The 918676-nt window shown below is 61.0% G+C and carries 803 protein-coding genes, 5 tRNA genes, 1 other RNA gene, 16 pseudogenes and 2 riboswitches (2 of these 827 running past the window's edge); of the genes and pseudogenes, 467 read left to right on the forward strand and 358 right to left on the reverse strand.

Annotated features, from left to right (window positions below):
* From AC515T_RS07315 to AC515T_RS07325, 3 genes and pseudogenes are all read left to right on the forward strand, one after another.
* Positions 1-4: pseudogene (locus AC515T_RS07315) on the forward strand (MCP four helix bundle domain-containing protein) (its annotated part extends 773 nt beyond the left edge of the window); the annotation flags it as partial.
* 264 nt (positions 5-268) lie between these two features.
* Positions 269-862: pseudogene (locus AC515T_RS07320) on the forward strand (methyl-accepting chemotaxis protein); the annotation flags it as partial.
* A gap of 13 nt (positions 863-875) precedes the next feature.
* On the forward strand, positions 876-1622 hold the full coding sequence (locus tag AC515T_RS07325; RefSeq protein ID WP_496531972.1) for a phytanoyl-CoA dioxygenase family protein: 747 nt from the start codon (positions 876-878) through the stop codon (positions 1620-1622).
* Between the two features lie 11 nt (positions 1623-1633).
* Here the strand turns inward: AC515T_RS07325 and AC515T_RS07330 are convergent, their stop codons facing one another.
* The 3 genes from AC515T_RS07330 to AC515T_RS07340 form a co-directional block, all read right to left on the reverse strand.
* Complete coding sequence (locus AC515T_RS07330) at positions 1634-2002, reverse strand: cupin domain-containing protein (protein ID WP_109755873.1); 369 nt, start codon at positions 2000-2002, stop codon at positions 1634-1636.
* A 100-nt stretch (positions 2003-2102) separates the two neighbouring features.
* Positions 2103-2909, reverse strand: coding sequence for an AraC family transcriptional regulator (locus tag AC515T_RS07335; protein ID WP_496531973.1), 807 nt, complete (start codon positions 2907-2909; stop codon positions 2103-2105).
* Between the two features lie 200 nt (positions 2910-3109).
* Positions 3110-3301 carry a YegP family protein gene (locus AC515T_RS07340; protein WP_014337049.1) on the reverse strand — a complete coding sequence of 64 codons (192 nt, stop codon included), beginning with the start codon at positions 3299-3301 and terminating at the stop codon, positions 3110-3112.
* Positions 3302-3603: 302 nt separating this feature from the next.
* On the opposite strand from AC515T_RS07340, the gene AC515T_RS07345 reads away from it, so the two are divergent.
* The 6 genes from AC515T_RS07345 (at position 3604) to AC515T_RS07370 (ending at position 9365) form a co-directional block, all read left to right on the forward strand.
* Positions 3604-4572 carry a glycosyltransferase family 2 protein gene (locus AC515T_RS07345; protein WP_496531974.1) on the forward strand — a complete coding sequence of 323 codons (969 nt, stop codon included), beginning with the start codon at positions 3604-3606 and terminating at the stop codon, positions 4570-4572.
* Between the two features lie 2 nt (positions 4573-4574).
* Positions 4575-5285, forward strand: coding sequence for a class I SAM-dependent methyltransferase (locus AC515T_RS07350; RefSeq protein ID WP_496531975.1), 711 nt, complete (start codon positions 4575-4577; stop codon positions 5283-5285).
* Positions 5286-5329: 44 nt separating this feature from the next.
* Entirely contained in the window at positions 5330-5665 is a 336-nt protein-coding gene (locus tag AC515T_RS07355; RefSeq protein WP_060743069.1) for a GtrA family protein, read from the forward strand.
* Complete coding sequence (locus AC515T_RS07360; RefSeq protein ID WP_496531976.1) at positions 5662-7746, forward strand: DUF6311 domain-containing protein; 2085 nt, start codon at positions 5662-5664, stop codon at positions 7744-7746. The genes AC515T_RS07355 and AC515T_RS07360 overlap by 4 nt, the downstream gene beginning before the upstream one ends.
* A gap of 227 nt (positions 7747-7973) precedes the next feature.
* Positions 7974-8897 carry a LysR family transcriptional regulator gene (locus tag AC515T_RS07365; protein ID WP_496531977.1) on the forward strand — a complete coding sequence of 308 codons (924 nt, stop codon included), beginning with the start codon at positions 7974-7976 and terminating at the stop codon, positions 8895-8897.
* A gap of 102 nt (positions 8898-8999) precedes the next feature.
* Positions 9000-9365 (forward strand): 5-carboxymethyl-2-hydroxymuconate Delta-isomerase, encoded by a 366-nt coding sequence (locus AC515T_RS07370; protein ID WP_496531978.1) that lies wholly within the window; start codon positions 9000-9002, stop codon positions 9363-9365.
* A gap of 3 nt (positions 9366-9368) precedes the next feature.
* Here AC515T_RS07370 and AC515T_RS07375 read toward each other — a convergent pair whose 3' ends face one another.
* Positions 9369-10301, reverse strand: a complete 933-nt coding sequence (locus tag AC515T_RS07375) for a LysR family transcriptional regulator (protein WP_496531979.1) — start codon at positions 10299-10301, stop codon at positions 9369-9371.
* A gap of 536 nt (positions 10302-10837) precedes the next feature.
* Here AC515T_RS07375 and AC515T_RS07380 point away from each other — a divergent pair.
* The 6 genes from AC515T_RS07380 (at position 10838) to AC515T_RS07405 (ending at position 17515) form a co-directional block, all read left to right on the forward strand.
* Positions 10838-12205 (forward strand): glutamine synthetase family protein, encoded by a 1368-nt coding sequence (locus AC515T_RS07380; protein ID WP_496533087.1) that lies wholly within the window; start codon positions 10838-10840, stop codon positions 12203-12205.
* 348 nt (positions 12206-12553) lie between these two features.
* Positions 12554-14203 carry a phosphoethanolamine transferase gene (locus tag AC515T_RS07385; RefSeq protein WP_496531980.1) on the forward strand — a complete coding sequence of 550 codons (1650 nt, stop codon included), beginning with the start codon at positions 12554-12556 and terminating at the stop codon, positions 14201-14203.
* Between the two features lie 68 nt (positions 14204-14271).
* Positions 14272-14913 (forward strand): class I SAM-dependent methyltransferase, encoded by a 642-nt coding sequence (locus tag AC515T_RS07390; RefSeq protein WP_496531981.1) that lies wholly within the window; start codon positions 14272-14274, stop codon positions 14911-14913.
* A gap of 121 nt (positions 14914-15034) precedes the next feature.
* A complete protein-coding gene (gene rnd / locus AC515T_RS07395) occupies positions 15035-16168 on the forward strand; it encodes a ribonuclease D (protein ID WP_496531982.1) in 1134 nt (377 codons plus the stop codon).
* Positions 16165-16458, forward strand: a complete 294-nt coding sequence (locus AC515T_RS07400; protein ID WP_122566102.1) for a YcgL domain-containing protein — start codon at positions 16165-16167, stop codon at positions 16456-16458. The genes rnd and AC515T_RS07400 overlap by 4 nt, the downstream gene beginning before the upstream one ends.
* 124 nt (positions 16459-16582) lie before the next feature.
* On the forward strand, positions 16583-17515 hold the full coding sequence (locus AC515T_RS07405) for a D-2-hydroxyacid dehydrogenase (RefSeq protein WP_496531983.1): 933 nt from the start codon (positions 16583-16585) through the stop codon (positions 17513-17515).
* A 414-nt stretch (positions 17516-17929) separates the two neighbouring features.
* Here AC515T_RS07405 and AC515T_RS07410 read toward each other — a convergent pair whose 3' ends face one another.
* A complete protein-coding gene (locus tag AC515T_RS07410) occupies positions 17930-18523 on the reverse strand; it encodes a nitroreductase family protein (protein ID WP_496531984.1) in 594 nt (197 codons plus the stop codon).
* 160 nt (positions 18524-18683) lie between these two features.
* Between AC515T_RS07410 and AC515T_RS07415 the strand changes: the two genes are divergently transcribed.
* Positions 18684-19133, forward strand: coding sequence for a YcgN family cysteine cluster protein (locus tag AC515T_RS07415; protein WP_122566105.1), 450 nt, complete (start codon positions 18684-18686; stop codon positions 19131-19133).
* A 32-nt stretch (positions 19134-19165) separates the two neighbouring features.
* Complete coding sequence (locus tag AC515T_RS07420; protein ID WP_496531985.1) at positions 19166-20395, forward strand: hypothetical protein; 1230 nt, start codon at positions 19166-19168, stop codon at positions 20393-20395.
* Positions 20396-20520: 125 nt separating this feature from the next.
* Here AC515T_RS07420 and AC515T_RS07425 read toward each other — a convergent pair whose 3' ends face one another.
* From AC515T_RS07425 to AC515T_RS07440, 4 genes are all read right to left on the reverse strand, one after another.
* Positions 20521-20898 carry a YgaP family membrane protein gene (locus tag AC515T_RS07425; RefSeq protein ID WP_496531986.1) on the reverse strand — a complete coding sequence of 126 codons (378 nt, stop codon included), beginning with the start codon at positions 20896-20898 and terminating at the stop codon, positions 20521-20523.
* Between the two features lie 77 nt (positions 20899-20975).
* Positions 20976-21446, reverse strand: a complete 471-nt coding sequence (locus AC515T_RS07430; protein WP_003198862.1) for an RNA methyltransferase — start codon at positions 21444-21446, stop codon at positions 20976-20978.
* A 201-nt stretch (positions 21447-21647) separates the two neighbouring features.
* The gene (locus AC515T_RS07435) at positions 21648-22022 is read right to left on the reverse strand and encodes a YajD family HNH nuclease (protein ID WP_003184246.1); all 375 of its coding nucleotides are present in this window, start codon (positions 22020-22022) and stop codon (positions 21648-21650) included.
* 48 nt (positions 22023-22070) lie between these two features.
* Positions 22071-22757, reverse strand: coding sequence for a spermidine synthase (locus tag AC515T_RS07440; RefSeq protein ID WP_072409852.1), 687 nt, complete (start codon positions 22755-22757; stop codon positions 22071-22073).
* Between the two features lie 72 nt (positions 22758-22829).
* Between AC515T_RS07440 and AC515T_RS07445 the strand changes: the two genes are divergently transcribed.
* Positions 22830-23117 carry a hypothetical protein gene (locus AC515T_RS07445; RefSeq protein WP_072341345.1) on the forward strand — a complete coding sequence of 96 codons (288 nt, stop codon included), beginning with the start codon at positions 22830-22832 and terminating at the stop codon, positions 23115-23117.
* 153 nt (positions 23118-23270) lie between these two features.
* Here AC515T_RS07445 and AC515T_RS07450 read toward each other — a convergent pair whose 3' ends face one another.
* Both AC515T_RS07450 and AC515T_RS07455 read right to left on the reverse strand, forming a co-directional pair.
* Positions 23271-23744 (reverse strand): cyclic nucleotide-binding domain-containing protein, encoded by a 474-nt coding sequence (locus AC515T_RS07450; protein WP_014337065.1) that lies wholly within the window; start codon positions 23742-23744, stop codon positions 23271-23273.
* A gap of 219 nt (positions 23745-23963) precedes the next feature.
* Positions 23964-26018, reverse strand: a complete 2055-nt coding sequence (locus AC515T_RS07455; RefSeq protein WP_496531987.1) for a S9 family peptidase — start codon at positions 26016-26018, stop codon at positions 23964-23966.
* Positions 26019-26153: 135 nt separating this feature from the next.
* Here AC515T_RS07455 and AC515T_RS07460 point away from each other — a divergent pair, with 135 nt between their 5' ends.
* From AC515T_RS07460 to AC515T_RS07490, 7 genes are all read left to right on the forward strand, one after another.
* A complete protein-coding gene (locus AC515T_RS07460; protein ID WP_496531988.1) occupies positions 26154-26651 on the forward strand; it encodes an MFS transporter in 498 nt (165 codons plus the stop codon).
* A gap of 32 nt (positions 26652-26683) precedes the next feature.
* Positions 26684-27460, forward strand: a complete 777-nt coding sequence (locus tag AC515T_RS07465; RefSeq protein WP_103310166.1) for a class II glutamine amidotransferase — start codon at positions 26684-26686, stop codon at positions 27458-27460.
* An 11-nt stretch (positions 27461-27471) separates the two neighbouring features.
* Positions 27472-28014: a DUF2937 family protein gene (locus AC515T_RS07470; protein ID WP_305470159.1), complete on the forward strand. Its 543-nt coding sequence runs from the start codon at positions 27472-27474 to the stop codon at positions 28012-28014.
* A 381-nt stretch (positions 28015-28395) separates the two neighbouring features.
* On the forward strand, positions 28396-29682 hold the full coding sequence (locus AC515T_RS07475; RefSeq protein WP_496531989.1) for an MFS transporter: 1287 nt from the start codon (positions 28396-28398) through the stop codon (positions 29680-29682).
* A gap of 64 nt (positions 29683-29746) precedes the next feature.
* A complete protein-coding gene (locus AC515T_RS07480) occupies positions 29747-30499 on the forward strand; it encodes a 5-oxoprolinase subunit PxpA (RefSeq protein WP_496531990.1) in 753 nt (250 codons plus the stop codon).
* Positions 30496-31200 (forward strand): 5-oxoprolinase subunit PxpB, encoded by a 705-nt coding sequence (gene pxpB / locus AC515T_RS07485; RefSeq protein ID WP_496531991.1) that lies wholly within the window; start codon positions 30496-30498, stop codon positions 31198-31200. Before AC515T_RS07480 ends, pxpB begins: the two co-directional genes overlap by 4 nt.
* On the forward strand, positions 31197-32117 hold the full coding sequence (locus AC515T_RS07490; protein WP_496531992.1) for a 5-oxoprolinase subunit C family protein: 921 nt from the start codon (positions 31197-31199) through the stop codon (positions 32115-32117). Before pxpB ends, AC515T_RS07490 begins: the two co-directional genes overlap by 4 nt.
* 105 nt (positions 32118-32222) lie before the next feature.
* Here the strand turns inward: AC515T_RS07490 and AC515T_RS07495 are convergent, their stop codons facing one another.
* Positions 32223-33401, reverse strand: coding sequence for a vWA domain-containing protein (locus tag AC515T_RS07495; protein WP_496531993.1), 1179 nt, complete (start codon positions 33399-33401; stop codon positions 32223-32225).
* Between the two features lie 34 nt (positions 33402-33435).
* Positions 33436-34281, reverse strand: coding sequence for an AAA family ATPase (locus tag AC515T_RS07500; RefSeq protein ID WP_003184225.1), 846 nt, complete (start codon positions 34279-34281; stop codon positions 33436-33438).
* A 199-nt stretch (positions 34282-34480) separates the two neighbouring features.
* Between AC515T_RS07500 and AC515T_RS07505 the strand changes: the two genes are divergently transcribed.
* The gene (locus tag AC515T_RS07505; protein ID WP_496533088.1) at positions 34481-34711 is read left to right on the forward strand and encodes a DUF4160 domain-containing protein; all 231 of its coding nucleotides are present in this window, start codon (positions 34481-34483) and stop codon (positions 34709-34711) included.
* Entirely contained in the window at positions 34699-35199 is a 501-nt protein-coding gene (locus AC515T_RS07510) for a DUF2442 domain-containing protein (RefSeq protein ID WP_496531994.1), read from the forward strand. The genes AC515T_RS07505 and AC515T_RS07510 overlap by 13 nt, the downstream gene beginning before the upstream one ends.
* Here AC515T_RS07510 and AC515T_RS07515 read toward each other — a convergent pair.
* Positions 35196-36272, reverse strand: a complete 1077-nt coding sequence (locus AC515T_RS07515) for a DUF748 domain-containing protein (protein ID WP_496531995.1) — start codon at positions 36270-36272, stop codon at positions 35196-35198. The two genes, AC515T_RS07510 and AC515T_RS07515, sit on opposite strands and share 4 nt — an antisense overlap.
* Positions 36273-36419: 147 nt before the next feature.
* Here AC515T_RS07515 and cysK point away from each other — a divergent pair, with 147 nt between their 5' ends.
* The 3 genes from cysK (at position 36420) to AC515T_RS07530 (ending at position 39919) form a co-directional block, all read left to right on the forward strand.
* Entirely contained in the window at positions 36420-37394 is a 975-nt protein-coding gene (cysK, locus tag AC515T_RS07520; RefSeq protein ID WP_053120124.1) for a cysteine synthase A, read from the forward strand.
* A 384-nt stretch (positions 37395-37778) separates the two neighbouring features.
* The gene (locus tag AC515T_RS07525; protein WP_496531996.1) at positions 37779-38717 is read left to right on the forward strand and encodes an aspartyl/asparaginyl beta-hydroxylase domain-containing protein; all 939 of its coding nucleotides are present in this window, start codon (positions 37779-37781) and stop codon (positions 38715-38717) included.
* Between the two features lie 338 nt (positions 38718-39055).
* On the forward strand, positions 39056-39919 hold the full coding sequence (locus AC515T_RS07530) for a DMT family transporter (protein WP_496531997.1): 864 nt from the start codon (positions 39056-39058) through the stop codon (positions 39917-39919).
* A gap of 121 nt (positions 39920-40040) precedes the next feature.
* Here the strand turns inward: AC515T_RS07530 and AC515T_RS07535 are convergent, their stop codons facing one another.
* On the reverse strand, positions 40041-40949 hold the full coding sequence (locus AC515T_RS07535) for a DMT family transporter (protein WP_496531998.1): 909 nt from the start codon (positions 40947-40949) through the stop codon (positions 40041-40043).
* Positions 40950-41079: 130 nt separating this feature from the next.
* Between AC515T_RS07535 and aceK the strand changes: the two genes are divergently transcribed.
* The 9 genes from aceK to AC515T_RS07580 all read left to right on the forward strand — a co-directional run bounded on the left by aceK (position 41080) and on the right by AC515T_RS07580 (position 53917).
* Positions 41080-42801 carry a bifunctional isocitrate dehydrogenase kinase/phosphatase gene (aceK, locus tag AC515T_RS07540; RefSeq protein ID WP_496531999.1) on the forward strand — a complete coding sequence of 574 codons (1722 nt, stop codon included), beginning with the start codon at positions 41080-41082 and terminating at the stop codon, positions 42799-42801.
* 96 nt (positions 42802-42897) lie between these two features.
* Positions 42898-44085 carry an AAA family ATPase gene (locus AC515T_RS07545; RefSeq protein WP_496532000.1) on the forward strand — a complete coding sequence of 396 codons (1188 nt, stop codon included), beginning with the start codon at positions 42898-42900 and terminating at the stop codon, positions 44083-44085.
* The gene (locus AC515T_RS07550) at positions 44082-44660 is read left to right on the forward strand and encodes a DUF4276 family protein (RefSeq protein ID WP_496532001.1); all 579 of its coding nucleotides are present in this window, start codon (positions 44082-44084) and stop codon (positions 44658-44660) included. The genes AC515T_RS07545 and AC515T_RS07550 overlap by 4 nt, the downstream gene beginning before the upstream one ends.
* 79 nt (positions 44661-44739) lie before the next feature.
* Positions 44740-48651 (forward strand): ATP-dependent RNA helicase HrpA, encoded by a 3912-nt coding sequence (gene hrpA, locus AC515T_RS07555; RefSeq protein WP_496532002.1) that lies wholly within the window; start codon positions 44740-44742, stop codon positions 48649-48651.
* Between the two features lie 278 nt (positions 48652-48929).
* Positions 48930-50051, forward strand: a complete 1122-nt coding sequence (locus AC515T_RS07560) for a beta-ketoacyl-ACP synthase III (RefSeq protein ID WP_496532003.1) — start codon at positions 48930-48932, stop codon at positions 50049-50051.
* 169 nt (positions 50052-50220) lie between these two features.
* The gene (locus AC515T_RS07565) at positions 50221-50832 is read left to right on the forward strand and encodes an RNA polymerase sigma factor (protein WP_496532004.1); all 612 of its coding nucleotides are present in this window, start codon (positions 50221-50223) and stop codon (positions 50830-50832) included.
* Entirely contained in the window at positions 50826-51062 is a 237-nt protein-coding gene (locus AC515T_RS07570; protein ID WP_496532005.1) for an anti-sigma factor family protein, read from the forward strand. The genes AC515T_RS07565 and AC515T_RS07570 overlap by 7 nt, the downstream gene beginning before the upstream one ends.
* Positions 51063-51341: 279 nt before the next feature.
* Positions 51342-52652, forward strand: a complete 1311-nt coding sequence (locus AC515T_RS07575) for an OprO/OprP family phosphate-selective porin (RefSeq protein ID WP_496532006.1) — start codon at positions 51342-51344, stop codon at positions 52650-52652.
* Between the two features lie 140 nt (positions 52653-52792).
* On the forward strand, positions 52793-53917 hold the full coding sequence (locus AC515T_RS07580) for a GNAT family N-acetyltransferase (protein ID WP_496532007.1): 1125 nt from the start codon (positions 52793-52795) through the stop codon (positions 53915-53917).
* 16 nt (positions 53918-53933) lie between these two features.
* Here the strand turns inward: AC515T_RS07580 and aqpZ are convergent, their stop codons facing one another.
* From aqpZ to AC515T_RS07605, 5 genes are all read right to left on the reverse strand, one after another.
* Positions 53934-54623: an aquaporin Z gene (gene aqpZ, locus AC515T_RS07585; RefSeq protein ID WP_305470179.1), complete on the reverse strand. Its 690-nt coding sequence runs from the start codon at positions 54621-54623 to the stop codon at positions 53934-53936.
* A 402-nt stretch (positions 54624-55025) separates the two neighbouring features.
* Positions 55026-56858 carry an ABC transporter ATP-binding protein gene (locus AC515T_RS07590; protein ID WP_496532008.1) on the reverse strand — a complete coding sequence of 611 codons (1833 nt, stop codon included), beginning with the start codon at positions 56856-56858 and terminating at the stop codon, positions 55026-55028.
* An 84-nt stretch (positions 56859-56942) separates the two neighbouring features.
* Positions 56943-57506 (reverse strand): peptidylprolyl isomerase, encoded by a 564-nt coding sequence (locus tag AC515T_RS07595; protein ID WP_496532009.1) that lies wholly within the window; start codon positions 57504-57506, stop codon positions 56943-56945.
* Positions 57507-57510: 4 nt separating this feature from the next.
* Positions 57511-58314, reverse strand: coding sequence for an alpha/beta fold hydrolase (locus AC515T_RS07600; protein ID WP_496532010.1), 804 nt, complete (start codon positions 58312-58314; stop codon positions 57511-57513).
* 14 nt (positions 58315-58328) lie between these two features.
* Entirely contained in the window at positions 58329-59252 is a 924-nt protein-coding gene (locus AC515T_RS07605; RefSeq protein WP_053120154.1) for a PA3225 family LysR-type transcriptional regulator, read from the reverse strand.
* Between the two features lie 50 nt (positions 59253-59302).
* Here AC515T_RS07605 and AC515T_RS07610 point away from each other — a divergent pair, with 50 nt between their 5' ends.
* Positions 59303-59617, forward strand: coding sequence for a 3-phosphoglycerate kinase (locus AC515T_RS07610; RefSeq protein WP_496532011.1), 315 nt, complete (start codon positions 59303-59305; stop codon positions 59615-59617).
* A 150-nt stretch (positions 59618-59767) separates the two neighbouring features.
* Positions 59768-60367 carry an FMN-dependent NADH-azoreductase gene (locus AC515T_RS07615; protein ID WP_305491874.1) on the forward strand — a complete coding sequence of 200 codons (600 nt, stop codon included), beginning with the start codon at positions 59768-59770 and terminating at the stop codon, positions 60365-60367.
* Between the two features lie 173 nt (positions 60368-60540).
* On the opposite strand, the gene AC515T_RS07620 is transcribed toward AC515T_RS07615, so the two are convergent.
* Positions 60541-61242, reverse strand: coding sequence for a cyclase family protein (locus AC515T_RS07620; RefSeq protein WP_496532012.1), 702 nt, complete (start codon positions 61240-61242; stop codon positions 60541-60543).
* Between the two features lie 164 nt (positions 61243-61406).
* On the opposite strand from AC515T_RS07620, the gene AC515T_RS07625 reads away from it, so the two are divergent.
* Positions 61407-62273, forward strand: coding sequence for a carboxylate/amino acid/amine transporter (locus AC515T_RS07625; protein WP_496532013.1), 867 nt, complete (start codon positions 61407-61409; stop codon positions 62271-62273).
* A gap of 142 nt (positions 62274-62415) precedes the next feature.
* On the opposite strand, the gene AC515T_RS07630 is transcribed toward AC515T_RS07625, so the two are convergent.
* On the reverse strand, positions 62416-63714 hold the full coding sequence (locus AC515T_RS07630) for a mechanosensitive ion channel family protein (protein WP_496532014.1): 1299 nt from the start codon (positions 63712-63714) through the stop codon (positions 62416-62418).
* A gap of 193 nt (positions 63715-63907) precedes the next feature.
* On the opposite strand from AC515T_RS07630, the gene AC515T_RS07635 reads away from it, so the two are divergent.
* Positions 63908-65254, forward strand: a complete 1347-nt coding sequence (locus tag AC515T_RS07635; RefSeq protein WP_060738709.1) for a DEAD/DEAH box helicase — start codon at positions 63908-63910, stop codon at positions 65252-65254.
* Between the two features lie 235 nt (positions 65255-65489).
* Here AC515T_RS07635 and AC515T_RS07640 read toward each other — a convergent pair whose 3' ends face one another.
* A complete protein-coding gene (locus tag AC515T_RS07640; RefSeq protein ID WP_496532015.1) occupies positions 65490-65765 on the reverse strand; it encodes a hypothetical protein in 276 nt (91 codons plus the stop codon).
* Positions 65766-66333: 568 nt separating this feature from the next.
* Between AC515T_RS07640 and AC515T_RS07645 the strand changes: the two genes are divergently transcribed.
* Positions 66334-68835 carry a sialidase family protein gene (locus AC515T_RS07645; protein ID WP_496532016.1) on the forward strand — a complete coding sequence of 834 codons (2502 nt, stop codon included), beginning with the start codon at positions 66334-66336 and terminating at the stop codon, positions 68833-68835.
* Between the two features lie 165 nt (positions 68836-69000).
* Here the strand turns inward: AC515T_RS07645 and AC515T_RS07650 are convergent, their stop codons facing one another.
* The 3 genes and pseudogenes from AC515T_RS07650 to AC515T_RS07660 form a co-directional block, all read right to left on the reverse strand.
* The gene (locus AC515T_RS07650; protein WP_496532017.1) at positions 69001-69300 is read right to left on the reverse strand and encodes an addiction module antidote protein; all 300 of its coding nucleotides are present in this window, start codon (positions 69298-69300) and stop codon (positions 69001-69003) included.
* A pseudogene (locus AC515T_RS07655) lies at positions 69293-69550 on the reverse strand (type II toxin-antitoxin system RelE/ParE family toxin); the annotation flags it as partial. The pseudogene AC515T_RS07655 and the gene AC515T_RS07650, both read right to left, overlap by 8 nt.
* The gene (locus AC515T_RS07660; RefSeq protein ID WP_496532018.1) at positions 69551-69823 is read right to left on the reverse strand and encodes a hypothetical protein; all 273 of its coding nucleotides are present in this window, start codon (positions 69821-69823) and stop codon (positions 69551-69553) included.
* A 590-nt stretch (positions 69824-70413) separates the two neighbouring features.
* On the opposite strand from AC515T_RS07660, the gene AC515T_RS07665 reads away from it, so the two are divergent.
* Together AC515T_RS07665 and AC515T_RS07670 are read left to right on the forward strand one after the other, a co-directional pair.
* Positions 70414-70692 (forward strand): BrnT family toxin, encoded by a 279-nt coding sequence (locus AC515T_RS07665; RefSeq protein WP_496532019.1) that lies wholly within the window; start codon positions 70414-70416, stop codon positions 70690-70692.
* Positions 70670-70927, forward strand: coding sequence for a BrnA antitoxin family protein (locus AC515T_RS07670; RefSeq protein ID WP_053186480.1), 258 nt, complete (start codon positions 70670-70672; stop codon positions 70925-70927). Before AC515T_RS07665 ends, AC515T_RS07670 begins: the two co-directional genes overlap by 23 nt.
* An 83-nt stretch (positions 70928-71010) precedes the next feature.
* Here the strand turns inward: AC515T_RS07670 and AC515T_RS07675 are convergent, their stop codons facing one another.
* The 3 genes from AC515T_RS07675 to aepX form a co-directional block, all read right to left on the reverse strand.
* Positions 71011-71736: a sulfite exporter TauE/SafE family protein gene (locus AC515T_RS07675; RefSeq protein WP_496532020.1), complete on the reverse strand. Its 726-nt coding sequence runs from the start codon at positions 71734-71736 to the stop codon at positions 71011-71013.
* A gap of 83 nt (positions 71737-71819) precedes the next feature.
* Complete coding sequence (locus tag AC515T_RS07680) at positions 71820-72962, reverse strand: hydroxymethylglutaryl-CoA lyase-like TIM-barrel protein (protein ID WP_496532021.1); 1143 nt, start codon at positions 72960-72962, stop codon at positions 71820-71822.
* Between the two features lie 55 nt (positions 72963-73017).
* Complete coding sequence (aepX, locus tag AC515T_RS07685) at positions 73018-73950, reverse strand: phosphoenolpyruvate mutase (protein ID WP_496532022.1); 933 nt, start codon at positions 73948-73950, stop codon at positions 73018-73020.
* A gap of 184 nt (positions 73951-74134) precedes the next feature.
* Here aepX and AC515T_RS07690 point away from each other — a divergent pair, with 184 nt between their 5' ends.
* A complete protein-coding gene (locus AC515T_RS07690) occupies positions 74135-75004 on the forward strand; it encodes a LysR substrate-binding domain-containing protein (RefSeq protein WP_496532023.1) in 870 nt (289 codons plus the stop codon).
* A gap of 94 nt (positions 75005-75098) precedes the next feature.
* On the opposite strand, the gene AC515T_RS07695 is transcribed toward AC515T_RS07690, so the two are convergent.
* Positions 75099-75830, reverse strand: coding sequence for a DUF899 domain-containing protein (locus AC515T_RS07695; protein ID WP_496532024.1), 732 nt, complete (start codon positions 75828-75830; stop codon positions 75099-75101).
* 185 nt (positions 75831-76015) lie between these two features.
* On the opposite strand from AC515T_RS07695, the gene AC515T_RS07700 reads away from it, so the two are divergent.
* Positions 76016-76408 (forward strand): transcriptional regulator, encoded by a 393-nt coding sequence (locus tag AC515T_RS07700; protein WP_459160488.1) that lies wholly within the window; start codon positions 76016-76018, stop codon positions 76406-76408.
* 125 nt (positions 76409-76533) lie between these two features.
* On the opposite strand, the gene AC515T_RS07705 is transcribed toward AC515T_RS07700, so the two are convergent.
* The 3 genes from AC515T_RS07705 to AC515T_RS07715 form a co-directional block, all read right to left on the reverse strand.
* Complete coding sequence (locus AC515T_RS07705) at positions 76534-77400, reverse strand: DUF6279 family lipoprotein (protein ID WP_496532025.1); 867 nt, start codon at positions 77398-77400, stop codon at positions 76534-76536.
* An 81-nt stretch (positions 77401-77481) separates the two neighbouring features.
* The gene (locus AC515T_RS07710; RefSeq protein WP_496532026.1) at positions 77482-78192 is read right to left on the reverse strand and encodes a TorF family putative porin; all 711 of its coding nucleotides are present in this window, start codon (positions 78190-78192) and stop codon (positions 77482-77484) included.
* A gap of 194 nt (positions 78193-78386) precedes the next feature.
* The gene (locus AC515T_RS07715) at positions 78387-78575 is read right to left on the reverse strand and encodes a PFL_1563 family small protein (RefSeq protein WP_018607615.1); all 189 of its coding nucleotides are present in this window, start codon (positions 78573-78575) and stop codon (positions 78387-78389) included.
* Positions 78576-78915: 340 nt separating this feature from the next.
* Here AC515T_RS07715 and AC515T_RS07720 point away from each other — a divergent pair, with 340 nt between their 5' ends.
* Both AC515T_RS07720 and AC515T_RS07725 read left to right on the forward strand, forming a co-directional pair.
* Positions 78916-79752: a CvfB family protein gene (locus AC515T_RS07720; protein ID WP_109755810.1), complete on the forward strand. Its 837-nt coding sequence runs from the start codon at positions 78916-78918 to the stop codon at positions 79750-79752.
* A gap of 418 nt (positions 79753-80170) precedes the next feature.
* Entirely contained in the window at positions 80171-81625 is a 1455-nt protein-coding gene (locus AC515T_RS07725) for an NCS1 family nucleobase:cation symporter-1 (protein ID WP_496532027.1), read from the forward strand.
* Here the strand turns inward: AC515T_RS07725 and AC515T_RS07730 are convergent, their stop codons facing one another.
* On the reverse strand, positions 81626-82798 hold the full coding sequence (locus tag AC515T_RS07730; RefSeq protein WP_496532028.1) for an MFS transporter: 1173 nt from the start codon (positions 82796-82798) through the stop codon (positions 81626-81628).
* Between the two features lie 103 nt (positions 82799-82901).
* Between AC515T_RS07730 and ptrR the strand changes: the two genes are divergently transcribed.
* Positions 82902-83795 carry a putrescine utilization regulator PtrR gene (gene ptrR, locus AC515T_RS07735; protein WP_496532029.1) on the forward strand — a complete coding sequence of 298 codons (894 nt, stop codon included), beginning with the start codon at positions 82902-82904 and terminating at the stop codon, positions 83793-83795.
* Between the two features lie 139 nt (positions 83796-83934).
* A complete protein-coding gene (locus AC515T_RS07740) occupies positions 83935-84063 on the forward strand; it encodes a PA1414 family protein (protein WP_003198971.1) in 129 nt (42 codons plus the stop codon).
* 122 nt (positions 84064-84185) lie between these two features.
* Here AC515T_RS07740 and AC515T_RS07745 read toward each other — a convergent pair whose 3' ends face one another.
* The 4 genes from AC515T_RS07745 to speB form a co-directional block, all read right to left on the reverse strand.
* Complete coding sequence (locus AC515T_RS07745) at positions 84186-85574, reverse strand: sodium:solute symporter family protein (protein WP_496532030.1); 1389 nt, start codon at positions 85572-85574, stop codon at positions 84186-84188.
* A 198-nt stretch (positions 85575-85772) separates the two neighbouring features.
* On the reverse strand, positions 85773-87287 hold the full coding sequence (locus AC515T_RS07750) for a purine-cytosine permease family protein (RefSeq protein ID WP_496533089.1): 1515 nt from the start codon (positions 87285-87287) through the stop codon (positions 85773-85775).
* Between the two features lie 49 nt (positions 87288-87336).
* On the reverse strand, positions 87337-87744 hold the full coding sequence (locus tag AC515T_RS07755) for a YybH family protein (RefSeq protein ID WP_496532031.1): 408 nt from the start codon (positions 87742-87744) through the stop codon (positions 87337-87339).
* Between the two features lie 9 nt (positions 87745-87753).
* Positions 87754-88704, reverse strand: a complete 951-nt coding sequence (speB, locus tag AC515T_RS07760) for an agmatinase (RefSeq protein WP_003184135.1) — start codon at positions 88702-88704, stop codon at positions 87754-87756.
* A gap of 340 nt (positions 88705-89044) precedes the next feature.
* Between speB and AC515T_RS07765 the strand changes: the two genes are divergently transcribed.
* A complete protein-coding gene (locus tag AC515T_RS07765; RefSeq protein ID WP_003184133.1) occupies positions 89045-89938 on the forward strand; it encodes a LysR family transcriptional regulator in 894 nt (297 codons plus the stop codon).
* Positions 89939-89940: 2 nt separating this feature from the next.
* Positions 89941-90537: a tRNA-uridine aminocarboxypropyltransferase gene (locus tag AC515T_RS07770; RefSeq protein ID WP_496532032.1), complete on the forward strand. Its 597-nt coding sequence runs from the start codon at positions 89941-89943 to the stop codon at positions 90535-90537.
* Between the two features lie 158 nt (positions 90538-90695).
* Here the strand turns inward: AC515T_RS07770 and AC515T_RS07775 are convergent, their stop codons facing one another.
* From AC515T_RS07775 to AC515T_RS07785, 3 genes are all read right to left on the reverse strand, one after another.
* The gene (locus AC515T_RS07775; RefSeq protein ID WP_496532033.1) at positions 90696-92060 is read right to left on the reverse strand and encodes an HlyD family type I secretion periplasmic adaptor subunit; all 1365 of its coding nucleotides are present in this window, start codon (positions 92058-92060) and stop codon (positions 90696-90698) included.
* 219 nt (positions 92061-92279) lie between these two features.
* Positions 92280-94439 (reverse strand): type I secretion system permease/ATPase, encoded by a 2160-nt coding sequence (locus tag AC515T_RS07780; protein ID WP_496532034.1) that lies wholly within the window; start codon positions 94437-94439, stop codon positions 92280-92282.
* Between the two features lie 31 nt (positions 94440-94470).
* Positions 94471-95829, reverse strand: a complete 1359-nt coding sequence (locus AC515T_RS07785) for a TolC family outer membrane protein (protein ID WP_496532035.1) — start codon at positions 95827-95829, stop codon at positions 94471-94473.
* Positions 95830-96284: 455 nt separating this feature from the next.
* Here AC515T_RS07785 and AC515T_RS07790 point away from each other — a divergent pair, with 455 nt between their 5' ends.
* Positions 96285-105578, forward strand: coding sequence for a retention module-containing protein (locus AC515T_RS07790; protein WP_496532036.1), 9294 nt, complete (start codon positions 96285-96287; stop codon positions 105576-105578).
* A 268-nt stretch (positions 105579-105846) separates the two neighbouring features.
* Here AC515T_RS07790 and AC515T_RS07795 read toward each other — a convergent pair.
* The 6 genes and pseudogenes from AC515T_RS07795 to AC515T_RS07820 form a co-directional block, all read right to left on the reverse strand.
* Positions 105847-105927: pseudogene (locus tag AC515T_RS07795) on the reverse strand (DUF6124 family protein); the annotation flags it as partial.
* A 329-nt stretch (positions 105928-106256) separates the two neighbouring features.
* Complete coding sequence (locus AC515T_RS07800; protein ID WP_496532037.1) at positions 106257-108998, reverse strand: immunoglobulin-like domain-containing protein; 2742 nt, start codon at positions 108996-108998, stop codon at positions 106257-106259.
* Positions 108999-109214: 216 nt separating this feature from the next.
* The gene (locus AC515T_RS07805) at positions 109215-111083 is read right to left on the reverse strand and encodes an immunoglobulin-like domain-containing protein (RefSeq protein WP_496532038.1); all 1869 of its coding nucleotides are present in this window, start codon (positions 111081-111083) and stop codon (positions 109215-109217) included.
* A gap of 319 nt (positions 111084-111402) precedes the next feature.
* Positions 111403-111610 (reverse strand): annotated as a pseudogene (locus tag AC515T_RS07810) (DUF6124 family protein); the annotation flags it as partial.
* Positions 111611-111678: 68 nt separating this feature from the next.
* Positions 111679-112074 carry a YbaN family protein gene (locus AC515T_RS07815; protein WP_496532039.1) on the reverse strand — a complete coding sequence of 132 codons (396 nt, stop codon included), beginning with the start codon at positions 112072-112074 and terminating at the stop codon, positions 111679-111681.
* Between the two features lie 8 nt (positions 112075-112082).
* Positions 112083-112670, reverse strand: a complete 588-nt coding sequence (locus AC515T_RS07820) for a UPF0149 family protein (protein ID WP_053182939.1) — start codon at positions 112668-112670, stop codon at positions 112083-112085.
* Positions 112671-113088: 418 nt separating this feature from the next.
* Between AC515T_RS07820 and recQ the strand changes: the two genes are divergently transcribed.
* The 3 genes from recQ (at position 113089) to AC515T_RS07835 (ending at position 117854) form a co-directional block, all read left to right on the forward strand.
* Positions 113089-115215 carry a DNA helicase RecQ gene (gene recQ, locus AC515T_RS07825; RefSeq protein ID WP_496532040.1) on the forward strand — a complete coding sequence of 709 codons (2127 nt, stop codon included), beginning with the start codon at positions 113089-113091 and terminating at the stop codon, positions 115213-115215.
* Between the two features lie 117 nt (positions 115216-115332).
* Complete coding sequence (locus AC515T_RS07830; protein ID WP_003199001.1) at positions 115333-115767, forward strand: MarR family transcriptional regulator; 435 nt, start codon at positions 115333-115335, stop codon at positions 115765-115767.
* A gap of 119 nt (positions 115768-115886) precedes the next feature.
* Positions 115887-117854 (forward strand): FimV/HubP family polar landmark protein, encoded by a 1968-nt coding sequence (locus AC515T_RS07835; RefSeq protein WP_496532041.1) that lies wholly within the window; start codon positions 115887-115889, stop codon positions 117852-117854.
* Positions 117855-118087: 233 nt separating this feature from the next.
* On the opposite strand, the gene AC515T_RS07840 is transcribed toward AC515T_RS07835, so the two are convergent.
* Positions 118088-120277, reverse strand: a complete 2190-nt coding sequence (locus AC515T_RS07840) for a patatin-like phospholipase family protein (protein ID WP_496532042.1) — start codon at positions 120275-120277, stop codon at positions 118088-118090.
* Positions 120278-120348: 71 nt separating this feature from the next.
* Between AC515T_RS07840 and AC515T_RS07845 the strand changes: the two genes are divergently transcribed.
* Entirely contained in the window at positions 120349-120636 is a 288-nt protein-coding gene (locus AC515T_RS07845) for an Rdx family protein (RefSeq protein WP_060738678.1), read from the forward strand.
* On the opposite strand, the gene AC515T_RS07850 is transcribed toward AC515T_RS07845, so the two are convergent.
* Both AC515T_RS07850 and AC515T_RS07855 read right to left on the reverse strand, forming a co-directional pair.
* Entirely contained in the window at positions 120630-121520 is an 891-nt protein-coding gene (locus AC515T_RS07850) for a DMT family transporter (protein WP_496532043.1), read from the reverse strand. The two genes, AC515T_RS07845 and AC515T_RS07850, sit on opposite strands and share 7 nt — an antisense overlap.
* 353 nt (positions 121521-121873) lie before the next feature.
* Positions 121874-122623 (reverse strand): helix-turn-helix transcriptional regulator, encoded by a 750-nt coding sequence (locus AC515T_RS07855; RefSeq protein ID WP_496532044.1) that lies wholly within the window; start codon positions 122621-122623, stop codon positions 121874-121876.
* A 134-nt stretch (positions 122624-122757) separates the two neighbouring features.
* On the opposite strand from AC515T_RS07855, the gene AC515T_RS07860 reads away from it, so the two are divergent.
* Positions 122758-123576, forward strand: coding sequence for a UDP-2,3-diacylglucosamine diphosphatase (locus tag AC515T_RS07860; RefSeq protein WP_496532045.1), 819 nt, complete (start codon positions 122758-122760; stop codon positions 123574-123576).
* A gap of 145 nt (positions 123577-123721) precedes the next feature.
* Here the strand turns inward: AC515T_RS07860 and AC515T_RS07865 are convergent, their stop codons facing one another.
* Both AC515T_RS07865 and AC515T_RS07870 read right to left on the reverse strand, forming a co-directional pair.
* Positions 123722-124312, reverse strand: a complete 591-nt coding sequence (locus tag AC515T_RS07865) for an HD domain-containing protein (protein ID WP_496532046.1) — start codon at positions 124310-124312, stop codon at positions 123722-123724.
* A 12-nt stretch (positions 124313-124324) separates the two neighbouring features.
* Complete coding sequence (locus AC515T_RS07870; protein WP_496532047.1) at positions 124325-124636, reverse strand: Mpo1-like protein; 312 nt, start codon at positions 124634-124636, stop codon at positions 124325-124327.
* Between the two features lie 160 nt (positions 124637-124796).
* Between AC515T_RS07870 and AC515T_RS07875 the strand changes: the two genes are divergently transcribed.
* Positions 124797-125858, forward strand: coding sequence for an AraC family transcriptional regulator (locus AC515T_RS07875; protein ID WP_496532048.1), 1062 nt, complete (start codon positions 124797-124799; stop codon positions 125856-125858).
* On the opposite strand, the gene AC515T_RS07880 is transcribed toward AC515T_RS07875, so the two are convergent.
* Positions 125815-127269: a TrkH family potassium uptake protein gene (locus AC515T_RS07880; RefSeq protein ID WP_496532049.1), complete on the reverse strand. Its 1455-nt coding sequence runs from the start codon at positions 127267-127269 to the stop codon at positions 125815-125817. The genes AC515T_RS07875 and AC515T_RS07880 overlap by 44 nt on opposite strands.
* Before the next feature lie 161 nt (positions 127270-127430).
* Between AC515T_RS07880 and AC515T_RS07885 the strand changes: the two genes are divergently transcribed.
* The gene (locus tag AC515T_RS07885) at positions 127431-127994 is read left to right on the forward strand and encodes an NAD(P)H nitroreductase (RefSeq protein ID WP_496532050.1); all 564 of its coding nucleotides are present in this window, start codon (positions 127431-127433) and stop codon (positions 127992-127994) included.
* Positions 127995-128188: 194 nt separating this feature from the next.
* Here AC515T_RS07885 and AC515T_RS07890 read toward each other — a convergent pair whose 3' ends face one another.
* The 3 genes from AC515T_RS07890 to phhA all read right to left on the reverse strand — a co-directional run bounded on the left by AC515T_RS07890 (position 128189) and on the right by phhA (position 130623).
* On the reverse strand, positions 128189-129382 hold the full coding sequence (locus AC515T_RS07890) for an amino acid aminotransferase (RefSeq protein WP_496532051.1): 1194 nt from the start codon (positions 129380-129382) through the stop codon (positions 128189-128191).
* Positions 129382-129738 (reverse strand): 4a-hydroxytetrahydrobiopterin dehydratase, encoded by a 357-nt coding sequence (locus tag AC515T_RS07895; RefSeq protein ID WP_003184087.1) that lies wholly within the window; start codon positions 129736-129738, stop codon positions 129382-129384. Before AC515T_RS07895 ends, AC515T_RS07890 begins: the two co-directional genes overlap by 1 nt.
* Before the next feature lie 99 nt (positions 129739-129837).
* Positions 129838-130623, reverse strand: a complete 786-nt coding sequence (phhA, locus tag AC515T_RS07900; protein ID WP_496532052.1) for a phenylalanine 4-monooxygenase — start codon at positions 130621-130623, stop codon at positions 129838-129840.
* Positions 130624-130933: 310 nt separating this feature from the next.
* On the opposite strand from phhA, the gene AC515T_RS07905 reads away from it, so the two are divergent.
* The 67 genes from AC515T_RS07905 to AC515T_RS08235 all read left to right on the forward strand — a co-directional run bounded on the left by AC515T_RS07905 (position 130934) and on the right by AC515T_RS08235 (position 208008).
* Positions 130934-132496: a sigma-54-dependent transcriptional regulator gene (locus tag AC515T_RS07905; protein ID WP_496532053.1), complete on the forward strand. Its 1563-nt coding sequence runs from the start codon at positions 130934-130936 to the stop codon at positions 132494-132496.
* Between the two features lie 323 nt (positions 132497-132819).
* The gene (locus AC515T_RS07910) at positions 132820-133557 is read left to right on the forward strand and encodes a flagellar basal body rod protein FlgF (RefSeq protein WP_060738660.1); all 738 of its coding nucleotides are present in this window, start codon (positions 132820-132822) and stop codon (positions 133555-133557) included.
* A gap of 49 nt (positions 133558-133606) precedes the next feature.
* Positions 133607-134392, forward strand: coding sequence for a flagellar basal-body rod protein FlgG (gene flgG, locus AC515T_RS07915; protein ID WP_039593104.1), 786 nt, complete (start codon positions 133607-133609; stop codon positions 134390-134392).
* 72 nt (positions 134393-134464) lie between these two features.
* Positions 134465-135160, forward strand: a complete 696-nt coding sequence (gene flgH, locus AC515T_RS07920; protein WP_496532054.1) for a flagellar basal body L-ring protein FlgH — start codon at positions 134465-134467, stop codon at positions 135158-135160.
* Between the two features lie 45 nt (positions 135161-135205).
* Entirely contained in the window at positions 135206-136276 is a 1071-nt protein-coding gene (locus AC515T_RS07925) for a flagellar basal body P-ring protein FlgI (protein WP_210645138.1), read from the forward strand.
* 14 nt (positions 136277-136290) lie between these two features.
* A complete protein-coding gene (flgJ, locus tag AC515T_RS07930; protein WP_496533090.1) occupies positions 136291-137592 on the forward strand; it encodes a flagellar assembly peptidoglycan hydrolase FlgJ in 1302 nt (433 codons plus the stop codon).
* A gap of 10 nt (positions 137593-137602) precedes the next feature.
* Positions 137603-139669 carry a flagellar hook-associated protein FlgK gene (gene flgK, locus AC515T_RS07935; RefSeq protein WP_496532055.1) on the forward strand — a complete coding sequence of 689 codons (2067 nt, stop codon included), beginning with the start codon at positions 137603-137605 and terminating at the stop codon, positions 139667-139669.
* Positions 139670-139682: 13 nt separating this feature from the next.
* Positions 139683-141248 (forward strand): flagellar hook-associated protein 3, encoded by a 1566-nt coding sequence (locus AC515T_RS07940; protein ID WP_496532056.1) that lies wholly within the window; start codon positions 139683-139685, stop codon positions 141246-141248.
* A 94-nt stretch (positions 141249-141342) separates the two neighbouring features.
* Complete coding sequence (locus AC515T_RS07945) at positions 141343-144909, forward strand: glycosyltransferase (protein ID WP_496532057.1); 3567 nt, start codon at positions 141343-141345, stop codon at positions 144907-144909.
* A 166-nt stretch (positions 144910-145075) separates the two neighbouring features.
* Entirely contained in the window at positions 145076-149314 is a 4239-nt protein-coding gene (locus AC515T_RS07950; RefSeq protein ID WP_496532058.1) for a beta strand repeat-containing protein, read from the forward strand.
* 274 nt (positions 149315-149588) lie between these two features.
* Entirely contained in the window at positions 149589-151328 is a 1740-nt protein-coding gene (locus AC515T_RS07955) for a type I secretion system permease/ATPase (RefSeq protein ID WP_496532059.1), read from the forward strand.
* On the forward strand, positions 151328-152638 hold the full coding sequence (locus tag AC515T_RS07960; RefSeq protein ID WP_496532060.1) for an HlyD family type I secretion periplasmic adaptor subunit: 1311 nt from the start codon (positions 151328-151330) through the stop codon (positions 152636-152638). The genes AC515T_RS07955 and AC515T_RS07960 overlap by 1 nt, the downstream gene beginning before the upstream one ends.
* Positions 152639-152851: 213 nt before the next feature.
* Positions 152852-153625 carry a glucose-1-phosphate cytidylyltransferase gene (gene rfbF / locus AC515T_RS07965; RefSeq protein ID WP_018611833.1) on the forward strand — a complete coding sequence of 258 codons (774 nt, stop codon included), beginning with the start codon at positions 152852-152854 and terminating at the stop codon, positions 153623-153625.
* Positions 153607-154689 carry a CDP-glucose 4,6-dehydratase gene (gene rfbG / locus AC515T_RS07970; protein ID WP_496532061.1) on the forward strand — a complete coding sequence of 361 codons (1083 nt, stop codon included), beginning with the start codon at positions 153607-153609 and terminating at the stop codon, positions 154687-154689. Before rfbF ends, rfbG begins: the two co-directional genes overlap by 19 nt.
* Positions 154686-155246 carry a dTDP-4-dehydrorhamnose 3,5-epimerase family protein gene (locus AC515T_RS07975; protein WP_496532062.1) on the forward strand — a complete coding sequence of 187 codons (561 nt, stop codon included), beginning with the start codon at positions 154686-154688 and terminating at the stop codon, positions 155244-155246. Before rfbG ends, AC515T_RS07975 begins: the two co-directional genes overlap by 4 nt.
* Entirely contained in the window at positions 155243-156469 is a 1227-nt protein-coding gene (locus AC515T_RS07980) for a methyltransferase domain-containing protein (protein ID WP_496532063.1), read from the forward strand. The genes AC515T_RS07975 and AC515T_RS07980 overlap by 4 nt, the downstream gene beginning before the upstream one ends.
* Positions 156466-157323 (forward strand): NAD-dependent epimerase/dehydratase family protein, encoded by an 858-nt coding sequence (locus tag AC515T_RS07985; RefSeq protein ID WP_496532064.1) that lies wholly within the window; start codon positions 156466-156468, stop codon positions 157321-157323. Before AC515T_RS07980 ends, AC515T_RS07985 begins: the two co-directional genes overlap by 4 nt.
* Positions 157313-158383: a class I SAM-dependent methyltransferase gene (locus tag AC515T_RS07990; RefSeq protein WP_496532065.1), complete on the forward strand. Its 1071-nt coding sequence runs from the start codon at positions 157313-157315 to the stop codon at positions 158381-158383. Before AC515T_RS07985 ends, AC515T_RS07990 begins: the two co-directional genes overlap by 11 nt.
* A gap of 17 nt (positions 158384-158400) precedes the next feature.
* Positions 158401-159138, forward strand: coding sequence for a cephalosporin hydroxylase family protein (locus tag AC515T_RS07995; RefSeq protein WP_496532066.1), 738 nt, complete (start codon positions 158401-158403; stop codon positions 159136-159138).
* Between the two features lie 50 nt (positions 159139-159188).
* Positions 159189-162122, forward strand: coding sequence for a TIGR00180 family glycosyltransferase (locus tag AC515T_RS08000; protein WP_496532067.1), 2934 nt, complete (start codon positions 159189-159191; stop codon positions 162120-162122).
* A gap of 102 nt (positions 162123-162224) precedes the next feature.
* Positions 162225-163394, forward strand: coding sequence for a UDP-4-amino-4,6-dideoxy-N-acetyl-beta-L-altrosamine transaminase (pseC, locus tag AC515T_RS08005; RefSeq protein WP_496532068.1), 1170 nt, complete (start codon positions 162225-162227; stop codon positions 163392-163394).
* An 87-nt stretch (positions 163395-163481) separates the two neighbouring features.
* On the forward strand, positions 163482-164183 hold the full coding sequence (pseF, locus tag AC515T_RS08010; protein ID WP_496532069.1) for a pseudaminic acid cytidylyltransferase: 702 nt from the start codon (positions 163482-163484) through the stop codon (positions 164181-164183).
* Entirely contained in the window at positions 164180-165685 is a 1506-nt protein-coding gene (gene pseG / locus AC515T_RS08015) for a UDP-2,4-diacetamido-2,4,6-trideoxy-beta-L-altropyranose hydrolase (protein WP_496532070.1), read from the forward strand. The genes pseF and pseG overlap by 4 nt, the downstream gene beginning before the upstream one ends.
* On the forward strand, positions 165678-166730 hold the full coding sequence (gene pseI, locus AC515T_RS08020) for a pseudaminic acid synthase (protein WP_496532071.1): 1053 nt from the start codon (positions 165678-165680) through the stop codon (positions 166728-166730). The genes pseG and pseI overlap by 8 nt, the downstream gene beginning before the upstream one ends.
* 197 nt (positions 166731-166927) lie before the next feature.
* Positions 166928-167854, forward strand: a complete 927-nt coding sequence (locus tag AC515T_RS08025; protein WP_496532072.1) for a ketoacyl-ACP synthase III — start codon at positions 166928-166930, stop codon at positions 167852-167854.
* 83 nt (positions 167855-167937) lie between these two features.
* Positions 167938-169230, forward strand: coding sequence for a motility associated factor glycosyltransferase family protein (locus tag AC515T_RS08030; RefSeq protein ID WP_496532073.1), 1293 nt, complete (start codon positions 167938-167940; stop codon positions 169228-169230).
* Positions 169227-169496: a hypothetical protein gene (locus AC515T_RS08035; protein WP_496532074.1), complete on the forward strand. Its 270-nt coding sequence runs from the start codon at positions 169227-169229 to the stop codon at positions 169494-169496. The genes AC515T_RS08030 and AC515T_RS08035 overlap by 4 nt, the downstream gene beginning before the upstream one ends.
* A gap of 253 nt (positions 169497-169749) precedes the next feature.
* Positions 169750-170601: a flagellin domain-containing protein gene (locus AC515T_RS08040; RefSeq protein ID WP_496532075.1), complete on the forward strand. Its 852-nt coding sequence runs from the start codon at positions 169750-169752 to the stop codon at positions 170599-170601.
* 72 nt (positions 170602-170673) lie between these two features.
* A complete protein-coding gene (locus AC515T_RS08045; RefSeq protein WP_496532076.1) occupies positions 170674-171039 on the forward strand; it encodes a flagellar protein FlaG in 366 nt (121 codons plus the stop codon).
* A gap of 82 nt (positions 171040-171121) precedes the next feature.
* A complete protein-coding gene (gene fliD, locus AC515T_RS08050) occupies positions 171122-172555 on the forward strand; it encodes a flagellar filament capping protein FliD (protein ID WP_496532077.1) in 1434 nt (477 codons plus the stop codon).
* Positions 172556-172688: 133 nt separating this feature from the next.
* Positions 172689-173084: a flagellar export chaperone FliS gene (fliS, locus tag AC515T_RS08055; RefSeq protein WP_496532078.1), complete on the forward strand. Its 396-nt coding sequence runs from the start codon at positions 172689-172691 to the stop codon at positions 173082-173084.
* A 10-nt stretch (positions 173085-173094) separates the two neighbouring features.
* Positions 173095-173391: a flagellar protein FliT gene (gene fliT / locus AC515T_RS08060; RefSeq protein ID WP_496532079.1), complete on the forward strand. Its 297-nt coding sequence runs from the start codon at positions 173095-173097 to the stop codon at positions 173389-173391.
* A 169-nt stretch (positions 173392-173560) separates the two neighbouring features.
* Positions 173561-175036, forward strand: a complete 1476-nt coding sequence (locus tag AC515T_RS08065; RefSeq protein ID WP_003199076.1) for a sigma-54 dependent transcriptional regulator — start codon at positions 173561-173563, stop codon at positions 175034-175036.
* Between the two features lie 110 nt (positions 175037-175146).
* Positions 175147-176355, forward strand: a complete 1209-nt coding sequence (locus tag AC515T_RS08070) for a sensor histidine kinase (RefSeq protein WP_496532080.1) — start codon at positions 175147-175149, stop codon at positions 176353-176355.
* A gap of 5 nt (positions 176356-176360) precedes the next feature.
* Positions 176361-177755, forward strand: coding sequence for a sigma-54-dependent response regulator transcription factor FleR (fleR, locus tag AC515T_RS08075; RefSeq protein ID WP_496532081.1), 1395 nt, complete (start codon positions 176361-176363; stop codon positions 177753-177755).
* A 215-nt stretch (positions 177756-177970) separates the two neighbouring features.
* Complete coding sequence (gene fliE, locus AC515T_RS08080) at positions 177971-178297, forward strand: flagellar hook-basal body complex protein FliE (protein WP_003199082.1); 327 nt, start codon at positions 177971-177973, stop codon at positions 178295-178297.
* Positions 178298-178312: 15 nt separating this feature from the next.
* A complete protein-coding gene (fliF, locus tag AC515T_RS08085) occupies positions 178313-180097 on the forward strand; it encodes a flagellar basal-body MS-ring/collar protein FliF (protein ID WP_496532082.1) in 1785 nt (594 codons plus the stop codon).
* Positions 180090-181109 carry a flagellar motor switch protein FliG gene (fliG, locus tag AC515T_RS08090; RefSeq protein ID WP_003199086.1) on the forward strand — a complete coding sequence of 340 codons (1020 nt, stop codon included), beginning with the start codon at positions 180090-180092 and terminating at the stop codon, positions 181107-181109. Before fliF ends, fliG begins: the two co-directional genes overlap by 8 nt.
* A gap of 7 nt (positions 181110-181116) precedes the next feature.
* A complete protein-coding gene (gene fliH, locus AC515T_RS08095; RefSeq protein WP_496532083.1) occupies positions 181117-181977 on the forward strand; it encodes a flagellar assembly protein FliH in 861 nt (286 codons plus the stop codon).
* Complete coding sequence (gene fliI, locus AC515T_RS08100; protein WP_003199089.1) at positions 181967-183325, forward strand: flagellar protein export ATPase FliI; 1359 nt, start codon at positions 181967-181969, stop codon at positions 183323-183325. The genes fliH and fliI overlap by 11 nt, the downstream gene beginning before the upstream one ends.
* Before the next feature lie 6 nt (positions 183326-183331).
* Positions 183332-183781: a flagellar export protein FliJ gene (gene fliJ, locus AC515T_RS08105; RefSeq protein ID WP_496532084.1), complete on the forward strand. Its 450-nt coding sequence runs from the start codon at positions 183332-183334 to the stop codon at positions 183779-183781.
* Between the two features lie 92 nt (positions 183782-183873).
* A complete protein-coding gene (locus AC515T_RS08110; protein ID WP_496532085.1) occupies positions 183874-184179 on the forward strand; it encodes an STAS domain-containing protein in 306 nt (101 codons plus the stop codon).
* Between the two features lie 5 nt (positions 184180-184184).
* Positions 184185-185891, forward strand: a complete 1707-nt coding sequence (locus AC515T_RS08115; protein ID WP_496532086.1) for an ATP-binding SpoIIE family protein phosphatase — start codon at positions 184185-184187, stop codon at positions 185889-185891.
* A 31-nt stretch (positions 185892-185922) separates the two neighbouring features.
* A complete protein-coding gene (locus AC515T_RS08120; protein WP_003199096.1) occupies positions 185923-186267 on the forward strand; it encodes an Hpt domain-containing protein in 345 nt (114 codons plus the stop codon).
* An 87-nt stretch (positions 186268-186354) separates the two neighbouring features.
* A complete protein-coding gene (locus tag AC515T_RS08125; protein ID WP_496532087.1) occupies positions 186355-187740 on the forward strand; it encodes a flagellar hook-length control protein FliK in 1386 nt (461 codons plus the stop codon).
* Positions 187741-187963: 223 nt separating this feature from the next.
* Positions 187964-188467 (forward strand): flagellar basal body-associated protein FliL, encoded by a 504-nt coding sequence (gene fliL, locus AC515T_RS08130; RefSeq protein WP_060738644.1) that lies wholly within the window; start codon positions 187964-187966, stop codon positions 188465-188467.
* A gap of 9 nt (positions 188468-188476) precedes the next feature.
* On the forward strand, positions 188477-189445 hold the full coding sequence (gene fliM, locus AC515T_RS08135; RefSeq protein WP_122569006.1) for a flagellar motor switch protein FliM: 969 nt from the start codon (positions 188477-188479) through the stop codon (positions 189443-189445).
* Positions 189446-189516: 71 nt separating this feature from the next.
* Positions 189517-189975: a flagellar motor switch protein FliN gene (fliN, locus tag AC515T_RS08140; protein WP_053120289.1), complete on the forward strand. Its 459-nt coding sequence runs from the start codon at positions 189517-189519 to the stop codon at positions 189973-189975.
* A gap of 27 nt (positions 189976-190002) precedes the next feature.
* On the forward strand, positions 190003-190413 hold the full coding sequence (fliO, locus tag AC515T_RS08145; protein ID WP_496533091.1) for a flagellar biosynthetic protein FliO: 411 nt from the start codon (positions 190003-190005) through the stop codon (positions 190411-190413).
* A complete protein-coding gene (gene fliP / locus AC515T_RS08150; RefSeq protein WP_496532088.1) occupies positions 190413-191162 on the forward strand; it encodes a flagellar type III secretion system pore protein FliP in 750 nt (249 codons plus the stop codon). The genes fliO and fliP overlap by 1 nt, the downstream gene beginning before the upstream one ends.
* Positions 191163-191185: 23 nt before the next feature.
* The gene (gene fliQ / locus AC515T_RS08155; protein ID WP_024618176.1) at positions 191186-191455 is read left to right on the forward strand and encodes a flagellar biosynthesis protein FliQ; all 270 of its coding nucleotides are present in this window, start codon (positions 191186-191188) and stop codon (positions 191453-191455) included.
* A gap of 4 nt (positions 191456-191459) precedes the next feature.
* Positions 191460-192242, forward strand: a complete 783-nt coding sequence (fliR, locus tag AC515T_RS08160) for a flagellar biosynthetic protein FliR (RefSeq protein ID WP_496532089.1) — start codon at positions 191460-191462, stop codon at positions 192240-192242.
* 3 nt (positions 192243-192245) lie between these two features.
* Positions 192246-193382: a flagellar biosynthesis protein FlhB gene (gene flhB / locus AC515T_RS08165; protein ID WP_496532090.1), complete on the forward strand. Its 1137-nt coding sequence runs from the start codon at positions 192246-192248 to the stop codon at positions 193380-193382.
* 232 nt (positions 193383-193614) lie between these two features.
* Positions 193615-195744: a flagellar biosynthesis protein FlhA gene (gene flhA, locus AC515T_RS08170; RefSeq protein WP_496532091.1), complete on the forward strand. Its 2130-nt coding sequence runs from the start codon at positions 193615-193617 to the stop codon at positions 195742-195744.
* A gap of 11 nt (positions 195745-195755) precedes the next feature.
* Positions 195756-197105, forward strand: coding sequence for a flagellar biosynthesis GTPase FlhF (flhF, locus tag AC515T_RS08175; protein ID WP_496532092.1), 1350 nt, complete (start codon positions 195756-195758; stop codon positions 197103-197105).
* Positions 197106-197220: 115 nt separating this feature from the next.
* Positions 197221-198051 carry a flagellar synthesis regulator FleN gene (fleN, locus tag AC515T_RS08180; RefSeq protein ID WP_003184001.1) on the forward strand — a complete coding sequence of 277 codons (831 nt, stop codon included), beginning with the start codon at positions 197221-197223 and terminating at the stop codon, positions 198049-198051.
* Entirely contained in the window at positions 198048-198791 is a 744-nt protein-coding gene (gene fliA, locus AC515T_RS08185) for an RNA polymerase sigma factor FliA (protein WP_003199123.1), read from the forward strand. The genes fleN and fliA overlap by 4 nt, the downstream gene beginning before the upstream one ends.
* Positions 198792-198957: 166 nt before the next feature.
* Positions 198958-199329, forward strand: a complete 372-nt coding sequence (locus tag AC515T_RS08190) for a chemotaxis response regulator CheY (RefSeq protein WP_003199125.1) — start codon at positions 198958-198960, stop codon at positions 199327-199329.
* An 18-nt stretch (positions 199330-199347) separates the two neighbouring features.
* A complete protein-coding gene (locus tag AC515T_RS08195; protein ID WP_305470256.1) occupies positions 199348-200133 on the forward strand; it encodes a protein phosphatase CheZ in 786 nt (261 codons plus the stop codon).
* Between the two features lie 30 nt (positions 200134-200163).
* Positions 200164-202413 carry a chemotaxis protein CheA gene (locus AC515T_RS08200; protein WP_496532093.1) on the forward strand — a complete coding sequence of 750 codons (2250 nt, stop codon included), beginning with the start codon at positions 200164-200166 and terminating at the stop codon, positions 202411-202413.
* Between the two features lie 48 nt (positions 202414-202461).
* A complete protein-coding gene (locus AC515T_RS08205; RefSeq protein ID WP_496532094.1) occupies positions 202462-203601 on the forward strand; it encodes a protein-glutamate methylesterase/protein-glutamine glutaminase in 1140 nt (379 codons plus the stop codon).
* Positions 203601-204341 (forward strand): flagellar motor protein, encoded by a 741-nt coding sequence (locus AC515T_RS08210; protein ID WP_122568997.1) that lies wholly within the window; start codon positions 203601-203603, stop codon positions 204339-204341. The genes AC515T_RS08205 and AC515T_RS08210 overlap by 1 nt, the downstream gene beginning before the upstream one ends.
* 15 nt (positions 204342-204356) lie before the next feature.
* Positions 204357-205241, forward strand: coding sequence for a flagellar motor protein MotD (motD, locus tag AC515T_RS08215; protein ID WP_122568996.1), 885 nt, complete (start codon positions 204357-204359; stop codon positions 205239-205241).
* Positions 205242-205290: 49 nt separating this feature from the next.
* Positions 205291-206082, forward strand: coding sequence for a ParA family protein (locus AC515T_RS08220; protein WP_496532095.1), 792 nt, complete (start codon positions 205291-205293; stop codon positions 206080-206082).
* 96 nt (positions 206083-206178) lie between these two features.
* Positions 206179-207054 carry a CheW domain-containing protein gene (locus tag AC515T_RS08225; RefSeq protein WP_496532096.1) on the forward strand — a complete coding sequence of 292 codons (876 nt, stop codon included), beginning with the start codon at positions 206179-206181 and terminating at the stop codon, positions 207052-207054.
* Between the two features lie 72 nt (positions 207055-207126).
* Complete coding sequence (locus tag AC515T_RS08230; RefSeq protein WP_003199144.1) at positions 207127-207612, forward strand: chemotaxis protein CheW; 486 nt, start codon at positions 207127-207129, stop codon at positions 207610-207612.
* Positions 207613-208008 (forward strand): DUF2802 domain-containing protein, encoded by a 396-nt coding sequence (locus AC515T_RS08235; RefSeq protein WP_003183966.1) that lies wholly within the window; start codon positions 207613-207615, stop codon positions 208006-208008.
* 1034 nt (positions 208009-209042) lie between these two features.
* On the opposite strand, the gene AC515T_RS08240 is transcribed toward AC515T_RS08235, so the two are convergent.
* Positions 209043-209372 carry an EscU/YscU/HrcU family type III secretion system export apparatus switch protein gene (locus AC515T_RS08240; RefSeq protein ID WP_122568993.1) on the reverse strand — a complete coding sequence of 110 codons (330 nt, stop codon included), beginning with the start codon at positions 209370-209372 and terminating at the stop codon, positions 209043-209045.
* Positions 209369-210940, reverse strand: coding sequence for a flagellar hook-length control protein FliK (gene fliK / locus AC515T_RS08245; RefSeq protein WP_496532097.1), 1572 nt, complete (start codon positions 210938-210940; stop codon positions 209369-209371). Before fliK ends, AC515T_RS08240 begins: the two co-directional genes overlap by 4 nt.
* A gap of 198 nt (positions 210941-211138) precedes the next feature.
* On the opposite strand from fliK, the gene ccmA reads away from it, so the two are divergent.
* From ccmA to AC515T_RS08300, 11 genes are all read left to right on the forward strand, one after another.
* Positions 211139-211774 carry a cytochrome c biogenesis heme-transporting ATPase CcmA gene (gene ccmA, locus AC515T_RS08250; protein WP_496532098.1) on the forward strand — a complete coding sequence of 212 codons (636 nt, stop codon included), beginning with the start codon at positions 211139-211141 and terminating at the stop codon, positions 211772-211774.
* Positions 211771-212439 carry a heme exporter protein CcmB gene (ccmB, locus tag AC515T_RS08255; protein WP_003183957.1) on the forward strand — a complete coding sequence of 223 codons (669 nt, stop codon included), beginning with the start codon at positions 211771-211773 and terminating at the stop codon, positions 212437-212439. Before ccmA ends, ccmB begins: the two co-directional genes overlap by 4 nt.
* A gap of 94 nt (positions 212440-212533) precedes the next feature.
* Positions 212534-213289, forward strand: a complete 756-nt coding sequence (locus AC515T_RS08260; RefSeq protein ID WP_496532099.1) for a heme ABC transporter permease — start codon at positions 212534-212536, stop codon at positions 213287-213289.
* The gene (ccmD, locus tag AC515T_RS08265; protein WP_003199159.1) at positions 213286-213462 is read left to right on the forward strand and encodes a heme exporter protein CcmD; all 177 of its coding nucleotides are present in this window, start codon (positions 213286-213288) and stop codon (positions 213460-213462) included. Before AC515T_RS08260 ends, ccmD begins: the two co-directional genes overlap by 4 nt.
* Complete coding sequence (gene ccmE, locus AC515T_RS08270; RefSeq protein ID WP_039593064.1) at positions 213459-213914, forward strand: cytochrome c maturation protein CcmE; 456 nt, start codon at positions 213459-213461, stop codon at positions 213912-213914. The genes ccmD and ccmE overlap by 4 nt, the downstream gene beginning before the upstream one ends.
* 3 nt (positions 213915-213917) lie before the next feature.
* Positions 213918-215906, forward strand: a complete 1989-nt coding sequence (locus AC515T_RS08275) for a heme lyase CcmF/NrfE family subunit (protein ID WP_496532100.1) — start codon at positions 213918-213920, stop codon at positions 215904-215906.
* The gene (locus tag AC515T_RS08280) at positions 215903-216439 is read left to right on the forward strand and encodes a DsbE family thiol:disulfide interchange protein (RefSeq protein ID WP_496532101.1); all 537 of its coding nucleotides are present in this window, start codon (positions 215903-215905) and stop codon (positions 216437-216439) included. Before AC515T_RS08275 ends, AC515T_RS08280 begins: the two co-directional genes overlap by 4 nt.
* A complete protein-coding gene (locus AC515T_RS08285; protein ID WP_496532102.1) occupies positions 216436-216909 on the forward strand; it encodes a cytochrome c-type biogenesis protein in 474 nt (157 codons plus the stop codon). Before AC515T_RS08280 ends, AC515T_RS08285 begins: the two co-directional genes overlap by 4 nt.
* Positions 216902-218104 (forward strand): c-type cytochrome biogenesis protein CcmI, encoded by a 1203-nt coding sequence (ccmI, locus tag AC515T_RS08290; protein WP_496532103.1) that lies wholly within the window; start codon positions 216902-216904, stop codon positions 218102-218104. Before AC515T_RS08285 ends, ccmI begins: the two co-directional genes overlap by 8 nt.
* Before the next feature lie 14 nt (positions 218105-218118).
* Positions 218119-218526, forward strand: a complete 408-nt coding sequence (locus tag AC515T_RS08295; RefSeq protein WP_354336149.1) for a hypothetical protein — start codon at positions 218119-218121, stop codon at positions 218524-218526.
* A gap of 400 nt (positions 218527-218926) precedes the next feature.
* Complete coding sequence (locus AC515T_RS08300; protein WP_496532104.1) at positions 218927-221020, forward strand: LTA synthase family protein; 2094 nt, start codon at positions 218927-218929, stop codon at positions 221018-221020.
* A 63-nt stretch (positions 221021-221083) separates the two neighbouring features.
* On the opposite strand, the gene AC515T_RS08305 is transcribed toward AC515T_RS08300, so the two are convergent.
* Positions 221084-221236 carry a DUF3309 family protein gene (locus AC515T_RS08305; RefSeq protein ID WP_003183939.1) on the reverse strand — a complete coding sequence of 51 codons (153 nt, stop codon included), beginning with the start codon at positions 221234-221236 and terminating at the stop codon, positions 221084-221086.
* A gap of 229 nt (positions 221237-221465) precedes the next feature.
* Between AC515T_RS08305 and AC515T_RS08310 the strand changes: the two genes are divergently transcribed.
* From AC515T_RS08310 to csrA (AC515T_RS08320), 3 genes are all read left to right on the forward strand, one after another.
* Positions 221466-222281 carry an SDR family oxidoreductase gene (locus AC515T_RS08310; protein ID WP_496532105.1) on the forward strand — a complete coding sequence of 272 codons (816 nt, stop codon included), beginning with the start codon at positions 221466-221468 and terminating at the stop codon, positions 222279-222281.
* Between the two features lie 57 nt (positions 222282-222338).
* Positions 222339-222671, forward strand: a complete 333-nt coding sequence (locus tag AC515T_RS08315; RefSeq protein ID WP_092441333.1) for a YnfA family protein — start codon at positions 222339-222341, stop codon at positions 222669-222671.
* Positions 222672-222822: 151 nt separating this feature from the next.
* On the forward strand, positions 222823-223023 hold the full coding sequence (csrA, locus tag AC515T_RS08320) for a carbon storage regulator CsrA (protein ID WP_060738615.1): 201 nt from the start codon (positions 222823-222825) through the stop codon (positions 223021-223023).
* On the opposite strand, the gene AC515T_RS08325 is transcribed toward csrA (AC515T_RS08320), so the two are convergent.
* From AC515T_RS08325 to mnmC, 5 genes are all read right to left on the reverse strand, one after another.
* Complete coding sequence (locus tag AC515T_RS08325; RefSeq protein WP_003199186.1) at positions 223012-223239, reverse strand: YheU family protein; 228 nt, start codon at positions 223237-223239, stop codon at positions 223012-223014. The genes csrA (AC515T_RS08320) and AC515T_RS08325 overlap by 12 nt on opposite strands.
* Before the next feature lie 193 nt (positions 223240-223432).
* Positions 223433-224623 carry an osmoprotectant NAGGN system M42 family peptidase gene (locus AC515T_RS08330; protein WP_496532106.1) on the reverse strand — a complete coding sequence of 397 codons (1191 nt, stop codon included), beginning with the start codon at positions 224621-224623 and terminating at the stop codon, positions 223433-223435.
* 201 nt (positions 224624-224824) lie between these two features.
* The gene (ngg, locus tag AC515T_RS08335) at positions 224825-226570 is read right to left on the reverse strand and encodes an N-acetylglutaminylglutamine synthetase (RefSeq protein WP_496532107.1); all 1746 of its coding nucleotides are present in this window, start codon (positions 226568-226570) and stop codon (positions 224825-224827) included.
* 3 nt (positions 226571-226573) lie between these two features.
* Positions 226574-228346: an N-acetylglutaminylglutamine amidotransferase gene (locus AC515T_RS08340; RefSeq protein ID WP_496532108.1), complete on the reverse strand. Its 1773-nt coding sequence runs from the start codon at positions 228344-228346 to the stop codon at positions 226574-226576.
* Positions 228347-228631: 285 nt separating this feature from the next.
* The gene (mnmC, locus tag AC515T_RS08345) at positions 228632-230614 is read right to left on the reverse strand and encodes a bifunctional tRNA (5-methylaminomethyl-2-thiouridine)(34)-methyltransferase MnmC2/FAD-dependent 5-carboxymethylaminomethyl-2-thiouridine(34) oxidoreductase MnmC1 (protein WP_496533092.1); all 1983 of its coding nucleotides are present in this window, start codon (positions 230612-230614) and stop codon (positions 228632-228634) included.
* A 245-nt stretch (positions 230615-230859) separates the two neighbouring features.
* Between mnmC and pap the strand changes: the two genes are divergently transcribed.
* Both pap and AC515T_RS08355 read left to right on the forward strand, forming a co-directional pair.
* A complete protein-coding gene (pap, locus tag AC515T_RS08350; RefSeq protein WP_496532109.1) occupies positions 230860-232374 on the forward strand; it encodes a polyphosphate:AMP phosphotransferase in 1515 nt (504 codons plus the stop codon).
* 103 nt (positions 232375-232477) lie between these two features.
* Positions 232478-233662 (forward strand): thiolase family protein, encoded by a 1185-nt coding sequence (locus AC515T_RS08355; protein WP_496532110.1) that lies wholly within the window; start codon positions 232478-232480, stop codon positions 233660-233662.
* A gap of 157 nt (positions 233663-233819) precedes the next feature.
* Here AC515T_RS08355 and AC515T_RS08360 read toward each other — a convergent pair whose 3' ends face one another.
* On the reverse strand, positions 233820-234017 hold the full coding sequence (locus AC515T_RS08360) for a DUF6316 family protein (protein WP_496532111.1): 198 nt from the start codon (positions 234015-234017) through the stop codon (positions 233820-233822).
* 188 nt (positions 234018-234205) lie between these two features.
* On the opposite strand from AC515T_RS08360, the gene AC515T_RS08365 reads away from it, so the two are divergent.
* Positions 234206-235168: a DMT family transporter gene (locus AC515T_RS08365; RefSeq protein WP_496532112.1), complete on the forward strand. Its 963-nt coding sequence runs from the start codon at positions 234206-234208 to the stop codon at positions 235166-235168.
* Between the two features lie 144 nt (positions 235169-235312).
* Here AC515T_RS08365 and AC515T_RS08370 read toward each other — a convergent pair whose 3' ends face one another.
* On the reverse strand, positions 235313-236707 hold the full coding sequence (locus tag AC515T_RS08370; RefSeq protein WP_496532113.1) for a class II fumarate hydratase: 1395 nt from the start codon (positions 236705-236707) through the stop codon (positions 235313-235315).
* Positions 236708-236909: 202 nt separating this feature from the next.
* Here AC515T_RS08370 and AC515T_RS08375 point away from each other — a divergent pair, with 202 nt between their 5' ends.
* From AC515T_RS08375 to AC515T_RS08405, 7 genes are all read left to right on the forward strand, one after another.
* On the forward strand, positions 236910-237428 hold the full coding sequence (locus tag AC515T_RS08375; RefSeq protein ID WP_060738605.1) for a DUF2059 domain-containing protein: 519 nt from the start codon (positions 236910-236912) through the stop codon (positions 237426-237428).
* A 12-nt stretch (positions 237429-237440) separates the two neighbouring features.
* Entirely contained in the window at positions 237441-237740 is a 300-nt protein-coding gene (locus tag AC515T_RS08380; protein ID WP_305470273.1) for a BolA family protein, read from the forward strand.
* Between the two features lie 260 nt (positions 237741-238000).
* A complete protein-coding gene (gene trhO, locus AC515T_RS08385; protein ID WP_496532114.1) occupies positions 238001-238942 on the forward strand; it encodes an oxygen-dependent tRNA uridine(34) hydroxylase TrhO in 942 nt (313 codons plus the stop codon).
* Between the two features lie 3 nt (positions 238943-238945).
* Entirely contained in the window at positions 238946-239581 is a 636-nt protein-coding gene (locus AC515T_RS08390; RefSeq protein WP_496532115.1) for a DsbA family protein, read from the forward strand.
* Positions 239574-241400 carry an ABC transporter ATP-binding protein gene (locus AC515T_RS08395; RefSeq protein WP_496532116.1) on the forward strand — a complete coding sequence of 609 codons (1827 nt, stop codon included), beginning with the start codon at positions 239574-239576 and terminating at the stop codon, positions 241398-241400. Before AC515T_RS08390 ends, AC515T_RS08395 begins: the two co-directional genes overlap by 8 nt.
* Before the next feature lie 189 nt (positions 241401-241589).
* Entirely contained in the window at positions 241590-244049 is a 2460-nt protein-coding gene (locus AC515T_RS08400; RefSeq protein ID WP_496532117.1) for an EAL domain-containing protein, read from the forward strand.
* 78 nt (positions 244050-244127) lie between these two features.
* Positions 244128-244898: an iron-containing redox enzyme family protein gene (locus AC515T_RS08405; protein ID WP_496532118.1), complete on the forward strand. Its 771-nt coding sequence runs from the start codon at positions 244128-244130 to the stop codon at positions 244896-244898.
* A 256-nt stretch (positions 244899-245154) separates the two neighbouring features.
* Here AC515T_RS08405 and AC515T_RS08410 read toward each other — a convergent pair whose 3' ends face one another.
* The 5 genes from AC515T_RS08410 to AC515T_RS08430 form a co-directional block, all read right to left on the reverse strand.
* Positions 245155-246081 (reverse strand): GGDEF domain-containing protein, encoded by a 927-nt coding sequence (locus tag AC515T_RS08410; RefSeq protein WP_496532119.1) that lies wholly within the window; start codon positions 246079-246081, stop codon positions 245155-245157.
* Between the two features lie 353 nt (positions 246082-246434).
* The gene (locus AC515T_RS08415; RefSeq protein ID WP_496532120.1) at positions 246435-247175 is read right to left on the reverse strand and encodes a YciK family oxidoreductase; all 741 of its coding nucleotides are present in this window, start codon (positions 247173-247175) and stop codon (positions 246435-246437) included.
* 202 nt (positions 247176-247377) lie between these two features.
* On the reverse strand, positions 247378-248049 hold the full coding sequence (gene mupP / locus AC515T_RS08420; protein WP_496532121.1) for an N-acetylmuramic acid 6-phosphate phosphatase MupP: 672 nt from the start codon (positions 248047-248049) through the stop codon (positions 247378-247380).
* 4 nt (positions 248050-248053) lie between these two features.
* Entirely contained in the window at positions 248054-248752 is a 699-nt protein-coding gene (gene ubiG, locus AC515T_RS08425; protein WP_060738595.1) for a bifunctional 2-polyprenyl-6-hydroxyphenol methylase/3-demethylubiquinol 3-O-methyltransferase UbiG, read from the reverse strand.
* A gap of 61 nt (positions 248753-248813) precedes the next feature.
* A complete protein-coding gene (locus AC515T_RS08430) occupies positions 248814-250145 on the reverse strand; it encodes a TRZ/ATZ family hydrolase (RefSeq protein ID WP_496532122.1) in 1332 nt (443 codons plus the stop codon).
* 106 nt (positions 250146-250251) lie between these two features.
* Here AC515T_RS08430 and mtnA point away from each other — a divergent pair, with 106 nt between their 5' ends.
* The 13 genes from mtnA (at position 250252) to AC515T_RS08495 (ending at position 266197) form a co-directional block, all read left to right on the forward strand.
* Positions 250252-251328 (forward strand): S-methyl-5-thioribose-1-phosphate isomerase, encoded by a 1077-nt coding sequence (gene mtnA / locus AC515T_RS08435; protein ID WP_496532123.1) that lies wholly within the window; start codon positions 250252-250254, stop codon positions 251326-251328.
* Positions 251329-251757: 429 nt separating this feature from the next.
* A complete protein-coding gene (gene gyrA / locus AC515T_RS08440) occupies positions 251758-254421 on the forward strand; it encodes a DNA gyrase subunit A (RefSeq protein WP_496532124.1) in 2664 nt (887 codons plus the stop codon).
* 233 nt (positions 254422-254654) lie between these two features.
* Positions 254655-255740: a 3-phosphoserine/phosphohydroxythreonine transaminase gene (serC, locus tag AC515T_RS08445; protein ID WP_496532125.1), complete on the forward strand. Its 1086-nt coding sequence runs from the start codon at positions 254655-254657 to the stop codon at positions 255738-255740.
* Positions 255740-256834: a prephenate dehydratase gene (pheA, locus tag AC515T_RS08450; RefSeq protein ID WP_003199233.1), complete on the forward strand. Its 1095-nt coding sequence runs from the start codon at positions 255740-255742 to the stop codon at positions 256832-256834. Before serC ends, pheA begins: the two co-directional genes overlap by 1 nt.
* 13 nt (positions 256835-256847) lie before the next feature.
* A complete protein-coding gene (gene hisC, locus AC515T_RS08455) occupies positions 256848-257960 on the forward strand; it encodes a histidinol-phosphate transaminase (RefSeq protein ID WP_496532126.1) in 1113 nt (370 codons plus the stop codon).
* 28 nt (positions 257961-257988) lie between these two features.
* Positions 257989-260196 (forward strand): bifunctional prephenate dehydrogenase/3-phosphoshikimate 1-carboxyvinyltransferase, encoded by a 2208-nt coding sequence (locus AC515T_RS08460; protein WP_496533093.1) that lies wholly within the window; start codon positions 257989-257991, stop codon positions 260194-260196.
* Positions 260193-260882: a (d)CMP kinase gene (gene cmk / locus AC515T_RS08465; RefSeq protein ID WP_003183882.1), complete on the forward strand. Its 690-nt coding sequence runs from the start codon at positions 260193-260195 to the stop codon at positions 260880-260882. The genes AC515T_RS08460 and cmk overlap by 4 nt, the downstream gene beginning before the upstream one ends.
* A gap of 119 nt (positions 260883-261001) precedes the next feature.
* Complete coding sequence (rpsA, locus tag AC515T_RS08470) at positions 261002-262693, forward strand: 30S ribosomal protein S1 (protein ID WP_053120388.1); 1692 nt, start codon at positions 261002-261004, stop codon at positions 262691-262693.
* Positions 262694-262839: 146 nt separating this feature from the next.
* Entirely contained in the window at positions 262840-263814 is a 975-nt protein-coding gene (locus tag AC515T_RS08475; protein WP_496532127.1) for an NAD-dependent epimerase/dehydratase family protein, read from the forward strand.
* Between the two features lie 166 nt (positions 263815-263980).
* Positions 263981-264271 (forward strand): hypothetical protein, encoded by a 291-nt coding sequence (locus AC515T_RS08480; RefSeq protein ID WP_496532128.1) that lies wholly within the window; start codon positions 263981-263983, stop codon positions 264269-264271.
* Between the two features lie 147 nt (positions 264272-264418).
* The gene (gene ihfB / locus AC515T_RS08485) at positions 264419-264721 is read left to right on the forward strand and encodes an integration host factor subunit beta (protein ID WP_102700288.1); all 303 of its coding nucleotides are present in this window, start codon (positions 264419-264421) and stop codon (positions 264719-264721) included.
* Between the two features lie 46 nt (positions 264722-264767).
* Positions 264768-264974, forward strand: a complete 207-nt coding sequence (locus tag AC515T_RS08490) for a lipopolysaccharide assembly protein LapA domain-containing protein (protein WP_496533094.1) — start codon at positions 264768-264770, stop codon at positions 264972-264974.
* Positions 264975-265153: 179 nt separating this feature from the next.
* Positions 265154-266197 (forward strand): LPS O-antigen chain length determinant protein WzzB, encoded by a 1044-nt coding sequence (locus AC515T_RS08495; RefSeq protein WP_496532129.1) that lies wholly within the window; start codon positions 265154-265156, stop codon positions 266195-266197.
* Between the two features lie 152 nt (positions 266198-266349).
* Here the strand turns inward: AC515T_RS08495 and AC515T_RS08500 are convergent, their stop codons facing one another.
* Complete coding sequence (locus tag AC515T_RS08500; RefSeq protein ID WP_496532130.1) at positions 266350-266484, reverse strand: hypothetical protein; 135 nt, start codon at positions 266482-266484, stop codon at positions 266350-266352.
* A gap of 210 nt (positions 266485-266694) precedes the next feature.
* Here AC515T_RS08500 and tviB point away from each other — a divergent pair, with 210 nt between their 5' ends.
* The 13 genes from tviB (at position 266695) to AC515T_RS08565 (ending at position 282784) form a co-directional block, all read left to right on the forward strand.
* Positions 266695-267972, forward strand: a complete 1278-nt coding sequence (gene tviB / locus AC515T_RS08505) for a Vi polysaccharide biosynthesis UDP-N-acetylglucosamine C-6 dehydrogenase TviB (RefSeq protein WP_496532131.1) — start codon at positions 266695-266697, stop codon at positions 267970-267972.
* Between the two features lie 65 nt (positions 267973-268037).
* A complete protein-coding gene (locus AC515T_RS08510) occupies positions 268038-269087 on the forward strand; it encodes an NAD-dependent epimerase/dehydratase family protein (protein ID WP_496532132.1) in 1050 nt (349 codons plus the stop codon).
* A gap of 5 nt (positions 269088-269092) precedes the next feature.
* Complete coding sequence (locus AC515T_RS08515) at positions 269093-270316, forward strand: oligosaccharide flippase family protein (protein WP_496532133.1); 1224 nt, start codon at positions 269093-269095, stop codon at positions 270314-270316.
* Positions 270317-270463: 147 nt separating this feature from the next.
* A complete protein-coding gene (locus tag AC515T_RS08520) occupies positions 270464-271642 on the forward strand; it encodes a hypothetical protein (RefSeq protein WP_496532134.1) in 1179 nt (392 codons plus the stop codon).
* 34 nt (positions 271643-271676) lie between these two features.
* A complete protein-coding gene (gene asnB / locus AC515T_RS08525; RefSeq protein ID WP_496532135.1) occupies positions 271677-273602 on the forward strand; it encodes an asparagine synthase (glutamine-hydrolyzing) in 1926 nt (641 codons plus the stop codon).
* Between the two features lie 22 nt (positions 273603-273624).
* Positions 273625-274761: a glycosyltransferase family 4 protein gene (locus AC515T_RS08530; RefSeq protein ID WP_496532136.1), complete on the forward strand. Its 1137-nt coding sequence runs from the start codon at positions 273625-273627 to the stop codon at positions 274759-274761.
* 3 nt (positions 274762-274764) lie between these two features.
* Positions 274765-276009 carry a glycosyltransferase family 4 protein gene (locus AC515T_RS08535; RefSeq protein WP_496532137.1) on the forward strand — a complete coding sequence of 415 codons (1245 nt, stop codon included), beginning with the start codon at positions 274765-274767 and terminating at the stop codon, positions 276007-276009.
* On the forward strand, positions 276006-276863 hold the full coding sequence (locus tag AC515T_RS08540) for a dTDP-4-dehydrorhamnose reductase family protein (RefSeq protein ID WP_496532138.1): 858 nt from the start codon (positions 276006-276008) through the stop codon (positions 276861-276863). The genes AC515T_RS08535 and AC515T_RS08540 overlap by 4 nt, the downstream gene beginning before the upstream one ends.
* A gap of 33 nt (positions 276864-276896) precedes the next feature.
* Positions 276897-277907: a polysaccharide biosynthesis protein gene (locus AC515T_RS08545; protein ID WP_496532139.1), complete on the forward strand. Its 1011-nt coding sequence runs from the start codon at positions 276897-276899 to the stop codon at positions 277905-277907.
* On the forward strand, positions 277900-279027 hold the full coding sequence (gene wecB / locus AC515T_RS08550; protein WP_496532140.1) for a non-hydrolyzing UDP-N-acetylglucosamine 2-epimerase: 1128 nt from the start codon (positions 277900-277902) through the stop codon (positions 279025-279027). The genes AC515T_RS08545 and wecB overlap by 8 nt, the downstream gene beginning before the upstream one ends.
* A gap of 185 nt (positions 279028-279212) precedes the next feature.
* A complete protein-coding gene (locus AC515T_RS08555; protein ID WP_496532141.1) occupies positions 279213-280238 on the forward strand; it encodes an MraY family glycosyltransferase in 1026 nt (341 codons plus the stop codon).
* Between the two features lie 103 nt (positions 280239-280341).
* Positions 280342-282336, forward strand: coding sequence for a polysaccharide biosynthesis protein (locus AC515T_RS08560; RefSeq protein WP_496532142.1), 1995 nt, complete (start codon positions 280342-280344; stop codon positions 282334-282336).
* 112 nt (positions 282337-282448) lie between these two features.
* On the forward strand, positions 282449-282784 hold the full coding sequence (locus AC515T_RS08565) for a ComEA family DNA-binding protein (RefSeq protein ID WP_496532143.1): 336 nt from the start codon (positions 282449-282451) through the stop codon (positions 282782-282784).
* An 84-nt stretch (positions 282785-282868) separates the two neighbouring features.
* On the opposite strand, the gene AC515T_RS08570 is transcribed toward AC515T_RS08565, so the two are convergent.
* Positions 282869-284635 (reverse strand): calcium-binding protein, encoded by a 1767-nt coding sequence (locus AC515T_RS08570; RefSeq protein ID WP_496532144.1) that lies wholly within the window; start codon positions 284633-284635, stop codon positions 282869-282871.
* A gap of 269 nt (positions 284636-284904) precedes the next feature.
* Between AC515T_RS08570 and AC515T_RS08575 the strand changes: the two genes are divergently transcribed.
* From AC515T_RS08575 to AC515T_RS08590, 4 genes and pseudogenes are all read left to right on the forward strand, one after another.
* Positions 284905-285156 carry a hypothetical protein gene (locus AC515T_RS08575; protein WP_496532145.1) on the forward strand — a complete coding sequence of 84 codons (252 nt, stop codon included), beginning with the start codon at positions 284905-284907 and terminating at the stop codon, positions 285154-285156.
* A 77-nt stretch (positions 285157-285233) separates the two neighbouring features.
* Positions 285234-285593, forward strand: a complete 360-nt coding sequence (gene tnpB, locus AC515T_RS08580; protein WP_496532146.1) for an IS66 family insertion sequence element accessory protein TnpB — start codon at positions 285234-285236, stop codon at positions 285591-285593.
* Between the two features lie 18 nt (positions 285594-285611).
* Positions 285612-287157 (forward strand): annotated as a pseudogene (gene tnpC / locus AC515T_RS08585) (IS66 family transposase).
* 33 nt (positions 287158-287190) lie between these two features.
* A pseudogene (locus AC515T_RS08590) lies at positions 287191-287486 on the forward strand (channel protein TolC); the annotation flags it as partial.
* A 151-nt stretch (positions 287487-287637) separates the two neighbouring features.
* On the opposite strand, the gene AC515T_RS08595 reads toward AC515T_RS08590, so the two are convergent.
* On the reverse strand, positions 287638-288918 hold the full coding sequence (locus tag AC515T_RS08595; RefSeq protein WP_496532147.1) for a Wzz/FepE/Etk N-terminal domain-containing protein: 1281 nt from the start codon (positions 288916-288918) through the stop codon (positions 287638-287640).
* A gap of 451 nt (positions 288919-289369) precedes the next feature.
* Between AC515T_RS08595 and AC515T_RS08600 the strand changes: the two are divergent.
* Positions 289370-289852, forward strand: a pseudogene (locus tag AC515T_RS08600) (FCD domain-containing protein); the annotation flags it as partial.
* 15 nt (positions 289853-289867) lie between these two features.
* Complete coding sequence (locus AC515T_RS08605) at positions 289868-290719, forward strand: urea carboxylase-associated family protein (RefSeq protein ID WP_028236958.1); 852 nt, start codon at positions 289868-289870, stop codon at positions 290717-290719.
* 168 nt (positions 290720-290887) lie between these two features.
* Here AC515T_RS08605 and AC515T_RS08610 read toward each other — a convergent pair whose 3' ends face one another.
* A complete protein-coding gene (locus tag AC515T_RS08610; protein ID WP_003183831.1) occupies positions 290888-291055 on the reverse strand; it encodes a DUF2897 family protein in 168 nt (55 codons plus the stop codon).
* 120 nt (positions 291056-291175) lie between these two features.
* Positions 291176-292540, reverse strand: coding sequence for an ethanolamine permease (gene eat / locus AC515T_RS08615; RefSeq protein ID WP_496532148.1), 1365 nt, complete (start codon positions 292538-292540; stop codon positions 291176-291178).
* Positions 292541-292944: 404 nt separating this feature from the next.
* Between eat and kdpF the strand changes: the two genes are divergently transcribed.
* From kdpF to AC515T_RS08645, 6 genes are all read left to right on the forward strand, one after another.
* Positions 292945-293034: a K(+)-transporting ATPase subunit F gene (kdpF, locus tag AC515T_RS08620; RefSeq protein WP_003218754.1), complete on the forward strand. Its 90-nt coding sequence runs from the start codon at positions 292945-292947 to the stop codon at positions 293032-293034.
* An 8-nt stretch (positions 293035-293042) separates the two neighbouring features.
* Positions 293043-294737, forward strand: coding sequence for a potassium-transporting ATPase subunit KdpA (gene kdpA / locus AC515T_RS08625; protein ID WP_496532149.1), 1695 nt, complete (start codon positions 293043-293045; stop codon positions 294735-294737).
* Positions 294738-294747: 10 nt separating this feature from the next.
* Complete coding sequence (gene kdpB, locus AC515T_RS08630) at positions 294748-296802, forward strand: potassium-transporting ATPase subunit KdpB (protein ID WP_496532150.1); 2055 nt, start codon at positions 294748-294750, stop codon at positions 296800-296802.
* A 243-nt stretch (positions 296803-297045) separates the two neighbouring features.
* Positions 297046-297591 carry a potassium-transporting ATPase subunit KdpC gene (gene kdpC, locus AC515T_RS08635; RefSeq protein WP_496532151.1) on the forward strand — a complete coding sequence of 182 codons (546 nt, stop codon included), beginning with the start codon at positions 297046-297048 and terminating at the stop codon, positions 297589-297591.
* A 163-nt stretch (positions 297592-297754) separates the two neighbouring features.
* On the forward strand, positions 297755-300406 hold the full coding sequence (locus tag AC515T_RS08640; protein WP_496532152.1) for a DUF4118 domain-containing protein: 2652 nt from the start codon (positions 297755-297757) through the stop codon (positions 300404-300406).
* A 78-nt stretch (positions 300407-300484) separates the two neighbouring features.
* Complete coding sequence (locus tag AC515T_RS08645; RefSeq protein WP_496532153.1) at positions 300485-301183, forward strand: response regulator; 699 nt, start codon at positions 300485-300487, stop codon at positions 301181-301183.
* Positions 301184-301333: 150 nt separating this feature from the next.
* On the opposite strand, the gene AC515T_RS08650 is transcribed toward AC515T_RS08645, so the two are convergent.
* Positions 301334-302371 carry a patatin-like phospholipase family protein gene (locus AC515T_RS08650; protein ID WP_060738563.1) on the reverse strand — a complete coding sequence of 346 codons (1038 nt, stop codon included), beginning with the start codon at positions 302369-302371 and terminating at the stop codon, positions 301334-301336.
* A gap of 206 nt (positions 302372-302577) precedes the next feature.
* Between AC515T_RS08650 and AC515T_RS08655 the strand changes: the two genes are divergently transcribed.
* From AC515T_RS08655 to AC515T_RS08665, 3 genes are all read left to right on the forward strand, one after another.
* Positions 302578-302868, forward strand: coding sequence for a hypothetical protein (locus tag AC515T_RS08655; protein WP_122568921.1), 291 nt, complete (start codon positions 302578-302580; stop codon positions 302866-302868).
* A 105-nt stretch (positions 302869-302973) separates the two neighbouring features.
* The gene (locus tag AC515T_RS08660; protein ID WP_496532154.1) at positions 302974-303735 is read left to right on the forward strand and encodes a CHAD domain-containing protein; all 762 of its coding nucleotides are present in this window, start codon (positions 302974-302976) and stop codon (positions 303733-303735) included.
* A gap of 231 nt (positions 303736-303966) precedes the next feature.
* Positions 303967-304764, forward strand: a complete 798-nt coding sequence (locus tag AC515T_RS08665) for an acyl-CoA thioesterase (protein WP_496532155.1) — start codon at positions 303967-303969, stop codon at positions 304762-304764.
* 11 nt (positions 304765-304775) lie between these two features.
* Here AC515T_RS08665 and AC515T_RS08670 read toward each other — a convergent pair whose 3' ends face one another.
* The 3 genes from AC515T_RS08670 to AC515T_RS08680 form a co-directional block, all read right to left on the reverse strand.
* Positions 304776-305150, reverse strand: a complete 375-nt coding sequence (locus AC515T_RS08670; RefSeq protein WP_122568918.1) for a terminase — start codon at positions 305148-305150, stop codon at positions 304776-304778.
* Between the two features lie 318 nt (positions 305151-305468).
* Positions 305469-306950, reverse strand: coding sequence for a methyl-accepting chemotaxis protein (locus AC515T_RS08675; protein WP_496532156.1), 1482 nt, complete (start codon positions 306948-306950; stop codon positions 305469-305471).
* 150 nt (positions 306951-307100) lie between these two features.
* On the reverse strand, positions 307101-307910 hold the full coding sequence (locus AC515T_RS08680) for a TatD family hydrolase (protein WP_496532157.1): 810 nt from the start codon (positions 307908-307910) through the stop codon (positions 307101-307103).
* A gap of 236 nt (positions 307911-308146) precedes the next feature.
* Here AC515T_RS08680 and AC515T_RS08685 point away from each other — a divergent pair, with 236 nt between their 5' ends.
* From AC515T_RS08685 to AC515T_RS08695, 3 genes are all read left to right on the forward strand, one after another.
* Positions 308147-309568, forward strand: coding sequence for an MltF family protein (locus AC515T_RS08685; protein WP_496532158.1), 1422 nt, complete (start codon positions 308147-308149; stop codon positions 309566-309568).
* 100 nt (positions 309569-309668) lie between these two features.
* Positions 309669-310103, forward strand: coding sequence for a DoxX family protein (locus tag AC515T_RS08690; RefSeq protein WP_496532159.1), 435 nt, complete (start codon positions 309669-309671; stop codon positions 310101-310103).
* 1275 nt (positions 310104-311378) lie between these two features.
* Entirely contained in the window at positions 311379-311687 is a 309-nt protein-coding gene (locus AC515T_RS08695) for a class I SAM-dependent methyltransferase (RefSeq protein ID WP_496532160.1), read from the forward strand.
* Between the two features lie 7 nt (positions 311688-311694).
* Here AC515T_RS08695 and greB read toward each other — a convergent pair whose 3' ends face one another.
* The 3 genes from greB to AC515T_RS08710 are packed head-to-tail and all read right to left on the reverse strand — an operon-like array spanning position 311695 to position 315414.
* A complete protein-coding gene (gene greB / locus AC515T_RS08700; protein ID WP_003199337.1) occupies positions 311695-312192 on the reverse strand; it encodes a transcription elongation factor GreB in 498 nt (165 codons plus the stop codon).
* A gap of 34 nt (positions 312193-312226) precedes the next feature.
* Entirely contained in the window at positions 312227-314731 is a 2505-nt protein-coding gene (locus tag AC515T_RS08705) for an ABC transporter permease (protein ID WP_496532161.1), read from the reverse strand.
* A complete protein-coding gene (locus AC515T_RS08710; RefSeq protein WP_060738553.1) occupies positions 314731-315414 on the reverse strand; it encodes an ABC transporter ATP-binding protein in 684 nt (227 codons plus the stop codon). The genes AC515T_RS08705 and AC515T_RS08710 overlap by 1 nt, the downstream gene beginning before the upstream one ends.
* Positions 315415-315424: 10 nt before the next feature.
* Between AC515T_RS08710 and AC515T_RS08715 the strand changes: the two genes are divergently transcribed.
* The 3 genes from AC515T_RS08715 to AC515T_RS08725 all read left to right on the forward strand — a co-directional run bounded on the left by AC515T_RS08715 (position 315425) and on the right by AC515T_RS08725 (position 317660).
* Positions 315425-316030 (forward strand): arylesterase, encoded by a 606-nt coding sequence (locus AC515T_RS08715; protein ID WP_496532162.1) that lies wholly within the window; start codon positions 315425-315427, stop codon positions 316028-316030.
* Positions 316031-316086: 56 nt separating this feature from the next.
* Positions 316087-316380, forward strand: a complete 294-nt coding sequence (locus tag AC515T_RS08720) for a hypothetical protein (protein WP_003199347.1) — start codon at positions 316087-316089, stop codon at positions 316378-316380.
* A 308-nt stretch (positions 316381-316688) separates the two neighbouring features.
* Positions 316689-317660 carry a L,D-transpeptidase family protein gene (locus tag AC515T_RS08725; RefSeq protein WP_060738551.1) on the forward strand — a complete coding sequence of 324 codons (972 nt, stop codon included), beginning with the start codon at positions 316689-316691 and terminating at the stop codon, positions 317658-317660.
* A 124-nt stretch (positions 317661-317784) separates the two neighbouring features.
* Here the strand turns inward: AC515T_RS08725 and oprI are convergent, their stop codons facing one another.
* The gene (oprI, locus tag AC515T_RS08730; RefSeq protein ID WP_003183784.1) at positions 317785-318036 is read right to left on the reverse strand and encodes an outer membrane lipoprotei OprI; all 252 of its coding nucleotides are present in this window, start codon (positions 318034-318036) and stop codon (positions 317785-317787) included.
* Between the two features lie 635 nt (positions 318037-318671).
* On the opposite strand from oprI, the gene AC515T_RS08735 reads away from it, so the two are divergent.
* A complete protein-coding gene (locus AC515T_RS08735) occupies positions 318672-318953 on the forward strand; it encodes a GNAT family N-acetyltransferase (protein ID WP_053120470.1) in 282 nt (93 codons plus the stop codon).
* A gap of 86 nt (positions 318954-319039) precedes the next feature.
* On the opposite strand, the gene AC515T_RS08740 is transcribed toward AC515T_RS08735, so the two are convergent.
* On the reverse strand, positions 319040-320116 hold the full coding sequence (locus tag AC515T_RS08740; protein WP_496532163.1) for a 3-deoxy-7-phosphoheptulonate synthase: 1077 nt from the start codon (positions 320114-320116) through the stop codon (positions 319040-319042).
* 268 nt (positions 320117-320384) lie between these two features.
* On the opposite strand from AC515T_RS08740, the gene AC515T_RS08745 reads away from it, so the two are divergent.
* The 4 genes from AC515T_RS08745 (at position 320385) to cysB (ending at position 323949) form a co-directional block, all read left to right on the forward strand.
* Positions 320385-321338: a putative 2-dehydropantoate 2-reductase gene (locus AC515T_RS08745; protein WP_496532164.1), complete on the forward strand. Its 954-nt coding sequence runs from the start codon at positions 320385-320387 to the stop codon at positions 321336-321338.
* A gap of 23 nt (positions 321339-321361) precedes the next feature.
* Positions 321362-322267, forward strand: coding sequence for a 5'-nucleotidase (locus AC515T_RS08750; protein ID WP_092176952.1), 906 nt, complete (start codon positions 321362-321364; stop codon positions 322265-322267).
* 96 nt (positions 322268-322363) lie between these two features.
* On the forward strand, positions 322364-322864 hold the full coding sequence (locus AC515T_RS08755; RefSeq protein WP_496532165.1) for a universal stress protein: 501 nt from the start codon (positions 322364-322366) through the stop codon (positions 322862-322864).
* A gap of 110 nt (positions 322865-322974) precedes the next feature.
* Entirely contained in the window at positions 322975-323949 is a 975-nt protein-coding gene (gene cysB, locus AC515T_RS08760; protein WP_092176949.1) for an HTH-type transcriptional regulator CysB, read from the forward strand.
* A gap of 14 nt (positions 323950-323963) precedes the next feature.
* Here the strand turns inward: cysB and AC515T_RS08765 are convergent, their stop codons facing one another.
* Together AC515T_RS08765 and AC515T_RS08770 are read right to left on the reverse strand one after the other, a co-directional pair.
* Positions 323964-324446 (reverse strand): GreA/GreB family elongation factor, encoded by a 483-nt coding sequence (locus tag AC515T_RS08765; protein WP_003199378.1) that lies wholly within the window; start codon positions 324444-324446, stop codon positions 323964-323966.
* A gap of 1 nt (position 324447) precedes the next feature.
* On the reverse strand, positions 324448-324840 hold the full coding sequence (locus AC515T_RS08770; RefSeq protein WP_496532166.1) for a hypothetical protein: 393 nt from the start codon (positions 324838-324840) through the stop codon (positions 324448-324450).
* Positions 324841-324961: 121 nt separating this feature from the next.
* Between AC515T_RS08770 and earP the strand changes: the two genes are divergently transcribed.
* Both earP and AC515T_RS08780 read left to right on the forward strand, forming a co-directional pair.
* Complete coding sequence (gene earP / locus AC515T_RS08775; RefSeq protein ID WP_496532167.1) at positions 324962-326095, forward strand: elongation factor P maturation arginine rhamnosyltransferase EarP; 1134 nt, start codon at positions 324962-324964, stop codon at positions 326093-326095.
* Between the two features lie 48 nt (positions 326096-326143).
* Positions 326144-326713: an elongation factor P gene (locus tag AC515T_RS08780; protein WP_003199385.1), complete on the forward strand. Its 570-nt coding sequence runs from the start codon at positions 326144-326146 to the stop codon at positions 326711-326713.
* A gap of 225 nt (positions 326714-326938) precedes the next feature.
* On the opposite strand, the gene AC515T_RS08785 is transcribed toward AC515T_RS08780, so the two are convergent.
* From AC515T_RS08785 to AC515T_RS08795, 3 genes are all read right to left on the reverse strand, one after another.
* On the reverse strand, positions 326939-327952 hold the full coding sequence (locus AC515T_RS08785; protein ID WP_496532168.1) for an alpha/beta hydrolase: 1014 nt from the start codon (positions 327950-327952) through the stop codon (positions 326939-326941).
* Between the two features lie 36 nt (positions 327953-327988).
* Positions 327989-328408, reverse strand: a complete 420-nt coding sequence (locus AC515T_RS08790; RefSeq protein ID WP_003199389.1) for an organic hydroperoxide resistance protein — start codon at positions 328406-328408, stop codon at positions 327989-327991.
* Between the two features lie 516 nt (positions 328409-328924).
* Positions 328925-329386, reverse strand: coding sequence for a MarR family winged helix-turn-helix transcriptional regulator (locus AC515T_RS08795; RefSeq protein WP_496532169.1), 462 nt, complete (start codon positions 329384-329386; stop codon positions 328925-328927).
* Between the two features lie 145 nt (positions 329387-329531).
* Here AC515T_RS08795 and AC515T_RS08800 point away from each other — a divergent pair, with 145 nt between their 5' ends.
* The gene (locus AC515T_RS08800) at positions 329532-330281 is read left to right on the forward strand and encodes a sulfite exporter TauE/SafE family protein (RefSeq protein WP_496532170.1); all 750 of its coding nucleotides are present in this window, start codon (positions 329532-329534) and stop codon (positions 330279-330281) included.
* On the opposite strand, the gene AC515T_RS08805 is transcribed toward AC515T_RS08800, so the two are convergent.
* Positions 330271-331125, reverse strand: coding sequence for a LysR substrate-binding domain-containing protein (locus AC515T_RS08805; protein ID WP_027912697.1), 855 nt, complete (start codon positions 331123-331125; stop codon positions 330271-330273). The genes AC515T_RS08800 and AC515T_RS08805 overlap by 11 nt on opposite strands.
* Positions 331126-331222: 97 nt before the next feature.
* Here AC515T_RS08805 and AC515T_RS08810 point away from each other — a divergent pair, with 97 nt between their 5' ends.
* Both AC515T_RS08810 and AC515T_RS08815 read left to right on the forward strand, forming a co-directional pair.
* Positions 331223-331441 (forward strand): DUF1127 domain-containing protein, encoded by a 219-nt coding sequence (locus AC515T_RS08810; protein ID WP_053120494.1) that lies wholly within the window; start codon positions 331223-331225, stop codon positions 331439-331441.
* Between the two features lie 64 nt (positions 331442-331505).
* Complete coding sequence (locus AC515T_RS08815) at positions 331506-332735, forward strand: winged helix-turn-helix domain-containing protein (RefSeq protein WP_496532171.1); 1230 nt, start codon at positions 331506-331508, stop codon at positions 332733-332735.
* Between the two features lie 127 nt (positions 332736-332862).
* Here the strand turns inward: AC515T_RS08815 and AC515T_RS08820 are convergent, their stop codons facing one another.
* The gene (locus tag AC515T_RS08820; protein WP_109751450.1) at positions 332863-334209 is read right to left on the reverse strand and encodes a class II 3-deoxy-7-phosphoheptulonate synthase; all 1347 of its coding nucleotides are present in this window, start codon (positions 334207-334209) and stop codon (positions 332863-332865) included.
* Between the two features lie 142 nt (positions 334210-334351).
* Between AC515T_RS08820 and AC515T_RS08825 the strand changes: the two genes are divergently transcribed.
* From AC515T_RS08825 to ltrA, 3 genes are all read left to right on the forward strand, one after another.
* Complete coding sequence (locus AC515T_RS08825) at positions 334352-335107, forward strand: spermidine synthase (RefSeq protein ID WP_496532172.1); 756 nt, start codon at positions 334352-334354, stop codon at positions 335105-335107.
* Between the two features lie 492 nt (positions 335108-335599).
* Positions 335600-337273 carry a DEAD/DEAH box helicase gene (locus AC515T_RS08830; RefSeq protein ID WP_496532173.1) on the forward strand — a complete coding sequence of 558 codons (1674 nt, stop codon included), beginning with the start codon at positions 335600-335602 and terminating at the stop codon, positions 337271-337273.
* A gap of 447 nt (positions 337274-337720) precedes the next feature.
* Complete coding sequence (gene ltrA, locus AC515T_RS08835; RefSeq protein ID WP_496529475.1) at positions 337721-339088, forward strand: group II intron reverse transcriptase/maturase; 1368 nt, start codon at positions 337721-337723, stop codon at positions 339086-339088.
* 223 nt (positions 339089-339311) lie between these two features.
* Here the strand turns inward: ltrA and AC515T_RS08840 are convergent, their stop codons facing one another.
* Positions 339312-340085: a DODA-type extradiol aromatic ring-opening family dioxygenase gene (locus AC515T_RS08840; RefSeq protein WP_496532174.1), complete on the reverse strand. Its 774-nt coding sequence runs from the start codon at positions 340083-340085 to the stop codon at positions 339312-339314.
* 102 nt (positions 340086-340187) lie between these two features.
* Between AC515T_RS08840 and AC515T_RS08845 the strand changes: the two genes are divergently transcribed.
* Positions 340188-340841 carry a thiopurine S-methyltransferase gene (locus AC515T_RS08845; RefSeq protein ID WP_496532175.1) on the forward strand — a complete coding sequence of 218 codons (654 nt, stop codon included), beginning with the start codon at positions 340188-340190 and terminating at the stop codon, positions 340839-340841.
* 999 nt (positions 340842-341840) lie between these two features.
* On the opposite strand, the gene htpX is transcribed toward AC515T_RS08845, so the two are convergent.
* Entirely contained in the window at positions 341841-342728 is an 888-nt protein-coding gene (gene htpX / locus AC515T_RS08850) for a protease HtpX (RefSeq protein WP_003183732.1), read from the reverse strand.
* Positions 342729-343030: 302 nt separating this feature from the next.
* Complete coding sequence (locus tag AC515T_RS08855) at positions 343031-344242, reverse strand: pyridoxal phosphate-dependent aminotransferase (protein WP_018603142.1); 1212 nt, start codon at positions 344240-344242, stop codon at positions 343031-343033.
* A 220-nt stretch (positions 344243-344462) separates the two neighbouring features.
* Between AC515T_RS08855 and msrB the strand changes: the two genes are divergently transcribed.
* The 3 genes from msrB (at position 344463) to AC515T_RS08870 (ending at position 346057) form a co-directional block, all read left to right on the forward strand.
* Positions 344463-344855, forward strand: a complete 393-nt coding sequence (gene msrB / locus AC515T_RS08860; RefSeq protein ID WP_496532176.1) for a peptide-methionine (R)-S-oxide reductase MsrB — start codon at positions 344463-344465, stop codon at positions 344853-344855.
* A 258-nt stretch (positions 344856-345113) separates the two neighbouring features.
* The gene (locus AC515T_RS08865) at positions 345114-345599 is read left to right on the forward strand and encodes a glutathione peroxidase (protein WP_003199416.1); all 486 of its coding nucleotides are present in this window, start codon (positions 345114-345116) and stop codon (positions 345597-345599) included.
* Positions 345596-346057, forward strand: coding sequence for a MarR family winged helix-turn-helix transcriptional regulator (locus tag AC515T_RS08870; RefSeq protein WP_072408019.1), 462 nt, complete (start codon positions 345596-345598; stop codon positions 346055-346057). Before AC515T_RS08865 ends, AC515T_RS08870 begins: the two co-directional genes overlap by 4 nt.
* Here the strand turns inward: AC515T_RS08870 and AC515T_RS08875 are convergent.
* Entirely contained in the window at positions 346041-348362 is a 2322-nt protein-coding gene (locus AC515T_RS08875; RefSeq protein ID WP_496532177.1) for a hybrid sensor histidine kinase/response regulator, read from the reverse strand. The two genes, AC515T_RS08870 and AC515T_RS08875, sit on opposite strands and share 17 nt — an antisense overlap.
* 163 nt (positions 348363-348525) lie before the next feature.
* On the opposite strand from AC515T_RS08875, the gene AC515T_RS08880 reads away from it, so the two are divergent.
* Positions 348526-349416: an ATP-binding protein gene (locus AC515T_RS08880; protein ID WP_339476555.1), complete on the forward strand. Its 891-nt coding sequence runs from the start codon at positions 348526-348528 to the stop codon at positions 349414-349416.
* Complete coding sequence (locus AC515T_RS08885) at positions 349413-349895, forward strand: GAF domain-containing protein (RefSeq protein ID WP_496532178.1); 483 nt, start codon at positions 349413-349415, stop codon at positions 349893-349895. Before AC515T_RS08880 ends, AC515T_RS08885 begins: the two co-directional genes overlap by 4 nt.
* On the opposite strand, the gene AC515T_RS08890 is transcribed toward AC515T_RS08885, so the two are convergent.
* The 7 genes from AC515T_RS08890 to AC515T_RS08920 form a co-directional block, all read right to left on the reverse strand.
* Entirely contained in the window at positions 349896-352844 is a 2949-nt protein-coding gene (locus AC515T_RS08890; RefSeq protein ID WP_496532179.1) for an HD domain-containing phosphohydrolase, read from the reverse strand.
* A 114-nt stretch (positions 352845-352958) separates the two neighbouring features.
* The gene (locus AC515T_RS08895; protein ID WP_496532180.1) at positions 352959-356579 is read right to left on the reverse strand and encodes a transporter substrate-binding domain-containing protein; all 3621 of its coding nucleotides are present in this window, start codon (positions 356577-356579) and stop codon (positions 352959-352961) included.
* Between the two features lie 9 nt (positions 356580-356588).
* On the reverse strand, positions 356589-357215 hold the full coding sequence (locus tag AC515T_RS08900) for a response regulator transcription factor (protein WP_014337291.1): 627 nt from the start codon (positions 357213-357215) through the stop codon (positions 356589-356591).
* Between the two features lie 426 nt (positions 357216-357641).
* The gene (locus tag AC515T_RS08905) at positions 357642-358970 is read right to left on the reverse strand and encodes a deoxyguanosinetriphosphate triphosphohydrolase (RefSeq protein WP_053183171.1); all 1329 of its coding nucleotides are present in this window, start codon (positions 358968-358970) and stop codon (positions 357642-357644) included.
* 139 nt (positions 358971-359109) lie between these two features.
* Positions 359110-359445, reverse strand: coding sequence for a hypothetical protein (locus tag AC515T_RS08910; RefSeq protein WP_496532181.1), 336 nt, complete (start codon positions 359443-359445; stop codon positions 359110-359112).
* On the reverse strand, positions 359442-359831 hold the full coding sequence (locus AC515T_RS08915) for a phage holin family protein (RefSeq protein ID WP_060738527.1): 390 nt from the start codon (positions 359829-359831) through the stop codon (positions 359442-359444). Before AC515T_RS08915 ends, AC515T_RS08910 begins: the two co-directional genes overlap by 4 nt.
* Positions 359832-359833: 2 nt before the next feature.
* Complete coding sequence (locus AC515T_RS08920; RefSeq protein WP_060738526.1) at positions 359834-360148, reverse strand: ElaB/YgaM/YqjD family protein; 315 nt, start codon at positions 360146-360148, stop codon at positions 359834-359836.
* Between the two features lie 339 nt (positions 360149-360487).
* Here AC515T_RS08920 and AC515T_RS08925 point away from each other — a divergent pair, with 339 nt between their 5' ends.
* Positions 360488-361696, forward strand: a complete 1209-nt coding sequence (locus tag AC515T_RS08925; RefSeq protein WP_496532182.1) for an ammonium transporter — start codon at positions 360488-360490, stop codon at positions 361694-361696.
* Positions 361697-361704: 8 nt separating this feature from the next.
* Here the strand turns inward: AC515T_RS08925 and AC515T_RS08930 are convergent, their stop codons facing one another.
* The gene (locus AC515T_RS08930; RefSeq protein ID WP_496532183.1) at positions 361705-363417 is read right to left on the reverse strand and encodes a cation:proton antiporter; all 1713 of its coding nucleotides are present in this window, start codon (positions 363415-363417) and stop codon (positions 361705-361707) included.
* Positions 363418-363606: 189 nt separating this feature from the next.
* Here AC515T_RS08930 and AC515T_RS08935 point away from each other — a divergent pair, with 189 nt between their 5' ends.
* The 3 genes from AC515T_RS08935 to AC515T_RS08945 all read left to right on the forward strand — a co-directional run bounded on the left by AC515T_RS08935 (position 363607) and on the right by AC515T_RS08945 (position 365218).
* Complete coding sequence (locus AC515T_RS08935; protein WP_496532184.1) at positions 363607-363843, forward strand: glutaredoxin family protein; 237 nt, start codon at positions 363607-363609, stop codon at positions 363841-363843.
* A 92-nt stretch (positions 363844-363935) separates the two neighbouring features.
* The gene (locus AC515T_RS08940; protein ID WP_003199451.1) at positions 363936-364256 is read left to right on the forward strand and encodes a hypothetical protein; all 321 of its coding nucleotides are present in this window, start codon (positions 363936-363938) and stop codon (positions 364254-364256) included.
* A 71-nt stretch (positions 364257-364327) separates the two neighbouring features.
* On the forward strand, positions 364328-365218 hold the full coding sequence (locus AC515T_RS08945) for a pseudouridine synthase (protein ID WP_496532185.1): 891 nt from the start codon (positions 364328-364330) through the stop codon (positions 365216-365218).
* A gap of 953 nt (positions 365219-366171) precedes the next feature.
* Here AC515T_RS08945 and AC515T_RS08950 read toward each other — a convergent pair.
* The gene (locus AC515T_RS08950) at positions 366172-366393 is read right to left on the reverse strand and encodes a YgdI/YgdR family lipoprotein (protein ID WP_003199454.1); all 222 of its coding nucleotides are present in this window, start codon (positions 366391-366393) and stop codon (positions 366172-366174) included.
* Positions 366394-366468: 75 nt separating this feature from the next.
* Positions 366469-367071: a molybdenum cofactor guanylyltransferase MobA gene (gene mobA, locus AC515T_RS08955; RefSeq protein WP_496532186.1), complete on the reverse strand. Its 603-nt coding sequence runs from the start codon at positions 367069-367071 to the stop codon at positions 366469-366471.
* Positions 367072-367149: 78 nt separating this feature from the next.
* Between mobA and moaB the strand changes: the two genes are divergently transcribed.
* Together moaB and AC515T_RS08965 are read left to right on the forward strand one after the other, a co-directional pair.
* Positions 367150-367689, forward strand: coding sequence for a molybdenum cofactor biosynthesis protein B (moaB, locus tag AC515T_RS08960; RefSeq protein WP_092441221.1), 540 nt, complete (start codon positions 367150-367152; stop codon positions 367687-367689).
* 22 nt (positions 367690-367711) lie between these two features.
* On the forward strand, positions 367712-368899 hold the full coding sequence (locus AC515T_RS08965; RefSeq protein WP_496533095.1) for a molybdopterin molybdotransferase MoeA: 1188 nt from the start codon (positions 367712-367714) through the stop codon (positions 368897-368899).
* A gap of 60 nt (positions 368900-368959) precedes the next feature.
* On the opposite strand, the gene AC515T_RS08970 is transcribed toward AC515T_RS08965, so the two are convergent.
* Positions 368960-369268: a hypothetical protein gene (locus AC515T_RS08970; RefSeq protein ID WP_256326538.1), complete on the reverse strand. Its 309-nt coding sequence runs from the start codon at positions 369266-369268 to the stop codon at positions 368960-368962.
* A 316-nt stretch (positions 369269-369584) separates the two neighbouring features.
* On the opposite strand from AC515T_RS08970, the gene yegS reads away from it, so the two are divergent.
* Positions 369585-370502: a lipid kinase YegS gene (yegS, locus tag AC515T_RS08975; RefSeq protein WP_496532187.1), complete on the forward strand. Its 918-nt coding sequence runs from the start codon at positions 369585-369587 to the stop codon at positions 370500-370502.
* Here yegS and AC515T_RS08980 read toward each other — a convergent pair.
* From AC515T_RS08980 to AC515T_RS08990, 3 genes are all read right to left on the reverse strand, one after another.
* Positions 370486-371145: a response regulator gene (locus AC515T_RS08980; protein WP_496532188.1), complete on the reverse strand. Its 660-nt coding sequence runs from the start codon at positions 371143-371145 to the stop codon at positions 370486-370488. The two genes, yegS and AC515T_RS08980, sit on opposite strands and share 17 nt — an antisense overlap.
* Positions 371142-372035: a sensor histidine kinase gene (locus AC515T_RS08985; protein WP_496533096.1), complete on the reverse strand. Its 894-nt coding sequence runs from the start codon at positions 372033-372035 to the stop codon at positions 371142-371144. Before AC515T_RS08985 ends, AC515T_RS08980 begins: the two co-directional genes overlap by 4 nt.
* A gap of 220 nt (positions 372036-372255) precedes the next feature.
* Complete coding sequence (locus tag AC515T_RS08990) at positions 372256-372726, reverse strand: hypothetical protein (RefSeq protein ID WP_496532189.1); 471 nt, start codon at positions 372724-372726, stop codon at positions 372256-372258.
* A 479-nt stretch (positions 372727-373205) separates the two neighbouring features.
* Between AC515T_RS08990 and AC515T_RS08995 the strand changes: the two genes are divergently transcribed.
* Together AC515T_RS08995 and AC515T_RS09000 are read left to right on the forward strand one after the other, a co-directional pair.
* Entirely contained in the window at positions 373206-374129 is a 924-nt protein-coding gene (locus AC515T_RS08995; protein ID WP_283556435.1) for a chemotaxis protein CheV, read from the forward strand.
* Between the two features lie 70 nt (positions 374130-374199).
* Positions 374200-375009 carry an MOSC domain-containing protein gene (locus tag AC515T_RS09000; RefSeq protein ID WP_496532190.1) on the forward strand — a complete coding sequence of 270 codons (810 nt, stop codon included), beginning with the start codon at positions 374200-374202 and terminating at the stop codon, positions 375007-375009.
* A 179-nt stretch (positions 375010-375188) separates the two neighbouring features.
* Here the strand turns inward: AC515T_RS09000 and ppnP are convergent, their stop codons facing one another.
* From ppnP to AC515T_RS09030, 6 genes are all read right to left on the reverse strand, one after another.
* Positions 375189-375473, reverse strand: coding sequence for a pyrimidine/purine nucleoside phosphorylase (gene ppnP / locus AC515T_RS09005; RefSeq protein ID WP_003183665.1), 285 nt, complete (start codon positions 375471-375473; stop codon positions 375189-375191).
* Between the two features lie 93 nt (positions 375474-375566).
* The gene (locus AC515T_RS09010; RefSeq protein WP_496532191.1) at positions 375567-376109 is read right to left on the reverse strand and encodes a 3'-5' exonuclease; all 543 of its coding nucleotides are present in this window, start codon (positions 376107-376109) and stop codon (positions 375567-375569) included.
* 62 nt (positions 376110-376171) lie between these two features.
* Positions 376172-378142: an acetyl/propionyl/methylcrotonyl-CoA carboxylase subunit alpha gene (locus tag AC515T_RS09015; RefSeq protein WP_496532192.1), complete on the reverse strand. Its 1971-nt coding sequence runs from the start codon at positions 378140-378142 to the stop codon at positions 376172-376174.
* 154 nt (positions 378143-378296) lie between these two features.
* Positions 378297-379454 carry a citronellyl-CoA dehydrogenase gene (gene atuD, locus AC515T_RS09020; protein WP_496532193.1) on the reverse strand — a complete coding sequence of 386 codons (1158 nt, stop codon included), beginning with the start codon at positions 379452-379454 and terminating at the stop codon, positions 378297-378299.
* A gap of 33 nt (positions 379455-379487) precedes the next feature.
* Entirely contained in the window at positions 379488-381104 is a 1617-nt protein-coding gene (atuC, locus tag AC515T_RS09025) for a geranyl-CoA carboxylase subunit beta (RefSeq protein ID WP_496532194.1), read from the reverse strand.
* A gap of 169 nt (positions 381105-381273) precedes the next feature.
* Positions 381274-383064, reverse strand: coding sequence for an acyclic terpene utilization AtuA family protein (locus AC515T_RS09030; RefSeq protein ID WP_496532195.1), 1791 nt, complete (start codon positions 383062-383064; stop codon positions 381274-381276).
* Positions 383065-383244: 180 nt separating this feature from the next.
* Here AC515T_RS09030 and AC515T_RS09035 point away from each other — a divergent pair, with 180 nt between their 5' ends.
* From AC515T_RS09035 to AC515T_RS09045, 3 genes are all read left to right on the forward strand, one after another.
* A complete protein-coding gene (locus AC515T_RS09035) occupies positions 383245-383868 on the forward strand; it encodes a TetR/AcrR family transcriptional regulator (RefSeq protein WP_496532196.1) in 624 nt (207 codons plus the stop codon).
* A 118-nt stretch (positions 383869-383986) separates the two neighbouring features.
* Entirely contained in the window at positions 383987-384763 is a 777-nt protein-coding gene (locus AC515T_RS09040) for a substrate-binding periplasmic protein (RefSeq protein WP_496533097.1), read from the forward strand.
* Positions 384764-384833: 70 nt separating this feature from the next.
* Complete coding sequence (locus AC515T_RS09045; protein WP_496532197.1) at positions 384834-385847, forward strand: GNAT family N-acetyltransferase; 1014 nt, start codon at positions 384834-384836, stop codon at positions 385845-385847.
* Positions 385848-385956: 109 nt separating this feature from the next.
* Here AC515T_RS09045 and AC515T_RS09050 read toward each other — a convergent pair whose 3' ends face one another.
* A complete protein-coding gene (locus tag AC515T_RS09050) occupies positions 385957-386505 on the reverse strand; it encodes an RNA polymerase factor sigma-70 (RefSeq protein ID WP_024619408.1) in 549 nt (182 codons plus the stop codon).
* A gap of 281 nt (positions 386506-386786) precedes the next feature.
* On the opposite strand from AC515T_RS09050, the gene AC515T_RS09055 reads away from it, so the two are divergent.
* Both AC515T_RS09055 and AC515T_RS09060 read left to right on the forward strand, forming a co-directional pair.
* Entirely contained in the window at positions 386787-399773 is a 12987-nt protein-coding gene (locus tag AC515T_RS09055; protein WP_496532198.1) for a non-ribosomal peptide synthetase, read from the forward strand.
* A gap of 198 nt (positions 399774-399971) precedes the next feature.
* Positions 399972-400778: an alpha/beta fold hydrolase gene (locus tag AC515T_RS09060; protein ID WP_496532199.1), complete on the forward strand. Its 807-nt coding sequence runs from the start codon at positions 399972-399974 to the stop codon at positions 400776-400778.
* 164 nt (positions 400779-400942) lie between these two features.
* Here AC515T_RS09060 and dsbG read toward each other — a convergent pair whose 3' ends face one another.
* From dsbG to dsbD, 3 genes are read right to left on the reverse strand one after another with little or no spacing between them, the layout of a single operon-like run.
* A complete protein-coding gene (gene dsbG / locus AC515T_RS09065) occupies positions 400943-401710 on the reverse strand; it encodes a thiol:disulfide interchange protein DsbG (protein ID WP_496532200.1) in 768 nt (255 codons plus the stop codon).
* A complete protein-coding gene (locus AC515T_RS09070) occupies positions 401686-402555 on the reverse strand; it encodes a TlpA family protein disulfide reductase (protein WP_496532201.1) in 870 nt (289 codons plus the stop codon). The genes dsbG and AC515T_RS09070 overlap by 25 nt, the downstream gene beginning before the upstream one ends.
* Entirely contained in the window at positions 402555-404282 is a 1728-nt protein-coding gene (gene dsbD, locus AC515T_RS09075) for a protein-disulfide reductase DsbD (RefSeq protein WP_496532202.1), read from the reverse strand. The genes AC515T_RS09070 and dsbD overlap by 1 nt, the downstream gene beginning before the upstream one ends.
* A 174-nt stretch (positions 404283-404456) precedes the next feature.
* On the opposite strand from dsbD, the gene AC515T_RS09080 reads away from it, so the two are divergent.
* The 5 genes and pseudogenes from AC515T_RS09080 to AC515T_RS09100 all read left to right on the forward strand — a co-directional run bounded on the left by AC515T_RS09080 (position 404457) and on the right by AC515T_RS09100 (position 408587).
* Positions 404457-405137, forward strand: coding sequence for a response regulator (locus AC515T_RS09080; RefSeq protein WP_496532203.1), 681 nt, complete (start codon positions 404457-404459; stop codon positions 405135-405137).
* Complete coding sequence (locus tag AC515T_RS09085) at positions 405134-406468, forward strand: ATP-binding protein (protein ID WP_496532204.1); 1335 nt, start codon at positions 405134-405136, stop codon at positions 406466-406468. Before AC515T_RS09080 ends, AC515T_RS09085 begins: the two co-directional genes overlap by 4 nt.
* 73 nt (positions 406469-406541) lie before the next feature.
* Positions 406542-406766: pseudogene (locus AC515T_RS09090) on the forward strand (GNAT family N-acetyltransferase); the annotation flags it as partial.
* A 96-nt stretch (positions 406767-406862) separates the two neighbouring features.
* Positions 406863-408275 carry an aspartate aminotransferase family protein gene (locus tag AC515T_RS09095; RefSeq protein ID WP_496532205.1) on the forward strand — a complete coding sequence of 471 codons (1413 nt, stop codon included), beginning with the start codon at positions 406863-406865 and terminating at the stop codon, positions 408273-408275.
* A gap of 84 nt (positions 408276-408359) precedes the next feature.
* Positions 408360-408587, forward strand: a complete 228-nt coding sequence (locus AC515T_RS09100; RefSeq protein WP_496532206.1) for an MbtH family protein — start codon at positions 408360-408362, stop codon at positions 408585-408587.
* Between the two features lie 191 nt (positions 408588-408778).
* Here AC515T_RS09100 and AC515T_RS09105 read toward each other — a convergent pair whose 3' ends face one another.
* Positions 408779-409675 carry a LysR family transcriptional regulator gene (locus AC515T_RS09105; protein ID WP_496532207.1) on the reverse strand — a complete coding sequence of 299 codons (897 nt, stop codon included), beginning with the start codon at positions 409673-409675 and terminating at the stop codon, positions 408779-408781.
* A 103-nt stretch (positions 409676-409778) separates the two neighbouring features.
* Here AC515T_RS09105 and AC515T_RS09110 point away from each other — a divergent pair, with 103 nt between their 5' ends.
* Positions 409779-410624 carry a type 1 glutamine amidotransferase domain-containing protein gene (locus AC515T_RS09110; protein ID WP_496532208.1) on the forward strand — a complete coding sequence of 282 codons (846 nt, stop codon included), beginning with the start codon at positions 409779-409781 and terminating at the stop codon, positions 410622-410624.
* 131 nt (positions 410625-410755) lie between these two features.
* Here AC515T_RS09110 and ppsR read toward each other — a convergent pair whose 3' ends face one another.
* Positions 410756-411574, reverse strand: coding sequence for a posphoenolpyruvate synthetase regulatory kinase/phosphorylase PpsR (gene ppsR, locus AC515T_RS09115; RefSeq protein WP_496532209.1), 819 nt, complete (start codon positions 411572-411574; stop codon positions 410756-410758).
* A gap of 184 nt (positions 411575-411758) precedes the next feature.
* Here ppsR and ppsA point away from each other — a divergent pair, with 184 nt between their 5' ends.
* The 8 genes from ppsA (at position 411759) to AC515T_RS09155 (ending at position 419974) form a co-directional block, all read left to right on the forward strand.
* Positions 411759-414134, forward strand: coding sequence for a phosphoenolpyruvate synthase (gene ppsA / locus AC515T_RS09120; protein ID WP_496532210.1), 2376 nt, complete (start codon positions 411759-411761; stop codon positions 414132-414134).
* A gap of 251 nt (positions 414135-414385) precedes the next feature.
* The gene (locus AC515T_RS09125; RefSeq protein WP_496532211.1) at positions 414386-415375 is read left to right on the forward strand and encodes an alpha/beta fold hydrolase; all 990 of its coding nucleotides are present in this window, start codon (positions 414386-414388) and stop codon (positions 415373-415375) included.
* A 126-nt stretch (positions 415376-415501) separates the two neighbouring features.
* A complete protein-coding gene (rraA, locus tag AC515T_RS09130; protein WP_496532212.1) occupies positions 415502-415993 on the forward strand; it encodes a ribonuclease E activity regulator RraA in 492 nt (163 codons plus the stop codon).
* A 25-nt stretch (positions 415994-416018) separates the two neighbouring features.
* On the forward strand, positions 416019-417014 hold the full coding sequence (gene cmaX, locus AC515T_RS09135; protein WP_063322265.1) for a divalent cation transporter CmaX: 996 nt from the start codon (positions 416019-416021) through the stop codon (positions 417012-417014).
* Between the two features lie 63 nt (positions 417015-417077).
* Entirely contained in the window at positions 417078-417323 is a 246-nt protein-coding gene (locus AC515T_RS09140; RefSeq protein ID WP_014337331.1) for a hypothetical protein, read from the forward strand.
* Positions 417324-417325: 2 nt separating this feature from the next.
* Positions 417326-418150, forward strand: coding sequence for a mechanosensitive ion channel family protein (locus tag AC515T_RS09145; RefSeq protein ID WP_003199523.1), 825 nt, complete (start codon positions 417326-417328; stop codon positions 418148-418150).
* 91 nt (positions 418151-418241) lie between these two features.
* Positions 418242-418832 carry an RNA polymerase sigma factor SigX gene (gene sigX / locus AC515T_RS09150; RefSeq protein WP_003183614.1) on the forward strand — a complete coding sequence of 197 codons (591 nt, stop codon included), beginning with the start codon at positions 418242-418244 and terminating at the stop codon, positions 418830-418832.
* A 107-nt stretch (positions 418833-418939) separates the two neighbouring features.
* Positions 418940-419974: an OmpA family protein gene (locus AC515T_RS09155; RefSeq protein ID WP_496532213.1), complete on the forward strand. Its 1035-nt coding sequence runs from the start codon at positions 418940-418942 to the stop codon at positions 419972-419974.
* 200 nt (positions 419975-420174) lie between these two features.
* Here AC515T_RS09155 and cobA read toward each other — a convergent pair whose 3' ends face one another.
* The 8 genes from cobA to AC515T_RS09195 form a co-directional block, all read right to left on the reverse strand.
* The gene (cobA, locus tag AC515T_RS09160; protein ID WP_496532214.1) at positions 420175-420930 is read right to left on the reverse strand and encodes a uroporphyrinogen-III C-methyltransferase; all 756 of its coding nucleotides are present in this window, start codon (positions 420928-420930) and stop codon (positions 420175-420177) included.
* 10 nt (positions 420931-420940) lie between these two features.
* Positions 420941-423658, reverse strand: a complete 2718-nt coding sequence (locus AC515T_RS09165) for a nitrate reductase (RefSeq protein ID WP_496532215.1) — start codon at positions 423656-423658, stop codon at positions 420941-420943.
* Entirely contained in the window at positions 423658-423975 is a 318-nt protein-coding gene (gene nirD, locus AC515T_RS09170) for a nitrite reductase small subunit NirD (RefSeq protein WP_018605256.1), read from the reverse strand. Before nirD ends, AC515T_RS09165 begins: the two co-directional genes overlap by 1 nt.
* Positions 423972-426425, reverse strand: coding sequence for a nitrite reductase large subunit NirB (gene nirB / locus AC515T_RS09175; RefSeq protein WP_496532216.1), 2454 nt, complete (start codon positions 426423-426425; stop codon positions 423972-423974). Before nirB ends, nirD begins: the two co-directional genes overlap by 4 nt.
* A 425-nt stretch (positions 426426-426850) precedes the next feature.
* A complete protein-coding gene (locus tag AC515T_RS09180; protein ID WP_496532217.1) occupies positions 426851-428521 on the reverse strand; it encodes a bifunctional protein-serine/threonine kinase/phosphatase in 1671 nt (556 codons plus the stop codon).
* Between the two features lie 9 nt (positions 428522-428530).
* On the reverse strand, positions 428531-429742 hold the full coding sequence (locus AC515T_RS09185) for a nitrate/nitrite transporter (RefSeq protein WP_025212688.1): 1212 nt from the start codon (positions 429740-429742) through the stop codon (positions 428531-428533).
* A gap of 450 nt (positions 429743-430192) precedes the next feature.
* The gene (locus AC515T_RS09190; protein WP_003199539.1) at positions 430193-430768 is read right to left on the reverse strand and encodes an ANTAR domain-containing response regulator; all 576 of its coding nucleotides are present in this window, start codon (positions 430766-430768) and stop codon (positions 430193-430195) included.
* A 14-nt stretch (positions 430769-430782) separates the two neighbouring features.
* A complete protein-coding gene (locus tag AC515T_RS09195; RefSeq protein ID WP_496532218.1) occupies positions 430783-431994 on the reverse strand; it encodes a CmpA/NrtA family ABC transporter substrate-binding protein in 1212 nt (403 codons plus the stop codon).
* Between the two features lie 232 nt (positions 431995-432226).
* Between AC515T_RS09195 and AC515T_RS09200 the strand changes: the two genes are divergently transcribed.
* A complete protein-coding gene (locus tag AC515T_RS09200; RefSeq protein WP_496532219.1) occupies positions 432227-433246 on the forward strand; it encodes a quinone-dependent dihydroorotate dehydrogenase in 1020 nt (339 codons plus the stop codon).
* A 343-nt stretch (positions 433247-433589) separates the two neighbouring features.
* On the opposite strand, the gene rmf is transcribed toward AC515T_RS09200, so the two are convergent.
* Positions 433590-433805, reverse strand: a complete 216-nt coding sequence (gene rmf, locus AC515T_RS09205; RefSeq protein WP_003223300.1) for a ribosome modulation factor — start codon at positions 433803-433805, stop codon at positions 433590-433592.
* A 531-nt stretch (positions 433806-434336) separates the two neighbouring features.
* Here rmf and rlmKL point away from each other — a divergent pair.
* Positions 434337-436601 (forward strand): bifunctional 23S rRNA (guanine(2069)-N(7))-methyltransferase RlmK/23S rRNA (guanine(2445)-N(2))-methyltransferase RlmL, encoded by a 2265-nt coding sequence (rlmKL, locus tag AC515T_RS09210; protein WP_496532220.1) that lies wholly within the window; start codon positions 434337-434339, stop codon positions 436599-436601.
* Between the two features lie 141 nt (positions 436602-436742).
* The gene (locus AC515T_RS09215) at positions 436743-439127 is read left to right on the forward strand and encodes a sensor domain-containing diguanylate cyclase (protein ID WP_496532221.1); all 2385 of its coding nucleotides are present in this window, start codon (positions 436743-436745) and stop codon (positions 439125-439127) included.
* 194 nt (positions 439128-439321) lie between these two features.
* On the opposite strand, the gene dacB is transcribed toward AC515T_RS09215, so the two are convergent.
* Positions 439322-440788 (reverse strand): D-alanyl-D-alanine carboxypeptidase/D-alanyl-D-alanine endopeptidase, encoded by a 1467-nt coding sequence (gene dacB, locus AC515T_RS09220; RefSeq protein ID WP_072407908.1) that lies wholly within the window; start codon positions 440786-440788, stop codon positions 439322-439324.
* Positions 440789-441020: 232 nt separating this feature from the next.
* On the opposite strand from dacB, the gene AC515T_RS09225 reads away from it, so the two are divergent.
* The gene (locus AC515T_RS09225; RefSeq protein ID WP_072407906.1) at positions 441021-441365 is read left to right on the forward strand and encodes a YggL family protein; all 345 of its coding nucleotides are present in this window, start codon (positions 441021-441023) and stop codon (positions 441363-441365) included.
* Between the two features lie 169 nt (positions 441366-441534).
* On the opposite strand, the gene AC515T_RS09230 is transcribed toward AC515T_RS09225, so the two are convergent.
* Positions 441535-442725, reverse strand: coding sequence for a benzoate/H(+) symporter BenE family transporter (locus tag AC515T_RS09230; RefSeq protein WP_496532222.1), 1191 nt, complete (start codon positions 442723-442725; stop codon positions 441535-441537).
* Positions 442726-443094: 369 nt separating this feature from the next.
* On the opposite strand from AC515T_RS09230, the gene AC515T_RS09235 reads away from it, so the two are divergent.
* A complete protein-coding gene (locus AC515T_RS09235) occupies positions 443095-443859 on the forward strand; it encodes a GntR family transcriptional regulator (RefSeq protein ID WP_003183531.1) in 765 nt (254 codons plus the stop codon).
* Positions 443860-443957: 98 nt separating this feature from the next.
* Here the strand turns inward: AC515T_RS09235 and guaD are convergent, their stop codons facing one another.
* The 4 genes from guaD to xdhA all read right to left on the reverse strand — a co-directional run bounded on the left by guaD (position 443958) and on the right by xdhA (position 450092).
* Positions 443958-445262: a guanine deaminase gene (gene guaD, locus AC515T_RS09240; RefSeq protein ID WP_496532223.1), complete on the reverse strand. Its 1305-nt coding sequence runs from the start codon at positions 445260-445262 to the stop codon at positions 443958-443960.
* Positions 445263-445280: 18 nt separating this feature from the next.
* Positions 445281-446123, reverse strand: coding sequence for a xanthine dehydrogenase accessory protein XdhC (gene xdhC / locus AC515T_RS09245; protein ID WP_496532224.1), 843 nt, complete (start codon positions 446121-446123; stop codon positions 445281-445283).
* Between the two features lie 122 nt (positions 446124-446245).
* Positions 446246-448645, reverse strand: a complete 2400-nt coding sequence (gene xdhB / locus AC515T_RS09250) for a xanthine dehydrogenase molybdopterin binding subunit (protein WP_496532225.1) — start codon at positions 448643-448645, stop codon at positions 446246-446248.
* The gene (xdhA, locus tag AC515T_RS09255) at positions 448638-450092 is read right to left on the reverse strand and encodes a xanthine dehydrogenase small subunit (protein ID WP_496532226.1); all 1455 of its coding nucleotides are present in this window, start codon (positions 450090-450092) and stop codon (positions 448638-448640) included. The genes xdhB and xdhA overlap by 8 nt, the downstream gene beginning before the upstream one ends.
* Positions 450093-450462: 370 nt before the next feature.
* Here xdhA and AC515T_RS09260 point away from each other — a divergent pair, with 370 nt between their 5' ends.
* The 6 genes from AC515T_RS09260 to ffs all read left to right on the forward strand — a co-directional run bounded on the left by AC515T_RS09260 (position 450463) and on the right by ffs (position 460090).
* Positions 450463-451122 carry a GntR family transcriptional regulator gene (locus tag AC515T_RS09260; RefSeq protein ID WP_072407892.1) on the forward strand — a complete coding sequence of 220 codons (660 nt, stop codon included), beginning with the start codon at positions 450463-450465 and terminating at the stop codon, positions 451120-451122.
* Position 451123: 1 nt separating this feature from the next.
* A complete protein-coding gene (gene smc, locus AC515T_RS09265; protein ID WP_496532227.1) occupies positions 451124-454612 on the forward strand; it encodes a chromosome segregation protein SMC in 3489 nt (1162 codons plus the stop codon).
* Between the two features lie 258 nt (positions 454613-454870).
* Positions 454871-455716 (forward strand): cell division protein ZipA, encoded by an 846-nt coding sequence (zipA, locus tag AC515T_RS09270; RefSeq protein ID WP_496532228.1) that lies wholly within the window; start codon positions 454871-454873, stop codon positions 455714-455716.
* A gap of 172 nt (positions 455717-455888) precedes the next feature.
* Positions 455889-458246: an NAD-dependent DNA ligase LigA gene (ligA, locus tag AC515T_RS09275; RefSeq protein WP_496532229.1), complete on the forward strand. Its 2358-nt coding sequence runs from the start codon at positions 455889-455891 to the stop codon at positions 458244-458246.
* A 217-nt stretch (positions 458247-458463) separates the two neighbouring features.
* Positions 458464-459624 (forward strand): zinc-binding metallopeptidase family protein, encoded by a 1161-nt coding sequence (locus tag AC515T_RS09280; protein WP_496532230.1) that lies wholly within the window; start codon positions 458464-458466, stop codon positions 459622-459624.
* A 369-nt stretch (positions 459625-459993) separates the two neighbouring features.
* An RNA gene (ffs, locus tag AC515T_RS09285) (signal recognition particle sRNA small type) lies at positions 459994-460090 on the forward strand.
* Positions 460091-460250: 160 nt separating this feature from the next.
* Here the strand turns inward: ffs and AC515T_RS09290 are convergent.
* Complete coding sequence (locus tag AC515T_RS09290; protein WP_496532231.1) at positions 460251-461099, reverse strand: hypothetical protein; 849 nt, start codon at positions 461097-461099, stop codon at positions 460251-460253.
* A gap of 199 nt (positions 461100-461298) precedes the next feature.
* Between AC515T_RS09290 and AC515T_RS09295 the strand changes: the two are divergent.
* Positions 461299-461769: pseudogene (locus AC515T_RS09295) on the forward strand (IS66 family transposase).
* Between the two features lie 154 nt (positions 461770-461923).
* Here AC515T_RS09295 and AC515T_RS09300 read toward each other — a convergent pair.
* Entirely contained in the window at positions 461924-462430 is a 507-nt protein-coding gene (locus AC515T_RS09300) for a DUF4823 domain-containing protein (protein ID WP_496532232.1), read from the reverse strand.
* A gap of 283 nt (positions 462431-462713) precedes the next feature.
* Between AC515T_RS09300 and AC515T_RS09305 the strand changes: the two genes are divergently transcribed.
* Complete coding sequence (locus AC515T_RS09305; protein ID WP_496532233.1) at positions 462714-463367, forward strand: Pr6Pr family membrane protein; 654 nt, start codon at positions 462714-462716, stop codon at positions 463365-463367.
* Positions 463368-463447: 80 nt separating this feature from the next.
* On the opposite strand, the gene AC515T_RS09310 is transcribed toward AC515T_RS09305, so the two are convergent.
* Complete coding sequence (locus AC515T_RS09310) at positions 463448-463762, reverse strand: helix-turn-helix domain-containing protein (protein WP_053120652.1); 315 nt, start codon at positions 463760-463762, stop codon at positions 463448-463450.
* A 337-nt stretch (positions 463763-464099) separates the two neighbouring features.
* On the opposite strand from AC515T_RS09310, the gene AC515T_RS09315 reads away from it, so the two are divergent.
* Entirely contained in the window at positions 464100-465848 is a 1749-nt protein-coding gene (locus AC515T_RS09315) for a putative bifunctional diguanylate cyclase/phosphodiesterase (protein WP_496532234.1), read from the forward strand.
* Here the strand turns inward: AC515T_RS09315 and AC515T_RS09320 are convergent.
* A complete protein-coding gene (locus AC515T_RS09320) occupies positions 465794-466564 on the reverse strand; it encodes a substrate-binding periplasmic protein (RefSeq protein WP_496532235.1) in 771 nt (256 codons plus the stop codon). The genes AC515T_RS09315 and AC515T_RS09320 overlap by 55 nt on opposite strands.
* A 143-nt stretch (positions 466565-466707) precedes the next feature.
* Here AC515T_RS09320 and dnaX point away from each other — a divergent pair, with 143 nt between their 5' ends.
* The 4 genes from dnaX to recR all read left to right on the forward strand — a co-directional run bounded on the left by dnaX (position 466708) and on the right by recR (position 471175).
* Entirely contained in the window at positions 466708-468783 is a 2076-nt protein-coding gene (gene dnaX / locus AC515T_RS09325; RefSeq protein ID WP_496532236.1) for a DNA polymerase III subunit gamma/tau, read from the forward strand.
* 64 nt (positions 468784-468847) lie between these two features.
* Positions 468848-469186, forward strand: a complete 339-nt coding sequence (locus AC515T_RS09330) for a YbaB/EbfC family nucleoid-associated protein (RefSeq protein WP_003183512.1) — start codon at positions 468848-468850, stop codon at positions 469184-469186.
* Positions 469187-469471: 285 nt separating this feature from the next.
* Entirely contained in the window at positions 469472-470506 is a 1035-nt protein-coding gene (gene curA, locus AC515T_RS09335) for an NADPH-dependent curcumin/dihydrocurcumin reductase (protein WP_496532237.1), read from the forward strand.
* A gap of 66 nt (positions 470507-470572) precedes the next feature.
* The gene (gene recR, locus AC515T_RS09340; protein ID WP_496532238.1) at positions 470573-471175 is read left to right on the forward strand and encodes a recombination mediator RecR; all 603 of its coding nucleotides are present in this window, start codon (positions 470573-470575) and stop codon (positions 471173-471175) included.
* A gap of 128 nt (positions 471176-471303) precedes the next feature.
* Here the strand turns inward: recR and AC515T_RS09345 are convergent, their stop codons facing one another.
* The 18 genes from AC515T_RS09345 to ccoN (AC515T_RS09430) all read right to left on the reverse strand — a co-directional run bounded on the left by AC515T_RS09345 (position 471304) and on the right by ccoN (AC515T_RS09430) (position 488057).
* The gene (locus AC515T_RS09345) at positions 471304-471852 is read right to left on the reverse strand and encodes an adenine phosphoribosyltransferase (protein WP_496532239.1); all 549 of its coding nucleotides are present in this window, start codon (positions 471850-471852) and stop codon (positions 471304-471306) included.
* Between the two features lie 76 nt (positions 471853-471928).
* Complete coding sequence (fnr, locus tag AC515T_RS09350; protein WP_496532240.1) at positions 471929-472663, reverse strand: fumarate/nitrate reduction transcriptional regulator Fnr; 735 nt, start codon at positions 472661-472663, stop codon at positions 471929-471931.
* Positions 472664-472758: 95 nt separating this feature from the next.
* Complete coding sequence (gene hemN / locus AC515T_RS09355) at positions 472759-474141, reverse strand: oxygen-independent coproporphyrinogen III oxidase (RefSeq protein WP_496532241.1); 1383 nt, start codon at positions 474139-474141, stop codon at positions 472759-472761.
* A 252-nt stretch (positions 474142-474393) separates the two neighbouring features.
* Complete coding sequence (locus AC515T_RS09360) at positions 474394-475077, reverse strand: sulfite exporter TauE/SafE family protein (protein ID WP_305470359.1); 684 nt, start codon at positions 475075-475077, stop codon at positions 474394-474396.
* Positions 475070-475288, reverse strand: coding sequence for a cbb3-type cytochrome oxidase assembly protein CcoS (gene ccoS, locus AC515T_RS09365; RefSeq protein WP_496532242.1), 219 nt, complete (start codon positions 475286-475288; stop codon positions 475070-475072). The genes AC515T_RS09360 and ccoS overlap by 8 nt, the downstream gene beginning before the upstream one ends.
* Before the next feature lie 24 nt (positions 475289-475312).
* Entirely contained in the window at positions 475313-477763 is a 2451-nt protein-coding gene (locus AC515T_RS09370) for a heavy metal translocating P-type ATPase (RefSeq protein ID WP_496532243.1), read from the reverse strand.
* Between the two features lie 197 nt (positions 477764-477960).
* Positions 477961-478500 carry a FixH family protein gene (locus AC515T_RS09375; protein ID WP_496532244.1) on the reverse strand — a complete coding sequence of 180 codons (540 nt, stop codon included), beginning with the start codon at positions 478498-478500 and terminating at the stop codon, positions 477961-477963.
* An 11-nt stretch (positions 478501-478511) separates the two neighbouring features.
* Positions 478512-479927 (reverse strand): cytochrome c oxidase accessory protein CcoG, encoded by a 1416-nt coding sequence (ccoG, locus tag AC515T_RS09380; protein WP_496532245.1) that lies wholly within the window; start codon positions 479925-479927, stop codon positions 478512-478514.
* A 407-nt stretch (positions 479928-480334) separates the two neighbouring features.
* Positions 480335-480745: a type II toxin-antitoxin system VapC family toxin gene (locus AC515T_RS09385; RefSeq protein ID WP_496532246.1), complete on the reverse strand. Its 411-nt coding sequence runs from the start codon at positions 480743-480745 to the stop codon at positions 480335-480337.
* Entirely contained in the window at positions 480746-481000 is a 255-nt protein-coding gene (locus AC515T_RS09390) for a type II toxin-antitoxin system Phd/YefM family antitoxin (protein WP_496532247.1), read from the reverse strand.
* A gap of 153 nt (positions 481001-481153) precedes the next feature.
* On the reverse strand, positions 481154-482137 hold the full coding sequence (ccoP, locus tag AC515T_RS09395) for a cytochrome-c oxidase, cbb3-type subunit III (protein WP_305470362.1): 984 nt from the start codon (positions 482135-482137) through the stop codon (positions 481154-481156).
* Positions 482134-482319, reverse strand: a complete 186-nt coding sequence (locus AC515T_RS09400) for a CcoQ/FixQ family Cbb3-type cytochrome c oxidase assembly chaperone (protein WP_003183474.1) — start codon at positions 482317-482319, stop codon at positions 482134-482136. The genes ccoP (AC515T_RS09395) and AC515T_RS09400 overlap by 4 nt, the downstream gene beginning before the upstream one ends.
* A gap of 5 nt (positions 482320-482324) precedes the next feature.
* Positions 482325-482933: a cytochrome-c oxidase, cbb3-type subunit II gene (gene ccoO, locus AC515T_RS09405; RefSeq protein ID WP_053120680.1), complete on the reverse strand. Its 609-nt coding sequence runs from the start codon at positions 482931-482933 to the stop codon at positions 482325-482327.
* Complete coding sequence (gene ccoN / locus AC515T_RS09410) at positions 482933-484375, reverse strand: cytochrome-c oxidase, cbb3-type subunit I (RefSeq protein WP_030140905.1); 1443 nt, start codon at positions 484373-484375, stop codon at positions 482933-482935. Before ccoN (AC515T_RS09410) ends, ccoO (AC515T_RS09405) begins: the two co-directional genes overlap by 1 nt.
* Positions 484376-484857: 482 nt before the next feature.
* The gene (gene ccoP / locus AC515T_RS09415; protein ID WP_496532248.1) at positions 484858-485811 is read right to left on the reverse strand and encodes a cytochrome-c oxidase, cbb3-type subunit III; all 954 of its coding nucleotides are present in this window, start codon (positions 485809-485811) and stop codon (positions 484858-484860) included.
* Complete coding sequence (locus AC515T_RS09420; protein ID WP_496532249.1) at positions 485808-486008, reverse strand: cbb3-type cytochrome oxidase subunit 3; 201 nt, start codon at positions 486006-486008, stop codon at positions 485808-485810. The genes ccoP (AC515T_RS09415) and AC515T_RS09420 overlap by 4 nt, the downstream gene beginning before the upstream one ends.
* 5 nt (positions 486009-486013) lie before the next feature.
* Positions 486014-486622: a cytochrome-c oxidase, cbb3-type subunit II gene (ccoO, locus tag AC515T_RS09425; RefSeq protein WP_496532250.1), complete on the reverse strand. Its 609-nt coding sequence runs from the start codon at positions 486620-486622 to the stop codon at positions 486014-486016.
* A gap of 10 nt (positions 486623-486632) precedes the next feature.
* On the reverse strand, positions 486633-488057 hold the full coding sequence (gene ccoN, locus AC515T_RS09430) for a cytochrome-c oxidase, cbb3-type subunit I (RefSeq protein ID WP_060738426.1): 1425 nt from the start codon (positions 488055-488057) through the stop codon (positions 486633-486635).
* 96 nt (positions 488058-488153) lie between these two features.
* On the opposite strand from ccoN (AC515T_RS09430), the gene AC515T_RS09435 reads away from it, so the two are divergent.
* Entirely contained in the window at positions 488154-488840 is a 687-nt protein-coding gene (locus tag AC515T_RS09435; RefSeq protein ID WP_496532251.1) for an alpha/beta family hydrolase, read from the forward strand.
* Between the two features lie 95 nt (positions 488841-488935).
* Here the strand turns inward: AC515T_RS09435 and AC515T_RS09440 are convergent, their stop codons facing one another.
* From AC515T_RS09440 to acnA, 4 genes are all read right to left on the reverse strand, one after another.
* Complete coding sequence (locus AC515T_RS09440) at positions 488936-489403, reverse strand: hypothetical protein (protein WP_496532252.1); 468 nt, start codon at positions 489401-489403, stop codon at positions 488936-488938.
* A 275-nt stretch (positions 489404-489678) separates the two neighbouring features.
* Positions 489679-491244 carry a methyl-accepting chemotaxis protein gene (locus tag AC515T_RS09445; RefSeq protein WP_496532253.1) on the reverse strand — a complete coding sequence of 522 codons (1566 nt, stop codon included), beginning with the start codon at positions 491242-491244 and terminating at the stop codon, positions 489679-489681.
* A gap of 78 nt (positions 491245-491322) precedes the next feature.
* Positions 491323-492111 (reverse strand): CPBP family intramembrane glutamic endopeptidase, encoded by a 789-nt coding sequence (locus AC515T_RS09450; protein ID WP_496532254.1) that lies wholly within the window; start codon positions 492109-492111, stop codon positions 491323-491325.
* 333 nt (positions 492112-492444) lie between these two features.
* The gene (acnA, locus tag AC515T_RS09455) at positions 492445-495186 is read right to left on the reverse strand and encodes an aconitate hydratase AcnA (protein WP_496532255.1); all 2742 of its coding nucleotides are present in this window, start codon (positions 495184-495186) and stop codon (positions 492445-492447) included.
* A gap of 172 nt (positions 495187-495358) precedes the next feature.
* Between acnA and rlmM the strand changes: the two genes are divergently transcribed.
* Together rlmM and tusA are read left to right on the forward strand one after the other, a co-directional pair.
* The gene (gene rlmM, locus AC515T_RS09460) at positions 495359-496432 is read left to right on the forward strand and encodes a 23S rRNA (cytidine(2498)-2'-O)-methyltransferase RlmM (protein WP_496532256.1); all 1074 of its coding nucleotides are present in this window, start codon (positions 495359-495361) and stop codon (positions 496430-496432) included.
* 198 nt (positions 496433-496630) lie between these two features.
* Positions 496631-496882, forward strand: coding sequence for a sulfurtransferase TusA (gene tusA / locus AC515T_RS09465; RefSeq protein ID WP_003183455.1), 252 nt, complete (start codon positions 496631-496633; stop codon positions 496880-496882).
* Here tusA and AC515T_RS09470 read toward each other — a convergent pair.
* The gene (locus tag AC515T_RS09470; protein WP_496532257.1) at positions 496879-498282 is read right to left on the reverse strand and encodes an MATE family efflux transporter; all 1404 of its coding nucleotides are present in this window, start codon (positions 498280-498282) and stop codon (positions 496879-496881) included. The two genes, tusA and AC515T_RS09470, sit on opposite strands and share 4 nt — an antisense overlap.
* Positions 498283-498585: 303 nt before the next feature.
* On the opposite strand from AC515T_RS09470, the gene pdxB reads away from it, so the two are divergent.
* Entirely contained in the window at positions 498586-499728 is a 1143-nt protein-coding gene (pdxB, locus tag AC515T_RS09475) for a 4-phosphoerythronate dehydrogenase PdxB (protein WP_496532258.1), read from the forward strand.
* 220 nt (positions 499729-499948) lie between these two features.
* Here pdxB and AC515T_RS09480 read toward each other — a convergent pair whose 3' ends face one another.
* Positions 499949-500128 (reverse strand): PA1571 family protein, encoded by a 180-nt coding sequence (locus tag AC515T_RS09480; protein WP_003199629.1) that lies wholly within the window; start codon positions 500126-500128, stop codon positions 499949-499951.
* Positions 500129-500377: 249 nt separating this feature from the next.
* Here AC515T_RS09480 and AC515T_RS09485 point away from each other — a divergent pair, with 249 nt between their 5' ends.
* Together AC515T_RS09485 and AC515T_RS09490 are read left to right on the forward strand one after the other, a co-directional pair.
* Positions 500378-502156 carry an ABC transporter transmembrane domain-containing protein gene (locus AC515T_RS09485; RefSeq protein ID WP_496532259.1) on the forward strand — a complete coding sequence of 593 codons (1779 nt, stop codon included), beginning with the start codon at positions 500378-500380 and terminating at the stop codon, positions 502154-502156.
* Positions 502157-502214: 58 nt separating this feature from the next.
* Positions 502215-503219, forward strand: a complete 1005-nt coding sequence (locus AC515T_RS09490) for a Fic family protein (RefSeq protein WP_496532260.1) — start codon at positions 502215-502217, stop codon at positions 503217-503219.
* Between the two features lie 56 nt (positions 503220-503275).
* On the opposite strand, the gene AC515T_RS09495 is transcribed toward AC515T_RS09490, so the two are convergent.
* Positions 503276-505204: a transglycosylase SLT domain-containing protein gene (locus AC515T_RS09495; RefSeq protein ID WP_496532261.1), complete on the reverse strand. Its 1929-nt coding sequence runs from the start codon at positions 505202-505204 to the stop codon at positions 503276-503278.
* 213 nt (positions 505205-505417) lie between these two features.
* Here AC515T_RS09495 and AC515T_RS09500 point away from each other — a divergent pair, with 213 nt between their 5' ends.
* On the forward strand, positions 505418-507334 hold the full coding sequence (locus AC515T_RS09500; RefSeq protein WP_496532262.1) for an ATP-binding cassette domain-containing protein: 1917 nt from the start codon (positions 505418-505420) through the stop codon (positions 507332-507334).
* Between the two features lie 179 nt (positions 507335-507513).
* Here the strand turns inward: AC515T_RS09500 and AC515T_RS09505 are convergent, their stop codons facing one another.
* Positions 507514-507954: a universal stress protein gene (locus AC515T_RS09505; RefSeq protein WP_122567938.1), complete on the reverse strand. Its 441-nt coding sequence runs from the start codon at positions 507952-507954 to the stop codon at positions 507514-507516.
* A gap of 103 nt (positions 507955-508057) precedes the next feature.
* Here AC515T_RS09505 and AC515T_RS09510 point away from each other — a divergent pair, with 103 nt between their 5' ends.
* From AC515T_RS09510 to AC515T_RS09540, 7 genes are all read left to right on the forward strand, one after another.
* On the forward strand, positions 508058-508495 hold the full coding sequence (locus AC515T_RS09510) for a hypothetical protein (RefSeq protein WP_122567939.1): 438 nt from the start codon (positions 508058-508060) through the stop codon (positions 508493-508495).
* 598 nt (positions 508496-509093) lie between these two features.
* Complete coding sequence (fadB, locus tag AC515T_RS09515) at positions 509094-511241, forward strand: fatty acid oxidation complex subunit alpha FadB (protein ID WP_496532263.1); 2148 nt, start codon at positions 509094-509096, stop codon at positions 511239-511241.
* A 30-nt stretch (positions 511242-511271) separates the two neighbouring features.
* Positions 511272-512447 carry an acetyl-CoA C-acyltransferase FadA gene (fadA, locus tag AC515T_RS09520; protein WP_024618393.1) on the forward strand — a complete coding sequence of 392 codons (1176 nt, stop codon included), beginning with the start codon at positions 511272-511274 and terminating at the stop codon, positions 512445-512447.
* 107 nt (positions 512448-512554) lie between these two features.
* On the forward strand, positions 512555-512791 hold the full coding sequence (locus AC515T_RS09525; protein WP_025212748.1) for a DUF1653 domain-containing protein: 237 nt from the start codon (positions 512555-512557) through the stop codon (positions 512789-512791).
* 115 nt (positions 512792-512906) lie between these two features.
* Positions 512907-515519, forward strand: a complete 2613-nt coding sequence (gene topA / locus AC515T_RS09530) for a type I DNA topoisomerase (RefSeq protein WP_496532264.1) — start codon at positions 512907-512909, stop codon at positions 515517-515519.
* A 231-nt stretch (positions 515520-515750) separates the two neighbouring features.
* Positions 515751-516275 (forward strand): DUF6586 family protein, encoded by a 525-nt coding sequence (locus AC515T_RS09535; RefSeq protein ID WP_496532265.1) that lies wholly within the window; start codon positions 515751-515753, stop codon positions 516273-516275.
* Between the two features lie 106 nt (positions 516276-516381).
* Positions 516382-516615, forward strand: a complete 234-nt coding sequence (locus AC515T_RS09540; protein WP_003183419.1) for a hypothetical protein — start codon at positions 516382-516384, stop codon at positions 516613-516615.
* A 71-nt stretch (positions 516616-516686) separates the two neighbouring features.
* Here the strand turns inward: AC515T_RS09540 and sulA are convergent, their stop codons facing one another.
* Positions 516687-517160 (reverse strand): SOS-induced cell division inhibitor SulA, encoded by a 474-nt coding sequence (gene sulA / locus AC515T_RS09545; protein WP_210643675.1) that lies wholly within the window; start codon positions 517158-517160, stop codon positions 516687-516689.
* Positions 517161-517170: 10 nt separating this feature from the next.
* On the reverse strand, positions 517171-517779 hold the full coding sequence (lexA, locus tag AC515T_RS09550) for a transcriptional repressor LexA (protein WP_003199651.1): 609 nt from the start codon (positions 517777-517779) through the stop codon (positions 517171-517173).
* A 241-nt stretch (positions 517780-518020) separates the two neighbouring features.
* Here lexA and AC515T_RS09555 point away from each other — a divergent pair, with 241 nt between their 5' ends.
* Entirely contained in the window at positions 518021-518728 is a 708-nt protein-coding gene (locus AC515T_RS09555) for a TetR/AcrR family transcriptional regulator (protein WP_013692622.1), read from the forward strand.
* Positions 518729-518911: 183 nt separating this feature from the next.
* The gene (gene nagZ, locus AC515T_RS09560) at positions 518912-519910 is read left to right on the forward strand and encodes a beta-N-acetylhexosaminidase (RefSeq protein ID WP_496533098.1); all 999 of its coding nucleotides are present in this window, start codon (positions 518912-518914) and stop codon (positions 519908-519910) included.
* Positions 519911-520155: 245 nt separating this feature from the next.
* Here nagZ and AC515T_RS09565 read toward each other — a convergent pair whose 3' ends face one another.
* Genes AC515T_RS09565 through mfd form a run of 3 tightly spaced genes read right to left on the reverse strand, consistent with a single transcriptional unit; the run spans position 520156 to position 526887 of the window.
* A complete protein-coding gene (locus tag AC515T_RS09565; RefSeq protein ID WP_496532266.1) occupies positions 520156-522849 on the reverse strand; it encodes an SNF2-related protein in 2694 nt (897 codons plus the stop codon).
* An 11-nt stretch (positions 522850-522860) separates the two neighbouring features.
* Positions 522861-523427: a CsiV family protein gene (locus AC515T_RS09570; RefSeq protein ID WP_496532267.1), complete on the reverse strand. Its 567-nt coding sequence runs from the start codon at positions 523425-523427 to the stop codon at positions 522861-522863.
* 10 nt (positions 523428-523437) lie between these two features.
* A complete protein-coding gene (mfd, locus tag AC515T_RS09575; RefSeq protein ID WP_496532268.1) occupies positions 523438-526887 on the reverse strand; it encodes a transcription-repair coupling factor in 3450 nt (1149 codons plus the stop codon).
* A 168-nt stretch (positions 526888-527055) separates the two neighbouring features.
* Here mfd and AC515T_RS09580 point away from each other — a divergent pair, with 168 nt between their 5' ends.
* Positions 527056-528519, forward strand: coding sequence for a glyceraldehyde-3-phosphate dehydrogenase (locus tag AC515T_RS09580; protein WP_092197341.1), 1464 nt, complete (start codon positions 527056-527058; stop codon positions 528517-528519).
* A gap of 154 nt (positions 528520-528673) precedes the next feature.
* On the opposite strand, the gene AC515T_RS09585 is transcribed toward AC515T_RS09580, so the two are convergent.
* Positions 528674-529972 (reverse strand): MFS transporter, encoded by a 1299-nt coding sequence (locus AC515T_RS09585; RefSeq protein WP_496532269.1) that lies wholly within the window; start codon positions 529970-529972, stop codon positions 528674-528676.
* A gap of 268 nt (positions 529973-530240) precedes the next feature.
* Here AC515T_RS09585 and AC515T_RS09590 point away from each other — a divergent pair, with 268 nt between their 5' ends.
* Together AC515T_RS09590 and sthA are read left to right on the forward strand one after the other, a co-directional pair.
* Positions 530241-531227: an FAD:protein FMN transferase gene (locus AC515T_RS09590; RefSeq protein WP_496533099.1), complete on the forward strand. Its 987-nt coding sequence runs from the start codon at positions 530241-530243 to the stop codon at positions 531225-531227.
* A gap of 340 nt (positions 531228-531567) precedes the next feature.
* On the forward strand, positions 531568-532962 hold the full coding sequence (sthA, locus tag AC515T_RS09595) for a Si-specific NAD(P)(+) transhydrogenase (protein WP_245142796.1): 1395 nt from the start codon (positions 531568-531570) through the stop codon (positions 532960-532962).
* A gap of 42 nt (positions 532963-533004) precedes the next feature.
* Here sthA and AC515T_RS09600 read toward each other — a convergent pair whose 3' ends face one another.
* Both AC515T_RS09600 and AC515T_RS09605 read right to left on the reverse strand, forming a co-directional pair.
* Entirely contained in the window at positions 533005-533727 is a 723-nt protein-coding gene (locus AC515T_RS09600; RefSeq protein WP_116831868.1) for a glycerophosphodiester phosphodiesterase, read from the reverse strand.
* Positions 533724-534320 carry a PilZ domain-containing protein gene (locus AC515T_RS09605; RefSeq protein ID WP_496532270.1) on the reverse strand — a complete coding sequence of 199 codons (597 nt, stop codon included), beginning with the start codon at positions 534318-534320 and terminating at the stop codon, positions 533724-533726. Before AC515T_RS09605 ends, AC515T_RS09600 begins: the two co-directional genes overlap by 4 nt.
* 94 nt (positions 534321-534414) lie before the next feature.
* Between AC515T_RS09605 and AC515T_RS09610 the strand changes: the two genes are divergently transcribed.
* The 3 genes from AC515T_RS09610 (at position 534415) to AC515T_RS09620 (ending at position 537664) form a co-directional block, all read left to right on the forward strand.
* On the forward strand, positions 534415-535665 hold the full coding sequence (locus AC515T_RS09610) for a lipoprotein-releasing ABC transporter permease subunit (RefSeq protein WP_122567952.1): 1251 nt from the start codon (positions 534415-534417) through the stop codon (positions 535663-535665).
* A gap of 7 nt (positions 535666-535672) precedes the next feature.
* The gene (gene lolD / locus AC515T_RS09615; protein WP_162843734.1) at positions 535673-536356 is read left to right on the forward strand and encodes a lipoprotein-releasing ABC transporter ATP-binding protein LolD; all 684 of its coding nucleotides are present in this window, start codon (positions 535673-535675) and stop codon (positions 536354-536356) included.
* Positions 536357-536419: 63 nt separating this feature from the next.
* Positions 536420-537664, forward strand: a complete 1245-nt coding sequence (locus tag AC515T_RS09620; RefSeq protein WP_496532271.1) for a lipoprotein-releasing ABC transporter permease subunit — start codon at positions 536420-536422, stop codon at positions 537662-537664.
* 202 nt (positions 537665-537866) lie between these two features.
* Here AC515T_RS09620 and AC515T_RS09625 read toward each other — a convergent pair whose 3' ends face one another.
* Entirely contained in the window at positions 537867-539219 is a 1353-nt protein-coding gene (locus AC515T_RS09625; protein WP_496532272.1) for a heavy metal sensor histidine kinase, read from the reverse strand.
* The gene (locus AC515T_RS09630) at positions 539216-539896 is read right to left on the reverse strand and encodes a heavy metal response regulator transcription factor (protein WP_092326901.1); all 681 of its coding nucleotides are present in this window, start codon (positions 539894-539896) and stop codon (positions 539216-539218) included. Before AC515T_RS09630 ends, AC515T_RS09625 begins: the two co-directional genes overlap by 4 nt.
* 152 nt (positions 539897-540048) lie before the next feature.
* On the opposite strand from AC515T_RS09630, the gene copI reads away from it, so the two are divergent.
* Positions 540049-540585, forward strand: a complete 537-nt coding sequence (gene copI / locus AC515T_RS09635; RefSeq protein ID WP_496532273.1) for a copper-resistant cuproprotein CopI — start codon at positions 540049-540051, stop codon at positions 540583-540585.
* Positions 540586-540646: 61 nt separating this feature from the next.
* Positions 540647-541477, forward strand: coding sequence for an NADPH-dependent 7-cyano-7-deazaguanine reductase QueF (gene queF, locus AC515T_RS09640; RefSeq protein WP_496532274.1), 831 nt, complete (start codon positions 540647-540649; stop codon positions 541475-541477).
* A 186-nt stretch (positions 541478-541663) separates the two neighbouring features.
* Here the strand turns inward: queF and AC515T_RS09645 are convergent, their stop codons facing one another.
* The gene (locus AC515T_RS09645; protein WP_496532275.1) at positions 541664-541927 is read right to left on the reverse strand and encodes a DUF4404 family protein; all 264 of its coding nucleotides are present in this window, start codon (positions 541925-541927) and stop codon (positions 541664-541666) included.
* Between the two features lie 109 nt (positions 541928-542036).
* Positions 542037-542657, reverse strand: a complete 621-nt coding sequence (pcrP, locus tag AC515T_RS09650) for an HAD superfamily inactivated hydrolase PcrP (RefSeq protein ID WP_496532276.1) — start codon at positions 542655-542657, stop codon at positions 542037-542039.
* Between the two features lie 201 nt (positions 542658-542858).
* Between pcrP and AC515T_RS09655 the strand changes: the two genes are divergently transcribed.
* From AC515T_RS09655 to rssC, 3 genes are all read left to right on the forward strand, one after another.
* Complete coding sequence (locus AC515T_RS09655) at positions 542859-543548, forward strand: MlaA family lipoprotein (RefSeq protein ID WP_122567960.1); 690 nt, start codon at positions 542859-542861, stop codon at positions 543546-543548.
* A gap of 345 nt (positions 543549-543893) precedes the next feature.
* Entirely contained in the window at positions 543894-545075 is a 1182-nt protein-coding gene (gene rssB / locus AC515T_RS09660) for a two-component system response regulator RssB (RefSeq protein WP_053120765.1), read from the forward strand.
* Positions 545075-545557: an anti-sigma factor antagonist RssC gene (gene rssC / locus AC515T_RS09665; RefSeq protein ID WP_025212773.1), complete on the forward strand. Its 483-nt coding sequence runs from the start codon at positions 545075-545077 to the stop codon at positions 545555-545557. Before rssB ends, rssC begins: the two co-directional genes overlap by 1 nt.
* A gap of 218 nt (positions 545558-545775) precedes the next feature.
* Here the strand turns inward: rssC and tal are convergent, their stop codons facing one another.
* Both tal and dusA read right to left on the reverse strand, forming a co-directional pair.
* Positions 545776-546702, reverse strand: a complete 927-nt coding sequence (tal, locus tag AC515T_RS09670) for a transaldolase (protein ID WP_487753380.1) — start codon at positions 546700-546702, stop codon at positions 545776-545778.
* 177 nt (positions 546703-546879) lie between these two features.
* Positions 546880-547866, reverse strand: coding sequence for a tRNA dihydrouridine(20/20a) synthase DusA (gene dusA, locus AC515T_RS09675; RefSeq protein WP_305470379.1), 987 nt, complete (start codon positions 547864-547866; stop codon positions 546880-546882).
* 177 nt (positions 547867-548043) lie between these two features.
* Here dusA and AC515T_RS09680 point away from each other — a divergent pair, with 177 nt between their 5' ends.
* Together AC515T_RS09680 and AC515T_RS09685 are read left to right on the forward strand one after the other, a co-directional pair.
* Positions 548044-548319, forward strand: coding sequence for a BrnT family toxin (locus AC515T_RS09680; RefSeq protein ID WP_496532277.1), 276 nt, complete (start codon positions 548044-548046; stop codon positions 548317-548319).
* Complete coding sequence (locus AC515T_RS09685; protein WP_496532278.1) at positions 548297-548605, forward strand: BrnA antitoxin family protein; 309 nt, start codon at positions 548297-548299, stop codon at positions 548603-548605. Before AC515T_RS09680 ends, AC515T_RS09685 begins: the two co-directional genes overlap by 23 nt.
* A 121-nt stretch (positions 548606-548726) precedes the next feature.
* Here AC515T_RS09685 and AC515T_RS09690 read toward each other — a convergent pair whose 3' ends face one another.
* Positions 548727-549008 (reverse strand): CopG family ribbon-helix-helix protein, encoded by a 282-nt coding sequence (locus tag AC515T_RS09690; RefSeq protein ID WP_496532279.1) that lies wholly within the window; start codon positions 549006-549008, stop codon positions 548727-548729.
* A 269-nt stretch (positions 549009-549277) separates the two neighbouring features.
* Between AC515T_RS09690 and AC515T_RS09695 the strand changes: the two genes are divergently transcribed.
* Positions 549278-550048: a DNA adenine methylase gene (locus AC515T_RS09695; protein WP_496532280.1), complete on the forward strand. Its 771-nt coding sequence runs from the start codon at positions 549278-549280 to the stop codon at positions 550046-550048.
* A 178-nt stretch (positions 550049-550226) separates the two neighbouring features.
* Here AC515T_RS09695 and AC515T_RS09700 read toward each other — a convergent pair whose 3' ends face one another.
* The 7 genes from AC515T_RS09700 to AC515T_RS09730 all read right to left on the reverse strand — a co-directional run bounded on the left by AC515T_RS09700 (position 550227) and on the right by AC515T_RS09730 (position 555749).
* Positions 550227-551150 carry a DUF4062 domain-containing protein gene (locus tag AC515T_RS09700; RefSeq protein WP_496532281.1) on the reverse strand — a complete coding sequence of 308 codons (924 nt, stop codon included), beginning with the start codon at positions 551148-551150 and terminating at the stop codon, positions 550227-550229.
* A 74-nt stretch (positions 551151-551224) separates the two neighbouring features.
* A complete protein-coding gene (locus AC515T_RS09705) occupies positions 551225-551821 on the reverse strand; it encodes a hypothetical protein (RefSeq protein ID WP_496532282.1) in 597 nt (198 codons plus the stop codon).
* Positions 551822-552299: 478 nt separating this feature from the next.
* Positions 552300-553355 carry a YaaC family protein gene (locus tag AC515T_RS09710; RefSeq protein WP_496532283.1) on the reverse strand — a complete coding sequence of 352 codons (1056 nt, stop codon included), beginning with the start codon at positions 553353-553355 and terminating at the stop codon, positions 552300-552302.
* A 227-nt stretch (positions 553356-553582) separates the two neighbouring features.
* Positions 553583-553795: a hypothetical protein gene (locus AC515T_RS09715; RefSeq protein ID WP_496532284.1), complete on the reverse strand. Its 213-nt coding sequence runs from the start codon at positions 553793-553795 to the stop codon at positions 553583-553585.
* A 374-nt stretch (positions 553796-554169) separates the two neighbouring features.
* Positions 554170-554892 carry a metallophosphoesterase gene (locus AC515T_RS09720; RefSeq protein ID WP_496532285.1) on the reverse strand — a complete coding sequence of 241 codons (723 nt, stop codon included), beginning with the start codon at positions 554890-554892 and terminating at the stop codon, positions 554170-554172.
* An 87-nt stretch (positions 554893-554979) separates the two neighbouring features.
* Positions 554980-555579, reverse strand: coding sequence for a putative adenosine monophosphate-protein transferase Fic (locus AC515T_RS09725; protein WP_496532286.1), 600 nt, complete (start codon positions 555577-555579; stop codon positions 554980-554982).
* Complete coding sequence (locus AC515T_RS09730) at positions 555579-555749, reverse strand: YhfG family protein (RefSeq protein ID WP_496532287.1); 171 nt, start codon at positions 555747-555749, stop codon at positions 555579-555581. The genes AC515T_RS09725 and AC515T_RS09730 overlap by 1 nt, the downstream gene beginning before the upstream one ends.
* Positions 555750-555914: 165 nt before the next feature.
* Here AC515T_RS09730 and AC515T_RS09735 point away from each other — a divergent pair, with 165 nt between their 5' ends.
* Both AC515T_RS09735 and AC515T_RS09740 read left to right on the forward strand, forming a co-directional pair.
* Positions 555915-557132, forward strand: a complete 1218-nt coding sequence (locus AC515T_RS09735) for a putative DNA modification/repair radical SAM protein (protein ID WP_496532288.1) — start codon at positions 555915-555917, stop codon at positions 557130-557132.
* Positions 557126-557977 (forward strand): TIGR03915 family putative DNA repair protein, encoded by an 852-nt coding sequence (locus tag AC515T_RS09740; protein WP_496532289.1) that lies wholly within the window; start codon positions 557126-557128, stop codon positions 557975-557977. Before AC515T_RS09735 ends, AC515T_RS09740 begins: the two co-directional genes overlap by 7 nt.
* A gap of 124 nt (positions 557978-558101) precedes the next feature.
* Here the strand turns inward: AC515T_RS09740 and AC515T_RS09745 are convergent, their stop codons facing one another.
* Complete coding sequence (locus tag AC515T_RS09745; protein WP_496532290.1) at positions 558102-559019, reverse strand: AraC family transcriptional regulator; 918 nt, start codon at positions 559017-559019, stop codon at positions 558102-558104.
* A 289-nt stretch (positions 559020-559308) separates the two neighbouring features.
* On the opposite strand from AC515T_RS09745, the gene AC515T_RS09750 reads away from it, so the two are divergent.
* The gene (locus AC515T_RS09750; RefSeq protein WP_496532291.1) at positions 559309-560526 is read left to right on the forward strand and encodes an MFS transporter; all 1218 of its coding nucleotides are present in this window, start codon (positions 559309-559311) and stop codon (positions 560524-560526) included.
* A gap of 12 nt (positions 560527-560538) precedes the next feature.
* On the opposite strand, the gene AC515T_RS09755 is transcribed toward AC515T_RS09750, so the two are convergent.
* Positions 560539-560946, reverse strand: a complete 408-nt coding sequence (locus tag AC515T_RS09755) for a DoxX family protein (RefSeq protein WP_496532292.1) — start codon at positions 560944-560946, stop codon at positions 560539-560541.
* 88 nt (positions 560947-561034) lie between these two features.
* Here AC515T_RS09755 and AC515T_RS09760 point away from each other — a divergent pair, with 88 nt between their 5' ends.
* Together AC515T_RS09760 and AC515T_RS09765 are read left to right on the forward strand one after the other, a co-directional pair.
* Positions 561035-561430: a winged helix-turn-helix transcriptional regulator gene (locus tag AC515T_RS09760; protein ID WP_496533100.1), complete on the forward strand. Its 396-nt coding sequence runs from the start codon at positions 561035-561037 to the stop codon at positions 561428-561430.
* Between the two features lie 124 nt (positions 561431-561554).
* Positions 561555-561791 carry a hypothetical protein gene (locus tag AC515T_RS09765; protein WP_496532293.1) on the forward strand — a complete coding sequence of 79 codons (237 nt, stop codon included), beginning with the start codon at positions 561555-561557 and terminating at the stop codon, positions 561789-561791.
* Positions 561792-561837: 46 nt separating this feature from the next.
* On the opposite strand, the gene AC515T_RS09770 is transcribed toward AC515T_RS09765, so the two are convergent.
* Complete coding sequence (locus AC515T_RS09770) at positions 561838-562326, reverse strand: hypothetical protein (protein WP_496532294.1); 489 nt, start codon at positions 562324-562326, stop codon at positions 561838-561840.
* 136 nt (positions 562327-562462) lie between these two features.
* Between AC515T_RS09770 and arsN2 the strand changes: the two genes are divergently transcribed.
* A complete protein-coding gene (gene arsN2, locus AC515T_RS09775; protein ID WP_496532295.1) occupies positions 562463-562894 on the forward strand; it encodes an arsenic resistance N-acetyltransferase ArsN2 in 432 nt (143 codons plus the stop codon).
* Here the strand turns inward: arsN2 and chrA are convergent.
* Positions 562891-564249 (reverse strand): chromate efflux transporter, encoded by a 1359-nt coding sequence (chrA, locus tag AC515T_RS09780; protein ID WP_496532296.1) that lies wholly within the window; start codon positions 564247-564249, stop codon positions 562891-562893. The two genes, arsN2 and chrA, sit on opposite strands and share 4 nt — an antisense overlap.
* Before the next feature lie 178 nt (positions 564250-564427).
* Here chrA and AC515T_RS09785 point away from each other — a divergent pair, with 178 nt between their 5' ends.
* From AC515T_RS09785 to AC515T_RS09810, 6 genes are all read left to right on the forward strand, one after another.
* Positions 564428-565087 carry a ribonuclease T2 family protein gene (locus tag AC515T_RS09785; protein WP_496532297.1) on the forward strand — a complete coding sequence of 220 codons (660 nt, stop codon included), beginning with the start codon at positions 564428-564430 and terminating at the stop codon, positions 565085-565087.
* Between the two features lie 391 nt (positions 565088-565478).
* Positions 565479-567050 (forward strand): sensor domain-containing diguanylate cyclase, encoded by a 1572-nt coding sequence (locus AC515T_RS09790; protein ID WP_496532298.1) that lies wholly within the window; start codon positions 565479-565481, stop codon positions 567048-567050.
* A 203-nt stretch (positions 567051-567253) separates the two neighbouring features.
* Positions 567254-569830, forward strand: a complete 2577-nt coding sequence (locus AC515T_RS09795) for a bifunctional diguanylate cyclase/phosphodiesterase (protein ID WP_496532299.1) — start codon at positions 567254-567256, stop codon at positions 569828-569830.
* A gap of 70 nt (positions 569831-569900) precedes the next feature.
* A complete protein-coding gene (gene xth / locus AC515T_RS09800) occupies positions 569901-570695 on the forward strand; it encodes an exodeoxyribonuclease III (protein WP_496532300.1) in 795 nt (264 codons plus the stop codon).
* 116 nt (positions 570696-570811) lie between these two features.
* Positions 570812-571636: an arylamine N-acetyltransferase family protein gene (locus AC515T_RS09805; RefSeq protein ID WP_496532301.1), complete on the forward strand. Its 825-nt coding sequence runs from the start codon at positions 570812-570814 to the stop codon at positions 571634-571636.
* Positions 571637-571759: 123 nt separating this feature from the next.
* Positions 571760-573277 (forward strand): nucleobase:cation symporter-2 family protein, encoded by a 1518-nt coding sequence (locus AC515T_RS09810; protein WP_496532302.1) that lies wholly within the window; start codon positions 571760-571762, stop codon positions 573275-573277.
* An 80-nt stretch (positions 573278-573357) separates the two neighbouring features.
* Here AC515T_RS09810 and AC515T_RS09815 read toward each other — a convergent pair whose 3' ends face one another.
* Positions 573358-573708: a hypothetical protein gene (locus tag AC515T_RS09815; protein ID WP_063322141.1), complete on the reverse strand. Its 351-nt coding sequence runs from the start codon at positions 573706-573708 to the stop codon at positions 573358-573360.
* 259 nt (positions 573709-573967) lie between these two features.
* Between AC515T_RS09815 and AC515T_RS09820 the strand changes: the two genes are divergently transcribed.
* Entirely contained in the window at positions 573968-574789 is an 822-nt protein-coding gene (locus tag AC515T_RS09820) for a shikimate 5-dehydrogenase (protein WP_496532303.1), read from the forward strand.
* Between the two features lie 6 nt (positions 574790-574795).
* On the opposite strand, the gene AC515T_RS09825 is transcribed toward AC515T_RS09820, so the two are convergent.
* Positions 574796-575443: a YceH family protein gene (locus AC515T_RS09825; RefSeq protein ID WP_496532304.1), complete on the reverse strand. Its 648-nt coding sequence runs from the start codon at positions 575441-575443 to the stop codon at positions 574796-574798.
* Positions 575444-575573: 130 nt separating this feature from the next.
* Between AC515T_RS09825 and AC515T_RS09830 the strand changes: the two genes are divergently transcribed.
* Positions 575574-576083, forward strand: coding sequence for a DUF1993 domain-containing protein (locus AC515T_RS09830; RefSeq protein WP_496532305.1), 510 nt, complete (start codon positions 575574-575576; stop codon positions 576081-576083).
* Between the two features lie 229 nt (positions 576084-576312).
* Here the strand turns inward: AC515T_RS09830 and sstT are convergent, their stop codons facing one another.
* Positions 576313-577545 carry a serine/threonine transporter SstT gene (gene sstT / locus AC515T_RS09835; protein ID WP_496532306.1) on the reverse strand — a complete coding sequence of 411 codons (1233 nt, stop codon included), beginning with the start codon at positions 577543-577545 and terminating at the stop codon, positions 576313-576315.
* A 437-nt stretch (positions 577546-577982) separates the two neighbouring features.
* On the opposite strand from sstT, the gene AC515T_RS09840 reads away from it, so the two are divergent.
* Positions 577983-579143, forward strand: coding sequence for an MFS transporter (locus tag AC515T_RS09840; RefSeq protein WP_496532307.1), 1161 nt, complete (start codon positions 577983-577985; stop codon positions 579141-579143).
* Here AC515T_RS09840 and nhaR read toward each other — a convergent pair.
* Positions 579140-580036: a transcriptional activator NhaR gene (gene nhaR, locus AC515T_RS09845; RefSeq protein WP_063322135.1), complete on the reverse strand. Its 897-nt coding sequence runs from the start codon at positions 580034-580036 to the stop codon at positions 579140-579142. The two genes, AC515T_RS09840 and nhaR, sit on opposite strands and share 4 nt — an antisense overlap.
* A gap of 138 nt (positions 580037-580174) precedes the next feature.
* On the opposite strand from nhaR, the gene AC515T_RS09850 reads away from it, so the two are divergent.
* Both AC515T_RS09850 and AC515T_RS09855 read left to right on the forward strand, forming a co-directional pair.
* Entirely contained in the window at positions 580175-580426 is a 252-nt protein-coding gene (locus AC515T_RS09850; protein ID WP_496533101.1) for a hypothetical protein, read from the forward strand.
* 26 nt (positions 580427-580452) lie between these two features.
* Complete coding sequence (locus AC515T_RS09855; RefSeq protein WP_454250263.1) at positions 580453-581202, forward strand: TerC family protein; 750 nt, start codon at positions 580453-580455, stop codon at positions 581200-581202.
* An 83-nt stretch (positions 581203-581285) separates the two neighbouring features.
* On the opposite strand, the gene AC515T_RS09860 is transcribed toward AC515T_RS09855, so the two are convergent.
* Entirely contained in the window at positions 581286-581450 is a 165-nt protein-coding gene (locus tag AC515T_RS09860; RefSeq protein WP_496532308.1) for a hypothetical protein, read from the reverse strand.
* 219 nt (positions 581451-581669) lie between these two features.
* On the opposite strand from AC515T_RS09860, the gene AC515T_RS09865 reads away from it, so the two are divergent.
* Together AC515T_RS09865 and AC515T_RS09870 are read left to right on the forward strand one after the other, a co-directional pair.
* Positions 581670-582347, forward strand: a complete 678-nt coding sequence (locus AC515T_RS09865; RefSeq protein ID WP_496532309.1) for a peptidase C39 family protein — start codon at positions 581670-581672, stop codon at positions 582345-582347.
* A gap of 101 nt (positions 582348-582448) precedes the next feature.
* Entirely contained in the window at positions 582449-582646 is a 198-nt protein-coding gene (locus AC515T_RS09870; RefSeq protein WP_122568032.1) for a DUF6021 family protein, read from the forward strand.
* A 1086-nt stretch (positions 582647-583732) separates the two neighbouring features.
* Here AC515T_RS09870 and pbpG read toward each other — a convergent pair.
* Together pbpG and folD are read right to left on the reverse strand one after the other, a co-directional pair.
* A complete protein-coding gene (gene pbpG / locus AC515T_RS09875) occupies positions 583733-584671 on the reverse strand; it encodes a D-alanyl-D-alanine endopeptidase (RefSeq protein WP_496532310.1) in 939 nt (312 codons plus the stop codon).
* 343 nt (positions 584672-585014) lie between these two features.
* The gene (gene folD, locus AC515T_RS09880) at positions 585015-585869 is read right to left on the reverse strand and encodes a bifunctional methylenetetrahydrofolate dehydrogenase/methenyltetrahydrofolate cyclohydrolase FolD (RefSeq protein ID WP_053120836.1); all 855 of its coding nucleotides are present in this window, start codon (positions 585867-585869) and stop codon (positions 585015-585017) included.
* 281 nt (positions 585870-586150) lie between these two features.
* Between folD and AC515T_RS09885 the strand changes: the two genes are divergently transcribed.
* From AC515T_RS09885 to AC515T_RS09925, 9 genes are all read left to right on the forward strand, one after another.
* Positions 586151-586227, forward strand: a tRNA-Arg gene (locus AC515T_RS09885).
* 41 nt (positions 586228-586268) lie between these two features.
* A tRNA-His gene (locus AC515T_RS09890) sits at positions 586269-586344 on the forward strand.
* Between the two features lie 58 nt (positions 586345-586402).
* Positions 586403-586487 (forward strand) — tRNA-Leu (locus tag AC515T_RS09895).
* A gap of 423 nt (positions 586488-586910) precedes the next feature.
* A complete protein-coding gene (tig, locus tag AC515T_RS09900; RefSeq protein WP_496532311.1) occupies positions 586911-588221 on the forward strand; it encodes a trigger factor in 1311 nt (436 codons plus the stop codon).
* A 93-nt stretch (positions 588222-588314) separates the two neighbouring features.
* Positions 588315-588956 (forward strand): ATP-dependent Clp endopeptidase proteolytic subunit ClpP, encoded by a 642-nt coding sequence (clpP, locus tag AC515T_RS09905; RefSeq protein WP_003183177.1) that lies wholly within the window; start codon positions 588315-588317, stop codon positions 588954-588956.
* 107 nt (positions 588957-589063) lie between these two features.
* Positions 589064-590347 carry an ATP-dependent Clp protease ATP-binding subunit ClpX gene (gene clpX, locus AC515T_RS09910; RefSeq protein WP_024778305.1) on the forward strand — a complete coding sequence of 428 codons (1284 nt, stop codon included), beginning with the start codon at positions 589064-589066 and terminating at the stop codon, positions 590345-590347.
* 161 nt (positions 590348-590508) lie between these two features.
* The gene (lon, locus tag AC515T_RS09915) at positions 590509-592905 is read left to right on the forward strand and encodes an endopeptidase La (RefSeq protein WP_014339302.1); all 2397 of its coding nucleotides are present in this window, start codon (positions 590509-590511) and stop codon (positions 592903-592905) included.
* A gap of 149 nt (positions 592906-593054) precedes the next feature.
* Positions 593055-593327, forward strand: coding sequence for an HU family DNA-binding protein (locus tag AC515T_RS09920; protein WP_016782315.1), 273 nt, complete (start codon positions 593055-593057; stop codon positions 593325-593327).
* Between the two features lie 223 nt (positions 593328-593550).
* Entirely contained in the window at positions 593551-595422 is a 1872-nt protein-coding gene (locus AC515T_RS09925) for a SurA N-terminal domain-containing protein (protein ID WP_496532312.1), read from the forward strand.
* A 15-nt stretch (positions 595423-595437) separates the two neighbouring features.
* Here AC515T_RS09925 and AC515T_RS09930 read toward each other — a convergent pair whose 3' ends face one another.
* Positions 595438-595563, reverse strand: coding sequence for a hypothetical protein (locus AC515T_RS09930; protein WP_496532313.1), 126 nt, complete (start codon positions 595561-595563; stop codon positions 595438-595440).
* 643 nt (positions 595564-596206) lie between these two features.
* Positions 596207-597508: an IS4 family transposase gene (locus AC515T_RS09935; protein WP_496531333.1), complete on the reverse strand. Its 1302-nt coding sequence runs from the start codon at positions 597506-597508 to the stop codon at positions 596207-596209.
* A gap of 430 nt (positions 597509-597938) precedes the next feature.
* On the opposite strand from AC515T_RS09935, the gene AC515T_RS09940 reads away from it, so the two are divergent.
* Positions 597939-598826, forward strand: a complete 888-nt coding sequence (locus tag AC515T_RS09940; protein WP_496532314.1) for a DUF2242 domain-containing protein — start codon at positions 597939-597941, stop codon at positions 598824-598826.
* A gap of 268 nt (positions 598827-599094) precedes the next feature.
* On the opposite strand, the gene AC515T_RS09945 is transcribed toward AC515T_RS09940, so the two are convergent.
* From AC515T_RS09945 to AC515T_RS09955, 3 genes are all read right to left on the reverse strand, one after another.
* The gene (locus tag AC515T_RS09945; RefSeq protein WP_496532315.1) at positions 599095-600132 is read right to left on the reverse strand and encodes an AraC family transcriptional regulator; all 1038 of its coding nucleotides are present in this window, start codon (positions 600130-600132) and stop codon (positions 599095-599097) included.
* 2 nt (positions 600133-600134) lie between these two features.
* On the reverse strand, positions 600135-601265 hold the full coding sequence (locus AC515T_RS09950) for a carbon-nitrogen hydrolase family protein (RefSeq protein ID WP_496532316.1): 1131 nt from the start codon (positions 601263-601265) through the stop codon (positions 600135-600137).
* A gap of 172 nt (positions 601266-601437) precedes the next feature.
* The gene (locus AC515T_RS09955) at positions 601438-602655 is read right to left on the reverse strand and encodes a DUF3422 domain-containing protein (RefSeq protein ID WP_496532317.1); all 1218 of its coding nucleotides are present in this window, start codon (positions 602653-602655) and stop codon (positions 601438-601440) included.
* Between the two features lie 240 nt (positions 602656-602895).
* Here AC515T_RS09955 and AC515T_RS09960 point away from each other — a divergent pair, with 240 nt between their 5' ends.
* Both AC515T_RS09960 and AC515T_RS09965 read left to right on the forward strand, forming a co-directional pair.
* On the forward strand, positions 602896-604935 hold the full coding sequence (locus AC515T_RS09960) for an oxidoreductase (RefSeq protein ID WP_496532318.1): 2040 nt from the start codon (positions 602896-602898) through the stop codon (positions 604933-604935).
* Between the two features lie 185 nt (positions 604936-605120).
* Entirely contained in the window at positions 605121-606029 is a 909-nt protein-coding gene (locus AC515T_RS09965) for a 1-aminocyclopropane-1-carboxylate deaminase/D-cysteine desulfhydrase (protein ID WP_496532319.1), read from the forward strand.
* 7 nt (positions 606030-606036) lie between these two features.
* On the opposite strand, the gene AC515T_RS09970 is transcribed toward AC515T_RS09965, so the two are convergent.
* Positions 606037-606585: a cytochrome b gene (locus tag AC515T_RS09970; RefSeq protein WP_496532320.1), complete on the reverse strand. Its 549-nt coding sequence runs from the start codon at positions 606583-606585 to the stop codon at positions 606037-606039.
* A gap of 126 nt (positions 606586-606711) precedes the next feature.
* Positions 606712-608118 carry a type VI secretion system Vgr family protein gene (locus tag AC515T_RS09975; RefSeq protein ID WP_496532321.1) on the reverse strand — a complete coding sequence of 469 codons (1407 nt, stop codon included), beginning with the start codon at positions 608116-608118 and terminating at the stop codon, positions 606712-606714.
* 219 nt (positions 608119-608337) lie between these two features.
* On the opposite strand from AC515T_RS09975, the gene AC515T_RS09980 reads away from it, so the two are divergent.
* Positions 608338-609042 carry a YebC/PmpR family DNA-binding transcriptional regulator gene (locus AC515T_RS09980; RefSeq protein WP_003183149.1) on the forward strand — a complete coding sequence of 235 codons (705 nt, stop codon included), beginning with the start codon at positions 608338-608340 and terminating at the stop codon, positions 609040-609042.
* 98 nt (positions 609043-609140) lie between these two features.
* Here the strand turns inward: AC515T_RS09980 and AC515T_RS09985 are convergent.
* The 8 genes and pseudogenes from AC515T_RS09985 to AC515T_RS10020 all read right to left on the reverse strand — a co-directional run bounded on the left by AC515T_RS09985 (position 609141) and on the right by AC515T_RS10020 (position 617431).
* A pseudogene (locus tag AC515T_RS09985) lies at positions 609141-610492 on the reverse strand (leucine-rich repeat-containing protein kinase family protein).
* A gap of 234 nt (positions 610493-610726) precedes the next feature.
* Complete coding sequence (locus tag AC515T_RS09990; protein WP_496532322.1) at positions 610727-611788, reverse strand: ABC transporter substrate-binding protein; 1062 nt, start codon at positions 611786-611788, stop codon at positions 610727-610729.
* An 18-nt stretch (positions 611789-611806) separates the two neighbouring features.
* On the reverse strand, positions 611807-612922 hold the full coding sequence (locus AC515T_RS09995; protein WP_496532323.1) for an NAD(P)/FAD-dependent oxidoreductase: 1116 nt from the start codon (positions 612920-612922) through the stop codon (positions 611807-611809).
* A complete protein-coding gene (locus AC515T_RS10000) occupies positions 612919-614274 on the reverse strand; it encodes an FAD/NAD(P)-dependent oxidoreductase (RefSeq protein WP_496532324.1) in 1356 nt (451 codons plus the stop codon). Before AC515T_RS10000 ends, AC515T_RS09995 begins: the two co-directional genes overlap by 4 nt.
* A 166-nt stretch (positions 614275-614440) precedes the next feature.
* The gene (locus AC515T_RS10005) at positions 614441-614731 is read right to left on the reverse strand and encodes a (2Fe-2S)-binding protein (protein ID WP_496532325.1); all 291 of its coding nucleotides are present in this window, start codon (positions 614729-614731) and stop codon (positions 614441-614443) included.
* 7 nt (positions 614732-614738) lie between these two features.
* Positions 614739-615533: an ABC transporter permease gene (locus AC515T_RS10010; RefSeq protein ID WP_072405341.1), complete on the reverse strand. Its 795-nt coding sequence runs from the start codon at positions 615531-615533 to the stop codon at positions 614739-614741.
* 6 nt (positions 615534-615539) lie between these two features.
* Entirely contained in the window at positions 615540-616409 is an 870-nt protein-coding gene (locus tag AC515T_RS10015) for an ABC transporter permease (RefSeq protein WP_496532326.1), read from the reverse strand.
* Positions 616406-617431 carry an ABC transporter ATP-binding protein gene (locus AC515T_RS10020; RefSeq protein WP_496532327.1) on the reverse strand — a complete coding sequence of 342 codons (1026 nt, stop codon included), beginning with the start codon at positions 617429-617431 and terminating at the stop codon, positions 616406-616408. The genes AC515T_RS10015 and AC515T_RS10020 overlap by 4 nt, the downstream gene beginning before the upstream one ends.
* A gap of 247 nt (positions 617432-617678) precedes the next feature.
* Here AC515T_RS10020 and AC515T_RS10025 point away from each other — a divergent pair, with 247 nt between their 5' ends.
* On the forward strand, positions 617679-618515 hold the full coding sequence (locus AC515T_RS10025; RefSeq protein WP_496532328.1) for an IclR family transcriptional regulator: 837 nt from the start codon (positions 617679-617681) through the stop codon (positions 618513-618515).
* Positions 618516-618599: 84 nt separating this feature from the next.
* Here the strand turns inward: AC515T_RS10025 and AC515T_RS10030 are convergent, their stop codons facing one another.
* Both AC515T_RS10030 and AC515T_RS10035 read right to left on the reverse strand, forming a co-directional pair.
* Positions 618600-619352 (reverse strand): anti-sigma factor family protein, encoded by a 753-nt coding sequence (locus tag AC515T_RS10030; RefSeq protein ID WP_496532329.1) that lies wholly within the window; start codon positions 619350-619352, stop codon positions 618600-618602.
* The gene (locus AC515T_RS10035; RefSeq protein ID WP_496532330.1) at positions 619349-619855 is read right to left on the reverse strand and encodes a sigma-70 family RNA polymerase sigma factor; all 507 of its coding nucleotides are present in this window, start codon (positions 619853-619855) and stop codon (positions 619349-619351) included. The genes AC515T_RS10030 and AC515T_RS10035 overlap by 4 nt, the downstream gene beginning before the upstream one ends.
* 168 nt (positions 619856-620023) lie before the next feature.
* On the opposite strand from AC515T_RS10035, the gene AC515T_RS10040 reads away from it, so the two are divergent.
* Positions 620024-621106, forward strand: a complete 1083-nt coding sequence (locus AC515T_RS10040; RefSeq protein ID WP_496532331.1) for a catalase family peroxidase — start codon at positions 620024-620026, stop codon at positions 621104-621106.
* Positions 621103-621639, forward strand: a complete 537-nt coding sequence (locus tag AC515T_RS10045; protein ID WP_122568056.1) for a cytochrome b — start codon at positions 621103-621105, stop codon at positions 621637-621639. Before AC515T_RS10040 ends, AC515T_RS10045 begins: the two co-directional genes overlap by 4 nt.
* Positions 621640-621821: 182 nt before the next feature.
* On the opposite strand, the gene AC515T_RS10050 is transcribed toward AC515T_RS10045, so the two are convergent.
* On the reverse strand, positions 621822-622973 hold the full coding sequence (locus AC515T_RS10050; RefSeq protein WP_496532332.1) for a M14 family metallopeptidase: 1152 nt from the start codon (positions 622971-622973) through the stop codon (positions 621822-621824).
* Positions 622974-623468: 495 nt separating this feature from the next.
* Positions 623469-623810, reverse strand: coding sequence for a DUF6124 family protein (locus tag AC515T_RS10055; protein ID WP_496532333.1), 342 nt, complete (start codon positions 623808-623810; stop codon positions 623469-623471).
* 130 nt (positions 623811-623940) lie between these two features.
* On the opposite strand from AC515T_RS10055, the gene AC515T_RS10060 reads away from it, so the two are divergent.
* Positions 623941-624588: a LexA family protein gene (locus AC515T_RS10060; protein ID WP_496532334.1), complete on the forward strand. Its 648-nt coding sequence runs from the start codon at positions 623941-623943 to the stop codon at positions 624586-624588.
* A gap of 29 nt (positions 624589-624617) precedes the next feature.
* Here the strand turns inward: AC515T_RS10060 and AC515T_RS10065 are convergent, their stop codons facing one another.
* Genes AC515T_RS10065 through AC515T_RS10080 form a run of 4 tightly spaced genes read right to left on the reverse strand, consistent with a single transcriptional unit; the run spans position 624618 to position 630178 of the window.
* On the reverse strand, positions 624618-626567 hold the full coding sequence (locus AC515T_RS10065; RefSeq protein WP_496532335.1) for an acetyl/propionyl/methylcrotonyl-CoA carboxylase subunit alpha: 1950 nt from the start codon (positions 626565-626567) through the stop codon (positions 624618-624620).
* Positions 626564-627382, reverse strand: coding sequence for a gamma-carboxygeranoyl-CoA hydratase (locus AC515T_RS10070; RefSeq protein WP_496532336.1), 819 nt, complete (start codon positions 627380-627382; stop codon positions 626564-626566). Before AC515T_RS10070 ends, AC515T_RS10065 begins: the two co-directional genes overlap by 4 nt.
* Positions 627383-627395: 13 nt before the next feature.
* Complete coding sequence (locus tag AC515T_RS10075) at positions 627396-629003, reverse strand: carboxyl transferase domain-containing protein (protein WP_496532337.1); 1608 nt, start codon at positions 629001-629003, stop codon at positions 627396-627398.
* An 11-nt stretch (positions 629004-629014) separates the two neighbouring features.
* Positions 629015-630178, reverse strand: coding sequence for an isovaleryl-CoA dehydrogenase (locus AC515T_RS10080; RefSeq protein WP_496532338.1), 1164 nt, complete (start codon positions 630176-630178; stop codon positions 629015-629017).
* A gap of 185 nt (positions 630179-630363) precedes the next feature.
* Between AC515T_RS10080 and AC515T_RS10085 the strand changes: the two genes are divergently transcribed.
* The gene (locus AC515T_RS10085) at positions 630364-632061 is read left to right on the forward strand and encodes an AMP-binding protein (protein WP_496532339.1); all 1698 of its coding nucleotides are present in this window, start codon (positions 630364-630366) and stop codon (positions 632059-632061) included.
* Positions 632062-632714: 653 nt separating this feature from the next.
* Here the strand turns inward: AC515T_RS10085 and AC515T_RS10090 are convergent.
* The 3 genes from AC515T_RS10090 to AC515T_RS10100 all read right to left on the reverse strand — a co-directional run bounded on the left by AC515T_RS10090 (position 632715) and on the right by AC515T_RS10100 (position 635204).
* Entirely contained in the window at positions 632715-633614 is a 900-nt protein-coding gene (locus tag AC515T_RS10090; protein WP_496532340.1) for a hydroxymethylglutaryl-CoA lyase, read from the reverse strand.
* A 48-nt stretch (positions 633615-633662) separates the two neighbouring features.
* The gene (locus tag AC515T_RS10095) at positions 633663-634064 is read right to left on the reverse strand and encodes a MerR family transcriptional regulator (protein WP_057447765.1); all 402 of its coding nucleotides are present in this window, start codon (positions 634062-634064) and stop codon (positions 633663-633665) included.
* Positions 634065-634271: 207 nt separating this feature from the next.
* Complete coding sequence (locus tag AC515T_RS10100; RefSeq protein WP_496532341.1) at positions 634272-635204, reverse strand: LysR family transcriptional regulator; 933 nt, start codon at positions 635202-635204, stop codon at positions 634272-634274.
* Positions 635205-635382: 178 nt separating this feature from the next.
* Between AC515T_RS10100 and AC515T_RS10105 the strand changes: the two genes are divergently transcribed.
* Positions 635383-636612, forward strand: a complete 1230-nt coding sequence (locus tag AC515T_RS10105; RefSeq protein WP_053120907.1) for an acyl-CoA dehydrogenase — start codon at positions 635383-635385, stop codon at positions 636610-636612.
* 233 nt (positions 636613-636845) lie between these two features.
* Here the strand turns inward: AC515T_RS10105 and AC515T_RS10110 are convergent, their stop codons facing one another.
* From AC515T_RS10110 to AC515T_RS10145, 8 genes are all read right to left on the reverse strand, one after another.
* Positions 636846-637715 carry an isocitrate lyase/PEP mutase family protein gene (locus AC515T_RS10110; protein ID WP_496532342.1) on the reverse strand — a complete coding sequence of 290 codons (870 nt, stop codon included), beginning with the start codon at positions 637713-637715 and terminating at the stop codon, positions 636846-636848.
* A 142-nt stretch (positions 637716-637857) separates the two neighbouring features.
* A complete protein-coding gene (gene astA, locus AC515T_RS10115; RefSeq protein WP_496532343.1) occupies positions 637858-638892 on the reverse strand; it encodes an arginine N-succinyltransferase in 1035 nt (344 codons plus the stop codon).
* 61 nt (positions 638893-638953) lie between these two features.
* Positions 638954-639970 (reverse strand): arginine N-succinyltransferase, encoded by a 1017-nt coding sequence (locus AC515T_RS10120; protein WP_496532344.1) that lies wholly within the window; start codon positions 639968-639970, stop codon positions 638954-638956.
* A gap of 111 nt (positions 639971-640081) precedes the next feature.
* Positions 640082-641431 (reverse strand): APC family permease, encoded by a 1350-nt coding sequence (locus tag AC515T_RS10125; protein ID WP_496532345.1) that lies wholly within the window; start codon positions 641429-641431, stop codon positions 640082-640084.
* 65 nt (positions 641432-641496) lie between these two features.
* Complete coding sequence (locus AC515T_RS10130; RefSeq protein ID WP_496532346.1) at positions 641497-642249, reverse strand: N-formylglutamate amidohydrolase; 753 nt, start codon at positions 642247-642249, stop codon at positions 641497-641499.
* Positions 642233-643585, reverse strand: coding sequence for a type I glutamate--ammonia ligase (locus AC515T_RS10135; protein ID WP_496532347.1), 1353 nt, complete (start codon positions 643583-643585; stop codon positions 642233-642235). The genes AC515T_RS10130 and AC515T_RS10135 overlap by 17 nt, the downstream gene beginning before the upstream one ends.
* Positions 643582-644226 carry a cysteine hydrolase family protein gene (locus AC515T_RS10140; protein ID WP_496532348.1) on the reverse strand — a complete coding sequence of 215 codons (645 nt, stop codon included), beginning with the start codon at positions 644224-644226 and terminating at the stop codon, positions 643582-643584. The genes AC515T_RS10135 and AC515T_RS10140 overlap by 4 nt, the downstream gene beginning before the upstream one ends.
* Positions 644227-644228: 2 nt before the next feature.
* The gene (locus tag AC515T_RS10145) at positions 644229-645083 is read right to left on the reverse strand and encodes a MurR/RpiR family transcriptional regulator (protein ID WP_496532349.1); all 855 of its coding nucleotides are present in this window, start codon (positions 645081-645083) and stop codon (positions 644229-644231) included.
* 301 nt (positions 645084-645384) lie between these two features.
* Between AC515T_RS10145 and AC515T_RS10150 the strand changes: the two genes are divergently transcribed.
* Together AC515T_RS10150 and cobF are read left to right on the forward strand one after the other, a co-directional pair.
* Positions 645385-645963, forward strand: a complete 579-nt coding sequence (locus tag AC515T_RS10150; RefSeq protein ID WP_496532350.1) for a histidine phosphatase family protein — start codon at positions 645385-645387, stop codon at positions 645961-645963.
* Positions 645960-646718 carry a precorrin-6A synthase (deacetylating) gene (gene cobF, locus AC515T_RS10155; RefSeq protein ID WP_496532351.1) on the forward strand — a complete coding sequence of 253 codons (759 nt, stop codon included), beginning with the start codon at positions 645960-645962 and terminating at the stop codon, positions 646716-646718. The genes AC515T_RS10150 and cobF overlap by 4 nt, the downstream gene beginning before the upstream one ends.
* A 169-nt stretch (positions 646719-646887) precedes the next feature.
* On the opposite strand, the gene ftrA is transcribed toward cobF, so the two are convergent.
* On the reverse strand, positions 646888-647847 hold the full coding sequence (gene ftrA / locus AC515T_RS10160; RefSeq protein WP_496532352.1) for a transcriptional regulator FtrA: 960 nt from the start codon (positions 647845-647847) through the stop codon (positions 646888-646890).
* 103 nt (positions 647848-647950) lie between these two features.
* On the opposite strand from ftrA, the gene AC515T_RS10165 reads away from it, so the two are divergent.
* The 4 genes from AC515T_RS10165 to AC515T_RS10180 all read left to right on the forward strand — a co-directional run bounded on the left by AC515T_RS10165 (position 647951) and on the right by AC515T_RS10180 (position 651547).
* A complete protein-coding gene (locus AC515T_RS10165) occupies positions 647951-648385 on the forward strand; it encodes a rhodanese-like domain-containing protein (RefSeq protein WP_496532353.1) in 435 nt (144 codons plus the stop codon).
* Between the two features lie 384 nt (positions 648386-648769).
* Positions 648770-649549 carry an ABC transporter substrate-binding protein gene (locus tag AC515T_RS10170; protein WP_496532354.1) on the forward strand — a complete coding sequence of 260 codons (780 nt, stop codon included), beginning with the start codon at positions 648770-648772 and terminating at the stop codon, positions 649547-649549.
* A 103-nt stretch (positions 649550-649652) separates the two neighbouring features.
* A complete protein-coding gene (locus tag AC515T_RS10175) occupies positions 649653-650765 on the forward strand; it encodes a M14 family metallopeptidase (RefSeq protein ID WP_496532355.1) in 1113 nt (370 codons plus the stop codon).
* A gap of 65 nt (positions 650766-650830) precedes the next feature.
* On the forward strand, positions 650831-651547 hold the full coding sequence (locus AC515T_RS10180) for an alpha/beta hydrolase (protein WP_496532356.1): 717 nt from the start codon (positions 650831-650833) through the stop codon (positions 651545-651547).
* A gap of 167 nt (positions 651548-651714) precedes the next feature.
* Here the strand turns inward: AC515T_RS10180 and AC515T_RS10185 are convergent, their stop codons facing one another.
* A complete protein-coding gene (locus AC515T_RS10185; RefSeq protein WP_496532357.1) occupies positions 651715-652302 on the reverse strand; it encodes a DcrB/PsbP domain-containing protein in 588 nt (195 codons plus the stop codon).
* Positions 652303-652338: 36 nt separating this feature from the next.
* Positions 652339-653286: a LysR family transcriptional regulator gene (locus AC515T_RS10190; RefSeq protein WP_496532358.1), complete on the reverse strand. Its 948-nt coding sequence runs from the start codon at positions 653284-653286 to the stop codon at positions 652339-652341.
* Between the two features lie 142 nt (positions 653287-653428).
* Here AC515T_RS10190 and AC515T_RS10195 point away from each other — a divergent pair, with 142 nt between their 5' ends.
* Positions 653429-654031 carry an NADPH-dependent F420 reductase gene (locus tag AC515T_RS10195; protein WP_496533102.1) on the forward strand — a complete coding sequence of 201 codons (603 nt, stop codon included), beginning with the start codon at positions 653429-653431 and terminating at the stop codon, positions 654029-654031.
* 14 nt (positions 654032-654045) lie between these two features.
* On the opposite strand, the gene AC515T_RS10200 is transcribed toward AC515T_RS10195, so the two are convergent.
* Entirely contained in the window at positions 654046-654978 is a 933-nt protein-coding gene (locus AC515T_RS10200; protein ID WP_496532359.1) for a LysR family transcriptional regulator, read from the reverse strand.
* A 111-nt stretch (positions 654979-655089) separates the two neighbouring features.
* Between AC515T_RS10200 and AC515T_RS10205 the strand changes: the two genes are divergently transcribed.
* Both AC515T_RS10205 and AC515T_RS10210 read left to right on the forward strand, forming a co-directional pair.
* Positions 655090-655587, forward strand: coding sequence for a DMT family transporter (locus AC515T_RS10205; RefSeq protein ID WP_305471171.1), 498 nt, complete (start codon positions 655090-655092; stop codon positions 655585-655587).
* Between the two features lie 2 nt (positions 655588-655589).
* Positions 655590-656042: a DMT family transporter gene (locus AC515T_RS10210; protein ID WP_496532360.1), complete on the forward strand. Its 453-nt coding sequence runs from the start codon at positions 655590-655592 to the stop codon at positions 656040-656042.
* 5 nt (positions 656043-656047) lie between these two features.
* Here the strand turns inward: AC515T_RS10210 and AC515T_RS10215 are convergent, their stop codons facing one another.
* The 3 genes from AC515T_RS10215 to AC515T_RS10225 all read right to left on the reverse strand — a co-directional run bounded on the left by AC515T_RS10215 (position 656048) and on the right by AC515T_RS10225 (position 658463).
* Entirely contained in the window at positions 656048-656329 is a 282-nt protein-coding gene (locus AC515T_RS10215) for a hypothetical protein (RefSeq protein WP_305470439.1), read from the reverse strand.
* 111 nt (positions 656330-656440) lie between these two features.
* The gene (locus AC515T_RS10220) at positions 656441-657466 is read right to left on the reverse strand and encodes a purine-nucleoside phosphorylase (protein ID WP_496532361.1); all 1026 of its coding nucleotides are present in this window, start codon (positions 657464-657466) and stop codon (positions 656441-656443) included.
* Between the two features lie 46 nt (positions 657467-657512).
* On the reverse strand, positions 657513-658463 hold the full coding sequence (locus AC515T_RS10225) for a nucleoside-specific channel-forming protein Tsx (protein WP_496532362.1): 951 nt from the start codon (positions 658461-658463) through the stop codon (positions 657513-657515).
* Between the two features lie 298 nt (positions 658464-658761).
* Here AC515T_RS10225 and selD point away from each other — a divergent pair, with 298 nt between their 5' ends.
* Complete coding sequence (gene selD / locus AC515T_RS10230) at positions 658762-659796, forward strand: selenide, water dikinase SelD (RefSeq protein ID WP_496532363.1); 1035 nt, start codon at positions 658762-658764, stop codon at positions 659794-659796.
* Entirely contained in the window at positions 659796-660899 is a 1104-nt protein-coding gene (gene mnmH, locus AC515T_RS10235; protein ID WP_496532364.1) for a tRNA 2-selenouridine(34) synthase MnmH, read from the forward strand. The genes selD and mnmH overlap by 1 nt, the downstream gene beginning before the upstream one ends.
* A 224-nt stretch (positions 660900-661123) precedes the next feature.
* Here mnmH and AC515T_RS10240 read toward each other — a convergent pair whose 3' ends face one another.
* Positions 661124-661798 (reverse strand): histidine phosphatase family protein, encoded by a 675-nt coding sequence (locus AC515T_RS10240; protein WP_496532365.1) that lies wholly within the window; start codon positions 661796-661798, stop codon positions 661124-661126.
* Positions 661799-662104: 306 nt separating this feature from the next.
* On the opposite strand from AC515T_RS10240, the gene AC515T_RS10245 reads away from it, so the two are divergent.
* The 4 genes from AC515T_RS10245 (at position 662105) to AC515T_RS10260 (ending at position 666389) form a co-directional block, all read left to right on the forward strand.
* Positions 662105-662803 carry a glutathione S-transferase family protein gene (locus AC515T_RS10245; protein ID WP_496532366.1) on the forward strand — a complete coding sequence of 233 codons (699 nt, stop codon included), beginning with the start codon at positions 662105-662107 and terminating at the stop codon, positions 662801-662803.
* Positions 662800-663657 carry a PhzF family phenazine biosynthesis protein gene (locus AC515T_RS10250; protein WP_496532367.1) on the forward strand — a complete coding sequence of 286 codons (858 nt, stop codon included), beginning with the start codon at positions 662800-662802 and terminating at the stop codon, positions 663655-663657. The genes AC515T_RS10245 and AC515T_RS10250 overlap by 4 nt, the downstream gene beginning before the upstream one ends.
* A gap of 116 nt (positions 663658-663773) precedes the next feature.
* Positions 663774-664748: a porphobilinogen synthase gene (hemB, locus tag AC515T_RS10255; RefSeq protein WP_496532368.1), complete on the forward strand. Its 975-nt coding sequence runs from the start codon at positions 663774-663776 to the stop codon at positions 664746-664748.
* A gap of 546 nt (positions 664749-665294) precedes the next feature.
* Complete coding sequence (locus AC515T_RS10260; RefSeq protein ID WP_496532369.1) at positions 665295-666389, forward strand: DUF1615 domain-containing protein; 1095 nt, start codon at positions 665295-665297, stop codon at positions 666387-666389.
* Between the two features lie 143 nt (positions 666390-666532).
* On the opposite strand, the gene AC515T_RS10265 is transcribed toward AC515T_RS10260, so the two are convergent.
* Positions 666533-667045 carry a phage infection protein gene (locus AC515T_RS10265; protein WP_496532370.1) on the reverse strand — a complete coding sequence of 171 codons (513 nt, stop codon included), beginning with the start codon at positions 667043-667045 and terminating at the stop codon, positions 666533-666535.
* Between the two features lie 232 nt (positions 667046-667277).
* Here AC515T_RS10265 and AC515T_RS10270 point away from each other — a divergent pair, with 232 nt between their 5' ends.
* Positions 667278-667907 (forward strand): glutathione S-transferase family protein, encoded by a 630-nt coding sequence (locus AC515T_RS10270; RefSeq protein WP_496532371.1) that lies wholly within the window; start codon positions 667278-667280, stop codon positions 667905-667907.
* 95 nt (positions 667908-668002) lie between these two features.
* On the opposite strand, the gene AC515T_RS10275 is transcribed toward AC515T_RS10270, so the two are convergent.
* From AC515T_RS10275 to AC515T_RS10295, 5 genes are all read right to left on the reverse strand, one after another.
* Entirely contained in the window at positions 668003-668539 is a 537-nt protein-coding gene (locus AC515T_RS10275; protein WP_496532372.1) for a PqiC family protein, read from the reverse strand.
* Between the two features lie 17 nt (positions 668540-668556).
* Positions 668557-670215, reverse strand: a complete 1659-nt coding sequence (locus tag AC515T_RS10280; protein ID WP_496532373.1) for a PqiB family protein — start codon at positions 670213-670215, stop codon at positions 668557-668559.
* On the reverse strand, positions 670196-670855 hold the full coding sequence (locus AC515T_RS10285; RefSeq protein ID WP_496532374.1) for a paraquat-inducible protein A: 660 nt from the start codon (positions 670853-670855) through the stop codon (positions 670196-670198). Before AC515T_RS10285 ends, AC515T_RS10280 begins: the two co-directional genes overlap by 20 nt.
* On the reverse strand, positions 670852-671448 hold the full coding sequence (locus tag AC515T_RS10290) for a paraquat-inducible protein A (RefSeq protein ID WP_496532375.1): 597 nt from the start codon (positions 671446-671448) through the stop codon (positions 670852-670854). The genes AC515T_RS10285 and AC515T_RS10290 overlap by 4 nt, the downstream gene beginning before the upstream one ends.
* A 69-nt stretch (positions 671449-671517) precedes the next feature.
* Positions 671518-671958, reverse strand: coding sequence for a CBS domain-containing protein (locus AC515T_RS10295; RefSeq protein ID WP_413794933.1), 441 nt, complete (start codon positions 671956-671958; stop codon positions 671518-671520).
* Positions 671959-672300: 342 nt separating this feature from the next.
* On the opposite strand from AC515T_RS10295, the gene AC515T_RS10300 reads away from it, so the two are divergent.
* Positions 672301-674664, forward strand: a complete 2364-nt coding sequence (locus tag AC515T_RS10300; RefSeq protein WP_496532376.1) for a DNA polymerase II — start codon at positions 672301-672303, stop codon at positions 674662-674664.
* A 143-nt stretch (positions 674665-674807) separates the two neighbouring features.
* On the opposite strand, the gene AC515T_RS10305 is transcribed toward AC515T_RS10300, so the two are convergent.
* Entirely contained in the window at positions 674808-675629 is an 822-nt protein-coding gene (locus AC515T_RS10305) for an aldo/keto reductase (protein WP_496532377.1), read from the reverse strand.
* Positions 675630-675812: 183 nt separating this feature from the next.
* Complete coding sequence (locus AC515T_RS10310; RefSeq protein WP_496532378.1) at positions 675813-676964, reverse strand: aldose epimerase family protein; 1152 nt, start codon at positions 676962-676964, stop codon at positions 675813-675815.
* Positions 676965-677305: 341 nt separating this feature from the next.
* Here AC515T_RS10310 and AC515T_RS10315 point away from each other — a divergent pair, with 341 nt between their 5' ends.
* From AC515T_RS10315 to AC515T_RS10325, 3 genes are all read left to right on the forward strand, one after another.
* A complete protein-coding gene (locus AC515T_RS10315) occupies positions 677306-678010 on the forward strand; it encodes a hypothetical protein (RefSeq protein ID WP_496532379.1) in 705 nt (234 codons plus the stop codon).
* Positions 678011-678118: 108 nt separating this feature from the next.
* The gene (locus AC515T_RS10320; protein ID WP_496532380.1) at positions 678119-678904 is read left to right on the forward strand and encodes a sulfite exporter TauE/SafE family protein; all 786 of its coding nucleotides are present in this window, start codon (positions 678119-678121) and stop codon (positions 678902-678904) included.
* A 298-nt stretch (positions 678905-679202) separates the two neighbouring features.
* On the forward strand, positions 679203-679751 hold the full coding sequence (locus AC515T_RS10325) for a DUF4174 domain-containing protein (protein ID WP_496532381.1): 549 nt from the start codon (positions 679203-679205) through the stop codon (positions 679749-679751).
* Positions 679752-679894: 143 nt separating this feature from the next.
* Here the strand turns inward: AC515T_RS10325 and ampC are convergent, their stop codons facing one another.
* Positions 679895-681043, reverse strand: a complete 1149-nt coding sequence (gene ampC / locus AC515T_RS10330; protein WP_496532382.1) for a class C beta-lactamase — start codon at positions 681041-681043, stop codon at positions 679895-679897.
* Positions 681044-681268: 225 nt separating this feature from the next.
* Between ampC and AC515T_RS10335 the strand changes: the two genes are divergently transcribed.
* Together AC515T_RS10335 and AC515T_RS10340 are read left to right on the forward strand one after the other, a co-directional pair.
* Positions 681269-682147 carry a Dyp-type peroxidase gene (locus AC515T_RS10335; protein ID WP_496532383.1) on the forward strand — a complete coding sequence of 293 codons (879 nt, stop codon included), beginning with the start codon at positions 681269-681271 and terminating at the stop codon, positions 682145-682147.
* 78 nt (positions 682148-682225) lie between these two features.
* Positions 682226-682972 carry an SDR family oxidoreductase gene (locus AC515T_RS10340; protein WP_496532384.1) on the forward strand — a complete coding sequence of 249 codons (747 nt, stop codon included), beginning with the start codon at positions 682226-682228 and terminating at the stop codon, positions 682970-682972.
* Between the two features lie 150 nt (positions 682973-683122).
* On the opposite strand, the gene mapR is transcribed toward AC515T_RS10340, so the two are convergent.
* The 3 genes from mapR to AC515T_RS10355 form a co-directional block, all read right to left on the reverse strand.
* Complete coding sequence (gene mapR / locus AC515T_RS10345; RefSeq protein ID WP_496532385.1) at positions 683123-684532, reverse strand: GntR family transcriptional regulator MpaR; 1410 nt, start codon at positions 684530-684532, stop codon at positions 683123-683125.
* A 151-nt stretch (positions 684533-684683) separates the two neighbouring features.
* Positions 684684-686096: a cytochrome c oxidase accessory protein CcoG gene (gene ccoG, locus AC515T_RS10350; protein ID WP_496532386.1), complete on the reverse strand. Its 1413-nt coding sequence runs from the start codon at positions 686094-686096 to the stop codon at positions 684684-684686.
* Positions 686097-686384: 288 nt separating this feature from the next.
* Positions 686385-686618: a DUF3203 family protein gene (locus AC515T_RS10355; RefSeq protein ID WP_496532387.1), complete on the reverse strand. Its 234-nt coding sequence runs from the start codon at positions 686616-686618 to the stop codon at positions 686385-686387.
* 137 nt (positions 686619-686755) lie between these two features.
* Here AC515T_RS10355 and AC515T_RS10360 point away from each other — a divergent pair, with 137 nt between their 5' ends.
* Positions 686756-687262, forward strand: a complete 507-nt coding sequence (locus AC515T_RS10360; protein WP_496532388.1) for an MgtC/SapB family protein — start codon at positions 686756-686758, stop codon at positions 687260-687262.
* Positions 687263-687300: 38 nt separating this feature from the next.
* Here AC515T_RS10360 and AC515T_RS10365 read toward each other — a convergent pair whose 3' ends face one another.
* A complete protein-coding gene (locus tag AC515T_RS10365) occupies positions 687301-687465 on the reverse strand; it encodes a hypothetical protein (RefSeq protein WP_496532389.1) in 165 nt (54 codons plus the stop codon).
* Positions 687466-687677: 212 nt separating this feature from the next.
* Here AC515T_RS10365 and AC515T_RS10370 point away from each other — a divergent pair, with 212 nt between their 5' ends.
* From AC515T_RS10370 to glgB, 3 genes are all read left to right on the forward strand, one after another.
* Positions 687678-689675, forward strand: a complete 1998-nt coding sequence (locus AC515T_RS10370) for an alpha-1,4-glucan--maltose-1-phosphate maltosyltransferase (RefSeq protein WP_496532390.1) — start codon at positions 687678-687680, stop codon at positions 689673-689675.
* Positions 689676-689870: 195 nt separating this feature from the next.
* Positions 689871-693215: a maltose alpha-D-glucosyltransferase gene (treS, locus tag AC515T_RS10375; protein ID WP_496532391.1), complete on the forward strand. Its 3345-nt coding sequence runs from the start codon at positions 689871-689873 to the stop codon at positions 693213-693215.
* Between the two features lie 11 nt (positions 693216-693226).
* The gene (gene glgB, locus AC515T_RS10380) at positions 693227-695461 is read left to right on the forward strand and encodes a 1,4-alpha-glucan branching protein GlgB (RefSeq protein ID WP_496532392.1); all 2235 of its coding nucleotides are present in this window, start codon (positions 693227-693229) and stop codon (positions 695459-695461) included.
* 296 nt (positions 695462-695757) lie between these two features.
* On the opposite strand, the gene gudD is transcribed toward glgB, so the two are convergent.
* A complete protein-coding gene (gene gudD, locus AC515T_RS10385; RefSeq protein ID WP_496532393.1) occupies positions 695758-697101 on the reverse strand; it encodes a glucarate dehydratase in 1344 nt (447 codons plus the stop codon).
* Positions 697102-697129: 28 nt separating this feature from the next.
* Complete coding sequence (locus AC515T_RS10390; protein ID WP_496532394.1) at positions 697130-698476, reverse strand: MFS transporter; 1347 nt, start codon at positions 698474-698476, stop codon at positions 697130-697132.
* 336 nt (positions 698477-698812) lie between these two features.
* Between AC515T_RS10390 and AC515T_RS10395 the strand changes: the two genes are divergently transcribed.
* Positions 698813-699526, forward strand: a complete 714-nt coding sequence (locus AC515T_RS10395) for a FadR/GntR family transcriptional regulator (RefSeq protein WP_496532395.1) — start codon at positions 698813-698815, stop codon at positions 699524-699526.
* Between the two features lie 729 nt (positions 699527-700255).
* Here AC515T_RS10395 and AC515T_RS10400 read toward each other — a convergent pair.
* Complete coding sequence (locus tag AC515T_RS10400) at positions 700256-701194, reverse strand: alpha/beta hydrolase (protein WP_496532396.1); 939 nt, start codon at positions 701192-701194, stop codon at positions 700256-700258.
* A gap of 160 nt (positions 701195-701354) precedes the next feature.
* On the opposite strand from AC515T_RS10400, the gene AC515T_RS10405 reads away from it, so the two are divergent.
* A complete protein-coding gene (locus AC515T_RS10405) occupies positions 701355-701897 on the forward strand; it encodes a hypothetical protein (RefSeq protein ID WP_496532397.1) in 543 nt (180 codons plus the stop codon).
* A gap of 57 nt (positions 701898-701954) precedes the next feature.
* Here AC515T_RS10405 and AC515T_RS10410 read toward each other — a convergent pair whose 3' ends face one another.
* The 17 genes from AC515T_RS10410 to AC515T_RS10490 form a co-directional block, all read right to left on the reverse strand.
* On the reverse strand, positions 701955-702746 hold the full coding sequence (locus tag AC515T_RS10410; RefSeq protein WP_496532398.1) for a ChbG/HpnK family deacetylase: 792 nt from the start codon (positions 702744-702746) through the stop codon (positions 701955-701957).
* Positions 702718-703896: a GNAT family N-acetyltransferase gene (locus tag AC515T_RS10415; RefSeq protein ID WP_496532399.1), complete on the reverse strand. Its 1179-nt coding sequence runs from the start codon at positions 703894-703896 to the stop codon at positions 702718-702720. The genes AC515T_RS10410 and AC515T_RS10415 overlap by 29 nt, the downstream gene beginning before the upstream one ends.
* Before the next feature lie 5 nt (positions 703897-703901).
* Complete coding sequence (locus AC515T_RS10420) at positions 703902-704591, reverse strand: N-acetyltransferase (protein WP_496532400.1); 690 nt, start codon at positions 704589-704591, stop codon at positions 703902-703904.
* Positions 704592-704673: 82 nt separating this feature from the next.
* Positions 704674-705363: a GNAT family N-acetyltransferase gene (locus tag AC515T_RS10425; protein WP_496532401.1), complete on the reverse strand. Its 690-nt coding sequence runs from the start codon at positions 705361-705363 to the stop codon at positions 704674-704676.
* Positions 705360-707339: a hypothetical protein gene (locus tag AC515T_RS10430; RefSeq protein ID WP_496532402.1), complete on the reverse strand. Its 1980-nt coding sequence runs from the start codon at positions 707337-707339 to the stop codon at positions 705360-705362. The genes AC515T_RS10425 and AC515T_RS10430 overlap by 4 nt, the downstream gene beginning before the upstream one ends.
* A 338-nt stretch (positions 707340-707677) precedes the next feature.
* Positions 707678-708982 (reverse strand): lipopolysaccharide biosynthesis protein, encoded by a 1305-nt coding sequence (locus AC515T_RS10435; protein WP_496532403.1) that lies wholly within the window; start codon positions 708980-708982, stop codon positions 707678-707680.
* Positions 708979-709983 (reverse strand): polysaccharide deacetylase family protein, encoded by a 1005-nt coding sequence (locus tag AC515T_RS10440; RefSeq protein WP_496532404.1) that lies wholly within the window; start codon positions 709981-709983, stop codon positions 708979-708981. The genes AC515T_RS10435 and AC515T_RS10440 overlap by 4 nt, the downstream gene beginning before the upstream one ends.
* Before the next feature lie 12 nt (positions 709984-709995).
* Positions 709996-711132 carry a glycosyltransferase family 2 protein gene (locus tag AC515T_RS10445; protein WP_496532405.1) on the reverse strand — a complete coding sequence of 379 codons (1137 nt, stop codon included), beginning with the start codon at positions 711130-711132 and terminating at the stop codon, positions 709996-709998.
* Positions 711125-712084 carry a glycosyltransferase gene (locus AC515T_RS10450; protein ID WP_496532406.1) on the reverse strand — a complete coding sequence of 320 codons (960 nt, stop codon included), beginning with the start codon at positions 712082-712084 and terminating at the stop codon, positions 711125-711127. Before AC515T_RS10450 ends, AC515T_RS10445 begins: the two co-directional genes overlap by 8 nt.
* Positions 712081-713451, reverse strand: a complete 1371-nt coding sequence (locus AC515T_RS10455; RefSeq protein ID WP_496532407.1) for an O-antigen ligase family protein — start codon at positions 713449-713451, stop codon at positions 712081-712083. Before AC515T_RS10455 ends, AC515T_RS10450 begins: the two co-directional genes overlap by 4 nt.
* Positions 713448-714551: a glycosyltransferase family 4 protein gene (locus tag AC515T_RS10460; RefSeq protein ID WP_496532408.1), complete on the reverse strand. Its 1104-nt coding sequence runs from the start codon at positions 714549-714551 to the stop codon at positions 713448-713450. Before AC515T_RS10460 ends, AC515T_RS10455 begins: the two co-directional genes overlap by 4 nt.
* On the reverse strand, positions 714548-716140 hold the full coding sequence (locus AC515T_RS10465) for a GumC family protein (protein WP_496532409.1): 1593 nt from the start codon (positions 716138-716140) through the stop codon (positions 714548-714550). The genes AC515T_RS10460 and AC515T_RS10465 overlap by 4 nt, the downstream gene beginning before the upstream one ends.
* A 2-nt stretch (positions 716141-716142) precedes the next feature.
* The gene (locus AC515T_RS10470; RefSeq protein WP_496532410.1) at positions 716143-717198 is read right to left on the reverse strand and encodes a polysaccharide biosynthesis/export family protein; all 1056 of its coding nucleotides are present in this window, start codon (positions 717196-717198) and stop codon (positions 716143-716145) included.
* Positions 717199-717218: 20 nt separating this feature from the next.
* Entirely contained in the window at positions 717219-717863 is a 645-nt protein-coding gene (locus tag AC515T_RS10475; RefSeq protein WP_063320360.1) for a CpsD/CapB family tyrosine-protein kinase, read from the reverse strand.
* Entirely contained in the window at positions 717864-718610 is a 747-nt protein-coding gene (locus AC515T_RS10480; protein ID WP_496532411.1) for a sugar transferase, read from the reverse strand.
* Positions 718607-719662, reverse strand: coding sequence for an NAD-dependent epimerase (locus tag AC515T_RS10485; RefSeq protein WP_496532412.1), 1056 nt, complete (start codon positions 719660-719662; stop codon positions 718607-718609). The genes AC515T_RS10480 and AC515T_RS10485 overlap by 4 nt, the downstream gene beginning before the upstream one ends.
* Positions 719659-721023 (reverse strand): UDP-glucose dehydrogenase family protein, encoded by a 1365-nt coding sequence (locus tag AC515T_RS10490; RefSeq protein WP_496532413.1) that lies wholly within the window; start codon positions 721021-721023, stop codon positions 719659-719661. Before AC515T_RS10490 ends, AC515T_RS10485 begins: the two co-directional genes overlap by 4 nt.
* A 376-nt stretch (positions 721024-721399) precedes the next feature.
* On the opposite strand from AC515T_RS10490, the gene AC515T_RS10495 reads away from it, so the two are divergent.
* Complete coding sequence (locus AC515T_RS10495; protein ID WP_496532414.1) at positions 721400-723100, forward strand: sulfatase-like hydrolase/transferase; 1701 nt, start codon at positions 721400-721402, stop codon at positions 723098-723100.
* Positions 723101-723232: 132 nt separating this feature from the next.
* Here the strand turns inward: AC515T_RS10495 and AC515T_RS10500 are convergent, their stop codons facing one another.
* Together AC515T_RS10500 and AC515T_RS10505 are read right to left on the reverse strand one after the other, a co-directional pair.
* Complete coding sequence (locus tag AC515T_RS10500) at positions 723233-724534, reverse strand: IS4 family transposase (protein WP_496531333.1); 1302 nt, start codon at positions 724532-724534, stop codon at positions 723233-723235.
* Positions 724535-725536: 1002 nt separating this feature from the next.
* Positions 725537-727456, reverse strand: a complete 1920-nt coding sequence (locus AC515T_RS10505) for an acyltransferase family protein (RefSeq protein WP_496532415.1) — start codon at positions 727454-727456, stop codon at positions 725537-725539.
* 247 nt (positions 727457-727703) lie between these two features.
* On the opposite strand from AC515T_RS10505, the gene AC515T_RS10510 reads away from it, so the two are divergent.
* The 5 genes from AC515T_RS10510 to AC515T_RS10530 all read left to right on the forward strand — a co-directional run bounded on the left by AC515T_RS10510 (position 727704) and on the right by AC515T_RS10530 (position 732402).
* Positions 727704-728372, forward strand: a complete 669-nt coding sequence (locus AC515T_RS10510; RefSeq protein WP_496532416.1) for an ABC transporter ATP-binding protein — start codon at positions 727704-727706, stop codon at positions 728370-728372.
* Entirely contained in the window at positions 728369-730840 is a 2472-nt protein-coding gene (locus AC515T_RS10515) for an ABC transporter permease (protein WP_496532417.1), read from the forward strand. Before AC515T_RS10510 ends, AC515T_RS10515 begins: the two co-directional genes overlap by 4 nt.
* Positions 730830-731900, forward strand: coding sequence for a lipocalin-like domain-containing protein (locus AC515T_RS10520; protein ID WP_496532418.1), 1071 nt, complete (start codon positions 730830-730832; stop codon positions 731898-731900). The genes AC515T_RS10515 and AC515T_RS10520 overlap by 11 nt, the downstream gene beginning before the upstream one ends.
* A gap of 65 nt (positions 731901-731965) precedes the next feature.
* Entirely contained in the window at positions 731966-732202 is a 237-nt protein-coding gene (locus AC515T_RS10525; protein ID WP_496532419.1) for a hypothetical protein, read from the forward strand.
* Between the two features lie 26 nt (positions 732203-732228).
* A complete protein-coding gene (locus tag AC515T_RS10530) occupies positions 732229-732402 on the forward strand; it encodes a hypothetical protein (RefSeq protein WP_163006834.1) in 174 nt (57 codons plus the stop codon).
* Between the two features lie 511 nt (positions 732403-732913).
* Here AC515T_RS10530 and AC515T_RS10535 read toward each other — a convergent pair.
* The 6 genes from AC515T_RS10535 to AC515T_RS10560 form a co-directional block, all read right to left on the reverse strand.
* Positions 732914-733432, reverse strand: coding sequence for an Hcp family type VI secretion system effector (locus AC515T_RS10535; RefSeq protein ID WP_496532420.1), 519 nt, complete (start codon positions 733430-733432; stop codon positions 732914-732916).
* Positions 733433-733731: 299 nt separating this feature from the next.
* Positions 733732-735120 carry a 2-oxoadipate dioxygenase/decarboxylase HglS gene (hglS, locus tag AC515T_RS10540; protein WP_496532421.1) on the reverse strand — a complete coding sequence of 463 codons (1389 nt, stop codon included), beginning with the start codon at positions 735118-735120 and terminating at the stop codon, positions 733732-733734.
* Between the two features lie 88 nt (positions 735121-735208).
* A complete protein-coding gene (gene glcF / locus AC515T_RS10545) occupies positions 735209-736429 on the reverse strand; it encodes a glycolate oxidase subunit GlcF (protein ID WP_496532422.1) in 1221 nt (406 codons plus the stop codon).
* Between the two features lies 1 nt (position 736430).
* Positions 736431-737489: a glycolate oxidase subunit GlcE gene (gene glcE, locus AC515T_RS10550; RefSeq protein ID WP_496532423.1), complete on the reverse strand. Its 1059-nt coding sequence runs from the start codon at positions 737487-737489 to the stop codon at positions 736431-736433.
* Complete coding sequence (gene glcD, locus AC515T_RS10555) at positions 737489-738988, reverse strand: glycolate oxidase subunit GlcD (protein WP_496532424.1); 1500 nt, start codon at positions 738986-738988, stop codon at positions 737489-737491. The genes glcE and glcD overlap by 1 nt, the downstream gene beginning before the upstream one ends.
* Positions 738989-739139: 151 nt before the next feature.
* On the reverse strand, positions 739140-740069 hold the full coding sequence (locus AC515T_RS10560; protein WP_496532425.1) for an alpha/beta fold hydrolase: 930 nt from the start codon (positions 740067-740069) through the stop codon (positions 739140-739142).
* Positions 740070-740366: 297 nt separating this feature from the next.
* Here AC515T_RS10560 and AC515T_RS10565 point away from each other — a divergent pair, with 297 nt between their 5' ends.
* Together AC515T_RS10565 and AC515T_RS10570 are read left to right on the forward strand one after the other, a co-directional pair.
* Positions 740367-741455, forward strand: a complete 1089-nt coding sequence (locus AC515T_RS10565; RefSeq protein ID WP_496532426.1) for a diguanylate cyclase — start codon at positions 740367-740369, stop codon at positions 741453-741455.
* Positions 741456-741540: 85 nt separating this feature from the next.
* On the forward strand, positions 741541-742779 hold the full coding sequence (locus AC515T_RS10570) for a M20/M25/M40 family metallo-hydrolase (RefSeq protein ID WP_496532427.1): 1239 nt from the start codon (positions 741541-741543) through the stop codon (positions 742777-742779).
* Positions 742780-742937: 158 nt separating this feature from the next.
* Here AC515T_RS10570 and AC515T_RS10575 read toward each other — a convergent pair whose 3' ends face one another.
* The 3 genes from AC515T_RS10575 to xthA all read right to left on the reverse strand — a co-directional run bounded on the left by AC515T_RS10575 (position 742938) and on the right by xthA (position 746128).
* On the reverse strand, positions 742938-743279 hold the full coding sequence (locus tag AC515T_RS10575; RefSeq protein WP_496532428.1) for a DUF6124 family protein: 342 nt from the start codon (positions 743277-743279) through the stop codon (positions 742938-742940).
* A 496-nt stretch (positions 743280-743775) separates the two neighbouring features.
* The gene (locus AC515T_RS10580; RefSeq protein WP_496532429.1) at positions 743776-745110 is read right to left on the reverse strand and encodes a substrate-binding domain-containing protein; all 1335 of its coding nucleotides are present in this window, start codon (positions 745108-745110) and stop codon (positions 743776-743778) included.
* Positions 745111-745315: 205 nt separating this feature from the next.
* Positions 745316-746128 carry an exodeoxyribonuclease III gene (gene xthA, locus AC515T_RS10585; protein WP_496532430.1) on the reverse strand — a complete coding sequence of 271 codons (813 nt, stop codon included), beginning with the start codon at positions 746126-746128 and terminating at the stop codon, positions 745316-745318.
* A gap of 177 nt (positions 746129-746305) precedes the next feature.
* On the opposite strand from xthA, the gene AC515T_RS10590 reads away from it, so the two are divergent.
* The 7 genes from AC515T_RS10590 to AC515T_RS10620 all read left to right on the forward strand — a co-directional run bounded on the left by AC515T_RS10590 (position 746306) and on the right by AC515T_RS10620 (position 757498).
* The gene (locus tag AC515T_RS10590; RefSeq protein WP_496532431.1) at positions 746306-746956 is read left to right on the forward strand and encodes a GNAT family N-acetyltransferase; all 651 of its coding nucleotides are present in this window, start codon (positions 746306-746308) and stop codon (positions 746954-746956) included.
* A gap of 65 nt (positions 746957-747021) precedes the next feature.
* Complete coding sequence (locus tag AC515T_RS10595) at positions 747022-748746, forward strand: autotransporter assembly complex protein TamA (protein WP_496532432.1); 1725 nt, start codon at positions 747022-747024, stop codon at positions 748744-748746.
* On the forward strand, positions 748743-752423 hold the full coding sequence (locus AC515T_RS10600; RefSeq protein WP_496532433.1) for a translocation/assembly module TamB domain-containing protein: 3681 nt from the start codon (positions 748743-748745) through the stop codon (positions 752421-752423). Before AC515T_RS10595 ends, AC515T_RS10600 begins: the two co-directional genes overlap by 4 nt.
* A 226-nt stretch (positions 752424-752649) precedes the next feature.
* A complete protein-coding gene (locus AC515T_RS10605) occupies positions 752650-753123 on the forward strand; it encodes a MarR family winged helix-turn-helix transcriptional regulator (protein ID WP_496532434.1) in 474 nt (157 codons plus the stop codon).
* On the forward strand, positions 753120-754589 hold the full coding sequence (locus AC515T_RS10610; RefSeq protein WP_496532435.1) for an efflux transporter outer membrane subunit: 1470 nt from the start codon (positions 753120-753122) through the stop codon (positions 754587-754589). Before AC515T_RS10605 ends, AC515T_RS10610 begins: the two co-directional genes overlap by 4 nt.
* 15 nt (positions 754590-754604) lie before the next feature.
* On the forward strand, positions 754605-755804 hold the full coding sequence (locus AC515T_RS10615; protein WP_496532436.1) for an HlyD family secretion protein: 1200 nt from the start codon (positions 754605-754607) through the stop codon (positions 755802-755804).
* 164 nt (positions 755805-755968) lie between these two features.
* Positions 755969-757498: a DHA2 family efflux MFS transporter permease subunit gene (locus tag AC515T_RS10620; RefSeq protein ID WP_496532437.1), complete on the forward strand. Its 1530-nt coding sequence runs from the start codon at positions 755969-755971 to the stop codon at positions 757496-757498.
* Positions 757499-757670: 172 nt separating this feature from the next.
* Here AC515T_RS10620 and AC515T_RS10625 read toward each other — a convergent pair whose 3' ends face one another.
* Both AC515T_RS10625 and AC515T_RS10630 read right to left on the reverse strand, forming a co-directional pair.
* Positions 757671-758420: a UDP-2,3-diacylglucosamine diphosphatase gene (locus AC515T_RS10625; RefSeq protein ID WP_496532438.1), complete on the reverse strand. Its 750-nt coding sequence runs from the start codon at positions 758418-758420 to the stop codon at positions 757671-757673.
* A complete protein-coding gene (locus tag AC515T_RS10630; protein WP_496533103.1) occupies positions 758417-758920 on the reverse strand; it encodes a peptidylprolyl isomerase in 504 nt (167 codons plus the stop codon). Before AC515T_RS10630 ends, AC515T_RS10625 begins: the two co-directional genes overlap by 4 nt.
* A gap of 249 nt (positions 758921-759169) precedes the next feature.
* Between AC515T_RS10630 and AC515T_RS10635 the strand changes: the two genes are divergently transcribed.
* The 3 genes from AC515T_RS10635 to AC515T_RS10645 all read left to right on the forward strand — a co-directional run bounded on the left by AC515T_RS10635 (position 759170) and on the right by AC515T_RS10645 (position 763061).
* The gene (locus tag AC515T_RS10635; protein ID WP_496532439.1) at positions 759170-760867 is read left to right on the forward strand and encodes a glutamine--tRNA ligase/YqeY domain fusion protein; all 1698 of its coding nucleotides are present in this window, start codon (positions 759170-759172) and stop codon (positions 760865-760867) included.
* 21 nt (positions 760868-760888) lie between these two features.
* Positions 760889-762271: a cysteine--tRNA ligase gene (gene cysS, locus AC515T_RS10640; protein ID WP_496532440.1), complete on the forward strand. Its 1383-nt coding sequence runs from the start codon at positions 760889-760891 to the stop codon at positions 762269-762271.
* A gap of 334 nt (positions 762272-762605) precedes the next feature.
* Positions 762606-763061 carry a DUF2214 family protein gene (locus AC515T_RS10645; RefSeq protein ID WP_496532441.1) on the forward strand — a complete coding sequence of 152 codons (456 nt, stop codon included), beginning with the start codon at positions 762606-762608 and terminating at the stop codon, positions 763059-763061.
* A gap of 193 nt (positions 763062-763254) precedes the next feature.
* Here AC515T_RS10645 and csrA (AC515T_RS10650) read toward each other — a convergent pair whose 3' ends face one another.
* Positions 763255-763449, reverse strand: coding sequence for a carbon storage regulator CsrA (csrA, locus tag AC515T_RS10650; protein ID WP_003179932.1), 195 nt, complete (start codon positions 763447-763449; stop codon positions 763255-763257).
* Between the two features lie 247 nt (positions 763450-763696).
* On the opposite strand from csrA (AC515T_RS10650), the gene AC515T_RS10655 reads away from it, so the two are divergent.
* The gene (locus tag AC515T_RS10655) at positions 763697-764062 is read left to right on the forward strand and encodes an SPOR domain-containing protein (protein ID WP_496532442.1); all 366 of its coding nucleotides are present in this window, start codon (positions 763697-763699) and stop codon (positions 764060-764062) included.
* Between the two features lie 156 nt (positions 764063-764218).
* Here AC515T_RS10655 and AC515T_RS10660 read toward each other — a convergent pair whose 3' ends face one another.
* Both AC515T_RS10660 and AC515T_RS10665 read right to left on the reverse strand, forming a co-directional pair.
* Positions 764219-764908, reverse strand: coding sequence for an endonuclease (locus tag AC515T_RS10660; RefSeq protein WP_496532443.1), 690 nt, complete (start codon positions 764906-764908; stop codon positions 764219-764221).
* A 5-nt stretch (positions 764909-764913) separates the two neighbouring features.
* The gene (locus AC515T_RS10665; RefSeq protein WP_053121397.1) at positions 764914-765213 is read right to left on the reverse strand and encodes a DUF1654 domain-containing protein; all 300 of its coding nucleotides are present in this window, start codon (positions 765211-765213) and stop codon (positions 764914-764916) included.
* A 205-nt stretch (positions 765214-765418) separates the two neighbouring features.
* On the opposite strand from AC515T_RS10665, the gene AC515T_RS10670 reads away from it, so the two are divergent.
* From AC515T_RS10670 to AC515T_RS10705, 8 genes are all read left to right on the forward strand, one after another.
* Positions 765419-765865: a hypothetical protein gene (locus tag AC515T_RS10670; protein WP_496532444.1), complete on the forward strand. Its 447-nt coding sequence runs from the start codon at positions 765419-765421 to the stop codon at positions 765863-765865.
* Positions 765866-765998: 133 nt separating this feature from the next.
* Positions 765999-766958, forward strand: coding sequence for a sugar ABC transporter substrate-binding protein (locus AC515T_RS10675; RefSeq protein ID WP_496532445.1), 960 nt, complete (start codon positions 765999-766001; stop codon positions 766956-766958).
* Between the two features lie 55 nt (positions 766959-767013).
* Positions 767014-768567, forward strand: coding sequence for a sugar ABC transporter ATP-binding protein (locus AC515T_RS10680; RefSeq protein WP_496532446.1), 1554 nt, complete (start codon positions 767014-767016; stop codon positions 768565-768567).
* Complete coding sequence (locus AC515T_RS10685) at positions 768564-769541, forward strand: ABC transporter permease (RefSeq protein WP_496532447.1); 978 nt, start codon at positions 768564-768566, stop codon at positions 769539-769541. The genes AC515T_RS10680 and AC515T_RS10685 overlap by 4 nt, the downstream gene beginning before the upstream one ends.
* A gap of 3 nt (positions 769542-769544) precedes the next feature.
* Positions 769545-770564 (forward strand): LacI family DNA-binding transcriptional regulator, encoded by a 1020-nt coding sequence (locus AC515T_RS10690; RefSeq protein ID WP_496532448.1) that lies wholly within the window; start codon positions 769545-769547, stop codon positions 770562-770564.
* 23 nt (positions 770565-770587) lie between these two features.
* Positions 770588-771502, forward strand: coding sequence for a ribokinase (gene rbsK, locus AC515T_RS10695; protein ID WP_496532449.1), 915 nt, complete (start codon positions 770588-770590; stop codon positions 771500-771502).
* Positions 771499-771903, forward strand: coding sequence for a D-ribose pyranase (rbsD, locus tag AC515T_RS10700; RefSeq protein ID WP_496532450.1), 405 nt, complete (start codon positions 771499-771501; stop codon positions 771901-771903). Before rbsK ends, rbsD begins: the two co-directional genes overlap by 4 nt.
* Before the next feature lie 30 nt (positions 771904-771933).
* On the forward strand, positions 771934-772962 hold the full coding sequence (locus AC515T_RS10705) for a nucleoside hydrolase (RefSeq protein WP_003203636.1): 1029 nt from the start codon (positions 771934-771936) through the stop codon (positions 772960-772962).
* A gap of 45 nt (positions 772963-773007) precedes the next feature.
* Here AC515T_RS10705 and AC515T_RS10710 read toward each other — a convergent pair whose 3' ends face one another.
* Entirely contained in the window at positions 773008-773205 is a 198-nt protein-coding gene (locus AC515T_RS10710) for a hypothetical protein (protein WP_122568169.1), read from the reverse strand.
* A 131-nt stretch (positions 773206-773336) separates the two neighbouring features.
* Here AC515T_RS10710 and AC515T_RS10715 point away from each other — a divergent pair, with 131 nt between their 5' ends.
* Positions 773337-773642, forward strand: a complete 306-nt coding sequence (locus tag AC515T_RS10715; protein ID WP_496532451.1) for a hypothetical protein — start codon at positions 773337-773339, stop codon at positions 773640-773642.
* Between the two features lie 156 nt (positions 773643-773798).
* Positions 773799-774113 (forward strand): I78 family peptidase inhibitor, encoded by a 315-nt coding sequence (locus AC515T_RS10720; protein WP_496532452.1) that lies wholly within the window; start codon positions 773799-773801, stop codon positions 774111-774113.
* Positions 774114-774180: 67 nt separating this feature from the next.
* Here the strand turns inward: AC515T_RS10720 and AC515T_RS10725 are convergent, their stop codons facing one another.
* Both AC515T_RS10725 and AC515T_RS10730 read right to left on the reverse strand, forming a co-directional pair.
* Positions 774181-774393 carry a cold-shock protein gene (locus AC515T_RS10725; protein ID WP_007905882.1) on the reverse strand — a complete coding sequence of 71 codons (213 nt, stop codon included), beginning with the start codon at positions 774391-774393 and terminating at the stop codon, positions 774181-774183.
* Positions 774394-774682: 289 nt separating this feature from the next.
* On the reverse strand, positions 774683-774985 hold the full coding sequence (locus AC515T_RS10730; RefSeq protein WP_496532453.1) for a hypothetical protein: 303 nt from the start codon (positions 774983-774985) through the stop codon (positions 774683-774685).
* Between the two features lie 370 nt (positions 774986-775355).
* Here AC515T_RS10730 and thrS point away from each other — a divergent pair, with 370 nt between their 5' ends.
* From thrS to AC515T_RS10775, 9 genes are all read left to right on the forward strand, one after another.
* Complete coding sequence (gene thrS / locus AC515T_RS10735) at positions 775356-777278, forward strand: threonine--tRNA ligase (protein WP_014337550.1); 1923 nt, start codon at positions 775356-775358, stop codon at positions 777276-777278.
* Positions 777278-777829 (forward strand): translation initiation factor IF-3, encoded by a 552-nt coding sequence (infC, locus tag AC515T_RS10740; RefSeq protein ID WP_169432615.1) that lies wholly within the window; start codon positions 777278-777280, stop codon positions 777827-777829. The genes thrS and infC overlap by 1 nt, the downstream gene beginning before the upstream one ends.
* A 60-nt stretch (positions 777830-777889) precedes the next feature.
* Positions 777890-778084 carry a 50S ribosomal protein L35 gene (gene rpmI, locus AC515T_RS10745; RefSeq protein ID WP_002553160.1) on the forward strand — a complete coding sequence of 65 codons (195 nt, stop codon included), beginning with the start codon at positions 777890-777892 and terminating at the stop codon, positions 778082-778084.
* Positions 778085-778114: 30 nt separating this feature from the next.
* The gene (gene rplT / locus AC515T_RS10750) at positions 778115-778471 is read left to right on the forward strand and encodes a 50S ribosomal protein L20 (RefSeq protein WP_002553161.1); all 357 of its coding nucleotides are present in this window, start codon (positions 778115-778117) and stop codon (positions 778469-778471) included.
* 109 nt (positions 778472-778580) lie between these two features.
* The gene (gene pheS / locus AC515T_RS10755; RefSeq protein ID WP_003203624.1) at positions 778581-779597 is read left to right on the forward strand and encodes a phenylalanine--tRNA ligase subunit alpha; all 1017 of its coding nucleotides are present in this window, start codon (positions 778581-778583) and stop codon (positions 779595-779597) included.
* Positions 779598-779632: 35 nt separating this feature from the next.
* Positions 779633-782011 (forward strand): phenylalanine--tRNA ligase subunit beta, encoded by a 2379-nt coding sequence (gene pheT, locus AC515T_RS10760; RefSeq protein WP_496532454.1) that lies wholly within the window; start codon positions 779633-779635, stop codon positions 782009-782011.
* 3 nt (positions 782012-782014) lie between these two features.
* Complete coding sequence (ihfA, locus tag AC515T_RS10765) at positions 782015-782317, forward strand: integration host factor subunit alpha (protein WP_002553164.1); 303 nt, start codon at positions 782015-782017, stop codon at positions 782315-782317.
* The gene (locus AC515T_RS10770; RefSeq protein ID WP_003179985.1) at positions 782298-782654 is read left to right on the forward strand and encodes a MerR family transcriptional regulator; all 357 of its coding nucleotides are present in this window, start codon (positions 782298-782300) and stop codon (positions 782652-782654) included. Before ihfA ends, AC515T_RS10770 begins: the two co-directional genes overlap by 20 nt.
* An 89-nt stretch (positions 782655-782743) precedes the next feature.
* Positions 782744-782820 (forward strand) — tRNA-Pro (locus AC515T_RS10775).
* Between the two features lie 69 nt (positions 782821-782889).
* Here AC515T_RS10775 and AC515T_RS10780 read toward each other — a convergent pair.
* Positions 782890-783674 (reverse strand): annotated as a pseudogene (locus tag AC515T_RS10780) (tyrosine-type recombinase/integrase); the annotation flags it as partial.
* Between the two features lie 34 nt (positions 783675-783708).
* Here AC515T_RS10780 and AC515T_RS10785 point away from each other — a divergent pair.
* Both AC515T_RS10785 and AC515T_RS10790 read left to right on the forward strand, forming a co-directional pair.
* Positions 783709-784362 carry a hypothetical protein gene (locus AC515T_RS10785; protein WP_496532455.1) on the forward strand — a complete coding sequence of 218 codons (654 nt, stop codon included), beginning with the start codon at positions 783709-783711 and terminating at the stop codon, positions 784360-784362.
* Positions 784363-784487: 125 nt separating this feature from the next.
* Positions 784488-784916 (forward strand): tail fiber assembly protein, encoded by a 429-nt coding sequence (locus AC515T_RS10790; RefSeq protein WP_496533104.1) that lies wholly within the window; start codon positions 784488-784490, stop codon positions 784914-784916.
* A 270-nt stretch (positions 784917-785186) separates the two neighbouring features.
* Here the strand turns inward: AC515T_RS10790 and AC515T_RS10795 are convergent, their stop codons facing one another.
* Both AC515T_RS10795 and AC515T_RS10800 read right to left on the reverse strand, forming a co-directional pair.
* The gene (locus tag AC515T_RS10795) at positions 785187-785654 is read right to left on the reverse strand and encodes an SGNH hydrolase domain-containing protein (RefSeq protein ID WP_496533105.1); all 468 of its coding nucleotides are present in this window, start codon (positions 785652-785654) and stop codon (positions 785187-785189) included.
* A gap of 416 nt (positions 785655-786070) precedes the next feature.
* On the reverse strand, positions 786071-787012 hold the full coding sequence (locus tag AC515T_RS10800) for an acyltransferase family protein (protein WP_496532456.1): 942 nt from the start codon (positions 787010-787012) through the stop codon (positions 786071-786073).
* Between the two features lie 108 nt (positions 787013-787120).
* Between AC515T_RS10800 and AC515T_RS10805 the strand changes: the two are divergent.
* The 4 genes and pseudogenes from AC515T_RS10805 to AC515T_RS10820 form a co-directional block, all read left to right on the forward strand.
* A pseudogene (locus AC515T_RS10805) lies at positions 787121-787387 on the forward strand (cell wall hydrolase); the annotation flags it as partial.
* Positions 787388-787442: 55 nt separating this feature from the next.
* Positions 787443-787739 (forward strand): DUF2514 family protein, encoded by a 297-nt coding sequence (locus AC515T_RS10810; protein WP_496533106.1) that lies wholly within the window; start codon positions 787443-787445, stop codon positions 787737-787739.
* A gap of 76 nt (positions 787740-787815) precedes the next feature.
* Positions 787816-788055, forward strand: a complete 240-nt coding sequence (locus AC515T_RS10815; protein ID WP_496532457.1) for a YceK/YidQ family lipoprotein — start codon at positions 787816-787818, stop codon at positions 788053-788055.
* A gap of 101 nt (positions 788056-788156) precedes the next feature.
* Positions 788157-789197, forward strand: coding sequence for a zinc-dependent alcohol dehydrogenase family protein (locus AC515T_RS10820; RefSeq protein ID WP_496532458.1), 1041 nt, complete (start codon positions 788157-788159; stop codon positions 789195-789197).
* Here the strand turns inward: AC515T_RS10820 and AC515T_RS10825 are convergent.
* The gene (locus tag AC515T_RS10825) at positions 789194-791215 is read right to left on the reverse strand and encodes a DKNYY domain-containing protein (RefSeq protein ID WP_496532459.1); all 2022 of its coding nucleotides are present in this window, start codon (positions 791213-791215) and stop codon (positions 789194-789196) included. The genes AC515T_RS10820 and AC515T_RS10825 overlap by 4 nt on opposite strands.
* A 125-nt stretch (positions 791216-791340) precedes the next feature.
* Here AC515T_RS10825 and AC515T_RS10830 point away from each other — a divergent pair.
* Positions 791341-791451, forward strand: a pseudogene (locus tag AC515T_RS10830) (ribbon-helix-helix domain-containing protein); the annotation flags it as partial.
* A gap of 131 nt (positions 791452-791582) precedes the next feature.
* Here the strand turns inward: AC515T_RS10830 and AC515T_RS10835 are convergent.
* The 3 genes from AC515T_RS10835 to AC515T_RS10845 all read right to left on the reverse strand — a co-directional run bounded on the left by AC515T_RS10835 (position 791583) and on the right by AC515T_RS10845 (position 792768).
* Entirely contained in the window at positions 791583-791669 is an 87-nt protein-coding gene (locus tag AC515T_RS10835; protein WP_442087941.1) for a small membrane protein YohP, read from the reverse strand.
* Between the two features lie 81 nt (positions 791670-791750).
* Positions 791751-792014 (reverse strand): hypothetical protein, encoded by a 264-nt coding sequence (locus AC515T_RS10840; RefSeq protein ID WP_003203536.1) that lies wholly within the window; start codon positions 792012-792014, stop codon positions 791751-791753.
* Positions 792015-792147: 133 nt separating this feature from the next.
* Positions 792148-792768 carry a TetR/AcrR family transcriptional regulator gene (locus AC515T_RS10845; protein WP_496532460.1) on the reverse strand — a complete coding sequence of 207 codons (621 nt, stop codon included), beginning with the start codon at positions 792766-792768 and terminating at the stop codon, positions 792148-792150.
* A 162-nt stretch (positions 792769-792930) separates the two neighbouring features.
* Between AC515T_RS10845 and AC515T_RS10850 the strand changes: the two genes are divergently transcribed.
* On the forward strand, positions 792931-793371 hold the full coding sequence (locus tag AC515T_RS10850; protein ID WP_496532461.1) for a hotdog fold domain-containing protein: 441 nt from the start codon (positions 792931-792933) through the stop codon (positions 793369-793371).
* A 64-nt stretch (positions 793372-793435) separates the two neighbouring features.
* On the opposite strand, the gene AC515T_RS10855 is transcribed toward AC515T_RS10850, so the two are convergent.
* The 3 genes from AC515T_RS10855 to AC515T_RS10865 all read right to left on the reverse strand — a co-directional run bounded on the left by AC515T_RS10855 (position 793436) and on the right by AC515T_RS10865 (position 796916).
* On the reverse strand, positions 793436-794572 hold the full coding sequence (locus tag AC515T_RS10855; protein ID WP_496532462.1) for an FAD-binding oxidoreductase: 1137 nt from the start codon (positions 794570-794572) through the stop codon (positions 793436-793438).
* Between the two features lie 9 nt (positions 794573-794581).
* A complete protein-coding gene (locus tag AC515T_RS10860; protein ID WP_496532463.1) occupies positions 794582-795838 on the reverse strand; it encodes an aromatic ring-hydroxylating oxygenase subunit alpha in 1257 nt (418 codons plus the stop codon).
* Between the two features lie 139 nt (positions 795839-795977).
* Complete coding sequence (locus tag AC515T_RS10865; RefSeq protein ID WP_496532464.1) at positions 795978-796916, reverse strand: LysR substrate-binding domain-containing protein; 939 nt, start codon at positions 796914-796916, stop codon at positions 795978-795980.
* 651 nt (positions 796917-797567) lie between these two features.
* Between AC515T_RS10865 and AC515T_RS10870 the strand changes: the two genes are divergently transcribed.
* Both AC515T_RS10870 and AC515T_RS10875 read left to right on the forward strand, forming a co-directional pair.
* Positions 797568-798272 (forward strand): TetR/AcrR family transcriptional regulator, encoded by a 705-nt coding sequence (locus tag AC515T_RS10870; protein WP_496532465.1) that lies wholly within the window; start codon positions 797568-797570, stop codon positions 798270-798272.
* Entirely contained in the window at positions 798262-799047 is a 786-nt protein-coding gene (locus AC515T_RS10875; protein WP_496532466.1) for a pyrroline-5-carboxylate reductase family protein, read from the forward strand. The genes AC515T_RS10870 and AC515T_RS10875 overlap by 11 nt, the downstream gene beginning before the upstream one ends.
* A gap of 98 nt (positions 799048-799145) precedes the next feature.
* Here AC515T_RS10875 and AC515T_RS10880 read toward each other — a convergent pair whose 3' ends face one another.
* Positions 799146-799667 carry a DUF4142 domain-containing protein gene (locus AC515T_RS10880; protein WP_496532467.1) on the reverse strand — a complete coding sequence of 174 codons (522 nt, stop codon included), beginning with the start codon at positions 799665-799667 and terminating at the stop codon, positions 799146-799148.
* A gap of 217 nt (positions 799668-799884) precedes the next feature.
* On the opposite strand from AC515T_RS10880, the gene AC515T_RS10885 reads away from it, so the two are divergent.
* On the forward strand, positions 799885-800127 hold the full coding sequence (locus tag AC515T_RS10885) for an HP1242/YdcH family protein (protein WP_496532468.1): 243 nt from the start codon (positions 799885-799887) through the stop codon (positions 800125-800127).
* Between the two features lie 153 nt (positions 800128-800280).
* On the opposite strand, the gene AC515T_RS10890 is transcribed toward AC515T_RS10885, so the two are convergent.
* From AC515T_RS10890 to AC515T_RS10905, 4 genes are all read right to left on the reverse strand, one after another.
* On the reverse strand, positions 800281-801144 hold the full coding sequence (locus AC515T_RS10890) for a LysR family transcriptional regulator (protein ID WP_496532469.1): 864 nt from the start codon (positions 801142-801144) through the stop codon (positions 800281-800283).
* Between the two features lie 247 nt (positions 801145-801391).
* Positions 801392-803110 (reverse strand): hydrogenase maturation protein, encoded by a 1719-nt coding sequence (locus AC515T_RS10895; RefSeq protein ID WP_496532470.1) that lies wholly within the window; start codon positions 803108-803110, stop codon positions 801392-801394.
* A gap of 215 nt (positions 803111-803325) precedes the next feature.
* The gene (locus AC515T_RS10900) at positions 803326-803643 is read right to left on the reverse strand and encodes an SCP2 sterol-binding domain-containing protein (RefSeq protein WP_496532471.1); all 318 of its coding nucleotides are present in this window, start codon (positions 803641-803643) and stop codon (positions 803326-803328) included.
* A gap of 51 nt (positions 803644-803694) precedes the next feature.
* Positions 803695-804405 carry a histidine phosphatase family protein gene (locus tag AC515T_RS10905; protein ID WP_496532472.1) on the reverse strand — a complete coding sequence of 237 codons (711 nt, stop codon included), beginning with the start codon at positions 804403-804405 and terminating at the stop codon, positions 803695-803697.
* Positions 804406-804631: 226 nt separating this feature from the next.
* Between AC515T_RS10905 and sohB the strand changes: the two genes are divergently transcribed.
* The gene (gene sohB, locus AC515T_RS10910) at positions 804632-805663 is read left to right on the forward strand and encodes a protease SohB (protein WP_496532473.1); all 1032 of its coding nucleotides are present in this window, start codon (positions 804632-804634) and stop codon (positions 805661-805663) included.
* A gap of 239 nt (positions 805664-805902) precedes the next feature.
* On the opposite strand, the gene AC515T_RS10915 is transcribed toward sohB, so the two are convergent.
* From AC515T_RS10915 to metH, 4 genes are all read right to left on the reverse strand, one after another.
* A complete protein-coding gene (locus AC515T_RS10915; RefSeq protein WP_018604779.1) occupies positions 805903-806397 on the reverse strand; it encodes a DUF934 domain-containing protein in 495 nt (164 codons plus the stop codon).
* The gene (locus tag AC515T_RS10920; RefSeq protein ID WP_496532474.1) at positions 806381-808039 is read right to left on the reverse strand and encodes a nitrite/sulfite reductase; all 1659 of its coding nucleotides are present in this window, start codon (positions 808037-808039) and stop codon (positions 806381-806383) included. The genes AC515T_RS10915 and AC515T_RS10920 overlap by 17 nt, the downstream gene beginning before the upstream one ends.
* A gap of 545 nt (positions 808040-808584) precedes the next feature.
* Complete coding sequence (locus AC515T_RS10925) at positions 808585-808803, reverse strand: DUF2970 domain-containing protein (RefSeq protein WP_003182858.1); 219 nt, start codon at positions 808801-808803, stop codon at positions 808585-808587.
* A 129-nt stretch (positions 808804-808932) separates the two neighbouring features.
* Positions 808933-812643: a methionine synthase gene (metH, locus tag AC515T_RS10930; RefSeq protein ID WP_496532475.1), complete on the reverse strand. Its 3711-nt coding sequence runs from the start codon at positions 812641-812643 to the stop codon at positions 808933-808935.
* A 154-nt stretch (positions 812644-812797) separates the two neighbouring features.
* Between metH and AC515T_RS10935 the strand changes: the two genes are divergently transcribed.
* Both AC515T_RS10935 and nfuA read left to right on the forward strand, forming a co-directional pair.
* Positions 812798-815089 (forward strand): fatty acid cis/trans isomerase, encoded by a 2292-nt coding sequence (locus AC515T_RS10935; RefSeq protein WP_496532476.1) that lies wholly within the window; start codon positions 812798-812800, stop codon positions 815087-815089.
* Positions 815090-815204: 115 nt separating this feature from the next.
* Positions 815205-815789: a Fe-S biogenesis protein NfuA gene (nfuA, locus tag AC515T_RS10940; RefSeq protein ID WP_003182850.1), complete on the forward strand. Its 585-nt coding sequence runs from the start codon at positions 815205-815207 to the stop codon at positions 815787-815789.
* A gap of 317 nt (positions 815790-816106) precedes the next feature.
* Here the strand turns inward: nfuA and cobM are convergent, their stop codons facing one another.
* From cobM to AC515T_RS10960, 4 genes are all read right to left on the reverse strand, one after another.
* Complete coding sequence (cobM, locus tag AC515T_RS10945; protein WP_496532477.1) at positions 816107-816853, reverse strand: precorrin-4 C(11)-methyltransferase; 747 nt, start codon at positions 816851-816853, stop codon at positions 816107-816109.
* A gap of 77 nt (positions 816854-816930) precedes the next feature.
* Complete coding sequence (locus AC515T_RS10950; RefSeq protein ID WP_496532478.1) at positions 816931-817335, reverse strand: cobalamin biosynthesis protein; 405 nt, start codon at positions 817333-817335, stop codon at positions 816931-816933.
* Positions 817332-818027, reverse strand: a complete 696-nt coding sequence (locus AC515T_RS10955) for a CbtA family protein (RefSeq protein ID WP_496532479.1) — start codon at positions 818025-818027, stop codon at positions 817332-817334. Before AC515T_RS10955 ends, AC515T_RS10950 begins: the two co-directional genes overlap by 4 nt.
* Before the next feature lie 11 nt (positions 818028-818038).
* Positions 818039-818227 carry a CbtB domain-containing protein gene (locus tag AC515T_RS10960; RefSeq protein WP_014338677.1) on the reverse strand — a complete coding sequence of 63 codons (189 nt, stop codon included), beginning with the start codon at positions 818225-818227 and terminating at the stop codon, positions 818039-818041.
* Positions 818228-818327: 100 nt separating this feature from the next.
* Positions 818328-818545: riboswitch (cobalamin riboswitch) on the reverse strand.
* A 213-nt stretch (positions 818546-818758) separates the two neighbouring features.
* Positions 818759-818973: riboswitch (cobalamin riboswitch) on the forward strand.
* Between the two features lie 97 nt (positions 818974-819070).
* Here AC515T_RS10960 and cobW point away from each other — a divergent pair.
* The 7 genes from cobW (at position 819071) to AC515T_RS10995 (ending at position 828361) form a co-directional block, all read left to right on the forward strand.
* Positions 819071-820135, forward strand: a complete 1065-nt coding sequence (gene cobW, locus AC515T_RS10965) for a cobalamin biosynthesis protein CobW (protein WP_496532480.1) — start codon at positions 819071-819073, stop codon at positions 820133-820135.
* Between the two features lie 3 nt (positions 820136-820138).
* Positions 820139-823912: a cobaltochelatase subunit CobN gene (gene cobN, locus AC515T_RS10970; RefSeq protein WP_496532481.1), complete on the forward strand. Its 3774-nt coding sequence runs from the start codon at positions 820139-820141 to the stop codon at positions 823910-823912.
* Positions 823913-824086: 174 nt separating this feature from the next.
* Positions 824087-825091 carry a magnesium chelatase ATPase subunit I gene (locus AC515T_RS10975; RefSeq protein ID WP_496532482.1) on the forward strand — a complete coding sequence of 335 codons (1005 nt, stop codon included), beginning with the start codon at positions 824087-824089 and terminating at the stop codon, positions 825089-825091.
* Complete coding sequence (locus AC515T_RS10980) at positions 825016-825750, forward strand: vWA domain-containing protein (RefSeq protein WP_496532483.1); 735 nt, start codon at positions 825016-825018, stop codon at positions 825748-825750. The genes AC515T_RS10975 and AC515T_RS10980 overlap by 76 nt, the downstream gene beginning before the upstream one ends.
* A 199-nt stretch (positions 825751-825949) precedes the next feature.
* The gene (locus AC515T_RS10985; protein ID WP_496532484.1) at positions 825950-827596 is read left to right on the forward strand and encodes a phospholipase D-like domain-containing protein; all 1647 of its coding nucleotides are present in this window, start codon (positions 825950-825952) and stop codon (positions 827594-827596) included.
* A 65-nt stretch (positions 827597-827661) separates the two neighbouring features.
* Positions 827662-827910 carry a type II toxin-antitoxin system Phd/YefM family antitoxin gene (locus AC515T_RS10990; protein ID WP_496532485.1) on the forward strand — a complete coding sequence of 83 codons (249 nt, stop codon included), beginning with the start codon at positions 827662-827664 and terminating at the stop codon, positions 827908-827910.
* Positions 827911-828037: 127 nt separating this feature from the next.
* On the forward strand, positions 828038-828361 hold the full coding sequence (locus AC515T_RS10995) for a YdcA family protein (RefSeq protein ID WP_496533107.1): 324 nt from the start codon (positions 828038-828040) through the stop codon (positions 828359-828361).
* A gap of 85 nt (positions 828362-828446) precedes the next feature.
* Here the strand turns inward: AC515T_RS10995 and AC515T_RS11000 are convergent, their stop codons facing one another.
* Positions 828447-828893, reverse strand: coding sequence for a thioredoxin family protein (locus AC515T_RS11000; RefSeq protein WP_496532486.1), 447 nt, complete (start codon positions 828891-828893; stop codon positions 828447-828449).
* Positions 828894-829237: 344 nt separating this feature from the next.
* Between AC515T_RS11000 and AC515T_RS11005 the strand changes: the two genes are divergently transcribed.
* From AC515T_RS11005 to AC515T_RS11040, 8 genes are all read left to right on the forward strand, one after another.
* Positions 829238-830086: a transporter substrate-binding protein gene (locus tag AC515T_RS11005; protein ID WP_496532487.1), complete on the forward strand. Its 849-nt coding sequence runs from the start codon at positions 829238-829240 to the stop codon at positions 830084-830086.
* Between the two features lie 54 nt (positions 830087-830140).
* On the forward strand, positions 830141-830803 hold the full coding sequence (locus AC515T_RS11010; RefSeq protein ID WP_496532488.1) for an amino acid ABC transporter permease: 663 nt from the start codon (positions 830141-830143) through the stop codon (positions 830801-830803).
* A 9-nt stretch (positions 830804-830812) separates the two neighbouring features.
* On the forward strand, positions 830813-831475 hold the full coding sequence (locus AC515T_RS11015; protein ID WP_028236639.1) for an amino acid ABC transporter permease: 663 nt from the start codon (positions 830813-830815) through the stop codon (positions 831473-831475).
* Complete coding sequence (locus AC515T_RS11020) at positions 831472-832293, forward strand: amino acid ABC transporter ATP-binding protein (RefSeq protein WP_496532489.1); 822 nt, start codon at positions 831472-831474, stop codon at positions 832291-832293. The genes AC515T_RS11015 and AC515T_RS11020 overlap by 4 nt, the downstream gene beginning before the upstream one ends.
* 26 nt (positions 832294-832319) lie before the next feature.
* On the forward strand, positions 832320-832709 hold the full coding sequence (locus AC515T_RS11025; RefSeq protein ID WP_496532490.1) for a RidA family protein: 390 nt from the start codon (positions 832320-832322) through the stop codon (positions 832707-832709).
* Between the two features lie 215 nt (positions 832710-832924).
* Positions 832925-833689: an IclR family transcriptional regulator gene (locus tag AC515T_RS11030; protein WP_058543922.1), complete on the forward strand. Its 765-nt coding sequence runs from the start codon at positions 832925-832927 to the stop codon at positions 833687-833689.
* A gap of 40 nt (positions 833690-833729) precedes the next feature.
* Positions 833730-834947, forward strand: coding sequence for an amino acid deaminase (locus tag AC515T_RS11035; RefSeq protein ID WP_496532491.1), 1218 nt, complete (start codon positions 833730-833732; stop codon positions 834945-834947).
* Between the two features lie 153 nt (positions 834948-835100).
* Entirely contained in the window at positions 835101-836018 is a 918-nt protein-coding gene (locus AC515T_RS11040; RefSeq protein ID WP_496532492.1) for a sugar kinase, read from the forward strand.
* A gap of 147 nt (positions 836019-836165) precedes the next feature.
* Here AC515T_RS11040 and AC515T_RS11045 read toward each other — a convergent pair whose 3' ends face one another.
* Positions 836166-836441, reverse strand: a complete 276-nt coding sequence (locus tag AC515T_RS11045; protein ID WP_019690952.1) for a peptidylprolyl isomerase — start codon at positions 836439-836441, stop codon at positions 836166-836168.
* A gap of 48 nt (positions 836442-836489) precedes the next feature.
* Positions 836490-839027 (reverse strand): hybrid sensor histidine kinase/response regulator, encoded by a 2538-nt coding sequence (locus AC515T_RS11050; RefSeq protein ID WP_496532493.1) that lies wholly within the window; start codon positions 839025-839027, stop codon positions 836490-836492.
* A gap of 132 nt (positions 839028-839159) precedes the next feature.
* On the opposite strand from AC515T_RS11050, the gene AC515T_RS11055 reads away from it, so the two are divergent.
* Positions 839160-840278, forward strand: coding sequence for a PilT/PilU family type 4a pilus ATPase (locus AC515T_RS11055; protein ID WP_496532494.1), 1119 nt, complete (start codon positions 839160-839162; stop codon positions 840276-840278).
* Positions 840279-840398: 120 nt separating this feature from the next.
* Here AC515T_RS11055 and AC515T_RS11060 read toward each other — a convergent pair whose 3' ends face one another.
* The 8 genes from AC515T_RS11060 to AC515T_RS11095 all read right to left on the reverse strand — a co-directional run bounded on the left by AC515T_RS11060 (position 840399) and on the right by AC515T_RS11095 (position 852064).
* Positions 840399-842354: an acetoacetate--CoA ligase gene (locus tag AC515T_RS11060; protein ID WP_496532495.1), complete on the reverse strand. Its 1956-nt coding sequence runs from the start codon at positions 842352-842354 to the stop codon at positions 840399-840401.
* Between the two features lie 114 nt (positions 842355-842468).
* The gene (locus tag AC515T_RS11065; protein ID WP_496532496.1) at positions 842469-843245 is read right to left on the reverse strand and encodes a 3-hydroxybutyrate dehydrogenase; all 777 of its coding nucleotides are present in this window, start codon (positions 843243-843245) and stop codon (positions 842469-842471) included.
* Positions 843246-843253: 8 nt separating this feature from the next.
* Positions 843254-844645: a GntP family permease gene (locus AC515T_RS11070; protein ID WP_305470513.1), complete on the reverse strand. Its 1392-nt coding sequence runs from the start codon at positions 844643-844645 to the stop codon at positions 843254-843256.
* Between the two features lie 303 nt (positions 844646-844948).
* Positions 844949-846364, reverse strand: coding sequence for a sigma-54 interaction domain-containing protein (locus AC515T_RS11075; protein ID WP_496532497.1), 1416 nt, complete (start codon positions 846362-846364; stop codon positions 844949-844951).
* A gap of 144 nt (positions 846365-846508) precedes the next feature.
* Positions 846509-848089, reverse strand: coding sequence for an ABC transporter ATP-binding protein (locus tag AC515T_RS11080; protein WP_496533108.1), 1581 nt, complete (start codon positions 848087-848089; stop codon positions 846509-846511).
* A 26-nt stretch (positions 848090-848115) separates the two neighbouring features.
* A complete protein-coding gene (locus tag AC515T_RS11085) occupies positions 848116-849138 on the reverse strand; it encodes an ABC transporter permease (protein WP_496532498.1) in 1023 nt (340 codons plus the stop codon).
* Positions 849138-850196 (reverse strand): microcin C ABC transporter permease YejB, encoded by a 1059-nt coding sequence (locus AC515T_RS11090; RefSeq protein ID WP_496532499.1) that lies wholly within the window; start codon positions 850194-850196, stop codon positions 849138-849140. Before AC515T_RS11090 ends, AC515T_RS11085 begins: the two co-directional genes overlap by 1 nt.
* Positions 850196-852064 carry an extracellular solute-binding protein gene (locus tag AC515T_RS11095; protein ID WP_496532500.1) on the reverse strand — a complete coding sequence of 623 codons (1869 nt, stop codon included), beginning with the start codon at positions 852062-852064 and terminating at the stop codon, positions 850196-850198. Before AC515T_RS11095 ends, AC515T_RS11090 begins: the two co-directional genes overlap by 1 nt.
* Positions 852065-852146: 82 nt before the next feature.
* Here AC515T_RS11095 and AC515T_RS11100 point away from each other — a divergent pair, with 82 nt between their 5' ends.
* Positions 852147-852359: a Cys-every-fifth RiPP peptide CefA gene (locus AC515T_RS11100; RefSeq protein WP_496533109.1), complete on the forward strand. Its 213-nt coding sequence runs from the start codon at positions 852147-852149 to the stop codon at positions 852357-852359.
* Here AC515T_RS11100 and AC515T_RS11105 read toward each other — a convergent pair.
* A complete protein-coding gene (locus AC515T_RS11105; protein WP_122568222.1) occupies positions 852323-852604 on the reverse strand; it encodes a peptidylprolyl isomerase in 282 nt (93 codons plus the stop codon). The two genes, AC515T_RS11100 and AC515T_RS11105, sit on opposite strands and share 37 nt — an antisense overlap.
* Positions 852605-852700: 96 nt before the next feature.
* Entirely contained in the window at positions 852701-853570 is an 870-nt protein-coding gene (locus AC515T_RS11110; RefSeq protein WP_496532501.1) for an esterase/lipase family protein, read from the reverse strand.
* Between the two features lie 324 nt (positions 853571-853894).
* Here AC515T_RS11110 and AC515T_RS11115 point away from each other — a divergent pair, with 324 nt between their 5' ends.
* Complete coding sequence (locus AC515T_RS11115; protein WP_496532502.1) at positions 853895-854956, forward strand: hypothetical protein; 1062 nt, start codon at positions 853895-853897, stop codon at positions 854954-854956.
* A gap of 153 nt (positions 854957-855109) precedes the next feature.
* Here the strand turns inward: AC515T_RS11115 and AC515T_RS11120 are convergent, their stop codons facing one another.
* Positions 855110-856180, reverse strand: coding sequence for a 3-deoxy-7-phosphoheptulonate synthase (locus AC515T_RS11120; RefSeq protein WP_496532503.1), 1071 nt, complete (start codon positions 856178-856180; stop codon positions 855110-855112).
* A gap of 614 nt (positions 856181-856794) precedes the next feature.
* On the opposite strand from AC515T_RS11120, the gene AC515T_RS11125 reads away from it, so the two are divergent.
* The 6 genes from AC515T_RS11125 to AC515T_RS11150 all read left to right on the forward strand — a co-directional run bounded on the left by AC515T_RS11125 (position 856795) and on the right by AC515T_RS11150 (position 861324).
* Positions 856795-857556: a carbon-nitrogen hydrolase family protein gene (locus AC515T_RS11125; protein WP_496532504.1), complete on the forward strand. Its 762-nt coding sequence runs from the start codon at positions 856795-856797 to the stop codon at positions 857554-857556.
* 7 nt (positions 857557-857563) lie between these two features.
* Positions 857564-857998, forward strand: coding sequence for a GNAT family N-acetyltransferase (locus AC515T_RS11130; protein WP_496532505.1), 435 nt, complete (start codon positions 857564-857566; stop codon positions 857996-857998).
* 126 nt (positions 857999-858124) lie between these two features.
* Positions 858125-858766 (forward strand): response regulator transcription factor GacA, encoded by a 642-nt coding sequence (gene gacA / locus AC515T_RS11135; RefSeq protein ID WP_003200277.1) that lies wholly within the window; start codon positions 858125-858127, stop codon positions 858764-858766.
* 2 nt (positions 858767-858768) lie between these two features.
* Complete coding sequence (gene uvrC / locus AC515T_RS11140) at positions 858769-860592, forward strand: excinuclease ABC subunit UvrC (protein ID WP_122568227.1); 1824 nt, start codon at positions 858769-858771, stop codon at positions 860590-860592.
* A 32-nt stretch (positions 860593-860624) separates the two neighbouring features.
* Entirely contained in the window at positions 860625-861185 is a 561-nt protein-coding gene (gene pgsA, locus AC515T_RS11145) for a CDP-diacylglycerol--glycerol-3-phosphate 3-phosphatidyltransferase (RefSeq protein ID WP_018608070.1), read from the forward strand.
* 63 nt (positions 861186-861248) lie between these two features.
* Positions 861249-861324: transfer RNA gene (locus AC515T_RS11150), tRNA-Gly, on the forward strand.
* A 91-nt stretch (positions 861325-861415) separates the two neighbouring features.
* Here the strand turns inward: AC515T_RS11150 and AC515T_RS11155 are convergent.
* From AC515T_RS11155 to AC515T_RS11195, 9 genes are all read right to left on the reverse strand, one after another.
* Positions 861416-861772 (reverse strand): type II toxin-antitoxin system RelE/ParE family toxin, encoded by a 357-nt coding sequence (locus AC515T_RS11155; RefSeq protein WP_496532506.1) that lies wholly within the window; start codon positions 861770-861772, stop codon positions 861416-861418.
* A gap of 2 nt (positions 861773-861774) precedes the next feature.
* Complete coding sequence (locus tag AC515T_RS11160) at positions 861775-862065, reverse strand: type II toxin-antitoxin system ParD family antitoxin (RefSeq protein ID WP_496532507.1); 291 nt, start codon at positions 862063-862065, stop codon at positions 861775-861777.
* 822 nt (positions 862066-862887) lie between these two features.
* Positions 862888-863283 (reverse strand): helicase, encoded by a 396-nt coding sequence (locus AC515T_RS11165; protein ID WP_496532508.1) that lies wholly within the window; start codon positions 863281-863283, stop codon positions 862888-862890.
* Complete coding sequence (locus AC515T_RS11170; protein WP_496532509.1) at positions 863270-864151, reverse strand: alpha/beta fold hydrolase; 882 nt, start codon at positions 864149-864151, stop codon at positions 863270-863272. The genes AC515T_RS11165 and AC515T_RS11170 overlap by 14 nt, the downstream gene beginning before the upstream one ends.
* A gap of 49 nt (positions 864152-864200) precedes the next feature.
* Positions 864201-865466 carry an NADH:flavin oxidoreductase/NADH oxidase family protein gene (locus tag AC515T_RS11175; protein WP_496532510.1) on the reverse strand — a complete coding sequence of 422 codons (1266 nt, stop codon included), beginning with the start codon at positions 865464-865466 and terminating at the stop codon, positions 864201-864203.
* Between the two features lie 305 nt (positions 865467-865771).
* A complete protein-coding gene (locus tag AC515T_RS11180) occupies positions 865772-866431 on the reverse strand; it encodes a winged helix-turn-helix transcriptional regulator (protein WP_496532511.1) in 660 nt (219 codons plus the stop codon).
* 476 nt (positions 866432-866907) lie between these two features.
* Positions 866908-868182, reverse strand: a complete 1275-nt coding sequence (locus tag AC515T_RS11185) for an outer membrane protein transport protein (RefSeq protein WP_496532512.1) — start codon at positions 868180-868182, stop codon at positions 866908-866910.
* A gap of 529 nt (positions 868183-868711) precedes the next feature.
* Positions 868712-869389, reverse strand: coding sequence for a Crp/Fnr family transcriptional regulator (locus AC515T_RS11190; protein ID WP_305489990.1), 678 nt, complete (start codon positions 869387-869389; stop codon positions 868712-868714).
* Positions 869390-869520: 131 nt separating this feature from the next.
* A complete protein-coding gene (locus AC515T_RS11195) occupies positions 869521-870369 on the reverse strand; it encodes an SDR family oxidoreductase (protein ID WP_496532513.1) in 849 nt (282 codons plus the stop codon).
* 197 nt (positions 870370-870566) lie between these two features.
* Between AC515T_RS11195 and AC515T_RS11200 the strand changes: the two genes are divergently transcribed.
* The 4 genes from AC515T_RS11200 to AC515T_RS11215 are packed head-to-tail and all read left to right on the forward strand — an operon-like array spanning position 870567 to position 875731.
* Positions 870567-871541: an enoyl-CoA hydratase/isomerase family protein gene (locus AC515T_RS11200; protein WP_496532514.1), complete on the forward strand. Its 975-nt coding sequence runs from the start codon at positions 870567-870569 to the stop codon at positions 871539-871541.
* Between the two features lie 5 nt (positions 871542-871546).
* Positions 871547-872464, forward strand: a complete 918-nt coding sequence (locus AC515T_RS11205) for an alpha/beta hydrolase (protein ID WP_496532515.1) — start codon at positions 871547-871549, stop codon at positions 872462-872464.
* 39 nt (positions 872465-872503) lie between these two features.
* Entirely contained in the window at positions 872504-873964 is a 1461-nt protein-coding gene (locus AC515T_RS11210) for a class I adenylate-forming enzyme family protein (protein ID WP_496532516.1), read from the forward strand.
* 60 nt (positions 873965-874024) lie between these two features.
* Positions 874025-875731, forward strand: coding sequence for a GMC oxidoreductase (locus AC515T_RS11215; protein WP_496532517.1), 1707 nt, complete (start codon positions 874025-874027; stop codon positions 875729-875731).
* A 171-nt stretch (positions 875732-875902) separates the two neighbouring features.
* Here the strand turns inward: AC515T_RS11215 and AC515T_RS11220 are convergent, their stop codons facing one another.
* Positions 875903-876565, reverse strand: a complete 663-nt coding sequence (locus tag AC515T_RS11220) for a TetR/AcrR family transcriptional regulator (protein ID WP_496532518.1) — start codon at positions 876563-876565, stop codon at positions 875903-875905.
* Positions 876566-876763: 198 nt separating this feature from the next.
* Here AC515T_RS11220 and AC515T_RS11225 point away from each other — a divergent pair, with 198 nt between their 5' ends.
* The gene (locus AC515T_RS11225; RefSeq protein ID WP_496532519.1) at positions 876764-877222 is read left to right on the forward strand and encodes a DUF2147 domain-containing protein; all 459 of its coding nucleotides are present in this window, start codon (positions 876764-876766) and stop codon (positions 877220-877222) included.
* Between the two features lie 49 nt (positions 877223-877271).
* Positions 877272-878195, forward strand: a complete 924-nt coding sequence (locus AC515T_RS11230) for an alpha/beta hydrolase (protein ID WP_496532520.1) — start codon at positions 877272-877274, stop codon at positions 878193-878195.
* Here the strand turns inward: AC515T_RS11230 and AC515T_RS11235 are convergent.
* Positions 878174-879166, reverse strand: a complete 993-nt coding sequence (locus tag AC515T_RS11235) for a GlxA family transcriptional regulator (RefSeq protein ID WP_496532521.1) — start codon at positions 879164-879166, stop codon at positions 878174-878176. The genes AC515T_RS11230 and AC515T_RS11235 overlap by 22 nt on opposite strands.
* A gap of 127 nt (positions 879167-879293) precedes the next feature.
* Between AC515T_RS11235 and AC515T_RS11240 the strand changes: the two genes are divergently transcribed.
* The 3 genes and pseudogenes from AC515T_RS11240 to AC515T_RS11250 all read left to right on the forward strand — a co-directional run.
* Positions 879294-880541, forward strand: a complete 1248-nt coding sequence (locus tag AC515T_RS11240) for an acyl-CoA dehydrogenase family protein (protein ID WP_496532522.1) — start codon at positions 879294-879296, stop codon at positions 880539-880541.
* A 31-nt stretch (positions 880542-880572) separates the two neighbouring features.
* Entirely contained in the window at positions 880573-881286 is a 714-nt protein-coding gene (locus AC515T_RS11245; RefSeq protein WP_496532523.1) for an NAD(P)H-dependent oxidoreductase, read from the forward strand.
* A gap of 46 nt (positions 881287-881332) precedes the next feature.
* Positions 881333-881778: pseudogene (locus AC515T_RS11250) on the forward strand (thioesterase family protein); the annotation flags it as partial.
* Positions 881779-882529: 751 nt separating this feature from the next.
* On the opposite strand, the gene AC515T_RS11255 reads toward AC515T_RS11250, so the two are convergent.
* The gene (locus AC515T_RS11255; RefSeq protein WP_496532524.1) at positions 882530-883714 is read right to left on the reverse strand and encodes an aldo/keto reductase; all 1185 of its coding nucleotides are present in this window, start codon (positions 883712-883714) and stop codon (positions 882530-882532) included.
* A 188-nt stretch (positions 883715-883902) separates the two neighbouring features.
* Here AC515T_RS11255 and AC515T_RS11260 point away from each other — a divergent pair, with 188 nt between their 5' ends.
* Positions 883903-884883, forward strand: coding sequence for an AraC family transcriptional regulator (locus AC515T_RS11260; RefSeq protein WP_496532525.1), 981 nt, complete (start codon positions 883903-883905; stop codon positions 884881-884883).
* 63 nt (positions 884884-884946) lie between these two features.
* Here AC515T_RS11260 and AC515T_RS11265 read toward each other — a convergent pair.
* Positions 884947-885090: pseudogene (locus tag AC515T_RS11265) on the reverse strand (Lrp/AsnC family transcriptional regulator); the annotation flags it as partial.
* Here AC515T_RS11265 and AC515T_RS11270 point away from each other — a divergent pair.
* The 3 genes from AC515T_RS11270 (at position 885083) to acuI (ending at position 887307) form a co-directional block, all read left to right on the forward strand.
* The gene (locus AC515T_RS11270; RefSeq protein WP_496533110.1) at positions 885083-885418 is read left to right on the forward strand and encodes a TetR/AcrR family transcriptional regulator; all 336 of its coding nucleotides are present in this window, start codon (positions 885083-885085) and stop codon (positions 885416-885418) included. The pseudogene AC515T_RS11265 and the gene AC515T_RS11270 sit on opposite strands and share 8 nt — an antisense overlap.
* Positions 885391-886221, forward strand: coding sequence for an oxidoreductase (locus tag AC515T_RS11275; protein WP_496532526.1), 831 nt, complete (start codon positions 885391-885393; stop codon positions 886219-886221). The genes AC515T_RS11270 and AC515T_RS11275 overlap by 28 nt, the downstream gene beginning before the upstream one ends.
* Positions 886222-886320: 99 nt before the next feature.
* Positions 886321-887307 carry an acrylyl-CoA reductase (NADPH) gene (gene acuI / locus AC515T_RS11280; RefSeq protein WP_496532527.1) on the forward strand — a complete coding sequence of 329 codons (987 nt, stop codon included), beginning with the start codon at positions 886321-886323 and terminating at the stop codon, positions 887305-887307.
* Positions 887308-887707: 400 nt separating this feature from the next.
* On the opposite strand, the gene AC515T_RS11285 is transcribed toward acuI, so the two are convergent.
* Positions 887708-888868 (reverse strand): pectate lyase, encoded by a 1161-nt coding sequence (locus tag AC515T_RS11285; protein ID WP_496532528.1) that lies wholly within the window; start codon positions 888866-888868, stop codon positions 887708-887710.
* Between the two features lie 308 nt (positions 888869-889176).
* Here AC515T_RS11285 and AC515T_RS11290 point away from each other — a divergent pair, with 308 nt between their 5' ends.
* Positions 889177-889566, forward strand: a complete 390-nt coding sequence (locus tag AC515T_RS11290; protein ID WP_496532529.1) for a type III secretion system chaperone — start codon at positions 889177-889179, stop codon at positions 889564-889566.
* Positions 889567-889610: 44 nt separating this feature from the next.
* On the opposite strand, the gene AC515T_RS11295 is transcribed toward AC515T_RS11290, so the two are convergent.
* Positions 889611-894728, reverse strand: a complete 5118-nt coding sequence (locus AC515T_RS11295; RefSeq protein WP_496533111.1) for an AvrE-family type 3 secretion system effector — start codon at positions 894726-894728, stop codon at positions 889611-889613.
* A 219-nt stretch (positions 894729-894947) separates the two neighbouring features.
* Here AC515T_RS11295 and AC515T_RS11300 point away from each other — a divergent pair, with 219 nt between their 5' ends.
* The 14 genes from AC515T_RS11300 (at position 894948) to AC515T_RS11365 (ending at position 906375) form a co-directional block, all read left to right on the forward strand.
* Entirely contained in the window at positions 894948-896279 is a 1332-nt protein-coding gene (locus AC515T_RS11300) for a lytic transglycosylase domain-containing protein (RefSeq protein WP_496532530.1), read from the forward strand.
* Positions 896280-897414: 1135 nt separating this feature from the next.
* Complete coding sequence (locus tag AC515T_RS11305; RefSeq protein WP_496533112.1) at positions 897415-898257, forward strand: sigma 54-interacting transcriptional regulator; 843 nt, start codon at positions 897415-897417, stop codon at positions 898255-898257.
* 50 nt (positions 898258-898307) lie between these two features.
* Positions 898308-899216, forward strand: coding sequence for a sigma 54-interacting transcriptional regulator (locus AC515T_RS11310; protein WP_496532531.1), 909 nt, complete (start codon positions 898308-898310; stop codon positions 899214-899216).
* A 93-nt stretch (positions 899217-899309) separates the two neighbouring features.
* Entirely contained in the window at positions 899310-899573 is a 264-nt protein-coding gene (locus AC515T_RS11315; protein ID WP_496532532.1) for a type III secretion system major pilin HrpA, read from the forward strand.
* 59 nt (positions 899574-899632) lie between these two features.
* A complete protein-coding gene (locus AC515T_RS11320) occupies positions 899633-900664 on the forward strand; it encodes a harpin HrpZ family protein (protein ID WP_496532533.1) in 1032 nt (343 codons plus the stop codon).
* A 12-nt stretch (positions 900665-900676) separates the two neighbouring features.
* Positions 900677-901051 carry a type III secretion system inner rod subunit SctI gene (sctI, locus tag AC515T_RS11325; RefSeq protein ID WP_496532534.1) on the forward strand — a complete coding sequence of 125 codons (375 nt, stop codon included), beginning with the start codon at positions 900677-900679 and terminating at the stop codon, positions 901049-901051.
* 9 nt (positions 901052-901060) lie between these two features.
* A complete protein-coding gene (sctJ, locus tag AC515T_RS11330; protein ID WP_496532535.1) occupies positions 901061-901867 on the forward strand; it encodes a type III secretion system inner membrane ring lipoprotein SctJ in 807 nt (268 codons plus the stop codon).
* On the forward strand, positions 901864-902394 hold the full coding sequence (locus AC515T_RS11335; protein ID WP_496532536.1) for a type III secretion protein: 531 nt from the start codon (positions 901864-901866) through the stop codon (positions 902392-902394). The genes sctJ and AC515T_RS11335 overlap by 4 nt, the downstream gene beginning before the upstream one ends.
* Before the next feature lie 32 nt (positions 902395-902426).
* Positions 902427-903008 (forward strand): type III secretion system stator protein SctL, encoded by a 582-nt coding sequence (gene sctL, locus AC515T_RS11340; protein ID WP_496532537.1) that lies wholly within the window; start codon positions 902427-902429, stop codon positions 903006-903008.
* 79 nt (positions 903009-903087) lie between these two features.
* Positions 903088-903312, forward strand: coding sequence for a type III secretion protein (locus AC515T_RS11345; RefSeq protein WP_434702646.1), 225 nt, complete (start codon positions 903088-903090; stop codon positions 903310-903312).
* Positions 903299-903727: a type III secretion protein gene (locus AC515T_RS11350; protein WP_496532538.1), complete on the forward strand. Its 429-nt coding sequence runs from the start codon at positions 903299-903301 to the stop codon at positions 903725-903727. Before AC515T_RS11345 ends, AC515T_RS11350 begins: the two co-directional genes overlap by 14 nt.
* A 1-nt stretch (position 903728) precedes the next feature.
* Complete coding sequence (sctC, locus tag AC515T_RS11355; RefSeq protein ID WP_496532539.1) at positions 903729-905825, forward strand: type III secretion system outer membrane ring subunit SctC; 2097 nt, start codon at positions 903729-903731, stop codon at positions 905823-905825.
* On the forward strand, positions 905822-906025 hold the full coding sequence (gene hrpT, locus AC515T_RS11360; RefSeq protein WP_496532540.1) for an HrpT family type III secretion system protein: 204 nt from the start codon (positions 905822-905824) through the stop codon (positions 906023-906025). Before sctC ends, hrpT begins: the two co-directional genes overlap by 4 nt.
* 2 nt (positions 906026-906027) lie before the next feature.
* Positions 906028-906375, forward strand: a complete 348-nt coding sequence (locus tag AC515T_RS11365; RefSeq protein ID WP_496532541.1) for a type III secretion protein HrpV — start codon at positions 906028-906030, stop codon at positions 906373-906375.
* Between the two features lie 168 nt (positions 906376-906543).
* Here AC515T_RS11365 and sctU read toward each other — a convergent pair whose 3' ends face one another.
* From sctU to sctW, 12 genes are read right to left on the reverse strand one after another with little or no spacing between them, the layout of a single operon-like run.
* Positions 906544-907623 carry a type III secretion system export apparatus subunit SctU gene (gene sctU, locus AC515T_RS11370; protein WP_496532542.1) on the reverse strand — a complete coding sequence of 360 codons (1080 nt, stop codon included), beginning with the start codon at positions 907621-907623 and terminating at the stop codon, positions 906544-906546.
* The gene (gene sctT, locus AC515T_RS11375) at positions 907620-908414 is read right to left on the reverse strand and encodes a type III secretion system export apparatus subunit SctT (protein ID WP_496532543.1); all 795 of its coding nucleotides are present in this window, start codon (positions 908412-908414) and stop codon (positions 907620-907622) included. The genes sctU and sctT overlap by 4 nt, the downstream gene beginning before the upstream one ends.
* The gene (gene sctS / locus AC515T_RS11380; RefSeq protein ID WP_496532544.1) at positions 908415-908681 is read right to left on the reverse strand and encodes a type III secretion system export apparatus subunit SctS; all 267 of its coding nucleotides are present in this window, start codon (positions 908679-908681) and stop codon (positions 908415-908417) included.
* 7 nt (positions 908682-908688) lie between these two features.
* Positions 908689-909342, reverse strand: a complete 654-nt coding sequence (sctR, locus tag AC515T_RS11385; protein WP_496532545.1) for a type III secretion system export apparatus subunit SctR — start codon at positions 909340-909342, stop codon at positions 908689-908691.
* Positions 909339-909728, reverse strand: coding sequence for a FliM/FliN family flagellar motor switch protein (locus tag AC515T_RS11390; protein WP_496532546.1), 390 nt, complete (start codon positions 909726-909728; stop codon positions 909339-909341). Before AC515T_RS11390 ends, sctR begins: the two co-directional genes overlap by 4 nt.
* On the reverse strand, positions 909718-910434 hold the full coding sequence (locus AC515T_RS11395) for a type III secretion system protein (RefSeq protein ID WP_496532547.1): 717 nt from the start codon (positions 910432-910434) through the stop codon (positions 909718-909720). The genes AC515T_RS11390 and AC515T_RS11395 overlap by 11 nt, the downstream gene beginning before the upstream one ends.
* On the reverse strand, positions 910431-910985 hold the full coding sequence (locus AC515T_RS11400) for a type III secretion system HrpP C-terminal domain-containing protein (protein WP_496532548.1): 555 nt from the start codon (positions 910983-910985) through the stop codon (positions 910431-910433). The genes AC515T_RS11395 and AC515T_RS11400 overlap by 4 nt, the downstream gene beginning before the upstream one ends.
* Before the next feature lie 6 nt (positions 910986-910991).
* A complete protein-coding gene (locus tag AC515T_RS11405; protein ID WP_496532549.1) occupies positions 910992-911438 on the reverse strand; it encodes a type III secretion protein in 447 nt (148 codons plus the stop codon).
* 2 nt (positions 911439-911440) lie between these two features.
* On the reverse strand, positions 911441-912790 hold the full coding sequence (locus tag AC515T_RS11410; RefSeq protein ID WP_496532550.1) for a FliI/YscN family ATPase: 1350 nt from the start codon (positions 912788-912790) through the stop codon (positions 911441-911443).
* Positions 912787-913752, reverse strand: coding sequence for a type III secretion system inner membrane ring subunit SctD (gene sctD / locus AC515T_RS11415; RefSeq protein WP_496532551.1), 966 nt, complete (start codon positions 913750-913752; stop codon positions 912787-912789). The genes AC515T_RS11410 and sctD overlap by 4 nt, the downstream gene beginning before the upstream one ends.
* A 32-nt stretch (positions 913753-913784) precedes the next feature.
* Complete coding sequence (gene sctV / locus AC515T_RS11420; protein ID WP_496532552.1) at positions 913785-915884, reverse strand: type III secretion system export apparatus subunit SctV; 2100 nt, start codon at positions 915882-915884, stop codon at positions 913785-913787.
* Entirely contained in the window at positions 915884-916990 is a 1107-nt protein-coding gene (gene sctW / locus AC515T_RS11425; protein ID WP_496532553.1) for a type III secretion system gatekeeper subunit SctW, read from the reverse strand. The genes sctV and sctW overlap by 1 nt, the downstream gene beginning before the upstream one ends.
* A gap of 242 nt (positions 916991-917232) precedes the next feature.
* Between sctW and AC515T_RS11430 the strand changes: the two genes are divergently transcribed.
* Together AC515T_RS11430 and AC515T_RS11435 are read left to right on the forward strand one after the other, a co-directional pair.
* A complete protein-coding gene (locus AC515T_RS11430; RefSeq protein WP_496532554.1) occupies positions 917233-917787 on the forward strand; it encodes an RNA polymerase sigma factor in 555 nt (184 codons plus the stop codon).
* A gap of 84 nt (positions 917788-917871) precedes the next feature.
* On the forward strand, positions 917872-918676 hold the 5' portion of the coding sequence (locus tag AC515T_RS11435) for a type III effector HrpK domain-containing protein (RefSeq protein ID WP_496532555.1). 1487 nt of this gene lie beyond the right edge of the window; the window shows 805 of its 2292 coding nt (coding positions 1-805); the start codon lies at positions 917872-917874; its stop codon lies beyond the right edge, outside the window.

A 918676-nucleotide genomic window follows, 5' to 3' on the forward strand; every position in this document is an offset into this window, starting at 1 on the left:
TCTCGACAAGCTGCAGCCTTTGATCGCCGAGGTTGGACGGGTGACCGGGGAAGTCGACTCCGCGGCGCGCGCCATGGCCGACATGGCCACGACGAATGACCGGTTGATCAGCAGCGAGCATGCGGCGCTCGATCAGGTCAGTACCGCCGCCACTCAGATGAGCGCGGCGGTGCATGAAGTTGCACATAACGCGGCGAACGCCTCGGGTGCCGCGCAACAGGCGAGCAGCCAGTCCCGTGACGGCGCCGAGGTGGTCAGCAGTACCATCGAATCGATCCGCCAGTTGGCCCAGGAAGTGGAGAGCGCTTCGGGCACGATCGAGGCATTGGCCCAGGAAACTTCCAGTATCGGTGCCGTGCTCGAGGTGATTCGTGGTATCGCCGAACAAACCAACCTGCTTGCGCTGAACGCTGCCATCGAAGCTGCGAGGGCCGGTGAGCAGGGCCGTGGTTTTGCCGTGGTGGCCGATGAAGTCAGAGCGCTCGCGGCCCGCACCCAGGATTCGACCAAGGACATTCAGGTTCGCATCGAGCGGTTGCAGAGCGGGGTCGCCAAGGCTGTGCAAGCCATGCATGTGGGCAGCAGCAAGGCTCGGGACAGCGTCGAACGTGCCGCGGGTGTCGATCAGGTGCTCAGCGGTACTGGCGGTTCGATCCAGCGGATCAACGACATGGCCGCACAGATCGCCAGCGCTTGCGAGGAGCAGAGCAGCGTCACCGAAGAGATTGCCCGTAACATCTCCGACATCCGCGACTTGTCCAACGAAGCGGCTGCCAATTCCGCCCAGAGCATGCACGCCAGCCGACAGCTTTCCACGCTGTCGCAAAACCTGGCAGGGCTGGTCGGCCGCTTCCGCACCTGAAACCGGTGGTTTCGTGTCTACTGACGACCACCTGCGAGCCCTGCATCAGCAGGGCTTTGTCCTGCTGCCCGGTGTGTTGGATGCCGGGCAGATCGCCGACCTGCGCCATGCCATCGACCAGTTGAAGCCCCAGCATTGGGACTACAGCGGCGTCATCGATCATTACAAATGTGTGTTCAATCGCGACCCGTTCTGGCTGCCGTTCCTGGATGTGGCCGGCGTGATCGAGCTGGCCGAGACGGCCCTGGGCGATGACTGCCATGTCATCGGCCAGACAGCCTGGCGCTGCCATCCCGGTTTCACAGGGGCGCCGTTGCACCTGGATTACCTGGCGATGGCGTTGCCGCCCAACCTGTTGGCTGACCCGACCTTTGACCTGCCGATGCAGGTGTTCACCGCGCAGTTTTACCTGGATGACATCGACGCCGACTTGAGCCCGACCCAGGTGATTCCTGGCAGCCACAAGGCCGGTCGAGCACCGCTAGCGGGCGAAACGCAATGGCAAGGGCGCCCCGCGCAGCCAGTACTGTGCAGGGCGGGCGATGTGCTGATTCTGCGTAGCGAACTATGGCATGCCGGCAGTGACAACCGCACCGTCGACCGCACGCGGTACCTGCTCCAGGTGCACTACGGTCGGCGGATGGTCGCGCAGAAGTTCTCACCCTATCTGCACTGGCAGTTCAATCCTGAGGTCCTGGCCGCCGCGACACCTCGCCAGCGGCGGTTATTGGGCGAGCACCAGGAAGCTGAATACGATTGAGCCTGGCTCAGTCAGATCCACACATCGTTGACCGCCGTTCGTTCATTGGTTTCGTCGCCGGTATTGATGACGCCGCGAGGCTCGATCAACAGCAGTTTCACTTCCTGGGCGGCGCAGGGCTTATGCTCCACACCTTTCTTGACCACATACATCTCGCCCGGGCCAATCGTCACCGCACCGTCGCGAAAGTCGATGCGCAGCTCGCCCTCCAGCACGATGAAGGTTTCATCCGTATCGGCGTGGGCGTGCCAGACGAAGTCGCCTTCGAGCCGGGCGATCTTGAATTGGTAGTCGTTCATTTCGGCCACGACTTTTGGCATCCACTGTTCCTGGAACAGGGTGTATTTCTGGGCGAAGTTGATGGGGGCGTAACGGGTCATCGAGGATGCTCCTTGGTGGGTGGTGCGTCCTACTTTATTGTTCGAGCCAACGTCGCGTATTGGATGATCGTGCAGCTTTTCGCGGCGCGCAGTTGCTGTCTTAGCGCAGCATGTTCAGCCAGCGTGCCGGTGAAATACCGAAGGCCTGGGTATGCAATCGGGTCATGTGGCTCTGATCGAAAAAACCACAGGCCAGGGCCACTTCGCTCAAGGGCGTGCCGTGGAAGGCCAGGCGCCGGGCTTCGCTCAAGCGCCGCTGGGTGATGTAGCGATAGGGGCTGGTGTCGTACAGCGCCCGGAAATCCCGGGACAGGCTCCATCGATCCCGGCCGCTGGCCTGCACCAGGTCGTCCAGGGTGATCACCTGGTCGAGGGCGTCGTGGATGAACAGGCGGGCACGCTCTGCCGCCGGGTAGTCGATCAGCCGCCGTCCCCGCCTGTTGCCTGCCGCGATATCCAGTGCCTGGGCCACATCGTAGATGGCATCTTCTTCTTCCGGCGGGTCGAGGGGATGATCCAGGCTGCTCAACAGTCGACGGGTCGCGATGTTGAGGCGAGGGTCGTTGGACAATCCACCTTCGATAAAGGGCAATGGCTTGCCTCCCAGCACGTGCTGGATCACCGACGGTTCGATGTAGAACATCCGGTAGCGAAAGCCCTCGCGGGTCCCGGCTTCGCCATCGTGCACCTCGTCCGGGTGCAGGACGATGGTGCCGCCGGGCTGGCTGTGGCGTTTGCTGTGGCGATAGTTGAAGCTCTGCACGCCTGAAAGCGTGATCCCAATGGCGTAGGTGTCATGGCGATGAGTGGTGTAGCCGTGCCCACTGAAATAAGCCTCGATGCGTTCCATTTTCCTCGATTCAGGCGCTCGCACCAGCCAGTCGCGGTTGTGGATGGATCGAGTCATTGCACCGGCCTCCTGCTTTTGTCCGTATACCCTACCTGCCGGGTGACCTTCGTCACAGCAAAAAAACTCAGGCTGCAACCCTGTTTACTTGAGGCGAATAAACCTGTGGCGAGGGAGCTTGCTCCCGCTCGGTTGCGCAGCGACCGCAAAATCATAGGACCGCTTCGCAGCCCAGCGGGAGCAAGCTCCCTCGCCACGGTTCAGATCTCTTTTACCGGCGTTTCACCCTGGACATTCTTGATCAGCCCAATGACGTGTAGGCAATCACTCTTGTTCACATAGGATTCGCCACTGGCGATCGTTTCATGGTTGCCGGCCCTCAAGCGCCAGCGCCATTGGCCTTTTCCGGTGCTCGGGGTGCCTCGGGTCTGTCGATAGATTTCAAAATACATCGGTTCGCTCCCTGCGATTCATTCAGTCAAGACATGCGTAGAACATGTGGCTGCAAGCCTAGCCAAGTGGTTGGTTTTGGCTATGGGAAATTCGTTTCCATTGGTTATCAAATATTGCTGGGCATGAGCCCGGATCGGGGATTCGACCATTTTCTCTGGATAAGTCATGTTGCGAATATATGGTCGGCTGAAGTTCGGGCTTGATCCTTGCGTTGCCTTGCCAGGTCCTGCTTAATACGGTTCGACGCCTAGGGCCGGAAGCCCGACGGGACTGAAAACACTATAAGAAAAAGAGCCATCAAGTGACTGAATATCCAGGAGCGGATCTGCAAGGTCGTCTAACGCTTTCGCTTGTCATTCCGGTCTATAACGAAGCCCAGTCCATCGATTTGTTCATGGCCAGGATCGACCAGGTCTTTGCCCATGAATCGCGGGTGAGCCTGGAGCTGGTGTTCGTCAACGACGGCAGCGTGGACGATACGTTGGTGCTGCTGCTGGACAGGCAGAAGGCCGACCCGCGCATCCGCATCGTCGACCTGAGTCGCAACTTCGGCAAGGAGGCGGCGTTGAGCGCCGGCCTGCAATCCGCCCGTGGCCAGGCGGTGGTGCCGATCGATGTCGATTTGCAAGACCCTCCCGAAGTGATCCTGGAAATGATTGCCCATTGGCGCAACGGCGCCGAAGTGGTGCTGGGGCATCGGATCAATCGTGACTCCGACTCCTGGGCCAAACAGGTTTCCGCCAACGGGTTCTACCGGCTGCACAACAAAATCGCCGACCACAAGCTGCCGGAGAATGTCGGCGATTTTCGCTTGATGGATCGCTGTGTGGTCGATGCCCTGCTCACCCTGCCCGAATCGCGCCGCTTCATGAAAGGGTTGTTTGCCTGGGTGGGGTTCCGGACCACCTACGTGGACTACGTCAGGCCTGAGCGGTCCGCCGGTGAAAGCAAGTTCAATGGCTGGCGCCTGTGGAATTTTGCCCTTGAAGGCATCACCAGCTTCAGTACCGAACCGCTGCGCATCTGGACGTACCTGGGGCTTTGCGTCTCGCTGGTATCCTTTGCGTTCGCCATATTCATCGTGTTGCGGACCCTGATTTCCGGGGTCGACCTGCCGGGCTATGCCTCGCTGATGGTCGCGGTCACCTTCCTGGGCGGGTTGCAACTGATCGGCATCGGCGTGCTGGGGGAATACCTGGGCCGCACCTATATCGAATCCAAGCGTCGACCGGTTTTCCTGGTGCGGCGCATCTATGACGCCAAGGACTGACCATGGATCTCAAGGAAACCGACATCCTCGGTCCCGATATCGAGCAGCATTGGTACTACCGATCGAAAGCGCGGGCCATGCGCCACATGCTCAAGGGCACCTCGGCCAGTACGTTGCTGGACGTGGGCGCCGGGTCGGGCTTTTTTTCCCATCACCTGCTGACCCACACCGCAACGGCCCAGGCCTGGTGCGTGGACATCAGCTATCCGGCCGACTCCGACGCCAGCACCGCCGGTAAACCGGTCCGCTACCGACGTGCCATCGACACGTTGGACGCCGACCTGGTGTTGCTGATGGATGTGTTGGAGCACGTGGATGATGACGTGGGCCTGCTCAAGGCCTATGTCGATAAGGTGCCGTCCGGTAGCCGCTTCCTGATCACCGTGCCGGCGTTCCAGTTTCTCTGGAGCGGGCATGACGATTTTCTCGAGCACAAGCGCCGCTATACCCTCAAACAGCTGGAACGCGTTGTGGCGCAGGCCGGTTTGCAGGTCCAGCAAGGTGCGTATTACTTCGGCCTGGTCTTTCCCATTGCCGCCGGCCTGCGCCTGTTGCAGCGCAAATCCGGCGGGGCACCGGCCAAGTCGCAGCTTGCGCGGCATCATCCGCTGGTCAATGGCGTGTTGAGGACGCTGTGCAGCCTGGAGCGTCCGTTCATGGGGGGCAATCGTATCGCCGGCCTGACGGTGTTCTGCCTGGCGCAGAAGCCGTGACCTGGACGCACTCGCCGCTGCTGGGACGTGCCTTGCGCTTTGCCATGACCGGCCTGCTCGTCACCGCAGTCCATGTGGTGGCGGCCGTGCTGTTTGTGCACCTGATCCTGGCCAACCCGCCACTGGCCAATGGTTTCGCCTTTGTCGTGGCGACCGTGGTGTCGTACCTGATCAACACCCTCTGGAGTTTTTCCAGCCGCTTGCATGGCCGCACCCTTGGCCGTTTCGTGGTGGTCTCGATCGGCGGGTTCGGGTTGGCGATGCTGGTGGCTTGGGTAGCCCAACGTGTCGGCCTGGATTACCTGGCGGGCATCGCCGCCGTGGCGCTGATCATCCCGGTGTTCACCTTCATCCTGCATAATTTCTGGACGTATCGATGACCGTTCGCGGCAAGCATGACTTGACTCCCTTGTTGCCCATACTGCTGGGTATGCTGGCGTTCCTGCTGGTGATCGGCCCACGGGTGCTGGACCCGACGAACATCGCCTGGCTGGGGGAGGGCGATGCGGCGACCCACTACATGGGCTGGGCCTTTTTTCGCAGTTCGCCCTGGACCTTTCCGTTGGGCATGAACCCTTCCTATGGTTTGGAGTTGGGCAACGGCATCATTTTTTCCGACTCCAATCCACTGCTGGCATTTCTGTTCAAGCCCTTCAACGCCTGGCTTCCCGAGACGTTCCAGTATTTTGGCCTGTGGTTGCTGGCCTGTTTCATCCTGCAAGCCTGGTTCGCCTGGAAACTCGTCGGCCTGCTGACGCCGTCGCTGTGGATCAGGCTGTTGGGCGCCGGGTTGCTGGTGTTTTCGCCGCCGATGTTCCTGCGCATGGGTGGGCATCTGTCGCTGTCCGGGCATTTCCTGATCCTGGCGGCCCTGTACCTGGCGCTGCGGCCTGGCCTGGAAAAACGTCGGTTGGCGTGGGGTGTGCTGTTGGCCGCCACAGCGCTGGTGCATGCGTACCTGTTGGCCATGGTGGCGTTGATCTGGCTGGCCGACCTTGCCAGCCAGGCCAGCAAGGGCCGTTTGTCCCGGCGCGATGCCTGGATCGAGCTGGGTGGCTTGTTTTTACTGGTGGCGTTCTGTTGCTGGCAGGCGGGTTATTTCAGCGTGGGTGGTGGGACCGTGGCGGGCGGTTTTGGGTTGTATCGCCTGAACGTGATGTCGTTGGTCAACCCCAGCGGCTGGTCATATACCTTGCGCGACATGCCCCAGGGCCCCGGGGACTACGAAGGTTTCAACTACTTGGGATTGGGCGTCCTCATGCTGGCGATCTGCGCCAGCGTGGCATTGCTGCAAGGCAATACCGGTTTGGCGAATGCCGTGCGCCGCAGGCGACTGTTGCTGTTGGCTTTGATCGGGTTGACGCTGTTTTCGCTGACTAACCATGTCGGCATCGGCATGCTGAATGTGCATTACTGGCTGCCCAAACCCCTTGAGCTTCTGGCAAACGTCTTTCGCGCGGCCGGCCGAATGTTCTGGCCTGTGTTCTACGCCATCGTACTTGCCGTCATCTTTGCGGTGATCCGCGGCAACAAGCCACGGGCAGCGGCGTGTCTGCTGGCCATCGCCCTGGTGGTGCAAGTCCTGGATACCCGCGCGGGATGGGCCGGCCTGCGTCAGAGCCGGATGGTGCCGGGGGCCTCGAGTTGGCCCACGGCCATGGATGATCCGTTCTGGGCCAGCGCGGCCCGTCACTATTCGAAAGTCCGGACGCTGTTGCCGCAGAACCAGCCGGACAACTGGCTGCTGACCAGCCAATACGCCCTGACGCATGGCCTGGAAACCGATGGGGTGTACCTGGGGCGCATGAGCGACCGGGCGATCGAGCGAGCCCAGCGGCACACCGAGCAGATGCTCGCCAGCGGCCAGTATGCAGCAGATTCGCTGTACATCCTCGACCCTCGCGCCGCGCTCCAGGCGACGAAAACCGTCAACCGCCAAACCGACCTGTTGACCCGTGTCGATGGCCTCGTGGTGTTGGCGCCGGGCTGGAAAACTTGCGCCCAATGCCCGCCGTTTGCCGACGAGACGCTGGACGTGCAGGTCAAGCTCGGTGAGCGCCAGGTGTTCAGCCGAATCAACGCCATGTTGGCCGACGGCTGGGGGCGCGTCGAAGAGTGGGGCACCTGGTCGGAAGGGCCCGAGGCCGAAGTGGTTTTGCGCATACCGCCAGAGGCGCGTGCCATTTCGATCGAAGCGGCGGCGTTCGTGCAACCCTCGCACACGCGCCAGCGGGTGGAGGTCTCGATCAACGGTATCGAGGCGCTGTCGACGCAGTTCACGCGCCTGCAGGACAACACCTTTGAACTGCTCCTGACACCGGCCATTCGTGAAGCGATTGGCGCGGATGGGCGGTTGCGTGTGCAGTTCCATTTACCCGATGCCATCAGTCCCAAGGCGCTGGGGTTGGGGAGCGACGAGCGAGTCATGGGGCTGGGACTGAAATCGCTGACCGTGCGGTAGGTCTTTTCATTGTGGCGAGGGAGCTTGCTCCCGCTCGGTTGCGCAGCAACCGCAAAATCTTGGGGCCGCTTCGCAGCCCAGCGGGAGCAAGCTCCCTCGCCACAAAAGCGGGGTGTCTCTTCCAATTTCTTTGACGGTATTACACAGGCGCTTCACCTTTTTGCGCATAGACGCACGACCCCCAGCATTTCTACACTGCACCCAGTCAAGGAATCGGGGGGCAGTGGATGAACCGCAACGAATTGCGCAAGGCCGACATCAACCTGATGGTGGTGTTCGAAACGTTGATGCTTGAGCGCAACGTGACGCGAGTGGCGGAAAAACTGTTCCTGGGCCAGCCGACCATCAGCTCGGCCCTCAATCGCCTGCGCAAGATGTTCAATGACCCGCTGTTCATCCGCGTCGGGCACCGCATGGAGCCGACGGCCCGGGCCGAGGAAATCATCCAGCATCTCTCACCGGCGCTCGATTCGCTGTCGGTGGCTTTGAGCCTGACCCACGATTTTGATCCCGCCAACAGCACCATGACGTTTCGCATCGGCCTGTCGGACGACGTCGAATTCGGCCTGTTGCCGCCGCTGTTGAGCAGCCTGCGGCAAGAGGCGCCGCAAATCGTGTTCGTGGTTCAGCATGTCGATTACTGGCGCATCCCCGATCTGCTGGCCTCGGGCGACATCACCGTGGGTATCAGCCAGACTCGCGGCCTGCCGGCCAACGCCAAGCGCAAACTGTTGCGACACATCCAGCCCCGCGTGTTGCGCGCCGATGCGTCGGACACGCCGCTGACCCTGGACGAGTACTGCTCGCGGCCTCATGTGCTGGTGTCCCATACCGCGAACGTCGCCGGGTTCGCTGACGAATGGCTGGCGGAGATCGGACGCACGCGCCAGGTCGTGCTGTCGGTGCCGCAATACAGCGCATTGCCGGCGTTGCTGGCCGGCACTGACCTGATTGCCAGCCTGCCAGACTATACCGCCGCCGCCATGGCCGCCTCGGGACAACTGTTCAACGAGCCTTTTCCTTTCAAGACCCCGACCCTGGATTTGTCCATGGTCTGGTTGAGCCACGTCGACAGTGACCCGGCCGAGCGCTGGTTGCGGTCGCGGTTGGAGGCTTTCATGGGGGAGCGTGGAGTCTCGGCGCAAGCCTGACACCGGCCGTGGCGAAACAAAATCTGCCTCAATCAAGAAAGTCGAGGTAAGGTTGTGACGGCTGACATCACCTCGTCATATTTTCGAATCGGAGTCGAACACATGCCTCACCTGCACATGGAGTACACCGCCAACCTGCCCGAGCTGAATGCCGAGTTCGCACTGCTGCGACTGAACAATGCACTGGCGCTCTCCGGTCACTTTTCCGCCGAGCACGACATCAAGAGCCGGGCCGTGAAGCTCGAGACTTTTCGAGTGGGTACAGGGACAGGCGAGCGGGGTTTCGTGCATGTGAAGCTGGCCTTGCTCAGCGGACGCTCGCCGCAAATCAAGAAACAACTGGCCGATAGCCTGCTGGCGGTGATCCAGGAGCTGGGGCCATGGCCGGCCGAAGTCAGCGTGCAACTGTGCGTGGAGATCCTCGACATCGACCGAGAGCCGTATGCCAAGACCTTGATCGGTCAATGACGATCAGGCGTCGCATGGGGCGCAGGCCTTGATGATCTGTTCGCGCAGCCAGGCGTTGGCGCTGTCCTGATCGAGAGCCTGGCACCACTGCATGTTCAAGGTAAACCCTGGCAGCCCCCTGGGCGCTTCGTGGTGATTGAAGATCGCCTCGTTGGCCAGCAGTTTCTGGATGCGGCGGGGCAGGGTCAGGATGAAGTCGGTGCCGGTGATCATCTTCAGTGCGGCACTGTAGCTGTTGGCGCGCGCGGCGATTTGCCGCTGATGCGCCTGCTGCGACAGCCAGCCATCCACCATGTTGGTCGCTGACGCCCAGGGCGTCGGAAACACGTGTCGGCGCTGTACGAACGATTGAAGGCTCAGTTGCGGCTCAAGCGGCGTCGCCCGTTTATCCACGACGCAGACCAGGTCGTCCTGCAACAGCTGCCGGGATTTGAAGTCGGCATGGTTGCTGTGGAAGTTCGGGCCGAAGCAGATCGCCAGGTCCAGGCTGCCGTCGCGCAACTCTTCGGCGGGAATGTCGGCTTCGAGCTTGTGCACGTTCACCACCACCGGCAGGTTGGCGTAATCGAAGCCTTGCAGCAGTTGCGGCAGGATCAGGTGTTCGAAATATTCCGGTGCGCAGATATTGAAGGTAATGGCTTGCCGGGTCGGATCGAAGGTTGGCGTACCGGCATGGCACAGGTTGATGCTTTGCAAAATGCCGCGCACATGATCGTACATGCCCTCGGCCTTATAGGTGGGGCGCATGCCGGTTCGGGTGTTGATAAAAAGTTCGTCCTCGAAACAGGTTCGAAGTTTCTTGAGGCAATAACTGACGGTTGACTGGCTGACGCACAAGGCCTCGGACACGCCAGTGACACTGCTTTGCTCGTACACGGCGCTAAACACCATGAGGTCCTGCATGTCGAGCTTTCTGAGGGCGTTACTGTTCAGCATCCGTTCTGTCTCTCGCTGTGCTCCTTGCGCGGATCTTGCGCAAACCAGGCTGACGATCCTAACGGAACGATGGTGCCAAGAGAATGCCAGGCAGGCGCTTTCATGGTCGGGAACGGGACAGATAATGTAGGGAATACGACGTGTTGATCAACGACCGATGCGTTTGCTTATGTTTAGTTCGCGGCGATCCAAGCTCCATCAAATCCAGGTTTAACCGCCCAAGGTGCCGTGGGACGCTTGCCCGATGTGTTTCCTGTGATGCGCTCATGGACGGTTGGCCCCTGGCATTCCACTCCCCTTCATCCACCGTCGTCGATCCGGTCGGCAGGTTCACGCCTGCCATCGCTCCAGCCCTCAGCGCGCTGCCCTCCGAACTGGCCTTTTGGGCGCTCTGGCATTGCCGTCACGCGCGTCCTCCAGATACTCGTATTTCCTGTTGATCACTCATCGTGCTCGCGTAATGGCGAGCACAGACTGACGGCGCCTTGTCGCCCGTCCGATATGGAAATACGAGCCTTCTCATGAGCCATGCCAAGATTTCTTTCGCACCCGTGCAACACGCCCAGGCGTTCCTTGCGCAGAACCCGGATATCGAGCTGTTCGAGCTGTTCATTCTCGATAACAACGGCGTGCCCCGGGGCAAATTGTTGCATCGGGACGAGTTGCTGGCGGTCTACGAAAGTGGCCGGCCACTGCCCAGTACGATTCTCGGGTTGACCCTCAATGGCGACGATGTGGAAAACTCCGGGCTGGTGTGGGACGTCGGTGACATTGATTGCCGTGCCTATCCCATCAGCGGCAGCCTGCAGCGCATGCCGTGGCGGTTGATGCCCACCGCCGCCGTGCAGGTCAGCATGCATCCCCGGGAGGGCCTGCCGGCGACCATCGCCGATCCGCGTTATCTGCTCAGCCAGGTGATCGAGGCCTTACAGGCCGACGGTTATTACCCGGTGATGGCGGCGGAGCTGGAGTTTTATCTGCTGGACGCGCAACTTGATAGCCAAGGCCGGCCGCAGCCGGCGCGGGACGCTGACGGGGGGCGACCGCGGGCCACCCAGGTCTATGGTTTGCGCGAGCTGGAGCAGATCGAGCCGTTCCTGGCCGACCTGTACGCCGCGTGCAAGCTGCAAGACATTCCGGCCCGGACCGCGATTTCCGAATACGCACCGGGGCAAGTGGAGATCACCCTCGAACATCGCAGCGATGCCTTGCAAGCCATGGATGAAGCGGTGCGCTACAAACGACTGGTCAAGGGGGTGGCTCACCAGCACGGCATGCAGGCGTGTTTCATGGCCAAGCCGTTCGAGCATTTGGCAGGCTCCGGCATGCACCTGCACGTCAGCCTGGCGGACCGCGATGGCCACAACCTGTTTGCCAGCGAAGCCGCCGACGGCACGCCGCTGCTGCGCCATGCCGTGGGCGGGATGCTCGACACTTTGCTCGATTCGTTGTTGATGTTTTGTCCGAACGCCAATTCCTACCGACGTTTCCAAAGCAACAGCTACGCACCGCTGGCCGCCACTTGGGGCGTGGACAACCGCACCGTGAGCCTGAGGGTGCCGGGCGGCCCGGCGTTCTCGCGGCACATCGAGCATCGTATCTGCGGCGCCGATGCCAATCCTTACCTGGCAGCGGCGGCGATATTGGCCGGCATTCATCGCGGTATACGTGAACAGTGTGATCCCGGTAAACCTGTCGAAGGCAACGGCTACGCCCAGGCGACCGAATTGCTGCCCACCGACTGGCTCACCACGCTGCGTGCCCTCGAGGCTTCGACTTGGGCGCGGGAAGCGTTTGGTGATGAATTCCTCGGTGTCTATCTGGCGGTCAAGCGCGCCGAGTACCGTCAGTTCATGGGGGAAGTCGGGGAGCAGGATTGGCGCTGGTATCTGAATCAGGCTTGAGGGCAGCTTCAAGTTCAAGCTGATTGGCTCGGCTGTTCACTTTGGGGCAGGCGAAAAAACCGTGGCGAGGGCGCTTGCTCCCGCTGGGCTGCGTAGCCGCCCCCTTTTTGTGAGTGCTCCGCACTCGAGCGGGAGCAAGCGCCCTCGCCACGGATCCATCATTTTTTCTTGAGTGAACAGCTTGCAAGCTGATTCGAGCTTGCCGCTTAAATAATTATTTAATAGCAACTTTTTCACGAAAAATTGATGGTGGGCTACCTAAAGTTTGTGTTGCCGTAGGAAACGATTTTCACATGTTGCCGCGGCACTTCTTTTTCAAAGAGCAACTTCAGGAAACCGTCAACCATCATGCTGACTATTAAAGCCGTGCGCCCCGAGTGGGTGACGCTGGCCGCCAGTGCCTTTTTGTTAGTGGGCTTCAACTTCGTGCTCTGGCAACACTTGCTGGCGATCACCACGGCTGACGCCCGGGGCCTGCTGATGTGCGTGGCGTTTGGCGTGATGATCTTCTGCGCGTTCAACCTGGTGTTGACGCTCGTGGCCTTCCGTCCGCTGCTCAAGCCCGTGCTGATGCTGCTGTTCCTGATCAGCGCTGGCGTGGCGTATTTCATGGCCCAATACGGCGTACTGATCGATACCGGCATGTTCCGCAACTTCGCTGAAACCAATGCCACGGAAGTCCGTGATCTGTTGTCGCTGAAGTTGTTTGTCTATATCGGCTTATTGGGTGTCTTGCCGTGCTGGTTGTTGTTAAAGACTCCGATCAACTACCGGAGTTGGCCCAAAGCATTATTAAGTAAGTTGCTGGTCGGCGTGGCCTCGGCCGCGGTGATCGGCCTGGTCGCCCTGGCCAACTACCAAGGCCTGTCTTCATTGTTTCGTAACCACCACGAATTGCGCTTGATGGTCGTGCCGAGCAACTACATCGGTGCTTCACTCGGGTACTTGCGTGAGCAGGTCGCGTCGGCCAAGCAACCGTTCGTCACCTTGGGCGAGGACGCGAAGCGCAACCCGGTCTGGCAAACCCACGGCCGCAAATCCCTGACCGTCCTGGTGGTGGGCGAGAGTGCCCGGGCCGAGAACTTCGGCATCCTCGGTTACAACCGCAATACCACCCCAAAGCTGGACAAAGAGGTCGGCCTGATCGCCTTCACTGACGTGCATTCCTGCGGCACCGAAACCGCTGTGTCGGTGCCCTGCATGTTTTCCAACATGGGGCGCAAGAACTACGATGCCAGCAAGGCCAAGAATCAGGAAGGCCTGCTGGATGTGCTCAAGCGCGCCGGGCTGGAAGTGATCTGGCGGGACAACCAGTCCGGCTGCAAGGGCACCTGCGACCGGGTCACGCTGCAGGATGTCAGCAACCTCAAGGACCCGGTCCTGTGCGCCAACAGTGAATGTCGCGACGAGATCCTGCTCCAGGGGCTGCAGCATTTCATCGACACACTCGACAAGGACACGGTGCTGGTGCTGCACCAGATGGGCAGCCACGGGCCGGAGTACTTCAAGCGCTATCCCAAGGAGTACGAGCATTTCACCCCGGTGTGCGAAAGCAACGCGCTGAACAATTGCAGTCGCGAGAGCATCGTCAATGGCTACGACAACACGCTGGTGTACACCGATCACGTGCTGTCGACCTTGATCGATCTGCTGCGGGCCAACCAGGACAAGGTCGACACGGCCATGCTGTACCTGTCGGACCATGGCGAGTCCCTGGGCGAATACAACCTGTTTCTCCATGGCACGCCCTACATGCTCGCCCCGGAACAACAGAAACACGTGGCGATGCTGGCCTGGTTTTCCGACAGTTATCAGAAATCTTTTTCGGTCGACACCCATTGCTTGCAACTGAGTCGGGAAAAACCCTTGAGCCAGGACAACCTGTTCCACTCGATGCTCGGGCTGCTGGAAGTCAACAGCCAGGTCTACAACCGGGATCTGGATCTGTTCGCCAACTGTCGCGGTGCGGTGATTGACGGTGTCCTGGCGCGGGAGTGAGCGCCTGGACCTTTTTTTCACGCAAGGTTGGTTAACCTGTCATCCAATCTATTCCAAGAGCCGTTTGTATGTCCGGGTTACCCCCATCCACCGTCGAGCTTGAGTTCGCCCGGCAGCATGACCAGGAACATGCGCAGGTCTGCCATCGGCCGGCACCGCGCCGCTTGCGCCTGGCGTTCTGGCGCGACGAGCACATGGTGCGCAATGCCCTGAAGGTGGCGGGCGAGCCGGGGCTGGTGCTGGATGTGGCCTGTGGGGCGGGGCGGTACTGGCCGGTACTGGCCGAGCATGCCAACCGGGTGATCCTGGCGGCGGACCCGTCGCCGGACATGCTCGAACATGCGCTCACCCACCATGGCGGCGCGTTGCTCCAGCGGGTCAAGACCTTCCCGAGTTCGGCGTTCACCATCGGGCTGTCGGCCAACGCGGTGGATTGTATTTTCTGTTTGCAACTGTTTCGCCACGTCAGTGCCAGCGAGCATCGCCTGGCGCTGCTGCGCGAGTTTCATCGGGTCAGTCGCGACACGGTGATCGTTTCGGTGCAAATCGAAGGGCGCCTCAAGATCGGCCAGGCGCCGCAACGGAGCCTGGCCGACAAGGCCGATGTCGAAGCCGAGTTCCGCCAGGCCGGTTTCAGCGTGCTGTGGTACCAGGATTTCCTGCCCGGTTTTGCGCTGACGCGTGTTTATGTGTTGCGTAAGACCGGTTAAGGAGTGATGTAGGACTATTCTTGCTTTTTCGCAGGCGATTTCTCTTAAGGGGCTGCTCTATGGATGCTCGCAATCGCCAGCGGCGATATATACTGCGCGCCATTCTTCAAGGGAGAGCCGTGTGGCCATCGATATTCACTGGATTCGCGACAACGATAGCCTCGGTCAGTTTTGCGCCGAGTGGCAACAGTTGCCATTCGTCGCCCTCGACACCGAATTCATGCGGGTCGACACTTTTTATCCCATTGCCGGTTTACTGCAAATCGGCGACGGCAAGCGTGCCTACCTGATCGACCCCTTGACCATCGACAACTGGCAACCCTTGGCCGCCTTGCTGGAAAACCCGGCGGTGCTCAAGGTGTTGCACGCCTGCAGCGAAGACCTTGAAGTGCTGCTGCGCCTCACTGGCAGCCTGCCTGCGCCGCTGTTCGATACTCAACTGGCCGCCGCCTACCTGAACCTGGGTTTCTCCATGGGCTATTCGCGGCTGGTGCAGGAAGTGCTGGGCATCGAGCTGCCCAAGGGCGAGACCCGTTCCGATTGGTTGCAACGGCCTCTGTCCGAGACGCAGATCAGCTACGCGGCAGAAGATGCCGTGCACCTGGCGGAAGTTTTCGTAGAACTGCGCCCGAAGCTTTCCGACGAAAAATACCGCTGGGTCCTGGAGGATGGCGCCGAACTGGTGGCCAACCTGCGTCGCGAAGTCGACCCGTACGAGGTTTACCGCGAGGCCAAGCTGGCCTGGAAACTCTCCCGCGCCCAATTGGCTGTGCTGCGCGAGTTGTGCGCCTGGCGCGAACGCGAGGCGCGGGCCCGTGACCTGCCGCGCAACCGCATCATCCGCGAGCACTCGCTGTGGCCCCTGGCCCGCACCCAGCCGGATAACCTCGGCGCGCTGGCGAAGATCGAAGACATGCACCCGCGTACCGTGCGCCAGGACGGCCAGTTTCTGCTGGACCTGATCCAGCGTGCCGCCAACATCCCGCCCGAGCAATGGCCGCCGGCCGTGGCCGAGCCATTGCCCATCGAGGCCTCGGCCTTGGTCAAGCGTCTGCGGGCGTTGGGGCAGGCCGAAGCCGAGCGCCTGGAGATTGCCCCGGAGCTGATGCTGCGCAAGAAAACCCTCGAAGCGCTGATCAAGAGCGGCTTCCCCGAGGGGCCTTACCAATTGCCCGATTCGTTGCGTGGCTGGCGCCGCGAATTGATGGGCCAGGCGCTGCTCGACAGCCTGGCCACTGCCGGAGAACAGCCTTGAAACGTATCTGCTCCATCTATCGCAGCTCGAAGAAAAACGAGATGTACCTGTATGTGCTCAAGAGCGATGCCTTGAAGCGTGTGCCCGAGCCCTTGATGACCGCCTTTGGCAAGGCGATCCATGCCTTCGACCTGGTGCTGAGCCCCGAGCGGGAGCTGTCCCGGGAAGACATCAACAAGGTGCTGGAAAACCTCGACACCCAGGGCTATCACTTGCAGATGCCGCCGGCCGAAGACGAGTACATCGAGCATCTGCCCGAAGAATTGCTGCGCCGCAACGACCCGGTCTGACGGTAATGGGGGCACCTGTCCTGGGTGCCTTTTGTAACACTGGAATGATTTATTGACGACGATCGCAGGGATGGAGCGACACTCTGCCGGCGGTCGTCTGCACTGTTTTTGAAAGGTTTGATTCATGCGCGTTCTGATTGCCGAACACGATCACGCGGTGTACGCCCAGCTTTTGCGTCAGGCTGCACCCGATATTGAAGTCCTGACCAGCGGCGATTCCGCCGAACTGTCGCGACTGGCCGCCGATTGCCCGGTCTGGCTCGGCCAGCCTGATCTGCTAGCCACCCTGTTGCGTCAAGGCCACCAGCCCCGTTGGCTGCAATCGACCTGGGCGGGCATCACGCCGCTGCTGGCCGATGGCTTGAGCCGCGATTACCGCCTGACCCGTGCGGTGGGCATTTTTGGCCAGGTGATGGCTGAGTACGTGCTCACCTACATGCTCGGCCATGAGCGCGAGGTGCTGGCCCGGTTGGTCAGCCAGGTCGAGCGCAAGTGGGATAACCGCCAGGGGCAGGGCTTGGCCGGGCGCAAGGTGTTGATCGTCGGGACGGGGGATATCGGCCAGCGTGTGGCGCAGTTCCTGGTGCCGTTCGGTGTGCAGCTGTATGGCATCGCCAGCGAGGCGAGGGCGATGGCACCGTTTATCGAAGTCGGGGCGTTGAAGGACTTGCCTCGTCTGGTGGGCGAAATGGATTACGTGATCAATTTGCTGCCCAATACGCCGGATACCCATGACATCTACGACGCGGCGCTGTTCAAGCAATTCAAGCCGACCGGGTTGTTCATCAACGTCGGTCGCGGCGTGGCGGTGGTGGATGCGGACCTGGTACAAGCCCTGAAAGACGGCCACCTGGCCGGTGCGGTGATCGACGTTTGCCGCCAGGAGCCATTGCCACAGCGCCACCCGTTCTGGACCGCCTGGGGCCTGCTGCTGACCGGCCACAGCTCGGCACCGACCTCGCCCCCGATGATGGTGCAATTGTTCCTGGACAACCTGCGGGCCTACAAGGCGGGCGAAACGCTGCGCGGGGAAGTGGATTTCAGCCGGGGTTACTGACCCCCGGATTCAGCGTGATCCAGTGTGGGAGCGAGCTTGCTCGCGATAGCGGAGTGTCAGTCGGCATCAATGTTGGCTGACCCACCGCCATCGCGAGCAGGCTCGCTCCCACAGTGGATATTCAGTGGTCACAAAAAATGCGTGCGCCACAGAACCAATTGTGGGAGGGAGCTTGCTCGCGATAGCGGTGGGTCAGTCGACATCAAAGTGGCTGATCTGAACGCCATCGCGAGCAAGCTCGCTCCCACAGTGAATATTCAGTGGTCACAAAAAATCCGTTCGCCACAGAACCAATTGTGGGAGCGAGCCTGCTCGCGATAGCGGTGGGTCAGTCGACATCAAAGTGGCTGATCTGACGCCATCGCGAGCAAGCCCGCTCCCACAGGGGAGTCTTCAGTGGTCACAAAGTTGGGGTTACAGGCTGAAATCGCCTTCCGCCACCAGTTCGCTCAACGGTCGGCGCGGGCTTGGGACTTCGCGGGCCTGGAGGTATTCGGCCAGGGTCGATTTGTCCCCCAGCTTGCCAATCGCCACGGCGGCGTGCAGGGCGTAGCCTTCCGGGATCTTCAGTTCCTTGCGGGTCAGTTCCTGGTCGAAACCGGCCATGCCATGGGTGTGCCAGCCGCTGAGGCTGGCTTGCAGCGCCAGGTGGCCCCAGGCCGCGCCGGTGTCGAAGGTGTGGGTCTGCGCCGGGGTTTCTTCGGTGGCGCCGGGCACCGCGAAGGTGGTTTTCGAGACGATGATCACCAGCGCCGAGGCGTGTTGGGCCCAGCCGCGGTTGAACTCGTTGAGCAAACCCAGGAAACGCTCCCAATTCGGCGTGTCGCGCCGTGCGTACAGGAAGCGCCATGGCTGTGAGTTGTAGGCCGAAGGGGCCCAGCGCGCGGCTTCGAAGAAGCTCAGCAAGGTTTCTTCGGCAATGCTTTCGCCGGTAAAGGCGCGGGGCGACCAGCGTTCGATGAACTGAGGGTGAATCGCGTAATCGGCAATGCGGGAATTGGCGCTCATGGGCTTACCTGGCTCGAGTTCGGAAAGACAATGCAGCAACCTACGTCCCGCCGCGCGGCCTGACAAGCCCCTGCCTACCGACAGTCGCCAATGCTTGGCCTGACGAGGTCCCGGCACTAGACTGTCGGCCTTTTCACCACCTGATGTTGATGCTCGAGCCATGGCCGCCAAAGTCGAACCGTTCTGGATACGCAAAACCCTCGATCAGCTCGATCCGCAGGAGTGGGAATCGCTGTGCGACGGCTGTGGCCTGTGCTGCCTGCAAAAGCTCGAAGACGAAGACGACAACAGCGTCTACTACACACGCATCGCCTGCAAACTGCTGGACCTGAAAACCTGCCAGTGCACCGACTACCCCAACCGCCGTGATTTCGTGCCCGATTGCATCCAGCTCACGCCGGGCAAGGCCGATGAGTTCAAATGGCTGCCGCCGACCTGCGGTTATCGGCTGGTCAGCGAAGGCAAGGACTTGCCGTTGTGGCACCACCTGGTCTGCGGCGATCGCGATGCCGTGCACCACGAACGCATTTCCCAGTCCGGGCGCATGCTGGCCGAAGGCAGCGTGCCGGAAGACGATTGGGAAGATCATCTGATTTTCCGCGCTGGCTGAACCACCGGGCGGCGCACCACCAGGGAGAACCCATGGCTGCAGGATTGAAACGGATGCTGGCGGCCGGGCTGCTGGCGGTGTGCGCGCCGCTGTGGGCGGCGCAGAAAGTCGACCTGGATTATCACGTGCACCTGTTGCCACAGAGCGATCAGGCCGAGGTGCGCCTGACCCTGGCCCGGGGTTCGGCGGTGCGCAGCCTGGATTTCGACCTCGGCGACGGTAGCCGCTACAGCGATTTCAAGGCCGACGGCCAATGGCAGCTCACCCCCGGCAAGGAGGCGCGTGGCGTCTGGCGTCCGGCCGCTGACAAGGCCAGCCTGAGCTACCGCGTGCGCATCAGCCATGCCCGCAAGAACGCCACCTTCGAAACCCGCATGACCCCGACCTGGGCGTTGCTGCGCGGCGACGACCTGGTGCCGTCGGCCAAGCTCGATCAGCAGGACGGCGTCGAACTGGTGGCCCGTCTTGAGGTGGAATTGCCCGACGGTTGGAAAAGTATCGAGACCCCCTGGCCGCGCATCGGCAAGCAACGCTTTCGCATCGACAATCCCTCACGCCTGTTCGACCGCCCCACCGGCTGGATGCTCGCCGGCAAACTGGGCAGCCGCCGCACACGCCTGGGCGAAACCGAGGTGACGGTGGCCTCGCCCCAGGGCCAGGGCATGCGCCGGATGGATGTGCTGACGCTGCTGACGTTCGTCTGGCCGCAGGTGCAAGCGCTGGTGCCGCGCCATCCGGCCAAGCTGCTGATTGTCGGCGCTGGCGATCCGCTGTGGCGTGGCGCCCAGGCCGGCCATGACTCGATTTACCTGCACAGCCGACCGCCGCTGGTCAGCGAGCGGGGCAGTAGCCCGTTGTTGCGGGAGTTGGTGCAGGCGCTGGCCCGGGTCAATGATCAGGACCGTAGCGACTGGATCAGTGAGGGGCTGACCGAGTACTACGCCATCGAACTGCTCCGCCGCGCCGGCGGCCTGAGTGATGAGCGCTACCAGACCTTGAACGACCGGCTCGCCCGCGAGAGCAAGGGCGTCACCAGCTTGCGCGGCGAGCAGGTCGGCCCGGCGGCGGTGGCCAAGGCGGTGTTGCTGTTACAGGAACTGGACCGCGAGATTCGTCTGAAAACCCGCAACAAGCGTTCGCTGGATGATGTGTTGCAAGGGGCGATGCGCTTGGAAACAGTTGATACCCAGGAGTTTGTGCAGCTCAGTGAGAGCGTTCTGGGTGGGGCCTCTACTGTGCTGGATAGCCGGTTACTTCAGTGACCCCGCCATCGCGAGCAAGCTCGCTCCCACATTGATCGATGTCGTACACAAATAGTGTGTGCACCAAAGACCCAGTGTGGGAGCGAGCTTGCTCGCGATGAGGCCATCAGCCCCACCGCAAAAAATCAGAGCCCAACTTTGGGTGAATCCAACGAATCATTCCCCGTCACCGTAGCCGTGCCCGTCGCCGCCTCGGCATTGGCCTTCAGGCGACTCAGCTCATCACCGGCCTGCTCGATGCGGGCGCGGGCGCTGTCCAGATTCTGGCGATTCTTTTCCAGCAGGCTCTTGGCCGAGCAATGCCCGGTGATGCCCCGCGCCAGTGCCAGGCCGCCGATTGCCAGTTGCGCCAGGCCGATCACCCCGCCACGACGCAAACCCTTGCCCATCATCAGCACACCGCCGGCCAGTGAACCAACGCGTTCCCAGCCATGCACGTTTTGTGGAGGATGGGATTGGAAAGGGGTGCTCTCAATCGGCTCGAACGGATTGTTATCGCTCATGGTCTGTCTCCAGTGTGGGGATTGGTATAAAGCTGACTGCCTGAGCGATTGCCTTGTTCAATCGAATGTTGCACCAATCAGCGGAATTGCGGCCCAGAACGGGTGTTGTTGCCTTTGGCCATACGGTCGTACAGCACGACGTTGACGGTGGCGGCCAGGTTCATGCAGCCGGTGGTGGGGATGTACACCACGTCCTCGCACCAGTCGCGGATGTCCTTGTCCAGCGAGCCGTCCTCCGGGCCGAAGATGTACAGCGCCCGGTCCGGGTGGGTGTATTCGGGCAGTGGGCGAGCGCCTTCCACCAGCTCCACGGCCACTGGCACACAGCCCAGGGGCAGGATTTTCTTCAGGTCATCGATACCGATCAGCGGGATGTCGTAATGGACTTTCTTGGTGTCGGTGACAAAGTCGGCGGCGCGCTCGTAGCGCTTGCCGGTGTAGAACACCGACGCCACGCCGTAACAGCCGGCGGCACGCATGACCGAGCCGACATTTTCCGGTGACTTGGGGTTGAACAGACCGATGCAGCTATAGCGTTTGTTGGCCACGGGCGGGGTGCCTTTGGGGAAAAGGCGCGATTATACGGGGAATGGGGGAGGGGGGGCAGGTTCGAGATGTGTGGTGTTCGTTTGATCGCCATCGCGAGCAAGCTCGCTCCCACAGGGGGCGTGAACGCTGGAGATCCACTGTGGGAGCGAGCTTGTTCGCGATGGCGGCCTGACAGACTGTAATTTCTTTGGTGGTACCCGTTACTCGTCTTTCTTCATCAACCCAGCCAAAGCGGCAAAGGGGTTGTGGGTCGCCTTGGCGATTTTCGGGGTGCTCAGGGAGCCGTCGCCGAAGTATTGCTGGTCGGTGTAGCGCGAGTGCTCGTTATCGTGGCAGTACAGGCACAGCAGTTCCCAGTTGGAACCGTCCTGGGGGTTGTTGTCGTGGTTGTGGTCGCGGTGGTGAACGGTCAGTTCGCTCAGGCGCTTGCCGGAAAACTCACGGGCGCAGCGGCCACAGACATGGGGGTACATTTTCAGGGCTTTGTCGCGGTAACCCATCTCCCGGTCGCGCTGGGCATCGGCGAGGATGCGGTCCAGCTTGGCGGTGTTGGACGGTGGCGTTGACGAACTCATGGGTTCACCTTTGTAAAAAAGACTGATGACGGTTGGGCACAGTTTAGCTCAGCCCTTGAGCTTCTCGGCAATCCAGATGGTGTGGCGGGTGCCTTTGTTGCCATGAGCGAACACTTGCACCTCTTCGGCCTTGAAGCCGGCCTTCTTCAGCTTGTCGGAAAACTGCCGGTCAGCGCTGGCCGACCACACCGCCAGCACGCCCTTGGGCCGCAGGGCCTTGGCGCAGGCGGCCAGGCCGCCGGCCGAATACAGCCAACTGTTGGCTTTCTGGGTGAGGCCTTCCGGGCCGTTGTCGACATCGAGCATGATCGCATCGAACCCTTGGGGTTCGGCCTGCAGCACCTTGGCCACGTCTTCCAGGCGGATCACCGTGCGCGGGTCCGCGAGCGGCCGCCCGGCTTTTTCACCCAAGGGGCCACGGTTCCACTCCACCACGCCGGGCACCAGCTCGGCCACCACCACTTCGGCGGTCTTGCCCAGGTGCTTGAGGGCCGAGGCGAGGGTGAAGCCCATGCCGAGGCCGCCGATCAACACGCGTGAGCCAGGACGACCGGCGACCTTGCGGCAAGGAATCTCCGCTAGGGCGTCTTCGGAACCGTGCATGCGGGTGTTCATCAATTGCCCGCCGTCACCGCCCTGGATCTTGATGACAAAGTCTTCGCCGTACTCGAACAGGCACAGGGCACCGCCGTTATCAGGGATGGGTGTGGTGTCGAGCAGAACGAAACGTTTCATGGAAATCTCGTAGGAGGGCAAACCGCGCGGTAACGACTAGCCTTAAAGCAGACAATAGCCACGGAGCCATTGATGAAGTGCATCATTCTAACGGCCATTGCCCTGGCGGCGCTCTCAATAAGTTGCGCCCAGGCTCAACAACCGACGATTCCGGTCAACCCGCCCAGCATCCCCGGATCGCCGGGCACCGCCACCCCCATGCCGTATCCGCCGGTCACGCCCAACGGTGTGCCCAAGGCGGGCCCCGGAAGCGGCGGGCCGCCGTTGCTGCCGCCCATCGAAATGCCCAAGCCGCCCAAGGACCAGCCGATACCGGGCATGGAGCCGAAGCCGGTGAAGGCTAAGTCGCCGGGGGGGTAGGACTGAGATCCTTTGGACAATGAAACCCTGTGGGAGCGGGCTTGCTCGCGAAGGCGGCGGATCAGTCAGCATTGATGTTGACTGGCACACCGCCTTCGCGAGCAAGCCCGCTCCCACAGGGGGTATGGTTGCCACAGGGGATTATGGCGGCTGTCAGACCTGCTGCGACAACAGCTGCCCATCGGCCATGCGCAGACGCTTGGACAGGGAGACGGCGAGGGCGCGGATGATCTTGGCGGCGATCTTGGGGGCGTCGTTGAGCATTTTTTCCAGGGAGTCCTTGCCCAGGTTCAGTAGTTGGCAATCGCTGGCGGCGATGCAACTGGCCGAGCGCCGCTCGCCGTCGAGCACGGCCATTTCGCCGAAGGCCCGACCGCTGCGCAGGGTGGCGATGGTCACGGGTTGGCCGTCGGGGCCGGTTTTCTGCACGGCCACCTGGCCGGTGTGGATGATGCACATGAAGCTGCCGGCATCGCCCTCGCGGAAAATCGCTTCGCCCTCGGCGATGGCGCTGATGCTGAAGTAGCCCGACGCCGCAGCGAAGTCGACGGGCAGCAACTGGTCGAACAGACCGCAGTCCATCAGCCAGTCACGGATTTCTTTGTTCAGTAAGGTCGGTTCTGACATGTTGGCACGGTCTTTTTCTTGTGTCTGTTGCGGGTTCGGGTTGGCTTGAGTGTAAGGAGATCCCTTGTGGGAGCGAGCTTGCTCGCGATGGAGCCGGATCAGTCAACATTGATACCGACTGACCCTACGCTATCGCGAGCAAGCTCGCTCCCACATTGGATTTTAGTTGTCTCAGAGCCTTGTGCATGGAGCTAAGACCCAGCGATCCGATGGAGTTCCTCAGACCAGCCCCAAAACCTTCAAGACAAATGCATATTCGAGCGCTACGTCACGCAATCCCTGGTAGCGCCCGCTCATTCCGCCATGGCCGGCGCCCAGTTCGGTCTTGAGCAGCAGGGGGTTGTCGTCGGTCTTGGTGGCGCGCAATTTCGCCACCCACTTGGCCGCTTCCCAGTACTGCACGCGGCTGTCGTTGTACCCGGCGATCACCAACAGCGCCGGGTACGCCTGGGCACGGACGTTTTCGTACGGGGCGTAGGCCCGGATCCGATCATAAACGTCCGGCTCCTCTGGATTGCCCCATTCGTCGTATTCGGTGACGGTCAGCGGCAGGTCCGGGTCGAGCATGGTGTTGAGCACATCGACGAACGGCACTTCGGCAATCGCCACCTTGAACAGCTCCGGGCGTTGATTGAGCACCGCGCCGATCAGCAGGCCACCGGCGCTACCACCGCTGATCGCCAGTTGCTCGGCGGTGGTGAAGCCGTTGGCGATCAAATGTTCGGCGCAGGCGATGAAGTCGCTGAAGGTGTTGTGCTTGTGTTCCTGTTTGCCGGCGCGATACCAGGCCTCTCCCAGCTCGCCACCTCCGCGCACGTGGGCAATGGCAAACGCCACACCACGGTCGAGCAGGCTCAGCCGCGCATGGGAAAACCACGGGTCGAGGCTTTCGCCATAGGCGCCGTAGCCATACAGGTACAGCGGCACCGGCTGGCCGAGGGCTTCACGCTTGACCACCAGGCTGATGGGCACCTGGGTGCCGTCCGGTGCCGTCGCCCAGAGCCGCTGGCTGACGTAGGCATCGGCGTCGAACGGCCCCAGCACCGGGGTTTGCTTGAGCACGACCTGTGCGCCGCTGGCCAGGTCCAACTGGCGGATCTGCGCCGGGCGGTTCAGGGCTTCGTAGCGCAGGCGAATGCGATCGCTGGCGAATTCCAGGCTGTTCTGTACATGCAGGCTGTAGGCCGCGTCCGGCAACTGCACCCGATACGCCGGCAAGCCCTGGGGATGCACCTCGATGATCGGCAGGCCGCCTTCACGCAGGCTCAAGGTCATGGCCCCGGCGTTCAGGCTCAGGCCGTCGATCATCACCGTGTCGCTGTGGGGGATCAGGTTCTGCCAGTCGGCCTCGGTCGGCGCCACGCCGGTGTCGGCGGACTGGTACAGGGCGAAGTTGATGCCGTCGCGGTTGCTGCGGATCAACCAGGTCCATTGGCCATCGAGCAGGCCGTGGTCGACGTCGTATTCGTGGTTTTCCAGGCGTGGCGCCAGGCAGGTGAAGGGCTGTTGCGGTTGCGCGGCGTCCAGTACCCAGACTTCGCTGGTGGTCTTGCTGCCCAGGGACAGGATCAACTGCTTTTCCGAGCTCGAACGATAGCAATGCAGGAAGAAGCGCCCGTCCGGCTCATGGAACACCTCCTCGGCGGCCGTGCCGTCCAGGCGATAGCGCCAGAGTTTGTGAGGACGGTGGGTATCGTCCAGTTCACCAAAAAACAGTGTCAGGCTGTCGTTGGCCCAGGTCATGCTGCCGTCGCAATTGTCGAAGGACAGTTCACTGACCTTGTCGTTGGACAATTCCTTCACGAACAGGGTGTAGACCTCGTCGCCCGTGGTGTCCAGGCTGTAGGCCAGGCGCTGGTGGTCGGGGCTGATGCTGAAGGCGCCCAGGGCAAAGAAACCGCCACCGGCCAGCGCGTTCGGGTCCAGCAGCAGTTGTTCGCGGCTCTCGTCCACGGTCAGGCTGTCGTCGGCCGGGCGCGGGCAGCGGTAATGGCGCGGGTATTCGTCACCGGCCGTGGTGCGGGTGTAATACAGGTACGGGCCCCAGGGCGAGGGCAGCGACAGGTCGGTCTCGAGGATCCGGCCCTTGATTTCCTGGAACAGGGTTTCGCGCAGTTCGGCCTGATCGGCGAGTTGCGCCTCCTGATAGCTGTTTTCCGCCTTGAGGTAGTCGAGCACGGCGTCGGTGTCGCGCTCCTGCAGCCAGGCGTACGGGTCAACGCCGGCGTCCTTGCGGGCAATCGGGGCGTTGGAAACGTGGGCAGATAGGGACATGAAAGGCTCTCGAACGTTGTACGAAAAGGGACACGCGGCCTGGACAGAAGCCACCACACAGGCCATTCGCCAGACACCGGGGCAGCCTGACGCGCGAAAAGCCGTTACTATAAGCGTCTCTTTGCCTGCCTTGCCATGGACACCATGACCGAGAATGACTATCTGATCGCCTGGGGCCTCTACGCCTTCGCCGCCCTGGGCTGCCTATTGGTGTGGATGCGCATGACCCGCTGGATGTGGCGCTGGTTGCGCGAGCCGCTGCGCTTGTTGATGGCGGTGTTGCTGTTCAGCCCCACCGTCGTCGACCCGGTGAAGGACAAAGTTGCCCCGGCCTTGGCCATTGTCGCCCTGGACATCTTGTTCAAGGTCGGCAATAACGTCTGGCGGGCGGCGTCCGACCTGCTCATGTACGGCATGATTGCCTTCGGCCTCTACCTGGTGATCGTGCTGATCCGCTTCCCCATCGAGCGGGCCGCCAACGCGCGCAAGGAACGGGCTGCCGCCGCCAAAGCCGCCGTCGCGGTCGATGAACCGGAGGATGAACCACCGTTCGGCGTGGCCGGTGATGACCGCTACGGTCGCCCGCCCGTGCCGAGCAACCCCCAGCGTTCGCGTATCGAACCGCGCCTGTAAGCAGGCCTGCCCCTTGAAGCGAGAGTTCGAGCATGTGTGAGTTATTGGGCATGAGCGCCAATGTGCCGACCGACATCGTGTTCAGTTTCACCGGGCTGATGCAGCGCGGCGGCAAGACCGGGCCGCACCGGGACGGTTGGGGCATCGCCTTCTATGAAGGCCGTGGCCTGCGCCTGTTCCAGGACCCGGCCGCCAGCAGTGAATCGGAAGTGGCGAACCTGGTGCAGCGCTATCCGATCAAGAGCGAAGTGGTGATCGGGCATATTCGCCAGGCCAACGTCGGCAAGGTCTGCCTGTCCAACACCCATCCGTTCGTGCGTGAGTTGTGGGGGCGCAACTGGTGTTTTGCCCACAACGGCCAGCTTGCCGATTTTCAGCCGGGCGTGAGCTTCTACCGTCCGGTGGGCGACACCGACAGCGAAGCGGCCTTCTGCGATTTGCTCAACCGCGTGCGCCAGGCCTTCCCAGAGCCGGTGGAGGTGGAACAGCTGCTCCCGTCATTGATCGAGGCCTGCAGCGAGTACCGCAGCAAAGGCGTGTTCAACTGCCTGCTCAGCGATGGCGACTGGCTGTTCTGCTATTGCTCGACCAAACTGGCCCAGATCACCCGTCGCGCGCCGTTCGGCCCGGCGCGCCTGAAGGACGTGGATGTGATTGTCGATTTCCAGGCGGAAACCACGCCCAACGACGTGGTTACGGTGATCGCCACCGAACCCTTGACCGAAAACGAAACCTGGACCCGCTACGAACCGGGCCAATGGAGCCTGTGGCGACGCGGCGAATGCGTCAGCCACGGCCGGACCGAATAAGGACGTCATGTATGTTGCTCAGTTATCTACGGCTGGTGTTGTTCGCGGTGGGCCTGTTGGTTGGGGTCCAGGTGCCGGGCTTCATCAATGATTACGCCAAGCGGGTCGAGGCTCACCTGATCGAGGCGCAGACCGGCCTGCAAGGTTTCCAGGGCACTGCCAACCAGTTCTTCAAGGGCGACATGCAGGCCCTGGTGGCCCATTACCGCGCCAGCGAGGACCCGATCTTTCGCAGCGATGCCGATAGCCTGAACACCTTGCTCGTGCGCCAGCAGGCCCTGGACAAGCAATTCCAGGCGATGCAGGGCCCGTGGTACATCCGCCTGCTGCAAGTGGCGCTGGCCGCCGATCCAGACATCCGCAAGGAAACCTGGAACGGCTACAGCTACCAGATCCTGCTGACTCCCGAGGCCATGGTCTGGGGCATCAGTGGCGCAATGTTGCTGTCGTTCGGCCTGGAATGCCTGTTCCGCCTGATCGACTGGGTGGTGCTGGGCGGCAAGCGCCTGCGCCAGAGCCGGCCGATTGAAGAGCGCAACCTTCGGGGGCTCTGACTCGATTGTTCAGTGAGCTTCCTGTGGCGAGGGAGCTTGCTCCCGCTGGAGCTGTAGGAGCTGTAGGAGCTGTCGAGTGCAACGAGGCTGCGATCTTTCCCCAGACACTTGAATCTCAAGCGAAAGATCAAGATCAAAAGATCGCAGGCTTCGCCAGCTCCTACAGGGACCAGCGGGAGCAAGCTCCCTCGCCACAAGAGCGTTCCGCCAGCCCCGCGATCTGATTCGCCCATCTGTGCTTTCACCCAATCAACTTTTTCTTATGACCCCGCCAAGGTTTTATTCGTTGGACGGGATCGGCCGTGCGCTCAAGAATCGGGGCAACGGTCTCCACGTCAGCGTCGTCGAGACTCAAAAACAATAAAACCGTGGAGAACCACCATGAGTGCACCCGACACACTCGGCGTCCCCCAACCCCAGGCCCGTTCTGGTCCGTTCGATTGGTATCGCAACATCAACCAGCAGGAACGTCGCACCTTCTGGAGCTGCAAGATCGGCTACGCCCTGGACGGCATGGACACCCAGATGCTCAGTTTCGTCGTGCCGACCCTGATCGCCATGTGGGGCATCACCACCGGCCAGGCAGGCCTGATCCACACCAGCACCTTGATCGCTTCGGCCATTGGCGGCTGGGTGGCGGGCATTCTCTCGGACCGCATCGGTCGGGTGCGCACCCTGCAACTGACGGTACTGTGGTTCGCCTTCTTCACCTTCCTGTGCGGCTTTGCCCAGAACTACGAACAACTGTTGATCGCCCGTACATTGATGGGCTTCGGCTTCGGCGGCGAGTGGACCGCCGGTGCGGTGTTGATGGGCGAGGTGATCCGTGCCAAGGACCGCGGCAAGGCGGTGGGCATGGTGCAGTCGGGCTGGGCGCTGGGCTGGGGCATGACAGCGATCCTGTATGCGCTGCTGTTCTCGGTGTTGCCGCCGGAAGACGCCTGGCGCGCCCTGTTCATCCTCGGCATCGTGCCGGCGGTGTTCGTGATTTTCGTCCGCCGGCTGGTCAAGGACCCGGACGTCTATAACCAGACCAAGGCCCGGTTGACGCCGGAAAACCCAGCGAAGTTCTACGAGATTTTCGCTCCCGGCATCCTCTTCACCACCCTTCGCGCCTCGCTGCTGACCACCGGTGCCCTGGGCGGTTACTACGCCATCACGTCCTGGCTGCCGACGTTCCTGAAAAATGAACGTGGCTTGAGTGTCTTGAGCACCGGTGGCTACCTGGCGATGGTGATCGTCGGTTCCTACGTGGGCTACGTCATCAGTGCCTACCTGTCGGACATCCTGGGACGCAAGAAGAACTTCGTCCTGTACGCCGTCGGTTCGTTCACCATCGTCTTGCTGTACACCCAGGTGCCGGTGAGCAATAACGTGATGCTCTGGCTGGGCTTCCCTCTGGGGTTCTTCGCTTCCGGGATGTTCAGCGGCATGGGCTCGTTCCTCACCGAATTGTTCCCGACTCGCATCCGGGGCTCGGGCCAGGGTTTCTGCTACAACATCGGCCGGGCGGTGGCGGCATTGTTCCCGCTGTTGATCGGTATTTTGAGCCAGAAGGTGCCGCTGAGCGTGGGTATCGGAGCGTTCGCGGCGGTGTCCTATGGCGTGGTGATCCTGGCGGCCCTGAGCCTGCCGGAAACCCAAGGCAAGCAGTTGGAAGCCGAGTAACTGATAACCTGTGGGGCACATGCCTCACCGTTAAACAAAGAAAGAACCTACAGGAGCGTTCACCGTGAACCGCCTGCTATTGAACTGCGACATCGGCGAGAGCTTCGGCAACTGGACCATGGGTCTGGACGCCGAGGTGATGCCCTTCATCGATTGCGCCAACATCGCCTGCGGCTTCCACGCCGGCGACCCGAGCATCATGCGCAAGACCGTCAGCCTGGCCCTGAGCCATGGCGTGCGGATCGGCGCGCACCCGGCCTATCAGGACCTGGCGGGCTTCGGCCGCCGCTCCATGGCCTATGGCGCCCAGGAGTTGCAGGACTTGCTGCACTACCAGATCGGCGCCCTCGACGGGATCTGCCGGGCCCAGGGCGGGCGGGTCAGCTATGTCAAACCCCATGGGGCGATGTACAACGACATGATGGCCAACCCGGCGCAATTGCGCGCGGTGATCCAGGCTGTCGCGGCCTATGATCGGCAACTGCCGCTGATGCTCATGGCGACCCGGGACAACAGCGCCGCCCAGACCCTGGGCGACGAGTACGGCCTGACCCTGTGGTTCGAAGCCTTTGCCGATCGCGCCTATGACAGTGCCGGTCGCCTGGTTTCGCGGCAAGCGCCGGGCGCGGTGCACCACGATCCCGAGGTCATTATCGGGCAGGCCCTGACCATCGCCCGTGGCGATGCGTTGACCGCCAGTGACGGCAGCGCCTTGCACCTGAAGGCCAATACCTTGTGCGTGCACGGTGACAACGCCAGCTCCGTGGCGGCCGTGCAACGCATCCGCGAAGCCCTGGACCGGCAGAGTGCGCCATGAAACCACGCTTGGAAGTGGTGGCGGTGGACTGCCTGATGGTGCGCCTGTTCGATGAGATCGCCGAGGCCAACATGCCCTGGATGCTCGCCGCCAGCGAGCGCCTGCGAGCGGTGTTTGCCGAGCATCTGATCGATCTGGTGCCGTCCTACACCACCTTGATGGTGCACTACGATTTGCTCGCCTTGACCCCGGCCCAGGCGCGCGAATTGATCGACGAGGCGCTGCACAACCTCTCCCCGGATGCCCAGTCCGCCGGCCAATGCCACGTACTGCCGGTGTGGTACGACCTTAGCGTCGGGCCGGAGTTGGAGCTGTTGGCGAGCCGCAGCGGCTTGACGGTCGCCCAGGTGATCCGTCGCCACAGCGAACGCGAGTACCAGGTGTTTGCCCTGGGTTTCGCACCCGGCTTCGCCTTTATGGGGTTGGTGGACGAAGAGTTGGCTGCACCGCGTCTCGACACACCGCGCAAGCGCGTGGCCGCGGGCAGCGTCGGCATTGCCGAACGCCAGACCGCGGCGTATCCGGTGGTGTCGCCCGGCGGCTGGAACCTGATCGGTCGCACCCCGGCCAAACTGTTTGATCGCGAGCGCGACGGCTACAGCCTGATGCAGCCGGGGGACACGGTACGTTTTACCCCCGTGGACCATGCCGAATTCATCGCCCTGGGTGGCGACGACACACCGTTGGAGGCCCAGGCATGAGCCGGTTGTTGATCGAGGCCAGCACCCCGCTGTGCCTGTTGCAGGACGCCGGCCGTTTCGGCGTGAGGCACCTGGGCGTGACCCAGGGCGGCGCGGCGGATTGGCTGTCGATGGCCTGGGCCAATTGGATGCTCGGCAATGGCCTGGACGCGGCGGTGGTGGAGATTACCCTTGGCGGCTTTACCGTGGTGGCCGAAGAGGATTGCGTGCTGGCGCTGGCCGGGGCGGACCTGGGCGCGCGGTTGGACGGCCAGGGCGTGGCGTCGTGGCGCTTCTTCAGCCTGCGCAAGGGCCAGGTGCTGGCGCTCACCCAGCCCGTGCTCGGTGCCCGGGCCTACCTGGCGGCCCCCGGCGGTTTCAATGCGCCGACAGTGCTGGGCAGCCGGGCGACGGTGGTGCGTGAGGAACTCGGTGGCCTGGATGGACGGGGACGGGCGCTGAGTCGCGGCGAGCACTTGAGCTATTCAGGCACGGCGACGCCTCGTCCCATGCCGCACACGCGGATTCCGGATTTCCAACAAGCGCAGCCGCTGGACCTGATCCTGGGGGCGCAGAATGGCGCGTTTAGCGGGCAGAGTCTGTTCGACGCGTTTAACACCCCGTGGACGCTGGACAGTCGCGCCGACCGGATGGGCATGCGGTTGCTGGGCACGGCGCTGGAATATCAGGGGCCGGCGATGATTTCCGAGGGTATTCCCCTTGGTGCCGTGCAGGTGCCGCCGGACGGCCAGCCGATCGTGCTGCTCAACGACCGGCAAACCATCGGTGGTTATCCACGCCTGGGCGCCTTGACCCCATTGGCCCTGGCCCGGCTGGCGCAGTGCCTGCCGGGGGCGCAGGTGCGGTTAAGGCCGGTGGTGCAGGAGGTTGCGCATCGGCAGCAGGTGGAGTGTTTGCGCAATTTTCTCGACCGCTAAAAGCATCGCGAGCAAGCTCGCTCCCACAGGGGGTCTTGTATACGACGAAGATCCAGTGTGGGAGCGAGCTTGCTCGCGATGAGGCCCTGAAGGGCACAGAAGATCTTACTTGGAAAGAAACCGCATCCCTTCCTCCAGCCCCCGCAAAGTCAGCGGATACATCCGGTCTTCCACCAACTCGCGCACGATGTTGGTCGAGGCGGTGTAACCCCAGGTGTCCTTGGGGTACGGATTGATCCAGACAAGCTTCTTGTACTTCTCCATGAAGCGCTGCATCCACACATAACCGGCTTCTTCGTTCCAGTGTTCGACACTGCCGCCGGCCTGGGTGATTTCATAGGGCGCCATGGCGGCATCACCGATGAAGATCACTTTGTAGTCGGCACCGTACTTGTGCAGCAAATCCTGGGTCGAGGTGCGCTCCGAGGTGCGGCGCAGATTGTTCTTCCACACCGATTCGTAGACGAAGTTGTGGAAGTAGAAGTACTCCAGGTGCTTGAACTCGGTCTTGCAGGCCGAGAACAGTTCTTCGCAGATCTTCACGTGGGCATCCATCGAGCCACCGATATCGAACAGCAGCAACAGCTTGACGGTGTTGCGTCGCTCCGGGCGCATCTGGATGTTCAAGAGGCCGGCGTCTCGGGCGGTGTGGTCGATGGTGCCGTCGATGTCCAGCTCTTCGGCCGCACCCTGGCGGGCGAACTTGCGCAGCCGGCGCAGGGCGATCTTGATGTTGCGGGTGCCCAATTCCACTTGGTCGTCGAGGTTCTTGTATTCGCGTTGGTCCCAGACCTTCACGGCCTTGCCCTGGCGCTTGCCGGCGTCGCCGACCCGGATGCCCTCGGGGTTGAAGCCGCCGGAGCCGAACGGGCTGGTGCCGCCGGTGCCGATCCACTTGTTGCCACCGGCATGGCGTTCCTTCTGTTCCTCCAGGCGCTTCTTGAATTCTTCGATCAACTTGTCCAGACCACCGAGGGACTGGATCTGCGCCCGTTCCTCGTCGGTCAGCGAGCGCTCGAACTCCTTGCGCAGCCAATCTTCGGGAATCAGCGCCTGGAGGTGATCGTCGAGTTTCTCCAGGCCGTTGAAGTACGCGGCGAACGCCCGGTCGAACTTGTCGAAATGCCGTTCGTCCTTCACCAGGATCGCCCTGGACAGGTAATAGAACTCGTCCATGTCGGCGAAGATCACCCGCTGTTTCAGGGCGTTGATCAGGTCCAGAAGTTCACGCACCGACACGGGCACCTTGGCGGCGCGCATCTCATTGAACAGGTTAAGCAGCATGGCAATCGCCCTCGCTCTTGTTGGACGAAGAGGATCAGCGAGTGCCGCGTCGGCTCATGAACGCCAGGCGCTCGAGCAATTGCACGTCCTGCTCGTTCTTGACCAGGGCCCCGGCCAGCGGCGGGATAGCCTTGGTCGGATCACGTTCGCGCAGCACCGCTTCGCCGATGTTGTCGGCCATCAGCAGCTTGAGCCAGTCCACCAGTTCGGAAGTGGAAGGCTTCTTCTTCAGGCCCGGCACCTTGCGCACGTCGAAGAACACGTCCAGGGCTTCGCTGACCAGGTCTTTCTTGATGTCCGGGTAATGCACATCGACGATTTTCTGCAGGGTGACGCGGTCGGGGAAGGCGATGTAGTGGAAGAAGCAGCGGCGCAGGAAGGCGTCGGGCAGTTCCTTTTCGTTGTTGGAGGTAATGATGATGATCGGGCGCTGCTTGGCCTTGATGGTTTCGTCGGTCTCGTAGACGTAGAACTCCATCTTGTCGAGTTCCTGCAGCAGGTCGTTGGGGAATTCGATGTCGGCCTTGTCGATTTCGTCGATCAGCAGGATCACCCGCTCCTCGGACTCGAACGCTTCCCAGAGCTTGCCTTTCTTCAGGTAGTTGCGCACGTCGTGGACTTTGTCCACGCCCAGTTGCGAGTCCCGCAGGCGGCTGACCGCGTCGTACTCGTACAGGCCCTGGTGGGCCTTGGTGGTGGACTTGATGTGCCAGGTGATCAGGCGCGCACCAAAGGACTCGGCCAGTTGTTCGGCCAGCATGGTCTTGCCGGTGCCTGGTTCGCCCTTGACCAGCAACGGCCGCTCCAGGGTGATGGCGGCGTTCACGGCCAGTTTCAGGTCATCGGTGGCCACGTAGGCGCTGGTGCCTTCGAACTTCATCTGCAATTTCCTCGAACGTGTCGCCGGCCCGGCGAGGCGGGGCGCGCGAAATAAATATCGTGCCCGACTATAACGCGAGGCCCCGCCGACTGTGAACGCAGACGCTGTATTCAGTCTCTGAATGGGGCGTCACATGTTGACTCAGTCTCGGCGCCTTGCCAGTATTGCGTATCGCCAATTTGGCGATACGCTCGGTGGCATGTCTACTAAATATCGATTCAGAGATACCTATCGCATTCAGTTGCGGGAAAGGGATCATCCTCCGCCCCATGTCCACCTCACGGGTGGCGGAGTGGATGTGGTCCTGAGCCTGGAAACCGTCGAAGTCATGATGAGGCGGGCGCCGCCATTGATCATCAAGGAAGCGCTGGACTGGGTCAGGGCTCATCAGGCGCAACTGCTGGAGGACTGGCAACGATGCTACCCATGAAACGGCCGCGGCTATTGGCCGTGCAGCCTGTATTGCCGTTCGGCCTGGACCTGACGTTCATCGACGGTCAGCTACTGAGGCTGGACTTGAGCGCCGATGTACAACGTTATCCCGGCTTGCAGCCTCTGTTGAAAGACGAAGCGTTTGCGGGCGCAATTTTGGGCGACGATGGCTGGAGCGTGGAATGGCCAGAACTGGATATCCAGATCGGTGCCGATACGTTGTATCTGGATGCACTGGCGCAGAACGCCGTGGACGAAAATACCCGCATCTTCATCGGTTGGCGTGCCCGCACCGGCCTGCCGCTGAGCCAGGCGGCTGAAGCGCTGGGGGTCAGTGCTCGCAGCATCAGCCGCTACAGCAGTGGCCGTGAGGCTGTGCCGCGTTCGTTGGCCCTGGCGTGCCTGGGCTGGGACTCGTTGCAACGTAAAGGCGCAAGTGTGGCGGCGGAACCGACCGGCCGTTACACCGTCACGCGCAAACCCTAGTCGGCCGCCGGCGGCGGTTGTTCATAACGGGCATTGAAGGCCTGGACGAAACCGTTGCGCAAGATCTGCAGGAAGGCTTCGAAGGCGCTGATGTCCTGCTGGTGAACATTGCCGCTGAGTTCCACCCGGGTGGCGAACTGGTTCTTGCGCTGGTTCTTGAGGGCTGTTTCGCCTGTGCCGACCAGCGCTTCCCAGACCGAGCGGAAGATGTTCTTGTTCTGGTTTTCCACGTCCTGCTGCCAGTCGAATACGTCGACATCGCGCAGCAGCGGCTTGATGTAGCCGCTGAGCCGGGCATTGTCGGCTTCGGCCTCGACCACCAGGTCGCCGTGGCCGGCATTGAAATCGAACTTGCCATAGGCCGCGGCGAAATCGTTCAGGCGCCTGAGCTCGATGTTCCTGGCCCGCAGGCGGAAGTCGAAATCTTCGAAATTGCTCAAGGGGTCGAAGGTGGCCTGCATTTCCAGGGGCGCATGTTCGGCCACCAGGGCCTTGCCTTCGAAGCGGGCGTCGCGCTTGCCTTCGGTGTCGACCACGTTGGTCAGGTTGTAGAAGCTGGCGTTGACGTCGGTGGCCCGCAGGTTGACCGGTGGCTTGGAGTTGAAATTACGAAAGGTGACCTTGCCATCCCTGATGCGCACTTCGTTGAAGGTGATGGGCAGCAGTTTTTCCAGTTGCTCGCGCCAGTTGGTGCCTTGACCGGTCTGGGAGTTCTGCCGGTTGGCTCCGCCGTCGACGAAGTTCACTTCGGGGCGGGCGAATTCCACCTCGGCCACCACCGCATGGTCGTACCACAGCGAGTGCCAGCTCACCGACAGGTCCACCAGCGGTGCGTTGACGAACGGCACCGGGACCTTGCCGTCGACCTTGACGATTTCCAGGCCGTTGATCCGGTAGGCACCGCGCCACAGGGCCAGGTCCACGTCGGTGACCTGACCGCGATAATCGCCCATGTTGGCCAGTTTATCGTTCAGGTAGTCGCGTACCAGGTAAGGCAGGGTGAAGTGCAGGGCCACGAGCACCGCGACGAGGGTGGCGAACACCCACAGTGGCCAGCGGTATCGACGCTTCATGTCAGTCAGTCTCCAGCGTTTGTTGGGGGAGCGCCTCCTAATGCCATTGACTGTCGCAACAACGGGAACGTTCGGTGCAACTGGACGCCTTTGGGCAACAGGCATACCTTTAAAGGCTTAAATTCTCGCCGCATCAAGGACCCAGCCATGAGCCGCATATTCGCTGACAACGCCCATTCCATCGGCAATACGCCATTGGTACAGATCAACCGCATTGCGCCGCGCGGTGTGACCATCCTGGCCAAGATCGAGGGGCGCAACCCCGGGTATTCGGTCAAGTGCCGGATCGGCGCGAACATGATCTGGGACGCTGAAAGCTCGGGCAAACTCAAGCCGGGCATGACCATCGTCGAACCGACTTCGGGCAACACCGGGATCGGCCTGGCGTTCGTGGCCGCCGCCCGTGGCTACAAACTGATGCTGACCATGCCTGCCTCCATGAGCATCGAGCGCCGCAAGGTGCTCAAGGCCCTGGGGGCGGAGCTGGTGCTCACCGAACCGGCGAAGGGCATGAAGGGGGCCATCGAGAAGGCCGCCGAGATCCTGGCCAGCGATCCGTCCAAATACTTCATGCCGCAGCAGTTCGATAACCCGGCGAACCCGGCGATCCACGAAAAGACCACCGGCCCGGAAATCTGGAACGACACCGATGGCGCAGTGGACGTGCTGGTGGCGGGCGTGGGCACCGGCGGAACCATTACCGGCGTTTCGCGGTATATCAAGAACACCTGCGGCAAACCGATTCTGTCGGTGGCGGTCGAGCCTGAGGTTTCGCCGGTGATTACCCAGGCGATGGCGGGCCATGAGATCAAGCCCAGCCCCCACAAGATCCAGGGGATTGGCGCCGGGTTCGTGCCGAAGAACCTCGATCTGTCGATCGTCGACCTGGTCGAGCGGGTCACTGACGACGAGTCCAAGGCCATGGCCCTGCGCTTGATGCAGGAGGAAGGCATCCTCTGCGGCATTTCCTGTGGCGCGGCGATGGCCGTGGCCGTGCGCCTGGCGGAAAAACCGGAAATGCAGGGCAAGACCATTGTGGTGATCCTGCCGGATTCGGGCGAGCGGTACTTGTCGAGCATGCTGTTCAGTGATCTGTTTACCGAGCAGGAGACTCAGCAGTAATCGTGAATTCACAGGTGTAACGAGAACGCTTTTGTGGCGAGGGAGCTTGCTCCCGCTCGACTGCGAAGCAGGCGCCCGGCATTTAACGCGGGTCATCAAATCGCAGGGGCGCGCTCCGCACGCCAGCGGGAGCAAGCTCCCTCGCCACAAGAGCTTGACGAGGCGCCTGTCACAAGAGACTGTCAGATAGCATTTGAACAGGTTGTTTCACCGGCGTCAGCCAAGGTTCAGCTGGCGCCTGTTAGAAAGTGTTTATTGCGTTTCACTCAACAGAGAATGTTGCGTCAGACGGTTTTTACCCGGGCCATGAGTGTTTAACATGGCCCTTGGCTACGTCGGGCAGTAGGCGTTGCGTCAGTTGTTTTTGGACAAGGAGTTGTAAAAATGACCGTTTCGTTTGTCGCCAAGGCCTCGGTGTTGCTGTTGTTTTTGGGCAGTACCCTTTATGTGCATTTGCGTGGCAAGGCGCGTTTGCCAGTGTTGCGCCAGTTCGTCAACCACTCGGCGCTGTTCGCCCCCTATAACGCCTTGATGTACCTGTTCTCCGGCGTGCCCTCGAAGCCTTACCTGGATCGCAGCAAGTTTCCCGAGCTGGATGTGCTCAAGGACAACTGGCAAGTCATTCGCGACGAGGCCATGCACCTGTTCGACGAGGGGTACATTCGTGCCGCCGAGAAGAACAACGACGCCGGTTTCGGTTCGTTCTTCAAGAAGGGGTGGAAGCGTTTCTACCTCAAGTGGTACGACAAACCGCTGCCGTCCGCCGAGTTGCTTTGTCCCAGGACGGTCGAGCTGGTCAACCGGATCCCCAACGTCCGGGGCGCGATGTTTGCCCTGTTGCCCGGTGGCAGCCATCTGAATCCACATCGAGACCCCTTCGCCGGTTCGTTGCGTTATCACCTGGGGCTGTCCACGCCCAATTCCGATGACTGCCGGATCTTCGTCGACGGTCAGATCTACGCCTGGCGCGACGGCGAAGACGTCATGTTCGATGAGACCTATGTGCACTGGGTCAAGAACGAAACCCCACAGACCCGCGTCATCCTGTTCTGCGATGTCGAGCGGCCCTTGAAAAGCCGGCTGATGACGCGCCTCAACCGCCGCATCAGCGCGTTCCTCGGCCGCGCCACCGCGCCGCAGAACCTGGAGGATGAACACGTCGGCGGCATCAACCGGGCCTATGCCTGGAGCAAGTCGTTCAGTGACGGCATCAGCGGCCGGGTCAAGCAGTTCAAACGCAAACATCCCAAGGCCTACCGGGTCATGCGACCGGTGCTGGCGGTGGCGGTGCTGACGGCGCTTGGCTATTGGTTGTTCGTTTAAACATTGCGTAGTCCATCGGGCGCTGGTTATAGTCAGCGCTCTTCGGGTTTTCGAACCCACCCTTCAAGAGATCGGCTCATGCCTGCATCCCCTGTCATCGCGGTCGTGGTTCCAGCGTTCAACGCTGGCGTCGTGCCGTGTGGGAATCAGCAGCCTGCGCAGATCGGTCAATACCCCCCACCTGTCAGTAGCTCATCGGTGTACGCCGTCGTATCACCGCCGGGTGTTGGCATTCAGGGCTGATCGGCAACGGTTGCCATCCCCTGTGCCCGCCGGAAAAAACTACTGGACTTCAGCTTCGGCTGAGTTGGCTTTTTGCCTGACTACAGGTGGTATCCATGTTTTCCCTTTCCAAAAACGCCTTATTGGCGGCGGCTTCCACGAGCCTGTTCGTTTTGCTGTGGAGCAGCGGAGCGATCTTTTCCAAACTGGGCCTGGCCCACGCTTCACCCTTCGCTTTTCTGCTGATCCGTTTTGCCATCGCGCTGTTCGCGCTGGTGCTGTTGATTCCGTTGCTCAAGTTCAAGCTGCCCAGGACCGGCAAGCCGATGCTGTACGCGGTGACCACCGGGCTGGTGCTGCTGGGCGCCTATCAGATTTTTTATCTGCTGGCGCTGCAAATGAGTGTCACACCCGGGGTCATGGCCACCCTGATGGGGGTGCAACCGATCCTGACCGTGGTGCTCATGGAACGTCAGCGTTCCTGGTCGCGGCTGTTTGGCCTGGTGCTGGGTTTGGTCGGGTTGGTCATGGTGGTGTACCAGGGCATCGGCCTGGCCGGCATGTCCCTGGCGGGGATGGTGTGCGGGTTGCTGGCCCTGGTGAGCATGACGGCCGGTTCCATCATGCAGAAGCGCATCACCGATAACCCCCTGGGCACGCTGCCGGTGCAGTACCTGGCCGGATTGGTGCTGTGCGCGGTGTTTGTGCCGTTCCAGCCGTTTCACTTCGAATACAGCACGGGGTTCTTCGTGCCGGTGTTGTGGATGGGGCTGGTGGTATCGGTGCTGGCGACGTTGCTGCTGTACCGGCTGATCGCCCGTGGCAACCTGGTGAATGTCACCAGCCTGTTCTACCTGGTGCCGGCGGTGACGGCGATCATGGACTACCTGGTGTTCGGCAACCGGCTGGCGTTGTTGAGCTTGCTGGGGATGGTGCTGATCATCGTGGGGCTGGTGTTTGTGTTTCGTAAAAGTCGCTAGCCCTTAGCTATTGGCTGGCTGTACCACCGCTATCGCGAGCAAGCTCGCTCCCACAGGATTATGCACAGCCCTTTGTGGGAGCGAGCTTGCTCGCGATGGCATTTTTAACCGCACCGATGAACTACCGGGCAGACGCTTCAGCCGGCTTCGCGACTGAAGGCTTCAACACCAACCACAACGCCGCTGCAATCAACACCCCGCCATACAAATGCGCCATCCCCAACGGCTCATCCAGCAGCAACGCCCCCCACAACACGCCGAACGGCGGGATCAGGAACGTCACGGTCATGGATTTGACCGGACCGATGGAACTGAGCAAGCGGAAGTACAAGATGTACGCCAGCGCGGTGCACACCAGGCCCAGCCCCAGCAGTGACAACCAGACGCTCCAACCACCCCAGCTGGCCGGCGGCTGGCTGATGACGCTGTAGCCAAACAGCGGCAGCAAGAACACCGTGGCGCCAAACATGCTGCCCAGGGCCGAGAGACGGCTGTCCAGGCCACCTTGGTGATCGAGCCAGCGGCGGGTGAGGAAACCGGCAAAGCCGTAGCAGGTCGTGGCCAGCAGGCAGGCGAGGGCGCCCATCAACAATTGCAGGTCGAACGCCACCGGGCCGGCGCGGGTCAGGATGCCAACGCCGAGCAGCCCCAGGAAGACGCCGCTGACCTTGGCCAGGGTCAGTTGCTCGCTGAAGAACAAGCCGCCGATCAACACGCCCATCAATGGCGTGGTGGCGTTGAAGATCGCCGAGTAACCGGCCGGCAGCACCTGGGCCGCCAGCGAATAGAACGTGGCCGGAATGCCCGAGTTGATCAGGCCCAGCCCCATCACGACTTTGAGCTTGCCTCGAAAATTCCAGTCGACGCGCATCAGGGCCAGGATCACCAGCAGCCCGACGAAGGCGATGGACACACGAAAGAACGCGGTGGGGATGGTGCCAATGACGGGGGCGATGATGCGCATGAACAGGAAGCTGGCCCCCCAGATGGCGGCCAGTGACAGTAAACGCAGGATATCGACGAGGTTCACGAGCCACTCCTTCCTTGATGGGCTGGCAAGTGTCGCCGCCTTGCATAGCGATGGCAATGGTTGCGTTGCCGCGTGATTGGCCTCTAAGCTCAGTCGCCAATAACAAGCATGACCCGCCGAGGTTTACCCTATGCCGCAGCCATGGCCCGCCACCGAAATCGCCCGTTCGATCCTCGACGGCTTCGACGATTATCGTGAGCATTTCCGGCAGATCACCGACGGTGCCCGCGCCCGGTTCGAGCAGGCCCGGTGGCTGGAGGCCCAGGCGGCGTCGGCGGCGCGGATCAATTTGTATGAAGAAAAAGTCTTCGAAACCGTCGCCAAGCTGCACAAGGCCTTCGATGACGAAACACTGATGGACGTGGGCTGCTGGCCACTGGTCAAAAGTGCCTACATCAGCCTGATCGACCTGCGCTTCGACGATGAACTGTCGGAAACCTGGTACAACTCGATCTTCTGCGGGCTGTTCAGCCACGACCTGATCAGCGATGGCACCATGTTCATCCACACCACCCGGCCCAGCCTGCGCCGGGCTCGCGCCGCCCAGACCCGCACCTACAAGCCCCAGGGACAGTTGGACCGGATGCTGGCGAGCGTATTCGCCGACTACCGTTTCAGCGAGGATTACGCCGATTTGCCGGGCGACCTGCAGCGCCTCGAAGCGCAGTTGCGCGAGAACCTGCCGGACTGGGTCTGCAAGGACCCGGAACTGACGGTGGAGCTGTTTTCCTCGGTGCTCTACCGCAATAAGGGTGCCTACCTGGTGGGCCGGATCTACACCCGCGATGACCAATGGCCGCTGGTGATTCCGCTGCTGCACCGCGAAGGTCGGGGTATCCAGATCGATGCGCTGATCACCGACGAGGCGCAGGTGTCGATCATCTTCTCCTTCACCCGCTCGTACTTCATGGTGGACGTGCCGGTGCCGGCGGAATTCATCGGCTTTCTCAAGCGCATCCTGCCGGGCAAGCACATCGCCGAGTTGTACACCTCCATCGGTTTCTACAAGCACGGCAAGTCCGAGTTCTACCGGGCGCTGATCAACCATCTGGCGAATACCGATGACCAGTTCATCATGGCCCCGGGGGTGCGCGGGATGGTCATGAGCGTGTTCACCCTGCCGGGCTTCAACACGGTGTTCAAGATCATCAAGGACCGTTTCTCACCGTCGAAAAACGTCGACCGGGCCACGGTGATCGAGAAGTACCGGCTGGTGAAAAGCGTCGACCGGGTCGGGCGCATGGCCGATACCCAGGAGTTCGCCGATTTCCGCTTTCCCTTGAGCAAGTTCGAGCCGGCCTGCCTGGAGGAACTGTTGGAAGTGGCGCCGTCCACGGTGTCGGTGGAAGGCGAGACAGTGTTGATTCGCCACTGCTGGACCGAACGGCGGATGACGCCATTGAACCTCTATCTGGAAAACGCCAACCCGGACCAGGTGCGCGAGGCGCTGGAAGACTATGGCCTGGCGATCAAGCAACTGGCGGCGGCCAATATCTTCCCCGGCGACATGCTGCTCAAGAACTTCGGGGTGACCCGCCACGGTCGCGTGGTGTTCTACGACTACGATGAAATCTGCTTCCTCACCGAAGCCAACTTCCGCCACATCCCCGAGCCCCGTACCCCGGAAGACGAAATGGCCTCCGAGCCCTGGTATTCCATCGGGCCGCTGGACGTCTTCCCCGAAGAGTTCCCGCCGTTCCTGTTCGCCGACGCGGGGCAGCGCAAGCTGTTCGACCAGTTGCACGGTGAGTTGTACAACGCCGATTACTGGAAAGGCCTGCAGGAGGCGATCCGGGCGGGGAAGGTGATCGATGTGTTCCCGTATCGGCGCAAGGACCTGGACAGCGAATGAAGAAATAAGGTCTCTCAGTGAAAAATAGCAATTATTTGAATGGTCTGTGACAATGCCCCAGCTAATCAGGCGGCAATGCAAAAGTTTGAGGTACCTATGAAGATTGAGTCAATTAGGTTAAAGAATTTTAAAGTTTTTCGTGATGTGCATTTGAAAGATATCCCACCTTTTTTAATTGTGGTAGGGGCAAATGGTGCTGGGAAGACCTCTCTTTTTGATGTCTTCGGTTTTCTGCATGATTGTTTGAAGGGGAATGTTAGACAGGCATTAGATAGTCGCGGTCGATTTCGAGAAGTTATTAGTAGGGATAGCGATGGTGACACAATTTTAATAGAGATTCAGTACCGTATGCCTATTGCTGGCGTGAATCGTTTGGTTACGTATTCTCTGGAAATAGGCGAAAAAAATAATATTCCTTATGTGAAAAGAGAAATACTTCGTTATAAGCGAGGGCGTTATGGTAGTCCTTATCGTTTTCTGGACTTTGAAAATGGTCAAGGATTTGCTATTACTAACGAGGAAGAATTTCAACGTTCTGATGAGGATCTTGATCGTGAATATCAATCGGTCGCTTCTGATACCTTGGCTATTAAAGGATTGGGGCAGTTTGAGCGATTTAAGGCGGCAAATGCTTTTCGTCAGTTGATTGAGCAATGGCATGTTTCGGATTTTCATATTAACTCTGCTCGGGGACGGAAAGAGCCGTCGGGAGATTCGGAGCATCTATCTGAGTCTGGGGATAATTTGCCGTTGGTTGCTCGGTATATGTTTGAGCAGCATCCCGAGCAGTTTAAGAAAATTCTGAATACGATGTCGAAAAGAGTCCCTGGGGTAAAGACTATTGAGCCGCTATTGACCGCCGATGGATATTTAACTCTACGATTTCAGGATGGGGCTTTTAAAACTCCATTTTTAGATCGTTATGTTTCGGACGGAACCATCAAGATGTTCGCTTACATGGTGCTCCTGCACGACCCTGCGCCCCATCCTTTGTTGTGTGTTGAGGAACCGGAGAACCAGCTTTATCCAACGTTAATGCAGGAACTGGCAGAAGAGTTTCGTGCTTACGCCTTACGTGGTGGGCAGGTCCTAGTTTCAACACATTCACCAGATTTCTTGAATGCTGCTGAGCTTGACGAGGTCTGCTGGCTGGTTAAGAAGGAAGGCGGAACCGAAGTTCGGCGAGCTAAGGATGATCCTCAAATTGTTGCCTATATGGCTGAAGGAGATCAGTTAGGCTACTTGTGGAAGCAGGGATTTTTTGAGGGAGCTGATCCTCAATGAGAAAAGAGCTGGTTTTTTTGCTGGAAGAGCGTTCTGCTAAGGTGATGCTAGAAAGCCTGCTACCCAGGATGCTAGATGAACAAATTGGATTTAAGCTGATCGCATTCGAGGGCAAGCAAGATCTAGAAAAACGTATGACGATGCGTATGAGAGGGTATTTGAATGCTGAAGCCCGATTTATTGTAATGCGAGATCAGGACAGTGATCCGAACTGCGTGACTTTGAAATCCAGGCTGATTGCGAAGTGTCGAGAGTCAGGCAGGGGAGATGTTAGCTTGGTTCGATTGGCTTGCCGTGAATTGGAAACTTTCTATCTTGCTGATCTAAAAGCAGTAGAGAAAGCTCTTGATATAAAAGGGTTGGGTGTGAAACAGCAAGTCGCTAAATTTCGAAATCCTGATAATCTGGTGTCTCCTAGCCATGAATTGAAAATTTTAAGTAAGCAGCGATATGAGAAAATCAGTGGCTCTCGAGAAATAGGGCGTCATTTGACAGTTGATAATGTTCGTTCTGATAGTTTTCGAAATTTGATTCAAGGGATAAAGCGATTGGAGCAGGAGCTTCTCGCATTGTAAGTGGTAATGTTGTCTCATATATTCACTTCATGTTGTAAATATTTGCCGGTTCCATCCTCCTTAAGACCTTGCGTACCTGATGACTGACCAAGCCCCCGCTATCGACAAGCTGCTGAAAAACCTCGACCACGCCATGCTCGCCGACCGTCACCGGTTGCGGCGGCAGTTGCTCGAGCTGCGCAAGAAGCCCGACGAGGCCAAGCTGGCCCAGTGGGTGACGCGCATGCAGGCGTCGTGCGACCAGGTGCTGGCGCGCAAGGCGAGCCTGCCGGTGATCCGCTACGACGATAACCTGCCGATCGCCGCCAAGCGCGACGAAATCAAGGAGGCGCTGCTCAAGCACCAGGTGCTGATCATCGCTGGCGAGACCGGCTCGGGCAAAACCACGCAATTGCCGAAGATCTGCCTGGAAATCGGTCGCGGCCAGCATGGCTTGATCGGCCACACCCAACCGCGCCGGATCGCCGCCCGCAGCGTCGCAAGTCGGGTGGCCGAGGAGCTGGCCACGCCGCTGGGGGCGCTGGTGGGTTATCAGGTGCGCTTTGAAGACCAGAGCGACGCCAACACCCTGATCAAGCTGATGACCGACGGCATCCTGCTGGCCGAGACCCAGAATGACCGCTACCTCGAGCGCTACGACACGATCATTGTCGACGAAGCCCACGAACGCAGCCTGAACATCGACTTCCTGCTCGGCTACCTCAAGACCCTGCTGCCGCGTCGCCCGGACCTGAAAGTCATCATCACCTCGGCGACCATCGACCTGGAGCGTTTCTCCAAGCACTTCGATGACGCGCCGATCGTCGAAGTCTCCGGTCGCACCTTCCCGGTGGAGACCTGGTATCGCCCGTTGACCCTGGAGCAGGACGAGGAGGGCAACCGGGTCGAGGACGACTTGACCGTCGACCAGGCGATCCTCGCCACCCTCGATGAAATCGCCGCCTACGAGCGCAGCGAGCGCCGCAGCCCCGGGGATGTGCTGGTGTTCCTGCCGGGGGAGCGGGAGATTCGCGACGCGGCGGAAATGCTGCGCAAGGCCCAGCTCAAGCACACCGAGATCTTGCCGTTATATGCGCGATTGTCCCCGGCCGAGCAACAACGGATCTTCCAATCCCACCCGGGCCGTCGGGTGGTGCTGGCGACCAACGTCGCTGAAACCTCGCTCACCGTGCCGGGAATCCGCTACGTGATCGACAGCGGTACCGCACGCATCAGTCGCTACAGCTATCGGGCCAAGGTCCAGCGCCTGCCCATCGAGGCCATTTCCCAGGCCAGCGCCAACCAGCGCAAGGGCCGCTGCGGACGGGTGGAGCCGGGGATTTGCGTGCGGCTGTACAGCGAGGAGGATTTTCTTGGGCGGCCGGAGTTCACTGACCCGGAGATCCTGCGCACCAACCTGGCGGCGGTGATCCTGCAGATGCTGCACCTGCGCCTTGGCGAGATCACCGATTTCCCGTTCATCGAGCCGCCGGATGGCAAGGCCATCAGCGACGGTTTCAACCTGCTGCAAGAACTCTCGGCGGTGGACCGCAACAGCCAGTTGACGCCGTTGGGTCGGCAGTTGGCGCGCCTGCCGGTGGACCCGCGCATGGGTCGTATGCTGCTGGAAGCGGCGAAGCTGGGCAGTTTGCAGGAAGTGTTGATCGTCGCCAGCGCCATGTCGATCCAGGACCCGCGCGAGCGTCCGCCGGAACGCCAGCAAGCGGCCGACCAGGCCCACGCTCAATGGAAGGATGCGGACTCGGACTTCGCCGGGCTGGTCAATTTGTGGCGCGGTTTCGAAGAGCAGCGCCAGGCCCTGACCGCCAGCCCGTTGCGCAACTGGTGCCGCAAGAATTTCCTCAACTACCTGCGCCTGCGCGAGTGGCGCGATTCCCATCGCCAGTTGAGCTTGATCTGCCGCGACATGCAGTTGAGCCTCAACAAAGACCCGGCCGACTACCCGAAGCTGCACAAAGCGGTGCTCTCGGGTCTGCTCAGTCAGATCGGCCAGAAAACCGAAGACGGCGATTACCTCGGCGCCCGTCAGCGGCGGTTCTGGGTCCACCCCTCGTCGGGCCTGGGCAAGAAGCGCCCGCAGTGGCTGATGACCGCCGAGCTGGTGGAAACCACCAAGCTCTACGCGCGCATGGTGGCCAAGATTGAACCGGACTGGATCGAACCGCTGGCCGGGCACCTGATCAAGAAAAACCACTTCGAACCCCATTGGGAGAAGAAGCGCGGGCAAGTGGTGGCCTATGAGCAGATCACCCTGTTCGGGCTCATCGTCGTCGGTCGGCGGCCGGTGCACTACGGGCCGGTGGACCCGGTGGTGTCGCGGGAGCTGTTCATCCGCGAGGCGCTGGTGCGCGGCGAGATCCAGTCCAAGGCCAAGTGCCTGGGCGCCAATACCCGCTTGCTGGAGCAACTCGACGAACTGGAAGCCAAGGCCCGCCGCCGCGACATCCTGGCGGACGAGGAAACCCTGTTTGCGTTCTACGACGCGCGTTTGCCGGCGGAGATCCATCAGACCGCGACGTTCGACAGCTGGTACCGGATCAACAGCCAGAAAGACCCGCAATTGCTGATCATGCGCGAGGAAGACGTGCTGGCCCGCGAAGCCAGCGAGGTCACCGCCACGCAGTACCCCGACACCTTGCGCGTCGGTGACCTGACCTTGCCGCTGAGCTATCACTTCGAGCCCAACCACCCTCGCGACGGGGTGACGTTGCGGGTACCGGCGCCGCTGCTGCCAATGCTGCCGCCGGAACGCCTGGAATGGCTGGTGCCGGGGATGATCGAGGCCAAGTGCATCGCCCTGGTGCGCAACCTGCCCAAGGCCTTGCGCAAGAACTTCGTGCCGGTACCGGATTTCGTCAAGGCGGCGCTGCAACGCATCACCTTCGCTGAGGGCTCGTTGCCGCAATCCCTGGGCCGCGAACTGCTGCGCATGACCGGTGCGCGGGTCAGCGACGAAGCCTGGGCCGAGGCGGCCCAACAGGTGGAAAGCCATCTGCGCATGAACCTGGAAATCGTCGACGGCCAGGGCAAGTTCCTCGGCGAGGGCCGCGACCTGGCCGAGTTGACGGCACGCTTTGCCGAAGCCAGCCAGGCGGCATTGGCCGTGCCGCAAACGGCGAAAAGCCAGGCACCGGTAGAGGCGAAAGTCTTCGCGCCGGTGGCCGAAAAAACCCAGCAGAAGATCGCCGGGCTGTCGATGACGGTCTATCCGGCGCTGGTGGAAGAGGGCGGCGTGGTCAAGGAAGGACGTTTCCCGACCCCGGCCGAAGCCGAATTCCAGCATCGCCGCGCCTTGCAGCGCTTGCTCATGCAGCAATTGGCCGAATCGGCGAAGTTCCTGCGCGGCAAGCTGCCGGGGCTGACGGAACTGGGCCTGCTGTACCGCGACTTGGGCCGCATCGACGGCCTGGTGGAAGACATCCTGCTCGCCAGCCTCGACAGCTGCGTACTCGAAGGTGAAGCGAGCCTGCCCCGTGACGGTGCTGCCTTGGCCGCCCTGGCCGAGCGCAAGCGCGGCGGCTGGACCGAACACGCCGAACGCCTGGCGAGGCTGACCCTGGACATCCTCAAGCTCTGGCACGGCCTGCAAAAACGCTTCAAGGGCAAGATCGACCTGGCCCAGGCCGTGGCGCTGAACGACATCAAGCAGCAACTCAGCCACCTGGTGTACCCGGGCTTCGTGCGGGAAACCCCGCATCAGTGGCTCAAGGAACTGCCGCGCTACCTCAAGGCCATCGAGCAGCGCTTCGAGAAGCTGGGCAGCCAGGTGCAGAAAGACCGGGTCTGGAGCGGCGAACTGTCGAACCTCTGGGCCCAATACCAGGCCCGCGCCAGCAAGCACGCCCAGGAAGGCAAGCGCGACCCGCAACTGGAGCTGTACCGCTGGTGGCTGGAGGAATACCGGGTGTCGCTGTTCGCCCAGCAACTGGGCACCAAGGTGCCGATTTCCGATAAGCGCCTGGGCAAGCAGTGGGGGTTGGTGGAGGGTTGATCAGACAGATTGGGTAACACCACATATCCCCTGTGGGAGCGAGCAAGCTCGCTCCCACAGGGTAGGGTGTTGCAGTGAATGGAGAATGGGCCAAACCCCAGCGTTTATGGCAAACTTCGCGCCTATAAATGCCGGTCCCGTGGTTTTGAGCTTCAATGCCACGGGCGGATCCGGAATAAAGCGATGCCAGGGCTGCTTCCCCGGATGGGAAAAGTCCCTTTGTGTATTGGTACGTCGGTGCCAATACTTTCTGCCTGAACAGATCAGAGACACGACCCATGCATAACGTCGTCATCAGCGGCACCGGCCTGTACACCCCGGCCAACAGCATCTCCAACGAAGAGCTGGTGCAATCTTTCAATACCTATGTCGCGCAATTCAACGCCGACAACGCCGATGCCATCGAGCGCGGTGAAGTCGAGGCATTGACCGAATCCAACGCCGCGTTCATCGAAAAGGCCTCGGGCATCAAGAGCCGCTTTGTCATGGACAAGGACGGCATTCTCGATCCGCAACGCATGACCCCACGCCTGCCCGAGCGCTCCAACGACGAGTGGTCGGTGCTCTGCGAAATGGCCGTCGGCGCCGCGAAACAGGCCCTGGAGCGCGCCGGCCGCACCGTCGCCGACATCGACGGGGTGATCGTCGCCTGCTCCAACCTGCAGCGTGCGTACCCGGCCATCGCCATCGAAGTCCAGGAAGCCCTGGGCATCGAAGGTTTCGGTTTCGACATGAACGTGGCCTGTTCCTCGGCGACCTTCGGCATCCAGGCCGCGGCCAACAGCGTGCAACTGGGTCAGGCCCGGGCGATCCTGATGGTCAACCCGGAAGTGTGCACCGGCCACCTGAACTTCCGCGACCGCGACAGCCACTTCATCTTCGGCGACGCGGCCACTGCCGTGATCATCGAGCGGGCGGACCTGGCGACTTCGCCGTACCAGTTCGACGTGGTCAGCACCAAGCTGCTCACCAAGTTCTCCAACAACATCCGCAACAACTTCGGTTTCCTCAACCGCGCCGCGGAAGAGGGCATCGGCAGCCGCGACAAGCTGTTCGTCCAGGAAGGCCGCAAGGTGTTCCGCGACGTCTGCCCGATGGTGGCCGAACTGATCGGTGCCCACCTGGAAGAAAACCAGCTGAACGTTGGCGACGTGAAGCGCTTCTGGCTGCACCAGGCCAACCTGAGCATGAATCACCTGATCGTGCGCAAACTGCTGGGACGCGAAGCCACCGAAGCGGAAGCCCCGGTGATCCTCGACCGTTACGCCAATACCAGTTCCGCCGGTTCGGTGATTGCCTTTCACAAATACCAGGATGATCTGCCCAGCGGCTCGGTCGCCGTGCTCAGCTCGTTCGGCGCCGGTTATTCGATTGGCAGCGTGATTTTGCGCAAGCATTGATCCGGCCAGGCCCGGCTTTTTGTGGCACGGGCGCTTTTGTGGCGAGGGAGCTTGCTCCCGCTCGGTTGCGCAGCAACCGCAAGCTCTTGGAGCTGCTTCGCGGCCCAGCGGGAGCAAGCTCCCTCGCCACAAAGGCATCATCAAGTCTCCCTGGCATTTGGGGCATTGAATGACGGTCACCGACGACACCCTCCTGCTCCAACGCCTCCTGGCCGGTGAGCAGCAGGCCTACAAGGAGCTGGTCAGCGCCTACCAGAGCCCGATGCGGGCCGTGGCCTATGCCATCGTCGGCAGTCGCCATGCCGACGAAGTGGTGCAGGACGCCTGGCTGTCGGTGGTGCGCAATCTCAGTGGCTTCCAAGGTCGTTCCAGTCTCAAGACCTGGCTGTTGACCATCACGGCCAACGCCGCCAAGGGACGCTACAAGCAGAACCGGCGAGAGGTGTTGCTCGATGACCTTCCGGCCCCCCATGGCACGCTCGGCGATGACCGTTTCGCCGCTGATGGCCATTGGCTGCTGGCGCCGTTCGCCTGGCACCAGGACACGCCCGAAGCATTGCTCACCGAGCGTGAGTTGCGTGATTGCCTGGAGCACACATTGCTCAGCCTGTCGGAACTGCAAGGCAGCGTGCTGACCCTGCGGGAACAACAGGGCATGGAGCTGGACGAAATCTGTAACCTGCTGGGCATTTCGCTCTCCAATGTACGCGTACTGTTGCATCGCGCCCGACTGAAGGTCTTCGCGACTGTTGAACATTTCGAGGAAACCGGCGAATGCTGACCTGCAAGGAACAAGTAGCGCGCTCCAGCGACTACCTCGACGGGCAATTGAGCTTTCGTGAACGCCTGATGGTGCGTCATCACCTGATGTTCTGCCCCAATTGCCGACGCTTCATCCGCCAGATGCGCCTGATGCAGGCGACCCTCAGAAAACTGCCGCAACCACCGATTCCCGACCTGGATCACTTGGCCGAGAAACTCGCCGCCGAGCGTCGCAAAGACATCCACTAAAACTCAAGACACCACCCGACCCCGGTGGGAGCGAGCTTGCTCGCGATAGCGGTGTATCAGTCTAATCACTTCAGACTGAACCATCGCGATCGCGAGCAAGCTCGCTCCCACAGGGCTTTCCGGTTATTCCTATTCGAAGTAAAAAGTTCCGCTGTCATAAAATCTTTATGTGATAGCAACTCGCCTGACACAACCGGCCGCCAAGATCCCCTCCCAACACCAGCGGGCCCAGTTCCGCGTGTTTTCTAACGCATAGACTACCAACAGGGGAATTCTTCGATGATCCGTAAGCACTTCGCAGGTGTTGCCGCCAGCGCACTGGCAATGGCAGTAACCGCCCAGGCTTTCGCCGGCACCGTCACCACCGATGGCGCCGATATCGTGGTCAAAACCAAGGGCGGCCTTGAGGTCGCTACCACTGACAAAGAGTTCAGCTTCAAGCTCGGTGGTCGTGTGCAGGCTGACTACAGCCAGTTCGACGGTATCTACACCGACAACGGCAAATCGGCCGATGCCGCTTACATCCGCCGCGCCTTCCTGGAATTGTCCGGCGTGCTGTACACGGATTGGGCCTACACCATCAACTACGACATGTCCCACAACAGTGGCGACTCCGATAACGGCTACTTCGACGAAGCGTCCCTGGCCTACAACGGCTTCAAGCCGGTGTCGATCAAGGTCGGTCGCTTCGACCCCGACTTCGGTCTGGAAAAAGCCACCAGTTCCAAGTGGGTGACCGCGCCTGAGCGTAACGCTGCCTACGACCTGATCGACTGGGCCAACGGCCACCAGAACGGCCTGGGTATCCAGGCTTCCAGCACCTTCGCCGATTCGTTCTACGCCTCGGCCGGCGTGTTCAGCAAGGACACCGACGACACCGACGGCGACAGCGTCAAGCAAGTCAACGGTCGCTTCGTGTTCGCTCCGATGCACGAAGCTGGCAACGTGCTGCACTTCGGTCTGAACGTGGCCTCCCGTGACGTGTCGGACACCGCGTTCGACGCACGTTATCGCTCCCGTTTGGGCATGCGCGGCGTTGAAACCCTGGGCGGCAACGATGCCGGTCCTAACGGCAACCGTCCGGTCCTGGGCGGCGCCAACAACTCGCCGGCCGGTTCGTACGACACCGACACCGCCTTCGGCCTGGAAGCCGCTTTCGCCATGGGGCCAGCGTCGATCCAGGGTGAATACATCTCCCGCAAGACCAAGGCTGACAGCGACGCCTTCGAAGACCTCAAAGGTCACGGCTTCTACGTCCAGGGTGCCTACACCATCACCGGTGAGTCCCGTGGTTACAAGGTCGGCAAGTTTGATGCGATCAAGCCTCAGAACAAATCCATCGGCGCCTGGGAAGTGTTCTACCGCTTCGACAGCATGACCGTCGAAGACGACAACATCACCACTGCCTCGGCGACCCGTGAAGTGGGCGATGCCGAAGCCAAGGTGCACAACCTGGGCGTGAACTGGTACGCCAACGAAGCGGTGAAAATCACCGGTGCCTACGTCAAGGCCAAGACCGACAAAGTCACCAACGTCAATGGCGATGACGATGGCGACGGTTTCGTAGTCCGTGCCCAGTACGTGTTCTGAATCGCGCTGACTTGATACACCGCTGCACTTTCATCCGTTAACGCTCCTTTCGACCCCGCCCCTGGCGGGGTTTTTTTATGTGCGTTCGGTCAGGATCGGCGATACTCGCTCCATCCGTCGTCTGGCTCTCGAGGAATCGCATGCCGCTTCATGTCTTGGACAGCCTGTCCGCCATCGCGCCGCACGAGTGGGACGCGTTGGTGCCCGCCAACCAGCCTTTCCTGCGCCACGCCTTCCTCTGCACCCTGGAAGACAGCGCCAGCCTGGGCCCGCAATCGGGTTGGCAAGCCGAGCATTTGTTGCACATCGAAGACGGGCGTCTGCTGGCGGCCTTGCCCAGTTACCGCAAGTGGCATTCCTACGGTGAATACGTGTTCGACCACGGCTGGGCCGACGCTTGCGCCCGCGCTGGCATCGACTATTACCCCAAGCTGTTGACGGCGGTGCCGTTCAGTCCGGTCAGTGGCCCGCGGCTGTTGGCGGCGCGGGTGGAGGACGGCCTGGAGTTGCTGGGCAGCGTGCCCGGATACCTGGAAATCGAAGGGCTCTCCAGCGCCCACGTCAATTTCACCGATACCTTCACCGACGCGGCGCTTGCCGGGCAAGAAGGCTGGCTGCAGCGGATCGGCTGCCAGTATCACTGGCAAAATCGCGGTTATCGCGACTTCCAGGATTTTCTCGATGCCCTCAGTTCCCGCAAGCGCAAGCAGATGCGCAAGGAACGCGAACAAGTGGCGGGGCAGGGCATCGCGTTCGAATGGCTCGAAGGTCATCAGTTGGACGAGGCGCAGTGGGATTTTGTCTACGCCTGTTACGCCAACACCTACGCGATACGACGGCAGGCGCCCTACCTGACCCGGACATTCTTCAGCCTGCTGGCCGAGCGCATGCCCGAGGCCATTCGCGTGGTGCTGGCCAAGCAAGGTTCACGGCCGGTGGCGATGGCGTTCAGCCTGGTGGGCGGTGACAGTTTCTATGGACGGTACTGGGGCTGCCTGGCGGAATTTGACCGGCTGCACTTCGAGACCTGTTTCTATCAAGGCATGGACTACGCGATTGCCCACGGCTTGCAGCGCTTTGACGCCGGTGCCCAGGGTGAGCACAAATTGATTCGCGGCTTCGAGCCGGTGATTACCCGCTCATGGCATTACCTGCGCCATCCAGGATTGAAGGCGGCAGTGGCGGATTTCCTCATGAGGGAGCAGGAGGGGGTGCTGGCGTATGCCGAAGAAGCGAAGACAGCACTGCCTTATCGGCAGTGCTGATCCTCGCGGGTGTGATTCAGCGGTTTTCCTGGCCCAGCCAGCGGTACGAGACACCACCGATGACGGCACCCAGCAGCGGTGCCACCCAGAACAGCCACAGCTGCTCGATGGCCCAGCCACCGACAATCAGCGCCGGACCGGTACTGCGGGCCGGGTTGACGGACGTGTTGGTGACCGGAATCGAGATCAGGTGAATGAGCGTCAGGGCCAGGCCGATGGCAATCGGTGCCAGCCCGGCCGGCGCACGTTTATCGGTGGCGCCGAGGATGATCAGGATGAACATCGCCGTCATGACCAGCTCGGTGACAAAACCGGCCGGCATTGAATACCCACCAGGTGAATGCTCGCCGTAACCGTTCGCTGCCAGGCCGGACGCGGCCAGGTCGAAGCCTTCCTTGCCACTGGCGATGAAGTAGATCAACGCAGCGGCCAGCACCCCCCCTATGACTTGGGCAATGATGTAGGCAGGCAGCTCCCTGGCCGGAAACCGTCCGCCCACGTACAAGCCCAACGAAACGGCAGGGTTCAAATGGCAACCCGAGATATGACCGATGGCGAACGCCATGGTCAACACCGTCAGGCCAAACGCCAGGGCAACCCCCAGCACGCCAATCCCGGAGGCTGCCAATACCGCGCTGCCACAGCCGCCCAACACCAGCCAGAACGTACCCAACAACTCAGTCGTTGAACGTTTGAGTAAAGACATAAGCATCCTTGATAAAACAGTCGTGATATTTGGTTATGCATCCTGCAGCAGTACGACAGGTTCATCTCCAGAACCTGGGCTGAGTACAGCAGGGTTTATCGACAAATCCAGCGGCACAAAAAAACCGCCAGCGTCATGGACGGTGGCGGTTTTGACCGTGGTCGGCGGGGAGTATGTCTTTGCTGTGTGGACTAAATGGATCCTGGACAGATTTTTTCAGTATTGCTGATTCAAACCGGATCCCCGTGGCGAGGGAGCTTGCTCCCGCTGGGCTGCGCAGCGGCCCCAATAAGGCTGGGTGTCCAACCTATTGATTGTATTGGGGCGCAGATTTGGGGGGCGCTTTGCGCCCCAGCGGGAGCAAGCTTCCTCGCCACGGGGTTTGGCTGTGTCAGATAGAGATCAGTCGATCCCCACGAACCCACCCGTCTGATGCTGCCACAGCCGTGCATACAACCCACCGTGGGCCAGCAACTCGGTATGGCTGCCGGTTTCGGCGATGCGGCCATTCTCCAGCACCACCAACCGGTCCATCCGGGCTATGGTGGAGAGGCGGTGGGCGATGGCGATCACGGTCTTGCCTTGCATCAGGGTCTCGAGGCTTTCCTGGATCGCCGCCTCGACTTCCGAGTCCAGCGCTGAGGTCGCTTCGTCCATGATCAGGATCGGCGCGTCCTTGAGCAGCACCCGCGCGATAGCGATGCGCTGGCGCTGGCCACCGGACAGTTTCACCCCGCGCTCACCCACATGGGCATCGAAGCCGGTGCGGCCTTCGGCATCCGACAGCAAGGGGATGAACTCATCGGCGCGGGCCTTGTGCACGGCCTCCCAGAGTTGCGCATCGGTGGCGTCGGGTTTGCCATAGAGCAGGTTGTCGCGAATCGAGCGATGCAGCAGCGAAGTGTCCTGGGTGATCATGCCGATGCACTCACGCAGGCTTTCCTGGCCGACTTCGGCAATGTCCTGGCCGTCGATGAGGATGCGCCCGCCCTGCACGTCATAGAGGCGCAGCAGCAGGTTGACCAAGGTGGACTTACCCGCGCCGGACGGGCCGATCAGGCCGATTTTCTCACCGGGCTTGATGGTCAGATTCAGGTCGCCGATCACCCCGCTTTTCTTGCCATAGTGGAAATCCACATGCTCGAAGCGCACTTCGCCCCGGGCCACCGCCAGGGGCTTGGCCTGGTCGCGGTCGGTGACGCTGACGGGTTGGGCGATGGTCTCCAGACCGTCCTGGACCATGCCGATGTTTTCGAAAATGCCGTTGACCACCCACATGATCCAACCGGACATGTTGACGATGCGGATCACCAGCCCGGTCGCCAGGGCAATGGCGCCCACGCTGATCAGCGACTGGGTCCACAGCCACAAGGCCAGCGCGGTGGTGCCGACGATCAGCAGCCCGTTCATGCCGGTGATGACCACGTCCATGCTGGTCACCACGCGGCCGGCCAATTGGGCTTTCTCGGTCTGCTCCTGGATGGCTTCGCGGGCGTATTGCTGTTCGAAATGAGTATGGGCGAACAGCTTCAGGGTGGTGATGTTGGTGTAGCCGTCGACGATCCGCCCCATGAGTTTGGAGCGGGCATCGGAGGACACCACCGAGCGCTCCTTGACCCGTGGCACGAAATAGCAGAGTGCGCCGATGTAGGCGGCAATCCACATCAACAGCGGGATCATCAGGCGCCAGTCGGCTTCGGCGAACAGCACCAGGGAACTGACGGCGTAGATCAGCACGTGCCACAACGCGTCCACGGCCTGGACCGCCGAGTCGCGCAGGGAGTTACCAGTCTGCATGATGCGCTGGGCGATGCGCCCGGCGAAGTCGTTCTGGAAAAAATTGAGGCTCTGCTTGAGCACGTAGCTGTGGTTCTGCCAGCGGATCAGGCTGGTCATGCCGGGGCTCAGGGTCTGGTGCACCAGCAGGTCATGCAGGGCCACGAAGATGGGTCGGAAAACCAGCGCCACCACGGCCATCCAGGCCAGCTCCAGGCCATGGACCTTGAAGAAGTCGACATTGGGCGTGCCTTGGGTCAGGTCGATGATGCGGCTCAGGTAGCTGAACAGCGCCACTTCGATCAGCGCGCCAATCAGGCCGACCACCAGCAGCACGACGAAGCTGGGCCAGACCTGTTTCAGGTAATAGGTGTAGAAGGGCAGGACGCGGTTCGGCGGGGCCGAGCTCGGGGCGTCGCGGAAGATGTCGATCAGTGTTTCGAAGCGGCGAAAAACCATTTGTAAATGCCCTGGCGGGGGCTCTCCTTTTTGCTAATGGGCGGTGCGGGGTGACCGCGCCGCCCAGGCTTGCCATGTGCCTCTTCAGTCGATGCGCTTGGCCGACTTGATGAACACAGGGTCGATCGGCACGTTTTGCATGCCTTGCTTGGTGGTGGTCTGGGAGTTGACGATGATGTCCACCACGTCCATGCCCTTGACCACCTTGGCGAACACCGCGTAGCCGGCGTCACGGCCCGGGTCGAGGAAGGCGTTGTCGGCCACGTTGATGAAGAACTGGCTGGTGGCCGAGTCCGGGTTGGAGGTGCGCGCCATCGACAAGGTGCCGCGAACGTTGTGCAGGCCATTGCTGGCTTCGTTCTTGATCGGTGCCTTGGTGTCTTTTTGCTGCATCTGCTGGGTGAAGCCGCCGCCCTGGGCCATGAAGCCCGGGATCACGCGGTGAAAAATCGTGTTGTCGTAGAAACCACTGTCCACATACTCAAGGAAGTTCTTGGTACTGATGGGGGCCTTGACCGGGTCCAGTTCGATTTCGATCTGGCCGTTGGTGGTGTCCAGCAATACATGCGGTGCCTTGGCGGGTGTAGCGGCCATCAGGTTGGCGGCAAACAGTACGGTGCCGGCGGCAAGGGCGATTTTTTTCAGCATGGGGTCAGAGATCCTGAGTGGTGGAATCGGTTGCGGTCAAAAAGTCGAGCAGGGTTTGGTTGAAGCGTTCGGGTTGATCCAGCGGGGTAGCGTGCCGTGAATCGGCGATGACCACCAGCCGTGCATGGGGCAGTTGCTTTACATAGGCTTCTTTCAGCGCCACCGGGGTGTAGTCGTGGTCGGCGCAAATGACGAGGGTTGGACAGGCGACCTGGGAAAGTCGTTCCTGAACGCCCCAGCCTACGATCGCATCGAAGCTGGCGAGATAAGCACGTTTGTCGTTCTTTGCCCAGCGTCGGGCCATTTCCAGGCGTAACTCGGTTTGTTCAGGTTTGGGGAACAGCTTGGCGCCCAGGGCCTTGCCGATGGTCTCCAGGCTGAGCAGGCGCATCAGGCTCCAGCGCTTGAACCATTGCCAGCAATCGTCAGGCGTGCGGACCTTGACCTCTGGCGCGCTGTTGACGATGCACAGGTTCCTGACCCGTTCGGGCTCATCCACCGCCAGTTGGAAACAGATCATGCCGCCCATGGACCAGCCCACCAAGTGCACCGGGCCCAGGTCCAGGTGATCGATCAGGGCGCTCAGGTCGGCGCTGAAACCCGCGATGCTATAGCGCTCGCGGGGTTTGTCGGAACGACCGTGGCCGCGCACATCCATCACGATCAGGCGGTAGCGGGCGGACAGCGCTGCAATCTGTTTTTCCCAGTCGCGGGTGCTGGAGCCCAGCCCATGGACCAGCACCAAGGGCGTGCCGTGGCCGTATTCCTCGTAGTGCAGGTTGCAACCTTCGTGCTCGAAATAGGCCATTGGAGAAATCCTTGTCAGGCTTGTTCAGGGGCGGCGAACGGCGCATCCAGCGGCGCGGTGTCGAAGGTGCGCAGCAGTTCGATCAGGATTTGCGTGGCCGGGCCCAGGGGTTTTTCCTTGTTTGAAAAAAGATAGAAGGTCGAGTTGCGGCTGCCTCCCTGTTCCAAGGGTAGACGCTTGAGCACGCCTTCCTTGAGTTCCCGTTCGATCATGTGCCGGGGCAGCCAGGCGAAGCCCAGGCCGCTGCCGACAAAACTCGCCGCGGTGGCCAGGCTGCCCACGGTCCAGCGCTGTTCGGCGCCGAGCCAGCCGACGTCCCGTGGCTGTTGGCGGCCGGAGTCGCGGATGACCACTTGCAACTGGCTTTCCAGGTCCTGGAAGTTCAGCTCGCGATTGAGGCGGTGCAGGGCATGCTCGGGATGGGCCACCGCGATGAACTCCACGTCGCTCAATTCCGCGCCCAGGTAACCGGGAATGCTGAAGCCGCTGATGGCCAGGTCGGCCACGCCTTCGAGCAGCACTTCTTCGACACCCGACAACACTTCCTCGCGCAGCCGCACCCGGCAGCCACGGCTTTGCGGCATGAACGCGGTCAAGGCGCGGACAAGGCGGGCGTTGGGGTAGGCCGCGTCGACCACCAGGCGCACTTCCGCTTCCCAGCCTTGCTCCATGTGGTGGGCCAGGTCTTCCAGTTGGCTGGCCTGTTTCACCAGTTGCCGCGAGCGGCGCAGCAGCACGCCACCGGCTTCGGTCAACACGGCCTTGCGCCCATCGATGCGCAGCAACGGCACGCCGAGCTGATCCTGCATGCGGGCCACGGTGTAGCTCACTGACGACTGGGAGCGATGCAGCACGTCGGCGGCCTGGGCGAAACCGCCGTGGTCGACCACTGCCTGCAAGGTGCGCCATTGATCCAGGGTCACGCGGGGCGCTTTCATATCGGGCTCCTCTTGTCCTAAGCTGGCGGTCCCTTGGTGGAGACTGCCGAATGAAGAAAATCTGTTGTGTGGTGCTGGCCTTGCTGCCACTGACTGCGCTTGCCTACCCGATCGATGTGGAAAAACACCTCAACGGCCTGAGCATCGACTACACCGCCTATGACACCGATGCCGACATCGGCTCCATCCAGGTCAACAATTACGGCAGCACCGACGCGGCCTGCACGGTGGTTTTCAACAATGGCCCCGAGGCACCGCGCACCCGCAGGATCGAAGTCGCCGCCGGCAAGTTCAAGAACGCCACGGCCAAGTTCAACCGCAACATCATCAAGCTGCGCATCAAGCTGACCTGTCAGCCGAAATAGCCTGGCAGCGGGGCAGACGACAGTGCCTGCTCCGCTTATAAACGAAAATATCGATGCTTTACAGCAGTTATTTGCGCTTTTTAATCGATATGCTCACGTTTAACCTTCACTCCATCGACTGACAACATTCTCAGATGGAGCCTACAAGCCATGTCCCGCGTTCTGATCATCGAAAGCAGTGCCCGCCAGCAAGACTCGGTGTCCCGTCAACTGACCCAGACCTTCATCAACCAGTGGAAAGCTGCACACCCGGCCGACGAAATCAGCGTTCGCGACCTGGCCATCAACCCGGTGCCGCACCTGGATGCCAATCTGCTGGGTGGCTGGATGAAGCCTGCCGAGCAGCGCAACGACATTGAAAACGCCTCGCTGGAGCGCTCCAACCAACTGACCGATGAGCTGCTGGCCGCCGACGTACTGGTGATGGCTGCGCCGATGTACAACTTCGCTATTCCCAGCACGTTGAAGGCGTGGCTCGACCATGTGCTGCGTGCCGGTGTGACATTCAAATACACCCCCACCGGCCCCCAAGGCCTGCTGGCCGACAAGCGCGCCTTCGTGCTCACCGCCCGGGGCGGCATTCACGCCGGTGGCAGCACTGACCACCAGGAACCCTACCTGCGCCAGGTCATGGGCTTCATCGGCATCCACGACGTGACCTTCATCCATGCCGAAGGCATGAACCTGGGTGGCGATTTCCAGGAGAAGGGCCTGAATCAGGCCAACGCCAAATTGTCCCAGGTCGCCTGATCCGTTAATCCTCGGGTAATCGCCAGGTGGTCTAGTGACCTGGCGCTTCCCTTCAAACCGTTTTGCGCATCGAACCTCCCTTTGCACTTATTGCTCCTGAGTGCATCAGCCCGATTGAACGCTTTAGCGAGATCGGGCTTTTTTTTGCCTCGATGTTCTGCGCTTGACTGGGATCAGGGTACAAACGCCATTACGGAAACAGGAGAACCCGAACCTTCCTTCAGTCGAAGCACGCCAATCACCAGCGTCGTGCCTTTCGCGGGCAGTTGATCGAGGTTGGTCAGGCACTCCAGGACGATGCCCTCATTCGCCAGGATCTGGCTGTTGGTGGCGTAAACCGTGTCCTGGCCCGGATCGACGCCATGGGTATCGATACCAACGCCAGCTATCCGGCGATGCTCAAGCAGAAAAGTGGTGGTTGCGGCACCGATGCCGGGAAAGTGCGGGCCTTTGTCATCCGCATTGATAAAACGCCTGGGGTCGTCCCACAGGGCCTGCCACCCCGTGTAAAAAAGCACGACGCTGCCCTGATCGATGCGCCCGTGAGCCTGTTCCCATTTTTCGATGTCTTGAATGCAGATCACATAATCTGGATTGTCCCGCGCCTGGATGCGTAAATCGACCACGACGGCCGGCCGGACCAGGGACGCCGGCTCATAGGCATCAATCCCGATGGCATTGGGGTGAAAGGTGTTCGGCGCGTTCATATGGGTTGCACTGTGCTCGCCCATGCCGAAACGCCGCAGGTAATACCCGTCCTTTTCCGGTGATGCCACCTCATCGAATGTCACTGGAGGATCGCCAGGCCAAAGTGGAATGTCCGGGCTGATGATGTGGCTGAGGTCGATGACTTTTCGAAACTCAATACGTTGCATGGATTTGGCTTCCTTATCCTCGGCGAAACTTTGAGCGATGCTGATCGGACAGTACTGCCCTCAGCCTTCCTGTGCATACCCGTGACCCGAAACTAGCGGCCCATCACGCTCGCGCCCATCCCTCAAAACCGCTATCTTCGCCGCCATTCGAAACGAGGGGCGGTATGGGCTATCTACTTTTTGTGACATTGATCCAGGCGTTTTCCTTCAGCCTGATCGGCGAGTACCTGGCCGGGCATGTGGACAGTTACTTCGCGGTGCTGGTGCGGGTGCTGCTGGCCGGGCTGGTGTTCATTCCGCTGACGCGTTGGCGCCAGGTGGAGCCGTCGTTCATGCGCGGCATGCTGTTGATCGGCGCCTTGCAGTTCGGCGTGACCTACGTCTGCCTGTACCTGAGCTTCCGCGTTTTGACGGTGCCCGAGGTGCTGCTGTTCACCATCCTGACGCCCCTGCACGTGACCTTGATCGAAGACGCGCTGAACCGGCGTTTCAACCCCTGGGCGCTGATCGCGGCGCTGGTGGCCGTGGCCGGTGCCGCGGTGATTCGCTACGACCGAATCAACCCGGATTTCTTCATGGGCTTCTTGCTGCTGCAACTGGCCAACTTCACCTATGCGGCCGGGCAGGTGCTTTACAAACACCTGGTGGCCCGTCACCCGAGCGACCTGCCGCACTACCGGCGTTTCGGCTATTTCTATCTCGGTGCGTTGATGGTGGCGTTGCCGGCTTTCCTGCTGTTCGGCAAGGCAAATTTCTGGCCCGAAGCGCCGCTGCAGTGGGGCGTGCTGGTGTTCCTCGGCCTGGTCTCCACCGCGCTGGGGTTGTACTGGTGGAACAAAGGCGCGTGCCTGGTCAACGGCGGGACGCTGGCGGTGATGAACAACCTGCACGTGCCGGTGGGGCTGCTGGTGAACCTGCTGATCTGGAACCAGCACGAGGAATTGGGGCGATTGCTGCTGGGTGGGTCGGTGATATTGGCGGCGGTGTGGATCAGCCGGTTGGGGGTACGTCAGCCTCAGCCTTCACTCTAAACACTGTGGGAGCGAGCTTGCTCGCGATAGCGGGGTATCAGTCAGCATCTCTGTTTCTGACACGCCGCTATCGCGAGCAAGCTCGCTCCCACAGGGAAATAGGGGGTTGGCTTTAGACCACCAGCTCCTGAGGGTTTGAGGGTCAGACCACCTGCTTCTGCGGCTCCGGCAGGTGGCTCGCCCCCAGCACCGCCGGCAACAATCCCGAGCGCAGGTCCGTGCCGCTCGGCTGCTGGTACAGGTTCAATCCAAACTCCGGCATCACCGCCAGCAGGTAATCGAAAATATCTCCCTGGATGCGCTCGTAGTCCGCCCACACGGTGGTGCCGGTGAAGCAGTAGATTTCCAGCGGGATGCCTTGGGCGGTGGTTTGCAGCTGGCGGACCATGCAGGTCATGTTCGGCTGGATTTCCGGGTGGCTCTTCAAATAGGCCAGGGCATAGGCGCGGAAGGTGCCCAGGTTGGTCATGCGGCGACGGTTGGCCGACATCGCCGCGACGTTGCCCTGGGCTTCGTTCCAGGCCTTGAGCTCGGCTTGCTTGCGACCGATGTAGTCGGTCAGCAGGCGGACCTGGGTCAGGCGCTGTTCTTCGTCGTCATGCAGGAAACGCACGCCGCTGGCGTCGATGAACAGGCTGCGCTTGATCCGTCGTCCGCCGGACTGTTGCATGCCGCGCCAGTTCTTGAACGACTCGGACATCAGGCGCCAGGTCGGGATCGAGACAATGGTCTTGTCGAAGTTCTGCACCTTGACCGTGTGCAGTGTGATGTCCACCACATCACCGTCGGCGCCGACCTGGGGCATCTCGATCCAATCGCCGACCCGCAGCATGTCGTTGCTGGTCAGTTGCACGCTGGCGACGAATGACAACAGCGTGTCCTTGTAGACCAACAAAATCACCGCCGACATCGCACCCAGGCCTGACAGCAGCAACAGCGGCGAACGGTCGATCAGCGTGGCGACGATGATGATCGCGCCAAACACATACAGCACCATCTTCGTCAGTTGCACGTAGCCTTTGATCGAGCGGGTACGCGCGTGTTCGGTGCGGGCGTACACGTCCAGCAGGGCGCTGAGCAGGGCACTGAGGCTCAGCACCATGAACAGGATGGTGAACGCCAGGGCGACATTGCCCAGGAAAATCATGCTGGTCTTGCTCAGTTCCGGCACCAGGTGCAGGCCGAACTGGATGATCAGCGACGGCGTCATCTGCGCCAGGCGATGGAACACCTTGTTTTGGCGCAGGTCGTTGACCCAATGCAGGGCCGGTTGGCGCCCGAGCAATTTGGCGGCGTGGAGGATCAGGTAGCGCGCTATGCGCCCGAGTACCAGGGCGATGACCAGCAGCAACATCAGGGCGAGGCTGGAATGCAGGAGCGGGTGCTGGTCAAGGGCACCCCAGAGGTCTTGGAGGTTGACCCAGAGTTGTTTGATGTCCATGGACGAAACGGTTCTTCTATAAAGACGCGATGGGACGATTAGAGCATTTAAGCCCGGTCAAGTGACCGTTGATGCAATAACGGCTGATAAAAATGCACTGATTTACCGCCGTTTGTATAAAGAAACTCGGCCTTCGCGCTCGAAACCGTTACCCTATGCAGCTGTTTTTTTGCATTTCTTCGAGGTAGCACCCGTGTTTTCCCAATTCGCCCTGCACGAACGCCTGCTCAAAGCCGTGGCCGAGCTTAAATTTGTCGAGCCAACGCCGGTGCAGGCAGCGGCTATTCCGCTCGCGCTCCAGGGGCGTGACCTGCGGGTGACGGCGCAAACCGGCAGCGGCAAGACCGCCGCGTTCGTGCTGCCGATCCTCAATCGCCTGATCGGCCCGGCCAAGGTCCGCGTCAGCATCAAGACCCTGATCCTGCTGCCGACCCGTGAACTGGCTCAGCAGACTTTGAAGGAAGTGGAGCGCTTCTCGCAGTTCACCTTCATCAAGTCCGGCCTGATCACCGGCGGCGAAGACTTCAAGGTCCAGGCCGCGATGCTGCGCAAGGTGCCGGATATCCTGATCGGCACGCCGGGGCGGATGATCGAGCAGTTGAACGCCGGTAACCTCGACCTCAAGGAAGTCGAAGTGCTGGTGCTGGACGAAGCCGACCGCATGCTGGACATGGGTTTTGCCGAAGACGTGCAGCGCCTGGTGGACGAATGCGTCAACCGCCAGCAGACCATGCTGTTCTCCGCCACCACCGGCGGTTCGGGCCTGCGCGAGATGATCGCCAAGGTGCTGAACAACCCCGAGCACTTGCAGCTCAACGCGGTCAGCCAGCTGAACTCCACCACCCGCCAGCAGATCATCACCGCCGACCACAACCAGCACAAAGAGCAGATCGTCAACTGGTTGCTGGCCAACGAGACCTACGAAAAAGCCATCGTGTTCACCAACACCCGGGCCATGGCCGACCGCATCTACGGCCGCCTGGTGGCCCAGGAATACAAGGCGTTCGTGCTGCACGGTGAGAAAGACCAGAAGGACCGCAAGCTGGCCATCGACCGCCTCAAGCAGGGCGGCGTGAAAATCCTCGTCGCCACCGACGTCGCCGCCCGCGGCCTGGACGTGGATGGCCTGGACATGGTCATCAACTTCGACATGCCCCGCAGCGGCGACGAATACGTGCACCGTATCGGTCGCACGGGTCGTGCCGGCAACGATGGCCTGGCGATCTCGCTGATCTGCCACGGCGACTGGAACCTGATGTCGAGCATCGAGCGCTACCTCAAGCAGAGCTTCGAGCGCCGCACCATCAAGGAAGTCAAAGGCACCTACGGCGGACCGAAAAAGGTCAAGGCGTCGGGCAAGGCCGTTGGCGTGAAGAAGAAAAAGGTCGACGCCAAGGGCGACAAGAAGAAAACCGGCGCCAAGGCCCCGACCAAGCGCAAGACCGCCAACCGCCCGAAGACCGACGCGCCGTCGCTGGTCAGCAAGGACGGCATGGCCCCGCTCAAGCGCCGCAAGCCAGAGGCGCCGGCGGCTGAGTGAAGCCGCTTCAGCGTTTGATAAAAAGAACCGGACCTTGAGTCCGGTTTTTTTATGAATAACTGAATCTGACGCAAAACCCGTGGCGAGGGAGCTTGCTCCCGCTGGGCTGCGCAGCAGCCCCAGTAAATATCGGTTTTCACATCATCTAAAGTTGAAACTCAGACTTTGAGGGGCGCTTCGCCCGATACGTCGGATCGCCCCAGCGGGAGCAAGCTCCCTCGCCACAAAAGCATCATCACCCCGCCTTCTTCTCCGCGTTCTTCAGCTCTTTCAGACGCTTATCAATCAACTCGCACTTATCCGGCACATCCTTGCTGGCGGTCTCCAGGTCCATCTTCTGCAACTCATCGTTAATTTCCTTGGCCTTGGTCGGGTTCTGTTCGGTGAGCTTGGTCACTTCCTGGGCCAGTTGTTCACGCTTGACGGTGGCTTCCTCGGGCGTGCAAGTGGCCCAGGCGGGCAGGGCGCAGGTGAGGGCGGCTGCGAGGGTGAGTTTCAGGAGAGTTTTCATGGTGGGGCCTCGTATTCCTTGTTGGAGCAGGTAATGGGTTGAGGCCGGTGTGGGGTGGAAAGTTCATTAGCCGAGGGCGTCGGTGGGGTGACGACTGGTAAGGCGTCCGTTCTTTGGTGCGTTGGTTCAGCAAGGGGGGAAATCTTTTTCATGGTTTCCCTAGACGATATTAAACGTTCGTCTACCATGGAGGATGTCGCTATCTGCGCTAGCGCAAGACTGGATCGTTTGCTAATGCGTGGTTTCGCGTGAGTCGAATGGTTTTCTGTGCTCAACATGGATGTCAATTCTTTATTAGCCAGGATGCTAACACTATGTCGGTACAACTCCTCGCCCACCTCTTTGTAGAAGACAATGACAGCGGAACTCAGATAGCGCTTGCCTGTTACAACGCTGTCGGGGACTTCTGCGCATTCGCCAGCTCAATGAATGACAACGGAAGGGATAAAGACTGTTGAGTCTGAATACCTCGCTGTTGATGCCAATCGCAAATCAGTAATGGAACAACTACTCCTTTTTGGGATGCGCCCTAGGTTGGTAGTAGTCACTCATTCAAGGAATGAAGTCTATGAACATTAAAGCAATGCTCAGTCGATTAATACTGTGTCTGTGCGGTTCGTTTTCAATTTTCCCGGCTTATGCGGAGAGTCTGATCGTCGCGACGCCACAACAAGGTGTGGGGATCGAAGTCGATGTCTTTGACAGCCCCGATGCCTCAGCCGGTACACCATCCTCAACGAGTCTGGTGCGCTTTGGTCTACCAGCGTTCTACATACCCGCAGTACAGTCCTTCAAAGGTAATGTCTATATGTTCTGGTCTAATAATTATGACCAGAAGCATATTTTTTATTCCACCTCGGCAGAGGGGAAAAACTGGTCCCCTCCAAAACCCATTCCAGTGGATAGTGTCCTGGGCGATGTCTCGGTGAGCGTGTTCAAGCAGAAACTGGTACTGACTTTCACCGACCCCCAGAATCGCTTGCAGACCATCAGTTCCGAAGATGGCATCGGCTGGTCTAATGTTTACACTATCCCGACCCTGCACACTGCGGTTAATAACAAGCCTGTTGTGTATAACGGGCAGCTATTTGTCTTGTATAGCGAAAATTCAGGTAAGGCTATTTACTCTGTTGCCTCGAGTGATGGCCGTCTTTGGAGTCGAGAAAAGCTGGCGTTCCAAGAGAACACCGATTCGATCCTGACGATGGTGCCCCTTGTCTATAAAGGCAATTTATGGGTTTATTATGCTTTTGAAAATGGTGCCAAGTTTGCACGCACTTACAACCGGGCTGGTCAATGGGGAACAAGGCAAACGCTGACAGGGATAACAGGCAAGGGCGTCCCGGGGTTCCTGAATAGTACGACGATGATCGATGATCGCGCGTTCATCAGCAGCAGCGCCAATACGTTTTATTCGGATGACGGGCTGAACTGGCATCCATATTTTTCCCAGAGCTTTGATCGCAATAGTGCCTACCCCTCGGGATTGGGTGCTTCCTATGCCATTACCACAAATGATCTAACCGGGGAAAACCCGCAACTGCCCACGGATCTGGCGACAGGCCTCAGCCACACCGACTATGCAACTTTCGCCTGGCGGAGCTTTTTCGCACTGAACAATACCGCCAAGGCGCCGTTGCCGGTCAACCGTGGCGTCGGCAACCCTGCCGGCAGCTTTGCCGATTCGGGCAAGGTGCCACAATCCCCCAGCCCGTTGTTATGGCAAACCTTCGCTCACCGTACCGAGTTGTTTCCGGCGGGACCGCAAAAAAACACCGCAGGTGGTCCGACGCGTCCGTTTGGTTCTGACCCGCAATATAGCTATACCCAATTCCCCAACGGTATTCGTTTGGCGCCAGGCGCCACCTTTAATCATTACAACAATCTGGATGAGGCGACTCAGATAGGACAAAACGCTATTTTCTTCCCGACCAATCCGCCAAATGTGGCGAAGAAAGGGAGCGATTATGCCCCTTCAAACGACAGCCAGATCCTGTTCGAGGCCAAGGCGAACCCCGTCGTCTACGAATATGCGAAAGGCCTGAGCAGCTTCCCGGATAATGTAGTGCTGCCCGACGGCGCGGTCGAGGTCAAGGCGACATGGCGCAAGCTGGCAGACATCCCGGTACAGAATCGTGGGCGCTACCATACGGCGACGGTGGTGACCTATAAGGGCCTCGACAGTGACCCGGTGGCGCAAAATGAAGACTACGCACTGGTCGCTTTGCATATCATCCATAAGACGCCCAACTACCCGACCTTCATCTTTGCCACGTTCGAGCACGAAGATGCCCTGACGCTGGCCGACGGTAAATCACCGACCGGGCTCTACTACATCGCCAACTACAACAAGATTGATTACCCCGGTTTCGATGTAAATAACCCCCCGACCGCCACCCTCTCTGACGGCAATAAAATCTACAGGGTTTCCCTGCCAAAGGCGGGCACAGTCGCAAACGCGTCCCTTAATCCGCCGGTCTACTCTGGCAGCAATGGGATCCCCGAAGGGCAGGCTGGCCCGATCCGGGTCGTGCAACCGCCCACCATGCATTCTGAAGTCAAAGCGGTGAACAACCAGGTCAAGCAGCTGATGGACGGCAGCAGCGAATTCAACAATTCGGTCTGGAAGCACTATCAGCTCAAAGGGGTGCAGGCCATCCCCTCGAGCACTCAAACTGACCCGGATTATTACCTGGCCAATATCATGGTCGAAAGCAGCCAGCCGGGAATCCAGCTGTTTCGCGGGAGCAATGTATTCCCCATCCCGAATAACAACACCCTGACCAATGCGCGCAACCAACCGAACATCAAAGTACCGGATTACGACCACAGCACTCAAAGCTTGACCATGGGCGGCTGCATGGGGTGTCACGGCATCGCCCAAAGCTCGCTGAAACAAGGTTTCAGCTTCCTGTTCGATGCGATCAATCCCACGCTCAGCAATGGTGTCACCGGCTTTGCGGGCCCAGAGACCGTAGGTTTGCCTGATCCGCGCACCATGAAGTTGCGGGCCCAGAAGTATTCTTTCGGTCCTCAGAATACGGCAGCCGTTGAGGAGGCGGGCAAGTAGTCGCCAAACCTGCGAGGTGGGATAACCCTGCTTTCTGAGGCAGGCGTCATAGCCCTTTCAATAAAAAACCGGATCTTGAGTCCGGTTTTTTATTGAAGTCCCAACCTGAATTTGGGAAATGTGGTCTGTCCCTGTGGGACCATTTCCGTCACTTTTTCATTAGGACTACGACGCAGTGTGCGTGTGTGGCCGAGCCGTCATATCGACGCCAAGTGCCTTCATGACTGCCAGGAGTGTTTTCAGAGTGGGGTTACCATGCTCGCTGAAGGAACGGTATAGCTGTTCGCGCGACAGGCCCGTTTCCCTGGCCAACTCGGTCATTCCCTTGGCTCGTGCGACTACCCCCATCGCTTTGGCGATATAACTTGCATCGCCGGTTTCGAGGGCATCGCTCATGAACTCCGCAATGGCCTCGGGGGTGTTGAGGTATTCTGCGGGGTCAAATTCTGTAAAAGTCTCAGTCATTTTGTGCTCTCCACGCCTGCATTATCTGGTGGGCGGTTTCAATGTCGCGGCTCTGGCTGCCCTTGTCGCCGCCACAGAGCAGAATCACCAGCACGTCGCCTCGCTGATAGAAATACACCCTGTAGCCAGGCCCGCAGTGAATTCGTAGCTCACTGATACCATGGCCGACTGGAGCGACATCGCCAGGTAAACCCTCTATCAGTCGATTGATCCGTGAGGTGATACGAGCTCTGCCGGTGTCATCCTTTAGTTACTCAGCAGCCTGTACCCGCAACCGTCTCCCAATCACATCCATCACATCACACCCATCGCGCAACGCTATCGTCAGCATCTTGCAAAAGTCAGAAAGCACCACCGTATCGGAGCTGATATCCGAGCGGAACGCGATGTTTTCCAGCAGTTGGGTCACGGTGCGGATGCGGTAGTCGGCGGTTTCGAAGAGGACGTCGAGCGGAGCTTCGGTGTCGATGAGCAGGGTGGCCGGGGTGCAGTCGATTCCGGTGATGGGCATGTATTTGGTCATAATCAGAGTCTCGAAAGTTGATGAGTCTCTCTGTAGATCGGGTCGCCAAACCCGGCTGCCTTTTCGGGCGACGAGGGACTATAGGGCGATCTTCTCTTGAGCGACAAGACACCGCTTTCCGAGCTTCATGTAGGACGTTTGGCCTGGCATTTTTCGGCTTAAAGCAAGCGACTGCTGCGCAGTCGAGCGGGAGCAAGCTCCCTCGCCACGGGAGCGATGATCGGCTTGAGGATTGTGCTTAGTCGTATCAGCAACTGTGGGGCTTTCCTCCTTCGTATTCACCGTGATGCTAAGTCAGTCCCCCCGTTTCCTACTACGACCTGTTTGCCATCAGATCTGTCCATTTCGCAGGAGGTTTCCACCTCTGTGCAGGACCTTTCGTACTTTTTTACAGGATGCGTCTGATTTCAGATGGACGGTTACGACAGTAATCTTCGGGAAAGAGGCGTCATGCGTCGAATACGGTTGCGCCTTCTGAGCTGCTTCTAATGTCGCTAGTGATCCGATGGTCATTTCATCGAGCTACCGGGGCTGTGTATTTCTGCAGAGGAGAGTAGTGTGTATGTACGTAAGTAGGTACAGAATGTCCCATGCTATTTGAATGGGACGAAGCCAAGAACCGGGCCAACATTCTTAAGCACGGCATCGACTTCAACGACGTGCCGGGCATTTTCCAGCATCCGAGGCTGGTCTTCCACGATGACCGAATGGCCTACGGCGAAGAGCGTTGGATCACTATCGGATTGATCAAAACGTTGATTGGCGTGGTCGTGTATACCGAACGGCGGGACGATGTGATCCGCATCATCTCCGCCCGAAAAGCCACTAAGCAGGAGGCCATACGTTATGTCGAAAACATCGAAAACTGACTGGGAGCGCTTGGCCAAGTTGGATGATGCGGACATCGATACCAGCGATATCCCTGAATTGGATGAGGACTTCTTCCGTCGCGCCGAGCTGCGTGTGCCGGTAAAGCAGGCGGTGACTATTCGCCTTGACGCCGATGTGGTTGAGTGGTTCAAGGGGCAGGGCGCGGGCTATCAGACACGCATCAATCAGCTTCTTCGCCAATACATGCAGGCCCAGCAGGGCCATCGTCGGTGAGCAAATTAATGCTATGAAGCGGGCGACTGAGAAGTCGCCCGTTGTCGTTGGCCTCTTCGTATTTATCCCATTCGATAAGCCAATCAGTAAATGCCCCGCACCAGCAGCATAACCGCACCGATGAACACCACGCCCTCCATTAAAAGCGAATGCCCGCCCGGCGTCACATTGCGCAACAAATGACGGGCGACAAACGCCCCGGGCACCGTTGCCAAACCGATTAAAAGCCCACCCAATACCAGTTTGTCGTCGAGTTGCTGGAATCCCCCGAACACTGCCACTTTGACCAGCCCCATCGTCAAGGAGATGACCGCATCGGTCGCAATGAGCGGAGCCCCATACAGTCCCGACGACAAGAGGATGGTACTGAGGACCGGCCCCGTCCCGGTCATTGCCCCGTTGACCAGGCCAAACCCCGCGCCGCAAACGCCCTCCCCGAGGGCTCCAAGACGGTGGTTGGATGACGATCGCAGCCGTCGGAACACGATGCTGCAAAACATGACCGCGCTGAGCAGGAGGCAAATCCACCGCGAGGACAACAGGGTGTAGCTGTAAGCGCCCAAGGCGCAACAGGGCAAGCCGCCACACAATAGCCTCTTGACGTGTGCCCACTCTACAGCCCGCCAAAACGCCCAAGCCCGGCTCCCGTTGGTCAGGACCATGCCGACCGCCATGAGGGGGATCACATTCTCAACGCCAACAATGGGCACCAGTACGATGGGCAGGATCAATCCCGTCCCGAAGCCTGAAACACCTCCGATCAGGGATGCAAAGAATGCAACGGCGGCGACCAACACTGCCTCGTACACGCCAACGTTTCCCAATGGCAAAACCCCCTTGTTCGTCTACGGCCGCTTCTGGCGTCACAAAGCTAAGCCAGCCCGCTACAGCGTCAGTTTGGCAATGAACGCCCTTGTTCAGGAAGGTCGCGGTACAGGGTCACCAATTCTTCCGCCAGTACTTCGCCGCTTTTGGTGATGGACAGGGTACGCACGTGATCCAGGAGCTCATTGAGTCTGTTCTCGTCGTACTCCACGCCTTGTTGCCCCAGCACGTGAGCGAGTGCGGCTCTTCCAGAGTGCTTTCCGATCACAATCCGCCGTTGGCCGCCAACCTCTTCCGGCGCAATCGGCTCGAAGGACTTTGTATCCTTGAGCGTGCCGTTGGAATGGATGCCTGATTCATGGGCAAAGACATTTGCTCCTACCACCGGTCGCCACGGCTCAATGGCCGTTTTCGTCAGCGTGGAAACCAGGCGTGACAGCCTTGGAAGTTGAGTCGTGTCCACGCCGGTGTCGTGCCCGTATAAGTGCTTTAACGCGAGCACAGTCTGGGCCAGGTCCGGCATGCCCGCGCGTTCGCCAATGCCGTTGACACAGACATGGAAGTACCGGGCACCCGCCTGCAAACCTGCGAGCGTATTAGCAACTGCGAGACCGAAGTCATTATGGCAATGGCATTGCAAGTCTATCGCTGCTGCCTGTTTGGCGGCCCGGACTCGCTCAGCATAAGACTCGGGGTTCAGGATTCCGATCGTGTCAGATAGCCTGAGACGATCAGCACCGGCTTCGTGGACTCGACCGGCGTATTCCTGCAGGAAAGGGAGTTCGGTCCGCCCGACATCTTCGGCACTGATGGACACAAAGACCCCGCGATCCTTGGCTGTCTTGATGAGTTCGACCGCCCGCTGGCATACCCATTCACGGCTCTTTCCGACGCTGGACTGGAGATGAATATCCGACGTCGGCAGACCAATGTGGATCGCGTCGTATCCGAGCGCCATGGATTGCTCGATATCGTCGTACAGGCCTCTGTTCCAGGCGATCAGCCTGGCTTGATCAGCATATTCGCGTGCTTGAGCGACGAACGACAGTTCATCGCCGCCCATCTTGGGAATTCCAACTTCAATCCAGCGCACTCCTGCTTCGATCAAGGCGCGCAATAATTCCAACTTTTGAGGCCGAGCCCAAGCTACGCCCGGCGCTTGTTCCCCGTCTCTAAGGGTCGTGTCTTCCAAGATAATGTCATTTCGCATGACGGACCTCCCAGTCATTACCGATGTCGTTCGCAATAAGGTTTTTTATCCATGGTCAAGCAGATGAACTTTGCTTCGTTTCGCCGAGTCCCGACGAAATGATGCTCAGCAGCTCCTTTACATCCAGGCAACTGTCTTCCACCTCAAGGGATCGTCCGTGGCGCAGGATGCCTTCGGCCACCGACCGCATCGCCTGATACGATGATCGAAGCATGTGGTTGGCATAGATCACGACATTGAATCCGGCGGCCTGAAGGTCTTCGAAGGATGTTTGTGAATAGCTTGTTGGCACACAGACCAGAGGCACGTCTTCATGCTCTGCTTTGAACTTCTGCGCGAACGCCATGACTTCACCCGGATCAGTCATCCGGCTATGGATCATTACGCCGTCAGCCCCTGCCTCGACATAGGCATGGGCACGTCTCAGGGCGTCGTCCATTCCCGCCTCGAGTATCAGGCTCTCGATCCTGGCGATCACCATGAAGTCTGGGGTGATCTGTGCGGCTTTGCCGATGCGGATTTTCCGGCAAAAGGCCTCGATGTCCTCTTGCTGTTGGAATACCTCTGTGCCCAGCAGCGAGTTTCTCTTGAGTCCACATTTGTCCTCGATCACGACCGCCGAAATCCCCAGGCGCTCCATGGAACGAACATGGAAGGCGAAGTGTTCGGCGAGCCCGCCCGTATCGCCATCGGCAACCAACGGAAGGGTGGTAGCCTCAAATATTTCGTTGATGTTGAGTAATCGATCATGGATAGTTAAAACTTCGGTGTCTGGCTTTCCACGTTCTGTCGAATCCGTCAGCGAGCTGGACCAGAAGCCGTCATAGGAAATCTCTCGGCCGAAGGAATCGGTGACAACAATGGACTCAGCAAGCAACGCGGCAATCGGACTGTGGGCTTCGAGGAGACGCAGGCAGCGCTTCTCTTGCAAAGCAGATCGAATACGGGCTCTTCGCTTTTCAGTGGTCGTCGTTCGTGACTTTTCCATCCCTAGCTCCTGATAAGCATTCGATGACTCGGTTGCAGGGCGTGCGGTTGGCAGCGCCGTTTCGCCTCTGGAGGATGGCGTTCCGCTTGACCCCCTATGGCGATGAGCAAGTCTTGTCGATGTCATGCCGGTGTCACAATCGACTTCTTTTCGTGCTGCATTGAGAAAAACTCAACGGCCAACCATGTCTCCTCGTCCCCCTCTAACGGCGCTTTATGCCTTTGCCACGGTGGCCCAGTGCGGCAGCCTTCGTAAGGCCGCGCACGAGTTATGCGTTACCCCCGGTGCAGTCAGTCGACAGATCCAGGCCCTTGAGTCGTACCTGGGGTTCAGGCTTTTTGAACGTGGCGCACACCGGATGGAACTCACCCCCAAAGGCGTGGAATTGCAGGCTCGGGTGGGTGACAAGCTGGCATCCGTCGCCGCGGAAGTCAGCCTTCTGCGTCGTGGTGGTCGCAAGGCGGTGGTACGGGTGGATGCGGGTGTGACGTTCGCGATGCACTGGCTTCTGCCACGCCTTGCTTCGTTCAGCGAGGCGCAGGCGGGCCTTGAAGTGCAACTCGGGACTTCCGGTGGCCCGATCACACTGTCGACCAGAGTCGATCTGCATATTCGCCGTGATCCGGCAGATCTGGGCGACTTGGCCTATCAACCTTTTCTGGAGGAGTGGTCCGTCCTTGTCGGCAGTCCTAGATTGTTTCCGGGAGCACCGTTCAGCCTCCCGGAAATCGTCAAAGAAATTCCCCGAATAGGCGCACGCTCCAGGCCTACGCTTTGGTCGCAATGGGGCGCACATCATCAGATTCAGTCATCTCTACTTGAGCCGACATTGGAGTTCGATAACACGGTTCTCGCGATTCAGGCCGCGCTTGAAGGTCTCGGCGTGGTCGTGGTGCCGGAAATCTTTGTATCGACTATGTTGCAGCGTAGGCTGTTGTCTCTCGTAGATCCGCAGCGTGTGCTGACCGGCCATTACTCTTATGCCGTGCGAGCGCATCAAGAAAGCACAGCGGTGCTGACTTTTCTGGAATGGCTGCGTGGGCAGGCTTCATAGCCGTTTCGAATAACAAACAGGCGACTGCTGCGCAGTCGAGCGGGAGCAAGATCCCTCGCCACGGGGATCGCGCTCGACTGGGCGGGTTGGCGCGTCAGCTGTGGCAGCAGCCGTGTTGTTTGGCCTCTTCGTATTTATCGTGATGCCGCACCCAGTCCATGATTTCGTCCTCGTTGCGGCCCTTGGGCGTCAAGTCGAGGTAGTTGTAGGTGCCGACCAGGATGTCCAGGCCGCGGGCATAGGTGGAGTAGGTGTGGAAGATGTCGCCGACGTCGTTGCGATAGAAGACGCTCAGGCCGGGGAGTTCGTCTTCGGTGGTGTCGGTTTTTTCGTAGTTGTAGGTGGCTTTTCCGCTGGCGGTGTCTTCGGTTTTGAAGCTGACGCCGAAGTCGTAGTTGAAGTCGCAGCCGTTGGACGAGACCCAATCGAATTTCCAGCCCATGCGGCGTTTGAAGGGTTGGAATTCGGCGAACGGGGCGCGGGAGACGGCCACTACGGCCACGTCGTGATGGGCCAGGTGTTGGTTGGCGCCGTCGATGTGGTCGGACAGGAACGAGCAGCCCTGGCAGCCTTCTGTCCAGCCGGGGCCGAACATGAAGTGGTAGATGATCAGTTGGCTGCGGTCGCCGAACAGGTCGGCCAGGCTCAGTTCGCCGTGGGGGCCTTGGAAGCGGTAGGGTTTGTCGATTTTTACCCAGGGCAGGGCGCGGCGTTCGGCACTGAGTTTGTCCCGTTCGCGGGTGAAGGCTTTTTCGTGGGCCAGGTGTTGGCGGCGGGCGGCGAGCCATTCTTCCCGCGAGACGACTGGATGATTCTCTACGTTCATGGTGATTTCTCCTATGGGCTGAGCTGCGAAATCGGCTTTCAACAGGTGGTCGTTTGGCCTTGGCGCAATTCGACAGGCCGTTGGTCGGCTCAAGGCAGAGACCGCCCGGAAACCCGGCTGAACGGTGACGCGGCGCCTCGGTCACAACCTAGGTAGGCATCTCACTCTTTGGAGGATGGACCAGGATGACGACTTATAACTGGGACTTGATCGAACGGTTGTTGCACGAAGTGCAGAACGGCGCTGGCCACAGCTTTACCCCTCGGCCTTATGCGGAGCAGTACGCGGCAGAGAAAGCAGCCGCAGGCGAGCCGATCGAGAACCTCGATCATCTGAAGGCGGTCGCCGGGGAGTACGAAAAGTTGCTGCTGGAGCGTGGCTATATCGAGCCGCGGCCGGAGGAAGAGGGCGGTAACGGCGAGAATTTTGTGCTGACGCCCCGTGGTTCAAGATTGTTGAGCCTGATCGACAGCAGCATTCCGGGCAATGATCATCCGCGTCAGGTGTTGGATGAGCAGGAAGATGCGCTGGATGAGTTTACGTTTGATGATTTGGCTTCGAAGGCGCAGATTGCCTGACAGGTCTGCACTGAGCCCTGTGGGAGCGAGCTTGCTCGCGATAGCGGCCTGATATTCAACAGGTGTGTTGCCTGTTCAACCGTTATCGCGAGCAAGCTCGCTCCCACAGGGGATGTGTGTTGGTTTTATGACCGTGCTGCCTTCAGGCACTTCAAATCTGTGAAATCCTTCTTCACCCCGTCGATTTTCTTCAGCAGCCGTTCGCGCTGGGCCGGGGTGCTTTCGGCCATCAGGTCCACCAGCAGGCTGCGGGCCTGGGCTTCGGTTTTGCTGAAAGCCTCGCGGTAGGCGGGGGTCCAGAGGCTTTCGCGGTTGACCAGCAACTGCTCGATGCGTTTTGGGAAGTCGGGGCTGTGGCGTTGGGCCACGGCTTCGCTGAACTGGTTTTGCCAGTGGGCGCGGTTGGCGATCCATTGCTGGTTCTGGTCGCCGAGGGCGGTGGACCAGGCCGTCACCCGTTGGCGCTGGGCGTCGTTGAGCGGGCCGAGCCAGTCGTCCAGACGCTTGATCATGCGTTCGCTGCGTTCCTGGATCTGCTCCTGCAACGTCGGCTTGAGGTATTGCTGCTGGCGTTTGCGCTGGTCCTTGACGAAGGCGGCGTCCATGTCGGCGACCTGGTCGTCGCTCAGGCCTTGCAGCAGTTCGATGGCCGAGGGGGTGATTGCCCGGGCGGTTTCGGCAATGGCGGCCTTGGCCTCTTGAGTGCGCTGTTGCAGGGCTTGGTCGGTCACCTGATTGGTCTGCACCATGGTTTCCAAACGGTCCAGCCAATCGAGGTAGCCGGGCAACTGGGTGGTGCAGTGCCAGGTCAGGTGGTCCTTGAGGCGTTCGTTGAACCAGTCTTTTTGCTCGCCTTTGATGTCCAGGTAATCGTTGAGAGTCCAGGGAATGATCATATCGAGGTTGCGGTAGGCCAGGCCTATACGGCTGCAGGCGGTGAGCGTCAGCAACAGGGCGATGAACATGGCGGTGCGTGTTAACCAGCGCGACATGAGCGAGTCCTTGCGAAGGCGTAGGTGCTTTGTTTGAGCATCGCAGACGCGCGGCAGTTCAGCCGATTAAATGCGTAACGCTTAGTAAAAAGGATGGGCCATCTTGAGGGTCAGCAGGCTGTCGCATTCGCTGTTGTGGCCTGAGTATGCCGAGCAACTGCTGCCACTGAGGCTTGAGTCGCTGTAGATCAGGTCCAGGTCGAGCCCCTTCCACGGACGGGAAATTTTCAATGACCAGTCGCTGAAACTGCCTACATAGCCGTTCTCGACCGAGACCGGTGTATTGAGTTGGTGGGTGGTGTACTTGGCACTGATGCCGATGCCGAACGGCACGTTGCCACCCAGGTCGGCAAACAGCGTGCTGTTCTGTTTGTCCGGATCGTTGCTCAAGGCCGCGCCGAAGCGGCTGCCGAGCACGGTCAGGCCGCCGTAGAACTCCTGGCTGTCGAGGGTATCGACGGTGGGGTAGCTGTAATGGATCAGGCCGACTTCGTAGCCCAGGGTCTGGTCGAAGGGCTGTTTAAAGCCCATGTAGGAATCCACCTCCAGATCGGCGGATAGGCCTGCGCTGGGTGACCACTGGCCGACGTACCAGCCGCTGTCGTGGCTCAGGTCCAGGCCACCATGGAACGAACCGGTGCTCGACGGCGTGACCAGGCCTTCGGCCATGCTCCGGCTGGGGGTGGTGCCGAGTTTGAGGTCGAAGTCGCCGAGTTCGCGTTGGAACACCTGCCCCTGAGCGAGGGAACATGTCAGTAGGCTGACCATCAGCAGAACAATAGAGCTGCGCATGCTTCCTCCATGAATAGCGAGAAGCAGGATCGGTTATTAAGCTGAAACGCTTGAGCTAGAGAGGTGAAAGCATACCGACGAATGCTCGACAGCGAGGGCCGTTCGTCGATTCATGGGAAATGGGTAGAGCGGGGAGGGGTTCCAGTCCAAGCGCTTCGAAGCTCAAAGCGCTTTGGGACCAGGTGACGCGCAGGTTACTTCTTGCCCAGGCTGATCTGCTTGGACGGGCCGAATGTCTGGCCGCTGACGCCTTTGGCAATTTGCTGGATCTCGCCGCCGGACTTGAGAAACGCAGCGATCTGGTCGTTGATCGACTCGCTGGTTTCAACGGCTGGAGCTGGCTTTGCTTTGCTGTTGGATGCTTTTACGCGCATGACGGCCATTAACCTGTAGATAATTAATTGGGCCAGGCATCGTACAGGAAATACTTGACAATTGCTTGGTAAATATCCTTCCGAATTACCGCCACCGTGACGAGAATAATCAGCCGATAATCTGGCAATTATTGTCCTAAGCCTCTGTTTTAAATAACAACCGTGTGAAAATTATTGCTCCGATAACGGACCGTACGCACTGTCACCGGCCTGACGAATGGCGGTGCCTCGGACGAAAACCCAGGAAAATCAACGGTTGTGCCAGGTCTTGCCGGCAAACCTTGCCAGCAGCCACGAATCGCGCCGCAAAACCGGGTAGAATGCCGCCCACGCAATGAGGGTATTGGAAATGGCTTTAGTCGGGCGCTACAACAGTTTGCAAGTGGTTAAACACACTAACTTCGGTTTATATCTGGATGGCGGTGCGGACGGCGAAATCCTGCTGCCCAACCGATATATTCCCAAGGATATCCCCAGCGAAGATGAAGATTGGCTCAATGTTTTCATTTATCTGGACAGCGACGACAAATTGATCGCCACCACCGAGAAACCCAAGGTCCAGGTGGGTGAATTCGCCAGCTTGAAAGTGGTTGAGGTCAACAGCATTGGCGTATTCCTGGACTGGGGCCTGCCCAAGGACCTGTTGCTGCCGTATTCCGAAGAAAAGCGCCAGATGACCGCCGGCGAATACTGCGTGGTGCACGTCTACCTCGACAAGCACACCCGCCGCATCACCGCCACCGCGCGCCTGGATCGTTATCTGGACAAGACCCCGGCCAACTACACGCCGGGCCAGGAAGTGGATTTGCTGGTCGCCGAAGCCACCGACATGGGGTTCAAGGCGATCATCAATAACAAGCACTGGGGCCTGATCCACAAGAATGAAATCTTCAAGTTCATGCGCGCCGGCAAACAGGAAAAAGGCTTCATCAAGGAAATCCGCCCGGACGGCAAGATCAGCCTGAGCCTGCAGCCGGTGGGCCAGGAAGCCGCCACCAGCCTGAACGCCAAGATCCTCGCCAAGTTGCGTGAGAACAATGGCACCCTGGCGGTCAGCGACAAGAGCGACCCGGCGCTGATCAGCAGCCTGTTTGGCGTGAGCAAGGGCAACTTCAAAAAGGCCATTGGTGCGCTGTACAAGAATGGGCAGATTGTCATTCATGCTGATCGCATTGAATTGAGCTGATTGACCACAGAAATCCTGTGGTCCTGTAAGTCTGTAGGTCTGGCCTGTGGCGAGGGAGCTTGCTCCCGCTGGGGCGCGAAGCGGCCCCCCGAGCATGCCTCCTCGGTGTGTCAGCTTGATTGAATACACTGGGTTTGGGGTTGCTTCGCAGCCCAGCGGGAGCAAGCTCCCTCGTCACAGGTTGATCCTGTCTGTATACAAATTCCTGCACCTTTAGCATGCACCCGCGCCCTGTTCGTGGGCGCATGCCTGCGCTTGCTCGGCTTTAAACCCTGCCACACACCCCGGTTTGTCTCACATCCAGCGCCTATGGCACGCATTCTGCGTAGCAACGCGTATACAAACCATGCCGGCTCCCGTGCGCAGTATGGTGAGCAGGTCGATACGGGGGCACGGCGGTACTCAAAGGAGCCCCGCAATGTCCGAGCAATTGCCCAACGGCTACAGCCCCCGCCTCTATAACGAGGACCTGGGCCCGCTGCCGCAGAAATGGAATTGGTACAACATCTTCGCGTTCTGGATGAGTGATGTGCACAGCGTGGGCGGCTATGTGTTTGCCGCCAGCCTGTTCGCCTTGGGCCTGGCGAGTTGGCAGGTGTTGATTGCCTTGCTCGGCGGGATCTGCATCGTGCAGTTGATCGCCAACCTGGTCGCCAAGCCGAGCCAACAGGCGGCGGTGCCTTATCCGGTCATTTGCAGGCTGGCGTTCGGCGTGTTCGGGGCGAATATTCCTGCGGTCATCCGGGGCTTGATCGCCGTGGCCTGGTACGGCATTCAGACGTACCTGGCGTCCAGCGCCCTGATCATCGTGGTGCTGCGGTTTTTTCCTGCAATGGAAGTCTATGCGACGCCGCATTTTGCCGGTTTGTCCTACCTGGGCTGGTTCGGTTTCCTCAGCCTGTGGTTCGTCCAGGCGCTGGTGTTCTGGACCGGCATGGAATCGATCCGTCGCTTCATCGATTGGGCCGGACCGGTGGTGTACGCCGTGATGTTTCTGTTGGCCGGCTGGATCGTCTGGAAGGCGGGTTGGAGCAATATCAGCTTCACCCTGGCGGAAAAGTCCTTGTCCGGCTGGCAGGCGTTCGGCCAGGTGATCGTGGCGACGGCCCTGGTGGTGTCGTACTTTTCCGGTCCGACCCTGAATTTCGGCGATTTCAGCCGTTACTGCCGGAGCATGTCTGACGTGCGCCGAGGCAATTTCTGGGGGCTGCCGGTGAATTTCCTGGCGTTCTCCCTGGTCACCGTGGTGATTGTTTCCGGGACCTTGCCGGTGTTCGGCGAAATGCTCCATGACCCGATTGCCACCGTGGCGCGCATCGACAAGGACGTGGCGGTCTTGCTGGGCGCCTTTGCCTTCGTGACCGCCACCATCGGCATCAACATTGTCGCCAACTTCGTCTCCCCAGCCTTCGACTTTGCCAACGTTGCCCCCAGCAAAATCAGCTGGCGTGCCGGCGGCATGATCGCGGCGTTGGCTTCGATTTTCATCACGCCGTGGAACCTGTTCAACAACCCCGAAGTGATCCACTACACCCTGGACGTGCTGGCGGCATTCATCGGCCCGCTGTTCGGGATCCTGCTGGTGGACTACTACCTGATCAAGAAGCAGCAGATCGACGTTGATGCGTTGTTCAATGACGGGCCCAGCGGGCGTTATTATTACAGCGGCGGCATCAACTGGACCGCAGTCAAGGCGTTGATCCCGGCGACACTGATGGGCGTGGCGATCACCTTCACGCCGCTGCTGCAACCGATGGCCAACTTTGCCTGGTTCACCGGTTGCTTCCTCGGCGGGGTGTTGTATTTCGCCTTGGCGCGACGCGAACCGGCCGCGCAGTTGAACAAGTCGTTCAGCCCAGCCGGCCAGGCCTGATCAACGCAGCGCGGTTTGGGCGCAGGGGCTCGCCGCATCCTGACTGGCGGGCCGCAGCAATAGGCCACCGGCCAGCACCAGACCGCTGCCAGCAATGATCAGCGCCGGTTGCAGGCCGCCGCTGAAATGGCTGCTCAGCGCCGCCAGCAGGGGCCCGCTGAGCTGGCCCACGGCAAAGCAGGCGGTCAACAGGCCCGCGTTGCGCTGGGTAGCGTGGGGCGCCAGTTCCCGGGAGCGCAGCATCACCAGTTGCATGCAGGCCAGGAAAGGCCCGCCGCACAGGATCACCCCCAACGCCAGCCCCGGCCCACTGCCCAGCAGGCAGGCGAACACCCCGGCGGCTTGCAGCCAGAGCGTACCGACCAGCCAGCGACCGGTGGTGCTTGGGTCTGGTCGACGCAGGCTCACCAGCAGCACGCCAGTGGCGGCGGCCAGGCCAAAGCAGGGCCAGAACAGGTCGGCCAGCCATTGTCCGTGGAACTGCGCCGAGGCCATTTGCGACAGGAATGTGGCCGGGATGATGTAGCCCACGCCGTACAAGGCGTACACCACGCCGAGACGAGCGATGCCACGGTTCGGTGACGCACTGACCGGTACTGCTACGGGCGCGGCTGCGGCCGGTCGAGGCAGGATCGGCAAGATCATCAGCAACATCGCCAACGCCACGCCGGCATACACCAGCCACAGGGTCGCGGAACTCTGGCCCAGCAGGTTCGAACCCAGGGCGAGCAGGCCGGTCAGGAAAATCCCCAGCCCCGGTCCGGCAAACACCAGGGCACCGAGTCGCGGCCGTCCCGCCGCAGCTGCCAAGGGTTGGCTCAGGGCGGTGATCATCACCATCACCCAGGCGCTCGCCACGCCGGTGCCGAAGCGCAACGCCAGGTGCGGCCAGAAGCCCCAGGCCCAGAACGACGCCAGGGTCAGCAGCACGCACAGCCACAGGCCGCCGAGCAACCGCCGCCGTACCTGCTCCGGGCGCCGGGCGAACATGGCGTCCAGCGCGCCGAGGAAGTACCCCAGATAGTTAGCGGCGGCAATCAGACCGGCGGCGGTCAAGTCGACCTGACCTTCGCCGATCAAATGAGGTAACTGCGGTGTGAGGGCGAAGCGGCCAATGCCCATGGCCATCATCAGCGCGATGAAACTGCCGAGCAGGCGAATAAGAGGTGACATGGTCGTTCTCCGGTGTCGGGGCGAATGACCGTCAGGCTAGGACTGATTGACTTTCATTAAAAATGAATAATAGTGAGTAACTTGTTCTTTTTTGGAGAAGGTTATGGAGTTCAGCCAACTGCGGATTTTCCAGGCCGTGGCCGAGGAAGGTTCCATCACCCGGGCGGCCGAGCGCCTGCATCGGGTGCCGTCGAACCTGTCGACCCGGCTCAAGCAGCTTGAAGAGCAACTGGGCGTGGACCTTTTCCTGCGGGAGCGTCAGCGTTTGCAGTTGTCGCCGGCAGGAAAAGTCCTGCTGGACTATGCGGCCAAGCTGTTCGCCTTGCACGACGAAGCCCACGCCGCCGTGCAGGGCGGGCAGCCAGCCGGGGATTTCCTGCTGGGTACGATGTACAGCACGGCGGCGACGCATTTGCCTGACCTGCTGGCGGCGTATCACCGGGCGTATCCGGCGGTGAACCTGCAAGTGCAATCGGGGCCGAGTGGCGAGTTGTTTGAAGGGCTGCTCACCAATCGGCTCGATGCGGCGCTGGTGGATGGCCCGCTGGAGCTGGCGGGGCTCGATGGCGTGCCGTTGTGTGACGAGCGGTTGGTGCTGATTACCGAGGCCGATCACCCGCCGGTGCACAGTGCGCTGGATGTGCAGGGCCGCGCGGTGTTCACGTTCCGGCGTGGTTGCTCGTACCGGATGCGCTTGGAGGCGTGGTTTGCCCATGATCATGCGACCATGGGCCGGGCGATGGAAATCGAGTCTTACCAGGGGATGCTGGCGTGCGTGATCGCCGGGTCCGGGGTGGCGTTGATGTCCGAGTCGATGCTGGCCAGCCTGCCGGGCCGCGAGCGGGTAACGGTGCATCCGCTGGCCGAGCCGTTCGCCAGCGCCACCACCTGGCTGATGTGGCGCAAAGGCATGGTTGGGGCCAACCTGAACGCCTGGATTGAGTTGCAACAACAGGCCTGGCCGCGCGCGCCCATGACGACGGCGCAATCGGCTTGAACTCCCGGAGGTGGATTTGGATCAATTCAGTAACAGATCATTGCAAACTGAGACGAGCATTACGTAGAACATCGGACTATTATCAGTGCGAAGGGGCCACAGAAATCTGCCGCTCGCACCACCCTGAGGGGGCACCACGATGAAAGAGAAAATCCAGAACTGGCTTCACGACTTGGGTGTCGCGCTGGGGCTGATCGAGCCGCCGATGCAGCCGGTACCGATCCGCACCGATGACGAGCAACGCCGCCGCCAACCGCGCCGCCGGTAAACACACCGCAGAATTTGGAGAGATCGCAGCTTCGGACCATTTCAATTGAGATGGGCCGGAACTGCGATCTTTTTTATTGCTGAAGATTTTATCTGTGGGATCTCATTGCTCAGGGGTGTCGGTCAAACCGCCTTGGTTACCACACCCGGCCGCGGCGCCAATACACTTACCAGCACAAAACTCACCAGCGCCACGCTCAGGCTGTAGTAGATCGGCGTGTTGGCGTCCAGGCCGTCCTTGAGCATGAAGAACAGTGCGGTCAAGAAGCCCAGCGACATGCTGGTGATCGCGCCGGCGGTGGTGGCGCGTTTCCAGTAGATGGCACCGATCAGCGGGATCAACATGCCGCCCACCAACAGGTTGTAGGCCAGGGTCAGGGCACTGATGACGTCACTGACCACCAGGGCGATCACCAGGACCACCGCGCCCATCAGCAGGGTCGCGATGCGGTTCTCGTGAACGTCGCCGCTGCCACTCTCACGGCCCTGGCGCAGACGGGGCAGCAAGTCCTGGACGACCGTGGTGGACGCGGCGAGCAGGCCCGCCGCGGCGGTGGACATCAAGGCGGCCAGGGCCGCGGCGATCACCAGTCCGCGAATACCGTTGGGCAGACTGGCCTGCACCACGCTGGCGAAGGCGTTGTTGACGTTCGCAAGGTCCGGCAGCAAAACCTTGGCCGCCATGCCGATCAACGCCCCGGCCAGGCCATACAGCACGCAGTACAGGCCGGCGGCGGTGCCGGCGACTTTGGCCACGCCTTCGCTGCGGGCGGTGAACACCCGCTGCCAGATGTCCTGGCCGATGAAGATGCCGAAGAAGTAGATCAGGAAGTAGGTGAGGATGGTGTCCCAGCCAATCGCCGTGAAATCGAAGTAGCTGGCCGGCAGCTTGGCCACCATCGCGTCCCAGCCGCCGGCATCGACGATGGACATCGGCATCAGCAAGAACACCAGGCCAACGGTCATGATCAAAAATTGCACGATGTCGGTGAGGGTCAGCGACCACATGCCGCCGATGGTGGAATACAGCACCACCACGCCACCGCCCACCAGGATCGACACCCAGAACGGCAGGCCGAACAGCACCTGCATCACGGTGCCGATGGCGATGGTCGAGGTGGCGCCGATCATCAGCGCATAAACCAGCATGATCAGCGCACTGGCCTGGCGCGCGGCCGGGTTGTAGCGGCGTTCCAGCACTTGGGTCACGGTGTAGATCTTGAGCTTGAGCAGCGGCTTGGCGAGGAACAGGCTCAGGCCGACGATGCCCAGGCCGATGGCGCCGCACAGCCAGAATCCGGAAATGCCATAGACGTAGCCCAGGCGCACGGTGCCGATGGTGGACGCACCGCCCAGGACGGTGGCGGCCATGGTGCCCAGGTAAAAGCCCGGGCCGAGGTTGCGCCCGGCGACCAGGTAGTCATCACGGGTTTTGGCGCGGCGCATGCCGTACCAGCCGAGGGCGATCATGCCGGCAGCGTAGATAAGAACGACGATTAAGTCCAAAGCCATGATGGCGTGTCTCCGATTGTCTTTTTTATGTGGGACGAGGCGGTGCTGTCCCTGGCACTGCAGCCTCAGTGCGAACGAGCTGTTGTGGCGAGGGAGCTTGCTCCCGCTGGGCTGCGCAGCAGCCCCAAGCTTTTAGCGGTTGCTGCGCAACCGAGCGGGAGCAAGCTCCCTCGCCACGGGTCTTTCGTTGATCTCGGGTCAGGCGGTCTGTCTGAGGGAGGGCTTATCGATTGGCTCCGAAGCACCCTGGCTTCGCGGATCCCCCGGCCCATACACCGCCGCCGGCTCTGGAAACAGCCCCAGCAACACCAGGTACACCACCGAGGCCAGGCCCAGGGTCACCGGCAGGCTGATGTCGATCCCGCCGGCCAGTTCCCCCAGCGGCCCGACGAACTGTCCCGGCAGGTTGACGAAGCACAAGCCCACCAACGCGCTGGGGATCCACGCCCCCAGGCCGCGCCAGTTCCAGCCGTGGCTGAACCAGTAGCGCCCGCCGGTTTCGCCGCGGGTGAACACTTGCAGGTCATCCGGGCAGTAGAAGCCGCGGCGCACCAGCAGGCCGATGATCATGATCACCATCCACGGCGTGGTGCAGGTGATGATCAGCACCGCGAAGGTCGATACGCTCTGCACCAGGTTCGCCGCGAAGCGCCCGATGAAGATGAAGGCAATCGACAGCACGCCGATCAGCAGCGTCGCCTTGACCCGCGACAGCACCCGTGGGAACACGCTGGACATGTCCAGCCCGGTGCCATACAGCGAGGTGGTGCCGGTGGACATGCCCCCAATCACCGCGATCAGGCACACCGGCAGGAAGAACCACCCCGGCGACACCGCCAGCAGCCCGCCCACGTAGTTGTTGGCCGCGATGTAGTCCGGCGCCTTGATCGCCACGATGGTGGCGGTGGCAAGGCCGAACAGGAACGGGATCAAGGTCGCCAGTTGCGCCGCGATCACCGCCAGCATGATGCGACGCTTGGGCGTGTCGCGGGGGATGTAGCGCGACCAGTCGCCCAGGAACGCACCGAAGGAAATCGGGTTGCTCATGGCCACCAGCGCCGCGCCGATGAAGGCGGCGTAGAAGCCCGGCTGGCCGAGGCTGACCGTGCCGGCGAACTGGCTGTCGAAGGTCGGTGCGAAGGCGAAAATGCCCAGCAGGAACAGCAGGCTGGCCGCCCACACGGCAATGCGGTTGACCCACAGCATGAACCGGAAGCCGTAGATGCACACCGTCAACACCAGCAGGGCGAACAGGCCGTAGGCCAGGCCCAGGCTCAGGTCGGTTTCCGGTACGCCGACCAGCCGCTTGGCGCCGCCGATCAACGCATCGCCCGAGCTCCACACCGACAGCGAGAAAAACGCGATGGCGGTCAGCAACGAGAGGAACGAACCGACGATGCGCCCGTGCACGCCGAAGTGAGCACCGGAAGACACCGCGTTGTTGGTGCCGTTGAGCGGGCCGAACAGGCCCATCGGCGCGAGAATGATCGAACCCACCAATACCCCCAGCACAATCGCCCAGACCCCGGCCTGGAACGAAAGGCCGAACAGCACTGGAAAACTGCCGAGCACGGCGGTGGCAAAAGTGTTGGCGCCGCCGAAGATCAGGCGAAACAGGTCGCTTGTGCCGGCGGTGCGTTCGTGGTCCGGGATCTGTTCGACCCCGTTGGTTTCAATGTGCGTAAGGCTTTTATCGTTATTGTTATTCATGATCTGCTCCGATCATCGAGGCGCATTCATCGGATGTGAATGTCGCCTGTTGCTAAGGGGATGGCAGCCCTTCCGGCATTGCGGACAAGTGTTCGTGACAGGCCAGCCATAGGCCTTGTTGTTCTTGGCGAAACACAATGGTTTCGCGCTCCTGGCTAAGGTGAAGCTCCCCTTGCATGCGCAGCTCGGTGGCCACGTCATGGATGAAAATCGCCACGTCCCCTTGCAGGCTGACGAAGGCGTTGCTCGAGGTGCAAGCGAGCACCTCGAAGCCCTCCTCGGACCGCCAGCGATCCCACAACGCCTGGTAGGCATCGCGTGACAGCAGGGGCTGTTCGAGGGTATGGAACACGAAGCTCGCATCGGCCGTGAACGCACCGAAGTAGGCGTCGCGGTCATTGCGGGCGAAGGCCGATACCAATTCAGCGGCGGCCTTGAGGATTTGATCCCGATCGTTCATGGCCGCACCTCAGCGATGAACCACGCCGGGCAGTACGCAGAGCATCTCGTACAGCAGGTTCGCGCCCAGCAGCGAGGTGTTGCCGGTGGTGTCGTACGGCGGCGAGACTTCTACCAGATCGCAACCGACCAGGTCGAGGCCCTGGCAGCCACGGACGATTTCGATCGCCTGGATGGTGGTCAGGCCGCCGATTTCCGGGGTGCCGGTGCCGGGCGCCCAGGCCGGGTCGATGCCGTCGATGTCGAAGCTCAGGTACACCGGGCCACCACCCACTTTCTCGCGCACCTCGGCCATCAGCGGTGCCAGGGACTTGTGCCAGCACTCCTCGGCCTGGACCACGCGAAAGCCCTGGTTGCGGCTCCAGTTGAAATCATCGGCGGTGTAGCCCTGGGCCCGCAGGCCGATCTGCACCACGCGGTCGCAATCGAGCAGACCTTCTTCCACGGCGCGGCGGAAGGTGGTGCCGTGGGCGATTTTCTCGCCGAACATGTGGTCGTTCACATCGGCATGGGCGTCGATGTGCACCAGGCCGACCTTGCCGTGTTTCTTGTGGATCGCCCGCAGGATCGGCAGGGTGATGGTGTGGTCGCCGCCCAGGGTCAGGGGGATGACGTTGTGTTCGAGGATCTTGTGGTACGACTCTTCGATGATCCGGACCGCGTCCAGCAGGTTGAAGGTGTTGATCGCCACGTCACCGATGTCGGCCACCGACAGCGAGTCGAATGGCGCGGCGCCGGTGGCCATGTTGTAGGGACGGATCATCACGGATTCGGCGCGGATCTCCCGCGGCCCGAAACGGGTGCCAGCGCGCAGGGAGGTGCCGATGTCCAGCGGCACGCCGACGAAGGCTGCGTCCAGGCCGGCAGCGGTTTGCAAATGGGGGAGTCGCATCATGGTGGCGATGCCGCCGAAGCGCGGCATTTCATTGCCGCCCAGTGGTTGGTGAAGAATCTTGTCCACGGGTAGGGCCTCATCGTTGTTTTATTTATCAGGGGACGATTCTGCGAAAAGCTGTTGTGGTGAAGAATCGCTGGGGGCAAATACTTAGTTCAGATTTTTCTAAACTAATGTGGGAGGGGGCGATAGACTTCGCAGCAGTGCAGTCCTGGAGGACAGGATGCCCCTGCGGCGAGGAAGCTTGCTCCCGCTGGGCAGCGAAGCGGCCCCAAAACCATTCACCTCGGTGAATCAGACAGACCGCGTCGCCAGGTTTTACGACGGCTGCGCCGCCGAGCGGGAGCAAGCTCCCTCGCCACAACAGCGCGACAAGTTCTATCCATGTGTGATCGGGAGACACCCAATGGCCAACGCTCTACCCGACCTGAAACTGCTGCGCATTTTCGTCAGCGTGGTCCGGCACCAGGGGTTCGCCAATGCCCAGCACGAGCTCAACCTGTCCACGTCGGCCATCAGCACCTACATGAGCCAGTTGGAATCGGCCCTGGGCCTGGTGTTGTGTCATCGCGGCCGGGGCGGATTCAGCCTGACCAGCAAGGGCGAGCTGTTCCATCAGGAAACCTTGCGCCTGTTGGGCGAGCTCGAAGGCTTCGAGCAGTACGCCGCCGCGCTCAAGGGGGAATTGCGCGGTACGTTGAACCTGGGGGTGATCGACTCGACGGTCAGCGACAAGGCCTTGCCATTCGCCGAAGCCATCGGAGCCTACAGCCAGGAGCATCCGGCGGTGCATTTGCATCTGTCGGTCATGAGCCCTTACGAGCTGCAACTCGGCGTGCAGGACAACCGCCTGGACCTGGCCATCGGTGCGTTTTCCACGCGCATGAGCGGGCTGGTCTACATGCCCCTGTACCGTGAGCAGCACTGGTTGTATTGCAGCAACCGCCACCCGCTGTTCAACGAACGGCGCATTCCCGAACAAGTCATCACCCAGCAGCGCATGGTCGGGCGTGGTTACTGGAGCCAGGCCGAACTGGCCCGCCACGGCTTCAAGCACAGCGCGGCGACGGTGGAGAGCATGGAGGCGCAGTTGATCCTGGTGCTGTCCGGTGCCTACGTCGGTTACCTGCCTGAGCACTACGCCCAGGCTTGGGTCGACAAGGGCGACTTGCGCGTGCTGCTGCCGGCGACCTTCGGTTATCAAGCGCCGTTTTCAATGATCGTGCGCCGTGGCCGCAGTCGCGAGCCGCTGATCCAGACGTTCCGTGATTTGCTCAAAGCTCAACTGAATCAGGCCTGACCATGTCCAGAATCCAATGCCCGCGTTGCCTCAGGCCGCAAAGCCATTGCCTGTGCCCGCTGATCCCCAGCCTCGACAGCCGCACCCGGGTCTTGCTGTTGCAGCATCCCAGCGAAGTGAACCATGCCTTGAACACCGCCCGGCTGGCGGCGTTGGGGCTGTGCAATGCCGAGTTGATCGTGGGCGAAGTGTTCGAGGATTTGCCCAGCTTGCTCAACCCTCCGGGTTATCGGGCGCGGTTGCTGTTTCCCGGCGACGATGCGCAGCCGCTGCAGGCTTATGTGCCGTCCGATGAGCCGCTGCTGTTGGTCGTGCCCGACGGCACCTGGCGCAAGGCGCGCAAGCTGCTGCACCTCAACCCGCTGCTGGCAGCGTTGCCAAGGGTGACCTTGGCCGACGGCGGCGTGTCCCGTTACCGCTTGCGCAAGGCGCCGGGGCCAGGGGCGTTGTCGACGGTGGAGGCGATTGTCCAGGCGTTGCAGACGCTGGAAGCGCCGAGCCGCTTCGAGCCGCTGCTCAGGCCGTTCGAAGCGTTGATCGAGGGGCAGATTGCGGCGATGGGGGCGCAGACCTATCAGAAGAACCATGGAGGGGTATAGAGGCCCCTGTGGCGAGGGAGCTTGCTCCCGCTCGGCGGCGTAGCCGTCGTAAAACCTGCTGGCGCGGTTTGTCTGACCCAACGAGGTGAATGGTCTTGGGGCTGCTGCGCAGCCCAGCGGGAGCAAGCTCCCTCGCCACGGGTCGAGGTAAATTCGGATCAGCGCTCGCGCATCGCCTCGCTCCGCGCCTTCAACACCGGCTTGAGCAGGTAGTCCAGGACACTTTTCTCCCCAGTGATGATGTCCACCGTCGCCACCATCCCCGGAATGATCAGCAACGGCTTGGCATCCCCGCCCAAATGGTTTTTATCGGTGCGCACCTGGATCAGGTAGAAGCTGTTGCCCTTGTCATCGGTGATGGTGTCGGCGCCGATCAGTTCGAGCTTGGCACTGAGCCCGCCATAGATCGTGTAGTCGTAGGCGCTGAACTTGACCATGGCTTTCTGGCCCGGGTGCAGGAACGCCACGTCCTGGGGGCGGACCTTGGCTTCGATCAGCAGGTTGTCTTCCAGGGGCACGATTTCCACCATGTCGTTGCCCGGCTGCACCACGCCGCCGATGGTATTGACCTTCAGTTGCTTGATCACCCCATGCACCGGCGAGACCACGGTTGTGCGGGTCACGCGGTCGTCGATGGCGATGCTTGAGGCGGTGATTTTCGACAGTTCGGTGCGTTTCTCGTTGAGGTCCTTGGCCGCCTCGGAGCGGAAGCTCTGTTCCGATTCGTCGATCTTGCTCTTGATCTCGTTGATCGCCGATTCGGCCCGGGGAATCGCCAGGGTGGTGGCATTGAGCGAGCCACGGATTTCCACCGCGCTGCGCTTGAGCCGCAGGATCTCCACCGGTGACACCGCTCCGGTGCGCACCAGCGGCGCGGACATGTTCATTTCTTCCTGCAGCAAGGCCAGGGCGGAGCTGAACTGGCCTTGCTTGGAACGAAACTCGGCCAGTTCCTGGGTCTTCTGCCGTAGCTGTTCGGTCAGGGTCCGTTGCTCGCTGGCCAGGCGCCGCTGGCGTTGTTCGTACAACGAGCGCTCGTCCTCGGCCACTTGCGGAGCCTTGGCGATCACTTCGTCTGAAAGTTTGAATGGCCGGCCCTCGGCCTCGGCCGACAGGCGTTCGACCTGGGCCGTCAGCGCATAGCGGTCAGCCTCGCTTTCGCCCTTGTTCGACAGGAACCGCGTGTCATCCAGGCGCAGCAGGGTGTCGCCCTTGTTCACCATCTGGCCTTCGCGCACGAATATCTCGGTGACGATGCCGCCCTCCAGGTTTTGGATCACCTGGATCTTGCTCGACGGAATCGCCTTGCCTTCACCGGTGGTGACTTCCTGCAAAACCGCCAACTTCGCCCAGACCAGCCCCGTGATGATCAACCCGGCGGCCAGCCACACGGTGACCCGTGAGCGACGGGGCGAGTCCTGCAGCGTGGCGCCGGCGGTTTCCGGCATGAACTCGCTTTCGGCGCTTTTGCTGAAACTGCCGAAGTAGCTTCGGGCGGCTGAATCCGGGGTTTGAGCAGACATGGGGCGGTACCCGTCAGTGAGAGAAAATAAAGCCGAACACGCTTGTTGTGATAAGGCAGAACACTGCTTTTGTGGCGAGGGAGCTTGCTCCCGCTGGGCTGCGAAGCAGCCCCAAACCATTCACCTTGGTACATCAGGTAGATCGCGCGGGCAGGTTTTGCAACGGCTGCGCCGCCGAGCGGGAGCAAGCTTCCTCGCCACAGGGGTATGTGTCGGCTTCTATACCGCCGCGGCGCCTACCCGTCCCTTGCGCAGCGCATCGATCACCGCGTCCTTCGGCCCATCCGCCACGATCCGGCCGTTATCCAGCACCACCAACCGGTCCACCAGGCTCAGCATCGAGGTGCGGTGGGTGACCAGCAGCACGGTCTTGCCCTGCACGTGGGGGTGAAGCTTCTGTCGCAAGACGTCTTCGCTGCTGTTGTCCATGGCGCTGGTGGGTTCGTCCAGCAGCAGGATCGGCGGGTCGAGCAACAAGGCCCGGGCCAGCAGCACGGCTTGGCGTTGGCCGCCGGACAGCAGTTGCCCGCGCTCGCCCACCGGCCGGTCGAAACCTTGGGGGTGCTGGCGCGCCAGTTCGGTGACACCCGTCAGTTCCGCCACTTCCAGCATGCGCGCGTCACTGATGTAGCGGGCGCCCAGGGTGAGGTTGTCCCGCAGGCTGCCGGCCAGCAGCGGCAGGTCATGGGCGACGTAGCCGATCTGTTGACGCAGGTCGGCGACGTCCAGTTGCCGCAGGTCCAGGCCGTCCAACAGCAACTGGCCTTCCTCCGGCGCATAGAAACCCATCACCAGCCGTGCCAGGGTGCTCTTGCCCGAGCCACTGCGGCCGATGATCCCGACCCGTTCGCCCGGTTTGAGGCTGAAACTGATATTGGCCAGCGCCGGGGCGCTCTGGCCGTTGTAGTGGAAGGTCACGCCGCTGACATCCAGCGCACCCTGCAATTGGGTGCGGTCCAGGGGCCGTTGCCTGGCGTCACGTTCCTGGGGCAACGCCATCAAGGCGTCGGTGCTGCGCATGGTGAGCTGGGCTTGCTGGTAGCGGGTGATCAGCCCGGCGATCTGCCCGAGCGGGGCGAGCACCCGGCTGCCGAGCATGTAGGTCGCCACCAGCGCGCCGACGCTGAGGTTGCCGGCGATGATGCTGTAGACCCCGGCAACGATGGTCGCCATGCCCGCCAGTTGCTGCAGGAACAAGGTGCCGTTGGTCGCCAGTGCCGAGAGATTGCGCGCATGGCTGTCCAGGCGGGTGAGGGCGCCGTGGGTGCTTTCCCATTGGTGCTGGCGCTCGCTTTCGGCGCTGCAGGCCTTGAGGGTTTCCAGGCCGCCAAGGGTTTCGATCAGCAGTGCCTGGCGCTGGGCGCCGAGGGCCAGGCTTTTTTCCACGGTGTCGCGCAGGCGCGCCTGGATGATCATGGCGAAGGCAATGGTGATCGGAAACGCGATCACGGGAATCACCACCAGCCAGCCGCCCAGCAGGCCGATCACCACCAGCATCAGCACGGCGAAGGGCAGGTCGATCAGGCTGGTGAGGGTCACCGCGGTGAGGAATTCGCGCAGGCCCTGGAAGTCGTGGATGCTCTGGGCGAAGCCACCGATGGTCACCGGCTTGGCCTTCATCGCCATGCCGGTGATGCGTTCGAACAGGGTCGCGGACAGAATCACGTCGGTTTTCTTGCCGGCGGTGTCCAGCAAATGGGCGCGTACTACCCGCAACACCAGTTCGAAACCGGTGCCGATCAACAGCCCCACGGCCAGCACCCACAAGGTGGACGTGGCCTGGTTCGGCACCACGCGGTCGTAAGTCTGCATGACGAACAGCGGCACCATCAGCCCCAGCAGATTGATCAGGAAACTCGCCAGGATCGCGTCGCTGTACAGCCAGCGCGACAATTTCAAGGTGTCGCGAAACCACGCCTCGACCCGCGGCACCAGCGGGGCGCGCAGGTCTTCGAGTTCATGGCGCGGCCGGGCGAATAGCGCCTGGCCGCTGTAATCGGTGGTCAGTTCCTCGCGGCTGACCCACTGCTCGCCGCCGTCGGCTTCGCTGGGCAGGATCAGCGCCTTGCCATCCTCGCCCCAGCGCCGCAAGACCGCGCAGCGCCCACCCGCCAGGATCAGCATCACCGGCAGGTTCAGGGGGGAGATGTCCGCCAGCTCACGACGCAACAACCGCGCCTGCAAGCTCGCCCGGGCCGCTGCGCGGGGCAGCAGGTCCAGGCTCAAGCGTTGGTGCGCCATAGGAAGCCCGGCGCTGAGGCTGGCGCGGCTGACCGTCGCGCCATGGAGTTTGCAGAGGATCAACAGGCCGTCCAGCAAGGGGTCATCGAAGTTCAGGCGCGGATCGGCGCCGGGGGTTGCGGGTTCCATGCTGGTCACGTCGGTCGCTCCCATTGGTGTGGAAGGGGGGCTACTTCAGTTCCGGCAGCCGTGCCTGGTTCTTGACTTCGGTCTGCGCGACCGCATCGGCCGGCAGCACGATCCGTTGTTTTTGCAACAGCAGGCCCATGTTCGCCAGCACCCGGTACATCGAGTACTCCTCGGTGTAACGCACTTCGGTGTAGCGACGGTTGGCGTTGTACAGCTCGTTTTCACTGTCGAGCAGGTCGAGCAGGGTGCGCTGGCCGAGACCGAATTGATCCTGGTAGGCGGCGCGCACACGGGCGGTGGTGTCGGCGTATTCCCGGGCGGTGGGGGTCTGTTTGCGGGCGTTGAGCATCGCGTTCCAGGCCAGGCGGGTGTCTTCGTTGAGCTGGCGCAGAGCGTTGTTGCGGATGTCCATGGCCTGGTTGATCTGGTGGGCGTTGGACGCCAGCCGCGCCTTGTCGCTGCCACCGCGGAACAGGTTGTAGTTCATCACCACGCCGACCCGCCAGTTATTGTCATGGCCTTCTTCGCCGCCGAGGTTGTTATTGGCGCCCACCGCGGCCTCGGCATCGAAGCGCGGGTAGAACGGCGACTTCGCCACTTCATATTGGCTCTCGGCGGACTGAATGTCGGCCTGGGCCGATTTCAGGTAGGGGTTGTTATCCACCATGCTTTGCTGGGCTTCGCGCAGGTCGGCGGGGATTTCGCCTTTGGTCGAGGGCGGCGCTTCCAGCTCATCGGGCATGCGCCCGACCACGCTGTAGAAATTCGCCTCGGCGTCGGCCAGGTCCACCTGGGCGGTGTCGTAGTTGTTTTCCGCCAGGGCCCGACGGGCATTGGACTGGTCGGAGTCGGCCGTACTGCCCACTCCACGCTCGGTGCGCAGGCCGATCTGGTCATTGACCCGCAGGTGCGCCTGCAGGTTGTTCTTGGCCAGGGTCACCAACTCGCGACGCTTGAGCACTTCCAGGTAGACCTCGATGGTGCGCAACGCCAGATCCTGGGCGGTGCCCTGGGCGTAATAGGCCCGGGAATTGACCACGCCCTGGGTGCGCTGCACTTCATTGGCGGTGTTGAACCCGTCGAAGATCATCTGCCGCAGGCGCAGCTCCGATTGGGTGTAGGTCAGTATATTGGTGTGGTGATTGCCCAGTGCCCGGGTGTTGGTGTTGTCGCTGTAGCCACGGCCGTAACCGGCATTGAGATCCACCGATGGGAAAAAGCCCCCTCTGGCGACCTTGACGTCTTCATTGGCCGACAGACGGCTGTCCACCCGTTGTGCCAGTTCCGGGTGAGTCGCGATGGTGCTCTGGATCGCTTCGGTCAATGACAGGGCCTGCGCCTGAGAAGAGCAGGCCATGGCCAGCAAAACCGCGCTGCAGAGGGGGGTTAGAACGCGCATGGGGTGCATCTCCTGAGGTCTGTAGTGCTTCGCTTGTCGCCAAAATATTGACGTGTTTAAGATCAAAACCGTTTCAACCTTGTAACAACACAGCTAAGAACATCCTGAGCAAAACCTAAGAAGAATTTCTCATAAGGCTTATGCCAAAAAAAACTTATGTGCTTGAAAAAAACCGGCACATTGTTCAAAGCGAAAGCCTTTGAATCTGCGGGTTCTGACGGCTTTTAGGCGTCAATAAAAGTTCCATGCAGATTTTTAAGCGACGTGAAGAAGTGCCGTAAGGGCGATGCGAAGGGTGGTTTTTGGTGACGGTTTTTTGTCGTTTTGGCGAAATGCCAGCACCTTCTGCTTTCGCGAAAGCTGGCAGATTTTCCAGCTTTTTTGGTCGCTAAACCTGAGGACGGATTCTTCACCCAGACAGGTGCCGATTACGGTCGGCAACGGAGGAAATGCACATGGCAGCGCTCATCGGTATCGTCAGCAAAGTGGTCGGGCAAGTTTTCGCAGAAGCCGCCGGTGGCCTGCGGCGGCCTTTGGTCGAAGGCGATCGGCTCTATGCCGGCGAACACCTGGTCACCGGTGCCGAAGGGGCCGTGGCTGTTCATCTGCAGAATGGCCAGACATTGACCCTGGGCCGCGAAAGCAACCTGACCTTGACCCCGCAACTGCTGGCCAACCATGCGCCTCATGTCGACACACCCGACACGACGGCACCCAGTGACGCGCAACTGACCGATGTGCAAAAGCTGCAGCAGGCCATCGCCGCCGGTGCCGACCCGACCCAGACCGGTGAAGCCACGGCCGCCGGCCCCGAGGGTGGCAATCCGGGTGGCGTGGGCGGCGGGCACAGTTTTGTGCTGCTGGAAGAAGTCGGCGGAGAGGTCGATCCGCTGATCGGTTTCCCAACGGCAGGCTTCAACGGGATTCCCGAATTTCCACAACTGCGCCTGGCCGGTGACCCGGATAACACCGGCGACGATGCAACCGTGCCGCCGGTAACCCCGGAGACGCCGGACAACCCCGTGACCCTCGACGGGGTCAATGTCGAGGGCGGCGAACTGAGCACCAACGAGGCCAATCTGGCCGATGGTACGGCCAGCAATCCGGGGGCGCTGGTGCAAAATGGCACCTTCACGGTGTCCGCGCCTGACGGGCTGAGCAGCCTGAGCATCGGCGGCATCAACGTGATCAGCGGCGGTGTGCCCGCAGGCTTTCCTCAAACCGTCACTTCGGCGCTGGGCAACACGTTGACCATCACCGGCTATGACCCGGCCACAGGGGTGGTCAGCTACACCTACACCCTGACGGACAATGAAACCCATCCTGCCGGCGGTGGTGCCAACACGATTACCGAGCAGTTCCCAGTGGTGGCCGTCGACACCGACGGCGATACGGCCACCGGCACCCTGGACGTCAACATCACCGATGACGTGCCCCAGGCGATCGACGACAGCCACGCCAACACCGCGTCGGAAACCCTGGTCACGCTCACCGGCAACGTATTGCCCAACGACCACCAGGGCGCCGACCGGATCCCCACCGGCCCCGACAGCGGGCCGATCATTGGCGGGACGTTCACCGGCACTTACGGCACCCTGGTGCTCAACCCCAACGGCACGTACACCTACACCCTGAACACCAGCGACCCGCAATTTGTCGCGTTGCATGGTGGGGGCAGCGGAACCGAAACCTTCACCTACACGCTCACCGATGCCGACGGCGACACCAGCACCGCGAATCTGGTGCTGCAGGTGCATAACAACGACGACCCAGTGATCATCACTGGCCTCGACACCGAAGGCGGTGAGCTGTCGTTGCAGGAGAAAAACCTCAGCGATGGCAGCGCTCCGGATGCATCGGCCCTGACCCAAAGTGGCACCTTCACCGTGACTGCGCTGGACGGTGTGCAGACCTTGAGCGTGGGCGGCATCAATGTGGTGACGGGCGGCGTGGCAGCCGGTTTCCCACAATCGATCACCACTGCGCTGGGCAACACCCTGACCATCACCGGCTACAACGCCGCTACCGGCGTGGTGAGTTACAGCTACACCTTGCTGGACAACGAAGCCCATCCAAACGCCAACGGCGCCAACAGCCTCAGCGAGCAGTTTGCGGTCGTCATCACCGACGATAACGGCACCACGGCCAATGGCAACCTGGACGTGAACATCGTCGATGACCTGCCCCAGGCGATCGATGACAGCAACGCCGGTACCGCTTCGGAAACCCAGCTGACCCTGACCGGCAGCGTGCTGACCAACGACACCCAAGGCGCGGATCAGGTAGCGTCCGGCCCGATCACCCCCGGCACCTTCACTGGCACCTACGGCACCCTGGTGCTCAACGCCGACGGTTCCTACACCTACACCCTCAACACCGCCGATGCCGATTTCAAAGGTTTGCACGGCGGCGGCAACGGCAGCGAAACCTTCACCTACACGCTCACCGACGCCGACGGCGACACTAGCACCGCGAACCTGGTGCTGCAGGTGCACAACAACGACGACCCAGTGATCATTACCGGCCTCGACACCGAGGGCGGTGAGCTGTCTTTGCAGGAGAAAAACCTCAGCGACGGCAGCAGCCCGGACGCATCGGCCCTGACTCAAAGTGGCACGTTCACCGTGACCGCGCTGGACGGTGTGCAGACGCTGAGCGTGGGCGGCATCAATGTGGTGACGGGCGGCGTGGCAGCCGGTTTCCCACAATCGATCACCACTGCGCTGGGCAACACCCTGACCATCACCGGCTACAACGCCGCTACCGGCGTGGTCAGCTACAGCTACACCTTGCTGGACAACGAAACCCATCCAAACGCCAACGGCGCCAACAGCCTCAGCGAGCAGTTTGCGGTCGTCGTCACCGATGACAACGGCACCACGGCCAACGGCAACCTGGACGTGAACATCGTCGACGACCTGCCCCAGGCGATCGATGACAGCAATGCCAACACGGCTTCGGAAACCCAGTTGGCCCTGACCGGCAGCGTGCTGACCAACGACACCCAAGGCGCGGACCAGGTAGCGACCGGCCCGATCACCCCCGGCACCTTCACTGGCACCTACGGCACCCTGGTGCTCAACGCCGACGGTTCCTACACCTACACCCTTAACACCGCCGATGCCGATTTCAAAGGTTTGCACGGCGGCGGCAATGGCAGCGAAACCTTCACCTACACCCTGACCGACGCCGACGGCGACACCAGCACCGCGAACCTGGTGCTGCAAGTGCACAACAACGACGACCCAGTGATCATTACCGGCCTCGACACCGAAGGCGGTGAGCTGTCGTTGCAGGAGAAAAACCTCAGCGACGGCAGCAGCCCGGACGCATCGGCCCTGACCCAAAGCGGCACGTTCACCGTGACCGCGCTGGACGGTGTGCAGACCCTGAGCGTGGGCGGCATCAATGTGGTGACGGGCGGCGTGGCAGCCGGTTTCCCACAATCGATCACCACTGCGCTGGGCAACACCCTGACCATCACCGGCTTCAACGCCGCTACCGGCGTGGTCAGCTACAGCTACACCTTGCTGGACAACGAAGCCCATCCAAACGCCAACGGCGCCAACAGCCTCAGCGAGCAGTTTGCGGTCGTCGTCACCGATGACAACGGCACCACCGCCAACGGCAACCTGGACGTGAACATCGTCGATGACCTGCCCAAGGCGATCGATGACAGCAACGCCGGTACCGCTTCGGAAACACAGTTGACCCTGACCGGCAGCGTGCTGACCAACGACACCCAAGGCGCGGATCAGGTAGCGTCCGGCCCGATCACCCCCGGCACCTTCACCGGCACCTACGGCACCCTGGTGCTCAACGCCGATGGTTCCTACACCTACACCCTCAACACCGCTGACGCCGACTTCAAAGGTTTGCACGGCGGTGGCAACGGCAGCGAAACCTTCACCTACACCCTGACCGATGCCGACGGCGACACCAGCACCGCGAACCTGGTGCTGCAAGTGCACAACAACGACGACCCAGTGATCATTACCGGCCTCGACACCGAAGGCGGTGAGCTGTCGTTGCAGGAGAAAAACCTCAGCGATGGCAGCAGCCCGGACGCATCGGCCCTGACCCAAAGCGGCACGTTCACCGTGACCGCGCTGGACGGTGTGCAGACCTTGAGCGTGGGCGGCATCAATGTGGTGACGGGCGGCGTGGCAGCCGGTTTCCCACAATCGATTACCACTGCGCTGGGCAACACCCTGACCATCACCGGCTTCAACGCCGCTACCGGCGTGGTCAGCTACAGCTACACCTTGCTGGACAACGAAGCTCATCCAAATGCCAACGGCGCCAACAGCCTCAGCGAACAGTTCGCCGTAGTTGTCACCGACGATAACGGCACCACCGCCAACGGCAATCTGGACGTGAACATCGTCGATGACCTGCCGACTGCCCATGCTGATTCCGCCTCGGTGGATGAGGGCGGGACGGTCAGTGGTAATGTCCTGAACAACGACGAAGGCGGTGCCGACGGGCCGGCCGCGAGTGGTGCCGTAATCGGCGTGCGTGCTGGCAATGACACCTCGACCCCGGCGATTGGCGGCTTGAACACCCAGATCAACGGCACCTACGGCTACCTGACCCTGGACGCCAACGGCAACGCTGTCTACCACAGCAACCCGAACACCGTCAGCGCCCCGGGCGCGACCGATGTCTTCACCTACACCGTGCGCGACGCCGATGGCGATGAAAGCACCACCACCATCACTATCGATGTCCACGATATCTGCCTCGTCGCCACACCCGACCAGGAAATCAGCGTCTACGAAAAAGCCCTCGACCTGAACCAGGACGGCCAGGACCTGGCCCCCGGCACCGTCACCGGCAGCGCCCCGAGCGCCACCAGCGAGACCGCCAGTGGCAGCCTTGTCGGCTCGGTCAGTGGTGCCGTGGGCGCAGTGACCTTCACGCTGGTGGGCAACGCCACCGGTGCCTATGGTCAACTGTCGCTTCAGCCCGACGGTTCGTATACCTACACCCTGACGGCGCCAGCCACGACCACGCCCCACGCCAACGATGGCCCGAACGTGCTGAGCGAAAGCTTCACCTACCAAGCCACGGACTCGTTGGGCAACACGGTCACCGGCACCATCGTCATCGACATCGTCGACGACGTGCCCAAGGCCCATGCCGATGTTGCCTCGGTGCTGGAGGGCGGCACGGTCACCGGCAATGTGCTGGACAACGATGTCCTTGGCGCGGACGGTGGCATGGTGATTGGCGTGCGCGCCGGCAATGACACCTCGAACCCTGCCGTCGGTGGCCTGAACACCCAGATCAACGGCACCTACGGCTACCTGACCCTGGACGCCAACGGCAACGCCGTCTACCACAGCAACCCGAACACCGTCAGCGCCCCGGGCGCGACGGATGTCTTCACCTACACCGTGCGCGACGCCGACGGCGATGAAAGCACGACGACTATCACCATCGATGTTCATGACGTCTGCCTCGTCGCCACGCCGGACCAGGAAATCAGCGTCTACGAAAAAGCCCTCGACCTGAACCAGGACGGCCAGGACCTGGCCCCCGGCACCGTCACCGGCAGCGCCCCGAGCGCCACCAGCGAGACCGCCAGTGGCAGCCTCGTCGGCTCGGTCAGCGGTGCCGTTGGCGCAGTCACGTTCGTGCTGGTGGGCAACGCTACCGGTGCCTATGGTCAACTGTCGCTGCAGCCCGACGGTTCCTACACCTACACCCTGACGGCGCCAGCCACGACCACGCCCCACGCCAACGATGGCCCGAACGTGCTGAGCGAAAGCTTCACCTACCAAGCCACGGATTCCTTGGGCAACACGGTCACCAGCACCATCGTCATCGACATCGTCGACGATGTGCCCAGCGCCCATGCCGATTTTGCCTCGGTGCTGGAGGGCGGCACGGTCAACGGCAATGTGCTGGACAACGATGTCCTTGGCGCGGACGGTGGCATGGTGATTGGCGTGCGCGCCGGCAATGACACCTCGAACCCTGCCGTCGGTGGCCTGAACACCCAGATCAACGGCACCTACGGCTACCTGACCCTGGACGCCAACGGCAACGCCGTCTACCACAGCAACCCGAACACCGTCAGCGCCCCGGGCGCGACCGATGTCTTCACCTACACCGTGCGCGACGCCGACGGCGATGAAAGCACGACGACTATCACCATCGATGTTCATGACGTCTGCCTCGTCGCCACACCCGACCAGGAAATCAGCGTCTACGAAAAAGCCCTCGACCTGAACCAGGACGGCCAGGACCTGGCCCCTGGCACCGTCACCGGCAGCGCCCCGAGCGCCACCAGCGAGACCGCCAGTGGCAGCCTCGTCGGCTCGGTCAGCGGTGCCGTGGGCGCAGTGACCTTCGCGCTGGTGGGCAACGCCACCGGTGCCTACGGTCAACTGTCGCTTCAGCCCGACGGTTCGTATACCTACACCCTGACGGCGCCAGCCACGACCACGCCCCACGCCAACGATGGCCCGAACGTGTTAAGCGAAAGCTTCACCTACCAAGCCACGGACTCGTTGGGCAACACGGTCACCAGCACCATCGTCATCGACATCGTCGACGACGTGCCCAAGGCTCACTGCGATTTCGCCTCGGTGGTGGAGGGCGGGACGGTCAATGGCAACGTGCTGGACAACGATGTGCTTGGCGCGGACGGTGGCACGGTGATCGGCGTGCGCGCCGGCAATGACACCTCGACCTCCGCCATCGGTGGCCTCAACACCCAGATCAACGGCACCTACGGCTACCTGACCCTGGACGCCAACGGCAACGCGGTCTACCACAGCAACCCCGACGCTGTCGGCGCATCAGGCGCGACCGATGTCTTCACCTACACCGTGCGCGACGCCGATGGTGATGAGAGCACCACGACCGTCACCATTGACGTGCACAATAGCTGCCTCGTAGCAGAAACCGACCACGACATTACCGTTTATGAAAAAGCCCTCGACCTGAACCAGGACGGCCAGGACCTGGCCCCCGGCACCGTCACCGGCAGCGACCCGAGCGCCACCAGTGAAACCGCCAGCGGCAGTCTCGTCGGGTCGGTCAGCGGTGCCACGGGTGCCGTCACCTTCACCCTGGTGGGTAATGCCACCGGTGCTTACGGCCAGTTGCTGCTCCATCCTGATGGGTCGTATACCTACACCTTGACCTCGCCGGCCACCACCACACCCCATGCCAACGATGGCCCGAACGTGCTGAGCGAAAACTTCACCTACCAGGCCACGGACTCCCTGGGCAAGAGCACCACCGGCAGCCTCGTGGTCAGCATCGTCGATGACGTGCCAAAGGCTGTTGCGTCCGAACGCTCGGTCACGGCGGTGGAGATCGACTCGAACCTGCTGATCGTGCTCGACGTGTCCGGCAGCATGGCCGATGCCTCTGGTGTGCCGGGGCTTTCGCGGCTGGACCTGGCGAAACAGGCGATCAGCGCGTTGCTCGACAAATACGATGACCTGGGGGATGTGAAAGTCCAGCTCGTGACGTTCAGCAGCAGCGCCACCGACCAGACGTCGGTGTGGGTGGACGTGGCGACGGCCAAGACTCTCCTCAGCAGCCTTTCGGCGGACGGCGGGACCAACTACGATGCGGCGGTGGCGGCGGCCAAGACGGCGTTCGTCACCTCCGGGCAACTGACCGGGGCGCAGAACATCGGCTACTTCTTCTCCGACGGCAAGCCCACCTCGGGCCAGGAAACCGGTGCGGCAGACGAAGCCGCCTGGAAAGCCTTCCTCGACGCCAACGGCATCAAGAACTACGCCATTGGCCTGGGCAGCGGCGTCAGCAACGCCCACCTCGACCCACTGGCCTACGACGGCAGCGCCCACACCAACACCAACGCGGTGGTGGTCACCGACCTGAACCAGCTCAACTCGGTGCTTTCCGGTACCGTGCAAGGCGCGCCGGTTACCGGCAACCTGCTGGGCGAGGGGGGCTCGTTCGGCGCCGATGGCGGCTTTGTCAAAAGCCTGGTGGTCGATGGCACCACGTACAGCTACGACCCGGCGGCCAACGGTGGCCACGGTGCACTGACCGCCAGCGGCGGGCTCAACCATGGCTCCTTCAATACCGCCACCAACACACTGAGCATCGCCACCGACCACGACGGCACCCTGGTGGTCAACCTGGACACCGGCGCGTTCAGCTACATCTCCCAGACGGCCACCAGCACCTTGATCACCGAGCACATCGGCTACACCGTCAGCGACCATGACGGGGACCTGGCAAGCTCCAACCTGGTGATCAACGTCGTGCCCAACAGCCCACCGATCGCTGCCGACGACAACATCATCACCAACGTGCTGTCGGGCAACATCGTGATCCCGGGTGAGTTGCTGCTGGGTAACGACAGCGACGCCAACGGCGATCCGCTCACCGCGTCACCCACCAGTTTCAGTACCGGTTGGGTCGCCAAAGGCGCGGACTTCACCGGCAGCACCGGCACGGCCAGCTTCACCGGCAACAACGTGCAGTCGATCAACCTCAGCCGCAGTGCCTTCGTCGCCAATACCGCGAGCATGACGGCGATGCTGGTGGTCAGCGGTGCACTGGGGATGGTCTCCAACAACAACGCCAACGATGAAGACTGCCTCAACATCAGCCTCAAACAGGGCGAAACCCTCACCCTGGACCACAACCTGTCGGCCGGTCGCATTGCGATGGAGTATTCACTCAATGGCGGGCCCTTCATCGCGATCAACGATGGAGCTTCTTTCACCGCGGCAGCGGATGGCAATTACCAGATCCACGTCACCAACATTGCCAATCCCGGCGGCGGTAATGCCAACGCCGCGGAAAACTATCAACTGACCCTGACCGTCGACTATGCCGGGGCGCAGGACAAAACCCCGGATTACCACGGCAGCTACACCGCCAGCGACAACCACGGCGGCAGTGACAGCGCATCGGTAGGCATCAGTTACCAGGCGGGCCATACCCTGACGGGCACCAGTGGCGACGATGTGCTGTTGGCCGGCAACGGAGACAGCACCCTCAACGCCGGTGACGGCAACGACATCCTCAGTGCCGGTTCGGGCAACAACACCTTGCATGGCGGGGCAGGCGATGACGTGCTCTACAGCGGTGCGGGCAATGACCTGCTCGATGGCGGCACCGGTAATGACACCGCCAGCTATGCCCATGCCACGTCGGCGGTCACGGTGAACCTGGGCCTGTTGGCGGCGCAAAACACCCTGGGCGCCGGTACCGACACCCTGGCCGGCATCGAAAACCTCATCGGCTCGAACTTCAACGACACCCTCATGGGCGATGGTGCCAGCAACCGCATCAACGGCGGACTCGGCAACGACGTGCTCAATGGCGGTGGCGGCGACGACGTGCTGATCGGCGGCCTGGGCAACAACACCCTCACTGGCGGCAGCGGTGCCGACACCTTCCAATGGCAAGCGGGCAATAGTGGCCACGACGTGATCACCGACTTCGCGCCCGGCGTCGATAAACTCGACCTGTCCCAGCTGTTGCAAGGAGAGAACGGCAGCGCGGCGTCACTGGATGACTACCTGCATTTCAGCGTGAGCGGCAGCGGCGGGTCGGTCGTCACCAGCATCGACGTCAGCGCCATTGCCGGCGCCACGCCGAACCAGACCATCGACCTGGCCGGCGTCAACCTCGCCAGCCACTACGGCGTCACACCGGGCGCGGGGGGAATCATCGGCGGAGCGGACACGGCGACCATCATCAACGGCATGTTGAATGATCATTCGTTGAAGGTGGACACGGTGTGAGGTGAACTGAAACGACAAAACCCGCCATGTCCATTCAGGGCATGGCGGGTTTTGTACATTTTGGACCGCACAAGATCTTGCTGGCGCTACACAGATTTGCCGAGAGTAAACAGGCCCTTGTGGCGAGGGAGCTTGCTCCCGCTCGGCGGCACAGCCGTCGTAAAGCCGACTGGCGCGGTCTGCCTGGAAACCGCGTCAAGCCATTTGGGGCGGCTGCGCCACCCAGCGGGAGCAAGCTCCCTCGCCACAGGTTTTTTTGGTGTGTCGGCTAGCGCGGGTCGACGTTATCCAACGCCCGGTTCGCCAGCAGTCCGCTCAGTTCGATCAATTGCTGAATGCCTAGGGCCACGATAAAACCCGCCATGTCCATTCAGGACATGGCGGGTGTTGTCCATTTTGGACCGCACAAGATCTTGCTGGCGCTACACAGATTTGCCGAGAGTAAACAGGCCCTTGTGGCGAGGGAGCTTGCTCCCGCTCGGCGGCGCAGCCGTCGTGAAACCGACAGGCGCGGTCTGTCTGGGAAACCGCGTCAAGCCATTTGGGGCGGCTACGCCACCCAGCGGGAGCAAGCTCCCTCGCCACAGGGTTTTGTGGTGTGGCGGTTAGCGCGGATCGACGTTATCCAGCGCCGGGTCCGTCATCGTTGGAAGTCGGTCCCAGGACCCACGTGGCGTATTACCCACTGACCCGCTTACAGATCAAGGCCCGTCCCGCGAAAAGCGTGGCGTTGTCGGTAAAACTCACGATGTCCGAGGCGAACGAGGTAAAACCCCAACTACCGTTCGGAGGCAGAGGCGGAGGCGCCCATATCAATGCATCCGGATATAGCCACTCGCTTCCTATCTCAAAACGCGTATTCAGAGAGGTGCCCCAACCAAATTCGGGCCTGAAGCCCCCGGCCTGAACATACGGCGTAGCCCAGGTATTGGCTTGCCATGCATCCATGTAGGCGTTCCCGTTATTTAAAATAACGTCGTGAACCATGCTGGCTGTGACATTGTAGCTTGAGGCCTTCCCCGTGGAGTCGCGGACCGTGATCGTGGCGGTTCCGGCCCCTTTGATCAGAACGCCGCCCTCGTCGACATCGACTGTGGCGACGCTTGGCTTGCTGGACCTGTAGGTATACGGAGGCGTTCCACCGGTAGGCTTGCGTTCCAAGTCGTAGTAGCGGTTTTTCGGGGCGAAGTTGCTGGTGGTGTAGATGACTTTGGTAAATACATGTGGGGTTGTGTCGATGATTTCGGAGGTCCCGACGGTAAAAGTCCAGGGTTGCGACACCGGTTCGGCACCGTAGATCCCCTTGGCGGTGAAGCTGTGGTAGCCGGTGGCTAAGCCGATGACGGGATGGGTCCAGATACCGCCCTCGACGTAGGCGTTACCTTTGAAATCGAGATTGTCAAAAATCTCCACTCTCTTATCGCTAACACCCGTGCCTTTGAGCGTGACGGCGGTCTCCTCGGTGCTTGTGCCATCGGGAATATCAACGCCTTTGGCATCTTTGACCGAGGTGATTTCTGGCGCAGCCAGTTGGTTCAGATGGATAACATAGGTGCGCAACGGGAAGATCTGCGCATTAGGCTCGCTGGTGGTCTGGTTGAAATCCACCTTGAACTCCATCGTCAACTCACTGCCGTCCTTCAGTTCCTTCAGGTAGGCGTAAGGTGCCGGCACCTCATATTTTCCTTGGCTGATCCACGCTGGATTGACCCTTGGCCCGCGGGGCGGTGGTGCCCAGATGTTCCAGTTGTATCCGGTGGTCCCGTCGGCTTTCGTCCCTTTCAAGCGCAGCCAGACGTCCTGGTCCGGTGCGATAAGCGGCCAGGTGCCGAGCCAGCAGGTGGCGTCGACGCTGAGGGTGCTCAGGTCCAGCTCGGGCCCTTCGCCCTGGTTGGCCGCTTCCAGAATCTTCGGCTTGGCTAGCAGGAGGTCGGCCTGGGCGAGCGTCTGCACCGCCAGGTTAAAAACGGCTGAAGGGATCGGCGTCTCGGTGCCCCGAATGACCTCATAAGACACCTTCACCGACTTGCCCAGGTTGAAGGCCACCACGCTGTTGGGAATCTCGATGTCCAGCCCCGCGCTGACCAGAGACTCGCCCGAGATGTAAGACCCCCCGGCAGGTGTGCCTGGCGCACCGGTCCAGGTGACCTTCAGTTTATCGTCGGGACGCAGGGCGGCGTTGGGGGGCACCACGATGGTCAGTCTATCTTTTGCAGCAACCGGGTCGAGGCTGTTGCCGTTCGCTTCTTTGACGCTGGGCGGATCCAGATCCAGCCCGGTCCCTTCCCCGATGACGGTGGCCCGGGCGATTTTCGAGGTGCCCACCAGTGCCGTGCTCCTGAGCAACCGGTAGGACGCCTGCACCGTACTGCCCGCAATGGCTTTGTCGTTGGGGATCGTCAGGACGCAGGCCTGTTTCTGCCCGAGCCCATCGGTTTCAACCGTTCCCGTCGCGGGGACTACGACATCCGGCTGACCAGCGACCTTCACCACATAAGTCGCCTCCACCGTGTCGTCAGGCATGAAGCGCGAGTCGCCAGTCAAGACGATCAACAACAATGGGTTGGCCCCGAGTTTGTCGAGGTCGATGATGCTGGGGTCGTCGCCGGCGTCACTGGCAATTTCCCGTGGGATCGGCTGTGGCAAGCGGCTACCGGCCTGGTCCACGTCCACGGTGTGCACCGCCGACCAGGGAGCGTCGGGGTCCGGGGAGTTGTTGAGCTGGTCGTTGACGGTGAAGGAAAACCTGAATTCAGGATCGTCCCTCAGGTCGGCGCTGGTGACCTCGAAACACACTGTGGTCGGTGTCGCCGAACCATGGGCCGGCGGCGCGGGAGCTTCGGTGACAGTGACGGTGTGATACACGTCATGACCGTTGCAGTTGAGGCGGATACGGTCATAGGCCCGGCAATATGGGTAAGCCACGCAGACCGTCGCTCGGGTGAAACCGGGGCCCACGCCGTTCTTGATTTCGTCCGGCAGCAGTAACACTAACTCGGAATGCGCATTGTCGCCGGGCGTCGTGTCCTCGATGCCGGGGCGGATACTGTTATAGAGAATCTCCAGCGGGGGCTCCGACGTCCCCAGATTCTCACTGCCGCGTGTCACCGTGTAAGTCAGCCGATTGACGATGCCCGGTAACAATTTGCCGTGTGGGATGTACAGCGTGACCGTGTCATTGATGTCTTGAGTCTGTCGGCTATCCACCGCCAGTTCGCCGTTCAAGTTGATCGAGACCGTGTCGCCTCTGACCTGCCCCACATAAGCATCAACCTCCACCGTGCAGCCCATGGGCTCCAGGTCATAAATGTGCTTGGGTACGCCGTAATGGGCGCCTGTCACGGGGGTCGTGGCGCGAGGCAGCCTGGGTGGGTACAGCACCAGTACGGTTTGATCGGCGGTGGTCGACGAGTCGGTCATGATGCGCCCCCTCTTCATTGGAAAGTGATGGACTCCAGGTCGCTATCACAGCTCGGACGCGGGGGGCTTGGCTACTGTCAGAACTTACAGGTGAGGGCTGGTTTAAGACGAGTGGTTCGGGTTTGGGATTGCCCGATGGACATTTGGAGTTGCCCGAGCACAGATTTCCTGTGGCGAGGGAGTAAGCCCCTCGCCACAGAAGAGGGTAGCCTTTCACTACTCTTGATTTTCTGGTACGACCGCCAGCTCAGCACTTGCTTCGACAAGTTGGCTGTAGCGCTCGGCGGTGGCTGCGTCTAGCTGAGGCGCATTACGGAGGCGGAAACCCCATCCTGCCGCATTGCCGAGTCCTGAAACAGGTGTTGTGGCTACACCGAGTATATTTTCTGCGGTAAGAAAGTGTACCGTTAGTGTTCCCACATTAATTGGGTACGGGTCGTGCCCACTTACCCGGCAGGCGGCATATAGGACCTGATTAGCAGGGTTCCAGGCAGGGTAAAGGTATTCATTTTTATTTGGAAACCTGCGCAGGATCGCCTCGCGCAACCCTGTAATTTCCGAAGGGCGTGGCAGTACGGGTTTCACTTGATTTAGCGACCATGTATATAAATTTACCCCCGTGGCGTATCCACTACGAGTTTCAATCTCATATTTGTTCGAGACCTGAACCTCGTAGGAGGCCCATTTTGTATGAGCGTCGATCACGGTGATCAAGGTGCGTCCGTTGCGCAGGCCGGTCACAAGTCCATCAGTACTTACAGTCGCTATAGTGTTGTCCGCCGAACTGTACCCAAATGGCGCAGTGCCTCCGTTTGGGGTTCGGCGGCGTTGGTTTTCAGGGCCGTGATTATTGGTCTGAGTCCATGGTTCGGTAATATGCTCCGCGAGGAATACTTCCACACCGTTAAGCTCCATCAGACTTTGGTCAATGGGCAGGTGCTCATCCGAGGTGCCCGTAACAGTTGCCGTGGCCGTTTGCGATTCCCCTACGGTTGTGCCGCTTCTGGACAATATGTATGACATCAGCACCGTACTGCCCGCAATGACCTTGTCGTTGGGAATCGTCAGGACGCAGGCCTTTTTCTGCCCGAGCTCATCGGTTTCAACCATCCCCGTCGCGGGGACTACCACATCCGGCTGACCAGCGACCTTCGCCACATAGGTTGCCACGATCGTGTCTCCCGGTAAAAAGCGGGAATCACCGGTCAAGATGATCAATGACAGAGGGTTGGTATCCAGTTTTGCAAGGTCGATGATGCTTGGGTCATCGCCCGTCTCGCTGAGGATTTCCCTTGGAATCGGCTCCGGCAATCGTTGGCCGGCCTGGTCCACGTCCACGATGTGCACCGCCGACCAGGGGGCGTCGGGGTCCGGGGAGTTGTTGAGCTGGTCGTTGACGGTGAAGGAAAACCTGAACTCAGGATCGTCCCTCAGGTCGGCGCTGGTGATATCGAAGCACACCGTGGTCGGTGTCGCCGAACCATGGGCCGGCGGCGCGGGAGCTTCGGTGACAGTGACGGTGTGATACACGTCATGACCGTTGCAGTTGAGGCGGATACGGTCATAGGCCCGGCAATATGGGTAAGCCACGCAGACCGTCGCTCGGGTGAAACCGGGGCCCACGCCGTTCTTGATTTCGTCCGGCAGCAGTAACACTAACTCGGAATGCGCATTGTCGCCGGGCGTCGTGTCCTCGATGCCGGGGCGGATACTGTTATAGAGAATCTCCAGCGGGGGCTCCGACGTCCCCAGATTCTCACTGCCGCGTGTCACCGTGTAAGTCAGCCGATTGACGATGCCCGGTAACAATTTGCCGTGTGGGATGTACAGCGTGACCGTGTCATTGATGTCTTGAGTCTGTCGGCTGTCCAGTGCCAACTCGCCGTTCAAGTTGATCGAGACCGTGTCGCCTCTGGCCTGCTCCCCATAAGCACCAACCTCCACCGTGCAGCCCATGGGCTCCAGGTCATAAATGTGCTTGGGTACGCCGTAAACGGCGCCTGTCACGGGGGTCGTGGCGCGAGGCAGCCTGGGTGGGTACAGCACCAGTACGGTTTGATCGGCGGTGGTCGACGAGTCGGTCATGATGCGCCCCCTCTTCATTGGAAAGTGATGGACTTCAGGTCACTATCACAGCTCGGACGCGGGGGGCTTGGCTACTGTCAGAACTTACAGGTGAGGGCTGATTTAAGACGAGCGGTTCGGGTTTGGGTTTGCCCGATGGACATTGGCGTTGCCCGAGCACAGATTTCCTGTGGCGAGGGAGCTTGCTCCCGCTCGGCGGCGCAGCCGTCGTGAAACCGGCCGGCGCGGTCTGCCTGGAGAACCGCGTCAAGCCATTTGGGGCGGCTGCGCCACCCAGCGGGAGCAAGCTCCCTCGCCACGGGGTTTTGTGGTGTGTCGGCTAGCGCGGATCGACATTATCCAGCGCCCGGTTCGCCAGCAATCCACTCAGTTCGATCAACTGCTGAAGCCCAGGGCCACATGGCGCTGTGAACCTTCCAGATCGAATAATTGGCCGAGGCCAGGGTTTCGCTGAGGTTGGCGAGTAGGGATTCGGTGTCGACGCCATTTACGATGGTGAAGCGTTGGCCGTTAGGGGGACCGGCATCGGACTCGTCCGGAGTAGGAAAAGATGCACAAAGGTGGCGAGGGTAGCTCGGGCCGGCTTGCCCCCGCTTCAAGGCTTGCGCAGTGTCTTCTGCCTGAGGATATAAACCGTCACCAGCACCGCACTGGTGAGCATGAATCCCCGAGCCCACGGCAGCGGCACCAGGTAGCAGGACAGCAGGATGCTCGCCCACATCAGCCCGATGGCATAGACCTTGCCCTTGAGCGGGATGCCGTTGCCGCTGAGGTAGTCGCTGATCCACGGGCCGAGGCGGGGATGTCCGACCAGCCAGTGGTAAAAGCGCGGAGAACTGCGGGCGAAGCAGGCCGCGGCCAGCAGCAGGAAGGGGGTAGTGGGCAGTACGGGAATGAAAATGCCGATGACCCCCAGTACTACGCTCAGCCAGCCGATGGCCAGTAGAGCGTAACGCAGGATCAGCGGGCGATTGCCGACTGGCGAGGGCACTCGGTCACTCAGTGGTGACGCGGCTTGAGGATCGCCGGTTTCTCGTCCGGGGCGTTGCACAGCAGGTACAGGGCGGTGAGGGCTTCGGGGATCTGGACGATCATGTCGTCCATCAGGTTCGCGTCGGCGGCGATGTCGGAGAACTCCGGTTGCTCGTCGAACAGGCCGGAACCGACCATGATCGGCAGCAGCATTTCGCTGACTTCCTCTTCGGCGGTTTCGAACCAGGCGGCTTCGCGCAGAAACACGCCTTCCATGAAACCGATGCACCAGCCACGCAGTTCCGAATCGTCCGGGTCATCACCCAGGTCCAGCTCGCAGGGCAGTTCGAATTCCTCGTCGGAAGCCAGTTGGCGGGCGATGTGGGCCTTGAGGCCGATCAGGGTGGCTTCGACTTCCTCGCGCTGGGCTTCGCTGGCGTAATGCGGCTCTTCGGCGAACAGGGCGTCGATCCACTCACGGTCCGGCACCTGTTCGGAGCAGATGGACAGGGCGGTCAGGTAGCCGTGAGCGGCCACGTAGTCCAGCGCTTCATCGTGCAGCTCATCGGCGTCGAGGAAGACTTGCAGGCGGGTCAGTTGCTCAGCGAAGGACATTACGGGCTACCTTGGGGAATAAACAATGCGGGAATTCTAGGCCTTCTTGAGCGCCCAGGCCAGCCGCGTGGCGTATTTGCCTCTCGACGGTCCGAGGGTGGACACAAATGGGGGGCACCGCAGCTCAGATGTGGGAGCGAGCTTGCTCGCGATGAGGGTATGGCATTCAACACTTGCTCAAGCTGATCCACCGCTATCGCGAGCAAGCTCGCTCCCACAGGGACTGGGGCAACCGGAAGATCGCCAGCACCTCTTGTCAGCAGCCCCCTTTGCGGCGAAGGCCTCGGGTATACTGCCGCGTTTTGTGATGCCCTGCGGCGTCCCGTCGATTCGAAACGCGCACTTACGATTTGCCGGTGCAGCGTTTGCGATTCTGAACCAGCCTTGCAGGGATGTTTCGGTGATTTTTGGAGTTTCTATGCTCGAACAGGCTCAACGCGTCCTCAAGGACATCTTCGGCTACGACAGTTTTCGTGGCCGCCAGGGTGCCATTATTGAGCGCGTGGCCAGCGGTGGCGATGCCTTGGTACTCATGCCCACCGGCGGCGGCAAATCCTTGTGCTTCCAGGTGCCGGCGCTGCTGCGCAACGGCCTGGCGGTGGTGGTTTCGCCGCTGATCGCGCTGATGGACGACCAGGTCGCGACCCTCGAGGAACTGGGTGTCGCCGCCGCTTCGCTGAACTCCACCCTCAGCGCCGAGCAACAGCGGGACCTGGCGACGCGGATCAAGCGCGGTGAAGTGAAGATGTTGTACCTGGCCCCGGAACGCCTGGTGCAGCCGCGCATGCTGGCGTTCCTGCAGAGCCTGGAAATCGCCCTGTTCGCCATCGACGAAGCCCACTGCGTATCGCAATGGGGTCACGATTTCCGGCGTGAGTATCTGCAACTGGGGCAATTGGCGGAACTGTTCCCCGACGTGCCGCGCATCGCCCTGACCGCCACCGCCGACAAGCGTACCCGCGAGGAAATCGTCGAGCGCCTGCACTTGCAGGATGCCGAGCGGTTCCTGTCCAGCTTCGACCGTCCCAATATTTTCTACCGCATCGTGCCCAAGGAGCAGCCGCGCAAGCAGTTGCTGGCGTTCCTCGCCGAGCGCCGCAGCGATGCCGGCATTGTCTATTGCCTGTCGCGCAAAAAGGTCGATGAAGTGGCGGCGTTCCTGTGTGAGCAAGGGTTCCCGGCGCTGCCGTATCACGCCGGCCTGCCCAACGACCTGCGGGCCTATCACCAGAAGCGCTTCCTCAACGAGGAAGGCCTGATCATGGTGGCCACCATTGCGTTCGGCATGGGCATCGACAAGCCCAACGTGCGCTTTGTCGCGCACCTGGACCTGCCCAAGTCTCTCGAAGCGTACTACCAGGAAACCGGGCGTGCCGGCCGTGACGGCTTGCCGGCCGATGCCTGGATGGCCTACGGCCTGCAAGACGTGGTGATGCTCAAGCAAATGTTGCAGAGCTCCGAAGGCGATGAGCGCCACAAGCGCCTGGAGCAGCACAAGCTCGACGCCATGCTCTCGCTGTGCGAAGAAACCCGCTGCCGTCGCCAGACCTTGCTGGCCTATTTCGACGAAGACATGCCCCAGCCGTGCGGGCATTGCGACAATTGCGTCGATGGCGTGGAAACCTGGGACGCCACCGAGCCGGCCCGCCAGGCCTTGTCGGCGATTTTCCGTACCGGCCAGCGCTACGGCGTCGGGCACCTGGTGGATGTCTTGCTGGGCAAGGACAACGAAAAGGTCCGCAGCTTTGGCCACCAGCACCTCTCGGTGTTCGGCGTGGGCAAGGCGCGCACCGAGAGCGAGTGGCGCTCATTGTTCCGGCAACTGGTGGCCCGCGGCCTGGCGGACATCGACCTGGAAGGCTACGGCGGCCTGCGCCTGAGTGCGACTTGCCGGCCGTTGCTCAAAGGCGAGGTCACCCTCGAACTGCGCCGCGACCTCAAGCCGGCAACGGCGGTCAAGAGCAGCAAGAGCCAGGCCAGCCAACTGGTGCGTGGCGAAGAGCGCGATCAATGGGAAGCCTTGCGCGCCTTGCGTCGCAAGCTGGCCGAGGAGCACGGCGTGCCGCCGTACGTCATCTTCCCCGATTCGACGCTGCTGGAAATGCTCCGCAGCCAACCCACCTCCCTGGCGGAAATGGCCCGGGTCAGTGGCGTGGGGGCGCGCAAGCTGGAGCGTTATGGCGAAGCCTTCCTCCAGGTCCTGGGGGGCGAGACCGAAGCGCCGAAAGCGGTGGCCGATGTGCGCCACGAGCTCATTACGCTGGCGCGGGCCGGCATGACACCGTTGCAGATCGCCGGGCAATTGCAGTGTTCGGAGAAAAACGTCTACACGATGCTGGCCGAGGCCATCGGCAAACAGCAGTTGTCCCTGGAACAGGCACTGGATTTGCCCGAGGAGCTGATGGGCGAGGTACAGGACGCGTTTCTGGATGGCGAAGGCGAGTTACCGCCGGTGTCCGAAGTCGCCGCGCTGTTTGTCGGACGGGTGCCCGAAGGTGTGCTGTACTGCGTCAGGGCTGCGTTGCAGTCGGAATTTGAAGTCTGATCAGTGAGTTGCGCTCCTTTAACGATTCAGTACAAGGCGAGCCTTGCTTGAATCCAAAGCTCATGCTTAGCTGACTAATAATTAGTTTTTCTCTATTTCAGATCTGATGAGTTTTTTATGCCGTTAACCGATCAACACCGTTTTGGCATGCAGTTGGCGCAGATGTCTCGGGGCTGGCGTGCCGAACTGGACCGTCGCCTGGCCGGGCTGGGCCTGTCCCAGGCGCGCTGGTTGGTGCTGCTGCACCTGGCCCGTTTCGAACAGGCGCCGACCCAGCGTGAACTGGCCCAGAGTGTCGCCGTCGAAGGCCCGACCCTGGCCCGGTTGCTTGACAGCCTGGAAACCCAGGGGCTGGTGCAGCGCCAAGCCGTGGCAGAAGACCGCCGGGCCAAGAAAATCGTGCTCTGCGCACCGGCCCTACCGTTGATCGAACAGATCGAAACCATCGCCACGCAATTGCGCCGGGAGCTGTTCGAAGGTGTCGACGAGGCGGACATGCGCGTGTGCATGCGGGTTCACGGCACGATCCTGGCCAACCTGGAAAAATCCTGAGGCAGATCCCTGGCGTCAGACTTTTGAGATTCGTCGGTTAGCGAACTATAACCAGTAGTAAGCGCTCCTATTGGGAGCGTTTACGCCGAGGTTGGTTCTGGTAATCGAAAGGGATACCCATGCTTGAAAGTTTGCAGTCCACGTTGCGCAGTTGGGTCAACGTGTCGATCGTCGTGGGTGCCCTGGGCTTTCCGGCCTTGGCGTCAGCGCTGGGGCTTGGCGAGATCACGCTCCATTCCGCCTTGAACCAGCCGTTGCGTGCCGATATCGCCCTGGTCGATGTGGCCGGGCTCGGCGAAGGTGAACTTTCAGCGAGCCTGGCGAGCCCGGACGATTTCAATCGTGCGGGTGTGGAGCGGGTGTTCTTTCTCAACAACCTGCGCTTTACGCCGGTATTGCGCGGCGAGCGCAGCTTCATTCGGGTGACGTCCAGCAAGCCGGTGGAGGAACCCTTTCTCAATTTCCTGGTGCAGCTCAATCAGCCCAACGGGCGCCTGCTGCGCGAATACACCGTGTTGATCGACCCACCGGGCACACCGGGTATCGTGCCGGCCCGTGACGAACCGTCCACGGCTCCGCAGCCTGCGACACCGAACCAGGCCACCCCGGCCATCAAGCCGCCCCCGGCGGTACAGGGCAAGCGCTATACGGTCGTGCAGGGAGACAACCCCTGGGTGATTGCCCAGCGCCTGCATGACGCCGGTAGCACCGCGTCGGTCAATGAGTTGATGCAAGGGATCCAGGCCTTGAACCCCGGCAGCGACCGGCTCTCCATTGGCCAGCGCCTGTTATTGCCCGACTCGGCCGTGCTGCCGACAGCGGCTGCATCCACCGCTGGCCAGGTCTCCGCCGCGTCCGATGAGCAGTTGACCGCCAGCGTGCTGCAGAACCAGCAGCAACAGAAGACCATCGAGGAACTGCAGGCGCGGCTCCAGGCCCAGGACGAGGAAATCGCCGGCCAGCGCCAGCAGATCAGCGAATTGCAGACTCGGCTGGCCGAGACGCCAGCCCCCGTTGCGCCAGCGCAACCACAACCGGCGCAGCCTGTGTCGGAGCCGGCTCCGGACGTATCCCCCGTTACCGAACCGACCGCTGAGCCAGAGGGCATCAATTGGACATGGGTGGCGGGGTTGGTGGCCCTGGTGGGGTTGCTCGCATTGTTACTGTTCATTCGGCGTCGCCAGCAGCAGGCCGAGTTGGAGCCGATGACCGAGCGCCCCGAACCGATGCTGGAGGAGGGCGACGAAACCTTTGCATCAATCCCCGACACGGAGCCATCCGAGGCCGCGGCCTCGTTCAACAACGGCGATGCGCCCTTGGGTGATGTGTTGGAGGGCGTCGGGATCTACCTGACCTACGGCCGTTTCACCGAGGCTGCGGGGCTGTTGCGCGCGGCATTGCTGGCCGAACCGGAACGCACCGACCTGGGCCTCAAGTTGCTGGAGGTATTGGGCAAGCAGGGCGATGTCATCGGCTTCCAGGCCCAGGAACATCATCTGCTGGCACAAGGCGTCGATGCCGGGACGCTGGAGGATATCCGCGGGCGCTATCCCAAGGTTGCCTTGATCACCGCACCGACGGTGGAACAGGCGCAGCCCCAGGTACCACCTCCTGCGCCTGAACCTGAACAGGCACCCAGTGATGAGTTCGAGCTGGACCTGGACGCGCTGTCCATGGAAACCAGCTGGGACCTGGCGGATGACCAGGGCACCCCGGCCGAAGAAAATCTTGCAACACCACTGGCTGACAACACTGTCGAGGGCTTGTCGCTTTCAGGTTTCGACGAGCCGGAGCTTCAATGGGAAGCCCCCCTGGAAACCGAGTCGCTGGACGATGCCTTCCTCGATGGCTTTGCCGATGAAGAACAGGCACTGGAATTTGAGCCGTTGACCCTTGAACCTGTTTCTCAGGACACCGTGTCCCTCGAACCCCAGGCCCCGGAACATTCGGTCAAGCTGGAACAGGCACAGAACTGCATCGACGATGGCGACCTGAAGACCGCCGTCACCCTGCTTGAAGAGCTGCTCGAAGAGGGTGACGAACCCCTCAAGCAGACCGCCCGGGTGCTGCTGGCGGGGATTCGCTGAACTTCGGATTGATGACCCCCCGCGAGCCCATGTGGGAGCGAGCCTGCTCGCGATTGCGGTGGATCAGCTTGCTCGATATTGAATGTGCCGGCGCTATCGCGAGCAAGCTCGCTCCCACAGGGATTTGCGTAAGCATCGAGCTCGCGACCGCCAGGGAACCCTTGTGGGAGCGAGCCTGCTCGCAATAGCAGTGGGTCAGGCTATCAATCCAGCCCAGGCAAACACCCAGCTCCTCAAAACGTCTGCCCCAGGTTCAGGTACACCGCCTGTTCATCGTCGTCGTTAAAGCCATAGCTGAAGTTCAAGGGCCCCAGCGGTGTATCGAAGCCGAGGAAAATGCTGGCGGCGTTGATGTAGCCGCTGTCGAATTCGTTGTCGTTGTTCCAGGCCCGGCCGCGTTCCAACGAGCCGCCGATGTACAGCGGGAAGTCCAATGGCAGGTAGGCCCGTGGTGTGAGGCGGCGGTAATACACGGCGCGCATCAGGCTTATGTTCTGTCCGGACACCCCATCTTCGCGAAAGCCCGACAGTTGCCGCGCGCCACCGAGCACAAAGCTGGAGGTCACGACCTCAGCGGTGTCCAGGGTGCGGCCGTAGCGTCCGCCGAGGATGAAGGTGTCCGGGCCGCTGCTCAGGGCCTTGTCCAGTTTGAATTCCCACTGGCGGTAACGCTGGTCGGAGCCCAGCCCCGGTTCGTATTGGCGCCAGCTCAGGCCGATGTCTTCGCCTTCATGGGGAAAATAGACACTGTCGAGGGAGTCGAACGAATACTTGAGCTCGTAGAAACCCTCGTTGAAATCCTCGCTGGGCTGGTCATGGTCGCCGATGCGCACATCCGCCTTGCCCCAGGCCTGGCCGACACCGAAGCGGATTTCGCCGCTGTTGCCGATCTGGCGGCCCACATTGAGCCCGAAGCCATAGCGTTCGACGCGATACTGGGCCACCGGATCGTTGTCCAGGATCGACTCCACGTTGCGTGATTCGAATTGCCCATAGGGGGCGATGAAGTAGCGCGAGCCGACGTCCAATGGCTGATAGAACTCGCTGTACAACTCCTGCTTGTCGCCGATCTGCGCCCGGGTCAGCCACTCGGCGCCCAGGCGATTGATGCCGTTGACCCGATAGCTGGCCCCCAGGTTGAAAGCGCTGTCGCCGCGCATGTCGTCCGACAGGCTCAGCCCTAACCGCAGGTAATCGGTGCCGGTACGTCGGCCCCGGGCGCTGATCACCAAGGTGTGGTCCGAGCCCTTGTGAACCACGCGGTATTGCACCTGTTCGAAGTAGTCCAGGCCGTACAGCGTGCCCATGTCGGTCTGCAGGCGCCCCAGGTCCAGTGGCTCGCCGATTTGTTGGCGAATGTAGTAGCGAATCACGTCATCACCGACTTTCGAGTCGTTCTCCACACGAATGGCGGTGATGACCGGTGTGCGTTCGCTGGGCGTGCGCGCGGCCATGAGTTCGGCGTCGGGCGCCTCGGACGGGCGCAGCGGGGCCAGGCGCGCCTGGAGTATCCGGGTGGCGCGATAGCCGGCGTCGATCATGTCCCGGGCTCGGCCGAAGTCGGTGGAGCCGAAGCTCGCCAGGGCCGGCTGGATCAATATGTCGCTTTTTTTCAGGGTGGCCAGTTGTTCCTCGGAGTTGCGCCGGGTCATCAGGGTGGTCGACTGGTTCAGCACGTCGACCACCGTGACCAGTTGCTTGCGGGTGCGCAGCGGCGTGCCGATGTCGACCACGATGGCCACGTCAACGCCCATGTCCCGGGCCACATCCAGCGGGATGTTGTCGGCCATGCCGCCGTCCACCAGCAGCCGGCCGTCCAGTTCCACCGGGGCGAACACCGCCGGGATCGACATGCTGGCGCGAATGACCTTGGGCAGATGGCCTTTGCGGAACACGACTTTTTCGCCCGTGGCGATGTCGGTGGCGACGGCGCGAAACGGGATCGGCAGTTTGTCGAAGTCCCGCGTGTCGCTGGCATGGGCCAGCAAGCTTTCGAGCAGCAGGGCCAGGTTCTGGCCCTGGATGACCCCCAAGGGCAGGCCGAGGCTGCCGTCGTCACGAAAGCTCAGTTTCTGTTTCACCAGGAAGTCGCGGTCATCTTGCTTGCGCCGGAACGGCACGTCCTTGCGTGGCGGCGCATCGGACAAGGCCTGTTGCCAATCGATGCCCAGGGCGAGTTTTTCCAGTTCGTCGATCTTGTAGCCCGAGGCATACAACCCGCCGATCACCGCGCCCATGCTGGTACCGGCAATGGCATCGATCTTGATGCCTTGCTCCTCCAGGGCCTTGAGCACGCCGATGTGGGCCAGTCCCCGCGCCGCGCCGCCGGACAGCACCAGGCCGATTTTCGGGCGTGGCGCTTCGACGGCCTGGACGAAAAAGGGCAACAGCAGCAGAAGCAGGAGGGGGAGAAGGCGGCGCATGGTCAATCTCGGGGCGGGCGATCAAAGGCAGGTATTATAACGACGCCTTCGAACCCAGGAGTTCACCCGCAATGACCGAACACAAACCGGAAGTCGTCATCACGTATTGCACCCAGTGCCAATGGTTGCTGCGCGCCGCCTGGCTGGCCCAGGAACTGCTCAGCACCTTCGGTGACGACCTGGGCAAGGTGTCCCTGGTGCCGGGCACCGGCGGTGTGTTCCACATCAGTTGCGACGGTGCGCAGATCTGGGAGCGCAAGGCCGATGGCGGTTTTCCCGAGGCCAAGGTCCTCAAGCAGCGGGTCCGCGACCGGATCGACCCGGAGCGGGACCTGGGCCACAACGATCGGGTTCAGTGAGACGCGGCTTGGGCGCCAACCCCCGGTTTCTTCGAGCCGCCCAGCTGGCTCGAGATCACGATGGCCGTGATGATCACCACGCCGCCCAGCAGCATGCGCAGCGTTGGGCGCTCGTCGAACAGCCACCAGGCCATGGCGATGCCGTAGACCGGTTCCATGGCGAAGACCACCGCCGCCGTGCGGGCCTTGATCACGGCCAGGCTGGCGACGAACAGGCTGTGGGCCAGGCCGGTGCAAAACACGCCGAGCAAGCCGATCCACAACCAGTCGATGGGGCGAACGTCGCTCAATTGTGGCGCGGCCATCGGCAACAGGCACAACCCGACCACGACGTTCTGGCACAGCGCGGCCTGCACCGGCGGCACATGCGCGGAACCGGCACGGTTGGTCAATGACAGCAGGGAAAACAGCAGCCCCGAAGCCACGGCCCACAGCAGGCCGGTGGTGGCCCCGCTGGCCAGGTCGAAGTTTGGCGTGACCAACACCAGGCCGACGCTTACCAACACCACCAGCCAGATTTCATTGGCGCGAATCCGCTCGCGGAAGATCAGCCCCTCGAGCAATACCGTAAAGGCCGGGAAACTGGCGAATCCCAACGTGGCGATCGCCACGCCGGCCACCTTCACGGCGATGAAAAAACTGACCCAGTGCCCGGCCAGCAACAGGCCTCCGAGCAGCAATCGCCGGCCATCCTGTGCCCGCAGTTTCTGCCAGCGGCTGCTGCTGGCGAACCGGGCGAACATCGCCAGGGCCAGCACGGCGAAGACGGCGCGACCGAACACGATGATCGCTGGCGAAGCCGCGGCGAGTTTGCCGAAGACACCGGTCAGGCCAAACATGAGTGCACCAATGTGCAGGGCGCCGAGGGCGGTACGGGGCGTCATTTCAATCCTTTCAACAGACAGTGGGGCAACTGGCGAGTGTCTTCTGTGGGAGCGAGCTTGCTTGCGAAAACGGTGGTTCAGGCAATGCAAATATTGACTGACAGATAGCAATCGCGAGCAAGCTCGCTCCCACACTGGATTTTCAGCAGACACAAAATTCATGTATACCCAGTTCCCTGTGGGAGCGAGCTTGCTCGCGATGAGGGCCAGCAAGCCCAATATCCATGTGACTGAACCACCGCCTTCGCGAGCAAGCTCGCTCCCACAGGACTGTTCCCCCTCGCCGATTGCAGTATTTAAGCGCGGGTAGGGCGGCAGTGTCTGTCGCGATCCTAGCGATTTTTAGCGCGAATCTAGCGTTGGCGCCGTAGCTTGCCCGGCGAGGCGCCGAATTCCCGCAGCACCGCCGCGGCGAAAGCACTCTGGGAGCTGTAGCCGACCCGGTGGGCGATCTCGCCGATGGGCAGGTCCGACTCACGCAACAACGCCACGGCCTGGTGCAAGCGGCGGCTGCGGATGTACTCCATCGGGGTTTGTCCGCACTCGGCGATGAAGCGCGCATGCAAGCGTGCGCTGGAAAGGCCCGCGACCCGCGCCAGGTCCGCCACTTGCAACGGGTAGGCGGCGTTCTGGTCGATGTGGGCGTTGAGCGCGGCGTAGGGCAGGCGCCGGCCGCCGAGGGTGTGCTGGCGAACGCCATTAAGACTCGCCAGCAGCAGCACCGCGCCTTGCTGGGCAATCAACGGGTCGTCCACCGGGCTGCCCGCCAGCCAACTGACCAACTGACTTTGCCCCGCGTCCAAGGGCAGGCGAGCGCTGTCGTCGAGCAAGCGGCGACTGGCGTCGGCGTGATCGCCCAGGCATTGCCCGACCCAATCGTCACTGGGCACATCCAACACCAGGCAGCGACTGCCCTGGGGACTGCCACAGGCATGATGGGCTCCGGCGGGCACTACCACGAAACTCTGTTGCACCACCTGGCTGCCACGCCCTTCGACCTCGAAGTCCAGCGCGCCGGACAGCCCGAACACCAGTTGCGCGTGGTCGTGGCTGTGGACGATCAAGTCGTGGCTGTAGTGGCGTAGCGTGAGGATCGGTCGCATCGCGGTCTCCCGTGTCAGGCCGCCAGCATACACCGAGGGCCCACCACCCGCGCTGTCACGTAATGGACTTGTATTTGTCATGGGTCATTAACCGCTGGCGTGCACAGTGGCGAAAACGATCAGAGGGTTGCCCAATGACCAGCGCCGAGCTCGCCAAACCCAGCCGCAAGCAGCGTGTTCGCACCCTGTGGATTTCCGATGTGCACCTGGGCACCCGGGATTGCCAGGCCGAGCACTTGTCGCAGTTTCTCAAGGGCTACCACGCCGACAAGATCTACCTGGTGGGCGACATCATCGATGGTTGGAAACTGCGCGGTGGCATGTATTGGCCCCAGGCCCACACCAACGTCATTCGCCGCTTGCTGACCATGAGCAAGCGCGGCACCGAAGTGATCTACGTCACCGGCAACCATGACGAATTCCTGCGGCGCTATTCGAAACTGATCCTGGGCAATATCCAGTTGGTGGACGAAGCGGTGCACGTCACCGCCGATGGTCGGCACCTGTTGGTGATCCATGGCGACCAGTTCGATGTCATCACCCGTTACCATCGTTGGCTGGCGTTCCTCGGGGATTCGGCCTATGAGTTCACCCTCACGCTGAACCGCTGGCTCAACCATTGGCGGGCCCGCTATGGCTATGGCTACTGGTCGTTGTCGGCGTACCTCAAGCACAAGGTCAAGACCGCTGTCAGCTTCATCAGCGATTTTGAAGAAGCCATCGCCCACGAGTGTGTGAAGCGCGAACTGCATGGCGTGGTCTGCGGGCATATCCACCACGCCGAGATGCGCAGGGTGGGCGAGGTGGAATACCTCAATTGTGGCGATTGGGTCGAATCCTGCACGGCACTGATCGAGCATTGGGATGGGTCGATCGAGTTGTATCGGTTGGCGGAGGCCCAGGCGCGGGAAGCGTTGGTCAAGGCTGAGTTGAAAGTGACCGAACCTGCCTAGGCCGGCCTGACACCGTCTCAAGCAAACATATAACCCCTGTGGCGAGGGAGCTTGCTCCCGCTGGGGCGCGCAGCGGCCCTGTTTTTGGGGGCTGCTGCGCAGCCCAGCGGGAGCAAGCTCTCTCGCCACGGGTTTGTTGGATCTGTCAGGCTGGTGTGTCGTCAGCCATCGCCGCCTTGTAGATCGATTGCTTCGGCGCGGCAAATACCCTTTCCAGCATCGGCTCGAAGAAACTCAACGGCAGCGTGTCGTACTCGGGGTCGAACGCCGCCGCGTCATATTTCGCACAAAAGTCGACCGTCGCCTGGTACTGCGGATGTTCGAAAAACTGCTCGCGCAGGTGCCGGTCCATGCCCAGGTGATGGAAGAAGTAATAACCCTGGAAAATCCCGTGCTTTTCCACCATCCACAGGTTTTCGGCGCTGACGAAGGGCTTGAGGATCGCCGCGGCGATGTCCGGGTGGTTATACGAACCGAGGGTGTCGCCGATGTCGTGGAGCAGGGCGCAGACCACGTATTCCTCGTCCCGCCCGTCCCGGTAGGCGCGGGTGGCGGTTTGCAGGGAATGGGTCAGGCGATCCACCGGGAACCCGCCGAAATCACCGTCCAGCAGTTTCAAGTGGGTCAGGATCCGGCCCGGCAATTGCCGTGCGTAGGCGCTGAAGTCGGCCGCGATGATCGCCCAGTCTTGTTGAGTCCCTTCCTGCATGTGGGTAAAGCGCGCATGGTTGCTCATGGGGAGTCCTTATCAGAACGCGACCTTGCCCCGCAGCATGTCGCGGTACATGACGAAATCGCCAAGCAGGCTGTAGAGCGGATGCTGGAAGGTGGCGGGACGGTTCTTTTCGAAGAAGAAGTGCCCGACCCAGGCAAAGCCGTAGCCGGCCACGGGCAGGGCGAGCCACAGCCACCCGTTACCCACGACGAGGGCGAGGGCGAACACCAGAATGACCAGGGAGGTGCCGATGAAATGCAATCGGCGGCAGGTGCTGTTGCTGTGTTCGCTGAGGTAATACGGGTAGAACTCGGCGAAGGTATTGAATTGTCTGGCGTTTTCCACGACTGCGCTCTCTGTGGTTATTATTCTGGCGATCAATGCTTCTAGGCTTCTTACTCAAGTCTAGAGCGGCCACTTACAACGGCCAGTGACAATCAGCGCCACTTTAGTATCCTTCGCAAATCCAGCCGTACCCTGCGGCTCGTCATGCAAGTAAAACGTCATGAACGAACGAACCACTTCTTCAAGCTGGGCGATGGGGATTGTCAAGGCGTTGGAAATGGACGGCCTGGATTGTCGGGTGCTGTTCAAACAACTGGGGCTGGATTTCGATTCGCTGGAGGATCCGGACGCGCGTTTCCCCCAGGATTCGATGACGCGGCTCTGGCAGCGGGCGGTGGAAGTGTCGGGTAACCCGGCCATTGGCTTGAACATGGGCAAGGTGGTGCGCCCGGCCTCGTTCCATGTGGTCGGCTACGCCTTGATGTCCAGTCGCACCCTGGTGGAGGGTTTCCAGCGGCTGGTGCGGTACCAGCGGATCATCGCCGAAAGCGCCGATTTGAGTTTTCGCCAGTTGGAAGAGGGCTACGGGTTGATCCTGACGGTGCATGGCGACCATCTGCCGCCGACCCGTCAAAGTGCCGAAGCGTCCCTGGCCTGTGCGCTGGCTCTGTGCAGTTGGTTGACCGGGCGCACCCTGCACCCGGTGAAGGTGCTGTTCCAGGGGGCCGAGCCATTGGACCTGGCGCCTTATCAGCGAGCCTTCCCCGCGCCGCTGGTGTTCGGTGCGCCTTATGACGCGCTGATCTTTGAACGGGCCGACATGGAGGCGCCTCTGCCGACGGCCAACGAAGCCATGGCACAGCTTCACGACCGGTTTGCCGGGGAGTACCTCGCGCGTTTTTCGGAAAGCCGCGTGACCCACAAGGCGCGACAAGTATTGTGTCGGCTGCTGCCCCAGGGTGAACCCAAGCGGGATGTGGTGGCGCAGACGCTGCACCTGTCGCAGCGCACCTTGCAACGGCGCTTGCAGGAAGAAGGCACCAGTTTCCAGAGCCTGCTCGAAGACACCCGTCGCGAACTGGCCGAGCAGTACCTGGCGCAGCCGGGCATGACGCTGTTGGAGATCGCCTATCTGCTGGGGTTCGCCGACCCGAGCAATTTTTTCCGGGCGTTTCGCCGCTGGTTCGACACCACGCCCGGCGAATACCGGGCGCGGTTGGTCAGCCAGCCGGAACCGGTCAGTGGCGCCAGAACGCCGGGATACACAGCACGAACACCGTGATGATCTCCAGCCGGCCCAGCAGCATGCCCCCCGACAGAATCCACTTGGCCGCGTCTGGCAGCGGTGCGAAGTTGCCGGCCGGCCCGATGGTTTCCCCCAGCCCCGGGCCGACGCCGGACACCGTACTGGCCGCACCGGTCAGGGCCGTCATCCATTCCACCCCCAACAGCGACAGCAGCAGGGCGATCACGCAAATGGTGATGGCGAAGAAGAACGAGAACGTGAGGATCGAGCGGACGATTTCTTCGTCGAGGCGATGACCGTTGTACTTCTGCTTGATCACCGCGCGGGGATGGATCAGTTGATGAAGGTTGGCCCGCAGCAGGATATAGGCGACCTGGAAGCGGAAAATCTTGATCCCGCCGGCCGTCGAGCCCGAACAACCGCCGACGAACCCCAGGTAGAAGAACAGCATCAGGGAAAAGTTGCCCCACAGGCTGTAGTCGCCCAGGGCGAAGCCGGTGGTGGTGACGATGGACGTCACGTTCAGCGCCACGTGCCGCAGTGCGTCCAGCCAATGCAGGTCGGTGGTGGCCCAATACCAGGTGCCGAGCACCAGCCAGGTCACCAGCAGCACGCCGATAAGCCCCTGGACCTGCTGGTCCTTGATCAGCGCCCGGCGATTGCCTCGCAGCGTCGAGACATACAGGGCAAACGGCAGGCTGCCGAGGATCATGATGACGATGGTGACCCAGTGCACCGCCGGTTGGGTCCATTTGGCCAGGGACAGGTCCGAGGTGGAGAAACCGCCGGTGGAGATCGCCGACATCGAATGGTTGATGGCATCGAACAGGCTCATCCCGGCCCACCAGAGCGCCAGGGTGCCGAGGATGGTGATGCCCACGTAGGACGCCACGATCAGCCGCGCCACCATGTGGGAACGGGGCATGACTTTTTCCGAGCGGTCCGACGACTCGGTCTGGAACAGCCGCATGCCACCGATGCGCAGCAGCGGCAGGATCGCCACCGCCATGCCGATGAAGCCGATACCGCCGAGCCAGTGCAGCAACGAGCGCCACATCAGGATGCCCGGAGACATGGTGTCCAGGCCGCTCAGGACGGTGGCGCCGGTGGCGGTGATGCCCGACATGCTTTCGAAGAACGAATCCGTATAGCTGATGTGCTGGGTCAGCAGGAAGGGCAACGCAGCAAAGATACACACCACCAGCCAACTGCTCACGGTCAGCAGGTACATGTCCCTTGGCCGCAGGTGGATGTGCTCCGGGCGCCCGGGGAGCACCAGCGCCAGGCCAGCGAGGAAAGTGATCATGCTCGACCAGAGGAACGACGGCAGGTCGCGAGTTCGCTCGAAGACCATCAGCGTGATCATGGGCACAACCATGAAGATCGCCAGGGTGATCAGGAAGATGCCGATGATGAAACCAATGATCCGCAGGGTCGGCAACGCCATGAAGTCCGCTCGGGCTGAAAGGGAAGGGCGCCATTCTACCCGCGACAAGCGGCATGTAAACCGGCAGCCGGCGGGGCCTGGGCGCCTGGTCGCGGAATTTGAGCTAACGGACTCGCCGCGCACCCACTAGAATAGCCAAACATTTTTTCAGGAGGTGGCCGATGCAGGCTCTCGACGCTTTGCTCAACCGTGTTTCCGTCCCACGCCTGGTGGAGCCGGCTCCCACGCCGGAGCAGCGCGAACTCATGTTCGCCGCGGCCATGCGGGCTCCGGATCACGGCCAGTTGCGGCCATGGCGTTTTCTGACGGTCGAAGGGCAGGCGCGGCACCGCATGGGCGAGCTGCTGGCCGAAGCGGCGAAGTTCAATGACCCGCTGGTACCCGAAGCCGTCGTGGAAAAAGCCCTCAACGGCCCCTTGCGCGCGCCCTTGGTCGTGGTGGTGATTGCCCGTCTGCAGGACCATTTCAAAATCCCGAAATCCGAGCAACTGCTGGCGGCCGGCTGCGCGGCCCATGGCATCTTGTTGGCGGCATACGCCCAAGGGGTCGGTGGGGTGTGGCGTACCGGTGAGCTGGCGTATTCGCCGCATGTGGCCAGGGGGCTGGGCCTTGAAGACGGGGAAGAGGTGATCGGTTTCCTCTACCTGGGCACGCCGCAGAAAGAAGCGCGCACGGCACCGCAGGAAGATGCCGGGCAGTTTGTCCGGGAGTGGACGGGCCAGTAACTGCTCAAGGTCGGCGGATGACGTGAGGCTGGATTGATCCACCGTGGCGAGGGAGCTTGCTCCCGCTGGGCGGCGAAGCCGCCCCAAGAAGCAACGCAATCTTCCAGGCACGCCGCGCCAAGCCTTTTTTCGACTGCTGCGCAGCCGAGCGGGAGCAAGCTCCCTCGCCACAAAATCTACAGCCGACGGTGGTGTTATTTACACGCGTCCGCAATCGCCTCGGCCAGTAGGTCCAGGCGTGTGGCGTCGATGCCGGCCACGTTGGCCCGGCCGGTGCCGACCATGTAGACGCTGTGGCGCTCGCGCAGGTGCTTGACCTGTTCCGGCGTCAGGCCGGTGTAGGAAAACATCCCACGTTGCACGCCGATATGGGCGAAGCGCTCGCGCAAGCCATGGGGTTCGAGGGCTTCCAGCAAACCGCTGCGCAATTGCGCGATGCGCAGGCGCATGGCCTGGACCTCATCGGCCCACAGGCTTTTGAGTTCCGGGTTGCCGAGGATGGTCGCCACCACGGCCGCGCCATGGTCCGGCGGCGTCGACCAGAGGTTGCGGGCGATGTTTGCCAACTGGCTGCGGATATCCAGCAATTTCTCGCCATCCCGGGCGCAGACGATCAACGCACCCGTACGGTCGCGGTACAGGCCGAAATTCTTCGAACAGGAACTGGTGACCAGCACTTCCGGCAGGGCCTGGGCAAACAGCCGGACCGCCCAGGCGTCCTGCTCCAACCCATCGCCGAAGCCTTGGTAGGCGAAGTCGATCAGCGGCAGCAGGTCGCGGCTGCGCACCACCTCCAGCACCTGCTGCCATTGCTCATGGGACAGGTCGAACCCAGTGGGGTTGTGGCAGCAGGCGTGCAGCAATACCACATCGCCTTTGGGCGCCTGGTTCAGGGTCGCCAGCATCGCCTCGAAATCCAGGCGGTTATCGGCACCCACGTACGGGTAATGACTGACCTTGACCCCGGCCGCGGCGAAAATGGTTTCGTGGATCGGCCAGGTCGGGTTGCTCAGCCATACGCCACGGCCCGGCAGGCATTGGGCGATGAAGTCGGCGCTCAGGCGCAGGGCGCCGGTGCCGCCCGGTGTCTGGGTGGCGCCGGCGCGTTTTTCGCGGATCAGCGGCGAGTCGGCGCCCAGCACCAGCTCATTGATCAATTGGCCGAACGCGGCGTCGCCATGGCCGCCGATGTAGGTCTTGGTGGTCTGGCGATCCACCAGCCGCTGCTCGGCCTGCTTCACCGATTGAAGAATCGGTGTCAGGCCCTGGGCGTCCTTGTAGACACCCACGCCCAGGTCGAACTTGCGCGGGTTGCTGTCCGCCCCGTAGGCCTCCATCAGGCCGAGGATCGGGTCGCCGGGGACCCGGCCGATGGCATCGAAATGCATTACTTGCGGCCCTCGGCGGTCTTGGCCACGTCATCGGTGCGGGCGGCCATGATGAAGTCATTGCGGTGCAGGCCCTTGATGGAGTGGCTCCACCAGGTCACGGTGACTTTGCCCCATTCGGTGAGCAGGCCTGGGTGATGGCCTTCGGCCTCGGAGATCTCGCCGACGGCGTTGGTGAACGCCAGGGCGTGCTTGAAGTTCTTGAACAGGAAGACTTTTTCCAGCTGCATCACGCCGTCGCGCACTTCGATGTTCCAGTCCGGGATCTGCTTGATCAATACCGGCAGTTCTTCGTCGCTGACTTGTGGCGCGTCGGCGCGGCAGGCTTCGCAATGGGCTTGGTTCAGAGTGTTCATGGTGTGTTCCCGGATCGAATATTTGAAAAACGTCGATGCACCCACGCTAAAGCAAAGCCGCGTTGTGCAACAGACTCAATTGAGATTAAAAGACGCGGTTCACGCCGCTTTTGGTGGGAATTTCGGGGCATGCAAGCCCAGCTCCCGACCGTGCTTGACCATGCCCATGATGTCTTCGTGGGCCAGGTCGAACAGACGCTTGAGTTCGGGCAGCACGAAATACACCGGTTGCAGGATGTCGATGCGATATGGCGTGCGCATGGCTTCCAACGGATCGAAGGCCTGATGCTCCGGCTCGTCCGACAGGCAGTACACGGTTTCCTTGGGCGACGACAGGATGCCACCGCCGTAGATGCGCCGGCCTTGCGGGGTCTGCACCAGGCCGAACTCGATGGTCATCCAATACAGGCGCGCCAGGTAAACCCGTTCTTCCTTGGACGCCTGTAAACCGAGTTTGCCGTAGGTGTGGGTAAATTCAGCAAACCAAGGGTTGGTCAGCAGCGGGCAGTGGCCGAAGATCTCGTGGAAAATGTCCGGCTCTTGCAGGTAATCCAGCTCTTCCCTCGTACGAATAAAGGTCGCCACCGGAAACTGCTTGCTGGCGAGCAATTCGAAGAAGGTCTGGAAGGGGATCAGCGCCGGCACCCGGGCGACTTGCCAGCCCGTGGTCTCGCCCAGCACCTTGTTGATTTCGTCCAGTTGCGGGATGCGATCATGGGGCAGGCCCAGCTTGTCGATGCCATCCAGGTATTCCTGGCACGCACGGCCTTCGATGACTTTCAGCTGTCGGGTGATCAGCGTGTTCCACACCGCGTGTTCTTCGGCGGTGTAGTGGATAAAACCTTGCGCATCGGGCTCGCGGGCCACGTACTGCGTCTGCTTCATGCTGCTCTCCTGCTGATTTCCCTCAGGGGGAAGGCTGTTTGTTTTTATGTCCAGCGATGCATTAGAGATAACGCGAAGCAGGGATGTGTGCAGCGGGCAGACGAGAGTTCGTATGGCGATAACGAGGTGATTTCGTAAAGTTTTCGTTACGTATTGAGCCGTGCTTCGATGCTGTCGGGATTTTTGACTGGGAAATGGCCTACAGCTGTCACATAATCTTGACGTTTATTTGCGCTGCCACGCAGAAAACCTTGTGGTCAGGGAGCTTGATGGCGCGCCTTTCTATCTTAATACGCACCCGGGCCTTTTCATGCGCATCAAAGTCCATTGCCAGAACCGCATCGGCATCCTGCGAGACATCCTCAACCTGTTGGTGGAGTACGGCATCAACGTCGCCCGAGGGGAGGTCGGTGGTGAGCATGGCAATGCGATCTACTTGCACTGCCCGAACCTGATCAACATCCAGTTCCAGGCGTTGCGTCCGAAATTCGAAGGCATCGCCGGGGTATTTGGCGTCAAGCGCGTAGGCCTGATGCCCAGCGAGCGTCGGCACATGGAACTCAACGCCTTGCTCGGCGCCCTGGAGTTCCCAGTGCTGTCCATCGACATGGGTGGCTCCATCGTCGCGGCCAACCGGGCGGCGGCGCAGTTGCTCGGGGTGCGGGTCGACGAGGTGCCGGGGATTCCCCTGTCCCGCTACGCCGAGGATTTCGACTTGCCGGAACTGGTGCGCGCCAACCAGTCGCGCATCAACGGCTTGCGGGTCAAGGTCAAGGGCGATGTGTTCCTGGCGGACATCGCGCCACTGCAATCGGAACACGATGACAGCGAAGCCATGGCCGGTGCGGTGTTGACGCTGCACCGGGCCGACCGGGTCGGCGAACGTATCTATAACGTGCGCAAGCAGGAGTTGCGCGGCTTCGACAGCATTTTCCAGAGTTCGAAGGTGATGGCGGCGGTGGTGCGCGAGGCCCGGCGCATGGCGCCGCTGGACGCGCCGCTATTGATAGAAGGCGAAACCGGCACCGGCAAGGAACTGCTGGCCCGTGCCTGTCACCTGGCGAGCCCGCGCGGGCAATCGCCGTTGATGGCCCTCAACTGTGCCGGGCTGCCCGAGTCGATGGCTGAGACCGAACTGTTCGGCTACGGGCCGGGTGCCTTCGAAGGCGCCCGCGCCGAGGGCAAGCTCGGCCTGCTGGAGCTGACCGCAGGGGGAACGCTGTTCCTCGACGGGGTAGGGGAGATGAGCCCGCGCCTGCAGGTCAAGTTGCTGCGCTTCCTGCAGGACGGTTGCTTCCGGCGTGTCGGCAGCGATGAAGAGGTGTACCTGGACGTCAGGGTGATCTGCGCCACCCAGGTCGATTTGTCCGAACTCTGCGCCCGGGGCGAATTCCGTCAGGATTTGTACCATCGCTTGAACGTGCTTTCCTTGCACATCCCACCCCTGCGCGAATGCCTCGACGGCCTGGCGCCGCTGGTGGAGCATTTTCTCGACCAGGCCAGCCGTCAGATCGGCTGTGCCCTGCCCAAGCTGGCCCCGGCGGCGATGGACCGACTCAGCCATTACCACTGGCCGGGCAACGTCCGGCAGTTGGAAAACGTGCTGTTCCAGGCGGTTTCCCTGTGCGACGGCGGGACGGTAAAAGCCGAGCATATCCGCCTGCCGGATTATGGCGTGCGTCAGCCCCTTGGTGATTTCTCCCTCGAGGGAGGGTTGGACGAGATCGTCGGACGCTTCGAGAAAGCCGTGCTGGAGCGCCTGTACGCCGATCATCCCAGCAGTCGGCAACTGGGCAAGCGGCTGGGGGTTTCCCATACCACCATCGCCAACAAGTTGCGCGAATACGAAGTCGGCACAAAATCCGGCATGTGAGTTGTGTGTTTTCGTGGCGAGGGAGCTTGCTCCCGCTGGGCTGCGTAGCAGCCCCACACTTTTTGACGATTGTTGCGCAATCGAGCGGGAGCAAGCTCCCTCGCCACAGGGTCCTCTGTTGATCAGGTTAGGCGGACACTTGCCGCAACCGGCACAACACCGCCGGTTTTTCGTCTTCGATACATCCCCATAATCTCTTCCAGCCCCCTCAAGTCCTTTGTTTCCAAGACCCAGGGGCGCCAGAAAAAAGTTGGTCTGCAAATTGCTTAAGGCTGTGCAACACAGCAGTGGGCGGCAAACGTCCGGCATGCAGAGGATCGACAGTGGACAAGTACCTTTATGTGGCAATGACCGGCGCCAGCCAGAACGCGCTGGCGCAGCGGGCCCATGCCAACAACCTGGCGAACATCTCCACCAATGGCTTTCAGAAAGACCTGGAGCAGGCACGCTCGATGCCGGTGTTCGGCGACAGCTTTCCGGCGCGGGCCTTTGCCCTGTCCGAACGGCCTGCCACGGACTTCACCCCGGGTGCGCTGGTGGAAACCGGTCGCGACCTCGACGTGGCGGTCAGCGGGCCGGGCTGGATGGCCGTGCAGAACCCCGACGGCGGCGAAAGCTACGTGCGTACCGGCAGCCTCAATGTCGATGCCCTGGGCGTACTGCGGGCCGGCAACGGCATGCCGGTGATGGGCAACGGCGGTCCGATCGCCGTGCCGCCGGAGCAGAAAATCGAAATCGGCCAGGACGGCACCATCAGCATTCGCGCCATGGGTGAAGGCCCGCGAGTGATGGCTGAAGTCGACCGCATCAAGCTGGTCAACCCGGACCTCAAGAACATGACCAAGGGCCTGGACGGCTCGATCCGTACCAAGGACGGCCAGCCGGCGCCCATCGATGCCAACGTGCAGTTGGTGTCGGGGTTCCAGGAGGCGAGCAACGTCAACGCCGTGGATGAAATGACTTCGGTGCTGGCCCTGGCCAAGCAGTTCGAGCTCCACGTCAAGATGATGAACACCGCCAAAGAAGGCGATGAAGCCATGGCTCGGGTCTTGCAGATCTAATCATTAATTACAGCGTTGCGCCGAAAAACAGGCGTACGAGGAGAATCGAATGCTTCCGGCTCTTTGGGTTGCCAAAACAGGTCTGTCCGCCCAGGACACCAACCTTTCTACTATTTCCAACAACCTGGCGAACGTCTCGACCACGGGTTTCAAACGTGATCGCGCCGAGTTCCAGGACCTGCTGTATCAGGTAAAACGCCAGCCTGGCGCCCAGTCGACCCAGGACAGCGAACTGCCGTCGGGCCTGCAAGTGGGTACCGGTGTACGCATCGTCGGCACCCAGAAAAACTTCAACGCCGGCAGCCTGCAGACCACCGAGCAGCCGCTGGACATGGCCATCGACGGGCGCGGTTTCTTCCAGATCCTGCAGCCGGACGGCACCACGTCCTACACCCGTGACGGTACGTTCCACCTCGATTCCAATGGCCAGATCGTCAACGCCAGCGGTTTCGCCCTGGAGCCGGCCATCGTCATCCCCAACGATGCCCAGACCTTCACCGTGGGCCGCGACGGCACCGTGTCCATCACCGTGGCGGGCAACCCTGCCTCCCAAGTGATCGGCAACTTGCAGACCGCTGACTTCATCAACCCGGCCGGCCTGCAAGCGGTGGGCAACAACCTGTTCATGGAGACCGCCGCCAGCGGCGCGCCGCAAGTCGGCACTCCAGGCCTGAACGGTTTCGGCACCACGCTGCAGAACACCCTGGAAACCTCCAACGTGAGCACCGTTGAGGAGATGGTCAACATGATCACCACCCAGCGCGCCTACGAGATGAACTCCAAGGTGATCTCCACCGCCGACCAGATGCTCTCGTTCGTTACGCAGAACCTGTAATCACGTCGCAACGTCCGTCATCACGTAGACAGGGCGGCCCCTGGGTCGCCTGCAACACCAAGAGGTAGGGTCATGAAACGCTTCGTATCTGTTCTGGCACTGAGTGGCATCACCGCACTCGCGGGCTGTGTCGCCCCGACACCCAGGCCCAATGACCCGTATTACGCTCCGGTGTTGCCGCGCACACCGTTGCCGGCTGCCGCCAACAATGGCTCGATCTACCAGGCCGGTTTCGAGCAGAACCTGTACAGCGACCGCAAGGCTTTCCGGGTCGGTGACATCATCACCATCACCCTGAACGAGCGGACCCAGGCCAGCAAGAACGCCAACTCGCAGATTGACAAGACCAGCGAGACCAGCGTCGGCCTGACGTCGTTGTTCGGCTCCAGCCTGACCACCAACAACCCGATCGGTGGCGGTGACCTGAGCCTCAACGCCGGTTACAGCGCCGACCGGGCTACCAAGGGCGATAGTCAGTCCGGCCAGAGCAACAGCCTGACCGGTTCGATCACCGTGACCGTCGCCGACGTGTTGCCCAACGGCATCATTGCCGTGCGGGGCGAGAAGTGGCTGACCCTCAATACCGGCGACGAACTGGTGCGCATCGCCGGTATGGTCCGTGCCGATGACATCTCCACCGACAACACTGTTCCGTCAACCCGTGTGGCCGATGCTCGCATCACTTACTCGGGTACCGGCGCCTTCGCCGATGCGAGTCAGCCGGGCTGGTTCGACCGTTTCTTCCTCAGCCCGAAGTTCCCTTTCTAGGTGGCCCAGTTGAATCTTAAGCAGCTGTTGATCGGTGCCCTGGTGATGTCCGCAGCCTTTACCGCTCAGGCCGAGCGTTTGAAGGACATCGCCAGCATTTCCGGCGTGCGTTCCAACCAGTTGATCGGCTACGGCCTGGTCGTGGGCCTGAACGGCACCGGTGACCAGACCACCCAGACCCCGTTCACCCTGCAGACCTTCAACAACATGCTGTCGCAGTTCGGCATCAAGGTGCCGGCCGGCTCTGGCAACGTGCAGTTGAAAAACGTTGCGGCGGTGTCGGTCAGTGCCGATCTGCCGGCGTTCGCCAAGCCCGGCCAGCAAGTGGATATCACCGTTTCGTCCATCGGTAACTCCAAGAGCCTGCGTGGCGGCACCTTGTTGCTGACGCCACTCAAGGGGATCGACGGCAACGTCTACGCCATCGCCCAGGGCAACCTGGTGGTGGGCGGTTTCGATGCCGAGGGCCGCGACGGTTCGAAGATTACCGTCAACGTTCCGTCGGCCGGTCGCATTCCTGGCGGTGCGTCGGTGGAACGTGCGGTGCCGAGCGGTTTCAACCAGGGCAACAGCTTGACGCTGAACCTCAACCGTTCCGACTTCACCACCGCCAAGCGCATCGTCGACAAGATCAACGACATGCTGGGCCCGGGCGTGGCCCAGGCGCTCGATGGCGGCTCGATTCGCGTCACCGCGCCAATGGATCCGAGCCAGCGGGTCGACTACCTGTCGATCCTGGAGAACCTCGAGGTCGATCCGGGCCAGGCGGTGGCGAAAGTCATCATCAATTCGCGCACCGGCACCATTGTGATTGGCCAGAACGTCAAGGTTTCCCCGGCCGCCGTGACCCACGGCAGCCTGACCGTGACCATCACCGAAGACCCGATCGTCAGCCAGCCGGGGCCATTGTCCAACGGTCAGACCGCCGTGGTCCCGCGTTCGCGGGTCAATGCCGAACAGGAAGCCAAGCCGATGTTCAAGTTCGGCCCGGGCACGACCCTGGATGAAATCGTCCGCGCGGTGAACCAGGTCGGCGCGGCGCCGGGCGACTTGATGGCCATTCTTGAAGCCTTGAAGCAGGCCGGCGCGTTGCAAGCCGACCTGATCGTGATTTAAGGAACGCGGCCATGGTGGATATGCGCAAAGGCGCCTTGATCAGCGGGGATTCGGGTTCCTACTCGGACTTGAATCGCCTGAACCAGCTCAAGGTCGGCGACAAGAACAGCGACGGTAACCTGCGTAAAGTGGCGCAGGAATTCGAGTCGCTGTTTCTCGGTGAAATGCTCAAGTCCATGCGTTCGGCCACCGAGGCCTTGGGCAAGGACAACCCGATGAACACACCGGAAGCCAAGCAATACCAGGAAATGTACGACCAGCAGTTGGCCGTTTCCATGTCTCGCGAAGGCGGTGGTATCGGCCTGGCCGATGTGCTGTTGCGCCAGATGTCCAAGAACAAACCGCTGGCTTCCGGCGAGGCCGCCACGTTGTCGGCCGCCAAACAGCAGGAGGCGCTGGACAAGGTCGCCAAGGCACCGGTGCCCACGCCAGTGGCCGCCGGGACGCTGCCCGACGGTCCTTTGTCGCGCAGCAACGGCCAGCGTCCGCTCTGGGCTTCGCGGGCCGTGAGCGCGCCGCAAGGGTCCGAGGGCGTCCACCGCAACGACATGGAACTGCTCAACCAGCGTCGCCTGGCCCTGCCGCCGAAACTGGCCGACCGCCTGCTCGCCGGGCTGGTGCCTTCGGCCTCGACCAATGTCGATGTCCCTGCGCAGAACCTGCTGCCGGATCGCGCCATCGCCGCCGTCAAGCCGACCACCGGCGAACTGGCCAACGGCGACTGGCTGGCCGCGCTCAAGGCTTCCGAGCCGAAAGGGGACATGCAGGTCTATGGTCGCGCCGTGGCCCAGCCGCCGCTGGCACCGGCGCGCAAGGCCTTCCGCGATGCCGATGAATTCGTCAACGCCATGCTGCCAATGGCCAAGGAAGCCGCCGACCGCATCGGTGTCGATCCACGCTACCTGGTGGCCCAGGCCGCCCTGGAAACCGGTTGGGGCAAGTCGGTGATGCGCCAGCCCGATGGCAGCAGCAGCCACAACCTGTTCGGCATCAAGGCCAGCAAGAACTGGACGGGCGATTCGGCGCGGGCGATCACCAGCGAATTCCGCAATGGCGCGATGGTCAAGGAGACCGCCGAGTTCCGTTCCTACGCCTCGTACCGCGACAGTTTCCATGACCTGGTCAACCTGCTGCAAAGCAACAGTCGCTATCAAGATGTGCTGAAGTCGGCCGATAACCCGGAACAGTTTGTACGCGAGTTGCAGAAGGCCGGTTACGCCACCGACCCGAACTACGCCAATAAGATTTCGAACATAGCCCGGCAGATGACGAGTTACCAGAACTACGCGTCGGCTGGTGCCACCACGACTTTATAAGGTCTGAACCATGAGTTTGCTCAATATCGGGATGTCGGGTCTGTCCGCAAGCCAGACCGCACTGGTGACCACGGGTAACAACATCGCCAACGTCGATACCGCAGGGTATTCGCGTCAGCAGACCGTGCAGACCACCAAGGCGTCGAACCAGTACGGCAACGTGTTCATCGGTTCCGGCACGACCCTGGCCGATGTGCGCCGGGTGTACAACGCCTATCTCGAAGCGCAACTGAAAACCACCACCTCGCTCAACAGTGACGCGGCGGCCTACCAAGGGCAGATCACTCCGCTCGACTCTCTGTTGTCCGACAGCGGCACCGGCCTCAACGGCGCGTTGACCAAGTTCTTTGCCTCGGTGCAGAACGTCAATGCCAAGCCGGGCGACGATGCGTCCCGCCAGTTGCTGCTCAGCGATGCCCAGGCCTTGAGCAACCGTTTCAATTCGGTTGCCAGCCAGTTGACGGAGCAGAGCCAGAACATCAACGGCAACCTGTCGAACATGGTCGACCAGATCAACAGCCTGGCCACCACCGTTGCTCAGTTGAACAAGAAAATCGCCGAAGTCTCCAATTCCGGTGGCGCGCCGAACGACCTGCTCGACGCCCGCAGCGAAACCATTCGCCAGTTGTCCACTTTCACCGGCACTCAGGTCGTGGAAAACGGCAGCAGCCTGGACATCTACCTCGGTTCCGGCCAGCCGCTGGTCATGGGTAATATCACCAATAAACTCGAAGCGGTGCCGGACAAGAACGATCCGGGACGCATGGGTATCCAGCTCAACAGCGGTTCCAGCGTCATGGACCTTACCCAGGTGCTCACCGGCGGCGAGATCGGCGGCCTGATGCGCTACCGCAGCACCGTGCTCGACCCGGCCATGAACGAGCTGGGCCGCGTGGCGCTGGTTGTCGCCGACCAGATGAACAGCATCCAGGCTTCGGGTATCGACAAGAACGGTGCGTTCGGTTCCAACCTGTTCAGCAGCATCAACAGCGCCGCGCAGATGAGCCAGCGCAGCGTCGCTTCGCTGGGCAACAGCGCAGGCTCCGGCAACTTCAACGTGTCCATCGAAGACACCGGCAAGCTGACCACCAACGACTACAAGATTACCTTTACCAGCGCCACCAACTACACCGTACAGCGCCTGCCTGATAACACGTCGATGGGCGCGTTCAGCACCACGACCACGCCAGCGCCGGTCGTCGATGGCTTCTCGCTGACTTTCGCCAACGGCACCGCGGCCGCGGGCGATTCGTTCAAGATCACCCCGACCCGCAACGCGGCGGGCAGCATCAAGACCGAGATGACCGACTCCAAGCGGCTGGCGATTGCCGCCCCGCTGGGCGCCGCCATCACGCCGGGCGGCAGCGGCACGCTGACCATTCCGGCCAGCGGCCAGCCGACCATGACGACGAAGCTGGACATCTACGACGAAGCCACCACCAGCATCATCCAGAACGGCATCAAGAATTCCATGCCGGTCAAAGTGGTGTTCGGGGCGACTGCGGCCGGTGGCACCAGCCAGGCTTACCAACTGCTCGATGCCAAGGGCGGCTTGATCAGTAGCGGCACGATCAAGCCCGGCCAGAGCAACACTCTTAGCTTGAGCGTTCCGCTCAAGGACGCCACCGGCGCCCCGATCATGGATTCGTCCGTACCGCCGGTGCAGCGCACCGTCACGTTCGACATGTCCATCGCCGGCGCGCCTTCACAAGGTGCCGGCATTGACATAAGCCTTAGCCAGCCCGGCAGCCTGGATAACCGTAACGGTGCCGTGCTCGCTGGCTTGCAGACCGGCAAGACCGTGGACACCAACTCTGCCAGCAAAGGCATTTCCCTGAACGATGCCTACGGCAAGCTGGTGGAAGGGGTCGGCGCCAAGGCCGCCCAAGGCAAGCTGGACAGCGCTGCCACCGGCGCGATCCTGGACAACGCCAAGAATGCCCGCGACTCGTTGTCCGGCGTCGATCTGGATGAAGAAACCGGCAACCTGGTCAAGTTCCAGCAGTACTACACCGCGTCTTCGCAGATCATCAAGGCGGCGCAGGAAATCTTCAGCACATTGATCAACAGTCTTTAAGGAGCCGTAGTCCATGCGCATTTCTACCTCTCAGTTTTACGAAAGCACGGCTGCGAACTACCAGAAAAACTTCGCCAACGTGGTCAAGACCAGCGAAGAGGCCAGCAGCCTGGTGCGGGTGAACACCGCCGCTGATGATCCGGTGGGGGCTTCGCGTCTGCTGCAATTGGGCTCCCAGGCCTCGATGCTGGCCCAGTATGAAACCAACGCCAACACCATCAAGGCCACTCTGGGCACCACCGAAGCGGTGATGAACAGTATCGGCAACGTGTTGCAGCGGGCCAGTGAATTGGCTGTCGGTGCCGGCAACGCCGGTTACACCGACGCCGACCGCCAGGCCAACGCTTCGGAGCTGGCGCAGATCGAAGAACAATTGCTGAGCCTGATGAACAGCAAGGACGAAAACGGCAAGTACATCTTCTCCGGTTCCAAGGGTGACACCATCCCGTTTACCCGCAACACCGATGGCAGCTACAGCTACAACGGTGACCAGGTGACGCTCGACCTGCCGGTCGGCGACACCATGTCGATGGCCACCAACAGCACCGGCTGGGAAGTGTTCCAGCAGGCCGTCAACACCAGCCGCAGTCAGGTCACCCGCACCGCGCCGCCGGTGGATGATGGGCGCGTGGTCTTGTCCAACGGCCAGGTGTCATCCAGTGTCAGCTATAACAGCAAGTTCCGTAGCGGCGAGCCGTACACCGTTGAGTTCACCAGCGGTACGCAACTGAGAATCACCGACTCGCTCGGCAATGACGTAACCGCCGAAGCCAGCCAGGGCGGGGCATTTGACCCTAACAGCAAGAGCGGGCAGGCCGTGCAGTTCCGTGGCTTGGAATTGACGTTGAATATCAACCTGCAAACGGGTGATGTCCCCGGTACGGTGTTGCCAGGCCATACCTTCACCTTGGCTGCCAAGCCGGACACCTTTGTGCCGATGCGCAGTCCCGGTAACCCTACCGCAGTGCAGATCACCGGCAGTGAAATCACCGATCCGGTGGCTTACCACGCCAGTTTCCCTACGGGGGCGGCCGTGTTGAAGTTCACCAGCGCCACCGATTTCGATCTCTATGCGGCGCCACTGACGACTGGCAGCCAACCCGTGTCAAGTGGCACGCTGGCCGGCAACGTGGCGACTGCATCGGGCGTAAGCTTTACCTTGAACGGCACGCCGGGCGCGGATGATCAGTTCAGCATCGCGGTCAACACCCACGAAACCCAGAACATCCTGGATACCGTGAATCAGTTGAGGACTGCCCTGAACACGCCTACCAACGGTGATCTGATCGCGCTGCAGAAGTTGCAGGCTTCGCTGGCTTCCGGTATCGGCAACCTGGCAAGCGGCACCGATCAATTGTCCAGTGCCTTGAGTTCAGTGGGTGGTCGTGGTCAGGCCCTGGAAACCCAGAGCGACACCAATCAGAGCTTGATCCTGGCCAATAACCAGACCCAATCGTCGATCCGTGATTCCGATCCGGCTGAGGTGATGACTCGCCTGACGTTGCAACAGACCATGCTGCAAGCCTCGCAACTGGCGTTCAGCAAGATCAGCCAGTTGGGTCTGTTCAACAAGATCTGAGCCGGTATCGACCGAGCCGCCAACCGTCTTTTTTTAAGCGGTTTCGGGGCTCCGACCTGAAAAGGCCGGGGCCCGCCGCTCGAGAGTTTTAACTGTGAAGTCACTCCCCCTCGTCAGCATCGTCATCCCCGCGTACAACCCGCGGTTCTTCGACCAGGCACTGTTCAGCGCCTTGGCCCAGACTTACGAACACATCGAAATCATTGTCTGCGACGATTCATCCGGTGATGAAATTCGCCACATCGTCGAGTCTTTCACCGAGCCGGCCCATCCGATCCGCTATCTGAAAAATCCACAGCGATTGGGGCTTCAGGGCAATCTGTTGCGCTGTGTCGAAGAGGCGCAGGGCGAATTCATCAAGGTGTTGTGCGATGACGACCGTCTATTCGCACCGAGTATTGCGATGCAGGCCCAGGCGCTGATGGATTATGCTGATGTCAGCGTTGTGTTTGCGCTTCGGCTGTTGTGTGACGCAGGTAACTTCATCCTGCCACCCCGTATGGACAACTGCCGCTTTTCGCCAAATGACGCTTTGCTCAAGGGCGACGACATGCTGGCCATTTTCGAGAGCACGCCAATCAACTTCGTTGGCAATTTCAGTTCGGTCCTGATGCGTCGCGCCGATGTGCTGGAATTGCTGCCGGCGCTGATTCAGGACGGTACCGGTTTTGTCGCGTTGCTCGACTTTGCTTTGTTCGTCTGCCTGATGCGTCGCGGCAACCTGATTGCCTTGAATACCGTGTTGAGTATCGAACGGCTGTACCCGGAGCGTTTGAGCAAGACTCCGGAAATGCTCAAGGCCGCGAAGGCAGAGTGGGAATGGCTGGCGCAGATGCTTGTTGCGCGCAGCGGCGAAGCGGCTCCGGCCTCGGGTTGGGTGCGCTGCATCGATCTGAGTAAAATCACTGACCAGCCTCATGCCTGGCAGGAACTCTGCGTAACCCGCGTGTTGGGCAACCGCAATACCGTCGTCAACGGCCGGGTAGGCGCCCGGAGCGAGAGCTATGCCGAGTTCTACCGTGAATGGTTGTCGAATCGTCGTTTCAGTGAGGTCGAACAGCGTGTCATTCCTGCGCGTATCGACAGTTGGCCGTTGCGTCCGAACATCGTGCCCATTGTCATCGACGGTGCCGGTGACAATGTGGCATTGGCGTCCACGCTGCGCAGCATAGACGGCCAGCTCTATCCGGCCCAGGCTGTCGTGGTGCTTTCCGACGCCCGTTGCGAGGCCAATGACCGGGTTTTGCAGTTGCCTTATCAGCCCGATTGGGCGCGGCAACTCAATGCCATTGTCCCGCAGTTGGAGGGCGCGCATTGGTTCTATCTTCTGCGCGCTGGCGATACCCTCCGTGATTCAGCGTTGTTGATCCTGGCCGAACGCGTGACCGGGAAGCCGGGAATTCTCTGCGCTTACAGCGATGAGGGCGCACTGGTAAACGGCGAGTCCATCGAGCCGGTATTCAAGCCTGATTTCAACCTCGACCTGATGCGCGCCTATCCCTACGTCGGCCGGGCCCTGGCCTTCGAACGTGAGCGTTTCACGACCGTGGGCGGTTTCGACCCGGCCCATGGCGAACTGGCACCTCACGATTTGCTCTGGCGGTTGGTAGAAGAGGCTGGCCCGCAGACCATCGAGCACATTGCTGAGATTCAGGTGGAGTCGACGCTGAGCTTCGCCCAATGGCTGTCGTGGCCAGGAGTTATTGAGGGCAACGCCCCTATGGTCAGCGCTCACCTGGCGCGCATCGGCGCACCTCATGAGATTCGCCAGGATGTGCTGCCGCTGATCAATCGCATCGACTACCGATATGGCATTCGTCCGTTGGTGTCGATCATCCTGCGTACGGGGGATTCGCTGACAGCCTTGCAGCGCTGCTGCGAAAGCCTGATCGAGCGCACGGCCTATACGCATTATGAAATTCTGATAGTGGATAGCGGCGTCCGGGATCCTGCCATGCTCGGCTGGCTGGCGGACATGGCGCAGTTGGGCGCAAGCATGCTGCGCGTGCTGCGCTACGCCGGTGACGACAATGAGGCTGCGGTGCGTAACTTTGCCGCGAGCCAGGCCCGGGGCGACTACTTGTTGCTGCTTAGCCCACAGATGGTCATTTGCGAAAGTGATTGGTTGGACGAGCTTATCAACCATGCCTTGCGCCCGGAAGTCGCGGTGGTCGGCGCAAGGATACTCAGCCCCCAGGGTACGATTGTCGGCGCAGGGCAGATCCTCGGGTTGGCCGGACCGGTGGGATCACCGTTTTATGGCGAGTCCGCGACCTCTCGTGGCTACATGCAACGCCTGCACACGACCCAGAACTGGAGTTCGGTCAGCAGCGACTGCCTAATGGTGCGCAAGCAGGTGTTTGAGGCGCTCGGTTGCCTTGATGAGACGACTTTCACCCAGGGCCTCAGTGACGTCGATTTGTGCCTGCGCATAGGTAAGGATGGCTATCTGGTGGTCTGGACGCCTTACGCCAGCGTCATGCAAGCGACCGGGCAATCGTCAGCCCAGCCGGAAGAAGCGTTGCAGGAACGCGAGCGTGAAGTTTTCTATCGCAAATGGCTGCCGCAGATTGCTCGTGACCCGGCTTACAGTCCTTCCTTGAGCCTGGGGGCTTCCAGCTTCGGTCTGGAACCCTCGCTACGCAATAACTGGAACCCGTTTTGCACCCGTACATTGCCACTGGTACTTGGTTTGCCAGTCAATGCCACAGCAGTTGGTCATTATCGCGTCACGGCCCCTCTGGCTGAGCTTGAAGCTGCCGGTCGAGTGATTGCTCGGGTGGCCTACGAGTCGCCTTCGACCGTTGAAATCGAGCGACTGTCTCCAGATGCCATCGTGTTGCAGGGGCGCTACAGCGAAGGTGCTGCTGGCGACATTCTACGAATGAAGAAGTATTCCGGCGCTTTTAGGATTTTTGAACTCGACGACTACATCGTAAGCGCGCCCAAGAAAAATACCCACACGCGCAACAAACCGGTCAACACCGAGCAGATGTTGCGCGAGGGTATCGCGTTGTGTGATCGCGTGGTGGTGACAACTCAACCGCTGGCGGATGCCTTATCCTGCATGCACAACGAGATCCGCGTGGTGCCTAACATGTTGCGACCCGAGCCATGGGCCCGGTTGAGCAGCCGGCGCGGAACATCCTCCAAGCCACGGGTCGGCTGGGGCGGGGGGACCAGCCACAGCGGCGATCTGGAAATCATTGCCGACGTCGTCCGCGAACTTGCCAATGAGGTGGAGTGGGTGTTCTTCGGGATGTGCCCGGAAGTATTGCGCCCCTACATTCATGAGTTCCACGCCTCCGTCGGGTTGCAGACTTACCCGTTCAAACTGGCCAGCCTGAACCTCGACCTGGCACTGGCGCCGCTGGAGTTCCATATCTTCAACGACTGCAAGAGCAATCTGCGCTTGCTGGAGTACGGCGCCTGCGGCTACCCGGTGATCTGCACCGACACCAAGGCCTACGACGGCTTCCTGCCGTGTACCAAGGTACGCAGCAACAGCACCGAGGAATGGATCGCGGCAATCCGCATGCACTTGGCCGACCCTGACGCCAGCTACCGCATGGGCGATGAACTGCGCGAAGCGGTGTTGCGCGACTACATGCTCAGCGGCAAGAACCTGCAACATTGGTTGTGGGGTTGGTTGCCGGACTAGCTCTGACAAAACTTGGATCAATGGCGACTTTAGTCGCCTTTTTTTCGCCTCAATCTCCATGCCCACAAGCCGATAAAGGCAGATGAGTTTTTTTTGATCGCGAGCGGCTTTATCCAATGCTGCTTGAAAAAATACCCGGTTTCTCAACAGAGCAAGGAAGAAGCAAATGGCAGTGATAAATGGAACGAGCGGCGTGGATACACTGGCCGGGAGCAGTGATGACGACGAGGTCTATGGATTGGCCTCCAATGATGTGCTCCTGGGGAGCGCTGGGGCGGACAGGCTGGATGGGGGGACGGGGATCGATACGGTGGATTATTCCGCTTCGACGGCTGGCATCGACATTGATATTCGCAACGGTGTCGGCCGGGCTGGTGTCGGTGGTGATGCCGAGGGCGATACGCTGGTCGCTATCGAAAAAGTTATCGGTACGGCATTTGATGACACTTTCACGAGCGCGATTGGTGGCCCTACTTTTGAAGGCGGCGCCGGTAACGATGTTTATAACGTCGCCACAAGTGGCGTGAAAATAATTGAGCAGGACAATGGTGGCATCGACGAGCTGCGTACCAGCTGGAAGTTGATGACCATGGACCCCTTCATTGAAAACATGACCTACACCGGCAGCACAGACTTTACCGGTTACGGCAACGCCAGCGACAACATCATCACCGGCGGCGTGGGCAACGATGTGCTGTTCGGTGGTGACGGCGCCGACCAGTTCTTTGGCGGCGCGGGGCTGGACGTGGCCGGTTATACCGACAGCAAGGTGGCGGTGAACATCAACCTCAAGACGGGTGTTCACTCGGGCATTGCGACTGGCGACACCTTTACCGACATCGAAGTGATTCGTGGCACAGGTGCTGCCGATACCTTCGTGGCGGACGGTCGGGCGATTGGCTTCGACGGCGGCGCGGGCATCGACACGGTGGATTACTCGACGTCGGCCGAGGCCATCAATGTCGATATTCGGGCCTATAAAGGCTTGCCTGGGATTGGCGGTGATGCCGAGGGCGACACGCTGGAAGGGATCGAAAAGGTTATCGGTACGGCGTTCAATGACACGTTCACCAGTGCCTGGGGCGCCGTGACGATGGAAGGCGGGGCAGGGGACGATCTCTATACCGTCAATACCAGCGGCAACAAGACGGTCGAGTTGGTTGACGGCGGCTACGACGAAGTTCGCACTAATCAGGCCACCTTCACCCTGAACCCGTTCATCGAAAAACTGACCTACACCGGCACGGCGACGTTCACCGCGTACGGCAACGCCAGCGACAACGTTATCGTCGGCGGCGTGGGCAACGATGTACTGTTCGGTGGTGACGGCGCCGATCAGCTCTTCGGCGGCGCGGGGCTGGACGTGGCCGGTTATACCGACAGCAAGGTGGCGGTGAATATCAACCTCAAGACGGGTGTTCACTCGGGCATCGCCACTGGCGACACCTTTACCGACATCGAAGTGATCCGTGGCTCGAATTTGAACGACACCTTTGTGGCGGACGGCCGGGCGATCGGTTTTGACGGCGGCGCGGGCATCGACACGGTGGATTACTCGACGTCGGCCGAGGCGATCAACGTCGATATTCGTGTCTATAAAGGCCTGCCTGGAGTTGGCGGTGATGCCGAGGGCGACACGCTGGAAGGGATCGAAAAGGTCATCGGTACCGCATTCAATGACACGTTCACCAGCGCCTGGGGCGCCGTGACGATGGAAGGCGGGGCAGGGGACGATCTCTATACCGTCAATACCAGCGGCAACAAGACGATCGAGTTGGCTGACGGCGGCTACGACGAAGTACGCACTAATCAGGCCACCTTCACCCTGAACCCGTTCATCGAAAAACTGACCTACACCGGCACAGCGGCTTTCACTGCTTACGGCAGTGTCACCGACAACATCATCATCGGCGGCGCAGGTAACGACGTGCTGTTCGGCGGTGACGGCGCCGATCAGCTCTTCGGCGGAGCGGGGCTGGACGTGGCCGGTTATACCGACAGCAAGGTGGCGGTGAACATCAATCTCAAGACGGGTGTTCACTCGGGCATCGCCACTGGCGACACCTTTACCGACATCGAAGTGATCCGTGGCTCGAATTTGAACGACACCTTTGTGGCGGACGGCCGGGCGATCGGTTTTGACGGCGGCGCGGGCATCGACACGGTGGATTACTCGACGTCGGCCGAGGCGATCAACGTCGATATTCGTGTCTATAAAGGCCTGCCTGGAGTTGGCGGTGATGCCGAGGGCGACACGCTGGAAGGGATCGAAAAGGTCATCGGTACCGCATTCAATGACACGTTCACCAGCGCCTGGGGCGCCGTGACGATGGAAGGCGGGGCAGGGGACGATCTCTATACCGTCAATACCAGCGGCAACAAGACGATCGAGTTGGCTGACGGCGGCTACGACGAAGTACGCACCAACCAGGCCAGCTACAAGATGGATCCGTTCATCGAGAAGTTGACCTACACCGGCACGGCCGCTTTCACCGCCTATGGCAACGCTAGCGAAAATATCATTATCGGGGGCGCAGGCAACGACGTGCTGTTCGGCGGTGACGGAGCCGACCAGTTCTTCGGTGGCTCGGGGCTGGACGTGGCCGGTTATACCGACAGTAGCGAGGCCATGTACATCAACCTCAAGACCGGGGTTTATTCGGGTATTGCAGTTGGTGATACCTTTACCGACATTGAAGTTATCCGGGGTTCGAGCTTCAACGACACCTTTGTAGCGGACGGTCTGGCGATTGGCTTCGATGGTGGTCTGGGAATAGACACGGTGGATTATTCGACCTCGGCCGAGGCGATCAATGTCGATATTCGCGTCTATAAAGGCTTGCCTGGGATTGGCGGTGATGCCGAGGGCGACACGCTGGAAGGTATCGAAAAGGTTATCGGTACGGCGTTCAATGACACATTCACCAGTGCCTGGGGGGCTGTAACGCTGGAGGGAGGGCTCGGTGATGACGTCTACATTGTCAACACCAGCGGGAACAAGACGGTCGAGCTGGCCGATGGCGGCTTCGACGAAGTATTTACTAATCAGGCCATCTTCACCATGGACCCGTTCATTGAGAAGATGACTCACACTGGCACGGCGGCATTCACAGGCTACGGCAACACCGGCGATAACATCATCATCGGTGGCGCAGGCAACGACGTACTGTTCGGCGCCGCTGGCGCAGATCAACTCATTGGTGGAGCAGGCGTGGATGTCGCCAGCTATGGCGATAGCCGGGTAGCGGTTACTCTTAATATGACCACAGGCGTCCATTCCGGTATTGCAGCAGGCGATACCTATCAAGAGATTGAAACGCTGCGTGGGTCGGGTTTTAACGACACCTTCATCGGCGGTTCGCAAGCGATGGGCGTGGATGGCGCGTTGGGAACTGATCTGGCCAGCTATGAACAGTCCTCCAGTGCGGTGACCATCGACCTGACAACCAATGTGAATGCCGGTGATGCGGCGGGCGATACGTTTACCGCGATCGAGATCTATCAGGGCTCCAGCTTCGATGACACCCTGTTGGGCTCTGCTAAAGCCGACATTTTTATTGGTGGTGCGGGCGCCGACGTCATCGATGGTCGCGATGGTGTGGATCAGGCCTGGTACATCAACAGTGCTGCCGCAGTGGATATCAACCTTCAGACGGGTATTCACCAGGGCGGCGACGCCCAGGGCGATGTGCTGACTAACATCGAGCGGGTCATGGGCAGCCAGTTCAATGACTCCATGACAGGAGACAGCCTGGCTAACTGGCTGGAGGGTGGGCTGGGCAGCGACACCATCTACGGGGGCGATGGCGCCGATTACATCTATGGCGGCTTGTACACGGCTACAGGCCCGATGCTCCCCGGTAGCTCTACCAACGTTGCCCAGGCCGACCAGCTCTATGGCGGCCTCGGCAATGATGCGATCACCACGGCCAGCCTGGACACCGGAACAGTGGCTTATGGCGAGGCTGGCAACGACGGTATCGCGGTGTTCAGCGGCACTGCTGACGGTGGGGCCGGCAACGATATTCTGTTGGGCAAAGGGGATGGTTTCCGCTTATTGGGCGGGGCAGGCGATGACACTTTGACTGTCGCCGAAGGTGGTCAAGGGTTCGTCAATGGAGGCCAGGATGACGATACCTACGTCATTGATACCTACGGCCAGGTCACGATCAAGGATGACGGCGCAGGAGGATTTGATCGGGTGATGCTGAATGGAATGGCGTCGATGGACACGATAACGACCGTACGAAGTGGCAATGATGCCTATATCTTCAACACCTCCAGCTACCATTCAGGCCAACCTCTTTCGGACATGGGCGTGAAGCTGCAGGACTGGTACGCGGGCTTCAACACCATCGAGCAGTTCCATACGTCCAATGGAGATGTCTTTACGATCCCCGCATAACATCTGCGCGCGCTCCCTCTTACCCGGGGAGCTTGATCAAGAGCAGGGCTACAGGAGCGCCTCTGGGTCTTATTGACCCAGAGGCGCTTTTTTTGCCCGCAGCATGGGCGCAATCTTACGCAGGCGAGTCCTGCCGTAGGCGGACTGTCTGGTGCGGAACTTGCAGTCCAGCGCAAAGCGCTCGAAGAGCGTCAAGTTTCCTTACGAGCTCTGTCATCAAGTCAGTATTGACTGGTGACATGGATGTCATGAAAAACCAAGGGATGGAAAACAGTTGAAAACCCCTAACGCTGTCAGTGCGCCTGTTGTCGCGCCTCCATTGAAATCGGCACTGCGCCGGGGGCTGATAGGCGCCGCGCTGTTTTCCGGGGTGATCAATATCCTGGCGCTGATTGGCCCGGTGTTCATGCTGGAAGTGTATGACCGGGTCATTCCCAGCCAGAGCGTCCCGACCCTGGTCGCCCTGGGGCTGCTGGCGCTCGGGGTTTATGCGCTTTCGGGCCTGCTGGATATCATTCGCTCCCGAGTCATGGTGCGAATTGCCTCCTCGCTGGATCTGACACTGTCTTCGAGAGTCTTCAGCGTGATTGCCGGTGCTTCGCTGAAAACGCCGATTACCGGAGACGCTTTGAAACCGGCCCAGGAGCTGGACCAGATCCGCAGTTTTATTGGCGGTCCGGGACTTGTGGCATTTTTCGATTTGCCGTGGATGCCGGTTTACCTCGCGGTCTGCTTCTATATTCATCCGCTGTTTGGGCTTTTGACCGTCGGCCTGATGATCATCCTCATCGGTCTGACCCTGATCACTGACCGGCAAACCCGCAAATTGATGCAGGCGTCGGCCGATGCTTTGAACACGCGCAATCACCTGGGCCAGCAAGCTCACCAGAACGCCGAAGCGCTGATGGCCATGGGCATGTTGGCCAATACGTCGACTATCTGGCAGAAGAATCACAGCACCTTCATCACCCTGCAACGACGTTCGATCGACATCGGCGGCTTTTACGGTGGCATTTCCAAAACCCTGCGCCAGGTCGTTCAGTCGGCCGCTCTGGCCCTGGGCGCATGGCTGGTGATCCAAGGCGACTTGAGTGGCGGCACGATGATCGCGGCCTCGATTATTGTGGCGCGGACCCTGGCACCGGCGGAGCAGGTCATTGCCTCGTGGCGCAGCCTGTTGGGTGCCCAGATCGCCTGGAAGAAGCTGCTGGAAGTGTTCTCGCTGTTCCCGGATGCCCAGAGCAAGACCGAGCTGCCCGCGGCCCATCGCAACTTGCAGGTCGAAAGTGTTTTCGCCGCGCCGCCCGGCGCGCAGCGCCTGACCTTGCAAAATATCAACTTCATGGTCGCCGCAGGCACTGCCGTTGGTGTAGTGGGGCCGAGCGCATCGGGCAAGTCGTCATTGGCGCGTGTGCTGGTCAACGCCTGGGCACCGGCTCGTGGGCATGTCCGGCTCGATGGCGCGCCGCTGGATCTGCTGACCGAACAGGCTCGAGGCAAGTTGATCGGTTATCTGCCGCAAAGCGTTGGACTGTTTACCGGAACCGTCGCCCAGAACATCGCCCGACTAGACCCTTCGGCACCGGACAGTGCGATTGTCAGCGCAGCGCAATTGGCTGGGGTTCATGAGCTGATCCTGCAGTTGCCCCAAGGCTATGAAACCCAAGTAGGCGAGGGCGGGGTCAACCTATCGGCCGGCCAACGCCAACGGGTGGCGCTGGCCAGGGCATTGTTCGGTGATCCGTTCCTGGTGGTGCTGGATGAGCCAAATTCAAATCTCGATGCCGAAGGCGAACAGGCGTTGGCCAAGGCCATCCTGGCGCTCAAGGCCCGTGGTGCCATCGTGGTGGTGATTGCCCATCGCACCAATATCTTGTCGGTGATTGACCATGTGCTGATTCTCGAAAACGGCATGCAAGCGGCTTTCGGCCCCAAGGATGCCGTCCTTAAAAGGCCGCCTACGCCAGCTCCCCGGCCCGCCAACAATGTCGTGGAATTGGGAGTGCCCAACTGATGCAGACCGATCAAGAAGCCAATCTGACCGATTCTTTATCCCGTCATCTGCGTTGGGGGGCGGTGTCATTGATGCTGCTGCTCGGCGGAAGCCTGACTTGGGCGATGCTGACCAACCTGTCTGGTGCAGTCATTGCTTCGGGGGTGGTGGCCGTGGAGGGCAGCGTCAAGACGATCCAGCATCCTACCGGAGGTGTGGTAGCCGAATTGCTAATCAAGGAAGGGCAGACAGTCGCGGCAGGGGACGTGTTGTTGCGCCTCGATGCCACATTGCCCGCCGCCAGCCAGGCCATCGTCAGCAAATCGTTGAACCAGGCCTGGGCCCGTCTGGCTCGCCTGGAGGCCGAGCGGGACAATGCCAGCGAAGTGACGGTGCCAAAAGAGCTGCTGAGTCGTATGAGCGTGGAAGAGGCCAAGACAGTCATGGCCAGCGAGCAGCAATTGTTCATCGACCGCCGCGCTTCCCGGGAAGGCCAGAAGAAGCAACTGCGCGAGCGTGTCCAGCAACTCAACGAAACCATTGCCGGTCACGACCTCCAGCAGAAAACCAAGTTGGAAGAGATCGAGCTGATCGACTCGGAATATCAGGCCGTCAAAAAGCTGTTCGACAAAGGCATGATGACCCTCGACCGGGTTAACGCCCTGGCTCGAGGTATTGCCCGCTTGCGCGGAGAGCGGGGACAGTTGATGGCGTCCATTGCCGAGGCGCGGGGCAAGATCGCCGAAACCGAGCTGCAACGACTTCAGGTTGACCAGACTTTCCGCAGCGAAGTGTCCCAGGAACTGCGGGATTTGTTGGCCCGTCAGGGCGAATTGATCGAGCGGGAAATTACGGCCAGCGATCAGCTCAAACGCATCGACATCACCTCGCCGATTGCCGGGCGCGTGCAGCAATTGGCCGTGCACACAATCGGTGGCGTCATCTCACCGGCCGAGGGGCTCATGCAGATCGTACCCGCCGACGATGAACTGCTGGTGGAGGCGAAAATCAGTGCCCAGGACATTGACCAACTAACGGTCGGGCAATCCGCGACCTTGCGCTTGAGTGCGTTCAACCGTAGTACCACGCCGGAACTGACCGGCACCGTGGTGCGGCTGTCAGCGGATCTGATTCAGGATGAGCGCACTGGGGTGGGCTTCTATAGAGCGGGCATCAAGATTCCTCAAAGTGAATTGGCAAAACTGCAAGGGCTAGCCCTGGTGCCGGGAATGCCGGTTGAGTCAATGATTCAGACCGGCTCCAGAAACGTCATGTCTTACCTGCTTAAACCGATCAGCGACCATGCCCAACGAGCATTCAGAGAGGGCTAGTTCTTCATTCTGAATGGCTGGTGAGGTTATAAACGCCAGAGCCTTAGATATCAGCATTCGCTGGCGCGTTTCCTGCAAGTCCCCCTCATATCGCCATAAAACGAGCGCTCGCGGCCCGTCGCAGCGCCCGGATTGGCATTGAAGGTGTAATCCCTGCGCCCGCACAGCGAAACAACGCTTGGCCGAGCCCGGTGATGAACAAGAGGGGAGACGATGAAGGCAGTTATCTTGGCAGGTGGTCTCGGCACGCGGATCAGCGAGGAGTCGCACCTCAAGCCCAAGCCGATGATCGAGATCGGCGGCAAGCCAATTCTTTGGCACATCATGAAGCAGTATTCCGCCCATGGAATCCATGACTTCGTGATCTGCCTGGGCTACAAGGGCTATGCCATCAAGGATTTTTTCGCCAACTACTTCCTGCACACCTCTGACGTCACCTTCGACATGTGCAACAACCGCATGGACGTTCACCAGAACTACAGCGAGCCGTGGCGCGTGACGCTGATCGACACCGGCGAAGACACCATGACTGGCGGCCGGCTGCGCAGGGCGGCGCGTTATCTGGAAAATGAAGAGGCGTTCTGCTTCACCTATGGTGATGGCGTGTCAGACCTCAATATTGGCGCGCTCGTGGATTTTCATTTGTCCCACGGCAAGCTTGCCACCGTGACAGCGGTCCAGCCCCCAGGGCGTTACGGTGCGTTGGAGCGCGACGGCGATAGCGTTCTGGGTTTCACCGAAAAACCTCGAGGTGACGGTGGCTGGATCAATGGGGGCTTCTTTGTGCTCTCGCCAAAAGTCTTGCCGTTTATCACAGATGACCAAACGTCCTGGGAGGCCGAGCCGCTGGCGGCGTTGGCGACCGAGCAGCAGCTCCAGGCGTTCCAGCACGATGGTTTCTGGCATCCAATGGACACCCTGCGGGATAAAAACCACCTCGAAGCCCTGTGGCAAAGCGGTGAGGCCCCATGGAAGCAATGGTCTTGAATCCGGAATTCTGGCGTGGCAAGCGCGTACTGGTCACCGGCCATACCGGCTTCAAGGGCAGTTGGCTGACGTTGTGGCTTCAAAGCCTGGGGGCCAAGGTCAGTGGTTTTTCCCTTGACCCGGCCACCCAGCCAAACCTGTTCGAGCTGGCCCGCGTGAGCGAGGGCATCGATGACCGGCGCGGTGACTTGCGCGACCTCGGCGCCTTGTTGGAGCTGCTGGCCGACGTGCAGCCGGAAATCGTTCTGCACCTCGCGGCGCAGCCGTTGGTGCGTGAAGGTTATCGTGACCCGTTGGGCACGTATTCCAGCAACGTCATGGGCACTCTCAACCTGCTGGAAGCGGTTCGCCAGGTGGGGGGGGTCAAGGCGTGTGTACTGGTCACCACTGACAAGGTCTACGCCAACCAGGAATGGTTATGGCCCTACCGCGAAAACGAGGCCTTGGGCGGTCACGACCCCTATAGCAGCAGCAAGGCCTGCTGCGAATTGCTGGCGCAGTCTTATGTCGCCTCATTCTTTTCGGCTGAGCGCTACGCCGAGCATGGCCTGGCCCTGGCCACGGCACGGGCCGGCAACGTGCTGGGCGGCGGTGATTTCGCTCCCGAGCGCCTGATTCCCGATGTGCTTAAAGCCTGGTCGGCAGACGAGCCGGTGACGCTGCGTTATCCACAAGCCGTTCGTCCATGGCAGCACGCCCTGGAACCGTTGGCCGGTTACCTGCAATTGGCTGAGTGCTTGTATCAGCAGGGGCCAGAGTTCGCCGGTGCCTGGAACTTCGGCCCGGGCGAAGCCGACATGTGCAGCGTCGGCGAAGTCGTCCAGTTGCTGGCCGAGCGCTGGCCGCAAGCGCCGGGTCTGCGCATCGAGTCGAGCGACTTGCACGAGGCCGGCCTGTTGCGTCTGGACAGCAGCCGTGCCCGGCAGTTGCTTGGCTGGCAGCCGCGCTGGTCGCTACAACAATGCCTTGCCCAGACCCTGGATTGGCACTTGGCCTGGCAGAACGGCGACGACATGCGCCAAGTCACGTTGGGTCAGTTGAACCTATATCGAGGCGCGTTGTGAGCGAGTTTTCCTTGAAGGCGTTGCCGCTGGCCGGTCTGTTCAGCGTCCAGCACAAACGCTTCGAAGACCAGCGCGGGCATTTCGCCCGGCTGTTCTGCGAAGGCAGCCTGAGCGCATTCGGCCAGCCGTTCCATATCCGCCAGATCAATCATTCCTGCACCCATGAGCGCGGTAGCGTGCGTGGCTTGCATTATCAGAACGCGGCGCAACCGGAAGCCAAGCTGATTACTTGTCTACGTGGCGAAGTCTGGGATGTGGCCGTGGATTTGCGTCCCGATTCCGATACGTTCCTGCATTGGCATGCCGAGCACCTGAAGGCCGGCGATGGTCGCAGCCTGTTGATCCCGGCCGGGTTCGCCCATGGGTTCCAGACCCTGACCGACGATGCCGAACTACTTTACTTGCATAGCACCGACTACGCCCCGGAGCATGAGGGCGGCCTGTCGGTGAGTGATCCGCGGCTGGCGATTGCCTGGCCGCTGCCTGTCAATAATCTGTCGAGTCGGGACAGCAACCACCCCTTGCTTGACGAGCGTTTCGCTGGAGTGCGTCTATGAACTGCCGAGGTTGCGGGACTGCCCTGGCTTTGCCACTGATTGACCTCGGTACGTCGCCGCCGTCCAACGCCTATGTGCGGGCCGATCAGTTGGAACAGGCCGAGCAGTGGGTGCCGCTCAAAGTCGCGGTGTGCCAGCAATGCTGGTTGGTGCAGACAGAGGATTACACCCGCGCGGACACACTGTTCGACGCCGAGTACGCCTATTTCAGCTCTTTTTCCAGCACCTGGCTGGCCCACGCCGAGCGCTATGTTGCCGAGATGGCCGAACGCTTCGACCTCAGTGCCGACAGTCGCGTGGTGGAAATTGCCGCCAACGATGGCTACCTGTTGCAGTACGTGGCCAAGCGCGGTATTCCCTGCCTGGGCGTCGAGCCGACGCACAGCACCGCCGAGGCCGCCCGTGCCAAAGGCCTGGAGATCCGCGAGTTGTTCTTTGGACGCGAAACGGCCACGAAGCTGAACAGCGAGGGCTGGGCAGCGGATTTGATGGCGGCCAACAACGTATTGGCCCACGTGCCGGATATCAATGATTTCCTCGCCGGTTTTGCCACCCTGCTCAAGCCGACCGGTGTCGCCACGTTCGAGTTTCCGCAACTGCTCACATTGATGGCCGGGCAGCAATTCGACACGCTGTATCACGAGCATTTTTCCTACTTGTCGCTGACGTCCGTGCATACCCTGTGCGAGCGCAATGGACTTGAAGTATTCGATGTCAGCCAACTGTCGACCCATGGCGGTTCATTGCGGGTCTTCGTCCAGCGTGTTGACGGCATTCGACGCCCGGTCCAGTCCTCGGTGCAACGACAATTGCAGGCCGAACTGCATGCAGGCGTAAATACCGCCGCGTACTACACCACCCTGGCGCCGGCCGCCGAAGCGATCAAGCATGGCCTGTTGCGCTTTTTGTTGCAGGCCAAGGCCGATGGCAAGCATGTGGTTGGCTATGGCGCGGCGGCCAAGGGCAACACCTTGCTCAACTACGCCGGGGTCAAGTCTGACCTGCTAGCGTGGGTGGCGGATGCCAATCCGCACAAGCAGGGTAAATACTTGCCGGGCAGTCGGATCCCCATCGTATCGCCCGAGCGTATCGCAGCGGAGAAACCCGATTACGTTCTCGTCCTGCCCTGGAACTTGCTGAGCGAAGTCAGCCAGCAGTTGGTTGAGGTTCGCCAATGGGGCGGGCAATTCGTCATCGCGGTGCCTGAGTTGACGCTGCTATGAAGGTTTTAGTAACCGGCGCCACCGGGTTTGTCGGCCGTCATCTGGTCGCGGCCTTGCTCGCTCGCGGTTGTCAGGTGCGGGCCGTTGCGCGCCGGGTGGATCCGGCCAGGGCATTGCCGTGGTTCGACCGGGTTGAATTCGTCGCGGCCGATGTTCACGCCGAAGAACTGGACGTCGCTGCATTGGTCGAGGGTATCGATGCCTTGGCGCATCTGGCGTGGCCGGGACTGCCGAATTATCAGGCGCTGTTTCATTTCGAACAGAACCTGATGGCCGATTATCAGTTCATCAAACAGGCCGTCGTGGCGGGGATTGCTCAGGTGCTGGTCACTGGCACCTGTTTCGAATATGGCCTGCAGAGCGGGCCGCTCGACGAGCAGACTACGCCGCAACCGACCAACCCATACGGCTTAGCAAAAAATACCTTGCGGCTGTTTCTCGAACAGCTGCGACACGAGCACCCGTTTACTTTGCAGTGGGCGCGGCTGTTCTACCTGCACGGCACCGGTCAGAACCCCAGCAGCCTGCTCGCGGCGCTGGACCGGGCCATCGATGCCCAAGCCTCTGTCTTCGATATGTCCGGGGGCGAGCAACTGCGCGATTACCTGGCAATAGAAACAGCGACTGCTCATCTGGCGGGGTTGCTGTTGCGACGTGAATTCAATGGTGTCGTCAATTGCTCAAGTGGCGAACCGGTATCGGTGCGCGCGCTGGTGGAAGCACGACTGCGCGAGCGTGGCGCGGCCATTCGCCTGAACCTGGGCCATTATCCTTATCCGACTCATGAACCCATGGCGTTCTGGGGAGTGGCCGAACGTTTGCACACTTTGTTGGGAGCCGAACATGACGCGTGAGCTGTACCGGGCCACCGGACTTCCGGTTCTGCAGAACCGTACCTTCGCCGATGAACAGTCGGCCAAAGCCTCGGCGTGTGCCGATATGGTCCTGGTCCAGGACGAAGTGAGCGGTTTGGTCTTCAATCAGGCATTCGATGCCGACAAGCTCAGCTATGACAGTGATTATCAAAACGAACAAGCCCACTCGGGGCAGTTTCAGCAGCATCTGGCTGATGTCGAGGGCATCATCGCCCGGCATTTCAGCGGCAATGAACTGATTGAGGTAGGTTGTGGCAAAGGCTACTTCCTGGAGCTGCTCAAGGAGCGGGGCTACGCCATCACCGGTATCGACCCGGCTTATGAAGGCGACAGCGCTGATGTGATCAAGGCACCGTTCACCCGTGACCTGGGACTGTCGGCCGACGCGGTGGTGCTGCGTCATGTGCTTGAACACATCCAGGACCCCGTGGCTTTCCTTACTGAAATCGCAGCGGCCAATCAGGGCGGACAAATCTATATCGAGGTGCCGTGTCTGGACTGGATCCTGGAGCATCGCGCCTGGTTCGACCTGTTCTACGAGCACGTCAATTATTTTCGCCTTGATGACCTGCGCCGGATGTTCGGCACGGTGCACGAAGCCGGGCATCTGTTCGGCGGCCAGTACCTGTACATCGTCGCCGATCTGGCGACGTTGCGCATGAGCCCGGAACAACCGGTGCCTAAGCTGGAATTGCCCGACGGGTTCACCGCCAGCCTCGGGCGAGCCGTGCGGATCATCCGGACTGCGCCGCAGCAGCGTTTCGCGATCTGGGGCGCCTCTTCCAAAGGCGTGATCTATTCCCTGTTCCTGCAACGGGCCGGAGTAGCGGTGGACTGCGTGGTGGATATCAATCCGGCAAAGCAGGGGCGGTACCTGCCACTGAGTGGCCTGCGCGTCTGCTCGCCCATAGAGGCGACGGAGACTCTGCCCGAGGGCGCGCACGTGTTCGTGATGAACTCCAATTACCTTGAAGAAATCAAGCGGATGACCGGTGGACGCTACGTTTACCACGCCGTTGACAGCGCTTCGTTCCAATAACCACGAGATTCGAAAAAATGACCGACAACACTATCCATAAAGCTTTCGAAGCCCAATGCCAGACCGAAATCGCCGGTCAAGGCCAAGACCAGAAACTTGTCGGCTTGGCCAAGGAATTTTTCAACGAATCGGCCCGCCACAAGTACAGCTACCATTTTTCATGGATGGGCCGACCGATCATCCAACTGCCCCAGGACATGATGGCCATGCAGGAACTGATCTGGCAGATCAAGCCTGACCTGATCATCGAGTGCGGTATCGCCCACGGTGGTTCAATCATCTATTACGCCTCGTTGTTGGAGCTGCAAGGCCATGGTGAGGTGCTGGGCATCGACCTGGATATCCGCCCTCACAACCGTGAAGCCATCGAGAGCCACCCGATGAGCAAACGCATTTCGATGATCGAGGGTTCGAGTATCGATCCGGCCATTGCCGAGCAGGTCCATGCAGCGGCCAAAGGCAAGAAGGTTATCCTGGTGCTCGATTCCAACCACACCCATGATCATGTGCTCGAAGAGCTGCGTCTGTATGCGCCGTTGGTTTCGGTGGGCAGCTATTGCGTGGTGATGGACACCGTGGTCGAAGACATGCCGGCGGACTTTTTCCCGGATCGCCCATGGGGGCCGGGCGACAATCCGAAAACCGCGGTGTGGAAATACCTCGAAGAAAACGACAGCTTCGAAATCGACCAGCAACTGCAGAACAAGTTGCTGATCACCGTTGCACCGGATGGTTATCTGCGTCGGGTTCGTTAATCCATCCGTTTCAAGTCATTGGCGTCTGGCAGGTTGTGGGGACAGGAAATATGCAGGTTCGAAACAATATTCAAAATAACGTGGCACCGCTGAACGAGCGGTTCACCGTGGTGGTGATTTCCCACAACCGCAGCGCATTTCTGCGGCGTACCTTGCATTACTACAGCAGTTACCCCTGTTCGGTGCTGGTGCTTGATTCGTCAGTTGAGCGCGATGAGCAAATCGCTCGGGATTTTCCGTCGGTTGATTATCGTCATTTGCCTCAGTTCACCTACAAAGGGCTTCAGGAAAAACTGACCTATGGCGTCAACGAGGTCAGGACGCCTTACATGGTGTTCGCCGCCGATGATGATTTCCTGCTGCACGATGCCCTGACCGAGTCGGTAGAGTTTCTCGAAGCCAACCCCGACTATGGCCTGTGCCATGGTTACGGGATCATGTATATGTCCTGCGCGACTGAAGTGAATTACTTCCGTCGCGATCGCAAGGTGCATGAGGATTACAACAGCGAGCTGGCCGAAGACCGAGTTATCCGCTTCATGGACCAGTTCCTGCCGCCATTTTATGCCGTGACCCGCACTGATCTGCTGCAACAGTGGTATGGCCTGTTGCCGCCGGGCACCAGTTTTGAATGGCAGGAGATCGGCCACACCTTTTATCTGCTGGCCTGCGCCAAGGCGCGGATCCTGCTGATTCCATTCGCCGTTCGCGAAATCAACTACGGTGGCTCAGAGCACAACACCAACGTGTTGACCGTGCTCAGCTACAAGGACGCCAAAAGCGTCGCCGAGCGAGAGCAGTTCGCCGAGTTCCTGGCGTCCCTTCCGACACCGCTGTGCGAGCAGGCTCCGGGACGGATCAAGCAGATTGCCCTGGACAGCTTTGCGGCCATGGCTGACTGCTTGCTGCAGGGGCGCTCGCTCAAAGGCACCCAGATCATTCGTTCCGCCTGGTTGGAGGCGGGTGGCGAGCCTGTCCGTTCGTTTGGCCCGCAACAATTTGTCGAGATGCCTTTCTACAACCAGCGGGTATTCGATCTGCTGACCGAGTTCGAATTCCTGCTGCACGCCATGCCGGCCGGACGCCTGCAGCTTCAGCAATTGGAAGGCATTCTGCTGCGCCAGCATGAACTGATGCGCGTGCAGCCCAACGACAACGAACGCACATTGCGCAGTCGTTTGTGGGAAGCGCAAGGTCTGTACGCGTTCAACCGCACCGTGGTCAAGCGCCTGGCCGAATCGTTGAAGAACAGCGAAGAACCTGATGAAGCATTGAAGTTGCAGGCCTGGGCCGAGCGGCTGGATTCGGTGCCGGGGCAGCAGGATCGCCGGTTGCTGGAAAACATGCACTCCGGCCGCCTGTTGAACTGGCTCGAAGCGCGTAATCCAGATGCACAGCAGCTCCAGTCCATCGCGGCTCACCTGGCTGAGCATCAAGGCGGACCGCGATTCGGTATCCTCTTGCTGGACCTGGACGCTGACATGTTCAAGCTGCAGGCCACCTTTGACAGTCTGGTCGGCGGCCATTGCAAAGCCTTTAACGTGGTGGTCTTCACCACCGGCGACTTACCGGCGACCACCTCGGTACGTGACACCGTGCACTTCGTCAAAGTCAGCCCCGCCAACTATGTCGAGCGCATCAACCAGATCATCGGGCAGTCCAGCGCCGACTGGCTGATGCTGGCCGAGGCCGGTGACCAGTTCACCGCCAGCGGCCTGCTGCGCGCCAGCCTTGAGCTGATCGGTGCCGAAGGTGTGCGCGCCGTGGCCATGGATGAAATCCAGCGCAAGGCTGACGGCAGCCTCACCGACGTGTTCCGCCCAGGCGTCAACCTCGATTTGCTGCAATCGGTGCCCTCGTTGATGGCGCGTCACTGGCTGATTCGTCGTGATGTGCTGGCCCAGGCTCGCGGCTTTACGGCTGAATACACCCGGGCCCTGGAGCTGGACCTGTTGTTGCGCCTGATTGAAGACGCAGGTTTGGCCGGCCTGGCGCATCTAGCCGAGCCGTTGTTGATCTGCAATGCGCCGACAGAGGAGGAAAATCCTCAGGAACGTCAGGTACTGACACGTCATTTGGCTGCCCGAGGGTATCGTGCCCAAATCACCTCGGCGCAGCCGCTGACGTACCAGATCGATTACCAGCACGCCGAACGGCCCATGGTATCGATCATTCTCGAAAGCCGGGACAACCTTGAGCAAGTACAGCAGGCGCTGGTCAGCGTGCTGCAGCGCACGCGTTACCATCGCCATGAAATTCTGATCGCGGACAATCATAGCCAGTCCGAAGAGTTGGCCCAGTGGCTCGACAGTCTGGACGGGAAGGGCGATCGGATCCGTATCCTGCGCAGCGACCGGCGCCTCAGCGCTTCGGCCCTGAATAACTGGGCGAGTGCCCAGGCCAAAGGGGATTACCTGGTGCTGCTGTCGGCTCAGGTGCAAGTGATCAACGCCAACTGGCTCGACAGTCTGCTCAATCAGGCCCAGCGGCCTGAAGTGGGGATCGTCGGCAGCAAGCAGATGGACATGCGCGGCATCACTACTCAAGCTGGCCTGGTGCTCAGTCCCGACGGCACGGTGGGCTCGGTATTTGTCGGCGAACGTAAGGACGCCAAGGGTTACGTCAACGGCCATCAGGTAGAGCAGAACTACTCGGCGGTGTCCGGCGTTTGCCTGATGATCCGCAAGGATCTGTTCAACGCCGTGGGGGGGCTGGACGAGACACATTTTGAAGACGCCTTCGCCGATGTCGACCTGTGCCTGAAAGCCGCGGACGCGGGTTATCTCACGGTCTGGACGCCTCAGGCCCAAATGCTGCATCCCGGAACGTTGGCCCAAGCCCCTCAGGCCGCCGACGCTTTGCGGGAAAAATGGCAGGCGCGCTTCGAACACGACGCCGCTCGTAATCCCAACCTGGTCCTGACGGGCGCTGGCTTCGCACTGGGCGATGCCACGGCGGTGGACTGGGCGCGGGTGCTTTCATAGGTCTGGTTGTTCAAAAAGGACTCATCGTATGGTTAACGACAAATGGAATTTCAAAAAAGCGTGCTTGCCCTGGTTGCCTGCATCATGCGTTGAGTCTCAGTTATGACGCCGTATCGAATTCCTTATGGCAGGCAAAGCATTAATCAGGCAGACATTGACGCAGTCATGGAGGTGCTTACGTCGCCTTGGCTGACCCAGGGGCCTACCATTGAACGTTTTGAGAATGCGTTGGCTGAGCATTGCCAGGCGAACTATGCAATTGCCGTATGCAACGCCACAGCGGCTTTGCACATAGCCTGTCTCGCCGCGGGGCTGGGACCAGGAGATCGCCTTTGGACGAGCCCGAACACTTTTGTCGCGTCGGCAAACTGCGGGCGCTACTGCGGGGCTGAAATCGACTTCGTTGACATTGATCCTGGCACGCTGAATCTGGATGCGAAGTTGCTGGCGGACAAGCTTGCAGTAGCTGAGGTAGCTGGAAAGCTACCCAAAGTTGTTGTGGCGGTCGCTTTTGCGGGACAGAGTTGTGACATGCGGGCCATTTCGCAGTTGTCCGTGCGTTATGGCTTTACCTTGATCGAGGATGCTGCCCACGGAGTAGGCGCGTCCTATCTAGGACGCCCGGTAGGTTGCGGCCAATACGCGGCAATGACCATCTTCAGTTTTCATCCTGTCAAAATTATCACCAGCGCCGAGGGTGGCATGGTGCTGACCAATCGTGCGGAGTTTGCCGAACGCCTTCGGCGGTTGCGAAGCCACGGGATTACAGGTGATCCTCGGCAGATGAGCATACCCGACACAGGTCTTTGGTATTACCAACAGTTGGAGCTGGGCTTCAATTACCGTATGACCGACCTTCATGCCGCGTTGGGTTTGTCTCAATTGGCGCGCCTGGATGCTTTTGTTGCCAGGCGTCGTCAATTGGCTGCACGCTATAACGACTTGTTAGTGGATCTGGCGGTCACTTTACCTGTCGCGCAGCCCGGGGCTGAGTCCGCATGGCATCTTTATGTTGTTCGATTGAAGTTGGCTCATATCAAATTGAGCCAAACACAAGTCTTCGATGCCTTGAGGGCTGCGGGACTGGGTGTGAACCTGCATTACATTCCCGTGCACCTGCAACCGTACTACCAAGCGTTAGGGTTCAAGGATGGCGACTTTCCTGAAGCCGAGCGCTATTTCGGTGAAGCGCTCAGTCTGCCGCTTTACCCCGATCTGACGGATGAAGAGCAGCTGGAGGTGGTGGAGATTTTGCGACAGACATTGAAATGAATACAGGCCCGGAGCGATTGAAATGATGTATTCCGGAGGCCGAGGGTGGTGCCTTTATGAAGGAAAAACGTCGTTGAGAACGAGCTCTTGAATACAATCGCCATCATTCCCGCCCGTGGCGGTAGCAAGCGGATTGCGCGCAAGAACGTGAAGCTGTTCGACGGTGTGCCAATGATTGTCCGGTCGATCCGCACAGCCCTGGAGTCGGGGTTATTCGATGACGTCATTATCAGCACCGACGACGAAGAAATCGCCGGGTTGGCAAGGGAACACGGCGCCCAGGTTCCCTTCATGCGGCCGGCGGCATTGGCCGATGACTTCACCGGAACGGCGGCGGTCATTGCCCATGCCTTGAGTGAGCTGCACGCGCGGTCGTTCGATCTTGCCTGTTGCATCTATGCCACCGCGCCATTGTTGCAGGCGCGGTTTCTGCGTCAGGGGCTTGAAGCACTGCGCGAGCATCCCGACAAATCGTTCGCATTTTCGGTGACCGGTTTCGGCTTTCCCGTTCAACGTGCCCTGACCCTGGATGAACAAGGGGCACTGACGCCACTCTATCCGCAGTTTCGCGATACTCGCTCCCAGGATCTGGCCGAGGCTTTTCAGGACGCCGGCCAATTCTATTGGGGACGGCGGGAGGCCTGGTTGCGTGGTGACACGTTGTTTTCGCCCAAGAGCATGCCGGTGATTCTGCCCCGCTACCTGGTGCAGGACATCGATACGCCTGAAGACTGGAGGCGGGCCGAATACCTCTACGCGGCATTGAAGGCTGGCGGTGAGCTGCAATGAGGGTACTGTTTCGCGCGGACGCTTCGCCCACCATAGGCAGCGGGCACATTGCCCGCTGCCTGCCCTTGGCACGAGTGCTGCGCGAGCAGGGTGCCCACGTTGCATTTGCCTGTCGGCTGCTGCCGGGGCATCGCTTGCAGGCTTTGGGGGCCGAGGGCTTCGAGACGTTTGCCTTGCCGGATCGTTATCCCGGGGAAGATCCGCAACAGGCCATCGAATCATTGTTGCCCTGGCAGGCAGATATCGCCGCTTTGACCCTTGCGTTGAATGGCCTGCCCGATTTCGACTGGATCATCGTCGATCATTATGGCCTGGAGCAGCACTGGCAAACCGCCGCCCGATGCTTTGCACCACGGATCATGGCGGTGGATGACCTGGCGACTCGCACCTATAACGTCGATCTGCTGCTCAACCAGAACCTGTCCGGCAACCAGGCTGCGTACGCAGGGTTGTTGCCCGAGCATTGCCAGGCACTGCTGGGGCCGCGGTATGCGCTATTGCGCGATGAGTTCCGGTGTGGGGCGATTGATATAAAGCCCAAGGCCAGACGGGTATTGGTCAACTTCGGCGGGTTTGATGCGGCGATGCAAACCCATCACGCAATGCAGGCGCTGGCGGATTTCCCTGAACTCGAGGTGGATTTTGTCGCCGGTGCCGACAACCCGGCCTGGGCCAGGATGCAGGCGTTAGCCGAAAATCACCCCAATTGGAGGTTGCACCGCTTTGTCAGCCATTTCCATCAACTCATGCTCAAGGCCGATCTGTTCATTGGTGCTGGCGGTGGCACTAGCTGGGAGCGCGCCGCCATGGGGCTGCCCACGATCTGCATCGCGGTGTCGAACAATCAACGGGCCAACAGCGAGGTGATGGCTGCGTCCGGCGCGCACGTTTATCTCGGTCCGCGCGAGGCGGTCAGTGTCGAACAGTTGCGCCAGGCCATTGGCTTTGTTGTGAGCAATCAGGGCTTGCGCATCAGTTTGGCCGAACGATCCCGGCACTGCGTCGATGGCCTGGGCGCCCGACGGGTCGCGGCGGTGCTGGCGGGGGCCGTGCTGCAAGTTCGGCGGGCCACGCAAGCCGACGCCCAACTGCTTTTTGACGGTCGAAATGCCGAGGCTGTCCGTCGTGTATCGCTGGATACGTCGGTCATTGACTGGAACGACCACTGCCGGTGGTTGCAGGCAAGCCTGGTCAACGAGGGACGTCTGTTGCTGATCGGCGAAGCCGCGGATGGGCCGGTGGGCGTATTGCGTTATGACTTGCAAGGCAGCGAGGCGCTTGTGTCCATTTATCTGTTCGAGCATCGTCTGGGGCTGGGTTGGGGCAGGGCGCTGCTGGCCCGCGGTGAGACGTTCGCCGCTGGGCACTGGCCCGCATTGCGCACTCTCAGCGCTCAGGTTCTGCCCGGTAACCAAGCATCGCTGAACCTGTTTAAGCAGGCCGGTTTCACCCAGAATACTTGCGTGTTCACGCGCGTTTTGAAGGATCACTCCCATGAGTAGTTTCAAGATCGGCCATCGCAGCATCGGGGCCGAGGCGCCGCCGTTCATCATTGCCGAGATGAGCGGCAATCATAATCAGTCCCTGGAAGTGGCGTTGCAGATCGTCGAAGCCGCTGCCCGGGCCGGTGCACACGCCCTGAAGCTACAGACCTATACGGCCGATACCATGACGCTTGATCTGAGCGAAGGTGAGTTTTTCATCCAGGATCCCAACAGTCTGTGGGCCGGGACGTCGCTTTATGACTTGTATGAAAAGGCTCATACGCCCTGGGAATGGCACGCGCCGATTTTTGCCCGGGCTAAGGCCCTGGGCATGCTGGCGTTTTCCACGCCGTTTGACGAGACGGCCGTGGACTTCCTTGAAAGCCTGGACGTACCTGCCTACAAGATCGCCAGTTTTGAAAACACCGACCTGCCACTGATTCGTCGAGTTGCCGCTACCGGCAAGCCGCTGATCATCTCCACCGGCATGGCTAGCATCGCTGAGCTCGATGAAACCGTGCGTGCCGCTCGCGAGGCCGGTTGCAGGGACTTGATACTGCTCAAGTGCACCAGCACGTACCCGGCTACGCCAGCCAACAGCAACGTGCGCACTATTCCTCATTTGCGGGAGTTGTTCGGGTGCGAGGTGGGTTTGTCGGACCATTCCATGGGCGTCGGCGTATCCGTGGCTGCGGTGGCGCTGGGGGCGACTGTCGTTGAAAAACATTTCACACTTGACCGTGCCGCTGGCGGGGTGGACGCCAGTTTTTCCCTGGAACCTGCGGAACTCGCGGCGTTGGTGATCGAAACCGAGCGTGCCTGGCAGGCCATGGGGCAGGTGCACTACGGCGTGACCGAGGCCGAGCGCAAGTCGCTGGTGTACCGTCGTTCGCTGTATGTGACCGAGGATATGAGCTCTGGCGATGTGTTTTCACCGCAGAACGTCCGCGCGATCCGCCCCGGCCTCGGGCTCGCGCCCAAGCATGCCGATACGCTGATGGGACGGCGTGCCCGCCAGGCCATCAAGCGCGGCACTGCGTTGGCCTGGTCGCTGGTTGAATAGCTTTGGGATACAGCATAATCGGCAAATTAGCGTGACCTGCGAGTCATAACGCGCATCTTCACTGTATTGTATTGACCGGGAAGATGGCGCCTGGCCCTTATCAGGCCCAGTGATAGCCCTTTACACTTCCCGTTTGTCGGCGCCCCTCGATTCCTTGCGAGCGGTGGTATTGGGCTGTTTTTGATTGGGAAGCCGTAATGATTGGCATAAAAAGCATTGCGAGCTACGTTCCTGTAGCCGGCGTGGACAATTACGCACAAGGTGCGAAGTTTGAAAAGGATGAAGAATTCATCCTCGGCAAGATCGGTTCCGCCTTCTTGCCACGCAAGGATGACGGTCAGGAAACTTCAGACCTGTGTGTCGAAGCGGCCAATGCGCTGTTTGCCAGCAATCCCGATCTGAAGCGCGAATCCATTGATGTGTTGATCGTCGTCACCCAGAACGGCGATGAAGAAGGCTTGCCCCACACCGCGGCCATCGTCCAGGACAAGCTCGGCTTGCCGACCACCGTGGCGGCGTTCGACATCTCCCTGGGCTGCTCGGGGTATGTCTATGGCATCTACGCCATCAAGGGCTTCATGGAGGCCGCTGGTCTGAAGAATGGCCTGTTGGTGACGGCCGATCCGTATTCGAAAATCGTCGATCCGGAAGACCGCAACACCACGATGCTGTTCGGCGATGCCGCCACCGCCACCTGGATGGGTGAAGATGCGCCGTGGCAATTGGGCAAGGCCAAGTTTGGCACTGACGGTTCCGGTGCGCCGCACCTGAAGGTCAGCGATGGTGTGTTCTTCATGAACGGCCGCCAGGTGTTCAACTTCGCCTTGCTCAAGGTGCCGGCTCATTTGCATGAGCTGCTGGCCGAGTCCGACCTGCAGGCCAGCGATATCGATGCGTTTTGTATCCACCAGGGCAGCGCGGCGATTGTCGATGCCGTGGCACGACGCTTTGAAGGCGAGCCGGAGAAGTTCATCAAGGACATGGTCGAAACCGGGAATACCGTGTCTTCGAGTATTCCCTTGCTGCTGGAAAAACACGTGCTCGACTCTGACTGGAAGCGCGTGGCCTTGAGCGGTTTCGGCGTAGGCCTGTCCTGGGGGTCGGCGATCATTTATCGTCCTTGAGCCACTAAAACCCAGGCACAAAAATAGCGTCCAAGGTGTAACCTTGAACGCTATTTTTTTGCCTGATGAAAAAGCGAGACGCCATGAGCGAGTTCTTTGAGCGCAATCTCCAGGTGATCGGGCAGCGCTGGCCGGCTCTGGCTGGGCGCTTGCTGCTGGAGCAGACCGGCGGATTGCAGGCCGATCTGGTGGAAGGCCTGGGCTCGACCCTGAGCATCAACGGCATTCAACTGACCAGCCGCCATGACCGTCTTGCCGAAGCCGATCTGCAAGCGGCGAGCCTGTCACTGGACGCCGCCATCGTGCATGTCTATGGCACCGGGTTGGGCGATCTGCAAAACCGGTTGCTAGAGCGCACAGGACTTGAACGCCTGTACGTGCATATTCTCAATGGTTCGGTATTCGCATTGGTGCTGCAGCTGCTGGAGCAATCGCCATGGCTGGCCGATCCTCGGGTCGAATTGCTTTATGCTGGCGATCAGGCGGAAATCCAGCTGCCGTTTTTCGCCCTGCCCGCCGAGCTGGTGTTGGCCGATGATTTCAACGCGAAAATTCGTGATCGGTTGATCAGTGAAACCCACCTGGCATTCAACAACCGTGAGTTTGATCCGCAGTCCTCGGAGATCGTTGAGCGCCTGCAAGCTACTTACAACCTTGTGCAGGCGGATCGCGACGTTGCCGAGCTGTTTGGTTCTTCCAAGCACCGGGAAGCGTTTGTCATTGCCACCGGGCCAAGTCTGGAGCAGCACTTCGAGAGGTTGCGCCGCTTGAATGAGCAATCCGAGCGGCCATTGCTGATCTGTGTCGATACGGCTTACCGACCGTTAATCAACCACGGTATCCGGCCGGATGTCGTGGTCAGCATCGATCAGCGTATTTCGGCGCGCCATCTCCCGCCCGCAGGCACGAATGATATTTCACTGGTTTATCTGCCGATGGCTGATCCAACCGTCATCGAAGCCTGGCAGGGGCCGCGTTACGTCGGTTACTCCCCTAGCCCGATCTATCAACGGATTCGTCAGCAGTTGCGCCGTGGGGAACTCTACGTGGGCGGCAGCGTGATCCATCCAGCCGTAGACCTGGCGGTAAAAATGGGCGCTCTGCAAATCACGCTGTTCGGTGCCGATTTCGCTTTTCCCCATGACAAGACCCACGCGGGTTGGGGCGATGGCGATTTGGGGCCGCAACTGGGGGCGGCCAAACATTGGGTGCTCGACGGTCATGGTCAACGGGTCAAGACCCAGCTCAACTTCCGTAGCTATCTGTGTGAGCTGGAGCGTTTTATCGCCGGTCACCCCCAGGTTCGTTTCTATAACAGCAGCCGGGATGGGGCGATGATCGTCGGCACTGATTTTCATCCGGAGTTTGCGCAATGATCGGGTTTGCAGCTGTGATTGAAGAGGCTCGTGGGTGCGCGCGTTTGTTTCGTCTGGGGCGGGATGTCGAGGCGGGGATGGCAATGGTTGCACTGGTGGAAACGGCGCAACCTATGGTTGAACTCATGCCTGGCGAGGCTCAGTCATTGTGGGCCGATTTGCTTGCCCTGATGCTCAACGATCAACAGGCGCAAAACTGGATCTCGCTGGCTGACTATCTTGAGTACGAATGCGTTGATCTGCTGACCGCTGGTCAGGCGTTTTAACTCTTTTCCCCATCCGTCGCTGCGGCCGCCAACCTGGTTGCCAATCTTGGCGGTTCCCTGGCGTCATTTTTTCGTACTTTGGGTGCGGCCAAGTCCTTGATTTATGAGGGGTGGCACCCTGATGGCAAATTTTTTGAAAATTCTGCTAAAGCAAGTTCCGATTACGACGATAACTATTACGAAGGTTCTCTAGGCCACACCCGGCGGTTGCCAGGGCCGGAAGCCGCAGTACCCAACCAACGAGGAATTCGTCATGGCTTTAACAGTAAACACCAACGTCACATCGTTGAACGTTCAGAAGAACCTGAACCGGGCTTCCGATGCTCTCTCCACTTCGATGACCCGTCTGTCTTCCGGCCTGAAAATCAACAGCGCTAAAGACGACGCCGCCGGCCTGCAGATCGCTACCCGTATGACTTCGCAAATCCGCGGTCAGACTGTTGCGATCAAAAACGCCAACGATGGTATCTCTATCGCTCAGACCGCTGAAGGCGCTCTGCAGGAATCCACCAACATCCTGCAGCGTATGCGTGAACTGGCTGTCCAGGCTCGAAACGACTCCAACGGTACTGCTGACCGTGACGCTCTGAACAAAGAATTTGCTCAGATGTCGGACGAGCTGACCCGTATCGCCGAGTCGACCAACCTGAACGGCAAGAACCTGATCGACGGTTCCGCTGGCACCATGACCTTCCAGGTCGGTTCCAACACCGGTGCTACCAACCAGATCACTCTGACCCTGGATAGCGGCTTCGACGCTGCAACTTTGAGTGTCGACTCGGCAACCGTCAGCATCGTTGGTTCCGATAGCACTGACTCGGAAGCCAAAACCTCGGCGGCAATCGATGCAATCGATGCGGCTCTGGCAACCATCAACTCCAGCCGTGCTGACCTCGGTGCTGCACAAAACCGTCTGACCAGCACCATCTCCAACCTGCAGAACGTCAATGAAAACGCCAGTGCTGCACTGGGTCGTGTACAAGACACCGACTTCGCTGCTGAAACTGCCCAGCTGACCAAGCAGCAGACTCTGCAACAGGCTTCCACTTCGGTTCTGGCCCAGGCCAACCAACTGCCATCCGCTGTACTGAAGCTGCTTCAGTAATAGCTGGATGAGTTTTAGCGGGGGAGTGCGCTTGCGTACTCTCTCGCTTTTTCCGTTCAAGAGGTGATGGACATGGATATGAGCGTGAAGCTGAACTTGTCTTATCCGGCGGCGAAACCGGCGCCCAGTGTGGCCGATAAACCCGTGGAGAAGCCTCGGGCCGAGGTCGCTGTGGTAGCTCCGGTCAAAGAAGCCCCGAAAGATGTTGCTGCCGAGCAGGACAAACTCAAGAAAGCCGTTCAGGAAATCGAGAAGTTCGTTCAGTCGGTCAAGCGCAACCTGGAGTTCTCTATCGATGAGCCTTCAGGCAAAGTAGTCGTTAAAGTGATCGCCAGTGGTTCTGGCGAGGTGATTCGCCAGATCCCGAACGAAGAAGTTCTGAAGCTGGCCAACAGTTTGAATGATGCAAACAGCTTGTTGTTCAGCGCTGAAGCCTGACAACCGGCACGAATTCTGTTGTTATGTTCTTTTGGGCGTTGTAAGGGTCAAAAGACCGGCGACACACTGAAGGGAGTCCCACATGGCAAGTCCAATTCTACCTGGCTTGGGTCTAGGCTCTGGCTTGGATACCACCGCTATCGTCAAGGCATTGGTGGATTCTGACAAAGCGGCCAAGCAAGGCCAGATTGACCGTGCCACCAAGATAAATACGGCCGATATCTCCGGGATCGGCACCTTGAAGTCGCTGCTGGCGACATACGAGTCCGCGCTGAAAAGCCTTGGCAGTACGACCTCCCCTCAATTCACCGGGGTTTCGGCGACTTCGGCCAATACCAGTGCGTTGACGGTGACGGCCGGCAACTCGGCGGTGGGTGGCACGTACTCCGTAGATGTCACGCAGTTGGCGACCTCTTCAAAAGTTGCTACGGCCGCTTTTGCAGGTGGTGCGTCCAGCCTGGTAGGCGCGGGTACGCTGACCATCAGTCAGGGAGGTAATAATTACACCCTTGACGTGCCGGCTGACGGGACGCTGCAGTCGGTCCGCGACGCGATCAACAGCAAGTATTCTTCCAATGGGTTAACCGCTAACATCGTCACTGACAGCTATGGTTCAAGGTTGGTGGTGGGTTCGACAAAAACCGGTGCGGGCAATGATATATCCCTCAGCGGTATTGCCAGTCTGGCTGCGGACGGTTCTACCTTGATGGGGACGCCCAGCGCAACCTCCTCCGGTTCACTCAGCATCGCAAAGGACGCCATATTCAAGGTCGATGGACTGGCGATGACCAGTCCGACCAACAAACTGGATAACGTTGTCTCCGGTCTGAGTATGACGCTGCTGGTTGCCAATACGGGTCCGACGACCGTCACCGTTGCCACCAACTCTGATGGTTTGAAAGCTTCGATTCAGAAATTTGTCGACGCCTATAATGCCATTGCGAAGGCTGTAACTTCGCTGACCAAACCGTCTACAGACGCCGAGGGTAATTCGGTTCCAGCGGCGTTGACCGGCGATTCTTTGCCACGCTCGCTTCTGGCCGCCATACGTGCACCTTTGTCGGAAACCGGTGCTGGCGATAAATTGACCGTGCTATCTCAACTGGGGATCACAACCAATCAGACGACGGGTGCCTTGGATTTCGACAGTGCAAAATTCAACACTGCCTTGAACGACAAGCAGTTGGGTGGGGAAGTGCAGACCCTGTTTACCGGGAGTAACGGTCTGATCGAGCGCATGCAGAATGCACTCAAGCCTTACACCGAGACCGGCAAGAAGGATGCTAACGGAAAACCGGTAGATAACATCTTGACTGCTCGTTCCAAGAATCTAGACAAGCTCCAGAGGAAGCTGAGCGATGATCAGGCGGCTTTGGATCGCCGAATCGACACCCTGACCAAGTCGTTGACCAAAAAGTATAACGATATGGACACTCTGGTCGGCAGGCTGAAAGCCACTGCAAACAACATCACTTCCATGTTCGAAGCGATGACGGCGCAACAGAGGAACAGCTGATTTCGTCCGATGCAAAAAAAAGCCCGGCAGCGTTTTGACAGCGCTCCGGGCTTTCGGTTTTTCGGTCTAAAGTTTTTTGACGCGGCGTCGATACGCTGTTTATACGAACCAAAGATTTCTAATGAGGTAAAACATGAATCCGATGTTAGCCCTTCGCCAATACCAGAAGATTGGCGCTCATGCGCAAACCTCCGAAGCGAGCCCCCATCGGCTGGTGCAGATGCTGATGGAAGGCGGGCTGGATCGCATTGCCCAGGCCAAGGGGGCTATGGAGCGTAAGGATATTCCCAATAAAGGGGTGCTGATCAGCAAAGCCATCGGCATCATTGGCGGTCTGCGCGAAGGCTTGGACCTGGAAAACCAGGCCGAGTCGGTGACGGAGCTGGATAATCTTTATACCTACATGATGAAGCGCCTGGCCGAAGCCAACGCCAAGACCGACCCGAAGATCCTCGATGAAGTCGCCGATCTGCTTCGCACGGTCAAGGAAGGCTGGGATGCCATTGCCGCGCCTGGTCCGCAATTCTAGGAGCACGCTCATGAGTCCTGTCCTGCAGCGAATCGAACAAACCCGTGATGCCTTGGTCGATGCCCTGGCCGAGCGAAACTGGGAGGCCATTGGTCAGTTGGACCTGGCTTGCCGTTCCTGCATGGAAGATGTCCTGGGCGAGTCCCAAGTGGACGAGGCGGCGTTGCGGATCAATCTTGAGGAATTGCTGGGGGTGTATCGGCAATTGCTGGAGGCGGCGACAGGAGAGCGTCAGGCGATCGTCGACGAGATGCAACAGATCCATCAAGCACAGAACGCTGCAAAGGTTTACCATCTGTTCGGTTAATGCTCAGTTAATCCGAGCCCGTTGCGCCATAAATTTGACTGTGCACGGTTTTTTGACTTAACTAGTAGCTGTTTACAGATTTAAGGCGTCTACAGGCATGACAAGTCTGCAAGCGTCTAGCTTGCCCCCTAATTTCGGGCATTGGGTTGACTAGGGAAGTTGCTATTGCATGTGGCGTGAAACCAAAATTCTCCTGATCGATGACGATAGCGTCCGCCGCCGCGACCTGGCGGTGATCCTGAATTTTCTTGGCGAAGAAAATTTACCCTGCGGAAGCCATGATTGGCAGCAGGCTGTCGGCTCATTGTCGTCCAGTCGGGAAGTCATCTGTGTCCTTATCGGGACCGTTAATGCTCCCGCAACGCTTTTGGGCTTGCTAAAGACACTCTCAACCTGGGATGAGTTCCTTCCGGTTTTGTTAATGGGCGAAAATTCTTCCCTTGACTTGCCTGAAGACCAGCGCCGCCGGGTACTTTCCACGCTCGAAATGCCACCCAGCTACAGCAAGCTGCTTGATTCGCTACACCGCGCGCAGGTTTATCGCGAGATGTACGACCAGGCCCGCGAGCGCGGCAGGCATCGCGAACCCAACCTGTTCCGCAGCCTTGTCGGCACCAGCCGGGCTATCCAGCACGTGCGCCAGATGATGCAGCAAGTCGCCGATACCGACGCCAGCGTGCTGATCCTGGGCGAGTCGGGCACCGGCAAGGAAGTGGTCGCGCGCAACCTGCATTACCATTCCAAGCGCCGCGAAGCGCCGTTCGTGCCGGTCAACTGTGGCGCGATTCCGGCCGAGTTGCTGGAAAGCGAACTGTTTGGCCATGAGAAGGGCGCCTTCACCGGCGCGATCACCAGCCGCGCCGGGCGTTTCGAGCTGGCCAACGGCGGTACGCTGTTTCTCGACGAGATTGGCGACATGCCGCTGCCGATGCAGGTCAAGCTGTTGCGGGTCCTGCAGGAGCGAACCTTTGAGCGGGTGGGGAGCAACAAGACCCAGAGCGTCGATGTGCGCATCATTGCCGCCACGCACAAGAACCTGGAGAGCATGATCGAGGTCGGCAGTTTCCGCGAAGACCTCTATTACCGCCTCAACGTTTTCCCGATCGAAATGGCGCCACTGCGTGAGCGTGTCGAAGACATCCCGTTGTTGATGAACGAGCTGATCTCGCGCATGGAGCACGAAAAGCGCGGTTCGATCCGCTTCAATTCGGCAGCGATCATGTCCCTGTGCCGTCATGGCTGGCCGGGCAACGTCCGGGAGTTGGCCAACCTGGTGGAGCGCATGGCGATCATGCACCCGTACGGGGTGATCGGCGTGAACGAGCTGCCGAAGAAATTCCGCTACGTCGACGACGAAGACGAGCAAATGGTCGACAGCCTGCGCAGCGACCTGGAGGAGCGGGTGGCGATCAACGGCCACACGCCGGACTTCACCGCCAATGCCTTGTTGCCGCCTGAAGGCCTGGATCTCAAGGATTACCTGGGAGGCCTTGAACAAGGGCTGATCCAGCAGGCGCTGGACGATGCCAACGGTATCGTGGCCCGCGCGGCAGAACGCCTGCGCATCCGACGTACCACCCTGGTGGAGAAGATGCGCAAGTACGGCATGAGCCGTCGCGAAGGAGATGAACAGGCGGATGATTGACGCCTGTTTTTCAACCGCCTGATTTTCAGGCGGTTTTTTTTCGGCACGGGTATTGCTATAGCCCTCGCAACGTTCCGTTTAACTGACGGTCAGCCAAGCGAGAGAGCACGATGACCCAAGCCGCCCAGATGTCTCCTGTCCTCGAACCGGGACACATGCCGTCCGCCGAACAGGCAAGCCGGCTTGGACTTGAGCAGGCATTTTCGCTGTTCAACCAGATGTCCAGCCAACTGACTGATTCCTACAGCCTGCTCGAAGCCAGGGTCACTGAACTCAAGGGTGAGTTGGCCGTGGTCAGCGCCCAGCGCATGCAGGAGCTGGCGGAAAAGGAGCGCCTGGCTAATCGTCTGCAAAATCTCCTCGACCTGTTGCCCGGTGGCGTGATCGTCATCGACGCCCATGGCCGTGTGCGTGAAGCCAACCCGGCGGCCTGCGAGTTGCTTGGCCTGCCCTTGGAAGGCGAGCTGTGGCGGCACGTCATCGCCCGCTGCTTTGCGCCCCGGGAAGACGACGGCCATGAAGTGTCCCTCAAGGACGGTCGGCGCCTGTCCATCTCGACACGCTCGCTGGATGCCGAGCCTGGGCAGTTAGTACTGCTCAATGACTTGACTGAAACCCGTCACCTGCAAGACCAGTTGGCTCGCCACGAGCGCCTGTCTTCCCTGGGGCGGATGGTGGCCTCGCTGGCCCACCAGATTCGCACGCCGCTTTCCGCCGCGCTGCTCTATGCCAGTCATCTGACCGAGCAGCAATTGCCGGTGGAAACCCAGCAACGCTTCGCCGGGCGCTTGAAAGAGCGACTGCACGAACTGGAGCACCAGGTGCGCGACATGCTGGTGTTCGCGCGCGGCGAGCTGCCGTTGACCGATCGCGTCAGTCCCAAGGTCTTGCTGCAATCGTTGCAGGCCGCGGCGTTGACCCATGTGCAGGAGTTGCCGATCCGCTGGCAGTGCGACAGCCACGTCGGTGAAGTGTTGTGCAACCGCGACACACTGGTGGGCGCGGTGTTGAACCTCATTGAAAACGCGATCCAGGCCAGCGGCGGCAGCGTCCGGCTGAAAGTGCACTTGTACACACGTGACAACACCTTGCGCCTGTCTGTCAGCGATAACGGCAGCGGTATCGAGCCGGCCGTGTTGGCGCGCCTGGGCGAGCCGTTCTTTACCACCAAGACCACCGGCACCGGCCTGGGCCTGACCGTGGTCAAGGCCGTGGCTCGTGCCCATCAGGGCGAATTGCAACTGCGCTCGCGGCTGGGCCGTGGTACCTGCGCAACGGTGTGCTTGCCGTTGTTTTCCAGCGTGCCAGGGGTGGAGTGAAAACAATGGCGATCAAGGTGTTGCTGGTTGAGGATGACCGGGCCCTGCGCGAGGCGCTGGCCGATACGCTGGTGCTGGCCGGGCACGACTACGCCGCCGTCGGTTCGGCGGAAGAAGCGCTGCTGGCGGTGGGCCGGGAGGCATTCAGCCTGGTGGTCAGTGACGTCAACATGCCGGGCATGGACGGCCATCAATTGCTCGGCCTGTTGCGTGCTCGTCAGCCGCAACTGCCGGTCTTGCTGATGACCGCTCACGGTGCCGTCGAGCGAGCGGTGGACGCCATGCGCCAGGGCGCCGCGGATTACCTGGTCAAGCCGTTCGAACCCAAAGCCCTGCTGGATTTGGTCGCGCGCCACGCCTTGGGCAGTCTTGCGGTCGAGGGCGAAGGCCCGGTGGCCATCGAGCCGGCCAGTGCGCAACTGCTGGAATTGGCCGCACGGGTCGCTCGCAGTGATTCAACCGTGTTGATTTCCGGCGAGTCCGGTACGGGCAAGGAAGTGCTGGCCCGTTACATTCATCAACAATCCCGGCGTGCCGGGGAACCGTTCATTGCCATCAATTGCGCGGCGATTCCCGACAACATGCTCGAGGCGACACTGTTCGGTCACGAAAAGGGCTCGTTTACTGGCGCCATTGCGGCCCAGGCCGGCAAGTTCGAGCAGGCCGACGGTGGCACGATCCTGCTCGATGAAATTTCCGAAATGCCTTTGGGCCTGCAAGCCAAGCTGTTGCGGGTGTTACAGGAGCGGGAAGTGGAGCGGGTCGGTGCGCGCAAGCCCATCAGCCTGGACATTCGCGTGGTGGCGACCACCAACCGCGACCTGGCCGGCGAAGTGGCGGCGGGGCGTTTCCGTGAAGACCTCTATTACCGTCTGTCGGTGTTCCCACTGGCCTGGCGTCCGCTGCGTGAGCGCACCGCCGATATCCTGCCGCTGGCCGAACGCCTGCTGAACAAACACGTCAATAAAATGAAGCATGCGGCGGCCCGGCTGTCTGCCGAGGCCCGGGCTTGTCTGATTGCCTACCCGTGGCCGGGCAATGTCCGAGAGCTGGATAACGCCATTCAGCGGGCCTTGATCCTGCAGCAGGGTGGCTTGATCCAGCCGGAGGATTTCTGCCTGGCCCGTCCGGTGGCTTGCGCGCCATTGCCCGCTTTGGCGCCGGCACCGACCGCAACCCCTGTGTCGCCGGTGGACGTCGAGGGAGAGTCGGGCGGCGCCTTGGGCGATGATCTGCGGCGTCGCGAGTTCCAGATGATCATCGACACCCTGCGTGCCGAACGCGGTCGTCGCAAGGAGGCGGCCGAACGCCTGGGGATCAGCCCGCGCACCCTGCGCTACAAGTTGGCGCAGATGCGCGACGCCGGAATGGATGTCGAGGCCTATCTGTTCGCCAGTTGAGTGATGTGCACCGAATACCCCTTGTGGGAGCGGGCTTGCTCGCGAAAGCGATTTACCAGTCACCGTTGCATTGACTGAACCACCGCTTTCGCGAGCAAGCCCGCTCCCACACGCATTTGTTTTTTGCGGCCATGGAGCTGGCACCCTTGTTGCTAATACCTGGATACCCGCTGAGTAAGTGTCAAAAAAATGCGGGCCGCCAGAGAGAGTAGACCATGAGCCAAGGTATTGAATTTAATCGGTTGATGTTGGACATGCGGGCCATGCAGATGGACGCCATGGCCCAGCCTAAATCGGTCGCGGTCCCCCAGGTGGGTGGCAGCAGCTTTTCCGACATGCTCGGTCAGGCCGTCAATAAAGTGAACGATACCCAGCAGGCGTCGAACCAGTTGGCCAGTGCTTTCGAGATTGGCAAAAGTGGCGTCGACCTGACGGACGTAATGATCTCCTCGCAGAAAGCCAGTGTCTCTTTTCAGGCGCTGACCCAGGTTCGCAACAAACTGGTTCAAGCCTACCAAGACATCATGCAGATGCCGGTTTAAGGAAATTATTGAGTCATGGCAGAAGCAGCCGTTGATAACGTTCCAGCCAAGGCCACTCCGGTAGACGGCAAACCGCCGTTGTTCGGCCTGTCCTTCCTGGAAAATCTCTCCGAGATGACCATGCTGCGTCAGGTCGGCCTGTTGGTCGGCCTGGCTGCCAGCGTGGCGATTGGTTTCGCCGTGGTGCTGTGGTCCCAGCAGCCAGACTACCGTCCGTTGTACGGCAGCCTGGAGGGCATGGATGCCAAGCAAGTCATGGAAACCCTGGCCTCTGCCGACATTCCTTACACCGTCGAGCCTAACTCTGGCGCCTTGCTGGTCAAGTCCGATGACGTCGCGCGGGCGCGCCTCAAGCTCGCCGCCGCCGGCGTGACGCCCACCGATGGCAACATCGGTTTCGAGATCCTCGACAAGGACCAGGGCCTGGGTACCAGCCAGTTCATGGAAGCGACCCGTTATCGTCGCGGCCTGGAAGGTGAGCTGGCGCGGACCATTTCCAGCCTGAACAACGTCAAGGGCGCTCGCGTGCACCTGGCAATTCCGAAAAGCTCGGTGTTCGTGCGCGATGAGCGCAAACCCAGTGCTTCGGTGCTGGTCGAGCTGTATTCGGGCCGCTCCTTGGAGCCAGGCCAGGTCGTGGCCATCGTCAATCTGGTGGCGACCAGCGTGCCTGAGCTGAGCAAGTCGCAGATCACGGTGGTCGACCAGAAAGGCAACCTGCTGTCCGACCAGGCGGAAAACTCCGCACTGACCATGGCCGGCAAGCAGTTCGATTACAGCCGCCGCATGGAAGGCATGCTGACCCAGCGGGTGCACAACATCCTGCAACCGATCCTGGGTAACGATCGCTATAAAGCCGAAGTCTCGGCCGATGTCGACTTCAGCGCTGTCGAGTCCACTTCCGAGCAGTTCAACCCGGACCAACCGGCGCTGCGCAGCGAGCAGTCGGTGACCGAGCAGCGTACCGCCAGCAATGGCCCGCAAGGCGTACCGGGTGCCCTGAGCAACCAGCCGCCGTCGCCGGCCAGCGCGCCGCAAACCACTGGTGGCGCCACGGCGGCCGCCGGCATGGTGCAGCCAGGCCAGCCGCTGATCGATGCCAATGGCCAGCAGATCATGGACCCGGCCACCGGCCAACCGATGCTGGCGCCGTACCCGGCCGACAAGCGTCAGCAGTCGACCAAGAACTTCGAGCTCGACCGTTCCATCAGCCACACCAAGCAACAGCAGGGCCGTTTGAATCGCCTGTCGGTCGCGGTGGTGGTGGACGATCAGGTCAAGGTCAACCCGGCCAACGGCGAAACCAGCCGTGCGCCATGGAGCGCCGACGAATTGGCGCGCTTCACTCGCCTGGTGCAGGACGCCGTCGGTTTCGATGCCAGCCGCGGTGACAGCGTCAGCGTGATCAACGTGCCGTTCTCCCTGGAGCGCGGTGAAGTGGTCGCCGATATTCCGTTTTATTCGCAACCCTGGTTCTGGGATGTGGTCAAGCAAGTACTGGGTGTGCTGTTTATCCTGGTGCTGGTGTTTGGCGTGCTGCGTCCGGTGCTCAACAACATCACCGGTGGTGGCAAGAACAAGCAGTTGGCAGGTTTGGGTGATGTCGAGCTGGGCGGCATGGGCGGCCTGGATGGCGAATTGGCCAACGATCGCGTCAGCCTCGGCGGGCCGCAGAGCATTCTGCTGCCAAGCCCGAGCGAAGGCTATGACGCTCAGTTGAACGCCATCAAGAGTCTGGTGGCAGAAGACCCGGGTCGTGTGGCCCAGGTCGTGAAAGAGTGGATTAACGCAGATGAGTGATAATCGAGCCGCTGTTGCCAAATTGTCCCGGGTCGATAAAGCCGCGATCCTGCTGCTGTCCCTGGGCTCGACCGACGCCGCCCAAGTGCTGCGTCACATGGGGCCCAAGGAGGTCCAGCGCGTGGGCGTGGCCATGGCGCAGATGGGCAACGTGCACCGTGAGCAGGTCGAGCAGGTGATGAGCGAGTTCGTCGACATCGTCGGCGATCAGACCAGCCTGGGCGTCGGTTCCGACGACTACGTGCGCAAGATGCTCACCCAGGCCCTGGGCGAGGACAAGGCCAACGGTCTCATCGACCGGATCCTGCTGGGCGGCAATACCAGCGGCCTGGACAGCCTCAAGTGGATGGAGCCACGGGCCGTTGCCGACGTGATCCGTTACGAGCACCCGCAGATCCAGGCGATCGTGGTGGCTTATCTCGACCCGGACCAGGCCGGCGAAGTGCTGGGCAACTTCGACCACAAGGTACGCCTGGACATCATCCTGCGTGTTTCTTCGCTCAACACCGTGCAGCCGGCGGCCTTGAAAGAATTGAACCAGATTCTCGAGAAGCAGTTCTCGGGCAACTCCAATGCCTCGCGCACCACCCTGGGCGGCATCAAGCGCGCGGCGGACATCATGAACTTCCTCGACAGTTCGATCGAAGGTCAGTTGATGGACTCGATCCGCGAATTCGACGAAGACCTGTCCGGTCAGATCGAAGACCTCATGTTCGTGTTCAACAACCTGTCCGATGTCGACGATCGTGGCATCCAGGCCCTGTTGCGCGAAGTGTCGTCCGACGTGCTGGTACTGGCCCTCAAGGGCTCGGACGAAGGCGTCAAGGAAAAGATCTTCAAGAACATGTCCAAACGGGCGGCCGAACTGTTGCGCGACGACCTCGAGGCCAAGGGCCCGGTGCGCGTCAGCGACGTGGAAACCGCACAGAAGGAAATCCTCACCATCGCCCGCCGCATGGCCGAAGCCGGGGAGATCGTTCTCGGTGGCAAGGGCGGCGAAGAGATGATCTAAGGTCGTTATGTCTGCCAAGAGTGATGAAGCACCCAGCGACCTGATCCGCGCCCGGGACGTCGGCGGTTTCGACGTCTGGTCGCTGCCCAGCTTCGATCCCCACGTGCCCGAGCCTGAGCCGGAGCCGATGGAAGAGCTGCCGGAACCGGAGGAAGTGCCGCTGGAAGAAGTCCAGCCACTGACCCTCGAGGAAGTCGAGAGCATTCGCCAGGAAGCCTATAACGAAGGCTTCGCCGTGGGTGAAAAGGAAGGCTTCCATAGCACCACACTCAAGGTTCGCCAGGAAGCCGATGTGGCGCTGACGGCCAAGCTCCGGGCGTTGGAGTCGCTGATGCTCAACCTGTTCGACCCCATTGCCGAGCAGGACACCCAGATCGAGAAAGCCCTGGTGGGGCTGGTGCAACACATCGCCAAACAAGTGATCCAGCGCGAACTGGCCATCGATTCGAGCCAGATCGAACACGTCATGCGTGAAGCGCTCAAGTTGTTGCCGTTGGGCGTGGGTAACGTGCGGCTGTACATCAATCCCCAGGACTTCGAATTGGTCAAGGCCCTGCGCGAGCGCCATGAAGAAACCTGGCGCATCGTCGAAGACGCGGCGCTGCTGCCGGGCGGTTGCCGTGTGGAAACCGAACACAGCCGCATCGACGCCACCGTTGAAACCCGTATCAGCCAGATCATGGCCAAGCTGTTCGACCAACTGCACGAGCAGGCCCTGCACCCGGCCGCCGCCGACCTGACTCTGGAGTTGCCGGACGATCCCCGGGTCGGTGCTGAGGCCGCGCCGGTCGATGTGGAGGTGGAGGTGCCTGAATTGGACGCTTCTGTACTGGATGCTTCTGCGTTGGACAGCCGCGATGCGCCTTGAGCGAACCAGCTTCGGCAAGCGCCTGGGCAGCTACGCCGAGGCCAGTGAGCTGGCCGGCCAACCGATCCTGGAAGGCCGCCTGCTGCGCATGGTCGGCCTGACCCTCGAAGCCGAGGGCCTGCGTGCCGCCATGGGCAGCCGCTGCATGGTGATCAACGACGACAGCTACCACCCGGTGCAGGTCGAAGCCGAAGTCATGGGCTTCTCCGGCAGCAAGGTCTTCTTGATGCCGGTGGGCAGCGTCGCCGGTATCGCGCCCGGCGCGCGCGTGGTGCCCCTGGCCGACAACGGTCGCCTGCCCATGGGCATGAGCATGCTCGGGCGTGTGCTGGACGGGGCCGGACGGGCTCTGGACGGCAAGGGCGGCATGAAGGCCGAAGACTGGGTGCCGATGGACGGTCCGACGATCAACCCCCTCAAGCGTGACCCCATCAGTGTGCCGCTGGACGTGGGCATCCGTTGCATCAACGGTTTATTGACGGTCGGCCGCGGCCAACGCCTGGGCCTGTTTGCCGGTACCGGGGTAGGTAAGAGTGTGCTGTTGGGCATGATGACCCGCTTCACCGAGGCCGATATCATCGTGGTGGGGCTGATCGGTGAACGAGGCCGTGAGGTCAAGGAGTTCATCGAGCACATCCTCGGCGAGGAAGGGCTCAAGCGCTCGGTGGTGGTGGCTTCGCCTGCGGACGATGCGCCGCTGATGCGGCTGCGGGCCGCCATGTATTGCACGCGCATCGCCGAATACTTCCGCGACAAGGGCAAGAATGTCCTGCTGTTGATGGACTCGCTGACCCGTTTCGCCCAGGCCCAGCGGGAAATCGCCCTGGCCATCGGCGAACCACCGGCCACCAAGGGTTATCCGCCTTCGGTCTTCGCCAAGCTGCCGAAGCTGGTGGAGCGCGCCGGCAATGCGGAAAAAGGTGGTGGCTCGATCACCGCTTTCTATACCGTGCTGTCCGAAGGTGACGACCAGCAAGACCCCATCGCCGACTCGGCTCGGGGGGTACTCGACGGCCACATCGTGCTGTCCAGGCGCCTGGCTGAAGAAGGGCATTACCCGGCCATCGACATCGAGGCTTCCATCAGCCGAGTCATGCCGTCGGTGATCAGTGCCGAACACATGAAGCGGGCCCAGCAGTTCAAGCAATATTGGTCGCGCTACCAGCAAAGCCGTGACCTGATCAGCGTCGGTGCCTATGTGCCCGGCGGTGACCGCGAGACCGACACCGCCATCAGTCTTTACCCGGCCATGGCCGTCTACCTGCGCCAAAGCTTGAACGACAACATCGGCATGGGCGCCAGCGAGGCGCACTTGCAGACTATTTTCGCCCCGGTCTCCGGCACGTAACCGGCCATGGCCACGAGTCGTGCGGCGCGCCTGGCACCTGTGGTGGACATGGCGGAAAAGGCCGAGAAGACCGCTGTCCAGCGACTGGCGTATTTCCAGGGGCAAGTGGTCGTCGCCGAGAGCAAGCTGGCGGACCTTGAAAACTTCCGGCTTGAATACCAGGAGCAGTGGATTGCCCGTGGCAGCCACGGAGTCTCCGGGCAATGGTTACTGGGTTACCAGGGGTTCCTGGCACAGCTGGGCACCGCCATCGACCAGCAGCGCCAGAGCCTGGTCTGGCACCAGAACAACTTGGAAAAGGCTCGCCAGAGCTGGCAAGAGGCGTTTGCCCGGGTCGAAGGGTTGCGCAAACTGGTCCAGCGTTATCTCGACGAGGCGCGGCAGCTGGAAGACAAGCGCGAACAGAAACTGCTCGATGAATTGTCCCAGCGCCTGCCGCGGCAGAATCCCTATTGAGGATTTTGTCGGATGATCGAGGCAAAACCTTGCTCAGACCTCTACCTGATGCTACACCTTGTACACGTATGTCCATGACAGGGAAGCTGAACATGTCAGTCGTTACAGAAGTATCCCAAGATGGGAAGAAGTTGACGATTTCGATCGAAGGTCGATTCGATTTCGGGCGACACCAGGAGTTTCGCGAGTCTTACGAGAGGCTCGATAACAAGCCCGAGTTTATTGTGGTGGATTTGAAGAAGGCCACCTATCTCGACAGTTCCGCCTTGGGCATGCTCTTGCTGTTACGTGATCATGCCGGTGGCGACGAGTCGGACATCCGCGTCGTCAACAGCAGCAGCGACGTCAAGAAAATCCTTGCGATCTCCAATTTCGACAAGCTGTTCGACATCAGTTGATCGCCATGCCATCGTCGTCGGAGCCGCTGACGGTCCTGATTGCCGAAGACAGTGCCGCTGATAGACTGCTGTTGTCGACTATTGTCCGCCGCCAAGGTCACCACGTACTCACTGCGGCCAATGGCGCAGAAGCGGTCGACATCTATCTGGAACAGCGTCCGCACCTGGTGCTGATGGACGCGATGATGCCCGTGATGGACGGCTTCGAAGCTGCGCAGCGAATCAAGCAACTGGCTGGGGACCAATTGGTCCCGATCATTTTCCTCACCTCGCTGACTGAGAGCGAAGCCCTGGCCCGGTGCCTGGAGGCTGGCGGCGACGACTTTCTGGCCAAGCCTTATAACCAGGTGATCCTCGCGGCCAAGATCAAGGCCATGGACCGCTTGCGCCGGTTGCAGGCCACGGTGGTGGAGCAGCGCGATCAGATCGCCCGGCACCATGACTACCTGCTCAACGAACAACGGGTCGCCAAGGCTGTGTTCGACAAGATCGCGCACTCCGGTTGCCTGAGTGCGCCGAACATCCGATACCTGCAATCACCCTATGCCTTGTTCAATGGCGACTTGCTGCTGGCTGCCTTCAACCCGGCCGGCGACATGCATATCTTGCTGGGGGATTTCACCGGGCACGGTTTGCCGGCGGCGGTCGGTGCGATGCCACTGGCGGAAGTGTTCTACGGGATGACGGCCAAAGGGTACGGCCTGGCGCAGATCCTGCGGGAGATGAATGCCAAGCTCAAGCGCATCCTGCCGGTGGATATGTTCTGTTGCGCGACGCTGTTGTGCCTGAGCTTCCAGCGTTGCACGGTGGAAATCTGGAATGGCGGCATGCCCGATGGTTACCTGCATGACAGCCTCAGCGGCGAGCGTACGCCATTGCCGGCGCGGCACCTGCCGTTGGGCGTGCTCACGCCGCACTTGTTCGATGACCGTACCGAAGTGCATCCGATGTCTTTGGGGGATCGGGTATTCCTGTTGTCCGATGGCGTAATAGAGACCAGTGACCGCGATGATCAGCCGTTTGGCGTGGAGCGGTTGCAGCAGGTATTTTCGGCCAACCGTGAACCTGACCGTCTTTTTGAGGACATCCAGCAGGCCTTGCGGGATTTTCGCGGTGAGGCCCGTGACGACTTCAGCATGGTCGAGGTGCGCCTGGTCGCACCGACGCAACTCAATCCGCCACCACCGGTCTATTCCGATAGCGGCCAGTCCAGCCCACTGGACTGGTCGGTGAGCTTCGAGTTCCGGGCGCAGACGCTCAAGCGTTTCAACCCGATGCCGTACCTGTTGCAGTTGCTGCTTGAGGTCCATGGACTCAGGGCACAGAGTGGCGCCCTTTACAGTGTCATGTCGGAGCTCTATTCCAATGCCCTGGATCACGGGGTGCTCGGGCTCGACTCGAGCCTCAAGCGTGACGCGGCGGGTTTTGCCCGCTACTACAGCGAGCGCAATACGCGCCTGGATGAACTGAGCGACGGTTACGTGCGGGTGCACTTGCACGTTTCGCCAAGCGGCGAGGGTGGTCGCCTGGCCATCGAGGTCGAAGACAGTGGCGAGGGCTTCGATGTCGCCCGGGTGCTGGCACGGCCCGTGGACAGTGATCGGTTGTCGGGGCGTGGCTTGAGTCTGGTGCGCCAGTTGAGCCACCAGGCCTGTTGGTCAGACGATGGTCGTAATGCGCGCGTGGAGTTTTTCTGGGAGGCTCTGGCATAATTGGCGTCATTCTTGATCAGGGAGCGAACAAGTGAACGAGATTCATCTGGACCGCGACGTGCTCAGCACGTTGAAGGAAGTCATGGAGGAGGGGTATCTGGAGTTGCTGGATACGTTTCTCAACGACTCCGAGGCGCGCCTGCGGGTGCTACATGAAGCGCGGGACGCTGAAAAACTGAGCGCCACCGCCCACAGCTTCAAGGGCAGCAGCAGTAACATGGGCGCCATCCGCCTGGCCGAGTTGTGCGGCGAACTGGAACAGCGTGCCAAGCAGCCGTCCTTGGGCGGTATCGAGAAGCTGGTCAACGAAATCGACAGTGAATTCGCCCATGTCCGCAAGCTTTGCCGGGAAGAGCGCGAAGGGTTCCACTGCTGAGGTTCGACGGTCGGCCAATATTGGCCCGTGCCTTGCATTGCCTAGTCTCGACTGTACCTACGATTCCAGTGCAGCGGAGACTTTTTTATGCCCGTTACCCCCAATTCACTGCTTCAGGCCTCTGTCCAGGCCAAGCCCCAGGTCGCCGTCAATTCACCGGCAGCGGCCCGGGATCTCGGGGATAGAGCCTCCAGCTTCGCTCAAGTCTACGCCAAGCAGGCGCCTGCCAAAACGGCGGCGGCCTCGGAGCCCGTGGTGAAATCGGCGCGCGACCAGGCCGCCGATAACACCGTCAAAAAAGACACCGGCAACGAAATCCCTGCCGCCCCGGAACCGACGGTTGCCGATAGCGGCAAACCCTTGCCCGCGGACAAAGCGACCAGCACCGACGACAAGGCCGCCAGCGATACCAGCGCCGACTCGGCTGAAACGCCCGTGGCGGATGCGGCACCAGCACCGGCACCGGTCGATCCGAGCCTGGCCCCGGGCTTGCTGCCGGACATGACGGTGCCGGTCGCGCAAGCCCCGGCGGAGCCTGCCCCCGCAGTGGTCACGATTGAGGCTCAGGTCGCCACGGCCGTCGCGGCGCCCGTTGTCCCATTGGCCGCGCCGGCCCAACCTGCAGTCCCGGTCGTCGATCCGACCTTCGACCCGGAAGCCGACCCTCTCGACGCATTACCCGCCTTGCGCTTGGCGATGGAGCAGGGCGGTCATGTTTCCGCCGCCAGTCAAGCGCAGCCCAAGAGCGCTGCCCCGGCATCGCTCGACGGTGAGCCGACGTCAGCGCAGACCTTTGCCGCCGGCATGGCGAGCATGCTCAGCGTGCAAGCCGATCAGAACAGTACCGAGTCCGGCAGCCAGGGTGGCGACAAGGCCTTCGGTGGCTTGATCAGCGAGGGTCTCAAGGACTTGGGCGCCGCCTCCAGCGACACCCGTGTGGATGATTTCGCCAACCGCCTGGCCGCACTGACCCAGGCTGCTACACCTAAAACCGCCAACGCGGTGCCGGTCAACCAACCTATCGCGATGAATCAGAGCGGTTGGACCGAAGAGGTGGTCAACCGGGTGATGTACCTGTCCAGCGTCAATCTCAAGGCGGCCGATATCCAATTGCAACCCGCTGAACTCGGGCGCCTGGATATCCGGGTGAACATGGTCCCGGATCAGCAGACCCAGGTCACGTTCATGAGCGCCCACTCCGGTGTTCGCGAGGCCCTCGAAGGCCAGATGCAGCGCCTGCGGGACAGTTTTACCCAGCAGGGCATGGGCCAGGTCGACGTCAGCGTGTCGGATCAATCCCGGGGTTCGCAGAACCAGGAACAGCAAGCCCAGCAGCAGGCCCGCGCTGGACGTGCGACATCCTCCGGCGGGCTGGTGGATTCCGCGGACGAAGCTGTTCCGGCCAGCATCGCTGAAGTGGCCACCAGCACGACCAGCGTCATTGGCACCAGCGCGGTCGACTACTACGCCTGATCAGGCGCTGTAAATCCTGTGGGAGCGGGCTTGCTCGCGAATACGATTTAACATTCAACACTTGTGTTGGCTGTCAGACCGTATTCGCGAGCAAGCCCGCTCCCACATTGATTGGCGTTAGTCCGATCAATCGCTGTCTGTTCCCTCCGACACTTCTGGCATAACACTTGCTCCAGCCTTGCCGTGCAACAGTGAAAACCCCGATTAGTGACGGATTATTGGCATGGCGAAGAGTGAAGCAGCAGCTGTAAAAGACCCTGCAACCAAAGGCAAACTCAAGCTGATCATCATGATCGTGGTGGGTTTGCTCCTGGCGATCGGCGTGTCCGTGGGGGCGACCTGGTATTTCATGCACAGCGCTCAAAGCAAGCCGGCCGTGGCGGTCGAAGCCGCGCCAGTGGGCAAGCAGCCGGCGATTTTCGAACCGATGGCGCCCGCCTTCGTGGCCAACTACACCGTGAACGGTCGTCAACGCTACATGCAGGTCAGCATTACGTTGCAAGGGCGCAACCAGGCTGACCTGGAAGCGCTGCGGGTGCACATGCCGCTGATCCGCAATAACCTGGTGATGCTGTTTTCCGGACAGAGTTTCGACACCCTGGCCACGCCCGTCGGCCAGGAAATGCTGCGCCAGAAAGCCACGGCCAGCGTGCAGGAAGTGGCTCAGAAAGAGCTCGGTAAAGTGGTGATCGAACAGTTGCTCTTCACTAACTTCGTATTGCAGTAGGAACACGACATGGCCGTGCAGGACCTGCTGTCCCAGGATGAAATCGACGCGCTGTTGCATGGTGTCGACGACGGTCTGGTACAGACCGAAAACGTTGCTGAACCGGGCAGCGTCAAAAGCTACGACCTGACCAGCCAGGATCGCATCGTTCGCGGACGCATGCCGACCCTGGAAATGATCAACGAGCGTTTCGCCCGGTACACCCGCATCAGCATGTTCAACATGCTGCGCCGCTCGGCCGACGTGGCCGTCGGTGGTGTGCAGGTGATGAAGTTCGGCGAGTACGTGCATTCGTTGTACGTGCCCACCAGCCTCAACTTGGTGAAGATCAAGCCGTTGCGCGGCACCGCGTTGTTCATCCTCGATGCCAAGCTGGTGTTCAAGCTGGTGGACAACTTTTTCGGTGGCGACGGTCGTCACGCCAAGATCGAGGGTCGTGAATTCACCCCGACCGAGCTGCGGGTGGTGCGCATGGTGCTGGAACAGGCCTTCATCGATTTGAAGGAAGCCTGGCAGGCGATCATGGAAGTGAACTTCGAGTACATCAACTCGGAAGTGAACCCGGCCATGGCCAACATCGTCGGGCCGAGCGAGGCCATCGTGGTCTCGACCTTCCACATCGAACTCGATGGCGGTGGCGGCGACCTGCACGTGACCATGCCGTATTCGATGATCGAGCCGGTACGCGAAATGCTCGACGCCGGTTTCCAGTCGGACCTCGACGACCAGGACGAGCGCTGGATCAACGCCTTGCGCCAGGACGTGCTCGACGTCGATGTGCCGATCGGGGCGACGGTCGCTCGGCGCCAACTGCGTCTGCGGGACATCCTGCACATGCAGCCGGGGGACATCATTCCGGTGGAGATGCCCGACGACATGATCATGCGCGCCAATGGCGTGCCGGCCTTCAAGGTCAAGATGGGCTCTCACAAAGGCAACCTGGCGTTGCAGGTGATCGAGCCGATCGAACGCCGCTGAGCGGTGTCAACTTCTTAAGTTTGTAACGGATTTTAGGTTTTTTACTGATTTTTGCCCGCCGAGGACAAATGATGGCTAACGATATGAATACTCAGGATGACCAGGCGCTGGCCGACGAATGGGCTGCGGCCCTGGAAGAAACCGGCGATGCCGGGCAGGCCGACATCGATGCCTTGCTGGCCGCCGATAGCGGTAATCACGGCTCCAACCGCCTGCCGATGGAAGAATTTGGCAGCGTGCCCAAGAGCAATGAACAGGTCACGCTGGATGGGCCGAACCTGGATGTGATCCTCGATATCCCGGTGTCGATCTCCATGGAAGTGGGCAGCACTGATATCAACATCCGCAACCTGCTGCAGCTCAACCAGGGCTCGGTGATCGAGCTGGACCGCCTGGCCGGCGAGCCGCTCGACGTGCTGGTCAACGGCACCTTGATCGCCCATGGCGAAGTGGTGGTGGTCAACGAGAAGTTCGGCATTCGCCTGACGGACGTGATCAGTCCGAGCGAACGCATCAAGAAGCTGCGCTGAGTGAAAGGTTTCTTCGTCGCAGCCTCGATGCTGCCATTGAGCGTGCTGGCGGCCGAACCGGTTGCCACGGCGGCCGTTGCGCCGGCGGCGGGCAGTGGGATCGCCGGGCAACTGGCGCAACTGGTGCTCGGTTTGCTGCTGGTGCTGGGCTTGATCTTCTTTCTCGCCTGGTTGTTGCGCCGCGTGCAACAGGCAGGGCCGACCGGCAAGGGCCAAGTCATCGACATCGTCGCTTCTCGCGCGCTCGGGCCGCGCGACCGGCTGGTGCTGGTGCAGGTCGGCAACGAGCAGATCCTGTTGGGTCTGAGCCCAGGCACTATCACCGCCTTGCACGTCCTCAAGGAGCCGGTGCACGTGCCCTCCACCGAGCCGGCCAGCCCCGAATTTGCCCAGCGCCTCATGGAACTGCTGGGGAAAGACCAGAAGGATAAAAAGTAATGCCGTTGCGCATTCTGTTGGCATTGGCCCTGATGCTGGCCGCACCGTTGGCGCTCGCCGCCGACCCGCTGTCGATCCCGGCGATCACCCTGGGGACCAACGCTGAAGGGGCCCAGGAATACTCGGTCAGCCTGCAGATCCTGCTGATCATGACTGCGCTGAGTTTCATCCCGGCGTTCGTCATGCTGATGACCAGTTTCACCCGGATCATCATTGTCTTTTCGATCCTGCGCCAGGCCCTGGGCCTGCAACAGACCCCCTCGAACCAGATCCTCACCGGCATGGCGCTGTTCCTGACCATGTTCATCATGGCGCCCGTGTTCGATCGGGTGAACCAGGATGCGCTGCAACCCTACCTGGCAGAAAAAATCACTGCCCAGGATGCCGTGGCCAAGGCTGAAGTGCCGATCAAGGATTTCATGCTGGCCCAGACCCGCAGCAGTGACCTGGAGCTGTTCATGCGCCTGTCCAAGCGCACCGACATCCCCAGTGCCGACCAGGCGCCGCTGACCATCCTGGTGCCGGCGTTCGTGACGTCCGAGCTGAAAACCGCGTTCCAGATCGGTTTCATGATTTTCATCCCGTTCCTGATCATTGACCTGGTGGTCGCCAGCGTGCTGATGGCCATGGGTATGATGATGCTCTCGCCGCTGATCATTTCCCTGCCGTTCAAGATCATGCTGTTTGTGCTGGTGGATGGCTGGGCGTTGATCATCGGTACGCTGGCGGGCAGTTTCGGCGGTGTTTAGGTCTTTTGTGCGGGTAGGACGATATGACGCCTGAAGTAGCGGTAGATCTGTTCCGTGAAGCGCTCTGGCTGACGACCGTGATGGTTGCCATCCTGGTGATCCCCAGTCTGCTGGTGGGGTTGCTGGTGGCGATGTTCCAGGCTGCGACCCAGATCAACGAACAGACCTTGAGCTTCCTGCCGCGCCTTCTGGTCATGCTGGTGACGTTGATCGTCGCCGGTCCCTGGCTGGTGCAAACCTTCATGGAATACATCCTGCAGTTGTACGGCAGTATTCCGCAGTTGATCGGCTGACCCCATGTCGATGCTCGAGCTGACGGACACCCAGATCAGTTCCTGGGTGGCATCGTTCATCCTGCCGCTGTTTCGCGTCACTGCGGTGCTGATGAGCATGCCGGTCTTCGGCACGACACTGGTACCAACCCGGGTGCGCTTGTACCTGGCCCTGGCGATCACGGTCGTCATCGCCCCCGGACTGCCGCCAATGCCGCCGGTCAATGCCCTGGACCTCAGCGCGCTGATGCTGGTGGCCGAGCAGATTCTCATCGGTGCCCTGATGGGGTTCTCGCTGCAGCTGTTCTTCCAGGCATTCGTGGTGGCCGGGCAAATCATTTCGATCCAGATGGGCATGGCCTTCGCGTCCATGGTCGACCCCACCAATGGCGTGACGACCGCAGTGATCGGTCAGTTCCTGACGATGCTGGTGACCCTGTTGTTCCTCGCCATGAATGGGCATTTGGTGGTGTTCGAGGTCTTGACCGAGAGCTTTACCACCATGCCGGTGGGCAATGCGTTCCTGATCAATCATTTCTGGGAAATCGCCGGCAAGCTCGGCTGGGTCCTGGGTGCGGCGATGGTGCTGGTATTACCGGCGATCACCGCGTTGCTGGTGGTCAACATCGCGTTTGGCGTGATGACCCGTGCGGCGCCGCAACTGAATATTTTCTCCATTGGCTTCCCGCTGACCCTCGTGCTGGGCATGGTGATTTTCTGGGTCAGCCTGGGGGATATCCTCAACCAGTATCAGCCGCTGGCCACCCAGGCCTTGCAGCTTTTACGCGACATGGCACAGGCACGCTGAACCATGGCCGAGAGCGAGAGTGGTCAGGACAAGACAGAAGACCCCACGGAAAAGCGCCTGCGTGAATCTCGGGAAAAGGGCGAAATCGCCCGCTCCAAGGAACTCAACACGCTGGCGGTGATGCTGGCCGGGGCGGGCGGGTTGCTGATTTATGGCGGCGGGTTGGCCCTGGACCTGCTGGAGATCATGCGCCTGAATTTCTCCCTGCCCCGTGAGGTGCTGCTTTCTCCTGGGGCCATGTCCCAGTATCTGCTGCACTCGGGCAAGATCGCGATCCTGGCGGTGCAGCCGGTTCTGATCTGCTTGCTGTTGGCCGCCGTGATCGGCCCGATTTCCCTGGGCGGCTGGTTGTTCGCCGCTGGTAGCCTGGCCCCCAAGTTCAGCCGGATGAACCCGGCCGCCGGTCTCAAGCGCATGTTTTCCACCACGGCGCTGATGGAGTTGCTCAAGGCGTTTGGGAAATTCCTGCTGATCCTGTTTGTCGCGCTGACGGTGCTGCAGGCCGATATCGACGACCTGCTGCGCATTGCTCACGAACCGCTGGAGCAAGCGATTATCCACAGCGTGCAGCTGGTGGGCTGGAGTACGTTGTGGATGGCCTGCGGCCTGATCCTGATCGCTGCCATCGATGTGCCGATCCAGCTCTATCAGAGCAAGCAGAAGTTGATGATGACCAAGCAGGAGATACGCGACGAGCATAAGGACCAGGAAGGCAAGCCCGAGGTCAAGCAGCGCATTCGTCAATTGCAGCGCGAGGTCTCCCAGCGACGGATGATGGCGGCGATTCCCGACGCCGATGTGGTCATCACCAACCCGACTCACTACGCCGTCGCCCTCAAGTACGACCCCGAAAAAGGCAACGCGCCCGTGTTGCTGGCCAAGGGCAGTGATTTCCTGGCGCTGAAGATCCGTGAGATCGCCGTGGCCAACGAGGTGATGCTGCTTGAGTCCCCGGCGCTGGCACGATCGATTTACTACTCCACCGAGCTCGATCAGGAAATCCCCGGGGGCCTGTACCTGGCCGTGGCCCAGGTATTGGCCTACGTCTACCAGATCCGTCAGCACCGCGCCGGCAAGGGTAAGCGCCCCGAACCGCTCAAGGACCTGCCGATCCCGCCGGATTTGCGGCGTGACTCCTGAGCCTGGCTGACACACGCCCCGGTGGGAGCGAGCTTGCTCGCGATTGCGTGGGTTCAGTCACCTGCAGGTTCGACTGACAAATCGCTATCGCGAGCAGGCTCGCTCCCACAGGTCAATGTCCCTTCAACCCCTCTATTTCAGCCCTCGACAAAAGTTGGAAGGCTTCTTGCAATACCCCGCCTGCGCCCCCTCCGGGCGTCAAAAGTTTGCTTCACAGGCACGGGGAATATTGGTGGATCGCTCTCAGTTACTCAGCACCGCGCGCAGCAATGTAGCCGACCTCAGCCGGGGCAATCTGGGTGTGCCGATCTTGCTGCTGGTCATGCTCGCCATGATGATGCTGCCGGTACCGCCGTTCCTGCTGGACGTGTTCTTCACGTTCAACATCGCCCTGTCGATCGTCGTGTTGCTGGTGTGCGTCTACGCCCTGCGGCCGCTGGATTTTGCCGTATTTCCGACCATCCTGCTGGTGGCGACGTTGATGCGCCTGGCGCTGAACGTGGCATCGACCCGGGTGGTCATGCTCCACGGCCAGGACGGGCACGCCGCCGCCGGTAAGGTGATCCAGGCCTTCGGTGAGGTGGTGATCGGCGGTAACTACGTGGTCGGTATCGTGGTTTTCGCCATCTTGATGATCATCAACTTCGTCGTGGTGACCAAGGGCGCCGGGCGGATTTCCGAGGTGAGCGCGCGTTTCACCCTCGATGCGATGCCCGGCAAGCAGATGGCGATCGACGCCGACCTCAACGCCGGCCTCATCGACCAGAGCCAGGCCAAGCTGCGTCGCCTGGAAGTGGCCCAGGAAGCCGAGTTCTACGGTTCCATGGACGGTGCCAGCAAATTCGTGCGCGGTGACGCCATCGCCGGCCTGTTGATTCTGTTCATCAACCTGATCGGCGGCATGGCCGTCGGCATCTTCCAACATGGCATGACCTTCGGCGACGCCGGCAAGGTCTACGCCTTGTTGACCATTGGTGACGGTTTGGTGGCGCAATTGCCATCACTGTTGTTATCCACAGCCGCCGCGATCATGGTGACCCGTGCTTCGGGCTCCGAAGACATGGGTAAGCAGATCGGTCGGCAGATGTTCGCCTCGCCCAAGGCCCTGGCCGTTGCCGCCGGCCTGATGGCGGTGATGGGGCTGGTGCCGGGGATGCCGCACTTTTCCTTCCTGAGCATGGCGGCCATGGCCGCCGGTGGTGCCTACTGGTTCTGGAAGAAGCAGAACGTGCAGAAAGTCCAGGCCCTGCAAGAGGTCAAGCGCCAGCAGGAACTGCTGCCGTCGCCGGCCCGCGCCATGGAAACCAAGGAGCTGGGCTGGGATGACGTGACCCCGATCGACATGATCGGCCTGGAAGTCGGCTATCGCCTGATCCCCTTGGTCGATCGCAATCAGGGGGGACAGTTGCTGGCGCGGATCAAGGGGGTACGCAAGAAGCTCTCCCAGGACCTGGGCTTCCTGATGCCCACGGTGCATATCCGCGACAACCTCGACCTGGCGCCGAGCGCCTATCGCCTGACCTTGATGGGCGTGATCCTGGCCGAAGCCGAGATCTACCCCGACCGCGAGCTGGCGATCAACCCGGGCCAGGTCTACGGCAGCCTCAACGGCATCACCGCCAAGGATCCGGCTTTCGGCCTGGAAGCGGTGTGGATCGAAATCAGCCAGCGGGCCCAGGCCCAGTCCCTCGGTTATACCGTGGTGGACGCCAGTACCGTGGTGGCGACCCACTTGAACCAGATCCTGTACAAGCACTCCAGCGAGCTGATTGGCCACGAAGAAGTCCAGCAACTCCTGCAAGTACTGGCCAAAGGCTCGCCGAAGCTGGCTGAAGAGCTGGTGCCGGGCGTGGTTTCGTTGTCGCAGTTGCTCAAGGTGCTGCAGGCGCTGCTGGCCGAACAAGTGCCCGTGCGCGACATACGCAGTATCGCCGAGGCCATCGCCAACAACGCTTCCAAGAGTCAAGATACCGCCGCCTTGGTGGCTGCGGTTCGGGTCGGCGTGTCCCGTGCAATCGTCCAAAGCATTGTAGGCACTGAGTCTGAGCTGCCTGTGATCACCTTGGAGCCAAGGTTGGAACAGATATTGCTCAATAGTCTGCAGAAGGCAGGACAAGGCTCGGAAGAGGGTGTTCTGCTGGAGCCAAGCATGGCCGAGAAGCTGCAGCGTTCGTTGATCGAAGCAGCCCAGCGGCAAGAGATGCAAGGCCAACCGGTGATCCTGCTGGTGGCCGGTCCGATTCGCGCGATGCTCTCGCGATTCGGGCGCCTCGCGGTCCCGGGGCTGCATGTGCTGGCGTACCAGGAAATACCGGACAACAAGCAAGTGACCATCGTTGCGACAGTAGGGCCCAACGGCTGAGGTAGTGGTTTATGCAAGTGAAGCGTTTTTTCGCCGCCGACATGCGTCAGGCCATGAAACTGGTTCGTGACGAGCTGGGCGCTGAAGCAGCCATCATTGGCAACCGTCGTATCGCCGGCGGTGTCGAGCTGACGGCGGCCCTGGATTACAAACTGTCTGCGCTGGCCCCACGGGTTCCGAACATGGAACTCGAAGATGAGCTGCGCAAGACCCAATCGCGCATCGCCAGCGCCCAGGCCGAACTGAGCCTGCGCAGCAGCGAAGGCGAGGGTGCCGCAGGCACCAATCGTCAATTGTTCGCCGGTCAGCCGCTGACCGCCGGCCTGCCGTTGACCGCTGCCGAGCCGCTGATCGAGCAGGCCAAGGCCGAACCACGTCGTCCGGAGCCGGCACCCGCCGCGCCTGCCCGCGGAGTCGACCCGCGCACCCTGGACTCGATGCGCTTCGAACTCAACAGCCTGCGCGAGCTGATGGAAGTCCAACTCGGCTCCCTGGCCTGGAACCAGTTGCAAGGCAGCCGTCCGGCCCAGGCCAACCTGTGGCGTCGCCTGCAACGCATCGGCTTGTCCGGCCCGTTGTCCCGGGACCTGCTGGCGCTGATCAATGGTATCGAAGAGCCGCGCCAGGCCTGGCGCATGTTGCTGGCGCACCTGGCGCGGATGATCGCCACGCCGGAAGTCGAGCCACTGGAAGAGGGCGGGGTGATTGCCATGGTCGGCCCTGCCGGCATGGGCAAGACCACCACCCTGGCCAAGCTCGCCGCCCGTTATGTGCTCAAGTACGGCGCCCAGAGCATCGCCCTGGTGAGCATGGACAGTTTCCGCATCGGTGCCCAGGAACAACTCAAGACCCTGGGCCGGATCCTCAATGTGTCGGTGACCCATGTGGATCCGGGCCAATCCCTGGCCCAGGCGCTGGAACCGCTGCTGCGCAAACGCGTCGTGCTGATCGATACCGCGGGCCTGCAAGCCAGCGATCCGGCCCTGCGCATGCAGCTCGAAAGCCTGGCCGGACGCGGCATCAAGTCAAAAAATTATCTCGTGTTGGCAACCACCAGCCAGAAACAGGTTCTAACCGCCGCGTACCACAGCTACAAACGCTGCGGGCTGGCCGGCTGCATCCTGACTAAGCTGGACGAAACGGCCAGCCTGGGCGAGGTGTTGAGCCTGGCGATCGGTCATGAACTGCCGGTGGCCTACCTGACCGATGGGCCGCGGATCCCGGATGATTTGCATCTGCCGCGCCGTCATCAACTGGTCAGTCGTGCCGTGAGTGTGCAAATGCAGGAAGAACCCAGCGAAGAAGCCATGGCTGACATGTTCGCTGACATCTACCACAGCCCGACCAAACAGGTCGGCTGAGGTAATCATGAATATTTTTTGTACCTACATCGATGGTCTGCCATGCATTGTTCCTTATGCGAACGCGCAGCCAGTAATGTGGCCTCCGTCTAAGAAGACAAGGTAAAGAACGAACATGGGCAGCATGCATCCCGTACAGGTGATCGCGGTGACCGGCGGCAAAGGTGGCGTCGGGAAGACTAACGTGTCAGTGAACTTGTCCCTGGCTCTGGCAGAGCTTGGCCGACGGGTCATGCTGCTGGACGCCGACCTGGGCCTGGCGAACGTCGACGTGCTGCTGGGGCTTACCCCCAAACGCACCCTGGCGGACGTGATCGAAGGCCGTTGCGAACTGCGCGACGTGCTCTTGCAGGGGCCGGGCGGGATTCGCATCGTGCCCGCTGCCTCCGGCACCCAGAGCATGGTTCACCTGACCCCGGCGCAGCATGCGGGCCTGATCCAGGCCTTCAGCGACATCGGCGACAACCTCGATGTGCTGGTGATTGACACTGCCGCCGGCATCGGCGACTCGGTTGTCAGTTTCGTCCGCGCCGCCCAGGAAGTGCTGCTGGTGGTCTGCGACGAACCGACGTCCATCACCGACGCCTACGCCCTGATCAAACTGCTGAACCGCGACTATGGCATGAACCGCTTCCGCGTCCTGGCCAACATGGCCCAGAGCCCGCAGGAAGGACGCAACCTGTTCGCCAAGTTGACCAAGGTCACCGATCGCTTCCTGGACGTCGCCCTGCAATACGTCGGCGCCGTGCCGTACGACGAAAGCGTACGCAAGGCCGTCCAGAAGCAACGTGCCGTTTATGAAGCTTTTCCACGTTCCAAGTGCGCGCTGGCGTTCAAGGCGATCGCCCAGAAGGTCGATACCTGGCCCCTGCCGGCCAACCCCCGCGGGCATCTGGAATTTTTCGTCGAGCGTCTTGTGCAACAAACAGCAGGGCCCGTGCTATGACAGCCAGCGGTTACAACCATCTCTACAAAAAATCGGCACGGGACGCCCAATACGAACTGATCGAGCGTTACGCGCCATTGGTCAAGCGTATCGCCTACCACTTGCTGGCGCGGTTGCCGGCCAGTGTCCAGGTCGAGGACTTGATCCAGGCCGGCATGATCGGCCTGCTTGAAGTGTCGAACAAATACGACGCCAGCAAAGGCGCCAGTTTCGAGACCTATGCCGGTATTCGCATTCGCGGGGCGATGCTCGATGAAGTCCGCAAGGGCGATTGGGCGCCGCGTTCGGTGCACCGCAATACCCGTATGGTCAGTGACGCGATTCGCGCAATTGAAGCGAAAACCGGGCGTGACGCTAAAGATCACGAAGTTGCGGCCGAACTCCAGTTGAGTCTCGACGATTATTACGGGATTTTGAACGATACCTTGGGCAGCCGCCTGTTCAGTTTCGACGACCTGTTGCAGGACGGCGAACACGAAGGGCTGCACGAGGATAACGCGAGTGCTCACATGGAGCCGTCGCGTGACCTGGAAGATGAGCGTTTCCAGAGCGCGCTGGCGGAGGCGATTGCCAATTTGCCGGAGCGTGAGCGGCTGGTCTTGGCGCTGTACTACGACGAAGAGCTGAACCTCAAGGAAATCGGTGAGGTCCTGGGGGTCAGTGAATCGCGGGTCAGCCAGTTACACAGCCAGTGCGCGGCCCGTTTGCGGGGGCGTTTGGGGGAGTGGCGAGCGCGTTGACAGGCAGTGTGGGGACACTGCGACGAGGCTGGCCTGGCAGGTACTGCGCCAGTCTCCATCCGTTGTGCTCCAGACCGTTGTCGAGTGTTGTGCCGGATTGATTGAAATGGCGCGTCCAGGTGCTGGGCGCGTTTAAGACTGCTTGGAGGTCGAATTGGACAAGAACATGAAAATCCTCATCGTTGATGACTTCTCAACGATGCGGCGGATCATTAAAAACCTGTTGCGTGACCTTGGGTTCACCAACACGGCCGAAGCAGATGACGGGACCACTGCGCTCCCGATGTTGCACAGTGGCAACTTCGATTTTCTGGTTACCGACTGGAACATGCCGGGCATGACCGGTATCGACCTGCTGCGCCAGGTGCGTGCCGACGAAAAACTCAAGCACCTTCCGGTGCTGATGGTCACTGCCGAAGCCAAGCGCGAGCAGATCATCGAAGCGGCCCAGGCCGGTGTAAACGGCTATGTGGTCAAACCCTTCACGGCCCAGGCGTTGAAAGAGAAGATCGAAAAAATCTTCGAACGCATCGGTTAACGGCGCCACGGGGGAGCTATGGACAACGAATCTTCAATGGGCGATTTCGAATCGACCCTGAAAAAACATGCCCGCGAACTGGTCGACAGCCTTGAAAAAGGTCGTTTTGGCGATGCGGTTCAAATGATCCATGAGCTCAACCAGACCCGTGACCGCGGTCTGTATCAGGAAGTGGGCAAGCTCACGCGTGAACTGCACAGCGCGATTGTCAATTTCCAGATCGACCCGCACATGCCGCAGGCCGAGGAAGTCTCCCAGATCACCGACGCCACCGAGCGCCTGGGGTATGTGGTCAAGCTGACCGAAGCCGCGGCCAACCGCACCATGGACCTGGTGGAGAGCGCGACGCCGCTGGTCAACGGCCTGAGCGAAGAGGCTCAGGCCTTGAGCACCGACTGGGGCCGGTTCATGCGTCGCGAAGTCGGTGCTGAAGAGTTTCGGGAGCTGGCCCGTCGGGTCGACGGTTTCCTGGCGCGCAGCAGCACCGAGAACCGCGCCGTGGCAAGCAACCTCAACGACATTCTGCTGGCCCAGGACTATCAAGACCTGACCGGCCAGGTGATCAAGCGTGTGACCCAGTTGGTCACCGAAGTGGAAAGCAACCTGCTCAAACTGGTGTTGATGGCCAGCCAGGTCGACCGCTTTGCAGGCATCGAACACGACCGTGAAGCGATGCTTGCTGAAAAAGATCCACAAAAACATCTCTCTCAGGGTGAAGGTCCGCAAATTCATGCCGATAAAAGAGAAGACGTTATGTCCGGTCAGGACGATGTGGACGATTTGCTGTCCAGCCTTGGATTCTGAGTTTTAGCCCTGTTTTAGGAGCAGCCATTAATGAGCTTCGGCGCCGATGAAGAGATCCTTCAGGATTTCCTGGTTGAGGCCGGCGAGATTCTAGAGCAACTGTCCGAACAGCTGGTCGAGCTGGAAAGCCGACCAGATGATGCGGATCTGCTCAATGCAATTTTTCGCGGTTTCCACACTGTAAAAGGAGGCGCCGGCTTCCTCCAGCTCAACGAGCTGGTGGAGTGCTGTCACATTGCCGAGAACGTGTTCGACATCCTGCGCAAGGGTGAGCGTCGCGTTGATTCGGAACTGATGGACGTGGTGCTCGAAGCGCTGGATGCGGTCAACAGCATGTTCAGCGAGGTGCGCGAGCGTTCGCCGATCACCGCTGCCACTCCTGAGTTGCTCGCCGCGCTGGCACGCCTGGCCGAGCCGCAATCGGCTGACGAAGCGGCGCCGGTTGCCGAAGCGGTGGTTGAAGAGCCGGTCGTCGAAGAATCGGGCGACATCACCGATAACGAATTCGAACAGCTGCTGGACTCCCTGAATACCGTCAAGGCCCAGGCCGAAGCGCCAGCCGCTCAGGTTGCACCTGCTGCGCAAGCCGCCGGGGCTGCCAGCGATGAAATCACCGATGCCGAGTTCGAGTCGCTGCTCGACCAGCTTCACGGCAAGGGCCAGTTCGCGCCGGATGCGGTCGTCCCGCCGACGGCCCCGGCCGCCCCGAAAGCGGCGGGCGACAGCTCCGACATCACCGACGACGAATTCGAAGCGTTGCTCGACCAGTTGCATGGCAAGGGCACCTTTGCCGTTGACGCACTGGATTCGGCCATCGCTTCGGCACCGACCCCGGCCAAGCCTGCCGCCGCTGCCGCTGGCAGCGACCTGATCAGCGACCACGAATTCGAATCCCTGCTCGATGAGCTGCACGGCAAGGGCAAGTTCAGCGAAGTCGGTACAGCTGCCGCTGCGCCTGCTGCCACCACCGTTGCGCCAGCGGCCAAGGCTGCGCCAAAACCCGCTGCCAAGGCACCGGAACCCAAGGCCGAGCCCGCCAAGCCTGCCGCTGCTGCCCCGGCAGCCGCCCGAGCTCCGGCGGCTGCGCCAGCGGAAAAACCGGCCAGCGAAGCCGAGACCACCGTTCGGGTCGACACCGCACGCCTGGACGAGATCATGAACATGGTCGGCGAACTGGTGCTGGTGCGTAACCGTCTGGTGCGCCTGGGGCTCAACAGCCAGGACGAAGCCATGTCCAAGGCCGTGTCGAACCTCGACGTGGTCACGGCCGATTTGCAGACCGCGGTCATGAAGACCCGGATGCAGCCGATCAAGAAAGTCTTCGGGCGCTTCCCGCGCCTGGTTCGCGACCTGGCTCGCCAGCTCAAGAAAGAAATCAACCTGGAACTGGTGGGCGAAGAGACCGACCTCGACAAGAACCTTGTCGAGGCCCTGGCCGACCCGCTGGTCCACTTGGTGCGCAACGCGGTCGACCACGGCATCGAGTCGCCGGAAGAGCGCGAAGCCTCGGGCAAGGTCCGCAGCGGCAAGGTGATCCTGGCCGCCGAGCAGGAGGGCGACCACATCCTGTTGTCGATCTCCGACGACGGCAAAGGCATGGACCCGAACGTGCTGCGTTCCATCGCGGTGAAACGTGGTGTGATGGACAAGGATGCCGCCGACCGCCTGAGCGACACCGAGTGCTACAACCTGATCTTCGCCCCGGGTTTCTCCACCAAGACCGAGATTTCCGACGTGTCCGGCCGTGGCGTGGGCATGGACGTGGTGAAAACCAAGATTTCCCAGCTCAACGGTTCGATCAACATCTACTCGACCAAGGGCCAGGGTTCGAAGATCGTCATCAAGGTCCCGCTGACCCTGGCGATCATGCCGACCCTGATGGTGATGCTGGGCAACCAGGCCTTCGCCTTCCCGCTGGTCAACGTCAACGAGATTTTCCACCTCGACCTGTCGCGCACCAACGTGGTGGACGGCCAGGAAGTGGTGATCGTACGGGACAAGGCATTGCCGCTGTTCTACCTCAAGCGCTGGCTGGTCAGCTCCGCGGCTCATGTGGAGCAGGGCGAAGGCCATGTGGTGATCCTTTCGGTGGGCACCCAGCGGATCGGCTTCGTCGTCGACCAGTTGGTGGGCCAGGAAGAAGTGGTCATCAAGCCGTTGGGCAAGATGCTCCAAGGCACCCCGGGCATGTCCGGCGCCACCATCACCGGCGACGGCCGCATCGCGTTGATTCTCGATGTGCCAAGCATGCTCAAGCGTTACGCCGCCCGGCGTATTTGATTCTGGAGGGGGGCGGCCCAGCGCCGCGCCTCGTCTAACGGAGTGTTTATGGTAGTTAAAGTCCTGGTGGTGGACGATTCGGGGTTTTTCCGTCGCCGCGTCTCGGAAATTCTTTCGGCGGACACGAGTATTCAGGTCGTCGGTACCGCGACTAATGGCAAAGAGGCGATCGATCAGGCCCTGGCACTCAAGCCGGACGTGATTACCATGGACTATGAGATGCCGATGATGGACGGCATCACGGCCGTGCGGCATATCATGCAGCGCTGCCCGACCCCGGTCTTGATGTTCTCGTCCCTGACCCACGAAGGCGCCCGGGTGACCCTCGATGCGCTGGACGCCGGGGCGGTGGATTTCCTGCCGAAGAATTTCGAAGACATTTCGCGCAACCCCGACAAGGTCCGGCAGTTGCTGTGCGAAAAGGTCCACAGCATTTCCCGCAGCAATCGCCGTGTCGGTGCCTACAGCACACCGGCGCCAGCCCCGGTTGCGGCCCCAAGCCCGGCGCCAGCGCCGACGTCGACGGCATCGAGCAGCTTCAATGCGGCCCCGGTACGCAGCGCCCCGGCGCCTGCGCCGACGCGTTCGGCACCTGCCAGTCCATCGTCGCCGGCCCCCAAGCGCAAAGCCTACAAGCTGGTGGCGATCGGTACGTCCACGGGCGGCCCGGTGGCGCTGCAACGGGTTCTGACCCAGTTGCCGGCCAACTTCCCGGCTCCCATCGTGCTGATCCAGCACATGCCCGCGGCGTTCACCAAGGCGTTTGCCGAGCGTCTGGACAAGCTGTGCAACATCAACGTCAAGGAAGCCGAGGATGGCGACATCCTGCGTCCGGGCCTGGCGTTGCTGGCGCCGGGTGGCAAGCAGATGATGATCGACGGCCGCGGCGCGGTGAAAATCCTGCCGGGCGACGAGCGCCTGAACTACAAGCCTTGTGTGGACATTACCTTCGGTTCCGCAGCCAAGTCCTACGGTGACAAAGTTCTGGCGGTGGTGCTCACCGGCATGGGCGCCGACGGCCGCGAAGGCGCACGGCTGCTCAAGCAGGGCGGCAGTGCGATCTGGGCCCAGGATGAAGCCAGTTGTGTGATCTATGGCATGCCGATGGCCATCGTCAAAGCCGATCTTGCCGACGCGGTGTACGGATTGGACGACATCGGTAGACACCTGGTCGAGGCCTGCCTGTAATGGATGTGCTCAGCCTGATCGGCATCATTATGGCGTTCGTCGCCATCATTGGCGGCAATTATCTGGAAGGCGGTCATCTGGGCGCGCTGGCCAACGGCCCGGCGGCGTTGATCGTGATCGGTGGCACCGTCGGCGCGGCGCTGCTGCAGTCGCCCATGAGCGCTTTCAAGCGGGCCATGCAGGTGCTGATCTGGATTCTGTTCCCGCCCCGTGTCGACCTGGCCGGTGGTATCGACCGGGTGGTGAACTGGAGCCTGACCGCTCGCAAGGAAGGCCTGCTGGGCCTGGAAGGGGTGGCCGATGCCGAACCCGACAGCTACTCACGCAAAGGCCTGCAATTGCTGGTGGACGGCGCCGAGCCGGAAGCCATCCGCAGCATCCTGGAAGTGGATTTCTATACCCAGGAAAGCCGCGACATCGAAGCGGCCAAAGTCTTCGAAAGCATGGGCGGCTACGCGCCGACCATCGGCATCATCGGTGCGGTGATGGGTCTGATCCATGTGATGGGCAACCTGGCCGATCCATCGCAGCTGGGCAGCGGTATCGCCGTGGCGTTCGTCGCCACGATCTATGGCGTGGCGAGTGCCAACCTGGTGCTGCTGCCCATCGCGGCCAAGCTCAAATCCATCGCGTTGCGCCAGTCGCGCTATCGCGAAATGCTGCTGGAAGGGATCCTGTCGATCGCCGAAGGCGAAAACCCGCGCTCCATTGAGCTGAAGCTCCAGGGCTTCATGGACTGATGGGGGGTATGGAGCATGGCACGTCGCAGGCATCGTGAAGAACACGTCAACCATGAACGCTGGCTGGTTTCCTATGCCGACTTCATCACGCTGCTGTTCGCTTTTTTCGTGGTCATGTATTCGATTTCGTCGGTCAACGAAGGCAAGTACAAAGTCATTTCCGAGGCGTTGATCGGGGTCTTCACCGATTCCGACCGGGCCCTCAAGCCGATCCCTATCGGCGAGGAGCGGCCCAAGACCACTACGCCGGCCAAACCCTTGGTCAAGGACAGCGAGCAGGTCGACGCCGGTATCGCCGGCAGTAGCGATCCGTTGAAAAGCATCGCCGACGACATCAGCGCGGCGTTCGGTGACCTGATCAGCTCCAACCAGATGACCGTGCGTGGCAACGAGTTGTGGGTCGAGATCGAACTCAATTCCAGCTTGTTGTTCGGCAGCGGCGACGCCATGCCCAGCGACATGGCGTTCAACATCATCGATAAGGTTGCAGCGATCCTCAAGCCCTTCGACAACCCGATCCATGTCGAAGGCTTCACGGACGACCAGCCGATCCGTACCGCGCAGTACCCGACCAACTGGGAACTGTCTTCGGCCCGTTCGGCGAGCATCGTGCGCATGCTGGCGATGCAGGGTGTGAACCCCGGTCGCCTGGCCTCGGTGGGCTACGGTGAGTTCCAGCCGGTGGCCAACAACGCCACGGCCGAGGGGCGTGCGCGCAACCGGCGGGTGGTGCTGGTGGTGTCGCGTAACCTCGATGTACGTCGTAGCCTGACCGGTACCGGTACGGCCCATGCAACCCCGGATGCGGCATTGAAGCGGGCTGGCACACAAACTGCACCGGCTCCGGTCAAGTCGCCGGGAAGACAGAGTGCCGTCAATTCTCCGTCACCCGCTTTATAACCGAGCTATTTCTCGGTCGAGCCTGTTTCGGCCGGGAGGAACGATCCGAATGAGAGTCTGGGCAGTCGCCAATCAAAAAGGTGGTGTGGGCAAGACCACATCTTCCATCGCTTTAGCCGGGTTGCTGGCCGAGGCGGGCAAGCGCGTGGTCATCGTCGATCTGGACCCCCATGGCTCGATGACCAGCTATTTCGGCTACGATCCCGATAGCCTGGAGCACAGCAACTTCGACCTGTTCCTGCACAAGGGCGTCGTGCCCGAGGGGTTGCCGGGGCAATTGTTGTTGTCCACCAGCGACGAGCGGATTTCCCTGTTGCCGTCGAGCACCGCCCTGGCCACCCTGGAACGACAGTCGCCCGGGCAGAGTGGCCTGGGCCTGGTGATCGCCAAGAGTCTGGCGCAGCTGTGGCAGGATTTCGATTATGCGATCATCGACAGCCCGCCGTTGCTGGGGTTGCTGATGGTCAATGCCTTGGCCGCCAGCCAGCAATTGGTGATTCCCGTGCAGACCGAGCATTTAGCCGTCAAGGGCCTGGAGCGCATGGTCAATACCCTGGCGATGGTCAATCGCTCGCGCAAACAGACACTGGCCTTCAACATCGTGCCGACGCTGTTTGACCGTCGCACCCAGGCGTCCCTGGGGACCCTGCGTGTGTTGCGGGACATGTACCCGGAGGACATCTGGCAAGGCTATATCCCCGTCGACACCCGCCTGCGGGATGCCAGCCGCGCCGGTGTGACTCCTTCGCAATTCGATGGCAAGAGCCGTGGCGTGCTGGCCTACCGAGCACTACTCAAGCATCTGCTGGCCCAACAGCTTGTTCCGCAGCAGGTGGCTTAAGGTGACGAGGCTTTCCATTGGCAGTGTGTTCGCTTGCGAACGCTCAAGTCCTGCCGCATTCATGCCGATAACCTCTTCAAGTGGCGCACTGTTCCCATGAGCCGCCCAATAAAGACAACCTCGCGTCCGCAAATGGCACTGCAGTCCTACCTGGATGGGCTGTTGCAGGAAGCGACCGAAGAATTGCCACCGCCGCCAAGCGTGATCGAGGCGTTGCCCGAACACGTAGAAGCCGAGGGTGTGCTGGATGAGTTTCAAGCGGCCGTGCTCGAAGAGCAGGCCCGTGACGCACAGAAATCAGTGGTGGCCGCGGCGGTTGAAGCTCCGTTCATCAAGCCTCAACTGGCGGTAATGGAAGCGCCTGCGCCGATCCTGGCACCGGTCTCGACCGTTGCCCCGTTGCTGCAGGGCCTGGTGACGCCGGTGGTGGAAGTCCACTTGCCGCCGAGCAACCCACCGCCACCGGTGCCGGGCGACGACCGTCCGGCCTGGGCTGCCGAGCCGTTCGAGTGCTTGTTGTTCGATGTGGCCGGGTTGACCCTGGCGGTGCCGCTGGTCTGCCTGGGTTCGATTTATTCCCTGGCCGGGCAGGAACTGACGCCGCTGTTCGGCCAGCCGGAATGGTTCCTCGGGATCCTGCCGAGCCAGGCGGGCAACCTGAAGGTACTGGATACGGCGCGCTGGGTGATGCCGGACCGTTATCGCGATGATTTTCGCCAGGGCCTGCAATACGTGATTTCGGTGCAAGGTTATGAGTGGGGGTTGGCGGTGCACCAGGTCAGCCGTTCGCTGCGCCTGGACCCGAACGAGATCAAGTGGCGCAGCCATCGAGGGCAACGGCCATGGCTGGCCGGTACGGTGATCGAGCACATGTGCGCCTTGCTGGACGTTTCCGAGCTGGCGGAGTTGATCGCCAGCGGCGGGGCAAAACACCTGGGCGGCAGCAAGAAGCCGGTCCAGAAACCGAAATAAGACAACCGGTGGCGCACAGCGTCGCCGGACAGAGTACATGCCGCCACAGGCGGTTTTTCGAGGGGTCAGGGTATGAATGATAAGGCGTCGTCTCAAAAGGGTTCTGAAGATCCGATTCTGCAATGGGTGACCTTCAAGCTCGATAACGAAACCTACGGCATCAACGTGATGCGCGTTCAGGAAGTGCTGCGCTATACCGAGATCGCTCCGGTACCGGGTGCACCCAGCTACGTGCTGGGCATCATCAACCTGCGTGGCAACGTGGTCACCGTGATCGATACCCGTCAGCGCTTCGGCCTGATGAACGCCGAGATCAGCGACAACACCCGGATCGTCATCATCGAAGCCGACAAGCAAGTGGTTGGCATCATGGTCGACAGCGTCGCCGAAGTGGTTTACCTGCGCCAGTCGGAAATCGAGACGGCGCCGAACGTGGGGAACGAAGAGTCCGCCAAGTTCATTCAAGGCGTGTGCAACAAGAATAACGAGTTGCTGATTCTGGTTGAACTGGACAAGATGATGAGCGAAGAAGAGTGGTCGGAACTGGAGAGTATCTGATTGATTCTTGAGGTAGCAGTCATTGTCCTGTTCCTTTTCTGGGCAGGCACGCTGGCGATGTTTTTGGCGTACATACGTGGCCAGCGGCAGATCGCCGCTCAGCAGGCCCAGGGCGATGCGCTGCGCGACCAGCGCATCAAGGACCTGGCCAAGCGCGTCGACGATTACCAGAACGGCACTGTGCGCATGGGCGAAGCACTCCATGAGCTGCGTGCCGTGGTCGCGCCGTTGCCGGACAAACTTGCCCAGTTGGAACAGCGCGACCCCTCCAGCCTGTCCTTCGCCCAGGCCGCCCGCCTGGTGGGCATGGGCGCCAGCGTCGACGAACTGACCCAAGCCTGCGGCCTGACCCAGGCCGAGGCGGAGTTGATGAGCAAGCTGCATAAGGGCGGCTGATCGCGTTCACCACCGATCCAAATTGTGGGAGCGAGCTTGCTCGCGATAGCGGAGTGTCAGTCGATACCAATGTTGGCTGACAGGTCCCTATCGCGAGCAAGCTCGCTCCCACAGGTTTTTCAGGTGTTCACACTGATCGTTCCAGCCACATATAACCCCTGTGGCGAGGGAGCTTGCTCCCGCTGGCCTGCGCAGCAGGCCCCGGCATTCCTCCAGGCAGACCGTATTGCTCGGTTTTGCGGCTGCTGCGCAGCCGAGCGGGAGCAAGCTCCCTCGCCACGATTGCCCGCGCTTTGCCGCAGAGATCCCATGTGGGAGCGAGCTTGCTCGCGATAGCGGAGTGTCAGTCGATACCAATGTTGGCTGACAGGTCCCCATCGCGAGCAAGCTCGCTCCCACAGGTTTTTCAGGTGTTCACACTGATCGTTCCAGCCACATATAACCCCTGTGGCGAGGGAGCTTGCTCGCGCTGGCCTGCGCAGCAGGCCCCGGCATTCCTCCAGGCAGACCGTATCGCCCGGTTTTGCGGCTGCTGCGCAGCCGAGCGGGAGCAAGCTCCCTCGCCACGATTGCCCGCGCTTTGCCGTAGAGGTCCCATGTGGGAGCGAGCTTGCTCGCGATAGCGGTGTATCAGTCGATATAAATGTCGGCTGACAGGGCCCCATCGCGAGCAAGCTCGCTCCCACAGGTTTTTCAGGTGTTCACACTGATCGTTCCAGCCACATATAACTCCTGTGGCGAGGGAGCTTGCTCGCGCTGGCCTGCGCAGCAGGCCCCGGCATTCCTCCAGGCAGACCGTATCGCTCGGTTTTGCGGCTGCTGCGCAGCCGAGCGGGAGCAAGCTCCCTCGCCACGATTGCCCGCGCTTTGCCGCAGAGATCCCCTGTGGGAGCGAGCTTGCTCGCGATAGCGGTGTATCAGTCGATATAAATGTCGGCTGACAGGGCCCCATCGCGAGCAAGCTCGCTCCCACAGGTTTTTCTGGCGTTCACACACTGATCGTTCCAGCCAACACACCGCTCTTGTGGCTGTGATCAGTAATCATCGCCGCGGTCGGTCACATCCTTTTCGACACTCGGCGCATTCGGGTCGTGGCCCTGGGGGAACTTGCCCTTGAGGTTCCAGGCGAACGCGATGATCTCGGCAATCGTGCGGTACAGCTCTTCCGGGATGCTGTCCCCCAATTCCATCCGTGCCAGCAGTTTCACCAGCTCGGCATTTTCATAGATCGGTACTTCACTGTCCCGGGCGATCCGCAGGATTTCCTCGGCCAGGGCGTCGTCGCCCTTGGCGGTGAGGGTCGGGGCATGGTGGCCGTCGTACTTGAGGGCGATGGCCTGGCGGGGTTCGGTGTGGGTTGTCATGCGGTTTCGTCCACCCAGCGTTGTTCCAGGCGAGTCTTGGGGCCTTGGGGCGGGGTGCCGAGGTGGCAGTCCAGGTCGCCGACGTTCAGGCCGCAGGTCACCAGGCGCTCGCGCAGTGCTGTCAGGTTGCTTTCGATCAGGCTCGCGGTGTACGGCCGTTCCGCCCACAATTGGCTGGACAGGCTGCCGCTGAGCAACTGGGCTTGAATCTGCAGCGGGCCGAGCGGTTCCATGTCAAACGCCAGCTCGACCCGCCAGAGCTGCTGTTTCGGCTCGCGTTCCTCTCGGCGTCCGTCGGGTTGTTCCCGGGGCGGGGTTTCCTCGCGCTGGAACTTGATCTGCAGCGGCACGATGTCCTGCAGGTTGCGCATCGGGATCTCCAACTGCCAGGTGCTCATCAGCCGACCGTCGTCGGTCAGGCCGGTCTGTTCCAGGCTCGACAACTGATGGCTTTGCAGGCGCGACACGGCAGCGGCAGCCAGGCGCAGAAGGTGCTCCAGATCGCCTTCTTCGTCCTGTTCTTTCAGCTGACGCGAGGGCAGCGGAAAGCTGGTGGGTTGCGGCTTGGCGCTGACCTGGCCGAGCATCCCCAGGGCGCTGCGCACGAAACTCGGCAGGACCTGGGCCAGCGTATTGGCGGCAATGATGGCGCTGAGGTTGGTGGCGGCGGGCAGGGCCGGTGTCAGTTGGGCAATCAGTTTCAGCAGGTCGCCTTTCATGTCCGGCGCCAGGCTCGGTGGCTGTCCGGCGAGCAGTTTGCTTTCCAGGAACACACCGCTGGCGACCATGGCCTGGGCCAGGCCCTTGGGCGTGCTCAGTTGCTGGACATCCGGCAGGCCAGCCAGCAAGCGAGTCACCGCGGCACGCAGCTCGGCGCCGGTGTCATCGGTGACCGGCAGGTTTTGCAGGGCGGTGACCAGGCTGTCCAGCGAGCCCTGACGGCTCACTTGCGTGACCAGTTGCTGGCTCACCGCCAGTTGCTCTTGGCGGTTGCTCAGGGGCACGAATTTCAGCGTCTGGGCGTCTTGCACCTTGGCGCTCAAGAGCGTGCCGATGCGCAGCGGTTGGGGGCTGTCGATGTCCAGGGTACTGCCGGCCTGGGCGGTGTTGAGCAGGCTCACCAACGACCGATAGACCGCCGGCTGTCCGGGCAATGACGGCAACGCCTGGCTGGTCAACACCTTGCCTTGCAGCAACGTGCCGACCGGCATCTGCGCCGTGTCGATGCGCGTCAAGGTGGCAACGCTGGAGGCAACGGCCTGTTGCACGGCAATCGTCAGGTTGCTGGGAGACGGTTGGGTCACGGCCAGGCTGGTGCCTTGGGGCAATGGCTGGGTGCTGGTGGCTTGCACGGTGGTCTGGCGGCCGCTCTCCAGGGTGACCTTGAGCAACAGCTGGAAAGTCTGGTCGGCCTGCTTGAGCGACAGCACTTCGGCCTGGGCGGTCTGGCCGGGGCCGATCAGCCCTGCGGCCGGTGCCAGCAATTTGAGCAGCTCGCCCGTCACCGCTGGCATACGCGTCGTTGCCGTGGCCTGGGGCAGCGGCAGGATGTTGATGTCGCCTGTCATCTGCGGCTTTACCTTGGGGAAATAAGCTCTCTTGAGAGTAGGTTAGGGCATGTATAATGCCGCCGGTCTTTCAGGGAGTGGCGAAAACCTTGCAATTGTTTGACGCAGCTCTGTGGAACAGGCCGTCAAAGCATCTATGCTGCACCTCTTTAACGGCCGCTGCACCGCCGACTTGAACCGTATAAGGCCCGCGATCCCTTGACCAGTCCTCTCTTGCAAACCGTTGGCCTCGCCTGTGAGCGAGACTTGCGGCTGCTTTTCGAACATCTCGAATTGAGACTCTCGCCTGGCGATATGGTGCAGATCAGTGGCCCCAACGGCAGCGGCAAGACCAGCCTGCTGCGCCTGCTCGCCGGGTTGATGCAGCCCACCGCAGGCCAAGTGCTGCTCAAGGGTCAGCCCTTGCACAGCCAGCGCGGCGAACTGGCCCGTAACCTGCTCTGGATCGGCCATGCCGCCGGGATCAAGGACTTGCTCACCCCCGAAGAAAATCTCAGTTGGCTCTGCGCGTTGCATCGGCCCGCCGAGCGCGAGGCGATCTGGCAGGCGTTGGCGGCGGTCGGGCTGCGCGGCTTTGAGGATGTGCCGAGCCACACCTTGTCCGCCGGGCAGCAGCGCCGAGTGGCCCTGGCCCGGTTGTACCTGGACAGCCCGCCGCTGTGGATCCTCGACGAGCCGTTCACCGCCCTGGACAAGCAGGGCGTCGCGCAGCTCGAGGAACACCTAGCCCGGCATTGCGAAAACGGTGGCATGGTGCTGTTGACCACCCACCACACGCTGGCGCGGATGCCGTCCGGTTATCGCAACATCGATCTGGGGAACTGGGCCGTATGAGTGTGTTTGGCCTGTTGCTTGCCCGCGAGGCGCGTCTGCTCTTTCGTCGTCCGGCCGAATTGGCCAATCCGCTGGTGTTCTTCGCGATCGTCATCGCGCTGTTCCCGTTGGCGGTCGGTCCGGAGACTCAATTGTTGCAAACCTTGTCTCCGGGGCTGGTCTGGGTGGCCGCGCTTTTATCGGTCCTGCTCTCGCTGGACGGGCTCTTCCGCAGTGATTTCGAAGACGGTTCACTGGAACAGTGGGTCCTTTCGTCGCACCCTCTGGCCCTTCTGGTTTTGGCCAAGGTACTGGCACACTGGGTTTTTTCCGGGCTGGCACTGGTGCTGCTCTCGCCGCTGCTGGCGATGATGCTGGGCTTGCCCGCCGCGTGCATGCCGGTGCTGCTGGTGTCGCTGCTGCTGGGCACGCCGGTGTTGAGCCTGCTCGGTGCGGTGGGCGCGGCGTTGACGGTGGGCTTGAAGCGCGGTGGCCTGTTGCTGGCGCTGCTGATCCTGCCCTTGTATATCCCGGTGCTGATCCTGGGCAGTGGTGCCTTGCAAGCGGCGTTGCAAGGCATGCCCGCGACCGGTTATCTGCTGTGGCTTGGGAGCCTGACCGCCCTGGCGATAACCCTGACACCCTTTGCAATAGCCGCTGGCCTGAAGATCAGCGTCGGCGAATAATAATGAGGCCTGGTCAAGAATTGACCACTTCTGCGGAAGTTAAGGCAGACCTGGCGGCTCGTGTTAACGAGCCGCAACCGTGATGGAAACTGCAATGAACTGGACCTGGTTTCATAAGCTCGGCTCACCCAAGTGGTTCTACGGCATCAGCGGCAAGATGCTGCCCTGGTTGAGCGTCGCCGCCCTGTTGCTGATCGGCACCGGCCTGGTCTGGGGCCTGGCTTTCGCGCCGCCGGATTACCAGCAGGGCAACAGCTTCCGCATCATCTATATCCATGTGCCCACGGCGATGCTGGCCCAGTCGGTCTACGTGATGTTGGCGATCTGCGGCGTGGTCGGGCTGGTGTGGAAGATGAAGCTGGCCGACGTGGCCCTGCAATGCGCCGCGCCCATCGGCGCCTGGATGACCGCCGTGGCGCTGGTCACCGGCGCCATCTGGGGCAAGCCGACCTGGGGTTCGTGGTGGGTCTGGGATGCGCGACTGACGTCGATGCTGATCCTGCTGTTCCTGTACTTCGGTCTTATTGCGCTGGGCAACGCCATCAGCAATCGTGACAGTGCCGCCAAAGCCTGCGCGGTGCTGGCGATTGTCGGCGTGATCAACATCCCGATCATCAAGTACTCGGTGGAGTGGTGGAACACCCTGCACCAGGGCGCGACGTTCACACTGACCGAAAAACCGGCGATGCCCGTCGAAATGTGGCTGCCGCTGTTGCTGACAGTGCTGGGCTTCTACTGCTTCTTCGGCGCGGTGCTGTTGCTGCGCATGCGCCTGGAAGTGCTCAAGCGCGAAGCCCGGGCCAGTTGGGTGAAGGCCGAAGTACAGAACAGCCTGGAGGCCGCTCGATGAGTTTCGCTTCATTCGGCGATTTCCTCGCCATGGGCCATCATGGCCTGTATGTCTGGTCAGCCTATGGCATTTGCCTGGTGGTGCTGGCCCTCAACGTGGCGGTGCCGATCCTGGCCCGCAAGCGGTATCTGCAACAAGAGGCGCGTCGTCTGCGCCGGGAGAACGGTCAGTGAATCCGCTGCGCAAAAAACGTCTTGTCATCATTCTGGCGATCCTGGTGGGTGTCGGTGCCGCAGTCGGCCTGGCCCTGAGCGCCTTGCAGCAAAACATCAACCTGTTCTACACCCCGACCCAGATCGCCAATGGCGAAGCGCCGAAAGACACGCGCATCCGTGCCGGCGGCATGGTGGAGCAGGGCTCGCTGGTGCGTTCCGGGGATTCGCTGGACGTGAAATTCAATGTCACCGACTTCAACAAGACCGTGACAATCACCTATCGCGGCATCCTCCCGGACCTGTTCCGCGAAGGGCAGGGCATCGTCGCCCTGGGCAAGCTCAACGCCGATGGCGTGGTGGTGGCCGACGAAGTGTTGGCCAAGCACGACGAAAAATACATGCCGCCGGAAGTGACCAAGGCCCTGAAAGACAGCGGCCAGTCGGCGCCCGCTCCCGTGAAGGAGGGCTGATCGATGACGGCTGGCATCTTTATTCCCGAGTTGGGCCACCTGGCGATGATCCTGGCCCTGTGTTTCTCCCTGGTACAGGCCGTGGTGCCCTTGCTCGGAGCCTGGCGCGGCGACCGCTTGTGGATGAGCCTGGCCCAGCCGGCGGCGTGGGGGCAGTTTGCTTTTATGCTGTTCGCCTTCGGTTGCCTGACCTATGCGTTCATGGCCGACGACTTTTCCGTGGAGTACGTCGCCAGCAACTCCAACAGCGCCTTGCCCTGGTACTACAAGTTCAGCGCCGTGTGGGGCGCCCACGAAGGCTCGCTGTTGCTTTGGGCGTTGATCCTCGCCGGCTGGACTTTCGCGGTGTCGGTGTTTTCCCGACAACTGCCCCAGGTGATGCTGGCCCGGGTGCTGGCGGTGATGGGCATGATCAGCACCGGTTTCCTGCTGTTCCTGATCGTCACGTCCAACCCGTTCAAGCGCATCCTGCCGCAGATGCCGCTGGATGGCCGCGACCTCAACCCGTTGTTGCAGGACATCGGCCTGATCGTTCACCCGCCGATGCTCTACATGGGCTACGTCGGTTTTTCCGTGGCCTTCTCCTTCGCCATCGCCGCGTTGCTCGGGGGTCGCCTCGATGCCGCATGGGCGCGCTGGTCGCGTCCGTGGACCATCGTCGCCTGGGCCTTCCTCGGTATCGGCATCACTCTCGGTTCGTGGTGGGCCTACTACGAACTCGGTTGGGGCGGCTGGTGGTTCTGGGATCCGGTGGAAAACGCCTCGTTCATGCCCTGGTTGGTGGGCACGGCACTGATCCACTCCCTGGCCGTCACGGAAAAGCGCGGAGTGTTCAAGAGCTGGACCGTGCTGCTGGCCATCGCGGCGTTCTCCCTGAGCCTGCTGGGGACGTTCCTGGTGCGTTCCGGCGTGCTGACCTCGGTGCATGCCTTCGCCTCGGACCCTGAGCGTGGCGTGTTCATCCTGATGTTCCTGCTGTTCGTCGTCGGCGGTTCGCTGACGCTGTTCGCCCTGCGTGCGCCGGTGGTCAAGAGCCAGGTCGGCTTCAACCTCTGGTCACGGGAAACCCTGTTGCTGGGCAACAACCTGGTGCTGGTGGTGGCCGCGTCGATGATCCTGCTGGGGACGTTGTACCCGCTGGTGCTCGATGCGCTGTCCGGCGCCAAGCTGTCGGTTGGCCCGCCGTATTTCAACGCGTTGTTCATCCCGCTGATGGCGATCCTGATGGTGGTGATGGCGATCGGTATGCTGGTGCGCTGGAAAGACACCCCGGTCAAGTGGCTGCTGGGCATGTTGACCCCGGTGCTGCTGGGCACGGCCGCTCTGGCCGTGGTGGCCGGCGTAGCCTATGGCGACTTCAACTGGGCGGTGCTGGCGACGTTCGTGCTGGCGGCCTGGGTGTTGCTCGCCGGTGTCCGGGATATCTTTGACAAGACCCGCCACAAAGGCCTGATCAAAGGCCTGCCGACCCTGACCCGCAGTTACTGGGGCATGCAGATCGCCCACCTGGGCATCGCCGTCTGCGCCCTGGGCGTGGTGCTGTCCAGCCAGAACAGCGCCGAACGCGACCTGCGCCTGGCGCCGGGCGAGTCCATGGACTTGGGGGGCTACCAGTTCGTGTTCGAGGGCGCCAAACATTTCGAGGGGCCGAACTTCACGTCCGACAAAGGCACCGTGCGGGTCATTCGCAACGGTCAGGAAATCACCGTGCTGCATCCGGAAAAACGCCTCTACACCGTGCAGAACTCGGTCATGACCGAAGCCGGGATCGATGCCGGTTTTACCCGCGATCTCTACGTGGCGCTGGGCGAGTCCCTGGGCGACGGTGCGTGGGCGGTGCGGGTCCACGTCAAGCCGTTCGTGCGCTGGATCTGGTTCGGTGGCTTGCTCACCGGCCTGGGTGGGGTACTGGCGGCGCTGGATCGGCGTTATCGGGTCAAGGTGAAAAGCCGGGTGCGTGAGGCCCTGGGCGTGACGGGAGCCACTGCATGAAACGTTGGTTGATGGTGTTGCCGCTGGCGCTGTTTCTGTTGATGGCGGTGTTTTTGTACCGGGGGCTGTATTTGAATCCGAGTGAATTGCCCTCGGCGATGATCGGCAAGCCGTTCCCGGAGTTTTCCCTGCCCTCGGTGCAAGGTGACAAGACCCTGACCCGCGCCGACCTGCTGGGCAAGCCGGCGCTGGTCAACGTGTGGGGCACCTGGTGCATCTCCTGCCGGGTCGAACACCCGGTGCTGAACAAGCTGGCCCAGAACGGCGTGGTGATCTACGGCGTCAATTACAAGGACGTCAACGCCGACGCCTTGAAGTGGCTGGCCGAGTTCCACAATCCGTATCAATTGGACATTCGTGACGAAGACGGCTCCCTGGGCCTGAACCTGGGCGTCTACGGCGCGCCGGAAACCTTCTTCATCGATGCCAAGGGCGTGATCCGCGACAAGTTCATCGGTGTGATCGACGAACAGGTCTGGCGCGAGAAACTGGCCGCCAAGTACCAGGCCCTGGTGGACGAGGCCAAGCCATGAAGCGCTGGTTAGCCGCCGCCATCCTCGGTTTGAGCCTGGTCGGTGTGGCCCAGGCCGCCATCGACACCTACGAATTCGCCAACGAGGGCGAGCGCGAGCGGTTTCGCGAACTGACCAAGGAACTGCGCTGCCCCAAGTGCCAGAACCAGGACATCGCCGACTCCAACGCGCCGATTGCCGCCGACTTGCGCAAGGAAATCTTTCGCATGCTCGGCGAAGGCAAGGACAACCAGCAGATCATCGACTTCATGGTCGATCGCTATGGTGAGTTCGTGCGCTACAACCCCGCTCTGTCCTCCAAGACCGCGCTGCTCTGGTTCGGCCCTGCCGGGCTGTTGCTCGGTGGTTTCGTGCTCATCGCGGTGATCGTGCGTCGGCGCCGGGTTCAGCGCACGGCCGCCCCGGACACGCTTTCTGTCGAAGAGCGCCAGCGCCTCGACCAACTGTTGGATAAAACCAAGCATGATTGATTTCTGGCTCGCCGCAGGTCTGCTTCTTCTGATTGCCCTGAGTTTTCTGTTGATCCCTGTTCTACGTGGCCGTCGCGCTCAACGCGAGGAGGACCGGACCGCGCTCAACGTGGCGCTGTATCAGGAGCGCGTGGCCGAGTTGCAGGCCGAGCGGGAGGAGGGCGTGCTCAACGCCGCGCAACTGGACACCGGTCGTGCCGAAGCCGCCCGTGAACTGCTCGCCGACACCGAGGGCGCCGATGCGCCGCGCGAGTCCCGGCTGGGCAAGCCGTTGCCACTGCTCGCCGCTGTGCTGGTGCCGGTGTTGGGCCTGGCGCTGTACCTGCATTTCGGTGCCAGTGACAAGGTCGAACTGACCCGTGAATTCGCTCAGGCGCCGCAGTCGATGGAAGAGATGACCCTGCGCCTGGAACGCGCGGTGGCGGCGCAGCCGGATAATGCCGAGGGCTTGTATTTCCTTGGGCGTACCTACATGGCTCAGGATCGACCGACGGACGCGGCGAAGATCTTCGAGCGTACCGTGGCCGTCGCCGGTCGCCAGCCGGAACTGTTGGGCCAGTGGGCCCAGGCGCAGTATTTCGCCGATGGCAAGAAATGGTCGGATAAAGTCCAGGCCTTGACCGACGAAGCGCTCAAGCTCGATCCGAAGGAAGTGACCAGCCTCGGCCTGTTGGGCATCGCTGCGTTTGAAGGCGAGCGTTATCAGGATGCGATCGACTACTGGGGGCGCCTGCTGGCGCAACTGCCCGAAGGCGACAAATCCCGCGAGGCGCTGCAGGGCGGCATTACCCGTGCCACCGAGAAGCTGCAAGCCAGCGGCGGCAAAGTCGCCCAGGCCCCGGCGGCCAAGACCGGGGCCTTGCTCAAGGTCCGCGTCGACCTCGCGCCGGCTCTCAAGGCCAAGGTGCAGCCGGGCGACAGCGTGTTCATCTTCGCCCGTGCCGTTTCCGGCCCACCGGCGCCCTTGGCCGCCAAACGCCTGACGGTGGCCGATCTGCCGGCCACGGTAGAACTGGGCGACGCGGACGCCATGATGCCGCAGTTGAAACTGTCGAACTTCCCCGAAGTCCAACTGATGGCGCGCATCTCCCGGGCCGGCCAGCCGACCGCGGGTGAGTGGATCGGCCGCAGCCAGCCGCTGGCGAGCAGCACCACGGCGCAACAACAATTGACCATCGACAGCCCGGACAAATAACAGGAATTCGTACCATGACCGCCATCGCTCGTATCACCCTGCTCACGCTCGTCATGGGCCTGAGCGCTTGTGCGGTCCAGCGTCCGCCGGAGCCTTCGGCGCCGCTGCCACCCATTCCACCGTCGACCCCAACGACCAAACCGGCCCCGTCCACGCCTCCAGGCAAGCCGGCCATCCCGAACAAACCGGCCAAGCCGCTGCCGCGCACTTCCGCCAGCTTCGCCCCGCCACCGGGCGGTAACAGCCATTGGGACGCCAAGCTGGGGGTCTATGTGCTGGACAACCAGACGAACACGTTCTATCGCCAGCGGACCTATTACCGCTGGAACAACGGTTGGAGCCGTTCCGTCAGCCCGAATGGACCATGGGAAGACACCACCATCGAAGGCGTGCCGGCAGGCTTGGGGCGGCAATTCCACTAAGCACCGTGCAACCTTTGTGGCGAGGGAGCTTGCTCCCGCTGGGCTGCGAAGCAGCCCCAACCCAGTCACCGCGGTCCATCAAGCATATTTCGCTATCCGGGTTTACGACTGCTTCGCAGCCGAGCGGGAGCAAGCTCCCTCGCCACAATAGTGTTCGGCTCAACTTCATCAACCGGCCGGGCTTTTTTGTGTTTCCGGATATTCTTTGAACGAAATTTTCACCAAATCTTGCGGACAATCCCCCGCGCTCATATCGCCGCCGGTTATTTAATGGCAATGCCATAGCCGTTCGTGCAACATTTGCGCACTCGCGCAAGCCCCGGGGCCAGGCTTTGGCCAACAGAGGGCGCGCCGTTGTTTCTTTTTTGTCACTCCAACTCCAATAGGGTCCTTAAACGACATGGCAATCCCGGACGCCCTGAGTCAGCAGCGCACTACGCATCGCCTGCTGCAACCGACCGTCAAATCGCACCTGGCCTACACGTTGCTTTGTGCCCTGGTGATGATGGTCATGTTAAGCCTGGTGCGCGTGGCGCTGCTGGTCTACAACCGCGAGATGATTCTCGACACCCCGGCCTCGACGTTCGTTGAAGCATTCGCCAACGGCCTGCGCTTCGACTTGCGCCTGGTGGTCTACCTCTGCATCCCGTTGCTGCTGGCGTTGTTCAGCGCAAGGGCCATGGCCGCCCGCGGTTTTTTCCGTTTCTGGCTGACCGTCACCTCCAGCATCGCGCTGTTCCTCGGCTTGATGGAGATGGACTTCTATCGTGAATTCCACCAGCGCCTCAACGGCCTGGTCTTCCAGTATGTGAAGGAAGACCCGAAAACCGTGATGAGCATGCTCTGGTACGGTTTCCCGGTGGTGCGCTACCTGCTGGCCTGGGTCGGCGGCACCCTCATCCTCGCCCTGGCGTTCAAGGGCGCCGACCGCGCCACTCGTCCCCGTGGGCCGTTCAGTGGCGGCACTATCGGTACCCGGCAGATCGCTCCGTGGTATGGGCGTGTTGCGGTGTTCATGGTTTGCCTGCTGGTGGCCGTGGCCGCTGCGCGGGGCACCCTGCGCCAAGGTCCGCCGTTGCGTTGGGGTGATGTCTACACCACCGATTCGAACTTCGCCAACCAGTTGGGCCTCAATGGCACGTTGTCGCTGGTGGCGGCGGCCAAGAGCCGGATGTCCGAAGACCGTGACAACATCTGGAAAGCCACCCTCGAGCAACCGCTGGCACAGCAGACCGTGCGCGACATGCTGGTGATGCCTGACGACAAGCTCGTGGACGCCGGCACAGCCGCCGTGCGCCGCGACTACACGCCGCCGGCGGACAAGACCCTGCCGATCAAGAACGTGGTCGTGATCCTCATGGAGAGCATGGCCGGTCACTCGGTGGGCGCCCTGGGCGCGCCGGGCAACATCACGCCTTACCTCGACAAACTGTCCAAGGAAGGCCTGCTGTTCGACCGTTTCTTCTCCAATGGTACCCACACCCATCAGGGCATGTTCGCCACCATGGCGTGCTTCCCGAACCTGCCGGGTTTCGAATACCTGATGCAGACGCCGGAGGGCAGCCACAAGCTGTCGGGCTTGCCGCAACTGCTCAGCGCCCGTGACTACGACGATGTGTATGTCTACAACGGCGATTTCGCCTGGGACAACCAGTCGGGGTTCTTCAGCAGCCAGGGCATGACCAACTTCATCGGGCGTAACGACTTCGTGAACCCGGTGTTTTCCGACCCGACCTGGGGCGTGTCCGACCAGGACATGTTCGACCGTGGCCTGATCGAGCTCAAGGCGCGGGAGAACGGCAAGCCGTTCTATGCCTTGTTGCAAACCCTGTCCAACCACACGCCCTATGCGTTGCCGACACCATTGCCGGTGGAGCCGGTCACCGACCGTGGCAGCCTGAACGAACACTTGACGGCCATGCGCTACGCCGACTGGGCGCTGGGCCAGTTCTTCGAGAAAGCCCGCAAGGAGCCTTACTTCAAGGAAACCCTGTTCGTAGTGGTGGGTGACCATGGCTTTGGTAATGAGCGCCAGATCACCGAAATGGACCTGGGCCGTTTCAACGTGCCGATGCTGTTGATCGGCCCGGGCATCCAGGAAAAATTCGGCCAGCGCAGCCACACCGTGGGTACCCAGGTCGACATCGTGCCGACCATCATGGGCCGCCTTGGTGGGCAGGTACGGAACCAGTGCTGGGGCCGGGACCTGTTGAACCTGCCGGAAGGCGACACCGGTTTTGGCGTGATCAAGCCGTCGGGCAGTGAACAGACGACGGCGATCATTCGCGACGACAAGATCCTGGTCCTGCCGAAGGAAAAGGAAATGCCGCCGAAGATGTACCGCTATGAACTGGGCACCAACCCCCATGCGCAAATCATCCCGGATGCACCGGACACTGCCGAGATGAAACTCAAGCTCGAATCGTTCCTGCAAACCGCGACCAAGAGCCTGCTGGATAACACCGCCGGCGTCGTTGACGGCAAGCCGGACTGATAAACGGCGCGCATAAAAAAGAGGCCTGCGAAGGCCTCTTTTTTTTTGCGCTTACTTAGTGGTTTATATCTTGCCCAGTAATAGCAGGACCAACAGCACCACCAACACTACACCAATGATACCGGACGGACCGTAACCCCAACTTCTGGAGTGCGGGAAGACCGGAAGACCACCGATCAGCAGGAGGATCAGGATGATGATAAGTATTGTGCCCATTGTAGATTTCCTTATTGGTCAGTTTTGGAGTGATGCAACTTCCAACTACCAGCACGCATGTGTTAAATCCGGGCGGCTTAATAAGTCCGACCGTAACGTCTGGTAAAAGATTCAAAGTTTTTATAGCGTCTGCGGTTTGCCCTCGCCATTCAGCAATCTGATGGAGCGTGGGTCCGGCAAGCGCCTTCGCTACACTCGGCCTATCTCTCCCGGAACAAGGCTGTCTGCTATGCAAAATCGCATGATGATCACTGGTGCCGGCTCCGGCCTGGGTCGCGAAATCGCGCTGCGCTGGGCCCGCGAAGGCTGGCACTTGGCTTTATCGGATGTCAGCGAGCCGGGCCTGGTGGAAACCCTCAAGTTGGTTCGCGCTGCCGGTGGCGACGGCTTTATCCAGCGTTGCGATGTGCGCGACTACAGCCAATTGACGGCGTTTGCCCAGGCTTGCGAAGAGAAACTCGGCGGCATCGATATCATCGTCAACAATGCCGGCGTCGCCTCGGGCGGGTTTTTCAGTGAGCTCTCCCTGGAGGATTGGGACTGGCAGATCGCGATCAACCTGATGGGCGTGGTCAAGGGCTGCAAGGCGTTCCTGCCGCTGCTGGAAAAAAGCCGCGGCAAGATCATCAATATCGCCTCCATGGCCGCCCTGATGCAGGGGCCAGCCATGAGCAACTACAACGTGGCCAAGGCGGGTGTCGTGGCGTTGTCGGAAAGCCTGCTGGTGGAACTGGCGCAGCAGGAGGTCGGCGTACACGTGGTGTGCCCGTCGTTCTTCCAGACCAATCTGCTGGACTCTTTCCGCGGCCCGACCCCGGCCATGAAAGCTCAGGTTGGCAAGCTGCTGGAAAGCTCGCCGATCAGCGCCGCCGACATTGCCGACTACATCTACCAGCAGGTCGCCCAAGGGCAGTTCATGATCCTGCCCCATGAGCAGGGGCGCATGGCGTGGGCCCTCAAGCAGAAGAACCCACAATTGCTGTACGACGAAATGACCGTCATGGCCGATAAGATGCGCGCCAAGGCCCGGCAGAACCTGAATTGACCTGGCTGCCCGATGTCCTCAGGATGGCGCCATTCGGCCTTCCTGATGGACATCTGCATGCTCAATTACCTGTGGTTTTTTCTCGCCGCGCTGTTTGAAATCGCCGGGTGCTACGCCTTCTGGATGTGGTTGCGCCAGGGCAAGAGCGCCTGGTGGATCGCCCCGGCGCTGCTCAGCCTGACGTTGTTCGCCCTGTTGCTGACCCGCATCGAAGCAACGTACGCCGGGCGCGCCTACGCCGCCTATGGCGGTATCTATATCATTGCCTCGATCGGCTGGCTGGCCGTGGTGGAGCGGGTCCGGCCACTGGGCTCCGACTGGATTGGCGTGGCGCTCTGCGTGTTGGGGGCGAGCGTGATTCTCTTCGGCCCGCGGTTCTCGGCATCCTGAAATAACCTACGCTCCGGCAGGGTTTTGCAGGAAGTTTCCTTCAGTCGCAAGAACTTTGCTTGTAGGGCCTTACTGAATTCTCGTCGGTGTCTTGAGAACGGAAAGCAGGCCGGGCATGGTCAGGGTCCAGACATTCTTAAGGACAAGAACCATGCTCGTATTAAGCCGCGCTGTGGGTGAATTGATTTCCATCGGTGACGATATTTCCGTCCGTGTGCTGTCGGTCAGCGGTACCACCGTGCGTTTTGGCGTGGAAGCGCCACGGCACGTCGATGTCCATCGCTCCGAGATCTACGAAAAGATCCAGAGGAAAAAGGCCCACGCCGCCCGCAAGGCGTGTTCAGTCGAATAGGTGCTTGGGCACGTCGTGCTTGAGCATCAGTTGGCACTGTTCGCTTTCGGGGTCGAAGACAATCAGCGCCTGGCCTTTGGTCAGCGCTTGCCGGACCCGTAGAACCCGTGTTTCCAGGGGCGTGTCGTCACCGTTGTCGGTGCCGTCTCGGGTCACGAAATCCTCGATCAGGCGAGTGAGTGTGTCGACTTCGAGTTGGTCGTGGGGGATGAGCATGGGGTACCTCGGCTAGACAATGGGGCGATGCTACGGCCAATGGGCTTTTGCGGCTAGCCTCGGGTTTTGCGGTTGTTTGTTCCGGCCTCATCGCGAGCAAGCTCGCTCCCACAGGGTTCTGAGTCACACTGAAGACTCCATGTGGGAGCGAGCTTGCTCGCGATGGCGATATTCCAGGCAGTGAAAGGCTGGATCAGCTATCCGACCGTTGCCCCACCAGGCTATCCACCGACGGCACCCGGGTATCGCTTTCCATCTGTGCATCGTGCTCGATCTGGTGACTGAAACGGTCCAGGGAGCCTTGGGCCGGTTGTGCGTCGCTGGCGAACACCGGTGGGCTGAGGATGTAGGCGCCGAGCAGGCGGCTGAGGGCGGCCAGGCTGTCGATGTGGGTGCGTTCGTAGCCATGGGTGGCGTCGCAGCCGAAGGCGAGCAGGGCGGTACGGATATCGTGGCCGGCGGTGATGGCCGAATGAGCGTCGCTGAAGTAGTAGCGGAACAGGTCGCGGCGTGCCGATATGTCGTTCTCCTTGGCCAGTTTCAGCAAGTGCCGCGACAGGTGATAGTCGTAGGGGCCTCCGGAGTCCTGCATCGCCACGCTGACCGAGTGTTCGCTCGAGTGCTGGCCGGGGGCGACGGGGGCGATGTCGATGCCGACGAATTCGCTGACGTCCCAGGGCAGCGCGGCCGCGGCGCCGCTGCCGGTTTCCTCGGTGATGGTGAACAGCGGGTGACAATCGATCAGCAGTTCTTCGCCGCTTTCGACAATCGCCTTGAGCGCCGCCAGCAGCGCCGCGACCCCGGCTTTGTCGTCCAGGTGCCGGGCGCTGATATGGCCGCTTTCGGTGAATTCCGGCAGGGGATCGAAGGCGACGTAATCACCGATGCCCACCCCCAGGGTTTCGCAATCGGCGCGGGTGGCGCAATAGGCGTCCAGGCGCAATTCGATGTGGTCCCAACTGATGGGCATTTCATCCACGGCGGTGTTGAACGCGTGCCCGGACGCCATCAACGGCAGCACGCTGCCACGAATCACGCCGGTATCGGTGAACAGGCTGACCCGGCTGCCTTCGGCAAACCGGCTGGACCAGCAACCCACCGGGGCCAGGGTCAGGCGCCCGTTATCCTTGATGGCCCGCACCGAGGCGCCGATGGTGTCCAAGTGTGCCGACACGGCCCGGTCGGGGCTGCTCTTGCGGCCCTTGAGCGTGGCGCGGATGGTGCCGCGACGGGTCATTTCGAACGCGATACCCAGCTCCTCGAGCCGCTCGGCGACGTAGCGCACGATGGTGTCGGTAAAGCCGGTCGGGCTGGGAATGGCGAGCATTTCCAGCAGGACTTTCTGCAGGTATTCGAGATCCGGTTCTGGAATTTTGCTGATCATGGAAACTCCTGATGGGTTGAGCACATCGATGGTTTCGATGAGTGTGTCCGACTGTTGAGTGACGGTGCCTGAACAGGCCTCATCGCGAGCAAGCTCGCTCCCACAGAGGTCCTGCGGTGAACACAGAATTTGTAGACACCAGCAATCCCATGTGGGAGCGAGCTTGCTCGCGATGGGGTCAGATCAGGCACTGCATCTCTACTAGGCCACCGCCTGGCTATGGGGAAACAACAAGTCCACAAAACGCTCGGCGGTGGGTTGGGGTTCGTGGTTGGCCAGGCCGGCGCGTTCGTTGGCTTCGATGAACACGTACTCGGGCTGATCGGCCGCCGGCACCAGCAGGTCGAGGCCGACCATGGGGATGTCCAACGCCCGCGCGGCGCGCACCGCCGCATCGACGAGGGTCGGATGCAGGATGGCGGTGACATCCTCCAGGACGCCGCCGGTATGCAGGTTCGCCGTACGCCGGACGAACAGGTGTTGCCCGGCCGGCAGCACGCTGTCGTAGTCGAACCCCGCGGCGTTGAGCGTGCGCAGGGTCTCGGCATCCATCGGGATCTTGCTTTCGCCGCCGGTGGCGGCCTGCCGTCGGCGGCTCTGGGCTTCGATCAATGCGCCAATCGTGTGCCGGCCGTCGCCGATCACCTCGGCCGGACGCCGGATCGCCGCCGCCACCACTTCAAAGCCGATCACCAGGATGCGCAGGTCCAGCCCTTCGTGGAAGCTTTCCAGCAACACCTGGCTATCGAACTGCCGAGCCGTTTCGATGGCGCTCTGCACGTCCTCGATGGTGCGCAGATCCACCGCCACGCCTTGGCCCTGTTCCCCGTCCAGCGGCTTGACCACCACCCGTTCGTGCTCATCGAGGAATGCCAGGTTGTCATCGGCATTGCCCGCCAACTGTTGGGCCGGCAGGTTCAGGCCGGCGTTTTTCAGCACCTTGTGGGTCAGGCTTTTGTTCTGGCACAAGGTCATGCTGATGGCGCTGGTCAGGTCGCTCAGGGATTCGCGGCAGCGCACCCGGCGACTGCCGTGGACCAGGGTGAACAAGCCGGCCTCGGCATCGTCCACCTGTACTTCGATGCCTCGACGGTGAGCTTCTTCGACAATGATCCGCGCATAAGGATTGAACTGCGCTTCGGGGCCTGGCCCGAGGAACAACGGCTGGTTGATGCCGTTCTTGCGTTTGATGGCGAAGGTCGAGAGGTTGCGAAAACCGAGTTTGGCGTAGAGGTTTTTCGCCTGGCGATTGTCATGCAGCACCGACAGGTCGAGGTAACTCAAGCCACGGCTCATGAAATGCTCGATGAGGTGACGCACCAGCACTTCGCCTACACCGGGCCGTGGGCACTGCGGATCGACGGCCAGGCACCAGAGGCTGCTGCCGTTTTCCGGGTCGTTGAAGGCCTTCTGATGATTCAGGCCCATGACGCTGCCGATCACCGCACCGGTGTCGTCGTCCTCGGCCAGCCAGTAGACCGGTCCGCCCTCGTGACGCGGGGTCAGGCGCAGCGGGTCGATGGGCAGCATGCCCCGGGCCTGGTAGAGCTGGTTGATGGCCTGCCAGTCGGTCTCGCTCTGGGCCCGGCGAATGCGGAAACCGCGAAACACCCGAGTGGACTGGCGATAGTCGCTGAACCACAGGCGCAGGGTGTCGGACGGATCGAGGAACAGTTGCGCCGGTTCCAACCCCAGCACTTGCTGGGGCGCGGCCACGTACAAGGCGATGTCGCGTTCACCGGGTTGTTCGTTGAGCAGTTCCCGGGCCAGGCTCGCCGGGTCCGGGAAGGTGTGGCCGATCAGCAGTCGGCCCCAGCCGCAATGCACCGCGATCGGGTCGGCGCCCAACTCGCTGCCATCTTCGGCCAGGCGTGCCTGCAGGCGTTCGTAAGAAGGCGTCTGGCCGCGCAAGAGGCGTTGGTTGTGAACGGTTGCATGAGGTTTCATCGATCAGATTCCTTGCTCGCTGAGCCACAGGTTCAGCGCCGCCAGTTGCCACAGCCGCGAACCGCGTAACGGCGTGAGCTGGCCGTTGGGGTCGGTGAGCAGGCGGTCGAGCATGGCCGGGTTGAACAGGCCGCGATCCTGGCTCGGATCCAGCAGCAGCTCGCGGACCCAGGCGAGGGTGTCGCCTTCCAGGTGCTTGAGGCCCGGCACCGGGAAGTAGCCTTTCTTGCGGTCGATCACCTCGCTAGGGATCACCCGTCGGGCGGCTTCCTTGAGCACCTGCTTGCCACCATCGGGCAGCTTGAACTTCGCCGGAACCCGGGCCGAAAGCTCCACCAAGCGGTAGTCCAGGAACGGCGTGCGTGCTTCCAGGCCCCAGGCCATGGTCATGTTGTCGACGCGCTTGACCGGGTCGTCCACCAGCATCACGGTGCTGTCCAGGCGCAGGGCCTTGTCTACCGCCGCATCGGCCCCGGGTTGGGCGAAATGTTCCTTGACGAAGTCACCGGCCGCGTCATTGGCCGTCAGCCAGTTGGGCTGCACGGTGGCGGCATATTCTTCATAGCTGCGGTCGAAGAACGCAGCGCGATAGGCCGCGTAAGGATCGCTGGCGCCATCGACCTGCGGATACCAGTGGTAACCGGCGAACAGCTCGTCGGCGCCCTGGCCGCTTTGCACCACTTTGCAATGCTTGGCCACTTCCCGCGACAGCAGGTAGAAGGCGATGCAGTCGTGGCTGACCATCGGCTCGCTCATGGCTCGGAACGCCGCGGGCAGTTGCTCGATGATCTCTTTTTCGTCGATGCGTAGTTGGTGATGGCGGGTGCCGTAGTGCTTGGCGATCAGGTCCGAATACTGGAATTCGTCACCGCGCTCGCCGCCGGCGTCCTGGAAACCGATGGAGAAGGTGGACAGGTCTTCCACGCCCACTTCCCGCAACAGACCCACCAACATGCTTGAATCGACGCCGCCGGACAGCAGCACGCCGACATCCACGGCGGCGCGCTGGCGAATGGCGACGGCTTCACGGGTGCTGTCGAGCACGCGGTCGATCCAGTCTTCCAGGTTCAGGTGCTGTTCGTCGGCCCGAGGTCCGTAGGGCAGGGTCCACCAGGTTTTCTGCTCGGTGGTGCCGTCGGCTTCGATTCGCATCCATGTGGCGGGCGGCAGTTTTTCAACACCGGCCAGTAAGGTGCGAGGCGCCGGGACCACCGCGTGGAAATTCAGGTAATGGTTGAGGGCCACCGGGTCAAGCATGGGGTTGATGTCGCCGCCCTTGAGCAGCGCCGGCAATGCCGAGGCGAAGCGTAGCCGCTGGCCTGTGCGCGAGAGGTACAGCGGCTTGACACCGAGGCGGTCGCGGGCGATGAACAGCCGCTTGGCGTCGCGCTCCCAGATGGCGAAGGCGAACATACCGTTGAGCTTGGGCAGCAGTGCTTCGCCCCAGGCGTGGTAGCCCTTGAGCAGCACTTCGGTGTCGCCACCGGAATAGAAGGTGTAGCCCAGGCTTTCAAGCTCGCTGCGCAGTTCCGGGTAGTTGTAGATCGCGCCGTTGAAGGCCAGGGACAGGCCCAGTGGGTTGTCGATCATCGGCTGGGCCGAGCCGTCCGACAGGTCCATGATTTTCAGGCGCCGATGACCCAGGGCAATCGGCCCCTGGCTATGAAAACCCCATGCATCGGGGCCGCGAGGGGCCAGGTGATGGGTGATTCGCTCTACGGCCGCAAGGTCCGCAGGTTGTTGATCGAAACGTAACTCTCCAGCTAATCCGCACATAAGTCCTTACCGGTTTTTCCGTTGGGGAGGGGTCAAGCAACGCAGGCCGAAATGGCGTGCACTCTGAAACTGACCGGGGGGATTGCTGTGAGTTTTAGATCGATGCGTTATAAGCCGGCGGGTGGGAGCGCTTGGTCTGCCGCATGGATTGAAGGCTGAGAGAATCCTGTGGGAGCGAGCTTGCTCGCGATAGCGGTGGATCAGTTGGCATCTGAGTTGACTGATACACCGCTATCGCGAGCAAGCTCGCTCCTACAGGGTTTGTGCTGGGGGCAAAAATCGGCGTCAGGCCTTGCCCCGAATCAAGGCCCGCAACGCAAACCGGTTCGGGTGGCAGGCCTCGGCCACGCTGCGGGGCAGTGGCAGGGGTTCGTTGTCCAGCCAGGCGGCGATCAGTTCGCCCGACAGGGGCGCGGTGATCAGGCCTCGGGAACCATGGCCGCTGTTGATGTACAGGCCATCGAGCCACGGACAGGGGGCGTCGGGTACTTGGCGGGCGTCCTTGCCCAGGGCCGCATAGGCTTCGATAAAGGCCTGGCGGTCGGCCAACGGCCCGACAATAGGCAGGTAATCGGGGCTAGTGCAACGGAACGCCGCGCGGCCTTCGAGGTGCTCCGGGTCCAAGGTAGCGACGTTCAGGCGCTGCACCAGGTCTTGGGAGATTTCTTCGAGCATCTGCAGGTTGCCGGCGTGCTCGGCGGCGGTGGGGGTCAGGTCGTCGCTGTTGAAATCGAAACTGGCGCCCAGGGTGTGTTCGCCCAGCCGCGGCGGCGCCACATAACCTTCGGCGCAGACCACCGTCGCCAGGCTCTGGCTGCGGCGGGTTTGCGGCAGCCGGGTGATCTGCCCGCGAATGCGCTTGAGCGGCAAGTCGGCAGCCGGTTCGAAGCGTTTGATCTCGGCGGCACTGGCGAGGATCACTACCGGCGCGCTGGCCAGGCAGCGTTCGCCATCCCACGCCTGCCATTGGTCGTCGACGCGGCGCAAGTGCAGCACGTCATGATGGGGTTGCACATCAATCGCCGGTCCCGAGGCTTGCCAGCGACACAACGCTGGCGGATGCACCCAACCGCCCTCGGGATAAAACAGACCACCACAGGCCAGGCCGATACCGGATCGGGCCTGGGCTTCGGACTGATCCAAGGTGTGCAGTAAATCCGTCGGGAACGCCTCGGCCAGTTGCGCCTGGCGCTCGGTTTCCTTGCTGTTGAAGGCCAGCTGCAGGACGCCACAGGCATCCCAATCAACGCCGCGTTGCAACTGCTCCAGCACGCGGCGGGTGTAACCGAAGCCGCTGAGGATCATCTGTGACAGCGCAGTGCCGTGGGCCGACAACTTGAGATACAACACGCCTTGGGGGTTGCCGGAGGCTTCCTCGGCCAACCCGGCATGGCGCTCCAGCAGCGTCACCTGCCAGCCACGGGCGGCGAGGCTCGCGGCGCTGGCACATCCGGCCAGGCCACCGCCGATCACCAGGGCCCGACGCTCGCCGGTGGGCGGCAAGGGGCGGGCGTACCAGGGTTTTGCCGGGGACGGCGCCGTTGTCTGCTCCGGCCAGCCAAGAAACACGCCGCGCAGGATTTCCCACTTATGGCCGATGCCCGGCGTGCGCTTCATCTTGAAGCCCGCCGCGTTCAGCAAGCGCCGGACCCACCCGGTGCTGGTGAAGGTGCTGAGGGTGGCGCCGGGGGCGGCCAGCCGGGCCAGTTCGGCGAACAGCTCGGCGGTCCACATCTCGGGGTTTCGGGCCGGTGCGAAACCGTCCAGGAACCAGGCGTCGATCTGCCCGTCCAGCTGCGGCAACTGCTCCAGGGCATCGCCGATCAACAAGGTCAGCGTCACCCGCCCATTGGCCAGGACCAGGCGCTGGAAACCCTGATGGATCGCCACGTATTGTCCAAGCAATTGCTCCGCCTGAAGGCTGAGCTGCGGCCACAAGGCCAGCGCCCGGCGCAGGTCCTCGGGGCTCAAGGGATACTTCTCGACGCTGACAAAATGCAGCCGGGCGCCTGCCGGTGCGCACTGCTCGAATAATTGCCAGGCGCAGAGAAAATTCAGTCCGGTGCCAAACCCGGTTTCGCCGATCACCAGCCGCCCGTCATCGGTCAGCGCAGCGAAACGCTCGGCCAGGTTGTTCTGTTCAAGAAACACATAACGGGTTTCGTCCAGGCCCGACTGGTCGGAAAAATACACATCGTCGAACACCCGCGAGCGCGGGCGCCCCTGGTGGTCCCAGTCGAGTTGGGCGTGTTGCTGGATGGGCGTCATGGCAGGCTCGGTCAAAACTACGGCGGCCATTCTAGCCGATCGATTGCCAATTGCTCCCGTGCATACGCATCTGTAGGAGCTGTCGAGTGCAACGAGGCTGCGATCTTGTCCCAAACAATTGAGTCGAAAGCGAACGATTAAGATCAAAAGATCGCAGCCTCGCTTCGCTCGGCAGCTCCTACACACAATCACACGGGGCGTGTCCAATCCGCTAGTCTTGCCCCAATCCCTGGAAGGAGCTGTCCATGTTCGAATCCGCTGAAATCGGTCACGTCATCGATAAAGACACCTTTGAGGCCGAGGTACCGGCCCTGCGTGAAGCGCTGCTGGAAGCGCAGTTCGAGTTGCAGCAGCAGGGCCGGTTTCCGGTCATCGTGTTGATCAACGGCATCGAAGGCGCGGGCAAGGGCGAGACGGTGAAGCTGCTCAACGAGTGGATGGACCCGCGGCTGATCGAAGTGCGCACCTTCGACCAACAGACCGACGAAGAACTGGCGCGGCCTCCCGCGTGGCGCTATTGGCGGATGCTGCCGGCCAAGGGGCGCATGGGTATTTTTTTCGGCAACTGGTACAGCCAGATGCTGCAAGGCCGGGTCCATGGCGAATTCAAGGACCCGCGGCTCGACCAGGCGATCGCCGGTGCCGAGCGCCTGGAAAAAATGCTCTGCGACGAAGGCGCGCTGATCTTCAAGTTCTGGTTCCACCTGTCCAAGAAACAGATGAAGGCCCGGCTCAAGGGACTCAAGGATGACCCGTTGCACAGCTGGCGCATCAGCCCGCTGGATTGGCAGCAGTCCCAGACCTATGACAAGTTCGTCAAATACGGCGAGCGTGTGCTGCGCCGCACCAGTCGCGATTACGCGCCGTGGCATGTGATCGAAGGCGTGGACAGCTGTTATCGCAGCCTCACCGTCGGGCGGATTCTGCTCGACGGCTTGCGCCAGGCCCTGGACCGGTCGAAGATCCGGCCGCAGAAGGTCAGCGTGGCGCCGCTGCGCGAGCTGGATGGCCAGATCACGTTGCTCGACAGCCTGGACATGACCCGGCGCCTGGACAAGGCCGACTACGAAGAACAACTGATCACCGAGCAGGCGCGCTTCGCCGGCCTGCTGCGGGACAAACGCATGCGCCAGCATGCCCTGGTAGCGGTGTTCGAAGGCAATGACGCGGCGGGCAAGGGCGGGGCGATCCGGCGTGTCACGGCGGCCCTGGACCCGCGCCAATACAGCATCGTGCCGATTGCCGCGCCCACGGAAGAAGAGCGCGCCCACCCCTACATGTGGCGGTTCTGGCGGCATATTCCCGCCCGTGGCAAGTTCACCATGTTCGACCGCTCCTGGTACGGCCGGGTACTGGTGGAGCGGGTCGAAGGGTTTTGCAGCCAGGCCGACTGGCTGCGGGCCTACGGTGAAATCAACGATTTCGAGGAACAGCTCGCCGATGCCGGCGTGGTGGTGGTCAAGTTCTGGCTGGCCATCGACAAGGAAACCCAGCTGGAGCGTTTCCAGGAGCGCGAGGACATCCCGTTCAAGCGTTTCAAGATCACCGAGGATGACTGGCGCAACCGCGACAAGTGGGACGCGTACCGCGCCGCAGTGTGCGACATGGTCGACCGCACCAGCACCGAGATTTCCCCCTGGACCTTGGTGGAGGCCAACGACAAGCGCTGGGCGCGGGTCAAGGTGTTGCGCACCCTCAACCAGGCGCTGGAGGCGGCTTTCGAGCGAAGTGCCAGGCAGGCTCGCAAGAAGAAGCGCTAAGCCGATGGGCGCGCATACGCGAGGTGAATGATTGTCGCGGTCGGTTATCCGGTGGATCTATGCTCGTTCCACTCTCAACCGACTCCAACAATGAGGTACAGCCATGCGTGAAGTGGTGATCGTCGACAGCGTACGGACCGGCCTGGCCAAGTCCTTTCGTGGCAAGTTCAACATGACCCGTCCGGATGACATGGCGGCCCATTGCGTCAATGCCTTGCTGGCGCGCAACGACATCAACCCGGCCAGTGTCGAGGACTGCATCGTCGGGGCCGGTTCCAACGAAGGTGCCCAGGGCTACAACATCGGGCGCAACGTGGCGGTGCTCTCGCAATTGGGCATCGGCACGGCCGGCATGACCCTCAACCGCTTCTGTTCCTCGGGCCTGCAAGCCATTGCCATCGCGGCCAATCAGATCGCTTCCGGTTGCAGCGACATCATCGTGGCGGGGGGTGTGGAATCCATCAGCCTGACGATGAAAAGCGTCAACACCGACAACCTGATCAACCCGCTGCTCAAGGAGCAGGTGCCCGGGATCTATTTCCCCATGGGCCAGACCGCCGAGATCGTCGCCCGCCGTTATCAGGTCAGCCGCGAGGAGCAGGACCGCTACGCCTTGCAGAGCCAGCAACGCACCGCCAAGGCCCAGGCGGCCGGGTTGTTCGATGACGAGATCATCCCGATGACGGTCAAATACCGGGTCGAGGACAAGCAGACCGGCGCGGTGCAGGTGCTCGACGGTGTGGTCGATCGCGATGATTGCAACCGCCCGGACACCACCTATGAAAGCCTTGCGAGCCTGAAGCCGGTGTTCGCCGAAGACGGTTCGGTGACGGCGGGCAACTCGTCGCAGTTGTCCGACGGGGCCTCGATGACTTTGGTGATGAGCCTGGAAAAGGCCTTGGCGCTGGGGCTCAAGCCCAAGGCGATTTTCCGTGGCTTCACCGTGGCCGGTTGCGAGCCGGACGAAATGGGCATCGGCCCGGTGTTTTCGGTGCCCAAGCTGCTCAAGGCCAAGGGCCTGCAGATCGCCGACATCGACCTGTGGGAACTCAACGAGGCGTTTGCTTCCCAGTGCCTGTACAGCCGCGACCGGCTGGAAATCGATCCGCAGAAATACAACGTCAACGGCGGCTCGATCTCCATCGGCCATCCGTTCGGCATGACTGGCTCGCGGCAGGTGGGGCATCTGGTGCGTGAGCTGCAGCGGCGCAATCTGCGCTACGGCATCGTGACCATGTGCGTGGGCGGCGGGATGGGGGCTACGGGGTTGTTCGAGGCGGTGAAATAACCCACGACCTTTTGTGGCGAGGGAGCTTGCTCCCGCTCGACTGCGCAGCAGTCGCCAACCTGTCGATGCGGTTTATTGATAGGGCAGGGGGCCGCTTCGCGACCCAGCGGGAGCAAGCTCCCTCGCCACAAAAGTATTGCGCCAGCCGTGGGAGTGTTTAGCTGGCAACCTGAGTCAGTTGCAGCATTCGCTGTACGTACGCTTCCACCTCCCGCAACGCATCCTCGCGACTGGAGAAGGGCCCTTCCTGGGTGCCTTCCCGGGTGTTGAAGTAAAATTCGCCGTTTATCCGGCAGATCCGGTCACTGCGGAAAATGGTCGTAGGGGCGGGATCCAAGGCGCGTTTTCCAAGCATGTCGGGTCTCCATGGCGCAGCGAGGTCGGTTCAAATGAGCATATGTGTTGTCCCTGGTTCTCGCCTGTCCAGCCGATCGACGGCTACGACCCATACAATCCCATGGGCGGCCTATGCCCAACTGTCCCTGTGTCGTGGCGCAATAGACGCCTAGAATGGCCGTTCATGTCTGGAGCTTCGAGGGTTACATGCACATATCGTCCGGTCGCTGGGTCTACGGCTTGTTCCTGGCCCTGTTGACTGCCCTGCTCTGGGGAATCCTGCCGATCAAGCTCAAGCAAGTGCTGCAGGTGATGGACCCGGTCACCGTGACCTGGTTTCGCTTGCTGGTGTCCGGCGGTTTGCTGTTCATTTATTTGGCGGCGACCCGGCGCCTGCCCAGTCGCAAGGTCCTCGGCCCTCGCGGCGGCTGGCTGGTGGCGATGGCGGTGCTCGGGCTGGTGGGCAACTATGTGTTGTACCTGATGGGCCTGAATCGCTTGAGCCCCGGCACCGCGCAACTGGTGGTGCAGATGGGGCCGATCATGTTGCTGGTCGCCAGCCTGTTCGTGTTCAAGGAGCGATTCAGCGTGGGGCAGGGCATCGGCCTGCTGGTGCTGCTGATCGGTTTCACGCTGTTTTTCAACCAGCGCCTGGGGGAGTTGCTGACATCCCTGAGCGACTACACCGCCGGGGTGCTGATGGTGTTGCTGGCGTCGACGGTCTGGACGTTCTATGCCTTGGGCCAGAAGCAATTGTTGACGGTGTGGAACTCGTTGCAGGTGATGATGGTGATCTACCTGTTCTGCGCGCTGCTGCTCACGCCCTGGGTGCATCCGTTGGAGGCGCTGCAATTGAGCCCGCTGCAAGGCTGGTTGTTGCTCGCTTGTTGCCTCAACACCCTGATTGCCTATGGCGCGTTTGCCGAAGCACTGGCCCATTGGGAAGCGTCGCGGGTCAGCGCGACCCTGGCGATCACGCCGCTGGTGACCTTCGCCGCGGTGGCGATGGCGGCCTGGTGGTGGCCTGATTATGTCCATGCCGAGCAGATCAACCTGCTGGGCTATGGCGGGGCGGTGCTGGTGGTGCTGGGTTCGGCGCTGGTTGCCCTGGGGCCCTCGTTGATCGCCGGGCTCAGGGCCCGGCGCGAGCGTTTGGCGGTAGAGCGTTAACAACGCAGCGCGCTGCCTGACACAAAACTATTGTGGGAGCGAGCTTGCTCGCGATGGCGGCCTGACGGTCGATGAAGATGTTGAGTCGCCCGGCCCTATCGCGAGCAAGCTCGCTCCCACATTTGATCTCCATGGGATGCAGGCTCAGCCCTGGCTACCCGCCTCCAGCATGTTCTCCGGCCTCACCCAGGTATCGAACTCTTCATCGGTCAGGTACCCCAGTTGCAACGCCGCTTCACGCAAGGTCAGCCCTTCACCGTAGGCTTTCTTGGCGATTTCCGCCGATTTGTCGTAGCCGATGTGCGGGTTCAGCGCGGTCACCAGCATCAACCCACGCTCCAGGTGCGCAGCCATCTGCTCGGCATCCGGCTCGAGTCCGGCGATGCAGTGTTGCTGGAAGTTGCTGCAGCCATCGGCCAACAGGCGAATCGATTGCAGCAGGTTGTGGATGATCACCGGTTTGAACACGTTCAACTGCAAATGCCCCTGGCTGGCGGCAAAACCGATGGTCACGTCGTTGCCCATGACCTGGCAAGCCAGCATCGACAAGGCTTCGCACTGGGTCGGGTTGACCTTGCCGGGCATGATGGAGCTGCCCGGCTCGTTGGCCGGCAATTTCACCTCGGCGAACCCGGCCCGTGGCCCGGAGCCCAGCAGGCGCAGGTCGTTGGCGATTTTCATCAGGGTCACGGCGAGGGTTTTCAGCGCGCCCGACAGGGCGGTCAGAGGCTCATGGCCCGCCAACGCGGCGAACTTGTTCGGTGCGGTGACGAACGGCAGGCCCGACAGCGCCGCCAGTTCAGCGGCAATCGCCTCGCCAAACCCATGGGGTGAATTGAGCCCGGTGCCCACGGCCGTGCCGCCCTGGGCCAGTTCGCAGACCGCCGGTAGCGCGGCGCGGATCGCCCGTTCGGCGTAATCGAGCTGGGCAATGAACGCCGACAGTTCCTGGCCAAAGGTGATTGGCGTGGCATCCATCATGTGGGTGCGACCGGTCTTGACCAGCTTCATGTGGCGCGCCGCCAGTTCCGCCAGGCCGCCGGACAACTCACCGATGGCCGGCAGCAATTGCTGATGGACGGCCTGGGTGGCGGCGATGTGCATGGCGGTGGGGAAGCAGTCGTTGGAACTCTGCGAGCGGTTGACGTGGTCGTTGGGGTGCACCGGGCTCTTGCCGCCGCGGGGGTTGCCGGCCAGTTCGTTGGCGCGCCCGGCGATGACCTCGTTGACGTTCATGTTGCTCTGGGTCCCGCTGCCGGTCTGCCAGACCACCAGCGGGAACTGGTCGTCGTGCTGACCGTCCAGCACTTCGTCGGCGGCCTGTTCAATCAGGCGGGCGATGTCGGCGGGGAGGTCGCCATTGCGATCATTGACCCGCGCGGCGGCCTTCTTGATCAGCGCCAGGGCATGCAACACCGACAGCGGCATGCGCTCGTTGCCAATGGCGAAGTTGATCATGGAGCGCTGCGTCTGGGCGCCCCAGTAGGCGTCCTCCGGGACTTCAACCTGGCCAAGGCTGTCGGTTTCGATACGGCTCATCGGGTCAAACTCCTTAAAGGCTGAATGCGCAGTTTAGGCCCAGATGGGCGGCACCGGTTCCCTCAATCATCCCTCAATCCAAGAGCGGTGGGTTCGGCCCGTCAATCGGACCCGATAACCAACGGGGTTGAGGCCCGGCGTTTTTTAGGCGCAGAATGGTCGCCCTTGGGGTTTTACCTCGCCTGTAATGAAAGGAAACTCGATGACCCGTCTTCGTGCCATCTGTACCGCAGTTGCTCTGGTGTGTGCCAGCGGCCCTGTTTTCGCCGATACCGCCAGCCACAACGCCAGCGCCGAAGCGTTCCTGACCCTGGCGCACGCTGACAAACTGGGCACTCCGGTGTACATGCAAGTGCAGCAGATGTTTGCCCAGCGCTTTGAACAGACCAAGGCCCCTGAGTCGAAAAAAGCCACCCTGGAAACCTACCAGGCCAAGGCCAATGCCGCGCTGGACCAGGCCATCGGCTGGAACAAGCTCAAGCCGGATATGGTCAAGCTCTACACCAGCAACTTCAACGAGTCGGAGCTCAAGGACCTGGTCGCTTTCTACCAATCGCCATTGGGCAAGAAAGTCCTGGAAAAAATGCCGCAGTTGACCCAGCAATCGGCCCAGCTGACCCAGGCCAAGCTTGAAAGCGCGGTGCCGGTGGTCAACAAGCTGCTGGCGGACATGACGGCCGAGCTCGAGCCAAAAGCCGCTCCAGCCAAGAAAAAGCCGTAAGCGGAGCCCGGTATGAGCATGCAACAACGCATCGAATCGACACTCGGGCTCTTGCAGCCCGAGCACTTGCAAGTGCTGGATGAAAGCCATATGCACAGCCGTGGCCTGCAGACCCACTTCAAGGCCGTGGTGGTCAGCCAGCAGTTCGAAGGGCTCAATCGCGTCAAGCGTCACCAGAAGGTCTACGGCACGCTGGGCGAGCTGATGGGCGAGTTCCATGCGTTGGCGCTGCACACCTATACGCCCGCAGAGTGGGCGCAGATCGACGCGGCCCCGGCTTCGCCGACCTGTGCCGGTGGCAGCAAGCACTGAGCGGGCAACCTGCTTTTGGGTGAACAAGTTTTTGTGGCGAGGGAGCTTGCTCCCGCTGGGCTGCGCAGCGGCCCCCTGAGCGACGGCTTCGCCGTCGAGCGGGAGCAAGCTCCCTCGCCACGATAAGCGCTTCGCTCCAGGGCACTTCGCTCCTAAAGCCACATTGTTTTTGTTAGAATCCGCAACGCGCCGCTCACCCGGCGCGTTTTTTTTCGCATCCGGTTCACCCTTTACGAGGGTAGCCACCTGGAGAAACACCCATGGCACAACCCATTGTCGTGGCGGCACTGTATAAGTTCGTCACCCTGGAAGATTACGTCGAGCTGCGTGAGCCCTTGCTCAAGGCCATGCTCGACAACGGCATCAAAGGCACGTTGTTGATCGCCGAAGAAGGCATCAACGGCACGGTCTCCGGCACCCGCGAAGGCATCGACGGCCTGCTGGCCTGGCTCAAGAACGATCCGCGCATGATCGACATCGACCATAAAGAGTCGTACTGCGATGAGCAGCCGTTCTACCGCACCAAGGTCAAGCTCAAGAAAGAAATCGTCACCCTCGGCGTTGAAGGCGTGGACCCGAACAAGCAAGTCGGCACCTACGTCGAACCGCAGGACTGGAACGCGCTGATCAGCGACCCGGAAGTGCTGTTGATCGACACCCGCAACGATTACGAAGTGTCCATCGGCACCTTCGAAGGCGCCATCGACCCCAAGACCACCAGCTTTCGCGAGTTCCCCGAGTACATCAAGGCCCACTTCGACCCGGCCAAACACAAGAAAGTCGCGATGTTCTGCACCGGCGGCATTCGGTGTGAAAAAGCCTCCAGCTACATGCTCGGCCAGGGTTTCGACGAGGTCTATCACCTCAAGGGCGGGATCCTGAAATACCTCGAAGAGGTCCCTCAGGAAGAAACCAAGTGGCGCGGCGACTGCTTCGTGTTCGATAACCGTGTGACCGTTCGCCACGACCTTAGCGAAGGGGACTACGATCAGTGTCACGCTTGTCGTACCCCGGTGAGCGTGGAAGACCGCGCTTCGGAGCACTATGTGCCTGGCATCAGTTGCCCGCATTGCTGGGATAAGCTGAGCGAGAAAACCCGACGCAGCGCCATCGACCGGCAGAAGCAGATCGAGTTGGCCAAGGCGCGCAACATGCCGCACCCGATCGGCTACAACTACAAGCAAACCACTTCCGAGGCTTGAACCATGACGTCACGCCTGCTCTATGTGATGGACCCGATGTGTTCCTGGTGCTGGGGCTTTGCCCCGGTGGCCGAGGCATTGGTCGAGCAGGCGCAGGCCGCGGGGGTGGAGTTGCACCTGGTGGTGGGCGGTTTGCGCACCGGCAGCGGTTCGGCGCTGGAGCCGACCACCCGGCGCTACATTCTTGAGCACTGGCAGGCCGTGACCCAGGCCACCGGCCAGCCCTTCAAGCTGGAAGGCGCGTTGCCGGAGGGTTTCGTCTACGACACCGAGCCTGCCTGCCGGGCATTGGTGACGGCCCGCAGCCTGGCCCCGGACCTGGCCTGGACGCTGTTGAAGCTGATCCAGCAAGCCTTTTATGTGCAAGGCCGTGATGTCACCCACGCCAGCGTCCTGGTAGAGCTGGCCGAACAGGCCGGGCTGCCACGCATCGAATTCGCCGCGGCCTTCGACCGCGCCGACCAGCATGCGGCCACCGCGGCGGATTTCACCTGGGTACAGGATCTGGGCATTGCCGGGTTCCCCACGCTGTTGGCCGAGCGTGACGGCCAGTTGGCCTTGCTGACCAACGGTTACCAGCCCCTGAGCCAGTTGTCGCCCTTGCTTGGCCGCTGGCTGGAGCGTGCGACCTGTGCCTGAGCGGCCGTCAGACCCGTCGTCCTCGCAACGCATCGACCGGTTGAGCTGGGCGGAAATCCGTCGCCTGGCCCTCAAGCATAAAAAAGCCCTGTGGATCGCCAACGGCGTGGCCGTGCTGGCGACGCTGTGCAGCGTGCCGATTCCGTTGCTGTTGCCGCTGCTGGTGGACGAAGTCCTGCTGGGACACGGCGATGCGGCCCTGAAAGTCATGAACCATGCCTTGCCCGCGGCGTGGCAGAGCGCAGCCGGCTATATCGGGCTGATGTTGCTGGCGACCCTGACCCTGCGTTGTGGCGCCTTGCTGTTCAACGTGGTGCAGGCGCGCTTGTTCGCCAGGTTGGCCAAGGACATTGTCTATCGCATTCGCATCCGCTTGATCGAACGGCTCAAGCGAATCTCCCTGGGCGAGTACGAAAGCCTGGGCAGCGGCACCGTGGCGGCCCACCTGGTCACCGACCTGGATACCCTCGACAAATTCATCGGCGAGACCCTCAGCCGTTTCCTGGTGGCGATGCTGACCCTGGTGGGCACCGCCGGGATCCTGGTGTGGATGCACTGGGAACTGGCGCTGCTGATCCTGTTGTTCAACCCGCTGGTGATCTACGCCACGGTGCAACTGGGCAAGCGCGTCAAGCACCTCAAGAAACTGGAGAACGACAGTACCTCGCGTTTCACCCAGGCCTTGACCGAAACCCTGGATGCCATCCAGGAAGTGCGTGCCGGCAACCGCCAGGGTTATTTTCTTGGCCGCTTGGGGATGCGTGCCAAGGAGGTCCGCGATTACGCCGTGAATTCGCAGTGGAAAACCGACGCCTCGAACCGCGCCAGTGGTTTGCTGTTCCAGTTCGGCATCGATATTTTTCGCGCGGCGGCCATGCTCACCGTGGTGTTTTCCGACCTGTCCATCGGCCAGATGCTGGCGGTGTTCAGCTACCTCTGGTTCATGATCGGTCCGGTCGAGCAATTGTTGAACCTGCAGTACGCCTATTACGCGGCCGGCGGCGCCTTGAACCGGATCAATGAACTGCTGGCCCGGGCCGACGAGCCCCAGTACACGGGGGGTGTCGATCCGTTCAAGGGCCGTGACACCGTGGGTATCGAGATCCAGGGGTTGAGTTTCGGTTACAGCGAGGAGCTGGTGCTCGACCAATTGAACCTGTCCATCTCGCCGGGGGAGAAAGTCGCCATCGTCGGGGCCAGCGGCGGCGGCAAGAGCACCCTGGTGCAGTTGTTGCTGGGGCTGTACACGCCACAGTCGGGCAGCATTCGTTTCGGCGGCGCCACGCAGCAGGAGATCGGCCTGGACACCATTCGGGAGAATGTTGCAGTGGTGTTGCAACATCCGGCGCTGTTCAACGACACGGTGCGGGCCAACCTTGCCATGGGCCGCGCGTGCAGCGACGACGACTGCTGGCGGGCATTGGAAATCGCCCAGCTCGACGCCACGGTACGGGCGCTGCCCCAGGGCCTGGAAAGTGTAGTAGGGCGCTCCGGAGTGCGGTTGTCGGGCGGCCAGCGCCAACGACTGGCCATCGCCCGCATGGTACTGGCCGACCCACGGGTGGTGATTCTCGACGAAGCCACCTCGGCACTGGACGCCGCCACCGAGTACAACCTTCACCAGGCCCTGGCGCTTTTTTTGAGCGCGCGCACCACGTTGATCATCGCCCACCGGCTCTCGGCGGTGAAGCAGGCCGATCGGGTATTGGTGTTCGACGGTGGGCAAGTCGCCGAAGACGGCGACCATTTGCAGTTGATTGCCGAGGGGGGGCTCTACGCTCGACTCTACGGTCATTTGCAACAGATACAGCAGCCTTGAGTTTCCCGCCGTTTTCTGTGCTTAGTATCGGAAAAAAGCAGGCAAACCCGCTAATTCTTCCAAATTCCACGCAAAGTCTGTCGATCTGTTCATCCATTCGTTCGAAGGGTTGAAAACTAGCCTAGGCTGTTGAGTCAGGAGCGGAATTCTGGCGGGTGTTCGTCCGGCAATACCTGTGCAAGGGACCTCATGAAGCAAAAGCAGACTCTCGGAACACCACGGCTGCTGGGCATCGTCTGGCCCTTTATTGCCGTTGTGCTATTTCAGGCATTGCTTGGCGGCGTCAGCCTTTACGTGCTGTCCGCGGTTCGCGGTTATGTGGCGGGGGAGAGCCTCTGGTCCAAGGGCCAGAAAGACGCCATTTATTACCTCAACCTCTACGCCGACAGCCGCGACGAGGCGATTTTCCGCAAATACCAGCAAGCCATTGCCGTACCCGAGGGCGGCCATGAACTGCGGGTAGCGCTGGACCGCGAACCGCCGGACCTGGAAGCGGCACGGGCCGGCATCCTCAAGGGCGGCAATCACCCGGACGATGTGTCCAGCCTGATCTGGCTTTATCTGAATTTCCGTCATTTCAGTTACCTGGAAGAAGCTATCGATCTCTGGACGGTGGGCGACGGCTACCTGACCGAATTGGATAATGTCGCCCGGCGGATGCACGGCAGTATTGCCGCGGGCCAGGCGTCGGAGGTGGATATTCGCGGCTGGAAGGCCCAGATCTTTGCGATCAACGATTCCGTCACCCCGGCTGCCAAGGCATTCAGCGACGCATTGGGCGAGGGCTCGCGTTTTATCCTGCGGCTCTTGCTGGTGACCAATTTCGCCACCGCCCTGGGATTGATCGTCCTGGCGTTGTTGCGTACCCATAAACTGCTGGCCCAGCGGCAGGTGTTCGCCAATGCGCTGCAGATGGAGAAAGAACGGGCGCAGATCACCCTGCAATCCATCGGCGATGGGGTGATCACCACCGACGTGGAGGGCGCCATCGCCTACATGAACCCCGCCGCCGAAGCGATGACCCATTGGAAGGCCGAACACGCCACGGGCTTGCCCCTGGCCGCGCTGTTCAATTTGCTCGATGACAATGCCCAGAGCGAAGGACTGACCCTGATCGAGCACATCCTCAGCGGTCGGCTCAGCGGCGCCAGCGAACATTCGAAACTGATCCAGCGCCTGGATGGCAGCACCGTGTCGGTCACCCTGGTGGGCGCGCCGATCCGCCATGCAGGCAAGGTCAGTGGCGCCGTGCTGGTGCTGCATGACATGACCCAGGAGCGGCAATACATCGCCAACCTGTCGTGGCAGGCCACCCATGACGCCCTGACCGGCCTGGCCAACCGCCGGGAGTTCGAGTATCGCCTCGAGCAGGCCTTGCACAACCTCACTCGCCAGGTCGGGCGTCATGCCTTGATGTTTCTCGACCTGGACCAGTTCAAGCTGGTCAACGATACCTGCGGCCATGCGGCGGGTGACGAATTGTTGCGCCATATCTGCGCCTTGCTGCAATCAGGGCTGCGGGAAAACGACACCCTGGCCCGGCTGGGTGGCGATGAGTTCGGGATCTTGCTGGAGAACTGTTCGCCGGAGGTGGCGGAAAAGATCGCCGAAGGGCTGCGCCAGACCGTGCAGAACCTGCACTTTGTCTGGAAGGGCCGGCCGTTCGTGACCACCGTGAGCATCGGCCTGGTGCATATCGCCCAGACCCCGACGACCCTGGAGGCGTCCCTGCGGGCCGCCGACATGGCCTGTTATATGGCCAAGGAAAAGGGGCGCAACCGGGTCCAGGTCTATCATGCCGACGACTCGGAGTTGTCCCTGCGCTTTGGCGAGATGGCTTGGGTCCAACGCTTGCACATGGCCCTGGAAGAAAACCGCTTTTGCCTGTACGCCCAGGAAATTGCCGCGCTGGGCCCGGGCGATCATGGTGGCGGGCACATTGAAATCCTGTTGCGCCTGCATGACGAAGCCGGGCGGATGATCCTGCCGGACAGCTTCATTCCGGCGGCGGAACGCTACGGCTTGATGACGTCCCTGGACCGTTGGGTGGTGGAAAATGTCTTCAAGATCATCCGCCAGTGCCTGAACGAATCGCGCCAGGGGCCCATGGCGATGTGTGCGATTAATCTGTCAGGTACAACTATCGGAGATCAGGCGTTCCTCGACTTCCTGCGTAAACAGTTCGCGGCTTACTCGATTCCGCCGGAAATGATTTGTTTTGAAATTACAGAGACCAGCGCTATTTCGAATCTGGGCAGTGCGATCCGTTTTATCAATGAACTCAAGAGCTTGGGCTGTTATTTCTCGCTGGATGACTTTTGCGCCGGAATGTCTTCATTCGCTTACCTGAAACATTTACCTGTAGACTTCTTGAAGATCGACGGGAGTTTCGTAAAGGATATGCTGGACGACCCGATTAACCGTGCAATGGTCGAAGTGATCAATCACATCGGTCACGTCATGGGTAAGCGCACGATTGCCGAGTTTGTAGAAACCGCCCAGATCGAGCAGGCATTGCTGGAGATTGGGGTGGACTACGCTCAGGGGTATGTGATCGAACGCCCGCAATTGTTTACCTGTGACACGTTGCAATGTCGGCCGGCCAGGCCCCGGCCGCTGTTATTCAAGGCCCCCGGCACGTTCCGCTGAACCTCTTGTTGATCCGAGAAAATCACAATCAAAAGGAGCCCGACAGTGATCGACACATTCAACCGAACAGGCCCGCTCATGGACGCCACAAGTTATCCGAAATGGGCACAGCAGCTCATTACCGATTGCAGCGAGAGCAAGCGCCGGGTTGTCGAACACGAACTGTATCAGCGCATGCGCGACAACAAGCTCAGCGCCAAGACCATGCGCCACTACCTCATTGGTGGTTGGCCGGTCGTCGAACAGTTCGCTTTATACATGGCACAGAACCTCACCAAGACCCGCTTTGCCCGCCACCCCGGCGAGGACATGGCGCGTCGCTGGCTGATGCGCAACATTCGTGTCGAACTCAACCATGCCGACTATTGGGTCAACTGGAGCGCCGCCCATGGCGTGACCCTGGAAGACCTGCAGGCCCAGCAGGTACCGCCTGAGCTTCATGCCTTGAGCCACTGGTGCTGGCACACCAGTTCCTCGGACGCGTTGATCGTGGCCATCGCCGCGACCAACTATGCCATCGAGGGTGCCACGGGAGAGTGGTCGGCGCTGGTGTGTTCCAACGGTGTCTACGCGGCCGCCTTCGCCGAGGAAGACCGCAAGCGGGCCATGAAGTGGCTGAAGATGCATGCCCAGTACGACGATGCCCATCCTTGGGAAGCCCTGGAGATCATCTGTACGCTGGCGGGGATGAACCCGAGCAAGGCCCTGCAAACGGAGCTGCGCCAGGCCGTGTGCAAGAGCTATGACTACATGTATCTGTTCCTGGAGCGTTGCATGCAACTGGAACAGGCGGAGGCGGTGAGTAAATCGTCATCCCCCCGTGAGCGTCTGGCACTGGCCGGGAGCTGATTACTACCGCTACAGATAGCCACAGCCTGTGGGAGCGAGCCTGCTCGCGAAGCGGTCTGACAGTCGACGGGGAGGTTGACTGCCAGGCCGCTATCGCGAGCAGGCTCGCTCCCACAGTTGTTTGGGTGACTGCCAAAGCCAGGTCCACCGCCAATCCCATGTGGGAGCGAGCTTGCTCGCGATAGCGGTGGGTCAGCTTGCGCAGATGTCGGATGTGCTGCAGTCATCGCGAGCAGGCTCGCTCCCACAATTGTTTTCAGCCGGCCATCGCCAGTCGATTGCGACCTTCGCGCTTGGCTACGTACAGCGCGCTGTCGGCCCTGCGCAGCAGGCTTTCCGAGGATTCCCCTGGTAGCAGGGTGGCGCACCCCAGGCTGACCGTCAGATCGATCCGGGTGCCTGCGGCGAAGTAGTCCTGGGCCTGGGCGGCATAGCGCAGCCGTTCACCGACCATGGCCGCCGCATCCCGGCTGGTATTGGCCAGCAGGATCAGAAATTCTTCACCACCGAACCTGAACACCATGTCCACGTTGCGCAGTTGGCCCTTGATCGATTCGGCCACGGCCTTGAGCACTTCGTCGCCAACGCCGTGACCGTGGCTATCGTTGATGCGCTTGAAATGATCGATATCGAGCATCAGGACCGACAAGGGTTGCGAATGACGCTTGGCCATGTCGATTTCCCGCATCAGGGTCTGGTCCATGGCGATGCGGTTGCCGGTCCCGGTCAGCGGATCGCGCAGGGCGCTTTGGGTGGCGGCGCGGTAGAGCAGCGCGTTGCGCAGTGGATACAGCAGCGTCGACATGATGGATTCGAGGTCGCTCTGTTCCGCCTTGGTGAAACGTTGGTTGCGACGGAAAACCAGTTCTCCCAGGTGGTCGCCTTCATGGCTGAGGCTATAGCTGAGGGTGTGATGTCCGCGTTGCCCTAATTCCAGGCGCAGGTCACTGGCTTTGTGCTGATAGGCCAACGCATCCAGGGGCACCAGTCGCTGAATTTCGCGGAAAAACAGACCCAGGATGCGCTGTGGTTCCAGGCTGGTCTGCAGGAGCTGGCTCAGTTGCTGGCGCAATTGCGACAGACTGACGGAGCGTGCCGCGAGCGGCGATGGCTGGGCCAGGCCCAGGCGCTGCAATTTGGCGCTGTCGAAGTCGATCGCGTTGATCTGGGTGGGCGTTTTCATTTGGCGTTAGCCCCTAAGCTAAATCTGTCCCGACAGGTTGGGTGTGGCGGCTTTGGGCTGCGCGTCGTACTGGTCCTTCAGTCCCGTAGGACCACTGATTTGAGTTTAGTCCGCTTTACATGGCAGGCATAAGTCTCGTCTCAACGTCCATCACCTGCCAAAGATGGCATGTTTGAAGAGGTTAGAGCGAAAGTCGTGCCATTCGGTTCACTTGCGTAAAAACCGGATAGGAATCAATGAGTTGACAGTGGGGCGCGGTAGGTTCGGCGACGAGGGCTTGGCGGTTCGCCTGGTTTGGCGTCGAATGGGGTCGACATCGCGACGGTAAATCGTCGCGATGTCGGCCGGGGGCGTTATTGTGCGTTGAACGCCTGACCGTTGACGCCGGCGCTGTCCGGGCCCATGAGGTACAGGTAGACCGGCATGATCGCTTCGGGCGTCGGATTGTTGAGCGGGTTTTCTCCAGGATACGCCTGGGCGCGCATGCTGGTGCGGGTGGCGCCGGGGTTGATGCTGTTGGCGCGCACGGCCGCGACGGTGTCGACTTCGTCGGCCAGGGTCTGCATCAGCCCCTCAGTGGCGAACTTGGACACGCCATAGGCGCCCCAGTAGGCCCGGCCCTTGCGGCCGACACTGCTGGAGGTGAACACCACGGACGCATCCTTGGACAGCTTGAGCAGGGGCAGCAAGGTGCTGGTGAGCATGAACATCGCGTTGACGTTGACGTGCATCACCCGCATGAAGTTCTCACCGGACAATTGTTCCAGCGGCGTACGCGGGCCGATGACCGAGGCGTTGTGCAGCAGCCCGTCCAGATGACCGAACTCGGTTTCGATCATCGCCGCCAGTTCATCGTATTGATGCGGCAGTGCGGTTTCCAGGTTGAACGGGATCACCGCCGGCTGCGGATGGCCGGCCGCTTCGATTTCATCGTAGACCTGGGTCAGGTTGGCTTCGGTCTTGCCCAGCAGCAGTACGGTGGCACCGTGGGCGGCGTAGGTTTTCGCCGCAGCGGCACCGATCCCGCGACCGGCGCCGGTGACCAGGATCACCCGGCCATTGAGCAGGTCGGGACGGGCGGAATAATCAAACATAAAAGAACCTCAACAAAATAAAGCGACACGGTACTGTGGGTGCAGAGCAATCATGGACAGTGAGTTTGGTGAGCTTTATGTGGCGAGGGAGCTTGCTCTCGCTGGACCGCGAAGCAGTCCCCAGGCGACGGCTTCGCCGCCGGACGGGAGCAAGCTCCCTCGCCACAAAGCGACATCACGCAAGCGACTCAATAGAATCCGCTCAGCAACCGCACAGCGCGTTATCCAGCACCTCGCGTAGCGCCGCCGGGTGGTCGATCACCACATCCGCGCCCCAGTGCCGGGGGTTGTCGTCCGGGTGGATGTAGCCGTAGGTCACCGCGCAGGTCTTGGTGCCGGCGCTGCGGCCGGACTCGATGTCCCGCAGGTCATCGCCCACGAACAACACGCTGGCCGGGTCCAGGTCGAGCAGCTTGCACGCCAGGGTCAGCGGTTCCGGGTCCGGCTTGCTGTTTTTCACGTGGTCAGGGCAGATCAGCACTTTCGAACGCTCGGCCAGGCCCAGTTGCTGCATGATCGGTTCGGCGAAACGCACGGGCTTGTTGGTGACTACGCCCCAGATCAGGTTGGCCGCTTCGATATCGGCCAGTACTTCGGCCATGCCGTCGAACAGGTGGCTGTGGACCGCACAACCCTTGAGGTAGCGGTCGAGGAATTCCTGGCGCAGCTCCTCGAACCCCGGTGATTCCGGGTCCATGGAAAAGGTCACCGCGACCATCGCCCGGGCACCGCCGGAAATCTCGTCGCGAATGTGCTGGGTGTTCATCGGTGGCAAGCCACGGTCGGCGCGCATGGCCTGGCAGATGGCGATGAAATCCGGCGCGGTGTCGAGCAGCGTGCCGTCCATGTCGAAGAGAACCGCTTTGAGACGCATCGACTTACTCCTCGCGCAGGGTCTGGATCATGTAGTTGACGTCAACGTCGGCGGCCAGCTTGTAGTGCTTGGTCAGTGGGTTGTAGGTCAGGCCGATGATGTCCTTGACGGTCAGCCCGGCCGCACGGCTCCAGGCGCCCAGTTCGGAAGGCCGGATGAATTTCTTGAAGTCGTGAGTGCCCCGTGGCAACAGCTTCATGATGTATTCGGCACCGATGATGGCGAACAGGTAGGCCTTCGGGTTGCGGTTGATGGTGGAGAAAAACACCTGGCCGCCCGGCTTGACCATGCTAAAGCAAGCGCGGATGACCGATGACGGGTCCGGCACGTGCTCGAGCATTTCCAGGCAGGTGACCACGTCGAATTGGCCGGGCATTTCTTCGGCCAGGGCTTCGGCAGTGATCTGCCGGTATTCCACGCTGACGCCCGACTCCAATTGATGCAGTTGCGCCACCGCCAGCGGCGCTTCGCCCATGTCGATGCCCATCACCGTCGCCCCGCGCTGGGCCATGGCTTCACTGAGAATGCCGCCGCCGCAACCGACGTCGAGGACCTTCTTGCCGGCCAGGTTGACCCGTTCGTCAATCCAGTTGACTCGCAGCGGGTTGATGTCGTGCAGCGGTTTGAATTCGCTTTCACGGTCCCACCAGCGATGGGCCAGGGCTTCGAACTTGGCGATTTCGGCGTGGTCGACGTTGCTCATGTGCAGATCCTCGAAAAGCTTGAAAAATCAGATGCCCCGAGCCGTGGCTCAAGGGGCGTGGTCATTCGTTGTGGCCGCTGATGCGGCGACCCCAGGCCTGGGCCTTGGCGATCAGTGTCGGTTCGTCCATGCGGGTCAGCCGGCCATCCTCCAGTAATGGCTTGCCGCCTACCCACAGGTGTTTGACGCAATCACGGCCGGAGGCATAGATCAGTTGCGACACCGGGTCGTAGATCGGCTGCTGGGCCAGGCCTGACAGATCGAAGGCCACCAGGTCGGCGGCCTTGCCGACTTCCAGGGAGCCGACGGTCGCTTCGATGCCCAATGCCCGGGCGCCGTTGAGCGTGGCCATGCGCAGGGCCCGATGGGCATCCAGGGCCGTGGCCGAACCGGCGACGGCCTTGGCCAGCAGGGCGGCGGTGCGGGTTTCGCCGAGCAGGTCCAGGTCGTTGTTGCTCGCCGCACCGTCGGTGCCGAGGGCGACATTGACGCCGGCCTGCCACAGGCGTTCCACCGGGCAGAAACCGCTGGCCAGCTTCAGGTTCGACTCCGGGCAGTGGATCACGCTGCAATTGCTTTCTACCAGCAGGGCCTGGTCCTCGTCGCTGATCTGAGTCATGTGCACGGCCTGGAAGCGTGGCCCCAGCAAGCCAAGGCGTCCCAGGCGAGCCATTGGCCGCTCAGCGGTGTTATCCACAGCCTGCTGCACTTCGAAGGCGGTTTCGTGAACATGCATATGGATGGCCGCGTCCAGTTCCTCGGCGATCACGCGGATTTTCTCCAGGTTCTCGTCACCCACCGTGTAGGGCGCGTGTGGACCGAATGCGACTTTGATCCGTGGATGGTGCTTGAGGTCGCCAAACAATTCGATGCCCTGACGAATGGCGTCGTCGGCGCTGGCGGCCCCGGGGATCGGGAAATCGAGGATCGGAATGGCGATTTGCGCGCGCATACCGCTGTCGTGGACACGCTCGCTGGCGACCTTGGGGTAGAAATACATGTCAGAGAAGCAGGTGATGCCGCCCTTGATCTGCTCGGCGATTGCCAGGTCGGTGCCATCGCGGACGAAATCTTCATCGACCCATTTGGCTTCAGCCGGCCAGATGTGCTGTTCCAGCCAGGTCATCAAGGGCAGGTCGTCGGCCAGGCCGCGAAACAGGGTCATGGCCGCGTGGCCGTGGGCGTTGATCAGGCCGGGGCTGAGCAGCATGCCGGGCAGCTCACGGACTTCGGTGGCGTCACACTTCAGGGCTTCTGCCCGGGGACCGATGAACACGATGCAACCGTCACGAATGCCCAGGCCATGGTCCTTGAGCACTACACCGGCGGGTTCGACAGGCACCAACCAGGTCGGCAGCAATAATAAGTCGAGCGCAACGGCAGGCTTGGGCATCGTGGAACGGTTCCATGGGGTATAAAGGAGGGCGAAGTATACCCGAGCGTCTTCGCGGAGGGATCGCTATAATCGGCGGCTTTTGTTCATGAGTACGGGGTGAAGGATGCGCGATCGACTATTGGCTGCGGAGAAGGTGAAGGCCATCGATTGGCGTGATGGCGTCCTGTACCTGTTGGACCAGCGCGTCTTGCCGTTCGAAGAAAGCTGGATCGCCTGCACCCGCGTCGCCAATGTGGCCGAGGCCATTGGCTCGATGGCCGTGCGCGGCGCGCCGGTCATCGGCATCAGTGCGGCGTATGGCGTGGTGCTGGCGGCGCGGGCCAGGATGGCCGAGGGCGGCGAATGGCAAGCGGCCCTGGAAGCCGACTTTGCCTTGCTGAGTGAGGCCCGGCCGACGGCGGCGAATCTTTTCTGGGCGCTGGATCGGATGCGCGACCGGCTGGGGCGCTTGAAAGAACAGGCCGAGCCGTTGGCGGTGCTTGAGGCCGAAGCCATCGCGATCCACGAAAGTGATCGCGAAGCCAACCTGACCATGGCCCAGTTGGGCGTCGACCTGATCCGCAAGCACCAGGGCAACGCCCAGGCCATCCTCACCCATTGCAACACCGGCGCCCTGGCCACCGGCGGTTTCGGTACGGCCTTGGGGGTCATCCGGGGGGCGTATATCGAAGGCATGGTGGAGCGCGTCTATGCCGACGAAACCCGGCCGTGGCTGCAAGGCTCGCGCCTGACCGCGTGGGAACTGGCCCGTGAGGGCATCCCGGTGACCCTCAACGCCGATTCCGCCGCCGCCCATATCATGAAGACCAAGGGGGTGACCTGGGTGGTCGTCGGTGCCGATTGCATCGCCGCCAATGGTGACGTGGTGAACAAGATCGGCACTTATCAGCTGGCGGTCTGTGCCATGCACCATGGCGTGCGTTTCATGGTGGTGGCGCCCAGCTCGACCATCGACATGAGCCTGGCCAGTGGTGACGACATCCCGGCGGAGGAGCGCGACGGGCGCGAACTGCTGGAAATCGGCGGCAGGCGGCTCGGCGCGGAGGTGGACGCCTTCAATCCGGTCTTCGATGTCACCCCGGCGGATTTGATCGATGTCATTGTTACCGAGAAGGGCATCATCGAGCGTCCAGACACCGCCAAGCTGGCGCAGTTGATGTGCCGTAAGCGGTTGCACTGAAGATTTTCAGGGTTTGATCGGCCGTCATCGCGAGCAAGCTCGCTCCCACAGTGGGTTTTTTGGCGTTCATAAAACTCTGTGGGAGCGAGCTTGCTCGCGATGAGGCCGTTAAAGGCAACAAATCCCTTGCATTTGCCCCCTGAATCTCCATCCGCAACGCTTCTAAGCCCCTCTGGTCCCATATCAGCCTGTCACCGGTCAACTAACTACGCACCATGCGCATCTGGGGGATAGGTGCGTGGCGGCTCTTGTGATAACATCCGGCGGTTTCCAGGGCTGCCTCGCGAGGTGGCCTTTACTGCGCAGATCCATGGCATAACTCGTTGATTTGTCGTAAGTCGCTGCACGGCATTTGTTCTGCAGCGGCGAGCTTCGTTCGTCCCATCTGGATGTGACGAGGTTTCACCAGAAAAAGGAATCAGGCTTCTCATGGGCGAACTGGCCAAAGAAATCCTCCCGGTCAATATCGAAGACGAGCTGAAACAGTCCTACCTCGACTACGCAATGAGCGTAATCGTCGGGCGGGCGCTGCCGGATGCGCGCGATGGCTTGAAGCCCGTGCACCGGCGCGTGCTGTTCGCGATGAGCGAGCTGGGCAACGACTTCAACAAGCCGTACAAGAAATCCGCCCGTGTCGTCGGCGACGTGATCGGTAAGTATCACCCCCACGGCGACACTGCCGTGTACGACACCATCGTTCGTATGGCGCAACCCTTCTCCCTGCGCTACCTGCTGGTCGACGGCCAGGGCAACTTCGGTTCGGTGGACGGCGACAACGCCGCGGCCATGCGATACACCGAAGTGCGCATGACCAAGCTGGCCCACGAGCTGCTGGCCGACCTGCACAAGGAAACCGTGGACTGGGTGCCGAACTACGACGGCACCGAAATGATCCCGGCGGTCATGCCGACCCGTATCCCGAACCTGCTCGTCAACGGCTCCAGCGGTATCGCCGTAGGCATGGCGACCAATATCCCGCCGCACAACCTCGGTGAAGTCATCGACGGTTGCCTGGCCCTCATCGACAATCCCGAGCTGACCGTCGATGAGCTGATGCAATACATCCCCGGTCCGGACTTCCCGACTGCCGCGATCATCAACGGTCGCGCCGGCATCATCGAAGCCTACCGCACCGGCCGTGGCCGCATTTACATGCGCGCCCGCTCGACCGTCGAAGACATCGACAAGGTCGGTGGCCGCCAGCAGATCGTCATCACCGAACTGCCGTACCAACTGAACAAGGCCCGCTTGATCGAGAAGATCGCCGAGCTGGTGAAAGAGAAGAAGCTCGAAGGCATCACCGAGCTGCGTGACGAGTCCGACAAGGACGGCATGCGCGTCGTGATCGAGCTGCGTCGTGGCGAAGTGCCTGAGGTGATCCTCAACAACCTCTACGCCCAGACCCAGCTGCAAAGCGTGTTCGGCATCAACATCGTTGCGTTGATCGACGGCCGTCCGCGGATCCTGAACCTCAAGGACCTGCTGGAAGCCTTCGTGCGTCACCGTCGTGAAGTGGTCACCCGCCGCACGGTGTTCGAGCTGCGCAAGGCTCGCGAGCGTGGCCACATCCTCGAAGGCCAGGCCGTTGCCCTGTCGAACATCGACCCGGTCATCGCCCTGATCAAAGCCTCGCCAACGCCGTCGGAAGCCAAGGAAGCGCTGATCAGCACGCCTTGGGAGTCCACGGCGGTGGTGGCCATGGTCGAGCGCGCTGGCGCCGACTCGTGCCGCCCGGAGAACCTCGACCCGCAATACGGCCTGCGCGACGGCAAGTACTTCCTGTCCCCGGAACAGGCGCAAGCCATCCTGGAACTGCGCCTGCACCGCCTGACTGGTCTGGAGCACGAGAAGCTGCTGGCCGAGTACCAGGAAATCCTCAACCAGATCGGCGAGCTGATCCGCATCCTCAACAGTGCCACGCGCCTGATGGAAGTGATCCGCGAAGAACTGGAAGTGATCCGCGCCGAATACGGCGACGTGCGCCGCACCGAGATCCTCGATGCGCGCCTGGACCTGACCCTGGGTGACATGATCCCGGAAGAAGAGCGCGTGGTGACCATTTCCCACGGCGGCTACGCCAAGACCCAGCCGTTGGCCGCCTACCAGGCCCAGCGTCGCGGCGGCAAGGGCAAGTCGGCGACCGGCGTCAAGGACGAGGACTACATCGCTCACCTGCTGGTCGCCAACAGCCACACCACGCTGCTGCTGTTCTCCAGCAAGGGCAAGGTGTACTGGCTCAAGACCTACGAAATCCCCGAAGCGTCCCGTGCCGCCCGTGGTCGTCCGCTGGTCAACCTGCTGCCGTTGGACAGTGATGAATACATCACCACCATGCTCCCGGTCGAGGAGTACACCGAAGGTCACTTCATCTTCATGGCCACTGCCAAGGGCACCGTGAAGAAGACCCCGCTGGAGTCCTTCAGCCGCCAGCGCAGCGTCGGCCTGATCGCCCTGGAGCTGGACGAAGGCGACGTACTGATTTCCGCCGCCATCACCGACGGCGAGCGTGAGGTCATGCTGTTCTCCGACGGTGGCAAGGTCACTCGCTTCAAGGAGTCCGATGTTCGCGCCATGGGCCGTACCGCTCGTGGTGTGCGCGGCATGCGCCTGCCGGAAGGCCAGAAGCTGATTTCCATGCTGATCCCTGAAGAAGGCAGCCAGATCCTCACTGCTTCGGCCCGTGGTTATGGCAAGCGCACGGCCATCAGCGAGTTCCCTGAGTACAAGCGTGGCGGCCAGGGCGTGATCGCCATGGTCAGCAACGAGCGTAACGGCCGCCTGGTCGGTGCTGTCCAGGTGCTCGATGGCGAGGAGATCATGTTGATTTCCGACCAGGGCACCCTGGTGCGTACGCGAGTCGCCGAAGTGTCGAGCCTGGGTCGTAACACCCAGGGCGTGACGCTGATCAAGTTGGCCAGCGACGAAACGCTGGTCGGGCTTGAGCGGGTGCAGGAGCCATCTGAAGTCGAAGGCGAGGAGCTGGAAGGCGAGGAGGGCGTGGCGTTCGACGGCACTCTTGCTACCGACGTTGACGACATGACCGGCGACCAACCGCTCGACGCTGCCGCAGACGAAGAAGAACCGCAGGACTAAGCGGACACGCAGGGGGCGGATGAAGATTCGCCCCCTTGTTGTTTGTTCCGTTTGAAAATTTGCGACACTGCACATTCCGCTCTTTGTGGGAGCGAGCTTGCTCGCGATTTCGGTGGATCAGCAGCATTGATATTGACTGACACACTGCAATCGCGAGCAAGCTCGCTCCCACATTGGGCCCTATGTGCAGAACACAAGATTTACGTGACCACCAGATCAGAGCGAGATTGGATGTGAGCAAGAGAGCCTATAACTTCTGTGCCGGCCCGGCGGCGCTGCCTGAAGCGGTCCTGAAGCGTGCCCAGGGTGAACTTCTCGACTGGCACGGCAAGGGCCTGTCGGTCATGGAAATGAGCCATCGCAGCGATGAGTTCGTGTCCATTGCCACCAAGGCCGAGCAGGACCTGCGTGATCTGCTGAACATCCCCTCCAACTACAAGGTGCTGTTCCTGCAAGGTGGCGCCAGCCAGCAGTTCGCCCAGATCCCGTTGAACCTGCTGCCGGAAAACGGCAGCGCCGACTATATCGACACCGGCATCTGGTCGCAGAAAGCCATCGAAGAAGCTTCGCGCTACGGTCATGTCAACGTGGCCGCCACCGCCAAGCCCTACGACTATTTCGCGATTCCCGGCCAGAACGAGTGGAACCTGTCCAAGGACGCGGCCTACGTTCACTACGCGCCGAACGAAACCATCGGTGGCCTGGAATTCAACTGGATCCCGGAAACGGGCGACGTGCCCTTGGTGGCCGACATGTCCTCGGACATCCTCTCGCGCCCTGTGGATATCTCCCGTTTCGGCATGATCTACGCCGGCGCCCAGAAGAACATCGGCCCAAGCGGCATCCTGGTCAGCATCATTCGTGAAGACCTGCTGGGTCGCGCCCGTTCCCTGTGCCCGACCATGCTCAACTACAAGGTCGCGGCCGACAACGGCTCGATGTACAACACCCCGCCGACCCTGGCCTGGTACCTGTCCGGCCTGGTGTTCGAATGGCTGAAGGAGCAGGGCGGTGTCGAAGCCATCGGCAAGCTCAACGAAGTGAAGCAGCGCACGCTGTATGACTTCATCGACGCCAGTGGCCTCTACAGCAACCCGATCAACAAGACCGATCGGTCGTGGATGAACGTGCCGTTCCGCCTGGCCGACGACCGTCTCGACAAGCCGTTCCTGGCCGGTGCCGACGAGCGCGGCCTGCTGAACCTCAAGGGCCACCGTTCGGTCGGCGGCATGCGCGCTTCCATCTACAACGCCGTCGATATCAACGCGGTCAATGCGTTGATTTCCTACATGGCAGAGTTCGAGAAGGAACATGGTTGATGTCTGAGCAAGAACTCAAGGCGCTGCGCCTGCGCATCGATGCCCTGGACGAAAAGGTCCTGGAACTGATCAGCGAGCGTGCGCGCTGCGCCCAGGAAGTGGCGCGGGTGAAAATGGCCTCCCTGGCCGAAGGCGAAGTGCCGGTGTTCTATCGCCCGGAGCGTGAGGCGCAGGTACTCAAGCGCGTCATGGAGCGCAATAAGGGGCCTCTGGGCAATGAGGAAATGGCGCGGTTGTTCCGCGAGATCATGTCTTCGTGCCTGGCCCTTGAGCAGCCTTTGAAAGTCGCTTACCTGGGCCCCGAAGGCACCTTCACCCAGGCTGCCGCGATGAAGCATTTCGGCCACGCCGTGATCAGCAAGCCGATGGCGGCCATCGACGAAGTCTTCCGCGAAGTGGCAGCGGGCGCGGTGAACTTCGGCGTAGTGCCGGTGGAAAACTCCACCGAAGGCGCGGTCAACCACACGCTGGACAGTTTCCTTGAGCACGACATGGTGATCTGCGGCGAAGTCGAGCTGCGCATCCACCATCACCTGCTGGTGGGGGAGAACACCAAGACCGACAGCATCAGCCGGATCTACTCCCACGCCCAGTCCCTGGCCCAGTGCCGCAAGTGGCTGGATGCCCATTACCCGAATGTCGAGCGCGTGGCGGTCTCAAGCAACGCCGAGGCGGCCAAGCGGGTCAAGGGCGAGTGGAACTCGGCGGCGATTGCCGGCGACATGGCGGCCGGCCTCTACGGCCTGACCCGCCTGGCGGAAAAAATCGAGGATCGTCCGGACAACTCCACGCGATTCCTGATGATTGGCAGCCAGGAAGTCCCGCCGACCGGCGACGACAAGACCTCGATCATCGTGTCCATGAGCAACAAGCCTGGCGCGCTCCATGAGCTGCTGGTGCCGTTCCATGACAACGGTATCGACCTGACGCGGATCGAGACCCGTCCGTCGCGCAGCGGTAAATGGACCTACGTGTTCTTCATCGATTTCGTCGGCCACCACCGCGATCCGCTGGTAAAAGGTGTGCTGGAGAAAATCAGTCAGGAAGCAGTGGCACTCAAGGTGCTGGGTTCCTACCCCAAGGCAGTTCTTTAAGGGCGGATAGCAAATGAGTGGCAACTTCCTCGCGCTGGCTCAGCCAGGCGTGCAACAACTCTCGCCTTACGTTCCGGGCAAGCCCGTGGACGAACTGGCCCGCGAGCTGGACCTGGATCCGGCCAGCATCGTCAAGTTGGCGAGCAATGAAAACCCGTTGGGCGCGAGCCCCAAGGCACTGGCGGCGATCCGCGACGAACTGGCTGAGCTGACCCGTTACCCCGATGGCAATGGCTTCGCACTGAAAAGCCTGCTGGCCGAGCGCTGTGGCGTCGAGCTGAGCCAAGTGACGCTGGGCAATGGTTCCAACGACATCCTTGAGCTGGTCGCTCGTGCATACCTGGCGCCAGGTCTCAACGCGGTGTTCAGCGAGCACGCGTTCGCGGTCTACCCGATCGCGACCCAGGCCGTCGGCGCGCAGGCCCATGTGGTTCCCGCCAAGGGCTGGGGGCACGACCTGCCGGCCATGCTGGCTGCCATCGACGCCAACACTCGCGTGGTCTTCATTGCCAACCCGAACAACCCGACCGGCACCTGGTTCGATGCCCAGGCCCTGGACGACTTCCTGCAGGACGTGCCCGCACACGTGCTGGTGGTGTTGGACGAGGCCTACATCGAATACGCCGAAGGCAGCGATTTGCCCGATGGCCTGGATTTCCTCGCGGCCTACCCGAACCTGCTGGTTTCGCGCACGTTCTCCAAAGCCTATGGCCTGGCCTCGCTGCGGGTCGGCTACGGCCTGTCCACCGCCGTGGTGGCCGATGTGCTGAACCGCGTGCGTCAGCCGTTCAACGTCAACAGCTTCGCCCTGGCCGCGGCCTGCGCGGCCCTGCAGGATGAAGCCTACCTGGCTGAAAGCCGTCGCCTCAACGCGGCCGGTATGCAGCAGTTGGAAGCGGGTTTGCGTGAGCTGGGCTTGGGCTGGATTCCATCCAAAGGCAACTTCATCTGTATCGACCTGGGGCGTGTCGCTGCGCCGGTGTATCAGGGGCTGTTGCGCGAAGGTGTGATCGTGCGTCCGGTGGCCAATTACGGCATGCCGAACCACCTGCGCATCACCATCGGCCTGCCGGCGGAAAACAGCCGTTTCCTCGAGGCGTTGAGCAAGGTTCTGGTTCGTGGTTGATGTCACTTCGCTGCAACCTGTTGCCCCTATGATCGGTCGCCTGGTGGTGGTCGGCCTGGGGTTGATCGGCGGTTCGTTTGCCAAGGGCTTGCGGGAAAGCGGCTTGTGCCGCGAGGTGGTCGGTGTCGACCTGGATCCGCAGTCGCGCAAGCTGGCGGTGGAGCTGGGTGTCGTTGATCGCTGCGAAGATGACCTGGCAATCGCTTGCCAAGGCGCGGACGTGATCCAGCTGGCGGTGCCGATCCTGGCCATGGAAAAACTGCTGGCGCGCCTGGCGACTATGAATCTGGGGAAAGCGATCCTGACCGACGTCGGCAGTGCCAAGGGCAACGTTGTGCGCGCCGCCACCGAGGCTTTCGGCGGGATGCCGGCGCGCTTTGTGCCCGGCCATCCGATTGCCGGTTCCGAGCAGAGCGGGGTGGAAGCCTCCAACGCCGAGCTGTTTCGTCGTCACAAAGTGATCCTCACGCCGCTGGACCAGACGGATCCAGCCGCGCTGGCGGTGGTGGACCGTTTGTGGCGCGAACTGGGCGCCGATGTCGAGCACATGCAGGTCGAGCGTCACGATGAAGTGTTGGCGGCTACCAGCCATTTGCCGCACCTGTTGGCGTTCGGCCTGGTGGATTCATTGGCCAAACGCAATGAAAATCTTGAGATCTTCCGTTACGCTGCCGGCGGTTTCCGCGATTTCACGAGAATCGCCGGAAGCGACCCGGTCATGTGGCACGACATCTTCCTCGCCAACCGCGAAGCTGTCTTGCGCACACTCGATACATTTCGCAGCGATCTCGACGCCTTGCGCGACGCGGTCGATGCAGGGGACGGGCACCAATTGCTGGGCGTTTTCACACGCGCCAGGGTGGCCCGCGAGCATTTCAGTAAAATCCTGGCCCGTCGGGCCTATGTGGACGCTATGAACTCCAACGATCTGATTTTCCTGGCACAACCTGGTGGCTCCCTGAGTGGGCGTATTCGTGTACCGGGCGATAAATCGATTTCCCACCGTTCGATCATGCTCGGCTCCCTGGCCGAAGGCGTGACCGAGGTGGAAGGCTTCCTCGAGGGCGAAGACGCCCTGGCGACGCTGCAAGCGTTTCGCGACATGGGGGTGGTCATCGAAGGTCCGCACCACGGTCGCGTGACCATCCATGGTGTCGGCCTGCACGGCCTCAAGCCTGCCCCGGGGCCGATCTACCTGGGCAATTCCGGGACTTCTATGCGTCTGTTGTCCGGCTTGTTGGCTGCGCAGGACTTCGACAGCACCCTGACCGGTGACGCCTCGCTGTCCAAGCGCCCGATGAATCGCGTCGCCAACCCATTGCGGGAAATGGGCGCGGTCATCGAGACGGCCGCCGACGGTCGTCCGCCAATGACCATCCGCGGTGGCAACAAGCTCAAGGGGCTGACCTACACCATGCCGATGGCCAGCGCCCAGGTGAAATCCTGCCTGCTGCTGGCCGGTCTCTATGCCGAAGGCAAGACCACCGTCACCGAACCGGCCCCGACTCGCGACCACACCGAGCGCATGTTGCGCGGCTTCGGCTACCCGGTCACGGTGAATGGCGCCACGGCGTCCGTCGAGTCTGGCAGCAAGCTGACCGCGACCCACATCGAAGTGCCGGGCGATATCTCGTCGTCGGCGTTCTTCCTGGTGGCCGCTTCGATCGCCGAAGGCTCCGACCTGGTGCTCGAGCATGTCGGCATCAACCCGACCCGCACCGGCGTGATCGACATCCTGCGCCTGATGGGCGCCGACATCACCCTGGAAAACCAGCGTGAAGTCGGCGGCGAACCCGTAGCGGACTTGCGCGTACGAGCGGCTAGACTCAAGGGTATCGAGATTCCGGAGGCGCTGGTTCCGCTGGCCATCGACGAGTTCCCGGTGCTGTTCGTGGCGGCCGCCTGCGCAGAAGGGCGTACCGTGCTGACTGGCGCCGAAGAGCTGCGAGTCAAGGAATCGGATCGCATCCAGGTGATGGCTGACGGCTTGCTTGCCCTGGGCGTCAAGTGCCAGCCGACCCCGGACGGCATTATCATCGACGGCGGCCAGATCGGCGGCGGCGAAGTCCATGGTCACGGTGACCACCGCATCGCCATGGCCTTCAGTGTTGCGTCTTTGCGCGCCAGCGCGCCGATTCGCATCCATGATTGCGCCAACGTCGCGACGTCGTTCCCGAACTTCCTGGCGCTGTGCGCGCAGGTCGGTATCCGAGTAGCACAAGAGGCGCAGTCGTGAACATCAAGGCACCGGTCATCACCATCGATGGCCCAAGCGGTTCGGGCAAGGGCACCGTCGCCGGGATCCTGGCCAGGCAGTTGGGCTGGAACCTGCTCGATTCGGGTGCCTTGTACCGTCTGCTGGCGTTCGCCGCCGCCAACCATGGCGTTGATTTGACCAACGAGGAGTTGCTCAAGGCGTTGGCGGCTCATCTGGACGTGCAATTCATTGCGGCGACCGACGGTCAGCTCCAGCGAATTATCCTGGAAGGTGACGAAGTCAGTGATGTCATCCGTACCGAAAGCGTGGGCGCCGGGGCCTCCCAGGTCGCCGCGCTGCCAGCGGTGCGCGAAGCCTTGCTGCAACGCCAGCGCGCATTCCAGGAGCCGCCGGGACTGGTGGCTGACGGTCGCGACATGGGCACGGTGGTATTCCCCGATGCGCCGCTGAAGATTTTCCTCACCGCCAGCGCCGAGGAGAGGGCGCGTCGCCGATATTTGCAGTTGAAGGGCAAAGGCGAGGATGTTAGTCTGTCGAGTCTGCTAGATGAGATCCGTGCACGTGATGAGCGTGATACCCAGCGCGCAGTAGCCCCGCTAAAGCCGGCGGCCGATGCGATACAGCTGGATTCCACGGAGTTGTCCATTGATCAGGTGTTGCAACGCATCATGAGCGAGATCGCGCTTCGCGATATCGCCGGGTGACAGGAAGCTCCGCAGGGGACCAGTCATAGTCCTGCGGTGCTTCTTTTATATGAAACTAACCCACATCGTCTGGGGTGTGGAGATGGGCGTTTACTTCGCCCTAATCAACAGGAATTAAAATGAGCGAAAGCTTTGCGGAACTCTTTGAAGAAAGCTTGAAAACCCTGAACCTTCAGGCAGGCTCCATCATCACCGGCGTTATCGTTGATATCGATTACCAGGCTCGCTGGGTAACCGTTCACGCTGGTCTGAAGTCTGAAGCGCTGATCCCGCTTGAGCAGTTCTACAACGACGCTGGCGAACTGAACATCAACGTCGGTGACGAAGTTCACGTTGCGCTGGACTCGGTTGAAGACGGCTTTGGTGAAACCAAGCTGTCCCGTGAAAAAGCCAAGCGTGCTGAATGCTGGATCGTTCTGGAAGCGGCCTTCGCAGCTGAGGAAGTGGTCAAGGGCGTTATCAACGGTAAGGTTAAAGGCGGCTTCACTGTCGACGTTAACGGCATCCGTGCGTTCCTGCCAGGTTCCCTGGTTGACGTCCGTCCAGTGCGCGACACCACGCACCTGGAAGGCAAAGAGCTGGAATTCAAGGTCATCAAGCTGGACCAGAAGCGCAACAACGTTGTCGTTTCCCGTCGCAGTGTCCTGGAAGCCGAGAACTCCGCCGAGCGTGAAGCTCTGCTGGAATCGCTGCAGGAAGGCCAACAGGTCAAGGGTATCGTCAAGAACCTCACCGATTACGGCGCATTCGTCGATCTGGGTGGCGTCGATGGCCTGCTGCACATCACCGACATGGCCTGGAAGCGTATCAAGCATCCTTCGGAAATCGTCAACGTTGGCGACGAGATCGATGTCAAGGTTCTGAAGTACGATCGCGAGCGCAATCGTGTTTCCCTGGGCCTCAAGCAATTGGGTGAAGATCCATGGGTTGCTATCAAAGCCCGTTACCCAGAAGGCACCCGCGTCACCGCTCGTGTTACCAACCTCACCGACTACGGCTGCTTCGCTGAGCTGGAAGAAGGCGTTGAAGGCCTGGTACACGTTTCCGAAATGGACTGGACCAACAAGAACATCCACCCTTCGAAAGTCGTACAAGTCGGCGACGAAGTGGAAGTCATGGTTCTGGACATCGACGAAGAGCGTCGTCGTATCTCCCTCGGCATCAAGCAGTGCAAGTCCAACCCATGGGAAGACTTCTCTGGCCAGTTCAACAAGGGCGATAAAATCTCCGGCACCATCAAGTCGATCACCGATTTCGGTATCTTCATTGGTCTGGACGGCGGCATCGACGGTCTGGTTCACCTCTCCGACATCTCCTGGAACGAAGTGGGCGAAGAAGCCGTGCGTCGTTTCAAGAAGGGCGACGAGCTGGACACCGTTATCCTGTCGGTTGACCCAGAGCGCGAGCGTATCTCCCTGGGTATCAAGCAACTGGAAAGCGATCCGTTCTCCGAGTACGTTCAAGAGAACGACAAAGGCGCAATCGTTAAGGGCATCGTGAAAGAAGTTGACGCCAAAGGCGCCATCATCACCCTGGCCGACGATATCGAAGCGACTCTGAAAGCCTCCGAAATCAGCCGTGACCGCGTTGAAGACGCGCGCAACGTTCTGAAAGAAGGCGAAGAAGTAGAAGCCAAGATCATCAGCGTTGACCGCAAGAGCCGCGTAATCCAGCTCTCCATCAAGTCGAAAGACGATGCTGAAGAGAAAGAAGCAATCCAGAGCCTGCGCGATAAGCCAGCCGCTGACATTGCTGCTGGTCCTACCACTCTGGGCGACCTGCTGCGTGCACAAATGGAAAAACAGAACTGAGTTCTGTCAGACCATGAAAAAGGGCGACTTCGGTCGCCCTTTTTTGTGGGCGCGATTTTCAGAATTTTCCGATACCCTTAAACGTTGCCGATTTGCGATCATTCGGCAAGATGCGAAACCAACCCATCAAACTTGGAGCAGCATTCTTGACTCCCTCACCAAAGATACTGATCACCGGAGCTACCGGCTTTGTCGGGCAGGAGCTTCTGCAGCAACTCATAACAAAAAAGAATGTGGATCTCACTGTGCTGGTTCGCAGTCAGATTCGGGAAGTTCCGAACGATGTAGCTCAGGTCGTAATCAACAGCAACGCAGGTTGGGTCGATGCGCCTTTTCCCGAGGGCGTCACCACGCTGATCCACCTTGCCGGTCGTGCGCACGTATTGAAAGAAACCTCGAGTTCACCTCTCGATCTCTATCGCGCAGACAATGTTGCATTCACATTAGATCTGGCTCGAAAGGCACTCGCCACCGGTGTGAAGCGCTTCATTTTTATTAGCTCCATTGGGGTGAATGGATCAAGCACAACGAACACGCCATTCAATGAGTTCTCAATTCCTGCCCCCAAAGCGGACTATGCGATATCCAAGTGGGAGGCCGAACAGGGTCTGCGTGAGCTTCTGAAGGGTTCTGATATGGAGCTCGTAATCATTCGTCCACCGCTTGTGTATGCAGGTCACGCACCTGGAAACTTTCGGCGTTTATTGAAACTGGTTGCCATCGGCCTGCCGTTGCCACTTGCATCGGTCGATAATCGCCGCAGCATGGTGTCACTGCGAAATCTGGTGGATTTCATTTCCCTGTGTATTGAGCATCCAGCGGCCGCTAACGAAACATTTCTGATTTCTGATGGGGTGGATCTTTCCACGCCCCAGATTATCGAGCGCTTGGCAGAAGGAATGGGTAAGCGGGCTTCGCTCGTGCCGATGCCGCTAGGTCTTATGCGTTGGGGTGCTCGCGTTGCGAGGTTGGGGGGGGCCTTTGAACAGCTCTGTGGGTCTCTGGTAGTGGACTCCAGTAAAGCCTGCAATCTTCTCGGATGGCGTGCGCCGCTTGGTGCAGATCAGGCAGTGATCGAGGCGGGCCGGGATTTCAAAACGATGCACACGAGAGAGGGGTGAGTAGTACTCGTGTCGCCTTCTGTGAGGGATGTGGTGGTTTTGCTTCAGCCGTGAACTAGTACCCATGTCAGGTGGTCCTGTTCATCAGCATGAATCGTTTATTTACAGCTAGTCTTTTGCTTGAGGCGGACGACAGTCGGGCGGCGTGCCCGGCCTAAGGAGGCGAATGAACAAGCTCATCGTAGTAATGGCAGGTATGGTACTGGTACTGGCTGGCTGCGGCACTAATGCCAACACTCACTCGGTGCGTGGGGTCAGTGGTATCGAGATTGATTGTTCGGGGCTAGGGTCAGGATGGGAGAAGTGCCGTAAGCGAGCGAACAAAGAGTGCAAGGCGCAGGGCTACAAAGTTCTAGCCAGGTCAGATGATGCCAAAGATGAGGTCGAGGGCCCCTTTGGCTTCAACCCTGCAGGCTATCTGACGCGTACCATGCTGGTTGTCTGTAGGCCAGCTTGAGAGTGCGCGATCAGTGTTCCGCTGCTTTGGAAGTGGGCAACCCTTTGCTGGTGGAAAATGTCAAAAAATCGGGCTGTTCAAATTTAGCGGGGCGTGCTAAAACCTTTGAAGCGCTTGATCTAGCTGCTTGAAAAAGAAGGGAAAAATATGACGAAGTCGGAGTTGATCGAACGAATAGTCACCCACCAAGGGCTGCTCTCATCCAAGGATGTGGAGCTGGCCATCAAGACCATGCTTGAACAAATGTCCCAATGTCTGGCTACCGGTGATCGCATCGAGATCCGAGGGTTTGGCAGCTTCTCCTTGCACTACAGAGCGCCGCGTGTCGGTCGTAATCCGAAAACCGGTCAGTCAGTCAGTCTCGATGGCAAGTTTGTTCCCCATTTCAAGCCGGGGAAAGAGTTGCGTGATCGGGTGAACGAAGAAGAGGAAGGTTACGTTGAGGAGTAGCGGGCGTGCCGGGAGTCGCATAGTGCGGTTTGCGATCACGGGGCTGGTGTTGTTGGTCGCGGTCGCGTGTTTACTTTTTGTATTGGAAAATCAGCAGCTTGTTGTCGTTTCCTTTTTCGGTTTTTCATCCCCCGAGCTGCGGGTATCAATTGTTGGAGTTGTCGCATTCCTGGCTGGAATGATCACGGGAGGTTTGATGGTAGCCGTTTATGCCTTGAGATCCAGAAGGAGGGTGCGGCAAGTTTCTCATTAAGATTGAAGCTGGGTGCTCGAGCGCTCGGGGTTTTGCTATGTTGTATGCTGCGAATGCTCTTAAGGGAGGGGGAGGGCGCGGCACGGTTGCAGCTGAGTCCTGGAGTTTTATTTCGATGGTTCTCAATGTCTGTGTTCGTGGAATGTAAAGTAACTTTATAAGTAAAAGGCTACCAAGATATGCAGAGCGGCTCTAGAGAAGATAATAATTCAAGTGATTTTGAGTTTCAAAGATTTATTCGCGCTATTTTACGTCAGAAATTTATCATTTTAGCTTTTGCAGTCCTTGGGGGGGTCGCTGCAGCGAGTTACGCTTTTGTCGCTACTCCAATTTATGAGGCGAAGGCTTTCGTAATTCCGCCAACTCAGAACGATATTGCTAACTTTAACTACGGGCGAACGAGAGATACGGAGTTGGCGCCTTATAGTGTAAAGGATGTCTACGACATATACATTCGTCGTTTGCAGGCAGAGTCGCTGCGTCGGAATTTTTTTAACAAGGTCTATCTACCAAGTTTGTCCGAGGATCAGCGTAAAAGGTCCCAGGACGTCTTGTATTCGGATTTCTCTAAGGTGCTCCGTGTCGTTCCTCCGCTCAAGGAGGCCTCGGACAGATATTTGGTTGTCGTACAGACCAGCAACCCTGAGCAGGCCGGTAATTGGGCGGCAGCATACATTGCTCAGGCTGGCGATTTAGCTAAAAATGAAATGGTCAGGAATCTTTCGATAGAGTCTGAGGTTCGTGCTCGTAATTTGGAGCAGCAGATACGCGCCGCAAGGGATGCTAGTCGCTTGGCTAAAGAAGACTCGATTGCCAGGTTGACTGAAGCCTTACGCATTGCCGAGTCGATTGGATTAGAGAAACCGCCCGTCATTACGCTGAGTCAGTCTGTTATTGCGGGTGGTGAGTCCGGTCAGCTTACGTACATGCGTGGCTCGAAAGCGCTGAAGGCGGAAATCGAAAATCTCCAGGCCCGCACCTCGGATGACCCATTCACGGATAGTTTGCGTGAGCTTCAGGGTAAATACAAATTTTTCAAAGAGTTGGAAATTGACGCGGCGGCCGTGTCAGTCTATCGGCTGGACGGAGATGTCGAGCTGCCAGATACACCAGTCAAGCCTAACAAGGCATTGATCCTTGTCTTGGGTATTATTTCTGGCTTTATTCTGGGTTTGGCTGTCGTGTTGTTGCGTGGTTTCTTCGCAGCGAAATCGGAAGATTAAACTTTAACCCCTCTGTCAGTAATATTTCGGTGCCCTATCGTCTAGCGATGGGGTATTAATTTAGCCCTGGAAGAAAGCTGGGTCCTGTTTTCTCGCGGGCAGTGCCGGGTGGATCGACTTTCGATTTGCCTGTCTGTCCGGGTTCGATGAAATCATGCCTGATATGTTTCCTGGCTCGTAATCACCCAGCTCAGCGTTTTTTCGACGGGAAGGGTCGAGTTTTGCTCTGATGTGTGATAGGTGGCGATGGTCACGAATTGATCGTTGGCAGTTTCCAGTCGTTCCATTGGCGGCTATTATCCTGGGTGGCACGTTGCTCCTCGCAGTTACGCCAAGGCGTGGGGGAGATTCTTTCCCGGACTGCTGTAAATGATTGTGGTTCCCTGCGGGGCTTTCGGTATAATTTCCAGCTTACGCAGCTATGTCGTACGTTTTGGATGCGCGAGATGTGAAGTGCTAACGATCGACTTAATATTGATAAATGGCAAGGGAAAACAATGCTTAAACTCGAAGATGTGAAGTTGGCCATAGTGGGGCTCGGTTATGTGGGCTTGCCGCTGGCGGTTGAGTTTGGCAAAAAAATGCAAGTGGTAGGTTTTGATATCAGTCAGCGACGAATTGAAGCGCTGAAAGCCGGTCACGACGCTACTCTCGAGGTGTCTGATAATGAATTGCAGTCCGCGTCAGGATTGAGCTTTAGCTCCGCGCTGGGTGAGTTGTCTGCTTGCAACGTATTTATTGTTACCGTGCCTACGCCGATCGATGAGCACAAGAGGCCGGACTTGACGCCCTTAGTTAGAGCGAGTGAGTCCATTGGTCGTGTTCTGAAAAAAGACGATATCGTTATTTATGAATCAACGGTCTATCCTGGCGCTACCGAGGAAGATTGTGTGCCGGTGTTGGAAAAAGTATCCGGTCTCGAATTTAATATTGATTTTTTTGCAGGTTATAGTCCGGAGCGCATAAATCCGGGAGATAAAGAGCATCGCGTAACTACCATTAAAAAAGTTACAGCAGGTTCAACTCCAGAAGTTGCCGATCTTGTCGATGCGCTGTATAACACAATCATTATCGCTGGCACTCACAAGGCCAAGAGCATCAAAGTTGCCGAGGCTGCAAAAGTTATTGAAAATACGCAGCGCGATTTGAATATTGCGCTTATCAATGAGTTGGCATTGATTTTCAATAAAATGGGTATTGATACCGAGGCGGTTCTGGAGGCCGCCGGGACGAAGTGGAACTTCTTGCCATTTCGTCCGGGCCTGGTAGGCGGGCATTGCATTGGTGTAGATCCTTATTACCTGACTCATAAGGCTCAGTCTATTGGTTACCACCCGGAAATCATTCTGGCCGGTCGCCGTTTAAACGACAGTATGGGCGCCTACGTCGTCTCTCAACTAGTCAAGGCAATGCTAAAGCGTAAAATTCATGTTGATGGTGCACGAGTGCTGATTATGGGGTTGACGTTTAAAGAAAACTGCCCTGATCTGCGCAACACCAAAATTATCGACATCGTAAATGAGCTCGCTGAATTCAATATTGTTGTTGATGTGTACGACCCGTGGGTAGATGCGGCTGAAGCAATGCATGAGTACTCGATTACTCCTATCAGTCAACCAGAGGCCAACTCCTACGACGGTATTATTCTGGCTGTGGCACATAATGAGTTTTCCGCGATGGGCGCTGAGAGCATCCGGAGCCTGGGTAAAGCCGAACACGTTCTCTATGACCTCAAGTATCTACTAAATGTCTCTCAGTCAGATCTGCGTCTGTGATCCTCTGGGTCTATGGAGACCCTGATTGGTTATCACAGACATAAAAATGCCAAGTCGAGAATTACATGATCCGTTTCGAGAAAATCAAAGCTGAAATTCAACAGTCTCCCAAGGTTTGGTTGATCACAGGTGTCGCCGGATTTATCGGCTCCAATTTATTGGAGACGCTGCTGCAGTTGAATCAACGGGTTGTTGGGCTCGATAACTTTGCGACCGGGCATCAACGTAATCTCGACGAAGTGCAGTCGGTAGTGAGTCCGGAGCAATGGGCGCGATTCTTGCTGATGACTGGGGATATCAGAAATATTGAAGACTGCAGAAGGGCGATGACTTTTGATGCGGCCACTGATATTTCGGTGGACTACGTTCTGCATCAGGCGGCACTTGGGTCCGTCCCTCGTTCCATCAATGATCCCATTACCACGAACAGCACCAATATTGATGGCTTTCTGAATATGCTGGTCGCGGCGAAAGACGCACAGGTGAAAAGTTTTACTTACGCGGCCTCCAGCTCTACCTATGGCGATCACCCGGGACTGCCTAAAGTTGAGGGGGTTATCGGAAAGCCTCTTTCTCCTTATGCCGTCACGAAATATGTAAATGAACTGTACGCTGAGGTATTTTCCAGCACCTACGGTTTCAAAACCATTGGTCTTCGTTACTTCAACGTGTTCGGCAAGCGTCAGGATCCAAATGGCGCCTATGCAGCAGTTATTCCCAAGTGGACCGCGGCCATGATCAACAATGAGGAGGTTTTCGTTAACGGTGATGGGGAAACGAGTCGCGATTTCTGCTTTGTAGAGAATGCGGTGCAGGCCAATATTCTGGCCGCCTGTGCGAGTCTGGAAGCAAAAAATAATATTTACAATATCGCCGTTGGAGACCGCACGACATTGAATCAGGTCTTTGCTTGTATCAAGGGTGCTTTGTCTAGTGTCGACGTAACGACCACGTCTGAAATGGTATATCGGGATTTCCGTGCCGGTGATGTAAGGCATTCGCAAGCCAATATTGACAAGGCAAAGGATCTGCTGGGCTATCAACCTCTCTTCAATGTGGATGAAGGTATGTTGAAAGCCGCTGGCTGGTACGTTTCGTTCTTCGCAAGAAGTTAACTCTTGTGATTAAAGAGATTTGTGCTATTACAGTTTTAGCAAATAAACTTTGCATGTTTGTTTTGCTGTTCAGCCTGGCAAAAATTTTAGGGGTTGAGTTGTACGGCGTATTCTCTTACCACTACGCGATCGTCACAGGCATCGCGACTGTGGTGGGTGAGTGCTTGAGTGTGGCACTAAGTCGCCATGCGGTAATGAATGCCGAAAGTGTAAACTACAGGACTTCCGTGAGTCTCATGGCATGGGGCGGCATCGTTGTGGGTGCCCTCTGTGTTGTTGTTTTTTTAGTGTTCCCGGCGCCCGCGTCCGCTTATGAAGTGAATGTTGGGTACTTGATGGCCGGCGCGTTTTTCCTCGGGTTTGCCTGTGTTTGCAATTTGACCATAACCGGGTTGATGTTCTCGCTAAACACCTCTGGAAGATGGGTGGCTGCGCTGGCCGCCCATGGACTGCTTGGATTGCTCTTGGTACTGGCTATCGCGAAGGTTGAAGGGCGTATAGAGGGCGTCATTTTGACACTTGCACTCTGCACGTTGATCGCTCCTGCGTTCGGTTTTTTTATGATAAAGGCGAGCAAGTTCAGCTATGAAAAAGGGAGAGGGCGTGAGTACTTTTCCCTTGCAAAGATGGTGGCTCTACTCTCCCGTTCTGGTGTTCCTGCCATCGCTGGAAGCATGCTTCTGGGGGCACCTGTTCATATAATTTGTCTGATGATATTTGCAAATTTAAGTAGGAGTGTGTCTGAAGTAGGCTATTTCAATCTGTTTTTTCTTTTCTATATTCTGGTCACGGTTCTTCCTAGTTCACTTGCTTCATATGCCATCGTCAGGCTGGCGAGCCATGGAAAAAATTCCAGCAAGTTGTACTTGATGCTTGGTGTTGCAGTTTCGATTTGTTTGCCTTTGTTCATGATTCTGACGCAGTGTTACTGGTTATGTATTCTGGGTAGCAGTTTGTGCAGTAAAACCAACCTTCTGGCTTATGCGGTGTTGGCGGGAGGTCTTGGCCTTGTGACTACTATCATTACTCAGATCCTGCACAGCAAAAATCTGACTAAGGTTGTTTTTCTGGCTAGTTGCGTTTACGCGATTGTCTATCTCTCGTCGACGGTTTTTGCGGGTATGAAGGGCGATATGTTGGCGATTGATCTTTTCAGGTCATTCCTACTGGCTCTAGCTGCGCAATTTGTAGTGCTTGCGTCCTTGGGTGGACGTAAGTTGCTGCAATGAAAATTATTAGATATGAGTCATGCTCACGCTATACGCATGACTGTAATTGATGTTGGGGCCAGTGTTGGAGCTGGTTTTCGATTTTGTTTGCTTTAATTTTTTTGAGTTAGGTTTATGGTTATATTACTGGTTTCGATATGTTTGCTGATGTTGGTCGTTAAAATCATATTGTGCCTGATATCCAAAAAATATCTGGTTGCGTTGTACGCCGTCTGCTATTCGGTGCCCTTCCTTGGGTTGGTAAGCAGCCTATGGAGCGAGACCGTTACGCTTTGGCCGATCGGGGACTATAGCTTTTACCTTGATGACCTGTTTGTATTCAGGCTTTCGCTTGTCTGGTTTCTAGGTGTCGCGGGCGGGCTGACTGCCTACCTGTTGGGGCTTTTGGTGCCTGCCGAAAATTCCTCCTCGCGCCGCAACGCTTTTTTCTATCCAATGGACTTCAAGTTGGCAGGACTAGCGTTTTTTTCAGTCTCGGTCTTCTTTGTATTGTTTAGACTGATAAATGTGGAGGCGATGCTCGAGATGTTTGCGGGTGTTGAGGCTGTGGTGGTTTTTTCTATCATTGCGTTCACTGCATTGGCGTTTGCCTATCCATCAAGGCACATGCTTGCCTTGTCGACGCTGCTGGTGTTAGCTTATTCCGCTGCCAACGCGATGACCGGAGATCGGGACTTTGTTGTGTTGGTAGTGGCCTATGTGCTGGGTTTGATGTTTCGCTACAGCGATCTCATCAAATTTAAAACATTATTATGTGTTGCTGCTTTTATGCTGGTGGTTCTGAGCAGCGGCGTTATTGTTTCCATGGTGCGCATGGATGTTGATTTAACTTCGGATAATATTGAACAATTCTTTTTGTTCAACTCCTGGAATGCAATCATCCTGCCGCTCGTCCAGCAGTTGACAGGCTTCTGGGATGGGGAGCACTTGCGGTATGGTCAGACCTACCTCGACATGTTTCTTTCGCTGGCACCTTCTCCTATCTATACGGCTTTCGGTGTCGTTAAGCCCATTACGGTGGATAACCCGGCCTACTGGTACTTCATTACCGGGATGGGCGGGATCCATGCCGCTGGTGTGGCGTTCGAAAACTTCGGTTTGTTTGGTGTATTCTTTAATGGGTTCATCAGCGTCTGTTTTTTGCGTTTTGTCGATTCGCGCTGGCGCGATGGCGATTTCTTGCGGCTTTTTCTGTATATGCTTTGTGCTGCATCGGTTATGCACTGGGTTTGGTATGGTGAAATAAGCTTACTGAATGCGCTGGTTTTTTATGTGTTGTCATTTGGATTATTTTTCGCGATGAAACTCGTTCGGGTTTTGAAGTGAATTTAAATATTTTCACCGGGGTGAGAGAGTAGGTATGTGCGGAATTGCGGGAGTTGCCGGGTGGAGGTTGGATCAGCAGAGCGCCTTTGCCGTTGGCAAAATGGTGGATGCGCTGATACATCGCGGACCCGATGACGGAGCAGTTTGGTCAGATGCCGATAACGGGGTTTCGCTGGGCCATCGGCGGCTTTCTATTCTGGAGTTGTCGGTACATGGAAGTCAGCCAATGGTGTCCGATAACGAGCGTTTCGTTATTGTGTTCAATGGTGAAATCTATAATTTCAATGAGTTGCGGCAAAAACTGATTGACTCCGGTTCGACGCGTATCTGGCGTGGTCACTCTGATACGGAGGTACTGCTGGCCGCGATCGAGGCGTGGGGTGTACAAACAGCGCTCGAAAATCTGGTCGGCATGTTTGCATTCGCTGTCTGGGACAAAGTCAGCAAAACAATTACGTTAGCCCGGGATCGTATGGGGGAAAAACCCCTGTATTACGGTATTGTCGGTAACCGGTTTGTTTTCTCCTCTGAGTTGAAAGCAATCAAGGCGGCCTTTACTGATGATCTGCGCATTGATCGTCATGCACTGGCGAAGTTCGTCAGATTTGGCTATGTTCCAGCCCCTGAGTCTATTTACGAAGGTATCAGGAAACTGGCGCCAGCCCACTATCTGACGGTGGACTCTTTTTCTTCCCAGCAGACACCAGTTTCATACTGGTCACTGGCGCAATCCAGTGCATTAAGGGACGCGTTGTCGCAGGCTACTGATAAAGAAGTGGTAGACGTTGTAGGTGAAAGGCTGTCGGCTGCGGTGAAGTCGCAGATGATTGCGGATGTTCCACTCGGTGCGTTCCTGTCCGGTGGTGTGGATTCAAGCCTGATTGTTTCGTTGATGCAGTCGCAAAGCAGTTCAAGTATCAACACTTATACCATCGGCTTCAATGAGCCTGAGTTTGATGAAGCCCCTTATGCGAAGGCGATCGCCAAACACTTGGGGACGAACCACACTGAATTTTATCTAGGTGCGGACGACGCCGTATCGATCATTCCGCATTTGCCGGAAATATATGACGAGCCTTTCGCTGACTCCTCGCAGATTCCTACAATCCTGGTTTCCAGGATGACCAAGCAACATGTATCTGTTGCGCTGTCCGGGGACGGCGGTGATGAACTTTTTGCCGGTTATCCCCGCTACCAGATCACTGCCGGCTTATGGGTGCGTATAGAAAAGCTTCCATTGCCCGCACGCCGGGTCATGGCTTGCGCACTTCGGTCGCTTTCCTCAAAAGGGTGGGACAACGTCTGCTCTATTTTACCGGGTACGGTACGAGCGAAGGTGAATGGTCGCCGTATCTACAGAATGTCCGAGTTGCTGGCGTCCGAGAGTCTGGCACAGATGTACACCGGTTTGATGTCGCAGTGGCAGCCTGATGATTACGTCGTGCTGGGAGCTGGCGGTCAAGGTCAGGGCGTTACTAGCTGGGAATCAGCGCACGACTATATTGAGGAAATGCGTCGGTGGGACGTTTCTCAATATTTGCCTGACGATTTATTGGTTAAAGTAGACCGCGGCGCCATGAGCTCGAGCCTCGAAACCCGCGCGCCATTGCTTGATCATCGAGTTGCGGAACTGGCATTTTCCTTATCTTCAGACCAATTAATCAAACAAGGTGTTGGGAAGTGGCCGCTTCGTGAGTTGCTGAAACGTTATGTCCCCAATTCATTCTTCGATAGGCCGAAGGCGGGCTTCTCCATTCCCCTGGCGCAATGGTTGCGTGGGCCGCTTAGAGAGTGGGCGGAAGAATTGTTGGCGGAAGAGCGTATCAAGAGAGAGGGTTATTTTGATTGTCAAAAAATTCGTTCGGCATGGGACCAGCATCAAAACGGAACCTATGATCGCAGTCTTCATTTGTGGAATATTCTAATGTTCCAGTCCTGGCTTGATAAAAATAGTCGTTAATTATATTGAGCAATGGTGTTCTATGAAGATAGTTTTTAACGCGCTCTCTGCCCGACTTGGCGGAGGTCAGACATATCTGATCAATCTTCTTCAATTTGTTCCCATCAACGAAGATCTTGAGATTGTTGTCTTCGCCCCAGCCTCGCTGAAGCTGCCGGATCATCCCGGGATCCGTCGGGTTGAACCCGCCTGGCCCACAGAGAACCCGATTCTCAGGGCGCTCTGGGAAAAGTGGGCGCTGCCCGGTATCTTGAAGGCGGAAAAGGCCGACGTACTGTTTTGCCCCGGTGGGGTAGTCAGCACTCGTGCGCCTGCAGGCTGCAGGGTTGCGACGATGTTTCGGAACATGATTCCGTTTGATCTGCGCGTACGCAAAAGTATCCCGTTGGGGTTACAGCGCCTCAGGAACTGGTTGTTGTACCGCATTATGCTCAAGAGTATGTCGGAAGCTGATTTGACAATTTTTATCTCTAATTACGCGCGGAGTGTAATCGAGTCGCTGACCAAGGTGAAAAACGCCGTCACCATCCCTCATGGTATCAGTTCGGTGTTTCGAACTCACAGCGGTAGCCCTGTTCGCCCCGATTTTCTTCCGACGGGTGATTACATTTTATACGTGTCGAGATTTGATGTTTACAAACATCATTATGAGGTTGTCAGTGCCTACGCAAACCTCCCTCAGGAGCTTCGTGAAAGGTTTCCGCTGATTTTCGTGGGTGAAACACATCTGCCAGAGGCCGAGCGCGTAAAAGCTCTGATTTCTACACTTGGACTGGAAAGTCAGGTGCTGTTATTGGGGGCTATTCCCTATCAGAGCCTTCCACCACTATATCATCACGCCTATCTGAATCTCTTTGCTTCGTCCTGTGAGAACTGCCCGAATATTCTTCTTGAAGCTCTGGCTTCCGGCAGGCCAATGATCTGTTCCAATGTAATGCCAATGCCGGAATTTGGAGCAGAAGCTGCACTTTATTTTTCGCCGTTTGATTCGGAAAATATAAAAGATGTTCTCTTCGAGGCATTGGCGAACCCCGATGTTTTAAAGAAATTGTCCGCCGAGGCAGTAACGCAAAGCGACAAGTTTGACTGGGAAAACACCTCGAGAAAAACGTGGTTCGAGTTGCTGGCTTTGGCCGAGCGCGCAAAGGGAAGTGTTTGATAGATGAAAATTCTTTTGGTGTCGCAATATTTTTGGCCGGAGTTTTTCATTATTAATGATCTGGTCAGGAGTTTAACTGCTCAGGGGCACGTCGTAAAAGTTCTCACCGGGAAACCAAACTATCCGGAGGGAGTTGTATTCGAGGGTTACAGTGCTTCTGGATACCAGGAAGAAATCTACGACTCTTCGGTCAGGGTTTGTCGCGCACCGCTCAGGCCTCGTGGTTCATCGGGCGCAAAAAACCTGTTGTTGAATTATTTATCTTTCGTTATGAATGGGCTGAGATACTTTCCGCGTGCAGTCAAAGACGAAAATTTCGATGCGATCTTTGTATTTGCAATGTCTCCCATTACGGCGGCCATCCCCGCCATTTATCTGAAGTGGAAGCTCAAGAGCCATCTGGCTGTGTGGGTTCAAGATCTGTGGCCAGAGAGCCTGAGTGCAACGGGATTCGTCAAGAACAAAACAGCGCTGCGTGCCGCGGGCTGGATGGTGAGAGGCATTTACGCGTTCGTCGATACTCTTCTGGTTCAGTCGCGAGCATTTCGTGACCCGGTTTCCCGCTATGCTAACCCGGGTAAAATTGTGTATTACCCAAACTCCTATCAGGACGTGCCTCCAAGTACTGAGCAAACGCGGATTTCCGCGCCCTTGCTTGCAGAGCTCGAGAATCACTTCTGTCTCGTTTTCGCCGGAAACCTCGGGACAGCCCAGTCGGTTGAAACCCTCGTCGAAGTAGCGGACAAGCTTCGCGGTTTATCCGGCCTTAAAATTGTTCTGGTCGGCAGCGGCAGCATGTTGAGCTGGATCGAAAGTCAGAAGCAATCACGAGCACTGGACAACCTCATCCTTGCCGGACGTTTCCCGGCGAGCGAAATGCCACATTTTTTCAGCCGGGCCGCGGGTTTGTTAGTGACGTTGAAGCAGAATGAGGCGTTCTCCTATACCATCCCCAGTAAAGTCCAGGCTTACCTGGCAGCAGGGAGGCCTATCATTGCTGCACTGGATGGCGAGGGGGCCCGCATCGTTCAGGAGGCTGGGGCTGGTTTGACGAGTCCGGCCCAGGACGCCGAAGGTATGGCGAACAGCATTGAACAACTTTTCCACATGACTCTGGAACAGCGGGAATCGTTGGGGCAGTCAGGGCGAGCGTACTACCTCGAGCATTTCGAAATGGAGCGGCAAAGCCAGCGCCTGGTCGAGCTTCTCCACAGCAGGATTAACGAATTGAAAGGCAGGTCAAAATGAAGGTTCTTGTGTTAGGGGTCACCGGAATGCTGGGTAGCACGGTGTTCAGGCAATTCCACGGAAACCCGCACCTTGAGGTGTGGGGCACATTGCGCAACCCGAATGGCGCCAGATACTTTTCTGAAGACACCCACGGTTCGTTAATCAGTAACGTTGACGTGCTTGACCATGATTCCCTGGTTTCAGTACTGGCACGGGTCAAGCCGGATGTCGTCATCAACTGCGTTGGATTGATCAAGCAGCTGGCTGATGCCAAGGATCCTCTGTCGGCTCTGCCTATCAATGCGATGCTGCCGCACCGCATTGCCAAGCTGTGTGCGCTGTTGGGGGCACGCCTGATTCACATCAGCACCGATTGCGTGTTCTCTGGTCGCAAGGGTTCGTACACCGAAGAGGATATCTCCGACGCGGAAGATCTCTACGGTAAGTCGAAGTATATTGGCGAGCTTCATACCGAATCGAATGCGATCACCCTGCGGACGTCCATCATTGGTCACGAATTGGGAAGTCAGTATTCGCTGGTGGACTGGTTTCTTTCCCAGAATGGCGCCGTTAAAGGCTATGAAAAGGCCATTTTTTCGGGGTTGCCTACTGCGGAACTGGCATGTGTCATTCGCGACTACGTAATCCCGAATCCGGAGCTTCATGGCCTTTACCATGTATCGGTGGCTCCGATTGACAAGTTGTCTCTTCTGAAATTGGTAGCGGAAGTTTACGAAAAGGAAATCGATATCATCGCGGACAGTCAAGTTTCTATAGATCGCTCACTGGACTCCTCGAAGTTTCAGGCTGCAACCGGTTACGTTCCACCTTCATGGTTGGAATTGGTTAAATCGATGCGCGCGTTGCGGTGATCATTAAATTTAATCAGGTTTGAGAAGGTAGTTATGTTTGATAATAAGGTTTTGATGATCACGGGCGGTACGGGCTCGTTTGGCCATACTGTGTTGAAGCGTTTTCTGGCTACCGACGTAAAAGAGATTCGCGTATTCAGCCGTGACGAGAAGAAGCAGGAAGACATGCGCATTGCTTTGTCTAATGACAAAGTGAAGTTCTATATCGGTGACGTACGCGATCGCGATAGCCTTGATCAGGCCATGGTGGGTGTGGATTACATTTTCCACGCTGCGGCCTTGAAGCAGGTACCTTCCTGCGAGTTTTACCCGATGGAAGCCGTGCGTACCAACGTCATGGGTACCGAAAACGTTTTGAATGCGGCCATTGCTTCGGGTGTGCAACGTGTCGTTGTACTGAGTACTGACAAGGCTGTCTATCCGATTAATGCCATGGGTATTTCCAAGGCCATGGCTGAGAAGCTGATGGTTGCCAAGTCGCGGATGATCCCGGCTAAAGGCCCGGTGATCTGCGCAACCCGCTACGGTAATGTCATGGCTTCGCGCGGTTCGGTTATCCCGTTGTTCATCAAGCAGCTGCAAAGTGGCGAGCCGCTGACCGTCACCGATCCGAACATGACACGCTTCCTGATGTCACTCGACGATTCTGTCGATCTGGTTCTGCACGCGTTCGAACACGCCGAGCAAGGTGATATTTTCGTTCAGAAAGCACCTGCCTCGACAGTGGCGGACCTGGCGCAAGCGCTCAAGGAACTCTTTGCTCGCGACAATGACGTCATGGTCATTGGCACCCGTCATGGCGAAAAACTTTACGAGTCGCTGATCTCTCGCGAAGAAATGGCCAAAGCCGAAGACATGGGGCGTTATTATCGCATTCCATCGGACAATCGTGACCTGAACTACAAGAAGTTCTTTGTTGAAGGCGAGCAGGAAATTTCCGATCTGGATGATTACACCTCGCACAATACTGAGCGTCTGGACGTTGAAGGCGTGAAGAAAGTTCTTCTGAACCTAGACTACATTCAGGAGCAACTTGATGCTTAAGGTCATGACGCTGGTCGGTACGCGACCAGAACTTATCAAGATGAGCCGCGTCATTGCCGAGCTTGATAAGCAGGTTAATCATGTGTTGGTTCACTCAGGTCAAAACTATGACTTCGAATTGAATCAGGTTTTTTTCGATGACCTTGAAATTCGCAAGCCTGATTACTTCCTGGGTGCTGCAGGCGAAACCGCAGCCAAGACCATCGCCGAAGTGATTTCCAAGGCGGATGAAGTATTTGAGGTCGAGAAGCCTGATGCGCTTCTGCTCTACGGCGATACCAACACCTGCCTGGCTGTCATTGCCGCCAAGCGCCGCAAGATTCCGGTGTTCCATATGGAAGCCGGCAACCGCTGCTTTGATCAGCGCGTGCCTGAAGAACTCAATCGCAAGGTGCTCGATCACCTGAGCGATATCAACATGGTCCTGACAGAGCATGCCCGGCGATACCTGATCGCTGAAGGGATTCGTCCGGAAACGATCATCAAGACCGGATCGCACATGGAGGAGGTACTCGACTATTACATGCCGAAAATCCTCACTTCCGATGTGCTGGCGAGAGAAGGCCTGGAGCAGGACAAGTTCTTCATCATCAGTGCTCACCGTGAAGAAAACGTCGATACGCCGGAAAACCTTCGCGACTTGCTTAAAACCCTGCGAGCCTTGGCCGACAAGTACCAGTATCCCATTATCGTTTCCACGCATCCTCGTACCCGCAAGCGCCTGGAAGCGATTGGTGAATCCCTCGATCACCCATTGATTCGTTTCTCGAAGCCATTCGGTCTGCTCGACTACATCAAGTTGCAGATGTCGGCGTTTTGCGTGTTGTCCGATAGCGGCACCATCACAGAGGAAGCTTCGCTGCTGAATCTGCCTGCCATTACTATTCGCAATGCGCACGAGCGTCCGGAAGGGATGGATGAAGGCACCCTCATCATGAGTGGTCTGAAAGTGGAAGGCGTACTGGATGCCGTACGTGTCGTGACCAGCCAGCATGATCGCAGCCAACGCGTTATCCCGGTCGTGAGGGATTACCAGGCAGGTCCTGTATCGAAGCAGGTAATTCGGGTTGTGTTGAGTTATACCGACTACATCAATCGCACTGTCTGGTCAAAATCCTGAGCGTCGTCGACACTGCAAGTCGATATAAGCAAGACTCAAGAATTGCTGGGTTGGATTCTTCCGATCAGCGTCGATGAGGCGCTAGCGTCGACAACCAATCACTACCAGGAAAGCCAGCGCCAAGCTGGCTTATGACAGTGCCGGTTCGTGCAGAATCGGTTTTGGCTGTTTCAGGAAGTTGACCTTTGAACACAATATGGCAGTTGGCGTTGGTGGTGGGTGTTTCATTCTTGGGCACAGGTGCATTGCGCAAATACGCATTGGCACGCAGCTTGATAGATATTCCTAATGCGCGTAGTTCACATTCGGTTCCGACCCCTCGGGGTGGTGGTGTGGCTATTGTCATGAGCTTTCTGATTGCTTTGCCTGTCCTGGCCTGGACAGATGCCGTGACCTGGCCGATGGCGCTGGCTCTGTTGGGGGCCGGCGGCTGGATCGCAATCGTTGGTTTCCTCGATGACCATGGGCATATTGCCGCGCGTTGGCGCCTTCTTGCGCATTTTGGTGGTGCCATCTGGGCATTGTTCTGGATTGGGGGGATGGCGCCGATCAATCTGTTCGGCCACGAGTTCAGTCTCGGCTGGTTCGGTTATGTCATCGCAGCGTTCTATCTGGTCTGGATGCTCAATCTCTACAACTTCATGGATGGGATTGATGGTCTGGCCAGCGTCGAGGCGATTTGCGCCTGTGTCGGTGCTTGCCTAGTTTACTGGATCGCGGGCCACAGCAGCCTCGCCATTGCTCCGCTTGTACTGGCAATGGCCGTCTTGGGTTTCCTTGTCTGGAATTTTCCGCCGGCGAAGATCTTCATGGGCGATGCCGGCAGTGGTTTTCTGGGCATCATATTGGCGGTGATGTCGCTCTATGCGGCATGGACGAACCCACTGTTCCTCTGGGCCTGGCTCATTTTGTTGGGCGTCTTTATTGTTGATGCCACCTTTACCCTCATTCGTCGGCTGTTGCGCGGGGACAAGGTTTATGAGGCCCATCGCAGCCATGGATACCAGTATGCTTCACGAAAATATGGCAGTCATCGGGCGGTTACGCTGACAATCGCTGCAATCAATTTGTTGTGGTTAGTACCAATGGCTATATTGGTCGTCATGCAGTATCTCGATGGCATGGCTGGATTGGTCCTGGCCTACGTGCCTCTGGTGTTGCTGGCTTTCAAGTTTCACGCAGGCGAGTTGGAAATCGCTGGCAAGGTGTGATGGAGGCATTGGTTTTTGAGTATTGCTTTATCGGCAAGCGAGTTACCGAAAGCTGTAATTGCTGTATCAATGCTAGGAGCTTCGATAGGTGTTTAGAGGGGTTATGGATAAGATTCGGCCAAGGTTGTTAAGTCTGCCAAGACGACATAAGCGTATTCTGCAGGTGCTGACCGATATTTCGTTGGTCTGGTGTGCCCTATGGATGGCGTTTGTCGTGCGCCTTGGGGTGGACGAGTTAGTCAACCCGTTCACTCAGCACGTCTGGCTTTTTGTCAGTGCACCTGTCATCGCCATTCCTCTTTTCGTCCGCTTTGGCATGTACCGTGCCGTCATGCGTTACTTTGGAAATGACGCGCTCATTGCCATTATCAAGGCAGTGACACTATCGTCCTTGATACTTGGCGTTGTGGTGTACTGGTACAGCAATCATCAAAACGTCGTTCCTCGTTCGATCATTTTCAACTATTGGTGGTTGAGCCTGATCATGATCGGCGGACTGCGCCTGGCCATGCGTCAGTATTTCATGGGCGACTGGTTCAGTGCAGCTCAACACGTCCCGTTCACCAGCCGGGATGACGGACTGCCGAAAGTGGCCATCTATGGCGCGGGGGCGGCGGGTAATCAACTCGTCACCGCATTGCGTATGGGGCGTGTCATGCGGCCTGTTGCTTTTATCGATGACGATAGAGGAATCGCCGACAGGGTGATCTCCGGGTTGCAAGTGTACACGCCCAAGCACATCCAACAGATGATCGACAACACTGGTGCTCAGGAAATTCTCCTCGCCATTCCTTCGTCCAACCGTGGACGCCGTCGCGAAATACTCGGGTTTCTCGAAGGCTTTCCGTTACACGTTCGGAGCGTTCCGGGCTTCATGGATCTGGCCAGCGGCCGGGTCAAGGTCGATGATATCCAGGAAGTAGACATTGCAGACCTGCTTGGGCGTGACGCAGTCCCGGCCCAGGCTGATTTGCTCGAACATTGCATCACAGGGCAGTCCGTGTTGGTCACGGGCGCCGGGGGCTCCATTGGCTCCGAGCTTTGCCGGCAAATTCTGACGCTACGTCCAACAACGCTTCTACTGTTCGAACACAGTGAGTTCAATCTTTATTCCATCTTGTCCGAACTGGAGCAGCGGATCGCTCGAGAGTCGCTGTCCATCCGTCTTCTGCCAATTCTCGGGTCGGTTCGTAACCCGGACAAGTTATTGGATGTCATGAAAACCTGGCGAGTAGACACGGTGTATCACGCCGCGGCCTACAAACATGTCCCCATGGTCGAACACAACATTGCTGAAGGCGTGCTCAACAATGTGATGGGCACCCTCAATACGGCCCAGGCCGCGCTTCAGGCAGGGGTGGCCAACTTTGTCCTGATTTCCACCGACAAGGCGGTGCGACCAACCAATATCATGGGCAGCACCAAGCGTCTTGCCGAGTTGACCTTGCAAGCGCTGAGCCGTGAGTTGGCCCCGGTGTTGTTCGGTGATACGAGCAATGTTTCCCGTGTGAACAAAACGCGCTTCACGATGGTACGGTTTGGTAACGTCCTGGGCTCATCGGGTTCGGTCATTCCGTTGTTTCACAAACAGATCAAGTCGGGCGGCCCGCTGACGGTCACGCATCCGAAGATCACTCGATACTTCATGACCATCCCTGAAGCGGCACAGCTAGTGATCCAGGCGGGCTCCATGGGACAGGGCGGTGATGTCTTTGTTCTGGACATGGGCGAGCCGGTGAGGATCGTCGAGCTGGCCGAGAAGATGATCCATTTGTCCGGCCTGAGCGTGCGCTCGGAAAAAAACCAGCATGGCGACATCGCTATCGAGTTCACAGGGCTGCGGCCGGGCGAGAAGCTTTACGAAGAGCTGCTGATTGGTGACAACGTGGCGGCCACACAGCACCCGATGATCATGACGGCCAACGAAGATTACCTGTCCTGGGATTTGCTGAAGGGCAAGTTGAGCGAGTTGCTCGCTGCAGTGGACCAGGACGACTATACGCGCGTCCGCCAGCTATTGCGTGACACTGTCAGCGGCTATACCCCGGATGGTGAGATCGTTGACTGGATCTACCAGCAGCGCCGCCTGGAACCCTGATTGTTTCATATCCTGTAACGTACACATTTTTGACAGTTCAATGGCATCGCCTATGTTTGGAGGGCGGCTTCGGAAAAGTCGCTTTCTCAAACGATGGCATGGAGCTTCACTAATGCGTACAAGCAGTTTCTACTCTCTGGTTTTTGCCCTGCTCACCAGCGTCTCTCTTACGGCAATCGCCGCACCTGTTAACCCGCCGGATGTGATGAAAGCACCTCTGGTGCAGAATGTGGCCACCAAGGCGCAACTCGGCAAGGTCGATCTCAATAGTGCTGATGTACCGACGCTGCAACGTGAGCTGGCTGGGGTGGGCGAGGCCAAGGCGAAAGCGATTGTTGCTTATCGTGAAAGTAATGGTGCGTTTGCGTCAGTTGACGAATTGCTGGAGGTGAAGGGGATCGGCAAAGCGCTTCTGGATAGAAATCGCGACAGGATTGAAGTGAACTGAGGTGTTATAGAAACGAAATAGGCCGATCATTGATCGGCCTATTTCTTTAGCGCAACTAATGCCCGATGGGCTGATAACCCGAACTCAGGCGAACAACATGTCGATATTGCTCAGCAAGGTCGTCTGGCCAATTAGCGTTATATCGCCATCGTGAGCACCATCGCCGGCGGTGTCGAAAGCCACAACCAGTCCATTGTCCTGCAGCGTTTGAGTCACAGCCTTGGTAGAAGCCGTCCAGCCGTAGATATACAGGGTGTCTTCACCTTGTTTGAAGTCCTGGATGGTGTCTGAGCCCGAGCCCGCAGTGAATGTGAAGAAATCGTGACCGTTTCCGCCAATCAACACGTCATTACCGGTACCGCCGACGATGAAGTCGCTTCCGTTGCCTCCAATCAATACGTCGTTGCCATCGTGACCGTTCAGCGAGCAATTTGCATCCGAACGAGACTGGATGACGTCATTGCCGCTGTTTAAGCCGCTGACACTGCCAGCCAGTATGGCGCCTGAGGTTCCGGTGTAGAGGATCTTGTCAGCCGAGCTGCCGCCGAAGATTTGTTCGGCGTACCCGTAACCGGCATTGGTAGCGGCAGCAATGGTTTTGAAGTCTTTGAGCGGGTCAGCGTTGAAAATAAAAGTAGCGTCGCTGGCGGTGAGCAGAGTCGTACGGGCTTCGATCAACATCCCTCCATCAAAACGTACATCGCCATCGATGTCGTAACGAAGATAGACGCCGTCCTCGGTTATTGTCTGATCGACCCTCAAGTTGAAATCACTTTGCGAGATTTGTGTGCGGCCTGTACCGCCGGCACCGCTGACGCCGAGGAAAACAAGTTGATCTGCTCCTACACCGTAACTATTGACTATGTCGTTCAAGCCGTCACCCTTGGAAAACGCATACTGGTCTGCACCGACTCCGCCAGACATGTAGTCATCACCTGTACCGCCGACCAAGAGATCGGCCCGCTGTCCGCCAATCAGGATGTCATTGCCTGCATTGCCATAGAGTTGACCAGCGGAAAAACGTAGAGTGAGCGTGTCATTACCCTCTCCTCCGATCAGCGTGGCGAACACCGGGCTGATTGAACTGCCGTCATATGAAATAAAGTCCGCGCCCGCAGTCCCTGTTATCGTGGCTCGTGAGTTTTCGGTGGTTGCGTTGCTATCTGTAAAGTGCGTGACGGTTGGATTGCCCGGAGCGGTTACTACCGTATAGTCAAAAACTCCACTAAGGGCGTTGGCAATGCTGTCCAGCAAGGTGTCGCTCAGACTGTTGCTACTGGTATAGAGCTTTTGCTCTGTAGTGATGACTTGTGCCGCATAGAGATTGGCCAAGCGCAAGCCTTCTGCGCCCGTTTCTGTCCATCCGGATACACTGGCATTATGAGGAATGAAATTTTCAATATCGTCTGCGTTCATCATGTCGTTGACACCGACACGCTCGCCCGTTCGAACGTCGGTGTAATAGACGTTATAGTCCGCGTCCTGAATTTCCCATTTGTTGGTAGTTGTATTAAAAATTTCAAGGTACGTATGCCCCTGAAAGAATCCCTGGGAGTCTGAGTACGTCCAGATGGTGCGTTTTTGCAGGTCAAGCTCCGCGCAGAGGCCGTTGAATACGTCAACTATATTGCCGCACAGAAGTTCTGCGCGTTCGGCAGTCGGGTCGCCTGTGACGGTCTTGTAAATTTGCTCGGCGGCATAGAAAGGGTCGTTGCCGTGGGCAGCCCACCAGGCTCCATCCGAGTGAGTTGTATTGGTGGCCAATAATTCGCGGGCGACGTCTTGCAGCAACGCACCGGTTGCAGCCGCTTCTTCCCGGACGATATCGGCGATTAAAGAAAAATAATTCATCAAAAGTGACTCCATATTGATTGGGTGGCCGCTCCCGATACCCGAATCGTTGTGCAAACGGCGTTACGGGTCAAAGTTCAAATAGGTTACAGTTCTTTGGGCGGTATGTTAAGGAGGCGCTGAACAATTAACCTGTTCGAGCTATCCTCCATTTTCAGGCCGTTATTTCAACCCATCGGCTTTATTCTGCGTCTGGGGGCGATTTCTGCCCTCACGTAGCTGATTTGCCGAGCCAGCCTCTACTTTCAGACGGATTTATCCCCCGTCCGTTGCAAATACCGCTTGGTCAGCATCAGATTGGCCAACCCATACAGACTGAACAGACTGAACAGGAAGTCGAAGCGCGTAACCAGTTCAGCCTGGGCCGTGTTGCGTTGTCGGAAATTATCGGACGACCGGACAAAGAGGAACTGAGTGGTGTGCGTAATGATGTCGAATTGAAGGTGTCCGTTGAAAGCCTAGAGGGTTGGGTCAATTTGGCGATCGTCGACAACCCGGCGATCAAGGCCAGTGAAAAGTAAGCGATCACCTACACATTCAAAGCCTCGAGTTGAAATCTGATGCTGTGCTCCCGATCCTTTTCTGGAGCCAGTCCGTCATGATGCGACCCGACGCCAAAGTCGAAAAAGTCTACCTCTACCCCAAGCCCGTGGATTTTCGAAAATCCATTGATGGCCTCGCCGCTCTGGTCGAGCTGGACATCAAAGTGGTGGTGTTCGACCCTATGCTTTTCGTTTTCCTCAACAAGCCACGCACCCGAGTGAAGATATTGTATTGGGAGCGCAACGGCTTCTGCCCCTGGCTCAAGCGCCTCGAATCCGAGCGTTTTAAAACTTCGCCCGATGCCAGCGACGAGGCGATCGTTCTGACGGTCCAGGAACTCAACTGGTTACTCGATGGTTCTGACCTTTGGCGCAACCGCCCTCATCAGGTTTTGACCCCACGCTACGTAGCCTGACCCGGTATAATCCGGGCCATGATTTCCCTGCCCGACGACCTTCCCGATGATCCTGTTTTGCTCAAGCAACTGCTGCTTGAGGCACTCAGTCGCCAGGAAGAAGTGGCCCAGACTTATCAAACCCACATCGTCGACCTGAAAGAGCAGATCAAGTTGCTGCGCGACCGCTTGTTCGGGCGCAAGTCCGAACAGACTGTCGAGCCCAACACGCCGCAACTGGCGCTGTTCAACGAGCCCGAAAGCGAGCCGATGCCGCTCGTTGATGACCCTGACAAGAAGCCTTTGCGCCGATGCCACGCCGTGGAAAACGCAAGCCGTTGTCGGTCGATCTACCGCGTATCGAAGTCATCCACGAACTGCCTGAACACGAACTGACCTGTGCATGCGGTTGCCGCAAACACGCCATCGGCGAAGAGACCAGCGAGCAACTGGACATCGTGCCGATGCAGATCCGTGTCATCAGGCTCATCCGCAAGGTCTACGGTTGCCGGGGCTGTAAAACTGCACCGGTCACGGCTGACAAGCCTGCCCAGTTGATCGAAAAGAGCATGGCCAGCCCCAGCGTGCTGGCGATGCTGCTGACTACCAAGTACGTCGATGGCTTGCCGTTGCACCGGTTTGAAAAACCGTGCTCAGCCGACATGGCGTCGAGATTGCGCGCCAGACGCTGGCGCGCTGGGTGATCCAGTGCAGCGAACACTTCCAGCCACTGCTGAATTTGATGCGCGACCGCTTGCTGGAAAGCCCGGTGATCCACTGCGATGAAACCCGCGTCCAGGTGTTGAAGGAGCCGGATCGTGACCCGACCAGTCAATCCTGGATGTGGGTGCAGGCCAGCGGCCCACCGGACAAGAAAGTCGTGCTGTTCGACTACACCTCCAGCCGAGCGCAGGTTGTACCGTTGCGCTTGCTGGACAGTTATCGCGGCTATGTGATGACCGATGATTACGCCGGCTATAACGCCTTGGCGTTGCAGCCGGGCGTGGAGCGACTGGCATGCATGGCCCATGCGCGACGCAAGTTCGTGGATGCACAAAAAGTGCAGCCTAAGGGTAAAACCGGGAGGGCTGATATCGCGCTGACGATGATCAACAAACTGTACGGCATCGAACGCGAATCCAAAGACGCCAGCGATGAACAACGGTTTATCGCTCGTCAGGAAAAAAGCTTGCCGATCCTGGGCCAACTGAAAAGCTGGCTGGACAAGACCCAACCGCAAGTCACGGCGCAAAGTGCACTGGGCAAGGCCGTACATTATCTGGCGAACAACTGGAGCCGGCTGGCGCGTTACGTCGAAGCCGGTTTTTTACCCATAGACAACAACGCCGCTGAAAGAGCGATTAAGCCGTTTGTAATAGGGCGCAAGGCGTGGCTGTTCAGCGATACGCCCAAGGGCGCCACGGCCAGCGCCCAGATCTACGATCTGGTCGAGACCGCCAAGCTCAACGGCCAGGAGCCCTATACGTGGCTGCGCCACGTACTGGAGCGGTTGCCGTATACCTCGACGGTCGGAGACTACGAAGCCTCGCTGCCGTGGAACTGTTCACCGGAGATGCCACGGTAAACCGTTGACTCACCTTGGGATAGGTGGGGTTTATGGAGCGCATACGAAAAGATTCACGCCAGCCGCAATGCATTGGCCTCGGCCGAGCAATCGCGCATTGCGGCTGAAAAAGCATTTGCCTAAGGCGTGGTTGATGCCGTGGATGTCTTGACCGCTGTGCAGAACGAATTCAAAGCACGTCGCAATCTGCTTAATACGACTTTATAACCAACTTTATTATCCTGAATCGCTGGGCCGGAAAGTTGTCGGAAGAAAGAGGCGAAAACGTCAATCTCTGGTTGAATGGAAGTGATCAGGCGATCATTTCACCAGAGGCGCTGCGGGAGTAAATTGTCGGCGCGTCACGCGCTCTTTGGGGGGCGGGACTGACAAATTGTATTGTCAGAAAAGCGATGTTGGATTTTTTTGGGGATACAGGATGGTACTAAAGCCATTGGTCAAGTCGGGCTGCGCTTGAAAAGCAAGCGCAGCCCTCGACAATTAACGACGTGATGAATGCAGAGACAGTACGGCGCGACGAATGATGGCGACACCCAGGCCGAGTATGAATCCAAAGATCAGACCAAATCCAACGATCAGGGCTTTCTTCGGTTTTATAGGTGCTTGAGGTTCCGTCGCATCTTTATCAACATTGACCAGTTTTAACTGATCGAAATTTACATTCAGTTGCTTCAGGTGAGTCAACTCACCGCTGATGTCCGCGAAGTCCTTGAGAAACAGTTCAGGATGATTCCGTTCCTTGAGAAGTGCTGCTTCGCGGTTGGTGGCCAGCAGGCTGAGCTCTTTTTGAATCTCATCAATACGCGGCTCGGTGAAGTCATCGGAATGACGAGCTACCAAGGTGGCACGCTCTGCTTCCAGTGCCGCCTGTCCCAGGAAATACAGAGGTATTTTCTGGTTGTTGACTTCCGTGCGGATCATGTTGCCCTGATGTGCTTGCTCTCCATCTCCCAGCGCTGAAGGTGTGGTGGGTTTTACAATTCCGAGTTTCTTGGCGATGACGATGGCTTCATCAAGTTCTTTGATGCGGTTTTGTCTGCGGCTAAGCAGTTGTTGACGCAGTGCTTTGAGTTCGTCTTGAAGTACTTGCTTTTTTAGCTGATCTTTTTCCAGCAACTGAGCAATTTTGGAGTCTTTCTCTGCCTCATAGGCGGACTTTTTTGACTCCAGCTTCTTTTCAGTCTGGTCGATGCGGTTGGCAATCAATGTTTTTAAGTTTGAAGCAATTTTTTCCTTTTCGCCTTTAATAACGAAGTCGGTAAAATCTCTCAGGATACCTACGCCATCTAAACCCTGAGGGTATCTAAGACTTAGGCCAACGGCTTCGGAAAGGCTGGAGCTTTTTTTAGGGTCGGTTTTCTTAAGCGAAAATGCTCTTTCGTTGAATCTTTCAAATGTCTTCTCAATAGATTGCCCTGGTGCCTGTAATGGCGCCAGGTACTGCGGATTGGCTTGGAAGAACTTGAGGCGGACATCATAAGATTGCATTGAAGAACCAATGTTGTCCAGTGCTTCATTTGGAAGAAGTTTGTAGATTCCGGACTCATTCAACTCATCCAGGTCTGCCAGTGGGACAGGCCGGACAGTAGTTTCAACTTCATATTCAGGTGTTACCAATAGAGCATAGGCAATAGCGGCGGTAACAGTCAGTGCCGTAAACAATAGAACAATCGCCCTTTGATACCAAAGGCTACCGATAAGCTCTTTTACTTCAACAACTTCCTGTCGGGGAGTATCAATAGTGCTTGCTGGAATGTTCATTGCGCGCTCTTAAAGTTTTGGCAGACTCTCCAAACTATGTCTGGAAATTGCCGACATCTCAGGTTGGAAAATTTTATATTTTGTTAAATTTTTTTTGGATTTTCCAGCATTTGTTAACAAACAGCAAGGGCGGGGAACTGTCAGGGACGCGAGGCAGTCGCGGCCCTGACATCGCCTTGAAGGCCCTATGGTCTGGCCCTCGTCTCCCTGTGACCGTTGAAAGCGCTTTGTTGATTCACCCCACCGTTTTATCGGTCGGCTCGCAATACCGGATGCGTTCGTGGCGGCGCGTCATGTAATGGCGCCTAACCTTTCCAGAAGCAAGGCCGCTGCCCGTTATCGGTAAGCGCCATCAATCGGCTAGAGGTGTATTTGGTATGAGTCGTCGAGTAGTTTGTAACGGGCATGCCTGGTGTCACCGCTGGGGAGTGGTGTCGAAACGGTCTGGGCCATCACCCGCGTTGTGCGTAACAAAGGGGTGTTGGTCCGCAGGTTGGGTGTCGATGACATGCGGGATCTGTTCAAGGTCCGTCGTACCTTGGAGCTACAGGCCATCGTGGTCAGCAAGTCCTTGAGCGAGTACCAGTCTGACCGGATGCTCGAAGCCCTTGAAGCGGCCGAACTGACTCGTGAGCGTGAGGACTGGCGCGCCGTCGGGACTCACGGCTTGGTCTTCCATCAGCACATCGTCGGGTTGATGCGCAGTCCTTTGCTTGATGAGTTTTTCACCAACGTGGTTGCCCAGATGCGCCTGGTGTTTTGTTCCGCTCCCGATGAGGTCCGTTTCCAGGCGCCTTGGCTCGCCCGAGATCGGCAGCTCCATGACTGGTTGGCTGAAGGCGACAGGCTCGCGGCCCTGGAGGGTATGAACCTTTATCTCGACGATTCCGAACAATTGCTTCTGCACTTGTTGGCTGCTGCCACACCTCAATGATCAAAGGACTTCGCTATGTACAAAGACTACCCAGCCGCCTACCAGGTCAGCAAAGGTTCAGCCCTGCAGGTGGACAAGCCCTTTTACGACCGCATCCGCACCCAGCAGGACAAGCGCACCCTGATCGAACAGTTCGAGGTGCCTATCCGCACCGGTCGCGCTTGGCACGTACCCGCTGGTCATGTGTTCCGCGTTACGACCCCGGTAGGCCCGCAGGTGGGGGACTTCAACGTCTGGAACGCCCATGATCCGCGGGAGCGCCTGTGGGCGGCGCGCACGCGCCAACTTCAGGGCGCCCACGTCAGCACCCATGATCGGTTATGGTCGAACCTGCCATTCCTGCGGCCCTTGGTGACCATCACCGATGACAGTCTGGCCGGCTACGGCATTGACGAGCATGGTGGACGACTTCACGATCTGCTGGGTACGCGCTGTGATCCGTATGTGAACAAGATGCTGACTGGCGAAGATTTCCATCATCACTGCCACTCGAACCTGACCCGTGCGGTGTTGCCCCACGGCCTGACGGAGTTCGATGTGCATGACGTGCTGAATATTTTCCAGTGCACGGGGCTCAATCATGACGACATGTATTTCATGAAGGCCTGTCCGGCGCAGAAGGGCGATTACCTGGAGTTCTTTGCCGAGATCGATCTGTTGTGTGCACTGTCCACCTGCCCGGGTGGTGACCTGTCGCTGGCGATGTGGGGACCGGATGCCCAGGATCCCCTTAGCGTCTGTCGTCCGTTGGGTGTGGAGATCTATCGGTTGGAGGATTCATTGCTGGAGGGGTGGAGCCAGCCTGAACGGGCGGCTTACAAGGGGTTGCATGGCTTGCACATTGCCAAGGCGGATTGGGAAAAGTGAAGCCGAAGGCGCGGGCTTTTTGTGGCGAGGGAGCTTGCTCCCGCTGGGCTGCGCAGCAGCCCCAAACCCGATTAGCCTGACACTCAGCAGGTTTAGGGCCGCTTCGCGCCCCTGCGGGAGCAAGCTCCCTCGCCACAAAAGCACTATGTAGCCGGGACAGGTAATAGCTCAACGATCCTTGGCCTCCTTCGCATCCATCTCCGCATTGCGCTCGGCAACACGCTTGCGCTGTTCGTCCGTCAATTCGACCTTGTTGGCGGTGTCGCGCAGCATCATCAGACCACCAACGATCGAGCCGATTGCAACAATCAGAATCAACCAGGCATACCAGGGCATAGGGCTCTCCTTGAGGGGGCGATGGACGGACGAACATTTCGCCGATCCATCGCCCTTACCACTTATGAGCGAAGGTTGTTCGCAGTGGTTCAATACTACGCCCGTTCGGCCGGCTTCACCTCAAAGCCCGGTCAGCATCACATCGGCGGGCGCGTCTGCACGCAGTTGGGCGGTGAGGATGAAGTAGACGAAGCCCACCGCCATGAAGGCGAGGAAGATCAGCCCGATCAGCGCGTTGAACCAGGCCATCGCCACCAGGCACACCACGGCCAGCACCAAGGCGATCCCCGGCACGATCGGATAGCCCGGTGCGCGGAAAGTACGTTCCAGGTTGGGTTCGGTTTTGCGCAGTTTGAACAGGCTGAGCATGCTCATGATGTACATGACGATGGCGCCGAATACGGCCATAGTGATCATCGCCGCGGTCAGAGTCATGCCGCCGAGGTTGATCAGGCCGTCGCTGTAGATTGCGGCAATGCCGATCAGTCCACCGGCGATGATCGCCCGGTGCGGGGTCTGGAAACGTGACAGTTTGGCCAGGGACGCGGGCAAGTAGCCGGCGCGGGCCAAGGCGAAGAACTGCCGCGAGTAGCCAAGGATGATCCCGTGGAAACTCGCCACCAGGCCGAACAGGCCGATCCATACCAGCATGTGCAGCCAGCCGGAGCTTTCGCCGACCACGGTTTTCATGGCTTGGGGCAGGGGATCGTTGATGTTCGACAGGGTGCGCCAATCGCCGACGCCGCCGGCCAGGAACATGACGCCCATCGCCAGGAACACCAGGGTCAGGATGCCGCTGATATAGGCCTTGGGAATCGTACGTTTCGGGTCCTTGGCTTCTTCGGCGGCCATGGCCGCGCCTTCGATGGCCAGGAAGAACCAGATGGCGAAGGGAATCGCGGCGAACATGCCGGCAATGGCCGGTGCGCCGAATACATCGGAACCGGCCCAGCCGTTCAGGGCGAAGCTGCTGAAACTGAACGCCGGGGCCACGACGCCCATGAACACCAGCAGTTCGGCCACCGCCAAGACGCAGACAATCAACTCGAATGTCGCGGCCAGCTTGACCCCTAGGATGTTCAGGCCCATGAACACGATATAGGCGCCGACCGCCGCGTGTTTCGGGTCCAGCGCCGGGAACTGCACGTTCAGGTAGGCGCCGATGGCCAGGGCAATGGCCGGCGGCGCGAAGACGAATTCGATCAGCGTCGCCAGCCCGGCTATCAACCCGCCTTTCTCGCCGAAGGCACGACGGCTGTAGGCAAACGGCCCGCCGGCATGGGGAATGGCGGTGGTCAGCTCGGTGAAACTGAAAATGAAGCAGGTGTACATGGCTGCCACCATGAAGGACGTCACCAGGAAACCCAGCGTCCCGGCCACGCCCCAGCCGTAGCTCCAGCCGAAATATTCGCCGGAAATCACCAGGCCGACGGCAATGCCCCATAAATGCAGGGTGCCCAGGGTGGGTTTGAGTTGTGTGTTCATCGGTGGCTCCCCTCGATCCATAGCAAAAGCGCTGGGGAGGGCAGTGCAGTGGGCGTGCCAGTATGGCGGGGGCGGTCGTAATGGGTGAAATGGTGTCGTATCGAGGATGTTCGCTGCCGGATGGCTTGGTTTTGTGCCCCAGTTCAGAGCGTCACTGGCCGGGCTGGCCTCATCGCGAGCAAGCTCGCTCCCACAGGGGATCGTCAGTAGACGCACATTCTCTAGTCACAACAGAGCCATTGCGGGAGCGAGCTTGCTCGCGATGAGGCCCGCCCAGCCACCCCCTCAGCCGATTTTTTACAGATTCTTTATCCCCCAACCCCTCTCTCGGTCTCGTTCCTTTACAGCCTCCCTGCCGACAATCACCCCACACACGGCACGACGCCGTATCACGGAGAAATCCCATGAGTGTTCTGGACGGGGTGTCGCTGCTGCTGGCAGTGGCGCTGTTCATTTATCTGCTGGTTGCGCTGTTGCGCGCCGATCGGAACTAGGAGCGGTTATGCACGGTTATGACTACGGGCTGATCCTCGCCTTTTTCGCCCTGGTGCTGATTCCGGCACCGTTCCTGGGGCGTTTTTATTACCGGGTGATGGAGGGCCAGCGCACCTGGCTTTCGCCGATCCTCGGCCCGGTGGAACGCGGCTGCTATCGCCTGGCCGGTGTCGATCCCGCCACTGAGCAGAGCTGGCAGAAATACACCCTGGCCTTGCTCGCCTTCAACCTGGCGGGTTTTGGGTTGCTGTTTGCGATTCTGCTGCTGCAGGGATATCTGCCCCTCAATACCGAGCAGTTGCCCGGCATGGAGTGGACCCAGGCCTTCAACACGGCCGTGAGTTTCATGACCAACACCAACTGGCAGTCCTACAGCGGTGAAGCGTCCCTGAGCTACTTGAGCCAGATGGTTGGCCTGACCGTGCAGAACTTTGTCAGCGCCGCCACCGGCCTGGCTGTGCTGGTGGCGTTGTGTCGCGGCATCGGGCGCAAGTCCGCCACGACGCTGGGTAACTTCTGGGCCGACATGACCCGCGCCACCCTCTACGGGCTGTTGCCGCTGTGCCTGCTGCTGGCGTTGTTCCTGGTCTGGCAGGGCGTGCCGCAGACGTTCGCGCACTATGTGCACGGGGTCACGCTGCAGGGGGCTGACCAGGTTATTCCGCTGGGGCCTGCTGCCAGTCAGATTGCGATCAAGCAACTGGGCACCAACGGCGGCGGTTTCTTCGGCGTCAACTCGGCGCACCCGTTCGAAAACCCGACGGCCTGGAGCAATCTGTTTGAGCTTGCCTCGATCATCCTGATTCCCGCCGCGCTGGTGTTCACCTTCGGTCATTACGTCAAGGACCTGCGCCAGAGCCGCGCGATCATCGCCTGCATGCTGGCCCTGTTCCTGATCGGCGGCGCCACGTCGCTGTGGGCCGAATACCAGCCCAACCCGGCCCTGAACGACCCTGCTGTCGAACAGACCGCGCCGCTGGAAGGCAAGGAAACCCGCTTCGGCACCACCGCCACGGTGCTGTGGTCGGTGACCACCACGGCGGCATCCAACGGCTCGGTCAACGCCATGCACGACAGCCTCAATCCGCTCAGTGGCATGGTGTCGCTGGTGAACATGATGGTCGGCGAGGTGATCTTCGGCGGCGTCGGGGCCGGGCTCTACGGGATGCTGTTGAACGTGTTGATCGCCGTATTCCTGGCCGGCTTGATGATCGGTCGCACCCCGGAATACCTGGGCAAGAAGCTGGGCGCCCGAGAGGTGCAACTGTTGGTGGCAACCCTGCTGGTGATGCCCGTCAGCGTGCTGGTGCTGGGTGCCGTCGCCGCCAGCCTGCCCGGGCCCGCCGCGGCGGTGAGCAACCCGGGGGCCCACGGTTTCAGCCAGTTGTTGTACGCCTACACCTCGGCGGGCGCGAACAACGGTTCGGCATTTGCCGGGTTTGGCGCCAACACACCTTTCCACAACCTGATGCTGGGCCTGGGCATGTTGATTGGTCGGTTCGGCTACATCCTGCCCGTGCTGGCGTTGGCTGGCAGCCTGGCCTTGAAGAAGACCGCGCCGATTGGCCAGAACAGCTTTCCCACCCACGGCCCGCTGTTCGTGACCTTGTTGACCGTGACCATCCTGCTGGTGGGCGGCTTGACCTTCCTGCCAACCCTGGCGCTGGGGCCGATTGCCGAACACCTGAGCATGGGCTTCTGAGGACCTGATGATGAATATGCCGATGAGCAAAACCGTCGCCGCCAAGGCGCCGGAACAACCGAAGACCCACCTGTCGGCCCTCTGGCGGCCAGCGTTGGTGCAAGCCTTCGTCAAGCTCGATCCTCGCCAACTGCACCGTGCACCGGTGATGCTGGTGGTGGAGTTGACCGCGATCCTCACCACCGTGTTGTGCTTCATTCCCGACAGCGCCGTGCCGACCTTCGTCGCCGCGCAAATCGCGTTGTGGCTGTGGTTCACCGTGCTGTTCGCCAACTTCGCCGAAGCCTTGGCCGAAGGGCGCGGCAAGGCCCGGGCGGACAGTCTCAAGGCCGGCAGCGAAGGCCTCAACGCACGTCGCCAGACTGCCAGCGGGTTTGAAATCATCCCCGCCACCCGTCTGCGCAAAGGCGATGTGGTGCGCGTCGAGGCCGGCGACATGATTCCCGGCGACGGTGAGGTGATCGAAGGCATCGCCGCGGTCAACGAGGCGGCCATTACCGGCGAGTCGGCCCCGGTCATCCGTGAGTCCGGCGGTGATCGCTCGGCCGTCACCGGCAATACGCGGTTGGTCTCCGACTGGTTGCTGATACGCATCACCAGCAATCCCGGCGAGTCCACCCTGGACCGAATGATCGCTTTGGTGGAAGGTGCCAAGCGCCAGAAAACGCCGAACGAGGTGGCGCTGGATATCCTGCTGATTGGCCTGACGCTGATCTTCCTGTTGGTGGTGGTCACGCTGCAACCGTTTGCCCATTTCGCCAACGCCAACCTGCCGCTGGTGTTTCTGGTGGCGCTGCTGGTCACTTTGATCCCCACCACCATTGGCGGGCTGCTGTCGGCCATCGGCATCGCCGGGATGGACCGGTTGGTGCGTCTGAACGTGATCGCCAAATCCGGCCGCGCGGTCGAGGCGGCGGGGGACGTGCATGTGTTGATGCTGGACAAGACCGGCACCATCACCTTTGGCAATCGTCGCTGCACGGCGGTCTATGCCGCCCCCGGCGTGAGTGCCAAGGAGTTGGCCGAAGGCGCATTGTTTGCCTCGTTGGCCGATGACACGGCCGAGGGCAAGTCCATCGTCGAGTACCTGCGAGGTTTGCATTCACTGCCCGAGCCCGGCGTCGATGCGCTGACGGCCGTGCCATTCAGTGCCGAAACCCGTTTGTCCGGGGTCGATTATCAAGGTCGTATCTACCGCAAGGGCGCCGTGGACTCGTTGCTGGATTTCATCGGCCTTGCACGCAATGAGTTGCCGCCGGCCCTGGCGCGGGAGGTCGACAAGATCGCCCAGAGCGGCGGCACGCCGTTGCTGGTGTGCGTGGACGGCAAGCTGCTCGGCGCTATCCATCTCAAGGACGTGGTCAAGCCCGGCATTCGTGAGCGTTTTGCCGAGCTGCGCAAGCTGGGGATCCGCACGGTGATGGTCACCGGCGACAACCCGCTGACTGCCGCTGCGATTGCCGCCGAGGCGGGGGTCGATGACGTGTTGGCGGAGGCCACGCCGGAGAAGAAACTGGCGCGTATCCGTCACGAGCAAAATGACGGTCGGCTGGTGGCCATGTGCGGCGACGGCGCCAACGACGCCCCGGCCCTGGCCCAGGCTGATGTGGGTATGGCGATGAACGACGGCACCCAGGCGGCGCGGGAGGCGGCCAACATGGTCGACCTTGACAGCGACCCGACCAAATTGCTCGATGTGGTGCAGATCGGCAAGGAGTTGCTGGTGACCCGTGGCGCGCTGACCACTTTTTCCATCGCCAACGACATCGCCAAGTATTTCGCCATCCTGCCGGCACTGTTCGCGTCGATTTATCCACAACTCGGCGTGTTGAACGTGATGCACCTGAGCAGCCCGCAGAGCGCGATTTTGTCGGCCATTGTCTTCAATGCCCTGATCATCGTCGTGCTCATTCCCCTGGCCCTGCGTGGCGTACGCGTGCATGCGGCAAGCGCGGCGGCATTGTTGCGGCGCAATCTGTTGATCTATGGCCTGGGCGGGATCGCGGTGCCGTTCGTGGGGATCAAGGCGATCGACATGTTGCTGACGGCGTTGGGTCTGGTTTGAACCGATGCTCGATAAACCGTTTTTTTGTGACAAGTGAAGGTGTAGTGGCGGGAGAGGCTGTTGTGGCGAGGGAGCTTGCTCCCGCTGGGCTGCGAAGCAGCCCCAAAGCCTGTAATCCCAGTACATCAGGCAAGGCAATGTCCAGTCTTTTATGGGGCTGCTACGCAGCCCAGCGGGAGCAAGCTCCCTCGCCACAAGTATGTACGCCTGGAAATCAGCTGTTTCTTATTCGAGGGTTTTGATATGTCCACTCTGATTCGCCCGGCCTTGAGCCTGCTATTACTGATGACCCTGATCACCGGTGTCGCCTACCCACTGGTGGTCACCGGCGTGGCGCAAGTCGCCTTTCCCGCCCAGGCCAACGGCAGCCTGATCGTCGATGCCGCCGGCAAGGTCCGTGGCTCGACGTTGATCGCCCAGGATTTCACCGGCGATGCCTGGTTTCATCCACGGCCATCGGCCGGTGCCTTCGCCACGGTCGCCAGCGGTGCCAGCAATTTCTCCCCGAGCAATCCGGCCCTGGCTACACGAGTGATCGATGATGCCCGTAAACTCCAGGTGCCCGGTCAGGGCCCGGTGCCGCTGGCATCGCTGACCACCTCCGCCAGCGGGCTGGATCCGCACTTGCCTCCGGCGGCAATTGCCTATCAACTGGCGCGTGTCGCCGCCGTGCGCAACCTGCCGGCCTCGAGCTTGCAGCAATTGCTCGACGACAACATCGAGCAACCCCTGGTGGGCCCACCGGTGGTGAATGTGTTGGCGCTGAACCTGGCCCTGGAAAAACTGTAAGAACCTGTGGTTGCAGAACCAGTGGGAGCAAAGCTAGCTCGCGATGAACGATAACGCGGTCCATCCGTTGAACTGTGTCGCCTTGATCGCGAGCAAGCTTTGCTCCCACAGGCCCGGCTCCCCACAGGGTGTTTGATCAATATTTGAAAGAGATTTTCACACCATGAGCGACTCCGGCCGCGCCGATGCACTGTTAGCCAATCTGCCCCGAAGCGGCCGTGGCCGGCTCAAGGTCTTTCTTGGCGCGGCCCCCGGTGTCGGCAAGACCTACGCGATGCTGCAAGCGGCTCACTCCCAACTGCGCCAAGGCGTGACGGTCATCGCCGGGGTGGTGGAGACCCATGGTCGAAGCGAAACCGAAGCGCTGCTCGGCGGTCTGGCGCAGCAGCCGTTGGTGCGCTCGGAATATCGCGGCGTGATGCTTGAGGAGATGGATCTCGACGGCTTGCTCGCCACCCGGCCGACCCTGGTCCTGGTGGACGAACTGGCCCACAGCAACGCCCCCGGCAGCCGTCATGCCAAACGCTGGCAGGACATCCAGGAACTGCTCGCGGCGGGTATCGACGTCTACACCACGGTCAACGTCCAGCATCTGGAAAGCCTTAACGACCAAGTGCGGGGCATCACCGGCGTGCAGGTGCGCGAGACGTTGCCGGACTGGGTCCTGCAGGAAGCCGATGAACTGCTGCTGATCGACCTGCCCCCCCGTGAGCTGCTGGAGCGTCTGCGCGATGGCAAGGTCTACGTGCCGGAACAGGCTCGGGCGGCGATCGATGCGTTTTTCTCCCAGACCAATTTGACCGCGTTGCGTGAGCTGGCGATGCAGACCGCCGCCGCCCAGGTCGACAATGACCTGACCCAGGGCTATCGACAACTGGGCCAGGCTGCGCCGGCGGTGCGCGGACGCTTGTTGGTGGGGGTGGACGGTGACGTGCAGGCTGAACGCCTGGTGCGCCATGCCAGCCGCGTCGCCCAACGTCGGCATCTGCCGTGGAGCCTGGTGCACGTGGACAACGGCAGCGCCCGTGACGAGGCCTCGCGCCAACGCTTGCAGAATGCCCAGCAACTGGCTGAACGCCTTGGCGGTGAAGTGGTGCTGCTGCGAGCCGGCGAAGTGGCCAGGACGCTGATCCAGCACGCCAGCGAACGTCGCGCCACGCTGGTGCTGGTGGGCCAGTCCCGGCCACGCCTGCGCCGACGGCTGTTTGGCGGCGGCCTCGCTTCGCGTTTGCTGCGCGATGCCCGAGGCCTGGAGATCAACGTGTTGGACAGCGATGAGCAACCGCGTCCCGCCCGCGTGCACTCAGGCGCCGTCCAGACCGGGTTCGATTATGTGCTGGCGTTGCTGGCGACCGTGGCCGCCAGCGCATTGGCCTGGGGCGTCTCGGGATTGCTGGCGTTGCCCAATATTTCCCTGGTGTTCCTGATGGCGGTGTTGCTGGTGGCCGTGCGCAGCAGCCTCGGCCCGGCGCTGGCCTGCGCGGCGCTGTCGTTCCTGGCCTATGACTTCTTGTTCATCCCGCCGAATTTTTCCTTCACTATCCAGCGCGAAGAAGATGTGCTGACGCTGGTGTTTTTCCTGCTCATGGCGGCCCTGACCGGTAACTTGGCCGCTCGTCAGCGGCGCCAGTTGCAGGCCCTGCGCGACACCCAACAGGAAACGAGCGAACTGCTCGACCTGTCCCGCAAACTCACCGCCGCCACCGACCGCCAGGCGGTGATCAGCGCCGCCGCGCAGCACCTCAACGGTTGGCACGACTTGCAGTTGTGCCTGCTCAACCGCGACAACCAGGGCGGTTGGAAAGTCGAGAGCGGTGAGCCGTTGACCTTCACCGAGGCCGAGCGCGCGGCGGCCGACTGGTCCTGGCAGCACGATCAGCCGGCCGGCGCCGGCACCGGGACACTGCCCTCCGGGCGTTGGTGGTGGTGGCCGTTGTCGGCGGAGGGCGGGCCATTGGCCTTGCTGGGCGTATGCCCGAAAGAAGGCCAGCCCCTGAGTGGCCAGCGCCGCCGTTTGCTGGCAGCCCTCAGTCAGCCATTGGCCCAGGCGCTGGCTCGGGCGCAACTGGCCCAGGACCTGGAAGCGGCGCGTCTGCACGGCGAAACCGAGCAACTGCGCAGCGCTTTGCTGGCTTCCGTGTCCCACGATCTGCGCACACCACTGACCGCCATGCGCGGCAGCATCGACAGCCTGCTGGCGCTGGGGGAGGCGATCCCGCTGGCCGATCGTCGCGAACTGCTCGAAGGCACCCGCGATGAAGCCGAGCGGCTGGATCGCTACATCCAGAATCTGCTGGACATGACCCGTCTCGGCCACGGTGCCCTGAAACTGGCGCGGGACTGGGTGGCGCCGGCTGATATCGTTGGCAGCGCGCTGAACCGCCTGCGAGCGGTGTTGGCGCCCCTGGCACTCAGTGTCGAGGTGCCCGCTGAGTTGCCGCTGCTGTATGTCCATGCGGCGCTGATCGAACAGGCCTTGGTGAACGTGTTGGAGAACGCGGCGCGCTTTTCGCCGGCCCAGGGGCGCCTGGTGCTGAGCGCCGGGGCGACCGACAACGAGGTGTTTTTTGCCGTGGCCGATGAAGGGCCCGGAATTCCTGAAGAGGAGCGGGAGAAAATCTTCGATATGTTCTACACCGCCGCACGTGGTGATCGAGGTGGGCAGGGCACAGGGTTGGGATTGGCGATCTGCCAGGGCATGGTCGGTGCCCACGGCGGGCGAATCAGTGTGGCCGAAGGTCTCGACGGACGCGGCACCTGCATCACGTTGCACCTGCCGTTGCAGGCTCAACCGGGCATGGACGATGAAGCTTGAGCCTGGCTGAGATACTCTTCTGTTACCCGCAGCTTGCCACCCGCTTGCCTTTCCACTTGATTGCAACGAACGAGCCCCATGAGCCAGACCGCGACCCTTTTGGTCATCGATGACGAACCGCAGATCCGCAAATTCCTGCGCATTAGCCTGAGCTCCCAAGGCTACAAGGTGCTGGAAGCCGGCACCGGCACCGAAGGGCTTGCCCAGGCGGCGCTGAACAAGCCCGATCTGCTGGTGCTCGACCTGGGCCTGCCGGACATGGACGGCCAGCAGGTGTTGCGCGAGTTTCGCCAATGGTCGACGGTGCCGGTGCTGGTGCTCTCGGTGCGGGCCAGCGAAGCGCAGAAAGTCGAGGCGCTGGACAACGGCGCCAACGATTACGTGACCAAGCCGTTCGGCATCCAGGAATTCCTCGCCCGCATCCGCGCCTTGTTGCGCCAGGCCCCGGCCGGCGAGCCACAGGAAGCCGCGCTGAAGTTCGGTCCGTTGACGGTGGACCTGGCCTATCGACGGGTGCTGCTGGACGGCAGCGAAGTGGCCCTGACCCGCAAGGAATACGCCGTCCTGGCGCAACTGGCGCGGCATCCGGGGCGGGTCATCACCCAGCAACAATTGCTCAAGGACATCTGGGGCCCGACCCACACCGAAGACAGTCACTACCTGCGGATCGTGGTCGGTCACCTGCGCCAGAAACTGGCCGACGACCCGACCCGGCCTCGGTTCATCGTGACCGAGGCCGGGGTGGGGTATCGGTTGTTGGGGGAGGGTGGGCTCTAGTTCTGTGTTGTCCGGGCTGGCGCCATCGCGAGCAAGCTCGCTCCCACAGAGCATCGAGTTGGCGACAAATTTTTGTGTATTGCGCAGGACCCATATGGGAGCGAGCTTGCTCGCGATGAGGCCTACTCAATCAATCGAGATTTCCCAGATTCAGTTCTGTTCACGCTCATACCGATCCAGGGTATCGCTGGCAATCTCCCGCCCCAGGGCGATCAACTCCGGCGCCTTGTAGAACTCGAAAAACCGGCATACCCGTTTGGGCACGTTGATCAGCACATCCGGCGGGTAACCGGCGATCTTGTACTGGGCCAGCGAGGTCTGCATCACTTCGAAGCTCTGGTTGATCAAGTCCAGCAATGACGCCGGGCCGACGTTATCGATGATGAACGAACCGGTGGCGGATTTCGGTGCGCCTTCGTTCTCTGGCGCGGCAGCCGGTTGTTGGCCCTCGGGTTCGGCCGAGTCGATCCACGGGTTGATGTCGGCGGCTTCGGCCTTCAAGGCTTCCTGCTCCAGCAGCAACAACTGCTCGGCCTGCTTGCGGCGAAACGGCAGGCGCGAACCCAGGGAACTGACCAGGGTGTCGAAGCGGCGCCTGAACGCGGCGGGGCGCGGGATTACCGGTAATCGATATTGCTTCTGGTTGGTGGCGTTGAGGTTGACCGCGATGATCAGGTCGCAGTGGCTCGACACCACCGGCACGATCGGCAACGGATTGAGCAGGCCGCCGTCCACCAACATGCGGTTGCCTTGCATCACGGGTGTGAACAGGCTGGGAATCGCCGCCGAGGCGCGCATTGCCTGGTGCAGGCAGCCTTCCTGGAACCAGATTTCCTGCTGGTTGGTCAGGTCGGTCGCGACGGCGGTGTAGGGGATGCGCAACTCTTCAATGTTGAGTTCGCCGACGATCTTGCGGATCTGCCCGAAGACCTTCTCGCCGCGGATCGCCCCCAGGCGAAAACTGACGTCCACCAGGCGCAGGACATCCAGATAATCCAGGCTTTCAATCCAGTTGCGGTACTCCTCAAGCTTGCCCGCCGCATAGATCCCACCCACGACAGCACCCATGGAACAGCCGGCGATGCAGGCAATGTCGTAGCCACGCCGTTCGATTTCTTCGATCACCCCGATATGGGCATAGCCCCGGGCGCCACCCGAGCCCAATACCAATGCGACACGTTTTGTCATGACCCGGCCTCTTGTCGAACAGACTTCAACAATGCACTCATCGACGGCTCGGCTCAATCGTTGTGGCGCAGACGTCGTTTTTTGACACGCTGCGGCGGCATTTGCGTATGCTCGCCACACTTGAATTTACGCGGTCAAGCAAGGCACTTTTCGCCGTTGCCACCGTCTTAACAGCACGACTGTTGACCTGACCTGAGGTGTTATTGATGAAAGCCCGGATCCGCCTGCCCTTGGTGGCATCTTTGATGGTTTTGGCCCTGGCCGGTTGCGCAGGCAAAACCGCTTACCGTGACAGTTGTGGCAGCCAACTCGACAGCGCCTGGCGTGAACTGGACCTGGCCAAGGCCGAAGGTTTTGCCGGCACCGTCAGCTACTCCAAGGCCCTGTCCCTGCTGACGGGCGCCAAGACCCAGCAGCAATTCGAAGCGTTCGAAGGCTGCTCCAAGAAAGCCGAGAAGGCGCGTTTCTACATCCGCGAATCCCGCGCGGGACGATAAAGGCAGCGACAAGCAATCAGCTGCAAGCTACAAAGGAAGGGCGCAGAATCGTTTTTCACGGGTAGCTTGCAGCTTGACACTCAACGCTGTGTACGGAGTACGTCCATGATCGATCGGCTGGTGGCCCGCATATTGGGCCTGGAAGTCCGCCTGTTGGCCTGTCAGGCCCGTTTGAATGCCCACACCGACAGCGAAGCGCTGCATGACCTGCGGACCACGGTACGCCGCTTGCGTAGCCTGCTTCGTCCGCTACGTGGGTTGCCCGGCGTCGAACAACTGGAAACGGCGGCTTCGGCGGTGGGCACCCTGACCACGCCCCTGCGCGACCGGGAAGTATTGGCGGCTTACCTTGAGCAACATGGCCAGGCCGAGGCGGCGCGGCGACGCCAGCTGCAAATGGCCGATGCCTATCCCGCCGTGGCCGCGAGTGTCGAACTGGCCCAGTTGCTGATGATGCTCGATGCCTTCCCGCGCTTCATTCGCGCCGCCCAGCGTGAGGGGCTGCTGAAGAGTTTGCGCAAACGCATCGAAAAGCGCCTGGACAAACAGTGGAAAAAACTCGACGAAGCCCTGCGTGATCCGGCCCATGACCGCCACCGCTTGCGCCTGTTGATCAAGCGCGTGCGCTACGCCATTGAAGCTTACCCAGAACTCGACCGCCTGCCCGAAGCCGCCATGCCCCGACTCAAGTCCGCGCAAGCCGCGCTGGGAGACTGGCACGATTGCTGGCAATGGCTGGCCAGGGCCAAGGAAGAAACCGATCTGCAAGCTTGCGTACCCACCTGGCACACCACGATGGAAAAGGCCGAGGCCAAGTCCGACAAGGTGCTCGACAAGCTGATTGCCAGTTGCTTCGAAAAATCCTGAACCTTGCACAAGCACTCTGTGGGAGCGGGCTTGCTCGCGAAAGCGGTCTATCAGTTGACATCAATGTTGTCTGGCATACCGCATTCGCGAGCAAGCCCGCTCCCACAATCGTTGGCTTGAATTCAAAAGTGGCGGCCTATCTGTCCGTCTCTTTGGCCGGAATGAGCCCTGTGCCACCTGCCCGGGCTGGTTAAGATGCCTTCATCTTTTTCCCCTGTTTTCGAGGTCGTCATGCGCTTTTCCGAGTTGATCGATGCCGTGCGCCGGCAGCCAGGTGCGGTGACCATCGCGCCAGAATGGGGCCAGGGCCGGGCCAGTTTTGGCGGGTTGGTGGCGGCGCTGCAATATGAGGCGATGCGTGCCCAGGTGCCGGCGGATCGTCCGGTGCGTTCCCTGGCAATCACCTTTGTCGGCCCGGTCGAGCCCGACGTGCCGGTCAGTTTCGAAGTCGATGTGTTGCGCGAAGGCAAGGCGGTGAGCCAAGTGTTGGGGCGGGCGGTGCAGAACGGCCAGGTAGTGACCGTGGTGCAAGGCAGCTTTGGTGCCTCGCGCTCGTCCGTGGTGGCGGTGCAGGCCGACCCCGCGCCGGAGTTCAAGAGCGTGGAGCAATGCCAGGAACTGCCTTACGTAAAGGGTATGACCCCGGAATTCATGCGGCACCTGGCGATGCGCTGGAGCGTCGGCGGCTTGCCGTTCAGCGGCAATAAATCCAGGAGCATGGGCGGCTGGGTGCGCTTGCGCGGCGATGTGCAGGAGGAGCCACTGAAGGAAAGCCATATCCTCGCCTTGGTAGACGCCTGGCCCCCGGCCTTGTTGCCGCACCTCTCGCAAATGGCCCCGGGCAGCACGCTCACCTGGACCATTGAGTTCGTCCAGCCGCTGCTGGACCTCACGACGCTGGACTGGTGCAAGTACCTGGCCGAGATCGAACATGCCCAGGACGGTTACGGCCATGTCGCCGCGAAGTTCTGGAGCGCCGATGGCCGCTTGATCGCCCTGAGCCGGCAGACGGTCACCATTTTCGGGTAAGGCTGCATTGGTTAAGGTTTACGGTTGTGACGGTGGCGATCGCGCCAGGCGCGCCACCAGCCACCGCTGAGAAAGAACCGCGGAAAAGTCAGGAACTGCTCCACCAACAGGCGTGACACGGCATCCTTGCGATCGCTGAACGGCTCGGAGGCCTGGGCCTCCAGGCTGTGTCCGTGACGCTGCAAGCCGAGTGCCGCGAGCAGGCCTATGATGCCGATGGCGACATCGCCCAGGCTCAAGCTGAACACCCCCGACACAATCAGCAGGAACGCGATGATGAACAGCGGCACGGCAATCAGGTGCAACACCAGGTTGGTGGGGTGGCGATGATTGTCGGGGTAGGCGCGCCATTGCCAGGCTGGAAGATTGGGGTGACGTTTGCCCATGATGCTATTCCTTGAACGAAACCGAATAATCCAAGGATAGGTCCGGGCGGGCGGGGCGGCGAATGGCGGTTGGCTATCGAGGCGATAGGTGGCCATACAGTTTTGCTGTTGTGGCGAGAAACGACTTCATAGCCAGGAACTGTTGGTGTGAAGGAACTGCTGTTGTGGCGAGGGAGCTTGCTCCCGCTGGGCCGCGAAGCGGACCCAAACTGCAAGCCGTGGTGTCTCAGGTTCATGGGGTTCAGCTTCTGGGGGGCGCTGCGCGCTCCAGCGGGAGCAAGCTCCCTCGCCACAGAAGCGCCGCGGCAGGTCGGTGTTCTACAGTTTCAACTGCCCAATCGCCTTGCTCAACTCCCCCGCCAACGTCGCCAGTTCATGGCTGGTGGTGGCTGAGTCGACGGTCTGACGCACGGTGTTTTCGGTCACGTCGCGAATGCTCACCACCGCCCGGTTCATTTCCTCGGCGACGTGGCTTTGCTGTTCGGCCGCGACCGCGATCTGGGTGTTGCTCTCGCGCATTTGTGCCACCGCTGCGGTGATCTGTGCCAGCGCCTCGCCGGCCTCGCGGGCCTGTTGCACGCAATCGTCGGCCTTGAGCGAACTCTCCTGCATGAAGTCCACCGCGTCCCGGGTCCCGGCTTGCAAGGCCGAAACCATGGTGGTGATTTCATCCGTGGAGGCCTGTACCCGCTTGGCCAGGTTGCGCACTTCGTCGGCCACCACGGCAAACCCCCGGCCCATTTCCCCGGCCCGCGCCGCTTCGATCGCCGCGTTCAGGGCCAGCAGATTGGTTTGTTCGGCGATGCTGTGGATCACATTGACCACGCCGTTGATCTTCTGGCTGTCTTCGGCCAGGCGCTGGATCATTTCGGCGGTCTGCTGCACCCCCGACGACAACCCGGTGATCGACTGCTGCACCCGCCCGACCACTTCGTGACCGTTGCCGGCCAGGGTGTCGGCGGTTTTCGACAGGTCGCGGGTGGCGCCGGCGTGCTGGGCGATGTGATAGACCGTGGCGGACATTTCGTTGATCGCCGTGGCGGCCTGATCGGTTTCGCTTTGCTGGCCGAGCATGCCGTGGCGCACCTCGTTCATGCTCGACGCCAGGCGCGCCGCACCACTGTCCAACTGCCGTGCCGTGCTGGCAACGGTGTCGACCACCCGTTGATAACCAGCCTGCATGGCGTTGAACGCCGCCGCCATCTGGCCCACCTCGTCCTTGCAGGCCAGGGGCACGCGGGCGGAAAGGTCACCGGTTTTTTCCACATGCAGCATCACGTCTTTGAGCGTGTTGAGTTGGCTGAGCAAAAAGCGGATCAACAGTTGCGACGCGCCCAACATCGCCAGCATCAACACGAACACGGCTACGGCATATTGGCTGAAGCGTTCACCGAACACTTGGCTCAGGCTTGCACCTTGGGCCAACACCGCCAGTGACTGGCCGTCATCTCGACGGATCACTTGGGCACCCAGCAGCGGATCGTTGCCAAGCAGGGGCCCGGCATCGAGTTCGACCCAGCCATTGGCCTGGGCCAGCGAAGGCAACGGTCGGTCGTTGAACACTGGGGCCTGATCGCGATGGAACGCCAAGAGGTGGGCGCCCTTGGGCAAAGGTTGCCCGGCAGGCCAGGCATCGAGCACCTGTGCCTGGGCCTGGGCGTTCGCCTGTGCCGCGTAGTTGCGCGCCCGCTGTTCGAGGTGCACCGCGTAGAGCACCAGCAGCAACGTGGTGACAAAGGCGACCGCATTGACCGCCCAGAATTTGTATTTCAACGAGATATTGCTAAGCCAGGCACCCATGGAAGGTCTTCTCTGATAGCGGAAACAGCATTGGCAAGGTGCCATTATTTTGCCGCTATTCAGGTGCCGGGATTTTGATGTGGGTCAACAGACAATATAGGTGCCGGGGATTTTTATAGGGACCAATAGATAACCAGACCCCTTGTGGGTTCATTCGGAAAGGGTGGGCAACCCGAAAAACGTCCGGGCGCAGGCGCTGCTGTGGGCTGCCAGATCCTCCTGGGTTTCGCCCCGGTGCAAGGCCACTTCGCGCAGGACCTCCGTCAGGTAGGCCGGCTCGTTGCGCCCGTTCTTGGGTTTGGGCCGCAGCGTGCGAGGCAGCAGGTACGGCGCGTCGCTTTCGAGCATCAGCCGACCGCGGGGTATTTCGCGCACCAGCGGGTGCAGGTGCGTGCCCCGGCGTTCGTCGCAGATCCAGCCGGTGATACCAATATGCAGGTCGAGATCGAGGTAGCTGAACAGCGCTTTTTTTTCTCCGGTGAAGCAGTGCACCACGGCCGCCGGCAATTGATCGCGAAACTCCCGGAGGATGTCCAGCAAGCGCTGATCGGCGTCGCGTTCATGCAGGAAGACCGGTAATTGCAACTGGACCGCCAGGGCGAGGTGTTCCTCCAGGACCTTTTCCTGCTGGGGGCGGGGCGAGAAGTCGCGGTTGAAATCCAGCCCGCATTCTCCCACCGCGCGCACGCGGCTGTGCATCAGCAGATCCTTGAGGTGCCGGGCGCTGTCGGCGGTCCACTCGCTGGCGCTGTGGGGGTGAATGCCAGCGGTGGAAAACAGTCGTTCCCCGGTATCGTCGAGCTGTTGGCACAGTTCCAGGGCCTGTTCGCTGCCCTCGATGCTGGTGCCGGTCAAGACCAGTTGGCAGACCCCGGATGCATAGGCGCGTTCAAGCACCGCCTGGTGTTTGTCGGCAAAACTGGGGTTGGTCAGGTTGACGCCGATATCGATGAGTTGCATGGTGCTACCTCGGCCCAAAGGCCGGAAAGCATATCAGAGCTGTAGATTTATAAGAAAAGCCAAGAACTACAACGAGTTGAGGCTGTCTGTTAAGGCCGCGAGACACATCGGGTTGGTATAAACGCCACCACTGTGCCAGTCTTCCGCACTTTTTCAGCGCCTCGGGCGCTCTGTTTCTGTCGACTCAGCCTCGTTTTTTCACGGAGGCGGTCCGCAGTATTCCTTCCGGAGAGTGGATGACACGTCCCCAGGTATTGTTGCTGTTGTGTTGTTCGCTGCTGCTGCCGATGCCGGCCGAAGCGCGGCTGCCCGGGCCGGTGCAGGCGGTAGCGCCGGGTACGGTGCGCGACCTGGCGCAGATCCGCGGCAGCCGCGTGTTGAAGGTGCTGGTCAACCAGAGCCGCAACAGCTCCGGCGAAGTCCAGGGGCAACCCATTGGCGTCGAATACCATCGGCTGCGCGCCTTCGAGCAATACCTCAACGGCCACGCCCGCGACGGCCAGGAAATCACTCTAAAGATCATTCCCAAAGCCAAGGACCAACTGCTCGGTGCCTTGCAGCGAGGGGAGGGCGACCTCGTCGCGCCGGGCGAGCTGCTCGAGCCCCAGGCCGGCCATGCCGTCAGCGCCAGCAGTCCGATCCGTACCGACGTGCCGTTGCTGTTGGTGGGCATCAAGGGCGAGAAACGCTACACCCGTGTGGAGCAACTTTCCGGCAAGACCCTGGCCCTGCCCAACGGCAGCGCGGCGGGGGATGCCGTGAGTCAGATCAACCAGAAGCTGGCGCTGCTCAAGCTGCCACCGGTGAAGATCGAATGGGTCGATCCCACCCTGGCTGTGGAGGATGTCCTGGAGATGGTCCAGGGCGGGATTTTCCATTTGACCATCGTCGAGCAGCCCATTGCCGAGCGCTGGGGCAAGATCCTGCCCAAGCTGCGCTTCGACCGCCAGGTGCTGATTGGTGAACCGGGTGACGAGTATTGGTTCGTTCGCCGTGACGCCGCCATGTTGCGCGCCAGCATCGACCGATTCCTGGCGACCTACAAGGTGCCTTCCAACCAGGACGCGGATTTCCTGCGCATCTATCGGCGTTTGTACCAGGTCCACTATCCGTTGGCCCGGGCCAACCGCCAACGCCTGGAAAACCTGCGGCCGGTGCTGCAAAAACATGCCAATGCCCAGGGCATGGATTGGCTCAACCTGGCGGCCCTGGCCTTCAAGGAGTCAGCCCTGCAACCCAACGCTCGCAGCGGCTCAGGCCCCACCGGCCTGATGCAGATCACCCCGGCGGCGGCCCAACGCGTGGGAGTCGATAACATCCAGAACCTGGACGCCAATGTGCAGGCCGGCGCCAAGTACCTGGCCCTCATCCGCCGCAAGTTCTTTGCCAGCCCCAAGCTTAACGAGCGCGAACGCATGGCCTTCGTCCTGGCGGCCTACAACATGGGCCCCGAGCGCGTCCAAGGCATGCGAGCCGAGGCCCGGCGGCGGGGGCTGAACCCCAACCAATGGTTTTTCCAGGTCGAACGCATTGCCATGGAGCAGGTAGGAATGGGCGCCGTCAGCTATGTTAATAGTGTGAATAAGTACTACCTGGCATTTGATCGTGAACGGGAGTCCTTGGAACCGAAGGAGCAAAAGGTTGCATTGCGTAAGTGATCGAATAAACTGATTGGTATTACGGATTTTTTCCGCTTTTAACATGAATTTTATTGATTAATATAGCGGCCAACTCCCTACTACTCCCAAGGAATGACCTATGAGCACTCTCATCAACAAAGTTCTGTTCACCCGCGCCGGCTATGGCTTGACTGTCCTGCGCATCGTCGTCGGTGTCATATTTGCGGCCCACGGCTCGCAGAAACTCTTTGGCCTGTTCGGTGGCTACGGCTTGGCAGGCACGGCGCAGTGGATGGAGAGCATCGGCCTGACCCCGGGCTATGTGATGGCGACACTGGCGGGCGGTACCGAGTTTTTCGCCGGGCTGGCGCTGATCATCGGTCTGCTGGCGCGTCCTGCGGCACTGGGCCTGGCCTTTCTGTCGCTGGTGGCAATTTTCTCCGTGCACATCGGTAACGGCTTGTTCATGGCCAACAACGGTTATGAGTTCGCCCTGGCGTTGCTGGCGGGCAGTATTGCCGTGCTGATCGAAGGGGCGGGCAAGCTGTCGGTCGATCGCGCCATCGCGGGTTGAGTCCGAGGCCTGTCTTGTACGTAATGCTGTTCACTTAGGAAAAACGGCGCTTCTTTCAGAAATGGGAAGCGCCGTTTTTTTGTTTTTTTTGAAAGCTCGGTGGTTAGTTGTTTTGGTGTGTATATCCGTTTTTTGCGTAATGGCGGCTCATGGTTCCGCTCTTACAGCGGGTCACTTTTGAAGAGCGCAAAAGTAACCAAAACGCTCTTGCCCCACCACTTGGTGCCTCGCTTAGGCTCGGCATGCCTGAACGAAGGCATTGCTCCGTGGGCCCGCCGCGAAGGGCCATCCATGGCCCAGCGCGGCTATCCCGGCATCCATGCCGGGATGCCCACTCCACAACACCTTCGTTCAGCCAGCGTGGTTAACGGGGCGCCCGAGATCAACGTCCACCGCGAGGCGGCCTGATAGCCGACATGGTTCATGGTGGGACCGCGTTTCCCCTGTGGGAATAAAATGTGGGAGCGAGCTTGCTCGCGATGGCGGTGGGTCAGTTTGCGGTGATGTTGGATGTGCCGGCCTTATCGCGAGCAAGCTCGCTCCCACAGGTTTTGCGGCGTACATGGATTTTGTGTCTGCTGAAGATCCAACGTGGGGTGGGAGCGAGCTTGCTCGCGATAGCGGTGGTTCAGCTAAGCAGATGCTGGCATGTAACCCGCTCTTGCTCTTGCTCTTGCTCTTGCTCTTGCTTTGGATCTTGATCTGGACGCCCCGTTAAACCACGCTGGCCGAACGCAGGTATTGTGGAGTGAGCATCCCGGCATGGATGCCGGGATAGCCGCGCTGGGCCATGGATGGCCCTTCGCGGCGGCCCACGGAGCAATGCCGGAGTGAGGGCACACCGAGCCTAGGCGAGGTGCCGAGTGGTGGGGCAAAGCGCTTTTGGTTACTTTTGGCGCTCTTCCAAAAGTGACCCGCCGTAAGGGCGGAACCCTAAGTGGCCGTTACCGCAGCAACGGATATGTACCCAACCCAGCCCAACCCAACCCCAAGGAAACGGCGCTTTCCCCCCCTCGGAAAAGTACCGTTTCCTTAAGTGAACAGCATCACTTCTTGTACGGGTCATTTTATGGAGAGTGATTCTTGACACTGACCGGTCAGCTTCTCTAGGATGCCGCTCATGCGCCGATTTAAACAGCTACTTGCGGGGCGCCAGGTGACCCATCCCGTCGCCGATAGAAGCCGGAAAGACACGGCTTCGAAATACCGCTAAAGCGCTGGTTCGGTGTTGCCTCTCACCTGCCATGCAGACTTTTGAGGCAGAGACACGACACGATGAACGCACCCAGTCCCCTTGTACGTCTTGCGCCGATCACGGCGAACCTTGTGCAACGCAACCCGAAAATTCTCCTGGGCGGCACTCACCAGCCAACACTCTTGCGTTACCTCGACGGCTGGCCGCGTCGCAACCACGGGCCTGCTGCTTTCCTGATCCAGTTTGTCGAAGACGGTGAGTCGCTGGCGCGTTTTGCCAATGACAGCTTCGACCTGGCTGTCATCCAGTCTCCCAGCGCAGCGGGCGCCCCTGAAATGATTCGGCAACTGACCCGTGTCGCACGGCAGGGCTTGATCACGCGCCGCTGAGGCGGGATTACGGATACGCGATGTCGACGATATAGACCCGCTTCTCGCCTGTGGGCGTCTGGACGCTGACCTCGGCGTCCAGGGCCTTGCCGATCAGCGCCCGGGCCAACGGCGAGTCGATGCTGATCAGGTTCTGTTTCAGGTCCAGCTCGTCCGGGCCGACGATGCGATAGCGTGATTCCTTGCCGTCCTCATCTTCGACCGTGACCCAGGCACCGAAATACACCTTGTTCGGATCACTGGGTTTTTCACTGACCACTTTGAGCGCCTCGAGGCGCTTGGTGAGGAAGCGCACGCGACTGTCGATTTCCCGCAGCATTTTCTTGCCATAGGTGTATTCGGCATTTTCCGAACGATCACCCTGGGCCGCCGCCTCGCTGACCGCCTGGGTCACCTGGGGACGGCGCACATGCCACAGCTCATGGAATTCAGCACGCATCCGCGCTTCACCCTCGGGGGTGATCAGCGCGGTGCCGGCGGTGCGGGGTGGGCGATAACGGCTCATGGCAACTTCTTGTGATAGCGAAGCCGGGAGTCTATCAACCCTCGCGCAATACTGTCAGCGGGCTGGCGTTGAGCGCCCGACGGGTGCCGAACACCCCGGCCGCGCCAATCAACAAGGCCCCCAGCAGCGGCAATACCAACAGCCATGGATGCGGGTGCCAGGGCAGGTCGAAGGCGTACCGGTAAAGCACCAGGCTCACCAGTTCCGAACCCAGGGCCGCGAGCAGGCCACTGACCGCACCCAGCAGGCCGAACTCGATGCGCCGGGCCTTGACCAGCAGGGGCCGTCCGGCGCCCAGTGCGCGCAACAGCGCGCCTTGGCGAATCCGTTCGTCGAGGGTCGCCTGCAGGCCGGAAAACAGCACCGCCATCCCCGCTGCCAGCACAAACAGCAACACGTACTCCACGGCCAGGGTCACCTGGGCCAGGATGCTGCGCAGTTGTTCGAGCAGGGCCTCGACTTGCAGGATCGTCACCGCCGGAAACGCCCGGGACAGGTCGACGATCTGTTGGTCGTGACCCGGCGCCAGGTAGAAACTGGTGAGGTAGGTCGCGGGCAGGTCCTTCAATGTGCCGGGCTGGAAGATCATGAAGAAGTTGGGTTGGAAATTGTCCCAGTTGATTTCCCGCAGGCTGGTGACCTTCGCTTCACGGTTGACGCCGCCCACGCTGAAGACCAGGCGGTCGCCCAACTTGATCTTGAGGTTCTCGGCCACTTTGCCTTCCACCGAAACCCCCGGGACATCGTCCGGTGGTTGCTGCGGCCACCAGGTCCCCGCGGTGACGACGTTGCCCGCCGGCAAATCCGCGGCCCAGGTCAGGCTCAGGTCGCGTTGCAGCGCCCGGTCGCCCGCCGAATCCTTGGTGACGAACTCCTTGGCCGGTTCGCCATTGATGCTGATCAGACGCCCGGGTACCACGGGGTAGAGCGGGGCCGATTGCGCGGACAATTCCAGCAGCTTGTCGGTGAAGGCCTGCTTGTCGTTGGGCAGGATGTTCAGGGCGAAATAGTTCGGCGCGTTTTTGGGCAACTGGTTTTGCCAGGTGTCCAGCAACTCTCCGCGCAGCAGCGCGATCAACGCCATGGACAACAGGATCAGGCCGAACGCCAGGGCTTGGCCAGCCGCCGCCAAGGGATGGCGCAGCAATTGGCCGAGGCCCAGCCGCCAGGGCAGGGCGGCGCGGGCCAGCAGGCGACGCAGGCTCTGGAGCAGCAGCAACAACAAGCCGCCGAGCACCAGCGCGGCAACGACGCCACCGCCCAGCAGGGCGAAGGTCAGGACCAGGTCCAGGCTCAGGCGCCACATGATCAGGCCCAGGGCACCCAGTGCGGCGCCGTAGATCACCCAGGAGCTGGAAGGGATCGGCAGCATGTCCCGGCGCAGCACGCGCAACGGCGGCACTCGTCCCAGCGCAGCCAGTGGCGGCAGGGCGAACCCCGCCAGCGCCACCAGCCCGGTGCCAATCCCGGCGATGGCCGGCAGCAGGCCACCCGGTGGAACGGTGGTCGGCAGCAAGTCATGCAGCAGGGCGAACAGGCCCAGTTGGGCGACCCAGCCGAGCAGGGCGCCGCTGATACTGGCGAGCAGGCCCAGCACCGTCAATTGCAGGCTGAACAGCACCAGGGTTTCCCGGCGTGACAGGCCCAGGCAGCGCAGCAGGGCGCTGGCATCGAAGCGTCGGGTGGCAAAGCGGTTGGCCGAGAGCGCGACGGCGACCCCGGACAGCAACACCGCCACCAGGCTGGCCATGTTCAGGTAACGCTCGGCCTTGCCCAGGGCACCGCCGATCTGCCGGTTGCCGTCGCGGGCATCCTGCAGGCGCTGGTTGGGTTCAAGGCCAGGCTTGACCAGATCGCGATAGGTCTGCAGGGCCGGCGCCGGGCCGCGCCACAGGTCGCGATAGCTGACACGGCTGCCCGGTTGCACCACGCCGGTGGCCTCCAGGTCCTTGAGGTTGATCAGCACCCGCGGGGTGAGGCTGTAGAAGTTGCCGGCGCGATCCGGTTCATACGTCAGCACTCGGGCCAGCCGCAGGGTCTGGTTGCCAACGTCGATGCTGTCGCCGATCTTCAGGTCCAGTGCCGTCAGCAGCCGTGCCTCGACCCAGGCCTCGCCAGGGTTCGGACGTCCGCCGGTTTCTTCCGGCGCGAATGGGGCAGGGGTGCTTTTCAGCTCGCCGCGCAGAGGGTAGTTGTCATCGGCCGCCTTGACGCTGGACAGCTGGATGCCATTGTCGGTGGCCACGACACTGGAGAACTCCACCACCCGGGCGTGTTCCAGCCCCAGTTCGGTGCCGCTGCGGATCTGCTCCGGGCGGGCTGGCGCGCTGCCTTCGAGCAGCAGGTCGGCGCCGAGGAATTCGGTGGCGCGCATCATCATCGCGCCGTTGAGGCGGGCACCGAAGTAACCGATGGCGGTACTCGCCGCCACCGCCACCAGCAGGGCGAAGAACAACACCCGCAACTCACCGGCGCGGGCGTCGCGAAGCAATTGACGGACAGCGAGACTGAACAGGCGCAACAGCGGCAAACGTGCCATCAAGGCTCCAGAGGGGCGACCATCTCGCCGGCTTCAAGTCGGATCAGGCGCCGGCAGCGATGGGCCAGGCGTTCATCATGGGTGACCAGCACCAGGGTCGTGCCGCGTTCCTTGTTCAGTTCGAACAGCAGGTCGCTGATGCGTTCGCCGGTGTGGCTGTCGAGGTTGCCGGTGGGTTCGTCGGCAAACAGCACGTCGGGCTCGGCGGCAAAGGCGCGGGCAATCGCCACCCGTTGCTGTTCGCCACCGGAAAGCTGGCGCGGTGAATGGGTCAGGCGCTGGCCCAGGCCGACGCGCTGCAACAGTTGCGTGGCGCGTTCGCGGGCATCCTTGCGGCCGTCCAATTCCAGCGGCAGCATGACGTTTTCCAGCGCATTGAGGCTGTCGAGCAACTGGAACGACTGGAAAACGAAACCGACGTGCTCGGCGCGGATCCGCGCACGCTGGTCTTCATCCAGTGCGCTGAGGGCCTGGCCGGCGAGCGTCACCTCACCGCTGCTGGGCAGGTCGAGGCCGGCCAGCAGGCCCAGGAGGGTGGATTTGCCGGAACCGGACGCGCCGACGATGGCCAGGCTGTCGCCTTTGTTCAGTTCCAGGCTGAGTTCGTGCAGGATGGTCAGTTCACCTTCCGCGCTGGCGACCACTTTGCTAAGGTCCGTCGCGGTGAGAATGCTTGAGCCCATGGAGAATCCGATGCGTGTGTGGTTTTTGAGTGCCGGCCTGGCCTTGATGTGCATGGCCCAGAACGCAGCGGCGGGTACAGTCCTGATCGTTGGCGATAGTATCAGCGCGGCTTTCGGCCTGGATACCCGGCAAGGGTGGGTGTCGTTGCTCGAACAACGGCTCAAGGCCGAGGGTTTTGACGATAAAGTGGTCAATGCTTCCATCAGCGGTGACACCAGCGCCGGAGGCCAGGCGCGGCTGCCGGCGCTGCTTGCGGCCCATAAGCCGGACCTCGTGATCCTGGAGCTGGGGGGCAATGATGGCTTGCGCGGACAACCGCCAACACAATTGCAACAAAACCTTGCAGCGATGATCGACAGCGCCCGCGCCAGTGGTGCCAAGGTGCTTTTGCTGGGCATGCAATTGCCACCCAATTACGGACGGCGCTACACCGATGCCTTTGCCCGGGTCTACAGCACCCTGGCCGAGGAGAAAAAAGTCCCGCTGGTGCCGTTTTTCCTCAAGGACGTCGGTGGCGTTCCGACCATGATGCAAGCCGACGGATTGCATCCGTCCGTCGCGGCCCAGGGCAAGTTGCTGGAAAATGTCTGGCCGACGCTCAAACCGCTGCTTTGACGCTTTTCTACAGGCGGGCTTTCGGCTAATGTGGCGCCCCCGATTTGGAGCCCCCGATGCCGCGTCCCGCCTGGTCCCTGTTTGCCTACCAACTGATCGAGCCTGACGAGCAGCTGGATCTGTTCGCCTGCCAGGAAGTACGGGTGCACCTGGTGACGCGGCAGTTGGAACTCGGTGGCTCGGCCGACCGGACCCTCTGCGGCAGCCTGCTGCCGGCCCAGCCGCGCTGGTCGAGCGTCGACCGCAAGATTTTCCAGGATCATCGCCTGTGCTCGCTGTGCCGGGCGATCCTGGAATCCCAGAAGCGCGGCACCTCGCCGATCTGGCCGGAGCTGCGGTTCGAGTTGTAGCGCCCGGATTCGAAGCCCGCTTCCACAGAAATCTGTGGTGAACGCCGGATCTTTGAACTCCCTGGAACCAATGTGGGAGCCGAGCTTGCTCGCGATGACGGCGGTCCATTCACCATCAATGCAAGCAGACCCACCGCCATCGCGAGCAAGCTCGGCTCCCACAGGAATTTGTAGTGGATGCCAATCCGGTGAATACCTCAAAAAATGCTGCGCATCGGACGCCTCATTGCCGCTCTCCCCGAAATAACGGGTGGCAGTGTACAATCGCCGTTTTCATACCCCTGTTCGATCTGCGAAGGATTTCCCGGATGTTGCCGCGCTTGCCTGCCGTCGCCCGCTGCCTGTCTCTTGCCGCCCTGTGTATGGCGGGCCCCGTTGCCGCACTCGAGCTGCCTCTGCCACCGCCGGGTGAAGACATCATTGGCCAGGTGCAAGTCATCAAGGCCAAATACGAAGACACCTTCGCCGACCTGGGCACCACCTATGACCTGGGCTACAGCGAGATGGTCGCCGCCAACCCGGGGGTCGATCCCTGGTTGCCGGGTGCTGGCACCGAGATCGTGCTGCCCACTCGCTTCATCCTGCCGCCGGGCCCGCGCGAGGGCATCGTGATCAACCTGGCCGAGTACCGTCTCTACTATTTCCCCAAGGGCCGGAACGTGGTCTACACCTTCCCACTGGGGATTGGGCGTGAGGGCTGGGGCTCGCCGATCGCCCACACCAGCATCATCGCCAAGACGCCGAACCCGACCTGGACGCCGCCTGCCTCGATCAAGGCCGAACACGCCGCCGACGGCGACCCGTTGCCGAATGTCGTGCCCGCCGGCCCTGATAACCCCCTGGGTCCTTTCAAGTTCACCCTGGGCACCCCGGGCTACCTGATCCATGGTTCGAACAAGAAGTTCGGCATCGGCATGCGGACCAGCCACGGCTGCTTCCGGATGTTCAACAACAACGTACTGGAAATGGCCGGCATGGTGCCGGTGGGCACGTCGGTGCGGATCATCAACGACCCCTACAAGCTGGGCTTGAGCGGTGGCAAGGTGTACCTGGAAGCGCACACGCCGCTGGACGACAAGGGCAACCCGTCGGTGGTGGACAAGCACACCGCGGTGATCAACGCGATGCTCAAGCGCGAAGACATCACCAGCAATTTGCGCATGAACTGGGACGTGGTGCGGGACGTGGTGGCGGCCGAAGATGGCCTGCCAGTGGAAATCGCTGTTCCCAATACCTCGGCACCGATGGTTTCAAGCGCGCCGATCGACTTGCAACAGTAAAAAACTCGAAAGCAACCCGCCGACGTTTCGCGATGTCGGCGGGTTTTTTATCGCCTGGTCAAACACCGGGCAATAAAAAGCCGACCCAAAAATGGGTCGGCTCGATAACAATCCCGAAGGACTATTACTTGCGGCTAGCTTTTTCCAGCATGCGCAGAGCACGCTCGTTAGCTTCGTCAGCAGTCTGTTGTGCTTTTTGAGCAGCAGCCAGAGCTTCATCAGCTTTACGGTAAGCTTCGTCTGCACGAGCCTGGGAACGAGCTGCTGCGTCTTCGGTAGCAGTCAGACGTGCTTCGGTTTCTTTCGATGCGCTGCTGCAACCGGTAGCCAGAACTGCGGCCAGGGCCAGAGCAGAGAATTTCAGAACGTTGTTCATCGGTTTCCCCTTCAAGGACTTTCTATTAGTGACTGTCTCCCCAGACTGAGGAGTTAGCCGGCGTACATACTACCCATTACTTGTAGTAAGTAAACTGACGTAGCGCAAGAAGCAAAAAAATTGTAGGCGGTGATTCTTTTTCGAGCAACTTTTCTTAGGGTTGTTGAAAAAATATACAGCCCCAAGCCCTTGGCTGGAGCGCGTCGACGAAAAAAAGTTCCGCAGCGAGGGAGAACTCTTGCAGCCATCGCTAACGTCGTTGTTTATTGATTCACCTACACTTTTGTACATTTTTTGTGCAGCACCCCAGGCATCTTTATTGGTATTGACGGTGACTTTAACTACGCGCGCTCGTCTCAAGACTCAACAACTGGCGATGTTCAGCTATTGCATCGTGACCGACTACCGCTCGACGATGGCGCTCAATCGATAAACCCGACCAGGTTTACCCGCTCGATGACAGGCGTGCCTTGAGCATTTACGTCATTGGTGCCTACTATTCACGACGTGCTCGGGTTTGAGCGGATCGGTTTTGGCGCTCGGTGACCAGGAAGGCACGGGGTGGCGTAGATGTTCCTTCGCCGGAAAAACATCGGTAAGGTAGGGGTCGGCATTCAGACCCGCGAGGAGTAGTGATGAGCGAGGCGGTTACCATCCACCATGACCAGGCTGGTCATCAGTTCGAGACCAATGTGGACGGTCATCGTGCCTATCTGACCTATATGGACCTGGGCAAGCAGACCCTGGATATCTATCGCACCTTCGTGCCCAACGCCTTGCGTGGCCGGGGCATCGCGGCGGCGCTGACCGAAAGGGCGCTGCAGTACGCTGAGGAAATGGGCTATACGGTGATCCCGTCCTGCTCCTACGTGGAGCGTTACATGGAGCGTCACCAGCGGCACGCGGCGAAGCTCTGAGAAAACGGATTCCCCATAAAAAAACGCCGGACTGAAAAGTCCGGCGTTTTTTTATGCGTTGCTTTTTATGCGTTGAAGCAGGCCGATCATTTGCGCTGACGCTTTGGCAGCACGTCCTTGAGCTTGGCGTGCATGCTGCGCAGGGTGTTCTCGGTCGCGCTCCAGTCGATGCAGGCATCGGTGATGGAGACGCCGTACTGCAAGTCGGCGAGGTCTTTCGGGATCGCCTGGCAGCCCCAGTTCAAGTGGCTTTCGACCATCAGGCCGATAATCGACTGGTTGCCTTCCAGGATCTGGTTGGCCACGTTCTCCATCACCAGCGGTTGCAGCGCCGGGTCCTTGTTGGAGTTGGCGTGGCTGCAATCGACCATGATGTTCGGCTTGATCTTGGCTTTGTTCAGCGCCTGCTCGCACAGTGCGACGCTGACCGAATCGTAGTTCGGCTTGCCGTTGCCACCGCGCAGCACCACGTGACCGTAGGCGTTGCCCTTGGTGGTGACGATCGACACGCCACCTTCCTGGTTGATGCCCAGGAAGCGGTGCGGGCTGGAAACCGACTGCAAGGCGTTGATCGCCACGGTGAGACCGCCGTCGGTGCCGTTCTTGAAGCCTACCGCCGACGACAGGCCGGAGGCCATTTCGCGGTGGGTCTGGGATTCGGTGGTGCGTGCGCCGATGGCCGACCAGCTGATCAGGTCCTGCAAGTACTGCGGCGAGATCGGGTCCAGGGCTTCGGTGGCGGTGGGCAGGCCCATTTCCGCCAGGTCCAGCAGCAACTGGCGACCGATGTGCAGGCCATCCTGGATCTTGAAGGAGTCATCCAGGTACGGGTCGTTGATCAGGCCTTTCCAGCCGACGGTGGTCCGGGGTTTCTCGAAATACACGCGCATGACCAGGTACAAGGTGTCGGAGACTTCCGCCGCCAGTACTTTCAGGCGCTCGGCGTATTCGTGGGCGGCCTTGATGTCATGGATCGAGCAGGGGCCGATGACCACGAACAGGCGATGGTCGGTGCCGTCCAGGATGTTGCGAATGACTTCCCGGCCCTTGGTCACGGTGCGCAGGGCAGCGTCGCTCAGGGGAATATCGCGCTTGAGCTGGTCAGGCGTGATGAGGGTCTCGTTGGAGGCGACGTTAAGGTCATTGATCGGTAAATCAGCCATCGTGTTACTCGTCAGGTCACGGGTGCCGGCCGCCAGCGATCCCCGCGCGGCGGTGCACAGCGGATTTTAAGCGCGTCGGGGAGCCGAACCTTATCGCGTTACGAGGTGGCTCGACAATGGGCTGGGACGGGTTTAATGCCCTATCGGCTGGGGAAAAGGCCTTGGCGGTGGCTCTGGGACAGATTCGTGAGCCGATGTAATGAAGATTGCATGCCAGGCTGCTCGCGCTGATAGTGTGCAGGGGCTTTTTACCAGGAGAGTTGCAACGATGCAGGCAGGGGTTAAACCGCGGATCGGGATGATCGGCACCGGGGCGATTGGCGGGTTTTATGGTGTGATGCTGGCGCGTGCCGGTTTTGATGTGCACTTTTTGCTGCGCAGCGAATTTGCCGCCGTGGCCGAAGCCGGTTTGCGAATCGACAGCGCGGTTCACGGCGCGCTGGCCCTCGACCCCGTCCAGGCGTATCGCGCGGCAGCCGACATGCCGCCCTGCGACTGGTTGCTGGTCGGCGCCAAGACCACCAGCAATGCCGACCTGGCTCCGGCCATTGCCCAGGCTGCCGCCGACGGGGCAAAAGTCCTGTTGCTGCAGAACGGCCTGGACGTTGAGGGCGACCTTCGACCGTTGTTGCCCGATTCGCTGCATCTGCTGGGTGGCCTGTGCCTGATCTGCGTGCACCGCGTCGGCCCTGGCGTCATCGCCCACCAGGCCCTTGGCGCGGTCAACGTCGGTTATCACAGCGGTCCCTGTGCCGATCAGGCGCAACGCATGGCGATCGTCGAAGAGGCGGCGAGGTTGTTCCGCAGCGCCGGTATCGAGGCCCAGGCCATGCCAGGCCTGCAACAGGCTCGCTGGCAGAAGCTGGTGTGGAATGTGCCGTACAACGGTCTTTCGGTTCTGCTGGGCGCCAGTACCACGCCGTTGATGGCCAACGAGCATAGCCGCGAATTGATCCAGGCACTGATGGCGGAGGTGGTCCGCGGTGCGCAAGCCTGCGGGCATCACATCGCGCCGGGTTATGCCGAGTATCTGTTCACGATGACCGAGAAGATGCCCGATTACTGGCCGAGCATGTACCACGATTATTCCCACAAGCGAGCGCTGGAGCTGGACGCGATCTACGGCCGGCCATTGGCGGCGGCGAAAGCGGCAGGGTGTGAGCTGCCGAAAATCGAAGCCTTGTATCAGGCGTTGGCGTTCATGGATCGCTGTAACCGCTGAGCGGGGCGAAAGGGGGGAGCTGCATGGCAAACAACATCGACGACAAACTGGTGCTGGCGATTTCGTCGCGGGCGCTGTTCGACCTGAGGGAAAGCCACAAGGTGTACCTGTCGAGTGGCGTCGAGGCCTATCGGCAATACCAGATCGAGCATGAAGACGAAGTCCTGGCACCCGGTGACGCGTTCGCCCTCGTGCAGAAACTGCTGGACCTCAACGAACACCTGGGGCGTGCCCGGGTCGAGGTGATCCTGGTGTCGCGCAACAGTGCTGACACCGGCCTTCGGGTGTTCAACTCGATCCATCATTATGGGCTGGCGATTTCGCGCGCGGCCTTTGTTGGCGGGCGCAGTCCTTACCCTTACCTCAAGGCATTCGGCTGTGACCTGTTCTTGTCCACCCACGCTGAGGACGTGCGCAGCGCGCTGGACGCCGGGTTTGCCGCGGCGACCATCCTGTCGGGTGGGGCCAGTCGTGCCGCCAGCGGAGAACTGCGCATTGCGTTCGACGGCGATGCCGTGCTGTTTTCCGATGAGTCGGAGCGTGTCTATCAGGCCGGTGGTCTGGAAGCCTTCCAGGCCAGCGAGCGGCAGGCTGCCCGAGAGCCGCTGCGAGGCGGGCCGTTCAAGGGCTTCCTGGCGGCGCTCAACGCGCTGCAGCGCGAGTTTCCCGAGGACGCCTGCCCCATCCGCACCGCCCTGGTGACCGCCCGTTCGGCACCGGCCCACGAGCGGGTCATCCGGACGTTGCGTGAGTGGGATATCCGTTTGGACGAGTCGCTGTTTCTCGGCGGCCTGACCAAGTCGGCCTTCCTGGAGGCCTTCGCCGCCGATGTGTTTTTCGATGACCAGACCGGTCACTGCGAACTGGCCCGGGAGGTGGTCGCCACCGGTCACGTGCCCCATGGCATCAGTAACGAAATAAAGCCCTGACGACCTCGGGGCCGGGACGTCAGGCCGCACGTCGCAGTCCCCAAGGCGCTGCTAAGCTGAATCAATCTCCGCCATTCTGGCACGTGAGGAGGTCACATGATTCGTTCGATGCTGTACGCCACAGACCTGGGTCTTTATGCCCCTTATGTGATGCAGCATGCCTTGGCGCTGGCACGGACGTTTGAAGCCGAGTTGTATGTGGTGCATGCGGTAGAGCCGATGGGGCTGTTCGCCGAATCGGTGTTGCAAAGCTATCTCGACGAGCAGGCGCTGAACGAATTCCATCGCCAAGGTCTGAATACGGTGATGGCCAATATCGAACAGCGGGTGCTCGACAGTTTTCGTGAGGAATTGGGGGAAGGGCAACAGGACTTGAAACTGATCAAGTCGGTCAGGGTGTATCAGGGCGATCCTTCCCAGGTCATCCTGGAGCAGGCTGCGAAACTCTCCGTTGATTTGCTGATCGTAGGCAGTCATTGCCAAGGGGCGAATGGTGAAACCCCCTTGGGCAGGACCGCTGCCCGGGTATTGCAGTTATCCCGGGTGCCGGTCTACCTGGTGCCGCTGGTACAGCGTCGACGCCAGGGCGAGGCTTGAGGCTAAATGATGGCGTTTTATAAAAAGTTCTAGATTTATTGTCGCAACCTTCCATATAGTTATATACCGTCGCTGATGCCCGTGGCGTCCAACTGCTTTGAGGGATACATATGAAGCTTCAACAACTGCGCTACATCTGGGAAGTGGCGCACCACGACCTCAACGTTTCGGCTACTGCCCAAAGCCTCTACACGTCGCAACCCGGCATCAGCAAGCAGATCCGCCTGTTGGAAGACGAACTGGGTGTCGAAGTCTTCGCCCGCAGTGGCAAGCACCTGACCCGCGTGACCCCGGCCGGCGAGCGCATCATCACCACGGCTGGCGAGATCCTGCGCAAGGTCGAAAGCATCAAGCAGATCGCCCAGGAATTCTCCAACGAGAAAAAAGGCACCCTGTCGATCGCCACCACCCACACCCAGGCCCGCTATGCGTTGCCGCCGGTGATCAGCAACTTCATCAAGCAATACCCCGACGTGGCGCTGCACATGCACCAGGGGTCGCCGATGCAGATCGCCGAGATGGCGGCCGACGGCACGGTGGATTTCGCCATTGCCACCGAGGCCCTGGAGTTGTTCGGGGACCTGGTGATGATGCCGTGCTACCGCTGGAACCGCTGCGTGGTCGTGCCCCATGGCCACCCGTTGACCAAGCTGCCGAAGCTGACCCTCGAAGCCCTGGCCGAATACCCGATCGTCACCTACGTGTTCGGCTTCACCGGTCGTTCCAAGCTCGACGAAGCCTTCAGCCATCGTGGCCTGACGCCGAAGGTGGTGTTCACCGCCGCAGACGCCGACGTGATCAAGACTTACGTTCGCCTGGGCCTGGGCGTGGGCATCGTCGCGAAAATGGCCGTCGATACCAAGCTCGACAGTGACCTGGTGGTGCTGGATGCCAGCGAGTTGTTCGAATCCAGCGTGACCAAGATCGGTTTCCGTCGTGGCACCTTCCTGCGGGGTTTCATGTGCGATTTCATCGAGAAATTCGCACCGCACCTGACCCGGGAAGTCATGGCCAAGGCCATCCAGTGTCACAACAAGCAGGAACTCGAAGAGCTGTTCGACGGCGTCGAACTGCCGGTGCACTAAAAAACATTACCTGCCTAGATCGCCTCGGTGACAGCGAACTGTTGCCGGGCGCCGGCGACCACGATCTCCACTTCATCCCCTTCGAACTTGCCCAGCAGACCTCGGCCCAGCGGTGAGCGAGGGGTGATGACGGTGATCGGCTGGCCCACCAGCGAGACCTTCAAGCCGGCCGCATCCGGCCCAAGGAAGAGCCATTGCTGGCGGCCGTCCTCATCTTCCAAACCAATCAATGTGCCGACCTGAATGCCGCGCTGCTCGTCGTAAGGCCTCAACGTCAGGTTTTGACAGAGAGTGAGGGCCTGGCGGATTTCCTCCACGCGCCTGGCTTGTCCGGCGGCGAGGTAGGACGCCTCGAGGCCCAGGGTGTCGTATTTGTTCTCGGCGATGTTTTCTTCGTGGGTCGCGGTTTCGTAGGCGGTCTGCGCGGCGCGTTCGGCGATGTCGAGATCAATCTTGAGCTTGTCGAGGATCAACTGGTGGACGGTCTGTTTGTTCATATCATTCGCAGAATTGCAGCACGTTGGCGCGGCTTTTTTCACTGGGCGCGTTCTGGTCTTGCTGCAGCCAGAACTGGCACTTGGGGTTGGACTGGTTGCGAGGATTGTTGCGGGCCTGATCAAGCGCCTGGCGCTGCTCGTTCCTTTGCAGGTTCTGCTGATACTGCTCGAACATTGGTGTGGGCGGCTCCGGCTCCGGGGCCGGTTGCACCGCTGGCGGTTGTGCCAGTTGATGGACGGCGGCGGCCACCGGTGCCAGTTGTTCGTTGAACAGGAATCTGGACAGCAGCCAGCCCGTCAACACGATGGCCAGGAACCCCAGCCACAGGCCCAGGGCAATGCTGAAGGTCAATTGCAAAGCCGTAAGGCGCGAGGGTGTCGATTGATCGGGCATGGCTGCTTCCTGGCAGAGTCATGGGCAGGCGCTGATTGTCGCATGAAGATTAATCGCCGTCGGCTCTTCTGCGCGATCGGTTTATTCGGGACAATCAGGCCTTTGTCATAGGGAGTCGGGAATGGCTGTGCGCTGGGATATTTTTTGCACCGTCGTCGATAACTATGGCGACATCGGTGTCACTTGGCGCCTGGCTCGGCAATTGGTGGCCGAGCACCCATGCGCGGTGCGGCTATGGGTCGACGACCTGCGTGCCTTCGAACGGCTGTGTCCGCAAATCGATATCAGCCTGTCCGAGCAATGGCAGCAGGGTGTGCAAGTGTGTCACTGGCCTGCGGACTGGCAGCCCACCGAGGCCGCCGAGGTGGTGATCGCCGCGTTTGCCTGCCAGTTGCCGAGTGCCTACATGGAAGCGATGGCTGAGCGCCAGACCACGCCCTTGTGGATGAACCTCGATTATTTGAGCGCCGAGGACTGGGTGATCGGTTGCCATGGTTTACCGTCAGTCAAATACAAGCACGTGCAGAAATATTTCTTTTTCCCAGGCTTTCGGGAGGGAACAGGTGGCTTGCTGCGTGAGGCCGGTCTGCTGGAACGGCGTCGGCAATTCCAGCAGGATGCCGAGGCGCAAAGTCGTTTCCTGCAAGGATTGGGCGTCGAGCGGGCGCCGGAGGCTTGCCTGATCTCGTTGTTTGCCTACGAGAACGCAGGTTTGGCGAGTTGGTTTGACGCGATGGCAACCGACGCCCAGGCCTTTCATGTGCTGGTCCCCGAAGGCCGGGTGCTGGGCGATGTCGAGCGGTGGCTCGGTGTCGAAGGCCTGAAGGCCGGTGCGCTGCATCGACGCGGCGCACTGACGGTGCAGGTGCTGCCGTTCGTCCGCCAGGATCAGTACGACCAATTGCTGTGGTGCTGTGATTTCAACGCCGTGCGTGGCGAAGATTCCTTCGTGCGCGCCCAATGGGCCGGTCGGCCGATGCTCTGGCATATCTACCAGCAGGAAGAAGACGTTCACCTGGAAAAGCTCGAGGCATTTCTCAGGCTCTACACCCAGGGGCTTTCGGAGACAGCGGAAAAAGCGATCAGCGGTCTTTGGCGGGCCTGGAATGCCGGCCAGGACATGGCCGAACATTGGAAAGCGACTCGCCAAGAGCAGCGGGAACTGGCCGAACATGCCCAGGCGTGGTGTCTGGAACAGGCCTCGCGACCCGATCTTGCCGCAGCGCTGGTGAAGTTTTATGGAAATTGGATATGATACGCGGCCTAGATTTTTGTAAATCCCATCCAAATTCGGATATTCGCAATGAAAACTGGTAAAGAACTGAAACCCGGGACCGTGATCCGTCTCGAAAACGATCCTTGGCTGGTTCAGAAAGCTGAGTTCACCAAGTCGGGTCGTAACAGCGCGATCATGAAGACCAAGCTGAAGAACCTGCTGACCGGTTACAAGACCGAGATCGTCTACAGCGCCGACGACAAACTGGACGACGTGATCCTCGACCGCAAAGAAGCGACCCTGTCCTTCATCAGCGGCGACACCTACACGTTCATGGACACCACTGACTACACCATGTACGAGCTGAACGCCGAAGACATCGAAAGCGTTCTGCCATTCATCGAAGAAGGCATGACCGACGTCTGTGAAGCCGTGTTCTTCGAAGAGCGCCTGGTTTCCGTAGAACTGCCGACCACCATCGTGCGTCAGGTTGACTACACCGAAGGCTCCGCTCGCGGTGACACTTCCGGCAAGGTCATGAAGCCTGCCAAACTGAAGAACGGTACCGAGCTGTCGGTCGCTGACTTCATCGAAATCGGTGACATGATCGAGATCGATACCCGCGAAGGCGGTTCCTACAAAGGCCGCGCTAAATAAGCGAAGCCTTCTGTATGAAAAAGCCCGACCATTGAGTCGGGCTTTTTTATTTCAGGACTACACCACCGATTCCCGTGGCGAGGGAGCTTGCTCCCGCTGGGCTGCGCAGCAGCCCCAACCCAGGCAACTCGGTCATTCAGTCGTGCCGCCTTAACCGATTACGAGTGCTGCGCAGCCGAGCGGGAGCAAGCTCCCTCGCCACAAAGGCTTCTCCTGGTTCCATCATTATTTCAAGTGCTGCTTGAGCTCTTCGGATACCTGCAACATCGCCGAACGCACCGCAGGCACCTGGCTGACCACGTTGAGCAAGCCATAGTCGTGGATCATGCCGTTGTAGCGCACCGCCGTGACGGGCACACCGGCTGCGTCCAGCTTGCGGGCGTAGGCTTCACCCTCATCGCGCAAGACATCGGCCTCGGCGGTCTGCACCAGCGCTGGCGGCAGGCCCTTGAGTTGGGCGGTGCTGGCCCGCAGCGGCGAGGCATAGATCTCGCCGCGTTGCCCGGCATCGGTGGTGTAGTTGTCCCAGAACCACTTCATCATGTTTTTACTGAGGAAGTGTCCTTCGGCGAACTGGTTGTAGGACGCCGTCTCGAAGCTGGCATCGGTCACCGGCCACAGCAATGCCTGGAAACGGATCGCCGGCGTGCCTTTGTCCTTGGCCATCAGGGCCACGACCGCCGCCATGTTGCCGCCGACGCTGTTGCCCACCACGGCCAGGCGCTTGCCGTCGACGTTGATTTGCTTGCCGTGCTCGGCCACCCATTTCGTCGCGGCGTAGGCCTGGTTGATCGCCACCGGGTAATGCGCCTCGGGTGAGGGCGTGTAGTTGACGAACACCGCGACAGCACCCGAACCCGCCACCAGATCCCGAACCAGTCGTTCGTGGGTCGGGAAGTCCCCCAATACCCAGCCACCGCCGTGGAAGAACATGAACACGGGCAACTCACCCTTGACCCCGGCGGGGCGCACGATGGTCAGGCTGATCGGCTGGCCATCGACCTGGATGGTTTTCTCGCTGACATCGGCCTTGGGCAAGGTCAGTTTGACCCCCGCCTGGGCGCCCACCAATACGGCGCGGGCGTCCTTGGGCGACAGCTGCTCCAGTGGCTTGCCGGTACCGGCATTGAGCACGTCGAGAAACGCCTGGGTGTTATGTTCGACGATGCCGTCGGCGAAGGCACTGCTGACGCTGAGGGCAAGAAGGGTGGCGGTCAGGGCTTTGCTGAGCGTGTTCATGTGTATCTCCTTAAGTTCGGGGTCTAGGGTCGGTGGTCAGACAGTCACATGCAGGCGCACATCCACGTTGCCGCGGGTGGCGTTGGAGTACGGGCAGACTTGGTGAGCCGCGTCCACCAGGCTTTGCGCGTCGGCCTGGTCCAGCCCTGGCAGGCTGATGTGGAGGTCGATGTCGAGGCCGAAACCGCCAGGGATCTGGCCGATGCCGACATGGGCGGTAATCGAGGCGTCGTCCGGGATCTTGCGTTTGCTCTGGCTGGCCACGAATTTCAGGGCGCCGATGAAGCAGGCCGAGTAGCCGGCGGCGAACAGTTGCTCAGGGTTGGTCGCCGCACCGCCTGCACCGCCGAGTTCCTTGGGCGTGGCGAGTTTGACGTCAAGGATGTTGTCACTGGAGATCGCACGACCATCACGGCCGCCGGTGGAGGTTGCGATTGCGGTGTAGAGCGTTTGCATGATGAGAGCCTCGTTTCTGGGTTGGTTTTCTGCGCTAAATGTTTGCGCGCTAAGTAGGTGTGAAGAGAATTTATAGCGCTAATATTTTGTGCGCAATATAAATTTTCGAGGCGAGCATGAAAAAGCAAGCTGAAGAGGCTTGTAACCCTTGAGCTAGAGCGGTTTTGGATGTTAAAAAAATTTTAGCAGTGGCTTGGTAGGCAGGGAGGCCGCTATCGCGAGCAAGCTCGCTCCCACAGAGATCTGCTGGATGACGCAGGCCTTGCTCACACCAGAAATCCAATGTGGGAGCGAGCTTGCTCGCGATAGCGGTGGGTCAGTTGGCGGGGCTATCGGATGTGTCGACGCCTTCGCGAGCAAGCCCGCTCCCACAGAAGTCTGTTGGATGGCGCAGACTTTGCGGACACCAGAAATCCAATGTGGGAGCGAGCTTGCTCGCGATGGCGGTGGATCAGTTGACGAGATATTGGATGTGTCGGCGCCTTCGCGAGCAAGCCCGCTCCCATAGGGGGGAGGTCAGAGGCTGTCTTGCAAATGCCCGCGCAGCGTTTGCAGGTCAAGTTGCAGCTTCTTCAACTGCTCCAGGGTCTGGCCGCTGGCGGCGAGGATGCATTGGGGGATGTCGAGGGCCTTTTGCTGCAGGGCACGGCCCTGTTCGGTGAGTTCGACAATCACCACGCGTTCGTCCTCACGGCTGCGGGTGCGGCTCAACAGGCCTTCGGCCTCCAGGCGCTTGAGCAATGGGGTCAGCGAGCCGGGATCGGTAAGCAAACGTGTGCTGATTTCACCGACGGTCAATCCGTCCTTTTCCCACAACACCATCATCGCCAGGTATTGCGGATATGTCAGGCCCAGGGCCTGTAGCAACGGCTTATAGACCTTGGTCATCAGCAGCGACGTGGAGTGCAGGGCGAAGCAGACCTGGTTGTCGAGCAACAGGGCTTCACAGGCTTCGGGGGTGTCGCGCAACGTGTTCATGGCAAAACCTTCAATCATTGATCGTTACGAATCTAGCGGGCAAATCTTTAATGCGCCAGATAATTCTGACGACCTGATCAGATGTCCCGTTTCCCCGTTGTTGCCGACTGCGTAGGATATGCGCCCTGAGAAAAGGGGAATCGTCTTGTTCGAATTTGCGCTGTTTTTGGTGTTTGGTGCCGTGTTGGGCACCTTGGGGGGATTGTTCGGGATCGGTGGCGGGCTGATTGCCATTCCGGTCTTGGGCGTCTGGTTCGGCCTCGATCAGCAACTGGCCCAAGGTACGGCGCTGGTCATGGTGGTGCCCAATGTCATGCTTGCGTTGTGGCGCTATCACCAGCGCAATCGCATCGAGTTGCGCCATGTCCTGCCGTTGGCCTCCATGGGGTTCTGCTTTGCCTGGCTCGGCTCGATCTGGGCCGTGGGGATCGACGCGGACAGCATGCGGATCGGCTTCGTGGCGTTCCTGATCGCGCTGACGCTCTACAACCTGGTCCGCATGTTCGCCGCCACCGCACCCGCTTCGGCGCAGATGCGTCATGGCTGGCCATGGCTCGGCGTGCTGGGAGCCGCATCCGGCACCATGGGCGGTCTGTTCGGTGTCGGCGGGGCCGTGGTCGCCACGCCGATCCTGACCAGTATTTTTGGCACCACCCAGGTGGTTGCCCAAGGCTTGTCCCTGGCGCTGGCCTTGCCCAGTACCGGCGTGACCCTCGCCACGTATGCGTTTCACCACGAAGTGGACTGGAGCATCGGCTTGCCGCTGGCCGTCGGTGGCCTGCTGAGCATCAGTTGGGGGGTAAAAGTCGCCCACGCCTTGCCGGAGCGGCTGTTGCGTGGGCTGTTCTGCGGTTTCCTGGTGCTGTGCGCGGTGTTGCTCGCCTTTAAAGTTTGAAACCTTCGACGATGTGTTCGGCCAGGCACTCGGTGATCGGCGACGGGTTGTGCAGGTTGCGGATCAGCATGATGCTGGCCTCGGGCAGTTCCGGCAGGTCTTCGGCCTCGCCCAGTACGCGCATGTCCGGGGTCAGCAGGCTTTCCAGTTGCGCCGTGATTGCCAGGCCGGCACCCACCACCGCCATGAGCGCCGACAGGCTCGAGCTGTTGTAGGCCACGCGATAATCGCGGCCCATGGCGTCCAGCGCATTGCAGGCCCACTGCCGGCAGAAACAGTCACTGTTGAACATTGCCAGGGGCAGCGGTGTTTGTTCATGGACATTGAAGCAGGCGGCTTCGGCCCAGACAAAACGCTCCTTTCGCAGCAACTGGCCGATTTCGTCACCCGGCTTGCGGGTAACGATGGACAGGTCCAGGTCCTGGCGCAGCAGCAACTGCTTGGACGACTCGCAGTGCACTTCGATTTCGATCAGGGGATAGAACTGGGCGAAGCGTTGCAGGATGCCCGGCAAAAAGCGCATCACGTAATCATCCGGCGTGCCGATGCGCACGGTGCCGACCATGTGCGGTTCGCGCAGGGTATTGAACACCTCGCTGTGCAGCTTGAGGATCCGTCGGGCGTAACCCAGCAGTACCTGACCTTCGGCGGTGAGCTTGACCTGGCGCCCGTCGCGCTCGAACAGCCGTCGCTGCAAGACGTCTTCTTCCAGGCGCTTCATCTGCATGCTGACGGCAGACTGGGTGCGATTGACCAATTCCCCAGCCCGGGTGAAACCGCCTTGGTCGGCGATGGCGACAAAGGTACGCAGCACTTCCGTATCGATGCTCGGGTAACTCGACAATTGATCAATCTCCGAGATGTATTGCATAAGAAACATTCGTTGGATTGATCTTAGCGTTAGCGCGAGACTTGAGCCATCCCCAACGGAGGACATCACGATGAAAGGTCAAAAAGGTTATCTACTGATAGACAAACTCTCCCACGGCTTTTCCATCAGCGCCTTGCTGCACAAGTTTAGCCGCTGGTACGAATTGCACCACGAACGTGAACTGCTGGCCGGAATGAGCGACGAGGCGCTCAAGGACATCGGTGTGAGTCGTGCCGACGTGGAGCAGGAAGTGGTTCGGCCATTCTGGGATGACCCAATGCACAAATGAGCCATCCTTTCCTACACAAACCCCTTATTGGTGAGGTAGGTTGCGAGCAGACAAGGAGATCTCCATGCCCGCGACTGTGTCCTTTACCCTCAAACAGGCCCGGCGTCTGGCGTTGGCTGCCCAAGGATTCGATGGGCGGTCGTCGCCAGCTTCGGTGCAACCCTCGCGCCTCAACCGTCTGATCGAACGCCTCGGCGTCCTGCAGATCGACTCAGTCAATGCGCTGGTGCGCTCGCATTACCTCCCGTTGTTTTCCCGCCTCGGTGACTACCCCCGTGATTTGCTCGATCAAGCAGCCTGGAGCCAGGGCCGACGTCGCACGCTGTTCGAATACTGGGGCCATGAAGCGTCGCTGCTGCCGATCTCGATGTATCCGCTGATGCGTTGGCGCATGGATCGGGCGTTACGTGGCGAGGGCATCTACCACCAATTGGCGCGTTTCGGCCAGGAACGCCAGGATGTCATCCGCCGCGTCCTGGCGGCGGTCCAGGAGCAGGGCGCCCTTGGCGCAGGCAGCTTGTCCACCCGTCAGGAGAAGGCCGGGCCATGGTGGGACTGGAGCGCGGAGAAACATGCGCTGGAATGGCTATTCGCGGCGGGCGAAGTCACGGTGGCGGGGCGGCGTGGGTTCGAGCGGCTCTACGACTTGCCGGAGCGGGTACTGCCGGCTTCGATCCTGCAACAACCGTTGCCGGACGAAGCCCAGGCCCAACGCGCCTTGCTGGTACATGCCGCCGAAGCCTTGGGCATCGCGACCGAGAAAGACCTGCGCGACTACTTTCGCCTCGACCCGGCCGACAGCCGCGGGCGCTTGGCCGAACTGGAAGAGGCCGGGGAGCTGCTGCGCTGCCAGGTGCAGGGCTGGAAGCAACCGGCGTGGTGCCGACCCACGGCGAAAATCCCTCGCAAGGTCGCCGCCAGTGCCTTGCTGTCGCCGTTCGATTCGCTGGTCTGGGAGCGCGGCCGTACCGAGCGGTTGTTCGACTTTCGCTATCGCCTCGAAATCTACACCCCCGTGCACAAGCGGGTGTACGGCTACTACGTCTTGCCATTTCTGCATCACGAACGCATTGCGGCGCGGGTGGACTTGCGGGCGGAGCGGGCCTTGGGACAGTTGGCCGTGCATGCCGTGCACGAGGAGGCGCCGGGGCTGGACGAGGAGGGGATGCAGGCTTTGGCGCTGAACCTGTGGCGCATGGCCCGGTGGTTGGGATTGGAGCGGGTACAGCTCAATTGCCAGCGGGCGGGTGGGGTGCGGTTGGCGGTGGCGTTGGCTAAGTTGAGTGGTGACTGACCCGACGCTATCGCGAGCAAGCTCGCTCCCACAAGGAATCTCGGGTGACCACAAGCTTTGTGTTCACCGCCGATCCAATGTGGGAGCGAGCTTGCTCGCGATAGCAGTTTAACCGGCGAAGAAGAACCTACCGCCGAACCTGCTTCAACGTCTCCGCAATCAGAAACGCCAACTCCAGCGACTGATCGGCATTCATCCTCGGGTCGCAGTGGGTGTGGTAGCGGTCCGACAGCCCGTCCTCGGTAATCGGCCGCGCACCGCCGATGCATTCGGTGACATTTTGCCCGGTCATTTCGATGTGAATCCCGCCAGCATAGGTGCCTTCGGCTTCGTGGGCCTGGAAGAACTGCTTCACTTCACCGAGGATCTGCGCGAAGTCTCGGGTCTTGTAGCCGCTGCTGGCTTTGATGGTGTTGCCGTGCATCGGGTCGGAGCTCCACAGCACCTGCTTGCCTTCACGCTGCACGGCGCGCAACAGCGGTGGCAAGTGTTCGCCGACCTTGTTGGCGCCCATCCGGGCGATCAGGTTCAGACGGCCGGGGTCGTTGTCCGGGTTGAGCACGTCGATCAGGCGGATCAGGTCGTCCGGGTCCATGCTCGGACCGACCTTGACTCCGATCGGGTTGTTCACCCCGCGCAGGAATTCGACATGGGCACCGTCCAACTGGCGGGTACGGTCGCCGATCCACAGCATGTGGGCCGAGCAGTCGTAATAGTCGTTGGTCAGGCTGTCACGGCGCACGAACGCTTCTTCGTAATTGAGCAGCAATGCTTCGTGGGCGGTGAAGAAACTGGTTTCGCGCAATTGCGGTGAGCTGTCCATGCCGCAGGCGCGCATGAACGCCAGGGTTTCGTCGATGCGATCGGCCAGGTGGCTGTATTTTTCCGCCAGGGCCGAGTTGGCGATGAAGTCCAGGTTCCACTTGTGCACCTGGTGCAGATCGGCGAACCCGCCCTGGGCGAAGGCGCGCAGCAGGTTCAAGGTGGCGGTGGACTGGTGGTAGGACTGTAGCAACCGCTCCGGGTCCGGTACGCGGCTTTTTTCGTCGAAACCGATACCGTTGACGATGTCGCCCCGGTAGGCCGGCAGGGTCACGCCGTCGATGGTTTCGTCGTTGGCCGAGCGCGGCTTGGCGAATTGCCCGGCCATGCGCCCGACCTTGACCACCGGGCAGCCGGCGGCAAAGGTCATGACGATCGCCATCTGCAAGAGCACCTTGAAGGTGTCGCGGATCTTGGCCGCAGAGAACTCGGCAAAGCTTTCGGCGCAGTCGCCGCCTTGCAGCAGGAACGCCCGGCCCTGGGTCACCTCGGCGAACTGACGGCGCAATTCCCGGGCTTCACCGGCAAACACCAATGGCGGATAACTGGCCAGGGTCTGCTCCACCTGCAACAGGTGCGCGGCGTCGGGGTAGCGGGGTTGTTGCTGGATCGGCAGGGCGCGCCAGCTGTCAGGGCTCCAGGGTTGGCTCATCATGATCTCTAGGTGATTTACGCTCGGACGGCCATGTTATCAGCAAATTAGTGCGTGACCTGTTCCGCTTGCTTCGCGGACAATCGCGCCTTTGTCCCGTATCCGCAGGCTCATGCCGGCACGGCAATCATCAGGAGATGAAATGACAGAGGAGCGCGTCGAGCATTTGCTCGCCGAGGCGCACGACGAATTCGGCATGATTCGCGTATTCGAAGTGGCCGATTACCGGTTTCTGGAGTTCGGCGATGCCATCGAGCAAAGCTGCGTGTTCACGGCGGATCCGAGCTGGCTCGAATATGACTACACCCGCGCCATGCTCATCGGTGCGTTGTGTCACGAGCAGCCGGAAAGCGCGCTGTTCCTGGGGCTGGGCGCCGGTACGCTGACCCAGGCCTGCCTCAAGTTCCTGCCGCTGGAAGACGTCGAGGCCATTGAACTGCGCCCTGACGTACCGCGCCTGGCCATCGAATACCTGGGGTTAGACGACGATCCGCGACTGTACATCCGCGTTGGCGATGCCTTGGAGTTGCTTGAAACGGCGGAGCCGGCGGACCTGATTTTCGTCGACCTTTATACCGATGTCGGCCCAGGCGTTGGGCACCTGGCCTGGGGGTTCCTGGAAAACTGCCAGAAACGCCTCAACCCGGGCGGCTGGCTGGTGATCAACCAATGGGCCACCGACGACGGCAAGCCCTTGGGCGCGGCGCTGTTGCGCGGCTTGTACCACCGGCATTACTGGGAGCTGCCGGTGAAGGAGGGCAACGTGATCCTGATTGTGCCTGCGGACCTGGATCAGGAACTGGACATGCAAGGACTGGTCGCCAGGGCCGAAGGGCTGGCGCCGCGGCTGGGCTATTCCTTGCAGTCGTTGATCAAGGCCATTCGCCCGGCGACTTGATCAGAGAAGCCAAAAACCCTTATGGCGAGTGAGTTCCCCTGTGGCGAGGGAGCCTGTTCCCGCTGGGGCGCGAGCGGCCCCCCTTTCGATTTCAAATATCAACCCAGGCGTCTGCTTCGCAGCCGAGCGGGAGCAGGCTCCCTCGCCACAGGGGCGAAGACGTCTGGAGATGAATCGTTTTAGCTGGCGGCTCCAAGGCCTTGCGACAGCGAGCCCCATAACGGGGTTTGGTAATAAAAAAAGCTCCCTTTTCGGGCGAATTCCGGTATAGTGCGCGCCGGCCTTTAGCCGGGCCGCGTCAAGGTAGCGCAATTCTCCGAAGTCAGCTTCGGTTGCATGTCCGCACAACGGATGCTTCCACGACGTTCTTTTTCCATTCATTCGTTTTCGCAAATCCCCGCCGACAAAGCAGCCAGGGCGACTCTTGAGTCTCAACACGGCATGCGCAGCTTTGGAGCATGGGTCTTTGCGGATGCACTTAGAGGCAGACCCATGACCCAGGAAACCGGCGGCTTCGCCGCTTTTAATCTCAACCCGAACATTCTTGCTGCCGTCACCGCGACCGGCTACGAAGAACCTTCGGCGATTCAGCAGCAATCGATCCCGATCATCATGGCCGGCCACGACATGATTGGCCAGGCGCAAACCGGTACGGGTAAAACCGCTGCGTTCGCCCTGCCGATCCTGCATCGCATCGATCCTGCCAAGCGCGAACCGCAAGCCCTGATCCTGGCGCCAACCCGTGAGTTGGCGCTGCAAGTAGCCACCGCTTTCGAAACCTACTCCAAGCAAATGCCTGGCGTTACCGTTGTGGCCGTTTACGGCGGCGCCCCGATGGGCCCACAACTGAAAGCAATCCGTAATGGCGCGCAGATCGTTGTCGCCACTCCGGGTCGTCTGTGCGACCACCTGCGTCGTGACGAGAAAGTCCTGGCTACCGTGAACCACCTGGTTCTCGACGAAGCCGACGAGATGCTCAAGCTGGGCTTCATGGATGACCTGGAAGTCATCTTCAAGGCTCTGCCAGCAACCCGCCAGACTGTATTGTTCTCGGCCACCCTGCCGCAATCGATCCGTGCCATTGCCGAGCGCCACCTGCGCGATCCGCAACACGTGAAGATCCAGACCAAGACTCAGACCGTCACCGCGATCGAACAAGCTCACCTGCTGGTGCACGCCGACCAGAAGACTTCCGCCGTTCTCAGCTTGCTGGAAGTGGAAGACTTCGACGCCCTGATCATGTTCGTGCGCACCAAGCAAGCGACCCTGGACCTGGCCAGCGCCCTGGAAGCCAAAGGCTACAAAGCCGCTGCGCTGAACGGTGACATTGCCCAGAACCAGCGTGAGCGCGTGATCGATTCCCTCAAGGATGGCCGCCTGGACATCGTTGTGGCGACCGACGTCGCTGCCCGTGGCCTGGACGTTCCGCGCATCACCCACGTATTCAACGTGGACATGCCGTACGATCCGGAATCCTACGTTCACCGTATCGGCCGTACCGGCCGTGCCGGTCGCGAAGGCCGCGCGCTGCTGCTGGTCACCCCGCGTGAGCGCCGCATGCTGCAAGTGATCGAGCGTGTGACTGGCCAGAAGGTGGCTGAAGTTCGCCTGCCGGACGCCCAGGCCGTTCTCGATGCCCGCATCAAGAAACTGACCAACAGCCTGTCGCCCCTGGTGGCTGATGCCGAATCGACCCACGGTGAGCTGCTTGATCGCCTGACCGCCGACATCGGTTGCACCCCACGCGCCCTGGCCGCCGCACTGCTGCGCAAGGCCACCAATGGCCAAGCGCTGAACCTGGCTGCAATCGAGAAGGAACGTCCCCTGGTGCCGAACAACGCACCGCGTGGCGATCGTCCTGAGCGCACCGGTGACCGTCCGGACCGTGGTGATCGCGAGCGTCGTGCACCGATCTCGCTGGCCGAAGGTCGTGCGCGCTGCCGTACCGCGCTGGGTGCCCGAGACGGCATCGCGGCCAAGAACCTGCTGGGTGCCATCCTCAACGAAGGCGGCCTGGCCCGCGAAGCGATCGGCCGCATCCAGGTGCGTGACAGCTTCAGCCTGGTCGAGCTGCCGGAAGATGGTCTGGAGAAGTTGCTGACCAAGCTGAAAGACACCCGCGTGGCTGGCAAGCAGCTCAAGCTGCGTCGCTACCGCGAGGATTGATCGGCTCTTGGGCTGATTGATCGAACATGAAAAATCCCCGACTGGTTCGGGGATTTTTTTTTGGTGCGCCCAGCATGGGCGCAATCTTGTGGGTGAAAGTCCCGCCGTAAGCTGACCACAGCGAATGAAGTGAAGCGCAACTGCATGAGGGCGACCGAGTGTGGGGAGGAAGCGTGGAGCGAAGCCGTGAGCCGATGAACAAGAACCGGATATAAGGCGAAGCCGACCAGGGTGAGCGGGCCAAAAACCGCGAAACTCTTGTGGTCAAAGGGCGGCTGCGTAGATCCGGCGGCTGTGCGGTGAAGGATTGCGTTCTTACCTGGGGAGATCTCGCCTTATGCCTGAAAGGGCGACGGTGCAAACCGGAGCGAGAAGTCAGCAGAGGCCGTAGTAGTCTTTTTTTCTTTTTTTTGACGAAGGGCCGAACGAGAGAAAGCGTCATAGGCCATGTTGATGCGAAAGACCGGAAGTCAGATGCCTGCCAAACGCGGGGCGGATGGGAGGGACGCGAGCGGTGAAGCCGTGAGTGCCTCCATCAGCGACGAGGTCAATTGCCCGCAAGATGAATCCTACAACGCAGGGCAAGGGCTGCTGGAACGGGCCTTTGCGAGAGCGAACCTGAAACGGGCTTGGAGACGAGTCAGGGCCAACAAAGGAGCTGCTGGAGTCGACGGTTTGGACATTGAACAGACCGCCAAACTTTTGCAGTCCCGATGGCCTGTGATCTGCGAACAGCTTCTTTCAGGCGTCTACCGGCCCAGTCCGGTACGGCGCGTGGTCATTCCCAAGCCTGACGGCGGTGAACGCGAGTTAGGCATTCCAACGGTCACCGACCGGTTGATTCAACAAGCGCTGCTGCAAGTCCTGCAACCACTGCTCGATCCAACCTTCAGTGAACACAGCTACGGCTTTCGTCCGGGGCGCAGTGCGCAGGACGCCATCCTGGCGGCTCAGCGCCATGTGTCTGCGGGGCTCAAGGTGGTAGTGGATGTTGATCTGGAGAAGTTCTTCGACCGGGTCGACCACGACATCTTGATGGATCGCTTACGCAAACGGATAGCAGATCAGGCGGTCATTCGCCTGATCCGTGCGTATCTGGATGCGGGAACGCTGATCAATGGCGTGGTCGAGAAAAGCCGCCTGGGGACGCCGCAAGGCGGCCCGCTGTCGCCGTTGCTGGCGAACGTGCTGCTGGACGAAGTGGATCGAGAGCTTGAACGCCGAGGTCATAGTTTTGTGCGCTATGCCGATGATGCGAATGTGTACGTTCGCAGTCAGAAGGCCGGGCAGCGAGTGATGTCCTTGCTCAAGTGTCTGTATGAAAAGCTGCACTTGAGCGTCAACGAGAGCAAGAGTGCGGTGACGAGTGCGTTTGGTCGCAAGTTTCTGGGATACGCCTTCTGGGCCTCTCAGGGCGAAGCCAAGCGAGCCGTCTCATTTAAAGCGCAAAAGCAGTTCAAGCAGCGAATACGCTGGCACACCCGACGCTCATGTGGCCGTAGTTTGCAGCAGATCGTCGATGATCTGCGCCCTTACATTCTGGGTTGGAAAGCTTATTTCGGACTGTCGCAAACCCCAGCCGTCTGGCGCGAGCTGGACGAATGGATACGGCACCGATTACGAGCAATCCAGCTCAAGCAATGGAAGCGCGGAACGACGACCTACCGGGCGTTGCGGGCACTGGGGGCGAGTGTGGAAGTCGCGAGGAAGATCGCGGGGAATGCTCGCCGTTGGTGGAGCAACAGCCGGTATGAGCTGAACCGTGTGCTGAGTATCGCCTGGTTCGACAGCTTGGGTTTACCGCGTCTCTCCTGACCTCAATCTCTCGAACCGCCCGGTGCGGACCCGCATGCCGGGTGGTGTGGCAGGGGAACGGCCTATGAAGGCCGTCCCCTATGCCGATCCTGGCGTTTGGTGTGTCTTCAGGGGAGGTGTCGTGGACGCCAATCGCGAGCAAGCTCGCTCCCACACCGGATTTGTGGCGCTCACAAACTCCCTGTGGGAGCGAGCTTGCTCGCGATTGCAGCGACGCGGTCCATCAGTCGAACCGATAGATATCCATCCCCAGCGTCCCCATCGTGAACCCCGCATGGGCAACACTGAATGTCCCACCCGCTCCCCGGGCAAAGTACAACGGCAACAAGTGCTCGTCGCTGGGGTGGCTGCGTACGGCATTGGGCGCTTGACGCCGGTAGTCGTGCAGCGCGGCCTCATCGTCGGCCGCCAGTCGCTCGACCATCCAATCGCGAAACGCCTTGGCCCAGGGTTCGATGCTGTCAGGGCCGGCGTTCCAGTCCAGGTCGCGCAGGTTATGAGTGATGCTGCCGGAGCCGATCAGCAGGACGCCCTCTTGGCGCAGGCTTGCCAGGGCCTGGCCGACCTGTGTCTGCAACACCGGTCCCTGGCGGCTGGGGAGGGAAACCTGCACCACCGGAATGTCGGCCTCGGGGTACATCAACGACAATGGCACCCAGACGCCATGGTCGGACGGCCGTTGAGGGTCGAGGCGGGCCGGCAGGTGCGCGGCGTTAAGCATGTCTGCTACCTGCATCGCCAGCTGAGGATCGCCAGGCGCGGGGTACTGCACTTCATACAGCGCGGGGGGAAAGCCCCCGAAGTCGTGCCAGGTGCGCGGCTGCGGATTGGCGCTGACCAGCAGTTCGTTGCTTTCCCAGTGGGCGGACACGATGACGATGGCCTTGGGCTTGGGCTTGGGCAATTGAGCTGCCAGGCGAGCCAGTGCCGGGCCGCTGGCACCGGGCTCCAGGGCGAGCATCGGTGAGCCATGGGAGATAAACAGGCTGGGCAGCATGAACGGACTCCTGAGCGTTAAGATGGGTCATCTTCCGTCAGGTCTATGATCTAAATCTAATATAAGTTTTAGCCCGTTTTGATCGAATTTTTGGAGCGAATCATGGAGCCCGAGTTTTGGCACAAGCGCTGGTCATCGAACCAGATTGGTTTTCATTTGCCGCAGGTGAACCCCTACCTGCAACGTTTCTGGCCGCAACTGGGATTGACCCAGGGCAGTCGGGTGTTGGTGCCGTTGTGTGGCAAAAGCCTGGATCTGCTGTGGCTTGCCCATCAGGGCTACTCGGTGCTGGGCGTGGAGTTGTCGGAAAAAGCCGCCACTGATTTTTTTCTTGAGCAGCAGCTTGAGCCGGTTGTGAGTGAAGAGGGGGCTTTCAGGGTGTTCCGTGCCGGTGATATCGAGATTCGCTGCGGTGATTTCTTTGCCCTGGGCCCGCAGGATGTGGCCGATTGCACGGGGCTGTACGACCGCGCTGCGTTGATTGCCTTGCCTATGCCGATGCGGGAGCGGTACGCGGCTCACCTGCAGGGGATCTTGCCCGGCGGTGTCGGTTTGTTGATTACCTTGGATTACAACCAGGATGAAATGCCCGGCCCACCGTTTTCCGTCGGTGATGATGAGGTGCGGCGGCTGTGGGGAGAGGGCTGGCGGCTGGAGGTTTTGCAGGAGCAGGATGTGCTGGGGGAGAGCTGGAAGTTTTTGCAGGCGGGGGTGACGAGGTTGGATGAGCGGGTGTATCGAATTTCCAGGTATTGATGAGCCCGTATCACTGGCTAATGCTGTTCACTTGAGCCGTTATTGAAGATCTTGAGGTGTGTATATCCATTGCTGCGGTAACGGCTGCTTAGGGATGGCCCTTACGGCGGGTCACTTTTGGAAGAGCCGGGAGCCGGACCAGCCAAAAGTAACCAAAAACGCTTTGCCCCACCACTCGGCACCTCGCCTAGGCTCGGTGTGCCCGAACGCAGGCATTGCTCCGTGGGCCGCCGCGAAGGGCCATCCATGGCCCAGCGCGGCTATCCCGGCATCCATGCCGGGATGCCCACTGCGCAATACCTGCGTTCGGCCAGCGTGGTTTAACGGGGCGTCCAGATCAAAGTCCAAAGAAAGAGCAAGAGCGGGATACATGCCAGCATCTGTTTAGCTGAACCACCGCTATCGCGAGCAAGCTCGCTCCCACACTGAATCTTCAGCAGACACAAAATCCATGTACACCGCAAAACCCGTGGGAGCGAGCCTGCTCGCGATGAGGCCAGCAAACCCAACATCCCTGTGACTGAACCACCGCCATCGCGAGCAGGCTCGCTCCCACACTCATCCCACAGGAGAAACGCGGTCCCGCCATGAACCAGGTCGGCTATCAGGCCGCCTCGCGGTGGACGTTGATCTCGGACGCCCCGTTAAACCACGATGGCTGAACGAAGGCGTTGTGGAGTGGGCACCTCGGCATGGATGCCGAGGTAGCCGCGCTGGGCCATGGATGGCCCTTCGCGGCGGGCCCACGGAGCAATGCCTTCGTTCAGGCATGCCGAGCCTAAGCGAGGCACCGAGTGGTGGGGCAAAAGCGTTTTTGGTTACTTTTGGCGCTCTTCCAAAAGTGACCCGCCGTAAGGGCGGAACCCTAAGTGGCCGTTACCGCAGCAACGGATATACACACCACTCTAAAAAACAGAGAACAAAAAAACGGCGCTTCCCATTTCTGAAGAGGCGCCGTTTTTTCTAAGTGAACAGCATTACGCTTGACGCTCGAACCTGTCAGCCGCGACGACGCAGAGCGTCAATACGCTCTTCCAGCGGCGGGTGACTCATGAACATGCGTGCCAGGCCCTGCTTGATGCCACCGTTGATGCCAAAGGCATTCAGGGTATCGGGCATATGCACTGGCAGGCCTTGCTCTGCACGCAGACGTTGCAGGGCACCGATCATGGCGCTGGTGCCAGCCAGGCGTGCACCGGCGTCGTCGGCGCGGAACTCGCGTTTGCGCGAGAACCACATGACGATGGCGCTGGCGAGGATGCCCAGTACCAGCTCGGCGAAGATCGTCGCCACGTAGTAGGCGATGCCCTGGCCTTCTTCGTTCTTGAAGATCACCTTGTCGACGAAATTACCGATGATCCGCGCGAAGAACATCACGAAGGTGTTCACCACGCCTTGGATCAGCGCCAGGGTCACCATGTCGCCGTTGGCAACGTGGCCGATCTCGTGGGCCAGCACGGCCTTGACTTCATCGGGCGAGAACCGCTCGAGCAAACCCTGGCTGACGGCGACCAGGGCGTCGTTCTTGTTCCAGCCCGTGGCGAAGGCGTTGGCCTCGTAGGCGGGGAAGATACCCACTTCCGGCATCTTGATACCGGCTTCGCGGGACAACTGCTCGACGGTCTGCAGCAGCCATTGTTCGTGACGCGTGCGCGGCTGGCTGATGATCTGGGTGCCGGTGCTCATCTTCGCCATCCACTTGGAGATGAACAGCGAGAACAGGGAACCGGCGAAACCGAACACCGCACAGAAGATCAGCAGCTGATTGAGGTTGAGGTCAACCCCATTGGCCGCCATGAACCCGTTGAAGCCAAAGAGGCTCAGGGTGATGCTGGCAATCAGCACGACCGCCAGGTTAGTGGCCAAGAACAGCAGGATGCGCATCATGGTTGTGAAAATCTCCTCATGCTAAAGATGTAGCGTTATGCGGGGTATATAAGGTGCTGCCGCAGGCTATTCAACTCGCCGACTATTTCAAACTGTGTCCTACAAGCGTCCTAAATGCTTGAAAGACTTTTCTGAAAGTGACCAGGGAAAAGAAATGCGGTGCCTGCCCCCCGTGAACGTTGAGCCCAGATGCACATTGGCCGTCCAGTCCCCAGTGTAGAAGGCCCGACGGAGTCGGCGGAACGGATATGTTGCTGAATCAAACAGCGTGCGAGGGGAGGACGCCTCGCACGCTGCCCGGCTTATTGACGGTAGGACTTGAGGAAGTTGCCGATCCGGCCAATGGCCTGGTCGAGGTCATCGACCCGCGGCAGGGTCACGACGCGGAAATGGTCCGGCCATGGCCAGTTGAACGCCGTACCCTGGACCACCAGCAGCTTCTCGGACAGCAGCAGGTCGAGGACGAACTTCTCATCGTTGTGGATCGGGCAGACCTTCGGGTCGATCCGTGGGAAGGCATACAGCGCGCCCATCGGCTTGACACAACTGACGCCGGGAATGTCGTTGAGCAGTTCCCAGGTGCGATTGCGCTGTTCCAGCAGCCGGCCCTGGGGCAGGACCAGGTCGTTGATGCTCTGGTAGCCGCCCAGCGCCGTCTGGATCGCATGCTGGCTCGGCACGTTGGCGCACAGGCGCATGTTGGCCAGCATGTCGATGCCTTCGATGTAGCTCTGGGCATGGTGCTTGGGCCCGGAGATGGCGATCCAGCCGGAGCGGAAGCCGGCGACCCGATAGGACTTGGACAGGCCGTTGAAGGTCAGGCACAACAGGTCCGGCGCCAGGGAGGCGGTGCATACGTGCACGGCGTCGTCGTAGAGGATCTTGTCGTAGATCTCGTCGGAGAACACCACCAGGTTGTGCTGGCGGGCCAGTTCCAGCATGCCCAGCAGCACTTCCCGGGAATACACGGCGCCGGTCGGGTTGTTCGGGTTGATGATCACCAGGGCCTTGGTATTGGGCGTGATCTTGGCCTTGATGTCCGCCAGGTCGGGAAACCAGTTGGCCTGTTCGTCGCACAGGTAATGCACCGGGTTGCCGCCGGACAGGCTCACGGCAGCGGTCCACAGCGGATAGTCCGGTGCCGGCACCAGCACTTCGTCACCGTTGTTGAGCAGGGCCTGCATGGACATCACGATCAACTCGGACACGCCGTTGCCCAGGTAGATGTCCTCGATGCCGATCCCTTCGACCTGCTTCTGCTGGTAATACTGCATCACGGCCTTGCGCGCGCTGAACAGGCCTTTGGAGTCGCTGTAGCCTTGGGCGGTCGGCAGGTTGCGGATGACGTCCTGGAGGATTTCATCGGGCGCTTCGAAACCAAAGGGGGCCGGGTTGCCGATGTTCAGCTTGAGGATGCGATGGCCTTCCTCTTCCAGGCGTTTGGCGTGCTTGAGCACCGGGCCGCGAATGTCGTAGCAGACGTTGGCGAGCTTGTTCGATTTGCTGACCTGCATGGCGATGTGTTCCCGAAAATGAACGATCCAGGCGGCGTATGAACTACCGTACTGGGAATCCTGCGTCTGTGCCCAGGCCTGACGCGGTATAGGTGCCACAATCCGTTTGAATGCGCATGACGTGACTGCCAGACTGGCGTCTGACGAGGCGCAATCATACGTGCCGCCCGATCTGCGGAAAAGCGTCGGATCGGGCTTTTTCAATTGCCGAGGTAGGACGATGGAAAAGTTGCAGAAAACCCTTGAAGAATGGCGCGCCATGCTCGACCCGGAGCAGTACAACGTCTGTCGGTTGAAGGGCACCGAGCGGCCATTCTCCGGCAAATACAACGCCACCAAGACCGACGGTGTGTATCACTGCATCTGCTGCAACGAGCCGTTGTTCGACTCGCAGACCAAATTCGATTCGGGCTGTGGCTGGCCGAGTTTCTACGCGCCCCTTGAAGGCAGCGCGGTGGTGGAGGTGCGGGACGTCAGCCACGGCATGATTCGCACCGAGGTGGTCTGTGCCAAATGCGACGCCCACCTGGGCCACGTCTTCCCCGACGGCCCGCCGCCCACGGGGTTGCGGTACTGCATCAACTCGGTGTGCCTGGATCTCGTGCCTCGGTAGGGACTGTTCACCATAATCCCCCTGTGGCGAGGGAGCTTGCTCCCGCTGGGCGGCGCAGCCGCCCCAAAACGGCCTGGCATAGTTCTCCTGGCAGACCGCGTCGGCCGGTTTTACGACGGCTGCGCCGCCGAGCGGGAGCAAGCTCCCTCGCCACAAAAGCCCGGGGGGCAGAGGTCATGGTTTCGGACAATTAAATTGCACACAATTGAATCGTTCGCTATCTTCGCCGCCTGTCCTATACATTTTCGGAGCCGTGCCATGAGCGACAACCTGCTGAGCATCCCGTGCACCACCATCAAGGGTGAGCAAAAGACCCTCGCCGATTTCGCCGGCAAGGCTGTGCTGGTGGTCAATACAGCCAGCCAGTGCGGATTCACCCCGCAATACAAGGGGCTTGAGGCGTTGTGGCAGACCTACAAGGACCAGGGTCTGGTGGTGCTGGGCTTTCCCTGCAATCAGTTTGGCAAGCAGGAGCCGGGCAATGAGGGGGCGATCACCGAGTTCTGCGAACTGAACTTCGGCGTGAGTTTTCCCCTGTTCAAGAAAATCGAAGTCAACGGCGCCAATGCCCATCCGCTGTTCGTCCAGCTTAAACAGCGTGCACCCGGCGTGCTGGGGTCCAAAGGCATCAAGTGGAATTTCACCAAGTTCCTGATCGGCAAGGACGGTCAGGTGGTCAAGCGTTTTGCCCCGACCACCAAACCCCAAGACCTGACCGGCGAGATCGAAGCGCTGCTCAAATGAATGACCTGTCAGCCGATTCGCTGAAGCTCGACAGCCAGTTGTGCTTCAAGCTGTACGCCGCTTCCCGTGCGGTGATCCGTGGCTACAAGCCGATGCTCGATCAGCTCGGCCTGACCTATCCGCAATACCTGGCGATGCTGGTGTTGTGGGAGTGGCAGGACACGGCTCCGCCACAGCCGACGGTCAAGGCCCTGGGCGAGCGTTTGCTGCTGGATTCCGGCACGCTGACGCCGCTGCTCAAGCGCCTGGAACAGTTGGACCTGGTCCAGCGCCAGCGTTCGGCCCGGGACGAGCGGGAGGTGCACTTGAGCTTGTCGGCTGCAGGGCGGGCCTTGCGCGAACAGGTCGGCCCGCTCAAGGCCCGCCTGTTATGCGACAGCGGTGTCGATCTGGACCGCCTGGGCGCGTTGCGAGACGGTCTCGATCATCTGCTGGGCCAGATCAAAGCGCTGACGTAGTGGGTACCCACTGATCCAGTACGGCCGCCAGCTCTTCGCGGCGGAATGGCTTGGACAGGTAATCGTTCATGCCAGAGGCCCGGCAGCGCTCACGTTCCTCAGGCATCGCGTTGGCCGTCAGCGCAACGATCGGCAGGTCCGACCAGCGCCCGCTGCGGCGAATCTGCCGGCTGGCTTCGTAGCCGTCCATCACTGGCATGTTGCAGTCCATCAACACCAGGTCGAACACGTGTTGTTCCAATTGATCCAGCGCTTCGACGCCGTGGGCCGCGACGGTGACTTCGCAGCCCAGTTTCACCAACATGCCCTTGGCCACCAGTTGGTTGACCGGATTGTCCTCCACCAGCAGCACCCGTCCACGCTTGGACGGCGTCAGGGTTTCGATCTGTGCGTCGTTGATGGTGGTCGCCTCGCTTTGCATGGCGCGCCGTAGAATCTGGTACAGCGCATGGCGCGCCAGCGGTCGGGCCTGTTGTATCAGCGGGGCGAGGGCGGCGGCTTCTTCGCCGGGCATGAAGCTGCCATAGGCGGTCACCAGCAGGATCGGCGCGTCAAAGGTCGGCCGCAGGTTGAACAGGCATTCCGGGCAGTCGGTGATCAGCACGTCAGGCTTGAGCCCCAGCAGCCCGTCATCGATGGAGCGCTGCACATAATCCAGCCCCCACCCCGGCAACAACATGTTCAGCAATTCGGCCAGGCCACTGCTGCTGGCGGTGATGGCGACGACGTTGCCGCGCAACCGTTCGACCGGGGTTGCCGGGAGATGACAGGGCAGGGGCAGGTCGGCGCAGAACTGACTGCCAAAACCGGCTTCGGAACTGATCGTCAATCGACCCTGCATGGCTTCGCAGAGGTTGTAGGTCAGTGCCAGGCCCAGCCCGGTGCCACCAAACTGGCGGGTAATCCCGGCGCCGGCCTGGGTGAACGGTTGCAGGATTCTCGCCTGGGCTTCCTGGGGGATGCCGATACCGGTGTCGCAGACTTCGATTCGCACGCCGCCTTCGTGATGGCTCAACTTCACGTCGACCCGGCCGAAGCGTGTGAACTTCAGGGCGTTGGACAGCAGGTTGCTGACGATCTGGCGCACCCGGGTCGGGTCGCCGAGCACCTGCGCCGGGAACCGGGGATCGATCAGGCAGGCCAGCTCGACACTGGGGGCCGCGTTCTGGGAAAGCAGGTTGGCGGTATCCTCCACCAGGGCGCCGAGGTCGAACGGGATGCGTTCGAGCTCCAGTTGACCGGCGTCGAATTTCGACAGGTCGAGGATGTCGTTGAGCAGTTCGACCAACACCTTGCCCGAGTCATGGGCAATCGAGAGCTGCTGCTGTTGCTCGGCCGTCAGGGGACCGTCCAGGGACAGGGCGATCATTCCCAGCAGGCCGTTGAGCGGCGTGCGGATCTCGTGGCTCATGTTGGCGAGGAACGCGGAGCGGGCTTCGGCCATGTCCAGGGCCGTGCGCCGGGCCACTTCCAGCTCCTCGTTGGACTGGCTGAGGCGGGCGTTGATGGCCTTGAGTTCGGCGGTGCGTGCCGAGACGATGTTTTCCAGTTGCGCCAGGTATTCGGTGAGGCGATTTTCGGCCGTGCGCCGTTGTTGGATTTCCGTGGAGATATTTTCGAACTGTTGGTTGGCGACGGAAACCAGCACGCCGATTTCATCGGACTGGTGGCCGGAAGGGCATTCCAGGCGGTTCTGTTCGCTGCTGCTCGGGTCGCGGCTGCTCAGTTCGCGGATGACCCGTACCAGGGGTTTGGTCAGCATCACGTAGAACAATGCCAACAGCAGGCCGGTCAGGATCAGGCTGCGGGCGAAGCCGTTGAGCAAGGTGACCTCGGCGCGGCGCAGGAACCGACTGCCGAATGTATAGGTGTCGACGTCCAGTCGCAGCATGCCCAGGGATTCGCCGGGCAAGTGGTCCAGGTAGAGCCGGTCCTCGAACTGGCGCTGGGCGCCGAACAGGAAGTCGCTGATGAACCGGTAGCTGCTTTGCAGCTCGGGCCGCTTGACGCTGGCCAGCACGGTATTGTTGTTGTCGATCAGCTCGACCCCGATGATGGCCGGTGAGCGCAACAGGCCCATGGACAGTTCCTGGGCGAGTTCGGCGTCGATGTTGTAGGCGATGCGCGAGGCCGGGTTGTGGCTGATTTCCAGCAGCGACAGGATTTCACGGTTGATCGACGCGTCTTCGCTGGCATAATCGATGCCGATCTGCATCAGGCTGAGTAAGGTGCCCAACACGAAGCCCACCAGAACGGTCAGGCGGGCCTGCTTATAGGAAAGCCGTTGGGTGAATCTGATGTCCATTGAGTGATGAACCACTTACGTTTCCCTTCGCCGGTCAAGCATAGCTGATCATCTCTGAATTCCGGTGCGACCGGTGTGTATTGTGTGAAGTAGACCCGCCATTGGATAAGGCGTTTCGTTGCTGGAGCGCCATCATTACTGTGAACCTGTCCGAGGAGAAGACGTGGACTCGCGATTGAATGCTTTTCTTGAGCGTGCCGATGCCGTGCTGGCCCGGATCGAGCCTTTGCTGCCGGCGCCCCGGCCGGCCATCGATTGGACCCAGACCCTGGCCGCCCGCTGGCAGCGTGACGGGCGCAGCGGCTACCTGCTGCCGCTGCAAGTCAGCCTCGACATGCGCTTGTCGGACCTGATCGGCGTGGACCGCCAGGTCGAACAACTGGGCCGCAACACCCGGCAGTTCATCGATGGCATGCCCGCCAACCATGCCTTGCTCTGGGGCTCGCGTGGCACCGGCAAGTCGTCCCTGGTGCGCGCCCTGTTGGCCGAACATGCCCAGCATGGCCTGCGGTTGATCGAGATCGAACGCGATCACCTGGCTGATCTGCCCCGGGTGGTCGAGCAGGTTGCGAAACTGCCACAGCGCTTCGTGTTGTTCTGCGATGACTTGTCGTTCGAGTCCGGCGAAGGCGATTACCGTGTGCTCAAGAGCGTGTTGGATGGCTCCCTGGAGCAGGCCCCGGACAACGTGCTGCTGTATGCCACCTCCAACCGTCGTCACTTGGTGCCGGAAAAGGAAAGCGACAACGAGAACTGGAAACGGGTCGACGGCGAACTTCACCCCAGCGAAGCGGTGGAGGACAAGATCGCCTTGTCCGATCGCTTTGGCTTGTGGCTGTCGTTTTATCCGTTTACCCAGGAGCATTTCCTCAACGTCGTGGAGCACTGGATCGGCGAACTGGCGGCCAAGGCCGGGCTGGCCTGGCAGCGCGACGAAGCGCTGGATGTGCTGGCGGTGCGCTGGGCAACCGGTCGCGGCAACCGCAACGGACGTTGCGCTTATCAGTTTGCCCGTTATTGGGTAGGCCTGAAATTGTTGGAGCACAAGGCATGATCGATTTGAAGGGCACCGGTGTCGGTCTCGATGGCTACGCGTTGTTATCGGCACAGCTGGAATCCTTGCTGGCCGATGAGCGCGATTTCATCGCCAACGCCGCGCAGTTTTCGGCGTTCCTGTCCAGCCAGCTGGACGACTTGAACTGGGCCGGCTTCTACCTCAATCGCAACGAAGAACTGGTCCTGGGCCCGTTCCAGGGCCAGATCGCCTGTGTGCGGATTCCCTTTGGCCGTGGCGTGTGTGGCACGGCGGCAGCGACCCGGCAGACCCAGCGCGTCGAAGATGTCCATGCCTTCGCCGGGCACATCGCCTGCGACAGCGCCTCGAACAGCGAACTGGTGGTGCCGCTGGTCAAGGATGGGCGCCTGATCGGTGTGCTTGACCTGGACAGTCCGAAACTGGCGCGTTTCAGCGAGCATGATCAGGCCGGCATTGAAGCATTGGCCTCGATATTCCTGCGCCTGACGGATTGCTGATCATGCCTTCAGCCCGGCCTTGACCAGCAGGCTGTCGGGGTCGACTTCGTCGATCTGATGCGGGTCGAGGAACTGCTCGGCGTAGCTCAGGTAGAGCTTTTCTTCGATGAACAGTCCGAACAGCTCGGGATCGATATGGGCGTCACGGCACATGGTGGCCATGATGCCCAGGGCCTCGCTCAGCGTCTTCGCTTTCTTGTAGGGGCGGTCGGCTGCCGTCAGTGCTTCGAAAATGTCGGCGATGGCCATCATCCGTGCCGGCAGGCTCATCTCTTCGCGCTTGAGACGCTTGGGGTAACCGCTGCCGTCCATTTTCTCATGATGACCGCCGGCGATCTCCGCCACGCTGTTCAGGTGGCTGGGGAAGGGCAACTGGCTGAGCATCAGGATCGTCTGCACCATGTGATGGTTGATGACGTAGCGCTCCTCGCGAGTCAGCGTGCCTCGCGTGATGCTCAGGTTGTAGAGCTCGCCGCGGTTGTATTTCCAGGCCGGTACGTCGAGCTGGAAGCCCCACGGATTGTCCTCCGGGATCAGTTCGGCCGCGTGGCGCTCGATCAGGTGCTCGGGCTTGTCCGCCAACAGCGGCTCGGTGACCGGCAGTGTCGGCTGGGGCGTGCGGGCCTGGCGACGATTTTCTTCCCAGGAAACCCCCAGGCGATCGTCGAGGGTCCGGGTCCACCGGCGTTGCGCGATGTGTTGCAAGCGTTGCAGATCGGCCTCGGCCATGGCTTCGGAGCCCAGGTTGCAGCGGGCGACAAAGGCGAAGTCATCATCCAGGGCCGTCAATGTCGCGTCGCGCCGCTGCGCCAGGGATGACGACTCGCCGCCGCTTGCCACGGCCTGCCAGTACTCGACCCAGGCGTCGCGCTTGAGCACTTCGAAGCGGGTGCGTATCTCGTGGATCCGGTCGTTCAGGGTTTCCAGTTTGGTGGCTTTGTCGACGACGTATTCGGGGGTGGTGACCTTGCCGCAATCGTGCAGCCAGGCGGCGATGTGCAAGGCTTCCCATTCATCCTCGGTGGGCTGATAGGCGGTGAACGCCGGTGCCTGGCTGGCGGCGGCGGCCTGGGCGAGCATCAGGGTCAGGACCGGCACCCGTTGGCAATGGCCGCCGGTGTAGGGACTCTTAGCATCGATCGCGCCGGCCAGCAGTTGGATGAAGGCGTCCAGCAGTTGCTTTTGCTTGGCCTGCAGGCGCTGGCTCTCGATGCTCACGGTGGCGGCGCCGGACACGGCTTGCAGGAAGGCGATGCGGTCGGGCTGGAGTTTTTCCAGGTCGGCTTCGGTGCCGCTGTCGGTGATCAGCAAGACCAAGACGCCGACGGTTTCCTGGTGGCGATTGCGCAGGCGGATGCCGATCAGGTGGACCCGGGGCGAGTCCAGTGCCCGCAGGATGCCTTGCAGGTCGGCCGCCTGCTCGAAGCCCAGGGAAGTCACGAGATTGTCCGAGACGGCCAGTTGCTGGAGCCATTGCGGGCTGTCGCCCGCCTGTAGCTCATGACTGCGTAGCTTGAAGGCGTCGAGGTCCCTGGGGGTTCCATCGATCACCAGCCCATAGGGCTTGAACCGATTATCGTCATTCTCGCGCAGGTAGATCAGACCGGCCTGGGCCTGGCCGATCTTTACGGTTTCGAACAACACCCGCTCCAGCAACGGGGCGAAGCGGGTTTCGGCGCGCAGGCTGGCGGTGATTTCAAAGAAACTTGCCAGGGTTTCTTTCATGCGTGCCATCGAGACGCTCAACTGATCGACTTCCAGCACCGGGGAACGGCGGGACACCGGGTAGTTGAAATCAAAGCTGCGAATGGCGTCGGCCTCCTGCACCAGTTCGCGCAAGGGCTTGACCAGGATCCTGGACGTCAGCCAGCCCAGGGGCAGGCACAGCAGCAGGGTGGCGAGGGTGATGAGCGCGCCTTGCCAGCGCATGCGATAAGCGTTGTCCAGCAGCTCATCTTCAGGCACCAGCAACGCCAGTTCCAGGCCTTGGGGCCCGCCTTCCTGCATGTGGCTGCGCGAAACGATCCACTGGCGTCCGACCGCTTCCAGGCGGGTCGTGTCAGCGTTGGCGTCGAGGACGGCGGCGATGGCCGGGTTGAGGTCGCGGGCCTTGATCAGGCGCGCTGAGCGGGCGTCGGTAAGCAGCCGGTCGCTGTCGGGATAACCGACGGCGTTGCCCTTGGGATCGAGCAATACGATCTCGGTGCCAGTGGTCACCTTGTGTTTGGCCAGGGTCTGGGACAGGGCCGCCAGGGTCAGGTCGGCGCCGATGACCGCCTGTTCGCCGCTGCGCCGGGCGAGGGTGGTGCCGACGTTATGGGTCGAGAAGAAAACGTAGGGCTCGGTGGTGATCTGTTCGGCGCTGCCGACGGCGCTGCGAAACCAGTCGCGGCTGCGCGGATCATAGGTTTCGTCGGCCATGTCCCGGCGATCGATGAGCGTCAGGCTCTCGTCGTAGAACAGCGACTGGGAATGAATCGGGCCTTGCTCGGTGGCCCGCTCCACGGTCCAGACCTGGTAGGCCGCTTCGGCGGGTGCCTGCAGGGCGGTTTTCAGGGCGGGGGTGCGCAGTGGCCGGACCATCAGGAAATTGCCGCGGTGATCGCCCAGGTACAGCGATGCCAGGTTCGGGTTGTCCCGCAATGCCTGGCTGAAGGGTACGAGCAGGGCCAGGCGTTGCGCCATCTGCGGCGTGCGTGTCGCCGGGTAGTCGGCCAGCAGGCTCAACAGGTGGCGGATGGGTTCGTAGGTGTCATACAAGTCCAGGCGCACATCCTGTTCAATGCGGTTGAACAGTTTTTCACTGCTCGACAGGATGATATGCGTGGTTTGCCGGTAATTGAAAATACCCAGCACCACCCCGGTCAACAACAGCAGCAGGGTAAACATCACGCTGATGTGGACGTGCAGGGGGAACCGGCGTTTTTCCGGACGCGGTGCGCTGGGCATTGCAGTCACTCCAAGTGTCAGGGGTGTTCTCGATGGGGATTCCCGCGTGCAAGGGAAACCGATCGAGAACCCCCAGGTACGCACTGCTGAGCGAATAGCATAGTAAACGCTGGATTATTTCGCCTTGGCGATCTCCGTTTCCAGGGCCCGCTCCAGTTCGCTCATGGCACGGTCGAGTGCATCGATGCAGGCGCTGATTCGTTCAGGTGCCTGTGCCTGATGACACGCCTGCTCCAGCGCCTCGCACCGCTGGATCAGCGCGGTCGCCTGGACGATGCGGGCGACGCCTTTTATCTTGTGCGCCGTTTCGGTCAGCGCCTGGCGGTTGGCACCCTGGGCGACGTCGAGCAACTCCTGGCGGTCCGCGCGGCTGCTGCTGAGTAACTCCGCCAGCAGACGCCGGTTGGACGACGGGTCGCCGCCGGTCAACGCCTGGAGGCTGTGCACGCTGAAAGCCGCTGGGTGACCGACGGGTTTGACCGTCTTGATCCACTGGCTCAAGGCGCTCAGGCTGATCGGCTTGAACAGGCAGTCATCCATTCCGGCGTCCTGGCAGCGTTGTTTTTCCTCCGGTTGAGCGTTGGCGGTGAACCCCAGGAGGGTGCAGGGTGGCCGTCGCTGTTCGGACTCATCGCGACGAATCGACCGGGCCAGTTCGTAACCGCTCATGATGGGCATGTTGCAATCGGCGATGACCAGGTCGAAATGGTTTTTTTGCCAGACCTCCAGCCCGTGGGCGCCATCGTGGGCGACCTGGTAGTGATGGCCGAGGTATTCCAGTTGCTGGGACATCAGCAGGCGATTGGCGGGGTGATCGTCCACGATCAGAACGTTCAAGGCGGCCTGGGCCGTTTCGATGATCGGTTCGGGTGGGGCGCTAACCGGCGCCGTCGACAGGACGGTCAGTTGCAGGCGGACCTGGACCTGGGTACCGAAGCCGGGTTGGCTGCTCATGTGCAGATTGCCGCCCATCATCCGGCACAGGTTGCGACTGATCACCAGCCCCAATCCCGCCCCTTTGCGGGCCATCCGGCTGGTGTTATCGACCTGGGCAAAAGGCTCGAACAAGCGTTGCAGGTCGGCTGGGTCGATGCCGATGCCGCTGTCGTTGACCTCCAGATGCATGTGCAGCACGTCGTCCCGCTCGGTTGGCGATAGCCGCACCTTGACCACGACCTGGCCCTGTTCGGTAAATTTGAGGGCATTGCTGATCAGGTTCGACAGCACCTGCTTGAATCGCAAGGGGTCTATCAACACGTCAGGGTCGCCCTCGGCAGCGTCGAACTGCAGTGACAACGCCAGGTTTTTCTGCCGGGCCACACCCTCGAAGACCCGTATGACCGATTGCAGCAGGACCCTGAGATTGATGCGTTCGGGGCTCAGGCTCAGATGGCCGGATTCGATACGGGCGATGTCCAGGATATCGCCTATCAGCTCGAGCATGCCGGAAGCCGACTCATACGCGACTTCGATGGTCGAGCGGTCCACGTGGCCCTTGTCGGCGTGTTTCAGGGCCAGCTCGAGCATGCCGATCACCGCGTTCATGGGGGTGCGGATTTCATGGCTCATGGTGGCCAGGAACGTGCTTTTGGCGCGGTTCGCGTCATCGGCCCGTTGCTTGGATGCGCGCAGTTCCTCGAACAGCTGGCGTCGTTCACTGATGTCGATCCAGCCACCGATGATGCCTTGCACTTGCGCGGCGGAGTTTCGGTAGGGAAGGATCCAGTGATAGATCGTCAGTTTCCGGTCGCCGATGTGCAGGGGGCGGTCCACGATCAGGGCGGAGCCTTCGGCCATGACGCGCTGGTAGTCCGCCTGGTACTCCTGCGCTTCGAAGGCGTTGCTCATGGAGCCTGGCATCGAGTCCTTGCCGATGACGTCTTCGCGCCTGGCGTTGAACGCTTCCAGGTAACTGTCGTTGCAACTTTGCAGGATGCCGTTGCGATCCCTCACGTAGATGGGGTGGGGGGTGCCATTGAGCAGCGAATGCATGAATTCGAGCTGATCGTTGAGGGCCAGTTCCGCCCGTTGACGTTGCTTGATCTGGCGCTGCATGTAGGCGTTCCACGTCAGGGAAAGCAGCAGCAACAGACCAACGCCCGCGACGACCTGGAAGAACAGGCGGTTATAAGTGCGCCAAGTGTGTTCCGAGGGCGAGACGTAACCGCGCCAGCGGTTGTTGATGACGCCCAGTTCGTCGGGGTCGATGCTGGTCAGGGCTTTGTCGAGGATGGTGTTCAACTCGCTGGCGTGTTTGGCCGTGGCCAGCGCGAACAGCGCCTGTTGGGTGCCCACCGTGCTGCTGATCTGTAACCTGTTCCGCCACGCATGGGAGGAGATGAAGTAGTTGGCCATCACCTGCGAGTTCACGCTGCCGTCGACCTGGCCATGGGCGAGCATTTCCACGGCGCGCAAGGGGCCGTCGGTTTCGATGATCCGGATGCTCGGGTACTGGCTGCGTAGCCATTCAATGACCGGATTGCCCTTGGCGATCGCCACGCTGGCGTGGCCGAATTGATCGAGTGTGGTGGGCGTGTCGGATGGCTTGCGGGTCAGCAGGACGAACGAGCTGTCGACGTAGGGGCGGCTGAATTTCAACTGGCGTTGCCGTTCACTGCTGGGCAACAGTGCGGCGATCATGTCGGCCTGATCGTTCAGGACCGCGGCAATCATTTCACTGTCGTTCTGGCGGCGCTGGATGTCCAGGCGCAGGCCGGTGCGCAACCGGATCAGCTCCAGCAGGTCGGCGCTGATGCCGCGAAAATCGCCGTCCGGATCGAAGAAGGTGAAGGGGGCGGAGGTTTCGTTCACCACCACCCGGACCACCGGATGCCGGGCCAGCCAGCGTTGCTCGCGGTCGGTCAGTTGGACCCGGTGGTCTGTGAGGTACAGGTCGCTGCCTGCACTCCAGCGCTTGGCAATGGCCGCCTGTTCGGCGATGGGGACCTGGTTCAGCGTCGCGTTGATGATCGCCAGCAAGCGGGTATCGCCACGGCGCACGGCGAAACCGAATCCATAGGATTCATGTTTGCCGAAGCTGGCCATGCGGATATTGCTCAAGTAACCCTTGTTGATCATGTAGTGGGTGGACAGGGTATCGCCGAGAAATACATCGGCCTGGCCAAAGGCGACGGCATTGATAGCGTTCTGGTAGGACGGATAGGTGGTGATGATTGCCTTGGGGTAGAGTTTTTCGATTTCCCGCAGCGGCAGATAGTGATAGACCATGCTCAGCCGCAACCCCTTGAGGTCTTCATTCAGGGATCGGCTTTCATTCGTTCGGGTGACGAGCACAGGTTGGTCCACTGCGTACGGCGTCGAGAGCACAATGCCGGGGTCGCGAGCCTCGAAACCGTTGGCGGTGCCTAGCAGGTCGATTTGCCCATCCTTGAGGGCCGCCATGGCTGCCTCACGGGAGGCGAAGCGCAGGACTCTCATGGATAGGCCGGTAGCCTTGGCGAGGATGTCGGCATAGTCGGCGGTCAGGCCCTCGTAGTCGCGTCCGCTGGCGGAGAGATCGAAGGGCGGGTAATCCGGTGCGGAGGTTCCCAGGACCAGTTCCTGCCGGCTTTTTAGCCAGGCGCGGTGAACATCATCGAGCTTGATCTCGGCCTGAGCCATGGACGAACGCCCCAACAGCGTGTATTGCTCGGGCGCATCCGGTATCGCCGCGAGCACTCCTGTATAGAACGCTGCGCTGATCAGCAGGAGACATTCGGTTATGCGTCTGAACATCCTGTTTTCTCACACCAGCGCGTTGCGCTTCGCCATTTCAATCAGCTCGACCAAGGACTTGACCTTGAGTTTCTGCATCAGGCGTTTTTTATAAGTGCTGACGGTTTTATTGCTGAGAAACATCCCCTTGGCTATTTCCTTGTTGGTTCGGCCCTGGGCAAAAAGTTGCAGTACCATCAGTTCCCGATCATTGACGCTTTTGAAAAGGTCCAGCTCTATACTGCGTGGATCATCCGGGCGAACCGGGTTCAGTGCCTGGCTGGGGAAATAGTTATAGCCGGACAATACCGCTTTGATCGCGCTGACAAGTTCGCTGAGGTCTTCCTGTTTGCAAACGTAGCCAGAGGCGCCGGATTGCATGCATCGGATACCGAAGAGCGTCGGCGATTGTGCCGTGAGCACCAGTGTCTTGAGCGGCGTGGTCATGGCGTTGAAGCGCGACAGAATTTCCAACCCGTCAAGTTTGGGGATGCTGATGTCCAGGATAACCAGGTCTGGCATGCATTCGCGCACCATTTGCATCGCGTCGACGCCGTTGTCAGTTTCTCCTACGACCTTATAGCCCTCATGTTCCAGGAGCATGCGAACGGCGAGGCGGATGACCGGATGATCGTCGACAATGAAAACGGAATTCATGAATAAATTACCCTGCGAACTTGAATAAAGCGCGCACCTTAGCCCACTTAAAGCCACGGCCGTACGAAGAGACGGGCATGCAACTTCAATTTCAGAAGTTTCCTACAAAAAAAGAGGCAAGATATTACGATGTAATCGGTTTTTTAGTAGGTGGATGAAACAGGACGAATAATGAAAAGGCTATTTGTGAAGGGGTGTTTCTTTCAGCAGGATGTTTATGCAAACAAGTGCGTGCAGGTTTTATTCAATATTGCTGACCTTTAAGGGTATTTCCTCATGTAAAACTTGCATGAATCCATTGTCGGGGGCTTGCTCGCGAAAGCGGAGGCTCATTCAATATCGTCGCAATCCGCCCCACCGCTTTCGCGAGCAAGCCCGCCCCCACAGGTTTTGTGCCTGGCATCGCACACCGTCGATCCACGCCTTTTATTGGCGCGTTCGGCCGGTCATCTCCTGGGCCATTTCGCTGGCGTAGCTGTCAGTCATGCCGGCGATGAAATCGATCATTCGCAGGAACGCGCCATGCAAAGGGCCGTTGGGATCCGGCGCATTGTTCCCCAGCAGGTCGAGGATGCGGCGATTCTTGAACGAAGGCGTGCGGCCGCCGTGCTGTTCGAGGGCGGCGCCGCAAAAGCCGTTGAGCAGGATTTCCAACGTGGTGTAGGCGCCGATCTCATGCAGGGTCTTGCGCTTGTCCTGGAAGATTTTCCGGCGCGCCATGTCCTTGGCATTCAACACGCAACGTTTTGCCGGGCCGTGCATATGTTCCACCAGGTCCCCTGGCAGCGTGCCGGCAAGTAACGCCTCCTGCTGCTCGACAAACGCCCGGGCGGCGGCGTTGGTCAGGTGTTCGATGGCCTTGCCCCGCAGGATCGCCAGTTTACGCCGTCGTGAGTCCAGCGGCCCGAGCTGCCGGTAGGTGTCCGGAAGATCGTCGCCCACCAGGTCCAGGAGCAGCGATTCCACCTGGGGGTATTCCAGAAGGTCCATTTCCACGCCGTCTTCCAGGTCGATCAGCGCGTAGCAGATGTCATCGGCGGCCTCCATCAGGTACACCAGTGGATGCCTTGCCCAGCGTTGATCCTCGATCTGTGGCAAACCGAGCTTGTGGGCAATCTGCTCCAGCAGCGGCAGTTCGCTCTGGTAGCAACCGAACTTGTGCTTCTTGTAGCCCAGGGAATCGGCGTGGCGGGCAGTCCAGGGGTATTTCAGGTAGGTGCCGAGGGTGGCATAGGTCAGCCGGGTTCCACCGTCGAACTGATGGTATTCGAGCTGGGTGAGGACACGGAAGCCTTGGGCGTTGCCTTCGAAATTGAGGAAGTCGTTGCGCTCGGCTTCGCTCATGGCATCAAGCCAGCCCCGCCCGGCGGCCTGCTGGAACCAATAGCGAATGGCGTCCTCGCCGGAGTGACCAAACGGCGGGTTACCGATGTCGTGGGCCAGGCAGGCCGATTGCACCACCATGCCCAGGTCGCTTGGCTCGCACCAGTCGGGCAGGGCATTGCGGATGGTTTCTCCCACGCGCATGCCCAGGGAACGCCCGACGCAACTGACTTCCAGGGAATGGGTCAGGCGCGTGTGGATGTGGTCGTTGCTGGACACCGGATGCACTTGTGTCTTGCGCCCGAGGCGGCGGAAGGCCCCGGAAAAGATGATGCGGTCGTGGTCCTTGTGGAAGGGACTACGGCCCAGCTCTTGCGGGCTGTGCAGCGGTTTTCCGAGACGTTCGCGAGTCAGCAGAGTATGCCAATCCAAGGCCGGTTGCTCCGTTCGATGATGTCGATGCCCTAGCTTCCCGGTTCGTGGGGCGCCCTGCAAGGCCTATGGGCCTGCCCAGACCGGATACATAACCTGTGGAGAGGGAGCAGGCTCCCTCGCCACAGGGGGGCGGTCGTCAGGGCTTGCGCAGGTCCTTGGCCAGCTTGACCAACGGCAGCAATGTCGTTGCCAGGCGGATCAGGCCTGTCAAGCCACCGCCACCGCCATGGCGGGTCCGTTTGCCGGTGAGGAAGCCGAGCAGGGACACCGCCGCCACGCCCCACAGTGGGGCATGCTTGATGCCGAAACCTTCGTGCCAGCTTTGCGTCAGGCCGCGCACCCGATTCAAGGGTTGCAGCAATTGGCGCGTCTCCTGACGGATTTCCTGGCGATGCATTTCCATGCGCAGGCGCACCAGCGCCTTGCGCATTTCCTGTCGTGTCCGGGCTTGAGGAATATCAGGCAGGCTCATGGCAGCAGGCGCTCCCGGTCATTGGCCAGTTCTTCGAGGGTGGCGTTGAAAGGGGAGGACTCGTCGTAGATCGCTGCCTTGAGCCGCAGACCGCAAAACAGCGCCGCCAGCAGATAAAACAGGCACAGGCCGATAATGCCCGACAGACGATAGGTGTCCCATACCAGGATCAGCACCAGCGCCGAAAGCCCGACCAACAGCAGCAAGCCGAACACCAGCGCAAGGCCGGCGAACAGCAGCAGGCTGACGGTGCGTGCCTTCTGTTCCTGCAACTCCATGCCGAACAATTCGACGTGGCTGTGCAGCAAGCCAAGAAACGCCGCGCCCAGGCGGCGCGCTGTAGGTTGTGTGCCCGCTTCGGACGAGCCGGATTCGTCGATACCCATGATCAGCGCCGTGTCGCCAACAGACCAATCAGAAAACCAACGCCTGCGGCAATGCCTACCGATTGCCAAGGGTTGGCCTGTACGTATTCCTCGGTGGCGACGACCGCAGCCTGGCCGCGCTCGCGCATGGAGTCTTCGGTCAGCTTGAGTGTTTCGCGGGCACGCAGGAGGGTTTCGTGGATCTGGCCGCGTAGCGCATCGGCTTGATCGCCTGCCAGCGTCGCGGTGTGATCGAGCAAGCGCTCCGTGTCGCTGACCAGCGTTTGAAAATCTTCCATCAGGATTTCTTGAGCAGTCTTTGCCTGGGTTCTGGCCATGGGTGAATCTCCGTAAGTGACGTCTGAAGCGTTCGAGTATGAGCCTTGCCGGAAGGTTCAGTGCAAGTGGCTGGTACAACTTTTGCTCAGGCTTCTGCCATGTACTGGTGCGTCAGTCTGTGCCAGTGCGCTGAAGCTGGGCGCAAGCCCGTAAAACCTTGATCCAAATAATCAAAACCCGCGAAGCATCTTGAGCGGGACTTCGTTTTGCCCGTTATGGCGCACTAATGCGGTTCATCGGCCTGTGTCTGGCAAATGAGTCGTTTCAATTTGGTGCGCTCGCAGGGGTGGGCGAACCGGTTTGGTGCTTTTTTCAACTTTTTCAGGTCTGCCAACACCATGGAAAATATGCAAAGTGCCGTGGACAGTCTGGTCCACAGCTCCAACACGCTGTTCATCCTGCTCGGCGCAGTCATGGTCCTGGCCATGCATGCCGGCTTCGCGTTTCTTGAAGTGGGAACGGTCCGGCAAAAGAACCAGGTCAATGCGCTGTCGAAAATCCTCAGCGACTTCGCGGTCTCGACCCTGGCCTATTTCTTTGTCGGTTATTGGATTTCCTACGGGGTGACCTTCCTGCAACCGGCGGCGGTGCTCAGCACCGATCATGGCTACAGCCTGGTGAAGTTCTTCTTCCTGTTGACCTTTGCCGCCGCGATCCCAGCCATCATTTCCGGCGGTATCGCCGAGCGCGCGCGCTTCGCACCGCAGTTGTGCGCCACGGTGCTGATCGTGGCATTTGTCTATCCGTTCTTCGAAGGTTTGGTCTGGAACGGCAATTTCGGCCTGCAGGCCTGGCTGCAAGCCCGGTTCGGCGCCAGTTTCCATGACTTCGCCGGTTCCGTGGTGGTGCATGCCATGGGTGGCTGGCTGGCGCTGGCGGCAGTGCTTTTGCTCGGCCCGCGTAATGGTCGCTACCGGGACGGTCGTCTGGTGGCGTTCGCGCCTTCGAGTATTCCATTCCTCGCCTTGGGCTCGTGGATCCTGATTGTCGGCTGGTTCGGTTTCAACGTGATGAGTGCCCAGACCCTGCCTGGGGTGAGCGGGCTGGTGGCGGTCAATTCGTTGATGGCCATGGTCGGCGGTACCGTGGCGGCCTTGATTGTCGGGCGCAATGACCCAGGCTTCCTGCACAACGGCCCGCTGGCCGGGTTGGTGGCGGTCTGTGCCGGTTCCGACCTGATGCACCCGGTGGGTGCGCTGGCCACCGGTGCCATTGCCGGGGCCTTGTTTGTCTGGTGCTTCACGGCGGCCCAGGGCAAGTGGAAGATCGACGACGTGCTCGGCGTCTGGCCGCTGCACGGCTTGTGCGGGGTCTGGGGCGGCATTGCCTGTGGCGTCTTTGGCCAGGGTGCTTTGGGCGGCCTGGGTGGGGTCAGCCTGATCAGCCAGTTGATCGGCACGGCGCTGGGCGTTGTCGTCGCCTTGGCCGGTGGGTTCGCGGTCTATGGCGCGATCAAAGCCGTGCTGGGGCTGCGCCTGACCCAGGAAGAAGAGTATTACGGTGCCGACCTGTCGATTCACAAGATCGGCGCGGTCAGCCAGGACTGATCGTTGCACTAAGGCTCCTTGTCCTGGTTGCCAGGGTAAAAACCGTGGAGCAGGCGATAACGGTCGTGACGGACCTGATCCACATGATGCCGGACCTGCTGCTCAGGCAGGCCGAGCATGATCAGGGCGTGGGACGCCAGCATCAGGCTCGATTCCAGCAGTTCCGGGACCACTTCGCTGGCCCCCGCCGCCTGCAACTCGGCCAGTTGGCTATCGTCACGGGTGCGCACCAGGATCGGCACCTGTTGGTTGACCCGCCGGGCCGCCTTGAGCACGGTGATGGCGATGTCGGTCTTGTCCACCGCGATTACCAATAGCCTGGCGCGGCTCAAGCCAACGGCGGCGAGCAGGTCACCCCGTCGCGAATCGCCGTAATGCACGCAGTTTTCCCCGACGGTGGCTTCCTGGATGATAACCGGGTCGTCATCCAGAGCGACGAACGCCTGGCCTTCGCGGCGCAGGAAGCGCCCGATGGACTGGCCGACGCGCCCGTAGCCGCAAATCACCACGTGATCCGACAAGCCGGCATTGAGTGCGCTGATCTGGTCCAGTTGCGCCTCTTCGTTGGGTTTGCGATGCAGGCGCGCGGCGACGCGTGGCGCCGCGCGCAGCAATAGCGGGGTCAGCAGCATCGAGCAGAATGTCGCGGCCAGCAGCAGGCCGCTGATGTCGGCGGGCATGAGACGGTTTTGCTGCATCAGCGCCATCAACGCAAAACAGAATTCGCCGCCCTGGGCCAGGGCCAGGCCACTGCGCCAGGCGGTTTCACCGTCACTGCCGCGCCATTTCACCAGGGCGGCGACCACGCAGCCCTTGATGAGCATCAAGCCGAGGGTCAATCCCAGTATCGACAGGCCGTCATCGAGGAACAGCTGCAGATCGATCAGCATGCCGATGCTGACGAAAAACAGCCCCAGCAGGATGTCGCGGAACGGGCGTATGTCGGCTTCGATCTGATGCCGGTAGTGGCTCTCCCCCAGCAGCATGCCCGCCAGGAAAGCCCCCAGGGCCGGCGACAAGCCGAGCAAGTGGGTCAGCCATGCCGTCAGCAGCACGATCACCAGGGCCAGCAGCACGAACAGTTCTGCGGAGCGGGACGCCGCCACCTCATGGAACAGTCGGGGCAACAGCAGCCGGCTGGTCAGCAGCAGGCCCCCGAACAACACCAGGGTCTTGCCCAGGGTCAGTGGTAGCGCCCAGTACCACGGGTGCTCGCTGCTGCCGGCGAAGACCGGCACCAGGGTCAATAGCAGCACCGCGACGACGTCCTGGAACAACAGCACACCGATGGCGTTCTGGCCGTGGCTGCTGAAGATCTCGCCCAGGCTGGTCAACTCCTTGCTGACAATGGCGGTGGAGGACAAGGCCAGTCCCGCACCGAGCAGCAACGCGGCGATCACCGGCGCGCCGCACACGGCCAGCAATCCCGCCAAGAGCGCTCCCGAGCACAACACCTGCAGGCTGCCGAGGCCGAACACGACCCGACGCAGTTCGAGCATTTTCGACAGGGAAAACTCCAGCCCCAACGAGAACAGCAGGAACACCACCCCGAGCTCGGCCAGGTCTGGCAATTCTTCGCTGTCGTTGACCCAGTCCAGCGCGGTAGGCCCGACCGCCAGCCCGACACAGAGATAACCCAGCACGGGTGGCAGGCGCAGCCGCCTGAAGAGGGCGATGACCACCAGGGACGAGGCAAGGATGATCAGCAGGTTGGCAAACAAGGGGAGCTCCGTTTCAAGGCTACAACGCACAGCGTAGAGGGGAAAACGCAACAAGCGTCGCTGGAAAAGCATTTACGCTCAGTGATTTGCATCAGCGTTTTACCGAAACACCCTGAAGCGAGCCAGCGACTCGACGGTTTTCCGAGGCGGGCCTAGAATGACCGTCTATCTTTTTGGGGTCTACCCGCCATGCTTCCTGAATGCCAGTTGTTCGGCACCCTGGGGTGTCATCTTTGTGAAGTTGCCGAAGGGGTGCTGATGCCTTTCGTCGAACATGGATTGTTGGTGGAGCTGGTGGACATTTCAGAGCGTGAAGACTGGGTGGAGGATTATGGGCTGCGTATTCCCGTGCTGCGCAGGCTGGATACCGGTGCCGAGCTGGACTGGCCCTTCGGGGCCGAACAGATCGTGACCTTCCTCCGTTGAGCGGTTCGTCCGTCGGTTCCTGAGACGGCGGTTGGCGAAAGTAGTGCGCTTCGGTTACTGTATGTGCATACAGCTATCTGGAGTGCTCCCCCTTGGTCAATGTCGAACAACTGAAAAGCAGCGTAAACAGGATGTCCGCGGACGTTGTGCGTGAGGCGGTCCTGGAGCTGCGCCTGGATGGCTTGGTGACTGAAGGCAAGACGCCCTTCAATAAACTGCATTTCAACACCTGTTTCGCCGAGATCGAAGCGTTGTTCCAGCGTGCCGGCTATCACAAGCAGTTGGATGTGGTGGGTTACCAGGGTTTGCTGTACGCGCTGTACGATCCAGGTCGCTGGGAGGCGGTGGAGGTGCTGCGCTGGTTGAAGGAGTTCACCGAAGCGGCGGCAAAATCGACCTCGGTCACGGCGTAAGCAATCATCGCTGGGCTGGCCGGTGCGACTGTCAGATAATGCCGTCCTGCAAAGATGCCTAAGAGTTTTCAATGTCCGGTCCATCGTTTTCCGCCGCTCATCATCAGGCCAGTACGCTGTATCTGCCGCCCGGTTCCTGGTCGACGGTGCTGGAGTGCCTGTGTGAGCATTTCAGCGCCATCAGTCGCGAGCAGTGGCTGGACCGGATCGCCCGGGGCCGGGTATTGGACGGGGAGGGCAAGGCCATCCCTGTCGATTTGCCGTACCGTGAAGGCCTGCGCATCCACTACTTCCGTGAAGTGCCCGACGAGAAGCCGATCCCGGTGGTGGAGTCGATCCTGTACGCCGACGAGCATCTGGTGGTGGCAGACAAGCCGCATTTTCTGCCTGTCACTCCGGCGGGTGAATATGTCGAGCAAACCTTGTTGCGGCGGCTGATCCGGCGGCTGGACAATCCTCATCTGGTGCCCTTGCACCGCATCGACCGGCACACGGCCGGGCTGGTGTTGTTTTCCGCCAACCCGCACAGCCGTTCGGCGTATCAGTCGTTATTCCCGACGCGGCAGATCGAGAAACGCTACCAGGCCATTGCCCGCGCATTGCCTGGGCTGACCTTTCCCCGGGTGCATAAAAGCCGAATGATCGATGGTGAGCCGTTCTTTCGGATGCAAGAGGGGCCGGGCGAGCCCAATACCGAAACGGCCATCGAAGTGTTGGAACGCAATGGTGAGCTGTGGCGTTATGGTTTGTATCCGGTTACGGGTAAGAAGCATCAGTTGCGGGTTCACATGAATGCCCTTGGGGCGGGGATCTGCAACGATCCGTTTTATCCTGATGTGATTCGGGATGCTGAGGATGATTACTCGAATCCGCTAAAGCTGCTGGCTCAGGGGTTGCGTTTTGTTGATCCGGTTACGGGTCAGGCGCGGGTGTTCGAGAGCGATATTTCGTTGCAGTGGTAGTTTTTTTGTTCAGGGGATGGTGTGTATATCCGTTATTTAGGTAACGGCGGCTTATGGTTCCGCTCTTACAGCGGGTCACTTTTGAAGAGCCCGGAAGCCGGCCCAGTCAAAAGTAACCAAAACGCTTTTGCCCCACCACTTGGTGCCTCGCCTAGGCTCGGCATGCCCTCACTCCGGCATTGCTCCGTGGGCCCGCCGCGAAGGGCCATCCATGGCCCAGCGCGGCTATCCCGGCATCCATGCCGGGATGCCCACTCCACAATGCCTGCGTTCGGCCAGCGTGGTTTAACGGGGCCTCGAGATCAAGATCAAGATCCAAAGCAAGAGCAGAGCAAGAGCGGGGCATATGCCGGCATCTATGTGGCTGAGCCACCGCTATCGCGAGCAAGCTCGCTCCCACACTGGATCTTCAGCGAATACAAAATTCATGTGCACCTAACCCCCCTGTGGGAGCGAGCTTGCTCGCGATGACGCCGGCACTTCCAACATCACCGAAAACTGACTCACCGCCTTCGCGAGCAAGCCCGCTCCCACAGGAGAAACGCGATCCCAACCAGAACCAGGTCGGCTGTTAGGCCGCCTCGCGGTGGACGTTGATCTCGGCGCCCCGTTAACCACGCTGGCTGAACGAAGGTATTGCGCAGTGGGCAACCCGGCATGGATGCCGGGTTAGCCGCGCTGGGCCATGGATGGCCCTTCGCGGCGGCCCACGGAGCAATGCCTTCGTTCAGGCATGCCGAGCCTTAGCGAGGCACCGAGTGGTGGGGCAGAAGCGTTTTGGTTACTTTTGCGCTCTTCAAAAGTGACCCGCCGTAAGGGCGGAACCCTAAGCCGCCGTTACCGCAGCAACGGATATACACCTCAAACCAAAACCAAACCCAAGTAAAAAAAAACGGCGCCTCCCTCTTCAGGAAGCACCGTCTTTTCCAACTATCTGGCAGCAGCGTTACAGATTACAAATCCTTAACGGTACGAACCTGATCCTTGTTCACGCGAGTCTGCTTGCCATCCAGTTGCTCGAATTCGTAGAAGCCGCTTTCTTCATCGTAATGAGGGGTATCGACGGCCTGGATTTCGCGACCGTCATTCAAGGTGATCACTGTTGGCGAAGCGCACCCGGCAAGGGTGGCGAGGCCCAGAGCGAGCATGAACGTGGCGAGGGTCCGTTGTGTCATGGTGTTTCTCCGAAATGGATTCTTCAAGTTACTGACCTTCAGACGTATACATTGCGCGCAAGTTCCTGGCTAGTGTCAATCTGACACGCCTTTATGTTGGGCCAGTAACTCCGGGGTGTTCAGATTGGCCAGCCGCGGATCGTCGGCAGGGCATTGCAAGGCAACGGCGTGTAGCGCGCGCATGATCCGACCGGGGCTGCGTTCGCCTTCGCTCCAAGCTTTTTCGAAGCTCGCGGCCAGGGCCAGCGGGATGACACACAGCAGCGGTTCCCAATGCTCGCCGTGCCGCACCATCAACGGTTGGTCGGGGTACTGGCTGGCCGTTCTGCGCATGTTGTCGAGCAGGCTGGTGTCGATTTGCGGTACGTCGCACGGCAGCACCAGCACATACGGGTGCCTCGCTGCCTTGAGGCCTGCCCGGATGCCCGCCAGTGGCCCGGGAAAGTCACCTTCCTCGTCATGCACCAACTGATCGGCATACGGTGCATAACGTTGCGCATTACGGTTGCAGGAAATGATCAGGTCATCACTCATCGCGCGGGTCTGACGATGGAGATGGGCAATCAGCGGTTCGCCTTGCCACTGCACCAGGCCTTTGTCCTGGCCGCCCATGCGTTGCCCGCGCCCACCCGCCAAGAGCAGAATGGAGCAGGATGGCAGCGGCGTGTTCGAGGTCATGACGTGTCTCCGCACGGGCGAAAAAATGAAGCGCTGTGATATAACACCGGGCTGTTTTCTCCACAACTGGACGAGCCTATGAAAGCCAAGGCTGATGTACCTTTCGTGCCGCTCAATATCGCGGTGCTGACAGTCAGTGACACCCGTACTCTGGAAACCGATACGTCCGGGCAGGTCTTCGTCGATCGGCTCACGGCGGCCGGCCACAACCTGGCGGCGCGGGTCCTGCTCAAAGATGATTTGTACAAGATCCGGGCGCAAGTCGCGACCTGGATTGCCGAAGACATGGTGCAAGTGGTGCTGATCACCGGCGGCACCGGTTTCACGGGGCGTGACAGCACGCCGGAAGCCGTCACGTGTCTGCTGGACAAGCAGGTCGATGGGTTTGGCGAGTTGTTCCGGCAGATATCCGTGGCCGACATCGGCACTTCCACTGTGCAGTCCCGCGCGCTGGCGGGCCTGGCCAATGGCACGCTGGTATGTTGCCTGCCAGGGTCGACCAACGCGGTGCGTACGGGATGGGATGGGATCCTGGCTGAACAATTGGATGTGCGACATCGGCCGTGCAACTTCGTGGCTCATTTGAAACAGGCTGCTCCTTGTGAATCCCGTGGGTAAACCGGGCAAGGCGGGCGCCTTGATGGCCGTTGAGGTGGCGTTGGAGCGGCTGCTCGAGATGGCGGCGGCCACGCCGATTGTTCAGCGCGAGCATTTGCCTTTGGCCGCGGCCTCAGGGCGCGTGCTTGCCGAGGATCTGGTGTCGTCCCTTGATTTGCCGCCATGGCCCAACAGCGCCATGGACGGCTACGCCTTGCGGCTGGCGGACTGGAACGGCGAGCCGTTGGTGGTCAGCCAGCGAATTTTCGCCGGGCAGGCGCCGGAGCCGTTGGCTGTTGGTACCTGTGCGCGGATCTTCACGGGGGCGCCAGTCCCTGCCGGCGCCGATTGCGTCGAGATGCAGGAAAACGCCGTGGTTGAAAGCGACCAGCGAGTGCGGTTTACCGAGCCGATGGTCAGTGGGCAGAACATTCGTCCTCAAGGACAGGAGACCACCGTTGGCGAGCAAGTCCTTTCTGCCGGTACTCGCCTGGGGCCGATCGAGCTGGGCTTGGCGGCATCCTTGGGCTGTGCATCGCTGGACGTGGTGCGCAAGGTCCGCGTCGCCGTCCTCTCCACGGGAGATGAACTGGTCGAGCCCGGTCAGGCGTTGGGTCCTGGCCAGATCTATAACAGCAACCGCGTGCTCCTGTGTGGCTGGCTGCAACGACTGGGTTATGAGGTGGTTGACGGGGGTATCCTGCCCGACGATTTATCGGCCACCCGCGAGCGCCTGGCACAGTTGTCGGATGTCGATCTGATCCTGTCCACCGGAGGTGTGTCGGTGGGGGAGGCGGACTTCCTGGGCGTTGCCTTGCGCGAGGACGGCGAGCTGGCGCTGTGGAAACTCGCCATCAAACCGGGTAAGCCGCTGACGTTCGGACATTACCGTGGTGTGCCAGTCATAGGCCTGCCTGGAAACCCCGCTTCGACCCTCGTGACGTTCGCACTGCTGGCAAGGCCTTACCTACTGAGGCGCCAAGGCGTTCAGTCGGTAGCGCCGCTCAAGTTCAAGGTGCCGGCCGGTTTCGCCTGGCCAAAGGCGGGCAGTCGCCGGGAATACCTGCGAGGCCGCATGGAGAATGGTCGAGCGATCATCTACCGGAATCAGAGCTCGGGTGTCCTGCGCAGCGCGGCCTGGGCCGACGGGTTGGTCGAGGTGCTCGAAGGACAGACACTGGTGGAGGGCGACGAAGTGAGCTTCATTCCCTTGAGCGAAGTCCTGGGCTAGCACGCATGCCAGGTGTTCTCCGGCCCGAGTTGGACGCTCGGGCTTTTGCACGCCTCACCTTTATCGCGTGAGCAGCATCACCAACTGATCGAATCGATTGTTGGCAATCCAGCCCAGCAGACCGAGCACCACCGCCGCGGCGCCAGCCGAATAGGCCAGCCTGTGGCGGATCACCTTGACGTCGGTGCGTATTTCATCCATGTCTTTACGGATGTATTTGAGGTGGGTTTCCAGTTCAACGACGCGCGGTTCCAAATCAATTCCTCCAACGGGATTACTGCAACTTTTGCATTCGTTTCGAGTATCGGCCCGCCCGCTTCCAAAGGATGCGAGCTGCCGAGGTGACAGCTTGTATTCACGGTTATGCATGGGACGGTCCATCCCCTTGGCCATAACTGTTCGAGCGACTGATCCGGCCCCTGCGGGCCGTGACGTATCCATCCATGGGAGAATGCTTCCTTGTGTGATGAGGGTTTAAGCGATCCAGCAAAACATGAAGCCAAGGTGTCTCAATACCGCTAGAGGGTCAATTGAGCTGATTCGCCAGATCTTGTAAGAAAACTCTTCGAATCAGGGCGTGTCGATCGGGCGAGCCGTCCTGCTCTTTTAATAAATTGAGATACGCCGGGCTTTTTCGCGCGAATGAGCGGTCCCATGCCTGAACGTTCCAATGACGGAGATCACAATGAGCAAAGGCAAGGCGCTGTTGATTTTGCATGGCAAGCAAGCGCTCAACGAAGAGGTTCGCGCGGCAGTGATGCTCAAGCGCGAACAGGGCTGGGAGCTGGCGGTACGGTTGACCTGGGAAGCCGGTGATGCCCAGCGATGCGTCGATGAGGCCCTGGATGCCGGTTATACGCGACTGATCGCCGGCGGCGGTGATGGGACCTTGCGTGATATCGCCGAAGCGATCGCCCTCAAGTCCAGCGATGCCAGCCTGGTACTGCTGCCGCTGGGCACGGCCAATGATTTTGCCCGGGCGGCCGGTGTTCCGTTGGAACCCGCGCAGGCCCTGGATTTATTGGACGTTGCGCCGCAGGCCATTGATGTGGGTGAAGTTGGTGGGAAGATTTTCCTGAACATGGCCACCGGCGGTTTCGGTAGCCAGGTGACGGCCAATACCTCCGAGGACCTCAAGAAAGTCCTGGGGGGCGCCGCTTACCTGTTCACGGGCTTGTCGCGATTCAGTGAACTGAGTGCCGCCTATGGTGAGTTGCAGGGCCCCGATTTTTCCTGGCAGGGCGATTTGCTCGCGCTGGGCATCGGTAATGGCCGGCAGGCGGGGGGAGGCCATGTGCTGTGCCCGCAAGCGTTGGCTGATGATGGATTGCTGGACATCAGCATCCTGCCGGCGCCTCAGGAAGTGGTCAGTACGTTGAAGGACTTGCTGGCAGGCGGCCTGGGCATCGACAACATGTTTGTCCGCGCGCGCTTGCCATGGGTGGAGATCAAGGTCGCGCAAGGCCTGGACATCAATCTCGATGGCGAACCGTTGCAGGTCGAAACCCTGCGCTTCACTGTCCGTCCGAAGGCGCTGCGGCTGCACCTGCCGTCCGATTCGCCGCTGTTGGGCGGCGCGACGGCGCTCAGTCATCCAGGCTGATGATTTGCTCACGCACCGCGAACAGCACAAGGCCGGCCACGTCATGGATCTGCAGGCGCTTCATGACTTGCGCCCGGTGGGTTTCCACGGTCTTGACGCTCAGGTTCAGGCCATTGGCAATTTCCCGAGTGGACTTGCCACGCACGATCAACCGCAGAATTTCCAACTGGCGTGCCGTCAGGTTATGGGTCTGGGCAGGGTCCGGCTGATGTTTTTGCACGCGGGTCAGCGCCTGGTTGATCACCGTGTGGGCAATGGCCGGGCTCAGGTAGCGTTCGTCATTGCGCAGTGCTTCCAGGGCGTGTTTCAGCTCAGTGGCGGTGGTGTCCTTGAGCAGGTAGCCATGGGCGCCTGATTCCAGCGCCTGCATGATCAGCGCCGGATCCGTATGCATCGACAGGATCAGCACCTTGCTGTGGGGGCGCACCCGCTTGAGTTGTTGCAAGGCATCCAGGCCACTGGTGTCCTTCATGGAAATGTCCAGCAGCACGATGTCGGGGTTCAGTCGTTCTACCAGCTCCACCAATTGTGTGCCGTCATTGGCTTCGCCGATCACGGCATAGCCTGGAATATCCATGACCAGGGCGCGCACGCCGGCCCTGATCAGGGAGTGGTCATCTACCAGAAGCAAATTACAAATCAAAGGAGAACCTTATTCTTACTGGCTCGTTCCAGGGCGCGCGGTGCCCAGGGAAAGCGTGCTTCGATGTGCGTGCCTTTACCGGCCTCGCTCATGACCTTGAGGGTGCCGCCCAATTGTTCGACCCGCTCCAGCATGCCGGCCATACCCCGTTGACCTTCGCGAGCGGGGTGGCTGGCCGGGACAAATCCCTGGCCATCGTCGCTGATCAGCAGGGTCAGGCCGTCGGGCAGGCGTTGCAGGCGTACCAGCAGATTCGTCGCCCGGGCATGGCGCAAGATATTGGTAACCGCTTCCTGGGTGATCCGGAACACCGCGACCGACATCTCCTCCGGGATACCCGTCATGCGCTGCTGGCAATCGAGGCTCCACTTCACCGGGACGTTGGCCAGGGTCTTGAGCAGGTGCGCCCGCAGGCTGGCCTCAAGTCCGAGGCTGACCAGTTCCCTGGGATTGAGGATCGCCGATACGTCGCGGACCTTGTTGAGGGTTTCGTCCAGGGTCTCGCACAGGAGCGCGCACTGACCTTGCAATTCTTCCGGCAGCCGCCGCTTGAGCCATTCGCCTTGCAGTTTTGCCGCGGTCAGCAATTGGCCAATGTCGTCGTGCAATTCGCGGCTGAGCCGATGGCGCTCATTTTCCTGGACCTCGAGCAACCGGTCGGCCAGCTCCTGGGGCTGGAATTTGATGGATTTGCGCGACAATCGATGGTGGATCCAGACACAGCTCAAGGCCGCGACATTCAGGGCCAGCAGGCCCAGTGGCACCGTGTGGGCGTACAGATAGGTGAGCAGGCAGCCGAGAGTCGAGCAGATGCACAATAATAATGTGAAGCGACGGGCGTTTTCTCGGGAGGGAGGCCAGGTGATGAATGACTTGAGGCTGGCGTGCATAGCGGATGGAGCCAATGAATGTTCGCTGCGGGCAGGCCGGTCAGCGCATCTGACAGGCCGGGTCGGGTAAACGTTTCAGGTCGAAGGCGGCTTCGGTTGGCGGCTTTTATGACGCTTTCTTGAAGTGGCTGACGCGGGAGATAGTACCACTTCGCCTATCGTTGGTCGCGCTCGGCATGGAGCCGTGAAAGCGCTAGGGAGCAGGCGCATCGCCATCGTATCAGGCTTGTTTCTGGGGATAAGACACCAACGCCAGCGGACGCGACGCGGCCAATGCCTGGCCGGGACTCTGGCCCACCTGGAAGGCGAATGCCTCGATCAAGGACGTCTGTTCGCTGCTGTCCAGGCCCAACTGGCCAGTGGTGTGATCGACCAGTTCCAATTGCCAGGCCATCAGGGTGAAGCAATCCTTCAACGCGTCCAGGGCCTGGTCATGCAACTCCATGTGGTTTTGCGCATGGCTGAGCAAGCCATGGATATGCAGGGAAAACTCCGAAACGGCTTCCAGCGCCAGGGCATTGGCCTTGTTTGCCAGTTTCAGCAAAGTGCTGAGCATGCAGTCGATGGCGTCCTTGTCGTTGTTGATCAATTGCAGATGGCTCAGGCATTCCTCCGACTTGGCCAGCAGTGTCTCGGCCTCGATCAGAAATTCGGGAAGACGTTGATTCCAGTCCCTACGATCGTTCGGCATGCTTATCTCCACAACATCATGTCAGGCGAAAGGAAACCGCGTATGGCGAACGGCTGGATCTCAAGGTCGACCGCGGACGGACGCGCGACGATGCGCCCGTGCCGTTCAGCGAAGGTGAATTCGTAAACGATTGCACGGGTGGGATCGGCCGAAAGGCTGCAGGTCCGATGTCCTGTGGTCGCGCACAAAAGCCTGACTCCGTTCAGCAATGAGAATGGCGTCACATTAATGGCTATTGGATAACGGGAATATCAGGTTGGACCTGATTGTGCCTAGGGGAATCCCTTAGACAGGGGAACTTAGTGCGCAAACCGGAGTCGCGCAGCGGGGGAAATGGCAGATGAAATCGTGAAGCCAGTAAAGCATGATGTTAATGTGATATCAATTGCCCTCGCTGTATTTTATCCGGGGTCAAGATTCGGCTCGTGCCGCCGATATCTGTTTTATTGGATTCATCCGAACAAGCCCAGGAGTCATCGATGGCCGGCATTCTCGATACAGTAGATCAACGAACCCAACTGGTGGGTGAGAATCGCCTGGAAATTCTCATGTTTCGCCTGGCGGGTCGGCAGTTGTTCGCCATTAACGTGTTCAAGGTCCAGGAAGTCTTGCAACTGCCGAAGCTGACCTTGATGCCGCAACGTCACCCGTTCGTGTGCGGTGTGGTCAATCTGCGAGGCCAGACGCTGCCGGTGATCGACCTGTCCCAGGCCATTGGCATGCGTCCGCTGGTGCCGGGCGCCAACAGCACCATTATCGTGACCGAATACAACCGTTCGGTTCAGGCATTCCTGGTGGGCGGTGTCGACCGCATCGTCAACATGAACTGGGAAGCCATCCTGCCACCGCCGACTAGCGCCGGCCGAGAGCACTACCTGACGGCCATCAGCAAGGTGGACGATCAGTTGGTGGAAATCATCGACGTGGAAAAAGTCCTGGCAGAAATCGTGCCGTACAACGCCAAGGTCTCCCGGGAAAAACTCGAAGACCCGGTGCTGGAGCGCGCCCGTGGCCGCGAAGTACTGCTGGTGGACGACTCCAACGTTGCACTCTCGCAATTGCGCGACACCCTGGGTCAACTGGGCGTGAAAATGCACATCGCCAGCGACGGCCTGAAGGCCCTGAACATGCTCAAGGCCTGGGCCGATACCGGCGAGGTCATGACCGACAAATTGCTGATGATCTTCACCGATGCGGAAATGCCGGAAATGGACGGCTACCGCCTGACCACCGAAATCCGTAACGACCCGCGTTTGCGTGGGCTCTATGTCGTACTGCACACCTCGCTGTCCGGCAGCTTCAACGACTCGATGGTCAAGAAGGTCGGTTGCGACAACTTCCTCTCCAAATTCCAGCCGGACAAGCTGGTCGACGTGGTGCGCCAGCGCCTGATGCTCGACTGAAACCGATGGTGGTTTGCTTCAATGGCCGGCTCGTATAAGGTGGCATTTTTTTGCCACCGGGGAGTTGACCATGTTGCGGCTGAGCGCGCTGTATCGGTATCCGTTGAAGTCCGGCAAGGGCCAGCCCCTGCGGGAGATCGGCCTGGACAAGCTCGGGCTGGACGGTGATCGGCGCTGGATGCTGGTGGATGAAGGCACGGGCCGGTTCCTGACCCAGCGCGCCGTGGCGAAAATGAGCCAGCTCTCGGCGTTGTGGAACGAGGCGGGCGGCTTGACGCTCAGCGCGCTGGGCCACGGCGCCATCGACGTACCGCTGCCGGCTACCCTCGAAGAGCAGCGGCGCGGCGTGATCATCTGGCGTGACACCTTGCGTGTGCCGGACGCCGGTGACGAGGCCGCGGCCTGGGTCAGCGAATTCATCGGCAATCCCACGCGGCTGGTGCATGTGCCGGTGGAACTGGCGCGCACCACGGCCGCCGGTTATGGCAAGGATGACGACAAGGTCGCTTTTGCCGATGGTTTTCCCCTGCTGCTGATCGGCCAGGCCTCATTGCAGGACCTGTCGAGCCGGGTCGGCCGTTCGCTGGAGATGTTGCGCTTTCGTCCCAACCTGGTGGTCGAGGGCAGCGAGGCATTCGCCGAGGACGGCTGGAAGCGCATTCGTATCGGCGAGGTGGAGTTCCGGCTGGTCAAGCCCTGCTCGCGCTGCATCATGACCACGGTCGATCCGCACACCGGCGAACGCGATCCGCATCGCGAACCCTTCGCCACGTTGCAGCAATACCGTTCGACACCGGACGGTGCGGTGTTCGGCCAGAACCTGGTCAACGACAGCAACGGCCGGCTTGAAGTCGGCATGCCGGTTGAAGTGCTCGAATAAAAAGAGCCGTGAATAAAAATGCCCGTGTCATTGGACACGGGCATTTTTGTTTGTCACGTCACAGCTTTTCTAGCTTTTGTGGCGAGGGGATAAATCCCCTCGCCACAAAATCAGCCAAGCTCCCTCGCCACAGAGGTAACCGTGCCCCGGGAGGGAGCCAGTTCTGGTGATGTGTCGAATCAGCCGCGGTATTCACACAGGTAGGCGGTGTCGACGGCCACTTTGAGTTGGAACTTGCTGTTGGCCGGTACATTGAACTGGCTGCCGGCCGCGAAGGTTTCCCAGTCGGTGCTGTCGGGCAGCTTCACGGTCAGGGCGCCGGAGACGACATGCATGATCTCCCGTTGGGCCGTGCCGAACTCATATTCGCCCGGTGCCATGACGCCGATGGTCGCGGGGCCTTCGGCAGTGCCAAAAGCGATCGACTTGACGGTGCCATCGAAGTACTCGTTGACTTTAAACATGGGCGATTCCTCGAAAAAGGGGCTGAAAAAGGCCGGTCAGTATGCACAAGGCCGCAACATTCGTCATCTGCCGCGCCGGGCGGTGGACGCCGCTCAACCCGGAAGCACCAGGGGCAACAACCGCGCGGTATTGCGGGCATCTTCCAGGGCACGGTGCTGTTGCCCGCAAAATTGCAGGCCAGCCAGTTGCAGCGCGCCATTGAGCCCCAGCGGTCGTTCCAGCCGACGGGCCTTGGCGAAGCGTTGCTTGAGGTTCATGTGCGGCACCTGGCCAAGGACACTGTGTAACTGCTGGCGCTGCCATTCCTGAAGCAGTTGCTTGCGGTCGTAGTCGCCCCAACTGACCCAGCTTTCCAGCTTCGGATGATACGGCGCCAGCCAGCGCTCGAACGCCGGCCAGACCTCGGTCAAGGGCGCGGCACCGTCGATATTGGCCTGGGTGATGTGAGTCAGTTCGCGACAGAAAGGCGTGAGCAACGGTCGCCTCAGGGGCCGTACGAAGCGCTGGAAATGATCCACTTCGCGGCCGTCTCGATTCACCAGCGTGGCGCCGATTTCGATAATTTCCATTTCGGTTACCGGCCAGCCACCTTCATCGGTGGTGGCCTCCAGATCAATCACCAGCCAGTGAGGCATCGCAGGGTTCCCGGTGTCGGCGTGCTGATGGGTTTGAGCGTAGTCAAAGCCTGCGCATCCGACTAGTGGCCTGTTTCGACGCGCAACAAAACCTGGCGGTTTTTCACTTGGTCACCCCGCGTGACCTGCAATTGTCTGACTACGCCGTCGATGCCTGCCTTGAGTGGATGCTCCATTTTCATCGCTTCGAGCACCATCAGCAGTTGGCCTTGGCGCACCGGGCTGCCTTCGCTGACCAGCACCTCGACGATGGCACCGTCCATGGGTGCCAGGAGCGTACCGTCACTGGCACTGGCCTTGCTGGCGACGGGGGCCAGGGTCCGGTCTTGCAGGTGCAGGCCGCCGTGGCGGGTGGACAGCCAGAGATCGTGACCATCGAGGCGCCAGGCATGGCGCTGGCGAATCCCGTCGATGACCAGCGTTGCGCCCTGCGCGTCAACGTCGAGCAGCTTCAGTTCGATCGAGCGTCCGGCATTGTCGATGTTGAGCGTCCCGTCGGTTCCGGCGGCGAGGCTCAGCGTCCAGTCATGTTCCCCGACGCCGATCCGATAATGCAGCGCCGTGCCGATGCTGTTGCGCCATCCGCCCAGGCCGGGTGCATGCCGTACCTGCGAAGCCTGATAAAACGCCGCCGTGGCGATGGCCAGTTGTTCGGCCGAGGGCTCAAGGGGCAAAAGCGCCGCATGATTGGCAAAATACTGCCCGATGAAGCCGGTGCCGAAGTCGCCGTCGATGAACCGCGGATGCGCCAGCAAGCCGGCGAGCAAGCGCTGGTTGCTCTGGACGCCAAGTAGCACGCAATCCTCCACCGCTCGCAACAATTTGCGTCGGGCTTCTTCGCGGGTGGCGCCGTGGACGATGAGTTTGCCCAGCATCGAATCGTAGAACGGGGTGATGGCCTGGCCCTCCAGCAGACCATGGTCGACTCGCACACCGTCGCGGATGGGGGGCTCCCAGCCAACCAATCGCCCGGTCTGGGGCAGAAAATCCGCCGCCGGGTCCTCGGCGTACAACCGCACTTGCAGGGCATGGCCGCTGAGCGTCACCTGGTCCTGGCGCAGGGGCAGTGGCTTGCCGGCGGCGACGTCCAATTGCCAGGCCACCAGATCCAGGCCGGCGATCAACTCGGTGACCGGGTGTTCGACCTGCAGGCGCGTGTTCATCTCCAGGAAGTAAAAGCGGCCATCCGCCGCGAGCAGGAACTCCACGGTCCCGGCACCGATGTAATTCACTGCACGCCCGGCCTTGAGTGCCGCCTCGCCCATGGCCTGGCGCAGGTCGGCGGTCATGATCGGGCAGGGCGCTTCCTCGATGATTTTCTGGTGGCGTCGCTGGATCGAGCAGTCCCGTTCGCCCAGGTGGATCAATTGACCGTGGTGGTCGCCGAAGACCTGCACTTCCACATGCCGCGGATCGATCAAGGCCTGTTCGAGGATCAACTCGTCGCTGCCGAAGCCGTGCAAAGCTTCCGAGCGTGCGTTGCGCAGTTGCTCCAGCAGGTCCTCGGCGCGCTGGACCAGGCGCATGCCGCGGCCGCCACCACCGGCGCTGGCCTTGATCATCAGCGGGTAGCCGATGCGCCCGGCTTCGCGTTGCAGTGTGTCGTCGTCCTGGGCAGCGCCCTGGTAACCGGCGATGCAGGGAACGCCGGCCTGGATCATGGCGATTTTTGCGCGGCGCTTGCTGCCCATCAGGTCGATGGCTTCGGGGCTGGGGCCGATGAAAACGATATCGGCGTCTGCGCAGGCTTGAGCGAACCCGGCATTTTCCGAAAGAAAGCCGTAGCCGGGGTGAATCGCATCGGCGCCGCTGCGCCGGGCCGCCTCGAGAATGGCCGAGGCGTCGAGGTAGGAATGCTGTACCGGGGCTGGGCCGATCGGCACGGCTTCATCGGCCATGCGCACATGCAGCGCATCGGCGTCGGCCTCGCTGAATACCGCCACGGTGCGATAGCCCAGGGCCTGGGCGGTGCGCTGGATGCGACAGGCGATTTCGCCACGGTTGGCGATGAGGATTTTGCTGAAGGCGAGCATGGGGTTATTCCTGGCGTTTTGCGGTGTTTGTTAGGGCCTCATCGCGAGCAAGCTCGCTCCCACAGTCGGACTGTGGTGAATACAAGACTTGGCTTCACCCATGAACCCTGTGGGAGCGAGCTTGCTCGCGATGGCGGCCGGTCATGCACACCGCTCACTTTTTCTTCCCCGGCAAAATGCCCATGAGCTTGCAGATGATGCCCAACATGATCTCGTCCGCGCCGGCACCAATGGACACTAGTCGTACGTCGCGATAGGCCCGGGCGACCGGGTTGTCCCACATGAAGCCCATGCCGCCCCAGTATTGCAGGCAACTGTCGGTGGTTTCCCGGGCCAGGCGCCCGGCCTTGAGCTTGGCCATCGACGCCAGTCGCGTGACGTCCTGGCCGTTGATGTACTGCTCGGTGGCCTGATAGACCAGCGCCCGCAGGCATTCGATTTCGCTGGCCAGTTCCGCCAGGCGGAAGTGGATCACCTGGTTGTCGATCAGGGCCGTGTCGAAGGTCTTGCGCGCCTTGCAGTACTCGATGGTGCTGTCGATGCAATGCTCCAGGCCCTTGAGCATGTTGGCCGCGCCGAACAGGCGTTCTTCCTGGAATTGCAGCATCTGCATCATGAACCCGGCGCCTTCCTGGCCGATGCGATTGCGTTGGGGCACCCGCACGTCGTCGAAAAACACCTGGGCGGTTTCCGAGCTGCGCATGCCGAGTTTGTCCAGGTGCTGGCCGAGGCTGATGCCGGGGCTGCGCATCGGCACCATGATCAGCGATTTGTTGACGTGGGGCTTGTCGTCCGAGGTGTTCGCCAACAGGCAAATGAAATCGGCGCTCGGCGCATTGGTGATCCACATCTTGCTGCCGTTGATGACGTAGTCGTCGCCGTCCTTGCGCGCCGTGGTCTTGAGCCCGGCGACGTCGGAGCCGGCGCCGACTTCCGAGACGCCGATGCAGCCCACCTGTTCGCCGCGTATGGCCGGGCGCAGGAACGCTTCGCGCAGTTCATCGGAGCCGAAACGGGCCAGGGCCGGGGTGCACATGTCGGTCTGCACGCCAATGGACATCGGCACACCGCCGCAATGAATGGTGCCGAATTCCTCGGCCGCGACGATCGAATAGCTGTAGTCCAGGCCCATGCCGCCGAAGGCCTGCGGTTTGGAAATGCCCAGCAGGCCCAGCTCGCCGGCCTTGCAGAAAATCTCGTGGATGGGGAAACGCCCAGCCCTCTCCCATTCGTCGACGTAAGGGTTGATGTCGTGCTCGACAAACTGGCGAACGGTGCGCCGCAGTGCTTCGTGTTCCTGGGTGAAGATCATTTTTATTGTTCTCCTGTGAGCCGTGGAGCGTCCTCAGAAACGGGCCACGCCGAAGCTGTTGGCTTGCAAGGGTCGTTGTTCGGCCTCGTGACAGATGTCCAGCAGGTAGCCCAGCAGTGTGCGGGTGTCACGCGGGTCAATGAGCCCGTCGTCCCACAGGCTGGCGCTGCAGTAGAGGGCAGTGGATTGGCTGTCGAGTTTCTGCGCGGTGGTTTGCTCGAGCAGGTCCAGCATCTTCGGGTCGGGGCTCAGGCCATTCTTGAGCTGCGTGGCCTCGGTGACGATCCGCAGGACCTTGCCGGCCTGGGCGCCGCCCATCACGGCGGTGTGGCTGTTGGGCCAGGCGAAGATGAAGCGTGGGTCAAGCCCGCGGCCGCACATGGCGTAGTTGCCGGCGCCATAGGAGCCGCCCACCACGACGGTCAGCTTGGGCACCCGGGCATTGGCCACCGCCTGGATCATCTTGGCGCCGTGCTTGATTACCCCTTGTCGTTCCGACTCCGTGCCGACCATGAACCCGGTGGTGTTGTGCAAGAACAGCAACGGCGTGCGGCTCTGGTCGCACAACTGGATGAACTGCGCGGCCTTGCTGGCGCCTTGGGGCGTGATCGGCCCATTGTTGCCGATCAGGCCACAGGCATGGCCGCGAATGTGCAGGTGGCCGCAAATCGTTTGGGCGTCGAATTCGCTTTTGAAGGCCAGGAAGTTCGAGCCGTCGGCGATGCGGGCGATGATTTCCCCCACGTCATAGGGTTTCTTCGGGTCGTCGGGCACCAGTCCCAATAATTCGTCGGCGGGGTAGAGCGGCTCCGTCCAGGTCCGTTCGGGCTGTGGCGGCCGTTGCGCGTTCCAGGGCAGTAGGCCGAGGATTTCCCGAGCCAGGCGTATGCCATCGGCGTCGTTCTCGGCCAGGTACTCGGCGGTACCGGCCACCTGTGCGTGCATCAGTGCACCGCCCAGTTCCTCTTCGCTGGCCACCTCGCCGGTCGCGGCCTTGAGCAACGGCGGCCCGGCCAGAAACAGCCGCGCCTTGTCACGCACCACCACCACGTAATCCGACAAACCCGGCTGATAAGCACCGCCGGCCGTGGCCGAGCCATGCACCACGGTGATCTGCGGCAGGCCCATGGCCGACATACGTGCCTGATTGGCGAAGCAGCGCGCGCCTTCGACGAAGATCTGCGCAGCGTAATTGAGATTGGCGCCGCCACTTTCGGCGAGGGTGATGACCGGCAGTTTGTTTTCCATGGCGATCTGTTGCAGGCGCAGGGTCTTGTGCAAACCGCTGGGGGCAATCGTGCCGCCCTTGATCGCGCTGTTGTTGACCACCACCAGTACCCGCACCCCGGACACGTAGCCGATCCCGGCGATCAGGCCACCGCCGGCCTGGCTACCGTCCTTGTCGTCATGGAGTTTGTAGCCGGCCAGGCTCGCCAGCTCGAGAAACGGCGCGCCGGGGTCCAGCAGCAGGTTCAGGCGCTGGCGCGGCAACAGTTGGCCACGCTGGTCGAACTTGCCCTGGGCCTGGGCGGCTTTCTCCACCACGGCCCGTTCGAGCTGGCGCAACTGTTCGACGCCGGCCAGCATCCCCGCGTGGTTGCGCGCGAAGTCAGCGCTGTGGGGATCCAGGTGCGATTCGATGACCGGCATGCAGACTCCTCGTGTTGGAACGGATTAGCCGACCCCCTGTGGCGAGGGAGCTTGCTCCCGCTCGATTGCGCAGCAATCGCAAAAAGCCGGGGTCGCTGCGCAACCCAGCGGGAGCAAGCTCCCTCGCCACACGTGCCGCTGATCGTTTACTTGCCATGGCGACCATCCCTTAGTTGACCCGGTCGGCAATGTGCTGCGGCACCGGTATCTGAATCTCCAGCAACTGCTGGGCGAATGCCTTGCCCTGGGGGTCGATGCGCAGGCTCGCGACGCCGCCGCCGCCGAGGGCGTTTTCCAGCAGGAAATTCAAACTGTGGGTGCCCGGCAGGTACCAGCGTTCGACTCGGCCCAACAGCGGGTCGAGCACGTGGCTCATCCAGTCGACCATCACCTCCGGCGTCAGCGCCTCGGCGATCCAGGGCAGGTACTCGGGTTCCCGGGCGATCACGCCAATGTTGCTGTGGTTGCCCTTGTCCCCGGAGCGCGCCACCGCCAGTTTGATCAGCGGTACGCTGGCGTCGGCCTGGCCCTGGGGTTTGGGCGGGGTTGGGGCAACCGGCAGATCGACGGTGTGCAGCGGTTCGGCAGCGGGCAGGGGGCAAGGGTGGCGCTGGCCGTCGAGTTCGAGGTCGAGCCGGCAGGTGGTTTTGTCGATCAGGAACGAGAACAGGCGAATCAACGGCGACACCGTTGGCCGGCCACCGACCAGGCCGGTCAGTCCTGGCGCCATGCCGGTTGCGGCCTGGGCGATTTCCCTGGAAAACAGTACCAGGGGCTGTTTGTCCGGGTGCCGTACCGCCAGCTTGATCACCACCTCACGGCTGTCCCGGCGTTGGCCGTGCTGGCCGTAAGTGGCTTCGCTGCCCAGCAGTTCGATGTTCACTTCGCTGTAGGGCGCCCAGCCACGTTGGTCCAATAGCTGCGAGGTCTTGGCGACGATCGCCTGGCTGACCCGCTCCGCCTTGGCCACTGCATCGATGCCGGCGATCAGGCAAGTGGCGGTGCAACGCCAGCCGTCCAACCAGGTGGCGCAGACCTTGTACCGATCGCTGGGCGGCAGGCCCCTGGCCCCATGGACGCGCACGGCGTGCTTGCCCTGCTGGATCAACCTGACCTGGCTGAAATCGCAGATCACGTCGGGCAACAGATAACCTTGCGGGTCGCCAATTTCGTAGAGCAACTGTTCGCCGACGGACAACGGCGTGACCAGCCCACCGCTGCCTTCTGTCTTGGTGACAATGAATGGGCCGTCGGCGCTGACTTCGACAATGGGAAAGCCGATGTGCTCGTAGTCCGGCACGTCCTGCCAGTCGGTGAAATTGCCACCCGTGCACTGGGCGCCGCACTCGATGAGATGCCCCGCGAGCGCGGCCTGGGCCAATCGGTCGTAATCGTCCCAGGCCCAGCCGAACTCATGCACCAGGGCGGCGCTGACCACGGCGCTGTCCACCACGCGGCCAGTGATCACCACATCGGCACCCAGGCGCAGCGCCTCGACGATGCCGGGCGCGCCGAGATAGGCGTTGATGGACACGCACGCGGGAGGCAAGGGCTCGCCGCTGAACATCTCGCGGATATCCTGGGTGGCGAGCCGTGCGCCTTGCGGTTGCAGGTCATCGCCCAGCAGCACGGCGATCTTCAGCGGTACACCGGCCTGATCGCAGGCCGCTTGCAAGGCCTTCGCGCAGGCCTGGGGATTGACCCCGCCGGCATTGCTGATGACGCGGATCCCGTCGTCATGCAAACGCTGGAGCAGCGGGGTGAGGACCTCGATGAAATCCGTGGCATAGCCGCTCGAAGGGTCCTTCAGGCGCGCGCCGGCCATGATCGACATCGTGACTTCGGCCAGATAATCGAACACCAGGTAATCCAGCGCCCCGCCCTCGACCAGTTGCGCCGCTGCGGTGCAGGTATCGCCCCAAAAGGCGCTGGCGCAACCGATACGGATCGTTTTTGGCATGGCGTTCCCTCCGGCAAAGGTGGTTCGAGACTACCAAGCAAGCGCTTGGTTTGTAAACGGCCGCCGGTTCTTCTGGCCGAGCGCTTGCTTGGTTGCTTCGCTCGGCTTAAATTGCCCGCGCCACCGATGGTTTGGTGTGCAGTGGCGGCGCGTTGGTTGATCGACTGTAGGAGAGAATGGGTGGACGAGCAAAAAGCCCTGGGCGTGATGCGTGAGCTGGTCGACAACGGGCAACTGACCGACCCGGACAGTGCGCGCGGCAAACTGCTCCAGACCGCCGCCCACCTGTTTCGCAACAAAGGCTTCGAGCGCACCACGGTACGCGACCTGGCCAGCGCCGTGGGCATCCAGTCGGGCAGCATCTTTCACCATTTCAAGAGCAAGGACGACATTCTGCGGGCGGTGATGGAAGAAACCATCCGCTACAACACCGCGTTGATGCGCGCCGCCCTGGCCGAGGCCGACAGCGTGCGCGACCGGGTGCTGGCGCTGATTCGCTGCGAATTGCAGTCGATCATGGGCGGTACTGGCGAGGCCATGGCGGTGCTGGTCTATGAATGGCGTTCGCTCTCGCAGGACGGACAGCGGCACGTGCTGGCCCTTCGGGACATTTATGAAGACTTGTGGCTCGAGGTCTTGGGCCAGGCCAGGGAGGCCGGGTATATTCGCGGGGACGTGTCCATTACCCGGCGGTTCCTCACGGGTGCGTTGTCCTGGACCACCACCTGGTTTCGCGCCGAAGGCAGCCTGAGCCTCGATGAACTGGCCGAGCAGGCCCTGATCCTGGTGCTTGAAGAACAATAATAATCGAGCGGTGCTTTAAATGGCCGCATGGCTGGCTAAGCGGCTGAAACCGCCTAGCTTGATTGTAGTGATGGGGACTTTTGGGGAGTGGGTGATCTTGACGTTTTCGCCGATGGGGATGACCTCCCGTGTACTGCTGGCCACTCTGGCCGTTTTCCTGGCGTTGCCGATCGAGGCGGCGCAACTGGTGCGGATCGGCGCGGCACATTTTCCGCCCTATACCGTTCGTCCCGAGAACGGTGCCGACACCGGCCTGCTACCGCAAATGGTGGAAGCCTTGAACCAGTCGCAAAGCGACTATCAGTTCGTCCTGGTACCGACGTCGATCCCGCGCCGGTTCAATGATTTCAAGCAGGGTCGGGTCGATATGGCGATTTTCGAGAACCCCGAATGGGGTTGGCAGGAGGTGCCGCACACTGCGGTGGATATGGGCCTGGAAGATGCGGAAGTCTTCGTCGCTCAGCGCCAGCCGGAGCGACAGCAAAGTTATTTCGCCGATCTCAGGGGCAAGCGCCTGGCGCTGTTCAGCGGTTATCACTACGCCTTTGCCGAATTCAACGCCGACCCCAAGTTCCTCGCCGGCCAATACAACGCCACACTGACGTATTCCCACGACAGCAATCTGCTGATGGTTTTGCGCGGGCGGGCGGATATCGCCCTGGTGACCCGTTCGTACCTTAACGATTACGTGTTGCGCAATCCCGAAGTCGGCCCGCAATTGCTGGTGTCAGAACGCATCGATCAGGTTTACCACCATTACGCGCTGATCCGGCCGCAAGCTCCCATCTCCGGTGAAGCGTTTGCCCAGTTGCTGCAAATGCTGCGGGAAAACGGTCAACTGCTGAAGATTTTCCAGCCCTACCAGATCCAGCTGGTGCCCGCGCATTCCCATTGAAGGCGACACTAAATTTCCCGCCCCGGCTCACGTCACACGTTGACTACCGACGAATACGCGAGCCGCCCCCATGTCCAACCTCAACCACCCGACGACGCTGCCCTTGCCCGGTGGCCGTCGCCTCGGCGCCGATGAAACCGAACGCCACCTGAGCCTGATGCTCGAAGGCGCGCCGCTGATCCGGCTGCGTCTTGTGCGCGGTCCCGAGTTGCATGTGCACTTGCAGGAAATCAACGACCGCCCGATGGGGCCGGCGCTGTGGGCGGCCTGCTATTGGCTGTTTGCCCGCGATCCCGAGTGTCAGCACCTGACCTGGCACCTGGACGAGCGTCCCGGCGAAGCCTTGCTCAGCGGTTTACTGATGGGCACCGAGCGTGCCGGCGAATACCGGTGCGAGCGCACGATGTTCTGGCAGTTGCCACAGCCATGGCTGGGGGAGTCGTTCAGCGGCAGTTACCCGCAACAGATGGTCATCACCGATGGCCGCCGCCATCCACGCCGGCCGATGAAGCCGCGTGGCGAGGTGTACCGGCGTTTCGATGCGCGGCTGGGGGCCTGGGTGTCGTTGCGCACCCTGGAAATCGAACAGGACCTGGAGCGTTTCAACCGCTGGCAGAACAGCCCGCGAGTGGCGAGCTTCTGGCAGGAGGAGGGCAGCCTGGAACAGCATCGCGAGTACCTGGGCAAGCTGCAGGCCGACCCCCGGGTCTTGACCCTGATCGGTTGCTTCGATGACCAGCCGTTCGCTTACTTCGAAGCCTATTGGGCCAAGGAGGATCGGATCGCGCCGTTCTATGAGGCCGACCACTACGATCGCGGCATTCACATGCTGGTGGGCGAAGAGCAGCACCGCGGGCCGCACAAGGTGGCGAGCTGGCTGTCGGCGCTGGTGCATTACCTGTTCCTGGACGACCCCCGTACCCAACGCGTGGTCGCCGAGCCCCGGGCCGACAATGCCCGGATGATCGGGCACCTGCACAATCAGTGCTTCCATTGCGAAAAGGAATTCGATTTCCCCCACAAGCGCGCGGCGCTGATGATCCTGGGGCGTGAGCGGTTTTTTGATCGGTGTGGGTTGATGTAAGGCCTTATGGCCTCATCGCGAGCAAGCTCGCTCCCACAGGGGATCTTCAGTGATCACGAAACTGTGGGAGCGAGCTTGCTCGCGATGAGGCCGGCAAAACCTGCGCAAGTTACCGCCGGGCGAACGTATCCCCCCGAACCCCCGACACCTTGCGGCAATGCACCAATGCATCGCGGATCATGAAGTTCACCAGGGTTGGCGAGACGCCCAGTTCCTTGGCGATGTCCTTCTGCGGCACGCCGTGCAGGCGGTACATCTCGAAGGCATAGCGGGTGCGGCTGGGCAGTTCGGTCAGCGCATCGGCGATGTGCTCCAGCGTGGAAAAGTTGATATGGGAGGTTTCTGGCGAAGCACCCTGGATCACCACGTTCAACCCTTCCTCCTCCGGCCCGGAGTATTTCTGTTCCAGCGCCTGCTTGCGGTAGTGGTCGATCGCCAGGTTGCGCACGATCTGGAACAGATAACTGAGCTGCGCCTTGAACGAGGAGGTGATCTGTGGCGCCGATTGCAGCCGGAAAAAAGCGTCCTGCACCACATCTTCCGCGCGGGACCGGCAACCGGTAATGCGCGCCGCGATCTTGACCAGGATCAGTCGGTTATCGACGAACGCCTGGAGTAACGGTGAGTCGCACCTGCTTGTGGATACTTGTTCCGTCATGGAATTCACCTTGCTGCAAAAAGTTAGCGGGACGTCCGGATGTCGGACCTGTCCTACACATCGAGCGCCAAATTAGGCTTAATGATAATGATTGTCAATTGAGAAGAAGAATTATTGATGCAATAAAGTCCAGGCTCGGCCCCGCGACCCATTGCCGCGGCGCGTGGCTGTCGGATGCTTCGCTGCAGGCTGCGGTGAGTCGGCGGCCCGACTAATTATTTGCCGGGGCTATCCGTTCCATGGGGGACAACTTGCAAGCCGAATTCAGGCAGGAAACCCCCATGACCGACGCGTTCGAACTCCCCAGCACCCTGGCTCATGCCCTCCAGCGCCGCGCCGCGCTGACGCCGGACCGGGTGGCCCTGCGCTTCCTTGCCGACACCCCGGAGCAGGGTGTGGTGTTGAGTTATCGCGACCTGGACCTGCGCGCCCGGACCATCGCCGGCGCCTTGCAGGCCGAAGCGGCACTGGGCGATCGCGCCGTGCTGCTGTTCCCCAGTGGCCCGGATTACGTCGCGGCGTTCTTTGGCTGCCTCTACGCCGGGGTGATTGCCGTGCCGGCCTATCCACCGGAGTCCGCCCGTCGCCACCATCAGGAGCGCTTGCTGTCGATCCTCAAAGACGCCGAACCGCGCCTGCTGCTGACCAGCAGCGATCTGCGCGAGCCGCTGCAAGCCATCGAATCGGCGCCGCCGGTGTTGTGCGTCGATACCCTCGACCCGGCCTGCGCCGGGCAATGGCGGATGCCGACGCTGCAGGACGATGACATTGCCTTCCTGCAATACACCTCCGGTTCCACCGCGTTGCCCAAGGGCGTGCAGGTCAGCCACGGCAACCTGGTGGCCAACGAGCTGCTGATTCGCCATGGCTTCGGCATCGACTTGAACCCCGACGACGTCATCGTCAGCTGGCTGCCGCTGTACCACGACATGGGCCTGATCGGCGGCCTGCTGCAGCCGGTGTTCAGCGGCGTCCCGTGCGTATTGATGTCCCCGGCTTATTTCCTGGCCCGACCCCTGCGTTGGCTCGAAGCGATCAGCGAGTACGGCGGCACCATCAGCGGCGGCCCGGATTTCGCCTACCGGTTGTGCAGCGAACGGGTCAGTGATTCGGCCCTGCAGCGTCTCGACCTGAGCGGCTGGCGCGTGGCCTATTCCGGCTCCGAGCCGATCCGTCTCGACACCCTGGAGCGTTTCGCCGAGAAGTTCGCCCCGTGCGGCTTTACGCCGGACAATTTCATGGCTTCCTATGGCCTGGCCGAAGCGACCTTGTTCGTCGCCGGCACGCCACGCCTTCACGGCATTCCTTCGCTGCGGGTGGATGACGCGGCGTTGGCGCAAAACCGTGCCGAGCCGGGGCAGGGCAGCGCGGTGATGAGTTGTGGTGTCAGCCAGCCCGGGCACGCGGTACTGATCGTTGAGCCCGCCACCTTGCAGCCGCTGGCCGACAATCAGGTCGGTGAAGTCTGGGCCGCCGGGCCGAGCATCGCCCTGGGCTACTGGCGCAACCCCGAAGCCAGCGCCAAGACCTTTGTCCAGCACGACGGCCAGACTTGGTTGCGCACCGGCGACCTGGGTTTTCGGCGCGGCGGCGAACTGTTCATCACCGGTCGCCTGAAAGACCTGCTGATCGTGCGTGGGCATAACCTCTATCCCCAGGACATCGAGCAAGTCATCGAGCGCGAAGTGGAGGTGGTGCGCAAGGGCCGGGTGGCGGCGTTCGCGGTCGACGACAATGGCGAGGAGGGCATCGGCATCGCTGCGGAAATCAGCCGCAGCGTGCAGAAAATCCTTTCGCCCGATGCCTTGATCAAAGTCATTCGCCAGGCCGTGGCCGAGGCCTGCCAGCAAGCCCCGAGCGTGGTGGTGTTGCTCAACCCCGGCGCGCTGCCCAAGACCTCCAGCGGCAAGTTGCAGCGCTCGGCTTGCCGCAGCCGATTGGCCGACGGCAGTTTGGACAGTTATGCCCAGTTCCCGTCCGTCGAAGTCGACATGGTTGATGAGTTTGCCACAGCCTCCGAGTTGCAAGCCCTCATTGGTCAGGTCTGGCGGGAGCAATTGCAGGTCGAGCAGGTCCAGGCCGACGATCATTTCTTCCTGCTGGGCGGCAACTCCATCGCCGCCACCCAGGTGATTGCACGATTGAGCGAAACCCTCGGGCTGGCGCTCAACCTGCGCCTGCTGTTCGAAGCCCCGACCCTGCTTGCGTTCTCGGCAGCGGTGGCGAACCAGCAGCAGGACGGCGGCCGGGCCCAGGGCGCGATCAGTGCATTGCCGCGTCACGCGCCACTGCCACAGTCGCTGGCGCAGAACCGTTTGTGGATCACCTGGCAGCTCGACCCGACGAGCCGCGCCTACAACATTCCCGGCGCCTTGCACCTGCGCGGCGAGCTGGACGAAGACGCGCTGCGTGCCAGTTTCCAGCAACTGATCGAGCGTCACGAGTCCTTGCGCACGCGGTTCCTGGAGCGGGATGGGGAGGCCTTGCAACAGGTCGATCCGGCCGGCGAATTCAAACTGCAGGTGATCGATCTCAGTGACGAACCTGCCAACCGGCGCGAAGCCCGGGCGCGGCAGGTTCGAGAAGACGAAGCGGCCACGCTGTTCGATCTGGAGAAGGGGCCGCTGTTGCGGGTCACCCTGTTGCGCCTCGACGAGGATGACCATCAACTGCTGGTGACGCTGCACCACATCATCGCCGACGGCTGGTCGATGAATGTATTGCTCGAAGAATTCTCCCGGTTGTATGCCGCCGCCTCCCAAGGCCAGGTCGCCGAGTTGGCGCCGTTGCCGTTGCAATACGCCGACTACGGCAGTTGGCAACGCCAGTGGCTCGCCGAGGGTGAGGCCGAGCGCCAACTGAGCTACTGGAAGCAGCAACTGGGCGCTGAACATTCGGCCCTGGTGCTGGGCACGGATCATCCACGCAGCGCTCAACGCCAACGCAGCGCCGCGCGGCACAGCCTGCGTCTGGACAAGGATCTCGGCGAGGCCCTGCGCCACGTGGCCCAGGCCCATGACGCGACGCCGTTCATGCTGTTGCTGGCGGCCTTCCAGGCGCTGTTGCAGCGTTACACCGGGCAATCCGACCTGCGCATCGGTGTGCCCAACGCCAACCGTCCGCGCCTGGAAACCCAGGGGCTGATTGGCTTCTTCATCAACACCCAGGTCTTGCGCGGGCAGGTCGATTCCCGTCAACCGTTCGCCGCGCTGCTGGCCCAGGCCCGGGAAGCCACGCTCGGGGCCCAGGCCCATCAGGACCTGCCGTTCGAACAACTGCTCGAAGCGTTTCCCGAAGCGCGCGAACAAGGCCTGTTCCAGGTGATGTTCAACCACCAGCAGCGTGACCTGAGTGCTTTGCGGCGCCTGCCGGGACTGCTGGCCGAGGAGCTGCCGTGGCACAGCCGTGAAGCCAAGTTCGACCTGCAATTGCACAGCGAAGAAGACCGCAACGGCCGATTGACCCTGTCGTTCGACTACGCCGACGAACTGTTCGAGACGGCGACCATCGAGCGACTGGCGGCGCATTACTGCAACCTGTTGCGGGCGGTCTGTGCCGATCCGCAGCAAGCCATCGGCGATGTGTCGCTGTTGACCGCCGATGAGCACCGCCAACAGCAGCAGTGGAGCGCCGCCCCGTGCGCGCCGGCCAGCCAGTGGTTGCCGGAGCTGTTGAACGAGCAGGCCCGCTGCACGCCGCAACGGATCGCCCTGCGCTGGGACGGCGGTCAACTCGATTATGCCGAGTTGCACGCCCAAGCCAATCGCCTGGCCCATTACCTTCGAGACAAGGGCGTTGGCCCGGACGTGTGCGTGGCGATTGCCGCCGAACGTTCGCCGCAGTTGCTCATCGGTGTGCTGGCCATCATCAAGGCCGGCGGTGCCTATGTGCCGCTGGATGCGGACTACCCGGCCGAACGTCTGGCCTACATGCTCGATGACAGCGGCGTCGACTTGCTGCTGACCCAAACCGCGCTGCTCGAACGCTTGCCGGCTTGCGAGGGTGTCAGCGTGATCGCCATGGACGCCCTGCACCTGGAACAATGGCCGAGCAACCCGCCGGGCCTGCACCTGCACGGCGATCACCTGGCCTACGTGATCTACACCTCCGGCTCCACCGGCCAGCCCAAAGGCGTCGGCAACACCCATGCCGCCCTGGCCGAGCGCCTGCAATGGATGCAAGCGACCTACGGGCTGGATGCCAGCGATGTGCTGATGCAAAAGGCCCCCATCAGCTTCGACGTGTCGGTCTGGGAATGTTTCTGGCCGCTGATCACCGGCAGCCAACTGGTCCTGGCCGGCCCCGGCGAACACCGTGACCCGCACCGCATCGCCCAGTTGGTGCAGCAGTTTGGCGTCACCACGCTGCACTTCGTACCACCGCTGTTGAGCCTGTTCATCGACGAACCGCTGAGCGCCCATTGCAGCAGCCTTCGGCGGGTCTTCTCTGGGGGCGAAGCCTTGCCGGCCGAGTTGCGCAACCGGGTGTTGGCGCAACTGCCATCGGCGCAACTGCACAATCGCTACGGCCCGACCGAAACCGCGATCAACGTCACCCATTGGCATTGCACCGAAGCCGATGGCGAGCGCTCGCCCATCGGCCGTCCCCTGGGCAACGTGCTGTGCCGGGTGCTCGACAGCGACCTCAATCCCGTGCCGGCCGGTGTCCCGGGCGAGCTGTGCATCGCTGGCCTGGGCCTGGCCCGGGGTTACCTCGGTCGTCCGGGCCTGAGCGCCGAGCGTTTCGTCGCCGACCCAATGGGGCCGGCCGGGGCGCGGTTGTACCGCACCGGTGACCGGGCACGCTGGAATGCCGATGGCGTGATCGAATACCTCGGCCGCCTCGACCAGCAGGTCAAGCTGCGCGGCTTCCGGGTCGAACCACAGGAAGTCGAAGCGCGCCTGCTGGCCCAGGATGGCGTCGCCCAAGTGGCGGTGCTGGTGCGCGACACCTCGGCCGGTCCGCAGTTGATCGGCTATTACACCGCTCCGGAGGTCGCCCACGACCAGGACGAATTGAACACCCGGCTCAAGGCCGCCCTGGCCGCCGAACTGCCGGACTACATGGTGCCCGCCCAACTGCTGCGCCTGGACGCCATGCCCCTGGGCCCGAGCGGCAAGCTCGATCGCCGCGCCTTGCCCGAGCCGCAATGGCAGGTGCGCGAGCATGTCGAGCCGGTCAGCGCCCTCGAACAGCAAATCGCCGGCATCTGGCGCGACGTGTTGGGACTGACGCGCATCGGCCTGCGGGACGATTTTTTTGCCCTCGGCGGCCATTCGCTGCTGGCGACCCAGATCATTTCCCGGACTCGCCAGGCCTGTGACGTGGAACTGCCGTTGCGGGCGCTGTTCGAGGCCAGTGAACTGGGCGCTTTCGCCGAAGAGGTGCGCTTGATCCAGGCCCGCGGCCAGACCAACCGCCAGCCGCCCATCGAGAAGGTCGACCGCAGCCAACCGGTGCCGCTGTCGTATTCCCAGCAGCGCATGTGGTTCCTCTGGCAGATGGAGCCGGACAGCCCGGCCTACAACGTCGGTGGCATGGCGCGCTTGCGCGGGGTGCTGGATGTCGGCCGCTTCGAGGCGGCCTTGCAGGCGTTGATCCTGCGCCACGAAACCCTGCGCACCACGTTCCCGAGCGTCGACGGCGTCGCCTACCAACAGGTGCACGGCGAGACGGGCCTGCGCATGGGCTGGAAGGACTTCTCGAGGCTGGCCGCCGACGTTCGACAGCAGCGGGTGCAGCAACTGGCGGACAGCGAGGCCCACCAGCCCTTCGACCTGGAAACCGGGCCGCTGCTGCGGGCTTGCCTGGTCAAGACCGCCGAGCATGAGCATTACTTTGTGCTGACGCTGCACCACATCGTTACCGAAGGTTGGGCGATGGACATTTTCGCCCGGGAACTGAGCGCGCTGTACGAAGCTTTTGTCGACGACCGCGAATCCCCGCTGGAACCGTTGCCGGTGCAGTACCTGGACTACAGCGTCTGGCAGCGCCAGTGGCTGGAGTCCGGCGAGCGTCAACGGCAACTGGACTACTGGACCGCGCAACTGGGCCGCGAACATCCGCTGCTGGAACTGCCCGGCGATCGCCCGCGTCCATCGGTGCAAAGTCATCGCGGCGAACTGTTCCGTTTCGACCTCTGTGATGAGCTGGCCGCGCGGGTCCGTGCCTTCAATGCGCAACAGGGTCTGACCCTGTTCATGACCATGACCGCCGCCCTGGCCGTGCTGCTCTATCGCTACAGCGGCCAGACCGACCTGCGCATCGGCGCGCCGGTGGCCAACCGCATCCGCCCGGAAAGCGAAGGCTTGATCGGTGCGTTCCTCAACACCCAAGTGCTGCGTTGCCAGCTCGACGGGCAGATGTCGGTGGGCGAACTGTTCGAACAGGTGCGCCACACCGTCATCGAAGGTCAGTCCCATCAGGACTTGCCGTTCGATCATCTGGTGGAAGCCCTGCAACCACCGCGCAGTGCGGCCTACAACCCGTTGTTCCAGGTGATGTGCAACGTGCAGCGCTGGGAATTCCAGCAGAGCCGCACGCTGGCCGGCATGACCGTCGAATACCTGGTCAACGACGCCCGGGCCACCAAGTTCGACCTCAACCTGGAAGTCACCGACCTGGATCAGCGCCTGGGTTGCTGCCTGACCTACAGCACCGACCTGTTCGACGAACCGCGCATCGCGCGCATGGCCGGGCACTGGTGCAATCTGCTGGAAGCGTTGCTGGTCGATCCGGCCCGGCGGCTGAGCGAGTTGCCGTTGCTGGACGCCAGCGAGCAGCAACAACTGCTCGACAGCCTGGGTGTCGAGCCCGGTGAGCATCGCCTGGACCAGTGCCTCCACGCACTGTTCGACGAACAGGCCCGGGCGCGTCCCGACGCCCCAGCCCTGACCTTCGCCGGCCAGACCCTGACGTATGCGCAACTGGACAGCCGTGCCAATCGCCTGGCCTGGAGCCTGCGCGAGCGAGGCGTTGGGCCGCAGGTGCGGGTCGGCCTGGCCCTGGAGCGCTCGCTGGAAATGGTCATCGGCCTGCTGGCGATCCTCAAGGCCGGCGGTGCCTACGTGCCGCTGGACCCGGAATACCCGCTGGACCGCTTGAGCTACATGATCGAAGACAGTGGCATCAGCCTGCTGCTCAGCGACCGGGCGATGCTCCAGGCCCTCGGTGCATTGCCTGAGGGTGTGGGGTGCTGGTGCCTGGAAGATGATTCGGCGGCCCTGGCCCGATACCCGGATCACCCGCTGCCGCTGATCAACCTGCCGCAGCACCAGGCCTACCTGATCTACACCTCCGGCTCCACCGGCAAGCCCAAGGGCGTGGTGGTGTCCCACGGTGAAATCGCCATGCATTGCCAGGCGGTGATCCGGCGCTTCGGCATGCGCCCGGACGACTGCGAGCTGCATTTCTATTCCATCAACTTCGACGCCGCCACCGAACGCCTGTTGGTGCCGTTGCTCAGTGGCGCCCACGTGGTGCTGCGGGCCCAGGGCCAGTGGGACGCCGAGGAAATCTGCGGGCTGATTCGCCAGCATCGCATCAACATCCTCGGTTTCACCCCCAGCTACGGCAGCCAGTTGGCGCAGTGGTTGGCGACCCAAGGGCAGACCTTGCCGGTGCGCATGTGCATCACCGGCGGCGAAGCCCTGACGGGCGAGCATTTGCAGCGCATTCGCGCGGCGTTCAGCCCGAGCCTGTTCTTCAACGCCTATGGCCCGACTGAAACCGTGGTCATGCCCTTGGCGAGCCTGGCCCCCGAGCACTTGGAGGAGGGCGCGGCCAGTGTGCCGATCGGTAGCGTGATTGGCGCCCGCGTGGCGTACATTCTCGACGCCGACCTGGCGTTGGTGCCGCCAGGCGCCACGGGAGAGTTGTACGTGGGCGGCGCCGGTCTGGCCCAGGGTTATCACCAGCGTCCGGGCATGACCGCCGAGCGTTTCGTCGCCGACCCGTTCGCCACCGAAGGCGGACGCTTGTATCGCACCGGCGACCTGGTGCGCCAGCGTGCCGACGGTCTGGTGGAGTACCTGGGTCGCATCGACCATCAGGTGAAAATCCGTGGTTTCCGTATCGAACTGGGGGAAATCGAAACCCGCCTGCTGGAACATGAGGCGGTGCGCGAGGCCGTGGTATTGGCCCTTGACACGCCAGGCGGCAAACAACTGGCCGGCTACCTGGTGAGCGACATCGCCAGCCAGGACGGCGAGCAACAAACGGCCCTGCGCGATGCCTTGAAAAACCACCTCAAGGCCCAGTTGCCGGACTACATGGTGCCCACGCACTTGATCCTGTTGGCGAGCATGCCGCTGACCGCCAACGGCAAGCTCGACCGCCGTGCCTTGCCGCTGCCCGATCCTGAACTCAATCGCCAACACTACGTGGCGCCGAGCAATGCCCTGGAGCAGACGCTGGCGGCGATCTGGTGCGACGTGCTGAACGTGGGGCAGGTGGGCCTTAATGACAACTTCTTCGAGCTGGGCGGCGACTCGATCCTGTCCATCCAGGTGGTCAGCCGCGCCCGGCAGCAGGGCATTCATTTCACGCCCCGGGACTTGTTCCAGCACCAGACCGTACAGACCCTGGCCGCCGTTGCCACGCGCAGCCAGCAGGTGCACGCCGAGCAGGGGCTGTTGCAGGGTGAATCCGGGCTGACGCCCATCCAGCACTGGTTCTTCGAGCGCCAGATCCCCAACCGGCATCACTGGAACCAGGCGCTGGTGCTGGCGCCGGCCACGGCCCTGGCGCCGCAACCGCTGGAACAGGCGCTGCGCAGCGTCTTCCAGCACCACGATGCCTTGCGCCTGGGCTTTGATGACAGCGCCGGGCATTGGCGCGCCGAGCACCAGCCGTTATCTGACGCGGCGCTGTTGCAGCACGTGTCCGTGGACACCGCGCAGGATTGCGAAGCGTTGTTTGCCGAGACGCAGAGCCGTTTCAATCTATCAACCGGGCCATTGCTGCGCGCAGTGCTGGCGCAGTTGCCCGACGGCCAGCAACGGTTGCTGATCGTCATCCATCACCTGGTGGTCGACGGTGTGTCGTGGCGGGTGCTGATGGACGATTTGCAAACCGTCTACCGCCAGCTCACCACCGGGCAGGAAGCGCAACTGCCGGCCAAGACCAGCCCATTGCGCGACTGGGCCGCGCGCTTGCAGGCTTACGCCGGCAGCGAATCCCTGCGCGAAGAACTGGGGTGGTGGCAAGCGCAGTTGAGTGGCGCTCAGGTGCAACTGCCGTGCGCGAATCCCGAGGGTGGGCTGCAGGAACGTCATGCTGAAACCGTCAGCGTGCGCCTGGACGCCGAGCGCACCCGGCAACTGCTGCAACAGGCGCCGAGTGCCTATCGCACCCAGGTCAATGACCTGCTGCTCACGGCGCTGGCCCGGGTGCTGTGCCGTTGGAGTGGCCATGATTCGGCCCTGGTCCAGCTTGAAGGCCATGGCCGTGAAGCGCTGTTCGACGACCTCGACCTGACCCGCACCGTGGGCTGGTTCACCAGCGTCTATCCTGTGCGCCTGAGTCCAGCGGCCGAAGATTTCAGTGTCTCGATCAAGAGCATCAAGGAGCAACTGCGCGCGGTGCCCCACAAGGGCCTCGGCCATGGCGTGCTGCGTTACCTGGCCGACGCGGCAACTCGCGAGGCGATGGCCGGCCTGCCGCACGCGGCGATCACCTTCAACTACCTGGGCCAGCTCGACCAGACCCTCGGCCAGGATGCGCTGTTTCAGCCCCTGGATGCGCCGTTGGGGGCGATCCATGATCCCGATGCGCCGTTGCCCAACGAACTGAGCGTCGACAGCCAGGTCAGCGGCGGCGAGCTGGTGCTGCGCTGGACCTTCAGCGCCCAGCGTCATGACCGACAGGCCATCGCCACGCTGGCCGAGGCCTACCTCGATGAGTTGCAGCGCCTGATCGAACACTGCCTGACGGACGCGGCGGGCGGTCTGACGCCATCGGACTTCCCGCTGGCGAAGTTGACCCAGGGCCAGCTCGACAGCCTGCCCGTGCCGGCCGCGCAGATCGAAGACGTCTACCCGCTGACGCCGATGCAGGAAGGCATGCTGCTGCATACCCTGCTGGAGCCGGGCACCGGCCTGTACTACATGCAGGATCGCTACCGCATCAACAGCGAACTGGACCCGCAGCGGTTTGCCCAGGCCTGGCAGGCGGTCATCGCCCGCCACGAAGCCTTGCGTGCCTCGTTCTGCTGGAACGTCGGCGAAGACATGCTGCAAATCATCCACAAGCCCGGCCGCACACCGGTGGATTACCTCGACTGGTCCGAGGTGCCGGAAGACGCCCAGGAAGCCAGGCTCCAGGCCCTGCTCAAGGATGAACGCGAGGCCGGTTTCGATCTGTTGAACCAGGCGCCGTTCCACTTGCGGCTGATCCGGGTCGGCGCGGCGCGCTACTGGTTCATGATGAGTAACCACCACATCCTCATCGATGCCTGGTGCCGTTCGCTGTTGATGGACGACTTCTTCGAGCTCTACACCGCCCTGGGTGAGCAGCGCGAGCCGCAGTTGGCCGTGCCGCCGCGCTATCGCGACTACATCGGCTGGCTGCAACACCAGAGCCTGGACGACGCCCGGCAGTGGTGGAAGCGCAACCTGCAAGGCTTCGAGCGGACCACGCCGATCCCTGGCGACCGGCCGTTCCTGCGCGAGCACGCCGGTGACAGCGGCGGCATGATCGTCGGCGACTGCTACACCCGTCTCGATGCCCGGGACGGTGCGCGGCTGCGGGAACTGGCCCAGGCCCACCAACTGACGGTCAACACCTTCGCCCAGGCGGCGTGGGCCCTGGTACTGCGCCGAGTCAGCGGCGACCGCGACGTGTTGTTCGGCGTCACCGTGGCCGGGCGCCCGGTGGAACTGCCGCAGATGCAACGCACCGTGGGGCTGTTCATCAACAGCATCGCCTTGCGCGTGCAAATGCCCGAGGACCATCAGCGTTATAGCGTGCGCCAGTGGCTCAGCGATTTGCTGGACCGCAACATGCAACTGCGCGAGTACGAATACCTGCCGCTGGTGAGCATCCAGGAAGTCAGCGAACTGCCCAAGGGCCAGCCGCTGTTCGACAGCCTGTTCGTGTTCGAGAACGCGCCGGTGGAAGTCTCGGTGCTGGACCGCGCCCAAAGCCTCAATGCCACCTCCGACTCGGGCCGCACCCACACCAACTTCCCGTTGACGGCGGTCTGCTATCCAGGGGATGACCTGGGGCTGCACCTCTCGTATGACCAGCGTTACTTCGATGAAAGCACCGTCCAGGGACTGTTGGGCGAGTTCAAGCGGTTGCTGCTGGCGCTGATGGAGGGCTTGCACGGTGAGATGAGCGAGCTGCCACTGATCGGTGTCCAAGAGCAGGACTTCCTGATCGAAGGCTGCAACCAGAGCGAGCATGCCTATCCACTGGAGCAAAGCTACGTCGAGCTGTTCGAGGCGCGGGTCGCGGCCCATCCGCAACGGCTGGCGGTCAGTGGCCTGGACACGAGCTACAGCTACGCCGAGTTGAATGCCCGCAGCAACCGCCTCGGTCACGCCTTGATCGCGGCCGGCGTGGGCCTGGATCAGCCGGTGGCGCTGCTGGCCGAACGGGATGCGCCACTGCTGGGCATGATCATCGGCAGCTTCAAGGCCGGTGCCGGCTACTTGCCGCTGGATCCGGGCCTGCCGAGCCAGCGCCTGAGCCGTATCATCGAACTGAGCCGCACGCCGCTGTTGGTCTGCACCCAGGCCTGTCATGCCCAGGCGCTGGCGCTGCTGGAGGAGTTCGCCTGTGCCGGGCGGCCGAAGTTGCTGGTGTGGGAAACCATCCAGGCCAGCGTTGTGTCGCAGGAAAACCCCGGCATCTACAGCGGGCCGGACAACCTCGCCTACGTGATCTACACCTCCGGCTCCACCGGCCTGCCCAAAGGCGTGATGGTGGAGCAGCGGGGCATGCTCAACAACCAGCTCAGCAAAGTGCCGTACCTGGCGCTGAGCGAGGCGGATGTGATCGCCCAAACGGCTTCCCAGAGCTTCGATATTTCGGTCTGGCAGTTCCTGGCCGCGCCGTTGTTCGGCGCCCGGGTGGACATCGTGCCCAACGCCATTGCGCACGACCCGCAAGGGCTGCTGGAGCATGTGCAGCAGCAGGGCATTACCGTGCTGGAAAGCGTGCCATCGCTGATCCAGGGCATGCTCGCCCAGGACCGCATCGGCCTGGACGGCCTGCGCTGGATGCTGCCCACCGGCGAAGCGATGCCGCCGGAGCTGGCTCATCAATGGCTGTTGCGCTACCCGGATATCGGCCTGGTGAACGCCTACGGTCCGGCGGAATGCTCCGATGACGTAGCGTTTTTCCGGGTCGACATGGCCTCGACCCGTGGCACTTACCTACCGATTGGCACGCCCACCGATAACAACCGTTTGTACCTGCTCGACGGCGCGCTGGACCTGGTACCGCTCGGCGCGGTGGGCGAGTTGTGCGTGGCGGGCACGGGGGTTGGACGCGGTTATGTCAGCGATCCGCTGCGCACCGCCCCGGTCTTTGTGCCGAACCCGTTCGGGGCGCCGGGAGAGCGGCTGTACCGCAGCGGCGACCTGGCACGGCGGCGCAGCGACGGGGTGTTGGAGTACGTCGGGCGCATCGACCATCAGGTGAAAATCCGCGGCTACCGCATCGAGCTGGGGGAAATCGAAGCGCGCTTGCATGAACAGCCGGAAGTGCGCGATGGGGCGGTGGGCGTGCAGGAAGGCGCCAATGGCAAGCATCTGGTGGGCTACCTGGTGGCCGCCGACTCGGCACTGAAACCCGCCGAACGCCTGGAGCGCATCAAGCAGCGCCTGCGGGCCGAACTGCCGGAATACATGGTGCCGCTGCACTGGTTGTGGCTCGACCGCCTGCCCCTCAACGCCAATGGCAAACTCGACCGCAAGGCCTTGCCGGCCCTGGAGATCGGCCAGTTGCAAAGCCAGGACTATCAGGCACCCGGTAATGACCTGGAGCAGACCCTGGCAGACATCTGGGCCCAGGTGCTGAAAGTCGAGCGGGTGGGGGTGCGGGACAACTTCTTCGAACTGGGCGGCCATTCCTTGCTGGCGACGCAAATCGCCTCGCGGGTGCAAAAGGCCCTGCAACGCAACGTGCCGCTGCGGGCGATGTTCGAGTGCAGCACGGTGCAGGAACTGGCCGACTACATCGATGGGCTGGCGGCCAGTGAGATCACTGAAGAGAAAGTGGATCGGTTGAATGATTTGATGGCGGAACTGGAAGGATTGTAGTTTTGCGGCGTCTATAGAGGCCTCATCGCGAGCAAGCTCGCTCCCACAGGGGATTTGTGTTCACCGCGAATCCAGTGTGGGAGCGAGCTTGCTCGCGATGGCGTCAGTAGTAACACCCCAAAGCCCAAGGTTGACGCTTGCCCCGACACAGCTCAGTCTTCCAAGGCTTTTTTCCAGACTCAAACAAGGAGGTCTCCCATGCCCTTTGCAACGATCGACGGACAACCGCTTCACTACCTGGACCAAGGCCAGGGCCCGGTGGTGCTGCTGGGCAGCAGCTACCTGTGGGACCACTCCATGTGGGCGCCGCAGATCGAGGTGCTATCCCGGCATTACCGGGTCATCGCCCTGGACTTGTGGGGCCACGGCCAGTCCGGGCCGTTGCCCGAAGGCATGACCTCCCTGGACGACCTGGCTCGCCAGGCATTGACGTTGATGGATCACCTGGACATCGACTGCTTCCACCTGGTGGGGCTTTCGGTGGGCGGGATGTGGGGCGCTCGGCTGGCGCTGGCGGCACCTGAGCGCGTGCAGTCGCTGGTATTGATGGACACCTACGTCGGCGTCGAGCCGGAGCCGACCCGGCTTTATTATTTTTCACTGTTCGACAAGATCGAGGCCATCGGCAGCATTCCCGAGCCGTTGCTGGACATCGTCGTGCCGATCTTTTTCCGGCCGGGTATCGATCCGCAGTCGGCGCTCTATCAACAGTTCCGCGCCACATTGGCCGCGCTGCCGACCGATCGCCTGCGCGACAGCATCGTGCCGCTGGGGCGGATCATTTTCGGTCGGGACGACATCCTGCCGCGCCTGCATGCCCTGGATGCCAAACGTACAGTGGTGATGTGCGGCGACCAGGACAAGCCACGTCCACCGTCCGAGGCATTGGAAATGGCCGAGTTGATCGGGTGTGCCCGTGTGTTGATTCCGGAGGCGGGGCATATCTCCAACCTGGAGAATCCGCCATTCGTGAACGAGGCGTTGCTGGAGTTCCTGCGTCGCTGACCGTTGTCATCGCGTGCAGGGATTTTGTGACCGATGCAAATCCACTGTGGGAGCGAGCTTGCTCGCGATAGCGGTATGTCAGTCACCTCAATGCTGACTGATCTGCCGCAATCGCGAGCAAGCTCGCTCCCACAGGGGGGCTGCAGTGGCGGTCTGGCGGTCGGTCACTTCGGCCCGAGAATCTTCACCAGCTTGTCCGGCGACGGCGCGCCTTGCTGCTGTTGCAGGTCGCCTTTTTCATCCAGGTAGAAAATCGCCGGGGTGGCGGACAGTTCCAGTTCGTCCATCAACTGTTGGTTGGCGTCCAGTTTCGCCTGGATGGCGGGCGGTATGTCCTTGAGCGGTTTGAGCGGGCTGCCCTTGCCGGCCTTTTCATGCTCGGCCAGGGTTTTTTCCGGGTCCTTGGCGGCCAGCAAGGCGGCGGATTTACCCGGGCTGTCTTCGCGGATGATGCCCACCATGATGTGGCGCAACTGCACCTTACCGGCCTTGACCCAAGGCCGGGCCTGTTCCCAGAACATGTTGCAGTACGGGCAGTTCGGGTCGCTGAACAGGTACACCGTGCGCGGTGCGTCCTTGTTGCCGTCGGCGATCCAATGGCTTGCTTCCATCTTCGCCCAGATGGCTTTGGCCATCGGTGCATAGACCAGTTTTTGCAGCGGCTCGGCGCTCAGGTCCTTGCCGTCGGCGTCGTACAGGTTGCCCAGCAGGACATGCTGCCCATCCGGGGTCAGGTACAGCGCCATGCCACGGTTCTGGTATTGCGCCGCGTAACCGCGCAAGCCGTCCGGGGCCTCGAACGTGCCGACGATTTTCGCGCCCTTGGCTTCGATCTTCTTGATGGCCGCAGGCAATTCTTCGGCCTGGAGCAGTGGTGCCTGCGACAGTGCGGCGACAACGGCCAGGGTCAGCAGGTGGCGGAGGCGGGGCATGGCGGTTTCCTTGTGGCGGAGTGGGGCGTCGTGGACGAGTCCGGCGTTTCGAAGTTTTCCAGGGCGCGGGCCAGGCTCGCTTCCGACAATTCGCCCAGGTGGCTGCCCAGCAGTCGGCCGTCGGCGCTGTAGAACAGGGTGGTCGGCAGGGCCATGGAACCCACGGCCTGGCCGAGGCGGCCGCTGCCATCGAACAACACGTTGGTCAGGCTCAGGCCCTGGGTGGCCAGGTAGGTGCTGACGCTTTGCATGCTTTCGGCCTGGTTGACGAACAGGAAGGTCAGGTCCGGACGCTGTTGCTGGGCTTCTTCGAGCACCGGCATTTCACGCCGGCAGGGCGGACACCAGGTGGCCCAGAGGTTGATCACCAGCGGGCCGCCCTGGTAGTCGGTGAGCTTCACGGTCTGGCCGTCGGCGGTGCGCAGGGTGATGTCCGGCAGTCGGGTGCCTTGTTCATAAATCGTCAGCGACAGGGTCGCCACCAGCCAGAACAGCAAGCCGCTGCCGACGCCTGCGCCCAGCGGTCGGCGCAGGGCCGGGCGGTGCCGGGCCCACAACAAGGCGCCGATCAGCAGCGCCACAATCCCCGGCCAGGCGAGGAAGCCGCCGTCGCGCAGGTCGACGATCTGCCACGGGTCGTCCCGGTAATGTTGCCAATAGGCGACGACGAAGCCGATCCGTGCGGCCAACAGTCCCAGTAGAAACAGCACGAACAGCACCGACTCGGGGTTCTCGCCACCGCGCTTGGCCACTCGCCAGCCGACGAAGGTCGCCAAGGCCAGGGCGCTGATCAGCAACAGATGGTTAAGGGCGATGGCAAAGGTGCCCAGGGTGAACGTCAGCATCAGCGCGCGTCCCGGGTGAGGTTCCAGCGCTCCAGGAACGCCTTGGCGTCGACTTCCCCGGTGATCCGCTGGCTGCGGCGCTCTTCACCGTCGGCACCGACCCATAGCAGGCTCGGCGGCCCCGGCACCTGGTAACGGCTCAGCAGTTCGCGGCTGGCGGGGCTGTCGGCGGTGACGTCCACGCGCAGCAGGCGCACGCCGCTCAGGGCGTCCAGCACCTCGGCGCGGCCGAATACCTGTTTTTCCATGATCTTGCAGGACACACACCAGTCGGCGTAATAGTCCAATAGCACCCACTGGCCCTGGGCCTTGGCGGCGTCCAGTTCCCGTTGCAGGGCGGCGGGCTCGCTGACGGTGACGAATGTGTCGTGGGCGCTGACGCTCGCGCTGCCCTTGTTGCCGGCGTAGACCTTCAGGGGTTGGAAGAGATCATCGCCACCGCCCGCTGCGCCAATCACCAGCAGGCTGCCCCACAGGCCGAACAGCAACGAAGCGCTCCCGCACAGGTAGGCCATGCGGCCGAAGCCTTCGGTCTGGCGCCAGGCGCTGTAGGCGGCAATCAACAACAGCACACCCCAGAGGCCGATCCACAGCGAGCCGTCGATGATCGGGCGAATCATCAGCAGCGCGGTGCCCAGGAACAGGAAGCCGAACACGCCCTTGAGCAGGTTCATCCAGGCGCCGGGCTTGGGCAGGAAGCGGTTGCCCACGGTCACCAGCAACAACAGGGGCAGGCCCATGCCGATGCCCATGGTGAACAGGATCAACCCGCCGTGCAACGCATTGCCGCTCTGGGCGATATACAGCAGGGCGCCGGCCAGCGGGGCGGTCATGCACGGGCCCACCAACAGGCCGGACAGGGCGCCGAGCACGCCGGCACCCACCAGGCTGCCACCGCGCCGCTGGCGTCCGGCGTTCTCCAGGCGGTCACGCAGCGCTGCCGGCAATTGCAATTCGAAGAAGCCGAACATCGGCAGCGCCAGCAACACGAACACGGCCGCGAAGCTGCCCAGCAGCCACGGTTGTTGCAGCAGTGCCTGGAGGTTGGCCCCCAGCAGCGCGGCGAGCACGCCCATGGCCGCATACACCAGGGCCATGCTGATTACGTAGCTGCCGGCCAAGGCCAGGCCGCGTCTCGGCCCGGCGCCGCTGCCCACCACCAGCCCGGCCAAAATCGGCAACATGGGCAGCGAGCAGGGGGTGAACGCCAGCAGCAGGCCCAGGCCGAAGAACACCAGCAGGCTCCAGCCCAAGGCCCGTTGCTGCAGGCCGCTGGCCAGGGCCTGGTCAGGCGCCTCGCCGGTGGCCACCACCGGTGCGCTGCCGCCCAGATCGACCACCTGGGTCTGGGGTGGATAGCACAGGCCGGCGTCGGCACAGCCCTGGAAGCCCACCTTGATCTTGCCCGTGGCCCCGGCGGGTACCTTCAGTTCCAGCGCCTGGCGATAGACTTGCTGGTCGCCGAAAAACTCGTCGCTGTGGGCCTCGCCCTCCGGCAGCGTGGGTTTTTGCGCCTCGGCCAGGCCATCGAACTTGAGCCGTTGCTTATACAGGTAGTACCCATCGGCGATCTGCCAGAACAGCTGCGTCTCGCCGGAGTCCAGGCGTTCGGAGGTCAACACGAACGCCTTTTCCACCGGCAGGAAATCGGGTTTGGTTTCGAAGGGATTGGCGGCCTGGGCCAGGCCCGAGATCAGGAACAGCCACAGCAAAAACAATCGACGCATGGATAAAGCCTTAGAACGAAGCGAGTGGAAACACAATGGCGACTGGCGATTAACCGTCGATTAACCCGACGACGACCGGCAGGCCGCAATGATCGCCCATGTTTGCCGTACTCGTCGCATAATGTCGGCTTAATCGGCCAGCGGCCTAATGTACCTTTTTCCACGGGGCTTACCATGCGCGTACTGGTCTGCGAAGACGATGAGTTGATTGCCAGCGGGATCGTTGCCGGCCTCACGGCGCAGGGCCTGACGGTCGAGCACGTGGCCACCGCATCGGCGGCGCGGGCGATGGTCGGCGTGGCGGAGTTCGATGTCATGGTGCTGGACCTGGGATTGCCCGATGAGGACGGTCTCAAGCTGCTCCGGCAACTGCGCCAGCAGGGGCTGGAGACGCCGGTGCTGATCCTCACCGCCCGTGACTCGGTGACCGACCGTGTTGACGGCTTGCAGGCAGGCGCCGACGACTATCTGCTCAAACCCTTCGACCTGCGCGAGCTTGCGGCGCGCCTGCATACGTTGCTGCGGCGCGTGGCGGGGCGCAGCGTCAACCTGATCGAGCACGGTCGCCTGACCTACGACCCCAGCAGCCGGGAAACCACCCTGGACGGCCAGCCGGTGGATCTGTCCCGGCGCGAACAATCGCTGTTGCAGGCGCTCTTGCACAGTCGCGGCCGGGTGCTGTCCAGCGAGCAACTCAAGGACAGCGTCTACGGGTTCAACGACGAACTGGAAAGCAACGCCCTCAACGTCCATATCCATCACCTGCGGCGCAAGCTGGGTAACGGCATTGTCGAGACCGTGCGTGGCCTGGGTTATCGCCTGGGGCCGGCCGACGGCGGAGAAACTTCCAAGTGATGAGCCTGCGACTGCGCCTGAGCCTGACCCTCGGCGCTGCCTTTGCCCTGATCTGGGCCCTGGCCGCGGCGTGGATGCTCAGCGACCTGCGCAACCAGATGATGTTTTCCCTCGACCAGCGCCTGGTGGCCTCGGCGCGGATGGTCGCCGGGTTGCTGGAGCAGATGCCGCCGTTGCCCAGCAAGGGCGACGGCACGCATTTGAGCTCCGAGCAATTGAGCATTCCCGGCGGCATGGCCTGCCAGGTCAGCTCCTTGCGCGGGGAGATTCTGGCGCGCAGCCACGGCACCCCGGAACAGGCCTTGGAAGCCGAGAAGATGGGCTTTCATGACCAGATGATCGACGGTGCGCCCTGGCGCAGCTTTACCCTGGCCCGAGGCGACTTGCGCATTACCACCGCCGACCGCCAGATCGAGCGCGAAGCCCTGAACATGTCGATACTGCTGGCCGCCTCGGTGCCGGTGGGCGTGGCGTTGCTCGGTTGCCTGTGCCTGTTGTGGCTGGGCATCGGCCAGGGTCTGGCGCCGCTCAACCGCATGCGCGATGCGCTGATGAGGCGCAATGCCGACTCCCTGGAGCCCTTGCAGATCCATCCGCTGCCCAGCGAGTTGCGACCCTTGCTGGAGACCCAGAACCAGTTGTTCCAGCGCATCGGCAAGACCATCGAGCGCGAGCGACGGCTGACCGGCGACGCCGCCCACGAGCTGCGCAGCCCATTGACCGCCATCAAGACGCACCTGCAAGTGGCGCGCATGACCGAGGGCGCCGCCCGCGACCAATCCCTGGCCCGGGCCGAGGAGGGCGCCGACCGCATGCATCGCACCCTCGAACAGTTGCTGCTGCTGGCGCGGGTCGAAGGCAGTCTGTCGTTCGACGATGGCGAGCACTGCAACGCCGAGCAGGTCGCGCGACTGGCGATCCAGGACGCGGCCAGCAGTGAGTCCCGGCGAATCAAATTGCACTTGGCCCCAGGGCTGTCCGACGCACCGGTGCAGATGCCGGCGGTGCTCTCCATCGCTGCCCTGCGCAATCTGCTGGATAACGCCCTGCGCCATACCCCGGACGATACCGATGTGGAGCTGAGCCTGGAAATGATTGGCCAGCGCGTGCGTTTCCAGGTCCGCGACCATGGCCCGGGCATCGCCGCCGACGACATCCAACACTTGACCCAACGCTTCTGGCGCAACGGCCAGAGCACCGGCTGCGGGCTGGGGCTGGCGATTGTCCAGGCCATCGTCCAGCGTTGCGGCTGCGGTTTGCATTTCGACAGTCGTCCGGATGGGTTGCGGGTCGAATTGACGATGCCGGTGCAGGCAACCGCTGTTAAGTGAGTGATTCCGTGGCGAGGGAGCAAGCTCCCTCGCCACAATGACCCAAGGTTAGGCCCCAAGAGCATGCGGTGTCGGCCAGGCGCTGGTACGGGGCATCGAGGTGTGGCTGCGCGGGCGCGGGGTGGTCCGGGTTCATCTCAACAGCACCCTTAGCAGCCAGGCGTTCTATCGACACCTGGGGTTCGAGCAAAGCGCCGACGCCTTCGCCATCGGCGGGGTCAAGGCCATTGCGATGCACAAGCCACTGATCGCGCCACAGGAGAAAGTGCTGCCCGCGAGTAAATCCCCCCGTGGCTGATGCGTTTCCACAACAGGAAACCTGCATGTGCGCCCCGACCGGATGCGCACCTGCCCGGTGTGCCGTTCAGGTCACTACGTATTGCGGGGTCGAGAAATGTCAGTCGCCAATAGCCTTATCGAAGCACAGCCGGCCCGGGTCAGCCCGGTGCCGGCCGAGACGCTCTACCAGTTCAATGAGTCGCCGCTGCTGGCTCGCCAGAGTCGGCAGGAGTCCAATGCCCGCAGCTATCCACGGCGGATCCCCCTGGCCCTCAAGCGCGCCAAGGGGTTGTATGTCGAGGACGTCGAGGGCCGCACCTTCATCGATTGCCTGGCCGGTGCCGGCACACTGGCGCTGGGGCATAACCACCCGGTGGTGATCGACGCGATCCAGCAGGTGCTGGCCGATGAGCTGCCGTTGCACACCCTGGACCTGACCACACCGGTCAAGGACCGCTTCGTCCAGGACCTGTTCGGCCTGTTGCCGACGGCGTTGGCCGCCGAGGCGAAGATCCAGTTCTGCGGCCCTACCGGCACCGACGCGGTGGAAGCCGCCCTCAAGCTGGTGCGTACCGCCACCGGACGCAGCACCGTGCTGTCGTTCCAGGGCGGTTATCACGGCATGAGCCAAGGGGCATTGAGCCTGATGGGCAGCCTGGGGCCGAAGAAACCCTTGGGCGCCTTGCTCAGCAGCGGCGTGCAGTTCATGCCATACCCCTACGATTACCGCTGCCCGTTCGGGCTGGGCGGTGTCGAGGGCGTCAAGGCCAACCTGCATTACCTGGAAAACCTGCTGAACGACCCGGAGGCTGGCGTGCAACTGCCGGCGGCGGTCATCGTCGAAGTGGTGCAGGGCGAGGGCGGGGTCATTCCCGCTGACCTGGACTGGCTGCGCGGCTTGCGGCGGATCACCGAGCAGGCAGGGGTGGCGTTGATCGTCGACGAAATCCAGAGCGGCTTCGGCCGTACCGGCAAAATGTTTGCCTTCGAGCATGCCGGGATCATCCCGGACGTGGTGGTATTGTCCAAGGCCATCGGCGGCAGCCTGCCGCTGGCGGTGGTGGTTTACCGCGATTGGCTCGACACCTGGTTGCCGGGCGCTCACGCCGGGACCTTCCGTGGCAATCAGATGGCCATGGCCGCCGGCTCCGCGGTCATGCGCTACCTGCGTGAGCATGACCTGCCGGCCCACGCCGCCGCCATGGGCGAACGCCTGAGCGAGCACCTGCGCATCCTGCAGCGGGACTTCCCGCAACTGGGCGATATCCGCGGTCGCGGGCTGATGCTTGGCGTTGAATTGGTGGACCCGGCGGGCAAGCCGGATGCCCTGGGTCATCCACCGGTGCATGCACAACTGGCGCCACGGTTGCAACGCGAATGCCTCAAGCGTGGGCTGATCCTGGAGCTGGGCGGTCGGCAGGGCGGTGTGGTGCGGTTCCTGCCACCGTTGATCATCACCCGGGCGGAAATCGACCGGGTCGCCGAGATTTTCGGGCGCGCCTTGCATGCGGCGGTCACCGACAGCTAATTTTCACTCGGCCCCGTACGTTCCTTTCATATCCTGGCTGCGTATGCGACGCAGCGAACCTCGAGCAAAGATGGAGAGACACCCATGACTTCAGTATTCGACCGCGAGGACATCGTCTTTCAGGTCGTGGTCAACCACGAAGAACAGTATTCGATCTGGCCAGACTACAAGGCCGTTCCCGAAGGCTGGCGCACCGTTGGCAAAAGCGGTTTCAAGAAGGAATGCCTGGCCTACATCGAAGAAGTCTGGACCGACATGCGCCCGCTGAGCCTGCGCAAGAAGATGGAAGAGCAGGCGGCATTGGCCCACTAAATGTAGAGCCTGTGGCAGCAAGGAAGCTTTCCACAGGAAGGCTGCGGGAGAATACGAATCTTGCAGTCACATCGGAACCCCTGTGGGAGCGAGCTTGCTCGCGATAGCGTCGTGTCAGTCAACATCGATGCTGCTGAACCACCGCCATCGCGAGCAAGCTCGCTCCCACAGTGGGCGGCCGGCGTTACCAGCTATTGCTCAATCAAAAAATCAATCAACGCCCGTGCCGCCGCCGGCAATTGTCGATGGGGCGGGTAGATGATTGAAAACGGTCGGCTGCGCCCGCCAACGTCCTCCAGCAACGCCACCAGTTCCCCACGCTCGATTCGCTCCCGGACAATGAAGTCATAGGTCTGGCAGATCCCCATCCCGGCCTGGGCCAGGGACACGATGCCCAATACATCGTCGGACACTTGCACATTGCCCGTCGGCAGCCATTCCCGATCTTCCTGATTTTCGCGAAACAGCCAGGGTGCGATGCGTCCGCTGCTGGGCATCACGAAGGGCAGGCAGGTGTGGGTGGCCAGTTCGTCGAGGTGCCGAGGCATTCCGGCGCGTTCCAGGTATTGCGGCGCGGCCACCAGGCAAAGGCGGGCGTCTTCGAGCTTGCGGCCGACCAATCCGCTGTCCGGCAGCGGCCCAAGGCGGATCGCCAAGTCATACCCCTCAGCTACCAGATCGACATTGCGGTTGGTGATGCTCAGTTCGACCCGAACTTGCGGGCACGCCTGGGCGAAGCGCGACAGCAGCGATGGCAGGCGGTAATGACCGTAGGTGGTCGGCACGCTCAAGCGCACGCGACCGGTCAAGACACCGTCCTGGCCCTGGATTCGCCGCTCGGCGTCGTCAATCAGGGCAAAGGCCGAGCGCGACTGTTCCAGGTACAAGGTACCGGCATCGGTCAGGTTCAGCCGTCGGGTCGTGCGTCGCAACAGTTGCACCCCGAGCCGGGCTTCAAGGCGGGAGATGGCGCGGCTCAGGACCGAAGGCGTGGTCCCGAGCGCCACGGCGCCGGCGCTGAGGGTGCCTTTTTCCACGACCGTGACGAAGGCTTCCACGTCGGCAAGATGATCGAATCGACGGGCCATTGTTGCCTCCAGGGGCCAAGTGATGTTCCGGGCTGCCAGTTTATCGCCGGTAAGCGCATCAATACAGTGAGCGCATCTTTTATCGAAGCGTCCTGGAGTCATCATGAAAAAGCTCACGACCTTGGCAACATCTGTCGTTCTGGCAGGCATCAGTGTCGCGGCCCATGCCGATAACGTGCTGGTGGTCCTGTCGGACTCCGATCATCTGGACCTGAAAAATGGCCAGGTCTTCGCCACCGGGTTCTACCTCAACGAATTGCTGCAACCGGTGAAACTGTTGCTGGATGCCGGTCACCGGGTGACGTTCGCGACGCCCGAGGGCCGGGCGCCGACGCTGGACCGCTCCTCGGTGGACAAGATGTATTTCAACAATGACCCGGCGGAGCTGGAGCGCTATCAGGCGTTGCTGGCGCAGTTGAACATCACGTCGGCCAAGGACTCGCCAGTGATCAGCCTGGCCCGTGTCGAGCAGATCGGCCTGGAACAGTTCGACGCCCTGTACATTCCCGGCGGACATGCGCCGATGCAGGATTTGCTCACGAGCGCGCCGCTGGGGCGGGTGCTGACGCACTTCCACGACAAGGGCAAGACCACCGCGCTGGTGTGCCACGGGCCGATAGCGTTGCTGTCGACCTTGATCGATGCCAAGGGCTTCGCTGGCCAGTTGGCCGCCAAAGGCCAGGCTACGGCCAAGGCCGACTGGATCTATGCCGGGTACAAGATGACGGTGATCAGCAACCAGGAAGAAGAGCTGGCCAAGGGGCTGCTGGGTGGCGGGCGCATGAAGTTCTATCCACAAACCGCGTTGGAACAGGCGGGTGGGCACTACAGCAGCAACACCTCGCCATGGACGTCCCACGTGGTGACGGATCGGGAATTGATCACCGGCCAGAACCCGGCGTCAGCGCTGGAGGTGGGGCAGGCGTTGGTCAAGCGTCTGGCGCAGTAGCCAGCAGCACTACAAATCCCCTGTGGGAGCGAGCTTGCTTGCGATAGTGGCGGATCAGCAACATGGATGCCGGCTGATACTCCGCAATCGCGAGCAAGCTCGCTCCCACAGGTTTTAGTGGTGTGGCGGTTTTATTTGAACCGCCGCTCCACCCCTTTCTCCACCAGGATCTTCGCCGAAATCTCTTCCACGGAAAAATGCGTGGAGTTGATATGGGGAATGTTCTCCCGCCGGAACAGGTTTTCCACCTCGCGCACTTCGAACTCGCACTGGGCGTAGCTTGAATAACGACTGTTGGGCTTGCGCTCGTTGCGGATCGCGGTGAGGCGGTCCGGGTCGATGGTCAGGCCGAACAGCTTGTGCTGGTGGGCGCGCAGGGCGCTGGGCAGTTGCAGGCGCTCCATGTCGTCTTCGGTCAGCGGATAGTTGGCCGCGCGGATGCCGAACTGCATCGCCATGTACAGGCACGTCGGTGTCTTACCACAACGCGACACGCCCACTAGGATCAGGTCGGCCTTGTCGTAATAATGCGTGCGGGCGCCGTCATCGTTGTCCAGCGCGAAGTTGACCGCCTCGATACGCTCCATGTAGTTGGAGTTGTGGCCAATGGAATGGGACTTGCCGACCGAATAGGAAGAATGCTCGCTCAGTTCCTGTTCCAGGGGCGCCAGGAAGGTCGAAAAAATGTCGATCATGAAACCATTGGACGTCGCGAGAATCTCACGGATGTCCTGATTGACGATGGTATCGAAGATGATCGGGCGGAAACCGTCGTTTTCGGCGGCTTTATTGATTTGCTGTACCATGGCCCGCGCCTTGTCGACGCTGTCGATGTACGGACGTGTCACCTTGCTGAAGGTAATGTTTTCGAACTGTGCCAGCAGGCTTTGGCCTAGCGTTTCGGCCGTGATGCCGGTGCCGTCGGAGATAAAGAAAGCGGATCGTTTCATTTGCACCTTGGGCCTTAAGCTAGTGAGCTAGTGACGATTCTTGGATATGATAGGCGCGATTTGCCGGCCGCCAGTGGCCCGCATTCTCACTTATTTTCCAGGTCCAGGCCATATCGCCGGCAAGCGCTCCCCTGGAGCCGTCGGTGCCTTGAGCTTTTCCAACACAGTTAGTGGAGAGATCACCTTGGTAGAGTACGTAGTTTCCCTCGATAAGCTCGGCGTCCATGATGTGGAGCATGTGGGGGGCAAGAACGCATCCCTGGGCGAGATGATCAGCAACCTCGCCGGTGCCGGCGTATCGGTGCCAGGTGGCTTCGCCACGACCGCCCAGGCTTATCGTGATTTCCTGGAACTGAGCGGCCTGAACAAGCAGATCCACGATGCGCTCGATGCCCTGGACGTCGACGACGTCAACGCCCTGGCCAAGACCGGTGCCCAGATCCGCCAATGGATCATGGAAGCCGAGTTCCCCGAGAAACTGAACGCCGAGATCCGTACCGCTTTCGCCAAGCTGTCCGAGGGCAATCCCGATATCGCCGTCGCCGTGCGTTCCTCGGCCACCGCCGAAGACCTGCCGGATGCCTCCTTCGCCGGCCAGCAGGAAACTTTCCTGAACATCCGTGGCGTGGAAAACGTCATCCGTGCCGCCAAGGAAGTCTTCGCCTCCCTTTTCAACGACCGTGCCATTTCCTACCGCGTGCACCAGGGCTTCGACCACAAGCTGGTCGCCCTGTCCGCCGGTGTGCAGCGCATGGTCCGCTCCGAAACCGGCACCGCCGGCGTGATGTTCACCCTCGACACCGAGTCGGGCTTCCGTGACGTGGTGTTCATCACCGGCGCCTACGGCCTGGGTGAAACCGTCGTGCAAGGCGCGGTGAACCCGGATGAGTTCTACGTTCACAAAGGCACGCTGCAAGCCGGTCGTCCGGCCATCCTGCGCCGCAACCTGGGCAGCAAGGCCATCAAGATGATCTACGGCGACGAAGCCAAGGCCGGTCGTTCGGTGAAGACCGTCGATGTGGACAAGGCCGAGCGCGCGCGTTTCTGCCTGAGCGACGCCGAAGTCAGCGAGCTGGCCAAGCAGGCGATGATCATCGAGCAGCACTACAAGTGCCCGATGGACATCGAATGGGCCAAGGACGGTGACGACGGCAAGTTGTACATCGTGCAAGCCCGTCCGGAAACCGTGAAAAGCCGCACCCAGGCCAACGTCATGGAGCGCTACCTGCTCAAGGAAACCGGTACCGTGCTGGTGGAAGGCCGTGCCATCGGCCAGCGCATCGGCGCGGGCAAGGTGCGGATCATCAAGGACGTCTCGGAGATGGACAAGGTCCAGGCCGGCGACGTACTGGTCTCCGACATGACCGACCCGGACTGGGAACCGGTGATGAAACGCGCCAGCGCCATCGTCACCAACCGCGGCGGGCGTACCTGCCACGCGGCGATCATTGCCCGTGAATTGGGAATCCCGGCAGTGGTCGGTTGCGGCAACGCCACCCAGTTGCTCAAGGACGGCCAGGGCGTGACCGTCTCCTGCGCCGAAGGCGACACCGGCTACATCTTCGAGGGCGAACTGGGCTTCGACATCAAGAAGAACTCTGTCGATGCCATGCCCGACCTGCCGTTCAAGATCATGATGAACGTCGGTAACCCGGACCGCGCCTTCGACTTCGCGCAGTTGCCGAACGCCGGCGTGGGCCTGGCCCGCCTGGAATTCATCATCAACCGCATGATCGGCGTGCACCCCAAGGCACTGCTGAACTACGACGGCCTGCCCCAGGACATCAAGGACAGCGTCGACAAGCGCATTGCCGGCTACGACGACCCGGTCGGTTTCTACGTCGAGAAGCTGGTGGAAGGCATCAGCACCCTGGCGGCGGCGTTCTGGCCGAAAAAGGTCATCGTGCGCCTGTCGGACTTCAAGTCCAATGAATACGCGAACCTGATCGGCGGCAAGCTCTACGAGCCGGAAGAAGAGAACCCGATGCTGGGCTTCCGGGGTGCGTCGCGCTACATCAGCGAATCGTTCCGCGACTGCTTCGAACTCGAATGCCGCGCCCTCAAGCGCGTGCGCAACGAGATGGGCCTGACCAACGTCGAGATCATGGTGCCGTTCGTGCGGACCCTGGGCGAAGCGAGCCAGGTCGTCGACCTGCTGGCGGAAAACGGCCTGGCCCGTGGCGACAACGGCCTGCGCGTGATCATGATGTGCGAGCTGCCGTCCAACGCCATCCTGGCCGAAGAGTTCCTCGAATTCTTCGACGGTTTCTCCATCGGCTCCAACGACCTGACCCAGCTGACCCTGGGCCTGGACCGCGACTCCGGGATCATCGCCCACCTGTTCGACGAGCGGAACCCGGCGGTCAAGAAGCTGCTGGCCAATGCCATCGCCGCCTGCAACAAGGCTGGCAAGTACATCGGCATCTGCGGTCAGGGCCCTTCGGACCACCCGGACCTGGCCAAATGGCTGATGGAGCAGGGCATCGAAAGCGTTTCGTTGAACCCGGACTCCGTGCTGGAAACCTGGTTCTTCCTGGCTGAGGGTCAGGCGGCGGTCTGATCGAGTGAAGGGCGGTGAACGGTAGTACTGTGTACTGAAGGCTGGTGAAGTTCATTGTGGCGAGGGAGCTTGCTCCCGCTTGAGTGCGAAGCGCTCACAAAAAGGGACTGCTGCGCAGTCCAGCGGGAGCAAGCTCCCTCGCCACGGTTTCACTTATCCTCTTCAATGAGCAGCGTTACAGTGACGCGACCCTTTTGATTGAAGTAGGGCGGGCTCCACAAGGATGCCGCCCTTTTTTGTGCAAGAAGATTATGCAAAGCAGCAGCAACCTCTTTCCTGTCGCCTTGATCAGCGCCGAGCGGCGCGGTGATCTGAGCGAAGATGTCTATCGCTTGAAACCCGGCAACAGCCCGGACGCCAGTGTCGAACTGGCTGTCACCCGATTGGGCATGGCCGACGCCGGTGAAACCCGTGGCGTCCCGGTGATTCTGTTGCATGGCAGTTTTTCCAACCGGCGCTTCTGGTACTCGCCCAAGGGCCTGGGTCTGGGGGCGTACCTGGCACGCCTGGGGTTCGATGTATGGATTCCCGAAATGCGCGGCCATGGCTTATCCCAGCGCAACCAGGGTTATCGCCACAATCGGGTGGCCGACTACGCCCGTTACGACTTGCCGGCCATTGGCGCCTTCGTGCGTGAGCAGAGCGGGCAAGTGCCCCACTGGATCGGTCATTCCCTGGGGGGCATTACCCTGGCGGCAGCCTTGGGCGGACACTACCTGGGTGAGCCCGCGGTGGCGTCGGCGGCTTTTTTCGGCACGCAGGTCAGCCGCACCTACTGGCCGCTGAAGATTCCGCCGGTGGAATGGAGCGGCCGCTTCATTCTCAAGCGCTTTGCCCAATTGTCCGGCTCAAGGCTCAAGCGCGGCCCCGAAGACGAGCCCATCGGCCTGGCCCTGGAAAGCATGCGCTGGTACGGTTTGTTCGGGCGATTCGGCGATGCCGAGAAGAACTGGTGGGCCGGGTTGGCCGATGTCCAGTTGCCGGTGCTGGCGGTGAGTGCCGCAGGCGATCACCAGGACCCGACCTGGGCGTGCCGTAAACTCTTCGATCAGATCGGCTCCGCTCACAAGCAGTTTGTCTGTCTGGGCCGGGGAGAGGGTTTCACTGACGATTTCGGTCACGTCGAGATGCTGGTCAGCAAGGCCGCTCACCTTGAGGTCTGGCCGTTGGTGGCGCGTTGGCTCGAGGATCAACAGGCCTCCTTGCTGGCAGAACAGCCCCCGTTGGCCGAGGCGGTTTGAGGCGAAGGCTCTGACAAGGGCATTTCGCTCTGGTCGGCTTGCGGCTAAGATATGACGCGTCAAGCGGTTCCAGTCACAAACGGTTGCTCATTCAGTCTGACGTTCCAGCCTTTCAGGAGTTGTTCGATGAACCATTACCTCACGCCCGACCTGTGCGACGCCTACCCGGAACTGGTGCAGGTGTTGGAACCGATGTTCAGCAATTTCGGTGGCCGCGACTCCTTCGGTGGCGAAATCGTGACCGTCAAGTGCTTCGAGGACAACTCGCGGGTCAAGGAGCAGGTTGAACTCAAGGGCAACGGCAAGGTGCTGGTGGTCGACGGCGGCGGTTCCCTTCGCCGGGCACTGCTGGGGGACATGCTGGCGGAAAAAGCCGCGAAAAATGGCTGGGAAGGCCTGGTGATCTACGGATGCATCCGCGACGTCGATGTCATCGCTCAGACCGACCTAGGGGTCCAGGCCCTGGCCAGCCATCCGATGAAGACCGACCGGCGTGGTGTCGGCGAGCTCAATGTGGCGGTGACCTTTGCCGGCGTGACGTTCCGCCCGGGCGAGTATGTCTATGCCGACAACAACGGCGTGATCGTTTCGCCAAGCCCGCTGAAAATGCCTGAATGAAGCGCCACAGCCATAAGGGATGAGGATGTTCGAGGAAGAAAACGCGCAATGGGGGCTGGTGCATGCCCTGGTGCTGGACGGTAAAGGCGGCGCGCGTTCCATAGCCCGGACCGAACTTGACGATTTGCAGCTGCAGGCCCACGAAAGCCTGTGGCTGCACTGGGATCGCAGTCATCCGCAAACCCACACCTGGCTGCGCAAATCCAGCGGCCTGAGCGAATTCAACTGCGACCTGCTGCTCGAAGAGAACACCCGTCCGCGCTTGTTGCCGTTGCCCAATGCCGAACTGCTGCTGTTCCTGCGGGGGATCAACCTCAACCCGGGCGCCGAGCCTGAAGACATGGTGTCGGTACGGATCTTCGCGTCCGCCCAGCGGGTGATTTCCCTGCGCCTGCGGCCGTTACGCGCCACCGATGAACTGTTGGCGCAACTGGCCGAGGGCAAGGGGCCGAAAACCGCGTCCGAGCTCATCCTTTATATGGCGCAATACCTCACCAACAAGGTGCAGGACCTGGTCACTTGCCTCTCCGAAATCGTCGATGGCGAGGAAGAAAAACTGGATACCGACGAACGGTATACGCCTGAACACGACGCCATTTTGCACATCCGCCGAAGGGCCGCCGGACTCAAGCGATTCCTGGCGCCACAGCGGGATATCTTCGGCCAGATGACGCGGCTCAAGCTGCCCTGGTTTTGCGATGACGACGGCGACTATTGGAACGAATTGAACAACAGCCTGACCCGTTACCTCGAGGAGCTGGAATTGACCCGAGAGCGCGTGGGGCTTGTGCTGGAGGCCGAAGACCGACGCCTTTCGGTGCGCATGAACCGCACCATGTACCGCTTCGGCATTGTCACCGGGATTTTCCTGCCGATGAGTTTTCTCACCGGCCTTTTGGGCATCAACGTTGGCGGCATTCCGTTTTCCGAAAGCCCCTACGGTTTCATGGTCGCGTGCCTGCTGATGATCTGCGTGGCGCTGGGGCAGTGGTGGTTGTTCCGCCGCTTGCGCTGGGTGTGATGGGGTTTCATGTGACCCGACGAAATTTGATCGCGTCTTCCACAGACATCACGAGAGGTGCGTATGCACGATCCGTTTGAACAGTCTTTGCGCGACATGCTCAAGGCTTCGCCGTCCAGCCGGGACGACGATGCATGCCTGGGACGTGTACTGAAAACCGCCAACCGCCAGGTCGGCGCGGGCGATCTGTTCAGCCTGCTGGGCCGCTGGTTGCCCGCGCTGATGATCGCCCTGAATAATGGATCGGCCCATGTCTCGCCGGTTTCCCGCCGTAAACCTGTTACTCGCACCGCTGATAAGGCTGATTGAATATGGAACTTGATCTCTGGACCCAGAGCCTCGTCACGGCAATGACTGCGTTGTGGACCAAGGTAGCTAACTTCATCCCGAACCTTTTCGGGGCGCTGGTGGTGCTGTTGCTGGGTTTTGTCGTGGCCAAGCTGCTCGATACCCTGCTGTCCAAGCTGCTCGCCAAGCTGGGCCTTGATCGCCTGATGGGCGGCACCGGCCTGACCAAGTTGCTGTCCCGTGGCGGCATCCAGGTGCCGATCTCGACCCTGGTGGGCAAGATCGTGTACTGGTTCGTCTTGCTGATTTTCCTGGTTTCCGCAGCAGAATCCCTTGGCCTTGAGCGAGTTTCGGCTACGCTCGATATGCTTGCATTGTATTTGCCGAAGGTTTTTGGTGCCGCGCTGGTGTTGCTGGTCGGCGTTCTGCTGGCGCAACTGGCCAATGGGCTGGTGCGCGGCGCGGCCGAGGGCGTCGGGCTGGACTACGCCGCTGGCGTGGGGCGTATCGCCCAGGGCCTGGTGATTATCATCAGTATTTCGGTGGCGATCAGCCAGTTGGAGGTCAAGACCGACCTGCTCAACCACGTGATCGTGATCGTATTGATTACCGTTGGTCTGGCGGTTGCGCTGGCAATGGGATTGGGAAGCCGGGAAATCGCCGGTCAGATTCTTGCGGGAATCTATGTGCGTGAATTGTATGAGGTTGGGCAACAAGTGCGTGTTGGCGAGGTCGAAGGCCAGATCGAAGAGATCGGCACGGTGAAAACCACATTGCTGACCGAGGAGGGCGAGCTGGTGTCGCTTTCCAACCGGATCCTGCTGGAACAGCATGTGAGTAGCCGCTAACCCGGCAAACCCTGCTAATGTATGCCGCCGCGAAATGCCTGCTACCGCAGGCTGCGGCGCACATTGACCTAGACTGTCGGCCCGACTTGTTTTGAACAAACCCCAATCGCTATCCACGCGCTACGACCCCCGTGATCTCTCCGATGAGGAGTTGGTCGCGCGCGCGCATACGGAGCTGTTTCACGTAACACGCGCCTATGAAGAGTTGATGCGTCGCTACCAGAGAACTTTATTTAACGTTTGTGCGCGTTATCTAGGGAACGATCGTGATGCTGACGATGTCTGTCAGGAGGTGATGTTGAAGGTGCTGTATGGCCTGAAGAACTTCGAGGGGAAATCGAAGTTCAAGACCTGGCTCTATAGCATCACGTACAACGAATGCATCACGCAGTACCGCAAGGAACGGCGAAAGCGTCGCTTGATGGACGCGTTGAGCCTGGACCCTCTCGAGGAAGCGTCGGAAGATAAGGCGCCCAAGCCCGAGGAAAAGGGTGGACTCGATCGCTGGCTGGTCTATGTAAACCCGATCGACCGGGAAATTCTGGTGCTACGATTTGTCGCAGAGCTGGAATTCCAGGAGATCGCAGACATAATGCACATGGGTTTGAGCGCGACAAAAATGCGTTACAAGCGCGCTCTTGACAAATTGCGTGAGAAATTTGCGGGCATTGCTGAAACTTAGTTCGGCGCAAATATCTCTTACGCGTAGGCAAGTTCTGATAGACTTGCCGCCGAGTTGTCCCCCGGTTTGCGGGACTGCTTCACAATCACCAGATGGGGATTTAACGGATGAAACTGAAAAACACCTTGGGCTTTGCCATTGGTTCTTTGATTGCTGCCACTTCGTTCGGCGCTCTGGCACAAGGCCAAGGCGCAGTTGAAATCGAAGGCTTCGCCAAGAAAGAACAATTCGACAGCGCTCGTAACTTCAAGAACAACGGCAACCTGTTCGGCGGTTCGGTTGGTTACTTTCTGACCGACGACGTTGAACTGCGTCTGGCCTACGACGAAGTGCACAACGCTCGTACCGACGACGGCACTAACGTCAAGGGCGCCAACACCGCTCTGGACGCTCTGTACCACTTCAACAACCCAGGCGACATGCTGCGTCCGTACGTTTCGGCCGGTTTCTCCGACCAGAGCATCGACCAGAATGGCAGCAACGGTCGTAACCGTTCTACCTTCGCCAACGTTGGTGGCGGCGCCAAGCTGTACTTCACCGAGAACTTCTACGCCCGTGCTGGCGTTGAAGCTCAGTACAACATCGACCAGGGCGACACCGAGTGGGCTCCAAGCGTCGGTATCGGTGTGAACTTCGGTGGCGGCTCCAAGCCTGCTGCTGCTCCAGTTCCAGCTCCGGCTGAAGTCTGCTCCGACAGCGACAACGATGGCGTGTGCGACAACGTCGACAAGTGCCCTGACACCCCAGCCAACGTAACTGTTGACGCTGATGGCTGCCCAGCTGTTGCTGAAGTCGTTCGTGTTGAGCTGGACGTCAAGTTCGACTTCGACAAGTCGACCGTCAAGCCTAACAGCTACGGCGACATCAAGAACCTGGCTGACTTCATGAAGCAGTACCCATCCACCACCACTACTGTTGAAGGTCACACTGACTCCGTCGGTCCTGACGCTTACAACCAGAAACTGTCTGAGCGTCGTGCAAACGCCGTTAAGCAAGTTCTGACCAACCAGTACGGTGTTGAATCGTCCCGCGTTCAGTCTGTTGGCTACGGCGAATCCCGCCCAGTTGCCGACAACGCCACTGACGCTGGTCGTGCAGTTAACCGTCGCGTAGAAGCGCAGGTTGAAGCCCAAGCTAAGTAATTAGCCCACAGCTTTGGAAAAGCCCGGCCTAGGCCGGGCTTTTCTTTGCCTGGGATTTATGAAAATCATGGGGTGGGTTGGAACACACAAGACCTGTGGGAGCGAGCTTGCTCGCGATTGCGGTGTGTCAGTCACCCTCCAGGCTGCTGATACATTGCAATCGCGAGCAAGCTCGCTCCCACATGGGTAGGGGTTGTCTGTTAGAGGACTGAAGCTTGGGTCAAGGCAGGCGGGGAGGCGGCCAGTTCGGCCGCACCGGCCACCGCGCCAATCACCAGGATCGCCGGGCTCTTGAGTTGAAAGGCGTTGGCGTCGGCTTCCATCGAGGCCAGGTCGCTACGGCAATCACGCTGGTGGGGCAGGGAGGCGTTTTCGATCATGGCTACGGGGGTGTTCGCCGCCAGGCCACCGGCCAGCAATTGCTCGCGGATCTCGCTCAGCTTCGCCACGCCCATGTACACCACCAAGGTGGTCCCGCTTTTCGCCAGGGCTTGCCAGTTCAGGCTGCTGCCGTCCTGGGTATGGGCCGTGACCAGGGTCACGCCCCGGGCAATTCCGCGCAAGGTCAGTGGAATATCGCACTGAGTCGCCCCCGCGAGGCCGGCGGTGATGCCGTTGACCAGCTCCACCTCGACGCCATGCTCGCGCAACCACTGCGCCTCTTCACCGCCGCGGCCGAAGATGCAGGGGTCGCCGCCCTTGAGGCGCACCACGCATTTGCCCTGGCGGGCATAACGCAGCATCAGCCGATGAATGAAAGCCTGGGGTGTGGAGCGGCAGCCGCCGCGCTTGCCTACGGCAATGATGCGCGCGTCGGGGCAGTGTTCCAGCACCGCGGTATTGACCAGATCGTCGATCAACACCACGTCGGCCTCGCCCAAGGCGCGTACGGCTTTGAGGGTCAGCAATTCAGGGTCACCGGGACCTGCACCCACCAGCCAGACTTTTGCGTTCATAGTGTTTTCCTCACGAGATAGCCGCCAGCGGTTGCGCAGTGGCAACCAGCAGGCGCTTGATTTCCGGTACGCAAGAACCACATTGCGTGCCACAGCCCAGTTCCTGTTTAAGCCCCTGCAAATCCAGGCCACGCTCGATGCCTGCGCAGATCGCGCGCTGGCTGACGTTCATACAGTTGCACAGCGTTTTACTGCCGCCCATCGTCGCGCCGACGTTGCCCGGCGGCGCGCTCAACGGCGCCAGCAGCCAGCGCCGCAGTTGTTCATCGGCACGGCCTTCCAGCCACAGGTTCTGCAGCCAGTGCCGGGCCAGGGTTTCACCGGCCAGGCGAATGGCGGTGATGCGGCCGTTTTCGATGCGCACCCGTTTACCGATGGCCCGACGCGGGTCGTCATAGGCCAGTACCGGCCCTTCGATCAGGCCTAATTGCTCGTCGATGGCCTGGAGCAGTTGCGGTTCGGGCGCGACGGCGCTGGCAGCGCGAATCAGCAGCGCGGGACGCTCACGGCCAGTCAGGCTCAGGCTGACGTAGGAAAACGCCTCGCACAGGGGGCGCAGCGCCTCCAAATGCTGTTGAACATCGCCTTCGATCAAGGCGAAAAGCTGCCAAGGCAGGTTCACCGGCTCCAGGCGCACGCCGCTGTGCTTGAGTTCCGGTTGTTTCGACAAGGGGTCGAAGGCCGGTTGAGTCAGGGTATTCACGCCGCCCTTGAGGAACCGGTCACCCCAGTGCATGGGCAGGAACGCCTGGCCGGGGCGCACGCTGTCGTCGCGGTCCACGGCCACGATCACGCTGCCGCGACGGCTCTTGAGGTTGACCAGGTCGCCCGCTTGCAGGCGATGGCGCTGGAGTTCGTCGGGGTGCAGGCTGAGCACGGCTTCGTTCACATGACCAAACAACTGCGCGGCGGTGCCGGTACGGCTCATGCCGTGCCACTGGTCACGCAAGCGGCCAGTGTTGAGGGTCAAGGGGTAGCGGGCGTCACGCAGTTCCTGGGCGGCGCGATAGGGGTCGGCCATGAAGCGCGCCCGACCGTTGTCGGTCGGGAAAACTCCGTCCACGTACAGGCGCGCCGTTCCGACCGTGGCGCCTTCGGGGAAGGGCCATTGCTGGGGGCCGAGTTGATCGATCAGGGCATGGCTGATGCCGGACAAGTCCAGGTCGCGGCCCCGGGTCAGCTGTTTGTATTCATCGAACAGTTGGGCCGGGGTGTCAAAGGCGAATAGGCTGGGTTGGCCCGGGCGCAGGCGTTTCTCCAGGCGTTGTGCGAAATCCACTGTGATTGCCCAGTCCGGACGTGCTTCGCCCGGTGCGCCGATGGCCCGACGGACGTGGGAAATCCGCCGTTCGGAGTTGGTCACCGAGCCTTCTTTCTCGCCCCAGCTGGCCGCCGGCAGGAGGAGGTCGGCAAAGGCGGCGGTCTCGGTGGTCCGGAAGGCTTCCTGTAACACTACGAACGGGCAGGCTTGCAGGGCCTCGCGTACTGCCGTCTGGTCCGGCATCGATTGGGCGGGGTTGGTGCAGGCGATCCACAACGCCTTGATCTTGCCGCTGCGCACCTGTTCGAACAGCTCGATGGCACTCAAGCCGGTGGTGGCGGGCAACTGCTCGACACCCCAGTAGTGGGCGACTTCGGCGCGATGTTCCGGGTTGGCGGCTTCACGATGGCCCGGTAACAGGTTCGACAGGCTGCCGGTTTCCCGTCCGCCCATGGCATTGGGTTGACCGGTCAGCGAGAAGGGCCCCGCGCCCGGCCGGCCGATCTGCCCGGTGGCCAGGTGCAGATTGATCAGGGCGCTGTTTTTCGCGCTGCCGGCGGTGGACTGGTTCAAGCCCATGCACCACAACGACAGGAAGCTCGGCGACGTGCCGACCCATTCGGCGCACTGGTGCAGTTGTTCGACGCTGATGCCGCACAACTGGGCGACCATGGCCGGGGTGTAGTCGCGTACCAGGTTCTTCAGGTCCGCGAAGCCTTCGGTATGGGCCTTGATGAAGTCGCGGTCGACCCAGTCTTCCCACAGCAGCAGGTGCAAAATCCCATGGAACAAGGCGACATCGGTGCCCGGCAGGATTGCCAGGTGCAGGTCCGCCAGGTCGCAGGTGTCGGTGCGTCGGGGATCGATGACAATGACTTTCATCTGCGGCCGGCGGGATTTGGCCTCTTCCAGGCGGCGAAACAGGATGGGATGGGCGTAGGCCATGTTACTGCCAACGATCATCACGCAGTCGCTCAGCTCCAGGTCTTCGTAGCTGCAGGGTGGGGCGTCGGCACCGAGGCTGCGCTTGTAGCCCACCACCGCGGAGGACATGCACAGCCGGGAATTGCTGTCGATATTGTTGGTACCCACCAACGCCCGGGCGAGTTTGTTGAAGGCGTAGTAATCCTCGGTCAGCAACTGGCCGGAGATGTAGAACGCCACGCTGTCGGGGCCGTGCTCGGCGATGGTCGCGGCGAAGACACTGGCGGTGTGATCCAGGGCGCTGTCCCAATCGGTGCGGGCCCGGGCCAGGCCTTTGCCCAGGCGCAACTCCGGGTACAGGGCGCGGGCGACGAGGTCGCCGGTCAGGTGCAGGGTGGAACCCTTGCTGCACAGTTTGCCGAAGTTGGCCGGGTGGGCGGGATCGCCGCTGACGCCGAGGATGCGCTCGCCGTCATGCTCGATCAGGACGCCACAACCGACCCCGCAATAACAGCAGGTCGAGGCAGTGATCTGGCGGTTCATCAGCTTGCGTCCCGCAGGGCCAGTTGCACCCGGCCGTTTTCGACCCGGGCTGAATGGTGATGGGCGCAGCCCACGTCGGGGGCCTGGGCCTGGCCGCTTTCCAGGTCGATCTGCCAGTTGTGCAGCGGGCAGGCCACACGCTTGCCGTAGACCAACCCTTGGGACAGCGGGCCGCCCTTGTGCGGGCAACGGTCATCCAGTGCGAACACCTCATCATCGCTGGTGCGGAAAATCGCGATATCGCCTTTCGGGCCATTGATGATGCGCGAACCGAGGATATTGATCTCTTCCAGTGCGCAGATATCCAACCAGTTCATGCTGGCACCTCCAGGTTCTTCACGGGGATGACCTCAAACTCTTTCTTCAACTGAGGCTGTTCCAGGCGTTGTTTCCAAGGGTCCTGTTCCAGCGACAGGGAAAACTTCAGGCGTTCGTGGAGAGCCTTGCGTCGCTCGGGGTCTTCCAGCACGGCTTTCTTGATGTGCTCCATGCCAACCCGCTGCATGTAGTGCACCGTGCGTTCAAGGTAGAAGGCTTCCTCGCGGTACAACTGCAGGAAGGCGCCGTTGTATTCACGCACCTCTTCGGCGGTCTTGAGTTTGACGAAGAACTCGGCAACCTCGGTCTTGATCCCGCCGTTGCCACCGATGTACATCTCCCAGCCGGAATCGACGCCGATGATGCCGACGTCCTTGATGCCCGCTTCCGAGCAGTTGCGCGGGCAACCGGAGACGGCCAGCTTGACCTTGTGGGGCGACCACATGTTGAACAGGTCGTGCTCCAGCTCGATGCCCAGTTGGGTGGAGTTCTGCGTGCCAAAGCGGCAGAACTCGCTGCCCACGCAGGTCTTCACGGTGCGGATGGACTTGCCGTAGGCGTGACCGGACGGCATGTCGAGGTCTTTCCAGACGCCGGGCAGGTCCTGCTTCTTGATCCCCAGCAAATCGATGCGCTGCCCGCCCGTGACCTTGACCATCGGTACGTTGTACTTGTCGGCCACGTCGGCGATGCGCCGCAGTTCCGATGGGTTGGTCACGCCGCCCCACATCCGCGGGACCACGGAGTAGGTGCCGTCTTTCTGGATGTTGGCGTGGGCGCGCTCGTTGATCAGGCGCGATTGCGGGTCGTCGTGGGCTTCGCCAGGCCAGGTGGAAATCAGGTAGTAGTTCAATGCCGGGCGGCAGGTGGCGCAGCCGTTCGGGGTGCGCCAGTTCAGGTAGCTCATGGCGCCGGCGATGGTCAGCAGGTGCTGGTCGCGGATCGCCTGGCGGATCTGGCCGTGGTTGAGGTCGCTGCAACCGCAGATGGCTTTTTCACTTTTCGGCTTGACGTCCGCCGCGCCGCCGACGGTGTTGATCAGGATCTGTTCCACCAGGCCGGCGCAGGAGCCGCAGGAGCTGGCGGCCTTGGTGTGTTTTTTCACGTCATCGACGCTGAACAGCCCGTGTTCCTGGATCGCCTTGACGATGGTGCCCTTGCACACGCCATTGCAGCCGCAGACTTCGGCGGTGTCGGCCATGCTCATGGCTTTGTCCTGGCCTTGGTGGCCTACGTCGCCCAGGGCGTTTTCCCCGAACATCAGGTGATCGCGGATCTCGCCGATGGCATGGTTCTCACGGATCTGCCGGAAATACCAACCACCGTCCGCCGTATCGCCGTACAGACAGGCACCGACCAGCACGTCATCCTTGATCACCAGCTTTTTGTAGACGCCGCCGATGGGGTCGGACAGGGTGATGGTCTCGGTGCCTTCGCCGCCCATGAAGTCGCCTGCGGAGAACAGGTCGATGCCGGTGACTTTCAACTTGGTCGACGTGACCGAACCCTTGTAAGTGGCGAAACCCAGTTGCGCGAGATGATTGGCGCAGACCTTGGCCTGTTCGAACAACGGCGCCACCAGGCCGTAGGCGGTGCCGCGGTGGCTGGCGCATTCACCGATGGCGTAGATGCGCGGGTCGTAGGTTTGCATCGTGTCGTTGACCAGGATCCCGCGGTTGCACGGGATGCCGGATTTTTCCGCCAGTTCGGTGTTGGGGCGGATGCCGGCGGCCATCACCACCAGGTCGGCGGGGATGATGTCGCCGTTCTTGAACTGGACCGAGCCGACCCGGCCATTGCCTGCGTCGTGCAGGGCCTGGGTCTGCTCGCTGAGGCGGAATTTCAGGCCTCGGTTTTCCAAGGCGGTCTGCAGCAATTGGCCGCTGGTCTTGTCCAATTGCCGTTCCAGCAGCCATTCGCCCAGGTGCACCACGGTCACGTCCATGCCCCGCAGCTTCAAGCCATTGGCCGCTTCCAGGCCCAGCAGGCCACCGCCGATGACCACAGCGTGCTTGTGGGTCTTGGCGGTGTCGATCATCGCCTGGGTGTCGGCGATGTCGCGGTAGCCGATCACGCCGTCCAGGGTGTTGCCGGGGATCGGCAGGATGAAGGGCGTGGAGCCGGTGGCGATGAGCAGGCGGTCGTATTCGGCTTCGCTGCCGTCTTCGGCGATGACCCGGCGCTTGACCCGGTCGATCTCCACCACTTCGCGGTTGAGCAGCAGCTTGATGTTGTTGTCCAGGTACCAGCTCAGGTCGTTGAGCACGATCTCTTCGAACGTCTGCTCACCGGCCAGCACCGGCGAGAGCAGGATGCGGTTGTAGTTGGTGTGGGGCTCGGCGCCGAACACCGTGATGTCGTACAGCTCGTTACTCAGCTTGAGCAGTTCCTCGAGGGTTCGAACCCCGGCCATGCCGTTGCCGATCATCACCAGTTTGAGTTTTTTCATCAGGGTTCTCCGCAAGCTCAGGTCCGTTTCATCACGGCGATCGGACTGGCTCGGCAATTTTTACGAAAACAAAAAAAGGCGTCCCGCTAGCAAGCTAGCGAGGACGCCTTTGTCCTGGTCCCGTTCTCTCGGGAAGCACCGCCTTCATCGTTGGAGGCGTTGCTTTATGTATGGTGAAAGAGGTTATGCAGTGGTTGTGCCAACTGGCTCGAAGATGCGGATTTGTTGAGCGGCGGGCTGGTTGAGTGGATTGGAGCGGGGTTTATTGCACCGAATCAAAGCGTGTTGCCCGGTAATGGAGCGCGGAGAGGTTGGCGAAAAGCTTTTGTGGCGAGGGGGCTTGCTCCCGCTGGGCTGCGAAGCAGACCCAAAAAACTGGCGACCGCTTCGCGCTCGAGCGGGAGCAAGCTCCCTCGCCACGGTTGTTATGAGTGAAACACCAAAAACAACAGCATGATGTTCACCACCAACGACACCAGTGCCAACGTCCGCCAGACCTTCAGCGGCTCGCGTTCCAGCAACGGCCTGGGCCTTACGCTCAAGCTGCGGCGCTCGCCCTGTTCCAGCAGCAACAGCCATTCCTCGGCGGTTTCAAAGCGCTGGCCCGGGTCCGCCGCGACGGCGCGTTCCAGGCTTTGCCCAAGCCATTCGGGCAGGTCCGGCCGATAGCGGCTGGCACTGACCGGCACGCCAAAGCGCGGGCGCTGGAAGGCTTCGATTTCGCCGTAGGGATAGTGTCCGGTCAGCAGGAAATACAAGGTCACGCCAACGGCATACAAATCCTGTTGCGCCGTGGGCGCGGTGCCGCCGAAGGCTTCCGGGGCAATGTAGCTGGGCGTGCCGGGCAAGACGTTGGCCTGGTCCTCGGACAGGCCCGGGCAGTAGGCCAGACCGAAATCCAGCAGGCGCAATTCCCCGTCGTCGCCCAGGTGCAGGTTTTCCGGCTTGATGTCGCGGTGGTAGATCTGCCTTCGATGCAACAGGCCCACCGCCCGCACCAGCCGTTGTGCCAGGTCTAGCCATTGGGCCAGAGGTAGCGGCCCGCCCCGGTTGAACAGTTCGGCCAGGGTCGCGCCCGGATATTCACGCATCACATAGTACAAATGCTGACGCTGGGGAACGCCATGGACCTCGGGAAACTGCCGCCCGGCGACGCGCTTGAGAAACCACTCCTCCGAGAGCAAGGCCTGGCCGGCCCGGCTGTCGTCCCGTAGCTGCACGGGCAAGGTTTTCAGCAGCCAGGGTTGACCCTGGCCGTCGCGGACCCGATAGAGCAACGACTGCTGACTCTGGCCAAGCAGGCCTTCGATCTGCCAGCCCTCGAACACCTGGCCCGGTTTCAGCGCAGGGGGCAGGGGCCATTGCTGCAACTGGATCAGGGCATCGCCGATGCTGGCTTCGCCCACGGCATCGACCCGCACCAACAACGCACTGGCGTTGTCCTGGCTCCCGGCCAGGTGCGCGGCGTTGACCAGGGTTTGCGCGGCAAGGTCCAGGTTCGGTTGGTCGCGAAGGATGCCGGCGATGGCCGTGTCCCCCAGGACCGCCCAGACGCCGTCGCTGAGCAACACGAAGGTTTCGTCGGTGCGCAGTTCACCGTCGAGAAAGTCGAGGATCAGGTGTTGATCCAGTCCCAGGGCTCGCTTGAGCACATGCTGCATGCCTTGCTGTTCCCAGACGTGATCTTCGCTGACCCGTTGCAAGTGATCGGCGTGCCAGCGATAGACCCGGCAATCCCCCACGTGAGCCAGGGTGAAGCGCCGGCCCCGCAGGACCAGGGCACTGACGGTGGTGAGCAGCGGTTGCCCACCGCCGTTGGCCTGCAGCCAGCGGTTCTGGGCCAGCAACAGCCGGTCCAGCGCCTGGGCCACGCCCCAGGTTTGCGGCGTGGAATAGTAGTCCAGGGCCAGGGCCTGCAAGGTCGAACGGGCGGCCAGCCCGCCATCGGCGCACTGGCTCACGCCGTCGGCGATGGCGAACAGGTAACCCTTGCTGGCGGCCAGGGCCGGGGCGGGGGTGACCAGGCGCAGGGCGTCCTGGTTTTCTTCCCGCGGGCCGATGGCACTGGCTTCGGCGAAGCTCAATTGCAGGCTCATGGTTGCAGGTTATACCCGAGCAGCGGTGACGGCTGCCGAACCCCAAGTGGTTCTCCAGCGACGCTTGACGCCGTGCAGGCCGAACCAGGCCAGGACACCGAGGCTGGCGAACAACCACAGGGCCAGTTGATAGCTGCCGGTGCTTTGCTTGATCGCGCCCATGCCCGCCGCCAGGGCGAAGCCGCCGATGCCGCCGGCCATGCCGATCAGCCCGGTCATCACGCCGATTTCGCGACGGAAGCGTTGCGGCACCAGTTGGAACACCGCGCCGTTGCCCGCACCCAAACCGAGCATGGTGCAAACGAACAGCGCCAGGGCTGCGTAGGAGCTCGGCAGGTTGAAGCCCACCGCGGCGATGCAGACTGCAGCAACGGTGTACATGCCCAGCAAGGTGCGGATGCCACCGAAACGGTCCGCCAGGGCGCCACCCAAGGGACGCATCAGGCTGCCACCGAAGACGCAGGCGGCGGTGTAGTAGCCGGCGGTGACGGGGCTCAGGCCGTATTGGTCGTTGAAGTAGCCGGGCAGGGCGCTGGCCAGGCCGATGAAGCCGCCGAAGGTCACGCTGTAGAAGAACATGAACCACCAGCTGTCGCGGTCGCCCAGGGCCTTGAGGTAGTCGGCCATGGATTTGGCTTTCGGCCGCTCGGGAGCGTTCTTGGCCAGCCAGGCGAAGAGCACCAGGGTCAGCACCAGCGGAATCAGCGCGAAGCCGAACACGTTGGTCCAGCCGAAGGCTACGGCCATGACCGGAGCGATCAACGCCGCGAGCACGGTGCCCGAGTTGCCGGCGCCAGCGATGCCCATGGCCTTGCCCTGGTGTTGTGGCGGATACCACTGGGAGGCCAGCGGCAGGGCCACGGCGAACGAAGCGCCGGCCACGCCCAGGAACAGGCCCAGCAGCAGGGCTTGTTCGTAGCTGTGGATGCCCAGTTTCCAGGCGCAGAACAGCGCACCGATCACAATCACCTGGCCGACCATGCCGGCGGTCTTCGGTGAAATCCGGTCGGCCAGCAGGCCCATGAACAGGCGCAACACGGCGCCGGCCAGGATCGGTGTCGCCACCATCAGGCCGCGCTGTTGGGTGGTCAGGTGCAGGTCGGCGGAGATCTGCACCGCCAGTGGACCGAGCAGGTACCAGACCATGAAACTCAGGTCGAAATAAAGGAAGGCCGCGAACAGTGTCGGGGTGTGGCCGGATTTCCAGAAGCTTGAATTCATCGCGCACCTCAGCTGTAAAAGTCTCGAGAAATGAGTCAGTGCTCAGAAGCAGTGCGCCGCCTGTGGTCGCACCACCGGCTCCGGAGAGCCAAAACAAAAAAACGCCGCAACCCGGATCGCCAGAGAGGCGAGGAGGGTGTGCGACGTCTTTGTCGTAGGTGGGGCAACCGCCGTTGGTTACCTGTGGGGTTGCTTAAGCGAGATCTGTGCCAACCCTGGGATTGTGGGAAGGCCTATCGCGAGCAGGCTCGCTCCCACAATGGATCTTCAGTGGGCACAATACTTGTGGGAGCGGGCTTGCTCGCGAAGGCGTCCGGTCAGTCGACATCGATGTTGAATGGAAAGCCGCTTTCGCGAGCAAGCCCGCTCCCACATTGGAACTCCAGTGGCTACAGGACCTGTGGGAGCGAGCCTGCTCGCGATGGGTCCAGGCCCGGCGCTACAAGGCTTTCAGCCGAGCAACTCGTTCATGGCAATGATCTGCTCCGCCACCTGGATCAGCTTCTGCTGGCGGCTCATGGCCTGGCGGCGCATCAGGGTGTAGGCCTGTTCTTCGTTGCACTCCTTCATCTTCATCAGCATGCCCTTGGCCAGTTCGATGCGCTTGCGTTCGGCCAGTTGCTGGTCCCGGGCCAGGAGTTGGGCGCGCAGGGCCTGGTCACTTTCGAAGCGGGCCATGGCCACGTCGAGGATCGGTTGCAGGCGCGCGGCGTGGATGCCTTCGACGATGTAGGCACTGACGCCCGACTTGATCGCCTGGCGCATCACATTGGGGTCGTGCTCGTCGGTAAACATGACGATCGGTCGTGGTTGGTCGCGACTGACCAGCACCACTTGCTCCATCACATCGCGTCCGGGTGACTCGGTATCGATCAGGATCACATCCGGACGCACCGTTTCGACGCGCGCCGGCAGGTCGATGGTCAGGCCGGATTCGTCGATCACTTCGAAGCCGGCTTCAATCAGGGCCGCCTTGAGGCGGCCGACTTTTTTCGCGGTGTCGTTGATCAGCAGGATACGCAGCATGGTCGTGGCTCCTGTCAGCGGCTGGCGAGAAGGGGAGCCGCATCGCTCAAGGCGTGCAGTTTGAAGCTGCGGGCATACCCGGCCGGGTCCGAGCCGTCCCATGTGGTGCCGTCGATCAGTTGGCTGCTGCGCATGTCCTGGCTCGGGGACGCGATGTCCAGCGCCGCGCAGGCTTCACTGTACAACGTGAGCTGCTGGACGTCCCGGGCCACGGCCAGGTAATCCGGGTCTTCGCGCAGCAGGCCCCAGCGACGGAATTGGGTCATGAACCACATGCCGTCGGACAGGTACGGCAGGTTCACTTCGCCGCCGCCATGAAAGCGCATCGCGTGGGGATCCTGCCAGCTGTTGCCCAAGCCGTCGGCATAGATCCCCAACAGGCGCGGCTCGATGCAGTCCAGCGGAGCGTCGAGGTATTCCGGCGCACTCAACAGTTGCGCGGTGCTGCGACGGTTTTCGCTGCTTTGTTCGATGAAGCGGCTGGCTTCGAGGATCGCCATCACCAAGGCCCGGGCGGTATTGGGGTATTGCTCGACGAACGCCCGGGTGCAACCCAGGACTTTTTCCGGGTGGTCGGGCCAGATGGTCTGGGTGGTCGCCAGGGTAAAACCGAGGTTTTGCTTCACCGCGCTGGCGCACCAGGGCTCGCCGACACAAAACCCGTCGATGCGCCCGGCTTGCAGGTGCGCGATCATTTGCGGCGGCGGCACCACCACACTGTCGACGTCCGACAAGGGGTGGATGCCCTGGGCGGCGAGCCAGTAATAGAGCCACATGGCGTGGGTGCCGGTGGGGAAGGTCTGGGCGAAGGTCAGTTTCGGGCGAGTTTGGTGCACGTGCCGTTCCAGTGCTTCAGGACTGGTCACGCCCTGGGCCTGCAAGCCATGGGACAGGTTGATGCTCTGGCCGTTCTGGTTCAGCCCCATCAGCACCGCCATGTCGGTCGGTGCGACTCCGCCAATGCCCAGGTGCACCGCGTAGATCAGGCCATACAGGCTGTGGGCGGCATCGATTTCACCGCTGACCAGTTTGTCCCGCAGGTTGGCCCAGGACGCCTGGCGCTTGAGGTTCAGGGTCAGGCCGTAGGGTTGGGCGAAGCCCTGGGTGGCGGCGACCACCACCGGGGCACAGTCGCTCAAGGCCATGAAACCGAGGTTGACCGCGCTCTTTTCCGGGGCATCGCTGCCGTTGACCCAGGCCAGGGGATTGGCTGGAACTTCATTCATCGGTATCACCTTCCGCATAAAAAAGCGCCGTGTCCGGGCTCAGGAGACCGGATGACGACGCCGTTGTCCCTTAAAACAGTGTGGCACTCATTCTGTCGCTGGCATGGGCGCTGATGACCAAAAGGGTGCAAGGCATATGCCAGCGCTATCGTTTTGTGCGGGCGCCTCGCTTGAGCCGCCGTTGCCCGGCTATAATCGCCGCCTCATTTCGTCGCCCGAGTCAAAGCCGCCCATGTACACCCTGGCCCGTGAACTGCTGTTCAAACTCTCCCCGGAAACTTCCCACGACCTGTCCCTGGACTTGATCGGCGCGGGCGGACGCCTCGGCCTCAACGGTTTGCTGTGCAAGGCCCCGGCGAAGTTGCCGGTGACCGTCATGGGCCTGGAGTTCCCCAACCCGGTCGGGCTGGCGGCGGGCCTGGACAAGAATGGCGCGGCCATCGACGGCTTCGCCCAGTTGGGTTTCGGTTTTGTCGAAATCGGCACCGTCACCCCGCGCCCGCAGCCGGGCAACCCCAAGCCACGACTCTTCCGCCTGCCGCAAGCCGAGGCGATCATCAATCGCATGGGCTTCAACAACCTGGGCGTCGACCATCTGCTGGCCCGTGTGGCCGCAGCCAAGTACAAGGGTGTGCTGGGCATCAACATCGGCAAGAATTTCGACACGCCGGTGGAGCGCGCCGTCGACGACTATCTGATCTGCCTGGACAAGGTCTACGCCCACGCCAGCTACGTGACCGTCAACGTCAGCTCTCCCAACACCCCGGGGCTGCGCAGCCTGCAATTCGGTGATTCCCTCAAGCAACTGCTGGCCGACCTGGCCCGGCGTCGCGCGGAACTGGCGTTGACCCACGGCCGGCATGTGCCACTGGCGATCAAGATCGCCCCGGACATGACCGACGAGGAGACCAGCCAGGTGGCTCAGGCCCTGATCGAGACGGGCATGGACGCGGTGATCGCCACCAACACGACCCTGGGGCGCGAAGGTGTCGAAGGGCTGGAACATGGGGATGAGGCGGGTGGTTTGTCCGGCGCGCCCGTGCGTGACAAGAGCACCCACACCGTGAAGGTGCTGGCGGTTGAATTGGCGGGGCGCTTGCCGATCATCGCGGCGGGCGGGATTACCGAAGGCAAGCATGCCGCCGAGAAAATCACCGCCGGGGCGAGTCTGGTGCAGGTTTACTCGGGCTTCATCTACAAGGGGCCGGCGTTGATTCGTGAGTCGGTGGATGCGATTGCGGCGTTGGGTTAAGCCTTTCTAGAAGATCGAGCCGATCCACCGTGGCGAGGGAGCTTGCTCCCGCTGGACTCTGTAGGAGCTGGCGTAGCCTGCGATCTGTTGATCTTGATCGTTCGCTCTTGGCTCAATTGTCTGGGACAAGATCGCAGCCTCGTTGCACTCGACAGCTCCTACAGGGCGCAGCCCAGCGGGAGCAAGCTCCCTCGCCACAGGATGGGTGTTGTCTTTGAGATGCTCATTAAAAAGGGCTCCTCGAAGGAGCCCCCTGGGCCGTAGCCCGCCGTCCGGATGGGACGTGCGTGGTTAAATCGATAGGGATGTCAAATTGTCGAGTTCTTGAGTATTAAGCCCTGTGTCAGCCGACGGCGTGAAGTTCGTTGAGTCTATGGATACCCGCAGTGCCGGTCATACCGTCCCAGTTGTCGCCGCGTCCTTCTCGCCAGCCATTGATCCAGGCTTGACGTACCGACGGTAGAGTAAAGGGGCAAAGCTCACGGGATTTACCACCAACGCCATATTGGTAACCACGTAAAAATGCTCTTTCCAACGGATCACGCTTAAGTCTTCTCATAGGGTGTTGCCCTCACTTGTTGACTGTTACTTAGCGTCGACCTCTATCGAGGCCGGGGCAGAATCATTCTGCCGTTGGTGGCTCGTTGCCGGCGTGACGAGCCGAGGTGTTGACGCCGTTGCGACGTTAACCTGTGTTGAGTTCTAACCAAAGCGTCACATGGATGGAATGATCGTTTTGTCATAAGCACGTAACAATAAAGATGTTAGGGCGATAAGTAACTTCATGTTCGTTGACCGCTTTTGAGCAAGACCCCTGTATGATCGGCCCTGCGTCAAAGGGGACTGGCTTTCCTTGAATGAGAATGTCCCCCTGTTGCACTCGGGTACTATTCGACGAAAGGGTCGAGTTTTCACAATTTGTTGCACAGAATTTTTTCCCTGCCTTCGCATCAAAGCGCTCTTAACCTGAGCGGCGAGGGCGGCACGGCACACATTCGTGCCACGCGGGTGCTCTTGAGAAAAGCACCTGACTGAACCCGGCCCGGCAATGCGTTGCCCGGTCCACTTAGCCAAAGGCTCTGGAAATCCCATGTCCGATCGTTTCGAACTCTTCCTCACCTGCCCCAAGGGCCTCGAAGGCCTGCTGATCGAGGAAGCCGTCGGGCTTGGCCTTGAAGAGGCGCGCGAGCACACCTCGGCCGTGCGCGGCATGGCCGACATGGAAACGGCCTATCGCCTGTGCCTGTGGTCGCGCCTGGCCAACCGCGTATTGCTGGTGCTCAAGCGCTTCCCGATGAAGGACGCCGAAGACCTGTACCACGGCGTGCTGGATGTCGACTGGCAAGACCATATGCTGGCCGATGGCACCCTGGCGGTGGAGTTCAGCGGCCATGGCTCGGGCATCGACAACACCCACTTCGGCGCCTTGAAGGTCAAGGACGCTATCGTCGACAAGCTGCGCACGCCATCGGGCGAGCGGCCATCCATCGACAAGCTCAACCCGGACCTGCGCATCCACCTGCGCCTGGACCGTGGCGAAGCGATCCTCTCCCTCGACCTGTCCGGCCACAGCCTGCACCAGCGCGGCTATCGCCTGCAGCAAGGCGCCGCGCCGCTGAAGGAAAACCTCGCCGCCGCGATTCTGATCCGCGCCGGTTGGCCGCGCATTGCCGCTGAAGGCGGGGCGCTGGCCGACCCGATGTGCGGTGTCGGCACGTTCCTGGTGGAAGCCGGCATGATCGCCGCCGACATGGCGCCGAACCTGCGTCGCCAGCAATGGGGCTTTACCGCCTGGCTCGGCCATGTGCCGGCGTTGTGGAAGAAGCTCCACGAAGAGGCCACCGCCCGCGCCGCCGCCGGGCTGGCCAAGCCGCCGTTGTGGATTCGCGGCTATGAAGCCGACCCACGGCTGATCCAGCCGGGCCGCAACAACGTCGAGCGTGCGGGCCTGAGCGAGTGGATCAAGATCTATCAGGGCGAAGTCGCCACCTTCGAACCGCGTCCGGACCAGAACCAGAAAGGCCTGGTGATCTGCAACCCGCCGTACGGCGAGCGTCTGGGCGACGAAGCCAGCCTGCTTTACCTGTACCAGAACCTCGGCGAACGCCTGCGCCAGGCGTGCCTGAACTGGGAGGCGGCGGTGTTCACCGGCGCCCCGGACCTGGGCAAGCGCATGGGGATTCGCAGTCACAAGCAGTATTCGTTCTGGAACGGCGCCTTGCCGTGCAAGCTGCTGCTGATCAAGGTATTGCCGGATCAGTTCGTCACCGGCGAGCGTCGCACCCCGGAGCAACGCCAGGCCGAGCGCGAGCAGGCCGCCTACGATCAAGCTCCCGAAGTGCCGCAAGAGCGCCAGTACAACAAGAACGGCAACCCGATCAAACCGGCGCCGGCCCCTGTGGTCGAGCAGGCGCGGTTGAGCGAAGGCGGGCAGATGTTCGCCAACCGCCTGCAAAAGAACCTCAAGTTGCTGAGTAAATGGGCAAAGCGTGAAGGTGTGGACTGCTACCGGGTCTACGATGCCGACATGCCGGAATACTCCATGGCCATCGACCTGTACCACGACTGGGTTCACGTCCAGGAATACGTCGCGCCGAAGTCCATCGACCCGGAAAAGGCCTCGGCCCGCTTGTTCGACGCCCTGGCGGCGATTCCCCAGGCGCTGAACGTGGACAAGAGCCGCGTGGTGATCAAGCGCCGCGAGCGTCAGAGCGGCACCAAGCAGTACGAGCGCCAGAGCGCCCAGGGCAAGTTCACCGAGGTCAACGAAGGCGGCGTGAAGCTGCTGGTCAACCTTACCGATTACCTGGACACCGGGCTGTTCCTCGATCATCGATCGATGCGTCTGCGGATCCAGAAAGAGGCCGCCGGCAAGCGTTTCCTCAACCTGTTCTGCTACACCGCGACCGCCAGCGTCCACGCCGCCAAGGGGGGAGCCCGGAGCACCACCAGTGTCGACTTGTCGAAAACCTACCTGGACTGGGCGCGGCGCAACTTGTCGCTCAATGGTTTTTCCGACAAGAACCGCCTGGAGCAGGGTGACGTGATGGCATGGCTGGAAGCCAGTCGTGACGAGTACGACCTGATCTTCATCGACCCGCCGACCTTCTCCAACTCCAAGCGCATGGAAGGCGTGTTTGACGTGCAGCGCGATCACGTGCAGTTGCTGGACCTGGCCATGGCGCGCCTGGCCCCGGGCGGTGTGCTGTATTTCTCCAACAACTTCCGCAAGTTCCAACTCGAGGACAACCTCGGCGAGCGCTATGCGGTGGAAGAAATCACCGCCAAGACGATTGATCCGGATTTCGCCCGCAACGGCAAGATCCACCGTGCCTGGAAAATCATGGCGCGTTGACTGGGCCTGATTGGATCCACGAAGCCTTGTAATTCAAGGCTTCTAGCCTCGTTTGGGGCTGGCTAAAGTGATGGCGAATAGCTATAACTTAGGCTGCGTCCAGGGTTGTATCTATGCCTGGTCCCTTTGCGGGTTGTATTTATGGCATTGCATCAGGTGCGCCCCAGAATCCTGGGCTTTATCAGCGAAGATGTGTCGGCCTGGCTGGTGGCTTCGCTGGTGCTGCTGGCCGGTACCTTCCTGACCGGCGTGTTGAGTTGGGCGATGACGAACCTGTTCAATCAGCAATTGCGCCAGCGCTTCGAGTTGCACGTTGAGGAGCGCTTCAGCCGCATCGAGGAACAATTCCAGGACGAGGAGCTACTCCTCGGCAGCCTCGGGCGCTTCTTTGCCAACTCCGAAGACGTTTCCCACCGGGAATTCCGTGGCTACGCCGACGCGCTGTTGCGCCGTACCCGGGCCTTCGTCTGGGCGCCCAGGGTGCTTCGCGACGAACGGCAAGCGTTCGAACAGCAGGCGCAGGCCGAAGGGGCTCCTCAATTTTCGATCCGCGAGGCGGATGGCAGCGGTGGCCTGCGGCAGGCCGCCGAACGGGACGAGTACGTTCCGGTGCTCTACATCCAGAGCCGGACTCCCTACGGTGCACCGCTGGGCCTGGATCTGCTTTCCGAACCCCTGCGCCGTGCCACCCTCGAGCGGGCTCGCCAGCGTGGCGGGCTGGTGGCCTCGCAACCGCTGGACTTGATGGACGGCGACCCGGTGTCTAGCCGCGGGATATTGCTGGTCGCGCCGGTCATCAGGGAATCGGCCAATGAACCGTTCGGCTACGTGGTGGCGGCCATCAGCATGCGGCAACTGGCGGGCGACGGACTGCCGGCGTCCAGCCACGACAATCTGTCGATGCGGGTCGTGGACCTGTCTACCGAAAACGGCGCGCAGGCGCTGTTCGAATCCCACAGCCCGCCGGGCCAGAGCGATTTGTCGGCGACCCGCCTGTTACGCCTGGCCGATCACGACTACCGGGTGGAGTTGCGGCCCAGCCGGGTATTCCTGTCTACCAATCATTCTTCGGTCACCAGCCTGGTGATACTCGGCGGTCTGCTCAGCCTGCTGCTCAGTGCCTTGCTCTATGTGCTGGTCAGCCAGCGGCAGCGGGCCTTGAAACTGGTCGAGCAACGCACCCGTGAACTGCGCGCCCGGGAGCAGGAACTGCGCGGTACCCATGGCCAATTGCGCGGCGTGCTGGATGCCGCGACCCAGGTCGCGATCATCGCCACGGACCTGCGCGGGGTCATCACCACCTTCAACGTCGGCGCCGAACAGATGCTCGGCTACCCGAGTTGCGAGGTCCTGCAAAGCATGACCCTGGAGAGCTTGCATGTGCCGCGCGAACTCCAGGCCCGGGCCGCCCAGCTTGGCGCGCGTTTCGGCAAACCGATTCCCACCTGCCACGCGATGTTGCTCGAGGGCGGCGAACAGGGTGGACAACAGGCGCGGGAATGGACGCTGGTGCGCCGCGATGGCAGCCACCTGACCGTGAACATGCTGGCCACACCGATGCTCGATGACCAGGGGTTGTGGGTCGGGCACCTGGCGATCTGCATCGACATTACTGAACGCAAGCGCGTCCACGAAGCGCTGGCGGCCCGTGACCTGTTGCTGAAAAAGCTCAGCGCCCACGTGCCCGGGGGGATCTACCAGTTCAAGATGGATTTCAATGATCGCTTCAGCGTGATCTATGCCAGCGACGGCATTCGTGACATCTATGAATTGGAACCCGATGTGCTGGTGCGGAACGCCGAGGCGATTTTCTCGCGCATTCACCCGTTGGACAGCACGCGTGTCCGCACGTCGATCCGCGCTTCGGCCCACACCTTGAGCCCATGGCGGGAAGAGTACCGGGTGCAATTGCCCGTGCGCGGCCTACGCTGGGTGCGGGGCGAGGCCACGCCCGAGGAGTTGCCCGGTGGCGGGGTGCTGTGGCACGGCTATATCTCGGATATTTCCGACCTCAAGCGCGTCGAAGAAGAGTTGCGGGCCTTGTCCGTGACCGACGCCCTGACCGGCATTCGCAACCGCCGCTATTTCCAGGAACGCCTGACTTCGGAGATGGCCCGGGTCGAGCGCGGTTCCGGGGGGCTGGCGGTCATCATGCTCGACATCGACCACTTCAAGCGCATCAACGATCAGCACGGCCATGCGGTGGGCGACCGGGTGTTGCAGGCGGTCTGCCAGCGCATCGCCCAACGGTTGCGCCGCACCGATGTGTTCTGTCGGTTGGGTGGGGAAGAGTTCGTGGTGCTGTGCCCGGACACCGACAGCGACAGCGCCTATTCCCTGGCCCTGGAACTGTGGGAAGGCTTGCGGGCTGCGCCCATCGAGGATGTCGGGGTGATCACCGCCAGTTTCGGCATCGCCACCTGGCGCGCCGGGGAGGGCGCCGATGCGTTGCTGCTCAGGGCCGACTCCGGTGTGTATGCGGCCAAACAGGCCGGGCGGGACCGGGTCGAGACGCAGTTGGGCTGAAGGCTTCACGCTCCCACACTTGATCTTCAGTGGGCACAACATTCATGTTCGACACAGATCCACTGTGGGAGCGAGCTTGCTCGCGATAGCGGTGTGTCAGTCAGCGTCGATGTTTGCTGACCGACCGCATCGCGAGCAAGCTCGCTCCCACATTCGTACCTCTGATCACCACTGAATCTGTGGCGAATTGAGGGTCAGAGCACCGAAGCCGTTTGCGGTAGTTTCGGCTGGCGGTACAGGTCTAGCAGCACCTGGTCCAGCACCGACGAAGCGCCCCATGGCTTCGGATCGTTGAGGATCGCCACCACCGCCCAAGTGTTGCCATTGATGTCGCGGCTGTAGCCGGCGATGGCGCGGACGGTGTTCAAGGTTCCGGTCTTGACGTGGGCCTCGCCGGCCATGGCGGTGGTCTTCAGGCGTTTGCGCATGGTGCCGTCGGTGCCGGCAATTGGCATCGAGCTGATGAACTCCGCCGAATACGGGCTGCGCCAGGCGGCTTGCAGCATCGCGGCCATTTCCCGGGCGCTGACCCGTTCGGCGCGGGACAGGCCGGAGCCGTTCTCCATCACCAGGTGCGGTGCGGTGATGCCCTTCTTGGCCAGCCACTGGCGCACCACCCGTTGCGCCGCCTTGGCGTCATCACCATCGGCTTCGTTACGGAACTGCGCGCCGAGGCTCAGGAACAGTTGCTGGGCCATGGTGTTGTTACTGTATTTGTTGATGTCGCGGATGATCTCCGCCAGGTCCGGGGAGAACGCCCGAGCCAGCACCTTGGCGTTGCTCGGGGTCGCGGCCAGGCGGTCCTTGCCCTGGATGCTGCCGCCCAGTTCCTTCCAGATCGCCCGCACGGCGCCAGCGGTGTAGGTGGCATGGTCCAGCAGCGACAGGTAGGTCTGGGAGCTGCAACCGTCACCGAGCTGGCCGCCGACGGTTACCGTCACGCTGCCGTCCGCCTGTGGCACCGGGTTGTAGCGCACGCCGCCGGCGCATTGTTTCGAATTGACCGCCTTGACCTGGTTTTCGATGCGGATGCTGGCAATCGGCGGTTCCACCGACACCAGCACCCGGCCGCCGTCATTGCGGGCGACGAAGCGCAGGGCCTTGAGGTTGACCAGCAGCGAGTCGGGCTTGACCAGGAATGGCTTGTTTTCGTCGTTGCCGTCGTCGTTGAACTCGGGCAGTTGCGGCTGGATGAAGAAACTGCGGTCCAGGACCAGGTCGCCGGTGATCTGCTGCACGCCGTTGGCCCGCAGGTCGCGCATCAGCAGCCAGAGTTTTTCCATGTTCAGCTTGGGATCGCCGCCGCCCTTGAGGTACAGGTTGCCGTTGAGAATCCCGCCGCTGAGGGTGCCGTCGGTGTAGAACTCGGTTTTCCACTGGTGATTGGGGCCGAGCATTTCCAGGGCCGCGTAGGTGGTCACCAGTTTCATGGTGGAAGCGGGGTTGACCGAGACGTCGGCGTTGTACAGGGTCGGGGTGCCTGGGCCATTGAGCGGCACCATCACCAGGGACAGGGCGTCGTTCTGCAGCTTGCTGGCCTTGAGGGCCTTTTGCACGTTGGGCGACAGGGCAGTGTTGATCGTGGCGGCGTGGGCGGTGACAGGGAGGGCCAGGGGAAGAAGAAGGCTGGCCAGAAGCAGTGGACGCAAAGATTTGATCATTTGAAATAGAACCCTACGGGCGAGGGGGAAAAAACGAGGACATGAAAATGAACGTCCTCAACGGTCATGAAAGTGTCGGCATTATGCCCCAAGCCGCAACCGCTTGGGCCGTGCCTGAGCCCTTGGGCTGCTATTTTTTACCGACGGTAGGCCGATACGCCCCGATCAGTCGGGCAATCGACGCACCAAACTGGTAAAGTGCCGGCCGTTATTACTTATGAGGATTGTTCCAATGGCGACTAACCGTTCCCAGCGTCTGCGCAAAAAACTGTGCGTGGATGAATTTCAAGAGCTGGGTTTCGAACTGAACCTGGATTTCAAAGAAGATCTGGCCGATGAGGCTATTGACGCTTTCCTCGACGCTTTCCTGAAAGAAGCCATGGAAGCCAATGGCCTGGGCTATGTCGGCGGCGACGACTACGGTCTGGTTTGTCTGCAGAAGCGTGGCTCGGTCACCGAAGAGCAGCGCGCTGCCGTTGAAGCCTGGCTCAAGGCCCGTCCTGAGCTGACCAGCGTGGAAGTCAGCCCGCTGATGGACGTCTGGTACCCGGAAAAGCCGATCAATCCGGTCGCTTGATGTTCCGATGATGTTCCGAAACCGGCAGCCCGTCTGGGTGCCGGTTTTTTTGTGCCTGTCTGTTGGGTATGTGTTGTTCTTCAGGCCGTCATCGCGAGCAAGCTCGCTTCCACAGGGGGATTGAGTCGTCCACATCATCCCTGTGGGAGCGAGCTTGCTCGCGATGCTTTCAGGCGCTGCGCCAGTTCAGGATGAGCAAGGTCAACACCCCCGCCACAATCCCCCAGAACGCCGAGCCGATGGAGAACAGCGTCATCCCCGACGCCGTGACCATGAAGGTGATCAACGCCGCTTCTCGTTCCTTGACTTCGCTCATGGCGATGCTCAAGCCATTGATGATCGAGCCGAACAGCGCCAAGGCCGCGATGGACAGCACCAGCTCCTTGGGCAGCGCCGCGAACAAGGCGGCCAGCGTCGCGCCGAACACCCCGGCAATCCCGTAGAAAACCCCGCACCAGACCGCCGCCGTGTAGCGTTTGTTGCGATCTTCGTGGGCGTGGGGCCCGGTGCAGATGGCTGCGCTGATGGCCGCCAGGTTGATGCCATGGGAGCCGAACGGTGCCAGCAGCAGCGAGGCGATGCCGGTGCTGGTGATCAATGGCGAGGCCGGCACGGTGTAGCCGTCAGCCCGCAGCACGGCGATGCCGGGCATGTTCTGTGAGGTCATTGCCACCACGAACAGGGGAATGCCGATGCTGATGGTGGCCGCCAGGGAAAAGTTCGGAGTGGTCCAGACCGGCATCGCGACTTCCAGGACAAAACCACTGAAGTCCAGCAGCCCCAGCAGGCCCGACAGCGCCGTACCGATCAATAATGCCGCCAGTACCGCGTAGCGCGGCGACAGGCGCTTGACGATCAGGTAGGTGAAAAACATCCCCAGCACCAGGCCAGTACGATGTTGGGTGGCGACGAATATCTCGCTGCCGATCTTGAACAGGATGCCCGCCAGCAACGCCGCCGCCAGCGAGGCCGGAATGCGTTTGACCAGGCGCTCGAAACTGCCGGTCAGGCCACAGATCGTCACCAGGACCGCGCAGGTTATATAGGCGCCGATGGCCTCGCCGTAACTCACACCGCCCAGGCTGGTGATCAGCAGCGCCGCGCCGGGGGTCGACCAGGCGATGGTGATCGGCGTGCGATAGCGCAGCGACAGCCCGATGGAGCACACCGCCATGCCGATGGAAATCGCCCAGATCCACGAGGAAATCTGCCCGCTGGTGAGCCCCGCCGCCTGTCCGGCCTGGAACATCAGCACCAGGGAGCTGGTGTAGCCGGTCATCATGGCGATGAACCCGGCGACGATGGCCGAAGGCGAGGTGTCGGCCAATGGACGAAGTGGCGTGGTCGTGACTTCGGTCATGGTGGGCGGTGTTCCTTGTTATAGATTGGCTGGACTCGGGGGGAGCCATTGCTTTTGTGGCGAGGGAGCTTGCTCCCGTTCGACCGCGCAGCGGTCGTCATGCTTCCTGTTCGGGGACCTGAACGAATGTGGGGGATTGCTTCGCAATCCAGCGGGAGCAAGCTCCCTCGCCACAAACCTGAGGTTTAAGCCTAAACTCAACCCCATCATCGATTGCAATACAGCCATGCCCGCAAACAGCCGTACAGTCGTGTTGCCATCAGAGGTTGTGTACAATCGAGCTGTTTTTTACGCGATACTTGCCAGCGACCCGCTGTGCCGTATTACAGTCACGGTCAATTCGCCGCAGTTCTCCCGACTCGAGTGCCCATGAACGAACAGTTGCAGCCCCTCAAGAAACAACCGCGAGCTGGTAAAGCCGGCCGCAGCGGAACCCAGGACGATATTGTCTATGCGCATATCTTCGAGGCCATCCTCGAACAACGCCTGGCGCCCGGTACCAAGTTGAGCGAAGAGGCGCTGGGGGAGATTTTCGGGGTCAGCCGCACGATCATCCGCCGGGCATTGTCACGCCTGGCCCACGAAGGCGTGGTGTTGCTGCGGCCCAATCGTGGAGCCGTGGTGGCGAGCCCGAGTGTCGAAGAGGCCCGCCAGGTGTTCATGGCCCGGCGCCTGGTGGAAAGGGCGATCACCGAGTTGGCGGTGCAGCATGCCACCGCCGAACAACTGGCTGAGCTGCGGCAGATGGTCAGCGACGAGCGCGACAGTTTTTCCCGTGGCGACCGCGGCGCCGGCATCCGTTTGTCGGGCGAGTTCCACCTCAAGCTGGCCGAAGCGGCGAAGAACGCCCCGCTGATCAGTTTCCAGCGCAGCCTCGTGTCCCAGACGTCGCTGATCATCGCCCAGTACGAAAGCGGTAACCGTTCCCACTGTTCCTACGACGAACACACGCAGTTGATCGACGCCATCGAGGCGCGCGATGCGACGTTGGCGGTGGACCTGATGATGCATCACATGGACCACATCGACAGCAAGCTCAACCTCGACGAGGAAAGCGCGTCGGATGACTTGCACGCGGTGTTCTCGCATTTGTTGCAGAGCAAGAAGCCTGGGCGGTCGACAGCCAAGCTTTGATGGGTTGAATGCCAATCGCGAGCAAGGGGTATGTGAACGACACAAATCCACTGTGGGAGCGAGCTTGCTCGCGATGGCAATCCAACAGACGCTGAAATCTAGCGCTGATGCACCAACCGACCCGCCGCATAAGTCTGCGCCACCGTCCGGTCATCCCCCAGCGTCATCAACACGAACAACCGCTCGGCAATGTCCTTGGCCTGCTTCAGGCGATAGCTCAACAGCGGCGTGGCGTTGTAGTCCAGTACCAAAAAGTCCGCATCGGTGCCTGGCTGCAACGTCCCGATCTTGTCCTCCAGGCGCAGGGCCCGGGCGCCGCCGAGGGTGGCCAGGTACAGCGACTTGAACGGGCTCAGCCGCGCCCCTTGTAGCTGCATCACCTTGTAGGCTTCGTTCAGAGTGTGCAGCAGCGAAAAACTGGTGCCGCCACCCACGTCCGTGCCCAGTCCCACGTTCACCTTATGCTTCTCGGCCATCGGCAGGTTGAACAGTCCGCTGCCCAGGAAAAAGTTCGAGGTGGGGCAGAAGGCAATGGCCGAACCGGTCTCGGCCAGGCGTGCGCATTCGTCGTCGCACAAATGCACGCCATGGGCGAACACCGAACGCTCGCCAAGCAGTTGGTAGTGGTCGTAGACGTCCAGATAACCCTTGCGCTCGGGGAACAGCTCTTTGACCCACTGCACTTCCTGCAGGTTTTCACTGATGTGAGTCTGCATGTACAGATCTGGATATTCCCCCAGCAGCTGACCGGCCAGGGCCAGTTGCTCCGGGGTGCTGGTGGGGGCGAAGCGCGGGGTCACGGCGTAGTGCAGCCGGCCCTTGCCGTGCCAGCGTTCGATCAGCGCCTTGCTCTGGGTGTAGCTGGATTCGGCGGTGTCGGTCAGGTAGTCCGGGGCGTTGCGGTCCATCATCACCTTGCCGGCGATCATCCGCAGGTCGAGCTTCTGGGCCACTTCGAAAAACGCATTCACCGACTGCGGGTGCACACTGCCGAACACCAGTGCGGTGGTGGTGCCGTTGCGCAGCAGTTCCTTGACGAAAATATCCGCCACCGCCTCGGCGTGGGCCGGGTCGGCGAACTGGCTTTCGCAGGGGAAGGTGTAGGTGTTGAGCCAGTCCAGCAATTGCTCGCCATAGGCGCCGACCATACCGGTCTGCGGCAAGTGAATGTGGGTGTCGATCAAACCTGGCGTGATCAGCGCGTCCGGGTAGTGGGCGATTTCGATATCCGCCGCCAGGGTCGGCAGCAGGTCATGGGCGTGGCCGATGGCGCTGATCTGGCCGTTTTCCACCACCAGCAAACCGTCTTCGAAATATTCATAGGACGCCTCGATACCGACTTCGGCCGGGTCGGCGAGGCTGTAGAGCAGGGCGGCGCGGTAGGCTTTGCGTGTCAGGGGCATGGGAATTCTCAACGAGTATTAACGGTTCGCCTGGCTGCGGCGCGAGGCCGGCAGCAGCTTGGCAATCGGTTCGGCGCGCACGGTGTGCTGGCCGAAATCGGCGTTATAGGTGGCGATGATTTCGCCGGCGATGGAGATGGCGATTTCCACAGGCAACTTGCCTTTGACTTCGCCGATGCCCATCGGGCAACGCATGCGTTGCAAGGTGCCGCTGTCGAAACCACGATCGCGCAGGCGATGTTCGAACTTGACCCGTTTGGTCTTCGAGCCGATCAGGCCGAAGTAGGCAAAGTCGTTGCGCTTGAGGATCGCGGCGCTCAGTTCCAGATCGAGCTGATGGTTGTGGGTCATGACGATGCAGTAGCTGCCGGCAGGCAATTCGTCGACTTCATCCAGTGGCTCTTCGGTGACGATCTTGTGCACGCCGTGGGGCAGGTGTTCGGGGAACTCCGCTTCCCGCGAGTCGATCCAGCGCACCTTGCAGGGCAGGCTCGCCAGCAGTGGCACCAGGGCGCGGCCGACATGGCCGGCGCCGAACACGGCGATCTGCGCCTGGACCTGGCCCATGGGTTCGAACAGCAACACCGTGACGCCGCCGCAGCACTGGCCCAGGCTCGCACCGAGGCTGAAGCGCTCCAGATGGGTGTTCTGCTGGCCGCTGGCGAGCATGTTCCGGGCGATTTCCATGGCCTTGTATTCCAGGTGCCCGCCACCGATGGTGTCGAACGTCTGGCTGGCGCTGATGACCATCTTCGAACCGGCGTTGCGCGGGGTGGAGCCGAGTTCTTCGATGATCGTCACCAGCACGCAGGGTTCGCCGCGGGTTTGCAGGTCGGCGAGGGCGCTGATCCAGTTGTACATATTCACCTCGACATCTCTGTTGTCTGTTCGGGCCTCATCGCGAGCAGGCTCGCTCCTACAGGGGATTTGTGAACACCGACCCAATGTGGGAGCGAGCTTGCTCGCGATGGCCGCGCCGCGGTCTAGAGCGAAGCCACTTCGGCCTCAGCCTTCTCGGCCTTGAGCGCTTTTAGCCCCCGCATCTGCTCACACCCCCACAACACCCGCTCCGGTGTCGCCGGGGCGTCGATGTTCGGTTGGTGCCGGTAATCCCCCAGGCTCGCCACGGCGTCCTTGATGGCGCACCACGCGGCGATGCCGAGCATGAACGGCGGTTCGCCCACGGCCTTGGAGTGGAACACCGTGTCTTCGGGGTTCTTGCGGTTTTCCACCAGCTTGACCCGCAGGTCCAGGGGCATGTCGGCCACGGCGGGGATCTTGTAGCTGGCCGGGCCATTGGTCATCAGCTTGCCCTTGTCGTTCCACACCAGCTCTTCCATGGTCAGCCAGCCCATGCCCTGGATGAAACCGCCCTCGACCTGGCCGATGTCGATGGCCGGGTTCAGCGAGGCGCCGACGTCGTGGAGGATGTCGGTGCGCAGCATCTTGTACTCGCCGGTGAGGGTGTCGACGATCACCTCGGCACAGGCCGCGCCGAAGGCGTAGTAGTAGAACGGCCGGCCACGGGCCTGGCTGCGGTCGTAGTAGATTTTCGGGGTCTTGTAGAAGCCGGTGCTCGACAGCGAGACCTGGGCGAAATACGCCTGCTGTACCAATGCTTCGAAGCTCAGAATGTGATCGCGTACCCGCACATGGCCGTTGTGGAATTCGACGTCTTCTTCGCTGACCTTGTACTGCCGCGCAGCGAACTCCACCAGGCGCCGCTTGATGGTTTCGGCGGCATTCTGCGCCGCCTTGCCGTTCAGGTCGGCGCCACTGGAGGCGGCGGTGGGGGAGGTGTTCGGCACCTTGTCGGTGTTGGTCGCGGTGATCTGCACGCGGTCCATTTCCACCTGGAACACTTCGGCCACCACCTGGGCGACCTTGGTGTTCAGGCCCTGGCCCATTTCGGTACCGCCGTGGTTCAGGTGGATGCTGCCGTCGGTGTAGACGTGGATCAAGGCACCTGCCTGGTTGAGGAAACTGGCGGTAAAGGAAATACCGAATTTCACCGGTGTCAGCGCCAGGCCTTTTTTCAGGATCGGGCTGCCTGCGTTGTAGCGGCGGATCGCTTCACGGCGTTCGGCGTACTGGCTGCTTTGTTCAAGCTCGGCGGTCATTTCCTCGAGCATGTTGTGCTCGACGGTCTGGTAGTAATGGGTGACGTTGCGTTCGGTCTTGCCGTAATAGTTGGCCTTGCGCACCGCCAGCGGATCGAGCCCCAGGTGCCGGGCGATGGCATCCATCACCTCTTCGATGGCAACCATGCCTTGGGGCCCGCCGAAACCACGGTAAGCGGTGTTCGACGCGGTGTTGGTCTTGCAGCGGTGGCCGTTGATGGTCGCATCGCCCAGGTAGTAGGCATTGTCGGCATGGAACATCGCCCGATCGACGATGGAGGCCGACAGGTCCGGCGAGCAACCGCAGTTGCCGGCCAGTTCCAGGGCGATGCCGTGCAAGCGCCCGTGGCTGTCGAAGCCCACGTCGTATTCGATGTAGAAGGGGTGGCGCTTGCCGGTCATCAGCATGTCTTCGACACGGGGCAGGCGCATCTTGGTCGGCTGCCCGGTGAGGTGCGCGATGACCGCGCACAGGCACGCCGGGCTGGCGGCCTGGGTTTCCTTGCCGCCAAAGCCGCCGCCCATGCGGCGCATGTCCACCACGACTTTGTTCATCGGCACACCCAGCACTTCGGCCACCAGTTTCTGCACTTCGGTGGGGTTCTGGGTCGAGCAGTAGACGATCATGCCGCCGTCCTCGGTGGGCATCACCGAGGAAATCTGGGTTTCCAGGTAAAAGTGCTCCTGGCCGCCGATGTGCAGCGAGCCCTGGATGCGGTGTTCGGCGCTCGCCAGTGCCGTGGCCGAATCGCCGCGCTGGTGGGTGTGGCTGTCGAGCACGAATTGCCGCTTGCGCAGGGCCTCGACCACGTCCAGCACCGGCTCCAGGTCTTCGTATTCGATGATTGCGGCCATGGCCGCCTTGCGTGCCGTCTCAAGATCCTTGGCGGCGACGGCCAGCACCGGTTGGCCGACGAACTGCACGTCATCGATGGCCAGCAACGGGTCGCCGGGTAACAGCGGGCCGATGTCCTTCAGCCCCGGAATGTCTGCATGGGTAATGGCGATGCGCACGCCTTCGAAGGCGTAGCAGGGCGCGGTATCGATGCGGATGATCCGGGCGTGGGCGCGGTCCGACAGCCGGGCATAGACGTGCAACTGGTTCGGGAATTCCAGGCGGTCATCGATGTACTGCGCCTCGCCGGACACGTGCTTGGCGGCGCTGTCGTGCTTGACGCTGCGGCCCACGCCAGTGGTCAGGTCGCGGGCAAACAGCTCGGCCAGTTCGGCTTGGGTCTTCTCTACGGCGTGATGGTTAGACATAAGCGGTCACCCGAGTCTCGATGTGCGGCGTTTGCAGTTCGATGAAGTATTTGCGCAGCAGGTTGCGGGCGCTGAGCAGGCGGTACTCCTTGCTGGCGCGGAAATCCGACAGCGGTGTGAAGTCCTCGGCCAGGGCGGCGCAGGCGCGTTCGACGGTGCTGTCGGTCCACGGCGCACCGATCAATGCCGCTTCACAATGCTTGGCGCGTTTTGGGGTGGCGGCCATGCCGCCGAAGGCCACGCGGGCATCGCGGACCACGCCGTTGTCGATGCGCAGGTTGAACGCCGCGCACACGGCGGAAATATCATCGTCCAGACGCTTGGACACCTTGTAGGCGCGGAACGCCTGTTCGGCACTGGCCAGCGGCACGATGATCTTTTCGATGAATTCGCTTTCCTGACGGGCGGTGACCCGGTAGTCGATAAAGTAATCTTCCAGGGCCAGGGTGCGACGGGTCTGGCCCCTGCACAGTACGATCTGCGCGCCGAGGGCGATCAGCAGGGGCGGCGAGTCGCCAATCGGCGAGGCGTTGCCGATGTTGCCGCCCAGGGTGCCCTGGTTGCGGATCTGCAGCGAGGCGAAGCGTTGCAGCAGTTCGCCAAAGTCCGGGTATTCGGCGTTCAGGGCTTCGTAGCAATCGGAGAGGGTGGTGGCGGCGCCGATCTCCAGGCGATCGTCAAAGCGTTCGACACGCTTGAGTTCGGCGACGTTGCCCATGTAGATCATCACCGGCAGGGGGCGATGAAATTGCGTGACTTCCAGGGCCAGGTCGGTGCCACCGGCCAGCAGGCGCGCCTGTGGATAGGCGTCGTAGAGATCGGCCAGGTCGGCCACGGTCAGCGGCACCAGGCAGCGTTTGTCGCCGCTGTTGAGCTCACCGGTCTCGGTCGGGGCGATGGCTTTGAGGCGGGCGATGGTCTCGGCCTCGCGGGCGTCGAACTGGTCCGTTGGCTTGCCGCAGCAGGCTTGCTCGGCGGCGGCCAGGATCGGCCGGTAGCCGGTGCAGCGGCAAAGGTTGCCAGCCAAGGCTTCATGGGCCTTATGAGCGTCGGCTTGCTCGCTGTTCTTTTGCAGGGCGAACAACGACATGACGAAGCCCGGGGTGCAGAAGCCGCACTGCGAACCGTGGCAATCGACCATCGCTTGCTGGACGCTGTGCAGTTGGCCTTGGTGCTTGAGGTCTTCGACGCTGATCAGTTGCTTGCCGTGCAGGGACGAGACGAAGGTCAGGCACGAATTGAGGCTGCGGTAGCGAATGCGTTCGCGACCATTCGCGTGCGCTTCCAATTCGCCCACCACCACGGTGCACGCACCACAGTCGCCACTGGCGCAGCCTTCTTTGGTGCCTGGTTTACCAACGTGTTCGCGCAAATAGTTGAGCACGGTCAGGTTCGGGTCCAGGGCGTGCTCGCTACGGAGTTCCTGGTTGAGTAAAAACTGGATCACGGAAGGCCTCGCAGACTCATTATTGTTGTATCGACGTGGGCCTGAATTTATCAGGTCTGACTTTTCGGTCAACGATTTTCTGACTTAAAGGTCAAGAAAATCCGTTTGGTCGATGAACAACGCTCTATGGACACTGTAGAACCCTGGGGGAGCCGAGCTTGCTCGCGATGACGGCGGTACATTCAGTATGGATGCAAGCTGACAGACCGCTATCGCGAGCAGGCTCGCTCCCACAGGTTTTGTTTCAAGGTAAATTCCTTAACTTTTTTGCTTAGATCGTGCCAAAAACCCGCTGCAGGCCCTGCGCCATGACGTACCGAGTGCGCTACACTGCGCCGCTTGTGCAGATCGAAGAGTTTGAAGGACAACCATGACGTTCAAGGCCCCGGACAGCCTCGCCGAGCAAATCGCCCATCATCTCGCTGAACGCATCATTCGCGGCGAAATGAAACCGGGAGAGCGCATCCAGGAGCAGAAGGTCACGCTGGCGCTCAACGTCAGCCGCGGCTCGGTCCGCGAGGCCTTGCTGATCCTGGAGCGACGCCATTTGATCGCGATCCTGCCGCGCCGTGGCGCCCACGTCACCGAACTCACCGAACACAAGGTGCGCAGCCTCTGCGCACTGATGAGCGAGCTGTACATCCTGCTGGGCAACGCCGTGGCCCATGGTTGGAAAGAACAGGCCGACATGGCGCCGTTCGTGGCGATCCAGCAACGTCTCAAGGACGCCTACGCACGCCAGGACATCCGCACCTTCGTCGACGAAAGCTTCAGTGTGATGCGTGCCGCCTATCCGTTTGCCAACAACCCGTACCTGCAGGAAACCGTCGAGAACCTGCAACCGGCCATGAGCCGTGCCTATTTCCTGGCCCTGGAACAGCGCAAGGCGGAAATGAGCGAATTCCTCGACCTGTTCCAGCGCCTGCTCGCCGCCGTGCTGGCCCGTGATTTGCCGCAGATCCGCATCGTGCTCACGGCCTATGCCCAGCGCAGTTGCGATCTGGTGGTTTCTGCCCTGACGGCGGCCTGACGTGCGGCTAAAGTGCATCAAGTTGGCGGGGTTCAAATCCTTCGTCGACCCGACCACGGTGAACTTCCCCAGTAACATGGCGGCGGTGGTCGGGCCCAATGGTTGCGGCAAGTCGAACATCATCGACGCCGTGCGCTGGGTGATGGGCGAAAGTTCGGCCAAGAACCTGCGCGGCGAGTCGATGACCGACGTCATCTTCAACGGCTCCACCAGTCGCAAGCCGGTGAGCCAGGCCAGCATCGAGCTGGTGTTCGATAATTCCGACGGCACCCTGGTGGGCGAGTACGCGGCCTACGCGGAAATCTCCATTCGTCGCAAAGTGACCCGCGATAGCCAGAACAGCTATTTCCTCAACGGCGCCAAGTGTCGGCGTCGCGACATCACCGATATTTTCCTCGGCACGGGCCTGGGTCCGCGCAGCTACTCGATCATCGAACAGGGCATGATCTCCAAGCTGATCGAGGCCAAGCCCGAAGACCTGCGCAACTTCATCGAAGAAGCCGCCGGTATTTCCAAATACAAGGAGCGGCGGCGCGAGACCGAAAACCGCATTCGTCGCACCCACGAAAACCTGGCGCGCCTGACCGACCTGCGCGAAGAACTCGAACGCCAGCTCGAACGTCTGCACCGTCAGGCCGAGGCCGCGAAGAAGTACCAGGAATACAAGGGCGAGGAGCGCCAGCTCAAGGCCCAACTGTCGGCCCTGCGCTGGCAGGCGTTGAACGAGCAGGTCGGCCAGCGTGAGGCGATCATCGGCAACCAGGAAGTCAGCTTCGAAGCCCTGGTGGCCGAGCAGCGCAACGCCGACGCCGCCATCGAGCGCCTGCGCGACGGCCACCATGACCTGTCCGAGCGCTTCAATCTGGTGCAAGGACGTTTCTATTCAGTAGGGGGCGACATCGCCCGGGTCGAGCAGAGCATTCAGCATGGGCAGCAACGGCTGCGACAGTTGCAGGATGACTTGAAGGAAGCCGAGCGGGCGCGCCTGGAAACCGAATCGCACTTGGGCCACGACCGCACCCTGCTGTTGACCCTCGGCGAAGAGCTGGACAGGCTCACGCCGGAGCAGGAAATCAGCAGCGCCGCCGCCGAAGAGGCCGCCGCGGCCCTGGAAGAAGCCGAACTGACCATGCATGGCTGGCAAGAGCAGTGGGACAGTTTCAACCTGACCTCGGCCGAGCCGCGGCGCCAGGCTGAAGTCCAGCAGTCGCGCATCCAGCAGTTGGAAACCAGCATGGAGCGTCTGGCCGAACGTCAGCGCCGCCTGTCCGAAGAACGCGCCTTGCTCGCGGCCGACCCGGAAGACGCCGCGATCCTGGATCTGAGCGAGCAACTGGCGACCAGTGAAGCCACCCTCGAAGACCTGCAAGCCAGCGAAGATGCCCAGGTCGAACGCCTCGAACAGTTGCGCCAGGCCTTGCAATTGGCTTTGCAGAACCAGCAGCAGGCCCAGGGTGAGTTACAGCGGCTCAATGGGCGTCTGGCCTCGCTGGAGGCCTTGCAGCAAGCGGCGCTGGACCCGGGCACCGGCACCGCCGAATGGTTGCGCGACCAGCACCTGGCCGAGCGTCCGCGACTGGCCGAGGGCCTGAAGGTCGATGCCGGTTGGGAGCTGGCGGTGGAAACCGTGCTGGGGGCCGACCTGCAAGCGGTGCTGGTGGATGACTTCGGCGGCTTCGACCTGTCGGGCTTCACCCAGGGCGATCTGCGCCTCCTCAGTCCGGCCGGCGACGGCGTGCGAATCCCCGGCAGCTTGCTGGACAAGGTCGAGGCCCAGGTAGACCTGTCGCCCTGGCTGGGGCAGGTCAAGCCAGTGGACAGCCTTGAACAGGCCTTGGCCCAGCGTGGGCAATTGGCGGCTGGCGAAAGCCTGATCAGTCGTGACGGGTATTGGGTCGGCCAGCATTTCCTGCGGGTGCGCCGGGCCAGCGAAGCCGAGAGCGGCATGCTCGCCCGTGGCCAGGAAATCCAGCGCCTGGGCGCCGAGCGCGAAGAGCGTGAGGCCAGCGTCGAAGCCCTGGAAACCGAATTGCAGAACCTGCGAGCGCAACAGCGTCAACAGGAAAACGGCCGCGAGCACCTGCGGCGGTTGTTGCAGGATGAAGCGCGCCAGCAAGGCGAGCTCAAGGCGCAGTTGTCGGCCGGCAAGGCCAAGGTTGAACAACTGGCGCTGCGCCGCACGCGCCTGGAAGAAGAAATCGCCGAACTGGGCGAGCAACGGGCGCTGGAGCACGAACAGATCGGCGAGGCGCGCTTGCAACTGCAAGAAGCCCTCGATGCCATGGCGCTGGACACCGAGCAGCGCGAGCTGTTGCTGGCCCAGCGTGACAGCTTGCGAGAGCGCCTGGACCGGGTGCGCCAGGAAGCACGCCAGCACAAGGATCATGCCCATCAGTTGGCGGTGCGCCTGGGCTCGCTCAAGGCCCAGCACGATTCCACGCGCCAGGCCTTGGAGCGGCTGGAAATGCAGTCCGAGCGCCTGACTGAAAAACGCGAGCAGTTGAGCCTCAATCTGGAGGAGGGCGAAGCGCCGTTGGAAGAGCTGCGTCTCAAGCTCGAGGAGTTGCTCGACAAGCGCATGAGCGTCGACGACGAACTCAAGACCGCGCAGATCGCCTTGGAGGACGCCGACCGCGAACTGCGCGACGCCGAAAAGCGCCGCAGCCAGGCCGAGCAGCAATCCCAGCTGATCCGCGGCCAGATGGAACAGCAACGCATGGAGTGGCAAGCCCTGACGGTGCGGCGCAAAGCCTTGCAGGACCAATTGCTGGAAGACGGCTACGACCTCGACGGCGTGCTCGCCACCCTGGTGGCCGGGGCGAACGAGAAGGACGCCGAGGAAGAACTGGAGCGCATTGCCCAGCGCATCCAGCGCCTGGGGGCAATCAACCTGGCGGCCATCGACGAGTACCAGCAGCAGTCCGAGCGCAAGCGTTATCTGGACGCCCAGAACGATGATCTGGTGGAAGCGCTGGAGACCCTGGAAAACGTTATCCGCAAGATCGACAAGGAAACCCGCAACCGCTTCAAGGATACCTTTGATCAGATCAACGGCGGTTTGCAGGCACTTTTTCCAAAAGTTTTCGGTGGTGGCAGCGCCTACTTGGAACTGACGGGCGAAGATTTACTCGATACAGGGGTGACAATCATGGCGCGTCCTCCTGGCAAGAAGAACAGCACCATCCATTTGCTCTCCGGTGGCGAAAAGGCGCTGACCGCACTGGCCCTGGTCTTTGCCATTTTCAAATTGAACCCGGCGCCGTTCTGCATGCTCGACGAAGTCGACGCGCCATTGGACGACGCCAACGTAGGCCGTTACGCACGGCTGGTGAAGGAGATGTCTGAGACGGTGCAGTTCATCTACATCACCCACAACAAGATCGCCATGGAAATGGCCGATCAGTTGATGGGGGTGACCATGCACGAGCCGGGCTGTTCGCGACTGGTGGCGGTGGATGTGGAGGAGGCCATGGCCCTGGTGGATGCCTGAACAACCGGTTGTAGGGCTTCTACTTCGAACGCCGTAGGTATTTTTTACCCTGGGGGCTGATGTTCAATTCACAGATTGGGCACAAGCCTATGCGACAGACGGTGTAAAGTTATCTTTGGTCGTGCTAGTTTAATGTCAATTTTTCGTATGCGTGGGCAAAACGCCATTCAGAACATAGAGTTGGCGCCACGTTTTAAAGCGGTTTGCAAATAGCTAAGCCCCTTATTTTTCAGCATTTTTATAGAGGCACGGGATTACATGGAAATCGGTCTGCGCGAGTGGCTGATCGTCATCGGCATCATTGTCATTGCCGGTATTCTTTTCGACGGCTGGCGCCGCATGCGCGGCGGCAAGGGGAAACTGAAGTTTCGCCTGGATCGCAGCCTGTCGAACCTGCCCGATGAGGATGACAGTGCCGAGCTGCTGGGCCCGCCGCGGGTGCTGGACACCCACAAGGAGCCGCAGCTGGACGAACACGACTTGCCGTCGATGAGCGCGCCTGTCCGTGAGCCACGGGAGTCGGGTTCCAAGCGCGGCAAGCGCAACAGCGAGCCGTCCCAGGGGGATTTGAACCTGAACCTCGACCTCGATGGCGGGCCGAGCTTCAGCAGTCGCGACGGCGATTTCCCGGACGAGAACAAGACCCCGAGCGCCGACAAGGACCAGGCCCAGGCTGAAGAAGTGCTGGTGATCAGCGTGATCTGCCGCGACCCGGCCGGCTTCAAGGGCCCGGCGTTGCTGCAGAACATCCTCGAAAGCGGCCTGCGTTTCGGCGAGATGGACATTTTCCACCGTCACGAAAGCATGGCCGGCAACGGCGAGGTGCTGTTCTCCATGGCTAACGCGGTCAAGCCCGGTGTGTTCGACCTCGACGACATCGATCATTTCAGCACGCCGGCGGTGAGCTTCTTCCTCGGCTTGCCAGGCCCGCGTCATCCCAAGCAGGCCTTCGACGTGATGGTGGCCGCGGCTCGCAAGCTGTCCCAGGAGCTCAATGGCGAACTGAAGGATGACCAGCGCAGCGTGCTGACCGCCCAGACCATCGAGCACTACCGCCAGCGCATTGTCGAATTCGAGCGTCGGGCGCTGACCCAGAAGCGCTGAGCGATGACACCGGCTCTCCCTGGCCAGAGAGCTTCTTGCGGCAGGAAAGCTTTTGTGGCGAGGGAGCTTGCTGTGGCGAGGGAGCTTGCTCCCGCTGGGATGCGAAGCGTCCCCCCTGTTTTGAGAGAAATGAGCAGCCTCGGCTGCTCTTTTGCTTTATGAGAGAACACCCATGAACGCCGTCGAAACCCGCATCCAACAGCTGCGTACCGAGCTGGATCAGCACAACTATCGCTACCACGTCCTTGACGAACCGAGCATCCCGGACGCCGAGTACGACCGCCTGTTCCATGAGCTCAAGGCCCTGGAAGAGCAACACCCGGAGCTGGTAACCAGCGACTCCCCGACCCAACGGGTCGGCAGCGTGGCGCTGTCGGCGTTCAGCCAGGTGCGCCATGAGATCCCGATGCTCAGCCTGGGCAACGCCTTCGACGAAACCACCATGCGTGAATTCGACCGCCGGGTGACAGAAGGTCTCGACCTGCCCATGGGCGATTTGCTGGATGGTGGCGCGGCGGTGGAATACAGCTGCGAGCCGAAGCTCGATGGCCTGGCGGTCAGCCTGTTGTATCAGGACGGCATGCTGGTGCGCGGCGCTACACGCGGTGACGGCACCACCGGCGAGGACATCAGCGTCAATGTGCGTACCGTGCGCAACATTCCCCTCAAGTTGCAAGGCACTGGCTGGCCACCGCTGCTGGAAGTGCGCGGCGAGGTGTACATGTCCAAGGCCGGCTTCGAGCGTCTCAACGCCACGCAGTTGGAGGCGGGTGGCAAGACGTTTGCCAACCCGCGCAACGCGGCGGCCGGCAGCCTGCGTCAGCTCGATTCCAGGATCACGGCCAACCGTCCCCTGGAGTTCTGTTGCTACGGCATCGGCCAGGTGACGTCGGACATCGCCGACACCCATATCGGCAACCTCAAGCAACTCAAGGCCTGGGGCATGCCCGTCAGCCGTGAGTTGAAGCTGGCCCACGGCATCGATGAATGCCTGGATTACTACCGTGACATCGGCGAGCGGCGCAATGCGTTGCCCTACGAGATCGACGGTGTGGTGTTCAAGGTCAACAGCATCGCCTCCCAGCGCGAGCTCGGTTTCCGCGCCCGGGAACCGCGTTGGGCCATCGCCCATAAGTTTCCCGCCACTGAAGAGCTCACCGAGTTGCTCGACGTTGAGTTCCAGGTCGGCCGTACTGGCGCGGTGACCCCGGTGGCCCGTCTCAAGCCGGTGAAAGTTGCCGGCGTGACCGTGGCCAACGCCACCTTGCACAACATGGACGAAGTGGCGCGCCTGGGCGTGATGATTGGCGACACCGTGATCATCCGCCGTGCCGGGGATGTGATCCCGCAGGTGGTGCAGGTCGTCACCGAGCGCCGCCCGGAAAACGCCCGCCCGGTGGAAGTGCCCCAGCAATGCCCGGTCTGCGGCTCCCACGTCGAGCGCACGCAATTGATCAAGCGCAGCAAGGGCCGCGAAACCGTCAGCGAAGGCGCGGTGTACCGCTGCGTCGGTCGCCTGGCCTGTGGCGCGCAACTCAAGCAGGCGATCATTCACTTCGTCTCGCGTCGGGCCATGGACATCGAAGGCCTGGGCGAGAAGAGCGTGGAGCAACTGGTGGATGAGGGCCTGGTGGGGTCGCCTGCCGATCTGTATGCCTTGACCTTCGAACAGGTGGTCGACCTGGAAGGCTTCGCCGAACTGTCGAGCAAGAACCTGCTGGCGGCGATCGTCGACAGCAAAAAGCCGAGCCTGGCGCGTTTCATCTACGCCCTTGGCATCCCGGACGTGGGCGAGGAGACCGCCAAGGTCCTGGCCCGCTCCCTCGGTTCGCTGGAGCGCGTGCAGGCGGCTTTGCCCCAGGTGCTCACGTACTTGCCTGACGTCGGCCTGGAAGTCGCCCACGAGATCCACAGCTTCTTCGAAGACCCGCACAACCGCCAGGTGATCAAGGACCTGCTGCGCCATGGCCTGGAGATCCAGGACCAGGGCGAGTTGGGCGCCGAGTTCTCCGCCAGTACCACCCTGGGCGGCTTTCTCGACAAGCTGCACATTCCTTCGGTCGGACCGGGCGGGGCGCAGAAACTGGCGGACAAGTTCGGCTCGCTCGAAGGTATGATGAACGCCGACTGGCTGGACATGCGCCAGGCGCTGCCGGAAAAGCAGGCCAACGCCGTACGCGAGTTCTTCGCCATTGCCGCCAACCGTCAGCAGGCCGAAGCCGCGGAACAACAGTTGCGCGATTTCGGGATGCACTGGCAAAGCGAGAAGAAAGTCGTCGAAGGCTTGCCTGAAGCCGGGCACACCTGGGTGCTGACCGGCTCGCTGGAGCTGATGAGTCGCGACGTTGCCAAGGACAAGCTGGAGAGCCTGGGGGCGAAGGTCGCCGGTTCCGTGTCGGCGAAAACCCATTGCGTGGTAGCCGGGCCGGGGGCGGGTTCGAAATTGACCAAGGCCAATGAGCTGGGGCTCAAGGTGCTGGATGAACAAGCCTTTGTCGATTTCCTGACAGGGCATGGCGTCGCACTCTGAGGGGGCTCGGCTTTTTGTGGCGAGGGAGCTTGCTCCCGCTGGGTGGCGCAGCCGCCCCAATCCTCCTGGTGGACCGCATTGGCCGGTTTTGCGACGGCTGCGCCGCCGAGCGGGAGCAAGCTCCCTCGCCACGGTTGATCGGCGCTATGACGCAGTGCGTTGGAACGATCATGAACGTAAGGTGATCTAGTCTTGCAGGCTCCAGGGAGAGATCGCCATGTACCGCTTCTTCGAACAACTGAGCTCACGCATCGCCGCGCCGTTCCTGGGCGATCGGTCACGTAACAGCAAGGTCTGGCCGTGCCGCTGCGGCCAGTCGTTGTTCTTTCGCAACAGCCAATGCCTGGCCTGCCTGGCGGCGCTGGGGTATCAACCCGAGCAGAGTCGCCTGTCGTCCTTGCAGCCCGGTGAGCAAGCCGGGACCTGGACGCTGGATGCCGATCCACAAGCCGGGCTGTTTCGCCGTTGCGCCAACCTCGACACCCCGGCGGCCTGCAATTGGCTGCTGCCGGACAATGGGCGCGATACCCTGTGCATCGCCTGTAGCCTGAACCGCACCATCCCCGACCTGTCGATTCCGGAAAATCCAGAGCGCTGGCGCAAGGTCGAGACCGCCAAGCGTCGGCTGGTCGCGCAACTGATTACCTTCGGTTTGCCGGTCGTCCCGAAAACCGTCGACGAAACTATCGGCCTGGCTTTCGACTTCATCGGCGTCGACCCCGACGGCAAATCGCCGATGACCGGCCATGCCAGCGGGCTGATCACCCTCGACATCAAAGAGGCGGACGATGCCCATCGTGAATATGTGCGCCAGCAGATGCGCGAGCCGTATCGCACCTTGCTCGGGCATTTTCGCCATGAGGTGGGGCACTACTACTGGGACCGGCTGATTGCCAACAGTCACTGGCTCGAGGCGTTTCGCGAGCTGTTCGGCGACGAGCGCGCCAGCTATGCCGAAGCCCTGGAGCGGCACTACCAGCAAGGCGCGCCGCTGGATTGGCAAAGCCGCTACGTCAGCGCCTACGCCACCATGCACCCCTGGGAAGACTGGGCGGAAACCTGGGCCCATTACCTGCACATGATGGATGCGGTGGACACCGCCCTGGGTTTCGGCATGAGTGCCCGGGAGATGGATTTCGATTACAAGCCGTTCCCGCCCGAGACCTTGTATGACGCCGAGCATACAGGCGGCGCGGCGTTCCTCTCGTTCGTCAACGCCTGGATCGAACTGGCCGGCATGCTCAACGAATTGTCCCGCAGCATGGGCCAGCCGGATTTCTACCCGTTCGTCGTACCGGCCGCTGTCATCACCAAGCTGCATTTCATCCATCTGGTGATCCAGGAGGAGGGTGGCCGGGCGGATGAGGTGCTGTTGTAGGTTCCTGTGGAGGCCGCCTGCACCTTCGTCGAATGTGCCGACGCCTTCGCGAGCAAGCTCGCTCCCACAGGGCCTAGGGTGTTCGCTGTTCCGGCGTCCAAGCGCAGATCCCTTGTGGGAGCGAGCTCCCGGTGTCCACGGCTCCGGCGTCCAAGCACAGAACTCTTGTGGGAGCGAGCCTGCTCGCGATAGCGGCCGGCCAGGCGACATCCATGCTGAATGTCCCTATGCCATCGCAGACAACCCGGGTTCCCACAGCAAGTGCTTGAACACCTTCAGTTTTTTAATCCGGTACGAACGGTTGTAACTTCTTGCCAGATAGGTACAATGGCGCGGCTCGCCGTCAGGCGGGCGTCGTTATGGTGACCCCATCGGTCCCCCCGCAACGATTACCCGTGAACCTGGTCAGATCCGGAAGGAAGCAGCCACAGCGGGAACATTGTGTGCCGGGGTGTGGCTGGTGGGGTTGCCTCCATAACGCCTAGGCCTTCGTTCGTAAGGTTTATGAGATGCCTTTCGGTCAGTCTGAAGCGGAGCGGTTCTTTTGCTTTAAATTTTGCCGAGGATAGCGCAGCTTATTGCTGGTGAAACACTCCGTGCTTTGACGAGGCGTTCCACCCGCGAAGTTATAGTGCAAAGATAATCATTGAATCTACTAGCTCGCAAACTCTAACTGTGCTCGATAGAACCGATATTGTAACGGTTCCGTCTGTGGCGTTATGGTTGAATTCGATTGTAGCAACACTCTCCGAAAATCCATCATCTATATTCAAGATTGAAATGCCGTCAGGGTAAAGCTTGTCCTTGTTGTCGGTAAGGGCATATCTTCCTCCCGAATTAGCATAGCCCTGGAGGATGCGACTCTCTACTTTTACTAGTTTTTCATTTATCACTTGATGGATGGAGCTGGGTTGGTGTTCTCCTGCTGAGAAGTACAAGCTGGTATTTGTTGTAAAAGAAAAATATGCCGTGTCCGGAACGACAACGGATTCTTTTCCATTACTGAGAGGGGGATCTTGTTCTTCGCCAACTGCTATAAGGTGCTGGATGCCATTTTCTTCATGGAACTTTCTTTTCTTGCCGTGAAATGAATGGCTTTGCCCGTGGATGGTAAGGTCTGCGGATGTGATGATGCCCCACGAATAGTAAGGCGCAACCGATCCCTGTGAATTCATTGATGTATAAGTAACTTGGTTGCCGGTTTTTTCTATTTTGAATATGGCCTCTGTTTCGGGGTCGCTCATTTTTAAAGTAATTGAGTTGGGGATATAGGCGACTATTAATCCGTAGTGGTTGGGGCGTATGTCTGTTGTTGTAGGGAAAAGGAGTTGCTCAGCTTGCCAAACTTCAACTAGTCTCCATTCGGGATTTGTAAGGCTGGTTCGGGTATACAGACTATTCGATAATAAAAGCGCCTTCGGGCTTCTGATTGTCATTGGCGTTTTATTTGATAGGGTTACTGATTTAGTTTTCATCTTGGATATCCTGCAAATAGGGCTTGAGTTGGCGCAGTGCTGCAAGAAAGTAGCGGTTTCTTGTTATGTGATTTTCTTGTTTGCATGTTTTTTTTGTCTACTGTCAGTTCTGACAGTTCGGACGAGTGGTAGTTAGGTGTTTCATCGCTTGCCGGGAAAGTCGTTCTTTATTTGAAAAGGATTCGCTGTCTCTGTAGCCATACGCCATACGCTTTTTCAGCCACTATTGAATCTGCTACGCGACCAGCTGTTGGGAAGCCGCGTCGTTCACTGCGATGAAACCTGTGTGCAGGGGGGGGCAAGGAACTGGTTGGGGCCGAACAGCCGCTCTCGGGTATGCGGGCAGACCGGCGGTCTGCCCGACAAGCTGGGGGTCCTTTTCGGCTACTCCTTCAGTCGTACGCAGCGGATGCCGACGCACCTGCTCGAAGGCTATTGCGCCTATGTGATGACCGACGATTAAGCGGGTTGCAGCGCATTGGATACGCAGGATGACGTTGAGCGTTTAGGGTGCAGGGTGCACGCACGCCGCAAGTTTGTCGAAGCGCAAAGGGTTCAGCCTAAAGGTAGGATGGGACGTGCCGACATGGCAGTGAAGCTGATCTGCAAGCTTTACGGCATTGAAATCGACTACAAGGCAGCGGATGCCAAGAGGGCGGTCAGGATTTAAGTCGTCGGGTGATGAGTGCGATGCAAGCCTGGGCGATAAAGCGCTCCCCCTATGTGGCCATGCAAAATGCACTCGGCAAGGCGGTCGGCCTATCTGGCAAATAACTGGAGCAAGCTTGAGCGGTCCCGTGTCAGATCTGGACTGCATTAACTTATCAGTACTGAGCCTTCACATACTCAGCAATCGGTTCTTGCAAAAGATCCTGTGGATGATCCCCGCCGAAAGTCGCCCATTTGCTTTTACCGGACAAGATCGCAGACCCCAGCGGTTGCGCGCCAGTCGGGCCATAAATGGCGAGCTTCACTTCAATCTTGTCGGGGAGGCCCGACCATTCCGTGGCGCGTTCTTCCCAATGCAGGATTTCCGGAATGACGTAGTAGCCCGAAGGGCTATTCTGTCTCAGGCAGCTCAATTCACGGCATCCGCCCATTACCGTCACACGATTGGTGTAATAAGAGAAGGCCGTCTTGACGGCGGCAGCTGTCATATCGCCGGAGGCAGGGTAGGGCGTTGTTTCGTAGCGGCCGTCGACCGGTATGGCGATGGTGACGGGCATTTGCCGATCAAGTTTTCCCGGGTTGGGGAATACGTCTTGTTGGGCGTATTTGGCGGTGCAGCCGGTGGCGAGTATCGAGACAAGAATGATCGAAAGTTTATGCACAGTGTCCCCTGGGATTTTATTGTGTCGACGAGTCGTGGGCGTCATAGGGACGCAGAAATCAGCGCGTTGATAGTCCGGGTTCGTGGCAAGCGATGTCAACGTGACATTATGTCTTGCCTCACTCACTTGTCCCGGGTGATCTACCGTTGATCAGGACTGTAAAATCTGACAGTAGCGTCTAATGCTGTGCTCTTCTACGGTCTCGTTCGACAGGCAACCTGCTTCATGAGTACCCAACAATGGGGCTTCGCAGTCGCAGGGGGCGCTCAGCCGGAGCACGCTCATGAACGACGAAAGGGTATTAACGCAAGACGCAAGCGGCACCGCAGTGAAGTTGGCGGCAGCGCTGGGATGGCTGGCATTGCTACTCCAGCTTTATCTGATCCTGACTTCACGCTGGCAGAGCGGGAGGAGCCTGCTGGGTGGCGTGGATATTTTTTTCAGTTATTTCACCGTGCTGACCAATATTCTGGTGGCGATAGTGTTGACCTTCGCGACAACGACAGGGGAGGCGCCGTTGCGGCGCTTTTTCCTTCGGCCATCCGTACAGGGCGGTGTGGCCGCTGCCATTGTATTGGTCGGTCTGGCGTACAACCTGCTGTTGCGTCACACGTGGAATCCCCAGGGCCTGCAGTGGGTGGCCGATGAGCTGCTGCATGACGTGATGCCGGTCGTGTATGTGATCTACTGGTGGTTCTGCGTGCCCAAGGGGACTTTGCGCTGGAGCAATGTGTGGCCGTGGCTGATCTATCCACTGGCCTATTTCATTTACGCCCTGATACGCGGCCGATGGGTTGGCGCCTATCCTTATCCATTCATTGAGGTGGACCGGTTGGGTTACCCACAGACGTTTGGCAATGCATTGATGGTATTGCTGGGGTTTATGGTGGTGTCACTGGTGGTCGTGGCCGTGGATCGGGCGAGAGGCAAGGGCTGATGGATAGAATCGCCAACCTGGCACAAGACGTTCCGATCTGTCAGGTATCGACAGTTCGGAACGCCTTTTTTCACGTTGCATCAAGGCTTGGACAAGGCCTGGTCAACCGCTGCGATCAGCTTTCCCAGGTCCTTCGGGGTGGCTTTGTGTATGACACCGAACAGATACGCCCGCTGTTCGTCCTCATCGGCCATGTCGGCAAAAAAGGCCTTCAGTTGCACATCCAGCACATTGGCAAGCAGGAACAAGGCTTCGACGCTGGGGGTGTAGGTGCCGGTTTCGAAGCGGCTGATGGTTTTAGGGTCAAAACCGGTTTTTTCGCCAAGTTCAGCCTGAGTAAGCCCCGCTACTTTGCGGTAGCGTCTGATGGCTGGACCCAAACTTGAAATTTGCATCGCTTAATTCCCATTTAGAATCAAGAACTTAACGATAGATTTTCGCATTAGGCAACCGCGTGATCCATCACCTTGCTTTGCAAAATGTATGTGTTTCGTAGAATCGGCCTTTGGCACGGGTATTTGGTGACCTGCTTTTCGAAGCCGAGGTTTGTGCAGGGGCCGGGCCTTGTGTTCTTGCCACGATACAAGGCAAGGGCTGAAGCTCTCCCATGGCATCGCCAGGGCCCGCGCTCCAGCTTCTCTCAGAGTGTTTGAGCCTAGTTGATTTTCGCCTGTCTTGAAGGCGGTGCAACCGCGCGCGACAAATGAGCCTGACTCATGGATGACTGCTTCGATGGATAAGAAGTACCGCAGGGCCGTTGACGCCGCCGCGATTTTTTCCGAGACCGATCTGAGCGGGCGCATCACCTACGTCAACGATCAATTTTGCAGCCTTTTTGGTTACCGGCGCGATGAGCTGCTGGGCGCGAACCATCGCCTGCTCAATTCCGGCCAGCACCCTGGCGAGTTCTTCAGTGCCATGTGGCGCACCATTGCCCTGGGTCAGGTCTGGAAAGGGGAAATCTGCAATCGGGCCAAGGACGGTACGCTGCACTGGGTCGATACCACCCTGGTGCCAGTGATCGACGACGAGACAGGCCAGATCGAGCGCTACCTGGCGATTCGCTTCGACGTCAGCGAAAAGCGTCGCCTGCTGCATTCGCTGCAATGGCGGGTCGGTCACGATGTGTTGACCGGGCTGCCCAACCGCACTTATCTGTCCGATCTTCTGGATCAGGCCCTGGAGTTTTCCCGTGCGGAGAACTTGCCCCTGGCGGTGTGCATGCTCGACCTCGACGGCTTCAAGGCGGTCAATGACGGTTATGGCCATGCCAGCGGTGATCGGCTGTTGGTGGAGGTCGCCAGGCGCCTGCGCAGCATTGTGCGTGGCGAGGACGTGGTGGCGCGGCTGGGCGGGGACGAGTTTGTGCTGGTGCTGCGCCATGTGCGTGGTATGGAAGAGTTGCATGCCGCGTTGAATCGGGTGTTGATCGCCGTCTCCATGCCGTATGCCATTGACGGCAAGGACATCAAGGTCTTTGCCAGTATTGGCGTCACGTTGTTCCCGTGGGACAACGAAGACGCAGAGACCTTGTTGCGTCACGCCGATCAGGCGATGTACGTGGTCAAACAGAGCGGTCGCAATCGCTTCCACTTGTTCGACGTATCCCGGGACAAGGAGGTACGGGCCACTTACCAGACGGTCGAGCGGGTCCGCCAGGCACTGGCCGATAACGAGCTGCGGCTGCATTTCCAGCCCAAGGTCAATATGCGTCATGGCACCGTGGTCGGCCTGGAGGCGCTGCTGCGCTGGAAGCATCCGCAACGTGGGCTGGTGCCGCCCCGGGAGTTCCTACCCCTGGTGGAGGAGACCGACCTGATCGTCGAGATCGGCGAATGGGTCATGGAACAGGTCTTGATCCAGCTGCAGCAATGGCAGCAAGCGGGGCAGGGCTGGCCGGTGAGCATCAATATCTCGGCGCGGCATTTCCAGCGGGCGGACTTTGTCGAGCGGCTGCGGCAGGTACTGGAGCGACATCCGGCGGTGCCGTCACGCCTGTTGGATCTGCAGATTGTCGAGTCCGTCGCCGTGGAGAACCTGGCCCACGTCAGTGCCTGCCTCCAGGCATGCCAGGCGTTGGGCGTGGGTTTTTCCCTGGGTGGTTTCGGCACGGGCTACTGCTCGCTCAACGACCTCAAGCACCTGCGCACGCAAACCATCAAGATCGACAAGACCTTCGTGCGCGACATTCTCGATGACCGCGACGACCTGGCGCTGACCGAAGCGGTGATCGGCCTGGCCCGGGCGTTTGGCCGCGAGGTGGTCGCCGAAGGGTTGGACAGCCTGGAGCATGGCCAACTGCTGCTGAGCCTGGGCTGTGAGGTGGCACAAGGTTACTTCATCGCCCGGCCCATGCCGCCCGAACAGATACCCGGTTGGGTGCAAGGGTTCATCCCGCCGTCGCAATGGCAGCAGCGGCCAGTCGATCAGGGCGAGGGCGCCTCGTCCCTGGCCTGCGATGCTTCACTGCGGCCGGTGTAAAGCTGGATGATCGCGTCGATTTCCCCGGACGTCTTCATATTCAGCAATGTCCTCAGAATGTGTTGTGCGGGAATGTCCGGATCGTTACGCACGTAACAACTCAGCTGCTGTTCCTGCAGCACAGCCACCCCGTGGATTTGGCGATCAGCGGGATGGCGTTGATTGAACCAGTCCAGCGCCCATTGGTTACTGATCCCATAGCGATAACGCCCGGCCAGCAGTTTCGCCAACACTTGTTCCTGGCTGCGGGCATCGTCGCGGTGCAACTGACCGGCGTCGAACAAGGGTTGCAAGGTCGGGTAGCTATAGCCGAGCACCGTGCCGATGGGTTGGGGCGACAGCGTTGTCGGCGTTACCGTCGCCGGTGCACCTGCCGTGGCAACGAGCAGGTCGCGTTGGAAAAACAACGGGATGCTCCACAGGTAATCGTGACTGTCTTTCACCCAGTCAGGGCTGACATAGCAACGCATGTCGATCTCGCCGTGTCTCATGGCACCGTCGAGCCGGGCGCGGGAGAGGACGTGGAATTGCGCCGGCCTTCCTATCCGGGTCGCCAGGCTGGTCATGATGTCGGGAATGATGCCCTGGGTCGGGCGGCCTCGTTCGATTTGTACCATGGGCATCGCCCAGCCATCGGTAATGGCGAAACGCAAGGGGCCTTCCTCGGCCAAACAACCTGTACTCAACAACAGCAAAGCCCCCATGGCTGAGCGCATAAACTCTCCTGACTGTGTAAAACCGTGTCGACAACCGAGCCCCAGACCCAAGCTTAGTCACATTAGACGAGCACACCGGATGCAATTTCGCCCCTGCTCCGCTAGCATTAGCCGCTTATGTTCCTTCGTTGCGACGGTTTTCGATGAGTTATCAGGTTCTTGCACGTAAATGGCGTCCGCGCTCGTTCCGCGAAATGGTCGGCCAGACCCATGTGCTCAAGGCTCTGATCAATGCCTTGGACAGCCAGCGGTTGCACCATGCCTACCTGTTCACGGGTACCCGGGGTGTGGGCAAGACCACCATCGCGCGGATCATCGCCAAGTGCCTGAACTGTGAAACCGGCATCACCTCGACGCCGTGCGGCGAGTGCTCGGTCTGCCGGGAAATCGACGAGGGCCGTTTCGTCGACCTGATCGAGATCGACGCCGCCAGCCGCACCAAGGTCGAAGATACCCGCGAACTGCTCGACAACGTGCAGTACGCGCCGAGCCGTGGGCGCTTCAAGGTCTACCTGATCGACGAAGTGCACATGCTCTCCAGCCATTCTTTCAATGCGCTGCTCAAGACCCTCGAAGAGCCGCCGCCCTACGTCAAGTTCATCCTGGCGACCACAGACCCGCAGAAACTTCCCGCAACGATTTTGTCGCGGTGCCTGCAGTTCTCCCTCAAGAACATGACGCCGGAACGGGTCGTCGAGCACCTGACACACGTACTGGGCGTGGAGAACGTGCCGTTCGAAGACGATGCACTGTGGCTGCTGGGCCGCGCCGCCGATGGTTCGATGCGCGACGCCATGAGCCTGACCGACCAGGCCATCGCTTTCGGTGAAGGCAGGGTCATGGCCGCCGATGTCCGGGCCATGCTCGGCACCCTCGATCATGGCCAGGTCTATGACGTCTTGCATGCGCTGATCGAAGGCGACGCGAAGGCGCTGCTCGAGGCGGTGCGTCACCTGGCCGAGCAGGGGCCGGACTGGAATGGCGTGCTTTCGGAAATCCTCAACGTGCTGCACCGTGTCGCCATCGCCCAGGCCCTGCCTGAAGGTGTCGACAACGGCCATGGCGACCGTGATCGCGTACTGGCGCTGGCCCAGGCGCTGCCGGCCGAAGACGTGCAGTTCTATTACCAGATGGGCCTGATCGGCCGTCGCGACCTGCCCCTGGCGCCGGATCCGCGAGGCGGCTTCGAAATGGTCCTGCTGCGCATGCTGGCGTTCCGGCCAGCCGACACGGCGGACGCCCCGAGGCAAACGCTAAAGCCAGTGGGGATCAGCCAGGCCACAGCTGATTCCGCCAAGCCAGTGGCTGCCGCGCCCGTCGTTGCGCCGGCAGTGGCTTCGGTGCCGGCAGCGGTGGCACCTGTACCCCAGCCGGTGCCGGCGCCTGTTGTCGCGTTGCCTGAGCCTGAGCCCGAGCCGGTCGTCGAGGCGCTGCCCGAACCCGTCGCCGAAGAAGTCGTCGACCTGCCTTGGAACGACCCGGTCGAGCCGGAAGTGGTCCAGCAGCCGGTCGTCGAGCCCGTATTGGAAACCGTCGCCGAGCAGCCCGAGTTGCCGCCGATGCCCCTGCCGACGCCCGACAGCGTGGTGCCCGACGCGCCGGAGTGGGTCGCAGCGCCCGTGCCCGAGCCGACAGTGGCCGACGTCGATGTCGCCACGCCGGGCATCGACCTGGACGATGAGCCGCCGCTGGACGAGGATTACATCGAGCCGGACATGGATTCGGCCTACAGCTACCTGGACGACCTGGCCAGCGAGCACGCCGCTGAGCCGGCCCCGGAGCCCGAGCCGGAACCAGCGGCGATGCCGGCCACCGGGCTGGCCCTGCAATGGCTGGAACTGTTCCCTAAATTGCCGATCAGCGGCATGACCGGTAGCATCGCCGCCAACTGCACACTCATGGCTGTGGAAGGCGATCATTGGCTGCTGCACCTCGACCCGGCCCACAGCGCACTGTTCAACGCGACCCAGCAACGTCGCCTCAACGATGCGCTGAACCAGTACCACCAGCGCACCCTGACGCTGACCATCGAGCTGACCAAGCCCGAGCAGGAGACCCCGGCCCAGGCCGCGTCCCGTCGCCGTGCCGACCGTCAGCGCGAAGCGGAGGAATCGATCCACGGCGATCCATTCATCCAGCAAATGATGCAACAGTTCGGCGCCGTGGTCCGTCACGATACTATCGAACCTGTCGAAGCCCCGGTCACCCAGGGCTCATAACTGAAGGCGCCGGGCCGAACGGGCCGGGCGCGTTGTTTATCCAAGTACTTTCGAGGTGATTCCCATGATGAAAGGTGGCATGGCCGGCCTGATGAAGCAGGCGCAGCAGATGCAGGAAAAAATGGCCAAGATGCAGGAAGAGCTGGCCAACGCCGAAGTCACCGGCAAATCCGGCGGCGACATGGTGACCGTGGTCATGACCGGTCGCCACGACATCAAGCGCGTCAGCATCGACCCAAGTGTGGTCGAAGGCCTGAGCGAAGATGACAAGGAAATGCTCGAAGCCTTGTTCGCCGCCGCCGTCAATGACGCGGTGCGCAAGATCGAAGCCAACAGCCAGGACAAGATGTCCGGCATGACCGCTGGCATGCAACTGCCGCCGGGCATGAAACTGCCGTTCTGATTCGCCATCCCGGTCGGGATGGGCTACACACAATGCCAGGCATCGCGCCTGGCATTTTTGTTTCTGGCCCCAAATACAGCGGTGGATGGCCGGCCGCTATCGCGAGCAAGCTCGCTCCCACAGGGAACTGTGGTGGGCATGAGATGAAGTCGCCTGGGGACAGTGTGGGAGCGAGCTTGCTCGCGATAGCAGGCACCGCGGTCCAGCGACAAGAACATCGAACACACCCCCTTCAAAATGGTCTGCTCCCTATACGTGCCACTCAACGATCAAGGAGACGCTTCCATGTCACAAGCATCGAGCACCAGCCAGCGCATCGTCCTGGCCTCTCGCCCCCACGGCGCCCCGACCCCGGACAATTTCCGCCTGGAGCACGTGACCCTGCCGGACCTGGCACAAGGGCAGATCCTGCTCAAGACGCTGTTCCTGTCCCTGGACCCCTACATGCGCGGGCGCATGAGTGACGGCCCTTCCTACGCCGCTCCGGTGGAAATCGATGAGGTGATGACCGGCGGCGCTGTCAGCCGCGTGGAGCGTTCGACGCACCCGAAATTCCAGGAGGGTGATCTGGTGGTGGGCGCCACGGGTTGGCAGAGCCACAGCATCAGCGATGGGCGCAACGTGATGCCCATTCCCTCCGGGCTGCCCAGCCCGTCGATGGCCCTGGGTGTGTTGGGCATGCCGGGCATGACCGCTTACATGGGGCTGATGGACATTGGCCAGCCCAAGGCCGGGGAAACCCTGGTGGTCGCGGCCGCCTCGGGTGCCGTGGGCTCGGTGGTCGGCCAGGTGGCGAAGATCAAGGGCCTGCGTGTGGTCGGCGTCGCGGGCGGTAGCGAGAAATGCAAGTACGTGGTCGACGAGTTGGGCTTTGATGCCTGTGTCGATCACAAGAGCGCGAATTTTGCCGAGGAACTGGCGCGGGCCTGTGACAAAGGCATCGATATCTATTACGAAAACGTCGGTGGCAAGGTCTTCGATGCCGTCGTGCCGTTGCTCAATGCCAAGGCGCGGATCCCGCTCTGTGGCCTGATTGCGTCCTACAACGATCATCAGCCGCCGAGCGGCCCGGATCGCTTGCCGCAACTGCAGCGCACCTTGCTGACCAAGCGCGTGCGGATCCAGGGGTTTATTGTGTTTGACGACTACGGTGACCGTCAGCCGGAGTTCATCAGTGCCATGGCCCCTTGGGTGCGCGATGGCAAGGTCAAGTTCCGCGAGGACGTGATCGATGGCCTGGAAAATGCGCCACAGGCGTTTATCGGCCTGTTGGAAGGGCGCAACTTCGGCAAGTTGGTGGTGCGGGTCGCGCAGGATTGAGTATTTGACGCTAATCGGAGGCGCGGGTATAAACCGCGTCTCGTTGTTATGTCGGACATTTCCTCCATGAGCTTCAGCCCTTTGATTCGCCAACTGATCGATGCCCTGCGAACGTTGCCGGGTGTGGGTCAGAAAACTGCCCAGCGCATGGCGTTGCAATTGCTTGAGCGTGATCGCAGCGGCGGTTCGCGCCTGGCCCAGGCGCTTAGCCAGGCCATGGAAGGTGTAGGGCATTGCCGCTTATGCCGCACCCTCACCGAAGACGACCTCTGCCCGCAATGTGCCGACCCGCGTCGGGACGACACCTTGCTTTGCGTGGTGGAGGGACCGATGGATGTGTATGCGGTGGAGCAGACCGGTTTCCGGGGTCGTTATTTCGTGCTCAAGGGCCATTTGTCCCCGCTCGACGGCCTGGGGCCTGAAGCCATCGGCATTCCACAGTTGATCGCGCGGATCGAAGAAGCGGGTACGTTCACGGAAGTCATCCTTGCTACGAACCCGACGGTCGAAGGCGAAGCCACCGCCCATTACATCGCCCAACTGCTGAACCACAAAGGCCTGGTCGCCTCACGCATCGCCCATGGCGTGCCGTTGGGTGGGGAGCTTGAATTGGTGGATGGCGGGACGCTGGCGCATTCGTTTGCGGGGCGTAAGCCGATCGCTTTGTAACAGTCATACAACCCCCTTGTGGGAGCGGGCTTGCTCGCGAAAGCGGTGGGTCAGTCGGCAAATATGTTGACTGGCACACCGCTTTCGCGAGCAAGCCCGCTCCCACAGGTTCGATTGCAGTTTCCCGATTATTTTTCGCTGAGCGAAAACTGCGTCAGGCAGAACGTCGCAATTCCCATGTCTTCCAGACGCTGGGAGCCGAGCAGCTCCGGCAAGTCGATGATCGCCGCGGCCTCGTGGACCTTGGCGCCCATGCGGCGGATCAGGTTGGCGGCGGCGATCAGCGTGCCACCGGTGGCGATCAGGTCATCGAACATCACCACCGAATCCCCTTCGCACAGGCTGTCGGCGTGCACTTCAAGGAAGGCTTCGCCGTATTCGGTCTGGTAACCCTCGGCCAGCACGTCGGCCGGCAGCTTGCCTTGCTTGCGGAACAAGACCAGCGGTTTGTTCAACTGATAGGCCAGGATCGAGCCGATCAGAAAGCCCCGAGCATCCATCGCGCCAATATGAGTGAACTCGGCTTCGACATAGCGGTGGGCGAAACTGTCCATGACCAGCCGCAGGGCGGTCGGGGATTGGAACAGTGGGGTAATGTCGCGAAAGATCACGCCGGGCTTGGGGAAATCGATCACGGGGCGGATCAGGGATTTGATGTCGAAGGAGTCAAAGACCATCGTGGAAGTGTCCTGGCAGGGCTGCAAACGCGGCAGTATAGCGCGGCGAGGCAAATCCCTCAGCCGCGCTCGTCCATCAGCCTTCGATCGAGCCGCCGGCCAGGGCGCAGAGCTGGATCGGGTCGAGGATGTGAATTTCCTTGCCTTCGGCGGCAATCAACTCGTTCTGCTGGAAACGGGTGAACACCCGGGACACGGTTTCCACCGCCAGGCCCAGGTAATTGCCGATTTCGTTGCGCGACATGCTCAGGCGGAACTGGTTGGCCGAGAAGCCGCGGGCGCGGAAGCGTGCCGAGAGGTTGACCAGGAACGTGGCAATGCGCTCGTCGGCGGTTTTTTTCGAGAGCAGCAGCATCATCTGCTGATCGTCACGGATTTCCCGGCTCATGACTCGCATCAACTGGCGACGCAGTTGCGGCAACTGGATGGCCAGCTCGTCCAGGCGATCAAAGGGAATTTCGCACACCGAGGTGGTTTCCAGCGCCTGGGCCGAGACCGGATGGGTCTCGGTGTCCATGCCCGACAAGCCCACCAGTTCGCTGGGCAGGTGGAAGCCGGTGAGCTGTTCTTCGCCACCGTCGCTCAGATTGAAGGTTTTCAAGGCGCCCGAGCGCACCGCATAGACGGAATTGAAGGTGTCACCCTGGCGAAACAGGAATTCACCTTTTTTCAACGGGCGACCCCGCTTGACGATGTCGTCCAGCGCATCCATGTCTTCCAGATTCAACGAAAGTGGCAGGCAGAGGGGGGCCAGGCTGCAATCCTTGCAATGGGCCTGGTTGTGGGCGCGCAGTTTGACTGGCTCGGACATTTCTTCAATCCTTGTGGGAAAATCACACATAAGACGTAAGGGTACCCCAGCGCAGGCACTCCGGCCAGTGCGGTCGCTTCGTCAAATTGTCGCGCTCAAATGACTCGGGAGAAGCGTTGGCGATTGTGCGGCTCCAGGTAGGCGTCGAAGACCATGCACACCGATCGCACCAGCAGGCGCCCGGCGGGCAGGACTTTGATGTGCGTGTTGTCGAGCTCGATCAGACCGTCCTCGGCCATGGCCTGCAATGACGGCCACAACGGGGCGAAGTAACCCCGGAAATCGACATTGAAACGTTGTTCGATCTCGGCGAAGGCCAGGTGGAAGTGACAGATCAACTGCTGGATCACCGCGCGTCGCAACCGATCGTCGGTATGGCAGATCAGCCCGCGACTGGTTGCCAATTGCCCGTCGGCGAGGGTGTTCTGGTAATGATTCAGGTCACTGCTGTTCTGGCAGTACACATCGCCGATCTGGCTGATGGCGGACACGCCGAGGCCGATCAGGTCGCAATGACCATGGGTGGTGTAGCCCTGGAAGTTGCGCTGCAACGTGGCCTCTTCCTGGGCGATGGCCAGCTCGTCGTCGGGCAGGGCGAAGTGGTCCATGCCGACGTAGCGGTAGCCAGCCTTGGTCAGCTGTTCGATGGTGCCTTGCAGCATCGTCAGTTTCTGCTCCGGGTTCGGCAAGTCCTGGCTGTTGATACGCCGCTGGGGCATGAAGCGTTCCGGCAGGTGAGCGTAGTTGAACACCGAGAGCCGGTCCGGTTGCAGGTGGATGACTTCCTCGACGGTGCGGGCGAAGGTGTCCGGGGTCTGCTTGGGCAGGCCATAGATCAGGTCGAGGTTGATCGAACGGAATTGCAAGGTCCGGGCAGCCTCGACCACGGCGCGGGTTTCCTCCAGGCTTTGCGGACGATTGACCGCACGCTGGACCGCCGGGTCGAGGTCTTGCAGGCCGATGCTGACCCGATTGAACCCCAGGTTACGCAATAGCCCCATGGTCGACCAGTCGGCCTCCCGGGGATCGATCTCAATGCTGTAGTCGCCGGAATCGTCCTCCAGCAGGTTGAGGTGCTTGCGCAGCGTGGCCATCAGTTGGCGCAGCTCGTCGTGGCTGAGGAACGTCGGGGTGCCGCCGCCAAAGTGCAACTGTTCCACGCGCTGGGTGGGGTCCAGGTGGCAGCCGATCAGCTGGATTTCCTGTTCCAGGCGTTGCAGATAGGCGTGGGCGCGGCCACGGTCCTTGGTGATGACCTTGTTGCAGGCGCAGTAGTAGCAAATGTTCGCGCAGAATGGCACGTGCACATACACCGACAGTGGCCGCCGGGCCTTGCGGCTGTCACGCAGGGCATGGAGCAGGTCGAAGGTGCTCACCTGGCTGCCGAACTGCGCCGCAGTCGGGTACGAGGTGTAGCGTGGTCCCGCCAGGTCGTAGCGGCGGATCAGGTCTGAGTCCCAACGGATGGCGTCGAGCATGCGGGTGTTCCCCGGATAGGCTGGCATGGGGCGAGTCTAGGGGCGTAGGCGCGGGGTGGTTTTGATTTGTGTCAACGGGGCATGGGTGTTGTCGAGAATGATGTCAGCCCAGACAGCTCAAACCCGTGGCGAGGGCGCTTGCTCCCGCTGGCCTGCGAAGCAGGCCCCAATAATCCTCAGGTAGAACGCCTCGGCTGATATTGCGACTGCTGTGCAGCCGAGCGGGAGCACGCTCCCTCGCCACAGGGCAGGTCAATGCCCCATGAGCCAATGCTGATGCGGCCCTGGCAATGTCCAGACGCCAAAGACAATCACCAGCAATCCACCGGCCATGCGCACGCTGCGTTTGCGCAGCAGGGCGGTGATGCGCTCGGCGGCCAGGCCGGTAGCGAGCAGCACCGGCCAGGTGCCCAGGCCGAAGGCGAGCATCAGCAAGGCACTGTCCAGAGCATTGCCCTGGCTGGCGGACCATAGCAGGGTGCTGTAGACCAACCCGCATGGCAGCCAGCCCCACAGGGCGCCGAGCAGCAAGGCCCGGGGCAGGCTCGACACCGGCAGCAAGCGGTTGGCGACGGGCTGGATGTGTCGCCACAAGCCGCGTCCCACGCTTTCGATGCGGGTCAGGCCGCTCCACCAGCCGGCCAGGTACAGGCCCATGGCAATCAGCAGCAAGCCGGCCAGCACCCGCATGATCATCGCGGCCGGGCTGTTGGACACGGCCCACCCGGCCAGGCCGATCAGCAGCCCGGCGGTGGCGTAGCTCAGGATCCGTCCCAGGTTGTACGCCAGCAGCAGCCGAAAGCGGCGGCTGCGCTGTTCCTTGGGAATCGCCAGGGTCAGGGCGCCCATCAGGCCGCCGCACATGCCCAGGCAGTGGCCGCCGCCCAACAGGCCAAGGATGACGGCCGAAACCAGCAGTGGCGCCAGGTCAAGCATGGGGCGGGGCCTTGTCGTCCGGCTGGCGAACCTCGCCACTGGCTTCGTCCACCGCCGCCTTGTGGTTCGGGTCCTGATCGTCGAACAGAATGCTGTGGGCCGGACCGTCGAGGTCGTCGTACTGGCCGCTGTCCACGGCCCAGAAGAAAATGTACACGGCGATGGCCACGATCAGCAGCGCGGCCGGGATCATCACGTAAAGAGCTGGCATGTCGGAACTCCATGCCCGTGCGGCTCAGGCCGGCAGCGGGCGGGTATCGGGCGTGGCGGCGCAAACGTGCGCCTTGGGCTGACGCGTCAGCCTCAGGGCATTCAACACCACGGTCAACGAACTGATGGACATGCCGACCGCGGCCCACACCGGCGTAATCCAGCCGAGGGCGGCGAACGGCAACATGAGGCCATTGTACAGCCCTGCCCACACCAGGTTCTCGACGATCACCCGACGGGTGCGCCGGGCCAGGCTGAAGGCATGGATCAGGGCGTCGAGGCGGTTGGACAGCAGCACGGCGTCGGCGCTGGTCTTGGCCAGGTCGGTGGCCGAGCCCATGGCGACACTGATGTCCGCCGCCGCCAGCACCGGCACGTCGTTCACGCCATCGCCGAGCATCAGCACCTTGCGGCCCTGTTGGTGCAATTGCTGCAACACCGCCAGTTTGTCGTCCGGACGCAGGCCGCCCCGGGCCTCATCGATGCCCAGTTCGGTGGCGACGCTGGCGACCATCGGTGAACTGTCGCCCGACAGCAATAGCGTCCGCCAGCCCCGCGCCTTGCAGGCCGCCAGCAGGGCCGGGGCGTCGGCGCGCAAGCGATCATCGAGGACGAACCAGGCCAGTGGCCCGGTCTCGTCGCCCAGCAACAGCCATTGCCCGGCTTCGTCCGGCATCTGCGGTACGGCAGCGCCACTCAGTTCGCAGACAAACCCGGGCTGGCCGATGCGCAGGCGTTGTTCGGCCACGAGGCCTTCCAGCCCCAGACCCGGGGTGCTTTGCACTTGCTCGGCGGCCATTGGCGCGCGGCCAAAAGCACGGGCGATGGGGTGTTCCGAGCGGTTTTCCAGGGCCGCGGCCAAGCCCAGGCAGTGATCGCTGTCGAGGGCCGCCAGTGGCCGAATGGCGCGCAACGCCAGGCGGCCTTCGGTGAGGGTGCCGGTCTTGTCGAAGATCACCGTGTCGATCTGGTTCAGGCCCTCCAGCACATGGCCGCGCGTCAGCAGCAGGCCAAGTTTGTGCAAAGTGCCGGTGGCCGCGGTGAGGGCGGTCGGCGTGGCGAGGGACAACGCGCAAGGGCAGGTGGCGACCAGCATCGCCAGGACGATCCAGAAGGCTCGCGAGGTATCCAGTTGCCACCACAACAGGCCGATGGCGGCCGCCGCGACCAGGGAGAACAGCAGGAACCATTGGGCGGCACGATCGGCGATCTCCGCCAATCGTGGTTTCTCGGCCTGGGCCCGTTCCAGCAGGCGCACGATGGCTGACAACCGGGTGTCTTGTCCGAGGGCCAGCACCTCGACAGTCAAGGCGCCTTCGACATTCAGTGTGCCCGCGGTGACCGCATCGCCCACTTGTCGAGGTTGTGGCAGGTACTCGCCGGTCAGCAGCGATTCGTCGATGCTGGACTGCCCCTCGAGGATCTTGCCGTCAGCCGGCAGGACCGCCCCGGGATGCACCAGCACCCGGTCACCAGTGCGCAATTCGCTGAGCAGGATGCGTTCACTCTGGCCGTCAGCCGCCAGGCGCAGGCACGAGGCCGGCAGCAGATTGACCAGTTGGGCGGTGGCGGCAGCCGTGCGCTCCCGGGCCCGGCGTTCCAGGTAACGGCCGGCCAGCAGGAACAGGGCGAACATGCCCACGGCATCGAAGTACAACTCGCCGACGCCAGTGATCGACGTCCAGATTCCGGCAACGTAGGCGCTGCCAATGGCCAGGGACACCGACACGTCCATGGTCAGGTGGCGGGTGCGCAGGTCGCGCATGGCACCTTTGAAGAACGGCGCGCAGCTGTAGAACACGATGGGCGTGGTGAGAAACAGGGCAACCCAGCGCAGGATGGTGTGCATCTCCGGGCTCAGGTCGATGTTGAATTCCGGCCAGGTGGCCATCGTCGCCATCATCGCCTGGAACCACAACAGGCCGGCCACGCCCAACTGGCGCAGGGCCAGGCGGTTTTGTGCGGCGAGTTGCTCGCAGGCCTGGTCGGCCTGGTACGGGTGGGCGACGTAGCCGATCTGGCGGAGCTCGGCGAGCAGCGTGCTCAGCGGTAACTGGGCGTCGGCCCAGCGCACATGCAGGCGATGGTTGGACAGGTTCAACCGCGCCTCGGCCACCGCCGGCAGGCTGCGCAGCTGTTTTTCGATCAGCCAGCCGCAGGCGGCGCAACTGATGCCTTCCATCAACAGGGTGGTTTCGGCCAAGTCGCCCTCATGGCGCACGAACGACTGCTGCACGTCAGGGCGATCGTACAGGGCCAGTTCATCGGTCAACTGGACGGGCAGGGTCTCGGGATTGGCCGACGCTTCGCTGCGATGCTGGTAATAGCTTTCCAGGCCTCCGGCGACAATGGCCTCAGCCACCGCCTGGCAGCCCGGGCAGCACAGCTCGCGGGTTTCACCGAGGACAACGGCGGTGAAGCGACTGCCAGGGGGGACGGGCAGGGCGCAGTGATAGCAGGGCTGTGGAGTGGTCATGGTTGTCGCTATGAAGGCCTTTGCTGAAGGAGCTTGCTAAGTGAGGGCGCTTTCTGTGGCGAGGGAGCTTGCTCCCGCTGGCCTGCGTAGCAGGCCCGAAGCAGCCGATACCATGGAACCTGATAGCGCCGGGATTCAGGCTTCAGGGCCGCTTCGCGACCCAGCGGGAGCAAGCTCCCTCGCCACAGAAAAGCAGCTTATTTTTTCAGGTCTTCAGCGCCTTGCAGCGGTTCATCGCCGAGCAGGATGGCCTGGTCGTGGTTGATCTGCTCTTCTTCGAACAGGCGCCAGGTCTTGTCGTTCTCCATCCCTAGCAATTCGACAAAGCGCCGGCCTTCGATCTTGTCCGTCAATTGACCGACGTAGCGCCCCGGTTCGCTGTCGTTGCGGGTCAGGACGATCTTGCGGTCCTTCTCCGGCTGGGTCGGCGAGATCAGGCTCAGCTCCAGGGTCTGGGGGCGGCTGTTGCCGTTCAGGCGCAGGTTCACTTCGCCGGTCACGTCATCCAGTTGCACATTGGCATGCAACTGCAGGGTCTGGGCCAGCAGCTCGCGCTCCAGCGAGCGGTTGATGCCCTTGCCGGCTTCGTAATAATTGTCGTTGACCAGGTTGTCCGGGTTCTTCACCGCAATGGTCACCATCGTCAGGCTCAGTGTCACCGAACAGCTCAGGATCGCGATGATGATCCACGGCCAAAGGTGCTTGTACCAAGGGCTGGTGGCGGTTGCTGCAGGCATGTTCATTTCTCTCAACGAGTTTGTGGGCCGATGAACCGGCTCTTGGCTTCGACATGTACGCTTTCGTCATCGGCGTCCTTGAGGATGAAGGTCACCTCGTTGGTACTCGATGGCAGTTGCTCCGGTGCGCTGGACAGTTCAACCGGCTGGCTGTAGATCTCGCCGGCCGCGACCTTGATTTCCCGACGACCTTGCAGCTTGAGGTCAGGCAGGCCGACGGCTCCCAGGATGTACGTATGGTCGCGTTGGTCTTTGTTCATGATCTTCAGGCTGTAGACGTTCTCGATCCGGCCTTCGGCGTTTTCGCGGTACAGCACGCGGTCCTTGCTGACGTCGAAACCCACCAGCGAACGCATGAAGAATGCCGCCGCCAGCAAGCTGATCATCGTCAGCAACACCAGCGCATAACCGATCAGGCGCGGGCGCAGTTTATGGGTTTTCTGCCCCGAGAGGTTGTGTTCGGTGGTGTAGCTGATCAGGCCGCGGGGATAATCCATCTTGTCCATGATGTTGTCGCAGGCATCGATGCAGGCCGCGCAGCCGATGCACTCGATCTGCAAGCCGTCGCGGATGTCGATGCCGGTCGGGCAGACCTGGACGCACATGGTGCAGTCGATGCAGTCCCCAAGGCCCAGGGCCTTGTAGTCCACACCTTTCTTGCGCGGGCCACGGCTTTCGCCACGACGCGGGTCGTAGGACACGATCAGGGTGTCCTTGTCGAACATCACGCTCTGGAAACGCGCGTAAGGGCACATGTAGATGCACACTTGTTCACGCAGCCAGCCGGCGTTGCCATAGGTGGCGAGGGTGAAGAAGCCGATCCAGAAATACGACCAGCCATCGGCCTGGCCGGTAAAGAACTCGAACACCAGTTCGCGGATTGGCGTGAAGTAACCGACAAAGGTCACGCCGGTGACGAAGCCAATCAGCAGCCACAGGCTGTGCTTGGCGAACTTGCGCAGGAATTTGTTGGCGCCCATGGGGGCCTTGTCGAGCTTGATGCGCTGGTTGCGATCGCCTTCGGTGACTTTTTCGCACCACATGAAGATCCAGGTCCACACGCTTTGTGGGCAGGTGTAGCCACACCACACCCGTCCGGCATAGACCGTGATGAAAAACAGGCCAAATGCCGCAATGATCAGCATCCCGGACAGCAGGATGAAATCCTGGGGCCAGAAGGTCGCGCCAAAAATGAAGAACTTGCGTTCCGGCAGGTTCCACCAGACGGCCTGATGGCCGCCCCAGTTCAACCAGACCGTACCGAAATACAGCAGGAACAAGAACGCTCCGCCAAGCATCCGCAGGTTACGGAACAGGCCGGTGAAGGCGCGGGTATAGATTTTTTCCCGAGAGGCATACAGGTCGACGCTGTTGTTCGCGTCCTTGGCAGGCGGGGTAACGTCATGTACCGGAATCTGGTTGCTCATCGAATTGCATCCCACGGCAGTGGAAAAGTGCCGGGGCCAGTACGTGCCGACCTCGGTCAGAAAGGGTGTTGCAGTGGCGCAATGATACGCCTGTCGCTCTGGCTCAAGGGTGCGACCTTTGGTCGCGTTGGGCGTCTGGGCCGAATGGTGTAGCGGATGTAACAAGTCATGACCCAGATCAATTGACTATAGCTATTTCATAACGTCGGCGAAACGAAGGGCGCGTTCTGAGGCTACCCTGTTTTGTGGCGAGGGAGCTTGCTCCCGTTCGGCTGCGCAGCAGTCGTAAATCAGGCTAGTGCGGTCTCATCTGGAAAGCGCGGTGATTTTTTGGGGCGGCTTCGCCACCCAGCGGGAGCAAGCTCCCTCGCCACAAAAAACCACCTTGTGATGACTGCCGATATGCATCAGCCAACCCACGGGTTGATTACCGGCACGCCGCTGTTTTGGAAATCACTCACGTTGCGGGTCACCACGGTCAACCCATGGACCAATGCGGTAGCGGCAATCAATGCATCGCATTCATTGCTGTGATCGGGGACATGCAGGCGAGCGCAGCGCAGTGCGACGGCGCGGTCCACAGCCAGGATCCTGCCGGCAAAGGCCGGCAACACATGATTATCCAGCCAGGTTCGCAGGCGGCTGCCTTGTGCCGGGTCCTTGCGTTCGAAGCGCAGCACGCCGGTTTCCAGTTCCAGTACGGTAATCGCCGAGACGTACAGGCTGGGAGCGGGAACGCTGCGCGCCCAGGCCTGGACATTTTTGTCTGCCTGGGGTTTGCGCAGTTCGGAAATGACGTTGGTATCGAGTAAAAACATTCAGGACAGGTCCACCGAGCGGGGCGTAATGACGGCACGCTCGGTTTCGAAGTCGATATCCGGCGCACCGGGCATGACCAGCAACTCGACAATGCTGGTGCCGATGCCAGTCAGTTTCTGGTACTCCTCAATGCTTAGCAGCACATGGGCCGGCTTGCCACGGTCGGTGATGATCACCGGCCCTTCACGAGTGGCTTTTTTGGCACCACTTGTGTCGTGGTTGAATTCGCGGCTGGAGATCGTCGTGATGGACATGGGCGTGCCCTCATTTTGAATTCGAATGTAGGCACGTTACTACTGGTGTGGAGGGGCGGCAAGCGCAACCGATTCGTCCAGGTTTTCCGACCGGTAACAAAAAAGGCCCCGCCAATCGGATTGGCGGGGCCTTTCGTGTATCAGCTACTTGCCTTACTGGGCGTCAGCGGCCGGAGCCTTTTCGCCGTGGGACAGGCTGTAGACATAGGCCGCCAGCAGGTGGACCTTGTCGTTGCCTTGCAGATCGGCCTGGGCCGGCATCTGGCCCTGGCGACCATAGCGGATGGTCTGCTGCAGTTGAGCGAAGCTCGAACCGTAGATGAAACCGGCCGGGTGCGTCAGGTCAGGTGCGCCCATGGCGGGCGTGCCCTTGCCGGCAGGACCGTGGCAGGCCACGCAGTTGGCCGCGAACAGTTTCTGGCCGTTGGCCGGGTCGGCCTTGGCGCCTTCCGGCAGCTTGCGACCGTGCAGGCTGGTCACCAGGTAGGCGGCCACGTCGGCCACGCCTTGTTCGCCGACCACGGCAGCCCAGCCCGGCATCACGGCGTGACGGCCGCCCATGATGGTGGTCTTGATGGTTTCCGGCTCACCGCCCCAGCGCCAGTCGGCGTCGGTCAGGTTGGGGAAGCCGTAGGCACCCTTGGCGTCGGAACCGTGGCAGACCGAGCAGTTGGAGGCGAACAGGCGGCCACCCATCTTCAGGGCTTGCGGGTCCTTGGCGACTTCTTCGATGGGCATGGAGGCGAACTTGGCGAAGATCGGACCGAACTTGGCGTCCGAGCGCGCCATTTCCTTTTCCCACTCGTGAACGCCTGTCCAGCCGGTCTGACCGTTGGCGAAGGCGGTCTGCTTTTCGTTGTCCAGGTAGTTATAGCCTGGCAGCAGGCCTTTCCAGTTGCCCAGGCCAGGGTAGAGCACCAGGTAACCGAGGGCGAACACGATGGTGCCCACGAACAGCATGAACCACCATTTCGGCAGTGGGTTGTCGTACTCCTCGATCCCGTCGAAGGAGTGGCCAACCGTCTCTTCGGTGGCTTCGCTGCGCTGGCCCTTGCGGGTCGACAGCAGCAGCCAGGTCAGGGCGAAGATCGTTCCCAGGCTGAGGACTGTGACGTACAGACTCCAGAACGTAGTCATTCTTTGTTACTCCTAGAAGCTTGCTCGACGTGCTTGATGGCTTCGGGATCATCCGCGAACGGCAGCAACGTCGCGTCGTCAAACTCCGACTTGCGCTTGGGGCTGAACACCCACAGGGCCAGGCCGATAAAGGCCACCATCACGACGACGGTGCCCAGGCCACGAATCATCCCGATATCCATCCAGATCACCGTTTGCTTTTGATGATGGTGCCCAGGCCTTGAAGATAGGCCACCAGCGCGTCCATTTCAGTCTTGCCCTTGACGGCATCCTTGGCACCGGCGATGTCTTCGTCGGTGTAAGGCACGCCCAAGGCGCGCAGGACTTCCATTTTCTTGGCGGTGTCTTTGCCGTCGAGCTTGTTTTCTACGAGGAACGGGTAGGCCGGCATTTTCGACTCCGGCACGACGTTGCGCGGGTTGTACAAGTGCGCACGCTGCCAATCGTCGGAGTAACGGCCGCCAACGCGGGCCAGGTCCGGGCCGGTACGCTTGGAACCCCACAGGAACGGGTGGTCCCAGACGCTTTCACCGGCAACCGAATAGTGGCCGTAGCGTTCGGTTTCAGCGCGGAACGGGCGGATCATCTGCGAGTGGCAGCCGACACAACCGTTGGCGATGTAGATGTCGCGGCCTTCCAGTTCAAGGGCGGTGCGCGGCTTCATGCCTTCGACCGGCTTGTTGGTCACGTCCTGGAAGAACAGCGGAACGATCTGGGTCAGGCCGCCGATGCTCACGGCGATGACCATGAAGAAGGCCAGCAGGCCGATATTCTTCTCTACTGCTTCGTGCTTCATCAGTGAGCTCCAACTACGGCGATCTTGGCGGCGGCTTCAGCTTCAGCCGGGTCAGAGGCACGAACGGTGCGGTACACGTTGTAGGCCATGAGCAGCATGCCGCTGGCGAAGAACGCGCCGCCCAGGGCACGCACGATGAAGCCAGGGTGGCTGGCTTGCAGCGCTTCGACGAACGAGTAGGTCAGTGTGCCGTCGTCGTTGATCGCACGCCACATCAAGCCTTGGGTGATGCCGTTGACCCACATCGAGGCGATGTAGAGCACGGTGCCGATGGTCGCGAGCCAGAAGTGCGCGTTGATCAGGCCGGTGCTGTGCATCTGCGCACGACCGAACAGTTTCGGGATCATGTGGTAGATGGCACCGATGGAGATCATCGCCACCCAGCCGAGCGCACCGGCGTGCACGTGGCCGATGGTCCAGTCGGTGTAGTGGCTCAGGGAGTTGACGGTCTTGATGGCCATCATCGGGCCTTCGAAGGTCGACATGCCGTAGAACGCCAACGACACGACCAGGAACCGCAGGATCGGGTCGGTGCGCAGCTTATGCCAGGCGCCCGACAGGGTCATCATGCCGTTGATCATGCCGCCCCAGCTTGGCGCCAGCAGGATGATCGACATCGCCATGCCCAGGGACTGTGCCCAATCCGGCAGCGCGGTGTAGTGCAGGTGGTGGGGACCCGCCCAGATGTACAGGGTGATCAGCGCCCAGAAGTGGACGATGGACAGGCGATAGGAATAGATCGGACGCTCGGCCTGTTTCGGCACGAAGTAGTACATCATCCCCAAAAAGCCCGTGGTCAGGAAGAACCCCACCGCGTTGTGGCCGTACCACCACTGGATCATCGCGTCGGTCGCGCCCGAGTAGGCCGAGTACGACTTGAAGAAGCTGACCGGCAGGGAGGCGTGGTTGACGATGTGCAGCATGGCGGTCACGACGATGAAGGCACCGTAGAACCAGTTACCGACGTAGATGTGCTTGGTCTTGCGCTTGACGATGGTGCCGAAGAACACCAAACCGTAGGTCACCCAGACGATGGCCAGCAGAATAGCCAGGGGCCATTCCAGTTCCGCGTATTCCTTGGTGGTGGTGAAACCCATTGGCAAGGTCACGATCGCACCGACGATCACCGCTTGCCAGCCCCAGAAGGTGAAGGCGGCGAGGCTGTCGGAGATCAGTCGCGTTTGGCAGGTTCGCTGCACGACGTAGTAAGAAGTGGCAAACAACGCACAACCACCGAAGGCGAAGATCACCAGGTTGGTGTGCAGCGGGCGCAGGCGTCCAAATGTCGTCCATGGCAGATCGAAGTTCAACTCCGGCCAGACCAGTTGCGAGGCGATGAAGACACCGAGCCCCATGCCAAGGATCCCCCAGACCACCGTCATGATGGCGAACTGGCGGACTACCTTATAGTTATAAGCAGTCGGACTGATTGCTGTGCTCATTCTAAGGTTCCACGGTTTGGGTGTTTTATTAGGATAAAAATCGGTCGCAAGTATGGAGAAAGCGGGGGGTCATTGCAACGCGCCATGACCTGGGTCAATGCTTTCCAAAGCTGATTCTGCGGCCTTTCCATGTGCCGAGTAGGGACAAAATTGGCCCTCGGTAAAATGTCGCAACGAAGGAAAGAGGCGAGGGGGTTCGGTCGGTTGTAACGGGGTGTGTTCGAACACGGCGTTCGGGTGATGCCAGGCAACTGTCGCAACAGCCGGTATTCACCTGCCTTTGCGGCAATTTTTGTCGAACGATTGTCGAACGCATCGGGTCGGGTCGACCTGAAACCGGCAGTCGCCAGCGCACGCAGAGGCAAGCTTAGACCCGATTCCGGGGAACCGAAAGGAAGACGAAGGGAGGGTGCGACAATGCGTCGCGCAGGGGCACGAAGCAGCCGCATCCAGATGAATGCGACTGTTCGTGTGGTCAGGATTTATTCGCTTTTGTGTTCCGCTTGCAGGCGCTCGGCGCCGGCACCCTGGGACAGGCTGTAGACGTAAGCCGCGAGCAGTTGCACCTTGTCATTGCCCAGCAACTCATTCTGCGCCGGCATGTGGCCCTGGCGACCATGGCGAATGGTCTGCTGCAACTGGGCCAGGCTGGTGCCGTAGATGAAACCGGCCGGTTGCGTCAGGTTTGGCGCGCCCATGGCTTCGGTCCCCTGGCCGTTGGCGCCGTGGCAGGCGACGCAGGTGGTGTTGAAGGCCTGCTGGCCGGCTTGCAGATCGGCACCGCTATCCGCTGGCAACGGCAGGCCGGCCAGGTCGTGGCGGACATACGCGGCCACGTTCTTGACCCCGGTGTCCCCCAGCACTTCGCCCCAGGCCGGCATCGCCGCCATGCGGCCGCCCATGATGGTCGCCTTGATGGTGTCGGCGGCGCCGCCCCAGCGCCAGTTGCTGTCGGCCAGGTTCGGGAAGCCGAAGGCGCCCTTGGCGTCCGAGCCGTGGCAGACCGAGCAGTTGGAGGCGAACAGGCGGCCACCCATTTTCAAGGCCTGTGGGTCCTTGGCAACTTCTTCCACGGGCATGGCGGCGAATTTGGCGAAGATCGGCCCGAACCTGGCGTCGGCCTTGGCCATTTCCTTCTCCCATTCATGGGCGCCGGTCCAGCCGTTCTCGTAGCCGGGCAGGATGCCTTTCCAGTTGCCCAGGCCCGGGTAGAGGACCAGGTAGCCGACGGAAAACACCAGGGTGCCGGCGAACAACAGGAACCACCACTGCGGCAGCGGATTGTCGTACTCCTCGATGCCGTCGAAGCTGTGGCCCATGGTCTGGTCGACGCTGCCCTTGGTCTCGCCCTTGCGGGTGCCGATCAGCAGCCAGGTCAGGCCGATGAGGCTGCCGATGGTCAGTACGCAGATCCACGTACTCCAGAAGGTGGTCATGGCCGGGTACTCCTTGTCGCAGGGTCTTGGGGGGTGAGGTCGGCGGGCGGTTCGTCGGCGAACGGCAGCAGGCGCGCCTGGGCGAATTCCGGCCCGCGCTTGCTGCTGAACACCCACAGGGTCAGGCCGATGAAGGCGATGAACACCACGACGGTGCCCAGGCCACGGATCATTCCAGTGCTCATTTCAAAGAACATCAGGCTTACCTCTTGCTCTTGATGGCAGTGCCGAGCACTTGCAGGTAGGCCACCAGCGCGTCCATTTCGGTCTTGCCCTTGAGCGAGGCCACGCTGCCGGCGATGTCGTCCTCGGTGTACGGCACGCCGAGGGTGCGCATGGCGCGCAGCTTGCCTTCGGTGTGGCTGCTGTCCACCGCCTGGGCCACCAGCCATGGGTAGGCGGGCATTTTCGACTCGGGTACGACGTTGCGCGGGTTGTACAAGTGGGCGCGGTGCCAGTCATCGGAGTAGCGTGCGCCGACCCTTGCCAGGTCTGGACCGGTACGCTTGGAGCCCCACAGGAATGGGTGGTCCCAGACGCTTTCGCCGGCGACGGAGTAGTGGCCGTAGCGCTCGGTCTCGGCGCGAAACGGACGGATCATCTGCGAGTGGCAGCCGACGCAGCCTTCGCGGATGTAGATGTCGCGGCCTTCCAATTGCAGGGCGGTGTAGGGCTTCATGCCGTCCACCGGCTTGTTGGTCACGTCCTGGAAGAACAGCGGCACGATCTGGGTCAGGCCGCCAATGCTCACGGCCAGCACCATCAGCAGCATCAGCAGGCCGACGTTTTTTTCGATTGTTTCGTGTTTCATGGTGGACTCCTCAGGCCATCTGCGCGGCAGCGGCGGCTTCGGCAGGCTGGTAGGCCCGCACGGTGCGCCAAGTGTTGTAGGCCATCAGCAGCATGCCGAGAAGGAAGATCGACCCGCCCGCCAGCCGCACGACGAAGCCTGGGTGGCTGGCCACCAGGGTTTCGACGAAGGAGTAGGTGAGCGTGCCGTCCTCGTTCACCGCACGCCACATCAGGCCCTGGGCGATGCCGTTGACCCACATCGAGGCGATGTAGAGCACGGTGCCGATGGTCGCGAGCCAGAAATGCGCGTTGATCAGGCCAATGCTGTGCATCTGTGGCCGGCCGAAGACTTTCGGGATCATGTGGTACAGCGCCCCGATGGAAATCATCGCCACCCAGCCGAGCGCGCCGGCATGCACGTGGCCGATGGTCCAGTCGGTGTAGTGGGAGAGGGCGTTGACGGTCTTGATGGCCATCATCGGGCCTTCGAAGGTCGACATGCCGTAGAACGCCAGCGAGACGACCAGGAAGCGCAGGATCGGGTCGCTGCGCAACTTATGCCAGGCGCCTGACAAGGTCATCATGCCGTTGATCATGCCGCCCCAGCTGGGGGCCAGCAGGATCAGCGACATCACCATGCCCAGGGACTGCGCCCAGTCCGGCAGCGCGGTGTAGTGCAAGTGGTGCGGGCCGGCCCAGATGTACAGGGTGATCAGCGCCCAGAAGTGGACGATGGACAGGCGATAGGAATACACCGGGCGCTCGGCCTGTTTCGGCACGAAGTAGTACATCATCCCCAAAAAGCCCGCGGTGAGGAAAAAGCCTACGGCGTTGTGCCCGTACCACCATTGCACCATCGCATCCGTGGCCCCGGCGTACACCGAGTAGGATTTGGTCAGGCTTACCGGCAGTTCCAGGTTGTTGACGATGTGCAGGATCGCGACGGTCAGGATGAACCCGCCGAAGAACCAGTTACCGACGTAGATGTGCTTGGTGTTGCGCTTGGCCACGGTGCCGAAGAACACGATGGCGTAGGCCACCCAGACGATGGTGATCAGGATGTCGATCGGCCATTCCAGTTCGGCGTATTCCTTGGAACTGGTGTAGCCCAGCGGCAGGCTGATGGCCGCCAGCAGGATCACCAGTTGCCAGCCCCAGAAGCAGAACGCGGCGATTTTTGGTGCAAACAGCTGGGTCTGGCAGGTGCGTTGCACCGAGTAGAACGAACTGGCAAACAATGCGCAGCCGCCGAAGGCGAAGATCACCGCGTTGGTGTGCAGCGGGCGCAGGCGGCCGAAGCTGGTCCAGGGCAAATCGAAGTTGAGCTGCGGCCAGACCAATTGGGCGGCGAGAAAAACCCCGAGCCCCATGCCGACGATGCCCCACACCACCGTCATAATGGCGAATTGGCGGACCACCTTGTAGTTGTAGGCGGTACTGATAGAAGTGTTCATGGTTCCCCATCCACGGTTCAGTCGAAGTGAGCGCCTGCGCAAGGCAGTGCGGCGTTCTTCGCCTGGAGTTATAGGCAGACTAAAAGCGAGGCAAGCATGGACAAACAGCACAAGGCCAGTATTGACGGGGATCAATGGGCGCGGTGCGTGGAGCAACACGGCTGGCTGTGGACGGCCGCGCAGCCGGGCGTCAGCGCCGAGTCGCCGACGCTGATCCTGGCCCACGGCGCCGGTGCGCCGATGGACAGCGGGTTCATGGAGGAAATGGCCGCGCGCCTTGCCGCGCATGGCGTCAACGTATTGCGCTTCGAGTTTCCCTACATGGCCCAGCGCCGCCTGGATGGGGGGAAACGTCCGCCCAACCCGGCGCCCAAGTTGCTGGAATGCTGGCGTGAGGTGTACGCCACGGTGCGGCCTTATGTCGCTGGGCGGCTGGCCATTGGCGGCAAGTCCATGGGCGGGCGCATGGCGAGCCTGCTGGCCGATGAGTTGGGCGCCGATGCCCTGGTGTGCCTGGGTTATCCCTTCTATGCGGTGGGCAAGCCAGAGAAACCGCGGGTCGAGCACTTGGCCGCATTGAAGACCCGAACCTTGATCGTCCAGGGCGAGCGGGATGCGCTGGGCAATCGGGAGGCGGTGCAGGGCTACACCTTTTCAGCGAGCATTGAGGTGTTGTGGTTGGTGGCGGGGGATCATGATTTGAAACCGCTGAAGGCTTCGGGGTTTAGCCATGAGCAGCATCTGGAGGCTGCGGCGGGCAGGGTGACAGAGTTTCTTAAATAACTTTTTGCCTGGCTGTCACCGCCCATCGCGAATAGGCCCGCTCAAATGTTACTTCTGGGGTCGAGCCTGCCCGCGATAGATCATTCAGGCCGTAATTAGTTTTTCATGTCATCCCGGATTAATTCGAATGTCCCCGTCGGGTGCATGTCGTACCCGTCGGTCTCGAAATGAGCGATGAAATGGCCCTTGGCTGTTCCTCCTTTAGGATCGAGCCTGATGGTCAATTCTGCGCGGTCAGCGTAGACCATCGCAACCCAACCAGGTCGATCGGGAATCGAATGCCCGTGAACAAAGGAGAACCCGCCCTCCAGTGTGTAGCTCGCGTCCATCACTTCATCGCTGACATAGTCAACTCCAATTTGGAAATAGAACCAACTATCAGTACTCGCAAACCCGGTGCTAGCGGAAAGGAACCACGTGTACTTTGCCGTAGGCGGCCAGAAATGCAGTACGAAAGACGTAGTTTCTGCATGGATGGGCGTAGCGCCAAGATTCCAAGTAAATGAATTTCCCTCAAGCTTACGACTCTCTTTAGGTGCAATGAAAAGCATCTGACTGTTCATGTGAAATCCCTCTTTGAAATCACCGTTTTTCTTGCTGTTCAAGGTTAGGGGACTTGCAATTCCGGCACTACTGTCAGAGTTGACAGGTGGCGGCGAACTAGATGGCTGAGTTTCTTCGGGAGGTTCCTGGCAAGCTATCCCGGCCTCATCGCGAGCAAGCTCGCTCCCACACTGAACCCCTCTGTGGGAGCGAGCCTGCTCGCGATAGCGGCCTGTCAGGCAACAAAAAACCCGGAAGCTTGCGCTGTCCGGGTTTTTCATGAGGCAGGCTTCTATCAACGGTTGAACCGCTCCACCAACGAATACTGCGAATTCGCCGTACGGGTCAGCTCTTCGCTCAGCAGTGCCGAGCTGTGGGCCTGGCCGGAGGTCTGGTCGGCCAGGTCCGAGATGTTGCTGATGTTGCGGCTGATCTCCTCGGCCACTGAGCTTTGTTCCTCGGTGGCGGCGGCGATCTGGGTGGTCATGTCGGTGATGTGGGCCACCGCTTCGCTGATGCCCACCAATGCCTGGTCCGCTTCCATGACTCGCGCCACGCCTTCTTCGGCCTGGCGGTGGCCGGCCTCCATGGTTTGCACGGCGTTGGTGGCGGTCTGCTGGAGTTTGGCGATCAGGGCGTGGATCTGCCCGGTGGATTCGCTGGTGCGTTGTGCCAGTTGCCGCACTTCGTCGGCCACCACGGCAAAGCCACGACCCATCTCACCGGCACGGGCCGCTTCGATGGCGGCGTTGAGGGCCAGCAGGTTGGTCTGGTCGGCGATGCCTTTGATCACGTCGACCACGCCGCCGATCTCGTCGCTGTCCTTGGCCAGCTGGGTCACGGTGTGGCCGGTCTCACCGACCACCACCGACAGCCGCTCGATGGCTTCGCGGGTTTCCCCGGCGATGTCGCGGCCGCGACTGGTCAGGCGGTTGGCTTCCTGGGTGGCATCGGCGGTGCGCTGCACGTGGCTGGCGACTTCCTGGGTCGTGGCTGCCATCTGGTTGACGGCCGTGGCGACCTGTTCGGTTTCCACCCGTTGACGCTCCAGGCCGCTGGAGCTGTCATGGGCCAGCGTGTTGGACTGGCGAGCTTGGTCGTTAAGATGCTCGGCGGTGTCCTGCAGGCGCGTCAGGCAGGTTTTCAGGCGCGCTTGCTGGCTGAGAATCGACATCTCCAGGCGTGCCTGGACGCCGCGGCTGTCGGTGTACATCCGGGCGATCAGCGGGTCGGAGGTGGTTTGTTCGGCCAGGCGCAGCAGGCGCTTGATCCCGCGTTGTTGCCATTGCAAGCCCATCAACCCCAAGGGCACCGACAGCAGGGCGGCCAGGGCAAAGCCCCAGGAGGAATTCAGAAACGCGCCGACGACGAAGCCCAGTTGGCTGACCAGGATGAACGGCAGCCAGTCCTGCAGGATCGGCAACCATTTGTCGCTGCCTGGAACCGCGGATTTGCCCTGGTTGATGCGTTGATACAGGGCTTCGGCACGGGCGATCTGCTCGGCGGAGGGCTTGACCCGCACCGATTCGTAGCCGACCACCTGATTGCCCTCGAACACCGGCGTGACATAGGCGTTGACCCAGTAATGGTCACCGCTCTTGCAGCGATTCTTGACGATGCCCATCCATGGCAAGCCTTGTTTCAGCGTGCCCCACATGTGCGCGAACACGGCGGATGGGACATCGGGATGGCGCACGAGGTTGTGCGGCGCGCGGATCAGTTCTTCCTTCGAATACCCGCTGATCTCAACGAACGCGTCGTTGCAGTAGGTGATGACGCCCTTGGCATCGGTGGTGGAAATCAATCGTTGCTGGGCCGGGAAGGTCCTTTCGCGTTGTGTGACGGGTTGGTTGTTACGCATGGTGGTGTAGATCCGCAAGGCTTTGAAAGGTTGTCGGCGTTGTCAGGTTTTAGTTGAAGTTATTTTTGCCTGTCGCCATCACGCCAGCATCGGGTAGGTAAATAGGGTGAAATGAAGCAGGTTGAGCAGAAAATGCGTGGCGATTGCCGCGCCCAGGCCGCCAAAACGATACGCCAGGCCGTAACCGAGCCCCGCCAGGCCCGACAGCAGCACCCATTGCCAACCGGCGCCGACGTGCACCAGGCCGAACAGCAGCGAGGCCAGGAGCAGCGCCAGGTTGTCGCCTTGGGCCAGATGTTTGAAGCGCCGGCTCAAGCCTCCTTGAATGTAGCCACGAAACAGCGCTTCCTCCACGAGCGTGACCAATAAAAGATTATTAAGGATCCACAGCCCGGCGTGATCCGGCCACTTCGGCGCCCAGTGGATCATACCCAGCAGCATGGCCCCGCCGAGGGCCAGCACCGCGCTCAGTGCCAGACCCAGCGCCGTGGCCTGGACCGGCAAACGCAACGAGCGTCGGCCAACGATCCACGGGCAGGCCAACAGCAGCCAGAAGCCGATCAGCGGCTTGTCCTGGTTCAGGTACATGGCAAACGGCACGGCGTCATTGGTCAAGCGTTGCGCCGGGATCACCCGCCCGTTGAAAAAGCCTGGCATCCAGTGCAGGGCCAGTGCCAGCGCCATGACCAGGAACAGGGCGTGCCCGAGAAACCGGCCAACCGGCGTTTGTTGCTGGCGAACCGCATACCCGGCGAACAGCAGCAGCGCGACTGAGATGAGCGCGGTCCAGGCCAGTTGGCCATAGACCAGCGCCAGGCTGTAACCAGTGGAAAGAAGGGCCAGGTGAAGCCAGGGTAAAGCGGGCATACAACATCCTTTTAGCGGGAAAACTCTGGGCGAAGGCGGCCGTCGGGTCTTCGACGCCACCGTGTCGCGCAAAGAGCACATTTGTGTCCATGCAGATTCATGCGCAGGAGGGTAGGCAGTTGGCTGACGCGGTTGCGTGAGTGCCGGCGGGATTATAGGCGGGCTCATACAAAAACGGCGCCTGTTAAATAATTCGTAGAACTGTGGGAGCGAGCTTGCTCGCGATAGAGGCTTGCCAGTCAACATTGACGTTGGCTGATCTACCGCTATCGCGAGCAAGCTCGCTCCCACAGGTGTTTGCCCAGGCTTGTATTAGCCACCGAGGCGGTTTTTTCAAGCGGCAATCAACTGCCGCAAGACATAGTGGAGAATCCCACCGGCCTTGAAATACTCCACTTCATTCAAGGTATCGATCCGGCACAACACTTCGATTCGCTCCTGGCTGCCATCCTCCCGGGTGATGACCAGGGGCAGGTTCATGCGCGGCGTCAGTTCGACGTCATTGAGCCCCAGGATATCCAGGGTTTCCTTGCCCGTCAGGTTCAGACTCTTGCGATTCTGGTCGAGCTTGAACTGCAGCGGCAGCACGCCCATGCCCACCAGGTTGGAGCGATGGATGCGCTCGAAGCTTTCAGCGATCACCGCCTTGACCCCCAGCAGGTTGGTGCCCTTGGCCGCCCAGTCCCGGCTCGAGCCGGTGCCATATTCCTGGCCAGCGATCACCACCAGGGGCGTGCCCGTGGCCTGGTACAGCATGGCGGCATCGTAGATCGGCATGCGTTCGCCACTGGGGATGTAGATCGTGTTGCCGCCTTCTTCGCCGTCGAGCATTTCGTTGCGAATGCGGATATTGGCGAAGGTGCCGCGCATCATCACTTGGTGGTTGCCGCGTCTGGAGCCGTAGGAGTTGAAGTCCCGTGGCTCCACGCCTTGTTCGCGCAGGTAGCGACCGGCCGGGCTGTCGGCCTTGATGTTGCCGGCCGGGGAGATGTGGTCGGTGGTCACCGAGTCTCCCAGCAGGGCCAGGACCCGGGCGCCCTCGACGTTCCTGACGGCCGGTGGGGGCCCGCCGATGTCGTCGAAGAACGGTGGGTGCTGGATGTAGGTCGAGTCATCCTGCCAGACGTAAGTCGCCGCTTGCGGCACTTCAATGGCCTGCCATTGCTCGTCACCGGCAAACACGGCGGCGTATTCCTTGTGGAACATGCTGGTGTTGACCTGGGCCACGGCGGCGGCCACTTCCTGGCTGCTGGGCCAGATGTCCCGCAGGTACACCGGCTTGCCGTCCCGGTCGTTGCCCAGCGGCTCGCTGCTGATATCGATGCGCACGGTGCCGGCCAGGGCATAGGCGACCACCAGCGGCGGCGAGGCCAGCCAGTTGGTCTTCACCAGTGGGTGCACCCGGCCTTCGAAGTTGCGGTTGCCCGACAATATCGAGGCCACGGTCAGGTCGGCTTTCTGGATGGCTTTTTCGATGGGGTCCGGCAACGGCCCGGAGTTGCCGATGCAGGTGGTGCAACCATAGCCCACCAAGTCGAAACCGAGTTTATCCAGGTACTCGGTCAGGCCGGCCGCGTTGTAGTAATCGGTGACCACCTTGGAGCCCGGCGCCAGGGAACTCTTGACCCAAGGCTTGCGGAGCAGGCCTTTTTCCACGGCTTTTTTCGCCAGCAGCCCGGCGGCCATCATCACGCTGGGGTTGGAGGTGTTGGTGCACGAGGTGATCGCGGCAATCACCACCGCGCCGTTTTTCAGGCGATGGGTGTGGCCTTCGTATTCGTATTCGGCTTCGCCCACCTGATCGGCATTGCCCACCGCGACGCCACCGCCGCCTTCACTTTCCAGGCGGCCTTCTTCTTTACTGGTGGGTTTGACCTGCAACCCCAGGAAGTCGCTGAAGGCCTGGCCGACATTCGGCAGCGAGACCCGGTCCTGAGGGCGCTTGGGCCCGGCGAGGCTGGCCTCGACGCTGCCCATGTCCAGCTCCAGGGTGTCGGTGAACACCGGTTCCTGGCCGGGCAGGCGCCACAGGCCTTGGGCCTTGCAATAGGCCTCCACCAGCTTCACGGTTTCTGCCGGCCGCCCGGACAGGCGCAGGTAATCCAGGGTCACGTCGTCCACCGGGAAGAACCCGCACGTGGCGCCGTATTCCGGGGCCATGTTGGCGATGGTGGCGCGGTCGGCCAGGGGTAGGTCGGCCAGACCGTCGCCATAGAACTCAACGAATTTGCCCACCACCCCTTTCTTGCGCAGCATCTGCGTGACGGTCAGCACCAGGTCGGTGGCGGTGATGCCTTCACGCAGCTTGCCGACGAGTTTGAAGCCGATGACCTCGGGAATCAGCATCGACACCGGTTGGCCGAGCATCGCCGCTTCCGCCTCGATCCCACCGACGCCCCAGCCCAGTACGCCGAGGCCGTTGATCATGGTGGTGTGGGAGTCGGTGCCCACCAGGGTGTCGGGGAAGGCGTAGGTGCGGCCGTCTTCTTCTTTGGTCCACACGGTGCGGCCCAGGTATTCAAGGTTGACCTGGTGGCAGATGCCGGTGCCCGGTGGCACCACGCTGAAATTATCGAAGGCGCTCTGGCCCCAACGCAGGAAGGCGTAGCGTTCGCCGTTGCGCTGCATTTCGATGTCGACGTTCTGCTCGAACGCCTGGCTGCTGGCGAACTTGTCCACCATCACCGAGTGGTCGATCACCAGGTCCACCGGCGACAACGGGTTGATCCGCTGGGGATCGCCGCCGGCCTTTTCCACGGCGGCGCGCATGGCGGCCAGGTCGACCACGGCGGGGACGCCGGTGAAATCCTGCATCAACACCCGTGCCGGGCGGTATTGGATCTCGCGGTCGGAGCGGCGCTCCTTGAGCCACCCGGCCAGGGCCTTGAGGTCGGCGCCGGTGACGGTTTTTTCATCTTCCCAGCGCAGCAGGTTTTCCAGCAGCACCTTCAAGGACATGGGCAGCTTGTCGAGGTCGCCCAGGCTTCGGGCGGCATCCGGCAGGCTGAAGTAGTGGTAGGTCCTGGCGTCGACTTGCAGTGTTTTAAGGGTTTTCAGGCTATCGAGGGACGGCATTGAAATCACTCCTTTGAGTCCGCACGGCTACGGACTGAGGGGACGGACAGAGCCTTTAACCTAGCCCTGTTTTGAGCGTATGACTAATCACTGGACTCTATCGCAAGGTTCGCGGTTCCGAACTCCGCTATCATGCGGCGGTTTTCGTGACAGGCTTTGCTACGGAGTTTCAATGAACACGCTTTTCATGCACTGCCGGCCGGGCTTCGAAGGCGAGGTCTGTTCCGAGATCGCCGAACACGCCGCACGGCTCAACGTGGCCGGCTACGCCAAGGCCAAACCGGCCAGTGCCTGCGCCGAATTTGTCTGTACTGAAGAGGACGGCGCCGAGCGGCTGATGCGCGGGCAGCGTTTTGCCGAGCTGATTTTTCCGCGCCAGTGGGCCCGTGGCACGTTCATCGAGTTGCCGGAAACCGACCGTATCAGCGTGATCCTGGCCCACATGTCGGCGTTCCCGACCTGCGGCAGCCTGTGGCTGGAGGTGGTCGACACCAATGACGGCAAGGAACTGTCGAACTTCTGCAAGAAATTCGAGGGCCCGCTGCGCAAGGCGTTGAGCGGGGCCGGCAAGCTGGTGGACGATCCGCGCAAGCCGCGCCTGTTGCTGACCTTCAAGAGTGGCCGCGAAGTGTTCCTGGGCCTGGCGGACGCGGATAACTCGGCGATGTGGCCGATGGGCATCCCGCGCCTGAAGTTCCCCCGGGAAGCACCGAGCCGCTCCACACTCAAGCTCGAAGAAGCCTGGCACCATTTCATCCCCCGGGACCAGTGGGACGAGCGCCTGCACAGTGACATGACCGGCGTGGACCTCGGTGCCGCGCCAGGCGGTTGGACTTGGCAACTGGTCAACCGGGGCATGCTGGTGACGGCCATCGACAACGGCCCGATGGCCGAAAGCCTGATGGACACCGGCCTGGTGCAGCACCTGATGGCGGACGGTTTTACCTTCAAGCCCAAACAGCCGGTGGACTGGATGGTCTGCGACATCGTCGAAAAGCCCGCGCGCAACGCGGCGATGCTGGAAGAGTGGATTGGCGAGGGCCATTGCCGCGAAGCCGTGGTCAACCTCAAACTGCCGATGAAACAGCGTTATGCCGAAGTCAAACGCCTGCTCGAACGCATCGCCGAGGGTTTCAAGGCCCGGGGCATCAAAGTCGAGATCGGTTGCAAGCAGCTGTACCACGACCGCGAGGAAGTGACGTGCCATTTGCGGCGGTTGGATACCAGGAAACCCAAGTCCCGCTGAAGCATTTAGCGAGCTTTTGTGGCGAGGGAGCTTGCTCCCGCTGGGTTGCGAAGCAACCCCAATGCCTTGTTGGGCTCCAAAGAGCGACGACTGCTTCGCAGCCGAGCGGGAGCAAGCTCCCTCGCCACAGGGGGTGATGCACCTCTGTTAAGCGCGCCGACATTGCGCGACAATGCCGGCCAGTTTCAGGAGTAGAACATGAGTGAAATGAACGACACGCCGGTCGACGGCACGCTGGATGCCACCGGCCTCAATTGCCCGGAACCGGTGATGATGCTGCACCAGCACATCCGCGACCTGGCCCCCGGTGGCCTGCTGAAAGTCATCGCCACCGACCCCTCGACCCGCCGCGACATCCCCAAGTTTTGCGTGTTCCTGGACCACGAACTGGTGGCCCAGCAGGAAGAGGCGGGCACCTACCTCTACTGGATCCGCAAGAAGCTCGCTTAATCCATCGAGCGGCTGAGGCGGATCTGCTTGCGCGCGCTGCGTGCCAGGCGGATCGAGAGCATCAGCGCCGCGCAGCTCAAGCCCACGATCAGGCCTTGCCACAATCCGCTCGGGCCGCTGGCCGCGCCGAGCCAGTCGGTCAGGCCCAAGGCGTAACCCACCGGCAGGCCGATGCCCCAATAGGCAAACAGGGTCAGGATCATCGTCACGCGGGTGTCCTGGTAGCCGCGCAACGCGCCCGCCGCCGTGACCTGGATCGCATCGGAAAACTGGAACAGCGCCGCGTAGACGATCAGCATCGACGCCACTTCGATCACCACCGGGTCGGCGGTATAGATCGCCGCGATAGGCCCGCGCAGCGCAAACATCAGGCTCGCCGACAGGCAAGCGTAGGCCAGGGCCGTGCCCATGCCCACGCCGGCGGCGAAGCGCGCTTCGCGAGGCTGACGACGGCCCAGGGCCTGGCCGACCCGCACCGTGACGGCCATGCCCAGGGAATAGGGGATCATGAAGACCAGGGAGCTGAAGTTCAGCGCGATCTGGTGCCCGGCCACCACTGTGGCACCGAGGCTGCCGATCAACAGCGCGATCACCGCGAAAATACTCGACTCGGCGAACACCGCGATGCCAATCGGTAAACCGATGCCCAGCAGGCGCTTGATGACCGTCCATTGTGGCCAGTCGAAACGGCCGAACAACCGACTCGACTGATAGGCCGGTGCCCAGCGGGCCCAACCGGCCATGCCCAGGGCCATGACCCACATCACGATGGCCGTGGCCCAGCCGCAACCGACACCCCCCATGGCGGGCACGCCCAGGTGCCCGTAGATGAAGATGTAATTGAGCGGAATGTTCAGCGCCAGCCCGCACAGCCCCAGCACCATCGCCGGTCGCGTGCGCCCCAGGCCGTCGCTGAAGCAGCGCAGCACGTGATACAGCGCCACGGCCGGCAGGCCCGTGCCGATGCCCCGCAGGTATTCCATGCACGGGCCGATCAATTCAGGATCGACTTTCATGACGTGCAGGATCGGCTCGGCGCTGAACAGCGCCAATGTCGCGATCAATCCCACCACCAACGCCAGCCACAGCGCCTGACGCACCAGCGGCCCGATCTCTTCAAACGTACCGGCGCCGAAGCGTTGGGCAACTTTGGGCGTGGTCGCCAGCAACGTGCCGGTCATCAACAGGAACACCGGTACCCAGATCGAGTTGCCCAGGGCCACGGCCGCCAAGTCTCGGGGGCCGACTCGACCAGCCATCACCGCGTCGACAAAGCCCATGGCGGTGGTTGCCAGTTGCGCCACCATGATCGGTAGGGCCAGGGCCAGCAAGGTCTTGAGTTCCAGACGAACCCGGGCCGGGCGGGAGAGGGCAGTGGGAGTGTCGGTGACAGGATTCACAGGGCAAACGTCCGAAAGGTTAAGCGCAAGGCGGCGAATTCTACGCCTTGACGCAGTGGTCAGGAAAAAACCTGTGTTGTGGATTTGTAATCGGCACTTCTGGCCTGTCTGCCTTTACCTGTGGCGAGGGAGCTTGCTCCCGCTGGACTGCGAAGCAGGCCTCAGCATCCTGGCGACTGCTGCGCAGCCGAGCGGGAGCAAGCTCCCTCGCCACAACAGCATTCGCTCCAGATCATTCGCTCCGGGTAATGCACAGGCCCAACGGAACGCCTACACTGCCCATCCCGCCAAAGGAGCTTTGCCATGCTGATCGTCGCCGACGAAAACATCCCCCTGCTTGATGCGTTTTTTCAAGGATTCGGCGAAATCCGCCGGGTACCGGGTCGCGGGATCGACCGGACGATGGTCGAGCACGCCGATGTGTTGCTGGTACGTTCGGTCAGTCAGGTCAATCGGGCCCTGCTGGAAGGCAGCAAGGTACGCTTCGTTGGCACTTGCACCATCGGTACCGACCACCTGGACCTGGATTATCTTGCCGAGGCGGGGATCCGCTGGGCCAGCGCGCCCGGCTGCAATGCCCGTGGCGTGGTGGACTATGTGCTGGGAAGCCTGATGACTCTGGCAGAAATCGAAGGTGTGGCGCTGGAGCAGCGGACCTTCGGCGTGGTTGGCGCGGGCCAGGTGGGCGGGCGGTTGATCGAGGTGCTCAAGGGGCTGGGCTGGACCGTGAAGGTCTGCGACCCGCCGCGTCAGGCTGCCGAGGGCGGCGACTATGTGAGCCTGGAGCAGATCATCGAGCAGTGTGATGTGATCAGCCTGCACACCCCGCTGACCCGCGACGGCGAGCAACCGACCTGGCACCTGTTCGACGAAGCGCGCCTGAACCAGCTCAAGCCCGGGACCTGGCTGATCAATGCGGCCCGCGGCCCGGTGATCGATAACGCCGCGCTGCGCGAGGTGTTGCTGGAGCGCGAAGACCTGCAAGCGGTGCTGGATGTCTGGGAGCAGGAGCCCACCGTGGATGTGGACCTGGCCGATTTGTGCGTGATCGCCACCCCGCACATTGCCGGTTACAGTCTCGATGGCCGTCAGCGTGGCACGACCCAGATCTACCAGGCCTTGTGCGCGTTCCTGGAGCGGCCGGTTGAAGTCAGCCTCAGCGATCTGCTGCCTCGGCCGTGGCTGGGTGGCATCACCCTGGATGCGGAAACCGACCCGGCATGGGCCTTGGCGGCGCTGTGCCGGAGCGTATACGACCCCCGCAGCGACGATGCGAATTTGCGCCGCAGCCTGGTGGGCACCGTCGACGAGCAACGCCGCGCGTTCGATGCCTTGCGCAAGCATTACCCGCCACGTCGGGAGATCGACAGTTTGAAGGTGCGTATCGAAGGGCAGTCGGCGGCTTTGCAGCAGATCATCACCGCGTTGGGCGCCACCCCCCTTTAAGTGTGGAGCGCTGTCGTGGCGAGGGAGCTTGCTCCCGCTCGGCTGCGCAGCAGCCGCCAGCTTTTTGGGCCTGCTGCGCAGTCCAGCGGGAGCAAGCTCCCTCGCCACAAGAGCCTTGGCACAAGAGCTCTTGTCACAATAGCCAGGCCATGAGGGCCTGCAAAATCAGCCGGCATAAAAAACCCGACATCAAGGTCGGGTTCAATCGAGACGGGCTGTGTCACTTTTGTTCGGCAGGCTTGACCAGTCGTTTTTCCAGCTCGCTGCAGGCTTTCTGGATCATGTCTTCGGTGATCGGTACTTCGCGCCCTTGGGCATCGATGAACGAGCAGCCCAGAGACTGGTCCGGTTGCGTGCGGATTACTTGAATCTTGTCGTCGCTGCTGTGTTGCAAGGACATGGCCTGTCTCCTCATCAGGTTGTATGCCTAGTTTAATGTCGCCAAGTGACCGAGCCATGACACTCCTTGTAGGTTCATGGCGACACCTTCACTCAATCAGAAACACAGTCGCGTTTCCAGTCAGACTTTAGACCGATAACATCTAGCCCCTAGTCGTTGTGGTCATATTTAACCTGACTCATTCTGATTCAATTTGGTTCCGCTGCGCGTTAGCGTCGCTGGCCGGCCTTTTCCCTGCTGCATAATCGGATGCCCCTGATGCTTTCTTCCCGACATCGCCGTGCCATACGCCTGGCCAGCGGCTTCATCGCCCCTTATCGCAAACAGGTCGCCGGCGCTTTGCTGGCCTTGATTGTCACCGCCGGCATTACCTTGTCCATGGGCCAAGGCATCCGCTTACTGGTGGACCAGGGCTTCATGACCCGCTCGCCGCACCTGCTCAATCAATCCATCGGCCTGTTCATGGTGCTGGTGGTGGGGTTGGCGATCGGTACGTTTGCGCGTTTTTACCTGGTGTCCTGGATCGGCGAGCGGGTGGTGGCGGATATCCGGCGGCAGGTCTTCAATCATCTGGTGTACTTGCACCCGGGTTTCTACGAAAACAACCGCAGTTCGGAAATCCAGTCACGGTTGACCACTGACACGACCTTGCTGCAATCGGTGATCGGCTCGTCGCTGTCGTTGTTTTTGCGCAACGCCTTGATGGTGGTGGGCGGCATCGTGCTGCTGTTCATCACCAATCCCAAACTGACCAGCATCGTGGTGATTGCCCTGCCACTGGTACTGGCGCCGATCCTGATCTTTGGTCGTCGAGTGCGCAGCTTGTCGCGCGAGAGCCAGGACCGCGTTGCCGACGTCGGCAGCTACGTCTCCGAAACCCTCGGCCAGATCAAGACCGTGCAGGCGTACAACCACCAAGTCCAGGATGAACAGCGTTTTTCCGTGACGGTGGAGCAGGCCTTCGACACCGCTCGCAAGCGCATTGCCCAGCGGGCCTGGCTGATCACCCTGGTGATCGTGCTGGTGCTGGGGGCGGTGGGGGTGATGCTCTGGGTCGGTGGCATGGATGTGATCGCCGGGCGGATTTCCGGTGGCGAGTTGGCGGCGTTCGTGTTCTACAGCCTGATCGTCGGCAGTGCCTTCGGCACCCTGAGCGAAGTGATCGGCGAGTTGCAGCGGGCGGCCGGTGCGGCAGAGCGCATTGCCGAGCTGCTGCGTTCGGAAAACATCATCCAGCCGCCGGCTTCAGGCCTGGTGACCTTGCCGGCCCGAGTTCGCGGTGATTTGCGTCTGGAAGGCGTGCGTTTTTCCTATCCGTCCCGGCCGGACAGTTATGCGGTCGACGGTCTCGACCTGAGTATCAAGGCCGGTGAGACCCTGGCCCTGGTCGGGCCTTCCGGGGCGGGCAAGTCGACGGTCTATGATTTGCTGCTGCGTTTCTATGATCCCGTGCAAGGACAGATCCTGATCGACGATGTGCCGTTGACTCGACTCGATCCGCTGGACCTGCGCCGGCATTTCGCCCTGGTTTCACAAAGCCCGGCGCTGTTTTTCGGCACGGTGGAAGAGAACATCCGCTATGGCAACCCGCAGGCGTCGTCGGCGCAGGTGCGCGAGGCCGCACAGATCGCCCACGCCCACGACTTCATCGAAAAAATGCCCGACGGTTACCAGACTCACTTGGGCGACGGCGGCCTCGGGCTATCCGGCGGCCAGCGCCAACGCCTGGCCATCGCCCGAGCGTTGCTCGTGGATGCGCCGATCCTGCTGCTGGATGAAGCCACCAGCGCCCTCGATGCGCAAAGCGAACACTTGATCCAGCAAGCCTTGCCCAGCCTGATGAAAAACCGTACGACGTTGGTGATCGCCCACCGCCTGGCCACGGTGAAAAACGCCGATCGGATCGCGGTGATGGACCAAGGCAAGGTGGTTGCCGTGGGCACTCACCAGGAGCTTGTCGCCAGCAATGCGCTGTATGCGCGGTTGGCGGCGTTGCAGTTCAATCAGCAGGCTGAGGATGTTCGATGAGTGCTGATGCCAGCATGTTGGGGCATTATGTCGGCCAGCCTCTGGCATGGATGAGGGTATGAGTCGTTATACGCCACCGTTAACCCTGACAACCCGAATGCTGGGATTGATCGCTGATATCAGCGAGCAGATCGGCCAGCTTTCGGCTGTAAGTGATAATCAGCAGACCCCGCAACTGCGCCGAGGAAATCGGATTCGCACGATCCATGCTTCCCTGGCGATCGAAAACAATACTTTGAGTGTCGAGCAGGTAACTGCGGTTCTGGCCGGGCAACGAGTGCTGGGATTACCCCGTGAAATCCAGGAGGTGCGCAATGCCTTTGCTGCCTACGAAGCCATGCCTGGCTGGCGGCCCGATAGCCGGATCGATCTGCTCAAGGGACATGAACTACTGATGCACGGTTTGATTGACGATGCCGGGCAGTTACGCCGTGCCGGCGTGGGCATTTATCGAGGTGATCAGCTGGTGCATATGGCGCCGCCGCCCAGTCGGGTGACGGATTTGATTGACGATTTGTTGGCGTGGGCCGGAACGTGCGATTGGCATCCTTTGATCATTAGCTGTGTTTTTCACTACGAGTTCGAGTTCATCCATCCCTTTGCAGACGGTAATGGGCGAATGGGGCGTCTATGGCAAACCTTGATTCTTAGTCGATGGCGACCTGTACTGGCCTATCTGCCAGTACGGGATCAGCAGGATGCTTATTACGCTGCGTTATCGGCTGCCGACCGGCTGGCTGAGGCGACACCTTTTGTTGAGTTCATGTTGCAGTCGCTGAGTGTGGCGCTCGGAGAGGCGATCCGTAACGAGCCGGCTACCGACCAAGTAACCGACCAAGTAGCAAGACTGCTTCAGGCGCTACACAACGGCAATTCACTCAAGGTCAACGAACTGATGGTTCAGCTGGGATTGGCTCATAGAGCTACCTTCCGTGCTAATTACCTCAAGCCGGCATTGGTGGCCGGATTGATCGAAATGACCAACCCTCAATCGCCCAATAGTCCCGTACAGCGGTATCGTCTCACCTCGCAGGGTAAGCAAGCACTGGTGCATCCTCGCTGAGATTTTTTGGCACACAAAAAAGTGGAAGCTATTGCTCCCACATGAGCATTTTTCACTCACTGATCATCGAAATACCGCTCATGCCAGTCCACCAGCGGTTGCGGCGAGTTGAGTTTCTGGCCGTAGATCACCGAGTATGACAATACGTTCTGCACGTATTGGCGGGTTTCGTCGAAAGGGATGCTCTCGACCCAGACGTCGAAGCTCAAGTGGTCGGCGCCGCGCAGCCACTGGCGCACGCGACCGGGGCCGGCGTTGTAGGCCGCCGAGGCGAGGACGCGGTTGCCGTTGAACTGGCTATGAACCTGGCTCAGGTAGGCCGCGCCCAACTGGATGTTCTTGTCCGGGTTCAACACTTGTTGGGGGGAGGCCAGGGGAATGCTGAACTTGCGTGCGGTTTCCTTGGCGGTGCCAGGCATCAGTTGCATCAGGCCGGCGGCGCCGACGCTGGAGCGGGCGTCATCCATGAACGCACTTTCCTGGCGGGTAATGGCGAACGCCCAACTTGGATGCAAGCCGCGGATCTTGGCTTCGCGCACCAGGGTCTCGCGGTGGGCCATGGGGAAGCGGATGTCCAGATCGTCCCAGTACTTGGCCTGGCTGATGGTGCGAATGGCCGGGAAATACCATTTCAGGTCATAAGCCAGTTTCGCCTGGGCAACCATCTCGTCCCGGTTGAAGTGCCGGCTGACGTGATACCACTCGCGGCGTCCGTCGACGATGTCTCCACGGGCATGAAATTCCAGCGCCCGACGCACGCCAGGCGTGTTGCGCACCTTGTTGATCAGTGCCTGGCTCATCACCAGTGGCTTGTTGACAAGCGAATAGGGCGACTGGGAACGGTCGGCGGCCAGGAAGCCATAGAAGTCCCGCTCACGGGCCAGGTGCTTGTAGAGCGTCAGGGCTTCCGGGTTCTGCGGCTGCGCCAGCTCCAGCGTGCGGGCTTGCCAATACCGCCAGCGGTTGGTGCTGGCCAGCGACTCGGGCAAACGGCGGGTCAGTTGGTAGGCATCGTCCCAACGAGCGAGGCGTAACAGCAGGCGCAAGCGCCATTCCGAAACAGTGTCATCGCGCAACTCCGGGTCGTATTTCGTCATCACGTCCAGGGCGCGGCTGTCGAAGCGCTTGGCCAGGGTCAGACCGATCTCTCGGGCGATCGCGACTTTTTCATCCCGGGAAAAGTGCATGGTGCTGGCGTAGCCATCCAGCAATGCCATGGCTTTTTCCGGGTCCTGACGGGCCAGGCGACGCAGGCCGAGGCTGACGATATCGGACATTGGTTCATCGGCCGGACTGAAGCGCGAGGACTGGTTGAGCAACTCGGGCTTTTGCGCCACGTCCACCAGCAATTTGCCGCGGGGAGCGAGGGTGGTCAGGCCGCTGACCAGGCTGTTGGCCAGCGGGTAATTGCGCGCCTGGGCGGCCAGCTTGGTGCGCTCCCAGCGTTTCTGTTCGGTCAACTGACCCTGGGAGGCCCACAGGCCGAACAACGTGTCGCAGGCCTGGGGCTGGGACTTGCCGGTGAGCCAGAGCTTTTCGGTGTTGGCGTAGCCTTCGGCCTTCAGGCCATGGCTGAGTTGGTACTGAGCGTTGAGGCAGTCCAGTTCGGTGAAGTTGAGCTTGGGGTCGTAATACTTGACGAAGGTCGCCCAATCGCCGCGCTCGGCCAGCCAGCGCAACCAACGCAGCTTCATCCAGTTGGCCTGGGGCAGGTCACCATGCTCGGCGAGGAATTTTTCGATTTCGGCGTTGCTGGCGCTCTTGAGGCGAGCGGTCAGTTCGTCGTAGGCCAGGTACGGTTCCAGCGGGTAATCGCGCAGGGCCTGGCTGTAGCGAAAGTAGGGGCCGGAATCACCCTTGGCCAAGGCACGCTTGGCCTCGTTGTAATACTGGCGCTGAGTGGAGATATCCACCGCCTGAGCGGATTGAACGGCAGTGGCACATACAAAAAAACACGATAAAACACTGAAAAGGCGACTGCGCATGAGACGTCCGGGCAGAAAAAACATGACAAGCCCAAGGGTTAACCCAGGGTAACTGTCTGTAGCTTAGCCTTTTGCCAGCAGCCGGCGAAAGCTTTGCGGGGCCGTCGGTGCAAGTTCGCAACATTTGTTATGCAGAGTGCTTCAGTGGCGAAATTGGCGGACCCTTGAGGCCTCTTCTCAGGTAGAATGCGCGCCCGGTTTTTGGAGAAGCTCATGACCCTGCTCAAATTCAGCGATGTGTCCCTTGCTTTCGGCGCTATGCCGTTGTTGGACAAGGTGTCCTGGCAGATCGCCCGTGGTGAGCGGGTGTGCATCATCGGCCGCAACGGCACTGGCAAGTCCAGCATGATGAAGCTGGTCAAGGGCGATCAAAAGCCTGACGACGGCTCGGTCTGGCGTGCGCCAGGCCTGAAAATCGGCGAATTGCCCCAGGAACTGCCGGTGGCCGACGAGCGGACCGTGTTCGACGTGGTCGCCGAAGGCCTGGACGGTGTCGGCGCGCTGTTGGCCGAGTATCACCATTTGAGCCAGAACATCGTCACCGATGCCGACCTGGACAAGTTGATGCATGTGCAGCACGACCTTGAAGCCCGTGACGGCTGGCGCCTGCAGCAACTGGTCGACAGCACCCTGAGCCGCCTGCAATTGCCGGCCGACAAGACCCTCGCCGAGTTGTCCGGCGGCTGGCGTCGCCGCGTCCTGCTGGCTCAGGCCCTGGTGTCCGAGCCGGACCTGCTGCTGCTCGACGAACCGACCAACCACCTGGACATCGGCGCCATCGCCTGGCTTGAAGAAGCCCTGAAAGACTTCCAGGGGGCGGTGCTGTTCATCACCCACGACCGTTCCTTCCTGCAGAACCTGGCAACGCGCATCCTTGAACTGGATCGCGGCGGCCTGATCGACTGGAACGGCGACTACGCCAGCTTCCTGGTGCACAAGGAAGCGGCGCTGGCGGCGGAAGAAACCGCCAATGCGTTGTTCGACAAGAAGTTGGCCCAGGAAGAGGTCTGGATTCGCCAGGGCATCAAGGCGCGTCGCACCCGCAACGAAGGCCGTGTGCGTGCGCTCAAGGCTTTGCGCATGGAGCGCAGTGAGCGTCGCGAGCGCACCGGTAAGGCCAACATTCAGTTGGATACCGCTGACAAGTCCGGCAAGCAGGTGATGGTGCTTGAGAACGTGAGCTTCGCGCACCCTGGCGGCCCGTTCCTGATCAAGGACTTCTCCATGGTCCTGCAGCGTGGCGATCGTATCGGCCTGCTGGGCGCCAACGGCACCGGCAAGACCACCCTGCTCAAGCTGATGCTGGGTGGCCTGGTGCCGACCAGCGGCAAGGTGGAAGAGGGCACGAAGATCGACGTCGCCTATTTTGACCAGTTGCGTCATCAACTGGATCTGGAAAAGACCGTGATCGATAACGTGGCCGAAGGCCGCGACTTCATCGATATCGATGGCCAGAGCCGCCATGTGCTGAGCTATCTCGGCGATTTTCTCTTCAGCCCCCAGCGTGCCCGTACGCCGGTCAAGGCATTGTCGGGTGGTGAGCGCGCCCGTTTGTTGCTGGCCAAGTTGTTCAGCAAGCCGGCGAACCTGCTGGTGCTCGACGAACCTACCAACGACCTGGACGTGGAAACCCTGGAATTGCTGGAAGAGGTGCTGCTGACCTTCAACGGCACCGTCTTGATGGTCAGTCACGACCGGGCATTTCTCGACAACGTGGTCACCAGCACCCTGGTGTTCGAAGGCGAAGGCCTGGTTCGCGAATACGTCGGTGGTTATCAGGACTGGCTGCGCCAGGGCGGCTCGCCGCGTCTGCTGGGGGTCACCGAGAGCAAGTCCGGCAAGGCCGACCTGAATTCGGCGGTGGTCAAGGCCGAGCCAGCCCCGGTTGCCGCAGCAGCCCCGGCCCCGGCGAAGAAAAAGCTCAGCTACAAGCTGCAGCGTGAGCTGGAAGCCTTGCCGGGTGATATCGACGCGAAGGAGCAGCAGATCGCAGCGGTGGAAGCCGAAATGGCCGACGCCGGGTTCTACCAGCGGCCAGCGGCCGAAACTGCCAAGGTGATTGCGCAGTTGGAGCAGTTGCAGGCCGAGCTGGACGCGCTGGTCGAGCGTTGGGCCGAGCTGGACGCTTGATCCATTGAGATAAGAAATCCCGGTGCTCAGCGATGAGCGCCGGGATTTTTATTTGAAATACCATCCCCTGTGGGATCCCTGTGGGAGCGAGCTTGCTCGCGATGGCGGTGTGTCAGCCAACATCAATGTCGCTGATCTACCGCTATCGCGAGCAAGCTCGCTCCCACAGGGGTATGGGGTTATGCGCGCTTGACCAGATGCACCGCCAGCACATCGCAAGGCGCGCCATGCAGCACATCGTTGGCGGTCGAGCCCAGCAGCAGCGCCAGGCCGTGGCGACCATGGCTGCCGACGACAATCAGGTCGCAACCCTGTTCCTTGGCCAGGTGATGGATCTCCTGGCGCGGCTGGCCGTAGGTCAGGTGGCTGAACTCCTTCTTCAGGGCCGGGTATTTCACGATCAGTCGGTCAAGGCGTTCCTTGGCCTGGTCGAATTGCTGCTGCTGCAACTGGGAAAGGTCCATCGGCACGTCGCCGCCGAAGGCCATGGCCATCGGTTCGACGATATGCACCAGCGACAGCTGGGTGTCTCGGCCTTCGCAAAGGGCGAGGGCGCGCTTGACGACCGGATCGCATTCTTCAGTGAGGTCAACGGCGACCAGAACGTGTTTGTAGTACATGGAAGAGCACTCCAGAGAATTGCGATACGGTAAGTATGGCTGGTTTCAAGCGCATTGACGGCGACCTGGGTCAATGGGCTCATCAGAATCGGGGAGTACGAATATGACGGTCTGGATAGTGCTGTCAATCCTGTTGGTGGTGTTAAGTCCGCTGGCATGGTTGCGTCCGTCCCGTGTACAGAGCGGTCGCATGGCCCTGCGCATGGAAGCGCGACGCCTGGGCCTGGCCATGCAACTGGCGCCGCAGGAGTGGCCGCACTGGCTCGGCCAACAGCCGCCAAACCCCTGCGCCCAGTACTATCGGCCTCGGCGCGGCAGTCAGCCAGCCTGTTGGAGCTACTGGCAAACTGCGCCGGGCGTTTGGGTCAATCAGTGGCGGGAAGTCTGTCTGGATGAGTCCCTGCTCAATCATTTCGAAAAATTGCCGGCCAACGTCTACAAAGTTGAAGCCGACGGGCAAATGATCGCCTTGTATTGGGGTGAAAAGGGCGAAGCCACTGTTTTGCAGGACATTGCCAGCACGCTCAAGGCACTCGCCTGAGCGACTTTAGCCGCGTAGGAGCTGTCGAGCGAAGCGAGGCTGCGATCTTTCCCCAGGCACTTGAATCTCAAGCGAAAGATCAAAAGATCGCAGCCTTTGGCAGCTCCTACAGGCATAAAAAAGCCCGACAGTCTCATCGGGCGGGTTGGCCAGGCAGGCCGGTAATCGATCTCGTCTCAGGGCGTGCGTCGCAGCGCCCTTCGTTCCGTAAAATTCAATCGCGCTCCCGACAGCGTAGTCGGCTGGATCCGATCTGTCTGGAATTAGGGCGATTTTTCTAATAATTGATTCTATGAATGGCTGCTCATGCGGTGCCGTGTTGCGGATCCGTAGGGTACGGAAAAGACCGTAAAGTCGCGTTCACGCCGATGTTTAGGGCGATTGACAATTGTCGGAAATTCCGTGAAGGTGACGTACCCAAATCAAACGGGCGTATGAATTGAGCGTTTGTATTTTCAGACGGCTCCTACAGACCCCGACTATCGCGTTGACGGGTGTGCCTGGCGGATTGGCGTAGCATCGACGGTAACGTCAGTGCCACACCTGCGGTCAGCGTCCAACGTGTACTGTTCAGCTTCCATATCGTGGAGATCAGTTGATGATTTACGAAGGTAAAGCCATCACGGTTAAGGCTCTTGAAAGTGGCATCGTCGAACTGAAATTCGACCTCAAGGGTGAGTCCGTCAACAAGTTCAACCGTCTAACCCTGAATGAATTGCGTCAGGCTGTAGACACTATCAAGGCAGATGCTTCGATCAAGGGTGTGATCGTCAGCAGCGGCAAGGACGTGTTCATCGTCGGTGCCGACATCACCGAATTCGTCGACAACTTCAAGCTGCCCGATGCCGAACTGATCGCTGGCAACCTCGAAGCCAACCGTATTTTCAGCGACTTCGAAGACCTCAACGTACCGACCGTCGCGGCCATCAACGGCATTGCCCTGGGTGGCGGTCTGGAAATGTGCCTGGCGGCGGATTACCGTGTCATGGCCACCACGGCCAAGATCGGCCTGCCGGAAGTCAAGCTGGGCATCTACCCAGGTTTTGGCGGTACCGTGCGCCTGCCGCGCCTGATCGGTGCCGACAACGCCATCGAGTGGATTGCCGCCGGCAAGGAAAACCGCGCTGAAGACGCGCTGAAAGTCGGTGCCGTGGATGCCGTGGTCGAACCAGGCAAACTCCAGGAAGCGGCGCTTGAGACGATCAAGCGCGCCATCAGCGGCGAGTTCGACTACAAGGCCAAGCGCCAGCCGAAGCTGGAAAAGCTCAAGCTCAACGCCATTGAACAAATGATGGCCTTCGAAACCGCCAAGGGTTTCGTGGCAGGTCAAGCAGGCCCGAACTACCCGGCGCCGGTCGAAGCGATCAAGACCATCCAGAAAGCCGCGAACTTCGGTCGCGACAAGGCCCTGGAAGTCGAGGCCGCCGGCTTCGTCAAGCTGGCCAAGACCTCGGCTGCACAAAGCCTGATCGGTCTGTTCCTCAACGACCAGGAGCTGAAGAAAAAGGCCAAGGCCTACGACGAGATCGCCCGTGACGTGAAGCAGGCCGCCGTGCTCGGCGCCGGCATCATGGGGGGCGGCATCGCCTACCAGTCGGCGTCCAAAGGCACGCCGATCCTGATGAAAGACATCAACGAACACGGGATCGAGCAGGGCCTGGCCGAAGCCGCCAAGCTGCTGGTCGGCCGTGTCGACAAAGGTCGCATGACCGCCGCGAAGATGGCCGAAGTGCTCAACGGCATTCGTCCAACCCTGTCCTATGGCGATTTCGGCCATGTCGATCTGGTGGTCGAAGCGGTTGTCGAGAACCCGAAGGTCAAGCAGGCGGTACTGGCCGAAGTCGAAGACAAGGTCAAAGAGGACACCATCCTCGCCTCGAACACTTCGACCATCTCCATTTCGTTGCTGGCCAAGGCCCTCAAGCGTCCGGAGAACTTCGTCGGCATGCACTTCTTCAACCCGGTGCACATGATGCCGCTGGTGGAAGTGATCCGTGGTGAGAAGTCCAGCGAGCAGGCGATTGCCACCACCGTGGCCTACGCCAAGAAAATGGGCAAGAACCCGATCGTCGTCAACGACTGCCCGGGCTTTTTGGTCAACCGCGTGCTGTTTCCGTACTTCGGCGGTTTCGCCAAGCTGGTCAGTGCCGGTGTGGACTTCGTGCGCATCGACAAGATCATGGAAAAATTCGGCTGGCCGATGGGCCCGGCGTACCTGATGGACGTGGTCGGCATCGACACCGGCCACCACGGTCGCGACGTCATGGCCGAAGGCTTCCCGGATCGCATGAAGGACGACCGCCGTTCGGCCGTCGACGTGCTCTACGAAGCCAAGCGCCTGGGCCAGAAGAACGGCAAGGGCTTCTACGCCTATGAGACCGACAAGCGCGGCAAGCAGAAGAAGGTCGCCGACTCGTCGGTGCTGGAAGTGCTCAAGCCGATCGTCTACGAGCAGCGCGAAGTCACCGACGAAGACATCATCAACTGGATGATGATCCCGCTGTGCCTCGAAACCGTGCGTTGCCTGGAAGATGGCATTGTCGAAACCGCCGCCGAAGCCGACATGGGTCTGGTCTACGGTATCGGTTTCCCTCCATTCCGTGGCGGTGCGCTGCGCTACATCGATTCGATCGGTGTGGCCGAGTTCGTTGCCCTGGCTGACCAGTACGCTGATCTGGGCGCGCTGTACCACCCGACCGCGAAGCTGCGTGAAATGGCCAAGAACGGCCAGCGTTTCTTCGGTTAAGCGCCCAACGACTAGAGCGAGAGAACATTTATGAGCTTGAATCCTAGAGACGTCGTGATTGTCGACTTCGGTCGTACGCCGATGGGCCGCTCCAAGGGCGGCATGCACCGCAACACCCGTGCCGAAGACATGTCGGCGCACCTGATCAGCAAGCTGCTGGAACGCAACGTCAAGGTCGACCCCAACGAAGTCGAAGATGTGATCTGGGGCTGTGTGAACCAGACCCTGGAGCAGGGCTGGAACATTGCCCGCATGGCCTCGCTGATGACCCAGATTCCTCACACCGCGGCCGGCCAGACCGTCAGCCGCCTGTGCGGTTCGTCCATGAGCGCGTTGCACACCGCCGCCCAGGCGATCATGACCGGCAACGGTGATGTGTTCGTGGTCGGTGGGGTCGAGCACATGGGGCACGTGAGCATGATGCACGGCGTTGATCCGAACCCGCACATGTCGCTGTACGCGGCAAAAGCCTCGGGCATGATGGGCCTGACCGCGGAAATGCTCGGCAAGATGCACGGCATCACCCGCGAACAGCAGGACGCCTTTGGCGTGCGCTCCCACCAACTCGCCCACAAGGCGACCGTGGAAGGCAAGTTCAAGGATGAGATCATCCCGATGCAGGGCTACGACGAGAACGGTTTCCTGAAGCTGTTCGACTACGACGAAACCATTCGTCCGGAAACCACCCTGGAAAGCCTGGCGGCCCTCAAGCCGGCCTTCAATCCGAAGGGCGGCACCGTGACGGCTGGTACTTCGTCGCAGATCACCGACGGTGCCTCGTGCATGATCGTGATGTCGGCCCAGCGTGCCCAGGACCTGGGTATCCAGCCGATGGCGGTGATTCGTTCGATGGCCGTGGCGGGTGTGGACCCGGCGATCATGGGCTATGGTCCAGTACCGGCCACGCAGAAAGCCTTGAAGCGCGCAGGCCTGGGTATTGCCGATATCGACTTCTTCGAACTCAACGAAGCTTTCGCTGCACAGGCCCTGCCCGTGCTGAAAGATTTGAAAGTGCTCGACAAGATGAACGAGAAGGTTAACCTGCACGGCGGCGCGATCGCCCTGGGTCACCCGTTCGGTTGCTCCGGTGCGCGTATCTCCGGCACGCTGCTCAACGTCATGAAGCAGAATGGCGGCACCTTCGGTGTGTCGACCATGTGCATTGGCCTCGGCCAGGGCATCGCCACTGTCTTCGAACGCGTCTAAGCGTTACGTTGATGGAAGCCGGGGCCAAGTGCCCCGGTTTTTGTTTTTTCGGGTTTAGTAGAAAAGATTTTGTTTTTATTTTGAAAAAAATTGAGTGAGTGCCAAGCATGCCGATACAACCTGGGCTCTACCAGCATTACAAAGGTCCGCAGTACCGCGTATTCAGCATCGCGCGGCATTCCGAAACCGAAGAAGAAGTGGTCTTCTATCAAGCCCTGTATGGCGATTACGGCTTTTGGGTGCGTCCCTTGAGCATGTTCCAGGAGTCCGTCGAGGTTGACGGCGAACAGGTGCCACGCTTTGCTTTGGTGCAGGCCGAGGAGAGCATTTTTTCCAAGCCTTGAGGCTGGCATGCCGGCAACCCTGCGCTTGACCTCACCTTGCAGCCACTATATATAGCGGTGCCGCGTCAGGCGCCAACCGCCTTTCACTTTTTAGAATTCAGGAATTTTCTGATCCATGGGCAAATCGCTGGTCATTGTGGAATCCCCGGCTAAGGCCAAGACCATCAACAAGTATCTGGGCAACCAATACGTGGTGAAGTCGAGTATCGGCCATATCCGAGACCTGCCCACCAGCGGTTCGGCTAGCGCCAGCAAGGAGCCAGCCGCCAAGCGCGGCAAGGCTGCTGCCGGTGAAGCGCCGGCGCTGTCGCCCAAAGAGAAGGCGCGCAAGCAGCTGGTCTCACGCATGGGGGTCGATCCGGAACACGGCTGGAAAGCCAAGTACGAGATCCTCCCGGGCAAGGAAAAGGTCATCGAAGAGCTGCGCCGGCTCGCCAAGGATGCCGACACCATCTATCTCGCGACGGACTTGGACCGCGAAGGGGAAGCCATTGCCTGGCACCTGCGCGAAGCCATTGGTGGGGATGACAGCCGCTACAAGCGCGTGGTGTTCAACGAAATCACCAAGAAGGCCATCCAGGAAGCCTTCTCCCAGCCGGGCGAACTGGATATCGATCGGGTCAACGCCCAACAGGCGCGTCGCTTCCTCGACCGCGTGGTGGGCTACATGGTCTCGCCGCTGCTGTGGGCCAAGATCGCCCGCGGCCTGTCGGCCGGGCGTGTGCAGTCGGTCGCCGTGAAGCTGGTGGTGGAGCGCGAGCGCGAGATCCGGGCGTTCATCCCTGAAGAGTATTGGGAAGTCCACGCCGACCTCGGCACGGCCAAGGGCGCGACTGTGCGCTTCGACGTGGCCCGTGAGAAGGGCGAAGCCTTCAAACCGCTCAACGAAGCCCAGGCCATGGCGGCTCTGGAGAAGCTCAAGGCTTCCAGCTACAGCATCGTCAAGCGCGAAGACAAGCCGACCAGCAGCAAACCGTCGGCACCGTTCATCACCTCCACGCTGCAACAGGCCGCGAGCAATCGCCTGGGCTTTGGCGTGAAGAAAACCATGATGATGGCCCAGCGTCTGTACGAAGCCGGTTACATCACTTACATGCGTACCGACTCGACCAATCTTTCGGTCGATGCCGTGGCGATGGCGCGCACTTATATAGAAAGCGAGTTCGGCAAGAAGTACCTGCCGGAAACGCCGAACGTCTACAGCAGCAAGGAAGGCGCGCAGGAGGCTCACGAAGCGATTCGTCCGTCCGACGCCAACACCGAACCAAGCAAGCTGTCGGGCATGGAACGCGATGCCGAGCGTCTCTACGAGCTGATCTGGCGCCAGTTCCTGGCCTGCCAGATGCTGCCGGCGCAATACCTGTCGACCACGGTCAGCGTCGGTGCCGGGGACTTCGAGCTGCGTGCCAAGGGCCGCATCCTGAAGTTCGATGGCTACACCCGCGTCATGCCGCAAATCACCAAGCCTGGGGATGACGACGTCCTGCCGGACATGGCCCAGGGCGACGTGATGAAGCTGATCAAGCTCGATCCGACCCAGCACTTCACCAAGCCACCGGCCCGTTACTCCGAAGCCAGCCTGGTCAAGGAAATGGAAAAGCGTGGCATCGGTCGTCCTTCGACCTACGCCGCCATCATTTCCACCATCCAGGACCGCGGCTATGTGGCGCTGCACAACCGTCGTTTCTATTCGGAAAAGATGGGCGACATCGTCACCGAGCGTCTGTCCGAGAGCTTCTCGAACCTGATGGACTACGGCTTCACCGCCGGCATGGAAGAGAACCTCGACGATGTGGCCCAGGGCGAGCGGGACTGGAAAAACGTGCTCGACGAGTTCTACGGCGACTTCAAGAAAAAACTCGAAGTAGCTGAAAGCCCTGACAGCGGCATGCGCGCCAACCAGCCGGTCATGACTGACATTCCATGCCTGACCTGCGGGCGTCCGATGCAAATCCGGACCGCCTCGACCGGCGTATTCCTCGGTTGCTCGGGCTACAGCCTGCCGCCCAAGGAACGCTGCAAGGCCACAGTCAACCTGGTGCCGGGCGACGAAATCGCCGCGGACGACGAGGGCGAATCGGAATCTTTGGTGCTGCGTGGCAAGCATCGCTGCCCGATCTGCAGCACGGCGATGGATGCCTACCTGCTGGACGAGAAGCGCAAGCTGCACATCTGCGGTAACAACCCGGATTGTGCCGGCTACGAGATTGAAGAGGGCACTTATCGCATCAAGGGCTACGAAGGCCCGAGCCTGGAATGCGACAAGTGTGGCAGCGAGATGCAGCTCAAGACCGGCCGTTTCGGCAAGTTCTTCGGTTGCACCAACCCAACCTGCAAGAACACCCGCAAACTGCTCAAGAGCGGCGACGCGGCGCCGCCGAAGATGGACCCGGTGAAGATGCCTGAACTCAAGTGCGAGAAGGTCAACGACACCTACATCCTGCGCGACGGCGCCTCCGGCCTGTTCCTGGCGGCCAGCCAGTTCCCGAAAAACCGTGAGACCCGTGCGCCATTGGTGATGGAGATCGTGCCGCACAAGGACGAAATCGATCCGAAGTACCATTTCCTCTGCGAGGCACCGCAGAAGGATCCGGAAGGGCGCCCGGCGGTCATTCGCTACAGCCGCAAGACCAAGGAGCAGTACGTGCAGACCGAAGTCGACGGCAAGCCGACTGGCTGGAAGGCCTATTACGACGGCGGTAAGTGGACGGTCGAAGACAAGCGCTGATTGTGGCGCCTGTTCGAAAAAAAACGGGGCCAAGCGAGATTCCCTGTGGCGAGGGTGCTTGCTCCCGCTGGGCGGCGTAGCCGCCCCCAACAGGGCCCGACTGAACAAAAGGCCGCATGACAACCCATGGGTTTTCATGCGGCCTTTTGTTTTTGGCTTGCAGTGGCCTCGGTTGATCCACGACACTGTCGCACTTGCGTGAAGCTTTCATTTCGTTGGGGAGATGCCGCCATGGCCCACGAACTCTATACCCGCACCAATCAGAAAATCTATTTCGCCGGCCTGTCGCTCGAAGCGCTCACCAGGGCCGAGGACGGGCGTGCGATGAATTCCCCGGCGTTGCTCCAGGCAGGGCGCGAGTCCGCGTTGTTTCACCTGTACGGTGCGTTGTTGGGGTTGTGCCATGAAATCGCCGGTTTCTATCGCCTGCCACAAGCGAATGCCCCGCGGGCCGAGCTGTTGTTGACCCGCGAAGTACTGGAAACCATCGCTATTCCGGAATTGGCCGAAATGGTCGAACTGGCGCATAACCCGGAAACCTGGCTGGCGAAGCTATTGGCGGCCCATGCGGCGTTGTTCGAGCCGCCACGAGCCCCGCGCAAGCCCAAGGGAGACGTGACCCAGCCGTTGATCGTGGCGGTCAATCTGGACGAGCAAGACTCTGAGCAGGAGTTGAGCCGGGAGGAGCTGGAGAGCTGGCGCCAGAACCTCAAGAGTCTGGCGATACGCTTTCGTGAAGGGTTGAACGAGTGCTGAGTTTTTCACCAGCCCGTTACGTTCATTGATAACGCTTGGTCAAGATCCTGAGCGGAGCCTGGCCGATGACTATATAATCCTCGCCTTTCGTGGAGAACAGACTTTTATGCCTACGTCCTTTCTAGAAATTGTCGAACTTCCTGATGGCCGCATCGAGCTGCGCAGGGCCGAGGACGAGGGTTCTCTGGTTACCTTGAACTTCTCCGAAGATGCCAAGGTATTCCTCCAGGGCCAACACGTCGAAGTCGCCAAGGCGATGTTGAGCGTGGGTGTCCAAATGGCAGGTCGCCTGGTTGAAGGTGAATTCAACAAGGAAGAGGGGCCGCGGGTTCTTCATTGATCCCGCCTGTCGGCTTTCTTGAATAGTGTGACTGGCCGGCTTCTCTGTCTTGGAGAAGCCCCGCGTTTGTCTTAGCCCAATCGAATATTCAGGCTTTGTGCGTCCCCGGTGCGGGCGGCGCTGATCAACTGTTGCCGTGCGGTCGTGGTCAATGGATTGAGCCAACTGACCACGGTGTGGCTGCGGCCCAGGCGCAAGGCTTCGCACGTCAACTGTTGGGCGCTTTGGGTGCCCCGCGGTTGCAACAGCAGGATGCGCTCACGATTCAGGCCGGCATCCCGCAGCCAGGCCTGGGTGACACTGGCCGGTGGGGCGATCAGCGTCAACCAGCGGGCATCCTGGTCCTGGCTGAGTTCTCGCAGAATCGGCGCCAGCAGGTTCAGGCAGTTTCCGGCCGCACCACGTAACGACAGTTCGCTGAAAGCCTCGGGTTCGACGCCCCAGGGCGACTCGATGACCTCTTTCAGGACTGGAACCAGCGGTTGGGCCATGAATGCCTCGAACAGCGGAAGTTGTGTGTGTTGTGGTGTGTGTGGGAACTGCATAAAGCCTCCTTTAGCGGCGAATGACGCCAACGCTCAAGCCTTCGATGACCAGGTCCTGATCTTTCAGGTTCACTTCGATGGGGGCGAACTCCGGGTTCTCAGCAATGAGCCAGACCTTGCTGCCGTCGCGCTTGAAACGCTTGACGGTCACCTCGTCGCCGATTCGCGCCACCACGATCTGGCCATTGCGGGCTTCGCGAGTCGTGTGGACGGCCAGGAGGTCACCGTCGAAGATACCGATGTCCTTCATGCTCATGCCGTGTACACGAAGCAGGTAATCGGCCCTGGGATGAAAGAACGAAGGGTTGATGTTGCAGGATTCCTCGACGTGCTGCTGGGCAAGGATCGGTGCGCCTGCTGCGACCCGGCCGATGATCGGCAAGGTGGTTTCGTCGGCCTTGGCTTCGAAGCCGGGGATACGAATGCCACGGGATGCGCCCGGGGTCATTTCGATCGCGCCCTTGCGCGCCAGCGCCTTGAGGTGCTCTTCAGCCGCGTTGGGCGACTTGAAACCCAGTTCCTGGGCGATTTCCGCACGGGTCGGCGGGTAGCCGTTGTCTTCGAGGCAGCGTTTGATGAAGGCCAGAATCTCTGCTTGGCGTGGCGTCAGCTTTAGCATATTGATCGCTCTGTCTTTTTATACAGTGACTGGGATTATATACAGTGGACGCCACTTGGCAATCCTCCTTTTTCCACAGGCCGCTGGACGGTCGGTCGGGTTGTTGGATAGGGCAGGGCTACCCCCTGTGAAAAGGTGTGGTTAAATACGTGACCGAGCGTTCGCAAAACGCCCCGGCAGGCTTGACAACCCCTAGGCTGAAACGTATGTTTCAAACAAGTGTTTGTCAGGCGGAGTAACCATGGCCCAGTCGGAAACCGTTGAACGCATTCTCGATGCTGCCGAGCAGTTGTTCGCGGAAAAAGGTTTCGCCGAAACCTCATTGCGTCTGATCACCAGCAAGGCCGGGGTGAACCTGGCGGCGGTGAACTATCACTTCGGCTCGAAAAAAGCCTTGATCCAGGCAGTTTTCTCGCGCTTCCTCGGGCCCTTCTGCCTCAGCCTCGATCGTGAGCTGGAGCGGCGCCAGGCCAAGCCCGATGTCAAACCGACCCTGGAAGAACTGCTGGAAATCCTGGTCGAGCAAGCCCTCGTCGTGCAACCGCGCAGCGGTAACGACCTGTCCATTTTCATGCGCCTGCTGGGCCTGGCCTTCAGCCAGAGCCAGGGTCACCTGCGGCGTTACCTGGAAGACATGTACGGCAAGGTTTTCCGTCGCTACATGCTGCTGGTCAACGAAGCCGCACCGCGGATTCCGCCCATCGAGTTGTTCTGGCGGGTGCACTTCATGCTCGGCGCAGCCGCGTTCAGCATGTCCGGCATCAAGGCGCTGCGGGCCATCGCTGAAACCGATTTTGGCGTGAACACGTCGATCGAGCAGGTGATGCGCCTGATGGTGCCGTTCCTGGCGGCCGGCATGCGTGCCGAAAGCGGCGTCACCGATGAGGCCATGGCGGCCGCGCAACTGCGTCCTCGCAGCAAATCGACCCCGGCGCTGGCCAAGGCTTGAGGGCACGGGTGGGCGCGGCTGCCCACATCCGCTAAGCTAGCCGCCCATGCCGACTCTCGTTTCGAACCCGTTCCATTCTTTAGTGCATGACCGCGACCTGCCGGGCCTTGGGCCTGGCGGTGTGGTCATGCCCGTGTCACCGCGCGGGTTCATCGTTATTAAGGAAATGCTATGACAGCTGGCCTGCAAGGCTCGTTGATGGTGGACGTCGCCGGTACCTGGCTGACGGCCGAAGATCGCCACCTGTTGCGCCAGCCCGAGGTAGGCGGCCTGATCATCTTTGCCCGCAATATCGAGCATCCGCGGCAAGTGCGAGAGTTGAGCGCGTCGATTCGCGCCATCCGCCCCGACCTTCTATTGGCCGTCGACCAGGAAGGTGGTCGTGTTCAGCGGCTGCGCCAGGGCTTTGTACGGTTGCCAGCGATGCGGGCGATAGCCGACAACCCGAACGCCGAATACCTGGCCGAGCAGTGCGGCTGGATCATGGCCACCGAAGTGCTGGCGGTTGGTCTCGACCTGAGTTTTGCCCCGGTGCTGGACCTCGATTACCAGCGCAGCGCCGTCGTTGGCAGTCGCTCCTTCGAAGGCGACCCCGAGCGCGCGGCGTTGTTGGCCGGTGCCTTCATCCGGGGCATGAGCGCTGCCGGCATGGCCGCCACCGGCAAGCACTTCCCGGGGCATGGCTGGGCCGAAGCCGATTCCCATGTGGCGATTCCGAACGATGAACGCAGCCTCGAACAGATTCGCGCCAACGACCTGGTGCCGTTTGCCAGGCTGAGCAAGCAACTGGCCGCCGTCATGCCGGCCCATGTGATCTACCCTCAGGTTGATGCCAGTCCGGCTGGATTTTCTAGCCGCTGGTTGCAGGACATCCTGCGCGGCGAGTTGCAATTCGAGGGTGTGATCTTCAGTGATGATCTGTCGATGGCCGGTGCACATGTGGTCGGTGATGCCGCCAGTCGTATCGAGGCGGCGTTGACGGCGGGTTGCGACATGGGGCTGGTGTGCAATGACCGCGCCGCCGCGGAGTTGGCCTTGAGCGCTGCCCAACGCCTGAAGGTCAAGCCTTCGGCGCGGATCGCCCGCATGCGCGGCCAGGCCTACGCGTGCACGGAATACCGCCAGGACCCTCGCTGGCTGGCGGCGCTCGGCGCGCTGAGGGCTGCCCAGCTGATTGATTAGCGTTGAGCAATGTGGGAGCGAGCTTGCTCGCGATGACGGCCGCACAGTCAACATTTGCGGCAACTGACCCACTGCGATCGCGAGCAAGCTCGGTCCCACATTGGAAGTGTGGTGGATTCTGGTTTTTGTGACCGCCGCAACTCCTCCTGTGGGAGCGAGCTTGCTCGCGATGAAGGCCGCACAGTTAACATTTGCGGCAACTGAACCACTGCGATCGCGAGCAGCTCGGCTCCCACAGGGGGGAGTCAGCGCTTTTCCAGTTTGTCCGGCAGCGGTGCGAACAACGCCTCGATATCGTCGCTCTGCAATTTCCAATCTCCGGCTACGCGTCCATCCAGCACGCCGGCCGCGAGGTCGGACTTTTCCTTTTGCAGCAACTGGATCTTCTCTTCCACCGTGCCTCGGGCAATCAGCTTGTAGACGAACACCGGCTTCTCCTGGCCGATGCGATAGGCGCGGTCGGTGGCCTGGTTTTCGGTGGCCGGGTTCCACCACGGGTCGTAGTGAATCACCGTGTCGGCCTCGGTCAGGTTCAGGCCTACGCCACCGGCCTTCAGGCTGATCAGAAAGATCTGACGCTTGCCGCTCTGGAATTCCTTGACGGGCGTGCGACGGTCCCGGGTCTGGCCGGTCAGGATGGCGTACTCGACGCCGCGTTTCTTCAGCTCGTCTTCAATCAGCGCCAACATGGACGTGAACTGGGAAAACAGCAGCACCCGACGGCCTTCTTCGAACAGTTCTTCGAGCATTTCCATCAGGCTGTCGAGCTTGCCCGAGGTGCTGCCTCGGGCGGGCAGGGTGGCGTCGTTGATCAGGCGCAGGTCGCAACACACCTGGCGGAGCTTGAGCAGCGCCTCGAGAATGATGATCTGGCTACGGGCCACGCCTTTGCGGGTGATCTCGTCGCGGACCTTCTTGTCCATCGCCAGGCGCATGGTTTCGTAGACGTCCCGCTGGGCGTCGCTGAGTTCGACCCAATGGATGATCTCGGTCTTGGGTGGCAGCTCCGTCGCCACTTGTTCCTTGGTCCGGCGCAGCAGGAAAGGTTTTATCCGACCGTTGAGGTGCTGCAGTCGTACGTCGCTGCCGCGCTTTTCGATCGGTACGCGGTAATCGCGGTTGAAACTCTTGATGTCCCCGAGCCAGCCCGGCAGCAGGAAGTGAAACAGCGACCACAGTTCGCCCAGGTGATTTTCCAAGGGCGTGCCGGACAGGCACAGCCGCTGGCGGGCGTTCATCTCCCGGGCGGCCTGAGCGGCTTTGCTGGTGGGATTCTTGATGTACTGGGCTTCGTCGAGGATCAGCACGTGCAATGGCTGTGCGGCCAGGCGCTCGACATCCTTGGGCAGCAGGGCATAGGTGGTGAGGACCAGGTCGTAATCGGCCAGTCGTTCGAAATGCTTTTTGCGCCCGGCGCCATACAGGGCCAGTACCTTGAGTTGCGGCGTGAAGTGAGCGGCCTCGTCGAGCCAGTTGGGAATCAGGCTGGTGGGCATGACCACCATGCACGGGCGATCGAGGCGCCCGGCGTTTTTTTCACTGAGAATGTGCGCCAGGGTCTGTAGGGTTTTGCCCAGGCCCATGTCATCCGCGAGGATGCCGCCGACTTCCAGCTGCCTGAGCGATTGCATCCAGCTCAAGCCTTCCAGTTGATAAGGTCGCAGCGTCGCGTTCAGGCCCTCTGGCGCGGTGGCGGTGTAATCCTTGATGTCACGCAGACGCTGGGCCAGGCCGCGAATGTGTTCGCCACCTTCCCAGGTCAGCGGCATGTCCTGCAGCGGGTTCAGCCGCAAGGCGTCCGCGCTGTTGAGGCGCAGTTTGGTGGCGCCGGGCTCTTGCAGGTAAAACTCGCCCAGGGTCGCCAGCACCGGTTTCAGCCGGCCATAGGGCAGGGCCACCTGCTGCGGGCCGAACTCCGAGTTCGGGCGGTTGGGCAGGTTGACCAGGATCAGTTCATCGTCCCGGCGTCTGGCCAGGCGTTCCGGGTTGAACAATTCGATGTGCGAGCGCATCAGGTTCAACAGGATCGGCAGCAGGCTCAGACGCTCGCCGTTGACGATGATCCCCAGTTCCAGGTCGAACCAATCCCGTTCCGGTGTTTCCTCGACCGTGGCGTACCACTCGTCCACCGCCGTCAGGTCGAAGCCGAAGTCTTCGTCGATCTGCAATTCCCAGCCCTGGGTGCGCAGTTTCGGCAGGTCGTTGAGGGTGAACGTCAGCCAGGCACTGTCGTTGACCATTTCGTACAGTTCGCCGGCACTTTCCGGCAGGGCCTTGCTTTGGCGGGTAGCGACCTTGAAGCCGAGGATTCGCAACTGTTCGCGGTAGGACTGTTCCACATCGGTGTGGCGTTTTATCCGCAACGTCTGGGTTTCCTGGCGAATCAGCACGTCGGTGTTGCGCTGGCCGCTGACGTACTCGTCCAGATAGCTGAAGGACAGGGCGGCGCGGTGTTGAATGTAGCGCTGCATCTTGCCGTTGCGTGGCTCGAAGGCGCTGAACTCAATACTGGCCAGCCACAGGCGTGGCACCGGTTGTACGTTGTCGACCAGCACTTGTGGCGGGGCCTTGGGGCTGCGGTTGTCCAGCACGGCCTGGAGTTTTTCCAGCAATTGCGTGTCTTTTTCGGCAGCCGGGTAGGCCAGGGTTTCCTGGACTTGCAGCAACACCGCCGCGCAGTGCTTGCAGTTGATGCGCACCGGGCAGGAGCACGCGGCCTCAAGCAGAATCAGCGCGCCTTTGGCCGACTCCTTAAGGCGAATGGTCTGACGGTAGACATTGCCGCCAGAGCCTTCGCAACTGGCGGTGATGGTGCTGTCGCCGGCCTCGACGATCCTGACGCGGTTTTCCAGCGCGTAACGGCGCCCGCGCTCCAGGCTCTGTTCCTTGAATCGATTGACCCAGGAAGGTGCCAGGGGTTTGCTCAGGGGCGAGGGCATAGGCGCGCCAATCAGTCCGGAATGACTTCAGGTGCCTGCCGTGGTGCGGGCGCGGTCAGCGAAGTGATCTTGATCAACAGGCCGAGGTGGCCGTTGTCGAGGAAGTTCAGTTGGCCATTCTTGGTATGGCTCTGCTGTTTGAGGCGCTCGCTGGCGGTGACCAGGCCATTGGCGTCGATCTGGTTGATCCAGAAATCGGCATCCACGTCGGTGAATCGGCCCAGTTTCAGCTCCAGGGTGCCCTCGATGGGGAATTGCCCGAACTGTTCGGCGCCGTCACTGATGGCGACTTTGCGGCCCTGTTCACCGAGCGTCTGCTGCCAGGCCTTGTGCATCAATACCGTGTATTGGCCGCTGGCCGTGAGCTTCTCGACAATGTTACCCAGGGCCGGCGTGCGCTGGCTGTCCGCGCCCAGGCGTTGCGCGCCGGTGTCCCAGTCTTCCGGTGCCGCGCGGCTGACAATCGCCGGCTCGGCGTTCTGGCGGACCAGAATCATTTCAACCTGATACAGGTCATCGGCAAACGCCAGAGGGGCGACCAGGGTCAACAACAAGGTCAGTGAGCGAAACAGGCGCATGTGGCGTCCTTCAAGCAGTGGTCGGAGTGAGGCGCTCGAACAGCGCCTCTACGGTATTGAAACGCTCTTCCGCGCGTTCCATGGGCACCATGAACTTGAACATCGTGGCACCTTCGAACTTGTAGCGTTTGGGCTGGCCCTGGATCAACTTGATCAGCACCAGCGGGTCGACCGGCGTCTGGGCCTCGAACTCGATCCGGCCGCCGTTGGGGCCGCCGTCGACTTTCTTGATGCCCAGTTGCTCGGCCTTGAGCTTGAGCAGCGTGGTGCGTACCAGGTTCTTGGTCGGTTCCGGCAGCAGGCCGAAGCGGTCGATCATCTCCACTTGCAGGTCCTTGAGGCCTTCTTCGTCGCTGGCCGAGGCGATGCGTTTGTAAAGAATCAGTCGTGCGTGGACGTCCGGCAGGTAGTCTTCCGGGATCAGCGCTGGCACCCGCAGGTTGATTTCCGGCCCGCCGCCCAAGGGCTGGTCGAGGTTCGGCTGCTCGCCCTTGCGGATCGACTTGACCGCCCGTTCGAGCATTTCCATGTACAGGGTGAAGCCGACGGCCTGGATCTGGCCGCTCTGGCCGTCGCCGAGCAGTTCGCCGGCGCCACGGATTTCCAGGTCGTTGGTGGCCAGCACGAAGCCGGCGCCGAGGTCCTGGGTATTGGCGATGGCTTCCAGGCGCTTTTCCGCGTCCGGGGTGATCTGCTGGCGCGGTGGCGTCAACAGGTAGGCATAGGCCTGGTGGTGGCTGCGACCCACCCGGCCGCGCAACTGGTGCAACTGGGCCAGACCGAACTTGTCGGCGCGCTCGATGATGATGGTGTTGGCGCTCGGCACGTCGATGCCGGTCTCGATGATGGTCGAGGCGATCAGTACGTTGAAGCGTTTGTGGTAGAAGTCGCTCATCACCTGTTCGAGTTCGCGTTCGCGCATCTGCCCATGGCCGATACCAATGCGGGCTTCCGGCACCAGTTCGGCGAGATCGGCGGCGCACTTCTCGATGGTCTTCACGTCGTTGTGCAGGTAATAGACCTGGCCGCCCCGCAGCAGCTCGCGCAGCAGGGCTTCCTTGACCGTGCTCTTGTTCTGCTCCATGACAAAGGTGCGCACCGACAGGCGCCGGGCCGGCGGCGTGGCGATGATCGACAGGTCACGCATGCCCGACACTGCCATGTTCAACGTGCGTGGGATCGGCGTGGCGGTCAGGGTCAGGATGTCGACCTCACTGCGCAGGGCCTTGAGCTGTTCTTTCTGGCGCACGCCAAAGCGGTGCTCCTCGTCGATGATCACCAGCCCCAGGTTCTTGATCTTCACGTCGTCCTGCAGCAGCTTGTGCGTGCCGATGACGATGTCGATCTTGCCCTCGGCCAGTTCGGCCACGGCGGCGTTCACTTCCTTGGTGGATTTGAAGCGGCTCATCACTTCCACGGTCACCGGCCAGTCGGCGAAGCGGTCGCGGAAACTGTTGTAGTGCTGCTGGGCGAGCAGGGTGGTCGGAACCAGGATCGCCACCTGCTTGCCGCCGTGCACGGCAATGAACGCGGCGCGCATCGCCACTTCGGTCTTGCCGAAGCCGACGTCGCCACACACCAGCCGATCCATGGGCTTGGGCGCGAGCATGTCGGCGCGCACGGCTTCGATGGTGGTCTGCTGGTCGACGGTTTCTTCGAAGGGGAAACCGGCGCTGAAGGTTTCGTAGTCGGCTTTCGGATCGGCGAAGGCGTAGCCCTCGCGTGCCGCACGACGGGCGTAGATATCGAGCAGTTCGGCGGCCACGTCGCGCACCTGTTCAGCCGCCTTGCGCTTGGCTTTCTGCCAGGTTTCCGAGCCCAGGCGATGCAGCGGTGCGAGGGCGTCGTCGCTGCCGGTGTAGCGGGCGATCAAGTGCAGGTTCGCCACCGGCACGTAGAGCTTGGCGCCCTCGGCGTATTCCAGGGTCAGGAACTCGGCGGCCTGGTTGTCGATTTCCAGTGTCGCCAGGCCCAGGTAGCGGCCCACGCCGTGGTCGATGTGCACCACGGGCGCGCCTTCGCGCAGCTCGGTGAGGTTCTTGATGACGGCGTCGTTGGCGGCGTCGGCGCGTTTCTCGCGACGGCGACGCTGCATGACGCGTTGGCCGAACAAAGGACTTTCGGCCACCAGTGCCAAGGCCGGGTCATCCAGGACCAGGCCGTCGTTCAGCGGCGCGATGGTAATCGCCAGGCGATCCTTGCCGGCGACGAAGTCCGGCCAGCTGTCCACCGTCTTCGGCCGCAGCTTCAGGCGTTCGAGCAACTCCAGCAGCACTTCGCGACGCCCTGCGGATTCGGCGGTGAACAGGACGCGACCGGGAAATGCATCGAGAAAGCCCGCCAGCGCCGCCAGTGGTTGCGTGGCCTTGGCTTCGATGGCCAGGTCCGGCAATGCCTTGGCCGGAAAACGCTCACGGCCGACGCCGGTTTCCACGTCCTGCTGGCTCGCCACCACGCGCGGCCAGTTCTTGAGGCGGGCGAAGCAGTCTTCCACCGGCAGGAACAGCTCGGCCGGTGGCAATAAAGGCCGGGAAGGATCGACGCGACGTTCTTCGTAGCGGTTGCGCACGTCGTTCCAGAAGTTTTCCGCGGCCTGTTCGATGCCCGGCAAGGAAAACACCTGGGTGTCCTGGGGCAGGTAGTCGAACAGGGTCGAGGTTTCTTCGAAAAACAGCGGCAGGTAGTACTCGATGCCGGCGGGGGTAATCCCGCTGCTCAGGTCCTGGAAGATCGGGCAGCGCCGGAAATCCACATCGAAGCGCTCGCGAAAGCGCGCCTTGAAGCGGGTCACGGCGTCTTTCTGCAGCGGGAATTCCTTGGCCGGCAACAGGCGGATCGACTGCACTTTGTCGATGGAGCGCTGGTTTTCCGGGTCGAAGGTGCGCAGGGTCTCGATTTCGTCATCGAACAGGTCGATGCGATACGGCAGTTTGCTGCCCATCGGGAACAGGTCGATCAAGGCGCCACGCACCGCGAACTCGCCGTGCTCGTACACTGTGTCGACGCAGCGATAGCCACTGGCCTCGAGGCGGGTGCGCATTTGTTCGACGTCGAGCTTCTGGCCGATGTCCAGCACCAGGCTGCTGCCGAGCAGGAATTGGGTCGGAGCCAGGCGATGTAGGGCCGTGGTGATCGGCACTACCAAAACGCCATGACTGAGCTCCGGCAGCCGATAAAGGCTGGCGATTCGCTGGGAAATGATGTCCTGGTGCGGTGAAAACAGATCGTAGGGCAGGGTTTCCCAGTCCGGGAAATGCAAGACCGGCAAATCCGGAGCGAAGAAACTCAGCTCCTGTTCCAACCGTTCGGCGCTTTGGCTGTCGGCGGTCAGCAGCAGGGTAAAACGCTTTGCAGCGCTGGCAGCCTCGGCAATGGCCAGGCTCAGGGCGGCACCGGGCAGGTTGCCCCAGTGCTGTTTACCTGCCGCGGCAGGGAGAAGCGGAAGACGCAGAACGGGCACGGAAGATTGAGCTCCAGCATTGCGACAAAGTCGACAATTGTAGCGGGGGAAGGGGGCCGCTGTCAGTCGCAGACTACCCTGGCAGGCAGGAAAACCACGGCGCGACGGGCGCGCATTGCTCCGCCGAGGACTCGGCGGCATAATGTAGCCCCTTTTTTCAGCCCCTACATGTGGAAGGTTACCGTGACTCAGAAGCCCGACCAGTGTCTTGGTGAATGGATTGATCGTGAAGCGCTCGCCGAAGCGATGATCCCTCTCATCGGTCAGCTCTACCGCAATAACAACGTGGTGAGCTCGATCTATGGCCGCAGCCTGATCAACCAGTCTGTCATCGCGATCCTCAAAGCCCACCGCTTTGCTCGCCACCGTTCTTCCGACGACAGCGAACTCTCCGTTCACGAAACATTCCCTCTGCTCAAAGCCATGAGCGAGCTCAAGCTCGGCGCGGCTTCGGTGGACCTGGGCAAGTTGGCGTTCAAATTCCGCAACGAAGGCAATGGCCGTAGCGCCGAGCAGTTCGTGCGTGAAGAGATGGCCGATGTGGTTGGCCAGCAGAACGTTTCGGCTCGCAAAGGCACTGACGTGGTCCTGTACGGTTTCGGTCGTATCGGCCGTCTGCTGGCGCGCATCCTGATCGAAAAAACCGGTGGTGGCGACGGCCTGCGCCTGCGGGCCATCGTGGTGCGCAAGGGTGCCGAAAACGACCTGACCAAGCGTGCCAGCCTGCTGCGTCGTGACTCGGTCCATGGTTCGTTCAACGGCACCATCACCATCGACGAAGAAAACAACACCATCACCGCCAACGGCAACCTGATCCAGGTGATCTACGCGAAGAACCCGACCGAGGTGGACTACACCCAGTACGGTATCAAGGACGCCCTGCTGGTAGACAACACCGGTGTATGGCGTGACGCCGACGGCCTGGGCCAGCACCTGGCCTGCCCGGGTGTCGACCGCGTTGTCCTGACCGCGCCTGGCAAGGGCAAGCTGAAGAATATCGTTCACGGCATCAACCACGGCGACATCACCGCTGACGACAAGATCGTCTCCGCCGCCTCTTGCACCACCAACGCCATCGTTCCGGTGCTCAAGGCCGTGAACGACAAGTTCGGCATCGTCAATGGTCACGTCGAAACGGTTCACTCGTACACCAACGACCAGAACCTGATCGACAACTTCCACAAGGGCGATCGTCGTGGCCGCAGCGCCGCGCTGAACATGGTCATCACCGAGACCGGTGCCGCCACCGCCGCCGCCAAGGCCCTGCCTGAACTGGCCGGCAAGCTGACCGGCAACGCGATCCGTGTGCCGACGCCGAACGTGTCGATGGCCATTCTCAACCTGAACCTTGAGAAAGCCGCCACCCGTGAAGAGATGAACGAGTACCTGCGCTACATGGCGCTGCACTCCGATCTGCATAAGCAGATCGACTTCGTCAATTCCCAGGAAGTGGTGTCCACCGACTTCGTGGGCTCGCGCCACGCCGGTGTCGTGGATGCCGAGGCCACCATCAGCCAAGATAATCGCGTTGTCCTGTACGTCTGGTACGACAACGAATTCGGTTACAGCTGCCAGGTGGTTCGCGTGATGGAAGACATGGCCGGGGTAAACCCGCCAGCGTTCCCGCGCTAAGCCTTAGCCGCAGATGAAAACGCCCCGATTTGTCGGGGCGTTTTTTTTGTCTGGGTTTTGTGTTGCTTGGTCTGGCCTCATCGCGAGCAAGCTCGCTCCCACAGGATGTGTGCGATCAAACTGTGGGAGCGAGCTTGCTCGCGATAGCGATGTGTCAGGCGCCGCCGACGACTGAAGCCTGCGCAGTCCGCAGTTCATGCCGATTGCCCTTGAACAGCACCAGGGTCGCAATCAACCCCAGCACCGCCGCACCACTGAGCCAGATCCCTGGCGCTGCCTTGTTATCCAGCACATGAATCAGATAAGTACAGGCCGCCGGGGTGAACCCGCCGAACGTCGCTGTCGCCAGACTGTAGGCCAGGGAAAAGCCGGTGGTGCGCACCTCGACCGGCATGATTTCCGTCAAGGCGACGACCATTGCACCGTTGTACGATCCATACAGGAACGACAACCACAGCTCGACGATCAGCAAATGGCTGAAGCTGGGGTTCGCCACCAACCAGGACAGCGCCGGATAGGCGGTCAGGATTGCCAGGACAGTCGCACCGAGCAGCAGGGGCTTGCGACCGATCTTGTCGGAAAACGCCCCCATCACTGGCAGCCAGAAGAAATTCGACAAGCCGATGCACACCGTGACCAGCAACGCATCCAGGTCCGACAGGTTCAACTCGGCCTTGCCGAAGGTCGGTGTGTAAGCGGTGATCAGGTAGAACGACACGGTGGTCATGACTACCAACGCCATGCCAGCCAAGACGATGCCGAAGTTCTGGCCGATGGAACGGATGATTTCCGACAGGGTAGGGCGATGTTTTCTCGCCTGGAACTCAGGTGTTTCCTCCAATGAGCGACGGATCACGAATATCGCCGGCACAATCATGCAACCCACCAGGAACGGCACGCGCCAGCCCCAGTCACCCATTTCCTGGGGGCTCAGCCAGTGATTGAGGCCGACCCCCAACAGGCCGGCAAACACCACCGCCGCCTGTTGACTGGCCGATTGCCAACTGACAAAGAAACCCTTGCGCCCCGGCGTGGAGATTTCCGCCAGGTACACCGACACGCCGCCCAGTTCGACACCGGCGGAGAAGCCTTGCAGCAATCGGCCCAGCAGCACCAGCAGAGGGGCCGCTACACCGAGAACGGCGTAGCCTGGTACGCAAGCGATCAGAATGGTGCCCATGGCCATCAGCGCCAGGGTGATGATCAAGCCTTTGCGGCGGCCGTGACGGTCGATGTAGGCGCCGAGGAAAATCGCCCCCAGGGGGCGCATCAGGAACCCGGCACCGAACGTGGCCAGGGACAGCATCAGCGAGGCGAACGCACTGTCGGCGGGGAAGAACGTCTTGGCGATGGCCGTGGCGTAGAAGCCGTAGACCATGAAGTCGAACATCTCCAGGAAGTTGCCGCTGACAACGCGAAAAATCGCCTTGCCATTGCTCGTATTGGAAGACATGGGTAGGTACTCACTCTGGCAAATCTTGTATGAAGGCGCCGTACCCCAGTGGAAGCCTTGTGGGAACCTGTGGGAGCAAAGCTTGCTCGCGATGCAGGCGACACGGTTTAACTGCGAGACCGTGTCATCGTTCATCGCGAGCAAGCTTTGCTCCCACAAGGTTCCATCGGCTCCCACAGGTTTTTTGCGTGCGCTGGCGTTCATAATGGCCGGCGCGGTTTTGAGGGGAGATGAAGATTTGTTAACTGGACGATGGATTGGGCTTGTGATGTTGGCCGGCGTGTTGTCCGGTTGCGGCAACGGCGACACGCTGGAACGTTTCGACGGTCCGACCATGGGCAGTCATTATTCCATTCAGTACGTCAGGCATTCCGCCGGGCCGGGTCCGAAAGAGGTTCAGGCCGAGGTGGAAAACATCCTTGCTGAAGTGGATCGGCAATTCTCGACCTATCGCAGCGACTCGGACATTGAGCGTTTCAATGCGTTGCCGGCCAACAGTTGCCAGGTCATGACTGGGCCGGTCCTGGAGTTGATCCGCGTGGGGGAGCAGTTGTCGGTTCAAAGCGACGGCTCCTTCGACCTGACCGTGGAACCGCTGCTGAACCTGTGGGGCTTCGGTCCCCAATCTCGCGGAGAAACAGTACCCAGCGCCGAAGCGTTGGCCTTGGTGCGTCAGCGCGTCGGTCACGGTCATTTGCGCATTGAGGGCGACCGGTTGTGCAAGGACGCCGCGGTGGAAGTCGACTTCAACAGTATCGCCGCCGGTTATGCCGTCGACCGCATTGCCGCCAGGCTCCAGGCCCTGGGTATCGACAGTTACCTGGCCGAAGCCACCGGCGAGCTCAAGGCCGTCGGGCGCAAACCCGATGGTTCGGCCTGGCGTATCGCCCTGGAAGAACCCCGGGATGACCGGCAAGTGGCCGAGCGTGTCATCGAGGTCAACGGCTACGGCGTTTCCACCTCGGGTGACTACCGTAAATATTTCGAACAGGGCGGCCAGCGTTATTCCCACACCTTTGATGCACGTACGGGGGCGCCGGTCCTACACAACCTTGCGTCGGTCACGGTGATTCATCCTTCGGCGTTGATGGCCGATGGACTATCGACGCTGTTGCTGATTCTCGGTCCTGAACGGGGTTGGGACTATGCCCAGCAGCATGGCATCGGGGTATTTTTCGTATTGCGGGACAATGACCGTTTCGTCGTTCGCACCAATGAAGCCTTTGAGCGGATGACGGGCGGGAAAACCCAATGAGGACATGAGTTGTTCAGCAATGAGTCCGTGGCGAGGGAAATTGCTCCCGCTTGAGTGCGAAGCGCTCACAAGAATGGGGCTGCTGCGCAGCCCAGCGGGAGCAAGCTCCCTCGCCACGGGTTAAATGTTTGACAGCGTTTTGAAAGCATCCCTGTGGCGAAATAGCGCAGGCAAAACTAGCCTACGACGCGACCAAGGGGTAATGTGCGCGGCGTTGACGCTTCTATAGACTGTGGCCGGGCGCGTGAACCGGCCCCAAATTGTTCCTTCATGCCGCAGGCCGGCATGATTTAGCCGTCGGTGCCAAGTGTGGTGCCGCGGCCTGTTCTGAGGAGTACGCATGGCTGTCTACAACTACGACGTGGTGGTACTGGGCTCCGGCCCGGCGGGGGAAGGCGCGGCAATGAACGCCGCCAAGGCAGGGCGCAAGGTGGCGATGGTCGACAGCCGTCGGCAGGTCGGCGGCAACTGCACCCACTTGGGTACCATCCCGTCCAAGGCCTTGCGTCACTCGGTCCGGCAGATCATGCAGTTCAACACCAACCCGATGTTCCGGGCCATTGGCGAGCCGCGCTGGTTCTCCTTCCCGGACGTGCTCAAGAGCGCCGAGAAGGTCATCTCCAAGCAAGTGGCCTCGCGCACCGGCTACTACGCCCGCAACCGCGTGGACGTGTTCTTCGGCACGGGCAGCTTTGCCGACGAGCAGACGGTCGAAGTGGTCTGCGGCAATGGCGTGGTCGAGAAGCTGGTGGCCAAGCACATCATCATCGCCACCGGTTCGCGCCCGTATCGCCCGGCCGACATCGATTTCAACCATGCGCGGATCTACGACAGCGACACCATCCTGAGCCTGGGCCACACCCCGCGTAAGCTCATCGTCTATGGCGCCGGCGTGATCGGCTGCGAATACGCCTCGATCTTCAGCGGTCTGGGTGTGCTGGTGGAACTGGTGGACAACCGCGGCCAGTTGCTGAGCTTCCTGGACTCGGAAATCTCCCAGGCCCTGAGCTATCACTTCAGCAACAACAACATCACCGTGCGCCACAACGAAGACTACGAGCGCGTCGAAGGCGTCGACAATGGCGTGATCCTGCATCTCAAATCCGGCAAGAAGATCAAGGCCGACGCCTTGCTCTGGTGCAACGGCCGTACCGGCAACACCGACACCCTGGGCCTGGAAAATATCGGCGTGAAGGTCAACAGCCGCGGCCAGATCGAAGTCGACGAGAACTACCGCACCTGCGTGCCGAACATCTACGGTGCCGGTGACGTGATCGGCTGGCCGAGCCTGGCCAGTGCTGCCCACGACCAAGGCCGTTCGGCCGCCGGCAGCATTGTCGACAACGGCAGCTGGCGCTTCGTCAACGACGTGCCGACGGGCATCTACACCATTCCGGAGATCAGCTCGATCGGCAAGAACGAGCAGGAGCTGACCCAGGCCAAGGTGCCGTACGAAGTGGGCAAGGCCTTCTTCAAAAGCATGGCCCGCGCGCAGATCGCCGGCGAGCCGCAAGGCATGCTGAAGATCCTGTTCCACCGCGAGACCCTGGAAGTGCTGGGCGTGCACTGCTTTGGCTACCAGGCGTCGGAGATCGTGCACATCGGCCAGGCGATCATGAACCAGCCGGGCGAACTGAACACGTTGAAGTACTTCGTCAACACCACGTTCAACTACCCGACCATGGCCGAAGCCTATCGGGTCGCCGCCTATGACGGGCTCAACCGGCTTTTTTGAGCGGCTCCGGCCGGTGGCCTGAGCCGGCCGGGGAGACCGATTTCAGCAATTCTCGAGCGTGGCAGTGGCCAAACCGGGAAAGTCTGTAATCAGGCTGTCAGCGCCAAAGTCGGCGAGCCTGCGCATCAGCGCGGGCTCGTTGACGGTCCACACCGACACATGCAACCCCTGGCGCTGCGCTTTGACCAGGCGCTCCGGCGTGCACAGGGTCCAGTTCAGCGCCAGGATCTCGCAGCCGTAGCTCTGGGCGACCTTCAACGGATCGAGCCAGGCGTATTCGGCCACCAGTCCGCGGGAGATGTCCGGGGTCAGGTCCAGGGCCGCCTTGAGCACTTCCCGGGAGCTGGAGGTGATGGTGATCTTGTCCAGCAGCCCGAAACGCTGGGCCATTTCACGGATGCCCAGCACCGTGGCCGCGGCGCGGGTGCGCGAGGCGCTCTTGACCTCCAGTTGCCAATGCTCGAAGTCACACTTCTCGAACAGCTCCTCCAGGCGTGGGATCGGGCACGGCTTGATCCAGCCCGGGCCACCCTTGCGCGCATCGTAGGTCACCAGCTCGGCGGCGGAGTGCTCCACCACCTTGCCGCGCCGGTCCGTGGTGCGCTTGAGGGTCGGGTCGTGGATCACCATCAACTCGCCGTCCATTGAAAGATGCAGGTCCAGCTCGCAACGGCGTACGCCGTGCTTGAGGCACTCCTGAAAACCGGTCAGGGTGTTTTCCGGCGCTTCGCCCTTGGCGCCGCGGTGGCCATAAATGAGGGTCACGGTTCTTCCTTATCAATACCTGATTCGTTCAGTTCCCGAGCCAGGCGCCGTTCTTGCGCCTGTTTCTGCAGGATGTAGCGGGCCAGCAACTGGCGCTGGGCGTCGGTCGGGCGTTCGAACTCGGTGCCCACGTCGTAGCCGTCACCCTTGGGATCACAGTGGGTGACCCGCGCCCGCAGCAGCAAGCCGAGGGCCTGGGGCATCAGCACCAGCTTGATCGACAAGTGGGCGCCGACGGCGATTGGCGTGGGGTATTGGAAGTCGATGCCGCCTTCGGAAATGATCACCGGCTGCGGTTCGCCGATTTCGCCGAGCACTGTCAGGGCGATGACCTGGCTGAGCAGGTCGATGCGTTTGTTCATCGCCTTGAGGTACGCCGCGACGCTGCGTTCGCGCTCGCTGATCTGGCGCAGCAGGTGCTGTGATTCGAATTCGCTCAGGTGCAATTCACTGAGCAGGTTGAACAATGGAGAAGCATCCTGCAACACTTCCTGACCAGCAGCTTCAGGAATGGACAGGGGCCGAATTTCCAGTGCGATCATGTCCTCGATACGGTAGTATTCGCGGCGATCTTCTTCATCTAATGTCGACATGGCGAACCCATGGTAGCGGCGGTGGTCTGAGTGTAAAGCTGGTTTGTGACCCCCGCCACAAGGACGTTCCTTTTCCCTCCGAACAAGCCCCGACATGTTCAGACCTCTCTTCGTATTTATCGGCACGCGTTATACCCGTGCAAAGCGCCGCAATCATTTCGTATCGTTCATTTCCCTGACGTCCATCATCGGACTGGCCCTTGGCGTGGTCGTGATGATCGTCGTGCTCTCGGTGATGAACGGCTTCGACCATGAGATGCGCACCCGCGTGCTGGGCATGGTGCCCCACGCGACCCTCGAAACCGGTGAAGCCATCAGCGACTGGCCGAGCCTGGCCGCCAAGGTCAAGCAGAACCCGCAGGTGCTGGCCGTGGCGCCATTCATCCAGATGCAGGGGTTGCTGACCAACGACGGCAAGGTGTCCAAGGTGTTGCTCAATGGCATCGACCCCGGGCTGGAGCGGCAGGTATCGATCATCGATAACTTCATGCAACAAGGCAAACTCGACGACCTGGCGCCTGGCAGCTTTGGTATCGTCATCGGCGACAAGGCGGCGGCCAAGCTCGGCGTTGCCATCGGCGACAAGCTGACGTTCGTCGCCCCGGAGGTCACCGTGACCCCGGGTGGCATGTTCCCGCGCATGAAACGCTTTACCGTGGTCGGCATTTTTCACGTCGGCGCCGGCGAGCTGGACGGTTACCTGGGGGTCACCAACCTCCAGGACCTGGCCCGCCTGCACCGCTGGAAGCCGGATCAGGTCCAGGGCCTGCGGTTGAAGTTCGACGACCTGTTCCAAGCCCCGCGCGTGGCGTGGACCATCGCCCAGCAGCTTGGCGAAGACCGTTACTACGCCCGGGACTGGACCCGCACCCACGGCAACCTGTACCAGGCGATCCGCATGGAAAAAGCCATGATCGGCCTGCTGCTGTTGCTGATCGTCGCCGTGGCGGCGTTCAACATCATTTCCACGCTGGTGATGGTGGTGAACGACAAGAAGGGCGATATCGCCATCTTGCGCACCCTCGGCGCCACGCCGGGGCAGATCATGCGGATCTTCATGGTCCAGGGCACGGTCATTGGCGTGATCGGTACGTTCGTGGGAGCCCTGGTCGGGATGTTCGCCGCACTGAATGTCAGCGCCGCGATCGCCGCCCTCGAAGGCCTGATCGGGCACAAGTTTCTCAACGCCGACGTGTACTTCATCGACTACCTGCCCTCGCAGTTGCAGGCCGATGACGTGTTGATGGTCTGCGGCGCTGCGTTGGTCCTGAGTTTCCTCGCCACCCTGTATCCTGCCTGGCGTGCCGCGCGCACCCAGCCTGCGGAGGCGTTACGTTATGAGTGAGTCGGGCATGAGTGAAAAAGCAATCTTGAGCTGCCGCAACCTGGGCAAATCCTACGAGGAAGGCCCGGAGTCGGTGGTGGTGTTGTCGGGCCTGCAACTGGAATTGCACCCTGGCGAGCGCGTGGCGATTGTCGGCACCTCCGGGTCGGGCAAGAGCACCTTGCTCAACCTGCTGGGTGGCCTGGATACGCCGACCGCCGGCAGTGTCTGGCTGGCCGGCGAAGAACTGTCGGCGCTGAACGAGAAGGCCCGCGGCCTGCTGCGTAACCGTTCCCTGGGCTTCGTCTACCAGTTCCACCATTTGCTGCCCGAGTTCACCGCGCTGGAAAACGTCTGCATGCCGCTGTTGATCGGTCGCACGGCGATTCCTGAAGCCCGTCAGCGCGCCACGGCATTGCTGGAGCGGGTAGGGCTGGGCCATCGCCTGGAACACAAGCCGGCCGAACTGTCCGGTGGCGAACGCCAGCGCGTAGCGATTGCCCGGGCCCTGGTCAACAAACCTGGCCTGGTGATGCTCGATGAGCCGACCGGCAACCTTGATTCCCACACCGCCCAAGGCATCCAGGACTTGATGCTGGAGCTCAGCACCTCGATGCGCACGGCGTTCCTGGTGGTGACTCACGACATGAACCTGGCCCGGCAGATGGACCGCGTCCTGCACTTGCAGGAAGGTTGCCTGACGCCCATCTGACCGACCGAAACCCGGCACTTGAAACCCGTGCCGGGTCTTTTATTTTCATACGGTGCCCCGCGAATGTTCAGACCGTTATCGATCTTTATCGGCACGCGCTATACCCGCGCCAAGCGCCGCAATCGCTTTGTTTCGTTCATCTCCATGACCTCGATGATCGGCCTCGCCCTGGGTGTGCTGGCGATGATCGTGGTGTTGTCGGTGATGAACGGCTTCCAGCGCGAAATGAGCTCGCGCATCCTCGGCATGGTGCCCCACGCCACCATCGTCGGCGTCAATCCGATCGACGACTGGCAGCCGGTGGCCGCCGCGGCGCTGAAGAATCCTGAAGTCACCGCTGCCGTGCCGTTTACCGAGATGGAGGGCATGCTGAGCCATAAAGGTTCGATGCAGCCGATCCAGATCAGCGGCATCGATCCGGCCCAGGAAGGCAAGGTGTCCATCGTTGCCCAGCATATCGTCCAGGGGCGTCTCGATGCCTTGAAGCCGGGCGAATATGGCGTGGTCATCGGTGAGATCACGGCCCGGCGTTTCCGTTTGAATGTCGGTGACAAACTGACGTTGATCGTGCCGGAAGTCAGCACCGCGCCGGGCGGCATCACCCCGCGGATGCAGCGCTTGAACGTCGTGGGTGTGTTCAAGGTCGGTGCCGAGCTGGACGGTTCCATGGCCCTGATCCACCTGGCTGACGCCGCGCAGATGCAGCATTGGCAGCCGAACCAGGTGCAAAGCGTGCGCCTGGCGGTGAAGGACTTGTACGCGGCGCCGAAGGTCTCTGGTGACATCGCCACCGGCCTTGGCGTGGATTACAAGGCTGACGACTGGACCCATACCCAGGGCAGCCTGTTCAGCGCCATGAAAATGGAAAAAACCATGATTGGCTTGCTGTTGCTGATGATCGTCGCGGTAGCGGCGTTCAACATCATCGCCACGCTGATCATGGTGGTGAACGACAAGGGCGCGGACATCGCGATCCTGCGCACCATCGGCGCCACGCCGCGGCAGATCATGGCGATCTTCATGGTCCAGGGCACGGTGATTGGCGTCGTTGGCACGCTCATTGGCGGCGTGCTGGGGGTGATCGCGGCGTTGAACGTCAGTGCGCTGGTGGGCTGGCTGGAACGGGTCAGCGGCCAGCACATCTTCAGTTCCGATGTGTATTTCGTCAGCAACCTGCCGTCGGAGCTGCAGCGTGGCGATGTGGTGCTGATCTGCTCGGCCGGGTTCATCCTGAGCTTCCTCGCCACGGTGTACCCGGCGTGGCGTGCGGCGAAGATCGAACCTGCGCAGGCGTTGCGCTACTCCTGAGGCCCTCGCGGACGCTGAGGCCGCCCTGTTTAGGGACGGGAACACGACCCCCTGTGGCGAGGGAGCTTGCTCCCGCTGGAGCGCGAAGCGCTCCCAAAAAACCTGAAAGTCTGCACGTCATGCGCATGAACGCGCAGCTTTTGGGGCTGCTGCGCAGCCCAGCGAGAGCAAGCTCCCTCGCCACAAAGGGTTGTGTCAGAGCTCAATCCCCCTTCGGCAACTCAATCACAAACCGCGTCCAGCCATCGGCCGATTCACAGCGAATCTGCCCGCCATGGGCGCGGATGATCGAGCGGGTAATCGCCAGCCCGAGCCCCGCGTGTTCGCTGCTGCCTTCCTGGCGAGCCGGGTCGGCGCGGTAGAAACGGTCGAACAGGCGCGGCAGCAAGTCCGCTGGAATCCCCTCGCCACTGTTTTCCACACTTACGCTCACCCCTTGAGCCCCATCGACCATTCGCACCCGCACTTCGCCGCCAACGGGGGTGAAGCGCAGGGCGTTGTCCAGCAGGTTGGAAAGGGCCCGGCGCAACATGTTGCGGTCACCCTCGATACGGCTTTCGCCCTCGCGGCTCAGGCACACATTGGCGTCTTCGGCCAGGGGCGCGAAAAAATCCAGCAACACGTCCACTTCCTCGGCCAATTGCAGCGGTTCCCGATTGAGCGCCAGCAGGCCATGGTCGGCCTTGGCCAGGTACAACATGTCGTTGACCAGTTGCGCCATCCATTGCAGTTCTTCGAGGTTGCTGTGCAACGCCTCGCGGTAATCCTCCAGGGAGCGTTCGCGGGTGAGGGTGACCTGGGTGTGGGTCAGCAGGTTCGACAGCGGCGTGCGCAACTCATGGGCGATGTCGGCCGAGAACGCCGAGAGCCGCTGAAACGCATCGTCGAGGCGTCCGAGCATGGCGTTGATGCTGTGGGCCAATTCCGCCAGTTCGGCGGGCATTTGCTCTTCAGGCAGCCGGGCGTTGAGGGAACGGGCCGAGACGTTGCCGGCGATGGCACCCATGCGTCGCAACGGCCGTAAGGCCCGCCGGGCGGCCCAGGCCCCCAGTAGCGCGGTGGCCAGGGCCGAGAGACCGACGGTCAGCCAGATCAGCCGTTGCATGCGTTGCAGGAAGTGCTGGTGATGGGTGATGTCCAGCAACAGGGTCAGTTGCGGCGAATCGGCTCGGCCTGGATACAGCGGCGCATTCAACACCCGGTAATCGTTGTCGGCATCGCTGAGGGTCGACAGGCCGGGACGCTCCGGCAACTGAGGCGGAATCCGGATCGAGCTGTCGTACCAACGCACGCCGTCGCTGCCTTTGATGCGCAGCGCCAGGTCGGCCTGGCGGCTCAGCTCATCTTCCAGTCGGCGCTGGGTCTGCTCGGCGTCGAGGTCTTGCAGGGCCCGGCGCAGGCCGATCAGCTTGCCTTCGAGCAGTTGCTGGTCCAGCTCAATGAAATGCGCCTCGCTGCCACGGCTGAACAAGACCCCGGCGAACAAGGACACCACTGCGGTGCAGGCGGCGAACAGCAGCGCCAGGCGGCTGCTCAGTGACCACCGGCCCCTCACAGGCTGCGCTCTTCAAGCACGTAGCCCATGCCCCGCACGGTGTGGATGAGCTTATTGGGGAACTCATCGTCGATCTTGATGCGCAGTCGCCGGATGGCAACTTCGATGACGTTGGTGTCGCTGTCGAAGTTCATGTCCCAGACCTGGGAGGCGATCAGCGATTTGGGCAACACTTCACCCTGGCGGCGCAGGAGCATTTCCAGTAAGGCGAACTCCTTGGCGGTGAGGTCGATGCGCCGACCGCTGCGTTCGACACGGCGGCGGATCAGGTCCAGGCGCAAGTCGGCCAGTTGCAGGCTGGTTTCCTGTTGCGTCGAACTGCCTCGGCGCAACAGGCTGCGCACCCGCGCCAGCAACTCGGAAAAGGCAAAGGGCTTGACCAGGTAATCATCGGCGCCCAGCTCCAGGCCGTGGACCCGATCCTGTACCGCGTCCCGCGCGGTGAGGAACAGCACCGGAGTATCCAGGCCGGCCCCGCGGACGGCTTGCAGGATCTGCCAGCCATCGCGACCGGGCAACATCACGTCGAGGATCAGCAAGGCGTATTCACCGCTCAAGGCCAGTTGCTGGCCGGTGACGCCGTCGGCCACCAGGTCGGCGTTGAACCCGGCTTCGCCCAGGCCCTGGCGCAGGTATTGGCCGGTTTTGGTTTGGTCTTCGACGATCAGCAGTTTCATGGGCGGCTCAAGGCAGGGTTGGGACGAGGGCGTTATACCGTGGCAGGCGTGCTCGTGGCGCAACCTGACAAAGTTGTAATCGAGCGGTCAGCCGACTGGCAGGCCTGCAACGGTAAAGTTTCCCACAGGCTGAATCTGATTGGAGTATGGACATGTTGATGGGAAACCGCTTGATCCTGGCCGCTTACGCACTGGCCGCTTACGCACTGGCCTTCAGTGCGCCGTTGTGGGCGTCGCCGGGCCATTTCGATTTTGGCCAGCCCGCGCCGACGGCCAAGGCCAGTCGTAGCATCGAGGTGGTGATGGGCGACATGACGTTCGATCCCGGAGCCCTTGAGATCAAGGCTGGCGAGACGGTTCGGTTCGTGCTGATCAACAAGGGCCAGTTGCTCCACGAATTCAACCTGGGCAACGCGGCCATGCACGCCGACCATCAACAGGAAATGCTCAAGATGCAGCAAAGCGGCCAGTTGCTGCCAACCGCGATGAAGCCGGGGATGGATCACGCCGCCATGGGCCACGACCAGGCGAGCATGCGCCACGATGACCCCAACAGCGTGTTGGTGGAACCGGGCAAGACCGCCGAGCTGACCTGGACCTTCAGCCAGGCCGCGCGCCTGGAGTTTGCCTGCAATGTTCCTGGTCACTACCAGGCCGGGATGAAGGGCGACCTGACAGTCAGTCAGTAAGCACTCAAAGGCTGTGGCAAAGGCTGATAGAATCCGCTGATTCTTCAGTCAGGTTTCCGTCATGCATCCCGCAGCCGAACATTCGCCGCTGGGCAAATCCAGCGAATACATCGCCACGTACACGCCGTCACTGCTGTTCCCGATCCCGCGCACCGCGAAATGGGCGGAACTGGGCCTGACGGCCGAGACCCTGCCGTACAAGGGCGTGGATTTCTGGAACTGTTTCGAGCTGTCGTGGCTGTTGCCGTCCGGCAAGCCGGTGGTGGCCATCGGTGAATTCGCGATTCCGGCGGACTCGCCGAATATCATCGAATCCAAATCCTTCAAGCTGTACCTCAACTCCTTGAACCAGACCCCGTTCGCCGATACCGCGAGTTTGGAAGCGATCCTGCGCCAGGACCTGTCGGCGGCTGCCGGCAAGGCGGTGGGCGTGCGGATCCGCAGCCTCAAGGACGTGGAGCGTGAGGGCATCGTGGCGTTGCCCGGTACCTGCATCGACGACCTGGACATCAGCGTCGACTCCTACGCACACCCGCGCCCGGAGCTGCTGCGCTGCGATGCTTCGCGTATCGTCGAGCAAAGCCTGCACAGCCACTTGCTCAAGTCCAACTGCCCGGTGACCAGCCAGCCAGACTGGGGCAGCGTGGCGGTGGAATATCGTGGCGCGGCCCTGGATCCGGCCAGCCTGTTGGCCTACATCGTCAGCTTCCGCCAGCATTCGGATTTCCATGAGCAATGTGTGGAGCGGATCTTTCTTGACCTGCAGCGCTTGCTCAACCCGGAGAAACTGACGGTGTATGCGCGGTATGTGCGCCGTGGCGGGCTGGACATCAACCCGTATCGCAGTACCGAAGACGTTCAACTGCCGAACCAGCGCCTGGTCCGTCAATAAACTTTCCTTGTCGCAGTGAGCTCTTGTGGGAGCGAGCTTGCTCGCGATAAGGGCGGCACATTCAACATTGAGGTTGGCTGACACACCGCTATCGCGAGCAAGCTCGCTCCCACAGGGGATTGTATTTCAGGCCGTGAAACTAAAAAGCCCTGCTGGCGATAGCAGGGCTTTTTGCATTCGAAGGGTTCAGATCCCCATGTTGCCCAAGGCCTGCACGATGTTGCGCAAGGTCCCGGCCAGCGTCGGGTGTTCCAGTTCGAAGCGCTCGACGGCCAGGTTCACATTATCGGCGAGGTTGGCGTCCTGTGTTTTGGTTTCCAGCTCAAGCTCAAGTTCGATCTGTTGCATCAGCGCGTGCAGGTCAGCGCGCTCGACTTCGGAAAGCGGTGGATTCTGTTCCAATTGCTCGCGCAGTTTGTTGAGCTGTTCTTGCAATTCGCGGGCAGGCATTGGCGTACTCCCTTTATTGATAGGCACAGCCATGGACCGCGACGCTGCGTCAAAAGTCCATGGCCTGCCTTAAGAGTAATCCACACTCACGCGCCCTGCATGATCCCGGTCAGGGCTTCTCGCCTTTAATACGGCGCAGGCAGATATCAGCCAGGCAAGTGTCGAGTTCGCCCAAGTGATCGATCACTGAATGCACCCCCAGGCCGAACAACTGTACGGTGGCCTTGGCGCGTTTGGTTTCCCGCTCTTGTTGGCTCAATGCCTGCCACTCGGCGGGCGCCAGGCCACACAAAGAGCCGCAGGATGCCAGCCCGATCGTCCACAACCCTGCGTTGAGTCCTGACTGCAATAACCGTGGTTCGCCGCTGACCAACACGCAGCCGTCCAACTGCTGGACGTTCAGCGTCATCAGCGCTTGCCAGCAGGCATGCGGCGCTGGCCACGGATAATTTGTTGCAGGAAGTTGCGGCGCCTTGATGGACGTGGGCAATGAGGCCGCCAGGCTATGGCTGATGGCGGGCGGCAATTCGTCGAGCCAGGCGCAGGGGATATTCAGGTGTTGCAAGCGTTGCAGGCTTTCCAGGGCGCCGGGTGTCGGGTGGGCGTGATCCGCTGGCGCTGCCCCTGGCTGACGAATGCGCGCCCCGAAATCCACCAGGCATCCGCTGAGGCCAAACAGTACGGCGGTCAGGCTGGGGGCGGGGAGGGGCAGGGCTTCGGCGCGGGGCATGGGAACGTCCTTGAAATAACCAGCAGCCTAATGGGCTCCGATGACAGTCCGGTGACAGTGAGATGAAGGGGGCCAGTCGTGGAAAAGTCCTACGGCCTGCGTGTTTTTCGGTGCTGCCTATCCACGCGTTCCGTCTTATACTAGCCAGCTTACCGCCTGGGCTCGGCGCCCTTGCCTGAATAATCCAAGGAGTTTTCCCCTATGCGCTGGAGCCATCGTCTAGCTCAGCTGTGTCTTTCCGCTTGTGTCCTGCTGGTTCCGTTCGCCACCCAGGCCGCGACGGAAGAAGATCCTTGGGAAAGCATCAACCGTCCAATCTTCACCTTCAACGACACTCTCGATACCTATGCGCTCAAGCCGCTGGCCCAGGGTTATCAATACGTGACGCCGCAATTCCTCGAAGACGGCATCCACAATATGTTCCGTAACATCGGCGACGTGGGCAACCTGGCCAACAACGTGCTGCAGGCCAAGCCGGCCGCCGCCGGGGTCGACACCGCCCGATTGATCTTCAACACCACCTTCGGCCTGCTGGGCTTCTTTGACGTGGGCACCCAGATGGGCCTGCAGCGCAGCGATGAAGATTTCGGCCAGACCCTGGGTTACTGGGGCCTGGGCAGTGGTCCGTATGTGATGCTGCCGCTGTTGGGGCCGAGCACCCTGCGTGACGCACCAGCCAAGCTGGTCGATGACTACACGGCTCCGTATCGTTATATCGATAACGTCTCGGTGCGTAACTCCATTCGCGGCTTGAACGTCGTCGACACTCGCGCCAGCCTGTTGTCGGCCGAGAAAATGGTGAGCGGCGACAAATACGTCTTCATCCGCAATGCCTACCTGCAGAACCGTGAATTCAAGGTCAAGGATGGTCAGGTCGAAGACGATTTTTGATTTCGGCCTGTAAAACCAAGAAGGCGGCCCAAAAGGCCGCCTTCTGTGCTTTGAGGCCGTGCTTGAGCGGGTTTGATCCTTCCATTGAGTTACGCTTCGCTCGGTTCTTATAACTCTCTGTGCTTTGACAAATAAAGACGGCAAGCGGCTATCTGCATGAGCTTGAAACGCCCCGCGGATGGGAGTACCGTCTGCGCCTTAGAAGGGCACCTCTGATGTAACGGCGTGTAGGGCAAAGGCCTGAAAGTTGTACGACAGAGAGGCTAGAAAGCGAATCCAGTAGTGCGTGCCAGGCCCGACCGCCCAGCCCGCTACGCCAACCTAATTCTGGCGCCGTTTGCCCACATGCCAAAAACCAGTGCCACGCTGCTGATAATCGATGATGACGAAGTGGTGCGAGCCAGTCTCGCAGCCTACTTGGAAGACAGTGGTTTCAGCGTCCTGCAGGCCAGCAATGGCCAACAGGGTCTTCAGGTATTCGAGCAAGACAAGCCCGACCTGGTCATCTGCGACCTGCGCATGCCGCAGATGGGCGGACTCGAACTCATTCGCCAGGTCACCGAGATTTCCTCGCAGACCCCGGTGATCGTGGTGTCGGGCGCGGGCGTGATGAACGACGCGGTCGAGGCGTTGCGTCTGGGCGCGGCGGATTACCTGATCAAGCCCCTTGAAGACCTCGCGGTGCTCGAGCACTCGGTGCGCCGGGCCTTGGACCGTTCGCGCCTGTTGGTGGAAAACCAGCGTTACCGCGAGAAGCTGGAAACCGCCAACCGCGAGCTGGAAGCCAGCCTGAACCTGTTGCAGGAAGACCAGAACGCCGGGCGCCAGGTGCAGATGAACATGCTGCCGGTCAGCCCCTGGACCGTCGACGATTTCCGTTTTGCCCACCAGATCATCCCGTCGTTGTACCTGTCGGGCGATTTCGTGGACTATTTCCGCGTTGACGAGCGGCGAGTGGCTTTCTACCTGGCGGACGTTTCCGGCCATGGTGCGTCCTCGGCCTTCGTGACGGTGCTGTTGAAGTTCATGACCACGCGCCTACTGTTCGAATCCAAGCGCAACGGCACGCTGCCAGAGTTCAAGCCATCAGAAGTCCTTGGGCATATCAACCGAGGCCTGATCAGTTGTAAGCTGGGCAAACACGTCACAATGGTCGGTGGAGTCATCGACGAGGAGACTGGTTTGTTGACCTATAGCATCGGCGGTCACCTGCCGTTGCCTGTGTTGTATACGCCAGACAGTGTTCGTTATCTGGAAGGGCGTGGTTTGCCGGTGGGCCTGTTCAACGAGGCCACCTACGAAGATCACGTACTGGAATTGCCGCCGACATTCAGTCTGACGCTGATGTCTGATGGCATTTTGGACCTTTTGACAGAACCTACACTCAAAGAGAAAGAAGCGGCCTTGCCTGAACGGGTGAGCGCAGCGGGCGGCAGCCTGGAAGGCTTGCGTCAAGTGTTTGGATTAGCCACGCTCGGGGAGATGCCGGATGATATCGCCCTGTTAGTGTTGAGCAGGAACCTTTGATGAGTACCGGTAGAATCCAGTTCGCCGAGCAGGACGGCACCTTCGTCCTGAAGTTTGTCGGTGAAGTGCGCCTGACCCTGTGTTCGGCGCTGGATGCGACTATTGAGCGGATCTTCACCGCGCTGAACTTCAGCGCCATCGTGATCGACCTGACCGAAACCCGCAGCATCGACAGCACCACGTTGGGCCTGCTGGCCAAGCTGTCGATCCTGTCGCGGCAAAAAGTCGGCCTGCTGCCGACCGTCGTCACCACCCACAACGACATCACCCGTCTGCTGCAATCGATGGGCTTCGACCAGGTGTTCAACATCGTGGGCGACCCCGTGCCGTGTCCGGAATGCCTCGACGACCTGCCTGACCAGGACCAGTCCGAAGAGGAAGTGCGGATCAAGGTGCTCGAGGCCCACAAGATTCTCATGGGGCTCAACGATTCCAATCGTGAAGCCTTTCATGATCTGGTGAATGCGTTGGAGCGGCCTTGAGCCTTGGGGTTTGTGTAGGCTGCACTGGCCTTATCGCGAGCAAGCTCGCTCCCACAGGTTTTGTGGCGTTCTCATAATCGAGCCTGACCGACATCCCTCTGTGGAAGCGAGCTTGCTCACGATAGCGTCTGTCGAGCCGCCACACTCTTAAGCCAAACCGCATAAAAAAGGGCGAACCCAACCAGGTTCGCCCTTTTTGCAATGCCGGCTGAATCAGCTCAAAGCTTGGCTTGCAGCAACGCCTCCAGCTTCTCCTGGTCCCGGGCAAACTGACGAATACCTTCGGCCAGTTTCTCGGTCGCCATGGCGTCCTCGTTGGACAACCAGCGGAACTGCGCTTCGTTGAGGATCAAGCGCGCCTCTCCGGCTTGCCCTGGGGCCAGCTTGCGCTCCAGCTTACCTTCGTCGGCGGCGAGTTTCTCCAGCAGGTCCGGGCTGACGGTCAAGCGGTCACAGCCAGCCAGTTGCTCGATCTGGTTGAGGTTGCGGAAGCTCGCGCCCATGACCACGGTCTTGTAGTCATTGGCCTTGTAGTAGTTGTAGATGCGCGTCACCGACTGCACGCCCGGATCATCCGCGCCGGTGTAGTCGTTGCCATTGGCTTTCTTGTACCAGTCGTAGATACGGCCCACAAACGGCGAAATCAGGAACACCCCGGCATCGGCACAGGCGGCGGCCTGGGCGAAGGAGAACAGCAGCGTCAGGTTGCATTGGATGCCTTCACGCTCCAGTTGCTCGGCTGCGCGAATGCCTTCCCAGGTGGAGGCGATCTTGATCAGCACGCGATCCCGGCCAATGCCGGCCTTTTCGTACAGATCGATCAGACGATGCGCACGCTTCAACATGGCCTCGGTGTCGAACGACAGGCGCGCGTCCACTTCAGTGGAAATACGCCCTGGGATCACTTTCAGAATCTCTTGCCCGACCGCCACGGCAAAACGGTCGCTGGCCAGGCCCACATCGCCCTTGCAGTCCGCCACGCAGGCGTTCAGTTGCTCGGCATAGCCGTGAATGGACGACGCCTTGAGCAGAAGGGAAGGGTTGGTGGTAGCGTCCACGGGTTTGACGCGGGCGATGGCCTCGAAGTCGCCAGTGTCGGCCACGACGGTAGTGAATTGCTTGAGTTGTTCCAGCTTGGAAGTCATGAGCGTGCTCTGTCCTATGGGTCCGTTGACATTACCCGAGGGCCGGCAGCCACTCAAGGGCGTGAAGAGGTATCGACGGCCCCAGCGGCAACAACCTGAAAACGGCTGTTTGAAAGGCCGGGGCGGTATCGGTAGATACGATGCCAAAACAGCGTGCAGGTTCAAAGCAAGTGACGGTTAACGCCCTTCCAGCAGTTGCCCTGCCTGATCCAGCAACGCCAATGGATCCTTGGTTTTGTGAATGTCCACTGACAACAACTGCCGAAACCGCCGCGCTCCCGGGAACCCGGTGCCCAAGCCCAACACGTGACGGGTGATGTGATGCATCGCCCCGCCAGCGGCCAGGTGATCGGCGATATAAGGTCGCAACTGTGCCAGCGCCTCGGCCCGGGTGATGATCGGCGCGGTGCTGCCGAACAGTTGCTGATCCACTTCGGCCAGCAGATACGGGTTGTGATACGCCTCGCGCCCCAGCATCACACCGTCGAACGTCTGCAGATGTTCGTGGCAGGCCTCCAGCGTCTTGATTCCACCGTTGAGCACAATCTCCAACTCCGGAAAATCCGCCTTCAACCGCGCGGCCACGTCATAACGCAGCGGCGGGATGTCGCGATTCTCCTTCGGCGACAGCCCCTCCAGAATCGCAATCCGCGCATGCACGGTAAAACTCGTGCAACCGGCCTCACGCACCGTCCCGACAAACTCACACAACTGCTCGTAACTGTCCCGCCCATTGATCCCGATGCGATGCTTGACCGTCACCGGAATCGACACCGCATCGCGCATGGCTTTCACGCAATCGGCCACCAACCCCGGATGCCCCATCAGGCACGCGCCGATCATATTGTTCTGCACCCGGTCGCTGGGGCAGCCGACGTTGAGGTTGACCTCGTCGTAACCGTGCTCCTGGGCCATACGGGCGCAGGCGGCCAGGTCGGCTGGGACACTGCCGCCTAGTTGCAGGGCTAGCGGGTGTTCGGACTTGTGGTGGCGCAGGAAGCGTTCGTGGTCACCGTTGAGCAAGGCGCCGGTGGTGACCATTTCGGTGTAGAGCAGGGCGTGCTTGGAGAGGATGCGTAGGAAGAAGCGACAGTGGGCGTCGGTCCAATCCATCATCGGGGCGACGGAGAAGCGGCGGGAGAGCGGAGCAGTTTGTAGGGGCATTGGGAATCTGAGTCATCGGGGCGAATGGACGCAGTTTATCAGGGATGCTTGTCGGGTACTTGGTGGGCTCTCAAGCCTAGCTACTCAATCTTTGATGACAACCAGGCAGACCGCATGCTCGGTCAGCGTTTCAGCGCGCACCTTGTGTTGACGATTTAATGTGGCTACGATAATTGCATGCAGATTACCTATGACCCAGCCAAAGACGCTCGCAACGTCGAAGAACGTGGACTTCCGTTTGCCCTCGTGCGGGACTTTGAATGGTCTACAGCATTGATCCTGGAAGATGCTCGATTCGACTACGGCGAGTGTCGTTATCGGGCGATGGGGTACATAGGGGATCGGCTGCATGTCGTAGTGTTTACCCCACGGGGTGACGCGGTCCACGTCATCAGCTTTCGTAAAGCCAACAAACGGGAGGTCAAAAATTATGACCAAGAAACCCAGTCCTGAGAGGGTCGATACGGCAAACCCCGAATGGTCGACCGAAGACTTTGCCAAGGCCAAACCAGCCAGCGAGGTGCTTGATGGGTTGTTTGGCAAAGCTCAGGCAAAGGAAATGCTCAAGCCAAAGCGTGGTCGACCCAAGTCGGTAGCCACTAAAGAGCACGTCAATGTTCGTTTCGATGCTGACGTGCTGGAGAGATTCAGAGCTTCTGGCCCGGGCTGGCAAACACGGATGAACGCCGCCTTGGCCGATTGGCTCAAGACGCATACACCAGAAGAACTGAAGGCTTAGTCGCTAAATATTATTCGAAAAAAAATTAGCCGCCGATGAGGCGGCTTTTTGTTGTCTGCGGATTGGATTTGTTTCGGTAACGGTATAGTAAATCCGTAGAGCGGGACAGTTTGTAGGGGCATTAGGAATCTGAATCAGATAAGACCAGTTTGGGACTGCCCCCGCGTCTGGTTTGAATCCAGCGCCGGGCACGCATCGCTGCCACTTGGTCATCGGAAGCGAATTTGCCTTGGTCAGCTTCCTTTACCGCGAGTTCGATCTGTGTGGTCAACGCTTTTTCATGTTCGATGTAGTCGCGAAGAACGTCCATCGCCAGATAGCTCGGACTTTGGCCGTTGGTCTTGGCCAGATCGGCGAGGGAGTTCGATAGGTCTTCGGGCAGGTTCAGTGATATGCCGGACATGGCAGCCTTGATGGTGGACGACTTTTGGGCATCTTACACCGATGGCCGCCCGCTTGAATCAGCAGGTCGTCGCAAGGTGTATCTCGACGTGAATTGTTCCCCTCCCGAGCAGATCTAAGAGCCTCACCGACGCTGCCGTCGAAGGGGACATTTCTGCGGGTGAATCTGGTTTGGGTTACGCCTGTGCAGTGACTACAAATGCTCGGCTCGTACTCTTATTGCCTTCTTGATAGACAATTTAATGAGTCTGTCCCATTTCTTCCGCATGGATGGGCGGAAAATGCCGCCTAGCCGACCGCCTCATTCCGCTTTTTCCGCCTCACGAATGCTATGTTGAAGTCTTTGCTGGCGGTGCCGCGCTTTACTTCATGCGAACCCAGGCCGCTCCCGTTGAAGTTCTGAACGACATCAACGGCGACCTGGTGATGCTCTATCGCGTCGTGCAGAACCATCTGGAAGAATTCGTGCGCCAGTTCAAATGGGCGCTCGGCTCCCGCCAGGTGTTCGAATGGCAGAAAATGATCCGTCCCGAAACCCTCACCGATATCCAGCGCGCCGCTCGGTTCTTCTATCTGCAGCACCATGCCTTTGCCGGCAAGGTCACCGGGCAGACGTTCGGCACCGCGACCACTGGCCCGACCATCAACCTGCTGCGGATCGAGGAGAACCTCTCGGCCGCGTGGCAGCGGCTGTCCGGCACCTATGTCGAAAATCTCCCCTGGCTTGATTGTGCTGAGCGCTACGACCGCGCTCATACGTTTCACTACATGGACCCGCCGTACTGGCAGACCGCTGGATATGGCGTGGATTTCCCGTTCGAGAATTACGAGCGGATGGCTGACTTCATGCGCCGCTGCAAGGGGAAGGTGATGGTCAGTATTAATGATCACCCAGATATCCGCCAGGTGTTTGAAGAATTCCATGTCGAGACACTGGATATTCGTTACTGCAACACCAACCAACGGCAGGGAAAAGCTGAAGTCAGCGGTGAACTCGTGATCATGAACTGGGTCCCTGCCTCTTTGGGCGGGCTGTTTTAGTTACCAAACTTGGCCGTTACCATGGCCTTATCGCCTCGGATCATAAGTGAGCAGTCGAAGTGAAATCAGGGGCGCGAAGCCGAGAGCCCTCAATAAGGTCACTGGGTGCGCTTGAACGCTGGCTTGCATTTCGCTTAATAAAATAGGGCTCCCAATGTGGGAGCCTAAAGCTCTGAAATTACTCAACTCGTCTGTCTGAGTATAGTTCTGCGATTACACCTTCTACTCTAAATTCATCCATATAAAGTAGGGTTGTGTGGCCTATGTCGGTTTTGTAAACTTTTACATTCGGTTGAATAATGATGGTGGGTGCTTTTGACCCGTACATCACTGGCAAAACGAAGTCCTTATGGGCAATTTTTATCTCGCCGAGATGTGCAGTATGGCCTATTAGTTTTTTAGGTTGACCTTTCTTAATTGCCCCTGCTTCCCAAGCATCGTATTCAGAGGGAGTGGCAGGTTTCAAAGCTTCGTTGAATAGTGCCAGAACTGACGATTCTAATCGTTGAGAGTCCTCTCGAGCTTGTTTAGCTTCCATACCAAGTTCAATTATTTTTTGCCGCGCTTGGTTTAATACTATTTGTCCTTTGGGGGTAAGCTCGGAGTTACCCCTCACCCAGCCAAGTAGTCCCTCGTCATTTTTTGCCTGATGAAGTGAAGCAGTAATTTTCATGGTCAGCTCATGTAGATTGTTCCACATGTTACAGTGCTGAGTGTCCAGAATCTTAATTTTAAATTTTTGTAGTAAGTCGATTTTTTCTGGATCAGTTTCGCATTTTTTTTGCGGAAGGTCTCTTGGGGTTTCATGTATAAATGCAAGTACAGGTTTTCCTTGGCTGAGGGCGTAGTTATATTCTTCCTCCGTATAGCTTATACCGCTTGGTGAGGGAGTTCCATATCTTGCTGCTATCACTAAAAGGTAAATGTCGCTAGCGTCAATAATTGGTCTGATAAGGTCTAATTGATTTTTAGAAGAGGCCACAAAATTTTCCATTCCTGCTGGAATGAAATCATTTCGTAAAAGTAATTGAAAAATTTCCTGTCTTTCGTCTATTAGGTCGGTATATGTTGAACCTATAAAAACTTGATATTTTCTTTCCATAACATAACCTCAAGCTCTGTAGTGTGAATGTTTTGCTCTTCTTGTTTTCTAAGTGAATTCAGTTTCAAGGACTTTTATGGCTCCCTAGAAAAGAATTTTTTCTCAACCTGATGGACGAAATCTGAATAAAAACTGAGCCCTAATTTTGCTAAATTTATGGGGCTGAGGTCATCAACTGCTTTTCCTAAATGCATCGTAGGAGGGTTGTATCGTTGTCCGCAGGTTTCAACGGCTATCGCCACGGGGCGTGGTGGAATTACAGTTGCTGTAACGGGATCCCCTTTGTAGGCAACCAAACCCTCCTTCGCGTCCAGGTGCAGATGCTCAATGTACCCACCTTTGGACCCTACAAAATCGTAGACAGTGTAAGCGGGCTCCTGCTTGGCAAGATCTTGGATGGTGTGATTGTCGGCATCGCGAGCATGTTTCAAATAACGGAGCAGCATGTCTTTTCTTCGCAATGCATGAAATTTCCCTTGCCAGGGTTGAAACTGAGCCTGATGCGGTGCACATGTTCGTTCGGTTTTGGTCCATACCTTCTCTAGGCAGGACAAAAACTCGCGCCATTCCGCCTCAAACTCGTCCATTGTAGTGGCGGCAGTCATAGCATCGATTGCTCGGGATGCTGACCATAATTCTGCCTTTGCTTGGCGGAGCGGCTCGTTGGCCATATGTTGATATCTTCCTTGGTTTAATGGTTTGGCTCATGGCAAAACGTAAGCCGTATCATACTGCTGCACACCGGACTCGTTGCTAGAAAACTCCGCTTTTGGCGACCACAAGCAGTGTATTGATACACAGAAGGGGGGAGGCGTCCAATAAACGGCAAAAGACAGCTATTGATCAGATGAAAATCGTCGCGCGTCTGGGGGATCCTGGGTGCCACCGCGGCAGTTATGCCCGCGCATGGGTTTCAGTCCTGGAAGAAACACTAGGCCCTCAGCTTCTAAGGCGAACGGCAAGGCTTGCATCGTCACGTGTCGCAATGGCCGTCGATTTTCTTCAAGATCTCGAGAACGCGCTGGAAGGGCGGCTCAAGTCATTGGCGCCGATTTAGAACAGCCCTTCTGCCGACTCAGGTTCAATTGGCTTGATCAGATCCGGTCCCTTATTGCGGACATTACGGTATCCCTTGCACGGACTGAAGCATCATTGTTCTCTCGAGCTAGGCGTAGTCTTCGTTTTCTTATTTAGAGCTAAACTGTCATCTAGAAACTCTAAAATTAATTCAGGAAAGCAAAGGTCAATATACTTTTGAGTCAGGTAGATTTCTGGCCACCGCCCATCACCCTTTTCCCCACTAAACAGTGACGTCCAGTGGGTGGGGTAGTAACGACTAAGCATGCCAAGAAAATAGGAAAGCATGTATGTAATGGCTATTTGAGAATAGCGAGACCCACTTTCTAATGGTTTAGCGATATGTAAAACCGGTATGGTTTCAAACATTTTATTGATGTATGAATGAATGAATTGAGGAGGTTTTTTTTGAAAATTATTGGCGTCGCAACTTAAGCTGTAAGGGGAGGTGTCTTGCGTGACTTGGTAGCCATGTGATCGGTATATGTCAATAAACTCTAGAAAGCTATCAGATGTTACCTGAGCCTTAAATCCGTTATCAAGATCATAGCTTAGTGATCCGACTGAAGCATATAGAACTGTCTGTGAAGATCGTTTGTGTTCTGAGTTAAGGTCCGGCAGGCGTAGCATTAAGTCGTCAAAGGTTAGTTCGTCACCAAATTCGGGGGTATCATATGCTATGCGCCATTCAACCGCAGAGGAATCTATGTGTATGCATAGGGTGTTGTCTGTCTGCTTGATAATGTCTGAAAATAAGCCTTTGCAGGTTTTTATCTTTAGCTCTCCAAGTGCGGCAAGTCCTGCGGAAATTTCGCCCGATAATGTCTTCGGCCATTCTACAGTTGTAATGCCATGTCCTTGAGTTAAGCCGGATTCACCGCCTTGAGGATTGAGGAGAAGTGCGACTGACCTGCTAAGGCTCGCGACTCCGTAAAATGTTAACAGTGGTTTAACTGAAACATTTGATTCGGCAGAGTTCCTAAAAAACTCCCGTGCTTGTCTTGCGGCTGAAGTTATTTCTTTTGCACGACGGGCGTTCAAGGTTCGAGAAAAGGCCTGTTGGTGCCAAGCTATCACAGAGTCGTGACTCTCTAAAAAAAGAAGCTTCTGCCAAATCGAGCTTTGCATCGTTGAACTCATAAGTTACCCACTGAATTTTTAACCAGTCGTATTGGTCCGCATTCGCGTATTAATGTCAGTCAACTTCGGCCCGGTCCCCGTATTAGTGATAGGTCCTGTTCCTTCCAGCGCTGATACTCAATTTCTGCACTGCCACGCAAGCACTGCAGCTGCCCGCACCGCCGTGATGCTTGCCAACATGCTCAAGCGCGCAAATGAATCGGGGTATGCGCCGGTTACTGACCCTTGGCTCTAAGCTTTGCCAAGCCCTGTTTGATGTGGCCAGCATTTTCACCAAGTGTGTCCAGCGCCCCGCGGAAATTTTTGCCCACCTCTGGCGAGCCCTGCTGTTCGACTCGTAGCGTCAGCTCCATCAAGGCTGCCTCAAGGGCCAACTGGTTGGTGTACAACCTCTCAAGCACATCTGAAAGTGAACAATCACCAGCCATAGCATCGACTCCTTTCGATCAAAAAGACAAGCATAGTACCGGTAGTGCCCCTGACAGGCAGTAATTGCAGCTTGCTTAGAAATTGCTACACAGAGATGAGCTTTCGGCAGATTAGCCAGCGTAGCTGGGACGCTGGTGGACTACTCCGTCCAATCCATCATCGGAGCAACGGAGAAACGACGGGACAGTGGGGCAGTTTGTAGAGCATTGGGAATCTGAATGAGCGAGGCGGATGGCACAGTTTATCAGGGAAGGGCAGGAGGTGTTGGGGGAGCAATATAGTGTGCCGACTTCACCATTTGGTGCGGGGCATTGTCGAGTGGGCCTGGCCTGTACAATGACTACAAAACGCTCGACTCTTATTGCCCCTTATCTCACGGGCTCATGCTTATGCTGATCATGGTTTCGGTCTGGATGTCTACCAGGCTCAATGCCCCATCAGAAAATGAGCAGCCGGTGTCGATGTAGACAACATTGCCCATGCGTATAACACCGGGTACTGCAGAGTGCCCTACATAGAGCCGGTCTATTCCTTTAATGGGAGTATGGTCGTGTTGCTCGAGTTTCTCTCTTGCATACAGCGCAGTTTTCAAGGCTTGCCGCTGATGTTGCTCTCCAAAACTTCCAGTGATAGCGTCTTTGGCTTCCTGCCAGCCATCGGTACTTCTGAGGACAGGGGCTTCGGCATGGACTATTCCAATTGTTTGATCGCTTGATAAATTGATTTCAATGATCAATGGGAGTGCTTGCAAGGCTTTCAAAAGTTCATGCTGGACGGGTGGTTGTAACTCGTAGAGCCATGCACCACCGTTTCGGATATGTCGGGGTATGTCCCCATGGCCGGAGAGGCAGTCAATAAGCATCTGCTTATGATTACCGCGCACCGCATGGAACCACGGCTTCTCAAGCCAATTCAATATATCTATGGAGTCGGGGCCTCTATCGATGAGGTCTCCCACGGAAAAAATACGATCCAGCTCGGTATTGAAATCCAGCTTGTTCAAGGCGGCTGTTAGAAGTTTGAAATGCCCGTGAATGTCGCCCACCGCAAAGTCGCGACCTTTTTTGTTGGGTGGGAAAGATCTCGTGCTGTACATTTTTCAGTGCTTCAGCAGACGTTTAATTGACGTTGACTGTATCACTTGCCTAAATAAACCGTAAGACGGTGAGCTTGGGGCATGAAGTCAAGCTTGAATCGCCTGCCCAATACACTTCTCAAAAACCTGCTCCATAGGCTCCATGACGCCGTTATAAGCCGCGATATTGGCGTAGATCCACTCGTCCTTCTCAATCCCCCACCAACTGATTTCAAACCCGGCATTCATGATGAGGTGTTCAAACAGAATTCGCTGTGCACGGCCATTGCCTTCGCGAAAGGGGTGTACGACGTTGATGTCGGAATAGGCTTCTGCAACAGCAACTATCAGCTCCGTTCGCTCCATCCCTTCGAACCAGTTTGCCGCCGCCATGGCCGTGAAGATCTTGCCGGCTTCTTTCTCCATGTATTCGGGTTGGCAAAAGCGGGTGGCTTGTTTGGAGATGCCAACGGTGCGCAGCTCCCCGGCCCACTCGAACAGGTCAGAAAAGAGAATTCGATGAATGTTTTGAAGGTAGGCCAGGCTGTAGGGAGGAGGGCTGAATTCGACGTTGTCCGCTGCGATGGCCGAGAGCTGTTGTTCGGCTTCGCTTAGGGTCGGTTCGTCACGGATATCGAGTTTGTTGCGAAGGACCATGGAGCCGGGATAGCAGTAAGCATCTTCACCGACTCCATATTTGTCAGGCATCAGTTTCTGGTCTGGGTGAAGGCCTTCAAGACTTCTTCACGGCTTGGCATTTTGCGTTCGCCGTCCGCGAAGGTCGTTTTGAAGCCTTCCAGACGGAGGCTGGCCGCGTAGTTGGATCTGCGCGTCCTGGCGGCATAGGCCTTTTTGGTTTCAAGGCTGACGTTGCCCATGGGCTGAACCTCAATCGCGTTGGTTGGCCGATTATAGCCCATCCCGTTGGCATGGCCTACGTCGCGGCCTGGGCCACCTCTATCAGGCATCGAATTGACCAATGGCGCTTGCATCGCGGCGCTTCTCAAAATACTGTGTTTATATCCAGTATTCGAGATCACTTCATGCAGCTTATCGCCAAGCTCGGCATTCTTGCCGACGCTGCCAAGTATGACGCCTCCTGCGCCAGCAGCGGTGCGCCCAAGCGTAGCTCCCGAGGCCGTGAGGGGCTGGGGGCCACCGATGGCATGGGCATTTGCCATAGCTATACGCCGGATGGGCGCTGTGTCTCGCTGCTGAAGGTGTTGCTGACCAACTTTTGCCTGTACGACTGCCAGTATTGCGTCAACCGTCGTTCCAGCAACGTGCCGAGGGCGCGCTTTACGCCGGAGGAGGTGGTGCGGCTGACTTTGGATTTTTATCGTCGCAACTGCATCAGTGGGCTGTTTTTGAGTTCCGGCATCATTCGCTCGGCCGATTACACCATGGAACAGTTGATACGGGTGGCGCGGTTGTTGCGCGAGGTGCACCAGTTTCGTGGCTATATCCACCTCAAGACCATTCCCGATGCCGATCCGCTGTTGATCGAGGAAGCGGGGCGGTTGGCGGATCGCTTGAGCGTGAATATCGAGCTGTCCTCCGACATCAGTCTCAAGCGCCTGGCACCGGAAAAGCAGTTGACGACCATCCGCCAGGCCATGGGCACCATCCACCAGGGGCAACAGGCGGTGGCCGGTGAGCCGCGGGCGCCTCGCTTCGCCCCGGCCGGGCAGAGCACGCAGGTGATTGTGGGGGCGGATGCCACCGATGATCACGCCATCCTGAGCAACGCCGAGTCGCTCTACCAGGGGTACGGTTTGCGACGGGTTTACTATTCAGCGTTCAGCCCGATTCCCGACAGCCCCGCCAGCGTGCCCCTGGCGGCACCGCCGTTGCTGCGCGAGCACCGGCTGTATCAGGCCGACTTTCTCATGCGCGGTTACGGTTACAAGGCAGGCGAGCTGTTGAGCGAAACCCGCAACCTGGATTTGGACATCGACCCCAAGCTGGCGTGGGCGCTGGCCAATCGAGAGGTGTTCCCGCTGGATATCAATCGCGCCGAACCTGCATTGCTGGCGCGTATTCCGGGGATTGGCCTGCGTAGCGTGCAACGTCTGGTTGCGTTGCGCCGGGAGCGGCGGGTGCGTTATGACGACCTGGTGCAGTTGCGGTGCGTGCTGGAGAAGGCGCGACCGTTCATTGTCACCAGCGATTACCGGCCGGCCGACGATCAGGTGCGCAGCGGCCTGTTGCGGGCGCGGTTGCGCGACCCCCAGCGGCCGGTGCAGATGGGGCTTTGGTGATGATTGCCCTGGATTGTGAAGATGATTTCTCCACGTGGCGCGATCAGGCTCGAACGTTGCTCGGCCACGGTATCGACCCGAGCGATGTCACCTGGAGCCAAGGTCCGATGGCCGATCTTTTGGCCATGCCGGCGCCGCTGCCTCAAGGGCCGGGCCCGTTCCGAACGCGGGTCCCCGCGGTCTTGCTGATCCAGCTCGAACAGGCTGGCCGTTACCAAGGCGAACAACGTTGGAACTTCCTGTACGAAGTGCTCTGGCGCGTTGCCCATGGCGATCGCACGGCGATGCTCGCGGGCGACCGCCTGGGCAGTGAACTGCAGCGGCGTATCAAGCAGGTCCAGCGCGAGGCTCATCACCTGCATGCCTTCGTACGCTTTATCCCCCTGCCGCCGGCATTGGCCGAGCAATTGCGATTGGACCTGGTCGCCTTTCACCAGCCGGCCCATGACATCCTCGAAAGCGCCAGCGGCCATTTTGCCGAGCGGCTGGGACAGCAACGCTGGCTGATCGCAACGCCACGTGATGGCATCCGTTTCGATGGGCAGTCATTGGATTACCAGCGACGTTGTCCCGAGCAATGGCAGCATTGGGCGCGTTACGCCGACGATCCCGGTGCGGAGCTGTGGCGAACTTATTACAGGCATATCTTCAACCCGGCGCGGCTCAATCCCCAGGCGCTGCGTCAGCATATGCCGGGGCGATTCTGGCAGCACTTGCCGGAGGGAGAGTTGATTCCTCAACTGGTGGGTTTGGCGCGACGGGGGAAGCAGCGAGATGGGCAGGCGTTGGAGGTGGGGGCGCAAATGGGTAAGCGGATAGTTGTTGGTGCTGTTGTTGAGGATTAAACAAGTTCTTTTTTTTGTGAGTGCTTCGCACTCAAGCGGGAGCAAGCTCCCTCGCCACAATGAGTCAGGCCACAATGAGTCAGGCCACAATGAGTCAGGCCACAATGAATCAGGCGTGAATCAATCAAACCGCCTTGGTGTGTTTGGCTGGCCCGCGCAACGCCGCGATGTCCCGCTTGGGCGGCACGCCAAACAAGCGGGCATATTCGCGGCTGAATTGGGAAGGGCTTTCATAACCCACCTTGAAAGCCGCACTCGCCACGTCCACGTGCTCGTTGAGCATCAAGCGTTTGGCTTCGTTCAACCGCAGCCACTTCTGGTATTGCAGCGGGCTCATCGCCGTGAGCTGGCGGAAGTGGTGGTGAAACGTCGGCGCGCTCATTTGCACTCGCGCCGCAAGGTCGTCTACGCGCACGGGTTCGGTGTAGTTCAGTTTCAACCAGTCGATGGCCTTGGCGATCCGGTAGCCCTGGCTATCGACCGAGGCGATCTGCCGCAGCCGGGCGGCCTGGTCGCTGAGCAGCAGCCGGTAGTGGATCTCACGCTGGATCAAAGGTGCCAATATGGGGATCGCTTCCGGTTCATCGAGCAACGCCAGCAGGCGTGCGAACGGCGCCAAAAGGTCGGTCGTCGCGGTGCCGATCCCCGCGCCAATCCCGACCGCCCGATCACGCGGCGGCGCCAGGCTGCCTTGGGCGATCAGATCGGCCACCATGCGCAAGTCGAGCCTCAGGACCAGGCCCAGACAGGGTTGTTCCGGGCTTGCCTGCAGCACTTCGGAGTTGGCCGGGATGTCCAGGGAGGTCATGAGGAACCGACCGGTGTCGTAGCCATAGGCTTCGCCGCCGATCCATACCTGTTTCTCGCCTTGGGCCACCAGCACGATGCTCGGTTCGATCATGCAAATCACCGGCGGCGCCGGGATTTCACGCCGGAAGAAGACGAGGCCGGGGATGGGTGTTTCGAAGTCGCCCGGGTGTGGGGCCCAGGCGCCAATGATGGCGCTCAATGTCTCTTGTACGGATCTGCGTTGGACGGCCATGTCGGCTCCGGGTGTCATCTGGGCTCAAGCGCTATAGGCAGAACATTAACGCGCTAAACGAAGCGCTGCCTATACGCGATGGAAGAACTCATAGGATCAGGCAAGCATCTCAGCGTAATGCGTTACCGACCGGCCGGGTTGAGCCCTGAAAATACACCCTCGCTCATTTCCAACGGGCCGCTCGCGAGTTGCTCGCGAAAGCAGCCTGCCTGAGGCGGTGCGGTTGAATGTGCCGCTGTCAATCGCGAGCAAGCTCGCTCCCACACAAGCAACACAGGATTGTCATTCAATGACCGATAACCCATTGTCACAAGACCAGCCCGCCTGGGGCGCGGTACTTGCCATGGCCCTCGCCGCGTTCGTGCTGGTGGCCTCGGAGTTCATGCCCGTCAGCTTGCTGACGCCGGTAGCGGCCGATCTTCATGTCAGCGAAGGGCAGGCCGGTCAAGGCATTGCCGTCTCTGGCGCCTTTGCCCTGATTACCAGCCTGTTCATCGCCTCGATCGCCGCCCGGGTCGACCGCAAATGGCTCCTGCTGGGGCTGACCTTGCTGATGATCGTTTCAGGCACCGTGGTGGCGTTCGCACCAACCTACCCGGTATTCATGGTCGGTCGCGCGTTGATCGGCGTGGCGATTGGCGGCTTCTGGTCGCTGTCGGCGGCCACGGCCATGCGGCTCGTGCCGGACGCTCAGGTTCCGCAGGCACTGGCCATCGTCAATGGCGGCAATGCCCTGGCGACCGTGGTCGCTGCGCCGCTGGGCAGCTACTTGGGGGCGATCATCGGTTGGCGCGGTGCGTTTTTCTGCATCGTGCCCGTCGCCGCCATCGCCCTGGTCTGGCTGCTGTTGCGCCTGCCTTCCATGCCTGCGCAGGCGAAGCAGGGCAGCACCAACGTCTTCAAGTTGATGGCCCGGGTACCGGTCGCGCTGGGCATGCTGGCGGTCAGCACGTTTTTCATGGGCCAGTTCATGTTGTTCACCTACCTGCGACCGTTCCTTGAAGCGGTAACGCAGGTGAGCGTTTCAATGCTGTCCTTCATGTTGCTGGTGATCGGTGTGGCGGGGCTGCTGGGCACCTTCCTGATCGGGGCCTGCTTGAAAAACCACCTTTATCGGACGCTCATCGTCATCCCGCTGTTGATGGCCGCGATCGCCATTGCCCTGGTGGGGTTCGGCGGCTCGGTAACGATCACGACCCTCCTGCTCGGCCTTTGGGGCCTGGTGGCCACGGCAGCGCCGGTAGGCTGGTGGACCTGGCTCTCGCGAACGCTGCCGGAAGATGCCGAAGCCGGTGGTGGTCTGATGGTGGCGATCGTCCAGCTTGCCATTGCCGGAGGCGCGACAGTGGGTGGCCTTCTGTTCGATCTGAGTGGCTATCGCGCGACCTTCGAAACCAGTGCCGCCGTGTTGGGCGTAGCCGCTGTGCTGACGGTGCTGGCTGCTCGCTCAGCGCTCCGGGTGTCTTCATCGACTACGCAAGCAGCGCCCTATGGCACGGTGGGTTGAGACAAATGTCCGTCAGTTGAGGATGACCTGATGCTGCTCCGCGCCAGGCGCATAAGGCGACGGAGCTTCACGGACGACGTTCTGGGTCAGGAAGGAGGCGATCAGCAACACGATGCCCATCGCTGCCGGAAGAGCACCGCGCGGCTTGCGCACACCCAGGTGCGCGGACGCCGACAACAGCAAGTGATAGAGCATGCCTGCATAGGCCAGGTCGCTGAGCGCCACGCTCGGGCGCGACAGGATGGCGACCACCCCGAGGATTTTCAGGACAGTGAGCATCGGTATCAGGTAGCTGGGGTAACCGAGGTCGGCCAGTGCCTGGCCAACCCAAGCCTTCTTGGTGACGTACAGCGTTGCGGACGCCAGGTAGAGCAGGGCCAACGCCGCGGTACTGAGCCAATAGACGTAGTGTTCAATCATGAGGTTTTTTCCTGAGTGGGCTGGGTTGAATCGACCAGGGGCGAGAATGTCGCCTAACATGAAAGCCCGCAAGAAGGATGAAAAAGTGATGGTTAGTATGGAAAACCAGACTAATGAGGGCACCGGTATCAACATGCACGAGCAAATGCGCCGCGCATTTGCGCTGCTCTCGGGCAAGTGGAAATTGGAAATCATGTGGTTGCTCAATCAGCGGATATACCGCTTTGGGGAACTGCGAAAGGCCATTCCCGGCATCACGCAGCACATGTTGACGGCGCAACTTCGCGAACTGGAGAGGGATGGGCTGGTGTCTTGCACGGTGTTCGCGCAAGTGCCACCGCGGGTGGAGTACGAAATCACGCAGAAAGCCCGAGGGCTTGGCCCGACGATGGAGGCTCTGACGGCCTGGTGGACGGAATATGGCAACAGCGTGCCTCCGAACGGCAGCCCGCGCGGACGCAAAGCCAAAGCCAAAGCAGGCTGAAAGGGCGACCGTTGGGCGCTCGAGTTTGGTGGCACATTGATGGCTTGTTATGCTCTGGGTTTGTTATCCACCCAGTTGGTTGATTGTGACTACCGAGCGAATTTCCCAATTAGAGCAAGCCCTCATGGCCGTGATCGCCTCGGCCGGGAAAATGGGCATCAGCCGCGACGAGTTGTGCGCACAGGCTGTGGGCGGATTGATATCCGATCCATACTGGAACTGGGCGGATGGCCGATACGCGCAAGGCGCGGCTGACGAAATCGACAATGCCTTGAACAAACTTGTGGCAAGACCGGCGCAAGGACTGACACTACCGGTGCCCGGAAGCGATCCAACACTTGAATCAGCGCCACAGATCTAGTGTGTTCTCCAATGAAAATGGGCGACCTCAGGGTCGCCCATTTGCGTTAAAGGCCAAGGCCCTTCTCAATCAGCGCGAGCAGGGCGTCCTCGTCCAGCAGCGTGGGTTCAGGGCGCGGTTGTCCGGCTGATTGCAGGGCCTGGACATGCCAAAGCGATTCACCATGCTCACCGATTGTGCGCACGATGCAGTGTTCGCTCCCCTTCATATGGACTTCAATGCAGCCCTCGCCCTTGGGCGAAAAACGCGCAATCGGGTCGAATGAAATGCGGCAGTGGTTGCCTTCGATCACCAGTTGATCGATGGCGTAGTTGTACGTCGAACCGCTGGAATGGCTTTCAAAGACGTGGGTGGGGTTGCGCCGAATGTCCAGGCCCGCCTCGCACACGGGAGCCAGCCAGATTTCGATCTGGCGATACAGCTCGTAGACCTGGGCAGGCCAGTGCTCGATCGCCAGGTCGGCGCAGTTGTCGGTATCCGCACGGGTCTGCTGGGTTTTCCTCAGTTTGGCCGCTAGCTCGTCTGCCTTGCTCATGTCGATTCCCTGTCGTGATGATAGGTTGAGCTTAGCTGATGGGCTGGGGCGTTCGTTTGCGCTGGGTCATGGGCTGGTGTGTTGTTGAGTTTTGGCGTCAATGACGATCACCGAGACCGTCGCGAGGAAGTAAGTCATGCAAATGAGAGCACTGAGCAATAACGACCTGGGACCACTGCGCGATGCGCTCACCCTGGCCGGGCTACCCGTGGACGACCTGGCGTATCCCGGTCGACAGTTTTTCAGCTTCAGCCATCAAGGTGTTGATGTGGCGTTTGGCGGCATCGAGGGGGAAGGGGCGGAGCGGTTGCTGCGCTCGCTGGTTGTCCTTGAGGGGCAGCGGGGCAAGGGGGCTGGTGCGGCGGTGCTGGCCGCTATCGAGGCGTTTGCCAAACGCGAGGGCACACAGCGGCTTCACCTGTTGACCGACAGCGCCGCCGCGTTTTTTATCGGCCAGGGCTATCAGTCGGAGGACCGTTCGCTGGCACCCGCTTCGATCAGCGCGACGGCCCAGTTCAAGACCTTGTGCCCGGCCTCGGCGACGTACCTGAGCAAACGCCTCGTCTAGCGCAGCAAATGCACCGCCAACCCGGCCAGGCCGCACGCCATCAGCACCTGGATCACCCCGCGCTTGTAGCGAAACAGCGCAACGGCCGCCAGGAGGGCGATGATTGCCGAGGGCCAGTCCAGGGCACCTGCGAAACCGTTGGGCCAGAGCACGTGGTAACCGAAGAAGCAGGCCAGGTTGAGGATCACCCCGACCACCGCAGCGGTAATCGCCGTCAGCGGCGCGGTGAATTTCAAGGCGTTGTGGGTCGATTCCACCAGTGGGCCGCCGGCCAGGATGAACAGGAACGAGGGCAGGAACGTGAACCAGGTCACCAGGGCGGCCGCGACGGCTCCGGCGAGGAAGGCCTGTTCGGGACCAAACACTTGCATCACGTAGCCTCCGACGAAACCGACGAAGGCCACGACCATGATCAGCGGCCCGGGCGTGGTTTCGCCCAGGGCCAGGCCGTCGATCATTTGTGTCGGGGTCAGCCAGCCGAAGTGTCCGACAGCGCCTTGGTACACGTAGGGCAAGACCGCATAGGCGCCGCCGAAGGTCAGCAATGCGGCCTTGGTAAAGAACCAGGCCATTTGCGTCAACGTGCCGTCCCAACCGAAAACGGCGGTCAGCAGGCCCATGGGCACGATCCACAACAGGGCACCGACGACTGCCAATCGGGCCAGCCTGGCAGCGCTGAACCGAGCATGCTCCGGGGTTGGCGTGTCGTCGTCGATCAAGGCGGGGCCGAAGGACTGGTGCTGGGTAGCGTGACCGCCCAGGCTGAATTTTTCCGGTGCCCAGCGGCCACCGAAATAACCGATGGCAGCGGCACCCAGCACGATCAGCGGGAAGGGGAGGTCAAAGGCAAAGATCGCGGTGAACGATGCCGCCGCGATGGCCCACAGCCAATTGTTCTTGAGAGCGCGGGAGCCGATCCGGTGGGCGGCATGCACCACGATGGCCGTCACGGCCGGCTTGATGCCATAGAAAATACCCGCCACCACCGGCACTTCGCCAAAGGCGATGTACAGCCACGACAACGCGATGAGAATGAACAGCGAAGGCAGTACGAACAACGCGCCGGCGATCACGCCACCCCGGCTTCGGTGCATCAACCAGCCCAGGTACGTCGCCAATTGTTGGGCCTCAGGCCCGGGCAGCAACATGCAGTAATTGAGGGCGTGCAGGAAACGCCGCTCGGAAATCCAGCGCCGACGTTCCACCAACTCCTGGTGCATGATCGAGATCTGCCCCGCTGGGCCGCCGAAACTGATGAAGCCCAGTTTGAGCCAGAACCAGAACGCCTCGCGCAGGCTGACGGCGCCGGGTCGGGTCAGGGCCTGTTCATCATCGATTCGGATCGGTTTGCTCATGGTCGACGGGGCACTTGGAAGTCAAAGGCGACCATACGTTATGGGGCGTTACGCAATTTAGATAGCCCCCAGGAAGGTTTGCTTGTAAAAAACAGCCCTTCAACGATTTGAAACGCAAGGTTGAAACAATCATTGCCGGATCATCCCGTCTTCACACATTCGCCCAAGGAGTGGGTCAATGAAACAATATCTTGCCATCGCCGTGCTGTTCCTGCTGACACTGGGCTCCATGGGTGCGGTCAATGCCCGCGAATCCGGCCATTCACGGGCACAATCCGTAGCCGGAGTGTTCGATTACTACCTGCTGACGCTGTCCTGGTCACCGACGTTCTGCCTGACTCACCAACAAGATTCCCAGTGTTCCGGCAAAGGCTACGGCTTTGTGCTCCATGGTCTCTGGCCGCAATACACCCGGGGCGGCTGGCCGCAATTCTGCGCGCCCCAAGTGCCGTTGACCGCGGCTGAGCAGGAGAAGGGCCTGACGCTGTTTCCGACCCGCAAGTTGATGACGCATGAGTGGTCCAAGCACGGTACGTGCAGTGGCCTGGGCGCCATGGGCTACCTGGAGGCTGCCGACAACGCCCTGGGGGCGGTGAAAATCCCGCCGCAGTTGCAACCGTTCAATGCCTCGTACTATTTCGAGGCTGATGAAATTGTCCGGTTGTTCCGCCAAAGCAATCCCGGCATCGCGCCTGACGGCATTGCGGTGATTTGCAGTGGGCCGCAATTGTCGGAAGTGCGGGTGTGCATGAACAAGGACCTGGCGTTCGCCCCGTGTGGCAAGGGCGTCAGGACACAATGCCGGGCCGGGGAGATCCGCGTGCCGCCGGTACGGTGAACACCACAATCCATTGAACCCTGTGTCCGGCCATGGCGAGGGCGCTTACTCCCGCTCGACTGCGCTGTAGGCGCTGTCGAGTGTAACGAGGCGGCGATCTTGTCCCGGGCAATTGAGTCGAAAGTGAACCCGAAAGTGGGTCATCAAGAACAAAAGATCGCAGCCTTCGACAGCGCCTACGACAAGCGGGAACAAGCGCCCTCGTCACGGAAATTTCTTCGTTCTGAAGCGGGTATTTTGCTGGCTCAGGGGCGGTTTTTGGATCCACTCCAGCCACCTATCGGCTCCGCTGCACGGGCAAATTGCCGCCTCACAAGCGGTAGGCTAAGCTCACGAATATTGGGGGGTTATGAGCGAATTCGCTCATGCTTTGCCCTCTTCAGGAATTCGCTTGCCAATCTCCATCTACGATCCTTTCCATACCCCTGCCGGTACCCTGAGACGCCTGCCGTTGCTCAAGGCCGCGGTCACGTTTATCGCGGCGGTGTGCCTGTGCCTGTGTGGTTTGCTTTACCTGCAGGTGGAGCAGTCCCGTCGCCATGATCTGGAGTCGGCGCGCATTGCCTCGGCCACCCTTACCCGGGCCATGGCCCAGCAGGCCCAGGACACGTTCCTCCAGGCCGATCTGGTGTTGGCCAGTCTGACGGATTGGATCCAGATCGATGGGTTCGGCCCTGGGGTTCAGCAACGTTTGCAGCAAACCTTTGCCCGCCGCGTGCAGTCGCTCGAGCAGTTGCATGGCCTGTTTCTGTTCGACAAGCACGGTCACTGGGTCGTTACCTCCTTTGACGACCTGCACAGGGGAGCAGGGGTGGCGGATCGAGAGTATTTCGTTTTCCACCAACAGAACGCCTCCCTGATCGCCCACATCGGCCCGGCGGTACGCAGTCGGCAAAACGGTGACTGGATCATTCCGGTGTCCCGGCGCCTGAATGATCGAGACGGCAACTTCCAGGGCGTGTTGATGGCCGGCATCAGGATGTCCTACTTCGACCGCTTCTTCAAAAGCTTCAGCCTGGATGATCAAGGCGAGATGGCCCTGGCTTTGTCCGACGGGACGCTGTTGGCTCGTCGCCCCTTCGAGGAGGCCCGGATTGGTCGCCCGCTGGTCGAGGAAGATATCTACAACCATGCCGTGGCCAACGGGATGTCTGGCGATGCGATCATCCGTTCTGCCGCCGACGGTGTCGTCAGATTGTATGGGCATCAACATTTACAGGCTTATCCGCTGGTGGTCACCGCCGCGATGTCCGAAGAATCGATCCTGGCGGGCTGGCATGACCGGGCTTTCCAATCCAGCCTCATCGTAGGCCTGGTGGTGCTGGGCATTTGCTTGTTCGGCTGGGTATTCGTGCGCCAGGTACGTAACAGCGAAAAGATCGAAGCGGACTTGCGCAAGGCGCAGGAAGCCTTGGAACTGATTGCCACCCATGACAGCCTCTCCGGGCTGGCGAATCGGCGGTTGTTCGAGCGAGCCCTGGATATCGAGTTCGGTCGGGGCGCTCGTCAGCGCAGTCCCTTGAGCCTGATCATGCTCGACATCGATTTTTTCAAACGCTACAACGACGCCTATGGACATGTGGCTGGGGATCACTGCCTGGCGGAAGTGGCCAAGGTGCTCAAGAGCTGCTGCCATCGCAAGGCCGATCTGGCGGTACGGTATGGCGGCGAAGAATTTGCGGTACTGCTGCCCGATACCAACCTTTCGGGGGCCATGGCGTTGGCCGAGCAGATCCGCCGCAGTGTCATCGACAAGCACATCACCCATTCCGGCTCCCCGACCGGCTACCTCACGGTGAGCCTGGGCTGCTATGCCTTTGTGCCCAGCAGCCTGGACAGCATCGAAGTCTTCATCCAGCGCGCCGATGCGGCGCTTTACCAGGCCAAGCACAGTGGTCGCAACCGGGTGGCGGTGTTATCGACCGAGGGCGGGCTCGATACGCTGGCGCGCTCGGATCGTTGAGATCGATTGGAATCATCGGCCATGGGGCACGGTCAACTATTCAGGCATCGCGCTGGTGGCCTTCAGCGGTGTGTAGGCTCTTTCGCAAAAGACCGTGGGCTCGCCAACTGATCGAGTCGTGGCGGCTGAGGTTAGGAGCGACTGGCCTCGGTTCTCACCTTTACAGGCATCGAAGCCAGCGGTGACAGGATAGGAGCAGGTCAATGGATTCCACTGCCGATACTCCTTCGAGTACTGCACGTCACACACCGATTACCCGTCGCCTGGTCGTGGCTGTCGCGGGGCTGTTTGTCCTTGGGGTCCTGATGGCGATTGCCGCCCTGTTCAACATTGCGCAAAAGCTCGACGCGGAGGATGTGCGCAAGACGCATTTCTATATCGAGCGCGCCCTCGAGAATCGCATCACCGCTTCGAAAAACTACATCGCCAGCTATGCCTATTGGACCACGGCCTACGAGCACCTCAACGGTGAAGTCGATGTGCAATGGGCCTATGCCGAACAGAACATGGGCAAGACCCTGTTCACCAATGATGAATACGAAGGTGTGTTTGTTATCGACCGGCAACGCACCAAATATGCCGTGGTGCGTGGTCGCAATGTCCAAGGTGATGCCGCGGCCTACGTGAATGCGCCGCTCACGGACCTGGTGGACCAGCTCCAGGCGCAGCCCGACCTGACAATGTCGACGATCCGTTACACGTTGTTCGAGGGCTGGCCGGCCATCGTCACCGCTTCGGTGATTCTGCCCAACGACGAACGGCCCCAGGTCGAGGCAAAAGGCACCTCGGTCTTGTTGTTTGTCGACCAGCTGACGCCCGTCAAGCTACGCACACTGGGCAAGAGTTATGGCCTCACCGACTTGAACCTCAAGCAAGACACCGAGCTCGAGCCCGGCCAGCCGGCCGTACCGCTGGACAGTACCGGCTACAGCCTGGTGTCCCGACTGGAGCGTCCGGGCCAGCACTTGCTCTGGTCCCTGGTACCGCCGCTGGGGGGCGCATTGCTGATTCTGGCACTGCTGACCGCTTACTTTTTCCGCTATGCATTGCGCACGGCACGGCACGTGGACGCCAGTTACGACAGCCTGGAAAGATCGGCGTACGCCCTCGAGGCCAGCGAAGAGCGCTTCCGGGCCGTGGCGGAGGCGGCTTCCGACTGGATCTGGGAAATCGACGGGCAGCAGCGCATCACTTATCTGTCGGGGCGCTTCAGTACGGTCACCGGGTTTTCCGACCAGCAATGGCTGGGGCAGGACATCGAGCAACTATTGTATTGCGACACCACGCCGATTGCCCTCTGGTTGGGCAAGCTGACGGAGGAGCAGAACGCCAGCAACTTGCGCTGCTCCTACCGCGATCATTCCGGGCAATTGCGCTTCTGTCGGGTGTCGGCGCGCCCGATCTACAACAAGGCCGAAGTGGTGGGTTATCGCGGTACCGCCAGTGACATCACCGACGAAGTGGCGGCCCACGCCCAGGTCCAGCATCTGTCGTTGCACGATGCGCTGACCGGGCTGCCGAACCGTAACAAGCTGGCGCGGCACCTGGATGATGCACTGCTGGCCAAGGAGCATTCCGCCCCCCTGACGTTGCTGATGGTGGACCTGGACAACTTCAAGCCGATCAACGACTCCCTTGGTCACCCGGCCGGCGACGCGGTGTTGCTGGAGGTGGCCCAGCGGTTGCGCGACTGTACCCGCGAGCAAGACCTGGTGGCGCGCCTGGGGGGCGACGAGTTCGTGGTGGTGCTCAACGGGATGGAGAACACCACTGAGATCGATCGATTCTGTGAACGGCTGATCGACAGGCTGCAGCAACCGATCCTCTACGAAACCCATTCGCTGCACATCGGCGCCAGCATCGGTATCGCCGTGAGCCGCCGCCAGGGTTATGTGCCCGGTGAACTGATCCGCTGCGCCGACATTGCCTTGTACCAGGCCAAGGCCGAGGGCAAGAAAACATGGTGCTATTTCGCCTCGCAAATGAACGATCAGATCCAGCATCGTCGCCAGTTGGAAAGCGACCTGCGCCAAGCCGTGAAGAACAACGAATTCGTCCTGCACTTCCAGCCGCGCTATACCGTCGATGGTCAGGATATCGTGGCGGTCGAGGCCTTGGTTCGCTGGCTGCATCCGACCCAAGGCTTGTTGAGCCCCGATGCCTTTATTCCATTGGCCGAGCAAACCGACCTGATTGTCCCGCTTTCACGTTGGGTGTTGCGCGAGGCCTGCGAAACCGCGCTGACCTGGCCGGGGGAACTGATGGTTTCGGTCAACCTGTCGCCGGCGCAGTTCGAGCGCAGCGACGTGGTGGAAGATGTGCGGCAGGTGTTGATCGAAACCCGTTTCCCAGCGAGTCGCCTGGAGCTCGAGATCACTGAAAACGTGATGCTCAACGACGTTGATGGCGCCCTCCAGGTCATGAATGCCCTCAAGGAACTGGGCGTACGCTTGAATATGGATGATTTTGGTACCGGTTATTCCTCCCTGGGTTACCTGCGCACCTATCCATTCGACGGCATCAAGATCGACAAGCGTTTCATCGCCTCCATGAGCAACAGCAGCAACGACCGCGCCGTGGTGCAGGCGATCATCAACCTGGGCAAGGCCATGGGACTGACGGTCACCGCCGAAGGCGTGGAAACCCTGGCCCAGCTCGGCTCATTGGGCTCGGACCAGTGCCATGAAGTACAGGGCTATTTCCTCAGCCGGCCGATCGACAAGCAAGCCTTTGCGCAGTTGCTGGAGAATGGCCGGCCCTTACCGAAAACCGGCTCTTGAAGACCCGTTGCAACCACCGCGCCGGGTTGACGGTCACAGCCAGTAACGTGAGATTTCGAGTGCTGGCGCTATGAAAAACCTGCGTATCGCGACTTTCAACATCAATGGCATCCGTGCGCGGCTGCCCAACCTGCTGGAGTGGCTGGAGCGGGAGAAACCCGACATTGTCTGTTTGCAGGAGCTCAAGGCAGTGGACAAGGATTTCCCGGCGGCGGAGCTGGAGTCGGTGGGGTATGGTGCGATCTGGCACGGGCAAGCGTCCTGGAACGGCGTCGCGATCCTGGCCCGTGACGCGCAGCCGTTGGAGAGCCGCCGAGGCCTGCCCGGCGGGGATGACGACAGCCACAGTCGCTACCTGGAAGCGGCGGTGCACGGCGTGCTGGTGGGGTGCCTTTACCTGCCCAACGGCAATCCGCAACCGGGTCCCAAGTTCGACTACAAGTTGGCCTGGTTCGAACGCCTGATCGAATACGCCCAGGGGTTGCAGGCCAGTGATCATCCCGTGGTGCTGGCCGGTGACTACAATGTGGTGCCCACCGACATGGACATCTACAACCCGCGCTCCTGGCTCAAGGATGCGCTGTTGCAGCCCGAAAGCCGCGAGTGCTACCAGCGGTTGCTGGACCAGGACTGGACCGATTCGCTGCGCCATCTGTATCCGGACGAGCGGCTCTACACCTTCTGGGATTATTTCCGCCAGCACTGGCAAAAGAACTCCGGACTGCGCATCGATCACCTGTTGCTAAACCCGGTCGCCAGCGCCTACCTGAGCGAGGCCGGCGTGGACGCCTGGGTCAGGAACCAGCCCCACCCCAGCGACCATGCGCCCACCTGGATCCGGCTGGCTTCGCGCAAACGACGCTGACGGGGCAGGGTGGCCCGGTCGGTTGTTGTCTCTGTAAGGGGAATGCCTTATACCTGGCGCCCATTAGCCATGCGCTTGTTGCGAGCGCTGTGCCGACCCCGGAAAAGGACACCCTCATGAGCCATCCCCAACTGAGCGATACGACCCGTTATCTGCGGCGCCTGGGGTTCGACGCGCCACCGCCACCGACGCTCGAGACCTTGCGTCAGCTGCAATGGCGCCATACCGCCGAATTCCCCTTTGAAACCCTGTCGACGTTGCTGCGTCAGCCTGTGCCCATCGACCTTGAATCGGTCGAACGCAAGGTTTTCGAAGAGGGGCGCGGCGGCTATTGCTATGAACTCAACCAGTTGTTCCTGGCGCTGTTGCAGGCACTGGGTTTCGATGCCCGCGGCATCACCGGACGCGTGGTGATGAATGCGCCTGAGGGCGCCTGGCCTGCCCGGACCCATCGGTTGAGCCTGGTGACGATCGACGGTGTGCGCTATATCACCGACGTCGGTTTTGGCGGCATGGTGCCTACCGCGCCGCTGCTGCTGGACAGCCGTGACGCCCAGGTCACGCCCCATGAGCCGTACCGCATCGAGACCCATGCGGACGGTTACCTGTTGCGCGCCAACGTTGCCGGCGAATGGCGGCCGATGTACCTGTTCGATCTGCAACGCCAGGAAGACATCGACTACACCGTCGGCAATTGGTACGTCTGCAATCATCCGGAGTCGCCGTTCATGGGCCGGTTGATGGTGGCCCGCACCGGTGATGGGTTACGCAAGACCCTCAACGGCAACAGCTATGCCGTGCACCGGATAGGACAGGAAAGTGAGCGGCGCGTGATCATCGATGCCGATGAGTTGATCGATTTGCTGGAGCAGGAATTCAGCTTGCGGGTACCGCCACGCGAGCTGTTGCGGCCCGCGGTCGTGGGGTTGCTCCAGGAGTAAAGGGCGGTTGATCGGAGAGGCGTTCGAGATGGGCGCGCAATAAGTTGTATACAACTATATGGACATTTGTCCTGAGTTTTGAATACAGTGTGCCCATAACAAAAAACAGGGAATCCCCGAACCATGAAAACGCCCCATGTTTCACTCCCACGGCCCGAGGACGAAAACCTCGGCGTCGGCGCGAATATGGCTTACGGCCTGCAACATGTGTTGACCATGTACGGTGGCATCGTTGCCGTGCCGTTGATCATCGGTCAGGCGGCCGGGCTTTCGCCGGCGGACATCGGCCTGTTGATTGCCGCGTCATTGTTCGCGGGTGGCCTGGCAACGTTGCTGCAAACCCTCGGCCTGCCGTTTTTCGGCTGCCAGCTGCCCTTGGTGCAGGGCGTATCGTTTTCGGGCGTCGCGACCATGGTGGCGATTGTCGGCAGCGGGGGGGAAGGGGGCTTTCAAGCCATCCTCGGCGCGGTGATCGCCGCGTCCCTGATTGGTCTGCTGATCACCCCGGTGTTTTCACGCATCACCCGGTTCTTTCCGCCACTGGTCACCGGCATTGTAATCACCACCATCGGCCTGACCCTGATGCCGGTGGCGGCGCGTTGGGCGATGGGCGGCAACAGCCACGCCGCCGATTTCGGCAGCATGGCGAACATTGGCCTGGCCGCAGTGACCCTGGTACTGGTGCTGCTGCTGAGCAAAATGGGCAGCGCAACCATCTCCCGGTTGTCGATTCTGTTGGCGATGGTCATGGGGACGGTCATCGCAGTGTTCCTCGGTATGGCGGACTTTTCAGCGGTCAGCCAAGGCCCGATGTTCGGCTTCCCGACACCGTTCCATTTCGGCATGCCGACGTTCCATATCGCTGCGATCCTGTCGATGTGCATTGTGATCATGGTGACCCTGGTGGAAACCTCTGCCGACATCCTGGCGGTGGGCGAGATCATCGACACCAAAGTCGATTCCAGGCGCCTGGGCAACGGCTTGCGGGCTGACATGCTGTCGAGCATGATCGCGCCGATCTTCGGTTCCTTCACCCAGAGCGCCTTTGCCCAGAACGTCGGGCTGGTGGCCGTGACCGGAATCAAGAGCCGTTTCGTGGTGGCGACCGGTGGGGTGTTCCTGGTGGTGCTCGGCCTGTTGCCGTTCATGGGCCGGGTGATCGCCGCCGTGCCGACCTCGGTGCTGGGCGGTGCCGGTATCGTGCTGTTCGGCACGGTGGCTGCCAGTGGCATCCGCACCCTGTCGAAAGTCGATTACCGCAACAACGTCAACCTGATCATCGTTGCCACCTCCATCGGCTTCGGCATGATTCCTATCGCCGCACCGAATTTCTACGACCATTTCCCGAGCTGGTTCGCGACCATCTTTCATTCGGGCATCAGTTCTTCGGCAATCATGGCGATCGTGCTGAACCTGGCATTCAACCACTTCACCGCGGGCAATTCCGACCAGCAGTCAGTCTTCGCCGCCGGCACAGAGCGGGTGTTGCGCTACCAGGACCTGGCGGCGCTGCGCGAAGGCGACTATTTCAGTGACGGCAAGCTGCATGATTGTGACGGCAACGAGATTCCGGTGGTGGAGCCTGTTCACGAGCCGTCGGAGCATGGGCCGATCCGACTGAAAAGCAGTGAGCATGTCTGATAGATACCCGTGACCCAGCGGACATTAAAAAGCCTGTGATCAATGATCACAGGCTTTTTTTGTAGCGACCGGAAGACCGATTACCAGCGGCCATAATGACCCCGGGGTGGGCCGTAGTAATAGCCCCGTGGTGGCCCGTAATACACCGGTGCCGGGCGATAGTAGATCGGTCGCTCTACATACACCGGCTGCGGCTGGTAGTAGACCGGTGGTGGTGCCTGGTAGTAGACCGGCTGTGGCTGGACATAGACCGGTTGTTGCACATACACCGGCCGATCACGGTTGATGATGGCCGAGCCAACGATGGCCGAACCGACGATGGCACCAAAAACGGCGGGCCCCTCCCAACCACCACGACCGTGGGCGGATGCCTGGCCGGTGACCGCGAGTGCCCCCATGAGCAGGGCGATGATGGGAAGTCTACGATTCATGGCTGTTCCTCGTTTCGGCCCCGGCGCCTGTGGTCTGCAACAGACCCGATGAGGGTCGCGGGGTTACTTGCTATGACAGCGATTTTCTCAGGATTTGCGACTTCGTTGGGTAAATATTGTGTAAGGTCTGTAGCGCTTTTCTTGACCGCGCCACGTCATCCAGCGGCCTGAGATCGGGCCGGGCCTGGCGGTACCATCATCGAATAAACCTTTCGCGACGGTGTTCCGTCTGTCCGAAAGTGAATGCAAGGAGACACGCATGCAGATCAATCCCAACAAAGACACCCAACTGTGCATGTCGCTCTCGGGGCGTCCCGGAAACTTCGGCCTGCGCTTTCATAATCATTTGTATGAACAATTGGGCCTGAACTTCTATTACAAGGCGTTCAGCAGCCAGGACCTGCCTGGGGCGGTGGGCGGTATCCGCGCGCTGGGCATTCGCGGCTGCGGCGTGTCGATGCCGTTCAAGGAAGCCTGCATCGCCTTGGTGGACGAGCTGGATCCTTCCGCCGCCGCGATCCAGTCGATCAACACCATCGTCAATACCAACGGCCATCTGAAGGCCTACAACACGGACTACATCGCTATCGCCCAATTGCTGCAAAGCCATGCCGTGCCCAAGGATTCGACCTTTGCCCTGCGCGGCAGCGGCGGCATGGCCAAGGCTGTGGCCAGTGCCTTGCGCGATGGCGGCTACAAGCACGGGCTGATCGTTGCTCGCAATGAAGCCACCGGGCGAGCCCTGGCCGAGTCCTTGGGGTATGAATGGCAAGCGGAGCTGGGTACCCGGCGGCCGCAGATGCTGATCAACGTCACGCCGATCGGCATGACCGGCGGCCCGGAAGCCGATCAATTGGCGTTTGAACCCGAGACCATCGCCGCGGCCGAGACCGTGTTCGATGTGGTGGCGATCCCGTCGGAAACGCCGCTGATCGTGCGCGCCCGGGCCGAAGGCAAACGGGTCATCACCGGGCTGGAAGTCATTGCGATCCAGGCCCTGGAGCAGTTCGTGCTGTACACCGGTGTGCGGCCCAACCTGGAGCAATTTGAAAAGGCCGTCGCCTTCGCCCGGTCGGCGTAGGCGCTGCTATTCCAGGCGCGCCAGGCGTTCTTCCAGGGCCGCGATCCGCGCTTCGAGTTCTTCGATGCGCTCCAGCGAGACACCGCCGCCGGCGCCACGCTCCACCGGGTGCTGGCGGGCGGCGAGAATCGCTTCGATGTCCGCCGGGTCGCCCATGGCGTGGACATAGCGGTCTTCGCGCTGGCCGGCCTGGCGTGGCACCAGCAGCGCCAGGCCGCGGGCGATCAGACGTTCGAGCTGATGCACCACTTGTTCGGCGTCTTCGAAGTCGTGCATCCGTCCGCTGCGGGTCAACAGTTCATTGACCGTTTGCGGGCCACGCAGGAACAGCAGGCCCATCAGGACCACCTGGGCCGGCACCAGCTCCAGGGCTTTGTCGACCCGATGTTCCCAGCGGTCGGCGCGGCTGCCCATCACCAGCCTGGTGAAACCACGACCTTCCAGCGCCCGCAGGCTCTGGCCGACCTGGCCCGGGTTGAGGTTCATCACCGGTTCGCGGCTGGTTTTCTGGTTGCAGGCCAGTACCAGGGCGTTGAGGGTCAGCGGATAGGTCTCGGGGTTGGTGGCCTGTTTCTCGACCAGCGCGCCGAGGATACGGATTTCCGTGCTATTGAGCCGTGGTTCTTCAGCCTGCTGTTGTTCTTCGATGCTCATCGCGCGTTCCCTATGCTGTGGAAGCCGCCTAGCCTAATCCTTGCGCAATAAAAGACAAGCCGTGCAACAAGCCGTGGCTATAATCGCAGCCGTTTGATTCATTCTTTCCTGCCACCTGCATGAGATTGCCATGACTATTTCCCTGTACGCCGCTTCCGTCCCGGTTTTCAAGCAGATGCTCAACGCGTTGAGCGACGTTCTGAACAAGGCCGAAGCCCACGCCACTGCGAAGAACATCGACCCGAACGCGTTCCTGCAAGCCCGCCTGTACCCGGACATGTTTCCGCTGGTGCGCCAAGTGCAGATCGCGGTGGACTTCGCCAAGGGTGTGTCCGCGCGCCTGGCTCAAATCGACGTGCCGAAGTATGAGGACAGCGAGACCACGTTCGCCGAGCTACAAGCCCTGATCGCCAAGGTATTGGCCTTTATCGATGGCATCGCTCCTGCGCAGATCGATGGCAATGAAGGCATCGAAATCGTTACCCGTCCGGGCACTCCGAAGGAGAAGCGCTTCAGCGGCCAGAACTACTTGCTGACCTACGGTTTGCCGCAGTTCTTCTTCCACGTCACCACCACCTACGCATTGCTGCGCCACAATGGCGTGGAAGTGGGCAAGCGCGACTACATGGGCGCGTTCTAACCCCGCAGGCGTGAAAAAGCCCGGGACGGTGTGGGCCGTTCCCGGGCTTTTTTGTGGCTGCCTGTAACATCCTCGGCGAATGTAGTGCCGCCTCGGCGAATGTAGTGCCGCTATCGCGAGCAAGCTCGCTCCCACAGGGGCAACGGTGCTCGCACAATAGCCGCTACACAACAAATCTCCTGTGGGAGCGAGCTTGCTCGCGATAGCGACCGAACAGCCACCGCAGTTGTTACGCCGTACGCGCGAGCTTCTCTTCCTCACCCAGGCATGCCGCCGCCGTGAACAGCACATCCGTGGACGAGTTCAACGCCGTCTCCGCCGAGTCCTGCAGGACACCGATGATGAAGCCTACCGCGACCACTTGCATGGCGATCTCACTGGGAATGCCAAACAGGCTGCACGCCAGGGGAATCAGCAACAGCGAACCGCCGGCCACCCCGGATGCGCCGCACGCGCAAATGGCGGCGACAACGCTCAGCAGCACGGCCGTTGGCAGGTCCACCGCAATACCCAGGGTGTGCACGGCCGCCAGGGTCAGTACGGTGATGGTAATGGCGGCGCCGGCCATGTTGATGGTCGCGCCCAACGGGATCGACACCGAATAGGTGTCTTCGTGCAGGCCCAGGCGTTTGCTCAGTTCCAGGTTCACCGGAATATTCGCCGCCGAGCTGCGCGTGAAAAACGCCGTGATGCCACTCTCGCGCAGGCACGTAAACACCAGCGGGTATGGGTTGCGACGCAGTTTCCAGAACACGATGAGTGGGTTGACCACCAACGCCACGAACAGCATGCAACCGATCAACACGGTCAGCAGGTGCAGGTAGCCGAGCAGGGCGCCGAAGCCGGACGTGGCCAGGGTCGAGGCCACCAGGCCGAAGATCCCCAGCGGGGCGAAGCGGATCACCAGGCGCACGATCACGGTCACACCGTTGGACAGGTCTTCGAGCACGGTGCGCGTGGTCTGGCCAGCATGACGAATGGCGATGCCCATGCCGATGGCCCAGGCCAGGATGCCGATGAAGTTACCGTCCATCAGCGCTCGAACCGGGTTGTCCACCACGCTGAGCAACAGGCTTTGCAGCACCTCGCTGATGCCGCCGGGCGCAGTGACCGCGACGTCTTGGGTCGACAGCACGAGGCTGGAGGGGAACAGCGTACTGGCGACCACCGCGACCACCGCCGCGGCGAAAGTGCCCAGCAGGTAGAGGAACAGGATGGGCCGGATATGGGTTTCCTGGCCGTGCTTGTGATTGGCGATCGACGCCATGACCAGCACGAACACCAAAATCGGTGCCACGGCCTTGAGCGCGGAGACGAAGACCTTGCCGATGAATGCGGTGGATTTCGCCAGCTCGGGCGCCAGCCAGGCCAAGACAATACCGGCGATCAGGCCAATGATGATTTGTGTCACCAGGCTGGTGCGTTTGAGGCGTTGCAAAGGGGTAACGGACGAAGCTGTCATAGCGGCATCTCTGATTTTATTGTGTACGACGGTCGACGAATCAGGGCAACAAGCGGGCAGGCCACATGAGCGGACCGAGAGAAAGTACGGCGTTTGCAGGCCGCGGACTTTATCACAGCCGGTGAAAAATCTGACGGACCTGTGACAGTCCGTCACCCTTATCCGGGCCATGCCGAGCGTTTGTATGACGCGCGCATTCTGTTAGGCTTTGTCGTTCTCACTTTCTTTCCGCCAGCGGGCCTTTAGTGGCCTGTGTGGTCAGTTCTGTTAGTCAAGTTCGGCGCCAGAAGCCCATATCCTGCGTTGCTGCTCCTCGCCATAGCGGACTATGACTCGTCGCAGCGCCTTGGCTATGGACTCCTGTCATCCGAACTTGAACTAACGAACTAACCACACAGGCCACTCGCGCTGGTGTCGTCGTTTTGCTGGAGTTCTACATGTTGTTACCCATTTTCCTGTTGTCGGCCGCCGGTTTTACCGTGCTGACCACGGAATTCGTCATCGTCGGCCTGTTGCCTTCCATTGCTCGCGACTTGCACGTCAGCATTCCCCAGGCCGGGCTGCTGGTGACGTTGTTCGCGTTTACGGTGGCGGCGTTCGGGCCATTCCTGACGGCCTGGTTCGCCCGCTTCGAGCGACGCAAGCTGTTTATCAGCGTGCTGGTGATGTTTGGCCTGGCCAACCTGCTGGCCACTTTCGCTCCCAACATCTGGGTGATGGCCATTGCCCGGTTGATCCCGGCCCTGGGCCTGCCGGTGTTCTGGGCGCTGGCCAGTGAAACGGCGGTGGACATTGTCGGACCGCAGTTGGCTGGGCGGGCTATCGCCCGGATCGGCTTCGGCATCGTCTGTGCCACGGTGTTCGGCATTCCAGTGGGCACATTGATTGCCGATGCGTTTGGCTGGCGCAGCGCGTTTGCGATCCTGGCGGTCATTGCCTTCGCCAAGGCCTTGTTGCTGTTTATCTACTTGCCGAAAACCAACTTGCACCAGCATCAGGTGAGCTTCCGTTCGCAATTGAAGATCCTGCGCAGTCCGTTGATGCAAGGGCACGTGCTGTTGTCGATCCTGGTGTTCAGCGGCATGTTCACCGCCTACACCTATCTGGCGGATATCCTCGAGCGCCTGGCCGGATTCGATGGCACCCTGGTGGGCTGGTGTCTGATGGGCTTTGGCGCCGTCGGGTTGTTGGGCAATTCCCTGGGCGGCCGTGCGGTGGACCGGCATCCGTTGATTGCGTCGATGGTGTTCTGTCTGTTCCTGATCGGCGGCATGGTGGCGTTGGTGCCGAGCATTCATTCGCCCCTCGCGCTGGCGGCGGCGATGGGCATCTGGGGTGTGACCCAAGCGGCGTTGTTCCTGGTCAGCCACGTGCGCCTGATGAAGGCGGCCCCTGAAGCACCGGCGTTTGCCGCCTCGTTGAACATTGCCGGGGCCAACCTGGGGATTGGCCTGGGGGCAATGGTCGGTGGCCGGGTCATCGATCACCTGGGCCTGGGCAGTGTCGGGTTCGCGGCGGCCGGGTTCATCTTTGTATCGATTCTGCTGGCGTTGCTCCTGATGACCTTCAAACCCCGCGCGACTTGCATGGATGGCTAAGCGCTGAACAATTCGCGCCGCGCACCTTCGGCAATCGCGACGATGCCCGGGTGGCTGACCTTGCGTTCCACGGAAATGGCGTAGAAGGATTCGCTCACCGCATCGGTCTGGCCGATCACTTCTACGCCATATTGGCGCTTGACCTCTTCGGCGATCACGCTTGGGCCGATGAAAATCCCGCTGCCGGATTGACCGAAGGCCTGCATCAATGCGCTGTCGTCGAATTCGCCAACAATACGCGGCTGGATCTGTTGTTCGGCGAACCAGCGTTGCAAGCGGCTGCGCACCACGGTTTCCGGCCCGGGAATCAGCAGCGGAGCGTCATGCAGGCCGTGGGGGAAATCCTGCCCGTAGCGTTCGGCCAGCGCGGCGGTGGCGAAAAAACTGATCCCGCATTCCCCCAGTTTCTGGCTGTAGCCCTTGATGTCCAGGTGAGTCGGCATCGGGCTGTCGGAAATCACCAGGTCCAGACGCTGGATCGCCAGGTCCGCCAACAGCCGTTCGAGCTTGTCCTCGCGACAGGTGATGCGCAGCGGCTCACTCAACTCCATGGTCGGCGCCAGCAGCCGATAGACGATGGATTTGGGCACCACATCCGCCACCCCGACCCGAAACAGGGTCTGCTGTTCGTTGGGCTGGGCCCGCAGCATCAGTTCCAGCTCACCGCCCAATTGGAACATATGTTCGGCGTAGGGCAGTGTCTGACGGCCGGCTTCGGTCAGTTCCAACTGTCGTCCGACTCGACGAAACAGTTTGATGTTATACGTTTGCTCGAACAGGGAAATCTGCCCACTGATGGTCTGTGGGGTCAGGTTCAACTGCTCGCACGCGCGCACGATGCTGCCGGTTTTCGCCACCACCCAGAAGTAATGCAGTTGTCGATAATTGAGCATGGGGTCACATTGCTTCGTAAAAACCGAAGTATAACCGCTGAAAATACGAATTTTCCTGAAGTATTTGCCTCTCTAGAATGCCTCGCCATTGGTGGGCCACTTTCGGCTCCTTTTATTCTCCCAAGAGGCATTCATTCCATGACATACAAATCCCTGGGGCTTGCAGCCCTGTTGGTGATGTCCGTCACGACACTGGCGGGTTGTGAACAGGCTGAAAAAAGTGCCCAGCAACTCATGGGACAGGCAGCGGAAACCGCCAAGCAGGCCATCGACGATACCCACAAGGCCGCCGAACAGGCGATCAGTGAAGCCACCGGCGGCTTGATCAGCCCAAAGAAAGCGCCGGCGGACAAAGCTGACGAAACACAAACCCCTACCAAAACCATCTAACGCGTCACATCAGTCAGGACTGACCCATGGATTATCTTTTACAGCTCGCCGCCAGCCCCACCGCGTGGATCGCCCTGGCGACTCTGGTCGTGATGGAAATCGTGCTTGGCATCGATAACCTGATCTTCATTTCGATTCTGACCAACAAGCTGCCTGTACAGCATCGTGCCAAGGCGCGGCGGATCGGTATCGGCATGGCGTTGATCCTGCGCCTGGGCTTGTTGAGCACCATTGCCTTCATTGTGCAGTTGACTGAACCGGTCATCGAAATCCTGGGCCAGGCGTTCTCCTGGAAGGACATGATCCTGATTGCCGGTGGCCTGTTCCTGCTGTGGAAAGCGACCACTGAAATCCACCACAGCATGGACCCAGCGCCGAATGATCCGAAGTCGGCCACGTCCGGCGTGACCCTGGGTTTTGCCGCGGCCATCGGTCAGATCCTGATGTTGGACCTGGTGTTTTCCATCGACAGCATTATCACGGCCGTGGGCATGACCGAGCATTTGCCGATCATGATCATCGCTGTCGTCGTATCGGTGCTGGTGATGCTGTTGGCGGCTGAACCGCTGGCCAAGTTCATCAATGACAACCCGACGGTGGTCATGCTGGCCCTGGGCTTCCTGATCATGATCGGCATGACGCTGATCGCCGAAGGCTTCGGCGCCCATGTACCGAAGGGCTATATCTACGCGGCCATGGCGTTCTCGGCGGCGATCGAGGTGTTGAACATGTTGTCCCGTCGAGCCAGGGAAAAGGCGCTGGCCGACAACGCCTGATTCCAGGCAGACAGAAGCCACCCGGGTCCAGGCCCGGGTGGCTTTTTTTTGGATTTGAGAAATATAGGTTTGAAAGTGAGCAGTCAGTGTGCGGCGGCGTGGCGCCGGGCAGGTTTGGCGGCTTTTTCCGATGGCGCTGGTGGCGCGTGATGATGGCGCCGGGCGATTCGGAGTACTCCCCACAGCATGGCCGTGGCTACGCTCAGCCAGCCGAATACCAGCATCAGGATTGTCGTCGTCAGGCTCATTGTGCCTCCTTCTATCCCGGTCCGGGATATCGCACTCAGTACAATGGACAGTCTAGTCGCTCAAGTGTTGCAGCTAATCGATCTGTGGCGCTTGGGGTCGGATCGGTTCGTTCTATCGCCGTCGTAAAACGAGGGTTATGGCTATACCCAGGGCTGTGCGCTTATGATCGTCGACCCAAGCCTGGCCCGGATGCCGGGTGCCTGAACAAGAGAGTCGTCATGTCGCCGGTATTTTCATCGTTTCGATCATGGGTACTGGCGGCGTCCTGCCTCGTCGCCCTGGCGGGTTGCGCGGGCAGCGTATCGCCGCAGATCCAGCGCCTGCCCGAGCGGGTGGAGCTCAACAGCGTGCCGTTCTACCGTGGTGAAATGCACCAGGGGGCGCCGCAGTCCCTGGCCGCCCTGCTGACGTTGCAAGGCACCGTGATCACCCCGGGGCTGCTGGAAAAACCATTGCACCTGCCGGGGGGCGAAGCCGGTTTACAGCAGAATATGCCCACCCTGGCGCGCGAATACGGGCTGCTGGTGTACCCCCTCGACGCCAAGCTGCCCGCGCTGTTGGAGCAGGTCGCGGCGGGCTATCCCGTGCTGGTGCGCTATGTCGACGGTTCTGCGTTCTGGGCCGCGCCTCGGTATGGGATTCTCGCCGGCTACAACCGTCAGAAGCAGACGGTGTTGCTGCGTGCTGGCATGAACCGCCGGCAGTTGATGAGCTTCAGTGCCTTCGAATCGGCTTTCCAGGGCGCGGGCGGCTGGGCGGTGCTGGTCCAGCGGCCCACGCAGCTTCCGGCCAATGTCGACTCACAGCGTTGGCTGAAAGCGGCGGCCGATCTGGCCGGGGCAGGGCAGGAGCAAGCTGCGGCGCGGGCCACCAAGGCCCTGGGCGCTGCGCATTGATTGATCGGCCCGTTCGTCACTTGCCGGGCACGACCCGGCAGTCCTGGGGCTCTTATCGTCAGGGTTGGGGCATTTTCCGACCGTGATTGGAGGAGGCACGCATGGCACAGTCGAAAACACCTACGGGGCCACATTCATCGGAGCATTCCAGCGGTGATGACCTGGGGTTCGATCCGGATTCACCGGACCTTGAGGACCCTCAGGTCGATCCGGTAGGGCCGGCCAAGGCGCCTTTGGACGAGAAGAAGGATGAGGGCAAGCCCAAGTCTTATGATCCGCTGGGTGACCTGAAGCCGTAGATAGACGCGTGGTTTGGTGTGTATATCCGTTTTTTGCGTAACGGCGGCTTATGGTTCCGCTCTTACAGCGGGTCACTTTTGGAAGAGCCGGGAGCCGGACCAGCCAAAAGTAACCAAAAACGCTTTGCCCCACCACTCGGCACCTCGCTAAGGCTCGGTGTGCCCGAACGAAGGCATCGCTCCGTGGGCCGCCGCGAAGGGCCATCCATGGCCCAGCGCGGCTATCCCGGCATCCATGCCGGGTTGCCCACTCCACAATGCCTGCGTTCGGCCAGCGTGGTTTAACGGGGCGTCCAGATCAAGATCAAGATCCGAAGCAGAGCAAGAGCGGGGCACATGCCGACATTGATGTGGCTGAGCCACCGCTATCGCGAGCAAGCTCGCTCCCACACTGGATCTTCAGCAGACACAAAATCCATGTACGCCGCAAAACCTGTGGGAGCGAGCTTGCTCGCGAAGACGCCTGCACATCCAACATCATCGTCGACTGTAATGCCGTCTTCGCGAGCAAGCCCGCTCCCACACTCGATTTTCAGTAACCACAAAACTCATATAAACCGCAAACCCACTGTGGGAGCGAGCTTGCTCGCGATGAGGCCGACGCATCCAACATCACAGCAAACTGACCCACCGCCTTCGCAAGCAAGCCCGCTCCCACTGAAGAAACGCGATCACCATAGAGCCAGGTCGGCTATCAGGCCGCCTTGCGGTGGACGTTGATCTCGGGCGCCCCGTTAACCACGATGGCTGAACGCAGGCATTGGTTCGTGGGCAACCCGGCATGGATGCCGGGTTAGCCGCGCTGGGCCATGGATGGCCCTTCGCGGCGGCCCACGGAGCAATGCCTTCGTTCAGGCATGCCGAGCCTAAGCGAGGCACCGAGTGGTGGGGCAAAAGCGCTTTGGTTACTTTCGACTGGGCCGGCTTCCGGGCTTTTCGAAAGTGACCCGCCGTCAGGGCGGAACCCTAAGTAGCCGTTACCGAAGAAACGGATATACACCCAAAACTCAAAACCCAAGCAAAAAAAGCGGCGCTCCCAAAAAGAAGCGCCGCTTTTTCTAAGTGAACAGCATGACGACGCGTGGATTACTTGGAGGCCTCCACCACGCCACTCTGGCGGCTCTTGAGATTCTTGGCAGCCTTGTATTGCAGGGCCACCGCCGGCACGGCGGCGCTTTTTCCGGTTTCCACCCAGCTACGAATCCGGCTGGCATCGGCGAAGTGCGTGTACTTGCCGAACGCATCGAGGATCACCAACGCCATCGGGCGATTACCCATCTTCGTCACCAGCACCAGGCAGTGTCCGGCCTGGTTGGTAAAACCGGTCTTGGTCAACTGGATGTCCCAGTTAGCCTTGTGGACCAGGTGATCGGTATTACGGAACCCCAGGCTATATACGGGCTTGCGGAAGGTAACGGTCTTTTCCTTGGTCGTACTCAATTCGCTCAGCAGTGGGTACTTGCGGGCGGCGATCAACAGCTTGGTCAGGTCCCGGGCGGTGGAAACGTTGTTGATCGACAGGCCCGTGGGTTCGACGTAATGAGTGCTGGTCATGCCCAGCGCCTTGGCCTTGGCGTTCATGGCGGCAATGAACGCCGCATAGCCGCCAGGATAGTGGTGGGCGAGGCTGGCGGCGGCGCGGTTTTCCGAAGACATCAGGGCGATCAGCAGCACGTCCCGGCGCGACAGTTCGCTGTTGAGCTTGACCCGGGAGAACACCCCCTTCATCTCTGGGGTGTTCGCGATGGTGATGGAGATGTATTCATCCAGGTTCTGTTTGGCATCCAGCACGATCAGGCCGGTCATCAACTTGGTCACCGAAGCGATGGGCACCACCACGTCCGGGTTGCTCGAATAAACGACTTTATCCGTCTGCAGGTCCAACAGCATCGCACTGCCCGAGGCGACTTGCAGCTTGGCCGCATCCCGTGGGGCCGCGATGGTCTCCTGGGCAACGGCATTTTGCGTGATGAAGGGGCCTGTGAAAGCGAAGAACAGGCTGATGATCGAAAGACGGATTTTCACGCGAGTAGACTCGATGGAGTTGAAGGTGCCGTTGAGCAACGACTTTTAAAAAAAACGTCGCATTCTAGGAGTATGGGCGACAGCAGCGCTATATGCCTGTATCGCCAAGGCTTGTGAATAAATAAAGTTTAATGAAGGAGGATTCTGGCGAATCGAATCTGAAAAATTCGTAATTTGCGTGCTCCGTGTATGCGCTCGATCCCTGGCGGCTAAAGTGCGGGCCCAGAAACACCTGTGGGAGCGAGCTTGCTCGCGATAGCGGTGTGTCAGTCAACTGGATGTTGGCCGGTCCACCGCTATCGCGAGCACGCTCGCTCCCACAGGATCTTTGTTGGCGCGTCTATCAGCTATGCAGCGTCTCGGCCGCGTACAACGTGTTTTCCAGCAGGCAGGCGCGGGTCATCGGGCCGACGCCGCCGGGGACCGGGGTGATCCAGCCAGCGCGGGGCAGGGCGGTCTCGTAGACCACGTCACCCACCAACTTGCCGTCGTCCTGGCGATTGATGCCCACGTCGATGACGATGGCGCCTTCCTTGATCCACTCGCCCCTGACCAGCCCGGGTTTGCCGGCGGCCACCACCACCAGGTCGGCACGACCGACATGGCCGGCCAGGTCCTTGGTGAAGCGATGGGTCACGGTCACGGTGCAGCCGGCCAGCAGCAACTCCATGGCCATCGGACGGCCAACGATGTTGGACGCCCCCACCACCACGGCATCGAGGCCATACAGGTCCACGCCAGTGCTTTCCAGCAAGGTCATGATGCCTTTGGGGGTGCAGGGACGAAGCAGGGGGATACGTTGGGCCAGGCGGCCGACGTTATAAGGATGGAAACCGTCGACGTCTTTGTCCGGGCGGATGCGCTCCAGCAGCTTGGAGGCGTCGAGGTGTTCAGGCAGCGGCAACTGGAGCAGAACACCGTCGATGTTCGGATCGTCGTTCAGGCGATCGATCAGATCGGCCAACGCTTGCTGGGTGGTTTCGGAAGGCAGGTCGTAGGCCTGGGAAAGGAAGCCGACCTCTTCACAGTCTTTACGCTTGTGCGAGACATAAACCTGAGAGGCAGGATCGCTGCCGACCAGGATCACCGCAAGGCCGGGCGTACGCAGGCCTTGCTGGCGGCGCTCGGTGACTCGTTGGGCGATCTGCTGGCGCAGGCTGGCGGCGATCGATTTGCCGTCGATAAGTTGTGCAGTCATTGCGCGTGGTTAACCATCGAGAGGGGAAAAAAAGAGAACGCATTCTCGCATGCCGGGGCGTGAGGGCAAAGGCGCTTGGTCTGCAAATTCCCCTAACCCCTTTAATTAAATGAATTTTTTTTAAAAAAGAGTTGACGACCTATCAGGCCGTCTATAACATTCGTCGCACTTGTCGGGCACAGCCTAGCACTGGTTAAGAAGGTGGAGCGGAGTTGGTTGTTTCAACTCGGCAAAGCTGAAAGCACTTAGTTTGTAATCGTCCAAGAATACAGATTAAAAAGGCGCCCGTAGCTCAGCTGGATAGAGCATCCGCCTTCTAAGCGGATGGTCGCAGGTTCGAGTCCTGCCGGGTGCGCCAATTAGGCAGCTTTGGCACAAGTAAGGCAACAAGGCAATATGGTGGGCGTAGCTCAGTTGGTAGAGCACGGGATTGTGACTCCCGTTGTCGTGGGTTCGATCCCCATCGTCCACCCCATATTCTAGAAAGGCGCCAGATCTAAAAATCTGGCGCCTTTGCTTTAAAAGCTTGATACGCGGATGTGGTGGAATTGGTAGACACACTGGATTTAGGTTCCAGCGCCGCAAGGTGTGAGAGTTCGAGTCTCTCCGTCCGCACCATACAAGTGGCTATTTAAATAGCAGAAAACGGCGCAGTACCTGAAAGGGGCTGCGCCGTTTTTGTTTTCAGTGGTTCTGTGTTTGGCGTCGGTACTGTTTTTGCGGTTGTGCGCAGCGCTCGGTTTGTTGCGAATGTGTTTCGTGATGATGCGCAGCATGCCCGTCGGTCTCCTTGTGGGGCGGGGCGCTGCGCGACCGGACTAACCGCTTCTATATAATAGAAACGTTGGCGCAGAGCCTTTGACTGAATCGACTGTATTTGCAATCCGGGTGGGGCATGACCGTTTGTCCCGTCCTAAATCCGGCGCCTGTTTCCAGCGCGTTTTCAGTAGGGTGACTTCTTGAGTTTGACCTACTAGAATGCATGCCCTTGATTCTGGGGTCGGAAACGCCCGGCCAACGTCTGTGCAACGAGGAATATCCATGCAAGTTTCTGTTGAAAATACTTCTGCTCTTGAGCGCCGCATGAGCATCACCGTGCCGGCTGAGCGCATCGAGACTCAGGTCAACAAGCGTCTGCAGCAGACTGCCCAAAAGGCCAAAATCCCAGGTTTCCGCCCAGGCAAAGTGCCAATGAGCGTGATCCGTCAGCGTTACGAAGCTGATGCGCGTCAGGAAGCCGTGGGTGACGTGATCCAGTCTTCGTTCTACGAAGCGGTTGTCGAGCAGAAGCTGAACCCGGCTGGCGCTCCATCCGTCGAGCCTAAAGTGCTGGAAAAAGGCAAGGACCTGGAGTTCGTCGCCACCTTCGAAGTGTTCCCTGAGTTCACCGTTGCCGGTTTCGAGTCCATCGCTGTCGAGCGTCTGAGCGCTGACGTTTCGGATGCTGACCTGGACAAGATGCTGGACATCCTGCGCAAGCAGAACACCCGTTTCGAAGTGGCCGATCGTGCTGCCCAGAACGAAGACCAGCTGAACATCGATTTTGTCGGCAAGGTCGACGGTGAAGTGTTCGCTGGCGGTTCCGCCAAGGCTACCCAGCTGGTACTGGGTTCCGGCCGCATGATCCCTGGCTTCGAAGACGGCCTGGTCGGCGCCAAGGCCGGTGAAGAGCGCGTTCTGAACCTGACCTTCCCTGAGGACTACCAGAACCTGGACCTGGCTGGCAAAGCCGCTGAGTTCACCGTAACCGTCAACAGCGTTTCCGAGCCGAAACTGCCTGAGCTGAACGAAGAGTTCTTCGCCCAGTTCGGCATCAAGGAAACCGGTCTGGAAGGTTTCCGCGCCGAAGTTCGCAAGAACATGGAGCGTGAGCTGCGCCAGGCCATCAAGTCCAAGGTCAAGAACCAGGTCATGGACGGTCTGCTGGCTTCCAACCCGATCGAAGTGCCAAAGGCTTTGCTGGACAACGAAGTGAACCGTCTGCGCGTGCAGGCTGTTCAACAGTTTGGTGGCAACATCAAGCCGGACCAACTGCCAGCCGAGCTGTTCGAAGAGCAAGCCAAGCGCCGCGTCGTGCTGGGCCTGATCGTCGCCGAAGTGGTCAAGCAGTTCGAGCTCAAGCCTGACGAAGCCCGCGTTCGCGAGTTGATCCAGGAAATGGCCTCGGCCTACCAGGAACCCGAGCAGGTCGTGTCCTGGTACTACAAGAACGACCAACAGCTGAACGAAGTCCGTTCGGTTGTGCTGGAAGAACAAGTTGTGGATACTGTTCTGCAGAAAGCTAGCGTGACCGATAAAGCGGTCTCTTACGAAGAAGCGGTCAAGCCGGTGGAAGCTCCACAAGCCGATTGATGGTTCTGCGGTAAGAAATAAACACCCATAAGCCAGCCTTCGCGCTGGCTTATGCGTATTCAAGACATAACTATTTGGGAGTGACTGCGAGACATGTCCCGCAATTCTTTTTATCAGCAGAGCTCTGACATCCAGGCCGCAGGCGGCCTGGTCCCGATGGTTATCGAGCAGTCCGCCCGCGGCGAACGTGCCTATGACATCTACTCGCGCCTGCTCAAGGAACGCGTCATCTTCCTGATCGGCCCCGTTGAAGACTACATGGCCAACCTGGTCGCGGCGCAGCTGTTGTTCCTTGAAGCGGAAAACCCGGACAAGGATATCCATCTGTACATCAACTCACCTGGCGGTTCGGTGACTGCGGGCATGTCGATCTACGACACCATGCAGTTCATCAAGCCTGACGTTTCCACCATCTGCATCGGCCAGGCCTGCAGCATGGGTGCTTTCCTGCTCGCCGGTGGCGCAGCGGGCAAGCGTCACTGCCTGCCTAACTCGCGGATGATGATTCACCAGCCATTGGGCGGTTTCCAGGGCCAGGCGTCGGACATCGACATCCATGCCAAGGAAATCCTCCACATTCGTTCGCGCCTGAATTCGTTGCTGGCCCATCACACCGGTCAGAGCCTCGAAACCATTGAGCGCGACACCGAACGTGACAACTTCATGAGCGCCGAGCGTGCAGCCGAATACGGCCTGATCGACTCTGTGATCAACAAGCGTCAAATGCCTGCCTAAGCCGCTCAAAATGCAGGTGGTTGGGATGACCGGCCGCCTGCGGGCTTGAAAAAGCCCGCAATTGCCTTCATCTTGTGTTGCAAGCCTATCGGATTTGGATCGATCGAATGACTGACACCCGCAACGGCGAGGACAACGGCAAACTGCTTTATTGCTCCTTCTGTGGCAAAAGCCAGCATGAAGTGCGCAAATTGATTGCCGGCCCCTCGGTCTTCATTTGCGACGAGTGCGTCGACCTGTGCAATGACATCATCCGCGAGGAGGTGCAGGAAGCCCAGGCCGAGAGCAGCGCGCATAAATTGCCTTCGCCTAAAGAAATCAGCGGCATCCTTGATCAGTATGTGATTGGTCAGGAACGTGCGAAAAAAGTACTGGCCGTAGCGGTGTACAACCACTACAAGCGCCTGAACCAGCGTGACAAGAAGAATGACGAGGTCGAACTCGGCAAGAGCAACATCCTGCTGATCGGCCCGACAGGCTCGGGTAAGACCCTGCTTGCCGAAACCCTGGCCCGTTTGCTGAACGTCCCGTTCACCATCGCTGACGCAACCACCCTCACCGAGGCGGGTTATGTCGGTGAGGACGTCGAGAACATCATTCAGAAGTTGTTGCAGAAATGCGACTACGATGTGGAAAAAGCCCAGATGGGCATTGTCTACATCGATGAGATCGACAAGATTTCCCGCAAGTCCGACAACCCGTCCATCACCCGGGATGTTTCCGGTGAGGGCGTGCAGCAGGCCTTGCTGAAGTTGATCGAAGGTACGGTCGCTTCCGTTCCACCCCAAGGTGGTCGCAAGCATCCGCAGCAGGAATTCCTGCAGGTCGACACCCGTAACATCCTGTTCATCTGCGGTGGTGCGTTCTCCGGCCTGGAAAAGGTTATTCAGAACCGTTCCACCCGGGGTGGCATCGGTTTCAACGCCGAAGTGCGCAGCAAGGAAGAGGGCAAGAAGGTCGGTGAGTCCCTGCGTGAAGTCGAACCTGACGATCTGGTCAAGTTCGGTCTGATCCCGGAATTCGTCGGTCGTCTGCCGGTCCTGGCGACGCTGGACGAGTTGGATGAAGCGGCGTTGATGCAGATTCTGACCGAGCCGAAAAACGCCCTGACCAAGCAGTATGCCAAGCTGTTCGAAATGGAAGGTGTGGACCTGGAGTTCCGTTCCGACGCGCTGAAGTCGGTCGCCAAACGTGCCCTGGAGCGTAAGACCGGTGCCCGTGGGTTGCGCTCGATTCTCGAAGGCGTATTGCTCGACACGATGTATGAAATCCCCTCGCAGTCCGAGGTGAGTAAAGTCGTGATCGACGAAAGCGTTATAGAAGGCAAGTCCAAGCCACTGTATATCTATGAAAACAGTGAGCCGGCTGCCAAGGCCGCACCGGACGCATAAGCGTCCCGCTGCCGGAACAAAGAAGGGGCCTTCGGGCCCCTTTGCTTTTAGCGCGTTTTAGACATGTCTTAGCGCTTGTTTTTTTTCAAGGCTGCCCCCATCTTGGTTTCAAGCTTACTTCCATCTGTTTCCGGCCCTAGGGCCGCCGTAGAGGCGAAATCATGAAGACAACCATCGAATTGCCTCTCCTGCCATTGCGCGATGTCGTGGTGTATCCGCACATGGTTATCCCGCTGTTCGTGGGGCGCGAGAAGTCCATCGAAGCCCTAGAGGCTGCGATGACGGGTGACAAGCAGATTCTTCTGCTGGCTCAGAGAAATCCAGCCGACGATGATCCCGGCGAAGACGCACTGTATCGCGTAGGTACGATTGCAACGGTCCTGCAATTGCTCAAGTTGCCCGACGGCACCGTCAAGGTCCTGGTCGAGGGCGAGCAGCGCGGTACTGTCGAACGTTTCAGCGAAGTGGACGGCCATTGCCGGGCCGAAGTGTCGCTGATCGAAGAAGTCGATGCGCCCGAGCGTGAATCTGAGGTGTTTGTCCGCAGCCTGCTGTCACAGTTCGAGCAATACGTGCAACTGGGCAAGAAGGTGCCTGCAGAGGTCCTGTCGTCGCTCAACAGCATCGACGAGCCTGGGCGGCTGGTCGATACGATGGCGGCCCACATGGCCCTCAAGATCGAGCAGAAGCAGGAAATTCTCGAGATCATCGACCTGTCGGCCCGTGTCGAGCATGTGTTGGCATTGCTGGACGGCGAAATCGATCTGCTGCAGGTCGAGAAACGCATTCGTGGTCGCGTCAAGAAGCAGATGGAGCGCAGCCAGCGCGAGTACTACCTGAATGAGCAGATGAAGGCCATTCAGAAAGAGCTGGGCGATGGCGACGAAGGTCACAACGAAATCGAAGAGCTGAAAAAGCGCATCGATGCCGCTGGCTTGCCCAAGGACGCCTTGGCCAAGGCTCAGGCTGAGTTGAACAAGCTCAAGCAAATGTCGCCGATGTCTGCCGAGGCCACTGTGGTGCGCTCCTACATCGACTGGCTGGTCCAGGTGCCGTGGAAAGCCCAGAGCAAGGTGCGTCTGGACCTGGCGCGCGCCGAAGACATCCTCGACGCCGACCATTACGGTCTGGAAGAGGTCAAGGAGCGCATCCTTGAATACCTCGCCGTACAAAAACGCGTGAAGAAGATTCGCGGTCCGGTCCTGTGCCTGGTCGGTCCTCCCGGGGTGGGTAAAACCTCCCTCGCGGAGTCGATTGCCCACGCGACCAACCGCAAATTCGTACGCATGGCCTTGGGTGGCGTGCGTGACGAGGCGGAAATTCGTGGTCATCGCCGGACCTACATCGGTTCGATGCCAGGAAGATTGATTCAAAAGATGACAAAGGTCGGCGTGCGCAATCCGCTGTTCCTTCTGGACGAAATCGACAAGATGGGCAGCGACATGCGCGGCGATCCCGCCTCTGCGTTGCTCGAAGTGCTCGATCCTGAGCAGAATCACAACTTCAACGATCACTACCTGGAGGTCGACTACGACCTGTCGGACGTGATGTTCCTCTGCACCTCCAACTCCATGAACATTCCGCCAGCATTGCTGGACCGGATGGAGGTGATTCGTCTGCCGGGCTACACCGAGGACGAGAAGATCAACATTGCCGTGAAGTACCTTTCGCCCAAGCAGATCCAGGCCAACGGCCTGAAAAAAGGCGAGCTGGAGTTCGACGAGGAAGCGATTCGCGACATCATCCGCTACTACACCCGCGAAGCCGGCGTGCGTGGCCTGGAGCGGCAGATTGCCAAGGTCTGCCGCAAGGCGGTCAAGGAACATGCGCTGGAAAAACGCTTCGCGGTCAAGGTCACTGCGGACCTGCTGGAGCACTTCCTGGGTGTGCGCAAGTTCCGTTATGGCCTGGCCGAGCAGCAGGACCAGATCGGCCAGGTGACTGGCCTGGCGTGGACTCAGGTCGGGGGTGAGTTGCTGACCATCGAAGCGGCCGTGGTACCGGGCAAGGGTCAACTGATCAAGACCGGTTCCCTGGGCGACGTGATGGTCGAGTCGATCACCGCGGCGCTGACGGTGGTTCGCAGCCGCGCCCGGAGCCTGGGCATTCCCCTGGACTTCCATGAGAAGCGCGACACGCATATCCACATGCCTGAAGGGGCTACGCCCAAGGACGGCCCAAGCGCCGGTGTAGGCATGTGCACGGCCCTTGTCTCGGCATTGACCGGTATTCCGGTGCGCGCCGATGTCGCCATGACGGGTGAAATCACGCTGCGTGGGCAGGTTCTGGCGATTGGCGGCCTGAAGGAAAAACTGCTGGCGGCACACCGTGGCGGGATCAAGATCGTGATCATTCCTGAAGAGAATGTGCGCGATCTGAAGGAAATTCCTGACAACATCAAGCAAGATCTTCAGATCAAACCGGTTAAATGGATTGACGAGGTCCTGCAAATTGCGCTGCAATACGCGCCGGAGCCCTTGCCGGATGTGGCTCCGGAGATTGTCGCGAAGGAAGAAAAGCGAGAGTCTGACTCTAAGGAAAGAATTAGCACGCATTAATACGCATTTGCCTGGGGGGCCTTCCTTGACAGTTTTTTAGAGCCCTTGTTATAAAGCGGCTCTTAAGTGTCTGCAGGCCATTCAGCACTCGTTTTTGCTTTCACCAAAAAAACTTAGAATCATCTCAAATAGATATAAGGGGACTTAGAGTGAACAAGTCGGAACTGATTGATGCTATCGCTGCATCCGCTGATATCCCGAAAGCTGCTGCTGGCCGTGCGCTGGACGCTGTAATCGAATCCGTCACTGGCGCTCTCAAGGCTGGCGACTCCGTTGTTCTGGTTGGTTTCGGCACCTTCTCCGTGACCGATCGTCCTGCTCGTATCGGTCGCAACCCGCAGACCGGTAAGACGCTGGAAATCCCTGCTGCCAAAAAGCCAGGCTTCAAAGCTGGTAAAGCACTGAAAGAAGCCGTTAACTAAGGTTTCGTTGAGTTTATTCGGGTCGGGGTCATGCCTGGCTTGGCAGCGGAGTGGTAATACGGCCGGTTGCAACCGGTCTGGCACCCAGGGCTTGCAGGTTCGAGCCCGGTCCGCTCCGCCAGTTACGAGAAGGCGCATCCTCGGATGCGCCTTTCTTCTATCCGGATTCTACCCACGCTCCACGGTTGCCTAAATTTGAAGTTCAACCGTTTCTGGGGGACGCATGCTGCAGAATATCAGGGACAATTCACAAGGCTGGATTGCCAAGACCATTATCGGGATCATCGTCGCATTGATGGCGTTGACCGGTTTCGAAGCCATTTTTCAAGCCACTACCAGCAGTAACGACGCAGCCAAGGTCAACGGCGAAAAAATCAGCCAGAACGAGCTGAGCCAGGCGGTCGACATGCAACGCCGTCAGCTCATGCAACAGTTGGGCAAGGATTTCGACGCCTCCCTGCTGGACGAAAAAATGTTGCGCGATTCGGCGCTCAAGGGCCTGATCGATCGCAAGTTGTTGTTGCAAGGCGCACACGATGCGAAATTCGCTTTCTCCGAAGCTGCGCTCGATCAAGTGATCCTGCAAACGCCTGAATTCCAGGTCGATGGCAAATTCAGCGCCGAGCGTTTCGATCAGGTGATCCGCCAGCTGGGTTACAGCCGTATGCAATTCCGCCAGATGCTGGCTCAGGAAATGCTGATCGGTCAGTTGCGCGCCGGCCTGGCGGGCAGCGGTTTTGTCACCGATGCCCAAGTGTTGGCCTTCGCCCGCCTGGAAAAACAGACCCGTGATTTCGCCACCTTGAACATCAAGGCCGATCCTGCGTCGGTGAAGCTGACCGATGATGAGGTCAAGGCTTACTACGACCAACACGCCAAGGAATTCATGACGCCTGACCAGGTGATCATCGATTACCTCGAGCTGAAGAAAGCCTCTTTCTTCGATCAGGTCAGCGTCAAGGACGAAGACCTGCAAGCGGCCTATCAGAAAGAAATTGCCAATCTGTCGGAACAGCGTCGCGCTGCGCACATCTTGATCGAGGTGAACGACAAGGTGACCGAAGCCCAGGCCAAGGCGAAGATCGAAGAGATCCAGGCTCGCCTGGCCAAAGGCGATTCGTTTGAGGCCCTGGCGAAGGAGTTTTCCCAGGATCCGGGATCGGCGAACAACGGCGGCGATCTCGGCTATGCCGGCCCAGGCGTCTACGATCCGGAGTTCGAAAAAGCCCTGTACGCGTTGAACAAGGACCAGGTCTCGGCGCCGGTACGCACCGATTTCGGTCTGCACCTGATCAAGCTGCTGGGTGTCGAAGCGCCCGAAGTGCCAACCTTCGCCAGTCTCAAGGACAAGCTGACTCGCGAGCTGAAAACCCAGCAGGTAGAGCAGCGTTTCGTGGAGGCGACCAAGCAATTGGAGGATGCCTCGTTCGAAGCGTCTGACCTGGCGCAGCCGGCTCAGGACCTGAAGCTGACGGTCCACACATCGGCCCCGTTCGGTCGTGAAGGCGGTGAAGGGATTGCGGCCAATCGTGCTGTAGTCACTGCGGCGTTCAGCCCGGAAGTGCTGGAGGAAGGTGCCAACAGCACCGCCATCGAGCTGGACCCTGAAACCGTCGTGGTGCTGCGTGCCAAGGAGCACCGCAAGCCTGAGCAACTGCCGCTGGACAAGGTGTCCGGGCCCATTCGCGCTCAGTTGGCCAAGGAGCACGCCAGCGCAGCGGCCAAGACCCGCGCTGACGAGTTGATCGCCAGCCTGCGCGATGGCAAGACGGCACTGGACAAACCGGTTGACGGCCAAGGCTGGAAAACCGCCGAGGCAGCTACCCGCAACCAGGAAGGCATCGATCCGGCGGTGCTGCAAGCACTGTTCCGCATGCCCAAGCCTGAGTCCAAGGACAAGCCGACGTTCAGCAGCGTGACCTTGCCTGACGGCAGCCTGGTGGTCGTGCGTCTGAACGGCGTGAACGAAGCGGCGGCACCGACTGACGAAGAGAAAGCAGAGTATCGTCGCTACCTTGCGTCCCGTGTGGGTCAGCAGGACTTTGCGGCCTATCGCAAGCAGTTGGAGAGTCAGGCGGATATCAAGCGTTTCTAATTGCTTGATGCTTTTTCAAACTTGATTGTGATGCTGTTCAGTTAGAAAAAACGGCGCTTCTTCAGAAATGGGAAGCGCCGTTTTTTTGGGGCTTCGTTTTTTCGGAAATGGTGGTATATCCATTTCTTCGGTAACGGTCACTTAGCGTTTCGCTCTTACAGCGGCTCGCTTCTGAAGAGCGCAAAAGTAAGCGAAGCCGGGTTGCCACTGCGCAACACCTTCGTTCAGCCAGCGTGGTTAACGGGGCGCCGAGATCAACGTCCACCACGAGGCGGCCTGATAGCCGATCTGGTTCTTGGTGAGACCGTATTTCTCCTGTGGGAGCGGGCTTGCTCGCGAAGGCGGTGGGTCAGTTTGCGGTGATGTTGGATGGGCCGGCCTCATCGCGAGCAAGCTCGCTCCCACAGGGGGGCGGGATGCACATGGATTTTGTGTCTGCTGAATATCCAATGTGGGAGCGAGCTTGCTCGCGATTGCGGTGGCTCAGCCACATAGACTGGCATGTGTCCCGCTCTTGCTCTTGCTTTGGCTTTTGATCTCGACGCCCCGTTAAACCACGCTGGCCGAACGCAGGCATTGCGCAGTGGGTATCCCGGCATGGATGCCGGGATAGCCGCGCTGGGCCATGGATGGCCCTTCGCGGCGGCCCACGGAGCAATGCCTGCGTTCGGGCACACCGAGCCTAGGCGAGGTGCCGAGTGGTGGGGCAAAGCGTTTTTGGTTACTTTTGGCTGGTCCGGCTCCCGGCTCTTCCAAAAGTGACCCGCTGTAAGAGCCATCCCTTTCAAGGTCTTTTCGTTTTGGCGGCCTTGATTACCCGGTCCGTTGAAACATGTGCATGCACCGCAGTGCCTTGCACCCATGTTTTGGGTTTAGGCACCTTGGGGCCCCGGGGATTTTTCGCAACTTGTTTTGGTTGGATGTTTCTGGCCAGTTCCAACAAGCGCTGGGCCAGTTTTTCCAGAGGTATGACGGGAAAACATTCCGAGGGCAGCGCAATTTGCAGGCCTTCATAACCACTCCGGACCTGAACCGCCAAGTGATAGGTTGAGGCTTCCCAGCCGTCAGGCTGGGAAGCCTGATGGGCTTGCTCGACGCTTCGTTTGAGTACGGCCAGGACGTTGTAGGCCAACACCGCAGTAGCGAACCCGAGCAATGCAGCCTTTGGGCTACCAAGGGTTTCGATTTCACTTTCCAGGATTGTTTCCAGTCGCTGGAACATGCCTTCAATGCTCCAGCGGCGGCGATAGAGTTCCGCGATCTGCTGCGCGCTGATGCTTTCAGGCAGGTTGCTCCAGAACATCAAGCTGCTGTCACCCGAGTCTGTTGGCGAATGAAGCGTCAGTTCGACACGCCGACACTGATAACCGCCTCTGACCTGAATGATCTGCTCACGCACAGTGCCCGCGTCCACAGGCACGGGTTCTTGCCAATGCCCCTCTTGAATCAAGCGTGGATGCTTGGCTTGTTGACGAATGACAAAGGAGGTTTTGACCTGTTCGCAAGCCTCCATGACCGGGAGCGTGCAATAGAGTCGATCAGCCAGCCACACCTGGCCCGGCTCGGCATCGGCCAAGAGAGGCAGCACGCAAACACGCTCGCTTGCGTAGGCATCTTCACATGCCTGCAGGTCGATGACTTGATCCAGGTCGGGGTCGTAGACAACCACCGAAAACCCGGGCCGAGCGGCGCCGCGCTCGTGGCGTAAAGCCCCCAGTCGTTTCTCAGTGGATGCCAAGTGATTACCGTCCACCACCCGAACCTGCCAATCCGGCAGCATCGCCGTGCAACCCAACTCCTTGATGGTTGGAGCCAGGCGCTGCGCACAGCCCGTGACCAGGGCGCGCAACAGAGCGGGCTCGGTACGACTGATCTTGTCGTAGAGGGCCGCCAGGCTGACAGGAAGATCTTCCAGTTGCCGCGCCGCGGCGTGCAGGGATGGCTTCAAACCCAATGAAACAAGGGACATCAGCTTGATGATGGTCGAGAACAGTAGCTCACGAGAATACTGCCGTTGCCGATGTTCTTCGAAGACCTGATCGACCCACTCAGGGGCAATAGCGTGCTCCAGCGCCAATTTGGCCATAACGCTGGCAGGTGCTTTTTTCTCGAAACGCGCTAGAACATCGGCCCACATCGTTCTGGTATCCCTGATAGAAACTTCAGGGGATTTTACCTAAGACCTTGAAAGGGATGGCTGTAAGAGCGGAACCGTCAGCAGCCGTTACCGAAGAAACGGATATACACACCAATCCAAGGAAAAACCACGCTTCTCGGAACGGAATATCAAAATCTTCATTAACGGCCCAAGTGAGCAACATTAAGCCAAACTGCCGGAGGTTTTTGTATCTGCTTGTTGCCCAAAAGCAGGGTGTTCGTCGATCTACCGGACCAGCGTCTTTTTCCTGCAAACAACCCCCAGTAAACTTGTAACCCCCTTGAAACAAGATTAGCCACGCTGCCAGGTCGCGTTCTGTTGCACAATACGCCCCGGACCGTTTCTCTCAGGATGTTCAATGTTCAAATCATTTCACATGCGTACCGTCGGGCTTGCATTGGTGCTGGCCGCCGCAGCCGGTTGCTCGTCGAAGAAAACCGCCATCTACGAGCACGAGAACTTCGATGATTCGGGCACGTTCTCGCGTACGTATCCGGTGAGTGACGCGGCGACCTGCGAGGCCGGGCGTCGGGCGTTGCTCAGCCAGGGCTACATCATCACCAGCAGCGATCCGAAGCTGGTCAGTGGCCACAAGAGTTTCCAGCAGACCGGCGAGACCCACATGGAGATCAGTTTCAACCTGGTCTGTGCCGAGGACGGCGGTGCCGGACACCGTGCGACCATGTTCGCCAACGCCTTGCAGGATCGTTATGCCCTGAAGAAAACCAACAACTCCGCCAGCCTGGGTGTGGGCGTGCTGGGTTCGGTGTCGATGCCGATCGGCTCTTCGGATGATTCGATGGTCAAGGTCGCCAGCGAAACCGTGTCGGCGGCCAATTTCTATGAGCGCTTCTTTGCCTTGGTGGAGCTGTTCCTGCCCCCCGAAGCGAAGAAAGCTGCCGAAAAGGCTGAGAGTGCCGATAAGCCGAAAGCTGAGCTGGGTATCCCGGAAACCAAGGCTGAACCGGCCGCCTTGATGCCCGCCCCGGCTCCCGTTGCAGCTCCTGCGTCGGAACCTGTTGTGCCTGCACCTGCGGCGGCCACGCCGGTAGAGGAGGCTGCGCCGGCCCCTGTCGAAACCGCCCCTACGGTGTCGGAGCCCGTCGCACCGCCGAGTGAGCCAGCGCCGATTGCGCCTGAGTCGTTCGAGTCTGCGCCGACGACGGAAACCGTGACGCCGCCACCACCACCGTCCAGCTCGTTGCCGGCCCCGAGCGAGCCGATCCAGCCGCTTCCGGCTTCATGAGGTCCCGTGGCAGAGCGTTACGCCCTGTCACACTTCACGCGGTAATTTCCCGACCCTGTGCTACGTTTAATTCATGAAGCCTTTGCTTCATGTTTTGTTCATAAAGCAGCTTTATGCTGATGCCAGCGCCATCAGGCATTGGATTCAATGACAGGGGAAGGACACGTAATGGATGATTATCAGGAAGAGCTGCTGGAATACCAGGCCTATGAACTGGACCCGCTGGAACCCGCCGAAGATGCAACGGAGTTGTAAGAGAGTGTGAAGCTCAACGCCCTCTGTGACTGCGACGAAACTCCCCAGGCGTCTGGTCATTCCAGCGCTTGAAGGCTCGTTGAAAGGCCTCGGCTGAGGCAAACCCCAACAAGTAGGCGATTTCTCCGAACGCCAGTTCGGTATCGCGTATGTAGGTCATGGCCAGGTCGCGGCGGGTGTCGTTGAGGATGGCGCGAAATTGCGTGCCTTCTTCGGCCAGCTTGCGACGCAGGGTCCAGGTCGGCAGCTTCAGGCGGGCCGCCACTTCTTCCAGGTCGGGTTCGCGACCGCCGCTGAGCAACGGTCCCAGCAGTTGGATGATGCGCTCGCGCAGGCTGCGGGTGCGGGTCAATTGTTCCAGTTCCCGTTCACACAACTGAACCAGGTGGTGCCAGGTGCTGGGGCAATGCTGTGGGTTGCGCTGGGCGAGGCTGTCCAGGCCCAGGCGCAGTTGATTCTGTTCGGCGCCAAACTGGATCGGGCAGTCACCGAGCGTGCGATAAGCCTCCAGGTACGCCGGTTCCTCGAATTCGATTTCGATGCGTTCGGGCGGCAATGCGATGCCGCTGACGCTGGACAGTTGCGCCAGCCAACCGGCAATGATCGAATCCACGACGAAGCGGTTGTAGGCGTTATACGGGCTGATGGAGTAGAACCGTAGCCAGGCGCCGCGGGCATCCTCATGGAAACTCGACTGGCCGCGGTAGTTGGAACCATACAGCGGCTCGAAGCGGATCATGCAGCGGGCCGCCTCGCGTACGGTCGGCGCCTGGGCGGCGGTAACGCCCGCCAGCCCGGCCTGGCTCAATCGCCCGAGTTGACCCATGCGCAGGCCCAGGGCCGGGTCTTGGGTCTGTTGAATCGCGGCGTGGCCCAGGCGCATGTAGCGGGGGATCGACAGGCGTGCGCCGGGCTCGGCCAGGCGCGCGGCATCGAGGCCGTACTGTTCCAGCAAAGGCTTGGGGTCTTGCCCATGGCTGGCAATGGCGTCAGCCAGGCTGTGGACGAAGCCTACTGACAGGTCTCCCAGGCGCATCGGCTGCGGTTTCATGGTCACAACCACAGGTTCAGCAGGCGCGCGCCACGGGCTTCGCCATCGGGAAAGTGTTGCCCGTTGTGGCTGATGAAACTCTGGCCGGCGCTGCCGCTGTCCCAGAATTGGCCACGCAGGAACACGCTGACGCCGCCCCGGGCCTGGCTGATGGGCAACTGGCCGGTCAATGTCAGGCGATGCCAGGCTTGCCCTTCGCTCACTTCACCGGGCTTGAGGCTCACTTCGCTCGGTGTGGACAGGCCTTTATAACCGCTCCAGGGCTTGTCCCAGGCGCCGCGACCGATGACGAACGCGGGCACCGCGATCAGTTGCGCGCCCTGTTCGTTGAGCTGCCGGTAGTGGAGCGGGTACCAACTGTCGCTGCCAATCAGCACGCCCAGGCGCCCGGCAGGGGTGTCGATGACAAGGGGGGCGGCCGGATGGTCGGCGCCCAGCACATCCTGCTGTTCAAACACCGGATGTCGTTGGCGTTGTGGCTGGCCGATCGGCCGGCCATCGCTGCCAAACACCAGGCTGCTGTTGTACAACGCGCCGCGGCCGACCTTCAGCTCGCCGTCACTGACGCTGGGTTCGGGCAGCACGATGGAGCCCGCCACCAGGGTGATGCCGAACTCCTTGGCCAGCCCACCGAACAGCGCTTGATAGTCGCGGGCCATGCCCTCGGCCTTCATGCGCAGGTAGGCATCGTCCAGACGGTTATCGCCTTGAGCGCTGACCAGCGCCTGGATGAACGCCAGCGGATTGCTGACCGCCAGCCAGTGCATGGCTTCCTTCAGGGTGGTGGCCTGGTACAACTCGTCTTTTTCGCCGCCGACCATCAGCCAGGTGCCGATGTGCTCGGGCAGGACCACCACGGTCTTGGCATTGAGAAAACCCTGGTCGCGAGCCGCCTGCAGATAGGCCGCCAGCTTGCGGTGCAGGCGCTCGGGGCTCTGGTAGTCGGTGGGGAACAGTTCGGGCTGGATGCCCAGCAGGTTGCCGCGGTCGGCGGGTGTGCCCTGGTCGACGGCCAGGTTGATACGCAGGTCTGACAGGTAATGACCCGCTGGACGATCGGTCGTCCACAGTGCGTAGGTGACCAGGGCGGCAATCAAGGCCAGTGAAAACAGCAGGTACAGAAATTTGCGCATGGGGGAACAGTCAGCGGCCGTGTGCAGGTTCGTGATTTTTCATCAGGAGCTACGGGGCAGGGTACGGTAAAACAAGGGATTAGCGAAGGGCAGGCGCTGATTTGTACGCACGGCAAGCACACGCAGAGGGTGTCCAGGAATCGTTGGACACCCTCTGCGCTGGCAAGGCGCGCTAGTGACTTTTGGCCTTTCTGATCCGGATCAGAATCAGCAGCAAGATCAACAGCACCGGCGGCGTCATGCCCAGCAGCGCTTCACGGGCCGAGAGGTTGGCGCCCAAGGTATGCAACCCGCTATAGACCAACTTGAACAGGTTGATCAGGTAGTAGGTGATGGCAATGATCGACAGGCCTTCCACCGCGCGCTGGATCTTGATCTGTGCATCGGCACGGGCATTGAGGCTGCGCAGGATTTCGGCGTTCTGGTCTTCCATCTCGACTTGCACGCGGGCTTGCAGCAGGTCGCCCAGGTTGGCGACGCTCATGGCCAGTTGTTCGAGGCGCTGTTCGGTGGCTGCGCAATAACGCACCGTGGGTTTGAAACGCCGTTCGATGAACACGCCCAACCGCTGGCAATCCCCCAGGTGACTTTCACGCAACTCCCCCAGGCGCTCGAACACCAGTTGTGCGTAGGCGCGGGTCGCGCTGAAACGGTGGCGATTCCTGACCGTACTGCTGACCACCTGACGAGACAGCAGGGCGATGTCCTCCAGCAGTGCCTTGGCATCCACGCCGCTGGCATTGGCGTTGCGTTCGGACAGGCTCACCAGGGTGCGATCGAATTCATTCAGTTGCGGGTCCAGTGCCTTGGCGTTATTCAGCGACAAGGACGCCATCATCCGGTAGGTCTCGATTTCCAGCAGGCGCCGGATCATGCGCCCCTGGCGATAAGCGTTGAGCCGTCGGTTGATGAACAGCAGGCGATTGGTGCCATCCTCGGTCAGGCGAAAATCGCTCCAGACCACCGCATCGCCACCACCCACACATGAGCCGCAAGGGTCCTTGAAACCGTAGCTGGGCAGGTCGAGACCGGCTTCTGCGCGCACCACCACCTGAACGGCATTGATGAGGTGCTGGGCGTGACCCTCGATACCTCGGGCAAGGCTTTCGGGCAGCGTTGTCCATTGCAACTCATCGCTGCTGGCCGGCACGACCAGGGTCAGGGTGAAGAACTCGGCGTGGCGCTCCCACTTGAGTGGATGGCCTTCGAGGCGGGTGATGCCTTGCGCGGCTTCAGCGGTGACGGTATCAGGGCACAGTCGCTCAAGCAGCGCGTTGCACTGGCTGTTGTCGCCCAGAAACGCCAGGTGGAAGACGTGGGCCGGTTCGTCGAAATACAACGACGGGCGGGCGTGCAACTCGTTGTGCAGCATTTTTCGTTGGGGATGCATGCAATGACAACCGTGTGATTAGCGTTATTTTAGGGTTGAGCACCTGAGCCAGCGTTGATAGGACTGACTCACCCCGCTGAGAGTCACCCACGACCGACCGGCGCCCTGCACATTTGGATCATTAAGTTGTCAGTTACGGTCATTGAGCGCCCGCACCCTGACTCTTACGCTGTGGGTCATGACAGACGCAAGCCGCAGAGCTTGCGCTTTTTTCCGTGATCGCCCGTTGTGGAGCTACCGATGACCGCCTCTCATTACCCGCACCTGCTGGCCCCGCTGGACCTGGGTTTCACCACGTTGCGCAACCGTACGCTGATGGGCTCGATGCACACTGGCCTGGAAGAGAAACCCGGAGGCTTCGAGCGCATGGCAGCCTACTTTGCCGAGCGCGCCCGGGGCGGCGTGGGCTTGATGGTCACCGGTGGGATCGGGCCGAACGACGAGGGCGGTGTCTACTCCGGCGCGGCCAAGCTGACCACCGAAGAAGAAGCGCTCAAGCACCAGATCGTGACCCGGGCCGTGCACGAGGCCGGCGGCAAGATCTGCATGCAGATTCTTCATGCCGGGCGCTATGCCTACAGCCCCAAGCAAGTAGCACCGAGCGCGATCCAGGCGCCGATCAACCCGTTCAAGCCCAAGGAACTGGACGAGGAGGGCATCGAGAAACAGATCAGCGATTTCGTCACCTGCTCGGTCCTGGCCCAGAAGGCCGAATACGACGGCGTCGAAATCATGGGCTCGGAAGGTTATTTCATTAACCAGTTCCTGGCGGCCCACACCAACCACCGCACTGACCGTTGGGGCGGCAGCTATGAAAATCGCATGCGCCTGCCGGTGGAAATCGTCCGCCGGGTGCGCGAAGCGGTAGGCCCGAATTTCATCATCATTTTTCGCCTGTCGATGCTCGATCTGGTGGAAGGCGGCAGCACCTGGGACGAAATAGTCCTGTTGGCCAAGGCCATCGAGCAGGCCGGCGCGACGATCATCAACACCGGTATCGGTTGGCACGAAGCACGAATTCCCACCATCGCCACCAAGGTTCCGCGGGCGGCGTTCAGCAAAGTCACGGCCAAGCTGCGCGGTTCGGTGAATATCCCGCTGATCACCACCAACCGCATCAACACCCCGGAAGTGGCCGAGCAGATCCTGGCCGAAGGCGATGCCGACATGGTCTCCATGGCGCGGCCGTTCCTGGCCGACCCGGAGTTCGTCAACAAGGCCGCTGCCGGTCGCAGTGATGAAATCAACACCTGCATTGGCTGCAACCAGGCGTGCCTGGACCACACCTTTGGCGGCAAGCTCACCAGTTGCCTGGTCAACCCGCGGGCCTGCCATGAAACCGAGCTGAACTACCTGCCGGTGACCCAGGTGAAGAAAATCGCCGTGGTCGGTGCCGGCCCGGCCGGGTTGTCCGCCGCCACGGTGGCGGCCGAGCGTGGGCATCAGGTGACGCTGTTCGATTCGGCCAGTGAAATCGGTGGCCAGTTCAACGTCGCCAAGCGCGTGCCGGGCAAGGAAGAGTTCTTCGAAACCCTGCGCTACTTCAAGCGTAAGTTGCAGACCACGAATGTCGAGCTGTGCCTCGACACCCGGGTGGATGTGGCGCAATTGGTGGCGGGAGGTTACGACGAGATCATCCTCGCCACCGGCATCGCCCCACGCGTGCCAGCGATTCCCGGAGTGGAGCATGCCAAGGTCTTGAGCTACCTGGACGTGATCTTGGAGCGCAAGCCGGTGGGCCGCAGTGTCGCGGTGATCGGCGCCGGCGGTATTGGTTTCGACGTGTCGGAGTTCCTGGTTCACCAAGGCGTCGCCACCAGCCAGGACCGTGAGGCGTTCTGGAAGGAGTGGGGCATCGACACCCACCTTGAGGCTCGCGGTGGCGTGGCCGGGATCAAGGCCGAACCCCATGCACCGGCGCGCCAGGTGTTCCTGCTGCAACGCAAGACCTCCAAGGTCGGTGATGGCCTGGGCAAGACCACCGGCTGGATTCACCGCACGGGCCTGAAGAACAAGCAGGTGCAGATGCTCAACAGCGTCGAGTACCTGAAGATCGACGACGAAGGCCTGCACATTCGCATCGGTGAAGCCGGCGAGCCGCAGGTGCTGGCCGTGGACAACATCGTGATCTGCGCCGGCCAGGATCCGCTGCGTGAGTTGCAGGAGGGCCTGGAAGCGGCGGGGCAGAGCGTTCACCTCATCGGCGGTGCCGATGTGGCGGCGGAACTGGATGCCAAGCGGGCGATCAACCAGGGTTCGCGGTTGGCGGCGCAGTTGTAAGGCACAATCCCAGCAAAAAACCTTGTGGGAGCGAGCTTGCTCGCGATAGCGGCAGGTCAGTCAACATTCATGCTGCTGACTAACCGCTATCGCGAGCAAGCTCGCTCCCACAGTAGGGGGGCACCTGAAATCACCGGCCGGCAAGCTGTTAAGATGCCGGGCATCTTTCTCCTCGACCTGCCGCCATGCTGCTTCCCGCCCTCGACTGGCATCCCCAACCCCGACTCGAACCCCTTCACCTGGACTGGCTCGCCCGTGCCGGTGTTGAGGTGGCGGTGTTGCGCCTGGACCGGATCGATCCGCTGATCAGCGGCAACAAGTGGTTCAAGCTGATCCACCATCTGCGCGCCGCCCATGAGGTTGGTGCCAAAGGGGTCATGAGCCTGGGCGGGGCCTATTCCAACCACCTGCATGCGCTGGCGGCGGCCGGCAAGCGCTTCGGCTTTCCCACAGCCGGGCTGCTGCGCGGGCATCCCCAGGACACGCCGACGGTGCGCGACCTGAAAGCATTTGGCATGGAGCTGCACTGGCTGGGTTATGGCGGATACCGAGAGCGGCACGCAACGGATTTCTGGGGGCCGTGGCAGATCCGCTACCCCCATTTGCACCCGGTACCCGAGGGCGGTTCGGGATTGCCTGGGGCACAAGGTTGCATGACGTGGGTGGCCAGTGTTCGTGAACAACTGGCGGCATTGGGATGGGCGGATTATCACGGCTGGTGGTTGGCCTGCGGTACCGGAACGTCGCTGGCCGGGTTGGTGCTGGCCGAAGCGGGCGAGCGCCCGGTCTACGGCGTGCTGGCGGTGCCCCCGGACCATGGCGTGGCCCAGCAGGTCGAGCGCATCGTGGGAGAAACGGGGCTTTGCAGCCCGCGTTATGAATTGTTCGACGGCAGCCGTGGCGGTTTCGCCCGGGTCGATGCCGAGCTCACGGCCTTCATCGAAACCACGACGGCCATCGAACTGGAGCCGTTGTACACCGGCAAAGCCTTGATGCTGTTCAAGGCGCGGGTCGAGGCGGGAAACTTTGCCCCCGGCACCCGCCTGGTCTTTGTCCACACCGGCGGTTTGCAAGGCCGCCGAGGGTTCGATTAACGGACGATCAGCCGCGTTTGGGCATCATCCGCAACAGTGTGTTGTCGCGCACCACGTAGTGGTGATAGAGCCCCGCCAAGGCATGCAGGCCGATCAGCCAATAGCCGATGGTGCCGCCGAGCACGTGCCAGCCTTCCAGTTGCTTGGCAAAATCCTTGTCTTGATCGATGAGCAACGGCAAATCGAAACCGTAGAACATCACCTGGTGTCCTTCGGCGCTGGTGATCAGCCAGCCCAGCAGCGGCATGGCGATCATGAACACGTACAGCGCCCAGTGCATCAGGCGGGCAAGGACGGTTTGCCAGGCAGGTGATGCCGGGAAAATCCCTGGTGCCTTGCCCATGCTGCGAGCGAACAGGCGCAGCCAGACCAGCACGAACACCGTCAGGCCGAGCATGAAATGCGCTTCCTTGATCAATGTGCGGCCGCCGCTGCCCTTGGGAAAAATTCCCCGCAACTCAATGCAGGCATAAACCACGGCCAGCAGGACCAGCATCAGCCAGTGCAAGGTTACCGTGACGGTACTGTAGCGGTTTTCCGAGTTTTTCCAGGGCATTGCGGGTATCTCCAACAATCAGGGTAGAGCGCCGTCTAGCGCGGCGTTGTGTCTTTACTGTAAGCCCGTTTCGCTGGGTTTGCATGAGCCAGATCAGGTTTGCTGGCAACAAGTCAAAGGGCAGGATCAGGGTGTGAAGTCGGGCGGGTTCAGCAGCCAGTCCAACAGCAGCCCGGCATCGTGATTGCCACGGGACGGTTTCGGTGGGGCGGCGGCGTGGCCTGCGCCGGTATCGACCGCCCCTGGGCACAGCACCGGTCGGTCCGGGTCGCCATCGAGGAAACTCACCAGCACTTCGCTGCCGGCCATCAGGGAGGGGCTGTCGCCCAGCGACAATCGCGACACGGGCAGCGTGATGCCATCCTGGTCCGGAGCCCAAAGGCTGACGCTCACTTGGCCACGCTCATCGAACGGGGCCGACTGGCCGGGGCGGCCGAGTACATGGGCCAGGTGATACCCGGGAATGCAGGGCTTGGGATGCTTGAGAGCCGGCCTGAATACGGTGGACCAGGGAATGGCGGTAAACCGGTTGCGGTAGTCACGGGCCGACGGTGTGGTGGGCAGGTCCGGTTCAAGGATCGAAAACTGTCGCCCGCGATGCTGGACCTCGGTGATCAGCCATTGATCGTTGAAGGTGGAAACCGGGTGTTCGCAGATCTGCACGATGTCGCCACCGTGCAGGGCCGGTTGATCACTGTGGCCATGGATTTCCCGTTGCCGACAGCGCAACCGTTCCAGATGGCGGCGTCCGGCCTGGTAACGGTGAGTCAAGGCCGGGTCGCCACGCAGGGCTTCATGATCGATCTGCTCAAGGGGTTGATTCGCCGCCGAGGCTTTGGTTTCGGTCACGGCCCGGTCACGGAACCCGACAGGCAAGCCAGGCATCATCGCGTGGTGGCGCAAATACACGCGCTTGATGGCCGGTATCGAGTTGTCGTTCGGGCGCAGGGGCAGTTCGACGGGGCGCGCGGGGAAACTCTTCGGGTCTTCGGCAAACACCAGGACGTGGCCCTGGGGGGCATGCTCGAAGTGGTAATGAATGCCTTCTTCCTCACACAGCCGTTGCAGGAGGGCCAGGTCGCTTTCGTCGTACTGGATGCAGAACGGGCGACATGGATACTGCCCATGGGGCAGCTCGAAACGGTAACTGTCGGTGGGCAGGGCGTTGTCTTCCAGCAGGCGTTGCAGCAGTTGCACCACGCTGAGCCGATGGAAAACCCGGCGCCGCGGGCCTTGCTCCAATCGCAGCAGGTAGGGAACCAACGTCAAGCGATAGCCGATGCGCTGCGGGGCCGAGGTACTCAGGCTGACGCTGTGGACAATCCCATGGATGCCCGACTCGCCGTCCAGGCGCAGGAATGCCGGATGCCCCAGTAGCAGGTCGGGATTTATCGGCGGGGCCAGGCCGATCAGTTCAAGGTCGAAGCGGTACGGCTGGTTGAGGGCTTCGCGGCCATTGAAGCGCAAGACTTGCAGTTGCAAGTCGCTTTGCGTGAGCGTCAGGCTGAAGGGACTTTCCGTGTCGTTGCGCATCGCGCCTCCTACTGGCGGGGACAGAGGCGCAGAGGGTACGAAACCACGGGGGGAAACGGTGCTTGCGAGCCGCTATTTCAGAAAAGCCCTACAACACACTGTGAAAATGTCGATCCGACAGGGTGAATTTTTTGGTCGATCAGCCGGTTTAGGCCGTATAAACTTGCGCCACAGCGCCGGCCGGCAGATGTCTCGGCGCGTCAGACAAGAGAGTGAGTAATGGGCGCACAGTGGAAGGTTAAACACAAAGAAGCGGCTGCCAACGCCAAAGGCAAGATCTTCGGCAAACTGGTGAAGGAAATCACCATTGCCGCGCGCAACGGCGCTGATACCGCGACCAACGCGCACTTGCGACTGGTGGTCGAGCAGGCGAAGAAGGCCTCGATGCCCCGCGAGACCCTGGAACGTGCGATCAAGAAAGGTTCTGGCCAGCTCGGTGAAACCGTGCAATACCACCGCGTCACCTACGAAGGGTTCGCGCCGCACCAGGTGCCACTGATCGTTGAATGCGTGACCGATAACATCAACCGTACCGTTGCCGAAATTCGCGTCGCGTTCCGCAAGGGTCAACTGGGCGCCTCGGGTTCGGTGGCGTGGGACTTCAACCATGTCGGCATGATCGAAGCCGCGCCGGACAGCCCGGACGCCGATCCGGAAATGGCCGCCATCGAGGCCGGTGCCCAGGATTTCGAGCCGGGCGAAGACGGCGCGACGTTGTTCCTCACCGATCCTGCTGACCTCGATGCGGTACAGAAGGCGTTGCCGGAGCAGGGCTTTACTGTGCTGTCGGCCAAGTTGGGCTACCAGCCGAAGAACCCGGTCAGCGGGCTGACCGACGAACAGATGGCTGAAGTCGAAGCCTTCCTCGAAGGCCTCGACAACCACGATGACGTGCAGGACATGTTTGTCGGGTTGGCCGGTTAAGCACTACACCCCCTGTGGCGAGGGAGCTTGCTCCCGCTCGGCGGCGAAGCCGTCGTGAACCGGGCGATGCGGTTTTACTGACAGACCGTGGTGCCCGTTTAGGGCTGCTGCGCAGCCCAGCGGGAGCAAGCTCCCTCGCCACGGTCGCGCAGTAAGCCTTCAATTACATCGAACCCTGGCCGTGCCAGTACATCCGGCTGACAGCAGCGCGCTTGCAGATTCTGCAACGCTTCCAGTTCCTCAGCACTGAGCCCCGGTTCGATCCGCGCCAGCAATTCCCCCAACAGAATCCCGAAGGCCCGCACCTCGATGCGTTGCAGTGCGCGGGTTTGCACGTTGTCCGTAGTGGCGTGGAACGACGCCGCGCCAAAGTCCCCCAGCAGGCAATCACCCAGGTCATTGCACAGGATGTTGTGTCCGTACAGATCCCCATGGGTGATGCCCTGGCGGTGCAAGTGCGCCGCCACCGAGGCAATGCCGTGGGCGATGCGCAAGGCCACCGGGGCGCTCAGGCGCAGTTCATCGGCATACACGTCGCGGGTGCATGACGCCAGGCTCGGCAGCCCGGCGAGGTTGCGATAGCTGGGCTCGACCAGTGCCATGACCAGCCCGGCCTGTTGCTCGGGGTGCCCGGCGACCTGGCCCAACACGTCGATCAGGTTCGGGTGTCGACCGGCCGTGATGCAGGCATGCATTTCATGCAGGGGCGAGCCGTCGCTGGTCATCTGGCCTTTGTACAGCTTCACCGCGACGTTTCGCGCGACCTGGCCGGGCGCCTGCCAGAGCGCCTGGTGAATCACCCCGGACGCGCCTTCGCCCAGTTGTCGTTGCAGCGTCAGTTGCGACCAGTCGAGGGGCGTCGTGGTGTTCAAGGCTGCGGCATCGGCCTGGGTTTCCAGTGGGTTGCCGGCGTAGGCCAGCCAACTGAGGCTTGGCAGTTTCAACAGCCATTGGGGCAGTTCGGTCAGTTGGTTGGCGGCGATGCGCAGCAGTTCCAGGCGATGACACTGGCCCAGGCTCGCCGGCAACTGCTGCAATCGGTTGCCGGCAGCATCAGTTTTTGCAAGTGTGGGCGTTGACCCAGTTCATCCGGCAATTGGCTGACGCGGTTATCGGTCAGGATCAGCCAGCGCAGTAGTGGCGGCAGGGCCGCGCCTGTCACGCGCGCGATGCGGTTGGCCTTGAAACCGACCATGGTCAACGCGCTGCAACGGCCCAGGCATTCGGGCAGTTCGGTGAAGCGGTTCTCCGAACAGAACAGCACGCGCAAGCGGGTCAGGCGATGCAGGTCGTCGGGCAGCGTGTCCAACTGATTGCCGCTGAGGTTGAGGATCTCAAGGGAATCGGCCAGCTCGAAGATTTCCCGGGGAAACTCCGTCAAGCCGCAGGCTAGGTCCAGCCGGGTAATGCCCGAGAGCTGGCCGGCGCGTAGTTGGGTGAGGGTGTGCATGGGCAGGTTCACTGTTGATCAAGAAGAAAGCGCGCAGAAAAAAACCGTGGCGAGGGAGCTTGCTCCCGCTGGGCTGCATGGCAGCCCCAAGAGCGGCCCATGCAACCCGTCTGACACACCTTGATATCAGGTTTGGGGTCTGCTTCGCAGCCCAGCGGGAGCAAGCTCCCTCGCCACAAGTCAGCCGCTCAATTCATTGTGAGAGATGGCCGCATGATAACTGCAAAGTCCGCTCTAGCGCTCGATGCTGCGGTTCCACCGCGCGTTCCAGGCCGGGCGTTGTTCGTTGACCTGGTCCCAATCCACGGCGATCGCTGTCTCCAGGTATTGCTTCATCGCCTCCACTTGGCCACGGGTCTTGTCGGTGGTCGGGGTGTTGGGGTTGGAAGGGATCTGGTCGCCTTCTTCCAAGGCAATGGCCTGGGCTTGCGGGGTCAGTAGGAACGCGGCGAGTTTTTGCGCCAGTTCCGGCTGAGTGTTTTGCGCGATGGCGCATTCGGCGACGTTGAGGACCACGGCGCCTTCCTTCGGCTGGGCATATTCGACCGGCATGCCCTTGAGTTTCAATGCGGTCACCTGGGTCGGCGTCAGCGGGAACAGCGCGGCTTCGTCGGTCTGCAGCATTTCGGATATCTTCGCCGAGCTCGGAATGTACTCCAGCACGTTGCGCCCCACCGTGTTCGGCCACGCCTTGAAGCCCGGCTCGACGTCGGTTTCGCTGCCGCCCTGGATCCGGTTGAACATCAAAAAGCCGTGCAGGCCGAAGGTGGACGAGGCCATCGACTGGAACACCACTTTGTCCTTGAAGCGCGGATCGGCCAGGTCCAGCCATGAAGTGGGCGTATTCCAGCCTTTTTCCTTGAACAACCGGGTGTTGTACGCCAGCCCCGTCACCCCTAGGCTGACCGCCACGGCCTGATCCTTGATACGCCCCTTGGCCGGGATCTGCGCCAGGGGCGGGCTGTCTTCGAGTTTGTCGCACAGCCCCATGGCGATAGCGCGGTACATGATGCCGTCGTCGAGGAACATCACGTGCATCTGCGGGTTGCCTTTGCTGGCCTGGACTTTCGCCAGGATGTCGGCGGAGGTGCCGGGCACGATGACCACTTTGACGTTGTTGGCTTTCTCGAACGTTGGCAAGACCTTGTCGGCGTAGAGCCGCTCCATGGTGCCGCCGTTCATGCCCAGGTAAAGCGTCGGCTCGGCCAACGCCTGGGTGACCGGGAGCAGGGCGCCCAGGCAAGCGGAACCCAGCGAGCAGAAACCGAACAGTGCACTGCGTTTGACGTTATTCATTGGCGCGACCTTCCTCTATCAAGCAACGGAGATGGAGTGAAACCGGGTGATGGAAAACGCATCCAGCGGCGTGGTCGAAGCCCCGCTGCAGATGATTTCGGTGAGCGCCTGGCCCACCGCCGGGCCGATCTGGAAGCCCGCGCCGGCAAAGCCGAACGCATGCAATAGACCGGGCTGGGTGCTGCTGTGGCCGATCACCGGTTGGCGATCGGGCAGGTAACCTTCGGTGCCGCTCCAGGTACGAATCGCCTGGGCGCCCTCCAGAAATGGGTAGAGTTCGACGGCCTGGCGCAGGATCTCCAGCACGGCGTTCTGGCCGGGCCGGGCGCGAGCCGCGTCTAGGGCGAAGCCTTGGCCGCCGCCCAGCACGCAATTGCCGCGCGAGACTTGGCGGGCGTAGATACCGCCCCCCTCGACGCCGGTGCTGGCGTCCATGACCAAGGGCAAGGGTTCGGTGACCAGCATCGCCGGGTGCCCAGCGTGCATCGGCACCGCTTCGCCGAATTGCGCGGCGAACTGGCTGGCCCAGGCACCGGCGCAGTTCAGCAGCCAGGGCGCGTGGAACGTCAGGCCCGTTGCGGTGTGTACGACAAAGCGCTGGCCGTCGTGCTCAACGGTGTCGACCGCGCATTGTTCGTGTATTTGCGCACCCTGGCGGCGAGCGGCCTGGGCAAAGGCTGGCGATACCAGGCGTGGATTGGCATGGCCGTCGTCCGGGCACAGCGACGCCCCGACCGCGACGGCGCCGACCCACGGAAAACGCGCGCGCAGGGCCGTGCGATCGAGCAGTTGCAAATCCAGGCCAAAGCCTTGGCTGGCGACGGCGTAGTCGTGCAGCGCTTGCAGATCTTCAGCGCTGCGGGCCAGCTTCAGATGACCACTGCGCTGGTACTCGCCGTCGATGCCGATCAATTGGGGCAACTGGCACCAGATTTCATGGGCCCGTTGCGACAAGGGTAGTTGCGACAGCGGTCGGCCCTGACGACGCACGCCACCGTAATTCACGCCGCTGGAGTGTGAGCCGCAGAAGTCGCGTTCCAGCAGCGCCACCCGGCGTCCGGCCTGGCTCAGGAACAACGCGGCCGAGGCGCCGACGATGCCGCCACCCATGATCACCGCATCCACTTCGATCATGGCTCGACCCCTAGGCCGAACGGCACGGGTTTGATCGGTGCCTGGGCTCGCAAGCGGCCGATGCTGGCGACGGCGCGGCCACTTTCGCAGGCAATGATTTCCGCGGCAGCGGCACCGCACATCCGCCCCTGGCAACGGCCCATGCCGACCCGACAATGGGCCTTGACCCGGTTGATCTCCCAATGGCCTTCGCCCACCACCCGGCGGATGTCGCCAGCGCTGACTTCTTCGCAGCGACAGATCATCAGGTGATCGGCGGCCTCGGCGGCCCAGTGTTCAGGAAAGGCAAATGCGCGCTCCAGGCCTTCGCGGAACCGGCCGATGCGTTCAAGGGTTTGTTCCAGTTGTGTGCAACGCTGCGGGTCGGTCGAGTAGCCGAGGTCTTCGAGCAAGGCCAGGGCCGCCCGTTCACCGGCTATTTCCGCCGCGTCGGCGCCCATGATCCCGGCGCCGTCACCGGCCAGGTAAATCCCCGGCACGCTGCTGCGCCCGGCGCGGTCTCGTTGGGGCAGCCAGGCGCGGTTGAGGGCATTCCAGGTAAACGCGCAGCCCAGCAGGTCGGCCAGTTGGGTTTCGCTGCGCAAGCCGTGGGCGAAGGCCACCGCGTCACAATCGAGGGTGTGTTCGCCGCTTGCATTGCGCCATTGCAACGACTGCACCCGGCGTTCTCCATCGAGACGCGCCAGGCTCGCGCCTTGATGCACGGCGATGCCGCGGGCGGCCAGCCAGGCGCGGTAGTAGAGGCCCTTGGCGAGGGTGGCCGGTTGTGCCAGCAGGCCGGGCAGGGCGCGGATCTGGGCGCTAAAGGGCGAACTGTCGAGGACGGCGACCACATGGGCGCCGGCCCGGACGTATTGATAGGCCACCAGATACAACAAGGGACCGCTGCCGGCGAACACCACCCGTTCGCCGATGGCGCAACCCTGGAATTTCAGGGCGATCTGCGCCGCCCCCAGGCTGTATACCCCGGGCAGGGTCCACCCCGGTACGGGCAGGACCCGGTCGGTGGCGCCGGTGGCGACGATCACGCTGGCGTACTCGAGGCGGTCGGCGCGGCCTTCATGCAGGGTATCGAGCAGACCGGCCTCGGCGTTCCACACCAGGGTGTCGGGACGGTAATCGAGCTGTTCGCGCAATGCGTCGAGGGTCTGGTGGATGGCGTTGGCCTTGTGGGCTTCGAAGCCATAGAGCTTGGCAGGCGAGCGCTTGAAGTGGGCCGGTTGGCGCCGATAGATCTGCCCGCCACCGCGGCTGGCTTCGTCCAGCAGGACGGGGTACAGGCCGTGGGCGACCAGCGTTTGCGCGGCACGGATACCGGCCGGGCCGGCGCCGATGATGGCGACGGGTTTCATGACCACCTCGTTGGCGATGCAGTGAGATTGGCGACATCTTTAAAGACGCCATCGCGAGCAGGCTCGCTCCCACATCGGATTTGCGGTGGACGTGGATTTTGTGGACGGCACAAGTCCCCTGTGGGAGCGAGCCTGCTCGCGATGGGGGCGTATCTGGCTACATTGTTCATACCTGGCGCCCCGGTTCGCGGTTGACGTGTTGGCCGGCTTCGAGCAGCGTCGAGCAGGCGCGTACGCGGCGGCCGTCGCCCAGGCGCACCCAGCAGTCCTGGCAGGCGCCCATCAGGCAGAAACCGGCACGGGGCTCGGCGCTGAAGTCACTGCCGCGCAGGTGTTCGCTGCAAGTCAGCACGGCGGTCAGTAGCGTGTCTCCCAGCAGCCCGGTGGCGGGCTGGCCGTCGAGGGTAAAGTCCAGGGCCGGGCGGTCGCCCTCGGCCAGTCGTTTCAGCAGTGCCATGACACCCTCATTGTTTGCCTACCAGGACCCGATCCAGGCCATAGACCCGGTCGAGCAGAATCATGGTCAGCGCGGTGAGCCCGATGACCAGCGCCGACACCGCCGCCATCATCGGATCGATGGATTCAGTGGCGTACACGTACATGCGTACCGGCAAGGTTTGCGTGGCCGGCGAGGTGACGAAGATCGACAGCGTGACTTCATCGAAACTGTTGATGAACGCCAGCAGCCAGCCCCCGGCCACCCCTGGCAGGATCATCGGCAAGGTGATTTGCCGGAACAGCGTGAAGCGCCCGGCCCCCAACGATTGCGCGGCCTGTTCGGCGCTGCGGTCCAGGCCGATGGCCGAGGCCAGCACCAGGCGCAGCACATAGGGCGTGATCACCAGCACATGGGCGAAGATCAGCCAGGCGAAGCTGCCGTTCACGCCCATCAGGGCAAACAGGCGCAGCAATGCGACCCCCAGTACCAGGTGCGGAATGATGATCGGCGACAGGAACAGGCCGTTGAAGAAGTCCCGGCCGGGGAACTCGAGCCGGGTGATCGCCAGGGCCGCGGGCACCGCGATCAAGGTCGCCAGCGAGGCCGCGCAGAACGCCAGGACCAGGCTGTTGTAGAACGCGTCGACAAAATCCGCGCGCTCGAACACCGCGCGGAACCAGCGCAGGGAAAACTCGGTGGTTGGCAGGCTCAGGGTGTTTTCCGGGGTGAAGGCGACGAGGCAGACCACCACCAGCGGCGCGAGCATGAAGACCACCACCAAGGCGTGGAACAGCAATGCGAAAGGACCGTTTCTAGACATGACCCATTACCCCAGTGACTTCTTGTAGCGGCCTTCGATCATCCGGTTCCACGACAGCATGATCAGCAAGTTGAGCAGCAGCAGCGCGACGGCAATGGCCGCACCCATCGGCCAGTTCAGCTCCGACAGGTACTGGTCGTAGATCAACGTAGCGACCATCTTCAAGCGCCGTCCGCCGAGCAGGCCGGGAATCGCGAAGGAGCTGGCGGCAAGGCCGAACACAATGAGGGTGCCGGACAGCACGCCGGGCATGATCTGCGGCAACACCACTTTGCGGATCACCGTGAACTGGCTCGCCCCCAGGGACAGCGCGGCCTGTTCGGCGGCCGGGTCGAGTTTCTGCAGCGAGGTCCAGACGGGAATGATCATGAATGGCAACATCACGTGGACCAGGGCGATGACCACGGCGAACGGCGTATAGAGCAGCTTCATCGGCGCACCGCCGAAGGCTTGCAGGGCCTGGTTGACCAGGCCGTCGGCGCCGAGCAACAAGCTCCAGCCGAAGGCGCGCACCACCACTGAAATCAGCAGCGGCGTGAGGATCAGGATCAGGAAAATCGAGCGCCACGGTGCGCCCATGCGGCTGAGGATGTACGCCTCGGGCACGCCGATCAGCACGCACAGGAGGGTGGTCAGGGCGCTGATCCAGAAGGTGCGCAAAAAGATTTCGTAGAAGTACGGATCGCCCAGCAGGCTGGTGTAGTGCTCGAAGGTGTAGGCGTCGCCGTTGATGCCCGAACTGTAGTCGAAGACGTTGAACGACAGGACCAAGGTCAAGCCCAAGGGGATGACCAGCAAGCCCAGGTACAAGGCCAGGGCCGGCGCGGACATCAGGTAGCCCTGCCCGCCACGGCGCATCGCATCGATCAGCTTCATGCTGGCACCTCGTCCACGCTCAGCACCCGCAGCAGGGCCGGATCCCAGTCCAAGCCCACCGCCGTGCCTTCGACCAAGGGCGCGGAGCCGTCGTTGCGGCGCACCACGCAGAGTTCACCCAGGCTCGTGGAAACGCCGTAGAGCCATTGGCTGCCCAGGAAGAAGCGGCTGACGAGGGTGCCCTGCAATCGCCCTGAACCGGCCTCGCGCAGGTCGATCTTTTCCGGGCGCAGGCTCAGGGTCAGCTCGCCATCGGCCGGGCTGCAGGCTTGGACGATGCCCGCGCTATCCCGCCTGCCGGGCAGCAGGTTGGCTTTGCCGACGAAGCCGGAAATGAATTCGGTGCGCGGGTGCTCGTAAAGGGTGTACGGCGCGTCGATCTGGGTGATGCGCCCGGCCTGCATGACCACCACCCGGTCACTGATCGACAGGGCCTCGGACTGGTCGTGGGTCACCATCAGCGTGGTGATCCCGACTTCGCGCTGGATACGGCGGATTTCGTATTGCATCTCTTCGCGCAAGTTGGCGTCGAGGTTGGACAGCGGCTCGTCGAGCAACAGCACCGGTGGCTCGATCACCAGCGCCCGGGCCAGTGCCACGCGTTGGCGCTGGCCGCCCGAGAGTTCTCGTGGGTAGCGGTCGGCGTGGCGGTCCAGGCGGACCAATTTCAACACTCGGTCCACCCGTTGTTGCAGTTCGTCATTGGCTACTTTGCGCATGCGCAGGCCGAAGGCGACGTTGGCCTTGACGGTCATGTGGGGAAACAGCGCGTAGCTCTGGAACACCACCCCCAGGCCACGGCTGGCGGGCTTGGCGTGAGTGATGTCGCGACCGTCCAGCAGGATGCGCCCGCTGCTGACTTCGACGAAGCCGGCGATCATCTGCAAGGTTGTGGTTTTGCCGCAGCCGGAAGGCCCCAGTAGCGAGACGAACTCGCCTTTTTCCACCGACAAGTTGGTGGCGACCACGACGTCGATGTCGCCGTAACGTTTGCCAAGTCCTTCAAGTTGCACAAAAGCCATCGCTGCGCTCCACCTGGGATTGTTATGCGTCGCCGCAAGGGCGCGCTTTTTTGTATGGGCAGATACGAAAGGGTGCTGCTGGGGTGCGTTGGCGCTCGACCTCAAGTCGGCTGCCGCTGTTGTTCGAATCGCCCCTGTCTGGACGAAGAGTAGGACGAAGAATAGGATGGGCTCAATGGACTATTTCACTGAAGCGAAGACTATTTTCAATTTCATTCAGTGAATAAATTAAACGATGAGAAATAGCATGATTGATTCCACTGATCGGAATAATGAGAGGGGCGAGGTAGGTGTCGGTGCGGTCTCCCGACTATTTGCCGTGTTGCGCAGCCTGGGTGACACCGTCGAAGGCGGTGAGCGGGTGACGCAATTGGCCCTGCGCATCGGCCTGTCGCAGCCCACCACGCATCGCTTGCTGCGCAGCCTGATGGACGAGGGCATGGTTGAGCAGGACGCACGCAGCAAGCGCTATCGCCTGAGCCTGGAGTTTTTCGCCCTGGCGGCCCGCGCCGGCAACACCGGCAACCTGCGCGAACTGGTACGCCCGGCCATGCTGCGGTTGTCGGCGTCCTTGGGCGACTCGCTGTTTTTGCTCGCCCGCAGTGGTTTCGATGCCATTTGCCTGGATCGCAGCGAGGGGCCGTTTCCGATCCGCACGTTCACCGGCGACATTGGTGGCCGCGTGGCGTTGGGCGTGGGGCAGGGCAGTCTGGCGATCCTGGCGTTTCTGCCGGAAGAAGAGCGTGACACGGTGATTCAATACAACCTGCCGCGGCTCAAGGATTTCCATTTGTACGACGAAGTCTTCCTGCGTTCGGAAGTGGAGAACGTGCGCACGCTAGGTTACGCCGGGCGCAACACCGGCGTATTGCAGGGCATGGCCGGGGTGGCCGTGCCGATCCTCGACCGTGATGGCCGGGCCGTGGCCGCCCTGAGCGTGGCAACCGTGAGCGACCGGTTGGGGCCAGATCGACTGCCGACGGTGGTGGACATGCTCAAGCGCGAAGCGGCCCTGATCGGGCCGCGGATCAACCCGTTCGATCCGTTGCTGCGCAGGCCTTCGCAGGTGTTTGGGCAGGGCTGAATACACTTTCCAGGGGGCGCCCATATCCCCTGTGGGAGCGAGCTTGCTCGCTCCCACACGGGGGGGCACAAGGGAGGACGGTGATCAGAAGTTCAGGGTCTGCTTGAGCCGTTGCGCCGCCGGCGTATCACTGGGTATGACCATCGCATAGTTGTAGCCCGGCCCGGACCAGTACTCGGCTTGCAGCTCGCCATCGCGGCGACTGCCCCGGGGCAGCAGGAAGTTTTTCGGGCCAGGTGGGCGCACGTAGAAGCTGATTTTCTGACCGCTCGGGTCTTGATAGACCACCATCGCCGCCGCGCCTTGCTCGGTGCTGAGCAAGCGCCCGCTGACCGGCTTGAAGCCCGCGCCGGACAGGTCGGGCAACCGGTCGGCCTGGGTGAAGTAGCGGTCGAGCCAATCTTGCATGTGCTGCTCGTCGCCGGTCTGGTAATCGGCCGGAAGAATGCCCTGCTGGGCAATCAGCCGGTACGCCTGCAAGGCATCGGCCATGGGCGCTACGGCGCTGAGCAGGGTCATTTGCCCCGCCTGCCAGCCACCGAAGCCGCCCACGCTGACGGCCAGCAGCAACACCGCGGCATTGGCCAGGTGGCGGCGGGAGCGATGTTTCAGGCGCTGGCGAATCATGGCCGGGTCGAGGTCCGGGTTGGGCGGTTGTCGCAAGGTTCCGCTCAGGGCCGTGCGCAGGTGCTGCGCGTCCTGTTGCCAGGCCCGGACCCGGGTGGCGACCTCGGGCTGGTTGGCCAAGTAAGTCTCGACCAGGCGCCGGTCGGCCTCGCTCAGTTGGCGATCGACGTAGGCGTGCAGGTCGCTGTCGCTGGGGGGCATGCTGATCATTTGAGTATCCGCAGGGTGGGGCGGGTGATTTCGCCATCGCTGAGTTGGCGCAGGGCCTGGCGGGCGCGGGACAGGCGGGACATCACGGTGCCGGTCGGTACGCCGAGGATGTCGGCGACTTGCTGGTAACTCAGGCCTTCCACTGACACCCACAACAACAGCGCCCGCTGTTCCGTCGTGAGCTGATCGAAGACCTGCAAGGACGATTGCGCGATCACGCTGCGCTCGGCCGAAGGGTGGGCGTCGTCGCGGCCGGTGAAAAACTCCAGCATGCGCGCATACCGGCGGGAGCGACGATGGCCGTCGAGAAACTGCCGATACAGGATCGAAAACAGCCAGGCCCGCAGATCGCCGTCCGGGCGCTTGTCGTTCCATTTGGACAACGCCCGTTCCAGGCACATCTGCACCAAGTCGTCGGCGTTGCTCGGGTTGCGCGTCAGCGACACGGCAAAACGCCGTAGCCTGGGAATGAGTTCGCGCAGTTGTTCGTCGAGTGCGTTCATGAAAGTGTGGCTTCTGTGGGCAGTCACTGCACCGGGACTGGAAAGACGACCCGCGAACGAGATTATTCCAGTACAGGAAAAATAAATACGAGGCGTGGGAATAAACCTGCCAGGCCTTCGTCTGACGGGTTCTTTCCAACGAATGGCCTCGAGCCCTGGAGCTTTCTCATGGTTGATCCTTCATCCTCGTCGAGCCGGCCGCCCTTGAGTGCCGCCGCCCTGACCCTGCGCCTGGGCGGCATTGCCGTGATTGTTGCCGCGCTGGCCGGGGCGTTTGCCTACGTCAATGGCAGCCTTGACCCACAGCGCCTGACACCGGAAGCGCTGGTCAATGTCCTGGAAAAGAACAACGGCGTTCACCCGGGCTTTCGACGCAACCATTCGAAAGGGGTCTGCGTCGCGGGTTATTTTCAAAGCACGGGCGAGGCCAGCGCCTATTCCAGCGCCCAGGTGTTCTCATTGCCGCAAACGCCGGTGGTCGGGCGTTTCGCTTTGCCCAGCGGCAACCCCTATGCACCGGACGGCAGTGTGCCGATTCGCAGCCTGGCGCTGCGTTTTACCCAGGCCAACGGCCAGCAATGGCGCACGGGCATGAACAGCATGCCCGTGTTTCCGGTGGGCACGCCCGAAGCCTTCTACCAACTCCAGCAAGCCCAGTCGCCGGACCCTGCCACAGGGAAACCGAACCCCGCGGCGGTACCGGCGTTCTTTGCTGCGCACCCCGAGGCCGTGCCGTTCCTGCAATGGATCAAGACCGCCAAGCCGTCGGCCAGCTACGCCACCGAAACCTACAACGGTATTAACGCCTTCTATCTGGTCAACCCCGCCGGGCAGCGCCAGGCCGTGCGCTGGGGTGTGGTGCCGCTGAGTCAGGACGCTGCCGATGCAACGCCACCCCAGGGTACCGACTTCCTTGAGCAAGATTTGGCGAAGCGTCTCGCCGCCGGGCCGTTGCGCTGGCAACTGAACATCACCCTGGCCAACCCGGGTGATCCGGTGAACGACGCCAGCAAGGCCTGGCCCGCTGACCGCAAAGTGCTCAACGCCGGCACGCTGGTGCTGGAGCGCACCCAGGCGCAGGACAACGGCGAATGCCGCGACATCAACTATGACCCGCTGATCCTGCCCCAAGGGATCGAAGGCTCTGAGGATCCGCTGTTGGTCGCGCGTTCCGCTGCTTATGCCAGTTCCTATCTGCGCCGTACCAGTGAAGTGGGCCAATTGCCCGCCACCCAGGAGTCCCGCCCATGAGCGCCCCTCGTCACTTCGCACCGCTGGCTCGGCTGTTGCACTGGCTGATGGCATTGATGATCATCGCCATGCTGTTTATCGGCGCGGGCATGGTCGCCTCGGTGTCCGAACGCCATGAATGGCTGCTGCAGCTGCACAAGCCATTGGGCATCGCGATTTTGCTGCTGGTGATCGTGCGCCTGGTGGTGCGTTTTACTACCCGCCAACCGCCGCTGCCGGCCGATCTACCGGGCTGGCAGGTGCTGGCGGCAAACGCCTCCCATGTGCTGTTGTACGCCTTGATGCTGGTCCTGCCGCTGTTGGGCTGGGGCATGATTTCGGCGGCGGGGGATCCGGTGATGCTTGGCGACTGGCTGCAACTGCCTTCGATCCTGCCAGCGCACGCCCAGACGTTCGCCCTGCTGCGCAAGGCCCACGGGTACCTGGCTTACTTACTGTTTTTGACCGTGCTGGTGCATCTGGCGGCGGCGCTGTTTCACGCGTGGGTGCGCCGGGATGAGGTGTTGGACAGTATGTTGCGCGGCAAGGGTTGAAGCACGAACCTATCAATTGTGGGAGCTTGCTCGCGATAGCGGTGTGACAATCAACGAAAATTTGAATGTGCGACCGCCATCGCGAGCAAGCTCGCTCCCACAGGTTTTTCTGGCGCTCACAGACTGATCATTCCACCCAAGCACCACCTCCCTTGCCATAAGGATTTGTTCAGGTCGTTGGATCAGCGCAACTCGTCGACCATGGCCTCGATGGTGCTCAACACGTCCTTGCCCAGTTGCATCGAGCGTTTGCCGGACCAGCCGGTGATCGGGTTCGGGTGATCGTTGTGGTCCTTGAACGGCATTTCCAGGGTCAGGGACAGGCAGTCATATTTCTGCCCGACCGCGTTGCAGGCCAGGGTCATGTTGGCTTGGCCCGGTTCGTCGCGGGTGTAGCCGTGAGCGGTCTGGAAGTCTTTGGTCTGGTGCTTGAGATGGCTGCGGAAGCGCTCTTCGAGTTCGGCGATGCGCGGCGTGTAGCCCGGGTTGCCTTCGCAACCGGCGGTGAAGACGTGGGGGATTTCCTCATCGCCGTGAGCGTCGAGGAACAGGTCGACGCCGTACTTTTCCATTTGCTGCTGTACGAAAAAGACTTCGGGACTGATTTCCGGACTGGCGTTCTGCCAGGCACGGTTGAGGTCCTGGCCCATGGCGTTGGTCCGCAGGTGCCCGTGGAATGCGCCGTCCGGGTTCATGTTCGGCACCAGGTACAGGTCGGCCTTGGCGAGCAATCGGTTCAGTTGCGTATCGTCATGCTGCTGGAGGCGTTCGATCACGCCTTCCATGAACCACTCGGCCATGTGTTCGCCGGGGTGCTGCTGGGCGATGATCCAGATTTTTCGCCGGCCTTCGGCACCGCTGCCCTTGCGCAGCAGTTGGATGTCGCGGCCTTCCACGCTTTTACCAACGGCCAATAGCTCGGTGCCGGCCTTGTGCTGGGTTTGTTCGATCAGCCAGTCATGACGGCCACGGCTGTAGGGTTCGAAGTAGGCGAACCAGGCGTGGGGTTGTTCGGCTTCCAGATGAAAGCGCAGGGCGTCGCCTTCAAACTGGGTTGGAATGCGGAACCAATTGACGTGATCGTAGGAGGCCACGGTCTGGTAGCCCGTCCAGGCCTTGTTGTAAGACGATTGGCTGGCGTTGAGCAGGCGGAAGGAATGCTCCTGGCCGACATGCAAGCCGCTGGCCTTGAAGTGGAACCATTGAAAATGGGCGCTGCGGGTATCGGGTCGGATCTTGAGCAACGACTGCAACGGGTTGCTGATGTCGACGACCTCGATGTTGCCGCTGTCGAAATTGGCACTGATATCAAAGGAAGATTTAGCCACGGTCACGGTTCCTGGAAAGGATTTTCATGGCCGTTACTTTACACGCAAGAAAGGGGAAACCGGGACGATTTACGTCACGTAGACGAGGGGGGCGTCCTCCCTGGACGCCGAGCCAGCTTAGAGAGTCTGCAATTGATTCTCAAGTGCTGGTTGTCGATAGTTTTCGCCTGTGTGGCGGGGGGACGCTTGTAAACGGATATTCATTTGCTATGATCGCCGCCATCGAATTGGCAGCACCCAAAAAGACTTCATTAGCCTGAAGACATAAGCCGAAAAATCGGCAAAAAAAGACCCGGCAAAAAGCCGGGTCAAAAACCGTGATTAGCCTGATGAGGAGATATTCCAGAAGTCCGACCTAAGGTCTTCTGGTCTATCGACTGATCTCGCGACCAGCTGATGCAATAATAATCATTATCATTTGCAAGTCAAATGGTTTTATCGCATCGATTGGAAAATTTTTCTCGTCGTCCGCGTTCGCGACGACATGCCCAAAGGTTACCGCTAGCGAGTCGGGTAGCCATCCAGGGATCGGTCAAGCATCACCTTGACCAGATCGATCATGTGCACCACCGAAAATGCCAGGTCACGGCTCGAACCATCCAACTGGTTGGCCGACTCGTGGGCGGTCGCCGCTGCACAGCGCAGCAGATCGCACGCATGGACAAGGGCTTCTTCCGCGCTGACACTGTGGCTGACCTCGAAAAAGCGATGTTCTGCCTGGGCTGGCGAAACACTTGGTTTCAAGTAGTAATCGAGGGCACGTTTGGCCGCCGGGCAATCCTGCAGTGGAGGAAATGTGCCGTCGAAAGGGCTGCTGGGCTGATCTGTATTGGGTGTGTCCATGGCAATGAAAATCTCCGTGTGAGGGGCTGAACGCCTCAATCCAGAATAGTACTTACCGTAATTGTGACGACAATTTAAATACTACAATTTGTGTTTTGCGGGTCGGAGCCACCCACGTATCGTGCCGCACATGGATAAATGGATAGAGTTGGTCAAGGCCAAAATGAAGGAGCTGCGCATCACGCAAGTGGTGCTCGCAGAGCGGTTGGGAATGTCCCAGGGCGGCGTCGGCCATTGGCTGACCAAGCGCCGGCAGCCCAGTGTCGACGACATGAACCGGGTCCTGCGGGAGCTGGGGCTGGAGTTTCTGGAAGTGGCCATGGTGATCCGCGAGCCGGACACCTCCACCGAAGAAGGCATGGCCCTGGCGCAGAAGTACAACCCGTACTTCCGCTACCCGGTCAGTGAGTGGCACGAAGTTGGCGAGGTTCGCGAAGGCGATCCCGACGCCTACAGCCAGGTGCGCTACGAACTGACGGACTACCACGCCCTGGGCGACGCATTCTGGTTGGTGGTGGTGGGCGATGCGATGACCGCACCCAGTGGGTTGAGCATTCCCGAGGGCATGTCGATCCTGGTGGATCCGGCCATCGAGGCGGTGCCCGGCAAACTGGTGGTCGCCTGCCTGCCCGGTAGCAGTGACGCGACCTTTCGCAAATTGATCGAAGAGAGCGGGCAGCGTTACCTGGTCCCGCTCAATCCGACTTACCCGAAAAACCTGTACACCGAGCAATGCCGCATCATCGGTGTGGTGGTGCAGGCCACCATCCGGTTCTGACAGGATCGGCCCTGGGAGCGGGCCGATTCCTATTCTTCGAACGCCACCAGGGCACTGCCCTCGCTGACCATTTCGCCTTCCTGGCAATACAGCGCCTTGATCACACCGGCCTTGGGCGCACGAATGCTGTGCTCCATTTTCATGGCCTCCAGCACCACCAGTTGGGCTCCGGCTTCCACCGCTTGGCCGACAGCCACCAAGACTCGCACGATGCTGCCGTTCATGGGCGCGGCCAACCCGCCTTGATGGCTGTGGCTGGCTTCGGCGGCGGCCAGCGGGTCGTACAGGTCGATCCGGTGCAGGTCACCTTCCCATTGCAGATACAGGCTGTCGCCCTGGCGAATGGCCCGATGGCTGCGGCGCAGGCCGTGGTGCTCAATCGTCAGTTGCTCACCCTTGAGTTCCGCGCAACCGGCTGTGACGTCCAGCGTCAGTGCGCGATCCTGACCTTCGCAGCTCAGGTGCAAGGTGGTTTCCCTGGGCAAACCCAGGCGCAGCCCGGTGGTGCTGGCCCAAGGGGAATCGGTGTCATCGCCGCGTACGCGCGGTGCCAGGCTCAAGGCGATCCCTTGGGCGGCGGCGAACCAGAACGCGTCATCCAATTCGCTGGGCTCTGGCAGCAATTGCGCCTGGTAACGTGGGATAAATCCGGTGTCCAGCTCCGCCGCCGCGAAGGCGGGATGGGCGACGATCCGGCGCAGGAAACCGATGTTGGTCTTCAGCCCACCAATGGCAAATTCGTCGAGCATGCTCAACAGCCGCAAACGTGCCTGCTCACGGTCTTCACCCCAGGCGATCAGCTTGCCGAGCATCGGGTCGTAGAATGGCGAGATTTCATCGCCTTCTTCAATCCCGCTGTCGACCCGCCGGCCCGGCCCCTCGGCCGATTCGCGATACAACGCCAGGCGCCCGGTGGCCGGGAGGAAATCGTTGACCGGGTCTTCGGCATACAGCCGCACTTCGATGGCGTGACCGAGCAGCGGCACTTGCGCTTGAGTGAGCGGCAATGACTCGCCTTGGGCGACACGGATCTGCCAGGCCACCAGGTCCAGCCCGGTGATCGCTTCGGTGACCGGATGTTCGACCTGCAGCCGAGTATTCATTTCCATGAAGAAAAATTCGCCCCGGGCATCCAGCAGGAACTCCACCGTACCGGCCCCGACATAACCGATCGCCTGAGCGGCGCGCACGGCGGCTTCACCCATGGCCCGGCGCAATTGCGGGGTCAGGCCGGGGGCGGGGGCTTCTTCCACGACTTTCTGGTGGCGGCGCTGGATCGAGCAATCGCGCTCGTTGAGGTACAGGCAGTTGCCGTGTTGGTCGGCAAAGACCTGGATCTCCACATGGCGCGGCTTGAGCAGGTATTTTTCCACCAGCATCCGTGAGTCGCCGAACGAAGACTGTGCTTCGCGCTGGGCCGAGGCCAGGGCTTCGGCCAGTTGGCTGACGTCCTCGACGACTTTCATGCCCTTGCCGCCACCGCCGGCAGTGGCCTTGAGCAATACCGGGTAGCCGATGCGCTCGGCGGCTTCGCGAAAGGTCTCCAGGTCCTGGGCTTCGCCGTGATAACCGGGCACCAGGGGCACGCCGGCGGTTTCCATTAGCGTCTTGGCCGCCGATTTGCTGCCCATGGCATCGATGGCCGAGGCCGGTGGGCCGAGAAAGATCAGCCCGGCGTCTTCAATCGCCCGGGCGAACCCGGCGTTCTCGGACAGAAAGCCATAACCGGGGTGGATGGCTTGGGCGCCGCTGGCTTTCGCTGCGGCGATCAGTTTATCGATTTGCAGGTAACTGTCGGCGGCCTTGCTGCCGCCCAGGTCGACGCGAATGTCGGCTTCACGGCTGTGACGCGCATCGCGGTCGGTGGCGCTGTGTACGGCAACGGTGGTCAGGCCCATGGCCTTGGCGGTGCGCATTACGCGGCAGGCGATTTCGCCACGGTTGGCCACCAATAACGTGGTGAGGGCGGGGGCGCTCATCGACGCGGCTCCTTGTTATTCGATTCGGCTTGCCAGTTCGGCGCGCGTTTTTGCAGGAAGGCTCGCAGGCCTTCCTGGCCCTCCGGGCTGACGCGGATGCGGGCGATGGCGTTTTCGGTGTAGCGCCGCAACGCCGGGGTCAGGGCGCCGTTGCCGACTTCGCGTAGCAGTTCCTTGCTGGCGCGCATGGCTGCCGGGCTGTTGAGCAACAGGTTGTCGATCCACTGTTCGACCTGCTGGTCCAGGGTCTCGGCCGGGTAACTTTCCGACAGCAAACCGATTTCTTTCGCACGCTGCCCGTCGAAGCGTTCCGCCGTCAGGGCATAACGACGCGCCGCCCGCTCGCCGATGGCTTGCACCACGAACGGGCTGATCACTGCCGGCGCCAGGCCAATGCGCACTTCCGACAGGCAGAATTGCGCTTCATCGGCGCCAATGGCCATGTCGCAGGCACTGATAAGCCCCAGCGCGCCACCAAACGCCGCCCCCTGGACGACGGCCAGCGTAGGAATTTTCAGTTTGGCGAGGTTGTACATCAGCTCCGCCAGTTCCCGGGCGTCATCGAGGTTGGTGTGGTAGTCGAGCTCGGCCGATTGCTGCATCCAGGCCAGGTCGGCGCCGGCGCTGAAATGCTTGCCGCGACCGCGGATCAGCAGGAAACGCAGGTTTGGATCGCTGCTGACGTGGTCCAGGGCGAGGATCAGTTCGCGGATCATTTCGGCGTTGAACGCGTTGTTTTTCGACTCGCGGCTGAGCCACAGGGTGGCAACGCCCCGTGGGTCGGTGTGCAGTTCGAGGGTGTTGAAATTATCCATGGACATTCCCCGTTTACATCCGGAACACGCCGAAGCGGCTCGGTTCGATAGGCGCGTTCAGTGACGCGGACAAGGCCAGGCCCAGTGCGTCGCGGGTCTGGGCCGGGTCGATGACGCCGTCGTCCCACAGCCGTGCGCTGGAATAATAGGGGTGACCCTGTTCTTCATACTGATCGAGGATCGGTTGCTTGATTTCAGCTTCCTGGGCGGCGCTGAAAGGATGGCCGCTGCGTTCGGCCTGTTCGCGCTTGACCTGCACCAGCACACCGGCCGCCTGCTCGGCGCCCATCACGCCGATCCGCGCGTTTGGCCACATCCACAGGAACCGCGGGTCATAGGCGCGGCCGCACATGCCGTAGTTACCCGCGCCGAAACTGCCGCCGATGATCACGGTGAATTTCGGCACCTTGGCGCAGGCCACGGCGGTCACCAGTTTTGCGCCATGTTTGGCGATGCCGCCGGCTTCGTATTTCTGTCCGACCATGAAACCGGTGATGTTTTGCAGGAACAGCAGCGGGATCCCCCGCTGACAGGCCAGTTCGATGAAGTGCGCGCCTTTCTGCGCGGCCTCGGCGAAGAGGATGCCATTGTTGGCCAGGATTGCGACCGGGTAGCCGTGCAAGTGGGCGAAGCCGCACACCAGCGTCGTGCCGAACAGCGCCTTGAACTCATCGAACACTGAACCGTCCACCAGGCGCGCGATCACCTCCCGCACATCGAACGGTTGCTTGGCATCGGCCGACACCACGCCGTACAACTCGTCGCTGGAATACAGCGGGGCGATGGGTTGGCGTTGCTGCAACTCACCGAGTTTGCGCCAGTTGAGGTTGGCCACGCTGCGTCGGGCCAGGGCCAGGGCATGTTCGTCGCTGTCGGCATAGTGATCCGCCACGCCCGAGATCTTGCAGTGCACATCGGCACCGCCCAGGTCTTCGGCACTGACCACCTCGCCAGTGGCGGCTTTCACCAGCGGTGGGCCGGCGAGAAAAATCGTCGCCTGCTGGCGCACCATGATCGCCTCGTCCGCCATGGCCGGCACATAGGCGCCACCGGCAGTGCAGGACCCCATGACCACGGCGATCTGCGGGATGCCCAGGGCGCTCATGTTGGCCTGGTTGAAGAAGATTCGGCCGAAATGCTCGCGGTCCGGGAACACTTCATCCTGGCGCGGCAGGTTGGCGCCACCGGAGTCCACCAGGTAAATGCACGGCAGGCGATTCTGCTGGGCGATGGTTTGGGCGCGCAGGTGTTTTTTCACCGTCAGCGGGTAGTAGGAGCCACCTTTGACCGTCGCGTCGTTGGCGACAATCATGCATTCGACGCCTTCCACGCGGCCGATGCCGGCAATCACACCGGCCGCCGGCACGTCTTCGCCATAGACGTCGTGGGCTGCCAGCGGGCTGATTTCCATAAACGGCGAGCCCGGATCCAGCAGCCGGTTGATGCGATCACGGGGCAGCAACTTGCCCCGTGAGGTGTGCCGTTCCTGGGCCTTGGGACCGCCGCCCTGGCGGATCTGCGCGAGCAGGGTGCGCAAGGCCTCGACGTGTCCGAGCATGGCATCGCGGTTGGCGATGAACTCCGGCGAGCGCGGGTTGAGCTGAGTGTGCAGCGTGGCCATGGTCAGCTCCGTTAGCGGGTTTCGTTGAACAGTTCGCGGCCGATCAACATCCGACGAATCTCACTGGTGCCGGCACCGATTTCGTACAGCTTGGCGTCACGCAGCAGACGACCGGCGGGGAATTCATTGATGTAGCCATTGCCCCCCAGGATCTGGATCGCGTCGAGGGCCATTTGCGTGGCGCGTTCGGCGCTGTAGAGGATCACTCCGGCGGCGTCCTTGCGGGTGGTTTCGCCGCGCTCGCAAGCCTGGGCCACCGCATACAGGTAGGCGCGGCTGGCGTTGAGCTGGGTGTACATGTCCGCGACCTTGCCCTGGATCAGCTGGAATTCGCCGATGCTCTGACCGAACTGTTTGCGGTCGTGGATGTAGGGCACGATCAGGTCCATGCAGGCCTGCATGATCCCGGTCGGGCCGCCGGACAGCACCACGCGCTCGTAGTCGAGGCCGCTCATCAGGACTTTCACGCCGCCGTTGAGCGCGCCGAGGATGTTGTCTTCCGGCACTTCGACGTCATCGAAAAACAGCTCGCAGGTGTTGGAACCGCGCATGCCGAGCTTGTCGAACTTGTTGCTGCGGCTGAAGCCTTTCCAGTCGCGCTCGACGATGAAGGCGGTGATGCCGTGGGGACCTTTTTCCAGGTCGGTCTTGGCGTAGATCACGTAGGTGTTGGCATCGGGGCCGTTGGTGATCCAGGTCTTGCTGCCGTTGAGCACGTAACGGTCGCCGCGCTTGTCGGCCCGCAGTTTCATCGAAACCACGTCGGAGCCGGCGTTCGGTTCGCTCATCGCCAAGGCGCCGATGTGTTCGCCGCTGATCAGCTTGGGCAGGTACTTGGCTTTCTGTTCGTGATTGCCGTTGCGGTTGATCTGGTTCACGCAGAGGTTGGAGTGGGCACCGTAGGAGAGGGCGACCGAGGCCGAGCCGCGGCTGATTTCTTCCATCGCCACCACGTGGGCCAGGTAGCCCAGGCCAGCGCCGCCGTATTCTTCCGGTACGGTGATGCCCAGCAGGCCCATGTCACCGAACTTGCGCCACATGTCGGCGGGAAACAGGTTGTCGATATCGATCTGCGCTGCGCGGGGTGCCAGCTCGGCCTTGACGAAGGCCTGCACCTGGTCGCGCAACATGTCGATGGTTTCGCCGAGGGCAAAGTTCAGGGATGGGTAGCTCATGGGACACCTTTGGCTTTTTTATCGGGTGCGGAGAGCGGGGGAATGGCTCTCACCTTTACGTTAACGTAAGCCTGTGACGGATGGCTGTCAATCGCCCTTTACGTTAACGTCAACTTGAGCCAGAGTAAGTGCGCTCTGCATCAGGTTCACCGCTACACCCACTAATAAAGACAAGAGGGGGCGTCATGGATCAATCCGGTTCGCATTCGCAGCTCAGCTATACCCGTGGCTCCCAGGCCAAGGCCTTGTTGACGCAGACCATCGGCCAGGCGTTCGACCAGAGCGTAGCCCGGTATCCTGAGGGTGAGGCGTTGGTGGTTCGCCATCAATCGCTACGTTACACCTGGCAGCAACTGGCCGAAGCCGTCGATCTGCACGCCCGAGCCCTATTGGCACTGGGTTTGAAAACCGGCGACCGCCTCGGGGTGTGGGCACCCAATTGCGCGCAGTGGTGCATCAGCCAGTTCGCCAGTGCGAAGATCGGTGTGATCCTGGTCAACATCAACCCGGCCTACCGCGTCTCGGAACTGGAATACGTGCTCAAACAATCCGGCTGCCAATGGCTGGTGTGCGCTGGGGCGTTCAAGACCTCGGATTATCACGCCATGTTGCAAACGCTGATGCCGGAGTTGGCGGAACAATCCATCGGCCAGTTGCAGAGCGAACGTTTGCCGGATCTGCGCGGTGTGATCAGCCTCGATCTCCAGCCGCCGTCAGGCTTTCTGCCGTGGTCGCAATTGGCGGCCCTTGGTGCGGCGGTTACGCCTGAACAGCTGGCCGAGCGCCAGGCCAGCCTGCATTTCGATCAGCCGGTGAATATCCAATACACCTCCGGCACCACCGGTTTTCCGAAGGGCGCGACTCTCAGTCATCACAATATCCTCAACAACGGCTACATGGTTGGCGAAAGCCTGGGCCTGACCGCCGCTGACCGGCTGGTGATTCCGGTGCCGCTCTATCACTGTTTCGGCATGGTCATGGGCAACCTGGGCTGCATGACCCATGGCAGCACCATGATCTACCCCAACGATGCCTTCGACCCGTTGCTGACGCTCAAGGCCGTGGCCGAGGAAAAGGCCACTGCGTTGTATGGCGTGCCCACCATGTTCATCGCCCTGCTGGATCAACCGCAGCGGGGCGACTTCGACCTGTCCAGCCTGCGCACGGGCATCATGGCCGGGGCTACATGTCCCATCGAAGTGATGCGCCGGGTCATCAACGAAATGCACATGGCCGAAGTGCAGATTGCCTACGGCATGACGGAAACCAGCCCGGTGTCGTTGCAGACCGGTCCTTCAGACGAACTGGAACTGCGCGTGACCACCGTCGGCCGGACCCAGCCGCAACTGGAAAGCAAGATTATCGATGAGGCAGGCAATCCCGTCCCGCGTGGCGCCGTCGGCGAATTGTGTACTCGCGGCTATAGCGTGATGCTCGGTTACTGGAACAACCCCAAGGGCACCGCCGATGCCATCGACGCGGATGGCTGGATGCACACCGGCGACCTGGCGACCATGGACGAACAGGGCTACGTCCGCATCGTCGGGCGCAACAAGGACATGATCATTCGTGGCGGGGAGAATATTTACCCGCGCGAGCTGGAGGAGTTCTTCTTCACCCACCCGGCGGTGGCGGACGTGCAAGTGATCGGCATCCCGTGTTCACGCTATGGCGAAGAAATCGTGGCCTGGATCAAGTTCCATCCCGGCCACAGTGCCACCGAGCAAGAGTTGCAAGCCTGGTGCAAGGCGCACATCGCCCACTTCAAGACGCCGCGTCATTTCAAATTCGTCGAAGAGTTCCCCATGACGGTCACCGGCAAGATCCAGAAATTCCGCATGCGCGAGATCAGCATCGAAGAACTGCGCGATAGCGACGGCTGAGCAAGATTCCCTGTGGGAGCGAGCTTGCTCGCGAAAGCGGTGTGCCAAGCGACATACATGTTGACGGTGCCGCGGTCTTCGCGAGCAAGCTCGCTCCCACACGAAAAACCCAAACCCCAGACAGCACAAAGGGGAGCCGAAGCTCCCCTTTAATTTTGTCGTCGCGTGCTCTTTTTTATTATTGAGGGGCGGCCTGTTGTTGTTTTTGGTAGCCGTGGCCCTTTACCGCTGTTTTTGGCGATCCCCATCCGGGATCAAGAGCAAACGTATTTTTTTGAGCGCTGATCTGCTTTTTCGCCTTGCGATCCAACCGATTCGGGGGCTACCTGAAGGTAGTTTTATTGTTCTCTGCCCGGTTGCGGGTTGCTCCTGGAAGCACCCTGAAAAGCACATCTTCTCCAAAAAAATCTGTTAGCTGCGTCTCTGCCGTGTTGTTTTTGTTATGTCAGAGTCGTTTCGTCTTGTTTTTATTGGGTTTGCTGCGTTTTTTTATTCTTGTTATGCAAGAGATAAAGCAGATGGCGTGCCAACTTTTAAAAATCTATGTAAATCAATAACTTATTATTTATGGCTGAAAAGTCTGCCCGACCAAACCTGACAAATTGTTTCCGTGTTACTCGTTTCGCCGCTGTTACAAAGCCGGCGGTAACACCTCACTGTGCGTTGCGGGCCTTGGCCACGCGCGAACCCGTAGGGCGGCCGAGCACATCACAAATCTGCCGGCCCGCGGCGATCAGTGCGTCCAGGTCGACACCGGTTTCGATACCCAACCCATCGAGCAGATACAGCACGTCTTCGGTGGCGACGTTACCGCTGGCGCCCTTGGCATACGGGCAGCCGCCGAGGCCGGCGATGGAGCTGTCGAACACCGCGATGCCTTCCAGCAGGCTGGCGTACACATTGGCCATGGCCTGGCCGTAGGTATCGTGGAAGTGTCCGGCGAGTTTGTCCCGCGGCACCTCGGCGCCCACCACCTCGAACAGCCTGCGGGTAGCGCCCGCGGTGCCCGTGCCGATGGTATCGCCCAGGGAGACCTCATAGCAGCCCATCGCATACAGCTCCCGGGCGACCCATGCCACTTGCTCAGGCTTGACCGCCCCTTCATACGGGCAACCGAGCACGCAGGACACATAGCCGCGCACACTGACACCGTGCTGTTTTGCCGCCTCCATGATCGGCGCGAAGCGCTCCAGGCTGTCCTTGATGGAGCAGTTGATGTTGCGCTGGGAAAACGCTTCGGACGCGGCGGCGAACACCGCCACCTCTTTCACGCCCGCCGCCAGCGCATCTTCAAACCCCCGCAGGTTCGGCGCCAGGGCGCCATAGGTCACACCGGGCTTGCGCTGGATCTGCGCGAACACCTCGGCGGATCCGGCCATTTGCGGCACCCACTTGGGCGAGACGAAACTGCCGACTTCGATATAGCCCAGGCCGGCGGCGCTCAGGGCATCCACCAGGCGCACCTTGTCGGCAACGCTGATGGGCTGGGCTTCATTCTGCAGCCCGTCGCGGGGGCCGACTTCGATCAAGCGTACAAAGGAGGGGAGGGACATGGGGATTGACCTGTGGTGAGTTGCCAAAGTATCGAGAACGATGGTGTGTTACTGGACGATTTCCTCGCCCTTGATCGTCTGCTCCAACGCCTGGATGCAGCGTTCTTCGGCGGTGTCGAGTTCCAGTTTCATCTGTTCGATGTCCAGCAATTGCTGTTCGAGCTGTTCCCGGCGCTCGGCGATTTTCGCCAGCATGCTGTGCAGTTGTTTCTGGTTGCCGCTGGAGGGGTCGTAGAGTTCGATCAGCTCGCGGCACTCGGCCAGGGAAAAGCCAATGCGCTTGCCGCGCAGGATCAGCTTCAGGCTGACCTTGTCCCGCGGCGAATAAATGCGCTCCTGACCCCGTCGCTCCGGGCTCAACAGGCCTTGTTCTTCATAGAAGCGGATGGCCCGTGTGGTGATATCCAATTCGCGGGCGAGGTCGGAGATGCTGTAGGTCTGGCTGCTCATGGAAGCGCTCGAAACGAAAGGGGCTGGCGCTAAGCTAAAGGCAGGTTGACGTTCGCGTCAAGCAGTCGTAGGTGCGTTGTCTGTACAGGCCTCTTCGCGAGCAAGCCCGCTCCCACAGGTTCTGCGTTGTACACAAATGTTGCGTGCACTGCAGGTCCAATGTGGGAGCGGGCTTGCTCGCGAAGAACGATGACGTGGTCCAAAGCTTTACACCACCTTATCCAGCTTCTTCTCATGGGCCGTCACCTGCTGGCACAGCTCGATCATCTGCTCGCGCATCCAGCGGTTGGCCGGGTCCTGGTCGGTGCTTTCGTGCCAGTACAAATGGGTTTCCACCGGCGGCACATCGTTGACCGGTAGCAGGAAGGCGTGCAAATCGTGACGCCGTGCAAAGCGCTCGGGGACGGTCATGACCATGTCGGTCTGCTGCAGCACCTGGGAGGCCATCAGGTAATGCTGGGAGCGCAGGGCGATCTTGCGCTGGATGCCCATCTTGCCGAGCGCCAGGTCGACATAACCCAGCCCGTTGCGGCGACTGGAGATGTGCACGTGGGTCTGGGCCAGGTAATCGTCGAGGCTGATCTTTTCCTTGGCCGCCAGCGGATGGCCCTTGCGCATGGCGCACACGTAGCGATCTTCCATCAATTTGACGTGGCGCACCTGCGGGTCGGTGTTGAGTGGCGCGTCCACGGCGAAGTCGAGGCGGCCGGCGGCCAGTTCCTTGGTGGTTTCACGGCGCTTGGACAGGAAACTCTCGATCGCCACGGTCGGGGCCAGGCGGCGCAGGCGCTGGAACAGCAGCGGCAGGATCACGCCTTCGGTGAGGTCAGTCATGCTGATGCGGTAGGTCTTGACGGCCTGCAATGGGTTGAAGATCCGGCTTTCCTGCACCGACACCCGCAGCAGCGACAAGGCATTGCGCACCGGGCCGATGATGTTCTGGGCCATGGGCGTCGGCACCATCCCTTGGGCGGTGCGCACGAAGAGCGGGTCGTTGAAGGTCTCGCGCAGGCGCGCCAGGGCATTGGACACGGCCGGCTGAGTGATGCCGACGATCTGCCCGGCGCGGGTCAGGTTGGCTTCGGTGTAGATCGCATCGAAGACAATGAAAAGGTTGAGGTCGACCTTGCTCAGATTCATGGCGCTGCACTCTTGTTCTTGGGCGTGTTGTGAGGTGCCGGGTGGCGATGAGAATCAGTGAAACATATATCGGTGATGAATGTTAATACACGCCGAGAATAGGTTAGGTAAATTTTCGTAGCTGAACTAGCATCGATTTCATGACCTAAAACAAACCTCTGCCAAGAAGGTGCTGCTCATGGATTTTGCCTATTCCCCCAAGGTTCAGGAACTGCGTGAACGCGTCACGGCGTTCATGGATGCCTACGTCTATCCGGCCGAAGCGGTGTTCGAACGGCAAGTGGCCGAGGGCGACCGCTGGCAACCCACGGCCATCATGGAAGAGCTCAAGGCCAAGGCCAAGGCCGAAGGCCTGTGGAACCTGTTTCTGCCGGAATCCGAGCTGGGCGCCGGCCTGACCAACCTGGAATATGCGCCGCTGGCAGAGATCATGGGGCGCTCGTTGCTGGGGCCGGAGCCGTTCAACTGCTCGGCGCCGGACACCGGTAACATGGAAGTGCTGGTGCGCTACGCCAACGAAGAACAAAAGCAACGCTGGCTCGAGCCACTGCTGCGCGGCGAGATTCGCTCGGCCTTTGCCATGACCGAGCCGGACGTGGCCTCTTCGGACGCCACCAACATGGCCGCCCGCGCCGAGCGTGACGGCGACCAGTGGGTGATCAACGGCAAGAAGTGGTGGACCTCGGGAGCCTGCGACCCGCGCTGCAAGATCCTGATTTTCATGGGCCTGAGCAACCCCGATGCGCCGCGCCATGCCCAGCACTCGATGATCCTGGTCCCGGTGGACACCCCCGGGGTCAAGATCGTCCGACCGTTGCCGGTGTTCGGCTACGACGATGCGCCTCACGGTCACGCCGAAGTGCTGTTCGATAACGTGCGGGTGCCGTACGAAAACGTCCTGCTGGGCGAAGGCCGCGGTTTTGAAATTGCCCAGGGCCGCCTAGGCCCGGGCCGGATTCACCACTGCATGCGTTCCATCGGCATGGCCGAACGCGCCTTGGAGCTGATGTGCAAGCGTGCCGTCAGCCGCACCGCCTTCGGCCAGCCGTTGGCGCGCCTGGGCGGTAACATCGACAAGATCGCCGACTCGCGGATGGAAATCGACATGGCGCGCCTGCTGACGTTGAAGGCGGCGTACATGATGGACACGGTGGGCAATAAGGTGGCGAAGAGTGAAATCGCCCAGATCAAGGTCGTCGCGCCGAACGTGGCCTTGAAGGTCATCGATCGGGCGATCCAGATCCACGGCGGCGCCGGGGTTTCCAACGATTTCCCGCTGGCCTATATGTACGCCATGCAACGCACCCTGCGCCTGGCCGACGGCCCGGACGAAGTCCACCGCGCCGCCATCGGCAAGTTCGAGATCGGCAAGTACGTGCCCAAGGAGATGTTGCGCAGCGGTCGCTGAAGGCCTGTTTCACCCTGGCAACGCCATCGCGCTCACCACAAATTCCCTGTGGGAGCGAGCTTGCTCGCGATGGCGTTGGTACATCCAACACTCATGCAAGCTGAACCACCGCTATCGCGAGCAAGCTCGCTCCCACAGTGGGGTTGCGGTGAGACGTATATCTCGGGCACACAACCCATTCTCTGTGGGAGCGAGCCTGCCCGCGATGGCGGCCTCCCGGGCAGCGAATCCCCTTACTCCTTGACGCTCATGTACTCCTCGGCCCAGCGGATGTAGTCCTCGGGCTGGGTGTAGGTGTGCGTCAGTTCGGTGGCGCTGAGGTCCGACGCCTGGGTGAAGATCTGCCGTTGTTCGCGAAGGCTGTCGTAGGTGGCCTTGATCGCGGCGAAGTAGGCGCCGTGGCCGTCGATGGTCACGCGCACGCCCAGTTCGGCCAAGCGCTTGTCGTCGCGCAGCAGTGGGTTGCCATAGGTGACCAGCATCAGCGGCACCGACAGGTTTTCGCTGATCTTCTCCAGGTGATCGAAGTCCTGCACGCCCACCATGCAAATTCCGTCGGCCCCGGCACGCTCATACTGCTGGGTCCGGCTGATGATTTCCTGGACCGGCAAAATCCCGGCGTTGGTGCGGGCGATGATCGCCATTTCCGGATCGACGCGTGCCTCCAGTGCCGCACGAATCTTGCCGACGCCTTCGGCTACACCGATCAGGTCGGTGGATTTACGCCCGAACTGGGCCGGCAGCAAGGTGTCTTCGATGGTCAGCGCCGCGACGCCGGCCCGTTCCAGTTCGATGATGGTGCGCATCACGTTCAGGGCATTGCCGTAGCCATGATCGGCGTCGGCAATGACCGGCAACTGCGCCACGCGACCGATACGGGTGGCCTGTTCGGCAAATTCGCTGAGGGTGATCAGGGCGAAGTCCGGCGCGCCCAATACTTGCAACGACGCGACAGAGCCTCCCAGGATGCCTACTTCAAAACCCAGGTCGGCGGCGATGCGCGCCGACATCGGGTCAAACACCGAGGCGGTGTGGTAGCAGGTCTGGGAAGCCAGCAGTTGACGAAAGTTGCGACGCAAATCTTGATGGGAAAGCCTGGACATGTGAGTTCCACCAATGGAATGGAAAGGCTTGAACAAAAGTGTCAACGCCGAAAGAGCCAAAGGCTATCACGTGGCAAGCGCAAAGATGATGACGAATGTGTATGGGCGATGCTGTTATGGCATCAACCGAGACCACAGACCACTAGGCCGCCACCGCCTGTTGCCCCTGCCTGGCCAATGGCACGGCGCGCACCGTGTCCCCCGGCTGTACTTGCAGGCGTTTGGCGGTGAGGCGATCGACCAGCAGGCTGTGGCCATGCAGGTGCGCGCGGGCGCTGGTGACGCGGCAATTTTCCAGGCGCCGGTTGTGAATCAGCCAGACCGGTGCCTGTTCGTCCGGGGTACCAATGACCAGGGGCAGCGCCTGGCTGTCGCGTATGCTGCGAATCTTCGACACCGGCGCCTCGACCACCGGGCCGCCGTCGAAAATGTCGATGTAGCCCCTGTGGCTGAAACCTTCGGCACTGAGGATCTTCAGGGCGGGTTCGGTGTTCGGGTGGGCCTTGCCGATCACCGCCTGGGCCTGTTCGGTGAGCAGGCAGGTGTACAGCGGCTGGCGTGGCATCAACTCGGCGATGAACGACTTGTTGCCCATTCCGGACAACTGGTCGGCGTAGCTGAAATCCCTCTGGAAAAAATGCCGTCCCAGGCTGTCCCAGAACGGCGAACAGCCTTGTTCGTCGGCATGGCCCCGCAGTTCGGCAATGAGCTTTTCGCCGAACAGCTGGGAAAACTCGGCCACGAACAGCAGGCGAGCCAGGGACAACAGGCGTCCGTTGTGGCCGTGGCGTTGCTCGGGATGCAGGAACAACGAGCAGATTTCCGATTGCCCGGACATCTCGTTGTTGAGAAACAGCGTCGGGATCTGCCGCTGGATCCCCAGCTCTGGCGCCGAGCTGACCGTGAACCCGACCCGATAGTTGTACCAGGGCTCACGCAGCCCCACCGCCCCGGTCAGGGCGCTGATGCCCACGACCTGGCGGTCATCGTCTTCGAGCACGAACAGGTAGTCGGCATCGGCCCGTTCCACTTGGCCGGCGAAGGTCCGCTGGGCCCAGCGAACGCGGTGGGCCAGGCGCTCTTCGTTGGCCGGCAGGCTGGTGAACCCGGGGCCCGCGCAACGGGCCAGGTCCAGCAAGGCAGGCAGATCGGTGATGGCCACCGGACGGACAATCATGATGCGGCTCCTTCATCGTGTCGGTCCGAACGTCGGTGCAGGCCATGGGATCGAGTGAGGTTCATAGGGCAATCACCCGGATCCGCGCGCCATCCTGGATCTCCAGGGCGGCCAGCATGGCGGGTGACAGGGCCACCGGGCCGTCGGCGTCGACGTCCAGCTCGGCGACGATGGCCCGGTAGCTTCCCAGGCGCTCGTTGCTCACCAGGTACAGGCCCCGTGCGTCAAGCTGCGTGCTCTGCCTGGCCGTAGTGGTGCGACTTTGCGTGATGGAACGGATGTTGGCGATACGGGCGTGCAAGGTCGGTCCGCCGTCGAAGATATCGACATAACTGTTGGTCTCGAAACCCTCGCGCTCAAGAATGTCGAAGGCTTCCTGGCCGTCGGGATGCACTCGGCCGATGCAGGCCTGGGCCGCGGGCGGCAGCATGGGCACGTAGATCGGGTACTGCGGCATCAGCTCGGCGAGAAAGGTCCGGCTCTGCAAGCCACACAACCGTTCGGCTTCGGCATAAGGCAGGTCGAAGAAGTGCTGGCCGATGGCGTCCCAGAAAGGCGACTGGCCGTCTTCGCTGCTGAAACCGACGATTTCGGTGATGACCGATTCGGCAAAGCGCTGGGGGTGGGCGGCGATGAACAACAGCCGGGCCCGGGACAGCAGCTCTGATTCCGGTGTGCGCACCCGTTCGGCGTCGATGTGAAAGCCACGCAGCAGCGTTTGCCCGTTGAGGTCCTGACACAGCGACAGCGCGGGCACGCCATGCTGGATGTTCAGCTCCCGGGACTCGCTGGAAAACGGTCGGTTGCGCAGGCTGTAGAACGGTTCGGTGCAACCGGTGCTGGAGAGGATTTCCGAACAGCCGACCAGGCGCCCGGATGCCAGGTCCTGCAAGACGAAAAAATAATTCTCTGCCCCTGGTCCTTGCGCATCGGCGGCGAACGAGGCACACGAGTCGAGGATTTTTTCCTCCAGGCGCCGGGTATCGTCCGGCAGCGACGTGACGCCCACCAGGCTGTCACGGGCCAGTTGTTGCAGTTGCGGCAGATCGGCTAATTGAACTGGACGTAAGGCCAGCATGGATTGCACTCCTGTTCCCAGAGGGCCCGGTGAGCGGCACCGGGCTTGACGATCACTGTCGATGTCCACGCGTTGTCATCACGGCTGGCCGAACCCTTCGACCACCGCTTCTCATTGGCCCGCCGGATCGGGCAGGGCGGTACGACTGCCGAATTTGTTGAGCAGGCACAGGTAGACCACGCCTGCGGCAATCCAGATCAAGCCGAGTTTCTGCGCAGCCACGCCCATGTTGTACAGGATGGCCGCGACAATCACGAAGCCGATCAGCGGGCAGATCACGTGGCGAATCAATTGGCCGGACCGCTGGCGGCGCCAGTAATGGTTGATGACCGTGATGTGCAACAACATGAAGCCGCTCAGGGCGCCGAAGTTGACCAGGGACGTCAGGGTGTCCACGGCGTTGATGAACAGGTAGCAGATCAGCAACGACAACACCGCCACCAGGTAGATGCTCATGTAGGGGGTGTTGTGTGTCGGATGGACCTTGGCCAGCACCTTGGGCAATTGGCCGTCCCGGGCCATGCCGAACAACAGGCGCGACACTGCCGCCTGAGAGGTGATCGCCACCGCTACGCCCCAGGCCAGGGCCGTGGCCACCGCGGTCAAGGTGGCCAGCCAACTGCCGGCCGCCAGTTCGGCGATTTCATAGAACGCGGTGTCGGCGGACTTGAAGCCCATGCCGGCCGCCAGGTCGGTGGCGATCCAGGTCTGCACCACGAAAATCGCCCCCATCACCAACAAGGTCACCAAAGCTGCTTTGCCGACGCTGCGGCCCGGGTCGCCCTTGATTTCTTCGGCCAGGGTGGAAATGGCGTCGAAGCCCAGGAACGACAGTACCGCGATGGACACGGCTTGCATCAGCAGGGCGAAGTTGAAGTGCTCCGGGCTGTACAGCGGCGCCAGGGTCAGTTGGCCGTTACCGGCTCCGCCGTGCAGGGCGTTCCAGGCGTAGAACAGGAAAATCCCCAGCACCAGCAGCTGTGCCAGCAGGAAGATGATGTTCATCCGCGCGGTGAAGGTGATGCCCCGCAGGTTGACGAAAGTCGCGCTCACCAGGAAGGCCAGGATGAAACCGACCTTGGGGATGTCCGGGTACAAATGGTTCAGCGCCATGGCGGCATAGATATAGAGCAGCGGTGGGATCAGCAGGTAGTCCAGCAACATCAACCAGCCGGCGATGAACCCGACGTGTGGGTTAAGGCCCCGCTGCGCGTAGGAATAAACCGAGCCTGCCACCGGAAAGGCCCGGGCCATGCTGCCGTAGCTCAACGCGGTAAACAGCATCGCCAGCATGCCGATGATGTAGGCCAGCGGCACCATCCCCGGTGCTTCGGCGTTGACGTAGCCATACACGCCGAACGGTGCGATGGGGATCATGAAAATCATCCCGTATACCACCAGGTCTGTCAGCGACAGGCCGCGTTTCAATTCCTGTTTGTAGCCAAATGCCTCGATGCTCATGAGCCGTTTTCCTTTTCAGCTGTGTGGGTTGCGCTTGCTTGCTGTCTGTCGCTGGATACTTGCCGCTACAGCAGGGGGGCCAGGTAGGCGCTCCAGGTCCGTACCCCCTCGGGGCTGCGCAACTGGTCGTTGCGCACTTCGATCAGCACTGAATCCAGGCCGCGGTCATCGCCGTGCACCGGGACCGTCATGTCGGTCAGGGGGTTGATCTTGTAGGGCTGGTTACCCGCTGCGCGCAGCGAATGCCGGCTCAGTCCGTCGACGATGTGCTGGGCGTATTCCTTGGCTTCGCCGAACAGCACGCCGGCTTCCAGGGCGCGTGGCTGGCCATAGAACACCGGAGTGAAGCTGTGGATGCCCACCACGCGTACCGGCCGGTTGGCGGCCAGGCGTCGATCGATCAACGCCCGCAACCGATCATGGAAGGGATGGAACAGGCACTGCTGGCGATATTCGCGCGTGGCCTCGTCCAGGTCGTGGTTGCCCGGGACCTGGTAGATCTCGCTCTGGGCCGGAATGCTGTCGGGCACGTGCAGCGGGCGGTTGAGGTCGATCAACAACCGTGAGTAATTGGCCGACAGCAAAGTCGCGCCAAGGGTTTCGGACAGGCGTTCGGCCAGGAGCAGGGCGCCGATGTCCCAGGCGATGTGTTCCTGGGACGCGGTTTCGTCCAGGCCCAGGTCGTTCAGCGCCACGGGAATGAAACGGCTGGCGTGTTCGCACACCAGCAGCACCGGATGGTCGGATTCCTCCCGGGTCAATCGATAGGCTGGCCTGGTGTAGAGGCCCGATTCAGCACATTCAATAGATTCGTGCATAGTGCTCGCAACGCTCGGCAGGTGAGAGTGCCTGGGTCAAGGCCAGCTCCTGGGCCTTCAAGGCGAAATAGGTTTCGACCAGTGGGTCGGGCAGGGTCTCGAGCAGTGCCCCGCTGTGGCGCAGGCAGTCCAGTGCCTGGGCCAGGGTTGTCGGCAGGGCGATAATGCCACGGGCGCGACGTTGTGTTTCATCCAGCTCATCGGGTATTTCATCGGTGACAGCCTGCAATGGCAGCCGTTGCTGGATGCCCAGCCGCCCGGCAATCAACAGCGCCGCCATCGCCAGGTGCGGCGAGGCGGTGGCGTCCATGGCACGGAACTCCAGGTTGTACTGGTTCGCCAGCGGCTTGCCACCCAGGCTCACGGTCGGGCAGATGCGCAGCGCCGCTTCGCGGTTGCGCTGTCCCAGGCACGCATAGGAGGCGCTCCAATGATGAGGTTGCAGACGCTCGTAGGACAATGGCGTCGGCGCGGTCAGCGCACATAGCGCTGGCAGATAATGCAGCACACCCGCGGCCCAATGCTGGCCGAGGCTGGACAAGCCGTTGCTGCTGGCGGCGTCATGCAGCACCGGGTCCGCGCTCAGGTCTTGCAGGCTCAGGTGCAGATGCACTCCGTTGCACACGGCATTTTCCGCGGTCTTGGGGGCGAAACTCACGTCCAGGTCCATCTGCCGGGCGATCTCGCGGGTGATTTCCCGTACGTTCACGGCCCGATCGGCAGCGGCCACGCCCAGGGTCGGGCGGCAGGTGATTTCGTATTGCTGCTTGCCGTATTCGGGCAGGAACATTTCCGGCTCGACGCCGCCGGCCCGCAGGGCACTGAGCAACCACCCGGCGAACCCGGCCTGCTGGCGCTGGGCCTGGAGGCTGAAGGCCAGGCGATCGGGCTGCGCAGGCGTGGCAACCAAATTGAATTCGTGCTCGAACGCGGCGAAAACCTGCAGGCCCAGTTCAGTGCGATAACGCTCCACTTCGTCCTGCAGCAGCGTGCGCGGGCAGGTGCTCCAGGGACGGCCGTCGGTTTCCCGAATGTCGCAATGAATGAAGTCCAGGGCCGGCGCTTGGGTGTCGGGCCCATTGTTGACGGTTACCCGGCTGGACAGGTCCGGCACGAGGCGCAAGTCACCGTAGGCGCCCCAGGGGTTGGTCGACGCAATGATGTCCTGGGGCGTCAACGCGCTGTTGGCCGGCACCCAGCCACAACCGGCGGTGACGTAGTGGGGCAACTCATCGCTGGGAAACGAGCGTCCGCGGGTCACGCCGATCAGGTCGGTGGTCACCAGGGTCGTGACCGGCAGCGGCGCGAGGAGGGCGGCGGCATCGAGGCGGCTCATGGCTGCATCTCCTGCAAACGAGCCAGTACGGTGTCGGTATCGGTGATCCAGCAATAGCCCTTGATCGCATTCAGGCACGCCAGGTGCCGTTGTTCGGTGTAGGTGGCACAGGCGTCTTCCACCAGCGTGACCAGGTAACCGCGGTCGGCGGCGTCGCGCACGGCCATGTCGACGCACTGGTCGGTGACGATCCCGGCGACGATCAAGTGCCGGGTCTGCAGGTTGCGCAGCACGTAATCGATGTTGGTGGCATTGAACACCCCGGAGGAGGTCTTGGGCAGCACGATTTCGTTTTCCTGGGGCGTCAGTTCGGCAATGATCTGCGCCTCGGGGCTGCCCTTGGGCAGGTGCATGTCCGACAGCTTGTGGTCCAGGGAGCGGTCGCGGCCATCGGCGGTGAGGCTTTCGATGTGGGTGTGCAGCACGTTGTGCTGCGCCGCTCGCATCGCGTCGAGCAAGCGCTGCTGGTTGGGAATGACCTGCTGGCGGACCCGTTGGAGGAAATACTCGGCCTCGGGGCTGTGCAGGTGGGCATCGAATTGCGGTTCCAGCCAGGCGCGTTGCATGTCGACCAACAGCAAGGCCGTGTGCTGGCGGGTGAACGGCAAATCCCGGGGCGAGCGGTGGGGGAGCGAGAACATCCTTATTTTTCCTCCAACAGGTGCGTGTTGAATTCCGTGCGCAGGGTGTCGATGCCTTCCAGGCGTTCGGCCAGCTCGGGGCATTGCAGGGTCAGGCAGGCGATCAGGGCCTCGACCTGGGCCAGCGCCGGCACCAGGCTGTCAAAGGCCGAGACCGATTCCACCGGGGCGCTGATGATCAGGTCGGCCAGCTCACGCAACGGCGAAGCATAGACGTCGCTGAACAGGACGACCCGGGCGTGCCGCGCCTTGGCCGCGCTGGCCACGCGCAGGGCCTGGGCCTGGTAGCGACGGTAATCGAAAATCAGCACCACGTCCTGGCGCTGCACGTCGAACAGCCGGTCAGGCAGTTGGGCGTTGTCTTCCAGGGCAAAACAGCCGGCGCGCAGCAATCGCAAATGGTTGAGCAGGTAGTGGGCCAGGAAGCTGCTGAAGCGCCCGCCGAAACAATGCACCTGGTGGCGGCTGTCGAGCAACCACTGCACGAGAATGCGCACGTCTTCGGGTTGGGTCAGGGCCTGGGTGTCGATGAGGTTGCGTTGGCTGGCGGCCAGGTACTGGCTCCAGGTATCGCCTTGCTGCAACTTGGCCCGCGGTTGCAACAGGGTGCGGGGGGAGCGCAGGCGATGATCCATGTCACTGAGCAGCGCATCCTGGAATTCGGCATAACCGCCAAACCCGAGTTTTTTCACCAGCCGCACGATGGTCGGGTCGCTGACACCAGCATGGTCCGCCAGGCGTGACATGGGCCCGAGGCCGTTGCGTGGGTAGTGATCGAGCAGGGCACGTACGACCTTGCGTTCCGACGGCGTCAGCACCAGGCCGGGATCGGTGATCAGGTCTCTGAGGGGCGGCATCCGTGCTCCTTGCCTGGATGTGATGTTGAATTTCTTTCATAACTCCTGAAAACAGTATTTATGTAGCTGGAGCTACATGTCCAGTGGTTTTTACGTTCCGTTTAAAATCCACAAAAATTGTGCGAAAGCCCTGTAGGAGTTGGTCTCGGCCAAGTGGAATGAGTATGTCAGTCGTTGCATCTTGGATATGTCAGACATAACGCCTTTTTGTCTCACTTATTTGATTTCGTATAAGGTGCTGTACAACTAAACCCGTGAGTATCCCGCCCATGCGATCCGTTCGATTACCCGAGAATCCAGTGTGCAAACCACTCGCCTGACGTTGATCTGCCACGCCCGCACCGTTGCCCAGAAGCAGGCGCGCTTCAGCGTGGACGAAGCGCTGGACGCCGACTGGCTGGGGCGACGTGGGCAGGTCGAGCATGGCTATCGAAACGTCCGGCAACTGCTGTGCGGGCCGGAACTGCGCACTCGTCAGACCGCCGCGCTGTTTGGCGACGAGCCCCAGGTGGAGCCGGCCCTGGCCGATTGCGATCTGGGTCGCTGGCGCGGCTTGTCCATCGATGAATTGCTCAAGGTGGAACCCCACGCCCTGCAAACCTGGCTCGACGATGCCGAGGCGGCCCCCCACGGTGGTGAGTCCGTCGCCCAGTTGTGTCGCCGTGTCGGAGACTGGCTGACCCGCCTGGAAACCCGACCGGGGCATCTGCTGGCCGTTACCCACCCCTTCGTGATCCGCGCCGCCTTGATGAATGTCTTGGGCTGCCCGGCCGCCACATTCAATCGGATCGACATTGAACCGTTGTCCACCCTGGAGTTGCGTTTCAATGGCCTGTGGCGATTGCGTGCCCAGGAACCTGGCCAGGCGTCGTCGCGATGAAGACGTTGTCAGTCATTGGCATTGGGGCCGGGGATCCGGATCACCTGACGATGCAGGCCGTGAAAGCCTTGAACCGCTTGGACGTGGTCTTCCTCATGGACAAGGGCCCGGCCAAGGACAAATTGTTGGACCTACGGCGGGAAATCTGTCGACGCTACATCGTTGATCGCACCTACCGTTTCGTCGAGGCCTACAGCCCGGAACGCCAACGCGGCGACCTGGACTACAGGGACAGTGTCGAAGCGCTGAACCGAGCGAAACAGGCCACCTTTGAACGCTTGATCAATGAAGAACTGTCCGACGGGCAGCGGGGCGGTTTTCTGGTGTGGGGCGATCCGGCGTTGTACGACAGTACCGTGCGCATCCTGCAGGCGATGCTCGACGGGGGCCGCTGCGCCTTCGAATTCGAGGTGATCCCCGGCATCACCAGTGTCCAGGCCCTGGCCGCCCGGCACAAAGTGCCGTTGAACAGCATTGGCGGTTCGCTGGAAATCACCACCGGACGGCGCTTGGCGGCGGGGCAGGTGGGCGATGCGGCGAGCGTGGTGGTGATGCTCGATGCCGAGGACGCCTATCACCAGGTGGGCGATCCCGATACGCAGATTTACTGGGGTGCCTATGTGGGGACGCCGGATGAAATCCTGATCGCCGGCCGGCTGGGGGATGTGGCCGATGACATCGAACGCACCCGCAAGGCCGCGCGAAAGGCCAATGGGTGGATCATGGATACGTACTTGTTGCGTAAGTCTCAATGATGCCGCACCTCAACCTGTGGCGAGAGGTATGTGGGAGCAAGGCTTGCCCGCGATACAGGCGATGCGGTCTTCCAGAAATCGAGGCGCTCATATCGCGAGCAAGCTTTGCTCCCACATATACTTCCTCGCCACAACAGCGTTCGGCAGTCCTATTGCCCGAAGTCTGATTTCACCCCCGCCCGAACCGCTCCCGATACACCGACGGCGCCAGCCCCACCACGCTGCGAAACGCCACGCGAAAGCTCTCCACCGAGCGGTAGCCACACAGTTGCGCGATGTTGTCGGTATTGTCCCCGGTGCTTTCCAGCAGCTCGCGGGCCCGGGCCAGGCGTTCGTGTTGCAGCCAGGCCTTGGGCGACACGCCGCAGGCCTGGGTGAAGTGGCGCAGGAAGGTGCGTTCGCTCATGGCCGCCTGGCTGGCCAGTTCGCGCACGCCGAGGGGTTCGTGCAGACGCTCGCGGGCCCATTGCATGACGCTCGACAGGTCGCCGCGTGGCGTACGGCTGACCGGTGAGGGAATGAACTGCGCCTGGCCGCCCGTACGTTGCGGTGACATCACCAACCGGCGCGCCACGGTGTTGGCGACCTGGACGCCATAATCACGTGCCACCAGATGCAGGCAGGCATCGATACCGGCGGCGCTGCCCGCCGAGGTGATGACCTGTCCTGAGTCCACGTACAGCACGTCCGGGTCGACCCGGACGGCGGGGAAGCTCTCGGCCAGTTCGTCGGTGTAGCGCCAGTGAGTCGTGGCGCCCAGGCCATCGAGCAGCCCGGCGGCGGCCAGTACGAAGGCCCCGGAGCAGATCGACAGCAGGCGCGCCCCACGGGCGTGGGCCCGGCGTAGCGCGTCGAGCAACGCCTCGGACGGTGGCTCGCTGCGGCTGCGCCAGCCTGGCACCACAATGGTCCGGGCGGTGTCGAGCAGTTCCATGCCGCCGTCGGCCAAGACCTGGAAGCCGCCCATGGCGCGCATCGGGCCGTCATCGACCGCGACGATCCGATGCTCGTACCAAGGGAAATCGAATTCTGGCCGCTCCAGTCCGAAGATCTCCACGGCAACGCCGAATTCAAAGGTGCACAGGCCGTCGTAGGCGAGGATCGCGACCAGACCCGGGATAGGCTGCATTTGTCGGAAAATTCCCACAGAGTGTCTTGTACGCCACTGTAGCGGCAAGCATCGGGGGGATAAAGTCTCTTCACGCCTTTCTCTACCCCTGGAGTACATCCCCATGACCAGCCTGGTTCGCGAAGTGCCTGCTGCCCCTGCCGATATCGCCCTGCAGCATTTCAGCCGTCGTCTGTCATTCGAAACGGATTGTTCCGACGTTCACGCCAGCCAACAGGCCGGCAGTGTCGATTTTGTGTTGGTGGACGTACGCGGACCGCTGGCCTATGAACGCGGTCACGTACCCGGGGCGATCAACCTGCCGACCCGCACGCTCACCGCCCAGGCGCTGGCCGCCTATGCCAAGACCACCCTGTTCGTGGTGTATTGCGCCGGCCCCCATTGCAATGGCGCGAACAAGGCGGCGGTGCGTCTGGCAACCTTGGGTTACCCGGTCAAGGAAATGATCGGCGGCATCATGGGCTGGCTCGATGAAGGCTTTCGCCTGACCGGCTCGGTGGAGCGTGTGGCGGACGAGGCGATCCGCTGCGATTGTTGATCCTTCGTCGCAAGCAGATGCAAACAGGCTTTTGTGGCGAGGGAGCTTGCTCCCGCTGGGCTGCGCAGCAGCCCCTTGGCGTCCGTCCGATACCCTGATGGGGGCCACCGCGCGCCCCAGCGGGAGCAAGCTCCCTCGCCACAACAGTGTTTGCCTGCCACAGCGGTGCTCACCTGCCACAGAACGTTCACCTGTCAGGTTTTTCGCAAATTCCGCGACCGCCGGACGCACCTGGCTGTTTTTATAACTATTTGTCGCCTCAACATAATTCCCCTCCTGAGTGCCCCTCTAGACTCCCGGCCACTTCGGTTTCTGCTGACCGAACGCTGCCGACGAATCTGCCCATAACGATCCAATAAAATACCTGCACACTCAGGAGCGAAAATGAAGAAGCTAGCCATGTTCGGTGCCCTGGCACTGTCCGTGTTGTCCCTGTCGGCCGTGGCCGAAGACGCCAAGCCGATCCGCCTCGGGATCGAAGCCGGTTACCCGCCTTTTTCGATGAAAACCCCCGACGGCAAGCTGGCCGGCTTCGATGTCGATATCGGCGATGCACTGTGTGAACAGATGAAGGTCAAGTGCGTCTGGGTCGAGCAGGAGTTCGATGGCCTGATCCCTGCGCTGAAAGTGAAGAAAATCGATGCGATCCTCTCGTCCATGACCATCACCGACGACCGCAAGAAAAACGTCGATTTCACCATCAAGTACTACCACACCCCGGCGCGCTTCGTGATGAAGGAAGGCTCCAACGTCAAGGATCCATTGGCAGAGCTCAAGGGCAAGAAAGTCGGTGTGCTGCGCGCCAGTACCCATGACCGTTTCGCCACCGAAGTGCTGGTGCCTGCCGGTATCGACCTGGTGCGCTACGGCTCCCAGCAGGAAGCCAACCTGGACATGGTCGCCGGCCGTCTCGACGCCATGCTGGCCGACTCGGTCAACCTCGACGAAGGTTTCCTGAAAACCGACGCCGGCAAAGGCTTTGCCTTCGTCGGCCCGACCTATGAAGACGCGAAGTACTTTGGCGGCGGTGCTGGCATTGCGGTGCGCAAGGGGGATAAGGCCCTGGCCGATCAATTCAACGCGGCCATCACCGAAATCCGCGCCAACGGCACGTACAAGAAGGTGCAGGACAAATACTTCGCCTTTGACGTCTACGGCCATTAATCGCTGAACCCCAAGGTGGCCCGCCACTGACCCGGCCGGCCACCTTTTTCATGGGCGATTGTTTACCCTGCGCCTATCGTAATGCCGCCATTCGGAGTCCCTCATGCAACGCATCGACCATACCTTGCCATGGAGCCACCTGGGCACCGAGCGCCGGCTCAGTGTGTTTCGTTACGGCCATGGGCCGCGCAAGGCTTACATCCAGGCCAGCCTGCACGCCGATGAGCTGCCGGGCATGCGCACCGCCTGGGAACTCAAGCAGCGGCTCAACGATCTTGAGGCCCGGGGCTTGCTCAAGGGGGTGATCGAACTGGTGCCGGTGGCCAACCCCATTGGTCTGGATCAACATCTGCAAAGCGCCCACATGGGGCGTTTCGAACTGGGCAGCGGCAAGAATTTCAACCGTTCTTTCGTGGAACTCAGCGCGCGGGTGGCGCAACGCATCGGTGACCGCCTGGGTGACGACCCGGCCGCCAATATCACCCTGATCCGCCAGACCATGGCCGAGGTACTCGATGACTTGCCAGCACCGCCTTCGCAACTCGAAGCGCTGCATCGCCTGCTGCTGCGCCATGCCTGCGACGCCGACATCACCCTGGACCTGCATTGTGATTTCGAGGCGGCGATCCACTTGTACGCCTTGCCGCAGCAGTGGCCGCAATGGCGCTCCTTGGCCGCACGCTTGAAAGCCGGTGTGGCGTTGCTGTGCGAGGATTCGGGCGGCAGTTCGTTCGATGAGTCCTGCTCCTCGCCCTGGTTGCGTCTGGCCAAGACCTTTCCCGCGGCAGCGATCCCACCGGCGAACCTGGCGACGACGCTGGAGTTGGGTAGCATGGGCGATACCCGGGTGGAGCAGGCCCAGGCCAATTGTGAAGCCATCCTCGGGTTCCTGGCCGAGCAAGGTTTCATCACCGGGGAGTGGCCGCCCGCGCCGGCGCAATGCTGTGAAGGCTTTCCGTTCGAAGGCACCCAATATCTGTTCGCGCCGCACCATGGCGTGGTGAGTTTCCTGCGGGAGGCTGGCGAATGGGTGGAGCGGGGCGATCCGCTGTTCGAAGTGGTCGATCCGTTGAGTGATCGGGTCACCACCGTGCGGGCCGGCACCAGCGGTGTGCTGTTTGCCCTGGACCGCGGGCGCTACACGCAGCCGGGGATCTGGCAGGCAAAAGTCGCCGGGCGTGAACCGATTCGTACGGGGAAATTGATCAACGACTGATAACTGCTGTCTACCTCACCGCACGCGCCTTGCCGTGCGGCTATCGAAACGATGGAGGAAGATCGATGTTCAAAGCGCTCGCCCTGGTCCTGTTACTGGTTTCGTCCGGGTTGCAGGCTCAGCCCTCGCTGCACACGGACTTGCCGCTCAACTACCTGGCCCAAGTCGATGAGCAGGCCCGGAGCCGACCGCTGGTGATCTTCCTGCACGGTTCCGGCAGCAACGAGCAGGACCTGTTCGCACTCAAGGAGGAGTTGCCGCAGGATTACAACTACCTCTCGGTGCGGGCGCCCAAGAGCATGGAGCAGGACCGTTACCAGTGGTTCGCCAAAAAGGGCGAGGGCGCCTATGACGGTGACACCTCGGACCTGAAGGCCAGCGGCCAGATGCTGCTGGATTTCATCGACAAGGCCCGGGCCAAATATTCGACCGACGCGAGCAAGGTCTACCTGGTGGGTTTCAGCCAGGGGGCGATGATGAGCTACGAAGTGGCCTTGCGACACCCCGAAGCCGTCGGTGGCATTGCCGCGATGGGCGGGCGAGTTCTATCGGTGCTGCGGGCGGAACTGACCCCCGATGAGTCGCGACGGACACTGGCGGTGTTCATCGGCCATGGCACGGCAGACCCGATCATTCCCTACCACGATGGCACCGAGGCCAACACCTTCCTGAAGACCCTGGCACTGGAACCGGAATTCCATGCCTACCTGGGCCTGGGCCACAGCATCAGTGCGCAGGAAGTGCAGGACCTGCGGGCCTGGCTGGAGCGGCTCAATCCCTGACCCTTGTAAGAATCCCTGTAGGAGCGAGCTTGCTCGCGATAGCGGTGGGTCAGCTTGCATCAGCGTTGGATGTGCCGACGCCATCGCGAGTAAGCTCGCTCCCACAGGGTGTCGGATAGCCAATGTGGGAGCGAGCTTGCTCGCGATTGAGGGCTATGCGGTGCCCGTCACTGACCGCTGGCGATCTGTTTCACCAACGCTTCATGACTGGTCTTGTCGCTGGCCCGGGAGATGATCTGCACCACCGCCATGCGCGTGCCGGAGGCACCTATCAACGTCGTGTCCAGGGTTGGCCCGCCGCCCTGGGTGGCGCTGGTGTCGAGCTGGCGCAGACCCAGCCCTGTGCCTTTCTGGGTCAGGCTTTTTTCGCCGAGGATCTTGGCGTCCGGCAGGGCTTTGGTTTTCTGAACGGCGAAGTCGGCGAAGGTGATGTCGAGAAAGGCATTGTCGTTGTCCTTCACATTCGCGCCGTTGACGATGGTGTTTTCAGCGGTGATCACCACGGTTTTACGGGTGGCATTGCTATACATTATGCCCGTTGCTCCGGCCGTACCCTGGGTCAGTTCACCGGCAGGCAGTGGCGTCGCCGTGAAACCCTTGGGCAGGGTGAAATTGAGCTTGCCACCCAGCAACGAAATCTTCTGCGCCGGTGCATCGCCAGTGGTTTTGGCCGGGGCCGCATGGGCGGTTGCCACGACCAGGCTGGCGATGGCCCCCAGCAACAGGGCGGTGGCTTGTTTACTCAGCAATGACATTGAAACGCTCCACGGAGGGTCGTGCTCGGAGGCTGATCATCCCATGGGCGCTGCACTGGATTCCAGCGCGCAGAAACGCCTGGCCAGACCCTCGCGTTCGAAATGCTCGGTGATGAAGTCAGTAAAGGCGCGGGTCTTGGCCGGCATCAATGTGCGGCTGGGGTAATACAAGGAGATTGCGCCAAGGTCCATGTACCAGTCCGGCAGTAACCGCACCAATTCGCCCCGTTCCAGCCAGGGCAGCACATCCGGCACAGTTAACAGCGAAATGCCCAGGCCCAGCAGGGTGGTTTCGCGCATGGCGACGGGGTCGTTGAGGACGATGGATTCAGGTAGCCGCAGTGCCGATTCAAGCCCGGCGGCGTTGCGCATCACGGCCTGGCGCACGCGACCGGTCAGGCTCGAGCGCAACACGATGTTATCGAAGCGGGCCAGGTCTTCTGGATGCTCGGGCCGGGGGCGTGTGGCCAGGTAGGCAGGACTCGCCACTGCGATCAGATGGGCCGGCGCCAAGGTTCGCGAGACCACGCCGGGTGTCAGTTCGAAGCCACCGCCAATCGCGGCGTCGAAGCCTTCGGCGATCAGGTCTACCCGGCGGTTTTCGAAATGCCATTGCGGCCGGATCATCGGATAGCGAGCCAGGAGTTGTGGCATCAGCGGCAACACATACCCGATGCCGAAACTGGGTGACAGGCTCACTCGCAATACCCCAGCCGGTTCGCCACGCTCCGTGGTGACGGTGCCGATGGCCGTCTGCAAGGCCTCGAGATGAGCGCCGATGCTGGCCAGAAAGTGCTCGCCGTTTTCGGTCAGGGACAATTTTCGGGTTGAACGCTGGAACAGGCGCACGCCCAGGTTTCGCTCGAGCATCGCTACGTTGCGGCTGACTGCGGCAGGCGTCAGGCCCAGCAGCCTGGCGGCAGCGGAAAAACTGCCTGTCTCGGCGCTGCGGGCGAAGCATTCAAGGTTGGCGAGGGTTTCCACAGCGTTCTACCTGATAGTAATGCTTGAAAATGATTCAATCTATTACTGACTAATCAGGAGGAAATGACAAGGGCAATATGCACCTCAACGGCGGACACCATCGCCGGGTTTATCCCAACCTTTGAGGACAGACGACATGAGTATCGAAACCATCGGCATCATCGGCGCTGGCGCCATCGGCAGTGCTTTCGCCCGCGCCCTGGCGCGCCAGAACATCAACGTGGTGATCGCCAACAGCCGTGGCCCGGATAGCCTGGCCGGGCTGGTCGCCGATCTGGGTCCCACCGTGCGTGCCGGCACTGTGCAGCAAGCCGCTGCCCAGCCGATGGTGTTGGTGGCCGTTAACTGGTCGAGGCTGCCCGAAGCGCTGAGTAGTTTGCCGGACTTTGCCGGGCGCATCGTGATCGATGCCAACAATGCAATCAAAGTCCCGGAGTTCGAGGCGGTTGATTTGCAGGGCCGGGCTTCCACCGAGGTGTTCAGTGAATGGGTACCGGGGGCGCGGGTGGTCAAGGCTTTCAATCACTTGCTGGCACGCCTGCTGGAGGCCGATCCGGCATCTGAAGGCGGCCAACGGGTGCTGTTTCTGACCGGTGACGATGGGCAGGCACGCGATGAAGTCGCGCAGTTGATCGAGCGCTTGGGCTTCTTCGCCGTGGACCTGGGTCCCCTGAGTGTGGGCGCGCGCTTGACCCAGTTCCCGGGTGGTCCTCTGCCGGTGCTGAACCTGGTCAAGTTCGACTGAGCTTCACGCCGCGGTCAGCGATCCCAGTAGGGCACTTCGCCGAAACATTCCAGGAAGAAATCGATGACGGTGCGGACCTTCACCGACAGGCGTCGGCTGCCCGGCCAGAGGATGGCGATCTGTTGGGGTTCGAGGCTGTTGGAGGCCTGGTAATCCTCCAGTACCGGGACCAGCGTACCGTTGCGCAACGCTTCGCCGATCAGCCAGGACGGAAACATCACCAACCCCAGGCCTTGTTCGGCGGCCTGGGTCAAGGTGTCGGCGTGGTTGCCGGTGATCGGGCCCTTGACGCTGTAGGGTGTCCAGGCCTGGCCCGGGCGGCGGAAGAACCAGCGCTGCTGGCCGGTCACGCCTTTGTAGGCCAGGCATTGGTGGGCTGCCAGGTCCTGGGGTTTGAGCGGCGCGCCGTGGCGAGCCAGGTAAGCGGGGCTGGCCGCGATCTGGAAACGATGGGGAGCGACAACCCGCGCCTGCATGCCTGAGTCATGCAACGGGCCGATCCGAAACAGCAGGTCGGCGCCTTCCTGCAGTGGGTCGACGTAACTGTCGGTCTGCTGGATCTCCAATTGCAGCTTTGGGTAGCGTTCGCATAACTGGCCCAGCCACGGCGTCAGGTGGCGCTGGCCGAATACCACTGGGGCGTTGATCCGCACCAGCCCGGAGGGCTCGCTGTGCTGTTCCTGCAAGGCTTGTTCGGCTTCCTCCAATTGCACCAGTAGCAGCCGCGCATGATGCCCCAGCAGGCGGCCGGCTTCAGTGGGGGAGACGGCGCGGGTGTGGCGATAAAGCAACTGCTGGTTCAGGGCCTGCTCCATCAGCTGGATCTGTCGGGAGATCGATGACGGGGCCAGGCCTTCGCGCCGGGCCACTTCCGAGAAGCTGCCGTGATCGAGCACCGCGACAAACAGGCGAAGCGCCTTGAAGCCAAGTTCATTGAGGCCGTGCATGGGTGGCTGTCCTGTGCGTATTGCGCAAAAGTGTTGTCTGGATACTCCCATTTATCGCACAGACGCACCAGCCGATAATGCCGGCCATCCTTTTCCAAGTGGGTCATGACTATGCAGGTTTCCTCATTGAACGAGGCCGCTCCGGTGACGGCTGCCGCCCAACCGCGGTCGTTCTTGCGCTGGCTATTGCTGCCCGTGGTGATCCTGGCCGGTATGGGCTTGTCCGTAGAGGCCGGCCTGCTGGGGCCGCTCGGGGTGCAGGTCGGGCATTTGTGGGCCACCCTGAGCATCTTTGGCGTCGGCTCGGCGATTCTCTTCCTGCTGTTACTGCTCAGTGGTCGGCAACAAGGCCCGGCCTTGAATGAACTGCCACGCTGGCAACTGATCGGCGGGTTCCTGGGGCCCGTCTATGTAGTGGTGCTGACACTCGCCACGCCCCACATCGGCATCGCCATGACCATGGTCGCGATCCTTTCCGGCCAGGTGGGCAAAAGTGTGTTGATCGACCATTTCGGCTGGTTCGGTGCGAGCCGCAAGCGGGTCAACGGCGAACGTTGGCTGGCGTTGGCACTGATAGTCGTGGCCCTTGTCCTGATTGCTCGAGGTTGAATATGAGTCTGTTTATTTTACTGCTGGTGGTTGTCGCTGCGGGTGCGGTGCTGAGTGTGCAGGCGGCTATCAACGGCCGCCTGGGCCAGACGGTCGGTGTGCTACGCAGCAGCCTGCTGACGTTTACGGTGGGCACGGTGACCACCGGGCTGCTGATTGTATTTTTCGAACCGGCCCACGCGGTCACCTTGTTGGATGTGCCGAAATGGCAGCTCAGCGGTGCGTTGTTCGGCGTTGTCTACATGATGGTGATGGTCGGTGCGGTGCCGCGGGTGGGGGCTGGCGTGGCGACGGTGGCGGTGATCGTCGGGCAATTGGGCATGGGCATGTTGATCGACAACTTCGGCTGGCTGGGCAACCCGGCCATCGAGTTGTCCGGTAGCCGGATCCTGGCCATGACCTGCCTGGCCTTGGCGCTGGTGTTCATGTATCGCAGCAATGCACGGCAGGCCTGAAGGTCTCAGCTAGGTTCGACGTTCAGTCGCAGGCTGCCATCGTCCAGGCGCTCGGTGCTCCGGACGATGCCACTGATTTGCCGACCTTCGGCGCTGAACACCACGATCTGGGCTTTGTCCAGGTCGTCCGGCAGCGGTGGGCGTACGTGCAGCACATACCACGCCGGTTCGGCGTCGTCGAAGCGTTTGACGTCGAATTGGCAAGTGGCACTTTGGGTCTGGTGCCCAAGCAGCGAGTCCAGGCCGTAATAGAAGTGAGTGCTGTCGGCAGCAAGGGGCATGTGCATCGGCGGTCTCCTGGGGCGCTCGGTGGATGTTCAAGTGATCCTGCCAGGAATGGAAAATTCCATCGGGTGAACACTGGAGATTAGCGCCCCCGCCATCCGAGCCCCGACAGATCAAAGGCCCGGCACCCCGTTTTTCCACACCGACCAGTTTTTCACGATGTCCTGCACCAGCGGGTTGCCGGTGCGGAACAGGTTTTCCAGGGCCGGGACGAACGCGCCCTGGTCGGCGTACTTGAGCAGGTTGTCCACTTCATTGCCTCCGGGCTCGGGACGGTCGAAGTCGGACCCGGCCCGCAGCACGGCCAGCCGGTTGATGTCCACCCGACCTTCGCGGCTGGCCCGTAGCAAGGCTTCGTAAGTCGAGTTGTCTTCCTGTTGGGTGGTGCAGTAGACGCCTTTGTTGTCGGTGAGCAGGCGGGTCCAGACTTCGGCGCGTTCGCTCAGGCGCGTGCCGGAGAACCAGGTATTGCCCGCCAGGGTGTCACAGCGGGTCACCACCGGCGGTTGGTTGGCCGGTGCGTAGGGGTATTTCAAGCGCCAGGCGGCTGATTCCTTGCTTTCAGCCAAGGTCACTTTCTGGCTGAGAGCAAAGGCCTTGGCTTGCAGGGCCGGGTTGAGTTCGAAGACTTCGGTCTTGTAGTCCAGCGGCGGCTTTTCGTTCGGCCCCTTGGTGTTGATGCCCAGGTAGCCGGTGGGCCAATCCTTGGGCACATCCCGCGAATCCAGCTCCCATTGGGTGCCGAACTCCACCAGGTAATGGGCCCAGGCGGTTGTGCCGAGCGTGCCGTGGTGCGGGTTGATGCCGGCGATCCCGGCCACCAGGAAATAGCTCTTGCGCAGATCGACGGTTGGCGAGAGCGCCAGGGCCAGGGTCGAAGCCGCCGCGTTGGTCTGGCCCATGCCGGTGATCAGCAGGCAGACCCGTTCGGCATTGCAGCGGATCGTCGGGTACTCGGCCGACAGCCCCGGCACACGGATTTCCTCCTTGAGCTGCAATCGTTCGATCCAGTTCTGCGCCTCGGGGGCGAACATCGTGATCAACACCACTTTGGGTTGAAGCGGCGGCGCGGCCCCGGCGGTTGTCGCGAAGAGAGCGGTACTGGCCAGGCCGATTGAAGCAAACAGGCGATTGATCATGTGTTCGTGACCTCCATGGATTCGAAAGGGTGCTGCTACGGTTTGCTCAGAACTGATAGCCAATTCCAGCGTAGTACCCCCACCCATCGGAGCGGGCGCGGAAGTTGCCATCGCCAAAGTTGAGTTCGCTGCCGTCCTGCCAGTTGCCGCCGTTGTGGAAGTAGCGGCCCACCAGAGTGAAACGCACGTGGGTGAACGCGTACAGCAAGACATTGGTGGAGACCGTGGCGTTGGCGGTGCGGGCGGGGTTGTCGTTGTGCAGGTCCGAGCCGAAGTCGAAGTTGGTGAAGCCAATGTACGTCAGCGAAGCACCATTGCTGAACTGGCTGATTGGCACGATGTACTTGAGTTGGGCGCGGTAGCCGTCCCAGGAATATTCATTGCTAGCGCCATAGTTTTCCCATTGATAACGGCCATAGAAGTTCGCCGACAGATTAACCCTCGAGTGCGTGTCGATGTCAGTGCCCAGGCCGCTGTACAAGGTGTTCGCGCGATTGGCACTGTTGCTGCCGTGGTCGTAGATCCAGTCGAACGCCACATACCATTCCTTGAACGGCCCGATGGCCAGGCTGCGGCCGGCCAGGTAGTCGATGGAAATCCGCGGTTCGTGTTCCATGAACACGGGGGAGCCGTGGTCCCACACGCCCTTGTCGTGGCTGTTGCCAATGTTGAAAATCTTCGGAATGTCGACGTAGCCATAGAGCTCGAAGGGCCCCTTGCGTCCGAAGTATTCATATTCCAGGTAGATATCGTCGACCGGTTGCGGGCCGAAGCTGATGTCCTTGCTGCCGATGAGCGTGAGGTCCTGGTTGTACCAGTCCGACAGGTAGGCGCCCTTTTTCGAAGGGGCGGCCTCAGGACTGAGGGCTTCGCCTTGGGCGGACACCTCGGTGGGTTGGGCTTGGGTCGTGGCGCTGAGTAGTCCGGTAACGGCGGTCAGTAGCAGGGTGGCTGCCAATAGGCCGGGCGTGGCGCGACACCGGGAAGTGAAGAGCATGGAAAGTCCTTGTTCGTGCGGGCCGAAGCCCGTGTTCCGTGATTGAAAAAAACCGTCGATCCGCTAGCGGCGATCGATTGCGCAAACGTTTGCACATCTCATACCAATTTTTCGCAATGGCTTTAAAAGCATGGAGTTGAAACGGTTTTCCTGTCCTTCTGGTCAGGCTGGGTGCGCCAGATGCTTCACAATCGCCTCAAGTGGCACCAACGTGTTGCACGGGCGAATGCTCGGCACGGCACTGAGGCGGTGGCGTTGCTGTTAGAATCGACCCCCTTGACTGACCAGAGGTATGCCCATGAGCGAGCCGATTCGCCTGACCCAGTACAGCCACGGCGCCGGTTGCGGCTGCAAGATTTCGCCCCAGGTGCTGGAAGTGATTCTGGCCGGCAGTGGTGCGCAGAACCTCGATCCCAAGCTGTGGGTCGGCAATGCTTCCCGCGACGACGCTGCGGTGTATGCCATCGACGAGGAGCGCGGGGTGGTCTCGACCACCGATTTTTTCATGCCGATTGTCGACGATCCCTTCGATTTCGGTCGTATCGCCGCCACCAATGCCATCAGCGACATCTACGCCATGGGCGGTGATCCGCTGATGGCCATCGCGATCCTCGGCTGGCCGGTCAACGTATTGGCCCCGGAAATCGCCCGGGAAGTGATTCGCGGTGGTCGTTCCGTGTGTGATGAGGCCGGTATTCCCCTGGCTGGCGGGCATTCGATCGACGCGCCTGAGCCGATCTTCGGCCTGGCGGTCACGGGCGTGGTGCAAAAGCGCCATATGAAACGCAATGACACGGCCACCGCCGGTTGCCGCTTGTACCTGACCAAGCCCCTGGGCATCGGCATCCTCACCACGGCGGAGAAGAAGGGCAAGCTGCGCGCCGCCGATGTGGGCCTGGCCCGAGACTGGATGTGCACCCTCAACAAACCCGGCAGCCGCTTCGGCAAGCTCGACGGCGTGACCGCGATGACCGACGTCACTGGTTTCGGCCTGCTTGGGCACCTGGTGGAAATGGCTGACGGCAGCCAGTTGACCGCGCGCATCCGCTATGACGCGGTGCCGCGTCTGCCGGGCGTCGAATACTACCTCGACCTGGGCTGTGTGCCGGGCGGTACGCTGCGCAACTACGACAGCTACGCCAGCAAGGTCGGTCGGGTCCAGGAGCTGCACAAGCGAGTGCTGTGCGACCCGCAGACCAGCGGCGGCCTGCTGATTGCCGTTACCGCCGAAGGCGAGGACGAGTTCCTGCGGGTGGCCGCCGAACTCGGCCTTGCGCTGGAGCCCATCGGCGAGTTGGTCGAGCGACAGGGTTACGCGGTCGAGGTGTCTTGATGAGTCATGACATTACCGATTACCGCGACATCTTCCTCAATGACCGACCGATGATGGACACGCGCGCCCCGGTCGAATTCATCAAGGGCGCTTTCCCCGGCGTGGTCAATTTGCCGTTGATGACCGACAACGAACGGCAACGTATCGGCACCTGCTACAAGCAGCAGGGGCAGCAGGCCGCCATCGTCCTGGGGCATCAATTGGTGTCCGGCGAGACCAAGGCCCAGCGCATCCAGGCTTGGGCGGCGTTCGCCAAGGCCCATCCCGACGGTCTGCTGTATTGCTTTCGCGGCGGTTTGCGCTCGCAAATCGTCCAGCAATGGCTCCAGGACGAAGCGGGCATCGATTACCCTCGGGTCGGCGGTGGCTACAAGGCCATGCGCACGTTCTTGCTGGACACCGTCGAACAGGCGGTCGCCCAGTGCGATCTGGTGCTGCTGGGCGGCATGACCGGTACCGGCAAGACCGAAGCGCTGGGCCAGTTGAGCAACAGCCTGGACCTGGAAGGGTATGCCAACCATCGCGGTTCGAGCTTCGGCAAACGCGCCACCGGCCAGCCTTCCAACATTGATTTTGAAAACCGCCTGGCCGTGGACGTGCTGAAAAAACGCGCCGCCGGCATCGAACAGTTTGTGCTGGAAGATGAGAGCCGTGCGGTCGGTAGTTGCGCCTTGCCGCTGTCCTTGTACCAGCGCATGCAGCAGGTTCCGATGGTCTGGCTGGAAGACAGCCTGGAGTGCCGGGTCGAGCGGATCCTGCAGGATTACGTCATCGACCTGTGTGCGGAATTTGTCGCGGTACATGGCGACGAGGGTTTCTCGCTGTTTTCCGAGCGATTGCTGGCAAGCCTGGACAACATCCACAAACGCCTGGGTGGCGACCGTCACCGGCGCTTGAAGGACATCCTGGAAACCGCCCTGGCCGAGCAGGCCCATAGCGGCGCCGTCGACGTGCATCGCGGTTGGATCGAAGGCTTGTTGCGTGAGTATTACGACCCGATGTACGTGTTCCAGCGGGAAAAGAAGGGCTTGCGAATCGAGTTCTCGGGGGAGCAGGCGGCGGTGCTGGAGTATTTGCGCGAGCGAGCGGCCCGGGGAGGGTGAGCTTGCAGGTTCAGGCCAGCCTTAAACTGCTACCCCTGTGGGAGCGAGCTTGCTCGCGATAGCGTCAGCCCAGACAACCCAATCCCCTGTGGCGAGGGAACTTGCTCCCTCGCCACAGGGGATTGGGTTGGTTTGAGGCTCAAGCGTTGGGCTGAGCAGCCTGTGCTGAATTGAAGATTGCCATCGCGAGCAAGCTCGCTCCCACAAAGGGACGTGGCGACTGATCAGGTCGGACAGGTTTCCTGACCATTGTCCAAACCTTGCTTGTAGCTCTGGCTGGTGAGGCTGGCCTTGCCGTTGTGCCAGGTCAGGGTCAGCACATACAGCGAATCGAAGTCCCCGGACGCCCAGTCGTCGGTAATGGTCTGCTTCTTGCCCATGGCCTCACCGGCGACCTTGTTGATCAGCTCCGGCAGGTAGCCATGGGACCAGGCGGTATAGATGGTGGAGTTGTGGTACTTGTCGTGCAGCAATTCGTCCGCCAGGTCGCTGGTGTCGTTGGCTGAAAAATTGATGTTCACCGGCAACCCGAGCTTGATGGCGCTGGGACTGATGGTCATCAGCGGGCGAATATAACTGTAGGAGTTGTCCAGCTCACCCTCTTCGACATTGCGGGTAGGGTTGGCCGCGAACACATAGTCGGCCTTGCCGAATTTTTCCGGCAGCAAGGTGGCCAGGTCGATGGCGCGATTGAGGCCCTGGCAGTTGAGTTGGCCCAGGCCGCCGGCGGGTTTCTCGGCGTGGCGCAGGAACACCAGGGTCTGTACACCGTCGGCTGGCTGGGCGCGGCTGACACTGGACTCCAGCGACAGCACCAGGCCACAGACCACAAGCAGCGTCGGCAGCATCAGCCACGAACGGTGTTTGAAGCGTCGGGCGAAATTCAGTGGGTTCATCATCGAATAATAGTCTTCAGCACGCTTGAGTCAGGCTGACAAACCCTGGCACCGCGAAGCGGCTGGCTTCGGGTGTTTTCCCTGTCGTTACGCCTCGTTGATGCTTCGGAGGCATTGCTCAGAGTCCCTTCGAGCGCTTTGGTTCGATTCCGGTGCACTGTAGCGATCTCCGTCGGGAGATGGGACGAACGTTAACGACAGGATGTTGCGAAATTAAGAAAGGACGACGTGAATTCTGTGACCGGCAGTGATGTGGTCCCCTACATCTTGGATTATCCTCGGGGTTTCCTTCATTTCCGAGCCGACCCCATGCCCGACTTGACCCCATACCCCATCACCCAAAAATGGCCCGCCCAATACCCGGAGTGGCTCCAGCTCTACTCCCTGCCAACCCCCAACGGCGTGAAGGTCTCGATCATGCTGGAAGAGATCGGCCTGCCGTACGAGCCCCACAAAGTGGACTTCGCCAGCAACGACCAGCTGTCGCCCGAGTTCCTTTCCCTGAACCCCAACAACAAGATCCCGGCGATTCTCGATCCCCATGGGCCGGGAGACCAGCCGTTGGCGTTGTTCGAGTCGGGGGCAATCCTGATTTATCTGGCGGACAAGAGCGGACAGTTGTTGGCTCAGGAGTCGGCGGCGCGCTACGAGACGATCCAGTGGCTGATGTTCCAGATGGGTGGGATCGGGCCGATGTTCGGGCAGTTGGGGTTTTTCAACAAGTTCGCCGGCAAGGACTACGAGGACAAGCGGCCACGCGATCGTTATGTCGAGGAAAGCAAGCGTCTGCTCAAGGTGCTTGAGGGTCGTCTGCAAGGACGGGACTGGATCATGGGCGAGCGCTACACCATTGCCGATATCGCCACGTTTCCCTGGGTGCGCAACTTGATCGGTTTTTATGAAGCCGGTGATTTGGTGGGTATCCAGAACTTCCCCAATGTGACGCGAGTATTGGAGCGCTTCCTGGCGCGACCGGCCGTGGCCCGTGGGTTGACGATCCCGGAATGAGCAAGCCGACGACCAGTCGATTCGACTACAAGCAACTGGATGTGTTCAGCGATGTGCCGCTCAAGGGCAATCCGCTGGCGGTGGTGCTCGGAGCGGATGAGCTCAGTGAGGCGCGCATGGCCGCTTTCGCCAACTGGACCAACCTTAGCGAAACCACGTTCCTGTTGGCACCGCGGCACCCGGAAGCCGATTACCGGGTGCGTATTTTCACCACTTCCACCGAGTTGCCATTTGCCGGACATCCGACCCTGGGCAGTTGTCACGCCTGGCTGGAAGCCGGAGGCGTGCCGAAAGGGCAGGAGATCGTGCAGGAATGTGGCGTCGGCCTGGTCAGGATTCGCCGCAGCGATCATGGGTTGGCGTTCCTCGCGCCGCCCTTGCTCAGGTCCGGTCCGCTGGCCGCCGAGCTGCTGGAGCGGGTGTGCAAGGGGCTGGGGCTCGCAGCGGAGGCGATTGTCGAGGCGCAATGGGTCGATAACGGCGCCGGCTGGCTGGCGTTGATGCTCAAGGATCGCCAGCAAGTCCTGACGCTTGAGCCCGATTACCCTCAGTTGCTGGATCTGGCCGTGGGCGTGATCGCGCCCTGGGATCAGGCCGTGGATGGCGATGAGGCCCACTTCGAAGTGCGCGGCTTCATTGCCGGTGATGGCATGCCCGAGGATCCGGCCACCGGCAGCCTGAACGCCGGGCTCGCCCAGTGGATGCTGGGCAAAGGGCTGGCGCCTGCGTCCTACGTGGTCAGCCAGGGACTGACGATGGGCCGGGCCGGGCGCATTCATGTCGAGCAGTTGGGAGAAGAGGTCTGGATTGGTGGCGCCGTCGTGACGTGCATCAATGGCTCATTGACCTTGTGAGGCGATTATTACCCGACGGGTAACACTCTGTTTTCCAGCGGGCGTTTGTGCCCTGGCTGGCCAGGGCATAAGCTTTGCTCCCTGTGATCGAGCACCCTTTCTTGCCCAGGAGTCCCATGTCCAGCCAGTACCCCGAAGCCCGTCCACGCCGCCTGCGTCGCAATGCAAGCCTGCGCAGCCTGTTCCAAGAAACCGAGTTCACCTTGAATGATCTGGTGCTGCCGATTTTCGTCGAAGAAGAAATCGATGATTTTGTGCCGATCAAGAGCATGCCCGGCGTGGTGCGCATTCCTGAGTCGAAGCTGGCCGGTGAGATCGAGCGCTATGCCCGTGCCGGCATCAAGTCGGTGATGACCTTTGGAGTGTCCCATCACCTGGACGACGATGGCAGCGACACCTGGAGCGAGCGCGGCCTGGTGTCACGCATGGCCGGGATCTGCAAGGACGCGGTGCCGGAAATGATCGTGATGTCCGACACCTGCTTCTGTGAATACACCGACCATGGTCACTGCGGCGTGCTCCACGGCGATGAGGTGGACAACGACCGGACCTTGGTCAACTTGGGCAAGCAAGCCGTGGCGGCGGCCCGCGCCGGTGCCGATGTAATCGCGCCATCGGCGGCCATGGACGGTCAGGTCCAGGCGATCCGCAAGGCTTTGGATGAAGCCGGTTTCAGCCAGACGGCGATCATGGCCTATTCCACCAAATTCGCCTCGGCGCTTTATGGGCCGTTCCGCGAGGCTGGCGGCAGCGCGCTGAAAGGCGACCGCAAGAGCTACCAGATGAACCCGATGAATCGCCGCGAAGCCCTGCGCGAATCGCTGCTCGACGAGCAGGAAGGTGCCGATGCGCTGATGGTCAAGCCGGCCGGCGCCTACCTCGATATCATCCGCGACATTCGTCAGGCTTCGAACTTGCCGCTGTCGGCCTATCAGGTCAGTGGCGAATACGCGATGATCAAGTTCGCCGCCCAGGCCGGCGCCATCGACGAAGCCCGCGTGGTCCGCGAGAGCCTTGGCGCAATCAAGCGGGCAGGGGCAGACCTGATCTTCACCTACTTCGCCATGGACCTGGCGCTGAGCGGGATCTGATCTCGCGCTGCTTCTGCCTGCATCAATAATGTTGCCTGTGCCGCCGTCATCGCGAGCAAACTCGCTCCCACATGGGGTTTTGGGTTGGACAGAAGATTCAGGTTCACCACCATTCCCCTGTGGGAGCGAGCCTGCTCGCGATAGCGGTGGGTCAGCTTGCATCAATGTTGGCTATGCCGCCGTCATCGCGAGCAAGCTCGCTCCCACATGGGGTTTTGGGTTGGACAGAAGATTCAGGTACACCACCATTCCCCTGTGGGAGCGAGCCTGCTCGCGATAGCGGTGGGTCAGCTTGCATCAATGTTGGCTATGCCGCCGTCATCGCGAGCAAGCTCGCTCCCACATGGGGTTTTGGGTTGGACAGAAGATTCAGGTACACCACCATTCCCCTGTGGGAGCGAGCTTGCTCGCGAAAGCGGTGGATCAGCTTGCATCAGTGGTGTTTGTGCCGCCGTCATCGCAAGTAAGCTCGCTCCCACATTGGGCATAGCCCGCATCCACTTTTGATCGTATGGTTGCTCCGGAATAATGAAGCGATGGAGCACCATGCAATTCAACCGATTGATGATCAGCCTCGCGGCGTTGCTGGCCCTGGCCGGTTGCGGCAGCCGTCAGGCCCAGGAGCCCGAGCGCCAGCCCGCTGAGGTCAAGAAGCAGATTGTGCAGCTGTTGCCGGCCAAGACGGCGGATCGCGAAGGTTGGGCGACTGACATCTACGTGGCCTTCGCGGCCCAGCAGATTCCGTCCACGACGCAGAATATCTGCGCAGTCCTGGCGGTGACCGAGCAGGAGTCGACGTTCCAGGCCGACCCGCCGGTGCCGGGGCTGGGCAAGATCGCCCGTCAGGAAATCAACCGCCGCGCGGCGAAGGTGCACATCCCGGAGCTGTTGGTCAGCGGCGCGCTCCAGGTGCGTTCGCCCAATGGCAAAAGCTACAGCGATCGGCTCAACGCGGCTCGCAGTGAGAGAGAACTGAGCGGGATTTTCGATGATTTCATCGGCATGGTGCCGCTGGGCAAGACCCTGTTTGGCGGTTTCAATCCGGTGCACACCGGTGGGCCGATGCAGGTCAGCATCGCGTTTGCCCAGGCCAATGCGCGGGATTATCCATACACGGTGGATGGCTCGATTCGTCGCGAAGTGTTCAGCCGCCGTGGCGGGATGTACTTCGGTATCGCGCATTTGCTGGGCTATCCGGTGAGCTATACCGAGCCGTTGTATCGTTTCGCCGATTTCAATGCCGGGTGGTACGCCAGTCGCAACGCGGCTTTCCAGCATGCGGTGAGTGTGGCGTCGGGCATTTCCCTGGCGCTGGATGGCGATCTGATCGCGCACGATTCAATCATGCCGGGCAGTACGGAGCTGGCGGTGCGCACGCTGGGCAAGTCGTTGGGCCTGCGCAACCCGACCATTCGTGATCAATTGGAGCAGGGCGACAGCCTGGCGTTCGAGGACAGCAAGCTCTACAAGCGTGTGTTCGAACTGGCTGAGCGGGCCGAGGGCAAGCCGCTGCCACGGGCGGTATTGCCGGGGATCGTGCTCAAGAGCCCGAAGATCACGCGCAAGTTGACCACGGCGTGGTTTGCCAAGCGTGTGGATGAGCGTTATCAGCGCTGCATGGCGCGGGCGGCGGGGCGCTAGCCAGGCGTTGGGGGATGAAAAAGCCCGGCGGATGAGGCCGGGCTTTCAGGGTGGCGGGGTGGGGGCGGTCGCTGCGCGCCCGAGCGGGAGTAAGCTCCTTCGCCACAGAGGGTGTTGCCGATCAATTGTTGCGGTCAATCCACTCATGCGTGGTTTTCGATCAGGCGATCAGAGCCACCTTCGGCAACACGGCGTTCCAGCAGGCGATCAGAGCCACCTTCAGCGACACGGTTTTCGATCAGGCGGTCAGAGCCACCTTCGGCAACACGGCGTTCCAGCAGACGATCGGAGCCACCTTCAGCGACGCGGTTTTCGATCAGGCGATCAGAGCCACCTTCGGCAACACGGCGTTCCAGCAGACGATCGGAGCCACCTTCAGCGACGCGGTTTTCGATCAGGCGGTCAGAGCCACCTTCGGCAACACGGCGTTCCAGCAGACGATCGGAGCCACCTTCAGCGACGCGGTTTTCAATCAGACGGTCAGAGCCACCTTCGGTGACGCGACGTTCCAGCAGGCGATCGGCACCGCCTTCAGCGACACGGTTTTCGATCAGGCGATCAGAACCGCCTTCGGCGACGACGGGCTGCGAGGAGGCGGCAAATACGTTGGCGGCCAGTACGGAGAAAGCGAGGCTGAGGATGACTTGGCGTTTCATGATGGTGTGCTCCGGGGGTGCAGTTGTTTGTGTGGGGCCATTGTTGTCCCGGGCGATCATCAAGAGAACTTCATTGGCATGATGGTGAACATCGATGGCAGTGATAGCTCGTTGGTTGCATCGATGTCGGTTGATCCCGCGAGGTTGCCCCCGGTGTGCGCGTCGTCCCCCGGGAGGAACACTGCCAGGTTTGTGGGCTCTACCGGGTAACCCACAGGCAGGAGGCAAGTTCATGTATCAGTTATTCGGTTACAGGCAGTCCGGCTCCGCAGCGGTGGAGATTGCCCTGGATCTTTGCGATGTGGCCTATCGGCGGGTCGATGCCTATTCGACAGAGGACAGTGACGCAGCGAAAGCCCTCGAGGCGCTCAACCCGCAGAAACAGGTTCCGACCTTGCAGTTGCCGGACGGCTCGGTGCTGACCGAAGCGGCGGCGATCCTGATTCACCTCGGGCTGACCTTTCCCGCCTCGAAGCTGCTCCCCGACGACGCAGCCCAACGTGCGCAAGCCATCAGGGGGCTGGTCTATATCGCGGCCAATTGCTACACGCCCATCGGCATCATCGATTTTCCAGAACGCTGGCTGGACGATGCGGACGAAGCGACTCGGCAACGCTTGGTATCGGGCACCCAGCAACGGCTGTACCGCAACTGGGCGCTGTTTGCCGACCAGTTCCCGGCCCAACCGTTTCTAGGCGGTGCCGAGCCGGGGGCGCTGGATATCCTGGCGGCGGTGATCACGAAGTGGAGAAACACGCGGGAGGCCATGCTGAACGCCCGTCCGGAGTTTTACGGATTGTTGGAACGTATTGACCGCCATCCGCGCGTTGCACCGGTGCTGTCGTTGCATTGGCCTTTGTAGGAGCTGTCGAGCGAAGCGAGGCTGCGATCTTTGCGCTGACGCTGGAATCTCAAGCGAAAGATCAAAAGATCGCAGCCTTCGGCAGTTCCTACAGGTCAAGGACACGCCTTGCGTACAGCCGCTTGCTCGACCAGGCCGACAAACTGCCGGACGTTCTGCTGATGCGCCGCCACCAGTTCGTCGATACTGGCCCCCGCCGGCGTTTGCAGGCTGCTGCGACAGGTGAGGGGGCGGGCGTCGCCACTCAGGTCGCGCAGTCGCCATTGCACGTCCATGCGGGCATAGCGGCCGGGGATCGAGTCAAAGCGCTGCACGTCCACCCGCAGCGATGATTTCGGCGCGCCAGGGTTGCTCAGTTGTTCGTCCAGGCTGCTGTGCAGTTCATCTGCCAGGCTGGCGCCCCACCATTCGGTTTCCAGGATCGCCAACCCACTGTTGCCCTGGCGAATGACCATCTGGGTGCGATCCACCTGGGGTGGGACGCTCACCTGTTCGATCTGGATGTCCGCGCCGGCACGTGACTGGCCCGTCGGCTGAACCGGGCTCAGGGTGTGGTAGTGGATCGGATCGCTGCGACAGGCACCGAGCAGCAGCGCCACGGCAACCAGGGTGAGTTTCAGCGTCAGTGGCATGGGACGGGCTCCTGTGTTCATTCTTTCACCGGCAATCTGAGGTTCTCTGCCGGTGCGTCCTTGGGACGACCGCGAAGCAGCGATTCGGGGTGGCGGCTCAGGTAGTCCGACAGCTCGCGCAGCGAGCGCGACATGCGTCCCAGGTCGTCCAGGGTCTGGGTCAGTTGTTCGCGCTGCGGTGAATCTTCGGCCAGGGTCGAGTTGGCCGATTGCAGCGTCTTGCTGACGTCCTGCAAGGTACTTTGCACGCCTGGCAGGGTCTTGCTGTTGAACTGAGCCAAGCCTTTGCGCAGCTCCACCAGATTGCCATCCAGGTTGCCGGCGATACTTTCCAGCGGCAGTTTGTTGATCCGCTCGACCATCGTCTGCAGTTGTTCCTGCAATTGCTGGAGGCTGCCCGGGAGGGTCGGTATACGCACGGGGCGGGCGCTGGGGTCGAAGGCCACTTTTTCAGCCTTGGGGTAGAAGTCCAGCGAGATGTACAACTGCCCTGTCAGCAGGTTGCCGCTGCGGGCCTGGGCGCGCAGGCCGCGCTCGACGAAGCTGCCGATCAGGCGGGCGCCAGCGGCTTCGTCTTCGGGGTCGTGGTTGAGAGACTTGAGCAGTTTTTCATGGGCCTTGCCCAGGCGCTGAGGGTAGATCACCACGCCGACGTTGACCGGAAAGCTGCGTTGCTTCTCATCGAAATCCAGGTTGATGGCCACCACCCTGCCGACTTCCACGCCGAGGAACTCTACTGGCGCACCGACGCGCAACCCGCGCAGGGCCTGGTCAAAACGCAGGGCCAGGTATTGCCCTTTGCCATCGGGCGGGGCGAGGGCGCTCTGCTGGTCGGCAAACAGTTCGAAAGTCTTGTCTTCGCTGGCAACGGTGTCGTTGGGGTTGTATTCCGGCGCCCGGAACGCGATACCGCCCAGCAGCAAGGCCGAGAGCGATTCGGTCTTGACGGCGAAACCGTTGGCACCGACGTTCACGTCCACGCCGCTGACGTTCCAGAACCGGGTGTTTTCAGTGACATACACATCGTTGGGCGCGTTGACGAACACGTCGATGTTGACGCCTTTGCCATCGGCGTCCAGGGCGTAGGACACCACCTGGCCCACCGGGATCTTGCGCAGGTACACCGGCGAGCCGATGTCCAGCGAGCCGAGGTCCTGGGAGTGCAGGGTGAAGCGTTTGCCTGGTTCGCCGTAAGTAATGGGGGGCGGGTTTTCCAGGCCGGTGAAGGATTTGGCGCGCACTTTCGACTGGCCGGCGTCGGCGCCGATGAAGTCACCGGACAGCAGCGTGTCGATCCCCGAGATCCCGCCGGCCCCGATGCGCGGCCGGACGACCCAGAACACCGAGTCTTCGTGAGTGAAGGTGTCGGCGGTCTTGGCGAGCTTGACCGTGGCGGTGACATTCTTCTGGTCGTTGCTCAGTTGCACGTCGGTGACCTGGCCGATGACCACGTTGCGGTATTTCACCTGGGTCTTGTTGGCGGTCAGGCCCTGGCCGGTCTTGAAGGTGATGGTAATGGTCGGGCCTTCCTGCAGCCAGTTGTGGACCACCAGGGAAATACCCACCAGCACTGCGATGATCGGCACGATCCACACCAGCGACACCGTCCAGCGGCGGGTGGTGACGTGGGCCCGGCCGGGTGCGGGTTGTTGCCCGTCAGTGGCTTGCGACTTCATCCATGACCTCCTCGGATGGTTGAGTGTCCCAGATCAGCCGGGGGTCGAAACTCATGGCCGACAGCATGGTGAACAGCACCACGAGGCCGAAGAACAGGATCCCCGGTCGCGGTTCGATATCGCTCAGTGCCTGGAACTTGACCAGGGCGGCCACCAGGGCCACCACCAGCACATCGAGCATCGACCAGTAGCCGATGACTTCCACCAGCCGGTACAGCTTCGCCCGCTGGACCTGGGCCCAGGTGCTGCGCCGCTGTGCGGTCACCAGCAGCAGGGTCAGGACCACGAACTTGATGCCGGGCACCGCGATGCTGGCGATGAAGATGATCAGGGCGATGTCCCAGGCGCCGCTTTGCCAGAACTCGATGACTCCGCTGATGATGGTGCTGTCGGCGCCTTCGCCGAGCATCTGGGTATTCATGACCGGAAGCAGGTTGGCCGGGATGTAGAACACCAGCGCCGCGAGCATGTAGGCCCAGGTGCGGGTGATGGCGTCGGGTTTGCGTCGGTGCAGGGCGGCGTCGCAACGCGGGCAGGCTTGGGGTTCGTCGTTCATGTCGCAGGCCAGGCCGCAACTGTGGCACAGGCACAGGTTCAAGTCGCGGGCGTCTGGCGGGGTGTCCAGCGGCTGGCTGTTCATAGGCTGTCCCACAAGTCGCGGACATCGCGTCCGGCAATGCGAATCATCAGCAGGCTCAGGGCCGCCAGCGCGAACAGGCCGATGCCTGGGAGTACGTCCAGCAGGCCGGCGAGCTTGATCACCGCTACCAGCGCGCCCAGCAGGCAAACCTCCAGCATGCTCCAGGGCCGCAGGGTTTCCAGGCTGCGCATGCACAGGCTGAACCCTGGTGCCCGTCGCCGGAGGTAGGCATGGCCCAGCACCCAGAGCAGCAGCGCCAGTTGGAAGGCCGGTGCAATGATGATCGCCACCGCTGTCACCAGGGCGATGAAGGTGATGGGGCCCTGGCTCAGCGCCACGATGGAATCCCACAACGTCGCGCTGTTGCTCAAGCCTTGGAGGCGAATGCTCATCACCGGGTAGAGGTTGGCGAAAGCCCATAGCACCGCAGCGGTCACGCTCAGGGCCAGACGCTGTTCGATGGTCAGGCCGTTGTAGCGCTGGATCACCGCGTGACAGCGCACGCACGTGGCTTTTTGATGCGGGGCGAGCACAACCGGCTCGTACACCGCATCGCAATGTTCACAAATGATCAGTCGGTCGGTGGCGGCCATCAGGATGCTCGCAGGAACAACCCCTTCAATATAGAAGTGTGTTGAGAATGAGCAACCCGATGGAAGGGATCATTCGCCGCGAATGTATTGCTCCAGTTGTCTGATCAGGTCGGCCTGCTCGGCGATGGCTTCCTTGACCAGGTCGCCAATGGACAGTAGCCCGACGAGCTTGCCGTCTTCTACCACCGGCAAATGTCGCAGGTGTTTTTCGGTCATGATGCTCAGGCAAGTCTCGACATTCTGGTGCGGGTCGATGGTGATCACGGGGGATACCATGATGTCGCTGACCTTCGTGCCCACCGACGAGCGACCGTGCAGGACCATTTTGCGTGCATAGTCGCGCTCGCTGATGATCCCCAGCACTTTCTCGTCCTTCACCACCAGCAAGGCACCGACGTTTTTCTCGGCCATGCGCATCAGGGCCTGCAATACCATGTCGTCCGGTGAGATGGTGTGCACTTGCTGGTTCTTATCGTCTTTTAGCCGGAGCAACTGCGCGACGGTTTTCATGGGAAGCCTCGGGGTGTTGTTTTTGCTGGTTGTTAAAGCATCGTAGACCCAACGGCGCAGAGCAAGCGGTAAAGCGGCGGCCAGTCGTCCAAAAGCGTCATTGTCGGTGAATTTCTTCGAACTATGGGCGCGCGCTGTTGTGGCGAGGGAGCTTGCTCCCGCTGGGCTGCGCAGCAGCCCCGGTTTTTGGCACTGGCCCGATATACCGAGGTGGCCGGTTTTGGGCTGCTTCGCACCCCAGCGGGAGCAAGCTCCCTCGCCACAGGAGCAGGTCACTTGGGCAGGTGAAGTTCTCTCGCCGCAGGTAGAATCGTCGCCTACGCAAAATTCGAGGTTGCAGCGGTGGATTTACAGCAGGGCTTCGTCCTGACCCGGCATTGGCGCGACACCCCGGCCGGCACCGAAGTCGAGTTCTGGCTGGCGACCGACGCCGGTCCCCGGCGCGTGCGCCTGCCGGTGCAGACGTCGGTGGCCTTCGTGCCGCAGATCCAACGCGGCCAACTCGAAGCCTTGCTGCAAGGGGAGAAGGAGATAGAGCTACGCCCCTTGGACCTGCTGGATTTCGAACATCGCCCAGTGCTGGGCCTGTATTGCCAGCAACACGCCCAATTGATGCGCCTGAACGGCACTTTGCGCCGCGCCGGTGTGGAGGTGTTCGAAGCGGACATCCGGCCGCCGGAGCGCTACCTGATGGAACGCTTCATCACCGCCCCGGTGTGGTTTGGCGGTACACCGGCCGCCGATGGCCTGCTGGTGGATGCCCAGATGAAGCCGGCCCCCGACTACCGTCCACCGTTGCGCCTGGTGTCCCTGGACATTGAAACCACCGCCCAGGGCGATTTGTATTCCATTGCCCTGGAAGGCTGCGGCGAGCGTCAGGTCTACATGCTCGGGCCGCCTAATGGCGACGATACCGGTGTGGATTTCCAGCTGGAATACTGCGAATCGCGCACGCTGCTGTTGAAGAAACTCAACGACTGGTTCGCCCGTTTCGACCCTGACGCGATCATTGGCTGGAACCTGGTGCAGTTCGACCTGCGGGTGCTGCATGAACATGCCCGGCGGTTGGCGGTGCCGTTACGCCTGGGGCGCGGTGGCGAAGAAATGCAATGGCGCGAGCACGGCGCACGCAACAATCATTTTTTCGCCTCGGCGGCTGGTCGGTTGATCATCGACGGCATCGAGTCCTTGCGCTCGGCGACCTGGAGCTTCTCGTCGTTCAGCCTGGAAAACGTCGCCCAGACGCTGTTGGGGGAGGGCAAGTCCATCGACAACCCGTACCAGCGCATGGACGAGATCAATCGCATGTTCGCCGAGGACAAGCCGGCCCTGGCCCGCTACAACCTCAAGGACTGCGAACTGGTGACGCGGATCTTCGCCAAGACCGAACTGCTCAAGTTCCTCTTGGAACGGGCCAGTGTCACCGGCCTGCCGGCGGACCGCAGTGGTGGTTCGGTGGCGGCCTTCACGCACCTGTACATGCCGCTGATGCACCGCCAGGGCTTCGTTGCACCCAATCTCGGCCAGCGTCCGCCCGAGGCCAGCCCGGGTGGGTTTGTCATGGATTCCCAGCCGGGGCTTTACGAGTCGGTGTTGGTGCTGGACTACAAGAGCCTGTATCCGTCGATCATCCGCACCTTCCTGATCGACCCGGTGGGTTTGATCGAAGGGCTGCGTCACCCGGATGGCCCGGAGTCGGTGCCGGGCTTTCGTGGGGCACGCTTCTCCCGTACTCGACATTGCCTGCCGGCTATCGTCGCGCGGGTCGCCGAAGGCCGGGAGACCGCCAAGCGCGAACACAATGCGCCGCTGTCCCAGGCGTTGAAAATCATCATGAACGCCTTTTATGGCGTGCTCGGTTCCAGCGGCTGTCGCTTCTTCGATCCGCGCCTGGCCTCGTCCATCACCCTGCGCGGCCACCAGATCATGCAGCGCACCCGCCAGTTGATCGAAGCCCAGAGCCATGTGGTGATCTACGGCGATACCGACTCCACCTTCGTCTGGTTGCGTCGTGCCCATGGTCAGGAGGAGGCGGCGAGGATCGGTCGCGAGTTGGTGGCGCACGTCAATCAATGGTGGCGTGAGCACGTGCGTACCGAGTTCGGGTTGGAGAGCGCGCTGGAGCTGCAGTTCGAAACGCATTTCAAGCGCTTTCTGATGCCGACCATCCGGGGCGCCGAGGAGGGCAGCAAGAAACGCTACGCCGGGCTGGTGACCCGCGCCGACGGCAGCGACGAAATCGTCTACAAAGGCCTGGAAACCGTGCGTACCGACTGGTCGCCGCTGGCCCGACAGTTCCAGCAGGAGTTGTACGGGCGGATCTTCCACCGCAAGCCCTACCAGGATTATGTGCGCGATTATGTGCAGCAGACCCTGGCCGGTGCGTTCGATGATCGGCTGGTCTACCGCAAGCGTCTGCGGCGGCCGCTGGACGACTACGAACGCAACGTCCCACCCCACGTGCGGGCCGCGCGGCTGGCCGATGAGTTCAACCAGCGCCAGGGCCGTCCGCGGCAATACCAGAATGGCGGCTGGATCAGCTACGTCATCACCGTCGCCGGCCCCGAGCCGCTGGAGATTCGCAGTGCGCCAATCGATTACGACCACTACGTGACCAAACAGCTACAGCCGGTGGCGGATGCGATCCTGCCGTTTGTGGACGATGATTTTTCGACGTTGGTGGGGGGGCAGATGGGGTTGTTCTGATGGGGGATGCCTTTTTGTTTGGCTGGATGCCTTTGTGGCGAGGGAGCTTGCTCCCGCTGGGCTGCGCAGCGGCCCCTTTTGCGATCGTTTCGCGATCGAGCGGGAGCAAGCTCCCTCGCCACAACAAGCGTTTTGCGTGAGGACTACACCATCGCCAACCGCTGCTTGCCCTGGGGCTGGGGAAATATCAGGTCGAGGGCGCTCAGGTCCTGAGGCTCGAGCCTGAGGTTCGCCGCTTCGGCATTCAAGTGCACGTGTTCAGGCCGCACAGCCTTGGGAATCGCAATCACATTGTCCTGGCGCAGCAACCAGGCCAGTGCGATTTGCGCCGACGTTGCGCGATGGCGTTCGGCGATTTGTCCCAGGGTGTGATCCTTGAGCAGGTGTCCGCCCTGGCCGACCGGGCAGTAAGCCATGATTGGCATGCGCGGTTGCTGGCACCAGGGCAGCAGATCGAATTCGATGCCGCGTTCCTGCAGGTTGTACAGCACCTGATTGGTGGCGCAGGCCGGCGAGGCCAGTTCCTCAAGGTCATCGACGTCAAAGTTCGAGACACCCCAACGGCCGATCTTGCCTTCTTCGCGCAGACGCTCGAACGCTTCGACGGTTTCCTCCAAGGGGTACTGTCCGCGCCAGTGCAACAGATAAAGGTCGATGTAATCGGTGTCGAGCCGGCGCAAACTGCGTTCGCAAGCGAGGGGAATACCTTTGCGACTGGCGTTGTGGGGATAGACCTTGCTCACCAGGAACACCTGGTCGCGCAGGCCGGTGATCGCTTCGCCAACGACGGTCTCGGCACCGCCTTCGGCATACATCTCCGCCGTGTCGATCAGGGTCATGCCCAGTTCGATCCCCAACCGCAAGGCGGCTACTTCTTTCTTGTGATGGGACGGTTCTTCACCCATGCGCCAGGTGCCCTGGCCGATTACCGGTACGGACACACCCGCCAATTCCAGCGTCCTCATGCCTGTCTCCTGTTTTTTGAGCTTTGACGTGTGGCAGCAGGATAGACCAAGTGTTCACGCATTGATCGTTCCCATGCTTTGCGTGGGAATGCAGCCTGGGATGTTCTGCGTCCCAAAAAGCGTAACGCAGAGTGTTACAGAAGGCGTTCCCACGCGGAGCATGGGAACGATTCGGCGGGGGAGTTACTTCGCGGAGAACTTCAGCACCATGGTCTGGGTGTAGGTCTGGCCCGGATCAAGCCGCGTCGAAGGGAAGTTCGGCTGGTTTGGCGAGTCGGGGTAGTGCTGGGTTTCCAGGGTGAACGCGCCCCAATGCGGATAGACCTTGCCTTGCTTGCCCTTGACGGTGCCGTCGAGGAAGTTGCTGGTGTAGAACTGCACGCCAGGCTCGGTGGTGTAGAGCTGCAGGCGTCGTCCGGACTCGGTGTCATACACCTCGGCGGCCAGTTTGGTCACGTCACCCTTGGCGTCCAGCGCCCAGTTGAAATCGAAGCCGCCCTGTTTCGGTTCGGCGAATTTGAGTTGTGGGTGATCAGCCTTGATATGGGTGCCGATGGCGGTGGGTTGGGTGAAATCCATCGGTGTGCCGGCCACGGGGGCCAGTTCGCCGATGGGAATGAGTTTACCGGTGACTGGCGTGTAGTGGGCCGCGTGCAGGGTCGCGACCTGCTCGAGTATGTCGCCGTTGCCTGCGCCGGCCAGGTTGAAATAGCTGTGGTTGGTCAGGTTCAGCACCGTGGGCTTGTCGGTGGTGGCCTTGTACTCGATGCGCAACTCGTTCTGTTCGTTGAGGCTGTAGGTGACGTCGGTTTTCAACGCACCGGGAAAACCCATCTCGCCATCGGGTGACAGGTAGCTCAGGGTGACGCCCACCGAGTCCTTGGCATTATGGGGCTGGGCTTTCCAGACGCGCTTGTCGAACCCTTGCGGCCCGCCGTGCAAGGAGTTGCCATGGTCGTTCTGCGGCACTTGGTAACGCTTGCCGTCCAGCTCGAAGGCCCCGTCGGCCAGGCGATTGCCGAAGCGGCCGATGGTCGCGCCGAAATACACGCTGCCATTCTTCTGATAACCCTGCACATCGTCGAAACCGAGCACGATGTCGGCGACCTTGCCGTTTTTGTCCGGCACGCTCAATGACTGGAGGATGCCTCCATAGGTGATGACCGTAGCCTCCATGCCATGACTGTTGCGCAGTACGAATTTTTCCACCGCCGTGCCGTCATCGGTCTTGCCGAACGCACCGCGTTCATTGGTCAGGCCGGCAGCCTGGGAAGCCGAGGTGGCGATCATCAGAGACACTCCGAGGGCCGTGAGCAGTTGTCTGGATTCAAGCATGGTATGACCTTCCTTCCTGTTGTTTTGTTGTTGTTTTAACGCGGGTCGAGTCCGTTACTGGTCGGACAGCGATGAAGGCTTTTGTGTCTAGTAGTCTTTCTATTTGAAGGGTGAAAATGGATTTATAGCCATAAATGCAGATTTATCAATTAAAAAGTAAGACTAATTAGACAAAAAAGACTCTGCTGAAGGTCGAGGATTTTTTCCGGACACTGCACTTTTGCGATTTTTGCCGCTCTATCCATGGCCTGGAAGCGGCGACCCCCATCGCTTCCCCCTGCCCAGATTGAGACTCGATGGCCGGTGTTTTTTCTTCTGTGACGAGGTTGCGTGGTGCCTGCATGGCAGGGTTGGTCGGTGTGTCGATGCTGTTCAGCGGCGGCTGCAGCCATCAACAGGGGCAGGACATGGTCACGCAGTTCAGCAACGCCAAGCCTCAGGAGTTCTTGCAGACCAGCGTCGACCGCATGGCCACGTTGGCCATGCACGACAACCTGCAAAGCCTCTATCTGCTGATGAGCAAGCTTTACCTGCGCAACCCCGAGGAACTGCGCAAGTCCGGCTTTCTCGACGCCCGCACTGCGGAAAAACAGGTGCGCATGGCCATCGAGCAGCAACAACCCTTGCCGACCCTGGGTGGCAAGAAGGACCTGGCCGCCCTGAGCTATGCCATGAGCCCGGAGTTTCTCGGTGACCGGGTCGGGGCGTTCATCTATGCCATCGGCAGCATGCTGGTCACCGCCCATGGCAATCGCCTCGAGTTCTATATGACCGACACCATCGACCCGCGTTTTGTCAGCAATGCGGCACGCAACATCGAAAAAGCCACCTGGCTGCTCAGCCAGCGGCAGAACAAGGACGGCAAGCCGTTGCTGTTTTCCAATGAGATTTCGGAGGAGGGCAGCAACCTGAGTTTCGCCGTCGAGTTCGGCAAAATCGTCGCCCGATTGGACCTGCTGACCCAGATGCTCGACGAGCGCTACCGGCGTATCGGCTTGAATTATGCCCAGAGCCTGCTGTTCCTCAATTTCCTGCCGGTTCAATGAATAGAGGGAAAAAGGAATAAAGATAGATCATATCGATATAGGGAGTTATAAGAAAAATCGCTATGCTCGCGGCCAGATTTTTCACGCGGTCGTGCTGAGACGGGTTTAATGGATTTCGGTAATGTCGGTTTAGTCGTTGCAGGCCTGGTGGTCGGCTTCATCGTTGGAATGACCGGCGTCGGCGGTGGTTCGTTGATGACCCCGATCCTGTTGTGGTTTGGTATCAACCCGGCGACGGCGGTGGGTACGGATCTGCTGTACGCGGCCATTACCAAGTCTGGCGGTGTACTGGTTCATGCCAGGAACCGCAACATCGACTGGGCCATCACCGGCTGGTTGACGTTGGGCAGCGTGCCGGCGGTCGGCCTGACCCTGTGGTTCCTCAGCAGCCTGCACAGCTCGCCCGACGCCATGAACGCGGTGATCAAGCAAGCCTTGGGCTTTGTGTTGTTCGCCACCGCCCTGGCCATCCTGTTCAAGAAACGCTTGCTGCAATTCGCCCACGACCGTGCCGGCGGTCACTACAACCCCTCCGGTACGCGTCTCAATGTGCTCACGGTCATCACCGGTCTGGTGTTGGGGACGATGGTTGCGTTGACGTCCATCGGCGCCGGCGCCCTGGGCACTGTCGCGTTGTTCATCCTCTACCCGTTCCTGGTCACCAAGCGCCTGGTGGGCACCGAGATCGCCCATGCCGTGCCGCTGACCCTGGTCGCTGGCCTGGGCCATGCGAGCATGGGCAACATGGACTGGCACATCCTGGGTTTCCTGCTGATCGGTTCGTTGCCGGGTATCTACCTGGGCAGTCATTTGTCGGGACGTATCTCTGACGAGCTGCTGCGCCCCTGCCTGGCGGTGATGCTGGCGATGATCGGGTTCAAGCTGGCGTTCTGAGTACCCAGTTCGAAAATGAATCTGTGGGTTCTCACCGATCCAATGTGGGAGCGAGCTTGCTCTCGATAGCGGTGTGTCCGCAAATTGATATCGACTTGAAAATCGTCATCGCGAGCAAGCTCGCTCCCACAATAGTCCTCGCCAAACCCTCGCACCAAAAATTGCTCTTACTTTCCTAGTGGTTGCGCAATGACCCCCCTGGCCTAAGCTTCAAGGCAGGCGCAGTATTGAGCGACTCTCGCGGAACAATCGCCGCCCTGTGCAATCAGTACAGCGTAAATATCAAAAGGAGAGGCGCATGCTCATTCGGTCGTTGACCTTCGCTACCTTGCTGGCCATCGCCGGCCCCCTGTTCGCTGCCGATGGCGACTCACCCTTGGTGGCGGATGCAGGCAGAGCACGCCCCCTGATCGTCATCGCGCCCAGTACGGTCGACCCTGCCTGGGTCAGCCTGAAAAAGGCCCTGGATGAACCTGCCGGCAAGCAAGGTTTTTCCGAGCGCAACATGGTGCTCTACACCGTGCTCAATACCATGGGGCAGCGCGATGGCAAGGACCTGGACCCGCAAAGCACCATGGCGTTGATCCGCTCCCTCAAGCTGGGCGCCGGGGCCCAGACCAAGATCATTCTGGTGGGCAAGGATGGGGAAAAGAAGCTTGAGCATTCCGGGGCGATCGAATTGAAAGAGCTCTTCGACACCGTCGATAAACTCCCCGCCGCGGAAAAAGAAGCGACACCCCCGGCGCCACCTCCCGCGCCAGAGCCCGCACCGGCCAAGGATGCGAAAGGCGCCAAGCCTGGCAAGGCAGCCAAGCCGGCGGGGCCGGTGAAGCCGTTGGATGATTGACGCTTCTGTGGCGAGGGAGCTTGCTCCCGCCGGGCTGCGAAGCGGCCCCAAATCTGTCAGTCAATGATCATTGAAAAAAGCATAGGGCTGCTGCGCAGCCCAGCGGGAGCAAGCTCCCTCGCCACAGGGGGACTCGTGGCTTTTTATTGGCCATCCAACGCCGTCAGGATCCGATGCGCCGCCTTCACCCGCTCCTCGATCGGGTAGTTCTTGTTGGCAAGCATCACGATTCCCATGTCCTTTCCGGGCACGAACGCTGCGTACGCGCCGAAACCGTTGGTGGATCCGGTCTTGTTGATCCAGGCGCCGTTCGGCGCTGGGCGGGGCGGGTCGAGCGGTTCGACTTTTTGCGGAGTCAAGGCCATCTGCGGTGTGTTGCCAGCGAGCAGGTCGTCCAAGGTAAACGGGGCGGGGTAGAACTCCCAGCCCAGCCCTTGATTCATCCCGCCAACCTTGTAGAAACCCGTATGCGTCGTGGCGATGGCTTGCTTCAGGTCCGCGTCCAGTTTTTCAGGTCGCAGGTTGGCCTCGACGAAACGAATCAGGTCCGTTGAACTGGTCTTGACCCCGTAGGCTTCGGAATCCAATGCGCCGGTGCCGACTCGTACGGGCTTGCCGTCCTTTGCATAGCCTTGGGCGTATCGGCCCATCTGATCCTGCGGCACCCGCACATAGCTGTGCTTGAGGCCCAACCCTGGCATCAGCGTGCGCTCCATCACCTCGTCAAATGGCTGCCCCAGGCTGCGGGCCGCCAGATAGCCGAACAGGCCGATGCTCGGGTTTGAATAGAGCCGCTGGGTGCCGGCCGGGTAGAGCGGTTTCCAGGTCTTGTAGTAATTGAACATCCGGTCCGCATGATCCGCCTCGTCGGGAAACTGCAACGGCAGGCCGCCGGCGGTGTAGGTGGCGAGATCGAGCAGACGGGTGCCCTCCAAGGCGCTGCCACGCAGCTCGGGCGCAAAGCGACTGGCCGGATCCGCCAGGGACAGTTTGCCCTGGGCCTGGGCATAGGCGCCGAGGGTGGCGGTGAAGGTCTTGCTGACCGAGCCGATTTCGAACAGGGTCTGGTCGGTGACAGGTTTTTTCGTGTCCTTGGCGGCGAGGCCATAATTGAAAAACCGGCGTTGGCCGTTGTGCGTGATCGCCACCGCCATGCCCGCGATGTCCTGTTGTTTCATCAAGGGCTGGATGACGGCATTGACCGTGTCTTCAATGCGCTCCTGGGCAAAGCCCACGGGCGTCCCGCAGACCAGGAGACAAGTCCCGGCGAGTATCGATCTGGCAATTTGCATGGTGCAGCGCTCTCGTTGGCCTTCCTAGAGGGGGGCAATCTAGGGCGTTTTTGGCTGCCCGGCAATCCGAGGCGATCGGGCCGGGGCACGTTTCTGAGCAGTCTGACAAGGCTGCGGGAATCTTCCCACAAAACGACCCGGTTGCCCGACGCGCCCGCGCCTCAAGCCAAACCACACAAAGCGGCGGCTGCCGGGTAAACTTGCGCTCTTTCTAAAGGAGTTCACATGAGTTACTACCAGTCCGGCATTCTCGCCACCCCTGTTCCGCCTCAGGCCCGTCATTTGTTTTTTGCCTTGGAATCGGTCGAGGCACTGCCGGCTGCGCTAGACAAACTCCTGTCGTTGCTCGATGGCCGGGCCGTGGTCGGCTTTGGCGAGTCGCTGGTCCAGGCGCTGGGCGCCCAGGTCGATGGCCTGCGGGCTTTTCCTGCGTTGGCCGGCGTGGGTGTCGACAACCCCTCGACCCAACACGCTCTGTGGTGCTGGCTGCACGGTGAAGACCGCGGCGAGCTGATGCACCGCAGTCGTGCCATCGAAGCGGCGCTAGCCCCGGCGCTGCGCCTGGTGCAGATGAACGAAACCTTCCGCCACATGACCGGCCATGACCTGACCGGCTATGAAGACGGCACCGAAAACCCGCACGACGAAGCGGCCATCGCCGCCGCCCTGGCCCAGGGCGCCGACGGGGTACGCGGTGGCAGTTTTGCCGCGATCCAGCAGTGGCAGCATGACCTGGACGGTTTCGCGGCGATGCAGCCCCATGAGCGCGACAACATCATGGGCCGGCGCCTGAGCGACAACGAAGAAATCGACGACGCGCCGGAGTCGGCCCACGTCAAGCGCACCGCCCAGGAAAGCTTCGCTCCGGAGGCGTTCGTGGTGCGTCGTTCCATGCCTTGGATCGAAGGCGACCGGGCAGGGCTGATGTTCCTGGCGTTCGGTTTTTCCCTCGACGCCTTCGAGGCCCAATTGCGGCGCATGAGTGGCCTGGAGGACGGCATCACCGACGGCCTGTATCGCATGAGCCGGCCGATCACCGGCGGCTATTACTGGTGCCCGCCGCTGCTGGACGGGCGCCTGGACCTGCGTGCCCTGGCCCGGTAAGCGCAGCGGTTTGTGCAAAGCGTGACGTGAACGCTATTCTTGGGCCGGACGTCTATCCGTGGAATGGGAGAAGCAAGCGTGGACAAAGTCATCGTCATCACCGGTGGCGGCCGCGGAATCGGGGCGGCCACGGCGCTGTTGGCTGCCGAGTTGGGCTATCGGATCTGCATCAACTACCAGTCCGATGAAAGTGCCGCGCAAGAGGTGCTCGAACAGGTCCGGGCCAAGGGCGCGCAGGCGATTGCCGTGCGGGCGGACGTGAGCATCGAAGACGAAGTGATCGCGCTGTTCGACCGGGTCGACACCGAACTGGGCCGGGTGACGGCGTTGGTGAACAACGCTGGTACGGTCGCTCAAAAGGCCCGGCTCGATGAGATGTCCGAGTTCCGCATCCTCAAGATCATGAAGACCAACGTGCTGGGCCCGATTCTCTGCGCCAAGCACGCGGTGCTGCGTATGTCGCCCAGGCATGGCGGGCAGGGCGGCAGCATCGTCAACGTCTCGTCGGTGGCCGCTCGCCTGGGGGCGCCGAGCGAGTATGTCGACTACGCGGCGTCCAAGGGCGCGCTGGACACCTTCACCATTGGCCTGTCCAAGGAAGTGGCCGGCGAAGGCATTCGCGTCAACGCGGTGCGTCCCGGCTACATCTACACCGACTTCCATGCCCTGAGCGGCGACCCGGATCGGGTCAGCAAACTGGAATCGGCGATTCCCATGGCCCGGGGCGGGCGTCCGGATGAAGTCGCCGAAGCGATTATCTGGCTGCTGTCGGACAAGGCTTCGTATGCGACCGGGACGTTTGTGGACCTGGGGGGCGGGCGGTAAACCTCTGGTTTGTCGTTGACAGTACCGACCTCTTCGCGAGCAAGCCCGCTCCCACACTGGACTGTGGTGAACCAATGATTGTGGCTACACAGCAAATCCAATGTGGGAGCGGGCTTGCTCGCGAAAGCGATAGTCAGATCGACACAGCATTCAAAACGATCGAATAATCCGCCCCAACGTCTCCATGGCCTTTTCCGAGACGTCGGTCCACGGGCTGCCATAGTTCAGGCGGATACAATTCCTGAAGCGCCGGGTCGGTGAAAAGATCGGGCCCGGGGCGATGCTGATGCCTTGGGCCAGGGCCATCTGGAACAGCTTCAGCGAGTCCATCTGCTCCGGCAGCTCCAGCCACAGGAAGTAACCGCCTGCCGGCTGGCTGACCCGGGTCTGGGCCGGGAAATAGCGCGCGATGGCGGCGAGCATTGCGTTTTGCTGTTCTTCCAGGGCATAGCGCAGTTTGCGCAGGTGACGGTCGTAGCCGCCGTGTTGCAGGTAGTCGGCGATGGCGGCCTGGGCCGGCATCGAAGCGCACAGCGAGGTCATGAGCTTGAGCCGTTCGATCTTCTGCGCGTAGCGCCCGGCGGCGACCCAGCCGATGCGATAACCCGGTGCCAGGCTCTTGGCGAACGAGCCGCAATGCATCACCAGCCCTTCGGTGTCGAACGCCTTGGCGGGCTTGGGGGCCTGTTGGCCGTAATAGAGCTCGGCGTAGACGTCGTCCTCGATCAGCGGCACCTGATGGCGGCGCAGCAACGCCACCAGCGCCTGCTTCCGTTCCTCGGGCATGGTCGCGCCCATGGGGTTCTGGAAACTGGTCATGCACCAGCAAGCCTTGATCGGGTGGCGCTCCAGCGTCTGCTCCAGCACGTCCAGATCGATGCCATCGCGTGGGTGGACGGGAATCTCCACGGCCTTGAGCTTGAGCCGTTCCAGGACCTGCAGGCTGGCATAGAACGCCGGTGCCTCGATCGCCACCAGGTCGCCGGGTTCGGTCACGGCTTGCAGGCACAGGTTCAAGGCCTCCAGGGCACCGTTGGTAACCAGCAGTTCCTCCATGGGCAGCATCAGCCCACCGACCATGTAGCGCAGGGCGATCTGGCGACGCAGTTGTGGATTGCCTGGTGACATGTCCGTGACCACGACCCGTGGGTCCATGTCCCGTGTTGCGCTGGACAGCGAGCGGGACAGCCGTTGCAGCGGGAACAATGTCGGGCTGGGGAATGCCGAGCCGAACGGTACGGTGGCCGGGTCCTTGATCGAGTCCAGGACCGAAAACACCAGTTCGCTGACGTCGACTTCGGTGGACTCGTGCACCTGGCTACTGATCGCCGGCTCGGAAAACGGGCTCGGTGCATGGGTGTTGACGAAGTAGCCTGAGCGCGGCCGGGCCCGGATCATGCCGCGTCGCTCCAACAGGTAATAGGCCTGGAACACCGTGGACGGGCTGACGCCATAGGTCTGGCTGGCGTAGCGCACCGACGGCACGCGCTGACCCGGCCCCAGCATGCCCGAGCGGATCAGTTCAGCGATGTCGTCGGCAAATTTCTCGTAGCGTTTCATGGTGGGACCCAGTCTCGAGCGACATTTTGTGGGACTTAACTGTGGGAGCGAGCTTGCTCGCGATAACGGTGGCACATCCAACATTGATGCAAACTGACCCACCGCTATCGCGAGCAAGCTCGCTCCCACAGGCGCCCGGCATCTTAAAGCTTCAACGATTCATCGGGGCGACAAAACGGCTCTTGGCCACGCTGTAGATACCCGGCTCGTTACTGTCGATGACCTTGAAGGTCATTGCCTGGGAACCTTTGCCGGGCCGTTCGCTGAGCATCGCCACCGACACCGGCACATCGACGATTTCCCCCGGGGCCAGACTCAACTGGGTCTTGCCCTGCAGGACGAAACCGTCGCCGTCCACCAGGGACAGGTGGTAGTCCTGGCGTTGCTGGGTCTTGTTGATGATTTTCAGGCTGTAGATGTTCTCGATCTGGCCGGCGCTGTTCTCACGGAACAGGCCGCGGTCCTTGCTGACATCCAGCGACACCATGGGCCGTTGCACCAGGGCCACGGCCAGCGCGCCGATCATCACCAGGAGCACGGCGGTATAGCCGATCAGACGAGGTCTGAGCAGGTGAGTCTTGCCCCCCTGCAATTGATGTTCGGAGGTGTATTTGATCAGGCCACGGGCGTAGCCCATCTTGTCCATGATCGAGTCGCAGGCGTCGATGCAGGCCGCGCAACCGATGCATTCCATCTGCAAGCCGTCGCGGATGTCGATGCCGGTGGGGCAGACCTGCACGCACATCTGGCAGTCGATGCAGTCGCCCAGGCCAATGTTGGCCGGCTTCACCTCACGTTTGCGCGGGCCGCGGATTTCACCACGGGCCGTGTCGTAGGAGATGGTCAAGGTGTCCTTGTCGAACATCACGCTCTGAAAGCGTGCATAGGGGCACATGTGCATGCACACCGCTTCACGCAGCCAGCCGGCGTTGAGGTAGGTGGCGGCGGTGAAGAACAGCACCCAGAACAGGCTCACACCGGCCATTTGCAACGTCAGCAATTCTTCGACCAAGGGGCGGATCGGCGTGAAGTAGCCCACGAACGTCAGGCCGGTGAGCAGGCTGATGGCCAGCCACAAAGTGTGCTTGGCACTACGGCGCAACAGCTTGTTCAGGCCCCAGGGCGCGGCTTGCAACTTGATCCGCTGGTTGCGTTCGCCTTCGGTGATTTTCTCGCACCACATGAACAGCCAGGTCCAGGAACTCTGTGGGCAGGTGTAGCCGCACCACACGCGGCCGGCAAACACGGTGATCGCAAACAGACCGAAGGCGGCGATGATCAACAGGGCCGACAGCAGGATGAAATCCTGGGGCCAGAAGGTCGCGCCGAAAATATGGAATTTGCTTTCGGAAAGGTCCCAGAGCACCGCCTGGCGGCCGCCCCAGTTCAACCACACCGTGCCAAAGAACAGCAGGAACAGAAGCCCCGCACCGCTGATGCGCAAGGTGCGGAACAAACCGGTGAAGCTGCGGGTGTGGATCAGGTTGTCGGTGGTCCTGGCCTTGATCTTCGTTGGCGCAGGTTCGAACGTCTGTATCAACTGGACGGGAATTCTATCGCTCATGGTCGGTCGCTCATCAGCCTCTATCTGGCCGGCGCACTATGACCATGGAACTGTTTGCATAACAGACTCAGGTGTTTCGATAAAAACCGGATCAGATGCCGTGAAGCCCAGGCGCTGCGACACTTTGATGCACCCGAGGGGGAGCGAACAACATCTGTGCCAAGGATCTCTGTGGGAGCAAAGCTTGCTCGCGATACAGACACCTCGGTTCAAGAGGTATCGTGTTGTTCTTATCGCGAGCAAGCTTTGCTCCCACGGATTGAATACCTCGCAGAGGCGTCAACAGGCTCAGATCGCCGAGCCGCTGTCCGTGGCCTTCAGATGCTTGCGCCCGTCGGTCGCGCCGGCCACGGTCAGGGCATTGGCTTCGGCTTCGGTGATGTAAAACCGTTTGCCGTTGAATTCCACGGCGGACATGGCTTTGTCCGAGTCGGTGATGATGGTCAGATCGCTGGCGGGGCATTGTTGTGAGCTGATGTCGCTGTCGAAATAGCAGGTCTGGTTTTCGATATGTAGAGGCATGGCCGCACTTCCTTCGTTATGTCCTGAACATTAGGCGCAGCCCGGTAGCCAGGGTTCGTCGCGCCTGATCAGCGGTCGAGCGCACCTCTGGCTTCGCTTGCGGTCCATCGTTTATCCAATGAGAAAGAGGACGGTCCATGGAAGCCTGGTGGCATGAAGTCTGGATAACCCTGCAGGCGGAATTCGCCGACATCACCGATGCCCAGCAGATGACCCGGGTCACGGTGCGCCTGGTCATGGCCGCGCTGCTGGGCGGCATCCTGGGTTTCGAGCGCGAACACAAGGGCAAGGCCGCCGGCGTGCGAACCCACATGCTCGTGGCCCTGGGGGCGGCGCTGTTCGTATTGGTGCCGCAGATGTCCGGGTCCCAGGCCGACGCCATGAGCCGGGTGATCCAAGGCGTGGTTGCCGGCATCGGTTTTCTTGGCGCCGGCACCATCTTGAAAAGCAACGATGGCGACGAAAGTCACGTCAAAGGCCTGACCACGGCGGCGGGCCTCTGGATGACCGCCGCCATCGGCGTTGCGGCCGGGCTGGGCCGGGAGGCGACGGCGGTACTCAGTACGGTGCTGGCGCTGGCGATCTTCAGTGTGATGCCGGTGATCGTCCGGGCGCTGGAGAAGGGCGACAGGCCATCAGCCTGAACATAAGGCCCACAGGGAAGTGCCATCAGGCCATTGATTCAAGCCTGCTCCGGTGCATTCTCGCTGGGCGGGTCGCCCTTGGGCGGTTGCGGGTCCAGCGGTGGGTCTTTCTCTGGAATCGGTTCCGGATCAGGACCGGGCGGGGGCAGGGTCGGGTCGTCGATGTTCGGATCGGGTGTTTCGGCCGGGATGGGAATATTCATCGGGACGGGTCTCCGTAACGCACATGGCTTGAGTCGTGCTTATTGTTGTTGACCATCCTGCGCCGGCTTTGATCCCGGATGCATCGAGGGGCAAATCCCGCTGAACTTTTAACCGTCCTCCCGGTTCGGAGTTTAAGTGAGTTTTTTTCAGGGACCCGTTGGGCCTTTACCGCCACAAGCGCGTCCATGGGGCGTAAAAGGAGCGATGCTCGATGACTGCTGAACACCCGTCTGACCTGGCCTGCAACCCGCATTTGCCGTTGTCTCAAGCCTTGTTGTTACCGCGTATCGCGATTGAAAACACCATGCCGGTGATCGACGGTGGGCAATTTGCCGCCAAGGCCGTGGCCGGGCAGGACGTGACGGTGACCAGTAAAGTGTTCGCCGACGGTCACGACAAGCTGGCGGTGCGCATCCGCTGGCGTGCGCTGCAGGACGAGGTGTGGAACAGCGAGGTCATGAGCGACCTGGGCAATAACGGCTGGGCCGGCCAGTTCACGGTGCCGGAGCAGGGCCGCTATGTGTTCTGCATCGAAGCCTGGATCGATCAGTTCGCCAGCTTCCGCTACGAACTGGAGAAGAAGTTCGGCGCCGGGGTGCCCATCAGCCTGGAGTTGCAGGAAGGGCGCAATCAAGTGCTGATGGCCTCCGAGCGCAGCGAAGGTGAGCTGAGCGAACAGTTGGCCGCATTGCACCACGAACTCTCCGGCCTGTTGCCGGCCGAACAGGTGGCGTTGTTCCTGGCGCCGCGCAGCGCCGATCTCATGTTACAGGCCGACCACCGGCCTTACCTGAGCATCAGCCCTCAGTACCCATTGGACGTGGAGCGCAAACTGGCCGAATTTGCCAGTTGGTACGAGTTGTTTCCGCGCTCGATCACTGACGATCCCGCCCGGCACGGCACCTTCAACGACGTGCATTCGCGCCTGGCGATGATTCAGGACATGGGCTTCGACGTGTTGTACTTTCCGCCGATCCACCCCATCGGTCGCAGCTTTCGCAAGGGTCCGAACAACTCCCTTACGGCCGGGCCTGATGATCCAGGCAGTCCTTATGCCATTGGCAGCGAGGAGGGCGGACACGAAGCGATTCACCCGCAATTGGGCTCTCGTGAAGATTTCCGTCGCCTCGTGGCCGCGGCAGCAGACCACGGCCTGGAAATCGCCCTCGACTTCGCCATCCAGTGCTCCCAGGATCACCCGTGGCTCAAGCAGCACCCGGGCTGGTTCAGCTGGCGGCCGGACGGCACGATCAAATACGCGGAAAACCCGCCGAAGAAATACCAGGACATCGTCAACGTCGATTTCTACGCGGCGGATGCAATTCCTAGCCTATGGCTGGAGCTGCGGGACATCGTGGTGGGTTGGGTCAATGAAGGCGTGAAGATATTCCGCGTCGACAATCCTCACACCAAGCCGTTGCCGTTCTGGCAGTGGTTGATCGCCGACGTGCGGGCCGAACACCCGGAAGTGATGTTCCTCGCCGAGGCCTTCACTACCCCGGCCATGATGGCTCGCTTGGGCAAGGTCGGTTATTCCCAGAGCTACACCTATTTCACCTGGCGCAACACCAAGGCTGAGCTGGCGACTTATTTCACCGAGCTCAACGAGTCTCCTTGGCGCGAATGCTATCGGCCGAATTTTTTCGTCAACACGCCCGACATCAACCCGGCCTTTCTCCATGAGTCGGGGCGCCCGGGCTTCTTGATCCGCGCGGCTCTGGCGACCACGGGCTCGGGCCTGTGGGGCATGTATTCGGGTTTTGAGCTGTGCGAATCGGCGCCGGTGCCGGGCAAAGAGGAATACCTCGACTCGGAGAAATACGAGATCCGTCCTCGCGACTTCACCGCGCCGGGCAACATCATTTCCGAGATCGCCCAGCTCAACCGTATCCGCCGGCAGAACCCGGCGTTGCATACGCATTTGGGCCTGAAGGTCTACAACGCCTGGAACGACAACATTCTCTATTTCGGCAAGCGTACGCCCGACGGCAGCAATTTCATCCTGGTGGCGGTGAGCCTCGATCCACACAACCCCCAGGAAGCCAATTTCGAGTTGCCGCTGTGGGAGATGGGCTTGCCGGACGACGCCCAGACCCAGGGCGAGGATTTGATGAGCGGGCATCGCTGGACCTGGTATGGCAAGTATCAGTTCATGCGCATTGACCCGGCGAACCAGCCGTTCGGGATCTGGCGGATCAGCGTGGCGTGACGCAGTGCAATGTTGAGTGAGGGCTGTTGTGGCGAGGGAGCTTGCTCCTGCTCGGCTGCGAAGCAGTCGTGATTTCAGGGGGGGCGCTTCGCGCCCAGCGGGAGCAAGCTCCCTCGCCACACAAAGACCTCACCCCATAAAAAGACCTCACAAGCCTGTATCCCGCGGCTTTATTGAATTCATCAGGAGTTGCAAATGGCGAAGAAACCCCGGTCTGCCACCTTTATCAAAGACCCGCTCTGGTACAAGGACGCGGTGATTTACCAGGTCCACGTAAAATCCTATTTCGACTCCAATAACGACGGGATCGGCGATTTCCCCGGCCTGATCGAGAAGCTCGACTACATCGCCGACTTGGGCGTCAACACGATCTGGCTGCTGCCGTTCTATCCTTCGCCTCGGCGCGACGACGGTTATGACATTGCCGAATACCGTGGCGTCAGCCCCGACTACGGCACCATGGCCGATGCGCGGCGGTTCATTGCCGAAGCCCACAAGCGCAACTTGCGGGTGATTACCGAGCTGGTCATCAACCACACCTCGGACCAGCATCCGTGGTTCCAGCGCGCGCGCAAGGCCAAGCCGGGTTCGGCGGCGCGGGACTTCTACGTGTGGTCCGACGACGATCACAAGTACGACGGTACGCGGATCATTTTCCTCGATACCGAGAAATCCAACTGGACCTGGGACCCGGTGGCCGGCCAGTACTTCTGGCACCGTTTCTACTCCCACCAGCCCGACCTCAATTTCGATAACCCGCAGGTCATCAAGGCCGTGCTGTCGGTGATGCGCTATTGGCTGGACATGGGCATCGACGGCCTGCGCCTGGACGCCATTCCGTACCTGATCGAGCGCGACGGCACCAACAACGAAAACCTGCCTGAGACCCACGACGTCCTCAAGCAGATCCGTGCCGAGATCGACGCCAACTACCCCGACCGCATGCTGCTGGCCGAAGCCAACCAGTGGCCCGAAGACACCCAGCTGTACTTCGGCGATGTGGATGCCGAGGGTATGAACGGTGACGAGTGCCACATGGCGTTCCACTTCCCGCTGATGCCGCGCATGTACATGGCGCTGGCCCAGGAAGACCGTTTCCCCATCACCGACATCCTGCGCCAGACCCCGGAGATCCCCGCCAACTGCCAGTGGGCGATTTTCCTGCGCAACCACGATGAGCTGACCCTGGAGATGGTCACCGACAAGGAGCGCGATTACCTGTGGAACTACTACGCGGCCGACCGTCGGGCGCGAATCAACCTGGGGATTCGCCGGCGCCTGGCACCGTTGATGGAGCGCGATCGCCGCCGCGTGGAGTTGCTCAACAGCCTGCTGCTGTCGATGCCCGGCACGCCGACGCTGTACTACGGCGATGAAATCGGCATGGGCGACAACATCTATCTGGGCGACCGCGATGGCGTGCGTACGCCGATGCAGTGGTCCATCGACCGCAACGGCGGTTTCTCCCGGGCCGATCCGGCCAGCCTGGTGCTGCCGCCGATCATGGATCCGCAATACGGCTACCAGTCGGTCAACGTCGAAACCCAGGCCGGCGACCCGCACTCGCTGCTCAACTGGACCCGGCGAATGCTGGCGGTGCGTAAGCAGTCCAAGGCTTTCGGCCGGGGTACGCTGAAGATGCTCTCGCCGAGCAATCGTCGGATCCTGGCGTATACCCGTGAATACACCGGACCCGATGGCAAGCACGAAATCATCCTCTGCGTGGCCAACGTGTCCCGCAGTGCCCAAGCTGCCGAGCTGGACCTGTCGACCTACGCTGGCATGGTCCCGGTGGAAATGTTGGGCGGCAATGCCTTCCCACCCATCGGCCAACTGAATTTCCTGCTGACCCTGCCACCGTACGGCTTCTACTGGTTCGCCCTGGCCGCCGAAAACCAGATGCCGAGCTGGCATGTGGAACCGGCCCAAAGCCTGCCGGACTTCACCACCCTGGTGTTGAAAAAACGCCTGGAGGAGTTGCTCGAAGCACCGTCGCGCACCACCCTGGAGCAGACCATTCTGCCGAGCTGGCTGCAGAATCGTCGCTGGTTCGCCGGCAAGGACAGTGCGATCGAGAAGGTCAATATTGTCTATGGCGTGCGCTTCGGCGATCCGCAGCACCCGGTGCTGCTCAGCGAAATCGACGTCACCAGTGCTGGCCAGACCCTGCGCTATCAATTGCCGTTCGGCCTGCTGCCTGAAGATCAGGTGGGCGCGGCGTTGCCACAGCAATTGGCATTGTCCCGTGTGCGTAGGGTTCGCCAAGTCGGTTTGATCACCGATGCGTTCAGCTTGGAACATTTCATACGGGCCGTGCTGCAAGGCATGCAGGCCGGTACGGTGCTGCCCTGCACCGAAGGTGAATTGCGGTTCGAGCCTACCGAAGGCCTGAACGCGTTGAACCTGGGGGCTGAGCCGGAAGTGCGTTACCTGTCCGCCGAGCAGTCCAACAGTTCGGTGGTGGTCGGCGGCAGCCTGGTGCTCAAGCTGATCCGCAAAGTCGCCTCGGGCGTGCATCCGGAACTGGAAATGAGCGCCTATCTGACGGCCGCGGGCTTCAGCAATATCTCACCGCTGCTGGGTTCGGTGATCCGCCGCGATGCCCAGGGCGAGGATGCGCTGTTGATGATTGCCCAGGGCTATTTGAGCAACCAGGGCGATGCGTGGGAATGGACCCAGAATAACCTTGAACGGGCGTTACGTGACGAGTTGGCCGATGCCGTGTCCGAACAGGAGCAACACTACAATGCCTTGGGCGAGCTGAAGGATTTTGCCGGCATGCTCGGTCAACGCCTGGGGGAAATGCACCAGGTGCTGGCCCAGGCCACCGACGACCCTGACTTCGCTCCCCAGGCCACCAATGCCAAGGAAGCCCAGGTCATCGGCAAGGATGTGGCCGCGCAGGTGGAAAACGCCTTGCGTCTGCTCAAGCAGAACCAGGGCCAATTGAACCTGGCAGACCAGGCCATGGTCGCACGTTTGCTGGAGCACAAGAAAACCGTCCTGGCCCATATCCAGGCGCTGGCCGGCAAGGCTGTCGGTGGCTTGCGTATCCGCGTCCACGGCGACCTGCACTTGGGGCAGGTGCTGGTGATCAAGGGCGACGCCTACCTGATCGACTTCGAAGGCGAGCCGGCACGGCCGCTGCATGAACGTCGGGGCAAGCACAGCCCGTACAAGGACGTCAGTGGCGTATTGCGTTCCTTCGATTACGCCGCCGCCATGGCGATCCATTTGAACACTGTCGACAGCACCGCCGATGCCGATGCGGCGCGGCAACGGGTGGCAGATCGTTATTTAAAAGAGGCCCGCGAGGCATTTGTCCAGGCATATCGACTGGCGGCAGCTAGTCTTGCTCATGAATGGAAGGATGCTGAAGGCGAAGACGCTGCGCTGGCGTTGTTCGGCCTGGAGAAGGCGGCCTATGAAGTGGCCTATGAAGCCGAGAATCGCCCCGCCTGGCTGCCCGTGCCTTTGCACGGTCTGTACGGGTTATTGAGTGGGCTGGAACCCTTTTCCGACTTAGCCGGACCGATTTAGTGGAGAGAATCATGAGTGTCTCGAACAAAGAACCCCAGGGGCAGGCCAAAGAGTCATTGCTGCCGGCCCCCCATGACATCGACGCGCTGGTGCGCGCCGAACACCATGACCCGTTCTCCATCCTTGGCCCCCATGGCGACGGTGCGGGCGGGCAATTCATCCGGGCGTACCTGCCCGGTGCGCTGAGCGTGCAGGTGCTCGCCCGTGACGGCGGTGAAGAACTCGGTGACTTGCAACAGACCGAAACCCCGGGGCTGTTCGTCGGCCATTTCGATCGCGCCCAGGCGTACTTGCTGCGCACTCGCTGGGCCGGCGGCGAGCAAGTGGCGGAGGACCCGTACAGCTTCGGGCCGCTGCTGGGAGAGATGGACCTTTATCTGTTTGCCGAGGGTAATCACCGCGACCTCAGTTCCTGCCTCGGCGCGCAACTGACCACCGTCGATGGCATCGACGGCGTGCGCTTCGCGGTCTGGGCACCGAATGCGCGGCGGGTTTCGGTGGTGGGGGATTTCAACGTCTGGGACGGGCGACGGCATCCGATGCGCATCCGTTATCCGTCCGGCGTGTGGGAGATCTTCATCCCGCGGCTTGGCGCCGGCGAAGGTTACAAGTATGAAATCCTCGGCGCCCACGGCATCCTGCCCCTCAAGGCCGACCCGGTGGCGCTGGCCACGCAAATGCCGCCGGACACGGCCTCGAAAGTCGCCGCGCCCTTGAAGATCGAGTGGCAGGACGACGAGTGGATGCAAAACCGTCGCGAACGCCAGCTACCGGGCGCGCCATTGTCGATCTATGAATTGCACGCCGGCTCCTGGCAGTGCGAAATCGACGAGGCGGGGGAGGTGGCCCGGCAATACAACTGGCATGAAATGGCCGAGCGGCTGATTCCGTACGTCAAGGATTTGGGCTTCACTCACATCGAGCTGATGCCGATCATGGAACACCCGTTCGGTGGTTCCTGGGGCTACCAGCCACTGTCGCAGTTCGCGCCGACGGCGCGTTTCGGTTCGCCGGACGATTTCGCCGCGTTCATCAACGCCTGTCACCAGGCCAATATCGGCGTCATCCTCGACTGGGTGCCGGCGCATTTCCCCACCGACACCCATGGCCTGGCCCAGTTCGACGGCACTGCGCTGTATGAATACGGCAACCCGCTGGAGGGTTTCCACCAGGACTGGGACACGCTGATCTACAACCTGGGCCGCACCGAAGTGCACGGTTTCATGCTGGCGTCGGCGCTGCACTGGCTCAAGCATTTCCACGTTGACGGCTTGCGGGTGGATGCCGTGGCCTCGATGTTGTACCGCGACTATTCGCGCAAGGCCGGCGAGTGGGTGCCCAACCGCCACGGCGGTCGGGAAAACCTCGAGGCCATCGATTTCCTGCGGCATCTCAACGATGTGGTGGCGCTGGAAACCCCTGGTGCGCTGGTCATCGCCGAAGAGTCCACGGCGTGGCCGGGGGTCAGCCAGAGCACCCAGCAGGGCGGCCTGGGCTTTGCCTACAAGTGGAACATGGGCTGGATGCACGATTCGCTGCACTACATCCAACAAGACCCGGTGTACCGCGCCCATCACCACAACGAACTGAGCTTCGGCCTGGTGTACGCCTGGTCCGAGCGCTTCGTGCTGCCGATTTCCCACGACGAAGTGGTCCATGGCAAACGCTCGCTGATCGACAAGATGCCCGGTGACCGCTGGCAGAAATTCGCCAACCTGAGGGCCTACCTCAGCTTCATGTGGGGACATCCCGGCAAGAAGCTGTTGTTCATGGGCTGTGAGTTCGGCCAGTGGCGCGAATGGAACCATGATCAGCAACTGGACTGGTACCTGCTGCAATACCCTGAGCACCGTGGGGTCCAGCAACTGGTGAGCGACCTGAACCGGCTCTATCGCGAAGAGCCCGCGCTGCACGATCAGGATGATGCGCCCCAGGGCTTCCAGTGGTTGATTGGCGACGATGCGGTCAACAGCGTCTACGCCTGGCTGCGTTGGAGCAAGGAAGGCCGACCGGTGCTGGTGGTCGCCAACTTCACACCGGTGCCACGCGAGGCCTACCGGATCGGCGTGCCGTTCGCCGGGCGCTGGGTGGAATTGCTCAATAGCGATGCCGACACCTATGCCGGTTCCAACTACGGCAACGGCGGCGGCGCCTCCACCGAAGAAGTCCCCAGCCATGGCCAGGCCTTGTCCCTGGAACTCAACCTGCCGCCGTTGGCGGTGTTGATCCTGCGGCCGGAGGGTTAACGTTCACCAAGCTCGGTTGCCAAAGGTTGAGCTGATCTCTGAAGGGGAGTGATGACTGTGGCGAGGGAGCTTGCTCCCGCTCGGTTGCGCAGCGACCGCCGGAAGGGGGCTGCTACGCAGCCCAGCGGGAGCAAGCTCCTTCGCCACGGGCGTTTGTGGCGTTCATGAAATCCAAGTCCACCACAAATCCCTGTGGGAGCGAGCTTGCTCGCGATAGCGGAGTGTCAGTCAACGTCAATGTGGCTGAGCGACCGCCATCGCGAGCAAGGGGTATCCCACAAGGGGTATTGGTCGCTTCAGCGAACCAGGCACGGCTGCTTGTTGTTGAACGTCCAGCCCGGAATCAGGAACTGCATCGCCACCGCATCGTCCCGTGCCCCAAGGCCCATGCCTTTGTACAACTCATGGGCCTTGGCCAGTTGGTCAGTGTCCAGCTCGATCCCCAACCCCGGTTTTTTCGGCACCTGTACGCAGCCGCCCTGAATCTGCAAAGGCGCCTTGGTCAGCCGCTGGCCGTCCTGCCAGATCCAGTGGGTGTCGATGGCGGTGATGTCGCCCGGTGCCGCGGCGGCCACGTGGGTGAACATCGCCAGGGAAATGTCGAAGTGGTTGTTGGAGTGCGAGCCCCAGGTCAGGCCCCATTCATTGCACATCTGCGCCACCCGTACGGAACCCTGCATGGTCCAGAAGTGCGGGTCGGCCAAGGGAATGTCCACGGACTGCAAGGTGATGGCGTGCCCCATCTCGCGCCAGTCGGTGGCGATCATGTTGGTCGCGGTCTTGAGCCCTGTGGCGCGGCGGAACTCGGCCATGACCTCGCGTCCGGAATAGCCGTTCTCGGCACCGCAAGGGTCCTCGGCATAGGCCAGCACCTTGTGCTGGTCGCGGCACAAGCGGATGGCTTCCTTGAGTGACCAGGCGCCGTTCGGGTCCAGGGTGATGCGCGCCTGGGGAAAGCGCTCGGCCAATGCCGTGACCGCTTCGATTTCTGCGTCGCCTTGGAGCACGCCACCCTTGAGTTTGAAGTCCTGGAAGCCGTAGCGGGCCTGGGCGGCTTCGGCCAGGCGGACCACGGCGTCGGCGTCCAGGGCCTTTTCGTGGCGCACGCGGAACCAGTCGTTGTCGGCGTCCGGTTCGCTGCGATAGGCCAGGTCGGTCTGCCGGCGGTCACCGACGTAAAACAGGTAGCCGAGCATCTTCACTTCGTCGCGCTGCTGGCCTTCGCCGAGCAGGGCCGCGACCGGTACGTCCAGGTGCTGGCCGAGCAGGTCCAGCAGCGCCGCTTCCAGGCCGGTGACCGCGTGGATGGTGATGCGCAGGTCGAAAGTCTGCAGGCCACGGCCGCCGGCATCGCGGTCGGCGAAAGCCTGGCGCACCGTGTTGAGAATCTTCTGGTACGTGCCGATGGGGCTGCCGACCACCAGCGAACGGGCGTCTTCGAGGGTCTGGCGAATGCGCTCGCCGCCGGGTACTTCGCCCACGCCGGTGTGGCCGGCGTTGTCCTTGAGAATGACAATGTTGCGGGTGAAGAACGGACCATGGGCGCCGCTGAGGTTCAGCAGCATGCCGTCATGGCCGGCCACCGGCACGACCTGCATGCTGGTGATGATCGGGGCTTTGCTGGTTTCTGGAGTGCTCATCTGTACTTATCCTTGGGCAATCGAATGATCAGGCGTGGCTGGTGGCCGGATCGGCCGGCGTTGTCACTGCTTTGGGCTTGGGCGTGTTGCGTGCGGCAAACACGATGATCGCGGCAATGATCGAGGTGGCCGCCAAGCCGTAGAGGCCGCCCTGGATCGAGCCGGTGTGCTGTTCCAGCAGGCCGAACGTGGTCGGGGCGACGAACCCGCCGAGGTTGCCCACCGAGTTGATCAGGGCGATCACCCCGGCGGCGATCCGGGCGTCCAGGTAAGCCTGGGGAATCGGCCAGAACAACGACGACGCCGATTTGAAGCCCAGGGCCGCGAAGCAGATGGCGACGAAGGCGAAGATCGGCCCGCCGGTGGTGGACATGAACATCCCGGCTGCCGCGATCAACAGGGCCGTGGCGACCCAGGCCTGCTGGAATTTCCACTTGGCCGACAGCGAGGCGAAGGCGTACATGCCGACGATCGACAGCAACCAGGGGATCGAATTGAACAGCCCGACCTGAATGTCGCTCAGTTCGCCCATTTTCTTGATGATGCTCGGCAGCCAGAACGTGGCGGCATAGATCGTCAATTGGATGAAGAAGTAGATCAGGCAAAACAGGATGATCTGGCGGTCCTTGAGCAACTGACCGATGGAAAGCTTGATCGGCGAGGCGGCTTCCCGTGCCCGCTGTTCGTCGTCGATGGCCTTGACCAGCACATCCTGTTCTTCACGGCTCAACCATTTGGCGTCGTGGGGCTTGGAGTCCAGCCAGAACCAGACGAAGACGCACAGGCAGACGGAAAACATCCCTTCGATGAAGTACATCCACTGCCAGCCGTGCATGCCCAGGCCATTGATTTGCAGCAGCAGCCCCGACAGCGGGCCGGAGATCAGCGAGGCAATGGCCGAACCGCTAAGGAAGATGGCGATGGCTTTGCCGCGCTCGACGCCGGGCAGCCAGCGGGTGAAATAGTAGATCACCCCCGGGAAGAACCCGGCTTCGGCCACGCCCAGCAAAAAGCGCAGGATGTAGAAGTGGGTTTCGTTCTGGATGAAGGCCATGCATGCGGCGACCAGGCCCCAGGTGAGCATGATCCGGGTCAGCCAGATGCGCGCGCCGATTCTTTGCAAGAGGATGTTGGACGGGACTTCGAACAGCGCATAGCCGATGAAGAACAGGCCGGCACCAAAGCCATAGGCCGCTGCACCGATACCCAGGTCGTGCTCCATGTGGGCACGTACGAAGCCGATGTTCACGCGGTCGATGTAGTTGACGATAAACATGATGACGAACAGCGGCAGGATGTGGCGCTTGACCTTGGCGATGGCCGACAGCAGCACCGGATCCGCTCCGGCATTCGCCTTGAGGCTGGATGTGTTCACTGGTTTTTCTCCCACTCGTTATTTTTATGCGGGGCATCGTGCAGGTGCCGATGTTGATAGACATCATACAACTTGATTTTTTTGGATGACAAGCAGTTTTTCAGCATCATTGGATTGGGTGGATGGTGTTCTTATGCCGTGTTTGTTGGGCTTTATCAGTCATTCTGTTTTTATTCAGCGTCTGCCTGGCCTGCGTGAAGCCGTTTTTTGAAAGGGTGATCTTTGCTGATATGGGCGGGTCTTGAGTGTTGTCATACAAGTTGGTGGCTTGATGATGAGATTTCCCACGCCCGCTGGTGATACGATCAGTCAGCCTGTTTTCAAGGAACCCCGGCGATGCCGCAAGACACCGACGCGCCCCTGCGCAAGCGTACCCACAACCTGGCCCATGACCTGGTGACGAAGCTGAGCCAGAGCATCTTGCTGGGGCAGTTGAAACCGGGCGAGAAGCTGCCATCGGAGGGGGCCATTGTGCAGGCCCATGGCGTCAGCCGGACGGTGGTGCGCGAGGCGATTTCCAAATTGCAGGCTTCGGGGCTGGTGGAGACCCGCCACGGCATCGGCACCTTCGTGCTGGCGCAAACCGGCGAGCCGGGGTTGCGCCTGAATGTCGACACTGCGGCAGGGGTGCGGGCGATCCTGGAACTGCGCCTGGGCCTGGAAACCCAGGCCGTCGCCTTGGCGGCCCAGCGCCGCAGCGAACACCAGCTGCAGCAGATGCGCCAGGCGCTGGATGACTATCAGCGGTTGTCCAATAACAACGACAGCTGTGTCGAAGCCGACCGGCGTTTCCATCTGCTCATCGCCGAAGCCACGGACAATGCCTGTTTTGTCGAAATCATGCAGCACCTGGGCAGTGCGATGATTCCCAGGACCCGAGTGAACGTGGCCGAGCGTGGCCAGGCCGATCTAAGCAAGCTGGCGCAATGGGCCAACCTTGAGCACGAGGCGATCTTCAACGCCATCAAACGCCAGGACCCGGACGCCGCCCGCGCCGCCATGTGGCTGCACCTGACCAACAGCCGTGACCGGTTTGGCGCGGGGGCCTGACAGTTCATCGTCGCCTGACCCACCGCCATCGCGAGCAAGCTCGCTCCCACAAGGATCGGCGGTGGATTCCGATTTTTTGAACGCCTCGGAACCACTGTGGGAGCGAGCTTGCTCGCGATGACGGCGGCACATCCAGCATCTCCACCCACTGACCCACCGCTTTCGCGAGCAAGCTCGCTCCCACAAGGATCGGCGGTGGATTCCGATTTTTTGAACACCTCGGAACCACTGTGGGAGCGAGCTTGCTCGCGATGACGGCGGTACATCCAGCATCTCCACCCACTGACCCACCGCTTTCGCGAGCAAGCTCGCTCCCACAAGGATCGGCGGTGGATTCCGATTTTTTGAACACCTCGGAACCACTGTGGGAGCGAGCTTGCTCGCGATGACGGCGGTACATCCAGCATCCCCATCAACTGACCCACCGCTTTCGCGAGCAAGCTCGCTCCCACAAGGATCGGCGGTGGATTCCGATTTTTTGAACACCTCGGAACCACTGTGGGAGCGAGCTTGCTCGCGATGACGGCGGTACATCCAGCATCTCCACCCACTGACCCACCGCTTTCGCGAGCAGGCTCGCTCCCACAAGGATTGGCGGTGGATTCCGATTTTTTGAACACCTCGGAACCACTGTGGGAGCGAGCCTGCTCGCGATGACGGCGGCACAGCCAACATCCCCATCAACTGACCCAGCACTTCCCACAGGAGGGGCGTGGATAGTTCCGTGGGTCAGCCCGCTTTGGCCGGGCCGGTGGGGGCGTTTCCGGCCACAGGGGTGGGGGTGCTTTTCATCAGGGCATCCAAGGCCTGCCGGTAGTGCTTGCCCGCCAGGCTCATGCTGTTGTTATGCGTCGCCCCGGGCACCAGCAGCAGGCGCTTGGGTTCCCGGGCGGCGTTGAACAGTTGCTCACTGAATCGTGGCGGCACGTAGCGGTCGGCGGCGCCATGGACGATCAGCAGCGGCATATTGATCTCGCCGATCTTGTCGATGGAGTCGAACTTCTGCGACAGCAACCAGCGCACCGGCAGGGATGTATTCGCCATCGCGGTGGCGACATCGCCCAGGGAGGTGAAGGTGGATTCGATCACCAGGCCCCGGACTTGGAGGCGGCCCTCTTTCGCGGCCTTCTGGCCGAGCTGCGCAGCGAGGTCCACCGCGACGGCGCCGCCCAGGGAATGACCATAGATCAGCCGCAGGCTTGGGTCCGGTTGCAGCATTTCGAGACGCTCCCAGGCGATGCGCGCATCTTCATAGACGCTGGCTTCCGAGGGCAGATCCCCACGGCTTTTGCCAAAGCCACGGTAGTCGATGGCCAGCACCGAATAGCCCAGCGCCCGCAGTTGCTGGATACGAAACAACTGGCCGGTCAAATTCCAGCGCACACCGTGCAGATACAGGATGGCCGGCGCGTTCTTGCGTTCGGCCGGCCACCACCAGCCGTGGATATTTTCCCCGGCCTTGAAGCTGTTTGGCTTGAGGTCGAACTCCTGCACACCGCTGGGCAGCCCACTGAACCAGCTCGCCGTCCCTGGCTCGATGCGAAAGACCAGTTCCCGCTCCTTATGCTGCAACACAGCACAGCCCACTGGCAGGCCGACGACCAGTGCGCTCATGCACAGCCAGGCCAACCAGCGGCGTTTCAGGCCAGAAAGTAAGAGTGAAGACATCGATGCCATTCGCTACTCGAAACCGAAGAAGCCTTGTAGCAGATTCTCCGAAAGCGGCGCAGGGATTTCGGGTTGTCATTCGTCTGAAGCGCGCTTTTCGGTGCTGGAAAATCCCCAGACCCTGTGCCTTACTCCCTATTCCTTTGGGGAGGGCAACGCGATGCGACGTAGAAGCGCACAGTATTGGCTTTGGGTTAACAGCCGGTTGCCGGGTCGCGACCACGAAGAATCATTGGAAGACGGCACGCAAGTCGAGGTCCAGGCGCGGATCACTCTTGAGGGCATGACCCAGGTCTTCGTCGGTGTCCATCGTCCGAGCGCGCAGGTGTGGGTCGAGGAATTCTACGACCGCACCCTGCGTGAGCCGCTGGCCCAGGCGTTGGAATGGGGCTTGGACCGGGCGCGGGATATCGTCGCCGGTACGGCGTGCTTCAAGGCGCCCCACAAGATCCAGACGACCCTCGGGCCATTGATCCAGGACGAATGTACCCTGGCCCTGAGGCGCATGGACATGAGCGATGAAGAGCGGCGTAGCCTCAGGGCCCGGGATGCGTGGACTGAGTACCTCAACGCCAAGGAAGCGATGCTGGCGTTGATGCGTTCGGCCCGAGTCGATGCTGACGTCTGGGAGACGCAGACACGTCGACTGCGCGAAGCGATCGACCGGCGTGCCTCGCTGGTGCGGGTGTGCTTCGATGACTGATCTTGTGGAGAGGGATAAATCCCCTCCCAAGATAATGCCTTTATGGCTGAGGGGGCATCACGCATCCTCAAGCTGAACGAGCTTGAACGTCCGCTCGGTCTTGCCATACCCCACCTTTGGCACACCCGCCAGGCGTTGGTGCAGCACCTGGGTCAACGAGCAGCCAGGAGCCAGGTAGGTGTCGCCGAAATCCCCATCCAGTTGCACCGGATGAGTAATCACTTCCAGCAAACCATGGTCCGGTGGCGCGGCGTGATGCAAGTCGGCCGGCGTGCAGACATAGTCGGCCGTCGCGCCGCATAAACGACGCAGGCGGCGGTTGAGCAAGGTCTTGAAGATGCGCTTGGGCACGCTCAGGTTTGCCCCGAGGTTGCGCGCCAGGCGAATGGGGATACCTTGCCGCGCAGCGAAACGCGCCACCAGCTCTCCAATGGGCCAGATGTTGTGCACATGCTGATGAGAGTCCAGGTGGCTTGGGCGCAATCCATGAGCCAGGCAGCGCTGCCATTGCGCCTGAAGTTCGTCCTCTATGGCCGCGAGGTCTTTTGAGCTCAGACTCAGGCAATAGCGTGACAGGCTGAAGTTGAACTGCCCGTCCGTATGGCAAAACGCCGGGCGCGACGTTATGGCCCGGCTCAACGGCTGCCCATGGCTGAGATTGAAATGCAGGCCGATGCGCCCTTTGAGCCGGGGCTGTCGGGCCAGTTCGCACGCCTGTTCGAAGCCCGGCATATTGGCCATGATGGTGGCGGAGCTGATCAGCCCTGCTTCGAAGGCTCGAACGATTGTCGCGTTTTCGCTGAAGCACATCCCGAAGTCGTCAGCGTTGATGATCACTTGGTGGGGCATGGGGAATCTCCTTTTCCGAACGGGTAGAAGGTGAATCTGTTGCTGTGGTTTTTTTTGCGGGGTGTTTGCGAAGCCAGGGCTTGAGACTTTTCCAGAGCCGCAAGGTGAGCCCGAGGATCAGTCCATCGGGTTGCCAGGAATAAAAACTCCAACGCCAGTGCTCCAGTTGTCCGGTCATGCGTTCGTGCAATTGATGGCTGGAATTATCGAGACTGACCCGTGACGCATCGATCCATCGCCAGTTTTCGTCCAGCCCCCAGCGAATCCACTCTTCGAGCAGTACCCGGCCGCTGCCCAGGTCGGCGTGCTGCGGCAGGAACGCCAGGTTGTAGTCATACAGTCGCCCCTGGTCCAGCAGGCCGAGGCGGTAACTGATGCATTCGCCGTTCAGTTCCAGCATCACCACCCGCACCAGGCCCTGGGCTGCGAGTGCGGTGAAGGCATGGTTCATCCATTGCCGACGCCTGGGGTCGGCGAAGATACCGACGCCTTCCTCGCCTTTCCAGCTGGCGGCCTCTACATCGGCAAGCGCCCGTAATAGCTGGCCCATGCTAATGGCGTCCGGCGTCACTCGGCGGATTTCGGCACCGCAAGCGGCGATCCGCTTGCGCGCCCGACGCAGCTTGTAGCGTGGATCACCAGAGATTTCCTGATGGTCGCTTTCGCTGATCAAGTGCACCGGAACCCGACAACTGAGCCGCCGCTCCCCGGTGGAACTCAGTGCCATCCAGGCGCTAAGGACGCTTTGCTCGCCGACCGGCTCCACCACTTCATTGAGTTGCAGCATTGCGTGGGGCACCTGCTGACGGATCTGCATCAGCGCCTGGCCCATGCCTTCGGCGTCCAGGCGCACCAGCAGAGCGATGCGGTCGGCCAAGGGGTAGCCCAAGTGATGCAACACCCGGAACCGCAGCCCGCCGATACGCTCACGCCCCGACACCAGGGGCAGGCATAGAGACAAGTCCTGATCCTGCCAGCCCAGCAGCACATGCAATTGCTGATCAGGCAACAGGGCAAATTCCGCCGCTTGCAGCCAGGCCAGGGTGTTGAACGGTGTAGCGTCGGCCACCTGGGTTCGCAGCTGTTCATAAGCTGATACAGGAAAGTCCGCCGCGCCCAGGGAGCGACACCATTGGAACCGGATGGTCATGGACGTCAGGCCGCCGCAGTGGAGGCAACCGGCTTGGCCGGTTTACGAAAAGAGTCCAGGACCGAGCCGGTGTAGAACGTGTCACGGAAAAACCGCCAGCGGCCGAAGAAGCAATACATATGGGTGATCTGGCCGCGTTCCTGATAGTCCATGCGCAGGTGCAGCTTGACGGCTGGAATGTTGCGCAGCTCGAAGACGTCGACCACTTTGTTGCAACCCTGCTCGGCCATGGCTTTCCACAGATCCAGCTGGAAATCCACCGATAGCTGGGTCCCCCAGTAAGCGCGGTACAGTTCACCGCCGAACTCGAAGAACTCACCCGGTTTGACCGGGAACCAGCAGCGAAAGAAATGGCGGTCGAAATAGTCCCGTGTACTGCCCCAGATGAAAGCGACGGTGTCGCCCTTGTCGTCCAGGTACATGAGCCCGGTGTGGCCTTCGGCAGCCAGTTCGCGCATGGTCTCGACGCGGTCGCCAAAGTACGTGGCGAAGGCATCGGCATTGCTGGTGGTAATGATTTCCCGGCGCAACGGCGTATAGGGCCTGAGGTTGTTGGGCCGTATCGGGCTGACCAGATCGCGCTCCATCCACACCAGTTGTTCATGGAAATACACGTAGTGTCTGCACAACTGGCTCAGAACGGCGCGCAGACCTTTTTTCCGAATGCGATCACACAATTTTTGCAGAATGTTCATGGTGCCTCCTGGTGGGGGGCGGGTTGGGAAAGACCCCATCGCGAGCTTGCTCGCGATGGGGGGGGGTGGATCGCCATGGACATCAGGCCGGCGCGGTCGATGTAAGTGGCGGGGCCGGTTTACGAAAGGCGTCCAGTGCCGAGCCGCGGTAGAAGGTGTCGCGGAAAAACCGCCAGCGACCGAACAGGCGATACACGTGGGTGATCTTGCCGCGTTCCTGGAAGCCCATGCGCAGGTGCATCTTGATCGCCGGGATGTTTTGCAAATCGCAGACATCGACCATTGTGTCGCAACCTTTGTCCGCCATGACTTTCCAGATCTCCAACTGCATGTCCGCCGATATGCTGGAACCCCAGTATTTACGAATCGCCTCGCCACCGAACTGAAAGTACTCGCCAGGCTTGATCGGAAAGTTGCAGCGGTAGAAATGGCGGTCGAAATAGTCCCGTGTACTGGCCCAGGCAAAGCCTACGGTGTCGCCCTGATCATCCAGGTACATCAAACCTGTGTAGCCTTCGGCCGCCAGCTCGCGCATGGTTTCGACGCGGTCGCCGAAGTGCCGGGCAAAGGCATCGGCATTGCTGACCGTGATGAACTCCAGGCGCATCGGTGGGTAGGGCTTGAGGTTATGCGGGGGGAGCGGGGTCCGCACATCGTGTTCCAGCCACACCAGTCGGGTGTGGAAATACACGTAGCGCCTGAACAGCTGTTTGAGGACGGCGCGCAGGCCTTTTTTCTGAATGCCATCACGTAATGCTTGCAGAACGCTCATGGTGCCTCCTGACGGGTGGCGGGTTGGGGGGAAGAGGGTGCGGTCCAGCCCAGGGCAAACAGGGTTTCCCCTGGCAGGAGAAAACGGATCTGCCCGGCCTCGCAGTTGAACGGGGCGCTGCGGCTTCGGTCGTCGGGGCCGAAATACACCAGCTCGGCTTGCGCCTGGGGGCAGGACGCGCCGTCCAGGCTGACCTGTTGCGGGCGCGTGCTTTTGTTCACGCCCAGCAGGCTGCGCCTCGTGTCGGTGGCCATGGCCAGCACGTCGACTTCGAAGGCGTCGTTATCCAGGCGTAGCACCTGGTTGAGCCAATGCTGTTGGATGAACTGCTGGGCCAGGCCCACCGGCTTGAGTTCGAAGCGCTGGGCGTCGTCCAGTACCCGCACCATGCCTTTGGGGTACTCAGGTTCGTCGGCGAGCATGAACCAGTTGAGCATGTCCAGCCAGCCGTCGGCCGAAGCGTTGATGACCACGGACGTCCACCACAGGGCGGCGTAGTGGGTTTCCTGATCGTAGGGGCTCAGGCTCGAGCCGCTGGACATGTTGGTCTGGTCCAGCAGCAAGGCCTTGTTCGGCCGGCCCTGGCTGTCCAGTCCCACCAGACCGGCGGCCTGACGGACACTGTCGCGATAGACCCGGGTTGCCAGCAGGTCGCGGATCATCCATTCATGCCAGGCCAGGGCGTCGATCTGGTCACCGTATTTGGCCAGCAAACGCCGCGCCCAATCGATCCCGCGCCGGTCAGCGGCGTTTTCCGCCATAGGACCATTGGTGAACCGGGAGCTGGCCGGTATGGCAATGCGCACCCCTGCATGGGCGTTGGCGGGGAGGGCGCGAACCTGACTGGCCATGCTTTCGAACACCTGCTGGTAGCTGGCGAAATCCGGATAGTTGAGGTTCGGCTCATCGGCGAAGCTGAGGTAGTGGATGCCTTTGCCACCCAAGTCGCGGGTCGCCTTGAGCCACGCTTGCAAACCGTTGTTGCTGACGCGGTCGGCCTGCAGGTCGGCCTTGCGCGCGCTACCGGCCAGCAGGGTGAGGTTCCGGGTGATGCCGAAGCGGTCTTGGTACAGGCGCCGAAACTGATTTTCATAGTCCGGCCTGTCCGCGGTGATGTCGACCAGGCTGTAATAGCTGGCGGCCTGGGGCTTGAGGGCTTCGATCACCGGGTAGGCCGATGGCGGAGGCATGACGTAGGGCAGGTAAACCCCCAGTTTCGGGGTTGTTCCCAGGACATCGCCATAGAGTTTCAGGCGCGCCTGCCCCGGGTCCTGGCGCAGCGGTCGCAGATGCTCTGGGTCCTGGGCGAACAGGTTCGCCGTGCCATCCAGCCAGAACGCCGCCTTGCCGTTGCCCTGCAAGTGCAAGCGCCAGGTTTGCTCGACATTGGCAACGGGCAGGGCGACTTGATCGAACTGCCAATAGGCCGGGTGCGGCTTGAGGTTCAACTGCACCTGTTTGCCATCGGCGACGCGCCGGGCTTGCAGGCTGCGCACGCCGCCGTGGAACTTGCCCGCCAGCACGGCCTGTTCGCCGGGGGCGACTTTGAAATACAACTCATCGCCGTCGTGGGTCTCGGCGTTGAAATGCACCTTGGCCGGGGCGAACAGCGCCCGGGTATGGGCGTCGTGCTCGACGGTGTAGCGACGGAAACTGTAGCCGGGAATCTCCAGGCGATAGCTGGCGGCGCCTGGCAGCAAAGGCCACTGCTGCTCGCCACGTGCCTGGGCGGCCTTGATCAGGCGTTCACCCACCAGGCGCCCTTGGCCGTTGAGCAGGTACAGGTGTTCCGTGTTGGCGTCGGCCTGCCAGGCGGGTACCCAGCGCACGGTGACAGAGTCCGGGTGATCGGTTTGCAGGTACAGGCTGCCGTCACGGATACCGGTCCATTGCATGGACGCGCCATGGGCCAACAAGGCCAGGCCCCAAAGGCACAGGCCAGCGGCCATTTTCCACCAACGTCGTACTGGCCCCATCGCGAGCGAGCTCGCTCCCACAGGGGATTTGTGGTGGGCATGGGAACTGTGTTCGGCACCAGATTCTTGTGGGAGCGAGCCTGCTCGCGAAGAGGGCGGCACATTCATCCTCGCTACAGGCTGACCCACCGCTTTCGCGAGCGAGCTCGCTCCCACAGGGGATTTGTGATGGGCATGGGAACTGTGTTCGGCACCAGATTCTTGTGGGAGCGAGCCTGCTTGCGAAGAGGACGGCACATTCATCCTCGCTACAGGCTGACCCACCGCCTCCACAAGGACGACCCCGCATCCTGTGGGAGCGAGCTTGCTCGCGATGGCGATTTGGCGGACAACCCTGCTCATGCTGATTTCCCCAGCAGCATCTGGCGCATCGGCAGCAAGTCGCTGGGCAGGATGATCAGTGTCTGCCACAGCGCTACGCCGCTGAGACGGCAGTACATCGCCAGCAGCGCCAGGGTCACGCCCAGGTAGGCGATTGACGACGCGGCGGCAGCGCCGACGATGCCATAGCGCGGGATCAGGATCAGGTTCAGCGCCAGGTTCAACAGCGCGCCCACGCCCATCAGCAGCGACACCGTGCCGGGTCGGTCCTTGCCCAGCAGGTCCAGGCGCAGGATGCTCGCGTAGCACAGCCCGAACAGGCCCGGCAGCAACGCCAGCAAGGCCGGGTAGGCCGGTTGATAGGCGATACCGAACAAGGTGACGATCAGCCACTCGCCGATCAGCGCCATGGCCAGGCACGCGCCCAGCATCACCGTCGCGGTCAGGCGCAGGGCCAGGGGGGTCAGGCGCTGCATGTCGCGGTCCTGTTGCAGCAGGCGTTTCATCAGCGGCGTGGTGACGGCTTCCGGGACGATCAGCAGCAGTTCGGCGGCGGCGCTGGCCATGGCGTAGTGACCCAGGGCCGTGCTGCCCAGCAGGGCACCGATGAACAGGAAGTCCGAACGCAGCAGCACTTGCTGGAACAGCAGGTCCGGATGGCTGCGGGCGCCGTAGCGCAACAGTTCGTTCTGGTGGGTACGATCCCAGCGCAGGGTGACCACATGATCGCGGCGCAACCACACCCAACCGGCCAGCACCACCAGGCTCAGGCCCGCCAGCCAACTGATCAGCGCCGCTTCCAGCGCCGTGTCTTTCCACATCCAGAACAGCGCGATAAACAGCAGCAAGGGCGCCAGGGACTCCAGCAGGCGCAAGGCATTGAAGGCGCCCACGCCACCGGAGGCGTTGTGCAGCGTCAGCAGGCCACTCTTGAGCACGGTCAACGGCACGGCCAGCAACAGCAGCCAGGCGAGCAATCCCAGTTGTGTGGTGATGTCCAGTTCGCCACCGAATTCGCGCACCAGCGCCACCACCAGCAAGGTCAGCAGCCCGGCCAGCAGGCAACCGAAGACCAGCACCTGGCTGAGCAGCAGACCCATCGAGCGCTGCTGCGCCGCCTGATAACCCACGGCGGAATTCAGGCCGCCGCTGGTGGCGGCGCTGATCAGGTCCGGCAGGGTGCTGAGCAAGGCAAACAGCCCGCGTTCGCTGGGCCCCAGAATCCGTGCCAGCAGCACATTGCGCAGCAGGCGCAGGCCGATCATCGCCAGGCGCGTGCCCATGCTCAGTGCCAGGTGCTTGAGGTAATGCGCGCGGCTCATGGGCGTGTCCCTCGGCGAATCCGCCAGGCCAGTAATTCGGGATGATGAGCATTGCGCTGGCTGACGCCGAAGCGCGGCAGGTTCAAAGGGTCGCCGTCGTTGCGATACAGCCCCGCCTCGGTGCCCAAGGCGAAGGCGAAACCGTGGGCTGCCACCTGTTGGCGCACGCGGGCATCGTGATCGCCGTTGGGGTAGCAATACACCGGCAAGGGTTGGGCACAGCCGTTTTCCAAGGCCGTCCAACTGCGGGTCAGTTCTTCGTGCAGGCGCTGGTCGTCCAGCCCGGTCAGAATTGCGTGGCTGGCGCCATGGGGGCCGAAGCGGATCAGGCCGGAATCTTCGAGCATGCGCACTTGGGACCAGTCCAGGGCCTGGGGTTGGGAACCCTGCGGGCAGGCATCGGTGAGGTCGCTCAAGGTGCGTGGATCGAGGCTCTTGAGGCTTTGCAGGTAGTGCAGCAACGCCAGGCTGCGACGCTCGTCGTCGATGTCATCGAGCAGCACCGGCAACGGTCGGTCGGCGTGCTGCAAGTGCTCGATCAACGAATACCGGGCCACCTGGCCATGGCTGCCCCACAGGGTCTCGCCGATGCTTTCCCACCAGAAATGCTGGCGACTGCCGATGAAGTCGGTGGACAGGAAAATGCTCGCCGGCACCTGGTATTGGCGCAGCAACGGGAAGGCATTCATGGCGTTGTCACGCCAGCCGTCGTCGAAGGTCAGTGCCACCCGCGGGCGGTTCGGGACGCTCTCGGGATCAGCCAGCAACAAGCTCATCAGCGGCACACACTCGAAATGCCGTAGCAGCCAGATCAGCAAATGTTCAAACGCTTCGGGCCCCACGCACAGTTCGTTGCGGTGGGGCAATTCGGCGGCGCGGTCGTTGTTCAGGACCCGATGGAGCATCAGGATCACGCTGGCGCCACGCAGGGGGTGGCGGCCCAGGGACGTGTTCAGGTACAGCCAGCCGCCGGTGCGCTTGAAGACTTGTTTGATCGACATCGGCTCTTCTCCTCAGCGATTCTGCTCGGGGTTCCATTGGCTGTAGCGATGACCCCGCAGGAACTGCCAGAGCCCGATGCTCATGCCCGCCAGCGTCACCAGCACGAACGCGGCCAGGCGAAAGGGGCGGGGCAAACGGTGGCCGGCATCCATCAACCCGATCAGCGCCATGGCGTAACCGAGCAACTGCGCCAGCAGGCTCAGGCGGTAGAACGGATGGTCGTTCCACAGCCAGGCATTGCTCAGCAACAGGGGCAACAGCAACACCGGCGCCAGGCGGCGGATCAATTTGTGGCTGATCAGCCCGATGGCGTAGAGCCCATGCCGCAGCGGGTTGAGCAGCCCCCGGCGTTGGGCCAGGCTCTGCAACCCACCAACGGTGACCCGCTGGCGCCGGCGAAACTGCTTGTCGGCTTCGTCCACGCCCTGGTCGGTCACCCGGGCCTGTGGCACGTAGACGATGGACTTGCCGGCGGCCGGCGCGCAGGTGCTGAGGAAAAAGTCATCGTTGACCTGGGCCGGGATCGGCTGGAACAGCGCCCGACGCAAAGCCAACAAGGCACCGTCGGCCGAGACCATGCAACCGGTGCGGCTTTCCACCCGCCGCAACCAGCCTTCGTAATGGCGATACAGGCTGTCGCCCAGGCTCAGGCCCTTGCCCGGCACCGGGATCTCCATGTGCCCGGCGCAGGCGCCGACTTCCGGATCGCCCAGGGGCGCGAGCAGATGGCCGAGGGTAACGGCGGCCCATTGGTTATCGGCGTCGGTGAACACCAGGATCTCGCCGCGGCTGTGGGCGACACCGGTATTGAGGGCGGCGGCCTTGCCCTGGCGCGGCAGGTCGAGCACGGTGATGCGCGGGTCGATCACCCGGCGTGCGCAGGCCACGGTGTCGTCGGTCGAGCCATCGCTGGCGAGGATGATCTGCAACGAATGGGCCCGATAATCCTGGGCCAGCAACGTGCGCAACTTCGCTTCGATGTGCCGCGCCTCGTTGTGGGCGGCAATGACGATGCTGACGTCCATCGGCAACGCCTTGCCGTAGCGCCGCAGCGGAAACAGCGGCACCAGCAGGCTCAGCATCAAGGGATAACCGAGGTAGGCGTACACCGGTAGCAGCAGGCACGACCAATAAATGAATTCAGCCACGGGCAGGTCTCCTGACGTTCCAATGACACAGATTGAGCAGCAAGGCGGCGCCGGTCAGGTGCAGGCGCACCCCATGCAAGGCCCACAATTGCAAAGTCAGGCGCGGGTCGCGCCGGCTCTGGCGCAGGCTCAGCAACAGGGGCGGCAGCGCCGTGACCAGTAACAGCATCAGCGCCAAATGCAACTGCCCCTGGAGCACCGCGAGCAAGGCCAACAGGTCCAAGCACCAGGCGCCGACGGATAGGGCCGGGAAGCGCAGCAGGCGCAGGCTCGGGCCATGGCTGCGCAGCAATTGCAGATGGCTGCCCTGGCGCCACAGCTCCTTGCTCATCCACTCGCGCCAACTGCCTTCGTAGCCCCAGTGCAGGGCCACGCTTTCGTTGACCAGCAGCAATTGCGCGTCGGCCTGGCGCAGGCGCAGGGAAAAATCCTTGTCTTCACCGGTGCGCAGGGTTTCGTCGAAGCCGCCGACCCGTTCGAACCAGTTGCGGCGCATCAACAGGTTGGCGCTGGGTAGCCACTGCACCCGATGCAGGAGGCGTGACCCCGGACGTTGGCTGCGGCGCTGCCAGGCTTCGGCGAACCACGGCGCCTGCCGGGGCGTGTCGAGGTCCAGGCCCAGTACATCGCCCTGGTGGCCTTCGAGTTCCAGCAACAGCTTGAGCCAGTCGGCCGGCATTTCGATGTCGGCATCGATGAACGCCAGCCAGTCACCGCTGGCGAGGGCCGCGCCGCGATTGCGCAGGGCACCGATGTGCACGCCTGGGACGATCAGTACCCGCGCGCCCAGCTCGTTGGCGATGCGCGGGCCGTGGTCGTCGGAGCCGTTGTCCACCACGATCAACTCGCACGCCAGGCCTGCCTGGCGGGCAGCTTCCTGGGCCGCCCGCAGGGTCCGGCCGATGTGCCGGGCCTCGTTGTACATCGGGATCACAATGCTGACGCAACTCATGGACGAGCCTCCTGTGGCGCGGCCTGTTCGGCGTCGTAGCGCAACACGCTGGTGAGGGCGAGCATGATCCACAGCAACTTGTGGTTCGGCGCGCTGAGGAACATCAAGAACAACCCCAGCGAGAGGAAACTCATGCCCAGGTGCGTCAGCAGGTCCGCCTGCGCCCAGTCGCGGCGCTGCAACCAGAGCCGACGGGCGTGCAGCAGGTTGTACAGGCCAAGGCCGAGCATGCCGACGAACATCAGCCCGCCCGGCACGCCGATTTCGCTGAAGATTTCCAGGTAGGTGTTATGGGCCCGGCGATACAGGTCCCCCAGCTTGCGGTTGGCCGAGAACGCCTTGGCATAGCCGGTGGGCGCGTAGTGCAGGGGAAAGGTCCCGGGCCCTGACCCGAGTATCGGGTTCTCGCGGATCATCTGGCTGCCGACCAGGATGTACGAGGCACGGCGGCCCAGGGATTCGTCCTTGTGAGCATTGACGCCAGCACTGAGGATGCTCAACGACTGGATGCGTGCCACGTAGCCGGCGGGCATCACCGCGACCGCCAGGGGAATCAGCAATGCCAGCCCGAGCATGGCGAAGCCCAGGTGCCGCGGACGGATGCGCGGCAGTTGCGCACGGTAGTGGTACAAGCCGATCACCAGACTGAGCAACAGCACCACCAGCCCGGAACGTGATTCGGTCTTGGTCATGCCGCCCAGCAACAGGATGAAACCCCCACTCCAGAACGTTCGGTGCAACAGGTTCGGACTGCGCAGTACCAGCCACAAGGCCAGCGGTACGGTGAACGCAATCAACAGGGCAAAGGCGTTGGGGTCTTCCAGCAAGCCGGAAGCGCGGCCCTGATCCTGGTATTTGGCCGAGAACATCGCGAGCACGCACGTGGTGGAGACGCTCACCGTCATCAGGCGGGCGAACAGGTCCAGGTTCAGTTCGCGACCGATCAGCAAGGTGATCACGAAGAGAATCAGCCCCACCGTCAGCTCTCGCAGATGAGTCAGGGACAGGTCCATGTTTTCCGAGATCAACAGGCTCAGGCCATACAGCACCATGAAGCCGATCAGGGGCTTCCAGATATTGCTGCGCAAGCGTGTCGCGGGAATCTGGTGCAGGGCCAGTTGCAACATCAAGATCAGGATCAGCGCCAGGCCAAAGAACTTGCTGCCGGAAAACGCGTTGTCCTTGAACAGGCCTTCGAATGGCACCAGTGCGGCAATGCCCAGCAAACCCCAGCCGGGCTTGCGGTACAGCACGGCGACGCCGACCAGGCCGAATACCGCGCCCGGCGCCAGGAACGGATAAGGGCTGGCCAGCAACGCCAGGCACACCAGGCCCAGCAGGCTGACGATCGAGAGCGGGACAATCATGAGCGAGCCTCCCGTGCCGTACGGATGTAAAGCTGCGACCAGCGTTCGGCCAGCGTGCGCAGGTCGTAGCGGTCCTGTTGGGTGCGGCGCGCGTTGTCGGCCAGGATCCGCGCCAGGGGCGGTTCGCTGAACAGCGTTTCGATCTGCGCCGCCAGGTCCGCACTGTCGGCCGGTGCCGCGAGCAGGCCGTTATGGCGGTCTTGCAACACGTCGGGAATACCGCCGACCCCGAACGCCACCACTGGCACGCCGGCCTGCATGGCTTCGAGCAGAATCATCGGGGTGCCTTCGGTGCGCGAGCTGATCACCAGCGCGTCGAGGCGACTCCACCAGGCGTTCATGTCGGTCTGGTAGCCGGGCAATTCGATGCGCGTGGGCAGCCCGGCGTCGGTGATGCGCTTGAGCAGCGCCTGGCGTTCCGGGCCGTCGCCGAGCATCACCGCGTGCAGCGACGGATGCCGCTGGCACAGGGGGATCATGGCGTCGAGGAACAGGTCCGGGCCTTTTTCGCTGCTCAAGCGACCGACGTAGCCGACCCGCCAGCGTTGCTGGTCGGTGCGGTGGGCCAGCGGTGTGCTGGCCGCTGGCAGGCCGTTGGGGATCACATCGAGCTTTTCCGCCCGCACGCTGGCTCGCCGGTGCAGCGTGGCGATGCTCTCGGCCACGCAGACCACTCGCTTGACCGAGGCGGTACGACACAGTTGCAGGCTCAGCCAGGTGTAGAAATGTTGCTTGGGGCTGCGCGGCGTGAAGCCATGCTGGGTGATCACCAGCGGCAGGCGCAGCAGCGTGGCCGCCGACCAGCCGAACAACAGCCCCTTGAAGTTGTGGGTGTTGATCAGCGGGCGTTCGTCCCGGCGCTGGCGCAGGTGCTGCAACAGCTCGGCCCAACTGGCGCAGTGACGGCAATCGACCCCGGCCTGGCGAAAACGCGTGATCAAGGTCGGCGGTGCCGCCAGGAACAGCACCTGGTGCTGTCCGGGCGTTGCCAGGCAATGATCGAGCAGCATCCGCTCGGCCCCATAGAAGCCACCGCTGTCGAGCAGATGAATGATCGACAGGGGGCTGCTGTGGCGGGTCGGGCCGAACGGCGCGTTCAATTTCGCACCCAATGGACAAGGCTGGGCAGGCTCCAGTTGCGGTGCGGGTTGACCTGGTCGGGGGACTGTTCGTTGATCACCAGCAGCACCGGCACATCCAATTGCTGGGTGATTTGCGCTGGGTGCTTGAAGCGGTGGTCGAAGAACTCACGCACATAGACCAGGGCGATCGCCAGCAGCAGGCCGCTGAACATGCCGAAGACGATGATCAGCATCGGCTTGGGGAAGGCCGGGGCGGTCGGCTCGAACGGTGGGCTCAGGATCCGGGCGTTGGAGAGATCGGTGTCCAACGAGCGCGCTGTGCTGGCCTCGGCGAAGCGCTGGGCATAGGTGGAGAACGCCGCATGCAAGGCGTTGATCTCGGTATCCATCTGCCGCAGCTTGCTTTGGGTTTCCTGCAACTGATGGATGCGTTCCTTGAAGGCGGCGATGCGTTCGACTTTCTGATTGATCACCGAACTGACGACGGACAGGTCGGTGGTGCGTTCCTGGATCCGGTTGTTCACCACTTTCAGGAACTGCTGGCGCGTGCGGACGATCTGTTCCCGGGCCAGCAGCATCGGTTCGCTGCTGGGTTGGAAGATCGCCAGGTCATTCATGTAGCGGCTGACCTGGCTGGTCAGTTGCTCGCCCAGTTGTTTGATCTCCCGGTCTTCGAAGGCAATGTTGTCCACGGTGGTGGTGAAGGTGAACGGGAAGGTGTAGTCGTTGAACCGGGAGCTGTTCGCCGCCGCCAGACTGGTCTTGAGGTAATCGAGCCAGCGTTGGCTTTGCAGCAGGCGATCCTGATACAGGTTCAGGGCCTGTTCTTCGGTGTTGATGGCGTTCAGGCGGAAGGTGATTTCTTCCTTGGGGTCGGACGAGCCGATGTTTTCCAGCAGCCCCAGTCGGGTGCCTTCCAGGCCGTCGAGACGGGTCTGGTATTGGGCTTTCTTCTGCTCATAGAACGTCTGCGGCATTTCGATCGATTGCAGATCCTGGCGGCTGCTGAGGTAGTTCTGCAGCAGTTGCGCCACGAACCGGGTGCCCTGGGCCGGATCGCCGAAACTGTAGACGATGGAGATGACGTTGGAGCCGGGCAGGGTCTCGATCTTCAGGTTTTCGATGGCCTCGTCGGTCAGCGTATCGAGCACGGTGTCGCGCACCGGGTCGACTTCAAGCCCCAGGCCATCGCGCAGCGGGTTGATGACGTACTCGCGCAGGGGCTGGGTGATGTACATCTTGAGCGGTTCGCTCACCCACTTGTTGAGAATGCCCGGGCTTGGGGTGTATTCGCCCTGGTCGCGCAGGGCACTGATGGTCTGCCGGATCAACGCCGGTGAGCGCAGGATATTGCTCTCGGTTTCCATGTCCGCCAGGGACGGTGGGATGAAGGTGGCGTTTTCCTGGTTCAGCGACGTGGTGGCGTCGCCCTGGGAGAGCTTTTTCGACTGGACGATCACCTGGGCGGTAATGTCGAAGCTCTGCTTGAGCATCAACGGCAGCACCAGGGCGATCACGGCGAAGATCAGGAAGACACGCTTCACCCACTGCTTGTTGGCGAAGAAAATCCTGAAGAACTCATGCAGATAGTTTTCCTTGGGGTTCATGATCAATCACCTGCTTCAGGAGTGTTGGTGCTGGATCTGCTGTTGTCGCCTTTGCTATCGAGGCGGTAGCCGAAGCTGACCCCCATGCCCTGGAACAGCACCACGTCGGCCAGTTGCCGGGCCATTTCACCGGCTTTGGCCAGGCCGGTCTTGGGCACGAAAAGCATGTCTTCCGGTTGCAGGTAGGCGATCTGCGAGGCATCACCGCTCAGGGCTTTTTCCACGTCATAGTGGCGGGTTTCGACCTGGTTGCCGTTGCGGCGCATGATCACCACCGAGTCGAGCCGGGCCTTGACGTTGGTGCCACGGGCCAGGGTCAGGGCCTCGAGGACCGAGATCGGCCGGCGGATCGGGTAGGAACCTGGCACGGCCACCTCGCCGAGGACATAGATCTCGTTGCCGGCGGTGGACTTGAGCAGCACATCGACGGTCATGCGGCCTGGCAACTGGGCGTAGCGCTCGTTGAGGAAGGTTTCCAGCTGGGTGACGGTCATGCCTTGCAGTGGCACGGAGCCGATTTCCGGGAAGCTTGCGTAACCATCCCGGCCCACGGTGATTTCCCGGCTCATGCCGGTGCCCGGGTGGGTCAGGGTGTTGCGCAGGTTCGTCTCGCTGCTCAGCGGGCTGGTCACCAGCACCGTCAATTGGTTGCGATTGGGCTGGAACAGCATCTTCTGGTCATAGGCACGCTGGACCGCCAGGCGGGCTTCGTCGGTGGTCAGGCCGGCGACTTTCACCGAGGTATTGGCCCCCGGCAGTTCGATGCTGCCGTCGGGCATCACCTGTTGCGTGCCGTTGAGCTGGCTGGCGGCGGTGAAGTTCAGGGCAACCTGGTCGCCCGCCTGCACACGATAGGCCTGGGGGCCGGTGGTGCTGATGTGAAAAATCACATCCAGCACGTCCTGGGGCCGCAGGGTCTGTTCGACCTTGGGCATGTCGGTGGCCTGGGCGTTGGCCGGTGCGGCCGTGAGGATCTGCACCGGCATCGAGCGGGTATCGCTGGTGCTGGAGCAACCGGCAAGCGGCAGCAACAGCAGGACAAGCATTCTGGCGTTCATCTCGTCATCCTTTTGCAGGCTTACAGGTTGTTGTAGAGCCACTTGGGCATGTAGTACTTGCGGCGGTTGAACACGCTGCCGACCACTTTCGCGCCCGCTTGGGACAGGCGCTGACGGGCGGCCTGGGCCACTTCCCAGCGGGTGTCTTCACCGCGCACCACCAGCACCACGCCGTCCACCTGGGTGCTGAGCACCAGTGTGTCGCTGGCCGAATACACCGCGTCGGCGTCGATCACCACAAAGCGGTACTGCGCCGCCAGTTGCCTGAACAGCGGACGCAGACGCTCGGGGCTCAGGCGCTCGGCATTGCGGCCCAGACGACCGTGGGGCAACACGTCGAAGGGCAGGCTGGACGCCTGCACCACGCAGTCCTGCAACAGGGGCGGGGCGAGGCTGTTGAACAGCAGGTCGGTGAAGCCGCGCTCCTTGTGCAACGACAGTTGCTGGCTGAGGTTGCGCGGTGACTGGCTGGCATCCACCAGCAGGACGCGACCGTTGCTCATCTGTGCCAGCTGAGCGGCCAGTGCCATGGCGCTGGTGCTGGTGCCGGTGCCGGTGTTGGCGGACGTCAAGAGCAGGATCCGCAGGGAAGGGTCAAGCACGGTCGAGGTCAGGTTGGTCTCGCTCGGGCTGGCTATGGTCAGGATATTCGTTGAACCGTCCATTTAACTCGCTCCGTGGCCGCTGAAAACTTTGAAGGGGGTAAGCATCAGGATCTTCAAGTCCAGCCACAGGCTTTGTTCAGCGATATAGCTGAGGTCCAATTCCACGCGCTGGTCGAAGTCGATATTGCTGCGCCCGGAGATCTGCCACAGGCCGGTCATGCCGGGGTAGATGCTCAGGCGCACAAGATGGTTGTCCTTGTAGCGATAGGCGTTGAACGAGGTCGGCCGCGGGCCCACCAGGCGCATGTCGCCGGTCACCACATTGATCAGGTTCGGCAGTTCGTCGAGGCTGCTGCGGCGCAGGAACCGGCCGATGGGCGTGATACGCGGGTCGTTGTCGATCTTGAAATCGATGGCATCGGCGCCGTGTTTGTTGAGGTGGCGCAGCGACTCCTTGAGGGCTTCGGCGTCGGCGACCATGGTGCGGAACTTGTACATGCCGAACACCCGACCGCGATAACCGGTGCGTTTCTGCACGAACAGTACCGGGCCAGGGCTGGAAAACTTGACCAGCAGTGCCAGGCCCAGCAACAGCGGGCAGCACGCCAGCAGAATCGCCAGTGCGCCGAGGCAGGCCACCACTCGATTGGTCCGCGAGACCGTCCAGGGCCGGCCGCCGTCGCGACCGGTCAACCAACCACGGCCCTGGCGGTGGATGGCCGCGTCCAGGCGCCTGCGGTGGTCGGGATCGACACGCTTGTCGCGTCCGGGGGCGTTGATCGCAATGATTTGCTCATGTCGGGTCATAGACTCCTCCGCTGAGGTGGGGCCGCAAGCGGCGCGTGGGCAGGCAGTGGGTAATACTCGAGGAACCACTGGATGAAGCGGCCCAGACCGTCGTCCAGTTCGATGCCCGGCTGGAAGCCGGTGGCCCGTGCCAGGTCGCTGGCATCGGCGCAGGTGTTGAGCACATCGCCCGCTTGCAGGGGCAGCAGCTCGACGCGGGCGCTGCGTCCCAGGTGTTTTTCCAGCAGCGCGACATAGGTGCGCAGCGCCACCGGGTGCTGCCCGCCGATGTTGTAGATCCGCCAGGGCGCGCGGCTGGTGGCCGGACCCGGTTGCTCGTGATCCAGCAAGGGCGTGACCTGGGGCGTACGTTCGATCAGGCGAGCGATGCTTTCGACGATGTCGTCGATGTAGGTGAAATCCCGTTGGTGCTCTCCGTGGTTGAACAGCTGCAGCACGCGGTCTTCAACGATGGCGCGGGCAAACTGGATCGGCGACATGTCTGGCCGGCCCCAGGGGCCGTACACCGTAAAGAACCGCAGGCCGGTGCAGGGAATGCCGAACAGGTGGCTGTAGCTGTGGGCCATCAGTTCGTTGGCTTTTTTGCTGGCCGCGTACAGCGACAACGGATGATCGACGTTGTCCTGCACCGAATAAGGCGTGCGCGGGTTGGCGCCATATACCGAGCTTGAAGAGGCGTAGATCAGGTGCTTGACCGGATACCGGCGGCAGCTTTCCAGGATGCTCAGGAACCCAGTGATGTTGCTGTCGACGTAGGCCTGGGGGTTTTCCAGGGAGTAGCGCACGCCAGCCTGGGCCGCGAGGTGAATCACCACGTCCGGGCGCCGGGCCTGGAACAGTTCGTCGATGGCCGGCGCGTCGGCCAGGTCGAGCCGCGCCAAGGGGAAGGTGCCGACCTGGTCGTTCACCCAGGCCACGCGGTCATGCTTGAGCTGCGGGTCGTAGTAGTCGTTGAAATTGTCCAGCCCGCACACCCGATGACCGTCGCGCAGCAGCCGCAGCGCGACGTGGGCGCCGATGAAACCGGCTGCGCCGGTGACCAGGATGTTCACGCTTGCGGCCCTGGTGCTGGGGTGCCGGGCACGGTGTGGCGCAGCCCGATACCGCGGTACAACAGCCCGGCGGCGGCCAGGTGTTCGGGGTTGTACAGGTTGCGGCCATCGATGATCACCCGGGCGCGCAACTTGCTGGCCAGCAGGTCGAAATCCACCACGCGAAAGTTCTTCCACTCGGTGCAGATCACCAGGGCGTCGGCGTCTTCGAGGGTGTCATCGCGGGTCGCGCAGAGGTTCAGGTCCTTGCGATAGCCGTAGAGGCGACGGCATTCGGACATGGCTTCCGGGTCATAGGCCTGGACCCGGGCGCCTTCGCGCCACAGCGCTTCCATCAGGTAGCGGCTGGGGGCTTCGCGCATGTCATCGGTGTTGGGTTTGAACGCCAGGCCCCAGATGGCAATCGATTTGCCAGCCAGGCCATCCTGGAATTGCTTCGCCAGTTTCTCGAAGAGGATGTGCCGCTGGCTGTCGTTGACGTCGGTGACGCTGCGTAGCAGGCGCAGCGGCATGCCGCTTTGTTCGGCGGTGTGCAGCAGGGCTCGCAGGTCCTTGGGAAAGCACGAACCGCCGAAACCGCAGCCGGGGTAGATGAAGTGATAACCGATGCGCGGGTCCGAGCCGATGCCCTTGCGCACCGCCTCGATGTCGGCGCCCAGCCGCTCGGTGAGGTTGGCCAGCTCGTTCATGAAACTGATACGGGTGGCGAGCATGGCATTGGCGGCGTACTTGGTCAGTTCGGCGCTGCGGTTGTCCATGAACATCAGTTTTTCGTGGTTGCGGCAAAAGGGTGCGTAGAGCTCCGTCATCTGGTCGCGGGCTACCAGGTCCGCAGTGCCGACGATGATCCGGTCCGGCCGCATGCAATCGGCCAGGGCGCTGCCTTCCTTGAGAAATTCGGGGTTGGACACCACGCGCACGTTCAGCTGTTTCAGGCCGCGCCGGGCCAACGCCTGGCGGGCGCATTCGGCCACCTTGTCGGCGGTGCCCACCGGCACCGTGGACTTGATGACCAGGGTGCGGTCGCTGTCCATGAAGTCGGCAATCTGCCGGGTGACGGCCAGCACATGGCTCAGGTCGGCCGAGCCGTCTTCATCGGCGGGGGTGCCGACGGCGATGAAAATCAGCTCGCCGTGATTGACCGCGTCGCTGGCCTGGGAACTGAACGACAAGCGGCCGGCCTTGATGTTGTCTTCGAGCAGAGTGGACAGGCCCGGCTCGCTGATGGTCGGTACGGCCTGTTGCAGTTGCCGGATCTTGTTCGGGTCGATGTCGATGCACAAAACGCGGTGTCCGACATCGGCCATTGCGGCCGCCTGGATCAACCCGACATACCCCGTACCAAATACGCTCACGTCCATTTTTGGCGCGCCTCGCAGACCGAATGATGTAACTCGGATGAAACTGTCTAGAGGGGTATAGCGCAGCTTCAGAAAAGCGTGTCAGCAAAATGACAGTTGTCAGTGTTGGCAATTCAAGTGAAGTCGGGCCTTTTGATATCAAGTCATTGACTGGTCTAGCAAAGTGGCTGTTTTACTGGGTGTTGGAGGCATTTAACAAAACGATAAACGGTCGTTATCCATAGATTTTTATATTTTGTTACCTGTTTTCGTGTCGTTTTTGGGGCAACTTTTTTTTGACGCAGGGTTGGTGGGTGGTGTTTCTTGCGCTTTGAAAATCGGCTGCTAACGTGCAGGAACGAAGCACTTTCGATACTGCGTTCCGGTCGAGGAAAACATGGCCCGCTACCTCAAGGAGTTGCTGCTGTTTTTGTACCTGCTCAAGGGGTACGCCTATTACCTCGACCGTCTCGATGCGTTGGGCCTGAGCTTGGCAACCTTGCTGTTCGGCGCCATGTTCGAGCTGTTGGTGGTGGCGCTGTGGATGAGCGCCTACATACGCCAGACGTTGGTGAGGCATGTGTTTGCCTTGGCGTTGTTTGTTTCAGCGGTTTTTTTCGAGGTGTACACCCAGGTCACGGACAGTTACCTCACCTACAGCCAGTTCGTCTCGCTGGTGTACTCGGGAGGGTTCATCCAGGAAGCGGCCTATCAGTATCGCGAGGTGATCATCAAGGCGGTGATCGGCGGCTTGTTGCTGTTGTTCGGCATCGCCCTCAAACCTCGGCGGGCACTGCGAGTGCCCGGTTATCTGCCGGTGCTCGCGCCCGTGCTGGGCGTGGTGTTGCTCAGTGGCGTGCTGTTCGTGCGGGCGGGCGAAGGCGCGCGTGGCCTGCCGGTGATGTACACGCCGTTGGCCTATTTGAATCTCTTTGCCTACGAGTCCTTGCACAACACCATCGGCCCCCGGGAACCGGTCGCCCTGGCGCGGCGATCGTCTTTGATCGAGCAGGACATCGTGCTGATCATCGATGAAAGCGTTGGCGGCAATTACCTGGATATCAACACGCCGTTTGGCGTGCACAGCGGCCTGAAGACCCCGCCCGAGGGCGTGGACATTTTCAATTTCGGCTACGCGGCATCCATCGCCAATTGCAGCGCCGACACCAATGTCACCTTGCGTTACGGTGGTACACGCGCCGACTACGTGCGCATCAACAGCACCCGGCCGTCGATCTGGCAGTACGCCAAGCAGGCCGGCTTGCGCACCGTCTACATCGACGCCCAGCGCACCGGCGGCAACCTGCAGAACCTGATGACCGACCTGGAAAAACAGGACATCGACGAATTCGTCCAATTCGACCAGGCCAGCGTGCGCGACCGCGACATGGCGGCGGCGGCGAAATTGATCGAGCTGTTGGGCGACCACCAGGCCGAACTGGTGGTGATCAACAAGGTGGGGGCGCATTTTCCAGTGCACGACAAATACCCCGACGACTTCATGAACTACCGCCCGGCCTTGCCGCGCGGGCGGTTCCAGGAAGTGGCCGACACCGCCAGGCGCGACGGTTTCAATGGCCAGCAAGATGATTGGCTGCTGTACCGCAACGCCTACCAGAACACCTTGTTGTGGAATGTCGGCGAGTTCTTCAAGCGAATCTTCCAACAGGCCGATTTGAGCCGTGCGGTGTTGATCTACACCTCCGACCACGGCCAGGACCTGCACGAGCGCGGCAACCCCGGGCTCAATACTCATTGCGGTGGCGACCCGGTGCCCGAAGAAGGATTGGTGCCGTTGGTGGTGATCCAGGGCAGCTCATTGCACAGCCTCGATTGGCGCGACGCCTGGGCTCGGAACAAGGATCGCTCCAGCCACTACAACATCTTTCCGACGCTGTTGCAGTTGATGGGCTATGACCCGGTAGGGGTTGAGTCGGTCTATGGAAAATCCCTGAGTCAGCCGACCGATGACGACTTCACCTTCAACTATCGCTTCAATGCGCGGTTGGGGGCGAAACCGGCGTGGAAGCATATTGACTTGGACCATATCGTGACGCCGCAGCCTGGCCAGGTTGAAATGGCGGTGGGGCAGCATTGACTGGAGGCCCCTATGCGCTGGGCTTTTGTGAGAGCGAGCTTGCTCGCGATGGCGGCCTCACAGTCGACATCGTGTACCTATCCATTGCTGCGGTAACGGCCACTTAGGGTTTCGCCCTTACGGCCATCCCTTTCAAGGTCTTTTCGTTTTGGCGGCCTTGATTACCCGGTCCGTTGAAACATGTGCATGCACCGCAGTGCCTTGCACCCATGTTTTGGGTTTAGGCACCTTGGGGCCCCGGGGATTTTTCGCAACTTGTTTTGGTTGGATGTTTCTGGCCAGTTCCAACAAGCGCTGGGCCAGTTTTTCCAGAGGTATGACGGGAAAACATTCCGAGGGCAGCGCAATTTGCAGGCCTTCATAACCACTCCGGACCTGAACCGCCAAGTGATAGGTTGAGGCTTCCCAGCCGTCAGGCTGGGAAGCCTGATGGGCTTGCTCGACGCTTCGTTTGAGTACGGCCAGGACGTTGTAGGCCAACACCGCAGTAGCGAACCCGAGCAATGCAGCCTTTGGGCTACCAAGGGTTTCGATTTCACTTTCCAGGATTGTTTCCAGTCGCTGGAACATGCCTTCAATGCTCCAGCGGCGGCGATAGAGTTCCGCGATCTGCTGCGCGCTGATGCTTTCAGGCAGGTTGCTCCAGAACATCAAGCTGCTGTCACCCGAGTCTGTTGGCGAATGAAGCGTCAGTTCGACACGCCGACACTGATAACCGCCTCTGACCTGAATGATCTGCTCACGCACAGTGCCCGCGTCCACAGGCACGGGTTCTTGCCAATGCCCCTCTTGAATCAAGCGTGGATGCTTGGCTTGTTGACGAATGACAAAGGAGGTTTTGACCTGTTCGCAAGCCTCCATGACCGGGAGCGTGCAATAGAGTCGATCAGCCAGCCACACCTGGCCCGGCTCGGCATCGGCCAAGAGAGGCAGCACGCAAACACGCTCGCTTGCGTAGGCATCTTCACATGCCTGCAGGTCGATGACTTGATCCAGGTCGGGGTCGTAGACAACCACCGAAAACCCGGGCCGAGCGGCGCCGCGCTCGTGGCGTAAAGCCCCCAGTCGTTTCTCAGTGGATGCCAAGTGATTACCGTCCACCACCCGAACCTGCCAATCCGGCAGCATCGCCGTGCAACCCAACTCCTTGATGGTTGGAGCCAGGCGCTGCGCACAGCCCGTGACCAGGGCGCGCAACAGAGCGGGCTCGGTACGACTGATCTTGTCGTAGAGGGCCGCCAGGCTGACAGGAAGATCTTCCAGTTGCCGCGCCGCGGCGTGCAGGGATGGCTTCAAACCCAATGAAACAAGGGACATCAGCTTGATGATGGTCGAGAACAGTAGCTCACGAGAATACTGCCGTTGCCGATGTTCTTCGAAGACCTGATCGACCCACTCAGGGGCAATAGCGTGCTCCAGCGCCAATTTGGCCATAACGCTGGCAGGTGCTTTTTTCTCGAAACGCGCTAGAACATCGGCCCACATCGTTCTGGTATCCCTGATAGAAACTTCAGGGGATTTTACCTAAGACCTTGAAAGGGATGGCCCTTACGGCGATTCACTTTTTTTCAAACGCCAAGAAAGGTAAGCAAAAAAGGCTTTCCATGGCCCAGCGCGGCTATCCAGGTATCCATGCCGGGATGCCCACTGCGCAATGCCTGCGTTCGGCCAGCGTGGTTAACGGGGCGTCGAGATCAAATCAGAGCAAGAGCAAGAGCAAGAGCAAGAGCGGGACACATGCCAGTCTATGTGGCTGAGCCACCGCAATCGCGAGCAAGCTCGCTCCCACATTGGATCTTCAGAGGCCACAAGTTTTATCTACACCGCAGCCCCTTGTGGGAGCGAGCCTGCTCGCGAAGAGGCCAGCACATCCAACATCTTCATCGACTGTGACACCGCCATCGCGAGCAGGCTCGCTCCCACATTGGATATTCAGCAGACACAAAATCCATGTGCATCCCGCCCCCCTGTGGGAGCGAGCTTGCTCGCGATGAGGCCGGCCCATCCAACATCACCGCAAACTGACACACCGCTTTCGCGAGCAAGCCCGCTCCCACAGGAGAAATACGGTCTCACCAAGAACCAGGTCGGCTATCAGGCCGCCTCGCGGTGGACGTTGATCTCGGACTCCCCGTTAACCACGCTGGCTGAACGAAGGTATTGTGGAGTGGGCACCTCGGCATGGATGCCGAGGTAGCCGCGCTGGGCCATGGATGGCCCTTCGCGGTGGCCCACGGAGCAATGCCTTCGTTCAGGCATGCCGAGCCTAGGCGAGGCACCGAGTGGTGGGGCAAAAGCGGTTTGCTTACTTTTGACTGGGCCGGCTTCCGGGCTCTTCAAAAGTGAGCCGCTGTAAGAGCGGAACCGCCAGCAGCCGTTACCGCAGAAACGGATATACCCCCCACCCGACGAACAAATACCAAGGCTCTCTAGCACCTACCTCGTCGCAGCAATCGGCTCGGACTGGGCAGGGTCATGCAACAGCGAAAAACCCCGATCACGCAACGCACGACCAATGAAGCGCGACCCGATGTCATTCAAGTGCGCGTCATCGCGATACAGCAATTGCCCATCAATGATCGGACTGCACAACCCTGCCGGGCAGATCACCTGATTGGGGTCGATAAAGCGCACCTGGGGCAGCCTGGCGCGTATGCCGTCCCAATAAGACGCCGTAATGTCCAGAGGGGTCGAGCAGGGGCGCTGGGTGGCGAACATCAAGCGACGCACCGGGCAGGTGGCGGCTTTGTCGATGTTCTGGTTGCTGAGGATCACGATGACCTGGCCGCTGTTCTGCGCCACGCGCTTGATGCTCGCTTCGACCGCGTCCCCGGCCGCTGCATCCCTCGGCCAAGCCCCGGCCAGCACGACATAAGGGTAGTGATTGCGCTCGATCAGCCCGAGCACCCGTTTATTGCGCTCAACACAATGACTGACATACACCGACGAAAGCCCGGCGGTGTAGTCGAAGATCGGCGGGCAACCGTCCAGGGTGTAGTCCATCAACCCGATGCCATTGGGTTCGGCGAGGATGTCGACCATGCCGGTGAAATGATTGGCGAACGAGTCACCCACCATGATCCCGTCGAGTTGCGGCTTGCGAACCCCAAGCCGGCAGTCCGGGTTGGGATCGGCGCTGTACCGGGCATTGGGCATGTGGCAGTCGCTGCGAAGTTTGTTCGGCTCGGCCAGGGTCATTGCTTCGAGCGTCGCCACTTCCGGTGCAAAGCGCTGGGCGAACCCGCCTGATTGCAGGCTGATCACCGCCAGCACGGCGAGCCCGAGGGCCGGTAGGGTGAATCGCCGCAGGAGCACGCGGGAAAACGGCAACTGCGTCCCGGTCCGTCGAAAAGGGACCTCAATGTAACGCCAGGACCACCAGGACAGCGCGAGCGCCGCCGCCACCAGCGCTGCTCCCACGGCAGGCGTAATGGCGATGTCCAAGTAATTCAGGTAAGCGATCAGCGGCCAGTGCCAAAGATAAAGCGAATACGAAATCAGACCGATGAACACCATGGGTCGGTTGGTCAGCAAGCGCCAGCGGACCTCGCCACTACCGGCCAGAATCAGCAGCGCCGCGCCCAGGCAGGGGATCAAGGCGTTGTGGCCGGGGAAGGGCGCCGCCGGGCTCAGGGCAAATATGGCAAAACCAGTTAGCCCGGCTCCCGTCAGCCCATACACTTGGGCCATTCTGCGGCCGAGCCTGTGGGGTTGATAAAGATAAATGCCCAGCGCACCGCCCAGCATCAATTCGAAAAACCGCGTGGGCAGCAAGTAGTACGAGGCCGTGGCGAAGACGTTTGTGGCGTACTCCGAAAATCCCACCGTCGCGACAATACCGGCCCCCAACACAGGCAGCAGGTAGCGTGGCAGCAGGCGATAAAGCGCCAGGATCAGCAGCGGCCAGATCACGTAGAACTGTTCTTCGATACCCAGTGACCAGGTATGCAGCAACGGGGCTTCGCTGGCGTCCGCTGCGAAGTAGTTACCGTACTTCACCCAAATGTAGAGGTTCGAGACACCCAGCAACGAGAACAGCGCACTGATGTTGAGTCGGATCAGGTCGGCGGGGGAAAGAATGAAGGCCCCGGCGATCACGCTCGCCAGTAATACCGTGGTCAGTGCCGGCACGATGCGGTTGATGCGTCGCTGATAAAAACGCTTGAGTGAGAAGGTGTTCTGCCTGATCTCGGCAAATACCTGGGAAGTGATGAGAAAACCCGAAATGACAAAGAAAATGTCGACCCCCACGAATCCACCTGGCAGCAGGCCGGGGTTGAGGTGATGGATGAACACGGCGATGACCGCAATGGCGCGAAGTCCGTCGATATCGAGGCGATATTGGGCGTGATGCATGGCGGCCGTCGTCCTTTGGTAAGAAGCGATCCAAGTTCGTCATGTTTATGACGATTGCGCCGACAGCCTGAAACGGCGTTTATGAGTTATTGATTAATAGATGAAAATCTACGCCTGGCAAGGAATGTTGGATCCAGTTTTGCTGCCAAGTGACAGGCGGTAGGGACGATCGCACAGGATCATCCCAGGTGGGGCCGTCCCTCAACTCCGCTATCCTGAGCCTCACGTTCATTCATCGAGCCTTTTCATGCTTGAAGTCCGCGCTGTCTTTAAAAGCTACCCCACGCCCCAAGGCCCGTTACCGGTGCTGCAGGGCGTCGACCTGACCCTGATGCCCGGCAGTAGCCTGGCGCTGATGGGAGAGTCGGGCAGCGGCAAGAGCACCTTGCTGCACCTGGTCGCCGGGCTGGACAAGGTCGATCGCGGCAGCATCCGCAGTGGCGAATATCGGCTCGACGGCATGAGCGAAAGCCAGTTGGCGAACTGGCGACGCACGGAAATCGGCCTGGTGTTCCAGCAGTTCAACCTCATCAGCAGCTTGTCGGTGGAGGACAACCTGGCGTTTCAGGCGCGCTTGTGCGGCCGCTATGACGGGGCCTGGCAAGCCCATCTGGTGCAGCGGCTCGGGCTTGCAGCGCTGTTGCGGCGTTATCCCGAGCAGCTTTCCGGCGGACAGCAGCAACGGGTGGCGCTGGGACGGGCGCTGGCTTCGCGGCCGCCCTTGTTGCTGGCCGACGAACCCACCGGCAGCCTCGACGAAGCCACCAGCGACGAAGTGCTGCAACTGTTGCTGGAATTGCTGGAGGGCAGCCCCACCAGCCTGCTGATGGTGACCCACAGTCCACGGGTGGCGGCGCGCCTGGCCCAGCGCGTGGTGTTGCACGGCGGACGGTTGGCGCAGGTGGCCCAGGGGTGATGATCTTTCGCCAGACCCTCAAGGCCCTGCTCAGCCATTGGCGCCAGCACCCGGTGCAATTCTTCAGCGTGCTGACCGGTCTCTGGCTCGCCACCAGCCTGCTCACTGGCGTGCAAGCGCTGAACAGTCAGGCCCGGGACAGCTACGCTCGGGCCAGCCAACTGATCGGCGGCGAACCCCAGGCCAGCCTCAATGCACCCGGTGGCGGCACCTTTGCTCAACAATGGTTTGTCGATTTGCGGCGCCAGGGTTGGCCGGTGTCGCCGGTGTTGCAGGCTCGGGTGCTGCTCGAGGGGCACGAGGATCAGCGCCTGCAACTGATGGGCATCGATCCGGTGTCGCTGCCGCCTGGCGCGGCACTGGCGGGGCAGGCGCGGGAGATGAGTGAGGTGGTGGAGTTCTTTACCGACCCCGGTCGCACCTGGATCGCCCCGCAGACCTTGCAGGCCCTGGGGCTGGGCGAGGGCGATCGGCCTCGTACGGTCGATGGACGAGCCCTGCCGCCGCTGCATGTCCAGGTGGACATGGCGCCCGGCGTGCTGTTGATGGACATCGGTTTTGCCCAAGCGGTACTCGGGTTGCCGGACCAGCTGTCGCGGCTGCTGTTGCCCGCTACGTTCAACGCCGCGTTGCCGGAGGCCTTCAGCGATCGGCTGCAATACAAACACGCCGATGAAGAAAACAACCTGTCGCGCCTGACCGAAAGTTTTCACCTGAACCTCGATGCCTTGGGGTTTTTATCGTTCGTGGTGGGGCTGTTCATCGTTCATGCCGCCATCGGCCTGGCCCTCGAACAGCGCCGCAGCCTGCTGCGAACCCTGCGGGCCTGTGGCGTCAGTGCGCGGGTGCTGGTCACCAGTCTGGCCATCGAATTGGGTGCGCTGGCCTTGCTGGGTGGGATCGCCGGGGTGCTCAGCGGCTACTGGCTGGCGGGCCTGTTGTTGCCCGATGTCGCGGCGAGCCTGCGGGGTTTGTACGGCGCCGAAGTGGCCGGGCACTTGAACCTCAGCCCGGGGTGGTGGCTCAGCGGTGTAGGGCTGAGCCTGCTCGGCGCGCTGCTGGCCGGCGCCGACAGCCTGGTGCGGGCGGCGCGCCTGCCCTTGCTGGCGCTGGCCAATCCCCAGGCCTGGCATCAGGCCCATGGGCGCTGGTTGCGACGCCAGGGTTGGGTGGCGACAGGCGCGGCATTGATTGCCGTCTCGGCGTTGGTCTGGGGCGACAGCCTGGCCAGCGGTTTTGTCCTGATGACCGCCTTGTTGCTAGGCGCGGCGCTGGCCTTGCCGGTGTTGCTCAACAGTGCGCTGAACCAGCTGCTGCGCCGCAACCGCTCGGTGCTCGGGCAATGGTTTCTCGCCGATTGCCGTCAGCAGTTGCCGACGCTGAGCCTGGCGCTGATGGCTTTGCTGTTGGCATTGGCGGCGAACATCGGCGCCGGCAGCATGACCGCCGGTTTTCGCCAGACGTTCAGCAACTGGCTCGAACAACGGTTGAGCGCCGAGTTGTACATCAACCCGCAAACCCCGGCGCAGGCGGAACAACTGCATACCTGGCTCACGCAGCAACCGGCGATCACGGCCGTCGTACCCCTCTGGCAAGTCTCGATCCCGTTGCAGGGCTGGCCGACGGACATCCATGGCATCATCGATCACCCTCACTATCGCCAGCATTGGCCGCTGCTGGAATCGTCCGGCGACACGCCGTGGGAGCAACTGGCCGGTGCCGACACCCTCATGCTCAGCGAACAACTGGCCCGGCGCCTCAAGGTGAGGATCGGCGACCAGTTGACCCTGCCGACACCACAGGGCCCCTGGGCACTGCGCATCGTCGGTATCTACGCCGACTACGGCAATCCCAAGGGCCATGTGCTGATCAACGCCGATCACTTGCTGGCGCACTGGCCGCAGCTGACGCCGAACCGTTTCAACCTGCGCATCGAACCGCCGGCGATCCCTGCGCTGCTGACCGCGTTGCAGGCCCGGTTCAACCTGGATGACAGCCGCATCGTCGACCAGGCCCGGCTCAAGGGCTGGTCGACCCAGGTGTTCGAGCGCACCTTCGCCGCCACTGCGGCCCTTAACAGCCTGACCCTGGCGGTGGCTGGGGTGGCGCTGTTCATCAGCCTGCTGACCCAAAGCCAGAGTCGCCTCGGCCAGTTGGCACCGCTGTGGGCGCTGGGGGTGACGCGCCGGCAATTGATGTTACTCAACCTCGGCCAAACCTGGCTGCTGGCGCTGTTGACCCTGATCCTGGCCTTGCCGCTGGGTATTGCCCTGGCCTGGTGCCTGGACGCGGTGATCAATGTGCAGGCCTTCGGCTGGCGCCTGCCGCTGCGAGTGTTCCCGCTGCAATTGGTGCAGTTGTTGGCCCTGGCGATGCTTGCCACGCTACTGGCTTCGGCCTGGCCGCTGTATGCGTTGTACCGCACGCAGCCGGCGGATTTGCTGAGGACCTTTGCCCATGAAGATTAAAATCGGCGTGTTGCTGCTGGCGTTGCTCAGCGGTTGTGATGACTCAGCGCTGCCACAAAAGGGTTTTGCCGACCTCGGCGACCAGGCTGTCGCGTTCACGCCGGTCGTGCCTGGGCGGGTGTTCAGTTTCCCGGCCGATCACGGCATTCATGACGGTTTTCGTATCGAGTGGTGGTACGTCACCGCCAACCTCAAGGACGCCCAAGGCCGGGAATTCGGCGTGCAATGGACGTTGTTTCGCAGCGCTTTGAACGCCGCGCCCCAGGCCAGCGGCTGGGGCAACCAGACGATCTGGCTCGGCCACGCGGCGATCACGTCCGCCACCGTGCACCATGCCGCCGAACGTTATGCCCGAGGCGGGGTGGGGCAGGCCGGGGTGCGGGCGGAGCCCTTCGAGGCCTGGATCGACGATTGGCAATTCACCCGCCAGGCTTCAGCGGCCGAGCCATTGGCGGACATGCAATTGAAGGCTCGGGACAGACGCTTCAGCTATGCCTTGCGGCTGACGTCGAGCCGTCCGCTGGTGTTGCAGGGCGATCAAGGTTTCAGCCAGAAGTCCGAACAGGGGCAGGCGTCGTACTACTACAGCCAGCCGTTTTTCCAAGCCAGCGGTGAATTGGAAATCGACGGTCAACGCTACACGGTCAGCGGTCCGGCCTGGCTCGACCGCGAATGGAGCAGCCAGCCCCTGACCGCCAACCAGACCGGCTGGGACTGGTTCTCCCTGCACCTGGACAACGGCGAGCACGTGATGCTCTATCGCATGCGCCACAAGGACGGCGCGCCTTACTTAACGGGCACCTGGATCGACGCCCAGGGCCAGGCGCAAACCCTGCAGGCCGGGGAGATCAGCCTCGTGCCGTTGGACACCACCCCAGTCGCCGGACGCTCGATGCCGGTACGTTGGGCCATCAAGATTCCCGGCAAGCAACTCGACGTTACCCTCCAGGCACTCAATCCCAACGCCTGGATGGACCTGCGCATTCCCTATTGGGAAGGCCCGGTGCAACTGCGTGGCAACCAGGGCGGCACGGGCTACCTGGAAATGACCGGCTACTGAGAATCACCGGAACTCCCCGCGAATGTCGACCCTCATAACTGATGAATGTCTCGCAGGAGCCCGCCATGAGCGATGACCTCAAACCGCTGGCCGACTGGCAGCAGTTGTTCGACGACAAGGCCTATTGGCAGCAGTCCCCCGATGCCCACTTTACCGAGCTGATGCGGGTGGCCAATGACCTGTTCGGCCGGGGCGCCATCGATCTGGCGCGTTGGCAGGATTTGAAGAACCAGGCCGAGCAACTGCACCAGCGCTCTCCGGATGCCAATGTCGCTGAAGAAGTCGCCGACCCCGATGCCTGAATCCCCAGAGATCCAAGGAGTTCGCCATGAAACACAGCCCCGATCAACCGTCGCAGAACCCGGACGAGCCCGCGTTGCCTGGTGAAGTGGAGCGCGACAACGATGCCTTGCGCCCCAATGATCCGGCCAAGCGCAAACAGCAACAGGGTGACCCTGAAGCGGGGGACACCGATGCGCAAAAAACCGGACGGCGTGGCTGAAGTGCGTCACGCCGACTGGTATTAAAAAGAGTTTTTTAATGACTGTTTAATTTGTCTACATGGATAACTTCTTTGTATTTGTCCATGTTTTGTATAACTGTTTGTACAGCGAGAGCGTAAGAGTTGTCATCCACCTACTGTGGCGAGGAAGCATGCTCGCGCTGGGATGTGAAGCAGCCCCCAAAAGCGGTCGCTGCTCGCCTGGGCGGGACCAAGCTCCCTCGCCACAGGTCCGGAATCTGGTCCACAAATGTAACTGTACGAACACGTGAGTCATGATCAGTCGCCGGCAGTTACAACAAACATAAACAATTATTTAAACAGTCTCGCGGACATATTCTGAAAGTTCCATTATTATTGTCCCCGTTCGCCCAGTGTCAGGCTCTTTACCAGTGCATGGATTGCCGAGGCCGTCGCACTGGGCGAACACCGTCCTGAATCAATAACTATCAATTATTTGAGTGCACATTGCCCACAGTGTTGGCCGATGCGTGAACGGCTGCCTCCGATTTCAACCGGCGGCCGGTACACGCCAGTCATCGGAACCCGAGGTGCCGCTGACTTCGTGGGTCCAGGTGATCTTGCGATACGTGAAGTGCACGTCTTCCAGATGGGTGAAGTGGGTGTTCTCCGGGTCCTGGCAGTTGGGCATGTAGTCCTTGATATCGACGATGATCGCGTCCTCCAACGCGGTGGTGTAGTAGTGCTCCTGAGTGCCGGCGGCCGAAGTGCGGTACCACTGGATCTTGACTTCGGTCAGGCGTTCGCCGCTCGTCAGGGCGGCCAGCAGCAGTGGCGAAGCCTTGTCGAATACCTTGGTGATGATCAGGGGTTTGTGTATGCGCTGGCCGGTGGGCTGACCGGACTGAGGATCGCGAGGGATGGTCACCTGGTGCTCGAAAGCCTGCACCATGACCTGGTCTTCATGACCCTCTTGGTAGGTGTTGCCCACTGAGTCGGCGGTAAACGCACCGGCAGTGATCAGACCTTGTTTGGTGCCTGTAACGGACATGTATGCGGGGGTAGCCAAGGAATGCTCTCCTTCCTGGATAACGATAGGGCCTGGGACGGGAATCGCCCCGAGGTGGCCTGACGGTTATCAAGTGTTATGCCATCTTCAAAAAAACTATAAATATCAATAAGTTGATTTGAGATGGGGCGGCTATCCCCGCCAGGCAGGCAACAAAACGCACAAACGCTTGCCCGACAGATTGCAGTTATTGGCGATCCTCCCGGACGTCGCGCTACCCGGGCAGAATCACCGAGGAAGGCGCGCTGCGCTGCGCGCCTGTCAGGCAACTTCTTGCCGTTTTATCCTTCGGCATGTTCCTACACGCCCAGCGCAGCCCTGCACTCATCGATGGAGCGTTGTTGCGTCTGGGCGTACAGCCCCAGTTCATCGATGGTCGCTCGTCCCAGTGCCGCTTCGAAGGCCTGGCGGTTGGACTGCCCGGTGTAATGGCTTTGGGCGGCATCGCCGAGGTTCGACTGGAAGATACCGGCGGCGCTGACCGGCAGGAAATCTTCGTACACCAGGGGCTCGGCGCGCAGGTATTGCTGTTCGAGCAAGTGTTCCAGGGACGCTGCTTGCCCGAGGGTGCCCTTGGCGGCGAGGCCCTTGGGCGTCGGGAAATAACGGAAATACGCCAATGCCTGTTGGCGCAGCTCATCGTGGTTGTCCGGGAATGCGACAAAGTGTTCGGCCATCAGCGAGTTGTAGCGTTCAGCGTTGGCTTCGTTGGGAAACGCCCCCAGCGCATCGCGCGCGGCGTTCAGCAATTGATCGTAGAGCGCGCGGCCCTTGGGCGTGAGCGCGACGCCGCGTTGTTCGATTTCGCCGAAGCGGGCGCTGTGGCTGCCTTGGGGCTGGGTCCGGGTCTGGGGCTGGTCGGTGAAGGCGACGGGTTCGTCGAGTGCCTTGAAACTGGTCTGGCGCAGCAGGATCGGACACTGGCGACGGGGTGGACCTTCGATCACGGCCTTGGGGGTAATGCCATGCGCTGGCATCTGCGCCTGGACGATGTCGATGTCCAGGGTGCGTGGCGTCAGGTGATTGATGTGCGGGCCCTTGAACGCCACCACGTCGGCGATCAGGCGATGTTGGGCGCTCAGTTGCCGGTACTGTTCGGCGGTGACGGTGGCGCTGTGGTGCCAGCGAAAGGTTTCCAGGGCCTGTAGGACGAAGTCCTCGGCCTGGGCTTGCGTCAGGCCACCCTGGCGCTCGGCCAGGTCAATGAGCTCAAGGGCGCCGGGGGTGAAGATCTGCCGTTTGGCCAACACCGACTCGGCAAAGGCCCGCAGCTCGGCATTCTCGATCAGTTCCAGGCGCAGCAACGAGGTAAACACCCGGAACGGGCTGACCTGCAACGCGCTTTCATGCACGGCGCGAAACGCTGTGGAATGCACCGGCACCCCGGCTGGCGTGAGGTCGTAGTAGCCCACCGGCTGCATGCCCATGACCGCGAACAGTCGCCCCAGGGTCGCCAGTTCGGCGGCGGTGCCGACGCGGATCGCGCCGTGGCGTTCCAGGTCCAGGCGCTCGAGTTCGCCGGTGCTGCGCAGGTGGACGGCCAGTGGCGGCTGTTCGGCCAGCACCTGGGCGTTGGTGTGTTCCACCAGCTTCATCAGGGCGCCATACAGCGGCACCTCGTCGCGGTACATGTCGGACATCGCTCTGGAGAAGCGTTGGCGGATCAGGTCGGGGCTGACGAAGCTCATCGTGAGAATTCCTGGCGGGGGCTGTGGGAAAGTTGAACGAAAGATCGCAGCCTTCGCCAGCCCCGGCAAACGAAGAATCTTCAGGACTTCATTCTGCCAAGGACTGATCCACCAGCTCGATCCAGTGCCGTACGGGCGTGCGACCGGCGCCGTCGAGGTGGTTCTGGCAGCCGACGTTGGCCGTGACGATCATCTCCGGCTGGCCGCTTTCCAAGGCATTGAGGCGGTTGTCGCGCAACTGCCGCGCCAAGGCCGGCTGGGTCAACGAATAAGTGCCGGCCGAACCGCAACACAAATGGCCGTCGGGCACCGCGGTGAGGTTGAAGCCCAGGCGCGTCAACAGCGCTTCGATGCTGCCACCGAGTTTCTGCGCGTGTTGCAAGGTGCACGGGCAATGGACAGCGATGCGCTGGTTCCTGGCCGCGCAGATCTGTTCCAGCGGCTCGTTGCCGAGCACTTGCACCAGGTCCAGGGCCCGTTCGCTGACCTGTTTGGCCTTGGCGGCATAGGCAGGGTCATGCTCCAGCAGGTGCCCGTAGTCCTTGATGAAGGCGCCGCAGCCGCTGGCCGTCTGGACGATCGCTTCGGCGCCGTTCTGCAGGTGCGGCCACCAGGCGTCGATGTTCTGTCGGGCGCGGTCCAGTCCGGTGGCCTGGGCGTCGAGGTGATAATCCAGTGCGCCGCAGCAGCCGGCCTGCCCGCAGGGGATCACGCTGATGCCGAGTCGATCCAGCACCCGCGCGGCCGCGGTGTTGGTGTTGGGCGACAGGCCGGGTTGCACGCAGCCTTCGAGCATCAACACCCTACGCCCATGGCGCAGCGGTGGGCGATCGCTGTGGGACGGGCCGGGGTGGGGCAACTTGGCGCTCAGGTTCGGCGGCAGCAACGGACGGAAAACCGCGCCAAGGCGCAGCAGGGCCTTGAACCGTTCAGGGCTGGCGGCCAGGCTGCGCAACCCCAGGCGCAATGCCCGTTGGCTGGCGGGGCGCGGCACGGCTTGGTCGACCACGGCCCGGCCGATGTCCAACAGGTTGTGGTAATCCACGCCGGACGGGCAGGTGGTCTCGCAGTTGCGACACGACAGGCAACGATCCAGGTGCAACTGGGTGCTGGCTGTCGCCGGCTGGCCTTCGAGCACCTGCTTGATCAGGTAGATGCGGCCTCGCGGGCCGTCCAGTTCATCGCCGAGCAATTGGTAGGTGGGGCAGGTGGCATTGCAGAAACCGCAATGCACGCAACTGCGCAGGATCCGTTCGGCTTCTTCGGCGCGGGGCAGATTTTTGCTTTCCTCACTGAACCGAGTCTGCATGCTAGATCTCCGGGTACATCCGGCCAGGGTTGAACAGCCCGAGCGGGTCGAGCTGGGCCTTCAACTGCCGGTGATAGCGCAGCAGCGCCGGAGCCAGTGGCTGGAACGGTGTGTCGCTGGCACCCTGACGATAGCAGGTGGCATGGCCGCCCACTTCACGGGCCAGGGCCTGCACCGTGTCGGCTCCGGTTTTCAACCAGCGTTGCGCGCCGCCCCAGTCGATCAACTGCGCGCCGGGCAGGGTGAGCGGCCCGGTATGGTTGGGCAACGACAGGCGCCACAGCGGCAAGCCTTCGTCGAAGAATGCCAACTGATGTTCATTGAGTGCCGTCCAGTATTGATCGTCGATCACCTCGCCACCAAAACGCTGATGAGCGGCGCTGACCGAGCCTTCGCCCCCTTCCAGGCGCAGGTGCAGGCAGTCGCTGTCATGGTTGGCGGCGCTGATGGGCAGGGGCTGGCGGCCCCATTCGGCGAGTTTTTCCAAGGCTTCGCTGCTGCCCAGTTCCAGGCGGATGCTCAAGCTGTGACGGGGCTTGGGCAGGACCTTCAAGGACACTTCGGTGATCACCCCCAGGCAACCGAAACTGCCGGCCAGCAAGCGCGAGAGATCATAGCCGGCGACATTTTTCATCACCTCGCCGCCGAAACGCAGCAAGGTGCCGTGGCCGCTGATCAAGCGCGTGCCCAGGACGAAGTCACGCACCGAACCGGCCCACGGGCGACGCGGCCCCGACAGCCCGGCGGCGACCATGCCGCCGACCGTGGCATCGTCGCCGAACGCGGGCGGTTCGCAGGGCAGGCGTTGCCCGGCGGCCTCCAGGGCGGCGAGCAGTTCCCGCAGCGGGGTGCCGGCCCGGGCCGTGATGACCAGCTCGGTGGGGTCGTAATGGACGATGCCACGGTGCACGCGGGTGTCCAGCACTTCGCCGGCCACTTCGCGCCCAAGGAAAGCCTTGCTGTTCGAACCCTGGATGCGCAGCGGTGTGGCGTTGGCCCGTGCGCGATTGACCTGTTCGAGCAACAGGTCGCAGGCGTCCTGGTCGGCTTCGCGGCTCATCAGAAACGCTCCAGTTCGGGAAACGGCAACTGCCCGCCATGGATGTGCATGGCACCGAACTCGGCGCAGCGGTGCAGGGTGGGGATGTTCTTGCCGGGGTTGAGCAGGCCTTGGGGATCGAACGCGGCTTTTACCGCATGGAACAGGTTCAGTTCGTCGCTGTTGAATTGCGTGCACATCTGATTGATTTTTTCCCGGCCAACCCCGTGCTCGCCGGTGATGCTGCCGCCCACCTGGACACACAATTCGAGGATTTTCCCACCCAGGGTTTCGGCGCGCTCCAGTTCGCCGGGCTGGTTGGCATCGAACAGGATCAGTGGGTGCATGTTGCCGTCGCCGGCGTGAAACACATTGGCGACCCGCAGGCCATGCTCGGCGCCAAGGCTGGCGATGCGTTGCAGCACCTCGGGCAGGGCGCGCCGGGGGATGGTGCCGTCCATGCAGTAATAATCCGGCGCCAGGCGGCCGACCGCCGGGAAGGCGTTCTTGCGCCCGGCCCAGAACCGCAGCCGCTCGGCCTCGTCCCGCGCCTGGCGCACCTCGGTGGCCCCGGCCTGCTCCAACACCTGGCGGACCCGTTCGCAGTCGTCATGGACATCGGCCTCGACGCCGTCCAGTTCGCACAGCAGGATCGCTTCGGCGTCCACCGGATAGCCGGCGTGGATGAAGTCCTCGGCGGCGCGGATCGCCAGGTTGTCCATCATTTCCAGGCCACCGGGAATGATGCCGGCGGCGATGATATCGGCCACCGCCCGCCCGGCCTTGTCCACCGAATCGAAACTGGCCAGCAGCACCTTGGCGACCTGGGGCCGGGGCAGCAGCTTGACCGTCACTTCGGTGATGACCCCGAGCAGGCCTTCGGAGCCGGTGAACAGCGCCAGCAGGTCCAGGCCGGGTGAATCCAGGGCTTCACTGCCCAGAGTCAGGTGTTCGCCTTCGACAGTGAGGATTTCCAGCTTCAACAGGTTGTGCACCGTCAGGCCGTACTTGAGGCAGTGCACGCCGCCAGCGTTTTCGGCGACATTGCCGCCGATGGAACAGGCGATCTGCGACGACGGGTCCGGCGCGTAATACAGCCCGAACGGCGCCGCCGCCTGGGAAATCGCCAGGTTACGCACGCCCGGTTGAAGCCGTGCGGTGCGGGCATCGGGGTCGATGTGCAGGATCTGGTTGAACCGCGCCATCACCAGCAACACGCCACTGGACAGGGGCAGGGCGCCGCCCGACAGACCGGTTCCGGCGCCCCTGGCGACCACCGGGACGTGCTGTTCATGGCAGAGTTTGAGCAGCGCTTGCACCTGTTCGACTCGCCTGGGCAAGACCACCAGCAGGGGCGTGGTGCGATAGGCCGACAAGCCATCGCACTCGTAGGGCTTGAGGTCTTCCTCGTGGTGCAGAATGTCCAGGTCTGGCACCTGTGCCTGCAAGGCTTGCAGCAGGGCCTGTTTGTCCACCTTCGGCAAGGGGCCGTCGAGGTGTTCGTCGTAGAGGATGTTCATGGAGTCGATACCCCTCAGTCGCCACGAATTCTTGTGGGAGCGAGCTTGCTCGCGATGGCGGTGGGTCAGCTTGCATCAGTGTTGAATGTGTCGCCGCTATCGCGAGCAAGCTCGCTCCTACACTGGGTTCATGTTGTTTTATACATCGCGGTCACTGCCCCAACCCCTTGAGAAACTCCCGGTACAGCGCCGCGGTTTTCCCCGGTCGTTCAACCATGGGCATGTGGCCGATACCGTCCCAGATTTCCACCCGCAAGTCGGCGATGCCCTTGCTCCACACCGGCACGCTGCTGACGTCGATCAGCCGGTCCTTGCGGCCCCAGAGTAGCAGCGACGGGGCGCGGATGTCGGCCAGGCGCGGCTCCATCGGCGGGCTGGCGCGAAAGTCGACGAAGATCTCCGCCAGTTCATCGCGGCGCCGTTCGTAACGTTCGGCCATTGCCGCCAGCACCACGCTGGGCACCCAGGGCGGGGAGGCCATGGTCATTGCGTAGAACGGCGCGAAATCAGCCCGCGAATCGACGAGGAACGGGTTATGCCCGGCGGCCAGGTGGCGTTCCATATCGCTGGCCTGGGGGGCGGTGACACCGGCCGGGTCGATCAGCGCCAGGGTCAGCACGCGCTCGGGCGACGTGGCCGCCAGCCACGCAGCGAGGTAACCGCCCATGGAATTGCCGATCACATGGACCTTGTCCAGGCCACAGGCGTCGAGCAGCTCGATCACTCGCCGGGCCTGGGTTGGGATGTCATAGCCGCCGCCAGCCTTGAAGCCGGTTTCGCCATGGCCGGCCAGGTCGGGCACCACCACCCGGTAGTCGCCGACAAAGTGCCGGGCAAAGCGTAGCCAGAGATTCTTGTCAGCGCTGTAGCCATGCAGCATCAGGATGCTGCCGGACGCTTCATAGGGCCCGCCTTGCCAGGTTGACACGGTCATCTCGCCGATAGGGACAGTGATCTTGTGCAACCTGTAGAGACGTGCCTCCAGCGCCATGCCCATGTCGTACAGCACATGGCCGATGCCTGGATACGTCAACCAGCTCCAGGCGATAAACACAGCAAGGACTACCCACAACACCAGCATGTTTTGCCCTCCATGGGTCAGGTCAGAATGTGATCGGCCAGTCTGAGCCGACGGGTCAGACAGTGTTAAGTGAAGCTGAAACCCGAGCACATCGCGATGACATGGCCGTTTTTGCTTTGATACCAACTATGACAGTCGCCGGATGAGTCATGTATAGCCAAAATCTGCGGCTGGGCGCTGCATTTGAAGGAGAATAAATACCCCTGCATTCAGTAGTGGCTATTTGATGCCGCCCTGATAGACTCCAGGCAACCCCCCGTCCCAATGACTTGGGAAACCCGCGGTGCAGAGGCTTCTATGCAAAAAACGGGAAAAAAGGGACGGACGCTGGCCAGGAGGCTCTATATATCGCGCATTCTGGGCCTGACGCTGGGGTTGCTGTTGGTGGGTGCTGCTGTCTTTCCCCTCGAACCGGCGCCGTGGATCTGGGGTTTCATGTTGTTCAATGGCTTGCTCTGGCCACATTTGGCCTACTGGTGGGGCCGGCATTGCTCGAGGCCGTACCGCACAGAACACCTCAATTTATTGATCGATGCGGCGCTCGGTGGCTTCTGGGTCGCGGCGATGCAGTTCAACCCGCTGCCCACGGCCGTCACGCTGGCGATGATGGCGATGAACAACGTGGCCATCGGCGGCCTGCGCTTTCTGCTGATCGGGGTGCTGGCCCAGGTGACAGGCATTGTCGTGAGTGTGCTGATCTTCCCGCTGACCAGCAGCGTGCCCATGACCAGCCCGGCGCAGATCTACGCCTGTCTGCCGCTGCTGTGTCTGTATCCGATGGCACTGGGTTGGTTCTGCTATCGCCAGGCCTACATCCTGGGCCGGCAAAAGCGCGAGTTGCTGGCCCTGAGTCGTACCGACAGCCTGACCGGGTTGCTTAACCATGGCGCCTGGAAAGATCGTCTCAACGAGGAGTTCCAGCGCTGCCTGCGTGACCCGAATGACGGGGCAGGGCGCGGCGCACTTGCGCTGATCGACATCGATCATTTCAAAGCCATCAATGACACCTATGGCCATGTGGCGGGTGACATCGTGCTGCGTCAACTTGGCAAGCTCCTCAATCAGAACCTGCGGGCCGCCGACGTGGTCGGGCGTTATGGCGGCGATGAGTTCTGTGTGATTCTGCCGGACCTGACGCTGGCCAATGCCGTACGGGCCATGGACGGCTTGCGTGAGCGCTTCGCGATGCTCGGCTACGAACAGAACCCGACGTTGAAGGCGAGCCTGAGTATTGGCCTGGCGGCCTTCAACCCGGCCTATGGCGATGCGACCCATTGGCTCAATGATGCCGACCAGGCGCTTTACGACGCCAAGGCCGGCGGACGCAACCGGGTCACGTGTTACCGGAATCGGCAGGTGTTGGAGGAATCGGTCGTTTCCCTGTGAGATGGCCACCTGCTGTCTAGAGCCTTGCTCGATTGTCGGGTAGGGTGCCCATGGCACTCCCTCGATACGGAACAAGGATGAAATCATGACGATGACCGCTGTTCGCTCCCGTCTGGCCGTCAGTCTCGGCCTGAGCCTGGCCCTGTGCGCCTTCACCCCCATAGCTTTGGCGCAACCCCATCAACAAATCCTGACCGATGCGCAGCAGTACAAGGACGAAGCCCTGAAGTTGCTGGAGCGGCTGGTGAATATCGACTCCGGCTCCGGGTATGTGCCGGGGCTGACCCAGGTCGGCGACATTGCCATCGACGAATTGAAAAAGTTGGGCGCGACCATCGAGCGGGTGCCGAACTCGGACGGAACCCAGCACATCCTGGCGACCCTCAAGGGCACCGGTAAAGCGAAAATCCTGCTGATGGCCCACATGGACACGGTGTTCAAGGAGGGCTCGGCCGCCGAACGTCCCTTCCACATCAAGGATGGCCGCGCCTACGGGCCGGGGGTGATGGACGACAAGGGTGGCATCGTCGCCGGGATCTACGCCTTGAAAATCCTCAAGAACCTCGATTTCAAGCACTACGCGCAAATCACCTTCCTGCTCGACGCCAGCGAGGAAACTGGCTCGGACGTGGCCACCGACCTGATCAAGAAAACCGCCAAGGCCCATGACGTAACCCTCAACCTCGAACCGGGTCGCCCGGCCGACGGTCTGGTGGTGTGGCGCAAGGGCAGTGCCACGGCGCTGGTGGAGGTCAAGGGCAAGGCGTCTCACGCCGGCGTCGCGCCGGAACTGGGGCGCAATGCGGCGATGGAAGCCGCGCACCAGATTCTGCAATTGGGCAAGCTCGGCGATGCGGATAAGAAAACCACCATCAACTTCACGGTGCTCAAGGCTGGCGACCGGACCAACGTGATCCCCGATCAGGCGAGCGCCAAGGCCGATGTGCGGGCGGCGGTGCCGGAAGAATTCGACCGCATCGAAAAAGACCTGGCCCGGGTGTCGCAGGACAAGTTGATCGCCGACACCGAAGTCACCACCAGCCTCAAGCGCGGCCTGCCACCCATGCCGCAGACGGCGGAGTCGGACCGGCTGATGGCCATGGCCCAGGGCATCTATGGCGAACTGGGGCGCAAACTCACCGAAGAAGGCAGCGGCGGGGCGGCGGACGCCAGCCTGTCAGCCGGGGTAGGTACGCCGACGCTGGATGGGTTTGGCATTGTCGGCGGCAACATTCATACGCCGCAGGAATACGCCGAAGTCGAGAGCGTGGTGCCGCGGATTTATCTGTTGTCGCGGATGATCATGGAGTTGGCGGGGCGGTAACAGGCCGCCCGTTCCGTCATGACAGACAGGCTCTTGTGGCGAGGGAGCTTGCTCCCGCTGGACTGCGCAGCAGGCCCAAGTTTTTTGGTTCACTACAAAATGCTTGGGGCCGCTTCGCGGCCCAGCGGGAGCAAGCTCCCTCGCCACAGGGGGATGCGCTATGTCGAAGGGCGCGCTTCGACGTTGTCCAGCGCCCGGTTTGCCAGCTGTCCACTCAACTCGATCAATTGGTGGATGCCCAGGGCAATGTGGCGCCTTGAGCCTTCCAGGTCGAAGGCCAGGTCGCTGAGCATGGCGTTGGCCGAGGCCAGGTTTTCGCTGAGGTTGGCGAGCAGGGATTCGGTGTCGACACCGTTGACGACCGTGAAGAGTTGGCCGGGATCAGCCTCGGGTTTGGTGGGTTTGGGCTTGAGGTAGTGGTCCAGGATGCGGTCGGCGGCTTTGTCGAACGCTTTTGATGTTGGATCGCTATCCGGTGGGTTCGGTGTTGGCTTGAACATGGATGAAACTCCTTGGTTATTGGAGCCGCAACCTTTTGCTACCAAACATTAGGTGGCGGCTATACGCAGGTTGGTAGACCGGGTACCAAGGCAAACCCAGCGCGCCACAAGGGCGCCCCGCGCACAGCCGCCATAATAAATATGCCGGAGCTGTGCGCCTTAGTTTTACCCGGGCTACCAAACCCGATCGCTGATCTGTCAGCGACCGGAAAACGATAGAGCCGGGCCTCCAGGCGCACAAGCCGGCGGATTCTGGCGTAGTTGTAGGCAATGGCGCAAGGTGAAGCAGTTCGGTCTTACGCCGAGGCTAATGCGATAAACATCCAGGCTTTTGTGGCGAGGGAGCTTGCTCCCGCTCGGCTGCGCAGCAGTCGTAAAACCGGCTGGCGAGGTGTCGCTGGAAAACCGCGTCAGGCCATTTGGGGCGGCTGCGCCACCCAGCGGGAGCAAGCTCCCTCGCCACAAAAAGCGGGTTCGTCTTTTGATGGCGGCGTTGCTAGTAAACCCAAACCTCCACCCGCCGATTCCGAACCCGACCCTCATCCTCGCTGTTGGCCGCCACCGGCATCAAAGCGCCGAACCCTCGCACTTCCCGCAGCGCCACACCGTATTTGACCAGCTCCCGCCGCACCGCCATGGCCCGCAGTTTGGACAACAGGTCGGCCCGCGCCGGGTCGTCCTTGGCGTCACCAAAACCCACCAGCGTTACGCGTCGATCGGTTTTGCCGTGCTGCTTTATATAGTCGAGCACACGGCCCAGGTCCTGGTGGGCCTTGTTGTCCAGGCTGGCGCTGCCTTCTTCGAAGCGGAAATTCACGGTCAGGCGTTGGGCGTGGCGGCTCAGGGCCTGGTAACCCTCGGGCATCAATGCATTCGGCGTGACAGCCATGGCCTGGACGGTCTGGGCGATAAACCCGTTGGCCGCGACGATGGCCTGGCCTTTGTCGCTTTGGGTGAACGCCACCAATGCCTCGGCCCACGGGTTGGTGCCCCAGGGAGGCAAATAGAAGAACAGCCGCCGGGAGAGTGGGTAGTCCTCGGTGGCGATCAGGTGGTTGAGCGGCAGCATGGGTTGGGAAGCGCCGTCGACAATGGCCAGCGCCTTGGCTTGACGCACGTAGGGCAAACCGATGAAACCAATGCCTTGCGGGTCCTGGCTGACAGCGTCGGACAATTGTTCGCTGGATTCGAAGCGCCGCGCGGTAGGATCCAGGCGTTTTCCCTGTCGGTTGAGGACCAGTTCCTTGAAGGTGTCGTAGGTGCCGGACTGTTCATCCCGGGCATACAAATGAATCGGCCCGCCCGTCCCGCCGACGGCCTCCCAGGTTTTCGCCTCGCCACTGAATATCCGCGCCAGTTGCACGGTATCGAGTTGCTGCAGCGGGTTGTGGGGATGAAGGATGATCGCCAGGCCATCGATGGCGATGACCTGCTCGGCGGCAGGACTTTTCAGGTCGCCCAGGGACGCCAATTCTTTTAGTTCGCTGTCTTTGATTGGTCGGGAAGAGGCCGCCAGGTCGGCGCTGGCCTGCTTGAGGGCGGCGAAACCGGTGCTGGAGCCGTGGGCCGCGATGTCGACTTCCACCCGCCGGCCATCGGCAGTCTGGCCGACGATGCGTTGCTCGTTGTCGCGCCCGGTGATTTCGCTGCTGACCCTGCGCAGGCCCTGATCCTCCATCAAGCCCCTGACCAGGGCCGGCCCCAGCGCCGCGCCGATGGTATTGGAGCCCTGGAGGCGCAAGGCTGGGCCCTGTTCGGGAATGGGCAAATTGCCGGCCCACGCCACGAACGGCAGCCAGAGGCCCATGAAAACCACAACCCACAGCCGCATGCCGGCACCTTCTGAACCCGAGGAAGTGCCGGAAGATTAAGTCAGTCAGGTTACTGAAAGGTGACAGAGGTGCGACGGGGCACCGAAATCCACTGTGGGAGCGAGCTTGCTCGCGATGACGGCGGCACATTCAAGGTCAATGTGACGGTTGGACCGCTATCGCGAGCAAGCTCGCTCCCACAGGGGGAGTTGTATATGGCTTGGATCAGCTCAGTTGCAACCAGATCGGCGCATGGTCCGATGGTTTTTCCATGCCTCGCAGCTCATAGTCCACGCCAGCGTCCTTGACCCGTGGCAGCAGGCCGTGGGAGGTGAGGATCAGGTCGATGCGCAGGCCGCGCTTGGGCTCGTCTTCGAACCCGCGGCTGCGGTAGTCGAACCAGCTGAAGCGGTCGGTGACGTCCGGGTTCAGGTGGCGGAAGCTGTCCACCAGGCCCCAGTTCTTCAGGCGGGCCATCCATTCGCGCTCTTCCGGCAGGAAGCTGCACTTGCCGGTCTTCAGCCAGCGCTTCATGTTGTCTGGGCCGATGCCGATGTCGCAGTCTTCCGGGGAAATGTTCACGTCGCCCATCACCACCACCGGTTGGTCGTTGCTGAAGCGGTTTTCCAGCAGGTGCTGCAAATCGCTGTAGAAACGCTCCTTGGCCGGGAATTTGGTCGGGTGGTCGCGGCTTTCACCCTGTGGGAAGTAACCGTTCATGATGGTCACCGGCACGCCGTTGGCATCGGCGAAGGTGCCCCAGATGAAGCGCCGCTGGGCGTCTTCGTCGTCACCTTCGAAGCCTTTGTACACACTCAGCGGCGCTTGGCGGGAGAGCAGGGCGACGCCGTAGTGGCCTTTTTGCCCGTGGTAATGCACGTGGTAACCCAGGGCCTGCACCTCGGCCAGGGGGAATTGCTCGTCGTGAACCTTGGTTTCCTGCAGCCCGATCACATCCGGCTGGTGCTTCTCGATCAGCGCCGCCAGCTGATGGGGGCGGGCGCGCAGCCCATTGATGTTGAAGGAGACGATCTTCATGGTCGGCTGTCCTGGCAAAACTGCGATGCTAGCTGACATGTGGGAAGGGAGCCAGCGTGGCAGTAGGACAAATGCGCTGCTAATGTCCTTTGCATGTAGGAACGATCACGACCCTCTCGGGTTCGTACTCAATAAGAGCAGGGCCTCACCGAGCCTCGCCCCAGGAGATCCAACACCATGCCTGAAACTGCAACCGCCATCGCCGACGTCCATATGCTCGACAGTGGTTATTCCCGTGAAGCCCGTTCGTTGCTGTACCAGGCCTATCGCCATGAGCCGACCTTCAGCTACCTGTTCGAATCCGAGCGTCCCGGTTATGAACAGCGGGTGCGGGCTACGGTGCGTGAGCTGGTCAAGCAGCATTTTCTCCAGGACCTGCCGGCCATCGGCCTTCTGGTCAACGACCGCCTGATTGGCATCGCGCTGATCGCCCCGCCACAGCGGCGCTTGGGCATTACCGAAAGTTGGGCCTGGCGCTTGCGCATGGTCTTGAGCACCGGTTTTCGCTGCACCCGGCGCTATCTGGAGTACCACGCGGCGGTGCTGGCCTGCCTGCCGTCCGATTCGGTCCATGTATTGCCGCTGCTGGGGGTGCACCCACAGTTCCAGGGCAAGCATTTCGGCGAGCAATTGCTCGAAGCGGTCCATAACTGGTGTGCGGTGGACGAGCATTCCCAAGGGGTGGTGCTGGACACCGGCAACCCGCGTTACCTGGAGTTCTATAAACGCCAGGGGTACGAGGAAATCGGTGAGGTTGCGGTAGGACCGGTCCGTGAGCATGTGTTCTTCCACGCCAACCCGCAGATTCTGCAAAGCGCAACGGCATAGTCGGGCGAACTTTTAGGAAATGTCTGGCTCTATCAGGCACCTACGCTCGTGATAGCATCCGCGCCATGAACCTCCCAGGAAGAATGACCCGTGGCGCGCTCTTGCTGTCCCTCAGCTGCGCGGCACTGGCAAACAGTGAATTGGAAGTACGCGTCCAGCCGTCCAATGATGAACTCAAGGCCAACGTAGAAGGTTACATCGGTGGCTTGGGGGATCGTGACGAGGAGGCCTTGCTGCGCTTCAGTCGCGGCGCCGAGGAACAGGCGCGCAAGGCCGCCCAGGCGTTGGGCTATTACCAGCCGCAAATCGACAGCGAGGTCAAGGACGGCAAGGACCCACGCCTGGTGCTGACCATTGACCCCGGCGAACCGGTGCACCTGCGTAACGTCACCGTGCGCATCGATGGGCCGGCGGCGTCGCTCAAGGCTTTTCGCGTACCCAACGCCGCGCTGAAGCCCGGCGCGGTGCTCAACCATGGTCGCTATGAAGACGCCAAGCGGGTGATCCAGAACCAGGCCTCGCGCTATGGTTTTTTCAGCGGGCGCTTCACCCAGCAGAAACTTTTGGTGGACCCCCAGGCGGGCATCGCCGACATCGAGCTGGTCTACGACAGTGGCCCGCGCTATGCCTTGGGCCCGGTCAGCTTCGAGGGCGACACGCCGTTCGACGAGGACCTGCTGCGCCGCATGGTGCCGTTCAAGGCGGGCGTGCCCTACGACTCCGAGCTGATTGCCGAGCTCAACCAGGCCTTGCAATCGAGCGGCTATTTTGAAGGCGTTCGGGTGGATGCGGCCCCCACCGCCGCCACCAACAATGTGATCCCGGTGGCGGTCAAGCTCGACACGCGCAAGCCGCGCACCATGGGCCTGGGCCTGGGCTTTTCCACCGACGTCGGCCCCCGGGCCAAAGCCAACTGGACACGCCATTGGGTCAACCCCCAGGGCCACAGCTATGGCTGGGAAGCGGAAGTGTCGGCGCCCCGGCAGAACGTCGGCCTGTGGTACGACGTGCCGCTGGACCCGCCGCTGACCGACAAGATGCGCTACGCCGGCGGTTATCAATATGAAGAACTGGCCGGCACCGACAGCCTCAGCAAACTGCTCACCGTGGGCCCGGAATGGCACAGCAAGTTGCCCAGTGGCTGGCAGCGGGTGGTGTCGCTCAAGTGGCAGCGCGAGGAGTATCGCCTCGGCGACGATGCGGGGCTGAGCACGCTGTTGATGCCGGGCGTGAGTTATTCCTACCTGCGCAGCGACAACCGCATCGACCCGCACAACGGCTACCGTTTGCAGTTCGACACCAAGGTCGCCAAGGAAGGGCTGGGTTCGGACAACAACCTGGTGTACGGCACCGCCATGGTCAAGGGCCTGACCACGGTGTTCGACAAACATCGCCTGCTGGCTCGGGCGCAGATCGGCGGCAGCGCCACCAATGGCTACAAATCCATCCCGCCGTCCCTGCGCTTTTTCGCCGGTGGCGACCAGAGTGTGCGGGGTTACGACTACCAGAGCCTGTCGCCGGAAAACTCCGAGGGCGACCGTATCGGCGGACGTTACATGGTCGCCGGCAGCCTTGAGTACCAATATTCCGTCGCGGAAAAATGGCGGGTGGCGACGTTCGTCGACCAGGGCAACTCCTTTAACAGCCTTGAGCTGCCGAGCTTGAAGACCGGCGTAGGTGTCGGCGTGCGCTGGGTGTCGCCGGTGGGGCCGATCCGCCTCGACCTGGCCCATGCGATGGACGATGAAGGCGGCATTCGATTGCACTTTTCCATGGGGCCTGAGCTGTGAAGCGTGGTGTGAAGATAACGCTGCTGGCACTCGCCGGGGGGCTGCTGGCGCTCGTGCTGGCCTTGAGCGTCGTGTTGGGCACGGCCTTTGGCAGCCGCTGGGCCCTCGGCCTGGTGCCGGGGCTGACCGTGGAGAATTTCCAGGGCCGGCTGGGCGGGCAGTGGGGCGCCGATCACCTGCTGTGGCAGCAGGGCGACAGTCGGGTGGAATTGGATCGGCTGATATTCGCCTGGTCGCCGTTGTGCCTGGCGCGGATGACCCTGTGCATCGAACAGCTCAAGGCCGACCAGGTTGCGTTGCAGTTGCCCGCCTCGGCCGATGAGCCGAGCAGCGGCCCCATCAGCTTGCCGGACCTGGACTTGCCGCTCGCCATCGAACTGGGCGATGTGCACGTCGGCAGCCTGTCGTTCAACGGCAGCGAGCAACTCAAGGGCCTGCAATTGGTTGCCCATTGGACCGCCGAGGGCCTGCGGATCGACTCGGTGCAATTGCAGCGCGACGAACTGGGCCTGAAGCTGTCCGGCTTGCTCAAGCCCGGCGGCGACTGGCCGTTGAATGCCGAAGGCCGGTTGACCTTGCCGGCACCGGGCGCCACGCCCTGGGCCCTGGACCTGAAAGTCGACGGCAACCTGCTCAAGACCCTCAACCTCAAGGCCGACAGCAGCGGTTACCTGCAAGGCCAGTTGACCGGCGAGCTGCAACCGCTGGCGGACAACCTGCCCGCCAAGGTGCGCATCACTGCCGACGGCTTCAAGGCCAGCGCCGATCTGCCGGACACGCTGTTGCTCAATCAGCTGGAATTGACCGGCGAAGGCGATCTGAAGAAGGGTTATCAATTGCTCGGCAAGGCGACATTGCCCGCCGAAAAGGGGCCAGTGGCGTTGCTGCTGCAAGGCACCGTGGACGCCAATGGCGCCCGGATCGCCGGCCTGGATCTGGACGCCGGCAATCAGCAAAGCCTGAAACTCAGCGGGCAGGTGGACTGGCGCGACGGCCTGAGCGCCGAGGCGAAAGTCGCCTGGCTGGATTTCCCCTGGCATCGCCTGTATCCATTGATCGACGAGCCGCAGGTGGCGTTGCGCAGCTTCAACGGCGAAGTCTCGTACACCGATGGCAACTACCTGGGCAACTTCCAGGCCGCGCTGGACGGACCCGCCGGGGCCTTTAGCCTGGACAGCCCGTTCAGCGGCGACCTGACGCAAATCCACCTGCCGCAGCTCAAGCTCGCTGCGGGGCAGGGCAAGGCCGAAGGGCACCTGAGCCTGCAATTTGCCGACGGCATTGCCTGGGACACGGCGCTGCAACTGTCGGCTATCAACCCGGCGTACTGGGTCGGCGAGCTGCCCGGGACGCTGGCCGGGCCGTTGCGCAGCAAAGGGGCGATGAAGAACGAGCGCCTCGACCTCGACGCGGAGCTGGATCTCAAGGGCAAGCTGCGCGGCCAACCGGCGTTGTTCCAGGCCAAGGCCAGCGGCGCCGGCGAGCAGTGGAACCTCAGCGCGCTGGACATCCGCCTGGGGGATAACCGCATCAACGGCACCGGCAGCCTGCAACAGAAACTGACCGGCCAGATCGACATCAAGCTCGCCCGCCTGGCCCAGCTCTGGCCGCAATTGCGCGGCCAGGTCGTCGGCCGGGTCGACATGGCCGGCACGCTCAAGGCGCCCCAAGGCAAGCTCGGCCTGCAAGGCACGCAACTGGCGTTCCAGGACAATCGCCTGCAAAGCCTGAACCTGGACGCGACCCTCGACAGCGCCCAGCGCGGCAAGCTCGACCTCAAGGCCAGCGGCATCCGCGCCGGCGAAACTTCGTTGGGCGTGCTGACCGTCAGCGGGCAGGGCGACATCAAACGGCAAACACTCAACCTGGACCTGCAAGGGCCGCAGCTCGACACGACCCTGGCGCTCGACGGCACCCTCGACCAGGGCAATTGGCGCGGGCGCCTGGCCAGCGGCAAGGTGCAGGCCGGCGGACAAGCCTGGCGCCTGCAAGCCCCGGCGAAACTGGAGCGCCTGGTCGATGGTACGCTCAACGTCGGTGCCCATTGCTGGCGTTCCTTTGATGCCAGCCTGTGTGGCGAAGACCAGCGGCTGATGCCGGAGCCGAAGCTGCGCTATCACCTCAAACAATTCCCCATCGAAAGCCTGGCCCAGTGGATGCCCAAGGATTTTGCCTGGCAGGGTCGGCTCAACGCGGACCTGCAACTGGACCTGCCGGCCAGTGGCCCGAATGGCCGGATCCTGGTGGACGCCAGTGGCGGTACTTTGCGGATTCGGGATAAGGCGAGCGATAAGCCGCAATGGCTGGACTTCCCCTACCAGACCCTCACGCTCAATAGCCGCCTGACCCCCAAGCGCATCGACACCGACCTGAGTTTCGTCGGCGCCAAGCTCGGCGAACTGATGCTCCAGGCGCAGATCAACCCGCTACCGGCGAGCAAGCCCTTGAGCGGTTCGTTCCGGCTGACCGGCCTGGACCTGTCCGTGGCCCGGCCGTTCGTGCCAATGGTGGAAACCCTCACCGGTCACCTGAACGGTAGCGGGACGTTGTCCGGTGGCTTGCTCGCGCCCCAGGTCAACGGCAACCTGGTGCTCAGCGACGGCGAAGTCTCCGGCCCGGAACTGCCAGTCAGCCTCGAGGCCTTGCAGGTGCGGGCGATGATCGCCGGTGAAACGGTACGGCTCGACGGCAACTGGAAAAGCGGCAAGAGCGGGCAGGGCAGCCTGACCGGGAACATCGGCTGGGGCGAGGCCCTGAACCTGGCCCTCAAGGGCTCGCAACTGCCGGTCACTGTCGAACCGTACGCGGTGCTCGATGTCGCCCCGGACCTGAACATCACCCTGCAGGGCGAGCAGCTTTCCATTGCCGGCAAGGTCCTGGTGCCCAAAGGCGAGATCACCGTCCGCGAACTGCCGCCGTCCACCGTCAAGGTGTCGGATGACACGGTGATCGTCGGCCACCAGACCGAGGAGGGCAAGGCACCGATAGCCATGGCGATGGACATCGACGTGATCGTTGGCCAGGACAAGCTCGCGTTCTCGGGTTTCGGCCTGACGGCCAACGTCCAGGGCCAGGTGCACATCGGCGACAACATGGACACCCGCGGTGAGCTGTGGCTCAACGACGGCCGCTACCGGGCCTACGGGCAACGGCTGACGGTGCGCCGGGCACGGCTATTGTTCGCCGGGCCCATCGACCAGCCCTACCTGGACATCGAAGCGATTCGCCAGACCGACGACGTGATCGCCGGCATTCGCTTGAGCGGCAGCGCCGAGCAACCGACCACGCAAATCTTCTCGGAGCCGGCCATGAGCCAGGAGCAGGCGTTATCCTACCTGGTACTGGGCCGGCCGCTGAGCACCACGGGCGAGGACAACAACATGCTCGCCCAGGCGGCGCTGGGCCTGGGACTGATGGGCAGTTCGGGCGTGACCAGCAGCCTGGCCAGTAACCTGGGCATCGATGATTTCCAACTCGACACCCAAGGCAGCGGCAACACCACCAGCGTGGTCGCCAGCGGCAACCTCTCGGAAAAACTCAGCCTGCGCTATGGCGTCGGCGTGTTCGAACCGGCCAACACCATCGCCCTGCGCTACAAGCTCAGCAAGAAGGTCTACCTCGAAGCCGCCAGCGGCGTCGCCAGCTCGCTGGATATCTTCTACAAGCGCGATTTCTAAACCCTTCCCCCCCAAACCCTGTGGAAGCTGAGCTTGTGTGGGAGCAAGGCTTGCCCGCGATATAGGCAACTCGGTCCAGCAGTCGAACCGAGGTGATGCTATCGCGGGCAAGCCCAGCTCCCACACTATCTCTGTGAGTAGCAAGCTAACTATTTGTTTGACATTTGCTGCCTAAGCAGTAATATTTCGACATACATTCACTGCCTAGGCAGCAAACGGTGCTCAGATGAAGCATTTCACCCCAGACGACTTTCACAATTGCCACCTCGGCATGCTGCTCGGCCGCGCCGCGCTGCTCAAGGACCGGATCATCGACACCCACATGGAGCCCGTCGGCATTACCGCCGCGCAGTTCAAGGTGTTGATCATCATGGCCCAGCACGGCATCGACACGCCGGTCGAGCTGTGTCGCTACCTGTCCCTGGACAGCGGCTCGATGACGCGAATGCTCGATCGCCTGGAGCAGAAAGGTTTCCTGGTCCGCCAGCGCTCGGCAGAGGACCGGCGCCAGGTGCGATTGGTGCTGACCGAAGCCGGTCAGGCCCTCGCCGATCGCCTGCCGTTCATTGGTGCCGACGCCATGAATCAGTTAGCCGGCGCCATCAGCCGCGAGGAGCTGCAAACCCTCGAAGACATCCTCAAGAAAATACTGCTCGCCGCCGGTGATCCCATCACCGTGTTGCGATTGGGGGAGAAATGAAACGTCAAACCTTGCGTAGCCGTTTGAGCCTGGTGCTGCTGGCCATGAGCCTCGCCGGTTGTGCCAGCTACAGCGGCCTGAAGACCGAAGGTGTCAGCCTCGAGGCCAAGAGCCTCCAGGCTGGACAGTCCCTGACCGGGGTCACACTGTCGCCGGCCGCGTGGCCGAAAAACGACTGGTGGAAAAGCCTCGGCGACCCGCAGCTCGACGGCCTGATCCGTGAAGCCCTTCGCGACAGCCCGGACATGCAAGTCGCCAGCGCCCGGGTCCACCAGGCCAGTGCCGCGGCCTATGCCGCCAATGCGGCGCGCCTGCCGACCCTGGATGCCAGTGGCAGCGTCAGCCGTTCGCGCCTGGCCCGTGACCAGGATCCGCAAGGGCAGGGCGGGGCGTACAGCACCCTGCGTTCGCTGAGTGTGGACTTCAACTACAACTTCGACCTCTGGGGTGGCCAGCGTGCCGCCTGGGAAGCCGCCCTGGGCCAGGCCCGCGCCGCCGAGATCGATCGCCAGGCCGCGCAACTGACCCTGGCCGCCGACGTGGCCCGGGCCTACAGCGACCTGGGCCAGGCCCACATCATTCATGATCTGGCCGCCGAAGACCTCAAGCGCACCCGGCAGATGCTCGACTTGGGCAAGCGCCGCCTCAGCGCCGGGATCGACAGCGAATACCAGTTCCAGCAGACCGAAAGCCTGGAGGCCAGCGCCGATGCGACCTTGATCGACGCAGAAAAGCGCCTGCAAAGCGCCAAGATCGCCCTGGCGGTATTGCTGGGCAAGGGGCCGGACCGTGGCAATGAAATCGCCCGGCCCAACGTGCTGCAAGCCAGCGCGGTCGCCTTGCCGTCGAACCTGCCGGCCGAGTTGCTGGGCCGCCGTCCGGACCTGGTCGCGGCGCGCTGGCGGGTCGAGGCGGCCAGCAAGAACATCGAGGCCGGCAAGACCAACTTCTACCCCAACCTCAACCTGAGCGCGGCGGCGGGAGTGCAGTCGTTGCTCGGCGATGCGATGTTCGGTTCGCCCAGCCGCTTCTTCAACGTGGCGCCAACCGTGTCGCTGCCAATCTTCGACGGCGGCCGCCTGCGGGCGGACCTGGATGCCCGGGACGCCGATTACGACCTGGCGGTGGCGCAGTACAACAAGAGCCTGGTCACGGCCCTTGGCGATGTCAGCGACACCATCAATCAGTTGCGCGACATCGCTCGCCAGATCGGTGCCCAGCAACATGCCACCGACATCGCACAGAACTCCTACGACACCGTGGTCCAGCGCTACGGCTCGGGCATCGGCAATTACCTGGACGTGCTGAGCATCGAGCAGCAATTGCTCCAGGCCCAGCGCCAACTGGCGAACCTGAATGCCGAACAGATCGATTTGTCGATCCAACTGATGCAGGCCCTGGGCGGTGGTTTCGAAGCCCAGGCCCTGGCGGCGGCCACGCCGACCGCTGCCACGCCGACCAACTGATTCGAGGGACTTGTCATGGCGACTGCCGAAACGACTCAATCCGAACAAACGCAAGACAGCGGCAACCCACGCAAGCGCAAGGTCATGTTGTTGGCACTGGCGCTGATCGTCATTCTCGCGGGCCTGGGTGTGTGGGGCTGGCATGAACTGTATGGCCGCTGGAGCGAAAGCACCGACGATGCCTATGTGAACGGCAACGTGGTGGAGATCACTCCGCAGGTCACCGGGACCGTGGTGAGCATCGGTGCCGACGATGGTGATTTGGTGCGTGAAGGCCAGGTGCTGGTGCAGTTCGACCCGAACGACGCCGAAGTCGGGCTGCAAAGTGCCCAGGCCAATCTGGCCCGGACCGTGCGCCAGGTGCGTGGCTTGTACAGCAACGTCGATGGCATGCGGGCGCAGGTCAATGCCCAAGAGGCCGAAGTACAGAAGGCCCAGGAAAACTACAGCCGACGCAAGAACCTGGCGGCCGGCGGGGCGATTTCCCAGGAAGAGCTGTCCCACGCCCGGGATGACCTGACCTCGGCGCAGAACGCCCTGGCCAATGCCCGGCAACAACTCAAGACCACCAGTGCCTTGGTGGACGATACCGTGGTGTCGTCCCATCCCGACGTGCAAGCCGCCGCCGCGCAATTGCGCCAGGCCTTCCTGACCAACGCCCGCAGCACCTTGATCGCACCGGTCACCGGTTATGTCGCCAAGCGCACCGTGCAATTGGGCCAACGGGTGCAGCCGGGCACGGCGTTGATGGCGGTGATCCCGCTGGATCAACTGTGGATCGACGCCAACTTCAAGGAAACCCAACTGCGCGACATGCGCATCGGCCAGCCGGTGGACATCGAAGCCGACCTGTACGGCAGCGATGTGAAGTACAGCGGCACCATCGACAGCCTGGGCGCCGGGACCGGCAGCGCGTTTGCCTTGCTGCCGGCGCAGAACGCCACCGGTAACTGGATCAAGATCGTCCAGCGGGTGCCGGTGCGCATTCATGTCAACGCCCAGGAGCTGGCCAAGCATCCGCTGCGGGTCGGCCTGTCGACTCAGGTCAGCGTCAACCTGCACGACCAGAGCGGCCCGGTACTGGCCCAACAGCCGCCGCAAAAAGCCTCGTTCAGCACCCAGGTCTACGACCGCCAACTGGCCGACGCCGACGCGATGATCACCCGCCTGATCCACGACAACAGTGCCGCGGCGAGCAAGACCGCGCAGCGCTAGTCAGTTATGGGCATGAACCTGTGGGAGCGAGCTTGCTCGCGATGGCATTGGCCCAGCCAGCATCGGTGGTGACTGATACACCGCTATCGCGAGCAAGCTCGCTCCCACAGGGTTTGTGTCTTGCCCTAAGGGATTTCGCCACCTCTGCTTCATAGGATTTCGCAATGAGCAATAACGCGTCCTTCACGCCGCCCAGCCTGTTGCTCAGCACCATCGGGCTGTCGCTGGCGACGTTCATGCAAGTGCTCGACACCACCATTGCCAACGTCGCCTTGCCGACCATTTCCGGCAACCTGGGCGTCAGCTCGGAGCAGGGCACCTGGGTGATTACCTCGTTTGCCGTGAGCAACGCCATCGCCCTGCCGCTCACCGGCTGGCTCAGCCGCCGGTTTGGCGAGGTGAAGCTGTTTTTGTGGGCGACCATGCTGTTCGTGCTCGCTTCGTTCCTGTGTGGCATTTCCACCTCGATGCCGGAGTTGATTGGCTTTCGCGTAGTCCAGGGGCTGGTGGCCGGGCCGCTGTATCCGATGACCCAGACCTTGCTGATTGCCGTCTACCCACCGGCCAGGCGGGGCATGGCCCTGGCGTTGCTGGCGATGGTCACGGTGGTGGCGCCGATCGCCGGGCCGATCCTCGGCGGCTGGATCACCGATAGCTACAGCTGGCCGTGGATTTTTTTCATCAACGTGCCCATCGGGATTTTCGCGGTGATGGTGGTGCGTCAGCAGCTCAAGGCGCGGGAGGTGGTCACCAGTCGCCAACCGATGGATTACGTCGGCTTGATCACGCTGATCATCGGTGTCGGTGCGCTCCAGGTGATCCTCGACAAGGGCAACGACCTGGACTGGTTCGAATCGAATTTCATCATCATTGGCGCGGTGATTTCGCTGATTGCCCTGGCGGTGTTCGTGATCTGGGAGATGACCGATCGCCATCCGGTGGTCAACCTGCGCCTGTTCGCCTATCGCAATTTCCGCATCGGCACCATTGTGTTGGTGGGCGGCTATGCCGGGTTCTTCGGCATCAACCTGATCCTGCCGCAGTGGTTGCAGACCCAGATGGGCTACACCGCGACCTGGGCCGGTCTGGCGGTGGCGCCCATCGGCATCCTGCCGGTGCTGATGTCGCCCTTCGTCGGCAAGTACGCCCACAAGTTCGACCTGCGCCTGCTGGCCGGGCTGGCGTTCCTGGCCATCGGCCTGAGCTGCTTCATGCGCGCCGGGTTCACCAACGAGGTGGATTTCCAGCACATTGCGATGGTGCAATTGTTCATGGGCATCGGCGTGGCGCTGTTCTTCATGCCGACCCTGAGCATCCTGATGTCGGACCTGCCGCCGCACCAGATTGCCGACGGCGCGGGGCTGGCGACGTTCCTGCGGACCCTGGGCGGCAGCTTTGCCGCATCGTTGACCACCTGGATCTGGATCCGCCGGGCCGACCAGCATCACGCCTACCTGAGCGAAAGCATCAGCACCTTCGAGCCGGCTACCCGCGAGGCGCTCAACCAGCTTGGCGGTGCGAGCCCACCGGCCTATGCCCGGCTTGAGCAGGTCCTCAACAGCCAGGCGTACATGCTCTCCACCGTGGATTACTTCACGCTGCTGGGCTGGGCGTTCATGGGGTTGATCGTGCTGGTGTGGCTGGCCAAACCGCCGTTTGCGGCGAAGGCGGGGCCAGCGTCGGCGGGGCATTGATTCAGAAGTGAAATGCAATCCACTGTGGGAGCGGGCCTGTGGGAGCAAAGCTTGCTCGCGATGCAGGCGACACGGTTCAACTGCAAGACCGTTTCATCGTTCATCGCGAGCAAGCTTTGCTCCCACAGGCCTACTCCAACAGGCCTGCTCCCACAGGGGATATCTGCACTCTTCAGTTGCTTGGCAACGCCAACTGCGCATTACCAAAACCAAACGGCGCCAACGCGAACCCCTGTTCATCCACCTGCAACGCCCAGCCTTGTTTGTCCCAGTCCCCCAGCACGATGCGTCTCGCTGCGTGCTCGCCCAGTTGCAGCTTGTGGATGGCGGGGCGGTGGGTATGGCCGTGGACCAGGGTCTTCACGCCGTATTGCTGCATGATCCGCGGGATCTCTTCGGGCGTGACGTCAACGATGTCATTGGCTTTCATGCGTGTCTGCGTGCGGCTTTCGCTGCGCAGTTTGCGCGCCAGTTTCTGGCGGCTGCCCAGCGGCAGGTGGCGCAGGATGAACAGCGTGACCGGGTTGCGCAGCCAGCGCCGCAGCTTCATGTAGCCTTCGTCGCGGGTACAGAGGCTGTCGCCGTGCATCAGCAGCACCGGCTCGCCGTTGAACTGCACGACACTTGGGTCCTTGAGCAGGGTGCAGCCAGCCGCTTTGCAAAAGGCCTGCCCTAGCATGAAGTCGCGATTGCCGTGCATCAGGAAAATGGCCGTGCCGCTGTCGCTCAATTCGCGCAGGGCCTGGCAGATGGAACGCTGGAACGGCGTCATGGCATCGTCGCCGATCCAGGCTTCAAAGAAGTCGCCCAGAATGTACAACGCTTGCGCCGAACGGGCGCGTGTGGCGAGTAAATCCAGAAACGCCCGGGTGATGTCCGGGCGCTCCTCTTCCAGATGCAAATCTGAAATCAGCAATATCACTCAATGATCTCGGCTTTCTCGATGATCACGTCTTCTGCCGGCACGTCCTGGTGGCCGGCCTTGGAAGTGGTGGCGACGCCCTTGATCTTGTCGACCACGTCGGTGCCTTCGATCACTTCACCGAACACCGCGTAGCCCCAACCTTGTACGGTCTTGGCGCTGTGGTTCAGGAAGCTGTTGTCGGCCACGTTGATGAAGAACTGCGCGGAGGCCGAATGCGGCTCCATGGTACGGGCCATGGCGACGCTGTACTTTTTGTTCGGCAGGCCGTTGTCGGCTTCGTTCTGGATGCTCGGGCGCTTGTCTTTCTTTTCCTTCATGCCTGGCTCGAAACCGCCGCCCTGGATCATGAAGTTGCCGATGACACGGTGGAACACGGTGTTTTCGTAGTGGCCGGCGTTGACGTATTCGATGAAGTTGGCCACGGTCAGCGGCGCTTTCTCGGCGTTCAGTTGCAGAACGATGTCGCCGAAGTTGGTGGACAGTTTGACTTTGCTCATGGTCGGTACTCTTTCAAGGAATTCGTGGGTTTCGGGGCTCAAACGCCCGCAACCGGTCTGGCTGCAATCGGCCAGGTTGGGCAGTTTAGCGCGCCGGGCACGAATTTCGAGGCTGTTTTTCATCTGGCCGTCGATTAAATTCAATCGTTTGCCGGCCTGGCCTGTCAGGTACTTGACAGCATCGGCTATGATACGGGCTTTGATTTATCAGGCCGCACCCGGCCGCGCACTTGTACGTTCAAGGATCCTATGAGCAAGCCCACTGTCGACCCTACCTCGAATTCCAAGACCGGCCCGGTCGTGCCGGTCAATTTCCTGCGCCCGATCATCCAGGCGGACCTGGACTCGGGTAAGCACACACAGATCGTCACTCGTTTCCCGCCGGAGCCCAACGGCTACCTGCACATCGGCCATGCCAAGTCGATCTGCGTGAATTTCGGCCTGGCCCAGGAGTTCGGCGGCGTCACGCACCTGCGTTTCGACGACACCAACCCGGCCAAGGAAGACCAGGAATACATCGACGCGATCGAAAGCGACGTCAAGTGGCTGGGGTTCGAATGGTCCGGTGAGGTGCGCTACGCCTCGCAATATTTCGACCAGTTGCACGACTGGGCGGTGGAACTGATCAAGTCCGGCAACGCCTACGTGTGCGACCTGACCCCCGAGCAGGCCAAGGAATACCGCGGCAGCCTGACCGAGCCGGGCAAGAACAGCCCGTTCCGTGAGCGCAGCGTGGAAGAGAACCTGGACCTGTTCGCCCGCATGCGCGCCGGTGAGTTCCCGGACGGCGCGCGGGTGCTGCGCGCCAAGATCGACATGGCCTCGCCGAACATGAACCTGCGCGACCCGATCATGTACCGCATCCGTCACGCCCATCACCACCAGACCGGCGATAAATGGTGCATCTACCCCAACTATGACTTCACCCATGGTCAGTCGGACGCCATCGAAGGCATCACCCACTCGATCTGCACCCTGGAGTTCGAAAGCCATCGTCCGTTGTACGAGTGGTTCCTCGAGCACCTGCCCGTGCCGGCCACTCCGCGCCAGTACGAATTCAGTCGCTTGAACCTGAACTACACCATCACCAGCAAGCGCAAGCTCAAGCAACTGGTGGACGAGAAGCACGTCAACGGTTGGGACGACCCACGCATGTCGACGCTGTCGGGCTTCCGTCGTCGCGGCTACACGCCAAAATCGATCCGCAACTTCTGCGAGATGGTCGGCACCAACCGTTCCGACGGCGTGGTGGACTTCGGCATGCTGGAATTCAGCATCCGCGACGACCTGGATCACAGCGCCCCGCGCGCCATGTGCGTGCTGCGTCCGCTGAAAGTCGTCATCACCAACTACCCGGAAGGCCAGGTCGAAAACCTCGAACTGCCGCGCCACCCGAAAGAAGACATGGGCGTGCGTGTCCTGCCGTTCGCCCGGGAAATCTACATCGATCGCGATGACTTCATGGAAGAGCCGCCAAAAGGCTACAAGCGCCTGGAGCCTACCGGCGAAGTGCGCCTGCGTGGCAGCTACGTGATCCGCGCCGACGAGGCCATCAAGGACGCCGACGGCAACATCGTCGAGCTGCGTTGCTCCTATGACCCCGACACCCTGGGCAAGAACCCGGAAGGTCGCAAGGTCAAGGGCGTGATCCACTGGGTGCCGGCCGCCGCCAGCGTCGAGTGCGAAGTGCGCCTGTACGATCGCCTGTTCCGTTCGCCGAACCCGGAGAAGGCCGAAGACAGCGCCAGCTTCCTGGACAACATCAACCCTGACTCCCTGCAAGTACTCACGGGTTGTCGTGCCGAGCCTTCGCTGGGCAACGCACAGCCGGAAGACCGTTTCCAGTTCGAGCGCGAAGGCTACTTCTGCGCGGATATCAAGGACTCGAAACCCGGTGCTCCGGTATTCAACCGTACCGTGACCTTGCGCGATTCCTGGGGTCAGTGATCAAGTCTTAAGGGAAACCCTGTGCTTACGATCTACAACACGCTCACCAAGAGCAAAGAAGTCTTCAAGCCGCTGGATGGCAACAAGGTTCGCATGTACGTCTGCGGCATGACCGTGTACGACTACTGCCACATCGGTCATGGTCGCAGCATGGTCGCCTTCGACCTGGTGACCCGCTGGCTGCGTTTCAGCGGTTATGACCTGACCTATGTGCGCAACATCACTGACATCGAAGACAAGATCATCAACCGTGCCCGTGAAAACGGCGAGCCTTACGATGCGCTGACCGAGCGCATGATCAAGGCCATGCACGAGGACGAGGCGCGCCTCAATATCCTCAAGCCGGACCTGGAGCCTCGTGCCACGGACCATATCCCGGGCATGCTGGCGATGATCCAGACCTTGATCGACAAGGGCTACGCCTACGCACCGGGCAATGGCGACGTGTACTACCGCGTCGCCAAGTTCATGGGCTACGGCAAGCTGTCGCGCAAGAAGATAGAAGACCTGCGCATCGGCGCACGCATCGAAGTCGACGAGTCGAAACAGGACCCGCTGGACTTCGTATTGTGGAAAGCCGCCAAGCCGGGCGAGCCGAGCTGGGAGTCGCCATGGGGCGCCGGGCGTCCGGGCTGGCACATCGAATGCTCGGTGATGTCCACCTGCTGCCTGGGCGAGACGTTCGACATTCATGGCGGCGGCAGCGACCTGGAGTTCCCGCACCACGAAAACGAAATCGCCCAAAGCGAAGCGGCCACCGGCAAGACCTACGCCAACGCGTGGATGCATTGCGGCATGATCCGGATCAACGGCGAGAAGATGTCCAAGTCCTTGAACAACTTCTTCACCATCCGCGACGTGCTGGAAAAGTACCACCCGGAAGTCATTCGTTATCTGCTGGTGTCGAGCCACTACCGCAGCGCCATCAACTACTCGGAAGACAACCTCAAGGACGCCAAGGGTGCCCTGGAGCGTTTCTACCATGCGTTGAAAGGCTTGCCGAATGTGCCGCCTGCCGGTGGCGAAGCGTTCGTGGCGCGTTTCACCGAAGTGATGAACGACGACTTCGGCACGCCGGAAGCCTGCGCGGTGCTGTTCGAGATGGTGCGCGAGATCAATCGCCTGCGGGAGAGCGATCTCTCTGCCGCGGCCGGTCTGGCGGCGCGTCTGAAGGAGCTGGCCAGCGTCCTGGGCGTGTTGCAGCTCGAGGCCGACGAGTTCCTGCAAGCCGGTGCCGAGGGGCGTGTGGATGCCGCCGAGGTCGACGCCTTGATTCAGGCGCGCCTGACCGCGCGGGCCAACAAGGACTGGGCCGAATCCGACCGCATCCGCGACCAGCTCACCGCCATGGGCGTGGTGCTGGAAGATGGGAAGGGCGGGACGACCTGGCGATTGGCGGACTAAGACCTCTTAGCACGCACAATCCCCCTTGTGGGAGCGGGCTTGCTCGCGAATGCGGTGTATCAGTTAGTGATTTGTTGACTGACACACTGCATTCGCGAGCAAGCCCGCTCCCACATTGGATCTGCTGTAGTCCCCAATTTTTTGCCCGCCTCCAATTCCTGTGGGAGCGAGCTTGCTCGCGATAGCGGAGTGTCAGACAACATGTTTGTCGCCTGATACACCGCCATCGCGAGCAGGCTCTCTCCCACAATTTTTCGTGCCCAGCCTGGCAATCATTCCTTTATGAGCTAGTACTGTCAGGTCGATTCGACGTTCCCACTGTCAGGAGTCTTCCATGTTGGCTCATTGGTCGCTTGCGGCAATTCATCTGCTGGCGTTCGCCCTCGGATTCTGGGCGGTGCTGACGCGCGGCACGGCACTGCGACGCCTGGCGGGCGGTGTGGACGCGGTGCGGAGTGTCTTGGTAGCTGACAACCTGTGGGGCCTGTCGGCGCTGGTGCTGTTGGTGACCGGTGGGGTGCGAGCGTTCGGTGGGTACGAAAAAGGCACGGACTATTACCTGCATCAACCGCTGTTTCATCTGAAGATGACGTTGCTGCTGTTTATCCTGTTGCTTGAAATCGTACCAATGATCGCCCTGATCAAATGGCGGATAGCGCTGGGCAAAGGGGCGGCGATTGATTCTTCAAAAGCCGGCCGACTTGCACGGATCAGCCACATCGAAGCCTTGTTGCTGATCTTGATGGTCGTCGCCGCCACAGGCATGGCGCGCGGCGTGGGCCTGGGCTGACCGACCGCGAACGCCTGCTTCGTCATCATTAAAACGAAACGTCTGACAGCCATGCTCAGCGCCATGCGATTAGTATCGATTCACGGACGGGGCGAAAGAAGGCGGGGTGGGGCAGGGTGCGGCGCAGTCGGCCAGAATCTTTAGCCAGCCATTGCGACGATGCAAACGGGCTGGCTGCGGACTGCTGCAATGTTCAGGGAGTTTGCGGCTTGTCGGGGGCGGTCAGGCCGGCCTGAATACGCTGATAGATCTCTTCACGATGCACCGCAACGTTTTTCGGGGCGTTGATGCCGATCCGTACTTGCTGGCCGCTAACGCCCAGAATGGTGATCGTGATGTCGTCACCAATGTTTATGCTTTCACCGACTTTGCGGGTGAGTATCAGCATGGTGTTCTCCTTGATTGCTTTATAGGGCACCTGATTCAGACAGTGCAGATGTCGGTACTGCTTATAGATTAGTGCTAAGTGTCACAATGTGGGTGCCTCTTTCTGACGTGCAGATGCAGCATTAATTCCCAGGGTGCGACTATACAGAGACGCCGGGCAGGATTCTCGTGTTTTGAGCATTGTTTGCGGCGATCTTGACGGGCACGGGTGCTAAAATCCATGCCTCATGTCTTCCAGGGGAAACGTTGTGCGCAAATTGGCTTGGGTTATCGCGGTATTGGTGTTGGCAGGATGCGGTGAAGGACGTGACGTCGAAGCGCCGAAGCCGAAACCCGCCGCGACCTCCGCACCGGCTGTCGCTGCCGCGCCGCAGTGGGCCGTCGAGGTTCGCGGCCAGACGCCACAGGCTGTCAGCGACCTGACCGGTTGGCTCATCGAGCACAGTTTCATGTCGACGGTGGTGCGGGAAAATGGCAAGGAGCGTGTCCTGGTCGGCCCTTTCAGCTCCGAGGCTGAAGCCCAAGCCAAGCAGGAGCAGGTCACGGCCGCCCTGGTCCGGGCGAAGAAACGCAACATCGAGACGTTGGTGGTGGATTACCCGACGGCCCAATGATCGGGCAGCACAAAAAAATCAGTCAAGCCACAAAACCTGTGGGAGCGAACTTGCTCGCGATAGGGACATGTCAGTCAACATCAACGTTGGCTGACCCACCGCTATCGCGAGCAAGCTCGCTCCCACAGTGGGTTTGTGCTGATCACGAATACGAGGTCAACCACAGGCCTTCATGTCCACCGGTCCCACGAACTCGTTCCCACGTCCCATGACGCACGCCACGCTCTGGTTGCGCTGGCGTTCCCAGCTTTCGACCGGGTAGGTCTTGTCCCAGGCTTCATACAGGCGCCGGTCCTGTTTTGACAGGCGCAGGCCATATTGCTTGCTCATGTAGAAATAGGTCCGGGCGATCATCCCTCGGATGGAAGGGCGGGGCATGACCTTCTTGGCCTTGAAATCCACCTGGGTCAGGCATGAGCCGTATTGACCCCTTTGCTCCGGCAGCCAACCGAAACTGAAATTGCTGCGGTCGCCATTCACTTCCCCGATGCTCGGCACCAGGTTGTGCAGGTCGGCCTCGGCCCGTTGATAGACGGGATCGTAGCGGGTGCAGTTCTTGCGACCGCCTTGTTGCCAGCATTGGCGTTGATGGCCGATCTGCCACGCCGGAACGATATGCTCCCACTCGATGCGGGCGGCACGGCTGGCATTCTTGCGCGGTACATAACCGCAGGCGGCCAGGTTCACGCGGTTGCCGGTGTATTTGCAGCCACAGTAGAACTCGGTGGATTGCGGGGCGTAGAGTTTCCAGGCGATTTTCTTGGCTTCGTTGAAGGTGCGCGGGGCACCGGCCTGTGCGCCCATGGCGATGAACACAAGCAAAAAAGCTAAACAGCGAACACTCATCAGGCTCAATCTTCCTTCGGCACAACCCAGAAAACCTGCACACCACCGTCGTCGCGATAGGCGAGGGTCACGTTGTCGTTCTCGTCGATTTCTTCCAGGAGGCGCTCCCACTCATCCACCGGCTCGTCGGGCAGACGGAAGATCAGGGCGGCCTTGGCTTTTTGCGCGGTGGGGGCGTTGATGATTTTCGAGACCCGGAGGCCGAGTCGCGTATAGGAATCTAAGGGAGTAGTTGCAGCGGAGGGGGTGGCCACAGGATTATCCTTATTAAGCTGTACGGGCATACAGTATTTAACCGTAGGCATTTACGCAACTACTTAATATTCAAGAAAATCGTCTGACAGCGCTTTTTTCGTTTTGGTGTAGGAGAAAGAAATTTTTTATCGACTGACGTAAACAGGCGTGACCCGCTCAGGGTGGCGAAGCTATCGGCTGTTTTCAGCAAGCGCTAAAGAAACGGCTTCGGCAGGCGATGTCCTTGGTAGGAATCCCTCTCCATGGAGTTTTGATATGTCGTTTTCCATCGGCTTTCCCAACGCGACAGCCGTGACCATCGGCGGCCAATCGGCTGCCACTCTGAAGGCCCTGAGCGAGGCAGAAGCCCAGGCCGCCGATGAGGCCCTGGGTACAACGCAAGCCTCGGGTAAGGTCCGCACGGGCATGGGCGCGGAGGCAACCGACCAGGCGCAGGAGGGCGGCAGCACCCAGAGCGTGGCGGTCCAGGTGCTGCTCAAACGGATGCAAGAGCTTCAGCAGCAGCTCAGGGAGCAGCAACAACAACTGGCCGCCGCCGAGGCACGCAACTATCCAACGGAAGAAGCCAAGACCTCGGCGGTGATGGCGGTCCAGGGGCAGATCGCCGACACCAGTGGCGCCTTGCTGGAGGTCACCGGCCACTTGGTCACGGAGCTGGCCAAGGGCGCCAGTTCGGGTACGGTGGTCAACACGACGGCCTGAACCTCGACGTTGCGGATCAAACCGCAACGTTGACAAATCTCCGAAGCCTTACCATAGTTCACTTCACGCAAACGTTTGCGCGGCGTTCCGTGCATTGATTTGCTCACAATAATCATAAGATCGGAGTGAACCCATGAAGTTGCCATTCGCTGGACGCCTTCTCGCTGTTGCCATGCTCGCGGCCGCATCCGCTGCGCTGCCTATCTCCTCGGCATTCGCCCAGACCGCAGAAAAACCCAAGGTCGCCCTGGTCATGAAATCCCTGGCCAACGAATTCTTCCTGACCATGGAAGACGGCGCCAAGGCTTATCAGAAGGAACACTCCGCCGATTTCGACCTGATCTCCAACGGGATCAAGGATGAAACCGACACCGCCAACCAGATCCGCATCGTCGAGCAAATGATCGTGTCCAAGGTCGATGCCCTCATCATCGCACCCGCGGATTCCAAGGCCATGGTGCCGGTGATCAAGAAAGCCGTGGATGCCGGCATCACGGTCATCAACATCGATAACCAGCTCGATCCGGATGTAGTCAAGAGCAAGAACATCAAGGTGCCGTTCGTAGGCCCTGACAACCGCAAGGGCGCGCGACTGGTGGGCGAGTACCTGGCCAAGCAGCTCAAGGCCGGTGACGAAGTCGGCATCATCGAAGGCGTGTCCACCACCACCAACGCCCAGGCGCGCACTGCGGGCTTCAAGGATGCGATGGAGGCGGCGCAGGTCAAGGTCGTGTCCCTGCAATCCGGCGACTGGGAAATCAACAAGGGCAACCAGGTTGCCGCGTCGATGCTCAGCGAATACCCGAACATCAAGGCACTGCTGGCCGGTAACGACAGCATGGCGGTCGGCGCCGTATCGGCCGTGCGCGCGGCGGGCAAGGCGGGCAAAGTGCAGGTGGTCGGCTACGACAACATCAATGCGATCAAGCCGATGCTCAAGGACGGTCGTGTCCTGGCGACGGCCGACCAGTTCGCTGCCAAGCAGGCCGTGTTCGGCATCGAAACAGCGCTGAAGATGCTCAAGGGCGAAAAAGTCGACAGCGGTACCAACGGCGTTATCGAAACTCCGGTCGAGCTGGTGACCAAGCCGTAATCCTGGCGACACAACGGTGCTCGCCCATCCGGGCGAGCGCATTGGAGAGTTTGTTATGTCCGTTCGCGACCCGAACGCTGTCCTGTGCGTCAGCGGTATCGGCAAGACCTATGCCCAGCCAGTACTGACCGATATCAGCCTGACGTTGATGCGCGGCGAAGTGCTGGCGCTGACCGGTGAAAATGGCGCCGGCAAAAGCACCCTGTCCAAAATCATCGGCGGGCTGGTGACGCCGACGACCGGGCAGATGCAATTTCAGGGGCAGGATTATCGCCCTGGCAGCCGGACCCAGGCTGAAGAGTTGGGCGTGCGCATGGTGATGCAGGAACTCAACCTGCTGCCGACCCTGTCCGTGGCTGAAAACCTGTTCCTCGACAACCTGCCCAGCCACGGTGGCTGGATCAGCCGCAAGCAATTGCGCAAGGCGGCCATCGAAGCCATGGCCCAGGTGGGGCTCGATGCAATCGATCCCGACACGCTGGTTGGCGAGCTGGGGATCGGTCACCAGCAAATGGTCGAGATTGCCCGCAACCTGATCGGCGATTGCCATGTGCTGATTCTCGATGAGCCGACCGCCATGCTGACGGCCCGCGAAGTCGAAATGCTCTTTGAGCAGATCACCCGCTTGCAGGCGCGCGGCGTGTCGATCATCTACATTTCCCATCGCCTCGAAGAACTGGCGCGGGTCGCCCAGCGCATTGCAGTACTGCGTGATGGCAACCTGGTCTGCGTCGAGCCGATGGCCAACTACGACAGCGAGCAATTGGTAACCCTGATGGTCGGTCGGGAGCTGGGCGAGCATATCGACCTGGGCCCACGCCAGATCGGCGCGCCGGCGTTGACCGTCAAAGGCCTGACCCGTTCCGACAAGGTCCGCGATGTCTCCTTCGAGGTCCGCAGTGGCGAAATCTTCGGCATCTCCGGCCTGATCGGGGCCGGGCGCACCGAACTGCTGCGGCTGATCTTCGGTGCCGATACGGCCGACAGCGGCACGGTGGCGCTGGGGTCGCCAGCCCGGGTGGTGAGCATTCGCTCTCCATCCGATGCAGTGGCCCATGGCATCGCGTTGATCACCGAAGACCGCAAGGGCGAAGGCCTGTTGCTGACCCAATCCATCGCCGCCAACATTGCCCTGGGCAACATGCCGGAGATTTCCAGCGCCGGCCTGGTCAATGGCAGCGCCGAACTGGCCTTGGCGCAGCGGCAGGTCGATGCCATGCGCATCCGCAGTTCCAGCCCGACCCAGTTGGTGTCCGAGCTGTCGGGCGGCAATCAGCAGAAAGTCGTGATCGGTCGTTGGCTCGAACGCGATTGCGCGGTGATGCTGTTCGACGAGCCGACCCGCGGCATCGACGTCGGCGCCAAATTCGACATCTATGCGCTGCTCGGTGAGTTGACTCGCCAGGGGAAGGCGCTGGTCGTGGTGTCCAGTGACCTACGGGAACTGATGTTGATCTGCGACCGGATCGGCGTGCTGTCCGCCGGGCGCCTGATCGACACCTTCGAGCGCGACAGCTGGACCCAGGATGACTTGCTTGCCGCCGCATTCGCCGGCTACCAGAAACGTGATGCGTTGCTCAACGAAGCAGCGCCTAGGGATTTTTCATGAAAACCGCATCTGCCGTCGGCAAATCGAGTGGCAACTTCTATGGCCTGGGGACCTACCTGGGCCTGGCCGGCGCACTGCTGGCCATGGTCGCGTTGTTCTCTGTCTTGAGTAGCCATTTCCTGTCCTATGACACGTTCAGCACCTTGGCCAACCAGATTCCCGACCTGATGGTGCTGGCGGTCGGCATGACGTTCATCCTGATCATCGGCGGCATTGACCTGTCGGTGGGCTCGGTGCTCGCACTGGCGGCCTCGACGGTCAGCGTGGCCGTGCTCGGCTGGGGCTGGAGCGTCTGGCCATCGGCCTTGCTCGGCATGGCCGTGGCGGCGCTGGCGGGTACGGTCACCGGTTCGATCACCGTGGCGTGGCGAATTCCATCGTTCATCGTCTCCCTCGGCGTGCTGGAAATGGCCCGGGGTCTGGCGTACCAGATGACCGGTTCGCGGACCGCCTACATCGGCGACTCGTTCGCCTGGCTGTCCAACCCCATCGCCTTTGGCATTTCACCTTCATTCATCATCGCCTTGCTGGTGATCTTCATTGCCCAGGCGGTGCTGACTCGTACGGTGTTCGGCCGCTACCTGATCGGCATCGGCACCAATGAAGAAGCCGTGCGCCTGGCCGGCATCAATCCAAAACCCTACAAGATCTTGGTGTTCAGCTTGATGGGCTTACTGGCCGGTGTGGCGGCGCTGTTCCAGATTTCCCGCCTGGAGGCCGCGGACCCGAACGCCGGCTCAGGTCTGGAACTGCAGGTGATCGCTGCGGTGGTCATCGGCGGCACCAGCCTGATGGGTGGGCGAGGCTCGGTCATCAGCACCTTCTTTGGCGTGCTGATCATCTCCGTGCTGGCGGCGGGCCTGGCGCAGATCGGCGCTACCGAACCGACCAAACGCATCATTACCGGCGCGGTGATCGTGGTGGCGGTCGTGCTCGATACCTATCGCAGCCAGCGCGCCAGTCGGCGGGGCTGAACCATGGCGACGATCAAGGATGTAGCAGCGCTCGCGGGGATTTCCTACACCACCGTGTCCCACGTGGTGAACAAAACGCGCCCGGTCAGCGAAGAAGTGCGGCTCAAGGTCGAGGCGGCCATCGAGCGCCTGGACTACGTGCCCAGCGCCGTGGCCCGGTCGCTCAAGGCCAAGACCACGGCGACCATCGGCCTGCTGGTGCCCAACAGCCTCAACCCTTACTTTGCCGAGCTGGCCCGGGGCATCGAGGATTACTGTGAGCGCAACGGTTATTGCGTGATCCTGTGCAACTCCGACGACAACCCGGACAAGCAACGCAGCTACCTGCGGGTGCTGCTGGAAAAGCGCATCGATGGCCTGATCTTCGCGTCCGCTGGCGGTGATGACGGCCTGGCCGAGGGCCTGGCCAACGTGCGCACGCCCATGGTGATCGTCGACCGCGGGCTCGATGGTGTCGACGCCGATCTGGTGCGCATCGATCATGAATACGGCGCCTACCTGGCGACCCGGCACCTGCTGGAGTTGGGTCACCACGATATCGCCTTCATTGGCGGCCCGGCCAACACCAGCGTGGCGCAGATGCGCCTGGCCGGTTACTGCCGGGCGCTGAAAGAGGCCGGGATCGAGCTGCCCATCGAGCGCATGCTCGAGAGCGATTTCACCAGTACCGGCGGTTACCGCGCCGCCGCGCAACTGCTTGAACAGTTGCCGCCCAGCGCGATCTTCGCGGCCAACGACATGATCGGCATCGGTGTGCTGCGCGCCGCCGCTGAACGCAACGTGCGCGTGCCCAGCGAACTGTCGGTCATCGGTTTCGATGACATCCAGATGAGCCGCTATGTCTACCCGGCGTTGACCACGGTAGGGCAGTCGATCCTGCAGCTTGGCGAGATGGCGGCCGAAGTGCTGTTGCGACGTATCGCGACGCCGAGCCTGGCCACCGACCAGCGGATCGTGACGCCAAGTATTGTCCTGCGAGAGTCGACTGCACCGCTGTCCGGTGCATTCGCCCAATACCGCTGAACCGAATTGATGAGTAGTGATGTATGCCAGCAAAAGTAGTGGTAATAGGCAGCCTGAACATGGACCTGGTGACCCGGGCGCCGCGCTTGCCCCGTGGCGGTGAAACGCTGATTGGCGAGTCGTTCGCCACCATTGCGGGCGGCAAGGGCGCCAACCAAGCGGTGGCCGCCGCGCGCCTGGGGGCGCAGGTGTCGATGGTCGGCTGCGTGGGCAACGACGCCTATGGCGAGCAATTGCGCGGCGCGCTGCTGGCCGAGGGCATCGATTGCCAGGCGGTGCGCGTGGTGGAGGGTTCCAGCGGCGTGGCGCTGATTGTCGTCGACGACAACAGCCAGAATGCGATCGTGATCGTCGCCGGTGCCAACGGTGCGCTCACCGCCGAGGTCCTGGACAGTGTCGATGACGTGCTGCAAAGCGCCGATGTCATCATCTGCCAGCTCGAAGTGCCGGATGCCACCGTCGGCCATGCCCTCAAGCGCGGGCGTGAGTTGGGCAAAATCGTCATCCTCAACCCGGCGCCGGCTTCCCATACGTTGCCCGCCGATTGGTACGCCTGCATCGATTACCTGATTCCCAATGAAAGCGAAGCAGCGGTGCTGAGCGCACTGGCGGTGGATTCCCTGGAAACCGCAGAGGCTGCCGCAGCGCACTTGATCGCGGCCGGTGCCGGCAAGGTGATTGTGACCCTGGGCGCGCAAGGTTTGATGTTCGCCAACGGCGCCAGCTTCGAGCATTTCCCGGCCCCGCGGGTCAAGGCAGTGGATACCACGGCTGCCGGTGACACCTTTGTCGGCGGCTTCGCGGCAGCCTTGGCAAGCGGCAAAAGCGAGGTTGATGCGATTCGTTTCGGCCAGGTCGCCGCCGCGCTGTCGGTCACCCGTGCCGGCGCACAACCTTCAATCCCCACGCTGCTGGAAGTACAGGCTTTCAAATCATGAAAAAGACGCCGTTGTTGAATGTGGCACTGTCCCGATTGATCGCTTCCCTCGGCCATGGCGACAAGGTGGTCATCGGTGATGCCGGCCTGCCCGTGCCGCCCCAGGTCGAATTGATCGACCTGGCGCTGACCCATGGCATTCCTGATTTCGTCAGCACCTTGAAGGTGGTGCTCAGCGAAATGCAGGTGGAAAGCCATGTTCTGGCCGAGGAAATCCTCGACAAACAGCCGTTGGCCCTGACAACCCTGGAGGCGCTGAATGCCGAGGGTGCGTTGGGTGAGCGGGCGTTGGTCAGCCATGAGCAATTCAAGGTCATCAGCCGACAGGCACGGGCGATCATTCGCACAGGCGAGTGTTCGCCGTACTGCAATATCGTGCTGGTCGCTGGAGTGACGTTCTAACCCTGTTCAACCCTGCACAAGGAGTGCGCCATGCACCGCTATGCTCAGAAAATGCATCAACTGATCCGGAGTCTGCTGCTTTTGTCACTGATCACCGCAACGAGCGCCCAGGCGGCGGAAAAGATCGACCTGATCATCGACACCGATCCAGGCGCCGACGACGTGGTGGCACTGTTGTTCGCCCTGGCGTCGCCCGAGGAGCTGCATATCCGTGCGCTGACCACCGTCGCCGGCAACGTGCGCCTGGACAAGACCTCGCGCAACGCTCGCCTGGCCCGTGAGTGGGCAGGGCGCGAAGACGTGCCGGTCTACGCCGGTGCGCCGAAACCGTTGATGCGCACGCCCATCTACGCAGAAAACATCCATGGCAAGGAAGGCCTGTCGGGTGTCACGGTGCACGAGCCGAAGAAGGGGCTGGCCGAGGGCAATGCCGTCAACTACCTGATCGACACGCTGAAGGCGGCCAAGCCCCACAGCATCACCATTGCCATGCTGGGGCCACAGACCAACCTGGCGCTGGCGTTGGTCCAGGAACCGGACATTGTCCAGGGCATCAAGGAAGTGGTGATCATGGGCGGTGCGCACTTCAACGGCGGCAATATCACGCCGGTGGCTGAGTTCAATCTGTTCGCCGACCCGCAGGCGGCCGAGGTGGTGGCCAAGAGCGGCGTTAAGCTGACCTATCTGCCGTTGGACGTGACCCACAAGATCCTCACCAGCGAAGCGCGCCTGAAGCAGATCGCGGCGCTGAACAACAATGCCAGCAAGCTGGTGGGCGATATCCTCAACGAATACGTCAAGGGCGACATGGAACATTACGGCATGACGGGCGGCCCGGTGCATGACGCGACCGTGATTGCCTACCTGCTCAAGCCGCAACTGTTCACCGGTCGTTCAGTCAATGTCGTCGTGGACAGTCGCGAGGGGCCGACGTTCGGCCAGACTATCGTCGACTGGTATGACGGCCTGAAAGCGCCGAAGAACGCGTTCTGGGTGGAAAACGGTGATGCCCAGGGGTTCTTTGACCTGCTGACCGAGCGCCTGGCGCGCCTCAAGTAACCTGCCTGGCTATGCACCCGCAGGCTGGACCTGCGGGCGCGTGCCTCAATCCACGGCGTCGACGATGCTCGAGTAGCGCTCGAACGTCTGCTGGATGAAGTTGCGGGCAACGTCCGTCCCCAACTCCTTCACCAACAAATCTATGCAGATGATTGCCAGTTCCTCCGGGCTGCCCGGGCTATAGGAACTGTGGCCCTCCGACCATTTGGCATTGATGGTGGCTTCGATGCTGACGGTGCTCATGGTCGGGCTCGCGAGTTGGATGTCTGTAGGCTGAGTTAAACATTTTTGCCCGGGATTTGGCACTGCGACTTAGGCATTGGGGGAGGGCTGTGCGACACTTGTTTTTTTTGTTTTCAGAAGGAGCCCCGCCCGTGCAGATCGATTTGAACGCTCCTGGCGGCCTGACCCTCGAGGCGGTTCGTCAATTGCTGGCGTCGGCCAGCGATGACGAACATACCCAGCTGCGCGTGACCAAGGACGGCATCGCCTATTTGTCCTCGGGTGTGGTTGGTGGCGTTGACATCGATGGTTTGCGGTTTCGGCTCGAAACCTGGGCGAAGGGCTCGGGGTATGTCGGCCGGGTCGCTGCCAGCGACGAGGTCTGGGTCATGCAGATCTACAACGCGCTGAAGGACAACTGGCCCAGTCCGCCCTTCGATTACATCGACGTTTATTGAGCCGCGTTCATATCCAGTCACGATTCAGGGCTGAACAGGGCGGTGGGCTCAGGCAAACTGCCAGCTTTCCCCGGCCTGATGGGTGCGGTGTTGAAACCAAGCGCCGTTTGGGTTGTCGCACGCTCTCTGTTTATTCATCGAAAAAAAGGAGGCTTCATGCCTTGGAAGCTCGCGTCATTGAGTACTTTGCTGGCCGCCATGTTCTTGAGTGGTTGCAGCAGCACCTCTGAATCGACCCCCGAACCTGTGGCTGCCGAGACCGGTCACAGCCGCTGCGAAGCAAAGGCCGCCGAGTTCGTCATTGGGAAAAAGGCTTCGCCGCAGTTGCTGGAGCAGGCGCGTACCCGGGCCGGTGCGCAGAACGCGCGGATCCTCAAGCCCAACGACATGGTGACGCTTGAGTACCGCTCCGATCGCCTGAACCTCAACACCGATGCCAACCTGGTGGTCAACCGGGTGAACTGCGGCTGATCGATGGTTTTCAATCGCCCATAAAAAACCCCGTCACATGGACGGGGTTTTTTAGTACGCGGAGAAATTACTCAGCGCGAACCTGTGCAGCTTGCATACCCTTTTGGCCTTTCTCAGCCACGAAGGAAACGGTCTGGCCTTCTTTCAGGCTTTTGAAACCGTCGCTTTCGATAGCTTTGAAGTGTACGAACAGGTCGTCACCGCCACCTTGAGGAGTGATGAAGCCGAAGCCTTTTTCATCGTTGAACCATTTAACGGTGCCGGTTTGGCGATTAGACATGGTGTATCTCCAAGAAACATATATTTTCAGTGTACTGTGCTGCTCAGGCCAACTGGGCACACCCGGGTATCATAGTCGAAATGTTCGATTTGGGAGCCCCCCGCAGGCGCTGTTTGCCAATCAGTCGTGTTTACTTTATCGCCTTTACCCGCTGAAAGGCCCGGTTTTAAAGGCTTTGAGCCGAAAGTAAAGACGATAAAAAAAGCTGTAAAACCTGAATAAATCGTTCGAAAAAGCCTGAAATCAGGGTTTTTCAACCCGGTCGGGCCTGTTCAGGAAGCCTGTTTTCCTACTTTTTCGCCTTGTTATCGGCCTTGCATTTTGCGATCTGCCCCAGTGCCTTTTGCTGCAGTTCCGGGGTGGCCTTGTTGTCCATCAAGGCCTGGATGTCCGAGGCCGGGTAGGACTTGATCGCGTCGGCGCCACAGGCGCAATGAGACTTGGCCGCGGCCGCGCCAATCTGGGGTGTTGCGGCTTGCGTGCATTGGGCCATGTATTTTTCGCGCTCGCCCTTGGGCCAGTCGGCATGGGCGGTGAGTGGAAGCAGCAGGGCGAGGGGGGCGACTACTGCGAACAATCTATTCAGACGCATGCGAAGATGCTCCTTTTGGGTCGATGTCTTGTTATCTGAGGCGTTGCGCTCGCTTCAGTTCAGCACTCTGGCATAAAAACCCTGGATTTACGCCTGCCTCAATTCCGGCGCGGCGATGACCGTTCATCTGTGCTAGCATGCCGGGCTCGGCTATTTCCAGGCTGCGGATGATCGTTCGTCCCGGTGGCAAATGTCCGAATAACCCTGATTTGAATCCCAGTCACTCTGGTTCGGTTTTCCCGGTTGGCCGCAAGGCTCCTGCCGCTGTAAGGCAGGCGTTCGTCATTGAATGGCCTGGACTGGATCTTGTACTGGCTCATCCCAACCCACGTGACCTTTGGTAGGGGTCACCACTAGGAGAGGAGGCGCCATGCCAACTATTACTCTTCCCGACGGCAGTCAACGTTCGTTCGATCACCCGGTTTCCGTAGCCGAGGTCGCCGCATCCATCGGCGCGGGCCTGGCCAAGGCCACCCTGGCCGGCAAGGTCAACGGCAAACTGGTCGACGCCAGTGACGTCATCGACAGCGACGCCACGCTGCAAATCATCACGCCCAAGGATGAAGAGGGGCTGGAGATCATTCGCCACTCCTGCGCGCACTTGGTTGGCCACGCGGTCAAACAACTGTACCCGAGCGCGAAGATGGTCATCGGGCCGGTCATCGATGAAGGCTTCTATTACGACATCGCCTTCGAACGTCCTTTCACGCCGGACGACATGGCGGCCATCGAGCAGCGCATGCAGCAGCTGATCGAGAAAGATTACGACGTCATCAAGAAAGTCACCCCGCGCGCCGAAGTCATCGAAGTCTTCAAGGCCCGTGGCGAGGACTACAAGCTGCGTCTGGTGGAAGACATGCCGGACGAGCAGGCCATGGGCCTGTACTACCACGAAGAATACGTCGACATGTGCCGCGGCCCGCACGTGCCGAACACGCGTTTCCTGAAATCCTTCAAGCTGACCAAGCTGTCCGGCGCCTACTGGCGTGGCGATGCGAAGAACGAGCAGTTGCAGCGCGTCTATGGCACCGCCTGGGCGGACAAGAAGCAACTGGCGGCCTACATCCAGCGCATTGAAGAAGCCGAAAAGCGCGATCACCGCAAGATCGGCAAGCGCCTGGGCCTGTTCCATACCCAGGAAGAGTCCCCGGGCATGGTGTTCTGGCATCCGAACGGCTGGACCCTGTACCAGGTGCTCGAGCAGTACATGCGTCAGGTCCAGCGTGAGAACGGTTACCTGGAGATCAAGACGCCGCAAGTGGTCGATCGCAGCCTGTGGGAGAAATCCGGGCACTGGGCCAACTACGCCGACAACATGTTCACCACCCAGTCGGAAAACCGCGACTACGCCATCAAGCCGATGAACTGCCCGTGCCACGTGCAGGTGTTCAACCAGGGCCTGAAAAGCTACCGCGAGCTGCCGATGCGCCTGGCCGAGTTCGGTGCCTGCCACCGCAACGAGCCGTCGGGCGCGCTGCACGGCATCATGCGCGTGCGTGCGTTTACCCAGGACGATGCGCACATCTTCTGCACCGAAGAGCAGATGCAGGCTGAATCCGCCGCCTTCATCAAGCTGACCATGGACGTCTACCGGGACTTCGGCTTCACCGAAGTAGAGATGAAGCTGTCCACTCGTCCGGAAAAACGCGTCGGCTCCGACGAGTTGTGGGATCGCGCCGAAGCGGCCCTGGCCGCAGCCCTCGATAGCGCGGGCCTTGCGTATGACCTGCAGCCGGGCGAGGGGGCTTTCTACGGGCCGAAGATCGAGTTCTCGCTGAAAGATTGCCTTGGTCGCGTGTGGCAGTGTGGTACCCTGCAGCTCGATTTTAACCTGCCGATCCGTCTGGGCGCTGAATACGTGTCCGAAGACAACAGCCGCAAGCACCCGGTCATGCTTCACCGCGCGATCCTCGGTTCGTTCGAGCGTTTCGTAGGGATTCTGATCGAACACTACGAGGGTGCGTTCCCTGCGTGGCTGGCGCCGACTCAGGCAGTGATCATGAATATCACTGATAAACAGGCAGATTTTGCCGCTGAAGTCGAAAAAACTCTCAACCAAAGCGGATTTCGTGCCAAGTCCGACTTGAGAAATGAAAAGATCGGCTTTAAAATCCGCGAGCATACTTTGCTCAAGGTTCCCTTTCTCTTGGTTATTGGAGATCGGGAGGTCGAGATGCAGACTGTCGCTGTGCGTACTCGTGAAGGTGCTGACCTGGGCTCGATGCCCGTCGCCGAATTCGCTGAGTTCCTCGCGCAAGCGGTTTCCCGGCGTGGTCGCCCAGATTTGGAGTAATTATTATTAAGCGTGAAATGAGACAAGATAAACGAGCTGCACCGAAAGCCCCGATCAACGAGAATATCTCGGCACGCGAGGTTCGGTTAATTGGCGCTGACGGCGAGCAGATTGGCATCGTCTCGATTGATGAAGCGCTTCGTATTGCTGAAGAAGCCAAGCTTGATCTGGTAGAAATTTCCGCGGATGCAGTCCCACCGGTTTGCCGGGTGATGGACTACGGCAAGTCGATCTTCGAGAAGAAGAAGCAGATTGCCGCGGCGAAGAAAAACCAGAAGCAGATTCAGGTAAAAGAAATCAAGTTTCGTCCAGGGACGGAGGAAGGGGATTACCAGGTAAAACTGCGCAACCTGGTACGTTTCCTGAGTGATGGGGACAGGGCCAAGGTATCCTTGCGATTCCGCGGCCGTGAGATGGCCCACCAGGAGCTGGGGATGGAACTCCTCAAGCGGGTTGAACAAGACCTGCTCGAGTACGGTTCGGTCGAACAGCATCCTAAGATGGAAGGACGCCAGCTGATCATGGTCATCGCCCCGAAAAAGAAGAAGTAATCACCAGGGCACGGCAGGCCTTGCGATTATGTTTATCAACTGAATGCGGAGTATCCGAACATGCCAAAGATGAAGACCAAAAGTGGTGCTGCTAAGCGGTTTCTGAAAACTGCTAACGGTATCAAGCACAAGCACGCTTTCAAGAGCCACATCCTGACCAAAATGTCGACCAAGCGTAAGCGTCAACTGCGCGGTAGCAGCTTGCTGCATCCGTCTGACGTGGCAAAAGTCGAGCGCATGCTGCGCCTTCGTTAATTTTTGGATCAAGAATAGAGGAAGTAACTCATGGCTCGTGTAAAGCGTGGCGTCATTGCCCGTAAGCGTCACAAGAAAATTCTGAAACTTGCTAAAGGCTACTACGGCGCGCGCTCCCGCGTATTCCGTGTTGCCAAGCAAGCGGTAATCAAGGCAGGCCAATACGCCTACCGTGACCGTCGTCAGAAAAAACGTCAGTTCCGCGCTCTGTGGATCGCTCGTATCAACGCTGGTGCTCGTGTTAACGGTCTGTCCTACAGCCGTTTCATCGCTGGCCTGAAAAAAGCGTCCATCGAGATCGACCGTAAGGTTCTGGCTGATCTGGCAGTGAACGAAAAAGCGGCGTTTGCTGCGATTGTCGAGAAAGCTAAAGCCACCTTGGCTTAAGTACCCCCGGCAGTCACCAGGGCTCGCCTTTGTGGGCCCAGGTGTCAAACGTCATAAATAGGGGAAGAGCCTTAAAGCTCTTCCCCTATTTTGTATCTGGAGTCTGTACATGGAAAACCTGGACGCGCTGGTCGCTCAAGCACTAGAGGCTGTGCAAAGCGCTGAAGATATCAATGCCCTGGAGCAAATCCGGGTTCACTACCTTGGCAAGAAGGGCGAGTTGACTCAGGTGATGAAGACCCTGGGGAACCTGCCAGCCGAAGAGCGTCCGCAGGTCGGTGCGCTGATCAACGTTGCCAAGGAGCGTGTCACAGAAGTCCTCAATGCGCGCAAGGCGTTGTTCGAGGAGGCGGATCTGGCTGCCAAGCTCGCCGCTGAGTCCATCGACGTAACCCTGCCTGGCCGTGGCCAGACCTCCGGTGGCCTGCATCCGGTAACCCGGACCCTGGAACGCATCGAGCAGTTCTTCACCCACATCGGCTACGGCATTGCCGAAGGCCCTGAGGTCGAAGACGACTACCACAACTTCGAGGCGCTCAACATCCCAGGCCATCACCCGGCCCGGTCGATGCATGACACCTTCTATTTCAATGCGAACATGCTGTTGCGCACCCATACCTCGCCGGTACAGGTCCGCACCATGGAATCGCAGCAGCCGCCGATCCGCATCGTCTGCCCAGGCCGTGTGTACCGCAGCGACTCCGATATCACCCACTCGCCGATGTTCCACCAGGTCGAAGGCCTGCTGGTTGATCGCGACATCAATTTCGCCGACCTGAAAGGCACTATCGAAGAGTTCCTGCGGGTGTTCTTCGAAAAAGAACTGGCGGTGCGTTTCCGTCCTTCGTACTTCCCGTTCACCGAGCCGTCGGCTGAAGTCGACATGGAATGCGTGATGTGCAGCGGTAAAGGCTGTCGCGTCTGCAAGCAGACTGGCTGGCTGGAAGTCATGGGCTGCGGCATGGTTCACCCGAACGTGCTGCGTATGTCCGGGATCGATCCGGAAGAGTTCTCGGGCTTTGCTTTCGGCATGGGCGTCGAGCGCCTGGCCATGTTGCGTTACGGTGTGAATGACTTGCGCCTGTTCTTCGACAACGACTTGCGATTCCTTGCGCAATTTCGCTAGGTCGTAGTCCGTAACGAATCTATTTGGAGAGCAGGATGAAATTCAGTGAACAATGGCTGCGCGGCTGGGTAAGCCCGCAGGTAAGTCGGGACGAGCTGGTTGCTCGCCTGTCGATGGCCGGCCTTGAGGTCGATAGCGTGACGCCGGCCGCTGGTGAATTCAGTGGTGTGATGGTGGGCGAGGTGCTGGGCACCGAGCAGCACCCGGACGCTGACAAGCTGCGGGTTTGCCAGGTCAGCAACGGCGCGGAAACCTTCCAGGTGGTCTGCGGCGCGCCGAACGTGCGCCCGGGCCTGAAGATTCCGTTCGCCATGATCGGTGCCGAACTGCCGGGTGACTTCAAGATCAAGAAAGCCAAGCTGCGTGGCGTCGAGTCCAACGGCATGTTGTGCTCCCAGGCTGAACTGCAGATTGGCGAAGGCAACGATGGCCTGATGGAGCTTCCGGCTGATGCGCCGGTGGGCCAGGACATCCGTGAATACTTGGGCCTGGACGATGCGAGCATCGAGGTCGACCTGACGCCGAACCGTGGCGACTGCCTGTCCCTGGCCGGCCTGGCCCGTGAAGTCGGCGCGCTGTATGCCGCCCCCGTGTCGCGTCCTGTGGTCGCGACCGTGCCGGCTGTGCATGACGAAGTGCGTTCGATTGAAGTCCTGGCGCCGGCGGCGTGCCCGCGTTACCTGGGCCGTGTGATCCGTAACGTCGATCTGTCCAGGCCGACGCCGCTGTGGATGGTTGAGCGCTTGCGTCGCGCCGACGTGCGCAGCATCGACGCCGCCGTGGACATCACCAACTATGTGATGCTGGAGCTGGGTCAACCGCTGCATGCGTTCGATCTCGCCGAAATCAACGGTGGCATCCGCGTACGCATGGCCGAAGAGGGTGAGAAGCTGGTGCTGCTCGACGGCCAGGAAGTGGCCCTGCGCAGCGACACCCTGGTGATCGCCGACCACACCCGCGCCTTGGCGATTGCTGGCGTGATGGGCGGCGAGCACAGTGGCGTATCCGCCACGACCCGCGATGTATTCCTCGAAAGCGCGTTCTTCGACCAGATCGCCGTCGCTGGCAAGGCGCGTTCCTATGGCCTGCACACCGACGCTTCGCACCGCTACGAGCGTGGTGTGGACTGGCAGCTGGCCCGTGAAGCCATGGAGCGCGCCACCGGCCTGCTGCTGGATATCACTGGCGGTGAAGCTGGACCCATCATCGAGACCGTCAGCGAACAGCACCTGCCCAAGATTGCACCGGTCACCCTGCGTGCCCAGCGCATCACTCAGATGCTGGGCATGGAAATGGCCCCGGCCGAAGTCGAACGCTTGCTCAGCGCCCTGGGCCTGAACATCAGCGCCGACGGGGCAGGGCAGTGGCGCGTCGAAGTGCCAAGCCATCGCTTCGATATCAGCCTGGAAGTCGACCTGATCGAAGAGCTGGCCCGCCTGTACGGCTACAACCGCCTGCCGGTTCGCTACCCGCAAGCGCGCCTGGCCCCCCAGGCCAAGGCTGAAGCCCGTAGCAACCTGCCAGAACTGCGCCGCCTGCTGGTGGCCCGTGGGTATCAGGAAGCGATCACCTACAGCTTCATCGATCCGCGTCAGTTCGAGCTGTTCAATCCGGGTGTCGAGCCGCTGTTGCTGGCCAACCCGATTTCCAACGACATGGCCGCCATGCGCTCGTCCCTGTGGCCGGGCCTGGTCAAGTCGCTCCAGCACAACCTGAACCGCCAACAGGATCGCGTGCGTCTGTTCGAAAGCGGCCTGCGTTTTGTCGGTCAGTTGGAAGGCTTGAAGCAAGAGCCGATGCTGGCCGGTGTCGTCTGTGGCAGCCGCTTGCCGGAAGGCTGGGCGCAAGGTCGCGATGTCGTCGATTTCTTCGACGTCAAGGCTGACGTGGAAGCGGTGCTGGGCTTCGCCGGCGCGCTCGATGCATTCACTTTCGTACCGGGCAAGCATCCGGCGCTGCATCCGGGGCAGACCGCACGCATCGAGCGAGACGGACGTGAAGTCGGTTATGTGGGGGCGATTCACCCTGAACTGTCGAAAACCCTGGGCCTTGATCGTCCAGTCTTCGTTTTCGAGCTGGTTCTGGCCGAAGTGGCCCAGGGGAAAATGCCGAAATTCCAGGAGTTATCGCGCTTTCCTGAAGTGCGTCGTGACCTTGCATTGCTGGCTGATCGCGACGTTGCTTCCAGCGCTGTCCTGGACGTAATCCGTGAAAATGCAGGCGAATGGCTGACGGACCTCAGGCTATTTGACGTGTATCAGGGTAAAGGCATTGATCCGCATAGAAAAAGCCTTGCAGTTGGCTTGACCTGGCAGCATCCATCGCGCACTCTTAATGACGATGAGGTGAATACCGCAACGCAGAACATCCTCACCTCGCTCGAAAACAGGTTGAACGCCACGTTAAGGAAGTGACGTATGGGGGCTCTGACGAAAGCTGAGATGGCGGAACGTCTGTATGAGGAGCTGGGCCTGAATAAACGGGAGGCCAAAGAATTGGTCGAACTGTTTTTCGAAGAAATCAGGCACGCTCTGGAAGACAACGAACAGGTCAAATTGTCCGGTTTCGGCAATTTCGACCTTCGGGACAAACGCCAGCGGCCTGGCCGCAATCCGAAAACGGGAGAAGAAATCCCGATCACGGCTCGCCGTGTGGTCACCTTTCGTCCAGGGCAGAAGTTGAAGGCCCGAGTTGAGGCTTATGCTGGAACCAAGTCATAACGACGAACTACCCGTCATCCCGGGCAAACGCTACTTCACCATTGGTGAAGTCAGCGAGCTGTGTGCGGTAAAACCGCACGTGCTGCGCTATTGGGAGCAGGAGTTTCCTCAACTCAACCCGGTCAAGCGCCGCGGAAACCGCCGGTATTATCAGCGACAAGACGTACTGATGATCCGGCAGATCCGCGCGCTGCTGTACGACCAGGGGTTCACCATCGGCGGCGCGCGCTTGCGCCTCTCCGGTGATGAAGCCAAAGACGATACAACCCAGTACAAACAGATGATCCGCCAGATGATCGCCGAGCTTGAAGATGTGCTGGTGGTGCTCAAGAAATAAATTTCTGCTTTAAATACTTCCAGTTTTCAAAAGCTTGCGATATATTCCTGAGCGTTCCGTTGAGAAGCGGAACAAGATTCACGCCTAGTCGGGGCGTAGCGCAGTCCGGTAGCGCACTAGCATGGGGTGCTAGGGGTCGAGTGTTCGAATCACTCCGTCCCGACCATATTTTTCAATGAGTTAGCCCAATCTGAAAAGGTTGGGCTTTTTCATTGGTGGGAAGTTTTTCGGGACTTCATCCTGTTTTCCTCTTCAAGATTGTCAGCACCGGTCCCCTAGAGTCGGTTGCTGATACCATATTTGCAGCTTCGATCAGATGCCCGAGCTCGGCGCCCGAGTAGTGACTGGTGATGCTGCCGTTCTTGTGTCCCAGCAAAGCCTTTCGGTCTTCCTGCGTGACACCTGCCGCCCGAAGGCGACGGCCAAACGTGTGCTTCAAGTCGTGCACCCTTCTGGATGCATACCCAGGGTGAGCGGGGCGAAGGTTTTCCTCCTGCCAGAGTTTCGCCGCTCTCACCCGTGCTTTCTTCCAGGCCGAGTCGTTCATGCGATGCATGGCCGTGCCGTTGTACGGGAAAACCCATTCCTTGCTCAGGCCGCGCTGCTTATCAATGATCGACTTCGCCACGTTGTTCAGCACAACCAACCGCTCGTCGCCATTTTTCACGCCTGACCGCTCGTTCCTCCCGCCGAAGTCGGACGGTATCAGGAACACGCTGGTGCCAAGTTCCGGCACCGGAATCCCCCAGTCCCACCTCAACTTGCAAACCTCCTGTCCCTGACAACCCGTGTTCACTTTGAACAAGGCCATCCGCTGCAGGTGAGCCGGCAACTCAGCGACCAACACTGACTGCTCTTTTCACGAGAGTGGGTAGGGCTTCCTGCTGCTGACCTTCTCGTCGAGCATCCTGATCATCGGTACCGGCTCCAGCCACGGCCGTTTCTCCGCGTCGCGCACTTCCTATGGCAAAGGTTCAGGGCCCGGACGACTCGTTGCGGGGTAATATTAACTGTCCGGTTCAAATCGTCGGCGACCAATACTGGCGCGGCCACATTGAACGTCAACGGCCTAGGCGGCAAATCGATCCTCGGCGCAGGCGGCACTCCCCTGCAAGGCGGCGAGCTTGTTGTTGGTGGCTACACGTTGGTGGAATACAGCACTTCGCTGGACCCGTTTTTGATGCTGGCCGGTTTTGGTGTTGGCAGCTCACAGCAAGTCGGTGCCGCTCTCAGAAGCAACCACGCCTTACAATTCAGCCAATTAGTCGGCAACGCTGGTACGGCGAGTGGCTTGATAGCCGCTGTTAACATCGCAGCCGCCACAGCTCTATTTACTGCCGATGAGGTGATTCTGGAATCGGCTATCGGCGGCTTGCGCTATAGCGTTTCCAACCTCAGCCAGACCATTAACTTAAGCAACGTCGGCATCAACGGCATGGATACCGGGGCTGCCCCGGTCAACGGTTACGTGGCGATTTATGCCATTTGCATAGCTGGCGGAACCACGCGCCTGCTCGGTGTGAATGTCACTGCCGGTGCAGCTCCGCCCGTTTATGCTGGTGTTAACATGGCGTCTAGCAACGTGGCATCCGCGTTGATTTCCGTACTGCCAACCAACGGTTCTGGCCAGTTCAAGGTATCTTCGCAAGTCGGTCACAGCATCAGTATCTCGTCACTCAGGCGTTTTCCGGCAATACTGGCGGTCTAGCACTGCAATCGTTCTCGTTGGCAGCAGCTGTGCCGTTTAACGCCGTTAGTATTTCTGGCGGTCTTATCAACTCGTCTTCGGCTGGCTCCAACGTCGGACTCACTGTGAACACTAACGCCCAATCGATGGGCTGGCACTGTGGTGGCGGGCGGCGCGATCAATGGCAGCTATTGGTTGGATCTGGCTACCCCACAGACTGCCTTCCTGTCGACCACCAACACTGCCGGTACTCCAACCTACACCATTCGCGTGACAAGGTAATCGATGTTCTTGCCGTGCAAAGCGCAAAGCTTCTGAGCCTGACTCAACTGGCCGCAGCTCAGAAAGCCGCACTGATCGACAGAATCAGCACTCTCAATGATTCGATTGAACTTGAAATGGCAACGCTGCAAGAAATAGCAGGGATTCCGGTACGCACGGCTCAGCTGAGACAGTGGAAAACCTACGCCGTGCTGCTTGGGCGAGTCACTGGGCAACCGGGATGGCCACCAGGAGTTCAGTGGCCAGTACAGCCTTCGGATGGCATGGACCTGTCCGTTTCATGCTTGAAGTGATGTAGCTGCAGCAAAAATGAACGTAACCCGCCATCGAGCGGGGATTTTTTTGCCTGCGGCTAGCACTCTAGTTTTGATCGGTCTTTGAATGCTCGTTAGTTACAAGGTCTACAAGTAATTTTTTTGCCAAATATTCAGACGCTATTGGCGTTAGGTGTCCATAATCCCAGCTTGTGATGCCTGTTTTAATGTCATTTCCCAAGTAGGTCATACAGCCATCTTTGTTGCAGAATGCGCTTATTATATCGGCATAAATTGCTCCCGAGTTGGCTAGGCTTTTTTTAACTCGGTGTTTTGATCCATAACCAACATGTTTAACCCTAAAAAAGTGCGCCTTGGCGTGTTAATCCAAAGCGTTTTCATGATCGTTTTAGGAAGTTCAACTGTCCAGTGTGGTGTAGGTCCTGTAAAAATAACGCGCTTAACTCCAGCATCTTTCAATGCCTGGAAAATATGGCGAAGAGCCGCCGCGTCGTGGTTTTCATTTTGGCCAACAATGACTACGTCTGGAATTATTTGCTTTATTTGCTTGAGAGCAAACCAGTTCGATTGCGTACAGAAATCTGTGGTTGAAGGGTTCTTGACGTCGGGAGACGCCACGCATCCTGAACTGGCGACTTGTAGGATATCCCAGTTTTCAGGAAGTTCTTTTCTTAACCCTGAGAAAAGTTCTTGAGCGTGAGAGTCCCCCCCCAAATAAATAGCGTCTTGCCTTTTGGAAGTTGCTTTGTGTAACAGCTGCTGTTTATTTCGGTGACCGGTACGTTTGTTGAGTTGCCTTTAATGTGCTGGGTTGTGTCTTGGAAGTTGCAATCGCCACGATAATTCTTAAACAGTTCAAGTTTCGCGAAGTACTTTCGCTCGGGCAAAGAGTTCTCGAAATACTCCGCGAATTCCTCTCTGTCATTTAAACGAGATTTGAAGCCGCCATTCACGTATGTAGTGTATCCAGTTATCCCGAAAAGCAACATAAGAGTGATCAGTGCTATTGTTTTTGTGTTGTTGTAACCGCTAAGGCGCAATGGCCGCTCGACAAATTTATATGTCAGCCAAGACAGGAATACGGAAGTCACAACAGCCAGACTCAATGTTGTTTGTGAGGGTGTGCTCCCTTCCAAGATATGCGCGAATGATAGAAGAGGCCAATGCCAAAGTTACAATGGGAAACTGATAAGTCCGAACCAAACGAATATTCGATTAGATAGCACTGTTCTATTGAACCATGCATATGGACCTCCCGCGATAATGAGAGAGGCCCCCGCAGTTGGCAATAATGCCCACCAGCCGGGAAACTGGTTGCTCTTAGTAGTTAGAGAAAACGCCACTGCAATGCATGTAAACCCAATAAATGATTGAGTGTTTCGAATGACTGGGCCGCCGACACCTCTCCACTTCGGGAATGTCTGGCTTTTATACATGCTCACATATGCCAGATATGAGCCAATTAGAAGCTCCCAGAATCTGGTTTGTGGTGAGTAGAAAGTGAGAACTGGATCTGACTGCACGCTCATTAAGTTTAAGGTGAAGGATGTGCCACCGATCACGGCGAGTAGTATCAGAGCGTTCAGTCTTATTTTAAATGTGGCCCAGAGTATTAATGGCCAAACCAGATAAAATTGTTCTTCAATACCTAAGGACCATAAATGTAGAAGCGGTTTTGTATCTGCGCTATTGTCGAAGTAACCAGATTCTGCACGTAGCACGAAATTTGATATGAAAGTAGAGCCTCCGGCGATGTGTTTCCCAAGTTGCCTATATTCATCAGCAAGGAGAACGAACCAGCCGAATGCCCAAGTGGCGGCAAGCATGAGCAAGAGCGCGGGAAAAATCCGATTTACCCGACGGCTGTAGAATTCCACGAAACTAAAACTATTTTTCTCGAGGCTTCCGAAAATGATGCTGGAAATCAGGAAGCCGGAAATAACGAAAAAGACATCGACACCAACGAACCCACCTCGAATCAGGGATGGAAAGGCATGGAACGCGACGACAGATAGGACTGCGATCGCGCGCAGCCCATCAATATCTGGCCGATATTTAGGATGACTCAGGTGCTTATCGACCGCTGATTGCGGCGATTCAGATAAGGAGGTCATTGGTTTCGTGGATCCGATTTAATTGAACGCCATACTTGAGCGCCGAGCATCATACCAGCACCACAAAGCTTTCCCGCCATCGAGCGGTTTTTTTGCCTGGAGAAAAGCATGACCGTCACCGAAAGAGATCGCGACATCCTCGCACGCACCTGATGGGGCGAGGCCCGCGACGAATCCCTGGCCAGCCAGATCGCCGCGGCCTGGATCATCCGTAACCGGGTGAACGACGGCAAGGCCAAGTCGTGGTGGGGGGAGGGCTATACCGGTGTGTGCCAGAAGCCCTGCCAGTTCAGCTGCTGGAACAGGAACGACCCGAATTTCGCCTTCCTAAGTAGCGCGAAGCAGATTCCTTTCTGCGAGTTCGCACAGGTACGCCATTGCGGCCGCAGGTGGAGCGTGGCAGGTTCAGGACTGGCGGTACGGCAAGCAACTGGCTGACCTTGTAGCGGTTCAGGCTCAAGGCTTTGCCCAGGCTGAGCGCTTGGCTCGGGAAGAGGAACAGCGCCGCCAGTCAGCCGTTGATAGGGTGAAAGTTGATGCGAGAGAACAGTACAAAACTGCAACTGCAACTGCAACTGCAACTGCTGATGCTGCTAGCGAGCGTCTACATGTCGCGGCGGGTAAATTCATCGCAGGAGCGAGCGGAGCGCCTGCGATTCCAATGTTGCCAAGCGAGGCACGACAGCAGCTCGCGCGCCGCTATGGTGCTCATAGGCATTCCGGCTGATTGCAGTGATATCTTCTATTCCACTGCCCGTCATGCTGCTGGGCTACCCTTCGCAAAGAAGTAATAAGGACATTACGTGCTACAAAAAGTGATTCTGCTGGTCCTGATCGCCAGCTTAAGCGGCTGCATGGCCACCGCGATGCGGATGGATTACGACAAGCACCGATGCCCCTATATTGGCCTGCGCTTTGATTGGTGGCTGGTGGGCACCTCCAAGGGAAAGCTGATCCCTTTCTTGCTTATCGACGCTCTCTTTTCATGGGTGGTCGATACCGTATTCTTCCCCTTCGAATATCAGTACAGCTGCAACTTCTAGGCGGTTCCTGCGTGACGGGTGTCTGTAGCTATTGTTGACGTTTGTTTGTGGCCAGGTTTGTCCGCGAACCCATAGCGCTTTTCTAAAGTAGAGGGATCCTCATGAAAGCCGTAGTTTACGAAGCCTTTTCCCAACCCCCACGTTTGATGACAGTGGAAGACCCGGCCCCCGAGCGTCACGGTGTGGTTGTTCAGGTCCTTGGCACGGGTGTATGCCGAAGCGACTGGCATGGCTGGAAAGGTCATGATCCTGACATTCAACTGCCCCATGTGCCTGGTCACGAATTGGCAGGGGTCGTAACGGAGGTGGGGCGGGATGTCACCCGATGGAAGGTGGGTGATCGCATTACCGTGCCTTTTGTCGGTGGTTGTGGCGCTTGTCCGCAATGCAATAGCGGCAACCAGCAGGTGTGCCACAGCCAGTTTCAGCCGGGTTTCACCCATTGGGGCTCTTTCGCCGAGTATGTGGGGATTCACAAGGCGGATTTGAACCTGGTTGCGCTGCCGGAAAACATGGACTTCGCCACGGCGGCGAGCCTTGGCTGTCGGTTTGTCACCTCGTTCCGTGCGATTGTCGATCAGGGCAAGGTCGCGGCGGGCCAGTGGGTGGCGGTTCATGGCTGTGGTGGTGTGGGGCTGTCAGCAGTGATGATCGCTCATGCTGTCGGGGCGAACGTTATTGCCATCGATATCTGCGACGATAAGCTCAAGCTTGCCCAATCCCTCGGTGCCGTCGCGATGGTCAACGCAAGCCGCGTGGCGGATGTCACCGAGGCGGTGCTCGAGATTACGAAGGGCGGCGCTCATGTTTCCCTGGATGCCCTGGGGCATCCAACGACCTGCTTCAACTCCATCAATAATCTGAGACGGCGTGGCAGGCATGTCCAAGTCGGTTTGATGCTGGCCGATCACAGCACGCCGGCGATTCCAATGAGCAAAGTCATCGCCTACGAGTTGGAGATCTGTGGCAGCCACGGCATGCAAGCTCACCGTTACGGCGTGATGATGGAGATGATCATGTCTGGCAAGTTGGCGCCTGAAAAACTGGTGGGCAAGACCATCAGCCTTGAGCAATCGATCGATGCGCTCATGAATATGGACCGGTTTGACACGGCAGGGGTTACGGTGGTGACGCAGTTCTAGGCGTTCGCTGCCGGCTGGCCGAGGGATTCCCGATAATGCGCTTCATCAACTTCGGTCAGGGTCGCATAACCGTCGTAGTGGTAGATTCGATGCCTGTCTCGGGCATAGCGGTCCGTCAGGAATTCGAAGCTGGCCAGGTCGATACGCTTGGCGCTCAGCGGGCGTCGGTGGCAGAACAATTTGCGCGTGCCCAGTTGCAGGAAATCGGGATGGGGCACGCGGATTTCATCAGGGTCGAACGCCACATCCAACGGTTTGCCTTCCGAGAAGATCAGGGTAGGGCTGACGGCATAGGTACCAAGAATACGGGTCTCGGAGGGGCGTAGCCGTTTTTTCGCCTCGCCGTAGTAATACACCGCTTCCCGATCCTTGGCCCAGCCATGCCCACAGGACTCGAAAGTGGCCACTTGTGCCTTACGCATCGGTTCGGGGGGATGATAGAAAATCCGGTGGCAGAACACGGTTTTGCCGTCTGTCAGGTAGGGCGATCCGAGTGAACGGAAGTGCTCCGCGGGCTCTTGGGAAAACCGTTCGGGCACTTCCGTTTGCGCGTTATGAAACGGGATCAGATACAAGCCTTGGGCGTCGCCGCACAGGTGCGTGTCCAGCAATCTGAAACTTGCCGCGTCCAGCCCGTTGATCACGCGTCCATGGAAATACACGTGGTCGCCCAGTTCGAAACCGAGACCGATGGCCTGTAACGGCTGCGTTTGCGTGTGCGTTTGCGCGGCCTCAGTCGTTGCCTGCAAACGGTGCCACCAATAACCTTCCAACTGCGGATGGGCTTCGAAGTAAGGAGCCCACGCCTTTTGCATGGCCGCATCGATGATGCCGCCAGAGCCCAGCGGGCCGTTCTTGTCACCTGCCAGCACGGGGGAGTAATCCTGGTCATTGCGACAGAGCTGGGTCACGACGAAGCTTTCCGCGTCGACATCGAGGCGTTTCTGGCGCCTGTAGACGTGCTGGTGATCACGGTAATAGTCGAAACCCAAGTGGCGAAAACTCGGGCCATGGGCGTCACGCAAGCGGGTCCCGGCGGCGTAGACGAAACTGTCGTCCACGGCAAAATAATCATCCTCGTATTCAGTGGCGCTGACCACGCGGCCGCACTCGTCGAACGCGGGTTGCCAGCACTTGAGCAGATGGAAATTGCCAACGTAGCGGATGGTCTTGCCAGTCAGGTAATAGGCGCGTTGCTTGTCCTTGGCGTAGCGTTCGTTAAGCACGGTGAAGGTCGTCAGGTCGGCATTGTCGATGCGGTAGAAATATTCATAGGAAATGTTCGAGCCTTGCTGCGCTTGCACGATGATCGACTGCCCATCGGTTCCCCAGCGATGGGCGAGCATCTGGAAGTCGTCCGGGTTGGCGACCGGCAGCGGCGTGCCGTCCTTCTGGTGCAGGGGCTTGAAGCCCTTGTAGACCTGATCGTTGATGACTCGATAGGACGGGTGGTTGCAGTACCGCACCCGCGCCGTGGCGCTGGCGATAAATTGCCCTTGCAGAAAGATATTCACTCCGTCGCTGAACAGGGCGGACGCTGAAGTCACCGAGGCTGGGGACGATGCCAACAGGGCCAGGTTGTCGGGGCGTGCCTCGGGAATTGGAGTGATCGCGTACTCGCCGAACCAATAGGCGCCGGTTGCGTCACGCCAGTACTGGTGGCCGAGGTTTTCCAGGCCTTTGTCGAACCGAAACGGCAGGGCCTGAAGCGCGTGATAGCCATGGCGCGCCCGATAGGCCGGAAGCAGGTAGTAATCACGCAGCGCGTCGCGCAGGACCCAAGGGTTGTGTCGATGCCGCCAAACCGGCTGACCGGCCAGCAGGGGCGAGGGCGGATAGTGCCCAGCGCTGGCAGCTTGAGCTAACTCGCCGGGTCGTGCGCCTTCAGGGTTGAGCATGATGTACACATCAGGCACTTGCCCGTCGCCCAGCAGCACATCGTCCATGAATGCGAAGCCTTGATGCCATTCAAGGTTAAGCGGCTCCCAGTCAGCAATAGCCGTCTCTATGTCTGTCATGTCGATGCGACCGGAGCGTTTGATGGTTGGCCAAGGACTACAAGTTTTGCCGCGAACTCGACACCTGGCGAGGCAGGCTCAAGGATGTTAGGTCCGGCAAATGTTTGTCAAAAGCAGTCGAAGCCATGACTACCCTGAACATCACCCTGCCGGACGCGCTCAAATCCTTCATAGACGATCAGGTTAGGCAGCGAGGCTACAGTACCCGTAGTGAATATGTACGGGAACTGATTCAACCGTGTAGGAGCTGACGAGTGCAACGAGGCTGCGATCTTTCCCTAGCCACTTGAGTCCCAAGCGAAAGATCAAAAGATCGCAGGCTTCGCCACTTCCTACAGAGCCGAGCCAAAGACCGCCGCTGCCACGTTCAAAAAATGAACTTGAACAGCGCAATCACCACGATCAGGCCAATCAGGAAAATGATACCTACGGTGCCGCCAAGGAATTTCAACATAATCACGCTCTCATCGGATGGGCTTAATCGTCTAGACCGCCACCGATAACGCTCGTTTCGTTGAATATTGATTCGTGGTGATCAATGAACCGCAAAGGACCTTGGCACTGGCACATGCTCGAATTTTGAGATGGTCTTGATCCAGTAGCGGCGATAGTCCGTCTGGTCCGGTGCCAATGGTTTGTGGCTGGACCATGGATGTTTCTCCTTCAGGCTGGCGCGGTACGCCTCCCATTCTTTCTGCTCGGCCACTTCCCGGGCCTTGCTCCGGTCATCGAACCAGCCCAGCACGTAAGCTTCGCCCTGGTCCGTGCCGTGCGCTATCAGCAAATAAATCTCTGTCATGACTGACCTACCGTTCCGTCCTGCGCCCCAGTGGCGGGGTCTTATCCGGGGTATCGGCCGTTATTGTCCGTTTTTGAGATTTATTGATAAGTGGCGAGTATTTCGGAATCGGGAAAAACGCGGGACGAATGGCTCAGTCGCCAGCGCCAACGGCGCGCCACGCGGCCTCGGCCAGTTGCTGCCGGTAGTCTTCAGGGCTGCGTTTGACGCGGGCAGAGAGCCAGGCGCGGCAGTAGCTCTCCGCCGAACCGATGATCAGTGACGGGATCAGCTCAAAAGGCAGGGCCTGCAAATCCTGCTGGTGGGCCGGGTCGCTGAACCATTTCTTGAGCTCGGCGTTCCTGGCCAGATTCGCCTCGGCGAGCCGTTCGTTGAAGCTGCTGCGCGCCACCGCAAAGCGCGCCTGGTATTGGAACCGTGCCCAATCGGGTTGGCTGATCACCCAATCCACGTAGCTGAACACCAGGGCATGCACCCATTCCCGGGTCGACGTGACAGCGCCAAGGTAGCTGTCCCTGAGCCGCGCCTGATCATCCAGGGCGGTCATGTACAACGCCGCGACCAAGCCTTCCTTGTTCTCGAAATGGTGATAAATGGCCCCCACGCTCATCTGGCTTTCGGCACGGATGATGTCGATGGTGGTTGCTTCTATGCCCTGTTGGTTGAACAGCGCCAGGGCGCATCGGAGGATGTGCCGCTTGGACTCGGCACGACGCCCTGGGTAGCAGCGCTCAAGGAGATCGACAGGTTCCATTTTTCGGCCCAGGCAAAAAGGGGCCATGGTAATTGAAACGAAGACTCGGCACGAGCGATTGACAGGGCGGACATTTACAGAATATTGTTCTGTAACAGAGCAATATTCTGTAATAGAGTAATGTTCTGTTCATGACTCCAGCCACCTGACCCGAGATACCCCATGAGCCAGACTCTCAGCATGTACCAAAGCGTTGGTCCGTCCGCCTTCAGCAATATGGCCTGCCAGATGGCACCGTACTTCGGCACCATCAACCCGGAAATTTCGGTGTTGGCCCCCGGTCGTGGCGAGGTGAAGGTGCCGTTTCGCAAGGAAATCACCAATCACCTGGCCTCCGTTCACGCGATCGCACTGTGCAACGCGGCAAAGCTGGCGGGCGGCATGATGACCGAGGTGTCCATCCCCAGCGGTGCCCGCTGGATCCCTAAGGGCATGACCGTCGAATACCTGGCCAAGGCCAAGACGTCCATCCACGCCATTGCCGACGGTAGCGACATCGACTGGCAGACCTCGGGGGACAAGGTTGTCCCGGTCGAGATCTTCGACGAGGGGGGTGTGAAGGTCTTCACGGCGCGCATCACCATGAATGTGAAAGTCGGCTAGGTCGCCCGGTCCATCAAGCGTCCGTTTCCGCCAGAGGCTTCATCGGCCACTGGTGGAAGCAAGGCTAAAGATCGAGGACCAGATCAGAAGTAGGCTTGCTGCAGCACAGCAAACGCAGGCCTTTGTCGATTTCCCGTTGCCTGATGCCGCCGTTGTGATTCATCTCGACCGTACCCTGGAGCAGGGTGGTCTTGCAGGTGCCACAAACGCCCTGGCTGCAGGAGGAGGGCACGATTGCGCCGGCTTTCTTGGCGGCAGACAGCAGGGTCTGGTTGCCCGGCATGCTGAATGTCTTCCCGGAGCGCGACAGGGTTACGGTGAAGCTGTCCTGCTGATTGAGCGAAGCGGACTGCTCGATCAACGGTTCTTCATTCAGTGCGGCAATGTCGAAGCTTTCCTGATGGTAGTGGGCGAAATCGAATGCCGCTGCCCTGAGCAGCGACTTGACCGCGCCCATGTAGCCCTGGGGGCCGCAGGTAAAGATCTCCCGTTCCTTGTAGTCCGGCACGTGCTGGCTCAACAACGCCAAGTCGAGCCGGCCTATCGGTTGTTGCCATTGCGCGATGTCGCCGAGCCCTTCGCAAACACTGATGACCCGCAACCCCGGCATGGCGGCCTGCATGCGCGTCAGGTCCGCGTGGAAGATGATGTCGGTGGGCGTACGGGCGCTGTGCACAAACACGATGTCGAGGTTGCCGGCCATGTCGCAGGCGGCCCGGGTCATCGACATCAAGGGCGTTACGCCGGAACCGGCGGACAGGTACAACAACTTGGTTGCCGGATGACCGACCGGTGTAAAGCTGCCTGCCGGGCCGGAGGCCTTCAGGCTGTCGCCGGGCTTGAGGTGGTCATGCAGCCAGTTCGACACCGCGCCCCCCGGCACGCGCTTGACGGTAATGGAAAACGCAAACGGCCGGGTCGGGGAGGACGACAGGGTGTAGCAGCGCAAGAGGGTCTGCCCGTCGATGACCGGTGAAATCGTGATGAATTGACCGGGCTCGAAGCTCAGGGCGCTGAAGTCCGCACAGCGAAAAATGAAGGTTTTGACGTCATGGGTTTCCTGGCGTACAGCGCAGCATTGCAGGGTTTTCTGTTCACCGCTGTGCCATTGTGCGCCGAACGTGCCCCAGGTGGCCGGGTCGGTAAAACGCTGGGCCACGTTGGCATTTTCAGGGCGCATCAGGTTTTCGTAAGTCGTCATGTTCATTCCTCACACGCCGTGGGCGGCCAGGCGCGCCGCGTACCAGCGCGAGAACTGGTCGACATAGGTTTCCGTAAAGGCCGAGAACGGCCCGGGCGTGTAGGCAGGATCCTGGGTGCCGCTGTGGGTGATGCCGACGAGGTTGGCGTCTTGCTGGTTGGTCGCGACCCAGACTTCGGTCAGCTTATCCACTTGGTAATCGACGCCTTCGACGGCATCGGCATGGACCAGCCATTTGCTGCGCACCAGGGTCTTATCGGGCGCCAGCGGGATGATGTAGGAGACCACGGCATGGTCACTCATGACATGAGTCCATGAGTTGTGCGTCCAAAAATGCACGTCGCCCAAGTCGCGGCGAGTGAGGTCGCCAAACAGCCGGGTGCATGCTACGCGGGTGTCCAGGGTCTGGGATTCACCGTTGCCGGCAATGGCCAGTCGTTGCGTGCGGAACTGGGTCACGGCGTCTTCACCCAGGTGTTCGACGGCATCGCAGATATAGCCTTCGTGCTCCCAGTTGGCCTTGGTCTCGGCATTGCGGCGGTGATACTCGGCCAGCGCCTGGAGTGAATCCTCGCCCAGCCCGTCGGTGCAGAAACCGAAATCTTCGGGCAGGAAAGAAGCGGTCAATTCCGGGTGGGTGGCGGCGCAGTGATAACACTCGCGGTTATTCTCGATCACCAGTTTCCAATTGCCGTTCTCGATGATCTCCGATTCGTAGGCGATCTTTGAGCGGGCGAGGTCATATTGGGCGAAGCGCGGTGTCATGACCTGATCAAGGTACAAGATGTCTTCTGGCGGTTCGTCGCCCAGGCAGACGAAGACGTGGGTGCCGACGACCCGCATGTGCACAGGGATCAGGCTTTTGCATTTCGGGTCGAAATCCTGGCCCATGTGTGCCGCATGTTTCAGGCTGCCATCCAGGTCGTAGGTCCACTGGTGGTAGGGGCAGACCAGCATGCCCACCGTCGATTTGCCGGCCTGTTTCAAGCGCGCCCCGCGGTGCCGGCAAACGTTGCGAAACGCCTGCACTTGCTCGCCATCGTCGCGCACCAGGAGGATGGAAGATTTGCCGATATCGAGGGTGGAGACATCACCGGGTTCGGGGACGTCGCTGGTGACCCCCACCAGAATCCAATGCTGGGTGAAAAAGATATCGACGTCGGTTTCAAAAATATCCTGGCGGCCAAACAAACCGCCAGGCATACCATGACCGGGCGTGCGGTCGGTCAGCAGTTCACGATGGGTCTTCACGGCATTGATTGTCATTATGGGTCTCGCTCAAACGCAAAAGTGATCAGGCGGCGAGTACAGTTTGGAAAGGTGGGGGAGGACCGTCAACGCGCTTTATTTTCACGCTCGCATCACTTTGCGTTATGCGTAAAGGTGTTCTTTAACATTTATGTAATCAATGGTTTAGATAACTGTCGTCGCGCAGCCAATCGATCAATGCCTGGGGGATGGGCTCAAGTTTCCGACCGCTCGGAATCACCAGGTAGTAAGCGTCTTTTGGCTTGACCACGTAGGGCGTAATTCTGATCAGTTCACCACTGTTGAGCCGGTGTGCGATCAACCGACTCCATCCCAGTGCAATGCCGTGTCCTTGGATAGCCGCCTCGACCGCGTCGTTATAGGAACTGCAGCGAAATGAATAGTTGAGCTTGGGGCGCATATCACCGAGTTCCCGACACCAACGGTTCCAGGTCATCCAGCCTTCCAGGGTAGAGTCCGAGTCAATCAGCGCCGTGTCCAAAAAATCGGTCACGGACGAAGGGGCCGCGTTGGCGGCAAGCCAGGCTGGCGAACAAACGGGAAACACTTCTTCATCGAACAGGAAAACCGAACGTCCATCCTCCCATTTCCCATTGCCGAAACGGATGGCCAGGTCGACGTCATCCCGGTATGCACTGGGCGAGACCTGTTGCGTCAGCAGGCGCAACTTCAACTTCGGTTGCAGGGTGCGCAGTGCAATCAACCGGGGGAGTATTCGCAAGTGCGAAAACGCTTCCGTGCAGGCGATGGTGATCTCCTGCTCACCAATGCCCTCGGCAATTTTGTCGAAGACAGTGGCCATGCGATGAATTGATTCTGCGACGACCAGGTGCAGGACATAGCCTTCGTGAGTCAGCTTGATCGACCGATGAAGTCGATGGAACAGCTTGGTCCCCAGGGTATCTTCCAACAACCGGATCTGTTTGCTGACGGCCGCCTGTGTCACCCCCAGCTCTTGGGCGGCCAGGGTGAAACTGGCCAGCCGCGCCACGGCTTCGAACTCCAGCAACGCTGTCATCGACGGTATCAACCGCCGATAACCCTTGACCTTTTTATCGATATCGCTGGGTTGCATAGGTGTGTTCCAACGCTGTGCCGGGTGACTCACGCCACCGAAGATTCTCTTGCGGGTTCAGCAAGCACATCCGGCTGATGGAAGAAATGACTCGCGAATGCAACCACCCGGGCACGGGATTGGATAGCTGACCCAATCGCGCGGCAGGCTTGAAGTTCTGTTATCGCTTGGCGATGCATTACCTGGCGGGGGCCGGGTTCTGTCCTGGCTGGAGCATCGATGACCTCGCTTCAAAGGGATGATATCCGTGGGCCGAGGGTTCAGACAGCACAGAGCGCCTGCGCGATGAACTCGCGTTGGCCGTTATCTGAATTTGAGCAGTGGATGACAGGTGAGCGGTATGACAAAGGCTGTCGTTCCGGCATTCTTTGGCCGGCTGTCGAAGTTCTTTCAAAGGTGGGCTGCAAAAAAATCATAATGGCGGCTCGTTGTTGTTTTAGAGTCCTTGCCTCTTGGAGATACAACCAGGCGCGCCTCACGCAGATGTTGTTTCATGCCTGCGCCCGGCTTGTTCGACTGGAACGGTGGTCGGGTCTCCATATTGCTGGACTTTAAGCGCTCAAGACGGTCGGGTCAATAAAATGTACTAACATGTACATTGAGGGATCATCAGAGTACATTTCATTACGTATTTGAAGAAGGAGGCGCACGATGCCGCAGGTAGGGAAGGCCCGTAGTAAGGCCCAGGACGCAGGCTGGCGAGGCTCGCCGGAGGGCTGGCTGGAAGCCGCCTACGAGGCCCTGAAGGAGTCGGGCATCGATGCGGTCCGGGTCATGCCACTGGCCAAGCGCCTGGGTTTGTCACGCACCAGCTTCTACTGGTTTTTCGAGGACCGCGAGCAACTGCTGGCTGCGTTGCTGTCGCGTTGGCGGGAGACCAATACGGGGGGGTTGATACGGCAAAGTGAAAGCTACGCCGAGAGCATTTCCGAGGCGATCCTGAATGTGTTCGAGTGCTGGCTCAACCCGCAGCTGTTCGACTCGCAGTTCGAGTTCGCCGTGCGCAGTTGGGCGCTTCAGTCCGCTGAAGTGGCCCAAGAGGTGGCTGTGGTGGACGAGCAGCGCATGAACGCCCTGGCGAGCATGTTCAAGCGTTTTGGCTATGACAACCAAGGCGCTGACACCCGGGCCCGAACGATTTATCTGACGCAGATCGGTTATATCACCATGAATACGAGTGAGCTGATCACCGTGCGCTTCCAGCGCATCCCGCATTACGTGAGCATTTTCACCGGCAAAGTCCCCAAGCAGCGTGAGCTGGATCGTTTCTACGGGAAGTTCGGTTATGCCGAAAAAGAGCCCGGGGTCTTTGTTCCCTTGACCGACACGTTCGAAGGCAACGGCGATGATCACTGAGACCGTTGGGATCATTGGCGGTACCGGCTGGTTGGGCGGTGCGATTGCCAAGGCGATCCTGGCGAAGGGACTGGTACCGGCGGGCAACCTGATCATTTCCAATCGTTCGGGCAACCATCCGCTGGCTCAACAAGGTGCGTGCCTGGTCACGGACAATCAGGATCTGGTGGATCGCAGTGACGTGGTGATCCTCGCCGTTCGCCCCGAGCATTTCGCCAGCCTGGGCATCCATGCGACGGGCAAGACCGTGATCTCCCTGATGGCCGGGATCAGTGCGCAGGCGATTGCTGCGCAGACCTCGGCTTTAGCGGTCGTGCGGGCGATGCCCAACGCAGCGGTGGAAATCGAGCTGTCCTTTACGCCTTGGTATGGCTTTGGCGCGATAGCGCCGACGACGAAAAGCCTCGTGCAGCAGGTGTTCGAATGTGTGGGCACCGCGGCTGAGGTCGAGAAAGAAGATTTCATTGATTACCTCTCTGCGCTTTCGGGCACTGGCCCGGCCTTTCCGGCTCTGTTGATGGCGGCGCTGGCTAATCAGGCGATGCAGGCCGGCATACCCGGCGACATCGCACAACTGGCGGCGAAAAGTGTCGTGGTCAACAGCAGCCAGCTGCTGGCGAGCCGTGACGCCCAGCAGATGATCGACGCCTTGGTGGCCTACCGGGGTGTCACGGCCGCTGCCTTGCAGGTGATGAGCCAGGGGGATTTCGAAGGGCAGGTTGGCAGGGCGTTGCAGGCGGGCGCTGCGGTTGCGCGCAAGGGGCTTGAGGCCTGATAAAAGTTTGGGGTACGAAAACGGCGCCTTCCACTCTTGGGAGAAGCGCCGTTTTTTCTTGAGCGAGCCCTATGGCCGCTCAAGGGGCGGGCTAGCCGTTACTTGCTTGGATGGGCCGCCTGAAGTTTCTTGGCTTCCTCCAGGTGGTGTTGCAGGGCCGGCAGCATTTTTTGGGCGAACGCCTTGAGTTCGGTGTTGCCAGCTTTCTTGTCGTCGGTAACGGTGTTGGCTTCTTTCTTGAACAGCTCGATGGTGTCTTCGTGGGCCTTGACCTGGTTATTGGCGTAGGCCGCATCAAAGGACTCATCGCGCACCTCGAGAATCTTCGCCTTGGCTTTATTCATCAGCGAGGTGTCGTCGGGCACTTCGATGTCATGTTTTTTCGCCAGCGTCTTCAGTTCTTCGTTGGCCTTGGTGTGGTCGGCGATCATCTTCTCGGCGAACGTCTTGATGTCCGCCGATTGGCTGTTTTTCAAGGCCAGTTTGCTGTTTTCGATTTCCGCAATGCCACCGGCCGCCGCGTCGTCGACGAAGTCGTTGGACGTCGCGGCCCAGGCCATGCCCATGCTGGTGCTCAGGGCCACTGCCAGGCCGAGTTGACGCAGGATAAATGTGTTCATAGGTGAGTCTCCATACAGGTTGAACGAGCGATTCTTGTCGTCTCTGATCAATGGAGGGTTGTGCCCAGGCAAAGGTTTGATCGCCAAGCGATGCGGTACGACGAACGGTCACCGCTGGTCGGATTGGCGGTCGACAGAACCCCGTAAACGAGGCCATCCTGATAATCGACGGGCGTTGAAAGCACGCCTGCCACCGATCCATCAAAGGAGGTGTTCCATGCCGGTGTCCCACGATTTGTGCCAGGATCTCAACTGCAAAGAAGACCACATCAAGCAAAAACGGGCCGAGAATCCAAGGCTCGACTCGTTACTTCAAAAATACTCCCAAGTGGATGCCAAAGTGGTCGACGCCGAGAAGTCATCCTCCCCCGCGCTGCCCGACGAAGTCTTGGAGACACTCAAGAAGAAGCGATTGCTGATCAAGGATGAGATCATGGCTCACATGCAGAGCGAGCCGTAGGGCCGGCTGCTTGTGAGGGTTCTTGTGGCCAGGGATTGCTTCCGCTGGGCGCGTAGCGGCCCCCGGATTTTACGAGCGCTACGCACTCGAGCGGGAGCAAGCTCCCTCGCCACGACAGGTCCTCGTTCCAGGCAAGCCTTGCCTCACCCATTCTCAGGTCAATGGATCCCAACGCTGCGACCAGTCGCTGCCGGTCTTGACGATCTCTCGCAGCACGTCGAAGGCCTGCTGCAATGCCGCTGAATCCCGGTCGCGGGAGTAGACCAGGTAGGTCGGGTAATTGAATTCCGGTGCCTTGGGTACCCGCTCCAGGATGCCGCTGTCCAGGTAACTCTGCACGACCCGCGTGCGGAAGTAACCGCTGCCACCGTTTTCCAGGATGTACTGCAGGGCCAGGGGGCCGAGGTTGAAGGTTACGGCGGCCTTGGCCTTGTCTGGCAGCGCGGTGTCGTGTTGGCGCCGGAAGTCCGCGCTCCAGTCGATGTACACGTAGGGCTCGGGACGGGCGGCCAGACGCACCAGGATGAGTTTTTCTTCCAGCAGTTGCTCCACTTGCAGGCGCGGCCAGTATTCGGGCTGATACACCACCGCCGCATCCAGCAGGCCCAGTTCCAACTGTTGCAGCAGTTTCTCGCCGTCGCGGATGTCCATGCGCAGGGCATGGCCGGGGATTTTCTGACGCAGTTCTCCGGCCCAGGCGAGCATCAAGGGGTTGCACAGGCTGACCTCGCCCCCCAGGTGCAGGACGTTGCGATAGCCTTCGGGCAGTGGCAAGTCCCGGCGCGCCGCTTCCCAGGTTTGCACCAACTGATTGGCGTAGACCACAAAGGCCTCGCCGTCGGCGGTCAGGCGCGCGCCGGCACGGTTGCGCACGAACAGCGCACAGCCGAGCTGGCTTTCGAGCTTCTGGACCCGGGCGGTGATCGCCGTCTGGGTCACGTGCAGCTTTTCGGCCGCTGCGGCGAGGCTGCCGTGGCGGACGATTTCCAGGAAAGTGCGGGCGAGGTCGATGTCCATGTTCAGGCCGATGCGGGGGGAGCGGGCATTGTAAGAGCTGCCAAGCCTTCCCCGATACCATCATGCTGTCCTGTGGCGAGGGAGCTTGCTCCCGCTGGGCTGCGCAGCAGCCCTAAGACAGTGAACTCATTCTTCCTGGCACACCGAGTTGGCTGACTTTGGGGCCGCTTCGCAGCCCAGCGGGAGCAAGCTCCCTCGCCACAGAGCCATCTTCTTCTTGAATGAACAGTTGTCTCGATGCCGGCTGTTATTCGACGGCTTGGGCCTGTTTTGTCCGCGCCCAAGGCGCAACCAGGCGTTCGGGCGTACGGCAGGCTTTGTGCTTGAAGACGAAACCACGGCACTTGTCGGCGAAGCCGTGGCGATTGTCCACCATGTCGCGGCGCATCTGCGCGAGTTCGTCATCGCGACACGCCTGGATCGCCGACAGGCTTCGTTCGGCCTTGCGTACCCGGATGCTTTCATAGGTCGGATCGAGCAGCGCGCGATTGGCCCGCTGCAGTAGCCACAAGCCAAACTCGTCGGGGCAGCGCGGACCGATCTCCTGGATCATGCCGTAGCGCAACGCCTGCAGCGCGCTGATGGGCAGGCAGTCCTGGGTGAGTTTCCAGGCCATGTCCGGACCGACCGCACGGGGCAGGCTGTAGGTCCAGTATTCAGAGCCGTACAGGCCCATGGTCGCGTAATGGGGATTGAGCACGATGTCACGGCGCGCCAGCACGATATCGGCCGCCAGGGCCAGCATCACACCACCGGCCCCGGCGCTTCCCGTCAGGCCGCTGACCACCAGTTGCCGGGCGCTGAACAACTCCAGGCAAACGTCGTCGATGGCTTGTATGTTGGCCCAGGCTTCCAGGCCGGGTTCGGCGGCGGCTTGGATCACGTTCAGGTGCACGCCGTTGGAAAAGCTGCCGCGCCCACCACGGATCAACAGCACTTGGGTGTCCCGGGACTTGGCCCAACGCAATGCCGCCACCAGGCGCTGGCATTGCTCAGTGCTCATCGCGCCGTTATAGAACTCGAACGTCAACTCCCCGACATGGCCACATTCCCGGTAACGAATGGGTTGATAGGGCTCGTCGCTGAACGGTTGCCGGGCCAGGGAGCTGTCGAGCACCGGGACGCCTTCGAGGCGGTTCGACAGGACATGGCGCGCCGGGCGCTTGAAGGTCTGTTCGCCGGGTTGCGGTTTGCGGCGCAGGGCGCCGATCCACAGGCTGGCATCCCCGGTTGCCACCAGCACCGCATCGTCACGCACGGCCAACAGCTCGCCGGGCAGGCCGTGGCGAACGTCCGGGTGGGCGTCGTACAGGTAAAACTGTTCGCCGGCCAGGCTTGCGAGCACACCGGGTTGACCGTCCGCGGCGTCGATACTGCGCTTGATGAAACCGCTGCTGTCGTGCCAGCTGAAGCTGCGATCGTCCTGGGTCATGTTCGGTTGCAGGCGTCCGATCACGTCATGGCGGTCATAGTCCAACGGTACCGGGACGAAACCGCCATGGTATTTTTCCACGACCTCGCGGATGCAACGAATGGCCGCGTCGCTGACCGGGCCGTTATACAGCTCCGATTTGCGCAGGCCTTTGGGCAGGTCGAATTCGTAGGTGGCCCACACGGGCCCGGCGTCCATTTCCTCCACCGCCTGCAAGGCGGTGACACCCCAGCGCGCGGGTTGCCGGGTGATCGCCCAGTCCAGGGCGCTGGCACCGCGATCGCCGACAATCCCGGGATGAATGATCACCACCGGGCGCCTTGGGTTGCGCCATAACTGCTCGGGGACGCGGTCCTTGAGAAACGGACAGATCACCAGGTCGGCGTCGCTTTCTTCGATTTGCCGGCAGACCGAGGCCGCATCGGTGAACAGCACCACGCTGGGGCGATAACCGGCCTCGCGCAGGTCCAGCCAGGCGCGTTGGGTCAGGCCGTTGAATGCGCTGGACAGCAGAATGATCTTCAGTGGGGGCATGAGTCTCTCTTCCTTGAGATGAGCGGGCGCAGGCTCCCGATGAGCCGTCCCTGGCCTTGATGGAAGCGCTACGTTAGCGGTTGGAGGACGAGCAGGAACTGACAGGGATCAAGGTTGTGTACGGTGCGAAATCAGGGAGGGCAGAAACACGAATCCCGCCACGGGGGCGGGATTCGTTTGCAATCGAAAGGTTCGCGGAGAAGGCGAACTCAATCTCAGGCCGGGAACAGCTCGGACAGTTTCATCGACAGCATCATGTCGCCTTCAACGCGCAGCTTGCCGCCCATGAAGGCCTGCATGCCATCGGTTTCGCCGCTGACGATGCCCTTGAGGGTTTCGCTGTCCATGATCAGCGTGCAGTTGGCGTCGGCATTCTCGCCTTCCTGCAGTTCGCAGGTGCCGTCCTTGACGATCAGGGCGTACTGCTTGTCTTCGTCGGTGATGTTGAAACCGAATACCAGGTCCAGGCCGGCAGCGGCGGCTGGGTTGAACTTGGCTTTCATGGCTTGTACGGCGTCGGCTACGGAGGTCATGGTTTCGATCCTTATTTGGGTGGTACAGCAAGGGTCTACAGTAATCCGGACTCAGCGAAAGGTGATGAGGTCCGGGGCCTTCAACAGTTGCAGGTGGGCATGGCTGTTGAAGGAAGCCAGGGCCACCTCGCGGCCCCTGAATTTCAGCTGGTTGAGCGAGGTGTTGACGATTTGCCAGTTCAGTTCGAAGGCCTGTCGGGCCGGTATCCGGGTGATCAGGTGGAGCAGGGCGGTGATGGTGCCGCCGGAGGTGAACACGGCGATCTTGTGGGTGTTGTCGGCTTGCTCCAGGATGCGCTGCAGGCCCGCCTGGACCCGCTCGACGAAACCCAGCCAGCTTTCGAGACCGGGCGGGTCATACTGGCCGCTCAGCCAGCGCTCGACGATCAGCACGAAGATGCGCTGGAATTCGGCGCGGTTCTGCGCGGCGTTGCGCAGAATATGCAATGCCTCGGGCTCCTGGGGGAGCATGTCCGGCAGCAGGGCGCGAATGACCGCATCGGCATCGAATTCGTTGAACGCCGGGTCGATTTCCAACTCGGGGACCGGCATGCCGGCGGCGGACATCTGGCCCAGCGCGCCGAGGGCGGTATCCTGTTGGCGACGCAGGTCACCCGAGAGACAGCGGTCGAATACGACACCGAGCTCGGCGAGGTGGCCGCCGAGCACTTGCGCCTGGCGTACGCCATTGGGCGAAAGGACATCGTAGTCGTCCGCACCAAAGGAGGCTTGGCCATGTCGAATCAGATAGATACTGCCCACGTCCGCATCATCCCGGTACGTTGAAGGTTTGGCGAGGTTATGGGGATGGCGGTGAGCTGTCAATGAAAAAACATACGCTTGTTTGAAATGCGCGTTGCAGCCTTGCCCTGCCTCGCTCGCGTCAAGGTAACCATAGGTTTCTTGACTGGTCGCGACGCAGGCGCATGGGTATGCTGGGGCTGTCACGCGCCTGTATTCAGTGGCGCATTGCATTTAAGGAGTTGCTGTGGAGTTTTTCATCGAGTACGCCGGTTTCCTGGCCAAGACCGTGACGCTGGTGATCGCCATCCTGGTGGTGCTGGCCAGTTTTGCTGCGCTGCGCAGCAAGGGGCGGCGCAAGTCGGCCGGCCAGTTGCAGGTGAGCAAACTCAACGATTTCTACAAGGGGCTGCGCGAGCGCCTGGAACAGACGTTGCTGGACAAGGATCAGCTCAAGGCCTTGCGCAAGGCCGAAGGCAAGGCTGAAAAGGCCGGGAAGAAAAGCAAGGACAAGCCGGCGGCCAAGCCCCGGGTGTTCGTGTTGGACTTCGACGGTGACATCAAGGCCTCGGCCACCGAGAGCCTGCGTCATGAAATCACCGCGCTGCTGACCCTGGCAACGCCCAAGGATGAAGTGGTGCTGCGCCTGGAAAGCGGCGGCGGCATGGTCCACAGCTACGGCCTGGCCTCGTCGCAACTGGCGCGAATCCGTCAGGCCGGCGTGCCGCTGACCGTCTGCATCGACAAGGTGGCGGCCAGCGGCGGCTACATGATGGCGTGCATCGGCGAGAAGATCATCAGCGCGCCCTTCGCAATCCTGGGCTCCATCGGCGTGGTCGCGCAATTGCCCAACGTCAACCGTCTGCTGAAGAAACACGACATCGATTTCGAAGTGTTGACGGCCGGCGAATACAAACGCACGTTGACGGTGTTCGGCGAAAACACCGAGAAGGGCCGGGAGAAATTCCAGGAAGACCTGGATATCACCCACGAATTGTTCAAGAACTTCGTGTCCAACTATCGCCCGCAACTGGCCATCGATGAAGTGGCGACAGGTGAAGTCTGGCTGGGTGTCGCGGCGCAGGGTAAGGGCTTGGTGGACGAACTGAAAACCAGCGATGAATACCTGGCCGAGCGGGCCAAGAGTGCCGAGCTGTACCACCTGCACTACGCCGAACGCAAAAGCCTGCAGGAACGCATCGGTATGGCGGCCAGCGGTTCGGTGGACCGCGTGTTGCTCAGTTGGTGGAGCCGTCTTACCCAGCAGCGTTTCTGGTAATTCGGAAGCGGGTTCACCGCTAACCACTGTGGGCTGAAGCGCCGGACTCCCCGCTATCCCTTTGTGGGAGCGGGCTTGCTCGCGATGACGGCGGTACATGCGACATAGATGCAAGCTGACCCACCGCTATCGCGAGCAAGCTCGCTCCCACAGTAGGTCGAGGTGGGACTCAAGACATCGGAAACAAAAAAGCCCTGAACCGGTACAACCCGGGTCAGGGCTTTTTCATGTCTCAGGTGTCAGCGACGACGGAACAGCGGCAGCGGCTCGTCAGTGGCAGCCTGGTAGGTCACCGAGAAGTCCTTGAGGCTTTCGAGGGCTTCGTAAGGGTCCTTGTCGGCGCGCAGGGCAAAGGCGTCGAAACCGCAGCGGCGCATGTAGAACAACTGGTCACGTAGCACGTCGCCAATCGCCCGCAATTCACCCTTGAAACCATAGCGGTCACGCAGCAGGCGAGCGTTGGAGTAGCTGCGCCCGTCGGTGAAGGCCGGGAAGTTCAGGGCAATGACCTGCAACTGGTTGGCGTCCTCACCGATTTCCTCGGCTTCCTCATCGGCGTCCAGCCACACACCCAGGCCGCCGTCGCGGGCCTTGAGGGCATGGGCGTGATCGCGCCACAGGGCCAGCGGCACGATCAGGTCGTCACAGTTGGAGATGCCATCGAAGGTCGCGTCCTTGGGCAACAGGTGCCAGGTTTCGTCGATGACCTCGTTGTTCTTAATGATTCGCTGCATAGACGCGTTCCTTGAAGAGGTCGATGCCAATACGTTGGTAGGTGTCGATGAAGCGCTCGTCCGGGGTACGTTGTTCAATGTACACGTCGATCAGCTTCTCGATCACGTCAGGCATGTCATCCTGGGCAAACGACGGGCCGAGGATCTTGCCCAGGCTGGCGTCGCGGCTACCGCTGCCGCCCAGGGAGACCTGGTAGAACTCTTCGCCTTTCTTGTCCACGCCCAGGATGCCGATGTGGCCGACGTGGTGGTGACCACAGGCGTTCATGCAACCGGAAATGTTCAGGTCCAGCTCGCCAATGTCGAACAGGTAGTCCAGGTCGTCGAAACGTCGCTGGATCGATTCGGCGATAGGGATCGACTTGGCGTTGGCCAGCGAGCAGAAATCGCCGCCCGGGCAGCAGATCATGTCGGTCAGCAGGCCGATGTTCGGGGTGGCGAAACCTTGCTCGCGCAGCTCGCCCCACAGGGTGAACAACTGGCTCTGTTCAACGTCCGCCAGGATGATGTTCTGCTCGTGGGAGGTGCGCAGTTGGCCGAAGCTGTAGCGCTCGGCCAGGTCGGCCACGGCGTCCAGTTGCTTGTCGGTGATGTCGCCCGGCGCGACGCCGGTGGGTTTCAGGGACAGGGTCACCGCGACATAACCCGGCTTCTTGTGGGCCAGGGTGTTGCGGGTGCGCCAGCGGGCGAAGCCCGGGTGTTCCTTGTCGAGGGCTGCCAGTTCGGCGTCCTGATTGCCCAGCGCTTTGTACTGCGGGTCGACGAAATGCTTGGCGACGCGATGCACTTCGGCTTCGGTCAGGGTGGTCTGGCCGCCACGCAGGTGAGCCATCTCGGCTTCGACCTTCTCGGCGAACACTTCAGGCGTCAGGGCCTTGACCAGGATCTTGATCCGCGCCTTGTACTTGTTGTCACGACGGCCGTAGCGGTTGTACACCCGCAGGATGGCGTCGAGGTAGCTCAGCAGGTCCTGCCACGGCAGGAACTCGTTGATGAACGCGCCGACCACCGGGGTACGCCCCAGGCCACCGCCCACCAGCACACGGAAGCCCAGCTCGCCGGCCGCGTTGTAGACCGTTTCCAGGCCGATGTCGTGGACTTCGATGGCCGCACGGTCCGAGCTCGAACCGTTGATGGCGATCTTGAACTTGCGCGGCAGGTAGGCGAATTCCGGGTGGAACGTCGTCCACTGGCGAACGATTTCGCACCACGGCCGCGGGTCGATCAACTCGTCGGCCGCGACACCGGCGAACTGGTCGGTGGTGACGTTGCGCAGGCAGTTGCCGCTGGTCTGGATCGCGTGCATCTGCACGGTGGCCAGCTCGGCCAGGATCTCGGGCACATCTTCCAGGGCCGGCCAGTTGTACTGGACGTTCTGTCGGGTACTGATGTGGGCATAGCCCTTGTCATAGTCACGGGCAATTTGCGCCAGCTTGCGCACCTGGCGCGACGTCAGCTGGCCATAAGGCACAGCCACGCGCAGCATCGGCGCGAAGCGCTGGATATACAGGCCATTCTGCAAGCGCAGAGGGCGGAATTCTTCTTCGCTCAGCTCGCCTGCCAGGTAGCGTCGGGTCTGATCACGGAACTGCTTGACGCGGTCCTCGATGATTCGCTGATCGTACTCGTCATATACGTACATATAAGTCTCGGTCTCAGGCTTGGGCCGATCAGAAACAGCTGCATGTTGGCTCGCTGGAATCGGGTTCTGCCTCGGCAATTCTGCGCGCACGGCCGCGCACTCCTAGGGGAGCCGGTGCAAGATACCTGTTTTGAGTTATGCGCAAAAGTGATGTTTGAGTATATGTAAAGAACCAAATCGACTAATGAGATTGATTATTGCCTAACCCACATTTGTCGTGCGGGCAATCATCGTCTTAACTGTGGTCGAGTCCCTATGCAATCACCTACAAAACCGACAAGAGGCGATGCAATGAGCAATCCGACCAAAGCAAGGAAAAGCGACAGTACTGTTGATGCCTGGGCCATTTTGTTCCTGATTATCCTGGTGGTGGGTACAGCGGTGTTCTGGGTCAGTCACCAATAAACGGTTATCCCTGGCGATAAAAAACCTGTGGGAGCGAGCTCGCTCGCGATGGCGGTGTCTCAGTCGGATTGATGTCGGCTGATACATCGCTATCGCGAGCAAGCTCGCTCCCACAGGGTTATGTGTTGTTCTGGTGAGTGTTATAGCCCCGCCAGATGCACCACCAGCTTGACGATGCCAAACAGCGTCAACGCGAAGATCACCGTGAACGCGATCCCCAAGATCACGAAGTGACTCGGCTTGCCGTGGGTGAAGTCCCGGGCGCGGTTCTTGCCGCTTTGTACGCCGAAAGCGGCGGCCAGCACGCTGTGCATCATCTGCCACAGGGTCGGCGGCTTGTTGTCGACTGGATCGTCCATAAATCCCTCGTCTGCCATGTGTTTGGGACAAGCATAGACAAAAGATCGCAGCCTGCGGCAGCGCCTACAGGAATACACAAATTCTGTAGGCGCTGCCGCAGGCTGCGATCTTTTTACGGCGAAGAGCGCTTAGTTGTCGTAACCCAGGTTCGGCGCCAGCCAGCGCTCAGTCACGCTCAAGTCCTGGCCCTTGCGCGCGGTGTAGCTCTGGACCTGGTCCTTGTCGATCTTGCCCACGGCGAAGTATTGCGCCTGGGGATGGGCGAAATACCAGCCGCTGACCGCTGCCGCCGGGAACATGGCGTAGTGTTCGGTGAGGAACACACCGCTGCGCCCGGCCTTCAGTTCGCTGGCCTCGGGGTCGAGCAGACGGAACAAGGTGGCCTTCTCGGTGTGGTCCGGGCAGGCCGGGTAGCCGGGGGCAGGGCGGATGCCGGTGTACTGCTCCTTGATCAGCGCCTCGTTGTCCAGGCTCTCGTCCTGGGCGTAACCCCAATGCTCCTTGCGCACCTGTTGGTGCAGCCACTCGGCGCAGGCTTCGGCCAGGCGGTCGGCCAGGGCCTTGACCATGATCGAGTTGTAGTCGTCGCCGGCCTCCTGGTAGGCCTTGGCGACTTCTTCGGCGCCGATGCCGGCAGTGGTGATGAAGCCGCCGACGTAGTCGGTCACGCCGCTGTCCTTTGGCGCGACGAAGTCGGCCAGGGAAAAGTTCGGCTTGCCGTCGGTCTTGATGATCTGCTGGCGCAGGTGATGCAGGCGCGCCAGTGGCTTGCCGTCGTCGCCGTAGACTTCCAGATCGTCGTCATGCACCTGGTTGGCCGGCCAGAAGCCGAACACGGCGCGGGCGCTGATGAGTTTCTCGTCGATCAGCTTGCGCAGCATCGCCCGGGCATCGGCGTACAGCGCGGTGGCGGCTTCGCCGACCACTTCGTCGGTGAGGATGCGCGGGTATTTGCCGGCCAGGTCCCAGGAGATGAAGAACGGGGTCCAGTCGATGTATTCGGCCAGGACGTTCAGGTCGATATTGTCCAGCACCTTGGCGCCGGTGAACGTCGGCTTGACCGGTTGGTAGCTGCTCCAGTCGAACTGTGGCTTCTTGGCCACGGCGGCGGGGTAGCTCAGGCGTTCGGTGCGGGCGCTGCGGTTGGCCGTGCGCTCGCGTACGTCGATGTAGTCCTGGCGGGTTTTCTCGACGAACGCCGGCTTGAGTTCCTTGGACAGCAACTGGGTCGCCACGCCCACGGCACGGGAGGCGTCGGTGACGTAGATCACCGCGTCGTTGCTGTACTTGGGCTCGATCTTCACCGCCGTGTGGGCCTTGGAGGTGGTGGCGCCACCGATCATCAACGGCAGATGGAAGTCCTGGCGCTGCATCTCCCGCGCCACATGCACCATCTCATCCAGGGACGGGGTGATCAGGCCGGACAGGCCGATGATGTCGCACTTCTGCTCCTTGGCCACCTGCAGGATTTTCTCCGCCGGCACCATCACGCCCAGGTCGACGATGTCATAGCCGTTGCAACCGAGCACCACGCCGACGATGTTCTTGCCGATGTCATGGACGTCGCCCTTGACCGTGGCCATCAGGATCTTGCCCTTGGCCTCCGGCTTATCGCCTTTTTCCGCCTCGATGAACGGGATCAGGTGGGCCACGGCCTGTTTCATCACCCGGGCGGACTTGACCACTTGGGGCAGGAACATTTTGCCGGCGCCAAACAGGTCGCCGACGATGTTCATGCCGGCCATCAGCGGGCCTTCGATGACCTCGATCGGCCGGGCGAACGACAGCCGCGATTCTTCGGTGTCTTCGACGATGTGGGTGGTGATGCCCTTGACCAGCGCGTGCTCCAGGCGCTTGTTCACCTCCCAGCCGCGCCATTCCTCGGTTTCCGCTTCCTTGACGCTGCCGTCGCCCTTGTACTTGTCGGCGATGGCGAGCAGGGCGTCGGTGCCTTCGGGGGTGCGGTTGAGGATCACGTCTTCCACGGCATCGCGCAGTTCCACCGGGATCTGGTCGTAGATCTCCAGTTGGCCGGCGTTGACGATGCCCATGGTCAGGCCCGCGCGGATCGCATACAGCAGGAACACCGAGTGGATCGCTTCGCGCACCGGGTTGTTGCCGCGGAACGAGAACGACACGTTGGACACGCCGCCGGAGGTCAGCGCGTACGGCAGTTCGTCACGGATGTAGGCGCAGGCGTTGATGAAGTCCACGGCATAGTTGTTGTGCTCTTCGATACCCGTGGCGACGGCGAAGATGTTCGGGTCGAAGATGATGTCTTCCGGCGGGAAGCCGACTTCATTGACCAGGATGTCGTAGGAGCGCTTGCAGATTTCCTTCTTGCGCGCCTCGGTGTCGGCCTGGCCGGCTTCGTCGAACGCCATCACCACCACGGCGGCGCCGTAGCGCTTGCACAACTTGGCGTGGTGGATGAACTGCTCGACGCCTTCCTTCATGCTGATGGAGTTGACGATGCCTTTGCCCTGGATGCACTTGAGGCCGGCTTCGATCACTTCCCACTTGGAGGAGTCGATCATGATCGGCACCCGGGAAATGTCCGGTTCGCCGGCAATCAGATTGAGGAAGGTCACCATGGCCTTCTTCGAATCGAGCATGCCCTCGTCCATGTTGATGTCGATCACCTGGGCGCCGGCCTCGACCTGTTGCAGGGCCACTTCCAACGCTTCGGTGTAGTTGTCTTCACGGATCAGCCGGGCGAACTTGGCGGAACCGGTGATGTTGGTCCGCTCGCCGACGTTGACGAACAGCGAGCTGCGATCGATGGTGAACGGTTCCAGACCGGACAGGCGGCAAGCCCGGGGAATTTCCGGAATCTGCCGCGGCGCATAGCCGGCCACGGCCTTGGCGATGGCTTCGATGTGCGCCGGGGTGGTGCCGCAGCAGCCGCCGACAATGTTCAGGAAGCCGCTCTGGGCAAACTCTTCGATGACCTTGGCCGTCTCGGCCGGCAGTTCGTCGTATTCGCCGAATTCGTTGGGCAGGCCGGCGTTGGGGTGGGCCGAGACGTGGGTGCTGGCCTTGTTCGATAGCTCTTCCAGGTAGGGGCGCAGTTCGCTGGCGCCGAGGGCGCAGTTCAGGCCGACGGAGATCGGCTTGGCGTGGGCCACCGAGTTCCAGAAGGCTTCGGTGGTCTGGCCGGAGAGGGTGCGGCCGGAGGCGTCGGTGATGGTGCCGGAGATCATGATCGGCAGTTCGACGCCCAGTTCTTCGTAGACCCCTTGCACGGCAAAGATCGCCGCCTTGGCGTTCAGCGTGTCGAAGATGGTCTCGATCAGGATCAGGTCGGCGCCGCCTTCGATCAGGCCCTTGGTAGCCTCGGTGTAGTTCTCCACCAGTTCGTCGAAGGTCACGTTGCGGTAGCCGGGGTTGTTCACGTCCGGCGACAGCGAGCAGGTGCGGCTGGTCGGGCCGAGCACGCCGGCGACGAAGCGCGGCTTGTCCGGGGTCTCCAGGGTCTTGGCGTCGGCCACCTGGCGGGCCAGGCGCGCGCCTTCCAGGTTCAGCTCGTAGGCCAGGCCCTGCATGCCGTAGTCGGCCTGGGACACCTGGGTGGCGTTGAAGGTGTTGGTTTCCAGGATGTCGGCGCCGGCATCCAGGTAGGCTTTTTCAATGGCACCGATCACGTCGGGACGGCTGAGCACCAGCAAATCGTTGTTGCCCTTGACGTCGCTCGGCCAGTCGGCGAAACGCTTGCCACGGTAGTCCTGTTCTTCCAGCTTGTAGCTCTGGATCATCGTGCCCATGCCGCCGTCGAGGATCAGGATGCGTTCCTTGAGGGCTTGCTGGAGAAGATAAAGGCGAGCGCTGCGATCGGACATAGGACTACCTGGAAAAAAGGCCATTACGAAGGCCGGGATGATAGCAAACCTGTGCAGGATTTGATCATGATGGCTTTTGCATGAATATCGCTCATGTTTGCAAGGCGATGCTGGCCCGGTAGAATCGCCGGATTATCTCTTAGGGACCCGAGACATGCCGTACCGCGTCTTATTCGGCAGTCTGTTGCTGTCGTTGTCTTTTAGCGCAGCTGCCGGGAATCCCGTTCCGGCGATCTCCTATACCCGCGACATCCAGCCGATCTTCACGGAAAAATGCGTGGCCTGTCATGCCTGCTACGACTCCGCCTGCCAGTTGAACCTGGGCAGCGGCGAAGGGGCGGCACGGGGCGCGAGCAAGCTGTCGGTGTATGACGGCGAGCGGCGCCAGGCGGCCGATCCGACCCGCTTGTTCTATGACGCCTCCGGCCCGCGCGCCTGGCAGCGCAAGGGTTTCTATTCAGTGCTCGACGCCCAGGGCAGCCAGGCTGCCCTGATGGCGCGCATGCTGGAGTTGGGCCACCGTACGCCGCTGCAGCCCAACGCCAAGCTGCCGGAAGACATCGTGCTCGGGCTCAACCGGGACAATAGCTGTCCGATGCCGGGTCAATTCGACGAATACGCAGGCAGCCATCCCAAGGAAGGCATGCCCCTGGCCGTCACCGGCCTGACCGACCAGCAATACCAGACCCTGCAGCGCTGGCTGGCCGCAGGCGCGTCGATCGATCAACAGGCCCTGGCCCCAAGCGCCGCCGAAGCCTTGCAGGTGGTGCAATGGGAGAACCTGCTCAATGCCCCGGGCGCCCGGGAAAGCCTGGTGGGCCGCTGGTTGTTCGAGCATTGGTTCCTGGCGCACATCTATTTCAAGGGCGGCGAGCCGGGGCATTTCTTCCAGTGGGTGCGTTCGCGCACACCCACCGGCCAGCCCATCGACCTGATCAACACCCGCCGCCCGAACGACGATCCCGGCACCCGCGTCTATTATCGGCTCTGGCCGGTGCAAGGGGTGATCGTGCACAAGACCCACATCACCTACGGCTTGAGCGCTGCTAAGATGGCGCGGATCAAGAGCCTGTTCTACAGCGGCAAGTGGCAAGTCACCGCGTTGCCGGGCTATGGCCCGGAGCGCCGGGCCAACCCGTTTTCCACTTTCGAAGCGATTCCGGCCCAGGCCCGCTACCAATTCATGCTCGATAACGCCGAATATTTCGTGCGTACGTTCATTCGCGGACCGGTGTGCCGGGGCCAGATTGCTACCGACGTGATCCGCGACAATTTCTGGGCGCTGTTCCAGGACCCCGAACACGACCTGTACATCACTGACCCGAACTACCGCGGCCAGGCCACGCCGCTGCTGGCGATGCCGGGGCAGAACGACGACGTGGGCAGCGTCCTCAGCCTGTGGCTCGACTACCGGGACAAGCGCAACGCGTACGAAGCCTTGCGCCGCGACAACTATGCCGAGCTGCCGGCACCGAGCTGGTCGACGCTGTGGGCCGGCAACGACAATGCGCTGCTGAGCATTTTCCGGCACTTCGACAGCGCTTCGGTCACCAAGGGGCTGATCGGCGAGGTGCCGCAGACAATGTGGCTGTTCGACTTCCCGCTGCTGGAGCGTACCTATTATCAGTTGGCGGTGAATTTCGACGTGTTCGGCAACGTCTCCCACCAGGCCCAGACCCGGCTGTATTTCGATTTGATCCGTAACGGTGCGGAGCAGAACTTCCTGCGCCTGATGCCGGCAGACTCCCGGGAGGGCTACCTCGACGACTGGTACCAGGCCGGCGGCAAATTCAAGATGTGGCTCGATTACGAAGCCATCGACGATGACAAGCCGACCGCCCTCAAGCTTGACGAACGCGACCCCAAGGGTGATTTCGCCCAGCAATTGCTGGCCCGTTATGGCGAGTTGAACGCGCGCCCCGATCCGATCAACCGTTGCGACGGCGCCTACTGCTCGCGCCCGAATATCGACCCGACGCTGCAAAACGCCGAGCAGGCCCTCAGTCAGCTGGTGTCGCGCCCGGCGGCGGGGCTCAAGGTGATCGACCAACTGCCGGAAGCGACCCTGCTGCGCATCGAAACCGCCAGCGGTCACCGAGAGATCTACAGCCTGTTGCGCAACCGTGCTCACAGCAACGTCGCGTTCCTGCTGGGCGAGGAGCGGCGCTACCAGCCGGGGCTGGACACGCTGACGGTCTACCCGGGCGTGCTCAGCAGCTATCCGAACTTCATGTTCAACATTCCGGCCGGGCAAGTGCCAGCGTTCGTCGAGGCCATGCAAGGCGCCCAGGATGGGCCGGCGTTCGAGCGGATTGTCGAGCGCTGGGGGATTCGCCGCAGCCATCCGCAGTTCTGGTACTACTTCCATGACCTGAGCCAGTACATCCAGGAGACGGAGCCCGTGGAAAGCGGTGTGCTGGACATGAATCGCTACCAGAACCTCTGATCGGCCTGTCCGGCGGCAAACCCCGTGCCGCCGGGCTCTTTCCTGACAAAAATACTAGGACTTTGTCCGGCGCGATGATTGGCGTAAACTGCCGACAAGCCTGCGAGGAGTTTCCATGACCGCCATTACCATTACCGATGCCGCCCACGATTACCTGGCCGACCTGCTGTCCAAGCAGAACACCCCGGGTATCGGGATCCGCATCTTCATCACCCAGCCCGGCACCCAGTACGCAGAGACGTGCATTGCCTACTGCAAGCCGGGGGAAGAAAAACCCGAAGACACCGCGCTGGGGCTCAAGAGCTTCACCGCGTACATCGACTCGTTCAGCGAAGCCTTCCTGGACGATGCGGTGGTCGACTACGCCACCGACCGCATGGGCGGCCAACTGACCATCAAGGCGCCGAACGCCAAGGTGCCGATGGTCAATGCCGACAGTCCGGTCAACGAGCGCATCAATTACTACCTGCAAACCGAGATCAACCCGGGGCTCGCCAGCCACGGCGGCCAGGTTTCGCTGATCGACGTGGTGGAAGACGGCATCGCCGTGCTCCAGTTCGGCGGCGGCTGCCAGGGCTGCGGCCAGGCTGACGTGACCTTGAAGGAAGGCATCGAACGCACCTTGCTCGAGCGTATTCCTGAGCTCAAGGGCGTGCGCGACGTGACCGACCACACGCAGAAAGAAAACGCTTACTACTGATAGGCGTGCGCTGCGAACAAAACACTGTGGCGAGGGAGCTTGCTCCCGCTCGATTGCGCAGCAATCGCAAGGCAGCCGACGCGTTCTCCGTGAGGGATGCGTGGTTGCCTGGGGACCGCTTCGCGGTCCAGCGGGAGCAAGCTCCCTCGCCACAAAAGCTGCAGTGATCGGCTCGTAATCGGTGGACACCCGCCGCCCCTGTGGGAGCGAGCTTGCTCGCGATAGCGGTGGGTCAGCCTGCGATGATGTTGACTGTGCCGCCGTCATCGCGAGCAAGCTCGCTTCCACAGGGGGATCCCGGTGGATTCTCTAGCGAGTCAGGGCCGGTAGAGATGCGCATGCCCGGCGCGGTACAGCGACGATTCGCTGAACACCTCATTACCCAGCACACGCCCCACCAGAATCAGCGCCGTGCGGCGAAAGCCCTTGGCGTGCACCTTTGCCGCGATATCCTCCAGCGTCCCCATCACCCAATCCTGATCCGGCCAGGTCGCCCGGTGGATCACCGCAATCGGGCAGTCGGCGCCGTAGTGGGGCAGCAGCTCGTCGACGATCTTTTCCAGGTGATTGACCCCCAAGTGAATCGCCATGGTTGCCCCGTGCTGCGCCAGGCTGCTGAGTTCTTCCCCAGCGGGCATCGGGCTTTTGTCGGCGTAACGGGTGAGGATCAGGCTCTGGGAGATGTCCGGCAAGGTCAGTTCGGCGCCCAGCAGGGCGGCGCAGGCTGAGGTCGCGGTCACGCCCGGGATGATTTCGAAAGGGATGTCCAGTTCCCGCAGGCAACGAATCTGCTCGCCGATGGCGCCGTACAGGCTCGGGTCGCCCGAGTGCACCCGGGCCACATCCTGGCCCTTGAGGTGGGCGCTCCTGATCAATTCGATGATTTGTTCCAGATGCAGCTCGGCACTGTTGATCACCTGTTCGGCACAGTGGCCCTCAAGCACGGCGGCTGGCACCAGCGAGCCGGCGTAGATGATCACCGCGCACTGGCGGATCAGTCGCTGGCCTTTGACCGTGATGAGGTCCGGGTCGCCGGGGCCGGCGCCGATGAAGTACACGGTCATGACCGGCTCCTGTGGAAGGTGGGTGAGCGTCGTCCAGATGAAGATCGCTCATGATCCTGGGCGTCGATTATCGGGATTTACGCCACGACCGCCAATGCCAATGTGCTCATGGGGCCTCTCTGGCGGGGAATCAGCAGCGTTGCGGGCGTCGTGCCCAATTGGTCGGCCAAGGCCAGGGCGGTGCTTTCGGCGATGCCGTAGCAACCGGTTCGCTCGAAAGCGATCTCGGAGCGGTGACTGAGCCGTTGCGCGTAACCGGCCAACTGTTCGGCACTGAAGCAGGTTAGCGGCAGGCCCAGTTGCCCGGCCAGTTCCAACAGCCCGGGCTCGTCACGCTTGAGGTCGATACTGGCCAGGGCCCGTACCTGGTGAAGCCCGATGCCGTGAGCCAGCAGCGTCTGTTCGAGCAGGGCTCGCAGCGTGCTGGCCGGGCAACCGCGCTGGCAGCCCAGGCCGATCACCAGGATCGGCTCGGTGCTCATGCGTCGTGGCGGGCTTGGCCGTCACGGCGAAACAGCCAGGCGCTGATCAGGCCCAGGGCCAGCCAGAAGGCGACGTTGGTCACCTGCGAGGCGATCTTGAACTGGCTTTCCAGCGCTTCGGGCGCCAGCATCGAGTGGACTTCGGGCTGCGGTGCACCGATGACGTGGGGCACCAGCAACGTTGCCACGCCCAGTAGTTTGAGCAGCCAATGCCGGCCAAAGGCGATCAGGGCGATGCCCACCGCTGTGGAGGCAGCGGTGCCGATCCACCACATCTGCCGCTGGGCCAGATCGGCTGCCGCGGTGCCGGGCAGTTCCGGGGGCAGGCCGAGGGTCGGTGCCAGGACAAAGGTGGCATAACCGGCCAGGCCCCAGAGCAGGCCCTGGGCGGTGCGAGTCGGTGCGCGCAAGGTGTACAGGCCCGCCAGCATCAGGGCGAAACCCACCGCGACTACCAGGTTGCCGCCGGTGGTGGACAGTACGCGTTGCCAGCCGTCTTCCGGCTCCCAGGCTTCGGCATCGTGGGTGTGCGCAACGCCGTTGGCGTGTTCGTGGACCTCGGCGGTTGGAGCCTTCTCATAGGTTTCGGCCTGGAGAATCAGCGGCGATACCCAGAAACTTTGCAGCAGGGTCAGCAGCAGGGCGGCCAGCAAGCCGCTGAAACCGGCGGTCTGCGCAATACGCTTGATCATGGCGTCGGTTCTCAATGGCACGGAAAGGCGGCGCTGTGACGGGTATCGTGGGCGGCGTTGTGCACCGCTTCGATGTGGGAGAAACCGGCGAAATAGACCAACCCCGCGCCCAGGATCGAAGCCAGGATCGCGGCGCTCAGGCGTTGGCTCAGGGTGGTGGTGCTGCTGGCGGTGCGGGCGGTGCTGCTGATGGTCGACATGGCGCTTCCCTCTGTTTTTGTTCCGTGGGGGATGCGAGCGCAATGAGACCCCGGGCGAAGCCCGCCAAGGTTCGAACAGCGCCCGCCCACCGCGGGTTTGTTGATGCTTGAGTCATGGGCCGGTCTCCGGGCTCGCGAGGGGCCAGAACCTGGCCTGCAAGCGTCACCTTCCCATGTCCAGGGACACAGTGGTTCAGACGCTTCGCTCGCTTACCGTTGCGGGGGCAGCACCGGACTGACGTGGGCTTGGAGTAAAGCACACGATTCACCGGTTTCCCGTTTCACCCTGTGAAGGGCACCCAAAACTAGGCGCACAGGAGAGCATGGACGGGGGCGGGGCGTCAATTGGCAGGGGGGCAGGCTGGCACCGCATTGCGCCCAATCGCGAGCAAGCTCGCTCCCACAGGGAACTTGTGGTGATCGTGATTTCTGTGAACGCCCAGCAACCAATGTGGGAGCGAGCTTGCTCGCGATGACGGCAGCCCATGCACCGCAAAACGCTCCGGAGATTGACCCGCCCCCACACCCTGCGTAGCCTTGCGCCTTCGAGGTTCTTCGGCATGCGCCGAAGCTAAGAAGGGAACGCGGTCCAAGCCGCGGCTGCCCCCGCAACTGTGAACGGTGAAGTTTCTGCAAGGCCACTGTGCATGCCCTTTTATCCAAGGCGCACGGGAAGGCGCAGCGATTGCCAGTCGAAAGACTGGCCCGCCGTCAGCCAGGAGACCTGCCTCGAGACAGATTCTCACTACAACCGGGCGGGGTGATCCGGTGGCGAAATCTTCCGCGCACGCCTTGCCTGCGGTTGTCGTCCCGTTTGCCCGCCACCTAGCCAAAGGGCATCCGATGAAAACACTGGCCAAACTTCCCGTCACCATCGTCACCGGTTTCCTCGGCTCGGGTAAGACCACCTTGCTGCGGCACATGCTCGACAACGCCCAGGGTCGGCGCATCGCCGTGATCGTCAACGAGTTCGGCGAGCTGGGCATCGACGGCGAAATCCTCAAGCAGTGCGCCATCGGTTGCACCGAAGAAGAAGCCAACGGTCGCGTTTATGAACTGGCCAACGGTTGCCTGTGCTGCACGGTGCAGGAGGAATTCTTTCCGGTGATGCGTGAACTGGTGGCCCGGCGTGGCGACCTCGACCACATCCTCATCGAAACTTCAGGCCTGGCCCTGCCCAAGCCACTGGTCCAGGCTTTCCAATGGCCGGAAATCCGCAGCGCCTGCACCGTCGATGCGGTGATCACCGTGGTCGACAGCCCGGCCGTGGCCGCCGGTACCTTCGCCGCCTTCCCCGACCAGGTCGATGCCCAGCGCAAACTCGACCCGAACCTGGATCACGAATCGCCGCTGCACGAACTGTTCGCCGACCAATTGGCAAGCGCCGACCTGGTGATCCTCAACAAGGCTGATCTGATCAGCCCTGAAGACCTGGCCAAGGTGCGCCTGGAAGTCGCCGAAGAACTGCCACCGGCGGTCAAGGTCATCGAAGCCAGCAGCGGTCGCCTGCCGCTGGACGTGTTGATCGGCCTGGGCGCCGGTTCCGAAGAGCACATCGACGGCCGCCACAGCCATCACGACCATCATCACGATGGTGACGATGACGACCACGATCATGACGCCTTCGATTCCATCTCCATCGAACTGCCCCAGGCCGATGAAAGCCTGTTGCTGGACGCGCTGACGCAACTGGTGGTCCAGCACGGCGTGCTGCGGGTCAAGGGTTTCGCGGCGATCCCGAACAAACCGATGCGCCTGTTGATCCAGGGTGTCGGCACGCGTTTCGACAAACATTTTGACCGCCAGTGGGGCGCCGACGAAGCGCGGGTCACCCGTCTGGTGCTGATCGGCCAGGCGCTCGATGCCGCGCTGCTCGAAGCGCAGTTGCGCGCCGCCCTCAGCGCCTAAGCCATGCACCTGCTCAGGACCCAGCCCGGCGGTTTCGTGTCGGATGACAACATTGCCGATTTGGGGCAAACCCCCGCCGAACTGGTGATCCTGTGCAGCGGCGACTCCAGCCTGGCGCTGCTGGCCGAAGCGGCGCGGCAGTTGCCGGATGACTACCCGCAGTTTCGCCTCGCCAACCCGATGCAGGTGCAGAACCACGCTTCGGTGGATCTGTATGTCGAAGACGTGCTGCGCCACGCCAAGGTCATCCTGCTGTCGCTGCACGGCGGCATCGGCTATTGGCGCTACGGCATCGAGCGCCTGATGGAGTTGGCCGGGCGTGGGGTGAAGCTGATCCTGGTGCCGGGAGATGATCGCCCGGACCCGGAACTCAGTGACTTGAGCAACGTGGCCGTCGAGGACCGCGACCGGCTCTGGCAGTTCTTGCGCCAGGGCGGCCTGGGCAATGCCCTGGACTTGTTTCACAACCTCGGCAGTCAATGGTTCGACCGCGATTACCCGTGGGCCGAGCCGCGGGCCCTGCCACGCACGGCGATCTATCACCCGGAAAAAACCAGCGCCAGCCTCGGCGATTGGCAAGCCGACTGGAGCGCCGGGCAACCGGTGGCGGCGGTGCTGTTTTATCGCTCCCACCTGCAAGCGGCAAACACCGCGTTCGTCGACGTGTTTTGCCAGCGCCTGCAAGCGGCGGGGCTCAATCCGTTGCCGATTGCCGTGGCCAGCCTCAAGGAGCCGGCTTGCCTTGCGCTGGTAGAGGACTGGCTGGACGAAGTGGAAGCGGAGGTAATCCTCAACACCACCGGCTTCGCTCAATCCAGTCCAGAAGCCCCGCACTTGCGGCCGTTTCGCCGCAATATCCCGGTGATCCAGGCGATTTGCGCCCAGGACAACGAGCCCGGCTGGCGTGCCAGCGAGCAGGGCTTGGGGCCACGGGACCTGGCGATGCACATTGCCTTGCCGGAACTGGACGGGCGCATCATCAGCCGCCCGATCAGTTTCAAGGACCTGGCCTGGCGCAGCGAGCGCAGCCAGAGCGACGTGGTCTGCTACCGCGCCGTGCCCGAACGCATGGATTTTGTCGCAGAACTGGCCCAACGCTGGACCACCCTGGCGCGCTTGCCCAACGCAGATAAGCGCGTGGCGCTGATCCTCGCCAACTACCCGACCCGGGATGGACGTATCGGTAACGGGGTCGGCCTGGATACCCCGGCGGCGGCGCTGAATATCCTGCGCGCCATGCAAACCGAAGGTTATCCGCTGCCGGCCGAATTGCCTGAGAGCGGCACTGCGCTGATCCAGCAATTGCTCGGTGGCGTCAGCAACGACCTGGATAGCCTCGACGCGCGTCCGTGTCACCAGAGCCTGGCCCTCGACGCTTACCAGGCCATGTTCGACGCGCTGCCCGAGGCCAATCGCCAGGCGGTACTGGCGCGCTGGGGCTCGCCCGAGCAGGACCCGATGTGCCGCGACGGCCGCCTGATGGTCGCTGGCCTGCGTCTGGGCCTGACCTTCGTCGGCATCCAGCCGGCGCGGGGTTACCAGGTCGACCCGAGTGCGGTGTACCACGACCCGGACCTGGTGCCGCCCCACGGTTACCTGGCGTTTTATTTCTGGTTACGCCACACCTACGGCGTCCACGGGGTGATCCACGTCGGCAAGCACGGCAACCTCGAATGGCTGCCGGGCAAAGGTGTCGGGCTCTCGGAAAACTGCTGGCCGGACGTGCTGCTGGGGCCACTGCCGAACATCTACCCCTTCATCGTCAACGACCCGGGCGAGGGCGCACAGGCCAAGCGTCGCACCCAGGCGGTGATCATCGACCACTTGATGCCGCCGCTGACCCGGGCCGAAACCTATGGGCCGCTGCGTAACCTCGAGTTATTGGCGGACGAATACTACGAGGCGCAATTGCTCGATCCGCGTCGTGCCCGGGAACTGCAACGGGACATCCTCAACCTGGTGCGCGAGACGCACATCGACCGCGAGCTGCAATTGGATGCCGGCCTCGACAGCGATGCTGACGCCGCGATCTGGCTGCCACGCCTGGATACGTACCTGTGCGACTTGAAGGAGTCGCAGATCCGCGACGGCCTGCACATTTTTGGTGAATCGCCCAGCGGGCGGCTGCGCATCGACACGTTGCTGGCGTTGCTGCGCATCCCCCGGGGCGACGGCAAAGGCGCGCAGTCGAGTCTGTTGAGGGCGCTGGCCAAGGCGTTCGGGCTGGGTTTCGATCCGCTGGATTGTGCCTTGGCCGAGCCCTGGTCTGGCGATTGTCCCGAGGCCTTGCGCCGGGTCAGCGCCGAGCCTTGGCGCACCGCCGGTGATACCCGCGAGCGCCTGGAGCTGTTCGCCGCAGAGTTGATCGAACAGGCCCTGGACGGCACGGTCGAGCCGCTCGACGCGCCGGGTTGGGAAGGGGTGGGCGGCATCATTGAAAACCTGCGATCCGTCGTGGCGCCGCGCCTGGACGCCTGCGGTCCGGCGGAAATGCGTGGCCTGCTCGATGCCTTGAGCGGGCGCTTCGTGCCGGCCGGCCCCAGCGGTGCGCCGAGCCGTGGGCGCCTGGACGTGCTGCCCACCGGGCGTAATTTTTTCTCGGTGGACGTGCGCAACCTGCCCACCACCACGGCGTGGCGCATCGGTTTCCAGTCGGCGAACCTGATCCTCGAACGGCACCTGCAGGACCACGGCGATCACCTGCGCCAGCTCGGCCTGTCGGTATGGGGCACCGCGACCATGCGCACCGGCGGCGACGACATCGCCCAGGCCATGGCGTTGATGGGCGTGCGTCCGGTGTGGGCCACCGGCAGCCAGCGGGTCGATGACTTCGAGATCCTGCCGCTGAGCCTGCTGGACCGGCCTCGGGTCGATGTCACGTTGCGCGTGTCCGGGTTCTTCCGGGATGCCTTTGCCAACCTGATCCGCTTGTTCGATGCCGCCGTGCAGGCCGTCGCCGCCCTCGATGAACCGGACGATATGAATCCGTTGGCGGCCAAGGTGCGCAGTGAACGCGAGGCCTTGCTGGCCTCGGGTCTTGAGCCGGATGCTGCGGCACGTCAGGCCGGCTGGCGGATTTTCGGTGCCAAGCCCGGGGCCTATGGCGCGGGCGTGCAGGGCGCGATCGACGGTCGTTTGTGGCAGAGCCGCGAGGATCTGGCCGAGGTGTACCTGAACTGGGGCGGCTACGCCTACGGTGCCAGCGATGAAGGCACCGCCGCCCGCGATCAGTTCTCCCGGCGCTTGAGCCAGGTGCAAGCGGTGTTGCAGAACCAGGACAACCGCGAGCACGACCTGCTCGATTCCAACGACTACTACCAGTTCCAGGGCGGCATGCTGGCGGCGGTCGAGACCCTCGGTGGTGCCGCGGCGGCCAGTTACCATGGCGATCATAGCCAGCCGGACCTGCCCAGGATCCGCACCCTGAAGGAAGAGCTCAACCGCGTCATCCGCTCTCGCGCGGCCAATCCGAAGTGGATCGACGGCGTGAAGCGGCACGGCTATAAAGGCGCGTTCGAGCTGGCGGCGACGGTGGACAACCTGTTTGCCTTCGACGCCACCACTCGGTTGATCGACGACCACCAGTACGCCTTGCTGGCCGATGCCTACCTGCTCGACCCGGACACCCGGGATTTCGTTCGCCAGCACAACCCCGACGCCCTGCGGGACATGACCGAGCGCATGCTCGAAGCGCAGCAGCGGGGGATGTGGCAGGCACCGGGCGAATATCGCGAGGCGCTGGAGAATTTGTTGTTGGACATAGAAGAAGACAACTGACATGAGGACGACAGAGGTGCATTTGTGGCGAGGGAGCTTGCTCCCGCTCGGCTGCGCAGCAGTCGTCATTCTGAAACGGCACTGGGACCTCAGGTTCTGGGGGCCGCTTCGCGCCCCAGCGGGAGCAAGCTCCCTCGCCACAGGGGACCTCGCACCTTTGATGAGACATTCAACATGACCCACACCCCCCATTTCCCACTCTCCGCCGTGGTCGGCGCCGATGACCTGAAACTGGCCCTGTGCCTGGCCGCGATCGACCCGAAAATCGGCGGTGTGCTGATCGAAGGCCCGCGGGGCATGGCCAAGTCCACGTTGGCCCGGGGCCTGGCGGACCTGCTGGCCAGCGGTCAGTTCGTCACCTTGCCCCTCGGTGCCACCGAAGAGCGGCTGGTGGGCACCCTGGACCTGGACGCGGCGCTGGGGGAAGGGCGGGCGCAGTTTTCTCCCGGTGTGCTGGCCAAGGCCGACGGTGGCGTGCTGTACGTCGATGAAGTGAACCTGCTGCCCGATCACCTGGTGGACCTGCTGCTTGATGTGGCCGCCAGCGGCACCAACCTGATCGAGCGCGACGGCATTTCCCATCGGCATCCGGCGCGCTTTGTGCTAATCGGCACCATGAACCCGGAAGAGGGCGAGCTGCGCCCACAGTTGCTCGACCGTTTCGGCCTGAACGTCGCCCTGGACGGTCACACCGCACCGGCTGAACGCGGCCAGATCATCCGGCGGCGGTTGGATTTCGACAGCGATCCGCTGGCGTTCTGTGGGCAGTGGGAGATGGCCCAACGGCAGCTGCGCGAACGTTGCCAGCAGGCGCGCGACCGCTTGACCGGGATTGCCCTGGATGACGCGGCATTGGCGCAGATCACCGAGCGCTGTTTTGCCGCCGGGGTCGATGGCTTGCGCGCCGACCTGGTCTGGCTGCGGGCGGCCCGGGCCCATGCGGCCTGGCGCGGTGCCGACGCGATTGCCGATGAGGACATCGAGGCGGTCGGCGAATTTGCCTTGCGTCACCGGCGGCGTGGGCATTCGGCGCCGGCACCGTCCCAGGCGCCGACGGGAGCAGGCGCGGAAAAAACCACTGAACCCAATGAAGGCCAAGGCCAGTGGGGCGACCTGCCGGCCCGGGCGTTGCCGACCGGGGCTCGGCGCGATGTGCCGAGCTGGCCAAAAAAGCCCTAGGCATTCGTCCCCGTTCACCGGCGGGGGCGAATGCCAGACCCCGTGCCGGGCGACTCGACCAGGGCCGCCAGGGCCGGAGCAAAGCGGCGGCCAGCGGTGCGGTGAACTGGCCGGGGACGTTTCTCGATGGCCGGCCACGCCGGCATGAAGACGTGCGCTGGCACGCTCGCCATCGCTCGCCCCATGAGCTGTGGCTGGTCATCGTCGATGCGTCGGCCTCGACCCGTCGTCATCGCGCCTTGAGTGACGGCAAAGGCTTGTTGGCGCAACTGTTCGACGACGCCTACCGACAACGTGCCCGCCTGGCGCTGTTGACGGCCAGCGGCACGCAGCCGAACTGGCAGGTGCAAGGGCTCAAGGCCTCGGCGAGCCTGCGCGACTGGCTCGATGGCCTGGGCGCCGGTGGCGGAACACCGTTGCTGGCGGCGCTGAACGAGGCCGGGCGCTGGCTGGTGGTGCGGCGCAAGCGTTACCCGGCGGAGCAGCAACGGGTCTTGGTCATGACCGATGGGCGAGTCAAGGAGGGGCTTTCACCACCGATCCTCGATTGCCCGTGCCTGTTGATCGACATTGAAAGAGGCCCGATTCGCCTGGGCCGGGCTCGGCAGTTGGCGGGGCGGTTGGGGGCTGAGTATCGGCATATTGATGAGGTTGATTGAAATGTTCTGTGATTGTCAGGGCCCCATCGCGAGCAAGCTCGCTCCCACACGGGTTTCGTTGTGAACACATGACTGATGGACACCCGGGCCCCCTGTGGGAGCGAGCTTGCTCGCGATGGCATCCCCTCGGTTCCAATGACCTGCCCACCTGACCCGAATCACTGCACTATGCTCAGGCAGCCCCTCACAGGAGTGAACCATGCGCGTACTCGTCACCAACGCCCAGGACGATTTTCGGGTCAAGGCCTATGCCGGCACCAACGGTATACTGCTCGCCATGGACCTGGCCGAACCCCGGCGCCAGGGCTTGCTGGGTTTTGCCATCGAGAAGCAGCAGGGGGACAAGCCTTGGCTGTTCCTGTTCAACAGCCTGACCTTCCCCGACAAGGCCCATACCTTTCCCCAGTTCCACGCCACCCCCAGCGACAAGGCGCCCTTGCAGAAATTTCGCTGGGCCGACTACGCCGTCAACCCCGGCGTGACGATCCACTACCGTGTGCACTTGGCCTATGGCAGCCCCGATGCACCGCAGTTGGGCGAATCCCTGGCCGTCACCGTCACCAGCGACGACGGGCAGCCGGCCGACCAGCGGGTCATCTTCAACCGTGCCGTGGCCGCCAGCCAGGCGTTCCAGCGCAAGTTTCCCGAAGTGGACGCGCTGATCGATGCCAACAAGCACCTGTCCATCGATGACTGGCCCGACGCCCCGCGTCGCTGGTTGGAAAACGGCTTGCTGGGACGCTTGACCGGTTTCATCGACCGGGCGCTGGACGCCAGCTGGGCCTTGGACGTCGCCATCTATGAATACGAACTGCCGGTGATCGTCGACGCAGTGACGGCCGCTCACGCTCGCGGCGCCCAGGTGCGAGTGCTGTATCACGCCGAGCCGGGAGACGACACCACGGCGCGCAACGAAGCCAGCCTCGAGCACATGCCGGCGGCCAACAAGCGTGGGCGGGTCACCCACAACATTTTCCACAACAAGTTCATTGTGCTGAGCAAGGTGGCGGCCGGCGGCGCATTGCAACCGGAAGCCGTGCTGTGTGGCAGCACCAACTTCACCGCCAACGGTGTCTACCGCCAGGCCAACGTCGTGCATGTGCTGGACGACCCTCGGGTGAGCCACAGCTATCTCCAGGTATTCGAGCAAATCTGGGCAGCGCCCCAGGACGTCGCTGCCACTCGCCAGTGGCTGACCCTGAACAATGCCATGGCCCCGCAAGAAGCATTGTTCGCCGGGTTCTCGCCGCGTACCGGGGAGGGTGACCTGGATCGTTTCGTGGACATCATCCAGGGGGCGCGAAAGGACCTGTTGTTCGTCACCGCTTTTGTGTTGCCCGATCGCATCCTCGACGCCTTGCTCGGCCAGCCCAACGACGATGTATTGCGTTACGGCCTGCAAAACACCAAGAGCCGCATCACTGGCTTTCATGCCGACCGCACCGCCGAATTTGCCGCCACCGCGCTGCTCAACACCGGTCTGGAAGGCTGGCTGCGGGAAAACATGAAAGGCCAGAAGGGCAACCTGCTGGTGCACACCAAAGCCATCGTCACCGACTTCACCAGCGACGCGCCGACCATCCTCAGCGGCAGCCACAACCTGAGCGCCGCGGCCAGCAACGGTAACGACGAGAACTACCTGATCATTCAGGGCAATACCGACCTGGCCGATCGCTACGGGTTGGAACTGCTGCGTTTCTATGAACATTACCGCTTTCGTTACTTCGCGAAAAAACTCGCCCTCAAGCAGGTCAAGCCACTGGCGGTGGATGACAGTTGGAGTGATGACTACTACCGCGAGGGGGATTTGCGGATGTTGTCCCGGGTGAGGTTTTGCGGGCGTTGACAGTTTTAAGAGTCGTTTTAGAACGCTATTGTTTAGCGCCATTAAAGTGTTCAAGGTCTTATTCCATGACTCATATTGTGCTTTCTCGAGTCGTAGCCAGTATTTCCGAACTCAAGAAAAATCCGATGGCTACCGTTGCCGCGGGCGAGGGATTACCTGTGGTGATCCTGAATCGTAACGAGCCGGCTTTTTACTGTGTCCCAGTCAGAGAATATGAAGCCATGATGAATCGGCTTGAGGACGTGGAGCTTGTCGCTCTTTGTCACGAGCGGAAGGGCGATCCATCGATCAAGGTTGCTCTTGATGATTTATGAGCAGAAGTTCCTATAAAAATCACGGTTGTCCAAGTTGAGATCCTGTGGGCGTTAGGTGCAGCAGGTATCCAGTGATAGCATAGGGCTACCTATCAGCCAGGAAGCTGTCATGAGTCTCTGCCACGGAATGTTCGGTTTACTGCGCACCAGTGTTGCGCTTCTGCTGTTGGCCCTGTGTTCTTCTGCCATCGCCGCCAATCAACCGTGTTCCGGGCGCAAGGGCGGGATTGCCGGGTGTGATGGCGATACCTTCCTGTGCAATGACGGTTCCATCAGTGCTTCGAAAAGATCCTGTTCCGCTGTGCTGGGGCTTCGGAACGAGGCCCGGCCGCAGTCTTTGCTCAAGCCCGCCGACGGTTGCCAGTGCGGCAGTGGCAATTATTGCGTCGGCCCGCGGGGTGGGGTCTATTGCCTCACGCCTGGCGGCAGCAAAAGCTACAAGCGCAAATAGCCCAGGTACACCGCCGAACAATTGTGGGAGCGAGCTTGCTCGCGATACGTCAGGTCGGTTGGCATCAACATTGGCTGACTCACCGTTATCGAAGCATTGCCCGCACCCTCATCAGCGCTCGCCCTCGGCCGGCGGTGCATAAAGTCTGGAACCGCTGTCGCAGCCAATTCACGTCGTGACGTGCCGGGCGAAGCGAGCGCCGGGGCTTTGTCCGGCCGATGTGTTCGGCAAAGTTGCGCATCAGCGAGGGTTGGTCACCGATGCCCTTGAGCTTGCGGCACAACTTCCCATCCTTATAGAACAGTACGGTCGGTGTCCCGCTGACTTCCGGGTGCCGGGGCGATTCGTGGGTGCTCAATTTGTAGATGATGGCTCGATCCTGGAATGCCTCGGCCACCTTGCAGAACACCGGTTCGGCCCAGCCGCAGGCATAGCAGTGTGGATGGCCGAAATAGAAGACCACCGGGCGCCAGGTCCTGAGGGCCTTTCGGTAGTCCTTTTGTGACGCGACGTGAGTAATGAGCGAACTCATGGCCGGCTCCCTTGTACTGCGACGGTGACAGGAACGATAAGGAACCCGACCGGGCACCGCTACTGTCAGAGTTGACAGGTGGCCGGCGCTGTTTCGGTGCGAAACGGATCGCAAGCACTCCATTTGGGGCCCTGGTACCCGCGCACCGTAGCCAACGGTAGCAAGCGCGCAAGAGGTCCAAGAGCGTTCCAGGCTACGTCGGTTTTTCCATCCCTCTGATTTCATTCGCTTTCCATTCTTCTCACCCAGGCGTTGCAAGCCTGTGGCACACTTTCTGCTGTCTATTCCGTTGTTACATACCATGTTCCGGTATAGCGGAATAAACTCACTCTGGAGTGCTTGCCATGCAACGCCGACCTTCCTTGTTCAAAGCGTGTGTTTTTCTCTTCGTGGCCACGACGGCTGCCATGGGGGTCGCTCAAGCGGCCGACAGCAAGCTGGACAGCGTGCTGCAACGGGGGAAATTGATCGTGGGCACGGGCAGTACCAATGCGCCGTGGCACTTCCAGGGAGCGGATGGCAAGTTGCAGGGCTTCGATATCGATATCGCGCGCATGGTCGCCAAGGGCCTGTTCAATGACCCGGAGAAAGTCGAGTTCGTGGTGCAGTCGTCCGATGCGCGGATTCCGAACCTGCTGACCGACAAGGTCGACATGAGCTGCCAGTTCATCACCGTCACCGCCAGTCGCGCCCAGCAAGTGGCGTTCACTTTGCCGTACTACCGCGAAGGCGTGGGCCTGTTGCTGCCGGCCAACAGCAAGTACAAGGAAATCGAAGACCTCAAGGCGGCGGGCGATGACGTCACCGTGGCGGTGCTGCAGAACGTCTACGCCGAAGAATTGGTGCACCAGGCGTTGCCCAAGGCCAAGGTCGACCAGTACGACAGCGTCGACCTGATGTACCAGGCGGTGAACTCCGGCCGCGCCGATGCCGCCGCCACCGACCAATCTTCGGTCAAGTACCTGATGGTGCAGAACCCTGGGCGCTACCGCAGCCCGGCCTACGCCTGGAGCCCGCAGACCTACGCCTGCGCGGTCAAGCGTGGCGACCAGGACTGGCTGAACTTCGTCAATACCACCTTGCATGAAGCCATGACCGGCGTGGAATTCCCCACCTACGCGGCGTCGTTCAAGCAGTGGTTCGGTGTCGAGTTGCCGTCGCCGGCGATCGGTTTCCCCGTTGAATTCAAATGACCCTGTGAGCCCGGGGCGCCCCTTGCGGGCGCTCCGTCGAAGGTACTGCCGACCATGAATTATCAGTTGAACTTTGCCGCCGTCTGGCGCGATTTCGACACCCTGCTGGCGGGGCTGGGCCTGGGGCTTTCCCTGGCGCTGGTGTCGATCGCCATCGGTTGCGTGATCGGCCTGGCGATGGCGTTCGCGCTGCTCAGCAAGCATCGGCTCCTGCGGGTACTGGCGTCGGTGTATGTCACGGTGATCCGCAATACGCCGATCCTGGTGTTGATCCTGTTGATCTACTTCGCCTTGCCGAGCCTGGGCATCCGCCTGGACAAGCTGCCGTCGTTCGTCATCACCCTCTCGCTGTATGCCGGGGCCTACCTGACCGAGGTGTTTCGCGGTGGGCTGTTGAGCATTCACAAGGGGCAGCGGGAAGCGGGGCTGGCCATCGGCCTGGGCGAGTGGCAGGTGAAGGCCTACGTCACCGTGCCGGTGATGCTGCGCAACGTGTTGCCGGCCTTGTCGAATAACTTCATTTCGCTGTTCAAGGACACCTCCCTGGCGGCGGCGATTGCCGTGCCGGAGCTGACCTATTACGCCCGCAAGATCAACGTGGAGAGCTACCGGGTGATCGAAACCTGGCTGGTGACCACGGCCCTGTATGTCGCGGCCTGTTACCTCATTGCCCTGGTGCTGCGGTATTTCGAGCAGCGCCTGGCGATCCGCCGTTAGGAGTCTCCCATGTACGAATCACCCAGTTGGTTGCATGAGTTATGGGTCGCCCGGGACACCCTGTGGGCCGGTTTCCTGACCAGTGTGCAGTGTTCGTTGTTGGCGATCGTGTTGGGCACGCTGATCGGCCTGGTCGCCGGGCTGGTGTTGACCTATGGCCGGACCTGGATGCGCGCGCCGTTTCGCTTCTACGTCGACCTGATCCGCGGCACGCCGGTGTTTGTGCTGGTGCTGGCCTGCTTCTACATGGCCCCGGCCCTGGGCTGGCAGATCGGTGCGTTCCAGGCCGGCGTGCTGGGCTTGACGCTGTTCTGCGGCTCCCACGTGGCCGAGATCGTGCGCGGTGCCTTGCAGGCATTGCCCCGTGGGCAGATGGAGGCGAGCCAGGCCATCGGCCTGACGTTCTACCAGTCGCTGGGCTATGTGCTGTTGCCCCAGGCGTTGCGGCAGATCCTGCCGACCTGGGTCAACTCCTCCACCGAGATCGTCAAGGCCTCGACCCTGCTGTCGGTGATCGGCGTTGCCGAACTGCTGCTCAGCACCCAGCAGATCATCGCCCGGACCTTCATGACCCTGGAGTTCTACCTGTTCGCCGGTTTTCTCTTTTTCATCATCAATTACGCCATCGAGTTGCTCGGGCGGCACATTGAAAAGCGGGTGGCGTTGCCATGACTGACGTTTCGAATCTCTCCAATACGAACCTCTCCAACACAGAGCTCTCCAACACCCAGCCGCTGCTGGACATTCGCGGCCTGCGCAAACAATACGGTCCGCTGGAAGTGCTCAAGGGCGTGGACCTGAGCATGCAGCGCGGCAACGTGGTCACGTTGATCGGCTCCAGCGGTTCGGGCAAGACCACGCTGCTGCGTTGCGTGAACATGCTCGAAGAATTCCAGGGCGGCCGGATCGTCCTCGACGGCGAGTCCATCGGCTATGACGACATCGATGGCAAGCGTGTGCGCCACCCCGAGAAGGTCATCGCCCGGCACCGGGCCATGACCGGCATGGCCTTCCAGCAATTCAACCTGTTCCCGCATTTGACCGCGTTGCAGAACGTCACCCTGGGCCTGCTGAAAGTGAAAAAGCTGCCCAAGGACGAAGCGGTGGCCCTGGCCGAGAAATGGCTGGAGCGGGTGGGCCTGTTGGAGCGACGCGATCACTTTCCTGGCCAGCTGTCTGGTGGCCAGCAGCAGCGTGTGGCGATTGCCCGGGCGATTGCCATGAACCCCAGCCTGATGCTGTTCGACGAGGTCACTTCGGCCCTGGACCCGGAATTGGTCGGCGAAGTGCTGAACGTGATCAAGGGCCTGGCCGAAGACGGTATGACCATGTTGCTGGTGACCCACGAAATGCGCTTCGCCTTCGAGGTCTCCGACAAAATCGTGTTCATGAACCAGGGCCGCATCGAAGAGCAAGGGCCACCCAAAGAACTGTTCGAGCGGCCGCAATCGCCGCGTCTGGCGGAATTTCTCAAGAACACCCGTTTTTAACCTTCCACTCAACAAGGAGATAACCCATGAGCATTACGCGCTACGGCACCGGCAGCACCGCAGGCGGCGGCCAGCCACGGCCATTCGCCCGCGCCGTGGAGGCCGATGGCTGGCTGCACGTGTCCGGCCAGGTGCCGGCGGTGAACGGCGAGATCATTGTCGGCGGGATCGTCGAGCAGACCCATCAGACCCTGAAGAACCTGGTGGCCATTCTCGAAGAGGCCGGGTACGGCCTGGAAGATGTGGTGCGCTGCGGCGTGTGGCTGGAGGACCCGCGGGACTTCTGGAGTTTCAACAAGGTGTTCAGCGAATACTTCAGCCCGGAACACGCCCCGGCCAGGGCCTGCGTGCAGGCGAGCATGATGGTCGATTGCAAGGTCGAGATCGATTGCATCGCCTACAAGAAAAAGGCCTGAGTCGGTGCAGGACTGTCCTTCAGGGCCGGTTTGATTCATCTTGGCGAGCACGCGTACCGTGGCGAGGGAGCTTGCTCCCGCTGGCCTGCGAAGCAGGCCCAATAAGTGACAAGCGACTGCTACGCAGCCGAGCGGGAGCAAGCTCCCTCGCCACAAAAGCGTTTTCGTCACAATGAAAAAACATGTACCTACGATTGAGTTCAGGAACCGAAGACATGACCGAAGACACCATCAAACGCCGGGCCCGGGGATTGGATCGGGCGTTCGATATCCTCGATTTCCTCAAGGAAATCGGCCAGCCGCTGCGCCCGAACGATATTGCCAGCGGCATCGGCAGCCCCAAGTCCACGGTCTATGAACTGGTGGCGTCGCTGCTGGAGCGACGCATCCTCGAACCGGTGGGCAAGGACGGTCACGTCTACCTGGGCCGCCAGTTGTATTTTCTCGGGCAGGCGCACTTGCGGCATTTCGATTTGAGCCGCGAGGCTGACCAGGCCTTGCAGGAGATCGTGCGCCAGACCCGGGAAACGGCGCAGATGTGCCTGCTCAACGGGCGCAAATACACCGTCGCGCTGATGAAGGAAGGCGAGCGGCATTTCCGCATCTCATCGGACATCGGAGAAAACGCGCCAATCCCCTGGACGGCGTCCGGGCGCCTGCTGTTGGCGCATTTGAGTGACCAGCAGATCGTCGACCTGATCGATCCCGACGACTTCATTCTGCCGGACGGCGAGCGCCTGCCCCTGGAGCAATTCCTCAAGGAAATCCGCCAGGCCGGCCTCGATGGTTTTTTCTCCTTCGACAGCGTCGCCGACACCTTCACTCATTGCTTCGCCGCACCCGTCAAAGACCCCGGCGGCGTGGCCATCGCCACCCTGTGCATTGTCGCCCCACGGGCCGACGCCAAGAACAATTACGCCGACTACCGCCGGGTGCTGATCGAAAGCGCCAACAACCTGGCCCGTCGTATCAATGAATAGACAGCAACGGCCCTAGCGGCCGTGCGCGAGGAGTTCGAACATGTCATCTGCCATCCTTAATGCCTGCGTCGAGAAGGGCGCCGCCACCGTTGGCGCCCACCTGCTACGGGACGTCAGCCTGCCGGCGCTGGTGCTGCACCGCGCGGCCCTGGAGCACAACATCCGCTGGATGCAAGATTTCGTCACCCGCAGCGGTGCCGAACTGGCGCCCCACGGCAAGACCAGCATGACCCCCGCGCTGTTTCGCCGACAGCTGGAGGCCGGTGCCTGGGGCTTGACCCTCGCCACCGCCGTGCAGACCCGTGCCGCTTACGCCCATGGCGTGCGCCGGGTACTGATGGCCAACCAATTGGTGGGCACGCCGAACCTGGCGCTGATCGCCGATCTGCTGGCCGACCCAACGTTCGAATTCCATTGCATGGTCGATCATCCGGACAACGTCGCAGACCTGGGCGCCTACTTCGCCTCACGCGGCGTGCGGCTCAATGTGATGATCGAGTACGGCGTGGTCGGCGGTCGCTGTGGCTGCCGGACCGAGGCCGAGGTGTTGGCCCTGGCCGAGGCGATCCGCAGTCAGCCGGCGCTGGCGTTGACCGGTATCGAAGGCTACGAAGGGGTGATCCATGGCGACCACGCCATCAGCGGCATCCGCGCATTCGCGGCGTCGTTGGTACGGTTGGCGGTGCAGTTGCAGGACAACGGTGCCTTCGCCATCGACAAACCGATCATCACCGCCTCGGGGTCGGCCTGGTACGACCTGATCGCCGAATCCTTCGAAGCCCAGAATGCCCACGGGCGTTTCCTCAGCGTGCTGCGTCCTGGCAGTTACGTGGCCCATGACCATGGCATCTACAAAGAGGCCCAGTGCTGTGTACTGGAGCGCCGTAGCGACCTGCACGAAGGCCTGCGTCCGGCCCTGGAAGTCTGGGCCCATGTGCAATCGCTGCCGGAGCCGGGCTTCGCGGTGATCGCCCTGGGCAAGCGCGACGTGGCCTACGACGCCGGCCTGCCGGTGCCGCTCAAGCGCTACACGCCCGGATCGGACGCGGTGGCGGGGGACGACGTCAGCGGCTGCAAGGTGACGGCGGTGATGGACCAGCACGCGTTCATGAAGGTGGCCGCGGGGGTTGAGCTGCGTGTGGGCGACATCATTTCGTTTGGTACTTCCCATCCGTGCCTGACGTTCGACAAGTGGCGAGTGGGGTGTCTGGTGGATGAGCAGTTGCGGGTGGTGGAGAGCATGGAGACGTGTTTCTAGCCTTCAGACCGAGTCGCGGCTATCGCGAGCAAGCTCGCTCCCACAGGGGATGTTTGGCGGGCACAGATTGTGCGTTCACAACGACCCAAATGTGGGAGCGAGCCTGCTCGCGATAGCGGCCCGCCAGACACCACCGAACCATCAGGATCACCCATGAACCACCCCAAACCCCGCATCGCCCTGATCGGCGAATGCATGATCGAACTGCAACAATGCGCCGACGGCAGCCTGCTGCAAAGCTTCGGCGGCGACACCCTGAACACCGCGGTGTACCTGTCTCGCGCCTTGGGCGACAGCGGCGCGGTGGATTACGTCACCGCCCTGGGCGACGACAGTTTCAGCGACGCCATGTGTGAGCGCTGGGCCGAAGAAAATATCGGGCTGCAACGGGTCCAGCGTTTGCCTGGACGCCTGCCGGGTCTGTATTGCATCCAGACCGATGCGGCGGGCGAGCGGCGATTCCTCTACTGGCGCAACGAGGCGGCGGTGCGCGATTGTTTTACCACCCCGGCCGCCGCACCGATCCTGGCCGCATTGCCGGATTACGATGTGCTGTATTTCAGCGGCGTCACCCTGGCGGTGCTCGGTGAGCAGGGGCGTGGCAAACTTATCGAAGCCCTGATCGAAGCCCGTCGGCGCGGCGCTCAGGTGGTGTTCGACAACAATTACCGGCCAAGACTCTGGGCCTCGATCGAAGCGGTGCGGGCGGCGTATCGCAGCGTACTGCCTTACGTGGAGCTGGCGCTGTTGACCGTGGAAGACGAGCAGGCCTTGTTCGGTCATGCCGACAGCGAGGCGGTGTTCGCCGCCTATGCACAACTCGGCACGCCCGAGGTGGTGCTCAAGCGCGGTGCCGAGGCCTGTCTGATTCGTTGCGATGGGCAGTCCTATGAGGTGCCTGCCCTGCGGGTCGAGCGTGTTGTCGACACCACGGCGGCGGGAGATTCCTTCAGCGCCGCGTACCTGGCGAGCCGCTTGCTGGGCGGTGGCCCGGTGGAGGCGGCCGAGGCGGGGCATCGGTTGGCGAGCCGGGTGATCCAGGTGCCGGGGGCGTTGATGCCCAGGGACTGACTGTGCCGGGCCTGGGTCACCTTGTGGCGAGGGAGCTTGCTCCCGCTCGGCTGCGCAGCAGCCGCTTCAGCTTGTTGGGGCCTGCTTCGCAGGCCAGCGGGAGCAAGCTCCCTCGCCACAGGATCGGGTTGTCAGGGCAATGTCACTTCAATCGCGGTAGAACACCTGCACCAAGTGATAGCCGAATTTGCTCTTGATCGGCCCATGCACCACCCGCAAGGGCTTCTTGAAGATCACCGCGTCGATCGCACCGACCATCTGCCCTGGCCGCACTTCGCCCAGGTCGCCGCCGCGTTTGCCCGAGGGGCAGGTGGAGTATTTCTTGGCCAGCACATCGAAGGCTTCGCCCTTGGCGATGCGTTGCTTGAGCTGTTCGGCTTCTTCGGCGGTTTTCACCAGGATATGGCGGGCTTGGGCTTTCATTGCAGCGGTGACCTGAACGGTGCGACGGGGCGGCGATTATGCCTCAAGTCAGCTGCCATGGTTGATCATCGTCCGAATCTTGTTGGCCAGCAGATCGAGGGCGAAGGGCTTGGCGACCATGTCCATGCCCTGGTCGAGGAACCCCTGGCGTTCGGCGGCTTTCTGCGCGTACCCGGTCATGAACAGCACTTTGAGCTCCGGGCGGTGCTGACGGGCGATTTCCGCCAGTTGCCGGCCATTCATGCCCGGCAACCCGACGTCGGTCACCAACAGGTCGATACGCTGCTCCGATTCCAGCATGGGCAAGGCCGTCATGGCGTCCTGGGCCTCAAGGGCGGTGTAGCCCAAGGTCTTCAACAGGTCGAGCACCAGCATGCGCACCGCGGGTTCATCTTCCACCAGCAACACGGTTTCCCCAGCGATGGCTGGCGGTACGTCGATAGTCTCCGGCGTGGCGGGTTGCTGGGCCGGCGCAACGTGCAGGCGCGGCAGGTATAACTGCACCCGCGTGCCCTGGCCCGGCACACTGTCCAGGTTGAGGTGCCCCCCCGACTGTTGGGCAAACCCGTAGATCATCGACAAGCCGAGGCCGGTGCCCTGGCCGATGGGCTTGGTGGTGAAGAACGGGTCGAAGGCCTTGGCCAGCACGGCGGGGGTCATGCCGCTGCCATTGTCGCTGACGGCGATCATCACGTAGTCGCCGGCCTTGACCGGCTCCAGGGTGTTGATGTCCGTGCCGTCTAGGTAGACGTTGGCGGTTTCGACGACCAACTCGCCACCGTCGGGCATCGCATCCCGGGCGTTGATCACCAGGTTGAGCAGGGCGTTTTCCAACTGGCTGGCATCGGTGCTGACCGGCCACAGTTCGTGGGTCAGTTGCAGGCGTAGCACGATGTGATCGCCGGTGGTCCGGCTCAGCAGGTCTTCGAGCGAGCGCACCAGCTCGTTGGCGTCCAGCGGCTTGCGGTCCAGGGACTGACGGCGGGAAAACGCCAGCAGTCGATGGGTCAGGGCCGCGGCGCGGTTGGCCGAGGCCACTGCCGCTTCGGTGAAGCGCCCGATCTCGGCGGTGCGGCCGGCGGCGATGTAGCGTTGCATCAGGTCGAGGCTGCCGAGAATGCCGGTGAGCATGTTGTTGAAGTCATGGGCAATACCGCCGGTGAGCTGGCCCACGGCCTCCATTTTCTGCGCATGGCGCAGGGCTTCTTCGGCGCGCTCGCGTTCGAACATCTCGCTTTGCAGGCGCTGATTGGCTTCGGCCAGTTGCTGGGTCCGAGCGATGACCCGTTCCTCCAGTGTTTCGTTGAGGTTGCGCAGGGCTTCCTCGGTTTTGCGGCTCTCGGTTTCGTCGATCACGAAGATGTAGAAACCGTTCACCGCACCGTCCGCGCCGTGGCGGGGCAGGTAGTTGATCAGTGAATGGCGCGGGCGGCCGTCGCGATGGTCCGACTGCACGGCAAAGCTGCACGGCTTGCCGGCCAGGGCATCGGCGATCTGTTGGGCGCGGGCGGCATAGGCCTCTTCGCCGAGCACTTCACGGATGGTCTTGCCGTAAAGCTCCTGCGGGGTCAGGCCGTACCAGTCCAGGTAGGCGCTGTTGTTCAGCCGGAAGCGCTCTTCACGGTCCACGTAGCTGATGAGGATCGGCATGGCATTGATGATCAGCTGCAGCTCGGTCTGGCTCTGGCGCAGGGCCTGCTCGGTGCGCTTGCGTTCGGTCAGGTCCAGGGCCGCGCCAAGAAAACGCTTGGGCCGGCCGTGGCGGTCCTTGTAGCAACGGCCGCGCACGTACACCCAGCGTAATTCATCGTCGGGCTGCAACAGCCGGTACTCTTCGGCGTATTCGGTGCCATGGGTGATGCAGTGCTTGATGCTGCGGGCAACCATCGCCCGGTCCTCGGGATGCACGCCTTCGAGGTAGGCGCTGATGGGCAACTGGCGCGACAGGTTCGGGTCGACGCCATGCAACAGGGCGAAATGCGCGTCGGCAATGAAGCGGTCTTCACTGATGTCCCAATCCCAGGTGCCCAGCGCGTCGGCGGCGGCCAGGGCCAGTTGCAGGCGTTCTTCGCTTTCGTGCTGGGCCTTGAGGCTGGCCTCGGAGCGCCGTTCGAACTCCATGGCCAGGCGGCGGCGCTCGCTGGTCTCGATGGCGGTGACCAGGATGCCGGCGACGCTGCCGCTTTCGTCACGCACCGGGCTGTAGGTCAGGTCCAGCCAGACATCGCAGAGGCGGCCGGCGAAGGGCACGCGCCAGTGCTGATCGCGGCAGGTGTGCGTCTGGCCTTGCAACACGCGGTGGTAAATCCCTTCGCTCGTTTCTTTGAGTTCGGGCCATGCTGCATGGGTCGGCTGGCCGAACGCCCGGGGGTGCTTGTCACCGGTCAGTCGGCCGAAGGCGTCGTTGTAGAGATGGGACAGCTGCGGCCCCCACAGCAAGGCCATCGGCAAGGGCGAATGGAGCACGATGTCCACGGCGGTGTGCAAGCTCTGGGGCCAGTTTCGGGCAGCGCCCAACGGGGTCTTGGCCCAGTCCGTCTGGCTGACCAGGCGCTGTGTGTCGCTGCCGGCGGGTGTCGCGTTCATCACGCAATCCCTGGCTGTCGTGTCTGTACCACGGCGTCTACTATCCTCTGAGGAAAGTAAGTGCGGGTGGGTCTGAAGGATTTCATGTTCGGCTCAACTTGTTTCATTGATGTCTCGCGGAAGTTTCAGTCCATGGAAATCGATCCGTTATTGCGAATCCTGGCGAGCCAGGATGGTTCCGACCTGTACATGTCCACGGGGGCGCCGCCTTGTGCGCGTTTCGAGGGCGTGCTCAAGCCCTTGGGTAACGAGGCCTTCAAGGTCGGCGACATTGCCCGGCTCGCCGAGTCTTTGATGGACGCCGAACAGCGCCTTGAGTTCGATCGGGAATTGGAAATGAACCTGGCGATCTCCCTGGCCGGCGTCGGACGGTTCCGGGTCAATGTCTTCAAGCAGCGCAATGACGTGTCCATGGTGATCCGCAACGTCAAGCTGGACATTCCGCGCTTCGAAGACCTGAAACTGCCTCGGGTGCTGCTGGACAGCATCATGCAGAAACAGGGGCTGATGCTGTTCGTCGGCGCGACCGGCTCGGGCAAGTCGACTTCCCTGGCGGCGTTGATCGATTACCGCAATCGCAACAGCAGCGGCCACATCATCACCATCGAGGACCCGGTGGAGTATATCCATCGGCACAAGAAATCCATCATCAACCAACGGGAAGTCGGTGTCGACACCCGCAGTTTTCATGCGGCCCTGAAAAACACCCTGCGCCAGGCGCCGGATGTGGTGCTGATCGGCGAGATCCGCGACCGGGAAACCATGGAACATGCCCTGGCTTTCGCCGACACCGGGCACCTGGTGATTTCCACCTTGCATGCCCATAACGCCAACCAGGCCCTGGACCGGGTGATCAATTTCTTTCCGGAAGAACGTCGGCCGCAGTTGCTCAACGACCTGGGCAACAACCTCAAGGCGTTCGTTTCCCAACGCCTGGTGCGTACCCGTGCCGGCCAGCGGCGGGCGGCGGTGGAGGTGATGCTGGGCTCACCGACGGTGGCCGACCTGATTCGGCGCAACGAACTCGGCGAGCTCAAGGGCATCATGGAAAAGTCCGAGGAACTGGGGATGCAAACCTTTGACCAGGCCCTGTTCAACCTGGTGGTCGAAGGCGCCATCGATGAGGAGGAAGCCCTGAAAAATGCCGACTCGGCGAACAACCTGCGGTTGCGTTTGAAACTGCATACCGAGTCGGGTGCTGCGGCGCCACCGGCCGATCCGGCGGCGGGAGAGTGGGGGCTTATGGATTGATCGGAGTCTCAACGACACCGAGTCATCATTCATCGCGAGCAAGCTCGCTCCCACATGGGTTCTGCCAGTCACCGGAGATCCACTGTGGGAGCGAGCTTGCTCGCGATGAGGCCCTGACGGTCAGCTCGCAAGCTCCGGCCGATCCCGAAACTGCTCCAGCGCCCCAGGGTTGGCCAGGGCATCGGTGTTCTTCACCACCTCGCCATGCACCACATTGCGCACCGCCAACTCCACCACCTTTCCGCTGATGGTCCGCGGAATATCACTGACCGCCAGGATCTTGGCCGGCACATGGCGGGGTGTGGTGTGGGTCCGGATGACCTGGCGGATCCGTTGTTCCAGGGCTTTATCCAGCGTCACGCCATCGCGCAGGCGCACGAACAGCACCACCCGCACATCGCCTTGCCATTGCTGGCCGATGGCGACGCTGTCCAGCACCTGCTCGACCTTTTCCACCTGCCGATAGATTTCCGCCGTACCGATGCGCACGCCGCCCGGGTTGAGCACGGCGTCGGAGCGTCCATGGATCAACAGGCCGCCGTGGGGCAGTTCCTCGGCGTAGTCACCTTGGGCCCAGACCCCGGGGAACTGGGCGAAGTAGGACGCGCGCAGTTTTTCCTGCCGAGGGTCGTTCCATAAACCAATGGGCATCGCCGGGAAATGCCGGGTGCACACCAGCTCACCTTTTTCACCGATGACCGGGTTGCCGGCCTCGTTCCAGACCTGCACGGCCATGCCCAGGCTCTTGCCCTGCATCTCGCCTCGGCGCACCGGTGACAGCGGGTTGCCGTTGACGAAGCACGAGACAATGTCGGTGCCGCCGGACATCGAGGCCAGGCAGACGTCGGGCTTGAAGTCCCGGTACACGTAGTCGTAGCTATGGGGCGCCAGCGCCGAACCGGTGGACAAGAGGGTTTTCAGGCTGTCGAGGCGGTGCGTCTGCCGGGGCTTGAGGCCTTCGCTTTCCAGGGCCGCGAGGAATTTTGGGCTGGTGCCGAAGACGCTGATGCGCTGCTGATCGATCAGGTCCAGCAAGCGCTCGGGGCCGGGGTGGAACGGTGAGCCATCGTAGAGCACCACCGCGCTGCCCACGGCGAGGGCCGACACCAGCCAGTTCCACATCATCCAGCCGCAAGTCGTGTAATAGAACAGCCGATCCTCGGGGCCGAGGTCGACATGCAGGCCATGTTCCTTGACGTGTTGCAGCAGCACACCGCCGGTGCCGTGGACGATGCACTTCGGCACTCCGGTGGTGCCACTGGAGTACAGGATGTACAGCGGGTGGTCGAACGGAACGCTGACGAATTCCGGTTCGCCACCGGGTTGATAGAAGTCGTTCCACAGCGCGACCGCGGCCGAGGTCTTGAAGTCCTCGACGCGGGCGTCAGGCTGGGCATAAGGCAGCACGATCAGTTGTTGCAGCGACGGCAGCCGTTCGAGGATTTCATTGACCTTGGCGCGCTGGTCGATGACCTTGCCGGCGTAGCGATAACCGGCGCAGGTGATCAGCACCTTGGGCTCGATCTGGCCGAACCGGTCGATGACGCCCTGGGTGCCGAAGTCCGGTGACGAGCACGACCAGATGGCGCCCAGGCTGGTGCTGGCGAGCATCCCCACCAGTGTCTGCCAGGTGTTGGGCATGCACGCGGCGACCCGGTCGCCTTGGGTGACGCCAGCCGCTTGCAGGTTTTTTTGCAGGCCGGCGACATGGGCGGCGAGTTCGGCCCAGGTCAGTGGCTCCTGGCTGCCGTTTTCGGCCAGCGCCACCACGGCGACGGCGTCATCGCGGCGGCGCAGCAGGTGTTCGGCGAAGTTCAGCGTGGCGCCAGGGAACCACTGGGCGCTGGGCATGTGCGCACCCTCCACCAGTACTGCGTCGGGGGCTTGGTGAAAGCGGATCTCGAAGAAATCGACAATGGCCTGCCAGAAGGCCTCGCGCTGGTCGATGCTCCAGGCGTGCAGGGCAGGGTAGTCGTTCAGTTGCAGGTGATGCCGCGCGTTGACGAACCGGCGAAAGGCGTTCATGCGCGACTGGGCGATGCGTTCGGGGCTGGGTTGCCAGAGGATGTCGGACATGGGGGCCTCTTGTTCTTTCGGGCTTATAAACATTGCAGCACAAGGTGCTCCAGGTGGCGAGAAGCGCTTTCGTGGCGAGGGAGCAAGCTCCCTCGCCACGGGGGTTTTGGAGGGTTACTGAGCCAACCACCCACCATCAATATTCCACGCCGCGCCCCGCACCTGGCTGCCGGCTTCGCTGCACAGGAACAGCACCAGTTCCCCTAACTGCGGCGGGGTGACGAATTCCAGGGACGGCTGTTTCTCGGCCAACAGGTCATGCTGTGCCTGCTGCGGGTCGACACCGGTGGCAATGCGGTCGTCGATCTGTTTTTGCACCAGCGGCGTCAGTACCCAGCCCGGGCAGATGGCGTTGCAGGTCACGTTGCTGGTGGCGGTCTCCAGGCCGACCACCTTGGTCAGGCCGATCACCCCATGCTTGGCCGCGACGTACGCCGCCTTGCCTACCGAACCGACCTGACCGTGCACCGAGGCGACGTTGATAATCCGCCCCCAGCCCTTGGCCCGCATGCCTGGCAGGCTCAGGCGGGTGGCGTGGAACACCGAGGACAGGTTGATGGCAATGATCGAGTCCCAGCGCTCCACCGGGAAATCCTCCACGGCGGCCACGTGCTGGATCCCGGCGTTGTTCACCAGGATGTCCACTCCACCGAACTCGCGCTCGGCGTAGGCGAGCATGTCGGCGATCTGCGCCGGGTCGCTGACATCGGCCGGATGATGACCGACCTTGCCGCCGAACTGTTTCACCTCGGCGATCACCGTCGAGGCATCGCCGAAGCCGTTGAGGATCAGGTTGGCGCCGGCCTTGGCCAGGCTCAGGGCGATGCCCAGGCCGATGCCGCTGGTGGAGCCGGTGACCAGGGCGGTCTTGCCCGAAAGAGGGGTTGTCATGGGGAGCCTCACACAATGCCAGTGGCGTAGAACACAGCGATCACGAAGAACACCGCGAGGGTCTTGATCAGCGTAATGCAGAAAATGTCTTTGTAGGCCTCACGGTGGGTCAGCCCGGTCACCGCCAGCAGGGTAATCACTGCGCCGTTGTGGGGCAGGGTGTCCATGCCGCCGCTGGCCATGGCGGCCACCCGGTGCAGCACTTCCAGGGGAATGTTGGCGGCGTGGGCGGCGCTGATGAAACTTTCAGACATTGCCGCCAAGGCGATGCTCATGCCACCCGAGGCAGAGCCGGTGATGCCCGCCAGCAGCGTGACCGTCACCGCTTCATTGACCAAGGGGTTGGGAATGTTCTTGAGCCAGTCGGCCAGCACCAGGAAGCCCGGCAAGGAGGCGATGACCGCGCCGAAGCCGTATTCCGAAGCGGTGTTCATCGCCGCCAGCAACGCACCGCCCACGGCGCTCTTGCTGCCTTCGGCCAATTTGCTGCGAATGGCCCGGAAGCCGAACAGCAGGACCATGATGATGCCCACCAGCAACGCCGCCTGCACTGCCCAGATCGCGGTGAGCTTGGCGATGTCGCTGGTCACTGGCGTCGCCATGCCCGGCAGTGCCAGGCTGTGGGTCTTGCCATACCATTGGGGAATCCACTGGGTGAACAGCAAGTTCATGACCCCTACCGCCAGCAGCGGCGAAACGGCGATCCAGGGGTTCGGCAGCTTGATGTCTTCGGCGGTTTCCGGCTCGTTGCGCAGCTCGGTGCCGTAGCCTTCGCCCACGCGCTGGGCCTTGTTGCGCTGGCGTTGCAAAAACAGCATGCCGAGGCTGAACACGAAGATCGTACCGATCACCCCCAGCCACGGTGCGGCCCAGGCGGTGGTGTTGAAGAACGTGCTGGGGATGATGTTCTGGATCTGTGGCGTGCCGGGCAGGGCGTCCATGGTGAATGAGAACGCGCCGAGGGCGATGGTGGCCGGGATCAGGCGCTTGGGAATATTGCTCTGGCGGAACATCTCGGCGGCGAACGGGTACACCGCGAACACCACGACAAACAGTGACACGCCGCCATAGGTCAGCACGGCGCAGACCAGCACGATCACCAGCATGGCCTGGCGCGTTCCCAGCAAGCGAATCGCCGCGGCGACGATGGAGCGGGAGAACCCCGACAGCTCGATCAGCTTGCCGAACACCGCGCCGAGCAGGAACACCGGGAAATACAGTTTGATGAAACCGACCATTTTCTCCATGAACACCCCGGTGAAGGCAGGGGCGACGGCGGACGGGTCGGTGAGCAGGACGGCACCGAGGGCGGCGATGGGGGCAAAGAGGATAACGCTGTAGCCACGGTAGGCGGCAACCATTAGCAGCGCGAGGGCTGCCAAGGCAATGATCACACTCATGGTGTGTCTCCTGGATTGTTATTGTTGTGGTGAAGCTGTGGAGGGAGCTTTAGCGAGTTTTGTGCCAGGTGTGTAACTGGCTGAAATATAAGGGGATTGTTTGGATTTGGAGGGGTGGGCTAAAGATTTAGTCTCTGTTTTGAGATTTTTATGGGCTGGGCTGGCCTCATCACGAGCAAGCTCGCTCCCACAGTTGAACCGCGTACTTCAGAAGAACGCCGTCCCCATGTGGGAGCGAGCTTGCTCGCGATGAGCGCGATGCGCTCCAAAGCCGGATATCTATATTTTGAGAATTGAGTCTCTTTATTGAGACTCCGCAATCCCCAACGCCACCATCTTCTTGTACAACGTCGACCTCCCCAACCCCAGCCGCTCGGCCGCTTCGACCACCTTGCCCCCGCATTGCGCGAGGGTGGTTTCGATCAATTGCCGGTCGAAGCGCGCCCGGGCCTGGCTGAAGGTTTCATGGGGCAGGGGGGCGAAGCTCACGTCCGCTGGGCGCGTCACCGGTACGAAGGTCCCGATGGCCGCACGGATGTCCGCCGCCGTGAGCATCAGGTCATCGCTGAGCAGCGCGGCCCGTTCCAGTACATTGCGCAGTTCACGGATGTTGCCCGGCCAGGCGTGTTGCCGCAGCAGGTCGAGGGCGGCGGGGTTCAGTTCGTGCTGGCTGCGCAGCTCTTCCAGGATCGCCTCGCTCAAGGCCGGCAAATCATCCAGGCGTTCGCGCAACGGCGGGACCTGGATCGGCAACACGTTGAGGCGGTAATACAGGTCGGCGCGGAACTCTCCGCGCTTGATCGCCGCTTCCAGGTCCATGGAGGTGGCGGCGATGATTCGCACGTCGCTTTGCAGCACCTCGTTGGAGCCCACCGGTTCGTACTCTTTTTCCTGGAGCACCCGCAGCAGTTTGCTTTGCAGCGGCAACGGCATGTCACCGATCTCGTCGAGGAACAGCGTGCCGCCCTGGGCGATCTGCAGCTTGCCGGCGCGGCCCTTGCGGTCGGCCCCGGTAAAGGCTCCAGGCGCGGTGCCGAAGAATTCGGCTTCCAGCAGCGATTCGGGAATCGCCGCGCTGTTGATGCTGACGAACGCCTTGTGCGCGCGCGGCGAAGCACTGTGGATGGCCTGGGCCAGCAGCTCCTTGCCGGTGCCGGTTTCGCCGAGCAGCAACACCGGTGAATCGGCGCTGGCGCTGCGCCGGGCCCGTCGCTTGACCTCCAGGCCCGCGCTGCTGGTGCCAATGAAATGGGCAAAGTTGTACTTGGTTTGCCGCGCCCGCAGCAGCGAACGGGTGGAGGCCAGTTCTTCCTGCATGCTCAGATAGCGCTTGAGCATCGGCGACAGGCTGCGCAATTCATCGAACAAGGCAAAGCCGATGGCACCGATCACCGCGCCCGCGCTGTCGTGGATCGGCAGGCGCATCACCACCAGCGGCTCCTTGGGGGTGTCCTGCATGTCCAGCAGGATCGGCCGCCCGGTGCGCACCACTTCGCGCAACAGGCTGCCGGGAATCACGCTCTCGCACGCCCGACCAATCGCTTCCTGCGCCGAGTTCAGGCCGAAGCGCCGGGCGTAGCGTTCGTTCATCCAGACGATATTCGCGTCACGGTCGACAATCACCGTGCCTTCGCTGGACTGCTCGATGATCTCGAACAACGAACGGATCGCCAGCGTGCGCACGCGCTTGTAGTCCTTGAGGCTTTCGGTGGGGTTCATGGTCGGGTCCCGGATTGTGTGTTGCCTGTCAGGCCCTCATCGCGAGCAAGCTCGCTCCCACATTGGATCTTCAGTGCGACGCAGACCACTGTGGGAGCGAGCTTGCTCGCGATGGGGGCGACACAGGCTATGCCATGCGCCGGATTATGCCCACCCCGGCTGCGCCGCCGCCAACAACTCCTTGGTATAGGGATGCTGGGGCGCGTCGAACACGTCATGGCTGGCGCCTTGCTCGACCACTTTGCCGTCCTTGATCACGATCATGTCGTGGGCCAGGGCGCGGACCACCGCCAGGTCATGGCTGATGAACAGGTAGGTCAGGCCGTGCTTTTCCTGGAGCTGGCGCAGCAGCGCGACCACTTGTTTCTGCACGGTGCGGTCCAGGGCCGAGGTCGGTTCGTCCAGCAGGATCAGGGCCGGCTTGAGCACCAGGGCCCGGGCGATGGCGATGCGTTGGCGCTGCCCGCCGGAAAATTCATGAGGGTAGCGGTGGCGGCTCTGCGGGTCGAGGCCGACTTCCTCGAGGGCCTGGATCACCTGCGCTTCACACTGCTCGGGGCTGGACGGGCTGTGGACTTCGAGGCCTTCGCTGATGATCTGCTGCACCGACATGCGCGGGCTGAGGCTACCGAATGGATCTTGGAACACCACCTGCATTTTCTTGCGCCACGGCCGCAGTGCCTTGTGGGATAACTGCTCAAGGGCTTGGCCCTGGAAGTGGATGCTGCCTTCGGACTCGATCAGTCGCAGGATCGCCTGGCCAAGCGTGGACTTGCCGGAACCGGATTCGCCGACGATGCCCAAGGTCTTGCCGCGCTGGATGCTCAGGCTGATACCGTCCACGGCGCGCAAATATTCCTTGCGCCGGAACAGCCCGCCACCGAGGGCGAAACTCACGCGCAGGTCGCGCACCTGCAACACGTCTTCGCGCTCGTCCCGGGGCAGGGCTTCGCCTTCCGGTTCGGCGTGAAGCAGCTCGCAGCTATAGGGATGTTTCGGGGCGCTGAACAGGGTTTCGCACGGCGCCTGCTCGACGATTTCCCCGGCCTTCATCACGCACACCCGTTGAGCGATGCTGCGCACCAGGTTGAGGTCGTGGCTGATCAGCAGCAAGGACATGCCGAGCCGTTGCTGCAAGGACTTGAGCAACAGCAGGATCTTGCGTTGCACAGTCACGTCCAGCGCCGTGGTCGGTTCGTCGGCAATCAACAGTTCCGGCTCACAGGCCAGGGCCATGGCGATCATCACCCGTTGCCGCTGGCCGCCGGACAGTTGATGGGGGTAGGCCTTGAGTCGCTCGGCGGGTTTCTGGATGCCCACCAGGGCCAGCAGCTCGAGAATGCGCTGGCGCGCCGCCTTGCCGCCCAGGCCCCGGTGCAGCATCAGGGTTTCACCGATCTGTTTCTCGACGCTGTGCAGCGGGTTCAGCGAGGTCATCGGTTCCTGGAAGATCATGGCGATGCGGTTGCCGCGCAACTCCCGCAGGGTCTTGGCCTCGGCGCCCAGCAGTTCCTGGCCGCGATAGCGAATGCTGCCGGTAGTGCGGGTGCCGCTCTCGGGCAGCAATTGCAGGATCGAATGGGCTGTCACCGACTTGCCGGAACCCGACTCGCCCACCAGGGCCAGGCATTCGCCAGGGCGGATGTCCAGGCACAGGTTGCGCACCACCGTCTGGTCGTTGAAGGCCACGCTCAGGTCGCGGATTTCGATCAGGTTTTTGCTCATCTCAAGGGTCCGCTTCATGGCTGTTTTCAAGAGCGTGGGTCGAACGCGTCTCGCAACGCTTCGCCGATAAACACCAACAGGGAAAGAATCAGCGCCAAGGTGAAAAACGCCGTCAGTCCCAGCCACGGCGCTTGCAGGTTTTGCTTGCCCTGGGCGATCAACTCGCCCAGGGAGGCGCTGCCGGCCGGCATGCCGAAACCGAGGAAGTCCAAGGCGGTGAGGGTGGAGATCGCCCCGGTGAGGATGAAGGGCAGGTAACTCAGGGTGGCGTTCATCGCGTTGGGCAGGATATGCCGTACGATCACCTTGCGGTCGGACAAGCCCAGAGCCCTGGCGGCTTTGACGTATTCCAGGTTGCGCCCGCGCAGGAACTCGGCGCGGACCACGTCCACCAGGGCCAGCCAGGAAAACAGCGCCATGATCCCCAGCAGCCACCAGAAATTCGGCTCCACAAAGCCGGACAGGATGATCAACAGGTAGAGCACCGGCAGCCCGGACCAGACTTCCAGCAGGCGTTGCCCGAGCAGATCCACCCAACCGCCGTAATAACCCTGCAACGCACCGGCGGCGATGCCGATCAGCGCGCTGATGGCGGTCAGGGCCAGGGCGAACAGGATCGACACCCGCGCGCCGAAGATCACCCGGGCCAGCACGTCCCGGGACTGGTCATCGGTGCCCAGCCAGTTCACGGTGGAGGGTGGGCTCGGGGCCGGCTGGTTGAGCTCGTAGTTGGGGGTGTCGTCGCTGAACGGGATCGGTGGAAACCACAGCCAGCCGCCGTCCTTGTGAATCAGGTTCTGCACGTAGCTGCTGCGGTAGTCGGCCTGGAACGGCAACTGCCCGCCAAAGGCCTGCTCGGTGTAGCGCTTGAACGCCGGGAAATACAACGAGCCCTGGTAGCTGACCACCAGTGGCTTGTCATTGGCGATCAATTCGCCGCCCAGGCTCAGAATGAACAGGCCGATGAACAGCCACAGTGACCACCAGCCCCGACGGTTTTTCTTGAAACGTTCGAAACGCCGACGGCCCAAGGGAGAAAGCTTGAACATCAGGCGTTCCTCGCGGCGAAGTCGATGCGCGGGTCCACCAGGGTGTAGCAGAGGTCGCCGATGAGTTTGATCAGCAGGCCGAACAGCGTGAAGATGAACAGCGAGCCGAACACCACCGGGTAATCCCGGGACACCGCGGCCTCGTAGCTCATGCGTCCCAGGCCGTCGAGGGAAAAGATCACCTCGATCAGCAAGGAGCCGGCGAAGAACACGCTGATGAATGCCTGGGGAATGCCGGAGACCACCAGTAGCATCGCATTGCGGAATACGTGACCGTAGAGCACCCGCTGTTCGCTCATGCCCTTGGCCCGCGCCGTGACCACGTACTGGCGGGTGATTTCATTGAGGAACGAGTTCTTGGTCAGGATCGTCAGGGTGGCGAAGCCGCCGATCACCAGCGAGGTGACCGGCAGCACCAGATGCCAGAAGTAATCGGCGATCTTGCCCAGGGTCGACAGCGACTCGAAGTTGTCCGACACCAGCCCGCGCACCGGAAACCAGTTCAGCGAGGTGCCGCCGGCGAACATCACGATCAGGAACATCGCGAAGAGGAACGCTGGCATGGCGTAGCCAATGATGATCGCGGTGCTGCTCCACACATCGAATGCCGAGCCATGGCGCACGGCCTTGCGAATGCCCAGGGGGATCGACACCAGGTACGTGATCAGGGTCGCCCAGAGCCCGAGGGAGATGGTCACCGGCATCTTTTCCAGGATCAGGTCGGTGACCGTGGCACCGCGGAAGAAGCTCTTGCCGAAGTCGAGGCGGGCGTAACTGCTGAGCATCAGCCACAAGCGCTCGTGGGCCGGTTTATCGAAGCCGTATTGTTTCTCGATGTCCTTGATCAGTTGCGGGTCCAGGCCACGACTGGCGCGGGAACTGCCGGTCATCTCACCGCCCGAGCTGCCGACACTGCTGCCGCCGATGCCTTGCAGATGGGCGATGGCCTGTTCCACCGGCCCGCCGGGTGCGGCCTGCACGATGACGAAGTTCACCAGCAGGATGATCACCAGCGTGGGAATGATCAGCAACAGGCGCCGCGCAATATAAGCCCACATCAATGCGGCCCTCCGGGTGTGCCGCGCCTGATGCGTTCGGCGCGCATCTGCTCGTTGGTCAGCGGTGTGGTGCTCACTTCCCACCAGCTTTCGATGGCCTCGTCATTGCTGGCCTGAACTTTTGGCATGCCGAAGCGGTTCCACCACACGGTCGAGCTGCCCGGCGGGTAATAGTTGGGGATCCAGTAGTAATTCCACTGCAGCACCCGGTCCAGGGCGTGGGCATGGCGCAGCATGTCGGCTTGGGTGGTGGCCTTGACCAAGCCGTCGATCAGCGCATCCACCGCTGGGTTCTTCAAGGCCATGTAGTTGTTGGCCCCCGGATCGTTGGCGGCCGCCGAGCCGAAGTAATTGTAGAGTTCCATGCCTGGCGAGGTGCTGACGGGGTAGCCGGTGATGATCATGTCGTAGTCGCGACTCATCAGGCGATTGACGTACTGGGAGGCGTCGATGCGGCGAATGCTCATGTCGATGCCGATTTGCGCCAGAGTGCGCTTGTAGGGCAGCAGCAGGCGGTCGATACCGTTCTGACTGTTCAGGAACGTGAAGCTCAGCGGTTCGCCCTCGGCATTCACCAGGCGGTCGCCGTCGGGTTTCCAGCCGGCCTGTTCCAGCAGGGCCAGGGCTTGCAGTTGCTTATCGCGGATCACGCCGCTGCCGTCGGTTTTCGGAGCCTGGAAGACCTGGGTGAAGACTTCGTCGGGAATCTGCCCGCGCAACGGCTCCAGAATCGCCAGCTCGCCGGCATCGGGCAGTTTGCGGGCGGCGAGGTCAGTGTTGGAAAAGTAGCTCTGCTGACGCACATAGACGTTGCGCATCATCTGGCGGTTGCTCCATTCGAAATCCCAGAGCATGGCCAGGGCCTGGCGTACTCGGCGGTCCTGGAACTGCGGTTTTTGCAGATTGAAGACAAAGCCTTGGGCGGTCTGGGGCGCCTCTTTGGCCAGGTGAGCCTTTTGCAGGCGCCCGTCCTGCAGGGCTGGGCCGTCATAGCCGATGGCGTAGCCGGTGGCGGAGAATTCGCGGTTGTAGTCGTAGGCACCGCCGCGCAGCACCTGGCGGGCGACGTCGGTGTCGCCAAAGTACTCGATGCTGAAATGGTCGAAATTGTAGAGCCCGCGACTGACCGGCAAGTCCTTGCCCCACCAATCGGCATTGCGTTCGAACGTGATGCTGCGCCCGGAATCCACCTTGCTCACCCGGTAAGGACCACTGCCCAGTGGCGCCTCGTAGCCGCCACCGTTGGCGAAATCGCGGGTCTTCCACCAATGTTCGGGAAAGACCGGCAGGGTGGCGATGTCCAGGGGCAGGGTGCGGCTTTCGTTGTTCTTGAAGTTGAAGCGCACGGTGCGCTCGTCCTCGACCACGACGTCCTTGACCGCTGCGAACTGGGTGCGATAGCGCAGGCTGCCTTGGGTCATCAACAGCTCGAAGCTGTAGCGCACGTCCTGGGCGGTGATGGGCTTGCCATCGGCGAAGCGGGCCTTGGGGTTCAGGTAGAAACGCAGGGACAGGCCATCGTCGCTACGCTCCATCTTCTGCGCCACCAGGCCATAAACGGTATAGGGCTCGTCCAGCGAGCGCTGGGCCAGTGGCGAGTACAGCATCCCGTCGATCTGGCTGACGCCGATGCCTTTGTCGATGTAGGGCAGGATGTGGTCGAAATGGCCAATTTCCACGGCCGAGCGGCGCATGGTGCCACCTTTTGGGGCCTGGGGGTTGGCGTAGGCAAAGTGGCCGAAGCCTTCGGCATATTTGGCGGGTTCGCCATAGACGGTCAGGGCATGTTGCGGTGCTGCATCGACGTCTGAAGCGCCTGTCAGCAGGACCGCGGCAATCAATAGCAGTGAAGGGAACGCCAGTCGCATTGTCAGCCTTAGAGCCGGGTGATCGATGACACGATTTGTACGCGAGCGGCGCCTGAATCGCCAGCCCTTGTGACGAGGGATTATCTGTAGGAGCAAGGCCTGTAGGAGCAATGCCTGTGGGAGCAATGCCTGTGGGAGCAATGCCTGTGGGAGCAATGCCTGTGGGAGCAAGGCTTGCCCGCGATTGCTGCGCCGCGGACCAACAGATGTTCCGCGTTATCGTTCATCGCGGGCAAGCCTTGCTCCCACTAGGGACCATCAATCCTGGCGGCTGGTGACTTCCAGCAGGTGGTAGCCGAACTGGGTCTTGACCGGGCCTTGGACGGTATTGAGCGGTGCGCTGAACACCACGGTGTCGAATTCCTTGACCATCTGGCCCGGGCCGAACGAACCCAGGTCGCCGCCCTGACGGCTGGACGGGCAGGAGGAGTTGGCCTTGGCAATTTCGGCGAAATCGGCGCCGGCCTCGATCTGGGCCTTGAGTTCGTTGCACTTGTCTTCGGTGGAAACCAGGATGTGACGGGCAGTGGCTTTGGCCATGGGGCAAATTCCTTTCGATGTATTTAAAGGTGTTGAGCCTACCGGATTCATTGGCGGGGTGTTGTCAAAATTGCGTCAAAACCTTGGGCCTGGCGATCAAAGGCCGGCTTTGCGCAGGCGCTCGGCGTGGCGCAGGTAAAGCTCTGCGGGGTCTGTCCCCTTGCAGGCCTTGCCGCTTCCCGGGTTGATAGCCTCCAGGTGATCCATGGGATAGTCGGAGCGAATGACCTTGCCCAGGTGTGAACTGAAGCGCCCCACCAGGCCGTCGTTCTGCCCGGCTTCGGTGATGAAGTACTCGGAAAAGGCGCGGCAGTAAACTTGCAAAGGCTGCCGTTCTTTATCCGTAGATTCTTGCAACGTGCCGCTCCATGAGTAGTAGCGCACACCGTTGACCCGGTCCGGACCGTTCCCGCCCCAATGCTTTGGCAGGCCCTGGGGGTATTTGTCATTGAAGGCGCCCACACCCTCAGTGGTCAGCGCCGCCAGTGCGGTGACGGCGGCCGGCGATAGCAGCGCCTGGCCGTTCAGCAACGAGATGAAATCGGCGAACAGCGTGGCGACGCACCTTGCCACATGGCCTGGTAGCCGTCCGGGGGTCAGGGCCTTGCGCAGGAAGTCGGCCAGTTCGGAGCCGTGGTTGGGGCCGCTGACCGACGTGACCGAGGCTACTTTTTCGGGTGCCAGCGCGGCAGCATAGCGGGCGGCCAGCGCACCCTGGCTGTGGCCGATCAGGTTAACCCGGGTGGTACCGGTGCCGGCCAGGATCCGATCGATCTGAACCAGCAGTTGTTCGCCCCTGGCCTCGTTGGAGTGGGTGGCCGACAAGTATGGGATGAACACCCGGGCACCGCCTGCGCGTAGGACCTGTTTGATGTCATGGAAAAGTTCGAAGCCGCCGATCTTGTCAAACCCGAACAACCCATGGACCAACAGGATGGGAAATTGAGTGGTTGCATTCCGTTGCATGTTCGTACCTTTTTCGAAGAGGTTCACCTTGAATTTGCGACCTCACTCTAATGCAGGCTCAGCCTGTGCGGTGTAGGAAGAAACCGCCCTGATCCAAGGAAACCGGCATAAAAAAAGTGGGAAGAGTGAGAAGAAGTCCGGTGGTACTCAAAGATGTAGGAGGCCTCCTATAAGCGTTGTCGTTTGCAGCTACAGGTTGGAGCGTCAAGGGACCACTCCCGCTGTCGCCTTGTCTGGCTGTGGGTTTGCCGCGGGCGGGTTTTAATGGTTTCACCAGGCACCGTTATGGGAACGGTGCCTTTATCCAAGGAGTGGAGCCTGTACATGATCACCTATCCATCGCTTCAACGATCTCGTTCAACCTCAGGAACAAGGCTGCCGCCGCCGGTCCTGGCAGCGGCCAGGGATGGGGTGATCAACCCCGCTTGGCGCAAGACCGTTGTTACCGTCAAGCCTTATCCCATGATGACGTGCGGGGATGAGGTGCTGCTGCGTTGGCACGGCCTCAACAACGATGGCGAACCCTACCGGCATGAAGTGGCCGGGTTCGTCACGGAGCGGCAAGTGGGGCGAAACGTCGTGTTCGTCGTGCGCGAACCGCATATCGCCGAGTTGGACGGCGGCTCGCTGGCGATTTCCTACCAGGTGACGGGCAAACAGTTGCCGGCCGCGCTGGTTTCGGACCCCCTGCAACTGGAAATTGGCGATGCATCGCCGCAACTGCTGCCTGCCATTGCCAACGATGCGGTGGGGGGGAGTCTCGATCCGAATCGGGTGCCTGAAGGAACGTGGGTGAGCATTCGGCCCTACGCGAGGATGGCGGTCGGCGATCGCGTGATCCTGACTGCCAGCAAGGATTTCAAGGCGTTGTGGCGCGATGTGCTGGACATAGAAGCCCATGCGGTCGGTCGTGAGGTGTCGCTCTGGATCGATCATTCGCTGATCGCCCCCCATGTGGGACACGACCTTGCCTTGGCCTATGTCGTCAGGCGTGGACACTCGGTGCGTCGGGCTGAGCCCTTGTCGTTGCACATCGGTCCGCTGCAGCGCCCTGCGCTGAAGCCTCTGCAGATTCGAGGGATGAGCGACGGGTGGCTGGAGGCCGACGAGCTGCAAGAGGGGGTGACGATTGTCATTGATGAGCCCGGGCTTGAGGCGGGCGAGCTGGTCTGGTTGCAGTGCAACGGCAGCTCCGCTTATGTGCTTGAGCGCGAAATCACCGAGGCCACGGCAGGTAAACCGCTCGTGTTTGTGATGCCTGCAAGTTACTGGCAGGACCAGCGCGACAGGTCGGTGAGTGTGTTCTATCAGGTCGAGCGCCTGGATGACGTCAGCCAGCGGTCCGAGTGGGTGACGGTCCGGGTGCGTTCCAAGGCGCCCGGCTGAGCGAAGGCTTGCACAGCCTTTGTGGGAGCTTGCTCGCGATGGCGTCAGTTCAGCCAGCCTGATGTTGTCTGGCACACCGTCATCGCGAGCAAGCTCGCTCCCACAAAGAGGCCCAGGCTTCCCCCTGATTCCAGGGGGCGGTGGGGTCGGACCTCAAGCTGGCAATTGCAACCTGCGATGAGCCTCGCGCAACAACTGCTCGGTGGACTCCCAGCCCAGGCAACCATCGGTGACCGAGACGCCGTAGCGCATCGACGGACCCAGTGGCTGGCAGCCTTCGAACAGGTGGCTTTCGAGCATCATGCCGATCAGGGAACGGTTCCCTTGCAGCCGTTGTTCCAGCACGTCATTGAACACCTGCGGCTGGCGCAACGGGTCTTTGCCGCTGTTGGCGTGGCTGCAGTCCACCATGATCCGCGCCGGTATCTTGAGGCGGGTCAGGTCGCTGTGTATCTGCGTGACGCTCTGGCGATCATAGTTCGGCCCGCGATGGCCGCCGCGCAGCACCAGGTGGGTGTCGGGGTTGCCCGGTGTCTGGATGATCGCCGGATGCCCCTGGCTGTCGACGCCGAAATGCCGATGGGGGTGGGCGGCAGAGCGCATGGCGTCGCAGGCAATGCCAACCCCGCCGTCCGTGCCGTTCTTGAAGCCCACCGGCATGCCCAGGCCGCTGGCCATTTCCCGGTGGATCTGCGATTCGGTGGTGCGAGCGCCGATGGCGACCCAACTGAGCAGGTCATCGAAGTAATTGGCGGCCATGGGTTGCAGCAGTTCGGTGGCGACGGGCAGGCCCAGTTGCAGCATCTCGCGCATCAGCTCCCGGGACAAGGTCAGGCCGGCGGCCATGTCGTCGCTTCCATCCAGGCCGGGATCGTAGGCCAAGCCTTTCCAACCCACAGTCGTGCGGGGCTTTTCCACGTAGGCGCGCATGACCAGCAGCATGCTGTCGCTCACTTCGTGGGCCAGGCGAGCCAGGTTGGTGGCGTATTCGAGGGCGGATTTCGGGTCATGGATCGAGCAGGGGCCGATGATGACCAGCAGGCGGGAGTCTTCACCGTCGAGGATCGCGCGGATGGCCTGGCGGTGGACGCTCACTTGATGGCTCAACGCGGTGCCGAGCGGCAATTGGTGCTTGAGTTGCAACGAGCTCGGCAGACGCAGGGTCAGGGCTTCGTTGGCAGGGTTGAGCGTGGACAGCGGCACAGCAGAGACGGACGAATTCATGATTTTGGCTTCCTGGACGGGCGGCGGGTTCGTTCCCGCGCCGGTCCTAGTGGGGTGTTCGACAATTGGCCGTATGGGCCCGCAATTGAGGCTTGCCACCGGTAGGTGACCGATCGGAGGCGGCAGGCTGTCCCGAGCGGTGGCTGGTAAATCGCCAGGCGGAAAAACTGTCGTAACGGTAATAAGTGGCGTAGTTCATGGCTCAATCCTCAAGTTGTCTGGTGTTGCGAATGTGTGGGGCCGAAAAAACAAAACCCCCGGTCGGGAGGCCGACCGGGGGTTTGGAAAACTCTGGAAGGCGACCCGTTTAAAGTGGGCGCCGGTTGGGTATCAGGCGCGCCAGTGGCTAAACCAATACCCAAAATAAAAGCTGACCGGAGTTTCAACGCTGTTCGCCCGGGCAGCCGCAACCGAGCGCGGGGCGCTGGCGGTGTTAAGCGGTGAGAGGGCGTTGAACATGGTCTGTCTCCGATGAATGGCCCTGAGCTTACTAGAGGGCAGGGCGGCGGTTCAATCAGAAAATTCTATCGAGGGCATTCAATTGTTCGCCCTGGCTTGAGTCCACCGGGCTTTATGACACACTTGAGGTTTGCACCGCCTCCCAGGGATGACCCATGACCGTTCCAGCGTTCGCCGCCGCCCAATCGATTTCCGTCGCGGGAGACATTCGCGCCAACCTCGCGTGTCATCAGCGTTTCATGCTGGCAGCCGCTGAACAGGGTGTGCAGTTGCTGGTCTTCCCGGAATTGTCGCTCACCGGTTACGAACGTGGCCTGGCGGCGGGTCTGGCGATCCTGCCGGAGGATGCCCTGCTGCAACCGCTGCGTGACCTGGCGCAAGAACTCGGCCTGACCGCCGTGGTGGGCATGCCCATTCGACTGTCGGCCGATGCTCCGGTGTTGATCGGCGCGCTGGTCCTCGGCGCTGACGGCTCCCTCGGGGTGTACAGCAAGCAACATCTGCACCCAGGGGAAGAAGTCGCCTTCGCTTCGGGCCATGGTGGCTCGATGCTGACAATGGGGGAGGATCGCATCGCCCTGGCGGTGTGTGCCGATTTTTCCCACGCCAGCCATGCGGCCGCGGCAGCCGGGCAGGGCGCTACGCTGTATGCAGCGGGGGTGTTGATCACCGAGGGTGGCTATGTGGCCGATACGACGTTGTTGCAAGGCTATGCCCGACAGCATGCCATGACCGTGCTGATGGCTAATCATGGCGGCGTCACTGGCGGTTGGGAATCGGCTGGCCGCAGCGCTATCTGGGGCCCTGATGGCTCGCTGCTCGCAGCGGCGCCAGGCACGGGCGAGCTGCTGGTGGTTGCCCGCCGCGACGCCAACGGCTGGGCCGTGCAAGTCGTGCCGGTGACCAACGGCGGATGAAGTCCTCATGAGCTTTGAGTGGCGTGCTGCAACGAACGGGGACATCGACTTCGCCCGGCAGCTGACCTGCGACAACATGCTTCCTTATTACCTCAGGCATGATTTGCTCTGGCAGGACGAAGCATTCGATCTGGCCTGGATCATTCGCCAGAACTGGATAATCAGCCGTGCAGGCCAGGCGCTGGGCTTTGTGAGTCTCAGTCGTGATGCCCGGGCGTTGTATATCCGGGAGTTGCAGATAAGCGAGGCGTTCCGCGGGCAGGGCGCCGGGACCTGGGCGATCGGACAGGTTTGGGACCTGGTGGCGCTGGAACGTCGGCCGGCGCTGCGCCTGACGGTGTTCAAGGATAATCCGGCCAGGGCGTTGTACGAACGCATGGGCCTGCGTGTCGTGGGCGAGGACGAGTGTTTCCTGAGGATGCAGCGAGACGCCGGTGCTTGAAGCCTCGGATGCCGTGCCGATAAAGATGCGTTGTAACTTTTATCTGTCCCTTTGCGCTAGGTCTGCCGGATGCTTTTTGCTAAGGTGTTGTGCAACCCAAATAAGACCAAATCGTGAGGTGTCTGCTTGATTAGGGTGTTAGTGGTCGATGACCATGATCTCGTCCGTACGGGCATTACACGAATGCTGGCTGACATCGATGGCTTGCAGGTAGTTGGCCAGGCTGAATCCGGGGAAGAGTCCCTGATCAAGGCGCGTGAATTGAAACCCGACGTGGTGTTGATGGACGTCAAGATGCCCGGCATCGGCGGTCTTGAAGCCACGCGCAAGCTATTGCGCAGTCACCCGGACATCAAGGTGGTCGCGGTGACCGTCTGCGAAGAGGACCCATTTCCCACCCGGCTGTTGCAGGCGGGCGCGGCGGGCTACCTCACCAAGGGCGCGGGCCTGAACGAGATGGTCCAGGCCATTCGTCTGGTTTTTGCCGGGCAACGCTACATCAGCCCGCAGATCGCCCAGCAATTGGCGATCAAGTCGTTCCAGCCGACCAACGATTCGCCCTTCGACGCACTGTCGGAGCGGGAAATCCAGATTGCCCTGATGATTGTCGGTTGCCAGAAGGTGCAGATCATCTCCGACAAGCTGTGCCTGTCGCCTAAAACCGTTAACACCTACCGTTACCGTATCTTCGAGAAGCTTTCGATCAGCAGTGACGTCGAATTGACACTGTTGGCCGTGCGCCACGGCATGGTCGATGCCAGCGCCTGAAAATGACTGAATTGTTTGATCCCAGCGCGTTCCTCTCCACCTGCAGCGGTCGCCCCGGCGTGTACCGCATGTTCGACAGCGACGCGCGCCTGCTTTATGTCGGCAAGGCCAAGAACCTCAAGAAACGCCTGGCCAGTTATTTCCGCAAAACCGGCCTAGCGCCGAAGACTGCCGCCCTGGTGGGGCGCATCGCGCAAGTCGAAACGACGATCACCGCCAATGAAACCGAGGCGCTGCTGCTCGAGCAGACGCTGATCAAGGAATGGCGCCCGCCGTACAACATCCTGCTGCGCGACGACAAATCCTACCCTTACGTGTTCCTGTCCGACGGGGCCTTTCCGCGCCTGAGCATTCATCGCGGGGCGAAGAAGGCCAAGGGGCGGTATTTCGGCCCTTACCCCAGCGCCGGCGCGATTCGTGAAAGCCTTAGCCTGCTGCAGAAGACCTTCTTCGTTCGCCAGTGTGAAGACAGCTACTACAAGAATCGCACCCGGCCCTGCCTGCAGTACCAGATCAAGCGCTGCAAGGCGCCTTGCGTGGGGTTTGTCGAGCCGCAGGTCTACGCCGAGGACGTGCGTCACTCGGTGATGTTCCTGGAAGGGCGCAGCAATGCGCTGACCGATGAACTGTCGGCGGCCATGGAGGACGCGGCGGTCAACCTTGAATTCGAACGGGCCGCCGAGCTGCGTGATCAGATCGGCCTGTTGCGCCGCGTGCAGGACCAGCAAAGCATGGAAGGCGGCAGCGGCGATGTCGATGTGATCGCCGCGTTCATCAACCCGGGCGGCGCCTGCGTGCATTTGATCAGCGTGCGCGGCGGTCGGGTGCTGGGCAGCAAGAACTTCTTCCCCCAAGTGGGTATCGAGGAAGACGTGGCCGAGGTCATGGCGGCTTTCCTGGGCCAGTACTACATCAGCAGTCCGGAACGCGACTTGCCTGCCGAGTTGATCGTCAATGTGGTCCATGAAGATTTCCCGGCCCTGATCGAAGCCATCGACAAGCTTCGCGGTCGCGAACTGACCATCAGCCACCGCGTTCGCGGCACTCGTGCCCGTTGGCAGCAACTGGCCGTGACCAACGCCGAGCAGGCCCTGGGCGCGCGCCTGGCCAACCGTCAACACGTGGCGGCGCGGTTCGATGCCCTGGCCGATGTCCTTAACCTGGACGAGCCGCCGCAACGGCTGGAGTGCTACGACATCAGCCATTCCAGCGGCGAGGCGACCGTGGCGTCCTGCGTGGTGTTCGGTCCGGAAGGCCCGATCAAGTCCGATTACCGCCGTTACAACATCGAAGGCGTCACGCCGGGCGATGACTACGCGGCGATGCACCAGGCATTGATGCGACGCTTCGGCAAGCTGAAGGACGGGGAGGGCAAGTTGCCAGACATCCTCCTGGTGGACGGCGGCAAAGGCCAGTTGTCCATGGCCCGCGATGTACTCAATGAGCTGATGGTCCCCGACCTGATCCTGCTGGGCGTGGCCAAGGGCGCGACGCGCAAGGCCGGCTTCGAGACCTTGTACCTGAACGACGCCGCCCATGAGTTCACCCTCAAGGGCGATTCACCGGCGCTGCACCTGATCCAGCAGATCCGCGACGAAGCCCACCGTTTCGCCATCACCGGACACCGTGCCCGTCGTGGCAAGACGCGCCGTACGTCTACACTCGAAGGTGTGGCAGGCGTCGGTCCGACGCGCCGTCGCGACTTGTTGAAACATTTTGGTGGATTGCAGGAACTGTCTCGTGCCAGCATCGAGGAGATAGCCAAAGCACCCGGTATCAGTAAAAAGCTCGCAGAGTCGATTTATGCAAACCTGCACAGCGAGTAGAATGCCCGTCAACCTTGTAGCCAGTTGTGCCGATGAATATCCCAAATCTGATTACCGTTCTACGCGTCCTGCTCATTCCGATCTTCATTTTGCTGTTCTATTTGCCGTACCACTGGAGCTACGTGGCCTCCGCCTCGGTTTTCGCCTTCGCCGCCGCGACGGATTGGCTGGATGGTTACCTGGCCCGACGCCTGGAGCAGAGCACGCCGTTCGGTGCCTTCCTCGATCCGGTGGCCGACAAGCTGATGGTCGCGGTGGCACTGGTGCTGCTGGTACAAGAACACGGCAACCTCTGGCTGACCTTGCCGGCGGCGGTGATCATCGGCCGCGAAATCGTCGTCTCGGCGCTCCGTGAATGGATGGCCGAGCTGGGCGCCCGTGCCCAGGTCGCGGTGTCGAACCTCGGTAAATGGAAAACCGCCGCGCAGATGCTGGCGCTGGTGATCCTGCTGGCCAACCCCTCGGACTTCAGCTTCTGGGTGCTGTTGGGCTATGCATTGCTGTTGGTTTCCGCTGGGCTGACGCTGTGGTCGATGGTCCAATACCTGCGCGCCGCCTGGCCGCATCTGCGGACGGATGTAGAGCCGAAATAAAACTTTTTTGAATCAAAGGGTTGACGGCGTAATCTGAATCTATAGAATGCGCCACACCAAGACGCGGGAATAGCTCAGTTGGTAGAGCACGACCTTGCCAAGGTCGGGGTCGCGAGTTCGAGTCTCGTTTCCCGCTCCAAGATTCACAAAAAAGCCACTCAGATGAGTGGCTTTTTTGTGCCTGAAAAATGCCCCGGCGTGACATGCATTGCGCTGGAGGTTCGAGCACGTCAGTCGGTAGGCAGGTGCAGCTGCACCTCCATAGCGTCATGAAGGAGGCGGACGACCTCGATCGCGTCGTCGTTTGCCACACGATAGAACACGACATGGTGCGGGCTTTTGACCGTCCCATGAGGGTGTTTGGCCTGCTGGCGTGAATAGATGAGGTGATAGCTGCGAAGGCCCGGTGCAAGCTCATCACGGTCGTGGCTGCCGATGCAATAAGGCGTGTCGGCAATCGCTTGCAGCGCCGCGAGGATCAGTGCTTGGTAGCGCTGGCGTGCTTGATCGCCGAACTGCGGATGGGAGAGCCTGAGGATGTCGACAATGTCGGCGCGCGCCGCGTTGGAAATCCGATACTGCGGCATGCTCAACGTTTCTCGCGCGCGGGGAGGGTGGCCTCCTGGCTCAAGCCCTCGAGGTAGTGTTCCAGATCCCCTTCGTTCAACTGAGTAAAGCGCCCGTGCTCAAGATCCATGATGCCGATTGAGGTCGCCTGACGCAGGGTCTCAATTTTTGCGGTGTCTTCGGCGATGCGCTGCTCCAATAGACGCAAACCTTCTCGCATCACTTCGCTGGCATTCTGATAACGACCGGACTGAACCAGGTCATGGATAAGCTGGTCTTGGTGAGGGGTGAGCACAACGTTTCGCGTCGCCATAATGAGCTCCAGCTTTCGGCAAACAGGTTCTTTCGATCAATGGCATATTATGCCAATTTACCCGCGAACACATAGTTTGGGATGTGTATCTAACGAAGTGTGTCGCACGGGTCATCCTTTGCGCCGAACAGCGCGTGCTGACCCGGACCGCATGCGCACAAAGTCCAAACAACGCTGTCGCAGGCGGGACGTCGTGGACAGCTTGATTGGAGTGGGCCTTGGGCCTTCAGTTTGGCCAAGCCTTGTTTGATGTGGTCGGCGTTCTCTCCGATCGTTTGAAGCGCGCCGCGTACATTGTCGCCAGCCCGTCGCACCCTGGCGCTCAACCCTCGAGGTCAACTCCATCACGGTTGCCATGGTGCCTTGATAGGATTCGCTACGAGCCTTTTGCCTAATCGACCCATACCGACACATTGCCTTCTTATGACTAGCATCACTCCTAATGTCCCATCATCCTGCGAACCTTCCTGCTGGGCGGTACGAAGATTTGCCGCAGGCCAGACAGGGGTTAGTCAACACGCCATTCCGCCTAGGATTTCGATTGCGCAGTGGTAATTGATTCCTGCCAGTAAATGTCTCGGGTTGGGTGGTGAACGAGCCCCATGAAAGACAGGACACCGTTCCCCCTTACGATAAGGGATAGGCAAACGGGTATGTTTATGACTAACAGCAACGATAAGGGTGGGGAGCTGCTCGACCAGGAACGGCGACGCCGCTGGAGCACCGATCAGAAGCTGGCCATGGTTCGCGAAAGTCAGATCTGACAGGTACCCTAAAAAAGCGGATGACTGTCAGATCAAGTAGGCTCACGGCATCAAACTCCTAGCGCGTCGAAGGGTCAAATGATGTTTTTTTACCGGGCTGCAAGTATTCAGTGAGTCCCTGGAACCACATCACTTCAACAAAGTCACCGCAGATAACCAAGTCCTCCTTGCGCAGTCCTGTCAGAAATGCATCTTTACTATCTTTGGCCGCCAGAATGGCGAAACCCTTTGCTGCATCTCTAAATGACAGGGTGAATTTTGGCTTTTCAGTCAACCCGGCAGAGGATTTTATCTTGCCGTTTTTCAGGGTGAAGTAGCGACCCGCACCGTCATGCGTTTGGATTTGAAAGACCAGCTCCTTGCCTTTAACGTATTTTGCACAGTCAGGACTTTTTTTGATTGCTCTCTGTAATAGCTTGGTCAATGCCCATAATAAAAATTTAAACTTCAGCATGGTGAGCTTGCTCCGCAGGGTGGGACTCATCAAGGAATTGAATGGCGTGTTTGAGAAAACGCTCAGGGTATTGGAATTGAGCACCATGACCGGCATCCGGGTACAGGAACAGTTGAGCGTTCGGGATGTTCTGAGCCATGTACCAGGAATTGACCGTTGGAACCATAACGTCATTCATACCGTTCAGAATGAACGTCGGCTGTTTGATCTCGCGCAGATGATTGAAAGGATCGTTCGGGTCCAGTTTTGGCAAATAGTACATATTCGCTTCGATCTGGGCCTGGATCACTTCAGGAGAGCTGGGTGGGTCCTGGTCGACACGTTGGTGACGGCGCTCCCAGAAATCACGCCCGGCCTGTTGCGCCGCCGCGGATCGACCGAAGAACAGAAACAGAAAGTCGTCGAGGGTCGGAACGGGGCGCGGTGCAGCTTCCAGCACTCCAGGGTCTGAATCCGGATTACCGCCACGAGGTCCGGTGCCGAGCAGCATCAGCTTGCGGACGAGGTCGGGATGGCGTCGTGTCAGGTCCTGGGCCTGAAAACCACCCAGTGAGAAGCCTAGAACATCCACCTTGGACAGACCTAACGTGCGGATCACCGCAGCTGCGTCATCGGCCATATGTTCGATCCGGTTACGCGGTTTGCCGGAAGAAGAGGCAATCCCTCGACCGTTGTAGAGGATGACCTCGCGCCCCGCAGCCAGGCCATCCGTCATAAGTGGGTCCCAATGATCCATCCCGCCGCGAAAATGTTGAAGGAAGAACAGAGGGGGTTGGCCTGTCGCAGTGTTACCCCAGCGGCGATAGGCAAATTGGTCACCATCAACTTCCACGAAGCGAGTAGGGGTGGTGAAATGGGTGTCGGTCATGTTGAGGTCTTCCAAGTGGTTATTGTGGCGATGCGAGCGAGCCTCGGGCTCAGGCCCGTGCGCGCATGCGCCGCGTACGGAACGTGCCCCAGCCGCTTTTCATCACTGATTTCGAAAATGCCCACAGCCCACTTTCGTTGGGACGCGGATCACCGCCATTGGCGATTCGTTTGAGCTGCAGCGTGTACCAGAAGATTTCCATGACGCCCATCTGATCGATTTGCTTGATGCCTGTGATGATTGGCCGTACACGTTGTGAACTGTCCTGGCCTTGCAACAGGGCCGCCGGTGCCTCGGGATCAATGGCCAGTAACCGCGCGAGGCCAATGACATCGAGCGCTCCGGAACGCAGCGCAGCGTTCATGGCGGCGGCACTGCGAAAACCGCCAGTGACCATCAAAGGCACCTTGATCGAGGCGCGCACCTTTTCAGCAAACTCAAGAAAGTAAGCCTCGCGCGCTACGGTGGATGCTTTTTTCGTCTCCTGGAGCCCGCCGCTCATGGCTGGAGCCTCATAGGTGCCCCCCGAAATCTCAATCAGGTCGATGCCTGCTTCGGCAAGTGCGTGAATCGTCGCCATTGATTCCTCTTCGGTGAAGCCTCCGCGTTGGAAGTCTGCTGAGTTGAGCTTGATGCCGACGGGAAATTCGGCGCCGACCTGGCGGCGAATCTCGGTGTAAACAGCTAACACGAAACGTCGACGTTTTTCCGGGCTGCCACCCCATGCGTCCGTACGCCGATTGTGGTGTGGCGAGAGGAATTGGTTGATCAGATAACCGTGCGCGCCATGGATTTGCACGCCGCTGAAGCCGGCCTCCTTGCAGATGGCTGCGCTGCGTCCAAAGCGCCGAATGATGTCTTCGATCTCGGCTGTGGTGGCTTCGCGTGGCGTCTCGAACAGTGCGGCCATGTCCTCGCGGAACGGGACCGCTGATGGCGCGAGGTTGCTGTCATTCAGGCCTTTGGTCGACTGCTTGCCAGGGTGATTGAGCTGCACCCAGATCGCCGCTCCCTGCTCGGGCGCAGCACGGGCCCACTGGCGTAGCACAGGCAAGTCAGCTTCATCCTCGATGACGACGTTGCCTGGTTCGCCGAGTGCACGCCGGTCGATCATCACATTTCCGGTGATGAGCAAACCAATGCCCGACGCGGACCAGCGCCGGTACAACTCGACCAGTTTCAACGTCGGGTGATTGTTGTAGGTGCCCAACGTTTCGCTCATGGACGCCTTGGCGAGGCGGTTGCGAAAAACGCTGCCGTTCGGGAGTTGTAAGGGCTGGTTCAGCAGATTTTCTTCCGGCGATGAGGCGGTCATGGTGAGTTCTCAATATGGGCTGTTTCATGATTGAAGGGAGTGCCGCGGGATGGAGTCCGATATCCGCCGGGGTTGCAGGAAAAGGCACTACTGAGAGGGTTGTCTGCCGTATGACGAGCACAGGCTCACCACCGGGCAACATCGGATTCGGATAGGTATAGAAGAAGAGGTGTGGCTCGCAGCCAAGACACTAGGCCGGAGTTGATTGGCTCCACGGTATACAGGGCCGCAAACGACCCGTTCATACAGGCCTGCCATCCCCCTACTCGCATGATGCGAGGGAAGGAGGGGGAGGGCTTGCGGTCTTAGGGCTTGTACTCGAGTACTTTGAACACTCGCGTAAACGCTGGACGATCCCCTTGCAGCAGCTTTACATGCCCTTCGCGAAGCGCACGCGTTGGAGTGATCTGGCGTAGGACCAACGCGATGAAGGTTTCCATGTCGCACTGTATCTTGACGTCGGCGGGCTCTGCGCTCGGCCCAGACCGCGCCAACAGGTTCCCGTCGTTTACTTGAACATGGAAGACCTCTGCTTCCACCTGGAACTCGTACAACTCCTGTAAGCCTGCGCTCGCCGACGAATCGTTCGCGCCGGTCAGGCAAAGTGCTATGAGTTCCGCACGAGCACTGGCCGGATCGATGCGCTCGTCGATCGGCAGACCCAGTCCCCAGAATCCCAGCGCGAGCACTGGCTTGCGTAGTTGCTCGCCCAAAGCCGTCAGCTCGTAAGCTGGCGTAGCTGGGGGCGTGCGTAGCGTAACTTGTTGAATGACGCCGTTCTGCACCAGCATGGCCAGGCGTTCGGACAGCCGGTTTGTACCCATTGCAGGCAGAATCGCGAGCAGGTCTTTGAATCGCTTCGGACCCAACAGGAACTCGCGAATCAAGAGCAGCGTCCAGCGATCTCCCAGTACGTCCAGCGACCGGGCTATTGGGCAGAGTTGACCGTAGGTTTTGTTTGTCATGTCTCATTGTACATATTCCGCTCAGCCGATACGCGGCGCAATGCGGTAGCCGATGGCCAGGCTGGAAATTCTCCAGCAGTTCAAGGCCAGAAATCTTGCCCTCAGGCAGCGCCGCTAGCCGTCTCGCCCCCCAATGGAAAGGGAGCGGCATTTCCGCGCCGTTTGCCGCTGATCTCACAGCCGTTGTCATGTATTGCTCACTGCTTGAGTAGGTTGGAAGGCTTCATGAAACTATACATATAATATAGTTTTAATACTATACGAAAAATATAGTATTGTGACTGCTGAGGGCGTTGTCCGGGAATGCGACATCGCTGATTGCTCATGGGGCGGCTTTCACCTGCCGAACAAGCCTTCAGTGATGTCTGGCATCTGCGCGACGAGGTTGGATGTGCTGTTACACGTGCTGGGTCGCAAGCTGACATGGGGTTGCTTACCAAGAGCCAACCCATGTCAGATGAAGCGTTGTGCTGGGCTCAAAAACGATACGTCAGTTGCGCCACCAGGCCGTTGGCGCTGTTCTCGTACTTGGCGCTGTAGGCTGGCTGGAGCCCGGAGGTGTTGGCCTGGCTAACCGAACTGCTGCCTTCCCACAGGTAGGCGTAGGCGAGATCGACGGTGAGATCCTCGTTGGGTGAGTAACCGGCTCCCAAGGTCAGGGCTCGGCGGTTGCCTACAGGAATGCGCACTTCCCGGTCTGCATTGGTGGTCGGTGACGGATCATAGGCAAAGCCCGCACGCAGCACCCACTGCTTATCAAGCTGATAGGATGCACCCACTGCCACCGAGATAGTATCGTGCCAGTTCAGCTCTTCGCCAATGGTGTCAAAACCGAGTTGCTGCCCGAGCGCTGGCACACCTTTATTCTTCGCCTCGAGCTTTGGCAGACGACTCCAGCGCGTCCAGGTGGTACCCAGGTAACCGGTCCACCGTTCGTTGAAGCGATGAGTGAAAGAGGTATTCACCGACTCCGGAAGGGTCGCATCCATCGATGTCTTGTACTTGCCGTTCAGGCCGAACACGCTCGGAGAGTCGCTGACTTCAGTATGGCCTGTGATGTGATAGTCGACCTTGGAATGGTAAGTAATGCCCCAAGTGGTGGCGTCACTCAGATCGACCATCAGACCAACGTTGTAGCCGAATGCGGTGTCGTCGCCCTTGATCTTGATCTGGGTGTCCGTGCCGGCATTCAGTGCGCCGGTGGCCAGTTCGCTCCGCAGATCGCCTTCTATGCGATTAATGGTCGGACCGCCGCCGATGGTGATGCGCTCGTTGATACGATAAGCGAGCGTCGGCTGCAAGGTGATCACCTGTACCTTGCTGTAGGAGCCATGATAGCGGCCTTGGAAGTTGCGTTCATAATCGTTGACCAGGCCTTGGGGGACATAAATACCCATTCCGAAGGTGAAGGCCTGATTGATCGGCGTAGAGAAGTAACCGAAAGGCACCGTAACCAGTGGTACTGAGTCGCCTTTGTTGCTACCCGAGGCACTGCTCTGAGCGTCACTGATATTGACCTTGGCACTGATTGCCGCAAAACCGCCACTGACCTCGGTGCGCTTGAGTTTGCTCAGGCCGGCCGGGTTGCCATAGACAGTGCTGGCATCCAGCGCCGTTGAGGCGCGGCCGGCATAGGCAGTGCCGGCGCCGCTGGCGCTTTGCTCGTTGACGGCCAGGCCATTGGCAACAGCGGTGGCGCAAAACGCGCAGGCGGTCAGTGCGAAAGTGCTTTGGAGAATAATCTTGTTCACTGCTTTTACTCCGAACAGGGTGACAGCGTGGTTCATCACCACTTTGAGGCGATCACGTTTTCCGTCGTGCACAGGTGCAAAGAAGCGGATCTGGTGTAACCGTCATGAGTGCTCATCTTCATGCTGTCCAAGGCTCACAAAGGGCTCTGGATCAGCGATGGCGGCATTGGCGGTCTTGACAGATGGGTGGGTAAGAAATGGGCTGTGCGATGAGACGTCGGTGGGACGGGGAAGGAGGGGTAGTGACGCGCGTTGGTGCATACATAAGAGATCTCCGGTAGCGCCTGGATTATTGTTATGGCAATGGCGCTTACGGAGTTGATGGTAGGGTGCGTTATTGGGAGGAAACGTCTTCCAGATTACATTGTGTAAGCTATTTTTTAGGCGCGTGTCAGGAGACTGCGCGAATGCTTGAATTGACTCTCGCTGATGTTGCTCGTGTAACTGCCCAGACCCATTTGCGTCGCCCCATTTTTTGAAAGCCACTGATAGCGGTCACCTTCTCTGATTCCGGCTTACATTGTGTAGGCTATCGTTCGTTCAAGCGGTGATGCTCTCGAACGTAGCGGTTCAGCCCTGGCAGGTCCTTGATGATGATCTTGCCGTAGAGCGGCTCTATCAGGCCCAACCCCCTCAGTTCGTTGACCACTCGATTGACGCTTTGGCGTGTGCTTCCAACCATGAGGCCTATATCTACTTGAGAAAGCAGTAAATCGATCCCTCGATCAGAAGGCTTCTGCAGGTCACTGAGTTGAGCAAAGCGGGACGCGATTCTTGCCGCGACCGGCAAGGTCAGCAGCTCCTCGATCAACTGAAGTGCTACTCGCAAGCGACGGTTGATCTGGCATGCGAGTGCCGTTTCAACTTCATGATGCTGTTCGCGCAGCAGTTTCAAGTCACTCGCCGACCAGACCCTCAATTTGGTTTCTCCCCGGGTAGTCAGCGTGACAGGGGACGGCTCGTCATCAGTCACGGGAGCATCGGCTACTATGTCGCCGGGTCCGTAGACATAGAGCAGAACCTCCTGGCCATCCTCGGTGAGAATGCATTTGCGGATGGCCCCGGAAACGATCTGGAAAATTTCCGTTACACGATCGCCGTTTTGATACAGGATCTTCGAATCGGCAACGGTTCTTGGGTGAGCGCATCGCAGAACGGTATCCCGTACTTGAGGGCTCAGTTCATCGATCCAGTTGAAGCCTTTCATTTTTGGCGGCAGCTCCATTGTAGGCAATGTGCATCGGAATCCTGCTGGAAAGCGATGTCGATCCGGGCCTGGTCGGTCGCGCTTTCGGATGTCTCGTCCTGGTTCGTTTTCGAGAGTCGTAAACCTCTCCTTTATCGCGCAATGCGTTGGACGATCCAGCGGCTGAGGGCCGGTGGCGCGAGACGCGTGGCGATGGCTAGAAATCCGGCTTGCAGGCCGACAGTCCAGTGGGGTTTGTGGATGCATCGTTTTGCCGTCGCGCAAGCCCATACCGTGGATGCGACGTCATGTGGCGTGAGCCGAATGCCCAGCGATTTGGCGCTGGGGATACGACCGTAATCATCAGCCATTGCGGTCTTTACGAAGCTCGGCCAGATATCACTCACGCGGATGCCGAACTTGCTCCATTCGAGGTCGAGCCCTTCGGTGAATCCGCGTACGGCGAACTTGGTCGCCGAGTAGGTTGCCAGTTCAGGCTGGCCATAGATTGCAGTGGCCGAGGCCATATTGATGACATGAGAGGAGGGCGTTCCTCGCAGGTATTGGAAGGCACTGTGGCAGCCGGTGATCATTCCCAGAACGTTCACGTCAAGCATTGCATGGTGTCTGGTCAGTGAAACGGCTTCAAACTGCCCGGCTGTGAGAACCCCCGCATTATTGAGCAGCACGTCAAGCCGCTGGCCACTTTGCGCCCAGAAATCCGTCAGTACCCGTTCCCATGCTGCAGGATCGCTTACGTTGAGAGCTCCAGAGATGGCGTTTCCCTCTCCCAAGGTCGCGGCGACCGCGGCGACACCCTCTGAATCAATATCGTATAGACCAACGAACCAACCACGCTGCGCAAACAACTCGGCGCAGGCACGACCGATTCCGGAAGCTGCACCTGTGACGAGGATTGCTGGTCTCCATTCTGGAAGGGGGGATTCAGACGGATTTCTGGTGGCCGGATTAATCTGTACCAAAGTGATGTGCGGTTTCATTTTATGAAGTTCCCTTCAGGTGCGGGTTGGTGCATGACTCGGGGAGCGAGCCTAAGAGTACATATTGCGATGGTAATATAACAGTGTTATGTTTGTTCTATAACAGTGTTATTTCCTCCGGCTGATTTGATGACTGTCCGGAGGCTACTGATGGAGGGCGCGCTTGCTCTCCACGCTTGTCCCGGAGGATCTAAGAGATGACGAAGACGCATACGCCGCCCGAGCACCTTGAAGTGGAGCCCCGAGGCTCTGTCCTGGTTGCGCGGCTGGATGGAGGTCCACACGGGTTGATGGGGTTGGAGATGGCCAATGAGCTTTCGCAGCTATTGGACAAGCTAGAGTCCGATACCACGGTAAAAGCGGTGGTGCTCACTGGAACTCATCCTGAGCGTTTCATCGGTCATGCAGACGTTCGTTGGCTACAGGAAGGTGGAAAGAGTATCCCGTCGGTCGGGCGCACTGTGGCCTCGGCTATCGCTCGAACTGCAAAGAGCGTGCGCGCAGTTCCGCCTTTGGCGGCAGCTGCGTCTCTGACACCGCTGGAGGGCGGGATGCAGCTTGACAAGCTGCACGACACTTTTCTGCGGATGAACCGCAGCGGCGTCATTTTCATCGCCGCTCTGAACGGCTCTGCGCTGGGGCTGGGCAGCGAACTCGCGCTCGCCTGCGACGCCCGTCTGATGGCGGATGGCGATTTCTTCATCGGGCAGCCGGAGGTGCTTCTCGGCATCCTTCCCGGTGGCGGGGGCACTCAGCGATTACCACGGCTGGTCGGTGCCCATCGAGCGCTTATGCTGATGCTCGAAGGCAGGCCGGTGTCGCCACGCAAAGCGCTCGAAATAGGGTATATCGACGAAGTGGTTGCTCCGGATGCGCTGCTTGAGCGAGCCATTGAGCTGGCCCGGTATCTGGGCTCTCGACCCAAGGATGCCATTGAGGCTATCAAGCGAGCTGTGTACTTCGGCGGATCAGCCACTCTCGATGAGGGGTTGCACATGGAGCGCACCGAGTTCATCAAGATCTCGCCTTCCGAGACTGCGCAATCGCTGATGGTCGAATACCTTGAGCGCACCGTTCGCGACGGTAATGTGCCGTTCTACAGCCCGGCCATTTTCGAGCAAACGCTCGAGCAAGGCTCCTTGCCCCTGCAAGGCGGGGGAGGCAGGAAATGAATCAAATGTCACAGCCTTCCTACCCATTCACTCGCCAGGACATCCGCTTTGACTCGGGTGAAGCCTACTGTTCGGCCTGGCTCTACCTGCCGGTCGGAGTAGAGAAACCGCCGATTGTAGTCCTCGGTCACGGACTCGGTGCGGTTCGCGAGATGCGCCTCGACGCCTTTTCTGAGCGATTCGCCGCTGCGGGAATCGCTACATTGGCCTTTACCTACCGTTATTTCGGAGACAGTGGTGGTCGCCCCAGGCAGTTGATGTCTGTGAAGCGGCAACTGGCTGATTGGGATGCAGCGCTGGACTTCGTCAAAGGCTGCGCGGATGTCGATGGGAGACGGGTTGCCGTATGGGGAAGCTCGTTTGGGGGAGGGCATGCGATCACCGTGGCCAGTCGGCATCCCGAGTTACTGGCTGCCATCAGTCAGTGCCCCTTTACCGACGGTCTGGCCTCCGCCGCGGCACTGGGTGTGAAGGGATCGCTGCAGGTAGTCCCGGTGCTCTTGCGTGATTTTGCGGCCAAGCTGCTGGGTCGTCCGCCAGTGATGGTGCCAATCGCTGCCACACCCGGTCAGCCGGCCTTGATGAATGCCCATGATGCCCTGCCGGGTTATCTGGCCTTGGTGCCGAAAGGGATGGTGTTCGTCAATCACGTCGCCGCGCGGGTGCTCCCGGAGATCATGGCTTATCGACCCGGACGCTCCGCCTCCAAGGTGAAGTTTCCCATCCTGTTTTGCGTCAGCACCACGGACACCGTCACGCCACCGGAACAGACGATTGCCCTGGTGCGCAAGGCGCCGCATGGAGAGACCAGGCTTTATTCCGTTGGGCATTTCGAGTTCTACATGGGCGAGGCGTTCGAAGAACTGGTGAAGGATCAGACCCAGTTCCTGACGAAACATCTTCTCGGCTCTTCACCCTACTGATTCAAGCGTTTTCGTCAATTTTCAGAGAGAACAACAATAATGTGTTTTTCCACGCTTTCAGATTTACGCGCGGTGTCAGCGCCTGATGGTCTGTGCATCGCTGACGACAGCAGCAACCTGACTAACCGGCAGTTCCATTCCCGGGTCCTCGCAGCGGCGGGAGTCTTCGCGGATAGGGGGATAGGTGTTGGAGACGTCGTCGCCGTCATGTTGCCCAACCAGGTGGAGTTTGTAGTGGCGATGTTCGCCGCCTGGCGTCTGGGGGCGGCGGTCACGCCGATCAATCCTGGGCTGACCAGCAAGGAAGCAACCCATCAACTGGTTGATTCAGGGGCGAAGCTGCTCATCAACGTCAGCGGCGAAGTGATAGTTCCGAATCTACAGTCCCTGCCTGTCGCCATTCTGGAAACGGGGGCGTCCTACACCGGCGTACCCTTTGAAGAGCCTGGCGCACTGGCACTGTTGATCTACACCAGTGGCACTACCGGCCTGCCGAAGGGCGTGATGCTCGATCACGCCAATATTGAAGCCATGACGGAAATGGGACGAAACTCACTCAAGGTCACGGCAGCAGACCACTGTTTATTGATACTTCCACTCTTTCACGTAAACGGCATTGTGGTGAGCACGCTCGTCCCGCTATCAAGCGGTGGTCGGGTTTCGATCCGCAAGCGTTTCAACGTCGACACGTTTTTTGAGGATGTCGAGTGGCTTCGGCCCACGTACTTCTCTGCAGTGCCCACCATCTACGCAATGCTTAACGCGTTACCTCGCGAGGTCAAACCTTATACCTCCAGTCTTCGGTATGGCATCTGCGGCGCGGCGCCTGCATCGGCGGAACTGCTGAAAAAATTTGAAGCTCGCTTCGGTTTTCCGCTGCTTGAGGGATATGGCCTGTCCGAAGGCACGTGCGCTTCGACCATCAACCCCTTCGACGGCCTACGCAAGGTCGGTACGGTCGGGCTGCCCTTTATCGGGCAACGCGTTGCAATCGCCGACCCGAGCGGTGTGCATTTGCCGCAGGGCGCCACCGGCGAGGTGCTGGTTCAAGGTCCTAACGTCATGCGTGGTTACCTTGGGAAGCCCGAGGAAACAGCGAAGACCATCGTTGATGGTTGGCTGCACACCGGCGACATTGGCCGGATCGACGAAGACGGTTATCTGGCCATTGTCGGGCGCCTTAAAGAGATGATCATTCGTGGTGGAGAGAACATCTATCCCAAGGAGATCGAAGATGTGTTGTTCGAATTTCCAGGCGTTCTCGAAGCAGCAGTGATCGGTGTTCCCGACGAAACCTTCGGCGAAATTGTGCTGGCCTACGTCGCGTTTCGTGCGGGATTCGCCGGTACCCAGGAGGGCTTGAGCGAGCACTGCACTGACCGGCTGACGCGTTACAAAAGGCCTTCCACGATCAACATCATCGACAGCCTGCCAAAGAATGCCGTGGGCAAAGTCGACAAGCTGAGGCTGCGCAAGATGTGGACCGAATATGTCGATTGACAGGTAATGACCTGATGGACTTTAGGCGCAAAGCAATCGGCACGTAGAAGGGGACATATCATGAAAAGCGCAGACTTCGACTGGCTGGTGATCGGATCGGGATTTGGCGGCAGCGTCTCGGCGCTGCGCCTCGTGGAGAAAGGCTATCGCGTCGGGGTACTCGAGCGCGGCCGTCGCTATCGCGACGAAGACCTCCCCAAGTCGGCCTGGCAGTTCAACAAGTATCTGTGGGCACCCGCGTTGGGTTTGAAGGGCATCATGCGCATGTCGCTGTTTCGCCATGTCTTTTTTCCCAGCCAGTCGGGTGTCGGTGGCGGCAGCACCGTGTATGGCGGTGTGTTGTACCGCGCCAAGCCAGAGTTCTTCGAAAACGTGCAGTGGCGGGAGCTTGGCCACTGGGAAAGGCTATTGCAGCCTCACTACGATACGGCCGAACGCATGCTTGGGGTACAGATGGTGCCATTCGACTCGACGAACCAGCAACTGGCCCGGGAGATGGCGCAACACTTCGGAACCGAAGACACATTCACTCGAGCACCCACTGGAGTGTTCTTTGGCGAACCGGGCATAACCGTCAAGGACCCCTATTTCGGTGGGGAAGGGCCTGACCGTACCGGGTGTATACGTTGCGGCGCCTGCATGGTGGGATGCCGCGTCGGTGCCGTGAACTCGCTGGTGAAAAACTACCTGTGGTTCGCAGAGAAACGCGGCGTGCAGATATTGGCAGAGCGTGAGGTCGTTGATGTGAGCCCACTCGGGGCAGCCGATGGTAGTGACGGCTACCGTGTGACCACCCAGCGTCCCGGCGCCTGGTTCGCCCGTGATCGCCGTACTTACACTGCCCGCGGAGTGATCTTCGCCGGCGGGGCTCTCGGTACCAACGAATTATTGGCCAACTGCAAGCACGGCGGCTCGTTGCCCCGGGTCAGCGATCGCCTTGGTGAACTGGTGCGCACCAACAGCGAATCGGTTCTGAACGTGCGCTTGCCCGAGGACCGCAAGACCTGGAACGATGTGACCGCCAGCAGCAGTGTGCACGTCGATCAGAATACCCACATCGAGTTTCTCACCTACGGTCGCAACGCCGACTTCCTCAGTTTGCTTTGCACGTTGCTGGTCGGTAAGGGTAACCGCGTGACGCGGCCGCTGAAGTGGCTGGGGAATATCGTGTTGCACCCAGCGCGATGGCTCAAGTCGCTATGGCCATGGGGCTGGAGCCGACGCATGGTGATGCTGTTAGTGATGCAGGCATTGGACAATGCGATCGCACTTCGTCCCAGCAAGCGTTGGCTGGGTCGCGGCTACCGCCTTGTCACCGAGCAGAATCGCGACAAGCCAAATCCGACTTACATCGAGATGGGCAACCAGGCGGCTCAATGGTTGGCCAGGCACACCGGCGGTATTGCCCAGAGCAACGTACTGGAAGCGCTGGGCAACATTCCGACAACAGCCCATGTGCTGGGCGGTGCCGTGATCGGCGCCGATGCCCGAAGCGGCGTGATTGATCAGAACCTACACGTATTTGGTTACCAGAACATGTTGGTGTGTGACGGCGCTGCGATGCCTGCAAATCCTGGGGTTAATCCTGCGCTGACCATCACGGCACTCGCCGAGTACGCAATGGCGCAGATTCCACAGGCCCGCAATAACGAAGGTGTTCATGAGCGAGGTGAGGCGGTAGCGACCAAACCGTCCAGTGGCGTGCTTAGCCATCCCGATAATCAGCGCGTGGCCTCGATACAGATCCCTATACCGCTGCGCATATGAGCATTGAGCCGCAAAGCATACGAGCATCTGTCATGACCGGTTCCTTCTGCGCATGAGCGAACCGGTTGACCCAACCTCTGAACATGCCGAGTGGCTGCGCACTTGAGCTGAAATACTGTTCGCTCCGCGTCACTGCAGAGGGGCGGTTTTTCAAGGTTCTAGCGGAGTTGCCTACCCGGCAATGACGCCAGCAGTGGAAGATTCCACTTTTTCGCGCTTCGCTCCCAAGCCGACAACAATGTTGTTACACGTCGCTACCAGGATCTGCGAAGCAGGATTGGCCGTGCCTGCGAAGTGGCCAGCGAGTTCGAGCATGATGAATCCATGCGCGGCACTCCACAGCTGTGGCGCGATGAGGGCAGGATCGATTTTGCGAACGCATTTGGCATCAACCAAGCGAGCGCATGCGTTGATCAGAATCGCGTATGTCGCCTTGAAGGCGTCCGATTGCCCATCTGCAATCGACTTCATGGTACCTCGTGAGGGGCTATATCTGCCGTCAATCGAAAGGCCAAACATTAAGTCGTACAGATGGGGATTGCTTCGTGCAAGGTCTCGGCAAGCCAGGAGCATCGCACATAAGTCGGTTATCGGATCATCGGTGATTGGCACACGCTTGAAGACAGCAGCCAACCGCTTGAATCCCTCGTCAGCGACAGCTTGTAGAAGTTCCGGTACGCCGCCGAAGTGTGTGTAAACCCCCATCGTCGACAGGCCGGCTTCATTCGCTACCGAACGGGCCTTGACTTCGGACGGGCCGTTAGTCGCAAGCACACGAATGGTTGCCTCGACGAGGCGGGTGGGGGCATTAGGGAGTGAGTTATCAGTGGTCATGTTGCAATACTGCCATAACGGCGTTATGTTAATCAAATAACAGTGTTATATGGCCGGCACGACTGGAAGCTTGCTCAGGAAGTGATCTGAACACAGCAAGCGCCATCCGCTAGCCGTGAGCCACCAGATCCCTCTCACAATCCGCAAAATGGCATCAAGCCGTCAATGAACATCCGCTCAATCACGAGGATTCAGGCAATGCGTACTCTTAAAAAAGCGGGTGTCTTCGGACTCACCCTGGCAGCAGCAGTCATGTCATCGGCACTGAGGGCAGACGATAATTCGCCCGTTGGTCTGTGGCAAAACATCGACGACGTCAGTGGCAAGCCGAGGGCATTGATTCGAATCACCGAGTCCGATGGCACTCTGAAGGGCGTTATCGAAAAAGCGTTTCCCGCCCCGAGCGAAGACCCGAATCCGAAGTGCGGTAAATGTGATGGTGTGAACAAGAATGCGTCAATTGTAGGTCTGACCATTCTCACCGGTTTGCGCAAGGACGGCGAAGAATACACCGATGGCGAAATCCTCGATCCGGATAACGGCAAGGTCTATAGCAGTAACGTCCACCTGATCGACAACGGTAAAAAACTCAGCGTGCGCGGCTACATTGGCACGCCGCTGCTGGGGCGTTCACAGACCTGGGTACGCCAGGAGTAAGGAAGTACGATGAAAGCATTCACTATCTGTGAAATAACGAGACGACCCCATGTTCGAAAACTTCGAAACGTACCAGATTACCGTAGGCGATGTGGAAATTGCCTGTGTTGCAGCGGGTAAAGGCGAACCCATCCTGATGCTCCACGGGTTTCCGCAGACCATGGCGCTCTGGGCACGTATCGCACCTGGGCTGGTCGCGCGTGGCTATCGGGTTGTCTGTGCTGATTTGCGTGGGTATGGGGCATCGGATAAGCCGCCGCTTCAAGCGGATCTGTCAAATTACGGATTTCGCGCCATGGCCGCGGATCAGGTCGGACTGATGCGTGTGCTCGGACATGAACGGTTCCATCTTGTTGGACACGACCGTGGCGCGCGCACGGCCTACAGGATGACACTGGATCATCCAGACGTGGTGGCGAGCGTCACACTGATGGACATCGTTCCTACGGCTGTGATGCTGACAGATCTGCGCAAGGACATAGCCCACAGTTACTGGCATTGGTTTTTTCTTTCTCAGCCCGCACCCTTTCCGGAGCGCATGATTGCGGCGGATCCCGATTTCTTTTTCGAGAGCTGCCTTTTCGGCTGGGGTGCCGCAGGGCGGGAGGATTTTGATGCTGACCAACTGGCGGCGTATCGGAAAGCTTGGCGTGATCCGGCAACGATCGCTGGTTTTTGCAACGAATATCGCGCCGCACTCACTGTGGATCTGGCAGACGACATGTCCGATTCCGGACGACGCATCACCGCGCCCGCGCTGATCCTCTATGGCGCCTCAGGTGCGATGGCCAAGCACTATGATTTACCCGCCACTTGGGTGGATCGCTGCACGATGATGGAGGCTTCTGCGATAGTGGGCGGACATTTTTTTGCTGATTCCCGGCCGGACGAGGTCATTGAGCGAGTCGCCGCATTTCTGGCAAGCCATTCCTTGCTGGCGACAGTGCTTGGTCAGTCCTCCATGGGTAACTGAAACCTGGCTCGATAAGCGCCCGGAGTGAACCCAATGCGCTCACGAAACAAGCGGGAAAACGAGCTGATATCACTGTAACCGACATAGTGAGCGATTCGCTCGGTGCTCAGGTCGCCGGCTTCCAGCAAAGCTCGCGCCGTATCAATGCGTAGGTTCTGCAGATAGGTGAGCGGTGACTGCTCAAGCACCTTATTGAAGCGGCGTATCAATGTACGTTCGCTGACGGCCAACTTCTGCGCCAGGTCTGTCATGCGTACCTGTTCCACCAAGTGATCCTGAAGCCACTTTTGCGCGCGTTGAATCAAGGGATCATTGTGGGTCTTGTCGGCGATAAGTGGCTGGAAAGGTGTCTGCGTCGTTTGGGTCAAATCGATCAGCATGCTGCGGGCGCATTGCCTGGCGATGACCTCTCCCGCGAATTTGTTAAGGACGTGAACCGCTTGCAACAAAAATGTGGCATGTGCGCCGCCACACACCAGACGTTCAGATTCCGTCACCACTGGACGCATTTGCAGATCAACCTTCGGGAATCTGCTGCGGAAATGCTCCTCGAGCCACCAAGTGGTGGTCGCCACTTTGTTATCGAGCAAGCCCGTCTCGGCAAGCAGGAAGGTACCCGTGCAATTGGCGCAGAGCCATGCGCCATTTCGCCATTGCTTAACCAGCCAGTCATGCACAGCCCCCTGTTTTTCCAGGAAGCCCTGGAAATGCTGCCAGCCGCGATAATGCAGGCTGGGAATAAAGACCAAATCATAATGCTGGTTCTTCGGCAGCGCCCGCATGCCAAGCTCGAGGCCATTGCTCGCACGCACAGGCCGGCCGTTCTGCGATATGAAATGCCATTCAAACAGACCTGACGGTGGCATCCCCTGTTTTGACATGTGCGCGTTGGCAACCTGAAGCATGTCAGCAAAACCTCCCACAACGGAGGCATAGGAGTCGTCAAAACCCAGAATCGCAACGGTGGTCATGGCGGAACCTTTTTGGTATGGGTGGCGATATTCGCATATTTACCGTCGTTTTTGCCTATTACGTCATTCCATCAGTTTCCATACCGTTCACACCACGTTGCTTCCCCAGGCTAAAGAAGAGATAACCATGACCCATCTTGCCAATACCTCGGTCAATGCGACTGTTGCGCGTTACCAGGATCGCCTGTATCACGACCTGGATACCCCGCAGGAAATCCTGGCTATCCGCCAGGAGATTCGTCGCTTCGCCGACGAACATGTCGCCCCGGTGGCCTACGCCATTGGCCACACAGAGGAGTCCGTTGCAGCGTTCCCGCGTGACTTGTTCGCCAAAATGGCCAAGGCCGGTTTATTTGGCATTCCCTTTACCGCTGATGTGGGGGGGCGAGGGCTCAAATACCCCACCGCAGCCACTGCGGTAATGATCGAGGAACTGGCCTACCATTCGAACTCAGTGGCCGCCATCGTGGACGTGCATTGCATTCTCGCGGGTAATGCGCTGAATCACGGGTCGGACTCGATCAAGCAACGTTATCTCAAGCCCTTGCTCAACGGCGACAAGATCGGGAGCTTCGCGACTACCGAGCCGGATGCCAGTACCGACTTGAGCGTTGAAGCCATGGGCACCCACGCTACGCGCACCGAAGATGGCTACATCGTCAGCGGCCGCAAGCGTTTCATTTCCAACGCACCAGTTGCCGACTTCGTCGTATTGCTCTGTGTCGATGGCGCGCGCATGACTGAGCTGGTGGTCGAGTTGAATTGGCCAGGTGTACGTGTTGGCGAGCCCGACAAAAAAATGGGCAACCATGGCCAGCTGACGGCGGATATTTACTTCGACAACGTCAAAGTGCCCATGACGAACGTCGTGGGCCAGCCCGGTGAAGGTCTCAAGATAGCCTTGCAAACACTGACGTTCGGGCGCATCGGGATTGCCGCGAGTGGGACCGGCATGGCTCAGGCATTGTTTGATCACAGTATCGCGCGGCTCAAGACGCGTAGGGCGTTTGGCAAAGCCATTGCGCAGTTCCAACACTGGCAGTTCAAGATGGCTGAACGCGCCACTGAAATCGAGAACGCCCGCAACCTGTATCTCAAGGCGGCGTTGCGCATGGACGAAGGACTCGCTTTCCCGGAGCCCGAGGCCGCGATGGCCAAATGGTACGGCACCAACCTTGCCGGTGAATTCGCCCGCGACGCGGTACAGATCTTTGGTGGCTACGGCTTTATGCGCGAGCTCGCGGCGGATGGTTCGCACTACCGTGTCGAAGAGATCTATCGCGACTGCAAGATCGCCGAAATCTATGAAGGTACCAATGAGATTCAGAAGCTAGTCATTGCACGAGCAATCTTCGGTAAAGACATCACCGGCTGATTGGATGGCCAACCCAATGGAGCGCTGCCCAATGCACATACTCATTATCCATGCGCACAACGAGCCGCAATCGTTCAATGCGGCCATGAAAGATCTGGCGGTCGAAGAACTGCGGGGGCAAGGGCACTCTGTCGAAGTGTCTGACCTGTATGCCATGAGCTGGAATCCGATCGCCAGCGCAGCTGATTTTGGCAGCCGCGTCAATTCCGAGTACCTGACGTATGCCTTGGAGCAGCGTCACAATTGCTCGCAACGCACACTGGCGCCGGATATCCAGGCGGAGCTGGACAAGTTGCTGAAGGCCGATCTGGTGATCTTCAACTTCCCAATCTATTGGTTCTCGATGCCGGCGATCATGAAAGGCTGGATAGACCGGGTATTGGTTTCGGGTATCTGCTACGGCGGAAAGCGCTTTTACGATCAGGGCGGCCTGGCTGGCAAGAAGGCCATGCTCGCCATCTCTGTCGGCGGTCAACCACACATGTTGGTGAGCGGCGGTGTGCACGGTGAACTCAACGACATGCTCCGACCCATCCTGCGTGGAACGTTGGCCTATACCGGGATGACAGTGCTTCCGACCTTTGTTGCCTATCACGTACCGTACACTTCCCAGGAAGCACGTGTCACTCAGTTAGCGATGTATCAACAGCACCTGCGTTCGCTGGACACACTGCAAGGGCTTTCATTCGTCTCACTTGATGAGTTCGATGAGAAATTTCACCCGATTTCCGCACGGAATCCCTAGCAGATACCACGTTTGCCTACATAGTTTTCTCACCATCGGTATCCCTATAAATCTCTGGTTTCGTCTTCTGTTTCTGCTGTTTCGCAGCCCTGGCGCAAACCGGTCGACGGACTGGCGACAACCGTCATGCGCATGCGAGTTTGGTTGCTTGAACTCGACTTCAACCGCACGTCACAAATGGTCTGTACTTCACCTTGGCTGATCTGGGGTACATAAACTACCTCCTGCCCAACGGGCATTTCGGGTCGCGCTGCGCCATAGAGTGTTTGCTGTCGTGGGAGATACGTGGGGTAAGTTCGTCGAAGCTAAAGTTGTTTGAAACTTCCGAGATTCAATCCGAATGCTCGGCCAGGACGAAAATAGAGCTTTGTTGAACATCGCTTCGTCAGCAAAAAGCGAGTGGTCGCCGTGGTGCTGCGAGTTCTATGCCGCTCTGCCATAGGCACGATTCCGCCTGCTGATCTCGTCCAAGGCACACTCGAAACTGCACCGGATGCGACAAATAAGGCCGCTCTTTTGCGGGCACGCCAAAGAGCAGGCGGCGACTCACGTCGTGTAGGGCTTCTGGCAACACAAACGCGTGGATGATTATCCATTGATGGTCAGGACGATCGCTACAATTACCTCCGCCCAGAGTTTAGGATTTTCCAACATTTCACGCGTAAAGGGCTAGGAAACCAAGGCCTGAAAGCCACAGGAGGCATAGTCCAGCAGTGACCGCGTCTCTGATGAAATGAAAGGTGAGTCCGATTTCAACTGGGAGGCTACTCCTGCGCATCCAACGCAAAATCCAGAGGTCCAGCATTGTCGCCCCACCGAGACCGAAGCACATGCCGAGCAGGTGCACACCTATAAGGAGTGTCAGCACTTTTAGCTGTGGGAGTGGATCCGGCAACGGAACGCTAAGCGCGAGTGTGTCGGCGAGTAAGGGACCACTGTCGGACAGCGCAAGCAGGCCGCCTAAAACCATGAGAGAGTTCGTAGCTTCATTTATTACGGCCTTGGACAAATGTTTTTAGTTGGACGCGTGCTCAGTTTATTTACAGGTAAATGATGTCTTTGCCTTCCACAACGTTATGGATAAGCGATTGCAGCAACGGGCCGTTAGAAGGGGGCTTCGGCTTTATGCTGATCAAGCGGCTGCTATCTGTAGTGTTGATGCAACCAGGAGCATAAGTGTCGGGTTAAATCAGGCCAACGACGATAGCGCCACATCAGCAGGTCGCACGGGCGTAGAGCCTACTCAGGAAGGGACCGGTGCTTGAGCATCGATCAGGTTATGGCTCTTCAGCTCCTCCCAAAAAGCTGCTGGGATACCGACCTTCATCGCTTGTACATTGGAAACTATCTGCCCCGGCGAACGCGCTCCCGGAATGATCGCGGACACTTGCGGATGTGCCGCGGCGAACTGCAGGGCGGCAGTATGAATGTCGATACCATGGCGGCTGGCAACCGCCATGATCCGTGCGCGTTTTTCTACCGCTCCGGCAGGTAGATCCAGGCTGAAGTTATATCGGCTGCGCCCTCCCAGGAATCCATCGTTCAGTGGTGTTCCAACCACAACGCTGGTGCCCTTCCTGCTCAACGCCGGAAAGGTGTTGCGCAACGCATCGCTGTGGTCGAGGAGGGAATACTGGCAGGCAAGCAATACGATGTCGGGTGTCGGGTCATTACTGGTCAACGCCTGAACCACGGCGTTCGGCGTATTGACTCCGAAGCCCCATGCCTTGATGAGCCCTTCATCACGCATCTTTTCAAGCTCAACCATCGCCCCTGTGCGCGCAATTCGATACGCCGCTTCCCATCCACCTTCCAGCTCGGTGTTATCGGGCGAGATGTCATGGATAAAGACGATATCGATACGGGGTAGCCCCAGACGTTGCAGACTGTCTTCCACGGAGCGGCGCGTGCCTGCTGCGGTGTAGTCATATCGATATGTGAAGGGCGCCGGCGCCTTCCAGATAGCATGGTCCGCGCGCGGGCCACCAGCAGCCGTCAATACCCGGCCGACCTTGGTGGAGACCACATAGTGGTCTGGATCTTTGCCGCGCAGAAAGCAGCCTAGACGATATTCACTCAAGCCAAACCCGTAGAACGGCGACGTGTCGTAAAGCCTTACACCCGCCTCCCAAGCAGCCTGCAGAACCAAACCCGCCTGCTCGTCGCTGATCGGCGCAAAGATATTGCCGATCTGCGTCCCGCCCATACCAAAGCGTTGGGGCGTCATGTATCTCATAGTATGCGAGGGCAAATTGAGGGGCAGGTCTGTACGCACGAGCCGGCCTTGCGTACGCATCACACTTCCGCGCTCGGTCAACGAAGAGGGCGCTGGGGCTGTAGCCAGCGAACTTGCGACACTCGATGCTGGCAGCAAAGCGGCTGCAACAGCGCCAGCCGCCGAATAGGTAAGAAAATCTCGTCTGTCCATCCAACATTCCTTTCGCGACTGAGGGTTCACGGGCTCATCGAAGCCAGCATTCGTAATAGAAATTAGAACAACGAGGGTTGGCCGGGTGACCCTAATGCGCCGTATCTTTTGCATAATCCTGCCGATGCACTTGTGCTGGTCACGCACTCTCAGCAAACTCGAACATTCCGTAAACAGGGGCGCATGTGATGACGAGCGGTTCCTTCTCGCAATTTGGTTTCGGCCATGTGCATTCGCTGACCTTGAGCGAACCCGCTCAGCCCAGCGAAGGCCTCCAGGTACTCAGACGGCTCATTGAAAAAGTCTCCATTCAGATTGGTTTGAACGAGGTCTGCGCAACATCGATTCCAGATCTGACCTTTTATCGAATGGCCAAGCTAGGTACACCCACGTACTGCATTTATGAGCCCTGCGTAGCCATCATTCTTCAGGGGGCGAAGGAGATTACGTTCGGTGAGCAAGCCTGCGAGTTCGGGCAGGGCACGTTCTTCGTCACTTCGGTCGATATACCCACACTGGCTCGCGTTACCGCGGCTAGTGAGAAAACCCCTTATTTATCCGTCGTATTGAAGCTCGATCTTGCCATGCTCAATGAAGTGATCCAGACCTTGGAACCACCAAGGCAGGAAATGGCTTCTCAAGCACGGGGCTTCGTATCCGGTGCGGCGTCGACTGAGATGCTCGATGCATTCGTTCGACTCACTACGCTGATCGAACGGCCGCTTGAGGCAGGCTTGATGTCGGAACTGATCAAGCGGGAAATATGCGTTCGGCTATTGCTAAGTGGTGCAGGTCAGTGGTTGCGCAGCGTCACTCGCGACGGTTACCGAGATAAGGGCATCGTCAGAGCCATTGAATGGCTGAAACATCACTACGACAAACCGCTGCACGTGGCCGACCTCGCCGAACGATCAGGAATGGCCAGCTCTACGCTGCATCACAGTTTTCGCAAGCTCACAGGCACCAGCCCCGTTCAGTATCAAAAAGCGTTACGGCTGCAAGCCGCACGCAGCCTGATGTTGACCGATCGGGTGGACGTAAACACCGCCGCATTGCGAGTCGGTTATGAAAGTGTCGCTCAATTCAGCCGCGAATATGCCCGGCGTTTCGGAGCCCCGCCCTCGAGAGACATCAAGCACGTAAGGGAGCAGGGTGGAATGCTCGACTAGCAGTGCTTCCCTGAGTTGCCGGGGGGGCGGTTGATACAACCTGATATCGGGCTAATTGGCGCTTCAAAGGGGAATGCGGGTTGTCGACAAGACCTGACGCAACCCCATTAACGATCGAATCTGGCGAACCCCAGTCAGGTAAAGCAATTGCTCCGCGGGGAGCCGGTTGAAACTGCTGCTTTCCTTGGTGCGCAGCAGCATGAAGTATCGCTGTAAAGCAGCAACGCATGAACGGGTTGTCGACGCGGCTGCGCGAGCGATTAGGCGCAGCGGTTATTCCGGCCTGAGCATCGTTGAAATCATGAAAAGTGTTGGCTTGACCCATGGTGGCTTCTACGCCCATTTTGCCTCGCGCGACGCGATGCTGGCCGAGGCGGCTGATCGCGCTGGCGAAGAGATGGTCGTTATCATGAAGTCAGTTGCGGCCGACGCGCCCCTAGAGCAGGCGCTAGGACGCTTAGTTGGAAATTATTTGTCGAAGCAGCACCTCGAAGGCGTTGAAAGAGGGTGGTTACTGGTGCTTCATCCGGTATAGGCGAGGCCACTGCCAACAAGCTCGTGACAGCAGGCTATACGGTGTATGGCACCAGTCGGCGAGGTGGGCAGGTCGATCAGCGGAATTTTCCGCTACTAGAGCTCGATGTGATCGACGATGCTTCGGTCGATTTGGCGGTTACGGAGTTGCTACAGTTGGAGGGGCGTATCGACTTGTTGGTCAATAATGCCGGCGTCGGCATCGCCCCTGCAGCGGCGGAGGAAAGCTCGATAGAGCAGGCCAAATCCCTCTTCGATACCAACTTCCTGGGGGGCGTGCGCATGACTCGCGCCATCGTGCCACACATGCGTCGACAGGGCAGCGGTCGCATCATCAACATAGGTTCCATCCTGGGCGTTGTGCCCATGCCTTTTGTGGCGCTTTACGCTGCCAGCAAACACGCAGTGGAGGGCTATTCGGAAGCCCTGGATCATGAATTGCGTACATGGGGGATCAGAGTCACGGTCGTTGAACCCGCCTATACCAGGACCCAATTTGAGACCAATAACCCGCAGCCTGACTCCAAACTCGACTTCTATGATGAGATCCGGGCAAAGCTTGTGAAAGTGGTCAGCCAAGCGATGGAGGCTGCCGACAGTCCCGACGTAGTGGCTGAAGTGGTGCTCAAGGCTGCTCGTGCCGAGCGCCCCAAGCTACGCTATACCGCAGGTACGGCGGCCGGCCAGTTGCAGTTCCTGCGCCGCTTCGCCCCGGCGCGTCTGCTGGATGCGGGCATCCGCAAAACATTGCAACTTGATATGAATACGGTTCCGGGCGCTAGCGCACCTCGGCGGACACATTAGCCCGGCCCAGCGATAATCGACGCATCCCGTCTGTCATATCTGCACGCCAAACCACAGTATGGCAGTGATGACGCCCGCTCATTCGGATAGGAGAAAACAATGACATTTAAAGCACTGCTCGCCACCAAAATAGGCGAAGTAATCTCGACCAATCTGATCGACTTCAAAGATGAGGATCTGATGCCGGGCGATGTCACCGTCGCCATCGAATATTCGACGGTGAACTATAAGGACGCGATGGCACTTAGTGGACGCTCGCCGGTCATTCGCCAATTTCCATTGATTCCGGGCATTGACTTCGCCGGTATCGTAGAGACCTCTAGCCACTCCGGTTTCAGGGCAGGCGACCGCGTATTGGTCAACGGCTGGGGGCTAAGCCAAACTCATCATGGTGGCTTCGCGCAGAGGGCACGGGTGAGTGGCGATTGGTTGGTAAGGATCCCGGACGTATTTTCGACCCAGGACGCCATGGCCATCGGCACGGCAGGTTATACCGCGATGCTCAGCATTCTGGCGCTTGAGCATGGTGGCCTGACGCCGGAGCGTGGCGACATCCTGGTGACTGGTGCCAATGGAGGCGCGGGTTCGGTGGCAATCGCTTTACTGTCGGGCCTTGGCTATCGCGTGATCGCCTCGACCGGGCGCTTGGAGGAAGCAGACTACCTGCGCGACCTGGGCGCGGCGCAGATTATCGACCGCCATACTTTGTCCGAGGCTGGCGCGCCGATCGCTAAAGAGCGCTGGGCCGGTGTAATCGACTCAGTCGGCAGCCATACCCTGGCCAACGCATTGGCGCAGACCCAATATCGCGGTGTTGTCGCCGCTTTCGGTCTGGCACAGGGCGCGGATCTGCCTGCGTCGGTGCTGCCCTTCATCCTGCGCAACGTGACCCTGGCCGGTATCGATTCTGTTAACGCACCGCATAGTGTCCGCTTGCAAGCGTGGTCGCGACTCGCGCGTGACCTTGATTTGGGCAAGCTTGCCCGCACGACTCAGGTCATCGGGCTGGCAGAGGTTTCCGCCGTCGCTGGTCGTGTGCTGGAAGGGAAGGTCCGCGGGCGCACCGTCGTGGATGTGAACGCATGACGGCTTCCTCCCGTGCCTTTCGCTATCTTGCAATCTTGTCAGCGCTGCTGTTCTTCGCGCTGGCAGTCGCCTGGCTGCTCGCGCCGGGCACCATGCTAGCTAGCTGGGGTGTCATCTTCGGTGGTGGTACCACCGGAATAGTTGGTCGGCGTGCGGCACCGCTGTATGCGGGGATGGGAGTCATGCTGCTGGCGGTAAGGAATGCGCCACCCTCACTAGGGCGAACGGCCGTGATGAGGGAGCTTGCTCCCACGCAAAGCAGGCCCGGCATCGATGGATGCCGGGCAGCCGGAAAAACCAGTAAATACAGTTCCCCCCTTCAAAATTGCATTTTGCCTCGCCTATTCGCATTTATCGCTCTCATCGCAGTGGCCAACGGGAGCGACGGCTTTTCAGGGCACTAGCGTTCCGTGTGCTGGGTCGACGCCTTGGTTTTGTCATAGTGATGCTGGACGTCGGTCAGGCTGATATTGCTGGTGGTCAGCTTCAGGTTCTCGCTGTCGCTTTTGACGAAGGCATATTTGCCGTGCTCGGCCTGCACGTTATTGAGCTCCAGTTCCATCTTGTCGAACTGCTTGCCGCCATTGGTGCGCATGAGGGTGCCAAAGTCGCTGGCCTGGAAATTATCGACCTTGACGTGGGCATTGGCATTGAGTTGGAAGATCTTGTCGTTGGCCCCCTTGGCGCTGCTGTTGGTGATGTTCAGGTTGGTGACATCTGCGCCACCCTCAGGCTTCACGGTCAGGGCATCTTCACCCACGTCCGTCCAGTGCACATTATCAACAGTGACCGGCTTTTCGTTGGCGGCGCGGACATGGATGCCATCAGCTTCGTTGTCACCCAGAATGACATTTTTCAGCGTTGCGCCTTCGGCCAATTCGAACAAAGGCTTCTGATCTTCGCTCTGGTCGCCATTGCCCAGCTTGGAGCCCGCTGTGAAGGTCTGGTTGTGACCATCGAAAGTCTCGCCCGGGCCTACCTTGATGGTCTCATTTACAACCTTGGCACCGTTGGATGCCGTAGGGAATCTCGTCGGATCTGAAGGGGTATCTGTATCAATGTTGCGCTTGGCATTGGCCAGCGGCGTGGTGGCCGGCGGCGTCACGCCGCCGCTGTCACGGTCACTTCCTGTTCCATTGTCCCCACTTGTGGCATCGGACGTCGTGTCAGTGTCGCCGCTGTCGGCCAATTGCGTACCGAGCCCGTTGTTCTGATGTGAGCCCTGGCCCTCGGTTTGCTCCTGATTCGGGCTCTGCTTCTCGGCAGATTTCATGAGCATCTGCAGCAGAGCGGTGATCAATGCGCTGAGCAACTGGATCAGGTTGGACGAGTTGTCAGCCGACTTTCCCTTGGCTCCCGGCGGTTGGACAGTGTTATCGGGCGGCCCGAAATTAATCTCTTTCTGTTTGTCGCTGCCGAAAAGCAGTGCGCCGGGACTCACGGCTTGCTGGGTGTTTTGCTCGCCGAGTGCATGGCTATGGGGACGGCTGCCGTCCAGCGCTGAAAAATCCAGGTCAGGGACGGTGTGTTGAATCGGTCGTTGGGAAATGCCGATGTTCATGGTGCTTTACCTCGTGGGGTGACAGAGACGCCGCGTCAGGTCCTGGGCTTGCCCGGCTGGACGCCGAATCCCTTCCGGTTGGGGGCGAAAAATCAGAGATTGGGTTTGGCGTTGTTCAAGGTGAGTGGCATCGGGATCCGATGGGTTCCCGATTACGGGTGCCGCTGACACTGTTTCAGCACCTGAGGCGGATTGCTGGCCGTTGCGGGCCCCCCATGACGCAAGGTTCGTCATCGGAACCGATGCGCTCCAGCGACCACAAAGTGCCTGGCGAACCTAGGCTTTTTTCCAGTTGAAGGACTACCACGATGAGAACCCCAGCACCTGATTTCAGCCGTTTCCTCAATGCCCTGGGCGCACAGCTCGGCACGTCATTGTCCCTGCAGAACGGTGTGTGTGCCTTGTATGACAGCCAAGACAATGAAGCTGCCGTGATCGAATTGCCCTCGCACAGCGAGATGGTGATCTTTCATTGCAAGGTGGGCCGCTGTCCGGAACGCCCTGGCGACTTGCAGCGCCTGTTGAGCCTGAACTTCGACGTCGCCCGTATGCACGGCTGCTGGTTTGCTGTTGACCAGGCAGACGTGCGCCTGTGCGCCCAGCGCGAGTTGGTGTCTCTCGATGAACCTGGATTCTGTGACGTTGCCCGAGGCTTTATCGCCCAGGCGCGCGAAGCCCGGACGTTTTTGCCGGCTTGAAACGGGAAAGCGCCGTCGTGCACCGGCGCTTTCCCTTGCTCCTGTCAGGTCTTCAGTTCAAACCCCTCCTGCTTCAACAGGTCAGCTGCATTTTTAAGTGGCTCTGACGGCCGTGACAGCTCACCGTCGAAGCTGTAGCCAATGGGTGTGTCCTGGTCTTCGCCGTAGATGAAGTTGATACGCCCAAGCGTTTTGGTGACGCTCAGTGTTGTCCCGCTGTTATAGCTGAGCAGAGGCGTTGGAGACGTAAAGGGCTCTGCCTGGGTGACGGAATGAAAGACCGTCAAGCGCATGATCCGCATATTGTTGCGATTTTCCAGTCGGGTGGCGAGTTGACCCTGGGTCATCGTGCCGTCGCGACTTCCCTCATCGATCTCGTCGATCAGTGAATCCTTCGGTTCCAGTCGTACACGGGCAAGCGTCCCTTGGCTCGCTTGCATTTCCTTGAGCATGGCCTGGAGCTTCGGATCCCGGCTCATCAGGTCGGCGACCTTCGCGGCATTACCGGGGGCACTCGCGTCGCTGACCGAGCTGATGATTTTGGTGATCATGCTCGGCTGATCCAGGCCGGAGAGATCGGTTTTGCTCGTCTCAAAGCGTGCGTTGCTCAATACGCTGTGGTTATTGGCCGATGCCTCCTGTTGGGCGGTTGCACGTTTGAGGTCGCGCAGGGCCTTGTATTGCGTGTCGTTTTGCGAAGGCATGTCGGCAAACAGTTCGTTAAGGCCATCAAGCTGCGCCTGAAGCGCTTCTTCAGGGCTCATGCCGGTGTAGCGTGCATTGAGTGGGTCGGCCAATTCAGCCAGTCTGGTTTTCGTGGCGTTATCCTTGAAGGCGTCCTTCAGTTTGGTCGACAGTTTTTCAAGGGTTTTGGAGGTCATCGGCGTCGCGACCTCATAGCGGAACTTGACCCGTTTAGTGGTTCTTGCGTCCACGGTCACCGATGCGGCCACGCCCAGGTTGTTGGTGGCCGACTGTGTGCCTGGAGAGGGCGTCGGTCCGGAGGCAGGGGTTATCGTTGGGTCGGTGTGGGTGCCGCCAAGTTGTCCGCGAAGCTGTCCGCCGAGGGCCAGGCTGTTGAACAAGCGTGGGCGATTCTTGCCACCCTCACGCAATTGCACCTTGTCATTCTTCTGCGTCAGGGAGTAATCAGTGTAGGTCAACAGATTGACCGTGACATTCGCGGCGATCCCCAGGCGCGCCACCGCCGAGAGTGGCTTGCTGCCGGTCTCGGACAGGCCGAAACCGACGCGCAGCTCGGCGCTACCGCCTGCGGTGATATCGAAGTTGAACCGCCGGGCTTCGTACGTTTCGTGGTCCACTGCTTTTTTCAAGACGTCCAGTGGATTGAGCTTTCCTTCGAACAGGTCGTCGACGAACTCGTCGATGTTTTCGTCGCGGACATTGAAGACCACCCCCGCGCGCTGGCTGGCCGCCGCGGTGGCGGTCACGTCCACCCCCAGGCGAAAGTTGGGCGTCATCCTGCGATCGTTACCGATGTCGACACTGCGAGCCGGATCGTTCTCGTCGAAAAAACCCGGCCAGAAGTCCTTGCCGCCGCCGGTACCCGCGCCAATGTTACCCGCCGCCTCGTTTATCAGGTAAAGGGTGATGCCAGCATCGCTACGTTCGGCATTGAGGATGTAGTTGCGGTTGCCGGTGGCGCCAGCGGTCAGCCAAGGCCCCATTGCTTTATCGGCGAAGGTGGTGAACGGGCTGGTGAGGTTCAGCCCATAGCTGCGTTGCAAAGCGATTTCATCGTCGCCATGTTCCAATTGCTTGAGGATGCCTTTGAACTTGTCGGCGAGTTCTGCCTGGTCCTTGCTGCCGGTCGCGGCCCGCATGTTGACGCTGACGGCGTGGTCGGGTTTTTTGAACGACTTCAAGAATGTCTTGACCGCATCGTAGGCACTTTCCAGGGCGGCGTTATCGGTAAAGCCCATGTCGGTGACTTCCTTGACCGGGTTCTCCCCGTAGGTGGTATCGCGTAGCGTGGCCAGTTTTTGTTGTAGCGCGGCCATGTCGCTCTGCGGCGTGAGCATCTCGACCTGGTCCAGAAGCGAACCAAGGCTTTTCAATGTCACCAGGTCCAAGGCTATGCGCGCTTTGCTCAAGCCATGATCGTCACCGGCATCGCGACGTTGCCCCAAGGGAATATCGGTTTTTTGGTGACTGAGTTTCAGGCCGTGGTCCTTGAGCGTGCCAAGCAATTGCGCGGTGCGATTTTGCTCCGAAGGGGCGATCTGGACCAGGGCGTCCTGCAGTTCCTTGACCAGGTCATGACCGGAGCTTTTAAGGTTGAGGCTGGTGCCGAGGTCAGCGAGTTTTTTGCCGAACTGAGTGCGTATCGACGGCTTCGCCAGTTCGCCGTGCATATTGAGCAAACCGTCGCGCTGACGCATGTTCTTATATTGGCCGTAGCCCTGACCGATGGCCATCAGCGTCGTGTAGCTGTGCTTTTCCAGCTCGTCGCGAAACGCCTCCAGCTCCTTGATCAGTGTTGCGCCCGCGGGCCCCAGTTCCAGCCGGGCGATGCGGGCTTTAAGGTCGTTACCCGGGAGCGGAGGCCTTCCTCCGGTTTCATGAATCAGCTCCAGTTGCTTGAACACGATCGACTGGCTGTCATACACCTGCGTCAGGCCTTCCCGACCGTGATAGCGGTGTTGAATGTGGTTACCGACATTCTTCATCCAGCGCGGCGTTTCCAGCGTGTGCTTGTACACGTTGGCGCGGATGAACTCACTTTTGCTGGCCCGGTTGCCTTTTTCCATGCCGCCCCGGCCTAGCACGTTGACGTCCAATCTGGCGGTCAGCCCGGTGCCTGGAATGCGCGCGGTCTTATGCGTTCCCTTTATTCGGGCGTATGTATCGTTCAGGCCATTTTCTTCCACGGGCCGCGGCGTGAACGGCTGCCACTGGCTGCCCTTGAGCTGCATCGGGACGGGCGCCTCTGCACCCTCGACCTGGGCGCTGAGCACATTGTTATCGTTGCTGTAGAGCGCACTGACCGGTTGCCCCCCCGGCGTGGGCACAGGTGTCCACTTGGCTCGAAGATGGTCAGCCAGCTTGACGGCCTGCCAATCCTCCTTGGACAGGCGGAAAAGCTCGCCGGTGCTGGTGAGCGCGTGCAGGTTATGCTTCTCGTCCAGCGCCAGCGTCTTGATATCACCTTGCAACCCAGGAAAGTCCAGCGTGATGGGTTTGCCGTCCTTGCTGTGCGCGGTCAGGCGATGGGTGTCGTCGAGTGCGACGAATCGTGTGTCGCTGACCATGGCGAAGGCCGTGATGACCCGGTCTTCGAGCCCTTCGATCTCTTTGCCCATGGCGACCTTGGTCGAACGTGGCGTCTGGGCCAACGCTGTATTAGGGCTGAACGCGACGTTGGGGTGTTCGGGGCTCACATCGAGTTTGAGCAGCTTGCCGCCCTTGAGCACATAGGCGTTGCTGTCGGCCCCGCGTTGCAGGCGATCGATATCCTTGATTCCGGCGTCCTTCCAGCACTGGGCAGTGGCTTCCCAGCGTTGGACACGCCCGGCGCTGAGGCCTACCAGTCCTGACCTGTCCAGGTTGAGCCGGTCAGCTGGCGGGGGCGTTGCAGGCACCGTCAAACCCCGCACATTGTCCAGAACCAGCGCGCTGCTCAGATTCCAGCCGCTCTCCAGACGGGAGCCCTGCTCATCGAGCGCATGGGAGTGAGTTTCACCCTGACGATTCTTGATCAACGCATGGACGCGGCCATCGTCGCCGCTGATGAACCCGCTGACGCTGTGATGGCCGCCCATCGCCTGATCGGCCAACCGATAATTTGCCTGCTCGGGCGTGAGCCGCAACACCGGTTCATCATTATCAAAGGCGCTGCGGTCTGCGCTGTAGAGCCGGCCCTGGGTATCTGCGACGAATAACCGGTCGGCGCTCAGGCCCACGGCGGCCGCCTGCGCCTGACCGCCGTCGAGCTCCAGTGTTTTTGTTGTTGCCTTGCGCGGTCCATCGATTCCAGGGCGCATATCAGCCAGCAGGATCACCTGGGGCTGGTCGCCGCTGAGCAACGCAGCCGTACTGTCCGAGGCAATCGAAAACGACTTGAGATCAGTGACCTCAATGTGTGGCATTAATGGGCTGGAGAGGTCGACGACGACATCATCACTTTTGGCGTAGATCGAGCCGTTCCCGCCCGTTGCGAGGCTGTTGAAGGCGAGGTCTTCGGTGCCTTCAGGCGCCTTCCAACGGGCGGCCATCGGATCAAACTGATACAGCCGGTCTTCATGCACACGCAGGCGTTCGCCATCGTGCTGATGATGCACGCCGGTGAGATGGGCGATGTGTGCCTTGCCTGGCAATTCCTGGGTCCGACTGCTGTCGGAAGTCCTGACGTGGACCTGGTTGGCTTCGCGTTGCAGGCTCGCGGCCTGTGGGCCGTTGCCGTTGATCTCGAGTGTTTCCTTGCTGCTGCGGATTAACGCCAGGGCACTGTCGTCGTGCGTAAGATGTAACAGGTGTCCGTTCGGCTCCAGTAATTGATGCCCCTGCACGCCCTGCTGGCTTTGATGAGCCAGATAGGTTTGTCCTGGCTTGGCGAGAACATCGCTCAGCAACGGCTCCAGGCCAGAGGTGCTGAACGTGGAGAAATCCGGCTTTCCATGGGCATCCAGCGCGATAGCGCCTTGCGGTTGCGCATGGCTCGAGAGGGTGTCTTGTGTCAGGTCGAAACGCCCGCCACCACTGCGCTGCAACACAGGCCCCGTAGGTGGCGGAAGGGGAGGCGATTCATTGGATTGCTCTACCGCGCCCCCAGAGCCGCCGGCCTCGTTCGGATCCGGGCGCAGCAGTGACTGGCGCGTACCATCGGCCCCTTGCAGCCGGCTCTGGGGTGAGCGCGCCATGCGTGCCGCCTGTGCCGCAACCTGTTCATTTGACAGGGGGCGAGGGGGCTGGGTGTTCCTCGCCACGTGCGTCTGGACAGGATTCTGCCGAGGAGGTTTGATCTTCTGAAACAGCTTACCGGCGTTTTTCAGCATTCGTTTTCCCACACCCCTCAAAGAGTGAGAGGAACCTTGGGTCGGTTGTTCGGTTCGTTGCTGCAAGCCTGAGTTAGGGCATGAGCCTTCTAGAGGCTCTGGTTGGACGATATTGCTGGTGGTGCGGTTGACTGTCGATGCCGGCATTTCGTATCTCCCCGTCCATGTCATGGTCTGACATCAGCTTCGGTCGCATTCTGGAAAGCTCCCTTTGACGTTGAGTGGTGCGCAACGCTGGCAGGTTCCATGCAGCGACAGGCTCATCAGTTGTCTGCGAAGCGTGGGCGCCACCGGGAACGCCGTCTTCAAGGGAACCGGAACGGCACGCACGCCACGTAGGGGGGACACGACCTGGACATCCTGCCAATGCCAACTGCCACCTCTAACGTCCCGAACCCACGCTCGCTTGCCTGTTCGATTCAAATTGCTGTCTTAGCGTTGGGATCTCTGTGCGCAGGCTGCCAGACAGTTGAGTATTCGCAGCCTCGCCTGGAGCGCACGCCGCGCCTGGCGGCTGGCCTGGCTTATAAACCGGATGGCGACTCATTGAATGCGCAGCCCGAGGCCGTGTTCAGCGACTTGCCGCGCTACAGCGGCGAGGATGTCTGGCAGCGGATCGCTCAGCGAAGCAGGTTGGCGCAGGGGCAGAGCATCAATAAGCGGATCGCCGGCCAGCGTGACTGGCTGCTACGCCATCCAGGTTTTATGCACGAGGCCAGCAGCGGTGCCGGCCCTTACCTGCATTACATTGTCGAGCGCCTGGATGAGCGCAAGTTGCCGCTGGAGCTGGCGCTGTTACCGATGATCGAAAGCTCCTACAACCCGACGGTGTACTCCCCGCGTGCGGCGGCGGGGCTGTGGCAGTTCGTTCCCGCTACAGGGCGCGATTTCAATTTGCATCAGAGCGCCACGTACGACGCACGCCGTGATGTAGTCGCCTCAAGCAAGGCGGCGATGGATTACCTCACACGCCTGCATGATCAATTCAACAATGACTGGCTATTGGCACTGGCGGCCTACAACGCCGGCGAGGGCACCGTCGGGCGGGCCATCGAAGCCAATCGCCAGCGCGGCTTGCCGGTCGATTACTGGCACCTGACATTGCCCAAGGAAACCGAGGACTACGTGCCTCGGTTGCTGGCGCTGTCTTTGATCGTCCGAAGCCCTGAAGTGTACGGCGTACAGCTCAACCCGGTGGCCAATGCGCCTTACTTCGACGTGGTTGAGCTTAACTACGCCGTGGACCTTGACCAGCTCGCGAGCACGGCCGGGGTCAGCCATAGCCAGTTGTTGAAGCTGAACTCGGCTTTTTTGCGCAAAAAAACGTTGGATGGACCGAGCCGGCTGCTGATTCCGCGGGCTCAGAGTCAGGCGGTGAAGGCGGGCATTGCGCGACTCTCGGGCGACTTTGCGGTAACCCCCGTTGTTTTTAAGCGCAACGAACGTCCAGTGACTGAGCGCCGGCCAGTGCGTCCGGCATTGAAATCAGCCAAGGTCACCGAGCATCCGTTGCCAATCGAACCCGCGCTGTCGGTCCCTGCGGTCGACAATTCAACTCTGTTCAAGGCAGCGCAAGCGACACAGCCGATCGACGACCGTTCGTCGCCACGCAGACGTGAATTGACTGAGTATCACGTGGAGCGCGAGAGGATGATCAGCCCGCGAGTGGTGGTTTACGCCAGTGACCCGCACCAATAAAAATCTGGATTTCGCCCTTTCTTAGTGCGCTTTTTCGCGCCTGCCAGCCAGATGCGGCGTGTGTGACGGGCTTCGCTGGCCGCGTGCGATGAGGTTTTTTTGCCCGGGATCTGATCACCGCAGATTTTTTTAGAACGAAAAGCCTTTGAACTTTCCTCGGTTTTTGTAAGCCGATTTTTTACTACATAATTTGTAATACTATTTTTTCGCGGATGACCCTCGCCAGAATATTACGGCGTGCATCCGCGATGCCCAAAACCTCCCTCTACGAAAATTGACCCGGTTATCGGGGCCAGCTGATTCATCGGATCCAATATTTGCCATGTCGACAGCCGACCTTCAGGACATTCGGATTTCCGACTCCGTAATGGCGTAAAGCTATCAGCGGCTCGGCCCCCAAAAACCGGAACACCTTAGGTGCTTAAAGCAAGTGTCTCGGTTTCGTTCGGAAAACCGAATGACCTATCGTCCCCATTTTCCTTATTTAACTTTTGATGGGAAGTTGGAGAATTTTTATCTGGCATGATTGCCAAGGTTAAAGTTTTGGCGAACAAGGCATTCCAATTAAAGGGCTATCGAGTCATGCGACTTATAGGTTCTCGGGGCGAAGTTAGCAGCGGTCGAGGGCAGACAGTATCTTGAACTTTCTAGTGCTGTTTTCAATTAACTCGGCCGTTATTGGAGTGTGATGCGGCTCACGTTATGTGCCGGCCTTGTTGATTGAACTTGAGCCCTGTGTTAGCTGGGGCGCTGGGTGCGAACTCTTCTCAGGAGTGCTTCGGAGCTTGCGGGGTAGGGGGATTCCTACCCTTTGTCGATGTGGGCAGAAGTGCTTGACTGGGCCTAAATAACGTTTATTTAATTACCTGTCTTGACGATCTCTCAGGCCTTGGAGAGTTCATGGGGCAAATGATATTGCGCTGAGTTCTTATGAGGGAATCCAAGATTTTGCTTGTTGGTCCAGGGAACTAAATTTGTATATTTCTGCCTTGTAAGGCGTGCGATTGATATTCGCCTACATCCACAGAGAGAGTGTTCGATGGGCACCAGAAACGATGTCACTGGTCACGAGGGTTGGCGCAGTAGCGCATTTTTACCCGGTCATCAAATTGAAATAAACGATGCTTTTCTGGACATGGATCTGTTGTTGTGCGGAGAGACGGGCTCTGGCAAAGACACGCTGGCCAGCCACCTCCATGAACGGTCCAGCAGGTCCGGGCCATTTGTAGGTATGAACTGTGCGGCGATTCCGGAACAGCTTGCCGAAAGCCAGCTGTTTGGCGTGGTCAATGGCGCGTTTACCGGCGTCTGTCGCTCCCGCAAGGGCTATATCGAAGCGTCCGCAGGCGGCACGCTGTACCTGGACGAGATCGACAGCATGCCGTTGAGCTTGCAGGCAAAGTTGTTGCGTGTCCTGGAAACGCGGGGTGTCGAACGCCTCGGCTCCACGACCTTCATTCCCGTGGATCTACGGATCATTGCATCGACCCAACGGCCGCTGGATCAACTGGTGGAACAAGGGCTTTTCCGTCGCGACCTGTTTTTTCGGCTTAACGTGCTGACGCTCCACTTGCCAGCCTTGCGTAAGTGCCGCGAGCAGATCCTGCCATTGTTCGACCAGTTCACCCAGAGCATCGCCGCAGATTTCGGTCGTCCCGCTCCGATTCTCGACAGCGCTCGCGTGCAGCTTCTGCTCAGCCATGATTGGTCGGGCAACATTCGTGAACTGAAATCGGCAGCCAAGCGTTTTGTGTTGGGGCTCCCATTGCTGGACGCGGAGACGGTAGAGGTCCGCAGCCCGGCGCCCGATTTGCGCGCCCAGTTGCGCATGATCGAGAAAACGCTCATCCAGGATGCGCTGAAGCGGCACCGGCAAAATGTAGCGGCTGTGGTTCAAGAGTTGCAAATCCCCAGGCGCACCCTCTACCACCGCATGAAGGAGCTGGGGGTCGATGCGCAGCTTGCTGCTTGGGCTTGAAACTGCAACGCAGCCGTATTTGCGTAAACCTGATGGGCTAGAGGTCGTGGATGAGTCTTGATGATGGGTTCGAAGAAGATTTTGCCGAAGAATGCATCCCCAATCTGGATATCGTCGCCGAAAGTATTTCGCAGTTGGGTATCGATGTGCTGTTGTCCGGGGAGACCGGCACGGGCAAAGACACGATCGCGCAACGCATTCACGCGATGTCAGGCCGCAAGGGGCCTCTGGTGGCGATGAACTGCGCGGCGATCCCCGAATCATTGGCTGAGAGCGAGTTGTTTGGTGTGACCAGCGGCGCCTACACCGGGGCGGATCGTTCGCGGATCGGTTACATCGAAGCGGCACAAGGCGGGATCCTGTACCTGGATGAAATCGACAGCATGCCGCTCTGCCTGCAAGCCAAGTTGCTCCGCGTATTGGAAACCCGTGCGATTGAGCGGCTGGGCTCGACCTCGACGATCAGGCTCGATATCCGGGTGATTGCCTCGGCGCAACGCTCGCTGGACGATGCAGTGGAGCAGGGGCACTTTCGCCGCGACTTGTATTTTCGACTAAACGTGCTGACCCTGAAATTACCGCCTCTACGTACGCAGCGTGAGCGCATCGTGCCGTTGTTCAAGGGGTTTGCCGCCGTGCTCGCCAACGATCTGAACCTGCTGTCACCCTCGGTTACCCCTCTGTTGCAACAGGAACTGCTGGCACACGATTGGCCCGGCAATATCCGTGAGCTCAAGGCCGCGGCGAAGAGATTCGTGCTCGGTTTTCCTGTGCTCGATGCCAGGGCGGTCGAAGAAGAGCACCCGGCCGGCGGGCTCAAGTCACAGTTGCGAGTGATCGAAAAAGCCTTGATCCAGGAGTCGCTCAAGCGCCATCAAAACTGTGTCGATGCCGTGAGTGCCGAACTGGGCATGCCACGCCGTACGCTCTATCGACGCATCAAGGAACTGCGCATCTGATTTTTTGCGCAGTGGCTGGAACCGATTCGCCGCTCGTTGCCACCTAGTCAGTACCAAGCAATCACGCTGGTGCACACCAAGAGGTAATTTGCGATGCCTAGAGTTAATAACAACGGCGGTGGTCAGCAGTACAACCTGCCTTCGAGCTCCAGCAACAACAACAAGGCTCTTGATGCACAGGAAAAAGCCAGTAAGGAGCAGGATGCCAACCAGGCCAAACTGATCGCGTTGCAGTCGGCGGAAACCATCAAGAAGCAGACCATGGACGTGTACAACGCCATCCAGTCGGGCAAGGACGATTCTTCCAACAAGAAGATCAGTGCCACGGCCCAGAGTGCGAAAGGCGTTAGTTACTAATTCTTTCTGATGCCCCCGTCCTCGCCAGAGGGGGGGGGCTACTTGAGGATGGAAGTTTCATGCACAGTCCCCACGGCGTTAATTCACTGCAAGGTTCGGCGTTGGTGCTGGTCTTGCCGCTCGACAACAGCCTGGCTGGTGGCGTAAGCAAGTCTAGCAAGGCGCTTCTGGATGTGATCGCTCAACTGGTCAAGGCCCTGACCAAACACGACCAGTTGGACGAAAGTTCACCCTTGGGCAAGATGCTCGCCAAGGCAATGGCCGCCATGGGCAAGCAGGGCGGCGGGGTCGAGAATATCGCGGCAGCGCTCGAAAAGCTGATTCACCAGAAGCTGGGGGATAATTTCGGCGCTGGCGCAGACGTGTCTTCCGGTGGCGGCGGTTTGGGTGGCGGCTCTGGTGCCGGGCAGTCCGATTTGATGGCGCAAGTGTTGAACGGCCTCGGCAAAGCCTTGCTGGATGACCTGTTGATCAAGCTGAGCGGCGGTACGAAGTTCTCCCGGGACGACATGCCGATCCTGTCGAAGGTCGCGCAATTCATGGATGACAACAAGGCTCAGTTCCCACCGCCGGACTCGGGCTCGTGGACGAAGGAACTCCAGGAAGACAACTTCCTGGACGCTGACGAAACCGCGAAATTCCGTTCGGCCCTCGATCTGATCAGTCAGCAGTTCGGCCAGCAACAGAGTGATGCGAGCCCTGTTGACGGTGGCCTTGGCAGCCTTGTGAGCAACCCTGAGAACTCGCCCGTTTCGCTCGGCGATTCCGATCTCGAGACTCAGCCCGATTCGAACCTCAATGGCAATGGCAACGATATCGCTCACGCCCTGGGCCAGTTGGTAGAGCGTGGCGTGCAGTCGTTGTTGTCGGGTGGTGGTTTGGGTTCCCCACTGAATAACTCGCCGCAGGCGCAGACACCTCCGGGTGACGATCCATCGACGCTCGATCTGGGGCGGCTGTTGGGTGGGGTGATCGAAAAGGGCTTGGAAGCCTCCCTCAAAGGTCATGACCTGCAAGACAGTGCAGCGCAAGCCGCGGCCCAGATCATCAACGCGCTGCTTCAAGGCAGCAATAACCAGCCAGTGGCCTGACGGAGAACGCCTGTGAGCATTTCCCACGTTACTCACCTGAAAAACATTTCGCCGGAGCTTGGGCAAGATGTGCAACAAGCGCTCGTCTCCGAGCCGGACCAGGCAGATGTCGATCTGTTCAACGCGGCGGTACGTCCGGATAGCTCACAGGCGGGTTCCCATCTTTCCGATCAGGTCGCCGGGGCGTTGTCCGCACGTCTCGGGGATACCGAAAAGCTTTCGCAGCAGGCGCTGCGCGCGGTGAAGAAAGTCGCCGGTACTGAAGACAGCACGGACATTCTCCAGATGGGCCGTGCGCTGTCGCAATGTTCGTTGCAAATGGCATTAACGACCAAAGTCGTGAGCAAGAGCGCCCAGGCGCTCGATAAGCTGACCAATCTGCAGTAGAGGCCCTCCGTGAATTTTTTGAGCGCAGGACTGCTGCTGTTTTGCATGCTGCTGCTCGGCGGCTGCAGTGATGAAACTGATCTGTTCACCGGTTTGTCCGAGCAGGATTCCAATGAGATCGTTGCTCGCCTGGCGGATCAGCACATTGATGCGCGAAAACGCCTGGAAAAAACCGGGGTGGTGATCACTGTCGCCACGCGGGAAATGAATCGTGCCGTGCGGGTGCTGGACGCTGCGGGCTTGCCTCGGCGTTCGCGTACCAGTTTGGGGGAGACTTTCAAGAAAGACGGCGTGATCTCGACGCCTCTCGAAGAGCGGGCCCGTTATATCTACGCGTTGTCCCAGGAGCTTGAAGCGACCCTGTCGCAGATCGACGGCGTGATCGTGGCGCGGGTGCATGTGGTGTTGCCTGAACGCGTCGCACCAGGGGAGCCGATTCAACCTGCATCCGCCGCGGTCTTTATCAAACACTCGGCCGCACTCGACCCTGATAGCGTACGTGGGCGTATTCAACAGATGGTCGCGAGCAGTATTCCAGGGATGTCCGCCCAATCGGTCGACGCCAAGAAGTTTGCCATCGTCTTCGTGCCCGCCGCAGAGTTCCAGGAAACCACCCAGTGGGCCAGCTTTGGCCCGTTCAAGATTGACAGCGCAAATCTGGCGTTCTGGAACCTGATGCTCTGGCTGATACCGGCAGGCGCAGTGCTTTTTCTGCTGATCGTCGCACTGCTGTTGCGCGCAGATTGGCGCATGGCATTGCTGAGTCGAGTAGGGCTCGCTCGGCGCAGTCATTCGAACGTACCGGCCCGGGCATGACGCAGCTGAGCGCCGAGGATCGGTGGGTCCACTGGTGGTGCAATCCCTGGGACTGGGCCCACCCGGTCTGGCAGAGCCGATTTGCCGATTCGGTGGGCTTATCGACCCGTGCCTGCGAAGCGCTAATGGCCAGCCGCCACGGGGTGTTTCTGCAAAGCGTCGGTATCGATCCCAGCCAACCACCGATGGCTGCCGAGCCGGTATTGCGCTGGCTCGAATTATCAACGTCGCAGCGCGATCGGGCGTTGGTGCTGGCGCAGTGCATCTGTTTTGCCCAGACAGAAAGTGACGGGGCCGACGGGCAATGGTGTTGGGCGGTGAGCAAGGCGCTGCGCCCCGGTGCCTGGCTGCATCCCGATTGTGACGATGCGCGCCTTTTGCTTGGCGCCTGGCTGGGGGCGGCGTGCTGGTCACGATTGCGCCTGGCATGGGCGCCCGGTGAAGTGGCCGATAGCCCGGCGCAGGCCCCTGAAAACAAACTCCAGACGTTATGGCAAGCCATCCTTTGGCGCGTCATGGCGAACTGAGCCCCTTTCATTGCGCGCGCCAGGAGGTCTCCATGCTCGCTAAACGCAGTATTGCTCTGACGGACGCGGCGGTGTTGCCTGAGCCGATTTTGCGCCGTGAAGACATCGCTGGCGGTCTGCGGGCGCGCGAGGTACTCACCGACGCTCGCCGGCAAGCGCAGCAGATGTTGATGCTCCAGCAAGAAGAGAGCGGCCGCCTTCAGGCCCTGGCATTGGCCAGCTTCTGGGAAACGGCCAACGGGTTTCTGGCAGAGCTGAAGAGCCAGCGCGGCGCATTCGAGCAACAGGCAATGCAAGCGTTGGAAGAATTGCTCAACGACGCATTGCGGCATCTGCTCGACGACACCACGCTGGCCGAGCGGGCGCGGGCGCTGGTAAAAAATCTGGCGGCCAGCCAGCCCGATAAGAACGTCGCGACGCTCAGCGCCCACCCGGACATGCTCCAACCCCTGGCCGAGTGGCTGGCGCAGAGCCGGTTTTCCGAGCACTGGCAGCTGCGCGGTGATGCAACGCTGGCATTGGGCAGCCTGCGCCTGAGTGACGCCAACGGCGCGTTCGATATTGACTGGGCAAGCCTTCGCGACGGGCTGCTAAGTGTTGATCGAGCTGATTGAAAGCAACTTCACCGGACCATGGAACCGCTTGGCTGTTTGCTCCACTCAAGGGATGAACCCTTCAGTCGGAGTCCCCGCAGTGATCAACTTCAAAAGCTTGCAAAACCACCTCGACCACTCCATGAGTCGCGCCCAGTCCGACATGGATGATGCGGCGATGGACGCCTCGGAAAGTGGTTCCGTCGAAGACCTGCAGGCGTTCAACGATGCCCAGCGGGAAACGGATGTCGCCAGCATCGCCGTCAATGAAACCCTGCGAGCCAAGCACGGCATCACCAAAGCGATCATCGATGGAATTCAGTGACTTCACCGACATCCTCGACCAGTGGTCCAGGCAGCTTGCGCCGACGCCGCTGGACTGCTGGATCGATGACGCCAACGCACGGCTGGCGGTGCTCGGCGGCGGGGTGTGTTGCAGCATCGATTTGCTCGATCCCTATGATGCCAGCGACCCACAAAGGATCGGAGCCTTGCTCAGTCAAGGCGGCGCAAGCCTGGCGTGTTCCTGCGAGGGCGCGCTGGCCATCGATCCGCAGACCCGCTGTGTGGTGCTGGTCAGTTGGCTACCGGCCCCGTGTAGCACCGCTCAGTTGCTGGACCGTCTGGAAAGCCTGGCCAACCAACGAGCGGCCATGCTCAGCCTGATGCACACCGCTATCCACAATCAGGCGTCAGTGTCTGGACGCACAAACCTCAATCACCGGCAACCAGGAGTGTGAAATGCGCAAGGCCTTGATGTGGTTGCCTCTGTTGTTGATCGGGGTGACGCCCGCCACTTGGGCAGCCGTCCCCGAGTCCTGGAAACACACCGCCTATGCCTATGACGCCCGCCAGACTGAACTGGCGACGGCGTTGGCGGATTTTGCCAAGGAATTTGGCTTGGGACTGGACATGACACCCATCGCCGGCAAGCTCGATGGGCGCATCCGTGCCGAGAATCCCGAGGCTTTCCTGGAGCGGCTGGGCCAGGAATACCACTTCCAGTGGTTCGTTTATAACGACACGCTGTACATCAGCCCGTCCAGCGAGCATACCTCTGCGCGTATCGAGGTCTCCTCCGACGCGGTGGATGACCTGCAAACGGCCTTGACCGATGTGGGCCTGCTGGATAAGCGTTTCGGCTGGGGCGCGTTGCCGGACGAAGGCGTGGTGCTGGTTCGCGGTCCGGCCAAATATGTCGAGTTCGTGCGTGACTACAGCAAGAAGGTCGAGCCACCGGAAAAGGCCGACAAACAGGACATCGTGGTGCTGCCGCTGAGGTACGCCAACGCTGCGGATCGCACCATCCACTATCGCGATCAGGAACTGACGGTGGCCGGCGTCGCCAGCATTCTCCAGGATTTGCTGGAAAGCCGTTCGCGTGGCTACGACATCAGCAGTGTCAAGCTGCTGTCGGGCGCCGCGGGTGGCGGTTCGAGCGTCGGCGCGCTAGGCGCTACAGGCCTGCCTTACAACATGAGCTCCGGCGGCGTGGACACCGGCATCCTGCAACAAGGCCTCGACAGGGTCCTGAGCTACGGCAGCCGCAAACCTGGCAAGGGCAAGGAAGGTGGCCGTGCGAGCATTCGTGTCAGTGCCGATATACGCAATAACTCCGTGCTGATCTATGACTTGCCTGAGCGCAAGGCCGTGTACGAGACACTGGTCAAGCAGCTGGACGTACCGCGCAACCTGATCGAAATCGATGCCGTTATCCTGGACATCGACCGCAATGAACTGGCTGAGTTGTCCAGCCGCTGGAACTTCAATTCGGGCAGTTTCAGCGGCGGCGCCAATCTGTTCGACGCCGGGACCAGTTCGACGTTGTTCGTTCAGAACGCCAGCAAGTTTTCCGCGGAGCTGCATGCGTTGGAGGGTAACGGGTCGGCATCGGTCATCGGTAATCCATCGATCCTCACGCTTGAGAACCAGCCTGCGGTGATCGATTTGAGTCGCACTGAATACCTGACCGCCACGTCTGAACGGGCTGCCACTATCGTACCCGTCACCGCCGGTACGAGCCTGCAAGTGATCCCGCGCTCGCTGGACCATGAGGGCAAGCCTCAGGTACAGATGATCGTCGACATCGAGGACGGTCAGATCGATGTATCGACCATCAATGACGCGCAGCCGAGTGTGCGCAAGGGCAACGTCAGCACTCAAGCGGTGATCGCCGAGCATGGCTCGCTGGTGATCGGCGGCTTCCATGGGCTGGAGGCCAATGACCGGGTGCATAAGATTCCCCTGCTGGGCGACATCCCTTACATCGGTAAATGGCTGTTCCAATCTCGCAGTCGAGAGTTGAGCCAGCGCGAGCGGTTGTTCATCCTGACGCCGCGGTTGATTGGCGACCAGGTCAACCCGGCGCGCTACGTAGAGAACGGCAATCCCCACGACATCGATGACCAGATGAAAAAAATCAAGGAGCGACGCGACGGGGGAGAGCTGCCGACCCGGGGCGATATCCAGAGAGTCTTTACCCAGATGGTCGACGGCGTCGCTCCCGCGGGCATGCGCACCGGCGAAGCCTTGCCATTTGAAACCGATAGCCTGTGTGATCCGGGCGAAGGCCTGACGCTGGACCATCAGCGCTCGCAGTGGTTTGTCCAGAAAGACTGGGGCGTTGCGGTGGTCGTGGCGCGCAACAATACCGACAAGCCGGTACGGATCGACGAAAGCCGCTGCGGCGGTCGCTGGGTCATCGGCGTTTCCGCCTGGCCCCATGCCTGGCTGCAACCGGGCGAGGAAAGCGAGGTGTACATCGCCGTGCGCCTGCCGCAGATCTCAAAGATGGCCAAAGAGAGCCGACCTTCGCTGCTCAGGGGAGTGAAACCATGAAGACCGCCAGTGTTGCACTCCTGTTCGTGCTGTTGGCCACCCTCACCGGGTGCGCCACGCAGGGCTGCTCCGGGTACGCCTGCAAGCGTCCGGATTCCAACGACCGCGAACTGGTCATCTGGTGGCCACCGGACATGCGCGAAGGTTTGCAGGAAAGTGATAAGGATCGCGATTACACCGTCGTGCAACTGAAGGATTAGCGATGATCGAAGTCACGGAAAAAGCGGCTTTCTACGCACAGGTGGCCGCCCGGCGCATGGCGGTCTGGCCGGTCGCCCAAGGCGTCACGTTTGTCAGCCGCTGTGAACATCATGACTGGGGCATTGCGCTGCACATCGAAGGCCGTGCCCTACGCCCCGAACAACTGCATGATGCGCTGCAACGGCGCTTCACCCAGGCTGAGCAATTGAGTTATTACTTCCTGTTCCTGGATGTCCGGCACGACTTCGTGGTGTGGCATGCAGTGAGCGACACCGCCACCACCGCCAGCCTGGATGAGATCCGGCGCCATGCCTTGCAACTGGCGGGGCTGGATCACCTAAGTCAGTAAGCTCTCATTGGAAATTTGTGAGTTCTGATTTTTAAAAAATATCTAAAAAAAAGTTCGGCAATGTGTTAGGCGAGCGACCTCCCTCGCCACAGAGTCTGTTCCCTGCACGACAGCACAGCGTCGAAGACGCGACGGGAGCTCCCGCGCCACGGTGATTGAAAGCCGGCTTCACGGTGCGTCGTCGATGCGAATCACTTCATCGGTGACTTCATCGAGCTGGCGGACCACTTTGTAAATGTGGGCGACCGTCAGCAGCGTGGGGCGGGGGATGTATTTGCCGGCCTTGACCTTGTACAGGGTGCGCGCCAGCCAGATATTCTGTACCACGGGAATCCCGGCTTTTTTCGCGCGTGCGATCAACGCCAGTGCCTCGGCGTCCTCGCCCTTGCAATGAATCCTCGGCAAAGGTGTTTCCCCGGGCCGGTAGTAAAGAGCCACCGCGTAGTGGGTCGGATTGACCAGCAACATGTCCGCTTCTTCCACCGGCTTTGGCGCCGCGCTGGGCTCCTGGTTGAGGATTTCATGGGCCAGGTGCCGGCGATGGCCTTTTACGTGGGGATCGCCTTCGGACTGTTTGTATTCCTTCTTGATGTCCTCGTGGCTCATGCGCAGTTTCTTTGCGTGGAAGTACTTCTGCATGGCGAAGTCGACCATGGCGATCACCAGCAGCAGGCCCAGGATCACCCGCATAATGTGCTGGAACAGGGCCACCAGCGCATGCAGGTAAGTGGTCAGGTCGCTGTTGGCCAACAGGGCCAGGGTTCCCAGCGCCGGTTTGACCACTGTATACATCGTTGCGCCGATGGCGCCGGCCTTGAGTACGCTGAGCAGCAGGTTGGTGACGTTTTGCCCGGAAAACATCTGCTTGGCGTGTGAGAAGGGGTTGATCTTGTTGATGTCGACTTTCAATGCCTTGGGCGCGAACAGAAAACCGATCTGCACCCAGGTTCCGAGCAGGCGCATCAACATCGCCAGGCCGACGCTGCACAGGGTGAAATAGACCAGCGCGGCGAGGCCTTCGCTGGCAATCAGCTCGAGCGCGACGGTGAAGGGCGAGTCGATGCTTTTAAACGAAAGCGCCAGCAATGCTTGCAACCGATCAATGCTTTCATCGGCCAGGCTGAAGGTGATTTCGCTGACGGCCATCAACGCCATCAACTTCCCCAGGTCCTGACTTTGCCCGACCTGGCCCTTTTCTCGGGCGTCGCGTAATTGTTTGGGGGTGGCTTTTTCGGTTTTTTCGCTCACGGCACCTGTACCAGAAGGCTGAGCAGCGACTTCAGATCGGCCAGTTTCGCCAGTTGACCATTGCCCAGTTCCAGCAGCGTGGGCAGGTAAATCAGCAGGAAAGCCAGGCCTGCCATGCTCTTGGCCGGCATGGCCAACACCGAAACGTTGAGCTGTTGCGCATACAGCCCGATGATCGCCAGTGCTGCCTCGATCAATAGCAGCAGGCCGATGAAGGGCGCGGCGTATTGCAGCATATGGTGCAGCGTCTGGCTCAATTGATCGAGAAACACATCCAGCCCCTCCACTGTCATTCCCGGTAGCCAGGCCGTGGGCGGCCAGACGCTGTAACTGTCCCAGATGACTTGGGTGATCAGCGACAGGCCTCCGGAGAGAATCACCAGCATGATCAACGTTTCCTGGAACAGTTCGCCCAACGGGGTCGCGTCCGGGCCCAGAGTCGGGTTCATCTGGCCGCCGCTGAGCGCGCCGCGCTGGCTGTCGAGCAGGGCGCCGACCGAGGCGAACATCCAGAACGGCGCATACAGCAGTAGCCCCAGCAACGTACCGAGCACGGCTTCCTTGAGCAGCAGGCCACCGATGGCCAGCCAGTTCTCGTCCAGCGAGGTCAAGGCGCGGCTGATACCCGGCGCCGGGACCATTGCCAGGACAGCCACCACGGCATAACGCAATGGGCCCTTCAGGTATTTGAAGCAGAACGCCGGCACCAGCAGCATGCAGGGCAGCAAGCGAGCCATCGCCAGGCCCATGCCCAGCATCAGCTCGAAGACGTCCTGCGCCTCGAAGGGCATCTAGTGGGCGACTCCAGAGCGGGCGATCAGGTCGAAAGCCATGTTGATGAACTGGATCAGCTCGACGCCGATCCAGCGGCCGGTCATGGCCAGGGTCAGCCCGACCGCCCCTAGCTTGATACCAAATGGCAGGGTCTGATCCTGGATCTGCATCAACGCCTGCAACAGCGAGGTGACCACGCCGACCAGCACCGCAACGCCGAGCGGCGGGGCGGTCAGGATGACCACCAGGAACATGCCTTGCTTGAACAACGCCAACGCTTCCATGGCTGCCTCACATGTACGAATAAAACAGACTGTCGAGCAGGCGTGACCAACCCGACACCAGCACGAACAGCAGCAGCTTGAGCGGCAGTGACAGGGTCATCGGCGAAACCATCTGCATGCCCAGGGCCAGCAACAGGTTGGACACGATCAGGTCGATGACAATGAACGGGATGTAGATCAGAAAGCCGATCTCGAAACCGGCTTGCAGCTCCGACAGCACGAACGCCGGGATCGCCAGCAACAGGTCATTCTTGCTCGCTTGATCGGCCATTTCCTTGGGCCACATGCGCTGAGTGTTGTCGAGCAGGTGGGTGATGACCTCGGGGTCGGTGTTACGCGTCATGAAGCGTTGCAGCGGTTCGATCACGGTTCTGATACTGGCCTGCAGCTTATCGGTGTCGCCCAGTTCCAGCGGATGAGCCTGCACCCGTTGCTGGATTTCGTGGGCCACCGGGGCCATGACGAACATCGTGGCGGCCAGGGCGATGCCATACAGCGCCATGTTGGGCGGGACCTGCTGGACACCAATGGCATTGCGAGTGATCAACAGCGTCATGGCGATCTTCAGAAAAGCGGTGCAGACGATCAACAGGAACGGAATCAGCGACAAGGCGCCAAGAAACAGCGCCAGCAGAACCGGATTCATGCCCTCCATGATCATGATGGGGTCGCCAGCCGGGTAATCTGCAGGCCAAGCCGGCCATCGACGTCGACCAGTTCACCTTCGGCCACCACGTGCTCGCCGTGGCACAACGTGGCGTGGCCGGGCGCAATGCCGCTGACTTCAAGGATGGTCCCGGGGCCGAGCCTTTGCAGTTCGCCGAGGGTCAGCTTGAGTTCCCCGCAGCGAAGGGTCAGCGCCAGTGCCAGCGATTGAAAACCGGACGAATCCATTCGGTCCGGCTGCGCGTACGGTGCGTAATCGTCATCGCTGTCGAACGGCCCGGACCGAGGCGGGGCGGCGTCCGCTGCGGCGGTTTCGTCCAGCGCGTGGTCATCGTCGTCGAGGGTTTCGACCTCGTCATGATAGAGATCTTCAGTGCTCATCGAGCGGGTGCTCCTCGTGGCTTAGCTGCAAGAAAAGTTGCTGTGCCTGGCCGGTGGCCTGTACTGCCCAGCGTCGTCCGGCGAGGGCCAGATGACCTTGTCCGCCGCTATCGAACTGGCAGAGGACGGGCAGTACCACGTCACCAGGACGTAATGAGCGCAGTTGCTCCAAGGTCAACGCCAGCTCGCCAATGAGCAACGGCGTGGTCACTTGCCAGGCTTCGTCCAGCGGTTGGTGGCGGGCTTGCCAGCGGGCCGCGCGCAGCAGCCCAAGCAGGGTCTCGGGCGTTGCATGCACGTGGGCATGGACGGTCTGGCCGGCGCGGCGAACCTGGAGACGGCAGCCGACAGTCGCTGCCGTCGGGTGGTCGGACAGCGGTTCAATGGGCGCGAGCAGGGCGGCGATCATCGGGCTCAGGCGCTGGTTGAAAAACTGCCAGTACCAGTCCTGGTGCTCGCCTTGCAGGGTCAGCGGCGTATCGCCGAGCAGGCTCAGCAGCGCCTCGGCATCGGTGAGGCACAACGCACCGACTGCGCTGTTGAGCCAAACGCCGCCGACCGGGAGGTCGGTCGCGGTCAGTGGCGGCAGCAGCGTCAGCTCGGCGTCTTGGTCCCCAGCGCGCAAATTCAGACCCTGACCGCTCCCAAGCTCCCGGGTAACACGGGCCTGGAGGGCGTTGACCTTGCGCAGTTTCAGCGTGCTCATGTCTCAAGATCTGCGTGCAGGTCCAGTTCGACTTCCAGGCCCAACGCCTGCGAGAGTGAATCCCGGCAGGCACCGACATGCCCTTGCAGGCGTTTGAGCACGTCGCGGCGAGCAAAGCCGAGCTGGACGTTCCAGCGATTATCGGTTTTGTGGGAGTGCACACGCACGCTGCCGAGGTTGGGCATTATCAACGTGAAACTGAGCGGCCCCTGTGGTTCATCCGGCAGGCGTTGCGCCAACTCATCGATCAGCTGGGTCGGCACCTGTTCGGCCCGCAACGGGAATGTGACGCCGCCGCCGGCGAAGCTTTGCGAGTCTGGCTCGGCGCCTACCGGCAGCACCAGCAGCTGTGAAAAGAACAGACCGTCGGTGCTCATCGGCATGTCCTGCGCCTGTCTATTCAGGGTTGTTCGACTGCCGTGTGCATCGCTGCGGTTTGGGGAGCCAAAGGCTGGCCGTTTTTCGCTCAAAGGTGCCGCGGGCAACTCCGTATGCGCAGCACGCTGCGGTGCGGTTGGTGGCCTTGGTGGCGGTTTGATCGGTGCAGTCATCGGCTCTTAACCTTCTTCATTGAGGGTCTCGCTCAGACAGGCGAGTATCTCGACTGCCCGTTGAAAGGCTTTGGCTTGCAGACGTTTGCGTTCAAGCAGTGCCTGTTGTTCGGCGACCTGCAATTGCTGTTGCTGCAGGTCCTGGCGGATCAAGGCGAGGCGGTCGAGCATGTTTTTCTCTTTCTCGTGCCAACGGTCCACGTCTTTGAGGCTGATGGTCTTTTCCAGATGAGCCGCCGAAAGGCTTTGGCGGCGCTGCCGGTGGTTGTCGCGTTCCTGATTCAATACCAGCCTGGTCTCTGATAAGTGGTCGAGCATCGAATTGAGTTCCACCTGGGCCTGGCGTTGCGCCCGTTCGGCGCTGGCCTGGCGGTGTTGGCGCAGGGGAGTGATCAGGCCGATCACCTGCTCCAGGGCGACCCGTTGCGGATCCTCTTCCAGGGCTTCCTCCACAGCTACTCCGGTAACCGCGAGGTCAGCTGCAGCAAATCGTCCAGGGTTTGCTCCAGGGCAACCGGCTCGCGCAGGTCCTGGCGAAGGAAGGCGTTGATGGCGTCATTCAGTTCGACGGCGCAATCGGTGACCGGATCGGCCCCGGCCTGATATTCACCCAGGCGCAGAAGCATCTCCACTTGCTTATAGGCGGCCATCAGTTGGCGCAAGCGATTGTTCGCCCGTTGATGCTCGCGGCTGCTGACGTTGCTGAGGATCCGACTGATGCTGGCGGACACATCGATAGCTGGATAATGTCCGCGCTCGGCCAGCTTGCGCGACAGCACGATGTGGCCGTCGAGCAGCGAGCGCACCTCGTCCGCCACCGGATCGTTCATCGAGTCCTGTTCGATCAGTACGGTATAGAGCGCAGTGATCGAGCCGTTTTCGCTCATGCCGGCGCGCTCCACCAGACGTGGCAGCAAGGTGTACACCGACGGCGGCAAGCCACCGCGGCCCAACGGTTCGCCGGAAGCGATGCCGATTTCACGCTGCGCGCGAGCGAACCGGGTCAACGAGTCGAGCAGCAGCAGTACCTTCTGGCCCCGAGCGCGAAACGCTTCGGCGATAGCCGTCGCGGTGAACGCGGCGCGGGCTCGCTCCATGCTGGACCGATCGGACGTCGCGCAGACCAGTACGGAGCGGCTGCGCAATGTTTCGTCCAGTTCATGATCGAGAAACTCGCGCAATTCACGGCCCCGCTCGCCGATCAAGCCAAAGACAATGACGTCGCAGCCCATGTTGCGGGCCAGCTCCGCCATCAGGGTGGTCTTGCCGCAGCCAGCGCCCGCGAACAACCCGACACGCTGGCCTTCGCCCAGCAGAATGGCGCTGTCGATGGCGCGCACACCGGTGGGCAGGGCGTTGCTGATACGCGGTCGCTGGGTCGGCGGTAGAGCGTCGGCAATGACCGGCAGGGTTGTGCGGCGATCGTCCGGACCTGCGAAGGCACCCAGGCAATCACCGAGCAGGGGCCGTCCGAAGCCATCCAGCACGCAGCCGAGCAGGCTGTCATCCACGCCAATTCGGTGGGCCATGCCCAGCGGACGAATCGGTGCGCCCACCTGAATCCCGTCCGGGGCACCGAGGGCACTGAGCAAGGTGCAATCCTGAGTAAAACCGACGATTTCGGCGAGCAGCAGGCTGCCGTCCGCCTTGCTCACCTCACACAAGTCACCGACCTTGGCGGCGGGAATCTTACACTCCAGCAAAATGCCGCGCACCGCACTGACCCGACCGCTGACGCGCACGGCAGAGTAGTTTGCCAGACGCTCGAAATGCTTGTGTTTCCATTGATTCAGCGCCGCATTCACCAGTTCACCTCGATGTGGCGGTCACCGTCGAATTGCAGGCGCTGATCGTCAATGCGGGTCAGACGCAGGCCTTGCAGTTCATCGCCCACATACAGGCGGCGTCCATCGGCAGTCACCAGGTGGGCATGCGGTCCGGTCATGATTTGCACGATCACGAAGGGCAGGCCATTGCGCGCACTGGCGACGTTATCGAGTACCGTCACTGGCGATTCGTAGTTGTCCTTGAAGCGTTGCAGCATGCGTTGGTACACCAGCAGCGCCTCGTCCTTGAGACTGCCATTGAGCACCAGCCCCTGCGGCGTTTCCTCGATGCTTACGTCAGTGAGCAGACGGTCGCTGAGCATTCTGTCGAGCGTGCGTCGCGCAGCTTCCGTGCTCGCCAGGCGCGTGCGTTTGTCGGCGACCTTGCGGGTCTCGTTCGCTGGCGCCTGCGCAGGTTTTTCCGGTGCTGCCGGCTCTACCTGAGCGATGCTATCTGGCGGTGTCGTAGCGGTCGGGCGGGTCAGGCTCCAGGCGCTGCCGATAATGCCAATCAGCAGGCCGGCGATGATTCCCGTGGTGCGGTTGAGAAACTGCGAACGCGTTTTGACTTTTTCCAGCGGGGCCGTGCTGCGCAACGGTTCAGCCTCGACCTCTGGCGGTTTTGCAATGACCGCCGGGACGCTTGGCCAGGCATCCTCGGCGGGCGAGACGCACAGCCACACCGAGCCCAGCATAAAGGCGTTGTTGGGGATCAGTTCGACGCTGGCCGTAGCGTTACCTTCCTCATCACAGACCGTGCCCTGTTCGGCCGCCAGGCTCCAGCTCTCGTCCGAGCGATGCAGGCGGCAATGCAGGTCCGCAATGCCGGGGTCGTCCAGGGACAGATCCTGTTGTCCGGCAGCGCCAATCGACCACTGCTCGCCGATCAGCGGCAGGGCTGCGCCTTGATGCTGGCCGTTGAGTACGCGTAATTCAAACATCCGACAAACTCCCGATGCTGAGCGAGTCCGGCTCAAGCGGCATGATCGTTATCCATCGCTTGGAGATCGTCTTCCAGATCGAAGCGACCCATGACCTTGACCTTGGCCGCGTTGCTGATCTCGGCGAACGACAGCACGGGCACGTGATAAAACTCATCCTTGAGCAGGGTGCGCAGCGGGCTGCGCAGGTCTTGCGCGACCAGCAAGACGGCCTGCTCGGAGGTTCGCACGGGAAAGGCCATGTGCAACTGCTGCACCAGCGTCTGGCTGATCTCGCTGCTTAGCGAGAAGAAGGTTTCGGTTTGCGTCTGGCGCAAGCCATCGCGCAACAGGCCTTCGCTTTCCGGGGTCAACAGCCACACCATCAGGCCGTCTACGCCGCAGTACTGGTGATAAATCTGGGTCTTGAGGGCGATACGCACGTAGTCGGTCAGTACGCTGATGTCACGCTCGTGCTGGCAATGTTCAATCAGGGTTTCGGCGATCAACCGGATCGCGCGCAGCGGCACGCATTCGGAGGCTAGACGCTGCAGGACCGCGGAAAACCGCGTCAGGGTGATCACCCGTTGCATTTCCTGGGCAAGTTCAGGCTGCTCGGACTCCAGCCAGTTGAGGATGGCCTTGGTTTCCTGCAAACCAATGAACTGCGGCCCACAAGACTGCAACGCACGCTCCATGCGCTCGATGATCAGCGTGCTGGCGTCGACCTGGGCGAGCCTGCCGTCGTGCAGGTCCGGCGTGTTGGCGGGCAGCCATACCCACTGGTCTTCCTGGCGGTCGGCGGTGCCGGGGATGGCCATGGGTGGGGTGCCGCTGTCCAGCAGGCGTTCATCCACCGCGACATGGGTATGGGTAAAGGTCGCCTTGAGTAACGGCACGTCATACACGGTGAAGCGAAACTCATCCGGCGACAGGTGATCGACGTACTCGATGATGAACGAGGGCAATGTCAGGCCGTACTGCACCACCAGGCGGTTGCGTCGCTGGCGTATTTCGCTGACCAGCGCCTCGATCCGGCCGGAGTCCTGCCCAGGATGAAACTGGAGCACGAATTGCCGGCTGGGAGAGAACGTGCGCAGGTCCTCCTGGCCGTTCATTTCCGGAGCGACGACCACCGCGCTTTCCTGTTCCGCCTTGGGTTTGGCCCGCTGCAACTGCAACAGGCCGCCACAGCCACAGATGATAGCGATGGTGATGAACACCCCCGTCGGCATTCCCGGCAACATGGCAAAGCCGAACATGGCAACAGCGGCGATGATCCAGGCCTTCGGCTGGCTGGTGATCTGCTCGGCAATCTCCCGGCCGATATTGGCTTCCACACCTGCTTCGGTATTGGGCACGCGGGTGATGATCATGCCGCAGGTGACGGAGATCAGCAGCGCCGGAATCTGTGCGATCAGGCCGTCGCCGATGGTCAGTACGGTGTAGAGCTGCAAGGCATCACCGGCGCTCATGCCGTGTTGCACCACGCCGATGGAAATGCCGCCGATCATGTTGATGGCGACGATGATCAGGCTGGCGATAGCGTCGCCGTTGACGAACTTCATCGCCCCGTCCATGGCACCGAACAATTGGCTTTCCTTGTTCAGCTCGGCGCGACGGTTGCGTGCTTCGTACACGCTGATCAGGTTGGCGCGCAGGTCACTGTCGATCGACATCTGCTTGCCGGGCATGGCATCGAGGGTAAACCGCGCACCGACCTCGGCGACCCGTTCCGAGCCTTTGGTAATGACCAGGAAATTGACCACCGTCAGGATCAGGAAGATCACCAGGCCGACTGCCAGATTGCCACCGACCACAAACTCGCCGAACGCTTCGACGATGTGCCCGGCGTCCTGGTTGAGCAGGATCAGCCGTGTGGTGGAAATCGACAGTGCCAGGCGAAACATCGTCGTCAGCAGCAGCACGGCGGGGAAGGTCGAGAACGCCAGGGGCCGGGGCAAGTGCATCGCCAGCATGATCAACAGGCAGGAAATACAGATGTTGACCGCGATCAGTACGTCGACCAGCCCGGTGGGCAACGGCGTGATCATCATGAACACCACGGCGATCACGAAGAGCGCGCCCACTATCTCCGAACGGCGCATGGCGGAGAGGGCAATCATGTTCAGCGCATTGATGACTTGATGCATCAGGCAAGGCCCCCGTAAAGCTGTTTCTGTTCTTGCGCAGTGAGTTCGGCCATCAACGTCAGTAAATTTCCGAGTGCGTTCTGGCGGCTTTTCATGTCGCGCCACAGCAGGATCGGCAACTGCAACAGCATCGGACGCAGGCCGTTGAGGAACGCCAACTGATGCTTGAGTGGCTTGCCGGCGATGTGCTGGGTCAGTTGCAGGGTCTGGCTCAAGTTCATGCCATTGGCGGTGAGCGTCAGCAGATGTTTGAGAAAGGCAGGTGGATCGACGTTCAGTTCGGGGTTCTTGTTGCGCATGCGGCCCAGTAAATGCTCGCAGCCATGCAATAGCGTCGTTACGTGTCGCGCGGTATTGAGGCCGTGCATCAACGTGCGCAGTTGTTCGTGGGAGGCGGAGGGGGTCAAGGCCGACAGATCGTCGGCGATCGCGCTGCGCATGTCACGCAGGTTGAGGTCAAATTGCCCTGGTTCCTGCTGCTCGTCGAGCAGTGCTTCGATCAGCCCGGTGATATTCGGCTGACCGGAAACCGCCACGCTGTAAAGGTTGCGCAGGGTCCCCCGGCGCTTGCTGTCCAGGCTGGGTCGAGCGAACGCCTTGGCGGTATTGATCCCGGCCCGCGCCCGTGGTCCGTACTTGCGTCGTAGCAGCTTCAAGTGCTGGGTCAGTACAACGTGCTCGCCTGTGGCACCGTCGGACTGGGCTTGCTTGCGGGCTGCTTGCAGCAGCACATGGGCCTTGGCTGCGTCGCCGTCGGTGTAGGCAAGGACCTGTGACAGGTCCGTCGAGTTTTCCATCTGCAGTTTTTTGCGCAGCATCCTGGCGGCGTTATCCAGCCCGGTGTCCTGCGCGCCCATCAGCAACTGATAGAGCTCGCCCAGTTTGACGGCTCGCGACTGCAAGGCATTGATGCTGGCTATCAGCTCGCGCTGACTCAGGATACGGCTGTGCTGCACCAGCGCAGCGGCGAAGCGCGAGACCTGTTGCGGCGAAGTCCCTGCGTTGTGCTGAACGACGTTTTGCAACGGCTGCGCAATGGGCGCCGCCACCCGGGTGGGCGCGACGGCAGGTGAGGGCTGCAATAGAGCTGGAGCGACGATTTTCATAGGGCGTTTCTGAGCCTGGTCATGCCCGCTGAGTGGGCCGTACACCGGGTTCAGTTCCCTGCCGAAGGAAGCCGTGCGTCTGTGCCAAACGCCGTCGAGCCAGAAGGGCATTTGTGCAATATTTTGTATCTAAAAAAATATCAAAATTAAAAAATCGTTTTGTTTCAATGAGTTAAATCTATTTTTTGGTTGGTATGGATATCGCTATAGGGATTGCCCAACGGTAGATAAGGGGTATTCCCATGTTGCAGAGTATGGTGGTTCTTGATGCAGCGCCTTCCCACCCGCATGCGTCGTCCAGCGGAATCCGTCAGTTGAGCAGTGATCAGATAAAGATGCTCAGGGCTTTCATTCACAAACGAGTGATGAACCCCGATGATGTCGATGATCTGCTGCAATGCGTTTTTCTCGAGGCCTTGCGCAGCGAGCATAAATTTCAACATGCCAGTAAACCGCAGACATGGTTATGTGGCATCGCGCTGAACCTGATCCGCAACCACTTTCGCAAAATGTACCGGCAGCCGTTCCAGGAAAGCTGGGAGGATGAAATGCATTCCGAGCAGGACGGGCATGCCGACATCGGCCATCAGGTGGATGGTCATCGGCAACTGACACGGGTGATCCAGGCGATTGATTGCCTGCCGCCGAACATGCAGAAAGTGCTGGAGGCCTGTCTGGAAATGGATGGCAACTATCAGGACACGGCCAGCAGCCTTGGCGTGCCGATTGGCACCGTACGTTCGCGGCTGTCGCGGGCGCGCGTGCAGCTCAAGCAACAGATAGATCCCTTTGCCTGAGCGAGTCTTTGGATCGCTGTCGGGAACCAACTTTGTTCGCCAACCACACAGTTGCCATCCTTCACTCCCGGATGGCGACTTCCCATGCGAATTTCCAGTTCTCCCTACAGCGGTAACGTGCATCGACCCACTTCTGGTGAACTGGCGGGTGACTTGCCGGTTGCCAGGGCGCCACGTGACAATGGCGGCGGCGTCCAGGCCGGGGTGCAGTTCGGCCTGGACACGGCGGATTCATTGGGCGTGACTCAAAATGCCACGCAGGCGGCAGGATCGTTCCTGAATCAACTGTTCCAGGGTAAAGGGGATACCAAGACCCAGTCGCCGTCATGCGGTTCGCCAAAACAGGTCACCCCCAGCGCTCCGGTTGCGCCTGCCAAAGTTCCGAGCACCGATGCCTCCGACCCCGCCAACGCGCCGAAAGCGGCCGATGCGGCCTTTCTCGATAACTCCGAATTCTCGTCCCCTGAAGCCTTGAAACGCTGGGAACCATTGGTGGCGCATTTGCCGCCCGAGGAGCGTCTGCAAGCAGAAAAGGAGCTCAACCGGCCGATTGCTGCCGCGAGGATGGCCAGGGGCGATGGGCCCGAAGCGGCCCAGGCGATGGCGTTTATCAACGCCAACCCGGCGCTGAAAACGGCGGTGGACGTCGCCCAGGGTGGCGGCAGCGCGGATGGCAAGATCACCAACAAAGACCTCAAGGTGTTCGCCAAGAATATGGAGAAGGCCGCCGACAAGGCAGACAAAGATCTGGCCAGGTATCAAAAGGATAATCCCAACGCCGATCCGCAATCTCTGGAAATGGTGCGCAATGCTTCGTTGATGCAAGCGAACCTGCCACTGGTAACGGCTGCCGATCCCCACAACGCCGTGGGGGCGGCCAACAAGACCA

This window comes from Pseudomonas sp. FSO-7 (genome assembly GCF_059579345.1).

What these genes read in the sequence shown, in the direction of transcription:
- AC515T_RS09610 (WP_122567952.1), top strand. Translation starts at nt 534,415, where the DNA reads ATGTTCAGACCTCTCTTCGTATTTATCGGCACGCGTTATACCCGTGCA.
- selD (WP_496532363.1), top strand. Translation starts at nt 658,762, where the DNA reads ATGAGCGAGCCGATTCGCCTGACCCAGTACAGCCACGGCGCCGGTTGC.
- nfuA (WP_003182850.1), top strand. Translation starts at nt 815,205, where the DNA reads ATGACCGCCATTACCATTACCGATGCCGCCCACGATTACCTGGCCGAC.
- AC515T_RS10240 (WP_496532365.1), bottom strand. Translation starts at nt 661,798, where the DNA reads ATGATGAACCCACTGAATTTCGCCCGACGCTTCAAACACCGTTCGTGG.
- kdpF (WP_003218754.1), top strand. Translation starts at nt 292,945, where the DNA reads ATGAGTGTTCTGGACGGGGTGTCGCTGCTGCTGGCAGTGGCGCTGTTC.
- AC515T_RS10570 (WP_496532427.1), top strand. Translation starts at nt 741,541, where the DNA reads ATGACGATGACCGCTGTTCGCTCCCGTCTGGCCGTCAGTCTCGGCCTG.
- AC515T_RS07460 (WP_496531988.1), top strand. Translation starts at nt 26,154, where the DNA reads ATGGACACCATGACCGAGAATGACTATCTGATCGCCTGGGGCCTCTAC.
- pseC (WP_496532068.1), top strand. Translation starts at nt 162,225, where the DNA reads ATGACGCCGTATCGAATTCCTTATGGCAGGCAAAGCATTAATCAGGCA.
- AC515T_RS08240 (WP_122568993.1), bottom strand. Translation starts at nt 209,372, where the DNA reads ATGACAACCCACACCGAACCCCGCCAGGCCATCGCCCTCAAGTACGAC.
- AC515T_RS09435 (WP_496532251.1), top strand. Translation starts at nt 488,154, where the DNA reads ATGGACAAACAGCACAAGGCCAGTATTGACGGGGATCAATGGGCGCGG.
- pdxB (WP_496532258.1), top strand. Translation starts at nt 498,586, where the DNA reads ATGCTGATCGTCGCCGACGAAAACATCCCCCTGCTTGATGCGTTTTTT.
- AC515T_RS08970 (WP_256326538.1), bottom strand. Translation starts at nt 369,268, where the DNA reads ATGCATAACCGTGAATACAAGCTGTCACCTCGGCAGCTCGCATCCTTT.
- AC515T_RS07940 (WP_496532056.1), top strand. Translation starts at nt 139,683, where the DNA reads ATGCGCATTTCTACCTCTCAGTTTTACGAAAGCACGGCTGCGAACTAC.
- AC515T_RS08655 (WP_122568921.1), top strand. Translation starts at nt 302,578, where the DNA reads ATGAAAGCCCGGATCCGCCTGCCCTTGGTGGCATCTTTGATGGTTTTG.
- AC515T_RS11270 (WP_496533110.1), top strand. Translation starts at nt 885,083, where the DNA reads ATGAAGTATCGCTGTAAAGCAGCAACGCATGAACGGGTTGTCGACGCG.
- AC515T_RS09030 (WP_496532195.1), bottom strand. Translation starts at nt 383,064, where the DNA reads ATGCCAAAAACGATCCGTATCGGTTGCGCCAGCGCCTTTTGGGGCGAT.
- nirD (WP_018605256.1), bottom strand. Translation starts at nt 423,975, where the DNA reads ATGAACTGGTTGGATATCTGCGCACTGGAAGAGATCAATATCCTCGGT.
- AC515T_RS10865 (WP_496532464.1), bottom strand. Translation starts at nt 796,916, where the DNA reads ATGCAACCCAGCGATATCGATAAAAAGGTCAAGGGTTATCGGCGGTTG.
- AC515T_RS08125 (WP_496532087.1), top strand. Translation starts at nt 186,355, where the DNA reads ATGCCCGTTACCCCCAATTCACTGCTTCAGGCCTCTGTCCAGGCCAAG.
- AC515T_RS10175 (WP_496532355.1), top strand. Translation starts at nt 649,653, where the DNA reads ATGCAACGCATCGACCATACCTTGCCATGGAGCCACCTGGGCACCGAG.
- AC515T_RS09925 (WP_496532312.1), top strand. Translation starts at nt 593,551, where the DNA reads ATGCTGCAGAATATCAGGGACAATTCACAAGGCTGGATTGCCAAGACC.
- AC515T_RS07700 (WP_459160488.1), top strand. Translation starts at nt 76,016, where the DNA reads ATGACGACTTATAACTGGGACTTGATCGAACGGTTGTTGCACGAAGTG.
- AC515T_RS09655 (WP_122567960.1), top strand. Translation starts at nt 542,859, where the DNA reads ATGCGCTGGAGCCATCGTCTAGCTCAGCTGTGTCTTTCCGCTTGTGTC.
- AC515T_RS08205 (WP_496532094.1), top strand. Translation starts at nt 202,462, where the DNA reads ATGGTAGTTAAAGTCCTGGTGGTGGACGATTCGGGGTTTTTCCGTCGC.
- AC515T_RS09055 (WP_496532198.1), top strand. Translation starts at nt 386,787, where the DNA reads ATGACCGACGCGTTCGAACTCCCCAGCACCCTGGCTCATGCCCTCCAG.
- AC515T_RS07690 (WP_496532023.1), top strand. Translation starts at nt 74,135, where the DNA reads ATGTCTCCTCGTCCCCCTCTAACGGCGCTTTATGCCTTTGCCACGGTG.
- AC515T_RS09990 (WP_496532322.1), bottom strand. Translation starts at nt 611,788, where the DNA reads ATGAATAACGTCAAACGCAGTGCACTGTTCGGTTTCTGCTCGCTGGGT.
- AC515T_RS09975 (WP_496532321.1), bottom strand. Translation starts at nt 608,118, where the DNA reads ATGCGCAACGACACGGAAAGTCCCTTCAGCCTGACGCTCACGCAAAGC.
- AC515T_RS10365 (WP_496532389.1), bottom strand. Translation starts at nt 687,465, where the DNA reads ATGAATATTCCCATCCCGGCCGAAACACCCGATCCGAACATCGACGAC.
- AC515T_RS09725 (WP_496532286.1), bottom strand. Translation starts at nt 555,579, where the DNA reads ATGCCTGACAAATATGGAGTCGGTGAAGATGCTTACTGCTATCCCGGC.
- rlmM (WP_496532256.1), top strand. Translation starts at nt 495,359, where the DNA reads ATGAACACGCTTTTCATGCACTGCCGGCCGGGCTTCGAAGGCGAGGTC.
- AC515T_RS11115 (WP_496532502.1), top strand. Translation starts at nt 853,895, where the DNA reads ATGATCACCTATCCATCGCTTCAACGATCTCGTTCAACCTCAGGAACA.
- AC515T_RS09840 (WP_496532307.1), top strand. Translation starts at nt 577,983, where the DNA reads ATGTTGTTACCCATTTTCCTGTTGTCGGCCGCCGGTTTTACCGTGCTG.
- nirB (WP_496532216.1), bottom strand. Translation starts at nt 426,425, where the DNA reads ATGAAAAAACTCAAACTGGTGATGATCGGCAACGGCATGGCCGGGGTT.
- AC515T_RS10730 (WP_496532453.1), bottom strand. Translation starts at nt 774,985, where the DNA reads ATGCGTCTGAATAGATTGTTCGCAGTAGTCGCCCCCCTCGCCCTGCTG.
- AC515T_RS09400 (WP_003183474.1), bottom strand. Translation starts at nt 482,319, where the DNA reads ATGGATATCGGGATGATTCGTGGCCTGGGCACCGTCGTCGTGATGGTG.
- ampC (WP_496532382.1), bottom strand. Translation starts at nt 681,043, where the DNA reads ATGCAAATTGCCAGATCGATACTCGCCGGGACTTGTCTCCTGGTCTGC.
- AC515T_RS07680 (WP_496532021.1), bottom strand. Translation starts at nt 72,962, where the DNA reads ATGCGAAATGACATTATCTTGGAAGACACGACCCTTAGAGACGGGGAA.
- AC515T_RS11065 (WP_496532496.1), bottom strand. Translation starts at nt 843,245, where the DNA reads ATGACAACCCCTCTTTCGGGCAAGACCGCCCTGGTCACCGGCTCCACC.
- AC515T_RS08650 (WP_060738563.1), bottom strand. Translation starts at nt 302,371, where the DNA reads ATGACAAAACGTGTCGCATTGGTATTGGGCTCGGGTGGCGCCCGGGGC.
- AC515T_RS10720 (WP_496532452.1), top strand. Translation starts at nt 773,799, where the DNA reads ATGCCTTGGAAGCTCGCGTCATTGAGTACTTTGCTGGCCGCCATGTTC.
- AC515T_RS07640 (WP_496532015.1), bottom strand. Translation starts at nt 65,765, where the DNA reads ATGAAAACTCTCCTGAAACTCACCCTCGCAGCCGCCCTCACCTGCGCC.
- AC515T_RS11365 (WP_496532541.1), top strand. Translation starts at nt 906,028, where the DNA reads ATGATCGAAGTCACGGAAAAAGCGGCTTTCTACGCACAGGTGGCCGCC.
- AC515T_RS10060 (WP_496532334.1), top strand. Translation starts at nt 623,941, where the DNA reads ATGGATAAATGGATAGAGTTGGTCAAGGCCAAAATGAAGGAGCTGCGC.
- AC515T_RS09155 (WP_496532213.1), top strand. Translation starts at nt 418,940, where the DNA reads ATGAAACTGAAAAACACCTTGGGCTTTGCCATTGGTTCTTTGATTGCT.
- AC515T_RS10565 (WP_496532426.1), top strand. Translation starts at nt 740,367, where the DNA reads ATGCAAAAAACGGGAAAAAAGGGACGGACGCTGGCCAGGAGGCTCTAT.
- AC515T_RS08030 (WP_496532073.1), top strand. Translation starts at nt 167,938, where the DNA reads ATGAGCGAGTTCTTTGAGCGCAATCTCCAGGTGATCGGGCAGCGCTGG.
- AC515T_RS09060 (WP_496532199.1), top strand. Translation starts at nt 399,972, where the DNA reads ATGCCCTTTGCAACGATCGACGGACAACCGCTTCACTACCTGGACCAA.
- pseG (WP_496532070.1), top strand. Translation starts at nt 164,180, where the DNA reads ATGAGGGTACTGTTTCGCGCGGACGCTTCGCCCACCATAGGCAGCGGG.
- AC515T_RS09980 (WP_003183149.1), top strand. Translation starts at nt 608,338, where the DNA reads ATGGGCGCACAGTGGAAGGTTAAACACAAAGAAGCGGCTGCCAACGCC.
- AC515T_RS08670 (WP_122568918.1), bottom strand. Translation starts at nt 305,150, where the DNA reads ATGGGCAAACGTCACCCCAATCTTCCAGCCTGGCAATGGCGCGCCTAC.
- AC515T_RS07875 (WP_496532048.1), top strand. Translation starts at nt 124,797, where the DNA reads ATGAACGAACGAACCACTTCTTCAAGCTGGGCGATGGGGATTGTCAAG.
- AC515T_RS08665 (WP_496532155.1), top strand. Translation starts at nt 303,967, where the DNA reads ATGCGCTTTTCCGAGTTGATCGATGCCGTGCGCCGGCAGCCAGGTGCG.
- arsN2 (WP_496532295.1), top strand. Translation starts at nt 562,463, where the DNA reads ATGCAAATGAGAGCACTGAGCAATAACGACCTGGGACCACTGCGCGAT.
- AC515T_RS10455 (WP_496532407.1), bottom strand. Translation starts at nt 713,451, where the DNA reads ATGATTGTCCCGCTCTCGATCGTCAGCCTGCTGGGCCTGGTGTGCCTG.
- topA (WP_496532264.1), top strand. Translation starts at nt 512,907, where the DNA reads ATGGGCAAATCGCTGGTCATTGTGGAATCCCCGGCTAAGGCCAAGACC.
- AC515T_RS10690 (WP_496532448.1), top strand. Translation starts at nt 769,545, where the DNA reads ATGGCGACGATCAAGGATGTAGCAGCGCTCGCGGGGATTTCCTACACC.
- yegS (WP_496532187.1), top strand. Translation starts at nt 369,585, where the DNA reads ATGAGCAAAGGCAAGGCGCTGTTGATTTTGCATGGCAAGCAAGCGCTC.
- aqpZ (WP_305470179.1), bottom strand. Translation starts at nt 54,623, where the DNA reads ATGTCTTTACTCAAACGTTCAACGACTGAGTTGTTGGGTACGTTCTGG.
- AC515T_RS09815 (WP_063322141.1), bottom strand. Translation starts at nt 573,708, where the DNA reads ATGAATCGTAGACTTCCCATCATCGCCCTGCTCATGGGGGCACTCGCG.
- AC515T_RS11335 (WP_496532536.1), top strand. Translation starts at nt 901,864, where the DNA reads ATGACGCAGCTGAGCGCCGAGGATCGGTGGGTCCACTGGTGGTGCAAT.
- pheT (WP_496532454.1), top strand. Translation starts at nt 779,633, where the DNA reads ATGAAATTCAGTGAACAATGGCTGCGCGGCTGGGTAAGCCCGCAGGTA.
- AC515T_RS08000 (WP_496532067.1), top strand. Translation starts at nt 159,189, where the DNA reads ATGCAGGTTCGAAACAATATTCAAAATAACGTGGCACCGCTGAACGAG.
- flhF (WP_496532092.1), top strand. Translation starts at nt 195,756, where the DNA reads ATGCAAGTGAAGCGTTTTTTCGCCGCCGACATGCGTCAGGCCATGAAA.
- AC515T_RS10680 (WP_496532446.1), top strand. Translation starts at nt 767,014, where the DNA reads ATGTCCGTTCGCGACCCGAACGCTGTCCTGTGCGTCAGCGGTATCGGC.
- AC515T_RS10590 (WP_496532431.1), top strand. Translation starts at nt 746,306, where the DNA reads ATGCCTGAAACTGCAACCGCCATCGCCGACGTCCATATGCTCGACAGT.
- mupP (WP_496532121.1), bottom strand. Translation starts at nt 248,049, where the DNA reads ATGCGTCTCAAAGCGGTTCTCTTCGACATGGACGGCACGCTGCTCGAC.
- asnB (WP_496532135.1), top strand. Translation starts at nt 271,677, where the DNA reads ATGTGCGGAATTGCGGGAGTTGCCGGGTGGAGGTTGGATCAGCAGAGC.
- chrA (WP_496532296.1), bottom strand. Translation starts at nt 564,249, where the DNA reads ATGAGCAAACCGATCCGAATCGATGATGAACAGGCCCTGACCCGACCC.
- AC515T_RS10880 (WP_496532467.1), bottom strand. Translation starts at nt 799,667, where the DNA reads ATGAACACATTTATCCTGCGTCAACTCGGCCTGGCAGTGGCCCTGAGC.
- glcE (WP_496532423.1), bottom strand. Translation starts at nt 737,489, where the DNA reads ATGAGCCGCGAAGCCGACCAGGACGCCTGCGACCTGTTGCTCGAACAG.
- AC515T_RS07755 (WP_496532031.1), bottom strand. Translation starts at nt 87,744, where the DNA reads ATGAACGATCGGGATCAAATCCTCAAGGCCGCCGCTGAATTGGTATCG.
- AC515T_RS09165 (WP_496532215.1), bottom strand. Translation starts at nt 423,658, where the DNA reads ATGAACCGCCAGATCACTGCCTCGACCTGCTGTTATTGCGGGGTCGGT.
- AC515T_RS08945 (WP_496532185.1), top strand. Translation starts at nt 364,328, where the DNA reads ATGTCCGGTCCATCGTTTTCCGCCGCTCATCATCAGGCCAGTACGCTG.
- AC515T_RS09710 (WP_496532283.1), bottom strand. Translation starts at nt 553,355, where the DNA reads ATGCAAAGCTCGATTTGGCAGAAGCTTCTTTTTTTAGAGAGTCACGAC.
- AC515T_RS10020 (WP_496532327.1), bottom strand. Translation starts at nt 617,431, where the DNA reads ATGGCTTTTGTGCAACTTGAAGGACTTGGCAAACGTTACGGCGACATC.
- AC515T_RS10305 (WP_496532377.1), bottom strand. Translation starts at nt 675,629, where the DNA reads ATGAGGACGCTGGAATTGGCGGGTGTGTCCGTACCGGTAATCGGCCAG.
- AC515T_RS10435 (WP_496532403.1), bottom strand. Translation starts at nt 708,982, where the DNA reads ATGAGCCGCGCGCATTACCTCAAGCACCTGGCACTGAGCATGGGCACG.
- tnpB (WP_496532146.1), top strand. Translation starts at nt 285,234, where the DNA reads ATGATGCGACCCGACGCCAAAGTCGAAAAAGTCTACCTCTACCCCAAG.
- curA (WP_496532237.1), top strand. Translation starts at nt 469,472, where the DNA reads ATGTCACAAGCATCGAGCACCAGCCAGCGCATCGTCCTGGCCTCTCGC.
- AC515T_RS07765 (WP_003184133.1), top strand. Translation starts at nt 89,045, where the DNA reads ATGGCCAACGCTCTACCCGACCTGAAACTGCTGCGCATTTTCGTCAGC.
- fliR (WP_496532089.1), top strand. Translation starts at nt 191,460, where the DNA reads ATGTCGATGCTCGAGCTGACGGACACCCAGATCAGTTCCTGGGTGGCA.
- AC515T_RS10145 (WP_496532349.1), bottom strand. Translation starts at nt 645,083, where the DNA reads ATGCCGCCCCTCAGAGACCTGATCACCGATCCCGGCCTGGTGCTGACG.
- clpP (WP_003183177.1), top strand. Translation starts at nt 588,315, where the DNA reads ATGTCCCGCAATTCTTTTTATCAGCAGAGCTCTGACATCCAGGCCGCA.
- xthA (WP_496532430.1), bottom strand. Translation starts at nt 746,128, where the DNA reads ATGAAGATCGTCTCCTTCAACATCAATGGGCTGCGCGCCCGCCCCCAT.
- AC515T_RS08685 (WP_496532158.1), top strand. Translation starts at nt 308,147, where the DNA reads ATGACACGTCCCCAGGTATTGTTGCTGTTGTGTTGTTCGCTGCTGCTG.
- AC515T_RS08935 (WP_496532184.1), top strand. Translation starts at nt 363,607, where the DNA reads ATGCTTCCTGAATGCCAGTTGTTCGGCACCCTGGGGTGTCATCTTTGT.
- AC515T_RS10995 (WP_496533107.1), top strand. Translation starts at nt 828,038, where the DNA reads ATGTTCGGTTTACTGCGCACCAGTGTTGCGCTTCTGCTGTTGGCCCTG.
- treS (WP_496532391.1), top strand. Translation starts at nt 689,871, where the DNA reads ATGGCGAAGAAACCCCGGTCTGCCACCTTTATCAAAGACCCGCTCTGG.
- AC515T_RS11195 (WP_496532513.1), bottom strand. Translation starts at nt 870,369, where the DNA reads ATGAAACCGCACATCACTTTGGTACAGATTAATCCGGCCACCAGAAAT.
- AC515T_RS07990 (WP_496532065.1), top strand. Translation starts at nt 157,313, where the DNA reads ATGACGCGTGAGCTGTACCGGGCCACCGGACTTCCGGTTCTGCAGAAC.
- AC515T_RS10500 (WP_496531333.1), bottom strand. Translation starts at nt 724,534, where the DNA reads ATGGCCAAATTGGCGCTGGAGCACGCTATTGCCCCTGAGTGGGTCGAT.
- AC515T_RS09940 (WP_496532314.1), top strand. Translation starts at nt 597,939, where the DNA reads ATGTTCAAATCATTTCACATGCGTACCGTCGGGCTTGCATTGGTGCTG.
- AC515T_RS10630 (WP_496533103.1), bottom strand. Translation starts at nt 758,920, where the DNA reads ATGAGCAAAGTCAAACTGTCCACCAACTTCGGCGACATCGTTCTGCAA.
- AC515T_RS09850 (WP_496533101.1), top strand. Translation starts at nt 580,175, where the DNA reads ATGACATACAAATCCCTGGGGCTTGCAGCCCTGTTGGTGATGTCCGTC.
- AC515T_RS07995 (WP_496532066.1), top strand. Translation starts at nt 158,401, where the DNA reads ATGACCGACAACACTATCCATAAAGCTTTCGAAGCCCAATGCCAGACC.
- fadA (WP_024618393.1), top strand. Translation starts at nt 511,272, where the DNA reads ATGAGCTTGAATCCTAGAGACGTCGTGATTGTCGACTTCGGTCGTACG.
- AC515T_RS09000 (WP_496532190.1), top strand. Translation starts at nt 374,200, where the DNA reads ATGTTGCGGCTGAGCGCGCTGTATCGGTATCCGTTGAAGTCCGGCAAG.
- ligA (WP_496532229.1), top strand. Translation starts at nt 455,889, where the DNA reads ATGAACGCCGTCGAAACCCGCATCCAACAGCTGCGTACCGAGCTGGAT.
- AC515T_RS11315 (WP_496532532.1), top strand. Translation starts at nt 899,310, where the DNA reads ATGCCTAGAGTTAATAACAACGGCGGTGGTCAGCAGTACAACCTGCCT.
- AC515T_RS09510 (WP_122567939.1), top strand. Translation starts at nt 508,058, where the DNA reads ATGACGGTCTGGATAGTGCTGTCAATCCTGTTGGTGGTGTTAAGTCCG.
- AC515T_RS09125 (WP_496532211.1), top strand. Translation starts at nt 414,386, where the DNA reads ATGCAAAGCAGCAGCAACCTCTTTCCTGTCGCCTTGATCAGCGCCGAG.
- fliE (WP_003199082.1), top strand. Translation starts at nt 177,971, where the DNA reads ATGAGCCAAGGTATTGAATTTAATCGGTTGATGTTGGACATGCGGGCC.
- AC515T_RS10895 (WP_496532470.1), bottom strand. Translation starts at nt 803,110, where the DNA reads ATGCCCCCACTGAAGATCATTCTGCTGTCCAGCGCATTCAACGGCCTG.
- AC515T_RS10955 (WP_496532479.1), bottom strand. Translation starts at nt 818,027, where the DNA reads ATGATCAAGCGTATTGCGCAGACCGCCGGTTTCAGCGGCTTGCTGGCC.
- sthA (WP_245142796.1), top strand. Translation starts at nt 531,568, where the DNA reads ATGGCTGTCTACAACTACGACGTGGTGGTACTGGGCTCCGGCCCGGCG.
- AC515T_RS10845 (WP_496532460.1), bottom strand. Translation starts at nt 792,768, where the DNA reads ATGGAACCTGTCGATCTCCTTGAGCGCTGCTACCCAGGGCGTCGTGCC.
- AC515T_RS11305 (WP_496533112.1), top strand. Translation starts at nt 897,415, where the DNA reads ATGGATCTGTTGTTGTGCGGAGAGACGGGCTCTGGCAAAGACACGCTG.
- AC515T_RS09620 (WP_496532271.1), top strand. Translation starts at nt 536,420, where the DNA reads ATGTTCAGACCGTTATCGATCTTTATCGGCACGCGCTATACCCGCGCC.
- AC515T_RS09945 (WP_496532315.1), bottom strand. Translation starts at nt 600,132, where the DNA reads ATGAAACCGCAGCCGATGCGCCTGGGAGACCTGTCAGTAGGCTTCGTC.
- AC515T_RS08275 (WP_496532100.1), top strand. Translation starts at nt 213,918, where the DNA reads ATGACGGCTGGCATCTTTATTCCCGAGTTGGGCCACCTGGCGATGATC.
- AC515T_RS07745 (WP_496532030.1), bottom strand. Translation starts at nt 85,574, where the DNA reads ATGGCTTTGGACTTAATCGTCGTTCTTATCTACGCTGCCGGCATGATC.
- AC515T_RS08340 (WP_496532108.1), bottom strand. Translation starts at nt 228,346, where the DNA reads ATGTGCGGATTAGCTGGAGAGTTACGTTTCGATCAACAACCTGCGGAC.
- AC515T_RS10270 (WP_496532371.1), top strand. Translation starts at nt 667,278, where the DNA reads ATGTATCAGTTATTCGGTTACAGGCAGTCCGGCTCCGCAGCGGTGGAG.
- AC515T_RS10870 (WP_496532465.1), top strand. Translation starts at nt 797,568, where the DNA reads ATGCCGCAGGTAGGGAAGGCCCGTAGTAAGGCCCAGGACGCAGGCTGG.
- AC515T_RS09955 (WP_496532317.1), bottom strand. Translation starts at nt 602,655, where the DNA reads ATGCATCCCCAACGAAAAATGCTGCACAACGAGTTGCACGCCCGCCCG.
- kdpC (WP_496532151.1), top strand. Translation starts at nt 297,046, where the DNA reads ATGTCCACTCTGATTCGCCCGGCCTTGAGCCTGCTATTACTGATGACC.
- AC515T_RS07730 (WP_496532028.1), bottom strand. Translation starts at nt 82,798, where the DNA reads ATGTCACCTCTTATTCGCCTGCTCGGCAGTTTCATCGCGCTGATGATG.
- tig (WP_496532311.1), top strand. Translation starts at nt 586,911, where the DNA reads ATGCAAGTTTCTGTTGAAAATACTTCTGCTCTTGAGCGCCGCATGAGC.
- AC515T_RS08225 (WP_496532096.1), top strand. Translation starts at nt 206,179, where the DNA reads ATGAGCCGCCCAATAAAGACAACCTCGCGTCCGCAAATGGCACTGCAG.
- AC515T_RS07375 (WP_496531979.1), bottom strand. Translation starts at nt 10,301, where the DNA reads ATGCTGAACAGTAACGCCCTCAGAAAGCTCGACATGCAGGACCTCATG.
- AC515T_RS09280 (WP_496532230.1), top strand. Translation starts at nt 458,464, where the DNA reads ATGTACCGCTTCTTCGAACAACTGAGCTCACGCATCGCCGCGCCGTTC.
- AC515T_RS11220 (WP_496532518.1), bottom strand. Translation starts at nt 876,565, where the DNA reads ATGACCACTGATAACTCACTCCCTAATGCCCCCACCCGCCTCGTCGAG.
- AC515T_RS09190 (WP_003199539.1), bottom strand. Translation starts at nt 430,768, where the DNA reads ATGCTGCGTATCCTGCTGATCAACGACACCGCGAAAAAAGTCGGCCGC.
- AC515T_RS10135 (WP_496532347.1), bottom strand. Translation starts at nt 643,585, where the DNA reads ATGAGCCGCCTCGATGCCGCCGCCCTCCTCGCGCCGCTGCCGGTCACG.
- AC515T_RS10635 (WP_496532439.1), top strand. Translation starts at nt 759,170, where the DNA reads ATGAGCAAGCCCACTGTCGACCCTACCTCGAATTCCAAGACCGGCCCG.
- dsbD (WP_496532202.1), bottom strand. Translation starts at nt 404,282, where the DNA reads ATGCGTCGATTGTTTTTGCTGTGGCTGTTCCTGATCTCGGGCCTGGCC.
- pap (WP_496532109.1), top strand. Translation starts at nt 230,860, where the DNA reads ATGTTCGAATCCGCTGAAATCGGTCACGTCATCGATAAAGACACCTTT.
- AC515T_RS10250 (WP_496532367.1), top strand. Translation starts at nt 662,800, where the DNA reads ATGAGCAAGCCGACGACCAGTCGATTCGACTACAAGCAACTGGATGTG.
- AC515T_RS10855 (WP_496532462.1), bottom strand. Translation starts at nt 794,572, where the DNA reads ATGACGACTTACGAAAACCTGATGCGCCCTGAAAATGCCAACGTGGCC.
- AC515T_RS10075 (WP_496532337.1), bottom strand. Translation starts at nt 629,003, where the DNA reads ATGGCCACGCTGCACACTCAGCTCAACCCGCGCTCGCCGGAGTTCATC.
- AC515T_RS09140 (WP_014337331.1), top strand. Translation starts at nt 417,078, where the DNA reads ATGCACGATCCGTTTGAACAGTCTTTGCGCGACATGCTCAAGGCTTCG.
- AC515T_RS11155 (WP_496532506.1), bottom strand. Translation starts at nt 861,772, where the DNA reads ATGCCGCAGTATCGGATTTCCAACGCGGCGCGCGCCGACATTGTCGAC.
- hisC (WP_496532126.1), top strand. Translation starts at nt 256,848, where the DNA reads ATGAGTGGCAACTTCCTCGCGCTGGCTCAGCCAGGCGTGCAACAACTC.
- AC515T_RS08695 (WP_496532160.1), top strand. Translation starts at nt 311,379, where the DNA reads ATGAACGCACCCAGTCCCCTTGTACGTCTTGCGCCGATCACGGCGAAC.
- rbsK (WP_496532449.1), top strand. Translation starts at nt 770,588, where the DNA reads ATGCCAGCAAAAGTAGTGGTAATAGGCAGCCTGAACATGGACCTGGTG.
- AC515T_RS10140 (WP_496532348.1), bottom strand. Translation starts at nt 644,226, where the DNA reads ATGTTCTCGCTCCCCCACCGCTCGCCCCGGGATTTGCCGTTCACCCGC.
- pgsA (WP_018608070.1), top strand. Translation starts at nt 860,625, where the DNA reads ATGAATATCCCAAATCTGATTACCGTTCTACGCGTCCTGCTCATTCCG.
- sulA (WP_210643675.1), bottom strand. Translation starts at nt 517,160, where the DNA reads ATGCAGTTCCCACACACACCACAACACACACAACTTCCGCTGTTCGAG.
- AC515T_RS09040 (WP_496533097.1), top strand. Translation starts at nt 383,987, where the DNA reads ATGACCTCCCGTGTACTGCTGGCCACTCTGGCCGTTTTCCTGGCGTTG.
- cobN (WP_496532481.1), top strand. Translation starts at nt 820,139, where the DNA reads ATGCACCTGCTCAGGACCCAGCCCGGCGGTTTCGTGTCGGATGACAAC.
- AC515T_RS10205 (WP_305471171.1), top strand. Translation starts at nt 655,090, where the DNA reads ATGCAGGTTTCCTCATTGAACGAGGCCGCTCCGGTGACGGCTGCCGCC.
- AC515T_RS10185 (WP_496532357.1), bottom strand. Translation starts at nt 652,302, where the DNA reads ATGTCATTGCTGAGTAAACAAGCCACCGCCCTGTTGCTGGGGGCCATC.
- AC515T_RS07720 (WP_109755810.1), top strand. Translation starts at nt 78,916, where the DNA reads ATGGCTTTAGTCGGGCGCTACAACAGTTTGCAAGTGGTTAAACACACT.
- wecB (WP_496532140.1), top strand. Translation starts at nt 277,900, where the DNA reads ATGCTTAAGGTCATGACGCTGGTCGGTACGCGACCAGAACTTATCAAG.
- AC515T_RS07365 (WP_496531977.1), top strand. Translation starts at nt 7,974, where the DNA reads ATGAACCGCAACGAATTGCGCAAGGCCGACATCAACCTGATGGTGGTG.
- xdhB (WP_496532225.1), bottom strand. Translation starts at nt 448,645, where the DNA reads ATGTCTAACCATCACGCCGTAGAGAAGACCCAAGCCGAACTGGCCGAG.
- AC515T_RS09680 (WP_496532277.1), top strand. Translation starts at nt 548,044, where the DNA reads ATGCAGATTACCTATGACCCAGCCAAAGACGCTCGCAACGTCGAAGAA.
- rpmI (WP_002553160.1), top strand. Translation starts at nt 777,890, where the DNA reads ATGCCAAAGATGAAGACCAAAAGTGGTGCTGCTAAGCGGTTTCTGAAA.
- AC515T_RS07500 (WP_003184225.1), bottom strand. Translation starts at nt 34,281, where the DNA reads ATGAAGTTCGAAGGCACCAGCGCCTACGTGGCCACCGATGACCTGAAA.
- AC515T_RS08220 (WP_496532095.1), top strand. Translation starts at nt 205,291, where the DNA reads ATGAGAGTCTGGGCAGTCGCCAATCAAAAAGGTGGTGTGGGCAAGACC.
- mobA (WP_496532186.1), bottom strand. Translation starts at nt 367,071, where the DNA reads ATGACCTCGAACACGCCGCTGCCATCCTGCTCCATTCTGCTCTTGGCG.
- AC515T_RS10935 (WP_496532476.1), top strand. Translation starts at nt 812,798, where the DNA reads ATGCCGTACCGCGTCTTATTCGGCAGTCTGTTGCTGTCGTTGTCTTTT.
- AC515T_RS09765 (WP_496532293.1), top strand. Translation starts at nt 561,555, where the DNA reads ATGGCCGTGATCGCCTCGGCCGGGAAAATGGGCATCAGCCGCGACGAG.
- AC515T_RS07715 (WP_018607615.1), bottom strand. Translation starts at nt 78,575, where the DNA reads ATGGCCGTCATGCGCGTAAAAGCATCCAACAGCAAAGCAAAGCCAGCT.
- tviB (WP_496532131.1), top strand. Translation starts at nt 266,695, where the DNA reads ATGCTTAAACTCGAAGATGTGAAGTTGGCCATAGTGGGGCTCGGTTAT.
- flhB (WP_496532090.1), top strand. Translation starts at nt 192,246, where the DNA reads ATGGCCGAGAGCGAGAGTGGTCAGGACAAGACAGAAGACCCCACGGAA.
- flgG (WP_039593104.1), top strand. Translation starts at nt 133,607, where the DNA reads ATGCTTCCGGCTCTTTGGGTTGCCAAAACAGGTCTGTCCGCCCAGGAC.
- rraA (WP_496532212.1), top strand. Translation starts at nt 415,502, where the DNA reads ATGAACCATTACCTCACGCCCGACCTGTGCGACGCCTACCCGGAACTG.
- AC515T_RS10030 (WP_496532329.1), bottom strand. Translation starts at nt 619,352, where the DNA reads ATGATCAGCATGCCCCCCAGCGACAGCGACCTGCACGCCTACGTCGAT.
- rssC (WP_025212773.1), top strand. Translation starts at nt 545,075, where the DNA reads ATGAGTACCGGTAGAATCCAGTTCGCCGAGCAGGACGGCACCTTCGTC.
- earP (WP_496532167.1), top strand. Translation starts at nt 324,962, where the DNA reads ATGGCTGTGCGCTGGGATATTTTTTGCACCGTCGTCGATAACTATGGC.
- AC515T_RS09290 (WP_496532231.1), bottom strand. Translation starts at nt 461,099, where the DNA reads ATGAAAACTAAATCAGTAACCCTATCAAATAAAACGCCAATGACAATC.
- AC515T_RS11295 (WP_496533111.1), bottom strand. Translation starts at nt 894,728, where the DNA reads ATGCCGGCATCGACAGTCAACCGCACCACCAGCAATATCGTCCAACCA.
- AC515T_RS10465 (WP_496532409.1), bottom strand. Translation starts at nt 716,140, where the DNA reads ATGAACCCCAAGGAAAACTATCTGCATGAGTTCTTCAGGATTTTCTTC.
- dsbG (WP_496532200.1), bottom strand. Translation starts at nt 401,710, where the DNA reads ATGCCCCGCCTCCGCCACCTGCTGACCCTGGCCGTTGTCGCCGCACTG.
- AC515T_RS08840 (WP_496532174.1), bottom strand. Translation starts at nt 340,085, where the DNA reads ATGCTGCCCAGCCTGTTTATCTCCCATGGCTCACCGATGCTCGCCCTG.
- AC515T_RS08330 (WP_496532106.1), bottom strand. Translation starts at nt 224,623, where the DNA reads ATGATCAGCAAAATTCCAGAACCGGATCTCGAATACCTGCAGAAAGTC.
- AC515T_RS11240 (WP_496532522.1), top strand. Translation starts at nt 879,294, where the DNA reads ATGACCCATCTTGCCAATACCTCGGTCAATGCGACTGTTGCGCGTTAC.
- AC515T_RS10280 (WP_496532373.1), bottom strand. Translation starts at nt 670,215, where the DNA reads ATGAAGTCGCAAGCCACTGACGGGCAACAACCCGCACCCGGCCGGGCC.
- mtnA (WP_496532123.1), top strand. Translation starts at nt 250,252, where the DNA reads ATGCGCGATCGACTATTGGCTGCGGAGAAGGTGAAGGCCATCGATTGG.
- AC515T_RS08990 (WP_496532189.1), bottom strand. Translation starts at nt 372,726, where the DNA reads ATGCCGAACGATCGTAGGGACTGGAATCAACGTCTTCCCGAATTTCTG.
- flgH (WP_496532054.1), top strand. Translation starts at nt 134,465, where the DNA reads ATGAAACGCTTCGTATCTGTTCTGGCACTGAGTGGCATCACCGCACTC.
- AC515T_RS08325 (WP_003199186.1), bottom strand. Translation starts at nt 223,239, where the DNA reads ATGCTCATCCCCCACGACCAACTCGAAGTCGACACACTCACTCGCCTG.
- AC515T_RS08785 (WP_496532168.1), bottom strand. Translation starts at nt 327,952, where the DNA reads ATGAACACGCTCAGCAAAGCCCTGACCGCCACCCTTCTTGCCCTCAGC.
- AC515T_RS08520 (WP_496532134.1), top strand. Translation starts at nt 270,464, where the DNA reads ATGTTGGTCGTTAAAATCATATTGTGCCTGATATCCAAAAAATATCTG.
- AC515T_RS11170 (WP_496532509.1), bottom strand. Translation starts at nt 864,151, where the DNA reads ATGACCGACACCCATTTCACCACCCCTACTCGCTTCGTGGAAGTTGAT.
- AC515T_RS09500 (WP_496532262.1), top strand. Translation starts at nt 505,418, where the DNA reads ATGACCCTGCTCAAATTCAGCGATGTGTCCCTTGCTTTCGGCGCTATG.
- AC515T_RS10105 (WP_053120907.1), top strand. Translation starts at nt 635,383, where the DNA reads ATGGATTTTGCCTATTCCCCCAAGGTTCAGGAACTGCGTGAACGCGTC.
- AC515T_RS10130 (WP_496532346.1), bottom strand. Translation starts at nt 642,249, where the DNA reads ATGCACGAATCTATTGAATGTGCTGAATCGGGCCTCTACACCAGGCCA.
- cmaX (WP_063322265.1), top strand. Translation starts at nt 416,019, where the DNA reads ATGTTCGAGGAAGAAAACGCGCAATGGGGGCTGGTGCATGCCCTGGTG.
- AC515T_RS09795 (WP_496532299.1), top strand. Translation starts at nt 567,254, where the DNA reads ATGGATTCCACTGCCGATACTCCTTCGAGTACTGCACGTCACACACCG.
- AC515T_RS10125 (WP_496532345.1), bottom strand. Translation starts at nt 641,431, where the DNA reads ATGAGCATCGAGGCATTTGGCTACAAACAGGAATTGAAACGCGGCCTG.
- AC515T_RS10800 (WP_496532456.1), bottom strand. Translation starts at nt 787,012, where the DNA reads ATGACCTCCTTATCTGAATCGCCGCAATCAGCGGTCGATAAGCACCTG.
- AC515T_RS11110 (WP_496532501.1), bottom strand. Translation starts at nt 853,570, where the DNA reads ATGCAACGGAATGCAACCACTCAATTTCCCATCCTGTTGGTCCATGGG.
- fliQ (WP_024618176.1), top strand. Translation starts at nt 191,186, where the DNA reads ATGACGCCTGAAGTAGCGGTAGATCTGTTCCGTGAAGCGCTCTGGCTG.
- AC515T_RS09110 (WP_496532208.1), top strand. Translation starts at nt 409,779, where the DNA reads ATGAAAAAGCTCACGACCTTGGCAACATCTGTCGTTCTGGCAGGCATC.
- fliN (WP_053120289.1), top strand. Translation starts at nt 189,517, where the DNA reads ATGGCTAACGATATGAATACTCAGGATGACCAGGCGCTGGCCGACGAA.
- ppnP (WP_003183665.1), bottom strand. Translation starts at nt 375,473, where the DNA reads ATGTTTAAAGTCAACGAGTACTTCGATGGCACCGTCAAGTCGATCGCT.
- AC515T_RS08900 (WP_014337291.1), bottom strand. Translation starts at nt 357,215, where the DNA reads ATGAATTCCGTTTTCATTGTCGACGATCATCCGGTCATCCGCCTCGCC.
- AC515T_RS07560 (WP_496532003.1), top strand. Translation starts at nt 48,930, where the DNA reads ATGCATAACGTCGTCATCAGCGGCACCGGCCTGTACACCCCGGCCAAC.
- AC515T_RS08925 (WP_496532182.1), top strand. Translation starts at nt 360,488, where the DNA reads ATGGAAAATATGCAAAGTGCCGTGGACAGTCTGGTCCACAGCTCCAAC.
- AC515T_RS08195 (WP_305470256.1), top strand. Translation starts at nt 199,348, where the DNA reads ATGGACAACGAATCTTCAATGGGCGATTTCGAATCGACCCTGAAAAAA.
- AC515T_RS10820 (WP_496532458.1), top strand. Translation starts at nt 788,157, where the DNA reads ATGAAAGCCGTAGTTTACGAAGCCTTTTCCCAACCCCCACGTTTGATG.
- AC515T_RS11040 (WP_496532492.1), top strand. Translation starts at nt 835,101, where the DNA reads ATGAACCACCCCAAACCCCGCATCGCCCTGATCGGCGAATGCATGATC.
- AC515T_RS07660 (WP_496532018.1), bottom strand. Translation starts at nt 69,823, where the DNA reads ATGACCAAATACATGCCCATCACCGGAATCGACTGCACCCCGGCCACC.
- AC515T_RS07845 (WP_060738678.1), top strand. Translation starts at nt 120,349, where the DNA reads ATGACCGAACACAAACCGGAAGTCGTCATCACGTATTGCACCCAGTGC.
- AC515T_RS09225 (WP_072407906.1), top strand. Translation starts at nt 441,021, where the DNA reads ATGGCGACTAACCGTTCCCAGCGTCTGCGCAAAAAACTGTGCGTGGAT.
- cobA (WP_496532214.1), bottom strand. Translation starts at nt 420,930, where the DNA reads ATGAACGCAAAAGTCTGGCTGGTGGGTGCAGGTCCCGGTGACCCTGAA.
- AC515T_RS09605 (WP_496532270.1), bottom strand. Translation starts at nt 534,320, where the DNA reads ATGTCGACATTAGATGAAGAAGATCGCCGCGAATACTACCGTATCGAG.
- AC515T_RS08500 (WP_496532130.1), bottom strand. Translation starts at nt 266,484, where the DNA reads ATGGAACGACTGGAAACTGCCAACGATCAATTCGTGACCATCGCCACC.
- AC515T_RS10290 (WP_496532375.1), bottom strand. Translation starts at nt 671,448, where the DNA reads ATGGCCGCCACCGACCGACTGATCATTTGTGAACATTGCGATGCGGTG.
- AC515T_RS10245 (WP_496532366.1), top strand. Translation starts at nt 662,105, where the DNA reads ATGCCCGACTTGACCCCATACCCCATCACCCAAAAATGGCCCGCCCAA.
- AC515T_RS07335 (WP_496531973.1), bottom strand. Translation starts at nt 2,909, where the DNA reads ATGACTCGATCCATCCACAACCGCGACTGGCTGGTGCGAGCGCCTGAA.
- AC515T_RS08645 (WP_496532153.1), top strand. Translation starts at nt 300,485, where the DNA reads ATGAGCCAGACCGCGACCCTTTTGGTCATCGATGACGAACCGCAGATC.
- AC515T_RS07665 (WP_496532019.1), top strand. Translation starts at nt 70,414, where the DNA reads ATGCTATTTGAATGGGACGAAGCCAAGAACCGGGCCAACATTCTTAAG.
- lolD (WP_162843734.1), top strand. Translation starts at nt 535,673, where the DNA reads ATGAGTGAAAAAGCAATCTTGAGCTGCCGCAACCTGGGCAAATCCTAC.
- cobM (WP_496532477.1), bottom strand. Translation starts at nt 816,853, where the DNA reads ATGACCGTGTACTTCATCGGCGCCGGCCCCGGCGACCCGGACCTCATC.
- ihfA (WP_002553164.1), top strand. Translation starts at nt 782,015, where the DNA reads ATGGGGGCTCTGACGAAAGCTGAGATGGCGGAACGTCTGTATGAGGAG.
- AC515T_RS10070 (WP_496532336.1), bottom strand. Translation starts at nt 627,382, where the DNA reads ATGGATAATTTCAACACCCTCGAACTGCACACCGACCCACGGGGCGTT.
- AC515T_RS08895 (WP_496532180.1), bottom strand. Translation starts at nt 356,579, where the DNA reads ATGTTCAGACGCATAACCGAATGTCTCCTGCTGATCAGCGCAGCGTTC.
- cysK (WP_053120124.1), top strand. Translation starts at nt 36,420, where the DNA reads ATGAGCCGCATATTCGCTGACAACGCCCATTCCATCGGCAATACGCCA.
- sstT (WP_496532306.1), bottom strand. Translation starts at nt 577,545, where the DNA reads ATGACAGCTTCGTCCGTTACCCCTTTGCAACGCCTCAAACGCACCAGC.
- AC515T_RS11350 (WP_496532538.1), top strand. Translation starts at nt 903,299, where the DNA reads ATGGAATTCAGTGACTTCACCGACATCCTCGACCAGTGGTCCAGGCAG.
- AC515T_RS07455 (WP_496531987.1), bottom strand. Translation starts at nt 26,018, where the DNA reads ATGTCCCTATCTGCCCACGTTTCCAACGCCCCGATTGCCCGCAAGGAC.
- AC515T_RS08770 (WP_496532166.1), bottom strand. Translation starts at nt 324,840, where the DNA reads ATGCCCGATCAATCGACACCCTCGCGCCTTACGGCTTTGCAATTGACC.
- AC515T_RS08765 (WP_003199378.1), bottom strand. Translation starts at nt 324,446, where the DNA reads ATGAACAAACAGACCGTCCACCAGTTGATCCTCGACAAGCTCAAGATT.
- AC515T_RS11430 (WP_496532554.1), top strand. Translation starts at nt 917,233, where the DNA reads ATGTTGCAGAGTATGGTGGTTCTTGATGCAGCGCCTTCCCACCCGCAT.
- AC515T_RS08705 (WP_496532161.1), bottom strand. Translation starts at nt 314,731, where the DNA reads ATGGCACGTTTGCCGCTGTTGCGCCTGTTCAGTCTCGCTGTCCGTCAA.
- AC515T_RS08810 (WP_053120494.1), top strand. Translation starts at nt 331,223, where the DNA reads ATGAAAGGTCAAAAAGGTTATCTACTGATAGACAAACTCTCCCACGGC.
- pheS (WP_003203624.1), top strand. Translation starts at nt 778,581, where the DNA reads ATGGAAAACCTGGACGCGCTGGTCGCTCAAGCACTAGAGGCTGTGCAA.
- hemB (WP_496532368.1), top strand. Translation starts at nt 663,774, where the DNA reads ATGTCCAGCCAGTACCCCGAAGCCCGTCCACGCCGCCTGCGTCGCAAT.
- AC515T_RS11160 (WP_496532507.1), bottom strand. Translation starts at nt 862,065, where the DNA reads ATGGCGACGCGAAACGTTGTGCTCACCCCTCACCAAGACCAGCTTATC.
- motD (WP_122568996.1), top strand. Translation starts at nt 204,357, where the DNA reads ATGGCACGTCGCAGGCATCGTGAAGAACACGTCAACCATGAACGCTGG.
- AC515T_RS08300 (WP_496532104.1), top strand. Translation starts at nt 218,927, where the DNA reads ATGGCAATCCCGGACGCCCTGAGTCAGCAGCGCACTACGCATCGCCTG.
- AC515T_RS10415 (WP_496532399.1), bottom strand. Translation starts at nt 703,896, where the DNA reads ATGACCATCCGGTTCCAATGGTGTCGCTCCCTGGGCGCGGCGGACTTT.
- AC515T_RS08415 (WP_496532120.1), bottom strand. Translation starts at nt 247,175, where the DNA reads ATGTTTGATTATTCCGCCCGTCCCGACCTGCTCAATGGCCGGGTGATC.
- AC515T_RS09590 (WP_496533099.1), top strand. Translation starts at nt 530,241, where the DNA reads ATGTTGGCCGGCGTGTTGTCCGGTTGCGGCAACGGCGACACGCTGGAA.
- AC515T_RS10355 (WP_496532387.1), bottom strand. Translation starts at nt 686,618, where the DNA reads ATGCCTCTACATATCGAAAACCAGACCTGCTATTTCGACAGCGACATC.
- AC515T_RS08040 (WP_496532075.1), top strand. Translation starts at nt 169,750, where the DNA reads ATGGCTTTAACAGTAAACACCAACGTCACATCGTTGAACGTTCAGAAG.
- AC515T_RS08820 (WP_109751450.1), bottom strand. Translation starts at nt 334,209, where the DNA reads ATGAGCCAACCCTGGAGCCCTGACAGCTGGCGCGCCCTGCCGATCCAG.
- AC515T_RS08210 (WP_122568997.1), top strand. Translation starts at nt 203,601, where the DNA reads ATGGATGTGCTCAGCCTGATCGGCATCATTATGGCGTTCGTCGCCATC.
- AC515T_RS10110 (WP_496532342.1), bottom strand. Translation starts at nt 637,715, where the DNA reads ATGTCCAGGCTTTCCCATCAAGATTTGCGTCGCAACTTTCGTCAACTG.
- AC515T_RS09260 (WP_072407892.1), top strand. Translation starts at nt 450,463, where the DNA reads ATGACGTTCAAGGCCCCGGACAGCCTCGCCGAGCAAATCGCCCATCAT.
- AC515T_RS08815 (WP_496532171.1), top strand. Translation starts at nt 331,506, where the DNA reads ATGCCCGCGACTGTGTCCTTTACCCTCAAACAGGCCCGGCGTCTGGCG.
- AC515T_RS11165 (WP_496532508.1), bottom strand. Translation starts at nt 863,283, where the DNA reads ATGCTGAAGTTTAAATTTTTATTATGGGCATTGACCAAGCTATTACAG.
- AC515T_RS09180 (WP_496532217.1), bottom strand. Translation starts at nt 428,521, where the DNA reads ATGAGCCTGCAATTGAGCTTCGCCGAAGCCAGTGCCATCGGCCCGCGG.
- AC515T_RS08025 (WP_496532072.1), top strand. Translation starts at nt 166,928, where the DNA reads ATGATTGGCATAAAAAGCATTGCGAGCTACGTTCCTGTAGCCGGCGTG.
- AC515T_RS07775 (WP_496532033.1), bottom strand. Translation starts at nt 92,060, where the DNA reads ATGTCTGCTCAAACCCCGGATTCAGCCGCCCGAAGCTACTTCGGCAGT.
- AC515T_RS08375 (WP_060738605.1), top strand. Translation starts at nt 236,910, where the DNA reads ATGACCCGTCTTCGTGCCATCTGTACCGCAGTTGCTCTGGTGTGTGCC.
- AC515T_RS08495 (WP_496532129.1), top strand. Translation starts at nt 265,154, where the DNA reads ATGCAGAGCGGCTCTAGAGAAGATAATAATTCAAGTGATTTTGAGTTT.
- AC515T_RS09855 (WP_454250263.1), top strand. Translation starts at nt 580,453, where the DNA reads ATGGATTATCTTTTACAGCTCGCCGCCAGCCCCACCGCGTGGATCGCC.
- AC515T_RS08950 (WP_003199454.1), bottom strand. Translation starts at nt 366,393, where the DNA reads ATGACACAACGGACCCTCGCCACGTTCATGCTCGCTCTGGGCCTCGCC.
- AC515T_RS09100 (WP_496532206.1), top strand. Translation starts at nt 408,360, where the DNA reads ATGACTTCAGTATTCGACCGCGAGGACATCGTCTTTCAGGTCGTGGTC.
- AC515T_RS10275 (WP_496532372.1), bottom strand. Translation starts at nt 668,539, where the DNA reads ATGCCACTGACGCTGAAACTCACCCTGGTTGCCGTGGCGCTGCTGCTC.
- AC515T_RS08260 (WP_496532099.1), top strand. Translation starts at nt 212,534, where the DNA reads ATGAACTGGACCTGGTTTCATAAGCTCGGCTCACCCAAGTGGTTCTAC.
- xdhC (WP_496532224.1), bottom strand. Translation starts at nt 446,123, where the DNA reads ATGTACAACTGGATCAGCGCCCTCGCCGACCTGCAAACCCGCGGCGAA.
- AC515T_RS11180 (WP_496532511.1), bottom strand. Translation starts at nt 866,431, where the DNA reads ATGACAAACAAAACCTACGGTCAACTCTGCCCAATAGCCCGGTCGCTG.
- AC515T_RS10885 (WP_496532468.1), top strand. Translation starts at nt 799,885, where the DNA reads ATGCCGGTGTCCCACGATTTGTGCCAGGATCTCAACTGCAAAGAAGAC.
- pseI (WP_496532071.1), top strand. Translation starts at nt 165,678, where the DNA reads ATGAGTAGTTTCAAGATCGGCCATCGCAGCATCGGGGCCGAGGCGCCG.
- AC515T_RS10505 (WP_496532415.1), bottom strand. Translation starts at nt 727,456, where the DNA reads ATGCATCACGCCCAATATCGCCTCGATATCGACGGACTTCGCGCCATT.
- cobW (WP_496532480.1), top strand. Translation starts at nt 819,071, where the DNA reads ATGAAAACACTGGCCAAACTTCCCGTCACCATCGTCACCGGTTTCCTC.
- AC515T_RS09525 (WP_025212748.1), top strand. Translation starts at nt 512,555, where the DNA reads ATGCCGATACAACCTGGGCTCTACCAGCATTACAAAGGTCCGCAGTAC.
- AC515T_RS09970 (WP_496532320.1), bottom strand. Translation starts at nt 606,585, where the DNA reads ATGCCCTGGAAAAACTCGGAAAACCGCTACAGTACCGTCACGGTAACC.
- sctT (WP_496532543.1), bottom strand. Translation starts at nt 908,414, where the DNA reads ATGCCCTTCGAGGCGCAGGACGTCTTCGAGCTGATGCTGGGCATGGGC.
- htpX (WP_003183732.1), bottom strand. Translation starts at nt 342,728, where the DNA reads ATGATGCGCATCCTGCTGTTCTTGGCCACTAACCTGGCGGTCGTGCTG.
- AC515T_RS08065 (WP_003199076.1), top strand. Translation starts at nt 173,561, where the DNA reads ATGTGGCGTGAAACCAAAATTCTCCTGATCGATGACGATAGCGTCCGC.
- AC515T_RS10685 (WP_496532447.1), top strand. Translation starts at nt 768,564, where the DNA reads ATGAAAACCGCATCTGCCGTCGGCAAATCGAGTGGCAACTTCTATGGC.
- AC515T_RS10665 (WP_053121397.1), bottom strand. Translation starts at nt 765,213, where the DNA reads ATGCCTACGGTTAAATACTGTATGCCCGTACAGCTTAATAAGGATAAT.
- AC515T_RS11310 (WP_496532531.1), top strand. Translation starts at nt 898,308, where the DNA reads ATGAGTCTTGATGATGGGTTCGAAGAAGATTTTGCCGAAGAATGCATC.
- AC515T_RS08680 (WP_496532157.1), bottom strand. Translation starts at nt 307,910, where the DNA reads ATGCAACTCATCGATATCGGCGTCAACCTGACCAACCCCAGTTTTGCC.
- AC515T_RS09935 (WP_496531333.1), bottom strand. Translation starts at nt 597,508, where the DNA reads ATGGCCAAATTGGCGCTGGAGCACGCTATTGCCCCTGAGTGGGTCGAT.
- ptrR (WP_496532029.1), top strand. Translation starts at nt 82,902, where the DNA reads ATGGAGTTCAGCCAACTGCGGATTTTCCAGGCCGTGGCCGAGGAAGGT.
- AC515T_RS09830 (WP_496532305.1), top strand. Translation starts at nt 575,574, where the DNA reads ATGACTATTTCCCTGTACGCCGCTTCCGTCCCGGTTTTCAAGCAGATG.
- AC515T_RS07850 (WP_496532043.1), bottom strand. Translation starts at nt 121,520, where the DNA reads ATGACGCCCCGTACCGCCCTCGGCGCCCTGCACATTGGTGCACTCATG.
- AC515T_RS09995 (WP_496532323.1), bottom strand. Translation starts at nt 612,922, where the DNA reads ATGATCGAAGTGGATGCGGTGATCATGGGTGGCGGCATCGTCGGCGCC.
- AC515T_RS07985 (WP_496532064.1), top strand. Translation starts at nt 156,466, where the DNA reads ATGAAGGTTTTAGTAACCGGCGCCACCGGGTTTGTCGGCCGTCATCTG.
- atuD (WP_496532193.1), bottom strand. Translation starts at nt 379,454, where the DNA reads ATGATCTTCACCCAGGAACACGAAGCACTGCGGCGCACCGTTCGCCAG.
- AC515T_RS07420 (WP_496531985.1), top strand. Translation starts at nt 19,166, where the DNA reads ATGGCTGCAGGATTGAAACGGATGCTGGCGGCCGGGCTGCTGGCGGTG.
- acuI (WP_496532527.1), top strand. Translation starts at nt 886,321, where the DNA reads ATGACATTTAAAGCACTGCTCGCCACCAAAATAGGCGAAGTAATCTCG.
- AC515T_RS09580 (WP_092197341.1), top strand. Translation starts at nt 527,056, where the DNA reads ATGTGGAAGGTTACCGTGACTCAGAAGCCCGACCAGTGTCTTGGTGAA.
- AC515T_RS08740 (WP_496532163.1), bottom strand. Translation starts at nt 320,116, where the DNA reads ATGGCTGATTTACCGATCAATGACCTTAACGTCGCCTCCAACGAGACC.
- AC515T_RS09315 (WP_496532234.1), top strand. Translation starts at nt 464,100, where the DNA reads ATGGATAAGAAGTACCGCAGGGCCGTTGACGCCGCCGCGATTTTTTCC.
- AC515T_RS09750 (WP_496532291.1), top strand. Translation starts at nt 559,309, where the DNA reads ATGACCGATAACCCATTGTCACAAGACCAGCCCGCCTGGGGCGCGGTA.
- AC515T_RS09485 (WP_496532259.1), top strand. Translation starts at nt 500,378, where the DNA reads ATGCCCCTGATGCTTTCTTCCCGACATCGCCGTGCCATACGCCTGGCC.
- AC515T_RS09865 (WP_496532309.1), top strand. Translation starts at nt 581,670, where the DNA reads ATGTCGCCGGTATTTTCATCGTTTCGATCATGGGTACTGGCGGCGTCC.
- AC515T_RS10325 (WP_496532381.1), top strand. Translation starts at nt 679,203, where the DNA reads ATGCTCATTCGGTCGTTGACCTTCGCTACCTTGCTGGCCATCGCCGGC.
- AC515T_RS08755 (WP_496532165.1), top strand. Translation starts at nt 322,364, where the DNA reads ATGATTCGTTCGATGCTGTACGCCACAGACCTGGGTCTTTATGCCCCT.
- AC515T_RS09310 (WP_053120652.1), bottom strand. Translation starts at nt 463,762, where the DNA reads ATGCAAATTTCAAGTTTGGGTCCAGCCATCAGACGCTACCGCAAAGTA.
- cysB (WP_092176949.1), top strand. Translation starts at nt 322,975, where the DNA reads ATGAAGCTTCAACAACTGCGCTACATCTGGGAAGTGGCGCACCACGAC.
- tal (WP_487753380.1), bottom strand. Translation starts at nt 546,702, where the DNA reads ATGACTTCCAAGCTGGAACAACTCAAGCAATTCACTACCGTCGTGGCC.
- fliJ (WP_496532084.1), top strand. Translation starts at nt 183,332, where the DNA reads ATGGCCACGAGTCGTGCGGCGCGCCTGGCACCTGTGGTGGACATGGCG.
- AC515T_RS09585 (WP_496532269.1), bottom strand. Translation starts at nt 529,972, where the DNA reads ATGTCTTCCAATACGAGCAATGGCAAGGCGATTTTTCGCGTTGTCAGC.
- AC515T_RS07330 (WP_109755873.1), bottom strand. Translation starts at nt 2,002, where the DNA reads ATGACCCGTTACGCCCCCATCAACTTCGCCCAGAAATACACCCTGTTC.
- AC515T_RS11225 (WP_496532519.1), top strand. Translation starts at nt 876,764, where the DNA reads ATGCGTACTCTTAAAAAAGCGGGTGTCTTCGGACTCACCCTGGCAGCA.
- AC515T_RS07880 (WP_496532049.1), bottom strand. Translation starts at nt 127,269, where the DNA reads ATGGCGTTGCCGACCCTGCGGATCATTGGTTTCATCATCGGCATCTTC.
- AC515T_RS11075 (WP_496532497.1), bottom strand. Translation starts at nt 846,364, where the DNA reads ATGAACCCCACCGAAAGCCTCAAGGACTACAAGCGCGTGCGCACGCTG.
- AC515T_RS10975 (WP_496532482.1), top strand. Translation starts at nt 824,087, where the DNA reads ATGACCCACACCCCCCATTTCCCACTCTCCGCCGTGGTCGGCGCCGAT.
- AC515T_RS09720 (WP_496532285.1), bottom strand. Translation starts at nt 554,892, where the DNA reads ATGTACAGCACGAGATCTTTCCCACCCAACAAAAAAGGTCGCGACTTT.
- AC515T_RS07610 (WP_496532011.1), top strand. Translation starts at nt 59,303, where the DNA reads ATGAAGAAAATCTGTTGTGTGGTGCTGGCCTTGCTGCCACTGACTGCG.
- AC515T_RS10430 (WP_496532402.1), bottom strand. Translation starts at nt 707,339, where the DNA reads ATGGGGCCAGTACGACGTTGGTGGAAAATGGCCGCTGGCCTGTGCCTT.
- AC515T_RS09490 (WP_496532260.1), top strand. Translation starts at nt 502,215, where the DNA reads ATGAGTCGTTATACGCCACCGTTAACCCTGACAACCCGAATGCTGGGA.
- AC515T_RS09745 (WP_496532290.1), bottom strand. Translation starts at nt 559,019, where the DNA reads ATGGCCGTCCAACGCAGATCCGTACAAGAGACATTGAGCGCCATCATT.
- AC515T_RS11105 (WP_122568222.1), bottom strand. Translation starts at nt 852,604, where the DNA reads ATGGCCAAAGCCACTGCCCGTCACATCCTGGTTTCCACCGAAGACAAG.
- csrA (WP_060738615.1), top strand. Translation starts at nt 222,823, where the DNA reads ATGCTCGTATTAAGCCGCGCTGTGGGTGAATTGATTTCCATCGGTGAC.
- AC515T_RS10595 (WP_496532432.1), top strand. Translation starts at nt 747,022, where the DNA reads ATGAACCTCCCAGGAAGAATGACCCGTGGCGCGCTCTTGCTGTCCCTC.
- hrpA (WP_496532002.1), top strand. Translation starts at nt 44,740, where the DNA reads ATGACTGACCAAGCCCCCGCTATCGACAAGCTGCTGAAAAACCTCGAC.
- AC515T_RS10180 (WP_496532356.1), top strand. Translation starts at nt 650,831, where the DNA reads ATGTTCAAAGCGCTCGCCCTGGTCCTGTTACTGGTTTCGTCCGGGTTG.
- AC515T_RS08790 (WP_003199389.1), bottom strand. Translation starts at nt 328,408, where the DNA reads ATGCAAACGCTCTACACCGCAATCGCAACCTCCACCGGCGGCCGTGAT.
- oprI (WP_003183784.1), bottom strand. Translation starts at nt 318,036, where the DNA reads ATGAACAACGTTCTGAAATTCTCTGCTCTGGCCCTGGCCGCAGTTCTG.
- fliI (WP_003199089.1), top strand. Translation starts at nt 181,967, where the DNA reads ATGCGCCTTGAGCGAACCAGCTTCGGCAAGCGCCTGGGCAGCTACGCC.
- AC515T_RS08690 (WP_496532159.1), top strand. Translation starts at nt 309,669, where the DNA reads ATGAGCACTCTCATCAACAAAGTTCTGTTCACCCGCGCCGGCTATGGC.
- AC515T_RS10310 (WP_496532378.1), bottom strand. Translation starts at nt 676,964, where the DNA reads ATGCTTGAATCCAGACAACTGCTCACGGCCCTCGGAGTGTCTCTGATG.
- AC515T_RS10480 (WP_496532411.1), bottom strand. Translation starts at nt 718,610, where the DNA reads ATGACCCGACATGAGCAAATCATTGCGATCAACGCCCCCGGACGCGAC.
- dacB (WP_072407908.1), bottom strand. Translation starts at nt 440,788, where the DNA reads ATGATCAAATCTTTGCGTCCACTGCTTCTGGCCAGCCTTCTTCTTCCC.
- AC515T_RS11390 (WP_496532546.1), bottom strand. Translation starts at nt 909,728, where the DNA reads ATGAGCACTGAAGATCTCTATCATGACGAGGTCGAAACCCTCGACGAC.
- kdpA (WP_496532149.1), top strand. Translation starts at nt 293,043, where the DNA reads ATGCACGGTTATGACTACGGGCTGATCCTCGCCTTTTTCGCCCTGGTG.
- AC515T_RS09050 (WP_024619408.1), bottom strand. Translation starts at nt 386,505, where the DNA reads ATGACGGAACAAGTATCCACAAGCAGGTGCGACTCACCGTTACTCCAG.
- AC515T_RS10010 (WP_072405341.1), bottom strand. Translation starts at nt 615,533, where the DNA reads ATGTCTAGAAACGGTCCTTTCGCATTGCTGTTCCACGCCTTGGTGGTG.
- AC515T_RS07405 (WP_496531983.1), top strand. Translation starts at nt 16,583, where the DNA reads ATGCGCGTTCTGATTGCCGAACACGATCACGCGGTGTACGCCCAGCTT.
- AC515T_RS08825 (WP_496532172.1), top strand. Translation starts at nt 334,352, where the DNA reads ATGACAGAGGAGCGCGTCGAGCATTTGCTCGCCGAGGCGCACGACGAA.
- ihfB (WP_102700288.1), top strand. Translation starts at nt 264,419, where the DNA reads ATGACGAAGTCGGAGTTGATCGAACGAATAGTCACCCACCAAGGGCTG.
- phhA (WP_496532052.1), bottom strand. Translation starts at nt 130,623, where the DNA reads ATGAAGCAGACGCAGTACGTGGCCCGCGAGCCCGATGCGCAAGGTTTT.
- AC515T_RS10660 (WP_496532443.1), bottom strand. Translation starts at nt 764,908, where the DNA reads ATGAGTGTTCGCTGTTTAGCTTTTTTGCTTGTGTTCATCGCCATGGGC.
- metH (WP_496532475.1), bottom strand. Translation starts at nt 812,643, where the DNA reads ATGTCCGATCGCAGCGCTCGCCTTTATCTTCTCCAGCAAGCCCTCAAG.
- AC515T_RS09185 (WP_025212688.1), bottom strand. Translation starts at nt 429,742, where the DNA reads ATGAATTCAAGCTTCTGGAAATCCGGCCACACCCCGACACTGTTCGCG.
- AC515T_RS08370 (WP_496532113.1), bottom strand. Translation starts at nt 236,707, where the DNA reads ATGAGCCGTATCGAAACCGACAGCCTTGGCCAGGTTGAAGTCCCGGAG.
- hemN (WP_496532241.1), bottom strand. Translation starts at nt 474,141, where the DNA reads ATGCTCGACGCCATCCGTTGGGACTCAGACCTGATCCGCCGCTACGAC.
- AC515T_RS09715 (WP_496532284.1), bottom strand. Translation starts at nt 553,795, where the DNA reads ATGGCTGGTGATTGTTCACTTTCAGATGTGCTTGAGAGGTTGTACACC.
- AC515T_RS10320 (WP_496532380.1), top strand. Translation starts at nt 678,119, where the DNA reads ATGGATTTCGGTAATGTCGGTTTAGTCGTTGCAGGCCTGGTGGTCGGC.
- AC515T_RS10450 (WP_496532406.1), bottom strand. Translation starts at nt 712,084, where the DNA reads ATGAGTTGCGTCAGCATTGTGATCCCGATGTACAACGAGGCCCGGCAC.
- AC515T_RS08985 (WP_496533096.1), bottom strand. Translation starts at nt 372,035, where the DNA reads ATGCACGCCAGCCTCAAGTCATTCATCACCTGGCCTCCCTCCCGAGAA.
- AC515T_RS11015 (WP_028236639.1), top strand. Translation starts at nt 830,813, where the DNA reads ATGTACGAATCACCCAGTTGGTTGCATGAGTTATGGGTCGCCCGGGAC.
- AC515T_RS07835 (WP_496532041.1), top strand. Translation starts at nt 115,887, where the DNA reads ATGCTTGAAAGTTTGCAGTCCACGTTGCGCAGTTGGGTCAACGTGTCG.
- AC515T_RS10925 (WP_003182858.1), bottom strand. Translation starts at nt 808,803, where the DNA reads ATGGACGATCCAGTCGACAACAAGCCGCCGACCCTGTGGCAGATGATG.
- recQ (WP_496532040.1), top strand. Translation starts at nt 113,089, where the DNA reads ATGCTCGAACAGGCTCAACGCGTCCTCAAGGACATCTTCGGCTACGAC.
- AC515T_RS07475 (WP_496531989.1), top strand. Translation starts at nt 28,396, where the DNA reads ATGAGTGCACCCGACACACTCGGCGTCCCCCAACCCCAGGCCCGTTCT.
- AC515T_RS09105 (WP_496532207.1), bottom strand. Translation starts at nt 409,675, where the DNA reads ATGGCCCGTCGATTCGATCATCTTGCCGACGTGGAAGCCTTCGTCACG.
- zipA (WP_496532228.1), top strand. Translation starts at nt 454,871, where the DNA reads ATGGAAATCGGTCTGCGCGAGTGGCTGATCGTCATCGGCATCATTGTC.
- fliP (WP_496532088.1), top strand. Translation starts at nt 190,413, where the DNA reads ATGCCGTTGCGCATTCTGTTGGCATTGGCCCTGATGCTGGCCGCACCG.
- AC515T_RS08885 (WP_496532178.1), top strand. Translation starts at nt 349,413, where the DNA reads ATGATCGATTTGAAGGGCACCGGTGTCGGTCTCGATGGCTACGCGTTG.
- AC515T_RS10620 (WP_496532437.1), top strand. Translation starts at nt 755,969, where the DNA reads ATGAGCAATAACGCGTCCTTCACGCCGCCCAGCCTGTTGCTCAGCACC.
- AC515T_RS08720 (WP_003199347.1), top strand. Translation starts at nt 316,087, where the DNA reads ATGCCGCGTCCCGCCTGGTCCCTGTTTGCCTACCAACTGATCGAGCCT.
- AC515T_RS10225 (WP_496532362.1), bottom strand. Translation starts at nt 658,463, where the DNA reads ATGCTCTTCACTTCCCGGTGTCGCGCCACGCCCGGCCTATTGGCAGCC.
- AC515T_RS08660 (WP_496532154.1), top strand. Translation starts at nt 302,974, where the DNA reads ATGATCGATCGGCTGGTGGCCCGCATATTGGGCCTGGAAGTCCGCCTG.
- dnaX (WP_496532236.1), top strand. Translation starts at nt 466,708, where the DNA reads ATGAGTTATCAGGTTCTTGCACGTAAATGGCGTCCGCGCTCGTTCCGC.
- AC515T_RS07615 (WP_305491874.1), top strand. Translation starts at nt 59,768, where the DNA reads ATGTCCCGCGTTCTGATCATCGAAAGCAGTGCCCGCCAGCAAGACTCG.
- AC515T_RS07425 (WP_496531986.1), bottom strand. Translation starts at nt 20,898, where the DNA reads ATGAGCGATAACAATCCGTTCGAGCCGATTGAGAGCACCCCTTTCCAA.
- AC515T_RS07390 (WP_496531981.1), top strand. Translation starts at nt 14,272, where the DNA reads ATGTCCGGGTTACCCCCATCCACCGTCGAGCTTGAGTTCGCCCGGCAG.
- AC515T_RS10990 (WP_496532485.1), top strand. Translation starts at nt 827,662, where the DNA reads ATGACTCATATTGTGCTTTCTCGAGTCGTAGCCAGTATTTCCGAACTC.
- AC515T_RS07590 (WP_496532008.1), bottom strand. Translation starts at nt 56,858, where the DNA reads ATGGTTTTTCGCCGCTTCGAAACACTGATCGACATCTTCCGCGACGCC.
- AC515T_RS10825 (WP_496532459.1), bottom strand. Translation starts at nt 791,215, where the DNA reads ATGACAGACATAGAGACGGCTATTGCTGACTGGGAGCCGCTTAACCTT.
- AC515T_RS09305 (WP_496532233.1), top strand. Translation starts at nt 462,714, where the DNA reads ATGAACGACGAAAGGGTATTAACGCAAGACGCAAGCGGCACCGCAGTG.
- AC515T_RS08750 (WP_092176952.1), top strand. Translation starts at nt 321,362, where the DNA reads ATGGCAAACAACATCGACGACAAACTGGTGCTGGCGATTTCGTCGCGG.
- fleN (WP_003184001.1), top strand. Translation starts at nt 197,221, where the DNA reads ATGGGCAGCATGCATCCCGTACAGGTGATCGCGGTGACCGGCGGCAAA.
- AC515T_RS09535 (WP_496532265.1), top strand. Translation starts at nt 515,751, where the DNA reads ATGGCCCACGAACTCTATACCCGCACCAATCAGAAAATCTATTTCGCC.
- sctC (WP_496532539.1), top strand. Translation starts at nt 903,729, where the DNA reads ATGCGCAAGGCCTTGATGTGGTTGCCTCTGTTGTTGATCGGGGTGACG.
- fliM (WP_122569006.1), top strand. Translation starts at nt 188,477, where the DNA reads ATGGCCGTGCAGGACCTGCTGTCCCAGGATGAAATCGACGCGCTGTTG.
- AC515T_RS10420 (WP_496532400.1), bottom strand. Translation starts at nt 704,591, where the DNA reads ATGAACATTCTGCAAAAATTGTGTGATCGCATTCGGAAAAAAGGTCTG.
- AC515T_RS09440 (WP_496532252.1), bottom strand. Translation starts at nt 489,403, where the DNA reads ATGAACAGTCAGATGCTTTTCATTGCACCTAAAGAGAGTCGTAAGCTT.
- AC515T_RS07440 (WP_072409852.1), bottom strand. Translation starts at nt 22,757, where the DNA reads ATGAAACGTTTCGTTCTGCTCGACACCACACCCATCCCTGATAACGGC.
- AC515T_RS07670 (WP_053186480.1), top strand. Translation starts at nt 70,670, where the DNA reads ATGTCGAAAACATCGAAAACTGACTGGGAGCGCTTGGCCAAGTTGGAT.
- AC515T_RS11230 (WP_496532520.1), top strand. Translation starts at nt 877,272, where the DNA reads ATGTTCGAAAACTTCGAAACGTACCAGATTACCGTAGGCGATGTGGAA.
- ccoN (WP_030140905.1), bottom strand. Translation starts at nt 484,375, where the DNA reads ATGAGCACAGCAATCAGTCCGACTGCTTATAACTATAAGGTAGTCCGC.
- AC515T_RS10440 (WP_496532404.1), bottom strand. Translation starts at nt 709,983, where the DNA reads ATGTCGATCAAACAAGTCTTCAAGCGCACCGGCGGCTGGCTGTACCTG.
- AC515T_RS09755 (WP_496532292.1), bottom strand. Translation starts at nt 560,946, where the DNA reads ATGATTGAACACTACGTCTATTGGCTCAGTACCGCGGCGTTGGCCCTG.
- rmf (WP_003223300.1), bottom strand. Translation starts at nt 433,805, where the DNA reads ATGAGAAGACTTAAGCGTGATCCGTTGGAAAGAGCATTTTTACGTGGT.
- AC515T_RS07385 (WP_496531980.1), top strand. Translation starts at nt 12,554, where the DNA reads ATGCTGACTATTAAAGCCGTGCGCCCCGAGTGGGTGACGCTGGCCGCC.
- hrpT (WP_496532540.1), top strand. Translation starts at nt 905,822, where the DNA reads ATGAAGACCGCCAGTGTTGCACTCCTGTTCGTGCTGTTGGCCACCCTC.
- kdpB (WP_496532150.1), top strand. Translation starts at nt 294,748, where the DNA reads ATGAATATGCCGATGAGCAAAACCGTCGCCGCCAAGGCGCCGGAACAA.
- AC515T_RS08965 (WP_496533095.1), top strand. Translation starts at nt 367,712, where the DNA reads ATGGCCGTTGAGGTGGCGTTGGAGCGGCTGCTCGAGATGGCGGCGGCC.
- acnA (WP_496532255.1), bottom strand. Translation starts at nt 495,186, where the DNA reads ATGCCGTCCCTCGATAGCCTGAAAACCCTTAAAACACTGCAAGTCGAC.
- AC515T_RS08915 (WP_060738527.1), bottom strand. Translation starts at nt 359,831, where the DNA reads ATGGGTATCGACGAATCCGGCTCGTCCGAAGCGGGCACACAACCTACA.
- AC515T_RS07530 (WP_496531997.1), top strand. Translation starts at nt 39,056, where the DNA reads ATGTTTTCCCTTTCCAAAAACGCCTTATTGGCGGCGGCTTCCACGAGC.
- rplT (WP_002553161.1), top strand. Translation starts at nt 778,115, where the DNA reads ATGGCTCGTGTAAAGCGTGGCGTCATTGCCCGTAAGCGTCACAAGAAA.
- AC515T_RS08675 (WP_496532156.1), bottom strand. Translation starts at nt 306,950, where the DNA reads ATGGGTGCCTGGCTTAGCAATATCTCGTTGAAATACAAATTCTGGGCG.
- AC515T_RS07885 (WP_496532050.1), top strand. Translation starts at nt 127,431, where the DNA reads ATGCAGGCTCTCGACGCTTTGCTCAACCGTGTTTCCGTCCCACGCCTG.
- AC515T_RS11090 (WP_496532499.1), bottom strand. Translation starts at nt 850,196, where the DNA reads ATGTGGGCTTATATTGCGCGGCGCCTGTTGCTGATCATTCCCACGCTG.
- AC515T_RS08745 (WP_496532164.1), top strand. Translation starts at nt 320,385, where the DNA reads ATGCAGGCAGGGGTTAAACCGCGGATCGGGATGATCGGCACCGGGGCG.
- astA (WP_496532343.1), bottom strand. Translation starts at nt 638,892, where the DNA reads ATGATTGTCCGTCCGGTGGCCATCACCGATCTGCCTGCCTTGCTGGAC.
- sctL (WP_496532537.1), top strand. Translation starts at nt 902,427, where the DNA reads ATGCTCGCTAAACGCAGTATTGCTCTGACGGACGCGGCGGTGTTGCCT.
- AC515T_RS10840 (WP_003203536.1), bottom strand. Translation starts at nt 792,014, where the DNA reads ATGACAGAGATTTATTTGCTGATAGCGCACGGCACGGACCAGGGCGAA.
- AC515T_RS10215 (WP_305470439.1), bottom strand. Translation starts at nt 656,329, where the DNA reads ATGCACATGCCCCTTGCTGCCGACAGCACTCACTTCTATTACGGCCTG.
- rlmKL (WP_496532220.1), top strand. Translation starts at nt 434,337, where the DNA reads ATGTCCGATCGTTTCGAACTCTTCCTCACCTGCCCCAAGGGCCTCGAA.
- AC515T_RS10260 (WP_496532369.1), top strand. Translation starts at nt 665,295, where the DNA reads ATGCAATTCAACCGATTGATGATCAGCCTCGCGGCGTTGCTGGCCCTG.
- AC515T_RS09965 (WP_496532319.1), top strand. Translation starts at nt 605,121, where the DNA reads ATGCTGCTTCCCGCCCTCGACTGGCATCCCCAACCCCGACTCGAACCC.
- AC515T_RS09690 (WP_496532279.1), bottom strand. Translation starts at nt 549,008, where the DNA reads ATGTCCGGCATATCACTGAACCTGCCCGAAGACCTATCGAACTCCCTC.
- AC515T_RS09630 (WP_092326901.1), bottom strand. Translation starts at nt 539,896, where the DNA reads ATGAAACTGCTGATCGTCGAAGACCAAACCAAAACCGGCCAATACCTG.
- sctW (WP_496532553.1), bottom strand. Translation starts at nt 916,990, where the DNA reads ATGAAAATCGTCGCTCCAGCTCTATTGCAGCCCTCACCTGCCGTCGCG.
- AC515T_RS09070 (WP_496532201.1), bottom strand. Translation starts at nt 402,555, where the DNA reads ATGCTGACGTTCACCCTGGGCACCTTTGCCATCGCCCTTAACCATCTG.
- AC515T_RS09730 (WP_496532287.1), bottom strand. Translation starts at nt 555,749, where the DNA reads ATGGGCAACGTCAGCCTTGAAACCAAAAAGGCCTATGCCGCCAGGACG.
- AC515T_RS09370 (WP_496532243.1), bottom strand. Translation starts at nt 477,763, where the DNA reads ATGACCACTCCACAGCCCTGCTATCACTGCGCCCTGCCCGTCCCCCCT.
- AC515T_RS09480 (WP_003199629.1), bottom strand. Translation starts at nt 500,128, where the DNA reads ATGTCCTTGCAACACAGCAGCGACGACAAGATTCAAGTAATCCGCACG.
- AC515T_RS07570 (WP_496532005.1), top strand. Translation starts at nt 50,826, where the DNA reads ATGCTGACCTGCAAGGAACAAGTAGCGCGCTCCAGCGACTACCTCGAC.
- csrA (WP_003179932.1), bottom strand. Translation starts at nt 763,449, where the DNA reads ATGCTGATACTCACCCGCAAAGTCGGTGAAAGCATAAACATTGGTGAC.
- recR (WP_496532238.1), top strand. Translation starts at nt 470,573, where the DNA reads ATGAGCTTCAGCCCTTTGATTCGCCAACTGATCGATGCCCTGCGAACG.
- AC515T_RS09960 (WP_496532318.1), top strand. Translation starts at nt 602,896, where the DNA reads ATGACCGCCTCTCATTACCCGCACCTGCTGGCCCCGCTGGACCTGGGT.
- AC515T_RS08595 (WP_496532147.1), bottom strand. Translation starts at nt 288,918, where the DNA reads ATGAACATTCCAGCAAGCACTATTGATACTCCCCGACAGGAAGTTGTT.
- AC515T_RS09825 (WP_496532304.1), bottom strand. Translation starts at nt 575,443, where the DNA reads ATGAGCATCGAAGAACAACAGCAGGCTGAAGAACCACGGCTCAATAGC.
- AC515T_RS10495 (WP_496532414.1), top strand. Translation starts at nt 721,400, where the DNA reads ATGGCCCGCTACCTCAAGGAGTTGCTGCTGTTTTTGTACCTGCTCAAG.
- AC515T_RS08715 (WP_496532162.1), top strand. Translation starts at nt 315,425, where the DNA reads ATGCGTGTGTGGTTTTTGAGTGCCGGCCTGGCCTTGATGTGCATGGCC.
- AC515T_RS10015 (WP_496532326.1), bottom strand. Translation starts at nt 616,409, where the DNA reads ATGAAGCTGATCGATGCGATGCGCCGTGGCGGGCAGGGCTACCTGATG.
- AC515T_RS10475 (WP_063320360.1), bottom strand. Translation starts at nt 717,863, where the DNA reads ATGGACGGTTCAACGAATATCCTGACCATAGCCAGCCCGAGCGAGACC.
- AC515T_RS09445 (WP_496532253.1), bottom strand. Translation starts at nt 491,244, where the DNA reads ATGCGTAACAACCAACCCGTCACACAACGCGAAAGGACCTTCCCGGCC.
- pxpB (WP_496531991.1), top strand. Translation starts at nt 30,496, where the DNA reads ATGAAACCACGCTTGGAAGTGGTGGCGGTGGACTGCCTGATGGTGCGC.
- AC515T_RS10005 (WP_496532325.1), bottom strand. Translation starts at nt 614,731, where the DNA reads ATGGCACTGCTGAAACGACTGGCCGAGGGCGACCGCCCGGCCCTGGAC.
- AC515T_RS11005 (WP_496532487.1), top strand. Translation starts at nt 829,238, where the DNA reads ATGCAACGCCGACCTTCCTTGTTCAAAGCGTGTGTTTTTCTCTTCGTG.
- AC515T_RS07860 (WP_496532045.1), top strand. Translation starts at nt 122,758, where the DNA reads ATGACCAGCGCCGAGCTCGCCAAACCCAGCCGCAAGCAGCGTGTTCGC.
- queF (WP_496532274.1), top strand. Translation starts at nt 540,647, where the DNA reads ATGCATCCCGCAGCCGAACATTCGCCGCTGGGCAAATCCAGCGAATAC.
- lon (WP_014339302.1), top strand. Translation starts at nt 590,509, where the DNA reads ATGAAGACAACCATCGAATTGCCTCTCCTGCCATTGCGCGATGTCGTG.
- AC515T_RS07600 (WP_496532010.1), bottom strand. Translation starts at nt 58,314, where the DNA reads ATGGCCTATTTCGAGCACGAAGGTTGCAACCTGCACTACGAGGAATAC.
- AC515T_RS10645 (WP_496532441.1), top strand. Translation starts at nt 762,606, where the DNA reads ATGTTGGCTCATTGGTCGCTTGCGGCAATTCATCTGCTGGCGTTCGCC.
- AC515T_RS10045 (WP_122568056.1), top strand. Translation starts at nt 621,103, where the DNA reads ATGAGCGCCCCTCGTCACTTCGCACCGCTGGCTCGGCTGTTGCACTGG.
- AC515T_RS08280 (WP_496532101.1), top strand. Translation starts at nt 215,903, where the DNA reads ATGAAACGTTGGTTGATGGTGTTGCCGCTGGCGCTGTTTCTGTTGATG.
- AC515T_RS11125 (WP_496532504.1), top strand. Translation starts at nt 856,795, where the DNA reads ATGACCGTTCCAGCGTTCGCCGCCGCCCAATCGATTTCCGTCGCGGGA.
- lexA (WP_003199651.1), bottom strand. Translation starts at nt 517,779, where the DNA reads ATGCTAAAGCTGACGCCACGCCAAGCAGAGATTCTGGCCTTCATCAAA.
- AC515T_RS10220 (WP_496532361.1), bottom strand. Translation starts at nt 657,466, where the DNA reads ATGATCAATCGCCTGTTTGCTTCAATCGGCCTGGCCAGTACCGCTCTC.
- AC515T_RS07505 (WP_496533088.1), top strand. Translation starts at nt 34,481, where the DNA reads ATGTCTACTAAATATCGATTCAGAGATACCTATCGCATTCAGTTGCGG.
- AC515T_RS10860 (WP_496532463.1), bottom strand. Translation starts at nt 795,838, where the DNA reads ATGACAATCAATGCCGTGAAGACCCATCGTGAACTGCTGACCGACCGC.
- pcrP (WP_496532276.1), bottom strand. Translation starts at nt 542,657, where the DNA reads ATGCCCCGCGCCGAAGCCCTGCCCCTCCCCGCCCCCAGCCTGACCGCC.
- AC515T_RS07575 (WP_496532006.1), top strand. Translation starts at nt 51,342, where the DNA reads ATGATCCGTAAGCACTTCGCAGGTGTTGCCGCCAGCGCACTGGCAATG.
- AC515T_RS08480 (WP_496532128.1), top strand. Translation starts at nt 263,981, where the DNA reads ATGAACAAGCTCATCGTAGTAATGGCAGGTATGGTACTGGTACTGGCT.
- AC515T_RS08855 (WP_018603142.1), bottom strand. Translation starts at nt 344,242, where the DNA reads ATGCAGGTCAGCAAATCGAACAAGCTCGCCAACGTCTGCTACGACATT.
- glcF (WP_496532422.1), bottom strand. Translation starts at nt 736,429, where the DNA reads ATGCAGACTCGGTTCAGTGAGGAAAGCAAAAATCTGCCCCGCGCCGAA.
- AC515T_RS09505 (WP_122567938.1), bottom strand. Translation starts at nt 507,954, where the DNA reads ATGTACTACAAACACGTTCTGGTCGCCGTTGACCTCACTGAAGAATGC.
- AC515T_RS08310 (WP_496532105.1), top strand. Translation starts at nt 221,466, where the DNA reads ATGCAAAATCGCATGATGATCACTGGTGCCGGCTCCGGCCTGGGTCGC.
- AC515T_RS10725 (WP_007905882.1), bottom strand. Translation starts at nt 774,393, where the DNA reads ATGTCTAATCGCCAAACCGGCACCGTTAAATGGTTCAACGATGAAAAA.
- AC515T_RS09705 (WP_496532282.1), bottom strand. Translation starts at nt 551,821, where the DNA reads ATGGCCAACGAGCCGCTCCGCCAAGCAAAGGCAGAATTATGGTCAGCA.
- AC515T_RS09145 (WP_003199523.1), top strand. Translation starts at nt 417,326, where the DNA reads ATGGAACTTGATCTCTGGACCCAGAGCCTCGTCACGGCAATGACTGCG.
- AC515T_RS11200 (WP_496532514.1), top strand. Translation starts at nt 870,567, where the DNA reads ATGACGAAGACGCATACGCCGCCCGAGCACCTTGAAGTGGAGCCCCGA.
- AC515T_RS08110 (WP_496532085.1), top strand. Translation starts at nt 183,874, where the DNA reads ATGTCAGTCGTTACAGAAGTATCCCAAGATGGGAAGAAGTTGACGATT.
- AC515T_RS08710 (WP_060738553.1), bottom strand. Translation starts at nt 315,414, where the DNA reads ATGGGCTCAAGCATTCTCACCGCGACGGACCTTAGCAAAGTGGTCGCC.
- AC515T_RS08295 (WP_354336149.1), top strand. Translation starts at nt 218,119, where the DNA reads ATGACCGCCATCGCTCGTATCACCCTGCTCACGCTCGTCATGGGCCTG.
- fliA (WP_003199123.1), top strand. Translation starts at nt 198,048, where the DNA reads ATGACAGCCAGCGGTTACAACCATCTCTACAAAAAATCGGCACGGGAC.
- AC515T_RS08360 (WP_496532111.1), bottom strand. Translation starts at nt 234,017, where the DNA reads ATGCTTGGAAAACGCGCCTTGGATCCCGCCCCTACGACCATTTTCCGC.
- sctR (WP_496532545.1), bottom strand. Translation starts at nt 909,342, where the DNA reads ATGATCATGGAGGGCATGAATCCGGTTCTGCTGGCGCTGTTTCTTGGC.
- ubiG (WP_060738595.1), bottom strand. Translation starts at nt 248,752, where the DNA reads ATGAGCAACGTCGACCACGCCGAAATCGCCAAGTTCGAAGCCCTGGCC.
- AC515T_RS09570 (WP_496532267.1), bottom strand. Translation starts at nt 523,427, where the DNA reads ATGCGCCTGTTTCGCTCACTGACCTTGTTGTTGACCCTGGTCGCCCCT.
- AC515T_RS10470 (WP_496532410.1), bottom strand. Translation starts at nt 717,198, where the DNA reads ATGAACGCCAGAATGCTTGTCCTGCTGTTGCTGCCGCTTGCCGGTTGC.
- AC515T_RS09950 (WP_496532316.1), bottom strand. Translation starts at nt 601,265, where the DNA reads ATGCGCAAATTTCTGTACCTGCTGTTTTCACTGGCCTTGATTGCCGCC.
- AC515T_RS08405 (WP_496532118.1), top strand. Translation starts at nt 244,128, where the DNA reads ATGGACGCCACAAGTTATCCGAAATGGGCACAGCAGCTCATTACCGAT.
- ccoN (WP_060738426.1), bottom strand. Translation starts at nt 488,057, where the DNA reads ATGAACACTTCTATCAGTACCGCCTACAACTACAAGGTGGTCCGCCAA.
- AC515T_RS10035 (WP_496532330.1), bottom strand. Translation starts at nt 619,855, where the DNA reads ATGAACGCACTCGACGAACAACTGCGCGAACTCATTCCCAGGCTACGG.
- AC515T_RS11210 (WP_496532516.1), top strand. Translation starts at nt 872,504, where the DNA reads ATGTGTTTTTCCACGCTTTCAGATTTACGCGCGGTGTCAGCGCCTGAT.
- AC515T_RS10790 (WP_496533104.1), top strand. Translation starts at nt 784,488, where the DNA reads ATGGGCTGGCACTGTGGTGGCGGGCGGCGCGATCAATGGCAGCTATTG.
- folD (WP_053120836.1), bottom strand. Translation starts at nt 585,869, where the DNA reads ATGACTGCACAACTTATCGACGGCAAATCGATCGCCGCCAGCCTGCGC.
- ccoO (WP_053120680.1), bottom strand. Translation starts at nt 482,933, where the DNA reads ATGAAGCACGAAGCAGTAGAGAAGAATATCGGCCTGCTGGCCTTCTTC.
- glcD (WP_496532424.1), bottom strand. Translation starts at nt 738,988, where the DNA reads ATGAACATCCTCTACGACGAACACCTCGACGGCCCCTTGCCGAAGGTG.
- AC515T_RS07435 (WP_003184246.1), bottom strand. Translation starts at nt 22,022, where the DNA reads ATGAGTTCGTCAACGCCACCGTCCAACACCGCCAAGCTGGACCGCATC.
- AC515T_RS07830 (WP_003199001.1), top strand. Translation starts at nt 115,333, where the DNA reads ATGCCGTTAACCGATCAACACCGTTTTGGCATGCAGTTGGCGCAGATG.
- mnmH (WP_496532364.1), top strand. Translation starts at nt 659,796, where the DNA reads ATGAGTCATGACATTACCGATTACCGCGACATCTTCCTCAATGACCGA.
- AC515T_RS11080 (WP_496533108.1), bottom strand. Translation starts at nt 848,089, where the DNA reads ATGAGCAAAAACCTGATCGAAATCCGCGACCTGAGCGTGGCCTTCAAC.
- ccoP (WP_496532248.1), bottom strand. Translation starts at nt 485,811, where the DNA reads ATGACCACCTTCTGGAGTACGTGGATCTGCGTACTGACCATCGGCAGC.
- AC515T_RS10490 (WP_496532413.1), bottom strand. Translation starts at nt 721,023, where the DNA reads ATGGACGTGAGCGTATTTGGTACGGGGTATGTCGGGTTGATCCAGGCG.
- AC515T_RS11205 (WP_496532515.1), top strand. Translation starts at nt 871,547, where the DNA reads ATGTCACAGCCTTCCTACCCATTCACTCGCCAGGACATCCGCTTTGAC.
- AC515T_RS08380 (WP_305470273.1), top strand. Translation starts at nt 237,441, where the DNA reads ATGAGCATGCAACAACGCATCGAATCGACACTCGGGCTCTTGCAGCCC.
- AC515T_RS08460 (WP_496533093.1), top strand. Translation starts at nt 257,989, where the DNA reads ATGATCGGTCGCCTGGTGGTGGTCGGCCTGGGGTTGATCGGCGGTTCG.
- AC515T_RS08035 (WP_496532074.1), top strand. Translation starts at nt 169,227, where the DNA reads ATGATCGGGTTTGCAGCTGTGATTGAAGAGGCTCGTGGGTGCGCGCGT.
- AC515T_RS10000 (WP_496532324.1), bottom strand. Translation starts at nt 614,274, where the DNA reads ATGAAACCCGTCGCCATCATCGGCGCCGGCCCGGCCGGTATCCGTGCC.
- AC515T_RS09820 (WP_496532303.1), top strand. Translation starts at nt 573,968, where the DNA reads ATGCAGATCAATCCCAACAAAGACACCCAACTGTGCATGTCGCTCTCG.
- AC515T_RS10100 (WP_496532341.1), bottom strand. Translation starts at nt 635,204, where the DNA reads ATGAATCTGAGCAAGGTCGACCTCAACCTTTTCATTGTCTTCGATGCG.
- AC515T_RS08285 (WP_496532102.1), top strand. Translation starts at nt 216,436, where the DNA reads ATGAAGCGCTGGTTAGCCGCCGCCATCCTCGGTTTGAGCCTGGTCGGT.
- AC515T_RS10210 (WP_496532360.1), top strand. Translation starts at nt 655,590, where the DNA reads ATGAGTCTGTTTATTTTACTGCTGGTGGTTGTCGCTGCGGGTGCGGTG.
- uvrC (WP_122568227.1), top strand. Translation starts at nt 858,769, where the DNA reads ATGACTGAATTGTTTGATCCCAGCGCGTTCCTCTCCACCTGCAGCGGT.
- fliK (WP_496532097.1), bottom strand. Translation starts at nt 210,940, where the DNA reads ATGACAGGCGACATCAACATCCTGCCGCTGCCCCAGGCCACGGCAACG.
- AC515T_RS10395 (WP_496532395.1), top strand. Translation starts at nt 698,813, where the DNA reads ATGCCGCAAGACACCGACGCGCCCCTGCGCAAGCGTACCCACAACCTG.
- msrB (WP_496532176.1), top strand. Translation starts at nt 344,463, where the DNA reads ATGGAAAAGTTGCAGAAAACCCTTGAAGAATGGCGCGCCATGCTCGAC.
- AC515T_RS07770 (WP_496532032.1), top strand. Translation starts at nt 89,941, where the DNA reads ATGTCCAGAATCCAATGCCCGCGTTGCCTCAGGCCGCAAAGCCATTGC.
- AC515T_RS10510 (WP_496532416.1), top strand. Translation starts at nt 727,704, where the DNA reads ATGCTTGAAGTCCGCGCTGTCTTTAAAAGCTACCCCACGCCCCAAGGC.
- AC515T_RS10335 (WP_496532383.1), top strand. Translation starts at nt 681,269, where the DNA reads ATGAGTTACTACCAGTCCGGCATTCTCGCCACCCCTGTTCCGCCTCAG.
- clpX (WP_024778305.1), top strand. Translation starts at nt 589,064, where the DNA reads ATGACTGACACCCGCAACGGCGAGGACAACGGCAAACTGCTTTATTGC.
- AC515T_RS10285 (WP_496532374.1), bottom strand. Translation starts at nt 670,855, where the DNA reads ATGAACAGCCAGCCGCTGGACACCCCGCCAGACGCCCGCGACTTGAAC.
- nhaR (WP_063322135.1), bottom strand. Translation starts at nt 580,036, where the DNA reads ATGCTCAATTATCGACAACTGCATTACTTCTGGGTGGTGGCGAAAACC.
- AC515T_RS10985 (WP_496532484.1), top strand. Translation starts at nt 825,950, where the DNA reads ATGCGCGTACTCGTCACCAACGCCCAGGACGATTTTCGGGTCAAGGCC.
- AC515T_RS07620 (WP_496532012.1), bottom strand. Translation starts at nt 61,242, where the DNA reads ATGCAACGTATTGAGTTTCGAAAAGTCATCGACCTCAGCCACATCATC.
- AC515T_RS08640 (WP_496532152.1), top strand. Translation starts at nt 297,755, where the DNA reads ATGAGCGACTCCGGCCGCGCCGATGCACTGTTAGCCAATCTGCCCCGA.
- AC515T_RS09375 (WP_496532244.1), bottom strand. Translation starts at nt 478,500, where the DNA reads ATGCCTGCAGCAACCGCCACCAGCCCTTGGTACAAGCACCTTTGGCCG.
- AC515T_RS09235 (WP_003183531.1), top strand. Translation starts at nt 443,095, where the DNA reads ATGAACGAACAGTTGCAGCCCCTCAAGAAACAACCGCGAGCTGGTAAA.
- AC515T_RS10055 (WP_496532333.1), bottom strand. Translation starts at nt 623,810, where the DNA reads ATGGACACACCCAATACAGATCAGCCCAGCAGCCCTTTCGACGGCACA.
- AC515T_RS11060 (WP_496532495.1), bottom strand. Translation starts at nt 842,354, where the DNA reads ATGTCCGACATCCTCTGGCAACCCAGCCCCGAACGCATCGCCCAGTCG.
- AC515T_RS10610 (WP_496532435.1), top strand. Translation starts at nt 753,120, where the DNA reads ATGAAACGTCAAACCTTGCGTAGCCGTTTGAGCCTGGTGCTGCTGGCC.
- moaB (WP_092441221.1), top strand. Translation starts at nt 367,150, where the DNA reads ATGAAAGCCAAGGCTGATGTACCTTTCGTGCCGCTCAATATCGCGGTG.
- rfbG (WP_496532061.1), top strand. Translation starts at nt 153,607, where the DNA reads ATGGAAGCAATGGTCTTGAATCCGGAATTCTGGCGTGGCAAGCGCGTA.
- AC515T_RS10915 (WP_018604779.1), bottom strand. Translation starts at nt 806,397, where the DNA reads ATGCAGCGAATCATTAAGAACAACGAGGTCATCGACGAAACCTGGCAC.
- AC515T_RS11035 (WP_496532491.1), top strand. Translation starts at nt 833,730, where the DNA reads ATGTCATCTGCCATCCTTAATGCCTGCGTCGAGAAGGGCGCCGCCACC.
- AC515T_RS09860 (WP_496532308.1), bottom strand. Translation starts at nt 581,450, where the DNA reads ATGAGCCTGACGACGACAATCCTGATGCTGGTATTCGGCTGGCTGAGC.
- AC515T_RS07695 (WP_496532024.1), bottom strand. Translation starts at nt 75,830, where the DNA reads ATGAACGTAGAGAATCATCCAGTCGTCTCGCGGGAAGAATGGCTCGCC.
- rbsD (WP_496532450.1), top strand. Translation starts at nt 771,499, where the DNA reads ATGAAAAAGACGCCGTTGTTGAATGTGGCACTGTCCCGATTGATCGCT.
- AC515T_RS10525 (WP_496532419.1), top strand. Translation starts at nt 731,966, where the DNA reads ATGAGCGATGACCTCAAACCGCTGGCCGACTGGCAGCAGTTGTTCGAC.
- AC515T_RS09785 (WP_496532297.1), top strand. Translation starts at nt 564,428, where the DNA reads ATGAAACAATATCTTGCCATCGCCGTGCTGTTCCTGCTGACACTGGGC.
- AC515T_RS09450 (WP_496532254.1), bottom strand. Translation starts at nt 492,111, where the DNA reads ATGCCCGCTTTACCCTGGCTTCACCTGGCCCTTCTTTCCACTGGTTAC.
- AC515T_RS10095 (WP_057447765.1), bottom strand. Translation starts at nt 634,064, where the DNA reads ATGAGCAGCCAGACCTACAGCATCTCCGACCTCGCCCGCGAATTGGAT.
- AC515T_RS09095 (WP_496532205.1), top strand. Translation starts at nt 406,863, where the DNA reads ATGTCAGTCGCCAATAGCCTTATCGAAGCACAGCCGGCCCGGGTCAGC.
- AC515T_RS08735 (WP_053120470.1), top strand. Translation starts at nt 318,672, where the DNA reads ATGAGCGAGGCGGTTACCATCCACCATGACCAGGCTGGTCATCAGTTC.
- AC515T_RS08400 (WP_496532117.1), top strand. Translation starts at nt 241,590, where the DNA reads ATGAAGCAAAAGCAGACTCTCGGAACACCACGGCTGCTGGGCATCGTC.
- pheA (WP_003199233.1), top strand. Translation starts at nt 255,740, where the DNA reads ATGTCTGAGCAAGAACTCAAGGCGCTGCGCCTGCGCATCGATGCCCTG.
- mnmC (WP_496533092.1), bottom strand. Translation starts at nt 230,614, where the DNA reads ATGACGCCCATCCAGCAACACGCCCAACTCGACTGGGACCACCAGGGG.
- AC515T_RS09215 (WP_496532221.1), top strand. Translation starts at nt 436,743, where the DNA reads ATGGCATTGCATCAGGTGCGCCCCAGAATCCTGGGCTTTATCAGCGAA.
- eat (WP_496532148.1), bottom strand. Translation starts at nt 292,540, where the DNA reads ATGAACACACAACTCAAACCCACCCTGGGCACCCTGCATTTATGGGGC.
- AC515T_RS11095 (WP_496532500.1), bottom strand. Translation starts at nt 852,064, where the DNA reads ATGCGACTGGCGTTCCCTTCACTGCTATTGATTGCCGCGGTCCTGCTG.
- AC515T_RS10560 (WP_496532425.1), bottom strand. Translation starts at nt 740,069, where the DNA reads ATGCTGGTGTTGTGGGTAGTCCTTGCTGTGTTTATCGCCTGGAGCTGG.
- AC515T_RS09360 (WP_305470359.1), bottom strand. Translation starts at nt 475,077, where the DNA reads ATGCTTGACCTGGCGCCACTGCTGGTTTCGGCCGTCATCCTTGGCCTG.
- AC515T_RS10900 (WP_496532471.1), bottom strand. Translation starts at nt 803,643, where the DNA reads ATGACCTCCGTAGCCGACGCCGTACAAGCCATGAAAGCCAAGTTCAAC.
- AC515T_RS09645 (WP_496532275.1), bottom strand. Translation starts at nt 541,927, where the DNA reads ATGCCTGCCCGCGAATTGCAAGAACAGCTCAACAAACTGCGCGAGCAA.
- guaD (WP_496532223.1), bottom strand. Translation starts at nt 445,262, where the DNA reads ATGCCCCTGACACGCAAAGCCTACCGCGCCGCCCTGCTCTACAGCCTC.
- AC515T_RS10875 (WP_496532466.1), top strand. Translation starts at nt 798,262, where the DNA reads ATGATCACTGAGACCGTTGGGATCATTGGCGGTACCGGCTGGTTGGGC.
- copI (WP_496532273.1), top strand. Translation starts at nt 540,049, where the DNA reads ATGTTGATGGGAAACCGCTTGATCCTGGCCGCTTACGCACTGGCCGCT.
- AC515T_RS07925 (WP_210645138.1), top strand. Translation starts at nt 135,206, where the DNA reads ATGTCCGCAGCCTTTACCGCTCAGGCCGAGCGTTTGAAGGACATCGCC.
- AC515T_RS08890 (WP_496532179.1), bottom strand. Translation starts at nt 352,844, where the DNA reads ATGCCCAGCGCACCGCGTCCGGAAAAACGCCGGTTCCCCCTGCACGTC.
- fleR (WP_496532081.1), top strand. Translation starts at nt 176,361, where the DNA reads ATGGCGATCAAGGTGTTGCTGGTTGAGGATGACCGGGCCCTGCGCGAG.
- AC515T_RS09695 (WP_496532280.1), top strand. Translation starts at nt 549,278, where the DNA reads ATGGGCGGAAAATGCCGCCTAGCCGACCGCCTCATTCCGCTTTTTCCG.
- AC515T_RS11025 (WP_496532490.1), top strand. Translation starts at nt 832,320, where the DNA reads ATGAGCATTACGCGCTACGGCACCGGCAGCACCGCAGGCGGCGGCCAG.
- AC515T_RS08875 (WP_496532177.1), bottom strand. Translation starts at nt 348,362, where the DNA reads ATGGACATCAGATTCACCCAACGGCTTTCCTATAAGCAGGCCCGCCTG.
- ccoO (WP_496532250.1), bottom strand. Translation starts at nt 486,622, where the DNA reads ATGAAACACGAAACAATCGAAAAAAACGTCGGCCTGCTGATGCTGCTG.
- AC515T_RS09870 (WP_122568032.1), top strand. Translation starts at nt 582,449, where the DNA reads ATGGCACAGTCGAAAACACCTACGGGGCCACATTCATCGGAGCATTCC.
- AC515T_RS11050 (WP_496532493.1), bottom strand. Translation starts at nt 839,027, where the DNA reads ATGAACGCGACACCCGCCGGCAGCGACACACAGCGCCTGGTCAGCCAG.
- AC515T_RS08560 (WP_496532142.1), top strand. Translation starts at nt 280,342, where the DNA reads ATGGATAAGATTCGGCCAAGGTTGTTAAGTCTGCCAAGACGACATAAG.
- rpsA (WP_053120388.1), top strand. Translation starts at nt 261,002, where the DNA reads ATGAGCGAAAGCTTTGCGGAACTCTTTGAAGAAAGCTTGAAAACCCTG.
- AC515T_RS11030 (WP_058543922.1), top strand. Translation starts at nt 832,925, where the DNA reads ATGACCGAAGACACCATCAAACGCCGGGCCCGGGGATTGGATCGGGCG.
- AC515T_RS07950 (WP_496532058.1), top strand. Translation starts at nt 145,076, where the DNA reads ATGGCAGTGATAAATGGAACGAGCGGCGTGGATACACTGGCCGGGAGC.
- AC515T_RS11255 (WP_496532524.1), bottom strand. Translation starts at nt 883,714, where the DNA reads ATGGACAGACGAGATTTTCTTACCTATTCGGCGGCTGGCGCTGTTGCA.
- fadB (WP_496532263.1), top strand. Translation starts at nt 509,094, where the DNA reads ATGATTTACGAAGGTAAAGCCATCACGGTTAAGGCTCTTGAAAGTGGC.
- AC515T_RS09685 (WP_496532278.1), top strand. Translation starts at nt 548,297, where the DNA reads ATGACCAAGAAACCCAGTCCTGAGAGGGTCGATACGGCAAACCCCGAA.
- AC515T_RS09810 (WP_496532302.1), top strand. Translation starts at nt 571,760, where the DNA reads ATGAAAACGCCCCATGTTTCACTCCCACGGCCCGAGGACGAAAACCTC.
- glgB (WP_496532392.1), top strand. Translation starts at nt 693,227, where the DNA reads ATGAGTGTCTCGAACAAAGAACCCCAGGGGCAGGCCAAAGAGTCATTG.
- AC515T_RS08605 (WP_028236958.1), top strand. Translation starts at nt 289,868, where the DNA reads ATGTACAAAGACTACCCAGCCGCCTACCAGGTCAGCAAAGGTTCAGCC.
- AC515T_RS08910 (WP_496532181.1), bottom strand. Translation starts at nt 359,445, where the DNA reads ATGAGCCTGCCTGATATTCCTCAAGCCCGGACACGACAGGAAATGCGC.
- AC515T_RS11055 (WP_496532494.1), top strand. Translation starts at nt 839,160, where the DNA reads ATGGAAATCGATCCGTTATTGCGAATCCTGGCGAGCCAGGATGGTTCC.
- AC515T_RS07445 (WP_072341345.1), top strand. Translation starts at nt 22,830, where the DNA reads ATGAAGTGCATCATTCTAACGGCCATTGCCCTGGCGGCGCTCTCAATA.
- AC515T_RS09010 (WP_496532191.1), bottom strand. Translation starts at nt 376,109, where the DNA reads ATGCCTCACTGGCTGGTGATTGATCTGGAGGCCACCACCGATGAAGGT.
- AC515T_RS07525 (WP_496531996.1), top strand. Translation starts at nt 37,779, where the DNA reads ATGACCGTTTCGTTTGTCGCCAAGGCCTCGGTGTTGCTGTTGTTTTTG.
- AC515T_RS11290 (WP_496532529.1), top strand. Translation starts at nt 889,177, where the DNA reads ATGAGAACCCCAGCACCTGATTTCAGCCGTTTCCTCAATGCCCTGGGC.
- AC515T_RS08870 (WP_072408019.1), top strand. Translation starts at nt 345,596, where the DNA reads ATGAATGACCTGTCAGCCGATTCGCTGAAGCTCGACAGCCAGTTGTGC.
- AC515T_RS11070 (WP_305470513.1), bottom strand. Translation starts at nt 844,645, where the DNA reads ATGAGTGTGATCATTGCCTTGGCAGCCCTCGCGCTGCTAATGGTTGCC.
- AC515T_RS10670 (WP_496532444.1), top strand. Translation starts at nt 765,419, where the DNA reads ATGTCGTTTTCCATCGGCTTTCCCAACGCGACAGCCGTGACCATCGGC.
- AC515T_RS09385 (WP_496532246.1), bottom strand. Translation starts at nt 480,745, where the DNA reads ATGTTTTTACTCGATACCAACGTCATTTCCGAACTGCGCAAACCCCAG.
- AC515T_RS10065 (WP_496532335.1), bottom strand. Translation starts at nt 626,567, where the DNA reads ATGAGCGCCCCCGCCCTCACCACGTTATTGGTGGCCAACCGTGGCGAA.
- AC515T_RS11235 (WP_496532521.1), bottom strand. Translation starts at nt 879,166, where the DNA reads ATGACCACCGTTGCGATTCTGGGTTTTGACGACTCCTATGCCTCCGTT.
- AC515T_RS11020 (WP_496532489.1), top strand. Translation starts at nt 831,472, where the DNA reads ATGACTGACGTTTCGAATCTCTCCAATACGAACCTCTCCAACACAGAG.
- AC515T_RS08725 (WP_060738551.1), top strand. Translation starts at nt 316,689, where the DNA reads ATGTTGCCGCGCTTGCCTGCCGTCGCCCGCTGCCTGTCTCTTGCCGCC.
- ccmB (WP_003183957.1), top strand. Translation starts at nt 211,771, where the DNA reads ATGAGTGTGTTTGGCCTGTTGCTTGCCCGCGAGGCGCGTCTGCTCTTT.
- AC515T_RS07890 (WP_496532051.1), bottom strand. Translation starts at nt 129,382, where the DNA reads ATGCATTTCGATGCCATCGGCCGGGTCCCCGGCGACCCGATCCTCGGC.
- AC515T_RS07545 (WP_496532000.1), top strand. Translation starts at nt 42,898, where the DNA reads ATGAAGATTGAGTCAATTAGGTTAAAGAATTTTAAAGTTTTTCGTGAT.
- AC515T_RS09805 (WP_496532301.1), top strand. Translation starts at nt 570,812, where the DNA reads ATGAGCCATCCCCAACTGAGCGATACGACCCGTTATCTGCGGCGCCTG.
- gyrA (WP_496532124.1), top strand. Translation starts at nt 251,758, where the DNA reads ATGGGCGAACTGGCCAAAGAAATCCTCCCGGTCAATATCGAAGACGAG.
- AC515T_RS10580 (WP_496532429.1), bottom strand. Translation starts at nt 745,110, where the DNA reads ATGCGGCTGTGGGTTGTGGTTTTCATGGGCCTCTGGCTGCCGTTCGTG.
- mapR (WP_496532385.1), bottom strand. Translation starts at nt 684,532, where the DNA reads ATGAAACGCTACGAGAAATTTGCCGACGACATCGCTGAACTGATCCGC.
- AC515T_RS07645 (WP_496532016.1), top strand. Translation starts at nt 66,334, where the DNA reads ATGAACATTAAAGCAATGCTCAGTCGATTAATACTGTGTCTGTGCGGT.
- AC515T_RS10370 (WP_496532390.1), top strand. Translation starts at nt 687,678, where the DNA reads ATGACTGCTGAACACCCGTCTGACCTGGCCTGCAACCCGCATTTGCCG.
- AC515T_RS08780 (WP_003199385.1), top strand. Translation starts at nt 326,144, where the DNA reads ATGAAAACTGGTAAAGAACTGAAACCCGGGACCGTGATCCGTCTCGAA.
- AC515T_RS11320 (WP_496532533.1), top strand. Translation starts at nt 899,633, where the DNA reads ATGCACAGTCCCCACGGCGTTAATTCACTGCAAGGTTCGGCGTTGGTG.
- AC515T_RS11395 (WP_496532547.1), bottom strand. Translation starts at nt 910,434, where the DNA reads ATGAGCACGCTGAAACTGCGCAAGGTCAACGCCCTCCAGGCCCGTGTT.
- AC515T_RS10085 (WP_496532339.1), top strand. Translation starts at nt 630,364, where the DNA reads ATGGATCAATCCGGTTCGCATTCGCAGCTCAGCTATACCCGTGGCTCC.
- AC515T_RS08530 (WP_496532136.1), top strand. Translation starts at nt 273,625, where the DNA reads ATGAAGATAGTTTTTAACGCGCTCTCTGCCCGACTTGGCGGAGGTCAG.
- ccoP (WP_305470362.1), bottom strand. Translation starts at nt 482,137, where the DNA reads ATGACTACGTTCTGGAGTCTGTACGTCACAGTCCTCAGCCTGGGAACG.
- AC515T_RS09565 (WP_496532266.1), bottom strand. Translation starts at nt 522,849, where the DNA reads ATGCCCTCGCCCCTGAGCAAACCCCTGGCACCTTCCTGGGTCAATCGA.
- ccoG (WP_496532245.1), bottom strand. Translation starts at nt 479,927, where the DNA reads ATGAGCAACCAGATTCCGGTACATGACGTTACCCCGCCTGCCAAGGAC.
- AC515T_RS09230 (WP_496532222.1), bottom strand. Translation starts at nt 442,725, where the DNA reads ATGACCGAAGTCACGACCACGCCACTTCGTCCATTGGCCGACACCTCG.
- AC515T_RS08510 (WP_496532132.1), top strand. Translation starts at nt 268,038, where the DNA reads ATGATCCGTTTCGAGAAAATCAAAGCTGAAATTCAACAGTCTCCCAAG.
- AC515T_RS08920 (WP_060738526.1), bottom strand. Translation starts at nt 360,148, where the DNA reads ATGGCCAGAACCCAGGCAAAGACTGCTCAAGAAATCCTGATGGAAGAT.
- AC515T_RS08315 (WP_092441333.1), top strand. Translation starts at nt 222,339, where the DNA reads ATGCTCAATTACCTGTGGTTTTTTCTCGCCGCGCTGTTTGAAATCGCC.
- sctD (WP_496532551.1), bottom strand. Translation starts at nt 913,752, where the DNA reads ATGTTTGAATTACGCGTACTCAACGGCCAGCATCAAGGCGCAGCCCTG.
- greB (WP_003199337.1), bottom strand. Translation starts at nt 312,192, where the DNA reads ATGAGCCGTTATCGCCCACCCCGCACCGCCGGCACCGCGCTGATCACC.
- AC515T_RS07595 (WP_496532009.1), bottom strand. Translation starts at nt 57,506, where the DNA reads ATGCTGAAAAAAATCGCCCTTGCCGCCGGCACCGTACTGTTTGCCGCC.
- AC515T_RS08545 (WP_496532139.1), top strand. Translation starts at nt 276,897, where the DNA reads ATGTTTGATAATAAGGTTTTGATGATCACGGGCGGTACGGGCTCGTTT.
- AC515T_RS10530 (WP_163006834.1), top strand. Translation starts at nt 732,229, where the DNA reads ATGAAACACAGCCCCGATCAACCGTCGCAGAACCCGGACGAGCCCGCG.
- AC515T_RS07605 (WP_053120154.1), bottom strand. Translation starts at nt 59,252, where the DNA reads ATGAAAGCGCCCCGCGTGACCCTGGATCAATGGCGCACCTTGCAGGCA.
- AC515T_RS07550 (WP_496532001.1), top strand. Translation starts at nt 44,082, where the DNA reads ATGAGAAAAGAGCTGGTTTTTTTGCTGGAAGAGCGTTCTGCTAAGGTG.
- AC515T_RS11045 (WP_019690952.1), bottom strand. Translation starts at nt 836,441, where the DNA reads ATGAAAGCCCAAGCCCGCCATATCCTGGTGAAAACCGCCGAAGAAGCC.
- AC515T_RS07710 (WP_496532026.1), bottom strand. Translation starts at nt 78,192, where the DNA reads ATGCGCAGCTCTATTGTTCTGCTGATGGTCAGCCTACTGACATGTTCC.
- AC515T_RS10835 (WP_442087941.1), bottom strand. Translation starts at nt 791,669, where the DNA reads ATGTTGAAATTCCTTGGCGGCACCGTAGGTATCATTTTCCTGATTGGC.
- AC515T_RS10400 (WP_496532396.1), bottom strand. Translation starts at nt 701,194, where the DNA reads ATGTCTTCACTCTTACTTTCTGGCCTGAAACGCCGCTGGTTGGCCTGG.
- AC515T_RS07785 (WP_496532035.1), bottom strand. Translation starts at nt 95,829, where the DNA reads ATGCGCGTTCTAACCCCCCTCTGCAGCGCGGTTTTGCTGGCCATGGCC.
- ccmD (WP_003199159.1), top strand. Translation starts at nt 213,286, where the DNA reads ATGAGTTTCGCTTCATTCGGCGATTTCCTCGCCATGGGCCATCATGGC.
- AC515T_RS11000 (WP_496532486.1), bottom strand. Translation starts at nt 828,893, where the DNA reads ATGAGTTCGCTCATTACTCACGTCGCGTCACAAAAGGACTACCGAAAG.
- AC515T_RS07370 (WP_496531978.1), top strand. Translation starts at nt 9,000, where the DNA reads ATGCCTCACCTGCACATGGAGTACACCGCCAACCTGCCCGAGCTGAAT.
- xth (WP_496532300.1), top strand. Translation starts at nt 569,901, where the DNA reads ATGAAAAACCTGCGTATCGCGACTTTCAACATCAATGGCATCCGTGCG.
- AC515T_RS07705 (WP_496532025.1), bottom strand. Translation starts at nt 77,400, where the DNA reads ATGTCGCGCTGGTTAACACGCACCGCCATGTTCATCGCCCTGTTGCTG.
- AC515T_RS09080 (WP_496532203.1), top strand. Translation starts at nt 404,457, where the DNA reads ATGCGCGTACTGGTCTGCGAAGACGATGAGTTGATTGCCAGCGGGATC.
- AC515T_RS08200 (WP_496532093.1), top strand. Translation starts at nt 200,164, where the DNA reads ATGAGCTTCGGCGCCGATGAAGAGATCCTTCAGGATTTCCTGGTTGAG.
- AC515T_RS10575 (WP_496532428.1), bottom strand. Translation starts at nt 743,279, where the DNA reads ATGTTCAAGCCAACACCGAACCCACCGGATAGCGATCCAACATCAAAA.
- AC515T_RS11130 (WP_496532505.1), top strand. Translation starts at nt 857,564, where the DNA reads ATGAGCTTTGAGTGGCGTGCTGCAACGAACGGGGACATCGACTTCGCC.
- AC515T_RS10615 (WP_496532436.1), top strand. Translation starts at nt 754,605, where the DNA reads ATGGCGACTGCCGAAACGACTCAATCCGAACAAACGCAAGACAGCGGC.
- AC515T_RS09015 (WP_496532192.1), bottom strand. Translation starts at nt 378,142, where the DNA reads ATGCTCGCCTTCAGCAAAATCCTCATCGCCAACCGTGGCGAAATCGCC.
- AC515T_RS07515 (WP_496531995.1), bottom strand. Translation starts at nt 36,272, where the DNA reads ATGAAGCGTCGATACCGCTGGCCACTGTGGGTGTTCGCCACCCTCGTC.
- AC515T_RS07895 (WP_003184087.1), bottom strand. Translation starts at nt 129,738, where the DNA reads ATGAACACTCTGAACCAAGCCCATTGCGAAGCCTGCCGCGCCGACGCG.
- fliF (WP_496532082.1), top strand. Translation starts at nt 178,313, where the DNA reads ATGGCAGAAGCAGCCGTTGATAACGTTCCAGCCAAGGCCACTCCGGTA.
- AC515T_RS09200 (WP_496532219.1), top strand. Translation starts at nt 432,227, where the DNA reads ATGTACACCCTGGCCCGTGAACTGCTGTTCAAACTCTCCCCGGAAACT.
- AC515T_RS07725 (WP_496532027.1), top strand. Translation starts at nt 80,171, where the DNA reads ATGTCCGAGCAATTGCCCAACGGCTACAGCCCCCGCCTCTATAACGAG.
- AC515T_RS09195 (WP_496532218.1), bottom strand. Translation starts at nt 431,994, where the DNA reads ATGAATGAAGTTCCAGCCAATCCCCTGGCCTGGGTCAACGGCAGCGAT.
- sctV (WP_496532552.1), bottom strand. Translation starts at nt 915,884, where the DNA reads ATGCATCAAGTCATCAATGCGCTGAACATGATTGCCCTCTCCGCCATG.
- fliH (WP_496532083.1), top strand. Translation starts at nt 181,117, where the DNA reads ATGTCTGCCAAGAGTGATGAAGCACCCAGCGACCTGATCCGCGCCCGG.
- AC515T_RS08190 (WP_003199125.1), top strand. Translation starts at nt 198,958, where the DNA reads ATGAAAATCCTCATCGTTGATGACTTCTCAACGATGCGGCGGATCATT.
- AC515T_RS11010 (WP_496532488.1), top strand. Translation starts at nt 830,141, where the DNA reads ATGAATTATCAGTTGAACTTTGCCGCCGTCTGGCGCGATTTCGACACC.
- AC515T_RS08430 (WP_496532122.1), bottom strand. Translation starts at nt 250,145, where the DNA reads ATGCCCAAGCCTGCCGTTGCGCTCGACTTATTATTGCTGCCGACCTGG.
- AC515T_RS11400 (WP_496532548.1), bottom strand. Translation starts at nt 910,985, where the DNA reads ATGACTGCACCGATCAAACCGCCACCAAGGCCACCAACCGCACCGCAG.
- AC515T_RS11300 (WP_496532530.1), top strand. Translation starts at nt 894,948, where the DNA reads ATGCCAACTGCCACCTCTAACGTCCCGAACCCACGCTCGCTTGCCTGT.
- AC515T_RS08535 (WP_496532137.1), top strand. Translation starts at nt 274,765, where the DNA reads ATGAAAATTCTTTTGGTGTCGCAATATTTTTGGCCGGAGTTTTTCATT.
- AC515T_RS07465 (WP_103310166.1), top strand. Translation starts at nt 26,684, where the DNA reads ATGTGTGAGTTATTGGGCATGAGCGCCAATGTGCCGACCGACATCGTG.
- AC515T_RS10890 (WP_496532469.1), bottom strand. Translation starts at nt 801,144, where the DNA reads ATGGACATCGACCTCGCCCGCACTTTCCTGGAAATCGTCCGCCACGGC.
- AC515T_RS11085 (WP_496532498.1), bottom strand. Translation starts at nt 849,138, where the DNA reads ATGTTCAAGCTTTCTCCCTTGGGCCGTCGGCGTTTCGAACGTTTCAAG.
- AC515T_RS10315 (WP_496532379.1), top strand. Translation starts at nt 677,306, where the DNA reads ATGGCAGGGTTGGTCGGTGTGTCGATGCTGTTCAGCGGCGGCTGCAGC.
- sctS (WP_496532544.1), bottom strand. Translation starts at nt 908,681, where the DNA reads ATGGAAGCGTTGGCGTTGTTCAAGCAAGGCATGTTCCTGGTGGTCATC.
- AC515T_RS11120 (WP_496532503.1), bottom strand. Translation starts at nt 856,180, where the DNA reads ATGAATTCGTCCGTCTCTGCTGTGCCGCTGTCCACGCTCAACCCTGCC.
- AC515T_RS07355 (WP_060743069.1), top strand. Translation starts at nt 5,330, where the DNA reads ATGACCGGCCTGCTCGTCACCGCAGTCCATGTGGTGGCGGCCGTGCTG.
- AC515T_RS10165 (WP_496532353.1), top strand. Translation starts at nt 647,951, where the DNA reads ATGACCAGCCTGGTTCGCGAAGTGCCTGCTGCCCCTGCCGATATCGCC.
- AC515T_RS10410 (WP_496532398.1), bottom strand. Translation starts at nt 702,746, where the DNA reads ATGCCCCACCAAGTGATCATCAACGCTGACGACTTCGGGATGTGCTTC.
- AC515T_RS07450 (WP_014337065.1), bottom strand. Translation starts at nt 23,744, where the DNA reads ATGTCAGAACCGACCTTACTGAACAAAGAAATCCGTGACTGGCTGATG.
- ngg (WP_496532107.1), bottom strand. Translation starts at nt 226,570, where the DNA reads ATGAAACCTCATGCAACCGTTCACAACCAACGCCTCTTGCGCGGCCAG.
- AC515T_RS10090 (WP_496532340.1), bottom strand. Translation starts at nt 633,614, where the DNA reads ATGTCCCTCCCCTCCTTTGTACGCTTGATCGAAGTCGGCCCCCGCGAC.
- AC515T_RS10025 (WP_496532328.1), top strand. Translation starts at nt 617,679, where the DNA reads ATGATTGATTCCACTGATCGGAATAATGAGAGGGGCGAGGTAGGTGTC.
- AC515T_RS08570 (WP_496532144.1), bottom strand. Translation starts at nt 284,635, where the DNA reads ATGAATTATTTTTCTTTAATCGCCGATATCGTCCGGGAAGAAGCGGCT.
- AC515T_RS07495 (WP_496531993.1), bottom strand. Translation starts at nt 33,401, where the DNA reads ATGCTGCTTAACCTGTTCAATGAGATGCGCGCCGCCAAGGTGCCCGTG.
- AC515T_RS08565 (WP_496532143.1), top strand. Translation starts at nt 282,449, where the DNA reads ATGCGTACAAGCAGTTTCTACTCTCTGGTTTTTGCCCTGCTCACCAGC.
- AC515T_RS10405 (WP_496532397.1), top strand. Translation starts at nt 701,355, where the DNA reads ATGCGACGTAGAAGCGCACAGTATTGGCTTTGGGTTAACAGCCGGTTG.
- AC515T_RS09735 (WP_496532288.1), top strand. Translation starts at nt 555,915, where the DNA reads ATGCAGCTTATCGCCAAGCTCGGCATTCTTGCCGACGCTGCCAAGTAT.
- rfbF (WP_018611833.1), top strand. Translation starts at nt 152,852, where the DNA reads ATGAAGGCAGTTATCTTGGCAGGTGGTCTCGGCACGCGGATCAGCGAG.
- AC515T_RS10705 (WP_003203636.1), top strand. Translation starts at nt 771,934, where the DNA reads ATGCACCGCTATGCTCAGAAAATGCATCAACTGATCCGGAGTCTGCTG.
- AC515T_RS07650 (WP_496532017.1), bottom strand. Translation starts at nt 69,300, where the DNA reads ATGACTGAGACTTTTACAGAATTTGACCCCGCAGAATACCTCAACACC.
- AC515T_RS10120 (WP_496532344.1), bottom strand. Translation starts at nt 639,970, where the DNA reads ATGCTGGCCTTACGTCCAGTTCAATTAGCCGATCTGCCGCAACTGCAA.
- ppsR (WP_496532209.1), bottom strand. Translation starts at nt 411,574, where the DNA reads ATGAAACGATCCGCTTTCTTTATCTCCGACGGCACCGGCATCACGGCC.
- aepX (WP_496532022.1), bottom strand. Translation starts at nt 73,950, where the DNA reads ATGGAAAAGTCACGAACGACGACCACTGAAAAGCGAAGAGCCCGTATT.
- AC515T_RS07740 (WP_003198971.1), top strand. Translation starts at nt 83,935, where the DNA reads ATGAAAGAGAAAATCCAGAACTGGCTTCACGACTTGGGTGTCGCGCTG.
- AC515T_RS09045 (WP_496532197.1), top strand. Translation starts at nt 384,834, where the DNA reads ATGTCCAACCTCAACCACCCGACGACGCTGCCCTTGCCCGGTGGCCGT.
- AC515T_RS08070 (WP_496532080.1), top strand. Translation starts at nt 175,147, where the DNA reads ATGACCCAAGCCGCCCAGATGTCTCCTGTCCTCGAACCGGGACACATG.
- fliL (WP_060738644.1), top strand. Translation starts at nt 187,964, where the DNA reads ATGGCGAAGAGTGAAGCAGCAGCTGTAAAAGACCCTGCAACCAAAGGC.
- AC515T_RS07360 (WP_496531976.1), top strand. Translation starts at nt 5,662, where the DNA reads ATGACCGTTCGCGGCAAGCATGACTTGACTCCCTTGTTGCCCATACTG.
- AC515T_RS07980 (WP_496532063.1), top strand. Translation starts at nt 155,243, where the DNA reads ATGAACTGCCGAGGTTGCGGGACTGCCCTGGCTTTGCCACTGATTGAC.
- AC515T_RS09390 (WP_496532247.1), bottom strand. Translation starts at nt 481,000, where the DNA reads ATGTCCATCACGACGATCTCCAGCCGCGAATTCAACCACGACACAAGT.
- AC515T_RS07350 (WP_496531975.1), top strand. Translation starts at nt 4,575, where the DNA reads ATGGATCTCAAGGAAACCGACATCCTCGGTCCCGATATCGAGCAGCAT.
- AC515T_RS08845 (WP_496532175.1), top strand. Translation starts at nt 340,188, where the DNA reads ATGGAGCCCGAGTTTTGGCACAAGCGCTGGTCATCGAACCAGATTGGT.
- AC515T_RS10770 (WP_003179985.1), top strand. Translation starts at nt 782,298, where the DNA reads ATGCTGGAACCAAGTCATAACGACGAACTACCCGTCATCCCGGGCAAA.
- thrS (WP_014337550.1), top strand. Translation starts at nt 775,356, where the DNA reads ATGCCAACTATTACTCTTCCCGACGGCAGTCAACGTTCGTTCGATCAC.
- trhO (WP_496532114.1), top strand. Translation starts at nt 238,001, where the DNA reads ATGGCACAACCCATTGTCGTGGCGGCACTGTATAAGTTCGTCACCCTG.
- AC515T_RS07805 (WP_496532038.1), bottom strand. Translation starts at nt 111,083, where the DNA reads ATGACCGACTCGTCGACCACCGCCGATCAAACCGTACTGGTGCTGTAC.
- AC515T_RS07340 (WP_014337049.1), bottom strand. Translation starts at nt 3,301, where the DNA reads ATGTATTTTGAAATCTATCGACAGACCCGAGGCACCCCGAGCACCGGA.
- hglS (WP_496532421.1), bottom strand. Translation starts at nt 735,120, where the DNA reads ATGAGCTTCGTCAGCCCCGACCTGATCCGCCAACGCTTCTCCAGAGCG.
- ccoG (WP_496532386.1), bottom strand. Translation starts at nt 686,096, where the DNA reads ATGAGCGATAGAATTCCCGTCCAGTTGATACAGACGTTCGAACCTGCG.
- AC515T_RS10960 (WP_014338677.1), bottom strand. Translation starts at nt 818,227, where the DNA reads ATGTCGACCATCAGCAGCACCGCCCGCACCGCCAGCAGCACCACCACC.
- AC515T_RS08410 (WP_496532119.1), bottom strand. Translation starts at nt 246,081, where the DNA reads ATGAAAACGCCCACCCAGATCAACGCGATCGACTTCGACAGCGCCAAA.
- fliT (WP_496532079.1), top strand. Translation starts at nt 173,095, where the DNA reads ATGAGTCCTGTCCTGCAGCGAATCGAACAAACCCGTGATGCCTTGGTC.
- AC515T_RS11285 (WP_496532528.1), bottom strand. Translation starts at nt 888,868, where the DNA reads ATGAACATCGGCATTTCCCAACGACCGATTCAACACACCGTCCCTGAC.
- AC515T_RS08865 (WP_003199416.1), top strand. Translation starts at nt 345,114, where the DNA reads ATGAGCGACAACCTGCTGAGCATCCCGTGCACCACCATCAAGGGTGAG.
- AC515T_RS07510 (WP_496531994.1), top strand. Translation starts at nt 34,699, where the DNA reads ATGCTACCCATGAAACGGCCGCGGCTATTGGCCGTGCAGCCTGTATTG.
- AC515T_RS10265 (WP_496532370.1), bottom strand. Translation starts at nt 667,045, where the DNA reads ATGAAACGCCAAGTCATCCTCAGCCTCGCTTTCTCCGTACTGGCCGCC.
- AC515T_RS09700 (WP_496532281.1), bottom strand. Translation starts at nt 551,150, where the DNA reads ATGGAAAGAAAATATCAAGTTTTTATAGGTTCAACATATACCGACCTA.
- AC515T_RS07840 (WP_496532042.1), bottom strand. Translation starts at nt 120,277, where the DNA reads ATGCGCCGCCTTCTCCCCCTCCTGCTTCTGCTGCTGTTGCCCTTTTTC.
- AC515T_RS09420 (WP_496532249.1), bottom strand. Translation starts at nt 486,008, where the DNA reads ATGTTCTTTGAAATGAGCACTGGAATGATCCGTGGCCTGGGCACCGTC.
- AC515T_RS09555 (WP_013692622.1), top strand. Translation starts at nt 518,021, where the DNA reads ATGGCCCAGTCGGAAACCGTTGAACGCATTCTCGATGCTGCCGAGCAG.
- AC515T_RS10605 (WP_496532434.1), top strand. Translation starts at nt 752,650, where the DNA reads ATGAAGCATTTCACCCCAGACGACTTTCACAATTGCCACCTCGGCATG.
- AC515T_RS11215 (WP_496532517.1), top strand. Translation starts at nt 874,025, where the DNA reads ATGAAAAGCGCAGACTTCGACTGGCTGGTGATCGGATCGGGATTTGGC.
- rssB (WP_053120765.1), top strand. Translation starts at nt 543,894, where the DNA reads ATGCCAAAAACCAGTGCCACGCTGCTGATAATCGATGATGACGAAGTG.
- ccoS (WP_496532242.1), bottom strand. Translation starts at nt 475,288, where the DNA reads ATGCCAGCTCTTTACGTGATGATCCCGGCCGCGCTGCTGATCGTGGCC.
- ltrA (WP_496529475.1), top strand. Translation starts at nt 337,721, where the DNA reads ATGTTGATGCGAAAGACCGGAAGTCAGATGCCTGCCAAACGCGGGGCG.
- flgK (WP_496532055.1), top strand. Translation starts at nt 137,603, where the DNA reads ATGAGTTTGCTCAATATCGGGATGTCGGGTCTGTCCGCAAGCCAGACC.
- AC515T_RS07865 (WP_496532046.1), bottom strand. Translation starts at nt 124,312, where the DNA reads ATGAGCAACCATGCGCGCTTTACCCACATGCAGGAAGGGACTCAACAA.
- AC515T_RS08830 (WP_496532173.1), top strand. Translation starts at nt 335,600, where the DNA reads ATGACCCAGGAAACCGGCGGCTTCGCCGCTTTTAATCTCAACCCGAAC.
- AC515T_RS08795 (WP_496532169.1), bottom strand. Translation starts at nt 329,386, where the DNA reads ATGAACACGTTGCGCGACACCCCCGAAGCCTGTGAAGCCCTGTTGCTC.
- gudD (WP_496532393.1), bottom strand. Translation starts at nt 697,101, where the DNA reads ATGAGCACTCCAGAAACCAGCAAAGCCCCGATCATCACCAGCATGCAG.
- AC515T_RS10675 (WP_496532445.1), top strand. Translation starts at nt 765,999, where the DNA reads ATGAAGTTGCCATTCGCTGGACGCCTTCTCGCTGTTGCCATGCTCGCG.
- AC515T_RS09320 (WP_496532235.1), bottom strand. Translation starts at nt 466,564, where the DNA reads ATGCGCTCAGCCATGGGGGCTTTGCTGTTGTTGAGTACAGGTTGTTTG.
- AC515T_RS07855 (WP_496532044.1), bottom strand. Translation starts at nt 122,623, where the DNA reads ATGCGACCGATCCTCACGCTACGCCACTACAGCCACGACTTGATCGTC.
- aceK (WP_496531999.1), top strand. Translation starts at nt 41,080, where the DNA reads ATGCCGCAGCCATGGCCCGCCACCGAAATCGCCCGTTCGATCCTCGAC.
- atuC (WP_496532194.1), bottom strand. Translation starts at nt 381,104, where the DNA reads ATGCCGGTCATCGAATCGCACCTGGATCCCCACAGCGCTGACTTCGCG.
- AC515T_RS11190 (WP_305489990.1), bottom strand. Translation starts at nt 869,389, where the DNA reads ATGAAAGGCTTCAACTGGATCGATGAACTGAGCCCTCAAGTACGGGAT.
- fliD (WP_496532077.1), top strand. Translation starts at nt 171,122, where the DNA reads ATGGCAAGTCCAATTCTACCTGGCTTGGGTCTAGGCTCTGGCTTGGAT.
- AC515T_RS08230 (WP_003199144.1), top strand. Translation starts at nt 207,127, where the DNA reads ATGAATGATAAGGCGTCGTCTCAAAAGGGTTCTGAAGATCCGATTCTG.
- AC515T_RS07410 (WP_496531984.1), bottom strand. Translation starts at nt 18,523, where the DNA reads ATGAGCGCCAATTCCCGCATTGCCGATTACGCGATTCACCCTCAGTTC.
- AC515T_RS08995 (WP_283556435.1), top strand. Translation starts at nt 373,206, where the DNA reads ATGGCCGGCATTCTCGATACAGTAGATCAACGAACCCAACTGGTGGGT.
- AC515T_RS07905 (WP_496532053.1), top strand. Translation starts at nt 130,934, where the DNA reads ATGCGCATCAAAGTCCATTGCCAGAACCGCATCGGCATCCTGCGAGAC.
- AC515T_RS08540 (WP_496532138.1), top strand. Translation starts at nt 276,006, where the DNA reads ATGAAGGTTCTTGTGTTAGGGGTCACCGGAATGCTGGGTAGCACGGTG.
- AC515T_RS08365 (WP_496532112.1), top strand. Translation starts at nt 234,206, where the DNA reads ATGCACATATCGTCCGGTCGCTGGGTCTACGGCTTGTTCCTGGCCCTG.
- AC515T_RS11245 (WP_496532523.1), top strand. Translation starts at nt 880,573, where the DNA reads ATGCACATACTCATTATCCATGCGCACAACGAGCCGCAATCGTTCAAT.
- AC515T_RS10080 (WP_496532338.1), bottom strand. Translation starts at nt 630,178, where the DNA reads ATGAGCTACCCATCCCTGAACTTTGCCCTCGGCGAAACCATCGACATG.
- AC515T_RS10950 (WP_496532478.1), bottom strand. Translation starts at nt 817,335, where the DNA reads ATGAGCACCGAGCCGATCCTGGTGATCGGCCTGGGCTGCCAGCGCGGT.
- fliS (WP_496532078.1), top strand. Translation starts at nt 172,689, where the DNA reads ATGAATCCGATGTTAGCCCTTCGCCAATACCAGAAGATTGGCGCTCAT.
- AC515T_RS10850 (WP_496532461.1), top strand. Translation starts at nt 792,931, where the DNA reads ATGAGCCAGACTCTCAGCATGTACCAAAGCGTTGGTCCGTCCGCCTTC.
- AC515T_RS07580 (WP_496532007.1), top strand. Translation starts at nt 52,793, where the DNA reads ATGCCGCTTCATGTCTTGGACAGCCTGTCCGCCATCGCGCCGCACGAG.
- AC515T_RS07415 (WP_122566105.1), top strand. Translation starts at nt 18,684, where the DNA reads ATGGCCGCCAAAGTCGAACCGTTCTGGATACGCAAAACCCTCGATCAG.
- fliG (WP_003199086.1), top strand. Translation starts at nt 180,090, where the DNA reads ATGAGTGATAATCGAGCCGCTGTTGCCAAATTGTCCCGGGTCGATAAA.
- AC515T_RS10710 (WP_122568169.1), bottom strand. Translation starts at nt 773,205, where the DNA reads ATGAGCACCGTCAGCATCGAAGCCACCATCAATGCCAAATGGTCGGAG.
- AC515T_RS07630 (WP_496532014.1), bottom strand. Translation starts at nt 63,714, where the DNA reads ATGGACATCAAACAACTCTGGGTCAACCTCCAAGACCTCTGGGGTGCC.
- AC515T_RS10425 (WP_496532401.1), bottom strand. Translation starts at nt 705,363, where the DNA reads ATGAGCGTTCTGCAAGCATTACGTGATGGCATTCAGAAAAAAGGCCTG.
- ccmI (WP_496532103.1), top strand. Translation starts at nt 216,902, where the DNA reads ATGATTGATTTCTGGCTCGCCGCAGGTCTGCTTCTTCTGATTGCCCTG.
- AC515T_RS09330 (WP_003183512.1), top strand. Translation starts at nt 468,848, where the DNA reads ATGATGAAAGGTGGCATGGCCGGCCTGATGAAGCAGGCGCAGCAGATG.
- AC515T_RS07490 (WP_496531992.1), top strand. Translation starts at nt 31,197, where the DNA reads ATGAGCCGGTTGTTGATCGAGGCCAGCACCCCGCTGTGCCTGTTGCAG.
- AC515T_RS10520 (WP_496532418.1), top strand. Translation starts at nt 730,830, where the DNA reads ATGAAGATTAAAATCGGCGTGTTGCTGCTGGCGTTGCTCAGCGGTTGT.
- fnr (WP_496532240.1), bottom strand. Translation starts at nt 472,663, where the DNA reads ATGTCCGAGCCAGTCAAACTGCGCGCCCACAACCAGGCCCATTGCAAG.
- AC515T_RS10200 (WP_496532359.1), bottom strand. Translation starts at nt 654,978, where the DNA reads ATGCACGGCCTCAATGAACTTGGCTTCAAGGCGCTTCGCCTGTTTGTC.
- AC515T_RS08610 (WP_003183831.1), bottom strand. Translation starts at nt 291,055, where the DNA reads ATGCCCTGGTATGCCTGGTTGATTCTGATTGTTGCAATCGGCTCGATC.
- AC515T_RS09760 (WP_496533100.1), top strand. Translation starts at nt 561,035, where the DNA reads ATGGTTAGTATGGAAAACCAGACTAATGAGGGCACCGGTATCAACATG.
- cobF (WP_496532351.1), top strand. Translation starts at nt 645,960, where the DNA reads ATGAAGACGTTGTCAGTCATTGGCATTGGGGCCGGGGATCCGGATCAC.
- AC515T_RS07790 (WP_496532036.1), top strand. Translation starts at nt 96,285, where the DNA reads ATGGCAGCGCTCATCGGTATCGTCAGCAAAGTGGTCGGGCAAGTTTTC.
- ftrA (WP_496532352.1), bottom strand. Translation starts at nt 647,847, where the DNA reads ATGCAGCCTATCCCGGGTCTGGTCGCGATCCTCGCCTACGACGGCCTG.
- AC515T_RS08390 (WP_496532115.1), top strand. Translation starts at nt 238,946, where the DNA reads ATGACGTCACGCCTGCTCTATGTGATGGACCCGATGTGTTCCTGGTGC.
- AC515T_RS10170 (WP_496532354.1), top strand. Translation starts at nt 648,770, where the DNA reads ATGAAGAAGCTAGCCATGTTCGGTGCCCTGGCACTGTCCGTGTTGTCC.
- AC515T_RS09540 (WP_003183419.1), top strand. Translation starts at nt 516,382, where the DNA reads ATGCCTACGTCCTTTCTAGAAATTGTCGAACTTCCTGATGGCCGCATC.
- AC515T_RS08115 (WP_496532086.1), top strand. Translation starts at nt 184,185, where the DNA reads ATGCCATCGTCGTCGGAGCCGCTGACGGTCCTGATTGCCGAAGACAGT.
- AC515T_RS07800 (WP_496532037.1), bottom strand. Translation starts at nt 108,998, where the DNA reads ATGACCGACTCGTCGACCACCGCCGATCAAACCGTACTGGTGCTGTAC.
- tusA (WP_003183455.1), top strand. Translation starts at nt 496,631, where the DNA reads ATGAGTGAAATGAACGACACGCCGGTCGACGGCACGCTGGATGCCACC.
- AC515T_RS09770 (WP_496532294.1), bottom strand. Translation starts at nt 562,326, where the DNA reads ATGAGCAAGGCAGACGAGCTAGCGGCCAAACTGAGGAAAACCCAGCAG.
- AC515T_RS10295 (WP_413794933.1), bottom strand. Translation starts at nt 671,958, where the DNA reads ATGAAAACCGTCGCGCAGTTGCTCCGGCTAAAAGACGATAAGAACCAG.
- AC515T_RS07820 (WP_053182939.1), bottom strand. Translation starts at nt 112,670, where the DNA reads ATGTCCTTCGCTGAGCAACTGACCCGCCTGCAAGTCTTCCTCGACGCC.
- AC515T_RS09345 (WP_496532239.1), bottom strand. Translation starts at nt 471,852, where the DNA reads ATGGTCTTTGACTCCTTCGACATCAAATCCCTGATCCGCCCCGTGATC.
- AC515T_RS07470 (WP_305470159.1), top strand. Translation starts at nt 27,472, where the DNA reads ATGTTGCTCAGTTATCTACGGCTGGTGTTGTTCGCGGTGGGCCTGTTG.
- AC515T_RS09495 (WP_496532261.1), bottom strand. Translation starts at nt 505,204, where the DNA reads ATGCGCAGTCGCCTTTTCAGTGTTTTATCGTGTTTTTTTGTATGTGCC.
- AC515T_RS10920 (WP_496532474.1), bottom strand. Translation starts at nt 808,039, where the DNA reads ATGTACGTATATGACGAGTACGATCAGCGAATCATCGAGGACCGCGTC.
- AC515T_RS08305 (WP_003183939.1), bottom strand. Translation starts at nt 221,236, where the DNA reads ATGGGCACAATACTTATCATCATCCTGATCCTCCTGCTGATCGGTGGT.
- AC515T_RS10360 (WP_496532388.1), top strand. Translation starts at nt 686,756, where the DNA reads ATGGAAGCCTGGTGGCATGAAGTCTGGATAACCCTGCAGGCGGAATTC.
- AC515T_RS08045 (WP_496532076.1), top strand. Translation starts at nt 170,674, where the DNA reads ATGGATATGAGCGTGAAGCTGAACTTGTCTTATCCGGCGGCGAAACCG.
- dusA (WP_305470379.1), bottom strand. Translation starts at nt 547,866, where the DNA reads ATGCCCCTACAAACTGCTCCGCTCTCCCGCCGCTTCTCCGTCGCCCCG.
- AC515T_RS07565 (WP_496532004.1), top strand. Translation starts at nt 50,221, where the DNA reads ATGACGGTCACCGACGACACCCTCCTGCTCCAACGCCTCCTGGCCGGT.
- AC515T_RS11175 (WP_496532510.1), bottom strand. Translation starts at nt 865,466, where the DNA reads ATGACCGCCTCATCGCCGGAAGAAAATCTGCTGAACCAGCCCTTACAA.
- AC515T_RS10040 (WP_496532331.1), top strand. Translation starts at nt 620,024, where the DNA reads ATGGTTGATCCTTCATCCTCGTCGAGCCGGCCGCCCTTGAGTGCCGCC.
- AC515T_RS08355 (WP_496532110.1), top strand. Translation starts at nt 232,478, where the DNA reads ATGCGTGAAGTGGTGATCGTCGACAGCGTACGGACCGGCCTGGCCAAG.
- AC515T_RS07625 (WP_496532013.1), top strand. Translation starts at nt 61,407, where the DNA reads ATGGGCTATCTACTTTTTGTGACATTGATCCAGGCGTTTTCCTTCAGC.
- AC515T_RS11260 (WP_496532525.1), top strand. Translation starts at nt 883,903, where the DNA reads ATGACGAGCGGTTCCTTCTCGCAATTTGGTTTCGGCCATGTGCATTCG.
- fliO (WP_496533091.1), top strand. Translation starts at nt 190,003, where the DNA reads ATGCTGCCATTGAGCGTGCTGGCGGCCGAACCGGTTGCCACGGCGGCC.
- AC515T_RS07960 (WP_496532060.1), top strand. Translation starts at nt 151,328, where the DNA reads ATGCAGACCGATCAAGAAGCCAATCTGACCGATTCTTTATCCCGTCAT.